The organism is Acinetobacter sp. TR3 (assembly GCF_027105055.1).
Taxonomy (GTDB): Bacteria; Pseudomonadota; Gammaproteobacteria; order Pseudomonadales; family Moraxellaceae; genus Acinetobacter.
On record NZ_CP114264.1, the window covers coordinates 2,249,189 to 3,171,934 of the forward strand.

Consider the following 922,746-nt stretch of genomic DNA (forward strand, 5'->3'; position numbering starts at 1 on the left):
TTCAGCATCTTGGCGTAAATGCTGATAAGCACCACAGAACATCCGATTCACATCATTTTCAAGATAACGTACACCTTTACGAATCGCTTCAGGATTACCTAAAACAAATAGTACACGCACCGCTAATTTTAAATGCTCAGCAAATAGGTCATTAATGATGTGAGACAATAATTCAATCGGTGCTGTTTCATTACCATGAATTCCAGCAGAAAGCACCATGGTTTTTCTATACACTGTTTTAGGTGTACATTGCAGTAACCCTTCACCTAGCCATTGCCATGTAAACTCAACTGTTTCACCCTGCATTTGCTCGGGTGTCTGTTGCGCTAAAGTCAACGCGAGTAGATCAACCATGTACTTTCATCCTTAAAAGCCTTTCTTTGCTGTTTTATCTTTGGAAGTGATAAACCGAGCCTAAATTTAAAATTTTGGTAAGTTCATCTAGCGCAGTACGGCTCTCAATCAATAGACTTGGATCAGCCAAATCATCCTGCGTTAACTCATCACGGTAATGCTGATCCACCCACTGATTCAATGTTTTGAACAAAGCATCATTCATAAACAAGTTCGGATTGACTGCATTCAGCTCAGCTTCATTTACAGCAACACGTAATCTTAAACATGCAGGCCCGCCGCCATTACGCATACTTTCACGCAGATCAAATACTTTAATGTCGTCAATTGGTGTTCCCATTTGAATCATGTCATTTAAGTAACTCCAAACGGCTGAGTTCTGACGAGATTCTTCTGGTACAACAATGCTCATGCCACCATCAGCACGGGTTAAAATTTGACTGTTGAATAAATAAGTTGAAACTGCATCTTCAACCTTCACTCGACTTTCAGGGACTTCAATCGAAATAAAATCTTGCTCAATTTCAGCCATCTTGTGACGAATTTCATCTAAGGCTGCAGATTGATTTAAAAATGCATGTTGGTGATGGAACAACACCTGTTGGTTACTCACGGCGATCACATCATTATGAAATACGCCTTGATCAATCACGTCAGGATTTTGCTGAATAAATACAGTACGCTTTGCATCTAACCGATGTAAACGTGCAATCGCTTCACTCGCCTCACGTGTTTGACGTGCAGGGAATTTTTGCGGTGCAACTGTACCACCAAGTTGTTGTTGACCGTAAACAAAAACTTGCACGCCAGCCTGATCATAAGCACCGCCTAGACGATTATGATTGGCTGCACCTTCATCGCCAAATAAAGCAGCTTCTGGCAATGCTTCGTGATGCGCGAAATAGACATCATTCTTGAACATCGCTTGAAGAATACGAGTCGTTGTATGATGCTCAATTGATCGATGGAACTTATTATTTAGGTTTGCAGCAGTAAAATGCATTCGCCCGTCAGCACTGTCAGCCGATGGCGATACCGTACACGAGTTCGCGGTCCACATCGATGAAGCTGAACTCAATGATGATAGCAAAGCAGGTGCAGTACGCATGGCTTGAGCAATTACATCAATATCACTACCTGTAAAGCCTAAACGACGCAATGTTGGCACATGCGGACGCTCTTGTGGTGCAAACACGCCTTGTTTAAGCCCTAAGTCTGCAAGGGCTTTCATTTTTTTCAAGCCTTGTTTTGCAGCAAGCTTAGGATTTGATGCGTTATTACGGTTTTTAGTTGAAGCCACATTACCAAATGATAAGCCCGCATAATGATGCGTAGGACCAACTAAACCATCAAAATTGATTTCATAACCAGACATTTTATTCTCCATGTGTCCCGATGCGATCCGTCTTAGAGCACAATGCCCGGTGATAATTTTGCAGGAAGCGTCACGTTATCACTTTCCAATGATGCCATTGGCCAAGCACTATAATCTGCTGCATAAAAGGCACTCGCTCGGTGATTACCAGAAGCGCCTACTCCACCAAATGGTGCTGCACTTGAAGCACCGGTCAATGGTTTATTCCAATTCACAATACCCGCACGTGCTTCAACCAACACACGATCAAATAAATCGCGATCAGGTGAAACCAAACCAACCGCTAAACCAAATCGAGTGTTATTAGCGATGCTTAATGCTTCATCAAAAGTGTTGTAGCGATAAATCGTCGTCAATGGACCGAAGTATTCATCATCAGGAATACCATCGACCTGTGTTAAATCTAAAATACCTGCGGTCAACAATGAACTGTCTGCTTGTGGACGTGTCATTTCTAATAATGGTTTTGCGCCTAAAGCAATCAGTTTAGTTTGTGCTACTAACATTTGTTCAGCAGCACGAGAAGAAATCACACCACCCATAAATGGTTGTGGTTCAGCATTCCACTCACCAACAACTAGATTCTTCGCGACTTCCACAAAACGTTGAATGAAGGCATCACCATTCGCACCCTGCTTGACAATGATTCGGCGTGCACAAGTACAACGTTGTCCTGCCGAAACAAAAGCGGATTGAATAGCTAAATTCACGACCGCATCAATATTGCTTGCTTCATCAATAATGAGGGCATTATTGCCACCCATTTCCAAAGCAAGGATTTTTTCAGGTGTGCCCGCCATTTGCTTATGCAAGTGATAACCTGTATTCGCACTACCTGTGAACAACAAACCATCAATTTGTTCAGCCGCAGCAAGTGCCTCACCTGTACTACGCCCACCTTGTACGATATTCAATACGCCATTCGGCAAACCTGCTTGCTGCCATAACTTTGCCGTTTCTTCCGCAGTCCAAGGGGTGAGTTCACTTGGTTTAAACACTACGGTATTACCTGCAATCAATGCAGGAACAATATGACCATTTGGCAAATGGCCTGGGAAGTTATATGGACCAAATACAGCCAAAACACCATGTGGACGATGACGTAGTGAAGCAATACCATCTGGCATTCTAGTTTCACTGAAACCCGTACGTTGATCATAAGCACGAATTGAAATCGCGACTTTGCCAACCATCGATTGCACTTCGGTCAATGTTTCCCAAAGTGGTTTACTGGTTTCTTGGCTAATCACTTGAGCCAATTCATTTTTATTCTGCTCAAGTAGACTCGCAAAACGTTCAATAATTGCGATACGATCTTCTAAAGGCATACGTGCCCAAGCAGGAAATGCCTGACGAGCAGCAAGACATGCCTGCTCAACATCAGCTTGGCTGGCTTCATGACCTGCCCAAATTTGCTGATTGTTAACCGGGTTGGTTTTACTGAATGCGGTTCCTTGTCCTTGGATCCAAGCACCATTAATTAATAATGCACCTTGTGACATTAGTTCTTCTCCATTTTTTCTAATGCTAAAACACGTACTTGATCGTGTTCAGCAATATTCAGTGCTTGTGCTTGTGCTGCTGTCATCTGCAAAGTGTCACTTTCAGTGATTTTGTTATTGATCAACAACACGCAATAATCTTGGTATTGGTCATTCGCAACCAAAAAATGAGTTTCTGTCGTTTCAACTTGCTCAGTGATTTTAACGTTGAGCAAACGACTCTCTTTGACTGCACGTAGTTCAGCGATATTGGCTTCCAGTGTTGGCCCTGCATCAAAAATATCCACATAACCTTGATATTTAAGCCCTTCTGACATCAACACTTTTGCCGCAGGCAATGTGTGTGGATGTACTTCAGCAATCACAGCACGCGCTTCTGAGGTCAACAAATCAACGTAGACTGGAAATCTCGGCATGAGTTCTGCAATAAACGCTTTTTGTCCTACACCACTTAAATAATCCGCAGCTGCAAAATCCATATTGAAAAATAGATAACCGAGCGAATCCCAAAATGGTGATTGTCCATTTTGATCCGAGAAACCACGCATTTCAGCAATCAATCTTTCTTCAAAAAAAGAACGGAAGGCAGCAATAAACAGAAAACGTACTTTTGATAAAAATTTACCATTTTGGTTTTTGCGGTATTCAGGATCAAGGAACAAAGTGCAGAGTTCACTGCAACCAGTATGATCATTACTTAAAAAAAGAGTATCTAAAGTCTTATACACATTTAAGGCTTTAGAGGCATGCACCTGTTTTGCTACACGGAAGTTGTAAAATGGTTCTTTTAAACCAACTGCAACTTCAATCGCACTCACACCCACAATTTTGTGAATACTGGTATCTTCTAAAACAAACAAATAACTTGCCTCACACTTTTCGGTTAAACCAGCTAAAGTGTGAGTCGTACGTGTAATACGTTCAGCTAAAATTTCTTTGTTTTCTGGTAGGGAGGTCAAGCCAATGCCCGACTCTCCTGCTCTTTGCGCTAAACGATAAATATCATCTAAGTCCCGATGCGCTGCATGTCTAACAATCATCATGGTTAGATGCTCACAACAAGATTTAGAGGCGTGCTAAGGCACGAGCAAAACGATTTAAACCTTCGTCAATATCTTCCATTGGAATAATGAGTGAAGGAGTAAAGCGTACGACATCAGTACCTGCAACCAACGCCAACAAGCCTTCTTCACCCGCTAAGGTCACGATATTTTTTGCTTTGCCTGCATATTCATCTTTCAGTACGCAACCAATTAATAGACCTTGACCGCGGATTTCTTTGAATAAACCATATTCAGCATTGATTTTATTCAAAGCATCGATGAAATATTGATGACGTTCTTTAACGCCGTCTAAAACTTCTGGTGTATTGATAAATTCAAACACCGCACCAGCCACTGCACAAGCCAATGGATTACCACCATAAGTCGTACCGTGATCACCCACCGCATACATGTTGGCATAATGATCTGTAGTAATCATTGCACCAATTGGGAAACCACCACCTAAGGCTTTTGCCGTCGTTAAAATATCTGGAGTTACGCCAGTATTCATATAGGCATAAAGTGAGCCTGTACGACCAACGCCTGTTTGTACTTCATCAAAAATCAGCACAGCGCCTTTCTCATCGCACAACGCACGTAAGCCTTTCAAAAATTCGATGTCGGCTGGTAACACACCACCTTCACCTTGGATCGGTTCTACGATCACCGCACAGGTATTTTCAGTAATAATAGCTTTAGCAGCATCTAAATCATTAAATGCCGTATGCTCGATTCCACCCGGTAAAGGTGCAAAATCTTGAGAATATTTAGGTTGTCCACCTGCTGTTACGGTAAACAAAGTTCGACCGTGGAATGCATTTTTAAATGCAACAATCTGATTCTTATTTGGATTACCACTGACTAAACCGACTTTACGTGCCAGTTTTAATGCTGCTTCGTTCGCTTCTGCACCAGAGTTACAGAAAAACACTTTGTCAGCGAATGTACTTTCAACCAATTGTTTTGCAAGGCGTAATACTGGCTCATTAGTATAACCATTACCAATATGCCAAAGTTTTTGAGCTTGTTCTGTTAAAGCATTCACCGCAACTGGATGTGCATGACCTAAAGCATTAACCGCAATACCACCTGCAAAATCAATATATTCTTTATCGTTTTGATCCCAAATACGAGAACCTTCGCCACGAACCAAAATGAAATTTGCTGGAGCAAAAACAGGCACCATCCAATCATTAAAATTGCTACGTGTAATTGCGACATCGCTCATTTTACTTACTCACTTCCTGTTTGGATATTCAGGCTTGTTGAACACTCAACAAGCCCTTTGCTTTAACTGTATGAATGGTTTTAACCTGGGAAAATACCGCGTTCTTTACGCGCTTTAAGGATACGTTCACAGGCTAAAATATAAGCTGCTGTACGCAAGCTACATTCCTTTTGCGCTGCGGTATTCCACACATCACTCATGGCTTGAATCATCAGCTTGTCGAGACGTTCATTAATTTCGTCTTCGCTCCAGAAATAACTCGCCATATCTTGAACCCACTCAAAATAACTGACCGTTACACCACCTGCGTTACAAATTACGTCAGGAACTACAGTAATGTTACGGCTAACGAATACATCATCTGCTTCTGGATAAGTTGGTCCGTTTGCACCTTCAAGCACAATTTTCGCTTTGAGTTTTTGTGCACGTTCAACCGTAATCTGACCTTCCAATGCGGCTGGAATCAGAATATCCATATCGACATCCCAGAATTCTTCATCCGAGATCACAGTAGCTTCAGCAAAACCTTTCACGCCACCCTGTTCAGCAACATGCTTTTGTAATGCTTTTACGTTAAAACCTTCAGCATTAAAAATTGTGCCTGTGTGATCTTGCACAGCAACAATTTTTGCACCTGCCTGATTAAACAAATAAGCAGCTTCATTACCTACGTTACCAAAACCTTGAACCGCAACTTTGCTACCTTCGATAGGTAATTTGATACGCTCTGCAACTTGCATACCTGTAACAAATACGCCACGACCTGTTGCACGAACACGGCCGAGTGAACCACCTAAATGCACAGGTTTTCCAGTTACAACACCAGTAACCGTATGACCTTTAATACTTGAATAAGTATCCATCATCCAACCCATGATATTGGCATTAGTACCAACATCAGGTGCAGGAATATCAATTTGTGGGCCGATAATTGGGCTAATTTCACTAGTAAAACGACGAGTTAAACGCTCTAATTCACGTGTTGAAAGTTCTTTAGGGTTAACACGAATACCACCTTTTGCGCCACCAAATGGGAGATTAAGCACCGCAGTTTTAATGGTCATCCATGCTGATAACGCCATGACCTCATTCAATTCAACATCTTGGTGATAACGAATACCACCCTTACCAGGACCACGAGAGAGATTGTGCTGTACGCGATAGCCTTCAAAATGACGAATTGTGCCATCATCCATCACGATTGGCACATCAACAATTAGCGTACGTTTTGGTCTTTTCAGTGTGTTGACAAAGTTGCTGAGGTCGGCATCCAAATAAGGTGCTACACGATCTACTTGAGTGAGAAAGGTTTGCCAAGCACTACCATTTTGAGCCGCATATGATAAAGACATCATCTTTTCCTTAATTAATCAATTGTCCCTGTTATCTACAGATTCCCTTACTGCAAAGGTTTCCGCTCACCCCATCGTTCCGTGTCAACATAGATCTCTTGATTCATTCGAAAAAAATGTTTGGGGCTTCGTATATTGATTATTATTAAGAATCAAATTGATTCACAAAATTCTTTATAATGATTAAAATGAATTAATTTTTATCAATTTGCTAATAGCAAGTATCAAAATGAACAATATTGATCATATTCTCTTAGGTTTACTCAAAGATAATGCCCGGATCTCAATTACAGATCTGGCTGCAAAAACACGTGTATCAAGAGCAACGGTACAAAAGCGAATTGAATATATGGAATCGACGGGCATCATCACGGGATATACTGTACGCTTCCGCCCAAATGTGGAAAAAAATATTATCCGTGCTTGGATGAATATCATGGTGGAAGGAACCAAAGCGCAAGCGGTTATTCGTGAATTACGCCTAGAATCAGCCGTTGAACGCCTACATACTACAAACGGGAAATGGGATATTTTGGTTGAATTACAGTCCGACAGTTTAGAAAATTTTGACAAGGCACTCGAACGAATTCGAAATATTTCAGGTATTTACAATAGTGAAACCAGCATTTTACTTTCTACATATAAAACATAATGATAGATGATGATTCACATTAAAATGAATTAACTAGGATGCTCACACAAATTAAATGAGCATCCTTAGATTGAAGAATAATTTAGTTTTTTTTCAAAGTTTTTTTGGTTAGAAAATCTAATGCTTGAGAATAATGCGTTGGTGTAATCCGCTGAATCAAATCTAAAATCTTGGCATCATTCCCAATTAATACTCGAGCTTTATCCTGTTTGACCGCCTCTAAAATGATTTTTGCAGCTTCTTCTGGTGGGGTTTTCAGGACTTTATTAAATGATCGACTAGCCTTTGCCGGATTCATACCCAAAGAACGGATACTGTCACTCATACGAGCACTATTAGCAATATTGGTTCGTATACCACCTGGATGCACACAAGTCGCACTGACACCATTATTTTGCATATTTAATTCTTGGCGTAATGATTCGGTAAAACCACGCACTGCAAACTTTGTTGCGTTATAAGCACTTTGAGAAGGTTGCGCAGTGAGTCCAAATAAACTAGAAATATTAATAATATGCCCTTCACCACTTTGCTTTAAATAAGGCAAAAACTCTTTTGTGCCGTAGACAACACCCCAAAAATTAATATTAAAAATCCATTCCATTTCTTCATAGCTCATCCCTTCTACGGTACTTGCTAATGCAACGCCAGCATTGTTAAAAATCAAATTGATTTTGCCATGATCTTTGAAACTATTCTCCGCCCATTCACGTACAGCTTGCTGATGAGAAACATCTAGTTTGGTTAAAGTGACTTTCACAGGATACTGTTTTACTAAAGATAATGTTTCAGCTAAACCTTGATCATTCACATCACTTAAAGCTAAATCAGCGCCTTGCTGTGCTAATAAAATTGCAAGTTGTTGACCGATTCCAGAACCTGCACCCGTAATTGCAGCAACCTTTTGATTAAAACTTTTCATATGATGACTCTAATTTAATTGATAAAAATTGGCAGCGTTTTGTCTAAAAATGGAATACATCGCTTGATCACCATAAGGTGTAATCATTTCAATATAAGCTTGGATCAAATCACTTAGCGTTGCATTTGCTTTATCCATAGGAAAATTTGAAGCAAAAATGATTCGATCTGGACCAAATACCTGTATTGCATGCTGAATCAATGGTGTTAATAAATTCACCATTTCATAGACGGTTGCAGTACGGTATTGTTGATAAAATCGGTGTCCCAACACGGGCATCATCAGTCCAGAAATCTTGGCATAAACATTTTTTTGCTCAGCCAAAACTGCCAAATCATGCTGCCATTGCTGGAAAATTGCGGCACGTTGTGAAGGTGTTTGACCAGTTTTTTTGCCAATAGCACCAAAAAGCCCTGCGGGTGTTGCCAAATGATCAACGACTATAGCTGTTTGAGGAAATTGTTTCGCTAATTTTGTAAGTTCTGAAATTTGTGTTGAATAAGTCCACGCATCAAAAGATAAATCCATTTTGGCAAGTTGTTCAAAGCCTTTAAGGAATTTTTTAGACTGATATAAATGTGCTTGATCACACCAACGATAAATACCAGAATCCTCATGCCAAGAAGCCATTTTACGAATACCTCTAAATAGAGGGCTGGCATCTTGATGCGCTTTTAAAATCTGTTTAAATTTTCGATCTCGTGGGTCGGCAGTGGCAATAATTGCGCCTAGCTTTAAATTTTGGTCTTTAAAATTTAATTGTTGAATCCATTTGGTTTCTTCGACAACACCAAAGCCTTTATGATGATGCCAATTTGCTTCGACATGTACTACGCTTTCAATCGCATGATGTCGCATATCTTCATGATAATTTTGAGGGAGATAAGGACTCAACGCATATTCAGTTAATCCTAGTGTGTCTAAAAGTGGTTTCGGTTTAACGAATCGCACAACTTTATCCATCACACGGGGATAATTCCCCAAAGCTTTAACCAACAAGGCAGCAGAATGTGGAGTATGGTATGGATCCCATTGATGGATATGCGGATCTATAATTGCAAAATCGAGTTTTTTCATTCCGATACTCTTTCTTATTTCAAAAGATGAACATGTGATGATCATCGTCCCAAATCATCATTTATTTAATTTTTAAAATACGGCTTATTTTTAGAGTACAGAACAAAAATCTATGAATAAAATGATTTATTCTAATGAGCAGCTATGAATATTATTCATTATTTTGAATGGCTGGATGAATATAACCCAAGCAGCATCCAGTAGATGTTGATCATTGTAGCGAAACAGACTCGCAAGCTTAAATTTGCTATATTAAATGAATAGCTAAACAGTCCTATAAATCAGGCTTGAAGCTGATTTTAAAGAAAATATTCCCAAATAATATAGCCTAAACCAAAACCGATAAAAGCATAGAGTGTGATAATAAAAAACACAAAACTCGCATTATTTTTCTTTTTTAAAAAACTCATATTTAGCCCATTCATATCAACCTCGTTATACTTTGAATGAATACAGATGATAAAGGTAGATACAGATTTTATAAAAAAAATATAACAGATAGTTTTATGAGAGTAATAATAAGCTAAAAACCTGAAAGATCATTCAAGATCAGTCAGGTTTTGTCCTAGATTACAAAAGTACATTTACGTTTCAGCAATCAGACTAAATCTGGTTCAATCAAAAAGTAACTCGGCGATAATTTCGATATTCAGGTGTCCAAAAATTATCTTCAATCACATTTTTCAGCACATCATTGCTCATGGGTACTGCTAATCCATCTGCCATAGCAGCTTTTGCAACTTTAAAAGCAATGAATTTGGAGACTTGATGAATGTCATTAATATTTGGCAATAGATCTGCAGCTGCATTTTTTAAACGCGGTGAGCAATCTGCCAATGCTGTGCTTGCAGCCATCAACATTGCATCACTAATATGATTTGCACCACATGCAATCACACCCAAGCCTATTCCTGGGAAAATATAAGAATTATTACACTGAGCAATCGTATAAGTTTTACCTTGGAAATATACTGGTGCAAAAGGACTACCTGTCGCAACGATTGCAGCACCTTGCGTCCATTCAATAATATCTTTTGGCTGAGCTTCTACTTGAGAAGTCGGGTTAGATAATGGCAAAACAATCGGATGTTTATAATATTTAGCTAAAGTTTTAATCACTTCTTCACTAAATAAACCTGCTTGCCCTGATACACCAATCAGAATACTTGGTTTAGCATTTTTTACGACATCAAGTAGCGCAATCTCTTGTCCTGAATATTCCCATTCTGAAATTGCATTCACAGGTGTTGCGAGTTTTTGTTGAAAGTCGAGTAAATTGGGCTGTTGATCAGTCATTAAACCGAAGCGATCAACCATGAAAATACGTGAACGGGCTTCATGATCGCTCAACCCTTCATCCATCATTTGTCTAACGATATGCTCAGCAATACCACATCCTGCTGAACCAGCACCAACAAAAGTAATGGTTTGATCTTTAAGTTGTTTACCAAGTGCTCTAGATGCAGCAATTAGACTGGCAACTGTAACTGCTGCAGTTCCTTGAATGTCATCATTAAAGCAGCAAATTTTATCTCGATATTGAGTCAATAATGGCATTGCATTAATTTGGGCAAAATCTTCAAATTGTATCAACACATTCGGCCAACGTTCACGCACAGCAGAAATAATCTGTTCGACAAATTGGTAATATTGCTCCCCTCTGATTCGAGGTTGCTTCAATCCCATGTAAATTGGATCGTTGAGTAATTCTTGATTATTTGTACCAACATCTATCGTAATCGGTAACGTATAAGCAGGACTAATACCTCCACATGCGGTATATAGAGATAATTTTCCAATTGGAATTCCCATACCACCAATACCCTGATCACCTAAACCAAGGATGCGCTCACCATCGGTAATGACAATCACTTTGACATTTTTCTTATTCACATTATGAATAATTTGATCGATGTATTGACGTTCAGCGTATGAGATGAAAATCCCACGATGACGACGATAAATATCAGAAAAACGCTGGCAAGCTTCGCCGACGGTTGGTGTATAAATGATGGGTAGCATTTCATCTAAATGCTGACTCAATAAATTATAAAAAAGTGTTTCATTTGTGTCTTGAATATTTCTTAAATAAATATGCTTATTCAAGTTATTGTCAAATGACAAGTACTGCTGATAAGAGCGTTGCGTTTGTTCTTCGATGTTTTCGATATTGTTAGGTATCAGTCCATGCAAGTTAAACTGCTCACGCTCTTCAGTCGAAAAAGCTGAACCTTTATTCAAGAGTGGAAGTTCTAAAAGAGCGTTCCCAGCATAGGGAATATATAAAGGTTTCTGGGTTTTACTAGGATTTGCGGGCATACCTTACTCTTTCGATGATCTATCAAATATCAAATTTTCTTTGCTCAAGATGGAATTAAAATCACCTTAAACGAAGTGCATAATTTACACCAATAGACACCTAAAGCTGCATATATCTCAGTATATAAAAGGTGATTGGTTATTTAGAAAATAAATACTCTGTTTAAATTATATCCATCCTGACCGAAACAATCGTAACAATTGGTATGTCACCTTAAGAGCGAAGGGCCAAAATGAAATCACTTAAGCAAACATCACCAGCATGCTGTGTAATGTTTGCTCAATCGTTTAATTAGTTATTTTCTTGTTCATATTCCTGAATCGCTTCTTTAGCAATTCGGAAACTATCTACGGCTGCCGGTACACCACAATAAATTGCGACTTGTAACAGCACTTCACGAATTTTTTCTTTAGGTACGCCATTTCGTAGAGCACCTTTGACATGAAGCTTTAATTCATGTGGACGATTAAGCGCAGAAATCATGGCAAGATTGATTAAGCTTCGCTCAGGCTTGCTCAATTCCTCTCGGCCCCAAACTGCACCCCAACAATACTCTGTGACTAACTCTTGTAACGGTAAACTAAAATCATCGGCATTGTTGATCGAGTTATTCACATAAGCTTCGCCTAATACTTGTTTACGAATGGCTAAGCCTTTTTCAAATTTTTCATTACTCATGCATTCAATCCCCCAAATAAGGTGTATTTGATTTCTAGATAATCTTCGATCCCGTATTTTGAACCTTCACGACCTAAGCCCGACTGTTTGATTCCACCAAATGGTGCGACTTCATTGGAAATTAAGCCCTTATTGATTCCAACCATACCGTATTCAAGCAGCTCACTCATACGCCAAGCGCGTCCTAAATCTTTGGTGTAGCAATACGCCGCCAAACCAAACTCAGTCGCATTTGCCATTTGAATAGCTTGCTGTTCAGTTTCAAACTTAAATACAGCAGCCAATGGACCAAATGTTTCTTGAGTCGCTACATCCATCTCGGCGGTGACATCAGCAATGATCGTAGGTTGATAAAATAATTCACCTGCACTATGACGTTTACCACCAGCAACCAAACGACCTGCTTTGGCTAAGGCATCCGCAACATGGGCTTCAACCTTTTTCACTGCATTAGCATTAATTAATGGACCAATTTCACTCCCAACATCCAAACCATTGCCGATTGCAAAAGCATTGATCTTTTCACTTAATGCAGCAATGAATTTTTCGTAAATTCCTTCTTGAACAAGAAAGCGATTCACACAAACACAGGTTTGTCCTGCATTGCGATATTTAGCAATTAATGCCCCTTCAATTGCAGCATCCAAATCTGCATCATCAAAGACAATAAATGGTGCATTACCACCCAATTCTAGTGAAACTTTTTTCAAAGTTTGCGCTGAACGTTGATACAGTAATTTTCCAACAGGTGTCGAGCCTGTAAAAGTAAATTTCCGCACATCATCACTTTGAAAGATTGCATCGCCAATCGTGACCGCATCACCTGTAATGACAGTAAAAATCTCAGCAGGCACACCCGCTTGAATCGCTAAATCGACCAAAGCCAATGCCGTAAATGGGGTTTCTGGCGCAGGTTTAACGATACAAGGACAACCTGCAGCCAAAGCAGGTGCAACTTTACGAGTAATCATTGCCGCAGGGAAATTCCACGGCGTGATTGCTGCAACAACACCAATCGGTTGCTTGCTCACGATAATCCGTGCATCTGGATAAGGGCTGGGAACAATATCACCATAAACACGTTTTGCTTCTTCAGCAAACCATTCAACAAAGCTAGCAGCATATAAAATTTCACCTCTCGCTTCTGCTAAAGGTTTTCCTTGTTCACTCGTCAAAATAAATGCAAGTTGATCTGCATTTTCAACCATCAAATCGAACCATTTTTTTAAAATCGTTGAACGATCTTTGGCTGTTTTATTTTTCCATGCAGCCCAACCTGCAACTGCTACGTGAATTGCGCGTTCGGCTTCTGCCTTGCCCATATTCGGTACAGTACCAATCACTTCTTGTGTTGCAGGGTTATAAATATCAGAAGTTTGTTGATTATCGGCATCACACCATTGTCCAGCAACAAAGGCTTGTTGATGAAATAATGGCAATTGATTAAGTTGCATACTGATTATCCTATTTAGACTTCGGCATTAATACACAGAACATTTTACAAAACAGTATCAATGTTCTGGTATTAACTAAACCTGTATTATGGCATACCAAATAAATCTTGAAAAAAATTTTCGGTTGCCCGAATGTTATAGCTGATTTTAGAAGTAATAGAATAGCGTTAAGTTGAGTAACTTATTCCATTTACCATCATCCCCAACCGCCAGTGATTTTTCAGTACCACCAATGAAGGGATCATTTTGACTCATAATGTATTCTGCGACCAAAGAAATCTGTTTATGGTCGATTGAAACACCAAGGATATTACGGATTGAATCTTGAGAACCAACCAAATCCTTATTGTATCGACTGTGCATAAAATACGGCGTGATATTGCCAATTTGCTTAACATCTTTAAAAGTGTAGCCAAGATCAGCTGTATAGTAAGTCGCTTTGTTTGCAACATAATATTCGCTGTCATATGAACCCATCAAAGATGAAGTTGCATCAACGACGTCTTTATTACTGACATCATTTTTACCGCCTGTTAAGGTCAGACCTAGATTGCCATAATTGATTTTGCTAAATAATGCCCACGCATTACGTCGACCCGTTTGAGATGTGGTTTTATTGTCAATCTCTGAAGTCCAATATGAAGCACCGACCTGTGTAGTTAAACCTTTTACACCCAGATTAATATCTTGGGTAATACGTCCAACCCACATGTTTTTCTCTTCGATATCGCTTTTCGTAATGTCATCAGAACTTACATAGTTCGCACTATAGCGACCAGACTCTTTGGTTGTCCCTTGATAGTGTCCACCATCAATCGCAAAATATCCGAGATCAAATTTAGTCGCAGTTGGCAATTCAAAGTGATAGCTCAAACCTAAGTTATGCACATCTTCTAGCCCTGTTGTGGTATTGATACTGCCATATAGACTATTGTTCCAAAAACGTCCTGGACCAAATGGAACAGCTTGCATCCCTGCTATGACCTGATCAGTCTCATTTAAATGATAACCTGCATACGCATCAATTAAAGTTGAAAAATCGCAAAGTGTATCGTACTGATAACAACGATATTCAGCATGCCCAAATAGTTTGCCACGCTCATAATCGAGTTTTAATTGTGCAGCACTAAAACGAAGCTGATGCTCTGAAACAGGTTCACCATAATCTTTGTCTTGATAATTGGCACGTACGTAACCAGAAATCGTTAACTTGCCTGAGTCCGCATTGCTGTCACCAAAACTAATTCCAGCATAACTCGGTGTAATGATCGTGGTTAACGCCGTTGCAAACGCGAATTGTAAATAACTTTTTTTCATGTCGAAGATTCCTTTCTGACCACGTTTAATGTTGTGCTTTTACATTGAGTTCTGGACTATTACATTTGATCTTTTCAAGATTGAAGACGTAGTACACAACGGAACTCACCACCAATCCAATTACCCAAGAGATATCTACATCCTGAATGACGTTTGCGAATGGGCCTGTAAAAAAGGCATTGGTGAGGAAAGGAATTTGTATCACGATTCCAATGAAATAGGCCGTTAAAGCTTTGGCGTTAAACTTGCCGTAGATACCACCGTCTTGTGCAAAGATCGACTGAATGTCATAAGATTTCTTATTAATCACATAGAAATCCAATAGGTTAATCGATACCCAAGGCACTAAGATAAACAGTAAGGCAAAAATGACGTTTAGGAAGAAGCTAATAAAGTTGCTTGATGCCCAAAGTGCTGTAAATGTTGCAATAATTAAAACAATAATTGATAGAACAATACGAATATTTTTACTCGGTATCCATTGACCTGCAAAGGTTTGAATTGAAGTAATACACGATAAAACCGCACCATATAAATTCATGGCATTGTGACCTATGATATTACAAAGGAATAAAACCATCAGGATCGAACCGAAAACACCTGTACCCGATTTCACCGCTTCCATCGCATCGGTACCAGAACCAATACTCACCGCCACTGTACCAAATGCCATCGCAAAGATCGTTCCAAGCGAAGCGCCCAAGTAAGTAAAGATAAATGGTTTAAAAATCCCAATCGACTTAGGTAAATAACGTGAATAGTCGGAGGTGTAAGGTGAAAAACTAATTTGCCAAACGGCACATAAACCAAACATGGCAAACCAACCTTTTAGGTTAAATGAGCCTTTGGCAAGTATTTCAGCATTAATTTGTGGCAACATAATCAACAAGCCGATCAGCAATGAGCCGCCCATTAACCATGTGCCAATTTTATTAAAATTATGGATTAGATGATAACCCACTACCCCAATGGTCGTTGCTGCAATTGCACCAATCACGGTTGCTGTTGGCACAGGAATCGCGGGGATAACCGTATGTAAGGTTTTACCTGACAAAATAATGTTGGAAATAAAGAAACCGAGATAAATCAATGTTGTAAATAACACGACCAGTAAGGCACCATAACGCCCAAACTGTGCGCGACTTTGAATCATCTGGGGAATGCCGACTTGAGGTCCTTGAGCAGAGGTCAACGCTAAAATTGCTGCACCAAAGAAATGACCACAACAAATCGCCACTAGCGCACTGATCAAACTCAGGTTAAACGTTAGCATCGACATTGCACCAGTAATAACAGCTAAGGGTGCAATATTGGTACAAAACCAGAGCGTGAATAGATCACGTACTTTTCCGTGACGTTGAGATGGATCAACATAATCAATTGAATTGCTTTCAATGGCGAAAGCACTATTTTCATTTTGGCTCATATCCTTAATCTCTCTTTGAGGACTTCATTTTCCTCAATATCAAATATTTGTGAGAGTAAACTTAGGTTTCACAACCTGCCTGATCAGCGCCATATCCAGATGACCTGACCTATATTTCTCTTGTTTTACAGCGCAATCACATCAATTTTGGGTGATGAAATGACAAAAAAGATCAAGCGAACCTTGTTGATGCTGTTTAAGCCCAACTAAAACGATCTTACTTATGCCGTGATCAGATTTATGTGATTTTGAAATTCAGCTTATTCATATTTTTTCATCCTTGAAATTTAAATCCTAATGACTGTTGTGATGCATTAACGCATCACAAAAGGATCATCAATCGGTTGATCAGATGTACGTAACCACACCGTTTTGGTGGTGGTATAGTCCAACACCGCATCTGAGCCAGCTTCACGACCATGTCCTGATAGACCATGACCACCAAAAGGTGCAAGTGGAGAAACAGCGCGATAGGTATTCAACCAAACAATCCCTGAACGAATTGCTTTGGTCATCCGATGCGCACGGCTTAAATTGTTGGTAAACACACCAGCTGCGAGTCCATAAGGCGTACTGTTGGCTTTTTGAATCGCGTCTGCTTCAGTGTTAAAACTCACTACAGACAAGACAGGACCAAATAACTCGGTCATGACGCAATCAGCTTGTGGTACATCACTACAGTCTAAAATTGTGGGTGGATAGTAATAACCTGCTCTTTCAAGCGTTTTCCCACCTGCCAATAATTTCGCACCTTGCTGAATCGAGCGAGCAACGACTTGCTCAATTTTTTCACGTTGGCGTAAGGTGCACAGAGGACCATATTCCGTTGCCATATCATCAGGCAAACCAATCTTGATACTTTGAACACGCTCAACCAAACGTTGAACAAATTCATCTTTGATACTGTCTTCTACCAGCAACCGTGAACCAGCAACACAGCTTTGACCTGTTGCTGCAAAAATCGCTGCGACTTGTGCATTTACTGCGCTCTGTAAATCAGCATCTGCAAATACAATAAAAGGAGATTTTCCACCTAACTCTAATGAGACTTTGGCAAGGTTCTCAGCAGAGTTGCGCACAATATGGCGTGCTGTTTCTGGACCACCAGTAAATGCCACATGAGCCACGTCTGGATGACTACTTAAAACTGCACCACATTCAGGGCCAAAACCTGTAATAACATTCACCACACCTGCTGGAAATCCTGCTTCGTGCACCAAACGCGCAAAAGCAAGTAAAGGGGCTGGTCCTTCTTCAGAGGCTTTCAGAACAATACTGCAACCTGCCGCCAATGCTGGACCAACTTTAACCGCAGACAAAAATAATTGGCTATTCCACGGAACAATCGCAGCAATGACACCCACAGGTTCACGGATCGTCCATGCTTGCATATCTGGTTTATCAATCGGTAGATAGCTCCCTTCGAGCTTGTCTGCAATCCCTGCATAGTAACGATAATATTCCGCCACATAAGCAATTTGGCTTGACGTCTCACGAATGATCTTGCCTGTATCACTGGTTTCATATTGAGCCAGTTGCGGTGCAGCTTTTTCGATTAAATCAGCAAGTTTATATAACAACTTTCCACGCTGTGAGGCAGTTAAACCTGCCCAAGCTGTATCTTGCAGAGCCTGAGATGCCGCAGCAACTGCACGATTGACTTCATCTGTACGTGCTTCAGGCATTTGCACCCAAACTTGCCCTGTCGCAGGATTGATACTGTCAAATTGTGCAGCACCATCCTCGAATTGACCATTGATATACAACTGGAATTGAGAAGTCATGTCTTCTCTCCTATGCAAATGCAGGCATCACTTCGTTGATCATACGTTGTAACGATGCTTTTTTACGCTCAAAGCTCATTCCTGTATCGATCCAGAATGAATATTCGTTATAACCCATTGCTTCATAAGCTTTTAAGCGATCAATCACTTCTTGCGCCTGACCAATCACATTATTTTTACGCATGGCTTCTGGCGTATAAAATGGATGAGCTGCAATTTCTTCATCACTCAATGGTGCGATTAGACCTTGCGTAATTTCACGCTCATTTTTAAACCATGCGCCAAAATAGTTATAGAATGTATTGATTTCATCTGCTGCTAATTGAGCATCTTCTTCACTATCAGCCACATAGGTATGACGCAATAACATAATTTCAGGACGAGGAATATCAGCAAACTTTTCACACGCGGTATTGAAATGTCCCATCAACTTTTCGACTTCTTCATCACCAAAATGTAATGGTGTGACTTGTACATTACAGCCGTTCTGCACCGCAAATTCATGGCTATTTGGATCGCGTGCTGCTACCCAAATCGGTGGATACGGTTGTTGTAATGGTTGAGGTGCAGAAGTGGTTTTTGGGAACTGCCAAAACTCACCATTATGCTCATAATCGCCTTTCCACAGGTTTTTAATCGCGGGGATCATTTCACGTAAACGCTGACCCGCACTCCATGCATCCATACCAGGCACCATACGCTCATATTCAAATGAGTAAGCACCACGTGCAATCCCAATATCTAAACGACCATTGGTGATAATATCCGTCATAGCAGCTTCACCTGCCAATTTAATTGGATGCCAGAATGGCGCAACGACAGTTCCTGTACCCAAACGTACATTTTTGGTTTTATTCGCAATATCAACCAAGTTAATGAATGGATTAGGTGCAATCGTGAAATTCATCGCATGATGTTCACCGGTCCAAATCGCATGCATACCGCCTTGATCGGCAATTTGGCAAAGTTCAATCATTTCATCATAGAGCTGCTTCTGCGTTTGTTGATCAGAAACACGTTCCATGTGTACAAATAATGAAAAACGCATAGTTAAACTTCCTCTTTAACAATTTGACGAACCGTACCGCTAATTTGATTACCGTAATAGACACCATAAGTTTTAAGATGATTTTCTTTACGATAACGCATCAACATACTTTCTAAAGCGCTATCCACAAAAGTCAGTTGTTCTAAATCATTTAAATTAACAAATTGACCTTTGGTTGCATGTGCGATCGGGGTATTACATAAAAATGCAATATATTGCTGCTGGGTGGTCACATCATCATAGACAGAATAGATAAAGCTTGGTGAGGCTTCTGGCTGATAAGCTGCAAAGATTTTTTCCAGTGCTTTTTCTGCACCGTCTTTTTCAACCATCAAATGTGGCAATGTCCACTTTTGATCCTGTGTCTGTTCAAGCAAGATCTGATTTTCATGTCCAATCAATGCCATCATCATCACTTTCATACTCGAAATCACATCCGTAGATGATTTGGCAGGTGTAAAATAAGCTCCACGGTAATACCCTAAACCAGCAAAGCCTGCTGAGCCAAAATCTTCAACTCTACCAATTAAAATCGCATGATCACCTGCATCTACAACTTGATACGTCGTGCAATCAAACCAAGCACTGACTTGATCTATGACAGGGTTATGAGATGCGCTCTTGGTCCATGCTAAATTTTCAAATCGATCATCACTTGGGCGAGCAAAAGTATTCGAAATATCCTTTTGTTCTTCTGCCAAAATATTAATTGCAAAATGTGAAGCATTGGCAAAGTTATTATAATTGCTTGATGTCTTGGCAATGCTGACCAGCAGCAAAGCTGGGTCCAAGGACACCGAAGCAAAAGAGTTCGCAGTAAAGCCCAATGGTGTTCCATCATCTTTACAGGTGGTTACGACGGTTACGCCAGTCATAAATGAGCCAAAGGCATCACGTAATTCGCGTATTTTATTAACACTATCCATTTCACTCATTATCATATTCCTTCATCAATGTGTGGCAATTTAGACTTGGGTTTCTAACCACGCCTGCATTGCAATATTTACTTGGTCTGGTGCAGTCAAATTCACCATATGACGCTCATTTTCAATCACAATAGCGGTGCCATTTCTCGCTTGGCTTGCCATTTGTACTGCCATTTCTGCTGTTGAATTCGGATCATCAGTTCCAGTTAAAACCAGTGCAGGACACTGAATTTTGCTCCAGTCATCTGCGTAAATTAGATCGCCATGTGCAAATGCCGCATACGCTGTGGTATATCCAGACAAGTCCACATTTTCCAACCAAGACTTGACTTTTCCAGCCGCAATTTGTTCTGCTTCACTGTTACCAAACCAGCGTTGTAGTGGTGTTTCAACGTCAATATGACCTGTTTTTAACTCTTCTGCACGATTCACAACAGCATCACGAGCTTGGCTTGTCCGCTTGTATACACCGTTCAACACCGCCATTCGTTTGACTACATCAGGACGAGTTGCACTTACGCCTGTCGTAATCAATGAACCCATCGAATGACCTGCCAAATTCACTGCACCTAAATTCAATGCTGTAATAAATTCGATCGCCCAATCAACAAATGCTTTTAAAGGTGCATCATCCGCAAGTTTTGTACTTTTTCCATGACCCGGCATATCCACCGAAATCACACGATAATGTTTCGAGAAATATTCGATTTGTGGATACCAAGCGGCTGCTTGCATACCTACACCATGGATGAGAACCAAAGGCTCTCCTTCTCCTTGCTCAAAATAATGAGCAATCCGATTATTTGACAGCTGCAGGGTTTTTGAGATCATGACCTAACTCTTCCAAATCTTGATAACGATCGCCAATACGATGATGTGGACGTCCACCTGTCGCTGCACCAATTACAATCACAATTTCATCGGCAGCAGGTGCATCTGGAATTGCAAATTGAAGAGTCAAATAATGAGAACGGCGGCCTTCATCATTTTTATCCATCATTGGAACAAGAATCGAAGCATTCGCTGGACCACGCGTATTATTAAAAGCGAGATAAGACTTAGCCCCGACCGCATGACGATATGTATTTCCAAAATGTAAGGTATGGATGAGGGCTGATGCATGCTCTAGCTCACCATTCAAACCTACAACCGCACTTTTACCAAATGCTTCTACCGCTTCACCTGAACCGACTTCATCAAGAATCAGTTGAGTTAAATGTTCACTTAGAATCGGAGCAATACGGCGAATCTCAGGTGTTAGGTTTTCGACATAACCCTGACCAGCCCATGGGTTTTTGATCACAGCAGCAGCAGCCACCATTTTTAGCGGTTTTGTTGCTTCTTTATCGCCATCGACATAAGTCGTTTCAACATGAAGAACTGTTTTACGGATTAGATTCATGGCATTTCCTTGCGTGTGAATTTATTTTTGCATTCGTATTATGGTATACCATAATACATAATGAAAAAAAAGCAAGAGTTTGGTATGCTAATTTTCGGCTAGAAACATGTAACAAAATTTTGACTTATTAAAATCAGGAAAGATTAATCATCTATGAATCTTAAAATTGAAAATCCACCTGTGACTTTACGTGAGCTTTGTTTGAATAAAGTACGTAACGCGATCATTACAGGCTATTTCCCTTCTGGAAAAAGATTAGTCGAAAGAAGCTTGTGCGAAGAATTAGGAGTAAGTCGCTCTGTTGTACGTGAAGTCATTCGTTATTTAGAAGCAGAAGGTTTAGTTGAAATTCTGCCAAATAAAGGCCCAATTGTTTCATTATTGGATTGGGAAATTGCATCGCAAATTTATGAAATTCGACTATTACTCGAACAAAGTGCCGTTGCAGATTGCACCCAAAACCTAACTGCTCAAACAACAGAAACGCTGAAAGTATTATTGATTGAACTTGAGCAAGCCTTTGCAGCAGATGACATTAATTTAATTATTTCTACCTCTTCAAAACTTTACGAAACTATTTTTACCACCGCAAAACATCATATTGCTTGGGAAGTAGTACAACGTTTGAATGGTCGGATTAGTCGTCTTCGTGCAATGACCATGAAATCGACGAAGCGAGAAATTTCTGGCTATCAACGTATTAAAAATATGTGTGAAGCAATTTATCTGCACCAAGATCCTGAAAAAGCAAAACAAGCCGTGGCTGAACATATTGCTGAAGCTGCTGCAGTTGCAAAAAATATTTTGAATGCTTAGTGCCTCAATCTGTAACTAAAATGGTTTTTTTAATTTAGAAATAAAAAGGATAAGGAAATGTCTGCTTACTGGATTGCACATGTCACCATTCACGATATGGAACAGTACAAAGAATATATGGCATTAGCTCCCTTAGCATTTGAAAAATATGGTGCTAAATTCCTTGCTAGAGGGGGAAAATCAATCTGTATGGAAGGTATACAGTTTCAACGCCATGTGATTATTGAATTCTCTGATTTGGCAACTGCACAAGCTTGTTATGATTCTGAAGAATATACTAAAGCAAGGCTTGCTCGTGAAAATTGTGCCGAAGTCATGATTAGTATTGTTGAAAGTCTAGATTGATCAAAGAAGAGGCAGCCGAGACCACTGCTGTCCCACAAATATCACAAGAAGAACCTCAATTGAGGTTCTTCTTGCTTATTCCACTTTTTGTCAACACACATCACTCGTATCATCGGCGACTGCTGTACCATGAATGATATGCATGATCATGGCATACGCGATGCTGCCTTTAAATGGGATTTCTGGAAGTTGATCAAATTTAAAAAATTGAGCATCACTAAGCTCATCTTGCTGTAATTCAATTTCGCCCGCTTGATAATCTGCTTTAAATGCAACCATCAAATTGCTTGGAAATGGCCAAGGCTGACTTGCCAAATATTTTATATTTTTAATATGTAGGCCTACTTCCTCAAGTGTCTCACGTCGAACGGCATCTTCTAATGTTTCCCCTACCTCAACAAAACCAGCGATCAAACTATACATTTGCGTTTTATTTCGTGCATTTTTTGCGAGTAGAATTTCATTATCCCCACGTGTAATAATCGTAATGACACATGGATTCACTTTTGGATATTGTGTATAGCCACAACTTGAACAAACCATCGCAAACTGCTCAATGCTCTGGGTGGTTTTAGTTCCACATCGACCACAAAACTGATGATTACGTCGCCATTCAAGTAATTGTATAGCTCGACTTGCTTGCTCAAATTGCATCTTATTCCAAAACTGTACTAATTGACGAATCGGTACAAAATCGAATCCTTCAGGAATAGTTTCATTTTCACATAAATCTCGAGCAATCACTTTATGATCACTTGATAACGCCAGATCGTTATGCAATCTTTCGACTTGAGGAAGTTGGAAATCTTGATCCACTAAAAGCTGCTGTTGTTGAAAAATATAAGCAATTGATAAATTAGACATTACTTTACCTTAGTGATATGCAATTGATCTATATAAATAAAATCTATACTGTAGAATTAGTTATGAACGAAAACTTCTAATTTGTCACTGATCTTATTCAATGATGCTTGTATTGGCGTGAGCAGTAACCACGAGACACTTCAGGCGAACGTAACTGCAAATGTTTTGTCTTACGTCCACTTACTCTCTTCCGCCAAAGCTTAAAGCTATTGGTTTGTAAATGAAGCCGCATAAGTCGGATTACAGCTGATTCATTCAAACCATATTCACGTGAGATCGCTTCAAATGGGGTTCTGTCTTCCCAAGCCATTTCAATAATTCTAGATATATCACCATCGAGATATTGAGCTGTCTGAATCACAAAATCATCCTTACTTTTTAGAATTAAACTCAAAAATTCATGCAATAGATGACTATCAATCATCTTTTATCAGAATTTAAATATTTGGATGATATTAAGATGTTATAGATGAAAAATTTGTGATTTTTTAAGATGAAGTATTATAAGAAAATGATCTAAACAAGGGAGAAATTTAATCTCCCTTAAAACATAAGTGATTGATCTACAATTTTATATAATTCATTTTATACGATAGCGGTCTTTCTAGGATGTAAACTTGCTTAGGCTACTCAGAGATCAAAATTTTTTGACTTAAACAAACCATCGTAAACGGAACAGAATATTTACAGTATTGGATAATTAAAGTTAAGCAGATTAAAAAAAAGCCACATCTGGAAATGTGGCGAAAGGTGTAACTATACTTGTACGGCTTTATCGTATTTTTAAGTTAACTGAATTAGCTTAAATCAAACTGAATTTATCAAACTAAAGAAAGTTCTCTGATCAGTAATGATCATATTAAGTAATAAGACATCTACGTTTTATATAGGATGCAATGGGGTTAAATTAGAGCAGAAAAAGAAGACACTGGTTACTAAGCCAAGAAAGCACTCGTCATCTTGGTCGGCTATTCAGACAGTACAATTCAGCACTAGTCTCACGAATTAGTTTTAAAATTTACTGTGAGATTAATGTCCTAGGCTGTGACATAAAACTACTACAGCAAGCAGCGAAACGATTACATCAAAAATTTGTCTACCACATTCATCACATTGGTTTAGATAAAATTTTATGTATTCAAAGAACAATGACAGACCAATGTTAGGTCAATATTCTTGTTTAAGCTAAACCAAATGCAGAAATTAACTTCAATATTGATTTAAGTCAATTTCGCGATAGATACGAAAAGGATTCAATTCAACTTATCACCATTGCCAATGACCTGCATGATAAACGCTTTGAACCATTCGCTAAAAGCAACAATCGTACTGATATCAATTTCAAGGAATGGAAAAGATTTTTTAAACATATGCTCTATCCTTTGAATCATTACTACTATGAATCAGAGCATATAAAACCATCGGTGGTGTTTCAAAAAGTATGCTGAAACAAAGCAGGTTGAATTTTGATAAAATAGAGAAATGCGAATAACTCTAGAAATCAAATGTCCAACCTGCCTCAGTGACAGTATAAAGAAAAATGGCATCAAAGTAGATGGGAAACAAAACTATCAGTGCAAAGACTGTAAACGTCAGTTTATTGGTGACCATGCTCTGAGCTATCTAGGATGTAATTCAGGCATTACTCGAAAAATATTACAGTTGATGGTCAGAGGTAGTGGTATACGAGATATCGCTGAAGTTGAGCGAATCAGTATCGGTAAAGTTTTACGTACTTTAACCGAATCGACCTACCAAATTCAGCCTAAACAAAGTCATTATGAGTCTCTTGAAGTTGATGAGTTTTGGACTTTTGTGGGAAATAAAAATAATAAACAATGGCTTATTTACGCCTACCATCGAGAAACAGGTGAGATTGTTGCTTATGTTTGGGGTAAAAGAGACTTAGCTACAGTTCAACGATTGAAGACAAAGCTTAAACAATTAGGTATTCACTACACCCGAATTGCAAGTGATCATTGGGACAGTTTCATAACTGCTTTTAAAAACTGCAAGCAAAGTATTGGTAAATTTTTTACTGTAGGTATTGAAGGTAATAATTGCAAAATAAGGCATCGAATTAGGCGCGGTTTTAGAAGGAGTTGTAATTTTTCAAAAAAGATTGAAAACCATTTTAAAGCTTTCGACTTAACCTTTTTTTACATCAATAATGGCTTCATTTAATGTCAGCATACTTTTTGAAACACCACCAAACCATCATTTACCACAACTTTGCTATAAGTTGAAAACAATTACTAAATCAAGTTTCTAGTCAACCAACGGAATTTCAAACTTGGGAATATCAAATGTAATTAAATCCAAAGTTTGATGAGGTATAGGTTGAGGGGTAAAACCACAGATAAAAAAATAAGCCCTTGTAATAACAAGGGCTTATTTCAATATTTGGCGGAAGCGGTGAGATTCGAACTCACGGAGGACTCACACCCTCGTCGGTTTTCAAGACCGGTGCATTAAACCGCTCTGCCACGCTTCCAATGGCGGCTATCATATAAATAAAAATTAGAATTGGCAAATCTTTTATTCAAAATAATCAATCAAATGCTCAAAATAAAATCAAAAAAGTAAAAATTTAAACATTTTTAGATTTTTCATAGCAAATTGAGTTGATATACCACACTTTTTTTCCTAATGGAGTAATGACTTCCACCTCATCATCCATCTCTTTGCTCAATAATGCACGTGCCATTGGAGACTCAATCGAAATATGCTGGGGATGATGATCATAAATTTCATCTATCCCAACAATCCGTAATTTTTTTTGTTCTCCGTCATCATTTTCAATCTCAACCCATGCCCCAAAATAAACTTTGCCCTCTTGCTCAGGCATATAATCGACAATTTTTAATTCTTCTAGACGTTTTCCTAAATAACGGACACGACGATCTATTTTTCTGAGTATTTGTTTATTGTATTGATAATCTGCATTTTCTGAACGATCCCCCAAACTTGCAGCCCAATTTACTTTTTTAGTAATTTCTGGTCGTTCGTCATGCCATAGTCTTTTCAACTCGGCAACCAATAAATCATGTCCAGTTCGCGTAATTAAGTTCGATTTCATGGGTTCAAATACGTTAAAACAACATTCTATTTACAAGTTTTTGCATTGTATTCCTTATTTTAGCATGACAACAGTGTATAAATTTTATTCTTTTTCAAATCATGCATTTGTGAGGTATTTCTCATTTTTTTATTGATCAAAATTTGACAATCCTTTTTTCGGCGCTTAATATGCGCCCCTAAGTTGATTTTGTTTGTTTTTTGTACACTTTGTGAATGATGTGTAACACGAACATCATTTCTCCCATTAATCCTATGTCATTTTGAATGGCGTCATGACTTGCCCACCCTTATTGAATTTATCAACTTTTAAAAGTTAAAGCTTTGTTTTGCTGAACTTTTTGGGCATAAATTACCTGTAGCGGAGACAACATGCACAGTAATTCAAGTTCTGGGTCGAGGCCTAGCCTTAACTCTTTATCTTCTAAACTTTCCTTTCAAACGATGGTATTAGGAATTACAATCCTTCCCTTTAATAGTTTGAACGCAGAAAAATCACATCAATATAATACAGTTGTAACAACCAATACATTAACGGTAGTTGCTGTTGAAAACCCAACAACTGTATTTAAAGACGGGCAATTTTTGCATGGTTTTGGCTACGATTTAGCACGAAATTATGCCCAGAGTTTAAATGTCAAACTCGATTTTAAAACGGTTCCTGATAATGCAACTGCATTAAAATGGATTGCTCAAGGTAAAGCTAATCTTGCTATGACAACTGCAAATTTAGCGGCCATTGAAAGTAAACAACTTGTGTCTTTTTCTGCAAGTTGTGGTGATCAAGCTACTTTAAGTAAAAATGGATTAAATCCTCAGCTCAATTGGGTACTTAAGCAAGCTGATGATCCGTTAACGCTCACTGCAAGTGGATTTGTTTGTCAAAGCAAGCAGCTTGGTACAACCCAACAACTTGCTTCCTTTTATAATCGCAATGTGGTTAAACCTGAAGCATGGTCTACGATTCAAAAAGACCTGAATCAGCGTTTGCCAATTTATAAAGCAAGCTTTAAACAAAGTGCGTCTAAGTATAATTTAGATTGGCATTTGCTCGCTGCAATTGGCTATCAAGAGTCTTATCTTAAACCCACATCGGTTTCTCCCACTGGTGTACGCGGTTTGATGATGTTGACCAATAGCACCGCTCAAGCAATGGGTGTGAGCAACCGATCTGATCCAATACAAAGTATTCAAGGTGGTGCGAAATATTTTGATCTGATGCTAGATCAGTTTTCGAATGTCCCTTATCCAGACCGTAATTGGTATGCTTTGGTCGCCTATAACATGGGACCAGGTGCAGTCAATCAGATTCAAAACCGAATCAAAACCCAAGGAAAGAACCCAAATCAATGGGTAAATTTATATGATTATTTACAGCGTAACCAAGCGCGAAATGGTCGATATAAACAAGCAGTTCAATATGTAACACGTATTCGAACTTACTTAGAACATTTAAAGACCAACAGTCGTATTGATGTCTAAGTTGAAAATAAAAAAGCTTACCTCTCGGTAAGCTTTTTTATGAGAAAATTACTTAAGCAGTTTGCTCAAGTACTTTCTTGAATAAATCTTTTTGTTCTTGGCTTGGCTTCGCTGTTTGTAAAGCCATAAGTTGAGACATATCGCCTTGTACTTTGATCTTACCAGTCATAAACGCTTGCATCGCAGCAGCCATATCAAACTCTAAGAATACTTTACGTAATGTTTCAGCATCCATGTTTAAAGTTGTTTTAGCATTTGCAGACAAACCTTTTTGGATTTTACCAGCATCTAAAGCCAATTCGGTATTACCATCTGCATCTGTTACAACTAAATTAATCGCTAAATTCGCAAGTGTTGGTGGTAAATTTAAATCACCCGCTTCAGCAGTAAGTTTTTCAACAGTTGCAAACCAATCATCAGTTAAAAATGCAGCCATGATTATTCCTCAAATATATTTGTTCAATTTCTTGTGTCATCTATCCAGATAACATTAAATGAAGCAATTTGCTTGTGCCCTGTTATAGCACGTAATTTTTATTTTAGGCTATGGCTTTTTGTACGAAGAATTCACTTTTTCGCTCTTTTTTATAAAAAAAAAGACACTTAAATAAGTGCCTTTTCAAAAAGTTTTACATTTTATTCAGCAGCAAAACTCAAGTTCACTACATCAAGACGATTTTTCATCTCTTCAGGGTCTTTCATATCAAATTCACGTTGCCCATCTAAGGCTTCGAAATCAAACAATTCACGGTCAGCCAATTGTGAAGGCGATACATTCTGTAAGGCGCCAAAGATGCTATGTAAACGTTTTGGATGTTGTTTATCCCATTCACGTAGCATGTCATTAATAATTGCACGTTGTAAATTTTCTTGTGAACCACATAAGTTACATGGAATGATTGGGAACTTTCGTAGATCAGCATATTTAATAATGTCTTTTTCTTCGACATAAGCCAAAGGACGAATCAAGATATTCTTTTTATCTGAAGAAAGAAGTTTTGGTGGCATTGCTTTTAAGCTACCGCCATGGAATAAATTTAAAAAGAAAGTTGCCATAATGTCATCGCGGTGATGACCTAATGCAACTTTGGTTGCACCGATTTCTTGTGCGAAGCCATATAACGAACCACGGCGTAGGCGTGAACATACCGCACAGTAGGTTTTACCTTCAGGCGTTAGGCGTTTAGTTATCGTATAAGTGTCTTTTTCAAGAATGTAATATGGAATGTTATTTTCTTCCATATAACGTGGTAAAACATCTTCTGGGAACCCTGGTTGTTTTTGATCAAGATTCACAGCCACAACATCAAAGTTAATCGGCGCGATACGTTTAAACTGCAATAAAATATCAAGCAACGTGTAACTGTCTTTACCACCAGACACACAGACCATGACTTTGTCGCCATCTTCGATCATGTTGTAATCACGAATTGCATGCCCTACTTGACGACGAAGCTTTTTCAACAGGCGATAATATGCCGAACTCGTCGGAAGCTCAGGCTTAAAATTAAATCCTTGGTTGGACTCCACTGGCGCGTACATAGACGTGATTTACTCATAAACAAAAATACCGCGAGATTTTATCCGATTCCGAAAAGATGCGCACCTAAAGAATTTTTCAATTTCGTGCAATCGTCATATTTAAGTTTCATACTGGTAAAATTCTGACCGAATTATGTCAAAACGGTCTGGATTGCTTACATTTCAAACTTTTCCACAGTTTTCCACAAAAGCTGTGGATAAAATTGTGGATTTCTTCGCTATTGACAAAGTATTTTTATGTGAGAACAAGGCTTACAATCAAATTGATCATTTTTTAACCAATGATTTTTATTCAATAAAAACAATGTTTTAAATATGTCAAGACTTAGATTTTAAAAAAAATAATTTAATTTTTTTTGCTGAACATTCGCACAAATCGACTTGCTTTTTGTAAGACAGTGGAAATAAAAAAATTGTAGCTAAAGTTTTTTTTATGCTTTTTTTTGTTACACTGCTGTGAAGAACTCATGCTCATCTTTTGTGAATATTATAATGATGGACACAACAAAATATATTTTCGTCCTTTTTTTGGGGACAATCGGTTTTTTAAATACGACAGTATCTAGTTATGCTGGTCAAACCATTTATCAATTTAAAGATGATAATGGTACAACTTTACTGACCAATAAAAAGAAAGCTGAATACAATCACCTAAAAGTGATTAAAGCGACCTATTATCCTGATAGCAATATTCATAGCTATAGTAACTGGGGGTCAAGTGAAGCCTCTGTTCTACCAAGTTATAGTCGTAATAAAAATGCTTTTGATCAGATGATCCGTCAAGCATCGCAACAGCATGGCGTTTCAGAAGGTCTGATTAAAGCCGTTATGCATACTGAGTCAGGTTTTAATATTAATGCGCGATCCCCTGTCGGTGCTCAAGGATTAATGCAACTGATGCCTGCAACTGCACGTCGTTTCAATGTGAGTAATGCTTACGACCCTCAACAAAATATTTTTGGTGGTGCGAGATATCTAAGTTGGTTGTTAAAACGTTTTAATGGGGATACACGCCTTGCTATTGCAGCGTATAACGCTGGTGAAGGCAATATTGATAAATACGGTGGAATACCGCCATTTCGTGAAACACAAGATTATGTCCGTCGTGTCACGAGTCGTTTTCAAAATCTCTATTCATCAGGTCTAAGTTCAACTTCGAGTTCTAATAATGCAAACACTCAAGTGATTGCTCAATCGGCAAATTATACATCTTCAAATTCAGAAGCTATGTCCGCACCTAAACAATATAGCCGTCAAATTATCACATTGGCCGATGGTACTTTTACAGATGCACCAGCCACATATACCACAGCCAATGCAACTGCCTCTGCACGAATCCGAGTAAGTGATTAAACAAAGAAATCACTTATTCTCACATCATGATTTTATTTGTTTTTTTCAAATAAATTAGTCGTTTCCCTCTTCTTAAAACACTTCTATTGTTTTATTAGCTTAATGTATCTACGCTCATTTTTTGCTTGAATTTTTAGGGTTCGCCCTGCATATTAGCGTTATGATTTATAATTTGTAAATCAGATCAGTTTTTATTTATAAGAGGATTTTCTCAATGATGCGGATTGGTTTGTTCTTGCTGACCAACCTCGCGGTACTGGTTGTAGCTGGCATTATCTTGTCACTCTTCGGTGTCGGTAGTTACCATGGCGCGGGTGGCTTGAATCTAGGCAACCTTTTAGTCGTCTGTTTTGTCTTTGGTATGGTGGGTTCTTTAATTTCCTTATTCATGTCGAAGTGGATGGCGAAAAAAACCACTGGAACTGAATTAATTGACCCAAATGCTCCTCGTAGTCAAGCAGAAGCTTGGTTACTACAAGAAGTGGCACAACTTTCTCAACGTGCAGGTATTAAAATGCCTGAAGTTGGTATTTTCCCTTCTTACCAATCCAATGCATTTGCGACAGGTTGGAATAAAAATGATGCTTTAGTCTCTGTTTCGACAGGCTTACTTGAGCGTATGAACAAAGATGAACTTCGTGCTGTACTTGCGCACGAAATCGGTCACGTTGCCAACGGCGACATGGTGACCCTTGCATTGATTCAAGGTGTAGTGAACGCCTTTGTGATGTTCTTTGCACGTATTGCAGGTGACTTTATTGACCGTAATGTGTTCGGTCGTGAAGATGGTGAAGCACCTGGTCTTGCTTATTTTGCCATTACGATTGTACTCGACATCGTATTTGGTATTTTGGCCTCTGCGATTGTAATGTGGTTCTCTCGTCAACGTGAATATCGCGCAGACGAAGCTGGTGCACGTTTAGCAGGCAAACAAGCAATGATTTCTGCTCTACTTCGTTTACAGGCAGAGTCAGAAATGCCAGATCAAATGCCAAAAGAAATGAAAGCATTTGCAATTGCGGAAGGTAAGGAACAAGGCTTTAGCTTAGCGGCTTTATTCCAAACTCACCCAACCATTGAACAACGTGTTGCCGCTTTACAGCAATTAAATGTTCAATAATCAGTATCAGATAAATGATAAAGCCTCCGTTATGGAGGCTTTATTTTTGCTTAAAATCTAGTGTGTTTGAAAAGATTGATAAAACTGCCACAGATAACTAAAACCTGCCCAAACTGCAACAAGCAATAAAATTAGTACGGCAATACCCAATAAATCTGGGATACGTAACCAAATCCAACTTACGATCGGATTACGCCAGAAAGCTGAAGTTTTCTGCTTTTGTTCTAGGGATTCATGCAAGAATGGATGCACCACATGAATATCACTGTGCACTTGATATTCTTCACGGATATGGTCATGTACGATTTCCAGTGTCTTGCGACTTGGACGAATAAATACGTCAAATAAGGTACCGACAATCGGTACAAAACCGACCAACATATCCATAATCGCCAGTTTGACCACACCCTTCAATTTATGCTGTGGTACACCGACCTCCCTCGCCTTTTTAAATGCATACAGGGTTAGAATAAAACCTGCGATATCACCTGCAAATGGAATGGTGCTCAGTGCAGCATCGGCTCCAACACCTTGTTTGGTGAACGGAATCCGAACCAAACTGTCCATGGTATTGGCAAATTTTGCTAAATCACGTTCAACAGCAATCGCTTGCTGCTGAGTTAATTTTTTTTGTTCTGTTGGAGCAGTCATTCACTCAACCTAAAAACCATGTTTATGCTTGAGAATAAAGTAGATTTTCCGTTTTGTCGGTACAATTATTATTACCAATCAGAATAAAATCATCGAAGCGATGAATAAATACACCAACACACCTGTCGCATCACAAATCGAGGTGACCAATGGCGCGGAAGCACTGGCGGGATCGAGTCCAGCTTTGTTTAAAATAAACGGTAAACTCATTCCTATTAGACAGCCCATCAATACAATGCCCATCATACTCAGCGCCAAAACTAAAGCTACCATCTCATCACCACGGAAATAACCCAGCAATGACACGGCAACCGCCATAGTTCCCCCTAAACATAAAGCGACCAAACTTTCCCGTCCGAGCAGATGGAACCAGTCTTTAAATTGCACATCACCTGTCGCTAAAGCACGCACCATAAGGGTCGATGATTGCGAACCAGCATTGCCTCCACTTCCCACCAATAATGGCAAAAAGAAAACCAATACCAGATTTTTCGCAATTACATCTTCATAGTGGGCAATACCAATCCCTGACAACAAGCTACCAAACACCAAGAAAACCAGCCAAAAAACACGCTTCTGATAAAGCTGCAAAATGGGTGCTGACTTAATACTAAGTTTAGATGATGCATTGACCGCACCAACTTTTAAGAAGTCTTCGGTGGCCTCTTCGCTGGCCACGTCCATCGCATCATCATAGGTCACAATTCCGACCATCATGTTTTGATGATCGATAATCGGCAGTGCTAATAAATCATAACGTGCAATGGTTTTTGCCACTTCATCTTGGTCTGTATCCACATAAGCGGTTAAGACATTGGTTTCCATGAGCTCATTAATATTTTGCTCTTCAGGCGCAAGTATCAGTTGCTTTAAAGATAAAACCCCGAGAATTTTGCGTGCTTCATCCAATACATAAGCGAAATAAATCATTTCGGTATCAGGAGCTTCGAGACGCAGCATTTTAATCGCATCATTGACCGTCATATTCGGTTTTAAAGTCGCATATTCCGAGCTCATGATTGAGCCTGCCGTTCCCTCTAAATAGGAAGATAGTTGACGTATATCTTCGCGTTCTGCTTGTGCCAAAGCAGGCAACAACGCATTTTGTTGTTCTTGATCCAAACATTTGAACACGTCCGCACGTTTATCCGAGGACATTTCGCCAATAATTTCAGCCAAAATATTTCTGGGCATGGCTTGGGCGAGTTTGACTTGTTCACTGGGAGGAAGATAGGAAAAGACATAGGCACGATCAGATAAATGTGTGAGCAGCAATTGACTTTGCTCAGCAGAAAGCTGTGTTAATACATCTGCAATATCGATGGCTTGAAAGGTTTTAACTGATGCAAGTGCAAGATCAATATGATTATTTTTGAGTGCGTCGCTTAATAAATATAAAAAGTTATTGTAGCTCATTTCTGCCTCTTCACTACAAATCATCTGCAATGAAAGGCTAAACGCAACAAATTATTTTACTGTCGAATAAGAAGCTTCATTCAGATTTTGATGAATATAAAAATGTGTAATTTGGATTAAACTACAACTCTGCGTGTCCATTTAGGGCATTAAACCTAGTTAAACCGTTTATACGGCAGAGCCATACTACAAATATTTTTTTATATTCTCAACTTACACAACAAAAATGAACAATTCATGTCTTAAATGAATCCATGAATAATTCATTTCTATTGCTTGGCTTTCATTATTTTTATTTAAAAATTTCAATTTCTTCTTTAGGTTTAAAGATATTAGCAACCAGTACAAACATAAATGGAATAAATATCAGTACCAACACTGTCCCGAATATCACACCACCTAAAACACTGATACCAATTTCCTGACGGCTTACAGCCCCTGCTCCAAATGCAAAAACCAGTGGAATGACTCCCGCGCCAAATGCAAAAGACGTCATTAGAATAGGACGCAAACGCAGCCCTGCACCTTGTAGTGCTGCTTGAATGGCATTTTTTCCTTGTGTTTGTGCCATCGCTGCAAATTCAACAATCAAAATTGCATTTTTACAGGATAAGCCAATTGTTGTAAGTAAAGCGATCTGAAAGTAAACATCATTTGGTAAACCAAAAATATGGGCAAAAATAATACTACCGCCAATCCCTAAAGGAATTGCGGTCATCACAGCCATAGGAATACGCAGACTTTCATACAACGCGGCTAAACATAGAAAAATAAATGCAATAGAAATTAAATATAGCCAAATTGCTTGATTAATCGATTGCTGCTCTTGATAAGAAAGCCCAGTCCATAGCAAACCTAAGCCTTCTTGTTGGCCCACCAACTGTTCAATATCTTTCATGGCTTGGCCTGAAGATTGACCACTGACAACGTTAGCTTGTAATTGCAAAGCACTATATCCCATATAGCGTTGCACAATGCTTGGTGTCCCACCCCATGATGTCGTTGAAAATGAACTAAAAGGTACCATTTGATTTTGATTATTGCGTACTGACCAGCTATATAGGTCTTCAGGCTTAGAACGAAATGGTGCATCACCTTGTAAAATAACTTGTTTAATTCGACCACGGTCAATAAAGTCATTCACATATGTCCCACCCCATGCGGTCGACAAAGTACTATTAATTTCATTTAGATTTAAACCATTTACCATCGCTTGCTTATGGTCAATCTTCACATTCAAAGTAGCTTTACTATCAGTGGATTGTTTATCTAAGTTTTCAAAACTTGAATATTTTTGTCCCAACTGTTGCAGCTGTTTAAAACTTTGATCGAGGAATTGTTCACCTTGCCCATTGATATCCTGAATCCATAAATCCATTCCATCTGTTGCGCCTAATCCATTTACAGAAGCAGGCAATGTCACATTAATCTGTGCATCGGGAAATTGGCTAAAATATTTAAGTGCTCTCTTGCGAATAGCTTCAGCAGAGTTTTTCTTCCCAGTACGGTTGTCCCAATGATTTAATGAAACAAAGCCTTGTCCAAGATTTTGCCCCGTTCCAGAATTATTTCGTCCGTAACGAATAAGCACTAAATTGACATTTGCTTTTTCATTCTGAAGAAAATACTGACGAATTGCCTCACCGACCTCCTGACTTTTTGAAAGTGGTGCACTATCCACTAATTTAAATTGAACACTTAATATTCCTTGGTCTTCTTTTGGTAAAAAACTACTTTGCAGACTGCTATAGAACAAAGCAAATACGGCAATTAATGCAATAAAAATCACAGATACAGAGATTTTATAACGAAGCATGCTTTGCACTAGAGATAAATACTTATTTTTAAGTGTGTCTATCCCGTTATTGAACCGAATCGCCCATGACTTAGGTTGATGGTTTGGCTTTAAAATCAAAGCACATAAAGCGGGTGTAAGCACCAAGGCGACTACTAAAGATAAGACCATCGCAGCAACCAAAGTGATTGAAAACTGACGATAGATAACCCCAATTGAACCAGCAAAGAAAGACATTGGAATAAAAACGGCTGTTAACACCATGGTAATTCCAATCAATGCACCGCTAATTTCTTGCATAGATTCAACGGCTGCTTGTTTGGGTGACAAATGCTGCTCATGCATAAGCCGTTCAACATTTTCTACTACAACAATTGCATCATCAACCAACAAACCAATCGCAAGCACCAATGCAAAAAGAGTTAAGGTATTAATACTAAATCCAAGTAATTCAAGTACCGCAAAAGTCCCTAAAATCACGATCGGTACAGTAATACTTGGAATAAGCGTCGCACGCCAACTTTGAAGAAAAAGAAACATGACTAAAATAACTAAACCAATTGCTTCGACAAGTGTTTTAATCACCTCTTTAATAGATTCTTGTACAAAGGGAGTATTATCTCTTGGATAAACGATCTTATACCCTGTTGGAAGCTTGCTAGAGAGTTCATCTAAAGTTTGATGAATAAGTTTAGATGTTTGAATTGCGTTGGCACCCGAAGATAAAGAAATGCCAAGACCTGCAGCTGGATAACCATTGATCGTATTAAAAGATTGATAATTTTCTGCCCCTAATTCAATTCGAGCAATATCTTTTAATTGAACAAAACTTCCAGATACATCTGATTTCACAATAATTTGTTCAAAGTCTTGAATCGTCTTTAAACGAGAACCTGCTGTTACTTTTGCATTCAAGTATTGACCTTGAACAACAGGCAAATCTCCGATCGCACCTGCTGCAACCTGTGTATTTTGTGTAGTAATCGCGGTAACGACATCATTTGGAATTAAATTATATTGAGTCAATTTATTTGGATCTAGCCAAATTCGCATTGCATACTGCGATCCAAAAACATCTGTTTCACCGACGCCATCAATCCGATTTAAATTATCAAGGACATGCGTAGATAGATAATCAGACAACGCAATATTATTTGCTTGCCCAGCACTGTCATACAGTCCAATCACCATAAAGGTATCACCCAAGGACTTAGTGACATTTACTCCCTGCCGTTGTACCGCATCTGGGAGACGGCGTATCACGCCACTAATTTTATTTTGTACTTGAACCTGTGCTGTATCGGGATTTGTGCCATTTTCAAAACTAATCGTAATACGGCTACGACCAGCTGCATCGCTGGTTGAACTAAAGTACAGTAAATGGTCGAGCCCTTGGATTTGTTGCTCTAAAACTTGAGTTACACTTTGTTCAACTGTTTTGGCATCAGCGCCACTATAGTTGGTCGATACTGTAATTTTCGGTGGAGCAATATCAGGATAACGTTCAACTGGCAAATTCAGAATTGCGAGTATTCCTAATGCCATAACAATAATGGCAAGCACACCTGCGAAAATTGGACGCTCAATAAAAAATTTAGATAGCATGGCTGCTCATTCCATCGTGGAAACAGTCAATCTTTTCAAAAAGATAGGAAAATAGAGGCTCTTTCAATCTACGATCATTACCGAGGTTTCAAGGAAACACCATCCTTATTAACATATCATTGCAAAAAGCGAAAATTACGGAGAAATAATGGATTTTTTTATTGATCATCAGCATATTTCATCGAAAAAAAATGGGATCAAAAATTTAATTTACTATTCAATCAAATACTTCTTAATTTTAGATTGACACTCCACTTACTTAAACCGATAGTAGCACGCTCCCTGTTGCTCCCTTATTTTTCTAGGCATATATGAAGGCCAGTTTTAAACATTTTAATATTCTGCTCCTAATTCTATTGCCCGCATTAATTACTGGGGGGATACTCAGTATTGCTGGTAATTTGTCTGATGGTCTAAGACTGGGATTTCTTTCTTTGCCAGGTGTAGGTTTAATTTGGCTTGCCATTAAAACACAAAAAAAATATTGGTATGGACTTACAGTTTTATGGTGGTTTGCGACTTGGCTTGATGTACTACTACGTTCGAGTACGTGGTTTTTATTTAATAGTGATAATGAAGCCTATTTTATTATTGAAGCAATTGCTAATACCAGTCAGCAGGAAACGCGGGAATTCATACAACTACACTTAAGCACAATCTTAAGTGTGATTTTTAGCCTACTTTGCTTGCTAATTATTTACAGTATTTCTACTTTCAAACTGATTAAAGCTCACCATCTTGATCAAATGTGGCAGAGTCGAATTTATCGTAGTTGTATCGTTTTACTTGTTTTATTAACAATAACAAGCTATTTAATGAAGCCATCACGTAAAGTTCATCCCATCATTTTTTGGTCAGACTATCAAACAAAACTTCAGGATTTTAAAAATAGAATTAAACAACATCAAAATGTACACCGACAATGGGACATCAGTGCAAAACAAAATTTAACTCTGACAAAAAAACAGGTTGAGAAACAAACACATGTATTAGTTCTTTCAGAGAGTTTAACAAGTCTAAATTTAGGTGTTTGTGGTTATCAACGTGAGACGACTCCAGAATTAGCAAAAAAACTGGATGAGTTAAAAATCTTTTGTAATGCATTTTCACCTTCTCCTTCAACGATTAATGCACTACGTGTTTTATTGACTGAAAGTCCTGCATCTGCACATGATCAATATTCTTCAGAAAGCGTTTTAGCTTACGCTCGAGCAGCGGGCTATAAAATTTATTGGTTAAGCAATCAAGACGATAGTTATTTATCTTCATTATTTGGTTCTTATGCAGATAAGGCTGTTTATAAAAATACACGATCAGGAAGAAGTAGTAATTCATTAGATGAAAAGCTTATTCCCGTTTATCAACAAGCTCTTGCAGATCCAGATCCTAAAAAACTGATTATTCTTCATTTGATTGGTGCACATCCAAATTACCAAGAACGTTACCCATTAGCGTTTAATAAATTTACTGGAGACAGTAATGATGCTGTCGAACTCGACCTCAAGAATCGCAATATTGATCCTTGGGTTCGTTCACTACGCAATGATTATGATAATGCAGTGTTATATGAAGACTCCTTGCTTGCCAGATTTTTAGATGATCTAAAGGCTGATAATAATTCTGACTTTAGATCTTTTATGGTCGTTTCAGATCACGGAAATGAAGTTGGTCATGAAATTGACTATGCTGGTCACAGCCCAAATACAAAAGCAGGATACCAAGTTCCTGTGATTATGTGGTATGACAATATGCAAGTCACGGGTGTCAATAAAGACAAAATGCTCAATACAGCAGAACTCGATAACAATTTAATGCACATCATGGGACTTAAAAATAAAACTGCTTCACCGCAATCTTATTGGTTAGATCGTGATTATCGTTTTACGCCTGAAGTAAATTGGCCTTATTGGAAACAGAAGTCATAATCTTCCTCCATACCCCGCTTTATCAAAGCCTGAAATGAGATATTGAATTTCAAACATTCAGTTGAAAAAATTCATTATTTTCATAAAACGATCACTTAACTGTCATCCACTTGACAAATTTCCACGACAAACTAACGACTTTAATAAAAACATTTGAGCGTCATAATGTTAAAAAAAGCAGTTGTTTGTCTTAGCCTCATCAGCCTTGTGGGTTGTAATGATGACAATAATGATCAAAACAGTAGCACTCAATCGAGTTATCAATTACCGAAAATTTTGGTCATCGGACATCGTGGCGCAAGCGCACTTCGACCAGAACATACACTTGCATCCTATCAAAAAGCCATTGATGATGGTGCTGATTTTATTGAACCAGATTTGGTATCAAGCAAAGATGGCATATTGATTGCTCGCCATGAAAATGAGATCAGCGGCACAACCAATGTTGCAACGCTTCCTCAGTTTGCAGACCGTAAAAAAACCAAGACCATTGATGGCGTGAGTTTAACAGGTTGGTTTACTGAAGATTTTACTTTGGCCGAGCTAAAACAGCTCAAAGCACGTGAGCGTATTCCCCAGTATCGTGCTGCCAATACGCAATATAATGATCAATTTGAAATCCCGACACTCGATGAAATCATTGATTTAGCTGCAAAGCATTATCAAAAAACGGGCAAAATTATTGGTCTTTATCCAGAAACCAAACACCCGACCTATTTCCAAAAACAGAATTTGGCAATGGAAGATACTTTGTTAAAAACCTTATCCAAATACCAATATAGCCGGGATATTGCCCCTATTTATTTACAGTCTTTTGAAGTTGGAAATTTAAAATATTTAAAAAACCAACTCGATTTACATAAGAGTGTTAAGCATGCACAATTGATTCAGCTCTATGATTCACCTGAAGCAAGACCAGCAGATTATGTTGCACAAAACAATCCTAAAACCTATGCAGATCTAGCAACGGCACAAGGCCTCAAAGATGTTTCGACCTACGCCAATGGTGTGGGTCCATGGAAAGTCTATGTCTTTAAAGATGCCGCAATGACACAGACCACCTCTTTTATCGCAGATGCCCATAAAGTCAATTTAAAAGTACATCCTTATACCTTCCGCCCTGAAAATAATTTCCTACCAGACAGCTTAAAATGTAGTAAGGATACGTCCAAAGCAGCCGAGCGTTGTGAGACAGGTTCAATCAAGGAAATGCAACTTTACTTCAAGGCTGGCGTAGATGGTGTATTCACAGATGACCCTGCGCTAGGTCGTCAAGCGGTACAAAGTTATCTCAGTACCTCTAAATAATCCAAGACTCCTAAATAAAGGCAGTTTGACTGCCTTTATTTATGTTTGAGACATCAACTGTTTCTGCTTAACTTGCTCCCATTGCCACCAACCATAAGCTGCTAACAAAACAAAAGCAGCATACAAACCTGCAGTTAAAAATAATTCTTTATAGATAAACATACCGACATAGACAATATCGACAAATACCCAAAGTACCCACGTTGCGATATGTTTACGACTCGTCCAATAGGTTGCCAATAAACTAAATGCAGCAAGTTGCGCATCTAGGATCGGTACAGCAGCATCGGTAAAATGTTTAAGTGTTAAACCAAATAATAATCCACCGATTGCTGCTAAACACATTTGCATCAATACCGTTTTGGCTGCAATTGGTTCGATCCGAATCTCATGGTCTTGGCGTTTACCTTTCAGCCAATAATAAAAACCATAGAAATTAATCAGCATAAATAAGAATTGTAAAATCGTTTCGCCGTATAATTTAAAGGTGAAAAAAAGGTAAGCATATAAAATAAATGCCAAAAAATTAAACCACCAACACCACATATTCCGTTTTATCGTGAGTGCAACACCGATCACACTAATAATAACGGCAATAATTTCTAAAGAAGACAAGAGCAAACTACTTTGAAAATCCGAATGACAACATTATGGAAATATTCTTTATTTAAGCAAGCCAAAAAATCTTGATCTGATGCGCTTCTATTCGCCATATTTTTAAAGCTTTAAAGCCAAAGGCTATTTTTCACTCAAGCCTTATGCTATAAAAATGTAAAGCTTATTTTAAAATTTCTCACATGTTGATTCGCAAGGTTTCACCCACTCGTCTTATTCACATTAAGGATTGCATTCCCGCCAATCCAATGTGGCGACGTGTCTGCATTTTTATGCACGGTGACTTTGCATATCTCTTTCATCCGATGACAATTTAACAAGCTCATCATTTGAAAAGTACAGGTCGCCTCAAGAGCGACCTTTTTTATTGCCTTCATTTTTAATTACTCAAATACAGCGTTGCAATCACAACGACAACAGGAGCATTTCCATGACACAGTTTCAGCAAAAGAATTTTATACAAACGACACAGATTCAACCGACTGTAGCCCCTACTTACCCTCGCCTAGCTACAGTCGGTCAATTTATTGCAGTTGTGCTGATCTGGTCATTTACACCATTAGCAGCCGTCTGGACTGTGCATGAAATTCATTGGGCTTGGGGTTTATTTCTTCGATTCAGCCTCGCCATTCCACTTGCGTTGCTTTGTCTGTTTTATTTCAGACTTAAACTTATCTTGAACTTTAAAGCCATGATGAGTTATGCGGCGGGTGCGCTTGGATTATTTGGTTCAATGGCTTTTTGCTATATGGGTGCAAGTAAAGTCTCATCAGGAATGATCTCGATTATTTATGGAACGGCACCTTTATGGTCTGGCTTGATTGCGGTTTTTATTTTAAAACGTGAGCATTTTCTAAAACGCCAATGGTATGGGCTAATAATTGCCATTTTAGGCTTATCTCTCACGCTGGGCATAGGTTCTGATCACATTCAAATGGATATCATTGGTGTTAGCTATGAAATTATTGCCGTCTTACTTTATGTGATCTCCATGTTTCTCGTTGCAAAAATTGGTGCGGAGATTCACCCAATTATTCAAACGACAGGATCAACGCTAATTTCATGGTTTGGCTATCTGTGTTTATTACCCTTCTTTATCGCTCAAGCACCAGTACAGTTTCCAAGTCTACAAGTCAGTCTTGCTTTGTTGTATAGCGCAGTATTTTCATCAGTTTTGGCGATGATTTTTTATTTCAATCTGATTCAAAAACTCAACCCAACCACAGTCATGTTAATTACAATTATCACCCCCGTATTGGCAAATGTATGGGGCATATTTTTCAATCATGAACCACTGAACTCACACCTAATCTTAGGTTTAATTTTCTTGTGTGCAGGGTTATTCTTATATGCTTATCGTTCCAACTCACGTCAGATAAAATAGAACAAAACTGGTAGGTCGGTAAAATGACCTATCCTTTTATAGTCTCGGCGAGTTTGACACAGTAAACTACACACCATCCAGTTAGAATTTCCCACAGATTTGCTCAAGGATGAAAGAATCTATGCGTTCAAATATTTTATGGCTTTGCTTTGGCATTTTTTTGCTATTACAAGGTTGTGTCAATGCGACAATTCAACCTCAAAAAATTCAATCGCAACCAACAGAATTAAAACAACGTTATTTTCAAGCAAAAACAATCACATCTGATGGAACAATCATTGCCTTTACAGTGTATCAACCTCATTTAAAAGCAGGACAAATAGCTCCTTTGCTGCTACATACCCATGGTTTTGGTTTATCTCGAATGAAAAGACCAGAATTAAGCTTATATGGTTTTTTACTTCCGACTGGTCAAGTAGCCAAAACAGCGTGGAAAAATGGCTATTGGGTAATCAGCTATGATCAACGTGGTCATGGAAATAGTCAGGGTAAAATCCGCTTAACCGATCCCGAAAAAGAAGCTCAAGATGTGATTAGCATTATGAACTGGGCTGAAAAAAACTTACCACAACTGGCACAAAATCAAAATGGTGTTCGTACAGGCATGATTGGCGAATCTTATGCAGGCGGTGTGCAATATATTGCTTCTGCTTTAGACCCTCGCTTACAAGCAATTGTACCAATCACAACTTGGTACGATATCGTCGATAGCCTTGTACCCAATGGCGTTCCAAAAGGAGATTGGCTAAGTTTCTTAAATTTGATTGGGGATTGGTGGAATTGGAACAAATTTGATCCAGAACTTAAACAAGCTTATCAAGATACCCAACAAGGTCAGTTGAAACAATCAACTTATGATTTTCTAAAGACACATCAAGCCAGTTGGTTTTGTGAAAATGCTCAAGCGCCAAAAGCAGATGCGCTCATTATCCAAGGCTTTAGAGATGTATTATTTCCTTTTAATGAAGGCGTTAAAGCGGCTCAATGTATTCAGAAAGCGCAGCATGAAGTCCATTTACTCGGCGTACAAGGCGGACATTTACAACCATTTGCACAGCATTCTCCATTGGGTGATACTCCTTTTTGGTATATTGGTAAATCTGTCACCTGTGGAAATAAAAAAAAATATAAATTACAAGACACGATCGTGGGATGGTTTGATCAAAAACTCAAAGACCAAGCCACAACAAATGATTTACCTGAGTTATGTGTTGATAAAAGCCCCGTTCAGCAGCTCAGAGATTTAGATGCAACGACACATTACACCTTAAATAAAACTTGGATTGAACCTCAGAATTCGCAAGCTGTGTTTGCTCCGATCCATACAATAACTGAATTGGCATATATCACGGGTACACCACAACTCACTTTAAAGATCGAAACGCCAAATAATAAAGTAGAACCAACACTGTTTATTTCTATGGCCATTAAATCTGGAAAAACGGGTAAATATGCTATTTTAAATGATCAAACAACAGCATTGAATCCAAGCAAAAAACATACTTTTGACCAAGTTATTTCTAATAAAGATTCAGCATCGAAAGAAAATCAAACTATTGAATTACCTAGTATTAATGGACGTTTAAATAAAGGCGATACTTTAGGCTTACTGATTCAGACCGAAAGTATTTATTATCAAAAAATTAAACAACCTAAAATTGAAGCATGGATTTCAGGTCAAATTACTTTACCTAAATTTTGGAGTGATATTTCAAATAAGGAATAATTATAATTTCTAAACATCGAGAGTGAATTTTACCACTCTCGATTTGCAATCAATTGTTCCATTTCAATCTCAAAATAACCTGCTTCTTGCACAATCATCATCATAGCTTCAGCAATGAAATCCGCAGCCGTATCATCTAAACTTGAATCTAAGTCTTCAAACTGGGGTTTCATCTCATTAATTGCGATCATTGTATGATGAGCAAAATGATATATTTCTGCTTCAGTTAAACCTGAACGACTCACCTTTTTGGAAAAGTATTTAATCTGTTGTTTAACTTCGGCAACGAGAATATCAGGATAATATTCATCATCAAACATGGGGAGAAGGAGATCTTCGAACATAAATAAAATAATATGCCAATAAAACGCCATGCTTATAACATAATCTCATACAAATCACGATATTTAGACATAAAAAAAGCGATCTTTCCGACCGCTTTTTAAAAAGATAATTTAGTCTTTTTTAGCGCTTAAACTTCTTGCGATCTTGGCAAGCTCTATAAATTCCTCACGCATTTGGTAAGGATCTGGTTTTGCAGATTGCTGAGCTAACTGAATAATTTGATCCCAGCCCATAGCAGCATTGTATTGCCCACCTTTTAGCTGCTGGGCATAGGAAGCCACTGCAATGGCAAAACGAGTATCGCTATTGGCCTGAGCAAGGGACTTACTTTGCGCTTTTACAGCTTGGTTTAAAAGAATGCTCTTCTCTTGATTTGGCAATTTATAGCGCAAATTTACAAACGCATATTCAGATTTTTTCGTTGCATCTGTTTTTGTCGATGCCTGATAACGTGAATCATTGAGCCAGCCTTGCTGCCCCACTGGAATAATTTCATAAATTGCCGTAACGTTATGCCCTGCCCCGATATCGCCCGCATCAACTTTATCATTATTGAAATCTTCCTGTTTCAACATCCGATTTTCATAGCCAACTAAACGATATTCTTTTACCGTAGCAGGATTAAACTCCACCTGAATTTTTACATCCTGAGCAACCGTTGCCAGTGTTGACGAAAGCTGACGTTGTACCACTTTTTTCGCTTCATTTTTATTATCAATATAGCTGTAATTACCATCTCCTGCATCCGCCAGTTGCTCCATCAACTGCTCATTATAATTTCCTGTCCCAAAGCCCAGTGTCGTTAAAGAAATACCACTTTTACGTTTCTCAGCCACCATCCCTTTTAAAGTACTAAAGTCAGTAATACCTACATTAAAGTCACCATCAGTTGCCAATAAAATGCGATTGATTCCATTCTTCACAAAGGCTTTTTCAGCTTGTTTATAAGCCAGTTGAATTGCCTGTTCGCCTGCGGTTGCCCCACTTGCCTGTAATTCATTAATGACGGTTAAAATTTTGTCTTTTTGATCACCAGAAGTGGGTGCTAAAATGAGTTTCTCACCACTAGCATAAGTAATAATCGTGACTTTATCTTGAGGTCGCAATTGCTCGGTCAATAATCTAAGAGTTTGCTTAACCAATGGTAATTTATCTGCTGCATCCATACTACCGGAAACATCAACCAAGAATACCAAATTGGCTGGTGGTAACTGTTTGGTTGCCAAGTCTTTGGCTTGAATCCCGATTTTGATCAGTTTGGCATTTTCTTTCCACGGTGAATCAACAATTTCAGTCGTGACCGAGAATGGGTGAATGCTGTTTGGCTGCGGATATTGATAATCAAAGTAGTTAATCATTTCCTCAGCACGAACCGCATCGACTGGTGGCAAACGCCCATCATTCAGGAAACGGCGGGTATTGCTATAACTGCCTGTATCGACATCAATGCTAAAAGTTGAAACTGCCTGATCTGCAACCCTATAAATAGGATTGACCTCATTCTTTTGATATTTTTCAGTATTCTGCTCTAGCCGCACGCTTTCTGGACTAGGCATTGCCGCCATGTACGCAGCAGGAGCAATCATCTTTCGGGTACTATCCGCTGCCATATTAGACATAACCAAAGATGCAGGAGCGACTACATGGCTACGTTCCTTTACGGGATTACCACAGGCGATCATCATGGAACTTAGCAAGGTTAAGGTCAGTATTTTTGTAGATTGATGCATCATAAAATCCCCCAATTTTTATGTCTTTTAAATGAATGACGAGATTGCAGTGATTGTATGCAAAAAGATAAAGATACATCGTATTGGAATGTATTTTTATCTTCATTATTTCTCTGTAATTATTGAGCTAAACGCATCGCATTCCAAACTTTTATCGCATCGCTTGTGGCTTTAACATCGTGCACTCGAACAATACTAGCGCCCTGCTGAATACTCAGTAGATGCCCCATGACACTTCCAAGCGCACGTTCCTGTGCAGGTACACCATTCAATGCCTCACCAATGAAACGTTTACGTGACAAGCCAGACAAGATTGGATACCCCATCCGATTCAGCTTCCAAAACTCATTGAGTAATCGAAAATTCTGTTGTGCGTTCTTGGCAAAACCGAAACCTGGGTCGATAATAATATTTTCTTTGCTTACTCCGACTGCAATTGCTTGATTAAGCCGCTGCTGTAATTCATGAATCACATCTTCAGTCACATCCTGATATTGATCCAACTGATTCATATTGGTCGGTTCACCACGCATATGCATCAACACCACAGGAATATTTAATTCAGCCGCCGTTTCTAAAGCTTGTGGACGAGTTAAAGCACGAACATCATTCCAGATATGCGCACCTGCTTTCACGGCAGCTCGAATCACCTCAGGCTGACTGGTATCAATCGATATGATCACATCATACTTGGATAATGCTTCCACCACAGGAATTACACGCTGAATTTCTTCTTCTAGCTCAACGGGTGATGCATTTGGGCGAGTTGACTCTCCACCAATATCAATAATGCTTGCACCCTCTTCCATCATCTGCAAAGCACGTTGAACCGCCTGTTCTTTATGATGATGCTGTCCACCATCACTGAAAGAATCAGGGGTGACATTGAGAATACCCATAATCTGTGGTTGGGATAAATCCAATGTAAAACGACCACATTGTAACTGCTGCTGTGGTAATGGCATCAACTGCATTATCAAAAAACTCTTAACACTTTACGAATCACTTTAGTTTAACAAGACTATTCTGTGAACATTGTTGATTTATTTTCAGGTTGGCTAAAATAAGAACAAAAAAAGAGCCGCTCTTTAGCGACTCTCTTTGATTTCAACCATTAACCCATTGCTGGTAATGGTGGTGGTGTAGATGGACCATCTTTTGGTGGTTCAAATGCAGCCACTGGATTTTCAGGAATATAGACCTTAGGTGGTTGTGGTTCACGACCTTCCATGATGTCACGGATTTGGTCACGATCGATGGTTTCCCATTCCATCAACGCTTTCACCATTGCATGTGCGATATCTTTGTTATTTTCCAAAATATCACGAGCAACTTTATATTGTTCATCCAAGATACGACGTACTTCTTCATCAACTTTTTGCTGAGTTGCTTCTGAAATTGTACGGCTACCCACATTACCAAAGAAACCACTTTGGTTTTCATCTTCATAAACCATTACACCAAGAGCATCAGACATACCATACTTGGTCACCATTGCACGCGCCATTTTAGTTGCACGTTCAAAGTCGTTTGATGCACCTGTCGACATTTGATTAATAAACACTTCTTCGGCAATACGACCACCAAATAAGATTGAAAGCTCATTCAACATCTTATCTTTGTAATGGCTGGTTTGGTCTTGCTCAGGCAACTGCCAAGTTACACCTAATGCCCAACCACGTGGCATGATTGTCACTTTATGCACAGGGTCTGTACCTGGCAAAATTTCAGCAACAATGGCATGTCCAGCTTCATGGTAAGCCGTCGCACGACGTTCTTCTTCACGAATCACCATCGATTTACGTTCTGGACCCATGTAAATCTTGTCTTTTGCATCTTCAAAGTCATGCATATCCACCGTGTTTTTATTACGGCGAGCAGCAAACAACGCAGCTTCGTTGACTAAGTTCGCAAGTTGCGCACCTGAGAATCCTGGAGTACCACGCGCAAGGACTTTAACATCTACACCTGTAACCGAAGGAAGTTTCTTCAAATGAACATTTAAAATCTGCTCACGACCACGGATGTCAGGTAAACCAACCATCACTTGGCGGTCAAAACGGCCTGGACGAAGTAATGCTTTATCAAGTACATCAACACGGTTAGTTGCTGCGATGACGATCACACCTTCATTACCTTCAAAACCATCCATCTCAACAAGCATTTGGTTCAAGGTTTGTTCACGCTCATCATGACCACCTCCTGTACCAGAACCACGATGGCGACCAACAGCATCAATCTCATCGATGAAAATGATACAAGGTGCATGACGTTTAGCCTGTTCAAACATGTCACGAACACGTGAAGCACCGACACCAACAAACATTTCAACGAAGTCAGAACCTGAGATACTAAAGAATGGAACTTTAGCTTCACCAGCGATTGCTTTAGCCAATAATGTTTTACCAGTACCTGGAGGACCAACCATCAATACACCACGAGGAATGGTTGCACCAAGACGTTTGAACTTAGAAGGATCTTTCAAGAAGTCAACGATTTCAACTACTTCTTGCTTGGCTTCATCACAACCTGCAACATCAGTAAACGTAATCTTAATCTGATCTTCAGATAACATTTTCGCTTTTGACTTACCAAAACTCATTGGGCTGTTTTTACCACCAGCGCCTCCACCCATATTACGCATAAAGAACATGAATAATAAGATGATCAGTAATACAGGGAAGCTTGCAATGAGAAGTTGCATCAAAATGCCTTGACGTTGCGGCGCAGTACCTTCAACGACTACATTCTGTTTATTCAAGCTTGGAAGCAATTCAGTGTCTTCTACTTGTGGACGAACCGTTTCAAAAGAAGAACCATTGGTTTTTTCACCACTAATGTTTAAACCGTCAATTGTGACTTGTTTAATTTGCCCAGCATTTACCGCTGCAACGAAATCAGAATATTTCATCGCTGCAGGCTTATTGCGGTCACTGACGTTGCTAAAAATCAAAATCAGAACACCGAGTATGATGAGCCACAATACGGCATTCTTGAAGTAATCGCTCAAGGCTTTATTCCCATATCAATCTAATTTGATCATACCTAATCTTGGCTGACCTTCACAAAAACAGCAATGAATTTGCGTTGCAAAAAACTTAAAAGGTACAAAATGCACAATTTTTAACAACTTGGCAAGTACACTTTTATTGCAATGCCTTTTTACGACCTTGACCAATCAAAAAAACTTCTTTTGATCGAGCACGAGATGCCGCAGGTTTGGCTGTTTTTAATACATCAAAACTATCGACCACCTGTTTTCTAAACTCATCAAATCCTGAGCCTTGGAACACCTTAACAATAAACTGTCCATTTGGGCCTAAAACTTTTTGAGCAAAATCTAATGCCAACTCACATAAGTAAATCTGGCGTGGTTGATCGACAGCCCTATTACCTGATGTATTGGGGGCCATATCTGAAATTACAACGTCTACTTGACGCCCATTTAAAATATTTAACAATTTTTCGAAAACTTCTTCTTCTCGGAAGTCGCCTTGCAAAAATGTCACATCTGGAAGAGCGTCCATTGCGAGAATATCTGAAGCAATTACTAAACCATTTGATCCAACCAGTTTACCTGCAATTTGCGACCAACTTCCGGGTGCTGCACCGAGATCAACAATTGTCATGCCCGGTTTGATCATTTTATATTTTTCTTGGATTTCAAGTAACTTGTACGCTGCCCGTGCGCGATAACCCTCTTTTTGTGCTTTCTTTACAAAAGGATCATCCAAGTGCTCTCTCATCCACACACGGCTGCTTTTCGACAATTTTTGATTGGTAATGCGCGTCGCCATAACTCACTAAATTTCAAAAAACTTCTGATTGATCATTGTACGTGAAAATTACTCCCATTACAGTACGGTTGTAGTTCATTCACACGAACTTTTACAGATTTTTTCCGATTGCCATGATTGGCTATTTGCCTAATTTTCACATATTTGTTTCAAGTGCCTGTCTGCTAAATCTATCTTAGAAACGGGATGCAAGTTATACTAGGTCGTTTTCCCAATTAGGTATTTTTAATGGCGGCTTTATCTATCCATGAACGTAAGCGTTTACGTCAAATTGGCCACGCACTTAATCCAGTTGTAATGATTGGTGGCCAAGGTCTTACAGAAAACGTCATTGAAGAAACTCATCGCGCACTAAATGATCATGAACTCATTAAAGTGAAAATTGCAGGTGAAGATCGTGATGCACGTGCCGCAGTAATTGATGCGCTTGTTGAAGCGACAGGTGCTGAATCTGTACAAAAAATTGGTAAAATTGTTTTGCTTTATAAAAAAGCAGCAAAACAAAACCAGCATCTTTCTAATTTAGTTCGTTTTGCTCACTTAAGTAACAAGTAATCAAAATGGCAAGTTATGAACTTTCCGCTTTCGATCGCTTTAATGCTATTACTGTCGTTGGAGCAATTGAGCAACAAACACCAGCGACATTAAATGTTGGTTTTTGGGTTCGTGATCCCAATCAGTTTCTGATTTACCCAGATCAAGTCAAGGCTCATCCTCGCCAAGACTTTTTATGGGAACAGACTTGTTTTGAGATTTTTATTGGTGTGAAAGATGAAGATTTTTATCGTGAAATCAATCTCTCTCCCTCTCAAGCTTGGCAAGCCTATCAATTTGAAGAATATCGCTTCCCAGAGGATATGCCGCCCGTTGCTGCATATGACATTGAGTTGAACCATTTGCAACGCACACATTATGGTTTAAATGTCAGTCTAGATTTATCTCAATTTATGCAACAGAATAAATTGAAATGGTCTGACTTATATTTAGGTTTAAGTGCGGTTTTTAATACCACGCAAGGTAATCACTATTTTGCAATGCAACATAGTAGCCCACAAGCTGACTTTCATAATAAACGCGATTGGTTACATCAATTTTAATCATAAAAAAGCGAGAAATAAATTTCTCGCTTTTTTAGCTCTTCTATCTGCAATTAACTTGCGCGCACTTTATTCCAAGCTTCAACCGCTTGTTCTTTGGTACGCTTAAAGCTACCAACCAAAGTATCTTTATGCTTCACTGAAATTTGACTAATGTCATCTTTCAACTCTTTGCTGACCTTCGTTAAATCTTCAATTAAAGCATTTAACTCAGTTTTTAATGCATTGGTTAATTCAACTAAATTACCTTGTGATGAATTCAGTTGAGTTTTAATAACATCAATACGCTGCAAAATGTCTTGCTTAATTTGTGCAAGCTGATTTTGGATATTTTGGTTAAGTTCTTTCGCTTCCGCCTCAATTTTTTCTTGGGTTTCAGCCAATACTTCTTTCACTTGCTCTTGAGTCTCAGCAATCACTTCTTTCGCTTGTTCCTGAGTCTCAGCAATCACTTCTTTCGCCTTCGCTGTTTTTTCAGCTACAACTTCTTTCGCTTTTGCAGTTTTCTCAGCAACCACCTCTTTCACTTCTGCCGTCTTTTCAGCAACAGCTTCTTTGACTTCAGCGGTTTTCTCTGCAACAACTTCTTTTGCTTTCGCTGTTTTTTCAACCACAACTTCTTCAGTTGCTGGTGTAGTTTGATTATCAGCCATTGTGTTTCCCCTCTATATTGTTTGTTGATTTTTTGGCTAAATATAAGATAAAACGCTTTACTTGTAGACTATGAAAAAATTGTTAGACAATTTGCATAATATCTCATGATATAGATAGAAGAATGATTGATTTGGCAATAGACATAACAACAGTCAAACTTATAAAAGAAAAACTACAATTACTCGCTTTAACCAATAAAACAGATAGACTTTTGAACTACTCATGCGTATAATGCGCTGTTAAGTTACAAGCGAGCAGACTGGAAGGAGGGGCATGTTTTTAAAGACAGCCTACCTTTTTTTATGTCTTCTCGCTTTTTTACAGCCCTATTTTTGTGGTTTTAGTTCAGGAGCTTTGGTTTGAGCACCCCCGCCATTTTAGCCCTCGCAGATGGAACGATCTTTAAAGGAACGTCTATCGGTGCATCGGGAAGTACGACTGGTGAAGTCGTTTTTAATACAGCCATGACTGGCTACCAAGAAATTTTGACTGACCCAAGTTATGCGCAACAAATTGTGACGCTGACTTATCCCCATATTGGAAATACAGGCTGTAATAGCGAAGACGTTGAATCTGGTCGCATCCATAAAGTATGGGCGAACGGTTTAATTATTCGTGATCTTCCTTTATTACATAGTAATTTCCGTGCAGAACAATCACTCAGTGAATACTTGGAACAACATAATGTTGTTGCAATCGCTGATATTGATACGCGTAAATTGACACGTATTTTACGTGACAAAGGCGCGCAAAATGGTTGCATCCTTGCTGGTGAAAATATCACTGAAGAAGAAGCAATTGCAAAAGCACGTGCATTCGGTGGTTTAAATGGTTTAGACCTTGCAAAAGAATGCTGTGATCCTGAAGGCTTTGAATGGACTGAAGGTTCTTGGACTTTAGGTCAAGGTTTTAGCCAACCAGAATTTAAATTTCATGTTGTTGCATACGATTATGGTGTCAAAACCAACATCTTACGTATGCTTGCAGACCGTGGTTGTAAACTCACTGTTGTGCCTGCACAGACCCCTGCTGAGAAAGTTCTCGCTTTAAACCCAGATGGCGTGTTCTTGTCAAATGGTCCTGGTGATCCAGCAGCATGTGGCTATGCGATTGAAGCAGTAAAAACGATTGTTGAAACTACGACTTTACCTGTATTTGGTATTTGTTTAGGTCACCAAATTTTAGCACTTGCTTCTGGCGCGAAGACCATGAAAATGAATCATGGTCATCACGGTGCAAACCATCCTGTACAAAATCTTGAGAATGGTACAGTGATGATTACTTCTCAAAACCACGGCTTTGCTGTCGATGAGAGTACTTTACCTTCAAACTTAAAAGTAACGCATCGTTCGTTGTTTGATGGTACAAACCAAGGTATTCATCGCACTGACAAACCAGCATTCAGCTTCCAAGGTCACCCTGAAGCAAGCCCTGGTCCACATGACTGTGCTCCATTGTTCGATCATTTCATCGAACTTATTGAAGCATCTAAGAAGTAATTAAGGAGCGAATAATGCCTAAACGTACGGATATTAAAAGCATCTTAATTATTGGTGCAGGTCCAATTGTGATCGGTCAAGCATGTGAGTTTGACTACTCAGGTGCACAAGCATGTAAAGCACTTCGCGAAGAAGGCTATCGTGTTATTTTGGTGAACTCTAACCCAGCAACCATTATGACTGACCCTTCAATGGCGGATGCAACGTATATCGAGCCAATCACTTGGCAGACTGTTGCTCAAATCATTGAAAAAGAACGCCCAGATGCAGTCCTCCCAACCATGGGCGGTCAAACTGCATTGAACTGTGCGCTTGCATTAGATGCCAACGGTGTTTTAGAGAAATACAATGTTGAGTTGATTGGTGCATCAAAAGAAGCGATTGAAAAAGCAGAAGATCGTAAACTGTTTGACATCGCCATGCGTAAAATCGGTTTGGAATGTCCTCGTGCCGATGTTGCTGAAACCATGGAACATGCACTGGAAATTCAGTCACGTTTCGGCTTCCCAGTGATCATTCGTCCATCATTTACGATGGGTGGTTCTGGTGGTGGTATCGCATATAATAAAGAAGAATTTATTGAAATCTGTGAACGTGGTTTCGATCTTTCTCCAACCAAACAATTATTGATCGATGAATCTTTAATTGGTTGGAAAGAATACGAAATGGAAGTTGTTCGTGATAAAAACGACAACTGCATTATCGTTTGTGCGATCGAAAACTTTGACCCAATGGGCGTACACACTGGTGACTCAATCACAGTTGCTCCTGCTCAAACATTGACAGATAAAGAATATCAAATCATGCGTAATGCATCGGTTGCTGTTCTTCGTGAAATCGGTGTTGAAACAGGCGGTTCGAACGTTCAATTCGGTATTAACCCGAAAGACGGTCGTATGGTTGTGATCGAGATGAACCCTCGTGTTTCTCGTTCATCTGCGCTTGCATCTAAAGCAACAGGTTTCCCGATTGCGAAAATCGCGGCAAAACTTGCGGTTGGTTATACCCTTGATGAATTGAAAAATGACATCACAGGCGGTATCACACCTGCAAGCTTCGAACCAGCTATTGACTATGTTGTAACCAAGATCCCTCGCTTCAACTTCGAAAAATTCCCACAAGCTGAGCCTGTATTGACGACTCAGATGAAATCTGTGGGCGAAGTGATGGCAATTGGTCGTAACTTCCAAGAATCAGTACAAAAAGCACTTCGTGGTCTTGAAGTGGGTGTCAGTGGCTTTGATGAAAAAGTTGAAGTTGGTGCTGCTAATGCCAAAGAGATCATCTTAAAAGAGCTTAAAGTTCCTGGTCCTGAGCGTATTTGGTATGTCGCTGATGCATTCCGTCATGGTTTCTCATTAGATGACGTATTTGAAGCAACTAAGATCGACCGTTGGTTCTTGATCCAAATCGAAGACATCGTCAAAACTGAAGCTCAAGTAAAAACTTTAGGTTTTGGTGATTTAAACGCTGATAATATTCGCTCATTCAAACGCAAAGGTTTATCTGACCTTCGTATCGCTGACTTGATGGGTATTTCACAAAAGCAATTCCGTAAACAACGTTGGAACTTGGGTGTCTACCCAGTTTACAAGCGTGTTGATACTTGTGCTGCCGAATTTGAATCTGGCACAGCGTACATGTACTCAACTTACGATGAAGAATGTGAAGCGAATCCATCGAACCGTGACAAAATCATGGTGATTGGTGGTGGTCCAAACCGTATTGGTCAAGGGATCGAGTTTGATTACTGCTGTGTACACGCTGCGCTTGCAATGCGTGATGACGGTTATGAAACTATCATGGTGAACTGTAACCCTGAAACGGTTTCAACTGACTATGACACTTCAGATCGCTTGTACTTCGAACCTGTAACACTTGAAGATGTACTTGAAATCGTACGTACAGAGAAGCCTAAAGGCGTAATCGTACAGTACGGGGGTCAAACACCATTGAAATTGGCACGTGCTTTAGAAGAAGCAGGTACACCAATTATCGGTACATCTCCTGATGCAATTGACCGTGCAGAAGACCGTGAACGTTTCCAACAAATGATTCAACGTTTGCAACTTCGTCAACCGAACAACAGCATTGTAAAATCTGCTGAAGAAGGTATTTCAGAAGCAGCGAAAGTCGGTTATCCATTGGTTGTTCGCCCATCTTATGTATTGGGTGGTCGTGCAATGGAAATCGTCTATAACGAAGATGAACTTAAACGTTACCTTCGTGAAGCAGTTCAAGCATCGAATGAAGCCCCTGTCCTACTTGACCGTTTCCTAGATGATGCAACTGAAGTTGACGTAGACTGCGTATCTGATGGTAAAGACGTTGTGATTGGCGGTATCATGCAGCACATCGAACAAGCAGGGATTCACTCAGGTGACTCAGCATGTTCAATTCCTCCTTACTCACTTTCACAAGAAGTTCAGGATGAAATGCGTCGCCAAACTGTTGCAATGGCAAAAGAACTTGGCGTAATCGGCTTGATGAACGTTCAGTTTGCAGTAAAAGGCAACGACATTTATGTACTCGAAGTGAACCCACGTGCATCACGTACTGTTCCTTTCGTATCTAAGTGTATCGGTGAGTCTTTAGCAAAAGTTGCGGCACGTTGTATGGCGGGTCAATCTTTAGAATCCCAAGGGTTCACCAAAGAGATCATCCCGACTCACTTTGCAGTAAAAGAAGCTGTATTCCCATTTGCTAAATTCCAAGGCGTTGATCCAATGCTTGGGCCTGAGATGAAGTCTACAGGTGAAGTCATGGGTGTAGGTCAAACATTCGGTGAAGCATTCTACAAAGCAGTACTTGGTTCAAACGAACGTTTACCTGGCTTACCAACTGAAGGTGAAGTGAAGCATGCTTTCTTATCTGTACGTGAATCAGACAAGAAATACATTGCCAACATTGCTAAACAGTTAATTGCTTATGGTTTCAAACTTGTTGCAACTAATGGCACACATCGTGTTCTGAAAGAAGCAGGCATTGAATGTGAAGCTGTCAACAAAGTCACTGAAGGTCGTCCACATATTGTAGACCGCTTGAAAAATGGTGAAATTCATCTTATTGTCAACACAACTGAAGGTAAACAGGCTCAATATGACTCTGCGATGATCCGTCGTGCTGCCCTTCAAGGCAAAGTGTATTACACTACGACGATTAATGGCGCAGAAGCTGTTTGCCAAGCATTTGCTGTGAAATTGCCAATGGATGTATACCGCTTGCAAGATTTACAAACTGTAGGTTAATTCTTTACCGATAAGTCCCGCCACCTTATCGGTGGCGGGCTTTTTCTTTTTTTTAATCCTGTATTTTCCCAACCAATTTAGAGGGACTGAAATGCAACGTTATCCTATGACTCCTGAAGGCAAGGTTGCCTTAGAGAAAGAATTACAACAGCTCAAAACAGTGGATCGCCCACGTATTATCCAAGCGATTGCGGAAGCTCGTGAGCACGGTGACTTGAAGGAAAATGCTGAATATCATGCTGCTCGTGAACAACAAGGTTTCTGCGAAGGTCGTATTCAGGATATCGAAGGTAAATTGGGCGCAGCTCAAGAGATTGATGTCAAAACCCTTGAACAAAATGGTCGTGTTGTGTTTGGTGTTACGGTAACGATTGAAAACCTAGACACTGAAGAGCGTAAGACCTATAAAATTGTAGGTGATGATGAGGCAGATTTTAAAATCAATAAAATCTCAGTGAACTCACCGATTGCCCGTGGTCTTTTAGGTAAAAGCGAAGGCGACGAAGCAAAAATTCAAACACCGCAAGGTGAAGTTGAATACGAAATCGTCAGCGTGGAATATCTTTAATATTCTAAACTGAATTAGCCCCTCTATTTGAGGGGTTTTTTTTCTCAGTTATTTTTCTTTTGTTAGCTTTTAAAAGCTTAGTATTCATTTTCACTCCTAAGAGTTTTAATCATAATCTATATTGCGAGATTTTAGAAATGAACGACTCTTTTCAATCTGTGGAATAAAAGAATCTTTCATTCCAACTCTTTCATCATCCATAAAGATGCAAAGGAAATATACCCAGTCGGTATCATCCATTCCTATTGCTTTATCAATGACTCGATCAAAAGAATCTTTTAGTTTATAAATATCTATCTCAGCTAAATATCCATACAAAATTCTAGAGCCAGGCCAATTTATATCCATAAAACCCTCTAATAACTGATCTAAGTTTTCTTCTATGATTTCTCGTGGAAGATATGGAATCATCATCGTTAAATTTTCCCATTCAGAACCACCATACGGTTGAATTAATGCAGAAAAATGTAACTCTTTACTTTTCAATTTTCCTTTAATTTCAAATACTAAATTAATTAAATCATGTATATATAAAGGTTTTTCACCAATAATTTTTAAAATTGAACTTTCATTTATTGGTTCAATCATTAACATTTATCCTTTTGTTATAAATCAGATATTATGTATTTATAAATGAATTCAGTTCAATATTTTTTATTCTTTTCCTTTAAACTCATAATTTTATTGCCAATAACATCGATTAAATTAAATATGCAAAATTTACTCAATTATATCTAAAATAAATTTTTAACCGATTGAATGGTTCTTTTTTTTCAAGAGCATCCTATTTCTAAATACAATAAAAATGAAATAAAGAAATGCAAGATCGACTGATCATTAGCATTATGTATGCGATCATTGGAATAATCCTATGGATTGCTGTTGTAATCGTATGAGCTTTCCATATCATTCTTATGACCAATCCAGTACGCTATATGCTATTCTAGACTTTGTATTTACAATCAAATTCAATGTTTTTGATTTTGTTTTAGAAATTTTTCTTTAACTAGCGTTCTCTCCTGATATAAAAGCTATAATAGCGCGGATTTCTTTTAGTATTTTGCATTAGTTATGGATTCATTGATCAACTCCCCTGTTCAACATTGGTGTGAATTCGAATTTATTTCCAAAACAGTAAAAAATCCAAATATCCATATCAAAGGTAATTATTCTTATTATTCTGCTTATTGGGATCAGGGCTTTGAACGTTGTGTGGTACGTTATCTACATGACAAACCTGCTACATCTAAAAAACCAATTGATCAACTGTATATTGGCAATTTTGTCTGCTTTGGTGCTGAATGCGTGATTATGATGGGTGGCAATCAATTACACCGTCCTGATTGGATTTCGACCTTCCCTTTTGATACCCGTAGTTTCTTGCCTGCTGGTGATACTGTAATTGCTGATGGTTGCTGGATTGGTAGCCGCGCCATGATTATGCAGGGAGTAAAATTGGGTGAAGGTGCTATCGTGGCAACAGGTGCTGTGGTTACCCAAGATGTACCGCCTTATGCAATTGTTGCTGGTGTTCCAGCCAAAGTTATTAAATACCGCTTTGCCTCAGCTGATATAGAAAAATTGCTTTCACTTAAACTCTACGACCTAGACGAAAAGCAGATTTTAAAAATGCGTGAACAGTTGCAGGCTGATGATATTAATCAACTTTCTCAGTTTCTAAAAATTGATAAGAAATAGCTACTTAGTATAATTCTAATACAGCAGATGATCCTAGACAGTATCGTGGACAACCGATCCCTCTAAATTCTTGAAATATTTCTGTTCAAAGGCTTCTGGACTTAACCAGCCATTTGCAGAATGCCTTCTGATTCGATTGTAGTAAACTTCAATATACTCAAACAAGATAGCATTTGCCTCTTTTCTCGTAGAAAATACACTGCCATGTACTACATGCCCCTTCAGGGTATGGAAGAAGCTTTCGGTCACTGCATTGTCCCAACAGTTTCCTCGTCTAGACATGCTTTGAATACAGTTATTCGTCAATAATAGCGCCCTAAAATCACGACTACAGTACTGACTACCTTGATCCGAATGCACCATGACACCCGTTGGATAACCCTGACGAGCCATTGCATAATTAAACGCATCACACACCAATTGGCGGTCTATTCGATGGCTGGTTTGCCAACCCACAATACGACGGCTGAATAGATCTAGCATCACACATAAATACAGCCAGCCTTCTTTAGTTCGGATATAGGTAATATCCGTTGTCCAAACTTTATTAGGCTGAGTAACTGTAAATTGGCGATCCAACAAATTTGATGCTGTAGACAAACGATGGTTTGAATCAGTCGTATGCTTGTATTTACGTGCAATCCTACTACGTAAACCAAGCTTTTTTAGCATCCTTCCAACGGTACGTTCGCTCATGCGATAACCTAAATCACGCATGTCATGTACCAATGACGGTGCACCCAAGCGCGCATGATGCTGCCAATATACAACTTTTAAATCATTGTATTTCTGCGCTGTATTGGTCTGGCGTTTTCGCCAGGCATAATAGCCTGAAGTGCTGACATCTAGGCATTTACAGACAGAAGACACAGTGACTTCATTTATATCCATATCTTGAATTACCGTGTACTTTTCTTGGCATGATCTGTCAGAAAGTACACATGCGCTTTTTTTAAGATGTCATTGGCTTCCTTGAGCTGTTTGACTTCTTTTTCTAATTCCAAGATCCGCTGTTGTTCAGGAGAAAGTTGACGTTTGCTTGAACCTACTGGATTGGCTTCACGAATCCATTTATCTAAGGTTGAATAACCCACACCTAATTTATGGGCGATTGCAGCTATAGGCTCGTGGGAGTTTGAAAGTGCATGATCAATTGCTTGCTGTTTAAATTCCGGACTAAAACGTTTAGCCATTTCTTGGATCTCCAAAGATTGAAGTTACGTTATCTTTAGAGGGACATGCTGTCCATTATTTTGGCTAGGATCACAATACAAATCCAATTCAGATTTTATATAGTAGCCATCCAAAGTAATTTCTTTGACTTTTTCAGACTCATGATTTTCTAACCTAGCAAGAAAGAGAGCAATATGTAGCCAACATGTTTTCTCAAATAAATTCAAACTGAACCAATACTTTTCGCCACATTCATGATTTAAATATTTATAAATCAATTCTTTTCTTTTAAAAAAAGAGTCTAAATCAGAATATTCTTTATCACTATAAATTTTTTCTAATTCTTCCTTATTATCATAAATGACAAGATCATTTTCTTTATAAGAAAAATCAAAAGTAAAATATAGGCCATCCTTAATACTCTGACTCTTCCCCTCTTGATTGCAAGTTATTAAAATTCCGAAGTAATCATGTTTTTTACTATGAATTAATAATTTTAAATCCATCATTTCTTGCAGAATAATTTCTGACAAACAATTTTTAAAAATAATCTTCTCACTATCATAATAAAAATCATCAACAATTAAAGTATAAATTACATGCTCTATTTCATTTTCAAAATCATGTTTAAAAAAATTACTTTCATTTCTTGTTTGATCATTTAGCATCCAGAATTTTGTAAAAATTAACTATTCTTATATCTATATCAGATATATAAAATAAATTAGCAACTACCTTATGTAGGTTACTATTTAAATGTTTTTTTGAAAAATATTCCTATAAATTTACTAGGTTTTATTTCATGAAAAATACAGGTAATATAAAAACATAGATCCTAATTTTCACAAAAAACATAAGTTTATTTAATTTAAAATTGTAATAATAAGGAGTAATAACCATGTCTTATCAAAAAATCTTGGTTGCAATTGATGACTCTGAAATCTCCGATAATGTCATTCAACAAGCAGCTCAACTTGCAAAAGCCCTAAATAGTGAAATCACTGTGGTTGAAGTGATGACTTTAGATCCATATTTGGCAGATGCATACCTTAGACTCGGTCAAAGTAATGAATTAATTGAACGTGTTCGTAGCTACGTTCAAGAAAATTTAACGAAAGCAGAAAAGAAATTTGAAGCTTTGGGACTGACAGTCGCAACTCAAGTGTTGGAAGGCTTCTCTGTAAATGGGGAAATTATCAGTGCTGCAAATAACTTAGGTGCTGATTTAATTATTATGGGATCACATGGTCGAACTGGTTTCAAAAAATTTATCTTAGGTAGCGTAGCTCAAAAAGTATTAGGTGAAAGCCATATCCCTGTTTTGGTTGTACGTTAAATCTTCTAATTTTTAGTTTAATACAACATCGTAACCCGCCTGAAACCTTAAGTTTCAAGCGGGTTATTTTGATTATTGAGTTTTTAATTCAATAGGTTTTGCTTTTTGTAAAACTTCTTTTGGTAACTCAGTCGTAGAAACGATTGTCAATGACTGTGTATTTGCTTGAATAGTTTCTTTCTTAAGATCATTCAGTACAACATTGGTATCTTTAGTACTTAAGCTATACATTGCACCTGTTGCAGGATCGATAATTAATAAACCTAATACCCCACCAAATAATAGATTCCCAACATACCAACCATTTACGTGCGCAGAAATATTAACAGTTTTGGTTTCATAACCTTCTTTTTCAAACACTACAGTGTATTTTTCAGGAACAAAGAAGCCTGAACTTCTTTTTAAACTTACAGTCGCAGGTGCTTGTCCTACATGAACTTTTTTACCAGCTTTATTTAAAATCGTAATATTACTTAATTCGGGTGTGCTCTCAAATGTCATTGTTTGAGTTCTTCCTGACATGATAGTTGCGCATCCAGATAAACTGAGAACAGCAATCCCACACATAACAGCTAATTTTTTCATTTAAGTACCAATTATACATATGTATTCTTTATGTACAATTATTGTAAAATAAAATAAAAACAACAGCAATGATATTTATACAAACCAGTCTGTTTATTTTTATATTAAGGCATCCAACCAAAGATTTTCAAATTAACCTTAGCATTGATTAAGTAAACTCCTTCTTGCTCCAACAAGCTTTGCTGTATGTTATTTCCATCTTCATCTATACGAATGACACTAATCTTTCCCTGTGAATTAATCACTCGATACCAAGGGATTTCACTGCTCTTATCTAAATGCTTCAAAACATAACCGACTAAACGTGCATGCTTAGGCAAACCTGCTAATTTTGCAATTTGACCATAGGTCGCTACTTTTCCATATGGAATCAAAGCGATAACCTCTAATATCTGTCGATGTAGTTCATTAGCATCTTGCATAAAATAACCTATAAAAATCTGATACTATGATTAAAGCGACACTAAAAAGCTTAAACAAGAAATAAAATAACTTATGTATTTAGAGAATAAAAATGCAGCTAAAAACAGTTTTCTTCATCATATTTTATCTAAGCATCAATCTCTCTTGCTCAACTAAACAATCATCTCATGTTCAAATTACGCCTTATCGATACCCAATAGACTCAAAAGATCATCTACCAATCGTATACGTTAGTTTTATTTTTACCATCAATCGACCACAAGCTAAATTATTAGATACTCAACTACAAATGTATAAAGAACTAGAGATTTTAAATCATTACTTTGTAGATGAAAAAAATCAAAAAATATTTAAATTTAAAATTAATCACTACCTCTCATACCAAGACTTTACAAAGAAGAAATGCGATCTCACAAATCAATTAAATCAAGCTTCACCGCTAATCACTGAGAATCTCCCGAATGCTATAGGCACTTGTTTTCCCCACAGAAAAAGTAAAGAGGTTCTATTTATTATTTATGATTCCTATACTGAGAAACTTAAATACAGTGACATCACCAGTTGGGGATTTAGAAATCAAGGTCGTCCATTCATGTTGATTGATTGGGAACGTTTAAATTATCAAACTCAAGCAGCATCTATACATGAGATGGGCCATGCTTTTGGTTTGGGGCATGTTTGCGCGCCAGATGCAACAAAAACAACACCTACCAATATTATGACCAGTTACGATTGTAAACTCGGAAGTGGAGGTTTACGTAATTTAGGTTTCACCGCAGAACAACTCAGCATCATTTTAGATAATTATTATAAATATCCTTAGAAGTTCATCTCGATATAGTGCCCTAGATGGTCTTTCCCTTCGAAAAAGTCCTTTTGAGTCAGCCGTGTGGTCAAATTTTCTTTTGCCTGTTTAAACTGAATATCAGTCACTGCACAAGGCTGCCAAAAAGTTTCTAGGTTATTTGTATATATAGGATAAAGCTTTATTAGATTTTCGATTAGATTAATCTTGACAATGAGGCCATAGGCTAAAGCCTGATATTTTTCAAATTCCCCGTTACTATTAAATACCCCGTTTCCAATCCCCAAAATAACAGGTTTATGATTAATTTTTTGAATTGGTTGAATCGTATGCGCACCATGTCCAATCACCAAATCAACGCCTATTTTAGTCAAAATATCTGCCAATTTTTCTTGATCAACTTCTGTTGTTTGGAAATCTTGCCCCCAATGACAAATGACAATAATTTTATGCGTTGGATGGAGCTGCCTATATTGGATGATCTGCTCAAATAAAATCGCATTTAAACAAGCCACACCTGCACGATTACCAAGTGCATAAAAATCATAATCTTGATAAGCACTCTCTCTATGCCAATACCCATTAAAAATAGCAACATTTTGCTGTTGAGTTTGTATTTGAAAATATTGATGAGCTTGCTGCTGATTATTCCCTGCCCCAATCCAATTTATCTCACTTTGATCTAACACCGCTAAGCTATGAGTTAAGCTTTCAGTGCCATAATCTTTTAAGTGATTGTTCCCAAGACACAGTGCATTGATATGAATACGCTTAAATTCAGTCAGTGTTTGCTGTGAGTCTGCACCCAAGATAAAATCTTTTTTTCCGTGTAAAGGCGAATATTCATCTAGGTTAAAGACAGCTTCAAAATTGGCAATATTAAGGTCATCTTCAGCAAAAAATTGTTTTATCCTTTCAAAAGAATGCTGATAACCATAACGTTGTAAAGCATCATCAATACCCTTTGCTTTTCTTCGTTTTGTATAGTATTCCCCAAAATAAGTATCGCCAATAATATTAATACAATGACTTTTCAAAGAGATTTTCTTTGCAGGCAATAGACCTGAATTAAAATAATGATAATAAGGTACTAAATGATCAATACGATGGATATCATCCAATAATTGAAAGATGCCAATATTCTGATTTTTATTACAATAAGTGAAATAATATTTTTTATATTTTCTAGTTATACATAAAACAGCATCTAACTGATGACAGGTAAATAAAGAGCTAATTGGTCTAATTTTTTGACTACCAATACTCAGTTTTTTAATGAATACTTGTCGAATCAAATCAATCGGCATACTAAAAATAGCTCGGGCTAAGACATATAAATTTTGAATCGTATTCGTAATATAAGTTTCAGAAGATATGTCTATTCCAAATGTCTTGGCTTTTGAAATAATTGTTTTCTGTGCTTGCCTACCATCACCAAAGATATATTTAGCAATGATCAAACTGAGTTCGTAGCTCTGGGTAAAAACTAAATATTGTAGTAAAAATCCTAATTCATATGAATCTTCAACTTGAGTCAAATCAAGCGGATATAATTGAAACTGTTGTGAGATTGGAATTTTATTAGTCAATTTGAGTTCATTTTTTTGGATTTTTTCAAATATCAAAAGTAATAATACCCAGTGTGTACAATTCCCTTCAATTTGAGTGTGCCAAATAGCATGCTTAAAATTTTCTTGTCTTATTTGAATGATTATTTTTATTTCTTGAGGTACATCCATAATTTAGCCTCAATTATTCAATCTTGATAATGCTGAACATAAGCAACATAGCCTGAAAGATTATGCTCTTGATCATCAATGCGAATCCGAAAACGATCATGCCGAACATAAAAGGCATTTAAGATTTTATCTGGGCATGCCATGTACATTGCCACTTCAGGATAGAAAAAACCAGTACGCTGAAACTCAGTGCGAAACTCGATTAATTTTTTTAAATCTTCAAATTGCGATTTTGCAAATAACTCATGTAATTCTAAATTTCGCACCCGACATACCATTTGATAAGCAGCCATCATCATTTCTAATAAAGTTGCATATGCTGTTTTACGATTACGAATAAAAATCATATGTCTTAAATAATTATTAATCCCAAATTGAAAATATTTTTCTTCTGGACAAATTTTAGTGAGTTCATTGGTACAGTAACTTAACCAATGATCGTGATAACGCTCATATTTCTTTTCAATAAATTGTTCAAACATCAATTGAACAGTTTCTAATAGTCGCGGATCACTATCAAGCTGATACAACCGTAAAAGTGCGAGCGCAGCTTCACCATCATAATAAATGATGCGAAATTTTTCTTTGATTTCATAACTTGGAAAACTCAGCACATGAGTTGTTTCCCCTTGTTTATCGATCATAGATAATATGCCATTCGCCAAAGCCTTTGCATATTTTAAATAAGACTGATCCCCAACCATACTTTGATATTTGGTCAGCATTAAAATTGCGGCTGCATTTGCACCTAATTTAATTTCATCAAGTTGATTCAAATCAGCGCCATCTAACATATAAGCGAGATCATCATCTTTTTCGACGTAAAAATTTGTCAATGCATAATCAATTGCAGACTGAATTTTACTCACCACGTTTGGTTGTAAATCTAATGCCAAGGTCTCAATCAAAGCATAAGTCGTCGTACAATGTCGGACTGTGTTGTAGCTACGAATTTCTCGGTCATACGCTGGAAAAAAACCGTAAATAAAGCGTCCATTCGTTTGGATTTGTTGAGACAAAAACTCAGCATTTGCTTTAATCATTTTAGTAAAATGTTGTTGCTTAGATTCGGTTGAATAACGAACCCCATTTTCAGTAAAACACGTTTGTAATGGTATCAATTGTCCATTTTCGTAAAACACAGCATGAGTATCAAATGTCCATATATCCTGAATTTCATTGATTTTTAGCGCAACATTGTTATCTTGATATTTTTTTATAATCGCAATATTGAGATTATTTTGATCAAAAAAATTGGGCGTGTCATAACTTAACCCTCGGATAATCGCTTTGCCATATAACTCTTGTTCTAAAAAACTAATCTTAAAATTCTCATCAAAACTGATGCCCTTACGATAATGATTATTATGAAATTGATTCTTTAATGTTTGCTCAATCCCATACCATGTTTCTTGTTGAATATTACATGCAATATCAAACTTTAATAATTCAGCTAATTTATTATTACTTGTGAACTGCCGATCGAGAAATTCAAAAAGTTCTTTTTCAAGAATCGGAAAGGTTGAAAACGATGAGTTCCAGACCTGACAGCGTTCTGTCTTTTCTCCATATGAATAGAAAAGTACCGTTTTATCTAAGTTTATATATTGTTGAACTTGTTTGATGTATCCAGTCAATTCGTATTTGAGCTTTTCAAGCTCTAAAGCTGTCACAATCGTCATAGTATGTATTGTTAGAATTTTTAATTATTTCAATCAAGATACCACATATTTTTATGCTTTTAACAAAATCAAAAAAGAGAACCCTAGGGTTCTCTTTTTTAGAAATTAGTGTTTAAAGAACATGAAGTTGATTATTCGCAATCAAATCATTCAATGTTGTATCGACATCAATGGTAAGCAATGTCACGCTACTGTGAGCAGCACCGCCTGCACCATCTCTATCAATGCTAATTGTTGTTGTAGTGCCATCTGAACTTACACTCACAAAACCTGCTAACGAAGCAGCACTTCCGTTTCCTGTATATCCAACTAGAAGGTTAGAAATATCGATAATATCTGCATTTGGATCTGTTGCAGTATTACCCTCATGAAAACCATTCCAAGTGTCATGACCATTACCACCTGCATTGTCAGCATTATTCAACACATTAAAGATTAATGTATCTGCACCACCCGTAGCACTTTCCAATACATCATTACCAGATGTACTCGTAACGATATCATTTGATGAGCTAAGATTGAAGTGTTGTCCTAAAGAGATGGTCAATGTTGATTGAACTTCAGTTCCATCAAAAGACACCAGTTTATAATCGATTACATCTGTTGCAGATGAAACCACAATGTCACGTTGATAATAATATGAACCATCACTGTACATGTACAATGTGCCTTCGCCCGTATCAATACTTTGACCAGCAGCTAACTCATATAACCCAGAAACAGGATTTAATACATATAACTGAGTACCGACTGTAACATCAGCAATACCGCCAAGTGTATCTCCTTCTAAGATGTTTCCATGTATCCAATCGGCTGTAGGACTTGTATTGGTAAATTGATCAACATAAGTAATATTCACATCAGCATTTGTACCAATCAACATCACAGCACCACCAATTAATGGGGTTTGGATTCTTGTTTGTACACGATAGTTACCTGCGATCAAATTCAAACTTGATAGGTCTATCGATGCAATTTCACCTAATGCTAGAACAACACCAGTATGAACATCGGTGGTTACATTTACCCATGTTGCTGGACCTGTTTGTCTTTGTAGTGCTAAGGTTACATTGGCATTACCTAGGCCTAAGGCATTGACACTTAAGATTCCAGATGGGTCCATGCTATTGGTTAAGGTAAAGGCCCCACTTGTATAAGTTTGCGTTGTTGCAATAACACCTAGTGTGTTACCACTCGCATTAAAGAAGTTATTGTTGACCACATTTTGTACATCCACTAATGAAGCTGCTGTATCAGGATTTGCTTGTGGAGCAGGAATAACCGCATCTAACGATGGATCAATTGGGTCCCATGTGAAGCTCACATCATTAGAACCGATTTGAATATGTAATGATGCAGTGCTATCAGCTAACCCATTGGTAGGATCAGACAAGGTATAAGTGAAACTATCAACCTTACCAATGTTTGCAGGATTCACAACTGGTTGATAACTATAGCTACCATCAGAATTAATGGTCAATGTACCATAGTTGCCGACAATCACCGTTGGAACACCCACAGTCACATTCAAGCTATTACTATTGCCAACCTCAGAAGAAGCGATATGAGTCACTGTTGTGGTTGATGTAATGAAATCATGATCATAGTTCATACCATATAGCGCAGAATTATCATCTGACATCACATTACCTGTTATCGCTGCACCAGTAATAACTGGAGCTTGGGTAATATCACCATGATTTAAAGTAATGTCTGCAGTCACGCTACCTAGAGCAGTCAGTAAAGTATTACTTTCCATAAACAAGGTGTATGTGCCAGCAGCTAAGTTTTTAGCTTCGAACTGAACTGTTGAGCCAAAGATACCTAATAAATCAAGCAAACCGTTGTTAGAACTATCTGCAACTACAGTGCTAGAACCATCTGGGTTAGTTCGAGTCAGAACTACGTGAAGACCATCAAGTAGTGTTCCAATAGAACCAAAGTTCACAGAAATTACAGCGTCGGTCAGATTACCTGGATCAACCGTAAAGTTTGCCGAACCACTTGAGCTACCAATCACTAATCCACCAACACCCAATAACCAACTATAACTAATTGCATTATTGAGATTTTCAACTGTTACTGGATACTGATAATCAATCGAAGCCACATCAACATTACTGAATGCATCTAAAGGTAATGGATCATTAATGACTGCAGGTTGAGATGGGTCTGCTGCATTCCAAGTCATATCAATCGTATTACTATCAAGATGTACATAGAATGTTGCATCCGAAGTATCACCAGTTATTGGATCAAATAGTGTGTAGGTAAATTGATCAACTTGACCAAGACCAGCCATATTTGCAGTTGGTGTATAAGTATAGTCACCATTTGGATAGATCACTAAACTACCGTAAGTTCCAGTAATCGTTGTTCCTGCTGGATCGATTGCGATGCTATTTACTTCACTGATGACCGTATTTGTAGTGGCAATATCAATATCACCATTCGTATTTGGATCTGAAATTAGATTGCCATGTACGGCTACAGCTTCATAACTATCAATAATATGTGGATTATAAACATCCATCGTACCAGTCAGAGTACCACCGAGGCCAACTCCGATAAGTCCGTCATAAGCCATAAATGCTCGATATGAACCTTCAGTTAAACCACCTATTTGTGCTGCTGGTGTTGAACCTAGTAATGTCAGATCAATGAACGAAGCATTTGTTCCACCAGTTATGGATTCCCACTGACCAGTAATATCATTGTATTTTTGAACAACGACTGTGTAATCACCTAATGCAGAAGCACCAAGTAAAGTACTGAAGGTGAAAGTTGCAACCCCTTCTAAATTATCTGCGACCGAGAATTCAATGGCATCTGTTCCAAGTAATTGGAAGTCAAGCCCAGCCAATGAAACGAGCGCGAGATAAGAAGAAGAACCTAAAGCAGCATCATTTTCCACTAACAATGGTTGAGGATCTAATTTAGCTTCTATTAAGTTATCAGCAGCTCTAATTGAACCAAGATCAATGTAAAGCGTCGCTTGAGCCAGATCTCCTGTTGCAGAATCAAGTAAGGTGTAATTGAACTGTTCTGTTTGTCCAATACCTGCACCATTAGGAAGTGGTGTATAGATATAACTACCATCTTGGTAGAAGGTAATTGAACCATAATCACCCGAGATAGTCGTTCCTGCCGCGCCAATTGAAACACCATCTACACTAGTTACATAAGTCGTTGGTGTTACGATATCGACATCACCACTAGAGTTTACGTCAGTAATTACATTACCTTGTGCATCACCAAGTTCATATCCACCCATTTGGGTCAAGTCATAAACATCCATTGTGCCAGATAAAGTACCGAGTACACTTGCACCGAGTAACCCATCAAAAGTCATAAAAGCACGATATTGTCCTTCATCTAAACCTTCTAGGATGGCACCAGGTGTTGCACCTATACCTAATAAACTTAAACTAATCAGAGAAGCATCACTGTCTCCATGCAATGACTCCCATTGACCAGTTGTCGTATTATATTTTTGAACAACTAGAAGGTAATCAGATAACAAGCTCGCATCAATTAAGGAACTATAGGTAAATGTTGCTGTTCCTTCTTGATTTGCACCGACCGTGAAACCTACTGAATTTGCTCCAAGTTGAAGATCTAACCCAACCAATGAAGTAAGGATGAAATAGCTTGCACTTCCTAATGCTTGATCATTAACCACCAATAAAGGTTGTGGGCTGATCACAGCATTATCAAAATTATCAAATGCTGCTAATGGATTTGCATCGACCGCTAAAGTACCTGTATCTAACCCAACATTTCCTGCTGGATCAGTTGCGGTTACAGTGACCGTATAACCTCCATCAGCTAAGGATGGCAATGTATTGTCAGCTAATGTCCAAGTTCCATCACCATTGTTAGTCGCTGTGTAATTTATACCATTCACAGTGACAACAATTGTTGCTGTTGGATCATCAGTCGTACCTGTTAATTGAGGCGTAGCATCATTAGTCGTTAAATCATCAAAGGTTACGGTTGGTGCTGTCACATCAATCGTTAATGTGCCCGTATCTGTTCCGATGTTACCTGCAGTATCAGTAGCAGTTACAGTCACTGGATAAGCTGCAATCGCCAACAACGGTAAGCTGTTGTCTGCTAAGGTCCAAGTCCCATCACCGTTATTGGTGGCGGTGTAGTCGGTACCGTTCACGTTCACCACCACGGTCGCGGTTGGGTCATCTATGGTACCGCTAAGCGCTGGGGTTTGGTCATTGCTGCTGAGATCGGTCAAGGTCACCACAGGCGCTGTAGTGTCCACAGTGTAGCTTTGGCTGTCGTTGACGCTGCTGCTGTTGCCCGCAACATCGGTGAAGCTGACATTGGCATCGACCGTCAAGTCGTTGTCATTGACCAAGTCACTGCCGCTGACATCCACACTCCAAGTCCCTGCAACGGTGTCTACGGTTGCAGTGTAGTCATTGCCATTCACCGTCACGGTAACTACCGTACTGCTTGCATCCGCTGGGATTCCAGTGAGCACCCCGGTGAGGGTCACGGTCGCAGCGCCTGCCTCTGTGCTGTTCAGTACGTTATCCGCAGTGATCGCATCAATGCTAAACACTGTCGTAGTGGTGCTTGGTGGCGTTAAGTCTATGCTTAAGCTGCCGGTATCTGTACCCACATTGCCAGCTGTGTCTGTTGCCGTCACGGTGATTGGGTAGTTCGCTTCTGGCAAGCTTGGTAAGCTGTTGTCTGCTAAGGTCCAAGTCCCATCACCGTTATTGGTGGCGGTGTAGTCGGTACCGTTCACGTTCACCACCACGGTCGCGGTTGGGTCATCTATGGTACCGCTAAGCGCTGGGGTTTGGTCATTGCTGCTGAGATCGGTCAAGGTCACCACAGGCGGAGTTAAATCAATTGTGATCGTACCTGTATCGGTACCGACATTGCCTGCTGCATCGGTAGCCGTGACGGTAATGGTGTGCGGTCCATCCGCAAGGTTTGCCAAGCTATTGTCTGCTAAAGTCCAAGTACCATCGCCATTATTGGTGGCTGGATAATTCACACCATCTACATTGACCACGATGGTTGCTGTTGGGTCATTCACTGTGCCCGTCAAAGCTGGGGTTGCATCATTGCTCAACACGTCATCGACATTCACCATGGGTGCAGTGACATCACTCGAGACGGTGCCGCTGGCTGGTACTGAGGTATTGCCTGCTGAGTCTGTCGCAGTTGCGGTAACTGTATCTCCGTTGGTTAATCCACCCGGATTGGCTACAGTCCATGCCCCAGTCACTGGATCAGTCGCTGCTTGGGCAGTACTGCCATCTGGGAAAGTTACCGTTACAGTTGAACCCGGTTCTGCTGTACCGATGATCGGATCTGTTGCATTGATTGGATCAAGGAGTGGTGCATTCGGTGCAGTGGTATCAATCGTTAATACCGCGGTATCCGTTCCAACATTGCCGGCTGCATCGGTAGCCGTGACGGTAATGGTGTGCGGTCCATCCGCAAGGTTTGCCAAGCTATTGTCTGCCAAGCTCCAAGTGCCATTGCCATTGTTGGTGGCTGGATAATTCACACCATCTACATTGACCACGATGGTTGCTGTTGGGTCATTCACTGTGCCCGTCAAAGCTGGGGTTGCATCATTGCTCAACACGTCATCGACATTCACCATGGGTGCAGTGACATCACTCGAGACGGTGCCGCTGGCTGGTACTGAGGTATTGCCTGCTGAGTCTGTCGCAGTTGCGGTAACTGTATCTCCGTTGGTTAATCCACCCGGATTGGCTACAGTCCATGCCCCAGTCACTGGATCAGTCGCTGCTTGGGCAGTACTGCCATCTGGGAAAGTTACCGTTACAGTTGAACCCGGTTCTGCTGTACCGATGATCGGATCTGTTGCATTGATTGGATCAAGGAGTGGTGCATTCGGTGCAGTGGTATAATCGTTAATACCGCGGTATCCGTTCCAACATTGCCTGCTGCATCGGTAGCCGTGACGGTAATGGTGTGCGGTCCATCCGCAACGTTTGCCAAGCTATTGTCTGCTAAAGTCCAAGTACCATCGCCATTATTGGTGGCTGGGTAGTTCACGCCATCTACATTGACCACAATGGTTGCTGTTGGATCATTCACTGTACCCGTCAAAGCTGGGGTTGCATCATTGCTCAACACGTCATCGACATTCACCATGGGTGCAGTGACATCACTCGAGACGGTGCCGCTGGCTGGTGCTGAGGTATTGCCTGCTGAGTCTGTCGCAGTTGCGGTAACTGTATCTCCGTTGGTTAATCCACCCGGATTGGCTACAGTCCATGCCCCAGTCACTGGATCAGTCGCTGCTTGGGCAGTACTGCCATCTGGGAAAGTTACCGTTACAGTTGAACCCGGTTCTGCTGTACCGATGATCGGATCTGTTGCATTGATTGGATCAAGGACTGGTGCATTCGGTGCAGTGGTATCAATCGTTAATACCGCGGTATCCGTTCCAACATTGCCTGCTGCATCGGTAGCCGTGACGGTAATGGTGTGCGGTCCATCCGCAAGGTTTGCCAAGCTATTGTCTGCCAAGCTCCAAGTGCCATTGCCATTGTTGGTGGCTGGATAATTCACACCATCTACATTGACCACGATGGTTGCTGTTGGGTCATTCACTGTGCCCGTCAAAGCTGGGGTTGCATCATTGCTCAACACGTCATCGACATTCACCATGGGTGCAGTGACATCACTCGAGACGGTGCCGCTGGCTGGTACTGAGGTATTGCCTGCTGAGTCTGTCGCAGTTGCGGTAACTGTATCTCCGTTGGTTAATCCACCCGGATTGGCTACAGTCCATGCCCCAGTCACTGGATCAGTCGCTGCTTGGGCAGTACTGCCATCTGGGAAAGTTACCGTTACAGTTGAACCGGTTCTGCTGTACCGATGATCGGATCTGTTGCATTGATTGGATCAAGGAGTGGTGCATTCGGTGCAGTGGTATCAATCGTTAATACCGCGGTATCCGTTCCAACATTGCCGGCTGCATCGGTAGCCGTGACGGTAATGGTGTGCGGTCCATCCGCAAGGTTTGCCAAGCTATTGTCTGCTAAAGTCCAAGTACCATCGCCATTATTGGTGGCTGGATAATTCACACCATCTACATTGACCACGATGGTTGCTGTTGGGTCATTCACTGTGCCCGTCAAGGCTGGGGTTGCATCATTGCTCAACACGTCATCGACATTCACCATGGGTGCAGTGACATCACTCGAGACGGTGCCGCTGGCTGGTACTGAGGTATTGCCTGCTGAGTCTGTCGCAGTTGCGGTAACTGTATCTCCGTTGGTTAATCCACCCGGATTGGCTACAGTCCATGCCCCAGTCACTGGATCAGTCGCTGCTTGGGCAGTACTGCCATCTGGGAAAGTTACCGTTACAGTTGAACCCGGTTCTGCTGTACCGATGATCGGATCTGTTGCATTGATTGGATCAAGGAGTGGTGCATTCGGTGCAGTGGTATCAATCGTTAATACCGCGGTATCCGTTCCAACATTGCCGGCTGCATCGGTAGCCGTGACGGTAATGGTGTGCGGTCCATCCGCAAGGTTTGCCAAGCTATTGTCTGCTAAAGTCCAAGTACCATCGCCATTATTGGTGGCTGGATAATTCACACCATCTACATTGACCACGATGGTTGCTGTTGGGTCATTCACTGTGCCCGTCAAGGCTGGGGTTGCATCATTGCTCAACACGTCATCGACATTCACCATGGGTGCAGTGACATCACTCGAGACGGTGCCGCTGGCTGGTACTGAGGTATTGCCTGCTGAGTCTGTCGCAGTTGCGGTAACTGTATCTCCGTTGGTTAATCCACCCGGATTGGCTACAGTCCATGCCCCAGTCACTGGATCAGTCGCTGCTTGGGCAGTACTGCCATCTGGGAAAGTTACCGTTACAGTTGAACCCGGTTCTGCTGTACCGATGATCGGATCTGTTGCATTGATTGGATCAAGTACTGGTGCATTCGGTGCAGTCACATCCACACCATAGCTTTGGCTATCGTTAACTGTGCTGCTATTCCCTGCCGCATCTGTGAATTTCACAGTGGCATCAATAACTTTATCTCCATCTGCCAATAAGCCACTGCCCGGTACATTCACACTCCATGTACCATTCGCAGTGTTTACAGTCGCGTTATAACTTACGCCATTCACAACCACCGTCACTACTGTAGTCGCTGCATCGGCGGGGATATTCGTTAACGTCCCTGTAATGGTGACATTAGCTGATGATTCAGCAATATTGATCACATTGTCCGCAGTGATTGGATTGATGTTGAATCCAACATTATCTGTTACTGGGCTAAGCGTATCGACTATTTCTGTCGCTGGTTGTGATGGGTTTCCTGCTGGATCAGTCGCAGTTGCGGTAACTGTATCTCCGTTATTTAAACCCGGATTTGGCACAGTCCAACTACCGTCTGGTCCCGCAACTACAACTGCTGTACCCCCACCCGGGAAAGTTACCGTTACGGTTGAACCCGGTTCTGCTGTACCGGTGATCGGATCTGTTGCATTGATTGGATTAATATCTGGTGCATTTGGTGCAGTCACATCCACACCATAGCTTTGGCTATCGTTAACTGTGCTGCTATTCCCTGCCGCATCTGTGAATTTCACAGTGGCATCAATAACTTTATCTCCATCTGCCAATAAGCCACTGCCCGGTACATTCACACTCCATGTACCATTCGCAGTGTTTACAGTCGCGTTATAACTGACACCATTCACAACCACCGTCACTACTGTAGTCGCTGCATCGGCGGGGATATTCGTTAACGTCCCTGTAATGGTGACATTAGCTGATGATTCAGCAATATTGATCACATTGTCCGCAGTGATTGGATTGATGTTGAATCCAACATTATCTGTTACTGGGCTAAGCGTATCGACTATTTCTGTCGCTGGTTGTGATGGGTTTCCTGCTGGATCAGTCGCAGTTGCTGTAACGGTATCTCCGTTATTTAAACCCGGATTTGGCACAGTCCAACTACCGTCTGGTCCCGCAACTACAACTGCTGTACCTCCACCCGGGAAGGTCACGGTCACGGTTGAACCCGGTTCTGCTGTACCGGTGATCGGATCTGTTGCATTGATTGGATTAATATCTGGTGCATTTGGTGCAGTCACATCCACACCATAGCTTTGGCTATCGTTAACTGTGCTGCTATTCCCTGCCGCATCTGTGAATTTCACAGTGGCATCAATAACTTTATCTCCATCTGCCAATAAGCCACTGCCCGGTACATTCACACTCCATGTACCATTCGCAGTGTTTACAGTCGCGTTATAACTGACACCATTCACAACCACCGTCACTACTGTAGTCGCTGCATCGGCGGGGATATTCGTTAACGTTCCCGTAATGGTGACATTACTTGATGATTCAGCAATATTGATCACATTGTCCACAGTGACTGGATTGATATTGAATCCAACATTACTTGTATTCGGTGGCATAGTATCTGTAGGATTATTATTATTTCCACCACCGCCTGCAGCCGCAGCAATACCACCGGCTGCAAGAGGGATAGCCCATAACCAAGGGCTCAATCCGGCTTCATGATAAAGTAAGGGTTCAACAGATTGAATTGATTGAAAAACAAAATCTGAAACTGGCGCTTGTGCAACTTCAGGAACTGCTGCTGGTGTTTCTTCTAAATAAACTGCACCTTCATGGTCAGAATCACTATCTGCATCTGCATCACTATCTGCATCTGCATCATTTTCCGCATCTTTAAATCTTGCCCAAATGAGCTGACCATTTTCCCCTTGAAATACAAGGCTATTATCTAAGCTAGCACTCTCGCTGAAGAAATTTTGAATTACGATCATTTCTCCATTTTTTAATAGAACAACAGCATTCGTTCCATCTCTTTTCACTGCCGAAATATCAGTTGTAGGAATCTTAACTAATACAACTGTCGGCTCAGAAGATGATAGTGAAGCTGTTTTTGCCGTCGTATTTACAAGGATTTTATGACTTTCCTTGGAAATAATTTGTATTTCAGCCATGATTAAACTCCTTATTATAAGTTATTAATTTCCAACTAGTTTTTAATTAAGTTGTTACTTTAGATTTAAGTTATTGTTTCTAGCAACATACTTCACAACATTACTTTAAATCAAATATAAAAAATGTTAAATAGCTCACAAAAACCATGTATTAAACAATTACATTGACACAATTAATTACAGCAAAATAAACAATTGATTTTTAAATAAAAAATATTTAAAAAACCTTTTTAATAGTTATTAAAATTACATTTCTTAATAAATATATAAAATAATATTAATTAGTTCCTAAAAAGAATTTTAAGATCGGTTAAAATAATTTTTAGAAATTTTAAAACCATAATATAAAAAAGCCTTTAATATTAACTAAAGGCTTTTTATCAAAAGAATAAAATATAATATTAAAAATTATTGGGATTTTCTAAACGTCTTACTTCATCTCTTTTATTTGGGTGGTGAACTGTTGCCACACCATCATCCGATTTTTGATCTAATAGAATTTCTGGATTGTAAATTGTTATTATTTCTTTACCTAAAGCATCTTCATCAACGATATATTTAAAACCACGTCGGTTCATTTTATTACACATCTGTTGATAAAAACCTTTTAGCCCCTCTGTTTGCTCATTTGGATTATAATAAAAAGTATTCATGACAGCGGGTAAGCCTAAGCCACACACAACACCAGATAAAAGTACACTAATAAAAGTATATCCAATTAAAATACTGCTATAAGGACTGAGCTGAGGAATGTTCGCAACAGCTAAAATTAAAGCCAATGAAATACCCCCACGGACGCCACCCCATGACAGAATAGTTAAGCTACCATTGTAACTTTTGTATCGAAATGAAGGAAATAAAGCAAAAGCTGAGAAATTCGCTGCGAATCGTGAAAAATGAAGAATTAAGAAAGAAACAATTCCACCAATAATTAAATTTACACTTAAATCTAAAATAAATAATTCTAAACCAATCAATGTAAATAGAAATGAATTAATAATGCCTTCAACTGTATGCCAGAAATGATTTACTTCACGAATTTCACGTTGTTCACGGATTTCTTGCCATTTATTCCCAACAATTAAACCGCCAATTACACAAGCAATTGGCGCAGATGCATGCGCAAATAACGCAACTAGATATGAACCACTCGCAAGTAATGCAGTCGTTAAAATTAGCGACTCCATCTCATGCTTACCACGCAATAACCGCAAAATTCCAAAGCCAAATGCGAAACCAATAATCACTGCGACAAAAATTTCATATAATAATGTTTCAACAGTCGCAAGCAATGAGAAGTGCTCACCTTGTAAAACTTTCAGTAAAGTCATGAACAAAGCGATACACATCGCATCGTTAAATAAAGATTCACCTTCTAGTTTTACAATCAAGTGATGAGGTGCACGAATGGAACTTAATACGCCTTTAATTCCAATGGGATCGGTTGCTCCCAAAGCCGCGCCGAGGAGCAATAAAACTGAAATCGGAACAGGATAGCCCACTGCCCATTGGAAAAAATATAAAATTCCCGCATAAAAACCGGCACATAATACTAAAGCAATCGTTGCTAATATACTGATTGGCTTCCAGTAATTACGTAGATCTGAAATTTTAAACTTTAAAGCAGAAGACGTTAGGATAAAGCAAATTACACCATTAATTAAAAAATCATAAAAATCAATTTCGCGTACTGCGGCTTCAATATTATGAATATTAATCGTAATAAACTCATTTCCATTTAATAAACTCGCTCCCCACTGTAAAATAAAGACAAAAATTGCTGACACAATTGGTACACCAATTGCCTGTGGGAATCCTAAAATTCTTTTATTAAAAATGGTCGTTGCAATGGATAATGCAAAAATTACGGTTAATGCCTGTAATAGAAAATAATTCCCCATACAACCTCTTACTTATTTTCAATAAGATACGTTACTTAAATTTTAAAATTTAATGCCGATAAAATTTATGAATGGATTATTCTAAAACTGAGTGGAAAATTAGTGTCTATACAGCAATTTTTTTATTTCAAAAGAGATAACTTAGATGCAGTAATAAACCCATCATCCTCAAATCAGTATAGACAATTTAATTTTACGTTAATTTTTTTTATAAATCGTATATCTTCCGTATAAAAATCAAGGACAAATATTCATCATTTTTACTTAAAAGTATCACATTGATTGATATCTCCAGATTTCAGACCTTGCTGAAACCAATGCGTTCGTTGTTCACTACTACCATGTGTAAAACTATCGGGAACAACCTGACCTGTAGCACTACGTTGTAAATAGTCATCGCCAATTTTCTCGGCAGCATCCATCGCTTCTTCAATATCACCCTGTTCTAAAAATTGAGTGCGCTGTTGATTCTGATGTGCCCAAATACCAGCAAAACAATCCGCCTGTAATTCTAAACGGACAGAAAGCTGATTTCCTTGTGTTTGGCTAGCTTGTGCACGTGCTTGCTGTACTTGACCAGAGATGCCCAATAGATTTTGAATATGATGCCCAACTTCATGCGCAATGACATAAGCCTGCGCAAAATCCCCTGCTTGATCTTGACGAGAAAGTTCTGTCTGATTCTGCTCACCAGAAATACCCATTTGCTGGCGCATATCTTTAAAGAAAGCAGTATCGATATAAACTTTTTGATCCGCAGGACAATAAAACGGCCCCATTGCTGCTTGTGCCCTACCACAAGCTGATTTATCGACACCGCTAAACAAAACTAAGCGTGGTGGCGTGTAAGTCATGCCAAGTTTTTGAAAAATCGGAGTCCAAGTATCTTCTGTATCCGCAAGAATAGTTCCAACAAAATCACTTGCCTCTTTCTGTTCAGCAGTTAAATTTTGTGGCGCAACACCCTCTTGCGAAGATTGGGCACTGGTAACCGCTTGAGTCGCTTGATAGGCTTGTTGTGGATCTACTCCAAAAAACTTCCACGCAACAAATGCAACGATCAAACCTATAATACTGATTCCACCTGCTTTTGCTCCGCCACCACCACGACGATCTTCAACATTGGTACTGACACGACGACCTTTCCAACGCATATTAACCTCACATATGATAATGATGGTGATTGAGCATTTTATTTATACAGATGCTTTTGACCAAAATTTTTGAATAAGCATGACAACCATTAATACAATAGCACCTGCAATAAAGCCGATTCCTAGATTAATCAAAGTTGGTGTTAAGGCACCAATAATTGAACCAAAACTTGGAATCAACTCTAAATGGTCAACAGTTTTTTCAGTAAAATGATGTAATAAAGGAACTGTATGCGAAATAATTCCACCACCTACCAAAAACATTGCAACCGTTCCAACAATAGATAATGTTTTCATTAGAATAGGAGCAAATGCGAGTAGACCACGACCTATTTTATTTTTAAACGCTGATGCTTGTTGTGTTAAATATAAGCCTAAATCATCAATTTTCACAATCATTGCAACAAAACCATAAACACCTACGGTCATTACGATTGCAATCACACTTAATACAGTCACTTTAGTCATAAATGCTGCTGTTGCAACTGTACCTAACGAAATCACCACAATTTCAGCAGATAAAATAAAATCGGTACGAATCGCACCTTTTACTTTTTCTTTTTCAAACTTGTCTAAATCTATTTCGATCTGTTCCAAGCTTTCATTGGCTTCCTCAGCTGTTTTTGCTTTTTTATGCTGGAGCATGTGTACAACTTTTTCTACTCCTTCATAACATAGAAATAAGCCGCCAATCATTAATAAAGGATTGATTAACCAAGGTGCAACTACGCTAATCAGTAATGCTAATGGAACCAAGATAAGTTTATTAACGAAAGAACCTTTAGCTACGCCCCATACCACAGGCAACTCTCGATCTGCGCGTACGCCACTGACTTGCTGCGCGTTTAGGGCTAAATCATCACCCAACACCCCTGCTGTTTTTTTTGCAGCCATCTTACTCATGACTGCAACATCGTCTAAAATCGTTGCAATATCATCGAGTAATAACAGTAAACCACTCGCCATTTTTATTTCCCAGTTTGTATTTATTTCGCTATTGTAGAATTCCTCAATAAATTCACAACATTATTTTAAGAAAAAGTTTAAGCAATCGCTGACGAAAAAATTTTATTTCCCGTACAATAATATCCATCTTTATATATATGAAACTACTGAATCTTGGAATATATCATGAGTAATGCTGATCAACGTCCAATCATCTTGACAGGCGACCGCCCTACTGGACAACTTCATCTTGGACACTTTGTTGGCTCATTACGCTCTCGTGTTGGTTTACAAGACAGTCATCATCAACACCTTTTATTAGCAGATGCTCAAGCACTCACTGATAATGCTGATAATCCAGATAAAGTTCGCAATAACATTCTTCAAGTTGCATTAGATTATTTAGCGGTTGGTATTGATCCAACGAAAACAACGATCTGTGTCCAATCATGCTTGCCTGCTCTCAATGAACTGACCATGCTCTATCTGAACTTTGTGACGGTTGCTCGTTTAGAACGCAATCCAACGATTAAGTCAGAAATTCAAATGCGTGGTTTTGAAAGAGATATTCCTGCTGGCTTTTTATGTTATCCAGTAGCTCAAGCAGCAGACATTACCGCATTTAAAGCGACTGTAGTACCTGTTGGCGAAGATCAAATCCCAATGATTGAACAAACCAATGAAGTTGTACGTCGTGTTAACCGCCAAATTGGTCATGACTTATTACCTGAATGTAAAGCATTATTATCAAATATGGGACGTTTACCTGGTTTTGATGGTAAAGCTAAAATGTCTAAATCACTCGGCAATACGATTGTCCTGAATGCTTCTGATAAAGATATTAAAAAAGCAGTCAATGCAATGTACACCGATCCAAATCATTTACGTATTGAAGATCCAGGTCAAGTCGAAGGCAATATTGTATTTACTTACCTTGATGCGTTTGATCCAAATAAAGAAGAAATCGAAGAACTAAAAGCTCATTATCGTCGTGGTGGTTTAGGTGATGGTACGGTGAAAAAACGCCTAGAAGGTGTACTCAAAGAATTGATTCTACCGATTCGTGAACGCAGAGCTGAACTCGAAAAAGATCCTGATTATATTATGGACATTTTAAAACATGGTACAGATAAATGCCGTGACATTACTCAGCAAACATTAGATGAAGTGAAAAGTGGATTAGGTTTGTTTAAATTCTAATTTACGTTACTTTTATTGCAAAAAAGCCTAGTATTTAGGCTTTTTTCATGTAAATATCTTATTTAAATTTAGTTTTAGACCTCGGTAACAACCCGATAACTAACAATTTCTGTCACTTATTAACATCCATTAACACTAGTTTACATGAATACTTATGAACTATGTCAGGTTTTTTTGTACTATAGCCAAGTAGATTAGTAAACACTAATCTCATGACATTTCTCCTTTCAACCGAAACTGTCTTTGCAGATTCGTTGTTCAACGCAATGACCACCCCAATCATTGCGTTTTTTTTGTCTTTAATAATATTAATGATTTGGGTTGAAATTAAATCAAGTTACATTTAATCTTATAAATGATTTATTTTTATAAAAATTTTATTAATTATCTCTAAAAGAAATAAGAGTAATACAAATGATATGGGATTTATTAACACATCCATCAAACATTGTTTTTAGTATTTCATTAATGCTTTGCCTATTTATAGGTACTCTAGAATTAATTTTATTATTATTTGGCGGTAGTAGTAGTTTCATTGATCAATTTTTACCAGACAGTCTAGTTGATGTTGATCATGGTGATATTTCTATTGAACATACTGACGGTATTTTTACTCAGCTTTTAGAATGGCTTTATCTAGGAAAAGTTCCTCTTCTCATTTGGTTAATTATCTTTTTAACGGTCTACTCACTCACAGGCCTCATTATTCAGGATATTTTTTTCCACTTAACCGAGCATTATTTATCTGCTTGGATCATTGCTCCTATGTGTTTATTTTTATGTATGCCACTAGTGAGAACAAGTGCAGCATTGATCAGTAAAATTATTCCAAAAGATGAAACCACAGCTATTCATAGTGATGAGCTGATTGGTCGTACAGCACAAATTATTTTAGGACAAGCCAAACAAAACTCCCCTGCTCAAGCTAAGGTAAAAGATCAATTTGGTCAAACCCATTATGTCTTGGTTGAACCTGAGTTAGATATTATTTTTTACCAAGGTCAAGATGTGATTTTGACCCAAAGAACAAAAATTGGATTCCAAGCAATTAACGCTTAATTTGTATATTAATTTAATGAGGGATTTTAAATGTTGAATTCAGCATTGACTGAAATTTTAATCATCACAGGTATTATTTTTGCAGCACTCATTTTTATTGGCGTTGTGATTGCTCGCCTATATACCCGTTCTAGCAAAGAAGTATCTTTTGTGCGAACAGGTTTTGGGGGTGAAAAAGTTATTCTGAACGGAGGAGCAATTGTCCTTCCTGTTTTACACGAGATTATTCCTGTGAACATGAATACGCTGCGCCTCGAAGTTAAACGGGCAGCAGATCAAGCCTTGATCACGCGTGATCGTATGCGTGTCGATGTCATGGCTGAGTTTTATGTTCGGGTAAAACCGACCGCTGAGTCAATTGCCACAGCAGCCCAAACACTGGGTCGAAAAACAATGTCTCCTCAAGAATTAAAAGACTTAGTTGAAGGTAAGTTTGTCGACTCTTTACGTGCCGTTGCTGCCGAAATGGCAATGGAAGAACTACATGAGAAACGTGTTGATTTTGTTCAAAAAGTTCAACAAGTCGTATCAGAAGATTTATCTAAAAATGGTTTAGAACTTGAAACTGTTTCTTTGACAGGTTTAGATCAGACCAGTTTTAAATTCTTTAATCCACAAAATGCCTTTGATGCAGAAGGTTTAACCAAACTAACTGAAACTATTGAAGATCGTCGTAAAAAGCGTAACGACATTGAACAAGATGCTGATTTAGCAATTCGTGCAAAAAACTTACAAGCAGAACGAGCACGTTTAGAAATCTCTCGTGAAGAAGAATACGCGAAATTACAACAAGAGCGTGAAATTTCAATTCGTAAAGCAGAACAAACTGCTGAAATCGCATCACAAGAAGCAGGTAAAAAACGTGAAGCTGAAGAAGCCCGTATCGCTGCGGAACGTGAAGTTGAGTTGAAACGTATCGCCTCTGCCCGTGATGTGGAAAATGAAAATATCCAAAAGGCACAATTGATTCAAAAGGCGCAGGTTGAACAAAAGAAAACCATTGAATTGGCTGAGCAAGATCGTGCCATTGCCATTGCTGAAAAATCTCGTGCTGAATCAGAAGCCAAAGCCCAAGCTGACAAAGCCCGTGCTGAAGCGGTTAAAGCAGAAGAAGAGGTTGTAACTGTACGCGAAACTCAACGTGCCGAACGTCAAAAAGCGGTTGAATTGGTTGCTGCTAAACAAACTGCTGAGAAAGAGGCAATTGCCATTACTGTTGCCGCCGATGCAGGTAAAAAAGCCGCTGCGGATGAAGCGGAAGCTGTTCGTATCGCTGCCGAAGCGGATGCTGAAAAAATTCGCTTAAAAGCGAAAGGTGAGGCAGATGCAAAAATTCTACTTGCTCAAGCGTTGGAAAAACAATACCAGGTTGATGCGGAAGGTGCGCGTGCGGTGAATGAAGCCGCCAATACCCTTTCTGCTGAGCAAGTGGAAATGCAAGTTCGTTTGGCATTGTTAAAGCATTTACCAGAGATTATTCGTGAAAGTGTTAAACCAATGGAAAATATTGATGACATCAAGATTTTACAAGTGAATGGTTTAAGTAACTTTACAGGTGGCGGTGCCGTCGGTAGTGATACAGTTGAAAATGGTCAAACTTCTTTGTCTGATCAAGTGGTGAATAGCGCCCTACGCTACCGTTCACAGGCACCACTGATCGATAGCTTAATGAATGAATTAGGCTTACAAGGTGGTGATATAAATGGTTTGACTCAAGGGTTAAAACCAAAAGCGGAATAAATGTATATACGCCATTTATAGCGCTCTTTTTTCAATGGAGACCGAAATGCCGAATGTTCGGTCTCCAATTATTATTTTAATTCCCCATTTAGTTATACCAATCTGCTTAATTTGTGCTGTAGGGTGCGACGGTAATCGCACCATGAATTTTTAAATATTTCAAGGGGCTAATTGACAGTCAAGACGATATCTACATAAACCTTAATTGAATTACGATAATTGGTATTAGATTGTAAATGCAACATCTTGATGGCTTACTTCTTTAACTTCCCAATTGTTGATTAATACTCCTAACCCATGTTCTGGCTCCCATGAACACTCAAAAAGCAAACCAATAGCCTTATCTTGTGGCTCAAACTCACCTATGTAAACACCAACAGAAGTTAGTAGCTCTTTAAGTTGGAATGTGTTTTCTACTGAGGGAACGAGATGGGCAAAATCTTCACCAAACTGATCTTTCAAATCCACCCAACAGTCGTGATAATAAGCCAATATGCTTTCAAAGACCTGTTTTTTCAGTTCTTTTTCTTTTTCAAAAAATTGATAAGCTAGATTTAATTGCCATTCTTCAATCACTCCACTTTCAGTAGGAATGGTTAAAGTGACTTCTTTTTCAAAAATTTCACTCACATAAGGAATGATATATCTACCATATTTATCTGGCTCAATTCCTTCCAGTGATATATCCATAATCGTTTCCATTTAACGTTCCAGAAATTAGATGTCTAATTTAAAATACTTCCTTACTAACATTTCAATTTTCTTAAAAATATAAAAACATCAAATATCAACTTAATATATTGTTATCATTAAATTTATCTAATTAATACTATCCCATAATTTGGGCAAATGTGTCAGTAAATGCAACTCCATCCATTGAACTCACCACTACGCTGTGCCCCCAAAACATGCTCTCATCATCATAAAAAAAGTCAAACGTATTACCAGTTACATTAACCGCCAAAAGCGTCAGTTTTTGTATGAATTCGCTAGGTGTTAGTTTAGGATTGAAAATCTCCTTGAGCGTTCCATCTTCTTGCACCTCATCATATTCATTCCAGCCATCATTATATGTATCTGTCAAATCTTGTGCTGCAACCAACTTAGCTTTAGTATCAAACTCTTCCAGACACTTGACTAATGATGCCGCAACATCAACAGCCTCTTCAAAAGAAATCTCATCGGAGCTAATATTAATTTTAACTGTACTCCCGTAATACGGGATATGCACCTCACCACCATCTTCACCTAATGCAATTTCACCAAGTATTTCATGCCTCATAACTAACTTTGCCCCATCCCATTGCTTGTAGCAATCTCTAAAAAGACTTATGCACAATAGATTAAACATTACCTCTGAATTCATAACAAGCATTACACAACACAGCAATAATCTCCCAACAAAAAACCCCAATGTTTCCATCGGGGTTTTTCAGATCAAAATCTAACGAATTACGCTAAACCTTTCTCTTTTAAAACTTGCAACATAGTAGAACCAAGCTCAGCTGGACTACGAGTATAAGCCATTCCCGCTCTTTCAAATGCAGCGAATTTCTCTTCAGCAGTCCCTTGACCACCAGAAATGATCGCACCTGCATGACCCATACGCTTACCTTTAGGCGCAGTTACACCAGCGATGTAACCTACGACAGGCTTAGTCACGTTAGATTTGATAAATTCAGCAGCTTCTTCTTCCGCTGTACCACCGATCTCACCGATCATGATGATTGCATCAGTATCTGGATCGTCTTGGAACAATTGTAGCGCTTCGATTTGGTTCATACCCGGAATTGGGTCACCACCAATACCGATACAAGTAGACTGACCTAAACCAAGCTTCGTTGTTTGAGCAACTGCTTCATAAGTCAATGTACCTGAACGTGAAATAATACCAATACGACCTGGTTGGTGGATGTGACCCGGCATAATACCAATCTTACATTCACCTGGCGTGATTACGCCTGGGCAGTTAGGGCCAACTAAACGCGTACCATTGCCGTTGCTTTCTAAGTAGCGTTTTGCTTTCAGCATGTCAATCGTTGGAACACCTTCAGTGATCACAACAATTAAGCTAACACCAGAATCAACCGCTTCAACAATTGAGTCTAAAACAAATGGAGCTGGTACGTAGATCACAGTTGCATCAGCATGTGTTTCACGAACAGCATCTTTCATCGTGTTGAATACAGGCAGTTCAAGATGAGTCGTGCCACCTTTACCTGGAGTCACACCACCAACAACTTTTGTACCGTAATCTAAAGCTTGTGCAGAGTGGAAAGTACCGTTTTTACCAGTAAAACCTTGTACCAATACTTTAGTGTCTTTATTAATTAATACGCTCATGATTGATACTCCTTAAGCTTTCACTGCAGCTACAACTTTTTCTGCGGCATCAGATAAACCATTCGCAGAAATTAATTTCAAACCAGATTCATCAAGTAACTTCGCACCTAACTCAGCATTGTTCCCTTCTAAGCGAACAACAACAGGCACAGTAACGTTTACTTCTTGAACCGCTGCAATAATTGCTTCAGCAATCATGTCACAACGTACAATACCACCAAAGATATTGATTAAAACACCTTGTACAGACGTATCCGCAAGGATGATTTTGAACGCTTCAATTACACGCTCTTTGGTTGCACCGCCACCAACGTCAAGGAAGTTTGCAGGCTGACCACCATAAAGTTTGATGATGTCCATCGTTGCCATTGCAAGGCCAGCACCATTCACCATACAACCAATGTTACCTTCTAGAGCAACATAGTTAAGATCAAATTCAGATGCTTTTAATTCACGCTCATTCTCTTGAGATTTATCACGTAAAGCAGCAACTTCTGGTAAACGGTATAGCGCATTCGAGTCGATCCCTACTTTGGCATCAACACATAAGATTTCGCCATTCTCACGAACAGAAAGTGGGTTAATTTCAAATAAAGCAAAATCATTTTCGACGAAAGCGTCATAAGCAGCCGTCATGATTTTCACAAACTGACCAACTTGTTTATCTTTTAATGCTAATGCAAATGCAACTTCACGTGCTTGGAAGGGTTGTAAACCAACTAACGGATCAACTTCAACTTTAATAATTTTTTCAGGTGTTTCTTCTGCAACCTTCTCGATTTCTACGCCACCTTCGGTAGAAGCCATGAACGTAATACGACGACTAGAACGATCTACCACTGCACCTAAATACAACTCACGTTCAACGGGATAAACATCTTCTGCAACAATAATACTATTTACTGGCTGACCATTTGCATCTGTTTGATATGTTACAAGACGCGTACCAATAATATTGTTTGCAAATTCGATAACATCTTCTTTTGATTTCGCAACTTTTACACCGCCAGCCTTACCACGACCACCAGCATGAACTTGTGCTTTCATTACAGCAAATTTACCACCAAGCTGTTCAAACGCAGCAACGGCTTCATCTGCATTTGTTGCCAAGATACCTTCCTGTACTGGCATACCATATTTTTTCAATAATGCTTTAGCTTGATATTCATGTAAGTTCATTCAGTTACCTACCATGTTGTTTATAGTGTCATTCATATAGTCTAGAAATATTATTAATTATAGACTGTTATAAGTTATATTAAATGATGGTTCTTATATCAACCATCATTAATTAAAAAGTGTGGCGAACCACACTTATTTTGTTATTTACGTTTACGTTGAATCGCGTGGATGGCACGACCATCAACAGCAAGCGCGGCTTCATGGACAACTTCTGAGAATGTTGGATGACCAAAAGTCATTAATTGTAGGTCTTCAATTGAAGATACAAATTCAAGTGCGATCATACCTTGATGTACGATATCAGATGCATTTGGACCTACAACGTGCATACCTAATAAACGGTCAGTTTTTGCATCAGCAACGAACTTCACAAAACCAGCAGTATCACCAGCAGCCAACGCACGACCATTCACCGCAAATGGGAATTGACCTGCTTTAACTTCGTGACCTTTTTCAGCAGCTTGTTCTTCAGTTAAACCAACCCAAGCTGCTTCTGGGTGTGTGTAAATAACGCTGATGATGGTGTCATAGTTCACTTGAGCAGCATGACCGTGTATACGTTCAACAGCCATTACGCCCTCTTCCATTGCTTTATGTGCAAGCATTGGACCGCGTACTAAGTCACCAATTGCGTAAACACCTTCTACAGATGTTTGGCATTGATCATTTACATCAACCAAACCACGTTCAGTCAATTTAATGCCAGAATCTTCTGCCAATAAACCTTCTGCATACGCTTTACGGCCTACACAAACGATTAACTTGTCAAAAACTTGTTCTTTGTCTTCACCAGCTTGGTTGTATTTAACAGTCACTTCACGACCATTAATTTCACTACCAGAAACTTTTGCACCGATACGGATCTCTAAACCTTGTTTCTTCAAGATTTTTTGATATTCCTTCGCCAATGCTTTGTCTGCCATTGGTAAGAATGCATCTAATGCTTCAAACACAACAACTTCTGATCCAAGACGACGCCATACCGAACCAAGTTCTAAACCGATAACACCTGCACCAATCACACCAAGACGTTTAGGAACTTCTGGGAATTTTAATGCACCAGTAGAATCAACAATTAAGTCTTCATCAACAGGTGCTACTGGAATATTTACAGGTACAGAACCAGTCGCAAGGATGACGTACTTTGGTTCTAAAACCTGTACATCACCTTCAAACGGTGTGAATTCTACTTTTTTACCTGCGAGTAATTTACCAGTACCTTGTAACCACTCGATACCATTACCTTTAAGTAATTGAGCAACACCACCCGTCAATTGATCTACAACTTTGTCTTTACGTGCCAACAAAGTGTCTAAATCAAATTTAACTTCACCTGTCGTGATCCCGTGTTCAGCAAGCTCATGAATTGTTGCTTCGTAACGGTGAGAAGAATCAAGCAATGCTTTAGAAGGGATACAACCCACATTTAAGCATGTACCACCCAAAGATGGCTTACCGTTGTGAATACGTTTTTCGATACAAGCGACTTTGAAACCAAGTTGAGCTGCACGAATCGCTGCTTCATAACCACCAGGTCCACCGCCAATGACAACAAGATCAAACTGTTGAGACATTTTTCTATTCCTTAAATCTCCCCCTAACCCTCTCTTTGCAAAGAGGAGAAATACCGTGACTGGTAGTCCCCCTTTATCAAAGGGGGATTTAGGGGGATTTAAATATGTTAAAGATCAAGAATGAGTTTAGCTGGTTCTTCTAACAATTCTTTAATTGTTACCAAGAAACCTACAGCTTCTTTACCATCGATTAAACGGTGGTCATAAGAAAGTGCTAAGTACATCATTGGCAAGATTTCAACTTGACCATTTACCGCCATAGGACGTTCTTGGATTTTGTGCATACCCAAAATTGCCGTTTGTGGTGTATTTAAAATCGGTGTAGATAACAATGAACCGAAAGTACCACCATTAGTAATCGTGAACGTACCGCCAGACATTTCTTCAATCGACAATTTACCTTCACGCGCTTTAGCAGCATAAGCCCCAATACCGTTTTCAACTTCAGCGTAGTTCATACGATCTGTATCACGAAGAATTGGTACAACTAAACCACGGTCAGAAGAAACTGCTACACCGATGTCATAGAAACCGTGATAAACAATATCATCACCATCAATAGATGCGTTTACAGCTGGATAGCGTTTTAATGCTTCAGTTGCCGCTTTAACGAAGAAAGACATAAAGCCTAAACGCGCACCATGACGTTTTTCGAAAGCATCTTTATATTGCTTACGCATTTCCATGATTGGCTTCATGTTAACTTCGTTGAACGTTGTTAACATTGCAGTTTGTTGTGTAGCTGCCAATAAACGCTCAGCAACACGCTTACGTAAACGTGTCATTGGAACACGTTTCTCGATACGCTCGCCGACAGCAACGCTTAATGGTTGAACTGATGCAGCAGGTTTAGCTTGATGGCTAGCAACATCTTCTTTAGTGATGCGACCACCACGGCCTGTACCTTGTACGTCAGCAGCATTGATACCAGTTTCAGATAATGCTTTACGAACTGCAGGCGCTTGGTTTTGATCAACTGCTTGAGTTGATGCAGCTGCTGGCGCAGATGCAACTGGAGCAGCTGCGGCTGGTGCAGCAGCTTCAGGAGCAGCGGCAGCAACAACACCAGCTTCGAATTGAGCAATCACTTCGTCAGAAAGAACTGTATCGCCTTCACCTTTGATGATTGCAACTAAGCTACCATCAGCTGGAGCAACCACTTCTAAAACAACTTTATCGGTTTCAATGTCACAGATCACTTCATCACGTGATACAGGTTCACCTACTTTCTTGTGCCAAGTTGCGATCGTACCGTCAGCAACTGACTCTGGAAATACCGGTGCTTTAATTTCGGTTGCCATTATTTAGAATCTCCTGATTGTTCAACTTCAATCGCAAGTGCGTCATTGATAAGCTGAGCTTGTTGTTTTGCATGCAAGTATGGCGAGCCACAAGCAGGTGCGGCAGATGCGTCACGACCAGCATAGCTAATACGAATTTGTTTACCTGATTTAAGAACGTCTTCATATAAACGAGGAACGATAAATAACCAAGCACCTTGGTTCTTCGGCTCTTCTTGTGCCCAAACAAGCTCTTGAATGTTTGGATACTGAGCCATAACCTCAGCTAAGCGTTGTTCTGGGTAAGGATACAATTGTTCAATACGAACGATCGCAATATGGTTTAAACCAAGCTCACGACGTTTTTCGAGTAAATCGTAGTAAACCTTACCACCACAAAGAACTAAACGAGTCACATCAGCTTTATTGATTTGATCAACTTCATCGATCACTGTTTGGAATGAACCGTTTGCTAATTCATCTAAAGTTGAAGTCGCAAGTTTATGACGAAGTAATGATTTTGGTGACATTACGATCATTGGCTTACGAATCGGACGAACCGCTTGACGACGCAATGCATGGAAAATCTGCGCTGGTGTTGTCGGTGTCATCACTTGCATATTGTCTTCAGCACAAAGCTGTAAGAAACGTTCTAATCGCGCAGATGAATGCTCTGGACCTTGGCCTTCATAACCGTGTGGTAACAACATTGTTAGGCCACACACACGCTCCCACTTGGTTTCACCCGAAGCGATAAATTGGTCAATAACAACTTGCGCACAGTTTGCGAAGTCACCAAATTGTGCTTCCCAAACGATTAAGCTTTTTGGCAATGTCGTTGAATAGCCATATTCAAATGCAAGCACTGCTTCTTCTGACAACAAAGAGTCATAGACCGCAGTACGTGGCTGATTTTCTTTTATATGACAAAGTGGAATATAAACCGAACCATCGACTTGGTTATGTAATTTGGCATGGCGGTGCGAGAATGTACCACGACCCACATCTTCACCCGTGATACGCACAAGGAAGCCATCGTCAAGCAAAGATGCATAAGCTAAAGTTTCAGCAGCACCCCAGTTCAGTGGCATTTCACCTGTTTGCATCTTCACGCGATCTTCGATCACTTTCTGAACTTGACGTTGTAATACAAAACCCTCTGGTAATGTATTCATTTTCAAACCTAGTTCTTTTAGACGATCGATGCTAAAAGTTGTATCCCAAATATCTGTGTATTCATGACCTAAATATGGCGACCAATCTACAAACATCTTTTTGTTTGGTTCAGTCACCAAAGCATTTGCAACGTGATTACCTGCTTCTAAATCAGAACGATAACCTTCCACCATTGCATCTGCACTAGCACGGTCAAGTACTTTTTCTTGAACCAATTGATCTGCATACAAGGTACGTGTTGTCGCTTTCTTGTTGATCACTTGATACATCAAAGGCTGAGTTGCAGATGGTTCATCTGCTTCGTTATGACCACGACGACGGTAGCAGAACAAGTCTAAGATCACGTCTTTACGGAAAGTATGACGGAAATCATGTGCAAGCTGAGTTACGAAAATCACAGCTTCAGGATCATCACCATTCACATGGAAAATCGGCGCCTGAATCATCTTCGCAACGTCAGTACAATACTCTGTAGAACGTGTATCACGCGGATCAGAAGTTGTGAAGCCCACTTGGTTATTGATCACGATGTGAACGGTACCGCCCACTGTGTAACCACGTGTTTGTGACATTTGGAAGGTTTCTTGGTTTACACCTTGACCCGCAAATGCAGCATCACCATGTACAATCACTGGAAGAACGTCATCGCCGCCAATATCTTTACGACGAACTTGACGTGCACGAACCGAACCTTCAACTACAGGGCCAACAATCTCTAAGTGTGATGGGTTAAACGCCAATGCTAAGTGAACTTCGCCACCCGGAGTCATTACGTTTGAAGAGAAACCTTGGTGATACTTAACGTCACCAGAACCTTTTTTATGTAGGCTCTTGCCTTCAAATTCACCAAAAAGATCCGCTGGGTTTTTACCCATGATGTTCACAAGAAGGTTGAGACGACCACGGTGTGGCATACCAATCACAACTTCTTTACAACCAACGCTGCCTGCACGTTGAATGATTTCATTCATCATTGGAATAAAAGACTCACCGCCTTCTACACCAAAACGTTTCGCACCAACGAATTTATTACCAAGATATTTCTCTAAGCCTTCCGCAGCGGTTAAACGCTCCAAGAAACCTTTTTTCTGATCATTGGTGTAATTGAATTTACCGCGAGCACCTTCCAAACGTTGTTGAATCCAACGCTTTTCTTTTGTATCAACGATATGCATGTATTCTGCACCGATTGAAGAGCAGTAAATTGCTTCCATGGATTCAACCATTTCAGACAATGTCGCTTCTGCTTTGCCAATCGCGAGGTTACCTGTATTAAATACAGTATCTAAATCAGATTTAGTTAAACCGTGTGCAGATAAATCAAGATCTGGAACTTCTTCGCGTTTCGCAAGACCTAATGGATCAAGTTTGGCTTTTTGATGACCACGGTTACGATAAGCAGCAATCAGTTGTAATACACCAATTTGACGACGCTCATGTTCTGTACTTACAGTGCTTTGTACAACAGGTTGAACTCGGTTTGAATTACGACCCAAAAGGAGGAATTGCTCGCGCACACTACCGTGTGGTTGATCACCTTTAGGGTATTTATCGAAATATTCACGCCAATCCTCTGACACTGAGGTTGGAGAAGTTAGGTACTGTTCGTAAAGCTCTTCAATATACGCTGCACTATCAGCGGAAAGTTCAGTGTCAAGACGCAGTGCGTCAGCAACTTCTTGCATTTTTGGACCCATTTCCTATTGCAAAAAATAATACAGGTTGCCTTTTAAGCACACCCATGATTCATAGTATCAAATTGGTAACATGACACTACTACTCAAGATCATCCAACCTTGAGACATTATCACTACACATCAGGAGTATTCCTTTTGATGTAATAAATGAGCTATGCACTTTCAATTCAAAGCACATAACTCATCCTTATACTCGATGAAATCGAGCAATTTTTTGCAAACCATTTTAGAAAAATTAACAAAAATATTAACTTTTCTAAATTGACTTTAACCCAAACTATATCCATACAATTGGTAAGCATTAGAGTGATATAACATCAGGAATATGCTTATTTTTTGCTTCAGGTCGTGGCGGAAATCGTACCATGTTCTCATGTACGAATTGATTTTTTTGACACATACCATCTATAAAGCAGCGAAATACACATTCTTAATTATATTCTAATATACCGCCCTTTTTATAATAGTTGCACCTTTATCGACCAAAGTTAAAGATTTTCTACAATTCTTGCACAAACATTATGCAGAGCGCCTAAAAATAGATCATTCATTTTTCTTATTAATCCAAGTCATTTTTCTTAAGCTCAAAATTTATAAATTTTCAAGACTCAATAATATTTTTAAGGACTCGATAATAAACCTTGCAAGCCCACCAACATAGAAAACTATTTAACCAAAATAAAAAAGGGAGCTTTTAAAAGCTCCCTTTTCACATGTCAGAAAACTGTATTAACCAGCTTGGTCTAACAACATATTACGAATGTGACCAATTGCCTTCGTCGGGTTTAAACCTTTAGGACATACAGACACACAGTTCATGATCCCTTTGCAACGGAACAAAGAGAATGGGTCGTCTAAACGAGCCAAACGCTCTTGTGTTGCCGTATCACGAGAGTCAATGATAAAGCGATATGCATTTAACAATGCAGATGGCCCGAGGAACTTATCAGGGTTCCACCAAAATGATGGGCATGATGTTGAACAACATGCACAAAGAATACATTCATACAGACCATCCAAGTGTTCACGTTCTGCTTGAGACTGTAAACGCTCTTTCGCTGGCGCTGGCTGATTGTTAATCAAGAACGGTTGGATTTTGTCATATTGATCGTAGAATTGATTCATATCTACAACCAAATCTTTTACCACTGGTAAACCTGGTAAAGGACGAATCACAATCTTCTCTGGTAAATCGTTCAAGTTCCACAAGCACGCTAAACCATTTTTACCATTGATGTTCACACCATCCGAACCACAAATACCTTCACGGCAAGAGCGACGGAATGTTAATGACTCATCTTGCACTTTCAACGCAAGTAACGCGTCAAGCAACATACGGTGCTTATCGGTTAACTCAAGTTTGAAAGTTTGCATGTACGGCGCTTTATCCTTATCAGGATCATAGCGGTAGATTTCGAATGTACGAGTGCCTCTACTCATCTTTGTTCTCCCGATTAGAATGTACGTGGTTTAGGTTCAATTGCTTCAACCGTTAACGGGCTGAAACGTACCGGCTTATATTCAAGACGGTTGTCTGATGAATACCATAAAGTATGCTTCATCCATTCATCATCACGACGACCGTAAGAATAAGTTGGATGATCAGGTGCTAACTCATAGTCAACAACTGTATGTGCACCACGACATTCTTTACGTGCAGCAGCAGAAATCAAAGTCGCTTTCGCAACTTCATATAAGTTTTCAACTTCTAATGCTTCAACACGTGCAGTGTTAAATACTTTAGATTTATCTTTCAAATGAATATTACGAACACGTGGTTCAATCGCAAGAATTTCTTTTACACCTTTATCAAGCAATGCTTGAGTACGGAATACACCCGCGTGATCCTGTACGATGTCACGGATTGCATCAGCAACTTCTTGTGCATTCTCACCCGTAGTTGAATCATCTAACTTACGAATACGCCCTAAAGTATTTGCTAATACATCAGTTGGAAGCGGTTGGTAATCATCACCGTGATGTTTAGTCACATAATCAATGATGTGTTCACCAGCAGCTTTACCAAATACTACAAGGTCAAGCAATGAGTTAGTACCTAAACGGTTTGCACCATGTACAGATACACAAGAACATTCGCCAATTGCATAGAAACCTTTCACAGGTTTTACGTAATCGCGCGTACCTTTATAGGTATATTCTTTCGTGTCTTTATCATAATGCGCAGAGAATTCACCCTCTTCCACACCATGAGGCACAACCACTTGACCATGAATATTCGTAGGAATACCACCCATTTGATAATGGATCGTAGGTACAACTGGAATTGGCTCTTTCGTACAGTCAACGTTTGCGAACTTCTTACCAATCTCAAATACAGATGGTAGACGTTTCATAATCGTTTCAGCACCCAAATGCGTCATATCTAACAAGATATAATCCGCCTTAGGACCACAACCACGACCTTCTTTAATTTCTTGGTCCATAGAACGTGATACGAAGTCACGTGGTGCCAAGTCTTTTAAAGTTGGTGCATAACGTTCCATGAATGGTTCGCCGTCTTTGTTACGAAGGATACCACCTTCACCACGACAACCTTCAGTTAACAATACGCCTGCGCCTGCAACACCCGTTGGGTGGAATTGCCAGAATTCCATATCTTGTAATGGAATACCTGCACGAGCAGCCATACCAAGACCATCACCCGTATTGATATACGCATTGGTAGATGCACGGTAAACACGACCAGCACCACCCGTAGCAAATAGAGTCGCTTTTGCTTGGAATACTGCAATATTACCTGTTTCTTGATCAATTGCGGTTACACCAAGAACATCACCCGCTTCGTTACGGATCAAGTCCAAAGCAATCCATTCAACGTAAAACTGAGTACCCATTTTTACGTTGCTTTGATACAAAGTATGAAGTAGCGCATGACCTGTACGGTCAGCAGCAGCACACGCACGTGGAACTGCTTTTTCACCATAGTTTGCTGAGTGACCACCAAATGGACGTTGATAAATCGTACCATCTTCGTTACGGTCAAACGGCATACCTAAGTGTTCAAGCTCGTAAACAACTTTTGGCGCTTCACGGGTCATAAACTCGATTGCGTCCTGATCGCCTAACCAGTCAGAACCTTTAACCGTGTCATAGAAGTGATAATGCCAGTTATCTTCTTGCATGTTACCTAACGACGCACCGATACCACCTTGGGCAGCAACTGTGTGCGAACGTGTTGGGAATACTTTGGTCAATACAGCAACTTTTAAACCAGCTTGAGCAAGTTGGTAAGAAGCACGCATACCTGAACCACCACCACCAACGATCACAGCGTCAAATGATAAGGTCTGAATATTCGAATAATTTTCTTTAGAGATAATCGCCATGTTCTATTCCTATCAATTTGCCCAGAAAATCTGGATACCCCAGATTGCGTACACAAACACTGAAATAATGACAGCAGAAGTCAATACAAGGCGTAAACCTGAAGCCGAAGGCCCCATTTGACGAGTCGTTACATAATCAGTAAAGACTTGCCACATACCAATCCAAGCATGAGCAACAAGTGACAATACGGCCAATAAAGAGAAAATCTTCATTGGTAGAGTCAACATAAAGCCAGCCCACTGTTCGTAACCAAATCCGCTATTACACAAGATCCAACCGAACATCACCACAGTATAGGCAGCTAAAACCACAGCACTAACACGCTGGATATACCAATCGCGAGAACCTGAACCTGTTAAACCTGTAGCACTTTTCATCAGAACATAATCCATACAAATGCCGCGAGAATACCGATCGCAGACAAGATCAATGAAATAGTAGCTGCAATACGACCGCTTTGAAGTTCCTCAGCAAAACCAAGGTCAGCAAGTAAATGCTTTACCCCAGCAATGAAGTGAAAAATTAAGCCAGCTACAAATACCCATACGATGAAACGTACACAGATATTTCCGAAAACGACATTTTTAACGTAGTCAAATCCTTCTGGTGAAGATAAAGATTTATCCAAAATCCATAAAAGAACAGCGACTAATAAGAAAACGATTACACCTGATAAACGGTGTAGAATTGATGCAATAGCCACGGGTGAGCGTAAATTTACCGCTAACACCTGACCCATGGACAAATTGACAGGTCTGTTGCTTTTCACAGCGGGCATCCTGTAGGTAGAAACTCCATCCGGAGTTTGTTTGAATTAATTCAAAGGAAAGCTGGCATAGTCAGGCAAGCATAATGCACGCCTAACCTATATAACGACAACGAATTATAAAACGTGAAATATCAAAATACAAACAATCAGTTTTCGCTTTAGTCGAAAATTCAATGAAATAAGAATCATTCACATTTAATGCGTATATAAGCTGCGCTGGAAACCGCAATAGAACCCAATATATTACTGTTATATAAAAATAAAACATGAGTTATTATTTTTTAGTTTACTAAATTTTTTGTCAAAATTATTTCTAATATATTTCAATAACACTCCGCTAAATGTCTAAAAATTAATCAAAAACTACAATCTTAAATATAGGCGAAAATAATACCCCTCATTTATATATTAAATATCAGGGATCAATAATCTGTTTCCTCATACTAGATACTCACAAAAAATAAGCTATTTTTTATACAATTAATCGCACCACAATGAATCAATTATGACTCGATATATAAAACTTTTAATCTATTTTTTAATGGATAGTTAATTCTAAACCCTGAGATATATAGGCTTTTGAATTATGGTAAGTATTTATTTTTTAAGCACCAAAATATAACTCGGATAAAAATTTACTTACAATTGTACTGGTGCTTCATTTTTTTTATGCACCTCAAACCTGATTTGACATATTATACTCGACCGATGCTGTGATTTTACTCAATTTTTTCTTTGATACTGAATGACTAATTGACTGCAATAACGTTATTTTTTATCCCTAAGTATAATTGACAAAATTTTAGTAGCCACTAATCTTATAGCAAATTTTGACACCGTCTGATTCGCATACGACAAGATTAGGATTTCGAGTCAGATAATCATTCACCAGGACAGGAGATCTTTGAATGTCTGCAGCAACTGGCAAAAAAGCCGTATTACAGCTTGATGGCAAAGAAATTGAATTACCAATTTACAGCGGTACATTGGGCCCAGATGTAATTGACGTTAAAGATGTATTGGCATCTGGTCATTTTACTTTCGATCCTGGTTTTATGGCGACAGCTGCTTGCGAATCTAAGATCACATTCATTGATGGTGACAAAGGTGTGTTATTACACCGTGGCTATCCGATTGATCAATTAGCGACTCAAGCAGACTATTTAGAAACTTGCTACTTATTATTAAATGGCGAGCTTCCAAATGCTGAACAGAAAGCAGAGTTTGATGCTAAAGTTCGCAACCACACTATGGTTCATGACCAAGTAAGCCGTTTCTTTAATGGTTTCCGTCGTGATGCTCACCCTATGGCAATTATGGTTGGTGTAGTAGGTGCATTATCTGCGTTTTATCACAACGGTTTAGACATCGAAGATGTTAACCATCGTGAAATTACTGCAATTCGCTTAATCGCGAAAATCCCTACGCTTGCAGCGTGGAGCTATAAGTACACTGTAGGTCAACCATTCATTTACCCACGTAATGACTTAGGTTATGCAGAAAACTTCTTGCACATGATGTTTGCAACTCCTGCTGATCGTGACTACAAAGTAAATCCTGTTCTTGCACGTGCAATGGATCGTATCTTTACGCTTCATGCTGACCACGAGCAAAATGCATCTACTTCTACAGTTCGTCTTGCTGGTTCTACTGGTGCGAACCCATATGCATGTATCTCTGCTGGTATCTCTGCACTTTGGGGACCTGCTCACGGTGGTGCAAACGAAGCTGTACTTAAAATGTTAGATGAAATTGGTAGCGTAGAAAACGTTGCTGAATTCATGGAAAAAGTGAAGAGCAAAGAAGTTAAACTCATGGGCTTCGGTCACCGTGTTTACAAAAACTTCGATCCACGTGCGAAAGTCATGAAACAAACTTGTGACGAAGTACTTGAAGCTTTAGGTATCCAAGATCCACAACTTGCTCTTGCAATGGAACTTGAAAGAATTGCGCTTTCTGATGAATACTTCATCAAGCGTAACTTATATCCAAACGTAGACTTCTATTCAGGTATCATCTTAAAAGCGATTGGTATCCCAACAGAAATGTTTACTGTAATCTTCGCGCTTGCACGTACAGTTGGTTGGATCAGCCACTGGTTAGAAATGCACAGCGGTCCTTACAAGATCGGTCGTCCACGTCAGCTTTACACAGGCTCGACTCAACGCGACATCCAACGTTAATTTTATTTTTAAAATTAATGTTAAAAAAGCTGCCAAATGGCAGCTTTTTTATTAGAAACAGTATTCATCAAAATGAATTAACGCCCCCAATCTACATCTTTTGCATACGGCTCAACCATTTTAATACGCTTTATATTTTCTTTCTCAATTTGAGTTAGACGTGTATCCACATTGGTATAGCAAGGCATATACCAATCATATTGCGAAAATGTAGTTGCCCAATTTTTGTTCTGAAAAGCATAACCATGACGTGCATAAATTTCATTACGCATATATTGCAACTGCCCTAGAGGCACTTGTAAATCAGCATCTTTCAACAAACGCACAGAAGCATCAGGAAACTCACCTTGCCCTTTTGCATATTTACATTGCTGCGCATTTAAACTAAAAAATTTCGGTTTCACCATTTTCGTTGTAGACAACCACTGAGCTTCAATCGGTGAAGTATTACCCTTATATTCTAAAATAAACTGACCAACACTTACCCCCTGTCCAATTTCATTTAAAGTCAAAGTGTGATTCAAGTCAGTTTGCTGAATTTTCCCTTTAAAATTTAGTTGCTTACCATTTAACAGACTATAACCTGTAATATCACTGCCTTTTTGCTGCATGAACAAAGAAATTTTTTGCTCATCGTTATATAACCCTGTCCATGAAGGTGCTATTTGAGGGGATTGTGCTAAAGTCAGCGTAGTGCTTGATAAAATAGCAATCGCAATTAATAATTGTTTAGGCTTATTCATTTTAATGCTCTCATCTAAAAAAACTATTTCAATTATTTTGCTTGCACAGCATATCAGTGATCAATATTTATGTGGAAAATACTCAACCGATTCTCTCAATTGATCATCATATTAGTTTTTGGCTATCTATCTTGGTTAATGCTTAAAATCTGCCTGAATTATTTCCCTTGGTCGGATAGCACCAATTTTTTAGTTCTTAAGCAAGATGTCGTACACACTCAGCCTTGGCGCTTTGCATTTCAAACTCATGTTATCACTAGCAGCTTGGTATTATTGGCAGGTTTTACCCAATTCTCACATTCAATTCGTAATAACACACCACGTTTACATCGCTGTGCAGGCTGGCTTTATATTGTTGCAACACTTGGAGCCGCCTTGCCTAGCGGCTTCATTCTTGCAATCTCAGCAAATGGCGGTTTTAGTACCCAAATTTGCTTTGTGATTCTAGGATTATTATGGGGAACAAGTACCCTATTTGCACTTTATTATGCTTTTGAAAAAAAATGGATTGCACATCGTAACTGGATGATTCGGAGCTTTGCTTTAGCCTTATCTGCATTAAGCTTAAGAACATGGAAACTTGCACTTTACCAAATTCAACCCTATTGGGATTGGCTTACACCAATCCACATTTATCAGCTTGAAGCATGGTTAGGCTGGACGATCAATCTATTAATCGCTGAAATAGTTATTTATTGGCTAACTTTTCGTAAAAAATCTTTTTAGATCTCATCTTCTTCTAGGGCACGTAACAAGGTTGCACTGATACCATCCGCACGTAACCATGCCAATTCATAACTCGCCTTAGCCAAAGCCAACACACGACGCTCAAACTCATCCCAAATGGGTTTAACCTGTGAATCTGTAATGCCTAGCCCACTATCATGTGCCAAATGCTTATTCTTCTCGCAAATTTTCAAAGCATGATACAACTTCCGCCCTGTAGTGGCTGTCTCTAAGACACGAATATGTTTACTGTGAATAAAACCTTCAATATGTTGAAGATTGGCGTGAGGTAGCAAAGGCACCAAAATTTGATTCAGCTGCGCATCTAAGCGCTTCCACACCATGAGCCTTTGCTCTGGCGTATAAGTATTCCATTGAATCACTTCATGATTGAAACGGCGACAACCACGACAAACCAGATCACCAAATACCGTTGAACAACGTCCTGCACAGGGGGTCAATGATGGAATTCGACGATCGTTACTCAAAACCAACTCCTTTAAAACCATATTTGTTTTATGGCTTTCTCGCTTATTTTCAGATTTCGCGCTAAAATGTGCGCCTTATTTTTCTATCTTAATACATTTGGAGTTATCCATGAACGCTACTGTAGAACAGCTTGCACCTGTAGAACAGCAAGCGACCAATAATTGGGTTGTTGCGGCACTATATCAATTTAAAGAAGTTTCAGATGCAGCTGACCTGCAACAACGTCTTTTGAACTTAGTGAAGAGCATCAATTTATGTGGAACTCTGATTGTAGCGTCTGAAGGAATTAATGGAACTGTTGCTGGCGACCGTACCGCGATTGATACCGTTCATCAATTCCTTTTAAACGAAGGGTTTAATGCAATGGAATATAAAGAGTCTGAAAGCTCTGAGAAACCATTTCGTAAAATGAAAATTAAACTTAAAAAAGAAATTGTCACTTTAGGTGTTGAAGTTAAACCACGTGATTTAGTGGGTCACTATCTAGACCCTAAAGAATGGAACGATTTAATTAGTCGTGATGATGTGATCCTGATCGACACTCGTAATGACTATGAATACAAAGCTGGTACATTTAAAGGCGCGATTGATCCGAAAACTGAAAGTTTCCGTGAATTTCCTGAATATGTAAAACAAAACCTTGAACAACATAAAGACAAAAAAATTGCGATGTTCTGTACAGGCGGTATTCGTTGCGAGAAATCAACGTCTCTACTTCTACAAGAAGGCTTTAATGAAGTTTATCACCTCAAAGGCGGTATTTTAAAATATCTAGAAGAAACCCCTGCCGAAGAAAGTATGTGGGAAGGTGAATGCTTCGTATTTGATGGTCGTACGGCGGTGACTCACGGCGTTGAAGAAGGTGAAAATATTAAGTGTCACGCTTGTGGATGGCCACTTACTAAAGTTGAAGCTGAATTACCAAGCTATGAACACGGCGTGTCTTGTGTTTACTGTATTGATAAAACTACGGATAAACAAAAAGCTGGCTTCCGTATGCGTCAGTCACAAATTGCAGCGGCAAAACGCAAACGCCTATAAATTAGTATAAACATTTAATAAAAAGCCTTAGCTCAAACTAAGGCTTTTTTATTTTAATCATCAAGATTATTAACCAATACATCATTGAGAGTTATTTAGACAACCATTATTCTAAACCCTAACTCACAAATCACATTTAGGCGCTATGGGACTGGAAGACTGGGTATTATCCATCATGGAGAAACTAGGATACTTGGGTATCGCATTCTTAATGTTTCTTGATAATATTTTCCCACCGATTCCATCCGAAATCATTATGCCATCCGCAGGTTATACTGCGGCAAAAGGTGAACTGACTTTAATCGGAGTGATTATTGCTGGTAGTATCGGCTCACTTCTAGCCGCGGCATTACTGTATTGGATGGGTAGAAAGATCCCGCAACACCACCTTTTTACTCTTGTAGAACGCTACGGAAAATACCTCCGTATTAGTGTTGCTGATCTTGAAAAATCATTGGTTTGGTTTGAAAAATATGGACATAGAATCGTTTTTTTTGGTCGTATGGTACCTGCGGTTCGCTCTTTAATTAGTATCCCAGCAGGTATGAGCAAAATGCCTTTTAGTAAGTTCATGGCTTACAGTGCTGCAGGTACAATTCTTTGGACCACTCTTCTTGCCTATGTTGGCTATCATTTTAGTGAAAATCCAGCATTGATGAGTGCTATTACACAACGTATTGGCACTATTATTTTAGCTATTGCAATAGCATACGTACTTTGGTTCTTAATCAAGAAATTCTATTTATCAAAAAATAGTAGATGACATTTTCAACTCTATTTAAATGAATACTGAGGTTCAAATAATGCAACATGATTTTTGGCATGACAAATGGCAAAACAATAATATTGGTTTTCATCAAGACCAACCTCACGCCCTACTCACCCAATATTTTAGATCATTAGATTTAAAGCCTCATGCTCGTATTTTTGTTCCACTTTGTGGTAAAAGTTTAGATATAAGCTGGCTAATAAATCAGGGTTATCAAATAGTTGGTATTGATCTTAGCCCTATTGCAATCCAAGATCTTATTTCAAATTTAGAGTTGAGTTTTAAAGAGACGGAATCAGGTGAATTGACTCACTATCAACATCCTCAAATTGAATTATTCGTTGGTGATTTTTTTCAATTAACAGCACAACAACTTGGGGATATAGATGCTGTTTATGATCGAGCTGCTCTAATCGCTCTTCCACCACAAATGCGAAGCCAATATACACAACATTTGTTAGACATTACAAAACAAGCACCTCAGCTATTAATTAGCCTTGAATATGATCAAAACCTACTTCAAGGACCGCCGTTTTCCGTTCCTGAACATGAATTAACTGAGCATTATGCAACGCATTACCAAATTAAATTATTGGAAACGATAACAGAGAATCTTAAGGGTAAAGTAATCGCCCATGAAAATGCTTGGTCTCTGAGTAAATCACCACAAATAAACTAAATAGTGCAGACGCATATCAAAGGATTGAAAGTGATCTCGACTTGATGCTTCCTCAATCACAAAAACCTTAACTCCCAAACGAGATATAAAAAACGTCCTCTAAAGGACGTTTAATATTTAATTTGGTGTCAAATTATGCATTACTTTTGTAACTACATAAGATGTAGCATCACGCAGGCGTATGGTACATGAGATAAATTTCGTTCAAATTATCAGGAATTTCTTCCGCTAATTCATCCATCAATTGACCATTACGACGGAAAGACTCCATTTGAGGATCTTCTTCATCAATGCCACTAAACACCATAATTGGTAAAGTTAAATCAACCAATTGTTCTTCAAACTCTGGAGCAAACCATGCCTCTTCATTCAAGAACATTGCATCAACAAAACCAACGCTCCAATCACCTAAACTTGAATCAACATCTGCTTCTTCAATTTCAAAAGGGAATTCAATTCCGTTTTCATTGGCTAAATCTTGACGAATAGACTCTAACCAAGCTTTGATTTGTTCAATGATTTCACTAGGAACTTTCTTTTGGTTACTCTCAAAAAGCTCATCCAACCAACGATCAAATTTTGGACCAACCGCGATAGCACACAAAAAGCCATGAGTCGCTGCAAAATCTAAACCGTGCTCATTTTGATCACCGTCAAGAAAATTACTCAATAAGTCTAAATCTAATGTGCTCATTTTATGATCCAAATTTTAAATACATCGGCAACAGCATAACATTTTCAAACATAAAGTCTTAGCAATTTCGCTTCACTTTAGTCATCCAAATCATCGTCGTCGAAATCATAATCGAAATCTTTTAATTCTCGTTCTAAACGGCGTTGAGCGAGTAGATCATCAATCAAACGGCGCTTTTCTAATGATTCTTTGGCACTGATTTTGCCTGATGACTCATCAAAACCAACATCATCCTCACCGTAGTTATCATCATCTAATTCGAAATCTGTAGAAGACACTAACAGTACCTCTAAATGAAAAAATATAAATGGGTCTAGCCGCTATTTATCGGTCTTATCCAACCTTGTCAAGTTTTATTTGATTTTTTCACTATAAAATGGTGTTTTGTACTTTTTTTAATCGTTTTTTTTGTGTATTTATATTCTAACAATTGTAAAAATGAAAAAATTCTTGAATAGGAATTCTCTGCTTGAAAAATTATGACACACCCCCATATTTAAGAAACTACAGTTCAATCCAACCTATTTTTTATTTAAAGCGAGCGGATCAAATCCAAAACATTCCTCGTGAATTGTGCTATCATGCACGGTTTTTCACCGCCACAGATTCAACAAAAGAGTAAGCAAAGATGAGCGATATGAATTCCCCTACTTCGCAAGTAGCGGCTCTGATTAGCCGAGGCAAAGAACAAGGTTACTTAACTTACGCTGAGGTTAACGATCATCTACCAGACTCAATTACGGAAAGTGAGCAGATTGAAGACATCATCCAGATGCTTCAAGACGTTGGTATTCCAGTGCATGAACGTGCACCAGAAACTGATGACACCATGTTTGGTGAATCTACTGAAGCTGCAGACGAAGTCGCTGAAGAAGAAGCTGCTGCCGTATTAGCATCGGTTGAAAGTGAGCCTGGTCGTACCACTGACCCTGTACGTATGTACATGCGTGAAATGGGGACAGTTGAACTTTTAACACGTGAAGGCGAAATTAGCATTGCAAAACGTATCGAAGAAGGTATTCGTGACGTTTTACATTCAATTGCTTATTGGCCAAATGCTGTTGAAGTCGTTTTACAAGAATATAATGACTTTTTAACAGGTGAGCGTCGTCTTGCCGATATTCTTTCTGGCTACTTAGACCCAGAAACTGATGATGACATTCCAGAAGTACTGGAAGAAGAAGCAGAACTTGAAGAAGCTGAAAGTGCTTCACCTGCGACAAAAGATGTAAAACTTGATGATGATGACGAAGACGAAGAATCTGAAGGTGATGATGATTCTGAAGGTGAATCTGGACCTGACCCTGAAATTGCTAAAGTTCGTTTTTCTGAACTAGAAGCTGCTTGGAATGATACAAAAGCAATTGTAGCAAAACATGGTCGTAATAGTGACGAAGCAAAAGCTGCACTAGAAGCTTTAGCTGCTGTCTTTATGATGTTTAAATTCACACCACGTTTATTTGACATCATTTCAGAAATGATTCGCGGCACACATGAACAAATTCGTACCAATGAACGTGAAATCATGCGTTATGCAGTGCGTCGTGGTCGTATGGATCGTAATCAATTCCGTACAACTTTCCCTGAACAAGAGTCAAATCCAGCTTGGTTAGATGAACAAATCGCGAAAGCCCCTGCTGAAACCAAAGCACATTTAGAAAAAGTGCGTCCTGACGTATTGGCATTCCAACAGAAGATTGCCGATATTGAGAAAGACCTTGGTTTGAACGTAAAAGATATCAAAGATATCTCTAAGCGTATGGCAGTTGGTGAAGCAAAAGCACGTCGTGCCAAGAAAGAAATGGTTGAAGCAAACTTACGTTTGGTTATTTCAATTGCGAAGAAATATACCAACCGTGGCTTACAATTCCTTGATTTAATTCAAGAAGGTAACATTGGTTTGATGAAGGCTGTAGACAAGTTTGAATATCGTCGTGGTTATAAATTCTCGACCTATGCAACTTGGTGGATTCGTCAGGCGATTACACGTTCGATTGCCGATCAAGCGCGTACTATTCGTATTCCAGTCCACATGATTGAAACGATTAACAAGATCAATCGTGTATCACGTCAACTTCTTCAAGAAATGGGGCGTGAACCGACACCTGAAGAATTAGGTGAACGTCTTGAAATGGACGAGGTTAAAGTTCGTAAAGTACTTAAAATCGCAAAAGAACCGATTTCGATGGAAACACCGATCGGTGATGATGAAGATTCACATCTTGGTGACTTCATTGAGGACTCAAACATCACATCTCCAGTCGACGCTGCGACCTCAGAAGGTTTAAAAGAAGCGACTCGTGAAGTGCTTGAAAATTTAACAGAACGTGAAGCTAAAGTGTTAAAAATGCGTTTTGGTATCGATATGCCAACCGACCATACTTTAGAAGAAGTGGGTAAACAGTTTGACGTAACACGTGAACGTATCCGTCAGATTGAAGCGAAAGCGTTACGTAAACTTCGCCACCCTTCTCGCTCTGAACACTTACGTTCATTCTTGGAAAATGACTAATTGATGGGAAGTTTTGAGTGATGGTGAGAGCCACCGTTCAAAACTTGAAATTAAACATTCCATCCCCATCTAGTTATTAGATCATAAGCGCCTGCACTGATGCAGGCGTTTCAAATTAAGAGGTTGCTCATGTTAGACCGCACTCCTTCTCGTGAATTACAAGAACATCTTTGGGTTTTCCCAATGGACTATCCAATCAAATTGATTGGTGATGCTGGGGATGAACTTCGAGTGGCTGTTGTTGATATTTTGCAGAAGCACTTCCCTGAATTCGATGGTGGTACAGTAAAGATACAACCTTCACGTACAGGTAAATACCATTCTTTGACCGCACAATTACGCTTCGAAGAATTGGAACAAGTTCATGCGCTATATGCTGATCTTGCAGCCTGCCCTTTAATTAAGACGGCGCTTTAAAAGATTAAGGGCGTACAATAGTACGCCCACTCATAAAATTTCATTTCAAATACTAAATCAATAATACATGAAGCTAATCCTAATTGTTTTCATCATTTTAATATGGAGTTTTGCTTGCTTCTATGCTGGTTCTTTCAGTATGCAATTTCATCAAAATTTATGTTATAGCGAAACGCTATCTATCTTAGGTGAAAATTCTATAAAAATATCAAATTCAGGCGACCCAATAATATTTATAAAATGGGCTAAGTTTATTCATAACCTTCCTATTGCTGGATACGAATCAAACTGTGCAGAAATACTTGAACATGTAAAGCAAGGCGTTAAAAATGAGTTCTAAACCCTCCTTAATCGTTCGTTGTTTCAATGATCTACAAGACTACACAGCTCGTTTTGAAGCAATGAAAGACTTCACAACCAATCGCGATGAAACCACACCCGATGAAGTTTGGTTATTACAACATCAAGATGTTTTGACTCAAGGGCAAGCAGGTAAAGTTGAACATATCCTTACGCACAGTAACCTTCCAGTTGTCCATACTGATCGCGGGGGACAGGTCACTTGGCATGGTAAGGGTCAACTGGTCGCATATTTTTTGATTGATCTAAACCGTCTAAAATGGCATGTCCGTACATTAGTCAGCTTTGCTGAGCAGGTCATGATCGATCTACTCAAACAATACAATATCGAGGCTTACGCTAAGCCTGATGCACCAGGTGTGTATGTTGATGGTCGTAAAATTGGATCTTTAGGTTTTAAAATTCGCCGTGGTCGTAGTTACCACGGTTTAGCCTTAAATATTGATTGTGACCTAAGTGGTTTTCAAACCATTAATCCTTGTGGATACGCAGGTTTAGAAATGGTACGCTTGCAAGACCTGCTTGAAGATTACCCAAGCTTTGAGCAACTTTGTCATGATTTTATTAGCTATTTACAAAATACGAATTTCTTTCATGACCTTGTAGTCAAATCTGAATAAACTACTTTTAAATTCCAAAGAAATAAATTAGAGTAATTACTCTAAATTTGCTTTTGCATAATTTTAACAAGGGATACGCGAGTGATTTCGACCAAAGCAGTGAAGCCCACTTTGCAATTTGCCTACGTAAAACTCATGATGGATGTCGTCGGTCGTGGTTTAGTAATGGCAAGCCAAGTGGATGAAGAAGTACAACAGGAAGTCTCTAAATTTCCAGTTGGCTTTGTACTTTCAATGAATGTTTTCCCAAATGGTCCTGCATTTATTGCACGAGTGACCGAAGAAAAACAATTAGAGCTTTTATCCAACTATAAAGGCAAACCTGATTTAACAATTACCTTCAAACATTTAACTCATGCTTTTCTGGTATTTTCTTTCCAAGAAAGTACCGCTCAAGCATTTGCCAATGACCGTATGATTGCGGATGGTGATGTTTCAAGCGCCATTCGCTTAGTGCGTTGTTTAAATAAAATGGAAGCGTTAATTCTACCTAAATTGATTGCCTCACTTGCTGTGAAACGCTATCCAGCTGAATTAACATTCAAAGAAAAATTCACTGGCGCAAAAAATATCTACCTCAAAGTCGCACAATCATACTTCAAACGGAGCGCATAACATGGCTAAGCCTTATTACGAATTTTTCTGTCCTGTAAAAGTAATTGCTGGTAACGCCGCGTTAGAGCACATCCCTTTTGAACTTGCGACTCTAGGCGCAAAACGCCCAATGATCATTACCGATAAAGGCGTACGTGCAAATGGTCTACTCAGCCCAATTGAAGCTGCTTTTAGCACCACAGATGCTGTAATTGGTGCAATTTTTGATGATGTTCCACCCGATTCAAGCTTGGAAGTGGTACGCGCAGCAGCACAACTATATCGCGAAAAAAAATGTGATGCGATTATTGCGATTGGTGGTGGTTCGGTTATTGATACATCGAAAGCAACTAATATTTTAGTTTCAGAAGGTGGCGATGATTTATTGCAATACTCAGGTGCGCATAACCTACCAAAACCATTAAAGCCATTCTTTGTCATTCCGACAACCTCTGGTACAGGTTCTGAAGCAACAATGGTTGCTGTCGTTTCTGATACGCAAAAAAATGTCAAACTTGCATTTGCTTCTTACTACCTCATGCCACATGCTGCAATTCTTGATCCGCGCATGACACAAACATTGCCACCACACCTAACCGCAATGACAGGTATGGATGCACTAACTCACTGTGTTGAAGCTTATACCTGCTTAGCAGCGAATCCTTTAAGCGATGCTTATGCAAGCGCGGGTATCAAGAAAATTAGTGAAAACTTATTTAAAGTTTTAGACAACCCAAGTGATGCCCAAGGTCGCTTAGAACTTGCTCAAGCATCAACAATGGCTGGGATTGCATTCTCGAACTCAATGGTGGGCTTGGTACACTCACTCGGTCATGCCTTAGGTGCTGTTGCTCACCTACCCCATGGTCTTTGCATGAACTTATTCTTGCCATATGTGCTTGAATACAACAAAGAAGTCAATGGCGCCAAGATTGGTGAATTATTATTGCCACTTGCTGGTGCAGATATTTATGCACAAACGCCTGCAAACTTACGTGCAGATAAAGCCATTGCAACGATCTTAACCATGCGTGATCGTTTATTCACGCTGACTAAACTTCCTCGTACTTTACGTGAAACAGGTAAAGTGACTGAAGCTCAGTTAGATGAAGTTGCTGAAAAAGCATTAAATGATGGCTCAATCATCTACAATCCAAAAGAAGCAAATTTAGAAGATCTTCGTGCAATTTTGCAAAAAGCATGGTAATTCATTAAGTTAAATAAATAATTTAATGTATCAAGCCCCGATATCAATCTGTTATCGGGGCTTTTATATTTTGAATGAATCTTTATTCATCTATTTGTCTACCTATTTGGCAAAAAAATTGCTAAAACAAGCATAAAAGTACTGACAATTTATAACAAACTACGATAAATTGGCGCACTTCTATTTTCTGTAGCAGGGATCATTTTCGTCTCAAATGATCCTTAAACCATAGCTGATCCTTGATCAACGATTATGAGGATAACGCCGTTGACAAATACTTCTGGGACTCCATCGGTAGCTAAACTACAAAAAACGCTTGGTCTCTGGCACATTATCATTATTGGCTTGGCCTATATTCAACCGATGACCTTGTTTGACACTTTCGGTCTGGTATCAGAAGAAAGCCATCATCATGTTCCAACCTCTTATATTGTGGCATTGATTGCGATTTTGTTTACATCGCTAAGCTATGGGCATATGATTCGCCGCTATCCATCTTCAGGATCGGCTTATACGTACGCACAAAAATCAATCCATCCCAATGTTGGCTTTATGGTGGGCTGGTCTTCTTGGCTTGATTATTTACTATCGCCAATGGTAAATATTATCTTGGCAGGAATTTATCTTGAAGCCTTATTTCCAAATGTAAATCATTGGATTTGGGTAATTGTATTAACAGCCTTTATGACTGGTATCAATTTACGTGGCGCTCGTTTTGTTGCAAACTTTAATAGTCTGATTGTTTTAGTGCAACTGATTGTCATTGGGGTGTTTACGTACTTAGTCTATAGCAAATTACAAATGGGCTATAATGCTGAAGGCCTAATTACTGCAGAAACACGCTATCAACTTTGGAGCTTACAACCGTTCTGGAATGAGCTAACCTCTATTGGTGCGTTAATTACAGGTGCGACTTTACTGTGCTTTTCATTTACAGGTTTTGATTCTCTAAGCTCTCTTGCAGAAGAAACCAAAGATACTGAAAAGACCTTACCAAAAGCGATTTTCTTGACAGCATTATTCGCAGGTGTAATTTTTATTATCAGCACCTACTTTATGCAAATCTATTTCCCTAATGATCCAAAGAGCTATTTCCAAGATGTCGCTGCAACACAGCCAGATATTTTATTATTGGTGGGTGGTTCGCTGTTCCAGTCTTACGTTTTAGCGTTTGCAATTGTGACTGTCATGGCATCTGGTATTTCGGCTCATGCCGGCGTATCTCGTTTAATGTATGTAATGGGACGAGATGGTGTCATTAATAAGAAAATCTTTGGTCATATTAGCCCAAAGAACTTCACCCCTTCTTATAACATTATCATTGTCGGTATTGTCGCCTTAGCTGCTGGACGCATGAGTTTGGATATTGTGATTTCAATGATCAGCTTTGGTGCTTTGATTGCATTTACTTTTGTAAATCTCTCAGTAATTTCTCGCTATGCACTGCGTGATGGTCGAACCAAAAATATCAAAGATATCTTCAACTTTGTTATTATTCCATTGCTAGGCTTTCTGAGCGTTTTTGCAATGTGGTTAGAAATTGAAGAGACCGCGCTGAAATATGGTTTATGGTGGGCAATGTTTGGTGTTTTATATTTAGGCTATAAAACCAAAGGCTTTAAATATAATGCCCCTCAACACAATGAACACGAATAAAATCATCTAAATCTAAAAAGGCGCTAAATGCGCCTTTTTATTAACTCAAAAACTTAGCTGTGCAGTTTTTCAACAATTGATTTAACACGTTCCGCATACAGCTTCGCTGTTTCTAAGTCCCCTGTTGGAATCTCATCTACACTCGCATCAGAAGGTGATTGAACCAGTAAACCAACAGAACCGCCTAAATTATTCACATCTTCGCGTTTTGCAGCTTTGGTATTGGCTGGAAGTAAACCTAAACTCACCCAAATACCACCATGCTGAGAAGCTAAGGTTTGTAATTGAATTAATGTCACTTGTTTATCACCATTTAAACTCGCACTGTTTGTAAAACCTGCAAAAACTTTATCTTGCCAACCACGCGTGAACCATACCTTTGAGGAAGCATCAGCAAATTTCTTAAATTGCCAAGGTGCTGTTCCCATATATGTAGGTGCACCAAATACAATCGCTTGGGCATCATTTAACGTTTGCCAGTCTTGCTCTGTAATTTCACCGTTCTGATCGATTTCAATTAATGTAGCATCAATCGGTTGTGCAAAAGTTTGTGCAATTACTTTGGTGTGACCATAACCAGAGAAATAAACCACTGCAATTTTTGTCATGAGATGATCCAAAATTTTTTAAAAAGTTCGATTTAATGATATATTTTAGAAACTAGGTGTCAATTAGTTACCAATAGGTAACTAGGTGTGCTAAATGAATAAATCGAGAGTTAAAAACATGAATCAGGCATTAAAATATAATATTTATCAACAACATTGCCCTGCTCGATTATTTTTTGAAAAAATTGCAGATAAATGGGTTTTGTTGATCATCAATATACTTGCAAAAGAAACTCAGCATTTTAATTTACTCAAAAAAAGTATTCAGGGTATTTCCCCAAAAGTGCTTTCACAAAAACTAAAAATGTTAGAACGAGATGGATTTATTACAAGACAAGTACAAGATACTGCACCCATTCGTGTTGATTACTCATTAACCCCACTCGGCTTAGAAGTCGCAAAAATGGCATATCAATTAAAAGACTGGGCAGAAAGTAATATTGAACAAGTCATTTATGCACAGCAACGTTTTGATGCAATACAAGAACAATAATTCTAATCATTCAGTGAGGTGTGTATGTATCCACAGCCTTTAATTGCAGTAGCTGATGTCGAAAAAACCAGTCAGTGGTATCAAACAATACTTGGTTTAGAAAGCGGACATGGTGGCAGAGAATATGAACAATTGTTGTTTGAGCAGCGTGTGGTGTTACAACTGCACCAATGGCAAGCTCATGACCAGTCATATATCGGTGACCCCAAACGGCTGATTGAAAATGGGGTTTTATTGCGATTTGAAAGCACTTAGATTGATGAGATTGTTCAAAAATTACAAACTCATCAAATCGAAATTTTAGAAGGACCAAAATACAACTCTAACGCACACCATCGAGAGATTTGGTTTAAAGATCTGAATGGTTATACCTTAGTTGTTGCAAGTCCGTATGGTGATCTCTAACCAAAGGAATTAAAGTTGTTTAAAACCCTGTTGTCTCCAAGCTTCATAGACGATTACCGCAGTCGCATTAGAAAGGTTTAAGCTTCTTGAGTTCTCAGCCATCGGCAAACGAATCCATTGTTCTTGCGGAAACATGAGACGGACTTGCTCAGGCAAACCCCTTGTTTCAGGTCCCATCAGCAAAGCGACAGGACGATTAAGATCAACGGTGTGCGGTGTCGCTGTACCTTTAGTAGTCAGTGGAAAAACATGCTCAACACCTTTGGTTTTTAAATCGGCAAGACAGAGTTCGATATTATCCCAAATTTGCATTCTTGCCCATTCGTGGTAATCCAAACCTGCTCGCTTCAATTTCTTATCGTCTAGTTCAAAACCTAAAGGTCTCACTAAATGCAATTGAGCACCTGTATTGGCACACAAACGAATAATATTACCTGTGTTTGCAGGTATTTCTGGTTCGTATAGGACAACATGAATCACAAATTTTCTCTACTATTTAAATTCTCCAAATCTATTTATTAAATAGATCTGGAATGATGACAACGCCATAATGGAATTTTATTGCCATTTTAACTGTTCACGCAGACTGACCACTTCACCAATAATGGTTAAAGTCGGTGCTACGATATGATGCTCAGATACTTTGGTCGCTATATCCGCTAAAGTTCCAACAACCACATTTTGATCTGGCGTGGTACCTTTGGAAATAAGCGCAACTGGCATATTTGGACGCTGACCATGAGCAATCAGTTGCTCACAAATGCGTTCTAAACCGACTAAGCCCATGTATAACACCAAAGTTTGGTTTTCATAGACTAGCTCTTTCCAAGGAAGTTCTGGTGATCCTTCTTTAAGGTGTCCTGTTAAAAAACGTACGCTTTGCGCGTAATCACGATGCGTGAGTGGAATACCTGCATAAGCAGAACACCCAGACGCAGCTGTAATACCTGGCACAACTTGAAATGTAACATCAGCTTCAACTAATTCTTGAATCTCTTCGCCACCACGCCCAAAAATAAATGGATCACCACCTTTTAAGCGGCAAACACGCTTACCCTTTTGCGCATATTCAACCAACAAAGCATTAATACCATCTTGTGGGACTGAATGATTAGAACGTGCTTTACCGACATAAATCTTTTCAGCATCACGACGACACAATTCTAAGATTGGTGCAGAGACCAAACGATCATAAATCACCACATCAGCTTGTTGCATCAAGCGTAATGCTTTTAAAGTCAGCAACTCTGGATCACCGGGACCCGCACCCACTAAATAGACTTCACCTTTCGGTGCAGTCCATTCTGTTAAGGCTTGTTCAATTAAATTATTTGCTACCTCAAGATTGTCATTAAAGACTTGTTCTTTTAGTGGGCTTGCGTATAAGTTTTCCCAAAAAATACGACGCTCATCTGGATTCGCAATTTTTTCTTTCACCTGTTTACGCCATTGACCAGAAAACTCAGCTAATTTACCCATACCATGTGGAATAGAACTTTCTAACTGTGTACGAATTTGACGTGATAAAACAGGTGAAGCTCCATTTGAAGCCACAGAAATAACGAGTGGTGACCGATCAATAATTGCAGGCACCATAAAACGACAATTTGGAATATCATCCACGCTATTGACGAGAAGATTACGTATCTCACATTGCTCAAAGACAGCTTTATTCACATCAGGCTGATCTGTCGCTGCAATCACTAAGCGATATGGCGTTGCTAAAATATTTACAGAAAAAGGCGCTTGGATATATTGCCCCAGTGACTTCTCAACTAATTGTTGCAAATCAGGCTCAATCTCTGGTGCAATCACATCAATAATCGCACCAGCTTTGACTAACAAGTTTGCTTTGCGGTAGGCAATATGCCCACCACCCACAATCAGACAACGTTGCTGCTGCAACTTTAAAGAGATTGGGAAAATTTCCACGATACGCCTCTATATTTTTTAGATCTGATTGAGTTAAAGCAAAAACTATGCACAAATTCGATGCATTTTAGTCGATGTAGCTAATACCGCCCATATATGGACGTAAAACTTCTGGAATTTCGATTGAACCATCAGCACGTTGATAGTTTTCCATCACTGCAAGCAAAGTACGACCTACAGCTAAACCTGAACCATTCAACGTATGCACTAATTCGATCTTCTTCTGATCTACGCGGTAGCGTGCTTTCATACGTCGTGCTTGGAAATCGCCCATGTTTGAGCAACTTGAGATTTCACGATAGGTATTTTGGCTTGGCACCCATACTTCTAAGTCATAAGTTTTGACTGCACCGAAGCCCATATCACCACCACAGAGCAAAATCTTACGATATGGCAAACCAAGTGCTTGCAAAATGCCCTCTGCATGTGCAGTTAGGTCTTCAAGTGCCTGCATTGAGTGCTCTGGTTTTGAAATTTGCACCATTTCGACCTTATCGAACTGATGTTGACGAATCAAACCACGCGTATCACGACCATAAGAGCCAGCTTCACTACGGAAACATGGAGTATGTGCTGCATATTTCAGTGGCAAACGATCTGCATCTAAAATTTCATCACGCACAAAGTTGGTGACTGGCACTTCAGCAGTTGGAATCAGGTAATATTCTTTTTCACCTTGGAGCTTGAATAAATCTTCTTCAAACTTTGGTAATTGACCTGTACCACGCAAGCTATCCGCATTGACCAAATAAGGTACATACGCTTCGGTATAACCATTTTTAAGCGTATGTGTATCTAACATAAACTGGGTCAACGCACGTTGTAGACGTGCCAAAGGACCTTTAAGTACGCTGAAACGTGAACCTGTTAATTTAGTTGCTGTTTCAAACTCAAGACCGCCCATCCACTCGCCAAGATCGGTATGATCTTTGATTTCAAAATCAAATTGACGTGGTGTGCCCCACTTTAAGATTTCTAAGTTATCACTTTCATCTTTACCTTCTGGAACAGATTCATCAGGTAAGTTTGGAATCGCCAGTGATTTTTGCTCTAGTTCAGTTTGCAACTCAGCAAGCGCAACTTCAGCAGCTTTGATTTCATCTCCAATGGCAGCCATACGTGCCATAATTTCAGATGCATCTCCGCCCGACTTTTTGATTTGACCAACTTGTTTTGCACCAGCGTTACGTTCAGCCTGTAAATTTTCAGCTTTGGATTGTAAATCTTTACGGCGAACTTCTAAATCAGCCCACTCTTGTGCATTAAGCTGAATACCACGTTTTGCTAAAGCAGCATTGACTGCTTCAATATTATTTCTGAGTAATTTTGGGTCGATCATAATCAATCATGAATAGAGAAAAAACTGGCTATAGTGTAAGGCTTTAACCTAAAAAAATACAGCGATTGGCAATAAACTATCAGCATCTATAAACAATGTTTAGATGCTGACTAACAACTAATTTGGCTCTTTAGGTAAGCTTGGTAAATATTCAGCCTTGATAAATTTTTTGGCTGAATAATATGGTAAAGTTAACTCACTCATCCCTTCTGCATATGAAGCTAACTCATATAGAGGATAAACAAATACAATACCATTTACTCCATAATAAAAATTATCACTGACTTGCAATTGATCTTTCTTAATTTGGTGACCATCTAACCAGTTTTGATTAGCTGCATATAACTCATCACGAAGTTTTTGATTCATTTCAGGTTTCAATAACTCTGCAACAGTAATATGTTTCTTATTCGACAAATTAAAATTTACAAATTCTTGATGTGACATACCATGCGCAGCACCAGCTGAATATGAATAAGTCTGAATTGCGAAAGTCGCTAAATTATAATTCTGCCCCACGAAACGCACATAGGTGCTGCTTTCACTAAGCGATGGTTGATCAGCAGGCACTTTTACTTTTTGATCAGCAAGATTAGAAAATGCATTTGGCTCTGCTTTTTTCATACGATTGAGAAAATAATCATCAATCCATTTTTGATTGGTTTCCACCGTTTGTAAGTCATATTGGGTACAACCATCCTCCAAACAGACTTTTTGTTTGGGTATTTTGACTGCAACGACTTTGGCTTGGATCAACGGAATGTATACTTTGTCCTTTTCATTAGTTGTATCTTTTTTAGGTTGGCAACCTGTTAATGCAATAACTGTCAGGATAGGAAGAAGCGGAATAATTTTTGATAATTGTGAAGAAGTCATCGTCATGCAAGTCTCTGATGTTTTTCTTCACTATACAAAGCCTTGTCCTGAGATGAAATTAAGAAATGTATCCAACTTTCACAGAAAAGCCGCAACATGTGCGGCTTTTTGAATAGGTAAAGAATTACTGATCAATAATATCCGTACCTTTCGGTGGCGTGAAATTAAATACTGATGCAGGAATAGTTGGATTAACTTTTACATTAGTAAAGCGAACATTCGTTGTTTGACCTAAAGAATCTTGCAAGACCATTAAGTTAGGTGCCTTATTTGCACCAAAACTAATCGTTAAACTTTGGAATGCTCCATCCTCTTGTTTTGGATACAAAGTATAATAAAGCTTACTACGATCAGGCTGCGTTACGCGATAAGATTGCATAATCTGATTGGTATTCCCAGACAGTAAAAGCGCTGGGGTATTCGCAATTTGATCATCCAAACTTTGACGTACTGCTTGTTGAAGATCAGGATCATAAATCCAGACTACTTTACCTGTAGTCACAATCGTTTGTTTAGCAGGACTTGTGGTTTCCCAATAAAACTTTCCAGGTCGTTCAACTTTCATTGAACCTTTAAAAGTCTGGTTCATATGTTGTGCAGTTAAACCTTTTTTCTGAACTGCTTTATTACTCGCAGCTACTTTGGTACTTTGTTCAAAATCTGCTGTGAATCTTTGTAAGCCAGAGAGTTGTTGAACCAAACTATTCGTCGCCTGCTGAGTCGATGCAGCCACGGGTGCAGCAAATACCTGACTACTCACAACAGGAGCAAGTGTAGCTACACTTAAAGTTGTTGCATAAGCGATTTTTTTTACGAAATTCATAAAATGAACCTTCTATCAGATTTTTACTGTTATGACGACATCTTACTGTTTTTGATCATTTAAAAAATGAAGAAAAGCATTGGTTTTGTTTAATTCGTGTCGCAAAGTTCTGCATTATGTATGAAGTTACAGCCTTTATGTAGAAATTGTAATAATAAAAGTGCTTAGCGATAAAGATTAAAGAAGCGTACATTTTTAATGATTGTGTCTAAAATAAGAAACTGTTTATCAACAGCATGCTAGACGAAAAATTAGATTTTGTTAGTCTACTATAAGCCCCATTTAGAAGTAAAACGAATGAAAAGCCTTGCCTTTATTCACCGTAATGATACCCGCTTTGCCATCGGTGACTTTTATCCTGCTCTTTCCGTATTTTCCTATCAAGAGTTAGGTAATACTACTTCACCTTTTTTACTCTTAGATCATCTTGGCCCTGGTATTTTAGAACCTAAAAGTAATAAAAAAGGTGTCCACGAACACCCTCATCGTGGTTTTGAAACCGTGACCTTCGTTTTTGCTGGGGAATTAGAGCATCAAGATTCAATTGGGCATAGGGGGATTATTAAACAAGGTGATGTGCAGTGGATGACAGCTGCCTCTGGAGTACAGCATATTGAACATTTCAGCCCAGAGTTCAGAGAGCAAGGCGGCTATTTTGAAATGGTGCAATTATGGGTCAATTTACCCGCTAAAGATAAAATGTCACGCCCTCGCTATCAAAGCTTATCGAATAATACGATTCCAAAAATATTATTAGAACACGATGCTGGTTATGTGCGTATTGTTGCAGGGCAATTTGAAAATATTCAAGGTATTGCTCAAACCTTTAGTCCAATGAATGTGTTTGATGTTCATTTAAATAAAGGACATCAAATTATTCTGCCAGCAGCTCATGGAGATACAACATTAGTTTATTTACGTCGCGGTAAGGCGCAATTTGCTGAAGATGAAGACCTTTTAGAGGAACAAGCCATCGCGATGATGTCTAGTTTTGAGACCGATGTTTCAATCACCGCTTTAGAAAATTGCGACATCTTATTTCTATCTGCTCCACCTTTACAGGAACCTGTTAATGGGCATGGTTTTTTCGTAATGAATAGTTATGAAGAAATTCTACAAGCCTATGAAGACTTAAAAATGGGTGTGTTTGGCAAGTACTGAACTAATGATCTATTTCAAAATGAAGAGCAATAAAAAACCCGCTAAAAGCGGGTTTTTTTTGAACCATTAAAGCTTAAGCTTCAACAGTTACATAGCGACGGCCAAATTGACCTTTCACTTCAAATTTTACTACGCCGTCAGCAGTAGCAAATAAAGTATGGTCACGACCCATACCAACATTTGCACCAGCGTGGAATTCTGTACCACGTTGACGAACGATGATGTTACCAGCAGTTACAGTTTGACCACCGTAAACTTTAACACCTAACATCTTAGGATTCGAATCACGACCGTTCTTCGTCGATCCACCGGCTTTTTTAGTTGCCATGTCTATTTACTCCTGAGTTAGCCTGCGATACCAGTAATTTTCAACTCGGTAAACCATTGACGGTGACCTTGTTGCTTACGGTAGTGTTTACGACGACGCATTTTGATGATGCGGATTTTGTCGTGACGACCATGGCCAACTACTTCTGCAGTTACTTTTGCGCCAGCTACTACTGGAGCACCGATTTGAATGCTGTCACCGTTAACAACCATCAATACGTCATCAAACGTAATAGTTGAACCAGTTTCTGCTTTCAACAATTCTACTTTAAGGGTTTCACCCTCAACAACACGGTGCTGTTTACCACCGCTTTGGATTACTGCGTACATAATGTACTCCAACATGCCCGTGTCGTCGTGTCGATAAAGGGATATACCGAGCTTAAAACGAACGCCACTGGGGTTATACAAGGGGACAAATTTTAAGTGAAAACTGATCAAACAACAAGTCATTTTGCACAAATGCAAAGATATTGATAAGTTGCTTGGATTTTTTAATGAAATCAATTAGATTGATGTCGGCTTGTTTTGATTGATTCTGATCAAAATTTGAAATACATTTTTTAAAACAAATTGCGACAATAACAAACTGTGTTTTTACAAAGTCATAAGTAGAGTGATAACGGTTGGTAGAGAATTTCTTTTTTTGCCTAAATTAAAACCAAAAAACTCACCGTCTTGTTGTAAATCACAGATTACATGACTTGTATAACTGTTTAGCAATAAATTAATTGATACACTTGGCAACATTATCCACCTATACGAGGTTTTCCTTCATATGGTTATCGATTTCAAGCAAGACATTCTCTCCCCTGTTGCGACAGATTTTGCTGCGATGGATCACCTTATCAATGAAGGTATAAGTTCTAAAGTTGGTCTTGTTATGTCTGTCAGTAAACATGTCGTTGAAGCTGGCGGTAAACGCATGCGCCCAATCATGTGCTTACTTGCCGCTCGTGCTTGTAATATCGCAAATATGGAACAAGCTCAACACTTAGCTGCCATTATCGAAATGCTGCATACAGCGACCTTGGTGCATGATGATGTCGTTGATGAATCCAACTTACGCCGTGGTCGCCCAACCGCAAATGCCACTTGGAATAACCAAACTGCGGTTTTAGTCGGTGACTTTTTAATTGCACGTGCTTTTGATTTATTGGTCGACCTCGGCAACATGACTTTATTGAAAGATTTCTCAGCTGGAACATGTGAAATTGCTGAAGGTGAAGTCCTTCAACTACAATCACAACATCAACCTGATACCACTGAAGAAACCTATCTCAGAATTATTCACGGTAAAACTTCGCGTTTATTTGAGCTTGCAACAGAAGGTGCAGCAATTTTAGCTGGCACTGAAGAATATCGAGAGCCTTTGCGTCGTTTTGCTGGTCATTTTGGTAATGCCTTCCAAATTATTGATGATATTTTGGACTACACCTCTGATGCCGACACATTAGGTAAAAATATTGGTGATGATTTAATGGAAGGTAAACCGACTTTACCGTTAATTTCAGCATTAGCTCATTCAACTGGAGATGATCATGCGATTATTCGTCGCAGTATCGCGACAGGTGGTATCGAGCATTTGGACAAAGTCATTGAAATTGTTCACAACTCAGGCGGCTTAGACTACTGTCAAAAACGTGCCCAACAAGAAACGGATGCAGCTTTAGAAGCGCTTAAAGCGCTACCAGATAATGAATATCGCCAAGCACTGATTAATTTGACCTTAATGGCCTTACATCGACTTCAATAATTTTATGAGTGCCTATGCATTTAACTTTATCTGATTTATTTTTAAAAATGCAGGAACAGCTTGATCAAAACCAAGCTGTTTTAGATGAAAATATTATCATCGAATTAATTAACTGCTTACGACCAAAGAATCCAAAGGATGCGGACGAAGTTAAACAACAGATTCAGGGCTTCATCAAAATATTATTATTGACGCCGACGTCTGCACTCCTATTACAAAATTTCTTACTCAAACTGATTAGCCAATACAAACAGATTAGCTTGTATGCTGATAGTGGTATTCTTTCATTAGATGGCTTTTGGAATCAGCTGAGTCAACGCCTTGGCGCGCACTTTCTTCCATTGGTTGAAGATGGTCAGCAGTTAAAGACTCTTATTAGGAAAGTATTTCACCAAGAAACAGATAGTCAATGGCTTGATCTGATTGAGAATCAAGACTGGATCACTTTATTTAATCTGTTAGCCGAAAACCAAAGTAATACGATTGAAAAACAAATTTCTAAAAATGAGTTAATCAAAGCGATTACCGTTTTGTCTTATCGAATCAGCGGTATAGGTTTATATCCTGAATTTATTAATGCTCAGCCAGATATTATTGAATATGAATCTCCATTCTTAGTTCAAAATCGAGAAATTGTTGAGTTCATCGAAAAATATAAAAAACAAATTGATGATCAAGATGCTGTTGTTGTAATGCCACCACCTGATGCATCTCAGGCATTCGTGATGCTAGATCAATGTCGTGAAGTCGTGCTCAAAATTCGCCGTGCAACTAAACGTATTGGTGTGAGTGTTAGCTTAACCTATTTATTGTCTCTACTTGAGCAAGCAATTGATCGTATTGAACTTTTATTGAGCTTATTGGCAAGTAAAAATGAGGTACGCTATCTTGCACTGGGTGAATTACTCACTGACTTAACCAAAGCACATTATGATGAAAAAAGTGTTCGTCATTTACTCAGTTCAACCAGTGAACTGATTGCATTACAGGTCACTGAAAATGCGAGTAAAACAGGTGAACATTATGTAAGCACTGATAAAGCTGGCTTTTTGGGTATGTATAAAGCAGCAGCTGGTGCTGGTGCAATTATCGCAACGATGGCCACTTTAAAGATTTTGACTGCTCGTTTAGTGCTCGCACCTTTTACACATGCATTTTTATATAGTATGAATTATGCATTAGGCTTCATGCTTATCCATGTCTTACACTTTACCGTTGCGACTAAGCAACCCGCGATGACAGCGGCAGCACTTGCTGCAACAGTACAACATCAGAAAGGCAGTAAAACAGCTCAAATTGCTGAATTGGCTGCTCTGATTATCAACATTATTCGAACTCAATTTATTGCTATCCTCGGTAACATTTCGATTGCTATACCAGTAGCAGCTTTAATTACTTTTTTATGGCAATACAATCTACATGAACCTTTGCTTTCATCAACAAAAGCAACCAAAACCTTACATGATCTAAATCCGTTTACTTCGTTAGCTGTACCCCATGCTGCAATTGCTGGAATATGCTTATTTTTCTCAGGACTACTTGCAGGCTACTTCGATAATTTGGCGATCTACCGAAAGGTTGGTCCTCGCTTAAAACAACACCAGCGTTTGAAACGCTGGATGGGACAACAGCGTTTAGATAAATTTGCCAATTATATTGAAACCAATCTTGGGGCTTTGGCTGGTAATTTTCTTTTTGGCATCATGCTTGGCAGTATGGGGACGATTGGTTTTATTCTTGGTTTACCTTTAGATATTCGACATATTGCCTTTGCCTCTGCCAATTTTATTCAAGGTCTTATGACCATCGGCAGCCCTGATATTGGTTTAATCATCGTGTCTTTTTTAGGGGTTATGCTAATCGGCCTAACTAACTTATTTGTCAGCTTTACCTTGACAATTATTGTTGCACTTCGTGCCCGCCGCGTCCGCTTCGCTCAATGGAAACCACTTGCAAAATTAGTGATGACTCATTTCTTAACTCGGCCAAGTGACTTTTTTTGGCCCCCTAGTCAACCTGTACACTTAGAAGAACAAAATAAAACTGAGCAAAAAATGAGACATTAATCGAATTTTGTTATGTTTTTTTAATGAAGCTTATAAAAATATGAAAATGAAATTATCATAAAATTTCAAGACTTGACCAAAAGTGTACTCACGAGTACACTTTAAAACATTCGATAACCCTGAACAATGGTTAAGCAAAAAATGAGGTTCGCATGCCGTACCTACTGCTTTGTATTGGTTGCTTTTTTTTAGGATTGGGTGTGATTGGGTTCATTTTTCCAAACACATCAAATCTAGACCTTTTTAGTGTTCAAGCTTTTTTTGAACACCGTTCATTGATGCTTAACAACGTGACAATTCTACTTTCTCTGTTAGGTGGGATGCCATTTTTATTATTTTTAACCACTTTTTTGTGTCTTTATCAAACTTGGATTAAAAACTATAAGAATGTGATTTTTATCACTTTGAGTGTGGGTGGAAGTATTGTGATTGGTTGGCTTCTGAAATGGAGTATTGATCGACCAAGACCCTTGGAGTTTTATCACTTAGTTCAAAGCTATGGCGCATCATTCCCAAGTGCCCATAGCCTTTATGCAGCAACCCTTGCGAGTTTAATGATGTTATTGCTTCAGCAACATAAATATCGCACGAGTGTCATTTTAGTATCTACGTTATGGTTTATTTTCATGGGGATATCTAGAGTTTACGCGGGGGTTCACTTTCCGACTGACGTACTTACGGGTTGGGGAATTGGATTGATTTGGACTTCATTGCTTTGGTTTTGGCTGTATCAAAGCAATTTCAGCAATAATTTGTTTTTAGATAAGAAATCTAAATTGAGGTGGAATAATGATGTCGGCTAAGCTTTGGGCACCTGCCCTGACTGCTTGCGCATTAGCAACAAGCATTGCGCTTGTTGGTTGTAGCAAAGATCCTAAAAATGCACAGCAAACTGCTGCTGCACAAAAAATGCCACCTCCAGAAGTCGGTGTCATCGTTGCACAACCACAAAGCGTTGAACAAAACGTTGAACTTTCGGGTCGAACATCTGCATATCAAATTTCAGAAGTTCGTCCACAAACAGGCGGTGTCATTTTAAAGCGTTTATTTGCTGAAGGCAGTTATGTACAAGCAGGTCAAGCACTCTATGAAATTGATGCGAATACAAATCGTGCAACTGCTGATAGTGCTCGAGCAACTTTATTGCGTCAGCAAGCAAATCTAAATGCGCTACGTGTGAAAGAAGGTCGTTATCGTCAATTGGTTGGAACTAATGCTGTTTCTAAACAAGAATATGATGATATCAATGCTCAAGTTCAACTCGCTGAAGCAGATGTCGCAGCATCACAAGCAGCGCTTAAAAATGCTGAAATTAATTTAGGTTACTCAACTGTTCGAGCACCTATTTCAGGACAATCGAGTCGTTCATCAGTTACCTCTGGTGCTTTAGTTACAGCAAATCAAGCAGATCCATTAGTGACAATTCAACAACTTGACCCAATCTATGTTGATATCAATCAATCAAGTGCTGAACTATTGCGTCTGCGCCAGCAACTTAGCAAAGGTAGTTTAGACAATAGCAACAATACTCGGGTCAAAATTACACTTGAAGATGGTTCAGATTATCCATTAGAAGGACAACTTGCATTCTCTGGCGCTAGTGTTAACCCAGAAACTGGTACAGTGACTTTACGTGCGGTATTCCCAAACCCAAATCATCTGTTATTACCAGGTATGTATGCAACTGCAAAAATTTCTCAAGCAGTTCTACCGAATGCTTACTTGATTCCTCAAGCGGCTGTAACACGTTTACCAACAGGTCAAGCAATCGCACTGATCGTAAATGCGAAAGGTGCAATTGAAACTCGCCCTATCACAACAGTCGGCGTAAAAGGTCAAGATTGGATTGTGACTGAAGGCCTAAAAGTTGGTGATAAAGTTGTAGTCGATGGCGTTGCTAAGGTCAAAGAAGGGCAGGAAGTTTCTGCTAAGCCTTATCAACCACAAGCAAAAGCACAACAAGATCAGAATGCTGCTCCTCAGGCAAGCGAACAAAAGCAAGTCAATTCACCAAAAGCTGAACAAAAAGCTACTTCACAAGCTTAAGGGGTAGATTGCATGGCTCAATTTTTTATCCATCGCCCGATTTTTGCATGGGTGATTGCGCTGGTCATTATGTTGGCGGGTATCCTTACGCTGACAAAAATGCCCGTTGCGCAATATCCAACAATTGCTCCCCCCACGGTAACGATTTCCGCAACTTATCCTGGGGCATCTGCTGAAACAGTTGAAAATACAGTTACCCAAATCATCGAACAACAAATGAATGGTTTGGATGGCTTACGTTATATTTCTTCAAACAGTGCAGGTAATGGTCAAGCATCTATCAATTTAAACTTTGAACAAGGTATTGATCCAGATATTGCTCAAGTTCAAGTTCAAAACAAACTTCAATCAGCTACAGCACTATTACCTGAAGATGTACAACGTCAAGGGGTACGAGTGACTAAGTCTGGTGCAAGTTTTATGCAAGTTGTTGCATTTTACTCGCCAGATGGCAGCTTAACTGGATCAGATATTAAAGACTATGTAAACTCAAACATCTCTGAACCACTTAGTCGTGTTGCAGGTGTCGGTGAAGTCACTGTATTTGGTGGTTCTTATGCAATGCGTATCTGGTTAGATCCAGCGAAACTGACTAGCTTTAATCTCACACCTTCAGATGTTGCTGCGGCTATACGTTCACAAAACGCTCAAGTTGCAGTAGGTCAATTAGGTGGTGCTCCAGCAGTTCAGGGTCAAATTTTAAATGCGACTGTCAATGCACAAAGTATGTTGCAAACACCTGAACAGTTTAAAAACATTTTCCTGAAAAATACGGCTGCTGGCGCACAAGTTCGCTTGAGTGATGTGGCACGTGTTGAATTAGGCTCGGATAATTATCAATTCGATTCTAAGTTTAATGGTAATCCTGCAGGTGGTGTTGCAATCAAACTTGCAACAGGAGCAAATGCACTTGATACAGCAAAAGCTGTTGAGAAACGTTTATCAGAGCTTCGTAATAACTATCCAACAGGTTTAAAAGACAAACTTGCGTATGACACAACACCCTTTGTTAAACTTTCGATTGAAAGTGTAGTTCATACGCTGATTGAAGCAGTTATTCTTGTATTTATTGTGATGTTCCTGTTCTTACAGAACTGGCGCGCAACCATTATTCCAACGCTTGCTGTACCCGTGGTGGTATTGGGAACATTTGCCGTAATTAATATCTTTGGCTTTTCGATCAATACGCTCACCATGTTCGCAATGGTACTTGCCATCGGTCTATTAGTTGATGATGCGATTGTCGTCGTCGAGAACGTCGAACGCGTCATGCAAGAAGAGCATTTAGAACCTGTACCTGCAACTGAAAAGTCAATGAGTCAGATTTCTGGTGCTTTGATTGGTATTACCAGTGTATTAACAGCGGTATTCGTACCAATGGCATTTTTTGGTGGTACAACTGGGGTTATTTATCGCCAGTTCTCAATCACTTTAGTCACTGCAATGATTTTATCTTTAATCGTTGCATTAACCTTTACCCCTGCCCTTTGTGCAACGTTGTTAAAACAACACGATCCAAACAAGCCAGAAAGCAACAATATTTTTGCACGCTTCTTCCGTTGGTTTAACCGTAGCTTCGATAAACTATCAGTGAAATATCAAGGTGGTGTCAATCGTATGACACACCATAAGATTTTCTCTGGGATCATTTATATCGTAGTGATTGCTGGTTTGGTTGGTCTATACAAAGTGTTGCCATCTTCTTTCTTACCAGAAGAAGACCAAGGCGTAGTTATGACTTTAGTTCAGTTGCCGCCAAGCGCTAGCTTAGAACGTACTGATAAAGTTATTACCACAATGACCGATTACTTCCTGCATAAGGAAAAAGATCATGTTGATTCGATCTTTACCGTTTCTGGTTTCTCGTTCACTGGGGTCGGTCAAAATGCGGGTCTCGCCTTCATTAAATTGAAGGACTGGAGCGAACGTACCACACCTAAATCACAAATTGGTGCGATTATTCAGCGTGGTATGGCACTCAATATGATTGTAAAAGATGCTTCTTACATCATGCCATTACAATTGCCTGCTATGCCAGAATTAGGCGTATCATCAGGATTTAATATCCAGTTGAAAGATGTCAGTGGTCAAGGCCATGAAAAACTGATTGCGGCAAGAAATGCAATTTTAGGTATGGCATCACAAGACAAACGTCTTGCAGGTGTTCGTCCGAACGGTCAAGAAGATACACCTCAATACAAAATCACTGTTGATCAAGCGCAAGCTGGCGCAATGGGTGTCAGTATTAGTGATATTAACAGCACCATGAGCATGGCTTGGGGTGGCTCTTATATCAATGATTTCGTTGACCGTGGTCGTGTCAAAAAAGTTTATGTCCAAGGTGAAGCAGATACTCGCATGATGCCCGAAGACCTAAACAAATGGTATGTACGCAATAACAAAGGTCAAATGGTTCCATTCTCAGCATTTGCTAAAGGCGAATGGACGTATGGTTCACCACGTTTAGAACGTTATAACGGCGTATCATCTGTCAACATTCAAGGTACACCTGCACAAGGTGTCAGCTCTGGTGATGCAATGTTGGCAATGGAAGAAATCATTGGAAAGTTACCATCAATGGGCTTACAAGGTTTCGACTATGAATGGACAGGTTTATCTTTAGAAGAACGTGATTCTGGTAATCAGACACTTCCTTTACTGATTCTTTCGTTATTGATCGTCTTCCTATGTCTTTCTGCATTATATGAAAGTTGGGCGATTCCAATTTCTGTATTGTTAGTTGTACCTTTAGGTATTATCGGTGCCTTTACATTGACATGGTTGGGTATGGTGATTAAGGGCGATCCAAACCTGTCCTTTAATATTTACTTCCAAGTCGCGATCGTAGCAGTCATAGGTCTTTCTGCCAAAAATGCAATTTTAATTGTAGAATTTGCTAAAGAATTGCAGGAGCAAGGTGAAGATCTATTTGATGCAACCTTACATGCTGCAAAAATGCGTTTACGTCCAATTATCATGACTACACTTGCTTTTGGTTTTGGTGTTTTACCATTAGCGTTAGCAAGCGGTGCTGGTGCTGGTAGTCAGCACTCAGTCGGTTATGGTGTACTTGGTGGTGTAATTTCTTCAACACTTTTAGGTATCTTCTTCATCCCTGTGTTCTTCGTGTGGATTCGTAGTATCTTTAAGTACAAACCTAAAACTTTAAATACTCAGGAGCATTGATCGTGATGCAAACTGTTTGGTCTATTTCCAGTCGTGGCATTGCAATCTCTGCACTCGCGCTCTCTTTGGCTGCCTGCCAAAGTATGCGCGGGCCAGAGCCTGTTGTGAACACAAATACTCCTGAAAGCTACGCGTCTTATGGTAATGCTTCTGGAAAATCAATTGCTGAACAAGGTTATAAAGACTTTTTTGCTGACCAACGTTTATTACAGGTCATTGATTTGGCTCTTGCTAATAACCGCGATTTACGTACTGCTGCATTGAATATCCAAAAAGCTCAACAGCAATATCAAATCTCAGAAAATAATCAATTGCCAACAATCGGAGCAAGCGGTAGTGCTGTGCGCCAAGTCAGCCCTTCTCGTGATCCGAATAATCCTTATTCAACTTATCAAGTTGGTTTAGGTCTCACCTCTTATGAGCTTGATTTCTGGGGACGCGTACGCAGCTTAAAAGATGCGGCTTTAGACAGTTATCTTGCAACTCAAAGTTCACGTGATGCAACGCAAATCAGTTTAATCAGCCAAGTCACTCAAGCTTGGTTGAATTATTCATTTGCCAGCGCACAACTCAAACTCGCAGATCAAACCCTCAAAGCGCAACAAGATTCATTTAATTTGAATAAAAAACGTTTTGATGTGGGCATCGATAGTGAAATTCCTGTGCGTCAGGCACAAATTTCAGTTGAAACTGCGCGTAATGACGTTGCTAACTACAAAACACAAATTGCTCAAGCGCAGAACTTGTTAAACTTGCTTGTTGGTCAGCCTGTTCCTCAGAACTTGCTGCCTCAACAACAAGTGACTCGTATCACTCAGCAAAATGCGTTAAGTGCAGGCTTACCAAGTGATTTGTTAAATAATCGTCCTGACGTGAAAGCTGCCGAATATCAACTCAGTGCTGCTGGTGCGAATATTGGTGCAGCAAAAGCACAATTATTCCCAACCATTAGTTTGACTGGTTCGGCAGGTTATGCATCAACTGACTTGAGTGATTTATTCAAATCAGGAAATGCGTTATGGTCTATTGGACCAAGTATTAACATGCCAATCTTTGATTGGGGTACACGCAAAGCGAATGTGAAGATTTCTGAAACGGATCAAAAAATTGCACTTGCTAACTATGAAAAGTCAGTACAGTCTGCTTTCCGTGAAGTGAATGATGCACTTGCAACGCGTGCCAATATTGGTGATCGTTTAACAGCTCAACGTCGTTTAGTTGAAGCAACAAATACGACTTATAAACTTTCTAATGCTCGCTTCCGTGCAGGTATTGATAGTTACCTAACCGTATTAGATGCGCAACGTTCAGCATATTCGGCTGAGCAAGGTTTATTGTTGTTACAACAAGCGAACTTAAATAGCCAAGTGGAACTCTATAAAACGCTTGGTGGTGGTTTAAAAGCCAATACAAGTGAAACTGTAAATCCACAACCTTCTAGCGCACAAATTCACGCCGCTCAATAATTTTGATTATTTTCGGTTTAAAAGCTCACTTCGGTGAGCTTTTTTTATTGCAACACATGCAAATTTTTCTTATCTTCAAAGATAGCATATCAATGATTTAGACAAATACTATGTTATTAAGCAGTTTAGAATCTATGCCTGGGCATACTATTTTACGTCAGTTAGATGTTGTTTATGGCAGCACCGTTCGTAGTAAACACGTTGGTCGTGACCTAATGGCTGGTTTGAAAAACATCGTGGGTGGTGAGCTGACAGGTTATACAGAATTACTTGAAGAATCTCGTCAAGAAGCAACTCAACGTATGATTGATAAAGCACGAGGTTTAGGTGCCAATGCTGTTGTCGGAATCCGTTTCTCGACCTCAAATATCGCTCAAGGTGCATCTGAACTCTTTGTCTATGGAACAGCGGTCGTCGTCCAGCCGATTACACCAAAACTTCCTGATCCATTTAACGCTTAGGCATGTCTATGAGTGGATTAATTTTTCAGGTTATTCTTTTCTTGATTCTATTTTCAGTCGGTTGGGGATTTGGTCGTCATATCGAACAAAAACATTTACGTGAATTAGATGAAAAAGAAAAACAATTTGCCCATATTCGGATTGATACCAATCGATTTGTTGAAATATCAGCAAAGGGGCAATTGGTGAGTAGCAATGTCGTCATCTCACATGATTACTTTAAATATGTACTTGCCAATATTCAGAATTTTTTCGGTGGTCGCCTGACCAGTTATGAAAGTGTAGTTGAACGCGCACGTCGTGAAGCCATGCTTCGCCTCAAGCAAGAAGCAGATCGAATAGGCGCAAACCATATTATGGGAGTTCGTCTCAGTACCACAGAATTAGGTATGCAGGGTGGTATGGTTGAAGTATTTGCTTATGGTACCGCGATTTTAAATAAATAAACTGGCTTCAGGATTCTGTGCTAATGCTTGCTTAATGATATCTGCTGTTTTGTATCGGACAAACTCTAGAGCCATACCATTTTGTTGCACTGCTTTTAAACAAATTTCTTGAGTTTGTTGTTTCACACAAGAGAGTAACAAACCATTTAGAGAAACTGCTTCCAAACAAATTAAGTCTGTTTGCTCACGAACATATTCAAAACCATTACCATAATGATTTTGTATACAAAACAAACAAATTTCTTCAGTTTGCTCATGGACATATTGCAAGTAAAATTCATCTTGAGCAACTGCTATTCGACATAGATCGGGCGTTTGCTGTTTAACAAAATATAAAGCTAGACCAAAACATTCAACAGCTGCATAACAAATTTCTTCAGTCTGTTCAGGCACAAACTCAAGTGCACTACCTGTTTTTTTTACGGCAATTAAACAAAGCTGCTCAGTACGATTAGGGATAAACTGTAATAAATGACCATCATATTTAACAGCTGTGAATGCCATTTCATCATCAATAAATTGGGCAAAACATATAGCTTCTGGATTTTGGAAAATCGCAGCTCGACAAATCTCCAAACTTTGTATTTTGACAAACTCTAATGCCAACCCATCATTAGCAACGGCTTCAAGTACAAGCGCTTTGGTCTGTTGATCTATATATTCTAAAACCAAACCATTTTGTTGGACTGCAAGCAATAACATTTCAGTGCTAATATTTTTTACATATTTAATCGCATAGCCTGTTTGTGCAAGTGCAACTTTACAAATATCACTTGTTTGATATGGAACAAATTGTAAAGCCATACCATTTTGCTGAACTGCAACTAAACTAAGTGCTTCTGTCCTTTGCTCTACTGGGATTAAACCCAAGGCATAACCATCTGCTTTTACAGCAGCATATAAAACGTCATTAGTTGGATCAGATAGAAATTGTAAAGCTAAGTAATTCTGTTGAACTGCTATAATTTGCATCTCTAAGTCTGGCTGCACCACAAATTGTATTGCTCTACCGTCGAATTGTAACTGGTTAATAATTTCATTACGTTTTTGAGACATTAATAAACCTTTTAAAATATTCACTCCGCAAAAATCGCTTGCCAATAGTAATAGGTTTTTTCTTCCCCATTCTCTAACTTAAACTCGTATGACATCTGACGCGTCTCAATAATTTCAAACTCAACAGGATGTTTGAATAAACCACCAGCATAAGCAAAAGTATGATATTCACCATTCTCACCACAAAGATCGACTTCACTTGGCATCCTCTCAAGCAAAGCAGCATCAATATCTTGACCAATAAACGACTCATCGAGCTTACTGGCATCAGTCACAATAATTTTAGTTTTAATACCTGAGTCTAAAAAATCTTGCATCACTTCGTTCGAATTAAGATTCCAGATCGGTTCAACGACTTCAATCCCTAAAGGATGCAAACGATCTTCTCGATATTTGCGTACATCGCTCAGGTAAATATCACCAAAGATAAAGTGTTCAACACCTTGCGCTTTAAAATGATTGGCAGCATCTAACATACGCTGCTCATACACAGGCAGATTTTTGGGTAAAAATACAGGATAAAGTGGAATCCCAATACTTTCAGCTTGCTTCATCAATAATAAAAATGGAATCGCATGCATGGAAGACAATTCAGTTTCTTCATTTACTGTAGTTAATAAGGCAACTACCTCAAATTCATCCTGCTGTAATACTTTATACAATGCCAAAGATGAATCTTTACCACCACTCCAATTGAAAACGGCTTTCTTGCGCTTATTCACACTCATTTCACTTTCATTTTGCGAATCATCTTATACAATAAGTTTGGTGATAATCGAGAGACCAAGACACCCAATTGTTCTTTTTTCCCACCAACAACAATATATTCATCTCCTGCCATCAAAGATTCAACGACACGTTCTGCAAATACATCTGCTTCTAAACCATTTTCAATCGCTTCATCTTGATGCCCTTGTGGTTTGCCCTCACCATTTAAAGCATTAAATGAAACATTAGTTTTAACAAAACCAGGAAAAACCACTGAAACCGCTATTCCCTCTTTAGCGACTTCCGCACGTAAACTATTGGCCCACATGTGAATTGCAGCCTTAGCCGCAGAATAAGTCGCGCGATACTGGGTTCCTAAAAGACCTGCCACACTCGAAATAAACACCACCCGACCTGATTTTTGTTTGAGCAAAGTTGGTAATACAGTTTTGGTAAAGAACACTTGTGAGAAATAATCCACTTCCATGATGGCACGTTCAGTGTGCATACTCGTTTCTTCAATCAACGCGCGCTGACTCAAGCCTGCATTATTAATCAGCCAATCAATACGTCCTTTGGTTGCGAGAACTTGTTCATGTGCATGGCGGACTTGCGCTTCATCGGTAATATCAGCAGCGATTGAAAGATGCTGTTCAGCCTTAAGTAAACCCACTCGAACCGATTCCAACTCATCATAACGGCGTGATGTCAGTACAACTTGAGCACCTTGTAAAGCGCACTCTCGTGCCAAAGCTTTACCTAAGCCCGAAGATGCACCTGTAATCCATACGACTTTATTTTCAAGACTTTTAAGTTTCGCCATGTCATATATCTCCTTTATTTATGCAGGGTGACGCATAAATTTAAGAAAGTAATCTACATAAGTTGCCGCAACCTGTTGATCAAGTTGAGTACCTAATTTCTCTAAACGCTTATACCCTAAATGGGTCGTCATATTAATTACGCCATTTAAAGTTTTATCGACTACGAAATTAAATTTTAAACTCTTTTTCGGCTCACGAATTAAATGAGTGACACCTACATCAATCACTTCTGTCAGTAACTTCAGTGAATTGGCAATTTCCCGACTTTCCCCTTCAGCCAATTTTTGACTCGAAGCTTTAACCTGTTGAGTCAACTGTTGCTCAATCGGATAAGTCATATATACCGACTCATCTTCAACTCGAATTGTTTTAGATAAATATTCAACCAATGGAACTAGACGATCATTACCAAAGAATGACACTGACCATGGCATATATTTTCGGATTGCTTCTAAAATCTGCTGAATCACTTTTTCAGATTCACCTGTGAGTGAGTGATGTTGATTGTCTTGTAATAGCACCATAAAAACTTGTTCTATCACTTCACATGCAATTTCAGATAAAACTGCCCCCAAAGCATTTGCTTGGCTTTCTTTACTACCTTGTAAGAGCTGCGTACGGATATGAGCAAATCGCGCGTATGTATCGGCATGAATATTTAAAAAAACGTCAGTTTTCATTCTAATAACCCTATTCTAGATTCCATAAAATAAGGGCTTATTAAATAAGCCCTTATTCACCCTTAGATTCTGTTTTTCTTTCATTTTTGGCTTTTCAAGTGCTGAATTTACCACATTCTATTCACGATCAACATGCATAAATGCCAAAAAGTGATTAACGCAATCTGATGCAGTATTTGGATCTACTTGGTTACTCATTTTCTCTAAACGCTTATAACTGAGTTGTGCCGTTATATGAATCACCCCATTTAAAGTTTTATCCACCACCTTATTGAAATTTAGGCATTTTTTTGGTTCACGGATTAGATTAGTTACACCTAAGTCTACAATCTGAATCAAAGTATGGAACACATCAGCCATATCATTGATTTCGTTGTTTTTGATCTGTGCAACTAACGCGTGGCCTGTTGCACTAGGTTTCGATCAATTGGATAAGATACATAAACTTGCTGATCATGATATTTAATCATATTATAAAAATAGTTCACAAAAGGACAAAGCCGTTCATTACCAAATAGTGCGATTGACCAAGGCATATATCGACGTACTGCACCAATAATTTGTTGAATTACTTTTTCAGATTCAGTCTTATATTTCTGCGATATCGCTGTAGGTTGAGTATTTTGAATCAATAATACTGAAAAAACTTGTTCTACGATGTCACAAGCAATTTCTGAAAGTACTTCACCTAGAACTCTAGATTGACTCGCACTCGTTCCATCATTGAGTTACTGATGAATCGTCTCAAACTTATCATAAGTTACTTCATTGATTTTTAATAGAATTGAATAACTCATCGTAACCGTCCTGTTTTAAGTTTTAATATTTTTATATCGTTGTTTTATGCTTAAACATTTTTAATTATGTGATGTAACACACATAAATCTAACTTTTTTCAAGAAAAAAACAACTGTTTTCATCGACTTTTTTTGATGAAAATATTCATCATTTTTTTGCTACAATAGGTCTAATTTTTTATTCAATTTTAATCTTCTGTACTATGACTGACGCTCAATCTGCTCAAAATATTGCAACTACTTACGATCCAACTGAGATCGAAAAGAAGTGGTACCAAATCTGGGAACAACAAGGTTATTTCAAACCCTCAGGTCAAGGTGAATCATTCTGTATCATGATTCCACCACCGAACGTCACAGGCAGCTTGCACATGGGTCATGGTTTTAACAATGCCATCATGGATGCTTTGACTCGCTATAACCGTATGTCTGGTAAAAATACCTTATGGCAACCAGGTACTGACCATGCAGGTATTGCAACACAAATGGTGGTAGAACGTCAGCTTGGCGCACAAAACATCAGCCGTCATGACTTAGGTCGTGAAAAGTTCATTGAAAAAATTTGGGAATGGAAAGAACAATCTGGTGGTACGATTACTCGTCAAATTCGCCGTTTAGGTTCTTCTGTTGACTGGTCACGTGAACGCTTCACCATGGATGAGGGTTTATCCAATGCGGTGAAAGAAGTCTTCGTTAAACTGCATGAAGATGGCTTAATTTACCGCGGTAAACGTTTGGTAAACTGGGATCCTAAATTACAAACTGCCCTTTCTGATCTTGAAGTAGAGTCTGATAAAGAAGAAGCAGGCTCATTGTGGCATTTCAAATACTTCTTTGAAGATAAATCACTCCGCACGCACGATGGTAAAGATCACATTGTTGTCGCAACTACACGTCCTGAAACTTTATTAGGCGATACTGCGGTTGCAGTTGCACTGGATGATGAACGCTATTCACACCTCGTTGGTCAGAACATCATCCTGCCAATTACAGGTCGTGCTGTTCCTATCGTTAAAGATGAATATGTTGATAAAGAATTCGGCACAGGCTGTGTAAAAATTACGCCTGCACATGACTTCAATGACTATGAAGTCGGTAAGCGTTGTGAATTGCCAATTATCAACATCTTCAACAAAAATGCGGAAGTATTGGCTGAGTTTGAATACATCGCTAAAGCAGGCGAGCAAATTTCTAAAACCATCGCTGCACCAGCAGACTACATTGGTTTAGAGCGTTTTGCTGCACGTAAACAATTGGTTGAACAAGCTGAAGCTGAAGGCTGGTTAGACCAAATCCAACCGTATACGCTTAAACCACCTCGCGGTGACCGTTCAGGTGTGATCGTTGAGCCATTATTGACTGACCAATGGTATGTCAAAATTGCACCACTTGCTGAGCCAGCGATTAAAGCGGTGAAAGATGGTGACATCAAATTTGTACCTGAGCAGTACAGCAACATGTACATGGCATGGATGAACAACATTCAAGACTGGTGTATTTCACGTCAGCTTTGGTGGGGTCATCGTATTCCAGCTTGGTACGATGCTGAAGGTAATGTATTCGTTGGTCGTGACGAAGCAGAAGTTCGTGCCAATAATAACATCCCTGCTGATGTTGCATTGAGTCAAGATGAAGATGTATTGGATACATGGTTCTCTTCTGCGCTTTGGACATTTTCAACTTTAGGTTGGACTGGCGACAAAGCAAAAGATGCGGAAAACTATTTCCTCAATACCTTCCACCCGACTGATGTGTTAGTGACTGGTTTTGATATTATCTTCTTCTGGGTTGCACGCATGATCATGATGACCATGCACTTCATGAAAAATGAAGATGGTACGTCTCAAGTTCCGTTCAAAACTGTCTATGTACATGGTTTAGTTCGTGATGGCGAAGGTCAGAAGATGTCTAAGTCGAAAGGTAACGTACTTGACCCACTCGACTTGATTGATGGTGTAGATCTTGAAACTTTAGTACAAAAACGTACGACAGGTTTGATGAACCCGAAACAAGCAGCGAAGATTGAAAAATCAACCCGTAAAGAATTCCCAGAAGGCATTCAGGCTTACGGTACAGACGCCGTTCGTTTCACCTTCTGTGCACTTGCGAACACGGGTCGTGACATCAAGTTCGATATGAAGCGTGTTGAAGGTTACCGTAACTTCTGTAACAAAATCTGGAACGCAACCCGTTTCGTATTGATGAATGTTGAAGGTCAAACCGTTGGCCAAACTGCTCGCCCTGATCTTTGGGAGTTACCAGAGCAATGGATTATCAGCCGTTTGCAAAAAGCGGAAGCTGCGGTTCAACAAGCCTTTGCAACCTATCGTTTAGATTTAGCTGCACAAGCGATCTACGACTTTATTTGGAATGAATACTGTGACTGGTATGTAGAACTGACTAAGCCAGTGCTGAATGATGAAAATGTATCGGTTGAACGTAAAGCTGAAGTGCGTCGTGTACTCCTTGCTGTGATGGAAGCATCTTTGCGTCTTGCACATCCGTTGATGCCGTATTTGACTGAAGAAATTTGGCAAACCCTTGCGCCTAAACTTGGTATCTCAGGCGAAAGTATTATGCTTGCGCAATACCCTGTTGCGAATCCTGAACGTGTAAACGAACAAGCCGAAGCGGACATGCAATGGTTACAAGGTTTGATTGGTGCGGTGCGTAACATCCGTGGTGAAATGGGCTTAGGTAATGCACGTCTATTACCAGTGCTGCTTCAAAATACCACTGATGCTGAAAAATCACAGATCACACGTATTGAAGCGTTGTTCAAAGCTTTAGCTAAAGTAGAAAGCATTACTTTCTTGGCTGATGCTGAGCAACCACCATTGTCTTCTTCTTCTGTTGTGGGTCATGTGTCTGTATTTGTTCCAATGAAAGGTTTAATTGACCCGAAAGCGGAACTTGGTCGCCTACAAAAAGACTTAGACAAAGTGCAAAAGCAACATGATCAAATTGCAACTAAATTGGGCAACGAAGGTTTTGTGGCGAAAGCACCAGCAGCAGTTGTTGAAGGTGAAAAAGCGAAATTGGCTGAGTTTGCTGACCAGCTAGCGAAGATTAAAGCGAATATGGATCAGATTGCAGCACTTTAAGCAGTAGTTTGATTCAAAAATCCCCTCTTAGTGAGGGGATTTTTTTGTAAGTATTGGTGTTGAAATTGTATAAGTTGTCACCATAAAACATGTAATAAAATAAATATGAGAATTACATGACTAAAGATCAGCTTTTAAATGAGATCGCAATAAGTGGTTATTCAACTAGTTATGGAAAAGATAAATGTTATTCAACTTTTGATCTAGCCAATAAAACAATCACACGTGTTGGTCTTGGTTTACTAGTTTTAAGTATTTTTATGCTCGGATACCAAAGTTTAAATGGATTTGTTGCATTAGCTATCGCAGGAGTTGTCGGCGGTGTATTAGTCATGTATATGGAAAAATACAATGATAGCAAATACTTAACACAGCATCGCAATTACAAGATATTGAGCGTGATCTAAAGCAACTATTTTACGATGTAAAAAATGCTTCTCCCACTCAAAACATTTCTACATATGAACAACAATGGATAACTTTGGACAATCATCAAAAAAATTTAGCTATTGAAAAGCAAATTTTTGGAAGTGATTGGTATGCCCATATCAAAATGTTTTGGACTAAAAAAGTTAACACTCAATGGTTTACCGACGAATTAAAACTAAAATTTTTCTTTGATAAATTACCTTTTTCATTTTTTGTTCTCTGTGTTGCGATTTGTATTCTGATTCTTTTGTTAATTATTGGTTTTTATATTGCTAATCATTTAGTAGCTAATGGTCATGCTCAAACATATTTACAAATTTTTAAAGGAATCTGCAAATGACAACGGCATCTTTATTTAAAAGATTTATTGAAAACATCCAAATTCAAAATATTAATGTCATTTCTGAAAACTATAACAAAGTAACTAAAGCGTTAAATGAGTACTACTATGAATCTGAGAGCACTTCTACTCATTGTCGCCAAATTGGGTCTTATGGACGAAAAACTGGGATCAATGGTATCAGCGATCTTGATATGGCATTTGAACTACCAAAATCAATTTACGATAAATTCAATGCATATTCATCAGGTGGACAAAGCTCATTATTACAAGATGTGAAGAAAGCCATTCAAAATGCATATGACCATGACCAAGTTAAAGCAGATGGTCAAATCGTGGGAATTGATCTAGATGGTTTCCGCATTGAAGTTCTACCAACATTTTATTTAAACACAAATGATGACGGTACTTTGGATTATGACATCTATACTTTCCCAGATTCCAATGATGGTGGACGTTGGAGAGAAACCAAACCAAAACTTGAAATAGAAGAGACTCGAAGACTAAATGATGAGTATGGTCATAATACTTATCGTCATTTATGTCGCATGGTTCGAGCATGGAAAAACCATGTAGGTGTTAAATGTTCAGGTCTTTGGATTGATACACTAAGTTATAATTTTCTAAAACAATCTGAGATTTATAAAAATATTAGCTATAAAACTTATGGTGATTTGGTAAAAGACTTTTTTAAATATTTATTTGACCAATACGAGCTTTCACCTGATCAAAAAATTTGGAAAGCGCCAGGTAGTAAGCAAAATGTGCATGGTTCATGGCAGAATCATAGAAAAATCAAAAAGGCTTATCAATTATGCCTTGAAGCTTTAGACGATGAATCTCTTGCTAATGAGAAATGGTCAAAAGTATTTGGGGTGAACTTCCCTGAAGAGGAATTAGAGCAACTTCACGAAAGTTTCATTGTGCGTAAGAAAGCTCCAAATGAACGGTTTATTGAACATGTTTATAATGGGAAAGTTGATATTAGAAACTATCTATCTATTGATTACTCTATTAGTCAGGAATCAAGAACTTGGAAAATGCTTAAGAAAACTTTGTCTAATTATAAAGTTCCTATAAGCAGAAATTTGGAGTTCCACATCAGGGATACAGATGTAGAACCACCATATCAAGTCAAGTGGAAAGTACGTAATATTGGTCCTGCTGCCGTATCAAAAAATCAAGAACGTGGCGCCTTACAAGATAGTACTTTCGGAAAACATAAAGATTCTCGTCTTCAAGAAAAATCTAGTTTCTGTGGTGAACATTGGGTTGAATGCTACATTATAAAAAATGGTGTATGTGTCGCTCGTGATCACGTAAGTGTTCATATCTAGTAACCCTCTCCCATAGGGAGAGGGTTGGGGTGAGGGTTACTTAAAGCACCCCATGCCCCAACAACATCTCCACCCCACTCACCTTCTTCATATGCTTTAAACGCTCTTTTTCCCACTTCAACTGATGCTTTAACTCAGCATAATCTGCATCTATGGCTTTATACACATCCCCAATATGCAGATGCTCAGCTTTTACTTTTTTCGCCAACTGAAAAGAATCTAAAATCTCATCAATTTGGCTTTCAAGCTGCTGACTCTGTGCATCCAAAGCTAGTTTATAGAACTTCACTTGCTCCGCTGATAACTCTTTAGCTCCAACATCTTTGTTCTGCTCAAACTGTAATTGAAGTTTTAATAAATAAAACAAATCCTGCTGTTCATAAGCCTGACTTGCCTGCTGAAATAACTCAGTTTTTTCTTCCTTCTTGGTCTCGTCTCGCTCACGGTCAGGATGAATCATCGCAGCAATTTTCAAATAGACTGTTTTCAACGATTGCGCTGCCATCTGCTCAGCTTGTTCACGTTTCTGCTGTTGTCTGAGCTGTTTGGCTTGTTCTCTTGCCTGTTGCTGCTCGACAGCATATTGCTCAAAATCATCTTCTTCTAATTCTATATTTTGATCAAATTTTTCATTAAGTTCGAACTTAACGGACTGTACTTTTTTATTCTTTTTAGCCAATTGCTGAGCATGTTGCTGATAAAAAGTATTAATCTGCTTCACTAGCTCTAATCGTTTTTCATTCAACATTTTAGAACGCTTTAACATTTGTGCAAGTTGAGCAATTTTTTCATCCAGTTGCTGCATATCCGCTTTGGAAAACTCATGGCTGTGTAACATATTCCAAATTTGTTCTAACTGCTGAAATAATATTTCATGGAGTTCGCTATACACGGGTAAAAGTTTTTGCCGTGTATGTTGCTGAATTTCAGCTTGGGCATTTTGCCATGCCGCAAGACTAACTTTTTGCTGTTCGATTTTATCAATCAAGCGATTCAGTTTTTTCTGCTGTGGTGACTGTTCAGCCCTTTGCTGTAAGCTAACTTTGAGATCAAAGGACATACTCATCTGCCTAAAAAATAAAAAGTGTAGCAATAATCAGATAAGGAAGGTAGTAAATCACCCTTTGAATATAATCACGTAGGGGCATCGTATTGTCGCTCAGATTTACACCAACATGGCTAGATCGTGCGATTTCGTTCTTAGCGACAATAAAAACGTCCTGTTTTCACACAAAATGCACCACTTATCACCAAAATTACAATTTAATTTCTAAATTGGTGCATTTTTTGCATTATATTTTCTATTAAATTGAGCTATTTCAGAATAGCTTGGGGTTTTAGATTTACTAAATCCATTTTGGTGCAAAAAACGAATCAATTATTTGCATAAAATATGGTTTAGCACTTTTTTTGAGCATTAATATGCAAAACGTAGATCTATTTTTCTTACTGCTCGGTGCAGTACTCGTATTAGCAATGCATGCAGGCTTTGCATTTTTAGAGCTTGGCACCGTACGCCACAAAAACCAAGTGAATGCGCTCAGTAAAATCCTTACTGATTTTGCAATTTCAGCAATCGCTTACTTTTTTGTGGGTTACTGGATTGCCTATGGACAAAACTTTTTCCATGCAGGCAGTGCTTTAACAGCAGATCATGGTTATAACTTGATGCGCTGTTTCTTCTTACTCACCTTCGCAGCAGCGATTCCAGCAATTATTTCTGGCGGCATCGCAGAACGTGCCAAAATGCGTTCACAAGCAATCGCTACTTTAATTTTGGTTGCTTTAATCTATCCTTTCTTCGAAGGCATGATTTGGAATGGCAACTACGGCTTTCAAAAATGGTTAGAGACCTCTTTTGGTGCAAGTTTCCATGACTTTGCAGGTTCAGTCGTTGTGCATGCAATGGGTGGCTGGATTGCATTAGCTGCAGTGATTTTACTTGGCGCGCGTCATGGTCGTTATAAGCATGATGGTCGTGTGAGTGCACATCCACCTTCATCGATTCCATTCCTTGCTTTAGGCTCATGGATTTTAATTGTCGGCTGGTTTGGCTTTAATGTCATGAGCGCACAGCGCGTTGATGCCATTTCAGGATTAGTTGCGATTAACTCACTCATGGCAATGGTCGGCGGTACATTGACTGCAAACTTTATGGGTAAAGATGACCCTGGTTTCTTACACAATGGCCCACTTGCAGGTTTAGTTGCAATCTGTGCAGGCTCGGATATTGTGCATCCAATTGGTGCATTACTAATTGGTAGTGCCGCAGGCGGTATGTTTGTTTATCTATTTACTTATACTCAGAACAAACTCAAAATCGACGATGTGCTTGGTGTATGGCCTTTGCATGGTGTGTGTGGTGCTTTCGGGGGTATCGCAGCAGGTATTTTTGGTCAACAAGCATTAGGTGGTTTAGGCGGTGTATCTATTATTTCGCAAATCATTGGAACTGGCTTAGGTATTATCATTGCACTTGTTGGTGGTTTTGTAATCTATGGTATTTTGAAAGCCACAATTGGTATTCGCCTCTCTCAAGAAGATGAATATCGTGGTGCAGACCTTTCGATTCACAAGATTTCAGCCAATTCAGAAGAATCAATGTTCTAAACTGTAATGTTTAAAGCGGCAATCAAGCCGCTTTTTTTATGGATATTTAAGAGACAATTAAGCTTTAAAATATTAAATAGCAGCATGATTTTTCCGCCCAAACTGCATGCGCTATGATCTTCAAAACCCGCTTTTTTTTACTCACAAGCTCTTTATTGTGCATCAGTTTTTTTATCCTGTTATTTCTGTTTCCCGTTGGCGGAGCAATAGATCTATATTTGATTCAACCATGGGTCGGAACTTTTGGTGAGTTTGCATTAAAAGGTGATTGGTATCTTGCAAAGCTAAATCATACTTATGTCAAAAAAGTTTTAACTATTGTCTATGTAAGCTTTTTCCTACTGTGGATCGCTTCTTTTAAAATAGAAAAATTCAAAGCGAAACGTTGGCAGTATGGCTATATGTTTTGGGTCAGTATGTTATGTACATGCATTATTGGTCTAATGAAAGCACAAGCTGCTCACGCTTGCCCATGGGATATGACCCATAAGACTGTCACAGGTTTTATTTGGGATTTTTCAGCAACTGCTGGACATTGTTTTCCAGGTGGTCATGCAAGTACAGGTTTTGCCTTAGTTACAGGCTATTTTCTTTATCGCCTCGATCAGCGTAAAAGAGCTTGGTTTTATTTATTTGCAGGTGTATTACTTGGCTTCGCAATGGGCTGGGCACAAATGATGCGTGGTGCACATTTCCTCAGTCATAATTTATGGACAGCTTGGTTTTGCTTTGCTATCAATGTTGTGGTCTATATGATCACGTATAAACGTCATTTAGCTCATGCAGCGGCTAATTCTGTAACGCAAATGAGTCCTGATATGATAAAGTGAAGCTCTACTCGCATGGGCTTCATGCATGATCACGATATTCACTTAGGTACTGTTTGCTGCTGATGGATGACTTTCAAAATTTCTTAGAAACCACTTTAACTAAGCAACAATCTTCCATTCAAGCCTATGATCTAGGTTCTCATAAAGTATGGTTAAAGAAAGCATCTGAACGTCACGGTTTATGGCTTTACACGCCATTGAAGTGGTTAGCAAAAATATTTAATTTAGGCGCAATTACTCCAGTTCCAAATCAAGGTGGTTCTGCTGCAATTGAATGTGAATACAATCGGATTCAAACACTCAAATCTTTAGGTGTTTCTACATCGAATGTTCTTGCAGTTTCAAAAAAAGGAATTTTGCTTGAAGACATCGGATCACAACATCAAAGTAGCGTCTCACAACTAGATCAAGCATTGGCTTGTCAAAAAGATATTCTTTCAAAATCATTATTATTTAGCCAAGCTATTCAAGCTATTCAAGCTATTCATACTAAACAAGGCTATTTAAGCGAAGCATTCGCTCGCAACATTCTTGTCGACCAAAATCATCAGTTTAGTTTTATTGATTTTGAAACTGACCCGCATGAAGTCCTGAGTTTACATGATTGTTTTGTTCGTGACTGGTTGCTATTTATTTTTTCTACAGCCTATCATTTTGAATTTGAACAATTAGCTGATGCTAGCCAAATCCTTTATCGTGCATTACTTGCCGAACCACAAGTATATAGTGACATTTGTAAAGTTGGGAAACGCTTAAAATGGGTTCTGAATTTTAATATTAGCAAAGTGGGCAATGATGGCAAACGTATCCAAAAATGCGTTTTATTCTTACGTTATTTAAAAGAGCAATCAGAAAAAAATACGTAATTTTCAAATAGTCCTTCAATACAAATGCAGTGCTTAATGTCACGATTAAAGTTTTTTAGGTAAGCGAACTAAAACTGAGAGTCCTCCTAGATCAAGACTTCGAGATAGGACTAGGCTTCCCCCAAGTCGCTGCGTGGCTTTATCGACAATTGAAAGTCCGAGACCACTGCCCACTTCTAAATGATGGTGCACTCGATAAAAACGTTTTAGAACTTTATCGTATTGTTCAGCATCAATACCGACACCGCTATCTTCAATTTGAATACAAGCAAAATCGTCACTGTCACTGTAAACCGAAATGTTAATAATGCCTTGATCTGGCGTGTACTTAATCGCGTTATCAATCAGATTAAAAATAATTGAATGTACAGTTGATTCAAGGCTTTGCATTTCTATCAAATCGTTACGTTCAAAACCCAAGTCAATTTCTTTTTGCATTGCAAGATTAACAAGCTGTTCAACGCAATTGAGTGCGACATCATTAAGACAAAATTGCGTATTCGGTTCTATCAGACTTAATGCAACATCTTGTTTTGCTAAAGCTAAAAGCTGCGTCACCAAATGCTGAATACGCGCTAAGCCTTTACTCAAATTTTGCAATGCTTCATGTTCAGGAAATTGGCTAATCAGGATCTTGGTCTGTAAATTGAGTGCAGTGACGGGTGTTCGTAATTCATGTGCCGCATCTGCTATAAACTGTTTTTGCTCGGTTTGAGCATGTTGAATTCGTTCAAATAAATGATTCATCTCTTCAATGGTTGGGATCAACTCTTGAGGATAATCATTGCCATCAATGGGCGCTAAACCATCTGAATCACGTCGCTTTAATTCTGTTTTGAAATCGTCGAGAGGTTTTAAACTCAAACGAATGATAAAGGCTAAAACTACAATCGCAAAAGGCAATAAAATGATATAGGGAACAAACATACTCCCTGCCAATTCCCAAGCAAATGATTGGCGAACATCTTCCTGCTGACTAACTTGTATTTGATAGTCTTTTAAAGGAATGACGTAGACACGCCATTTGCCTTGTGGCGTTTCTTGGCTATAAAAACCCGCTTGTTTTACAGGCGGAATGAGTAAGTGTGTTTGATGCCATAAATGACTTTGATCTTTATAAGCCCAAATATCAACCAGCAAATCTTCTTCGTGATATGTGCGATGCAGTTCAACTTTACTCGCAACACTCGTTAAAGGCTGAGCTGTCGAACGCTCAGCCATATATTGCATTTGTGTATCAAGAATCTCATCAACTTCATGTAAAGCTGTTTTATAAGCGGTAAAGATTAATAAACATCCAAGCAGTAAACTAAAGACCGAAGTTCCCCAAATCAGTCTTTTTTTCAGTGAGTATTGCTTAGATATTTTCATAAATATTTATGATTGTCCCAGTCGGTAACCCAAACCACGGATGGTTCGAATAAAATCTTTACCTAGTTTTGCACGTAAGTGATGTACATAAACCTCTATGGTATTACTGGTCACCTCACTATCAAAATCATAAAGCTTATCTTCAAGATTTGCTTTGGAGAAGATTTTATTTGGATGGCTCACAAGCGGAATTAAAATTGCCCATTCACGGTTTGATAACTCAATCTGTTGCCCTTTGAAAGTCGCCAAATGCTGCTCGACATCAAGAACCAAATCACCATTTTTCAATAACTGCGATTGATTTTTAAGTTGTGCTGTTTCTGCATGACCTCGACGTAATAGTGCATTAATTCGTGCCAATAACTCATCGAACTCATAAGGTTTAATCAAGTAATCATCTGCCCCCTGATTTAACCCATCTACACGATTTTGTAATTGATCCCTTGCTGAGATAATCAGTACAGGAAGTGAGCTACGCTGACGGATTTGTCTCAATACCTGCATACCATCCATCATGGGTAAACCTAAATCAAGCAAAACTAAATCAAAATTATGCTTTGCTAATAAGGACAGCCCATCTACGCCATTATTGACCCACTCTACCTCGAATTGATGGTAGCGCAACAGAGTCAATGTTGACTCTGCAATCATAAAATCATCTTCGATCATCAAGATTTTGGTCATGACTTTATCTCACCTTATGGGTTGGAACATGTCGCTAACATGTCATTTTTAGGGTCAATCACCTTGGTTTTGACATCAAGTAAACTCAACATCGTCGGAAACAAATTGTCTTGACTCAATTCACTCTTATTTTGCTTCGCTAAACATTTCATTTGTTCTGGAGCTTGTTTTTTCCAAAGATCGGAGAACCACATAAACATTGGAACATGGGTTTGTTGAGTCGGGGCAATTGCATAGGGTGCTCCATGTAAATACATGCCACTTTCACCTGTTGATTCACCGTGATCCGATAAATACCACAAGCCTGCTTCGTGCTGTGTTTGGCCTTTTAACGTTTCAATCAATGAGTCCAAAACATAATCCGTATAAAGCAAGGTATTATCATAACTATTCACAAGTGCATCACGCGAACAACCTTGAATCGCATTGGTATCACATGTTGGTTTAAAAACTTTAAATTCTGCAGGAATACGTTTGTAATAGGCTGGACCATGGCTACCCATTTGATGTAGTACCACTAAGCGTGGACGCGTATCATCTTTAGGAATTGTTGCAAGATATGCTTTCAAGCTATCAATTAAAATATCATCAAAACACTCTTCATCTTTACACCATTTCTTTTGAATTGGCTCTGGAATCTTAAATTGTTCAACTCGATCACAAGTTCCCTTACAACCAGAATTATTATCAATCCATGTCACTTGATAACCTGCACGTTTTGCAATATCGAGTAGACCTTCACGATGACTTGCAAGTCGTTCATCATATTCTTTACGTGGCATACCAGAGAACATGCATGGTACGGAGACAGCTGTCGCTGTGCCACAAGAACTCACTTGAGCAAAATTAATTAAATCCTGTTTCGCAAGCTTCGGATTGGTATTCTTAGCGTAACCATTCAAAGAAAAGTTTTCTGCACGTGCCGTCTCACCCACCACTAAAACCATCAATTTGGGTAAAGCAGCAACATCTGCTTTCTGCATTGAAGCATCTTCACCATAAGTCAATAATGGTAAGTTTTCTTTAGGTGCTTTCTTCTTATAATATGAAGCAAATGAAGCAATCATATTTTGCGGTGAGATCATTCCCTTCAAATCACGGTTTTCACGGAATATCGCTGCAAAATCAACGTAAAAAACAAACAATAATCCACCAACCAAAGCCAATGAAACAATTGAAGCAATCACTTTTTTTACAATTTGACGCAGGATTGGTTCAGGCTTTAACTTCACCATCAAAATTGCAATGATGGGAAGCACTGTCATTCCTAATGTCCATACAACCAAATGCCAAGACCATGTATCACGTGCTTCAGCAACATCTGTTTGCATTAAATTTTGCACTTGATCTGATGTAATTAAAACACCAAGTGTATTCACAGTATATGAAGCAAAGCCACCAATAAAAACTAAAGCGATGGCTATTGGTTTTGCTGTCCATTTCCAGTTAAAAAGCTGAAAAATAAAATGATAAGCTGCAACAACTACAATGACGGATGCTGCGACAAACATTCCCGCTTTTATGCCAGTATAAGGCGTAAGCGATTGGATTTTTTCATAAAAAGCAAAGTTAAGAAAAATACCTAGCCATATTGCAAGCAATAGATTAAATGCAAACAAGGATATCGATTTGGTCTTGAGTTTCTGTAGGAACATGATCTTCACAGTCTGAAAATAGATTTCTTAACTTGCTTAAGATAAGAATAAAAACTTAAAAATGACTTAAACTAAATAATTGAGAGTTAACAAAACAATGGATCTATATCTAGGCATCAAAGCATATGTCAAAATAATTCATTCCAAAACAATGAATTCCATTTACTTTTCATCTAACATTTGTCTTAATGTTATTGTCGAAAATCATTTTATTCAGTTAAATGATTATATTACAACATAATAAAATAGAAATAAAAAACACCCCCTAAGTCAAACTTAGGGGGTGTTTTTAGATACGAGATATTAGAATTTAAATTCTAAACCTAATCCTGCTACAGGTTGCTTATCTTTTTTGTCCGCTTGTTCAAGCGTTAGATAACCCGCATAACCGTATGTTTTAACTTGTTTGCTAAATGCATAGTCAGCACCAGCAATCACTTGTTTGGCTTTAAAATCTGCCGTGTTGTTTTTAAAACTGGTATCATTTTGGCTATATTGACCTTTTACCGTCCAATTTTTTGCTTGCGGAATATTATATTCAGCACCAATTAACCAACCTTGAGTATCATCAATATTTTCAGATCCGGCAGCATTGCCTGATGCTTTTTCTACTTCCGAAGTTTGATAAAGAGCTTTTAATGCAAGCCCTTCAATAGGGGTAACTTTACCAATAACTCGAAGAGTATTTGCTGCAGCCAATAATTGATCACCAGCAATCACTTTTTCAGCAGCATTTAAAAAGCCACGACCTAAGAAGTTACTTGGAATTGCTTTGTCATAACCAATACCCGCCACGAGTAATGGATTTTCATAAGTAACAGATGCAGACCATGCATCACCTAAGCCACGACCAGCAACTTTCGCACCACCACTTGTCGCTTTGATGCCAGATGATTCACCCGTAGCAAGTAATGCGTTAAATTTAAATGCACCATCTAGTAATTTAACGGCTGGAGATTCATAAATCACCGTATTATCGATACGGTTTTCGCCAGTGAAAATACCACCAATATCAGCTTTATTCCCTACATAGTTATTGAATGTATCAACGACACTTGATAATTGCTTTACAGGCGTATCATGCTTACCAATCTTAACTGTACCTAATTGGCTGTCTTTTAAACCAATAAAACGGTTACGTTGGCTCCAATCAGTGGTGTCACCATCAGCACTTAAACCCCATTCTGCAGCATATACAGCGCTTAAACGATCGGTTAGTTTTTCATCACCCTTAATTCCAATAAACGAACTATTTGAGCTAATCTCCCAGACATCTTTATTTCCAATCGTTGCATTTTTTTCTGGTAAATAATCAACACTGGCATCAATTTCACCATAGATTGTTGGTGCTGCAAATGTTGAAGTTGCGAGTAAACCAAGCACTGCTGCTGTTACAATTTTGATTTTCATTGTTTACGTCCTAGCTAAATTTGTAACAAATCCTACACATTAACTTTATATGACAAAACGATTAAAATCTTATTTATTTATTCTATTTTCGACTAAAGTTTAATTTTTACACACATCAATTACACTTTATGAATTCTATAAAAAATATTTTTTTATTAATAAATTTCAATGAATTAAACAATATTCTCAAAAACACTATTCTATAAAAAATACTTACACGCAATCACGAGACTTTGAGCTAAAACAATAAACTTTGCGGATGAACCAATATAAAAACCATCATTTATATTTCAAAATTAAGAAATATTAAAAGAAATTTGTAATAAAAATTTGTTTTCATCTTGTATTTTCTTTCCAATAGAAAATCGGGAATAGACTCAAAATAGCAATCATACAAATCAAACATAAGTAACGATAATATCCAATTGCATCAGCCAAAATTCCACTTCCTAAGTAGAGTAAACCACTCATCGTAGCCATAATTGATACCTGAAAAGTAAAATCTGTACCTGCAAATGCTTTGCGACTGTACTGCATAATCAAAGTTAAGATGACCACCAATAACATTGCTGAACATGCATCTTCAAATGCATTGACGATATATAACCAAAATGGCGTAATCTGCTGATTAGTTTCATACCCATAAGCAATACCAGTATAAGCAACTAAACTGATAATCTTCAGAATTGAAAAAGTAATTAAACATCGTATTCTGGAAAAATGTTTTAATAAAAGCCCAGCAACACCTGCTCCTAGTAGCGCTGCCATGGCACCAAAAATAGTAATAAAAACGCCTATTTGGGTGTAATTTAGACCCATATCGACCATCAAAGGTTTTAATAATGGTCCTGCCAAACCATCAGCAACTTTAAAGCTCAATAAGACTATCAACCACGTTTTTAACTCTTGAGAAGATGTAAAATAAGTAAGATATTTTTTAATTGATTGGCTAAATGAAATCGAAGAAGTTGTCTGCGCGCTATTTGTAAAATCATGCCTAGGCTCTCGATAAAACAAAATAGGTATGGTATTCAAAAAAACTAGCCCAGCTAAAACTAAAAAAGTTTTCTGCCAGTCCAACCAATCTAAACACCAAAGCACTACTCCACCACCCACAATAAATCCTAAACGTGAACCAATCACTTGAAATGTATTGCCCCAATGCTGTTGATCCTGTTTGAGTAAATTGACAGCTAAAGCATCAGTGGCAATATCTTGTGTCGCACCAGTGAAATTCATTAAAAAAAGTAGAGCAAAGAAAATAAATAAATAACTGGGTTGATCAAGTGCTTGAATAGGGAAAAATGACAAAATAACCAAAATAAAAACACTCGATAATTGCATCGGAATAATCCAACTACGGTAGTGCCCTAAACGAGAAAGCGCAAAACGGTCAACATAAGTTGCCCAAAAGATTTTGATCGACCAAGGCAGCATCAGTAAACCAAAACCACCGATATGTGCTAAAGAGACACCTTGTGCTCTTAAAATTACGGGTAAGGCATGGGTCATGAAACCTACTGGTAATCCCTGTGCCCAATATAGAGAAAACAATAAAATGTAAATCTGTCGAAGATTAAGCATTTAGAGTTTTCCAGAGCAATAAAAGAGAGAACTCAAGTATCCAATCCTTTCATTGATCTGGCAATAAAATCTTAGTTTTTGCCAATGCGAGACCTGTCATGAGCGTTTAACATAAATGGTAGTTGTCATCGTATTTACAGATTTATGCCACAATATTTTCCTGACTTACCTCCGTTAGTTCCGCAACGTGGAACGGTTTTCAGTCGTACTTTGTGTAGAAAACTGTTTTTAGGACAAGGTTGGACTGTGGTTGGAGAAATTCCAAACTTACCCAAAGCAGTTGCTATCATTTCTCCACACACTTCAAATATTGATGGTTGGTATGGTTTCTTAGCGATTGGCGGGCTCGGTTTAAAAATTACAGTTTTGGGAAAAGATACTTTATTTAAACCACCGTTTAAGCCGCTTCTAGATTGGGTAGGACTCATTCCTGTTCATCGTGATAGTACCAATGGTCTCACTGAACAAGTGGTCGCGACTATTCACAAATATGACAAAATTTGGGTTGGTATGGCGCCCGAGGGAACGCGAAAAAAAGCTGAAAAAATAAAAAGTGGTTTTTATCATATAGCTCATGCAGCAGGAATACCCATTGTGATGTTTGCTTTCGACTACGATCGCAAAACCATTTACAGCTTAGGAGCATTTACACCAACAGGTCACTATCAAAATGACCTTGAACAGATTATGCAGCGTTATGTTGGTCATTTTTCTCCAAAGAATCCTGCTTGGCTAGCAGAACCATTACAAAAACTTGTGAAAAAGGACTAGAAAATTGGGGGTAAATCTGCTCTGATGTGCCCATCTTTTTGTCTATTTTATCTCCACTTCATATGAAAATTGCTCGACTGTCTTGCTTGGCTTTATTCAGCTTAGCTTTATTTGGTTGTGATCAAACTGTAAAAAATGCTCCCCCTACAACTTCGATTAAAGCTCGTGAACCTGTTATCGCTTTGGCTTTAGGTGGAGGTGGTGCAAAAGGCTTTGCGCATATTGGTGTCATTAAAGTTTTAGAATCTCATGGCATTAAAGCTAAGATTGTCACTGGAACAAGTGCGGGTAGCTTTGTTGGAAGTATTTATGCAAGTGGGCAAACCCCTTATCAAATGCAAAATCTCGCATTAAAACTTCAAGAATCTGATTTGCGTGATCTTACCATCAATAGTCAAGGCATTATTTTGGGTCAAAAACTGCAAAACTATGTCAATACTCAAGTTGGTAACAAACCCATTGAAAAATTTCCAATTCGCTTTGCTGCGGTCGCCACTCGTTTAGACAATGGTAAAAAAGCTGAGTTTATTAAAGGAAATGCAGGTCAAGCCGTACGGGCCTCTTGTAGTATTCCCAATGTCTTTGTCCCTGCGGTGATTGGGAATACCAAATATGTAGATGGTGGTTTAGTCAGTCCAATTCCTGTCAAAACTGCCAAAGATATGGGTGCTGATATTGTGATTGCAGTCGATATATCTGCGCGTCCAACAGGTGATAAACCATTAAGCATGTGGGGTTTATTGGATCAGACCATTAATATTATGGGGCAACAAAGTATTAATGAAGAATTGAGCCAAGCAAGTGTTGTAATTCAACCGAAAGTCGGTCATTTGGGTGTACTTGATCTGAAATCGAGTAATCAAGCAATTTTAGAAGGTGAAAAATCGGCTCAAGCGAAAATCACATCAATCCAAAATGCAATTGCAACGTTTAAGAAATCTCCTGCTGCATTCAAACCTGCACCAAAAGCTAAATTCTAATCATTACCTTCAGGGGGTTGCTGCAATTTTATAATAATCATCAGCCCCAATATCTAAAAAAACAATCTTTGTATATTCATAAACATAATGATCTGCTAAAGTGCCAAAGTGAATGTTTTTTCACCTAACTCAGTTTAATGATGCGAGCAAATCTATGGAGTTTGTAGTTGAACCTTGGCACTGGTTTGTATTAGGAATTTTGCTGATCCTTTCAGAGTTGATTTTGACCGCTTTTGCTGCGTTATGGTTTGGCGTAGCCGCAATTATGGTCTGCATTTTACTATGGCTTTTCCCAATGATGGGCTTTACCACCCAAGTGGTCACATGGGGAATTTTATCCATTTTATGTACGATTCTTTGGTTCAAGTTTATCAAACCACTTTCAATTGATAAAACTAAAGCAGGTCTAGCGCGTGAATCAACAATAGGTCAAGTGGGTATGGTGATTAAAACTGGACTTGATCATGGACAAATCGTTGTACGTTTTCCCATGCCTATTTTAGGTTCTGATGAATGGAATTGCCGTTCTACAGCTCCAATACAAGTTGGTGATCGTGTCCGAGTAATTGATATTTTAGGTAATGATTTAGTCGTTCAACCACATAGCAACTCATAAACATAAAGAGGGTTTCCAATGCCTGTCGGTACTATTGTTGTCTTAGCACTTTTAGCTTTTATTGGCACAACTATTTTTAAAGGGGTACGTATTGTTCCTCAAGGGTATAAATGGATTGTGCAACGTCTAGGTAAATACCATACCACCCTAAACCCAGGTCTGAACTTTGTTATTCCTTATATCGATGAAGTGGCGTATAAAATTACAACGAAAGATATTGTGTTAGATATTCCATCACAAGAAGTGATTACTCGAGACAATGCTGTTTTAGTAATGAATGCAGTCGCTTATATCAATCTAACAACTCCAGAAAAAGCCGTGTATGGAATTGAAAATTATACGTGGGCGATTCAAAACCTAGTGCAAACTTCATTACGTTCGATTGTCGGTGAAATGGATTTAGATGATGCTTTATCATCTCGTGATCATATTAAGGCGAAATTAAAAGCTGCCATTTCTGATGATATTTCAGATTGGGGCATCACCCTTAAAACAGTTGAAATTCAAGATATTCAGCCATCTCACACCATGCAAGCTGCGATGGAAGCACAAGCAGCGGCTGAACGTCAACGCCGTGCAACAGTGACGAAAGCGGATGGTGAAAAACAAGCTGCAATTTTAGAAGCGGATGGTCGTTTAGAAGCTTCCCGTCGTGATGCAGAAGCTCAGGTAGTCCTTGCTGAATCTTCACAACGTGCGATTGAAATGATCACCACTGCTGTAGGTGATAAAGAAATTCCTGTTGCTTATTTATTAGGTGAGCAATATGTGAAAGCAATGCAGGATCTATCTAAATCAAGCAATGCAAAAACTGTGGTACTCCCATCGGATGTACTTAATGCTATCCGTGGAATTATGGGTAAACATTAATTTTAATAACTCTAATGTGTTACTGTTTGTAGTAGCACATTAGATCAAATAAAAATTTTAAGCTCATGATTTATATTATAGGTTTAATCCTAAGTTTCATTTATTGTGGACAAATTTTATCCTCAGAAATACAGTCTCGTAATATTTTTCATATGAAAAATGGTGACAAACAAATGCATTTGTTACTATTTTCCCAGCTATTCCCTTTTTCCAAATTATATTTTTAATAATCAGTTGGCTATTAAATTATTTTTTCGATCCAATTGCGATCAAAGTTTTATGTACCTTATTTATCTTCCAATTTATTTTTTGGGTTATCAATTTTAAAAAGAAATCAAAAGAGCGAATAAAGAGTTGAGTATAATTGTACTTAAACTCATGATTTAAAAAAATTATTGATTAATCAATTTTTGATCTTTGACTGGTCGCTGTTTTACGATCAAATCATAAGAATCTTGAATGAGATCCTGAACTAAATCAGCTGTGATATCTGAATTACTGGCAATCGAAATCCAATGCTTTTTATTCATATGATAACCCGCTGAAATTGAGGCATAGAGTTCTTGGTATTCTAGACTTTTTTCAGGCTTACATTTTACAGTGATGATCAATTTTCCTGAGTAAGAACCAATCAACATAAACATCTTGTCAAAAATTTTAAATACTTCACAATCTGGGCCAAAAGGTTGTGACTGGATCGAAAAAGCAAGTTTTTGTCCATACTCCAGTGCCAATTGTTCTAGTTGATCTTCATTCATAAACCGTATCCTATTTCATTTTTATGGGTATACAGTCCTAGCTTAGATTAACTTTGACGTGCTAACAAGAATTGTGAAATCTCAACTAATTCTTTGGCATCATCGCCAAAATATGCCAATGCTTCAAAGGCTTGATCATGTAAATTTTGGGCATAAGCTTGAGCCTGTTGCAAACCCATCAAGGCGGGATAAGTAGATTTTTGTACTTGCTCATCTTTACCCGCAGTTTTACCTAAAATTTCAGTGCTCGCGGTAACATCAAGAATGTCATCTTGTACTTGAAAAGCTAAACCAATGGTTTGCCCAAATTGACGCAATTTAGGAATTGCTTGATCTGTCCCATTAAAGATGGTCACAGCACCCATCATAATCGCGGCTTGAATCAACGCACCCGTTTTATTACGGTGAATATTTTCTAATTCAGTTTGATCAACTTGTTTGCCTTCAGCCTGCAAATCCAAGACCTGACCACTTACCATTCTCGAACTGGCTGTCGCTAAAATCTGCATTTGTTTCAAGACAACTGCTGCATCTGTGCCCTGTCCCTGTTCATCAAACAAACGGCTTCCCAAAATCTCAAATGCCATTGACTGCAAAATATCGCCTGCCAATAATGCTGTATTCTCACCAAATGCGACATGACATGTTGGCTGACCACGGCGAAGCAAATCATTGTCCATACATGGCAAATCATCATGCGCCAACGAATAACAGTGAATTAACTCAACCGCAACAGCAGCACGACGTGCCGCCGCAAAATTGTGGTTCGACTGTAACGAAGCTGCTGCGTAGCATAACGCTGGACGGACACGTTTCCCCCCCAACATCACCGCATGATGAACCGCTGACTTTAAAGGTTCTGGAATGGAAAATGCAGCCAATGCTGTCAATAAATCTTGTTGAATACGTTGTTGAGCTTGTTGTAGAACATCCGCATTAACTTGAGAAATAGATGACACGATTGCCTCGGGAAATTTTAATGAAAGGGTCAACTGGCAAAAACTTGTCAGAATGACAACATCATAACATTATTTATTTAGAGAAATTGTTTTTGTGTTTTGAATAACTTCAAAATAATAAAGCCTTCAAATGAAGGCTTTATTCACGGGATTAAATTAGCATTTAGAAAGTATCACCCGGTACACGAACCCAACCTTCCATCAAAACACGTGCACTACGGCTCATGATTGCTTTCTTCACAGCCCACTTCCCATCAATTAACTCGGCTTGAGCACCGACACGTAAAGTGCCTGATGGATGACCAAAACGAACTGCTTCACGTTCGCCACCCCCTGCTGCTAAATTCACTAAAGTACCCGGAATCGCTGCTGCCGTTCCAATCGCCACGGCTGCTGTACCCATCATGGCGTGATGTAACTTACCCATAGATAATGCACGTACCAATAAATCAACATCTGTTACTTCAACAGTTTTTCCACTTGAAGAAGTATAGCTTTTAGGTTCTGAAACAAAAGCGATTTTAGGCGTATGCTGACGTGCTGCTGCTTCTGAAATATCTTTGATCAAACCCATATGAACTGCACCATGTGCGCGAATTTTTTCAAAACGCGCTAAGGCTGCGGCATCCCCATTAATACGATCTTGTAATTCTGTTCCTTGATAGCCAATATCTTCAGCATTCAAGAAAATAGTTGGAATGCCTGCATTAATAAATGTCGCTTGGAATGTTCCAACATCAGGCACAACCAATTGATCAACAACATTTCCTGTAGGAAACATATCCCCACCCTCTTCGCCATCATCAGCGGGGTCTAAAAATTCAATTTGAACTTCTGCTGCAGGGAAAGTCACTCCATCTAATTCAAAATCACCTGTTTCTTGAACCTGACCATTGGTTACTGGGACGTGTGCAATAATGGTTTTTTGAATATTCTTTTGCCAGATGCGTACCGTACAAATCCCATTTTCAGGAATACGATCTGCATCGACCAAACCATTAGAAATAGCAAATGAACCGACTGCTGCAGTCAAGTTGCCACAGTTACCACTCCAATCTACGAAAGCTTGATCAATAGAAACTTGTCCAAATAAATAGTCAACATCGTGCTCTGGCTCTGCACTTTTTGCCAAGATCACTGTTTTACTGGTACTTGAAGTTGCACCGCCCATACCATCAATTTGTTTACCATAAGGATCTGGACTTCCTATGACACGTAGCAAGAGCAAGTCACGTGCTTTTCCAGCAACTTGTGCGGCTTCAGGTAAATCATTGAGATTGAAAAAGACACCTTTACTCGTGCCACCACGCATGTAGGTTGCAGGGACTTTAATTTGTGGTACTGAACTCATGTCAATTTCATCCTTTTATCATGTTCTTAGTGCAAGTGAATGTGAGCTTAAAGTATCGTAGAGTCATCTGAAATGCCATACGACTATACGATTAAAGCAAAACGGAATAGATAAAGCACATCGTGTATATTGAGTAAAGTTGAATAACTTAACAATGGCATGAGAATAAACAACTGCTGTTTAAAAAACAAAAGTCTGATTTAAATGTCTAAAATACCACCACCATATAGTTTACTATTCGTTCAAATATAGGATTTTAAATAACTTTTAAAAACTACTTTCCAGTCATAGCCAAGCTGTACTTTTACTAGGCTAAAACTTTGCAATCTATTAGAATATTCGAATTATTCCTCGTCGAGCTCAGTCCTTTGAACAACGATTCCTCTCAACTTCAGCGTGGACTTAAAAACCGCCATATTCAGCTCATCGCGATGGGTGGAGCTATTGGTACGGGCTTATTTTTAGGTTCTGCACAAGTCATCCAGTCTGCTGGACCATCCATTATTTTAGGTTATGCAATTGGCGGTCTAATTGCATTTCTCATCATGCGTCAACTCGGTGAAATGATTGTCGAAGAACCTGTCGCGGGTTCATTTAGTCATTTTGCTTATCAATATTGGGGGAAGTTTCCAGGATTCTTATCAGGTTGGAATTATTGGGTACTATATATCCTTGTTGCGATGAGTGAACTGACTGCGGTTGCAAAATACATTAACTACTGGTGGCCTCATATTGCGGCTTGGCAATCAGTGTTATTTTTCTTTGTCATTATTACGGCAATTAATTTAACTAACGTTAAATTATATGGTGAATCAGAGTTTTGGTTAGCTATCATTAAAGTCACAGCTGTTGTCGCTATGATTTTATTTGGTTTGTTTTTACTTTTCACAGCAGATGCGAATTCAACAGCCTCATTTAGTAACCTTTGGTCACATGGTGGATTCTTTCCAAACGGTTTTGATGGTTTGTTTTACATGCTTGCCTTTATTATGTTTGCTTTCGGTGGAATCGAACTGATTGGTATGGCTGCGGCAGAAGCGAATGATCCAAAGAAAACCATTCCAAAAGCAATTAATCAAGTTGTTGTGCGTATTTTGGTTTTCTATGTTGGCTCATTAGCGATTCTCCTTTCACTTGTGCCTTGGAACCAACTGGATTTAGGTGGTTTAGACAAAAGTCCATTTGTGATGATTTTTAGTCAAATGGGAATTGGTTGGGCGGCTCATTTACTTAACTTCATTATCTTAACAGCAGCTTTATCTGTATATAACAGCGGTATGTTTGCCAATAGCCGTATGCTTTTCGGTTTAGCACAACAAGGGAATGCGCCTAAAGTTTTCGCTAAAGTAAATAAACAAGGTGTACCGATTCCTGCTGTTTTATTATCTGCTTTATTGATTTTTGGTTGCGTACTGTTGAACTATTTTGTTCCAGAAGATGCCTTAGGTCATTTGATGTATGTAGTGGTTGGCGCTCTAGTGCTTAACTGGGCGATGATCAGCCTAACTCATTTAAAATTCAAAGCGATGGTCAAGGAAAAGAATTTAAAAACGAGTTTCCCTGCGTTATGGTCACCAATCAGTAACTACTTAGTCTTAGTTTTCATTGCAGTCGTGCTGTACATCATGTGGCAACAAGGTTTCAAAGAATCTGTGCTGATGATTCCGATCTGGATTGTATTAATGTTTGTGCTATATAAAGCTTTGAAGCTTAAAGCTAAAGACTAAATATCTGATCAAATTCATCAAAAAGTGATTGCTTAGGCAATCACTTTTTTGTTTATAATCACAAAATTATGCGCTTATAGCTTAACTGGATAGAGCAGTTGCCTCCTAAGCGACCGACGTGGGTTCGAGTCCCGCTGAGCGCACCATTTAGATAATTGAGATATAAACGATAGTATCCTTGAATAAGTTAATAATAATTTGATTTTAAAATGAATATTTAATTAGCTAACAACACTTTCGCTTTGGTGAGTAAATCTTGTTGGTTTATCTCAGACGGATGAAAACTAGCTTTATAGAATGCTAAATAATCAGGTAGTAAACGCCACGTCATTTGAGTCAGTCCTAAAAGCGTTTGAGCATTTTTCAAAAGTTGTGCTGGGGAATACAAGGTATTTTTGCGGTCTTGCCAGGCAAGATGACTGGTCATCACAATAGTGCTAGTTATAAATCCGACAGTAATGGTTCGCATACTTCTACGGCGCTGCGCTAGATTAGCAAAAACTTGCTGATATACATCAAAAGCTACATGCTTATGCTCAATTTCTTCAACAGCATGCCAAATCCATAGATTCTTCATGTTTTCTGATAAACCTTTAAACATGACATTTGGATACTGAAGCATATAACCAGCCATCATTGCCGTAAAATGCTCAAGTGCGACCGTTGCAGCCAATTGACGGCGTTGACTCAAAGTCCGTAAGCGAATCATCTCCTGCTCATAAGCCTTTTCAAATTTTTTTAAATGATATTCACTGCTTTGCACCAATTGATTGAACTCTTCATGCGCGCGGGCATGATGCGCCTCTTGACCAATAAAACCTGAAATATCTTTTTGTAATTGTTCATCATGAATTTGATCACGCACATTACGAACAGTTTCTACAAAAAAACGTTCTCCCTGTGGAAAGCTCATAGATAGTGCTGTGAGAAAATGTGACATAAGCGTAGATTCAGTATAGTGCGCTTTGATTTTCTCAGGTTTAAACTGCGTTTGGCGCACCGTAATTGTATTATGTGACATTATGGCTTTCCTTCCCCTAAAACTAAAGCGCAAACAGCTTTAACTACATTAATAAGACCATCAAGAAATCATATATTCAACAGCAAGCCGACAAGAGCTACATCATCTCTTGAACAAGCTTAGATATAAATTTCTACTTAGTTCTAAATTGGAACTGTGATTAAATTATAATCTACTATTCATGCTGTCAATTTGTTTTTCATGTATTTTCTCAATTTGTCCTATAAAGATATATTGTGACCTTAAAGCGGTTATTTGCTAAATCAAGGCTAGATAAAACAATAGATGTCTAAATATCCCAAGACTTTTCAATTGATGTGATTTGACTATGAACGCTTTGGTATTCTGCTTGTTTTACTGTGCACCATAATTCCATAAATTCTTTACCTAAATATTCTGCAAGTATCTTGTTATTTTTAAATAATTTTAAAGCTTCCATTTGCTCAATTGGCAATAAATAATGTTTAGATTTAAACGTAACTTGATGGATTTGTTTCGGTACTTCTAACTGGTGTGTTAAACCATAAAGTGTGCCAATCAAAATCATGGCAATGGTAAGATAAGGATTACAATCTGCTCCAGCCACACGGTATTCCAATCTTTGATTTTCTTGATCAGAGCAAGGTATTCGAATAGCCACATTACGGTTATTCAGCCCCCAACTCGCCTCTAAGGGAACATAATGACCTTTTTTAAAGCGTCTAAAAGAGTTTAAATTGGGTGCTAAAATTGCCATCGAACTTGGCATTAACCATAACAAACCACTGATGACTTTTAAAAGATCTTGAGATAACTCATCTTTCTGAGGACTAAAAATATTGTTTTGATCTTGATCAAGCAAACTCATATGAAAATGCATGCCACTGCCCGCTTTTAACAGATCTGGCTTGGCCAGAAAATTTGCGCGAAATCCGTGTTTATGTGCAATTTGTTTAATGGTTCGTTTTAATAACATAATCTGATCACATAACTTTAAAAGATCACATGTGTGTTGTAGATTAAGCTCATATTGCCCTGAAGATGCTTCAGAAATAATTCCTGTAATTATAATATTCTGTAGTTTAGCGATAGCTTCAATCTCATCTAAGATTTGTTGATGTGTATCAGAGAGATGAATATCGAAACATTGAGTTATTAATTCTTGAACTTCTTGTTCCCCACTCAACGGCTGCAAATAAAATTCTATTTCTGCTGCAATACATGGGTGATAATTTTTTTCATGTAATTGTTGGAGTATTCTTTTTAAAATATTACGAGGTTCAATTAAACACTCTTGATGGCGATCATCCTTCATGGTTAATAACAATTGAGCATTAGTTTCAGGCTCTATGGCACAAGGTTGCAATGAACCTAGGATAGGCTGACACAAATGATCTGGTTCACCAATAAATTTACCTAATCCTGTTTCTTCTATCACATTTCCATTTAGACTCATCGCATAAATAGAAATGGGTAAATAACATGCTTTCACCAATTGTGTTAAGCATTTGACATCAATTCTTTTACCTCGTAGATGTCCATTCAAATCATACAAATAAATATCAATATGTTGTGTATTTGGATACTTTTCTAAATAATGATCTACTTCCTCTAAAAATAATCCCTTATCAAGCAGAATATTTTCAGATTTTTGCTCATTTGATTGATTAATTGTATTATTAAAATTTAATAGCTGATTCAACTCTACAAAGACAGCATTCATAAATTAAACCAAGTTCATATTGTTATGAATAGGATAATTTATGCTTATAAATATGTAACGTTAAGATAATATAAACTTATCTAAGCTCAGTATAAATTTAACGTAAAATTCAAATAACCGTTTAGCATTTTGTTAAGCATCATAAGCACTGACCGATGTAATTTTACGAATTCTAACAGTCAAATCTTTCACGATATAATTGACAGATACAACCAACATCAAACCAATAATAAAAGATCCAATGATATCAAATGGAAAATGAACCCCAACATAAATCCTTGATAAACCAACGACCATACCGACAAAAATACCAAATACACCAATCTTCTTAAAGCCTGCTAACCAATATGAAAAAGCAATGATCGCAATGGTTAAGGTATGCTGACTGGGAAATGATGAACTTGGACCATGCCCAATAAGTTGATGACCTAATCCTATTTCAAACGGACGAGGATGATGGTACAGAATTTCAGCTAAGTCACTCAGGATCAAAGAAAGCAGTACAATTAAAAGTGTTTTAGCGAATAAATAGTTATAGATTTTCCATTGGTAAACCAATAAGAATAAAAGAAAACATATAAAAACTGTATTTAAGTCATGTGCTGTAAATATAGCAACTCTATCCACAATCGGATTCTGAGTCGCAAATGAGTTTATGCAATCAAACAAATAGATGTTTAAGCTTTCAAATATCATTGCATATTTATCTTTTTAGATTCGCTCACCGCAATATATAAGCGAATCATGAAAGAATGATTAAATCTCTATCAAAATTAATTTTAAATAATGCCTAGCTCTTGCATTTCACTAAGCAAACTTTTTACGATATTGATTAGGTGAAATTCCCGTCCAGTGACAATACGCTTTCCTAAAGTTTGAAGTATCTGAAAAACCAAGTCTTTCAGCAATTTCATCCATACTCAGTGTTGTCGCAGCTAGATATTCATCGGCAAGACGTGTTCTCGTGCTATCCAAAATCTCTTGGTAAGTCACGTTCAGATCGGCTAAACGGCGATATAAAGTTCTTTTAGATAAATGTAATTGATCTGCCATCTGTTGAGCAGTTGGAAAATTCCCAACGCTATCCAAGAAAATAAGACGAATCGTTTTGATCAGTTCAGATTCTTCATCATTTTCATTTCCCAACATCCGCTCACAAAAAGACTGGCACATATCCGCAGTAATCGGATTTGCATTTGGACAAGGCGCATCTAACCATGCTAAATCGAAATGCCATTGCATCACCTCTGCATCGAATTCCACAACACAACCAAACACTTTTTGGTATTCATCTGCATATTCAGGGGCAGGATAAGGCAGTAATAACCTTTTAGCTTGAAATGGCGCTTCAAGTACGCACTGAATTAAGGTCTGCATTGAACTAAACCAGAACTCGCAAATTAATGGCAATAAATGTCCTAAAGCAATAATTTCCTTAGCTTCAAAAATTGCAGCATCATTTTGTATATAAAATGATTTTTGTAATACTGGACTGGCTAATTTGATATGACGAATGCCAAGTTCGACGGCTTGTTGAAAGTTACGAGAGGAGTACAGTGCATAACCATACACCCCGAAATCTGATAATTTTTGTTTTTGCCCTGCCCTAAGCCCGATCAATGGATCTTTAGACAAAGATTGGATATTTTGAAATAGCTTCAACTTTTGATATTGAGATATTGTTGTGGTCGCACTTGTCAGCGCATCATGCGCAATACCCGTACCGTCCAACATCTGAGCGATGGAATATCCTTGTTTTTGCATTTCATCATACAAACTGCTTAAACCAAGTATAGGCGTGCCTTGACCGAATAGCGTATGATCATAACGAGCTTCAATATAAATATTTTGCTCAATATTCTGTTTAGGCATTTTTACGTTATCCATTGGGTCAGTAGATAATGGCACTAAATTACTTTTTGTTGTCTCAATTTAACATCGACTAAAAATTCAATCAATCATAAAGTCTATTTCTACCAATAAGCATGGAAGGAGCAACAATGACACTTTCTCATTCGCAGGAATTTAGCGACTCGTCAACTAAACATATGCACTTGGTATTCGCCCAACAACGTGCTGCTTTTGATGCGAATCCTTATCCTGATCTCGATGCTCGACGTACAAAATTATTCAAACTTAAAAAACAAATTATTCGTTATCAAGACGTCATTGCAACTGCTATCAATAGCGATTTTAGTTCTCGATCGCTAGATGAATCAAAGCTATTGGATTTATTAGGCTCTGTTTTGGAAGCAGAACATGCCATTCGACATTTACGTAAATGGATGCGACCGAGTAAACGAAGTACTGAATTACTGTTTTTATCAAACCGTCTGGCTGTCCAATATCAACCGAAAGGTGTGGTCGGTGTGATTGTGCCGTGGAACTTCCCCGTTTATTTGGCGCTTGGTCCATTGGTTGCGGCAATCGCTGCGGGCAATCGAGTCATGATTAAACTGCCGGAAATTACGCCTGCCACTAATGCAGTACTGAGACGTATGCTGGCTGAAGTTTTTACTGAAGATGAAGTTTGTATTTTCGGGGAAGAAATTCTTAATCCTGCACAATTCACATCACTCCCTTTTAACCATATTGTGTTTACAGGTTCACCTGCAATTGGTCGAGTGGTGATGCGTGCAGCAGCAGAAAACCTAACACCTGTCACATTAGAATTAGGCGGTAAATCCCCTGCGCTTGTCAGTCGAAATTATCCCTTAGCCGATGCAGCTAAACGTATATTGCATGGTAAGGCAACCAACTGTGGGCAAATCTGCGTTGCACCTGACTATGCGCTTGTGCCGAAAGAGCAAGTGAATCAGTTTGCAGAAGAATGCAAAAAGAATTTTACGGCGATGTATGGCAGTAACATCTGCAATAATTCTAACTATACATCTATCGTCAATGATCGCCATTTCAAACGTTTATTAGAAATCCTAGACGATGCCAAAGCCAAAGGCGCTCAAATTATTGCCTGTGCCGAATATGATCGTGACAAAGATGCGCGTCGTATGCCTGTACATATTGTACTGAATTGCACACCCGATATGCGCATTCTCAAAGAAGAGCTGTTTGGCCCAGTATTGCCTGTAGTTGCTTACGATAGCCTTGATGACGCGATCGCCTATATCAAAGCAGGTGAACGACCTTTAGCACTCTATTGTTTCACCCATGATTCAACTGAACGTGACTACATTTTAAAACAAACTCATTCAGGTGGTGTCACGATTAATGATTGGGGTTGGCATGTGGTCAACCATGATGCACCATTTGGTGGTATTGGTAACTCTGGTATGGGAACTTATCACGGTGAGGAAGGCTTCCGTGAGCTATCACATGCGAAAACAGTTTTTGCTCGTCATCGCTTCTTCCCAACGCAATTATTCTATCCACCTTATGGCACTTGGGTGCAAAAACTTGCTTTAAGTTTCTTCTTGAAAAAAGGCGACCCAAACTTAAAATAAACGGTTTATTCGTCAAAAAAGAGAGTTTTGCAAACTCTCTTTTTTATTTTCAATTTAGGATTGTCCTTGGAAACGTAACCCCACGCCTGCAATGGTAAAAATATATTTTGGAGTAACCGCAGAATCTCCAATTTTGCTGCGGAGTTTTTTCACCAAGATTCGAAGATAATGGGTATCTTCTTCATGGCTAATACCCCATAACTCGGCCATAATTTGTTTTTGCGTAATAATCTTACCTTCATGACGAATCAATAGTGCTAACAGTTGAAATTCTTTTTTTGTGAGAACAATTTCTTCATTCGCGAATCTCACCACATGTTTAGCAACGTCCACAGATAATTGACCATCATCAAATACAATGTTCTGTTCAGACTGTTGTGGTTTATTGCGAAACATTACCCGAATACGGGCACATAATTCCTGAATGCTAAACGGTTTAGTGACATAGTCGTTTGCACCTGCATCGAGCAATTTAATTTTTTGATTTTCATCAGGACGGGCAGATAACACGATCACAGGAATATCTGACCATTGCCTCATCTCGGTCAATACTTCCTGTCCTTCCATATCTGGCAAACCCAAATCTAAAATCAGCAAATCCGCACCTCGTGTTGCCAAAATTTCTAAGCCTTTCATGCCATTTTCAGCAACATGCACCTGATAACCTTGCGCACGTAAAGCAATGTCTAAAAATTTTCGAATTTGAGGTTCATCATCAATAATTAAAATTGAAGCATTCGGATGGGTTGTTTGCGGCATAAATAATAATTTTAATCCTGATGTAACGGTAATCGTATGCGAATTAAGGTGCCTTGACCATCTGTTCCAGCAAAAGCTTCAATACTGCCCATATGTGCGCCAATAATGGCTTTGACAATCGCCAACCCTAAACCTGTTCCTGTTTTACCGCGATCGCCACGCTGCATGGTATAGAACATATCAAAAATTTGTTCACGTTCATCTTCAGGAATGCCGATCCCCTGATCGATAATGTCAATTTGCAGAAATTGTTGCTCTTGCTGAATTTTTATTTCAATCGGAACATTCTCTGGTGAGAACTTGGCTGCATTTTCCAAGACATTAAAAATGGCTTGTTCAATTAAAGCAGGATGCACATACAATTGCGGAAGTTCTTCCGCCAAAGCAACCTCGATTTTTACATCAGGCTGATAGCGTTTAAGCCGTTGCGTTGCCGAGCCAATCAGTTCATCCACACCGATCCAAGCACGACTTAAAGTCAAACCCTGATGACCTAATCGAGTCATATCCAACAGGTTTTGAATATAACGATCCAGTCGTTCCCCTTCAATGTGAATAGTGTCTAATAATTCATACCGATCGCTTTCAGGCATCTGTTCACCATAATATTTGAGCGTATCTGCTGAACCAATCATGGCTGCTAAGGGTGAACGTAAATCATGCGAGACCGAAGAAAGCAAAGCTGAACGTAGCTTTTCCGTTTCAGCCACTACTCTAGAATTTTCTAACTGTAACGAGAGTTGCACCCGAGCAACAGTTTGCGCAATATCTTCAATCATCAACTCAGTTAAACGTTGCAATTCAAAACTGATGGTTTGAGCATTTTGATGAAAGCGAATTGCAATCACGCCATATTCTTTCACCAAATTTAACGGAATAAACCACCAATCAGAATTGGTCAACGTATTGGTAAAACGTCCACAGGGTTTCGCATTCTTCTGCGTCCAATCTGCGGCAATTTGATCTTTTTCATTTAAGACAGATGGATCACCTAAAGACTGATTTTCAACTTTTAACCAGACCGTGGCATTTAATGAGGTTTCTAAATGTTGTTTAGCTAGGCTTAACACCTGTTCAATATCTACACAGGTCGATAGCTTGCGCTCTAATTCCTGTAACTGTAACGACACTGAATTTGCAGCACGTAGGCTAAGCACCTGAGCGCGTAATTGGTTGGCTAAACGCCCGACCAATAAAGCTGAGACAATGAACGTGATAATGGTAATCACCCCACGTTCAGCACTAATCATAAAGGTAAAGCGAGGCTCGATAAAAAAGTAGTTATAGAGTAAAAAACAGACGAATACGCTGATAATTGTAATCAACATGCGGGCACGTATCGCAACCAATAATACAGTCACAATAAAAATCAAAGCTAAATCACTATACCCAATAAAATGATCACTGATTGCTGCCACAATCAATCCTAGCAATACAATGATAATACTTTCAAACACTTCACGTTGATTAAATGCTAAACCTTGTTCCAACCAAGATGAATGCGCCACATCTTTCTGCAAATGCTTTTCATTATTTTTGGCTTTTAAAGGCTGAACAAAGGTGATTTCAAAGGGATGCTGTTTCTCTAACAGTTGATCGGCAATATGATCTGAAAATAGGCGCTGCCATAACGATTTTTGAGGGCTTTTACCAAGTAAAATATTCGATGCACCATAATCATAAGCCGCTTGTAAAATAGTCGATGCAATATGATTACTATAGAGTAAATAAGTGTCTGCACCGAGCTTACGCGCTAGATTAAAGGCTTTAGTCACTGCAAAAGCTTGGGTCGTTTCAACCTTACTTTTTTGAATCGAAATGACGCTCCACGTTGCATTGCGCCTTTCCGCAATCCGATGGGCACGGCGTACCAAATCTTCAGAGAATTCAGAACCATCTATCGCCAACATCACATGATTTTGAATCGGAATAATCTGCCCTTGCGCAACAAATTTTTCTCGATAATCAATATCGACCTGCCCTGCAACAGTTTGAATTGCCAGATCACGTAAAGCTGTCAAATTCGCAGCTTTAAAAAAACCTTGTAATGCATGGGGTGCAACATCGGCGAAATAAATCTTGCCATGATTCATCCGTTCTAATAGTTCGGGAACAGGTAAATCAACCAGTCGAATATCTTTCAAACGTTTAAGTAGTGCATCGGGGACAGTTTCAGTGACCCGAATCCCCGTAATTTGAAAAACCACATCATTCAGACTTTCCAAATGCTGAATATTTAAGGTGCTATAGACATCAATACCTGCATCCAACAACTCATTGACATCTTGCCAACGATATTCATGCCGACTATTGGGTACATTACGATGGGCCAATTCATCAACAAGCACAATTTGAGGCTTTAATTTAAGAATTTGGTCGAGATCCATCTCATCCAACATTCGCCCCTGATATTCCACAGACTTTCTTGGAATAACATTCAGCCCTTGAATCAAAGCTTCGGTGTCAGATCGACCGTGGGTTTCTACGACCCCGACCACCACATGCTGCCCTTGCTGCATCAGTTCATGCGCTCGGGTCAGCATGGCATAGGTTTTCCCCACCCCAGGTGCTGCACCCAAGAAAATGGTCAAACGTCCAGATTGTTCACGTTGACTATGTGCCAACCATGCATCTGCTTTGTTATTACGGTCGATCTGCATAATTACGCTCTATCAACGTATGGTCGATGACAATTGATCTAAGGCTAAATTTAGCTGTAGCACATTGACCCGCGCTTGCCCATAGACGCCGAATTGTGCAGGCTGAATTTGTTGTTGTACCAAATCACGCACTCGCTGCTCAGATAAATGACGTTGCTGTGCCACGCGTTTCACCTGTAATAAAGCACTTTCAGGTGAAATATCTGGGTCGATTCCGCTTCCTGATGCCGTCACCATCTCATTCGGCACGTGTTGCTCAGTAATATGATTATTCTGGGCAAATTGCACTGTTCGCTCTTTAATTTGTTTTTGTAAATCAAGATTAGAGATTGCTAAATTACTGCCTGCCATGCCATCGACATTGTAACTTACCGCACTTGGTCGTCCATGAAAATATTGTTCACTAACAAAGTTTTGTCCTACCAAGCTTGAACCCACAATTCTGTCATCAAGTTTGATTAAACTGCCATTGGCCTGCTCAGGGAAAAGCAACTGAGCTACAGAGACACTAGCCGTAGCGTACAACATGCCTGCAATGAAAAAACCAACCAAGATCAAACCCAGACTCGGACGTAGGACTGAATGTCCTTGACTAGATAATGCCAAGTCCTGTTGATTCAATTGTTCATGACTCAATAAAGTATTCATTTCCAACTCCTAAATCCACAAGGACACAACAAGATCAATCAGCTTGATCACAATAAACGGAAAGATCACCCCACCTACACCGTAAATCAGCATATTACGGCGTAACAATTGCAGCGCACTGGCAGGTTTGAATTGAACGCCTTTGAGTGCCAATGGAATCAACATTGGAATAATCAAGGCATTAAAGATCAAAGCGGAAATCACCGCACTACTTGGACTACTAAGCTGTAAAACATTCAGTACCCCTAGTTGTGGAATCGCCACGGCAAACAAGGCTGGTAAGATCACAAAATATTTAGATACGTCATTTGCCAAAGAAAAAGTGGTTAATGCTCCACGAGTAATCAATTGCTGCTTGCCAATTTCGACCACATCCAGCAATTTGGTCGGATCGGAATCCAAGTCCACCATATTGCCTGCTTCTTTGGCAGCCTGAGTACCTGAATTCATGGCTAAACCAATATCTGCCTGCGCCAAGGCTGGTGCATCATTGGTACCATCACCCACCATTGCGACCAATTTCCCTGCTGCTTGCTCATTACGAATACACGCCAATTTGTCCTCAGGTCTCGCTTCTGCAATATAGTCATCCACCCCTGCTTCAGCCGCAATCGCAGCCGCGGTTAATGGATTGTCTCCTGTGACCATAATGGTTTTGATGCCCATCTCACGTAACAGTGCAAAGCGCTCTTTAATGCCTTGTTTAATCACATCTGAAAGTTCAATCACGCCTAAAATATTATGATTCGAAGCCACCACAAGCGGTGTCGCACCTTTAGAAGCCACTTGCTCTACACGAGTTTTCAGTTCAATATTGTCTTTGATTTCTTGATGGGTAAAGTTAAGAATCGCGTCCACAGCACCTTTACGAATCTTTTGCCCTGTCGCTAAGTCCACACCCGATAAACGAGTTGATGCACTAAACTGAATGAACTCGGCATCTTTTGGCTCTTGAACGCTTTCGCCTAGTTCCTTACCTAAAGCCACCACCGACTTCCCTTCAGGGGTTGGGTCAGCAAAAGAAGTGAGCATTGCCGCTTGGCGTAACTCACTTGGTGTCACACCAGCCAATGGATAGAAAGCAGTGGCTTGACGGTCGCCATAGGTGATCGTGCCAGTTTTATCCAACAACAACACATCAATATCACCCGCAACTTCAACCGCTTTCCCTGATTTTGCTAAGACATTGGCTTTTAAAGCACGGTTCATCCCTGCGATACCGATTGCAGGCAGCAAGCCTCCGATTGTAGTTGGAATCAAACAGACCAACAGTGCAATTAGCAAGACCATACTAATTTTGATCCCGACCATTGAGCCAATCACAGGTAAAGTCAACACAACCACAATAAAGGTGATGGTCATAATATTGAGCAAAATACTCAATGCGATCTCATTTGGTGTCTTTTGACGGTTGGCACCTTCCACCAAGGCAATCATACGGTCTAAAAAGCTATGCCCTGCCTCATTACTAACTCGAATAATAATTTCATCTGACAAGACTTTAGTTCCGCCAATCACGCCTGAACGATCGGTATTGGCTTCACGCAGTACGGGCGCAGATTCACCTGTAACGGCTGATTCATTGATGGTCGCAAAACCCTGAATAATTTCCCCATCCGCAGGAACAATTTCACCTGCTTTAACAATGACAAGATCATCCTTTTTCAGTAAATTTGCAGAAATCACTGTAGGTACGGCATTTAAATCGAGAATACGATTTGCAGTTAAATTTTCACGCGCCTGACGTAATGATGCTGCTTGTCCCCGACCTTTGGCTTCTGCAACCGCTTCGGCATAATTGGCGAATAAGACCGTGACCAATAGAATCAAGCTTAGGACTAAACCAAAACCTAAGCTGTTACTCCCCATCAAAGTGGCAACAAGGGTTAAAACTGTTCCTACCCACACACAGGCCATCACTGGATTTTTAAATGCGTGTTGAGGCAGCAATTTATGGAAAGTTTGCTGAATAATTTCTTTATTCAAGATATCCATCTGTTGTGTCGCATTTGAATGTTTCATTGTGCTTGCTCCACGCTTAAACTTTTATCGATAAATAGTCAGCAATTGGCCCAATCACCAACACTGGCATGAATTGCAATAAGGTGAGAATCAACACGATCCCGATTAAGGTCAGTGCAAATGTCGGTGACTCAATATGTAAAGAACCTTTGCTTTCGGCTGCTTGCGGTTTGGTTGCTAAACTGACTGCAATTAAGACTGGAATGATCAACACGCTATAACGCCCTGCCAATAAAGCGACACTGGCACTCAGATTCCACCATACAATGTTATCGCCTAAGCCTTCAAAACCCGAACCATTATTGGCGTAGGCAGAGACATACTCATAAAACACTTGGCTAATACCATGAAACGCTGGATTTGAAGTCCCTGTCATGGATGGAAAGGCAATGGCGATGGCCGTCAAACCCAGAATCACCACAGGTTGTAATAAAATCACCAGTGCCAATAACTTAATTTCAGTCACTTCAACTTTTCGGCCAAACAGTTCAGGGGTACGTCCTGTCATCAAACCTGCAATAAATACCGCCAGAAATAGATAAATAAAGAACTGTAATAGACCGCAACCAATCCCGCCCCAAATGGCATTGATCAGCATATTGCACAGTTCAACCAATCCCGTCAGTGGTGAAGCCGAATCATGCATCATATTCACAGAGCCGTTATTCACTTGTGTAGTCAAACTCCCCCATAGTGCGGATGCCTCAGCACCGAAACGCATTTCCTTCCCTTCCATCAAAGCAGTATTTGGAGTGAGCGAAGATTTTTCAGCCCACAGGGTCAATAGCGTTGAAGAAAGTGACATCAACAACATGCTGCCAAAAATCATCCACATCAGTTTTTTGCGTTGAATAAAACGCCCAACCATAAATACGGCTGACAATGGGATCAGTAAGATCGCGATCATCTCAATCACATTGGAGAATGGTGTTGGATTTTCTAAAGGCACAGTACTGTTTGGTCCATACCAGCCACCGCCATTACTGCCCAGCTGTTTAATCGCCACCATCGGTGCAACAGGACCGAGCGGAATATGCTGAGTTTTGACTTCTGTGCTTTGCTCTAAAATTTGCGCTGTTGGCCCAGCAGATAAGGTTGCTGGCACACCTTGAAAGGTCAGTAGCAAAGAAAAAATAAATCCTAGAGGAATGAAGAATCGAAATAAGGGACGGATGATATCCATCCAATAATTGCCCAGATTAATACGATTCCATTTGTTTTGTTCTGAGTCTTCTGCTTGAGCGGATTGTAAAAATAATGCTCTTAACATTGCGACTAATAAGGCAAGTCCCATAAGTGGCGACAAATATTGCAATCCAACAATCACGGTCATTTGCGATAGATAAGAGAGTTGAGACTGCCCCGAGTAATGCTGCTGGTTGGTATTGGTCAAAAATGAAATGGTGGTATGTAAAGCCAAATCCCAATTCATATTCGGGATATGATCAGGATTCAATGGTAGCCATGCCTGTGTCATTAAAATAGTGACACTTGCAGCAAGCAATAAAATATTGCTCAGAACAAAAGCACCCAAATATTGTCGCCAGTTCATCCCACTGCGCTTGACGCCCAGTAGCGCATAAATCGGTTGCTCAATCCTTTTAAACAAAGCGTCACTTTTCATTGGTTTGGCTTGCATTACATCCGCAAGATAGTGTCCGAGCGGATAAGCCAACAACAATGAAAAGACAAATACAGAAATAAATTCCCACATAGCAAATGCCATTTAAAATAGGTCATCATTAGTATGGAAATTGAGGGCGTAAATTCTCTATATTGAAAAAACCACTGGACGTAAATTTTGCGTAAAATTATTCTTAAATTCTGCTCAGTATTGTCAAAAAGTGCTTTAAAGAAAAATTATGGAGAAAAATTTCTCAATTTTTACAAAAAACCTTTGACCTTATAAAGTTTTTTTTTTGAAAAAATGCAAAAAAACAATACGCTAATTTTTAGTTAATAATCTATATTTTTCATTATATTACCAGTAAATATAGAAATATACACTAACATAAATAGCATTATTTTTATCCTGTTTCATGTCATCAATCGTACTGGGTAGTTCATTTAGAATATTTACTCTTATTTTAATTATGGTATTTTTGTTACATGAAGTTATATCAAATCTATTTCAATGCATGATTTGACAAGCCAATCATAGCTTCTCTACCTAAAAAATCTTGAAGTTCAAGGAAAGATTTAAAATGAAATTAAAACATCTTAGCACTGCCATGATTTTAGCGACGCTGCCTGCAACTGGAGTATTTGCAGCAGCATTAGATCGTTCAGGTCAGTCTGTGTCTGCTTTTTTACAACCAGGTAACTATTTTGAAGCTGGTCTTTCGGTTCTAGATCCAGATGTTTCAGGAAAAGATCTTGCTGGTAATAATACAGGCGATATGGCTGGTGATTATTATTTTCCTCATGCTGCACTAAAATTACAACCTACAGAGAATTTTTCGTTTGGTTTAATTTATGATCAACCTTTTGGTGCTGATGCAGAATACAAAAACAAAAGTAATTTTGTTGCATCAAACTCTGATGGTGTATTACCCGCTACAGCTTTGACAAACAATTTACCTGTCGTTACAGGCGCACCAAATGGTTCTTTTAATACAATACCAGTCATTAAAGATGCAAATGGTGTTCCTCGTGCAATTGCTTTAAATGCAGCACAATCTGGGAATACTTCAGTTGAAGTAGATACTCAAAACATTAACTTTATTTTTGGTTATCAACCAAATAAGAACCTTAATTTTTATGCTGGTGGCGTATATCAAACTGTAAAAGGTGATGTTAGTCTTCGTGGACAAACATATAGCTTATATAATGGTTATGACGCCAATATTCCAGAAGATTCTGCGTTTGGTTGGTTAGTAGGTGCAGCTTATCAAATTCCAGAAATTGCCTTAAAAGCATCTTTAACTTATCGTTCTGAAATTGAACACAAAGTTAATATCGAAGAGTCTTTACCTCTATTAAATCCATTAGGTACATTACTTGTCCAAGCTGGTAAATTAACTCCAGCTCAAGTTAATGGTATTCTGAATTCTAGCGGTCAAACTAAAATTACCACACCTCAATCTGTTAATTTAGATTTCCAAACAGGTATCATGGCAAATACTGTTGCATTTGCTAATGTACGTTGGGTAAATTGGAAAGATTTTGCTATTCAACCATATAAATTCGGACAATTATCTAAGCTTGCAGGTGCAATGCTTCCTGCTTTAGGTCAACCGAATGGCTTTAATTTAGTCGATTATAGTAAAGATCAATGGTCTGTAAATGCTGGTGTTGGTCGTAAATTAAATGAAAAATGGGCTGGAAATGTTTCTGTAGGTTGGGATTCTGGTGCAGGCAACCCTGTAACGACTTTAGGCCCTACAGAAGGTTATTGGAACGTTGGCTTAGGTGTTCAATACAGTCCCGCAACTAACTACTTCATCGCTGGTGGTGTTAAATACTTTTGGTTAGGTGATGCTGATGCTGTGACTGGTGCTCATTCTGCTGCTGGTACATTTGAAGATAATAATGCTATCGCTTATGGTTTGAAAATTGGTTATAAATTTTAATCAATCTTTTTCAAAAAAGACCATCATTTGATGGTCTTTTTTATTGCCATGCTCAAAATAAATGCTGTTAAAAATTTATTATGGATTATTCTTAAAATATAGAAAAACATGATTAATCAAATTGTTAATAAGAATTTACAAATAAACCGAATAGTATATAACACTACACTTCTCAAGAAATTTTCATGACTTTATCAGTTCATTTATGGACATTTGTAAAATATTTTGTGCCATAAAAATTATGTTACTTTTCGCAACATTCTTGTTACAGAGTGATATGAGAGAAAATACCAATGAAGATTAATGCGATTCAGCACGCTCTTTTACTTAGCTTACTCCCAACCACTTCAGCTTTTGCAGCAGCTTTAGACCGTTCAGGTCAATCTATTGCCCCTTTTTTACAAGCAGGCAACTATTTTGAAGCAGGTATTTCAGTTCTTGATCCAAATGTATCAGGAAAAGATACATCGAAAAATGAGACAGGTAATATGGCAGGTAACTATTACTCGCCAAATGCTGCTTTAAAACTTCAGGCAACCGAAAAATTCTCTATTGGTCTTATTTATGACCAACCTTATGGAGCTGATGCAGAATACAAAGGCAAAAGCAACTTTATCGAAAGCCGCCCTCTTCCATTTCAAGGTGGCACCTCAGTTACAGTTGATACTGAAGATTTAAATTTAATTCTAGGTTATCAACCAACCCTAAACTGGAATCTCTATGCGGGAGCTGTTTATCAAACACTAGATGCAACGGTATTATTACGTGGCGAAAGTTATAGTGCGTACAGTGGTTATGATTTCAAAACTGGACGTGATGAAGCTGTAGGTTGGTTAGTAGGTGTCGCTTATCAAATTCCAGAAATTGCACTCAAAACATCTTTAACTTACCGTGCAAAAATCAAGCATGAAATGAATGCATATGAGAATCATGGAATTGCAGGTTTTACAGGCAGTCCTGTTTTTGATGCGATGTTAAATCAAATTAACAATGCTCAAGGTACAACTGAAATTACGACGCCTCAGTCCATTAACCTCGATTTTCAAACAGGAATTATGGAAAATACTGTCGCGTTCGCAAACGTTCGTTGGGTAAACTGGAAAGACTTTGCGATTCGTCCATATAAATTTGGGGCCGCTTCAGTTCTACCTCCTATCGTTAATAAGACTGGTAAAAAAGATGGATTTGATCTAGTAGCTTATACTGACGACCAATATTCTATAACTGCCGGCGTAGGCCGTAAAGTCAATGATCATTGGGCTGGTAATGTATCTGTAGGTTGGGATTCGGGTGCAGGTAACCCAGTTACAACACTCGGACCAACAGAAGGTTATTGGAATGTAGGCCTAGGAGTTCAATATAGCCCTGCCCCGAATTACTTTATTGCTGGTGGCGTAAAGTATTTCTGGTTAGGAGATGCTAAAGCTCAATCAGGTTCTCAATTTAATACGCCTAACTACGTAGCTGAGTTTGAAAATAATGATGCGATCGCTTATGGTTTGAAAATTGGTTATAAATTCTAATAAATAGTAAAAATAAAAGGCGCTTCTAAGCGCCTTTTATTTTTAAATTTCCTTTACCTTTATTAAAAAGCTTAGAAATTTTGATTATTCTGGAATATTACGTTGTGATACAGAGCGTATCGCTTGTTTCAATGCTTCATAGCCATGCAAAGGTGGAAACTGTGGGAATTCAGCAATTACATTTGCTGGTGCATCAAATAAGAAACCATGATCTGCTTCACCTAACATAGTCGTATCATTATAAGAGTCACCTGCAGCAATCACACGGAAATTTAAACCATGTAATGCTTTCACTGCCTGACGCTTCTGATCAGGCTGGCGTAATTTATACGCGGTAATCATACCATTTTCATCAGTTTCAAGTTTATGACAGAAAATCGTTGGCCAACCTAGTTGTTTCATCAATGGATGTGCAAACTCATAAAAAGTATCAGATAAAATAATCAGTTGAAAATGTGTACGTACCCATTCAACAAATTCTTTTGCACCTTCAAATGGTCCCATATCAGCAATCACAGCTTGAATATCATTTAAACCCAAACCATGCTCTTTTAAAATGTTTAAACGTTGAGTCATTAAAACATCATAATCTGGAATATCGCGCGTCGTCGCTTCTAATTCTTTAATTCCTGTTTTCTTGGCAAAGTTAATCCAGATTTCTGGTACAAGTACCCCTTCAAGGTCTAGGCATACGATTTCCATGAATGCATCCAATGTTGATTAAAAATTGCTGTATCATACCATTAAGATTTTCATTTTTTGCGCTGTTGTTAAATAAAACGATTTTATTCTGCAAGATTAAAATCGAAGACAAGCAAATGGCTTTGCTTAGAATGATTTACAATTGTGCCCAAGCCTTTCGCCAGGAACACCTATGACTGTTATTCCGACTATTGACCTTGTAGATGCGCTCGCAGCTGAATATTCAGATAAATCACCACGAGAAATTTTAGAGCTTGCTTTAAGCCAAGAAGGCGAAATTGCAATTTCATTTTCTGGTGCCGAAGATGTTGTATTAATTGATATTGCTTCTCGTATTGGTAAACCATTTCGTGTATTTAGTTTAGATACAGGGCGTTTACATGCAGAAACCTATCAATTTATTGAAACTGTTCGTAAACATTACAATATTAAGATCGAAATTTGCTTCCCTGAATCCGCTGCTGTACAGCAGTTGGTAAATGAAAAGGGGTTGTTTAGTTTTTTTGAAGATGGTCATCAGGAATGCTGTGGCGTTCGTAAAGTACAACCTTTACGTAAAAAATTAGCGACTTTGGATGGTTGGATTACAGGTCAACGTAAAGATCAAAGTCCAGGCACACGTAATGAGATTCCCGTAGTTCAAGCGGATGTTGGCTTTTCAGGTGAAGGCAAGCAATTGATTAAATATAATCCGCTTGCAAATTGGAGCAGTGCAGATGTATGGAGTTATATTCGAATGATGGAAATTCCATATAACCCTCTACACGAACGTGGTTTTATTTCAATTGGTTGTGAACCCTGTACCCGTGCTGTGCTGCCAAATCAACATGAACGTGAAGGTCGTTGGTGGTGGGAAGAAGCAACCCATAAAGAATGTGGCTTACATTCTGGCAATCTAAAAAAATAATACATAGCAGATTTGGTATATAAAAACCACTGATTCATCAGTGGTTTTATTTTTTCTGACTCCCCTGTACAAAGTCATATTTTAACCAGACTAAACCGTATATACTTCGCACAACGGTTCAATAATTCTAATAAGAATTATAGGGTCTGCTGACATTTCACAGATGCTTGCGACAGAGGACTTTTTTTAGACGATACAAGGCATGACTTATGAGATTTAGCTATTCTAAATGAATAAGGCATAACACAGTAGCGGCAAAAAATGTCCCTGTCCTGAAGGGTTATGGCTAAAACTACCCCAAACTTCGTTATGAAACTTGACAAGGGTATCGCCATTGCCTGCATTTCATGCCTCGTTTGTGTGGTTTTAGCCTATAACGCAAGGCATGGTTGAAACGTCATCAGACCCTACAAGTATCTTATAAAAATTCAATGAGAGGCTATATCTGCTATGCGCCCATTACACCCTATTGATTTTATTTTTCTATCATTAGAGAAAAGACAGCAACCTATGCATGTAGGCGGCTTATTTTTATTCGAAATTCCAGAGAATGCATCGCCGACTTTCGTGCATGATCTTGTTCAGGATATTCGTCAGTCGAAAAGTATTCCTGTTGCACCATTTAACAATCAGCTCACAGGACTCTTCTGGGGAGAAGACCATGAGTTCGATATTGACCATCATTTCCGTCATATCGCATTACCAAACCCTGGCCGTATTCGTGAATTATTAGTTTATATTTCACAACAGCATAGCTCATTGATTGACCGTGCTAAACCATTATGGACTTGCGATATTATTGAAGGCATTGAAGGCAATCGTTTTGCAATGTATTTCAAAATTCACCATGCGATGGTGGATGGTGTTGCTGGAATGCGATTGATCGAAAAATCACTCTCCAAAGACCCAAATGAAAAGCATGTCGTACCATTATGGTGTGTCGAAGGAAAGCGTACTAAACGCTTAAAAGCACCTAAAGCCCCTACTGTAAGTAAAATCAGAGGAGTTTTGGATACGATTAAATCACAGTGTGAAGTCGCACCTAAAGTGATGCAGGAACTTTCACAAACCTTATTTAAGGAAATCGGGAAAAATCCTGATTATGTCTCAACATTTCAAGCACCACCATCGATCTTAAACCAACGTGTGAGTTCTTCTCGCCGTTTTGCTGCACAATCTTTTGAGTTGGAACGTTTCCGCCTTATCGCTAAAACACTTGGTGTAACACTCAATGACGTGGTACTAGCAGTTTGCTCTGGTGCATTACGTGAATATCTGATCAATCAAAATAGTTTGCCAAAAAAACCTTTGATTGCGATGGTTCCTGCTTCATTGCGTACTGATGATTCTGATTTCAGCAATCGTATTACCATGATTTTGGCAAACTTAGCCACTCATATTGCAGACCCAATTGAACGTTTAGAAATTATTCGCCGTAGCGTCCAGAATTCAAAGCAGCGTTTTAGCCGCATGACTGCAAATGAAATCCTAAACTATAGTGCATTGGTATATGGACCAGCAGGCTTAAACATCGCTTCAGGAATGTTACCGAAACGTCAGGCATTTAACTTGGTGATTTCAAATGTACCAGGTCCACGCGAGCCGTTATATTGGAATGGTGCAAAACTTGATGCGCTCTACCCTGCTTCAATCGTCATGGATGGTCAAGCACTGAATATCACCATGACCAGCTATTTAGATAAATTGGAAGTTGGTCTACTTGCTTGTCGTAATACAGTGCCAAAAATGCAAACTCTTCTCGCTCATCTAGAAGATGAAATTCAACGCTTTGAACAAGCAATTGAGAATTTACCACAACAGAAAGTTGTGAATTAAAAAATTCGCTAAAAAATTAAGGGGCTTTCAATAGCCCCTTATTTTTTAATTGTACGACAACGCTGTAATAGTTGATGGCAGGCTAAACGGATCATTGCCGTAGTAATTTGAACCTCTTTACCTTGGCTATCAACCATATAACATGTATTGACTGGATTACTGTCTAAAACATGCTTAAAACCGTGATTCACTAATCTTTCGCTCACATTCATAATTATATACCTCATATTATTTGCTAAGGTACTCAAGATACCTATGGCTCATTCTATGGTTCTAGTATTTAAAATTCATGATAGAAAGTAAAATTTCAGTTGTAACAAGGATTAAGCGAAATTTTGTTACAACTTTAACTCAAAATGATATCGTATTGCTCTTGCGTATATAAATTTTCAACTTGGAATTTAATCACTCGGCTAATGAAATGCTCTAAATCTGCAACTGCTGGGGCTTCTGCCGTTAATAAGCGATCAATCACTGCTGGATGTGCAACGACAGTAAAGCCACTCTTGGAATCAAATGCACGGGCATAACGCAAAATTTCTCGAAATATCTCGTAACATACTGTCTCTGCTGTCTTTACATATCCACGTCCCTGACAAGTTGGGCATGATTCACATAATAAATGCTCTAAAGACTCACGTGTACGTTTACGTGTCATTTCAACCAAGCCTAACTCTGAAACTTGGGTGATTTTTGTTTTGGCATGATCACGTTCAAGCATACGTTCAAACTGACGCATGACCTCTTGTCGATGCTCAAGCTCTTGCATGTCAATAAAATCAATAATGATAATGCCACCCAAATTACGTAGACGGAGTTGTCTCGCAATAACTTGTGTCGCCTCCATATTGGTTTTAAATACCGTATCTTCTAAACTACGACCGCCGACATAAGAGCCAGTATTCACATCAATCGTGGTCATTGCTTCAGTCTGATCTATCATCAGATAGCCACCTGACTTAAGTGCGACACGGGTCTGCAACGCTTTTTGAATATCTTCTTCAACATTATACAAATCAAAAAGTGGCTTTTCGCCCGGATAATGAATCAGACGATTTTCAATTGTAGGAACAAACTCCTGCACAAACTCACTTAACTTGGCATGAATCTCACGAGAATCGACATAAATTTTTGCCGTTTCATCACTGGCTAAATCACGGACAATTCGTTGTGGTAAAGGCAATTCTTCAAAAATAAGTTCAGGTGTAGAAACTTCTTTTTGCTTACGTTGAATATATTCCCAAAGCTTACTCAAATAACACATATCTTGTGCGATCGCCGATTCGTCCACACCTTCCGCTGCGGTACGAACAATCACACTACCCGGTAAGCTGTGTTCAGTCTGAATGCGTTCAATCATACTACGGAGACGATCACGCTCTTCTTCTGATTCAATGCGTTGTGATACACCGATATGATTGCCATAAGGCATTAACACAAGATAGCGCGATGGGATTGAAAGATCTGTGCTTAGACGCGCACCTTTGGTTCCCAACATGTCTTTCATCACTTGAACCGTCAACATCTGTCCCGGATGCAAAAGCTCAAAAACATTTGGAGTGGGTTGCGAACGTGACCACACCATATCATTGATATGTAAAAAAGCCGTTCGAGACAAACCAATATCAACAAAAGCAGCTTGCATACCCGGCAGTACACGTACCACTTTACCTTTATAAATATTACCCACTAAACCACGTTTTACAGTACGCTCAACAAATAATTCATTGACCGTACCATTTTCAATTAAAGCCACACGACACTCCATCGGTGTGACGTTAATTAGCAATTCTTCTGCCATAATCCACTCAAAATTTTATAAAAATTCTTATATCCGAAAGTGTCTACTTTAAATTTTAACGCTTTCTAATAACAGTGCTGTTTCGTACAACGGTAAACCAACCACATTACTATAACTTCCCCGAATTTGGGGAATATATTGAGCTGCGATCCCTTGGATCGCATACGCCCCTGCTTTTCCAACAGGTTCACCTGTTGCCCAATATTTTTCCATTTCGGTATGACTTAACTGTTGCAACTCGACTTGAGTTCTAACCACTTTACTTAAGCATTGGACAGAGCTTGCCACACAAATTCCAGAGTACACATCATGCCATTGCCCAGAAATTGTTGACCATATTTCAAACGCATGTTGTTTTGATTGTGGTTTTCCAATGATCTTACCTGCAAAACTTAAACTGGTATCCGCAGCAATCACAATTGCATCAGGAAATAAACCAAGAACAGCATGTGCTTTTGCTCTCGCCAATCGTTCAACATAGTGTTCAACAATTTCCCCTTCTCGGACACTTTCATCGATATCTGGACTATATATTTCAAAGTCCAGATCTAACTGTTGTAGCAGTTCTTTACGACGAGGTGAACTCGAAGCTAAAATTATACGCGCCATTTTTTTAAGCAGTAATAAACCATCGGCCATCCTATCACGCTAGTAACAAGCGGTTGCCAATGTCGCGCTATTGAAAAATGTGTACTCGATATTGTTTGACTCATCCACAACAAGGTTAAATGTGCAATAATTGCAAGTACAGCGATTACCCATGAGTTCGCAAAAGTTAAAATTCGACGTTCACGAATAAAATAACGCGTACCAAACGTAATCAAAACAAAACTTAGTGCATTTAAACCCAAAGGCGCATCTAACAATAAATCAGTGAAAATCCCCACTCCAAAGGCGAACCAAACCCCGCACCAACTAGGTTGATAAAGAATCCAGAACAGCATGGTCATCAGCATAATTGATGGTCGCCATCCTGAAGCTTCGTAAGCAATTGGATAAACTAAAAGAATAGACCCGATAATAATTGAGATGATAATCATCCAAAGTGGATCTTTGCGTTTTTCAAAACTTAATCTAGCGATCGGCATAAGGTTGCTCCTGCGCTAAAGATTCTGAAAATAACACTACCACATGATGACCACTGGCAAGTTGTGCCGCAGGAATAACATCAATTTCCGCAAACTCACCTGAAGTATGACGGCTAACCTTAGAAACAGTACCTACCAAATAGCCAGCAGGAAAATGCTCCCCCAAACCCGAACTAAATACTTTATCGCCCGCTTGGATGTTGGCGCTCGTCGGAACATATTCCATTTTTAGGCGGCCTAAATCACCTGTTCCAGATACAATGGCACGCATTCCTGTACGTTCTAAACGCACAGACAGCGAATGTTCTTTATCAGATAACAACATGATACGGGCACTATGCGGGTACACATTAATCAGTTGTCCCATAATCCCTTTATCATCGAGAACAGTTTGCCCAACTTTTAAGTGATCCACAGAGCCACGGTTAATGATAATAATATGGCGTAATGGGTCGGCATCTGTTCCAATCACTTCTGCAATTTGCATACGACCATCGATAATCAATGGCGTATCCAAAAGCCCCCTTAAACGGTTATTTTCCGCGGAGAGTTCTGAAAGTTTTTGGAGTCGAACTTGAGCTTGAAGGAGTTCAGCCTGCATTGCGGTATTTTCACGGCGCAATTGAGTTTCAGATTTGGTTTGTTGGTTCAGCCATTCTCGCGACAATACAGGATAACTTGCCAGCGCATAAATTGGATTATACGCTGCATACAAGACATCTCTTGCAGGTTGAATCACATAAGGCATGCGCCAATCAAAGAAAAGCACCACCAAACATGAAATAACCGCAATAATAAATGAGCGAAAAGATGGCGGTTGTCTTGAAAAAAGATTCGGTTGCACCGCCTAGTCCTTATGATTTAGCCAACAAAAAGCATGTCATGGTTCGGATTATCAAAGAACTCTAAGACTTTACCGCCACCACGCGTGACACAAGTTAGAGGGTCATCTGCAACAATCACAGGTAGACCTGTTTCTTGCGCAAGCAGTTTATCAAGGTTACGTAATAATGCGCCGCCACCAGTCAACACAATACCGCGCTCTGCAATATCCGAAGAAAGTTCAGGTGGAGTTTGTTCTAAAGCAGATTTTACTGCGCTCACGATGCTTTGTAATGGATCTGCAATCGCCTGTGAAATTTCATCAGAAGTGACTGTAATCGCACGTGGCACACCTTCTGCCAAATTACGACCGCGCACTTCAATCTGAAGCGTTTTGCCATCAGTCACAGCCATACCCACTTCTTTCTTAATGGTTTCTGCTGTAGTTTCCCCAATCACGCAACCGTGTGCTTTACGAACGTAATTGATAATTTGCTCATCAAATACATCACCACCGATACGTAATGAATCGGCATAGACACAACCTTGTAATGAAATGATTGCAATTTCAGTGGTACCACCACCTACATCCACGACCATTGAACCACATGCTTGCTCAACAGGCATACCTGCGCCAATTGCAGCAGCCATTGGTTCTTCAATCAAACGTACATCACGTGCGCCTGCATTGAATACCGCCTCACGAATCGCACGGCGTTCAACTAAAGTTGATTTACATGGGACACACACCACAACACGCGGTGCTGGTGGAAATAAACGCTTTTCATGTACTTTACCGATAAACTGATTCAACATGGTCTCAGTGACTTCAAAATCGGCAATCACACCGTCTTTCATCGGACGAATCGCTGAAATATTCGCTGGTGTACGACCTAACATTTGTTTAGCATCAAGACCAACAGCAGCAACAATTTTCTGCGAACCGCTATGACGAATCGCCACAACAGTCGGTTCATTTAATATAATGCCACGGCCTGGTGCATAAATAAGTGTATTTGCCGTACCTAAATCAATGGCTAAATCCGGCGAAAACAAGCCAATTAGTCGTTTTAGAATCACGGGGGCGTTCTCAATTAAACTTTGTATGGATGCAAGGTGGCAACTTTAACGAAATGTGATGCTTTGAACAAGTCAATCGCTTATTATAACGCACGATATTTTGCAATTTTTTGATACTGAATTAGGTAAAGTTATGTCTACATCATCAGATGCTCAGCAGACAACGGACTTAAATGCACAGACCGTTTCAGCGATTGCACATCTTGCTCGCTTGTCTCTAAACGACACGCAATCTACTGAATATGCTCAAAGTTTAAATAAAATTCTTGGCATGATGGAAAGCCTAAAAGGCATTAATACCGATAATGTTGAGCCTTTAAAAAGTCCTTTTGATAATCCGCAACCTTTACGTGCTGATATTGTAAGTGAAAGCAACCATCGTGATGAATATCAAGCGGTCGCTCCTGCAACAGAAGCAGGCTTGTACCTTGTACCTCGCGTAATTGAATAATTTCTATTCGATTAGTCAATATTTTATATTTAGAATGTAAAGAAATTTTTCATATGACAGATTTACATCGCTTATCAATCCGTGAACTCTCTGAAGGGCTAAAACAAGCTCAATTTTCATCACGTGAATTGACCGAACATTATTTAAAACGTATTGCTCAAATTGACCCGAAAGTAAAAAGTTATGTAACAGTGACAGCAGAACAAGCACTTGTTGAAGCTGACGCTGCTGATGCTGCACTCAAAGCAGGTCATGCACATGCACTTGCGGGTATTCCACTTGCGCATAAAGACATTTTTTGTACCCAAGGCATTAAAACCACTGCCGGTTCAAAAATGTTGGATAACTTCATTTCACCTTATGATGCGACTGTCGTTGCCAAAGCCAAAGCTGCGGGTCTCGTGACTTTAGGTAAGGTGAATATGGATGAATTCGCAATGGGTTCAACCTCTGAAAGTTCATATTTTGGCGCAACAGGTAACCCTTGGGCATTAGATCATGTCCCAGGTGGTTCATCGGGTGGCTCTGCTGCTGCTGTAGCAGCAGATTTGGCTCCAATTGCGACTGGTACTGATACAGGTGGTTCTATTCGCCAACCTGCTTCATTCTGTGGCTTAACTGGCTTAAAACCGACCTATGGTCGGGTCTCTCGATTCGGGATGATTGCCTACGCATCATCGCTTGATCAGGGTGGTCCAATGGCACGTTCTGCGGAAGACTGTGCTTACTTGATGAATGTGATTGCAGGTCATGATACCAAAGACTCGACTTCGGTGAATAAAGATGTTGACGATTACGTTGCTAACTTGAATGGCACAACAATCAAAGGCTTACGCATTGGTATTCCAAAGCAATACTTTAATGTGGCTGGTTTAGACGCAGATGTGAAAGCACGTGTTGAAGAATCTTTGAAAAAGCTTGAAGAGATGGGTGCAATCTTGGTTGAGATTGATCTCAACATGACCGAAGCATATGTGCCAACTTACTACTTGATCGCACCTGCGGAAGCGTCTTCAAATCTGTCACGTTTTGATGGTGTACGCTATGGCTACCGTTGTGAAAATCCAGTGGATTTAATGGACTTGTACAAACGCTCACGTTCAGAAGGTTTTGGTGCTGAAGTACAACGTCGTATCCTGATCGGTACTTATGCCCTTTCTGCGGGTTACTACGATGCCTACTATGTCAAAGCACAAAAAGTACGTCGTTTGATTCAGCAAGATTTCTTGCAAGCGTTTGAAAATGTCGATGTGATTGCAGCGCCATCTGCACCAACGACTGCGTACAAAATCGGTGCCAACCTCAGCCCGACTGAAATGTACTTAGGCGATATTTATACGCTTGCTGTGAACTTGGCAGGTCTACCAGCCATCAACGCACCTGTGGGCTTTGATAAAGACAGCTTACCTGTGGGCTTACAGTTGATTGGTAACTACTGGTCAGAATCACAATTACTTTCGATTGTGCATCAATATCAACAAAATACAGACTGGCATACCAAACGTGCGGCAATTGCTGAGGAGAATGCATAATGGCTGAAGCTCAAAAGTTAAAGTTAATTGACGGTTGGGAAGTCGTTATCGGGATTGAGATCCACACGCAATTGGCGACTAAGTCTAAAATCTTCTCTGGTTCATCGACTGAATTTGGTCAAGACCCAAATACTCAAGCCAGCCTTGTTGATTTGGCCATGCCGGGTGTTTTACCTGTACTCAATGCCGAAGTGGTTGATCTTGCGATTCGCTTTGGTTTAGGTATTGATGCCTATATCGATCAAGCATCAGTATTTGCACGTAAAAACTATTTCTATCCAGATTCTCCAAAAGGCTACCAAATCAGCCAGATGGACAATCCAATCGTCGGCTTGGGTCATATCGACATCCAACTTGATGATGGCACTGTGAAGCGTATTGGCGTGACTCGTGCCCATCTTGAAGAAGATGCTGGTAAATCAATCCATGACCAATTCGAAGGTATGTCGGGTATCGACTTAAACCGTGCGGGTACGCCATTGCTTGAAATCGTATCTGAGCCAGATATGCGTTCGGTTGAAGAAGCGGTTGCCTATATCAAGTCGATTCACACGCTTGTGCGCTGGTTAGGTATCTCTGACGGTAACATGGCAGAAGGCTCATTCCGTGCCGACTGTAACGTGTCATTGCGTCGTCCGGGTCAACCTTTTGGTACACGCTGCGAGTTAAAAAACCTCAATTCATTCCGTTTCATTGAGCAAGCGATCAATGTTGAAATTGAACGCCAAATGGAAATTTTGGAAGATGGCGGCACGATCGATCAGGAAACCCGTTTGTTCGATCCGAACAAGATGGAAACCCGTTCAATGCGTTCAAAAGAAGAAGCGAACGACTATCGCTACTTCCCAGATCCAGACTTATTGCCAGTGATCATTGCTGACGAGCAGATCGAAGCGGCACGTGCTGCCCTTCCAGAATTGCCTAAAGCACGTCGTGCACGCTTTATCGCTGACTTTGCTGTGACTGAGTACGATGCACATGTATTGACGCTGTCACGCGAAATGGCTGACTTCTACGAAGCGGTTGTGGCTGCTGCTGGCGGTGCTGCGCAAGGTAAAGTGTCTGCAAACTGGGTGATGGGTGAATTTTCAGGCGCTTTAAACAAAGCAGGCTTAGAATTGGCAGACTCTCCTGTTTGTGCTGAGCAGTTGGGTGGTATGATCGCACGTATCGTGGATAACACCATTAACGGTAAAATTGCGAAGCAAGTGTTTGGCTTTATGTGGGAAGCAGAAGGAAAATCTGCAGATGACATTATTGCTGAGAAAGGCTTAAAGCAAGAAACCGATACAGGTGCCATTGAAGCGATTATCAAAGACGTACTTGCAGCCAATGAAAAAATGGTTGAAGAGTACAAGTCTGGTAAAGAAAAAGCCTTTAACGGTCTGGTTGGTCAAGTCATGAAAGCTGCAAAAGGTAAAGCTAACCCTGCTCAAGTAAATGAATTGATGAAGAAATTGATTGGTTGATGATTGACTAATTAGTTGTTTTTATGAGATAAAAACCTCACTTAACGTGGGGTTTTTTATTAGAGAAAAATATGGATGCGGGCAAAAGAACTATTAACGATATTTTTAATGGAAACAGAATCTTAGAAATTCCTTTTTTTCAGCGCTCTTACGTTTGGGATAAAACTCAATAGGAAAGACTCTTGGAAGATATGGAAAACATCAGTCAATCAAACAAACCATATTTTTTAGGCTCTGTAATCCTTAAACAACAACCAACTACCACAGGAAATAAAGTTGGTGACCAACGAACTCTAATTGATGGACAACAAAGATTAACTACTCTTTCAATCTTTTTCAAAGTATTAGCACTCAAAACTAAAGATGATTATGAATTTAATCGAATGTTTAAGTTAAGAGATTTGATTGCTATTCAGCATAATCATAATGATATTGATACTTATGAAAAAATAATGAATTTAATTGAATTAGAAAATCTTAAAGGTTGCGACAACATCACAAATGCCTACCATTATTTCAAAGAAAATATAAAACCTGAAAAATTAAACATCAACAACATTCTTTCCAAAATTTTATTTGTAGGCATTGATCTTAGTGAAAATGAAGATGAGCAACAAATCTTTGATACCATTAATTCATTAGGCGTTACATTAACGACTGCCGAACTTCTGAAGAACTATTTTTTCAACCGTAATGAGATCTCAACTTATGAAGTTTATTGGAAAAACATTTTCGAAAAAAACGAAGAAACGAAGCAATATTGGGACAGAGAAATAACAACTGGACGCATTAAAAGAGCTTTCATTGACTTATTTTTCTTTTCTTATTTACAAATAAAAATTCAAGACAAAGCGCTAAATATAAAAACTGAGGATAAAATAGAATTTTCAAAAGTTGAAAATTTATTCGAATCTTACAAAAAGATTATCCAGACCTATCTAGGTAATGACAAAAATGGCATTCTTAACGAAATTAAAGAGTATGCCTTAATCTTTCAAGAGAATTTTGATTTCAGTACCATTGAAAATGAGCTTACAGCCCAATCAGGCATTGAAAGAATTAATGCTATAATTTTTGGTTTGGATACATCTACCCTAATCCCTTATACCCTCTACATTTTGAAAAATGTACCGAATGATACTGATCGAAATGAGCTGTTTGATTTTATTGAAACATACATTTTACGACGAATGGTTGTTCATGCTAATACAAAAAATTATAATCAATTTTTTACAGACAGATTAATAAATAACGAGATTTTATCTAAAAAGCAGTTTTTAGAGCATTTAGAAAAGCAAGCAGACAAAGTAAATTTTTTACCTTCAGATGAAGAACTAAAACAAGGTTTTAATAGTTCTTGTTTAGTTAACAAACAAGCTGCTGGAATTCTATATTTTATAGAATCTAAAATCCGCAATAGAAGTTTACAATCGACTCAACTGTTAGGGATTAGCAAATATAGCTTAGAACATTTAATGCCAAAAAAATGGGAAAACAACTGGGATAAACTTTCCACACACGAAGACAAAATCAATCGCAATCGAAAACTGCTCACTTTAGGAAATTTAGCTATTATTACACAAGCATTGAACTCAACAATCAGAGATGCGAATTGGAGAATTAAACGTGCAGGTAAAGCTGATAAAAAAGGCTTGAACACATATGCTGCAGGACTTGAAACAATAAACCAATATCTATCAGAAGATGAATGGAATGAGCAAACTATAGAATATCGAGCATCTTTCTTATATGAAAATGCAAAAGAAATTTGGAAAATTTAATTTACTTTTATAGACATAGTTATAAGATTCTCACTTTTTAAATGAGAGAGAATCTAAAGCCTTTTCAAATACTTCACACCAAAAACAATATGACCATCAAAAAAGTAAGCTCCATCGACAAACTTGAAGAACTCGGACGTGTCCGCCTATCCAAAACCTTGTTTATGCGTGATTTCCTCTATAGTGAAATCGCCAACTGGTATGGCATACAAAACTTTCCCGAACACCCTGATATTGCGATTCGTACAGGTACACAACTCTGCGAGCAGCTCCTTGAGCCTTTACAAACAAAATTTGGACGGCTTGAAATTCGTTCCGCCTATCGCTCTCCTACCGTCAATCAATTAGGCAATGACCATAAGCATAACTGTGGTAATAACCAAAGTAACTATGCAAGCCACATTTGGGATTATCCTAATGAACAGGGTTATGGCGCAACAGCGTGTATTGTCATTCCATCGCTTATTGAACTCATTGAAAAAGATACCGCCAATTGGAAACAAATCGCCTATTGGATTCATAACCATTTACCCTATAGCCATCTGCAATTTTTTAAACGTAAAGATACCTTATGTGCTTTTAATTTGTCTTGGCATGAACAACCGAGAAAAGAAATTCATAGTTTTATTAAAGGCTATCAAGGCAATTTAAAAGTGACACCAGAACACAATCCTGAATATGAAAATTTTTATCCCGATTTGATGTAATTGCTCTGCCTAAACGCTTTTTTCCAAAAGGAGCGTTTAAAACTACTCCCCTCTTAACACACCCAACTTATTCCAAATATCAGGTGTTAAAAAAGTCGTCACTAATTTATTTAAATCAATATAACGTAAAGTACCTTGCAACTGCTGTCTGACCGCTGGGTCTTTGACAATATCCTCACCCGCACTCTGACCTAACTGTTGAAAAGCCTGTCCAACTGCTTGAATTCCTTCAGCCTGAATCACTGCTTTGGTCTGCGTCGAACACTGCTCCACAATCACACGTTGTAAAACCTGTGCCAATTTCTGATCTAACTGGTTCTTTTGCTCAGGCGTAACATTACTAAAAGACTTTAAATCAGGATGTGCAGCCAAAGCACTAAAAGTCCATTGCAAAACTGTGGTCTTATCCGCAGCGGTCGTGGCTTTCACCAAGCAGTCACTCAATTGATCAACCGTTGGACCTGCTATAGCTATTTGCGTTGTCCCCAACACAGCCGCAGCCATGATCACAAAACGACTCAAATGAGAAAATTTACGGCGAGAAAAAATATAAACAGGAGACATGAGCACAGTTCCAAAACGCAATCTGTCTCTTTGTACCACGCACTATGCAAATCATCTGTTATGACGCTGTAAATTGCGTAAGCCCAACGCCTGAAAACTTAGGCAAAATGTAAAACTCGAACTTAACCCTGTCCTTGATAATCCCAATTTGCAGGAATATTTGGCTGCTTCGGTGCTTTGTTTAGATCAATATTCAGATTTCGACTACCCTTAAATGATTTCTCCCCTGAATCTGACGCAGGTGACACATCTAGACTATAGCGGTAACGGAATTGCCAAAGCATCGGCTTGATCGGACGAATATCTAGGCTCAAACGATCTTCATCATGGCACTTGCCTTTAGAACTTTCATAATCTTGTTCTGAAAAACACGCTCGAATCATACGATTAAAACTAAAAGGATAATTTTCAATAAAGCGATGTGTCTGCCCTGAATCCTTTAATTCATAAAAACTAGCACGTTCAATTCCTGCACCACCACCCGAATACATTTCTGAAAAGGTACCAATCACGGCAATCGCATAACGATTTTGATCCATAGGGAATAGCTTAGGAAAAACATATTGCCCCGATCTTGCCATTTCATCCACAGGAGATAATTGAATATGCCACTGTTGCAACAATTTAAATCCAGTGGTCGAGATGCCAAATTGAGCAACATTTCCATCTGACAATAACCATAAGCTTTGGTCAGTAGCTTTTAAACTACGCCATTGCGCACGCTGCTGACATAAGTCTTTCATCTGTTCACATAGCTGTGTCTGTTCCGTTTGGCCGAGTTGCCCTTTTTTAAACTCTAATATCTGCAATGGCGCAGCAAAAATTGAGGAACTAAAACAACTGAATGAAACTGTTAAAATCAGCCCACGTAAATGAATTTTATTATTCAGCATGATATTTCCTTAGGCTATTTTTATATATTCAAAATGCTATTTTACAACTGCTTCAATCCGATCCAGTTCCCAAACCCCGCCTGCGGCAAGCCCTTTACACATGCCTGTCCACATATCTTTGGTGTGTACAAATTTCTGACCATCCCACACCCATTCATCACTCGACCAACAATCTCCTATGCCACGACCTTTTTGTGCACTACTCATCATCCCTGAACCAAAGTCAGAGGCATGTTCCGTCACCAAAGTCGCTTTTCCTGTTAATGATTGATCGAGTACCCACGCACCATAGCCCTCGTTATAGGCTGCTCGCCAACATAATGTCATCGCCAATACTTTATTGTTACTTAGTTTATAAAGCTCGATTGGTTGCGATTCTGTTCCATCACCATTATAGATGCCCTCACAGAATCCCTCCTCTTTGGGGATAGGTTGTGCTGCCATCAAACGTTGATATACAGATTGATACTGTTTCGTTTTAGGCTGTAAGGTTAGATAAGGTTTATCGGCTGTTTTCACCTTTTTCACAACCAGTTTAGGTTGAGCAGCTAGAACCTTAGATTCATCAGCATTGCCTTTTTTAATCAATGCCCCAACCGTACCAACTCGCTTTTGAAAATCATCCATTTTCAATAAACTAGCTGTCATACCTGCATCAGAGATTTGCCATTCGACATTTGAATTTTTAAAGACAATATCTGTCTTTTGTTTGGCTTGTTGCAATAAGCCATTTACCTGATTTGTAGAAAGTTTCCCCATGATTGGGAACTCAGTGCCATCAAAAGAGACTTGCCCGAAATCTTTTCCATTCACATAAAAATGAATATTTTGGAGTTTAGCTGCTGGCAGTGATTCTTGCTCAAAATTTGCAAGCGCGAACTCGGCACTGACTGTTTGCTTTGCTCCAGCTTTGCGCGTTAATAACACCGATGCAGGTTCATTTTGCCCGTCTTCATTTTGATAACCAGCGGCACGACATGTCCCCGTATTGCTACAATAAATTTCCCAGTCTTGGTGTGAAAATGAAATGCCTTTGATCTCTTGTGCGAAGCTAGTAGAACTGAGTGCCATAAAGCAGCAAACTGAAACTATATTCTTTACTGGTATCATCCTGTATTACTCATATTTATTATCAAACTTGAAAACAGTTTAAAGGGCTGACCTACACTTGTCATATGTCATTTTATTGCAGAAGATACTAGCTTAAAGCAAACTGAGTTTGGTCAAATTTAAAAATGAAAAGAACAATTTTATTTCCCACGATTTTAATGAGTATGTTCTCCTCAGCCACTCATGCTGAAATTACGGTATTTAAAGCAAATTTCCCTCAGTTTTCAAATAGTGCAAAAGAACGAAAAGCAGAAAATCAAATTTACCCTCTCGGTGAAGTTTCTTTTGCAAATGATGTTCGAGTGCCTTTTTACGGGGTAACTGCACTCAACCCTGTGGAAAATGGTTTATTAAAAGATTTTAAACAATGTTCAGCGAAAAGCTGCCATTTCGACTTTAAACTGGATGCCATACAAGCGAAACATCTTAAATTATTGGCTATCCCTGAAATTGGTATCGTTTTAGTACCCAAAGACTGGAAAGATATTCAAGCAAGTGCAGGAGCGAATGGTACTGGATCTGCCTTAATTATGAGTCAAAATCAAAAACAAGCAATTCAGCTTTATGATTCATCATTTTGTGTAGGTTGCGGCATGCCAAACGCGACGCTTTATTTTCCGCATCTTTTAAAACAAAGTTTGGAATATGAATACGGCGGTTATCAAGATCCGCTTAAATTACTGAAGATCGTACACCCTTCAAAACAAGTCGCATTCTTTAGTTATCAAATTCTTAAGCTGAATAACAGAACACATGGCATTGCTAAATATCAGGATGAAGACACGTTTAACTTTAGAGAAATCAAAGTCACTTTAGACAAATCACAACAACACGTGGTTGGAACGATTCTAAATTTCTACAATACGACCCATTAATAAAAAGATGGGCATAAAAAAACCTGCTATGTGCAGGCTTTTTTATTAATGAATGACTTAATCTTTATCAAGAATAGATTCAAACGCTTTTAAACGTTTTCGAATCGATAACAGTTCAATAATCGTTTTCCATGAACTAACAAGATACTGGAAAGATGTCCCAACTTGTATAAAGACACCACGAATCTGATTAATTAAACCGAGTGTTAATAATCCCCCCGCAATTGCAGGAAATAAGACGACTAAACTATAGAGCACATCGAGTTGACCATACCATGAGGCTGTTAAATTAAAATACGTATAGTGAAAATATAATCGAAAATAGTTTTTGCGAACACGTCCAAAAAGCTCTTTTAACGTTGCAGGTTGTGCACGATCAGCATGATCTTCACCATAAACTAATTCTTTACGATATGCTGCTTCAACCTTTTGATTATTAAACTGTAGTCCTGGTAATTTAACACCTACCACCATGAGTAAAACTGTACCGAAGATTGCCCATGTAATGGCAGCCCAGACCAAAGAATATTGTAACTCTCCAACCAATGGAATCACAGGAACATGTTTTGAAAGCTGAAATAATAAGGGTAAAAAAGCAATCAGTGTCATCACAGACTTTACAAACTCAACCCCTAAATCTTCCACAATCGTAGCAAACCGCATGGTATCTTCCTGCACACGTTGCGCTGCCCCTTCTACATGACGTAACTGCTGCCAGTGTTCAGTATAATATTCATTCATTGCTGTCCGCCAACGGAATACATAATGACTGGTAAAAAAAGAATTTACGACGGCAAGAGTAATTGCAACCATTGCAATATATAGAAACACCATTGATTCTCTATATAAATCAGCAATATTCCCACCACCATTGGTCAACATTCTCTGAATCAAATCCCAGAATGGAACATACCAAGCATTGACAGCAACACTCACCTGTACTGCAAACCAGATATTAAACAATATGAATGCAGATCCCAATATTGACCAGTTTTGCCACTTGTTATCAGAAAAAAACCGCCAGAACCCTGCAAATAACCCTGTAGCAACTATAAACCACAAATAGAACCAGAGTGATGAAGATTCCCAAAAACGGCTAACCCCGACCGAAAGTTCAGCATCAGCATAACCTTTAGGAAAACCAAGATATTCACCCCAACTATGACCACCTGTATACCACAGCAGCATATTCAGAGCTAACCACACAACGACTGAAATAAAGAACAAGCGTGGGTTAGGAAAAAAAGATTTAAACATCGCGTTTAACAATCCTTGTATTGTTGCTATTGACGTTAGAACGTCATCCTATAATTTCAAACTTAAATTTGTCTGATAAAAAAGTTTAATGAATGGTAGTTATTTACCTGTTTTCTCAATTTTTTGATAGCTTTTTGTATCGTATTTACAATTTGTTTAATTAACATCGACTGGATAGACGAACTTAAATCTTATCGTTGTCTATCCTTAATTTAATATTTTGCGGAAACTATGACTCAAGGCTACTCATTTTCAAAGCTAAATCCTGTTGATTTAAATCAACTTGCTTTGTTTTGCTTTTAATTACCCATTGAATGTGAGCCAATTTTTCTTTTGCTGCATCAACACCCGCCTGCATGGTCATTTCACGACCTTTGATATCAAAGATATGCACTTTTTCACGTAGATCAGGCTGAATGACAATATCTGCATTTTTCAATTCTTCTTCAGCTAAACGTCCTTGCATAATGTTGATATTTTGGTTGAATAGCCCCCAAACATTACTGGTTTCGGTATGAATAGGTTGTGCCAAAATATCCACTGCAATCACCACATCTGCGCCTAAATCCCGTGCAACCTGTACAGGAACGGGACTGACTAGGCCACCATCAACATATTCCACATTACGGATCTTGGTTGGTACAAACATACTCGGAATCGAAGCAGATGCGCGTACTGCTTGGCCTGTATTACCATAATTGAATACAGTTTTGGTGCCGTCTTTTAGTTCCGTTGCAACCACATACATCGGGATTTTTAACTTCTGTAAAGGAATGTTTTGGACTTGCTCATTCACATAGTCCTCAACTTTTTTACCATCAAAGAAACCTTTTAAACTAACATTCACTTCTCTTACATCGGTAGCCTTAAGTTTAAGTGCAATATCTCTCAACTCTGCTGCGGATTTACCACTTGCATAAATTGAACCTACAATACTGCCTGCACTTGTACCTACAATAAAATCAGGGCGAATACCTTGCTGTTCCAACACTTCAAGTACGCCGATATGAGCATATCCACGTGCCCCACCACTGCCAAGTACTAACGCAACAACAGGTCTTTTTTCTTGTTGTTTAATATGTGCAAAAGGCTGAACAACTGCTTGTACTTGGGCATCTTCAATTAAAGGTTTTAAATGCGAAGTCGTTTGACAACCCGCCAAAATCACCATTGAAAGTCCAAGCGTCAATAATTTAAGCTGTTTCATATGCTGTCTTGCCATATCTACGTGGTTCTATCTTTTAATTTTAACGCCATTATTGGTGAAATGCTGTATCAATTTTTATGTATATATCCACAATATATTCATAAAAAAAGCCCCTCGAAAGGAGCTTTAATTTAGTGAAGTAAGCCTTCATCAATTCAATAGCTTACCAGATATCAGAATCTACTTTCTTCTTCAATTCTGGATAATTATCAATCTTAAATTCAGGCTCTTTAATCCCTTTTTTAAGCTGAGAGATATAATCCTTCAATAAAATCAATGCTATCGGAGTCAGCAATAGAATTGCAACCAAGTTAATGGTCGCCATCAATCCCATCGATAAATCTGCCATAGACCAAACCAATGGAACGCTAGTGATTGCACCGAAGTACACCATAACCAATACTAAAATACGGAAAACAAGCATAATTTTAGGATTGTTATTGATGAACTGCACGTTACTTTCCGCGTATGCATAGTTACCAATAATCGAGGTAAAGGCAAATAAGAACAGAATAATAGCGAGGAAACCACCACCCCAACTGCCAATCTGACTCTCAAGCGCTTTTTGCGTTAAGGTTACACCCTCAAAACCAGCTTCGTGATACATGCCTGACACCATAATGATAATCGCAGTACATGAACACACAACGAAGGTATCTACAAAGACACCTAGCATTTGCACTAAACCTTGGTTTACTGGATGTTTTACATCTGATGCAGCAGCAGCATTTGGTGCTGAACCCATACCTGCCTCATTTGAGAACAAACCACGTTTAATCCCCATCATCATTGCCATAGAAATCATAGCACCGAAGAAACCTCCAGCTGCTGCTTCAAACTCAAAAGCTTTTGTGAAAATAAGTTTAAAGATTCCTGGCAACATTGGTAGATTGATGATGGCGATGTACAAAGCCACGATAATGTAAAGTAATGCCATGAATGGCACGATACCTTCAGCAACTTTTGCGATACGTTTAATACCACCAAAAATAATCAACGCTGTCATTATCACTAATCCAATGCCAACCCATGAGATTTCTAGATCTAAACCACCCAAACCTAAAGTTAGATTGGCTTTATCCCATCCCCACGCATGAGAAGTTGCACCAATAATCGCATTCGCCTGAACAGCATTAAACACAAACCCATAAGCTAAAATGAGGGAAAGCGCGAAAACAATCCCTAACCATTTTTGTTTTAAACCTTGAGTAATGTAATACGCAGGTCCACCACGGAATAGTTTATTTTGATGATCTCGCACCTTAAATAACTGTGCAAGCGATGACTCCACAAATGCAGAACTCATACCTAAGAATGCAGTAAACCACATCCAAAACACCGCACCTGGACCGCCTATCGCAATCGCAATCGCAACACCAGCAACATTACCCACCCCTACACGACTTGCCAGTCCTGTAACAAATGCCTGAAACGGTGTGATCCCATGCTCGTCCACACATTCTTTACGGCTGCCTTTCATGACTTTGATACTATGAAAGAACAATCTAATCTGTACTGCTTTCGTTGCAACAGTATAGAAAATCCCTACTGCCAGTAGAAAAATGACCAGAAAGTCCCATAAAGGATCATTAAAAAAATTTACCCAAGCCATCAGGGTGTCATTTAATTTTTCATTCATCACTTATTCGCTTTTAAATATTTTATGTACGCCCGTACATATACGATAACAATGGATGAACCAAAAAAGCCCCACATGGGGCTTTTGATCCGACTTAGGCAAAGAATTTCAAAATTAATTGAATTACTGTTGCATTAATTAAATCAACAAAGAACGCACCACAAAGCGGAACAATTAAAAATGCTTTATGTGATGGTCCATACATGTTGGTAATTGCTTGCATGTTAGCAACAGCTGTTGGCGTTGCTCCCATACCGAAACCACAGTGACCAGCAGCAAGAACTGCTGCATCATAATTTTTGCCCATGACACGGAAAGTAATAAATGCTGCATACAACGCCATGGTAATGGTTTGCGCACCCAAAATTACAACCAGCGGGCCAGCCAAATCGGCTAATTGCCACAACTTTAATGACAACAATGCCATCGCTAAATAAAGTGACAAAGATGCATTACCAAACACATCGATTGCACGATCAAAAATATCAACTTTTAATACGCTTTCTAAAATATTACGCAGGATGACACCACCACCCAATGCCCATACAAAGGTTGGTAACTCAAACCATGTGCCTTTGCTATAACCTGTCATAAACTCAGCAAATGCTAGACACGCCGCAAACATACCCAATGTGGTAATCGCATTATCGGCCGTGATTAAACGCACTTGATGTGGATTTTCAAATGGTGCGAGTTCGTCAGGGTGTTGATCTAAATGGGTATCACGATTCTTAATCGCAGTGGATGATTGTTCTTGAGCGAGGCTATAACGATTGATTAATAATTTTGCAAGTGGCCCACCAATGATGCCGCCAATGATCAAACCAAAAGTTGCACTTGCCATACCTAGCGCTAATGCACCCTGAATTCCATGTTGGCTTTCAAGAATTTCACCCCATGCCCCTGCTGTACCGTGTCCACCTGTTAAAGTAATTGAACCTGCAATCAACCCGACCAAAGGATCAATACCTAAAAGAGTTGCGAGGCTCATACCGACAGCATTTTGAATCACGATAAACGAAGCAACACAGACTAGAAAAATAACCAGTCCTAGTCCACCTTCTTTTAACTTCATAAAATTGGCACTCAAACCAATTGAAGCAAAGAAAATCAGCATAAAACTCGTTTGTAATTGGCTACTAAAAACAATGCTATAACTCCACATTGAATGTACCAATAACGAAACAACAGCTGCAACCAAGCCACCAGCTACAGGTTCAGGAATATTGTAACGACGCAAGAAATCAATTTGATTGACAAGAAAACGCCCTAACAGCAGCACAATGACGGCTGAAATCAGGGTATAAAAACCATTAAAAGTAAATTCCATATCTTCTTCCGTTTATTTTATTAGTCTTTTAGACGGTTTTTCCATCGTGTAGCTAATAAAATAGTAACTCTCAAAATGAGTGAAAACTCAATCAACTTAATAAAAAGCATACAGTTCTTTGTAAGAACTCAACCAAATGAAGCGATTGGTTTGCACGGATGATTACGTTTATAGGATTAGGCTAGAAGTTGTAGCGAGCCATTGCGCCTACGCGGTTATCCTTACCTTTTAGACCATTAAAAGTTTTACGTTCACCATAGATATACTCCAAACCAAACGTAATCGGAGTAACTGGTGAATACATGATGTTCCACCAACCTTGTTGTAAGGTTTTGTTCTGCGTTGTATCCGCAAATGCTTGTTGTGCAAATTGATTATTATCTTTTGCAAACATTGCACCATACGCTAAAGTACTACGTAATTTAGGGCTAACTTGATAAGTTGTACCAACGGTGAGTGCATCAAACTCATTCAGATTCAACTCAAAACTATTGGGATTTACATTAAAAGCATTATTGGTATAGAGCAAAAACTTACTATCACCTTTCACATGCGAATAATCAATCATCGCCTGTAATGAATCCGTAAATTTATACTTGCTTCCTACCGCAATTCCCCAACCCAAATCAGCATCATCAGCACTCAATTGTTTATTATTTTGATCATAATTTGCCTTACTACGTGCCTCTGTCACTAACACACGAGCAGACATTGTTCCTTTGCCATCTTCAAAATCATATTTTAACTTAGAGGTTAAAGCTGGCACTCGGTTGTCGTCATTGCCTTTTTCTAAAGCAAGCATATAACTGATGTCTGGATTAAATTTTCCGCTATAGCGAACCATCGGAGTACGATAAGTACCGACCCCTAGAGGAGAATTGAAATCAATCATTTCTGGCTGTAAATCTGTCGCCAAGAACGTAGATGTGGTTTGACCAAATAACCAATTGTTTAAAGTTATATACGCATGACGAATACGAATCGTATCGTTACTACTACCACCACGAAAATCAACTTCTAATTTCCCACCAACATCCGCTTCTTGAATGGGTGCTTTAAAGTCGAGACCTAATCGTGTCACCGTCGCAGTGCTATAAAAACGATCACTATTTTTTTCATTTCCCTCAAGATCAACTTTATTGATTCGGTTGAAAATGCCATCGCCGCCTTTGGCTTGATACGATGCATCACCACGTAAAAAACCATATAACTGAACTTGTGCGCCTGAAGCAGAATTAAAACTTAAAGCTGATGGTTGAGAAGATGCTTCCGTATGCTTCGGCATGTTTTGGTTCTGCGCAGCCACAGATGTTTGTGTAGCTTGTTGAGGCATCTCATTTTTTTGTTTTGACTGTGGAACATATTGTTCCAATAAAGCTCTTAATTCTTTTACTTCATCTCGAAGTTGTTGAATTTGTTCTTGTTCGCTAGCAGCCTGCGCATTGTTCATCATGAAGACAGCAATGGTAAACGCCAATCCCTGAACTATGAACGGCTTACGGATGAGAGGTAAACTCATGAGAAGCTCCTGTATTCGTGTATATTTCAACATTTTCCATAAGCATAAAATTGGGTAAATAAATATGCTTATCATAGAAAACTTCCCTCACCTTCTTGGTCAGAAAAGCCTAATCAATTTTTAAAAAGGGCGTATTATGCATAAATTTAGATTATTGTGTGTATTTTTTTATTCCAATCATCATAACGATTTCAGCGTGTATCAATAAATACTATTTCTATTTCATTGTGTTACAAATATATTTCTTTTTCACATAAACATAACAAATTAAAAATTTTATGGATAATCTCATCTCGTTAATCTTTACTCGACTATTTTTTAATCAAATCTCAATCTACGACTAAAAATCCATCCTCAAATCTATCTTATTACTTTATAGTCTCACCACATGAGAAAGAGCAATAAGCTTAGGAACCTTAAGATGAACATGGAACAAATCCGCTATGTGGATGATGCGATTACAACCCGTCATTCTGTACGTGCATTTTTAGATACGCCAGTTGCAACAGAGACAATCAAAGATATTTTAAATGTTGCCGCTCGTGCGCCATCAGGTACGAATACTCAACCATGGAAAGTCTATGTGGTAACAGGCCAAAAACGCGCCGAGATGATTGAGCGAGTTTGTGCTGCTCAACAAGCACTTTTTCAACAACCAGAACTCGCTGAAGAATATCAAGAAACTTTCGCCTACTACCCTGAAACATGGATTTCACCATTTATTGATCGTCGTCGTGAAAATGGCTGGGGACTATATGGTTTGCTAGGTATTCAAAAAGGCGAAAAAGAAAAAATGGCTGCGCAACAATTGCGTAACTATCAATTGTTTGATGCGCCTGTCGCACTTTATTTTACAGTCAATAAAGCAATGGGAATTGGTTCAAAAATGGATATTTCCATGATGATCCAAAATGTAATGATTGCGGCAAAAGCACGTGGTTTAGATACTTGCCCACAAGCCGCATGGAATCATTTTCACCCCATCGTTTTAGATGTTTTGGGTGCTCCAGAAAATGAAGAGTTGGTTTGTACAATTGCCTTGGGATATGCTGATCCTGATCATATCGTCAATACCTTCATTACTCCCCGCGAACCCGTTGAAAACTTTACAGTATTTTTAGACCAGTAAATTGTTTAAATAACAGTATCTCTATGCAGAGGTACTGTTTTGTAGTTGTTTTCCAACTTTTAAAATTGCAAACAAACCTGCGCTAGTAAACATAAACATCATAATGCCCATATTGAGGCTCGCTTTCCATAACAAGAAATTTAAAATTACGCCACCCAACAAACCACATGCAAACTGCATACTCCCCATAATCGCACTCGCAGTTCCAGCACGCGCACCCTGCTTAGACATCGCCAAAGCCATTGCATTAGGACCAGTTAATCCAATACCAGACACAACTAAAAAAAGACCAGACATTAATAACCACAATGGTGCATTCGCCATCAGCCCTGCACTGATGACAACAACTGCTCCAAAGCATTGAATCGAACCACCTAATCGTAACCGCTGAAAAATACCCATTCGAGTATTTAAGTGCTTATTGATTGAAGACATCAACATAATCCCAGCTGCATTAAATGCAAATGCATAAGAAAACTGTTGCTGAGACAGTCCGTACTGCCCCATAAAAACGGCTGAAGCAGAGCTGATATAACAAAATAATGCTGCGCCAGTTAAACAACCTGCAAACATTGGCACTCTGAAGCTGTCATCTTTTAGAATTGCAGCATAAAGTGTGGTGACTTGATGAGTCGATAATTTTAAACGGCGTTCAATAGGTAATGATTCTTTAAAGAAGAAATGTATACATAACCAGCAGATCACACCAATCATTGCCAGCGTCAGAAAAATAGCCTGCCATGGGAAAAATGTCAGAATCCATGCACCAAACATCGGGGCTAGAATAGGCGCAAGCCCCATTACGATCATCATGCTTGAAAAGGCTTGAGCTGAACCTTGCATGTCTAAGCGATCACGTATAGCTGCTCTTGCAATCACCACCCCTACACAGCCACCTAAAGCCTGAAAAATTCGTGCAGCAATCAAAGCCCATTCATTTGTTGTAAACGCACAAGCCAAACTTGCAATCACATAAAGGCTAAGCCCAAAATATAAGGGGGGTTTACGTCCAATACGATCACTCACAGGTCCATAAATTAATTGACCTATGGCTAAACCAAAAAAGTAAGCAGGTAATGTATTTGCAATCATTTGGGTACTTACCCCAAACTCATTTGCCATTTGGGGCAATGCGGGTAAATACATATCAATTGACAATGGACCAAGTGCTGTCAACAAAGCAAGTAACAAAATCCATGCTGTTGAATACTGACGCTGATTCGATTGTTCTACCTGCATAATCCTCTACTTTTCAAGTTTATTTATTTTTCTAAGCTTAGCATCCTCACCATATTTGTGCATAATATTAGAGTCTACTGATACCTGAAAATGTTAACAGGCATGACCATAAATTGATTGCCGAATATAAAAGGACAACCATTGAATCCTTGGCTCGCACGTTTAAAACAAACTACTTATAACACCACGTTAATGTATAACGTGCGTATGCTGATTGCTTTCGCAGGAACAGCATTCGTTCCTTATCTTTTAAATTTTCAACTTGCGACGATTCCACTGACTTTAGGCGTTGTTGCCGCAGCAATTAGTGATATTGATGATCGCTTTTCTGTCCGTATTCAGAACCAGATTTATACCTATATTGGATTTTTTATCACAGCTGCATCGGTTCAATTGTTATTTCCTTATCCAATTGTCTTTGCAATTGGACTCATTGTTTCATGTATTGGTTGGATTTTATTAGGCTCTTTGGGGCGGCGTTATGCGACCATCGCTTACGGATGTTTAGTGATTTCTGTCTATACCATGCTCGGTGTACACTTATTTGAACAATGGTATTTACAACCAGCATTCTTAGTTTTAGGAGCCGCTTGGTATGGATTACTTTCAACAATCAGTTTCTTGCTTTTCCCTGTACGAAAAGTACAAGACCAACTTTATGCATCCTATAATGCTTTAGGTAGTTTTTTATTTGCTAAATCAAACTTATTTGATGTGGACATGACTCCATCCAGTTATCAACAAAGTATGATTGATATTGCATTAGAAAATGGCAAATTGGTGGCGATTTTTAATGATATGCGAATGTCACTGTTAACCCGTTTAAAAGGTGACCGCGGCCAGAAAGATACACGTCGCAGTCTACAATACTATTTCGTTGCACAAGATATTCATGAACGTGCAGACTCCGCGCATATTGATTATCAAAAGCTGGCAAAAGTATTTCAACACAGTGATATCTTATTCCGTTTTCAACGTATTCTCACGATTCAGGGTAAAGCCTGTCAGGATTTAGCTCAATCAATTTTAAGCCGTACCCCTTATGTGCATAACAAACGCTTTAAACACAGCTTTGAAAATTTAAGAGTTTCCTTAGAAAAATTAAGAGAAGATGGACTTTATGATCAAGTCCGCATCAATGCATTATTTGCACTCTATCAAAATCTTAAATCGATTGATGCACAATTACAGAATTTAGAAACGGAAAGAAATCTAAAATTAATCAATGCAAAACAAGCAGAAAATCAATTAAAAGATGATGACCTAAAAGGTTGGAATGATATTCTAGTCCGTGTTAAACAACATTTAACCCCTGAGTCTGTGCTATTTCGCCATGCAGTTAGACTTTCAATCGTCTTGTTTATTGGTTATGTCTTTATTCAAGTAACCCATATTGCTTACGGTTACTGGATTTTGCTCACAGCATTGTTTGTTTGCCAACCTAACTTTAATGCCACCAAACGCCGCTTATATTTGCGAATTGTCGGAACGTTGATAGGCATTATTGTGGGGCTAACCATCATCTATTTTATTCCATCGGTTGAAGGGCAACTGGTGATGTTAGTTCTCAGTGGCGTATTATTTTTAGAGCTTCGTAGTAAACAGTATGCTCAAGCAACAGCTTTTATTACGATTCTCGCTTTAATTAACTTTAATCTAGATGGTTCTGCATTTGCGGCAGGATTCCCACGCTTTATTGATACCTTGATCGGCTGTGCCTTGGCATGGTTTGGGGTCAGTTTCATATGGCCCGATTGGAAATTCCGTAGGCTACCTCGCTCGATCCAACGTTCTTTACAAGCCCAATGTACCTACTTAGCAGAAGTAATTGAGCAATATCATCAAGGTCGTAATAATGCATTAAATTATCGTGTAGTTCGGCGCGCTGCGCACAATACTGATGCAGAAGTTGCTTCTCTCATTTCCACACTTGCCACAGAACCAAATATTGAATCTACGCAGAAAACCCTAGCGTTTGAATTCCTCTGTTTAAGTCATACTTTTTTAAGTTATATCGCTGCACTAGGCGCTCATCGTGAACAAATTCAAGATCAAGAGATTTTAACACTGCTCGATCAAGCATTGGATGATATCCAAGGTGCGCTCCTCAGAGATGAAGTCCCTGATTTATCAGCACAAAATATGATGCAAACTATACGAGAGCATTTAAATCGCAATGATGAAAACAATCAAAAATCCTTGATCATTTTGCAACAACTTTCGCTCATGCTGAGTATTTTAACTCGTTTAAGTATGCTCAAACAGAGTTTAAGCCATGAACCAAATGAAGATGGCACTGAGTTTGCATCTCTCTAATGTATCAGCCATTGGCATAATATCTTTGAGTGCCAATTGGTGTTAAACTTAACCCAGTTCTAAACTTATTTTTTAAACTATGACCGCCAAAACGCTATACGCTTATACGCTACAACCTGTTCCTTACGAAGTTTCTGAAGTTGAACAACGTCAAGCTCAACTGATGATTTGGCGTAGTACCAATAAATTCAGTAAAAAAGCATGGATGATTATGATTGCACTTGTGGTGCTTTCATTGGTTTCAGCAGGACTCATTAAATATTATTCGACTTATTCAACCGTCCTATGTTGGATCGTGATGATCGGTGTGATCCTCTTTTATCTTGTAAAAAAATTTGGTCTTGAATGGTACGTAAAACGTAAAATGAATGAGTTCCCTGTTCAAGAAATTAAAGGAATTCGTTTAGGTGTGCAACCACATGGTATTGTGATGCGCCAAAAGATGGGACTTCAAGAAGGCACCGCAACGATTGGTTGGAAAGACATTTACGAATGGTACAGTTCTCCTGATTTTATTTTGGTGAATTTCAAGGTAAAAACACCAAAAGGTGAAGAACAACAAGGTGCATATATTTTACCAAAACGTATGGACTCAAAGAATTTCCCGTTCACAACCATACGCAAACATTTAAATGAAACGGTAGGCGCAGCTAAATCAATCTAACCCATTATTCATACAAAGACCTCTCTTGATGAGAGGTTTTTTTAACCGTATTAATTTAATGATAATAATAATCAATATTCCCCACAACATACATATTATCGCCCTATTGTTCAGTTATAATTTTTAAATGAATCTCCTTTTCTTCTTATTTTCTGACCATGTTTAAAAAAGTTTTCTTCCAAATCCATTGGTTTTTAGGGATTACTGTGGGGCTTATACTTTCTTTAATGGGAGTAACGGGTGCAATCTATTCTTATGATCAACAAATTTTAAAGTGGCTGAATCAAGACAGCTATGTTGTTAAAGTCGCTCAAACGCCTAAACTCACCCCTGCCCAACTGTATCAACATTTCAATCGACAACAGCCTGAGATTGCAATAAATAGCATTACGATTGCATCAGATCCGACAATATCTTCAACCGTCAATATTAAAAAAGAAGGTGCTCGCCGTGGTTATAACATGATGGTTAATCCATACACAGCAGAAGTATTACCTGACATTAAGGGGCGTGATACGCTGCAATTTATTCAGCGTTTACATCGTAATTTGACTGCAGGTGAATTTGGGGCACAAATTACTGGCGCATCAACGTTGATGCTGATTTTCTTTGTATTGAGTGGCATCTATCTGCGCTTTCCAAAGAAACACTCCTTTAAACAATGGTTTTTTATTAAACCTAAACTCAAAGGTCGCAATTTTATTTGGGACTTACATGCTGTCGTTGGAACATGGATGGTTATGTTCTACTTATTATTCGCATGTACGGGCTTATACTGGTCTTATGATTGGTGGCGTGCAGGCATGTTCAACGTCATGGGCGTAGAACAACCGCAACGGAATCAACAAAATAATGAACATGGCAAAAATAAACAACCCGAACTGCAAAAGCAGCAGCTCAACACCATCCTGACCCAAACATGGAACGGTGTAAATGCACAAATTGGGCGTGAATATTCAAGCCTCACCTTAAATATTCCAAAGCATGATGATGCCAAAGTTGAACTCTCTTTTGTCGATGCAACGCCACAACATGAACGTGCGCGTAACCAAGCGATCTATAACTATCAAGATAATAAATTCGAAAAATTTGAACTGTATGAACAGAAAAAACTCAATGAAAAAATCATGAGCAGTATGCTGCCTGTACATCGAGGTAGTTTTTTTGGTTCAACTTATCAATTTATTGCGATGTTGGCTTCATTGGCAATGCCTTTATTTTTTATAACAGGTTGGATGCTTTATCTTAAACGACGTAAGCAAAAAAAATTAACCCTTGCTGCACGTCAATCACTCAATCCACAGCAAATTGATCCAAATACCAAGCCTTGGTTGATTACTTATGCATCGCAAACAGGTGTAGCAGAACAACTCGCTTGGCTTACAGCAACGAGCTTACAAGAAGCACAACAACCAACGACCGTAAAACCAATTCAGCAACTGACTGAACAAGACCTACAACAAGCACAACAAGTTTTATTACTCATCAGTACCTATGGAACAGGCGAAGCACCCGACTTAGCAACAAGTTTCAGTAAAAAACTGATGCAGCAGCACCTTGACCTAAGTCAAATACAATATGCAGTCTTAGCACTCGGATCTAAAGAATATCCTGATAGTTATTGCAGCTTCGGCTATGCAGTAGATAAATGGTTAAAACAAAGCAATGCACAACCATTATTCGATTTAATCGAAGTAGATAATGCCAACACCAATGATATTCAGCGTTGGAATCAAGCATTATCTAATGTGACCAAGCATGAACTTAATGCCATGAATATCGACAAAGTGTTTGATCAATGGACATTAAGCCAACGCCATATTCTAAATCCAAATAGCTTAGGAGAAGCTGCTTATCATATTGAGTTAACAGCTCCTCATGATATCACTTGGCATGCAGGAGATATTGCCGAGATTCAATCAGGGAACAGTGTTAAAGAGATTCAAAACTTTTTGATTAAATACAAAATCTCATCCCAAACAATTGTTGAGTCATTGAATCAAAACATTGAACAGGCACTTTGGGATAAAAATTTAAGAGTTGATCTCAATGCTTTTAGCAACCTAGAAGAATTACTCAAGCAATTACCCGCACTACCAACACGTGAATATTCAATTGCAAGTATTCCAGCACAGCAATGCCTGCGACTGGTAGTACGTCAAAAGCGTGATGAGAATGCTCAATTAGGTTTAGGTTCAGGCTGGTTAACTGAATTTTCACAACTCAAAGACTCTATTTCCTTACGGATTCGCACTAACGAATCTTTCCATCTGATTGACGATAACCGTCCAATTATCTGTATCGGTAACGGCACAGGAATTGCAGGTTTGATGAGTTTATTACAGCAACGTAATCGACAAAACTATACGGCAAACTGGCTTATCTTTGGCGAACGCCAACGTGAACATGATTTCTTTTATCAAGAGACCATCCAAGCTTGGCTAAATATGGGCACACTACAACGTTTAGACCTCGCCTTTTCTCGTGATCAAGAACAACGCATCTATGTACAAGATATTTTGCGAAGCAATGCTGATGAATTGATCAAATGGATTGAGCAAGGTGCGGTGATTTATGTCTGTGGCAGCATCGAAGGCATGGCTTCAGGAGTCGATCAAGCTTTGACAGATATTCTCAGCGAAGAAAAAATGAATCAACTCAGGCAGGCTGGACGTTATCGTCGAGACGTTTATTAATCCAACTTAAGTGTTAGTATTAAAAAACGAGTGCATCGGCACTCGTTTTTTTCATCAAACCATAAGGAATTTGCCTTTCTTAGAATTTTGCATACACTGAGCACGATTCAAATTGACTACAATTAAGATTATGCAAATAAGTTCATGGGTTCGTCTTGTTTTAGCCCTTATCGGTTCAGTTCTACTCTTAGATGGCGCTATTCTGATCGCCTTTAAAAAGATTCATATTGGGACAGTACTACCGCTACTACTTGGGCTATTTTTTTGCCTCTATGCTTATTTCTATTATCATATCGAGCGTTTCTTCTTCTATCATTTCCGTCTGCATTCGATTTGGCGCTTCGGCTGGTTGTGTTTCTGGATTTGGGTCGTCAGCTTAGGCTATTTCTTTAATTACATTTCAGACAATAATACCAAAACTCAAAATATCCCTACGGTTAAAGCCATTATTGTATTAGGCAGTGGTGTTCAAAATGGACAACCTTCTGCAACATTGGCGAAACGCTTAGACCGTGCTGCCCCTGTAGCTTTAGCACAACCTTATGCCAAATTAGTCATGACAGGTGGTATTGATTTTGGTGAAACTGATAGTGAAGCGATTGTCATGTCACGTTATGTACAGCAGCACTATCATATTCCTGCCTCACAGATCATCTTGGAAGATAAAAGCACGAGTACTGAGCTAAATCTTAGAAATAGCCAACCCTTATTACAGGCACAGCAGATTAACATTCAGCAAGCGATTGCGATTGTAACCAGCGATTTCCACACATTACGCGCTGCCGCCATTGCAAAGAAACAAGGTTATCGTAATATCATTATGCTTGGCGCAACAACACCAGTGACGACACGCTATAATGCATGGTTGAGAGAATACTTTGCTTACGCCAGCGGTTGGCTTCTGAATGAATATTGATTGGGGTTGTCTCCCAATCAATTTATCTCATTTAATTGTGTAGACGAATATCTCTAGGCAAGGGTAACTTTAACTCAGCAAATACATCTGGTCGTTGTAAATAAATTTGGTAAAGAAAGTTTTTAATATCCAATAAAAAAGTATCAGGTGAAACCAATAGATTGTTACCCTCTGGGGTAAGGTCTAAAGATAGAATCGTATTATTTTCTTTTAAAAAAGGAATCATCTTTTCAATAAAAACCCAAAGTGACACTTCCTGAATCTCGTATTTAGCCCAATTATCTTTAATCAGTAATTTTGCCAAACCTTTATTTTGCCAAATCGATAATGCGTGTTGACCAGATGGGGTTGAACATAAGGCCCACCCATCATGATAAAGCGCAATAACTTGCCGTTGTATAATAATATTTTGAATAAATTGACGATAAATATCTTTTGGTGAGGAACTAGAATTTATTGTTTGTGATTTCGACGCAGCCTTGCGTTGATATGGATTTTTCATAAAATATTCAATATTAGAATCATTATTGACTCCAATAATAAGATAATTCTATATAAATTACAAGGATTTAAACTAGAAGAGAAATTATGGTGGGCGCTGACGGGATCGAACCGCCGACATTCTGCTTGTAAGGCAGACGCTCTACCAACTGAGCTAAGCGCCCTGAGGAATAAAAATTGATTGAATATCAATTTTTATGACGCAAGACAAACGGAGTGCGTAGTGTCTTACATTATCACCCTCTTGAACAGGGAATCAAGAGAATGGCGCAGCGGACGGGGCTCGAACCCGCGACCCTCGGCGTGACAGGCCGATATTCTAACCAACTGAACTACCGCTGCACTACTTACTTCTATTAAGAAGTATATGTCACTAACTATGGTGGGCGCTGACGGGATCGAACCGCCGACATTCTGCTTGTAAGGCAGACGCTCTACCAACTGAGCTAAGCGCCCTGAGCGAGGTAACAAATTTAAAGCAATGCTTTAAATATTGTTTAAGTATCAAAGAATCTAGACTCTAATTTACTTAACTCTATCTATTCTTGCAATCTTAAAGTGGCGCAGCGGACGGGGCTCGAACCCGCGACCCTCGGCGTGACAGGCCGATATTCTAACCAACTGAACTACCGCTGCACAATAATTTTGCAATTATAGGGTAAAACGATATTAAAACTTAAGTGGCGCAGCGGACGGGGCTCGAACCCGCGACCCTCGGCGTGACAGGCCGATATTCTAACCAACTGAACTACCGCTGCACTTGAGTTTTAACGTAAAGGCTTGGTGGGCGCTGACGGGATCGAACCGCCGACATTCTGCTTGTAAGGCAGACGCTCTACCAACTGAGCTAAGCGCCCTTAACGTCTTCATCGTTTGTGAGGTGCATTATAGAGAATCTTTACAGCCTGTCAAACGCTTTTGCCATTCTTTTCTGAAAAAAGCGTACGAATGATTAAAAAATAAGTAATTCATTGAAAAAATCAAGATTTTCGTATTTTATTTAAGCACTTATTCATATTTTCATCCTTCATTTTCTAAAGTATGTTCTGAAATATAAACCAATGCCTGCTCAGAAATCAGCTCAAATAACTCAATAATCTCATCATTCTTCATCCGAATACAGCCATGTGACATCGGAATGCCCATCGGTTCTGTATCAGGCGTGCCATGAATATAGATATATCGTTTAAATGTATCGCAACCATTTCCATGATTGAATCCATCTTCTAAACCATCCAACCATAAAATTCGTGACAAAATCCAATCACGTTGTGGAAATTGCTGTGCGAGTTGTTGGTTATACACTTCCCCTGTCGACTGACGTGCAATAAATACCGTATTTTTCTTTAGATCTGCCCCAATCTTTTGTGCGACTTGATGCCAACCTCTTGGCGTCTTACCGCTATTCTCTTGCTCGCCAATACCATTCTTGCCGGAAGAGATCACATAAAATTTATTGTGCTTTGGCAAACGTAGAATTTGTTGTGCTAAATCTATGACGATGTCTGCCTGATCAAGGGTATAAGTCATTTTTATCTCAACAGATGATAGAACACAGTTATTTCAACATAGACCAAAAGCTTTTTCTTGTATTTTTCGGTAGTTTTGATTGTTGATTGATTTTAAATATAAAAAACAAAACAGCATAATAAGGTCAAACATGCTGTTTTAGATCAGCAAAAAGTGGCACTTTAATCAATTCTCAGCCCCAAGGATTGCTTTTCTTAAGGTTATCATCTTGCGTATCAGGAATATATTCCGCAAGAGTGTTACTTTTCTTAATGCATTTACTCGAACATAGTTCTCGTCTTGCGCTCGGACAAAGCGTTGCTTTGTTTATCCTCGCTCAGGCTCGGGTCTTAACCACAACCACACAGCAACAATAAGCATAGTGAGATCTGTAAAAATTTTGACAAGGAATGGTGCCTTGGTAAACAGCATTAAAACACCGCTGATTAGCATCATAATACTGGCTATCCATTTTGCTTTACGCGGTACTGTCCCATTTTCACGCCAATTGCGTAAGGTTGGTCCGTATTTAGGATGATTCAAGAGCCAAGCATCCATTTCAGGCCATCCTTTCGATGCAGCCCATGCTGCAAGAATTAAAAATACAGTGGTTGGCATGCCTGGTAAAATTGCTCCAATGATTCCTAAAATGATAAAAATCACAACTAAACTACGCCAGAACAATGTTTTCATTGAGTAATTAACCAACACATGTTTACAACCATGCTAGTATAAATTGTTTTTATTGCTCTTTCTTAAACTTAACTTATTATTTCCATGATTGAGTAACAGCATGTCTAGCCTAATGAGTACGACCATTTTTTTTGAACCTTGGTTGCAGTTTAAGAATCCTATAGTACGTCATTTGGCTTTTTGCATCGCGAGTCCAAATATTCTAGCTCGAATCCCGCCAGATTTAGAGATAAAATATACTTTTGAGCTCCATTCTGATCAAATCTGGCAAAGTCATTATGAACGTTACGAAAAACGCTTAAAACAACTTGATCAACATCCGCAATCCCTCATTGATTTTCTTGCAAGACTCAAGAGTACTCGCCTTGGGCTACGATTCGAGAACTTACTTTGGTTTTGGTTATTAGATGATGAGTATCATCCCTATCAACTTTTAGGTCATAGCATTCAAAAAATTGCAGGATCGGTTACGCTAGGTGAACTAGATTTCGTCATTTTAAATCAAGACACGCAAGAAACTGAACACTGGGAAGTTGCGCTAAAGTATTACCTAGGCGAAAGTAACTTAGACTTAGCGCAATGGTATGGGTTAAATCGAGAAGACACATTACAAAGAAAATTGAAGCACTTCACTCAACGTCAATTTCAATTTACGGATGCAAATCATCATCAGATTCAACGAAAATTTGCAGTTATGAAAGGGCAATTATATTTACCAACTGATTTGAATCAGTTTGCACTCCCTAACTGGGTCAACTCGTCCCGACGTCTGGGATTATGGGGAACTAATATTCCCACAACAGATTACTATCGATTACAACGTCATGAATGGTTATGTCCTAATCAGCAAGCATCCTCAAAAAATGCAACATGGTGGACAAATGGTCTTTATTATCATGATACACCTAGTCCCTCTTTTTATATGTTTCGCCAACCCTCTTTATTATTCATTAGGTCTTCTTCATCAGATTATTTTTTATAAAGTAACATTTTATAACACTTCTACTATCAAACCATTATGTTTATTTTCTGCATTTTTTCTTAGCCTCTAAGAACATCATAATTACATTTAAACGGAGAAGATGATGAAAAAAATCTTAGTTGCTTCAATCATGGCTACTTTTGTTTTAACTGGTTGTAATACATTTAAGGGTTTTGGGCAGGATGTATCTAAAGCAGGTGACAAAGTTACTCAAACTGCTGAAAAAACTCAGGATAAAATGTAATTTTAGTGAATACCCTTCGCAAAACCTTATCTAAACATAGATAAGGTTTATTTTTGCATACCTTTCTCTATCATATTCCCCTATTATATCGGTTCAGATTTCACCAGATTTAACCACATCTCGCATGAACCATTCCGATACTCTTGAACTTAGTTTACAGCTCCTACGCCAACCTTCTGTTACCCCTGTTGACCATGATTGTCAAAATATTATGGCCGAGCGTTTAGCAAAAATTGGCTTTAATATCGAAAACATGCGTTTTGAAGATGTTGATAACTTATGGGCACGCAGAGGCACTACAGCACCTGTTTTTTGTTTTGCAGGTCATACAGATGTCGTTCCTACAGGCCATTTAGATGCTTGGAATTCAGATCCATTTTTACCAAGTATCCGTGATGGTAAATTATATGGTCGTGGTTCAGCAGATATGAAAACAGCACTGGCTGCAATGGTGGTTGCATCTGAACGTTTTGTTGCGAAGCATCCGAACCATAAAGGTTCTATTGCATTTTTGATTACATCTGATGAAGAAGGTCCTTCAATCAACGGAACAGTGAAGGTCATTGAAACTTTAGAAGCACGTAACGAAAAAATGAACTGGTGCTTGGTAGGCGAACCATCGAGCACACATCAATTAGGCGATATCGTCAAAAATGGTCGTCGTGGCTCTTTGAATGCTATTTTGACTGTTCATGGCAAACAAGGACATGTGGCCTACCCTCATTTAGCAGAAAATCCTATTCATTCAGCATCGAAGGCTTTAACTGAACTGTGCGATACTGTTTGGGATAATGGTAATGAATATTTCCCTGCGACCTCTTTCCAAATTTCAAATATACAAGCTGGAACAGGTGCAACCAACGTAATCCCAGGCACACTAAAAGTTACTTTTAACTTTCGCTACTCAACTGAAGTGACAGCTGAAATTCTCAAACAACGCGTACTTGAGACTTTGGATAAATATAATTTAACTTATGATATTCAGTGGACACTATCAGGTTTACCATTCCTCACCCCTGTTGGTGAATTAGTGAATGCTGCAAAAACAGCGATCAAAAATGTGACTGGTGTTGAAACTGTTCTATCAACAAGTGGTGGAACGTCAGATGGTCGCTTTATTGCACCTACGGGCGCTCAAGTTCTAGAATTAGGCGTATTAAATGCAACAATCCATCAAATCAATGAGCATGTAAATGTCGATGATTTAGAGCCACTTGCTGAGATTTATGAGCAAATTTTAGTTGAATTACTTGCTTAACATACAAGTTGAGGCAATAAAAAAGGAACTCTTTTGAGTTCCTTTTTTATTTATAACCCTAGTTGGGTTTGAATATTTTGTAGATGAGGGACATAAAACTGTTTTTCCCCAATCTTGACATATTTAAATACGTTATTGTCATCAATGTCTTTTTCTTCATCTACAATTTCAGAAATACGTAAACGAATAGATTCAGGCATTTCATTACAAACCAAAGCAAATCGTTCTGAAACGTCATCACCTTCAACTACCAACGCTACCCCATTTTTATTTGCTGGATCATTTACAGCATAAATAGGAAGCTTGAGATCATGCCATTCAACATGATCAATATTGGTTTGTGTATCCATAGCTGATAACACGATATTCTGTGGTAGCAGCATCGGAACTTTTTCATGACATTTAATAATATAAGCGTCAATAAACCCTGTTGATACCGTAATTAAATGTTGTAACTCTTGTTGGTCAATTTGCCCCAAACCTGAGCTTGCGCTTTTTTTTACCATTAATTTTTACCTCATGAGCGCACTGTTAGTAAACTTTCAATATTTTCCAAGAGTGTTTCTTCTTGGAATGGTTTACCCATATATTGACTTACACCAAGTGATAAAGCACGTTCACGATGCTTTTCACCCGTACGTGATGTAATCATGATAATTGGTAAATCGCGATGTAATTCATGATGTCGAACAAGGTTTGTTACTTCGAAACCATCCATGCGTGGCATTTCAATATCAAGTAACATCAAATCTGGCTTAATGGTTTCAAGCTGCTCAATCGCATCCACACCATCTTTCGCAGTCACAACATCATAACCTTGACGCTCTAATAGACGCGAAGTTACCTTACGTACAGTTACTGAGTCATCGACGATCATAATCAAGCGACGTTCATCATAACGCTGTTTGGTATAAGTTTCATCAGCCTGTTTACTACGTGCTGTAGACTGTGCTTGTCGAGCAATATTTTGACCATCTAAGATCAAACATACCTGACCATCACCCATAATCGTCGCACCAGCAATCACCCCGATGCTTGAGAACTGTTGTCCAATAGGTTTTACAACAATTTGTCCACGAGAACCAATTAACTGATCAACAAGTAATGCTGTCGTTTGTCCCTGTGCACCTTTAACCAACAATACAGGCAATGAGTGAACAACCCCATGCAAACGAGGAATCGGCTGCCCAGCAACAAACTCAGATAAATAACGTAAACGATAGCTTTCTTGATCGATCTTGAAATAATCGTCTTTACTTTCAAAGTATTGTTCTAATGCTGCAGGTGAAATACGAACAATACGGTCAATTTGTGCAAGTGGGAAGGCAAACTGTTGATCGCCCGCTTTTACCATCAAGGCATCACTTACAGCTACTGTAGTCGGTACTCGAATGGTAAATGTTGTTCCTTTACCTAAAACAGAGTTCACACTCACATGACCGCCAAGCGCTTTAATATCGCTCTGAACTACATCTAGACCAACACCACGCCCAGAAATTTGTGTAACTTGTGCAGCCGTACTAAAACCTGGATGGAAGATAAATTGCAGAATTTCTTCATGTTCAAGTTTCTGCTCTTTAGTCATTAAACCTGTTTGAATCGCTTTATCTTTAATGCGATTCACATCGATACCTTTACCATCGTCACTAAATGTCACAACAATATCAGTACCCTGACGACCAATGTCTAAAACGATATGTCCAGTTTCTGGTTTCTTCGCTTGTAAACGTTGCTCTCTGTCTTCAATACCGTGGTCAATCGCGTTACGCAACATATGTTCAAATGGCGCAACCAATTTTTCCAAAATACTACGGTCTAATTCACCCTCAGTATTGTTAACAATTAATTCTGTTGGTCGGTTTAAAGTCGATGCTGTTTGACGAACAATACGTTGTAAACGTGGCAATAATCGAGAGAATGGTACCAATCGGGTACGCATCAAACTTTCTTGAATTTCTGCTTGAATACGAGATTGTTGTAATAACAAGCCTTCAGTATCACGGATCTTCTCAGAAAGCGTGGTCTTAAAGTCAACCAAGTCCGAAGCGGATTCCGCAAGAGATTTTGACAACTGATTTAAAGATGAATATTGGTCCATCTCTAATGGGTCAAAATCTGCGTAGCGAGAGTTCTCACCACCATGACGTGCAATAATTTGACTTTCTAACTCACCTTCCATTCGGCGTAACTGATCTGCCAAACGTTTGATCGCGAGCTCCATCTCCGTTAACGTACCACCCAATTGACCAAGGTCCATTTCGATACGCGAACGGTTAATCGCATTCTCACCTGACAAGTCAATCATTTTCTCAATGACGTCAGCAGAGACACGAATCATCTCATTATTTTGTTCAATACGTTCGGTTGTTTCCCATTCACCTAACATTGATGGAGGTTCAGTACCATCACCTTGAACAAACTCCATTGTATATTCTGGAGTGAAAATATCTTTAGCTGAGAGCTTTTGTGGAAGTTGTGCTGAAACATCCACAAACTCCATATTCTCTAAACTTTGTTTTAATCCATCAAAGTTTGCATATTGACGTTTGAAAATCGCATCACTCAACCAAGCCAGTGCTGTATTGAGAAGATTATCGTAAACGTTTGAATTGAAATGATGTACACCAAACTGTTCAAATGCATTCTCGAGATGATAAGCAACAATCGCAATTGCATCTAACTCAGCCATACGTGCACCACCTTTTAAACTGTGGGCATTACGTTGTAACTGTAAGAGCAAACTACGATTACCACGTTGATCAAACCATTGTCTTAATAGACCTTTGGCTTGTTCAAGTAGTTCTTCCGCTTCTTCTAAGAATGTTTGCTCAACAAGAGAACGAACATCATCATCTAGCGCAACTTCACGAACAATCTCAGCATTTGAAGTATCTTCTAGAACTTCGACCAATGAGAATTCATCAATTGATAAGTCCGTGAGATCATCCATTTCGACCACAGCGTCAACATGATTTTCGGCTACAGGCTCAAAAATAGCAGGTGATGACGGAGTAAAATCAATAGATTGATCTGCTTGCTGAAGCAACTGAAGTACGTGTGTAGCAGGATAATCGAGTTGTTTATCACGAATGGTTTGAATTCGATCTGCAATATCATCTTGTACTGCACGAATGACTGCGATTAATTGTGGGTTCGGTTGTAACTGCTGATTGATTAATTTCTCATAAATTGTTTCCAATTCATGTGCAATTAAACCAATATGACGTGCTTGAATCATATTTGAACCACCTTTTAAGGTGTGCAAATATCGCATCAAGTTTTTCAATGCACCTACATTTTGTTGATCAGCTGTCCATGTATTTAAATCAGCATCAATACCAACCAATAACTCATCAGCTTCTTCAAGGAAGATATCTAGCAAGTCTGGATCAAAGTCACGATTTGAATCACTTGATTGTAAGCTTTGTTTATCTAAAGCAAATTGTGCAGCTAAATCACTCACATCAACAGCATTATGTGTTTCAGTTCTTAACGTATTTACAGAAACAATCGAATCAACCGTGGTTTCCACAGTGGCTGTATGCAAACTATCCAATTCTTCAACGTCGTCAACAGGAATAACCGCTGATGCAACACTTGCTGAATCTTGGTTTGCTAATACATTCAACGCGTGTGTAGCAGGATAATCGACTTGTTTATCACGAATGGTTTGAATTCGATCTGCAATATCATCTTGTACTGCACGAATGACTGCGATTAATTGTGGGTTCGGTTGTAACTGCTGATTGATTAGTTTTTCATAAATTGTTTCCAATTCATGTGCAATTAAACCAATATGACGTGCTTGAATCATATTTGAACCACCTTTTAAGGTGTGCAAATATCGCATCAAGTTTTTCAATGCACCTACATTTTGTTGATCAGTTGTCCATGTATTTAGATCAGCATCAATACCAACCAATAACTCATCAGCCTCTTCAAGGAAGATATCTAACAAGTCCGGATCAAAGTCACGATTTGAATCACTTGATTGTAAGCTTTGTTTATCTAAAGCAAATTGTGCAGCTAAATCACTCACATTAACTTTGTTATTAGAGGACTCAAATTCAGCAATCGGTGCTTCAACTAAACCTGCTTGTTGCTCAATTACAGGAACTTCCAAGAACTCAATATTTTGCTGTGTAAATGAACTCAATTCATTTAATACAAGTTCATGTGCCTTCGTTAAAGTCACGCGCTGCCCTGCAGCCAAGGTATCAAACAATTGAATAAACTGTTGATGTACTTGATAATACAGTTCAAAAGCATAATCAAGATTCAGTAAATTTGGCTTAAATAGCAGATCTTGATAACTAGAACGTAACAAACTTGTATATTGATACATACCAATCGTCGCATGATGATGGGTATGTTCTAATAAAGTTTCAGTTTGCTGACTTAACAGTTGAATATATTGAGGAAATTCAGTACGCGCACGTTTCTCAAAATCAAACTCAACGTCAAGAAGATCATTGATATTCAATTCTAGTAATTGTGAAACTAGACCCTGTGGACGTAAAGATTCACCTTGTTTTTCTTCTAATTGGAAATCGTAGCTATCCCATGCAACATTGAAAGTATTATAAATTTCTTCAAATTTCTGTTGTGAACTTTGGTGTTTCAAGGTGTGCAAATAGTCACGAACAAACTGTGCGTAATGGGTCAAAAGTGCCGTTTCATCAGAACTTGAATCAAGCTCTTCTTGCAATAATGTTTTGAATAAATTTTCAACTTTCGAACTTGCTTCAAACACATGCTCAACATGCGCCATAGCAGAACTGCCACGTAAAGTATGAAGCGCTCGAATTAGCGTATTATAATTATCATTTGTCGGGCGATCATTTAGTAAAAATTGATCAATCGTAGTCAAATGATCTTCTGCTTCTTCCAAGAAAATCGATAATGTTTCTTTGATTAACGCTTCATCATCTAACGAATGGCCTATAAATACAGATTCTGAATATGCTACATCAACAGTATTCTCTTCTACGATAGTATCCATATTTACAGATATCAGTTCGAGACCAGTTGCAGCGTTATCATTCAGCATATTCGATAATTGTAATAACTCGGCTAGCGCTGGTTCTATACTAAGTTGCTGCTGTAGTTGTTGACCTAATAAAACTAAAGGTTTTAAATCTATCTGATGTTTTTGAACCAATTTAAAATCATGTACAAGTTTAAAGCGATAGATATTAAAAATCGCTTTTACATAGTGTTGAATATCTGAATTCAACAACACTGTCCCTGCAAGTACTCGATTTAAAGTATCTTCAACCGTCCACGCCAATTCACCTGAAGATTTGGCACCAACCATCCTTCCAGAACCTTTTAAGGTATGGAAATGTCGGCGAATATCTGTGAGCACATCTTGTTGATTTGGCTGTTCAATCCACTGAACGATTAATGGCTCTAACTCAACAAAGATTTCATCTAATTCTTCAATAAAAATTTCAAGAATTTCTGCATCTTGCTCAAGATAACTATCTTCAGGAAGCGTCATCGTTTCAACTAACGTTTTTAATATTTCTTTCATAGCGGCTTCTTTCGTTTTTATCCACTAATTGTGGCTAAAAATTACGTGTATCTATCACACAAGATGTAGCTCCATGTTAGTCATCATCTTGTAGAGATATTCTACATCTCTTCAAAAAAGGGAAAGGACAGATATACTCTGCCTCCCCTTTGCTGCTTATTCAGGTAGCTTAAAGTCAGTTACAGATTCACGTAATGATTCAGCCATATTTGCCAATTCAGAAACCGAACGAGCTGTATCAAACGTTGCTGTAGTCGTTTGTGACGTAATTTCTTGTACAACATTCATCGTCGTTGCAATGTGACTTGCTGATGCAGACTGAAGTTTTGCTGCATCAGAAATGCTCGCAATTAATTTAGCCAAGTCACCAGATACGGTTTGAATCTCATCAAGTGCAATACCCGCATCTTTTGCCAAGTTCGCACCACGAACAACTTCTGACGTCGTTTGTTCCATTGAAATAACAGCTTCGTTCGTATCTGTTTGAATGGTTTTTACTAAGCTTTCAATCTGTTTCGTTGCTGATGCAGAACGTTCTGCAAGACGTTGTACTTCATCGGCTACGACTGCGAAACCACGACCTGCTTCACCCGCCATGGATGCTTGAATCGCTGCGTTTAATGCCAAGATGTTGGTTTGGTCGGCAATATCATTAATTAAGGATACGATGTTACCAATTTCTTGAGAAGACTCACCCAAACGCTTAATACGCTTTGAAGTTTCTTGAATTTGTTCACGAATGTTATCCATACCTTCGATCGAGCGGTTTACAACTTCTGCTCCATTCGATGCAATTTGTACAGAACGTTGTGCTACTTCAGCAGACTCGGATGCATTCGAAGATACTTGGTCAATCGACAATGCCATTTCGTTCATCGCTGCTGATGCACCTGCAATTTCTTGTGCCTGATGTTCAGAAGCTTCTGCTAATTGGTTGGTAATATCTTGAGTATCTTGAGTATAACGAGCAACTTCTTGAGATGTTTCAGTGATTCGAGATACAAGGTCACGTAATTGATCGATTGCGAAGTTAATCGAGTCGGCAATCGCACCAGTAAAATCTTCTGATACTGTTGCATATGAACGTAAATCACCATCTGCTAAGTCGGCAATTTCATCGAGTAAACGTAAAATTGCATTTTGGTTACGGTCATATTCATCTTGTAGACGAGTTACACGCTCTTTATCTGTATTACTACGTAGAGTAAGTAATTGTAGTGCAAAGAAAAACAATAGACCTAACGCACCAATTAATACAACACCTGCAATAACGTTACTCCAACCACCCTCTGCTTTGTTAGATAAATCGTTTAATGACGTTAATAACGCATCAGATTGAGAAAAGATTTGCGAAGATGCTTGGCGTACACGAACAATTTGGTTTGCGTTTTGTAATACTGTTGCTGCCGCTGATTTCAATACCGCATCATAATCAGATTTAATACTATCTACAGACTCACGTAAATCAGGAGAAGCAATACGATCTACACCAAGTTCTGTACTACCATTTAATTGTGCATTTAAATAAACACCAAAGGTATCAATATCTGCTCCAAAGTCGTTTGCCGAAACGTTTGAGTTATCGGTACCAACTAAAACAGAGTTAATCGAACGTAAAATACGTTCAGCAATAAACACTTGGTTTTTTGTGATAATTACCTGACTACTTGACATGTTCTCACGAACCATCTGATCAACCATCAAGTTATATTCAGCCTGAATTTCAGGAATCGTTTCACTGATCGAAATGTTTGTATCGTATAATTGATTAATGACTTTTTGTTGCGAAGCAATTAACTCAATGTTCTTAGAAACACTCGTCCAAAGTGCATTTGCTTTTTTGTACTCTTCTGAACCAGTACCATATACACTTTCAACCGTCTCTAAATTCTCAGCAAAACGCTTTTTAGATTCAACTAAACTTTTCATTGCTTCAGGTGTACCAGATGCCGTTGCCTCAGTTGCCTGACGAGAAATCATCTGAGATAACAAGCGTAACTCACCCAAACTACGAGTTAACTGGTTATGACGAGGCACACTCACGAATAAATAAATTAAGAGGATAACTGCAAGAGCTAAAGCACCAATCACACGGTATAGAATTGGTTTCGACTTTTCAGTTTCACCAAATAAGCGAGAAAACTGATCAATTTGCGTTCGAGCATTCTCTAAAAATGCACCACCACTCTTAAGACCAGTACTATCACCACTACTACCATTTTTCTTTTTAAGTTTAAAGCCCATGTCAGCTTCTCCCCTGAATACGCGTTTATTTTCCGTAGCGTATCAAATTAGTTTATAAATTTAATTGATGCATTCATATATTGAGGATTCTGCAACAACCGACTCAGTAAAAACACATGCCATTGCTGATTATGTTGATGGAAGTATCCCTGACAATAATCTTTCAATTTATTATCTAGATCAGCACTTTGTGAAAAGAAACTCTTTTTATTAAAGTGCTGAATCCCAAGAACTTGGTCGACAACCAAGCCAACATAATGGTCTTGATGGCTAATGCATATTACTTTTTGTGTTGGTGAAAACTGACTCCGTTGTCCTGAAATAAAATGTGTTAAATCAGAAACTGAAAGCAATCGACCACGAATATTTGCCAAACCACGTACCCATGCCTGAGTATTAGGAACAGGGGCATATTTTGGAGGATAAATCACCTCCGAAATTTCCCCTAATGGTGCAACAAAATATTGCCCTAACATCTCAAATGCGATACCAGACCAACGGCTGACTTCATTTTGAGTTGAAGCATATTGTTTGTTGCCTCGCTTGGATAAGCGAAGCAATTCGATAAATCCATTTGCTGCCATACCCTATCCCGTATTGAGTAATGAAAAGGCTCGTACGAATTAACTTAATAATTGTTTAATCACATCAATTAGCTGTTGCTCATCAATCGGCTTGGTCAAATAATCACAAGCACCTTGACGCTTACCCCAAACACGATCTGTTGCCTGATCTTTGGTACTTACGATCACAACAGGAATATGCTGCGTGTCTTTACCTTTGCTAATTTGGCGTGTCGCTTGGAAACCATTCATTCCTGGCATTACCACATCCATTAATACGAGATCTGGTAGTTCTGCTTGGGCCATTGTGACACCGTCAGCGCCATTGGTTGCTTCTAAAACTTCATAACCGTGCTTAGTCAAAATTTCTCTAAAGCGAAATGTTTCAGTAGGTGAATCATCTACAATAAGTATACGAGCCATTTTTTCCTCAATTTAAATTTTATGCGCTAACGTGATTACGAATCGCATTTAACAGCTCATCTTTACTAAATGGCTTAGTTAAATATTCATCAGAACCCACAACACGCCCTTTAGCCTGATCAAACAAACCGTCTTTGCTTGACAACATAATCACTGGGATATTTTGATAATTTAAAGAATTTTTAATCAGTGCACAGGTTTGATAACCATCTAAACGAGGCATCATGATATCGACGAACACGATATCAGGATTTGCTTCTGCAATTTTTGATAATGCTTCAAAACCATCAACAGCGGTGATCACCTCACAACCTTCTCGTTGTAAAAGCGTTTCAGCTGTACGACGAATCGTTTTTGAATCGTCAATCACCATTACCTTCAAATTTTGAAATTTATCTTCCATTTAATTGTCCTGCCCCATTCACTCAATACAAATTATGGTTGGTTTAATTTGTTTTATACAGATCAGTTGATATTTTTAACATATCTTTACTTGCATTATCAATGAGGTTTTTTGAACCAACCTGTCAGTTTTTGATAACAACAACAAATTGCTCACACTTTTCGTCAAATTCCTAAATTTTTTGTATACTAACTATTTTTAATTGTCTAAATAGCTACTAATATACAACTGATTATTATTTAAAAATAAGTGATTTAGTTAACTTTTTCCGGGGAATGTAATGACTGGTTCGTTAAAGTGCGGTTTCGGCATTAGCCACTTTACAACGATTGCTCGTAATTACATTTGCGCGTTTTTTTTATTGATTTTTTGCAGTTCAAGTTTTGCAGCTACAGAGCAGCCTAGAGCTGTATGGTATCGTTATTATGATAAAAATGGTGTGGCTAATGTGAGTACATCAGTTACGCCTGAACATATTCGTTATGGTTATGAAGCACTTGATCGTAATATGCAAGTGATCAAACGCAACCGTGCTTATAACGCAACAGTAGATGTACAACAATCTTCTCGTCGCGAATCTATGGCACGTCAACGCGAACAAGATATGAGATTAAAACGTGCTTATGGAAATACAAAAATAGCGGCAACAAAAAGAGATCAAATTTTGGCTAATTTGAAAAAGCAACTTAATTATCAACAAGAACAATTACAACAGCTACAACAAGACAAAATTGGATTTAAGCGACAAGAGATGGAATATCATCGTAAGGGAGAAACGCTCCCCGCTCAACTCAAAAACAATTTGGACAATAATGCCAAGAATATTGAAAATGTAAAAAGAACAGTAGAAAGTTTACGTAATGCATATCATAAAACTGAAACAGATTATGTTGATATTATTAACCGTTTAAAAAATATTGAACAAGAAACACAATAGACTTAAAATTTTTCTTGCATGGTCTCTCAAAAATATTAAATCTAACTTTTCATAGTTTTAATTCATTCAGCTTGCTTTAGATTACACGAAATTCAATGATTCATGTCATAATGCCAATTGCTTAAACCCGAGTAAATGATTTTGCTCGTTTGAGTATTTCTAAATAACACTTAACTTTAGGACAGTTTCCATGCGCGCAAGCCGCTTTTTATTTGCAACGTTAAGAGAAACCCCAAATGATGCTGAAGTCATTTCGCACCAGCTCATGTTACGTGCGGGGATGATTCGTAAATTAGCTTCTGGTTTATACTCTTGGTTGCCCATGGGAACACGTGTTTTAAAGAAAGTAGATGCGATTGTTCGCGAAGAAATGAACCGTTCAGGCGCATTAGAAGTATTTATGCCTGTCACTCAACCTGCTGCGCTTTGGGAAGAATCTGGTCGTTTTGAACAATACGGTCCAGAATTACTTCGTTTCAAAGATCGTCATGATAATCCATTCGTGCTTGGTCCTACTCATGAAGAAGTCATTACAGATTTGGCACGCAATGAGCTGAAAAGTTATAAGCAATTACCGGTAAATTTCTATCAAATCCAGACTAAATTCCGTGATGAAATTCGTCCACGTTTCGGTGTAATGCGATCTCGTGAATTTATTATGAAAGATGCTTATTCTTTCCATGCAACTCAAGCATCGCTACAAGAAACCTATGATGTCATGTATGACACCTATAGCCGTATTTTTACACGCCTTGGGCTAGATTTTCGTCCAGTACAGGCAGACACAGGTTCTATTGGTGGTTCTGCTTCACACGAGTTTCATGTACTTGCTGCAAGTGGCGAAGATGATATCGCATTTTCCACTGAATCTGATTATGCCGCTAACGTTGAAATGGCAGAAGCATTGTTAGTCGGTGAGCGTGCTGCGCCTGCTCAAACAATGACCTTAGTCGATACACCAAATCAGAAAACAATTGCCGATGTTTGCAAATTTTTAAACAGTGATGCAAAACTATCTGTAAAAGCTTTACTTGTACAAGGTCAAACAGATGAAATTGGCAATACACCAGTTGTTGCTCTATTCTTACGTGGTGATCACGAATTAAATGATATTAAAGCTGAAAAGCATCCTTTAATTGCTGCACCTTTAGCATTTGCAACTGAAGCACAATTAGAACAACACGGTTTAACAGCAGGTTTCTGCGGTCCACAAGGTTTAGTTGAAAAAGGCTTAACCGTGATTGTGGATCGTGCTGCATCCGTATTATCTGACTTTGTTGCTGGTGCAAATGAAGTCGATAAACATGCGACAGGTGTGAACTGGGAGCGTGATGCAAAATTCACCGAAGTTTATGATTTACGTAATGTTGTTGAAGGCGACCCTTCTCCAGATGGTAAAGGTACACTTCAAATCAAACGTGGTATTGAAGTCGGTCATATTTTCCAACTCGGTACAAAATACTCAGAAGCTTTAGGGTGTAAAGTACTCGGTGAAGATGGCAAACCATTCACTGTTACAATGGGATGTTATGGAATTGGTGTAACACGTGTAGTTGCAGCGGCAATTGAACAAAATTTTGATGACAAAGGAATTATTTGGCCTCAAGCGATTGCTCCATTCGACATTGCGATTGTGCCAATGAATGCGCATAAATCACCTCGCACCCTTGAAGCCGCTGAAGCGCTTTATGCTGAATTACAGGCTCAAGGCTATGATGTATTGCTTGATGATCGTAATGAACGCCCAGGAGTAAAATTCTCTGATCTTGAATTAATGGGTATTCCTCATCGTATTGTCATCGGTGAAAAAGGTCTTGATGCAGGCACTTTTGAGTACAAAGGTCGTCGCGATCTTGAAGCAAGCAATTTAGGTAAAGATGAACTCTTAGCTAAACTTGTAGGCTAATCTTTATCCTAGTAATAAAAAAGCCGTTTAATAATAAACGGCTTTTTTATTGAAAGCTTAAGCTGTTAGATCTTTGATTGTTTCTGAAGAGCCGTTATTTTTAACAGATTCTATCCCTTTATCACGAGATTGCTCAGTTGCATAAAGCTGACTTGTACCAATCACCTGATGATTAGCCGCCTTTAAATTAAAATAAGCTTTATCATTTTTTGAGGTTAGTTTTTCATAGCGCGCTTCATCTGAACTATTTTTTTGAACGGATGCAATCCCATTTAAAGCGGATGCTTTGGTTTTGTAAAGTTCACTATTCAAAATAGCTTCACCATTCCCAGCCTTAAGTACAAAACGATATTGACCATCACTTGCTTGATTTACCTCAAACCATCCTGCCATAAATACCTCTTTTATTTGAGTTGTTTTGATTGTTATAGCTTTATTTATAGATTATTTTTTATACCAATAGAAAATGATTTATTGTTCACTTTTGGTAAGTTTTTGAATAGCAAAGGGGCACTGACATACCCCCTTAAATGATTTGAACTAAATCTTTTTTACAAACTCAGATTTCAATTTCATTGCACCGATCCCATCGATTTTACAATCAATATTATGTCCATCATTCGCATCAACTAATAAACGAATGCTTTTCACTTTCGTTCCAACTTTAACTACAGATGATGAGCCTTTGATTTTTAAATCCTTTATGACAGTGACGCTATCACCATCAACTAAAATATTACCGTTAGCATCTTTAATAATCTCTTGTTGCTCTGAAGCAGATGTCTCCCCTTCTTTCCATTCATGTGAACATTCAGGGCAGATCAATAAGTCGCCATCTTGGTAAGTATATTCTGATTGGCATTTTGGGCAGTGTGGGAAAGACATAAAAACATCTCAAAACCACTATTATGATCGATAGATGCATTTTTTCAAAATTTAAGCTTGAATAGCTTATCCAATTAAGTAATTTTTAAGTACTAGGGCATAATTAAGCTTAGGATCTTTAGCTGCGTAAATGAGTGTTACTTGCTGTTGCTGTGCCATGTCTCTAAGCTGATTTACATAAGGGTTACTTTAAGCTCTCCATAATACCCTTCCTGAAAACTCAGCAAATGTCCAACCTTATGACAAAACGCTTTTCTCAATTCAGCTGAGGGGGCAATATCTTTAAGCCATAAATCTAAATGTGCCTGCTGTTTCGATATTCCCATTGGCCGTAATCGATCTACTAATATACGCTGTCCATCAGTCGCTTCTAAAACATCATAAATACGTTTAATCTCAATTTTCACATCAGCCTACCCCACATCTCACAATTTTTTCAGCTTTCCATTGAAATATCAACAACCTGCCCTTTTGAATCAAAACTAACGCAGATAACGTAATTTGTGATCTCATCTGGTAAGGTGAAATCTAAAATTTCATAACTTTCCAGATCACCATCATCCCATCGTGAATCTAATACCAGTAACTCTAAAATTTGCAATAAATTAGGTTTTGATGTGTCAAAATATTTTTCCCAATATTCAGGTTCAACTTCTTCAAGGTGATGTTGAATAAATAACTCCACACTATCTTCTGCTTGTTGATTTTCTAAAGCTTCGCGCATGGCAATACGAGCTAATTGTTCTCTATGTTCAAGAATTTCTTCAGACATAATATTCCCCAATATGATTAAATATTAAAAATTTAGCTAGTTTGAATTAAGCTAAAGAGTTGTTATTCATTTGGAATTTCAGCTTGAATCAGTAACCCCAATAAATAAAGAGATTCCTGCCAACCTAAATAACACGCTTCAATAGGAATAATATCAGGTATTCCCTCTTGAATAATATGCACTTCGGTTCCTACTGACACCGATTTTAATTTTATTGTGACCTGAATTTCACCTAGTAAATTAGGATCATCAAACTTATCGGTATAGCGTAATAATTCATTCGGAATAAGCTCAATGTAAGTCCCTCCAAATGAATGAATTTGTCCAGTTGAAAAGTTAGTAAATGACATTTTGTATGTTCCACCCTCTTGTGGGTCTAAGTGATGGATTTTGGCAGTAAAACCATGAGGTGGCATCCACTTTACCAAGGCATCTGGATCGAGAAAGGCTTTAAAAACACGAGCTGGCGGTGCATTAAATACACGATGTAGTTGTACTGTTCCACTCATTATTATTCTCCGACTAAGTTATTTTTAACTCGTGCATCTATCATAGCGATTTAGTGGTGAGATACTACTCCTTCAATCGCTCAATTGAACCCGAATATCTAGAATCTAAAGCTGCTTTTTTGTAAAAAATGGCGCAAAATAGCACTCCATATTTAGTGATAAGAACGCAGCTTTAGGATTAATCTATGAGTCAGCTTGCTTTTACTGCTTTTAGCTTAAATGGTGTAGATGCGCAAAAATTTCTACAGGGTCAAGTGACTGTTCATGTAGAACGTCTCCCTGAAAATGAAAATCGCTATACCGCTATTTGTGACTTAAAAGGACGTATTCATTTTGGGCTATGGATTAAAAGATTAAATCCAGAAAGTTTTGAACTTGTAACCACCCAAGATCAAGCCGAAGAGTTTTCCAAACATATTAAAAAGTTTGGTGCTTTTTCAAAAATGAAATTAGAAGAAATAGGATCTGTTTTTCCTTCATTAAATGGCATTCAGACTGAATTTTCTTCTGTAGAGACAGACATCGATGCTTGGCAAATTCAAGCGATTCAGTCAGGTCAAGCATGGATTAGTCAAAGTACAGAACACCTATTTCAACCACAAGAACTACGTTTGCATCAACGTGATGGTGTACATTTTGATAAAGGCTGTTATTTAGGTCAGGAAATTGTGGCACGTCTATGGTTTAAAGCAAAACCAAAACATTGGTTACATTTAATCCAAGCCAAAGATACTGTTCCTTCTCCTGCTAGCCAGCTAAGTAAAGATGTTGAGATTGTGAATAGTGCTGCATTTGAAGATGGCTATATCGCACTTGTAATTGCAAAACCAGCAGCTTTAGAAGAACTTGGTGTAAAGGTTTTGGATTTACCAGAAGTATTAAATGGTGATGTAGCACGACCACAATAATCGTTTTAAACAAAAGCCCTTTTACTAGGGCTTTTTAATTATAAATAAGATCCTTTAATTAAAATTAAGCATATACTCTTATTTAAAACAAATACTTTTTATTTTATTCAATTTATTGGAATTACCCGTGCTTAAATCTATATTAATTTTTATGATTACGATGTCTACCGCTTTATTTAATATGCAATCTAGTTTTGCTAACACAGAAAAAATTAATCAAAGAATCCAAAGTCTCCCTAATGAATTAAAACCAGAATTTATAGATAAAACACCTATCCCAGATCTTTATACTCTTTCAAACATCAGAGGCTCTATATGGATAGATGCTTCTGGTCGATATTTAATTTCTGGAGATATTATTGATCTTGAAAATATGCACAACATAGCGGACTTCAACTATCAAAAGCATTATGCAATTAACCCCAAACAACTACCCACTGCAAATGCATTAAAAGAGATCAAAGGAAATGGTGAAAGAGTTTTATATGTTTTTGCCGATCCAGATTGTCCTGCTTGTCAGGCCTTACAAGGTATTCTTGAAGAGGTGGATAACATAACGATCTATACATTCCCTATGGGTTTAACACATCTACACCCCTCAGCGATTGAAACATCTAAGAATATTTGGTGCTCAAAAGATCCGATTAAAGCATGGAAAACCTATTTATTAGATGGCGATAAACCTAATCAAAGAAATAATTCATGTGATCAGCCTATAGATCAAAATATGATAATGACTAAAAAATATCGGATTAATCTAACACCAACGATATTTAATTCTAAAGGTCATAGAATTGTGGGAGTACCTGAACTCGAAAGTTTAGAAGATTTTATTAATAACACTAATCATTAATTTGGTACTGAATTGAATACTCTCTTTATTTGCAGTCGCAATCAATGGCGCAGCCCAACAGCCGAACGTATTTTCGCAAACGGGTATGGTCTACATACCCGTTCAGCAGGAACCAGTCGCAATGCTAAACATACGATTTCAATCAAAGATATTCTATGGGCTGAACAAATTTTTGTGATGGAATCTCGACACAAACAACAGATTAAAGAACAATTTTTCAAACAGCTACCACATAAGAAAGTGTTCGTGCTCGATATACCAGATGAATATCACTATATGGATCCCGAGCTGATTGAATTACTGCAATTGGCAATACGACCATATTTAAAATAAATTCTGATTTCACTTCTTGTCGAAAATATAAATGAGCGCTATTGTTCGACTATTCTCAACAATATCTCTGTCAAATGAAAATAACCATCAAAACTTGGCTATCAGCCTTATCACTGAGTCTATTAAGCTTACAAATAGTACATGCTGATAGCAAAACCTTAGAACAAAACTTTAAACAAAATTATCCAGATATCCCCGTTACTTCAGTCACCTCATCTCCATTAAATGGAATTTATGAAATCTATGTGTCTGGCAAGATTATCTATACAGATGAAAATGCTAAATATCTTTTCTTTGGCAATTTACTCGATGTAAAAAATCAGAAAAACCTAACAGAAGATCGTATTTCTGAACTGAGTAAAATTGATGTAAAACAACTTCCTCTCAAGCAAGCGATTAAGCACATTAAAGGTAAAGGCGAACGTACTTTATATGTCTTTACTGATCCCGATTGCCCATATTGTCAAAAACTTGAACAATACATGATCTCTATCGATAATGTAACGGTCTACATTTTTTTATTCCCACTTAAGAAACTGCATCCACAAGCTGAAACTGCAGCAAATAAAATTTGGTGTGCAAAAAACCAATACGAGGCTTGGGAAGATTACATGCTACATCGTAAGCTAGCCCAAAATTCAGGTACATGTGAAACACCTGTACAGAAAAATATTGCTTTAGGACAAAATCTAGAAATTAGTGGGACACCTACAATCTTCCTTGAAAATGGCACTAGAGTCGCAGGCTTACCACAAAATGCTCAACAAATTGAACAACTTTTATTAGAAGCACAAACTAAAAAATAGTATCTGATTAAGTGGTGGCTTTTCAGTTGACTGGCAAGCCACCACTTACAACATAAGATTCTGATTTATATTAAATAATATAAAAATTAAAATAAATTAATTAAGCAAGATTTATACAAAATCTATATTTACATTTCACACCAAACTTTTATGATGAAGGCATTAAAAACTGCCATGTAATGGATTAAAGCAGATATCTGTGAAAGGAATAAATAAAATGAAAAAGTTGCTGATTGCCAGCTTAATTCTTGTTACAAGTCATTCAACATTTGCGGCTGATAGTAAAATAACTGCAAAACCAGATGCATTTGCTCAAGCAACTAAACTATACGAAGCAAAAAACTACCCTGCTGCATTTCAAGAAATGCAACGTCTCGCTGATACAGGTAATGCCCAAGCAATTTATAACCTAGGTTATATGACTCAAGTTGGTCAAGGCACAGTAAAGGATGAAAAGAAAGCCGTACAACATTATCAAGATGCATCAAATAAAGGCTTTGCTCAAGCCAGTTATACATTAGCACAGGCTTATCATAAAGGTGATTTGGGCATCACTAAAAATAATCAAAAATATAAAGAGTATTTAGATAAAGCGTCGAAACAAGGCTCTGATGAAGCCATTGTTGAAACTGCAAAAATTTTATTTGAGCAAGGCAAACCTGAATACGATCAGATCGCTGTTCAGAAACTATTACCATTGCTACGGAAAGATTATTATCCAGCAAAACATCTCAAGACAATCTACGATTTGAGTGTTGGCGTTAAAAATAAAAATCCTGTTATGCAATCACAGGCGATTGATAGCATCAAAGATTTAGCTAAAAAAGGTTATGCACCATCTTTAATGGTTCTCGGTAATATGTTAGCAAATGGAGGTATTGTTGACCAAGATTTAGAGCAGGCAAAAAATATTTTTGCTCGCTTAGCAGCAGCTAACTATCCAAATGCGAAGGAATCGTTGGCTAAAGTTGAAGAAGCAATTGCTGCAAAAAAAGCAGCTTCAGTAAAAACAAAGAACTAATAATCAATTCAGCAGCACTCCCACCCTAAAGAGTGCTGCTTTTTATTTAAAATTGTTTGCTTAACTTAATCCCAGCACTCCAATTTCGTCCATCCGCAGGTTCAAAGAAACGATTATTTCCTTCATTCACAATCACTGAACCGATATATTTTTTATTAAATAAATTATCTATACGGGTAAATCCATTTAAACTCCAATCCGTATAGCGAAATATATATCCTGTATAAGCCGATGTGATTGTATAACTCTCTGCTGCATCACCATTCATATCATTCACATAAACTTTATCCATGAATTGGGTATCGAATCCAGCATAAAAACCCTGTTCTGGTTTCCAAGAAAAACCAATGAAAGCTTGGTTCTTTGCAATGCCAGGAATGGCATTGCCTTCAGGGATTTGAGCAACTTTTCCAATCGTGGGTACTGTAGAGTCAAAAGTTGCATCTAAATAGGCATAACTTGCATTAAGAACTAAATCTTTCCAAAACTTTTTATTCCATGCAAATTCAACGCCCTTACGTAAAGTCTTTTCAGCATTACAAAAGGTTGCTCGCCCACCTATATTTTCTGCAGCGACAATATCGTCTTTGGTCTGAATATAGAATGTTGCCAAATTAAAATCACCAAATACATTTGATGATTTTAAGCCTAGCTCATAATTATCACTTTTAGAGGGTTTTAAATCTAAGCTACTTGCTCCACCTTGTGCAGGATAAGCGATCTCCGTAAACGTCGGTACGGTTCAGTATGAAAATTCCTTGTTTCACAGAATTTAAAGGCAAGCTTTTTAAAGTAAGTATTTCATTATTTTATAATTAGATTAGATCTTTAACCTTAGCTAAAAAAACCAAAAATCAATTTTAATGATGATTAGCTAATCAAATTAAATATCGTCATAATTGTAAGTTAAACATTTGCCCTCATTGTATTGTTGTTGAAACAACTTGAGCTCACTATGCCCGAACTTCCTGAAGTTGAAACCACAAAAACCAGTTTACTGCCGCTTTTAGAGCAACGTGTACAAGCTGTAAGAGTACACAATCCTAGTTTGCGCTGGCCTATCCCTAATGATCTTGAAAAATTAATTGGTCAACGTTTAATTCAACTCAAACGTCGTTCCAAATATATTTTGGCTGAATTTGAACAAGATCAAATGCTTTGGCACTTAGGTATGTCAGGAAGCTTTCGCTTATGTCAATCCAGTGATGAATTAAAAAAGCATGACCATCTTGTGATCGAATTTGAAGATCAGCAACTCCGCTACCATGACCCACGGCGCTTTGGGTGTATTCTATGGTTAGATGAAACCAATCAAAGTAAATTGATTGATACGCTAGGGCCAGAACCATTAACTGAAAATTTTAATCCAACATATTTGCATGAAAAATTAGCTAAAAAAAATGTCGGCATTAAAATTGCTTTAATGGATAACCATGTAGTGGTTGGTGTGGGCAATATTTATGCAACTGAAAGTTTATTCAACATCGGGGTTCATCCTGCGCAACCAGCTTCGACGCTGAGCAAAGTACAAGTGGAAAAGTTAGTCATCGAAGTAAAACGCATCTTAAAACAAGCAATTGATTTAGGTGGTTCAACTTTACGTGATTATAGTAATGCCATGGGTGAAAATGGCTATTTTCAGCAGACCCTTTTAGCTTATGGTCGCGCAGGTGAAATGTGTGTTAATTGTGAAACTACATTAGAAAACTTAAAGTTAGGTCAACGCGCTAGTGTATTTTGTCCACAATGCCAGCCTTTGAAACCAAGCAAAGTATAGATCATTTAAGATACAATCAAGGAGAACAACCTTATGCAAACTGCAATTGTTCGACATATTCTCGTCAAAGATAAAGACTTAGCCGAACAGCTAAAAAAACGAATTCAGTCTGGTGCTGATTTTAGCAAAATCGCCAAACAATACTCTACTTGCAACTCAGCTAAACGTGGAGGCGAACTCGGTGAAGTGAAAAAGGGGCAATTAGTCCCTGTTATTGATAAATTAGTTTTTACAGCAGCAGAACGAATCTTACACGGCCCGATCAAAAGCCAATTTGGTTTTCACTTAATTGAAGTGAAATTTCGCATGGATGGCTTAAGATAATAGTTTGAGCTTAATTATTTTAAGCTCTCTCCTCTTCTCAGTTATTTTAATTCTTGCGGTTTCATCACATAAGTCCATGCATCTATTTTTTCTCCAGATTCCAAGATAACCTCAGCAATAACTCGCTCATATTGGAATCCTTCAAACTCATCTAACATTTGCCAGTTTTGTTCTAATTTTTCCGTGCTGAATAAATATCCCATGATTAATGGATCTTGTTCAGCTAAAACTAAGGCTGGTAAACCTTTGTCTGGTCCCCAATCTAAAATATGAATTGTGCCGTGTACCGATGCTTTTTGCCAATCTCCACCGATTCCACCCAAAATATGCGCATTTTCTCGGTTTGGGCAAAGTGTGCCATAGACAAATAGTTGGTTCATGATTGCTGTTCCATTCAAATATGCGCAATATTTTAAAGTCAAATCTTGCAATTTTCCATGTAAAAGCTTGCGTTCCAAATATGGAATTATCTATTTCCAATAAAAAACGGCATTTTTAAATGCCGTTTTTTATGAAAATAATAAGTACTTATTTTTTCAAAGAGTCTCTAATTTCACGTAATAATTGAATATCTTCAGGTGTAGGCGCTGGTGCTGCTGGCGCTGCTTCTTCTTGTTTACGCATACGATTCATTACTTTCACCATAAGAAACACAACCCATGCCAAAATAATGAAATTAATAAAGATGGTTAAGAAATTACCATAGGTTAAAACATTGACACCTGCTTTCGTTAATTGATCTAAAGACTGTAAATTATTTGGATTGTCTCCTAGCACAATAAACTTCTGCGTAAAATCAACACCCCCGCCAGTAATAACTGAAATAAGTGGCATGATGATATCTTTCACCAATGAATCAATTATTTTACCAAATGCACCACCAATGATGACACCAATGGCAAGATCCATCATATTGCCTTTGATGGCAAATTCTTTAAATTCTTGAATAATACTCATTTATAACTCTCCAGAGTTGAACTTAATCGCAACCCATTTTGCATTGTTTATTACACAGGTGCGGCTATCCACATAATGTTCATAATTTAATATTTTTATCAAAAAAAGAAAGCTATTTCACACTTTAACAACACTTTTTTATTTTAATAAAAATATATGTTTAAGCATGTCCCTACCCTGAAATTTATGCAATAAAAAACCGCTAAATAAATTTAGCGGTTTTTTCATTTTTCAGTGAAGAAAAATTATTTATCACGGTTACGCTTACGTTCGTTTTCAGTTAAGTAACGTTTACGAATACGAATCGATTTTGGTGTTACTTCAACTAACTCATCATCTTCAATGAATTCAAGTGCTTGTTCAAGCGTGTATTCAATTGCAGGTGTTAAAGTTAAAGCTTCATCAGTACCTGATGCACGTACGTTAGTTAACTGTTTCGCTTTAGTTGGGTTAACAGTCATATCGTCTGAACGAGAGTTGATACCGATGATCATACCTTCGTAAACTTCTAACTGTGGTTTAGCAAATAAGCGACCACGGTCTTGCAGTGTGAACAGTGCATAGCCCAAGCAAACGCCTTGAACCATTGAAATCAACACACCATTTTGACGTTTCGCAACAGTACCTTGTTTAGCCGGACCGTAATGCGAGAAGCTTGATGTCATGATCCCTGTACCAGAAGTCATGGTTAAGAATTCTGAACGGAATCCAATTAAACCACGTGATGGAACAGTCGCTTCAATACGCATACGACCTTTACCATCAACTTCCATATTGGTCATTTCACCTTTACGGAAGCCCATTTGCTCCATTACAGCACCTTGATGTTGATCTTCAACATCAAACGTTACGTTTTCGTATGGTTCTTGCTTCTCACCATCAATTTCTTTCATGATTACTTGTGGACGAGAAACACCCATCTCAAAGCCTTCACGACGCATTGTTTCAATCAATACTGAAAGGTGAAGTTCACCACGACCAGAAACTTTGAAACGGTCAGGACTATCAGTATCTTCAACACGTAATGCTACGTTATGAATCAACTCACGCTCTAAACGTTCACGAATATTACGTGAAGTTACGAATTTACCTTCTTTACCAGCAAACGGTGAATTGTTTACTTGGAATGTCATCGAAACTGTAGGTTCATCTACAGACAATGGCGGTAAAGCTTCAACTGCTTTCGGATCACAAATTGTGTCAGAAATATTGAGTGCATCAATACCTGTGATACATACGATATCGCCTGCAGATGCTTCTTCAACATCAATACGTTCTAAACCGTGGTAACCCATGATTTTTAAGATACGACCATTACGTGTCTTACCTTCTTTATCAATTACAGTTACTTGCGTGTTTAATTTTACTGAACCACGTTGAATACGACCCACACCGATTACACCAACGAAACTGTTATAGTCAAGTGATGAAATCTGCATTTGGAATGGACCATCAACATCAACTGCTGGTGGTTCAACGATATCTACGATGGTTTGGAACAATGGTGTCATATCTTCCGCTAATTCTTCAGGAGAAGGACCAGCTACACCACGTAAACCAGAGGCGTAAACGATTGGGAAATCTAACTGTTCATCAGTTGCACCCAAGTTATCAAACAAGTCAAATACTTGATCGATTACCCAGTCACAACGTGCACTTGGCTTATCAACTTTGTTGATAATTACGATTGGCTTCAAACCACGCGCGAACGCTTTTTGCGTTACGAAGCGAGTTTGTGGCATTGGACCTTCTTGAGAGTCAACAAGAAGCAATACGCAGTCAACCATCGACATTACACGTTCAACTTCACCACCGAAGTCCGCATGTCCCGGGGTGTCTACAATATTGATGCGGTATTCAGTGTTTGTACGTGCATCTAACCATTTGATTGCAGTATTTTTTGCAAGAATGGTAATACCACGTTCACTTTCAAGCGCATTCGAGTCCATGACACGCTCAATCTCACCTGCACGGTCACCCAAAGCACCAGATTGTTGAAGTAATTTATCGACAAGCGTGGTTTTACCGTGGTCGACGTGCGCAATAATTGCGATATTGCGGAGATTCTTAATATCAGACATAGAATTCGATACGCTTAAAATTTGAGGGCAGATTATATAGAAAAATCCTAAACTTTAGTAGTGACAGTTTGTTGACATGAAACTTTTTTTCGGACGAACTGTTTCAGAATCGTTGGTAAAGTAGGCTAACTCTATTAGAATATTCCACTATTGCTTATCGCTTTTCTTATACTCCCATGTCAAATTCTCAGCCCCAACAGTCACTTGATCTCGTCTACGGACTCAATGATCGCCCAAAACCGTTCATCGCATTTTTAGCGGCTTTACAACATCTTTTAGCAATTTTAGTCCCAATTGTTACTCCAGGATTGTTAATTTGCTTAGCGCTTGGTGTATCTCGTGAAGACACCAATATGATCCTGTCGATGTCTCTGATCATCTCAGGAATTGCAACTTTTTTACAGTGTAAAAAAGTTGGTCCTTTTGGTGCAGGACTGCTCATTGTTCAAGGGACAAGTTTTAATTTTATTGGTCCAATTATTGGTATTGGTAGTGCCATGGTTGCTGCAGGTACGCCTGTTGAGCAAGTGATGGCTGCTATTTTCGGTGTCGTAATTGCAGGTTCATTTATTGAAATGGGCGTGTCTCGAATTTTACCTTGGGTAAAACAACTTATTACACCACTTGTTACAGGAATTGTTGTTCTCTTAATTGGTTTAACACTGATTAAAGAAGGTCTGATTAGCATGGGAGGCGGTTATATGGCCATGCAAGATCATACTTTTGCCAATACAGACAATCTGATCATGTCCTGTACAGTGTTGGCAGTCATTATTTTGTTGAATCGTGTTCAAATTATTTGGGTAAAAAGTTCAGCAATTTTAATCGCATTGGTGATTGGTTACATTCTTGCAGGCTTTATGGGTCATTTAAACTTTTCCGTATTGCAAGATGCACCATTAATTCAGATTCCTACGCCGATGCACTTTGGATTAAGCTTCTCTTGGAGCTTATTCATTCCAATGGCATTCATCTATCTCGTCACTTCACTCGAAGCGATTGGTGATGTCACAGCAACTAGTAAGATTTCAAATCAGCCTGTCGATGGCCCAATGTGGATGCAACGCATTAAAGGTGGTGTACTTGTGAATGGTGCTAACTCATTTTTAGCTGGTATCTTCAACACCTTCCCAAGTTCAGTGTTTGCACAAAATAATGGTGTGATTCAACTCACTGGTGTGGCAAGTCGTTATGTCGGGATCTGGATTGCAATCTTATTGATCATTTTAGGTCTCTTCCCTGCTGTTGCCGCAGACATTCAAGCTGTTCCCCAAGCAGTGCTAGGTGGTGCGGTAATGGTAATGTTTGGTGCGGTGGCTGCATCTGGTATCAATATTCTTTCAAGTATTCATCTTGACCGCCGCGCTTTGCTGATTATTGCGATTTCTCTTGCATTGGGTTTAGGTGTAGCACAAGTTCCACAAATCCTTGAACATCTTCCTGAATTATTCAAAAACATTTTCAGCTCAGGTGTTGCAACGGGTGGTATTGCAGCGTTGATTTTAAATATTGTTTTACCTGAAACTCAAAAATAGTCTTTTAACCATCGTAATTGTCCAGTTCCACCACTGGGCTTTATTTGTGATGAGAGATCAAAATGGATCCACGTAGTGAAGTCGTTATACGACAACAAGATTATTTAAATGGGCAAATCTTACTGATTAATGCGCCCAATGATCAACTCGCCAAAAATTTACCTCGCCAAGTACAAGCGTCTGTCTGGACTTGGAATTATGCTGATCATCAAGGTTTTCAAAGCACTGGTATAAATTCATATTTCTCAGTTGAGTTTCCACAAGCAAGTTTTGATCAGGTTGTTATTTTCGTTCCAAAATCTAAAGAGTTATTGAATTATATTCTTCATGTCGTGGTTAGCCAGTTAACACTCGGTCAAAGCGTATTTCTAGTGGGTGAAAAAAAAGGCGGTGTTGAACGTGCTGCAAAACAACTCCTGCAATATGGTAAAGCCTTTAAAATTGATAGTGCACGCCACTGTCAATTTTGGCACATGAAAATTGAAAAGAGAGAAATACACAAACCACTTGACCATTGGTTAAAAAACTATATTGTGCAAATCAATCAAGAACAGCTCAAAATCTGTGCTTTACCGGGTGTATTTAGTCAAGATCATTTAGATGTCGGAACAGCCGTATTACTCCCTTACCTGAGCCAAGTAAAATCAGGTAAGATTGTCGACTTTGGTTGCGGTGCTGGAATTATTAGTGCTTATTTAGCCAAAATAAATCCAAACCAGCACATTTTTGCACTTGATGTTGATGCATTTGCATTACGGTCTACTGAGTTCACTTTTCAAAAAAATGATCTGAACTTAGCACAGCTACATCTACAGCCTGTCACAAGTTTTGTTGATGCGCCTAAAGATCTAGATGCCATCGTAAGTAATCCACCTTTTCATCAAGGCATTCATACTAATTACGATGCAAGTGAAGAGCTCTGCCAATTGGCGAAAAAGCATCTGAAGAGCTCAGGTGAACTATGGATAGTGGCGAATCGTTTTCTAAATTATCCACCTCTGATAGAGCAGAGCTTTGGTCAATGTCTTGTGAAAGCAGATCAACAGGGATTCAAAGTATTATATGCCTGTGCAAACAGGGTCAGCTGATACTTTATCTATGGTTGCGGAAGAGAATATTTTTTAGGCGGTATAAGGCATGGGTGATGAAATTTAGTGATTCTAAATAAATCAGCCATAACGCTATAGCGGCAAAAAATATTCCTACCCCGAAGGGTTATGGTTGAAATTCCCTCACTCTTCGTTATGAAACTTAGTAATAGGGTCGCTATTACTTTCGTTTCATGCCTTGATTGATGAAATTTTAACCTATAACGCAACCCAGATATAAAGTGTCAACAGACCCTTATACAGTTTAAGGAATTTTTATGAGCGATACATCTGCTCCTCAACACCTTCAGCGTCAGCTCGGAGCACGTCACCTGAATATGATTGCCATTGGTGGATCTATTGGTACAGGCTTATTCCTTGCCTCGGGTTCGACCATTGCAACAGCAGGTCCTGGTGGTGCATTATTGGCCTATGCCCTCATTGGGATCATGATTTATTTCTTGATGACCAGTTTAGGCGAACTAGCCACACATAATCCAACCTCTGGCGCATTCTTTACCTATGGCAATCGCTATGTCGAAGAAGGTTTCGGCTTTGCCTTAGGTTGGAACTATTGGTATAACTGGGCAATCACAGTTGCTTTTGAACTGGTCGCAGTTCAATTCATCATGAAATTTTGGTTCCCCGATATTCCAGGGTTCTACTGGAGTGCAATCTTCCTTGCGATTATTTTTGCGATTAATGCATTGACGGTAAAAGGCTTTGGTGAAAGTGAATTCTTATTTTCTTTGATTAAAGTGATTGCAATCATTGTGTTTATTATCATCGGTATCTGGATGATTGCTAAAATTATGATGACACCGAATGTATCAACCTTTCAACACTGGCATTATAAAGATGCACCGTTTGTTGGCGGCTTACAAGCCCTGATTGGTGTTGCCATGATCGCTGGGTTTTCCTTCCAAGGAACTGAAATGGTTGGTGTTGCAGCAGGTGAATCTAAAGATCCAAAGAAAACGATTCCTTTAGCCATTAAACAAATCTTCTGGCGTATTTTACTGTTTTATATCTTATGTATTTTTATCATTGGTACATTGGTGAGCTATGATGATCCGCTTCTATTAAAAGCTGCACAAAGTGAAGATATTGCACTCTCACCATTTACCTTACTTTATGAAAAAGCAGGCTTTGCCTTTGCTGCAAGTTTGATGAATGCCGTTATTCTCAGTGCGATTTTATCTGCAGGTAACTCTGGGATGTACTCATCTACACGTATGCTGTTCGATATGGCAAAAGAAGGACGAGCGCCAAAATGGTTCTCAAAACTTGATGCTCGTGGTGTACCCATGAATGCACTTTATGCAACCACTGCCGTTGCTGCTCTGTGCTTCTTGACCACATTTATCGGCGAAAAACAAGTATTTAACTGCTTGTTAAATATGTCTGGGATGTGTGGTTTTATCGTTTGGTTAGGAATTGCAATTTCACATTATCGTTTCCGTAAAGGTTATATTGCTCAAGGTTATAAATTAGAAGATTTGGCTTACCGTGCCAAGTTTTTCCCATTTGCGCCATGGTTTGCCTTTATTCTGTGTTCAATCATTATTTTAGGACAAAACTATCAAGCTGTGCTAGGTGGTAAAGTTGATTGGTTAGGCTTAGTTTCAACCTATATCAGTATCCCATTATTTTTGGCGATCTGGTTGGGCTATAAATGGAAGCACAAAACTAAGTTGATTGCATATAAAGACATGAACGTGAAAGAAGGCGAATAAAAAACCAAAAATTCACTTGACCCTTAACTAAATATCAGTAAAATCGGCAGCTCATATTTTCAGCTGCACTATTATATAGGAGGACGACATCATGCCAGCACTACAAGGAACAACAACTTAAGATTTGGCACTGTCGACTCACGGACAAGTGTACAAATCAGAATCACTTGTCCGAATGCTCTATTTAACCTAGCATTCGCTAGGTTTTTTTATGCCTATTCGGACGCAATATTAAAATACCCGAGAAAAAAAATGGGCATACAAAAAATACTTAATGCTGATGCTGAATATGGCGTTCCAGTGAAAATTTTCACGACTGATATTGATAGCGACAGCATTGAACAGCTAAAAAAAATGGCACAACTGCAATTTGTTTATTCACATATTGCTGTTATGCCTGATGTACATGTTGGCAAAGGTGCAACTGTTGGCAGCGTCATCCCCACAAAAAATGCAATTATTCCAACTGCTGTCGGTGTTGATATTGGTTGCGGCATGAATGCAATTCGACTCAATCTCAAAGCATCACAGTTGCCAGATAATCTCGCACCTTTACGTCATGCAATTGAACGTAAAGTCCCTGTGGGTTTTGAGTTACATAAACAAATTAAGGCGAAAGCCTCAAGTATTATTCCACTGGAAAAACGCTTGCAACCCATCATCAAAAAGCATTCTGGACTGGTTCGGATGCTGCGAAAATTTGATGCGACATGGCAAAAACAACTCGGTACTTTAGGCGGTGGCAATCACTTTATCGAACTCTGCCTTGATGAAAACCAAGATGTTTGGGTCATGCTCCATTCAGGCAGCCGCGGCTTAGGCAATGTAATTGGGACTTATTTTATTGAACTGGCAAAGAAAGAAGCTCAACACCGTTTTGGACATGTGCCAGATAAAGATTTGAGCTATTTTGCTGAAGGTTCAAATAGCTTTGATGACTATGTTGAAGCAGTTGAATGGGCACAAGAATACGCTTTTGAAAATCGGCGTGAAATGATGCGCTTGATTTTAGAGGCTATTCGCCCTCTACTTCCCCCCTTTCAAATGACCAAAGAAGCAATTAATTGCCACCACAATTATGTCAGTCGAGAAAATCATTTTGGCGAAGACCTTCTGATCACCCGTAAAGGTGCAATTCGAGCAGGTTTGGATGAATTTGGAATTATTCCTGGCTCAATGGGGGCACGCTCTTATATTGTGAGAGGCAAAGCCAATCCCGAATCCTTCTGCTCATGTTCACATGGTGCAGGACGAAAAATGAGCCGTAGTAAAGCCAAATTACTCTTTGGTCAAGAGGATTTGATTCAGCAGACCCAAGGTATTGAATGTCGTAAAGACAGTGGTGTAATTGACGAAATACCAAGTGCATATAAAGATATTGATCAAGTCATGGCAAACCAATCAGATTTAATCGAAATCGTGCACACCCTTAAACAAGTTCTATGTATAAAAGGTTAAATAGATGAAACTTAAAGCAATGCCTAAAATCAAAGTTCGTAATCCTGTTGCACTCTCCCCTTTACTACAAAAAGGAGGAATCCATGAAACGGAAAAACCTAGAGCTCAACACCGTCGTGAAAGACAAAATACCAAACAACAGCTTAGAAAAGAAGTTTGGTAAATTCTAGAAAATATTAATCAAACACATCAGTCAAATCATTTTACAGGAGTAATCAAAATGTTTATATATTCAAATCACTTGTATACAAACCCATATAAAAAAGCGACTCATCAGAGTCGCTTTTTTATTCAGTTCAAAAACTCAAATTATTGAGCTTGTTGACCTGGTTGTACTAGAACAGTACGGCTACCAGTGATCGCAGCAAATACGCGACGGTTCATAGCACGACCTTCTTTAGTTTTGTTGTCAGCAATCGGTTGATCCCAAGCAAAACCTTGAGTCGTCAAACGAGATTCGTTAACGTTATATTCGTTAACAAGCGCTGATTTAACAGAGTTAGCACGAGCTAAAGATAAACGTTCGTTTAACTTACGTGGACCAGTGTTGTCAGTGTGACCTTCAATACGTGCAGTCGCATTCGGATATTCAGCTAATTTCTCAGCTACTTTCGCGATTTCAGACTTGTATTGTGGCTTGATGTCAGACTTGTTCGTATCAAAGAATACGCGAAGTTCCATGTTAAGATCTTCAGTCAACTCTTGTGGTTGTGGAGCAACTGGAGCAACTGGAGTTGGCTCAACTGGAGCAACTTCTACAACTGGAGCAGCTGGCTTCAAATGACCACCAAGAACTACGTTTAAACCAGCAAGTGCTGTATAGTTCCAGAAGTTTTCATCGATGTTATAAGTACCACGCGCTTCTGTACGAAGAGATAAAGCATCATTTAAACGCCAGAAAGCACCAAAACCTGCATTACCTAAAGTACCTTCTTCTTTGTCACCACGAACACCGCGGTTAACATCATCAAAAGTATATTTATAATGACCAGCACCTAACAATACATATGGCTTAATTTTGCTGTCATAGTTTTTAGTGATTAAATCAGAAGTAACATAGAAGTTACCATTGATTTGCTGTTGTTTATATTCAGCATTAGGACTAACTGCGTCCACATCACCTTTAACTTGATTATATTCAGCCTCAAAACCTAACCAAGGTGTTAATTCAACACCAAGTGCAGCACCAACAAATAAATCATCCTGAATTTCAGGACCATTCGTTAAATGTTTATCACCATTGTTGTGCTTAGAATCTTGAAATGTGTAACCAAGCATTAATGGAGTTACTGTAACACCGGCATTAGCAGCAGCTAAAGGAGCAGCAACAAGCATAGCAAGTGCAATACGACTCAATTTCATGGATATCCTCCAGAGATAACAATTGTTTGTTGTTCAAGCTTAGCCTATGATTTTTGGCCCTGCGAACATAAAAATGTTTACAGTATTATTTTTAAGCTATTCACTTCACTTTGAATCATACAAACACTTGATGAATTTTCCAAGTGCTTGATAACTTTAACCCCGCAAATTATTGACAAAATTTCTTACAATTTCCGTTGTAGTTCAGTAAATTTTCAATTCAACTTTAAAGTTCGAATAGCTTATTGTTCGCTCTCTTCAATTTTAGCAGTATTTGCTTGATGAAGTAATGGTTAGTTTTTCTAATACTAAACTTAATTTAATAAATACAGTAATTACTTAACACTTTGTTAATAACAAAATTACAAAATTATCAAAAGGTAAAAAAATGTTAAAAGTTAGAGGATTCACTCTGAGTGAATTAATGGTCACACTTGCTATTTGTGCGATTCTATCGTGCCTCAGTTTACCTTATTTGAATCAATTATTGATTTCAAATGAAGTAAATCATGTGAAAAGAACACTCACAATTTACATACAAAAATCTAAATCTGACGCACAGATTAATCATACAAATGTGACTTTGTGTGCAAGTAAAGACTTAACTAGCTGTGATTCTGATTGGAACAGTGGACTAATTGGGTTTCTTGATTTAAATGCTAATCGGCAACGTGATTCAAATGATCCTTTATTGTATTCCACAGCATTTAATTATAAGTATGGGAGATTAGATTGGAGAGGTACATTAAGAATAAATTCACTTACATTCCAAGGTGATACAGGGCTCCCGAGAGGCTCAAATGGAAGCTTCTTTTATTGTATGAATGATTCTAATCAGCACACTCAACTCATTCTCAGCAATATGGGACAAATACGTAGTAAGGAAATTACCACGTGTTAAAAACTCTTCAGTCTAGCTTAAACGACGTAAAATACTTTATTCGCATGCTTTTTTTAATATACTGCATAGGTTTTGAACATTCTCTGCAAATTATAAGTCTGGAGACACACAATGACTGACATCGTAATTGTCAATGGCGCTCGTACAGCAATGGGCGGCTTCCAAGGCGCATTATCAAGCGCAACTGCACCAGAATTAGGTGCAATCACAATCAAAGAAGCAATTGCTCGTTCTGGTCTACAGCCAACTGACGTAGAAGAAGTGATCATGGGTTGTGTTTTACCAGCAGGTTTAAAACAAGGTCCAGCTCGCCAAGCTATGCGTAAAGCAGGTTTGCCTGACTCTACTGGTGCAGTAACCATTAACAAACTTTGTGGTTCAGGCATGAAAGCTGTGATGCAAGCAGCAGATATGATCAAAGCAGGCAGTGCTGAAATTGTAGTTGCGGGTGGTATGGAATCAATGACCAATGCCCCATACGTTTTACCTAAAGCGCGTGCGGGTTATCGCATGGGTCATGGTGAAATCAAAGATCATATGTTCCTTGATGGTCTAGAAGATGCGGAAACTGGTCGTTTGATGGGATCATTTGCACAAGATATGGCAAATAAACGTAGCTATACACGTGAACAAATGGATGATTTCGCTATACGTTCTCTACAACGTGCACAGAAAGCAATTACTGAAGGTTATTTCAAAGATGAAATCGTTCCAGTAACTGTGTCTAGCCGTAAAGGTGATGTTGTTGTTGATCAAGATGAACAACCTTTAAGTGCAAAAATTGATAAAATTCCATCGCTAAAACCTGCTTTTGCAAAAGACGGTACAATTACTGCGGCAAATGCGAGTTCAATTTCTGATGGTGCATCTGCGCTTGTATTAACCTCAAGTGATGTTGCTGCTCAACGTGGTTTACAGCCTTTAGCGAAAATCGTTGCAACCGCATCAAATTCTCAACATCCTTCTGAATTTACGATTGCTCCTGTAGGGGCAATTGAAAAAGTTTTGAAAAAAGCTGGTTGGGATGCACAAGATGTTGATCTTTGGGAAATCAATGAAGCTTTTGCAATGGTTACAATGTGCCCAATTGATGACTTCAAATTAGATGCAGAAAAAGTGAACATCAATGGTGGTGCTTGTGCACTTGGTCATCCTGTTGGCTCTACGGGGTCACGTATCATTCTTACATTAATTCATGCACTTAAACGCACTGGTGGTAAAAAAGGTGTTGCGGCGCTTTGTATTGGTGGTGGTGAAGCAACAGCAGTTGCAATTGAATTGATCTAAACATTAATTCGATTAACTAAAAATCCTGCCAAGTGCAGGATTTTTTATTTTCATAATTACAAAAAATAATGCACCTGTTATTAAAATCCCGATAAGTTATGCACTGTATAAAAAAACAACAAGGAGTTCCCTCATGCAGCTCAACCATTATCTAAATTTTAAAGGACAAGCTGAACAAGCATTTATTTTTTATCAATCTGTTTTTGGCGGTGAATTCACAATAATCAGTCGCTATGGTGATATGCCACCTACAGAAGGGGTTATGTTATCAGAAGCAGATAAATGCTTAATTCTGCATGTTTCCTTACCTATTAATGAATATACCGTACTCATGGGTTCAGACGTTAATGATCAGTTCTGCTCTCCGAATAGTGTTTTCACCCAAGGCAACAATCATTATATTTCAATCAATATTGAACACGATGAAATGGAGGCACGACGTTTATTCAACCAGCTTTCTGTACGTGGTCATATTGAAATGCAATTAGAAAAAACCTTTTGGGGCGCACTCTATGGGGCTTTTACTGATCAGTTTGGAATCAAATGGATGGTGAATTGTCAACTTGATGCAACGATTTAAAACACACCAAAGTTTTGATGCAATATGTCTCATATTGCATCATCTTCATCAAATTAACTAAAATACTTTTCTAACACTCTCTTCACATCCATCACATTAAAAATTTCAGGATACTTTTGCTCAAAGTTAGGAAGATGTTGTTTCATCTCATCCTTTTGCACAACTGTCCATCGTGGCGGATAGATTTCATAACTTAGAAACTGTAGACGGCATCGTAAATGATAATAAAAATCCTGCTGATCTTTTTCTGTCTGTATATATTCTTGTTGAGTAACAAACCAATATAGCTGATCCCATAAACTATAGCCTTGTGTTAAATCGAGTCTCTGCTGTAATGACAGATTATCTTTAACTAAAGATAAGTACTGTTTGAGTTCATCCAAAGTTGGTTGAGTATCACTACATACCTTTGCTTTAATAAAGTTGTGCGGTAATAACTTCTGTTGGGTTAATGCAAAATAATCTAAATACTGGTGAAATTGAATAAACTTTTGCTTTAACGCAAACAAAACCAAAGCATTCGCAATCGGTTTAATTTCAATTTTTTCAATGATCTCAAAAAACTGTGCTTGCTCCCCTTTAAATAAAACCCATTGATATGCTCGAATTTTCACCTGCTGTGGACTGAGCAACTCGATCGGATACTGATTAAAATAATTTTCAAAATCAAAATTTTGTTGTCTTAATGCAAAATAAGCATAATCCATAACGGATAAAAAACGACTATGCCATAATTCAATAATATCATCAGTATTTAAAATTTTTCTTTGATATAAAACATCAAATAAATAATATTGAACATCTCTAAATTGACTATGTTTTAATTCAAATAATAATGTTTGGTCTGATTCATTTTGAGCAATATGATCTAACCAAAATTTACGCACGATTTGATCTTTCGCAATTTTAGATAATTCAAGTAATTGCTCCTGCTTAATCCATTGATTTTCTACAATATAATTCAATAGTACACGAGGTAATTGACCTTGTTCAGAAATAACGGTGCGCTGCAAATAATCTTTATTTTTCGCTACAGTATTCAGTAATAAATTTTCAATTTCAGGGACAGTACGTACACGTTGTTGTACTGCAGCAATCTGTAAAAAATGATCTATACACAATTGAGTAAATTCAGGACGCTGACTCCAACATTGAATATGTTGTGCTGCCAACTCTCGATTGATTTCCACATAATCACTTAAACGAAATAATAAGGCAGGAAACAGTTCTTGTTCGTAGCAATCCTTTAAATGTTCTAATGTCCGTTGTCGCGCATAACCATCATAATCTCTCAGTAACCATATCAACTCATCCAAACTCTTTCTAATAAATGGAATGTCTACGATTTCTGGTTCAGGCTGAGGAATATTCGATATACGTGTTTGTTCAAGCGCTTGGCGTTCTGCCAATATTTCGGCTGTATTTATATATGGCTCAGATGAACAAAATATCTTTTTTAAAAATTTAAACATGTTCTTTCTAAATAAATGTTTTAATTTTTTATAACAAATTTAAAAATAGCTGTCATTCTATATTCATTATTAAACATCAATATTTGAATACTGGGCAATAATCATTAATCCTATTGTAATAAATCCAATCCCAACCCACCCTGCTACATCAATATGCTGTCCTAAAAAAACTTTTGCTAAAGCAGCTGTCGCAATAACACCTAGTCCAGACCAAAGCACATATAAAATCCCAGCCTGCATATATTTCAATGCAATCGCAGCACAAGTAAAAGAAACAAGATATAAAACCAAGGCGATTCCTTGATCGAGCTTATTCACTAATCCATTTGCTTTGGCAGAATAAAAAGTTGAGAGTACATCCGTTGCGATGGCGAAAAGCAGCCAAATCACCCCAGGATTTATTTTTGTAATAAAGGTCAGCATTGTTATTCTTCAATCTATATTAATACGCAATAAAAAAGCTGAACCTGAGTTCAGCCTTTTTAATTAAATAAGCTTAAGCACCTGTTTGGTAACTTGCTTGTGGCACAGCCGTGGATGCTTGATAAGGATTGGTAAAATCTTGAAGTCCAGCAGCGGCTTCATGAATGTCTTTACCTTCTCTAACCACAAAACTATCAAAGCCAGAACGTTTTAAATAATTCAAAACATCCTTGAAGATATCACCAACAGCACGTAACTCGCCTTGATAACCTTGACGGCGTAATAATGCTGCAAATGAATAACCACGTCCATCATTGAAACCAGCAAACTCTATGAAGATTGTATCCAACTCATTCAATGGAAATTGATGAGTTTCAGGTGAATCATTGACAGTAATGTATAACGCTTTTTTAGCTTGTACATTTGCCAACTGATCAAGTTGAGCAGTTGTTACAACCACATCACCTTGTGGAATCACGCCATCTTCAGCAATCACTTGATAAGTATTATCAGCAATCGTGCCATCTTTGAACAGCACTTGTAGCGATGTATTAAGCATAAGCACGCTCCTTAAATGGTTGGATACCTACACGGCGATACGTATCAATGAAACGCTCACCTTCAGTGCGTAGATCAAGGTAAGTATTGAGGATTTCTTCAATGACATCAGGTACTGCATCAGCAGCAAAAGATGGTCCTAAGATATCACCGATAGATGCATCATGATTCGCGTTGCCACCTAGCGTGATTTGATAGAATTCTGCACCTTTTTTATCTACACCAAGGATACCAATGTTACCCACATGGTGATGACCACAAGCATTCATACAGCCTGAGATATTCAGATCAAGTTCACCAAGATTATAGATGGTATCTAAATCATCAAAACGACGGCTAATCGCTTCTGAAATTGGAATTGATTTGGCATTTGCCAATGAACAGAAATCACCGCCTGGACAGCAAATAATATCGGTAATAAAACCAATATGCGCACGTGCCATATTGTTCTGTTCTAAGGTTTGCCACAATTCAAATAAATCTTTTTGTGGGACATCCACTAGTGAAATATTTTGTTCATGTGTGGTACGGAACTCACCAAAAGTATACTTATCCGCTAAATCCGCAATTAAGTTCATTTCTTCAGTGGTGACATCGCCTGGAGCTACCCCTGCACGTTTCAAAGAAATCGTCACAATACGATAACCTTTGACTTTATGTGCATTGGTATTCACGTTGAACCATTGTTTGAATTTAGGATATTCAGCAAACAAGGCTGTGAAATCTTGATCTTCTAAATCTTGATAATCAAATGGTGTAAATTCCTCATCTAATTTTTTCAAGATTTCAGGCTGAATCTTCAAGGCTTCACGGGTGTATTCAAATTCCGCTTCAACTTTTTCAGCAAATACTTGTGGCGTTAATGCTTTTACCAAAATTTTGATACGTGCTTTGTATTTGTTGTCACGACGACCATGCAAGTTATACACACGTAAGGTCGCTTCTAAATAAGCAATCAAATCTTCACGTGGTAAGAACTCACGGATTATACTACCAATAATTGGAGTACGACCTAGACCACCACCCGCCATGATTTTATAACCGATTTCGCCTGCTTCATTGCGAACGATATAAACACCAATATCATGGAATGCAGTTGCAGCACGATCTGTTTCTTCTAAAGCAGAAACTGCAATCTTGAACTTACGTGGTAAGAATGCAAATTCAGGGTGGAACGTACTCCACTGACGAATTAATTCACACGTCGGACGTGGGTCTGCAATCTCACCAGCAACCACACCTGCAAACTGATCAGTCGTGGTATTACGAATACAGTTACCAGAGGTTTGTACGGCATGCATTTGTACTGTTGCTAGCTCAGCAAGAATATCAGGTACATTTTCTAAAGCAGGCCAGTTCAACTGAATATTTTGACGAGTTGAAACGTGGGCATAACCACGATCATATTCAGTCGCAATTTCAGCAATTTTTCTAAGTTGTTTAGTATTCATCAAGCCATACGGCACAGCGATACGGAGCATAGGTGCATAACGTTGCACGTACAGACCATTTTGCAAACGTAATGGACGATATTCGTCTTCGGTCAATTTTCCTGCTAAATAGCGTTCTGTTTGATCGCGAAACTGGGCAACACGTTGGTTAATCAGTTGTTGATCGAAATCCGTATATAAATACATGGCGTATGGCTAGTCATTCATTATAAAGGCGACTAGCATAGCGAGCTTTTATTCATCAACAAAATGCTTTTTTTGCATATTTAATAACGATTTTATTGATAAGCCTATCTAATTGCCACAAATAGAAAAAGCTCAGATAAATCTGAGCTTTTACAATCATCTTCTAAATGAAATTAGTTCTTATCTGGCAATGTGTAAGCGACTAAATAATCACTCATTTTAGTCCCAAATGAACCATGCCCACCCGCAGGTAAACGTGCTTCCCATAACTTATCGCTATTTGAAACATTGAATGCACGAAGATAATTATCTTGGGTTGCTGCAACGAACATCACTGCGCCTTAGTATCTTACCAACCTAGAATTTTATTGAGATCGAAGTGTGTGCCTAAAGCCAATTGCCCAGTAAATTCATTACCGTGACTAGAAGACTGTTTAGCATCTAAAACTCCTGCAAATTCACCTGTGTAATCCGCAGAAAAGCGATAACCCTATTCTTGTAACGCAGTGCGTTGACCGTTCCAATCACCAAACAACCACTGACCCTTTGGATCAAATGCTGAAGTTGCTTGAGCATGTTGTACAACTAAACTTAATGATAGAAAGGATAAACAAGAAACAATCTGAACGTGAGAGATTGTCATGTTTATGTAACCTTTTATATTCTTATTTATAAAAGGTTACTCTGATTTTTTTGATAACAATTTATTTAAAACGTTAACAAACTGTACGACATCTTAACAATCAGTGATAAATATCACATATTATCTACCACTTACCCTCACCTAGACCCTGACCAATAAAGGCATATTTAATTTGTGAACGTGAGAATTTAATTGGACATGCCAATTGCGCTTCGGTTTGTTCACTATTTTCAGATAATGGTACATCCACAACCCAACCACGTTGTTCAGCAATTGGAGAAACCAATGCTTCGTCAAGGCTCAAAACAGGTTCCACACAAATATCTAAGGTTTTAAAAAGTTGCTGCCATACTACAAAATCTTGGGTTTTAAACTTTTCTTGTAATGCTTGTTTCACCGCTTGGCGGTCTTCTGCATCAAATGATGTGCCTTTGGCAAGAAGTAATGGTAATTCTAAAGCCGCAGCCAAACCTGCCATAAATTGTGGTTCTAAACTACCGACTGAGAAATAACGCCCATCTTGAGTCTCATAATAATCATAGAAGCTTGCACCATTGAGCATACCCGCTTCAGGGGCCTGTGGTGTTTGCCCTGCCAAACTTGCAGAAGCAGCCATACTATTTAAACTTGCCACACAATCTGTCATGGAAATATCAATATATTGTCCAAGACCACTACGTTGACGCTCAACAACCGCAGCTAAGATACCAATCACCGCATGCAAAGAGCCACCTGCCACATCCGCAATTTGAATTCCAAGTGGTGGTGGGCCACTATCTTGACGACCACTATGACCAGAAACACCCGCAAGTGCCAAATAGTTAATGTCATGTCCTGCCCGATCTTTATAACTTCCCGTTTGACCATAACCTGTAATCGAGCAATAGATGAGACGCGGATTAATCTCTGCCAAAGTCTCATAGTCCAAACCTAAACGGCGCATGACATCAGGACGGAATTGTTCAAGCACAATATCAAACTCAGAAATTTTATTTTTGATCAGTTGAATATTGGCTGCATCTTTGAGATCGAGTGCGATAGATTGCTTATTGCGATTCAAATAACTATGTGCCGTGGCTTGCCCATTGGCATAGGGTGGCATAATTCTCACGAGATCTGGACGCGTTGGTGATTCAACATGGATCACTTCTGCACCCATGTCAGCAAGATACATACTTGCAAATGGCCCAGGTAATAAAGTAGAAAAATCGAGGACTTTCAATCCTTTTAAAGCAGATGGCATAATAATTTTTACTCAATTTGTTTAAATTTTCTTTTATACTAGGTACTGATAAACACAAAAACAATGTCATGTTCAGCCATTTACCTTGATAGTTTCGGCAATTTAACATGTACGTATTGAGCAGTTATTTTTCTTGTCAATTGCCCAATTTGATATTTTAGACGGTTATTTAGGTCAATTATCGTGAATAGTAAAGAAACTGAAGGATTCAATATGAGCCGTGATACGATCAGCATCCACTTCGTGAATGCGGCTTTAACAGGTGTGAAACGCCTAGGCATGGACGTTGAAACATTACTTTCACATGTCGGCATAGAAGCAGAACTGTTACGTCAGCCAAAAGCGCGTATCTCTCCCGAACAATATACCCGCTTTGTTAAAATGTTATGGATGGTCACTCAAGACGAACATGTGGGTTTTGATGTACAACCCCGCCGTTTAGGTACATTTGCCATCATGTGCCAATTGATCATCCACTCCAAGACGCTTGGGCAAGCACTCGAACTTTCCTCACAATTTTACAAATTATTCGGTGATGAATGGTCTGTAAGCTTAGAACGTGATAAGCACGAAGCCCGCTTAGTACCACACATTCCCAAAGCATTAGACCCTGATCATTTTATTACTGAAAGCATGCTGATGATTTGGCATGGACTTGCTTCATGGTTAATCGAACGTCGTTTACCCTTGGAACGTGTACATTTTGGCTATGAACGCCCTAACCACGCCGATGAATATGATGCGCTATTCTTTGCGCCTGTGATGCAATTCGATGCACCACGTACAGAAATCACTTTTGCTGCTGATTATCTCGATTTACCGATACGCCAAGATGACAAAACCTTAGAAGAATTCTTAAAAGCTGCGCCTGCACAATTATTGGTGAAATTTAAGAATACCAACTCCCTAACTTCACGTATTCGTGATGTGTTGAAAAGCCAAATTGGCGAGGAAATGCCAACACTGAATGATGTTGCATCAATGTTGTATTTATCACCACAAACGTTGCGCCGTCGTTTAGCTGCGGAAGGAAAAAGCTATCAAGGTGTCAAAGATGCCTTACGTCGTGATGCTGCAATCCATTTATTACTCACCCCTAATCTCACCCTTGAAGATGTCGCTCAACAAGTCGGCTTCAGCGAAACCAGTACCTTCCACCGTGCCTTCAAGAAATGGACAGGTGTTACTCCTGGTTTATATCGCCAACTACATGGACAGCATTTGTAAATCAAATGTTCTACTAGATAGTCTGAAAACTCAGGCTATCTATTCTGATGATTGAGCAAATAACCATTGCTCTATCCCTTTGGGATAAACAGGAAATCGGCTAAATTCGATCTGCTCTCGGCTCAGCCATTGCGCAATGTATGTGAAGCCATTGGTTTCGTGACCCTGTATTTCGGCTTCGTTATATAATGCGGAGTCCACAAATTCAGCATCATATACAAAAACAATTTCATGCCCTTGTTGACCATCAAAACTGAATAGATTTTCCAGTACGCAAATAAGTTTAGGCTGAGCAATCTGTTGCTGAATTTCTTCTAGAACTTCTCTTTCAATCGCTTGTACAGAAGTTTCGCCAAACTCTATTCCACCGCCAATTGGTCTGAAAAAATATTCATCCTTATTAGGATCATAGCCTTTGGCAAGTAGTACCTTATCCCCATAACGAAATAAGCAAAGGGCTTTTGCTCCTATACGTGTCATTGTACAACCTTAATCTGCTGTAAAAATTCTGCTGCTTGTTTCGGTGAAGTTAGATGAATAAATTGAATATGTTGATACTTTTGATCCTGCATCATCATTTGATATTTTGTCTTATTTCTAGGGTATTGCTGAATCAACCAAATAAAAATTGATTGTTTAGAAAACAATAGCTTTAAACTCTCCCGATTATTAGAGTTTTCCCATAATTTTCTTTGGCTTATAAGGTTGAATAAACTCCGTTTTATTAAATGAGAAAAATTTCTAGAAAACGAGTAATCCAACCAAACTATGGTATCTATTTTCACCAATTTTAACGACATAGTACGAGTATAATTACCATCCAATACCCAACCACCTGGAGTACGATCCATTTTGTTTTTTAATTTTTCAAAAAACACCTCATCCGTTGGTTCTTGCCAATCGTCTAGCCAAAACAAATCATCCATTTCGATGTATTGTAATTGTTGCTTTTGAGCCAACAGACGAGCAAATGTCGATTTACCTGAACCAGTCGTACCAATGACATTGATAAACTTCATTTTTTATGAGCACACTAAAAATGGCAGACAAGTTTAACGAACTTGCATCTGCCCGTGAAGCATCAGATGCAAGTTATTCAAATTATTATCTTTCTCGTGCAGCTTGAATAAGTTTCCCTGCATTTTCACCTGTCACTTGCCAAGTCAGACAACGTACACTACCTCCCATTGGACAAACACTTTCCGCATTGATCGGAATCACTTTCTTCGAAGTATTTTGCTTAATAATACTCAATGCTTTTTGGTCATGTGACATATTAAAAGTCGGTACATAAATATTGTTATGTGTGACCGTGGCATTCAGATTCACGCCACATGCTGACTCAAAACCTTCCCATTGACCTTTCGGATTGGTCTTATACTCAACAGGCACTTCCACAATTTTTGCACTTGGAAATGAAGTTTTCAACTCATCCATCACCGTTGTTCTAAATGATGGTGTTTTTGAATAATCATTCACAAGCAACGTGTTTTTATCAACCCAACTCACCATCCCATCTGAATGTGCAAGTACCTCTTCATCGGGTTCTAGGATGGCAACTTCTTTCGCACCTAAAACCATTTTTAATTCTTGTTTCGCCTCATCATAACTCAGCTCATTATCTTCCATAAAACGAGTGGTGGTGATCACTCGACCTGCATAATCATCAACCAGATTGCCGCCATCAATCATCAGATCTGTTTTCGCTCTTTGAATTTGATAACGATCTGCAAAACGACTAAAACTTTTCTGCACTGCTTTACTTTGCTTCTCACTCATCGAAGCCCATGTATAGATAAATTGTACAGGTTTAATTGGATTGACTGTGGTGAAGTCACGCATCCAAATATCTCGTACATCATCCACCAATAAAATGTCTTCAGGAACTTTACCCGTGAAATAAGGCTTAGTATCTTCATCGACCAAAATCACCACATTATCATTCCCGAGAATGGATTTAGCATAATTAATTTGAAAGTCCACAATCCGTTGAAAAGCGGGTTTATAGTAAGGATCATGGATAGAGGGTGCAGATAAAACTAAAAGCATTTTGTCATCAGCGGGCTGATTTGAGTAAGTTTGGCTCACTTTATTTTTATCCTCTACTACTTTGTTATTTTCAATATTCCGTCCAGATGAATCACATCCACAAAATGGCAGCATGAATGCTATCAGGGCATAGTAAGACTTTGGTTTTATCATGTGCTTTCGCCCATCTTTTCTATCAATCATTTCCAAACATTAGTCTAATCGAAGATGTCGCTAGACATGTAAAAGAGCACCAAAGTTAACAATTTGATGGATCACTTGCTTAACCCATCAAATTGGCTAAAAACATCAAACTTGCCAATGTTTATCATCATTGCACTGCCACTTAAATTGAGTACACTCGAAGCACAATGATTTTAATTTAAGGCAATACAAGGAACAGCTATGAGCGAGGCCTATATTATTGATGCCATTCGCACCCCACGCGGAAAAGGAAAAAAAGACGGCTCATTACATGAAGTAAAACCAATTACTTTACTCACAACATTATTGAATGAATTACAACAACGTCACCAACTTGATACCTCTAAAGTCGATGATATCGTTTTAGGTTGTGTTACACCAATTGGTGATCAAGGTGGCGATATTGCCAAAACTGCTGCGATTGCCGCAGGTTGGAATGATGATGTTGCGGGTGTACAAATCAACCGTTTCTGTGCTTCTGGTTTAGAAGCAGTAAACTTGGCGGCACAAAAAGTTCGCTCAGGCTGGGAAGATGTTGTGGTTGCTGGCGGTGTAGAGTCCATGTCACGTATCCCGATGGGTTCAGATGGCGGCCCGTGGGCGCTTGATCCTGAAACCAATTTAAAATCATCTTTTGTACCACAGGGTGTGGGTGCAGACTTGATTGCAACCTTGGATGGTTATAGTCGTGCAGATGTCGATGCTTTTGCAGTTGGCTCACAACAAAAGGCCGCTGCTGCTCAAGCAAATGGTTATTTCGATAAATCAGTTGTGCCTGTGAAAGATCATGCAGGTGTAACAATCCTAGAAAAAGACGAATTTATCAAAGGAACGACCACTGTTGAAGGTTTGGCAAAACTGAATGCTAGCTTTGAAATGATGGGTCAAATGGGCTTCGATGCCATTGCATTACAAAAATATCCTGAAGCGCAAAAAATTAACCATGTGCATCATGCAGGTAACTCATCAGGTATCGTCGATGGTGCTGCGGTGGTGTTATTGGCTTCTGAAAAAGCAGTCAAAGAACAAGGCTTGAAACCACGTGCAAAAGTACTTGCAACTGCATTGGTGGGTACTGACCCAACCATTATGTTGACTGGTCCTGCTCCTGCTGCACGTAAAGCATTAGAAAAAGCAGGCTTAAGCATCGACGATATTGATTTATTTGAAGTGAATGAAGCTTTTGCTGCTGTGGTGATGCGTTTTATCACTGAATTGAAAGTTCCTGCCGAGAAAGTCAATGTCAATGGTGGTGCAATTGCGATGGGACATCCTTTAGGCGCAACGGGCGCTATGATTCTAGGTACGTTATTGGATGAATTAGAACGTCAAGGCAAGAAGCGTGGTCTAGCAACATTATGTGTGGGTGGTGGTATGGGCATCGCTACCATTATCGAGTTGGTGTAAATCACTCAAAACCTCCCTGAAATATGAGACTCGGAAACGTCATTCGCAACCTGCATAGTATCTACAATATATTGTTTCTGCGATAAATTGTATAAATGAAAGAATTGAACAGGTTTTGCGAATGACAATGGTTTTGCCTACTTTTGACGAAACAAAAGTAGGTCGAACCGAAGGTTTATCCTAAAACTAGATGAGAGCTTAACAAGACGCTGCGATGCTTATATTTACTTATGCAGGTCACTTACGATTAAGCTCATAAAATATTGGACGATGATGTATGAGCGCTATTAAATACGAAAAAAACGCTGACAATATTGTAATTCTTACCCTTGATTCATCGGGTCAATCTGCAAATACCATGAATGCAGAATTTCGTGACTCACTCAATGAAATCAGCCAAAAGCTGAAAGCTGAAACTGATCTAAAAGGCATTATTTTCCGTTCTGCGAAGAAAACCTTCTTCGCTGGTGGTGACTTGGATGAACTGATTCAAGTGCAACCTGAACATGCCACTGAATTTTTCAAGATGATTGAAAAACTCAAAGGTGACTTACGTACAATCGAAACTTTAGGTGTACCTGTTGTTGCAGCTTTAAACGGTACTGCGCTTGGCGGTGGCTGGGAAATCGCTTTAGGTTGTCATTATCGTATTGCCATCAACGATCCAAAAACTAAATTTGGTTTACCTGAAGTGACTTTAGGACTACTTCCTGGTGGTGGTGGTATCGTCCGTATGGTGCGTCTGCTCGGCTTACAAAATGCATTTCCTTTTCTCATGGAAGGTAAGCAATTGGGTGTCGATAAAGCAAAATCTCTTGGCTTAGTTCATGACACGGCTGAGAATGAACAAGAGCTGTTAGAAAAAGCAATTGCTTGGGTGAAAGCTAATCCAAAATCACAGCAACCATTTGATGTGAAAGGCTACAAAATCCCGGGTGGCAGTCCAAGCACTCCTGCGGTGGCACAAGTGCTGGCGATTGCTCCTGCAATGCTACGTGACAAAACAAAAGGTTGCTACCCTGCCCCTGAAGCAATCATGGCGGCTGCGGTTGAAGGTGCTCAAGTTGATGTAGATACCGCGCTTCGTATTGAATCACGTTACTTTACACAACTGACTGTCGGTCAAGTGTCGAAGAACATGATCGGTACATTCTGGCATGGTCTCAATGCTATTAAATCAGGTGCCAGCCGCCCTGCTGATGTTGCAAAATGGCAAGCCACCAAAGTCGGAGTGCTGGGTGCAGGCATGATGGGTGCAGGGATTGCCTACTCAACCGCAATCAAAGGCATTCCTGTCGTACTCAAAGATGTGTCTGTAGAAAATGCAGAAAAAGGCAAAGCTTATTCACAAAAACTTCTTGATAAGCGTGTTTCACAAGGTCGTATGTCAGCGGAAAAACGCGATCAAGTGTTAGCAATGATTACTGCAACAGCGGATGCGGCAGATTTGCAAGGCTGTGACTTAATCATTGAAGCAGTATTTGAGAATCAAGAACTCAAAGCTAAAGTGACTCAAGAAGCTGAACAATATTTAGTTGAAGGTGGTATTTTTGCTTCAAATACCTCAACTTTACCAATCACAGGTTTGGCAACTGCAAGTAAAGATACCAAGAACTTTATTGGCCTACATTTCTTTAGCCCTGTAGACAAAATGCAATTGGTAGAAATCATCAAAGGTAAAGAGACTTCTGCTGAAACATTGGCTAAAGCCTATGACTTTGTTCAGCAAATTGCCAAGACTCCAATTGTTGTCAATGATAGCCGTGGCTTCTTTACCAGCCGTGTCTTTGGTACGTTCATTCAAGAAGGTATGCGTCTTCTTGCCGAAGGTGTTCATCCAGCGAAAATCGAAATGGCAGCGCTCAAAGCAGGTATGCCTGTGGGGCCTCTTGCGATTCAGGATGAGGTTTCTTTAACTCTCACTGAGCATGTTGCAAGCGAAACCCGCAAAGCGCTACAAGCTGAAGGGAACGACTTACCAAAAACCCCTGTAGATGAAGTGGTTCACACCATGATTCACGAGCTGAATCGTAAAGGTAAAGCAGCAGGTGCAGGCTTCTACGACTACCCAGAAAATGGCAAAAAACATTTATGGGATGGACTCAGCCGTTGGAGCAAAGACAATCAGATTCCTGAACAAGATATGATTGATCGTTTCTTGTTTGTTCAAGCACTCGATACCTTACGCTGCTATGAGGAAGGTGTTTTGGAGTCTGTCATTGATGCCAATGTCGGCTCGATTTTCGGAATCGGTTTTGCGCCGTGGACAGGTGGAGCGATTCAGTTCCTCAACCAAAACGGCGTTAAGCAATCTCTAAAGCGTTCAGAAGAATTAGCTGCTAAATACGGAGAACGCTTTATAGCACCCGCATTACTTAGAAAACATGCTGAATCAGGTGAAATATTTAAATAGTATGACGCTTTTACACTAAGCTGTTTGTATTTCCTCCCTCTTTGATCAAAGAGGGAGGAATATTTATTTTAGACTTTTAAAAATTAAGGTTTAACCTAAGAACCAAACTCTTTGAGGCTCAGGTCTTTCGACCACTTTTTTAGGTTGTTCCGCTGCGGCAACAGGCGCTTTCACGATATTAAAAGACCGTGTTAAATGATTTACATGACTTTGCAGTTCGGTATCATCAACTGTTTTTGCATAATCAATTAGGTGCTGAGCATACTCTTGATTTTCTACCATATAAAGAACATCAACCACACGCCCCGTTACTCGTCTTAAACGTACATAAAATTGTGTAACAGCTGCAAAAACATCCGTATCTGTTGAATCCAAAATCATTTTTTTCTCCATCATATTTTGTTTTTCATCAATCTTGTTATGACCTTCAAAGTAGACCATTATCCTGATACTGCTCAGCTTCTTATCTACCTTGAAAGAATCTGTCTTCATTAGATTGAATACTCTTCCTATTTTAACAATCTCATAATGCAATCCATATTCGACAAAAGTCGATTTTTAATTTGCTTATTAACATCTGCACACGGAGTGGATTATACTGTTATGTTATAAGGCTATTTATTTTCTCTCTTTAGGAAAAATCGTATGTCTGAAAAACTCTGTCCAGAAACCTCTCCTTGGGGGTGGAAAGCACTCATTATCACATGTATTTTAAGTTTTCTTTTTATGGTGATTTTTTACTTGGCAATGAATAACGAACCAGATTATATGCCAATGAATCAGAAGAAAGCAGCAGCTCAATCTGAAATGTCAGAGTCATCAATGACAACCGAAACAATGCATGCTGAGCATGAACATCATCACTAAAATATTATTGTCGATCATGATGAATCCGTGTTAAACAGGGATTTATCATGTTATTCGAGATTTTCAATGCTTCACCAAAATCGTCAGGCACTGGTTGTTGAAGGTGGTGGAATGCGTGGTGCATTTACCAGCGGTGTCTTAGATGCATTTTTACAGCAACAATTTAATCCTTTTGACCTTTGTGTTGGTGTTTCTTCTGGTTCAACCAATGTCGCAAATTACTTAGCTGCTCAGCAAGGTCGTACTTTGCAAATTTATTTAGACCACTCACTTCGTTCTGAATTTATTCAATATGGTCGTTTCTTTAAAGGTGGCGATTTACTGGATTTAAAATGGATGTGGGATGTAGTTGAAAAAGAATATCCTTTAAATCAGACACATCTATTTGAAAATCATCCTGAATTTTATATGGTGCTCACCCATGCGATTTCAGGCGAAGCTACTTATATCAAGGCATCTAAAGACAATATTCTAGATGGATTAAGAGCATCTAGTTCGATTCCAGTTTTGACACGTCAAGCAGTTGACGTATTTGGTGAACCCTATTTTGATGGTGGTGTTGCAGATGCCCTACCCGTACATTGGGCAGCTCAACAACATGATGTTTCAAAACTCATGGTACTGCGAACACGTCCTCAAAATTATTATAAAGCTAGCAGCAAAGGTGATCAGTTACTCGCTAAATATATGTTTCAACAAAAGCGTGGTTTTGCAAAAAGCTTACTTTCAAGAACTCAACGTTACAATGATTCTGTACAATTTGCACGTTCAGCATCAGGACAAAAAATCCTTGAAGTTTGCCCCCCTGATTTTAAAAACATGGCTGGTCGACTTTCTAAAAATAAAGCAAAAATCCGCTATAGCTATGATGTCGGGATCGAAACCGGCTTAAAAGCAATTGAAGATTGGAAAAATCTTTAAATAAAGTAACAACCAAGTCTTGAATGACCCAAATTTAAGACTTGGCTTTCCCACCCACTTGATCAAATCATTTACTTTCTGTGATTTTTTATCTTAGATGGAATTCAAAGCACTGACTTTTGTAAATCCATGCTTTTAATTCAGTCAAAATATAAATGGATAAACGCCACTCAAATGAATCAGAAAGCCATATAATATTTAAGGTTTTATTAATTTTATTGATTAATGCTACAACCTTAAAATTTTAATTTTTGGAATTTATTATGAGCAACCAACCATCACCACAAAAAAACTCAAATGAAGAAACGGTATTAGGATGGAAGTTTGTCATCATTGTCGGTGTACTAAGTACGATTTTTCTCAGCTTTTTCTATCTAGCGATGTCTCAAGAGCCTGATTATATGCCGGGTGCGCAACGTAAAGCCCAACAAGAGAAAGAGCTTGCTCAACATGAACATGCTTCTGCTGCATCAGAAGTTATTGAGGATAAGCAACAAAAGTAGCATCAGAATATGGGCTTACATCATCTTGATCACACTCCATAGATAAGCCCTCTCAACACGATTTTCATTTATAAAGTATTTAGATTCATCGTCATTTCAATATGCGGAATTCCGCACTCATCATATTCATCACCTTGCACGATAAAACCAAGCTGTTGATAAAATGAAACTGCATGGATTTGTGAGGAAAGTCGCAGATGAGGTCGAGCCTGTTGTTGTGCATAGGCAATAATCTCTAGCATGATCATTCGTCCAATGCCTTGCCCCCGATAGGCTTTAACAACAGCCACTCGCCCTACACTGTGATTCTGCAACAAACGTGCTGTGGCAATCGGCTGATCTTGATCATAAATCACAAAATGTTGTGAAATGGCATCGTGATCATCCCATTCCTCTGCTTCAGGAATCTGTTGTTCAACAATAAAAACCTGTGTTCGGATCAATTTGGCATCTTGCTGTCATTGATCCCAACGTCCCTGTTTAAAGTGATACATCTTATTCTCAGAGTCGATTAACACTTACAGCCCAAATTTTCGATCGGCATTTGATCTTGCAACAATAATTCTAGACTTTGTTTTTCAATGCCATACATCGCTTTTAAAGCTTGGATTTGCTGCATGATCTGAGGATCTGGTTGCTGAAGTTCTTTACGTTTGGTCGCCAAAATCATTTTATTTTTACTGGTATGCTCCAAAGCCACAAACTCAAAGACTTTGGTTTCATAGCCATACGCTTTCAGTAATAAAGCACGTAAGGTATCGGTCAACATTTCCGCTTGTTGCCCTGCATGGATACCAAATTGCAGCATCGGCTGTAATACTTCTGGGCTGTGCAATTGGGGACGCAGCTCTTTATGACAACATGGCGCACACATAATCATGGATGCATTGAGGCGAATACCCGTATGAATCGCAAAATCCGTGGCGATATCACATGCATGTAGTGCAATCATCACATCCAATTTCTCAGGCTGATAGCTACGTACATCACCTTCAAAGAAATCGAGATGATTAAAGCCTACCTGATCGGCAACATTTTGGCAGAACTCAACCAAGTTTGAACGTAATTCAACTCCCGTAATCAACGGTGTTTTCTGTTGTGCTTGTAAATAATCATACAACGCAAAGGTTAAATAGCCTTTACCTGAACCAAAATCGACAATATTCAATTCTTGTTGTGATGCATCAATCTGCTCATACGCATGCGAAAAAATTTCAATAAATTTATTAATCTGTTTCCATTTCCGCGCCATACTTGGGACAATCTGCCCTTTTTCATCAGCGATACCCAAATGTTTTAAAAATGGACTGTGCTGCTGTACATAACGTTGCTTTTCACGATCATGTTGTTGCTGTTCAACTTTAAGTGTTGTGGCTTGCTTTTTTTGGCGATTCAACATGGCTTTCTTTTTATTCTTCTTGAGCTGAATATCTTGATCTAAGCTAAATAAATTGGCTTGCTTAGACAATTGCAAAAGCTCGGCAATTTTTTCCAAGCCCTCCGCAATGGTATAATTTTTGGTAATATCTTGGGTCGTATAATGGTACAAACAAGAGAGTGTTGCCTGTCCTTGCAATTCAATCACCCGAAAAGTCATCTTTTCTAATTCTGTCAATTCACCTTTGTATTGACTGAGTATCAGCCGATCAAAGCTTTTATTTTTCAATAGATTGCTGGATATCCAAGAAAAACTGCTGTTCTTGTTCAAAAGAAAATTTCGGCGCAAACATAATGAAAACCTGACAAATAGAAACTAAATTTTAAAGCGTCTTACTTTAAAAGGGAAATTGCATTACGATACAGTTGTATTTTTATGCAAACAATAAATCTGATGACCGTAAATACCTTGTTGAGCTATGACCCGAAAGAAGAACTCATCAACGCCTATAGTCATGGTATTGGAGCTGTATTAGCACTGATTGCTTCTATCTTACTCATTATTAAAGGTCAACACCTGCCTTTAGGACAATGGTGCAGTTTATGGGTATATGGTTTTAGCTTAGTCTTATTACTGAGTAGCTCAATGATTTATCATTTTGCTCAAGATGAGCGTAAACGCTATTGGTATAAAAAACTGGACCATACTGCAATTTATTATCTGATTGCAGGGACATATACCCCCTTTCTCAGTATCGCAATTCCAACAACTAAGGCCCACTATTTACTGATTGCATTATGGATAATTGCACTGATTGGCACGCTATTTAAGCTCGTTTTTATTCATCGCTTTCAAAAAGTTTCATTGGCAGCTTATCTCTTGATGGGATGGCTAGCGGTTTTGGTCATGGATGATATGCAACGTTATCTCTCTAAAGATGCGGTACAACTCTTGATTGCAGGTGGACTCGCCTACACTGTCGGCACATTGTTTTATGCGTTAAAAAAGGTAAGATATACCCACGCAATTTGGCATGTTTTTGTGCTATTAGGGGCAGGTTTACACTTTTTAGCGATCTATTGTTATGTATTATAAGGTAATACATCACATCAGGTTTGTTAAGTAAACCCCGCATTTGAAAGGGCTTTTCAAGGTCGTGATCGCTCTGCATCTTGAATAAATAAAATTAAGGTTATGTATGTCGTCAAGTACTACGACAGTCACTACAACAGTGGCTAGCAACTCAAAAGTACGGGTATTATTTGCCAGCCTTGTGGGCACTACGATTGAGTTTTTCGACTTTTATATCTATGCCACTGCCGCTGTACTGATTTTTCCACATCTCTTTTTCCCTGAAAGTAGCGATAGCGCTGCGGTACTCAAATCACTGGCAACTTTTGCCATCGCCTTTATTGCTCGTCCAATTGGTGCAGCAATTTTTGGGCATTTAGGTGATCGAATTGGGCGTAAAGCAACATTGGTTGCAGCCCTACTCACCATGGGAATTTCAACCGTGTGTATTGGGCTATTGCCAACCTATGCACAAATTGGACTTGCAGCACCACTACTGCTCGCCTTATGTCGTTTAGGGCAAGGTTTAGGTCTGGGTGGTGAATGGAGTGGTGCTGTTTTACTTGCCACTGAGAATGCCCCTGAAGGCAAACGTGCTTGGTATGGCATGTTTCCACAATTAGGAGCCCCTATTGGCTTTATCCTTGCAACAGGCTCATTTCTATTACTGAATGCCTTTATGTCCGAGCAAGATTTTATGGCTTGGGGATGGCGTATTCCATTTATTTCCAGTGCTGTATTGGTTCTTGTTGGTCTCTACATTCGTTTGAAACTGCATGAAACACCAGCCTTTCAAAAGGTGCTAAATAAGCAAAAAGAAGTCAATGTGCCATTTAAAGAAGTCATGACCAAGCATCTACCGATGTTAATTCTCGGTACGATTGCGGCAATCTGTACTTTTGTGGTGTTTTATCTCACGACAGTATTCGCTCTAACATGGGGAACAACTCAATTAGGCTATACACGAGGTGAGTTTTTGCAACTACAACTGGTTGCAACCTTATGTTTTGCAGCCTTTATTCCTGTCTCAGCAATCTTAGCAGAGAAGTTTGGACGTAAAACTACATCAATCGCTGTCTGCGTATTATCAGCACTATTTGGCTTATGCTTCGCTCCATTGCTTGGTTCGGGTAGCCCGATATTGGTCTTCTTGTTCTTATGTATCGGACTCTCGATTATGGGGCTCACCTATGGGCCTATTGGAACCGTGCTTTCAGAGATTTTTCCAATCTCAGTCCGTTATACGGGTTCAGCATTAACTTTTAATTTAGCGGGTATTTTTGGCGCATCCTTTGCACCATATATCGCCACTAAACTTGCAGAAAGTTATGGTCTAGGCGCTGTAGGCTTATATCTTAGTTTAGCGTCAATTTTATCTTTGATTGCATTTTTACTGATTCGTGAAACCAAAAATGATGATGTAAATAACCAAATTTAATCACACCTCTTATTCTCGGATGATTTACTTAATTAATCATCCGAAAACCATTTATCGGGCAATCCCAAGCCTTTTACACTTGGTCTAACAACATTCTGCAAAATATTTTTTATGCTAAAATAGCTCCCTCCTATTTTTTAGACGACTGTATTTATGTACGCAGTGATTATCGTTGCCGTATTTTTGGTCAGCTTCCTATACACTTATTATCGTGGCAAGGAACGATTAAAAGCATCTCGACAATTATTCGACCATTCTACATTCCTAGCACCAGTTAACATGTTTATGACTGGTTTCTCTAAACTGCCAAACCAACCGTTCTTTGATGTGGCACAGTTCCCAGAACTGAAACCATTACAAGATAACTGGCAAGTGATTCGAGAAGAAGCGATCCAACTTCAAAATCAAATTAAAGCTTCAGAAAAAAATAATGATGCTGGTTTTAATACTTTTTTTAAACGTGGCTGGAAACGCTTTTATCTGAAATGGTATCAAGATAGCCACCCATCAGCACAACAACTCTGCCCTAAAACAGTCGCTCTGTTGGAAAGTATTCCTTCAGTAAAAGCAGCCATGTTTACTGAACTACCATCTGGGAGTTATCTTGGTAAACATCGTGACCCTTATGCGGGTTCTGTCCGCTACCACTTAGGTTTAGTCACCCCGAATAGCGATGATTGCTTTATTGAAGTCGATCAAGAGCGTTATTCTTGGAGAGATGGCGAAGCAACTGTTTTTGATGAAACTTATGTCCATTGGGCACATAATCAAACTGATGAAACTCGTATCATCCTGTTCTGTGATATTGAACGCCCGATGAAATGGGGTTGGGCGCAGAAAATAAATCATTGGTTTGGACGCAATGTCATGTCTGCTGCAAGCTCACCCAATGATGATCAAGATAAAACGGGGTTCATTAACCGTATCTTTAAATATGGTTATGCAGTTCACCATTATGGTCGTGGATTAAAAGAGCGTAATCGCCGCTTGTACTATGTTTCTAAATGGCTCTTATTCGGTATTATTATTGGCTTAATTCTACTTCCAAGTTTTTTATAATCAGATTTTTACATAAAAAAAGAGATGCTAAGCATCTCTTTTTTTTGATATTAAATATTTATTTAGGTGCTTGAACACTGGCTGTTTGTACCGCAGCTTCGCCAATCAGCGCAACTTTGGCTTTTTCTTGGCTTCTTGCCGACAATGCTGGATTTGATGCCACGATACGATTGATATTGGCAGAATTTGCAGGGGCAATTGCCGTTGTTTGCAACACAATTGGGCGATTACCTGTATCACCTAAAGTATAGCGAATACCTGTGCGTGGACTAATGACGGTAGTCACTTCACGTTTCACTTGAGCTTCAGCAGTAGTCGCTCCTTTTGCTGCAAGAACTTTATCGACCGTAGTCGTTTGAGGAACGTTGTCTGCAAGTGCAACGCCAGATAATGCAGCACTCGCTAAAATTAAAAGTTGTAATGGCTTTTTCATTGTCTTCCCGCTTTTAATGCGAATCCAATCAAGGAGGATAATTCTCATAATAAAACTACAAAGTTGCTCTAGACACAAGTTACTTCTCGTAAAAAAGCAGAGCGAATGCTCTGCCTTTCATTTGAATATAAACTAAGTCAAAATTTTAAATCTTACCGTGGCATTGTTTATATTTTAAACCTGAACCACATGGACATGGCGCATTACGGCTTTCTGGTACTGGAAATACTGCATTTCCAGATAAGCTACCACTCTCTTCAGAAATCGTCACTTCACCAGTTAAACCATCAACATCATCATGTTCAAAAGAAAGACGCATAGATTCAGCTTGACGTTGTTGCTGAGCTTCTAATTCAGCCAACTCTTCTGCTGTTGGTACGTGAACTCGGGATAGATCAGTTACAACATCTGATTTAATAATACCCAACATGTTCACGAACAAATTAAACGCTTCTTTCTTATACTCTTGCTCAGGATTTTTCTGAGCATAACCACGTAAATGGATGCCTTGACGTAGATAATCCATCGCAGCTAAATGATCTTTCCAATGACGATCAAGTGAGTTCAACATAAAGTGACGTTCAAGCATTGCAGCAGACTCATCACCCATTTGCTCACGGCGTTGACGATAACGTGCAATTACTTCATCAGAAATACGTGCGACCAAGCCTTCCTCGTCTAAACGACGATCTTGATCAAGCCATTGCTGAACAGGAAGCTCAATACCTAGATCTGTACGTAGTGCATTTTCTAGACCTTGAATATCCCATTGATCATGAATTGATTCAGGTGGGATAAAGTTAGCAATCACCCCTTTAATAACTTCATGATGCATTTCTTCGATATAGTCTTGTAAGGTACTTTCTGCCAAGACTTCATCACGTTGAGTATAAATAATCTTACGTTGTTCGTTATTGACATCATCGTACTTCAATAAGTTTTTACGAATATCAAAGTTACGTGCCTCAACTTTACGTTGTGCATTTTCAATCGAGCGGCTCACCATTTTATGTTCAATGGCTTCATTTTCTTGTAGGCCCATTGCACGCATCATGGCAACCACACGATCACCCGCAAAGATACGCATCAAATCATCTTCAAGTGATAAATAGAAGCGTGATACACCTGGGTCACCTTGACGACCTGCACGACCACGAAGCTGGTTATCAATACGGCGTGATTCATGACGTTCAGAACCGATGATATGTAAACCACCAGAACTTAAAACATCTTCGTGGTCTTTTTCCCACTGCGCCTGTAAACGAGTTTCATCTTCAGATGTTGGATTTTCAATTTTGGCAAGTTTCGCTTTCCAGTTACCACCGAGCAAAATATCCGTACCACGACCCGCCATATTGGTTGCAATCGTGACAGCATTTGGGCTACCAGCTTGTGCAATAATATCTGCTTCACGCTCATGTTGTTTTGCGTTTAAAACTTCATGATGGATGCCTGCTTGCAGCAATTTTGAAGATAAAATTTCACTGGCTTCAATCGTCGCAGTACCAATCAAAATAGGTGCAACACCTTTCTGACGAATATTGCTGATCTCTTCAATGATGGCATTGTATTTACCATTACGATTCAAATAAATTAAATCGTTATGATCTTGACGTACCATCGGACGATGGGTTGGAATTAACACCACATCTAAGCCATAAATTTCTTTCATTTCCGCAGCTTCAGTATCAGCAGTACCTGTCATCCCTGAAAGCTTTTTATACAGACGGAAATAGTTTTGGAATGTTGTGGTTGCCAATGTCTGGTTTTCTGGTTGAATTTCCATGTTTTCTTTGGCTTCAACCGCTTGGTGCAGACCTTCAGACCAACGACGACCTGGCATAGTACGACCAGTACTTTCATCCACAATAATGACTTCTTCTTTTTGAGTCTGTGGATTTACGCCAATAATATAATGTACGTTCTTTTGATATAAGTAATGCGCGCGAATTGCAGCAGTCACATGGTGAACCAAATTCAAGTTGGTTGCTGAATAAAGGCTTTCACCTTCAGCCAACAATCCCATACGAATTAATTCTTGTTCAACAGTCTCGTAACCGACTTCCGTCATTTCAACTGAACGTTGTTTCTCATCTACCCAGAAATGCCCACCATCAGCTACTTTTTCTTCTTTCTGTGGGCGTAATGTTGGAGGGATACTGTTAATCAGCTGATAAAGATGAGATGAATCTTCACTTTGTCCAGAAATGATGAGTGGTGTACGTGCTTCATCAATTAAAATTGAGTCAACTTCATCAATAATCGCGTAGCTTAAACCACGTTGTTTTTTCTCTTGTAGAGAAAATACCATATTGTCACGAAGATAATCGAAACCAAATTCGTTGTTAGTACCGTAAGTAATATCGGCGAAATAAGCTTCAGCTTTTTCGGCTGGCATTTGCATTGAATAAATCACACCAATGCTCAGACCTAAAAATTCAAATAACGGACGATTCAGCTCAGCATCACGTTGTGCCAAGTAATCATTCACCGTAATCACGTGAACGCCTTGACCACTCAATGCATTCAAATAACATGCTAAAGTACCCATGAGGGTTTTACCCTCACCTGTACGCATCTCAGCAATTTTACCTTCGTGTAAGGTAATACCACCGATCAACTGCACATCATAGTGACGCATACCCATGACACGTTTCGCTGCTTCACGGCAAACCGCAAAGGCTTCAGGCATCAATTTATCTAAACTTTCACCGTTATTAAAACGCTGTTTGAATTCTGGAGTTTTTGCAGAGAGGTCTGCATCGCTAAGAGCAGATATCGTCGGTTCAAGCGCATTAATTTGTTCAACAATTTTACGCATGCGTTTGAGCTCGCGCTCATTTTTTGTACCGAAGATACCTCCGATCAGACTTGCCAACATGAATAAACTCTCTAATCCTGTTTGTTTAAATAAGTAATTTTTTCTTAGGTGTTATTATGGAGTCAGAAATAAGAACTACAAGGGCTTTGCATCCAAACAGGTAAAAAAACTGCGAGGCGACTCTGACATCACACAACTAAGCAGCGTTAATGTAGCAAATTTGCATTTAACTTACACGGCTTTACATGTGAATTTATGATCAATTTTTTAGCTTCACTTCATTCTATTATCTTAAATCTTCATAACAAAATGAAAAAACAATAATTTTATTTATAACGTGATTCCTGCATATTGAATATACACAGAAAACATTAAGAATATATTGAGGATGAATCATGACACTTCGTTTAGGCGACATTGCCCCCAATTTCCAACAAGACTCAAGTGATGGCTCTATTGATTTTTATGAATTTTTAGACAGTGATTGGGGGATTTTATTTTCACATCCAGCAGATTTCACCCCAGTTTGTACCACTGAGCTTGGTTTTACCGCTAAACTGAAAGATGAATTTGCAAAGCGTGGCGTAAAGGCAATTGCACTTTCCGTTGATGATGCTGAATCTCATAAAAGCTGGATTCAAGATATTAATGAAACACAAAATACTACCGTTAATTTCCCAATTATTGCCGATAAAGACCGTAAAGTTTCTGAGTTGTACGGCTTCATTCATCCAAATGCCAGTGAAACCTTAACAGTACGTTCGTTGGTGATCATTGACCCCAATAAAAAAGTCCGCTTAATTATTACCTACCCTGCGTCAACAGGTCGTAACTTTAATGAAGTACTGCGTGTTGTTGATTCATTGCAGCTAACGGATAAACATAAAGTGGCAACACCTGCCAATTGGCAACATGGTGAAGATGTTGTAATTGTGCCTTCATTAAAAGATGAAGATGAAATCAAACAACGCTTTCCTCAAGGCTATACCGCAGTGAAACCTTATTTACGCCTAACACCACAACCTGAGTGAGGATCAAACGAGCAACGCTCGTTACGAACGCAAGTCGAAACAGCTATGCTGTGAGTTAAAAGATTGAAGCCGACTAAAGGCTTCAAGCGCAGCGCAAGACAAACGAAGTGCGCCGTACAAAAACAAGCAACGCTCGTTACGAACGCAAGTCGAACAGCAATGCTGTGCGTTAAAAGATTGAAGCCGACTAAAGGCTTCAAACGCAGCGCAAGACAAACGAAGTGCGCCGTACAAAAACAAGCAACGCTCGTTACGAACGCAAGTCGAACAGCGATGCTGTGAGTTAAAAGATTGAAGCCGACTAAAGACTTCAATCACAGCACAAGACAAACGAAGTACGTCGTATTGAAACGATCCCTTAGATTCAATCAAATTTAGGGGATTTTTAATCTTGGTATTTTCACATCAATACGTTATAAAAATAATTATCTTCAAAATAGAATAACAATCACGATGATCTATAACATCCATCATCTCCATTGCGGAAGCTTCTGCCCTGTTTGTGCGCCCCTATTTGGACAGAAAGGCTGGAAAGCACATCTAGTTTGTCATTGCCTACTTATTGAAACTGATCGAGGTCTGGTTTTAATTGATACAGGCTTAGGTACACAGGACTATTTGCACACTGAACAACGTCTAGGTTCATTACTGACTCAATTTGGTTCGATTGTGCCCAATCTCAAATTAAGTGCCATCGAACAAATTCAAAAATTAGGTTTACGCCCTGAAGATGTGCAACATATCTTTGTCACACATCTTGATTTTGATCATGCAGGTGGTATCTCAGATTTTCCTAATGCAACCGTGCATATTTTAGCTTCTGAGTTTAATGCAACGCAATCGCTCTCTGCTAAAGGAAAGCTCCGCTATAAAACAGAACAATTTAAACAACATCGCCATTGGAATTTTGCCGAACATACAGATGGTGAGGCGTGGTTTAATCTGCAAAAAGTCCAAGGTCTTCCTTTTTTCCAAGATGAAATATTGATGATTCCATTGATTGGTCATACTGCTGGACATTGTGGTATTGCAATTAAAAAAGCTGAAGGCTGGATTTTATTTTGTGGCGATGCGTATTACACCCATTTAGAACTCAATCCAAAAAACAAATTGAGAGCCTTAGATCTTACTGAACGTTTATTGGCAGAAGATAATCGACAAAGGTTACATAACCTTAAACAGTTACAATATCTTGCTCAACATGAACCGAGTATTGAGTTAATTTGTGCGCATGATCCTGTTGAATTTGATCGTTATCAATAATATGAAAAAAGTGCTTACCACCGTTGTTCTTTTATCAACGCTTAATGTTTCAGGGTGTATGCAGCATTCGAGTTTAGAAAAAGACCAACGTCCTCAAAATTGGGGAACTCTTATTTCTAACAGCCATAATTTTTATCAAATTAGTTCAGATGTTTTTCGTAGCGAACAGCCGAATATTGATTTGATCCCAAGCCTTGAAGCTCATCAAATTAATACGATTATAAATTTGAGAGCTAGAAATAAAGATGCCAAAGTTTTAAAAGATCAGCCTTTTAATCTGGTACACATTCCAATCAATACTTGGGCAATCAATCGTAAAGACTTGTTAGAAGCAATGCGTGTTATTCAAACTGCTAAACAACAAAACCAGAAAATCTTAGTGCATTGCTATCATGGCTCAGATCGAACTGGTGCCACAATTGCGATGTATCGAATTATTTTTGAGCATTGGTCAATTGAAGATGCGGTTAAAGAAATGAAACAAGGAGGATACGGCTATCATATCATTTGGAAAAATATTGACCATCTTTTCACCCCTGAAAATGTAAAATGGATTCAACAACAACTTTCGAATCCAGCACCTATTTAGTTTGCGAGATGAGCTTTAGATTAAATTCAATTTTTAGAGAGATAAATGTTGGACGTGTAAGATTTGTTTCTTTAATTTTTGGGTTTTATGCATTTTTTATTGGGCTTTAAAAAACCTAATTTTATAAGTTGAATGGTAAGTTAAGAAATACGAACTAACCTGAAGAATTGGTAAAAACAGAGTTGCTAAGTAATATTTTAAAAATTTCAGAATCACCACCATCGCTATCCGTGACCAATAAAAATACCTCACCATCAGATGTCGACTCTAACCATGTAATTCCTTCTACTTTAATAGCAAGAGTTTGTCCTTTCAAATCCTGAATCAGATGTGTATATAAAATTTTTCCCTCTGGCGATAACACCAAAATAAAACTGCCTAGCACCGCGCCATCATCATACGTATTTAATGTTTGCTCAACAGCAGCGGTGGCAATAATTAGATTTTTCTCCACAAAAAAATAAGCATCAGAAATACCACTTGCTGCCCCTTCAAGCTCTGGTAATGTCAGATTGAATGAATTTTTCAGCGCACTTTCTAATGATTTTCCATTTTGAAGTTTTATTAAATCAAAGACTAAAACACCATGAAAACGATTAATATTGCCACGTTGAAAAATGTATAAATTGTTTTGATCTGAACAAACTGCTTCTATATTGAGCTCAGCGCCACCAGTCAACGCCAAACAATGTTCTAAGAAATCATAATCCGAGGTATCAAGTAGAACATGAACCTGATGATCAGCTGGATTATACAGTAATGCTTTTTTTCGATTTTCTGTAGAACCTGAACCCATCACTAGTAACTGAGGCTGTCCATCAAAGCGAATACAGCTAAGCGCTTCAAAGTCTGGTTTAGTTTTTTTACTAAATACCGTTAGTGTCGTATGTTTAGGCTGTTCAAATAATGGAATTTTTTCAAAATTAGTCGCACGATTGATGTTATTTTTTCGATCGGTTTTGAGTAAGTAACCCACATCATCTCCAACCAAGTAGAGATCATCTCCCACACAAGCCGCGCCAGAAAGTGCACTAACACTCGAATCCTCTGACAATATAAAGTGTTCTAATATCTTAAAGCCGCTACTCATATTGTACTCACTGCCCGCAGAAATAGAACACTTGTAACAAGGTCAAAACCAGACGCTTTCCAGCTTTGATCTCGTCGCCTATCTTTTGTTATCGCTGATCAAGTGGAACCCAATCAATCACCCACGCTGATTTCATATTTAAACTTTCATCAGAGGTAATTTTTTTTCGTGCGGCATCTGCAACATCTCGATCCTTCGATGGCCCAACCATGATACGAATTCCTTTTGAAGTCGGGCTTGTTGTAACCTTATAGCCTTTAGCACGCAATTTAGATACAACTGCATCTGCATTGGCTTGGTTGGCAGCCAATGCCACTTGTACCATCCACTTTTTATCTCCATTTTCCATGAGATCACGAGCCTTTTCAGCTTCGGCTTTTTTCTCAGCGTCAGCTTTACGCTTTTTCTCGTCAGCCGCTTTTTTATCAGCTTCTACTTTATGCTTTTTCTCGTCAGCCGCTTTTTTATCAGCTTCTGCTTTACGTTTATCTTCGGCAACTTTCTTATCTGCCTCAGCTTTACGCTTTTCTTCTAACGCTTTTTTATCTGCTTCAGCTTTACGTTTATCTTCCTCAGCCTTTTTTTCACTTTCAGCCTTACGCTTCTCTTCGGCTAACTTTTTTTCAGCGTCTACCTTACGTTTATCCTCAACTAACTTTTTTTCGGTATCCATTTTCTGCTGATCTACTTTTTGTTGTTCAGCTTTTTTCTTTTCTTCAACAAGTCGTTGTGCTTTAGCTTTATCATCTTCGCCAAGCTCTGGAGGAATGTTATCAGAGCTTTCCTGTTCGGCTGTACGGCGTGCATTAATTGCAGCATATTCTTCCGCAGCCTTGCGTGCCGCAGCTGCTTCTGCTTCTTGCTGCATTTTTAGAAAATCAGCTGCACGTGCTTCTTGTTCAGCAACGGCTTTCTCACGAGAACGGCGTTGTTCTTCAAGCAATCTTTTTTCTGTCTCGACATCTACGGCTAATGGTTGTAATGAAACCATTTCACCTTCTTGGGTCGATTGAGCTGTTTGAGTTTTAGGTTCTGTTTTAGGAATTGGGTGTGTAATTGCCGTTTGCGCTTTGTCATGTCCTATTTCGTCATTACCTTTAAGGAGTAATGCTGCCAATAAAACACCTCCACCCAATAGAACAACGCCTCCCATCCAGCGCTGTTTGTTATTCATTGACATTGTTCTAAATACTCCCAGACCGCTTCTAAGGTATGAAACGATCCACAGACTAAAATCAGCTGATTGTTATTACTTTGCTTCAGCACATCTTCAAAGGCTTGCTGGATATTGCTGTACTCATGTACTTGTTGACCTTGTAATGCATCATGCAACTGCGACAACACTGCTGCTCTAGGTACATTTAAAGGAGCAATAAACCAATCTTTTACGGTTGTTTTAAGTAAATCAGTGACAGATGAAATATCCTTATCTGCCAGCATTGAAAATACTGCGACAACATCTGTGTACTGTTTATTGTATTTTAAGAATTTTCGCAACTGATTCAATAGAAATTCGACACCATGTGGATTATGTCCAGCATCAAAAATCACTGTTTTGTCTTGAATTTGCCGTATTTCAAAACGACCTTGCAAACGTGCTTGCTGAATACCTGTTGCAATCGCTGCCTGAGAGACCTCAATACCACTCACCAGTACCGCTGCAACAGCAGTCGAAATATTATCTAATGCAAGCTGACCGATTGGCAGTTTTAACGTTGTGCCAGAGGATGCAAATGACCATGTTTGACCATCGTCATTAAGTTGATAAAAATAATCTCGATTCAGCGCATATAGTTCTGCTTGAGTTTCAGTTACTTTAGCTTGAATCGCTTGGGGTAATTGTTGTTGACCCGCAAATACCACTGGAATATTCGGACGAATAATCCCTGCTTTTTCGAAAGCAATTTTTTCTACTGTATCACCTAACCAATCAATGTGATCTAAACCAATATTGGTAATTACAGCAATATCAGGATCAATCACATTCACCACATCAAGGCGACCACCAAGACCAACCTCAAGCACCCAAACATCACATTGTTCTAACTTAAAAATGACAAAAGCAGCCAAAGTGGTTGCTTCAAAGAAAGAGAGTGATAAACCACATTCTCGGCGAGCTTGATCCACCAACACAAAGGCATCAACTAAGCTTTGATCATCAACTTCCAATCCTGCAAGTTTTACCCGCTCATTAAAACGATAAATATGCGGTGATTGATACAAACCAACTTTATAACCTTGTGCATTTAAAATTGCAGCGAGTGTCGTTGTTGTTGAGCCTTTACCATTCGTTCCTGCCACAGTAAAAACTTTTGCTTGAGGTTGCATAACTCCCAACTTTTCAGCAACGGGAATTACGCGCTCTAAACCTAAATCAATGCCTGTAACATGAACATGGCCCCAATAATCGAGCCATGTTGTTAATGTATCTGTAGAATGTGGTGCGTCCAGTTTCAAGGTAAATTCATCAGTTTAGCTACGAGTCTATATACAGTATCACGTAATGCATGACGATGAACAATTTGATCGACCACACCATGATCAAGCAAATATTCTGCACGTTGGAATGGTTCTTCTAACTTCTCGCGAACTGTTTGTTCAATGACACGTTTACCTGCAAAACCAATCATCGCTTTCGGTTCAGCAATATGTACATCACCTAACATCGCTAATGAAGCTGTTACACCTCCATAGACGGGATGAGTCAATACAACGAGGTATGGAACACGAGCTTCTTTCATTTTTTGAATCGCAGCCGAAGTACGCGCCATTTGCATTAAAGACAACATGCCTTCTTGCATACGAGCACCGCCTGAAGCAGCAAAACAAATTAACGGTTGATGGAGTTGAATTGCTCGTTCTGCCGCTTGAATAAAACGATCACCAACAACGGTCCCCATTGAACCACCCATAAAGTCGAACTCAAATGCACAAGCCACCAAGTCCAAACCTTTTAATGAACCTTGCATTACAACTAACGCTTCTGTTTCACCAGTTTTATCTTGTGCTTCACGCATACGCTCTGGATAAGGTCTGCTATCCACAAACTTCAATGGATCTTTCGCACTAAATTCTTGACCTAACTCTGCATTGACTTGATCAAAGAACCAATTCAAACGATCACGTGCGCGCATACGCAAATGCTCATCGCATTGTGGGCATACGTAGGCATTAAATGACATTGCCGTACGTGTTACTAAGGCATGACATTCAGGACATTCAATGGTTGGTTCCGTAAATGTTGCTTTGAATGTTTGTTGTTCATTCGCAACTTGAATACCAGGCACTTGACGCTCTGTCCAAGGCGTTGATGGGCTCAGAACCTTCCCTGCTGTTAATTCTTGACTCATACTAACTCATCGAGCGCGGCTCGAAGCTCCTTCACTTTATTCACCGTCTGTTGCACAGCTTCGTCTGCTGGCAATGTCGCAAAAGATTTAACGAAAGCACTTCCTACGATTACGGCATCAGCAACTTGACCCATTGCTTTTGCAGAAGCTGCATCACTAATCCCAAAACCAACTCCAACAGGAACGTTAGTCATGCTCTTAATTTTCGCAATACGAGCTGCTGCTTCAGAGGTATCTAGTGTTGCTGCACCTGTCACACCTTTTAACGACACATAGTAAACAAAGCCACTGGCTTGATTTACAACATGCTGAATACGTTTATCAGTTGATGTTGGTGCGAGTAAGAAAATTTGATCCATCTCATTTTGTTTTAAGACATCGCCAAATTGCTTTGATTCTTCAGGCGGTAAGTCCACCAAAAGTACACCATCAACACCACACTCTTTCGCATAAGCCACAAACTTTTCATAACCAATCACTTCAACAGGATTTAAATACCCCATTAAAACAACGGGTGTCGTTTGATCTTTTTCGCGAAATTCTTTCACCATATTCAAAGCATCGAGTGTGCTCGATCCACCTGCTAAAGCACGTTCAGCAGCTAAGGCAATCACTGGACCATCCGCCATTGGGTCTGAGAATGGCAAACCCAACTCAACTACATCAACGCCTGCTTCAACCATTTGATGAAGCAATGGAACCGTGACTTGTGGATGCGGATCTCCTGCCATAACATAAGAAACAAGCGCTTTACGGTGCTGAGATTTAAGCTGTTCAAAACGAGTGGCAAGACGTGACATAGGATTATGCTTTCCTTGATTTATATAAATTGAGGAGTTGTTTGTAGTCATACAATAACACTGCATTGTAACGCTATTTTTTGTTCATTGAACAGAGTTTGACGTGATTGCAGCAGTGAATGTTGCTACTTACAACTGCCCTGCTACATTTATCTATATTTTCAGCTTTTTCTCAATGATCAAAGCTTCCTAATTTTAGCTTCATCGAGGCTGATTTTAGAAATGAGCTCAGCTCCTTTATACTACTCGCAATTTTTAAGTTTTCTTTTTATTTTTATGTCTTCCCACACTCAGGAAAAAGTACAAAGCAATGCCCTTGCTTTGCTACCACTATTGGTATTTTTGATCATCTTTCTCGGGAGTGGTCTCTATCATTCAATGATCGGGACAGAATTTGCATTCTATCAAGTCAAAGCACCTATCGCAGCAATTCCAGCCGTTATTCTGGCATTACTACTTTATAAACAGAAACTCAATACGGCAATTGAGGAATTCCTACAAGGCGCTAGCCATCCAAATTTGATTTTAATGTTTATGGTATTTATGTTGGCAGGTGCTTTTGCCAGTGTCTCCAGTGCCATAGGCAGTGTCGATGCGACAGTACAGTTGGGACTTTCGCTGATTTCGCCTGAATTTGTGTTACCCATGTTATTTATTATTGCTGCGTTTATTGCAACAGCCATGGGAACGTCTATGGGCACCATCGCAGCTTGTGCACCAATTGCATTCGGTTTTTCCCAAGCAACAGAGATAGCACCTCTCTATGCCATAGGTGCAGTGGTGGGAGGCGCTATGTTTGGTGATAATTTATCTATGATTTCGGATACAACGATCGCTGCCACACGTAGCCAAAATGTTGAACTTCGAGATAAATTTAGGGTGAATGTGTGGATTGCCTTTCCTGCCGCAATCATTACATTAATGCTTTATATAATGATGAGTCACCAAACAGATTCCATTCCATCAAAACCTTATGATTTATTGCTTATTTTGCCTTATTTAGCTGTTTTTTTTCTTGCCTTTACACGCTTGCATGTACTTGCTGTATTAATGATTGGTGTTATTTTGTCAGGTGTGATTGGTCTCATTGAAAAACCTGAATTTGATTTATTAAAACTCAATAACTCAATTTATGATGGCTTTGTTGGCATGTTTGAGGTGGCATTACTTTCCATGTTGCTAGGTGGTTTGTCTACCCTGATGCAAAAAGAAGGCGGTTTGCAATGGCTTATTCAACGTATTTATACGATTACACGTCTATTCAAATTTGGCAAACAGCGTGCAGGTGAATTAGGCATGAGTTTTCTGGTCATATTCTCAAATTTATTTGTCGCCAATAATACCGTTGCGATTATTTTATCAGGAGATATGGCACGTGAAGTAGCGAAAGAATATGGTGTTGACCCTAAGCGAAGTGCAGCTTTACTTGATATTTTTTCTTGCGTAATCCAAGGAATTATTCCCTACGGTGCTCAATTACTGCTTGCTTGTTCAATTGCCAAACTTTCGCCAGTTGAACTAATTGGCAATATCTACTATTGCTGGATTCTTGCAGTGTGCGCAATCCTTGCAATTGTTTTTAATTATCCACGTTTAAAAACACGCTAAAAACAATCCATAAATCTCTTTAGCTTGCTTTAAAGTTAAAGAGATTTCAAAAACTGCTTGGGTGTAATTCCTGTCCAACGCTTAAACGCCCGCCCAAACGCACTTTGATCAGCATAATTTAAACGTTCCGCAATTTCTGACAATGATTTGCCCTGTTGCAAATACAGTTTACTTTGTTCCAAACGGTACTGATCTAAAATATCTTGAAAATTAAGCTGATAGGTTTTGAGTTGGCGTTGTAATGTTCGTTCTGAACAATGCAAACGCTTAGCAACATAACTGAGCAGTAGTTCTTCTTGCTGTAAAAGTCCTTGTTCAATATGCGTTTGTATTTTTTGACGGAACTGTTGTTGCTGAATCTCAAAAGAAGCAATGCTATTCAGTGATTGCTGAGCTTGAGTCGAGAGTACATGGTTTAATTGTTGGTCTGCAGCGATGCTTTTTGCTTTTAAAATTTGATTTGAAAAGCGAATTGCATATTGTCCAGCTTGAATTTGGATCGGACAACCATAAAATTTTTCAAAATGATATAAAGCTGTATGTGGTGCGTAACCAAATTGAATCATCTGTGGTGGAATGAGGGCATCTTGTACAATAGACTGAGAAATTTTAAAGATCAGCGCCAGATTTAGCTCATACATTTCCCGATAATCACTATAGGATGCTCCCCAAACAATTTGAATATAATCAGAAAACTGCTGAACATTCAGTTGTTCTAAATTCGTTTGTTTAAAGACTAAAGAATAATAACGTTGTAAAAGCTGTAACGCCTGTTGCAGATCTAAACTGGTTGAAGCCAAATATCCCATTAAACCCAAATCTTGCAAATTGGCATGTTCAGCCAATACTAATGTAATCGGTCGAGGGAAATAAGCTTGTGCCGATTGCAAAAGCAACGCATAACGTTCGACATCAAAATCATGCTCATCTGGATTTTGCAAGCAAGTATGAAAAGCTTGCCAAAGCTCAGGCGCAACAACTTTAGACAAATCAATGTGTTCTTGTTGTAAAACACGATTAAACAATCGCAAATATCCAATGATAATTTTAACTGACATATGCCGATCTCATCCTGATCTGTCGTTATTTGTATAAAACTTGGCTGTAACTGTCAAAACATTTCATCGGACTTTTTCCATACTGAGTTCATGAAGAAAAGACAAGGAATAGCAAAAAATGAATGCACATGTTTCCTATCAAGTTGAGCCAGTTGTTAGAACAAAACTAGATTTTCATTTAGATCAAGCACCACGTTTTTGGTTTGGCGGTGATCCATTTCGTACTCGTATGTTTGATGCATTAAGCCTAACCTTCCCTGATGGCGAACGCTATTTTATTGAATGTGTACGTTTATTCCGCGACAAAATTAATGATCCTGATTTGCAAGAGCGTGTGGCTGATTTTATTCGTCAGGAAGCACAGCATGGTATTGCACATGACAAAATGAATCAGATCATGAAAGAACAAGGCATGCCTGTAGATCAATTCACTGCACGTTTGAAAAAGATTTTTAGATTTGAATTAAAAAACCGTTCAGCTCAATATAACATTGCCATGACCGCGGCTGCAGAGCATTTAACTGCGTTAATGGCAGATACTTTTTATAGTAAAAAAGAAACTTTAGCGGAGGCAGATCCATTTGTTCGTGCGCTATTCGCTTGGCATGCGATTGAAGAAATGGAACATCGTGATGTTGCTTTTGATGTGATGAAGCAAGTCGGTGATGTACCTGAAGCAACTCGACGTTTTGCACTGCTCTTCACCACCGTTATGATGTTTGGTTTTACTTTGTATCGTACGGATGTAATGCTAAAAACTGATGGTTTTAATTTAAGACAACGCTTTGATATGGCACGTAAAGGTTTACCGTGGTTCTTCGGTCGTAACGGTATTTTGACTGCAAAAAGATCTCAATATAGTGACTGGTTTAAAAAGGATTTCCATCCAAATCAACATCCTGTTATTCGTCAGTACGATGTTTGGGTTGATACTTTAGCGAAGACCAATGATCCAATTGCTGCGGGTGAAGCATTCTGGCAAGCAGGGCTTTAATTCACGTATCAAAAGAATCCCCTTTGAATTTAGGGGATTCTTTCTGTCATTATCACCACTTCGCATAATGCTGTTCTAATAACCCATATTCTTGATTTAACATCACCAGTTCAACATTTTCATGTTCAATCGTACCGCAGACTTTCGCTTGCCATTGATTAAACTGGCTGCCAATCAAGCGTAGGTTAATATTCTCAAAACGACACCAACCCGTTTCAACGAGCAAATTCAATCGCTCATCTAAAGAGCGAATTGACCAACAATTTTCATTTTGCTGCTCAAATAAAATATCAGTGAGTGGATATAAACGACCATCGACCCACAACGTATTTTCATTACCAAAACTTTCATTGACACCTGATGCTAGATTCAAGCCAATACGGCGATCATTTACATCACGGAACTGACAAGACAACCAAAACCAAGCGGTTTCAGGTCGTAAAAAACCACAAGTATCATCGAGTGCAGCAAGACTATACGCATTGAACTCGATCTGCTGTTGATCTGGGCTAATGAAAAAGCCTTCTACTGCCAAAGTGGTTTGTTTTTGCGTATATGTCCAACCATTAATCCCTGTTGGGCTACATAAACTGAGTGCATCCGTACCTGCACAAAAAATACGCGCTTTCAGTTGTACTTCGCCATGTTTGGTCACTTGGATATAACGCACACCATTGGCGTGTTGCATATCAAATTGATAAGCCGATTTTTTAAAATAGCTTTGACTAAATAAAGGTTGTTCATCGAGTTGGGTTTTCAAAGCTAATGGCTGAATCGCATTCCATTCGATTACTTTTTTAGAAAGATGATCATAAACATAGAAAAAGCCATGCCCTGCCCATGATAGATCGACAATCGCCACACCAATACTGTAGTGCCCATGCTGCAAACCACAAAATTTAAATTTTTTATATTTAAGCTGCTTACGCCAGCCTTTTAGTACTTGGCCATAAGGCGTTTTATAAATATAGTCATCCAAATTGATCTGTGAAGGTATCTGATCAAAACGCCCATAACGAGGCTGACCATTTTTCTGTATCAATTTCACAAGATTTCCCCAACTCAATTATAACGTAAATGCCGTTCTGACCTGATTTTTACCATTCCGTTTGGCTTGGTACATCGCCTTATCTGCTTGCTCAAACAAGCCTGTATAATCAAAACCACTAAAAGCTGTACTGCTCACCCCAAAACACGCCTTGATATAAAGCATTTCATTTTCTTTCACTTCAACTGCGGTCTGCTCTAATGCTTTACGACATATCTCTGCCACCGACACTGCATTTTCAATAGAAGTAAATGGTAATAAAATGACAAACTCCTCACCACCATAACGTCCAATTACATCACTGGCTCGTAAATTTTTTCGCAGTATATTTGCGACATGTTTTAAAACCAAATCTCCTTGATGATGTCCATATTGATCATTAATATTTTTAAAATTATCAATATCCACCATAATCAACGAGGTTTCACGCTGGGTAATATGTGCCTGCTGCATCTGTAAATCAATAATCTCATTGACCCCACGGCGATTCAACAGCCCTGTTAACTCATCAGTACAACTGAGTTTTTCTATTTTTGAATTATAGCGCCGCCAACGCTCCACACTAATATCAAACAAGGTGATGGTGAATGCAGCATACAAGGTGGTATAAAACATGGAGTAAATAATCTGGGTATTTTGAACATCCTTATGCAACAAGGTATAAGGTTTATAGGCCAGCGCATAATCCAGATACCCAGTCACCGTCAGCACAGATAAAAGGTAATATACGGCAACATAGACAATCAGGCCAAAATACACCACAAATCGGGGATATAATAATAATGCAGTCAGTATAATCCCCATGAAGATCACCCCATTAAGGAGATTTAACAGTCCAATACCTATAGGTAAACCCAACAATGAACATGGATAATAAACAGACAAAAACAACACATAATAAATATGTGCTTCTGGTTTATTTTTAATAAAAAAGCCAAATAAAATTAAGAAAGTATTTAGAACAAATATACCAGGATATAACCACTGAAATTTAAGTAACAACCCTGTATTTGCCAAAGGATGATACATATACTTTATTTGCATAAAATAGATGATCACGGCGGTAAAACTGGCATACCACAATATGGCCTGAGATTTTTTAACCAAATCCCAGTCCAGCATTGCAAGAAAAATTTTATTGATATATTTGAGTAGAGGGTATTTCATCCTCCGCAGTCCTGTATGATTATTATCGTGTTATACGTCCATGTACAACCAGTCACAACATAAATATCGATGTTGTCTAGGGACACTATTTGTACAATACTATCATACAAATATTCGATATTATAAGTCGACCATCGGAATACCATCAATTTTCGCAACGGTCATTAAGTCTTTATCGCCACGACCTGAAACTGTTGCAATAATGATTTGGTCTTTTGACATCGTTGGGGCAAGTTTAGTGACATAAGCCATCGCATGTGAACTTTCAAGCGCAGGAATGATGCCTTCAATCTGTGTTAAATCACGGAAGCCTTGTAAGGCTTCATCATCTTTAATTGGAACATATTCAACACGATGCATATCTTTTAAGAAACTATGCTCTGGACCAACACCTGGATAATCCAAACCTGCTGAAATACTATGTGTTTCAATAATCTGACCTTGCTCATCCGACATGAGGTAAGTACGGTTACCATGTAATACACCCACATGGCCTGCATTCAATGGCGCTGAGTGTTTGCCTGTTTCAATGCCGAAACCTGCCGCTTCAACACCGTACATTTTCACATCCTGATCATTAAGGAATGGATAGAACAAGCCCATTGCATTTGAACCTCCGCCCACACAAGCCACCAAGGCATCAGGTAAACGCCCTGCTTGTGCTTGGATCTGTTGACGTGCTTCACGACCAATGATTGATTGGAAATCACGTACAAGCTGTGGATATGGGTGTGGCCCAGCAACCGTACCAATAACATAATAAGTCGTATCAACATTGGTGACCCAATCACGCATCGCTTCATTCAATGCATCTTTTAAAGTTTTGGATCCGCTTTGCACTGGTACAACTTTTGCGCCAAGCAAACGCATGCGATAGACATTCATCGCCTGACGTTTTACATCTTCAGCTCCCATGTACACCACGCACTCCATACCCAAGCGAGCAGCGATGGTTGCGGTCGCAACACCATGTTGACCAGCACCTGTTTCAGCAATGATACGTTTTTTACCCGACAGTTTTGCCAATAAAGCCTGACCAATCGTATTATTTACTTTATGAGAGCCAGTATGGTTTAGGTCTTCACGTTTTAAGTAAATTTGCGCACCGCCGAGGTGCTGAGACCATCGTTCAGCATGATAAAGTGGACTTGGACGACCAACATAAAACGCAAGATCACGGTCAAACTCTGCTAAAAACTGAGCATCATTTTTCATACGACCATAAAGACTTTCTAAGTCTTCAAGTGCAGCCATAAGCGTTTCTGACACAAAACGCCCACCATGAATACCAAAATGTCCCTGAGCATCTGGAAACTGGGTGTAGTCAATCGCCTGATTTTGTTGACTAAGGTTTTGCTGATCCACGTTGGACTCCTTGCATAAATTTTTCAATGAGTTGTTGGTCTTTTATACCTTTAGCGGACTCTACGCCTCCGCTGACATCCACAGCAAAAGCTGCTGTAGTATCAATAGCGTCACTCACATTTTCAGGGGTTAAGCCCCCTGCCAAGATTAGTGGAATATCAAGTTTTGGAAATTTATTCCAATCGAAACAGTGACCTGTTCCACCTTTTAAATCAGGATGCCACGCATCAAGTAGAACCGCACTGGCTCCCAAAGCTTGATAGCGTTGAATTTCGGTCAAAATGTCTAAATCGGGTTTAACCTGAATGGCTTTGTACCAACGGCGTTTGCAATGCAACGCAATTTGTCGGCATTGTTCAGGTGTTTCATCACCATGTAGTTGTAATACATCCAACGGAACTGAATCAAGCACTGTTTGGATTTCTTCTGCGCTTGCATTTACAAATAAACCGACCAACTGAACATAAGCGGGTACTGAGCTTGCCAAAATTTGCGCTTGTTCAATACTGACATGACGTGGGCTTGGGGGAAAGAATACCAATCCAATCGCATCTGCTCCTGCTTGTACAACAGCCTCAACATCTTGAGTTCGAGTAATTCCACAAATTTTGGCACGAGTTCGCAATTGTGTTTGACGCATTTGATGTCCAATTTGAGAAGGCTATTTACTACTCTCACATTGTAAAGCAATTTGACAGAATTTGGGCAAAGTTCATTTCCAAATGCAATTGTTTAAAAAAGGTGAACACTTTATACTTTGCTCAATCTCGCAACAAGTCTAAAGCAAATTCTTTTGCTTATAGGGAAGTTGGTGCAAATCCAACACTGCCCTCGCAACGGTAACACCGAATTATTAATCTCAGCTAAACGCCAAATCACTGCATCTGAATGATGTGGGAAGATGATTAATAGCATCGTCATTGTGATGATATAGTGAAGTCCGGAGACCTGCTTGTTGTTTATTTCCACTTTAACATTCACGACGGGTGAATGTATGGAGCGACATCATGTCTACTATTTTTCAACCGACACGCTTAGTTGGTGCTATCGCTATTGCGATGGGGTTTTCTTCAACTACTTTTGCTCAAGATCAATCAACGAATAAAACAGCAACACTTGATACGATTGTTGTGACGGCATCTCGTACTGAACAAAAAGTCAGTGAAGTTCCTGCTCGAATCAATATTATTGAACCAAAGATTCTAGAACAATCTCCAATTGCCTCTTTACCACAATTACTCCAAACCGATGCTTCGATCAACATGGTACAAAGCGGCGGATATGGACAAATGGCATCTATCTTTTTACGTGGTGGTAATTCAAACCAAACGCTTGTTTTAAGAGATGGCGTCCGTCTAAATTCAAATACTTCTGGTACAGCATCATTACCATTTATTGATACAACTGATATTAAGCAGATCGAAGTATTAAAAGGTCCTGCATCAGTTTTATATGGTACTGATGCAATCTCAGGTGTAGTTCAATTGATTTCTAAAACACCAGAGAAAAGCGCTGCTTTTGTAACAGGTGAAATTGGTGAAAATAAAACTTATAAATCTGTAGTCGGTGCAGATCTGGCTGAAAATGGTTTCTATGCACAGATTCGCGGTCAACGCCTTGAAACTGATGGAACACCTGTCAAAGATATAAAAAATGCAGCCGATGCCTCATTTGATCAAAAAGGCTATAGCGCAAAAATTGGTGTAGAAAAAGAACAGTACGCAGCTTCTGTTGATTATAGTGAGAACCAAGGTTATAGCGATTACGATAGCTCTGGCAAACTCGTTTCTCAAGATTTTAAAAATGAAATCATTAACATTAAAGGACGTTTAAATATTCTTGAGAATTTAGCTCTACATGCCCGTTTTTCTCAATTCAAAGATGAAATAGATCAAAATAATTCAACAGATTTTGTCCATAGTAAAACGCAAGAATCTGAAATCTATGGTCAATGGGGCTTTACACCAAATCAAAAGCTTCTAGTTGGTGCAACACATCGAAATATTGATGGTGATGTGATCTCCTATGGAACACCATATCAAGAAGATATTGATTCAACAGGTTATTATATCCAACACAAATATGATCAAGCAGGATTAAACACTCAGGTTGGTATCCGTGTAGAAGACAATGAAAAATTCGGCACACATACTGTTGCTCAAGGATCTGCTCGTTATCAAGTGCTACCTTTAACCAGTGTTTATGCAAATATCGGTTCAGCATTTAAAGCACCAACTTTAAATGATATGTATGCTTTTGGTGGAAATCCTGACCTTAAACCAGAAGAAAGCTTGTCTTATGAAATCGGTCTAGACCAAAAACTGGCTTACAATATTTCAACAGGTTTATCTCTTTATACAACAGAAGTAGATAACCTGATTGCTTTTGATGGCGTTCTGAATCAAATGAGTAACGTTGAAAAAGCTAAAATGGAGGGTAGTGAGCTATATGTGAAATGGCAAGGTGAAAACCTATTTACAAATTTAAGTTATAACTATGTTCGCGCTAAAGACAAGAAAAATGATGAAGATTTAAGTCGTCGCCCTCGTCAGAAAATTTCCTTGACTGCTGGTTGGGCAGATGAACAATATACTTTCTCGACCACAATGTTAGCGAATGGTGATTATGACAACAGTGCCTTTGACAATGTTCAAATCCCTGGACACTTCCGTGTAGATATGCATGGACAATATAAAGTGAATAAAAATGTAGATGTTTTTGCGAACATTCAAAATGTCGGCGATTCAAAATATCGTACAGCCTATGGTAGCGGTAGTTACTACATCAACGGTGGTCGCCAAGCTTCAGCGGGTGTCACATTCCGTTACTAATCGCGTAATCGAGACAATAAAAATATTTTCTTAACTCCAATTTCGGGGTAATGTTCTGACCGACATTATCCCCTTTTTTATTTGTAGGACAGTTTCATGGGACATCGTTTAAGTAAAATCTATACACGTACAGGCGATTCAGGTACAACAGGTCTTGGGGATGGCTCACGTGTCGCTAAAGATGACTTACGAGTTAATGCGCTAGGTGATGTAGATGAACTCAATGCCACGATTGGCGTGCTTCGTGCACAAATCAGCGCATCTCAAATTGAAAATAAAGCTGATTGGGATAAAAGTTTAAGCTTGATCCAACACTGGTTATTTGATTTAGGCGGTGAAGTTTGTATTCCCAACTATCATTTACTCCAACCAATTTGTATCGAATTTCTCGAAAAAGAAATCGATCACATGAATGAATCTTTACCAATGCTCAAAGAGTTTATTTTACCATCAGGTAGCCTAGCATGTAGTTATGCACATCAAGCTCGTGCCGTATGCCGTCGTGCAGAACGCACTTTGATGTCAGTACACAATCGTGATCAAAATATTCAGGCAACCGCATTACAATTACTGAATCGCTTATCGGACTGGTTGTTCGTTGCTTCACGTGCTTTGCAGCGTGCAGAAGGCGGTAGTGAAGTGCTTTGGCAAAAAAACATTAATGATAGTATTGATAAAGCATAATTATTCTAAGGTAAATCAAAATGCGAATTATTGGTCATCGTGGTGCACGAGGCGAAGCACCTGAAAATACGTTAGGTGGTTTTCGCTATTTGCATGATTTAGGTATACGTGCAGTTGAATTTGATGTACGCCAACTTAAAGATGACCAATTGGTTGTAATTCATGATGATGATTTTGTTCGTACCACGGGTAAATCACATCATGTTGAAAGCTGTAATTTATCTGAAGCTCAGCAATTTGATCATCGCCACCAATGGCAGGCGTGGGCATTTGAAGAATACACACCTAGCCTGCCCCACGTGATGGCTAGTTTAACTGACTTTGAACATATTGAAGTTGAAATTAAAGCAGTTGCAGATGAAGCAGCGGCTGAGCGTTTAATTCTAAAATTACATCAAGATCTAGTCGACTTTGAACAGGCTGCTACGATTACCAGTTTTGATGTGAAAATTTTAGCTGCATTACAGCAATACCAAAGCCATTTTAAACGTGGTCTGTTGGTTGAAATCCCGATTGGGGAATACGCAATCGAGCTTGCTCAACAATATGAGTGCGACCAAATTGGTTGGAAAGATCAACTCGCAACCGATCAAATCATTCAGTTTACACAGCAAGCTGAACTTGCTGTGAGTGTTTGGACAGTTAATGAGGTTGAACGTGCCAAATATCTACAACATTTGGGCATTCAAGGCTTGATCACCGATGTTCCGAGCATCATGTTGCAACATCTAACTTTATAAAAATATGGTATTTATTCCGACAACTAATTTTATTTTTTAGATTGCGCCTGAATTAAACGCTGTCCTTTTGCATCTAATAAATACAAATTCGTCCCTTCAATTTGGAAATGTTCAATCCGCTGCATCGCATCCATCAGATCTGCTTCTTGTGCGAGTGCTTTATCACAACTTAAGTGCTGCGCTCTCACATCAAAACTCATTTTCCTTTGGCTAAGATCATATTGATAACTTCCATAAATATTATTGCAGCCCGTATGACCTGAAATGGTTTTAGTCACTGAATTCAGCATAAAACTTGGGTATTGATTGAAGAATAAAACACGTTTATTTTGAATCATGGTTATTTGCCAATTCACCTCTTGAATGCCATCGTTGCTTTTACGAACTTGCATAGGAGGCAATTCACTTACACGTTTGGGATGTAAGCTATTTTTAGTGATCTGTGTCGGTTGACTTTGGCATGCAGTAAGTAGCAAAGCACAAGATAATATTAAAGTTTTGTGAAAAAAATTATTCAAAGAATAAATTGTATTTTTCACGCTTATTTGTTCTGACATTGATTTATTTCGCCTTTTAATTTATTGATTAATTCAACAAACGAATTCTGTTACTGTTCTTTCAGTACAACTGTAGAATAATACTAGTGTTATCTAATCTGAGCATGCTAATATCGAGCATAAAATAGCAATATATCGTCATGATTGGTTTTGCTATCTCGTTTGGTTTTTATATCTTGTGTAAACAAGGTTTTTAGGAGCGCTGACGGATATGACTTCCGCCCCACTCAAGAAAGCACCCATTAATTGGATTGCAATTTTCGCATTGGTATTTTTACCAGTTGTTGCACTCATTTCGATTCCAATTTATACCTATTATCATGACTTTAGTATGGGCGCATGGATTAGCATGTTTGTCTTACTAGGTGTAAGCAGTTTAGGTATCACTGCTGGCTATCATCGCTTATGGGCACACCGTGCTTATGAAGCAACCCTACCTTTAAAAATCATTCTTATGATTATGGGTACTTTTGCAGTTCAAAATAGTATCTTATTTTGGGCTTCAGGCCACCGTACTCATCACCGTCATGTTGATGATATCGATCAAGATCCTTATTCGATTAATAATGGATTCTGGTATGCACATATGGGTTGGATGTTACGTAACTACCCTGCTGCCGAACCAAATTATAAAAACGCACCTGATTTGTTAAATGACAAATTAGTCATGTTCCAAGATAAATATTATGTTCCTTTAGTTATTGCTGTCCATGCAGGTATTTTGTTGCCTGTCGGTTGGTTGGTTGGTGATATCTGGGGTGTATTACTTTTAGGTGGTTTAGTTCGTTTGTTCCTTAGCCATCATGTCACCTTCTTCATTAACTCTTTATGTCATATGTGGGGTAAACGCCCTTATACTGACGAAAATACCGCACGTGATAATTTTATCTTAGCAATTCTCACTTGGGGTGAGGGCTATCATAACTATCACCATATTTTCCAATACGATTATCGTAACGGCGTAAAATGGTGGCAATATGACCCTACAAAATGGTTAATTTGGACAAGTTCTAAGTTAGGTTTAGCCAAAAATCTACGTCGTATTCCAAGCTTTAATATCCAAAAAGCAGAGCTTGCGATGAAGTTTAAATATGCTGAACAAGACCTCGCGATTTATGGTCACGATGTAAATACTGATATCGCTCAGATGAAACAACGTATTGCTCAAGAATATGAAGCATTTACCAATACATTAAATGATTGGGCTAAATTGAAAGAGCAAGAACTACAAGCGAAAAAAGCGGCAATGGCTGAAAAAATCCATCAAATGGATCATAAGCTTAAAGTTGATTTCCAACTGCTTGAACATCGCCTTGCACACCATCGTGAATGTCTAGAAACTTTAGTGCGTAATATCAAAAAGGCACCAGTTTCAGAATAAAAAACACTCAATAAAATGGTCTCTTTAGAGGCCATTTTTTATGCCTATTTACAGACTCAGTTCATAACCACAATTCACTATTTTAGACCTATCTTTGTTATAGTCATCATTCAGCTTCTTGTCATGATATTGACCTATGCATTTCAATCCTCGCTATTCATCTCTCAATTCAAAGCTTTATCATCAACAGCAACCAAGTCCTTTACGTGGTGCAAAAGCAGGTCATTTCAATAAGGCTTTGGCAGATGAGTTACAATGGAGTGAAGAAGACAAAGCCAATTGGGTCGAGATTTGTAGTGGGCAAAAAACTTTTGCTAAATTCACTCCCTTGGCAATGGTGTATGCAGGTCATCAATTTGGTCAATGGGCAGGTCAATTAGGTGATGGACGTGGTTTATTGATTGGACAAATTCTAAATCAACATGGACAAACCATTGATCTACACCTCAAGGGGGCTGGCTCTACCCCCTACTCTCGTATGGGTGATGGTCGTGCCGTACTTCGTTCAGTTATTCGAGAATACTTAGCTGGACATGCACTCAATGCGCTTGGCGTAGCATCTAGCCATGCCGTTGGTTTCACCACATCTACACAAGGTGTACAACGTGAAACCTTAGAACTCGGCGCAATGTTGTTACGCACGTCTGAATGTCACATTCGCCTCGGTCATTTTGAGTGGATCAATCAATATGCACCTGAACTTTTAACTGAATTTACGCAAAAGTGTATCGAATGGCATTATCCAGAATGTTTAGAAGCTGACAATCCAAACCTTGCGTTTGCTAAAGCTGTCATTGAGCGTACAGCAATCATGATCGCCAAATGGCAATTGGTCGGTTTTGCGCATGGTGTGATGAATACCGATAATTTGAATATTACAGGCTCAACCTTAGATTTTGGTCCTTATGGATTTATGGAACGCTTTCGACCAAACTGGATTAATAACCACTCCGATTACCAAGGTCGCTATACCTATCAAAACCAACCGAGCATTGGACATTGGAATTTGTGGACATGGTTGAACAATCTTATTCCTTTAGCTAAGCCTGAGCATAAAGAACAATTCAAACACGATTTAGCAACTTGTTTAGAACAGTTTGAGCCGACCTTCTTACACCACTATGGTCAAGGACTCTGCGAGAAGATTGGACTCCCCCATTTTCATAAAGACAGTTTAGATTGTAGTTTTGCATTCTTACGGATTTTACAAACGGAACAACTCGACTATACGCAAAGTTTTATTCGCCTACAAAACAAGGCATATAAAGCACTCCGTGATGATTGCTTAGATCTACGTCAGTTTGATGCTTTTCTCCATCAATATCAGGAGAATCGCAAAACTCAAGATACAGATGAATTAGATCGAGTTATGCAAAGCGCTAATCCACATTATATTTTACGCAACCACATGGCACAAAAAGCGATTGAACAAGCTGAACGTGGTGATTTCAGTGAAGTTGATCGTTTATTTAAGCTACTCAATCAGCCTTATCAAAAACAGCCAGAGTTGGAAACTGAACAAGATACTGCACCTTTACCAAGTGATGTGCCTGAAATTTCAGTAAGTTGTTCATCGTAGAAGATCAATGATGAAACTCAGGTTTGTGGTTGGATTTATGATACTAATTTTTTTCAGTGGGCTTGCTTTTTATCAGTATGGAAAGTTTCTGCCTACATTCACACCAACACACAAACCTCTTTCAGCACAAGTGATACAACAACTCAATCAAACCAAACCTGTGACTTCAATTGAAGTGTTTAAAAGCCAACGACTTCTACAATTGAAACATCAAGATGAAGTGATTCGAAGCTATCCGATTCGTTTAGGCTTTAACCCAATCGGGCATAAACAATTTGAAGGTGATGGCAAAACACCTGAAGGAACATACTCAATCGACTGGCGCAATCCTCAAAGTTCATATTATAAATCGCTACATATTTCCTACCCGAATCAAAATGATCTGGCTTTCGCCAAACAGCAGCATCAATCTACAGGTGGAGACGTAATGATTCATGGAACAGTGCCTATACGGGCAGCTTCATTACCTTCAAGTGCGAGATATATGCCTCGTAAAGATTGGACTTTGGGTTGTATTGCTGTCACTAATTCAGATATGGATGAAATATGGGCACTCGTCACCAATCATACAGAGATCAATATTCACCCATAATTTTTTAAAACTATCCACATTTTCTGTGGATAATATTGTGGCTATCCACAGGATAAAATGAGATTGATAAAAAATGTCCCAACAACAAAGCTATAGTGAATACTTTTACCTCACCATTACCCAAGACAGTGAACAAGATGTTCAACAGATTATTGAACAATATCATTTTGATCAAATGTGTGGCTATGAAGCTTGGAATAAAGGTCAAATCAGTGATGATGGTACACATCAATTTCAACAGATGTGTATTCGCTTTGATGTCGATGACTGTCAAGATGATGCACAGCAATTATTTCATTGGTTTACTCGTCTTAAACATAACACTTCTATCTTACAAATATCACCCGATTTCAACTGTACTCTGCATTTGGTCACGCATGATGTAAATACGCAAGGCGCTGGTTTTCATCTTAATATTGATCTATTACGGGAGCTGAGCGAATTAAATGCTAGATTTCATTTACATGGTCATTTGGATCAAGATGATGGACACGATTATCCATATGCAAAACCAATCGCAACAATAGAAGAATCAAGACCATGTAGTGAATATGCTTATTTCTGTATTTGGTCTAAATTACCAGCAAAGGAGTTACAACAATTATTTCCTGAATTAACTTTTGAAGTGGGTTTTGATCAAGGACTTAAATTAGAAACCAAACGACAATTAAAACATCGAAATTCATTACTTAAATTATGTTCTCGTTTAAATCGAGAAACAGTAAAACTGAATGAGCATATCAGTGATGTACTCGAACAGTTACAACCTTATCAAAGTACCTTACAGCAGCTATTTTTTAATCCCCAATATTCACTCGGTATCAGTGCAACTGGGCATGTTGAAAATCCACATCACCGACTCGTCAGTGCAGCCAATATTCAACAATTGTTTGCACTAGGTTTGAGCTTAGATGTGGATTATTATTTTGCTTAATCTCTACCATTGATATTGCGCAAATAATTGTGCACCCATTCTCTTAGCCTGATTACTATTTAGATTATCTGCAATATATTTCACACCAAAATAATCATGTTGAATTGATAACCCCAAGGCATGAGTCTGTGGTTCAAAATGGATTCCCCATTGCAACCCTGCATCCCAATAAGCATTCAGTTGCCAAAGACTATTATATTGATTACTGATTGAGCTTATACCTAACTGCCAAGCCTGATCCGACTGATAATTGAAATCAGTATAAATTTTAAATGGCAGTTTTTGGGTGTATTGATGGTGCTTACTAAATTGTCCGTGAATATCAAAGCGGGGGCGCTTATCTTGATCATAAGCAATCTGATACTGTGTATAAGGTGCATCTTGCCAATATAAATAAGCCATTGCATCCTGAATATTAATGTTTACTTTCCAGTGATTCGCAATTGTCCCTTGTAATGAAGTATCAAATGCAAAACCATAACCCTGATTTGCATGCTCATTCCACCCCATTTTATCTTCTTTTAGTGCTGGCTGGTCATAACTATAGTCAATTTGGCCATTCAGCCATTTAACGCGGTCCATGAGTTGCTTTTGATCAGTTGTTTGAGCCAAAGCATTGACTTGACCATCTACATAATGCCGCCCAATTAATGCAGTTGCACCCGTTGTTAAACTCCAGTTCGGACTCAACTGCCATGTATAGGCAAATCTAGAGCCGACAGTATCAACATGCTGCGCCTCAAGTTGTAAATTATATTGAGTACTGGCATCAATCAATTTTTCATTTTTGATCTGATAATATAATGTTGCAGTATCTGGACTAAAATGTAGGACATAATCATAACGCCAAATCCAGCTAAAATCCCATTGACCCTGTTTAATACCCAACTGCATTAAACCATGAGCAAAAGCATTTTTTCCTGTTTTAAAATGCGTATCATCCCAATCATCTGTAAATGCGTGAATCGACACAGGTTCACTATATACATTTGCCTGCACTTGATAATAGATTTTTTCCTGAGCATGAGAGTAGAAAGGAATAAGCATTCCCAATACAGCTAGACTTTTTTTGAGCATATAAAAAGGGGGATTTACTCCCCCTCTCCTTTTCATGATTATGGTGCAATCGCTTTAACGGTATTATCTGTGAATTTTGCAGAATATACATTATCTGACACTTTACTCACTGTGCCATATGCGGTATTACCCACTTTAATCTGGGCTGATGAAAAATTATCAAGATTAGCAATTTCCACATATGCCCCATTAGGATGAGACAATTTTGCCCAAACGACAGGTACATCTGTTGTAATCAAATTATCAGTTTTAAAGTCAGCCGTAAGCATATCTTTATCTACAGCAATCTTAATCGTTGCTGTACCTTTCCGATACTCATTACGTTTAGCAGTTAAATCAACACTAAATGGTTTAATGCTGGTACCACCACCTTTAACATTACCACTGAGTTTCACATTAAGATCAGCATTGATAAATGCAGCAGCAGATTCACCATTAGTCACATCAATCACTTTGGATAAATCATTATTTAATTTAACACTTGCCTCTAAATTCAGGTTCTCAGTTCCAGCAACAGCCTTACCTTTAAAATTGAGTTCAGTTGGAATAATTTCTGTAGATGTGCTTGAACCATCTTTAATTTGAACTTGTTTAGCCTTGCTTGAAAACTCAGTTAAACTCAATTCAGCACCTGTACCTACGGCAGTCAACACAATATTCATAAACTTAAATTGTGCAGTTATAGGAGTTTGATCACTAGAACGATCAACCAGTTTTGCTAGATTGTTATAAACGACTTGAGCTGTACTATCACTATTTACTGCTAAAATTGCTTCTTTTTTACTCATAACATTCTTAGTGGCAATTTTCCCACCAGCAACCAATTTAAAATCGTAAGTTGATTGAGATGCCGAGAATGGTGCTTCTAATTTCAAATTGGTTACAGTCACGTTGGCTTCATCACCAAAAACATCATGACGTTTCTGAGTTTTATAGTCCCAAACATAATCTGTCCAATATTTAGCTGTAACACCACCTGTTACAGTAACGGAATCAGGCTTCACACTCACTTTCAGCGTATTATTACTCAACTGATAATGAGGGTAATAATCCCCCCCATAAGTTGAGTCCTCTTTCAATAGGGCTTCCAACTGAGCTGCATTATATTCTTTTTCCGAACCTTGGGCATTTTGTTGTGCCAATGACGCCAAAGTCAAAATCAAGCTACTGGCATTACCAATATCGCTACCTACATCACTAACTGCATCAAATGTTGGTTTATACTGTGATTGCAATCCATCAAAACTATCAAAATAAGAAATGATATTATTGGTTGTATCAATCAACTGTTTTGCTTTATTTAAATCTGAAACAGGAGCAACTGGATTACCATTATTAGTATTATTTGAAGAAGTACTACCACCACCTCCACAAGCAACTAAAAATGTAGAACAAGCGAAAGCTAAAAATGTTTTTTTAAACATTTGACAACCCTTTTATAATAAAGTTATTATCTAAATATTTTAAATTTAGGATTTAATAAAAGTCATATATTGACTTTAAACAAATAATAGCTACTTATGATTATAATGACAATTTATTATTTAATAAAAAGCCCTTTATTTACAAAAGGGCTTTTATATTTTACTCATCAGGATATTCAAAACGATAACCTACACCATAAACCGCTTGAATCCATTCATGGCGATTACCTGTTTCGGCAGCTTCAGTAATTTTACGACGAAGATTTTTAATATGACTGTCAATTACACGATCTGCGACATCAAAACTATCTGGATTAATATGATCTAATAATTGCGCACGAGAATAGACTTGACCGAGATGTTCCAAGAATAATTCCAATAAACGGAATTCAGTCGGTGTTAAAGTTAATGCTTTTTGTTGATACCAAATCCGTTGCTGTGCTTTGTCGATACGAAATAAATCATTTTGATCAGGTTCTGCCTTACGCTCTAAACGACGTAAAACAGCTTGTACACGTGCAACCAACTCTTTCGGACTAAATGGTTTACAAATATAGTCATCTGCACCCATATTTAAGCCTAAAACACGATCAATTTCTTCAGTACGCGCAGTTACCATAATAATCGGTAGATCAGATTGCTCACGGACTTTACGGCAAATGGTTAAACCATCCATACGAGGAACCATCAAGTCTAAAATCATGAGACTGGGTTTACGTTGTTGAAATTGGGTATAAGCATCCTGACCATCATGAAACATACTGACTTCAAAACCAGCCGCCTCTAAATAATCACGAACCAACTGTGCTAGTTCAACTTCATCTTCAACCAACATAATATGCTTCATGGTTTTCATCCTATCCATCGTCCTCAAGCAAAGAGGATCAAAAAAGTTATTTAATTAATTTTGGGAAAGTCAGCACACAACGCAATCCACCTAAAGGTGAATGATTAAAAGTAAGTGAACCACCTAAAGCCTGTGCAAGTTTACAAGACAAAGCCAAACCTAAACCTGTTCCGCCAGTGCTACGTGTGCGTGAATCATCCACACGATAAAAGCGCTCGCCTAAACGCGCCAACTGCTCATCACTTACCCCAAATGGGCTATCATCTACATACAGTATCCATTCATACTCATTTTGTTGAGTATGAATCTGTATTTTTCCACCTTGTTCTGTGTAACGTACACAATTTCCAAGCAAGTTAACAATGATCTGTTTAAAACGATCTCGATCTAAAGATAGGCTTATTCCTTCGCCTGAGAGTGAAACATCAAACTGCTTTTGTTCAAATGTAGGTTTAAAATTTTCAACTTCTTGCAGTACTACATCCCATGGATTGACTTCAGCAAAATAGCATTTCAACTGCTGCGCATCTGCCTGTGCTAAATCAGCCAAATCTTGTGTTAGCTTCTTTAAACTACTCACTTGACGCATCATTGCATCAAGATGCTCGGGTGTCGCTTTACGAATTCCATCCTGCATCGCTTCAATCTGTGCTTGTAACACAGCCAAAGGCGTTTTTAATTCATGAGAAGTATCAGCGACCCATTGACGGCGCGATTCCTCATGTTGATGCAAAATATCAGCCAAATGATTCAGTTGATTAGATAAATCTCCCAATTCATCATTTCGCTTAATCACAACCTGATGTTGGTAATTTCCACGCGTTAATTCCAAAGTCGCATTAAGCAAACGTTGAATTGGCTTTTTGAAATAAGCTGCCATTAACAATGCTGCCACCAAACTAGAAAGCACGGTTAAGGCATAAACTAAAAGCAAATAACGCTTTTGATTACTAAAGAAATTAATACTTGATGCATCATCCTGATCCAATACGGGTTTTAAGCCGAGATAACCCACAACTTTTTGATTAACCAGAATTGGACGGTAGGCTATTTGATCAGTTGCAGGCTCACCCACAATAAATTGGTGTTTTTCATCATATAAAGACAGTCTTGAACTTAAACCTAAACGATCTGGAATTGATACAAAACGCTTTTTAACGTGTTCAGATGATGAACTAGATTTGGTATCTTGCTTATCATCTTTCGCATCTTTCTTTAATCGAAATTGGCTCGGACTCAAAGGAAAACGTAAGCCTTCAAAAGGTTGATATTCTGAGGGTAAATTTTGTTTAAGAATCTTTAATTCTTCATCATTAAAAATCTGACGATTTTTTATTTCGGTGTTGTTTTGAGCTAAAGTGGGTGAAAGCGTTAATAAGGTATGGTCATTAAAATAACGTTGTTGTAAGGCAATATCATACTGACGGCGCAACCACCACTGAGACAAGCGATCATAATCATCAGGTGCTGCGTTCCCTTCAATTTGTAAAATCTGTGCCTGAATGGCATTCCCCCAGTCATGATAAACCGTATAAACATTACCTAGATTCGCAATCAAACGATCTAATTTTTGCATTTCCACATCAGCAACATAACGTGCGAAGTTCTTTTGCATGGTCCAATGCAATACCCCTAAACTGATTGTTGCAATCACTAAGGTAGTCAGTAATACCGTTAAAAATAAACGTATGGCTAAAGGCATGCGACGAACATTCAAAAGCGAAATCTCAATAGTGTTCTATTTATGGATTGTAACCAACATGGTTCAAAAAAACTCTCCATTCTTTCTTCATCTTTATTATCTAATCTTTAACAATCGAATCTTAACTGACTACGCAGGATAAAATAATGAACAAGACAAAAATTGTATTAATGACAACTCTTCTCGGTTCTGTTTTAGGTTTGGCTGCCTGCCAAGTAACACCTTCAGAACAAGGAATGAATCATGACCGCCACCGCCACGAAATGCAACGTCAACCGCTAACCCCAGAACAACGTGCAGAATGGCAAGCTAAACGCGAACAACGTGAAGAACAACGAGAACAAATGCGTGAAGAACATCGACTACAGAGAGCACAGATCGAGAAAGCCTGTCAGGGTAAACGCATCGGTGAGCGTGTGAATGTTCAGTGGAATAATCGTGTAATTGAAGGTACTTGTGACGTTCGCTTTACGCCTGAGAAATCACAATTCAAACGTTAAACCTATGTAAGAACATAATATTATTTCGTTATCAAGGCGCCTCAAGCGCCTTTTATTTATTTGCAGAGTCAATTATTTTTAATTACACAGCTGCTTACGATTTTTTGCATATTATTACGAGCGAATTCAACGCAAACTGCCTACAATCAATACGCTTTAAAATAATTTAAGCATTATCTTTGACTTTACAGTCACTAAGAAATGCCCTGTTAAAGCTTGTACGGAACTATAACTTGTTGCACGATTAGCAACACAAAATGATACCCTTTGGGTATATTTACTATTGACTAAGATTATAACTCTGGTTTAACCAGTATTGAGGAAAATGCTATGCCACAATACAAAGCACCCTTACGTGATATGCAGTTCGTATTGCACGAATTATTAAATGCTGAAGCACATTACGCAAAACTTCCTGCATTTCAAGGCACCGTAAGCCGCGAATTGGTTGATCAATATTTAGAAGCAGCAGCTGATTTCTGTGAGAATGAACTTTCTCCTATCAACCAATCAGGCGATCGTGAAGGTTGTACTTGGAATGACGGTGTTGTTACTACGCCTACAGGCTTTAAAGAAGCGTATCAAAAATATATCGAACTTGGTTTCCCATCTCTTTCTGCTGATGAAGAATTTGGCGGTCAAGCATTACCAAACTCTCTAGGAATCACAATTTCTGAGATGGTTGGTACAGCCAACTGGTCTTGGGGTATGTACCCAGGTCTTTCTCATGGTGCTGTTCGTACAATTGAACACCATGGTTCTGATGAACAAAAAGCGACGTATATGCCAAACCTTGTATCAGGTGTTTGGACAGGTACAATGTGCTTAACTGAATCTCATGCAGGTTCAGACTTAGGTATTACCCGAACCAAAGCTGAACCAAATGATGATGGTAGCTATGCAATTTCTGGCGAGAAAATCTTTATCTCTGCTGGTGAACATGACATGGCTGAAAACATCATCCATATCGTACTTGCTCGTTTACCTGGCGCACCTAAAGGTACTAAAGGTATTTCGCTGTTCATCGTACCGAAATTCAATGTAAATGCAGATGGCTCTATCGGTGAGCGCAATACTGTTCGCTGCGGTTCAATTGAACATAAAATGGGTATCCATGGTAACGCAACTTGTGTGATCAACTTTGATAAAGCAAAAGGTTACTTGATTGGACCAGAAAACCGCGGCCTAAACTGCATGTTCACATTCATGAATACTGCACGTATTGGTACAGCCGTTCAAGGTCTTGCTGCATCTGAAGGTTCTTTCCAAGGTGCTTTAGCATATGCGAAAGATCGTTTGGCAATGCGTTCACTTTCAGGTCCTAAAGCACCTGAAAAAGAAGCAGATCCAATTATTGTTCACCCTGCTGTTCGTAATATGCTTTTAACTCAAAAAGCATTTGCTGAAGGTGGTCGTGCACTTGTTTACTTATTGGCTCAGTATGCAGATATCGTTGAAAAAGGCGAAACTGAAGAAGAGCGTAAGTTTGCTGACAACATCTTATCTTTGTTAACGCCAATTGCTAAAGCATTCTTAACTGAAACTGGTTATGAATCTGCAAACCACGGTGTGCAAGTATTTGGTGGTCACGGATTTATTTCTGAGCACGGTATGGAGCAAATCGTACGTGATACACGTATTGCTTGCTTATACGAAGGAACAACTGAAATTCAAGCACTTGATCTTTTAGGTCGTAAAGTATTGCAAACTCAAGGTGCAATGTTGAAAGACTTCACCAAGATCATCCATAAATTTGTTGAAGCAAACAAAGACAATGCTGCAATGCAAGAATTCCTTGCACCATTGGCTGCTGCAAACAAAGAATGGGGCGATATCACGATGCAAATCGGTATGCGTGCAATGCAAAACCCTGATGAAGTTGGCGCAGCTGCGGTTGACTACATGTACTTCTCTGGTTATGTAACACTTGCATTCCTATGGGCACGTATGGCACTTGTTGCTCAAGAGAAATTGGCTGAAGGTTCAACAGAAGTTGACTTCTACAATGCGAAAGTAGCAACTGCTCGCTTCTACTTCAAGAAGATCTTGCCACGTGTTCGCTCGCACGTAGATGTACTTTCAACTGGTGTTGCACCATTGTTTGAACTTGATGCGGAACACTTCGCGTTCTAATCATAGATTAGAATGAGATGCAACGTTCATCACAGAAAAAGGACTGGTCAGTTTTGACCGTCCTTTTTTTGTTTAATCAATGCTAAATTTACACTATTCAATTTATTTGTTCGTTTTATTTGATCACTTTGCACATGACCTGTGCGTAAAAAGGAACGATTATGCCAATTTACAATGCACCTTTAGCAGACATGAAATTCATCTTAAATGATGTATTTAAAGCTGAACAATTTTGGCAGTCTAATGAGAATCTTGCTCATGTAGATGCTGCAACAGCTGAAGCAATTTTAGAAGAAATGGCTAAATTTGCTCAAAACGTAACTCACCCACTTAACCGTACTGGTGATGAAGAAGGTGCGCGTTGGGTTAACGGTGAAGTTTTCACGCCAGCAGGTTTTAAAGAAGCATTCCGTCAATACGCCGAAGGTGGTTGGATTGGCTTAGGTGCTGATGAAGAATGGGGCGGTCAAGGCATGCCAAAAATGCTGACAGTATTGTCAGATGAAATGCTCTTTGCCACCAACCCATCATTCTTGTTGTATCCACTACTGTCTGTCGGTGCAGGCATGGCGTTAAGCAGTTATGCATCACAAGAACAGAAAGAAACGTATTTACCTAAAATCTACTCTGGCGAATGGTCAGGTACCATGTGCTTAACTGAACCGCATGCAGGTACAGATTTAGGGATTATTAAAACTAAAGCTGAACGTAACGAAGATGGTACTTATAACATTACAGGTACTAAGATCTTCATTACAGGTGGTGATCACGATCTCGCTGAAAACATCATTCACTTAGTTCTTGCAAAAACACCTGATGCACCTGCGGGTTCACGTGGTATTTCTTTATTCATCGTACCGAAATACATTGTAAATGCAGATGGTTCTTTAGGTGAGCGTAACCCTGTTGGCCCTGGTTCAATCGAACATAAAATGGGGATCAAGGCATCTGCAACTTGTGTCATGAATTTTGATGCTGCAAAAGGTTATCTCGTTGGTAAAGAAAACGAAGGTCTTGCAGCCATGTTCGTAATGATGAATTACGAACGTTTATCAATGGGTATCCAAGGTCTTGGCGCTTCTGAATTTGCTTACCAAAATGCAGCTCAATATGCGACTGATCGTTTACAAGGTCGTAGTGCTTCTGGTGTTAAATCTCCAAGCAAACCTGCGGATAGCATCTTAGTTCACGGTGATGTTCGTCGTATGTTATTGAATGTACGTGCAAATAATGAAGCATCTCGTGCATTTGCAGTATATGTAGGTCAACAGCTTGATATCACTAAATTCTCTACTGATGCAGAAGCAGTGAAAAAAGCCAATGACCGTGTTGCGCTGTTAACACCAATTGCAAAAGCTTACCTCACAGATACTGCATTCCAAGCAACTTTAGATGCGCAAATGGTATTTGGTGGCCACGGTTATATTCGTGAATGGGGTATGGAACAGTGCATCCGTGATCTTCGTATTTCTCAAATTTACGAAGGAACAAACGGCGTTCAATCTCAAGACTTAATTGGTCGTAAAACGATTAAGTGTGGTGGTGCTTTCATCGCTGAATATATCACTGAGATTCGTGATTTTGCCAATGCATTAGACACTGACTTAAACTTCATTAAAGATGCGACTTTAGATGCTGCAACTGAAATCGAAGCAATCACTCAGTTCATCATTGAACAAGCGGCTGAAAATGTAGAGTTCCCGAACTCTACTGCAGTAGATTACTTAAGTGCAGTTGGTCTACTTAGCTTTGCTTATATGTTTGCTAAGATTGCTGCTGCTGCAAAAGACAAGTCTGGTGACTTCTACCAAAACAAACTTGCTTTGGCACAGTACTTTGTTGACCGTATTTTGCCAGAACTTGATTCTCGCCTTGCGAAGATCAAAGCAGGTTCTGACTTAATCATGAACTTCAGCGAAGATTATTTCACAAACCAAGCTTAATTCTAGTTCGGTTTTAAAAACTGCCTAAATCAGTTGGTTTAGGCAGTTTTTTTATGGCTATAATAAAATCAGCATAAAACTTGCATAACATTTTAATGATCATGTTGAGAATATAAGTCGGTATGTCAAACTCCAAAGATAAACTCGAAAATTTACAACGTTTATTTGACCGTCTAGGTCATTATGCGGTTGAAGCCTTTCACTATTTAGCTCTGTTTATTATTGGCTGTATGATTGCTTGGTCAGCAGTACATACCGTCATTGAAATTTTGACGGTTAAACAATACGCTACCATTGATGACATCCTATTGTTGTTTATCTATTTAGAACTAGGGGCAATGGTTGGTATCTACTTTAAAACCAATCACATGCCTGTACGCTTCCTCATCTATGTGGCAATTACTGCACTAACTCGTTTACTGATTGCTGATATTCAACACAATCATAAAGCCTCTATGGATTTGGTCATCATTACGGGCTCTATTCTGATCTTAGCTTTGGCAATTTGGGTGGTACGTTTTGCTTCATGGAACTACCCATCTGTTATCCGAGGTAAAGACCATGAACAACAACTCCCTGCAAATAAAACACCAAGACCACAAGATGATGAACTAGCATAAATAAAAAAGCAGGCGAGATGCCTGTTTTTTATTCCTTAGTTTAAGCCACTCTCAACACGCGATATTTCGAGTCGACTAAAACATATTTACCTTGTACCTGCATCCAGTTATAGCCGCGTGGTGGTTCATACAAACGGTGAGTCCGATAGTTAGAAATCACATAGCGGTTACTACGGAATTCTGACGGTAAACGCTCGCCACGTTTAAGGCTGATACGTTGACCATAATGATGACCACGGTCGCCATTTGACCAGCGTGGTTGTTCACGATGATCGTAACGGTGCTCATAGCGGTGATCATAGCGATCTTTATGATCTTGATTCCAACGATTTGAATCTGCCATTGCTGAAGCAGATACACCAAGTATCATCGTTGATACCAATAACACGACTGTCTTCTTCATTGTTTGATCCTCTGTTTTTCGATCTAAAATTAGATTAAGAAAAACTCAAGGAGAAAGCATGAATAAAACCCATGACATTGCAAAGCTTTGTAATGAAAGCCAAGAAATTATGGAGATTTCTATTTTGAATAAAATTCAAAAAAACATTTAAAATCAGCGAATAATTTCAATCCTAAAATTATCATCTGTCACTAAAAGATAACGACCATCAACGATCACCCAGTGCCGACCTCTTGGTGGTTCACGTAATGAATATGAATCCCAATCTCGAATCACATAACGCTCACTTCGAAATTCACTAGGTAACTCATTTCCAACCACAAAAGGCTCACGGCGATAGCTATGCTCATATTGAGTTTCGGGATAGTATTCAATACGAACACTGGGTCGATGGCTCGGATAAGGATAATAATTATTTTGATTCGGTTGATAATAATAGCCTTTCGGCGGTGCAGTCGGCGTGTAGCGCTGATTTGAAAATGCAAAAGGATCTTGTGCGGGTGGCTGATAAGTAGGTGTTTGGGGATATGAACGTCGTTCGACACCACTATACCCTCCCCATGCATTATCGGCATAACTCATGATAGGGAGATAGCCCAAAAGACCTGCCAAGCCATAAATATACAATTTAGATTGCTTCATCCTTATCGCCCTAGAAATCAGAGTATTGTTATATTTTAGAATAAAAACCGAGCATGACTGTTGTAATAATATTTTTTCAGATCAATTGTTCTTTTCCCTCGACCGATTACATCGGCATATACATCCAAAGAGATATGTTAAGATAACTTTTTTGGTTTTGAGACAACATCTGTGGCTGAAATGAATTTTGATCGTCTTTATCAATTCTTCTGTAAAGTGCCAAGTGTGCAAGAGGCTCGTATCGTTGCACATGGTACAGATGGTCAACATGCATGGTGGTTTAAATTCAATATTGATGTTGCACATCCACTTGCATGGCAAACCGTTCAAGAACTTGGTCATGTGCTCAACTATTTGTCTACCAATGAGCGCTTACCCACTCAATTCTTCCCTGTCTCTCCTCCTCCTTATATGAATGGTGAAGCGAAAGACTTTTTAGCTTGGGTAATTCAATGTAATCATCCTGAATTTAATCCTGATACAGTGTGCGATTGGTTAGAAGCTCGTCTGCCTAACCCAGTCGAGGATAAAACTCAGTGGAAAATCAAAACAGATTTAAGTGAACTGGATCAGATGGCTGATAAAGATTTAGATCAGTTGATTCCACCAAATCCGCAATAAAAAAGAGGCTTAAAGCCTCTTTCTTTTAGAAAGTAGATAAACCCGACCATTCCATAAAGCGATAGAGCCAGTATTTCACGTTTGACTCATCCGCATATTTTGCATAATCAACCGTGATCTGACGACCATTCGCATTACTCCAAGCAGCATCAAAATACTGTCCTGCATCTTTAAAGACCTGTGCTTGTGCTGAACCTAAAACTCGCATGTCTGTCTCAAGATTATAGTTTTTAAGATTTCGTGCCGTGAAGTTAGCTGAACCTAAAATAATCTCAGCTTGCTGAGCGTTATATTTAAATAGCATCTTACTATGGCATTGTTCACCATGGGTATCACACCAACGAATTGGAATCCCTGCGGCATTGAGTTCTGAAGCTACTTGACGGTTTGGAATACCATTCTTTTGACGACCAAATGCATCTTTATTTGGATCAAGCATGATACGGATACTTACACCACGCTGTTTAGCCTGTTTTAATGCCTCAATAATATTTCGCTCAGACAGATAGAACATAGCTATGTCCAAATGCTCTTCACTTTTTGCAGATTGAATCATCTTCAACACAGCATCATAAATGGCTTTTTCAGTCAGTAGCTGTACCTGTGGCAAGCTTTTATCTTCAGCCAATCCCCCCATGATCACAAATGGGCTTGAACCTTGTGACATATTGGCAACGGTTTGCTCAGTTTGTAATACATCAATCGCGGTTGGGCCATCCACGACCAGTGCAACATTACTATGATGTGAACTTCCATCATGAGGATTCGCTGAGGTCACTAAACTCTTCCAACCTTGAGCCGTATCTACCACCAAGGTTTTACGATGATTGGCTTTAAAATTGAGTAACTCCAAATAACTCCGTATTGTTACTTTATCTTTTCCAAAAGGATTATTTAGCCAACCGCCTTCTGGATTATTGCCTAAATTTTGACAGCAGATATACCAAAAACCCGACCACAATGGATTTGAAGCACGCAAAGGTTTTAAATCTGTTTCAATAACATCTACACCTGCTTGGCGAAGCTGACGATAGTGCTGAGGCGTTATACCACCATAAACTGAATTAATTGGATCGGTAATCACCACAATTTGAACTGTCGGATAAAGCTTCCGTTTCAGAATCAGTGCATCTGTTAATTGCTGCGTCAATGGAAATTGCTTAACCTTAGACGCACCCACTTCCTGATTAAATAAGAACATATCCAACACAATCGTGGTCTGTGCTTGATCAATCAGTTGGAATACTTCTTTGAAAATGTGTTGATCAACTTGCTGTTGACCTTGTGCATCAAGATAGGTCTGATCGGCCAAAAATTTCACATTGGCATGGCGAAGTTGCCCCGTAAAATCCAGTCCTTTTGGGAGTGGTTTTACAGTGTGATAAATTGCAGAAGCAATATACCCAATCGCAAAAATACTCAATATGACTGCCATGTAACGTCGACCTGACCAGTTTAATTTTTGATGAATTCTTTGGAAGATACGCATATAAACAGAAAAAGCCCTAGCCTAATGGACCAAGGCTAGAGCTTATACTTTGATTTTTCAATAAGATTTGAGTGACAAATTAGAAACTAAAGTTCACACCAACACTAAAATTACGTCCAACTTGTGGAATCGTCGATAAGAACGATGCATGTTGATAAACCTGATCATCCAACACGTTATTAGCATTTAGGAATACACGATAATCACCGACATTGCCATAATTACCTGAATACGCCACACCCAAATTTAACATGTTATAACTTTGTGTATCTGTTTCATAAGCAGCGATCTTATCTTGTTGGAATACATGATAATACTCAGCTGAACCGCTAAAACCATCGCCAAAGTCTGCATTCACTTTTGTACCTAAACGGCCCGCTGGTACACGTGGTGCATTGTCATTGTCGATCTTGCCGCGTACATAATCACCAAATGCACTGAGTTTATAAATTGAAGAGACTTGATAACCTACTTCTGCTTCAGCACCGTAGAACTTGGCTTTATCTTGTGCATACTGAACCAAACGAAAATCTTTATAACGATCTAAGGTTTGGGCATAGATGTAGTCGTCAAACCAGTTGTGGTAGACATGTACATGGTAATCAAACTTGTTATCATCGTAATGAAAACCAAGTTCGACATTATTTGACTGCTCTTTTTTAAGCTGATCATTCCCTAGTTCATAGGTATTGGTGGCGAAATGGCCTCCATTGGCATATAACTCTTGTGCTAAAGGTAAACGCTCTTGGTGTGACGTAACCAAAGAAAGTTTGTAGTTCGGTGCAAACTCCCAATTGGCGGCACCAGAAACAGAAAAGGCTGAACCGTCGAAATCTTTTTTCGTTGCATCATCAATATTAATTTTTTGCTGTTCTGCACGAGCAGCTAATTCAACATGTACATCATTAAATTGCGCATGTTCTAATGCAAAAACACTCCATTTTTTAGTGGTATTTGGCGCTAAAAAGGCCTCTTCACCTGTAAGTTTTAATTTTTGTTGTCCATATTGTGTACCAATGACCCCTTCCCATGCACCCAGCGGGTTGTGTACTAACTCTAAGCGTCCATCATAACCTTTATTTTTAAAACGAGTCGCGATGCTCTCTTCTTCAATCTCATCATGTTGATAATCGGTATAACTGGCTTGCGCACGTAAAGTTTTAAAACCTGCAAATGGATTATCTAACTCAGTACGAACATCATAACGCTCCGATTTTAAATCAATCCAAGGACCTGCATCATGTGCATGCTCATGTTCCTCATGATCATGATCATGATCATGATCATGTCCATCATCTGGATCGTGATCACCACAATGTAAATGTGGTCTACCACTCAAATGTGCATCGCAGCTTTCATATTCATGGCTATGTCCAGGCAAGCCATACTGATCCTGACGATTGCTATATGAAATACCCGTAAAGCCACGATCATAAATCCAAGACAAACCAATATTCACCGTTTCACCTTTGGCAAAAGTATTATCGACTCGACGTTCTTTTTCGCCTTCATGGAAATAATCAGGTGCAATATAATCATTGGCTTCACGTTTGAGCCCTTCAACACGTAATGCCACTTGATCACCTAAACCAACAGTAACACCCGCGCTTGCTAATTTTTCATCACTACCCGTGTTATAGCGTAGCCCAACATTTCCCTCATAACCATTTTCTGGCATCTGTGTCGGAATTTTGCTGTCTGTGACATTAACTAAACCACCTACAGTACCAGCACCATACAATAAAGTAGATGGTCCTTGAATAACTTCTATTTTCTTTGCTAATAATGGATCAACCGTGACCGCATGGTCGGGCGATAATGTTGAGACATCAATATTTTCAGAGGCATTTTGCAACACTTTGACTCGAGCACCATCTTGTCCTCGAATCACTGGACGACTTGAACCAGCGCCAAACTGATTGGTATGTACACCAACCTCACCGCTCAAAGCATCTCCTAAAGTTGCACTTCTTTCAACTAAATCCTTTTGTTCAATTACATGATCTGCGACAGCAAAATCGGCCGCATTTCGCTCTAAAGGGTGCGCTTTAATTTCAATCGTAGCAAGTTGTTGAACCTTTGCTTGTTCTTCTGCAAAGGTAGCGCTGCTCGCTACTGCTAGAATAGATAAAGTCAAAATATTTTTAGGAAATGACATGCCACGTCTCAAATTAGCTTAAACATAATTTGTTATATTATAACGTTTCAATCATTTTGCAATAAAAAACATCTCAACAAAAAACATTTGCTACACTGCTGATCCATTATTCAATATTTATAACGCTCCAAGAATATGCCATTTACTCTTTCTCACGCTGTTCTTGCACCACCTCTATCAAAATTGAGTAAAGGTCATTTGCCTGTCGCAGCGCTTGCAATCGGCTGTATGACCCCAGACCTGCATCGTTTATTTACTCAAGAAACAATTGCATTAACACATCAGTGGTCTGGCATATTACTCCCCAATCTTCCGATTGGATTATTCTTTTGTGCATTGTGGTATTTGATCTATCGACCTGTTAGTTATCGCTTTTTGGGTATAAAAGACCCCATAAAGATCAGCAATTTTGATGATGCAGTGGGCTTTATTCTTATGAATTGCTTTGCGATTATTCTAGGCACAGCAACACATTTAATCTGGGATGGATTAACCCATCTGGACTTTCGGACCTTCGCTTTTAAAGATTTACTCGCACAAGATATTTCTCTCTTTGGTTTGCATTATCCATTACATTTCATTTTGCAGATTGCTTCATCCATTCTCGCCTTACCTTTTATCTTCTGGATGTGCAAAAGCTATTACATCAAATATAAACTAGCTCAACCTGTACCGATTAAAATCAAAGGATTTATCACGACAAGCTTAATCATTTCAACAGTTGCTGGATTGTTGTCGATTTGGGACTATAGTCGTCATATTTCATCAGAACTCTGGTACACCGAACGATATTTTTTTATTGGTAAATCAATTAACGAATTTACTCAAACAGCGCTTTGTGTTTTTACCGCAGCATGTCTGTTGCTACTATTATTTGATCGAAAAGGTCAAACAAGATCATTTTTTTAAAAAAGCGTCGCTTTAAAATTCTGTTGAAAACATTAAGACTTGAGACAATATGTTCAACAAGGCATAATCTCCCCTTCATTGGTGATGCGCTGTTTACGCATTCACCTTCTAGCCAATATAGTTTGGATAAATAATTCAATATGATGCGCACTCATTACTGTGGCTCTTTAACTGAAGCCCAAATCGATCAAACAGTTACTTTATGCGGATGGGTTCATCGTCGCCGTGACCATGGTGGTGTAATTTTCCTTGATATGCGTGACCGTGATGGTTTAGTTCAAGTCGTAATTGATCCTGATACACCAGAAGCTTTCTCAACTGCGGATAAAGCACGCTCTGAATTTGTGTTAAAAATTACAGGTCGTGTACGTCGTCGCTATGAAGGTACTGAAAATGCCAACATGGTGAGTGGTCAAATCGAAGTTTTAGCGAAAGAAATCGAAGTTCTCGCTGCTTCTGAAACACCTCCATTCCCATTAAATGACGAAAATACTAATATTTCAGAAGAAATTCGTTTGAAATACCGTTTCTTGGACATTCGTCGTCCAGAAATGTTAGATCGTTTACGCTTCCGCTCTAAAGTTACAAACTTAATTCGTAACTATTTCGAAGATCACGGTTTCCTTGACGTTGAAACACCGATCTTGACTCGTGCAACACCTGAAGGCGCACGTGATTATTTAGTTCCAAGTCGTGTTTCAAATGGCAGCTTCTACGCGCTTCCACAATCACCGCAATTGTTCAAACAGTTGTTGATGGTCGGTGGTATTGATCGTTATTACCAAATCGCGAAATGTTTCCGTGACGAAGATTTACGTGCGGATCGTCAGCCTGAATTTACCCAAATCGACGTTGAAACATCGTTCATGAGTGACGATGACATCATGGATTTAATGGAAGGCTTAACGGTTAAAATGTTCAACGAATTATTGAATGTAAAATTCGATAAATTTGAACGTATGACCTATAACGATGCAATGCGTGATTATGCATCTGACAAACCAGATATGCGTATTCCTTTGAAACTTGTTGACGTTGCAGACTTAATGCAAGACGTTGAGTTCAAAGTATTCGCTGGTCCTGCAAAAGATCCTAAAGGTCGTATTGTCGCTTTACGCGTTCCTGGCGCGGGTTCATTGCCACGTAGTGCGATCGATGAATATACTAAATTCGTAGGTATCTACGGTGCGAAAGGTTTGGCTTACATCAAAGTCAATGAACTTGAAAAAGGCATCGAAGGTTTACAATCACCTATCGTTAAATTCATCGAGCCAATCGTACTTGATCTACTCAAACGTGTTGGTGCTGAAAATGGCGACATCGTATTCTTCGGTGCGGATAAAGCTAAAGTTGTAAATGATGCGATGGGTGCACTTCGTGTAAAAATCGGTCATGACTTGAATCTTTCAACTTGTGAGTGGGCACCACTTTGGGTTGTTGATTTCCCAATGTTCGAAGAAACTGATGACGGCAAATGGACTTCTGTTCATCACCCATTCACACTACCAAAATCAAGTGTTGAAGATGTGAAGAATAATCCAGGCGCTGCTCTATCAGTTGCATATGACATGGTATTGAATGGTACAGAAGTTGGCGGTGGTTCACTGCGTATCTATACTTTAGAGATGCAAAAAGCAATCTTTGAAGCATTAGGTATTGGTGAAGAAGAAGCAGAGGAAAAATTCAGCTTCTTACTCAATGCATTACGCTACGGTGCTCCTCCTCATGGTGGTTTAGCATTTGGTCTTGACCGTTTGATCATGTTGATGACAGGCGCATCGTCGATTCGTGATGTGATTGCATTCCCGAAAACCAAGACGGCTGAATGTCCATTAACTCAAGCGCCAGCGCCTGTTGAAGCGAATCAATTACGTGACCTCGGTATTCGTTTACGTGAAAAAGCAAAAGCTGAAGAAAAGTAATTTTTTCAATTGATTGCTGAATAAAACCCTGCTTAATGCAGGGTTTTTTTATATTACATGGTTTTACTTTGCGATCATGCAGCGTAATGGCATAATAAGCTGCTTTTTTATTGAGAGGTCAGTCTTATGGCAATGCGTCCTGATGTACGTCGACACACAATTGTGATTATTGTGTTTTCACTTGCTCAATGGTTTTTTATGCGTTACATCTTGGCAAATGAACTTTTCAATATGACCACCAATCAACGTATTTTATATTTCTGCGTCAGTAGTCTTGTAGGTGCGTTATTGATTTTTGTAGCACTGATTTATATGGTGCTCAAAGGCAATACAGATAAGCAAGATTAATTGCGATGTCGTTTTACAGTACTTTACTCCGTATTCTCCCTCTAACATTTTTGCGTAGTATTGCAAAAGTGGCTGCCTACTTTATCAATCAAAATCCTGATAAAAGTATGCTTTGGAAAACCAGAATTAATATTGGTTTAGCCTACCCAACACTTTCTTCCGAGCAAAAAGAACAGCTTGCTCGAGAAAGTGTGACCAAGCAATGTTTGAGTTATATTGAATCAGGGAAATGCTGGGCAATGCCTCCTGAATGGAGCATTCAGCAAATTCGTACTGTACATAATTTAGAAGTATTAACAAATGCCTTAAGTGATCCGCGTGGTGCTTTGATTATTACTCCGCATTTAGGTACATGGGAAATGATGAATGCATGGGTCAATCAATATGGTAAACCTACCATTATGTACAAACCCATGAAAGATTCAGGATTTAATGCATTTGCTTTGCATGCTCGCCAACGGTTAAATGCCACCTTAGTTCCAACGGATGCAAATGGTGTAAAAGCCTTGTTTAAGAATCTAAAACAAGGTGGTTTTAGCGTAATTCTACCTGATCATGTCCCTCAACCTTCAGGCGGGGTTGTCGTTCCTTTTTTTGGAATTCCCTGTTTAACCAGTACACTTGCAAGCAAAATGGCGCAAAAAACGCAATGTCGTCTGGTGGGATTAAGCTGTTTCCGTCGTGAAGATGGTGAAGGATTTGAGGTGTATTGCGATGATTTGAATGATCCAGCACTCTATGATCGAGATATCGAAGTTGCGACCACTGCACTCAATCAAGCAGTTGAACAGATGATCAACCGCTTTCCTGCTGAATATATGTGGGGATATAAGCGGTTTAGAGGGGCTGATCATACAACGTTTTATGAGTGACTATTTTTTATTTTATCGATAAACAATATAAATTTTAGAAAGTAACTTTTTAAATAATTTATGAATTTAACCATTTAAATTATTGAAGGAAAATATTTTATGCGGATTATAGTTACAGGTGGGGCTGGATTTATTGGTTCAAGTGTCATACGTCACATTATTAAAAATACAAATGATGAAGTTCTTAATATAGACAAACTTACATATGCGGGTAATCTAGAGTCACTAAAAGAAATTGATCAGAATCCACGCTATCAATTTCAACAAGTTGATATTTGTGATGCTTCAAAACTAGAACAGATTTTTGAACAGTTTCAACCTGATGCAGTCATGCATTTAGCTGCCGAGTCACATGTTGACCGTTCTATAGATGGGCCAAGTACATTTATTCAAACCAATATTGTGGGCACATACACCTTATTAGAAGCAGCACGTAAATATTGGCAGCGATTAGACGAAATTAAAAAAGTAAATTTTCGCTTTCACCATATTTCAACAGATGAAGTTTATGGCGATTTGGATGGGACTACGGATTTATTTACTGAAGCAACTCCATACGCACCAAGCTCACCTTATTCAGCAAGTAAAGCCAGTTCAGATCACTTAGTTCGGGCTTGGCAGCGTACTTATGGCCTACCCACTATTGTAACAAATTGCTCTAATAATTATGGTCCATATCACTTTCCTGAGAAATTAATTCCTTTAGTGATTCTGAATGCCTTAGATAGTAAAGCACTCCCTATCTATGGAACTGGTAATCAAATCCGTGATTGGTTATTCGTTGAAGATCATGCAAGAGCCTTATATCAAGTTGTCACTCAAGGTTCGGTTGGAGAAACTTACAATATCGGTGGGCATAATGAAAAACAGAATATTGAAGTGGTGAAAACAATTTGCAGAATTCTGGATCAATTAAGACCACAAAATAATGCTCAACCTTATGAAAACTTAATTACTTTTGTAAAAGACCGTCCAGGACATGATTTACGTTATGCAATTGATGCCTCAAAAATAGAAAATGAACTTGGCTGGAAACCTCTAGAGACATTTGAAACAGGTATTCGTAAAACAATTGAGTGGTATTTAAATAATTTAGAATGGTGTCGCCACGTTCAAGATGGCAGCTATCAACGTGAAAGATTAGGGGTAAATGTATAATGTCGACGAAAGGTATTATTCTTGCTGGCGGTTCAGGTACTCGTCTCTACCCAATTACCAAAGGCGTTTCTAAACAGTTACTCCCAATTTACGATAAACCGATGGTGTACTATCCACTTTCAGTATTAATGTTGGCAGGTATTCGTGAAGTTCTCATTATTAGTACACCTGATGATATTGACGGATTCAAACGCTTACTTGGTGACGGTTCTCAATTAGGGATTGAACTGAGTTATGCAATTCAACCTAACCCAGATGGCCTCGCCCAAGCCTTCATTATTGGTGAACAATTTATTGGTAAAAGTAATGTATGCCTTGTTCTTGGCGACAATATTTTTTATGGTCAGGGCTTTACACCGATGTTACGTCAAGCAGTTGCTCGTCAAAAAGGTGCGACCGTCTTTGGATATCAAGTTAAAGACCCTGAACGTTTTGGTGTGGTTGAGTTTGATGAACAAAAACGTGCCGTTTCTCTGGAAGAAAAACCTAAACAGCCAAAATCACATTTTGCTGTAACTGGTCTATATTTCTATGACAATGATGTTGTGGAAATCGCAAAACAAGTTAAACCATCTGAACGTGGTGAATTAGAAATCACGACTGTGAATCAAATGTACTTAGAGCGCGGCGACTTAAATGTTGAGTTACTTGGCCGAGGTTTTGCTTGGCTCGACACAGGCACACATGAAAGCTTACTTGAAGCAGCACAATTTGTCGAAACCATTGAAAAACGTCAAGGCTATAAAGTGGCATGCCTTGAAGAGATTGCCTTTAATAATGGCTGGTTAAGCAAAGAACAAGTTCTACAAATCGGCCAAAGTATGAATAAAAATGATTATGGTCAATATTTGATTTCTTTGGTGAATGAAATATGAGCTTAAAGAAACTAATTGATTTACCAAACTTAGGTGATGAGCGTGGAGGGTTGGTTGCGATTGAAGCCAATCAGCACATCCCTTTTGATATTAAACGTATTTATTATATTTTTGCTGCATCTAAGGATAAGCCTAGAGGATTCCATGCACATAAAGATTTAAAACAGCTTGCAATTTGTCTGCATGGGCAATGCCGCTTCATTCTAGATGATGGGCACAATAAAGAAGAAGTTATACTCAACTCAGCAACGCAAGGCCTGATCATCGAAAGTATGACTTGGCGTGAAATGCATGACTTTTCAGAAGATTGTGTATTATTAGTATTAGCAAGTGAACATTATGACGAAAGCGATTATATCCGTAGTTATGATGAATTTCTCAGTGTTGTAAATCGTCCATTTATCCATCCTTTATCCGATGTACACAGCACCCACATCGGTCAGAATACACGAGTTTGGCAATATAGTGTGATTCTAAAAAATGCAGTGATTGGTGCTGGATGTAATATTTGTGCCCATACATTAATCGAGAATGATGTCCAAATCGGTGACAATGTCACCATAAAATCAGGTGTCTACATCTGGGATGGCATTACCCTAGAAGATAATGTGTTTATTGGTCCATGCGTCACTTTTACCAATGACAAAAAGCCACGATCTAAACAGTATCCTGAAAGTTTTGCCAAAACTATTGTGGAACAAGGTGCAAGTATTGGAGCAAATGCTACGATTCTACCTGGTGTTCGTATTGGAGCAAATGCATTAATTGGCGCTGGAGCTGTAGTGACTAAGGATGTTCCAGAAAATGCAATTATGGTCGGTAATCCAGCAAAACTTAAAGGTTATATTGAGCAATGATCCCTTTTCTTGATCTAAAAAATGTTAATCAACAATATCGTGAACAATTGATTGAGGCTTGTGCTCGGGTAATCGACTCAGGCTGGTATATTGGTGGCAAAGAACTCGAAAAATTTGAGCTGAATTTTGCCAAATTTTGTGGTACGAAATACGCTATTGGGGTCGCGAATGGTTTAGATGCTCTTATTTTGACATTAAGAGCTTGGAAAGAGTTAGGTAAATTAAAAGCTGGTGATGAAGTTATTGTTCCTTCAAACACTTATATTGCCAGTATTTTAGCCATTAGCGCTAATCAGCTTAAACCTGTCCTTATTGAGCCTGATCCAGATACTTTTAATCTTGATCCTACAAAAATTGAAGCAGCTATCACAAATAAGACAAAAGTTATTTTACCAGTTCATCTATATGGCCAGCTTGCAGCAATGCCTGAAATTATGCAAATTGCAGATCAATATGACTTGTTAGTTTTAGAGGATTCTGCTCAAAGCCATGGTGCAGAAGTTAAAGGTAGAAAAGCTGGGAATTGGGGACATGCATCCGGATTTAGTTTTTATCCTGGTAAAAACCTTGGTGCATTAGGTGATGCTGGCGCAATAACAACGAATGATCTAGAGCTTGCCAATATGCTTAGAGCATTACGCAATTATGGTTCACATGAAAAATATAAAAATCTTGTACAAGGTGTAAATAGTCGTTTAGATGAAATTCAAGCCGCTATCTTGGATATTAAACTTAAATTTCTAGATCAAGAGACTTTACACCGTCGTAAGATTGCAGCACTTTATTTAGAAAGTATTAATAATTCTTTAATTCAACTTCCTAAAACGCAAATTAATGCTTTAGATGATAAGCAACATGTTTGGCATTTATTTGTGATTCGAACCGAACATCGTGAAGCTTTACAAAAGCACTTAACTGAACATGGTATACAAACTTTGATTCACTACCCTATTCCCCCACATAAGCAACAAGCTTATGAGGAATTGAACAACTCAAGCTTTCCAATTTCAGAAAAAATTCATTCTGAGGTATTGAGTCTACCTATGGGCCCCACCCTTAGCTTAACGGATGCTCAATTCATCATAGATGTCTGTAATGGATTTAAATTATCATGACATCAATGAATACCACGCCTTTAGTAACAATTGCTATTCCTTGTTATAACCATGAGCAATATGTTCAAGATAGTATCCAAAGTATTATTGATCAATCTTATTCAAACATTGAACTAATTATTATAGATGATGGTTCTAAAGATAACTCTGTATTAAAAATACAAGAATTAATTTCAATTTGTACAAATAGATTTAGTCGATTTGAATTTAGATATAGAGAGAATAAGGGGTTATGTAATACTCTAAATGAAGCATTAAAATGGGCAAATGGAGAATATTTTTGCACATTAGCTTCTGATGATATGATTCAACCTGAAAAAATTGAATTACAAATTCAGGCTTTGCATGAATATCCTGAAGCTATTGCTTGCTTTGGAGGTGTAAATATTATAGATAAACATAACAAGATTATAGACCAACGTGTCAGAAGTTTTAAAAAAACTTGCTTTAGTGAGATCTTTTTAAATCAGCATGATCTACCTGCTTCGTCGCAAATGATAGATACTGCAACTCTTCAAAAGGTAGGTGGATTTAATCCTCAAACAAAAATTGAAGATTGGGATCTATTATTACGTCTATCGAACTTGAACAAAGAAATTATCTACATCCCTTATCCGCTTGTAAATTATCGATCGCACGACGAAAATATGAGTAAAAATCAAGATATGATGTATGAAGAAATGTTAAAAATCGCAATGCAATATCGAGATCATAGATTATATCCGTCCGCTGTTTATACCATACAAAAAATAATAAAAATTAGACCACTAAGAAAAGAAAGTCCTATCAAATCATTAATGCTTCGTTGTAAATATTATTTGATTTATCTCCAAAATAGATATTTTTCAAAACAAAGTTAATCTATAGCAATATTCTTGACAATTTTTGCAGGTATACCTGCAAAAATTGTCAATGGCGACACATCTTTCACAACAATTGCGCCATTTGCAATGAGTGCACCTTGACCAATCATTACACCTTTCAGTATTTTCACATCAGATCCAATAAAACATCATCTCCAATTTCTACTGGTAAGCATTCATAATTTCCATTGGTTCTATTATTAATAGCCAAGCCATGAAAATCTGAGTCAGTGACGAAAAAATTAGTACGGTAATCCCCCCTAAAAATAAAAGGATTTAAAAGTAGAATTTTCTCTTAAGATACAAGCAGTAGTATTTCAAGCTTCTATACACGCCTCTCCATTAAGACAATATGGAGATGGAAAACGCCTAACTCTAGATTCTAAGCAAAATATCTCCAGTTCCGATAAATTGTGTAGCTTGTAATATTTCCCCCGTAAATTTCAATTTACGAATATTAGAAAAAATTTTCTATAGAACTATACTCTTAATTTAGTATTGCAATACATAAATTTCATGAGATCACCTTAGTTCAAACTAAATATTATCTTTTAAATAATTATAAAAAGAGTTCTGGGGCGAATTAGCAATATATGTCATTTTATGAATATTAATTAGACTAAGAATTCTATTAAATTCAGTCTGATCATAAAAATTATTGGCTTTAGATTGTAATAAATGGGGCAAAGTATCATCTAAAACTATAGATTGTTGATCTGAAAAATACTTATTTATTAAAACATCAAATAAAATTTGGAAGAAAAAGTAATGAGGGATATTATTTTGCGTTTTCCAAAAATTTAACAATAGATCTAAACATGTGTGTATAACAATATTTCCTTTTTTTCCAACAATAAAACTATTTAGAACATTAATGCGGTGATTAATATCCCAACCAAAGTAATCAGAATTATACTCAGACCAATAACGTTGATTTTTAGCTTCTGATGACCTTTGAAACATAAAAAAATCAGAATTAGCAATATTTTCTTGAATTGGAGACGTTAACATAATAGTTGCATCCAACCAAATACCACCATAAACATCAAGTAATGCTAATCGAATTAAATCCGCAAAAAAAGCATGTTTAAATTCAGGGTTCTGTTTCTTTAAATATACAAAGTCAGGCAAATCCAAATAATCATTTATATTACTATCATCCAATCGGATAATTTTATAATCAGCACAGTATTTATCTACTGATTTAAAGCATAAATTAACAATTTCAGGTAGATGACCGTGATTAACGCCTTGGGCCCAATATTGCCAAATTATTTTTTGATCCAGAAAGGCCTTCTTTGGTTTTAGTTGAAAATGCTCAACTTTATTATCTTGATACAGATTAATTATTTTCTCCCAAGCATCAGCCACTGATGCTTGTTTAGATCGGTCTGCTATCAGATTATATTTCTTTCTTAATTTTTTTGGGATGAATCCAAAGTACAAAATTCGCCAAGGCTTTTTATGCAACTTATAGATTAAACGAACAAAATCAGTCTCATAAGAAAAGAGATTTGATAAATTGTTTGAATCTAACTTTGTAGAATTTTGATTGTTTTGTGTTTGCATTTTCCCATTCTACCTGACTAATTTTATACTCACTCTCACCACGTAAATATGCATGTCCGCCAAATCGATAATGTGATTTGTCTAGGAATACTACTTTTGATGTTTTTTTCCAGTATTCATACTCACCACGACTAAAAATAGGTGGTAAAATTTTTACATCATCACGGTTTAATGCATATTTATTTAAATGACTTTCATCATGCCATAACGCAATAACGTCTTTCTCTAAATCAGATTTTATATTCTGATTTAATTTTTCACACATTTCTAAGTATGCTGATGTCCTTCCCCCATTAATCCCACCCATAAAATAATATTGACCTTGACCGTTTGGAATATAGGCTGAAGATTCAGGATTTCTATCATATGTAAATTTACGTTTGGATAAATGAAACATATGTGGCTGATGAGCAAATACTAACTTTTGATCTTCTCTTAATGGTAGTAGATCATCCGAAGTGATTTCAGATACTATTTCAGAATTTCCATTAAAGAAAAACACATAATCAAATGCTTCTAGCTGATCCTTAATCGACAAAAAAATATCAAAGCGCATTAATGTATCATAAGGCCAGCCTAATTTATTTTGCTGTATACAAGTAACATTACCTTTACTTTTACCAGCAATATCCTCTGAATTATCTGTAAAAACAAAATAATGCTTTAAACAGTTATTTAATAAATTTTTCTCAGCAGATTCATAGAAATATTTCCAAAAAACAGTGTATCGTCCAGTTGCGATGTATAAGACAGCTACAGTTTTTTGATTAATATCATTCATAATCATATTTCTCATTATTTAAACTTAATAGTTTTATAAGCAATAATGCTAAATAATTGCATATATATTCGATAAATTTCTAATTTTATTTTAGACCACCCTTTCTTTTTATTATTTTTCATTCTTTGTTGACGCTCATTATATAAATCACTAACCAAAGAGGTTTTGCTCTTTTCAGGATATAAAATCATTTCCTGAATACATAGCGCTGGATTCATTTGATAAATATTATTTTTTTTATTTAAAATATACTGATTAAACATCAATTGATCCAAAGGTATTAATTCAATAGATTGAATGTATTCTAAATATTCTTTTGCACCTTTTATAGAAAGTATATAACCAGCCGTACCTAAATTACAGCTTTTTAATTTAGATATAGACCGACTCCCCTTTTTCAATTGGATATATGGTTTCCCGATCAAAACACGCTCATTAAATGCTTCAATCTTTATTATATTCCAATCTGGATCAATCCAGTCATGACTATTCAAATAAAAACTTGCATCATCACCTAAATAGATATCATCTTCAAAAATTGCCATATAACTAATATTTTCTTCGAGCATTTTTTGCCAAAGCGCAACGTGGCTCATAAAACATGCTAATTCAGTTTTCGCTAAAAATTTTTCATTTACATTTAATTTTAATTTATCAGCCATGGTTGCCGCTAAATCTGGCGTTAATGCGTTAAAAAATTGATATTCAACTTGATGATGACTAAATTGATTTTCAATATGCTGTCTTCGATCTGTGGCTGTTTTTAAACTTATGACATAATTTTTCATCGTAAAATAACCTAACAAATCTCCAGCATTATTGTAGATGCAGTGTATTCAATATCATTTGAGTATACAATGAATTCGTCCTACAATCACAAATATCTACAATCATATTGGCTATGAACTGTTCTGGAGAATGATCGTTGAAAGCACAAGATATTACACTTTGCCTTACTATTGGCCGACGCCCAGAACTATTACGTCAAACTCTCGAAAGCCTATTCAACCAGATTAGTTTTGAACATATTATTGCAATCAATGATTTTCGTGATGAGGAAACCAATCAAGTTTTTCGAGAACTATGTCCTACAGGGATACTGATTAATCTTGCAGAACAAGTTGGACATCACAAAGCCGTGGATGTAATGTATGCTCAAGTTAAGACGAACTACATTTTTCATTGTGAAGATGATTGGCTATTTGATCAACCTATTCAAATTGAAGAATATATAAATATTTTAAAAAATGACTCTTCAGCAACCTCTATTGTATTAAGAAAGTTATCTGACTTTTCTTTTACAGAGGAAGAATTTAATAAGATCCAATTTATTCAAAATAGTGATATAACTACTGCAAAACTTACTAAACTGCATGATCAATGGCACGGTTTCACTTTTAACCCCCATATTTCACCGATTACTATGTGGAAAGCAACACAAGGATTTAAAAACTTTAAAAAAGAACGACATATTTCACGTTGGTTCCGAAAAAGAAACCAATATAATCTTTTCTTAAAAAATGGTGTGTGTCACCATATTGGCTGGGAAAATAGCTTAGCGAATCCACCTAAAATAACATGGTGGCAAAAAACTAAAGCAAAAATTTTTGGTTAATCAAATCGCTTAGGTTCAACCTTAATTTCTCTTTTGACAGCACCTTTACACATAAATAAAAGATAATAATAGCCCAAAATAATTTGAGCTATTATTCTTCTGTATTTAAATTGAATTTTTTCTATTACAGACAATTCAAAAGAAACTGTATTTTTAACTTGCCCGATAATTGAATGCATATCGTCCATCGGCTTGACACCATAAATTTCACATTTATCGCTCTGAAGTAAAACTGCTGGCTCAATTTGATAAGCTTCTAATGATCTACAACTATAAATAAACTCATCAGCTAAACCAACTGCTCTCTTTTCCATGAAATCTAGAAGTTTTTTTGCACCACTTGGGTACAGAATATATCCCCCTGTACCACTTCTATCTTGATATAAACTAAATAATCGAAAATGATCATCAGTTAAATCAAATGTAGCAGATTTTGCAATTAACTTTTTACGTCCATGCACCTCTAAATTTATAAAATCGATATTTTCCAAATTAGTTACTACATTAATAATTTGTTTAAATTCTCGTACTAAAACAGCATCGTCCTCTAAAACAACACAAGGTTCATTTAATGTAACAACGTACTCCCATGCTTTTTTGTGACTCAAAAAACAAGCTAACTCAGATTGTTTCATTGGTCTTTGACCATTGAAAGCTAATTTTTGATAATCACCTTTGCTAAAATCAGCAATTGAAACTGCAGGTAAACGCTCAAATACAACTTTTAATTTATCAAATTGTTCATTTTGCTGCTGTAAACGATCTTTGGAACCATCTAAATTGATCATTAAAACTTTCATTTTTAATACCCTAATTCATTTCTCTAAAAGTTTTTTACATGCATTCCATTTATTCATCCACATCCGTTTCTGGCGAGGAAAAAAACGATCTGCACGTAAACTCTTTTGCTGATTTATTAAGGTTTCAGCATCAATATCACTCTCCGAACCATTTTGTAGTACTAATGCAGGATAAACTGATAAGCCTTTACCATTTTTACTTAGCCATGCTTGTAACTCTACATCAATGGGCATAAAAATAGGCTGATCATTAATCTTTTCTAAAAAATCCTGTGCACCTTTTCTTGACCAAATTAATCCTATAGCTAATATTGGAAAATAATAAGCATTTAATAGCTCATAGTTACCGAATTCAGCAATTTTAGATGTTAGTTTTTTCTTTTTTGCACCTAGGTTAATAACATTCCAATCTGTATATTTATTATTTTCCAGCCATTTTATAATTTCTATAACTTTTTGATTAAAATCCTCATTTAATCTTAAATCATCTTCTAAAATGACACCATAATCTGAACCAGACAATAAAAAATTTTCAATTGCTTTTTTATGACTTAAATAACAACCTATTTCAGCACCTATTAAATCTCTTCCAGTAAAAATATGAGATCTTTTACTATCATAATTTGAATATGAGGAAAGTTCGAGTTTACGTCCATCAACAGCTGAAATACGAGTATAATTAATTTTTTGTTTACTCAATTCTGTATCTGCTTTATCTAAACGTTCTACACTTGAATCCAAATTAATTAAATAAAAAGAAATTTTCACGATTTGACCTAATATATTAATAAATGTACAGATTATCTAATTACTGCCAAGCATCTTTAATCCAGTCAGAGGGCAATACATAACGATACCATTTACCACCACCACCATTTACGGCATCGGGCGGATTAATTTCGCCATGGAAAATAATAATTTTTGCACCTTTCGGTTTTACAGGCGGCTTCACATATGCTAATGGAATCTTTTGTAAACAGTGATATTTATAACTTTTACACCAATCTTCATTCCAATAACTCAATGTTCCATGTGCATCAACGAACCATGATAAATAAGCTTGCTCATTACGAAATTTTTGACGAATCTCATCAAAATGCTCACGGAAATACGGTAAAATTTCAGGAAAACTACCTAATTTAAACCGATAAACAGAACTATTGCCCGTGATACGCCAAGGTCGCTTCCAATCATGAATAATTAAAAACTCGCCTTTCTCTTGAAAAAAGCAGTCAATATTATCCACAATCACAACATCAAGGTCTAAGAATAAAGCATTACCTTTTAAACCATATAAATCTGGTTCAAAAGTGGAAAGTTTGTTCCAACCACGTTCTGGGCTACCCGCAGGCAAATCCAAAGGCGGTATCGGAAAGCACTGCACATTTGCATCAATACCCTCGCTACGATCTGTCAAACAAACCATTTTAAAGGGTAAAGTCAGATGACGTTTGACCATGTTATAGAGACGATTAACATATTCTGGACCGTACTTCGTTCCCCATTTCATGCACAAAATAATATTGTCTTCATGAGTTGCTGAATCTTGTTGAATGTCTGCCATCTGATAACCTTAATGCCTTAGATATTATTTTCGCGTTGCGATTTTCGTACCAAGCGTTTTAAAACAATATGCACTGAATATTGGGCTATCTTAGCATAGGCATTATCAAAAAAATTATTATTAATTCACCAAACTAGGAGGATTGTTTATAGTTTTGTTTAACAATTACAGCTCTAATTTATCCCAAATAAATCTCGTGTATATATTTTTTCCATGACATCACTAAACATCGGTACCATACGATTGACAATAATCAAATCAGAGATTGCTTTAAATTTTTGTAGACTCGATACCAAAGGATGACCGAGGTACGCTTTTGCACCCAATGTTGGTTCATAGATCACGATTTGGATTCCCGCATCCGCCAAACCGCTCAACACATCATGTACAGCAGATTCTCTAAAATTATCTGAATCGGCTTTCATGGTCAGTCGATAAATACCAACACAAGTGACATTCCGACTCAGAATATCTTCAATAATCGCTTGCTTACGAGTCTGGTTAGAACGAATAATTGCTGAAATCAACTCTTGTGGTGTGTCATGATAGTTAGCTAAAAGCTGCTTGGTATCTTTCGGCAAACAATAACCGCCATAACCAAAGGATGGATTGTTATAGTGATCACCAATACGCTGGTCTAAAGCAACGCCTGTAACGATGTCTAAAGCACTCAACTTATTTTTTAGACAATAGGTATCCAACTCATTAAAAAAAGCCACTCGCATCGCCAAATAAGTATTTGAAAACAGCTTAATTGCTTCTGCTTCCGTTGAGTCAACACATAACAGTACCGCATCTTTTTTTATGGTTGCTTTCAAGTAAAGCTTGGCAATTTTCTCAGCTCGCTTTGACTTTTCCCCCACAATAATCCGTGACGGATATAAATTATCTTGTAAAGCCTGCCCCTCTCTTAGAAATTCAGGAGAAAAAATCAGATTTTTTAACGCAAGTTTTTTAGAAAGTTCCTTGGTATAGCCGACTGGAACTGTAGATTTGATCAGCATCAACGCTTTAGGATTTATTTTTTGAATATCATGAATAACGGTTTCAATACTCGATGTATCGAAGTAATTTGTTTCAGGGTTGTAGTTGGTGGGTGTTGCGATAATGACCAATTTAGCATGTTGATACGCCTGTTCTTGATCACAAGTCGCTTCAAGATTAGATTCAGATAAATAGCTTTGAATACAGGTATCGCTAATCGGGGATACGCGCTGATTTATGTTCTTTACGCGTGTTTTATCAATATCGAAGACCATCACATCATGTTGTTTTGAAAATAATAAAGCATTGGATAAGCCGACATAACCTGCACCTACGACAGTAATTTTCATTGCTTCTCTATTGTTTTAATTGCACTTAAAGTTCACCGTAATCAAGTTCAATGAAAGATTGATGATGATTTAGTTGCAATCTATTGACAGCTCAGCAATAAAAAAGCGAAGCCTGAGCTTCGCTTAATTGATCTGGTTTGATCTTATTTTACGTAAGTCAACCAATGTGCATATTTATCGTTACGACCTTGTACTGCATCAAAGAAGGTTTTTTGAATAACTGTGGTAATCGGGCCACGTGAACCACAACCGATTTCACGATCATCATATTCACGGATTGGCGTCACTTCCGCAGCCGTACCGGTAAAGAATGCTTCATCTGCAATGTAGAATTCATCACGCGTGATACGACGCTCAACCACTTCATAACCAAGATCTTTGGCAATGGTAATTACGGTTTGACGGGTAATCCCTTCTAACGCACCACCTGCTAAATCAGGTGTATGTAAAACGCCATCTTTGATTAAGAATACGTTTTCGCCTGCACCTTGACAAACGAAACCTTGAGGGTCAAGTAACATTGCTTCGTCATAACCTGAACGCGCAACTTCTTGGTGTGCCAAAATCGATACAGTATAGTTGCCACATGCTTTTGCTTTACACATCGTCACGTTTGGATGGTGGTGCGTAAATGATGATGTTTTAACACGAATACCACGTGCCATCGCTTCTTCACCAAGGTATGCACCCCATGACCAAGCCGCTACAGCAGCATGGATGGTATTGTCTGTTGCAGCAATTCCTAGTTTCTCAGAGCCAATCCAAATGAGAGGACGCAAATAAGCTGATACCAATTTATTTTCACGCACGACATCAATTTGTGCCTGCTCTAAAGTCGCTTGATCAAATGGTACATTCATTTGATAAATTTTTGCTGAATTTAATAAGCGTTTAGTGTGGTCTTGCAAACGGAAGATTGCTGTACCATTTGGGGTTTCATAAGCACGGACGCCTTCAAAAACACCCATACTGTAATGTAATGTGTGTGTTAAGACGTGAATTTTTGCATCACGCCAATCAACTAATTTTCCATCTTGCCAAATAAAACCATCACGATCAGCCAAATTCATGGCACATACTCCAAATTTTTACACAATCATTCACTTTCCAATGCTATTGCAGTTGGATCAATTAACCTTTGCCATAACTTGCAAACGATCTCTCGGGTATCGTGCCAATCCGCAGCATTGACTTGCATAGATTGATTTGCAAGCGCTAAACGGTGGCTCTCAGCTCGTTCACGGAGATAAGCATGGATGAGTGCTGTGGCATCTTCACTGGATAAGCAGCCTGCTCGAGCAGCATCTTCAAGAATTCTTACGTTATCAGAATAATGGGCGAGATCTGGATTCGTCCCGCCCCATGCAAGCACTGCATACTGTGCCATAAATTCGATGTCAACGATACCACCTGCATCCTGTTTTAAATGAAAAATGCCATGTTTTTTTTGTTCAGAAGACGATCCCAAATGGTCTTTCATTTTTTGACGCATTTTCAGCACTTCATCACGTACAACATTTTCATCACGGGTTTGGGTCAAAATTTGGCAACGGATTTTTTCAAACTGCTGACATAATTCTGCCTCACCTGCGATTGAGCGCGCACGAACTAAGGCTTGATGTTCCCATAACCACGCACTTTTTTGTTGGTATTGTTCATAGGCTTTTAAGCTAGTGACTAACATGCCTGCTTCACCCGATGGACGTAATCGAGTGTCAATTTCATAAACTCGCCCATCTAAGGTTTGTGTCGTCATCAAAGACATAAACTTTTGTGCCACACGAATTGCAAACTCAGCTCCGCTAATGCCTTTACGACCATCAGTTTCACTATGCTCTTCAAAAGCATGGATAAAAACCAGATCTAGGTCTGAACCATAACCTAATTCGATTCCTCCAAGCTTGCCATATCCAATCACGGCGAAGCCTTTGTTATCTAAACTACAGCGCTGACCATTATTCCCCAAAGGATAGCCATGGCGCTCGGCAACCGCTTCATAAGCTAAATTAAGAGTCGCTTGGACGCTAACTTCAGCAATATCCGTCAGTGCATCGGACACTTTCATTAATGGGCTTTCTGCCAATACATCACTTGCAGCAACAGTTAAGACATTGCTCTTTTTAAATAGACGCAAAACCCGCATTTGATCTTCAACTTGATCAATTTCGATGCGCAATAATTGTTGACGTAATGAATCTTCTAAGTCTTTACGCTGCGGTAAACCAAAATCCATCGATAGAAATTCATCTAATAGCACTGGATATTGTGCTAATTCTTCACAAATCCATGGACTCACTGTCGCCATCTTGACCAAGCGCTGTAAAGCACCACGGCTTTCCATCAGCATCACGAGATACACTGTTCGGCGTAGTACCGACTCGATTAATGGCATCAATCTTAATAGCGCAACCTGTGGTTGATCCGACTGTAAAATCGCTTCGATCAAGTGTGGCCAGAATTTCTTTAAGCGCTCTAAAGCACTCGCGGGAATTTTTCTTAGTGCTTGTCCATGCCAAAAGTTTTGAATTAGATTCTTTGCACCATCATCCAATACAATATTCAGTTTTTGCTCAAGTTGAACAAAGTCATCTACAGGCTCAGCAAATTCCTTTTCCTGAATAAGTTGTTTAAACTGAACTTTAACTTTGTCGCGTTTTTGATTCAAAACCGCTAAGAAAGCAGACCAATCGTTAAATCCTAAAGTATCTAACATGCGTTGTCTTAATTCAGGTTCAGTCGGCAGAGATTGGGTTTGCTGGTCATTGAGTGCTTGAATCGCGTGCTCAATCCGTCTTAGAAATAAATAAGCATCTTCAAGATCAATTACAGCCTGTTGGTCAAGTAATTGAGCATTTCCCAAATGATGTAGACTTACCAAACATTGACGATCTTGTAATTCACGTTTCGAGCCTCCGTAAATTAACTGAAAAACTTGAACAATAAATTCAATTTCACGGATGCCACCCGCACCCAATTTAATATCATCTTCAATATTACGGCGCATGACTTCACGTTCAATCATCGCTTTCATTTCACGCATCGCAGCGAAAGCAGAATAATCGACATAACGGCGAAAAACGAATGGACGCGACATTTCCATGAGTTCTGCGCCAGCTTTCTCACCTGTAATCACACGTGCTTTAATCCAAGCATAGCGTTCCCATTCACGCCCATGCTGACTTAAATATTTTTCTAAGCCGCTGTGGCTAATCGCCAAAGCTGAACCATCGCCCCATGGACGTAAGCGCATATCGACACGGAATACAAAACCATCTGCAGTAATATGATCAAGCAGATAAATCAGCTTCTGCCCCCATAGAATGCAGAACTGCTGTACATCAATAGATTTACGACCATTGGTTTCACCTTGCTCATCAAAGGCAAAAATTAGATCAATATCACTGGAAAGATTGAGTTCCTGCGCCCCCAGCTTCCCCATACCAATCACGATCAAATCTTGAAGCTGACCTGAATAACCCATTGGTTCGCCATGTTTGGCTAAGAGAGGCGGTAATGCAAAAGCCTTTGCAGCGCAAATACTGGCATCAGCAAAATCTGAAAGTTCACGTGTTAGCGTCCCCACATTGGTCAGTTGATTAGCATCTTGCCAAATCCAACGAAACATCAACTTGGCACGCAAAGCACGTAATGCTTTCATCCAACCGTGCTCATCTGTTACATCGGCAACAGCTTGTTGAACTTTTTCATGAATACTTTCAGTAGAAAGTGATTGGAGAAATTGATCTTCGCAATAATCTTGTTCTAATTGTATTTGATATAAATTTAAAACTTGTTCAGCATATTGACTGGCGACTAAAGTTTTCTGTAGCTGTTCCGCATTCATAAAAAGGCTCGACTGATGTCATCTAGATTAGTTATATCAGTTACAAGCTTATCTTTAAAATCTCTTTAGGCTAATTTCGCTTTACTTTTATGCTGTTCTACACATAAATCTATTGGTTCATTTGCAGCAGGCAATACAACTTTAAAGATTGTGCCCTCACCCTCATTCGAGCTAACACTAATTTCACCATGATTTAGATCAACGAATCGTTTACATAAGCTCAACCCTAAACCAGCACCCTTTTCTCCAGCAGTGCCTTTAAAGCTCATTTTAACGCGAGGTTGGAACAAATCTTTGATTTGCTCTTGGGTCATGCCCAGACCCGTATCTTTAACATAAACCTCAATATAAGTCCCTTTGTTTTGTGCTTGGATATAGACTTTCCCAGAGCCATCAACATCAGTAAATTTCAGCGCATTCGAGACTAAATTTTGAATGACCGAAGTGATCATATTCATATCAGCATAAACTTTAAGATTTTCATCAACTTCATTGATCAACTGGATATTTTTCTTGATCGCTAGTGTTTTTAAAACATCTGTAACAATATTGGTAATCTGTCGTAGCTTAAAATTCATCGGGTGGTAAACAAAGCGCCCACCTTCAGCCATCGACCAATTTAATAAACTTTCCAACAAGTTATAGGTCGACTGAGAAGTATCGTAAAGATAGTCCGCTATATTCTGAATGCTAGATTCATCCAAAGTGTCACGCTCTTTTGCCAATATTTCAGAGAAACCTAATAGACCATGAAATGGTGCTCGTAGATCATGAGATATTATCGAAAAGAATTTAGTTTTACTAAAGTTTAATGCAGCTTCTTGCTCGTATAGTTCTTTCAATTCGTCATGATTGACCTTTAACTCCAGTTTCTGCATAAAACTCATACAGTGCTCTTGAAGTAATTGTTTTTGTAATTCGCTGAAATCTTGTGCAACATCATCAAATAACACCAGATACCCTAATGAAGTTTGGTCTGGATGCCTTAAGTGTATTGCAATTGCAGTTTGTATTTTACGTTTGAATGGCGCTAGAAAGGCCAATAAACTCTGATACTGATATTGAGGGTGTTGTTGATCGATCAAATCACAATTTACAAATAATGTATTTAGACTTTTACTAATTTTTGAAATATCAATTGCTTGCAAATTTTCTGCACAACAATGCCAAAGGTAGGGTTCCTGATGGAATGCGAGCAAAGCAGTATCTGCTTGCATCAATTTACGGTTAAACTGTAAAAATTGTTCAAGTAAATTTTGCTCAGAATTCAAGCCTAAAGAAAGCGAAATTTTACAAGCACTTAACTTATCGGCTTGCTCTAATTCTAATAATTGAATAGCCATGCTCGCCTCTCGTATATTATCGTTATACGGTTATTTACAAATCACTAAGAAAAATGTCAAAACCATCACTTACTCTTAACAAACTTTAACATAAAAGGCAATTCATTATGGAACCAATTCGCAACAAAACGTGAACTTTCATAAAATTTAAACTTAAATTAAATTTCAAGAGAAGGGTTAGTTTCTAGGGACATACTGTAGTTATAAGTCATCATAAATCTCAATCAATGCATCCACGCTCAAAAATAATATTCCTGAAATAAAAGTTACGAAAATTCCAATAATAAGTGCCGCCAATATTCCTTTTTAAAGAAGCCAAGAATCAACATTAAACGCTTTAGAAACAATTATGATTTAGAATATCTAAAGAATTCAAAATTATAAATGCTTCTAATATGAAATCTAAGATTTAACTCTTTGTTATCCTTTATTGTTAATAACATAATTTTTAATTAAAAAATTATAAGCATTAAAAAACCCCAAGCCTTTAGTACTAGCTTGGGGTTTTTGAATCTTGGTCCCGAGGGTCTGCACTTCAAAATTCTTATAAAACAACAAGCTATAGTTTTTTGTGTGGGTCTATGTGAGTGCCTATATAATTACAGTTAATTTAAGGATACTTGATGCGTTGGCAATACTATCAAAATAGGGGGAAAAATGACAGGCGTTTCAAAGTTGAAGTATCATTTAGAACTAGGTTACAAAGGTTATGAAATTTAATATATATACCTAACTATCTATAAATTAATAAGAAATATTGACTTTTAAAAGGTTACATAAAGGTTATTTATTGGTTACATGTAACCTAAAAAAAAGGTTACAAGGCATAACCTCATAAGCTAATGTTTTATAAAGAGATTATAGGGTTTTTATAACTTTCATAACCTCATGTAACCAATAAAAGGTTATAAATTAAATATATAAATATCAAAAACTTAATTAAAAAATATGAGTAAAATAAGGGTGTGTAACCTAAATCCATTTTTTGATTCTTTTCAATAAATCCATTCTTTTTGTGAGTATTTTTTATTCAATATTATGACTTTGATTCCCAAGTTTGGACTCGTAGTACTGATATGATGATTTCTCTGCATCAGTGCGCATCAAACTGCATCACTTCTGTTGAGTTATTTTCCGCATCTAAGCCACAGCACGTCTCCCTTTCAGGTAGTGATGCAATTGCATCTGTTTTGCTATATTTAGTGGGCAGGTGTGGCGTGGAGACAATTGCGCGCGCACAGTGACCAGACCAGTGCTTTATTTGAAAACTTCAACGCTTAAGACTTAGTGATCAGTGCTTCAGCCTAGTAGCTTGGGATTAGGGATTAGGGATTAGGGATTAGGGATTAGGGATTAGGGATTAGGGATTAGGGATTAGGGATTAGTTTCTTTTTGATATGCAATTAATACAATAAAATTAAATAGATAGGATAAATTAATGCTATAATTGGATGTCCAAACTCCATGTGTAATATAGGCAAAATACTTAAAAAAAATCCAGCTTAAGCTGGATTCTTCAGTGTATCAATCAAAGCATAATCATCAAACTTAACTACTTCAAAGCCAACTCGATCATTAATTGACTTCAGCATGTTTTGGTAATACAGGATCTCGTTGTAATAAAAAACCTTTGCTGCCTTTTCAATATCACCAAACCCACCAGCATTTTGAGGTACTACCCCAATTAATTGTGGTGGCGTTCGATGCCCTGCAAGTTGATCATCACGGCTTGCAATCTTGATATTATAAAATTCATCTTTAGCAGCAACTTCAGCAATCGGAATCACTTTTACACCATCTTTATTTCCACCAGGTGTATAGAGTAATAAATTCCTAAAATTCCCTGCTCCTTTTGAATTTTCCATTGCATATTCCAGATCGTCCACATCTTCTTGAGTCTGTAAAGCATCTGTCATATGTAGAATAAAACCAGCATGAGCACCATTTTTATAATAACGACGACGAAATAGAGTGGCAGCTTCATTCAGCAAAATTGCATTCACTGAACTTAAATAGTCTGGAACTCCATAAACTTCTTGTTGTGTGTCTGGCTCATAAATATGAATAATATCTTCGGGAGCAAATTCAAATTGCTTATTAATATACTGTGTAACTTGGAAGTAACGGTTGAGATCAAGACCTCGACGCATTGCTAAAGTAGGTCGTGCTGTAATCTTAATTATTCCGTTAAATCTATTTCGTTCTAGATGAGCATAAGTGTTTGCATAAAGTAATAAGTTCAACGCCAAAGCATTAAACTGCTGTCGACTCAATAATGGGTGTGGAATGAAAGTACTGCTTAAAATATTACGCTTAACAATCAAAGCACTGGTGTGATGACTTGTAGCTCTGAACAGTCTTGATGTTGCTTCAATATCATATGGAAGCTCATACCATTCTTGCCACTGGGGACAATGGCCGTACTGAAATAAAGTTTGACCATCTAATACAGGCTCAGGATCTCCAAAATTACCCATGATAATTTTTCTATTTGGAGGCTCTATATTGACTGGTGTTCGATCTTGAAAGAACCCAATTTTCTGGAGTGGCTGTTTAATTAAACTTGGTAGATTCATGATTGATATACCTTGATCCTTGTTTTCTTAGCTTTACTGATATTCACATCTGTGATGTCAATAATCGGTGCTTTTTCGAGTCCATTCATGATTGCCCAAGCAATGTCTCCATGACCTGTTTCGGCTGATCGAGTTGTCACAAGTGTTTTATGACCTTGCCCACTTGTAAGAGCTTTCTTAATTGATAAAAAAGATTTAGCAATTACTAATTTTCCAGCATCAAATTGCAATCGTCTTCTTTCTAGCAGTTCCTTAGCACGTAGTCCCATTCTGATTTTTAGTTCAGGGTTATAGTTAAGTCGTTTTAGACTAGGGAAGAAATTTGAGACATGTTCTGCAACAGAAATACCATTCCCTGTATTATCGATACCAATAAACACCACATTATAACGCTCGCAAATCTTCTTGATTTTTAATGCCTGTTCACTGGCTTTTAAACCTTTGAATTGATGTATTTCAAGAATACGATACGGACTTAAAGATGTTTTCGGTGGAGCAATAACTGCCAGTGCTGCATTGTCACCAGTGAACGAAGGGTCATAACCTAACCAGACTTCACCCTCATATGGCTTAGGTTGGAATGGATAAAAATCTTTCCAGACATTCCAAGAATCAACCATGTTTGTTTCAACGATTGACATCGGAAAGTATGATCCAGTGTCATCAATAAACTGGCATTCAAACAAATTCTGGAATTCATCATCAGGATATCTGCGTTTCAATGCTTCACGATTGAACCGGTCATATCCTGCATTTTCTGCATCAGTTAGCGTCACGATTTGGCGGATCTTGCCATCAGGACATACCTGAGGTCGTTTTAGTGCAGAATGACTAACATCAATTTCAACTCTATTTTTCCGATTACCATCTGTTCCAGCCCAGAATGCATAAGCATCATGCAGAATGCTCGAGGGCGTTGAAATGTATATTTCTTTATACATTTTCTGAGATGCCATCGCTCCAGCAACCTTTTGGAAAGTTGCAAACTTACGAATCCAGAAAAACTCATCAATGACAACATCACCATGACGGCCTTGTGCAGTTAGAGCATTTGTCCCCAAATAATAAATTGTCGCTTGACCTTGTGGGCCGTTAATTACAATCGGATCACCAGTTAATTCAAGCTCGATAGTTTCAAGAACAAAAGCACGGATATATTCGATAAACTGGAATGCTTGAGCTTTTGACGCTGATAAGAAAATCTTGTTTTTACCAGTTTTTAATAAGTCGATTAATGCCCATAAAGCAAAATAGAAAGTTGCACCAATCTGTCGTGACTTCAACATCATAAATATTTCAGCTTCCGATTTTTCAATCGTGTTGCCCCATTCATGCTGGAAGTCAAAGAAAATCTCTTTGAATGTATTTTCGAGGATCTCGAATTGTTCTTGTGTGATTTGGTTCTTCAGTTTCTTTTTACGTGATTTGGCATCTTTGTTACGATTTGCCAATTTCGGATTCAGATCAACTTCATTACCTTCACCCGACCGATAACGTTCAATCTTTGCAGATCGCTCAAGCATTCGCATAAGGAAGTCCATTTCCTTATAATTAGCATTGCTTTTGTTCTCTTTAAAAATTAACGTAAGAAAGCGAGCACGTAACCCAAGAGTTACATCATCGAAAATATCTGCTTTTTCCCAACCATCTCGTTGTTTCCAACTTTCAACAGTTGATCGCTTTTCGCTAATATAAGTAGAAATTTCGGAGACAGATAAGCCTTGAGCGAACAAAAGTCGCCCTTTCTGGCGTGATGTCATTGCATCAAAAAATGAGGGTGCCCCATCCGTGGGACTTAATAGTGTTTCCATAACGTTATTAAACGTTAATGCTAGTTTTCTAACTAAAGTATGAAGTCCGAATATGTTCTATTCGGACTTTTGACATTTGCAAAGCCTTTCACCAAAACATCAAACTTAAAGCCTATTCAAAGCACTCAGAATTTAATGGAGTAAAGATGACTGCTTTACCAGGCGAAGGCCGTGTTGAAAAACGTTTCAGAGTTGCAAGAGAAGGACAAACCGTTGATGGTCGCCCTTTAGAACGCCAAGAATTACTTGAAATGGCATCAACCTACAATATTGAATACTACGGTGGGCGCATCAATGTTGAGCATATTAAAGGTTGGTCTCCAGAACCTCCTTTTAATGCTTACGGTGACATCATCAGCGTGGAAGCAGTTGAAGAGAACGGATTGATGTGTTTATACAACACAATTTCAGCTCTCCCGAATCTTATTTCACTGAACAAAGCTGGTCAGAAAATTTACCCATCAATCGAGTTCTATCGAAACTTTGCTAATTCTGGCAAAGCGTATCAAGTTGGTTTAGGACTTACGGATGATCCTAACTGTCTCAATACTGAAGCAATCAAATTTTCAGCAAACAAAAATGTCGTAAAAACCTCACCAGATAAGGAAATCTTCATGAGTGAACAAAATACGCAAGATGAAAATAAAGGACTCTTGCAGCAAATTAAGGAACTGATGTCGCCTAAACCGAAACCAGTTGAAACACAAGATGATACAGTTGCTCAAGGTGTTCTTGTTGCATTAAAGGCAGTTACAGATCTTGCTAATGGGTTTGCAGAATTTAAAGTCGAAATTACGCAAAAACTAGATGGTCTTTCTACCCATACTGCGCAACCCCCAGCAACTGTTCCAAGTCCTGCTCCAGCTCCAGCTGTTCCGCCATCAACACCACCAGAACCTCAAAATTTTTCTAATCCAGCTGATGCATTTAATCAAGCATTACAACCATTACAACAACAGCTCAATACCCTGCAACAGTCGTTACAAACGCTTTCAACAACGCCAGTCAATACACCTCCTCCTGCACCAGGTAATGTTCAAGGTGGTGCTACACCTTACTAACTTTTCAGGATGAAAATTAGTAACAAACGCAATGAAATAAAAGGACTTAATTAACATGGCACGAGTTGTATTAAACGCATTAACGAAAGCAATATTCACTCAATATCAAAATGATATTGCTGGTTTAAATGGCGTTCCGAATGTTCGTGAAAATTTCACGGTTATCCCTGCTGTTGAACAACGCATCATTGCAGCTTATCAAGAAAGCGATGACTTCCTTCGTCAAATCAATATTTATCCAGTCGATAATCAAGCTGGTGAAAAAATTGGAATGGGCGTTGGTACAACCATTGCAAGCACAACCGATACTCGAACAGGACCTCGACGTCCAATTTCTGTTGGTGAAACAAAACATCTAGATTCTTATTTGTGTACGCAAACGAACTATGATGTTGCGTATAAATGGTCACTACTAAATGCATGGCGCCACCGTCCCGAATTTAAAAAGAATCTTGCTGTAATGGTCACAAATGCGATTGCTCTAGACAAGATTACTATCGGCTTTAATGGTATTTATCGAGCAGCCAATTCAGATCGTGAAGCTTTTCCACTCTTACAGGATGTAAAACGTGGTTGGTTGCAACGCATCCGTGAAGTTGCTCCTGAACAAGTTTATTCAGGTATCACGCCAGATGGGAATGGTGGTCATAAAATTACTGTCGGTCCAAATGGTGAATACAAGACATTAGATGGCTTAGTTGAAACTGCCATTCAAACGTTTATTGCACCTCAATATCGTCGACGCAAAGATTTAGTCGCGATTACTGGTAGTGGTGTTATTGCTGAGAAATACTTACCTCTTCTCGATCGCACACAAGATCCTACAGAACAAATTGCTGCACGTACAATTTACGCAAATCAAATTTTGGGTACCTTGCAACCAGTTTTACCACCGCAATTTCCTGAAAATACCATCTTTATCACAACATTAAAGAATTTATCTATTTACCTCCAATCAGGAACATTGGTGCGTAGCATTGTTGTAGAACCAGCTTGGGATCGTGATGTCGACTATCAATCGATTAATGAAGATTATGTCGTTGAAGATTACGACCTCTGCGTATTGTTAGAAAATATTGAGGTACAAGCCTAATGGGTCGTGATATTGGTTTGAATATGCGCCAACACCGTGAAAAACAATTGGTGTTGAAAGCTCAGCGAGAACGTGAAGCTCAACGTCCTTCACATCTTTTTAAAAAATCTCAACAGCAAATTGCCGTGGATCTCGCTTCAGGTTCTGATCAAACTGTTGAATCACTTGTTCAGCAGAATACGGATGGCTCTGTTTCAATTATTGAACAGAATATTGAACTTCGATTGCAAAGCTATTTAGATCAACTTAGCAATATTCGTGCTGTTGATAAAAAAGTGGAATTCAAGAAGCTGTGGCTTCCTGAATTTCAGGGTTTTATTGATGCTTCACTGGCTCAATCACCAGCCGAGCAAAATACTGCATTGATGTATTTAATGGCATGGGCTATTGATACTGACAATTTCAAACTAGCACTTCAAATTGGTCAGCATGGAATTTTGAATGGCATGGTTATGCCTGAAAAATTCAAACGCACCGTCGCTGAAGTACTTGCAGAAAATGTCGCTGAAGCTTGCATTAAAGATGTAGAGCTTGGCGTAGAAAATGCATCAGTTCTAGAATCCATTACTGAGCTGGTTCGTGGTGAAGATATTGTAAATGAAGCACATGCCAAAATTTACAAAGCATTTGGTCTAGCCATTTCAGAATCTCGACCAGCCGAAGCTTTAGAAGCATTTAAAAATGCATTACGTTTGCATGACAAATCAGGTGTTAAGAAAAATATCGAACAACTGGAGCGTCTACTTAAACGTAATACAACCGAGTCGTCCCACGACAAACCGAGCGACTCACAGGACGTAACAACAACTTCGGTTGATGCGACGACTCCTGTGTCCACCGCTCCCAATGTTATGGATACGCATTCAACAGATGGTTCATCATCTGATAGCTCACCAACTTCAAGCGAATAGGTGAACTATGCTGCTCAATAATTCATTGTCTGAAACCGTAGTTCAAAACCCACGTGAAGGCTATCCAAGCATTAGTGTGACTGAACTACTCAGCGAAGTACGTCTAGATGCATCAAAAGGCAATGAATTATTAGCTTCAAACATCGAAGCTGCAATGGACACGGTCAATAACCAATTAATCGGTAAACATTACCTCGTTGCACCTTTAACTGTAGACCAAACACGATTTTATAAACGTGCTGTTTGTAATGAAGCTGCTGCTGTGATCGCTGAAGATAATAAAGACTTTGATACAAGTTCTACAGGTCAAATACGTGGCGAAAATGGTCTGGATAAGGTAACGAGTCTTCGTCGCAATGTGAATTATGCGATTGCTGATTTGACAAATCGCAAACGTAACCGAGTGAGATTGCTATGACACGGATCGTCAAAGCAATGCAGAACGACACACTTGATACTGTTGCATATCGTGAATATGGCGATAAATCTGCACTCTATTTACCTGAAATCATGGAACTCAATCCACGTTTACACCATGTAATTTTAGCAACCCATCAACAAGTCTTATTGCCCGACTATATCAAGGCAGCAACGAACGAAACCCTAAAACTTTGGGACTAGATAAAGGAATATCTATGCCGTGGAAAAACCAAACATTTTTTGAGTGGTTGTATACCATTCTCATGAGTTACTGGTGGATCTTTGCCAGCTTTATTTTGACTGTACTTATCGCAGTTTTTCGTACAGCAAAAAAATATGGAAAGGTCGATTGGCTGGAAGCCATTATTTGTGGACTTCTGACGATTGCGATTTCAAGCAGTTTATCCTGGATAAATTTGCCCAATGAAGTTGGCATTTTTTTAGGCGGTGTCATCGGATTTAAAGGCACAAAATGGGTCGATCAGAAGTTTTCTGAAAAATATGATCAGACTTTTGGATCAAATTATCAAAATGACAAGGATGAGTCATGAATATAGATAAGCTTCTCGCAGATTTGATTGATCGTGAAGGTGGTTATGTCAATAATCCAGCAGATCGTGGTGGTGCTACAAAATACGGTATTACAGAATCAGTCGCTCGTTCATTCGGCTATAAAGGATCTATGCAAGATTTACCACGTACTCTTGCTGAACAGATCTATAAAAAAATTTATTGGCTCAATCCACGATTTGATCAAATCAATAATATTTCACCAGAAGTGGCTGAAGAATTGTTAGATACAGGTGTAAATTGTGGCGTTGGCTTTGCAAAGCCATTGTTACAACGTGCGCTCAATCTTTTAAATAATCAAGGTAAAGGCGGATGGGCTGATTTGACCATTGATGGAATTTATGGTGAAGCGACTCTGGCTGCATTACGCACCTACTTAAATAAACGTGGTACAGAAGGTACAGCTACGATCTGCAAAGTTCTGAATATTTTGCAAGGTAACCGCTACATTGAAATCTGTGAACGCAATCCATCCCAAGAACAATTCTTTTTCGGTTGGATTGCCAATCGTGTAGTCATTTAAGGATATGACGCATGAAAAAACTAGCCGAGCTAAAAAGTTATATTACAGACAAACAGCCTATTTTGACTGACGATAAAATACATATTTTTATTATCAACGGCAGCTATGTTGGTGGCTATTTAAACTATACAGCTCGGCTATTATTTCTTGATTGTCGTATAGATCCAATTCTCATACTTGCCTTAATTAAAAACTGGCTCAGAGAAAACAATCGACACCTTGATACAACCCAAATAAATGAAATTGAACTAAGTTTCAGCAGCGAAGTTATTGATACAAACACATTCGATCTTGAAATTGACTTTCCGCAAAGAGAGAAATTAAACGTAACACCAGAAACATATTCAATATGCCCAACACCTGTTTGGGATGATCAGCATGGATTTGTGGAAAAATGAATTTTTCAGCCTTAAACCATTGGTTAGATAGTCTTGCATTATCCCTCAGCTCAACAGAAATGCGAATGCTGATGCGAGTCATAGCACAAGGCTTACGAACACGTATGCGTGACCGTATAAAACAACAACAAAATCCAGATGGTACAAAATTCATTCCTCGTAAACGTGATCAGATCGGGAATATCCGCAGAACTGGAGCTATGTTCCAGCGAATCAATGCATATATAAAAACAGATTATTCAAAAGATCATGCAGCAGTTGGTTTTGCACACCGTACTGCCAAGATTGCACGAATCCACCAGTACGCACTCACTCGACGACCATCACCGATTGCAAAACCTGTAGCTTACGCAAAACGAGAACTTGTTGGTTTCAGTGATGATGACGTGAGCTGGATCAAAACCACTATCCTTGATTTTATGAGTAAAAAATAATGCGAGATTTTAGATGCACATGCGGAAGACTACTCGCACAAGTTGAAGATAAACCTATAACAATTATTATTAAATGCCCTCGATGTAAGGTGCTAAATCACTGGAACGCCTCGAGCGTCAGGTCAGACAGCCAAGAGCTGCAAACGGAGACAGTAAATGTCAGCAGCAAAGGTAAACAACCAGAACGAAAGCAATGTCACTTATAACCCATCTGGACGCTCATTCAGTGGCTGGCTTGGCGGTAAATCACAATTGGCTCGTACCATTATCGAACTTATGCCCGAACATCGATATTATTGCGAAGTTTTCGCTGGAGCAGCGTGGGTATTATTTAAGAAGACACCGAGTTACGGTGAAACTATTAATGATATTAATGGCGATCTAATCAACTTATACCGTGTTTTCAAATATCATCCCGATGCTTTGGTGAAAGAATTTGAAACGCAATTGATTTGTCGAGATGAGTTTTTACGTGCAAGATCTGAAGAATCGAAATCACTGACTGACATTCAACGAGCAGCTCGCTTTTATTATTTATTGCGAACCTGTTATGGTGCACGTATTCATAACCCAAGTTTTAGCTCCCATACGATCAGACCAGGTAATCTAAAACTTGGAGAAGATCTTCGAGAGTTTTTACAAACGATTCATCAGCGTTTGCAACGAGTTACGATCGAAAATCTATCATATGATCATTTGATCTTACAAAAAGATCATAAAGACATGCTGTTTTATTTAGATCCACCCTATTATCAGTGTGAAAAATATTATGGTAATGACATTTTCAGTCGTGATGATTTCATCAAACTTCGTGACATTTTAAAGAACATTGAAGGAAAATTTATTCTCAGCTTGAATGATGTACCTCAGGTCAGAGAAATTTTTGCAGACTTTTATTTCATTGAAAAGAAAATCCGCTGGTCTGTAAATGCGACTTCAACAAATGAGCAATTGGGTAATGAACTGATCATTACCAACTTTGCACCTAAGTAGTCCGAATACGTTCTATTCGGACTTTGGACATTAGAAATATTTTTTCAAAAAGCCCATGATCATTTTCATGGGTTTTTTTTTGATTTTTGAATATGTCAGATTCCGAAAATGCACGTTTGCTAAACAATGTAGCGAGTACAGGGACTGTTCTCGAAGTTGATGCTGCAAATAAAAAAATGCGTTTAGAGATAGGCGAAAATCAAACGGACTGGGTGAAAATTCCTGCGCTTGCTTGGGGTGCTCTGAAAATTTGGAGATGCCCATCTAAGGGCGAGCAGTTTGCCATTATTTCCGAGTCAGGAAATTTAGGAAATGCAGTTCCCATTATTGCAATTCCAACTGATTACGATGGCATATCTGGTACTGAAGATGAAATTATTGTGGACTTCCCTGCTGGTTCACTTTTGATTGATCAACAGACTGGGGAAGCAACATTCAAACTAAAAAAACTCACTTTCGATGTTGAAGAAGTTGAATTTACAGGCAAGGTACGTGCTCAGGATGAGATTAGCTCTGACAAGGATGTCAAAGCTGGCAGTATCAGTTTGAAAAATCACAAAACATCGGGAATTCGTAGTGGTAACGAAGTTAGTGGAGTACCACAATGATAGGGATGTCACGCACGACAGGGCGCAGCATCGATGATGCTACGCCCTACCTTTTACACATCAGACAATCAATTCAAGACATTTTGACCACACTCGTCGGCACAAGGATTTGCAGACGAAATTACGGCTCAATCGTTCCAGACTTAATTGATCAGCCCTGTAATGAAGCAACAAAGGTTCGTTTGTTTAGTGCAACGGCTACAGCTTTGATTCGATTTGAACCAAGAGTAAAAATTTCTAAAATTCAAATTATAAAGTTTGAAGATGTGGGTATTTGGGAACTCGAACTCGTCGGCACAACAACATTTAATCAGCGTGTCATTAACTATGTTGATCGCTTTGAATTGAGAGCAGCTGCATGAGCAATATTACTCGCGTCGATTTATCAAATTTGCCATACCCGAATGTATTGCAAGCTTTGGATTTTGAAGCCGAACTTGCGTTATGCAAAGCTGACTTTTTAGAACGTTATCCAGCAATGGCTGAAACGATCAATCTTGAAAGTGAACCAGTGGTGAAGCTGCTTGAAACGTTCGCATATCGTATTTTACTGAAAACACATGAAATTAATTCAAAAGCAAAAGCACTTACACTTGCTTATGCGGTTGGTTCTGATTTGGATCATTTGGCTGCTAATCGCGATGTCTATCGTCTACTTATACAGCCAGCAAATTCAAATGTTGTACCTCCCACCGAAGCTATTTATGAATCAGATGATGCGCTTCGTCGTCGTGTGCAATTAGCACCAGAACGAGCTGCTGCTGGATCAACAGGCGCATATCAATACTGGGCCCTTTCTGCGGATGGTGATGTAAGAGATATCAGCTTAATTACAAACAATGCTGGTCAAGTCGAAGTTTGGGTACAAAGTCATTCATCTGTAATTGCACCGCAAGCCTTGTTAAATCAAGTTGATGCTGCATTAGATCCAGAAACAAAACGACCAGCAACAGATGAAGTTTTAGTAAAAGCATCTGAGCCATTCGACTTCAGTATCAATGCGACACTCGTTTTATTTTCGGGTCCAGACTCTGCTGTTGTACTAGCTGAGTCAAATAAGCAGCTCAATAAATATCTAGAGCAAGTCAGCTATAACGGCTTCGATGTGACACGCAGCGGAATTTATGGGGCACTACATCAAGCTGGTGTTCAACGAGTAATTTTAGACTCCCCTCTTCAGGATATTGTCATTCCAAATAGCCGTTATGGGCGTTGTGTAAGTCGAAATATCCAAGCAGCGGAGTTTAGAGATGTCTAGCTTACTGCCACCGAATTCGACCAAGCTTGAAAAAAGCCTTGAATACAGTTCTGCTCGAGTTGAAACATTAGCTGTTCCATTTATTGAGCTAAATCGCTTCAGCGATTGCCCAGAATCACATTTGCCGTGGCTTGCATGGGAACACAGAGTCGAGTATTGGCAGCCAAACTGGACAGAACAACAAAAGCGAAAAGCCATTCAAGATGCAAAGATTTTTAATGCGCAGCGTGGCACAAGAGCATCGTTAAAAGCATTAATCAATACTGTCATTTCTGATTATGAAATTGTTGCTTGGCATCAACAAACACCAAAAGGACAGCCATATACATTCGTCATTAATGTTTCTGAAACCACGATCATAAGTATCGATCAACTTGCCCAGCTCCATACAGCAGTCGACTCAACTAAGTCGCAGCGCGATCTTTATGGTGTCAATGCAAATGTAAAAACAACAGGCAATTTCATCATCGCTGGTGCAGTTATAACTGGCGAACAAGTTTTATTAACAAGTCAATAATTAATAAGGAATATTAATATGACAGCAATGCAATCTCTAATTGATCAATTTGCAAATACTGAAGAAAAAATTGTTCAAATTGGATCATTTCAACCGCACACACTTGTGTGTGTACATCACAATCCAACGGATCTCGTTCTAAGCAATGAACATGATCATACGATCGCATCTGCAACAGTTGTATTACTCAATGATGGGCTTGAGCGAAGTGGTCTGAAGTTCAAACCAAATATTAGTAATATTTCACAAGAACATAATTCATTAAAATTGATTCTTGCTTCAACGATTAATCAAAGTATTTCTATTGAATACTCAAATTACCCAGCGAAGTTGGTGAATCTTGAAGCCAATAAACCAGTGATCATGAATATTGGTTCGATTTTTGGTATTCCAATGCTTGAGAGTACTACTAATTTTTTTGATTTAGCCGTTGATGGTAATCAACCAAGTAACGGCTGGACACTGACAAATGCAACGCTCAACGATGGCGTACTCACTTACACAGGCGGTTTGATTGAACAGCCAAACCAAACCCCTGTTGAATCCATTCCATCACTATTTGTATCTCGTACATTAAATATCGGTGAAACAGTTTCGATCGACATTAATCTGGCTTTAGTTGGTTTAACTCGACTTATGCTTTGTGCTGACTATGGTCAACGAGTCGGAAGTTGGAGTGACGATAGTGCAACTATTTTTCATTTTCAAAATAATGATAGCGTTATTTTATTTAGTGGTCGCTCATTAGGTGCTCAAACTAGTATCACAACTTTAGGTACAGGCTATACAGCTTCAATCACCAAAGTTTCTGCATCTGTCGTCAATTTAAGCATTATCAAAGAAGGTCAAATCGTATTAACACAAGATGCTGATTTTTCTAGTTATGGTTATGAAGGTCAATTTTCGCGGATTTGGCTTGAAATTGCCTTTGCTGATACAACGACCCAATTCAATGCTCAATTAGATGTTAAAGCACAAGGTATGCAATAAATGGCAGCCGTATATTATGTAACACCTACAGATTACGGCTTATCGCTCATCGCTGAAGCCCATGCGACTGAAAGCATTACGCTTTCAGGTTTCGTCATGGGCGATGCCAATGGCTCACCTTATGACCCTATTTCAAACAAAAGCCGAACAGCTCTAATTAACCAGCGAGCAGCAGTAGCTATTCAAAGTGTTCAAAGAGTCGGTACTAAAGTTGAAGTACGTGTGCTTGTTGGCAATAACGTTGGTGGTTTTAATGTTCATGAAATTGGTTTAACTGACTCAACAGGCAAGCTTGTCTATATTGGAAATTATCATGGTGGTTATAAACCACAATTAGCTGAAGGAGCAGCTGGTGAGATTCAGTACATTATTGTTATTCAACCAGACCAGGGCAGCCAAGTTTTAGTTCAAGCAATAAATCCAGTATCGGCTAGTCAGAGCTGGGTACTTGAGCAAATCACACTACATACCTCAGCAGCAGATCCACATCCGCAATATGCAACTGATATCGTGCTTGATGAATCTATAAATTATTTATTGGGTTTACTCTTACAGCATGCAACTGCTGCCAACCCACATCCTCAATACCTTTTAGCATCAACTTTTGGCGTAGACCTCCCCATGTCAGCCAGTGCAAACACGGCTATTGATGATAAAAATTGTGTTTTTGGTTGGAATGGTGAATCAGGCGCCAACTCGATGTTTAACAAAAGCATACGTTGGTGGAACGTGCATGACGAAACGGCAACCTTTAAACCCTTTAGAGCTTATGGATATTTCCTCCTAGCAATTTATTGTCAACCTGAGGGTGATGGTTATTTAGAGTTACGCATCTTCGATAAAAATGACGTAATGATCGCTGAGACTTTGATTTGGGAACGTCATGACACTAGTTTCGCTGAATATGTAAAACACATTTTTTATTTGCGTAAAGGAGACTATGCACAAGTCCGCATTCACGGTAAACCGTGGAATGATAGTTATGCCGAATATCGTGGTTCAGTTTATGTTGATGATCGTGTGAAAACCTTTAGCCCTGTCGGATATCAGTCTTCTGTTAATGCAGCCAATTCATCAGAGAATGGTTCTGTCTCAACAGAAACACCAATTGATTATTCTACTTTCCCAGCTTCTGAGTGGTCATACTTAAATGGTGACACCGCGCTTTATATCGCACTCAACTCGGATACAACCTTTGCTACACCTGAAAATCACGTCCCACATTACCATCGTGCTTTGTTTGCTGATCATCCTAACACTGAGCTTTGGATTGCGATTGAAGTCGGTAAACAGACGATTGAAACGCCAAGTGATTATGTGGTTTCAACGTCTTCAGTCGTGCGAGGTGATATTGATGCGACAGGCAATATCGTTACTCAAATTCCTTTCTCGATGCGAACCATCGAAGCAGCGAGTAACGAAACCATTATTTATCAAGTCGCTTACTATTTATCGGCAGTAACCAAAACGCATGGCTCTCCGTTTCCCGCTGGAAGCATCGATGGCATACACAAAATTTATGTTAAGCGATAATTTTTAACTGTTAGTTCAAAGGATTGAATATGACATTTCATCACGGTGTAACAGGAAATGAACCAAGTTCAGGACTTGTATATGTAAAAGAGACTGCGACTGCAGTCATCGGTTTAGTCGCATTTGCAGATGATGCAGATCCAGACTTTTTCCCAGCGAATACACCAGTTCGTCTCGGTAATATGAATGCTGGAATTGCAAAAGCTGGATATGAGGGGAATTTACGTCGAACTCTTGAGACTTTTCAAGCGATCGTCAATACAACTGTTGTCGTTGTTCGTATTCCAGATCCATTCACAATTGATGGCGATGAAATCTCATTAGATGATAGTAAAGTTATTGGCAGCACACTGCCTTCAGGTCAACGTACAGGCATTCAAGCACTTTTAACAGCGAAGTCTATTCTTGGCATTACGCCAAAAATTAACATTGCTCCAGATGTCGAAACGCCAGATGTAGTTCAAGCATTAATTTCAGTGAATAAAAAGTTGCGTGGCTTTAGCTATGTAACCCCACGTGATGCAAATGGAAACATTCTTGCAACGAAGGAAGCAGCTGTAGCTTATCGTGACTCTTTGGGTGAACGTGAATTAATGATTCTTTACCCTGAACTAATTAGTGGCAATGTATTGCTTGGAGTTGAAGACTCGGGGGAGTAATTCCCCCCATGGCTATAAGCTGTGAGGGGGCAACAAACGTAATGAATTTTAGTTACATCGCAGGTAACTGGAACATTTTTGTTGATGATATGGAGATACCTGTAGCGACTGGGAGTATTGGTCCTGCTTTAAGTCAAGTTTTGACCCAATACGGCAGCAAGCTAACTGGTGACTATGATGGGGTCATGACTATTCAGAATATTGATAATATTCCTCATCGAATAAAATTGGTTCCTGTTTCTGCTACAAGTTTTACTGCAAATACTGAAGAGAACCCAACATTCCTAGAACATAATGATGGAAGCTTAACATTCTGTTTAGCTTCAATTGATCAGGATCTATATACACCAGCAGTTCTTGCATTAAATCCTGTCGCTTATTACTTGATGGATGAAACTGAAGGTTCAGTTCTTAATGATTCTTCAGGTTCAGTTCTTAATGGAGAGATTCAAAAAACATCATTAATCAACTATCGAGGCGACATTTTAAGAAAAGGTTCAAAAGGTGGATTAGGTTTTAATCTAAGTTCAGCATCAGGAACAGCTCAATGCTATGTAAGTGATACAGTTGCAGGCGATACCTTTCGAAAATTAGCTGGTAATGGTAAGTCTTGTACAATCGCATTTTGGTGTAAACCAATAAGTGCAAAGCAATATAACTGGCTAGTTACATACGTATTAAACTCAACAATGGGTTACAACAACTTTAGATTGATCGCGTACGGAAATGACCCACTACTAGCGCACTCACCAGAAAGTGAGAATCAAACTTTTTCCGAAAATTTTGGACAAATGGTTGGAAAATCTAATTTTATTGTTTGGCGGAAAAATGCTGATGAAAACACATACTCGCTAACAGTTAATGGTGTGGTGAATACAGTTCATGGTGAATCATCGCCAGAACAAGTTGGTGAAGGTTTCTTTTTCCCAATGTCAAATGACTATAGCAGCTATGGATTGCGTGGTTATATGTCTGATATGTCAGTTTTCGACTATGCACTAACAGATGCACAAATCGCTAACTTGTACTCAAATGGAATGATCATTTAGATCTAATTAGTAACAAGGAGAAGGCTTATGCCTGAAGTTACACCAAAGCCAATTTATGGAGATGGCATCCTAAATGCTGCTGCTGTAGCAGCTGCAACCCGTGCCCATCTTGATAAAACAATCGGTTGGCATAAATCAATTTCAAACGTTGTTCTTATCGGCCCAACTGGTATTAGCCAAGTTGTCACATGGGATTTAGAAGATCCAGATACAGATGCTGGATATCTAAATAGTCATGAAATCACGACGATGATCCAACATAACGGTATCCGCTTCTGGGGCAACCGTACTCCTTCAGCAGACCCAAATTTTGCTTTTGAAGTTTTCGTTCGTACAGCTCAAGTGATTAAAGATAGCATCATCGAAGCATGCTTCCCTTTTATTGATCAAGTGCTTACACCATTTTTGGCAAAAGACATCATCGATTCAATCGATGCATTCTTACGTCGACTCTCAACAGGTAAAGAACGTCGTTTAATGGGCGGATCTGTTTGGTTCGATCCATCATTAAACCCTACTGAAAGTTTAATGAACGGAATGCTGTGCATTGACTATGACTACACGCCGATTCCACCTTTGGAGAACTTAAAATTGAATCAACGTATTACAGGCCGTTTTATGATTGATTTCAGTAAATTAATCACTGGTTCGGGCATTGAGGAGGCTGCATAAATGCTACCACGTACGCTTTATAACTTTAACGTCTTTACAAATTCAGTATCTTGGGCTGGTATTGCTTCAGAAGTAACACTGCCAAAAATTACAAAGAAAACTGAAGACCACCGTGCTGCTGGCATGATCGGTGATGTTGCCTTAACACTAGGCTATGAAAAAATGGAATGTGAAATCACATACGCTGGTTTCGATCCACTTCAGTATAGCCAACTGGGGATTTGTGGTGCTTCAGATCTGCCGATTCGATTTGTTGGTATCTACGAACGACAAGATACGTGCACAAAACAAAATGTAGAGATTTACATGCGAGGAAATGCGCATGAGTTTGATCCAGGCAATACCAAAAATGGCGAAAAAACTGAACATAAAATTAAATATGGAGTCAGCTATTATCGTCTCGAAGTCGATGGTCAAGTTACTTGTGAACTCGATTTCATCAATGGCATTGAACGATTTGGCGATAATGACTTAGGTCAACAACTCAAAAACTTACTTGGCTTGTAATCACAAGCCAACTTTTACTTTATTTTTTTTCTAAGGATAGAAAAATGGAAAAGACAAAAACTCAAATCGAAAACGCACGAGCGATCGAAAACCCAAATCATCGTTCAGTAACACTAGATCAACCGATTGACCGTGCTGGCACAATCATCACATCTGTTTCAATCATTAAACCGCTATCTGGAACGCTGCGAGGTCTAAGCCTTCAATCTGTATTGCAATGGGATGTGGACACTCTATTTAAACTTTTACCACGTATCACCCACCCATCACTAAATGAAACCGAGCTTAACAATCTCGAAGTGTCTGACTTAACAGCACTCACACTGGAAGTGACAAATTTTTTGCTGAGTGCAAAACAAAAATCCCAACTTCCGTCGACGATGTAATCGCCGATTTAGCAGTAACGTTTTATTGGATGCCTGTTCCTGTAGATCAACTTGACCTTCAGGAACTAATGCAATGGCATGAACGTGCAAGGATTCGCACACAAGCCGAGCAAGACTAAGGATAGTCATGAGCCAACTTAATTTAAGTGCTGTATTACAAATTGTGGATGAAGCTACACGTCCACTAAAGCAAATACAAAACCAATCAGAACTCAATAACGATAGTATTGAAAAGTTGACTCATACTATCAAGCAACTCAATCAAACGATGAGCTCTGGTCGGAACAATCAATACAACAATTCACTGCGACAACAACGCAGTGAATTTCAGCTTGTTAAAACAGCAGCCACACTTGTTAATAATGAATATCAGCGTATAACCAGAACGTTGGCTACACTCCACCAGAAAACACAACAGGTCAACAATAGTTTAAAAGAACATCGTGCAACTCTACGCCAAGATGCAAAAAGTATGGCAATTGGTGCAATTGGTGCTGGATATGCAGCTTCTATTCCATTAAAAGCCTTTGCAGATGCCGAAGATGCATCTATGAAGCTCAAAGTCTCTATGATGGATACCAGTGGGCAAGTTGCATCCGAGTTCAAACAAATTAATGAACTCGCAACTAAACTCGGATCACGATTACCAGGCACTAATGCCGATTTCCAATTGATGATGGCAACGCTAGTCCAACAAGGTATTAGCTTTAAATCAATTCTGGGAGGGACTGGAGAAGCAGCTGGTAATTTAGCAGTACTTCTCAAAATGCCATTCGATCAAGCAGCCGAATTTGCAGCAAAAATGCAAGATGCAACACAAACTGCCGAAAAAGACATGCTCAGTTTAATGGATACAATCCAGCGCACATCATACTTAGGTGTCGATCCAAGCAATATGTTAGGTGGTTTTGCTAAGTTAGGAGCTGGCATGAAAACCATCAAGCAACTTGGTTTAGAGGGTGCAAATGCAATGGCACCGCTTTTAGTCATGGCAGATCAAAGTGGTATGTCAGATTTAAGTAGTGCTGGAAATGCCCTTAGTAAAACATTCAAAGCCATGCTTGATCAGGGAAAAATCGACAAAGCACTCGCTGGCACAAAACTAAAAATGGATTTTAGTGATGGCAAAGGTGAATTTGGCGGTCTCGACAAAATGTTCAAAGAGTTGGAGAAATTAAAGAATTTCTCAACCCAAGACAGACTACCGATCATCTCTGATATTTTTGGTAATGATGCAGAAAATATCCAAATTCTGAACTTGTTGATTGACAAAGGACAGGCTGGTTATAACGACACTATTGCAAAGATGAAACGTCAGGCTAACTTGCAGACTCGTATCAATGCACAGTTAAGTACACTGACAAATCTATGGGATCAAGCCAAAGGTGCTGGCACAAATGCAATGGTATCTATTGTTGAAGCCATCGCTCCAGACATCAAAGAAGTGGTCAATCGTATTAGTGAAATTGCAGAAAAAGTTAGCACATGGGCTAAAGCAAATCCTGAATTAATCAGGCAGATTGCCAACATTATCAAAAAGCTAATTATTCTAAAATTAGCAACAATGGGAATAAGCTACACATTCAGTTTAATGTTTAGTGGAATATTTGCAATCATTCTAGGCATCACCAAACTGGGTGTTGCATTCTTTGTGTTGAATGCAATTGCAGATAAATTTGGTGTGAAATTACCAACAAAGTTCAGAGCTTACTGGACAGCAATCAAATACCTAACACGTCATATTTTTATTTTAATTCGCAGTGCATTTCCATTACTTGGTGTTGCAATTCGATTACTCGTCATGTCGCTTTTAACAAATCCATTCACACTTTGGATTGCTGGACTAGCGATTGTAATACGTCTGATCTATCAATTTAGACAGCCTATTGGTGCATTCATCACAGGTTTTGTACAAGGCTTTCAAGATGGTTTTGCAACAACGCAGCAAATCATTTCTGATTTTTGGGAGACTTTGAAAGCAAAATTTACTCCATTGCAAACACTTGTAAACTGGCTCAGTGAAGCATTTACAACATTCAAAGGTGTCATCAATGAAATTCTAACACCGATGCAAGCAACAAATGAGCAGCTTAATAACGCAAACAACTACGGTCATACAATGGGGATGTGGCTCAGCATCGTTGTTGCAGCATTAATTGCAATGAAAACAGCACTCACAGCCGTTGCAGCAGTACAAAGCATCTTGGTCTTTTTAAATGCTCTAAGAATCGTTTTTATTGGCAATGCTATCGCAGCATGGGCTTTTGTCGCACCATTTGCGCCGATTCTACTTGCGATTGGATTGCTTGCCGTTGCAGCATTCCTAATCATTAAAAATTGGCAACCAATCTCTGCTTTCTTTCAGAACTTGTGGGCAGGAATCAAAGAACGGTTTACTGGTGCAATTGATGCAATCAAATCAAAACTACAAGAATGGGGAACAGCTTTTAGTAATTTCTTCACATCAAAAATTCAAGCTGCGATTGAGAAGATCAATCTGTTGATCGGACTGGCAAACAAAATACCTGGTATCAATATTCCACAAATTTCGAATATTAATACCACAAATACAAGTAATGCTGGAACAACACAGACTAAGCCTTTAAAAGCACAAGTCATTCCACCGCTAAAAGCTGCTGGAGCTGCTGCTGCACCTGTAACTAACCATTTTGCAGCACCCAATATCACCATCACAGGCGTAACAGATCCGAAGCAAGTCGGACAAATCGTTGAGCAAAAACTGAAACTACAACAAAGTGCTCAAGCAGCTGCTCAACGACGAACATTCAGTGATAGAACGTAAGGACTAAAAAATGTTAATGGCATTAGGACAATTCCTGTTTACGACTGACGTTCTCAGCTTTGATGCACTACAACGTCAACGCCAATGGAAATATGCAAGCAATCAAGTCGCTAGAGGACGAGATGCTGTGCAATTTATGGGTGTGGGTGATGACGTTGTCACGCTGAAAGGAAAAATCTATGAAGAACACGGCTTTGGTAAACGACAAAGCATTGATGAATTGGCAGCGATGGCAGATCAAGGTCATGGTTATGTTTTGATAGATGGCAGCGGTTATATTTATGGTGTCTACAAAATTGATTCTATTGACGAAGACAAAGACACCTTTATCGATGTCGGTGTTTCCCGAAAAATTGACTTCAGTATCAAACTAACACATACGGATGATCAACCATGAGAACACCAATCTGCATACTAACAGCCAACGACAAGCCATTAAATGCACTTATTACAGCTCGAATCATATCTGTCAAAGTCACAGATAATCGTGCGGATGAAGCAGATCAGTTAGAAATATCACTCGATGACAGTGATGGCGCATTAGACTTTCCAAAACGAGGGGTAAAAATCAACTGTAAATTCGGGTGGCGTGGACATTCCATGCATGACAAAGGCGATTTTATTGTTGATGAATGTGGCTGGGGTGGGCCTGCTGATACACTGACTATTCGAGCTTCAGCAGCAAATTTTAAAAGCAACATCAAGACTGAAAAAAGCAAATCATTTCATCAAAAAAAATTAGGTGAAATTGCAAAAAGTATTGCTAGTGCAAATAATCTCAAACTCAATATAAATAATGAGCTTGCAAAAATTAACATTCAGCACATTGATCAAACCAATGAATCAGACTTGAACTTTCTCAGACGTTTGGCACAACAAAATGGTGCTGAAATGACAGTTAAGAAGGGACAACTACTTATATTCAAAGCAGGTTCAGGACTAACCGCTTCAGGAAAGAAACTTCCCAGCATCACAATCACTAAAAATGATGGTGATCAATATGATTACAGTGAGGAAGATAGAGATAGCGACTATACAGGCGTTTCAGCACGTTATACAGATCATGGAAAAGCAACAAAAAAACGAGTCACTTCAGGAAATCCAGAAGTGAAAGGCGGTGGTGATGATGCAAATACAAAGACAAAAGTATTAAAAGGAACATTTGCATCGAAAGATGAAGCACAGCGAGCAGCTGACGCAGAAATGTCAAAGAAACAACGCCAGAAAGCAAAATTTACTTTCAATACAGCATACGGTATTCCAGAAGTTTCAACTGAAACCCCTGTTACTTTACTTGGTTTCAAAAAACAGATAGATCAGCTTAAATGGATCGTTTCTAAAGCAACACATGATTACAGCTCAAGTGGATTCAAAACTGACCTTGAACTTGAAGCCAGCGTTTAAGTTTTAGCTTTGCTTTGCTCAAGCTTATCAGCATCAATAATTAGTTGGTTGATGGTCTCACTAGGTCGACCAGATTGCCCCATCAATCGTATGAGAGCTGCTCTAGATTCATCGCTAAGATAGACTTGAATACGTTTATTTAAAATCACTTTTTCATCTTTCATAAAACTCTCCAGTACGGAACGCAAAAAACCCACTTCCGTGGGTTATTTCTAAATTAATCTATTGGTCTAAAAACTGAATAATCTTGATTAGCTCATTATTAACATGTGTAAAACAAATTTCGTGAGCTTTACAGTGATGCTCGCATTCTTCAATTTCACTAACTAATTTTTTAATATCTTCTAGTTTATCATTAATACGTTTAACTTGATTTTTAACAATAATAGTTGATTCTGACATCTTAAATCTCCTACGCATCTAGGCGTTTTTGGTTGATTTACAAGGCTTTGCATTATTGCTTACCGTGAACACATATTCGCTCTGTACGTGAACAAAAGCAAGTTCTATTTAAAATAAATGATAATAAAAAACCCCTTTCGGGGTTTTATTTAATACTCTTTATTATTTCTAAAATACTCATCAGCCACTTTAACTAATTTTTTAATTTCACTATTCTGATAGCCTGAATTCATGTTTTGAACTTCTCTTAATATACTTTGCAAAGCACAAACTCCTTCTTTCGCTTCTCTACAATCAATATCTGTTGCAATTACGGCATCTTCAAACAAGTTATTTAACTCTGGAATAATATTTTTTGATTCATCGTTAAGTTTTTTAAACTTATCTCTGATCTCCATTAAATTATCTAACTGATCATAAATTTTTTCTAAGTTATTTAACATCTTAAATCTCCTACGCATCTAGGCGTTTTTGGTTGATTTTCAAAGGCTTGCACTATTGCTTACCGTGAACACATATTCGCTCCATTCAAGATTGAAAGCAAGCTCTATTTAAAATAAATGATAATAAAAAACCCCTTTCGGGGTTTTATTTTATATATCTATTATATCATTTAATGTTTCCTTATCTCGCTCAACTTGCTTAATAAGATCATTCCATTCTGAATAATATGTGTTATCTCCTAAATCTAATAATCTATCTAAGATACTTACAGCATTTTCTACTTCAACTCGTTTCTCTTTAATCATTCGTTTAAATGCGTGCTGAGCTTCATCTAAAAATGATATTGAGCCTACAAGCTCCTCAGTTATATCATCAGATATATCATTTAAATCACTTAAAGCTGAGTCAATTTCGTTTTTGATTTCGATTAATTCACGTAATACTGACATTCTAAAATTCCCTACGCATCTAGGCGTTTTTGGTTAATTTTCAAAGGTTTGCGTTATTGCTTACCGTGAACACATATTCGCTCTGTGTGCGAACGAAAGCAAGCGAATTATTATATTTTTCTATAAAAAAATTAATAAAAAAAGCCCATATAAATATGAGCTTTTTTCAAAATAAATCTTGCATTTTATTATAGGTGCACCTATAATATGATTATCAAGTGAGGTACTTGATAGACAACCTAGCAGTCTTAGATGCTAGTAACTCTTGGAGAGATGAGATGGGAACTTTAGTAAAAATCATCATCATCATCCTCTTAGTGTTGATCAGCAGATCAGCTAACTAAGAGAACGGGTTAGGTAGTTACAGCTACCTAGCCTCTCCAAGTTAAATCAATTTTAGAACATTATTTGGTACGAAGCAACAGAGGTATATATGGCTAAAACTCCTACGCAATTACAGAAAGAAAGTGATACAAAACGAGGTCTAAAACCCAAAGGCTACAAACTCAAGGAGACACTTATTGATGATATAAGTAAGTATTCAAAAGAGTTTGATATGTCACAAGGTGACTTAATTGAAGCAGCTATAAAGCTTTATGTAGAACATAGAAAAGGGAATCATAACTGATTCCCTTTTTTGTTAAGTAATTGTTTTATATCATTAGCTCATTATGAAACGATCAATGAGATCATAGTGAACTGATCAAATGAGTCAAAAAGAACTTTTCTTCTATAATAGAAATAATGAATAGAATAATAAATATATTAGTCTCGAAATATATAAATTTAAAAAATAAAAAAAGCACTTAAATAAGTGCTTTTAATACCATCTAATCAACGATCTATTTTCAATACACACATACCACCGATACAATTTGACACCGATGCTCTATAGCCTTTCAGCGTCACAGTTTCACCATCACCGCCAGCTGTGACCTTATCAACCAATTGAACAGCTTCATCACCAAGCAATGAATTAGCTAGACGCTGGGCAATTCTGACGCTCTCAGCACTTTTAACCTTTGCTGACTCGGTATCATTTGCAACAATCCAGCCAATGATAATCTCATCTTTGCTCAATTCTAATTGAGTACCGAAATCTGCAAATTTATAAATCTTTTTAGGCTTATTATTTGAATCTGTGCTGTCTATAGTTTTAAGCACTGGAACTCCAGCACTATTAATAATTTCCTTATCGCTATGTATATCAACCTGTTTAAATGACTCTTCTTTATTTTCAATTGGTGATACTTCAATAACGCCATCATGTTGAGTAACTTTTGTATTTTCATCAGAAAACTGCTCAGCATTGACTTGAGGATTGGACTGATCTGAACAACCAATAAACAAAAAAATGCAAAAAACTGGAAAAATTAATCTATTCATTTTCTTTAACCTATTAATAAAAATACTAAATTTTATTGTTTTTATATTCTCTCATCTTGTTATTGACTTAACAACTCAACAAAGTTACATTGTTAACAGCTTAACAAAAAAGGTTAAGTGCAGGCGTGGAAACCTGAAAATTACAAACAGGCGCATAAAAGTCCGCCATTGGGCTATTTTTTTGCGTAGAATTCGGCTTATGCCTTTTTTGGCAGGCTGAATAGGGTGCTCTTCGGAGCAGCCGTAACTGTTTGTACGGTAAATTTCCACCCCTATTCAGTCTGTCACCATCATTGTGGAAAGTGGTGGTGTCAGGTTTAAAAACTTGTCAAACAGGACAAAGCTATGAACATACGTTCTCTTGGTGCGAACACACGCACGTCTCAATCTCAAATTATCGAACACACACCAGTACACGATCCAGTCGCCTATCAGCTTCGCCAGAAGCAACTTCTCAATCGAAAAAAATTATTAGATACATTGGGTTTTCTAGCCTTCGTATTCACGGCACTTATCCTTTTAAAAGTATAAGGGTCTGCTCATGGCTAAAAATAACTTACTTCTAGAAATAGAAAATGAGTTCAATATGATTGCCTCGCCTACGCTTGCAAAAGCGTATGGCATGGCAGCAGCGACCTTTATTCAAAAGCTTCATTACATCTTGCTCAATCAAGCTAAAGTCGAACACAACAAGAAAAAATATTGGTATCACACCCTAGATGAATGGGTGAAATGCATCGGCTTTTATAGTGTTTCTACGATTAAAAGAGTCATTAAAAAGCTTGAAGTGGAAGGCATTCTGATTATTCAAAAACTAAATGACTGTAAGTGGACACGTACCAACTATTACAGCATCGACTATAAAAAGCTTCAGCAAATTTTTGCACCACAAGTAACTGAAGACATACCAAAGCAACCACCAGCCAAAGTTGCCAAAGAGCCACTTCCAGCACCAATAACACCTGAAAAAACCATCACTGGAGCTGCTCAACCACAACATGCTCCAGCTGCTGAAGCAGATCTATTGCACTACCCACTCGAATACCAACGTTTCTATAAATCACTACGACAAGCAAAGCTAGATATCGCTTTAGATGACCCACGGATTAAGCAATGGATAAAGCATTCTGCTAATGTAATTCGACAAATCTATTACGTGCGACAAGGCAGCATAACGCCAGCGTACTGGCATACGCCTGAACAATTAAAAATTATATTTATGGATGATAAACAATGAAAAATGATATTAATAAGATTCAATTCAATGTTTTTAAAGGAAAACTTACTAGATTTAGGTTTGCAAATGATTCAAAACGAAGAATTGGAATGACAGCTAGAAATCTTTACATAATGTTACAGTGCGATATAACATACAAACAATTCTGTATGAGCATAAAAGAATCACATTTACGCATTGATACTGACTACCAGTTCACGGATAAAAACGTACTTTTAAGCCTAAGTTCAGTGCAAGCGATCCTTGTTATGAGCAATTCAGAATTAAGCTGGCAGCTACATCATGCCCTTACCGACCTCATACATAACGGTTTTTCAGATTTGAATTAAGGGGTAACAATGGACATCGATTTACAACTAAGCCAACTTGTGGGTCAGTTAAATTTATTGGTGGATCTTACTGAAGATGCAAATGGTCAGCTAACGACTAGCTCCCGTGCATTGGCATCGACATTCCAAAACCTTTTACAGCAAGTTGAGAATATTAATCAGCAATATCAGAAGGAAATGAGGAAGCGAAACTCTGCGCCATCGTAAACAGCGCTTCGCGCTGGTTGACGTTAGTTTGCTTATATAACGCCAGCCAGTCTTTATCTCGTTGTGTTAAATGGTTAGCTGAATCACTGTTCTTCCCAGACAATATAAAAATCACATCAAAACCTAGTCCGAGCAATTTTTGTAAGTCATCAATTTTCATCATTCTTTTATCGTTTTCATAACGATAAACCGTTTGTTTGTCTAAATCGAGTTTTTCAGCCAATTCTAATTGTGTGAACCCGAACCTCAATCGCTCTTTTCCTAAACGAGAGCCGATACTATCGTTATTTTCTATATCCATTTAGTCTATTACCACTATGTTAAAATAGTCCAAATGGACTATTATTAAATCTAACAAGTTAACATCTCAACATATTAACAAAGTTAATTTTCCAAACACAGCTATAAAGCTGTAATTCTCATAGGAGTCGTCGACCATGACAACACTAGCACCTTCAGACGAAAAAAGAGTGCAGATTAGCTTCCGTGCACCTGAATCTCGTCGTAAACAAATCCGTATTGAAGCAGCACTTGTGGGACTAAACCCTAACGAATGGTTAGATCGTTTAGTCGTCAGAGAGCTAGAAGATTTGGATAAGAAAAAACCGAAAAATCAGGAAGCGCAATAATCGCATAAAAACCATAAATAAAAGCAAAGTCATCAAACAAATTTATAACTTCAAGCGGTACAAGAAATATGGGTAAGCGGTCTCAGGAAGTGCATGTCAAGGATGACAAATTAATTTGTAGTACATGCAATACACCTCTCCAGCTGCACGGAAGCGCAGCGATAAAGAATGAAGATCATCAATTCATTAGCGAATGTACCACTTGTAAGACTGTTATTCGCTTGAAGATTGAGGTCGTCAGAGTATTCAGCAAAAAGGCGGTGCTAGTGCTATGAGTAGATCTATTGGTATTTATTGCCCACATTGTGGCACACGTATGTACGTCAATGGACGTAAACAACCCTCTCCTGTTTTACATAAACTTGTTGTTTCATGCAAAAACCAACGCTGTTTAGCAAGTTACAACGCACACGTTGAAATTGTATCAGCGATACAAAAAAGCTTAACCCCTTCAGATGAAGTCAGTTCGATCCAAAACTTACACCCATGGTTCAAAGAGCTTGAGTTCCTTGTACAAAGTATTGAAGTCAATCCAAGTGCAGCAAAAGATTCAATTGGTCATATCAAAGGCTTTATTCAAGCACTACAGATTTGCAGCTTGATCGATCTATCAGAAGCACAGCGATATACACGACGAATTAACAATCTTTCACTATTTCCAACGGATATGACTCAATGAGCATTCAACAAAAAATTGATAGGCATCTAAATGACATCTTTCAGTTCAAGCTTGTAAAAGGTTGGTATCGTGAAGGTAGATGTCCACAATGCAACAAAAAATCTTGCTATACCCATGCTGAAAAACCACGCATCATTAAATGTAACCACCAAAATAATTGTGGTTACGAAGAGCACGTAAAAGAAATTTGTGCAGACTTATTTAAAGACTGGACAGCGGAATTCCCTAAAACGAAGGAAAATCCAACCGCCAGTGCCGATGCATACTTGGTTGAAGCACGAGGCTTGGACATTACAAAACTCAAAGGCATGTACACCCAAGAGATATTTAACAACGACAAAAAATATCCTGGTCAATACAGTGCCACAGTCCGTTTTAAACTCGCAGGGGCTGACAATGTTTATTGGGAACGCTTGATTGACCGTACCGAACGCTTTGGCAGTCAAAAAGCTAATATCATCAATAAATTCACAGGACTTTATTGGACCTATCACCAAAAATTTGATGACCTTTGTATCAGCAAGGAAGTATGGCTACCTGAAGGGATTTTTAACAGCATTGCACTCAGCTTTAATAATATTGTCAGTGCAGCAACCATCTCATCAAATAACTATCCAACTAAGCTCCTCGAGCAGATCAAACAACGTTGTGAAGTGCTTCAAGTTCCCCTCCCAACACTGGTATGGGCATTTGACAATGATGACGCAGGCAGAAAGGCAACTCGTAAATTTCACGACCGTGCAGTCGAAGATGGCTGGGACTCAACCGCAGCATTCCCAATACTTGCAAAAGATTCTGACCTTGACTGGAACGACTTACACGAACGTGGGCTTTTGACTGAAGCGGATGACCTTAAACGCTACCGCCATTTTGGACAGCTCCATATTGCAAAAAGTGAATATGAAGCGGCTCACCTCATTTACAACTACCACAACCAAAAGAAAAATACCTTCAGCTTTACACACCAATATCAAACCTATTGGTTCAGTTTAGACAATGATAAATATCAAAAAGAATATGACGTTCAACTACAGATAAAAGACTCAGCAAAAGAAGCAGAAGAAGAGGCACTGAAACAAGCAGGCAAAGTTGAACTGGTCTGTAAAGCCATCATCAAAGGGCTCTACTTTCAACGCAACACAATTACTGACGAATCATGGTACTACTTCAAGATCATTGATGGCATTAGTGATCCAGTCAATGCCACATTTACCACTGAACAATTCACATCAAAACAAAACTTTACCAACCGTCTACTCAATATTAGCAAAGGGGCTTGGTGGCTTGGTAATGACAAACAGCTTCAAACCATCATGCTCCGTGAAACGGATAAACGATATATCAAAGAAGTTAAAACCATTGATTTTATTGGCTATAGCAAAGAATACCGTGCCTATATTTTCAATAAACATGCTGTTTATAAAGGGAAAGTTATCCACATTAATGATCAGGATTTCTACAGAACAGGCAAAGTCGACGTAAAAACTTTATCAAACAGTCCAGTTGTACAATTGAATCCTGAACCATTCCAACCAACTTGGTGGCAAGACTTTTACCAAATTAACCGAGAAAAAGGACTGATTTTATTGGCATGGTGGACTGGATCATTTTTTGCAGAGCAGATCCGTGAAAAACACTATTCATACCCTTTTATGGAATATGTTGGTCAAGCTGGTGCTGGTAAATCATCTTTAATTGATTTTTTCTGGAAACTATCAGCACGAGTTGGCGCAAAAGAAGGTATCAATCCGAACAGCTCCTCTCCAGCAGCGATTCACCGTTCAATGGCACAGGTTTCTAATTTACCTGTGGTATTTATTGAGGGTGACCGCAAAACAGACCAAAAACAAGCAAAGCAGAAGTTTGATTGGGACGAACTTAAAGATGCATTCAATGGACAGAACATTCGCTCACGTGGTCTAAAAACATCAGGCAACGATACCTATGAGCCACCATTTCGTGGTGCGATCTTGATCAGCCAAAACGATCCAATTAATGCGACTGAAGCAATTCTCAGCCGTACATTACATATCTATGTTGATATGCAAGGGCATACATATGAAAAGAAACTGATTGCAAACCGTTTATATGGGATCGAATTTTCAGAAGCTGCAAAATACATGACGCATTGTCTAAAACAAGAAGACAATATTTTAAAAACGTTTTTTGAGAAGTTCGGAGAAATCGAAAAGGAATTTCACCAAAGTGGCATTTCACATACTCGTATTGCCCTATGTCATGCACAGATCTCAGCGATGATCGACGCACTCGCAGCGCATGTTTTAAAAGACACAATTGATCTAGAAGAAATATGCGATGCCAAACGCATGCTTGAAGAAATGGCACGTTCACGCATGAATGACTTATCAGATGATCATGTTCAAGTGAAGCAGTTCTGGGAAGTTTACGAATACTTAAATGGTATCAAACGCAACGCCAATTTCTCACTCAACCATCACAACCATAACGATCCGAACATTGCGATCAATTTAAACGAAATCTACAAAGCAGCATCAATGAATTATCAGGCATTACCTGACATTAACGACATGCGCACTCTGCTCAAATCAAGCAAAAAATACAAATTCATAGAGATGAATAAACAAGTTCGCTCAACCAGTTTCCCTGTTGATGAAGGCAAAAATGTAAGTGCCGACATCGCAACACCACGCAACGTCAAATGCTGGATTTTCAGCAATCCTAACCAGTTCAAACCACAGTAGAGGAATTTATGAATCAATCTTGTAATGATGGTCGCAACATAACTGAAGCTATTCTTCAGGTTCATGTATGTATTGCTACTTTAAAACAGCACAAAACAAAACAAGTCACAAAAGAGGCAAAAAAAGTTTTAACAGTAATTCGAAAAAACCTGAATTGGGAAAACTCCCCAGAACTGAGTCAGAAAGTCCATTTGTTACAAGGCATGCTTTATAAAGCAGTTTGATCACTAGCACACATACAGAAGCTGTCACTTCTGTATGTGTCACACAATCACAACGGAGCGCAATTATGCAAAACGATTCTACAGTAGAAACAGAACAAGCGGAAATCCCTGTCCATTTACAGTGCGAACCACGTACTTTTAAGGTCACTTATGACAAATTCAGCGATGTATGTGAACTGGAATTCACCATCATCATTAAATGTACTGACGAAATGCTCCATGAACACAATAATTTTTGGGCTGGTTATAACGATCGACTAAATGAAAATAATGGAGATATTGTCGCTGTCATGCTGAAAATGATAGCTAGAGATGTCTTTTATGCCTGTTATGAAGACAAAGCAAATGTAGGTATACCACCATATAAATGGGGAATAAATACTATTTTTCAGGAGGAAGGTTGGGATTGCAACAGTTTTGAAATAACCAAACTTCATTTTGAAAGTTATGTAAATGGCGATGATTTTGAAATCACACCTATTTCGGTTGAGGGATAAATCATGAATGTATCTACTAAAATTCGTGCAGACTATTCATCAGACATAGCTAAATTCGTAAAAAATGGCGGTGTAATTCATAAAGCAGTTAATACGAACAAATGTGAATTTAATCATTTTAATGCAGATAAGGCTGCAAAAAATGCAGAAAAGCCCAATAGTTTTCAAAATTCAATACTGCGTAAACGTGCAGAAAAGGAATCAAAAAAAAGTTATGTACCAATTGCAGCTTGCCGATCTTGCCTAACATCAGAGCGATCAGTTAAGTCAAATGCCTGTTTAGAATGTGATAGAAGAAGATTTAGAGCAAAAACACAGTTCAATGAAACCAAACTAAGTCAAATTATTGAATACCTTTATCAAACTAAACAATCAATCCTATTTAAAAAAGATGGGAAGACTTTTATTTTAAAAATTGAAGAACAAGGAGAGCCATCACAATGAATATGGCCGTATCAAATTTTAAAAAATCGGGTCGACCAATTAAGTTAAAAAGCACATATGGACCGTGGTGGGATTCTGAATTAATCGTTTTAGAAAGCATGCTAGAAGAGCATAAAACATTTACAGAAATTGCAGATGTGCTTGATTGCACACCTCATCGAGTACGACAAAAAGTTGAAATTCTAAAATCAAAAGGTCTACCACCAACAAAAGGTGGGCGACCTCGCCATCAATTCCGTCGTACTAGAGGCAGTTGGTGGGACTGTGAAGTAACAGTTTTAAAAGCGATGCTTCAGGATAAATTCAAAGTTCCATACATTTCTGAAGTACTGGATCGAGATACAAATTGTGTGCATACAAAAATTAAATACTTACAAATGAAGGGTGAACTATGAGAGGCGTAAATAAAGTTATTTTAGTCGGTTCTCTTGGTGCAGATCCGCAGAAAAAAGGTTTTCCAAATGGCGGATCATATGCCCAATTTTCAATAGCAACATCTGAAAGTTGGCAAGATAAGCAAACTGGGGAATGGAAAGAAAATACAGAATGGCATCGCATTGTTGCCAACGGGAGATTGGGCGATATCGCTGCACAATATCTAAAAAAAGGTTCAAAAGTTTATGTCGAGGGTTCTCTCCGAACACGATTGTGGAAAGACCAGAATAATGTTGAACGCTATATCACTGAAGTGAAGCTCAACAGCATGCAGATGCTCGACTCAGCCCCACAAGCAAACCCATATTAAGTGAGAATAATGAAAATGAACTTCGAACAAGTTGTGATTGCACGTGAAGCAATAACCGATAAACACGGTGCAGAAAAACCAGTTAAAAATGTCCAGGACTCTATGATTTGCCCAATTTGCAAAACTGGGGAGCTAAATTACAAAATTATGAGTTATAACGGGCACATACATGCCAGATGTACAACCGAAAATTGTGTCTGCTGGATGGAATAATTATGAGTTCAATCATTTTTGATACCGAAACAAATAAGCTACACGGTGACATCATCCAAGCTGCTTACATCAATATTCAAATTGATGATGGTGAGGTCAGCAATAGTGGTTCATTTATGCTGCAAAACTTCAAACCGAACGAAGCCATTGATTTCGAAGCAATGGCAGTTCACAACATCATCGCGGACGATCTTAAAGATTGCCCATCATTTACACAATGCTGCATCCCAAAAGTTGAGTATGTGATCGGACATTCTATCGATTACGACATGGAAGCTTTACAGCGAGCTGGTCAATTTGAACCGTTTATGAAACGTATATGTACACTTGCGATCATGCGTTACCTATATCCACAATTGAAGAGTCATAAGCTCGGAGTACTGTGCTATCAATTTTCTGAAAATTTGTCTGAAACAAGGGAGTTAAATAAATATAGTCACAATGCACTTACAGACTGCTATTTAACACAAGTTATTGTCGAGAATATCGTTAAAACTCAAGCTATTAAAACGATTGATGAGCTACACCAACTTTCAGAAAAGGCACGGTACCCTACTCATTTTTATTGGGGAAAATTTAAAGGTAGGAAAATTTCGGATATTGATTCAGTAGATTTAATCGAGATACTAAACAAAGAAAGCGATCGTTATGTATTAACGGCCATCGAAGAAGAGTTATATATTCGAGACCAATTGGAGCTTAAATTAGGATGACTGACTTAGCAATATTGGAAAAATTCTTCCTAAAAATGATGAAAAAAGTCGAGGAAAAACCAATTGTCCCGATGGAATATCAGCTTTGGGACGAACATGACATCGCTGCATATTTTAAATACTCATTGGAATATGCAAAACGTCACATCATTAGCAACGACAAATTTCCACCGAGTCGGGATTTACCTACTTCAGCTACGAACGATCGTACGGTACCACGCTGGAAAGCTATGGACGTGATCAAATTTGCAATGGCGTTTGATAAAAACACGCTGACATACCATTAAAAAAAGCCACCGAAAGGTGGCTTTTTTATTATTCCAATATTTTATTCTGAGTCTGATCCAGCTCGTCTACAATCTCATCATTGGTTGGGTTGTAATAAACAAGTGCAAACTTAGGGTCTTTCCAGCCGAACACTTTGCAAAGCGTTAATGCATTCTTTAAACGTCGAGCCATCAGAGATGCAGCTTCATGACGTGAATCATGGAAAGTGAGATCCACGCCATCCAGTCCAGCCTGTTTTCTTGCTTTTCTAAACAATGCATCTCTAGAGGAATCGCTGACTGTAAAAACTTTTGGAGATGCTTTTCGATCAATCTTCATAGCCAAAGTCCAAAGCTCAACAGCAAACGTATCTAATGGGACTTTACGTACGGTGCCATTCTTTGTATCGGGTAAAATGACCAGCCTCTTAGCCAGAAGTACTTCCCTCGGCAAACGATTTACAATTTCGCCAGATCTCATACCAGTTGCCAATGCTATCAGCCAAATTAATGCGACTTCCTGCATTTTTGTCTGTGGAATTGCACCAGGTATATATTTTAATGCAGCCAACATCTTTTCAATTTCAAGCTGCTCGATACGACGTTCACGATTTACAGGCTTCGGAGGCAATTTAACTTCAGAAACAAGATTATGTTGAATCCACTTTTTCTCTCTGCACCATGAAAAAAATGAAGACAACAAGGAAAAGTCTCGTCTAACAGTACTTGGCTTTAACGGTTTTATCGACCGCTTCATTACTTCGTCACGATAATCAGCTAAAAATTCGGACTTGTATTTCACTAACGGCCAATCAATATTTTTCAAAGTATTTTTGAAATACTCGATACGTTGTTTTTCTTTTTTTCCTGTTTTTTTATGTGCTGAGACTTCATTAGAATAACGAGTCAATGCTTCAGATAATGTAAGTACGACATCGGATCTCAATGCAGCTAAAGTCTGATTATTTAAAATAATGTCACGTTCAATTTGCTTCGCCCAATTCTTAGCAGCAAATTCACTTTGATGAACTTTGGTTTTACGAACATCGTCGACCTTTACTTCAGCTCGCCATTTCCCATTTTTAAGTTGATAAACAGACCTATACATACATACAAAACCAGTGTGGGGCGTGTGGGCATCGTGTGGGTGGGTATCCACAAAAATACCTAAAAATACTTAAAAAAAACGTAAACGTCAGAAACGACAAAGCCCCAAGTTCTTGTTTTATAAGAACTTGGGGCTTTGAGATAATCTGTTTAAGCTATCTAATGGTCCCGAGGGTCGGACTCGAACCGACACGTCATCTCTGACAGCGGATTTTGAGTCCGCCGCGTCTACCAATTTCACCACCTCGGGAAGAGTGCGATGCTTTGTGTTGCGTATCATAACCTGTTTGATTTTATTGTCAAACACTAACTATCGCTTATTGCTCACTTTTAAATCACTCAGATATTTTTCTGCTTATAAACACGTGAACTCAGCGATAAAATACAAAAAAGACTATACTACACCCAATTTTTTGCAATGTTTTAGATGTATGCAACTCTCCGACTTTTCATTTGATCTTCCTGATGAACTTATTGCTCGCTACCCACTAGATAGTCGTAGCGCATCTCGCCTACTCCATATTGATACTCAAGGTCAATATCACGATTATGTTTTCACTGATATTCTTGATTTACTAGAAGAAGGTGACTTGCTTGTACTAAATGATACTAAAGTCATGAAAGCACGATTAAAAGGCAAACGCGCTACAGGTGGCGCAATCGAAGTACTGGTTGAGCGCATGCTGGACACCCACACCGCACATTGCCATATCAAATCAAGCAATTCGCCTAAAGCAGGTGCAGAATTATATATCGGTGAAGATGCCGTTCCTGTCACCGTACAAGGTCGCCATGAAAATCTGTTTGTCGTAAAGTTTTCACAACCAATTTTGTCGGTACTGGATCAATACGGTCAACTCCCTATTCCACCATATTTCAATCGTGAAGCCGAAGAAATTGATACTGAGCGTTATCAAACTGTATTTCATGATCCTGAAAAAATTGCCAGTGTTGCTGCCCCGACTGCAAGCTTACATTTCGACCAAGACTTATTAGAAAAGTTAGCCGCTAAAGGCGTGCAAAAAACGTTTGTGACTTTGCATGTGGGCGCAGGAACTTTTATGCCTGTTCGTACCACGGACATTAGCAACCACATTATGCACAGTGAATGGTGTGACGTACCACAAGCCACGATTGATCTCATCTTAGAGACCAAGGCACGTGGTAATAAAGTGATTGCGGTGGGAACAACTGCGACCCGTGCCTTAGAGAGTGCTGCACAGGCCAATCAAGGACAAATTGCAGCTTGGACAGGTGATACGCAAATCTTTATTTATCCAGGTTATCAATTCTGTATCGTAGATCGTTTAATTACTAATTTCCATTTACCAGAATCAACTTTGCTGATGCTAGTTTCTGCATTATCAAATCGAGACCACATTTTAGCGGCTTATCAACATGCTGTTGAACAACGCTATCGTTTCTTTAGCTATGGTGATGCTATGCTAGTGGATAAATTAAACAACTGATTTAAATAGAACAATGCCGATCGATACTGTAGAACAAGCCTTACATATAAGACGAAAAAAAAATGCGCAGGTTTTCCGCAATATTGCTCGGCTTTGGGATATAGGGCAAAAATCACATAGTGATCAAGATTTGCTGGATGCTTTACATCCGTGGCGTGATGATCATAGCTTATGCTTTTTTAATGTATTGCCTTTTATTTTAGGCATTGTGAGCGTCTGCATATTAGTATTTGGCTATTTTTTTCACCCACATATTCAGTATATCTTTAGCCTTCTCGCTGCCTTTTTGACTGGCTTTTTAGCGTATTTACTGTATGAGCCGAAAGAGCCACTCACACAGGTCATTACATATCTCGAACAACGCATGACCGTCTTACGCTATGGTCTGCAATTTCAACAGCTACCCGCTTATTTACCCATTCAAGCACAACCATTATTGGTGATCAGTAAATTAAAGCAATTCTTTCCATTGTTTAATCGTGGCACTGAATCTAACGAAATCACCCAATTTGCTTCAACTACATGGCATGATGGTACGACAGAACATCAAGTTTTATTGTTTCAATATCACTATGTCAGTGAACTACCCATTTTTCAGGAAGAAAATAGCAATCAGAAAATTGCCAAAGAAATTCACAAAGATCTATGGGGCGCTTTTATTTTTCAAATACCTGCTTCAGGAATCGCAGTCAGCAATAAACGTTCACGTTTTTTTGAACCATATACCAGTTCATGGCAAAGCAGCGATATTTTAATTAATCAAGAATTGAATATTTTTGGGGTCGATCAACATCAGTTGGCAAAAGAAATTAGCCCGAGTTTGACCTTAAAGCTACATGATTTTTTTCAACATTTTACTGGTGATTTAATTTATCATCATGAAGAGCAAATTTTGTGTTACCTCGGCGAACAAAACCTTTTCCAAACCGCCAGTAAACGTAGTGAAATCCATGATATTTCAGCATTACGTGGACATTTACGTACCATGACCATGCCGCAATATCAAAAGTTTCAACAGCTCATGCTGAATTTAATTAGCTAATCATTTAGCGATAACAATAAGGGGAATAGCGATGACAGGTTTACTGATTTTTTTGGGAATTTTTGTGGTGCTGATCGTATGGGGCGTTTCTATTCGCAACAACATCGTACGGTATTTTAATGCCACCAAACGGGCATGGTCAGAAGTTGCTAACTTTGAGCGTCAAAAAGTAAAGACTTTAGAGGCATTGGAAGCAACATTAGATCAATATACTCAGTTTGAAAAATCAACTTTGGAAAAAGTAACTGAATTACGCCAACAAATTCTGAATCTGAATGTCAATGATACCGATATTTCTCAATTACAACAGATTGAGAAAATGAGTAAGGAACTGATTCGTAGCCTCAATGTAGTGGTGGAAAACTATCCTGAACTGAAAGCTGATGCACTGTATAGCAAAATGATGGATGATATTCAGGAGCAAAACGAAAATGTTGGTGCAGCAATCACGATCTTTAACCGCAATGTTGAGTTATTTAATAACCAAATCGAAGTATTCCCAAATAACTTGATTAACACCCTAACCTTATCTAAAAAAGCCATTCGCCCATTTAAGGATAATCTTGCAACTGAAAATTTTGACTATAAACCGAATTTTTAAATATCAAACAAAGCCCTCCTCTTATCGTCATAAGGTATTCGCTATCGTGAAGCGGCATGGATGCCGCTGGTAGGGCTGCGGTATATGGATATACCGTCAGCCCTACAAAGGATTTTTGTTACTTTTCATCCTTGAAAAGTAAGGTCTACCTATACAAAAGATATCTTTTCTTGGAAAAATATTGAGGTTATGCCTTTTTTTAATTATCGGAAAGAAAATTAAAATTTTATCAATTTCATCTCTCGCTACATTTAGTAGTAGAACTACACGCCATAATCAAGGAAAATAGCCGCTTTTGATCAGCGAACTGTTTTTTCGCCTTGATGGATAGTGTCATGAAATTTGAAAAATTAGGTCAGTCGGGACGTGCCCGTCGTGGTCGACTTACGTTAGAGCATGGTGTGGTTGAAACACCTGTGTTTATGCCAGTGGGTACTTACGGTACGGTTAAGGGTATGTTACCTCGTGACATTGAAGAAATTCAGGCACAAATTATCTTAGGTAACACCTTCCATTTATATTTACGTCCAGGCTTGGAAGTGATTAAAGAGCATGGCGGTTTACACGAGTTTATCCAATGGGATAAACCAATTTTAACCGATTCAGGCGGTTTCCAAGTATTTAGCTTGGGTGCAATGCGTAAAATCAAAGAAGAAGGTGTTACCTTCCGCTCTCCTATTGATGGCTCAAAAGTGTTTTTGTCTCCAGAAATTTCAATGGAGATTCAACATGTACTCAATTCAGATATCGTGATGATCTTTGATGAATGTACCCCTTACCCTGCAACACATGAAGAAGCGCAAAAATCTTTGCAACTGTCTTTACGTTGGGCAAAACGTTGTAAAACCCACCACCATGATGAGCTTAAGAATAAAAATGCCTTATTCGGTATTATTCAAGGCGGTATGTATGAAGATCTTCGTGATGAATCACTTAAAGGTTTATTAGAAGTTGGCTTTGATGGCTATGCAATTGGTGGCTTATCGGTGGGTGAACCCAAAGATGAAATGATCAAAGTACTTGATTATTTACCAAACAAAATGCCACAGGACAAACCACGTTATTTGATGGGTGTTGGTAAACCAGAAGACATCGTTGAGGCAGTTCGCCGTGGTGTCGATATGTTCGACTGCGTCATGCCAACCCGTAATGCACGTAATGGTCATTATTTTGTCACGGATGGTCTGGTAAGAATCCGTAATAGTAAATATCGCCATGATAAAGGACCTTTAGACCCTCATTGTGATTGCTACACTTGTAAAAACTTTACGCGTGCCTATTTATATCATTTAGAGAAGTGTGGTGAGATGTTGGCATCAATGCTCGGCACTATCCATAACTTGCGTTACTACCAACGCCTCACACAAGGGATGCGTGATGCATTGGATAATGGCACATTTGATGAATATGTTCAGGACTTTTATGCACGTCGTGGCTTAGACGTTCCAGCGTGCCCTGAAGACTAATGTGAATGAATTGCATCAAGATTTGCGCCTGATCGCAAGACAAGGTACATTGCAAAACGAATTGGGATTTATTATTAATTTTTGACTTTTTAATTTTAGGAAATCGAAATGAGCTTTTTAATTTCTACTGCTCACGCTGCTCCTGCGGCAGCTCAACCTGCTGGCGGTATGGCAATGCAATTTGTCATGATTGCAGTATTTATCGCAATTTTCTACTTTTTGATCTGGAGACCTCAAGCGAAACGTGCCAAAGAACACCGTTCTTTAATCGAAAGCTTAGGTGTGGGCAGTGAAATCGTATTTGCTGGCGGTTTGATGGGAAAAATCACCAAACTTGATGGTGACTTTGCAGTCGTTGAACTCAGCCGTGGTGTCGATGTAAAAATTCAACGTGCGAGTGTCATTTCAGTATTACCTGAAGGCACACTAAATAACCTTTAATCATAAGATAGTCGTGCCTCAGCACGACTTTTTCATTTAAGAAGAAAGCGAATGCGTTACCCTGCATGGAAATATTTACTGATCCTTGTGGTACTTGTGATCAGTACGTTATATGCACTTCCTAGTTTGTATCCAGATGAACCTGCTGTCCAAATTTCAGGCGCGAAAGCAGGCACAAAAATAGATCAAACCATTGTGCAAAAAGCGGAGCAGATTTTAAAAACTGCCAACATTAGCAGTCACGACAATAGCTTCACCAATAATGCGGCATTATTACGATTAAACTCTTCAGAAGCACAGTTAAAAGCCAAAGAAGTGTTGCGCCGTGACTTAGGTGATGACTATGTGGTTGCACTCAACCTTGCACCAACAACACCAGAATGGTTGCGAAAGATTGGGGCTAAACCGATGAAACTCGGTTTGGACTTACGTGGCGGTGTACATTTCTTGCTTGAAGTCGACATGGATAAAGCGATTGGTCAGCGTATGGAAACATCTGCGACTGATTTGCGTCGTCAATTTCGTGACAACAAAATTAAATTTAATAACCTTGCTTTAAGTAATAACACCATTACGATCCAATTTGCTGATAATGCAGATCGTGATGCCGCGGCAGATTTTTTACGTCGTAACGGTAATGAGTTTACTCAACAAGCCGTTGCAACGACATCTGGCGCGACTCTAAAACTGAATTATACAGATACTCGTCGTCAAGAAATTCAGTCTTATGCAGTCAACCAAAACTTAACTACATTACGTAATCGTATTAACGAACTTGGTGTAGCAGAAGCATTGGTACAAACGCAAGGTAGTAACCGTATCGTGGTTGAGCTACCGGGTGTCCAAGATACTGCTGAAGCAAAACGTGTATTAGGTCGTACCGCGAACTTAGAATTCCGTTTAGTTGCTGACAGTAATGATCAATATATTGATCAATACACTGGCAAATATAATGGTCAACCACTTCCACCGGGTACTGAGGTTTTTGCTTATCAATCTCTGGACAGCGGTCGTCAACTTCTTTTACAACGTAATCGTATCTTGACAGGTGAGCGTGTTCAAAATGCAAGCTCTGGTTTTAGTCAAGATTCTGGCGGCGCTGAAGTAAATATCACCCTAGATACCGCTGGTGGTAAGCTCATGGCAGATGCAACACGTAATGCCGTGGGTAAACGTATGGCGGTATTGTTTATTGAAAATAAACAAAAAATCTCTTACGTTGCTGATCCTATGACGGGTGCTCAAACTGAAGTACGCACACCATATACAGAATCTGTGGTCATCAATGCGGCAACCATTCAAGCTGTATTGGGCTCACAATTCCGTATCACGGGTCTTGACTCACCTCAAGAAGCTGCTGAACTTGCATTAATGCTACGTGCTGGTGCATTGGCTGCGCCAATGTACTTTGTTGAAGAGCGTGTCGTTGGTCCAAGTCTTGGTCAAGAGAATATTGATAAAGGGGTGTTATCTACCCAAATTGGTTTCTTGCTCGTTGCGATTTGGATGATCGTATTCTTCCGTCTCTTTGGCTTAATCGCAAACTTTGCCTTGGTGTTCAACCTTGCCATGATTTTGACTTTCATGTCATGGATTGGTGCTTCCCTCACCTTACCAGGTATTGCGGGGATCGTCATTGGTATTGGTATGGCAGTCGATGCCAACGTACTGATCTGCGAACGTATCCGAGAAGAAATGCTCTGGGGTGCATCACCGAAACAAGCCATTATCGCGGGTTATGATCGGGCCTATAACACCATTTTTGACTCGAACTTAACCACTTTCATCGTGGCATTTATCTTGTTTGCGATTGGTACTGGCCCAATCAAAGGCTTTGCGGTTACCTTGATGATCGGTATCGTATGTTCAATGTTTACTGCGATTACTGTGACACGTGCTGTCGTACAGCTCATTTATGGCAAACGCCGTAATTTGACTAAGTTGAGTATTTAAGGAGATTCACATGACTGATCTGACTCAACAAGACTCAAAACAATACGGTCGCCCAGATGATCTAAAAATCATTCCATTTATGAAGATTGCTAAGCCTGCTGCAATCTTCTCAATCTTGATTACCCTTGCGAGTGTTTTTTTTATTGTGACCAAAGGCTTAAACCTCGGTTTGGACTTTACAGGTGGTGTGTCTGCCGAGTTGAACTATAAACAAGCAGTTCAACCAGCTCAAGTTGCTCAAGCACTCGATAAAGCAGGCTTTAAAGATGCCGTTGTACAAACATTAGGAAGTAATAAAGACCTGATTGTACGTATGCCAGTGCAAGAAGATCTTAAAGTTGAAGATCTAAACGATACCATCACTAAAGCAGTCCAATTGCCAAATAACCAAGCAGAAGTTCATAAAGTTGACTCTGTTGGCGGTCAAGTCGGTAATGAGCTTTATATCCGCTCTGCAGGTGCGCTTGCACTTGCTTTGATCTTAATGCTGATCTACGTCACCATTCGTTTCGAGTTTAAACTTGCAATGGGTGCCGTAATTTCATTATTTCACGATATTGTAATTATCATCGGAACGTTTGCATTGTTCCAATGGCAATTTGATTTAACCGTGCTTGCAGCAATACTTGCGGTAATGGGTTTCTCACTCAACGATAATATCGTTGTATCGGATCGTATCCGTGAGAACTTCCGTAAAATTCGTGGAGCAACACCACGTGAAATTGTAGATATCGCATTAACAGAGACCTTGCGTCGTACAATCCATACCTCAATGACTCTATTACTTGTGGTTCTTGCCATGATGTTCTGGGGAGGTGATGGTTTACATTGGTTCTCAATTGCTATGTGTGTAGGTGTCTTTATCGGTACGTACTCATCTATTTATATTGGTACTGCATTTGCTTTATGGCGTGGTTTAAATCGTCAAGATTTTATTGTCCAAGTTAAACCTGAATTTGATGAAGAAGAAATTCCTTAAATCTAAATCATCGTAAAGTTCAAATCAAAAAAGCCAGCATAATGCTGGCTTTTTTGATTAAGATTAGAGCATGGGGTTGTACGTTCTTCATTTATCAATGTTGAATAATTTGAATCTGTGGAAACTGAAATCCGCGACAAGACTGCTCTGCACGCCATGCGATAGTCAGCACGATCTTCTGATTTAAAACAAAATTTTGATAAGCAAATGTTCCAATCAAAGGATGAGTACACATTCCACCATCATTTGATGGATGAACTTGTGTATTTAGACTATTTAAATCCAGTCTAATTCCAAAACCTGATGCCTTTAAAACCGCCTCTTTAGTGGTCCATACACGTAGCCAATATTCCGGATCTTGATCTTGTTGCTGCCAAGTTTGATATTCTTCAGGATGAAAGGCATGTTGAGCCAAGGCATCAAAACGGACTTTACGATCCAGCTCTTCCACATCAACACCAATCTCTTTCATACGTTCACTCATCGCCAAAGCATAGTATTGCTGACTATGTGAATGGTTAAATTCCAAGGTATGAGAGCTTAAAAATGGCTTGCCATATTCATGTTTTGAAAACTGTAAATCCTTAGTTAAACAATTTAATTGATCTGCCAAAAGTTGATTGCGATAGGCTTTGATCTGTTGTTTTTGATAATCATTAAACGATCTAAAATCTGAGAAATCTGCTTTATCTCGTTCAAGAAGTGAAGCCAATGCTTGAACATGGATCTGAATAATTCGTGCAGCCATCCCTATCATCTCTTATAAAAAAAGCCCAACGTAACGTTTGGGCTTTTGATATCAAAATCAGCTTAACGCTTGAATTTTTTCTCAGCCTTTTTAAACTTCTGTACATAACGACGTTTACGTGCTGCAACACGCTCATCAACTTGAGATTTACGACCTTCAAATGGGTTTTCTGAGGTTTTAAAATCAATACGCACAGGTGTACCTTCAAGCTTGTACACTTTACGGAACACATTTTCCAAATAGCGACGGTAATCAGCAGGGGTTTTATCCACTTTGTTACCGTGAACCACGATTGTTGGTGGATTTTGTCCGCCCATATGTGCATAACGCATTTTAATACGCTTACCACTAATCATAGGTGGTTGATGCGCGTCAGTCGCGTCATTCAAAATCTGCGTTAATTTTGCTGGTGAAACTTTTAAATGCGATGAATCATAAGCACGATGAATCGTTGGGTATAAATCACCCACACCAGTTCCATGTAATGCAGAGATTAAATGTACTTTCGCCCAAGGAATAAAGTCAAAACGACGATCAACATCAAGCTTACATTGCTTACGATCATATTCGGTCATGTTGTCCCATTTATTAATGGCAATCACCATGGCACGACCAGCTTCTAATGCATAACCAATTAAATGTAGATCTTGCTCAACGACCCCTTCACGCGCATCGAGCACAACAACAATCACGTGAGCATCTTTGATCGCTTGTAATGTTTTCACGATTGAGAACTTCTCAATCATTTCATCAACTTTACCTTTACGACGTACGCCAGCGGTATCAATCAACGTATATTGACGACCATCACGCTCATAAGGAATATAAATTGAGTCACGCGTAGTACCAGGCTGGTCAAATGCAACTACACGCTCTTCGCCAAGCAAGCGGTTGACTAAAGTCGACTTACCCACGTTTGGACGACCAATAATCGCCAAACGCAAACCTGTATTTTTGTTATGTTCTTCAGGATTTTCATCTTCTGGCACTTCAGCTAATACTTCCTCAAGCATTTGCTGTACACCACGACCATGGCTGGCCGCAACTTGAATAGGTTCTCCCATACCAAGTTTATAGAATTCAACTAGCGCGGCTTCTGCATGAACACCATCAACCTTATTGGCAACTAAATAGACTTTCTTACCTAAGGTACGTAATTCACGAGCAATCTGTTCATCTGATGCCAACAAACCTGCACGCGCATCCACAACAAAAACAATAATGTCTGCTTCATGGATGGCAGTTTTTGACTGCTCCGCCATGTATGAGTCAATACCGCCTTCATTCTCACCAATACCACCCGTATCAACGACGATGAATGATTTATTTTGATACACCGCATCGCCATATTTGCGGTCACGAGTTAAACCAGCGAAGTCAGCAACCAAAGCATCACGACTTTTAGTGATTTGGTTAAATAGCGTTGATTTTCCGACGTTTGGACGACCAATAAGCGCAATAACGGGTTTCATAAATTAACCTTAATTCAGACGAGCCATCATTGATGACATCGTATCAGAAACAGTATGGAAGATTTTGGTGATCAAATAATCACAATAAAAATTCGGGGTTTTATTCAAACAAATACCCCGATCATTCTTTTATTAGCAATTGCTAATTAAACATTTTACCACAAGCTAAGGCAAAATTAACGATTCTGCCAAATGCTTAATACACCTTTTCGAGTTGCAACGTAAAGCTGATTATCAATTACACGCAGTGAACGGACTTCACCACTGGTTTTCGCACGACCAATCAACTTCCCTGTATTTGGATCAATCAAATGAATAACTCCATCTAAATCGCCAACCACAAGGTTCTGTCCAAGCATCACAGGATTACTCAATTGACGGTTAAGTAATTCCTCATTCTGCCAAAGTAGTTCGCCTGTCGCTAAATTATAAGCTTTCAATTTTCCATCTGCAGTCGAGACAAAAACTTTATCACCTGAAACTTCAGCGCTATTGGTACTACTTGCTTCCTCACTCCACACCACACGCTGTGTTGCAAGATCAGTAGTTGTGACTTGTCCTTGGAAACTGGTTGTTACCAGATATTGGCCTGCAACAACTGGGTCACCGACAACATCAATCAGACGTTGAATATCCGAACGACCATCACTTACTGCAACTCGACGTTGGAAACGCGGCACGCCACTAATTACATCCAATGCATAAACATAAGCATTCGCGGATGCAACAACAACAGTGCGTTCATCTAAACGAACGGGTGCAGGTTGACCACGTAAACTAAACTGAACGTTTGGTAATTTATATGCCCACACCTGCTGTCCAGTAACAGCATCATGCGCAAATACAGTCCCGTCATTTGCAATCGTAATAACCCGTCCCGATTGAATGAGTGAAGGAGACAAAATCGCACCAGATAATTTGGCAGACCATTTTTGGCTACCAGTAGCCTGATCTAAAGCAAATAACTCACCTTTACGATTACCAATAATGACAATACCCTCACCCGCTTCTACACCGGCAGTGAGTTCTTGCTTAGTAACCTTACTTTTCCAAAGACGCTGCTTATCTTTATAAGCAGAAACCTGACCATCTGGATCAATCGCAAAAATTACACCGTTATCTGTATCTAACTGCAAGCGCAAAGCTTCTGCTGCATTTGTTGACGAAACACTTTGAGAAAAGACCAGATTTAAGCCTTGCTGTTGCGTAATTTTTGGCAACGGATTCGGTTTCACTTCTTTTACTTTATTGGTTGAACATCCAATTAATAAAGCTGAAGCAATTGCAATTGCCAAAGGTAATTTTAGTTTGTTCTGCATTAAGACTCATCCACTTTGGTATCTAAGATCGGGCGCTCAATTTCAGGATCATCTACTAAAATACCAACGCTTTCGAGTTTAATTTGTAAAAGCTGACGCTCTTGTTTACGTTCAATGAGGCTACCCCAAGCACTTTGATATGCTTTTCGCGCCGATGCAGTATCTTTCTTTGCAACAAAAATATCACCACGTAACTCTTCTGCAGTTGCTTTAAACGCTGGTTCAGTCACGTTTGATAAGGTTTTCAGCGCCTCATCATATTTCTTTTGTGCTAATTGTGAATCCGCTAAACGTATTTTTACAATTTGCAGCAAACCCGCATCTTTAACTTTTGAGTTTTCAACTTTCTTTAATGCTTTTTCAGCTGCAGCATAGTCTTGTTTATCATAAGCAAGCTTCGCCAAGATAAATTGGGTCTGAATCGCCTGAACCGAGTTAGCATCATCTTTCACAATTTTATCTGCTGCTTCAGATACTGTAGCGAAAGCATTTGGTTGACCTGATGCAGCCTTAGCTTCGTCCATCAATTTTTGTACTTTCGCCGTTTGGCTCTGTGCCTCAGCTAAATTTTTCTTTTGCCAATACTCCCATCCGAAAAAGGCAATCAAGGCAATCAGAATCCCGCTAATCATGGCAGAACCATATTTTTTGCCAAAAGACTTTAATTGGTCGAGCTGTTCTTCATCACTTAAACTCATGTGATTGTCCTTTCCCTAAATATTGTGCAATTTATTGTTTAAATTTTTCGATAAAAAAAGATGTCAGCTCAGTTAAAGCGACCTGCGCCTGCTCACCCGTTGCTAGCTTTTTGACCAAAAGCTGTTGTGATTCCCACTCGCGCTCACCCAAAATCACTGCATAGATTGCACCCGATTGATCAGCCTTTTTCATTTGGCTTTTCATACTGCCTTGTGAACCTGTTTTCAGACGAATTGAGCTGCTTGCTGCTTCTAACTGGTCACGGATTTGCTCTGCTAATACTAAAGCTTTAGCTTGAAATGCAGGCTCAGCCAATAAGAAAACTTCACAATCACGTACTTCTTGGGCTTGTTCAACCTGCTCAAGCAACAACAGTAAACGTTCCATACCCATTGCAAAACCAACTGCAGGTACAGATTGATCTGCTTTACCTTTCAGTTGTCCTACCAAGCCATCGTAACGACCGCCTGCACAAACCGTTCCTTGTGAACCCAACATCGTTGTAGTCCATTCAAATACAGTTTTGTTGTAGTAGTCCAAACCACGCACTAATTTCTGATTAATTACAAACTCAACGCCTGCATCAGTGAGGTACTGTTGTAACTGTTGGAAATGATTGATCGAATCTTCTTTTAAGAAATCATGCAACTTTGGTGCATTTTCTAAAATCTTTTGTGTTGATTCAATTTTAGAGTCTAAAATACGTAATGGATTAGTACTTAAACGGCGTTGTGAGTCTTCATCTAATGCATCTTTGTGCTGATTTAAAAACTCAACCAAAGCAGCACGATATTCCGCACGCTCATCCGTCTCACCTAAAGTATTGAGTTCTAGACGAACATTTGCTGCTACACCCATACGTTTCCATAGGCGAGCCGTCATTAAAATGATTTCTGCATCAATATCTGGCGTTGCCACACCAAAAGTTTCAACACCAAATTGATGGAACTGGCGATAGCGACCTTTTTGTGGCTTTTCATAGCGGAACATTGGACCCACATACCAAACACGCGGTGTTGCGCCACGCAATAAGTTATGTTCCAACATCGCACGCACACATCCAGCCGTACCTTCTGGACGCAAAGTTAGCGATTCAGGCGGAGTACCTTTATCAAAAAAGGTATACATTTCCTTTTCAACGATATCGGTTGCATCACCAATGGCACGCTTAAACAAACCCGTTTGTTCAACGATCGGTAAACGGATTTGTTGATAGCCATAAGCATCCATTAAAGATGCTAATTGTTGTTCCAGACTTCTCCAAGCAGCAGTTTGTGTTGGAAGGGTGTCATTAAAACCTTTGATCGCGACAATTGAACTCATGATGAACTACGAATAATTTCTTTAGATTTAGCTTCTTCAAGCTCTTGAACACGTTGACGAACCATTGTTTCAATTTCATCAACCAACTGATTTGTGTCAATTAAATGACTTTTTTCACCATTACGATAGACCAGTGAACGTGGTGATGCGCCAACGATACCGATATCCGCCTCTTTAGCTTCACCAGGACCATTCACTTTACATCCAATCACAGATAAATCCATCGGTGTACGGATATCTTCTAGGCGCTCTTCCAAAGCCTGCATCACTTGAATCACATTAAATTCTTGACGTGAGCAGCTTGGGCAAGCAATAAAGTTAATCCCATTTGAGCGTAAGCCCAACGATTTTAAAATATCAAAACCGATTTTAATTTCATCCTCAGGTTCAGCCGCGAGCGAAATACGCATGGTATCGCCAATGCCTTCCATCAACAGTCCGCCCAAGGCAATTGCTGATTTGACTGTACCCGTACGGTAAATACCTGCTTCAGTCACACCAAGATGCAGTGGATTATCTATCTGTTGAGACAGCAAACGATAAGCATCCATGGTTAAAAACACATTGGATGCTTTAACACTGACTTTAAACTCATGGAAATCTAAACGATCTAGAATATCAATATGACGCATTGCAGATTCAAGCAAAGCTTGTCCTGTTGGCTCACCATATTTCACTTGTAAATCTTTTTCCAATGATCCTGCATTCACACCGATACGAATGGAAATACCATGATGTTTTGCCGCAGCAACAACTTCACGTACTTTCTGATCCGAACCAATATTGCCTGGATTAATGCGCAAACAATCTGCGCCATAGTCCGCAACTGCTAAAGCAATACGATGATCAAAGTGAATATCGGCAACTAATGGTACAGAGACTCGTTTTCGAATTGCCCCAAAAGCTTCTGCTGCTTCCATTGACGGTACAGAAACACGCATGATATCCGCACCTGCATCTGCACAGCGCTGGATTTGCGCTACAGTTGCATCCACATCACAGGTTTCAGTATTGGTCATACTTTGAACACTGATCGGGGCATCACCACCGACATACACTGAACCAACACGAATTTTACGTGTCGGACGGCGTTTAATTGGATTCACAATCATCGTATAGCTCTACTCTTTGGCATTAACGAGACAAACGGAATTCTGCTTTTCCATTAACCGTATATGGAGACAAAGATATTTGCTCCTGATTCAAGGTCAAGGATACAGCTGTTGCATCATCTAAACGAATTTGGAATGGTGATTCACCACTCAAAGTTAATGTAGATGCTTGACGACCTGTTGCCAATACTTTACCTGTTGCATCAACAATATGCACAGATGTTGGTCGACTAAAGTTCAAAACTAACTGATCGCCAGAAGTTGGGTTCGTTGTGGTTCCCATCGGTATAATTTCGACATCAGAACTTTTTGCTTTAGGCGCTTCAACTTCATCATCTTTGTGGCTAGATGTCCAATTTTGTACAGCCATCACTGCCAACCAACCCAAAACTAAAACAGCAGCTAAAATAGCAATACGCTTCAACCATTTACGATTACGTACACTTTTCGAACCAGATAGTTTACCCATGATCTTGATAGGAGAATTATTCAAGGCATGGTTTGCTTTAAGGCCAGTATCATTAACATAAATTTCATCAAAACGCTGAATAATCACACTTGCGTCTGCATGTAAATATTTTGCATAAGCTCGATAGTAACCTTTGATAAAGGTCGCCTCAGGTAATGATTTATAATCATCTTGCTCTAATGCCGTTAATGTTTTAACGGGCATATTCAATACGCTTGCAATTTCTTCAAGTTCTTTCTTTTGTGCAATACGAATTTGACGCAAATACTCACCAGGTCGTTGAATATTTCCTAACGTTGACGATGGCGAGGTTGAGCCAGTTGGCTGATGTGAATTTGGATTTATTTCCATACGGCCTCAGTACTGTACTGTAATTGCAAATAACGTTGATATTCTGGACTATCAGGAAATAATGCTCGTAATTGATTCACTAACACTTGCATTCCTAATTGATCCGCACTCGATCGAGCAATGCGTATACCAATCCAAAGTGCACGCGCACCTTGGTTTTTTTGCCCCACATTACGAACATACTGTTCGTATAGTTGCGATGCATCTCTATTATTTTGTTGCAAATAGAAAATTTCTGCCAACTCTAACATTGAAATAGTTGCGTTACGATTTGCTTGTAGCGCTTGTTTGAATGCTTTTTCAGCATTCGCAACATCGCCTAACTTTAAATAGATTCGCCCTAAGTTTTCCAACGATTGAAATCGCTGTTCATAACCTAAGGTTGCACCTGCACGGGTAAATTGCTCAATCGCTTCATTATAACGTTGCATTTGATACAAATATGTACCGTAATTATTACGAGCTTGTGCATTATCTGGTTCTGAAGAAATCGCACGCTTAAAATAAGCATCTGCTTTTTCCATATTGGACTTACTGCCTTCTTGTTGCAGTAGAATCCCCATCATCATATTGGCGTTTGCATCACGCGAATCAATATTTAAAGCTTGATCAAGAGAACGTTTAGCGGAATCCAAATCACCTGTACGAATATATTCAGCAGCCAGTTGAGAACGAACTTGCACTGCCTTTTCTGGATCTTTTTTTAATCCTGTAGCAGATTGGCAAGCAGTTAACCCTAGTACTGTAAACACAACAGTTGGCACTATAATCGTTTTTAGTCGAGTTGTATTCAACGCTATATCCCCAAGTTTTATCCTTGTGTGCGCAAAATTTCTTGTCGTTGCGCCACTTTCTTCTTCCACTGTTCCGCACGACGCGTACGGTCAGCAACCTGTCCTACCAATTGACCACATGCAGCATCGATATCATCGCCACGTGTCTGACGAATCGTACACACAAATCCAGCGTCAGACAAAGTTTTTTGGAATGCAATAATTCGATTACGACTTGAACGCCCATAAGGTGCATGTGGAAATGGATTAAATGGAATCAGATTGATTTTACTTGGCAAGTTTTTCAATAATTTTAATAACTGTTGTGCATGCTCAGGGTGATCATTTACACCCTCCAACATCACATATTCAATCGTGACATGGCGACGTGAGCTTTCATTACCATCTTTAGCTAAATAACGTTGGCACGCAGCAATAAGTTGCTGTAATGGATATTTTTTATTAATAGGAACCAATTCATTACGTAGTTCATCATTTGGTGCATGCAGTGAAATTGCCAATGCAACATCAATATCTTGTGCCAATTGGTCAATTTTCGGAACAACACCAGATGTTGATAAGGTCACACGGCGTTTAGACATTCCGTAGGCAAAATCATCTAACATTAACTGCATTGAGCTGAGTACTGCATCGTAATTAAGTAAAGGTTCACCCATACCCATCATCACGACATTGGTCACTGTACGTTCTCGCTCAGCAACAGGCACATCTTCCATATAAGAATAATTTGCCATCCATAACTGACCGATGATTTCTGCTGGCGTCAGATCACGCTGAAAACCTTGCTTTCCAGTCGAACAAAATGAACAATCCAACGCACAGCCCACTTGCGAAGAAATACATAAGGTTTTACGCGCACCTGTTTTATCTTCTGCGGGAATCAGTACCGTCTCGACTAAAGAGCCTTCACCTTCACCAACACGGAACACCCACTTACGCGTACCGTCTTTAGAATAGTTACGGTGTACCACCTCTGGGGCTTTAATTTCACAAATCTTTTCTAATTTTTCACGTAACTTGCCTGAAATATTACTCATCTCAGCAAAATCAGTGACGAAAAACTGATGTATCCATTTCATGACTTGACTAGCACGAAACTTCTTTTCGCCTAAGTCTTCAAAGAACTTTTCTAATTCAGCTCTAGACATGCCAAGTAAATTTACTTTCTTATCGGCAGCTTGAACGACAGACGTAGTTAAAGACTGTTGTTTTTCATCGACATTCTCAGATGAAACGACCACTACAGAACTCATGTATATTTACCTAAACGATATCAGCGCTAGAAAATGCTGTGCAGTTTTCACACAACTCAATCTATAAAAAATAAAAAACCAGATAAGTAGTATACCACTTATCTGGCTTGAATACTTTGGATTAACGAGTGCGTGGGCAGATCTCGTTATCAGCAAAGAAGTAAGCGATTTCACGCTCAGCAGAAGCAACTGAGTCAGAACCGTGAGCAGCATTTTCGTCGATGCTTACAGCGAAATCAGCGCGGATTGTACCTGGAGCTGCTTCTTTAGGGTTTGTAGCACCTAAGATTTCACGGTGAGCAAGAACTGCGTTTTCGCCTTCAAGAACAGAAACAACAACTGGACCAGAAGTCATGAATGCAACTAAATCACCAAAGAAACCACGTTCTTTGTGCTCAGCATAAAAACCTTCAGCATCAGCTTGAGAAAGGTGTTTCATTTTAGTCGCAACAATTTTTAAACCCGCTTTTTCAAAACGAGCAAAAATGTCACCAATGTGGTTTTTAGAAACTGCATCTGGTTTTACGATAGATAAAGTACGTTCAATCGCCATGATTGACTCCTATTTATGGTGTAAACTAAAAAATTTGCCGCATTATACCGATGTCATCGCTAATAATCAGCTTGAATCTGTAAAAGTTCAGTGATTTCTGATGTTTTTTTAACGAACTTCATCCAACCAAGCCATTTGAATCGCTTCAAGCAAACCTTCCGTCGACTTATTTGGGTCATCATTAAAATCTGGCAAAGCACAAACCCAAGCATGTAAATCAGTAAAACGAATCCATTGAGGATCTACATCTGGGTGTGCTTCAGTAAGTTCGATTGCGATATCAATCGTATCTGTCCAACGTAAGCCCATACAACAACCTGAATAAATGAGTGTGATTGAACGTACTTTAACAAATCCCAAGATTTAAAAAATAGTCTTCTATCATTAAAACCCGTTAAATTATTTAAAGAACGATATTGAAGCTTGGTGCCAACAAAATAATACAGCTAGCAACGGATGCACCAATCACCGCCCCCACGATCACATCACTTGGATAATGTAATCCTAAAATCATGCGGGACAATGCAACCAGAATCGTAAATGGCAACATCAAAATTAATAACAACGGTTGGATATAGCCTAATGTAATGGTGACCATTACCGCATGTAAAGTATGCCCTGATGGAAAGCTAAAGTGGTCTAGTGGTCGCTCGCCCAGCACAATCACTTGGTGAACTTGATAAGGGCGTGGTCGAGTCGTTTTATGCTTTAAAAACTTATAAATCCCCGTACCAACAGAACCTGCAACGAGCAAATATAGAATTTGCAGACCGTATGCCAAACCTTGTGCGATCCATACTGATAACAACATAACATACCAAAATGGTCCATCGCCCAAACGACTAATCGTTTTAAAAAATAAGGCAATGCGTTGTGACTGGGAGAGATGATTAAGGTATACACACCCTTTTAGATCTAAATCGAGTATTTTTATTTTTGCATTTTGAAATTTCATACTTTTCTCCTTTCTGAGGATACTTTAGGTAGAGTTCATAAGAGGTTCCTTCACCACCTGATAAAGTGCTTGTTCTAATTGTTGTACAGGAAACTGCCAACTGGTTTCTTGTACAGTTTCACTTGCTAATAAACCCATTTGTCTCAGTTCTGGGAGAGCTGGCAAATGACAAATGGATTGGGTTAAATCTGCGGTCTGCCCTAGAGGACTCAACCAACCTGTAACACCGTGTTTGACATGCTGATGCGCACATACGTAATCATAAGCAATCACTGGTAATCCGCTAGCTATTGCTTCTAGCACTACATTTCCAAACGTATCAGCTTGACTAGCAAATGCGAAAACATCTGCACTTGCATAAGCGGCTGAAAGATTCTTACCACTTAAGCTACCAGTAAAAATAATATCTTCTGATGTCGCTAATTTACTCAAACGAATACGATCAGGCCCATCTCCAACAATTACAAATTTTGTATTTTCACCTTGCTGTCTCTGCCAAGCATGGAAAGCTTTAATTAAGACATCAATTTCTTTTTCTGGTGATAAGCGCCCGACATACAGCATTACACGGGTATCAGCATCCCCCCCCATTGTTGGCGTAATTGCTGTGAACGATGTTTTGGGGAAAACTTCGCAGTATCCACACCCCGTCCAACAACAACTAAAGGACAAGTCACACCAAATCCACGTAGTGCTTGTTCCGTGTATTGACTGGGTACACACGTTACATCTGTACTGTTATGGAACCATGTTAGGTAACGTTGAATCGGTTTGACTAAAAAAGCCAAGTCAAAGAAACGGCTAAAATCTTGGAAAGCTGAATGGAATCCACTCGATACGGCGATTTTTTTTGACTTTGCAGCTTGTAGCGCTGTTAAACCTAATGGACCTTCAGTCACAATATGCACCACGTCAGGTGCGAACTGTTCAAATGCTTTAGAGACTTTAAGATATTGTGGCCAACCAAATTGAACACTTGGGTATTTTGGAATAGGCTGAGACATCACCAAGCATTCTTGTTCAGGTAAAAATTCTGTACAAATCGTTTTTTGTATAGGTCTGACCAATAGAATTTTATGTCCAAGCCGTTGTAGCCCCTGACATAATTGCATCATAGATAATGCGACACCATTAATTTCTGGTGGCCATGTTTCAGTGACGATTGCAATTCTTAAACGTGGACGAACTAAATCACGAAGTTCAGCCAATTCATTTTGTTTATTTTTAAGTTGTTTCCTTTTAAAATGAAACTTAAAACTTTCTGGAAACGGTTCTTGCTTTAATAGAGATGTCGCGTATGTACTTTGCATATCGCCATCCATTTGTGTCGTTATTTTCATGCTTTTAGCTTATAAGTATTTTTTGACACTTTAATGATCAGCACATGACAGTTTTCTGACAGTCTTAAAATAAAAAATGCCCGATTTCAATATAAAAATGGGCATTTAAAAGAGATCACAGGTTGATCAAGCCAAAGGATTATCCACTGCGAAAAGTTGTTGATCTTCTAAACGATAGGCCACCAATTGTTGCCCCCAAACACAACCACCATCGACATTTTGAATTTTCTGGCTAATGGTTTTACCCTGCAACGCAGCCCAATGCCCAAAGATCAGTTGATGGGTTTGGGCTGCTTGGCTTTCAAACTCAAACCATGGCTTAAACCCTATTGGCATCGGCGCGTCTAACGCATCTTTAAACTCAAACTCTAGCCGTCCATCAACATCCGTTAAACGCATACGTGTTAAATAGTTTGTGATACAACGTAAACGAGCTGAGCCTGTTAAATCATCCGACCACAAATCAGGTTGAGCACCATACATTTCAACCAAAAATGCATCTAAAACAGATAAATCCTCATGCCCTACCGCATGTTGAACTTCCTGAGCAAGCGCAATGGTTTTTTCGGCATTCCAAATACACGGCACACCTGCATGAGTAATTAAGGTCTGTGCATTTGGAGTTAGGCTTAACGGCTGTTTACGCAACCAATCAATCAACTCATCGCCATCAATCGCATCGATCACGTCCTGAGTACGATCTTTGGCTTTGGCTTTCTTAAATCCACGGGCGCAAGCAATCAAGGTCAGGTCATGATTACCCAGTACAGTTGCAGCAGCGCCACGATCAGCCAGTTTTTTAATAAAGCGCAATGCACCGACCGAATTTTCGCCACGTGCAACCAAATCACCCGCAAACCATAAAAAGTCTTGGTCTGGGTCAAAACGTATTTCTTTCAATAATGCTTTCAATGCCTCGAAACAGCCTTGCACATCACCAATGACATAGTTATAGCGTTTAGACATTAAGACACCATCTGATCAGAAAGTGCGACAAAATCAGCCAAACTCAAGGTTTCTGGTCGTGCCATCGGATCAACACCAGCTTTTTCAAAACCATCTTCAGCCAACATACCTTTTAAGCTATTGCGTAAAGTTTTACGACGCTGGGTAAAAACATGTCCAACCAAGCGAGCTAATGCCTTTTCATCTTTTGCTACGATCGGTTTAACGTCATAAGGTTCCAAACGAAATACGGCTGATGTCACTTTTGGTGGCGGATTAAATGAACCTGGTGGCACTTCAAATAAGAAAGTTGGTTTACAGTAATACTGGATCATCACCGATAAACGACCATATTCTTTCGTATTGGGTACAGCCGTAATACGATCAACCACTTCCTTTTGCAACATGAAATGCATGTCTTTAACTTTGTCGCCAAACTCCAAGAGATGGAACAACAAAGGCGTAGAAATGTTATAAGGCAGATTACCAACGACACGAAGTGGATGACCGTCTTGAAATAATTGCGTGAAATCGTATTTTAATGCATCAGCTTCGATAATGGTTAGACGTTCAGGATGTGGCACACGACCTGGTAAACCTGCTGCTAAATCACGGTCAAGTTCAACCACAGTCAGAGCGTCACACTCGCCAATTAAAGGTGAAGTCAATGCGGCTAAACCCGGTCCGATTTCGACAATATTCTCGCCCGCACGCGGATTCACTGAACGTACAATTTTGGCAATCACACGTTGATCATGTAAAAAGTTTTGACCAAAACGTTTTCGAGCCTGATGCCCTTCATCTTTAGGGTTTAGGGCATTAATTTGATACATAATAATTCCAACGTGAATAATTTACCCGCCCATTACTGACGGGCTAAATCAAGTGCTAAATCCACTGCAACATGCAAACTTGATGCTTTTGCCTGTCCAGTGCCTGCAAGAGAAAGTGCTGTACCATGATCGACCGAAGTTCGAATAAATGGCAAGCCTAATGTAATGTTTACTGTTTCACCAAAGCCTTGTGATTTTAACACAGGTAAACCTTGATCGTGATACATTGCTAAAACAGCATCCGCATCTTTTAGATTTTCTGGGGTAAATAAGGTATCTGCAGGCAAACAGAGACTCATCCCTATACCTTGTGCACGATAGCTTTCTAGCACTGGATTAATCACGTCGATTTCTTCTCGACCTAAATAACCATCTTCACCTGCATGTGGATTTAAGCCACAGACTAGAATGCGTGGTTGTGCGATTTTAAATTTGCTTTTTAAGTCTTGAATCAGAATATCAATCACTTGATGCAAACGCTCTTTAGTAATCGCATCAGGTACATCCCGCAACGGTAAATGTGTGGTTGCCAACGCAACACGCAATGTTTTAGTCGCCAACATCATTACCACACGATCCACACTTGCAAACTCTTGGTAATACTCAGTATGTCCACTAAATAGAATGCCTGCATTATTAATAATCGACTTTTGCACTGGCGCTGTAGCAACCCCTACACTCCGCCCTGACAAGGCATAGTCAGCTGAACGGCGTAATTGCTCTAACACATAAGCTGCATTGGCTGAATCTAACTGACCTATAATAACAGGTTTTGCTAAAGGCACATGCTCAACGAAAAGCTGCCCTGCTAAATTCGACTTTTTCTCGCCTTGAAATGGAATGAGTTCAACATCAATATTTAACTGTTTGGCGCGCTGTTGCAACATCTGGATATCAGCCAGAATAACGATCGGTCGCTCATCAACACGGTTTGCTAGACTTAGACAAATATCTGGTCCAATTCCAGCTGGCTCGCCAGAAGTGACATACAAAGGCAACATGACTCACCAATTCTAATTTAAGTATTACATTATAGTTTACCGAAAGTTTTTTATTTAGAAAGTTTTGCAAATGTATACCCATAAGATTGGCTAAATATCCAATAGACAAACCAACACCAATAAAAAACAATCCACTAAACATATAAGCAAAAGTTTTTGAAAAAATATGAAGTAAAATTTACAAGCTGACAAACAATAAATTTATTTTTATCAATAAATACAACAACATAAACTATAAAAATAAAATTTAAATACGAATAAAGAAAATAAATAGGAATAACATTAGAGCGATTAGATGCCCAACATAACGCTGATGAAGCACTTGAAATAATTATTCATCAAATTCTACTCTCGCTCAGCACGCCCCTCCTACATAAGAAACAATAAACAAAGAGAATAAAATTAAAATACTGAACAATTTAAAATTTTTAAGGCTTTTTCGTTTTAGGCAAATTTTCAGGCACTAGATTAGAAGGCACAAATTCAACTTGACGAGTCCACGGGTTAATTTTTGGTTGTACCTTTTTCTCAGGTTGAACAACCGCTATCTCTTGTTTCTTTTCTACCGCAACAACCACAGCACTACTCGGCTTCTCTACAAATGGATTTGCAATCGGCTCTTTTTTGTCTATAGGTTGCGGCTGCTGTACGAGTTGTGGTTCTTTCTTCTCTGGTAATGGAGCTGTATTTACTGGATGAGAAGTATAAGGAGAAGCGATTGCACCTTGTTTTACCACAGTCTGCGATGATTGTTGATGTACTTGAGGATTTGGCTGAACCGACGAACTTGGTGATTGAGCTAAAGGATTCGTCTGATCATCAGGAATTTCAATCGCTTTCATTTCAGCAGTCACCATCATGGCGGGATCAACATGCTCGCCACGACTTTCCAAGACTTCAACTTTACGACTTTCCCCCTCTTTAGGTTGAAATTCTGAATAATTGGTCACACTCCCCTGATCGACCCATTTATATAAACGTCGTGCGTTCGCTTGTGTAGAACTAACACCTATTAATATGACAACTACAACAATTTTTGTAGAAAACGATAAATCCATCAAATTCCCCAAAAGAAGAGGTAAATACTTCTATTTATTTCAAATAATTGATTCAAAAATAATAGGTCAAATACCACCGCCTCTCAAGCCAAAAAATGTAGCTCAAAATTAACGGTTATATAGTTACAAAATCAGTCACATTGCAGCAAAATATGACATTAACAATGAATTGTTCTTGTATGGTTTTAGAAATTCATATAGAATTCGGTCTCCTTTTGTTTGGGCGATTCCTTGCTCAAACCAACTATAATAGGTAGTGGTTAATGAAAACTCTCAGCGCTAAGCCTGCTGAAGTTCAACACGACTGGTATGTTGTTGATGCTTCTGGCAAAACTTTAGGTCGCCTTGCGACTGAAATCGCTCGTCGTTTACGCGGTAAGCACAAAACTTCTTATACTCCTCACGTTGACACTGGTGACTACATCGTTGTGATCAATGCTGAACACGTTCAAGTGACTGGTAATAAATCACTTGATAAGAAATACTATCGCCATACTGGTTTCCCTGGTGGTATCCGTGAGACTAACTTTGAAAAGTTAATCGCTCACAAACCTGAAGCAGTTTTAGAAAAAGCTGTTAAAGGTATGTTACCAAAAGGTCCTCTTGGTTATGCAATGATCAAAAAAATGAAAGTGTACGCTGGTAGCGAGCATCCTCATACTGCTCAACAGCCACAAGTTTTGGACATCTAAGGGATACAGCACATGGCTACTAATTATGGTACAGGTCGCCGTAAGACCGCAACTGCACGTGTTTTCTTATCAGCTGGTACAGGCAAACTCGTAATCAACAATCGTACTTTAGAGCAATATTTCGGTCGTGAAACTGCTCGTATGGTTGTACGTCAGCCTTTAGAGCTTTTAGAAGTTACTGAAAAATTTGACCTTTACATCACTGTTAAAGGTGGTGGTATTGGTGGTCAAGCTGGCGCTATCCGTCACGGTATTACTCGTGCATTGATCGCTGCTGACGAAACTTTAAAACCTGCTCTTCGTCAAGCTGGTTTCGTTACTCGTGATGCTCGTGAAGTTGAACGTAAGAAACTTGGTTTACGTAAAGCTCGTAAACGTCCTCAATTCTCTAAACGTTAATCGTTTTACGAATTGGACAAAAAACCTCGGATTTATCCGAGGTTTTTTTATTGACCTAATCATCATATTAAATTTCTACATAAATCTCATAAACACACTTCAATTGATCATGTTGCCCAGTCTGCTCATCTATACTTTTCAATTCTTCAATATAGTATGAGATGTGAATTTCCTTTCCGACTCGATAATATTTTTTTTGCGACTTAACATTTAGATGCATCCATTCCATAAAAATCTCATTCGACCCATCGACTTTGATATCAATAACATTTGGTTTACGGCATCCATCCATATTATTGGTTGCATAAACTCTTACAATACGTCCCATAATTGTCTGTCGTGGAATCACACCCTTCTTGAGATTAGATATCCACACGTCGGAACCAAATAAACCAAAAGTGCCTTTTAAGCCCACGTCAGGAAATTCAGGATCCAATGTTAATTCTTGGGCACCTTTCACATATTCAGGATCCTGCTCAATACAGGGAATAGCTGAATACAGTTGTTTTATTGTTTTTGACATGTTTTTAATCGGCATAAAATTTATCTGAGTATAATTTTTTATCACTCAAAATTATAGATCAAAGAGATATCATTAAAGTCCCAGTGATTTTACTGCTCAGTTTTAGTATTCTATCCGATTGACTCAGCTCAATTTTGGAAAATGAACATCGAAAATACGCCTATTCAAGGCATTACGCTTTACAGTCATGCAGATGATTTCCGCTCACACTGGATTCGTTTTTTATTAGCAGAAAAACAAATTAAATATCAGCTTATTATCACTGATCATGAAGATGAAGATTTGGCTGATCTCAACCCTTACAATCAACTTCCTATGTTGATTGAACAAAATCTAAAACTTTTTTCAACAAATATCATTAGTGAATATCTGGATGATCGCTATCGTCAAAATAAGCTTTATGCGGATGCTCCAATGGCCAGAGCGGAGCAACGTCAATATATTTGGCGTTTTGAACAAGATTGGTTCAAGCTTGCAGATCAAATGCTTAGACATGCCGATACGCTGAACCCGCAAGAAAAACAAAAAGCCCAGAAAGAACTTAGAGATACGCTTATTTCACTTACCCCATTATTTCAACATTTTCCTTTTTTTATGTCTGAGACATTTTCAATCTTAGATTGTGTACTGGCACCAATTTTTCTCAGATTAAAAAGTATGGGAATTGAACTTCCACCGCAACATTGCCGACCTATTTTTTTATATTGTCATCGTGTTTTCAGTCGCCCATCTTTCATTAAATCAATGACAGCTCAAGAAAAAAACAGCTACAATGATTTAATTCCTATGATTAAATAAGCTTGTAAATTATGTCAGATCAATTAAATGTTACACCCACACGCCCTTATCTTGCACGTGCCATTTATGAATGGATTTGTGATAACCAATTGACGCCTTATTTACTCGTTGATGCAACACAACAACACACAGATGTTCCTCAACAATTTGTAAAAGATGGACAAATCGTTTTAAATCTAGCACCCCATGCAATCCATCAATTTCATATGGATAATGATGCTATTTCATTTTCAGCCCGTTTCGGCGGGGTCGCAAAAGATATTTATGTACCTATTCGCGCTGTTTTAGGGCTCTATGCTAGAGAAAATGGACAAGGTTTATTTTTTGATCCAAGCGAATATAGCGATATTCAAGAGACTATCGAAACTCCAATAGAAGATAAAAAGCAAGAAGCCGAACCGAATAAGAAAAAACCTTCTCTTAGGATTCTAGATTAAAAGCGAGGAAATGCACGATGGCATTTGACTTAGTTCAATACTTTTCTGAACAAATTAAACTTCAAAAACCACAGCTCTTTGATCAATACTCATCAAAAGAAAGACTTTATTTTATTGATGAAGTGAATATGCTTGCTCTTGGACAGCTGGTCAGTCTTTGGAAAAAAGATAATAAAAAACTTTATCAGGAAATAAAAACATCTGATCCCCTTTATATCCAAGGAATAGCTAGACATCTTACAACCTCTGCATATAATCAATCCGCTTTAAGCGCTTCTGAGTTAGAGTCAAGTATTTCAGAAATACTCACTTTACAATTCGCAGAATTAAATCAATTAGACCAAACAGGTAGCTTTGGTCAAACAGGTTTAAGTGAGCTTCTCTTAGGTCAAATAGAACATCTATCTGGAAAAGCAGAAGATTGGGTTTGGTCAACCAACCAGCTTACTGAACTTAAAGGTTCCAAGCCCGTTGAGCAGCAAGATATTTCACTGGAAGCCACCATGCAGGAGTTCAATCAAATGGTTCATCAAGCACAACCTAGCATCCATCACACTGAAGAAATTGAGGTTGAACAGCCAAATATTCCAGTCTGGTCATATCTGCTTTCCCCACTCATTGCATTGGTCATTTTACTATTCATGTATTGTTCTTACAGTCAATTACTTGCACACTAATTGCACAAAAATTGATAAAGAAAGTTTAAAAACTTTCTTTATCATACACTTATAGTAAATTTAAATTTCATAAAATATGTTTTAATACAGTTTAACAAGAAAAATGTTTACATTTATTTACATTTAGGAAGATAATTTAAAATACAATATTATCGTGAAAAAAATCACATTAAATTTAGATTATTATCTTTAATTGGTATTTTAAGTTGTTTATTTGACAAAAATTGTCAATTATTAGCACTCCTGTGATTTCAACACTTTTAAAGTATTATTGATTTAATAAAAGAGTTTCCTATAATAAGGTTATCTACTTTTGAAAACGAATCAAAAGCAAAAGTAGGGAATATAAATTCATAAACAAGATGTATTAAGTAGAGATAAAATCATGGCTAAAATTTCATTAGAAAGCTTAACAAATATTGATGGTTTCGTTGCAGCAGCGTTGGTAGATACAGAAAGCGGTTTGGCGCTGGCAACTCAAGGCGGGGGCGCACTTGATTTAGAATTGGCGGCTGCGGGTAACACTGAGGTTGTTCGAGCAAAACGTCGTGTTGCAAACTCACTCAAACTTAATGATGATATTGAAGATATTCTAATTACACTTGGTAAAGCATATCACCTAATTCGACCATTAGAGAGTAACGGAAATTTATTTCTTTACCTTGTATTAGATCGTAGCAAATCAAACTTAGCAATGGCACGCCACGAATTAAAAACGTTCGAAAAAGAATTAGACTTTGCTTAATTAAAATCTTAAGTTTTTTTAAAATTAGACTTCTTATATTTATTTTAATTATAAAAATTAGAATTATGTAAGAGGTCTTTTATCATTCTTAAGTAAAAGTATAATTTCGTTCAATGCAATATTTTATAAAACATTAAAGTGATACTATGAATGGACATTGCATTAATATCGCAATTTCAGGTATAAGTTTAAAAGTTTCAGATGAATTAAAAATAGAACTTAGAAAAACAATACCTCATGAATTTGGCATCAACTGGATCAATATTTCAGACCCAAATCTCGATTTATTATTAATAAATGAAAACTTTTTTGATACTGAAGGTATCCAACGTATTATTCAACAAAAACAATTACCATGTTTAAAAATTTCTAAGGGGCAAGGTTCTTGCCAAATCGACGAGGACAACACACTCTACCTTCCCTTTCAACAAACGGATGCCTTAAAGAATTGGATACAGCTTAGATTGCTAAGTTATATTTCTAATCAACAACCTAAAAATGATTTTCTATCTAATCATAACGCTGTAAGTGAAAAGTTTTTAAAGGATATGCTAAACCCTGAAAATGCTCGTCTTCATCTTTTTGATGATCATGGGACTTTAGCGATCATTGATACGCGTAGTCAGATTGCATGGTTAGAACCAACTCGCATACACACGCAAACCAATCATAGCTTTAAATATGAATTTGCCACCACTTTTGATTTCACAAAAGTTTCTCGTAAAGTTGAATATGACTTACAGGATTGGTTATGGAATTTATTTTGGCATTCTTTAGAGTTTCAAAAACTTGCGCCGAATGAAAATGAATATTTTAAAATTGAACATTGGCCTCAACCTAGTCAAAGTGCGGATCGAAAAATTACACTTTTGCTTTCAGCATGTTTTATACAAGGAGCCCAACTTTCACAAGTTGCAACGCAATTAAAAATCCCAATTCAAACGGTTCAACAATTTATTGCTGCCTGCATCATTTCAAATAATGGAGACATTATTCCAGCAACAGAAAGTCATTATTTGAAATCAGAAGCAACCGAACAGCCTGTTGAACAACACAACTTTTTTAATAAATTTTTCGGCAAAATTAGACGCCGATTTGGGCTTTAAGGAATTATATGATTTTACAACAATATAAGATTGTATTTGCTGGAAGTATGGGTGCTGGAAAAACTGAAGCGATAAGATCACTTTCTGAAGTTCCAGTACTCGCAACTGAAGCATTCAATACAGATAGTCAGGCTCATAATAAAATGCAAACTACGGTTGGCATTGATTATGGTGAAATTACCTTAGATGATGGTGTCAAAATCGGACTATATGGCACACCTGGTCAAGCCCGTTTTGATTTTATATGGCCAGTTATTTGCCAAGGTGCTCTTGGTGTTATTATTTTAGTAGATCATAATAGTAAACTCCCACTTGATGAACTTGAGGGATATTTAGATACATTTAAAGACTATACAAAAAATATATCAATTGGTATTACTCATATTGATGAGAACAAAGGTCAAACAACTTCAATTTATAGAGATTGGTTGATTCAAAATGAATATCAATACCCTTTGTTTTTTATCGATGCCCGAAAACAAGAACACATATTGCTGATGGTTGAATCCTTAATTGCAGCATTGGAAGTCAATCTCAAAGCAACGAACTAAATGACTTAATAACTTTAATAAAGAGAAAAATTATGTTCAGTATCCCAAGCCAACAACGCACTGCGCCAAAAGAACTCATTCAATTAGCAAAAACACAGGCGAATGACATTTTAACGAATATCCGTGGTATTGATTACATTATGCTTTGTTCTACGGATGGCTTTGAATTGGCATCAATCTATAAAAAGAATCCTTATAACAGCACCAAGTTAGCTGCTGTAAGTAGTTCAATTTTAGCAATGGTTAGTGCATTTTTAAATGAAATTCAATTGAATGGATGTCAGAGTATCACGCTTGATGCTGAAAATGGTAAAGCAATCCTGACTTCGATTCCTGCACCACACCATCCAATGGTGATGGTGACATTAAGTAATAAAGATGTTCTTTTAGGACAGTTACTTTATAGCTTAAAGCAGGCTAGTGCAGCAATTATGGATGCAGATCAAGCTTAATTTTTCTTCTAAAAAATCTGAAAGTGAGATGCACTTTCAGATTTTTATTTTCAAAATCGAAAATACTTGCCTCACTCGCCTACTCTATCCATATGATTAAAAAATACCATTGATAAATTTATGCATTCACTTGCTTAATTTTTAATTATATATTTTTATAAAAATTTTTTTCATAGAGATAAAAAATACTATTTTTTCAATAAATAAAAAAATAGCACCAAAATAAATCATTTTTTTAAGCGCTTATTTGATAAAAATCACATTTATATAATTTAAAATGAATCAATTATCAATAAGTTCAGATAAATGGTTGGTTTTTTACATGCGTTGGCAATATATTTTCATTATTATAAATTTCGAACAAATAACAATCATTAAATTTTCGAAAATGAATGTTTTATAATTATTGATTGTCCTTTGTTCATTTATCATTATGCACTATGGAGAGATGTATTATGGGGCTGAGAAGCTTAAAGTTTGGCGCAGGGTTTGCACTACTTTTAGGAGGTCTTGCTTCGCAAGATGCAGTTGCTGATTCTTATGTATTTGTAACCAATACCACACCACAAACTGTTTCTGTTCAAATTAATCAAACAGGGACACATATTTTACAACAAGGAAATGAATGGGCACAGGAAGCAACACAAATTGCCCCATACGAAACTAAACGCGTACTTCGTATCAATCGCTATACGGGTCTAAAATCAGGAAAAACCTATAATTTCGATACAGTTGTAAGTACAGGTAATTCACAAGTCACGTTGAAACAAACAATGACGGGAACTTGGTCAGGTAGTACGATTAAGCATGGTATTCAAACGGCGACCACCACATCTCCTTGGTATTCAGACCGTGATATTCATCGAATCAATACAACTTACGCTGGTTTATCTGCACAAGCCGCAGTAAAAGCTGAATATACTGGAGGCTATGATGATTTCCATTACACCATTCATCAAAATACAGTACAAGAACCTGTTTCAAGCAACGCCAATGAACTAAAAGTACTGACTTATAATGTATATGCTCTGCCAATGGTTGCAAGCAAGATCAGTGAACGTTTGGCTGAGTTACCAAATCATTTAAATGGCTATGATGTGATTATGATGCAAGAAGCTTTTGCTTCTTCTCGTACAGGTATGCTGAATCAATTAGCACAACAATATCCATATCAAACTCATATCCCTGTTGGTTCAGGTTATAACTTATTTGATAGTGGTCTCGTCATCGTCAGTCGTTATCCAATCGTCAAAACTGCACAATTGATCTATCCAGATTGTACAGGAACGGATTGTTTTGCTGATAAAGGCGTGTTGTATGCTGAAATCATTAAAAATGGTAAAGCCTATCATGTGACTTCAACACACACTGCATCATTTGATACCGATGAAGCACGTGCCCTTCGCCAAGTCCAATTCAAGCAAATTCGCCAGTTAGTCAATCAACAAAATATTCCAAGTTTTGATGCAGTGTTGATGGGCGGTGATTTCAATGTCAATAAACTGTTATGGCCTCAAGATTACCAAAATATGCTGACTAATCTCAACGCAACAGCAGCTCCAAGTACAGGTTATACCGCATCGACATTTGATCCACGTGTCAATAAATTAGCAGGTGCGGCTGGTTCAGGTGGCACTGCCGTTGAATATTTAGATTATGTGGTGGCTTCAAATACACATCGCCAACCTACACAATCTCGTAACGATGTGCGTATTTTACGTACCACAGCAGATCCTTTGTATATGACTTGGGATCTCTCAGACCATTTCCCTGTGATGGGACAATTTAATTACAGTCCATAACAACGGAACACTGTATGAACAAAAGACTATTGCTGACAATTATTATTGTTTTAGTGGTCTTGGTCGGAATTGTAGTTTGGAAGAGCACCGCCTCTTCCGCTGCAATTCAGCAAACCAAATCCACCTCATCATCTGAAAATTCATCTATACAGATGAACGATGCAAATATCTCAAATAAAAATAAGGATGAATTGCTGCAAGACGCTTTATTAAAGCAACTGAAAGTATTACAGCAGCAGCCTGGCAATATCACAGAATTCCTTAATAATTTTAAGGCGAATTGTACAGTGACTGATTGTAATGCAGCTTTAGCAAAAGCCTTAGCCAATTACCCTGATCAGAAATTTGCGCATTTGGTTGAAAATTTACTTAAGCGTATGCCGCAATATGAGCAACAAATGCAGAGTACGGTCTTATCGACTTCTTTATCGCCTAAACAACGTTTCGAAGCATTGTGGAAACTCAGAGAACAGACTTTAGGGCAAGCCGAAGCGATGCTTGGTTTTGGGCAAGAACGTAATTATGCAGACTATCGTTTTGCCTATAATGATTTAGCTCAGAATCAAAGATTAAGTGCGGAACAGCGTCTAAAAGCTTTTGAGGAATTACGGCGTCAATATCCTGATGCAACGAAACAGGAAAGCAAAATGGGGCTTTATGAACAAGCGATTCAATTACTGAATCAAAGTTCAAATAATCCTGCCGAGATTGTAAGTTTGAAACAAAAATTGCAGCAGCAGTATTTAACCGAACAAGAACGACAAGATATTCAACTTCGTGATCAACGTGAAGTTCAACAGCAGCAGCAGGTCAATCAATATCAGCAAGCCGTGCAACAGCTCCAACAAGAAATGCAGCCATTAAAATTGCAGCTTTCAGATGCAGAATGGCAAAAACAATATGAAACCCGTTTGCAAGATTTACGTCTCAAAATGTTTTCTTAATCATCATTTTTAAAACCATCTGTATCATGAACACGGATGGTTGAATATACGTTTTAATCAAATATTGTGGTATTTATAAAAATGAAAATGAAGATTATTGATGGAAATCAAAGGAATGAACTATCCAAAATTTCAACATGACTTAAATATTGCATTGGAATCAGAAATATTAGGAGAATTAATTTTTCTGAATGCTGCTCAACATGCTCGTTCCATGGAACAACAGCAAAAATGGAAAACATTGGCACAACTGGAAACTCAAACACTTCAACGGTTAGAAGATTTCTTAGCGCAACAGGGTCACACTGCCTTAATTCGACCACACATTAAGTTGCAAGCGAAAGCATCAGGTATTGTGATGGCAAAGCTTCCGTGGAAAGTTGCGATGCATTTACTCAAACAAGGTACAAAACCTTTTATGGAAACGTTTGAGCGAATGCATCAACATGCTGACGCAACGACTCAAGAATTTCTTCGATACTTATGGGTACATGAACAAGCATTAGCTGAATTTGCAACCCAAGAATTAAAGGGAAATTCCTCACACTCACTCGTCGCGGTTGAAAAGCTATTAAAAAGCTAGGCGTAGATCCTAGCTTTTTAATTTACACATTTTTATGCAATCGCGACATTTAACAGTAATTGTCGTTTTTTCACTTGTTGACCGACTTGACCAATCAGCTCATCAACGACACCATCTACATCAGATTTAATCTGTTGCTGGATTTTCATCGCCTCCAAGATCAATAAGGTTTGTCCCTTAACAACTGTGTCTCCAGCATTAACCAATAGATTCACAATCGCCCCATCCATCGGCGCACGGATTTTACCATCCCCTACCACTTCAGCAACTTCAGGTGCGGCATAGGTGATATTTTCAATCACTAAATTACCATTCGCTGTATCTAAATAGAGTTGATTTTTATCAAGTACATAACTCAACTTTCGACGCACACCATCAACGTTATAAATGATCTGAGTATCAGTTATTTCTACAACCTGAATCGTACAGTGTTGATCACATAATCGCACGGTGACTTGCTGTTGATCCATTTCGACTTGTAGTGACAGTTGTTGATCTGCACATTTCAATTTTAATGGTAGTGGCGTTGCAATACCTGTTTGCCATGCCGTTTTTGAAGCCTTGTATTGCGCAAATAGTGTTGCTGCAATCGCTAGACTTTCAAGAGTTGGAACTTGTTGATGTAGGCTGACGTCATCCTGAAAATGCTGCTGGATAAATGCAGTATTGGTATCACCCGCCACAATAATCGGATGACGCAATAAATTCACCAAAAATTGTTTATTGCTATTTACACCAAGCAATACACAATCATCAACAGCACGCGCCAATAGACGAATGGCATCTTCACGGGTTTTACCATAGGCAATCACCTTCGCCACCATTGGATCGTAGAATGGGCTAATTTCGCCCGCCTCTAACATACCATGATCAATACGGACATTCGGCAACGCCGCAGGCTGCCAACGTAATACTTTTCCCGTTTGTGGTAAGAAATCCTGACGTGGATCTTCTGCGTATAACCGTACTTCGATCGCATGTCCATTTAAACTAAGTTCATGCTGCTGCAAAGGTAAAGTTTCACCATTGGCGACACGGAGTTGCCACTCGACCAAATCTAGTCCAGTAATCATTTCTGTCACAGGATGCTCAACTTGTAAACGAGTATTCATTTCAAGGAAATAAAACTCACCAGACTGATCCAGTAAAAATTCAACTGTACCTGCGCCGATATAATCACAGGATTTTGCCGCTGCAACGGCTGCTTCTCCCATTTTTTGGCGTAATTCAGGTGTCATCACTGGACAAGGTGCTTCTTCCACCACTTTTTGATGACGGCGTTGAATTGAACAATCTCGTTCAAATAGATAAACATAGTTACCATGCGTATCACCAAAGACTTGGATTTCCACATGACGAGGAGCAATTACCGCTTTTTCAATGATCAGCTCACCTGAACCGAAGGCATTTTCAGCCTCTGAGCGTGCGGTTTTTAAAGCTTCCAACAAATCAACAGACTGGTCCACCAAACGCATACCACGCCCACCACCACCTGCTGAAGCTTTGACCATCAAAGGAAAACCAATTTTTTCTGCTTGCTCAGCCAAGTATTCAATATCTTGTTGATCACCCTCATAACCAGGTACACACGGTACACCTGCCTCAATCATGGCAATTTTGGATAAGCGCTTGCTGCCCATTAAATGAATTGCAGCGGCGTTTGGCCCAATGAAGGTGATACCGTTGTCGCTACAAGCTTGGGCAAAATCGGTATTTTCAGACAAGAAACCATAACCAGGATGGACCGCATCTGCGCCTGTCTTTTTGCAGGCTTCAATAATATTGGTGATCGACAAATAAGATTGTGAAACTTTAGATGCGCCAATGTAAACCGCCTCATCAGCAACTTGAACATGGCGTGCATTGGCATCTGCATCTGAATATACCGCTACCGTCTGATAACCCATCGCTTTGGCCGTTTGCATCACACGCACGGCGATTTCACCACGATTTGCGACTAAAACTTTTGAAAATTTCATTGAGTTTTTTCCTTGCTAATTTTGGTCTCTAATTCGATGATGGCACTAACTTTTTGGTTAATATTTAACGTCTGATATTCATCACTACCAACAGCTTCGGCAACCCAATCATTTTGTTCTGTACTAAATCGGCAAATCCATAATTTAGGTTCTACAAGTGCATTCATTACAACTGCAAGACGGTAATCTAAGTCTTGTTGTAAAAATGCTGAATATTCATTAGGTGTCAGCCCGATTGTAAAATGTGTACCTGAAAGTCCTTTAACTTCTATTCTTAATTTTAACTTCCCCGCAATAGCTTCAATATCCCAACCTGAGTTATCCTTCTCAACGCTTATAACTTCATATCCAAGACTCTCAAAATACTGACAACTTGTCTCAATCGCCGCTTTCTCAACTTGAACCTTTTTCTCTTGGTCATAACTACGATTAAATGTATTCTTAGCTTTAATAACACCATCTTTACTCTCTATAAATTGATAAACCCCTCTAATAAGTGCTGTATTTTTCTCCCCCTTACCATACCAAATAGGTTCTTGTCCCATACCAAAACCACTTTGTCCTGCTCTAGGAATAGGATAGATACGTTCATCAGTAGATAATAACCTTACATCTACTTGTAAGGCTTTAATTCGATAACAATCAATACCATTTTTTCGTTGTACTTTTGGAGTGATTTCAAATTTTTGATAATGTCTAAATACTGTTGCATTCTTATACCAACCAATAATATAAGTCCCTTTAGTTTTTGGATTTGTTGCAGTCCACACAACAGTTACACCATTTATAAATTCATCTGTTTTACTTGCACCAAGATTATCAATATTAATTTGACCTCTTGTTTGGACAAAACCATACAACATATCTTTATCAGGACTAAAATTACAGACTTCTCCGCCACTACCTTCTATCTCAACAAAAGAACCACCTCCCTGAATTTGGTCAGATGTACTATTACCTTGATATTTTTCCATCCATCCAATGTTACAAAATAAAATAGCCATTCTTAGTTCCTTTATTCCGTCCAAGTTGGTAAACGTTTTTGAATAAATGCCATCGTGCCTTCTTGACCTTCTACGCCGCCAACCGCTTGAGCAAACAGCTGTGCAGCATCGTCAAGTAAAGAATCTAGAGGCTCATTTAAAGTTCGATGTAGTAATGCTTTGGTATTTCGAGATGCCAACGGCGCAGCACGTTTGATCTGTTGAATAGTATCCGTAAGCAATTGCTCAAGCTCAGCGTCATCACGTACAACTTCGTGTATCACACCTAACTTCTGTGCAGCCTCACCATTAAAACGTGAACCTAACAGCGCCAAACGACGGGCTTGAGTCAGTCCAATCCGTTTCACCACGAACGGTGCAATTTGAGCAGGTAATACCCCAAGACCTGTTTCAGGTAAACCAAACTGAGCATTGTCACGACTAATCGCTATATCAGAGACACAAGCTAAGCCAAAACCACCGCCGAGCACTGCACCTTCTAAAATTGCAACAACCGTTTGCGGAGTTTGATCAACTTGTTCAATCATGGCACCAAAACGACGGTTAAAATCAACATAGGGCTGTAAACTTCCCACATTCGCCGCTTCAACACGCAAAGCAGCCATATCTTTGATATCACCACCAGCACAGAAATGACCACCTTTACCACGCAAAATTACCGCACGAATAGACACATCATCAGCAATATGAGCAAAGACTTGTTGAATGGCATTAACCATGTTCAGACTCATAGCATTACGGCTTTCAGGTCGATTCAGCCACAGGGTTAAGATACTGCCTTGTTGTTCAAGTTGGATACTTTCATCTATTTGTAAATCAATAAGAGAAGTTGAAAGTGTCATTTTTCTTCTCCTATCTTATTTCTGTTTCTTCGGCAGAATATCCATGAGCTTACAGATGATCCCAAGCATAATTTCATCTGCACCACCGCCAATCGAACCTAAACGTCCATCACGATACAACTGTGATGCAGGGTTCTCCCACATAAAGCCATTTCCACCCCAATATTGTAGGCAGCTATCTGCGACTTCTCGAGTTAAGCGCCCTGCTTTGAGCTTTGCCATCGAAGCCATCATCGTTACATTTTCACCAGCAATATGTTGTTCACAGGCTTGATAAGTGAGTGCTTTTAGCGCTTCAACTTCAGTCATCAATTCAGCAAAACGGAAATGCACATATTGATTATTGATGAGTGGCTGACCAAATGTCGTCCGTTCTTTCGTATAATCAATGGTTTGTTGAATCACATTTTCCAAACCACCAACAGCATTTGCACATGCCCACATACGTTCTTCCTGAAACTGCATCATCTGCATCATGAAGCCCATACCCTCAGCACCCACCAGATTGCGCTGTGGTACACGAACGTTATCGAAATAAACTTGAGCCGTTGTGGTTGAACGCATTCCTAGCTTATTCAGTGGTTCTGAGAAACTAATACCTGCAGTCTTCGCAGGAACAATAATCATTGATTTATTAACATGCGGTTTGTCGTCAGAAGTATTGGCAAGTAAGCAGAAGAAGTCCGCTTGCAGTGAATTAGTAATCCACATTTTGCTGCCATTAATCACATAATCATCACCATCTTTTTTTGCGGTGGTTTTAACCGCTGCAACATCTGAACCTGCATGCACTTCTGAAACTGCAATTGATGCCACATATTCACCACGAATCGCTGGATTCAAAAACTCTTCCCTCAGTTCTTTACTACCAAAACGAGCAAGTGCAGGTGTTGCCATATCGGTTTGCACACCAATCGCTAGAGGCACACCACCACATGCTGCACGTCCTAATTCTTCTGCTACCACAAGGTTATACGAATAATCTAAACCCAAGCCGCCATTTTCTTCGGGCTTACAAATACCTAGCAAACCTAAATCTGCCATTTTCTTAAACACTTCATGGATCGGAAAACGTCCCGCGGCTTCCCACTCAGGAATAAATGGATTGAGTTCGTTTTCTACAAACTGACGTGCGGTACGGCGTAAGGCTTCATGCTCTGCGGTAAATTTCATTATTTTTTTCCTTAAAAATTGTTTTCCCCCTCTCCCTAACCCTCTCCCCAAAGGGGTGAAGGAATCCCTTCTCCCTCAGGGAGAAGGCTAGGATGAGGGTGCTAAAAATTAAAATCTAGACACACCAAAACGAGTTGGATTTAACTCACGTTGCTGTGCTTCATAAATGGTCTGTAACAAGAAGATCAATACTTTACGCGTGTCTCGTGGGTCAATGATGCCATCGTCATGCAACATCGCTGTATTAAATAAAGCGGTCGATTGCTGTTCCAATTTCATCGAAGTACTTTGTTCTAGAAAATCCAACATCTGTGGATTCGGTTCCATACCTGAAGCTTTCTGTTTACCCTCAGCTACGATACGTAACACTTTTCCTGCCTGTGCTGAACCCATCACCGCCACATGTGAATTTGGCCATGCAAAAATAAAGTTAGGCGACAAACTACGGCCACACATGGCGTAGTTACCTGCTCCATAAGAACCAGCAACAATAATCGAGATTTTAGGTACAGTCGCGTTGGCAACTGCTTGGATCAGCTTAGAACCATGTTTAATAATGCCGTTTTGTTCAGCATCCGTTCCGACCATAAAACCCGTGGTGTTATGCAAGAATAAAAGTGGTCGTTGGGTTTGTTCACAAAGATGAATAAACTGTGCGGCTTTCACTGCACCTTGTGGTGTGATTGGTCCATTATTGGTGATAATTCCAATATGTACCCCACCCATTTTTGCCCAACCGCAAACAGTAAGCGCATCATATTCTTGTTTAAATTCTAAAAAATCTGAATCATCAATAATCCGCGCCACGATTTCTTTCATATCCAAAGGTTGCTTCGGATCTTGCGGAATAATACCTAACAATTCCTCGGCTGAGTAACGAGGTTCTTTATAATCCTGATCGAGACTTTTGGTTTGTTCTTTCCAGTTCAAATGCTCAAAAATTTCACGAGCAATACGAATGCCATCAGCATCATTTTCAGCTAAATATTCAGCTACACCAGAAACCTGAGTATGCATTTCTGCACCACCGAGTTCCTCAGCGGTTGCCACTTCACCTGTTGCTGCTAACAATAATGGTGGACCAGCCAATAACATTTCTGTTTGCTTACGGACGGCAATCACATAGTCAGATAAACCTGGTTGATATGCCCCACCTGCGGTGGCATTACCATGCACCACCGATATCTGCGGAATCCCTGCCGCAGACATTCGTGCCTGATTGGCAAAAGTCATACCGCCATAAGTAAACACTTCGGCTGCATAATTTAGATTTGCACCACCACTTTCGGTCAAGGTCACAATCGGTAACTTTTGCTCAAGCGCAATCTTTTGTAATCGTAAGGTTTTCTGTACCCCCATCGGTGACATGGTGCCGCCTTTGATTGCACTATTACTGGCAGTGACCAAAGCACGAACACCACTGACAAAACCAATTCCAGCGATAATACCTCCACCCGCTTCAGAACCATCTTTATCATCATGCATGTTGTAGCCAACGAGACCACATAACTCCACAAAAGGTGAATCAGCATCGAGTAGTAACCGCACACGTTCGTGTGGAAGAATTTTGCCTTTCTTATCAAACTTCGGTTTTGCTGCATAAGACTTATCAATGCCTTTTTGCTGTACGGCACGCACCTCTGCAATTTGGCTTAATAAAGCATCTCTATTTTGTTGATATTGTTCACTACCGACTGCAATTTCAGATTGAAGAATAGTCATGATTTAATCCTTATTTGCATCTTGCGCTTGGGCAGATTGTTGCTCTGCTTTTTCAATCTGATCTTTAAGTACATCAGGAATAAATGCACGATGGAAGCCATTAAAAGACTGGCTATTCGTTGCATCTGCTAGCGGATACATTCGTGTTCCTTGAGAAGCAGCGCCATCAACTCTTAATGTCACTCCAGAAACAAATGCAGCAGCATCAGAGAGTAAATAACAAATCGCTGAAGAAATTTCCGACTCTGTCCCCATCCGTTTTAAGGGCACATTACCTGCCAAACTTGGAATAATAAATTTGGCAAAGTCACCACTGTAGTTATCCATACCAGAAGAAATAATCCAACCCGGTGCGACACAATTGACCCGAACGCCTGAACGCCCCCACTCGACTGAAGCGGTTTTAGTCAGGTTATCCACACCTGAACGTGCTGCACCAGAATGCCCCATTCCTGGCATACCGCCCCACATATCGGCAGCCATATTGACAATACTACCGCCGTGTTTTGCCATCCATTGATTATAGGCTTCACGCATCAGGTAAAAAGTTGAATGCAGGTTATTACGTACTACGGCATCAAAGCCATTGGCAGAAATACTTTCAAGTGCAGATGGAAATTGCCCCCCTGCGTTATTCACTAAACCATCCAGTTTGCTGAACTTTTCAATCACTTCAGCAATCATGTTTTTGACTTGTTCTTCATCACGGTTATCACAGACGATGAAATGGACTTTGCCACCATCTTCTAAAATTTCTTGGCTAACTTTTTCTAACTTTTCAATTTTGCGGCCAGTGATCACCACCTGAGCGCCTAAAGAAGCCAATTCGTGTGCAGTACAACGGCCAATACCCGAACCTCCGCCTGTCACGATAATTACTTTGTCAGCAAATGCATCTGCCCTGAAAATTGATTGGTAAGCCATGCCTCATATTTCCTTAAATTAATTTTCTTTTATGAATCAAATTCCACAAATCTATTCAACGACGTTGCCATTTACATCGTAGAATTCACCCTCATCCCCTTGAACGTCAGCAGACAATCGTTGAGCGATGCGCCACATTTTCTTTAGTATTTCATGATCTGGATTCTTGACATGAATACAGCCATTACTCCAACTAAACCAAGCCATGTTCGTATTTAGGCCATGTTTGCTATATGCAATCCAAACTGCTAAGCCTTCACTTTCTAGATGCAATATCTGCCCATTATTCACTTGAACTTCGGCAAAATTATCTAGTCTCATTTCTGAGTCCTGATGAAGGAACTCTTTCCATTCATCTAAAGATATTTCCTCACCCGTTTCGTCAAAGTAAAATGGCTTGCGAGTAATATGAATGTCATACCCCATAAAAAATTCTCAAAAATTAAAGTAACTTCGCTGGCACTTTCACTGGCATATCCAATAATTGCTGTGCAAATGCCTTACCTTGTGGATCAATCCGTAGACTGGCAATCCCACCACCACCTAATGCATTTTCAAGCATAAAGTTCAGTGCATGCATGGCTGGCAGTTCATAACGAATCACTTTTGATTTCTCTGAATCAAGTACATGCTGCATATAATCAGCAACATTTTCCTCAGTTAATGCCGCTCGAATCCAAGGCAAATATTCTGCTTTACGGGCAATAACACCAATATTGCTGTGATTGCCCTTATCGCCACTGCGTGCATGTGCGACTTCAATCAAAGGCACTTCAATTTCATCACCTTGATAAATTGCGACTTCACCAATTAGGTGCGGAACAAAACTCTGTACGGTTAAGCCAGTTGGAATCTCAACAGCATGACGTTGCCCTGCAAAATCCACCTCAACCTTGATTTGATCTTTATCAATTAAGAAAGAGAAAAGCTTCACCACTGCCGAAGCTTTAGGACGACCACCAACAATCCCCGCTAATGCAGGTGCCATACCTGTAGATGCCTGTGCAATTTCCGAAGCAAAAAACATACAGGCTTCTTTAAACATGTGTTTCACAGCAATCTTGACCACCACTTCACGGCTATCTTTGACTCTGGCATGCGAACCATAGGTGCTTTCGATACCCAGAATCTCCACCGATTTTTCACTAAATGGCGGAACTGAACGTAAAGCCAATACACGTTCGCATTTATTTAGAATCGCATCGGCAATGGTTTGCGCTTTTTCAGGTGCTTCACGACCTGCAATTAAGAAGCTCACTAAAACACGATAACCATCCGCATAGGTAGCACTGACTTTATATTGCTGCGTTGGTGCACGACCAGTTGCACCTGTAACTTTTACTCGATCCTCACCGATTTGCTCTAAATGAACTTGGCTAAAATCAGCCGTCACATCAGGAAGTAAATAAGCTTGAGGATTACCAATCTCATAAACAATTTGTTCTGCGACTGTTGCTGTTGAAACCAAGCCACCTGTGCCTTGTGGTTTAGTCACAATAAAGGAAGCATCGGCACTGACTTCTACAATTGGAAAGCCCATATTGTCAAAGCCTTGTACTAAACGCCAATCGGTAAAATTACCACCTGTACATTGAGCACCACATTCAATCACATGCCCTGCCAATGAACCCTGTGCCAACTTGTCATAATCATCCAGTGACCATTGATATTCATGCAGTAATGGTGCAAGTACCACAGCCGAATCGACCACCCGACCTGTAATCACAATATCCGCACCTAAATCCAAGGCATCACGGATCGCAATCGCCCCTAAATAGGCATTACTGCTGGCTACATGATGTGGTAAAGCTTCGCCATTAAACATTTCCTGAACATTTTGTTTCAGTAACTCAGCATGTTTGGGTAATACATCATCCCCAAGTACCACAGCAACTTTTAAATCCAAGCCTTTTTCATCAATTATTTTTTGTAAGGCATCACGACACGCTAAAGGATTAACACCGCCAGCATTACTAATGACTTTGATTTTTTTCTCAGCAATTTTATTAATCAGTGGTGCCATCACTCGGCTAACAAAATCCAATGCATAACCATGATTTGGATCAGTCATCATTGCCTTTGCCATGATCGACATAGTAATTTCTGACAAATAATCAAAGACTAAATAATCAATATCACTTAAATGTACCAACTGAAAAGCGGCTGTGTTGGTATCCCCCCAAAAGCCTGATGCACACCCAATTTTGATTACCTTCTGATCATCCTGCTTGATGCTTGTCATGCGCTTTCTCATTGTTATTTCTAAATTGGCATAACATTACCAAGCAAGTGCTTGGTTTGTAAAGTACATAATGATATGCTGTATTGACAAAAACAGACAAATTCAAGCAAATGCTTGTTATAAAAAGATAAGACAATTCATGAAATGAATTTTGTTACAATGCTCACTAGATTTAATAGGATAGACGGACTGGCATGATCGCAACTTCAATTGAGCAAATACCTAAAATTGTTTGTTTTGACGATAGCCCACGTGGGCGTTTATTGCTTGGCGCTGCTTATCTATTTTATAAACAAGGTTATGACAAAACCACGGTTCGCCAATTGGGTGAATTTATTGGTATCCAGTCAGGTAGTCTTTTCCATCATTTCAAAAGTAAAGATGAAATTTTAGCGACTGTCATGGAACAAACCATTATTTATAACTTTGCACGGCTTAAAGAAGCGGCTGAACGTTCAAATGAGCCAGAACAACAATTACGTGATTTAATCAAAGCTGAACTGATTTCGATTACTGGGGATACAGGTGCAGCAATGGCCGTACTCGTTCATGAATGGTTTGCCCTCTCCAAAGAGAAACAAGACTATCTTCTAAAGATGCGTAATGAATATGAGCAAGTTTGGCTGAATGTGATTGAAAAATTACGTGATCAAGGCAAAGTTAAACATGATGCATTTATTTGGCGTCGATTGATTGGTGGTTCTATTTCTTGGTCGGTGACTTGGTACAGACCTGAAGGTAAAGTCAAAGTGGATGAGCTGACTGAAATGGTTTGGGAAATGGCTTTAAAATAAGTAAGATATGAGACGACATAACTTAACGTTCCACCCAATCATGGTATTTCTATTGTAAAAATTCTTTGTTAATCTGCAAGCAATATAACAGCAGAATAATAATGCCATGAATCCAGTCCAACATGCCAATATTTCAGTAAAACGTCGTGGGGGCGAGCTTGAAGATTATATTGATATTCATGCTTTGATTGACAGCACCAAAATGCTTTGTACCGATAACCGCCATCGTATCCTGCATACCTTTTGGGGGGTTCAGGAAGTGATTATTCCAATCTTTGGACATCACTTTGAAAATAGTGCTGGCAATAGCATTGAAGTTAAAGACCTTTGTGAAAAGGATCATCTGTTAGTGGATTTCCATCACCGCTTTATTCCAACGATAGGAGACTTCGTTGCTGCAATGCAGGATATTCCGACTGATGGACTGGCTAAACGCCTCGAAAAATTCCATTCAGATGTGATTGATGACCCAAAGCTATCAGCAACACTACTCTCTCCATTATCAGTGACAGGACAACTAAAATCTTTACTGATCACTCACAATAGTTGGTTTATCAATACCATTCTTCCCATGATGGGAAAAAGCGAAGCTAAATTTATTGATTTTGATATTAGTCCAGACTTCTTTTTCAATCCAATGCGTTTTGAACTCTGGATGGACAATGGGATAGTCGTCCCGCCAAGTGCAGCCAAACTGCAAGAATTAAAAACTAAAATTGCTTAATTAAAGGGGAAATAAATATGAGCAATATCCAATACGTGATTCGTCAAAACGACTTTGCTTACAATGATGAATGGCATCTGACCAATTGCGTTTCAACTGGGGCGATCAAACAGATTTATACAGATAAGGCTGACGCTGAAAAGGCATACAAATCATTAGTCGTTGAAGGCTTATACTATGATGAATTATGTAACTATGATATTGGCAACGGTGAAGCAGATGATGAAATCTACGAAAAACTTGAAGCTTTAATTTTAGAAAAAACAGGAAAAACTTTTAATATAGATGATGGTGAAATTCCTAAATTAAATGAAGATGATGCTTTTGAATTTGCTAAAATCTCAGGTATTGTCTGGTACCAATTATTGGAAGTTGATGCATCACAGCCCTGCTATGTACTCTGGATCAACTCTGAAGAAGACTATTTTAGTGGTTACGAAACTGGCAGCATTATTTCTAGCCAAGATGAAAATTTTAGTGATGTGTCGTGGGAAGCCAATATTTATGCGATGGACTATGAGTTTGAAGCTTTGATGGACAAACCACTTGCAGAGTTAAGCGATAGCCCGCTGTTATTCAAACAATTTATCGAACAAACTCCAGATATTCGTTACGATGCTGAAAAAGACAGCATCGAGGGTATTGCACTCGACAACATAAAATTTATCGATATAAAAACTTTGAACTCATTTTTGAAACAACCTATATTTGAAATCCGCCAAATCTCTTTAGAAGAATTAGCTGAACTCGAATAAATTTGAAAATAAAAAGTGCGGAAATTAACCGCACTTTTTATTCGCCATGAAGGTATTAATAGCCTAACTGCTTACTAATCAAATCCTTCATGATTTCTTCAGCACCACCGCCAATCATATTCACTTTCACTTCACGATAAATTCGTTCGGACTTGGTTCCACGCATAAAACCCATTCCACCCAAAGTTTGCACAGCAGCATCCGCACAAAATTGCATGGTACGTGTCGCTACATTTTTTGACATCGAAATTTGTGCAATGAGGTCTGCCCCTTGCAGCTCTTTTTGCCCCATTCGATAAGCTGTATCTTCTAATAATGCTCGTGTTGTGTTCAATTGTGTTGCCATATCTACAAATTTGTGGCGAACCACCTGATGATCTACCAAGCGCTTCCCAAAAGTCTGTCGCTGCTTTGCCCAATCCAAGGCTTCCTCATAACAGACCAAGGCATAACCATATGCCATCGCAGCTAGCCAAAAACGCTCCATATTAAAGTTATTCATAATGACTTTAAAACCAGCATTTTCCTCGCCCAACAAATGGCTAACTGGGACTTTGACATTGTCAAAATGCAAATGTGCAGTGTCTGATGCCCACCAACCCATTTTCTTTAATGGTGATTTGGTTATTCCCTTGCTATGCGCATCGACCAATAACATAGAAATCCCTTTGGCACCTTGGGCATTCTGATCCGTCTTTACAGCAACCGTATAATAATCAGCACGAATCCCTGAGGTAATAAAGGTCTTTTCACCATTCAAAATATAATGATCTCCTTCTCGAACTGCTTTGGTTTTAATTGCAGCTACATCAGAACCGCCACTAGGCTCTGTAATTGCCAAGGCTGAGATTTTTTCACCTGCAATAATCCGCGGCATAACTTCATCACGAATCTCAGGTCGAGCAAAATGATGAATGGGTGGTGTTCCAATACTATGAATCATAAGCGAAATATGTACGCCACCAGATCCAGCTTTTGCCATCTCAATTGCTGCCAACATGACATAAAATGCGTCTGCATCAGGAATACCACCATGTTCAGCATCATAACCTAAGCCCATTAAACCGATATTTGCAGCCTTTTGATAAAGTTCTCGTGGAAATGATCCTGCTTCATCCCATTCATTCACATAAGGTGAAATTTCTTTCTCTACAAAACGTTTGACACTGTCTGCAAAAGCCCGATGTTCAGATGTGTAATAAATCGGGTTAAGTGATAAACCATCCATGCTATTTTTCCTAAATTATTATTTAACTAATTGTTCTTTTATAAATACAGCTTTAGACCAATCTCATCATGATCTAAAGCCTTTAAAATTTGGATTAATAGCCCAGTTGGCGGCTGGCAAGGTCTTTCATAATTTCCTCTGCACCACCACCAATCATGTTCACTTTCACTTCACGATAGATACGTTCAGATTTTGTGCCACGCATAAAACCCATTCCCCCTAAAGTCTGAACAGCAGCATCAGCACAGAATTGCATGGTTTGTGTTGCTACATTTTTAAGCATGCAAATTTGTGCAATCAGTTCATTACCCTGCAATTCTGGTTTTCCTAAACGATAGGCTGTATCTTCCAATAACGCACGAGTTGAAGTTAAACGTGTCGCCATATCTACTAGCTTATGACGAACAACTTGATGATCAATCAAACGCTTACCAAATGTTTGTCTCTGCTTTGCCCAATCCAAAGCCTCCTCATAGCAAACCAACGCATAACCATAGCTACTGGCTGCAAGAAAAAATCGCTCCATGTTAAAGTTGTTCATAATGACAAAGAAGCCCATATTTTCGGCACCCAGTAAATTTTTGGCTGGCACTCGTACATCATCAAAGTGCAAATGCGCTGTATCCGATGCCCACCAACCCATTTTATCTAGCTTTGATTTTGTAATGCCTTCACTATGCGCATCAATCAACAGCATTGAAATACCATTAGCTCCCTTAGCATTAGGATCAGTTCTCACCGCAACAGAATAATAATCCGCACGAATACCCGATGTAATAAAGGTCTTTTCACCACTGACAATATAATCGTCACCATCTCGAACCGCTTTGGTTTTTAAAGCCGCAACATCAGAACCACCGCTAGGTTCAGTAATTGCCAATGCAGAGATTTTCTCTCCAGACAAAATTTGTGGTAAGACTTCAGCCTTAACCTCTTCTTGAGCAAAATGCTGAATTGGTGGCGTCCCAATCGTATGTGAAAGCAATGATGCCGCCAATCCACCTGACGCACACTTCGCTAATTCAACAGAGGCAAGTAAAGTATAAAATGCATCCGTGCCCGCAATACCACCATAATTTTCATCGAAGCCAACACCGAGTAAGCCAATATCAGCAGCCTTTTTATAAAGCTCACGCGGAAAGGTTTCCGCTTCATCCCATTCATTGATAAACGGACTAATTTCCTTTTCAGTAAAGCGCCTAACACTCTCAGCAAAGGCTAAATGTTGCTCAGTGTAATATAAAGGATTGAGTAGCATGCTTACTTCCTAGTAATTATTGATCATTGTTTTCGAGTATTTAGTGAGCACTAAGGTATCAAAACCATAAAAACCAAGCAAGCGCTTGGCATAATTTAAAATTAAAAAATTTTAAAAGCTTGATATAAAATACAAAATTATATTTTTAGTCGGCCACGAAAACCATGAGTCGTATAATAAGATTGTGCACCATTGCGGTAAGTAAAAACTTGTCCATAACAACAATCACAAAAAATAGCACCACCTTTTTCCCGAATATCATCTGGCGTTTTCACCCAACTCGAAGTCTTTAAATCAAAATATTCAACAGACTGTAATTGTTTATATTGTTCTTCTGTGAGCAATTCAATACCTATTGCCTCTGCAACTTCAAGCGCATTATTTTCGGGCTTATGTTCTTTACGTGCATCTAAAACAACGCGATCATAACAAAGACTTCTACGCCCTTTTGGCGTTTCTATAGCACAATCATAAAAGACAATTTCTGATAATTTTGAGTCAAATGAAACGATATCTAGCTCTCTGCCTGTCTCTTCCATTTGATTCAACCCCCATAGCTTTTGAGGTTTCTGTTTCAACTGATCTTCAATATCCACCCAATTTAAAGCTTGATGCCGATACATATTTTCTTCAAAACGTTTTTTAGGATCTCGAACAACACCATCATCTGTTCAGCATTTAATTGCTTTTTCTTGGTCATTTTTATTCTCTAAATTTAAGCGTTAAACCGAACGACCATCAAAATGATTAATTTTAATACTTTCTAAATCTTTGATACATCTGATATTAATGGCATACATCTAATTGGCTTTGGATCAATACCAGTTGCATAAGGATGGATACTGTAGATCTTACAAAAATGATGATTGATTACATGCTTATTAAATTTATATCATTAAAGTATTCTACTGAAGAAAGATTTCAAGCTAACTCATCCCAAGCCACAATAATTAAAGAAGTTAGCTTTTTCTAATTGAGTATTTACAAAATACTCCTCCGGTAAGTATCTAAAAAAGAGATTTCCACAATATTCCATTTTTGGGCTTTTATTCAATCACGCCTAAAACTTCAAATAATTTTCTTTTTATAAACTTTAATTTATATATCTTTAAAAAGAATCTTCAATATACTTTTTGAAAATAATAATTTTTAACTTAATTCTATGAACACTATTAATAATAGATGAGAGTATTCATAGGAAATTCAAATTTTAAGTAAAATTATCCTCTGAACTGCAATGTTAATTTTTCACCATAAATTATCGCAATTTCTTCAAGAACTTAATAAAAACGTAAATTTGAATTTTTTAATGTATCTAAAAATCCGGCCTCTTCTACAAAATAAGTTATGTTTCCATCACAAAGCAAGCCTATTCCACAAATTTCACCATGATCATCTTCCCCTTCAAATGAAATAAAACCCACCTGTAATTGACCAAAAATATCAGGAATTGGCTCAATCTCATGCTGATCACAGAATTGTATTAAATATTCCATCAGTTCATTGGTTATAGCATTTATAAGAGGCAACTTTTCCTGATATTAATGATAATCACTATCATAGCGACTAAAACCAAGATGAAAATTAATCTCATCTAATCGTAGATTGTCTAAATCATCATAAAATTCACCTAATGAATCGTAATGAAGCTCAATTTCATCATACTCTTGTTCATCCTCCATAAAGGGATAATTCCAAACCTCCACAGGTAAATCCAAAGAAATAAGATTTAATTCGACTAAACGTTCAATCAGTTTTTTGTTTTGCCTATATCCCTAAATGCTTGTTTGCTAATAGGCATTAGTAAATGATAAGAAAGTGACATTTTTTTCCCCTTTTAAATTTATAGCTATATTAGAGGATTCTTTTTCAATAAGGAATTCTTGAAATTCTTTAAGCGACTTATATTGTCGTGTATATTTGCCTTATCTAAATATACCAATAAAAAAACACCCCTAACCGTTAGGTTAGGGGTGTTTATAATTTAAAAGCTGGCGATGACTTACTCTCACATGGCAAACGCCACACTACCATCAGCGCTAAGAGGTTTCACTTCTGAGTTCGGGAAGGGATCAGGTGGTTCACTCTTGCTATTGTCGCCAGCAAACTGTTTATGGATACTTGCTTTGGTCTTATCTATGCCAAGGCTTTTTCCAAATGAGTTATTAACGGATTAGATATTGAGTCTAACTTTGTGTTCAGCATTTTAACTAGTTTTCACACTAAATCAAGTTATGTATTGAATTTATCTTGAATACAACAACTGTTTGGGTGTTGTATAGTCAAGCCTCACGAGCAATTAGTATTGGTCAGCTTCACACGTCACCGTGCTTCCACACCCAACCTATCAACGTCCTAGTCTCGAACGGCTCTTTAGAGGAATAAATTCCTAGGGAAATCTTATCTTGAGGTAGGCTTCCCGCTTAGATGCTTTCAGCGGTTATCCCTTCCGAACATAGCTACCCGGCGATGCGACTGGCGTCACAACCGGTACACCAGAGGTTCGTCCACTCTGGTCCTCTCGTACTAGGAGCAGATCCTCTCAAATTTCCAGCGCCCACGGTAGATAGGGACCGAACTGTCTCACGACGTTCTAAACCCAGCTCGCGTACCTCTTTAAATGGCGAACAGCCATACCCTTGGGACCTGCTTCAGCCCCAGGATGAGATGAGCCGACATCGAGGTGCCAAACACCGCCGTCGATATGAACTCTTGGGCGGTATCAGCCTGTTATCCCCAGAGTACCTTTTATCCGTTGAGCGATGGCCCTTCCATACAGAACCACCGGATCACTAAGACCTACTTTCGTACCTGCTCGACTTGTGGGTCTCGCAGTTAAGCGCGCTTTTGCCTTTATACTCTACGCGTGATTTCCGACCACGCTGAGCGCACCTTCGTACTCCTCCGTTACTCTTTAGGAGGAGACCGCCCCAGTCAAACTACCCACCAGACATGGTCCTCGCCCCGGATTACGGGGCAGAGTTAGAACCTCAACATTACCAGGGTGGTATTTCAAGGACGGCTCCATTGGAACTAGCGTTCCAACTTCAAAGCCTCCCACCTATCCTACACAAGTAAGGTCAAAGTTCAATGTCAAGCTGCAGTAAAGGTTCACGGGGTCTTTCCGTCTAGCCGCGGGTACACTGCATCTTCACAGCGATTTCGATTTCACTGAGCCTCTGCTGGAGACAGCGCCGCCATCATTATGCCATTCGTGCAGGTCGGAACTTACCCGACAAGGAATTTCGCTACCTTAGGACCGTTATAGTTACGGCCGCCGTTTACTGGGGCTTCGATCAAGAGCTTCGCTTACGCTAACCCCATCAATTAACCTTCCAGCACCGGGCAGGCATCACACCCTATACGTCCACTTTCGTGTTTGCAGAGTGCTATGTTTTTAATAAACAGTTGCAGCGGCCTGGTTTCTGTGGCTGCCAATAGCTCAGGGAGCAAGTCCCATCACCGTCAGCAGCGTACCTTCTCCCGAAGTTACGGTACCATTTTGCCTAGTTCCTTCAGCAGAGTTCTCTCAAGCGCTTTGGTCTACTCGACCTGACCACCTGTGTCGGTTTCGGGTACGATTCCTGTGTAACTGAAGCTTAGAGACTTTTCCTGGAAGCATGGTATCAGCCACTTCACTGTACAAGTACAGCTTGCTATCAGTTCTCAGCATAGAGTACCCCGGATTTGCCTAAGATACATGCCTACAACCTTCCACCTGGACAACCAACGCCAGGCTGACTTAACCTTCTCCGTCCTCTCATCGCATTACACAGAAGTATTGGAATATTAACCAATTTCCCATCGACTACGCCTCTCGGCCTCGCCTTAGGGGTCGACTCACCCAGCCCCGATTAACGTTGGACTGGAACCCTTGGTCTTTCAGCGAACGGGTTTTTCACCCGTTTTGTCGTTACTCACGTCAGCATTCGCACTTCTGATACCTCCAGCATACTTCTCAATACACCTTCATCGGCTTACAGAACGCTCCCCTACCACTTGACTATTGTCAAATCCGCAGCTTCGGCACATAGTTTTAGCCCCGTTACATCTTCCGCGCAGGCCGACTCGACTAGTGAGCTATTACGCTTTCTTTAAAGGGTGGCTGCTTCTAAGCCAACCTCCTAGCTGTCTATGCCTTCCCACATCGTTTCCCACTTAACTATGATTTTGGGGCCTTAGCTGGCGGTCTGGATTGTTTTCCTCTTGACTACGGACGTTAGCACCCGCAGTCTGTCTCCCGGATAGTACTCATTGGTATTCGGAGTTTGCATCGGTTTGGTAAGTCGGGATGACCCCCTAGCCGAAACAGTGCTCTACCCCCAATGGTATTCGTCCGAGGCGCTACCTAAATAGCTTTCGGGGAGAACCAGCTATCACCAGGCTTGATTAGCCTTTCACCCCTATCCACAAGTCATCCCCTGGCTTTTCAACGACAGTGGGTTCGGTCCTCCAGTTAGTGTTACCCAACCTTCAACCTGCTCATGGATAGATCGCCTGGTTTCGGGTCTATACCCAGCAACTAAACGCCCTATTAAGACTCGATTTCTCTACGGCTCCCCTATACGGTTAACCTCGCTACTGAATATAAGTCGCTGACCCATTATACAAAAGGTACGCAGTCACCGAACAAGTCGGCTCCCACTGCTTGTATGCATGCGGTTTCAGGATCTATTTCACTCCCCTCACAGGGGTTCTTTTCGCCTTTCCCTCACGGTACTGGTTCACTATCGGTCAGTCAGGAGTATTTAGCCTTGGAGGATGGTCCCCCCATATTCAGACAAGGTTTCACGTGCCTCGCCCTACTCGTCATCATTGTGTGTGCCCTTTCGTGTACGGGAATATCACCCTCTACGTTCGCACTTCCCAGAGCGTTCCACTAGAACACACACAACTTAATGGGCTGCTCCCCGTTCGCTCGCCGCTACTAAGGGAATCTCAATTGATTTCTTTTCCTAAGGGTACTGAGATGTTTCACTTCCCCTCGTTCGCTTCATAAGCCTATGTATTCAGCTTATGATACCCGCCTTATAGCGGGTGGGTTCCCCCATTCAGAAATCTCCGGATCAAAGGATATTTGCCGCCTCCCCGGAGCTTATCGCAGGCTATTACGTCTTTCATCGCCTCTGACTGCCAAGGCATCCACCACATGCACTTAATTACTTGACTATACAACCCCAAACAGTCGTTAACACATACAAGTCAGTGTTAGCGTTGCAAACTTAATTGCTACTATTCGTTGTCTGTGAACTTAATCACCATACAGCTTCAATCTAAATTCATATACCAAAACGCTTGATTCAGTGTTTTTGCTAGTTCTCAGATTAAATATTAATTTAACAATTACTTGTTATCTTCCTATTTAATCGAGTTTGAACAATTTATTTCAGACTCAAATTCTAATCTGTTAATGATTAACTACAGCCTCGTCAGCTTGCAGTAAACTGTGATAAATCACAGAGATTAATAAACCAGTCAAATTAGACTGTATTCACTAAACTCTATAATCTTCTTAGCTTGTACTCTGTAAAGTACATGGTGGAGACTAGGAGAGTCGAACTCCTGACCTCCTGCGTGCAAAGCAGGCGCTCTACCAACTAAGCTAAGTCCCCAGCTTATCACTTAATGAACGATATATCTTTCAGATTTGGTGGGTCTGACAAGACTTGAACTTGTGACCCCACGCTTATCAAGCGTGTGCTCTAACCAACTGAGCTACAGACCCTCAGATACATCTTCGAAGAACAACTTGTTGTGGATTCTTACCGATCGTCAATCTTTCGTTAAGGAGGTGATCCAGCCGCAGGTTCCCCTACGGCTACCTTGTTACGACTTCACCCCAGTCATCGGCCACACCGTGGTAAGCGTCCTCCTTGCGGTTAGACTACCTACTTCTGGTGCAACAAACTCCCATGGTGTGACGGGCGGTGTGTACAAGGCCCGGGAACGTATTCACCGCGGCATTCTGATCCGCGATTACTAGCGATTCCGACTTCATGGAGTCGAGTTGCAGACTCCAATCCGGACTACGATCGGCTTTTTGAGATTAGCATCCTATCGCTAGGTAGCAACCCTTTGTACCGACCATTGTAGCACGTGTGTAGCCCTGGCCGTAAGGGCCATGATGACTTGACGTCGTCCCCGCCTTCCTCCAGTTTGTCACTGGCAGTATCCTTAAAGTTCCCGACATTACTCGCTGGCAAATAAGGAAAAGGGTTGCGCTCGTTGCGGGACTTAACCCAACATCTCACGACACGAGCTGACGACAGCCATGCAGCACCTGTATCTAGATTCCCTAAGGCACCAATCCATCTCTGGAAAGTTTCTAGTATGTCAAGGCCAGGTAAGGTTCTTCGCGTTGCATCGAATTAAACCACATGCTCCACCGCTTGTGCGGGCCCCCGTCAATTCATTTGAGTTTTAGTCTTGCGACCGTACTCCCCAGGCGGTCTACTTATCGCGTTAGCTGCGCCACTAAAGCCTCAAAGGCCCCAACGGCTAGTAGACATCGTTTACGGCATGGACTACCAGGGTATCTAATCCTGTTTGCTCCCCATGCTTTCGTACCTCAGCGTCAGTATTAGGCCAGATGGCTGCCTTCGCCATCGGTATTCCTCCAGATCTCTACGCATTTCACCGCTACACCTGGAATTCTACCATCCTCTCCCATACTCTAGCTGACCAGTATCGAATGCAATTCCTAAGTTAAGCTCAGGGATTTCACATCCGACTTAATCAGCCGCCTACGCACGCTTTACGCCCAGTAAATCCGATTAACGCTCGCACCCTCTGTATTACCGCGGCTGCTGGCACAGAGTTAGCCGGTGCTTATTCTGCGAGTAACGTCCACTATCCAGTAGTATTAATACTAGTAGCCTCCTCCTCGCTTAAAGTGCTTTACAACCAAAAGGCCTTCTTCACACACGCGGCATGGCTGGATCAGGCTTCCGCCCATTGTCCAATATTCCCCACTGCTGCCTCCCGTAGGAGTCTGGGCCGTGTCTCAGTCCCAGTGTGGCGGATCATCCTCTCAGACCCGCTACAGATCGTCGCCTTGGTAGGCCTTTACCCCACCAACTAGCTAATCCGACTTAGGCTCATCATTTAGCGCAAGGTCCGAAGATCCCCTGCTTTCTCCCGTAGGACGTATGCGGTATTAGCATTCCTTTCGGAATGTTGTCCCCCACTAAATGGCAGATTCCTAAGCATTACTCACCCGTCCGCCGCTAAGATAAGGTGCAAGCACCTCATCTCCGCTCGACTTGCATGTGTTAAGCCTGCCGCCAGCGTTCAATCTGAGCCATGATCAAACTCTTCAGTTTAAAATCATTAGTAGCTTATGGCTACAAATCTTGGCTCATCAATTTTCTGACTAAAAATTCGCTCAAATAAACTTCGAGAAATTTCTACCATTCAATCAATGAAATATTTTCGATCGATCAACCAGTAAAAATCCACACAAGTTGTTCTTCTATTCTCTTAATGATCTTCTCGATGATTCGTCATCATCAAGCTAGGTCGGCTATGTTACTCTAATCTAAACTAAAGTCAACAGGTAATTTCGATATTTTTTAAACCTACCAATCAACCCAAGAATCTAACCTTTCTAGCCAAATCCTTGTTTCTCAACAAGTTTTTATCTGCATCACCGCCGATGGATGTGCATTCTACAGTATTCCCTACCCAATACAACCCCCTTTCCTAATCTTTTTATTTAAGTGAACGTTTTTAAACCAAAATCACAATTTTTCTTATATTTTTCGACCGAATTTGTTTTAATAATAAGAGAACAACTAAACTGTATACCTCATATCTATGTTTTGCGTCATGCAGCGCAATCATTCTAATGACTGTATTTCGCTCTAATGGCGATGAAGGACTTATATGCATTACTCAAATTATATCTTGCTTGGGCTGTTAACCGCTGGGGCATGCTCACCTGTATTAGCACAAGAAGTTCAAAACGAGCCATCTATTCAAAAAAGCTCAGTGGCAAATACCAACAATCAACAATCGACATCGACTATTCAAGCCATAAAAGATTTAAAACATATCACTAGAAATGATTTAAAGGTCAATGCAAACGCTGCTCAACCTGATGCTGTAAAAGATCCTTTACAACCATTAAATAGACAGATCTTTGCTTTAAATGATGCTTTGGATCGTAATTTATTAAAACCTATTGCAATACAATATGTAGCAAAAGTTCCAGAAGAAGTCCGTACCCCTTATCGCCAATTTAGAAAAAATCTAGGTGAACCTTGGAATGCAGTCAACCAATTAATCCAAGGACGACCAACTCGCGCTGCCAAGACATTAGGTCGCTTCACGATTAATACACTTACAACACTAGGTTTTTCTGATCCTGCTCGTCGTTTAGGCCTAACCACTGAAGAGGAAAGTTTTGGCGTCACTTTAGGTTACTACGGTGTACCATCAGGTCCTTATGTGATGCTGCCATTTTTTGGTCCAAGCACATTCCGTGACGGTTTTGGTTTAGCAACAGATCGTTTTGGTCGCCCACAAAAATATTTATTAGATGATCAAGAAGGTATTTATTGGTCTACTAATTTATTACAAGCAATTGATGCTCGCTCACAAATTTTGGATATTGAAGAAAGCTTAAAAGGTGATAAATATTCAATGATCCGTGATTTTTACTTACAACGTAAAGCCTTCCAAATTGCTGAAAAGCATGGAGATTCGGCAGATGTTTCATTTGTAAGTGACGAAAATGACAATAACGATCAATCAGGTGATGACAAATAATCTCTGAGGAACTTTAAATGATAGACTTATGTATTAATTTAAAGTTTTAGCAATACTATGTTTTTCATCATATTTCATCTATGATGAATTAAAAAATGATCATACAAATACAAAAGGTCGGCTACTTATCTATGTATTTTATTCAACCCACACGCTCAATATCTTATTTAGACCAAGCACTAAATGAGTTACCGAGTTTACAAATCATTCATATTGATGATTTAGATTTGTATGATCAAACGATAATTGCTATTGCCGATGTACAAGATTTTTTAAAATACCAATGGAAATTGCCTACAATTGTTCTTGCTTTTGAACATGAAGGAACTGCATTAGCTCAAGCATGGGAAATGGGTGCGTTGGCAGGATGGATTTGGAGTGAATTACCCAAAAATCCTGTTCATTCATTATTTAAGATTGATGCACAGTATAAGCGTAATCAAGATAGTAGAGATTTACCTTCTGCCGCAGAACTACAAAAAAGATTATTACCAAACCCGATCGAATTACCAAACTATCAATTTGAATCATTTTTTCAGCCTTCAGCTTATCTGTCAGGAGATTGGTATGATTACTGGAGATTAAATGATGATGAAGTCTTGTTTTATTTAGCAGATGTTTCAGGTCATGGGGTAACAAGTAGTTTACTGACATCTTGGATGGCGGCATTTCATGGCCGATCAAAAACACCTAGTCAATTGATTCAAAAACTAAATGCAATGTTAGTACAAGAAAATATTGAAAAGCATATTACTATGGTGGCGGGAATATTAAACTTAGCAACTCATGAAGTATGTTGGTCTAGCGCTGGTCACTACCCTCCTCCAATTATTTTTGAGCCCAACCAACCTCCACAAATCCTTACAACAAGTAGCTTTCCATTAGGTCTTACTGAAGAGCTAGAAGTTGAAGAACATTGTTGTACATTGAGTCGTAATGCTCGTTTTATATTATGTTCTGATGGTGCACTTGAACCATTTGATGGCGGTTTGAATGATCAATTTAATCAATTGGTCGAACATCTTCAGCATGACGCTTTCAAAGCACCAGATCATGTTGCTGATGACATTGCTATTTTAAGCATACGCCGAATGAATTAACCCTAAAATCAATATTTTAATTAGATCACAGCATCCAACCACTTGTGTCTAGAATATCACTATGGGATAATTTTATATCCTTTCTCTGAAAATGGCATTTATATGTCAACAGGTCATGTTGAATATGCAAGTTTGAACGGAACGCATATTTTCAAGCTTATTGGCGAAGTGCGCGCTCACTCTTGTATAAGTTTAGACAAGTTACTCAACAAAATTGAACAGCAACAGAATGTTGTCGGTGCAATTGTTGATTTAACTGAAACTACATTTATTGACAGCACGGTCTTGGGTGTACTTGCAAAACTAGGTCTTAAGCTTAAACAAGTTCATCATATTCAAGCTGTTATGCTTTCGACAAATCCAGATATCACCACCTTAGCCAATAGTATGGGGCTAGGTCAGGTATTTGTAATTTTAAATTACTGCGGTGATCCAAGTGTATGCACTTTAGAACTGACTGAAGAGCATGTAACACATAGTGCAATGCTCAATACTGTACTTGATGCACACAAAACATTGATGCGTTTAAATGAAAACAACCAAAATATGTTTGAGCCTCTTGTGAAGCAATTGCAAAAAGAACAAGAGTGCTTATCTCTTGATTCACAAAAACAAAATGCATAATTGTTGAAAACCCAATCTTGATGCCGATATGACCTTACTTTCTGTTGTACAAATGAATTCTCAAAATGACATTGAAGCAAATTTCCTTGTCATTGAATCATTGATTCAGCAAAGTAAGGCTCAAGCGGCGGAGTTAATTGTTTTCCCAGAAAATTTTGTTTGTTTTGCAGCAGGAAAACAGCGTGAAACTGCTGCGCAATTCGAGAGCATTCAACAGCGTTTAGAACAACTCGCTCATCGTTATCAAATTTGGATTATCGCGGGTACTCTCCCTTGCCCGTTTCGTCCTGATGGTTCAATCATTGATGATGGTCGAGTTCGAACCGTCAGTTTATGCATTAGCCCTGAAAGAACTGAAGCACGTTATGACAAAATCCATTTGTTTGATGTACAAGTCGGTGACGCTGTTGGCGGTTACCAAGAATCAAAGTTCTTTGAAGCAGGCGATCAAGTGGTGGTTGCCAAAACACCGTTTGGCAATATTGGTCTGATGGTGTGTTATGACTTGCGCTTCCCTGAACTTGCTCTAATGTTACGTCAGCAAGGGGCAAATATTTTAACTGCACCTGCTGCATTTACTTACACAACAGGGCAACTTCACTGGCAACTGCTCTTACAAGCACGTGCGCTGGATAGCCAATGTTATGTGCTTGGTGCAGCTCAGCAAGGCTGGCATGGTGAACAACGCCAAACTTGGGGGCATGCAGGAATTACAAATAGCCGAGGGCAACTATTAGAAATAATTACAGCCGAAGGACATGGTTTAATTACATCTTCATTTGACCTAGCAGAACAAAATAATATTCGACTAGCAATGCCATTGATGCAGCATCGTAAACTTATCAATTATTAAAAATAATCGTTTTATCTGAGCACACTTTTGTTCAATTTATCCTCATATGGCATCACTTTGACTGTTATAGTCAATTTTCATAAATGTATGTTTTGTAGGATCATGATTTAATAGGCTTTATTTATCATGGTAGAACAAGATCAAATGGTCATATTCTATACGTGATGTAATATCCTCAATTAATTCGTATTAAGTTTGATTTATGTTTAAAGTAATTTTCATTTTTTTATTTTTTATAGGGGCAATTGCACAACTTCATGCAGCCGTAGTTGAAACCAATACCAGTTCACAAAGTACCTTGTCCACGCCACAAAATTTATCGCTAAATTCTTTTGGGCAATGGGTGATTGGTTGGGGTACTGGGGCTGAAGGTGCGAGACAACGATTAGATAATATTCAGCGAGAGGATGTCATCATTATCAAACAAAAAGGTGCAACCTTAGACATGATTGTTGCATGGCAACAATATTATGAACAAGAAGCGCTCAATAATCCCAATAATCCAACGGCACGTTATAGAGCGCGTTTGATGAAAAAAATCGCTGAGCTTTGGTAATTATTGATGTAAAATCTGCGTAACTAATCATAAGCAGATCACGATATACTGATCAGATGAATATACTGTTTGAGAAGCGCATGGGTGATGAACATCAGCAATTACGATTAGATAATCAGCTTTGTTTTCTGATTTATTCAACCAACCTTGCCTTAAATCAAGTCTACCGTCAATTGCTCTCTCCTCTCGGATTAACTTACCCTCAATATCTGGTAATGTTAGTGCTTTGGGAAAGGGATCAACTCAGTGTTTCTAAGATCGGTGAAAGATTATTTTTAGAATCTTCCACACTCACTCCATTATTAAAAAAACTTGAAGCCTCACAACTAATTTCACGCAAACGCTCAGTCGAAGATGAAAGACAGGTTATTATTTCTCTTACACCACAAGGTCATACTTTAAAATTAGAAGCAGTCGATATTCCATCCAAAATTTCAGAAGCAGCGGCCTGTTCAACCACATCACTTAAAGAGCTTAAAGATCAGCTTGCGACATTACGTCACCATCTCACGCAATAGAACCTAAGTTTACAAATCGATAACTTGCATTCCCAAATATATCGTGTACGATTTAATTGTACACAATATTTATTCGGGAATAAAAATCATGTCTCTAGAACAAGTCGTTTATCGCGCAAAAGCAAAAGCTACAGGTGGTCGTGATGGTCGTGCAACTTCATCAGACGGTGTCTTAGATGTAAAATTAGGTGTGCCAAAAGAAATGGGCGGTGCTGGTGGTGAAGTTACCAATCCTGAACAGCTTTTTGCGGCGGGTTATTCAGCATGTTTCTTAGGTGCAATGAAATTTGTTGCAAATCGAGATAAATTCAAAATTACGAAAGATGCTTATGTTGAAGGTGAAGTGGGAATTGGTCCAATTCCAAATGGCTTTGGTATCGAAGTCACTTTAAATGTTTATCTAATTGGTATGGAACAAGCAGAAGCTGAACAACTGGTTGCCGCTGCACACATTGTTTGTCCATATTCAAACGCAACTCGTGGCAATATTGATGTGAATTTTAATATCGTAACCACTGAATAAATATTTCAGATTTTATAAAAAAAACAGCATGGTGATCCATGCTGTTTTTTACTTATATCATCTTTACACTTCCGCAGCTTCATTCGTCACACGCAATACTTCTTCTAATGTGGTTTTTCCAGCTAACACTTTCAATAAACCATCATCACGAATCGAAGCAGCATGACGACGCGCATGATTTTCTAATTCAAACTCAGCTGCATTACCATGAATCAAACGGCGCATCGACTCATCTACTGGCACAATTTCATAAATTGCAGTTCGTCCGCTAAAGCCAACATGTGAACATTTTTCACAACCATGCGGTTCAGGCAACTGCATATATTCATCAACTTTGAGATGCTGAAACACTTGTCGCTCAAAATCATCAGCTTTTCGCCAAGTCACGCAATGTGGACACAAGGTCCGAACAAGACGTTGCGCAATAACACCTATCAAAGAACTTGCCAACAAGAATGGTTCGATCCCCATGTCTTTTAAACGTGTTACCGCACCAATTGCCGTATTGGTATGCAGTGTTGATAGCACTAAGTGACCCGTTAAAGAGGCTTGTACCGCAATTTCAGCAGTTTCAAGATCACGAATCTCACCCACCATCACCACATCTGGATCTTGGCGTAGCATCGCTTTTAATGCACGTGCAAAGGTCATATCGACTTTAGTATTGACCTGCGTTTGACCAATCCCCTCCAATTGATATTCAATCGGATCTTCGGCAGTCAAAATATTACGTGTATTGTCATTAAGATCAGACAATGCAGCATACAAGGTTGTGGTTTTACCCGAACCTGTTGGGCCTGTCACCAAGATAATGCCATGTGGGCGATGTACCAATTGCGTTAAACGCTCATAGTCATTTTTCATTAAACCAAGATGAGTCATGTTTAAACGCCCAGCTTGCTTGTCTAGTAAACGCATGACCACTCGTTCACCATGCGAAGAAGGTAAAGTCGATACACGTACATCCACTTCACGTCCCGCTAAACGTAATGAAATACGTCCATCTTGTGGAACTCGCTTTTCAGCAATATCCAGTTTCGCCATGACTTTAATACGTGATACCAATAATGGCGCAAGTTCACGGCGTGGCTGTACAATTTCACGCAGTTGACCATCGACACGTAAACGTACCGAAAGTTTTTTCTCAAAGGCTTCAATATGAATATCAGATGCGCTGACACGAATCGCTTCAGACAATAAGGCATTAATTAGGCGAACAATTGGTGCATCATCTTCTTGATCCATCAAGTCTTCAGCTTCAGGCACTTGGTCTGCCAAACTTAATAAATCTGGATGATCTTCTAGACCCGCAGCCACTTGTTGTGACTCACCTGTATCCCCTGCATAACTCGAACTCAATAGAGCATGGAACTCTTGATCAGTACATAATTGATCGTGAGCCGATTTCCCCAAAATTCGACGTGCTTCCTGCAAAGCAATACGCGCGGTGTCCTTCCGTCGCACAATAAAAATTTGGTCACCTTCATAACGTAATAAAACGCCATGTCGTTTAGCAAAACTATAAGGAATTTGTATTTGTTTAAGTATTTGCATCACACAAATAATGATAAGAGAAAGTATTGAGTGTACTCTAAGCAGATTACAGCGTGAAGTCTGTTTAGCATACTCACACAGGAATTTTGCATCTTGTCTCAAAATAATCAATATCAAGCTCCCCATTCTGACACTTTGAAATGGTGGGGCGAACAACAATTCGAAATTCAACAGGCCAAAGCGTGGCAATTCGGTTCATTGCTCTTTCGTCTCACTCGCGGCATCAAAGAGTGGCGTTTGGAATATCATCGCCCTCAATTTCAGTATGACTACGAGCAGCAGTGGCGAATATTGAATGATATTGAATTTGCCATGCCACCTCCTGCAAAAATTGAACGTTATATGTTTCACAAAACCAATGGCATCTTTCATTTGATGCCTCGCTTGGCGGATCGCTCAGTGGTGATTCGACCTGTTGACCCGATTTATATTCCTGCCGGCCAGCGTGGAACCTTATATATCAGTACACCCTTGTGGATTGCGGGTTTGGTTGACGGTCTTTCTGAGCCCTTATTTGATATTCCCGTGATTCAACCGAAAGACACTTGGTTTGGTAAAGACCCACAAAATGGTGAGATCTGCTACGCAACTTCTGTAGATGGTCGTATTGATTTGAATCTACTCAAACCGCGTGCTTTTCGCGCAGTCACTCCAATTGAGTTCCACAATACCAGTCATCACCAATTGCGTTTTGACCGTATGAATGTCCCCGTCCCTGCGTTGCCTTTATTTTATAGTGAAAGTACAGGTCGTTTATGGACTTCACAAATCAAAGTCTATTATGAAGGTACGGATCATCCAGCACGTATTCGGATTGAGAATAAAACCCCAACTCAAGCAGGTGAAGTGATTTATGTACATCCTCCTCGTGCGCCTGGCAGTACCTTATTCAATATGTTTGATTCATTCTTTTAAGAGGTTGCTATGCCCGACTCAAATATTCCAAAGGATGTTGCTAGTAGCCTCACCAGTATTTTCACCAATATTAACTTCGAACGTTTAAGTGAAATCGTTGTTGCGATTATTTTAGCGTTTATTGGTTTTGTAATCGCAAGACTGGTATCGAATGCCTTCATTCGTACAATTGGAAATCGTTTTAATGCCCATCAACGCTTGCTATGGCGTAGAGGGATTTTTTATTTTATTTTCCTGTTATTTATTATGACCAGCTTAAGAGAGGCTGGATTTAAACTCAGCGTGTTCTTGGGTGCAGCAGGAATTCTGACCGTTGCTTTGGGTTTTGCATCACAAACATCGGCAACCAATTTGATCAGTGGTTTATTTTTGATCGGAGAAGGTTCATTTGAAGTTGGTGATACGATTCAAATTACCTTAATTCGCGGACAAACGATTGAAGGACAAGTCATTTCAATTGACCTCCTCTCAGTTAAATTGCTAACACTAGATAATGTGTATATTCGTCTACCAAACGAACAATTGATTCGAACACCCGTCATGAATTTATCAAAATACCCAATACGGCGTATTCCAATTACATTGGCGATCAATTTCCATGAAGACATTATCAAAGTACGACAAGTACTTTTAGATGTTGCTGCTAAATATCCTTTGGTCATGGATGATCCGAAAGCAACCGTTACCGTAACAGCATTTAGGGAGTCATCGATTGAACTCCTTTTTGCGGTATGGTGTAGACAGGAAAATGCATTGAAAGTTCGCGATGAAATGCAAGAACGTGTCCGTAATGGTTTCTTAGAAAATCAAATTGAAATTCCTGTACCTAAAATGGGCTTAATTGATCGCCCTTTACCATTAGAGGATGACGAAGTTGATCAATATGCAAATCAAAAAGAACTGAAAAAAGCGGAGAAAGAGAAATAATCAACTCTCTTTCTCAGATTCCTCAAGTGCTGGTGGTAACGGTGCAAGATAAGCAATCACAAGCATGATTGCACCTGAACCAATAAATGAAATGACACGAGTCAATGTACCACTTTGCGATAGATCAAGCAGCAATAATTTAGCGACGACAATTGCCAATAATGCAGCTCCAACAAACCAGATTTGTCGAATATGACGGCGACTTGAAAATGTCATCAGAACAAAAGCCAAAATCACCCACAACAAAGTCAAACTCAACTGCACATCGCCATCCGACCAAATCTCGATACCCCATAGTGGCGTCCCAAGATAATGATGCATCGCACGTACAACAATACTACTCAAAACCAATAAGCCAACTAAAATAGTGGTGACTTTAAAGCCCCATTCTATTGAATGCTCATCACTCAACTTATAATGGTAGATTGTCCAAATCAGTCCGATGAAGATCAATAAGGAGAAAATATCAGTAAGATTTAATAAAGGTAAGAAATAATATTGTTCAGCAGAATGTATATCTAAACTAATCAGAATTAACCAAACTAGACTTAAACTAAGCACGGGTATTTGTTGTAGAAGTTGGGTATTTTTAGTGGTTATTAAAAATATTCCATACAACACTGGAATGAGGGCTAATCCAATCAATGGCATAATTGGGAAAACCGCCAAACCAATACTCGCCAAACTTAACCACAATAAGCTTGACCATATAATAAGTTTTTCCTTTGAAATAGTACTCTTCAAAGTGATTAACATTAGAGCCAATACAACCGAAGCAACCGCAAAGCTGACTTGATTTAACTTACTCGACCAATGCAACACGGAATACACATTCTCTGCAAAACTTTCACCATAAAGCAGAAATAATAAACTCCCCAATAAGATCAGCTGTACATTGTCCCACTGTAATCTTGATGTGAAGTGAACGACTAGACTGAAAGAAGCCAATAATAAAACTGCTATTGCTAAATATGGGCTCAGTCCATATTGTTGCCACTGTATCAATTCAACGCCTGCAATCGCTCCTGCATACATCCCCAATGCTAAAAAAATTCCACTGAGCATTCGAGCACTAAAATATTTTTCAACTTGTTGATAATTTAATAAATAGTAAGCTGAAATAAACTGAGCGATTGCATAGATGACTGTACTGAGTATCGGAAAGTGGTCATTTGACCAAACTTGAAAAATGAGTGCCACTGAACTTAACAGCACCAATACAACACCCACATAACGACTTAAACGATAACGTTCAGTTACTCCCCAGACAATTAATGCTGTACCTTGAATCACCCAACCCGTTGAAGTCCAATGTGCCCCTTTAGCCAATGGGAAAATTAATGCCGTAAAAACCACTGCAAGAATAAAGAAACTTTTTGCCAAGATAGATAATTGCGGATGTTGACGTTTAATCCATAGATTTAATGCGATGTACACAATGGCTAATGCAACAGCTCCCCAAGTTAATGCTTGAGTCGAGTTATGCATTAAATATGCATGCAAGGAAAAACCAAGTACGGGAACACTAAAAATAAGCCCAACATCTAAGATAGGCTGTAAACGTTGATGACTTTGAGGAACTGTCTGATCAATGCTTGTATCTTGAGTTTGTGTCCGTAACATTAGTTGGCTATAGCGAATGCTTAACCAAATGAATAAAGCAATATGCAGCCATAAAATCATATCCAAGGTGTCAAACTGATATGTTTTTGCATAGATCCCAATCGTTGCGCCACCGATAAACATGGTGGCAAAAAATGCGATTTGATGCAAAATTTTCCACGGCTGAATAAAATTAACCGCAGCAACAGCTAAATTAATTAAAAAGTAATAGCCAAATAAGAAAATCACATCAGGATGATTTTGTGGAATCACCAGTGGTGCAAGATATGCCATGCTCAAAGCTAACATCGCTAAATACAAGGCTTGCTGTTTTAAACTGAGATAGACCGTCGCTAATAATAGAATTACAAATAAAATACTCGCTGTACTTAAGCTAGCAATCACGGCGAAGTGATGCGAGAAAATCAAGGTCAAAAAAACGACTGCCAAACCCACGCCTTGTAAAGCTACAGCAAATAATTGGTTTTTCTTTTGTAGTAAATAACCTGCAATGGTCGTAATAACACCAGCAACAGCAATAAAACTCAGTTTCACACCCAAGCTTAATTGCCAATGCTCGCTAGCAAAGCGTAACAGTAACACCACGCCAACCATTAATATTGCAACTGCAACGCGTAAAATTGGATTGCCATGCATCATCCAATCAAGTGCAGGTTGCCACCATGATACTGTTTGAGTTGTTGCTTGATGCTCAAAATCAACAGGTGACTGACTATTTTGATTTGGTATCGCCTGATAATCAGCTTTCATCCACGCAGGATGTTGTTCAAAAACTGGTGTCTGAGTTTCTGTCTTCTTGGCTTCATCAAGATACTGCTCAATATTTTGGGCGTTGATCCTTTGCTGAGCTAAAGCCTTTATGTCAGGCTCTACATTTGCATATTGTTCCAAATGAATCAGTCGAGTTTGAAATGCGCTGATCGTTTGGATTAAACATAGCATTAATACCAATAATGCACCGCCAGCTAACCACATCCACGTATTGGCGTAAGCAAAAAGTGCCACGAGTGCCGCAGCATAAATGATAATTTTTTGCCCATTTATATTCGCTGATTGTGCAAAAAAACTTGGCGCGACCTGCTCTAGCTGGCGTAAGCGCTGATGAATTTCTGAAATAACGTGCACAATAACAACAGTTAATCCAATTGTTGCAGCAACAATCGCTCCATGCCATTGAAATGCAATTGCGCAAGCAAGCAGCACCGTCAAAGCAACTAAAACGATAATAATTCCCTGTTTATTTTTTTTATACATAGACTTAGATCAATTATGACACCTTCATTTAAGTTATCTTACTTGATCACTTGATAAGCAGCCATTTTTACATACAAAATACTGCAATTATTTAACGCGACACAGTTTGCCACTGCTCTAGAAGACAACAAGGACAGCCACTACTTTTTCACGTAAAATGGCATTTAGTTCATAATAAGGATTTGCATAATGCCACCTTTTGTCTTGGTTGACGGGTCTTATTTTTTATTTCGTGCTTTTCACGCTTTACCGCCATTAACAACCTCTACAGGTTTACACACCAACGCAATCCGTGGCGCAATTTCAGCAATCCAAAAGTTAATGCGTCGTACTCAGCCTACTCATATGGCTGTGATTTTTGATACACCAGAACCAACTTTCCGCCACAAATTATCACCTATTTATAAAGGTGATCGCCCAAGCATGCCTGAGGAATTATCTCAACAAATTCCCTATTTACATGCATTGATCAAAGCTCAAGGAATTCCTCTGTATAGTCTTCCGGGTGCAGAAGCCGATGATATTATTGGCACACTCACTAAACGTGCATTGGCTGAAGGTCACCATGTCTTAATCTCAACAGGTGACAAAGACATGGCACAATTGGTTAATGAACACGTTAAACTTGAAGATAGTTTTAAAGAACGTGTGTTAGATGAGGCGGGGGTATTAGAAAAATTTGGCGTACATCCTCATCAAATTATTGATTATCTCACCCTAATGGGAGATGCTTCTGACGGTATTATGGGAGTGCCAGGTGTAGGCGCAAAAACTGCCGCAAAACTACTGACTGAATATGGTTCATTAAATAATATTATTGCCAATGTTGATCAACTAAAAGGCAAAATCAGCCAAAATATTAAAGACAATTTAGAGAATATTAAGATTGACCATCAACTGGCCAGTATTGTCTGTGATCTAGATTTAGCTTTAGATTGGCATGATTTAAAACTAAGCAATCCAAATGTAGATCAATTACGTGACCTCTATACAGAACTAGAATTCCGTAACCAATTACAATCTTTAGACCATCCCAACAATCCAAATAATTCAGCTTACCAACAAACCTCTCAAAGTATTGTCAAAGCCGAACAGAAAATTGAGCAAGTGATTGCCGAAGATCATGCCAGCCTTTCCAGTCAAGATGATCAACTCGGAACTGCAACCTATCACACTGTATTAACCCAAGATGCTTGGGATGCTTTATTTCAACGTATGCAGCATGCTGATCATTTTGCAATTGATACTGAAACGACTAATCTAGATTATCGTGTTGCTGAGTTAGTCGGCTTCTCAATCGCATTCGATGCTCATGATGCTTACTATATACCTGTTGCACATGACTATGAAGGTGCACCTGCTCAACTCAACCGTGAAACATTATTAGCTCAGATCAAACCAATTTTAGAAAATGAGCAAATCAAAAAAATTGGTCATCATTTAAAATATGATGCGCATATTTTTGCTAATCACGGTATCACGATTCAAGGCTGGTATTTCGATACCATGCTTGCCTCGTATGTACTCAATGCAGCGGCAACTCGTCATGGGATGGATGATGTAGCACGTGTTTATCTCAGCCATTTGACCACTACTTTTGAACAAATCGCAGGTAAAGGTGTAAAGCAAAAAACCTTTAATCAAATTGAATTAGAAATAGCGGCACATTATGCTGCTGAAGATGCATATGTCACTTATCGTCTTTATGAGGTCTTAAAAGCAAAACTGCAAAGCCATCCTGAACTGGTCAATATTTTGCATAACATCGAAATGCCTGTTGCTCGTGTCCTCACAGGTATGGAAGAAGATGGAATTAAACTGGATCATCAATTTTTGGATCAACTCAGTGTTGAGTTCTCTGAAACGATTCAAACTTTAGAAAACCAAGCAACGGAATTAGCAGGTGAAGCATTTAATATCGCATCACCTAAACAAGTGGGTGAAGTCCTATTTGATAAGCTTGGACTTAAAGGTGGTAAGAAAACTGCCACGGGTCAATACAGTACCAGTGAAAGTATTTTAGAGAAAATTGAACATCCCTTAGCTGAAGTTATTTTAGAACATCGCGGATTAGCAAAACTCAAAAATACTTATACTGATCGCTTGATCGAGCAATCACATGATGCAACGCATCGTGTACATACTAGTTATCACCAAGCACTCACGGCAACTGGGCGTTTATCTTCCACTGATCCAAATTTGCAAAATATTCCAATTCGTACACCAATTGGTCGTCAGATTCGTAAAGCATTTATTGCGCCTGAAGGTCGTGTATTACTCGCAGCCGATTATTCACAAATTGAGCTACGCTTAATGGCACATTTCTCTCAGGATGATGCCTTAGTCCACGCCTTCCAACAAGGTCAAGACGTACACCGTCGTACCGCATCAGAAGTATTGGGAATTGCAATTGAAGATGTCACCCATGATCAACGTCGACAAGCCAAAGCCGTTAACTTTGGTTTACTCTACGGAATGTCTGAGTTTGGTCTTACACGTCAACTGGGTTTTACACGCGAAGAATCTCGTAGCTATATTGCACGTTATTTCCAACGCTATCCGGGTGTACTTGACTATATGGAACGTACTCGCCAGATCGCACGTGAACAAGGCTTTGTTGAAACCATTTTAGGTCGTCGTTTATATACGCCCGACATTATGGCAACCAATAAAATGATCAAACAGGCAGCTGAACGTGCAGCAATCAATGCACCATTGCAAGGAAGTGCTGCTGATATCATTAAACTTGCCATGATTGCAGTTGATAAAGTCCTACCAAAAGATCAGGCTAAGCTGTTATTACAAGTTCACGATGAATTGGTGTTTGAAGCAGATGTCGCAATTGCAGATGAACTTTCAAAACAGATTACTAAAGTGATGCAGTCTGTATTGGAAATTTCAGTGCCATTTGTGGTTGAAGTTGGACAAGGTCTTAACTGGGATGCTGCTCACTAATACGTGAGCAATAAAAAAAGGATTGTGTTTTACACAATCCTTTTTTTTATTTTTGAAGCAGATTAAAGACCTGTTAAAAGAACTTTAGCTGCTTCATTCATTAAGATCTCAGCAATATATAAAGCTAAGAAAGCCAAAATTGGAGATAAATCAATCATCCCCATATTCGGTAACAGACGACGAAATGGCGCAAGTAAAGGTTCTGCAAGCTCTTGAATCACTTCAATATAAGGTGACCGTGACTGCGTAAACATCACCACCCAACTCAAAATGATGGTTGCAAAAATCAAATAACGACAGAAACGAATTAAATCTTGGATCATCGTCACAAATGTCGTGATTACAAGATACACTGCGCTATGTGGCATTTGTCCTGACAAATACATCAACCCAAAAATTTTCAGTAAGTACAATACCACCAACAAAGCAACTGCGGCTAAATTAACACGCCCCTTGCCTAGAGTGGGAAAAATACGGCTAAAAACATCCACAATCTTGGTCGCTTTCACGGTTGAAAGGACCACAGGATTGTATGGACTGACTGCCGCTAATTGCATTAAAAAACGGAAAAAGACCAATAAAATTGCAACATTGATCAAAACACCAAAAATTAGCGCAGAACTTGCACCCATAATTGTCTTATCCTACTTAAACCGATTTAGTCTTGTCACTCAACTCTTGTGCAAGCTCTTGGCTACGCTTCTGAGCTGCTGCAAGCGCTGCTTGAATATTTTGTGAAATCTGCGCACGATCAAACACTTCTAGAGCTGCTTGCGTTGTACCATTTGGAGAAGTCACATTTTTACGTAATTCTGTTGGAGAATTTGAGCTAGTAATCGCCATTTGTGCCGCACCCAACGCTGTTTGCAGGGTCAATGCTGTCGCAATTTTCTCATCTAAGCCCAAGTTTTTACCTGCACGAATCATACTTTCCATCAAGTAAAAGAAATAGGCTGGACCAGAACCAGAGACTGCTGTTACTGCATCAATTTGCGCTTCATTGTCTACCCAAATGGTTAAACCTGTCGCAGCCAAAATTTGACTGGTTAATTCACGATCTTGAGCATTTACTGCTTCAGATGCATAAATACCATGTGCACCCGTTTGTACCAATGCTGGCGTGTTGGGCATTACACGAACAATACGCTGACTACCACCAATTAAATCTGAAATCGTTTGAATTTCAGCACCTGCAATAATTGAAATCACGAGTTTATCTGACAATAAGTCTTTTAATGGTTGTAATACCGTTGCCAAAACTTGGGGTTTAACCGCCAATACCACAACGTCCGCATTTTTAATTGCGTCCACATTGTCTGTTGTGGTTTGAATATTTTTTTCTTCTAAGATGTGACGAATTTGCTCGACTGGATCAGAAACGGTAATGCGGGTCGTCGGTAAACCACGAGAAAGTAGCCCACCAATCAAGGCTTGCGCCATGTTACCACCACCAATAAAACAAATATTTTGATTCAATGTTGTCGCCATGTCCTACTCATCATATGAAAAAGACTGCTGAAAAAAGTCATTGCAGTCAGAAATTAAACTTGGTTGCCAACCGCCCTGTTCTAAATAATCAGATTGCGCCAACCAAAAACCCTTTGGGCTAAAAACCCCAAGCATAACATTATCTACGACTAATATTTGAATTGTATGACGTAACCAAGGCAAAATCTGTGCATCTTGAATGGCTTTTTTCAGTGGCCAATGTCCAACACGACCATAGAGATGAATTTTTTCCCCCCCTAGGCGTTTCAGCAGCTTTAACTCTCGCCCTAAAAGCTGGGATGAAAACCCAATCACTTGAGATTCGATTTTAAACGTTCCAGCCGCAACTTTGATCGTTTCACCCATTTCATATCGCTCTAATAATGCAGGGAGAATGGTAGATTGTTTTTCTGCATATAATTGGTTGTGAGTTAAACGATATAATTTTTTCTGATAGCGAACAAAATAGTGTTGATTGATATGTAAAATTGCCTGGGCATCTGGCTTTGCCAGAATAACCTCTTGTTGTAAGCGTTGTACCATATCGTAGCTTGGGCGATATTGATCCTTACCTTTTACCCAAGCGGACAGTAATTGACGTTGTCGTGCATCCGATAATTCCAACAGACAAGTTAAATCCAGCTCATTCTCAGTTGCACATAATTTCCAATCACTTTGCAGCACATCATCTAAAATTTCTGCGGCATCTTGCATCAGATAACTCGTTCGTGACATAGCTGATTGCATTTTAGGGAAGCGATTTTCTAATACAGGCCATAACTCTTCTCGACACCATGCCCGATCATAGTACGTATCGTAATTAGTGAGATCAGTCACATAATCAAAACCCAGTTGCTGTGACCATTGCTCAATTTTCTCACGACTGATATCTAAAAATGGTCGCCAAATGGTCATATCTTGCCGAACATCAATTTGCTGCATCGCGGCCAAACCATTGACACCTGCACCAGAAAATAATCGTAATAACAGCGTTTCCGCTTGATCTTGCTGATGATGCCCGAGTACTAAAATGTCATTCTCAGTTAAATGTCTACAATAAGCCTGATAGCGCGCATTTCGTGCTTGTTGCTCTAAATTACCTGACTCGACTGAGACTTTTTGCAAAATACAAGGAATCTTTAGCGCATCAGCGTGCTTTTGTACTAAATTGCCCCATTCTTCACTCATCGATTGAAGTTGATGATCAATATATATCGCGCGGGTTCGGGTGGGGAAAAGTTCAGACATCAGATACAGCAACAGCATGGAATCCATGCCGCCGCTGCACCCAATTAAGAATTGAGTTTGTTCAGAAAAATGCTGAGTTTGTGCTAAGACGCGATGCCTAAATTGCTGCTGCCAAACTTCATTAAACGTTGATAACGTGCATCGCATCGTTCTTGTGCATCCATCGGTTGCAATTCATTTAAGGCTAGTTTTAACACATCTTTCAAATCATGCATGACTTTTTCAGGCTGTAAGTGAGCACCCTCACCCTCATCCACCACATACTCAACAATACCTAAAGCTTTCAGCTTGTCGGCAGTTAATGCAAGCGCTTCACTGGCTTGTGCAGCTTTGTCCGCAGTTTTCCATAAAATCGAAGCACAGCCTTCAGGTGAAATGACTGAGTAAATACTATGCGATAGCATAATCACGCGGTCAGCGACACCAATACCAAGTGCCCCGCCAGAACCGCCTTCGCCAAGCACAGTCGCAATCACAGGTACTTTTAAACTAGAAAGCTGCGCTAAACTTGTTGCAATCGCTTCTGCTTGACCACGCTCTTCGGCACCTACACCAGGATAAGCACCCATGGTATCGACAAAAGTAAATACTGGGAGATTAAAACGTTCAGCCATATCAAGTAAACGCTGTGATTTACGATAACCTTCTGGATTACACATACCGAAGTTATGTTGTAATTTTTCACGCGTACTGCGACCACGATGTTGACCAACCACCATCACTGGCTGCCCATCGAAACGGGCTAAACCACCAATCATAGCACCATCGTCACCATATAAACGGTCGCCATGAAGAGCATCAAATTCAGTAAAGATTTCACTGACATAATCTAGAAATTGCGGACGTTCAGGATGTCGTGCAATTTGAACCGTAGCCCAAGCCTTGGACTGAGTCGCTTTATTTTTCATAAGTCGTAGATAATCCCTAACAAGGATATATTGTTAATCAACAAAATTGTCTGACTGAATATTTAACTCAATGTCCCAATGTTTAAATTGCACTTGCTCATCATGCAAGTCTGCAACCAATAAAGGCCATTGTTTAGCATCACCAGAAACGCTGAGTTGCCATTGTTGATCATTTCCAACGCTCAGTTCAATGGCAGGAAGCATCTGATCACTACGACTATGGTTCAGCAAAACAGCGAGACGAAGCAACAAGCACAGATACAATAAATGACTACCACCAACTTTTAGAACGTCATTTTTTGCATCAGCACGTAACTTACGACGATGATGTGAAACTAAATGAGACAGATGATTTTGATCAATTTGTGAAAAACCCGGAATATCGGAGTGCTGTAATAAATATGCGCCATGACGATGGTATCCACCATGACTAATTGCTAATCCGATCTCATGCAAATAGGCCGCACGACGCAGTAAGTCACTGTCTTCAGTCGTTAAATTTAAAGCATCCGCCACACCATCAAATAACTGTTGTGCTGTATTTACGACACGTTCCGCTTGCTTGGGGTCAGCATTATAACGTCCCATTAAAGCTTGCACACTTCGGTCACGAATATCTTCATGTTTAAAGCGACCAAGTAAGTCATACATTACGCCTTCACGTAAAGCACCATCAGAATATGCCAATTTATCCAGCTCTAAAACTTCAAAAATGGCATATAAAATCGCAAGACCTGCTGGCAAAACTGCTCGTCGATCTTCACGTAGACCTTCAAAATCAATTTCAGAAATATGTTTAAATTTGAGCAAACGATCTTTTAACTTATATAAACCTTCACGAGTTAAATTTTCTTGTTCATCGCTCAAACCAAGATTTACAGTAATTTGACGACAAGCTTTGATTGTTCCACTTGAGCCAACAACAGTATCCCAACCTTCTGCTTTATAGGTATTTGCAATCGCAGAGAGTTCTTTACGCGCTGCGACAACAGCTTTATCAAAAGCCTTGCTTGAAATCTCACCATCAGCAAAATAAGCTTTACTGTAAGCGACACAACCCATTTGCAAAGATTCAGTGTGTAGCGGTTCAAACTCTTCGCCGATAATGAACTCTGTTGAACCACCACCAATATCAATTACTAAACGTCGACCACCATTCGCCATCGTGTGTGAAACGCCTAAATAAATTAGACGCGCTTCTTCACGTCCAGCAATAATTTCAATTGGTTTTGGTAAAATTTCAGCTGCTTTTTGAATAAATTCATGACCATTTTTTGCTTGTCTTAAAGCATTCGTCGCCACAATTCTTAGACGATTTGCTTGAACAGAGCTTAAACGACCTACAAAACGAGCCAAACACGCAAGTCCACGCTGTTGCGCAGCTTCAGTTAAATTTTTATTTTCATCCAGTCCAGCCGCTAATTGTACTTTTTCTGACATTGAAGCAACTTTTTTCACTTCACCGTGATCAACACGAGCAATCGCCAAGTGGAAACTATTTGATCCCATATCAATTGCAGCAAGTAATTCTTCATCAATCAGAAAATCAGACATTATTCATATAAACCTATGCTCAATTCACGCATTAGAGTAATTCACACGCCAATAATTTTAAAGTCATTTTAAGCAATAATAGGTGCGTATTTTCGCTTTTAAGCTATAAATGATTGTAGAAGCCGATAATCAACATCGTGAGCATCCATTAGACTTTTCATTTTGAAACTTGAATAATCAGAACAAACCCTTACATTGAGTAAAGTAGCAATGTAATATTCATGCTGATGATGAACGAATTTGCACTTTATTTATTAAATTTGGAGTAACCTTATGTCTGCGACTATTGTTAATACAACTGATGAAAACTTCCAAGCAGATGTTTTAGATGCTGAAACTCCTGTACTTGTTGACTTCTGGGCTGGCTGGTGTGCACCATGTAAAGCCATTGCACCAGTGCTAGAAGACCTTTCAAATGAATATGCAGGAAAAGTCAAAATCGTTAAAGTTGACGTGACTGCATGTGAAGACACTGCTGTGAAGTACAACATTCGTAACATTCCAGCATTATTAATGTTTAAAAATGGCGAAGTTGTTGCTCAACAAGTCGGTGCAGCACCTCGTTCTAAACTTGCAGCATTTATTGATCAAAATATCTAATGAGATTTTGACCGTATAAATAAGAGAAATACGTCTAAATTAAGCGACGTATTTCTCAGTAAAAATTGACAAATTTCTTAGTTTCGCTTATATTCTTGGATCAAGAAGCTTTGAATGGAATCTACTTCATCGCGTTTCTTGCAAGACACAAACATAAGATCGCCGCTCGGCAATAATAATTGTTTTCACATTTCTCTCTGAAACAATGAACCAGACTACTGAATTGTGGTTGTGTAACTATGCAATTACATCAGCATGTATGTATGCGGTCGATTTTTTATTCTTTCCAAACACTCCTCCACTTATTCCATTCTGTCTGACCACTTATGAACTTAACTGAACTCAAGAAAAAACCCATTGGCGAACTCATTAAAATTGCGGAGTTTATGGGCCTTGAAGGCATGGCACGTAACCGTAAACAAGATATTATTTTTGCCATTTTAAAACGCCATGCCATGAATGGCGAAGAAATTTTTGGTGATGGTGTTCTCGAAATTCTTTCAGATGGTTTTGGCTTTTTACGCTCTGCTGCTGGTTCATATTTAGCAGGACCAGATGATATCTATGTCAGCCCATCTCAAATTCGCCGTTTTAACTTACGCACAGGCGATACTATTACAGGTACTATTCGTCCACCAAAAGAAGGCGAACGTTACTTTGCATTACTAAAAGTTAATCAAATTAACTATGACACACCTGAGAACTCGCGTAATAAAATTTTATTCGAGAACTTAACCCCTCTCTTCCCAACAGAACAACTGATTATGGAATTGGGCAACGGTACAACTGAAGATCTCACAGCTCGTGTGGTCGATTTGGTTGCTCCGATTGGTAAAGGTCAACGTTCTATTATTGTTGCACCGCCTAAAGCGGGTAAAACAATGCTATTACAAAACATTGCTCAATCCATTGTGCGTAATAATCCCGAAGTGTTCTTAATCGTACTTTTGATTGATGAACGCCCTGAAGAAGTTACAGAAATGGAACGTACTGTTCGCGGTGAAGTTGTGGCATCCACATTTGATGAAGCACCTGCTCGCCATGTTCAGGTTGCAGAAATGGTGATTGAGAAAGCAAAACGTTTAGTTGAGCATAAAAAAGACGTTGTGATTTTACTTGACTCAATTACTCGTCTTGCGCGTGCCTACAACACTGTGATCCCATCATCAGGTAAGGTATTAACCGGTGGTGTGGATGCTCATGCATTAGAACGCCCTAAACGTTTCTTCGGTGCTGCACGTAACATCGAAGAAGGTGGTTCTCTAACCATTATTTCAACTGCTTTGATCGAAACAGGCAGTAAAATGGATGACGTGATTTACGAAGAATTTAAAGGTACAGGTAACCAAGAAATTACACTTGATCGCCGTATTGCAGAGAAACGTGTATTCCCTGCAATGAATATCAAAAAATCTGGAACTCGTCGTGAAGAGCGCCTAATGGGTGAAGAAAATTTACGCAAAGTTTGGATTTTACGCAAATTGCTTCACCCTATGGATGAACTTGCTGCAATGGAATTCTTATTAGATCGTATGAAGGAAACCAAAACTAATGATGACTTCTTTGATCAAATGAAACGTAAAGCATCTACATAAGATTAGTGGATTAAAAAGGCTACTTTTATGGTAGCCTTTTTTATTTGGTTGACAAACTTACATAATATTTACAGATTATTTTAAAATTCCAATAAAACAATAAACCATTGTTTTTAATAAATTTAAAATTAATTCCAATGATAAAAACCATAAAATACCGATTTTAATCTTAATTTCCATAGTTTTTTTCTATCAAAAAATAGCCAAATTCTGCCCATTTTTGTTGTTTTGTTGGACAGAACAGTAGTAATTCATGATCTGCTTTGATAGGATAGCGACAGACCAGTTAGGCTGCTCCCTGCGTTGTTACCTAAAGCGTTTAGGAATAATAAAAGCACAAACAGACTAACTCTAGGTTTTTTTTAATCTCACAATTTTATGAGAGTGATGCCATGTTATTCAAAAAATTCGCTGTTGCTGCTGCTATTGCTACTACTTTAGCTTTCGTTGGTTGCTCTAAGAAAGAAGAAGCTCCTGCTGCTGATGCTAACGCTGCTGCTTCTGAAGCTGTAGCTGCTGCTTCTGAAGCTACTACTGCTGTTGAAGCTGCTGCTTCTGACGTTGCTGCTGCTGCTTCTGACGTTGCTGCTGCTGCTTCTGACGTTGCTGCTTCTGAAGCTGCTCCAGCTTCTGCTGCTCAATAATCTAATATTTTTAGATTATCAAAAAGAGAACCTTTATAGGTTCTCTTTTTTACGCCTAGATTTTTAATCAAATAAAAATATCACTATAAAAAAGCAGATCAATCGATCTGCTCATTTCCAACGCGCTGTCTAAATTTTTGACCTGCTCTAAACGTAACCACTCGGCGGGCAGAAATCGGAATTTCTTCACCCGTTTTTGGATTGCGTCCTGGACGCTCACGTTTATCACGTAATTCAAAATTACCGAAACCAGAAAGTTTGACTTGTTCACCCGCAATTAATGCTTGGCTAATTTCATCAAAAAATAGCTCGACCATCTGTTTTGCTTCACGGCGATTTAAGCTAGTAAGCTCACTTAAATGGTCCGCCATCTCTGCTTTTGTTAATGCTGTCATGAGGCCCTCAATGTCGCTTGGTAAGTGTCTTCCAACACTTGAATAATGTTATCCATACCAGATTTAATTTCAGCATCTTCAAGCGTACGAGTTGGGTGTTGCCACAACACTGCAAAAGCTAAAGAGCGTTTGCCTTGTTCAACCCCTTGCCCCGTATACACATCGAACAACCATGTAGAGTCGAGTAACTCTCCACCAGTTTGCTCAATTAACCGCTGAATATCTCTTACCTCAATATTATCAGAGATTAAAAGCGCAATATCACGTCTAACCGATGGAAAACGTGATAATTCTGTAAAATTAGATACATAAGATTGCAAAACCGCCTGTTGATCTAGCTCAGCAACCCAAGTTATGCCTAAATCAAGTTCATTTTCCAAAGATGGATGTAAGCGACCGAGATAACCAATCGATTGTCCATTGACTAGAATTTCAGCTGATTGACCTGGATGTAGCCACGCACGTTCAGTACGAACAAATTCAACATTCACACGACCCGCAGCTAAAACCTCCTCAATCTCACCTTTGAAATCAAAGAAATCCATTGCTTGAGGTTTCACATGCCAAGATTCTGGTGTACGAGAACCAACGGCAATCAGTGCCAAAGTTGGAATTTGCTGAAGATCATGAATACTTTGCGCATTCTGATAATCAAAACGCAAGCCCAACTCAAAGAAACGTACACGCTGCTGTTGACGATTGAGATTGTACTGTACACAAGGAATCAAACTCGATAACAAGGTACTACGCATTGCTGCCAAATCACTTGAAATTGGATTGGCAAGCATTAATGGTTGTACATTTGGATTCAACTGCTTTTCAAGTTTTGCATCAGCAAAGCTAAAGCTGATTGCTTCTTGATAACCCAATGTCGCAACAGTTTGACGTAATTGTGCAACTTCAAAACGGTCTTGATACTTTTCTAATTGCACATCAATTTTTGGCAAACTGATTTGAATATTGTCATAGCCGTGAATACGTGCAACTTCTTCAATCAGGTCTTGATAGATTGCCATATCATAACGATGTGATGGTGGGACAACACTCCACTCTCCTTCAGCTTTGGTTTCCACCACACAGCCCAACCGTGTTAACGCATCCGCAATAAAATCACCAGCAACTGGATAGCCCAACAATTGGTCTACTTGTGCTTGTTTTAATGCAATCGCTTCACGCTTCGGCAATAAAGCCTCTTGCTCAGCAACCGTAATTGGACCAAACTCACCACCAGCAAAGGCTTGAATCAGCTCAGAAGCACGGTGCATGGCGATCATTGGCAATTCAAAGTCTACACCACGTTCGTAGCGCTGTGATGAGTCAGTATGCAAACCAAAACGACGAGCACGTCCTGCAATAGCTAAAGGTGCAAAGAATGCGCTTTCAAGGAAGATATCTTGAGTTTCATCCGTTACCGATGAATCCAACCCACCCATAATCCCTGCAATCGCCAATAGTTTTTGATCATCGGCAATAACCATGATGTCATCTTGCAATTCAACTTCTTGATCGTTGAGCAAAGTCAGTTTTTCTTGTGGCTGCGCTTGACGGACTTGAATCGAACCTTCGATTTTTGCCAAATCAAAGGCATGCATCGGTTGACCAAGCTCGAGTAATACATAGTTGGTAATATCCACCAAAATACTATGCGTACGGATGCCTGAGCGTGCCAATGCCTGTTCCATCCATTCAGGTGTCGGCGCTTTCACATTGACATGTTTAACGATACGACCTAAATAACGTGGTGTACCTTCTGTGCTGATGTTGACCACTTTCTCATCAGAAATATTGGCTGCAATGGGCTGAATCTTCGGCTCATTCACTTCAAGCTGGTTAATCACTGCGATTTCACGCGCAATCCCGCGGATACTAAAGCAGTCACCACGGTTTGGCGTGATACTGATGTCAATCACATTGTCATCAAGTTTTAAATATTCACGAATATTCATTCCCACTGGTGCATCAGCAGGCAACTCTAACAAACCATCAATTTTGTCTTCTAAATCAATTTCAGAAGCACCGCAGAGCATACCTTGTGATTCAACACCACGGAGCTTGCCTTTTTTAATTTTGAAATCGCCTGGCAATACTGCACCGATCGTTGCAACAGGAGCTTTCATGCCCACACGAACATTTGGCGCACCACATACAATCTGTAAGGGTTCACCTGAACCAATATTAATCGTGGTCACACGTAAACGATCTGCATCTGGGTGTTGTTCAACTGTGAGCACTTCACCGACAACTACACCTGTAAATGGTTTTGCAACAGGTGCTAACTCATCAACTTCCAAACCCAACATGGTTAATTGATCAGACAATGTATCGCTATCAATGGCTGGGTTTACCCAGCTGCGCAACCAATTTTCACTAATTTTCATGTGTATAAACCTTCTTTAATCCTGAAAAACTGTTTAGGCAAACTGGCGTAAGAAACGCACATCATTTTGGTAGAACATACGTAAATCATTGATGCCATAACGCAACATTGCAAAACGCTCTACCCCTAAACCAAAGGCAAAGCCTTTGTATTTATCAGGATCAATTCCTGCAGCACGCAGTACATTTGGATGTACCATGCCACAGCCTAAAACTTCTAACCAACGACCACGTTCATCCATGATATCCACTTCAGCGCTTGGCTCAGTGAATGGGAAGTAAGATGGACGGAAACGTACTTTTAAATCTTTTTCAAAGAACTCATTGAGTAGGTTAATCAATAAACCTTTTAACTCAGCAAAGCTGGTATTTTCAGCAACGTACAAACCTTCGATCTGATGGAACATTGGCGAATGGGTTTGATCCGAGTCACAACGATAAACACGGCCAGGACACACGATACGAATTGGCGGCTGACTGGTTTCCATGGTTCGAATTTGCACACCCGAAGTATGGGTACGAAGCAAATGCGTTGCATCAAAGTAGAAAGTGTCATGCATCGCACGGGCTGGGTGATGTCCCGGAATATTTAAGGCTTCAAAGTTGTGATAATCATCTTCAACTTCTGGACCATGAGCAATTTGGAAACCCGCTTTAGTAAAGAATTGGCAAATACGCTCTTGTACTTGAGTAACAGGATGAATACTTCCCATGCGCTGACCGCGGCCCGGTAAAGTAATATCAATGGTTTCACTTGCTAATTTTTTTGCAAGTTCAGCTTGTTGTAATGTCTGTTGACGCTCAGTCAAAGCCGTATTGATTGCTTCACGCACAGCGTGAATCGCAGCACCTTGTACTTTTCGCTCTTCAGGATCCATTTTTCCAAGCGCTTTCGACTGCTCTGCAAGCTGGCTTTTTTTCCCTGTAAATTGCACACGGACTTGATCGAGTGCAGCAAGGTCTTGAGCCGCTGCAATGGCAGCAAGCGCTTCAGTGGTCAGGGCTTCCAGTGACATAGTAACTCTCAAAGCAACAAAATATAGAAATATAATAAAACGCTATAGTTTATCAGCTTTTTACCAGTTTGATGAAAATAAACAGCGGTTTAAATAGCGTACTTTTGAAAATATAGATGCAAAAATAAAACAACAAGATACCTAAGCAGATCAACTAAAATTTCTGAAAATTACTCAACAATTGAATAAAATGTATAAGATACCGATATCGTCAATGAGAAAGAATAACGATGGCGCTTGATCAAATCTGGAAACAACAGCTTACATTAGTGACTTATGGCAATGAGTTTCTTGCAGGTGAACTCAATTTTAGCCGCTGGATTGAACATCCAATTTTCAATCAAAATCGACTGATTTTTAGAGACTTACTGTCTCAACATCTATTGGCACAACATTTCCAGATTTGGCTTGAAGGCCTAAAAAAACAAGGCGTTAAAAAACTCAGCCTGCATTTATCTAGCGTACTTAATGATGAGCAAAATCCAAATGCTAACGTAGAGCTGCTTCCTTTTGCGCATTTTATTGTGAGCCATCAAGGCAATAAAAAAACCGCATGGATTTGTGGACTTGAACTTGCAGAGTGGTACAACAGTGATAATGAGTTTGAAGCTCCACTTTCTCAATGCACAACGCTCCGCGAAGAAAGCTTTTGGCGTTATGAGTTGAATGATAAATTCGCTAAAAAAATTGATGCTGACTTACAGAAGGTAAATTGGAATCAGGTTGCCATTTTCTTGGAGAAAGAACTGTTCGATAGTAAATATGCTGAACATTTTCCAGAGCCAGAACAACAAGATTTGCCTTTTTATGGTTATGAAGCTGATCTTACACATCTTTCTAGCCAACAATTAGCATTGATTCCAACAGATTATCCAGCAGATTGTGCACATCGATTATTACATCGCACACAAGCATTAACTGATTATTTAGAACAACAAAGAAAGCATCCTTATACGGCTACAGGTGAGTTAATTAGCCCTGAAGAACAGATCAATCTCCGTAATTTTTCACAAAAAACTGATGACTTATTTGCAAAGCTGATTGTAAAAACCGCAAATCACTACCAAACGGCTCAACTTACGGCAGAAGAACCTGAAATCATTGACCGAACCATGGAAATTCCACATCAGATTGATAAGTCCCCCCATCATATAGTAGGTGCGTCTGGCGTAATTAAATTGATTATATTAACCGTGATTATTTGTTTGGTTGCTTATTATTTTGGGCTATAACGCTTCATAAATTAAATACTCTATTCGTCATCCAAAACTTTTGTCTATATTATAAAGTTTATTTTACGCTATGATTTACTTGACTAAAAATAAAATGAGAGGAAAAATACGAATGGAGTTTTCGATTTTTAAGCGTAATAAAATAATTGGTGCACCTAGTTTAGCTATACTTATCTACATCGTATTTACACTTTTTATTTTCCCATTTTTCACTTGGTTTACAAAAAGCCATCTCCCCTTAAGCATTCATACAATATGGCAATATATCGCTTATACTTTACAGCACTTTCCGATAAATAAAAAACAGGAAAATGATATTCAATTTATTGCGATCTTATTGATGTTATACTTCATGTTTTTGCTCATTTTTCCTTATATCAAGTTAGTCGTTACGCCTGAAAAAATATTTTATCGTTTATTTAAGATACCCATCATAACCCTTATTAAGAGAGAACATGTAGAATATACTCAAATCGCGAAAATCACACTAGACTTGAGTAAAACTAGAAAGTTTTTATTTAAAAATCAAATACCCAAACAACCAGAACTGTATTTTTTTCCATTGAGAAATTTGCAAAATGTTCTTGACCTCAAGCTATTCAATCAAGAACAGCAACAAGATTTTTTGATGCTACTCAAGCAATTTTATAATTTCAAATCAGAACCAGTAGAAATTCAGCTTACACTGAAGGAATTACAAAAACTGACTTCACAACAATATCAAACCAATATTAGCCCTCGTATTGCTTATATACTTATTAGTTGCATTCCAATTGGAGCAATTGGAATGTATTTGACTGCAAATTCACCTTTTTTCTTTATTAACAATTACCCGAACGTATTACTTCTAACTACTATTTTTATTCCCCTTTTCATTTTTAGCTTTATTTGGATTTATCAAGATATTAAGACCCTTGCTTTCTTTGGTGCATTGTTATCAAGTTTTATTGTTACAATCGCAAGTTATTTTTTCTTACTTCCTGTTCTCCATGGCTATTACACTCAAAACTTTGGAAAATCTATTGAATTTAAAGCAAAGTTAATTGAAATCAATCCTAGAGAACAAGTTTGGCAGCCCTTAAATGGTAAAGATAAATTTTATATCAGCAAAAAACATCCCTATTATAATAATCAACTTGAATTAAATCAGGATTACAATTTTCCTGCTCATTATCATTGGCATACTTATACCATTAATGAAAAGGTCTTTTTAACACTCTTACCCATTCAAAATAAAAAAGACCGCTAAAAAGCGGCCTTCTTTGAATCTCTAAGCTTATGCAGCTAATGCGCCTTTAGCTTTTTCAGCTAAAGCAGCAAATGCAACTGCATCATGCATAGCGATATCAGCTAATACGCGACGGTCGATGATCACTTGAGCTTTTTTCAAGCCATCGATCATACGGCTGTAAGACAAACCGTTAAGACGAGCACCAGCATTGATACGCGCAATCCATAAAGCACGGAATTGACGTTTCTTTTGACGGCGGTCACGGTAAGCGTATTGACCAGCTTTGATTACCGCTTGGAACGCTACGCGGTAAACGCGTGAACGAGCACCATAGTAACCTTTAGCGCGAGCAAGAATTTTTTTGTGACGGCGATGAGCCACTACACCACGTTTTACACGAGCCATTTATAATCTCCTTAGATGTATGGGCACATAGCACGAACTGATGCAACGTCACTTACGTGAACCATTACACAACCGCGCAATTGACGGATACGCTTAGCAGATTTTTTGGTCAAAATGTGGCGCTTGAATGCTTGTTTGCGCTTGAAACCGTTTGCAGTCGCTTTAAAGCGTTTAGCTGCACCACGGCGAGTTTTTAACTTAGCCATAGTAACCTCTTTTGGGCACCTGTTCGGCTCGTTTGCACTATTGCAAATCGACCTGCAGGTAAGGAAGGCAGTATCATATAGCATCTGCCTTTAAAACGAAAGTAAAATGCTCATTTTTTAACAGCAACTACTTTATTTTTCTCAAACGTTATTTTCCATAACTAATTCTCAAATTATGAGAAAAATCCACAAAATCAGCGCCTACAATAGAATCAAATTATTAAATCTTTATTCTTATGAATATTCAGAATGATGCATTCGCCGCGTTACGGTATCGAGATTTCTCTATTGTGACCTTGAATCAATTTTGCTTAACACTGGCAATTTTAATTCAGGAAATTATTGTTGCTTATTCACTCTATCAAATCACTCGTGCCCCCTAACCTTAGGTTTTATTGGTCTGGCTGAAGCAATCCCATTTATCACGCTTTCTTTATGGGGTGGCTATTTTGCAGATAAACTGAATAAACAAAGCATTATGAAGGTCTGTTTATTCTTTTCCATTCCTTTACCTTTGGTTCTTTGGGCATTGTTCCATTTGCATGGCTTAGAAAAAATTGGTATTAGCACACTTTCTTGGGACATTTATGCTGTCATATTTGCCTTGGGTACTATTCGAGGTTTTTACAATCCATCAGCAACCTCACTCAAACCGTTTTTAATTCCACGCGAACTGTATGCCAATGGTGCCACTTGGACCACGATCGGCTGGCAAAGTGGTGTCATTATCGGGCCAATGTTGGGTGGCTTTATGTTGGCATTTTTGGGACGTGAAACGAGTCTTTTTGCAGTATCAGCATTATTGGCGATCTGCTTTATTTTGATTAATTGCTTACAGAAACGTACATTCCCAAAAATGGAAGCTGAGAATGTCTTACAAAGCCTGACCGATGGTTTTCGCTTTATTTGGAAAACCAAAATTGTTTTATGGGCAATCTCACTAGACTTGGTATCGGTACTCTTTGGTGGTGTAATTGCTCTGTTGCCCATTTTTGCCGAAGAAATCTTAAAGGTTGGCCCTGAAGGTTTAGGTTATCTACGCGCCGCCCCTTCGATCGGCGCACTCGTCACCATGATTGTCCTGACCAAGTTCCCGCCTATGCACCACGCTTGGCGAAATATGCTCTTGGCAGTGGCTGGTTTTGGTATTTTTACAATTTTATTCGCTTTTTCAAACAATATATGGCTGTCACTGTTTGCACTAATGATGACTGGTGCATGTGACAGTGTTTCAGTGGTAATTCGCCAAACTGTATTGCAAATTTTCCCGCCTGAAAATATTCGAGGTCGAGTTGCAGCAGTGAATGGTATGTTCGTTTCATCGAGTAATGAACTCGGCGCGTTTGAATCTGGTCTTGCAGCTAAATATCTTGGGACAATCACCGCAACTATATTTGGTGGTTGTATGACGCTTGCAGTTGTAAGTTACTGTTGGTTTAAAACCAGCAATTTATTTAAAGTCGATATTACTAAAGGTACTGATCATTAAGTATTTTGGGAAAGGCTAAATCTTTCCCTTATTTTTAAAAAATTCCTAGATATAAAGCATATAAAGTGAGATAACGACCACCTTTGGCGATGGTGACAACCAATAAGAATCGCCAAAAATTTTCCTTCATCAAACCTGCGATCAGAGTAATTGGATCACCAATCACAGGTGTCCAACTCAGTAGAAGTGAATAAAAACCATATTTATGATAAATCTGTTGAGCCTGCTCTAAACGCCGTCCAGAAACAGGAAACCATTTTTTATCTTTAAAATGTTCAATTTTCATTCCTAACCACCAGTTCACACATGAACCCAATACATTACCAATGGTTGCAACCAAGATCAGATAAAGAGGGTTGGAAAGCCCTTGTATCAATAAGGTTATTAATACTGCTTCCGACTGTAACGGTAATAACGTCGCAGCCCCAAAGGCAGAGAGAAATAATAGAAAATAAGACATTACTGAATCATGTTAGTTAACTTATTATGTTAAAACTTTGAAAAAGTATTGCACACATTCTCATTACAAAACCTTACACACATTTAGGATAACCATATGCATGATTTTGACTCTTATCAAGAAAAAATGAAATTAAGATACCCAAAAATCTTAGAAAATGCATCTAAAGTTAACAATTTATTTGGTGAAAGCGACAGAGGAGCTACATTGATCGCAGCGGCCATTTTGGAATATCAATTAGAGGAAATTCTATTTTCTTTTTTTAGAGATATAAAGTCAGCTACAGAGCTACTTAATGGCTTTAATGCACCGTTAGGAACGTTTTCATCTAAAATAAAAATTTCTCATGCATTGGGTCTTATTGAGGACGATGAGTACAACCAAATTGAAATTTTTAGAAAAATTAGAAATCAATTTGCACATGAATTTAATTCATTATCATTCGAATCTAAAGGCGTTAAAGAACGAATAATTAATTTATCAAAACCAATCGATAAGACATACAGCATGCGAGAATGTTTTGATAGCTGGTTTCTTACACTTAATTCATCCTTACTATTTAGGGCAGAAATAATAAGAAAAGAAAAACGTGAAACAAGGATCTTTCCCAATAAACCTATTCGATGCAATATTGTAGAACTCAAAGATAAGCCTATTAAAAAATAGGCTTATAATTACAGCTTGATCGACAAAGCTTTTTGTATCGCAGAGCGCGCCGTTAAGCGTTCAATATAGTCTTGCACATATGGATAATCTTCAAGTTGAATGCCTTGCCATTCATAACGCAATGCCCAAGGCAAGATTGCCATATCCGCAATTGAATACTCACCCGCCACAAACTTCTGACCAATCAATTGTTTATTTAAAACAGTGTAAAGGCGTTTAGTTTCATTGATATAACGTTCAATCGCATACGGAATTCGTTCAGGTGCAAATTTATTAAAATGGTGATTCTGACCAAGCATTGGACCAAACCCACCCATTTGCCACATTAACCATTGTTCAACTTCTACTCGCTCTTGTTCATCCGTAGGATAGAATAATCCAGTCTTCCGACCTAAATATTGTAGGATCGCACCTGATTCAAATACAGAAATCGGTTCACCTCGTGGTCCATTTTGATCAACAATCGCTGGAATTTTATTATTAGGAGAGATTCTTAAGAAGTCTGGTTGGAACTGATCATTTTCTAAAATATTAATAGGAAAAATCTGATATTCGAGTCCCATTTCCTCCAAGGCAATTGTTATTTTATGGCCGTTAGGTGTACCCCAATAATATAAGTCAATCATTTATTACCCTATTCATCTTTCTCATGATGGTTGCCTCGTTATAGCATATTTATTCCCTACTAATCAGCAACTCAACACAAAAACAAACAATAAAACTATGTTTTAAAATAAAATATTTTGAAAATCACACTTATTTTCCTAAAAAATTCTTTCCGTTTTTATCCAAATAACCTATGTCCTATATATTATGACTAAATAAAACATGCTAACTACAAGCACAACTTACAGTTATGAATTTACTTAATTAGTCATGGTTTAACATGTTTTATTTTAAGTAGCTGTCGTTGAGACTTATAAGCTTCTGAGTAGGTCAATCCATAATTTTTTGACATAAAAAAGCACCGCCTATTGCGGTGCTTTTTCTAAGAAAAAATTACTTTTTCTTTTTCGGGCCAATTAACATGCCCATTTGACGACCTTCCATCTTTGGCGCTTGTTCAATAACGCCAAATTCAGCAACGTCTGCTTCAATTTTTTGCAATTGAGCCAAACCAAGCTGTTGATGTGCCATCTCACGACCACGGAATCGTAAAGTGATTTTCACCTTATTTCCCTCTTCAAGGAAACGTAAAATTGCACGCAATTTAATTTGGTAATCGCCTACATCCGTTGCAGGACGTAACTTGATTTCTTTCACTTGCACTTGATGCTGTTTTTTCTTCGCATCTTTTTGCTTTTGCTTTAAGTCAAATAAGTGCTTGTTGTAGTCCATGATTTTACAAACAGGCGGTTCTGCATTAGCAACAATCTCAACAAGGTCAAGATTAACTTCTTCAGCAGCACGTAATGCTTCAGTTAATGAAACAACACCTTTTTGCTCACCATCTGCAGCGACGAGGCGTACTTCTTTCGCACGGATCTCTTCGTTAATTGCAGGACGGTTACTTTTAGCACCTTGTTGCTGGTTACGGTCAGGCTGTTTAATCTTTATTACTCCACAATGTACCGGCCGCGTTCGGCAACGGCAGATTTCACTAGGTCAATAAATGCATCTACTGACATAGTACCTAAATTTTTTCCTGAGCGAGTACGCACATTAACAGTACCTTCTTCAACTTCTCGATCACCAAGAACCAGAAGGTAAGGAATACGCTCTAGGGTACGCTCACGAATCTTAAATCCGATCTTTTCATTTCTCAAGTCAGAAATAGCACGAAGACCATTTTCTTTGAGTTTTGCAACCACTTGTTCACATGCTTCTGCTTGTGAATCAGTAATATTCATAACACACGCTTGAATTGGTGTTAACCAAGGCGGCATAAAGCCCGCATAGTGTTCAATTAGTATACCAATAAAACGCTCAAAACTACCAAGAATTGCACGATGCAGCATGACTGGTTGATCACGATCGTTGTCTTCAGTGACATAAGACGCATCTAAGCGAATTGGTAAGTTGAAATCACATTGAATCGTACCGCACTGCCATACACGGCCTAAGCAATCTTTCAATGAAAATTCAATTTTCGGACCATAGAATGCACCTTCACCAGGTTGCAAATCCCAAGCCAAGCCTGCATTATCTAAAGCATCTGCCAAAGATTTTTCAGCCAAATCCCAAAGTGCATCATCACCGACACGTTTTTCAGGACGTGTAGACAATTTCATTTGTACTTCTTCAAAGCCGAAGTCTTTATAAACATCTAAAGTCAGCTTAATAAAGTCAGCAACTTCTTTACCAATTTGTTCTTTGGTACAGAAAATATGTGCATCATCTTGCGTAAATCCACGAACACGCATAATCCCGTGTAAAGAACCTGATGGCTCATTACGGTGACAAGAACCAAATTCAGCCAAACGAATTGGTAAATCACGGTAAGATTTCAAGCCTTGATTAAACACTTGTACGTGACAAGGGCAGTTCATTGGCTTAACAGCATAGTTACGACTCTCTGAATGAGTTGTAAACATGTTGTCTGCGTAGTTGGCTGCATGACCAGATTTTTCCCAAAGCGTAAAATCGACGATTTGCGGCGTTTTAATCTCTAGGTAGCCATTGTCTTGCTGAACTTTACGCATGTATTGCTCAAGCACTTGGTAGATGGTCCAACCATTTGGATGCCAGAACACCATACCCGGTGCTTCTTCTTGCATATGGAATAAATCTAGAGCTTTACCAATTTTACGATGGTCACGCTTTTCTGCTTCTTCAATACGTTTGATATATGCCGCTAACTGTTTTTTATCAGCCCAAGCTGTACCATAAATACGTTGAAGCTGTTCATTCTTCGCATCACCACGCCAGTAAGCACCAGAGATTTTTGTGAGCTTGAATGATTTTAAGAATTTAGTGTTTGGTACGTGCGGACCACGGCACATATCCAAATAATCTTGATGGTAGTACAAGCCCATTTGTGTTTCATTCGGCATGTCTGCGATCAAGCGCAATTTGTATTCTTCGCCACGTGCTGTGAATTCTGCAATCACCTCATCACGTGGTGTCATTTTTTTGATGACATCATAATCCTGATCAATGAGCTTTTTCATACGCTCTTCAATCGCTGCCATATCATCTAAAGTAAAAGGACGTGGCATCCAGATGTCATAGTAGAAACCTTCTTCAATGACTGGACCAATCACCATTTTTGCTTCTGGAAACAGCTGCTTAACAGCGTGACCAACGAGATGTGCACAAGAGTGACGAATAATTTCTACGCCTTCTTCATCTTTAGGCGTGATAATTTGCACAGTTGCATCTTCGGTAATCAAGTCTGAAGCATCAACTAGACGATCATTGACACGACCTGCTACGGTATTTTTCGCAAGACCAGGACCAATGCTTAATGCAACGTCCATCACAGATACGGCTTGATCAAACTGTTTTTGATCGCCATTTGGCAAAGTGATAATTGGCATAATAAAATCCTTAAGGAGTGATGCCCTATACGAAGGAGCATATCACCGCGAGATTATGTATTGAGGCGAACCTCAAAAGATAAAAAACGGCGGATAAAAAAGTATTCAAGATTTTACACAGGTTTAGTTGAGTATGAAACCTTTGAATCATAAAAACCTAGATTGATTAGGTTTCATCTCCGACTAAAGCCTAAATGATTTAGACTGAATGACACACTATGTTGATATAGATATAAATGAAAAAAACACAAATGGAGCAAACACATGGTTAGTGCATATGATGAATTACCGAGAACCCCTGCAAATTTTGTTGCCTTATCGCCTTTACGTTATTTAGAACGTGCTGCTTATATTTATCCACACCAAGCCGCAATTATTCATGGGGAACGTCAAATCACATGGCAACAAAGCTATCAACGTTGCCGCCAGTTTGCACATCAGCTCACTCAGTTAGGAATTCAAAAGAATGATACCGTTTCGGTACTCTTGCCGAATGTACCTGCAATGATTGAAGCACATTTTGCTGTACCAATGGCAGGTGCAGTACTCAATACGCTGAATACTCGTCTCGATGCCAAAACCATTGCTTTTATGCTGGCTCATGCCGAGTCCAAAGTCCTTTTGGTCGATCCTGAATTTCGACAACTTGCAGCAGAAGCCTTAACGCTGATCTCTCAAGACATTATTGTAATTGATGTATTTGATCAGGAATACGAAGGTGAGCAAATTGCACTTGGGCAATATGAATATGAATCGTGGTTAGCTAAAGGTAATCCTGAATTTGAATGGCTACTTCCACAAGATGAATGGGATGCGATTAGTCTAAATTATACCTCAGGAACCACAGGCAATCCAAAAGGTGTGGTTTATCACCATCGCGGCGCTTATCTGAATGCAGCCAGTAACATCTTGGCATGCGGTATGAAACCTCGTGCAGTTTATCTATGGACGCTGCCACTATTTCACTGTAATGGTTGGTGTTTTGCATGGTCAATTGCAGCCAGTGGCGGCACCAATATTTGCTTACGTCGAGTTGATCCAGTTTTAATCTTTAAATATATCGCTGAACACAAAGTCGATTATTTCTGTGGCGCACCAATTGTCTTATCCATGTTAATTAACACGCCACCAGAACAAAAGACAGCTTTTGAGCACCATGTTGAAGTGATGGTTGCAGGTGCTGCCCCACCCGTTGCGATTATTGAAGGTATGCGCCATATTGGAATTAATGTTAATCATGTCTATGGTTTGACAGAAACGTATGGTCCATCGGCATTATGTGCTTCGCAAGCAGGATGGAGTGACTTATCTATTCAAGAACAGGCACAACTGCATTCACGTCAAGGTGTTCCTTATCCACTCCAAGACAGTATGCGAGTACTTGATCCTGAAACAATGCAACCCGTACCGAATGATGGGCAAACCATGGGCGAAATTATGTTCCGTGGCAATATTGTGATGAAAGGTTATCTCAAAAATCCACAAGCGACTGAAGAAGCTTTTAAAGGTGGTTGGTTTCATACAGGAGATCTAGCCGTTTGCCATCCTGATGGTTATGCCAAAATTACTGATCGCTCTAAAGATATTATCATTTCAGGTGGCGAAAATATTTCATCGCTCGAAGTCGAAGATGTACTTTACCGCCACCCTGCTGTACTCACCGCCGCAGTGGTCGCAAAACCTGATGAACGTTGGCAAGAAGTGCCTTGTGCTTTTATTGAACTCAAACAAGGTGCATCTGCATCGGCCGAAGACATCATTGCACATTGCCAAAAAGAACTGGCTCGCTTTAAAGTTCCCAAAGATGTCGTCATTACTGAGATTCCAAAAACATCAACAGGGAAATTACAGAAATTTATTTTAAGAGAATGGGCAAAACAACGAGCAGATGGCTCATTTGAAAGTTAATACCCCAAAATAAAAAGAAGTTTCCGAGGAAACTTCTTTTTGGCTTTAGCCTTGATCAGATAACAAGGCGACTTGCTGTACATAGTTCACAAATTTAAGCTTGGATGCTGCAAGATCTTCTTCACTCACCTGCTGTTTGATATCTCGATGAATGCGCAAAACATGCTGACGTAAAGTATGGCGTTCAGAAGCATTAAAAACTTTACTAAACTCATTAATGATTGGGTCACCTTGATCAATCATCCGATCTACCCAACGCATCAATTGCATTTGTTTTTTAGCACCTTGTTGCGGTGTCAAATAAGATAAAATCGTGGTTTCATTTTCATTACGCAATAACTTACCAACACGTTGAAACTGACGACGACGTGCTTCAAATGAACTGATTTTTTGCACTTCAAGTAATGCATCAATCAAACGCTCATCGACAGGAAGCTTTTGAATTTGTTTTGGATTGAGTTGAGCCAATTGCTCACCTAAAGCAGCCATACGTTGCACAGCTTTTTTTTGCTCGGTTCTACTCGCACGCCCTTCTAATGACTCAAAATCTTCATCTGTATAACGTTGTTGGGTACCACGTGCCACTATTACTCTGCCTCATAAAATTTTGCTGCGAACAGCGTTTGAATTTCTTCCAGTGCTTTTTCTTCATCAGCACCATCAATCACCAATCTTAATGTTGTGCCTTTACCAGCACCTAACATCAACAAAGACATAATATTTTTTGCATCAACCAATTTATCACCCTTGCCGATTTGTATCGAAGAGCTAAACTTGGTTGTCACTTCAATCAGTTTACCAGATGCGCGCGCATGTAAGCCGAGTTTATTAATTACATCAATTGTTGTGTCTATCATGACCAGTGCTTCATTTCTCTATGTAAGATTTGGACAGTCCATTTTGCCTTAAGAGCTCGTTTGAGTCTATCCACGATATAAACTGAACGATGTTGCCCACCTGTGCACCCGACTGAAATGGTCATGTAGTGGCGATGTCCTTCTGCAAAAGCAGGCAACCATTTTTCCAAGAAGTTATAAATATCGGTAAACATTTCATTGGTTTGTTGATTGCTTTCTAAAAACTGACATACAGGATCATCCAACCCTGAAAGACGACGCAACTCTAAATCCCAATGTGGATTCGGTAAATGACGCACATCAAACACATAATCAGCATCAAGCGGAATGCCATGTTTATAGCCAAATGATTGTAGAATCACAATCAACTTATCAGACTGCCCCAATCGAGACAGCAAGATATGTTTGAGATCATGGACGCTTTTACCTGTCGTATCAATATGCACCGTAGAGCGGAATTGTATCGGAATCAGCAGTTGCTTTTCTTCCTGTATACATTGCAACAGGCTATTAAAACGATTTGCCAACGGGTGTGGTCTACGCGAAGAGCTAAACCGTGCAACCAAATCTTGATCTTGCGTGGTTAAGTAAATGATATCCACAGTACCATGCTTTTTTAATTGCTCAAAAACATGGTCAAACTCCTGCATATCCGCACGAGTACTTCGAATATCCACACCTAATGCCAACTGCTCTAAGTTATTTTCATGATCCAGTTTAGCTACAATTTCAGGCAACAATGCCAAAGGTAAATTATCTATACAATAATAGCCCAAATCTTCAAGCACCTGTAATGCAGATGATTTTCCTGAACCTGATTGTCCTGTAACGATAAGAATACGCTTCATCGCATATCGCCCTTTAATTTATTTTATGTTTTAAAGTTAATTTGTAAATTATCAATCAAACGTGTCGAGCCCAATTTAGCCGCAACAAACAAAACTAAATCGCGATCAAACTCTTCAATTGGTTGCAAGTTAGGCTGACGTGCTTCTACATAATCCACAACAAATCCAGCTTGTGTCAATTCCGTTGAGATATTTGCTAACACTTGCGAAAGTGATTGCCCCTCTCCCAATGCAACTTCTGCTTGTTTTAACAACTGATAAATTGTTGGCGCAATACTTCGTTGCTCTTCTGACAAATAACCATTGCGTGAACTTAAAGCCAAACCATCTGCTGCTCGTACAATTGGTACGCCGATGACTTCTAATGGAATATTTAAATCCTGCACCAACTGACGAATTACAGCCAATTGTTGATAATCTTTTTGCCCAAAAAAAGCATAGTCTGGTTGTACAATATTGAATAATTTGGTTACAACAACTGCAACACCATCAAAATGACCAGGTCGTGATTGACCACATAAATCATTGGTAATTTGACTAACACGAATATTGGTTAAACGAGGCTGTTTACCATACATTTGATCGACAGAAGGGGCAAAAATAATATCGCAACCTACATCTGCTAACAAACGACTATCTTGTTCTAAAGTACGTGGATAACTATCAAAATCCTCGCCTGCACCAAACTGAATTGGGTTGACAAAAATACTCACCACAACAACATCACAGATTTTTTTTGCAGCGCGCACCAAAGTCAAATGACCTTCATGCAAATTCCCCATAGTTGGCACAAAACCAATTAATTTTTTTGTTGTTCTTGCTGGTGCTAATGATGCAGTTAAGCCTTGTATTGTTGTTTCTGTTTTCATGAGTTAGAGCTCAACTTGAAAAGTATGTTCTTTCGCTGGAAATGACTGATCTTGAACAGCAGCATGATACGATTTAAACGCATCGATAATTGCTGTTTCCCCCGCTTGTTCTTTCATAAAATTACGCACAAAACGTGCAACGCGACCAAAAGTCAAACCAAGCATGTCTTGTACAACCAAAACCTGTCCATCAGTTTCATTGCCCGCACCAATACCAATCACTGGAGTATTAGGAAATAGTTCAGCAATTTCTTTGCCTAACTGAGCTGGAACACACTCTAATAATAATACCGCAGCACCTGCATCAACCACAGCTTGGCAATCGGCAATCAACTGATCTGCTGCTTCACGTGTGCGCGCTTGAAGTTTATAACCACCAAATACATGTACCGATTGTGGGGTTAAACCTAAATGTACACACACAGGAATACCATTACGGGTCAAGACTTGGACTAATTCACTAAGCCACGCACCGCCTTCAATCTTGACCATTTGTGCGCCTACTTGCATCACGGCTTTGGCATTTTTTAGACCATCTTCAAGCGTCGCATAACTCATAAATGGCAAATCAGTCATAATTAAAGCATGTGAATTGCCACGGCGCACAGCTGCCGTATGGTAAGCCATATCTTCAACTGTCACAGGCAGCGTAGAATCTCGACCTTGAATTGCCATGCCTAGAGAATCACCGATTAAAATCGTATCAATTTCAGCCAATTCCATCGCTTTAGCCATACTTGCATCGTAACAAGTGAGACATGAGAACTTACGTCCTTCGGCTTTAAATTTTCTTAAGTCACTTAGACTAATCATGATGATGTCCTCTACGGCGTTTCTAGAACAAAGCAATCTTAAGCGGTTGCCCAAGACTGGTCTGCGATTACAGTTAAATTTGCCTGCTGTACCAGTTCTAAATCTTTTAATCGACACCCATTCAACTGTAAATGAGCATCTAAATCCAATAAGGGAACAATCACAAAATCACGCTCTAAAATACCCACATGTGGCACGGTTAAGCGTTCATTGCAGATCTGCTCCTGACCATAGATCAACAAATCCAGATCAAGCGTGCGCTCTCCCCAGCGCCGCACACGGATACGTCCTGCATCTTGCTCAAATTGTTGTAATTGATCTAATAGGGCAAGCGGTGCAAGTGTGGTATCGAGTTGAACAACCGCATTTAAATAATTCGGCTGATCTTGCGGCCCCATTGGCGGACTTTGATAAAGTCTTGAAACTTTTACCGAACCTAAACTAGCCAGCTTCACAACAGCCTCGCTAAGAATCTGTTGCGAATCACCTAAATTGCTACCAAGACCAATATAAGCACGAGTCGTCATTGTGTTGGTCCAAAAACAACTTGGGCTAAATCACGCTGTACCCGTTTACGCTTGAGAATCGGATGATCTGTATTGATTTGTCCAGAAACGGCAGTCGCTTTTTCAATAAAACGGCTAGTTGATTCATCGGCTCTCACACGTTCTTTTTTAGCACGACGACTTCTTGGCTCAGGGACATTGACCAAAGGCTCAATCTCAGTGGTCTTTGGCTCATCAACTTCAACTGTCTTACGACGTGTTTTACTACGTTGACGGTTGTATTGACGAATTGCGACTTCTTTCTGATCGATTGACATTTCTTGGTAAGCTTCCCACCAAATCCCCATGCCTTCGGTACTGCTATCACCTGATTTCTCACGTAACAACAAGAAGTCAAAGCCTGCACGGAAACGTGCATGTCCAGCCAAAGCTTCAATTTGCTGTGGCTTTGGATTGAGCAAACGGGTTTGCATTTCCCACACTTCACGAATAAAAGTTTCAGCAAAACGGGGAATAATGGTGCGGGTGGCTTGACGTTTCAATACATCTAAACCAGCTTGGGCACGTGCTTCAGCAGGAACAACACCTTTATTTAAATAAAAATCGCAACGTTCTAAGAAAGGCTTCCACAACAATACTGCATAAAAAAATGCGGGATTAATGGTCTTACCAATTTGAATTCGTTGATCAGTATTTTTAGCTGCACGTTCGATAAAAGCTGTTAGATTTGGAGGAATTTCAGCAAATAATTGCTTCCAAACCCCAAACTCAATCAGCATCGGCAAAACGCGTGCAAGATGTCCCATAGTAAATAATTTTTGAGACTCATCGTATAAACGATGCGGTGAGACATCACGTAACAGTTGCGTCAGCTCAACATTAAAAACATCAATAATCGATTGATCAATTTGAAAGTTAAGTTTCGCAGCAAAACGTAAGGCACGTAACATTCTCACAGGGTCTTCTTCAAACCGCTGTGCAGGCTCACCTAAAAAACGCAAAGTACGGGTTTTAATATCATCAACTGCATGACAAAAATCTAGCACGATCGCTTGGCGCGGTTGATAATACAAAGTATTAATTGAGAAATCTCGACGCGCAAAATCTTGCTCAATTGTTCCCCAATTATTATCTCGCAGGATCATACCGGAAGCACTGGTGACTGCTTTTTTGGGAGGAGCGCGGAAAGTTGCGACTTCAATCAGTTCGCGACCAGAATAAACATGTGCTAATTCGAAACGTCGACCAATAATTCGGCAACGTCGACCAAAAACTTCTTTCACTTGAGCTGGTGTTGCATTTGTAACAGCGTCAAAATCCTTAGGATTAAGACCTAACATCATATCGCGAACACCGCCGCCTACAATATATGCCTCATAGCCAGCTTTCGTCAGGCTATCAATCACATCTAATATTGAAGAAGGGAGTTGGGTTGTGGACAAACCACATTTTGACGCACGCAAAGTTTGCAAAAGACACTGTCTCCTACGTCAGGACGTAAATAACAATTTGTCGCTAATCATAGCTCTAACACACTCAAAGGGCAATTTATTCTGTTGAAGTTTCAACAGATCAGTATGTTTTAATTGCAATATCATCTTTATTTTTATCCTATAATCCTAAGCGTGCTTTATTTTTCTCAAGCAATTTGGGTCCAATTCCTTTTACATTGACCAACTCATCTATCGTTTTAAAACCACCATTCTTTTGGCGATATTCAACAATTGCCTGAGCTTTTTTCTCACCCACGCCATTCAACGTTTGTAGCTGCTGTAAATTTGCTTGGTTCAAACTAATTTTATCTCCTTGAATGTTTACAGAAGATGAAACTTGCTTTGAACCTTGTTGTGCCGTGGGTCTTGATAAATAATAATTATTGTTTGGTTGCTTCGCCAATTGCTGATCACGTGCCTGTTGTTGCGCTTTCCATTTTTCATAGGATTGATCGAATGGCTGCGCATCTACAGATGAAAAACACCCTAAATATATAAAAATGAATAAAAAAAGATTATGTTTGCTGCGTAGCTGCGGCAAATTCATTGGATTTCCCCCTGAAGTTTTAAGTGTCTTTTTGCTTGCTCCCAGAGTTCGTCCATTTCTGCCAAACTCATTTCTTGCAAGTCTTTGTCTTGTCTTTGTGCTTGTTGTTCAATATATGCAAATCGGCTTCTAAATTTATGAATCGTTGCCAGTAATGCAGTCTCACTCGACAGACCAAGTTTACGTCCTACATTGATTAAAGAAAATAGACAATCGCCAAACTCTTCTTGTATTTCATCACTTTTTTGATTTTTGATCGCTTGTTGTAATTCCTCTAATTCCTCATTTAACTTCCCATAAGCATCTTCAACTGTTTCAAAATCAAAACCCAACTGCGCTGCTTTTTTTTGAATTTCATGTGCCTGTACCAAAGCTGGCGCATGTTTCACTGCATCTAGTCGAGATTGAGCCTTACCTTGTTTTTCTTGCTGCTTAATTTTTTTCCATAATTCACTGACTTGTTCTGAATCTAAATTTTGATATTTTTCAGCTTGAAATACATGTGGATGACGACGAATTAATTTTTCACTAATCGCATCTACAACATCATGAAAGTTAAATGCGCCTTGCTCACTGTACATTTGGGATTGAAAAACCACTTGTAATAATAAATCACCTAACTCGTTGCGAATTTCATTGAGATCCCCCTTTCGAATCGCTTCTTCAACCTCATAAGCTTCTTCGATCGCATAACGAGTCAAGCTATTAGGCGTTTGTTGTTGATCCCATGGGCATTTTTGTCGCAACTCTTGCATAATTTCTAATAACTTTTCCATGATCCTCTCCAAATACAGCCAAATTGTTGCAGCTTGAACCTGCTTATGCGTAATATACGCCGATTAAAGAAATATGATAAAGCAAGGGAAAGCAATGCAACATAGCGTATTTATTAGTGGAGCGGCACAAGGAATTGGTGCTGAGATTGCGCGCATCTTTCATCGTCACGGTTATAAAGTCGGTATTTATGATATTAATGATGAGCAAGCGCTTCGTTTAGCCAACGAGCTTGGTGAAAATGCTAAAGCGGGTTATTTAGATGTCAGTAACTTTCGCCAGTGGAAAATAGCACTACAAGATTTTAAAAATTGGGCAGGCGAACTGAATATTTTAATTAACAACGCTGGAATCTTATACTCTGGCGCATTTGAAGAGACGTCAATTCAATCCCATCATCGCACTGTGGATATCAATATCAAAGGGGTTCTGAACGGTTGCCATGCTGGGTTACCCCATCTAGAAAAAGCCAGTTTTGCTCGTGTGATTAATTTATCCTCCGCCTCAGCAATTTATGGACAAGCTGATTTAGCATCGTACTCTGCGAGTAAATTTGCGGTTCGAGGCTTAACAGAAGCCTTAGATGTAGAATGGCAAAAATATAATATTCGCGTACTCGATGTAATGCCTCTATTTGTACAAACCAATATGGTAAAGAATATGAATGCAGGCAGTATTCAAAATATTGGTGTGGATTTAACCCCTGCGGATGTTGCGAAACAAGTCTTACAGTTAGCCCAACAAAAAGATCATGCCCTGATTCCAACTCATACTCCTGTAGGCATAAAAACCAAACTGATGTATCAATTGTCGAGCATCAGTCCACAGTTTTTAAATCGATTGACTAATATTTTCCTATCGAAGCGTTAAGCATAAAAAAGCTGCATCTCAATGCAGCTTTTTTATTTTCATGTTCTAACTTCCCTGAACCAAACGTCGTGCGCTGATAATCCCGGGTTGCTGCTCTAAACGAGCCAATAAACGAGACAGTTGTGCCAAACCTTTGACTTCAATCAATAATTTCATATTGGCAATACCATCTGCCTCAGAAATGGTATTGACCTGACGAATATTGATTTGGTCTGAGAAAATCACTTGGGTGAGGTCTTTAAGTAGACCACGGCGATCATAAGCTTCAACCACGATTTGCACGCTCTGGCCACGGGTCGGTTGCATTTCCCAATCCGCTTCAACAGCACGCTCAGGCTCTTGTGTCGTCATGCGTAAATAATCTGGACAAGCGATCTTATGGATACTGACACCACGGTTTAAAGTGATATAACCACCAATCGACTCACCATGCACAGGTTGACAACATTGCGCAATATGCAGCTCAACATTATCCAAACCATCAATCAAAATCCCGTGTGCTGAGAGCGTATGGCTCGCACGAGGATTTAACGCAGGTTTTAAAACCAGTTCAGGCTCATCTTGATCCAAGTGCATCTGACGATTGACTTGATTCATCAAGGCATGAAGGCTGATATCACCACTCACCAAAGCCACTAAAATATCATCACCCGCTTTCAGGTTGAAATGAGATGAATAATCTTTTAAATCAATACTCTTTGGATGAATAGCTAAACGAGATAATTCTTTATTCAGTAACTCACGTCCAACTTCAACGTTTTTACTGCGATCTTGTTGTCTAAACCAATGGCGTAACTTGTCACGCGCACGCGCCGTTTTGATATAGCCTAAAGAATTGACCAACCAATCACGGTTAGGTTCGCGGTCTTTCTTGGTTAAGATTTCAACCTGCTCACCTGTTTTCAAGGTATAGGTTAATGGCACATAGCGCTGATTGACACGTGCTGCATAGCACTTGTTTCCAACTTCAGTATGCACATGATAGGCGAAATCTAAAACGGTTGAACCTCGTGGTAATTCCTTAATATCACCATCACGACTAAATACATAAATCTTTTCAAAATTCTCAAAATCTTGAATTTGATCTATGCCATTTGACTCTTCATCTTCGCCATGTGGTGTCGTTTCAGTACGCTCTTGATAATGCTCAAGTACGGCACGTAAAGAATGCAAACGATGGTTAAATGAATGATCGGTATTTTTTGCGCCTTCTTTATAATTGAAGTGCGAACAAACACCTAACTCAGCCTCATTGTGCATTTCAAAGGTACGAATTTGCACTTCTAAAGATTTATTTTCTGCAATCACAGCAGTATGTAATGAGCGATAACCATTTGCCTTTGGATTGGTGACATAGTCATCAAACTGGTTGGGAATATGCCGCCATAATTGATGCACAATCCCTAAAGCGTGATAACAATCAGGTACACTTTTTACCAATACACGTACCGCACGAATATCGTAAAGCTGATCGAAACTCAGGTTTTTGCTTTTCATTTTTCGATAAATCGAATAAATGTGCTTCACTCGCCCAGTGATTTCAGCTTGGATATGATGCGTACCTAGTTCAGTCTTCAATTTATCAATGACAAATTGAATATACTGCTCACGCTCTAAACGTTTTTCATTCAGTAACGATGCGATTTCTTTATAGCGTTCTGGTGCTAAATAACGGAAAGCAAGATCTTCTAGCTCCCATTTAAGCTGTGCTATACCTAAGCGATGTGCAAGTGGTGAATAGATCGTTAAAATCTCACGTGCAACACGCTCTTGACGTTCTTTACTCGCCGTTGCCAATTCACGCAAGGCATAAGTACGTTCAGCAAGTTTGATTAAAACGACACGTACATCTTCTGTCACCGAAATCAGCATTTTATAAATGCCGTTTAAGTGCTCACGTTGATTATTATTGAAATGATCTTCTAAACGTTTATTTTTTTCAATCAATTCAGAGAGCTTACCCATCGCAAGCGTACCCTGTACAAGACCAAGTACTTGCCCACCAAACTGTTGTTGAATATCCTCTAAGGTAATTAAGCCTTCGCGCACACTGCGATATAACACTGCCGCTGACAATGTGTCTTCATCAACATGTAAATGCGCTAAAATATCAGCCATACCAATACCTGTACTAAAGGTATTGCTACGATGATGAACCGTGGTTTCTAATTCTTTTGCCAAGGTCAGCTCTGCAACTTTTTGAAGTTGCTTTAGCTCTGCCCCATCCAAAATATCACGCACTCGATCTAGCCAAGAGACCAGACCACTTTGCGCTTCAGCGGCATGTTCTACAGTCGTTTCCTCTGACAACTCATGGAGTCGTCCAGGTAACTGCTCACGTACTGTGACCATACCATTCTCCTCTGGATATGTAACTCATTCTCTAATCGTTTATCTCTTGGGTCTTTTCAAATTGCTCAATTTTTTCAAACAAGGCAATTGATTCAACATGCTCAGTATGGGTAAACATGTCCATTACTGCCGCCTTTTTAAGTTGATAACCATATTGTGCCAGTACACCCGCATCCCTTGCCAGTGTTGATGGATTACATGAAACATAAACGATTCTTTTTGCTCCAAAATTAGGTACATATTGCATAACTTCAAACGCACCTGATCGAGGAGGATCAATTAATAATGCATCAAATCCCTGTTTTGCCCAAGAATGATGCGAAAAGTCTTTTGTTAAATCTTGTGAAAAGAACAATGCCTGAGACAATTGATTTGCTTTTGCATTTTCAGTTGCCCGTTGTACCATCTCATCACTTGCTTCAACACCAACGACCTGACCTGTCTCACCAACACAACGTGCTAAAGGTAAGGAAAAATTACCCAGTCCACAAAATAGGTCGAGTACTCTCTCCCCTTTCTGTAAATCTAGCAATTCACATGCCAAGTGAATCATCTTTGCATTTACACCACTATTTACTTGAGTAAAGTCTAAAGGCGAAAATGCAAATTTAACCGCAAACTCATCCAGACTGTAGTGCAAACGCATCGGTGCTTGAGCATCATCAACACGATGTAAACTATCTGCGCCTTTAGGTTGCAAATACAACTGCCAATCCTTTAGTAACGCAAATTGACGTAATTGGTTGACATCCGACACATTTAATTCATCCAAGTGGCGAATCAATAACGCTGTCTCGGTATCACCCATTGCTAATTCTATATGACCAATGTGGGCTTTGCCTGTTAGACTTTCGAGTAGTTTTCTCAACTCTACCAAACTTTCGGACAAACGCTGATCAAGTACGTGACACTGCTGAATCGGTGTTAAATGATTACTGTGATGTTCACGAAAGCCCATCACCAAACGATTTTGTTTCGCAATATAGCGAACGCCCACTCGAGCACGACGACGATAATCTATTTTTTCAGATCGGATTGGATCTAACCATTGTTCTGGTTGTAAACCAGCAAAATGTTGTAAATGTGACTTCAATACATTCTGTTTTAATAAAATCTGTTCATCTGGATGAATATGTTGCAAGCTACAGCCACCACAGACCCCAAAATGCGGACAAATCGGATCGACTCGTCCCACAGCCGCATCACTTTCTAGCTTAACCATATCCGCTTCTTCTAAACGCGAAGTTTGATTAGTGATCTTGGCTTGTACCGTTTCACCCACGAGCGCATAACGAATAAAAACCTTCTTACCGTGCTTTTCTTTTGGATGATCAGGATGCGTTCCATAATGCGCAATCCCTCGCCCCTCATGAGAAAAAGCTTCGATTTGAAAGGTATATGTTGGATATTGAGCTGGGCGCTGTTTCGCTTTATGTTTCAAAAGATCAACCTAATTTTTTGGCGCAAACGTATTTGCGGTAAATACAGTATATTGCGATGTTTGTTGCCATACCTGTAAGAATTCTGTTTGTTGCGTTTGAGTTTGTAAATAATCGATCGTGGTTTGAAGCCAATACTGATGATCATGTTGATTAAGCTGCCCTTTGAGCAACAACCAACGTAAATAGATCAACCATGTATTTAAAACATCACCTTCACAATAACTGGTCAGTTTTAACCATTGTTCAGTACGCACATACTCTGGCACATGATAACCAGTCTCACCACGTTTCCCAGGGAATCCTAAAAGGCAAGCAACATCATCAAGTTTTTGAAAATTTCGACCATTAAACATTGCCATCACATCCATCAAATCGACATGACGATGGTGATAACGGTTTTGATAGTTATTGAAACGCTTTTGGTTATCAATTTCACCTTGATCAAATAAACTTGACGCAGACAAACCATGATACATGGCGCGAAATAAAATCACTGGCAGATCAAATTGCGAACCATTCCAACTGATTAATGTGGGTTGCTTCTTATCAAAAATAGATAAAAATTTGGTCAACATCTCAGCTTCTGTATTTTGCTCCTGACTAAATGAAAAAAGTCGAACACCTTTTTCATCAATCCACAAACCAGAAATACACACAATTTCATGCAAAGGTAGGCGTTGAAAATCACTACCTGATTCTTGACGGCGAATCTTCGTTAATGCTTGTTCAACATCGGCTTCAGGTAAATCAAGATGATGAAGATGGGCACCAGCCTTTAAATCGGTCAGTGTTTCAATATCAAAAACTAAAGTCGGAAAGCGTAAACTCATCTTGAAATCTCTTCAAATCCCTCCCAACCCACCTTTTATAAAGGGGAGTTCTCCCTCTTTTTAACAGAGAGATTAGGGGAGATTTTAATCTTGAACTGAAAACAGCCCTGTTGACAAATAACGATCACCTCGGTCACAGATAATGCAGACAATCACAGCATCTGGATGTTCTTCAGCAATTTTAATTGACGCCCAAACTGCACCACCAGAAGAAGTACCTGCACTAATACCTTCAGTACGTGCTAACTTACGCATGGTTTTTTCTGCTTCGATTTGTGGAATATCAATAATTCGATCCACACGACGACGATCAAAAATAGTTGGAAGATATTCTTCCGGCCAACGACGAATCCCTGCAATGCTCGAACCATCAGATGGTTGTAAGCCCACAATTTGAATATCAGGGTTCTGTTCTTTTAAATACTTAGAGACCCCCATAATCGTTCCTGTCGTCCCCATCGAACTCACAAAGTGAGTAATTTTTCCGCCCGTTTGCTTCCAGATCTCAGGTCCAGTTGTGAGGTAATGCGCCTCTACATTGTCTGGATTACCAAATTGATTGAGGACAAAACCTTTGCCCTCAGCCTGCATTTGTAAAGCTAAATCGCGTGCGCCTTCCATACCTTGCTGTTGAGTCACTTCGATTAACTCAGCACCATAAGCCAACATTGCATCTTTACGTTCCTGACTCATGTTATTTGGCATGATCAGCTTCATTTTATAACCACGCATGGCTGCAACCATGGCTAAAGCAATGCCAGTGTTACCACTAGTGGCTTCAATTAAAGTATCACCAGGTTGAATTTGTCCACGCTTCTCTGCTTGAACAATCATGTTATAAGCAGGGCGATCTTTGACTGAGCCAGCAGGATTATTACCTTCTAATTTCGCTAATACGGTAGCTTGAGTATGACTTGCTAAACGCTGCAAACGCACTAAAGGGCTTTTACCGACATAATAGTCTAGTAAAAATTCATCTGCTAAAAAATCAGTTTGCGTATTCGTCATGATCGACACCGATATTAAGGTGGCGACTATTGTATGAAAAAATAAGAAATACTGCACCTTTTCACTATGCTTTTTATTGGCTAGCCAATACCTCTGATTTCGGCAAAGCATGATAAGATGTTTCGCAGAATGATAAATCTGACCGCGCTATGTCAAATTTCAATAAAACCCTATCTAAACGCTTACGGCTCAATCATGCTTATGGACAATTGATTGCACTTATTTTAGTGCCGATCGCCGTACTGACAGGTGTTGGTATTTTATGGGTTTTATCTGAAACCACCAGTGCAGCAAAACAACAACAATATTCAGATGCTTCTGCGATTTTAGCTCGCTACCATCAAACCGCAGAAAAATTACTACAACTGGTACAACAACACCCCGATCAATATGATCGCGCTCAAAACATTATGCAAAAAATGTTTGATGAGAAAAACTTACAACGCGCTGTCATTATTGATAATCAAGGGCAAACCTATCTCAGTGTTGGTTATCAAAATAATCGTTTTTGGCCGACTTTTCCGAATAACAGTAATTTTTTTGGTCCAATCGCACATAACCACAATAGCATCTATGGTGCAAAATTGGCTGGTGGTCATAACGAATCGATTTGGCTCATGATTGAACTAGACAATCAGCCACTTGAGTTAGCTCGCTATAAAATTCTATTGGCACTGGTCGTGACTGGACTAATTACCTTATTACTTTTATTACTTTGTTTAAACGTATTTTCAAGAATTTGGCTTGCGCCACTCTATGAAATTCGCATGCAAATGCAACGCTTAAATGCAGATACACTTGATCAGCATATCGTGGTGAACAGTACAGGTGAGTTACGCTTACTCCAGCGTGATATTGCGAATGTAGTCAAACGTTTACATTTTAGCTTCTTGGAGTTGAAAGAGCATACTGAACAAACCGAAGAGGATTTACGTCGTACTTTAGATACACTCGAAGTCCAAAATATTACTTATCGTCAAGCACGTGACCAAGCGATTTCATCGAATCAATCTAAATCAGTCTTTTTAGCCAATATCAGCCATGAACTTAGAACACCTCTCAACAGTATTGACGGTTTTATTCACCTCTTACTGCGTCAGCAGAACTTAAGTAATGAACAGAACCTGTATCTTCAAACTATTCGTAAATCTTCAGCTCACCTTTTAGCACTGATTAATGATGTCCTCGATTTCTCTAAAATTGATGCGGGTAAATTAGAGCTCGAAACAGCGCCATTTGATTTGGAAGAAGCTATTTTTGATGTGATGGATATGCTTTCCCCTCTCGCGGCACAAAAGTATATCAATATGGCATTTTACTATGCCGAAAATATTCCCCAACATGTGATTGGTGATGCATTACGCTTTAAACAAATTCTGACCAACCTCATTTCCAATGCCATCAAATTTACCCCAGATGGTGAAATCATTGTTCGTGTACGTATGGAAGATGATGAAATTGGACAATGTCTCTTACATTTCAGCGTCCAAGATAGTGGTATTGGTCTCAGTGGTACCGACCGTAAAAAACTTTTTGAATCATTCTCTCAAGGCGATGCTTCCGTTACTCGTCAATTTGGTGGTACGGGATTAGGCTTAGCGATTTCCAAACAACTTGTTCATTTGATGCATGGTCAAATTGGCTTTGAAGACAACCAAGAACGTGCCCCGACAGAAAAAGGTTCAACCTTTTGGTTTACGGCTTCATTCAAAGTAGATGAACAAGATGAATTTGTTGAGCACCCACATTTCGATCATTTACAAGTGGTGTCTTACCTCGCTCACCCTGCCACAGCGAGCGTGCTTCGTTCATATTTAGAAAACTACCGTGTCTCACATATCGAAACACAATCAATTTTGGATTTATTTAGTCGTCTGAATCATTTAAATCAGCAAGAAAACACATGGCTCATTGTTGACCATAGTGGTGATACAGAAGCACTACTCAAAGAAATTCGTCAGCGTTACCAAGGAAACTTAGCCGTTTACGGTTATCAAATGAGCCTTGAGCCGAACATGCTGAATGAATATCGTGCGCGCCCACTCTATCAACCATTGAGTCGCCGAGAACTGGTGCAACTGTTAGGGAATCAACCGATTTTTGAGCCAGAACCAGAAAACTTTAATGGTCAAGGATTACATATACTTGCTGTAGACGATCATTTACCTAACTTGATTGTACTAGAAGCATTACTCGGTGAATTGAACGTCACCACTACAAAAGCGCTCAGTGGGCAGAAAGCGATTGATATCATTCAAGCACGCATACAACAAAAATTACCGCCATTTGACTTAGTCTTTATGGACATCCAAATGCCAGTGATGTCAGGAATCGATACCACACGAGCAATTCGTTCCTTAGAGTCAACATTAGATACAGGCATGCAACTTCCGATTATTGCGCTCACGGCACATGCTCTAGCAGACGAGAAGCAAAAATTACTCAAAGTTGGTATGAATGATTACGTAACCAAACCGATTCAAATGGAACAAATCATTCAAATCTTAACGCACTGGACGAACAACAATTTCTCTTCTCAAGCAGCAAATACAGAACAAAAACGTTCGACTGAAACGATTGATCCTCAAATTTTGAATTGGCAACAAAGCGTTCAACTAGCAGCGAATAAAGAAGATCTAGCACAAGACCTATTGAATATGTTGGTAGATAGTTTCGATACAGAACTTGCTGAAATGCAACAATTGATTGAAATGGAAGACTTCCCTCAACTGGAACATGTATTGCACCGTCTATATGGCGCTACTCGATACGTAGGAACACCGAATTTGCAACAGGTTTCTGGCGAATTTGAACAATTCGTTTCAACCCTGCGTAAAGAACGACGTAAAGCAGACGATGGCTTTATTCGGGAAACAAATTATCGCTTTAACGAATTAAATACAGCCATTGAACAGGTGCGACAAGCCGCAAATCTCATCTTACACACCCATGACATTTAATGTGACTGCGGTGTCATGTTTCAGGTTAAAGACTCATGTTATGCTGCCCCAATCAAACACAATAAGAGTATGGTAAATGGCACTTTTACGCGTTGAAAAGAACAATGGGATTGCAACAGTTTCCTTAAATCGACCAGATAAACGCAATGCAATGAGTTTTGCATTATTAAAAGAATTGGTTGCAACAGCTAAAAAAATTGAGAAAGATCGTTCAATTCGTTGTGTCATCCTCACAGGTGAAGCACAAGTGTTTAGTGCTGGTATCGACTTATCAGATCTAAATAATCCAAAAAATACAGCATTTGCGGCATGGGAACTGATCAAACCTGGACAAAGCTTATTTCAAAAAGCTTTTTTAATTTGGCAAAATTTGCCTATTCCAGTTATTGCAGCGATCGAAGGTTTTTGCTTTGGTGCAGGCATGCAACTTGCGCTAGCAGCAGACATTCGTATTGCAACACCAAACACTCAAATGTCAATTATGGAAAGCCGTTGGGGCTTAGTTCCAGATATGGGCTTAACACGTTCATTAAAAGGACTCATCGGTGTTGATTTAGCCAAAGAATTAACGCTGACTGCGCGTATCTTTGACGCAGAATACGCTAAAGAAATTGGTCTAGTGACACATTTAGATCAAGATCCATTAGCCAAAGCAAACGTGATCGCCCAAGAAATCTTACAGCGCTCACCTGATGCGATTATGGCAGCGAAACGAGTATTGGATGCAATGGAACATCAACCTGAAAAGGCTTTACGTTTAGAAAAACTGTGGCAGCTTAAATTACTTTTAGGTAAAAACAGTAGCCTTGCACGTAAAAAAGATAAGAATCCAGAAATTCAATTCTTGCCGCGCCAATATAAATAAGCACGAGGATAAATTCACATGCATGCGAATCAACAAACACCTATCGCGTTCTTAGGTATGGGGTTAATGGGTACACGTATGGCCTCTCGACTTCTTCAAGCTGGTTATACTGTAGCTGTATGGAATCGAAGCCAACATGCATGTGAAGCACTTATTCAACAAGGTGCAACTCAATTAGAATTAAACAAGATTGCGGAATACCCTGTTATTTTAATATGTTTAGCGGATGATCAAGCTGTTCAAAGCGTTTTCGATCAAATCCAGCCCTATTTAAAAGCAGAGCAAGTGATTGTTGATTTTTCTAGCTTGTCGGTAACCGTGACACAACAATTGGCGCAATCTGCCCAACAGCAACAAGTGACTTGGATTGACTCGCCTGTTTCAGGTGGGACTATCGGAGCAGAACAAGGTACATTGGTCATTTTTGCTGGTGGCGATGAACACACCATCCAAGCACTCGAGCCTATTTATAAAGTCTTATCCCAACGTGTCACCCGTATGGGTGAAACAGGGACTGGACAAGCCACCAAAATTTGTAATCAATTAATTGTTGCAGCAAATAGCACTTTGATCGCAGAAGCTGTTGCATTAGCAAGCCAAGCAGGCGTAGATACTCGCTTACTTGCCCCTGCACTCGCGGGCGGTTTTGCAGACTCTAAACCTTTCCAAATTCTTGCTCCCCGTATGGCAACACACACTTTTGAGCCAGTACAATGGAAAGTGCAAACCTTATCAAAAGACCTTAATAATGCATTAAAACTTGCGCAGAGTTTTAATTTAAAGATACCTGTCGCACAAAAAGCTCTATTACAGTTACAAGCTCACCAAGAAAATGGCTTTTCTGAGAATGATTTAGCAACTATCATTCAATATATAGAGCAATAATAATTGATTCGAGGAGTTTGAATATGAGCCATCTTGCAGTCAATTTATCGATGATTTTTACAGAAGTTCCTTTGATTGAGCGTTTTGCTTTAGCTCATGCACATGGCTTCCAACATATTGAAATTCAGTTTCCATATGAATTAGATGTTATCGATATTCAAACTCAACTTGAACAATATGATCTTTCCCTTTGCCTCATTAATGCGCCTGCTGGCGATTTAATGCAGGGCGGTAATGGCCTAGCAGGTATTCCTGGAAAAGAAATTGAATTTCATCATGCCCTTATGCTTGCAATTCGTTATGCAAAGGCACTGAATGTTCCTCGAGTCAATATTTTAGCGGGTAAACAGCCTCAAGATGCTGACCTCTTACCCTGTTTAAATACCTTAGCAAGCAATTTGAAACTTGCTTGCCACATGCTCACTGAACAAGGTATTGAACCCGTTTTTGAAATGATTAATGGCACAGATATGCCACGTTTTCTAGTTCAGAATATCGCTCAAGCCCAAGAAATGCTGGAAGTCGTCAACCATCCTGCTTTAAAAATGCAGTACGATTGTTACCATATGGCAATGATGGGCGAAGAGATTCTGGCTGGATTACAGGAAAATTTACATCAAATTGGACATATCCAATTCGCCGATTATCCAAATCGACATGAACCTGACACAGGAAATATTCCCTATAAGCAAATTTTTGACTGGTTACGTCAAAGTGACTATCAAGGTTATATTGGTGCAGAATACCGACCAAAAACTCAATCAGATCAATCTTTTGCATGGAAAAAAAAGTACTTTTCCAATGACGTGAATACATAAACTGTTACTGCTGAAATTTGAATTTTATAGAGAAAAACGGTATATTTGACGATGAGTAATTGTCAGGAAAATATACCCTCTATGAATTTAGAACCATCGCCCAGCGCTTCTAATTCTCACGACCTAAAAATCAAAACAGCAAACAAAGATGTACATGCTTGTTTAAAAGTTGTACATGAAGCCCTTACTGATGTAAAAGCCAAAGATATTCTAGAACTTGATGTAAGTTCTATTAGCAATGTTGCCGATGCAATTGTGATTGCAAGCGGAACATCTACTCGTCATGTCAAAGCACTTGCTGACAATGTTGCTGATGAAGCACGTAAAGCAGGTTTTCGCCCAATTGGTGTTGAGGGTGAACGAGATGCTGAATGGATCCTAATTGATCTAGGGTTCGTTGTTGTACACGTTATGCTACCTACCGCCCGTAAGTTCTATGACTTAGAAAGTTTATGGCGTGCACCAGAATCAGTAGCGTAATGCTCAAAAAAGCGACCCAAATTGGTCGCTTTTTTTATATTCATAATAACTGTTTTAAATCAATTTCAGGATGTTGTTGCTTCACTGTATTCTTAATCTGCGCATAAAGCTGATCAGCTTTATTTGGCCCATAAAAATCACAATAAATAGCATAAAAAATTGTAATCAATTCCGCATAGAGTGCTTGAGGTATTTGCTTAAGACAATTTTTTTCTGAACCATCAATAAATCGATAAGCAGCCAATAAGCGATGCTTTTTCATTTTTACCCCCAGTTCATCTACGAACTCTAAATAATCATTCCGATGAACTGATTTTAAAATTGTGATAATAAAATCATAAAAAGCTTGAAATAAATCTACAGGCTGCTCTTCTTCCGCAATCACCACCTCTAGATCTTCTTTAACCTCAAGATGTTGCTGCTTTTCAACAATCGATATTTCATGCAAGACCTGACGCAACATGTCTTTGCGGAGCAACCGCAACTCATGTGTTGTACAAATTTCACTTAAAAAACGGTTTAATACAAAAGAAGGCTGATGTCCATATTCACTTTCCCAATACTGTAAAACACGTTGCAAAACGGTATCTGGCAAAAATTGGGATAATCCTTTTGTGACTGCCTGCTTCTTTTGTTCAATTGTTAGCTCAACCATAGCGATCACCCCTTAATGCCGATGAGTGATATTTTCAGTCTCAAAAGTTACATCTCTTTGAAACTCAGGATAAGATAATTCCGCATGTTCTGTGTAGTCTAAACCACGTTGTTCATGTTGTTGTGAAACTCGCAAACCACCTAAGAGCTTATCAAGTAATTTAAACATAATAAAAGATGCACCAAATCCCCAAATTAATGCAGCCCCCACACCTAAGGCTTGAACAAGAATAATATCTAAATTAAATAGTGATTTTTCAAAGAAAATACCTGCAGCTAATGTCCCCCATGCACCACAAACACCATGAACAGTCACTGCATCCACAACATCATCTAATTGCATCTTTTCTATAAATTGTGGAACAAAGGTAATTAATAATCCCGCGATTGCTCCTGTGATAATCGCAAACGGCGGTGACATTGTGGCACATCCTGCCGTAATTGCGACTAGGCCCGCTAATGATGCATTAATCGTATGACGCATCAAGACTGCTTTTGATTGAAGCAGTGCAAGAATCATGTAAGTTGAAGCCGCAGCACACGCAGCAAGATGTGTATTCAGTACAATACGCCCAATACTAACACTGGCTGCAACGGTTGAAGCGGCATTAAAACCGAACCAAGCAAACCACAAAATAAAGCCGCCTAATGCAACGAGAGGTAAGTTATGTCCTGCTAAAAAATGACTTTGCCCTTTGCGACCAAAACGACCTAAACGTGGTCCTAACACGATAATGCCTGCCAGTGCCACCCAACCACCAATTGAATGCACGACGGTTGAACCTGCAAAATCAATAAAACCCAGAGCTTTTAACCAACCATCTCCACCAAACAATCCCCCCCAAGCCCAACTTCCAAATATCGGATAAATCACACCACTGACAAAGATGGCACTCACCACATAAGCCACAAAATGTATTCGCTCCGCCATCGCACCACTTGCAATCGTGGTTGCTGTTGCTGCAAACATCATTTGGAAAAACAATAAATTCCAATGCCAGTCATCTAATTGACTCGGCATAAAATATCCCCACCCTATCCAGCCTGTTTGATTTAAACCGAACATCAAACCAAAACCAAATAGCCAGAAAATGATACCGCCTATACAGGTGTCCATATAATTTTTCATAAGAACATTAACGGTATTCTTACTACGAACAGATCCACTTTCAATTAAAGCAAATCCTGCTTGCATAAAGAAAACTAAAATTCCACCAACAACCACCCACACGCTATCCAAGGAAAGGCGAATTTCTTGAATATTAGGTGCAGTTTCAGCAAAAGAAGCGGAAGAGAGAAACAATAAAAATGGCAAAATCAATACGATATTTTTCATATAATTCCCCTAAAAAGAACAAGAAATTAAATGCAAAGAGAATGCCAAAACAAACTTTATTTATTCAAAAAATTTATTGGTTTATATTTATCTATCATAAAAAAGCGATTTAACATTCATATTGATGATTAAAGTTTTTTACTCAAAGTACAAAGATGAGCTATTGGTAATTTTAAAAAATTGACATGACAAATTGTCAAATTTAACGCACTATAACACCACCTTAGAACTCGGTTAATAAAAAGTATCACAGGAGTAACACATGAAGGTCTTGATTACAGGTGCAAATACAGGAATTGGCTTTGCTACAGCGGAGCAATTGGTCAAACAAGGACAGCATGTCATTCTTGCCTGCCGCAATCCTCAAAAAGCACAAGCTGCACAAGAAAAATTACGTAAACTTGATCAAGCACAAGTAGACTTAGTTTCACTTGATTTAAATAGTCTTGAACAAACCCGAAAAGCGGCAGATCAAATCGCTGATCAATATGGCAATCTAGATGTTTTAATTAACAATGCTGGTCTTTTTGCCAAAACCAAGCAACTCACCGCTGATGGATTTGAACAACAATTTGGAGTGAATTATTTAGGACATTTTCTTTTAACTCAAAAATTACTCCCAGTTCTAGAAAAAGCACCTAAAGCCCGAATCGTACACCTTGCTTCAATTGCGCATTGGGCGGGTTCAATCAAACCAAATAAATTTCGTGCTGAGGGTTTTTATAATCCACTGTTTTATTATGGTCAATCTAAATTAGCGAATCTATTATTCAGCAATGCTTTAGCTGGACGTATGGCGAATAGCACCATTACCAACAATGCTTTGCATCCAGGGGGTGTTGCATCAGACATTTATCGCGAACTGCCAAAGCCGGTTTATGAAGTGATGAAAATTGGTTTAGTACCCACCTCGGTTCCTGCAAAGTTAATTACAGATATGGCTATTGCAGATCATTGGGCAAACCGCAATGGCGAATATGTCAGTGCTCATATGCCAGATTGGAAATCACCACATGCTAAAAATCAACAACTTGCACGCGATCTTTATGCTCAATCTATGGATTTGGTAGAAAAATATCTTTAATTAAATCGCAAATAAAAAAGCCACCCGAGGGTGGCTTTTACAATCTTGAGCGAGGTCAGCTTAGTGACCACCACCATTGATGGCTTTCGTCATATCTTCCACAACTTTCTTGGCATCACCGAAGATCATCATGGTTTTTTCATTGTAGAACAAGTCATTGTCTAAGCCAGCATAACCTGTCGCCATAGAACGCTTGATCACCATGATGGTACGTGCTTTATGTGCTTCAAGAATCGGCATACCATAAATTGGTGATGTCGGATCATCTTTCGCCGCAGGGTTCACTACGTCATTCGCACCAATCACAAGTACTACGTCTGTTGCAGGGAAGTCTGAGTTAATCTCATCCATTTCCAAGATGTCTTCATACGCAACATCAGCTTCAGCAAGTAATACGTTCATGTGACCAGGCATACGACCAGCAACTGGGTGAATCGCAAAGCGAACTTTTACGCCCTGCTCTTTCAAGATTTCACACAACTCTTTAACCGCATTCTGTGCACGACCTTGTGCCATACCATAACCTGGTACAATCACAACGCTGTCTGCATTTGACATCAGGAAGCCTGCGTCATCTGCTGAACCAGAACGGTGGTTACGTTGAACTTGCTCACCTTTATCTGCTGATGCAACTGCTGCACCACCCATCGCACCACCAAACAAGACGTTGATGATCGAACGGTTCATCGCCTTACACATGATGTAAGAGAGAATCGCACCAGAAGAACCTACAAGTGAACCTGCAACGATCAACATATTGTTTTCAAGGGTGAAACCAATACCTGCTGCAGCCCAACCAGAGAATGAGTTCAAGAGTGATACCACAACTGGCATATCACCACCACCGACTGGCGCAATCCACACCCAGCCAAATGCAAGTGCAAGTGCTGTCATTGCCCAGAATGCAGTCATGTTACCCGTAGTGAAGAAGTAGAAACCACATGCAAGCATCGCAATAAAGATTGCTGCTTGAACTGGTTTAACCCATGCACCAGAAATTGTTTTTGCCCATTTCTTCGCAGCTAATTTACCGTAAGCAAACACAGACGCAGTAAATGTAATCGCACCAACGAAACAGCCAACAAACAATTCAAATAAATGAACTGGACTCATATGTGCGTGTTGAACACCAGCAGCAGTTAAAGCAGCTTCATTTTGTTCAAACAATACATTGAGTTGGTTGTTGTGTAGAATCGCAGCAATCGCAATCAATACCGCAGCCAAACCAACCAATGAGTGCATCAATGCAACTGTTTCAGGCATTTGCGTCATTGGAACTGTTTTCGCACGTGCGATACCAACAACAGCACCCAATACCATTGCACCGCCAATCATCCAAACTACTGGATGCTCAGCAACAAAGAAGGTTGTTACTACAGCAATCGCCATTGCGATCATACCGTAGCGGTTACCTGCAATTGCAGTCTTAGGGCCAGACAAGCCACGTAAAGTTAAGATAAAGAGGACAGCACCAATCAGGTAGAACCAATCCGCATAGTCTCGAATAAATTCCATTGCTTAGCCCTCTTTTTTCTTTTGCTTCGGCTTGAACATTTCAAGCATACGAGCAGTTACAGCAAAGCCACCAAAAATGTTGATACTTGCCAAGAACACAGCAACAGCACCTAAGATGCTTACAACATTTACACTTTGGAATGCTACATTGGCATCAACACCAATTGCAGGCATACCTACAGTCTGGATCATCGCTCCAACCACAATAATTGAAGACAACGCATTCGTTACTGCCATTAATGGTGTATGTAACGCTGGCGTTACACCCCACACCACATAATAACCTACAAAGATGGCAAGGACGAAAATTGTAATCGTTTCAACCATGAGAACTCTCCTTAACCGCGCTTGAGCAGTACTTGACCGCCATGAGTCACGAGTAACGCTTTTTGGATTTCTTCTTCTGGATTAATCGCAAAGTTTTTGTCTTTGTCGAATAATGTTTCAAGGAAGTTAAAAACGTTACGTGCATACAATGCAGATGCTTCAGTTGCAACTGTGCCTGGAATGTTTGGAATACCCAAAATTTTCACACCATTTTCAGTAACAACTGTTTCGCCTTCTTTAGAACCTTCAACGTTACCACCCGTTTCAACTGCCATATCTAAAATGACAGAGCCCGGCTTCATTTTGGCAACAGTTTCAGCTTTGATCAGACGCGGAGCATTACGACCCGGAATCAATGCAGTCGTGATTACGATGTCAGCATTTGATACCGCTTTATCTACAATCGCAGCTTGATCTTTGATGTATTGCTCACCCGGCTGCCAACCATAACCGCTTTTCGCAGCTTCAGCAGCACGTTGTTTTTCTTCGTCTGACATTGGTACGTCTAACCATTTACCACCTAAAGACTCAACTTGTTCTTTAGCAGTTGGACGTAAGTCAGTTGCTTCTACAACTGCACCTAAACGTTTTGCAGTCGCAATCGCTTGAAGACCAGCAACACCAACACCCATGATCACGACACGCGCAGGTTTTACGGTACCCGCAGCAGTCATTAACATTGGGAACATACGTTGATATTCAGCCGCAGCTAACAATACAGATTTATAACCCGCTAAGTTTGCTTGAGAAGAAAGTACGTCCATGTTTTGTGCGCGTGAAAGCGTACGAGGAAGTAACTCTAAAGCAAAAGCAGACACTTGCTGAGTAGCAAACTGGTCTAATTCTGGATTGCGGTAAGGGTCAAACATAGCTATTACAGTTGTATTCGCCGCAAGTTTTTGAATTTCGTCACCGCTAGGAGCACGTACCTTCAAAATAATTTGGCTGCCTGTATAAGCATCGTCCGTAATAGTTGCGCCAACTTGTTCATAAGCACTGTCAATATAGGCTGCTTTAACACCAGCGCCACGTTGAATGACAATGCTATGACCTGCGTTAATCAACTTCTTAACTGTTTCTGGTGTTGCCGCTACACGACTTTCACCTGCAACAGTTTCGGTTGGGATTCCGATCTGCATGAGCGTTCCTCAAGCTAGTTTTTCTTAAGTAAACATCGCGAGTCGCAATGTTTCCCCCAGGAGTATTCTTTGTTGAATTTTGGATTCTAATGGAACTTTTTTAAAATTCCACCCAATATTTATTTAATAAATACCTATATTTTGAACTGATGATTCAGATTAATGTTTACAACTTGTATAATCAGCATGTTTGCCTGCTTATAAGTAAAAACACTTTATCTTTATATACTATATGAGTAAGTCTGATTATTTAGACAAACTCACCAGCTCACTGTCTTTTTCAGTCATCAACAACAGATAAAAAAGTAAGGTATAAATAACAAATCAGGGCTTTGTTGGATCAATGACTCATAATCAATACAAATTACTTATCTGGTTTAGATATTGAACGTATTGTGATTTATAAATCATCCGAATCTGCATCATAATCATGCAATTAATCGGTGGGATTGGCTTCTTAGAACATTTATAGCGTTTTTAGAGCGACTTCGATCAAATTTTTACAGATAAAATCATCGATTAGTAAAGACTAAGCAAATCATTCAAAATGATCCAAAGATGCGAATAGCGATCAATGAAGATAATTATCAAAAATAAATGTAAAAATTTTAAATGGCATTTTTTCAAGTGATATTTGTATGATTTTGTCTAATCAAACCCCAAAAATTGCACAAAATTAGTGCAATAAAATCATCTTTTAAATTTCTGCCTCATTTTTTTGATTCAACAAAAATAAAATTTCTTGAAAATGTGCACCCATAGCATCCTCAGCAAGACAATCTTCAGGATTTCGCAAAGGACATTGCTCCAAAGACAAACAACCACAACCGATACATTGATCCAATTGTTGGCGTAACTGCAACAACATCATGATTTGCTGATCTAATTGCCCCTGCCACTCTTGTGACATGATTTGCCAATCTTTTTTCGTAGCCACTTGTTGCTTTGGTAAGATACTCAGCGTTTGTTTTATTTGTTTTAAACTGATCCCAACCTGTTGAGCTGCTTTTATAATTGCAATTCGCCTAAGCATCGCACGCTGATACCTACGCTGATTCCCCTCCGTTCTAGTACTCCAAATCAGATCTTTTTCCTCATAAAAACGAATCGTTGGAACACTTACGCCGCTACGTTTTGCAAGTTCTCCGATGCTAAGCCATGTTTCTGGGGAATATTGTTTCAAAATTTCCTTGACCTCTAGTTAACTTGAGCTTTGATACTAGCACATATCAGATTTTATGAAGATGTACCGTAATGAATAAAATAAATACTCAAGCCTTTCAAATAATTAATCCTGAAGCGCTCTATCATCCTAAAAGGAATGGATATAGTCATATTGCTGTTGTAAAACCGAATATGCGAGCTATTCATCTCGCGGGGCAAGGTGGAGAAAATAAAAATGGTGATCTTTCACCTTTTTTTGACCAACAGGTACAACAAGTCTTCTATAATATTCAACAGGCTTTAGCCTCAGTTCAAGCAACGCTTTCAGATATTGCTGTGTTACGTGTTCTGATTGTTGATCATGACGCTCAGAAACATCAGCTGGTGATTAAAACAATAGTGGATCTTTGGAAAACTCATGAATTCCCTGTTTGTACACTTATTCCAGTCACAGGCTTAGCATTACCAGAAATGCAAATTGAAATCGAAGCGACTGCGTATACTGCCTAAGAACCAGAGAAGAGAATATTATGTCAAACACCCAAAATATTAGTCAAAATAAAGCCTTACTCTGGTTTATGGCAGCAGCATGTGGTTTATGTGCAGGTGCAAACTATTATAGTCAACCCTTAATTCACTCCATTCAGCAATTTTTTGCGGTTACAGAGGGGCAAGCAGCTCTGACTGTAACTTTTGCTCAGGTTTCTTACGCGCTCGGCTTGCTCTTTATTGTTCCAATGGGCGATGTCGTTAATAAGACAAAATTTATTCCGCTCTTAATGGCATTATGTGCGGTAGGCCTATTTATTTGTGCTTTCTCTGTGAATCTATCAATGCTTTGGATTGGTACAATTCTAGTTGGACTATTTTCTGTCGCTGCTCAAGTTTTAATTCCACTCGCAACCATGACTGTTGAACCAGAAAAAACAGGTGAAGTTGTTGGCTTTCTCATGAGTGGTTTATTGGTTGGTATTTTACTTTCCACAAGTCTTGCAGGGCTCTTTTCAAATTTGTTTCATTGGAAAGTCATTTATGTCGTGAGTGGTATTTTAATGTTGATTTTGGCTTATGCACTCAAAAGTCGACTCCCATATGTTATGCGAATCAAAATGGATTACAGACAAATTTTTGTCTCTATGGCTGAATTATTAAAACAAGAAAAACGTTTGCTATTACGTGCATTGACAGGTGCTTTTGCATTTGCAGCAGTCAGTATTTTGTATTCAACGATTGCGTTATTGCTCACAGCAGCACATCACCTTCCTGACCTTGTGATTGGAATGGTTAGCCTTGTCGGTATTTTCGGCGCATTATCAACTCAATATATAGGTCGCTACGCTGACCAAGGTTATACAAAACAATTAACTTGGATCGGCTGTGGCTTGTTCATCCTCAGTTGGATTTGTTTCTATTTTGGACAAACTTTTCTATTCAGCTACATTCTTGGATTTGCCGTTATCCAATTGGCTTTAGCACTTGTCCATACCAGTAATCAAAGTATTATTTTCCGTTTACGACCTGATGCAAAATCTCGAATTAATGCCATATATATGACGGCGTATTTTACAGGCGGTGCTTGTGGCTCTGCACTTGGGATTTTTTCATGGAATCATGGTGGTTGGACAATGACGTGCATCGCTGGAATGAGTCTTGTTTTTGCCTGTATGCTTTTTAGTTTATTGGATAATTACTTAATTTATAAAAATGAAAATACTGCAAATAATTGCTAGGCTTCCAACTAAAATCACTTATCAATCAATGCATACTAACAATATCTTTGAGCATCAAAAACTCACCCCAAAACAATCAGTTTAATGCTCATTATTTTGGGGTTACCATTTTATTAGCCAATATCACAGCTAACTACTTTTGAGAATCAATGACTTTTAATGATTCATAATAAAAAAGTATTCACGGTAATATTTTAATTCGGCAATCGAGTCACGAATGTCATCCATTGCCAGATGTGAAGCATTTTTCTTTAAACCACTCATAATTTCAGGTCTCCAGCGTTTCGCTAACTCTTTCACAGAAGACACGTCTAAATTACGGTAATGGAAAAATTGTTCCAACTCAGGCATCAAGCGATGTAAGAACCGGCGGTCTTGGCAAATTGAGTTACCACACATTGGTGATGATTTTGGATTGACCCACTTTTTTAAGAACTCAAGTGTTTGCTGCTCTACATCCTGTGCATTGAGTTTACTACGGCGTACACGCTCAATCAGACCAGATTGACCATGTTGCTTGGTATTCCACTCATCCATTGCATTCAAAATGATATCTGATTGATGGACAGCTAAAACAGGTCCTTCAGCTAAAATATTAAGGTTGTCGTCTGTAATAATTGTTGCAATTTCAATAATCTTGTCGTTATCAGTATCAAGACCCGTCATTTCAAGGTCAATCCAAATTAATCGTGTATCTGGGGTGCTGCTCATAAATAGCGATTCTAAAGGGCTTAAAAACATCAATAGTAGCAAATTAATTACATCTTGGCTGTAATTCTATAGTGGCTTCATGCTATTTTTGCGGTCTTCAAAGTGTGGATTTTTTGGGACATGAATGGCTTTAATTCGTAAGCGTCGTTTAACTGAACAACAACAGCGTCGTATTGAGAAACAACACAAATCACGTCAAGACGACATTGATACATCGCAAGATTTAGATGGACTGGTTGTTCAGCATTATGGTCGCCAACTCGAAGTACAAGCTTTATCTGTGCCTGAACAGCATCCTGAAAAACCACAGGTCGCTGAAGGTGAGCCAGAACCGTTCTGGAAACCAATCGAATTAGACAGCATTTGGCGCTGTCATACTCGTACTAATTTAGAACTCTTGGTGACAGGTGATCGAGTCAAGTGGCAAGCAGATCCGAATACGGGCTTGGGTATTATTACTGCGATTTATCCAAGACAATCATTGCTCACTCGACCAGATCGTTATCATAAAGTTAAACCGGTTGCGGCAAATATTAGTCTGATTGTGATTGTTTTTGCGCCGTTACCAGAACCCGCTCCAACATTGATTGACCGTTATCTAGTGGCCTGTGCCGATGCCAACATTCCCGCGTTATTGGTACTCAACAAATCAGATTTACTGACTGACAATGATCCTATTCTGACGATGCTCAGTGAGTATGAAACTTTGGGTTATGAAACCCTGATTTGTCATTCTCGTGGTGATCTATCTGAGTTATCTACACGTTTGGATAATGAGACTGTGGCTTTCGTTGGACAGTCTGGTGTCGGTAAAAGCTCGCTCATCAACACCATCGTTCCAGATGCTGCACAGAAAACCAATGTGATTTCCGAAAATTCAGCACTTGGTCAGCACACCACCACGTCAACGCGTTTGATTAAATTTGGAACAAACGGTGCGTTAATTGATTCTCCTGGAATTCGAGAATTTGGGCTATGGCATCTCAGTTTAGAAAAGGTACGTACAGGTTTTCCAGACATCGAAGCCCATTTAGGGCTGTGTCAGTTCCGTAACTGCACCCATACTCATGAGAAAAATTGTGCCCTAAAACAAGCGGTTGATACTGGCGAAATTTTGCCGCGTCGTTTAGACAGTTACCTACGCCTCATTGATGAGATTCAAGAAGCGCAGCAAAAAAGTTAGTTTTCTTCAAGTTTTACCCTTGAACTAACATTTTTGATCACCATAGAGATAAGTTATACTCAGGGTCAATTTTGATTTTAACTTTAGGTGACTTGTGGAACGCTGGTTAGAGTTTATGGGGAATCACCCCTTCTTGTTTGGTGCGCTCGGCGTGTTAATTGTGTTGTTCTTTATTTTAGAAGGACAACGTAATGGTCGTAAAATTTCACCACAATCACTTGGTATTTTGGTCAAGGCAAAAAATGCCATGTTGATCGACTTACGTGATGCGAAAGATTTCCGTGATGGCCATATCAGTGGTAGTCAAAATATTCCATATAGCCAAATCACTAGTCACATTGATGAGTTAAAAGCAAGTGATCGTCCATTGGTATTTATTTGTAACTTAGGGCAAGTTGCAGGCTCTGCATTGCAAAAAGTTGCTCATACGGATAGCTATCGTTTAGATGGTGGTATTAGCAACTGGAAAGCTCAAGGCTTACCTTTAGTAAAAAGTAAAACCAAAGCTTAAGGAGAGATGAAATGACAACCTCAAACGTCACAATTTATTCAACGCTTTCTTGTCCATATTGCGTACGCGCAAAACAATTATTGGAGCGTAAAGGCGTTGCTTATAAAGAAATTAATCTTTCCAACGAAGCCCCTGAAGTTCGTATTGAGTTAATGCAACGTACCAATCATCGTACTGTGCCTCAAATTTTTATTAAAGATCAATTTATCGGTGGTTTTGATCAACTTTATGCCTTAGAGCGTGAAGGTAAACTTGACCAATTATTAGCTTAACAACACTCCAAGATTTAAGGAAAAACAATGAGCGAAGAACAAGTTCAACCACAACTCGCGTTAGAACGTATTTATACAAAAGACATTTCTTTTGAGGTTCCTGGTGCGCAAGTATTTACCAAACAATGGCAACCAGAACTCAATATCAATTTATCTTCTTCAGCAGAAAAAATTGATCCAACACACTACGAAGTGTCTTTAAAAGTTGTGGTTCAAGCAAATAATGAAAATGAAACTGCGTTCATCGTTGATGTAACTCAATCAGGTATTTTCCTTATTGATGGTGTAGAAGAAGATCGCCTTCCTTACATCTTAGGTGCATACTGCCCAAATATTCTATTCCCATTCTTACGTGAGTCTGTAAATGACTTAGTCACTAAGGGTAGCTTCCCACAATTGTTACTTACACCAATTAACTTTGATGCTGAGTTCGAAGCAAACATGCAACGTTTACAAGCGGATGCTGATGCACAGGGTCAAGCATAATCAAGCTGATCATTGTATTAAAAAAGGACTGATTTTCAGTCCTTTTTTATTGTCAAATAATCAATCGATAATTGTTCTGAAAGTCAAATTAACTCTAGGTGTGGTCACTTTCTTAGTTGGTGGTAAACGATGTAGCCAGTAGCTTTGTGTTGTATCTTTCATGACCAATAAACTGCCATGCTCTAAGTACAACTCGATTTTTTCTTTGCTATGTTTATGTTTAAATGCAAATTTTCTTTCTGCACCAAAACTGAGTGAAGCGATGGCACCATCTCTTTTAAGATCTGTTTCATCATCACTATGCCAAGCCATGCCTTCTTCACCTGTGTGATAAAGATTGAGCAGGCATGAGTTGAATAATTCACCTGTTAAACTTTCGACAAGTACCTTTAATTCGAGTAATTCTTTTGTCCAAGGCAACGCGTATTTATTGATATTTGAATAGGTATATTCAAATGCCTGATCACCATACCAAGCCACTTTTCTTTTGGTGATGATTTTTCGCCCAAAAATGATTGCTTGATCATTTTCCCATTCAATATTTTGCATGAGCTTGTCAAAATAATCATCTGCTCTCAAATTTGGAATTACTTTTCCATAATATTGAACAGTGCCTTGATAGGGTAAATAGTTATGACTTGGATCCGCATCAATATCAAATAGCTGCATGACTATGAACACCCTCCCATGCAATCATTGCCGTTTTCCTCACTTGTCCCCACTCATATCCACCCAATGCACCTGTAGCTTGAATCACACGATGGCATGGGATCAAGAAAGCAATCGGATTACTACCAATTGCGGTACCCACCGCACGTGAAGCTTTAGGATGATCAATCGATTTTGCAAGCTCTCCATAAGTCGTGAGTTGACCCATTGGAATTTTGAGTAAAGATTGCCAAACCTTCAACTGGAATACAGTTCCTTTTAAATGTAATTTAATTTTGGCCAATTGGTTTTGATCTATTTGGAACAGTGCCAAAGCACTTTGCTGAAGTGAATCTGATTGAGCGACAAACTTTGCTTTAGGAAATTGCGCTTTTAAATGCTGCAAAGCTTCTGTTGGATTTTCCACAAATGTTAAAGCACAAATTCCCTTGGATGTTGAAGCGACCAAGACTTCACCAAACAAAGTTTCTGCAAATTGATAAGAAATTGTTAAAGCTGCACCACCATTTTTATATTCAGCAGGCGTCATTCCTTCAATCTGAAGGAAAAGATCGTGTAATCGACTGGTACTCGATAAACCTGTGGCAAAAGTCGCATCAAAGATACTGCCCTGTTGCTGCTTCAGAATCTGTTTTGCATATTCAATACTGGTATATTGTAAAAATTTCTTAGGGCTCGTCCCCACCCATTCCGTAAATAGACGCTGGAAATGAGCTGGACTCAAATGAATATGAGCTGCCACCTCTTCAAGTTGTGGCTGCTGCTGAAAATTTTGTTGAATATAAGCAATTGCTTGAGCAACTTTTTGATAATGTTGTTGTGAGGACATAGACCACCTCTCATCATTCACATTTTCACTGTATCAATTTTAAAATGCAGTGAAAATCTGAATCATGCTAAGTTTAAGTTTTTGTTTATCCTTCTCTCTGTACAAATAAAAAACTGCGCTCATTCAAGCACAGCTTTTAAAAGATAGAACATAAAATACTTTAGCTCATTACAAGGGATGACTCATCAATCATCTCGATGAGATTAGTGTGTATAGTATTTATGTCCCTGATCACGTAACTCGGCAATTTTTTTGCCTTGTTTTTTTGCTTCAGCTAATTTACCTGCTTGCACAAGTACTTTAGCCTTATCAATCTCAACAATAATTTGATCAAATAAAACGCCTGAAGTTGCGACTTTATCCGTCGTATTCGCTGCCAATTTATATTGTTTTGAATGCACTGCGGCAGTACGCATATTATTTAAAGCCGTTGTCGCTGCTTGTGGATTTTTAGCTTGGTTAAACGCTTTATAGTTTTTACCTAAAGCTTTCATATCATCATGTAAACCCGCAGCCATAACGGTGCTGCTAAAGGCAAGAGAAGAAAACATAATCACGGTGGCTAAAGTTTTTTTAATCATCAAGATATCCTATCGAAAACTGTGGCTGTAGATGGCTGATCAGAAGCAAAACTTATTGAACTCTGATTTGGCTGCATATATTGCTGCGCTGTTTTAGCATACATAAAAAATGCAACGATTTCGTTGTATTTTAATAAAAGGATATGTGTGCATTTATAGAATGTAGACATTTTAATCACACACGCCATGATCTGTTCTATAGAAGATGTTATCCATAACGTTACTGTCCTACTTTATGATGGCAGATCCAGATAAAGAACCATAATAAGAGCGAATGAAATGCCGATCACACCTTTACACTTAGGAATTGGCTGTTGTTGTAAAGCAATTGGTCAACAACGATTTAGCATGATGATTTTTGCAGGTACACAGGTTTTAATGGATATTGAACCTTTATTGGGTTTGATTTACGGTTGGCAATATTTACACCTATATACACATAATTTAATGGGTGCGACTCTCATAGGTAGTATTGCTCTCCTGATCGGTAAACCCATCAGTGAATGGGGGTTATCAATTATAAGTCATAGAAAATGGTGTATCTCATGGAAAACTGCTGCGATCAGTGCGTATATCGGTAGTTTTAGTCATATTCTCTTAGATGCCTTCATGCATCATGATGTTTATTTGTTTTATCCGTGGATATTACAAAAACCATTATTAGGCTTAATTCCTTATTCAATTATTTTTTATGGCTGCCTATTCAGTGCCATTTTAGGCAGTTTATGCTGGTTGATTATTTTGAAACTTAAAAAGAAGGGAGTGTAAAACACTCCCTTGATCCATTCTATAAACGGCGCCGTAATGCATCCGCAATTGACTCCACCAATTGTTGTGAAATCTCTTGTTTTGAAGCTTTCTCTAATTCGCGTTTTTGCATATGGTAAGACTGCGCAAAGAAAACCGTCATCGCATTTTCATCTGAAGCAAAACCAATATCTGGACGTGATACATCATTACACGCAATCATATCGAGTTTTTTAGCAACCAATTTTCCTGCTGCATATTGCTCAACATTTTGGGTTTCTGCCGCAAAACCAACCATAAATGGACGTTGTTGTTGCTCTGCAATGGTCGCCACGATATCTGGGTTCTTCACTAAAGCGACTGCAAGTTCATCACCTGCTTTTTTAATCTTATGTTCTGCGACTTGAGCAACGCGATAATCGGCGACCGCCGCAGTTGCAATAAAGATGTCACAGCCCTCTTTGAGCTGATTCATACTGACATCGAGCATTTGCATAGCAGAGCTGACATTAATTCGTTGCACACCATTCGGTGTATCCAAACTGACTGGACCTGCAACCAAGGTCACTTTGGCACCTGCTGCATAACAAGCGGCTGCCAGTGAAAAGCCCATTTTACCTGTACTATGATTTGAAATATAACGAACAGGATCGATTGCTTCTCGGGTTGGCCCCGCAGTGATCGTGACTCGTTTACCTGCCAACAAACCAAACTTTTCAGCAATCGCACGTTGTGCTTTATGAAAATATGCAGCAACTTGACGCGCCAAATCTTCAGGTTCAGGCATACGTCCTAAGCCGACATCACCACATGCTTGCTCGCCCGCATCAGGCATAATCACATGCACACCATCTTCAACTAAGGTTTGCAGATTACGCTGAGTGGCTTTGGCTGCCCACATTTGCTGATTCATGGCTGGTGCAACCCAAACAGGTGCTTTGGTTGCTAAATATAAAGTGCTTAATAGATCATCAGCCAAACCATTGGCAAATTTTGCAATGCTGTCACAACTTGCAGGTGCAACCAAGACGAGATCAGCCCAACGTGCCAATTCGATATGTCCCATGCCTGCTTCTGCTTCAGGATTAAGCAATTCGGTATGTACAGGATTTCCTGAAAGTGCTTGAAAAGTCAGCGGGGTAATAAATGCTTGTGCGCCATGCGTCATCACGACACGAACATCAAAACCAAAGTCTTTTAAACGACGGACTAAAATCGCACTTTTATAGGCAGCAATACCGCCTGTAACCGCTAATATAATGTTTTTATGTGGAATAACACTTAGATCAAAGCTCACAAACAGGATACCTTACTGTTGCAGTGGCGCTCACAATAGCATTAAATACGATCATACCCAAGTGATGTACTTGGAAAAATCATCATCATAAAAAAATTACGTGAATAAAAATGAATCAATCAATAAGACAATCTATCAAAGCATGGCCTGAACAAGAACGCCCACGCGAACGTTTATTATTACAAGGCGCACAAAGCCTATCTGATGCAGAACTATTGGCTATTTTTCTACGCTCAGGCTCAAAGCAACACTCCGCGGTGGAACTTTCTCGGATTTTGATTCAACATTTTGGTGGATTGAATCCAATTTTTGATGCATCACTTGAAGACTTATCCCAATTTAATGGAATTGCGTCTACCAAATATGCCCAACTCATGGCGGTTAAAGAACTTGGACGGCGTTATCTACATAACTATTTTCATCAACAACGTTTATGCCTAGATACTTCAACACTGGTATTGGATTATTTGCGCTACGAACTGCAAGGTGAAAAGCAGGAAGTTTTTGCTGTACTGTGTTTAGATGCTGAACTCAGAAAGCTCCATTTCAAAAAACTATTCTATGGTTCACACCATTCATGTAGTGTTTCACTGAATCAAACCTTACGTTATGCCTTACAACAACAAGCCTGCCAAATTGTGGTTGCACATAACCATCCTTATGGCATTGCTCAACCCTCAGCAGAAGATATTTATCTGACGCAGCAACTCAAACAAGCTTGTAAACTATTGGAAATTAATCTGATTGATCATTTTATTATTTCAGCAGAGGATCATTTTTCATTTTCTGAACAACAACTCCTCAACCCCACTAAAATCAAGTAATCTCATCTTGACAAAGCCCAAATCTAACCCGAACATCAACATATAAAATTAATGATTCAAATAACATGATTGTCCGTGATCAACCGAATATCTTTAAAGTTTTATTCTCATGGCGTGGAACGATTTTACCTAAAATTTTACCCTCTCTCGGTTTCGTCATGCTCATCTCCGCCATTATTGGGGGTATTGAATATGTAGAATTATACCGTTTTCCAGAAATTCCTTTGGTTGGCTTTACACTGATCGGGGTAGTGCTTTCGATCTTCTTAGGTTTTAAGAATACCGCTTGTTATGATCGTTGGTGGGAAGCACGTAAGCTTTGGGGGGTTTTGATCGCAACGTCACGTCATTTTGATCGCGACTGTCGTGTATTAACTCAGGCTCGCCGTGAACGTATTATTCAAAATGTGATTGTATTTGCGAATGTGTTGCGTGATCGTTTGCGTCATCAAACAGCCAATCCAACTGAACTCACAGAAACCAGTGGCTTGAGCCAACAAGCACTCACTCAACTTTATCAGCAACATAATGCACCGCAATACACTTTAAGCCTGATTCAATGGGAACTATTACAAGCCATGAAAGAAGGTGAAATATCAGATATTATCTATACTCAAATGAACCGCCATGTCGCGGCCTTAAGTGAAATGCAAACAGGCTGTGATCGTATTGCCAATACCCCGATTCCATTTGCATACTCTGTTTTACTGAATCGCACCGTATATTTTTTCTGTTTTATGCTGCCATTTAGTTTAGGATCTTTATTAGGTCTAGTAACCCCACTTTTAGTTGGAATTTTGGCTTATACATTTTTGGGATTAGATGCTTTAAGTACAGAAATTGAAGAGCCTTTTGGAACACAAAGCAATGACTTGCCTTTAGATGCGATGGTGCGTTCAATTGAAATTGAGTTACTCGGAACTTTAGGTCGCCCAACCCCTCCACCGATTCAAGCACATGATCATAATTTATTGTAGATAATAATTTTGAACTTAGAGAACAGAGCATACTCTAATACATAAAGATCATATGCTCTGATCTAAAACTTATGATCAGATAGCCTAAAATAAACCAAACACCCCTTAAAATATTTCTCGATTAAAAGTTCCTCCCACTCTTTAATGTTTATACATGAACTATCAATATGAATATCGACATACGCTTTTTGAGCTTGAAGATGCTTCATAAAAACTACAGGAAATTTTTCTTTTTCATATATATGAGTTGCTATTGTTCTTCCTAAGCCATCATCATCGAACTCATGCAATGTCAGCTTATTTATCTCAGCAAAATCAATCAAATTAAAGTCTACACTTAAGATGATTTTGTCATCTCCACTCGGCCAAATACATGCCATACAAACCTCTATATTAAAAAACCTTCAAATATTTTTGAAATTTTACCTAAAACTTTCCCAAATACCTATCTGCCCTTCTTTAACTCTAGGTGTATTACCCAGTTTAATCCACGGCATATTTTCACCATGAAAATCACTACCGATTGAAACAGCCAAATCAAACTGCTCAATCATTCGATCGACCATTTGACGTGTTGAAGCGGGTTCTACACTCGGAGGAAGCTCAACAGCATCTCCACCCGATTCAGCAAATAACTCAATCAAATAACGAATATTAGTGGCAGATAAATCATAACGTGTTGGATGTGCTAAAACAGCGAAGCCTTGACTCGCATGAATCACATCAATGGTTTCTTTGAGTCCAATGCCATCAAATTTCACAAAAGCCTTTTTACCCTCTTTAAGAAAACGGTCAAATGCTTGTTGCGGACGACTGACAATATTTTTCTCTACCAATACTTTGGCGATATGCGTTCGTGTTACACGGTCTGCTTGCCCATCGACTTTGGCAACCACATCAGGATAAATATCAAAATCAATACATTTCTGTAATAAGCTACAGATGACTTTGGCACGCTCAGCACGGACTTTTTTCTGATTTTCAAGCATCTCTCGTATTGGTGCTTCATCTTGCATATTCAGTGCCACAATATGTACACCATAACTCTTTTTGGTATTCGGTCGTGACCATTGGCTAGATATTTCTGTACCAGAAATTATTTGAATATCATAATCTTGAGCATAGTTTTTGGCACGACTTAAACCGTCCATCGTGTCATGATCAGTGACCGCAAGTGTATGTATTTTTAAGTCAACAGCCGCCTCTACCAATTGTTCTGGAGAGTATGTACCATCTGAAATGTGGGTATGTGTATGTAAATCGACACCGAACATGGTTTGTATTATGCTATCTGACCTATTTCATCATCGTACTGTAACATGAAAGCGTTGCTCGACTATCTGCCGATTATTATCTTCTTTTATTTTTATAAAACCACTGATCCCAAAGATAGTCACCATCCTTTATTAGAGCTTGTTGGTAGTGCTGGAAATACCGATCAAAATCATATTCTTGTTGCAACCTGTGCGCTTTTAATTTCAACGCTTGTTGTTTACGGTTGTTTGTTCTTTTTCCAGAAATTTAAACTGGAAAAAATGCAATGGTTTATTGTTGTAATGTCGGTGATTTTTGGTGGAATCACACTCGTATTCAGTGATGTGACCTACATTAAAATGAAAGCGATCATCATCAATGTCGGTATCGGAATAGGTTTTTTAGTTACCCCATTATTCAATAAAGAACGTACCCCGATTATTAAAAAGCTTCTTGGTTCATTACTCGAGTTAAGTCATCAAGGCTGGATGAAGTTGAACTTAGCGTGGTGTGGACAATTCTTTTTGCTTGCCGCTTTACATTTTTTCTTTGGATTCGTCTATATGCAAGGCAAATATTGGGGCGAATTCACGGCTTTCGGCGATATTATCGTTTCTATCAGTTACCTTGCTGCTATACTATTTTTCTTAAGAAAGCATTTTAAAACCACCGACTGAATTTTGAATCATTGAGCGACTGCCATGCCTTATTTTGTCCTAACTTGTACTGATCATGAAGGTACCTTAGAAAAACGTTTAGCAACTCGTCCACAACATATTGAACGATTGCAAAAGCTAGATGATGAAGGACGTTTAATTGCTGCTGGCGCTCATCCTAAAGATCCAAATGACCCACAAGCAGGTTTTTTAGGTAGTACGATTATTGTTGAATTTGACACGCGTGAAGCACTAGATAGCTGGATTCAGGAAGAGCCTTTTTTAAAAGAAGGAATTTACTCAAATATTGACGTAAAACCTTTCAACAAAGCTTTTCCAAAAGGGTAAATCATGCACTTTGCAGCCAAAAGCTTTTTCGCCTTATGCTTAATAAGTTCATCAGTCTGGGCTGTTGAACCAACACCAGCTGTCGCACCGACAACAACTGTTCAAGCTAAACCAAACTCAACAACAGCTCCCAGCACTGTTGCTACGGCAACTGCTAAGCCCTTAACTGCTGAACAAATTGCAAAGGCTAAACAGCAACAAGAAGCCAAAGTCAAAGCATTGGTTCAAGATCAAGCCAATCGCTTAAAACAACTTGAAAATGCCAATCTTGAAGCGCTCTCGCAAAATCAAGAATTACAACTCAAAAATGACAATCTTACTGTTCAGATTCAAGTTTTACAAAGTGAGCGCAGTGCTCAAATGTTCTTGTATGGTGCTATGACGATTGCAGTTGGTGTCATTCTAGGTTTCTTTATTGCGAGCTATGTCTACACCAAACGTCGTCGCCAGTGGTAAAAATATAATTTTTATTTATGTCTCACTCATCAAAATTACAAACTGCTGAATTAGATTGGGAAATAGTCGATGGCATCGAAATTCCTATTTCTAAACAATTCGGTGATGTTTACTTTTCTAAAGACAATGGTTTGCTTGAAACTCGACATGTATTTTTAAATGGCAATGATTTAACCGAACGCCTCTCTCAACTGCACGATTATCAATATTTCTGTGTAGGTGAAACTGGTTTTGGTACAGGACTCAATATTTTGACCTTGTGGCAACTCTGGCAACAAGTTCGCTTAGATAATCACAGCCATTTACATGTTGTCAGCGTTGAAAAATTTCCATTAAATAAAGCTGATTTGATCCGTGCACTCAATGTTTGGACAGAACTCAAACCTTTAGCAGAAAAATTGATTCAGCAATATCCCTTGCCAATCGCAGGTTGTCATCGCTTAAGTTTTCCTGAAGAACGTTTTAGTATTGATTTATGGCTAGGTGATGCTCAGGATATTTTTCCAACGATTCCCAAAACCCAAGCAGTTAACGCATGGTTCTTGGACGGTTTTGCCCCGTCTTGTAACCCAGATATGTGGCAAGCAAATGTCTTAGATCATATGGTGCGTTTATCTGATTTTGGAACAACTTTCGCATCCTTTAGTGTCGCAGGCATATTAAAACGTGGGCTTAAACAACACGGCATCCAAATCAGCCGTCCACGAGGTTTTGGTCATAAACGAGAAATGCTCAAAGCTATTTGGCTAAATGCTTCACAAGAAGAAACAGACACCGCCGATTCGAAACAAGACATAACGATTCAAAATGAATCTGAAATAACAAGCTCAGCATCTGTACAGCGACATATTGCGATTATTGGTGCAGGAATCGCAGGTTTAAGCTCAGCATGGGCATTTGCTCAACGAGGACATCAAGTTGCGATCTACGAGCAAAATGAGCCGCTTTCAGGAGCATCTGGCAATCCCTTGGCGTTGCTCAATCCAAAACTATGCCCAATTGAACAGGCGCATGAACACTTGATGACCTTGAGTTGGCAACATGCGTTGAATTTTTATCCTCGTTTTAAGGCATTTAGACCGATTCAAGTAGAGCAGATTGCATTAAAAAATGCAGATGAACTGCTAGGGCTGGTTGAGCAATATCCTGAAAATGTTTTAACTGCAAATACAACGCTTGAATGCCTTCCCCAAACAGAGCTTCCAAGTCTGACCTTACATGAAGCTGGCGCAGTTTCACCTCATCAATTACGTGATGAGATTTTACAACATCCTAATATTCGAATAGAAAAAGTAAAAATTTCTCGATTAGAGTCGAATGGTAGTCAAGTTACACTCTGGCATGACCAACAAAAAATTGCCATAACGGATCATGCGATTGTCTGTTGTGCTAAACAAAGTGCTGAACTCATCGAAAACTATCCAGTCTTAAAGCCAATTCGAGGACAAGTCAGCTGGGTTGAGAATAGCCAGCGGCCTTTAGCACTGGATCAAGCTTATAGTTATGGCGGCTATTGCATACAACTGGATGCTTCAAAGTTAATTCTCGGTGCATCTTTTTATCCCAATCGGGATGATGCAGAAGTGCTAACTGAAGATCATGTGCATAACTACGAACTTATCCACAGTGTCTTCCCTCAATATGCCGAACAACTTCCAAAGCTGGAGACTTGGCAAGGAAGAGCATCCGTTCGCGCACAAAGTTTAGATTATTTCCCCTTAGTTGGGAAAATACAAAATCTTGATCAAATCTATACTTTTGCTGGTTTAGGATCGAAAGGTTTTTTATTTGCGCCATTATGTAGTGAAATCTTAGCGGCACTAATTTTAGGTGAACTCTGCCCAGTTCCTCAAAGTTTATTGGATAAATTAAATCCTCAAAGATTTCAAAAGAAATTAAAAGCTAAAAAACCTTATTATTCTGGGTAAATTATTATTTTAGTTGTTCATTCTTTAAATTTGCCAAAATACCCAAGTATTTTGGCAAATTTAACTGATCTATGCGCCTTGTTCTAAAGCTAAGCCAGCATCACGTGCTGCACGTGTGCCGCCCATCAATACAACATATTCACGAGAATCATCTAAACCGTCTAAAAGCTCTGCTGCGCGTGGTGCTTTACTACCACCACCACATAAAATATAAATCGGCTGATCCGCTGCAACCTGAGTCAAACTATCCGCATTAATTTCAGCAATTGGACGATTTAACGCCCCTTTGACGTGTGCCTCTGCATAAGCTTTGGCATCTCGGACATCCCAAATGACAGCGCCTTCTGGGAACTCAAATGTTGTAATTTCTTGTTTACGGATCATTGTGCACTCCTTTGATGTAAACAACACTTGGCAAATGAAGAAAACACCCTTAGCATCTCAAATATTCTTTCCCTTTGTAAAGGTCTAACCATGCCTTCTTTTGATATTGTTTCTGAATTAGAGTTATTTGAAGTCAATCATGCTGTACAAAATACAGAAAAAGAGATTGCAACACGTTTTGACTTCCGTGGACAAGACGTTTCAATTGAGTTAAATGAAAAAAATAAAGAAATCAAAATCTCAACTGAAAGTGACTTCCAATGCGAACAAGTCTATACCATGCTTGAAAATCACTTCTATAAACGTAAGATTGATGTACAAGCTTTAGATCCACAAAAAGCCACTGCTTCTGGTAAAAATGTGGTCCAAGTGATCAAGCTGAAAGATGGACTTGACTCAGATACCGCAAAAAAAATTAATAAAGCCATTAAAGAAAGTGGTATCAAAGCGCAATCTTCTATCCAAGGAGACAAAATCCGTGTCACAGATAAAAAGCGCGATACATTGCAACAGGTCATGAACTTTTTACGTGAACAACAATTTGGTCTACCACTTCAATTTAATAATTTCAAAGACTAAGCATTAGGTTCACTATGGCAAAAGATAACCGTCTTTATACGCTGGTTAAAACCACTTCTAAATTTCCAAAAAGTATCCGTAGTACGCTATGGAGTAAAGCTTTTGGTCGTGTTGTTCCTATGGTGGGAACAGCAAATATTCGTTATTTAGAAGTTGATAAAGACCATGTCACTGTGCGCATTGAAAACCAACGTAATATGCAAAATCATATTAAAGGGGTTCACGCAGCAGCAATGGCTTTATTAGCAGAAACTGCAACGGGCTTTTTAACGGGCTTACATATTCCTGATGATCGGATCTTGTTGATTAAATCATTGCATGTCGATTATTTAAAAGTTGCGCAAGGTGGTTTAACTGCTACAGCAAGCTTGTCAGCAGACCAAAAAAAGTTTATTGCTGAACATGACAAAGGCGAGTTATTGATTCCTGTGACCGTAATTGACGATTCTGGTAACGAACCAATTCAATGTCAAATGCTTTGGGCTTGGCTGCCAAAACGTAAAAAATAGTCTTAGATTTAAAATAAAGCCCAATTAAATTTGGGCTTTATTGTTTTATCAGCTTGCTAAAAAATCTTGCTTAATTTGTTCTGAGATTTGTCTTTTATTACCATTCACATCAACAGCAACAAATGTAAAAACACCTTGAGTAATTCGAATCGGATCACGCGAATTGTCGTGACTATTCCATACCTCGATTTGCACCTGTACGGAAGTATTACCGACTTTCAAAATTTTAGTATAGCAACTAATCACATTTCCAACCTTAACAGGCACAAGGAACGTCATTTCATTAATCGCAATTGTTGCACATCGCCCCTTACTCAAACGCTCAACATGAATCGCTCCTGCAAGATCCATCTGTGAAACAATCCACCCTCCAAATACATCACCACTCCAGTTTGTATCTGCTGGCATCGCAATATTCTGCAAGGATAAAACTCCTTCTGGATGATTTGAACGTTCAGTCATGTTAATGTCCTTGATGTTGCTGTAATTGCTGATTTAACCATTGCTGTAGCTCTGGTGTACGTAATGCACCACTTATTCTGGCCAATTCAGTCGTCTTATCCATTAAGACCAAAGTCGGAATACTGCGGACATTAAATGCAGCACTTAAACGGGGATTTGCTTCAGTATCAATTTTAGCAAACACGACGTGAGGATTATGTTTGGCAACCTCAGCAAAATGAGGTGCCATCATTTTACAAGGATTACACCATTCTGCCCAAAGATCGATGAGTACAGGTAGATCTGAATGACTAATGAAATGGCTAAAATTTTGTTCATTTAATTCAATTGGCGCTAACGTTAATAATGGTTGATGGCATTGCCCACAGTTTGGATGAACTGCTAATTTTTCTTCAGGTACACGATTTTTTGCACCACAGGATGCACAGACAATGATCATTTACATCACTCCGATATGTTGATGTAAAAATTCTAATTGGGTTGTGACTGCTTTTTCAAACCAAGAACCGTGATAAATATCGAAATGTTTCATTTCCCACTCATGATAGCTTACAAATGGTGCAATATTTGTAGCGGCTTCACGACTAGATTCAATTGGAATCAAAGAATCATGTTTCGCAGCAATAAACAAAACAGGGATATTAATTTTGCGTACAAATTGAATCGGACGATAACGCATTAAATTAAAAAATACACGTGCAGGAACTTCACCACTCCAATAATAGTCAGGATTTACAATCGAATGATAACCATAATAACTATCAGAGGTCGGTAAAAAGCATAGTTTATGCTGATCTACAACTGGCAAAGTTTTAGGTACTAAACCCATCTTAGACCCCATGTAATCCTGACTAGAACGCTTCAAAGCCTCTGGATAACGCTGTAATGGGTATAATTTTGCTGTTTCAGCACCATCAACATAAGGCACTTGTACCATCACGGCCTGAATATTTTTAAGGTCAGTGGCTAAACTAAGCGCATATCCACCGCTTAGAGAAGTTCCCCATAAAATAATACGTCGACTATCAATTAATTTACAATTCGAAGCATATTGAACAATGGTTTTCCAATCATCTAGTTGAGCACCGAGTGAAACCAATTCACGTGGTTTTCCTGTGCTGCCCCCCCAATAGCGATAATCAAATAAAATGACAGCATAGCCAGCTTTAGCGAAACGTTGTGCATACTGAACTAATTTAAATTGGCGTAATCCAGCAAATCCATGTGCCATAAGAATTACAGCAGGTTTAATATTGGTCTTTGGTAGGTAGAAATCTGCTGCTATGGTTTCTTCGCCACTAGGAACATACAACGGCTCAACTGTATAGGTGTGCATGCGCGCTCCAATGCTTTATCTTATTACTTATCATCATTTATTTGCTACAGACATTTAAACTCAAGATCAAGCTTAATGCTATGATAGAGCATAAAATGTTTTGTTTATTTTTGGAGTGACAAGATGTCAGAAAATTTTGGTTTTGCAGGTCAAATCGGCCCTGAGCATGTAGATCAAGTTGTCGAAAAAGGCTTCAAATCTATTATTAATAATCGTCCCGATATGGAAGGTGGTTCTGAACAACCAACAAGTGCTCAAATTGAAGAATCAGCACGTAATGCTGGTCTAGATTATGTTTACCAACCAGTTGTTGCAGGTCAGATCACAGAGTTAGATGTTCGTACATTTGCAAATCATTATAACGAATTGCCAAAACCTATTTTAATGTTTTGTCGCACAGGTAATCGCTCTAATAACCTATACCAATTAGCAAAGCAGATGGATTTATTGGATGATTGAACTCATTATATTTCCTCACCTGATCAAAATAGTGAAATCCGTCTGTCTATAAGATATATGGTTCTTTTACACTAAATAAAGAACCATAACAAAACTCTCTATTTTTTATGTCTCATATCTTCTTTCAGCCTGTAACTCTTTTCAAATTAGTCCAACTGTATCTGCCAGTGAATAACTACACTATAAAAAAACAGCACTGGAGTGCTGTTTTTTTAAATATAAAAACTATTTTTATTGATAAGCAACAAAGATCGTTGAAACGTGACCATCAGGAGCTGCTACTGATACTTTGAAAGTATCACCTACTGCACATTCTTTCAAACGGTAACCATAAAAAACTTGCGTACTATTTTTGAAAGTTGTTGGCGTTGTAAGGTCGAATACACTAGCAACAGGTGAGCTCCCTTGTACTAACTCAGCAGAGCAAGATAAATCATTAGTTTTAGTATTATCTTCAGCGGTAACACTTATCGTAGAACCTGTTGGCATTGGAACACTTTGCATTGTATTTCCATACAAACGGAAAGATAACAAACCATTACTTGCATTAACATTCGTAAATGTTGCCCTATTTTCTGCAAAAGCAAATAATAATTGCTGGCGAAGAATAGCATCTAGATTAGTATCACAGGTTTTTGCAATATTAGGTTGGAGTACCGTAGATGGTACACAAGACTCTGTTCCTGCACTGCGTCTATATAAATATTCACCTAAGTTATTATTATAAATATTGTCTTCATTATCATCTCTGAAAAAGTCACCAATATTTGTATTATTACCCAATATATCTGTCAGTGCATCTACACCTGCCGTATACAAATTATCACCATCTTTATCTATGTATGATTTATCACCTTCAACATAAGCTAGAACGGTTATACGATTATCTAAAGGACGTGGGTTTTGAGTACTTATAGTTACCGAGCATATCCCATTCACAGATGAACAATTTGGGTCAACTTTACCACCTTCAGAGACAAAGCTAATGACTGTACCATTTGGGACTGGATTTCCAGTACGATCCACCATTCGTGCAGTAATCGTAGCAGTATCCCCATCAATAGTATTTTGTAATGAGTTTTTTGATACAGATAAACTTAAACCATTTTGAGTTACACGGCCAGTGGATACAGATACATCTTTAGATACAGCTGAAACATTTGTGTCTGAAACTAAAGTCGCTCTTATTTCAACAGGTCCAGGTTTATCTCCTGGATAGAGGTTTACAATCACTTTACCACTCGAATCACTTTTTATAGTTTTGTTACTACGATTGCCAAATGATACAAACGATAAATCTTCTGGTGTCTGCACTTTCTCAATTAAAATATCTTGATCTGCTACAGGTACACCATTTGCGTACAAACTAAATTCAATTTGACCCGATGATGCTGAGCCACTTTTTTTAATGCCTAAATTAACTTTATTAGATGTATAAACCAATGAATTGGCTTGCAGTGCTTTGATACTAACATTAAGTGTAACTTCTGGGATATTTAAACCTTTTGCTGAAATTTTCTGTGTGCCTGTACAGAGCTTCCCATCAGAACCTATCGCTTTATAAGACGTTGTAACACTTCCTTGATTTGATGAAACAACTGTTGCTGGTTCAAATTTACCACATGTTGCAGTGAACTCTACATTGACATTATTTTGATTAATTTTCGTATTTGCATCTTGAGTTTTTAACGTGATATTTGTTGAGCCACCTGATTCCAGTTGAGTACTAGCTGCTATCAAATCTACTAAAATAATATTGGTTGCTTGTAGAGAAAAATTAAGCGCTTTTGTTGATGCGATAGTACCACCAAAATCTGCAATTGCAGAAATTTGATAAGCACCATTTGTATTAATATTTTCAGGTTTAACAGAAATACTCGCTTCACCATCCGTGTTAGTTAATACCGCACCATTAGAACTGCCTAAAACAACACCGCCAGTCACTGTAAATGTAACTAATGCTCCACTAATACCTTTACCTGTTTGATCAGTTACTTTTACTTTAGCAATCACTCCTTCTGCTGCAATCGCTTGAGTTGAGTTACCATTCCGATCAATCAATTGAACCGCACTAATATTTACAGCTTTTACAGCCTCTCCAGTACTCGGGTTTGTTGTCCCAGTCCCTGAGCCACTACTACTTGAAGACGAACCATAATATCCATCACCGCCGCCCCCACAACTTGCCAATAAAATTGACACAGTAATAGCTGACAGCTTCAAAGTCAGTTGTTTTTTATTCATCATCATTGCTTTTTATCCCCAATCAAGCTCACAAAATGGAGCTAGATTATTCATTATAAAAATATAACCAATGTAATCACAATATAGTTTTCATGTAAATATACATTAACTCGAAGTAAAAAATATTAAAGTGAATTCAATCAAATTATTCAAATAAAACGAGACTACTATTTAAAAAATTTTAATAAATTCAAATTATGAATAGTAATGCAAATTAAAATTTAATAACTTAGTTTTGACAAGATAATTACCTCTTTCCCCCGAATAAAAAACACCCCCAACTGTTAGGTTGGGGGTGTTTATAATTTAAAAGCTGGCGATGACTTACTCTCACATGGCAAACGCCACACTACCATCAGCGCTAAGAGGTTTCACTTCTGAGTTCGGGAAGGGATCAGGTGGTTCACTCTTGCTATTGTCGCCAGCAAACTGTTTATGGATACTTGCTTTGGTCTTATCTATGCCAAGGCTTTTTCCAAATGAGTTATTAACGGATTAGATATTGAGTCTAACTTTGTGTTCAGCATTTTAACTAGTTTTCACACTAAATCAAGTTATGTATTGAATTTATCTTGAATACAACAACTGTTTGGGTGTTGTATAGTCAAGCCTCACGAGCAATTAGTATTGGTCAGCTTCACACGTCACCGTGCTTCCACACCCAACCTATCAACGTCCTAGTCTCGAACGGCTCTTTAGAGGAATAAATTCCTAGGGAAATCTTATCTTGAGGTAGGCTTCCCGCTTAGATGCTTTCAGCGGTTATCCCTTCCGAACATAGCTACCCGGCGATGCGACTGGCGTCACAACCGGTACACCAGAGGTTCGTCCACTCTGGTCCTCTCGTACTAGGAGCAGATCCTCTCAAATTTCCAGCGCCCACGGTAGATAGGGACCGAACTGTCTCACGACGTTCTAAACCCAGCTCGCGTACCTCTTTAAATGGCGAACAGCCATACCCTTGGGACCTGCTTCAGCCCCAGGATGAGATGAGCCGACATCGAGGTGCCAAACACCGCCGTCGATATGAACTCTTGGGCGGTATCAGCCTGTTATCCCCAGAGTACCTTTTATCCGTTGAGCGATGGCCCTTCCATACAGAACCACCGGATCACTAAGACCTACTTTCGTACCTGCTCGACTTGTGGGTCTCGCAGTTAAGCGCGCTTTTGCCTTTATACTCTACGCGTGATTTCCGACCACGCTGAGCGCACCTTCGTACTCCTCCGTTACTCTTTAGGAGGAGACCGCCCCAGTCAAACTACCCACCAGACATGGTCCTCGCCCCGGATTACGGGGCAGAGTTAGAACCTCAACATTACCAGGGTGGTATTTCAAGGACGGCTCCATTGGAACTAGCGTTCCAACTTCAAAGCCTCCCACCTATCCTACACAAGTAAGGTCAAAGTTCAATGTCAAGCTGCAGTAAAGGTTCACGGGGTCTTTCCGTCTAGCCGCGGGTACACTGCATCTTCACAGCGATTTCGATTTCACTGAGCCTCTGCTGGAGACAGCGCCGCCATCATTATGCCATTCGTGCAGGTCGGAACTTACCCGACAAGGAATTTCGCTACCTTAGGACCGTTATAGTTACGGCCGCCGTTTACTGGGGCTTCGATCAAGAGCTTCGCTTACGCTAACCCCATCAATTAACCTTCCAGCACCGGGCAGGCATCACACCCTATACGTCCACTTTCGTGTTTGCAGAGTGCTATGTTTTTAATAAACAGTTGCAGCGGCCTGGTTTCTGTGGCTGCCAATAGCTCAGGGAGCAAGTCCCATCACCGTCAGCAGCGTACCTTCTCCCGAAGTTACGGTACCATTTTGCCTAGTTCCTTCAGCAGAGTTCTCTCAAGCGCTTTGGTCTACTCGACCTGACCACCTGTGTCGGTTTCGGGTACGATTCCTGTGTAACTGAAGCTTAGAGACTTTTCCTGGAAGCATGGTATCAGCCACTTCACTGTACAAGTACAGCTTGCTATCAGTTCTCAGCATAGAGTACCCCGGATTTGCCTAAGATACATGCCTACAACCTTCCACCTGGACAACCAACGCCAGGCTGACTTAACCTTCTCCGTCCTCTCATCGCATTACACAGAAGTATTGGAATATTAACCAATTTCCCATCGACTACGCCTCTCGGCCTCGCCTTAGGGGTCGACTCACCCAGCCCCGATTAACGTTGGACTGGAACCCTTGGTCTTTCAGCGAACGGGTTTTTCACCCGTTTTGTCGTTACTCACGTCAGCATTCGCACTTCTGATACCTCCAGCATACTTCTCAATACACCTTCATCGGCTTACAGAACGCTCCCCTACCACTTGACTATTGTCAAATCCGCAGCTTCGGCACATAGTTTTAGCCCCGTTACATCTTCCGCGCAGGCCGACTCGACTAGTGAGCTATTACGCTTTCTTTAAAGGGTGGCTGCTTCTAAGCCAACCTCCTAGCTGTCTATGCCTTCCCACATCGTTTCCCACTTAACTATGATTTTGGGGCCTTAGCTGGCGGTCTGGATTGTTTTCCTCTTGACTACGGACGTTAGCACCCGCAGTCTGTCTCCCGGATAGTACTCATTGGTATTCGGAGTTTGCATCGGTTTGGTAAGTCGGGATGACCCCCTAGCCGAAACAGTGCTCTACCCCCAATGGTATTCGTCCGAGGCGCTACCTAAATAGCTTTCGGGGAGAACCAGCTATCACCAGGCTTGATTAGCCTTTCACCCCTATCCACAAGTCATCCCCTGGCTTTTCAACGACAGTGGGTTCGGTCCTCCAGTTAGTGTTACCCAACCTTCAACCTGCTCATGGATAGATCGCCTGGTTTCGGGTCTATACCCAGCAACTAAACGCCCTATTAAGACTCGATTTCTCTACGGCTCCCCTATACGGTTAACCTCGCTACTGAATATAAGTCGCTGACCCATTATACAAAAGGTACGCAGTCACCGAACAAGTCGGCTCCCACTGCTTGTATGCATGCGGTTTCAGGATCTATTTCACTCCCCTCACAGGGGTTCTTTTCGCCTTTCCCTCACGGTACTGGTTCACTATCGGTCAGTCAGGAGTATTTAGCCTTGGAGGATGGTCCCCCCATATTCAGACAAGGTTTCACGTGCCTCGCCCTACTCGTCATCATTGTGTGTGCCCTTTCGTGTACGGGAATATCACCCTCTACGTTCGCACTTCCCAGAGCGTTCCACTAGAACACACACAACTTAATGGGCTGCTCCCCGTTCGCTCGCCGCTACTAAGGGAATCTCAATTGATTTCTTTTCCTAAGGGTACTGAGATGTTTCACTTCCCCTCGTTCGCTTCATAAGCCTATGTATTCAGCTTATGATACCCGCCTTATAGCGGGTGGGTTCCCCCATTCAGAAATCTCCGGATCAAAGGATATTTGCCGCCTCCCCGGAGCTTATCGCAGGCTATTACGTCTTTCATCGCCTCTGACTGCCAAGGCATCCACCACATGCACTTAATTACTTGACTATACAACCCCAAACAGTCGTTAACACATACAAGTCAGTGTTAGCGTTGCAAACTTAATTGCTACTATTCGTTGTCTGTGAACTTAATCACCATACAGCTTCAATCTAAATTCATATACCAAAACGCTTGATTCAGTGTTTTTGCTAGTTCTCAGATTAAATATTAATTTAACAATTACTTGTTATCTTCCTATTTAATCGAGTTTGAACAATTTATTTCAGACTCAAATTCTAATCTGTTAATGATTAACTACAGCCTCGTCAGCTTGCAGTAAACTGTGATAAATCACAGAGATTAATAAACCAGTCAAATTAGACTGTATTCACTAAACTCTATAATCTTCTTAGCTTGTACTCTGTAAAGTACATGGTGGAGACTAGGAGAGTCGAACTCCTGACCTCCTGCGTGCAAAGCAGGCGCTCTACCAACTAAGCTAAGTCCCCAGCTTATCACTTAATGAACGATATATCTTTCAGATTTGGTGGGTCTGACAAGACTTGAACTTGTGACCCCACGCTTATCAAGCGTGTGCTCTAACCAACTGAGCTACAGACCCTCAGATACATCTTCGAAGAACAACTTGTTGTGGATTCTTACCGATCGTCAATCTTTCGTTAAGGAGGTGATCCAGCCGCAGGTTCCCCTACGGCTACCTTGTTACGACTTCACCCCAGTCATCGGCCACACCGTGGTAAGCGTCCTCCTTGCGGTTAGACTACCTACTTCTGGTGCAACAAACTCCCATGGTGTGACGGGCGGTGTGTACAAGGCCCGGGAACGTATTCACCGCGGCATTCTGATCCGCGATTACTAGCGATTCCGACTTCATGGAGTCGAGTTGCAGACTCCAATCCGGACTACGATCGGCTTTTTGAGATTAGCATCCTATCGCTAGGTAGCAACCCTTTGTACCGACCATTGTAGCACGTGTGTAGCCCTGGCCGTAAGGGCCATGATGACTTGACGTCGTCCCCGCCTTCCTCCAGTTTGTCACTGGCAGTATCCTTAAAGTTCCCGACATTACTCGCTGGCAAATAAGGAAAAGGGTTGCGCTCGTTGCGGGACTTAACCCAACATCTCACGACACGAGCTGACGACAGCCATGCAGCACCTGTATCTAGATTCCCTAAGGCACCAATCCATCTCTGGAAAGTTTCTAGTATGTCAAGGCCAGGTAAGGTTCTTCGCGTTGCATCGAATTAAACCACATGCTCCACCGCTTGTGCGGGCCCCCGTCAATTCATTTGAGTTTTAGTCTTGCGACCGTACTCCCCAGGCGGTCTACTTATCGCGTTAGCTGCGCCACTAAAGCCTCAAAGGCCCCAACGGCTAGTAGACATCGTTTACGGCATGGACTACCAGGGTATCTAATCCTGTTTGCTCCCCATGCTTTCGTACCTCAGCGTCAGTATTAGGCCAGATGGCTGCCTTCGCCATCGGTATTCCTCCAGATCTCTACGCATTTCACCGCTACACCTGGAATTCTACCATCCTCTCCCATACTCTAGCTGACCAGTATCGAATGCAATTCCTAAGTTAAGCTCAGGGATTTCACATCCGACTTAATCAGCCGCCTACGCACGCTTTACGCCCAGTAAATCCGATTAACGCTCGCACCCTCTGTATTACCGCGGCTGCTGGCACAGAGTTAGCCGGTGCTTATTCTGCGAGTAACGTCCACTATCCAGTAGTATTAATACTAGTAGCCTCCTCCTCGCTTAAAGTGCTTTACAACCAAAAGGCCTTCTTCACACACGCGGCATGGCTGGATCAGGCTTCCGCCCATTGTCCAATATTCCCCACTGCTGCCTCCCGTAGGAGTCTGGGCCGTGTCTCAGTCCCAGTGTGGCGGATCATCCTCTCAGACCCGCTACAGATCGTCGCCTTGGTAGGCCTTTACCCCACCAACTAGCTAATCCGACTTAGGCTCATCATTTAGCGCAAGGTCCGAAGATCCCCTGCTTTCTCCCGTAGGACGTATGCGGTATTAGCATTCCTTTCGGAATGTTGTCCCCCACTAAATGGCAGATTCCTAAGCATTACTCACCCGTCCGCCGCTAAGATAAGGTGCAAGCACCTCATCTCCGCTCGACTTGCATGTGTTAAGCCTGCCGCCAGCGTTCAATCTGAGCCATGATCAAACTCTTCAGTTTAAAATCATTAGTAGCTTATGGCTACAAATCTTGGCTCATCAATTTTCTGACTAAAAATTCGCTCAAATAAACTTCGAGAAATTTCTACCATTCAATCAATGAAATATTTTCGATCGATCAACCAGTAAAAATCCACACAAGTTGTTCTTCTATTCTCTTAATGATCTTCTCGATGATTCGTCATCATCAAGCTAGGTCGGCTATGTTACTCTAATCTAAACTAAAGTCAACAGGTAATTTCGATATTTTTTAAACCTACCAATCAACCCAAGAATCTAACCTTTCTAGCCAAATCCTTGTTTCTCAACAAGTTTTTATCTGCATCACCGCCGATGGATGTGCATTCTACAGTATTCCCTACCCAATACAACCCCCTTTCCTAATCTTTTTATTTAAGTGAACGTTTTTTAGGCTAATCAGTTACTTTTTGTCTACTTTCTTTGTCGATAAGAACTTTTTTTAAACAATTAAGTTAAGTAGAATGTATCTCTTGCTTCAAATTTTTTGGCATTTTTGATTGGAAATACGGTTTATTAATAAAAAAGTACAATTACTGTTGCTTTTAGCGTCGATCGCTACGAGTCAGATTTGTTACGCCATTTCAAATCATAATTTTTATGAATTAGCATTAACCATATTGAGTTATAGCAAGTGGTCGAATACATCTCGCCCAATTATTTGTGTAATAGATAATGCTGAGGCTTCGAATCAATTTCAATCCAATATTAAACAACTTGGGTATGATTATCAGGTACAAGCTGTTAATTCAAAAGATTTTCAAAAAACAGAATGTCATGTTGTGTATTTCTCAACAACAACACCGCAACAACAACAAAACTTGATTCAAGCTTATCCATCGCGTTCATTACTGTCATTAAGTATTAATAATCCAGCATGTGAAATCGGCAGTATTTTCTGCTTATACAACAAAAAGACCTCTTCTACATTTAAAGTAAATCTAGATGCTTTGAGTTACTCCAAAGTTCATATCGACCCCCGAGTCTTAATCTTGGCGAAGAATACGGAGTAATTAAAGTGATTTCGAATTTATATCAGTCCACTTCATTACGGGCGTTATTTCGTAAGTCTCAGTTCTCGATTTTTGCGCTTACCGTTGTCATTTGTTCCTTTACCTTTGCAACTATTTCCATATTCACAATGGAAACGTACGCCAAACAAAATTTGCAACTATTAAGTCAAACGCTACTTGAACGAATCCAGCCCGCTGTTGTCTTCAAGGACAAAGGAGCAATTGATCAAATTTTAGCGGACTACACAACAGAACATGCGATTCGTAGTATTCATGTTTATGATCCAGAGCATCAATTATTAGCAGAAAGTACCAAGCAAATCGACCACACATCATTTTTACAAAGCGTTTTGGATAAATGGTTTCTACATGATCCAATCAAACTAACGGTTATTCATCATAAGAAACAAGTCGGCGAATTAGTTTTATATGGCAGCTCAGAAAATATTTTACATTTTTTAAAAACCATCATTATTGGCTTAGCCATATCAATGTTTTTTATTGTGATTGCACTGTTATGGTCCGTTAATCTTACCTATCGCCAAATCATGCAAGCGATCAAACCATTAACCCATATTGCTCAATTAGTGAGTGACCAAAAAGCTTACAACTTACGTTTTCCAAATAACCATATTAAAGAGTTTCAAAATCTTAATACGGTATTTAATGAGCTCTTAGAAGAAATACAAGTTTGGCATACTCATTTACAGAAAGAGAATCTCCAACTTTCATTTCAAGCTCACCATGACCAGCTCACAGGTTTACCTAATCGACACTATTTTTATGAAGAATTGCTCAATATTTTTAAAAATAATAAATTTCGTCACAATTCAGCGCTGATTTTCATAGATAATAATAAGTTTAAAGCAATTAATGATCATTATGGTCATCTTGCTGGCGATGCGGTATTAAGAGAAATGGCAAATCGATTAATGCAGTCTGTCAGACAAGAAGACTTTATTGCTCGTTTGGGTGGTGATGAATTCGCAATCATTTTGCATACCATCCATCATTCTGATCATTTACAAACAATCGCTGAAGGTTTACTAGCAAGTTGTGATGAGCCTTTGGATTTTAACGGTCAACTTATCCATTTTAGCTTTAGTTTAGGGATTGCATTTTCACAGTTTGCAGACAATCCAGATAATTTAGTCATGCAAGCAGATCAAGCAATGTATAAAGCTAAAAATTTAAATCCACATTGGTTTCTTTATAAACCAGAAATTTAGGACATGTTATGCGCGCTCACACTTTTAAGATATCCTTTGTAGCATTACTCTGCCTAACATTGACTGGCTGTTTAAGTTTTGGTCCTTTGAAATATCGTCAAGTCAAAATGCTAAAAAAAGAAGGTTTCGTTTTAACAGAAGAAGGTTGGAGTCTTGGTCTGCCTGAACGTTTACTTTTTGACTTTAATAAAGCAGATATTAAACTTGAAAATCAAAGAGAAATCGTTCGTCTTGCCAATCAATTGAACAAGTATGATCTGCAAAAATTAAAAGTTGTGGGTCACACTGATGATATTGGTAATCCTGAATATAACCAGAAATTGTCTGAAGAACGCGCTCAAAGCGTTTCTTCGATTTTTATTCATCAGGGTTTCAAACCCAATAATGTCACTGTGATTGGTCGTGGTGCAAGCCAACCTTTCGTGCCCAATACTTCTGATGAGAACCGCGCGAATAATCGCAGAGTTACGATTATTATTATTTCTTAACTTGCAATTTTTGTTAAAAGCCAACTATTTAAAGTTGGCTTTTTTAATTTATATGAGTTGAATAATATCAATCGTCGGTGGAACCCTAAATCGAAATGGAACGCCAACCATACCTGTTCCAACCGTTACAAATACATCAGCGTGTTCATGTGTATAAAAACCTTTTTTGTGCCCCAAGATAGACACTTTTTTCATAATATACGTTGTAATCCAAGGAAGTTCTATTTGTCCACCATGGGTATGACCAGCAAGCATTAATGGCCGTGTAGGTAATGCCGGCACCATATCTACTGTATCAGGGTTATGAGATAAAATGAGCCATGGTTTATCTTGTGGTAAGTCTGGCATAAATCGCATATTTGCCTTCCCTGCCCACAGATCACCAATGCCAATTAAGCGAAACTCATCAAAATCGATAATCTGCCCTTCTATATCAATCACATTATTTTGTTCTAATGCCGCTTTGAGCAATGATTGTATTGGAGGACCTGGATATTGCTCATCATGATTCCCTGGCACAGAATAAACGGGTGCTTGGATTTCCTTTAAAACAGAGAGCTCCTGAATCAAACGATTTTCAGGTTCATAAGTCCAATCACCTGCAACCACCACAATATCTGGTTTAGCTTCATTTAACTTTTTAACAATGCTTTTTAATTGACGTTCATGACCAGAAAACAATCCCACATGCATATCTGCAATTAAGGCCACTTTAACGGGTTGAATAAAATCACGATCCGAATTTAAACGGTATTGATGATGTTTAATATGAACCATATGTGGCTCAATAAATCGTGCATAAATCAATATGCTCGTTAAAAGGAAAACAAAAATACTTTCATGTAAACTGTAAAACTCAGACCAACCTGCATACAAGGTAAAAAACCAGAGAGGAACTAACAAATAAGAAAGATAAAATGCAGCTAGATGTACAAAAGCTTTGAAAGGATGAATCGTTTCAGTTCTTGCTTGATGAATCCATGCCTGAGCGAATGCCCATAAGGCTAAAACAATAAAAATAGTATAGAAAATTAATATAACTGTGTCTGAATTCGACATTACCACTCTCATTAATCTGACATTAGGGCATACATCGCATCTCATATTTATAATTTTTGATGAAATGCTATACTCAAGTCCAACTTTTAATCAGTAAAGATTATGACGCAATTTTCTCATCTAAATCGTAAACATACAAAAATAAGTACAACTACTTACAATAAAAGTATGCTTGCGATTTATTGCAGTATTGCGATCACAATCACAGGATGCAGCACACTACCTAAACATAAAATAGAGCCAATACAACAATCTAACATTCAACAATTAGAAATAAACCAGACAACTTTGGCTCAGATCATTCAACCTTTAGAACAACAAAATCCTGGATTGACGGGTTATCACGTTTTATTTGAACCCCTAGAAGCGTTAGCAGCACGACTACGTTTAATTGATAAGGCAGAGAAAACCTTAGATTTGCAATATTATATTTGGGACAATGACAAAGTAGGTGCTCTTGCTTTGCATGCGCTGATTCGCGCAGCAGATCGTGGTGTCAAAGTGCGATTACTTATTGATGATAATAACGCAAAAAAAACTGAAGGAATCTTCTTAGCTCTGGCACAGCATCCAAATATTGACGTTAAATTATTCAATCCCTATCGTTTTCGCAAATACCGTGCGCTTGATATGGTTTTAGACTTAAAACGTATCAACCGCAGAATGCACAATAAGAGCTTTATTGCAGACCATCAAGTTGCTCTAATTGGTGGCAGAAACATGACTAATCAATATTATAATGTCAGTGATAACTACCAGTTTTCTGATGTTGATGTGATGCTCGTGGGTACAGCAGTCACTGATATTTCACAGTCTTTTGATGAATACTGGAATCATAGTTACGCTTACGATGTAAGGGAAATTGTCAATCAAAATGCTCATCGCTTAAGCTATGAGAGCCTAAAACAGCAACTTGATGAACATTCTAAGCGAGCAACGGTACAGAATTATCTTGATTTGACTGGTAACTCACAGGCAATTGATTCAATTATCAGTCGGGATATTCCTTTAAACTGGGTAAAAGCTGAAGTTGTAAAAGACTCTCCTGACAAAATTAAATCAAAAGCCAAAAAACAAGAACACCTTAATTTCCAATTGATTAACCATTTAGAACAACCTGAAAAAAATATTGACCTCATCTCAGCTTACTTTGTCCCTGAAAAAAAGGGGGCTAAAATTCTCAATGATCTTGCAAAAGATGGAATCGAGGTTCGAGTGCTCACAAACTCATTTCAGGCAAACGATGTCGCTGTTGTTCATGCATTTTATGGAAAATATCGTCAGGATTTACTGGAACATGGTGTACAGCTATATGAGTTTCTCCCCGCATTAAATAAAAATGATCTCGATAAACATACCGAAGAACTCGCGAAGAAAGCAAAAGTAAATATCAAAGGACTAAGCCGTTCCAGTTTACATGCCAAACTGATGGCGCTAGATGAAAAGCAAGTTTTTATTGGTTCATTTAATTTTGATCCACGCTCTGCATACCTGAACACTGAAATTGGCGTGCTTTTAGATAGCCCACCTTTAGCGCAGGCTGTTCATGCGACTATGGATCAAAATCTACGTAAATATGCCTATAAATTAGTGTTAGATGCCAATAAAAAAATTACATGGCGACGTGAAACACCACAAGGCCCTGTCATCTACACCAAAGAACCTCGAATGAAATGGTGGCAAAAGGCAGGAATGAAAATTATTTCATGGCTGCCAATTGAAGGCTTTATGTAATTTAAAGCGAGTATTGTTATGGCAGCGTATTTAAAACTTTGCTTTGTAACTCAAGCAGCCCTGCTCGCATTTGACGATCAACTTCTTTAGTTAAGCTATCTACCGTATGGTCTGTTACAGGAATTGCAGGTAGGGTCAATAAATGTGCGGTAACTTTTGGCATTTCTAAAACACGTTGTACATGTTCTGCAAAAGACATTTCACCAATAAATGGTGCGACCAAATCTAATTCACCTTGCTGATTGACATAGCAAATCACACAAATTTGAACTGGACGTTGCGCATCAATGGCAGCACCCAATAAGCGCCCATGTACTTTTTTGACCTGACGACCATCTGTGGTTGTGGCTTCTGGAAAGAACAAAACGGGAATATCTTGTTTTAAAAACGCTGTAATTTGTTCTTTTATTCGGATTGAGTCACCAGAACCTCGCTTAATAAATAAGGTTCCACCGCCTTTTGCTAGATTACCCAAAATAGGCCATTTTTCGACCTCTGCTTTTGCTAAGAAGAAGATACGTGCTCCAGAGCCAAGTACAGCAACATCTAACCAAGAAATATGATTACTCACCCAAAGCGCTGGTTCTCGTGGAATAGTGCCATGAATCTGCACTTCGATATTAAAAACTTCGCATAAACGGCGGCAAAAATACTGAACATAACGCGTATTCGTTGGATTATTCGGATCCTTGTATAAACCGTGTCGATAAATGAGATAAAAACCTTCACCAATTGTTTCTAGACCTGAGGCTAATTTTTTACTATACAAGCTCAATTTAGAGATTAAATTTAATGGTGTGTTATTTGCTGCTGTTGCTTCTTGAGTCATAAATCATTAAAACCGTACGCATGTATGCACATTGCATTGAACTAGCTCACTTATATCATGCCCGTATCTATTTATAAAAGTTACCACCATGAGAAAAAACGAATGTGAATATAATTATTTTCAATTTTAAAAGGTTTTTTAAATTAAATATCATAAATAAATCGAATTAACAAATTAAGAGGTCATGTGATGAATCCTCAACACACAACATCTCATAATCAAGTGAATATTCCTTATGGCTATGCTTTAAGAATATTTTTTGGCTGGTCAATTTTATATATCGGCACACTCGTTGGTTTTATCAAACTTCTTCATCATCATGTCATATAAATCCATGAAGCCTTTGCCCTTTGCTTGAAGTTTATTCTAGAATAAGGCTTCTATACTCAGGATATGATAACAGCGTGGAATTTTTTGAGCGGCAACAAGGTGGTGAACGAGCAATTTTAGTCAGTGTTTCTGTGCAGTTACTCGATGACCTTGATGCTGAAGAGTTTCGATTGCTCGCTCAATCCGCTGGTGCTGAAATTCTTGAACATATTTCTGTACAAAGAAATAAGCCAGACCCTAAATTTTTTATTGGCTCAGGCAAAGTGGATGAAATCGCAGAATTAGTTCAGCAGCTAGAAGCTGAATTAGTCATCTTTGATCACTCTCTTTCACCAGCCCAAGAACGTAATTTAGAAAGAATCTTAAAATGCCGTGTGATTGATCGCACAGGGCTTATTTTAGATATCTTCGCATTACGAGCGCGTACACACGAAGGAAAATTACAAGTTGAACTTGCCCAACTTAAGCATTTATCAACGCGCTTAATTCGAGGCTTCACAGGTAATTTAGAACAACAAAAAGGTGGGATTGGTCTACGTGGTCCTGGTGAATCACAACTTGAAACTGACCGCCGACTCATTAAAGTACGTATTACCCAACTGAAAGACAAATTGGTTAAAGTTCAACAGACCCGGTTACAAGGTCGTGCCGCACGCCAAAAAGCAGCAATTCCAACGATTTCTTTGGTTGGTTATACCAATGCAGGTAAATCGACACTGTTTAATATTTTAGCCCAAAGTGATGTCTATGCAGCAGACCAACTTTTTGCAACGCTCGATCCAACCTTACGTCGTCTAGAATGGGATGGTATCGGTACTGTCGTACTCGCAGATACAGTTGGATTTGTGAGAAATTTACAGCATGATTTGGTTGAATCTTTCAAAGCGACTTTGGAAGAAACGCTAGAAGCGACCTTACTTTTGCATGTAATTGACAGCAGTAGCCCTAACATGCCTGAACAAATCGAAGCAGTGGAATCTGTGCTGAAAGAAATTGGAGCCGATGCACCGATTCTTCATGTTTACAATAAAATTGATCTCAGCGGTGATACGGCAAAAATCATTTATAAAGCAGCAGATTTACCTGATCGCGTTTATGTTTCTGCGCATTCTGGGCAGGGATTAGATTTATTAAGCCAAGCTGTTCAACAATGCCTGATGGGACAGTTACAACATTTCGACTTAGTTCTCAAACCTGCTTACGGTAAACTACGCACACAACTTTATACACTCAATGTCATTCAAACTGAACAATATGATGAGCAAGGTGATTTGCATTTATCAGTTTGTATTGCTCCACAAAAATTGCATCAACTGATCAAACAAGCACATCTACCATTAGATGAAATTCTTGGAAACCAAGCAGCCTTATTTCACAGGCCTTTGGAAGAATTTGAAAAGTAAGCATCAATGTAATAATCGTTCATAAGTGAGAGTTAGAAAAAAGATGAAAGAAATTGATTGGACAGCTTGGTTTTGCACGATTATATTAATTATTGTATTTCGCGAAGGCGCTGTTGCTATTACCACGGTCTTTCATCATCCAGAATTAGGTAATCTCGTCGGGCTGATCAGCTTACTTGCAACTTTATTAATTTGGAGAAGATTTAGAAAAATATCCAATCGTCTTATAGATACCAACAACAAAATCATGAAAGAAAGTGCTTTTGCATTTTTGCCAATCTGTGCTGGCTCTTTGATCATGTTGGTACATTTAGGCAAAGAAATTCCAATCTTTTTATTTGTCTTAACCCTGAGTACTTTATTGCCATTGTGGATTTACGCCAAAATGGCAAAACGCTGGTTATAGGAGTTCATGAATATGTTGATGGTTATATATGGATTCGTGATTACCTTAATCAGTTATCTCATCGCAAAACCTTTAAATAAAAAAATTCCACAGATTCCATTAATTGTTTTTGCGATGTTTATCGTGATCGGGCTACTCGCAATTTTGGGTATTCCTTATGAACATTACATGAATAATGTGAATAGTATATTTAATCATTTACTTGGCTACGTTACTGTAGCTTTAGCCATCCCTCTAGCTGCGATGCGTTATGATGATTTGCCAATTAAATCGATGATTGGCATTTTGTGTTTTGCAAGTATCAGTGCAGTTGCATTGCCGATGGGACTTGCATATTTATTACATATGTCAGAACCAACAATTATGGCTTTTGCGACCCGAGCTGTAACGACGCCAATTGCTCTGAATATTGCCACACTATTACACGCTCCTCTGATGATGGTGTCACTGATTGTGATTTTATCTGGAGTCATTGGTGCCGCATTTTCTCCGTGGATTTTAAAACATATCCATGATGAACGGGCTTCAGGCTTAGCTCTAGGTTTGGCTGCTCATGCAATTGGTACAGCACAAGCATGGCAGCGAGGCCCTGTTACAGGTCGTTACGCTGCTTTTGGGATGGCTGTGAATGGTGTATTTACTGCTATATGGCTACCCACTTTTATTTTGTCTCTTACTTAATTTGTCACACAGATGTCAATTAATATTGAACTAGTTGTCAAAAATCCTACATAATGAAAGTTCAAACGTTAAAAGGATTTTTAATGATGGGCAAACAATTATTAGGCGCGTTGATTCTCTCTGCGATAAGCAGTTTTAGCTTTGCAGAAGATATTACAGGTATGTGGCAAAGTATCGATGACAAAACTGGCGCACCAAAAGCTTTGGTTGAAATTCGTCAAGAAGCGAACGGTACTTATGCGGGTAAGGTTGTAAAGATTACTCCACGAGCAGGCTACACACCTAAAGAAATATGTGTGGGCTGTCCGGCGCCATATACCAACAAACCAATTTTAGGTTTAGACGTTATGACAGGCTTAAAACATGGTGAAGGAATTAACTACGTTAATGGACGTATCCTAGATCCGAATACAGGTAAAGTTTATAGTATGAAAGCGAAATTAAGTTCAAATGGTAAACGTTTACACTTACGTGGCTATCTTGGAGTATCTGCGTTAGGTCGTAATCAGATCTGGATTCGCGATGAATAATTTTTAAAACGATATCATCGCGCCAACCATTTCCGTATTTGATCAAATTGATCACGGTTTAGCACTATAAAACACCTTTTTTTCGTTCTGAATGAAAGGTGTTTTTTCTTAAACATTAAAAAAATTCATTGAAATTTCAATTATTAAAAAAAATACACAAATGTAAAATAATGATTGAATGTGTTGTTAGAAATCCGAAATAATAGAGAGACAATAATAGTGGCTGAGTAGCTTAACATGTACACAAAACTAATTACGTTTTTCTTCTTATTTAGTCTTAGCCATTTGACTTTTGCACAGGATATTATAGGTACTTGGCAAAGTGTTGATGATCTAACTGGAGCACCCAAAGGGCAAGTTGAAATCACCCAAGAAGCCGATGGAACATATATTGGTAAAATCACTAAAATCACGCCACGCACAGGTTATATACCAAAAGAATTTTGTACGGGCTGCCCAACTCCTTACACCAACAAACCTATCCTCGGTTTGACTGTTATCACCAAGTTAAAGCATAAAAAAGACTTATCTTATTCTGGTGGCAAAATCTTAGATCCAAACAGTGGTCGTATTTATAGTCTTGCAGCAAAAGTAAGTAATAATGGACAGCGTTTACACTTACGAGGATATGTAGGCGTATCAGTATTAGGTCGTAGTCAAATTTGGATTCGTGTGAATAACTAAAAATCTAATCAATAAAAAAGCCCTCAATTTGAGGGCTTTTTTATATTTCTATAACTGTAGTTTAATGGCTTTGCAACTTTGCGTAGTCAATCAAGACATTTGCAGCTTCTGTAATAAAAGTTTCTTCTTCAGGCAATGCTGGTCGTGCATAAGCTTTCATTTTGGCACGTGACTCAATTAATGCATCAATCGAAGCCTGATAGCTTTCCCAGTTGGCATAAGGTGCCTGACCTGTCGCTATACGACGCTGATTTTCAGCATTGAGTGTTTGCTTTTCTAAATCAATTAGCTCAGCCCGACGTTGAGCAATATCTAACTCAACTTTCTTCTGATCAGAACTTTTTTGTGCGATCAGTTTTCGAGCTTCTAAATAATTAAATTGTGAATCAGCTTTCACCCGCTGTTCAGAAGATTGGGTAAGCTTAGCAATATACGGTTGCACAGAACCTTCGCGCTTGAAAGGAGCTGTTGGAATGGTATCCCATTTCAATGCATTTTTAGCTTTACGCTCACCAAACTCCTCATTGTAAATATCAACAAGTTTGATATCAGGAATTACGCCTTTGTTCTGCGTACTTCCACCCGTGACACGATAGAATTTGCGTTGCGTTAATGTTGCTTGTCCATGTGCTAAGGAATCTAATTGAACCTGAGCGGTGCCTTTTCCTGTCGTAGTACTACCAATAATAATACCGCGTTCATAATCTTGGATTGCAGCAGAATATATCTCACTCGCAGACGCAGATGCTAAATTAACGAGCACAGCCATTGGTCCAGCATAAATTTGCTCTCCGCCATCAGTGTCTTCAAAAACATTCACATTGCCATTGCCATCCCGAATTTGTACGACTGGACCAGACTTAATCACCTGACCCAGCATACGAGCAACCTCTTCTAATGAACCACCTGGGTCATTACGTAAATCAACCAGAACACCTTCTACTTTCTGTGCTTTGAGCGATTCAAATGCTTTTGCTGTATCTTCAGAAACTGAACGATATTCTGTACCAGCTCGACGTGAACGATAATCGAAATAGAATGATGGAATTTCAATTACACCGAAAAGATGTTTTTTTCCATCACGTGTAATCTCAACCGTACGAGAGCGAACCCCAGCATCTTCTTCCTGAATCACATCTCGGACCAAGCTGACATTACGTGCTTGGCTCATGGAAGCGCCCGCACCGAGTAAGCGAACAGTTACTTTAGTTCCACGCTTACCACGAATCAATCCAACAATTTCTGAACTCGACCAACCAATGACATCAATCATTTTTTCGCCGTCTTGGGCAACGCCAATGATTCGATCTCCTGATTTGATTTGACCAGATTTACTCGCTGGCCCACCTTCAACAATGGTTTCAATCTTGGTGTAATCCTCATTGCCTCGCTCTGGACGAATGGATACCCCAATACCTTCAAGTTGTAGGGTGGTTTGACGGTTTAGTTCCATTGCATCGATAGGAGGATAATAATTACTGTGTGGATCATACGTTGCAAGCATGGCATTGAGTGTTTTATCTAACACATCATCACTCTTGACACGTCCCATACGTTCTAACTGGCGTGTATAACGTTTCGTGAGCGTCTGAACTGGTGTTAAGTCTTCAGGTCCAGTTAAGTCCTGACCATTGGCAAGCGATGGATCTGCTTTCAAAGCTTTTTGTTTCGCCTGCTCTTCTTCTTTGCTAATCGTTAAATTAATTAATTGAGACACCAACATTCTCTGCCAATGTGCTTGTTGCTCGGCAGAAGTCTGAAAATAAGGCGCTTTTTCGCGATCTATATCAAGGTAAACACCCTTTTGCTGTAAATTTTGCGGCTTCTTCAATTCAGCCAACATAAATTCGTAGAACTGTTTCAAGCGTTCACGATATTGGGCATGAATCGCAAAAGGTCCAGTTAGGTTTCCTGCTTTTAATGAGCTACCAAAATTTGAACCATATTTATTTTTATATTCTGAAACTTCACTGCTCAGAAATAATGAATGATCTGGATCTAAGCTATCCAAATACATATCTAGAATACGATTTGATGTCGCAGCATCTAAACGCATATTTAGATAATGCTGACGATCAACTAATGTTGCCAACTGACGTGCGACCAATGCTTGTTCTTGTGATGGCTTGATCACGGTTGAAACAACAGGAGCTTCCGTTGCCGCAAATGCCTCATTCATTGTATGAGAAAAAAATAAACCACCAGTCGCGATTGCAACTGCACACGCTATCATTTGAAGTTTCATAAAATTTTGGTACTTCCTTGGATATGGCAATTATTACATGCTAGTACAATCAATATGAACATATTTCATTCAATATTTTTACCAAACTGTAGTACGCGTTAATCATTGTAAATAAATGACCAACAAGCACTTATCATCAATATCATGTAGTTTTATCATATTCTGTACTGACAAAATGTAGCAAATCATTGCACAATTTAGCTATCGCTTTTTTACATCAAAATTCAAATGGAATCTATATGATCGGCGCATTGATGCTAGACGTTGCTGGCACAGAACTTACTCAAGAAGATATTGAACTATTACAAGCTCCGCAAGTCGGTGGCATGATTTTATTTGCACGAAATATTGAGTCTCCTCAACAAGTTCGCGCTTTAACTGATCATATGCGCCAAGTCCGTCCAGATATTCTGATTGCTGTCGATCAAGAAGGTGGGCGTGTTCAACGTTTAAGACAAGGCTTCACCTTGTTACCTGCAATGGGGCGACTTGGTGAACATTATGCACATCATCCCGAACAAGCAATTGAGTTAGCCCAACAGTGTGGTTGGTTAATGGCAACTGAGGTTCTCGCTGTAGGTATCGATTTTAGTTTTGCTCCAGTCTTAGACCTGAATGACATTAGTGATGTGATTGGTGATCGAGGCTTTGCTAAAAATATGCAAGACATCGTGCCGCTCGCTGATGCCTTTATGCGTGGAATGAAACAAGCAGGTATGGCAACGACTGGAAAACACTTTCCTGGACACGGTTCTGTGAAAGCCGATTCGCACGTTGCAGCGGCGATTGACAGCCGTTCATATCAAGAAATTTATGACAAAGACATGCAAAGTTTTATCAAGTTGATGCCTCAGCTCGATGCACTGATGCCAGCGCATGTGATTTATGATCAAGTCGATCCAAACCCTGCTGGCTTTTCTTCATTCTGGCTGCAGAATATCTTACGCCAGCAGTTAAAATTTGACGGCGTTTTGTTCTCTGATGATCTCAGTATGCAAGCCGCATGTGTTGCTGGTGGTGCTGATGCACGTATTCAAGCGGCATTAAATGCGGGTTGTGATATGGGATTAGTGTGTAATGATCGAACAGCAGCATGTACAGCCTTAGATGGTATCGGGAAGCTTGCTTTACCAAATCAACAACGTCTAGAGCGTATGCGCGGTAAAATCCCAAACATCCAAGTAGGCTCAACACTAAATTTAGATGAAAGTTGGCAGAACGTAAAAAAAGTCATTGAAGACTTTAAGAATTCGTTTTAACTTGCCAATAAGCAAAAGATGATTTAACACGCCATCTCCAATTGATCTATTTAAAAATGAATAGGTCAATTTCCTCGCGCAAATGGGTTGTGCATGGGAACAGAATAAAATGAAAAAATTGAGTCTAGGACAGATGACACAACAACTTTCGAAACACCGCCATATTTCATTTACTGCACACTATACCGGCTATATTTGGTATCAAATGGGCATTTCCCATCCTGCATTAGCGACAACTAAAGGAAAAACACTAGCAGCCTTAGTCCATCCGATTGAAAGTTGGGCAGAAAAGTATGTTGGTGGAAGTATGCGAACAACCTTGAAACAACGTCATACCATGCTTGATACGCATTTAGAGCAATTGATTCAGCGACATCCAAACCTACAAGTACTTGAAATTGCATGTGGCTTATCGCCACGAGGTTGGTGGTTTAGACAGCATCACTCAGACATTTGCTATCGTGAACTTGACTTACCTGATATGGCCGCAACAAAACAAGCAGCATTACAACAAATTGAACCACATGTTGATGATGTCCTATCCGTTGATTTATTTACAGAAGCATTTGCAAACGTATTTAAAGTCTTTGACCCTAAACGACCTTTGGTGATTATTAGTGAAGGCTTAATTAACTACTTTGAAAAGCCGTTACTTAAGCAACTTATTCAAGCAATTGCGATCTATGGCCGTGACTTCAAAGAACTTCATTATTTAACCGATCTTTATCCAGAACCCACTCAAAATAAATTAGCAACCATTATCTGGAATAGTAGTCGTTTATTGAAATTAATGTCACGCAGCGCTTTTAGCTTCCACTTTAAGACACCAGCAGAGGTAGAGAATTTTTTTCATGAAGCCGGTTTTAAGCAAGTTGAAGTGCTTCAACCTAAAGAATTTTTTGAACAAACACGTTTAGAAAACAAGGAACAGCATCTCGGTGATCTTGTTTGGATGATTCAAGCCACCAATAAATAAAAGTCAAAAAAAAGAGAAGTGAATTCAAAACACTTCTCTTTTAAACTTTATTAAAAAATAATTAAATTTGTTTCTGACGCTCAATAAAACGAGATAAACGATCCGCAACGTCGAAACTACCGTGTTTAAACAAGATACGTAAACCTTGTTCAGTTGCCTCAAATGTTAAACATTCTATTTTAAACTCACCTTCTTCATCAGCTAAATGTAAGGCTAAATCTCGTGGATGCTGGCTAACAAAACCAAGCTGATCCAAATGATCAAGTTTTAGGTACACACCAAAGAACGTAATATCTACAATCTTTACTGCTACTTCGGTATCTGAATGTCGATGTGATAATTTAGTGTCTGGTTTTAAAACAGGGATACGTTCTTCACCACGACGCTCAATATTTTTCATCTGTTCACGGTTCATTGGAATAATACCATCAAGATTGTCGATGGATTCTCCCTTTAAAAACGTAGTAAAAAGCGTCATCGTTTCTTTGCGGCGTTGTAATTGTGGAACATGGTCTGCATTGGCAATCAACGCAAATTCCATATTATTACATTGCAAAGCAAAGTCAGCATTTTCATGTGGCAAAGTAAAGCTATCATATTGCCCTGCTGCAACAAGAGTTTTACATTGCGCGACAGGTACATTGCGTAAACGGAGTAGTCGATTGCAATTAATCTCGTAACGCTCACGTTCAGTTGCAGTAAACTCTGCCATCTGTCTAAAGAATAAACGTTTTGCCGTTGGAGACATCCGCGTTTTATCAAGCTTGGCATGATTCACAAGATACAAAATAACTGCTTGCCCAAACTCCTCCATACGATCTTCACGCATCAAGTGTAAAGATTCCTCGAGCAGCATACGCCAGCTTTTACGGGTCTTTTGCATCACACCCATCAAGACCATGCGATCAATCAGTTCGGGACGTTGGTGTGCAAATGAAGATGCAACGACTGAACCCAACGACATGCCCATAACAGATACTTTATCAATCCCAACAATATCAAGCCATTGACCCAACATTTTTGATAAATCTGGTAATTCAAGAATTCCAGCTGACTCGCCTGTGTCCACATTTCGAATCTGCTGATTTGCGCCCATTGATGGTAAATCAATCAATATGACAGGCCCACTCTCAAACAGTTGCTCGACACAATACTTATAAGAGTTAAAATTTTGAAATGCGCCCCCGACAATTACAATTGGCGTGTTATAGATCGTCTTAGGATCTGCAATTGCCATATATTCAATTTTCCAACCATCTATCCATGTAGTACGCGCTGGTTGTTTAAAACTGTTTTTATTGTATATGTCGAAAAAACCAAACCCTGTGTAGGTATGGTTTAAATCCGAGTCCATTTGGATTATGGAATTCATATCCTTCCTCCATCCTTGTTTATTTTTTTGCTGTAATTAGTCTCATTTTTAGTGAGTTCTAGTTACAAGTTAACAAATTTATAAAATTTGTATTACATTTATCCTATACATTTTTCATTCTATACAAATGCATGATTTATACGCAATCATTTCCTTAACCACTTATCTTGTTTAGATCAATAATATTTTTCAAAATATGTAATCAGCTTGTAAATTCAATTTTAAATCAAAAGAACTGCTCAAAATTTACAATCTATAATTTTTTGAATTATCAGTTCAGCCTATTCATTGTTCAGCATTTGACTGTTACTATCATTATAAATATATGCAATCGTCAAAATGCTATGCAAGATTCTATTCAAAACTATATGCAACAGGTTGGTACTCAGGCACGTCAAGCGTCTCGTATCTTAATGAGCGCATCAACGCATCTAAAGAACCATGCTCTGTCTGCAATTTATACTGCTTTAGAAAATAATCAAGCACAAATTTTGGCAGCCAATCAAATTGATATGCAAAATGGTCACCAACGTCAATTAGATTCTGCCCTCCTTGATCGTCTTGAACTCACTCCTGCTCGCTTTAAAGGCATGCTACAAGGGTTAAAAGATGTTATTGCACTTGTTGACCCAATTGGGGAAATTACGGATTTAGCTTACCGTCCATCGGGTATTCAACTGGGTAAAATGCGGGTTCCTTTAGGTGTAATCGGCATGATTTACGAATCGAGGCCGAATGTTACCCTTGAAGCCGCATCATTAGCACTAAAGTCAGGAAATGCCATTATTCTACGCGGCGGTTCAGAAGCGATTGAATCGAATAAAGCAATTGCAATCGCAATTCAACACGGTTTACAAATTGCAGGCTTACCTGAACATGCTGTTCAAGTGATTGACACACCTGACCGCGCAGCAGTAGGTCATTTAATCACTATGACTGAATTTGTAGACGTGATTGTCCCTCGTGGCGGTAAAAGCTTGATTGAACGTGTAACGAATGAAGCACGTATTCCTGTGATTAAGCATTTAGATGGCAATTGCCATGTTTTTGTTGAAGCACAAGCAGATTTACAAAAAGCATTACCAATTGCGCTCAACTCAAAAACACATCGTTATGGCGTATGCAATGCGATGGAAACATTACTTGTTGATGAAGAAATTGCAGAAGATTTCCTACCAAGTATTGCTGAACTATATGCAGATAAACAAGTTGAACTAAGAGGTTGTGCGGAAACACGACGTATCTTAGGTGAGTCTGTTAAAACAGCCACCGAAGAAGATTGGTACACTGAATATTTAGGTCCTATCCTTGCAATCAAAGTCGTTACAGGTATGGATGAAGCAATCGAACATATTAATAAATATGGTTCTCATCATACCGATGCAATTATTACTGAAAACTTTAGTCTAGCACGTGAGTTTCTCGCACGAGTTGATTCAAGCTCAGTCATGATCAATGCTTCAACCCGCTTTGCTGATGGCTTTGAGTATGGTCTAGGTGCTGAAATAGGGATTTCAACAGACAAAATCCATGCACGTGGTCCAGTTGGTCTCGAAGGTCTAACTTCTCAGAAATGGATCGTATTTGGTGATGGTCAAATACGCCAATAAGGCATTTAGATCCAAGTAAAACGCTGCACGATAAAGCTCATTTATTTGATCTTTATCGTGTTTTTACATATTTTCATACAAAAACCCTGATCAAAATAAACAGATTCATCCTAAGAAGTTGCTATTTACACTCTATAATCATTAGATTCAATTATAAATCAGTTGTATAGGCTAAAGTCTATCTTCGCCAATATGACAACCCATGTTAAAACATTGTGCTTGATTACCCTGCTTATGCGTTGCAGCAAGATCAAAGTGTTCGTCATAAAATTTAAAATTTGTTAGGTGTTCAAACGTGGCTAAATCTGTACTTGTAATTAACTGTGGTTCATCTTCAATCAAATACGCGCTTATCTCAGAACGCCGTGAAGATCGTATTTATGGATTAGCAGAAAACTTAGGTTCTGCTGAAGCGCGTATCAAAGGCGTTACGATTGGTGGTGAACCACTTGAACTTTCGATTCCACATGCAGATCACGCCAAAGCACTTGAGACTCTTCTTGCACGTTTAGCGAACTACAATCCACAAGCGATTGGTCATCGTGTTGTTCATGGTGGCAATTTAACCAAAGCAGAACTATTAACACCTGAAATTGTAAGCCGCATCGAAGCTGCAACACCACTTGCACCCTTACACAATCCTGCACATTTGATTGGGATTGAAGCAACCATGCGTTTGTTCCCTGAATTGCCTCAAGTTGCTGTATTTGACACTGCATTCCATCAAACCATGCCTGAACACGCGTATCGTTATGCTCTACCACAAAATTTATATACTGAACACCATGTCCGTCGCTATGGTTTTCATGGAACAAGCCACGCTTATGTGACTGAACGTGCAAGTGAACTCGCAGGTGCAAAAAATCAAGGGGGCTGGCTCAGTGCTCACTTAGGCAATGGTAGTTCAACTTGTGCGGTTTGGAATGGTCAAAGTCTTGATACTTCTATGGGCATGACTCCATTAGAAGGTGTCGTGATGGGTACACGTAGTGGTGATGTTGACCCAAGCCTACATTTATTCCTTGCAAGTAATTTAGGCTGGAGTATCCAGAAAATTGACAGTATGTTGAATAAAGAAAGTGGCTTGCTTGGCTTATCTGGCCTGTCAAACGACATGCGTACTTTAGTTGAAGCTTCGGGTAATGGCCATGAAGGGGCAACACTGGCGATTGAAGTATTCTGTTATCGTTTGGCTAAATCTTTATCGGCTTTAAGCTGTGGTTTGCCGCGTTTAGATGGTTTAGTTTTCACGGGTGGAATCGGTGAAAACTCAGCTTATGTTCGTGAAAAAACCTTGGCTTATCTACCACACTTTGGTTTGCAGTTTAGTGCAGAAAAAAATAATGCGTTAGCACGCGGCACTGAAGGCCAAATCGACAATGGCACAGGTCCACAGATTTGGGTTGTACCTACAGACGAAGAAGGACGCATTGCGAAAGAAACGCGTCAAGTCGTTGAACAGCTCGCTTAATTCACAAAAATTTAGACAAATTTTAAGGTTCTTATGAATACGATTTTACTGATTCCAACAGGTGAAGGGGTTGGTCTTACATCTGCCTGTTTAGGAATGATCTACGCTTTAGACTGTAAAGGGATTAATGCTGGTTTTCTTAAACCATTTTCTCAATTAGCAGATTCAACCGTTGATCGCACTGCAACACTTTATCGTCATTTATTTCAACATCAATCTGTTGAACCGATTGCTTATGAAAAACTGACGCAACTCCTTGGATCAGGCGAAACAGATGAGCTTCTCGAAGAAGCCGTTGCGCTACATCGTAAAATTTCAGCTCATCATGATGTGATTATTGTTGAAGGTCTTGTACCCAATGGGCAAGATCATTTTGCTGGCGAAATTAATGCGGCACTGGCACAGGCACTTGATGCTCAAGTCGTTTTGGTCAGTACAGCAGATTTAGCTGACCCACGTAAAACAGCCGAAAAAGTCGATGCACATTTGCGTCAATTCGGAGGTGCTGCATCAGCGCGCACCACAGGCGTTTTATTTATGCGAACCAAAGGTCTTCCCGATGGTACAGCAGCAATTCCTGTCACACTTGATCCAAGTTTGCGTTTAGATAAGCAAATAGCTGAATTTTCAATACAATTACAACGTTACAATCGTTTTATTGGAACAAGTGAATTACCTATCATTGGTTTAGTGCCATTCAGTAATATTCTCAGCGTACCGCGTAGCTTAGATATTGCTACTGTTGTTAATGGAATTTGGTTAAATGAAGGTGAAGCAAAACAACGCCGTATTTTACATACCAGTTTAATCGCATCTGATATTGAAGCCGAATTACATAAATTTGTTGCTGGCGAACTTATCATTAGCGCATCTCAACGTACAGATGCTCTACTTGCAGCAAGTCTTGCAAGTAGTAATGGAATTCCTTTGGCGGGTTTAGTTTTAACTGAACAGGCTGCTCCAGCCGCGAATATTTTAGAATTCTGCCAAGGTGCTATTAAACAAGGCCTACCGATTTTACACACTTCGCTAGACACATTAGAAACAGCACAACGCCTATATCATTTTGGCAATGAAATTCCTGTAGATGATATTGAACGTGCTGAACAAGTGACGCGTTTTGTTTCAAGCCATCTTGATAATAGTTGGCTCGATCAACATACCCAGAACAACCTGAATCCACGATTATCTCCATCTGCATTCCGCTACGAGCTGGTACAAAAATCGATTGCTGCGAAAAAACGCATTGTACTACCTGAAGGTGATGAACCTCGTACTGTACAAGCCGCAGCGATTTGCCAATCACGCGGTATTGCTGAATGCATTTTATTAGCGAAACCTGAAGCTGTTGCTGAAGTTGCTAAAGCGCGTGGTATTCAGCTTCCAGCTGATCTGCAAATTATTGATCCCGATAGTATTCGTGACCAATATATTGAACCTATGGTTGAATTACGCAAAGGTAAGTTAGATGCATTACAAGCAAAAGCACAGCTACAAGATACTGTAGTCCTTGGTACGATGATGTTGGCACTTGATCAAGTCGATGGCTTAGTATCTGGCGCAATTCATACCACTGCCAATACCGTTCGGCCTGCATTTCAATTGATTAAAACTTCCCCGAACTATTCACTAGTTTCATCAATCTTCTTTATGTTGTTACCTGATGAAGTTTATGTCTACGGCGATTGTGCAATTAATCCAGATCCAAATGCTGAACAACTTGCTGAAATTGCGATTCAATCTGCAGACTCTGCTAAAGCCTTTGGTCTTGATCCACGTATTGCCATGATCAGTTATTCCACAGGTACGTCAGGCGCAGGGGCCGATGTTGAAAAAGTGGCTGAAGCAACCAAGATCGCCCAACAACGTCGTCCTGATTTACTGATTGATGGGCCTCTACAATACGATGCAGCTTCAGTTGAAAGCGTTGGACGTCAAAAAGCACCTGAATCTAAAGTTGCAGGTCGTGCCAATGTATTTATTTTCCCTGATCTCAATACTGGTAACACCACCTATAAAGCAGTACAACGTGCAGCGAATGTGGTGAGTGTTGGCCCAATGCTGCAAGGTCTAAACAAACCTGTGAATGACTTATCTCGCGGTGCTTTGGTTGATGATATTGTATTTACCATTGCCTTAACGGCGATTCAGGCAAAACAACAAGACTAAACTCATATCATTATATTAAAGCCATTAACTCGTTCAAAAGTTAATGGCTTTTTTATTTATCCAACAATCAAGCATTTTTTGAAGAATCTATACGCTTTAACTGCGGAATTTTCACAAAGAAAATTGCATTACCACATAAGATTAAGATCACTCCGATCACTGCATTCATTTGCCAATGATAATCTTCCCAAACTGTCGAGATCATCAAGGCCACTAAAGGAAATAACTTCGCTTTAAGAAACAGTTTGGCTATAGTCCATCTCAACTGAGAAAAAACTAAAATCCAAAGCGCACCTTTGGTTGATGCAATTTAGATCAAAGGCTTACTTTAGACCTTTAGCCAAATCTAAGCTAAAACTCCCACATTCATTGCTTTTTGTCATATAATTTAGCCCGCCAGCTAATCGCCCGCTCAAGAGAAATTTGATATGACAACGATCATCAAACAAGATGACTTGATTACATCAATCAAGGATGCCCTGCAGTTTATTTCTTACTATCACCCACAAGACTTCATCCAAGCGATGAGCCGTGCTTACGATCGTGAAGAAAACAAAGCTGCAAAAGATGCTATTGCCCAAATCCTGATCAACTCACGTATGTGTGCTGAAGGTCACCGACCAATCTGTCAGGATACAGGGATCGTTAACGTTTTCCTTGAAGTCGGCTTAGATGTTAAATTTGATTTAACCATGAGCTTGGATGATGCTGTAAACGAAGGTGTACGCCAAGGTTACCTAGAGAACTCAAACGTACTCCGTGCTTCTGTTTTAGCAGATCCAGCTTTTGGTCGTAAAAATACCAAAGACAATACCCCTGCCGTGATTCACTACAAACTCGTTCCTGGTAATAAAGTTGATATTACCGTTGCAGCGAAGGGTGGCGGTTCAGAAAATAAATCTAAACTTGCGATGCTCAACCCATCTGATTCAATCGTGGATTGGGTGCTTAAAACTGTTCCAACGATGGGTGCAGGTTGGTGTCCACCAGGTATGCTCGGTATTGGTATCGGTGGTACTGCTGAAAAAGCCATGATGCTTGCAAAAGAAGCACTTATGGAAGAAATCAACATGGACGAATTACTTCGTCGTGGCCCACAAAGCAAAATGGAAGAACTCCGTATCGAGATCTTCGAGAAAGTGAATGCACTCGGTATTGGCGCACAAGGTCTTGGTGGTTTAACCACAGTACTTGATATTAAAATCAAGGATTACCCATGTCATGCGGCAGGTAAGCCAGTCGGTATGATTCCAAACTGTGCTGCAACTCGTCACGCACACTTCCAGTTAGATGGTACAGGTGTTGCACATATCCAAGCACCAAAACTTGAAGACTATCCTGCTGTAACATGGGATTCATCTCAATCGAAGCGTGTCAACCTTGATACCATTACTCAAGAAGAAATGAATGCTTGGAAGCCTGGTGATACATTACTCCTCAACGGTACTATTTATACAGGTCGTGATGCTGCACACAAGCGTATGGTCGACATGTTAAATAATGGTGAAGAGCTTCCAGTCGACTTAAAAGGTAAATTCATTTACTACGTGGGTCCAGTCGATCCAGTTGGCGATGAAGTCGTTGGTCCTGCAGGCCCAACAACCGCAACACGTATGGACAAATTTACCCGTCAAGTCCTAGAGGCAACTGGCTTATTTGGCATGATTGGTAAAGCAGATCGTGGTCCTGCTGCAATTGAAGCAATCAAAGACAATCAAGCAACATACTTGATGGCTGTTGGCGGTGCTGCGTACCTCGTGTCTAAAGCAGTTCGTGAAGCTGAAGTCGTTGCTTTTGCAGACTTAGGTATGGAAGCAATCTACAAATTCGTGGTTGAAGATATGCCTGTTTCTGTTGCAGTTGATGTCAATGGTACTTCAATCCATGCCACTGCACCAAAAATCTGGCAAGCTAAGATTGGTAAAATCCCAGTTGTTGATGCTGCTGGTTAAAATTTTGCTTTAGTGCGAAAAAGCACTTAAAAAGTGGAGGTTAAATACTTCCACTTTTTTATTAAATAATATATTAAGCACCCAATAATCAATAAAAAATGAGTCCATAGTTAATGTCAGGTATATTTTTTAATTACAAAAATGGTTCCATCCAAGTTGAATTTAGTCATGGCGATTGGGATTATATTAGTATTAATATCCACTTATATGGCGATACAGTGGTTACCACGTCATGTGATGAACATTGGAACAAAGGGGAATCCATACAACACACCACTGATAATCTTGATATTCATATGTGGACATCCTCTACACTTAGTCATTTCTTTCTTTCAATGGTGCATTGGCTAGAAGCTATCATCTGTAAAGTTGATGAATGCGCATTTAATTGGGAAGCTGAAGGTCCTGATGGTGAATTACGATGGTTTAATCAAGGTAAAAATGAAGGGCTATTGCATTTATATTGGACAGGAACACACCATAATCCCGAAATTAACCACAAAATTCGACTCAATACCACACAGATGATTAGTGTATTTTACGAGGCTTTACGAAATTTTGTAGCATCTGACGACTATAACCCATTTGCTTATGAGAATATGAACAATAATGATGTATTCTCTTTAATTTTAAATGATATTACGCTTGATACACTGACGGATCTACTTATTCAACAAGATGCTCGTTCTGCTGATGCCATATTAGAAGTGCTATGCGAGCTTTCTCATCAATATAGCGAGATTAAAGATAAATCACAGCGTGTTACAACATTAGAATATTTGCAATCACAGGCAGCTAAATACCTAACTAAACAAATATTTGAACCAAAAGATGAAGATGATTTCTGGCTTGAACTCAATTGGGATCAGCAGTCAGAGGCTGAACGACGTAGTATTCTAACTAAAATATATCAGCGCTCTTGTGCAAGTTGCTGGAATGGTGAGAACCTACGTGAGCTATGCTCTCCAATGATTGAACAATATTTGAAAGACTACCCGTTATTTTCGTGATCTATGAACAGCCCCCTATACAATTTAAATCGCCGAATCATCGTATTCGGCTATTTTTTTGCCTTAAGCTTCTGCTAAATTATTCACAGAACGATAAGGATAAAAACATGCATAAAACAATATCGAAACTACTCATAAGCTTTTGCATCGTCATAGCTGTACAAAATACTGAGGCAAGCCCTGCTCAAGTCAAATCAGTAAAGGAGCTGATTAAACTCAGTGAATTAGAAAATGTTTTACATACGTCTTTAGATGAGATGCAGCCAACATTAGATGCTGAGGCAGAAAATATTCTATTACGCATTTTAGGCAAACAGCGACTAACAACAACAGAAGAATATTTAGCCGTTATAGAACTGGGACAGCTTTTAAAACAGACAAGTTCAAAAATGTTTGCTCGCCCTGAGACATTACAAGCCATTGAACAAATTTATACAGAAACACTCAGTGAAGAAGAAGTACAAGCCTATTTAAAGTTTTTAAGAACACCAGAAGGAAAATCAATTAATCAAAAAAACTTAAAGATTAATACCAATGTTTTTCAATACATGAATAATTTAAGTCAAAAAACGTTGGCTGACCCTGAGCAGAGTTTACAGCTTAAAGAGCAGCTTTTAAGCATCATCAAACCTTTAATTCAAGATGAGTAAGCCCTGCTCTTTATCCATTACCAAGTCAAAGGATTCCAAAGCTTAAATGGTTTAACCAATAGTACTTCAGATTTTTCATCATATTTCAGAGGTTTCAATTCTTGTGGTTTTGAACGAACTTTACCTGAGGCATCTTGTGCTACAAAGTTATAGCTCGATGATTTTAACCGTGTAAATGCGATTTCCTGATGTGCAACTTTATCAGGCATAATCATAAATGGTCCCGTATGTTCACTACGAGAAATCTTATTTTCTTCATCGTATTTAATAAAATACGTTTGTGACGCATCAACCGTAAAATCTACATATTTTGGTTTTTGAAAATGTAGCCCTGCCAATGGACGGCTGACACTCAAACGATATGTCCCAGCTGGTAATTCTAACCAATAATAATGATTATGTAACAGGCTTGGAATTCGATGACCATTGATAAATAAATTTGCAGCAGCAATTTCTTGGCGATTCCAGCGCGTATCTGGGCGATATAAATAGACCACTGCCGCTTGCTCATTCTGTGGTTTGATCGGTGTGTAATATTGACCTAATTTTTGATTGACCCATCCACCTATGGTAAAACCACCAACATGATACTGATCAGATAGCCCCGGTTCTTTTGCTGTATCAACTGGAGGTAAAGTCGCTGTGAGTACTGTCGAATTTTCTTCAACCGCCTTATGACTTTGACAGCCAGCTAACACCCCTGCACAACATAATGACAATATTAAATAACGCATGATATCCCTCAAGGCGTTTTCTTGGATTTATTTTTAACAGCGCAAAACTATGCGGATTTTCCGATTTTTAAGATTAACACCTCATTAATTAATTGCAAATAAAAAAAGCATGAAAAGCCGAGGCTTTCATGCTTTTTTAGATGAATGTGAATCAAGCTGACTTTGAGTCAATCACTTTCAGATCTTTCTTTTCCACCAACTCTGGTGTTGCAACTTGAGGTAAACGTTCAGCTTTAAATGTCGGCTTAGCTGTACCATTAATCACAGCTTCATCCACAATAACCGTCCCCACATCACTACGACTTGGTAAGTCATACATGGTTTCAAGCAATACATTTTCCAAAATAGAACGTAAACCACGTGCGCCCGTATTACGTTCAAGTGCTTTTTTCGCTACAGCACGCAATGCAGATTCATCAAAGACAAGATCAACATTTTCCATCGTGAAAAGATACTGATACTGGCGAGTTAATGCATTTTTAGGCTCTGTCAGAATTTGCATTAATGCTTCTTCATCCAGTTCTTCTAAAGTTGCAATCACAGGCAAACGACCAATAAACTCAGGAATCAAACCAAATTTGACTAAATCAGTTGCTTCAACTTGACGGAACAACTCAGAGACTTTTTTACTGTCATCCTTATTCTTCACATCAGCCGTGAATCCAATACCGCCTTTCTCTTGACGTTGCTGTACAATTTTCTCTAAACCAGAGAATGCACCACCGCAAATAAATAAAATATTTGAGGTATCAATTTGAATGAATTCTTGTTGCGGATGCTTACGACCACCTTGTGGCGGAATAGAAGCAACGGTGCCTTCAATCATTTTTAATAATGCTTGTTGTACACCTTCACCCGAGACATCACGCGTAATCGAAGGATTTTCAGATTTACGGGTAATCTTATCAATCTCATCAATATAGATAATACCTTTCTGCGCTTTTTCTACATCGTAGTCCGCTTTCTGCAATAACTTTTGTACGATATTTTCAACATCTTCACCCACATAACCCGCTTCTGTGAGTGTCGTTGCATCTGCCATGGCAAAAGGAACATCCAATAAGCGTGCAAGAGTTTGCGCAAGTAAGGTCTTACCTGAACCAGTTGGTCCAATCAACAAGATATTACTTTTCGCAATCTCGATATCCTGATGTGCATGATGCGACTGACCAACTTTCAAGCGCTTATAATGGTTATAGACCGCAACAGATAATGTTTTCTTTGCAACATCTTGTCCAATGACATATTGATCCAACGCAGCACGTATCTCATGTGGTTTAGGCAAAGCTTTAGTCGCCCAGTCACCTGCTTCAACTTGTTGACTGGTTTGCACTAAATCTAAGCAGACATCCACACACTCATTACAAATATATGCGTCCTCACCTGCAATCAATTTTCCAACTTCAGATTGTGTCTTACCACAAAATGAACAATGCTTTTGTCCTTGAGGATGTTCGGACATATTTACTCCACAACTTAAATCTTAAAAACTAGGGACGTTTGCTTAATACTTGGTCAACTAAACCATATTCTTTGGCTGCTTGTGCAGTCATAAAATTGTCACGATCTGTGTCACGTGCAATTCTTTCATAATCTTGACCACTATGCTCAGCCATCAGACGGTTTAGACGCTCTTTGATATAAAGAATTTCACGTGCATGAATTTCGATATCAGACGCTTGACCACGGAAACCACCGAGTGGTTGGTGAATCATCACGCGTGCATTTTCAAGACAGTAACGTTTTCCTTTAGCACCTGCATTCAATAAGAATGCACCCATTGAAGCCGCTTGTCCCATGCAATATGTAACAACATCTGGCTTAATAAACTGCATAGTGTCATAAATTGCCATACCAGCAGTTACTGAGCCTCCCGGTGAGTTGATATAAAGATGGATATCTTTCTCTGGATTCTCAGCTTCTAAAAATAACATCTGCGCAACGATAAGATTTGCCATGTTATCTTCAACTTCACCTGTCAAGAAGATGACACGCTCACGTAACAAACGTGAGAAAATATCAAATGAACGCTCACCACGTGATGACTGTTCAACGACTACAGGAACTAAAGCATTTTCAATTGTTGGAACATACATATGTTTATTTATTCCTAAATTATTCTGACTCGATCATGCCAACAATATGAGGGATAATCGCTGAAATTGCAAAAGGTTCAACCCTAAATATTCGACTATTTAGACTAAAAGCTGGCAATTTTTCGATAAATTAACACTTTCATAACACGGATAAAAAAAGGCGCATTAAGCGCCTTTCTTCTGAACTTTTAAAAGATTAGCCACGACGAGCTTGTTGTTCTTTCAATAAGTCTTCGTAACTTACTGGAACATCATTTACTTTAGCAGCAGCTAAAATGTGGTCAACAACTTGGTCTTCTAACACAACTGCTTCAATTTGAGCACGTTGTTGTTTATCATTTTTGAAGTATTCAACCACCTCTGTTGGATCTTCATAAGAAGAAGCCATGTCATCAATGTAAGCTTCAACACGTGCTTGATCAACTTCAAGTTTAGCATCAGCCAATACTTTGCTGACCAATACACCAAGCTTCACTGATTTTTCAGCTTGCTCTTTGAACAATTCATCTGGAAGCATGCTGCTATCAAATGCACCTGCACCTTGAGCACCAAACTGTTGAGTGAACTGTTGAATCATTTGTTGACGTTGACGGTCAATTTCTTGAGCAACCATAGAAGCTGGAACTTCAATTTCGTTTGCAGCGACAAGTGCGTCAAATGCAGCTTGTTTAACTTGGTTACGAAGACCGTTGCGAACTTCACGTTCCATATTTTTACGAACGTCAGCTTTTAACTTGTCTACGCCTTCTTCTTCAGTTAAACCAAAGATTTTTAAAAATTCAGCATCAATCTCTGGAAGTTTTTGTTTTTCAACAAGTTTCACAGTGATTTTGAATTGAGCTGCTTTACCCGCTAAGTTTTCAGCTTGGTAATCTTCAGGGAAAGTAACATCAATCACTTTCTCTTCGCCTTTCTTCATCCCGATGATGCCATCTTCAAAGCCTGGAATCATACGACCAGAACCAAGAACAAGTTTAAAGTCTTCAGCAGCGCCGCCTTCAAACTTCTCACCATCAACTGTACCTTCAAAATCGAAAGTCACTTGCATGTCTTTTTTCGCCATGCCTTTAGTTTCAGTCCAAGAAGCACGTTGTTTTTGCAAGTTTTCAATCATGACATCAACATCGGCATCGTTGATTTCTGATGATTTACGTTCAACTTCTAAGTCAGCAAAAGCTTTCACTTCTACTTCTGGATAAACTTCTACAGTCGCTTCAAAAACTAAAGCATCATCTTTGTTTTCAACTTTTTCAATGTTCGGCATGCCGACCGCATTGATTTTTTCTTGTTGAATTGCTTCGAATACTGTGTCACGAATGATGTCATTCACAACTTCTTGATAAATGCTCGCACCATATTCACGGCGAACAACATTTAAAGGCACTTTACCTGGACGGAAGCCGTTGATCTTCACAGTTTTGGCAGTGCGTTTTAAGCGAGCTTCAAATTGCTCGTTAACACGGCTCGTCGGTACAGAAACATTTAAACGACGGGCAACGCCCGAAACCGCTTCAGTCGTTACTTGCATGGCTTCCTCGATATATAGTTAGTAGTAACATTTTTAAAAGTGCCACATTATATGACAACTTTCAGGATATACAAAATTAGATGATCAAAATTCCCTATTTTTCGTATAAATCAAAAAAATTATATTTAAGCTCTCATCACTTATGGATAAAAATACAATTTAACAAATCCAACATTTACAATTTATTCATTTAAAAAACAAAGATTTATTTAAATCAATCATTATTATTAATTTACATCTAAATAAAAATCGTTAATACCAATTACATTTTTAGATATTATATATCAACAACTTAGATGTATACAATTCATTCTACAATAAATAAAGCCATTGATAACGATAATAATTATCATTAGACTTCGCACAAATTGTTACATAGCTTAACAATCTATCCACTTTTACTGCTTTTTTGTAAAAATATTTACAAAATCGAAAGTTCAGTCATTCATCACTTCAATTCAGGGGTTCTCTCAATGGCAAAGATTAAAAGTCGTAAACATATTGGTACGACACAGTTAGTTGCACTTGCTGCAAGTTTACCTTTTGCTGGTCATGCTGCGACTAAAGAAGAAAATATTGCTAAACTTCCAACGATTGAAGTGAATGCAGAAAATACTTATAAAGCGGATAAAGTAAGTTCACCAAAGTACACACAACCTTTGGTTGATACACCTCAAACGATTAGTGTCATCAAAAAAGAAATTTTAAAAGAACAAGGTGCAACTTCACTGACAGATGCCTTGCGTAACACACCAGGCATTACCCTACAGTTAGGTGAAAATGGTAATACCAGCGCGGGAGATTCTTTCCAAATGCGTGGTTTTGATACCAAAAACTCGATTTATGTCGATGGTATCCGTGACATTGGTGCAATTAGCCGTGATGTTTATAACCTTGAACAAATTGAAGTGGTCAAAGGCCCGTCTGGTGCAGAAGCAGGTCGTGGCGGTGCTGGTGGTTATATCAATTTATCAACCAAGTTACCACATGCGGACAATAGCAGCGAAGTTTCAGCAACATACAACACAGCAGAACATAGTCGTTTGGCTGCCGATATTAACCAAGCAATCAATGAAAGTACGGCTGTACGTTTGAATGTTATGGGGCAACAAGGTGGTGTTGAAGGTCGTGACTATATTGAACAAAATGGTTGGGCAATCGCACCTTCTATTGCTTTCGGTTTAGATTCTGACACACGTTTCTATCTATATTCACAACATATCAAACAAAATAATATCCCTGATGGTGGTATTCCAACCATTGGTATGGATGGTTTCTATTATGGCTATTCATCTAATTATGAATATGATAGCAAGTATCCTTTTGACTCTAATGACAAAACATTAAGAGATACAATTCGAGCAGATATTAACAACTCAGCGGATGCAAAGAAAATTAATGCGGCTTTAGCAAAAGCATCTGCAGTTGACCGTACCAATTTTTACGGCAATGTTAATGATCATGAAGATATTACAGCCAATATGGTCTCTGCAAAAATTGAAAGTGATCTCTCTGAAAATATCAAATTCACCAATATTTCACGTTTTGGTAAAACTGAAATGGAGCGTGTATTGACTGGAGTCAATGCGATTACCGTTCCATCTGTAGATGTCACAGTGAATGCGGATAAAACTTATAGCTATAAATTTAATTATAAGACCCTTGATTTATCTAACCCAGATACTTTTACAGTTGCTCGCACCCGCCAAGGCTTAGATCAAACCAATAAAATACTTGCGAACCAAAGCACATTGAATATCAATGTAAAAACAGGTGACATTGAGCATAATATTGTTGCTGGTTTAGAGCTATTACAAGAACAGCAGTACAACAAGACCCGTAATGTACAAATACCAGGTCAGGTAGCCCCAACCATTCCAGCTGCCAATATATACAACCCAAACCGAGATACAGTATTACCTGATTTGGTTTACACAGGCGGATATACAGACGCACAAACGGATACAGCGGCACTTTATTTGTTTGACACACTCAAATTTGGTGAACGTTTTCAGTTAAATGGTGGTGTCCGCGTCGATTATTTTGATACTCAATATGATGCACTCGAAGTAAATACGGATTCAAAGATATCTAAAATTACAGAAGTAAAAACAAATTTAAAAGTACATGATACCTTGGTTAGCTGGAAACTCGGTGGTGTATTTAAACCAACAACCGAAAGTAGTGTTTATGCATCTTATGCTAAATCATTAACCCCTCCAGGAACGGGCTTTGTATTAAGTAGTGCTTCAAATTCAGTCAATGCTGTAACCAACAACCCATCAACCAAACCTCAAGAAACACATCATTATGAGATTGGAACCAAATGGGTTTTAAATGACGATAAAATCATTTTAACTGCTGCGGCTTACCACACAGAGAATGAAAACCAAATCACTCAAGATCCAATCACTTTGGCGTACATTCCTGAAGGAAAAATAACAGTTAAAGGCTTAGAGCTTGGTGCTGTTGGGCAAATTACACGTGCATGGAACGTCTCTGCAGGTGTTGCTTATATGAACACTGAACAGGAAAATCAACAAGCGTATAATGCAACAACCAAAACATGGACATATACCGATGGCGTTCGTTGGTCGCCAGATTGGACTGCTTCGTTATGGACAACATATAGCGTTTCTGGTTTTAAAGCTGGTATTGGCGCACGTTATGTAGACGAACAAAAACGTTTAATTACCAATAGTGCAACACCTGTAGCGATGCCAATTATTCCATCTTATGTGGTATTTGATGCAATGGCTGCCTATACCTTTAACAAAAATGCATCCATGACTTTAAACGTCTATAACCTTGCAGATAAAGACTATATCAGTACATTAAATGGTGGCGGTAGCCGTCTCGTTCTTGGTCAACCACGTTCAGCGTCTCTCAGCTTCAACTATAAGTTCTAAATCATTCTGTTAAATCATTAATGATTTAACACATGAACACAGCCTGTCAGAAAAGTTATACTTTCGACAGGCTGTATTTTTTTGGAAGATTTTAAATATGATGTTGCATATCCCCGAAGTCCTAAATAAACAAAAAGTTGCTGAACTACGCCAACAAATACAACAAGCATCAGTCTGGGTTAATGGTATCCAAAGTGCGGGACAACAAGCTCAACAAATTAAAAACAACTTACAAATTGATGTGCATAGTGATGTATATCCTTCAATCAGCCATCATGTTTTAAATGCCTTACAACAAAACTTACTGCTTCGCTCAGCGGCTCTCCCACAGCATATTTTATCGCCCATGTTTAACTGTTACCAAAGTCAAGGTAACTATGGCAATCATGTTGATAATGCAATTCAATATTCAACCAAAACTGGGCAAATGATTCGTACAGATGTCTCTATTACCGTTTTCTTATCTGAACCTGATGAATATGAAGGTGGTGAATTAGTCATCGAAGATACCTATGGCAGCCATGAAGTTAAGCTTGATGCGGGAGATGCAATTGTCTATCCAGCAACCAGTTTACATCGCGTTGAGCCAGTGACTCAAGGCAGCCGAATTGCGGCTTTTACTTGGATTCAAAGTATGGTGAAAGATGACTGGCAACGAACCATGCTCTTTAATCTCGATATGACCATTATCAAACTTAGACAACAATTGGGAGACACCGAAGAAGTTGTGAGCTTGACCAGTCATTATCATAATTTATTAAGACAATGGGGCAATTTATAATGTCTCAGCACAGACCATTAGCGCCATTAGATGCGATTCCTGCATATATTCAAACCATTCACGACTATCAACAACAAGCTCAGCGACATGTTCCTGAAGATGTTTGGGGATATTTAAATGGTGGTGCAATGCATGAACTTAGTGTGCAAAATAATTGCCAGCAATTTCAAAATATTCAACTAATTCCGAGACATTTAAATGATTTAACACAGGGAAATACCCGTTTTCAGTTATTTGGGATGGAATATCCACATCCTATTTTTTTAGCACCGATTGGTCATCAAGCACTTTTTCACCCACAAGCAGAGGCGGCTTCTGCCCTTGCTGCCGAAGTGATGCAGAGTAATATCATTCTCAGTACTTTTAGTAATACCGCAATGGATGAACTCACGCACCATAATCCATATAAATGGTTTCAGCTTTATTGGCAGGGTTCTCGAGAAAAATCTTTAACCTTAATCAAACAAGCTGAACAATCAGGTTATCGCGCACTGGTTATCACCGTCGATGCTCCGCATGTTGGTATTCGAGATCGAGAACGCAAATTATTCTTCCAATTACCTAAAGATATGCAGCACCCACATACGCCTACACACCTGAGTTTTCCTGATGTATCTCCATCCGAAAGTCAGTTGTTTCAAGGTTTAATGCAAATCGCGCCAAAGTGGTCTGATATTGCTTGGGTGATTGCAAATACACATCTGCCTGTAATCTTAAAAGGAATATTACATCCTGCCGATGCTCAGAAAGCCCTCGATCATGGGGTGTCTGGGATTATTGTTTCTAATCATGGTGGGCGCATTATAGATACGACTATTCCACCTTTAGTTGCGTTACAAAAAATTCGTGCAATTGTTCCTGCTGATTACCCTGTATTATTCGATGGTGGTATTCGACGTGGAACGGATGTGTTCAAAGCAATTGCATTAGGTGCAAACGCCGTATTGATTGGACGCCCTTATATTTATGGTTTAGCAACAGCAGGCGCTTTAGGTGTTGCTCATGTCATCCGCATGTTAAAAGAAGAATTTGAAATTACGATGGCACTTATGGGAACTGCTACCATAAAGGACATTAATCAAGACTATATTTATCAGTCTTAAGCATATTAATGGGAAATATTTTCTTTAAATTTTATTTTTATGCAAAAAATAGGAAAATATTTCCCATCCATTCGAATTAAAATAAATTATAGACCACTGCAGTCGCTTGTATTTTCACCTAGACTGATTCAAATTAGGTGATTAAGATAACTGCAAAACCCAATACTTTTGCTTTGAACGGTAGATGATGAAAACGAGTGATGATTTTAGCCATCCGTCTGATATAAAACTACTCACTGCTCTCCTGATGCTGCGCCTCGCGCGCGTATAAATTTTTACCTAGATTTTAGGTACTCAATACATATTCTCTTTAAATTGATTCTTATAGACACCATATATATTCGTAGCACGTTGCATTTATTTTGAAGCAGCAACCATGCTACAACAAGGAGTTATCTCATGATGTTGGCTGACCCAAGCAAAAAATACCGCCGTATGTATCAACGAGTGGATTTACCAGATCGTCAATGGCCAAATAACGAAATTAACCAAGCACCGATTTGGATGAGCACCGATCTTCGTGATGGTAACCAAGCGATTTTTGAGCCAATGGATATGGATCAAAAATTAAAAATGTTCCACATGTTGGTTAAAATCGGCTTCAAACATATTGAAATTGGTTTCCCTTCAGCATCTCAAATTGACTTTGACTTTACTCGTAAGTTAATTGAAGAAGATTTGATTCCAGAAGATGTGTACATCGAAGTTTTGGTTCAAGCTCGAGATCATTTAATTGCGCGTACTTTTGAAGCTTTAGTTGATGCTAAACGTGCGATCGTGCATATCTACAATTCAAACTCACCAACATTCCGTCAAAAAGTGTTGAATGTAGATGCAAACGGCGCAAAGCAACTTGCCATTAATGCAGCAAATAAAGTTAAAGAATACGCAGCGCAATACCCTGCAACCGACTGGATTTTCCAGTACAGTCCAGAGTGTTTTTCTGCAACAGAATTAGAAGTTGCCAAAGATGTCTGTGATGCGGTCACGGAAATTTGGGAAGCATCTCCAACCAATAAGGTGATCTTAAACTTGCCTGCAACGGTTGAGGTTTCAACGCCAAATGTCTATGCCGATCAAATCGAATGGATGCACCGTAACTTGGCACGTCGTGATGGCGTGATTATCTCAGTTCACTGTCACAATGACCGTGGTTGTGGTATCGCAGCCTCTGAATTAGCAATCATGGCAGGTGCAGACCGTGTTGAGGGTTGTGTGTTTGGTAATGGTGAACGTACAGGTAACGTCGACGTTGCGGCAATTGCCTTGAATATGTATACCCAAGGTGTCGCGCCAAACTTAGACTTCTCCAATATCAATGAAATCATTGCAACTGTTGAAGAATGTACAGGTTTACCAGTTCACCCTCGTCATCCATACGCAGGTGATTTAGTCTTTACCGCATTCTCTGGTTCACACCAAGATGCGATTAAAAAAGGCTTCGAATTCCAGAAAAATGAAGAGATCTGGGATATGCCGTACTTACCAATCGACCCTAAAGATTTAGGTCGTGACTATGATGCAGTGATTCGGGTCAACAGCCAATCTGGTAAAGGTGGTATTGCATACTTATTAGAATCGAATTACAACGTTGCTTTACCACGCCGAGTACAAATCGAGTTCAGCCAAATCGTACAGCAACATACTGATGAAAACGGTACAGAAATCAGTGCACATGAAATCTGGACCTTATTCCAAAATACCTATGTGGATGTGAAAAATAGCCATTATCAAACCAAGCATTATCAATTATCCGATATTAATGGCACACAAATCATTGAATTAGACATTGAAATTGATGGTGAAGTACAACGTTTACGCGGTGAAGGTAACGGTCCAATTTCGGCGATGCTCGATGCGTTACAATTGCCAATTGATGTTGTAAATTATGAAGAACGTAGTATCAGTTCTGGTGCAAATGCTAAAGCACTTGCGTTGATTGAGCTTCAAGTTAAAGGCACAGGTAAGAGCGCATTTGGTGCAGGGATTCATGACAACATTGTCACCTCATCCATTGAAGCGATTATTGCATGTACCAATCGTTTAATAGAGCAAGGTGTACTGACAACTGAGCAAGTTGCTGCTGCGGCAGTTTAAGCAAAGCTGAGTTGTAATATCAGAAAAAATGACTTTTGAAAGGATACCTGAATTGGTATCCTTTTATTATTGATCAAAGATTTATACAAGGCGAATCATTCCAGTGTCTTTTCCATCGGATTCAGTGGGTTTAGTCACACCACAAAAATTTCAATTTGAGCAACCATTAGAGCTTGAATGTGGGCGTATCCTGCCACGTTTTGATTTGATGGTTGAAACCTATGGAACACTTAATGCAGATAAATCCAATGCAATCTTAATTTGCCATGCATTATCTGGGCATCATCATGCTGCGGGTTATCATCATGCAGATGATAAAAAAGCAGGTTGGTGGGATAGCTGTATTGGTCCAGGAAAAGCCATTGACACCAATCACTTCTTTATTGTTTCTTTAAATAATATTGGTGGCTGTAATGGTTCAACAGGCCCAACATCGCCAAACCCTGAAAATGAAAACCGACCGTATGGCCCAGATTTTCCATTAGTCACAGTTCGTGACTGGGTCAAAACCCAAGCCATGTTATCTGATCGTCTTGGAATTGATGCTTGGTTTGCCGTGATTGGTGGTTCTTTAGGTGGCATGCAAGCACTACAATGGTCATTGGACTATGCTGATCGTTTAAAAAAATGTGTCATTATCGCCAGTGCACCAAAATTATCAGCTCAAAATATTGCCTTTAATGAAGTTGCTCGCCAATCCATTTTGTCTGACCCTGATTTTCATCATGGGCGTTATTTAGAAAATGACAGTTATCCAAAACGTGGGTTAATTTTGGCACGTATGGTCGGTCATATTACGTATTTGTCTGAAGAAGCTATGAAACAGAAATTTGGTCGCGATTTAAAATCGGGCAAATTTATGTATGGTTTTGATGTCGAATTCCAAGTGGAAAGCTATTTGCGTTACCAAGGCGAACAATTTAGCCGCAATTTCGATGCGAATACCTACTTGATTATGACCAAGGCATTGGATTACTTTGATCCCTCTCGTGAATATGAACATTCTCTGACGAAGGCAATGAGTCAACCGAAGTGCCAATTTTTGGTGGTTTCATTTACCACTGACTGGCGTTTTAGCCCAAGTCGTTCACAAGAATTAGTTGATGCTTTAATTGATAATCATAAGCCCGTCAGTTACTTAGATATTGATGCGGAACAAGGTCATGATTCGTTCTTATTCCCTATCCCACTCTATGTGAAAACATTAAGAGCATTTTTAGGTGGAGAACAACAGTTGCAAGCTACACCGCAGGAGCAGCACTAATGCGAATAGATCAACGACTCGCTGAAAAATGGATCAGCCCGAACTCTAGCGTATTGGACTTAGGCTGTGGTGATGGCGAATTGCTTGCTCATATGAGCAAACAGCACAATATTCGTGCTTATGGCTTAGAAATCGATCAAGAAAAGATTGCAATTGCCATCAGTCGGGGGTTAAATATTATTCAACAAGACTTAAACCTTGGTTTAAGCCGTTTTGCCGACCAATCTTTTGATTCTGTGGTCATGGCACAAGCTTTGCAAGCAGTAGATGCACCCGATGTATTATTACGGGATATGGTGCGTGTTGGTAAACAGGCAATTATTACCTTTCCAAACTTTGCGTATTGGAAGACTCGTTCTTTTCTTGCATTAAAAGGTAAAATGCCTGTTTCGGAAGCTTTACCCTATATGTGGTATAACACCCCGAATATTCATTTATGTACTTTCCGTGACTTTGAAGCCTTATGTGCTGAGAACGGAATTAAAATTATTAATCGACTTGCCGTTAATGGTGACCAACAAGGTAGTGTGCTCAGTAAGCATATGCCGAACCTATTTGGTGAAGTCGCAATTTATCGAGTGAGCGCTCTATGAAAAAGACATTAATCAGCACATTTTTATTTGGTCTGATCAGTATACAAGTGCACGCTGACTATGTTGCTCAACCACAATCTGTGGCAACACAGGCAGCGCGATATTCAATCATGAGTATCAGTGAATTACAAAGCGCAGCGAAGTCTGGTCAAGCTGGGGCACAATTTTATTTAGCAACGCGTTACCAATTTGGTAAAGACGTTGCGAAAGATGAAAAACAAGCTTTTTCTTTATTTAAAGCGGCAGCAGATCAAGGTTTATCTGCTGCACAGTTAAATGTCGGTCGTATGTATGCAGATGGCATCGGTACGAAGAAAGATGAAGTTTTAGCACGCAAATATTTCGAGAAAGCAGCAAGCAATGGTGATAACCGTGCGAGTTTCAATCTTGCGATGATGGAAGAACAGAAGAAAAACTTTGTTGGTGCTTATCAGTGGTATGAGCTTTCAACTCGTGATGGCATGCTTGATACGAAAGTCATTAGTCTTTCTGAAGGTAAGAAAACTGCTTTGGCTGCTAACCTGACTCAAGATCAAATCCGTACCGCACGTGACCGTGCTGATAAATGGATTCAAGCGCAATAATCTTGCTTAGATCTATTGAGTGATTTTAAAAACCGACTTGTAAGAGTCGGTTTTTTATTTAAGGAAATGAGAGTTTGAAAATATTAACATGGAATTGCAACGGGGCGTTTAGAAAGAAAATCGAGTTTCTTCAACAAATTGAAGCAGACATCTACATCATTCAAGAATGTGAAAATCAACAACAGTCCAAAGGTGCTTATGAAGCATGGTTACCAAATTTAATTTGGAAAGGTAATAATAAAAATAAAGGATTAGGAGTCTTTGCTAGAGAAGACTATAAATTAGAGCAATTGTATTGGGAAGATTTCGAGTTAGAATTATTTTTACCAATAAGAGTTAATGATAATTTCCAGCTCTTAGCTGCTTGGACTAAATATGCCAATTCCCCTACATTTCAATATATTGGGCAACTTTGGAAATATTTACAATTACATGAAGAGCTAATAAAAGTACAACCTACCCTTATTTGTGGCGATTTAAATAGTAACGCTCAATGGGATGTATGGGATCGCTGGTGGAATCACAGTGATGTAGTAAATCAATTACGAGCAATGAATATTCATAGCCTTTACCATGAGTTATCAAATGAAGAGCAGGGAAAAGAGACACTTCCTACATTTTACATGAATAGAAATCATGAAAAAAACTATCATATTGACTACTTATTTTGTCATCGTAATTTATTCTCTAAGAACAACTCATCTTTTAAAAGTTTCGATAAATATGAATGGCTTAACTACAGCGATCATATTCCTCTACTTTTTGAAATTAATATCTAGACTTGTTGAACATTTACCGAAAATAAATAGTGACTCTCTACCCTATTCTATAAAAACACCCTAAAATTCTACTCAATCTAAGTTAGTCTAAAATTAATATGTCTACTCCCCTCTGGCTCACCCAAGGCAGCCTTGTGCTTGCAAGTAACAATAAAGGCAAAGTTGTCGAATTTGAACATTTATTTCAGCAACTCAATCTTCCCGTTGAAATCATTCCACAAGGTAAACTTGATATTGAAGATGCGATTGAAGACGGCCTCAGCTTTGTTGAAAATGCCATTATCAAAGCACGCCATGCATCTAAACTTTCTGGTAAACCTGCACTTGCAGATGACTCTGGTTTATGTGTTCCAATCTTAGGTGGTGCGCCAGGGATTTATTCTGCACGCTATGCTGGCGAACATGGCAATGATGCAGCCAACAATCAAAAATTATTGGCGGATCTTGCACCTTTACGTAAAGATGGCGAAACCATTGAAGGTATGTTTGTTTGCGTATTAGCACTTGTCACACATGCAGAAGACCCTCTTCCACAAATCTTTCAAGGTATTTGGAAAGGTGAAATATTAGAATCGGCTCGTGGCGAAAATGGTTTTGGCTATGATCCTTTGTTTTGGCTACCAGAATTGAATGTTTCGAGTGCCGAACTAAGCAAAGCTGACAAAAATAAAATCAGTCATCGTGGTCAAGCAATGCAGCTGTTTAAAGCAAGTTTGATTTAAAGATCATTTGCCCTAGCTAAAACCTAGGGCAAATTATTTAAATCTAGATTGAATAAAAATACTGAATAATGAGTAAAAACCCACCTTAACGAGGCACTGATTACAAACCAAAAAGTAAAAAATTATCTATCAACCTACTTAATCTCATAATTTTTTGTCGCAAAATTGCAATATAAGTGTCACATCTTTGTCATGCCAAACTGTTGAGATATAACCAAAGTTATATAGGAATAGAATTATGGCTGGTTTATCAATTTGGCACGTCGTTATTTTTGCAATTGTGGTGATTTTACTATTCGGTACATCAAAGCTTAAAAATTTAGGCAAAGATGTTGGCGGTGCTGTTAAAGATTTCAAAAAGTCTATTAAAGAAGATGAAGTTGCTGCGCCACTCAATGAGCCTCGTACCATTGATGCTCAAGTTAAAAATGCTGAAAGCTCAGTAAAAAGCTAAGCGAGCGGAATTATGCTGAACTTGGGAATGACTGAGATTTTTTGCTTTGCAGTAATTGCATTATTGGTTCTCGGTCCTGATAAATTACCTGAAGCTGCTCGATTTGTAGCAAAATGGTATGGGAAAATTAAAAAATTTATCAACAATATTCAAAACGAAATTGATCGAGAGCTCCGTCTTTCTGAGTTCCGCGAAGAAATGCAAAAAGAAATTGAAAAAATCACTGAGCTTGAACGTCGACTACAAAAACAATTAGATGAATTGAAAACTCAAAATCATGAGGTAGAGACTGAGCAAGCAGTAACTAAATCTCAAAATTCGATTCGCTATGTGCCATATCACTCAAGTTCTATTATTCCTTTTTGTATTCAATACCAAAAATCGCCTGTGATTGGTATGGAAGCATACCCATCGTTGAATCAGTTTGATAACGAATTAAAGATTGCCGTATGAGCCAATTACCATCAACTTCAGTCAGTACTGAAGAAACCCTACAACAAATGCCGGTCATGCAGCATTTAATCGTACTTCGCCAATATCTTTTTAAGATTGTTGGCGTAACAATTTTTCTGTTTTTTTGTTTATTACCGTTTAGAAATCAAACCTATCAATGGCTGTCTGAACCATTGAGACAACAATTACCCGCAACATCAACCATGATTGCGACGGATGTCACAGCTACCTTTATGGCACCGTTTAAACTCAATTTATTCGTCGCATTTATGCTGGCAATGCCTTATATCATTTATCAAATTTGGTCATTTATAAAACCTGCACTCTATGAAAAAGAGCGCCATTTAGCGATTCCTCTACTTCTCGGTAGTATCATGTTGTTCTATTTAGGTGTGGCCTTTGCCTATTTTATTACCCTACCCGCTATCTTGCATTTCTTTATTAGTGTTTCACCTGAAACTGTTGCTCCAATGACAGATATCAACAGTTATTTAGGCTTTTGTTTAAAGCTATTTTTAGTATTCGGTTTTACCTTTGAGATTCCAATTATCACTTTGGTTTTAATTTTGATTGGTGTTGTGAATACCGAAACTTTAATCGCCAAGCGCCGTTTTATTGTTGTTGGATGCTTTTTCGTGGCTATGTTTGTAACACCACCTGATGCATTATCCATGATTATGTTGGCTGTTCCGATGTGGATGTTATTTGAAATCGGTTTACTTTTTGGAAAAATATTAGAAAAGCGTAAAGCAGTTTCAGAATAATAATATCCCTATTCAATCCCTGAATAAGCTCAGGGATTTTTGTATTTTAAATTTATATTTTTTATATATTTATAAAAATTAAATTGTCTTCAAACTGCCTTAAAAGTGTCAAAAAATTGTCATCTATCAAACATAAAATCAATCTAGATTTATTTACCATTTATTAAAGATACGGATTTATTATGACAGCCAATACAAATCAGCCAAGTCGTCGTGATATTTTAAAGTGGTTCGCGGGTGTTCCGTTTTTACCACTCGGGGCAATGAGCACAGCAGCAGTTTTAGCAGGTTGCAATGATAATAACGATACTAACGTTACGCCAACCGTACCTGCTGCAAAATTTAAAAATGCAAAATTTACACCGATGGCGGCACCTTCAACTGTACCAGAGATGGCTACAACTTCAGTTAAATCTGCTTTGACGATTACGTGGGATGATAATACAACCACAGAGTACAAATTGGGTTATCAGGAGTTTTTCCGTACTGGCATGCAAGTTGATAATATCGATGGTGGAAAAATCATTGCAGGTAGTTATTATGATATTAATAATCAACCCATTAAAGATACTTCTGTAATCGGTCAAGAACGCCAATTCTTCTCTGACTCTCCAGATGGTTCATCACTGATTCATATTAAAGGCGCAAATGTAGCGGGTGTATCAAACCCAGTTTTCCATGTGGTGCAGTTTGAATACACCACCAAAAACTTAGCTAAGCAAAACATGTATGGTAAATTACCGTCACCAATTGCAGTATTAACATTAGATCAAGATCAAAAAACTGGACACTTGGCATTGAAAAAATACTTCAATGTCGATATGTCGAAAGTTCATGGTCTATGGATCACCTGTGGTGCTAGCCTTTCTCCTTGGAATACTCACCTTTCAAGTGAAGAATATGAGCCTGATGCATTTGACCAAATCGGTTCAGATCTCGCAATGCTCAAAGCATATAGTAAAAATCTATATGGCAATGAAAATACTGCAAATGCCTATAACTATGGTCATTTGCCAGAAATTATTCTTGATGGTAAAGGTCGTGCTCAGGCTGTGAAGCATTATTGTCTAGGTCGTATCTCACATGAACTGATTCAAGTCATGCCTGACAACCGCACTGTAATCATGGGTGACGATTACACTAACGGTGGTTTCTTCATGTTTATTGCAGACAAAGAAAAAGACTTATCTGCTGGAACATTATATGTTGCGAAATACACATCAGAATTGAATGAGACCTCAACAGCAGCAATCAAATGGATCAAATTAGGTCATACTGATAGTAAGACCATCGAAGACCTCGTGAATGTTCGAGGAATCAAATCTGAAAACATTATGGAAAGTTTAACGGTAGCTCCTGCTGATTTAACAGGTTATACCAAGATTGTGTTAGATGGAAAGTCGCTTTGGGTTAAACTCAAAGAAGCCAACAATGGCTTTAGCAAAGCTGAGATTGAGCTTGCTGCTGCATTCCTAGAAACACATCGATATGCTGCCCTAAAAGGCGGTAGTATGGCTTTCACAAAGATGGAAGGCACTACCGTAAATATTAAAGATAAAGTTGCTTACTCTGCACTTGCCAATATTCAAGAATCAATGATTGGTGGCAATGCAGCTTGGGTTGAATCACATAATGTTAAGTTTAAGAGCACGCTCAAAGCAGGTGGTGTCCTTGGACATGACCTCAAAGGTAGCCAAGTTGATAATCTTAACAATGTGATCAATAGTGAATGGACACCTTACCAAAGCCATATGGTTCTTATGGGTAAAGATATTACCGTGGATAGCTTAGGTAACACGGCAGATCCAAATAATATTGCAAGCCCAGACAATTTAAAATTCTCTGAAACTTTACGCACATTATTCATCGGTGAAGACAGTGGTAACCATACCAATAACTTCCTCTGGGCATATAATGTTGATACTAAGTCTTTAGATCGTATCCTCTCTACTCCAGCAGGTGCAGAATCAACAGGCTTACATGCAGTTGACTCTGTAAATGGTTGGACATACATCATGAGTAATTTCCAACATCCTGGAGATAGCTCAAAACTTTCCGCTGAATTAAAAGCAAAAGTTTTAGAAAACTATAATGGCGGTTATAGTGCATGTGTTGGTTATATCACAGCTGATGTTTTACCATCGGTTGAGAAAAAAACTGAAACTAAAAAATAAGCAAAATACTCCAATAAAAATACCGACAGCCTTGTCGGTATTTTTATTTCAACAGATCAACTTGCATTTCGATAATACGCCCCTGCTGCTCACCTTGTTGAGACTTCTCTAACCATTGCCAGTGCTCAGATGTCATTCTCAGAAAATTAGAACATCGTGTTCCATAAATTGGGCTTTGAATAAAAGTTGAAGATAATAATTCTTCCATTTCCACACTAATCCCTGTATCTGGCAACAAATCTAGAATAATTTTTCGTTCATCTTCCAAAATATCCCAGACTGAATATTGCAAATCAGATTCTGTAATCGTTGATTGTTGCAACATTGGTAAAAATTCTTGTGTAAAGCGTTTACGTAAATGTTTGGTTTTCTCCCAATCTTCTGACATTAAACCGTTGGAAACAACATAAACACCATTGGCTAAGACTTGTGGTGCTCCCCCCCGATTACTCATATAAACCGCTTGCTCTCGATCACCGACAAACAAATTAAAACCAGCATAGTCTTGTTGTTGCTGTTCTAATTGTTGTGCAAAACGAATGGGGGCTAAATCACTTTCTAAAAAAGACTGGATTAAATGCCCACGTGAAGTTGAGTATTGGTTTTTATCTCTTCCATTTCGAAAATTAGTCACGATTGCCCAACGCCCAGACTCAGTGACTCCCATCCATGCCCCACCTGACTGTAAATCTTGCCCAGCAATTATCGAACTGTCATCCCATCGATGTAAAACAGCACTTGGTCGATGATAAAATTCATCACGATTTGAAATTAAACACAACGGCATATCATCAAGAACATGCCATGCAAAAGCGACAATACACATTAATTCTGTTCTCACATCTTTACACATTGAATGTACAACATTTTTCACATCATTCCGCTACAATCTGCTCAAAACTTAATTTCAAATTCTAAATTGAGGAACAGCAATGCTGACCTATCCAAATATTGATCCAGTTGCGCTGAGCTTGGGACCAGTTAAAGTGCATTGGTACGGACTCATGTATCTCTTGGCATTTTTATGCGCTTGGGGCTTAGCCTCTTATCGTGCTAAACAACGTGATGGTTGGACTGCCGATATGGTCTCCGATCTGGTGTTTTATGGCGCTCTAGGCGTAGTACTTGGTGGTCGTATTGGCTATGTTTTATTTTATGAGTTTGGCAAATTCTTAGAAAACCCACTTTGGTTATTCCAAGTATGGACAGGTGGGATGAGCTTCCACGGCGGTTTCTTGGGTGTCATGATCGCAATGTTATTCTGGTGTAAGAAATATCAGAAAACATGGTTTCAAACCTTGGACTTTATTGCGCCATGTGTACCGACAGGTTTAATGTTTGGTCGTATCGGTAACTTTATTGGTGGTGAATTGTATGGTCGTCAAGTTCAAGACCCTAGCTATCCATTTGGGATGGTTTTTCCAACCGATCCATTGGGCTTAGTTCGCCATCCATCGCAAATTTACCAAGCACTTTGTGAAGGTCTGATTCTATTTATCATACTTTGGTGGTTTAGCGCTAAACCACGTCCTCGTATGGCGGTTTCAGCATTATTCTTGATGGGCTACGGAGTTGCACGTTTCTTCATGGAGTTCTTCCGTCAGCCCGATGCAGATCAAGGTTTTATTCTATTCGGTTGGATGACTAAAGGTCAGATTCTCACTGTACCAATGTTACTGATTGGACTGTGGATGATGTGGTATGCCTATCAGAAAAAAATCTACGATTGGCAAATTAAAAAATAAAACAATGGGAGCAAATGCTCCCATTTTTAGATCTAAACTTTTCCTAACAACGCTTTTACGACATCACCTAAACGTTTACCTTGCGCTTCGCATAATACTTTTTCATCTACACTCAAATTTTGATCATGACGAGGGCCACTGACATGGCTTGTCCCATACGGCGTACCGCCTGTTTTAGTATTCGACAAAGCTGGAATTGAGTTGGGCAATCCCATGATGAACATACCATGATGGAACAATGGCGGTAACATGCTAAGCAAGGTACTTTCCTGCCCGCCATGCATCGAGCCAGAAGAAGTAAAAACACATGCTGGTTTATTATGCAAAGCACCATTCAACCATAAACTCGTCGTTTGATCCCAAAAATATTTCATCTCGCTCGCCATATTACCAAAGCGAGTAGGTGAACCAAGTGCTAAACCTGAGCAATACGTCAAATCATCTAAAGTACAATAAATATCCCCATCTGATGGAATACTTGGCTCTGCTTGCGTCACGACAGTTGAGAGATTAGGAACAGTTCGAATACGAGCTGTCATGCCAGAAGATTCAATTCCATCGGCAATTAAATGTGCCATTTCTCGAGTTGAACCATATTTACTGTAATAAAGAACAAGAACGTAAGGTTGCATCACTTTAATGAATTTTGTTAAAAAGAACACTATACGACATTTTTCATCTTTTGAGCTGTAGTCAATCCTGTGCTTACACAGGATTTTATTAAAAATAACTAGGATAGAACCCATGATCTTAAATCGTTATCTAAGAAAACTGCCTTTTTTAGAAAAAACATGGTTTCAATTTATTGTATTTGTGTTACGACGGTTCGAAGCCGATCGCTGTAGAGAACAAGCAGGTGGTTTGACCTACACTACGCTCTTTGCCGTTGTTCCGATGCTGACTGTTTTCTTAGTCATTATCTCTTCAATTAAAGCTTTAGAGCCTGCTCGACAACAACTACAGCAATTGATTTACAGTAATTTTTTACCAAAAAGTACCATTGCCTTTGACAAAGCATTGAACGCATTTACAGATAAATCCAGTAATCTCACCATTATTGGTGTGCTATTTCTGTTTGTGACCACCGTGCTTATGCTTACTTCAATCGAAAATGTCTTTAATCGTATTTGGCGTGTCAAAGAAACGCGGGCAGGTCTTGTTGGCTTTATGCGTTATTGGACGATTATTTCTCTAGGTCCAATTATTCTAGGCAGTGCTTTTGTCCTCTCGTCCACTGTCGCTTCAATGAATATTCTCAGTAATAACTTTGCGGGTTATCAATTAGATGGCTCTTTCCTTTTATGGCTTATTTCATTTCTACTTACAATTGTTGGCTTTTTCATTCTTTACTGGACCATCCCTAATCGTAGCATCCCTATTCTTTCCGCTGTTATTGCTGCATGTTTTAGCGCAACAGTATTTGAAATACTAAAACGCTTCTTTGGTTGGGTGATGAGTAATTTCACCAGTTATGAAATTGTGTATGGTGCTTTTGCTGCTGTTCCAATTTTCCTCCTTTGGATTTATTTGTCTTGGAACATTATATTATTGGGCGTGGAAGTGAGTTATGCATTGACTGCTTTTCATTCAGATAAGGAGCAAAAGCGTCATCCTATCTTGATGCTATTGGACATATTAGAGTTGTTTTATAAAAAGCAACAAATTGGAGAAAGTGTCAGTGAACAAGAACTACTTGGGATTATTGGACGCGGTGAATTAGGACGCTTACCTGCATATATCCTACATTTAGAAAAACAGAACTTAGTCAAACGTACAGACAATGATGAGTATGTATTGGCTAGAAATCTTGCGCAAGTCGATTTCTGGAGCTTTTTTACAGCTCTTCCTTACCCCTTACCATTACGTCATGATGTGGCCAATATCCATCAAGATGATGAATGGATAGAGCGTTTAGGGCCATCCCTCATCGAGAGTAATGATTATTTAGCTGCAAAACTTTCGATTCCCCTTTCAACGATCTTTGAACAGAAGTAAAAAGAAAGACCTCAACTGAGGTCTTTTCTTTATTTACTATCTCGCTCATACGAAATTAGGTAGAAGCTATTTATTAACAGCACTTGTTCTTAATCATTATGCTTGAACAAACGTATCCCAATCATATTCTCCTGATTGGGTTATTAGTTTCATGGTTAATTGATCATCTGAGTGTAATGCACCGACGCCAGCAGGCGTACCCGTCATAATGACATCACCCGCTTCCAAACTAAATGACTGATTAATTTCAACCAATAATACACCAATATCAAAAATCATGTCTTGGCTAAAACCATGTTGGCGTTCAACGCCATTAATCATTAAAACAAGCTCTAACTCTTGTAAATCGCCAATTTCATCTGCTTCAACCCAGTCTGCCAAGATACATGCACCGTCAAAAGCTTTTGCTCGCTCCCAAGGCTGTCCTTTCGCTTTTAAGTCATTCTGCAAATCACGTAAAGTTAAATCCAACCCTAAAGTCACAGCGCCAATCGCTTCTAAAGCTTTGCTTGGGTCGGTTTCCTGCGATAATGGATGTGCGATTTGCAAACAAATTTCACATTCAAAATGACATTCACCTAAAGCCTGATTCCAATAGATACCTTGAGCTAAGCTACTCAAACTACTCGGTGGCTTGATAAATAAAATTGGGCGATCAGGAATTGCATTACCTAGTTCTTTCGCATGTTCAGCATAATTTCTGCCTACACAAACAATTTTTGACGGACGTGTGCTCATAAAAGCTCCTTGTTCCTTAAATCGCGAATGAAGTTATTTTTTAAAACTGTTTTCAAATTTGGTTTGATCTGCTGGATCAGTGAATGCACGCTTCGGAACAATAATGACGGTATGGTTTTTCAACTCCAACATGTAAGTCAGTTTACCTATTGCAAAAGATTGTACCTCTGCATACTGCGCTGTTTGCTTTTTACCTGTGGCATAAAGTTCAAAATGATCTTGATAAAGGTCAATTCCCTGCTCACTTTTTCCAAATTGGTAGCGGACAAACTGACGTTTAAACAACATCGGTAACAACCAATAGCGCATCAATCCTTGCATAATCAGAAAAAAAGCACCCAATGCAACGTAATAACGCCCTACATCTGAGAAACCTAAATAGATTCCCCAACCAATAATTGCAATACTAATAACAGGTGTTAGAAAACGACTAAAGGTCTTTTTACCAAAAGTGACAAGAGCAAAACCATCTTGTGATTCTTCTAAATTAAGATAATAGCGCACAGATACAGTTGGACGTTGTTCAGACATTTTTGATTTCTAAGATTTGAAAAAACTGATCTATTAGAACATAAATGACTTGAGCGTAAATCAGATTTATAGCGATTTTATACAAAATTCAAATACGGCGTAGCACTACTCTAAGTTGCTTTTTAACAAAGAGATGTAATTTCTAATTCAGTAATAATGAAATTACGCTTAACTGACCAACATTAACCGCTATAAGTATTTACTTGCAGAGATAATCCTTTGTCTAAGATTTCGATGCTCAAGAAAGTTTTACACAATACGACTGTTTTTTAAACAAAAAAACTTTTATTAATAGCAAGGCTCTATCATTTATGCATAGATGCCACTGACTATATCACTAAGAAAAATCAAAGGAATGTGATGTTTTATTTGAATGGATTTATATGTACAGCCGTTTTTTTCAGCATAATGCAAAGCTGTTTTGCACAAATCATCACATGGAATGACAATATACCAAGTGCTTTACAACCTTTTCAAAATAATCCACAACTATTGGCAAGTTATACGCAGAATAATATTTTTATTTACCCACATCCCAATACCAAGACCAATGTGCCTACCCTCAAAAGCAACTCACAACCGAGTGTAAGCTTTACATCTGCTGCACTCATCGTACCTGCCAATGTACAACAAGTTGCCAAGACATTAACCGACTTTAATCAATATGTCGGCTTGTTTCCAACACTCAAATCTGCAAAGACACTGGAACAATCAGGCAATATTATAAAAATGAAATATCAGGTCTCCATTCCAACGCCTATTCCAGTTCTCAACTTTAATGAAGATGTCACTCTACAACATCAGATTAAATCGAATAGTATTGCCAGTTTAGTGATTGATTCTCCTATTCCATACGGTGTAGGAAAATTTGAATGGTTCGCCTTAGATGATCATCGAACCTTAATTACGCTCACCCAATGGGGTGATTTAAACCAACCTAAAGGATTTATTTTTAAGAAGATTCTAAATGCAATTCCTGAAGCCAAATTAGGTATCCCAAGTTCAACCAATGCCTTTATCCTAGAATCACTTCGAACACGCTTTATTAAACCGAATATTGTTGCACTAAATTCAGGACAAATTCCAAGTCCACAATTAAATGAAACTCAACTCGCTAAAATTGCACAACTGAGTCAAAACACTCAACAACCCATCAGCTATCTACATGTCCCGACCAGCATTTTGTATACACATGGGCGGGAAACCATGCGCTTCACCACAACCTATCAATTTTATCAACAGCCACCGCAGCTATTACATAAATGGTTGAGTCCTTTAGCCTATAAAGAATTATTTCCAAGACAAGTCAAGAAAATCATCACCTCTCCAATCCAAAATCAAGGTCAAGATGCAGATATTCAAGTGAATGTGGGTTTAGGTGTGATTAATATTCCTTTTGCATTTAAGCTGCATTTCAACTATCCAAATACTGTTGAAAATAACTTTTATGCCAATGGTGGTGATTTGCGATTTATTAAAGGAAAAATGATTGCCACAGAGCTTAATCAAGGTACTTTATTTAAAATCACTAGTTCAATGAAAATTGATGAAAAAGCACCTTTTTTATTAAGAGCGATGCGAAGCCTGCCCTATCATGATGTACTGCCTGCTGTTGGTGGCAATACTGTATTTGTACAAAAAATTAAAACCAAAATATAAGGCACAAAAAAACCGCATTTAAGCGGTTTCTTTCATTTTATCTTTCGATAAATTCAAATTGGTGCGCTCAGAGAGATTCGAACTCCCGACCCCTTAGTTCGTAGCCAAGTGCTCTATCCAGCTGAGCTATGAGCGCATATTTGATGGAGCGCATTATACGCATTTTTTCCCCATTGATAAGTGTTTTTTAATAAAATAGAAATCAAATGGTGATTGATTGATCGTTATGAATTTAAAGTACAATAGTTATTATCTTTCAAAACAACATAAACAACTGATTTTATTATTAATAAAATGAATGAAGAGCCTTAATTTAAACATCAAACAGATATTTCACAGTTGAACTACTCCAAACTACAGACACAAAAAAACCGCAATTAAGCGGTTTCTTCTATTAAGTTGGTGCGCTCAGAGAGATTCGAACTCCCGACCCCTTAGTTCGTAGCCAAGTGCTCTATCCAGCTGAGCTATGAGCGCATTACTTATGTGCCTATTTAGGCATGTGTTACTTTAAATCTTTACTTGGTGCGCTCAGAGAGATTCGAACTCCCGACCCCTTAGTTCGTAGCCAAGTGCTCTATCCAGCTGAGCTATGAGCGCTTTAAGTAAAGTGGCGGTGAGAGAGGGATTCGAACCCTCGGTACAGTTACCCGTACACTTCCTTAGCAGGGAAGCGGTTTCAGCCACTCACCCATCTCACCGTAACACGAGCGCAATAATACAAACTAAAACCACATTACACAAGAGATGATCCTGTTTTTTTCTCTTTTTTTAAATCAATCAAATGTTTTTTAACCAATTCTTATGTTTTTTCGGCATTTTTTAGCTCAACGCTTGTTAATATAGTGTTCTCTCCTTTATTCAGATTGGACAATAAACAGAATCTTGCAATCTTTGACGTGCAGTTAAAGTTTGAATGACTTATGCTAAACCGATCTGCCAGATGTGAAATGAAACGATATGACTACAAATTGGGTTGATCCCGAAGCAAAAGCAGAAGCGCAACGTTATGATAATCCTATTCCTAGCCGAACTCTTATTCTAACTACATTAGAACAATTAAAAACTGCACAGTCTCATGCAGAACTGGTTGACCACTTTAATATCCCAGATCAAAAAAGTATTGATGCATTGAATCATCGTTTAAGTGCAATGGTTCGCGATGGTCAGTTAATGAAAGATGGTTTTAAATACCAACCTGCAACCGATTTACCAAGCCATGAAGCAACGGTTTATATCAACAGTAAAGGTTTAGGTACGGCCAATATCGCAGGTCAGGATGATGTCCTGTTACCTGAACGTGAATTACGTCTAGTCTTTAATGGTGATCGCGTTAAAGTACGCCAAACTTCTGTGGACCGTAAAGGTAAAGCTTGGGGCTTTATTACCGAAGTCGTACAACGTCGTGTCAAACAAATTATTGGTAAAGTCGCTGAACATGAAGGCGAATACTTTATTCAGCCAAGCAATCCAAATCAGCACCAACCAATTACTTTAGAAAAAGAATTGATTGAACATGCCAATGCCAAAGTTGGCGATATGCTCCGTGTTGCGATTGATGATTACCCGACTCGTGAAGAATTAGCGACAGGTCATATTGTTCAGTCTATGGCAGACAAAGCAGATACTGAAATCATTATTCCGCAAACCATTTTAGAATTTGGTTTGCCTTATGAATTTCCAGAAGCCGTCATTAAAGAAGCTGAAAGTTTTAAAGAACCTTCTGAACAAGATCGCAAAGGTCGTGTTGATTTACGCGATTTACCATTAGTCACTATTGATGGTGAAGATGCACGTGACTTTGACGATGCAGTATTCGCAGAGAAACGCTCAGGTGGTGGTTACCGTGTTGTAGTGGCAATTGCAGACGTGAGCCATTATGTCCGTTTAGATTCGCCTTTAAATGAAGAAGCTGAAGAACGTGGTACATCGGTTTATTTCCCACACTTTGTTTTACCGATGCTACCTGAAGCATTATCAAATGGTTTGTGTTCTTTAAATCCGCATGTTGACCGTCTATGTATGGTCTGCGATTTAAAACTGTCTCGTGCAGGTAAAGTCACAGGTTATGAGTTCTACCCTGCGGTGATGCATTCCAAAGCACGTTTGACCTATAATCAGGTGGCTGCTTATTTTGACGGCGCAACCGATGCCATTCCACAAGATAAAAGCGTTCATAAATCGTTAAATACCCTATTCCAGCTTTATCAGACACTAAAAGAACTACGTGCCAAACGTCATGCGATGGAATTTGAAACCATTGAAACCTATATGACCTTTGATGAGTTAGGCGGTATTAAAGAAATTTTGCCACGTACTCGTAATGACGCGCATAAACTCATTGAAGAGTGTATGTTGCTCGCCAATGTTGCAGCAGCAGAATACGCTTTAGAACATGATATTCCGATGCTTTATCGTGTACATGAAGCGCCAGAATTCTCACGTATTCAAAAAGTCCGTGATTTCGTCAAATTACTCGGTTTGCCATTCCCAGAGCAACCAACCCAAGCTGATTACCAAGCCGTGATTGAAGCGACCAAAGACCGTTTGGATGCACCGAGTATTCATGCAGTGTTATTACGTTCGATGATGCAAGCCTATTATGGCGCAAAAAATTCAGGACACTACGGCTTAGCGTATGAGGCTTATACGCATTTCACTTCGCCAATTCGTCGTTACCCAGATTTATTGTTACATCGTGCGATTAAAGCCTATCTCGATAAGAAAGTTTATCCATTGTCTGGTGCAGCTTTAGATGATGCAGGCGAGCATTTTTCACAAACTGAACGTCGAGCAGATGAAGCTTCACGCAGCGTCACCACATGGTTGAAATGCCATTATATGCAACAGCATTTAGGTGATGAGTTTGTTGGTATCATTAGTGCGGTGACTGAGTTTGGTCTATTCGTGACGCTGAAAGACCTCTATGTCGATGGCATGATTCATGTCAGTCAGCTCGGTGAAGACTTCTTCCTGTATGATCAAGCCAGCCAAAGTTTGATTGGTCAGAATCGTGGACAGTCATTTAGCCTCGGTGATGAAGTTAAAATTCAAGTGGCGGGCGTAAATCTGGAAGAACGTAAGATTGACTTCCAATTGGTTCAACAACTGACGCATTTGGGACGTACAATTCGTCAAAAAGCGCCAAGAACCAATACTTCAAATCGTGCTTCAACCACTGAAGAGGTATTTGGCAAACCACAATCGACAACAGCTAAAGTTAGTGAAGATGGTGAAAAGCCTGTGCGTAAGAAAAAGGATAAGAGCAAATCGAGTTCTAATTCTTATACCAAAAAAACAGGTAAAAAATCTTCTACGAAGCCTGAAAGCAAAGAAAAGCCAAAGAAGAAAGTGAAAAAGAAAAAGTCAAATGCCAAGACCAAGAGTGAATAACATTTAATTAGAGAGCTTCGGCTCTCTTATTTTTTGTTATATAATGAATAGATAAACTATTTCTAAATATAAATAAAATCCGAATGACTCACTATCGTATCACAAAATATTATTATCACCATTACTTTTCTATTCTCTTTTTCTTTCTCACAATCGGTGCTGCTATTTCTGTATTTTGGAGTGATTTTTCACCTAGCTTTACGGTAGAAATTGTCGCCTTGATCATTGCCTGTTTCCTCTATGCCTTACTCCTTGTTTATTTTCTCTATTTGAAAAAAAGACAGGAATGGGTGATTCCCAGACAATGGGAAAAAGCACAAAAACAACCTAAACGTTATGCTTTATTTATTTTCCCTTTATTCATTATTCCCGTACTCTGGCTCAACTTAGCCGGTACGCTTCCAATGATCTGGACGTATATCACTGGAGATTCGGAAATGATAGAGGTATCTGCAATTGCCGAAAAAAAGCACACGAGACATGGGAGTATCTATTTTTTTAAAACAGCTTATTCCGACATACCGATCTTTAGAATGACATTGACTGAATATCAAGTGTATAACAATCATCAACTCAAATTAAAGCTGTCTACCCGTCATAGCACATTCGGTACATATGTAATGTCAATTGATGAAATCCAGGTTGCAATGATCCTAGCCAAAATAATGGACAGCATGTCCCTCTAAAGATAACGTAACTTCAATCTTTGGAGATCCAAGAAATGGCTAAACGTTTTAGTCCGGAATTTAAACAGCAAGCAATTGATCATGCACTTTCAAACTCCCACGAGCCTATAGCTGCAATCGCCCATAAATTAGGTGTGGGTTATTCAACCTTAGATAAATGGATTCGTGAAGCCAATCCAGTAGGTTCAAGCAAACGTCAACTTTCTCCTGAACAACAGCGGATCTTGGAATTAGAAAAAGAAGTCAAACAGCTCAAGGAAGCCAATGACATCTTAAAAAAAGCGCATGTGTACTTTCTGACAGATCATGCCAAGAAAAGTACACGGTAATTCAAGATATGGATATAAATGAAGTCACTGTGTCTTCTGTCTGTAAATGCCTAGATGTCAGCACTTCAGGCTATTATGCCTGGCGAAAACGCCAGACCAATACAGCGCAGAAATACAATGATTTAAAAGTTGTATATTGGCAGCATCATGCGCGCTTGGGTGCACCGTCATTGGTACATGACATGCGTGATTTAGGTTATCGCATGAGCGAACGTACCGTTGGAAGGATGCTAAAAAAGCTTGGTTTACGTAGTAGGATTGCACGTAAATACAAGCATACGACTGATTCAAACCATCGTTTGTCTACAGCATCAAATTTGTTGGATCGCCAATTTACAGTTACTCAGCCTAATAAAGTTTGGACAACGGATATTACCTATATCCGAACTAAAGAAGGCTGGCTGTATTTATGTGTGATGCTAGATCTATTCAGCCGTCGTATTGTGGGTTGGCAAACCAGCCATCGAATAGACCGCCAATTGGTGTGTGATGCGTTTAATTATGCAATGGCTCGTCAGGGTTATCCAACGGGTGTCATGGTGCATTCGGATCAAGGTAGTCAGTACTGTAGTCGTGATTTTAGGGCGCTATTATTGACGAATAACTGTATTCAAAGCATGTCTAGACGAGGAAACTGTTGGGACAATGCAGTGACCGAAAGCTTCTTCCATACCCTGAAGGGGCATGTAGTACATGGCAGTGTATTTTCTACGAGAAAAGAGGCAAATGCTATCTTGTTTGAGTATATTGAAGTTTACTACAATCGAATCAGAAGGCATTCTGCAAATGGCTGGTTAAGTCCAGAAGCCTTTGAACAGAAATATTTCAAGAATTTAGAGGGATCGGTTGTCCACGATACTGTCTAGGATCATGCAACGCAAAACCCAACGAATAAATAATCAATCAACCTTGATTTCTCCCTCGCTAAGCCCTACATCTATAACTATGTTTAAAGATGAATATGGCAAAAATACAATGACACTCCAACAAGCGACACTTCCCCTTCCTCAATTTGATCAAATTCAACTTGCCGATTTAAAACAACAGATTGAACAAACGATTCAAAACGGTCAAAACTTCTTAAATCAACTCAATGAAGTTCCGCAAGGCTCTGAAGTCCAACTGGCAACCTTGGCAGAAGTTGATCAACTTGAAAATAACATGAGTGAATCGTGGGGTATTTTGTCACATCTCAATGCAGTCATGAACAATGCCGAAACTCGTGAGGTTTACCAAGCCCTGTTACCAAGTTTAAGTGAATACTATACGCAGCTTGGACAACACACGGCACTGTATCAAACCTATCAACAGATTCATGACAGTGCAGTCTTACAAACGCTGAGCGAAGCACAACAAAGTGCCATTAAACTCGCGCTACGTGATTTCAAGCTTTCAGGTGTTGCACTTGTAGGTGAAGCGAAACAACGTTATGCGGAAATTTCAGCACGTTTATCACAGCTGTCTTCGGACTTCTCAAACCATGTACTCGATGCAACCCAAGCTTATTTCAAGCCTTTAGCTGAAGTGCAACTCAAGGGCCTTCCACAAAGCAGTGTTGAACTGTTAAAACAATACGGACAACAACATGAGCTTGAGCAAGCCGTTGCCACACTCGACTTCCCTGCTTATTTTGCAATTATGACCTATGCCGATGAGCGTGAATTAAGAGAAGAACTCTACAAAGCTTATGTCACCCGTGCCTCAGAACAATCCCACCACACTGAATTTGACAATACCCCTGTGATGGAAGAAATCCTGAGCTTACGTCAAGAAATGGCGCAACTGCTTGGTTTCAACAACTTCGCTGAATATTCCCTTGCTAGCAAAATGGCACCTGATGTTGAAACTGTTCATCAATTCTTAGTGGATTTGGCAGAGCATGCGCGTACGCCTGCACTTGCTGAAATTGCAGAACTGAAAGCAATTGCACACCAAGATGGTATTGATGAACTCAAACCTTGGGATGCAACTTACTATTCTGAAAAATTGAAACAACAACAGTTCAACCTTTCTCAAGAAGCGCTTAAACCGTATTTCCCTGCGCCAAAAGTAGTGGATGGTTTATTCCAGATCGTACAACGTCTTTACGGTATTCAAATCATCGAACGCCAAGCCCCTGTTTGGCAAAATGATGTACGTTATTTTGAAATTGAAGATCAAGGTCAAGTGGTTGGTGGTTTCTACTTTGATTTATATGCCCGTAACGGCAAACGCGGTGGCGCATGGATGAGTGGTTTCCGTTCTCGTGTGCAAACAGCCAATGGTCTACAAAAACCAATTTGCTATATGGTGTGTAACTTTACCCCACCGATTGGCGATCACCCTGCACTATTAACTCACGATGAAGTCATTACCTTGTTCCATGAATTTGGACATGGCTTACATCATATGCTCACTGAAGTGGATAACATCTCAGTTGCAGGCACACACGGCGTGGCATGGGATGCGGTGGAGTTACCAAGCCAGTTTATGGAATTCTGGGCATGGGACAATGAAAGTTTAGATGCACTCAGTGAACACATCGAAACTAAGCAAACTTTGCCACAAGAATTGCTATCTGCGTTACTCAATGCGCGTTTCTTCCAATCAGGCATGCAAACCTTACGTCAGATAGAATTTGCATTGTTTGACCTAAGCATTCACCGTCAGACACCTGCCTTAAACAGTCAACAAATCCAAGCCACACTGGACGATATTCGCGATAAATTTGCTGTGGTTCCTGCGGTACCTTATAATCGTTTTCAACATAGTTTCAGCCATATTTTTGCAGGCGGTTATGCAGCAGGTTATTACTCTTATAAATGGGCAGAAGTTTTAGCCAGTGATGCCTTCGATCGCTTCGAAAGTGAAGGTATTTTTAACACTGAGACAGGAAAAGAGTTTAGAAAGTTTATTCTAGCAGTTGGCGGAAAAGATACAGCACTTGATGCGTTTCGCAATTTCCGAAAAAGAGAACCAAAAATAGATGCATTATTACGCCATCAAGGTTGGACGAACACCAATAAAACCGCTTAAACTACGTCATTATTGTTCACAGGGTGTAATTAACTGACATGAAAAGACAGTTCATCGCGGGTGCAAAATGCCCTAAATGTGGCGCCTTAGATCGTGTGGTTAAGATCATCACTGTGGATGACGAGTGGATTGAATGTATCGAATGTGCTTATAGCGAAAAACGCCCGACCCACGTGGAAGAGCAACAACCCGCTGAGCCAGATGAGATTGGGGTGATACAATTCAAACCTCGTCATTTTGACTAGAAGGTTAAAAATGATGTCCACATACCAAACTCAAAATTCCAAATTATTATGGATGATAATTGGTGGAATTAGCGTTGTTGTGGTTTTGTTTCTTGCAATTCAATGGTTTTTATCACAAAAAGATCAGCAATCGACAACCACAGCTACACAACCAATTGCCGAAAAAACAATTATATCCAAGGCAGAAACAACTGTTAGTCCAGATATAAATACGGCGAGCAGTGAAGTTGCTGCACCAATACAATTAGTTGAAGAGTCAATTGTCAAATCACCACTTCCGAGCAATGATAGTTTAGCCAAAGAAGAGATTGCAAAGCTAGATGATATTCATCAGCAACTGCAAGAGCAACAGCGTGACTTGAAACAACAAAATAACGATGTTGATACTTTACTTAAGCTCAAAGAAGATCAAATTAAACTTTTGGAGGCTCAAATCTCCGCACAACATAAATCTTAAAACAAAAAAAAGCTTTAATCCGATTTAAAGCTTTTTACTCATTTAAATATCAATCTCATATTTCTAATCGCAATTTTTCATACAGATCCTGATAAGTTTGTATTTACACTGATTGCGGTATGATGGATATAAGTTACTCAACAAATCTAAAATCCAGTTTAAAAGCACATTTCTTTCATCGTTTGACAAGCATACAATAACTTTAGTCTCAAAGTTTCGTGTCTAATATGAATTCACTTCAAACTAATCGCAACCTTTTACTTGCGATTGGTTGCCTGACAACCTCGGCCCTTCTCTTTTCGATCATGGGTATCTGTATTCGTTATGCATCACATACGGTTGATAACTATACAATTGTATTTTTCCGCAACATAGTTGGACTCATCCTATTTCTGCCTTTTATTTTTAAACAAGGTATTGGCTTTGTAAAAACAGAAAAACTATGGATGCATACTTGGCGTAGTATTGTTGGACTTGCAGCCATGTATGGTTTCTTTTACGCAATTGCGCATTTAAAGTTATCAAATGCAATGGTATTTACCTACTCTTCCCCAATTTTTATTCCAGTTATTGCATGGCTATTTCTAAAAGAAAAAATCACCATTGCTATGCTTTGTGCAGCTTTTTTAGGATTTATTGGTGTATTTTGTGTTGCTAAACCCGATCAAGGTCTACTGAACTGGATTTCGGTGATTGGTATTGTCTCAAGCTTACTTGCATCAATGGCTTTTGTAACCGTTCGGGCATTAACTCAAACCGAACCACCTGAACGCATCGTATTTTATTTCTGCTTGATAGGATCAGCACTTTCTGTGATTCCAATGTTTTGGATGTGGCGAACATATCATCTAAAAGAATTATTCTTTTTGATTGGCGCAGGGATACTTGCTAATGTCAGCCAAATTTTTATGTCTCATGCTTATCGACTTGCGCCAGCAGGACAAATTGCACCTGTGAATTATATGGCAATTATTTTTGCAGGTGTATGGGGCTTCTTACTTTGGGATGAAGTACCTGATTTATACAGCGTGATTGGATTTTGTATTATTTTGCTGGCAATTTTATTATGTAGTCCATTGACGCGAAGAGAAAAGAAATGGCGTTTCAAACGTTGATAATATTTCATTATTTTAGATAGACTAGCGACACTACAGAGACAGAAAATTCAAGTTGATGACAATAAAAAATCCTATTTTTGCAAATGAATCCCATGAAATGATCTTAGCCTTCGATAAGGCTCAAGAAACCTTTAAATACTTTTGGCGAGAGCTCTATTGGGAATATCGAAGAATAGTTCCTGCTTTTGATCTTGCTTATGTTAAATGTGCATTTACACAAGAGCATATCGATTCACCAAACTCACCTCTAGTTGAATATATGTGGGTAGAGCAAATTGATTTTGATGGAACAACTATTTATGGTCAGTTAATGAATCAACCAAACTACATCAACAATGTACAAGTAGGTGAAAATATAAAACAACCATTTGAAGCTATCGTTGATTGGATGTTTTTAACTCAAGATCAAATCTATGGAGGCTTCACAATTCAAGAATATCGTAAGCAACTAAATGATTCTGAGCAAAAAGAATATGATGAAGCATGGGGAATAGATTTTGGCGATCCCAATAAGACTTTATTTGTCTATGATCAAGAGGCACATCCAGAGAATCTAATTGAGCATCCTATGTGTGGGAAAATGTTAGATAATTTTTTAAACTTTATCCGAACCAACCCAACTGCACTTCATGAAAGAGATGAACATGGTAATCAACTATTACACCGTGAAGCCATTGCAGGTAATTTTTTATTCGTTCAAGCCTTATTGGAATATAAACTAGATAAATCAATTCTAAATAACCAATCAATGACCGCCTTAGACCTTGCTAGAAAAATGGGATGGGAAAATATTACAACCTTATTATATTAATTTTCAACCACTTATAAAAATTCCCGTTTTATAGACAGCAATAAAAAAGCAGCCGAAGCTGCTTTTTTAAATTTCAACTTTTAGTGTTTATACCAACCAAACATTTGGAAGACATAGGGTGCATAGGTCACCAATACTAAAGATGAGAACAATACGATAATCGGTAATAACCAACGTTCATAACGATAATAGAAACTTGTATATTTCTCTTTCGCTTCCTTATCAGCAGCCGATACTTCTTCATCCCCGACAGAGAGTCGCGTCAGCAAGTGGTTCAATGCAACAGGTGGTGTTACATAACCAAATTCGAATGCAACCAATACGATCATCCAGAAGTGAATCGGATGAATACCATTCTCATAGGCGACTGGCGCTACTGTCGCAGCAACTAAGATTACCGCACCGAATGGATCAGTCGTCATACCAATAATTGCAAGTAACATTGCAATAAAGGCAAGAGAAATGTAGATATTACCCAAGTGTGTTGGTAATAACTCAACCACTTCAGCACGCTCGATTAAACCACCAACGCTCGCAGATAATGCCATCAGTAGAATCAACGCACCGATATGACCAACTGTTTCTGAGGTTGCAAAACGTATAGCCCCACCAAAACCAAAACTCTTAGCACCATGAGGATCATGGCTTTTTAAGAAGTCTGATTTCTGTTCATGTTCACGAACTAATGCCTCATGCTTTGCATCAACAACTGGAGCTGGTGCAAGTTTTGCTGCAAACAATTTGTCAAACAAAATCATTGCAATCAACACCAATGGTAAAATCATTGGCGCGGTAAACTCATTGATCGATGTATCTAAAGCAAATTTATAGAACAACACAACAGCGAAACCAATGATTACATATGGAATCACAGGCACACATGCGCGTAACATTCCAGGTACAGCAACTTTTGGTGAATTTACACGGAATTTTTCTTCAGCAAGAATCAATGAAACGCCAAGGAAAATAAATGCAGTTAACCAGAAAACATAGATACCATGATCAAATAATTCTGTAGACGTTACATGGCGGCTATCTAACATTGAAATCAAAATTACAAGTAAGCATGGACGAATCACCACACCTAAAGAACCCGACATTGCCGATACAGCTAATGCATATTGACGGCGTGCACCAGAGTTCCAAACCTCTTTATAAATGATTGCACCTGCGGCAATAACGAAAATACCAGAAGCGCCTGTATATGCTGTTGGAATTGCCGCTGCAATTAAGATTAACCAAGTTAAAGTTTCAGGTGCTAGATTCCACGGACGCAGGATATTTAAGAATAAATCCATCACACGCGTTTGGGTCAGTAACATACCTGCCCAAATAAACAATGCAAGGTTTAAGAAAATACCAGAGAACTCAACAATAATTCCCAAGTAGATCCCTTGCCCCATTGGATAATCCATGAAGAAAGTAAAGATTATTCCCGTGATCAGTGACATCTGTGCATACAATGGTACGCTCAGCACCGCCAAACCAAAATTACCTTTAGGTTGCGCTGTTTTAGGAATTAAAAATAATTGCACTAAGCTGATTACGGTTAAAGAGACAAAGAGTGCTATCCATAACCATGAAATCGTCAATGTCTTCGCAGTCAATTCTACGCCAGAATTCAGCAACGAGTTATATTGACTAATTGTCGATAAACTCAGTAAGGCATTACCTGCAACCATAAATGCTGAATAGACACGATAGTCCATCTTCGTCTTAGGTGCACGTAAACCAATGTGGTGATAACGTAAAGAAGCTGTGATAGAGGTGAACAACACCATGATCAGTAAAAGTACAGTCTGATTTTCAGAACCTAACTTAAAAATACCAAAGAAAGTGGTTTCAACTTGACGATAAGTACGAATACTTGGATGAGCATCCAAATGTTTCATGGCTTTATCGTAGAATTGATATTTTTCTTCACACTGTTGTTGTGCAGCTAATAAAGAAGCGCGTACATCTGATTCAGATGCTGTACCAAACATACTTGCAAACTCATCAGCAGCATTTGCTTTCATCTGCTCTTGAACTTGTGCTTCAATATTAGGATGTCGATCACAAGATGGTTTTTCAGGTTCAGCTCGTAAAAACGAATACTGCATTCCTATTTTTTCATCACCGTACAAACGCTCCCCCATACGGAGCATTTGACCGTGAATCATCTCGCCAGTACCAATAAGCAAAGTCATTAGCAACAAAGCAAGAATGATGAATGTTGATATCCAATCATTCCAGATATAACCCAGTCGGGCTAATCCAGACTTTTTCTCTTGATCATTTTGCATGTCTATTCCAGTTTATTGTTATCAACACCCATCCAAAGATGTTGAATCATGCGATGTCCATGGTTGATAGATAAGTGAATTTACCCTCTTCGTAACCAATCCCTTTTAACCGCCTAAATTTGCAGCAATCTTTTCCAAAAAAGAATGACTACAATCACTTTTTTGTTGGTTTTTTTTATCAACTTATATGTTCTCTCTCTATCCTTCTTAACAATGAATAACCTAACCCACAGAACAAACCACCAATCGCACCAATCAAATGAGCTTCTGTCAAAACAGGACTACCAATTAACTGTGCAGTACCTGTCTGACCAAAAGTATTTTCCCATATTAATTTTGCTGAGATCAGCAACAAGACCAATAAGGCAAATTTTCTTTCTTTAGGATATTTCAGATACACGAGGCCAACAGCAACATATAATCCATGCAACACCCCAGAAAGACCAGCATATGCATCGATATAAGGTAAGTAGAAATAAAAGATAAGACTAATAAACGGAGGAAGGATTAAAAGCAGAACACATAAGTGCCAATTACGAGCATGAGGAAAAATAAAAGGTAAACATGCGAATGCCAACAGATTTAAGAAAAAATGCATCCATCCAACATGAACCCAATGTGCAGTCCATAAACGCCAAAATTCAGCGAGTAAACTAGGTTTCCAATAAATGAAGTGATCTGCAAATACTTGCAAGCACGCTGATATAGAAACACATACAGCGATTAAAATAACTTTCGGTATCCATACGTGATCTTTCATCCATTACCACCCCATGAAAAAACTGACCTTTTACCAGTTTAAATGTTTCACTTGTAAAAGGTCATTTAATTCAAGTTTACTCTGCTGGTGCTGATGCGCCATCTCCACCATCAAATAACGCATCCAATTCAGATGAACTTTCTTTCTTATCGTCCCAGAAAGAAGTCAAACCTTCATCACCAGAGCGTACACCTGTATTTTCAGTCCAATAACGATCAGCTATACCACGGACCATCAAACCAGCCATCTTATCGATCAATCTAAATTGAGGATTGGCTGGTTTGTCTTCACCTGTTGCAGCAGCATAAGAACGGAAAGCGTCACGCAGTTTGGCATCATCACCACTTGCTTGTGCAGCAACTGCATACAATGCATGTGATAAACGAACACCTTTTTTCTCACCAATTTGCATTGATTCTTTCATGGTTGCATAAGGTTCAGGTTTACCGTCACCCGCACCTGGTAATAAAGTCCAAATCACTGCTCGCGTCGCCATCGGCGCGCCCCAGAATTTTTCATTATCCAAACAGGTCATGCCACGCTCAACAATACCCGCAATATCTTTCGGGACATTAATCGCGCCACCAGAGTTAATATCATTGGTCATCGCTTGCAGACCACTTACCATCCCTAAAAGGTAAACTGTCTGATCTAAATCATTGCGCATTGTTGGGCATGAATCACCCAATTTATATTTATATTTTGATTCCCAACGATTTGCAAAAAGTTGATAACCTGCATATTGACGTTCAGCAGCAATCCCCGCCCAACGTTTTTGTTCAATACGAGCATCTTGAGCTTCAGAAACTTGACCTGCTTTTGAAGCACGCAAATAGCGGAGTTCCGCTTCTAAAGCTTTATTTTCAGCACAAATACCTGCTGAGGTATACAATAACACCGCCATACGTGTTGGATCAGCACCCATATCCTTGGTTGACATCACCGCTGGAGTTAAGGCATTACCTGAATTACACACCATTTCGGCGTCATCCATCGCCAAAATTGGTGGAACAATATGATTTTCACTAAAACTTAATGCGACATTAGCCCCTGTTTTAATGACTTGTGAACACCCTGATAATATTGATGTTGTGAGTAACGCAACCGCCACACCCTGTCCCATTTTTTGGAATTTAGACATTCTTCCTGTCCTCTAATTAATTTGTTTTTCCTTTTAGATGTACCTTATCAGATGCAATACTTGAATTAAAGAGTAATTGCTCTAATTTAACATGTGCATTTTGACACAATTCACAGATAGGTGAATTGACAGAGAGTTGAAAATACAAAAATTTTAGGCAAAAAAAAGTAGCATTGCGACGGTTCAGCACATGCTACTTATTAACTGGTAAAAACGTGAAACTCTTTATCTTTTAGTTTTGTTGAAAGTAATCCTTGAGTAATGTTCCAGCTCTTCCTACAACAATCGCCATAACGATTGCAATTACTAGAAACATCCACATTGAAATCTCCATAGAGACCTCCTACAACATTGCGTATCTACTTTTGATAGATACTAGATTGGCGTTCGTCATCAATATTCACGGGAGTATGATATATTGATGACACTTTCAATCTCTTTCTCTTGGTCACAACAACTTTAGATTGATGCGATTCAAGAAGTTCCCTGAGTAAAGTTCCTGCTCTTCCTATAACAATTGCAAAAAAAATTGCAATCACCAGAAACGACCATGTTGGAATTTCCATCACTTTGGAGCTCCACCACACTTTACGTTGGTGTTTGTACTTTAACGAAAATGAATACGAGTTGACGGTCATATTGTCTGACAATTCAGATTTTCACGAAATTTTAGAGTATTTAATCTAACAATTTAAATAAACGTAAAGTAAAAACAATATAAATAATTGAAAAAAAACATATAATTAATTATATACAGTTGTAAAATTGTCTAACAATTAAAGCATTTTTATTAATAATTTTAAGTTTTGCCACTGCGAAATTGACAATTGATCCCACCAAATCGTTAAAGGTTGGTACTGAGTATCAGAAAAATAGATCGTAATATAAGCTTGGTGATCAATAATTTTAGTGATTGTTCGACCTTGGATTGGGATAGAAGTATCCACAAACTCAAATGACCAATGCTGATGATCCAAATACTCAAAACGCTTTATTAAAGGATGCCGTAACAATAGAAACCAAAATAAAACCATCACAACAAGGCTAAGCAACCAAAATGAAAGAGCTAGCAATTGGTAGGCTAAAATGAGAACAGTGACAAAAACTAAAAGTTGCAATACAAAGGAAAACCGACTGTATTGCAACTCAAAAACACGATTAGCCGTGTACATAATGTTTTAATTTTAAAATAAAATCTTTTAACTCAGCGCGAGGCGGCTCACCCACTTCCATAAACCAATCCAACAAGTCTGGATCTTCTTGATCAACCAACTCTGCAAATAGCGCCTTTTCATCAGCATCGGCGGTTAAATAATAGTTTTTAACATAAGGATCGAAATACACATCAATTTCTTTTAAACCACGACGTGCGCGATAAACGACCTTACGTTCTTCCAAACTTATTTCATCAGACATTATTTGTTCCACTATGCAACAATTTTATAATCATAGTGTACTCGATCCCCCATTAACTTCGCAGCGTTTTTTCTCAAGTGACCAAATACATCAATCAAATTGAGCATTGATCACATTGTTCACTATTTTCAATTTCTTGTATCGTGATGATCATCGTTTAAATCCAATGACTAGGGAAAAAATAACAAATGCAATCAGGTGCAATTCGTCCAATTCCAAATATGTTGCCACGTAAACTATTTACTTCTGATCATGAAGCATTTCGTGAAACTGTACGTAAATTTTATGAAAAAGAAGTTGTGCCAAATATTGAAAAATATGAGAAACAACAACATGTTGATCGTGACTTATGGAACAAAGCAGGTGAACTAGGCTTACTCTGTACCACAATGCCAGAACAATATGGTGGTTCTGGGGTTGATCGTTTGTACAGTATGATTCTGATTGAAGAACAAGCTTATGCAATGGACTCAAGTACAGGTTTCTCATTACACTCAGACATCGTTGCCAATTATGTCAATAACTTTGGTAATGAGGAACAGAAACAACATTGGTTGCCAAAAATGGCAACAGGTGAAACAGTTACAGCGATTGCCATGACTGAACCGGGTACAGGTTCGGATCTTCAAGCAGTTCGTACTACAGCTGTACTTGATGGCGATGAGTATGTCATTAATGGTTCAAAAATCTTTATTACCAATGGTTATTTATGTGACATGGCAATTGTCGTCTGTAAAACAGGCAACAATGAAAAAGGTTCAGCCAATTTATCATTGATCATCGTTGAAGCGGATCGTGTTGGTTTTAGTAAAGGTAAACCTTTGAATAAAATCGGCATGAAAGGACAAGATACTTGTGAATTGTTCTTTGACAATGTGCGCGTACCTAAGGAAAACCTACTTGGTATGGAAGGTATGGGCTTCATCATGTTGATGAAAGAATTGGCATGGGAACGTATGTTGGTTGCGATTATTTGCCAAGCAGGTGCAGAAGCAGCATTTGCACATACTGTTCAATACACCAAAGATCGTAAAGCATTTGGCAAAGCGATTAGTACTTTCCAAAATACACGGTTTAAATTAGCTGAATTACGTACTGAAATTGATTTCTGCCGTACTTATTTAGATCGTTGTATGGAATTACAACTTGAAGAAAGCTTAGGTGTGGATGCCGCAGCGGCAGCTAAATACAGAATTTCAGATATGTTCTCAAAAGTTGTGGATGATTGCTTACAGTTACATGGTGGCTATGGCTATATGTTGGAATATCCAATTGCGCGTGCCTACATCGATAACCGTGCTAACCGTATTTATGCGGGAACAAATGAAATTATGAAAGAATTAATTTCTCGTACACTTTAAACATAAATTGGAAAGTTAAAGGGATCGTGTTTAATTACACGATCCCTTTTTTATTTATTTAGTTCCAGGTTTTTCAGTTGTTTGAGCTGGCGTAGGCGTTGGATTCATTCGTGCCATTAGTTGCTTTACCGTTGGATTATCAATATGTTGCTGCATAGTGACATTTAAAGCAGTGCGTGCATTTTGCGTAGTGAAATGTGCAACTTCACTTCCTATCTCACTGGCTTTTTTAGCCCATGCTTTCCCTTCTGTAGATTGATAAAAGGTTAATGCAGCTTGTAGTTCCTTTTGACTGAATGTTTCAACATAGCGTTGAATAATGAATTGCTTACGCTGTTCACTGTTTAAATTTTTAATCAAATCTACGTAAAAATTTTCAGGTATATCTTTAGGCAAACGCATGCGGATTTGCTCTAAAATCATTTTATCGGTGTTTTGTAAACCTTGTTCGGTTCCATCTACAGATACCAATTTTTGAGCAATCACTTCTTTCTGTTTTACATCATCAGCAAAAACAAATGTACTGAATAATAATGTCCCCAAGATTAATAGCTTTTTCACTCAGTCATCCCTGTTTTAAATGTTATTGCGCTCAATATACGCGATATTTTTTATATTTAAATAGCCACTCAAATAAAAAACCCTATGCAACTGCATAGGGTTCCAAAACATTCAAGCAAAAACTTATGATACTAATTTTGGCTTACGATTTGTTTGATCACCACGCTTATGGAATTCTAAAACCCCATCATTAAACTTAGCATCTTTCAGTTCTTTACGATCAGCTAGGTAATTATTAGTAATCTTCCACGGTGCTTGTTTACCTTGCTTAGGCATTACATCAGCTGCACGTGCGATATAACCAGAAGACATTTTACCCATGATCGTATCATTTTCACGCTGTAAAGGATCAGCGTGCGCAATCACTTCATCAAAACCATTTTTATCCATATGATTGATTAAGCGACAGATATAATCAGCCGCAATATCAACTTTTAATGTCCATGAAGCATTGATATAACCAATGATCATCGCCATGTTAGGGACATCACTCACCATCACGCCTTGATACAGCATATGTTGAGATGTGTTCATTGGCTTACCATCAATTGAACCTTGAACTCCACCTAAGATCTGGATCTCCAAACCAGTTGCTGAGATCACAATATCCGCTTCTAAATGTTTTCCAGATTTTAATTGGATACCATTTGCAGTGAATTTTTCAATTTGATCTGTCTCAACACTTGCTTTGCCTTCACGTAAAGATTTGAATAAATCACCATCTGGCACAACACATAAACGTTGATCCCATGGATTATAGCTTGGTGTAAAGTGTTTCATATCCACTTTACCTTTAAGCTGCAATTCAATACCTTTCAACAATAAACGACGTACAGTTTTCGGGTATTTTTGCGCTAATGCATAAATACCACGTTGCATACCAATATTACGTGCGCGAGTAAATTTATACGCCGTTTCCTCAGACATAAATTTACGTGTTTTCTCATAAATAAAGTCAATTGAAGGAATCGTTGCAATATAAGTTGGTGAACGCTGTAACATTGTGACATGCCCTGCTCCACCTTTCACCATTGAAGGTACAAGTGTAATTGCAGTTGCACCACTACCAATGATGACCACTTTCTTACCAGTGTAATCTAAATTTTCTGGCCAATGTTGTGGATGAATAAACTGACCTTTGAAATCTTCTTGTTTCGGAAATTTTGGCGCATAACCCTGATCATAGTTATAGTAACCAGTACAACCCATGACAAAGTTTGCAGACCAAGTTTGTTTTTTCTTATTGTTATCTTCGATCTCAACTAACCATTTTTTCTTTGTAGAATCATAGTTTGCAGAAAGGACACGATGACCAAAGTGAATTTTATCTTTTAACTGATTTTCACTGATCACATCGCTTAAATAACCTTTAATTTCAGCACCGCTTGCAAGAACTTTATCTTTTGCCCATGGCTTGAAGTTAAAACCAAAAGTTGACATGTCCGAATCAGAACGAATACCAGGGTAACGGAATAAATCCCAAGTTCCACCGAAACTTTCACGACGTTCTAAAATTTCGAATTTACGTTGTGGACAGTTCTTAGAGAGATGCACAGCTAACCCAATTCCAGAGATACCTGCACCAATAATTAATACATCAACTTGCTTTTCCATTTTTTTTATACCCTGTGTAAATCATGTCTTTATTAAAGCACAAATTTGACAATACACAATGTCAAGTTTAGTCATTCATCGGTTTTTTTATATCAGTTCGGGACATTTTGAGAAAAAACGAAGCTAAAAAATCTTGATATTTTTACTTGGGTTTACGTTTAAACTATGTTGTATTGAATACAAAAAATTAGGAATAAATCTTTATATAATTTTTAAGAAAAATAAACTTTATAAAACACATTAAAAAAAGTTCCTCAATTCCGTAGAAAAGCCATTAATTTGTTTATTCGCTTGAAGTATCAATACTTTTAAAAAAGACAACTCTACTTTTTAGTTGTTCAACTTCATTTTTGATTTCACTTAGATCATTGTCACTGAGATTATATGAAGTTGTTATTTCTCCGTTTAATGCTAGCCCCACACCATTAGAAAATGCAGACAGAATAGCACCAGATAAATGATAGAAATTATCAGCATCTGGTAAATAATTCGGCTTAAAAAGATAGCTTTCATCATCAGATAAATTATTTATCCAATCATATTCTGATACAACATACCAAATATTGGATAATTTTTTTACACTTATTGAATTTGGACTTAGAGCTGCTGCTTCGGCTGTAATGAATCCTAATAGCTGTCTATCATACAAATTTCCATTGTATCCAAATATTAAATTAGCATGCCGCCTTTTCAATCCATTAATAAAACAATATTTTTCAGAATCCATGATCGTCTCATTTATAGTAGTAATAATCTTATTGACTCATCTAATTGTATCTTAATGATTTTATTATAAGCGTTATTAAACAATAAAAAAGGTCGGTTATTACACCGACCTTTTTTGGAACAACTGACTGTTCTACACGTAGAAGTATTATTTTACTTCACGGTCAACGAGTTCAACGTAAGCCATCGGTGCAGCATCACCTGCACGGAAGCCCGCTTTAAGAACACGAAGATAACCGCCGTTACGTTCTTTGTAACGAGGGCCAAGAACGGTAAATAATTTACCAACAGTTGCTGCTGAACGAGTACGAGCAAACGCTAAACGACGGTTTGCAACAGTATCGTTTTTAGCCAAAGTGATTAAAGGCTCAGCAACACGACGAAGTTCTTTCGCCTTAGGCAAAGTTGTCTTAATTAACTCATGCTCTACTAAAGCATTTGTTAAGTTTTGAAACAACGCCTTACGGTGGCTGCTTGTACGGCCTAATTTCACACCACTATTACGATGACGCATGGTGATAGTCCTACTTAATTAACGGCTACGATAGGCAAATCGGTCATCCATACGGAGACTAGCTGGTGGCCAGTTCTCTAAACGCATGCCGAGTTGTAAACCTTTCGATGCCAAAACATCTTTGATCTCTGTTAACGATTTTTTACCCAAGTTAGGAGTTTTTAACAACTCAACTTCAGTACGTTGAACAAGATCACCAATGTAGTAAATATTTTCTGCCTTCAAACAGTTAGCAGAACGAACAGTAAGCTCGAGATCATCTACTGGACGAAGCAAAATTGGGTCAACTTCTTCGCGAGGTTCTTGAGCGACTGGAGTTTGATCTTTCTGAAGATCAACAAAAATTGCAATTTGTTGTTGCAAGATTGTTGCCGCTTTGCGGATAGCTTCTTCTGGATCAACAGTTCCGTTAGTCTCAAGATCGATCACTAACTTATCAAGATCGGTACGCTGTTCTACACGAGCATTTTCTACTGTGTAAGAAACGCGCTTGATTGGGCTATAAGAAGCATCTAACTGTAAACGACCTACTGGGCGTGTTTCACCTTCTGGGAAACGAGAGTCAGATGTCTCATAACCACGACCTTGAGCTACTTTAAGGCGCATTTTCAATGAACCAGAAGAACTCAAAGTACCGATTAAATGATCAGGGTTAACCACTTCAACATTATGAGGTAAACGAAGATCAGCTGCTGTTACGTCACCTGCACCTTGCTTCTCTAATGTTAAATATGCTTCATTTTGATCGAACAGCTTAATAGACAATCCTTTTAGGTTCAGCAAGAGCTCGACGATGTCCTGCTGCAAGCCTTCTAAAGTACTGTACTCGTGCTCGACGCCTTCTATCTCAACTTCAACCACAGCAGCGCCAGGTAAAGAAGACAATAGAATGCGACGTAAAGCATTACCTAGAGTATGGCCAAAACCACGCTCTAAAGGCTCAAGAATCACTTTTGCCGAGGTCCCGCTCACCGCTTCGACCTTGATCGCTTGCGGAGTTAGAAACTCGTTTGCAGTACGCGTCATTTATTGCTACCTCAAGGATTATTTAGAATACAATTCTACAATCAAGCTTTCGTTGATTTCAGCAGGTAAATCAGAGCGATCTGGTGCAGCTTTAAACGTACCTTCCAACTTAGAATGATCAACTTCCATCCAAGCAGGGATACCACGTTGAGCAGCTAATTCAATAGCGTTTTTGATACGCAATTGTTGTTTAGCACCTTCATGCACTGCAATTACATCACCCGCTTTTACTTGAATAGACGCAATGTTTACACGACGACCATTTAAAGTAATAGAACGGTGAGATACTAACTGACGAGCTTCTGAACGTGTAGAACCAAAACCCATGCGATAAACTACGTTATCAAGACGGCTTTCAAGCAATTTCAACAAGTTTTCACCAGTTGCGCCTTTAACACGAGCTGCTTCTTTATAGTAGTTACTAAATTGACGCTCTAACACACCGTACATACGACGTACTTTTTGTTTTTCACGTAATTGTAGTGAATACTCAGATTGCTTACCACCACGAGCCTGACCATGTTGACCAGGTGCTTTATTGTGTTTTTTGGTTTTTACATCAAACGGTTTAACGCCTGATTTAAGTTGCAGGTCTGTCCCTTCGCGGCGAGAGAGTTTGCATTTTGGACCAATATAACGAGCCATGAATGTTTCTCCTTACACGCGACGTTTTTTAGGTGGACGGCAACCGTTGTGAGGAATTGGTGTCACATCGGTAATGCTGTTAATCTTATAACCCACTGCGCCTAATGCACGAACCGCAGACTCACGACCTGGACCAGGACCTTTTACAAGGACGTCTAGGTTTTTCAAACCGTAATCCAAAGCTGCTTTACCAGCAACTTCAGCAGCTACCTGAGCAGCGAACGGAGTTGATTTACGTGAACCACGGAAGCCTTGTCCACCTGAGGTAGCCCAAGCCAATGCATTACCTTGACGATCGGTAATCGTTACAATGGTGTTATTAAAAGACGCGTGAATGTGTGCAACACCTTCAGAGACGGTACGAGTGACCTTCTTGCGTGTGCGAGTATCTTTAGCCATCTTTTAGCTTCCAGAAATCTTACTTTTTAATCGGTTTGCGCGGACCTTTACGGGTACGTGCGTTAGTTTTGGTGCGTTGTCCGCGAACAGGCAAGCTGCGACGATGACGAAGACCGCGGTAGCAGCCTAAATCCATTAAACGTTTGATGTTCATGGAAATTTCGCGACGTAAATCACCTTCGGTCGGAACCTTAGCAACTTCTGCACGAATCGCATCAAGCTGAGCATCATCTAATTCACGAATTTTTGTAGTTTCAGTAATACCTACAGTCGCTAAGATGTTCTTAGCAGTGTGGCGACCGATACCAAAAATATACGTGAGAGAGATAACAGCATGCTTGTTATCCGGAATGTTTACACCGGCAATACGAGCCATTCAATTTTCTCCAAAAAGGCAGTCAAGATAATCAACCGCCCCACAAAAATCTTGAGGGGCGGATAATAACCTAATTAGCCTACTGAAATCAACAGGTCTTAATTAAATTAACCTTGACGCTGCTTATGACGAGGTTCTGCGCTACAAATCACGCGAATAACCCCATTACGACGGATAACTTTGCAGCTACCACAAATTTTCTTTACAGAAGCTTGTACTTTCATGATGAAACCTCTAAGTGCGCTTATCCCTTAGGATGAGCAGTCGTTTTTCTCATTAACGTTTGATTATCATATTGATGCGAAGTAAGGTGCGCTTGAAGTTGCGCCATAAAGTCCATTACTACTACAACTACAATCAGTAAAGATGTTCCACCCAAATGGAATGGAATACTAAACGAACTTTGTAGAACCATAGGCATTAAACACACTACAGTAATGTAAATTGCACCAATAAAAGTCAAACGGTTAAGAATATGATCTAAATAACGAGCCGTTTGCTCACCTGGGCGGATACCAGGCACATATGCTCCGCTGCGTTTTAAGTTCTCTGCAACTTCTTTTGGGCTAAATACTAGCGCTGTATAGAAATAACAGAAGAAAATAATTAACGCACCAAACAGCATTAAATACAACGGCTGTCCAGGCGATAACACCAATGCCAGATCTTGTAGGCTACGCTTCACAATCCCTGCATTTGGATCAGCACTCCCCAACCATTGTCCCAAACTCGCTGGAAATAATAACAGTGAGCTTGCAAAAATCGCTGGAATCACACCTGCCATATTAATTTTTAATGGCAAATGCGTTTGCTGTGCAGTAAAAACACGACGACCTTGTTGCTTTTGTGCATAGTTCACCGGAATACGACGTTGTGCTTTTTCAATAAACACAATCGCAGCTAAAACGGCTAATGAGAGTAAGCCAAATACAGCTAAACCAATTAAACTACCTTGACCATTATCTACAGAAGTAAACGACTGTATTACAAGATTTGGCAAACCTGCCACAATACCTGCAAAAATGATCATCGAGATACCATTACCAACACCACGTTCGGTAATTTGCTCTCCTAACCACATCAGAAACATTGTTCCCGCAACTAACGAAGTAACTGCAGGAACATAGAATGCTAAGCCTGATGTCAAAGTAATACCTTGACTAATCAAACCAGCACACATCCCTACACCTTGCACGAGTGCAAGGAATAAGGTGCCATAACGTGTATATTGATTGATCTTTCGTTTGCCTTGCTCGCCTTCTTTTTTCAAAGCTTCTAACGAAGGAACAACCGTAGACATTAACTGCACGATAATCGATGCAGAAATGTACGGCATAATTCCCAACGCTAGAATCGACATGCGTTCTAATGCACCGCCAGAGAACATGTTAAATAAGCCTAAGAAGGTACCTTCATTCGCCTTAAAAAACTGTGCTAGCGCTATATTATCAATACCTGGCAACGGAATATGCGCTCCTAGTCGAAAGACCAATAACGCGCCAATCAAAAACATTAATCGACGAATAATTTCACGATATTTCACATGAAATGGTTGGCCTTTCATCATGTTTACATGACCTGAAGAACTAGGAGTCATAGACACTCGAGATTACTCCTCGACTTTACCGCCAGCAGCTTCAACAGCAGCTTTAGCGCCTTTAGTCAACACAACACCTTGAACAGTGAATGCGCGAGTGATTTCACCAGAAAGAACGATGCGAGCACGAATTTGATCACGACGAACAACGTTCGCAGCTTTTAAAGTTTCAAGGCTAATTACATCACCTTCAACTTTATTCAATTCAGACAAACGTACTTCAGCAGTTTTCAAAGCGATTTGGCTAGTGAAACCGAATTTTGGTAAACGACGATATAACGCTGTTTGACCGCCTTCAAAGCCTGGACGAGTACCACCACTTTTACGTGAGTTTTGACCCTTGATACCACGACCACCAGTCTTACCAACGCCAGAGCCGATACCACGACCTAGACGACGATTTTCACGCTTAGCACCTTCAGCAGGTGCAAGTTCATTTAAACGCAGAGTCATGGCTTATTCCTCTACACTAACCATATAGTAAACTTTGTTGACCATACCACGGTTAGAAGGCGTATCTTGCACTTCTACAGTATGACCAATACGACGCAGACCTAGACCTTGTAAGCAAAGTTTATGATTTTTTAAACGATGCGAAGAAGATTTAGTCTGGGTAACTTTAATCGTTTTCATGATTGATTACCCTTGAATTTGTTCTACTGAAAGACCACGTTTCGCAGCGACTTTCTCAGGAGAAGTCATATCACGCAAACCTTTGAAAGTTGCGTTTACTACGTTAGCAGCATTTGTAGAACCATAACATTTAGCAAGTACGTTATGTACACCTGCAGCTTCGAGAACAGCACGCATCGCGCCACCAGCAATTACGCCAGTACCTTCTGAAGCAGGTTGCATGTATACACGGCTTGCACCATGACGAGCATTCACAGGGTGTTGTAAAGTAGTCCCCGCAAGGTCTACAGTAATCATGTTACGACGTGCAGCTTCAAGTGCTTTAGAAATAGCAGCTGGAACTTCACGCGCTTTACCACGACCAAAACCTACACGACCATTACCATCACCCACAACAGTTAATGCTGTGAAAGAGAAGATACGACCACCCTTAACAACTTTGGCTACACGATCAACGGCAACCAGCTTTTCAACGAGACCTTCGTTTTGTTCAACTTTCGCCATGATTAGAACTCCAAGCCGCCTTCACGAGCAGCATCAGCCAAGGCTTTGATACGACCATGATATTTAAAACCAGAACGGTCAAATGCAACTTTAGTAACGCCAGCTGCTTTAGCACGTTCTGCGATTAAAGCACCAACCTTAGTTGCTGCATCGATATTACCAGTCGCACCACTACGCAAAGATGCATCTAAAGTTGAAGCTTGCGCTAAAACTTTGCCACCATCTGCTGAAATAACTTGAGCATAGATGTGACGCGGAGTGCGGTTTACACACAAACGAGTCGCACCCAATGCACGAATGTGCAAGCGTGTGCTTTTTGCACGACGCAAACGGGTTTGTTTCTTTTCGTTCATAAGAACCTCGCGCCTTATTTCTTCTTAGCTTCTTTACGAAGAATAACTTCATCCGAATAACGAACACCTTTACCTTTATATGGTTCAGGAGAACGGTATGCACGGATTTCCGCTGCTACTTGACCTAACAACTGCTTGTTTGCTGATTTCAAAATGATTTCAGTTGCAGTTGGAGTTTCCGCTGTTACACCTTCTGGTAAAGCGTAGTCAATTGGGTGTGAATAACCTAAAGCAAGGTTAACGACAGTGCCTTTAACTGCTGCTTTGTAACCAACACCAACTAGCTGTAACTTACGTTCGAAGCCTTCGCTAACACCTTTTACAAGGTTGTTCAATACAGCGCGAGCAGTACCAGCTTGCATCCAAGCATCTTTCGACTCTTTAACTGGAGCAAGTTGAAGTTTACCTTCTTCCTGTTTTAGCTCGACCAGCGCATGCAGGTTGAAAGACAATGTACCTTTAGTGCCTTTCACTTCGACCTGCCGGCCGTTCTGAGTAACTGTTACACCATTAGGTACAGTTACTGGGGCTTTAGCCACACGAGACATGAGGAATCACCTATTAAGAAACAAAAGCAATAACTTCACCACCAACGCCCGCAGCACGTGCAGCGCGATCAGTCATGATGCCTTTGCTTGTAGAAACAATTGCAATACCTAAACCTTGCTTAACGCTTGGAAGTGCATCTTTACCGCGATACTGACGTAGACCTGGACGGCTTACGCGTTTCACAGTTTCAATAACTGGTTTGCCTTCGAAATATTTTAACGTAATAGTCAAAGTAGCTTTTGCATCTTCTTGAGCAACTTCTACATTTGAAATATAACCTTCTTGTTGAAGAACGTTTGCAATAGCAACCTTCAACTTAGAAGAAGGCATAGAAACAACTTGTTTCTTTGCCATTTGAGCGTTACGAACACGCGTTAACATGTCGGCAACGGTATCTTGCATACTCATTATAGTCGCTCCTTACCAGCTTGCTTTAACAACGCCTGGTACATCACCCTGCATTACTGTATCGCGTAATTTGTTACGGCTTAAACCGAACTTACGGAAGTAACCATGAGGACGACCAGTTAAACCACAGCGGTTACGAAGACGTACTGGAGATGCATTACGTGGTAATGCTTGTAACTTCATCATCGCTTCGAAACGTTCTTCATCAGATGCATTTACGTTTGCAATCGTTGCTTTTAATTCAGCACGTTTTGCAGCGTATTTAGCAACTGTCTTTTCGCGTTTCAATTCGCGATTAATCATACCTTTCTTAGCCATATCGACCTCTTATTTGAACGGGAAGCCGAATGCACGCATAAGCGCACGGCCTTCGTCATCGCTACGAGCAGTGGTCGTAATAGTGATATCTAGACCACGGATACGATCAATTTTGTCAAAATCGATTTCAGGGAAAACGATCTGCTCTTTTAAACCCATAGAGTAGTTACCACGACCATCAAATGATTTCGAAGAGAAACCACGGAAGTCACGGATACGAGGGATAGCGATCGAGATCAAACGATCCAAGAATTCGTACATTTGGTCGCCACGTAAAGTAACTTTACAACCAATTGGCCAACCATCACGGATTTTAAAACCAGCGATTGATTTACGTGCAAGTGTCACAACTGGTTTTTGACCAGCAATGAGTTGCATATCAGCAACAGCGCCATCTAATAATTTCTTATCAGTTGCAGCTGCGCCTACACCCATGTTAAGAGTGATTTTCGTGATGCGAGGAATATCCATCACATTCTTAACGCCAAGTTCTTCTTGTAACTTCGCTTTAAGTTCGTCGTTATAACGTGCTTTAAGTCTGGCCATCGCCTATTCAACCTATTACTTCGCTACCGCCACTGATTCACCATTTGATTTATAAACACGAGTTTTCGCGCCATCAATCACTTGGTAACCAATACGGTCAGCCTTTTGGGTTGTAGCATTAAAAATTGCCACGTTTGAAATATGAAGCGTTGCCTCTTGAGTAACGATACCGCCTTCAGCGCCAGTTACACGGTTTGGCTTTTGATGCTTCTTCACTAAGTTAAGACCTTCGACCTTAACTCGATCTTCAGAAACAGACAAAACAACACCTTGTTTGCCTTTTTCTTTACCTGCGATCACAATTACTTGATCGCCTTTTTTAATCTTAGCCATGATTGCCTCTTATAAAACTTCAGGAGCCAATGAAATGATTTTCATGAACTGTTCAGTACGAAGTTCACGAGTCACTGGTCCGAAGATACGAGTAGCAATCGGAGCTTTGTTGTTGTTCAAAATAACAGCTGCGTTATCGTCGAAACGAATAACTGAACCATCTGGACGACGGATGCCGAATTTTGTACGTACAACTACAGCATTCATCACGTCACCTTTTTTAACACGTGCGCGCGGAATTGCTTCTTTTACAGTAACTTTAATAATATCGCCAACTGAAGCATAACGACGGTGTGAACCACCAAGTACTTTAATACATTGTACGCGGCGTGCACCACTGTTGTCTGCTACGTCGAGCATACTTTCGGTTTGAATCATTGCCCTACTCCAAAACCGAGCATCACCGGTCGCAATTTCGAAAGGCTCAAAGAGTACTCGAAATTGTCCGATGATGCAACAAGAACGTCTAATTACTCAGCAGCTGCTTCAACGACTTCCACTAAAGTCCAAGCTTTAGTTTTAGAAATTGGGCGGCTTTCTTTGATGGTCACTAAGTCGCCAGTTTTAGCAACATTGTTCTCATCATGAGCGTGTAATTTAGTTGAACGGCGGATTGATTTGCCGTACAACGGGTGTTGAACGCGGCGTTCAATAAGCACAACAATAGACTTGTCCATTTTGTCACTTACAACTTTGCCGGTTAACGTGCGGACTGTTTTTTCACTCATTGTCCGTTCCCCTGTTTTTCGGTAAGGAGTGTCTTGATACGAGCAATTGTCTTACGAGCAATTTGCACTTCATGCGATTTGCCTAATTGACCAGTTGCTTTCGCCATACGAAGACGGAATTGGTTAAGCTGTTGCTCATCAAGCAAAGCTTTCAACTCTTCTACCGACTTTTCACGTAGATCTTTAATTTTCATTACATCACCGTCCGAGTCACGATAGTGGTTTTAAACGGGAGTTTAGCTGCAGCTAAAGCAAAAGCTTCACGCGCTAACTCATCGCTAACACCTTCAATTTCGTACAGGATCTTACCTGGCTGAATCTGACAAACCCAGTATTCCACGCTACCTTTACCTTTACCCATACGAACTTCTAATGGTTTTTCGGTAATTGGTTTGTCTGGGAATACGCGGATGAAGATTTTACCACCACGTTTAATACGACGGCTAATGGTACGACGTGCAGCTTCAATCTGACGCGCAGTCATACGACCACGTTCAGTTGCTTTAATTGCAATCGAACCAAATGATACTGTACTACCACGATGCGCTAGACCAGTGTTACGGCCTTTGTGCACTTTACGGAATTTGGTACGTTTAGGTTGCAACATGGATTATTCTCCCTTGTCAGCAGCACGGTCACCGCGACGACCACGACGCTCTTGACCTTCACCACGACCACGACCGCGTTTAGCTGGACGTTCTTCAGCAGGAGCAGGGTTCATGACTTGTTTCATGCCACCTAAAATCTCGCCACGGAAAATCCAAACTTTAACACCGATCGTACCGTATGTTGTTTCTGCACGCATAGTAGCATAGTCGATGTCAGCACGAAGTGTATGCAAAGGTACACGACCTTCACGATACCACTCAGTACGAGCGATCTCTGCACCACCTAAACGGCCAGAAACTTCAACTTTGATACCTTTAGCGCCAGCACGCATTGTGTTTTGAACCGCACGCTTCATAGCACGACGGAACATAACACGCTTTTCTAATTGAGAAGCAATTGCTTCAGCAACTAAACGTGCGTCCAAGTCAGGGCGATCAATTTCATTGATGCTAACTTGAGCTGGAACACCCATAATGTTGGTGAGTTCGCGCTGTAATTTCTCAATATCTTCGCCTTTCTTACCGATAACGATACCAGGACGAGCAGTGCTAATTGTTACTTTAGCAGCGCCTGTAGGACGTTCGATAAGAATATTGCTTACCATCGCATTCTTAAGTTTTTTAAGCAAAAACTCACGAACTTGAAGATCTTTAAGCAAGTATTCAGCGTATTGTTTCGGACTCGCATACCAGTTAGCGTTATGACGTTTCACAACACCTAGGCGGATACCGATTGGATGAACCTTCTGACCCATATCAAACCCCTACCTTAACGGTGATGTGACAAGTACGCTTAGTAATACGATCTGCACGGCCTTTAGCACGCGGCATGATACGTTTAAGGCTCATGCCTTCATCAACGTAAATCGTAGTTACTTTAAGGTCATCAACATCTAAGCTGTTGTTGTGTTCAGCATTCGCGATTGCAGATTCAAGTGCTTTTTTAACGAGCACAGCTGCTTTCTTGTTGCTGAAGTTCAAAATGTCTATCGCACGTGCAACCGACTTACCACGGATCAAATCAGCAACTAAACGTGCTTTTTGTGCCGAGATAGCGGCACCGCGTAATTTAGCAGTTACTTCCATCATAGCACCTATTAACGTTTAGACTTCTTATCAACACCGTGACCACGATAGGTACGAGTTGGCGCGAATTCACCCAATTTATGACCAACCATGTGTTCAGTAACAATTACTGGAACGTGGTTACGGCCATTGTGAACAGAAATTGTTAAACCAACAAAGTCTGGAAGGATCATTGAACGACGTGACCATGTTTTGATCGGCTTACGGTTGTTAGCAGCAATCGCAGCTTCAACCTTAGCGAACAAATGCGCGTCGACGAATGGACCTTTTTTTAATGAACGAGGCATTATTCAGATTCCCTTACTTGACGCGACGGTCGCGAATAATCATCTTAGTCGTACGCTTATTGGTACGTGTCTTGTACCCTTTAGCTTTTTGACCCCATGGACTTACAGGTTGAATACCTTTACTACGCCCTTCACCACCACCGTGTGGATGGTCTACTGGGTTCATCGCCATACCACGAACGGTAGGACGAATACCACGCCAGCGCGCAGCACCAGCTTTACCCAATGAACGAAGGTTGCTTTCTTGGTTAGAAACTTCACCAATTACAGCACGACATTCAACGTGGACTTTACGCATTTCACCAGAACGTAAACGAACGATAGCGTAAGAACCATCACGACCCAACAACTGAACTGAAGTACCAGCAGAACGTGCTAATTGAGCACCTTTACCGATTTTAAGTTCAAGGTTGTGAAGTGTAGAACCGATTGGCATATTGCGAAGTGGTAAGCAGTTACCTGGACGAATTGGAGCATCGTTACCAGATTGAACTTTATCACCAGCACGTAAGCCTTTAGGTGCAATGATGTAACGACGTTCACCATCAGCATATTTCAATAAAGCAATATGAGCTGTACGGTTAGGATCGTATTCGATGCGCTCTACAGTCGCTGGAATACCATCTTTGTTACGTTTAAAGTCAACAATACGGTAGTTTTGCTTATGACCACCACCCACGTGACGTGTAGTGATGTGACCATTATTATTACGACCACCAGTACGTTTTTTAGCTTCTACCAACGGTGCATAAGGAGCGCCTTTGTGAAGATGGTCATGAACCACTTTCTCTACAAAGCGACGTCCTGGAGACGTTGGCTTACATTTTTGAATTGGCATAATTCTCGTCCTTATTCCGCTGCGTTTTCAGCGGTATCGCCCAAGTCAGCCATTTCTACATCTTGGCCAGCTTTCAGGGTGACGTATGCTTTTTTCACATCAGAACGACGTCCTAATGTTTTACCAAAGCGTTTTGTTTTACCTTTAGTGATCGTTGTATTGATTTTTACAACTTCAACACCAAAGAGCTGCTCAACTGCTTTTTTGATTTCAAGTTTGTTTGCATTTAATGCAACTTTGAACACTTGAACACCAGCAGTATCACCTAAAACTTGTGCTTTTTCTGAGAATACTGGTCCTAATAGGACTTGATAGATACGTTCGTTGTTCATCCGAGTTCTACCTCAATTTTCTTAGCAGCAGCTACAGACATTACAACTTTATCAAATGCGATCAAGCTAACAGGATCAATAGCAGTAGCATCAACCACATCAACGTGTGGAAGGTTGCGAGCTGCAAGATACAAGTTCTCATCTACAGCATCTGTAATGATCAATGCGCGAGTTGCATTCAAGTCTGTAAGTTTTGCAAGCAAGTCTTTAGTTTTTGGAGCTGCAACAGCAAACTCTTCAACCAATACAAGACGATCTTGGCGAACAAGTTCAGCTAAGATACATTGCATTGCACCGCGATACATCTTACGGTTTACTTTTTGAGACCAATCTTGTGGGCGAGCAGCAAAAGTTTTACCACCACCAACCCAGATAGGGCTACGAATAGAACCCGCACGAGCGCGACCAGTACCTTTTTGACGGAATGGTTTTTTACCACCGCCAGAAACGTCTGCACGTGATTTCTGAGCTTTCGAACCTTGACGACCACCAGCTAAGTAAGCTGTAACAACTTGGTGTACAAGCGCTTCGTTAAACTCACGTCCGAAAGCAACTTCAGACAATTCAACAGCAGAGCCGGAAACAGTTTTTAAATTCACAGTATTTCCCCTCAGGCCTTGATGGTAGGACGTACAATAACGTCACCATTCGTTGCACCAGGAACAGCACCTTTAACAACTAAAACAGAACGTTCAGCGTCAATAGATACAATTTCAAGACCTTGAACTGTTACGCGTTCATCACCTAAGTGACCAGCCATTTTCTTGCCTTTGAACACGCGACCAGGAGTCTGGTTTTGACCTGTAGAACCTAATACACGGTGAGATACAGAGTTACCATGAGTAGCATCTTGCGTACGGAAATTCCAACGCTTAACACCACCTTGGAAGCCTTTACCTTTTGATTGACCAGTTACGTCAACAATTTGACCAACTGTGAACAAATCAACACCGATAGAAGCACCAACTTCACGGCCTTCAAGCTCAGCTTCAGTAACACGGAACTCTTTAACTAAACGACCAGCAGCAACACCCGCTTTCGCAAAGTGACCTTTCTGAGCGTTAGTTACGCGCGATTCGCGACGTTCACCAGTAGTTACTTGGATTGCTTGATAACCATCAGTTTCAAGTGTTTTGATTTGCGTAATGCGGTTTGGATCGACTTCGATAACTGTAACAGGTACAGATACACCAGCATCTGTAAAGACGCGAGTCATACCACATTTGCGACCGACTAAACCAATAGCCATGTGCATAAACCTCTAAAAAAGCGGCCTAATTAACTTAACGTTAATTAACCGAAAGCCTTAACCCAAAGCGATCTGAACATCAACACCAGCAGCAAGATCCAACTTCATCAATGCATCAACAGTTTTATCTGTAGGTTGAACGATGTCGATCAAACGTTTATAAGTGCGGATTTCGTACTGATCACGAGCGTCTTTGTTGACGTGCGGTGAAGTAAGAACGTTGAAGCGTTCGATGCGAGTAGGCATCGGGATTGGACCACACACTTGTGCGCCAGTACGCTTAGCGGTTTCTACGATCTCTTGAGCAGATTGATCAATCAGGCGATGATCAAAAGACTTCAAACGGATACGAATTCTCTGGTTAGACATACCAGTAAACTCCAAGCCAAAAATATAAAGAATCACCCATGACGCACCTCACCTTATTGGTAAGTGTCAAGGGCAGTGAAAATCACTAAGGTCATGATCGATGCCACGACTGTAATGCGTTGACTACTTTCTTCGTAGTGAACGCCCTCCATTTGAGGGTCGCCCATTATAACGATTGTTTAAGTCTTATGCAATTCTTCTTTTATTTTTTTAGTTTTATACTTGATTAAGCATTCACCACATACTCTATTGCTCGATTTAGTAATTGATTGCCTTGCTCAAACTTACTTTTAATCGTTTTTTTTAATTCTGCGATTGGCTGAACATATTGACCATTAAACACCGCACTATCTTCTTCATTTTCAATCAACAATTGCAAAGCATGTGGTGTCATTTCAGGATGAAATTGAAACCCCAGTACATTGCGCCCAATTTGATACATTTGATTTTGACAAACATTATTCTGCGCTAAACGGACTCCTCCACGGGGTATTTCGAAGGTTTCACTATGCCACTGCATAATGTTAATTTTTTCTGGTATTTGAAAGTAATTTTCGGGTACGTGTGAAACACGACCTACATCCATCCAACCTAATTCTTGATGTTGATTTCGACTCACAGATGCACCGAGTGCATTGGCAATCAGTTGCCCCCCTAAACATAAACCAATCGCAGGTTTTCCCGCAGAGAGATAACGTCTTAACCATCTTTTTTCCAATTTTAACCAAGGATAATTTGCTTCATCATTTACACTCATGGTTCCACCCATAATGATCAGTAAATCAACCTCATCAATATGTGGTAGAGCCTCCAATTCAAGAGGTAAATCAACGGGTAAAGCAAAGAACTCTGTGGCGGTAATTTTTGCTTGATGTGCCTTTAAATAGTCATAGCAACTGCCAAAACCTTCACCAGCAATGTGCTGAAAATAATGCACTCTTAAATGCGACTTCATGCGCGTAAACCTATTGTAGTTAGAATGATAATTAGTCTTAGCAAAAATAAAGCCAGTTTTGACTAAAAGCTTTGATTCGTAACGATTCTGAACAAAATATGCAAATCACTAGCAGGATTCGATATTTTCTCTTAACCTAAATCATTCTATTAATTTAATTTTGCCCCATGACTAAACAAAATAGCTTACAAACCACACTCATTCATGCACCACGCCAAGCTCCCCAATACATAGAAACGATTCAACCTCCCCTATTTCGCGCATCAACGATTATTTTTAAAACAACAGCGCACCTTTTTGATCGCCATTGGACTAACCCTTATGATTATAGTTATGGCACACACGGTACACCGACGACGTTTACATTAGGGGATAATATTGCTCGAATTGAAGGTGGAAATTATTGTTTACTTGCACCCAGTGGCTTATCTGCAATCAATTTAGTGAATAGTACTTTTTTAAGTTCAGGGGATGAAGTTTGGGTTGCAGACAATATTTATGGCCCGAATCTGGAACACTTAAAGAATCTGCAAGACCGCTACGGCATCCACGTCAAAATTTACAACCCAATTGATGTGAATAGCTTTCAACCGACTGAAAAAGCTAAATTGATTTGGCTAGAGGCGGCAGGTTCTGTCACTTTAGAGTTTCCCGACCTCAAAAATCTGGTTAAAAAAGCACAGCAAGCGAAGGTTCTGACTGCACTGGATAATACATGGGGCGCTGGCCTGGCTTTTAATGCATTTGATTTTTCTGATGAGCATCTGTCTGTCGACATCACTATACATGCGCTAACTAAATATCCAAGTGGCGGTGGCGATATTTTAATGGGTTCAGTAGTTACACGAGATCCGCAATTACATCATAAACTCTACCGTATGCATGCAACCCAAGGGATCTGTGTTTCAGGCGATGATACCGCACAAATTCAACGCAGCTTGGCTCATATGCCACTTCGTTATGAACAACAATCTAACAGTGCAATCACCATACTCGATTGGTTAAAGCAACAATCTCAATTTTGCCAAGTTTTACATCCAAGTGATGCCAATTCAACAGGTCATTTATTTTGGCAACAAGTCTGTGAAACAGGAAAAAGTGCAGGTTTAGTCAGCGTCATTTTCAAACCTGAATATGATCTCGCAGCAATTCGTAAATTCTGTGACAGCCTAACTTTATTTAAGCTTGGGTTTAGTTGGGGCGGCCCTATCAGTCTTGTTATGCTTTATGATTTAAAACAGATGCGAGAACTAGAAAATACACATTTACAACAAGGTTTATTAGTTCGCTTCTGCATAGGACTAGAAGATCCAAACGATTTAATCCAAGATATTCAAAACGCACTAAAACAACTCGAATGAAATAAAGCATAGGTGAAGAATGAATACACCCATTATTATTGCAAAAAAAACCACAGATACAACGCAAGATATTGTTTTACATTCTCAATTTGCAAACCGCCACGGTTTAATTGCAGGTGCGACAGGCACAGGTAAAACAGTGACTCTGAAGGTACTAGCCGAAAGTTTCTCACGGCTGGGCGTACCTGTCTTTTTGGCAGATGCTAAAGGTGATGTCTCTAGTTTGGCTAAAGCAGGAAGTAGCAACCTCAAATTTGATGAGCGTTTAAAAAACTTACAACTTGAACCCATTCCATTTGCTGCTTCCCCTGTTATTTTTTGGGATTTATTTGGGCAACAAGGTCATCCTATTCGTACCACAATTTCAGAAATTGGTCCGTTACTTTTGGCACAAATGCTAAATCTGAATGACACACAAGAAGGTGTTCTTTCGGCCGTTTTCCGTGTTGCAGATGATCAAGGGCTTTTATTAATTGATTTCAAAGACCTTAAAGCAATGCTGACCTATGTCAGCGAAAATGCAGCCGAATTAAAAGCCGAATATGGCAACCTTTCTCCAGCTAGTCTAGGTGCAATTCAACGTAATTTATTGGCTTTAGGTGATCAAGGTGGAGAGCAATTTTTTGGTGAGCCTAGCCTGAATATCCTCGATTTTATTCAGACCGATACCAATGGTCATGGCTATATCAATATCTTAGCCGCTGACAAGCTCATGAATACTCCAAAGCTTTATGCCACATTCTTACTATGGATGATGTCAGAACTGTTTGAACAGTTGCCTGAAGTGGGTGATATGGACAAACCAAAGTTGGTATTCTTTTTCGATGAAGCGCATCTATTGTTTGATAATGCTAGTCCAACCTTACAACAAAAGATTGAGCAAGTCGTACGTCTCATTCGCTCGAAAGGCGTGGGAATTTATTTTATTACTCAAAATCCTCTGGATTTACCAGAAAGTGTCTTAGGGCAATTGGGCAACCGAGTACAACATGCCTTACGTGCATTTACTCCAAAAGATCAAAAGGCAGTCAAAACCGCAGCGGATACCTTTCGAGCCAATCCAGCATTCAAAGTTGATCAAGCGATTACAGAACTTGCTGTAGGTGAAGCATTAATTAGTTGTCTAGATGAACAAGGGACACCGCAAATTGTAGAGCGCGGTTGGGTCATGCCACCTTACTCTTCATTTACACCAATCACGCCAGAAGAACGCCAAGTGATTATTGGGCAAAGTATTGTCGCAGGTGTCTATGACCAAGCCGTGGATCGCGACAGCGCCTATGAAATGTTGCAAAAGAAAGTGCTACAACAGTCTCAACAAAAACAGGCAGATGAGTTAGAAAAGCAGCAAAGCAAAGAACAAGATGCTTTAGCCAAACAACAGGCGAAAGAACAAGAACGCTTTGCGAAAGAGCAACAAAAAGCCGCAGAGAAAGCACAACGAGATCGCGAAAAACTCACCCAAGATATTGTGGGAACTTTTGCAAAAAGTGCGGCTCGTAGCTTAGGTGGCTCTACAGGTCAAAAGATCGTTCGCGGTTTACTTGGTTCATTATTTGGCAAATAAAAATCTTTATTATTTTAAAAATCAGGGGATAATCATTTATCCCCTATTTTTTTTATGGTTTTAGTCAAAGCAGATCTTGCAAATAAATTTTATAAGGTATATTTTAAATATATCTTATAAATGATAGCCAAGAGAGATCACTCATGACTCCGCAGCAAATTGACCTTGTAAAAGCAACTGTACCTGTACTCCGTGAAAATGGTGTGGCACTCACTGGTTACTTTTACAACCGTATGTTAGGCAACAACCCAGAATTAAAAGAAACCTTTAACATGGGGCATCAACGTAGCGGCGCGCAAGCACAAGCACTTGCTGGCGCAGTTTTGGCGTATGCAGAAAACATCGAAGACCCTTCTGTACTTTTACCTGTGGTCGAATTGATTGCGCACAAACATGTGAGCTTGAATATTCAATCACCTGATTACAGTATTGTGGGTGAGAACCTACTGCACTCTATTAGTGAAGTACTCAATATCTCAATGGAAGATCCATTGATTGGTGCATGGGCTGCCGCTTATGGTCAATTAGCTGACTTATTTATTAGCACTGAAAAAGCCATTTATGATCAACATCAACAAACCAAAGGCAGTTGGTTAGGTTGGCGTAATTTCAAAATTGCCAAGAAAGTAGTTGAGAGTGATGAGATCACTTCATTCTATTTAGCTCCTGTGGATGGTGGTGAATTACCTAAATATGAAGCGGGTCAATATATTTCAGTTCGCGTGTTTGTACCTGAACTCAATTTAAGACAACCACGTCAATATACGCTTTCAACGAGCCCTCAAGCAGATTACTTACGTATTTCAGTCAAACGTGAGGATGAAAAAGGTGAGTTAGCAGGTGGTTGGGTATCTAGTACATTGCATAGCTTAGCTGAGGGTTCAGAAATTGAAGTTTCTGCACCAACAGGTAACTTCTATTTAATTGATAGCAGCAAACGTAATGTATTTATTAGTGGTGGTGTAGGTTTCACCCCAATGATTGCAATGCTCAATCAATTGGTGACTTTAGATATGCCGCAACCTGTGAGCTTTATTCATGCTTGCCGCAGCAGCCAAGTGCATGCCATGAAAAAGCATATCCATGAACTAAAAGCAAAATATCCACGTTTGAGCACATTCACTGCTTATGAGTTTCCTCATCAAGGTGACGTGTTAGGCGAAGATTTTGATGCAGCGGGTCGCTTAGATTTAGTGTCAATGGATGCTGGATTATTACCAGCCAATGCAGACTATTATCTATGTGGTCCAATGCCATTTATGGCAGAGCAACATAAAGCTTTAGTTGCTCGTGGCATCCCTGCTGAAAATATCCATAGCGAAGCATTCGGTACGGGTGGCGTAAAACTCAGCTAATCGGTGCTGCGTTTTGCATAGGGCTAGTCTATGTTAGACTAGCCCTTTCTGTTTAAAGCAATAGATTGAGTGAAAACCCATGCAACTCAATAAGTTTACTGATTATGCACTCAGAATCTTAATGTATGTCGCTCGTCCGAGTGATGTACCGTATACGATTGCAGATATTGCACGGGACTTGCATGTATCCCAAAACCATTTAGTGAAAATCGTTCACTTCATGGGAAAACAGCATTGGATCGTAACGATTCGCGGCAAAGGCGGTGGACTTCGTTTAAATCCAGAGGCTAAAAGTCTAAAATTAGGTGAGATTGTTCGTATCTTACAAGGCAATCATCAAATCGTAGAATGTAATACGCCACCTTGTGTTTTACGCTCTCATTGCGGACTTAAAAGTATTTTGGATCAAGCTTTAGAATGTTTTTATCAAAACCTAGATCAATATACACTTGGAGAAGTGGTGCAATATGGCATTCTTCCCTCTTCTACAAATTCAAATATTGACTTTTTACAACTCGTTCAAAAAGCCTAAACATCAAGATTCGCACGAATCTCTCACATCCTTTATAATAGTCGTTGCTATTTCAATTCAAAAAGTAAGCTTCTATGCGTCGTAGTGAAAAATCGAAAGACACCAAAGCCAAACTCGCACCTAAACAAAAAATCAGTTATGAAAAAAAGACTGATCCTGCTGTAACCGCGTATGCAGTGCAGTCTTTGACTTGGTTACGCCAAGCTGAATTTTTGATGAGTGCGCCTAAACTGGATTTGTGCGTAGAAGATACAGGTTATGAAATCGCATTTGCAGGTCGTTCCAATGCAGGAAAATCGAGTGCAATTAATGCTTTAACCAATCAAAAGCAACTCGCACGCGCTTCAAAAAGACCTGGGCGCACGCAAATGATTAACTTTTTTAGCTTAGGTAATCCAGATCAACGTTTAGTTGATTTACCAGGTTATGGTTATGCGGCTGTACCTGAAGCGATGAAAATCGTATGGCAGAAAGAACTTGAGAACTATCTGATCCATCGTAAAAGCTTACAAGGCTTGGTACTGTTAATGGACATCCGTCATCCATTACAACACTTTGACTTAATGATGCTGGAATGGGCACATTCACGTCATTTATTTGTACACATCCTGCTCACCAAAGCAGATAAATTAAACCGTGGCCCTGCCAATAAAGTACTATTAGAAATTAAGCAGCAGTTGAAGAAAATGAAACTTGATTTCTCGATTCAATTATTCTCTTCACTCAATCGAATTGGTTTAGAAGAATTGGCAAGCGTCATGGGTGGCCGTTTAAATTTCACACTTGATCAACCAGCAGAATTTGACCTTGATCAGATCCCAGAAGCTTCAGAAATAGACGTCGAAGAATAAATAATGCATTTTATGCAACTTGATGCATTAAATAATTTCTAATTGTCCTGAATTGCTAAACACAAACACTAGGTAGTTTTCATATACTGCTTAGTGTTGGTTCATTGCACTATCGATTAGGACTAAACGATGAAATTACTATCATTTATGAAGAACAAAGTTCTTGGTTCTTCGATTGACTATAAAATTCTCCCACGCAAAGTGAAGTTTGACTGGGAAAAAACACCAGTGGATTGGATTCCAAACCAGCCTTATGCCAGTTATTTTATTAATGAAATTAACAATATTTTGCCTGCTGGTGAGTTTTGGTTCTGCCGCTTATACAACAAAGTTCTTCCAGAAATTACTGATGAAAAATTAAAACAAGACGTTCAAGCATTTATTCGCCAAGAAGCGATGCATGCGGTTGCACATACGTCTGCGAACAAAGAATATCTTAGCCAACGTAATATTGATATTCAGCGTAATCTCGATATTATGGATTTCGTATTTAACAAAGCTTTAGCTGATAAGCCTTTTGGTAAAGAAGTTCCTAAAATACTTGACCATCAATGGGATTTGTTCCGTCTAGGCGTCATTGCAACAGTTGAACACATGACGTGTGTATTGGGTAAATACGCACTGTACAACAAACGTTGGGAAGAACTCGGTGCTGATCCAGAAATGATTGATCTGATTAAATGGCATGGTTCTGAAGAAATCGAACATCGTACCGTTGCTTTTGATCTATATCGTCATTTAGGTGGTGGTTATATTGCACGTTATTACATGAGTGTCGCTGTAATCGTGGGTGTACTTGGTTTATGGGTTGATGGCGCGGCACATATCATGGGTCAAGATCCTCGTTTTGCCGACAAAAAACCGAGCTTATTTAGACCATGGGTTTGGATGGAATGGTACAAAATTGGTCGTCAAGATAATCAGGTTTTACCAAATCCAATTTGGTTAGTCGCTCAACAAATCGACTATCTCATGCCTTGGTATGATCCTGTGAAAGAAGGTAATACTCAAGATGCGGTGAATTATTTAAATAATTCACCGGCAGCAAAACGCGCTTTACAACAAGCCGCATAAGCATTTCAATAAAAAAGCAGAAGTCTTCTCCTGCTTTTTTATTTCTTAAATCGCATCAAATTGATTCAACTTCTGCCTGCTTAGCATAACGATCAACAACAACACTGATCATCATATCACCCTGTACATTCACTACTGTTCGTACAGTATCTAATACGCGATCAATCGGTAATAAAATCGCAATCGCTTCCGCAGGCAAACCAACTGATTGTAAAACCATAATCATGGTCACCATACCTGCGCTGGGAATACCTGGTGCTCCCAATGAAGCAATCATAGCAGTTAAACATACAATAATTTGCTGGGTTAAACTCAAGTCCAAGCCCATCAAATTTGCAATAAATAAAGCGGCGGCTGCCTCATAAAGTGCAGTACCATCCATATTTAATTGTGTTCCTAAAGGAATCACAAATCCTGCTGTCTGGGGTCGCACACCTAAATTTTCTTGTGCACATTTCATACTGAGTGGCATTGTCGCGGAACTTGAACTGGTCGCAAATGCAGTAACTAAAGCTGTGCGTGCGCCTTTAAAGAAAGTGATTGGATTCATTTTTCCAAAAATCCAAAGTAATGCAGGCAAAACAACAGCACCGTGAAAAATCGTTGTTCCCGTGACAACCACTGCGAATTCAACTAAACGACTTAACACAGAAAGATCTTCAGTCGCGATCAATTTAGCAAGCAGTGCAAAAATACCGATTGGAGCTAGCTTCATCACCCAACCCACAAGCATCATCATCATGACAAAGAATTGTTGGCAAGTATTGCGAACCAAGCTAAAGCTTTCACCACCTTTGACTAATGCGACTCCAAGGAATAACGCAAAGACCACAACTGCAAGTACATTACCTTCACTAAATGCTTTAAAAGGATTGATCAAGGTATTTTGGATAAAATTGGTCAGAAAACTTGAAGGCGTCAACGTATCTGGCGTTTGGTGGTTTTGCATGGCTTCTTGGAAGATTTGAATATCTACCCCTTTGCCTACTTCAAATAGATGTGCACAACTAATCCCTAAAATCAAAGCTAAGGTTGTCGTCGTGAGACAGCTTAATGCTGTAATTTTCCAAACTCGTCCAAATTGTCCACCAGCCTGTAAATTTGAAACACCCACAACGATCGAACTAAAAATAAGTGGGATGAGCAACATTTTGAGTAAACCAATAAAAATACTGCTTAAAATCCCCAGCCCATACAAACTATGTTCAGCAAAACTAGTCTGCGGATACAAAGTTAAGAAGAACCCATATATAACACCCAGTACGGCTGCGATTAGAATTTGTGTATTTAAATTCATTCTGATTAATAAAATATTTTAGCTTGTGGGTACTATGGCACGCTCATATTGAAGAATCGAGCAATTTTTTGTCACAACCTTATGACAAAAAAAGCCATCTAAATGATAGCTTTAATTTTAGTTTTTCAAATCTAATTTTACTGGGTTTCAATTTCTCTCAATCGAATTAGACCCTCTTGTACAGTGCTACATACCAGCTGACCATTCTGCCACATGCGTCCAAAATTCAGACCACGTGAACTAGCACTAATTGTTGCCTCCATATCGTAAAGCATCCAATCATCAGCACGTAACGGGCGATGGAAGTAAATGGTGTGATCAATGCTTGCACATTGTAAATTTGGCGAAATCCAAGATAACCCGTGTGGACGCAGTGCTGTAGTCATCAAAGTAAAGTCTGAATAAAACGCAACGATGGCTTGATGTAATGAAACGTCATCAACATTTTCTGCAATACGATCATGGGTACGAATGTAGTGCGCATAATATGGCGCTTCAGGCTGTGGCTGAAAAGGATTAACTGGTCGAGTTGGTCTGATTTCAACATGACGTTCGCGCATAAAACTCGTACGTGCATTTTCTGGGACGAAATTGAGCATACTTTCTTTTAATTCTTTCTCAGACTTCAGCTCTTCAGGACTCGCATACTCTGGTTCTTTATGTTGATAATTTAAGCCTTCTTCTGGATTGGCAAAAGATACCATCGCCGAGAAAATTGTACGTCCATGTTGGATCGCACGCACTTGTCGACTTGCAAAACTTTTACCATCTCGCAATGGATCAACTTCATAAATGATCGGTGCATCGACATCACCACCATATAAAAAATAAGCATGCAACGAATGTGCTGGACGGTTTGTGGTATATGACGCTGCTCTTAATGCTTGTCCAAGAACTTGTCCACCGAATACTCGTTTCCCAACCAAATTGCGACTGTTGCCTCGGAAAATATGTTCTTCCAACTTTTCCAAAGTCAAAAGTTCAACCAGTTCTTGAGTTAACGCATTCATGTAATAGCCTTCCAACATCAATGAGGAGAGATCAACTAATCCATTCAGGATTGATCATTTCGATTGTGCCACAAATTCCAATAAATATGCTCAGGATAAAATGATTCATCCGTCACATTAATCTTTATTTATAACTGCTAAAAATACGATTTTTAACGATAAAATCTACCAAATACGCTATATTTTGTCAGAAAATAACATATCGTTTCATGGCAGAATATCGCAAAATGTCATGTTGACGTTTGTGTTCATCGAGCTTCGCCTTGCGCTGCACTTTAAGCTGCGCTTTCTTATAGCACTATAACAACACCTCATGCTCAGGGTTATCATTTAGGAGTTTGTAATGTCCAAGACTGGATTTGGTCAAATGTATCGCCAACTTTCGAGTAAGTTACTTGACCTCGTGGTCACCCCACATGTTCTTGGTGAAGTTCCTACAGAGTCCACCGTAACTGAGCAAAACACAACAGATTCAAATACCGTAATTTGCTATGTTTTACAAAATTATTCACGTAGTAATGCTTTGGTAGTTGATGGTGAAACGCGTCGCCTTCATTTAAAGCCAGCTTTGGATGCCATGAGTTTTGGAACTTATCATGAAAAAAACTCGGTTCTATTTTTACATCAAAATGAAAATAACTTTTTTAATACTCAAACATATCCCCCACGCCTTCTACAATTGATCGAAGCATTAGAACAAAATCAAGAAGTAGATGTTCAATTAGTTCCCGTTACAGTGCTCTGGGGACGCTCACCAGATAAAGAAGATTCATGGTTTAAATTATTATTTTCTGATACTTGGGCAACACCAGGTACTGTTAAACAACTCATGAATATTGGCTTACATGGGCGTGATTCATATTTAGAATTCCATGAGCCTCAATCTCTACGTGAATTGGTAGATTATGCCAAGAAACATCATCCAAATATTTCCCCTGCAACTTATATTTCAAGTTCTTTAGATACTTATCTAGATCAGCAACGTGAAGTCGTACTAGGTCCTGACTTATCTGATCGCCGTAATGTGATGCAGTCAGTGGTAAAAGCACGTGATGTACAAGATGCCATCCGTCGTGAAAGCATTCAGCATAAAATCAGCATGCTCGAAGCAGAACGTCGTGCAATTGGCTATGTCAATGAAATCGTTTCTGATTATTCAGCTTCTGCCGTTCGTTTTGCCGATATGGCTTTAACCCGTTTATGGACACAACTGTATGACGGCGTTGAAGTTCATAATTTCAGTACAGTTCGCGAACTTGCGAAAGACTATGAAATTATTTACACACCATGCCACCGTAGCCATATTGACTATTTATTATTGTCCTATGTGATTTACAAACGTGGCTTAATGATTCCATATATCGCTGCGGGTGATAACTTAAACTTACCGTTTGTTGGTCAGTTATTACGTGGTGGTGGTGCGTTCTTTATTCGCCGTTCATTCCGTGGAAATGCACTATATACATCTGTATTCAAAGAATATTTATACAGTATTCTATCGCGTAATACGCCTATCGAGTACTTCATTGAAGGGGGGCGTTCACGTACTGGTCGCTTACTTCCACCGAAAACAGGTATGCTCGCCATGACCGTACATGGTCATTTACGTGGACGTGCCAAACCGATCGTCTTCTTACCGACGTATATTGGGTATGAGCGCTTGATGGAAGGCTCAACTTATGTAGGTGAAATGCAAGGTAAGCCAAAAGAAGCAGAATCAATTTTCGGTATCGTCAAAACCTTACGAAAAATTGAAAGAATTTTTGGCAAGGTACACGTTAACTTTGGTGAACCTGTTTTCCTCGATGATATTTTAAAGCAGCATAATGCAGATAAAATTCAGATCGAAAAAAATGATGCGCCAATTCCAGCCGAAGTATCGAATGTTGTTTCAAGCTCAGCTAATGTTATTTTAGAAAATATTAACCGTGCAGTGGTCATCAACCCTGTTTCATTATTGTCTTTGATCTTATTAGCAACACCAAAGCATACATTAGATGAAGAGATCTGTGCAAAACAGCTTGATATTTATCGTGATTTAGCGACTCAACAACCGTATGATGAACGCACTCAAGTAACATCATTATCAGGTAAAGAAATCATTGCCTACGGTTTAAAACTCAAGCTGATTAAACGCGTGCAGCATGTTCTAGGTGATATTATTGCCATAGAAGACAACCAAGCCGTTTTATTAACCTATTTCCGTAACAACATCTTACATGCCTTTGTCTTACCATCATTGGTTGCATCATTGGTTGAACATAACGGTAAGATTAATAAAACAGATTTAAGTAATGTGATTCGTACATTGTATCCATTCTTAAAAGCTGAATTATTCATGAAGTGGAAAGCTTCTGAATTGCAACAGCACATTGATAACTATATCAACGCACTCGTTCAAATTGGTCTAATTTTCCAAGATCATGATGGCAACTTATTTAGCCCAACACCAAACAGCGAAGAGCATCAGAAACTTTTGACTTTAGGCATGCCAGTTAAACAAAGCTTAGAGCGTTACTACATGACGCTTGCACTGATCACCCAACGTGGTTCTGGCAATATTTCAACCAAACAAGTCGAAGAGTTAAGTCACTTATTAGGTCAGCGCTTATCTGTTCTATATGAATTCAACTCACCTGAATTCTTTGATAAGTCTTTATTCCAAAGCTTTATTAAGGTTCTGACACAACAAAATTATATTCGTAATAATGAACATGGTTTCATTGAATATGATGATAATTTCAGCGAAATGGCAGCGGGTGCGCAGTTAGTACTTGATGAAACGACCTTGCAAATGTTGCAACACATCACAACATTTACAGATGAAGAACTTGCAACCGCTTTAGAAGCAATGGCATCACAGCAAGCAAAACGCCGTTTAAAACGCAAGAAAGCTTAATTGTTCAGTATTCACTTTTGATGGGTTAGTCAAAAATTTGGCTAACCCAATTTATTTGCGGCATTCTAAATATTTCGGATCATCTAGACATCTTAGTCGTTTGATTAATTCCACGAAATACGCATCATAATAACCTGAATCCACATAACGATTACGAATCTTGGCAACCAGAGCCTCATAGCCCTGCTTTTCATAACCCGAAATATCAGCCCAATAATACGCTGGTAAATGATTTTCCCATTGCATTGCCTGAGCAGCCAAAACATTACTATTTTTTACAAACCAACTTCGGATTTGGTGACCAAAACCAATGGGATAAGCTTGAGGTCGAATCACAATATTAATTGCGAAATACGCGACTGGAAAATTGACAACTTGGGTCGATTCACCAAATTCCTTTTTCAAATTATAAGGTAATACGCCATACGCTGGCGCAGCCAAGATATCGATCTTCTTTTGTTTAAACGAATCAACTGCTGTCGCAAAATCCACATAAATAGGTTTTGCCGATACACTTTGTACCAATGCCAATTGAGGCGGATTATTTTCCAGAATACCAATGGTCTTATTCTTTAATTGTGAAACTTTCCTGATCTGCTGAGTATTCATGATCATATATGCCGTGCCAATTGGAATCATGCCTAGCACTTCATAATTTTGATCTAGTATACGTTTTTCGACATTTGGATTGGTCAATAACTGCAACAACATACGTGCAACACGATTGTTTGAAATCAAACCAATTCCACTGGTACTTCCCATAAAATGGTTGTAACCATAGGTATGAAAATTAGATGCCACTAAACCTGAACATTTATTTTGATCAAATGCCTGAATCGCATCTTTTTCATCCTTAAAAGTATCAAACTTTAACTGAGTTTTATATTGAAGTGCATAGAGACGAATATCTTGTAAACGACGACTGATATCGCCCTGAGTACCAAGTGGGTCAAATACACACCATGTTTGCGTACCTGCCCAACTGGTTGTAGTCACGAATCCCAGCATGAGCATACAAATTATTTTTTTCATATTCCCCCTTAATGCCTCACCACAAACCATGTGTACAACTCAGGCAGTTCCATTACGGAATCTGTTGGTATTTTAACATCAAAATTCATACCAAACTTTCAAACTGTCTTGCAGTTTAATCTAATTATTTTCAATTACTATGTGCCGTTAACAGTTCGGCATAGTCATTAAAGCAAATCAAATGGTCAAATTTAAACCCTGTTTCCACCAACCGAGTTGCATAAATTTGCTTACCTGTCACTTGCTCAGATGCAAGCTCCACTTCAGGTAAACTCAAGCATTGCTGAAACCAACGTAAAATTTCATGCATAGCTAAAGGGGTGTTGTTGGTCACGATATAGCTCGATTGCACTTGGTCTAAGGTCGCCAACAATGCTAAAAACTTTGCCAAATCATCGATATGGATTCGATTACTAAAATGTACGGTTGGATAGCTAATGGTCTGCTCAGCAAGTTTTTTTAATCGGGCAATTGATATCCCATAAATGCCTGTTGGACGCACAATAATGCTCTGTTGCGGATAGTAAGCCTGCCACAACAACTCCATCTTCCGAAGTAAATGCCCTTGCTCATCGATTGGCTGAATCATTGACTCATCATCAATTCGCTCCCCTGCATTTTCACCATACACACGGGTGGAGGAAACAATAATAATACGTTGAACAGGATGATTTTTGAGAGCATTAGCAATCGGTTCAACGCTATCAACATAGGTTTGCTGATATGCAGCTATGCCACTTTGTGAAGGTGCAAGAATCACATAGACCACATCAACTGGGCGAAGTTGTGCTAAATCGAGCTGCTGAATATCTTGAAGATAATGTGTTGCGTAACAATCTGTTTTTTGACTACGGCTAATTGTGCTAATGTGGTGAGCTTGCTCAAATAAGTGTTTAGCAACGCGCTGAGATGTTTTACCATAACCAATAAATAAAATATGCATATACACCCTTGAATAGAGATGACTTCAGTCCAGCAATTACAAGGTGTTGGTGCCGCCGCAGCAACCCTATTAGAAAAGCTTCATATTTTTAGCACGGATGATTTGCTGTTTCATCTTCCGCGTGACTATGAAGATCGTAGCACTATTATTCCAATGAATCAGCTGGTTGTTGGACGAAGTTATCTGCTCGAAGGTGAAGTCCGATCAGTGGATTTCCCCCCTGGTAAAAAGAAATCTCTTGCCGCTTTATTACAAGATGATTTTGGCAAGGTCACTCTACGTTTTTATCATATTTATAAGGGATTAACCGATCGCATCAAAATGGGGCAACAGCTCCGAATTTTTGGTGAGGTTCGTGTCGGTGCACGTGGCTTAGAAATGTATCATCCAGAGATACAAGTCATCCAACAGCATACACCATTACCTAAAACCCAACTCACGGCAATTTATCCAAGCACTGAAGGACTGACTCAACCCAAGCTACGTGAATATGTACGCCAAGCTTTACAGCACCATAGTGACGACTTGGCTGAGTTATTACCGAGTAAATACAGCAATGGCTATGAACTTAAACAAGCATTAGAATATATTCATGAGCCTCCTGTTGATGCCAACATGCAACAACTCAATCAAGGTTCACATCCTGCCCAACAGCGTTTAATTTTTGAAGAACTGGTTGCCCATCAAATTAGTCTGTTAACACGCCGTGCCTATATTCGCCAAATTGCTGCACCTCGTTTTGATAGCAGTAAAGTCTTGGCTAAGGCATTATTAGACGGGCTTCCTTTTCAAATGACCAATGCACAAAAACGAGTTTCTAAGGAAATCTTGCAAGATCTCAAGCAAAATCAACCGATGCTCCGTTTGGTCCAAGGTGATGTAGGAGCAGGTAAAACACTCGTCGCAGCAGTTGCAGCCTGCCATGCACTAGAAGCGGATTGGCAAGTTGCACTGATGGCACCGACTGAGATCTTAGCAGAACAACATTATTTAAATTTTAAACGTTGGTTTGAGCCACTAGGCATCCAAGTGGCATGGCTTTCAGGCAAACAAAAAGGCAAAGCGCGCACTCTAGCCGAACAACAAATTAAAGAAGGACATGCACAGCTCATTGTAGGAACACATGCCTTATTCCAAGATACTGTCGGGTTCTCCAAACTTGGTTTAGTCATTATTGATGAACAACATCGCTTTGGGGTTGATCAACGTCTTGCCTTAAGAAATAAAGGGGCTGACCAATTCACCCCACATCAATTGGTGATGACAGCAACCCCGATTCCCCGCACCCTCGCGATGAGTGCTTATGGTGATTTAGATACTTCAATTATTGATGAACTCCCCCCGGGACGTACCCCGATTCAAACAGTCACCATTCCTTTGGATCGTCGTGAACAAGTCCTGCAACGGATTGCCAGCAATTGTCGTGAAGGTAAACAAGCGTATTGGGTCTGTACCTTAGTGGAACAATCTGAGACCCTAGATGCTCAAGCGGCTGAAGCGACCTACCAAGAAATTAAAGAACGCTTTCCAGACATCAATATTGGTCTAGTCCACGGCAAAATGAAAGCAGATGAAAAACAAGCGGTCATGCAAGCATTTAAAGACAATCAATTACAACTGTTAATTGCCACTACCGTGATTGAGGTTGGAGTCGATGTGCCCAATGCCTCAATCATGGTCATTGAAAATGCTGAACGTTTGGGGCTTTCCCAATTACACCAATTACGTGGTCGGGTTGGGCGTGGAGCTACCGCTAGTTTTTGCGCCCTACTCTACAAAGTACCTTTGTCTCAAAATGGTCAGGAACGCCTTTCAATCTTACGTGAAAGTAATGATGGGTTTGTGATTGCTGAAAAAGATTTGGAAATACGCGGTCCGGGTGAACTCTTAGGAACCAAACAAACTGGAGATATGGGCTTTCGTGTGGCACGTTTAGAACGTGATGATCATTTACTCACACAAGCACATTATGTCGCTGAACAAATTTTAAGAGATTACCCACAACATGCTGATGGACTATTAAAACGTTGGCTGCCCAAAGCTCCAAGATATGCTTATGTTTAAATTCATTAGCAGATCAACACGACAGCTTTTTGATTATCTAACCCCATGCAGCCTGTGTGATATTGGTATAAAAAGGCACTTTGGCGTGTGTCAAAGTTGTTGGGAACAATTACCGTGGTTAAAACAATCCATCGAGCGTAACCAACAACAGATTTTTGTTGCCTGCCATTATCAATATCCGATTGATCGCATCATTCAGCAATTTAAATATGAACAAAAACTGCATCATCAACGACTATTGGAAGGACTGCTACAACAACTAAAGCTTCCTAAAGTTCATGCCATCGTTCCAATGCCGATTTCAACAGATCGCTTGGTAGAACGAGGTTTCAATCAAACATTGCTACTCGCTCAAGCACTGAGTAAAAGCTTAAATGTACCCATCTGGCAACCCGTGCAACGCTTGGCGCAACATTCGCAAAAAGGTTTGTCACGCATAGAAAGACTAGAAAATATTGAACAGCAATTCGTGGCTGCACCACCCAATCATCTTCGTTATCGAAAAGTCTTAATCATCGATGATGTTGTGACTACAGGGAGTTCGATCACTGCTTTATCACACGTCTTACAACAACTTGGCTGCCAACAAATTTATAGTATCTGTTTAGCAGCTGCAGTAAATCATCAAGCTAGTACACTAGATTTTGCTGACACCATGGAATCACCACATGTTGAGTAAGAGGTGCAAGTAAAGTCGATTGATCATGCAAATCAATCCATTTCATCTCCGCAATTTCCGCAGCGATACGTGGTGTTTGTTTCAGTTTCACCTCATAGACATAACTCACTAACAGATGATCAGGCTCATTTGCAGCAGCCGTTTCAAAGCGCCCGACAAACTGTTTGATCTCAGATTCACACGCGATTTCCTCTAAAATTTCACGCTGTATTGCAATTTCAGGCGCTTCATTACTTTCTAGCTTGCCGCCTACTTGCATAAAAGCTTGGGTATTTTGCTTACGAACCAAAAGCAATTGATTTTGTTCATTCAATATAATCGCCGCAGCAACGGTTATGATTTTCACATTATCCCCTTAAACTTGAATATCTGCAGCTGACATCCATTTTGGTGTTGCAGGCTGATACACTGAAAATGCAGTTAAAATTTCGCCAATATTATCGGCGACAATTAAATTTTCTACAAACCTTGCCTGACTAAATCCGCGATCTACAGAATCTTGAATCGTTTGAATTAAGCCATCATAGAAGCCCTCAACATTTAGAAATGCACAAGGCTTTTGATGAATCCCTAATTGATTCCACGTCCATTGTTCAAAGATCTCTTCCATGGTGCCTGCTCCTCCAGGCAATGCGACAAACGCATCTGCTAATTCTGCCATTTTCGTTTTTCGCTCATGCATATCATTGACCACATACAATTCAGTCAAACCCGTATGCGCTAATTCTCGATCAACTAAAGCTTGTGGAATGATGCCAATGACCTGCCCACCTGCGGCTATTGCACTGTCTGCAACTACACCCATCAAACCAGAGCGACCGCCACCATACACAAGCGTTTGACCTTGCTGTGCAATTGCCAGTCCTGTCGCCTGTGCAATTTGTTGATAAATGGGATCATTACCGAGAGAAGAACCGCAAAAAACACATATAGAATTCATACAATTAAAACCGTTTTATATAACTGTCATGCTGATAAAGTAGGCTGTGTAACAAGATTTTTTAGAAATTAACGTTTAGGCAAGTGTTTTTCGTTTCATCCTTGTCTAAAATACACGCTGGTTTTCGGTACAATGCTGAAAATCTCACATTGGCTGCGCGAGGAAAAAAGACATGCTTGAAGCCTTTTATGCCACAGAGCGCGGTAGTCTAGAAGATGCAACAATCAATGGAAGTTTTGATCTCCATCCTGAATTGGTTTGGATTGATCTAATTGCTCCATCTCAAGAAGAACAACAGTGGGTATTTGATGCTTACGAGCGAAACTTACCAACATTAAAATCACTTGAAGACATTTCCTCATCTGCACGATTTTACCGTGATGATGATGGCATTTTGCATATCAGTACATATTTTTTAACAAAGAATAAAAATTATCAGGTCGATGGCGATACAGATGAGTCATCTCATATGCTTGCAACAGTACAAACTGTTGCCTTCATTCTGCATAAAGATCGTTTGTTTACCATGCGTGGCGAAAAATTAGTTGCATTTCGTGCCTTCCGTGCGCGTGCACGCCGTAATGATTACGATATGGACTATAAAGATCCCACTTGGATCTTGCTTGGTTTACTTGAAGCAAAACTAGATGAACTTGCGGATATCTTGGAAGATATCCACAAAGACTTGGAAAGATACTCCACAGAGGTACTCAATAATCATCATCGTGAAACCCTGCTCGATCTTGATGACATGATTACACGACTCGCACAACAAGAAGATATGCTTGGAAAGGCGCAACTGTGTTTGATCGATTTACGTCGTGTACTTACATTTCTCTCTCGTCCTCGAGCTTTAGGCAGTCATATTTATGATGCTGATATTCGAGAATTAAGTGAGGATGTCCGTTCACTGGTCGAACATGATGCATTCTTATTCCAGAAAGTCCGCTTCTTACTGGATACCACATCAGGCTTCATTAACACCGAACAGAATGACACGATTCGTCGATTCTCGATTTTACCCAGTATGCTTGCACCACCAATGTTGATTGCTAGTATTTACGGGATGAATACCGATGTATTGCCGTTTGCTCATGGCAGTCTGAGTTTTTGGATTGTCACCGCTATTTTGATGGCGTTTTTGGTCCTCCCAATGGTGTACTTCCGTTGGAAGAAATGGATTTAATAAAAAAGCACCTTACGGTGCTTTTTTATTACAAGACTTTTTTCATATCAATTTCAAATCATCTTGTAAATGGCAAGCTTGGATGACTTTCAGCATTTTCTCAGACACATTTTTAAAATGTAGACCTTTGTTATTTGGCGTTTGACGCAACCACTGCACCAACACTGCCAAAGAAAGGGTGTTTCCTTGTTCAAGCTGACCCAAATCAACAATAAGAGGAAAACTCTTATGTTGCTGGATATGCTTTAAACCTGCGCGATAAACTTGTTCTGCATTCGAGAAATCAATTGTTTTTGAAACAATTAACTGCTGATCAATATACTGAATCACCCGTCACCTACTTATTTCTTGTTAACAGCAGCATCTGCATCTGGCTTAAAGGTTGCAATCGCTTTATTCATATCACCACCATTACGCTGAACAGTTGCAGCAAACTGGTTACGGAATTGCAAGCCTAAATCAATACCAGACACATTGATATTACGGACTTTCCATTGGTCGCCTTTATCTGTCAACTGGAACGATACAGGGATTTTCTCACCATTATGTAAGAAGTCTAATGTAACAACTGGATTCTTACTATTGGTCGACTTGAATGGACGCATCGTGTAACTTTCATTGGTATATTTCGCGAAAGCACCGCCATAGTTTTCAATAATCACAGCACGGAAATTTTGCTCAAACTGAGCACGTTGCGCAGCAGTTGTATATTGATTGTTTGCATACGTACCTAATACGATACGTGTAAATGCTTGTGAATCAACATACGGATCAAGATTTTGACGAATAATTGTTTTTACTAAAGCAGGGTTATTCTGTAATTTAGCATGGTCCGCTTTTAAACGTGTAATTAGACCATCAGCAACACGTTTAACAAAATCAGGTGGGGTTTCTGTTGGTGCTGCAAATGCAGCACTCGCAAGCATGGTTGATAATACACTTGCTGTTAACGTTTGTTTCAATAATGTATTCACTTCAATCTCCTAACCTGAATTACTCAGCAAATGATGGCTCTGCATCAGCTGCTGCTGGCTGTGATGCTGAACCTTCTGTTGTTGCCGAGCCTGTTGTGGCTTTACTCGAACCACCAGTAATAAATTTACTGATCAAATCTTCTAAATCCATTGTGCCTTGGGTATTTGAAACCACATCACCACGTTTTAAGTAGTTCACACCACCACCTGGCACAACTTTCAAATATTTCTCGCCTAACAGGCCATTGGTTGCAACCATAATATAAGCATCCTCATCCAAACTGGTGATGGAGGTCATGTTGCTGATCAGTTGCTGTTCCATTGCTTTTTGTTTCGCCGCATCAGTTTGTTGATAATCTGAGCTATAACGCAATTCTTCTAAGGCATTTTTCTGCACTTGTTTTAATTGCTCAGTATTAAAGCTGGTTAATTTACCATCCAAATCAAACTTAACTGTTGCTAAACGTGTTACTGGATCAAGCGTAATAGATTCTACACGACCAATGGTCACACCACTCATGGTCACCTTTGCTCGTAGTTTTAAACCATTTACGTTATCAAACTGCGCTGTCATGCTATAGCTATCACGTAGATTTGTACCCACTAAACCACTTACTTTCATCGCAAGAAAAAATAGAGCGATACCGAAGATAATCACAAAAATACCTACGGCCAGCTCACTAGTACGTGATTTCATTAAATCCCTCCGAACATGACCGCAGTCAACACGAAATCAAAACCTAATACACAAAGTGAAGAATATACGACTGTTCTGGTCATCGATGTCGCGATACCCTCTGGTGTTGGATCACAAGCATAACCTTGATAGACCGCAACCCATGTACAAATCAGCGCAAAAACAATACTTTTAATAATAGTGCCATTAAAAATATCATGCCCAAACTGAACTGTGCTTTGCATACCACCCCAGAAAGAACCTTCATCAGCACCTAAAAAATCTACGCCAACCAATTTGCCACCAATGATACCGATCGTTGCAAAAATCACAGTCAACATCGGCAAACTAACAATACCTGCCCACAAACGCGGAGCCACAATTTGACGAAGTGGATCAACACCAATCATTTCCATACTGGCCAGTTGCTCACTCTGTTTCATTGAACCAATTTCGGCAGTGAGAGCTGAGCCTGCACGCCCTGCAAATAGTAATGCAGCAACAACCGCAGCGAGTTCACGCAACAAAGTTAACGAAATCGCAGTCCCCAACATGGCTTCACTACCAAAAGTGACCAAAATGCTATACATCTGCAAGCCAAGGACAGCACCAATAAATAAACCTGAAACAGCAATAATCAGTAGGGACATGACCCCAACACGATGCATTTGATATATGAAGCGTTGAAAACCACCTTTTGAAGGCGCTGAAAATAAAATTTGAATGAGCATAAGTGACGCAGCACCTATCCCCTTTATTCGCTCAATAACGAGTCTACCTAACCAGGCAATCGTATTCATGCACGAACCTCGTTATCTAAATATGCTTGGTGAGTAAATTGATATTCGACAGGCCCCTCAGCCGAGCCTGTTAAAAATTGATGCACAAATGGCGAAGCATGTGCCTGTAGCTGCTCAGGTGAACCTTCACCCTGAATTTTGCCTTCAGCAACCACATAAATATAATCAGCAATCGATAATGTCTCTGCGACATCATGCGAGACAATAATTGTTGTTAAGTCCAAAGCTTCACGCAAAGAACGAATCAATCGTGTTAGAACACCTTTAACAATTGGATCTTGGCCAGCGAATGGCTCATCATACATAATCAATTCAGGATCGAGTGCAATCGCACGCGCTAAAGCAACACGACGATTCATACCGCCTGAGAGTTCAGATGGCATTAATGGTTCAGCACCACGCAACCCGACAGATTCTAGCTTTAAAGCCACTAATTCGGCGATCAAATGTTCTGGTAATTGAGTATGTGCGCGAATCGGAAATGCGACATTTTCATAAACAGACATATCTGTAAAGAGCGCACCACTTTGGAATAACATCCCCATGCGTGCGCGGGCAGCAAACAAGTCTGGACGAGACATGGCTGCAATATTCTTACCATCGAGCAACACTTCACCACAATCAGGGATTAACTGCCCACCAATCAAGCGGAGCAAAGTGGTCTTACCTGTTCCTGAAGGCCCCATAATTGCAGTAATTTGACCACGTCGAATTTTAAGACTGATATCATCATAAATGACACGTTCCCCTCGATTAAAGCTCAAGTTTTTAACTTCAATTAGGGCTTCAGCATCGAGAGGAGATTTGTTATTCATACTGGCATTCATTCCTGCACTTTTTATGCACGCATACTATACACTGAAAGATTAAGCGCTTGTTTTTATTTTGATATGCTACGTATGAAGATTATTAATTTATGTAATTGTTCTTTTTATCAACTTCTGTGCTCAACTTATGTTGTGAGCTTGCATTCAAAGAATCGATATGATTGCGTGTAATAAGTGCATATGCAAAAAACAACCCATTACAAAGCATTAAAATAACAAATAAACATGGCAACCCTTCACCACAAATGAATGACCATATTTGACTTAAAAGACTTTTATTTTGTTTAACTTTATTCATTTCTTCTGTAAAATTTGAATTAGTAGACATTTTTCGAATTTTACATGACTAATCCTAAATAAAAAAGCCAGTTTTACAACTGGCTTCTTCTTTTCATCAGTTTTTAACGATTAAAATTCGTTTTTCCGACGATAATCATTCGCTACCAAACTTACGTTTTGGACGGTCATCACCGAAGCTACGCTTTGGACGATCTTCACCACCGAAACTACGCTTTGGACGATCTTCCCCGCCGAAGCTACGCTTTGGACGATCTTCACCGCCGAAACTACGCTTTGGACGATCGCCGAAGCCACCTTCACGTTGCGCTGGACGATCACCAAAATCACGTTTTGGACGGTCGCCGAAGCCACCTTCACGACGCGGTTTATAATCTACACGATTACCACGGTTGTCATCATTCGAATCAAAACGCGGTTTATCATTGAAACCACCTTCACGGCGCGGGCGATCTGAGTTGAACTCACGACGTGGACGGTCTTCGAAACCACCTTCACGACGTGGGCGATCTGAGTTGAACTCACGACGTGGACGGTCTTCGAAACCACCTTCACGACGTGGGCGATCTGAATTGAACTCGCGACGTGGACGATCTTCACCGCCAAATGATGGACGTTCACCACGTGGTTTATCATCAAAATTACGACGTGGACGGTCTTCAAAACCACCTTCACGACGTGGGCGGTCAGAGTTAAACTCGCGACGTGGACGATCTTCACCACCGAATGATGGACGCTCACCACGTGGTTTATCATCGAAGCTACGACGTGGACGATCATCACCGCCTTCACGACGTTTGAAATTGCTCTCGCCTTCAAAACGACGACCACCACCAAAACCACCACGACCGCCATCACGACCGCCACGACCACGACCACCGCCATCACGACCACGACCATCACGACCTGAACGAGCAGGAGGTGGAGATGGCTCTAAACCTTCGATTTCAGATACATTTAAACGTGCATCTAAGTAATCTTCTAAAGCACGGATTTTGCCACGCTCACGGTAAGTCGCTAAAGTAACGGCTTGACCTGTACGGCCCGCACGACCTGTACGACCAATACGGTGTACATAGTCTTCATTTTTCATTGGTAAACCGAAGTTGATTACGTGTGAGATTGTTGGTACGTCTAAACCACGCGCTGCAACATCAGTTGCAACCAAGATTTTTGCACGACCTTCACGAATACTACGTAAACGACGGTTACGAACGGTTTGTGGCATTGCACCATGCAATGCAACAACTGAGTGACCCGCTTCAGCTAATTCTTCAGCAAGCATATCTGTATCTTCTTGCGTGCTTGCAAAGACAACAGCTTGATCTACTGATTCATCAGATAACCAATGCGTAAGTAATTTTTTCTTGTGTTCGAAACCATCAGTCCAATGTAATGTTTGAGTTACATCAGTATTGGTGCTGTGACCAGTTTCAATTGCAATACGTTGTGGATCATTCATCATGCGTTCAGCAAGACGGATAATACGATCAGCAAATGTTGCAGAAAACATTAATGTTTGTTTACGATTTGCAGCTAATTCACCAATCGCCTCTAAGTCTTCAGAGAAGCCTAGATCAAGCATACGGTCAGCTTCATCAACAATTAATGATTCAACTTTATCAAGTTTAATTTGACGACGGTTTACAAGGTCAAGTAAACGACCTGGAGTCGCAACAACAACCTGAGCACCTTTAAGCTGTTGAATTTGCTTACCAAAAGGCATACCACCCATAATTGCAGCAATACGAACACCTTTCATGTGACGTACAAATGCAATCGCATCTTGGCTAACTTGTTGAGCCAATTCACGTGTAGGAGAAATAACTAAGATTGTAGGCTGAGTTACTGCCTTCATACGATCTTTGAAAGAAACGAATGCTTCTTCACCAGCCAAAGAGTTTAAAGTAGGCAATAAGAATGCAGCAGTTTTACCTGAACCAGTTTGGCTCGATACTAATAAATCTTTCCCTTCTAACGCAGCGGGAATCGCTTGTTCTTGCACAGGAGTTGGTGTGGTAAAACCTAAACCTTCAAGCGCTTGTTGTAAGGTTTCGTGTAAAGAAAATTCGGCAAAAGTTTTGCTCATAGAGAGTTTCACCCTAATGGGTGCTCCATTTTAATAAATTCAAAAAAAATAGACATCGGCAACAAGCGGCAAAGCGACTCAAGCTGAAAATAGATGAAGTTCAGCGGCGATCCGAATAACGACGATGTGGACTAAACGCACGCTTGATTACTGCTTCAACCTGAAGAATCGCTAAGCGATTTGGGCGCAAGATGTGGTCCTCTCGATGGACAGCGTGCGCTTTATGATGAATAGAACTGAATGTTCAGGTAATGAACTGGAATTTAAGTGCGTGGGCGGATTATAGCAGAATAATTTTAAAAGTCACCCTTTTTAATAGGTTTTTTCTATCCATTTCGATTATTCATTGATTTTATAAGAATTTAGCTTAAATATATTTATACACAAACAAAAATTTTAAAACCTCTATGCTACTAAAATTATTATTCATCTTATGGCTATTAGGATGCCTCAATATTGTCTATTTTGGTTTTCAACTTAATCCATTCCTTATAAAGAGTGAACCAGAGTATATTTATCAATACCCCATAGGTGGTGTAATCCTAATTTCTTTATTTTTTTCTAGTTATTTTATCGTTACATATTTTCTAGAATCGACTTCATCTATTCAAAAACATCCTTTTAGAAGTTGCACGATTTTAAGCACTATTACTTTCATACAACTTTTAATTGCATATAGCAGTGCTATGCATGCACCACCTTTTATGTGGGCATATATGATAAATATATTTATTTTATTCTTTTTTCATCTTGTTCTATGTGTTTCTATTATTAGGCATAAAAAAGAGTAGCAATCGCTACCCTTTTTCTAAAAATCCACAAATTATTTTGCAGCATCGCCCCAAGCTGGAACAACTGTTTGCATCAATGGTTTTAACATTTTCAATGAGCAAGCAAGTACTTGACCATTATCAAATGATTCATTACCACCACGAGCATCAACAACTACACCGCCCGCTTCTTTCACAATTAACTCACCCGCAGCAATATCCCACGGTTTTAAACCAAGCTCAAAGAAACCATCAAAACGACCTGCAGCGATATAAGCTAAATCCAAAGCAGCAGAGCCACCACGACGGATTTGCGCGCCTGATTTAGTTACAGCCAACAAAGAAGCGAAATGTTGTTCTGCATAAGAAACGATTTCACCATTACGTTTCGCACGATAAGGATGACCTACCGCAAGGAATGTGTTTTCTAAAGAGTCTTTAACATTGACACGGATACGGCGTTGGTTCATGACTGCACCACGACCACGACTTGCAGAGAATAATTCATCACGCACTGGATCATAGATCACACCGTGTTGAGTTACACCTTTATGTTGTACAGCAATAGAAATACAGAAATGAGGAACAGCGTGAATAAAGTTTTGTGTACCATCTAAAGGGTCAATCACCCAGCACCAATCTGCATCGTGACCTTTACCTTCTTGCATGCCAAACTCTTCACCAAGGAAGCTGTGGTTTTTATAGCTTTTACGAAGCGTATCTATTGTTAGCTGCTCAATATAACGGTCAACACGCGTTACTGGACCATCGATGCCTTTTTCTTCAACTTGTAAATCGAGTTTATGACGATTTTGATGCGCCTTTAAAAGCTCTTGACCAACTGTTTGAGCCGCACGCGCAGCCATAACCACCATAGGTTCCATTGAACACCCACTACAAATTTGAAGATTTTGACAAAGAATAATGCATAAAAGCGCCTACATTCTATCAAATATAAGCGCTTTTAGGGGAAAAATGTTGCGAAAAATTATTTCCGCTTTCACATTCTTCTATTTATGAGAACCAAGCTTGTTCAATTGAAGCTAAAATACCGTTGCTATCTAAACCACAGTCTTGCAGCATTTGCTGATGGGTTGCTTGATGTAAGAATTCATCGGGCAAACCTAAATTCAACATTGGTTTTAAAATTCGCGCATGTGCCAAAAATTCATTGACCGCACTGCCTGCTCCTGCCATCACTGCATGTTCTTCCACAGTGACAAAAAGCTGGGTACTCTCTGCAAGCTCACGGATCATTTGCTCATCTAATGGTTTTACAAACCGCATATTGACCACACGTACAGCAACAGAATGTTTACTTGCAAATAATTCTGCTGCTTCAACTGATGCCGCAACTCGACTACCAAAAGCAAGAATACTGATCTGCTGTTCAGCATCTACATTAAATTCTGCAACAATTTCAGCTTTACCAATTTCTAAAGCAGTCATCTGTTGTTGAATTTCAACACCTGTGCCAACCCCACGTGGATAACGTACGGCAGTTGGTCCATTATAGTGATATGCCGTATGCAACATCTGGCGACATTCATTTTCGTCTTTTGGTGCCATGATCACCATATTCGGCACTGTACGCATATAAGCATAGTCATATGCGCCTGCATGGGTCGGACCATCTTCACCGACCAAACCAGCACGATCAATACCAAAAGTCACATCTAAATTCTGGAGTGCGACATCATGGATTAACTGATCATAACCACGTTGTAAAAAGGTCGAATAGATTGCTACGATAGGTTTTAAACCTTCACACGCCATACCCGCTGCTAAAGTCACTGCATGTTGCTCGGCAATAGCCACATCGAAGAAACGTTCAGGATATTGTTTTGCAAACTGAACCATCCCTGAACCTTCACACATCGCTGGGGTGATTGCGAGTAAACGATCATCTTGCGCTGCTTCATCACATAACCATTGTCCAAACACGTCTGAGTATTTAGGCGGTGATTTTTTTGCAGATGCAGATGCTGTAGCTGCAATTTTAGTAATCGCATGATAGGTAATCGGGTCTGCTTCAGCAGGCGCAAATCCTTTACCCTTTTTGGTATAAATATGAACTAAACGAGGGCCTTTACGTTTTTTAAGCGCATGAAAAACTTGCGCTAACTGTTCCACATCATGTCCATCAAATGGACCAAAGTAATCAAAACCAATCGCTTTAAATAAATTATCAGCAGCATTTGTTGCAGATTGGTGTAAGCGCGAATTGTAAGTCCATTTTGGATGTGGTTGAACATAAGCTTCGCCATGTTCATTGACATTGATAAACTGACCTGTTTCCCAAATCGCTGCTAAGTGTTTTGCAAAACCACCTGTGCTACATGAAATCGACATATCGTTATCATTTAAAACGACAATCAGATCAGCATCATGTGCAACTGCATCATTCATGGCTTCAAATGCCATACCTGCTGTCATTGCACCATCACCAACGATTGCAACGACATCGCATGGATCTTTTTGATAGCGACGTGCCAAAGCCATCCCCAAACCTGCTGAAATTGCAGTTGATGAATGCCCTACCCCAAAGGTATCAAACTCTGATTCATCACGCGCAGGGAAAGCCGCTAAACCATTTTTTGTACGAATTGTGGTAATTGTTTCACGGCGACCTGTTAATACTTTATGCGGATAGGCTTGATGACCGACATCCCAAACCAAGCGGTCTTCAGGAGTATTAAAACAATAGTGCAGCGCAACAGTCAGTTCGATGACTCCAAGATTTGCGCCAAAGTGGCCACCGCTTTGCCCTGCCGCATACAAAATATATTGACGCAACTCATCCGCCACTTGTGCGAGTTGGCTTTGCTCGAACTGACGTAATTGTTGTGGATGATCAATTCCATCTAACAATGGCGTAACAGGACGTTGAGTTGGAATTTCGGTATACAACATAATGTGGCAAAGCCTTTTTAAGCCTGGCAAATCCGAAGCTGGGTTAAATGGGGGCAATCATACAATTAAATACGATCTACCTTCAATCAGCCACATGTGCGAATGATGTAGTGCTGAACATTCTCAAGCCAATCTTAAACAACTGACTTACAGATTATCCTGAATTATGTCACTGTTTATCAACCATTATTGTGTGCTTTCTATGAAAAAGAAAAACTTATGTGAAAAATCAGAAATTCCAATTCACTCAATCTTCACACATTAAGCTATACTTTGATAGTTTTTACTAACATAGCGAGCTCTCTGTGCCGATTGAATTTATTGCAACATCAAAGCTACCAACTGCTTTTGGTGACTTCAATATTTCTGTGTTTCAAGACCCTCAAACGGGCGAAGAACATGTGGCGCTTTCTAAAGGTTTAGAAACTCCCCCAACAGGACCTGTTTTAGTTCGTATTCATTCAGAATGCTTAACAGGTGATGCTTTCGCTTCATTAAAGTGTGACTGTGGTCCTCAATTACAAGCGACTCAACGCCTAATTAATGAGGCAGGACAAGGCGTGATTTTGTACTTACGCCAAGAAGGTCGTGGGATTGGTTTAACGAATAAAATCCGCGCCTATGCTTTACAAGATCAAGGGCATGACACTGTTGATGCAAACCTGTTATTAAATCTTCCTGCGGATGCACGTCGTTATGATATGTGTAGCATTATGCTGGATCATCTACAAATTAAAGAAGTTAAGTTAATTACGAATAACCCGTTAAAACTTAAAGCCTTAACTGATTTAGACATCAATGTGGTTGAGCGTGTACCGTTAACAGTAGGTCGTAACCCATTTAATGAACAATATTTAAAGACCAAACGTGAGCGTATGGATCATCTTTATCAAAAAGATGACTTTTAATTCATTTTTAATGATGTTTAAAAATAAAGCATTTAAGGGATTTTTGATTAGAAAAATTAAAAATCCCTTATTTTTTTTATGGATTTATGTTTTGATATAAGCAATCTCTAGATCACTTTCAGAGGATCATCATGCAACATCCAACTTCAGTTGATATTCAACGTGTTCGTGAGTTTTTACTCGATCTACAAGCACGGATTTGTGCAGGACTAGAGCAACAGGAACGTGCAGGCGGTGGTACCGCTGAATTTATCATTGATGATTGGCAACGAACCGAAGGTGGCGGTGGTCGCTCTCGTGTTCTGCAAAATGGTGAAGTGATTGAAAAAGGTGGGGTAATGTTTTCCCACATTAACATCAGTAAACTCCCAGCCTCTGCAACGGAACGCCACCCTCAGATTGCAGGTGCTAAAGCACAAGCCTTGGGTGTATCACTGGTGATTCACCCAAAAAATCCCAATATCCCAACTTCACATGCCAATGTACGTTTATTTGTTGCCGAACCTGAGGGGCAAGACCCTGTTTGGTGGTTTGGCGGTGGATTTGATCTCACACCTTTTTATCCAGATGATCAAGATATTCAAAACTGGCATCAAACCGCTTATGATTTATGCCAACCATTCGGCGAACATGTTTATGCTGAACATAAACAATGGTGTGATGATTATTTCTACTTAAAACATCGTGATGAACAACGTGGTGTAGGTGGTTTATTCTTTGATGATTTGAACCAATGGGACTTCGAAACTTGCTTTAAATATATTCAAGCCGTTGGTAATGGTTATTTAGAAGCAATCTTGCCTATTTTTGAAAAGCATCGTGAACAGCCTTATACCGAAGCTCAGCGTGAATTCCAATTGTATCGTCGTGGTCGCTATGTTGAATATAATTTAGTCTACGACCGTGGTACGTTGTTTGGCCTACAAACGGGTGGTCGTATTGAGTCGATTTTAGTTAGCTTGCCTAATCTCGCGGGTTGGTCTTATCGCCCTGAATGGGATGCCGACTCAATAGAAAAACGCTTAACAGATTATTATCTAAAACCAAGAGATTGGTTGAGTTTAAATAAATAATTGACCGTAATTATTCAAAGCACCTGAATTTAGGTGCTTTTTTTGTACCTAAAGATTATCGTATATTGTGTCCTCATAAGCATTCAAATATGTTTAATAGCCTATGTCCTCTCTTTCAACTTTGGATAAAAGTATGACCAAACAATTTGCTGTCATTGGGAATCCGATTGAACAATCTCGATCACCAGAACTCCATCATGCATTTGCAGCAAAAACGGGGGTCAATTTAGACTATAAAAAAATTCTTGCGCCCTTAGATGGTTTTGAAAGCACAGCAAAAGATTTTTTTGCTCATGATGGCGTTGGAATGAATGTAACTGTGCCGTTTAAAGAGCAGGCATTTGCTTTATGTGATCAACTTACTGAACGTGCCAAAATTGCTAAAGCTGTGAATACCTTGTGGATGCAAGATGGCAAACTGTTTGGAGATAATACCGATGGTCAGGGTTTAGTTGCCGCCATTCAAGCCCTAAATTGGAATTTAGAAAATAGTCGTATTTTAATTTTAGGTGCAGGTGGCGCAACTCGCGGTGTGATTTATCCTTTAGTACAAGCAGGCGCAAAACAGATTATCATTGCCAATCGTACACTTGCTCGAGCTGAACAATTGGTCTCCGATTTAAAAGATGCCGTGCCGCAAGCGCAACTCTCAGCGCTCAGCTTGGAACAACTTGCTGGTGAATTTGATTTTGTCATCAATGCCACTTCTGCCAGCTTAACTGGTGATACTTTACAGCTTCCTGAATGCTTGGTTTTTCACCATGCTTATGAAATGGCTTATGGAAAACCTTCGAGCTTTTTGGATCAAGCCCAAGAGCGTCAAGTTCCATCAACAGATGGTTTTGGTATGTTGGTGGGCCAAGCGATTGAAGCCTTCTCTATTTGGAATGGGGTCAAACCTGAATTAAAAGATTTCTTATAACCCATCTATAAATATTAATAAGCAAAAAAGAACCTGGATTGCGCAGGTTCTTTTTGAATTAATTAACCATTATTTAGTGCTTAACATTTTCAAATAAACGTCTTTAAAGATTTCATAATCAATAAACTCATTATGCTCAATCTTTAATGATTTAATGCTCTTTTCAGACAACTGATTTTTACGAGCATCGACATATACTTGCCCTAAAATCGCTGCGGTTTGTGCCAATAGTGGTTTTTCCTCACTTGAACCTCCATTATCACGCTCAAATTGAAGTTGATACTGTTGAGCAAATAGCTGCTGTGGTTGTTTATATTGAGCTTGTAGCTTTTTCCAAGCTTGACGATCTTTATCACCATGCATCGCATCATTTACAATACGATTAACAGCTTGTCCTAGCTTGTCATCAAACTGATCATCTTGCTCAAGATGATGTTTCTTCTGTAATGCTTCAATGCTCTTCAACGCCTTACCTTGTGGGTTATAGATGTCATCTGTGGCATACCAATAGGCATAAACAGCTGCAATTTCCTGCAATTCCTGACTTGTATAACGTTGTGCAATTTCTGCTTTATTTTCTATCAGCTTGGCAATAAATACAGCTTTAAATGTTTGCTCATAACTCTGTGTTGCATCAAATCGTTGTTCAGCAATCACTTTCAATTGGTCATCTAATGATAGTGTATATGCTTCTGCTGAACGTTCTTGAACATTGGTTTGCCCTAACTTTTCAGAGAAACTACCAATCGCCTGCTCTAACATAGAGCCTTTACTTGCTTCAGCCCATGTTTTCGCTCGTTTCAATTGAGCCTGATCAATTGGCGTTGCTTGGCCATAATTGGAAATCAACATATCTGCTTTAAGATTAAAACGAGACTTCAGTTCAGGTAGTGCATAATTCAAATCATAATCAATTTTAACTGCTCGCCCTTGCGCATCTAAACCAATATCCATAGTAAATGGATTACGTTTGTCTTGAGGAGGCAATGCTTTTTCAATCTCAGCCTGATGCTTGATCCATAGCGCTTTAAATGCCTGATCATCAATAAATTGATTTTGATCATACACAGCAAATTCTTTTTCTAGGCTTTGTAATTTTTCAACATAAGATAGAAAACCTGATTCGGCTTTTTTCGCATTAAAAACATCAATATCATAAATACTTTCACAATACTGTGCATCGCCATAAGCAGCCTGTTGAGCATTCAGAAGCGCTGTACATTGGGTCTCTGTCAAACCTTGTTCATCTTTTGAGGAAGAAGCTGCATCTGCGGCAGCATCAGCTGATTCTGAATCGTCAGTGACTATCCCAGCTTCTTTGGCAGCATCCATCGCTTGCTGCGCTGCATCGGATACCTTTGGATCAGCTTCATCTTCAACACCAAAGTGCTGATTCACTAAATGATATAATTGCTGACTGACGACACTGGCATCATCTGCGGAATCTTTATTCGCTAATATGGATGCCGCTGCATCAGGTTTGGTTTTGCTTGCAGCATTGGTTTCATCAGCAATCAGCTTTTCTAAATTTTGTTCTTTAATATTTAAAATGCTTTGCATTAAATATTTTTCATTCACTTTGCTGTACAAATTCGCTTGTAAAATTAATTCTTCAATCGATGTTTTTAAGCGAATTTTTTCGACTACTCCTAAATTTCGATCAGCAGCGGAGACAGACAATGCTTGAATGTTATTTTGATCAGCTAAACGGTAATAAACAGCACTTGAAGCTTTCACATACTCTGCAAATTTTTTGTAATCCACTTGCTTAAACATTGCCTGATATTTTGAAAAATCCAAATAAGCTAAATTATTTTGATTTTCTTTGTTCACCAAATACGGCATCAAAGCAAAATAATTGATATAAAACTTATAATTATTTAAATCTAGGACCATCGGCACTTTTGCTTGAACTAACAAGGTTGGTTTTTCATAACGTGCTGTCAGATTAAACGAACCCATTTTCTGACGATAATGCACAGAACCATCATATTCAAATTGCATATCATTCAATATATTGGTCATGATCTGAGCAAATTTATCAGCTTTAGAACCACCAGAACTTTTGGGCTGTTGTGCCAAGGCATTATAGAGTGCCTGCTTTTGTTTGCTGTTTAAATTAACCTTTTGTTCTTGTAAATATTGATCCACTTTTTGTTTGAGTGCTGCATCTAAAGTCGCCTTTTCTGACGAGGTGTTTGATTTATTTTGATCTAGGTCGACATGAACTTTGAATTTTCCACGATAATCGTAACTCGGATATTCATACATTGCATTGAGACTGTTAATTGCCTTTTGCTCTAAATTCTGAGAACCTGAATTGGTTTTAATGACATGCTGCGAACAAGCAGAAAGACCAAGACCCAACAAACATAATGTTAAATATTTTAAACGCATAGCTTTACCAAACACCCTTATATCGTTATATTTTCAACTATAAAACAGATCATTTTTCACATATAATATCTGCAAAGACTCTAACAGAAAAATGATTTTCTGACACATTACTATTTTCTAAAATTAGCTTTTCTGACATTTTTTTCCCTAGAGTTTATCAATGTATTTTTATCACTATTATGAATAATCAAAGTATCGAAACAGATAATCCAAAATGATTCAAATACAGGATTAAGATTATGCCAGCATATAAAGCCCCTCTCCGTGATATTCGTTTCTTAATGAACGAAATGTTAGATTATCCAGCACATTACCAAACTTTGACAAGTGGTCAAAATGCGGATGCTGAAACCGTTGATATGATTCTTGAAGGTGCGGCAGATTACTGTGAAAACGTACTTTCTCCACTGAACCAATCTGGTGATGAAGAAGGTTGTACTTTCAATAATGGCGAAGTAACAACGCCTAAAGGTTTTAAAGATGCTTACGACCAATTCGTAATGGGTGGTTGGCAAGGTCTTTCTTACCCAGAAGAGTTTGGTGGTCAAGGCTTACCAATGTCTTTGAACCTCATCAAATCTGAAATGATGGGTACGGCGAACTGGTCATTTACCATGTATCCAGGTTTAAGTACAGGTTGTATGAACACCATCATGCAGTTCGGTACTGATGAGCAAAAAAATACTTATATGCCTAAATTGGTTGAAGGGACTTGGTCAGGCACAATGTGCTTAACTGAACCTCAATGTGGTACAGACTTAGGTCAAGTTAAAACTAAAGCTGAACCTGCTGCTGACGGTACTTATAAAATCTCTGGTACTAAAATCTTCATCTCTGCGGGTGAGCATGATTTAACAGACAATATCATTCATATCGTACTTGCGCGTCTTCCAGATGCACCTGCTGGTACTCGTGGTATTTCTTTATTTATCGTACCGAAATTCATCCCGACTGCTGACGGCGGTGTAGGTGAGCGTAACACGGTTTCTTGTGGTTCGATCGAACACAAAATGGGTATCCGTGCTTCAGCAACTGCTGTATTGAACTTTGACAATGCAACAGGTTACCTCATCGGTGAAGTAAACAAAGGTTTACATGCCATGTTTACGTTCATGAACACTGCTCGTATTGGTACAGCGGTTCAAGGTATTGCACATGCTGAACTTTCTTTCCAAGGTGCGTTACCTTATGCGAAAGATCGTATGTCGATGCGTGCCCTTTCTGGTAAGAAAGAGCCTGAGCGTGTAGCTGATGCAATTATTCACCATGCTGACGTTCGTCGTATGTTGTTAACTCAAAAAGCGGTTGCAGAAGGCGGTCGCGCAATGATCTATCATGCTGCAAAACTTGCAGACAAAATGACAGATGCATTAGTCAATGGTGATCAAGCTGCTTATGAAGCTGCTGATGACAAACTAGGTTTCTATACCCCGATTTTAAAAGGTTTCTTGACTGAATTAGGTTTGGAAGCTGCGAACCATGGTATGCAAGTATACGGTGGTCATGGTTTCATCAAAGAATGGGGCATGGAACAAATCGCACGTGATGCACGTATCTCAACATTGTATGAAGGTACAACGGGTATCCAAGCACTTGATTTATTAGGTCGTAAAGTTCTTTTAAGTTCAAAAGGTAAAATCGTTCGTGACTATACTGCTGAAATCTTAAAATTCTGTGCTACGCATGCGCGTAACAAGTATTTACGCCGTTTTGCTTGGGACTTAACTAAGCTTTGCGCTCAATGGAACACATTAACTGTTCGCATCATGCTTGCAGCTCGTAAAGACCGTGACATCGTATCTTCTGCTTCTAATGATTTCTTGATGTTCTCTGGTTATGTGATGATGGCTTATTTCTGGGCTCAACAAGCAGTGGTTGCTTCTGAGAAGCTAGAAGCTGGTAACGGCATTGAAACTCCAGAATTCTATAAAGCAAAAATCAAAGTTGCAGATTTCTACTTTGACCGTTTATTGCCACGTGCACAAGGTCATGCAGAATCAATGGTAACGACTTCACGTACTTTGACTTCACTTACTCCAGAACACTTCAGCTTCGATTACTAATTCAATCGGAACTGATCAATAAAAAGAGCGCTTAAAGCGCTCTTTTTTTTATTTTCAAACAGCAACGTCAAATGATGTCGCTGATTTATTGTGATTTTCCTATCCTCTCGATTATTCTAAAAAAATAAAACAGCTACACATCATATAGGCAAATAAAAATGACATTTAGGAAAGGCAATCTAAATTATGGCATCTATAAAAAGGCAGAAGATGGAACTTTTATCATTGGCACAACACTTCCAGTATTTGTCTTACTTGAAATATATGATCCTGACGAAGCAGGGTGTTCATATTCTTTAGAAGCACTGTCTATTTATCAGGATGGTACAATCAGATGTGGTTATCAGCACTTTAACCTGCAACAACTTAGGCAAGAGATTCAAGAGGGAAAAATTACTGTTCAAATCGCTGAAAGTTCTAAACTTGAGATAGAAAGCCTCGGTGAATTTGGAATTTATCCCTCTCTTTCATACTATAAAAACAATGATGATTTAATAAAGGAAGTTATAGATATTATTGATGAACTCAATGATCGTCCAGATTCAAGCGCACGTTGTCAAATTGCTTGGGAAAACTATTTAACCCACCCTTGTGCAGAAAATATTGAATGTTTAAGAATCGCTTATGAAGCCATACCCACACACCATCGTAAATATGTTTTAGGGGATATGGATCAACATGACATACCCATCCGCAAAGTAATTTATCAAGAACCCTTGCCCTTAAGATATTCAATCGTTCAACCTAAATTCCAGCCAGCAATTCAACAGTTCAGTAAAGAGATTTTTGATACATCCACACCGTTGGAAAAATTTTATAAAGAATTAAAAAATTTGGCGGGCAATCACAACATCAGACCTTTTGTTTGTAATGGCAATCCACTAGAAACTGACATTTTAATTATTGGTTTTAATCCAGCGACTCAAGCAGATGACTTTTGGAAATATTTTGCTCCAGCTACAGGCTTCAATAAAAATGACTGGTTACAAGCCTATCAACAAGACCGTATAGATGCTGGCAAACCTGCACTCAGCAATACTCGCCGAGTCATCGAATGGATCAATGATGCATTATTCAGTATTCATCCAAATCTAGTTGTCATGGAAACAAATATTTATGCCCTGCCCACGCGCAAAAAAACCGATCTGACACAATCTGATCAAGACACCTTTATTTTTGATTTCCTGATTCAACATCTTCAACCCAAAGTAATGATTACACATGGTGTAGATGCTGAACGACATATAAAATCCATTAATTTGAACACACCCGTTTTAGCACAGAAACATTTTGCTATTGGTTGGTCCAGGAACAAGGCTCAACAATTGGCTCAAGAAATCCTAACCTTTTTATAATCTTGGAATTCTATTAGATACTTTAATCTTGGGTTTTATAAAAATAAAGTACCTAATGAAACTCATGAGGTACTTTTTTATTGTTCGTTTATTTAAAGATAAATTAAAAAATCATTCCGACTTTTCAAAAACATAGGCTTTCTTGGGAAATGGATATTCCTTAAAGAACTTGCGGTTGCGGCCCTGATCCCCATTCCAAGTTTTATCCAGATCCATCACAAGATTATGGTCCTGATTGATCTGGTAATATAAATTCACGTCAGCGGCAGCACAGCGCACCACAATCTCTTTTTCCACTGGCTCAACATGCCATTGCACCTGCTTACAGGTTTGCTCTATTTTGGTCATATTGCGCGATGGATCTGAACCCAAACGCCCGAAACTGGTATTGGTCCAATAGACTGAACCATCTTCTAACAAAGTTAAGATATATTCCGCTTCTTTTTCATCTTTGACACAACCAGCAAATGCATCAGTACAAGGAATACGCGCATGATAGCGCCCAACATATTGCATATCTTGTTGAGTCGGTTGCGTCATATGTTTAGAAGCAACATGAGGAACTGTTGCTTGTCCAGCAACCTCAGTCAGTGACATTCCTTCACTTGCATTTGTTCGTGTTTGCTCAGCATCTAACATGACAGGAATAGAACTTTCATCAGTAGTTGGCTGCGCTTGGTTTGAGGTTTTCATTGAATCCGGATGATAGCTATCACAAGCACTCAACCCTAAACTCAATAAAAATCCTACACTAACATGCTGTAAGAAGAACCTGAACTGCATATCCACAAATCTCTAATATCAACATCATTGTCACACTTTTTTCAAAAACATACGATGGTTCTGCAAAATATAGGAAGCATTTGAATATTCGTCTATTCCTCAAAATGGGTAATTATGGCGGACGTAACTTGATGAAATAGCAAATTAACAAAGCAGTATGCTTTAAGTCGGTGCATTTTAGGCGATACTGTCGTTTTTTCCATCAGCCTTTTACACACCGTAACGATTCTTCCATCTGTTTAAACTTTAAAAAAAACAGTTCATCCCTATCTCATTATTAACAGCGATTTATCATGAATGAAGCCTCATTCTGTTGCTGTATCAAATATTTTAGGAGAAAAATTAAATGGCCAATTCTGGTTTATATCGCTCAAACCGACAAAGCATGATCGCTGGTGTAATGGGCGGTATTGCGGAACGTTTTGGTTGGAATGCAAATTTATTACGCTTGATCTTTGTCGTGATTTCACTCATGAGCGCAGCTTTCCCTGGTATTTTGGTTTACCTGATTTTGTGGTTAGTGATTCCAAAACAACAGCAAAGTCGCGTTGATTATGTACAAGGCTATAATCAGCCCGTAAAAACCGTTTATGAAGACCAAAGCATAAAACGTTAATTTATTTACCTCTTTTGGTCGCTACGGTTGAATTTCCCCCTAATACAACCGTAGCTTTTTTTTATTCTGATTGAAGCTTTTGACGACTGAGTTGTTGTTGAAGCGCAGCGATCATATCCGCACGACTAATAATGCCAATCAAACGTTGATTTTCCACGACAGGAATATAATTAAAAGACTTCTCCACAAAATAAGGGATTAAATCCTGAATGGGTTGGGAGGGATCAACGATGACAACACGGTGACTCATAATTTGTCGGACATAGTGTTGCCAAGAATTTCTTGGATCAGTTGCACTTTTAAACCATTCCACCACTTCATACAAAGCCAATGTCCCCACCAAATGATTCTCGTTATTCACCACAGGCAAACTCATCAGATTCACTGCTTTAAATTTATCCAAAGCCTGATGAATATCATCATCTTCATGCAGTTTCATCACATCTCGGCTCATAATGTCTTGGCAAACAAATAAGTTCGTCAAACGTTCATTGGCTCGTTCTTGTGCTTCTAAAATAATTTTTTCCAAATCATATTGGCTAATGTCTAATAGCTCAGTGTGATGCGCCAAAGCATATCTAATATCTTTCGGTTGAATCGACACTTTTTGGGTTGGTGTAGGGTCTTTAGAGCGTTCATTAATATGCGCTGTTATTGGATAATGACGCCCAATCAACCGATTAAAAAAGACAGCAATCAATAATAATAAAATCGAATTGAGTAACACAGGATATAAAATAAAGTGAAAACCTAAACGGTGTACAGCATCCCCACCTAATACCGCTGTAATCGCCACTGCGCCGCTTGGAGGATGCAATGAATCAGTGGTCATCATCATAAAAATGGCTAACCCAACTGCGACACTAAAAGCAGAGGTTAAATCAGGCAATAACTGTGTACATGTCACACCAATTAAACCTGCCAATATGTTGCCAACCACAACATTCCACGGTTGCGCTAAAGGACTATTCGGAACTGCAAAAAGCAGTACAGAAGAGGCACCCATAGGAGCAATATACCAAGCATTCATACCACCCAATACATACCAACTAATTAAAGAGGATATTGCTAAACCACAAAGCGCACCAAATCCTGAAAGTAAACGTTCTTTCAAAGGTAATACTTTATAATTGGGTTTTAAGAAATTTAGCCAGTCTGATTGGGTTAAGCTCACAATGCACCTTGCTGGAATCGTCTTGTTCTCATTGGGTGCAGTAGTATACTGTCATCTTAAAGTAAAGATGTATTTAAATTATAGTTTTAATGTATGCTCAAATCTGCTGAACACAAATCATATCAATTGAGATATTCTCGTAGTTGCTCCAAGCGCTCTGCGTATCTTTGCATAGGGCAAAATTGATACATCGGCGAACCGATATAAGCACCAGCATTACGGCACTCTTGATCGACAAAATTTTTCCAGAGCTGTTGTGATTTCATAATGTCCTGATAGCGTTCAAGCTGCTTGTATTCCTGACTCTGTTTTTTTATTTGATCCAATAACTGCACAATCTGCTTTGCATATAAAGTTTTGGTTCTGGTGCTACAGATCTCCACCACAGCATTATTAATATTCCCCAGTTTTAGCTGTTGAATGGTGTCATCGATACATTGGCTATAAGGATCTATCGCTTTATTTTGCGTTTTGGCAAATACCGAAGTACTCAAACAAGCCATGATCAGTACTGCTGTTTTTAAAACTAATTTAGTCATGAACGTGCTCTTCTGTTATGTTGGTATTTTTAAAATAATAATCAAAAAATGCCTTAAACATATTTTTCATTAAGATACCGCCAATAGCGTTTAGGTAAATATTGCACATGCAATTTCACATTCTGACGTTCTTTAATGTTGATACTATTGAAATAATCTTTCCAAAGTTGATCGTATAATTCTTCTTGTTCATCTAATTCTAATTGGAAGTTTTGACTCGCACCATTTTCGATATTACGGTCAATCTGATTGACCTCTAAAGACACCTCGTGAATTTCGCGTAAATCATAATACAATCCATATTTACGTTGTTCGTCATAAATCAACCAACGTTGATCTTGATAACGACGCTTAAAATGCGGCTGTATCAAAGGCAAGACATTAAAATCAGGCCGAACCAAACTTAAAAATAATCCATCTGTGGTTTTCTTAAACCGCACAAAAGCTTCCATACGATGCTTTTCACGCCCGACCTTTTTCGTCCATTGCGAAATCGCTAAAACACTGGGATGAGAGTAATTTTTTTCGACTGAATGTTGATGCCGAAAAACATAGATACAGTAATTAAATAAATGCTGATAGGCATCCAAGGATTCCGACAAATAAGCAAAATAAAATTGTCTCAAAGATGAATGCGAAAGTTTTTGCTGTAAAGCTGACCAAACACGACTTGCATGTTGCTCATGATTTGGAATCTCAACCACCGTAGCAAATAAGCCATGCTGCGCGCCTTGGTTTAAACAGAGTTGAACGTGAAACTCTTTAAATTGAAAAGCACGAAATACACAGTTGAGCAAACCCACCATTGAACCATCAAAGTAATAATAAACCACAGCATCACTGAACATGTTTAGAATCCTAAACTCAATTGTGGTGACAGTTGTTTTACATACTTGGATGAACCCTGCGTTAATATCTGCTGCCGAATATCAAGCGTGGAAAGCTCTTTTTGAAACCGTGGACTGTCTTCACAACGAATAAAGAACTTAGCACGTGAATACGCCACGCCTAATCGTTTCAGCAAATCAATATGCACTTTACCAAAACGTCGTGCTTGCACGATTTTCTTGGCTGACTTCACTCCGATGCCGGGTACACGTAAAATCATTTGATAATCCGCACGATTTAAATCCACTGGAAACTGTTCAGGATGACGTAATGCCCAACTCAGTTTTGGGTCTACATCTAAATCAAGATGTGGGTGTTTTTCATTGACGATTTCATTGACTTCAAAACCATAAAAACGCATCAACCAATCGCTCTGATAAAGTCGATTTTCGCGTAGCAAAGGCGGTGCAGAACCGACAGCAGGTAAATAGTTATTTTCCGTGTTGATTGGAATATAACCTGAGAAATAGACACGCTTTAACTTGAATTCTTTGTAATGTCGATCTGCCATTACCAAAACATCTTGATCGGTTTCCTGATGTGCACCAACAACCATTTGAGTGGTCTGCCCTGCGGGGACATATTTCGGCACATGCTTGATAATCTGGCGTTCATCTTTGAGTTGAATGAGTCGATCTCGCACTAGCCCTAAGTCTTTTTGTACTTCTTGATGTGATTTTTCAGGCGCAAATGCTTTTAACCCAACCTCGGTTGGCATTTCTAAATTGATGCTCATGCGGTCAGCATAAAGTCCCGCTTCATGAATCAGCTCAGGTGAAGCTCCCGGAATGGTTTTGAGATGAATATAGCCATTAAAATTTTCTTCAAGTCGTAATTTTTTCACCACTTGAAGCATCCTCTCCATCGTATAGTCTGCGGATTTAAAAATGCCTGAGCTAAGGAATAATCCTTCAATATAATTACGTCGATAGAAATTAATGGTGAGATCAACCACTTCTTGTACCGTAAATGCAGCCCGTTTCACATCATTAGAACGGCGAGACACGCAATAAGCACAATCAAAAATACAAACATTGCTGAACAAGATTTTCAGCAATGAAACACAACGTCCATCTTCGGTATAGCTATGACAAATCCCTGCCCGACTGGCATCACCTAGCCCCTTATCTTTATTTTTACGGTCACTACCACTAGATGAACAGGACACATCATATTTGGCAGCGTCTGCAAGGATTTGTAGTTTTTCTCGAATGCGATCTGACACTTCAAACGACCTGAAGGAAACATAGAATATTGTTTTAAAATTAGCATTTCAAAGTTGTGAAATTAAGAGCATGTGAGATGCAATACGTCATGAGGTGACGTATAATTATAGATCGAGGATTTTTTATGAAAAAAATTAATACAATACAATAGCTTGATTAACTCAACACCCCAAATATAAGTAATTGAAATAAATAAAGATTTAAATTACCATGAAACCTATACTTCAAAGACTTGCTCAACCATTAACTCAAAAACTTATTGTCAGCAAAGCACAAATTTGGCGCTGTTTGATCCAAACACCACTTTATGCATGTACTGTGATCTATCTTTTAGAGATTGTTTCATTTACGTTTTATAGCAATTTTTCAAAAGAGATTTTCGAAGTATTGAGTGAAATGTTCTTTGTCGCACTAATCATTGCAGTGATCTATTTCATTCTCGTTTTTCTTCCAACCTATTTCTTTCAAGTATTACTGCTAAGATACCAAGCCCTGCATTTCTTTTCGATTATTGCATATACCTTTTTGTTTACTATGATTGTCCCTAGCTTGATCATCATTTTGAATACAGCCCAAATTAATATTATCCCACTCAGATTTTTTGTTATTCTCTGTTTTTTCTCTCTTACATTTGCTGTGACTAATTGGATTTTATTACTCAGAACAGCAAACAAATCTAAAACCTGTTCAAAGCTGAAATTCCCTAACTAGCCTTTGCCACTCACCACCAAAATCCTTATACTTGAGGGCAATTTTTCTCAAGAATAATGGATGCACCATGAGTCGTGCGATTTCGCATATTGATACCTTTCAGGGCTTGATTCTTGCCCTACAAAACTATTGGGCGGAGCAAGGCTGCGTCATATTACAACCATATGATATGGAAATGGGTGCAGGGACATTCCACACTGCAACTTTCTTACGCGCATTAGGTCCAGAAACTTGGAATGCGGCTTATGTTCAACCTTCACGCCGTCCGAAAGATGGTCGTTATGGTGAGAACCCGAACCGCTTACAACATTACTATCAGTTCCAAGTGGTACTTAAGCCAAACCCAGATAATATCCAACAGCTGTATCTTGATTCATTAAAAGCAATCGGCATCGACACACTGACGCACGATATTCGTTTTGTAGAAGACAACTGGGAATCTCCAACACTGGGCGCATGGGGCTTAGGTTGGGAAGTTTGGCTCAATGGTATGGAAGTGACTCAGTTCACTTACTTCCAACAAGTCGGTGGTGTTGAATGCTACCCTGTGACTGGCGAAATTACTTACGGTTTAGAACGTCTTGCGATGTACCTTCAAGGTGTAGACTCAGTTTACGATCTGGTTTGGACTAAAGGTCAGTTCGGTACAGTGACTTACGGCGATGTATTCCATCAAAATGAAGTGGAACAATCAACCTATAACTTTGAATATGCCAACGTTGAAAAAATGTTTGAATTATTCGATTTCTATGAAGCGGAAGCAACTCGCTTAATGGAAGCTGAACTGCCACTCCCTGCTTATGAGCAAGTTATTAAAGCATCGCATAGCTTTAACTTGTTGGATGCACGTGGTGCAATTTCGGTAACTGAACGTCAACGTTATATTTTACGTGTTCGTACTTTGGCGCGTTCAATTGCACAAAGTTATGTCGCTGCCCGCGCGAAGCTCGGTTTCCCAATGGCAGAACCACATTTACGTGATGAAGTATTGGCTCAGTTAAAAGCACAAGTTGAAGCAGAAGCAGCCCAAGCTGAAAAAGCGAAGGAGAATAAATAATGACTCAACATACAGTTTTATTTGAACTTGGCTGTGAAGAACTTCCTCCTAAAAGCTTAAAAACTTTGCGTGATGCTTTAAAAGCTGAAACTGAAAAAGGCTTAAAAGATGCAGGCTTAAATTTTGCTGCAATCGAAGCTTATGCCGCACCACGTCGTTTGGCATTAAAAATTGTGGATATTGATGCAGCTCAAGCAGACACACAAAAACGTTTTGATGGCCCTGCTGTACAAGCGGCTTATGATGCTGAAGGTAATGCAACTAAGGCACTTGAAGGCTTTATGCGCGGTCAAGGCGTTACGGTTGATCAACTTTCAACCTTCCAAGCAGGTAAAGTTGAAAAAGTGTGCTTCTTGAAAGATGTGAAAGGTCAAAGCCTTGATGCTTTACTGCCACAAATTTTACAAACTGCATTGGATAACTTACCAATCGCCAAACGTATGCGTTCAGCGGCAAGCCGTACTGAATTCGTGCGTCCAGTAAAGTGGGTGGTATTACTGAAAGATGATCAAGTGGTTGCAGCAACCATTCAAGATCACAAAGCAGGTAATGTGACCTATGGTCATCGTTTCCATGCACCTGAAGCAGTGACTTTAGCGCATGCAAATGACTACCTCGCTGCTTTAGAAAAAGCTTATGTCGTTGCGAATTTTGAAAAGCGTCAAGCAACCATTCAAGATCAAGTGAAAAAGTTAGCTGATGAAGTTAATGCCACTGCGATTGTCCCAGCAGACTTACTTGATGAAGTCACCAGCTTGGTTGAATGGCCAGTTGCATTACGTGCGACCTTTGAAGCGCGTTATTTAGCTGTTCCTCAAGAAGCATTGATTACCACCATGCAGGACAATCAAAAGTATTTCTGCTTAATCAATGCCGAAGGTAAATTACAGCCTTACTTCATTACTATTTCAAATATTGAGTCAAAAGATCCGATTCAAATTATTGAAGGCAATGAAAAAGTTGTACGCCCTCGTTTGTCGGATGCAGAATTTTTCTTCTTACAAGATCAAAAGCAACCGCTTGCAAGCCGTAAAGAAAAACTCGCGAATATGGTGTTCCAAGCGCAATTGGGTACGCTTTGGAATAAATCAGAACGTATTGCTAAATTAGCCGTTGCGTTGTCACCAATTACAGGTGCTAATGCAGCCGATGCTGAAAAAGCAGCTTTACTGGCTAAATGTGATTTGACCTCTGAACTGGTGGGTGAATTCCCTGAACTTCAAGGGATTGCAGGCACGTATTATGCTCGCCTTGAAGGTGAGAATAGCGAAGTTGCCGAAGCTTTAGGTGAGCAATACTTACCGAAATTTGCAGGCGATGTATTACCGCAAACCAAGACAGGTACAACGATTGCACTTGCAGATCGTTTAGATACGCTTGTTGGTATTTTTGGTATTGGTCAAGCGCCTACAGGTTCTAAAGACCCGTTTGCCTTACGTCGTTCTGCAATCGGTATCTTACGTTTGATCATCGAAAATGAACTTGATGTGACGATTGAAGAACTGGTTAACTTTGCACTTCAAGGTTATGGCGACGTGGTTAAAGATCACGATAAAACCTGTAGCGATGCCGTTGCGTTCCTTGAAGGTCGTTACCGTGCCAAGTATGAAGACCAAGGCGTTGCGGTTGATGTGATTCAAGCTGTTCAAGCACTTGCTCCAAAATCTCCTCTTGATTTTGATAAGCGTGTGACTGCGGTGAATCATTTCCGTACTTTGCCAGAAGCGGCTGCATTGGCTGCGGCGAATAAACGTGTTGCCAATATTCTTGCTAAAGAAGCAACACCAGTAGGTGCTGTGGTTGAAGCGAATCTAGTCGAAGCTGCTGAAAAAGCGCTTTATGCAGAACTTCAAGCAATCACACCAGTAGTTCAGCCTTTACTTGCTACACGTAACTACACAGAAGCTCTTTCTAAGCTTGCTGCTCTTCGCGCGCCAATTGATGCTTTCTTTGAAGGCGTGATGGTGATGGCAGATGATGCTGAATTGAAAGCCAACCGTTTACGTTTATTGGCTCAGTTACGTGATTTGTTCACGGCAATTGCAGATGTGAGTGTATTGCAGGGTTAAGTATCTATAATCCTTGGTCTTTCAAATAAACCCCGCTATATATTTAGTGGGGTTTATTGTAAATTGGAGTACCAAATTGGTCGACAATTGTTGTCTTCTGCGACCGTCTTCCTTTATTTCTCCGAAAGCAAATTGAACAGCTAAAGCCCAAGTTAAGTGGCTGTGCGGTGCGGACATGCGAGTAGCTTACATCCTCACGGTCCGCTGAAACGCCTAGTTAGGCAGCGTAGCCGCCAGTGCTCAGACCTTTGATGTGAAGATGTCCTTGTGATTGTCGTCATAGACGACTGCGCCGGGCAGTGTTTCAAGGAACTGGTACATGCAGATGGCAAAGTCATCGAAGTCGGAGTTGGGATCATCCGCAAAGGTAGTTCGCACTTCCCCAGCCAGTAAGTCAATTGGAAACGTTCGGCCAACAACCTTTTGAACATACTCGACGCTTTCCACGACGCTTGGGTCGTCGATGTAGCCCACAAGAATGAAGTAATCATCTATTGCAATCCGTAGATCGGCTGGGACGCCGAATGGCTTCCAGTCCTCAGAGAATCGGACATTCGGCCACTTGCCGCAGTACTCCCTGACCTTGTCAAAGATCTCTTCCCGACTATACGGTCGGCTTGGGAACAGAAATGTGTTGATGGTGTGCATCGCCATAGACTCTCAAACTGATTAACTATTAAACTAACCGGCAACAACCCACAACAAAATTAACATGTGCGAGGTTGCCAAAATTATCAAAAATTACGCCGTAAGAGGCTGGGTTGTTGTCCGGTTGAGTGACAAGTTAGCTGTACCTTACTCAACCCGCCAAGACAATTCAATCGGCCAATAATTTGACTGCTGAATTTTCTCAAGCGGAGGACTTAGCATAGGTACGTTAAACAGTACAGACCAATAAACATTGGAATCGTTCTCAAAGACATACTCTAAGTAAACTCTATAGACAGTTGCTGCGACACCAGTAATCTCGATACTAAAGAGTTGTGGGCCTCCATCAAAGCAAGGCTTATTTAGATCAAGGTATTGTGCCATTAGATTCTTGGATTTATCTTTCAGAGTTTCTATGTCATCAACAACTTTTTGGAAAAAGACCGAGTCCAGTTCAGTAAGCTCTGGATGCTGTGATCGGATTGAAACATCAAGCTCTCCATCATAGTTCTTTTCGTAATACGCTGTTGTCATGAAAGCATCCCTGTTGTGTAGCTAACGTAGAGGTCACCGGTGCTGCGCGGCTTTATCGCGCAGCGTCCGGTGGACCGCCGGGTTATGCGCGGCGGAATGTTGTTGAATGGCGTGGATGAATTTCTTGCGCCATTGTTGCCAACCACGATGAACGTAAGTGGCGAAGAATGCGTAGGGATGCCCCCTGACGTTCTGTCCCTCAAGTACTTGCCTAAGCATGTCGAGGTGCTCTGCATTCCAAGCCCACAGCGTTCTTCCACCGACGGAGACTTGGTGGTACGGAGCAGGCAGTTGAGCGTAATGTTGATTGACCAGGCGCAGGAAACAATTTGTGCAGCGGATTGAAAATATGGGTTCATCCCAAGATGGAGACGTGTCTCCAACGATTAGAGTGCCCTGATCGTAGAGCGGCTCGGTGGCGACAGCGCATCCGCCACAACTGGGGCAGACAACTTCAATTTTCGTTGGGCGTTGCTCATGGTCGTAACGCACGTGACTACTCCCACCGCCAGTGCGGGATGACTTCCTTGGTTTCCGTTCAGTGGGTAGACGCATAACTACTCTTATGCGGCAGAAGTGACATATAAGATTCCAAAATCTGCCTCATAAGATACCTATTTTGATTAAAAATAAAACGTGAAAATATTGATTCGTGTTGAATTGAAACTATCATGAGGCAAACAAGGCGTCAACGATCATAATTTCTTAATTTGGTGAGGTAGCGAATACAAACATATGTGTTATCGAACTGAACAGACATAATGTTTACGCACTGTATCAATTTCACATCACCTACATTCTTTTCTTGAACTTGACGATAAGCTATAAAACTTGAATTGCAACATTATTGCCAAAAGGATAAAAGATGATGAAAAAAGTACCTGCACTATATTTAGCGACTGCACTGATCGCATCGTCTTCTCTCTGGGCAGCCGAAACAAATACAAATACAGCGAATACAAATGCTGCAACGGCTGAAAAAACACTTCCTTATGGTGATAACCCTAGTCTCGGTCGAGTATTGCTATATAAAACAGGTAAAGGGCTACAAAACTTAGGTGATTCAATTCAAGGTGCATCTGAAAACACCTCACAAAAAATGAGTGAGAGATGGAAAAACACCAAAGAATATACAGCTGAACAATCTGGAATCGTTCAGGAACAAACACAAAAAGCCAAACAATACACTGCTAAAAAATGGCAAGACACCAAAGATGCTGTAGTGGGTACAAATGATGGACATGTTCCCATTGAACGAGCTGAACTTAGTCAGCCATCATCGAATTAAATAAAAAAACCTCTAATTTAACGTTAGAGGTTTTTTATTGATGAGAGGTATTTAAGCTGTTTCAGTTTCGAGCTTAACCTGACGATCAATCACATATTCATTTAAATTAAAATGACTGAGTTGCTGACGCATCTTAAACGTCGTCCACGGCCATACCGTACTGTTACGCCCATTTCGATCAATGAAATAACTCTGACAGCCCCCTTTGTTCCAAACCGTCGTTTGTAAAGCCTCTTGCACGCGTTGATTAAAATCAGCCATACGCACAGGATCGGGTTCTATGGTTTTGATATTTTTTTGAATCGCTTGTTTTAATGCGTCCATAATATAAGTGAGCTGCGCTTCAATAATGATAAAAGCAGAAGAACTCACCGCAATATTCGGTCCAAACATCAAAAAGCCATTCGGGCAATCTGCCACCATCGTTCCCATATAACCTTCTGGACTGCCCTGCCACACATCAGACATACTCTGCCCATAACGGTTATAGACACGCTGCGCAATTGGCGGTTCAGCCACTTCAAAACCTGTCCCAAGAATAATGACATCGGCTTCAAAGGTTGAGCCATCACTGGCAATCAACTGCTTGCCTTTCACTTCACTCAATGCCCCTGCGACAACATTGACGTTGTTTTGAGCTAGGGCTGGATACCATTCATTAGATTGCAAAATGCGTTTACAGCCGATCACATAATTTGGCGTCACTTTAGCGCGTAACTCAGGGGCTTTGATGCCCTGTTTAATATGAAATTCAGCAATACGCTGTACTTGCCGCATCGCAGCATTACTTTGTAAACCACCATTTAAGGTTTCAAAGATGCCATAGACTGATCCACGCATCACCGACTGAGTGACAGGAATATATTTAAATAAGGTTTGAACAGCACTTGGGAGTGGCATATCCGATTTAGGTAAAATCCAATGCGGTGTGCGTTGAAACACAGTGAGTTCTTTGACCAACGGCTGAATTTGTGGCACAAACTGAATTGCGGAAGCACCTGTGCCAATGACTGCAACACGTTTGCCTGTTAAGTCCACATCATGTCGCCAACGCGATGAATGGAAAATCTCACCCTTAAAATCTTTTAAGAACCTATCCAATATTAATTTCAGGTGGTGTTTCAAAATGTATGCTGATCATTTTAACATCACTATACAAAACTGTGGTTAATGTAAAAGAATCCAAGATTAAAAGCTTTTACATGATTCAATACCTTCTTCGAAAAACAGCATGTTCTTCTTACTGCTCGCCTTATGCGGTGTCTTAATTGGCAGTTGTTTCCTTCTATCCCGACTGTATAATATTTCCCTTCTTGGTCCGGCTTAAAAATTTTGATGAAACTTTCCCAATGATCACTCGATATACAATCATAAGTAATACCCAGTTCTTCTAAACGGTTTTTTAGCCTTTGTGCTGTATGAGCATCTCTTCCTCCCCATACAAAAGCCACTATTTCTCCGCTACTTCTATCATAGACGTACTGTAGCCAATGCTTATCTTTCTTGTTGCCTACAAATGTCCAAAATTCATCAACTTCCAAGCATTTATAATGAGTTCTTTGAGGAATTACTTCATGATTTGATTGTGTAAGCGTTTTAAGTATCTTGCCAATACTAAACCTCGTAATCTTTGCAATATCCCGAATGCCACAACATCGCACAAGCATAAGCAAAATCAATTTGACCGCTTTTGAATGACAGCCTAAATACGTCAAATTATGGTCACCCACAAACTGCCTATTACATTCTTTACAACGATAGTTTTGCTTACCATCGTGTTTAATGCCATTCTTCTTTATACTTGTACTCTGGCATCGAGGACAATGAAGTTCTATTTCGATTTTCACACATTTAAATATAGCTGAATTGTTCCTCGTTGCCTCCTTTTCTTATGAGCATACTTTTTAGAACACCACCTAATTTCATTCTTTTTTGGCAATTGGAAAAATAATTTGTTAAATTCTCCCCCATGAGAAAACCATATCCCAGCGACATTAGTCGAGAAGCCTTTAAAGAAATTAAACCGTTACTATTGAGCGGAAGAAAACAAACACGTCCAAGAGTCGTTGATGTCTATGAAGTGTTTTGCGCCTTGCTCTATATTCTAAAAAGTGGATGTCAATGGAGTATGCTTCCTCGAGACTTTCCACCTAAAAGCACTGTGCATTATTACTTCTCAATTTGGAATAGAAAACCATCAGAAACTGAACCTAGCATACTTGAGCAAGCTTTAAAAAAATGTGGTTGGCGAGGCCCGTATCAACAATGGACGGAAAGAACAAACGAGCTTTATCATCATTGATTCACAAAGTGTAAAAAACACAGATACCGCACGTAATAAAGGCTATGACGCTGGTAAAAGAGTTTCAGGGATTAAAAGACATATCATTGTTGATACTCAAGGTCTGCCTCATGGAATATTTATTACGACAGCAGATAAAACAGATCGTCAAGGTGCATTAGATGCCATAACTTTACATAGAGACACCTTACAAAATGTAGAGGTTGTACTTGTTGATGGTGGTTATACAGGCGAACCCTTTTCTTTGGCTGTTAATGATTTAATCAGAGCGCGAGTTGAAGTTGCTAAACGAAGTGAATTACATAAATTTGCAGTCATACCACAACGCTGGGTTGTGGAAAGATCATTTGCTTGGTTAGAAAAATGTAGAAGGCTTTGGAAAAACTGTGAAAAGCACCTAAATACGAGCCTTCAGTTCATTAATTTAGCCTTTTTAAGGCTACTTTTGCATAGAAAATATTCTGGATAGGTTCTAAGCCTTGAATGTTTGGAATGATAGGCTCATGCATTGGGCCACATGCCATAATCGCAAATTGTGAATGTAATTCGCCTTGATTGGTTTTAATAATCCAGCACTGTTTTGCATCTGACCAAGTTGCTGCAAGGGCTTCATGTTGAAAACGGACATGCGGTAATACTTGGTATTTTTGTGCCGTATTTTGCAGATATTGTTTGATTTCAGCTTGCCCTGCAAAGACACGACTCCATGTAGGATTGGGTTCGAAAGAATACGAATATAGTGCAGATGGAACATCACAAGCACAGCCCGGATAGGTATTTTCACGCCATACCCCGCCTAATTCATCGGCTTTTTCCAACAAAATAAAATCTTGGATACCTGCTTGTTTTAATTTAATGGCTGCGCCTAAACCCGCAAAACCACCACCAATCACAATCACTCGATAAAATGGCACAGTCTTCGATTTCATACCCATAACCACGTATTTCCTTATTTTAATTCCGTGAACAACATCGCATAAACAACTGAGAGGGTCATTATCAAGATAGGCCTTTTCTTAGGTCATTTTTGACACAAATTGTTAAAGTAGTCTGCTGAAGATTTTAGGCGAAAGATTTAGCTAAAATTTACAGTGTTGTCTCAAAACACAGATTGAACTTCTTCATATTTCTCTACACACTTAATCACATAAATTCATAGAATTGGAATTTTGCAAATGATGCATCACCCATTCAAAATGATGGTACTACCATTACTCAGCTTAATCAGTTTCACTGCATGTTCTTATTTACCGACAGCATCACCTTCGCCCATAAAACAGTTAGAACAAGTACAAAATATTGAAGCTCTTCCCAATACCAAAACCAATTTGGCAACATTGAGTCGCTCTAACAATGGTTGTCTGATCCAATTTACAGGCTATTTTAATGGTGGTGAAAGTACAGAAACATGGTATTTCAAAAAGAATCAATTAAAGAAGGCATCTTCTGAAACATACCAATACGTTGTAAATCAAAATCATCTTGCGGCTACATCAAAACCTCTGGTTGATTCTAAAACACGTCGTGCCACTACTTTTGATATTCAAAATCCAGATGTAACGAACAACTTCAATAAATTGAAAAGTCATTTTAGTCAAAATGCACTCGCGCAATGCGCCTAATGCGTCATAGCTGAATACCGATGATGCAGGGTCTTAGAATATTTGTGATCCTGCGATCAAAACAAACCAAGGGAAATATGCTTTTCACCTATTTCTTTCAGTTATATTGAGATGAATTATTTAAATAACATAACTTTTTTATTTTATTTTTCATTTAATTATAGAAAATATCATCTCCACAATTTCTAGCTACAGTGTTTTTAAGCTGTAATTTGCTTGTAAAGTTTTGCTGAAATCCATCGCTTTCTCTGTTTTGCTCGCTATGATGCATTTGCGTTGATGAAGTACCCCAATACGGTACATCGCTAAGGAAATTGCAATGAAAAAAATGATCAAAACAGCTATCGTGACAACAACTCTCCTTGCTTCTGCATCTATTTTTGCACAAAACGTTGGTGTAAATGCCAATGGCTCGGCGCAAGTGAATGTAGAATCAGGTGGCTTGATCAAAGGCGTTACTGGTGCAGTTAAAAATACAGCACAAGGCGTTGGTCATGTAGCTCAACATGTCGGTCATGCTGCTGTAGATACAGGTGTAAATGCCACTCAAAAAACGGTTGGTGTCGCAACCCATGTGAGTTCACAAGTCATCAATAAAACAGGTGAGGCTGTCAAAAATACGCGTGATTACACCGTAGACAAAGCAAATGATGGCAAGAAATTTACTGCTGACCAAAAGGCCAACATCAAAAAACGAATTGAAGAAAAGCAAACTAAATCTAAAGCATTAAATTTAAATGCGGAAACGAATTTAAATACACAAGTGAATGGTAAGACTTCATCTCTAAATGCAAAAACAGGCTTAAATGCAGATCGAAAAAATCTGCAAACAGGTGCCAATGTTGGTGTGAAAGTATTAGGTGTAAATGCGAACGTAAATACCAATGCAAAGGTGGGTACAAACTAATTTTCTAACCCATCATCAAAAGCCCTTTGCTTAAGCAAAGGGCTTTGGATTATGTGATTTAATCTATCAATCGTAGTTTGGTCTGCTCATCCGCATGATCTTCAATAAAATGTCCCTGCCCATGATCATCACAACTCAAGGTTAAGTTTTTATAACTGAGTTGATAAAATTCAGGATAGCGTTTAAAAATCAATAAAGACTGATCCAAAGCCAAAGCTTCACCGACTTTAACTAATTTATGAATCCCACGATCATTCATCGTCAAAACATAAGATTCTGCATTTAACTCAAGTTCAACAACGGCATTCACACTGCCTTTCAATGGCAGCAAATATTGTTGATTCGCCTTAATTGCTTCAGCGTTATAAGCCTCTAGCTTTAAGCTGACTAAATTAAAAACTAACCATGTATTTTGAATCGTGCGAATGGTTGGCACTGAGCTGTCCATCTGTTGGATAAAATGCGGATGAATACCTAACTTACGTAGATTTTGCTCAGTACCCTGTTGTAGATTAAATAACTGTTGAACCAATTTTTGCTTAAGAACAGCATCAAAATAACGTTCATCTAATTCAAAATCGTTATTTTGCAAGATTCGCAATAAAGCCTGATGATGTCTGCTCAATAATGCATCTAGTACATGGCGATAGTAGAACTTACTTTGCTTTTTAACCTCTCGAACGCGCTGATAAAAATAAGTAATCTCAAAAGGTTGCTCAACAAAATCATTGAGTAATTGCGAACTTGCCAAAACCGAGAGTGCTTCATGTCCTGTAAAAGGTAAATGAATCACATGCATCTTTGGTAATAAGGGCTGTATTTTTAAGAAATGTTCTTTATCTTCTGCATAGTATGGATCATAGACAATGATGTATTCACGAGATGAATCCACTTCATCCGCCTGAATCTGCATATTTTGATGAATAGATGCGTCAAAAAATTCCGCATAACGGCGGTCTTGCACCACATCAGGGTCTATCGAATATTGTGGTACAAAAGCAACGATTTTATGCATATTCAATAAATTAGAATATTTAATCGCAGCATAGCCTCCCATTGATCCACCGTAACCCACAATCTGCTCAAACTGTTGTAAGATCGGCTGAATCTGTCGCTGCATTTCAAACATGCTGCTTTTAGGAAACCAAGTTTTTTGCTTCGGCATAATACCGATGACATTGTATTGATATTTTATGAGTGATTTTTCAGCATTAATCGACATTCCTTTGGCACGACTAATCAAATCGCCAAATGAAACCACCAAAGTGTCACTTGAACCTTTTAAAAAAATAACGCGAATATGTTCATCTTCAAATATTATTTGCTTATCCATGCTCACACTGAAAAATCAACCCTAGGCTTGTCGCAAAAAGTCATCAAATGATGGCTTTGCCAAACCCTATTTGCGGAGTATCTTATTTTATAGAGATAAGACAGATTAAAAAGCGCAAAAAATGACACAATCCTTGCATCCTGCTGCACAAAAAGGCTTTAGTTTAGGGGCAGAACTCTATCAGCATGTTCGCCCCAGTTATCCACCAGAAGTCATCGTTTGGCTGCAAGATCAGCTCAAAGTCGGTGAAAATTCCACTGTTATTGACCTCGGTTCAGGGACTGGCAAATTCTTACCTTTCCTGCTTCAGACACAGGCAAAAGTGATTGCCGTTGAACCTGTGACAGCCATGCGAGAACAACTGGAGCAACGCTACAGCACAGTCGAATGTCTACAGACTTCAAGCGATCAACTTCTGGTGAAGGATGAATCCATTAACGCCATTATTTGTGCCCAATCTTTCCACTGGTTCTCAAATATCGAAACGCTCAAAGAAATGTATCGGGTATTAATTCCTGCGGGGCATCTTGGACTGGTTTGGAATCAACGAGACATTACTGTGGATTGGGTAAAAGCGTTGGCCGATGAAATCGCCCCATTTGAAGCAGATACACCACGTTATCATAGTGAGAAATGGAAACAGGTTTTTGAGCAACAACAGCTCTTTCAATTCAACGGTCTTCATACCTTTCAACTCCAACATACAGGCACGGTAGAACAAGTGGTCAGCAAACGGTTACTTTCCACGAGTTTTATTGCAGCAATGCCAGAACATCAACAACAGCAACTGAAAGCAAGATTTGAACAAATTGTATTTGATTTTACAGGGCGAACTGCTCAAGATCAGATTGATTTTCCTTATACAACCTTTGCCTACCATTTCCAAAAAATAGCAAAGTAACAATAAATCAGGTGTTTCTATGACCTTTAAGTTTAAAACCACGATTGCACTCAGTTGCTTGATCAGCTCTACACTATTACTGAGTGCTTGTAACAAAGACCCCAAAGCACCCTCTCAGCAAGAACAGCAAACTCAAAATTCTAATGATGCCATTGGTCAGCTTAAACAAATCCCTATTAAACAGTTCCCTACAACGGCTGACGATGCGCATGATATTGCAATTTTAGATGACTATGACCGTCGTTTTACCGAAATGAGCGACAGCATGGAAATAGAGCTGGCGAAGATGAAAGAAGCCAATACGCTCACTCCAGCATTTGAACAGCAACGCCAAAAAGATAATGTTCAATCGGCACTGAATATGCTGAAAGCGTTAGAACTTAAAACAGCACAAGGTCGATATATTCAAGGACTTTTATATGAATACTGGGATAATCAAGCCAAAGTACTCGAACAAAGCACCTTAGCGAGTACCACAGAAAATACTGATACGGCTAAACAAGTTGATCATTTAAATGAATATCTACATGCGCAAAGCCAACTACACCATTGGAAAAGTTCTCAACCAACAGACACTAAAAAGGCTGGTGAGTGATATAAAAAATTGAGGGTCATACGACCCTCTCTTGTTCAACAAGATTAGATTTTTTGTTTTTCTATCCACTGAATTGAATTAACACGGAATAACTCACAAGCTCCATCACCTGTATCCGTAGGTGTTAAAGAAGATCGCCAAACCAAATCTTTATCCCGAATCTCAACCAACTCACCTTTCAACTGCACCAAATCTCCACGCTTCACTTGTTTGATTTGCTGGGCAATTTCAGGATTTGCGGGAATAATATGCATATTGGAAACCATTTGCATGGCTTGATTTGCAGGAACAGGTAGCTTATCTATTTTCCAATTCAAATAGCGGTCATATTGATTTACTGAAATTTTACGTGCGATCTCGGGCTTGGCAAACAAACCCCAACTCACGGCATAATCAATCGGAGAAAATTTTGCTTGTTCGTCATCTTGGTACATTTTAGAACCAAGAATACGAAAGTTGCCATAAAAAGGCTGTAACACCGAAATAGACTGATCCTTTGCGATCGGCGATAAACCATTGGCAATGTTATATTCTATTCCGCTAGTCGATGCATGTGCCTGCCCAAGCATAACCACCATGCCCAAACTCATCCATAGACGTTTTTTCATGGCTCATCACCCTCAAAATCTAACTAAATTCTTAGAAAAGCGTATCTCTTCATAGTATGCTTAAACGATGAAAAAAATTACTTTTTTTAGTAACAATCAAACTTACTTTAGTCATATTTTTGTGGCTTTGTTACTGATTTCTCTAATCTGAATCAACGAATGGATCTCTATGATTTATCAATTCTATCAACGTCGAGTTTTCCCACATTTACTCAACCAAGTCATGCAGACTGCAAGTCTAATGGATAAGCGTCGTGAATTATTGGTTCCTATCGAAGGTGAAGTCCTCGAAATAGGTTTTGGTACAGGTTTAAATATTCCTTTCTATGGCAATGTTGACTCACTTTATGCTTTAGAACCCAACCCAGATATTTATCATCTTGCCGTTGAACGAGTTCAGCATGCACCTTTTTATATTAAGCATGTACAATCTAGCGCAGAAAAACTTCCATTTGCCGATGCAAGTTTAGATCATATTGTTTCCACATGGACACTCTGTAGTATTCCAAAACTTGATGTTGCCTTAGCAGAAATTTATCGAGTGTTGAAACCTACAGGCACCTTTCATTTAATTGAACATGTGAAACATCCTGACTCGATCAAATTACAATCCTTACAGACCCTACTCACTCCGATACAAAAAAGGATTGGAGATGGATGCCATCTCAATCGTGATATTGAACGACACCTTGCACAAGCTAAATTTAAATTTCTTGAAAAAGAATATTTTGATGCAGATGGTATTCCTGCGATTGCACAAAAAATGCTGTTGGCTCGCGTGCAAAAGTTATAAATTCTAAGCAGTCATTAATTTTCAAAATCAATTCTTAGCGTTTCAAAACGAATACGTCCTTCACGTACCGCTTGCGCAATTGCCTGTTGCCCTTTGCTCAAGCGTGCACCACCACTTTTAATATCAAGTAGAATCACTTCAATATCGTCCGCAGTCCCATCACCATCACGAAAATCGGTATAGCCATCAAAAACCACGTAATCGACAGGATCACCGAGAAATTTTGCATCACTAGGTAAATACTGAAATTCAGGTAAAATCGGCGCAAACTGTTCTGCCATTTTTCCTTTTAACACCGCACGACTGGTATTTACACTACGTTTCTGTGCATCTAGCAAAGCTTGCTTATGTTCTAATTCTAATTCAGCAATATATTTTTCATATTCCGCCTGAATACGACCATTCCGCGTATTGGATAAAATCAGCGTGGTAATCACAACACCAATACAACCACCAATTAACATTGCAAGCCAAACTGACATAAAACTTTCCTTTTTCTGAATCTGCTATTTAACTGCAACATTAAACTTTTGTCATGTGTCACACACTCTACTGAAAAAGATGCTAAGGTATAGTTGAATACAAAACGCTTGTTAAAAAATCTAATTTCATGAAGACAATATTAATTGCAAATCAAAAAGGTGGCTGTGGTAAAACCATGACAGCCATTACGCTTGCCGCAGCACTCTCACAAAAGGGCTATAAAGTCGCGTTAGCTGATGCTGATAACCAAAAATCATCATTACAATGGTTAAAACAACGCCCTGAAACTGTTGCTGCCATTCAAAGCCTCGACTGGAGGCATGAAAAATCAATTGGTGATGCACCTAAACATCTCGATTATTTAATCATTGATGCCCCAGGCGCACTGTCAGGTGAGCATGCAGAACAATTGGTCAGCGAAGCCCATGCCATTGTGACCCCTTTACAGCCCTCATTCTTTGATATTGATAGTACGCGTCGTTTCCTAAAACATTTACAAGACATCAAACGTATACGTAAAGGAAAAGTACAAATTCTGTTGATTGCCAATCGCGTGAAAGCGAATAGCTCTAGTTCAAAAGACATTCAAGACTTCTTTAATAAGATTGAACAAGAGCCTGTCGCATGGATCTCAGAACGTAGCGCTTACGGCACATTGGCAATGCAAGGCTTGAGTATTTTTGATAAAACACAGAAAAACTTTGTCAGTATTCAAAGCCAATGGCAGCCTGTTCTAAATCAATTGGTTGATGATCCAACTGAATGGTTCTAAGCGTTGCAAAGCAAGCTAATCTTTTGATATTGAATCTTAAAATAAGGCAATGAAAATTTCCCTAGGCTGGTTTTTCAGTTAATATGGTTTTATTCATCTACCAGCACTAGAGAAATATTATCGTGCAACAATACGCCCCAACATTACAACGCGTTTTGCTGTTTGGACTATTTTTTGTCTTAATGTTCCTCGGATTTAGTATCCTCAAATACTTTATCGTTCCTGTTCTTTGGGCAGCGATTATTGCTTATATGACATGGCCTGTTTATTTATGGGTACAACGTCGTTTTTTTGGTGAAAATCGACCAACGCTAAATGCAACGATCATGATTACGTTGGTCATTTTAGTGATTGGGGTTCCCTTTATTTGTGCCATTTTCATGCTGCAACTCGAAGGCCGAAGTTTATATTTTAATTTACAAAAACAATTATTCTCAGGTCATATTCAAGTCCCCGAATTTATTAAAACACTACCAATTGTCGGTAAAGATATCAGTCGTACAGTCAATGAATTAAGTGCCGATCCGAATAGTATTGCGAAAAATGTTGCCGAATGGATACAAGGTCATTTGAGCTATGGTCGTTTTGTACTGAGCGAGATTAGTCGAAATTTAATTAAACTGACCTTTGCAATCATGACACTGTTCTTTTTTTATCGTGATGGGCAAATGATTTTGTTTCAGGTGAGTCGTGCATTAGAAAAGATCATTGGTCCTCGCGTACATCATTATCTAGAAACCATTTCAGAAACAACACGCGCTGTAGTATATGGTGTGGGATTAACTGCTGTGGCACAAGCCATTTTAGCGGGTCTCAGTTACTTTGTAGCAGGTGTGCCTAACCCAATGCTACTCACCATGGTGACGTTTATCTTGGCCTTAATTCCATTTGGAACTCCCATCTCCTATTTAGGAGTTAGTTTATGGTTATTTGCTCAAGGCCAGACTGTCGAAGCAATTGGTGTTATTACATGGGGTGTCTTGATTGTAAGTAGCTCAGATAATGTGATTCGACCTTTAGTTATCTCAGGCGCAACCCAAATTCCATTCATTTTAATTATGTTTGGTGTGCTAGGAGGAATCGCAAGTTTTGGCTTAGTGGGCTTATTTATTGGTCCAGTCATTTTGGCGATTTTATTGGCTATCTGGCGTGAATGGTTACATGAAAATGTTCAGGAGCCAATCGCTGCTATTGAAGCACCACCTGAAACAAAGTCGTAATCTATTTACACGACTTACCATTTAATCTTACTGACAACTTGCGAGTTATCCCATAGTTTGTTTGAGTCAAACAAATAAAGATGATAGATAAGGATAATTTGCAATGATTGCAACGGTACAAAAGTCTTGTCTTCTAGCAAGTTTAGTTTTAATGATGAGTGCGTGTTCGTCTATTAACTTAGACGACAATGCATCTAAAATTCAAACACAGCCAACGACAACAGATCAGAAACAACTCATACAAGTTTATCAAGTCGACGCCAAAGGTATAGGTGCATCGATTGGAACAGTAACATTTAAGCAAACAGCAAAAGGTTTACTCATCACCCCTGCGCTTTTGAAACTTTCCCCAGGTGAACATGGTTTTCATATCCATGAAAACGGCTCATGTGAAGCAGCATTAAAGGATGGCAAAATGGGAGCTGCCCTTGCTGCCGGTAGTCACTTCAACCCAGATCATATTGCCAATCATGGTACACCTGAGAATGGACATTTAGGTGACTTACCTGTGTTGGTGGTCAATAATAAAGGTTTTGCGGTTACACCCGTCATTGCTCCTCGCCTAAAACTTTCAGATATTCAAGGTCGTGCGATCATGATTCATGCAGGTGGAGATAATTATTCAGATACACCTAAGCCTTTAGGTGGTGGTGGCGAGCGAATTGCCTGTGGTGTTATTCAATCATAAAAGCACTGTGGGTATCTAAAAAGATATCCACAGTTTTGTAGATATTTTATCCAGCTACAAATGACTACGCTATTGGTTCAGCATATTATTCACTAATTGATTCCCTTGGCTTTACGTTCTTGCATCACTTGTTTGAGTACAGCTCTTGGTTGCATAAACCAAAAACCGATCAAACTGACACTCGCTAAAGCAAAAGCCCAAATATGGAAATGCGTATAAAGTAGACGCACCAATTCTATAATCACAAAGAAACTCATCATCAATAGCATTGAAACAGCCGCAGCGACTGTCCCTTTGGATACTTCTGAAGACATTAATGCAAAACGATATAAAACTGAAAAACTAATCCCCTCTCCTAAGCTTATTAAGGTCATACCCATCAATAAACACGGCACTAGATAAGTTTGCCAAATCACGCCTAGCACCAAAAACAAGGTTCCGAGCAACATAATGGGTAAGCCCATCAAAATCGTTTTACCTAATGGAAAGCGATCAATAATCTTAATCAGAATAATATTTCCCGCAATAAGCCCGAAAAATACAGGAAATTGCGCTAAACCATATTGCACACTACTAAGCTTCAACTCATCGACTAAGATAATGGGTGACAGCGCAATCCATAGCATTAATGGCATCCCAACCAAAGGTAAAGCAATGCTTAACCCTAAGAAACGGCGATTGGTGAATACTTTTTTGAAATCATCAAAAATATAACTAAAAGGTTGTCTCGCTCGACGCTCTTGGGTTGCTGGCATAAATTTATTTAGACCAAACCAACTCAGGAATGAAACGATTGCAATCGCAACAAAACCCCAATGCCAAGAGACATAATCAATCAGAAATGCACCAAGAACAGGCCCAAGTAATGGCGCAAGCAATGAGATATTGGCCATTAAGGCCATCACTTTAATGGCATCACGCTCCTCAAATGTTTCCTGAATTGCAGCATAACCCACTGCCGAAATGACCGTAAGGCCAATTCCCTGTAAAAAACGTAAAGTCAGGAATTGTTGAATATTGTGCGTGAGTAAAATCAGCAAACAACAGATGGTAAAGAAAGCTACGCCTGCCAATAATACTTTCTTACGTCCAAGACGGTCTGAAAGAGGTCCAAGCAACCAAGCAACGCTTGCTCCACCCAATAAATAAAAAGACATGGAAGATGGTGCCCATGTTGCACTAACACCGAATTGTTCCGTAATCGCCAACATCGCTGGTTGAATTAAATCATTACCGATATAAACTGAAAATTCGAATAGCACTAAAGCTAATGGAAACATGAGCGTTATACGGTTTAACGTCATGCTCTGATTATTCGTCATCATGTTCTATTCACAAAAATAACCAATTCGTATACAGCCCATTTCCACAAATAAAAGGGAAATAGGATCATCAGCACACGATTTTATGGCTTTGATTTAAATTAAATTTTGATTTTCATGCAGTGAGAGCGCATGTAAAAATGTGAAAACACCGTATTCACAAGGTGTATTAAGAAAACAATTTATTTACGTGAGATTGGTAAAAAGTTTTACCTATTGGAAAAATTTCCAAGCGCAACTTTAGCACTTTTTAAAAATGCCTGCAATTTAAGCAATAAAAGGAATTGTGTGGATATGTGAATAACCCAAAAGTTATCCACATTTTTGTTTGGTTTTTATTCATCGTCAATTTATCAATGCGATTCAGGAACACAATTCAAACTGGAATTTATTGGTATTGTCCCCTCTCGCACACCGATAGCTTTGTTTTTTATTTACAATCTTCCAGACTTCTTGATCACGCTTTAACTCATATTCGGTACGAATAGCTGCAACAGAATCATCTAATTGGTCTTGCTCAACAGTGATTTCCGCATCTGTTGGGTTTTCAGCACGATTAAACTGCTGATCAATTTTGAGATTAGTTTCATCATGAAATAAATTTGGTTGATCGAGTAAAACTGCATGTATTGCCGTACTTTTTTGTACCGCTGCTTGTTGCTGTGACTGTGCAATCGGCTGATTACATGCCGTTAAAACAAGTCCGCATCCTAAAATCATCCAAATTTTATACATTTTGTACCTTTCCTATTTACCACATGCATTTATGCTACTATGCAAAACTGAATTTCAAAGCAACAAAATGTATGTGACTTATGAGAGATTTGTTGTATTTATCAATCATTTGAACATCATCACAAATCACTAAAAAACAAATTTTATAACATGAACATCACCACGGATTAGGCATAACCAATGTCAGATTTAGCAAAACAATTAGCAATTATTTTAGTCGTCAGTAGTACGATTGTCGGCTGCTCGAAAAAAGAAGAAGGTGCTGCAAGTGATGCATCTGTAGCGACAGAAAGTGCGGCGCCTAATAGTGAAACAATTCGAGCAAATGCAGCAAAAAATCCTGAACAGCTGGTCAGCACACAACAAAGTGCTCTCGAACAAAGCCGACAATTAGTAAAAACAGCTCAACTGCAATTTGAAGTCAAAGATGTTCAAAAAACGACGGCTATACTTGAACAGCAACTCCTCAAACAAAATGGCTATATCGAAGAAAAACAAGTGAATTATCAGGTTAGTGATAGTTCGCAGCGCGAACGTCTCGATGGTCATATAGATGTTTATGAAAAAATCATCCCTACCGTACAACTTACGATTCGTGTTCCAAATGAACAAGTTACTGCCTTTTTGAATAGCCTGTTGCCTTTGATGTTGAACTTTAATAATCAAAGCTATGAAGCTAAGCGATATGAACTGAAACTGTTAGAAGAAAAACTTAATACTGCAAATCAAAGCCCTAGCACATCGAATACTGTCAATAATCAACTTCAACAATTGACTCAACTTGAAGTCAAAGATCGATTGGCTTACAGCACAATACGCATCGAATATTTTCAACAAGCACAGGTTCGCAAAACTCAAGATTTAAACATTCATCGTATTGCACATCTCGATAGCGAACCTTTAATGACTCGGATAGCCGATGCATTCAAAATTGGGCTTTCTTATTTTAAAGAAACTATTTTGTGGCTGATCCAATTCTGGGCGTTTTTCCTTGTAATTGTTGCCGTTTGGTTTATTCGTAAAGCCTATAAATCTAGAAAACAAAACAGCTAATTATTGATTTTTGATCAATAGTATTTTGCTTATTTACGCATTTTTACTCATGAATAGATTCTCTAAAATGCACTCAAGTTTTAGAAATCTATTTTTGAGTTTCATTTTATGAGCAATATTTTAATTATTAATGGCGCTAAACAATTCGCTCACTCAAATGGTGAATTGAATGACACTCTGACTGACTTTTCAGAATCACATTTAAAAGCTTTAGGTCATACTGTACAAGTGACACGTACCGACAGTGACTATGACATCCAAGCAGAAATTGAAAAATATTTATGGGCAGATGTGGTGATCTATCAAATGCCAGGTTGGTGGATGGGTGCACCATGGACAATGAAAAAATATATTGATGATGTTTTTACGATTGGTCATGGTTCCCTCTATGCAAGCGATGGACGTAGCCGTTCTGATGCTTCTAAAAAGTATGGTTCAGGTGGCTTGATTCAAGGTAAAAAATACATGTTGTCGTTGACATGGAACGCACCAATGGAAGCGTTCACTGATCCTGACCAATTCTTTCACGGTGTGGGTGTAGATGGCGTGTATTTACCTTTTCATAAAGCCAATCAATTCTTGGGTATGGAATCATTACCTACATTTATCGTGAATGATGTAATCAAAATGCCTGATGTCCCAAGCTACATCGAAGCTTATAAAGCACATTTAGATCAGTTTTTTGCGACTGCACATTAAGAGAGGAATCCTATGTTGACAATTATTGCAGAAATTCAGACACATGCAGGTGCAGAACACCGCCAAGCAGTGCTAGATGCTTTCCAAAAAATCATTCCAACTGTACTGGCAGAGGATGGTTGTCATGGCTATGCCCCATTGATTGATCACATGCCAGCGATTGCTATGCAGACGCAAGATGAAAATAGCATTGTGATGTTAGAACAATGGGAAAGTACCGCTCACCTTGAAGCACATATGCAAACGGCACATATGCTGAAGCATTTTGAAGCGACCAAAGCGCATGTGGCTAATGTCAAAGTGCGTATTTTGGAAAATGGGATTTAGAACAAAGATTGGTTATTTATCAAATCCTCATAAAATATATGATACTCGGTAATGTCATCTGCAACCTGCGTGATTTCAAGAAGATACTTTTTCTGCGATAAATTTTAATTAATACAAGAAGTGAACAGGTTTTGTAGTGAGCTGCGATAGCAGCGCAAGGTGGTTTGCCCTTGCGAAGCGTTGCTTCTCATTTGGGCAAAACCAAAGTAACTCCAGCCGAAGGCTAATCTTGAATATGAATGAGAATACAATACGACTCCGTCAAGACAAAGAAAAATATAAGCAAATGATTTTACTGATAATAATACTGCTTCAAATGTCGGCTATACTCCGTTAAATAACGCTCTAAGCCCTCTCGACGATCAGCTTTTTGCATCTCTTTAGCAGCCAACTGCTCAATCTTAGTTTCAAGTAAATTCAGAATAGCGGCTTGTTCCGCTTCAGGAAGTTGGGCTTTTTCTTTCTGCTGTTTTTTAATTTCTAAATAATCCTCTGCCCAATGACGTAATGGATCATGCTCAGAGACTTGCGCAAATAAATCGGTAATCAATAATTCAGGCATGACTTTTTGGGTAGCTAACTCTGCCGACATCAAACCACGAATTGAATAAAATACTTTCTTATAAGTAAAATTATCCGCCGTTTGCATCACTTTCATACCACCTTTCGCCAGCGATAGGTAGTGGTGATATAGCGCACTATAGTCGATTCGCTCAATCAGTCCATCGCGAAAGGTTTGCCATTCTGGAAAAGCATTAAAATAAACAATATGTGCTCTGACCCATTCCAATACCGTTGGGTTACTTTTTGCCAGTAATCCAAACATTTTATCAAGATCATAAGAAACGAAATCAAAATCACCGTCCATGATTTCAATTAGATCACGATACTTTTTATAGTCAAAATACTGGTCTTTACTCGGCAAATGAAAACCGCGCACATCATAGTCACTGTCAGGGCTAGCCATCCCCCATAAACGACTACCACTTTCAATATAAAACAATGGAAGGTCTTGGCGTTGTTCGAATAGTTTTTCGATTTCGTGATGGATGTTCATATTTCTCTCTAAGATTCGATTAAACGAGAATTTTATTATTTGTAACCTATCAATTTGATTCTTTACTCTTAATTTGTCCAATAAAGAATAGTATTTTTAATTTAATAGCTAAGTTAACCTATAACACATCAGTAAAATAGATAAGTCCTATCCGTTCATTTTTTAAGTTATGGAGTTCGTAATTCTTGAAGAAATTTAATTCTCCGTCATAACAAAGAAAATTTATTTCACAATGAATAAGCTCTTCTAATATCCATGAAGAGAAGTCTTTGAATATAAATGAACAAGAGTAAAATAGATTTCCAATTTTTACTCTCAACATAATACGCATACACTTTACATTATGTTCATTATAAAAATGATCAATATAGTCTCCATATACTTGATCGCTCTCTAGATAAATATAAGCTTGAGTTTTCATATTGGTTTTATAAAAAAGCGCATCTTACGATACGCTTTTAGCAGAACTTCTTTTATCTAATCAAGCATTAAAGATCAAATAATTTACCTGGGTTCATAATCCCATTCGGGTCAAATGCCAATTTTAATGCTTTCATATATTCAATTTCTTCAGGCGAACGTGAATATTCTAAATATGGTTTCTTGGTCATCCCCACACCATGCTCGGCAGAGATCGAACCATCATATTTTTTCACAGTCTCAAACACATATTTATTCACAACCTGACACTTCGCAAAGAATTCGTCTTTAGTTAAGTTTTCAGGTTTTAAAATATTTAAGTGCAAGTTACCGTCACCAATATGACCAAACCAGCAGATTTCAAAATCTGGATAGTTGTCTGCAACGATCGCATCAATTTCTGAGATAAACGCTGGCACATGCGTAATCAACACTGAAATATCATTCTTATAAGGAATATACGGCGCAATCGATTCCGAAATATCTTCACGTAAACGCCATAGGCTCTGTGCTTGTTCTAAGCTTTGGCTCATTACGCCATCAATCACCCAACCTTGTTCCATACAATGCTCAAAAATCTGCATCGCTTTGTCCATGATTGGTTCATACGGCGCTTCAAATTCGAGTAATACATAGAATGGGCAAGTTGTTTCAAATGGACGCTGTACATGACCACGATCCAAGACTTTTTGCATTGCCACTTCACCAAAGAACTCGAATGCAGTTAAGTCGATTTCTTTTTGGAAAGCATGTAATACAGGCATTACCGCTTCAAAGTCAGGCGTACCCAATACCATCACTTGTAAGTTTTGTGGCTTACGCTCAAGTTTAATCTCAGCCTCAGTCACTAAACCTAATGTGCCTTCACCACCGATAAACAAATGCTGCAAGGCATAACCCGTCGCATTTTTAATCATGCCTTTGTTTAAACGTAAAATATCGCCTTTACCCGTCACAACTGTTAAGCCAAGTACCCAGTTACGTGTCATGCCGTATTTGATGACTTTAATACCGCCTGCATTGGTTCCGATATTTCCACCAATTTGACTAGAACCTGTCGATGCAAAATCAACTGGGTAATACATGCCTTGTTGTTCGGCATAATTTTGTAATTGTTCAGTCACAACACCCGCTTGAACGCGAACCATACGATCCGCTGGCAAAAATTCTAAGATTTGATTCATCTTGTCGAAACTAATTACGATTTCGCCATTATTCGCCACAGCACCAGCCGATAAACCTGTACGACCACCCGATGGCGTAATCGCAACATTGAATTGATTGGCAAGTTTTACAATCGACTGAACTTGTTCAGTACTTGATGGAAAAACGATGACTGATGGGTTCGGATCAAAATGTTTAGTATGATCTCGCCCCCAATTTTCTAAACTGTCAGCATCGGTTTTAATACGGTTTTCACCTACAATTGCCGTCAATTGGGTCAATAATTCAGGTGTCAAAGCGACTGAAGCATTCATCGTTTACAGGCCTAGCAAGAAGTAAATATAGGGCTTTTGGATGACAACATAATATTTTTCAAAACCTTATAAACAAAGGTGTCGAAACATCCAAAATATAGAAACGCTAGCGAAAGCATCAAACTTTCAATTGATTAGTTTGATTATCGTATTTCTTTATTTTACATGTAAGCAAGCGAGGGATAAAGCACAGGATGGCAATAGTGTCATAACAAAATGTGTATAAAAACTAAAATTCATTCGGAACTGAAAAATTCTCAACATTTATGCTGAGCTAATTTTAAACGAAATATCTATATCTCAAAGCTCTATGCTATGATACTGCAACTAAATTTTGGCCTTTGTAGCGGAGCCGTAATGAGCCAACATCTATCACTACCGAAAGACAAAATCCGTTTCCTTTTGTTAGAAGGTGTGCACCAAAATGCCATCGATACATTAAACGCTGCGGGTTATACCAACATCGACTACCACAAAACTGCACTTGAAGGTGAAGCTTTAAAAGAAGCGATCAAAGATGCTCATTTTGTTGGTATTCGTTCGCGTACTCAATTGACTGAAGAAATCTTTGAAGCAGCGAATAAATTGATTGCGGTAGGTTGTTTCTGTATCGGTACCAACCAAGTCGATTTAAAAGCAGCGATGTCTCGTGGTATCCCTGTTTTCAACGCACCATATTCAAATACACGTTCGGTTGCAGAATTGGTTCTTGCTGAAGCAATTTTATTACTTCGTCGTGTACCTGAGAAATCAAAAGATACACATGCAGGCGGTTGGAACAAATCTGCGGTTGGTTCTTTTGAAACGCGTGGTAAGACTCTAGGTATTATTGGCTACGGTTCAATTGGTTCACAACTTTCAGTTTTAGCTGAAAGCTTAGGTATGAAAGTTTGCTATTATGATGCGGTAACTAAATTACCGTTAGGTAATGCACGCCAAGTGGGTTCATTGGATGAGCTTTTAGAAACTGCTGATGTAGTTTCTTTACACGTTCCAGATGTTCCTTCTACACGTAACTTCTTCAAAAAAGAACAGTTCGCGAAAATGAAAGAAGGTTCGATCTTCATTAATGCTGCACGTGGTACATGTGTAATTATTGAAGATTTGGCAGATGCGATTAAATCTGGTCACATTGCTGGCGCAGCGGTTGACGTATTCCCGAAAGAGCCAAAAGCCAATGGTGAAGAATTCGTTTCTCCACTTCGTGGCTTAGACAACGTGATTTTAACACCGCACGTAGGTGGTTCTACGATGGAAGCGCAAGCAAACATCGGTTTAGAAGTTGCTGAAAAATTCGTTGCATATTCAGATAAAGGTATGACGCTTTCTGCGGTGAATTTCCCAGAAATCGCATTACCACTTTCTGATGGCCAACACCGTTTACTGCACATCCACAAAAACGTTCCGGGTGTGTTGTCTAAAATCAATACATTATTTGCGGAACAAGGCATCAATATCTCTGGTCAATCTTTAATGACCAAAGGTGATATTGGTTATCTAGTTATGGATGTTGACGCATCTGCTTCTCAAGAAGCACTTGATACCTTAAGCCAAGTTGAAGGCACAATTCGTGTACGTGTATTGTTCTAAGCTAAATTTAGAATAATCTATAAAAAGCCACAGCAATAGCTGTGGCTTTTTTATTCACATTTGAATTATTATGTGAATAATATACCAATTGTTCAAATAATAAGTTGCTTCTCTAATGTTAAAAACCCCACTTCATGCCTTATTGTTGTTAATGATTGCCATGCTGTGTGTACAAGGAAGCGGTTCTTTAGCCAAAATTCTATTCCAAAGTTTCCCAGTCCTTACTGTATCAGCCATGCGTCTGTTTTTTGGTGCGATCATCTTGGCATTGATTTTTAAAATTTGGACGATCAATTTCAAAGTGGTTCGTTGGAAAGCGATTCTCAGCTATGGTTTTGCACTTGCTGGCATGAATGCCCTGTTCTATTTATCACTGGAGCGTTTACCTTTGGGCTTAGCAGTTGCCTTTGAATTTATTGGGCCACTCAGTGTGGCGCTGTTTCATGCACGACAAAAATATGATTTCATCTGGGTCGGTTGTGCCATTCTTGGCTTGGTTCTATTATTTCCTCTACAACAAGCACAACAAGGTCTTGATTTAATCGGTGTTTGCTTTGCCATCGGTGCAGGTGCATGTTGGGCGCTGTACATTATTGCAGGACAGAAGCCATCAGGTATTTCTGGTAATCATACGGTTTGTTTAGGCATGAGTATTGGTATGCTGTGCCTACTTCCTTTCGCAGCCTTTTCAGGCGCAATAGATCGAGTGTTTGAACTACCCAATTTATACTATTTTATTGGGCTTGCGATTTTAGCCAGTGCCTTACCTTTTACGCTAGAAATGATTGCTTTGCGCAGTTTAACCCCACTGAGCTTTGGTACATTAATGAGCTTAGAACCTGCCGTAGCAGCACTCTCAGGCTTCATCTTTTTGGGTGAAACTTTGCTTTGGAATCAATGGCTCGCTTTAGCAACGATTATAGCTGCATCGATCGGTTGTACTTTTACCACTCAACATGCTCGACAACAGAAACAGGCTCAATAAAATGTCACCGTATGACCATAATGTCGTTTTCACAGCATATAATCATCGCGCCTACTCTTAGGTCTGTTTACTTTGACTTTGTAGATCTCCCATGAAAAATATTCAGTTGGTCGCTGTGCTATACATGGTTCTTTCCATGGTGGCTTATCAAATCAGTGCTTCATTTGCTAAACAACTGATTGCGACACTTGATCCGCTTACAGTCACAATATTACGCCTGTGTTTTGCGACTATTCTAGTTGCCATCATGTTCCGTTCATGGAAAGTGATCGCTAAACTGAAATATCTAAAATGGCGAGATTTACTGCTATATAGCGCTTCTTTGGGCTGTATGAATATCTTGTTTTATAGCTCTTTAGGGAAGCTGCCTCAAGGCATTGCGGTCGGTTTAGAATTTATCGGCCCTCTTGGTTTAGCTTTACTTTCAATTAAGCAACGTAGTGATTACATCTGGGTAGCTTTTGCCGTCTTAGGAATTGCACTGATGGTGCCTTGGCATGATACAAATACTCAGCATTTTTCTTATCTTGGCGCAGCCTGTGCTTTAGGTGCTGGATTATTTTGGGCATTTTATATTTATTTCGGACATCGAGTTGTGCAACAGAATATTGGGATGCATGCCTTAACCATCGCAATTGGTTTATCTGCCCTGACCTTACTTCCATTTGGTCTGTGGAGTAATGCACCTGCTCTACTCGACACTCAATATTGGGGTAAAGCGTTAATCATTGCGATCCTAGCGACTGCGATTCCATATGCACTTGATCTCATGGCGCTAAAACGTTTAAGTAAACTCAGCTATGGTACGCTTTCAAGCCTTGCACCTGCACTTGCGGCTTTAGCTGGACTGGTATTACTGCATGAACAAATTAGCATGATTCAGTGGTTCGCACTTCTCTGTATCATGATCGCATCTATTGGAGTGACCTTACGTGGTGAAAAATCTCAAACTCAGTAAGAGCACTCCTTTCTGCTCATTCTCGTTATAACGAAAATTAGCTATCTGCATTTTTATATTTCTGATATTCAGTAAGATATTTTTTACCTAGTTTTTCCTTTTCATCATCCCCTAAAATTTTTCCAGCTTGTTGGAAAAATTTATGTTCCTCTTCCTTTAAATGATGATGGACTTTTTCACTTAATTGTTTTGCTGTCGCTAACCAACTTGGATTACTCATATCAGTTTCTTCTAATTTTTCAATCAGTTCATCCATTTCATGATGCTCAGATAAAGCATGGCGGGTAATATCTAAACCCACATCATCAAACATTAAAGGAATATATAAATAGCGGTCTTCGGCAACTGAATGCGCATAGAGTTCATTCTTAAGCTGTTTAAATATATGTTCCCTTTCTTGAGTATGTCCGCTGGTCTGAATTAATCGTTCAGCTAAGTTACGTTGTTGTTCGTGGCTTTCTCTGAGTGCCTCAAATATATTCATTATTTACCTCTACGATGGCTAGCATAATCAACACTTACTTCAATTCTTCTCTAGTTGATCTGTTTGGCTGAGCCTTCATATTAAAAAATGACACTTTTTTAAACAGCGATGTTTGCGTAGATTTTTGTATGTAAAGTTTATTTTTATAGATTAAACTGCAACAAAGATTTGATAAGCCAACCGACAAATTAAAATACTGACCAAAATCAAAAATAAAATACGAATAAAACCACTACCGTATTTCAAAGCCAAACGTACACCCAATAATGAACCTGCAATATTGGCTGCTGCCATCATAAAACCAAGCTGAAAGAAGATATGCCCTGCGGGAATAAAAAAACTCAGTGCCGCTAGATTAGTCATAAAATTACCAATCTTGGATAATGCAGAAGCATGTAAAAAATCGACTTGAAGAAAGCGAATAAAAAAGAAGATAAAGAAGCTGCCTGTACCTGGACCAAAGATTCCATCATAGAAACCAATCGCTAAACTACCCAATGCGGCAAAAAATAATAATTTTGGTGTGATGTGCTGATCAACATGTACTTGCCCAAATTGCTTTTTCATAAAGGTATAAATTGCAATTACAATCAGCATAACTAAGACAATTGGTCTTAATATATGAGTAGGCACCAGTGAAACGCAGGCTGCACCTACATACGCACTGATAAAAGCAAAAATTGCGATCACCCATAATAATGACCACTGCAACTTTACTCGACGTACAAATGAAAGAGCTGCAGAACCCGTTCCAAAAATAGAAGCCAGTTTATTTGTTCCAAATAATGTTGCAGGAGCCGTTTGTGGTAATGCACCCATTAATGCTGGAATCTGAATTAACCCACCACCACCAACTGCCGCATCAATTGTTCCCGCACAGAATGCAAAGAACACAAGACTCAGAATCAGCTCCCATTCCATCAATATAACCTTATAAATTCAACAAACGTTTTGGCACAAGACGCTTTTTATCTGTAATTTCAGCTAAGCCTAAACAACGCTCACCATCGAATACCAATACTTCAGCAGCAGCTTCGTGCTCAATATTACTTTCTTGACCATTACCAAAATATTTTTCACGCCCTTCGGGTAATTGAACCCGTGGAAAATGTTCAACAGGTGCATAAACAGGTAACAATAATGCATCCCGCTGTTCCTGAGTAAGCCCTTCTAAATATTCGATGGTATAACTTGGATTAATCTCAAAATGACCTGTTTGAGTACGATGTAATTTTGTTAAATGTCCACCACAGCCCAAAGCTTCACCAATATCTTCACCTAACACTCGGATGTAAGTTCCTTTAGAACACGTCACATCTAAGGTCAAACTGTCTTCTGTAAAATCAATGAGTTTTAACTCATAAATCGTCACTGGACGCGCTTCACGCTCAATTTCAATTCCTTGGCGCGCTAACTCATACAAAGGGCGACCTTCTCGTTTCAGTGCCGAATACATCGGTGGCACTTGCTTGATATCACCACGGAACTGTTCTAGAACCTGTTCAATATTAGCTTCAGTTAATGCTGGCACATCTCTTTGTTGAAGAATTTCCCCTTCAACATCACCCGTAGCAGTTGTTTGTCCAAGTTTTACTGTTGTTTGATAACGCTTGGTCGAATCCAATAAATAATGCGAAAACTTGGTTGCCTCCCCTAAGCAAATCGGTAATAAACCTGTTGCAAGCGGATCTAAAGCACCTGTATGTCCTGCTTTCTGTGCATTAAAAAGTCGACGTACTTTTTGCAATGCCGAATTAGAACTTAAACCTAACGGCTTATTTAATAAGAAAACACCACTCAGATGGCGATAAGAGCTTTTTTTCATAAATGAAAAGTCAAACAAGAAAGGTGTATTTTATCAAAACTATTCATCGGATTTTTAAAAATTAAACGCTCAAAAAAACAACATCTATGCTAAATTTATTTTCGTTTCCGAAATTAAAAGCAAATGGATTATGCTTAATGAATAAAAATGGAAAAAAAATAGCATTATTATGTAGCTTATTAATCATTTCAGCAGTCACGCTGAGCGTATTGTATTGGTTATATCCAAATCAGTCTCAGCAATCACTTAACTCAACTGATCAATATAGCAACAACAGCAATCCATCACAGTTGCATAAGAGTCCAAAGAATATCAATCAACTCGATACTTCTTTTAATAGCACCAGCCAAATGGATACTGAGATTGACTGCAAATTACAATTCAATAGCGCTCAGCATTTAATTGTGAATGAACACGTGCGGAATTGTTTTGAGTATTTTATTTCTCAATACGGCGAGCGAAATATTAATGAAATTCGTCATAACTTTCAGCTTTATCTCGCCAAAGCTTTCCAAACATCGCAACAACAGCAAATTTTAGCCTTATGGTCACGTTATTTAGATTATCGCCAAGAGCTCAGTAAGTTACAGACTCAACAACCCACACAGGAAAGCTATCAATATTTCCAAGCTATTTTTGACTCTATGCATGATTTAAAACAACGTTTCTTTTCAAATCCTGAAATTGAAGGCTTATTTGGAACGGAAGATGTTTATCAGCAATATACGCTTGATCGTATGCGAATTTTAGAAAACAACGCACTAGATGCCGCAGCGAAAGCCAAACAATTACAACAACGCTTTGAACAATTGCCTCAAGATTGGCAAGACAATCTCAAAGATTTATCCAAACTCGACGATTTGCATGCATTAACGGCACAAATCAAAGCAAGACATGGTTCAGCTCAAGAACTACGTGATATGCGTGTTAGTTTGGTTGGAGAGGCTGCTACTCAGCGTTTAGAGCAACTCGATCAACAACGATCTGATTGGAAACAGCGAGTTCAATCCTATCTTGATGAACGTAAAACAATTGTAGATAGCAATATGAGCACTTCAGCCAAAGATCAAGCCGTTCAACAACTCAAGCAAAAACAATTCCAATCAGCACAAGAACAACAGCGTTTGCAAACTTTTGAAACTGTCTATGACCAAGGAGGAACCTTACCTTTTAGTAATTAAGAAACATCTTAAGGCATTGAAATAACGCTATTTAGCAAGGATGCAATGTCTCGTTCGAAAGAACATCAAGACCCATATGAAAACAAAAATCGAGAGAAATATCATGCAAAAACTAATCCGCTGTCTTGCACTATCTATGATAGCAATGAGCGTATCAACAAGTTACGCATCAAATACAACGCAAGTTAAAGACAATAATGTCACGTCAACATATGCAAAAACCAAATATCCGATGGTCTTTGTACATGGTGTCGCAGGTTTTTCACGCGTTGGAAGTGATCCATTAGGCGTTGATTATTGGCATCAAATCCTACCCGACCTTGCACGTAATGGCGCAAATGTCTGGGCGACACGACTTTCACCTTTTAACTCAAATGAGGTTCGTGGTGAACAACTGGCGCAACAAGTTGAAGAAATTATTGCGATTACTGGACAACCTAAAGTTAATTTAATTGGTCATAGCCAAGGTGGTCCAACGATCCGTTACGTGGCTGGCATTATGCCAAGTAAAGTTGCATCATTAACCAGTGTAAGTGGCACTCATAAGGGTTCACCTGTCGCTAGTTTAATTATGAATGTAGATGGTACTGTCTTAGGTACAGCTGGCTCTGCCGTCGTGAACTTTTTCTCAGGAGCGATTACATGGTCACAAGGACTCAACCCCAAAAGCTACCCACATGATGCTTTAGCCGCTGGTCGTAGTATTTCAGTTGAAGGTTCAAAACAATTTAATACACGATTCCCTATGGGTGTACCAACCACAAGTTGTGGTGAAGGTAATTATCAAGAGAAAGGAATATATATGTATTCATTCTCAGGGACTCAAGCAGTCACAAACATTCTTGACCCACTAGATCCCCTATTTGCGGGTACGAGCCTAATTGTCGATATTAAAGGAGATAATGATGGTATGGTAAGCCGTTGTAGCGCTAAGTTTGGACGTACAATTAGAGATAATCTCCCTTGGAATCATGCAGATGAAGTGAATCAAGTTTTAGGTTTGAAATCACTGTTTGCACCTGATCCAATTGATATTTATCGTCAACATGCCAATCGACTAAAATTACAAGGATTATAAAACAGCCATAAAAAAATGCGCCAAAGGCGCATTTTTTTGCTTTACAACAAAGTTAAAATTAACCTTGTTTACGAGCTGGTAACTTTTCACGAATACGTGCAGCTTTACCAGACAACTCGCGTAGGTAGTAAAGTTTAGCACGACGAACGTCACCACGACGTTTCACTTCGATTTTAGCAACGATTGGAGAGTGAGTTTGGAAAACACGCTCAACACCAACACCGCTAGAGATTTTACGAACTGTGAAAGCAGAGTTTAAACCACGGTTTTTCTTCGCGATTACAACACCTTCAAATGCCTGAAGACGCTCACGGTCACCCTCTTTTACTTTAACTTGAACGATAACAGTGTCACCAGGAGCAAAAGCAGGGATATCAGTTTTTAACTGTGCATTTTCAACAGCTTGAACTAAAGGATGTTTACCACTCATTGTGGAATCTCCAATATGTGCGGGAGAGAAGAGGTCTCTTATACCGCTGAGGATAGAGGCTAAAACGCATATCGCTCGTTTAACTTTCCCTTTAAAGCAAAATTACTCTAAAGAGCCTATTTTCAACTTAAACTCAGTTTAAGTAGTAACTCGAAGCAAAGCTTCTCGTCTGTTGCAAACACAAACTTCTAACAGTTTAGTCTTGCGAATTTTTAAGCCATTTTTTTTGCTGTTTAGTCAACTCAACTTTATCAACCAACTCTGGTCGACGATCTAAAGTTCGTTGATAACGCTGTAAAAAACGCCATTTCTCAATATTGGCATGATGTCCTGATTTAAGTACCTCAGGCACATCTAACCCTTCGAAATGGTCTGGCTTGGTATATTGTGGACAATCCAGTAAACCATCCACAAAAGAATCTTGGATCGCAGATTGCTCATCAGACATGACATTTGGCAATCGACGAATAATACTATCAAGCAACACCATCGCTGGCAGTTCTCCCCCCGATAAAACGTAATCCCCAATTGACCATTCTTGATCAACATAATTTTGGATTAAACGCTCATCGACACCCTCATAACGCCCACACAATACAATCAAACCATCATAACCAACGAATTGTTGTACTGCCTGTTCATTTAAGGTTTTCCCTTGCGGTGACATATACACTACTGGGGCATGAACACAGCCTGCTTGTGTTGCAAGTTGTTTAGCATGGTTAATTGCTTTTGCCAAAGGCTCAGCCATCATCACCATACCAGGACCACCACCGAAAGGACGTTCATCCACTCTTTTGTAGTTGCCCTCAGCAAAATCTCGTGGGTTAATGCAATTGACTTGCACGATGTCACGCTTTGCTGCACGTCCGCTAATCCCGTGCGCTGTAATCGCTTCAAACATTTCAGGAAACAGTGTAATGACTGCAAAAAACACCGCAGACTCCTCTATTTTCCTGCTGCGCTACTATTCCCAAAAGGATTAGTAGTCTACGCCCCAATTGACGTAAATACGACCAGCTTCAAGATCAACGCGTTGTACCACATCTTTATGCCAAGGAATCATTCGCTCTTCAGCATCAATACTATCAGGTGTCGCTTTCACGACCATGACATCATTAGCACCGGTTTCAAACAGTTCGTAGATTTGACCGAGATTCACTTCTTGTTCTTCATCATCAAGACCTAACACGGTTAAGCCTTTAAGATCAGACCAGTAGTACTCGTCTACATCTGCTTTAGGAAGCTGTGATTTGGCAATCCAGATATTTGCACCAACTAAGTTTTCTGCACCCGTGCGATCATTCACGCCTTTTAATGCAACAACCAAGCCTTTGCCATGTGGTTTCCAACGTTTTACATCTATGGTTTGCCAACCTGCCTTGGTCTCAATGTACCAAGGAAGGTAGTCAAACATATTGCTCATAGGTTCTGTGTTAGAGTAAACCCAGAGCCACCCATTCAATCCATAAGCTGAACGTAACTGTCCAATCTGAATACGATCTTCTGGCACATTCTGTGTTGATGTCATGGGCTACCTACTACAATTATGCAGTAGTTGCAGCTTTTTTAGCTTGAGCAGCTAAAGAAGCAACGCGATCTGAAGGTTGAGCACCTTGAGCAACCCAGTGAGCAAAACGGTCAGCATCTAAACGAACTTTTTCAGCTTTACCTTGTGCAGTTGGGTTAAAGAAACCAATACGCTCGATGAAACGACCATCACGTGCATTGCGGCTATCAGTTACAATGATTTGATAGAATGGACGTTTTTTTGCACCACCGCGCGCTAAACGAATAACAACCATGAGAACAACCTTATAATTTTTACGGATTATCCCTGCGCCGACCATCGGCAGCACTTCAAACCCCTTTCATAGAGGGCAATATTCTACGTTATATTTGCTTTGAAAGAAAGACTAAATTCAGAGTTATCCACAGTTTTGAGCTTGTAAGAAGAGTTGCTAGTATCTGAAGTGGCACGCTACTTTAACTAAATCAGGAAAACTATTAAATAAAAAAGCAAGCTAATTAAGCTTGCTTTTGGAGACTGGAAAGGAACTGATTAACGTCCATCCCAGTTTGAAGTTTGGGAAAGGACACATGTAGATGCCCCTTTGGCCCAAAACCTCTGCCCTTGATCATTCAAACAGAGGACACCATTACCAAATTGATTTGTCCCACTTTTAGGTGTTGCAACTAATACCCAAGATGTCGCTAAAGTTGGTGAAGGGTTGAAACTCAGGTCATATAAAGCACCACCTTGTTTAGGTGTAGTAGTACCACCATAAAGCAAATTAACTGTTGCATTTGCAAATGTTCCATTGGTAGCTTTATATGCTTGCATACGTTGAGCAATAAATAGCATCTCACTTTGAGCATCTACACGCTGACTGCGAATCTTATACTGTATATACGAAGGGTAAGCAAATGCAGCTAAAACCCCTATAATTGTGACAGCAATCATCAATTCAATCAGTGTAAAACCTTTCTCTTCAATTACCATTTATTTTCCCCACCCACACCACAGCTAGTAAAAGTGACATTAGCAGCTGTTTTATTTCTACATTGTGTCCCAGTATTAGTCATTAAATAACTAAAGTTCTGCGGATCTGTGCTTTCAGCCCGAATCACCCATCGTTGCCCTAACGCCGTTACATCAGTCAATAATTTTGTAGTATCAGTACCATCCCTAATAGATAACTTATAACGAATATCAGTTCCAGTGGCACCAACAGGCAAAACTAGTTGAGATGTTACTGGGTCATACCCCACTAGATTACCAGTTGTGTTCTTATACATATAACTTGCATCAAAGCCTAAGTAACTAAAGTTTTTACCTTTATGGCGTTCCAATTGATCAGCTAAACGTTGTATTTCTTGTTGTGCCGTACTTGCAACAGCTCGACGTGAATACACTTGATAGCTTGGAATAGCAATGACGGCAAAAATAGTAATAATTACCAAAACTACCATTAACTCAATCAATGTAAAACCTTGCTGGGATGTTTGCATAGTCATTGATCCTTATTGCGCATACCGCTCATACCATCTGTTTGGAATGAATTTTAATGCACCTCCAGTCGCTATAAATTTTGGCTTATTCGCTGGTGTGCAAGTTTGCCCAGCAGGACACGTATCGTTCGGATCTGGTACAACAATAACTCGCTTGTTCGGATCCTCATCGGCACTACCAACATTCAAAGTTACAATCCCAGAACCAAGGTTATAGACGTACTTTTCACCATCTTTACAAACGCCACCAGGTAAACATATACGTTGAGTAAAAGTATGACCTTTCACGCCAGCACCACAACTAGACGTAGTACCATTGTTTGATGCATCAAATTGAGTGACATATAAACTACCTTGTAAAGCAATCGGTGTAGTCAAACCTTTAATAACGCTAGCACCTGCTGCCGTTGTACCATCAATTTTCTTATTAAAGAGATAATACCATCCACCCCAACCAGCTGTCTTATCAATAGCGGTCGCTGTTGTAGCACCATTAATAAATCTAAGTTTGGTATTTACTGGAGTTGTAGCATTTTCATCTGCTTTGGTACGAGCATCTAAATTAGTACTTGGAAAACGGCCAGCATCCGTACTAGGATAACTATCATAGTCAAAAATTCCATATGCACCATCAAACTGCAAGTTAGTTGGATCTTTCTTTTGAGGTGAGTCACTTGTTGCTAATATAGGTGAACTTTGATTACCAGAAACAAAAGTTACTACAACCGTATTTCCACCAAAGATACTTGTACTGGCTGCACTATTATGTGCCGTAAAGGCTGGTAATGTATAAAAACGCGGACTTGTACCATTATTATCATGCAAGTCTAAGATTTTAATAGTTTGCGTTTTGAATGTATCTTTACCATCATTTTTAAAGTCGATTCTAAAAGCCTGTCCAGCTAAATCTCCAAAATATATATGATCAATAATACCGTCATTATTCCGATCAACACTTCGAATTTGACTAGCTACACTATACTTTAAACTTGGATTATTAGTAGAATCTGCATTCCATAGCAAATCACCCGTATCCGCATCAAACATATATATACCCGCACCAATTCTCTTTTCTGTTCCATCAGCGTTCAGGTTCGTTTCTTGCTTATAGTTATATATCTCATAACCAGCATAACCAGTACGAATACCATTCGATTTTAAACCATCTCCATCATCACCACCAGCATCATACCCCCCTCCCACGATCATAACTAACTTACGTTTACCATTCCAATTTACATAACCAAGTGTAGGTTTCGACCAACTTTGCCCCATTTTGGCTAAAGCATTGTAAGTTACTCCTTCAGGATGATTTTGTGAGTAAACCTTACTTGTTGATGGGTCAATTTGAAATTTAATTTTTGGACTATCAATATTTGTAAGATCAAGAGCATAATAACTACGCCCCCCCATACGCATACCACCATAAACCCATTGTTTACCAATTAAGTCTTCTGTTTTACTTCCTCCAGATACGGTACGAGATGCACCTGCGACAGTTAGAGTTCCATCACTTTTACTAACGTAAACTGTATGCGAAACCCATTCACCATCCATACCATAATATAAGGCATTTTTCCCTGCGGCTAGATTACCACCACCTTGTTTGAAGGTCTCTGATTGCTTTTCAATGATTTCTTTAGGGACAAAAGCAAATTTTTCTATCCCAGTACTAGCATCAACAATCTCTACTAGACCTTGTGTAGTACCAAATAAAACATAATCTTCACGATTAGTCGTATCAATACTAACTTTTCCTGTCGTTGCATCTTTAGAAGCAATTGCTTTGCCTGATTGTGTAATTAAGAGAGGTTTTGAATGATAAACACTACCCATTTGACGCAAACTTGCCGATTGGGTAGATAAATCTAAACCATTCGTATTCGTACCATCCGATATAATATAACCTAGTAGTCCCATTAGGGCTGGCGCATACTTCGTATCTGTTTTCGTTTTATCATCACTAGTATATTTATATGTAATCTGTGATAAATTAAGATTTTGTGAGATTTGACCATTATTAGCGGCCTTAGTCCCATCATAGTTATAATCTGTCAGTAGTTTTCGCCCTGTTTCACCTTGTGCATTTCGACCTAATGTTAAACGATTTAAAACTCCGCCCTTTTTAAACAAAGCTGTGCCATCTGGATAACTAGATTTACTTTCCCAAATATCTGCTAGATCTTGTAGGACACTTTTCTTAACAACAACCGTATTATCATCAGCAACAGACTTACTTGAATAAACCCCATTATTTAATACATAATATTTTTTAAGATTACCAAACCAAATTTGCTGTACATCTTCAGGTTTAACCTTTGGTTCAAACTGTGGAAAATATGCATATGGCTGCACTATAGAGGGGTTCAATTCATCTAATGGTATTGTAGACGAACCTGTACTCATTGATGGAATATCTTTGTTAAGCTGTTTAATAAAAGCATTAATACTATTCACAACATCTTGTGAATTTGATCCAGCAACCCAACCCCCATCACCTAACGTACCCCAAACTTTAGCATCTTCTACATCGTTATTACCTGTACTAGTAAAATCACTACCAAATCCAACCACGACTGTTTTAATCTGTAACCCTACAGGATTCTTAGCAGGATCCAACAATGATTGGGCATATTTACCAATACATGACCATCCATTATTTGATGAGTTAAAATATCCAGTCCTACCAAGTAAACTACTATAAATATTAGTGCGATTACCAAGTGAACTGTTGTTACAATTAAATAAACCCCCTTTCGTTGACAAAGACTGTTTCATCAACTTGTATGCTGTTCCGCTTACACCATCTCTCCCTGTGCCTATACCACCACTCGGATTAGGCTCGCCATCAGTCAGGAAATAAATTCCCTGCCCACTACACTCTTTTTTAGCAGAGTTATCTATCTGACTTTTAATAGAACTTGGCATATCATATATTGCACCATCTTTTGAGGTGCTTATAGAACTACTAAAACCACTATTATTATTATCCGTATCATCTAATGTCATATTATAATTGAAACATGTGGCGGAGTTATTACCTACATTACAAGCTCTACTACTAGTAAAACCTGCAGGTACCGAATAACCCGAGGAAATATAGTTCCCCCAATTCGAACAAGCTTTTGTATTCGTATTCCAACTTTGGCAAGCCCAACCTGTACTAGGATTACCATTAAAACGCGCATAAACAGGAACATTCACTGTGACTTGCGGTAAGGCAGTCGTAGTCCCAAGCAAATATGCAGCTGCATCAGCATAAGCATAAGCAGTTGGAGTGCTACCACTAGCAGATAAACTATTAATCACACTTACTAAATCATCGCGATGAGTCACATTTTTATATTTTGGAATATTCTCCCAAACATAAGTACAATCACTTCGATTACCATACGTACAACTAATATTTTTGTCCGTTATATATGGTGAAGCTGTACTAAATCCTGTCGGCAATTTAGTACTATCCCCTCCCCATGACAAACAATTATAATTATCCGGATTCCATGTTTTACATTCATTATAGTATATTGTGTCTACATTCTTACCACTTACGACAGTACGTACAGTATATCTCGTCCACCGTGGTTTAATATAATTTCCATCTTGAACAGAACCTGTAACTGTCCCTAATGCTTTAGCAGGAATTCTAATATATCCCTTAGTCGCACTAAATGTCGCCAACCCTATAATTACTTTATCTTCAATTCTTGGGGTCGTAGACGTACCATTTAATGCATCATTTAAACCTTTTTTGAGGGCACCTATACGATCTTCCTTATAAGAATTAGATCCTGCCCCCATACTTCCAGAGGTGTCTAACATCATCATTAAGGTCGTGGTCCCTACACTATCTTCAGGAACTTTGTAAATTTCAATATCACTAGCATAAGTTGATGGTAAGCTTACACACAATAAACTAGTAATCGCAGCTGAAAGTGCAGCAACTTTAAACTTAGACACCACAGAGGTCTGCTGACGTGGTGTCATGTCGCTTCGATTTTGTACATTTTTCATGTTTGACACTCCTCTATGATGCACCTGTTACAGGCTTTAAGGTATATTCCATCTCTTGATTACTGTAAGGCACGTTATTTGTTTTCAAGCAGTCGGATACTGTTTCATTATTTGTTACAGTACTATCAACAAAACTGGTGTAGTTTGATAAACAGGCTTGTATATCACTTGAACTATTACTACTTAAATTAGGGATAATAGATGTAACGTTAACTACTACTTTTTGAATTTTTTGGGTTTTAGACATTTCTGAATCATCCCCTTCAAGCAAATGTTCCCAGTCTTGACTATTGCTAGCAGCCCGGATGCCGACACGAGTCATTACAGCGGAACGTCCACTGATAAAATCAGCTTTTTGATCTACATTACAAAATCCAACTGTTCCAAGTTGAGTATTTTTAATTTGTGATCCTTCCCAATAAACCACACTAGCATTGCGGCTACCAGACAAACTATTCGCATCGCCACCTCGGATACAGAAAACAAGTTCTTTACCCTTATTCTCTGGACGTAAGACATAAGCCAACATTCCATCACCTATTTGCATTTTTGCTAATGTTAATTCATCAGAAGTTTGATTCTCTAAGTTAAAAAACACCGCATCAGATGCTTGCTGTAATAATGCTTGCGCTTGCGTATTCATCGCAATATTTAATGATGTCAAGCTACCACGAATTGCCCATGTCCCTACTAAAGTTAACAGTACAAGCATGATCAAAACGACAATCAAAGTTGCACCGCGCTGCATTGCTAATCTTCTCATTTTGGATTCTCCTGCAAGCCAAAACCATTACGCAATGCTACTGTTTGAGTAACTACCTGACGATTATAAAGATTGTTTTTACTATCCGTTTTGAGTGGTTTATTCACATCAAAAATTTGATATGTTTTATTCGGATCAGCTAAATCATTTTTACCAACACTGTCAGGAGAGCGTACCAATACACCAATTTGAATTGAAACTATTTGTGGTTTTGTAGTAAGTGCCAAATAATTAGGAATACTAATATATCCAAAACGGTCTAACAGGCCGTCCTTACCAGCTTTTGCTGGATTAGTGGTGGCATCTAGTGTATCGGAAGCCACTCCTAGTAAAATGTGCATATGATCAACGCGAGGAATAATAATCTCCCCATCACCATTAAGCCCATCCAATTTAAGTTCATCATCCTTTGTATAGGTAGTGGCTTTACAAGCTAAAACTAGGGGTGTATTTGGATCATTATTATTTTGACTATCAGCACGTAAAAAATAACGCTCAACAACATAAGCATTTACATTTATTTGGTTTCCTTCGCAATCAAATGAGTTACCAATAGTATTCCGATATTGAATTACCAATTGATCACTTTTTTCGTCTTGTAAATTAGATAAACCTATATTCCCTTGCGTCATTAAATTATTAGCAGCAGTCCCACCTGTAATTGTAAAAGTATTCACGCTACTTAAATTTGCCTTACTTAATACAATCCCCCCATGCAAAATAGTCGGATCTATCACTGGTTTTACTGCATTTAGATTGGCTAGCCGAATATCCCTCAACATGTACTCAAAACCGAAACTAGCGCTATTTTGCAAATTAGCAGCACTTTGCTGAATAGCCATACCTCTCTGCCCTGTTATATAAAGTTGAATTGCTGCTGCTGTAATTAATAAGCCTAAAATAATAGCGATCATTAATTCAATCAGGGTAAAGCCTGACTGATTCCTATAATAGTCATTTCTAGTTTGAATAAATAAATAATCATTGGCTGCTTTCACTAGAATGTCTCCATGACCAAACATTGAGCATCTGGCTTATAAATACCATTAAGCATACAAGTAGAAAGATCATCTTTAGTAATGACCGTTTTCCCCCATGCAATATAGATACAGGTGCGACTACTGCCATCACATTGCTTCATTATTATGGTTTGTCCAGCATTATTAGCTTTTGTTAAAATCTGAGTCGCATCATATTTAGCCATCTTTGCAACATCGCATGCAGGTTGATAAGCTGTTGATGTACCAAAACAATCTGTTTCTGTCTGTTTATTATTGATTGAAGAAATATAATCATTAATACCTAATCGATTTATTCGCATACGATCAGTTAAATCTCTTGCTGTGGTCATTGCTGTTGTACGATCCATTGCTTCTGCTGTTGCTTGCAAAGCACGAAGTTGTAAAGCAGAAAATCCAAGTACACCTATTGCCAAAATAAATAAGGCAACCAAAATCTCTACCATTCCTATACCATGCTGTTGCTTAATCATGAGCAGCCCCCTGATTTATCCTCAATTTTTTGAATTACTCCCGTTTTAGAGATACTGATTTGTTTGGATGAGCTCAATTTTTGGCTACATACAGTAAAAACTAAAGGAACAGGCTGTTTTATTTTTTTAGGATTAGTGATAGGGTCTTCTGGTTGGCTAGGATTAAAAGAAGGATTATTAATTTCTTTTTGTCTTATAGTAACTAACCCTATAGGTTGAAAAACAACGTCTGTTGTATCACTTGTTAATTTAATATCATCATATTTTGATATCCAAAAAAAGTTAGTGGCATCACTTGTGCCATCGCTAAACTTTACGGTTACCTCTTTTCGTAACACCGCAGATTGAGCCCTTGCCTGCCCAAAAATATAGGCTAAATCTTTCGCTGTAGTATTTAAACGCTGCTTAGCGATTAAATCACTTAGGGGCGGTATCGTCATTACTGCTACAACTGCCAATATGGCAATCGTTACCGCCATCTCTATTAAGGTGAATCCTCGATTGTTCCCCATCGCTTTACACCTAATCATCCAAATTCCCTTACTCTATATTAAATCTTATTTTTACAGAACCAATACAAAGCAGATAAACTCCATAAAAAAACGGATAGGCTGCACCCTATCCGTTTCAAGTTCACATTTTTCTATAAAAATTAGGCTTGTATCACCTGAATACGTAGCTCTTTAGGTAAGCTAAATGTAATGTTCTCTTCTCGTCCATCCAACTCTTTAGGAGGGGTTGCCCCCCAATCTTGTAACCGTTGAATCACTTGTTTAATCAGTATCTCTGGGGCTGATGCACCTGCAGTCACACCAATTTTACTTTCCTGCTTAAACCATTCTTTTTCAAGCTGATCAGCATTATCCACGAGATAAGCAGATTTACCCATCCGCTCTGCCAATTCACGTAAGCGATTTGAATTCGATGAATTCGGAGAACCTACTACCAACACTACATCACATTGTTCCGCCAAATCACGTACTGCATCTTGACGATTTTGAGTGGCATAACAGATATCATCTTTCCTCGGACCTTGGATCTTAGGAAATTTTGTTCTTAAGGCATCGATGACCTTAGCCGTATCATCAATCGAAAGCGTCGTTTGAGTGACAAATGCAACTTTATGAGGATGTTCAACCACCAAAGCTGCAACATCTTCTTCATCTTCAACCAAATAAATCTTTCCACCACCAGATTTATCATATTGCCCCATTGTACCTTCGACCTCAGGATGCCCCTCATGCCCAATTAAGATTGCTTCAGTTCCTTCTCTGGCATATTTCGTGACCTCAATATGCACCTTAGTTACTAGAGGGCAAGTCGCGTCAAAGACTTTTAGACCACGGCGATCTGCTTCTTGTTGTACTGCTTTAGACACGCCATGCGCACTAAAGATTACAATCGAATCATCAGGCACTTGGTCAAGCTCATCTACAAAAACCGCACCACGCTGACGCAGATCATCAACAACAAACTTGTTATGTACCACTTCATGACGTACATAAATTGGCGGATTAAAACATTCTAGTGCCCGATTAACGATTGCTATAGCACGGTCAACACCAGCACAAAAGCCTCGTGGATTGGCCAACACAATTTCCATAACATCCTCTCTTATCACCTGAATATTTATGCCAAACTATTTCGTTTAATGGCACGCTACACTACAATAGCCAAGATATTTTATCATATCAGGAAAAATATCATGTCGGGTCTATTGTTTGTCGTTTCTGCGGCATCAGGAACAGGCAAAACATCTCTCGTTAAAGCCCTACTCGATCGAGTCAGCAATCTACATGTTTCTGTCTCACATACGACACGCGGTCAACGCCCTGGTGAACTAGATGGTGTTCACTATCATTTTACTGATACTGAAACTTTTTTAGCTCAAGTAGAACAAGGTGGTTTTATTGAGTATGCAGAAGTATTTGGTAATTACTACGGCACATCTCAAGCCAAAGTCAAAGAACAATTACAACAAGGTCATGATGTGTTACTCGAAATTGACTGGCAGGGTGCTGATCAAGTTCGTCGACTTTTTCCTGAATCAAAACAAATTTTTATCTTACCGCCAACTCAATATGATTTAAGACAACGATTATCTAATCGCGGAACAGATTCAGTTGAAGTAATTGAACATCGTTTAAGTTGTGCTGTAGAAGATATGCGTCATTTCGCAAATTTCGATTACATCATCATCAATGATGATTTCAATAAAGCTGTTCATGATTTAGAAGCAATTATTACAGCAAATCGTTTAGTTACCTTACAGCAAAGTGCTCGTCACCAGCAATTAATTGAAAAGTTAATCACCCTTAATCGCGAATAACTTGAGTCTTATTTAAAAGCCTTTTATACTACTTAGTCTTTTCAAATGTAATGTTCAAACGAGACAACTTATGGCACGTGTAACCGTTGAAGATTGTTTAGACCACGTAGATAACCGTTTTGAGTTAGTACTGGTAGCGAGTAAACGTGCACGCCAATTAGCACGTCAAGGTATGGAACCAACTGTAGAATGGGATAATGATAAACCAACAGTCGTTTCATTACGCGAAATTGCGGCAGGTCATGTCACTAAAGAAATTTTAAAACAACGCGATCAAGATTATCAGACTTCAAATCTTGACATGGTGTTGTCTACAAACTCATTAAATTTAGAAGGCTTCTCTTTCTAAATTGGATTTGCTTTGTCTAAAAGCCCATTGTGAATACACTGGGCTTTTTTGTTTGTTGAAAAATCAGCGCTATATTGGTAAAAACAATATGTTTCATTGAAAAAATTTACGAGTTTTTCTAATGAACAAATTGACAAGTTCCACAATATGCTTTTCATTAGAAGCTAATCTTATCTATTCCTGAATTCATGTTATAAAAGGTGTTTTATGCCAGGCGAAGAGGTCAGCCAAGCCAAGCAACAACTCAAGGTCATTATTGAAGCCTATCTCAAAGATAGTGATATTCAGAGTGTACTTGCTGCCTGTGATTTTGCTGATTTAGCACATAGTGGTATTACACGAAAAAGTGGTGAGCCCTACGTTCTTCATCCTATTGCTGTGAGTTGCATTCTGGCGCATATGCGTTTAGATGCCGACACGCTTATGGCAGCTTTATTACACGATGTCATTGAAGATACTGAATTTACTAAAGATGAGATTGGTGAAAAATTTGGATCTGTCGTTGCCGAACTTGTTGATGGTGTCACCAAACTCAGCCATTCAAGTGATAAAGAATATAATAAGGCAGCATCATTCCGCAAAATTCTACAAGCCACCTTACAAGATCCGCGTGTCATTATTATTAAACTCGCTGATCGCTATCATAATATGACGACTTTAGGCGCATTACGTCCAGATAAACGAGCACGTATCGCGCAAGAAACCTTTGATATTTTCGTACCCATGGCACGTCTTGTCGGTATGAATGAAATGGCCGATAACCTAGAACACTTATGTTATCAAAATCTTGACTTAGATATGTTTAATGATGTGCAAACCGCACTCTTAGAAACCAAACCCAAACGTTGTGAATACCAAGCGGTATGGGAACAAAAATTATCAGATTTGCTTAAAAAATATAATCTACAAGGGCGTATTAAGAAGAAAAATAATAACATCGAATTACTACGTCATTTTGTAAAAAATGAAATTGATTTAAATGAATTAAGCCATAGCCATGCTTTTGAAATTATTCTGCAAAGTATTGCTGATTGCGACCGTCTAGTTGAAGCACTCAAAGATAATTTTCAAGTCTTACAATATCACGATCATATTCGCCGCCCTTTACCAGGTGGCAATCAATCATTAATGATTAAGCTAAAAGGTGAAAAAACCACATTATCTTTGACGATCCAAACCGAATTAATGCGTAAAGCTGCTCGTTTTGGTGTAGTACTCGGAGAAAATGCACCTCAAGCATGCCGTTCGGCAATTCAAGCTTCGATGCAGAACCTAAATACGCTCATAGATAGTGATTGTGCAAAAACCACTTTTAGCGATTTACTTGATTATTTACATCAGGAAAAAATTTGGGTCTATACGCCGCATGGTCAATTACACGAGCTTCCTCAAGGCGCCACTGTCGTTGATTTCGCCTACTCAGCTAGCCTATTTTTAGGCAATCATGCTGTTGGCGCAAAAGTGGATAGTGAAATCCGCCCTCTTTCAACTCCATTACATAGCGGACAAGTAGTTGAAATTATCACAGACGTATTAGCAACACCGAATCCAGATTGGCTCAGTTTTATTAATACTCAAAAAGCACGTCGTGCATTACAGAATCTACTAAGAGAACAAGATATTGATGAGCAACGTCTTGTAGGTCAACAAGCACTTAACCGCGCTTTAAAACTATTTCATCGCTCTATAGATGACCTTTCAGCAGAAGACTGGATTAGTGTACTTGAGTGGCGACATTTAGCTAATAAAGATACGCTATTTGAACAAATCGCAGTTGGGGATTTATTACCTCAATTGGTTGCCAATCATTTATTTGCTCAAGATTACCACTCTCAGCATCATGAAACTTCCGATCGCTTGATTTTAGGGACTGAGGGTGTTGATGTAAAATATGCACACTGTTGTAATCCTGTGCTTGGAGATCCAATTCAAGGACATTTATCTCGACGTGGTTTAATCGTACATCGTTCACGCTGCCGTAATTTACTGCATGAACAACACCTCCATCCTGAAAACATTATGCCTTTACACTGGCAATCAGAAGAAATTGATGATGTTCGCTTTAGTGCATTCTTATGTATTCATATGACGATGAGTGACGAACAAATTTCTGACCTGATTTATCAATGCCGAAAGGCCAAAACAGGCGTAGAAATGGTCTATTCACAAGAACAGAAAACCTATGTGAATATAGTCGTGAGTAATCGAAATCAAATTGCCCAAATTATTCGTGATTTACGCATGCATTTTGGCTTCCCAAGAATTGAGCGCTTAAATATGCCAACCGCTCAACCAGAGGTTGAAAAAGTCAGTTAATCGTTTAATACACGATGTTCGCCCAGAATTAAAATTGAAAGATTCCTTATTATTAAAGCTAATGAATCATTTGCAAACAATTGCGACTAAACAGTATTCGACCGTTTCCGAGCCAAACTTTTGTGTTAAAGTCACATTGTTTAAGATAGAAACAATGACATAGGAGAGCTTAATGTCACGTCAAGTTATTCATACTGAACACGCCCCTGCTGCTATCGGAACATATTCTCAAGCAATTCTTGTTGGCAATACGCTCTATCTTTCAGGTCAAATTGGCTTAGACCCATACAGTATGGAACTTGTAGAAGGTATTGAGGCTCAGATTCGTCGTGTATTCGATAATCTAAAAGCAGTATGTGCAGCCGCAGGTGGCAGCTTAGCAGATATCGCTAAATTGAATATCTTCCTTACAGATCTTTCTCACTTCCAATTGGTGAATCAAATTATGGGCGAATATTTTGCTCAGCCATATCCAGCTCGTGCAGCATTAGGTGTAGCAAGCCTACCTAAAAGCGCATTAGTCGAAATGGATGGTATTGTTATTATTCCAACACAGAATTAAATACAATATTTATCAAATAGATAAAATAAAGAAAAAATACTACCGATCAGGTGGTATTTTTTTATTCAAATTCTCAATAAGAATATATTCACTCTAAGAATGAAATTCATTGACAAACGATAATAATTATCAATAATATCAATTATCGCATTAATATTTGTGGATCACTCCCATGTATGTCTGTTTATGCCGTGGAATCACAGATCAAGATATCAAAGACGCTGTTGCAAACGGTGCTGAAAGTTATCGTGAAATTCGTGATTTACTCGACTTAGGCACTTGCTGTGGTCGTTGTGCACCTGAAGCACGTTCAATTATTAGCGATGAATTAGCAGAAATTGCCGCCCGTATTTCTGTTGCTGCCTGATTCCGCCAAATTTATAATATCTACATCTTTAACTTTCGGTTTACGACTCCGCCGCTTCTTGTAGAACTTTAACCATTCCTCCGATAAGCGGTTTTTTTAATAAATCATAGCTACCGATTTAACTTCAAACCCTCTTCGTATTTTGATTGTGATTTTCATTTGCCGTTCTATAATTTACTCGCCATATCACGATTTGTTGATTAAAATCATATAAATTGCCTTAGCAACTAGGGCATCACGTGGTGTTTATGGAGTAAGTGCAATGAAAGGCAATCGAGACGTGATTAATCAACTGAATCAGGTGCTTTATCACCATTTAACTGCAATTAACCAATATTTTTTACACTCTCGTATGTTTAATGACTGGGGAATTGAAAAACTTGGTTCTGCTGAATATAAAGAATCAATTCGTCAAATGAAACACGCTGATAAGGTCATTGAACGGATCTTATTCTTAGAAGGCCTACCTAATTTACAGCATCTAGGTAAGTTATATATTGGGCAACATACCATCGAAGTCCTCAATTGCGACATTCGTAAAGTAAAAGAAAACATTGAAGCGATTAAACAAGCTGTTGAACTTGCTGAAGCACAACAAGACTACGTTACACGTGATTTAGTTCAGGAAATTTTAGAGAAAGAAGAAGAGTATTGGGATTGGCTCGACACGCAACTTGATTTAGTTGAAAATGTTGGCATCGAAAACTATATCCAAAGCCAAATTTAAAGCATGCCATCTACTTTATCCCTTAAAAGATAAAGTAGATGAATTTTACAAGTTTATTTATTATTTAATTCCATAATTTCTGCCAAGCTTATTTTTTGCTTATACAATTGTTGCAAAACAAATAATTGTTGCTCCGCTTCATCAAGCTTATGATTATAAACAAGTAATTGTGCATATTTTTTTAAATTATAAGGTGTAGCCTTATTTTCAACCATTTCGCCAATTACGCTAAGATCTGAATCGGACATCAATGTCTGAGGCTTTAAAGCAATCCAATCTAATCGTTGTTGAAATTGAGTGAGTATCAATATTTTAGAACTACCCAATATCTCTTCTGAAGCTGTTTTTTGCTTAAAAACCAATTGACTATTATCTTGGAACAGTTTGTAATCTCGCCAAATCAACAGTAAGACAATCAGAGAAATGAGCCATACACAACGAATAATATTCCGATGTAAGCTAACACCGTTTAAATTTGGCGTTTGGGCTTGAATCAACCCCAACAAAAAGCCGATTGGCAATAAAAAGTAAGCATAACGCTGCGGAAACTCCAACATTGCATGAATCAAAATTGCACTGACCATTAATATTGCTACAATCGAAATAGTATCTTTTGCATTTTTACTTAACCAAAACAACCAAATCGCAAAGTAAGCAATAATTAAAAAGCCTAATGGCAAACCATTCCAAACCAACAGATCTAACAGGATATTATGTGCGCTATTAAACCAAACTTGTACGGTATTAAAATGGATACTTTCCACAACCGCGACACTTGTTTGATTCCAGCCATAACCAAACCACGGACGCTCACCTATGGCATGTATAATTTGCATCCACATCCCAAGACGCTCATGCCCTGAACCTGCACGTTCTGCTAGTGATGCTGTATGGGTTACCGCCTCTCCAACACTTATCGTCATGAATTGTGCGATAATAGGCAATAAATAGCCCGCAATTAAAAAATACGTAGCAGCCCAACCAAATAACTTAATAAAATTAAGCCTTGGTTTATTCTTATATTGCTTAATCACCCAATAGATACAAATAAAAATACAGACTAGCCAAGAAGTCCGTGATTGCGTTAAGCAAATCGCAAATAAGATAGATAAGCTTGATGGAATAAGTAGCCACAAAGATGCTTTATGCTTTTCATATAAGAACAACGCACCCATTAAACCTACAATCAAAAATGTAGCTAAATTATTAGGTTGACCAAAATTCGCATATGGTCGGCTTCCTTTGAGCTGAATAATCCAACTAAAATTTGACTCTAGATTCAACCATTGAACAATCGCAATCAAACTACTTATAAAAGCAACGCTTAGTACTACATAACTCGCCCCTTGCATAGAGCGTTGACGATTTTCAGATGTAGAGGACAGGTTATATCCACCTATCATCATCAACCAGAACATAAAAACATATGAAAAACTTAGCAATGCCACACTAAAATCTGGAACGAGTCCAAATAGCCATTGAAATATAGGAATCAAAAGCAAAGGCAACATCAAAAGTTGTGGTTTAGGAATTTTAATATTTTGTTTGAGCAGAACACCTAGTAACGCCAACGCAGCTCCGAAGCTTGCCAACTCACTAGAAAATGTCACCCAGGGATAGGTATGAAATGGTGACAGCCAAGCAAAACTAAATAAGGCAGCTGACAAAATTAGGCTCAGGAAAAACATATTTTGCTCAAAGGAAAAGCTATCTAGAGATTATATGATGAGTCTAACATTCATGCTAATTTCACATGTATTCAATTTGAATTTTAATTTAAAATGACACAACAAAAAAAATAGGATATATTTATCAGTATCTTATGTAAAATGAAGATAAATATAGCATTTTTATGAATAAAAGCTACCTGAGTCACATTGATATATTAAGGGCAATAGCCGTTTTACTGGTGATTTTACACCATCTTAAAGTTCCTTACTTTAATGGAGGATTTATTGGTGTAGATATATTTCTAGTCATATCAGGATATCTCATAACAAAAAATATAAAATATGAAAAATTAACAACCCAGCACTTTTCACTTAAATCATTTTACAGCAGACGCATTTCTCGCTTAGCACCATCATTTTTCTTGGTTGTTTTCACCGTAATAATTGTTTTCTCTCTCATTCTAACACCTACGGAATTGAATGAGTTGTTTAAAACTGCACTTTCAGCAATTACACTAAATTCAAATATTTATTACTCGATTTTATTAGGAAATTATTTCAAAATTAATGCTGAAACCACTCCATTACTTCACTTATGGTCTTTAAGTCTAGAAGAACAGTTCTATTTAATCTGGCCACTCACATTAATAGCATTGCTTAAATTTAAAAATAAAACTATATTAATATTATTAACAATTACAATTTTAGTATCAATTTTAATTTCACATATTTACGCAGTTAAAGACCCCATTAAAGCATACTATCTATTAACTTCTCGCCTTTTTGAATTTCTACTTGGTGCTTGCATTAATTTCCACAAACCACATATAGTATTAAAAAAATATTCAACTCCAATAGCATCTATTGCAATCATATTACTTTTTATTACAAATGTCTTTATTAATAATGAATCCATATTCCCATCATACAATGCAGCAGTTATATGTATACTTTCTGCCATATATATTACTTATGGTACAGAAGTAAAATACAAAATCCTACAACCACTTGAATATATAGGAAAAATATCCTACCCGATGTATTTGTGGCATTGGCCAATTATTTCATATTTTACAATTTTATCCTTAAATTTAGATACAAACCAAAAAATTATAATTTTCCTACTAACAATAATGCTTTCCATACTTAGCTATGAATTAATTGAAAAGAAAATTAAAAATATTTTTAAAAATAACAATATAATAATTGTTTTTTTATTCATTTTTCCAGCTATAATAATTATTAGCATATACCAATACAGAAATTACCAATTAAAGGATAGTAAAAGCACTACCACTTCTGAAACATCAATTAAATGCATAGATAATAATAATCACCCAATTGAAAGTTGTTATTTTGGAGAAATAAAAAAACAAATATAGATATCCTCTTAGTTGGTGATAGTCATTCAAATTCTCAGTCAGGAATGATTGATATATTTGCCAAAGATGCAAATATGAAAGGTTATGAAATAACATATTCTTCCACAGCATATCTAATAAATTTAGATAGATATACAATAAACAATAAAACAAAAGAAATCAAAAAAGAGGATAATTTTTATAATATAAACAAATTTATAGAAAAACATATTTATAACAATAATTTTAAATATGTGGTTATGGGCGGATATTTTCCACATAATTGGGAAAGAAGTATTTATTCAAGAAAAAATAATAATTTTATCGACAAATCAAAGTCAAAAGAATTTTTTTATTGGGGGCTAAAAAAAACCATTTTATCTATTATACAATCTGGAGCCAAACCAATTATCATTAATGACAATCCAATTTTGATGGATGTTGACGTAAATTGCCATCTTCGATCATTCAAAAAAAGCTGTAATTTCCCTCGGATCAAGCATGACAGTGATTTTACTGAATGGCAAAGAATGCTAATCGAACTGCAAAAGTCATTCCCATCACTTATTGTAATTGATTTTACAGATATCATTTGCAATAAAGAGGAATGCTTTTCATCACTGCAAAATACTTCTTTATATCGAGATCAACAGCATCTAACCTATGAAGGTTCAAGTATTTTAGGTAAAATTTACCTTCAAAAGCATACCAATCCTTTTTTGCAAGGTCATAACAATTGAAAAAAAAAATTTTATTTATTACACGCAATTTACCTCCTCTTATTGGAGGTATGGAACGCTTAAATTGGCATATAATAGATGAGTTATCTACGGATCATGATGTTCTGCTGATTAGCCATCTTGATGCAAGAAAAATTGTACCAGCAAAAGTCTCATTTTACGGAGTAAAATTAAATCCATTATTTTTTTTCCTTATATTAGCTTTTATCAAAACTTTTTGGATCTGCTTAACACAACGTCCAGACATTTTATTTGCTGGTAGTGGCTTAACAGCCCCAATTACTGTTTTTTGGGCTAAGATTTTCCGTAAGAAAAGTTTAGTCTACATCCATGGATTAGATATAGGGACGGACAACCCAATCTATAATTTAATTTGGGTTCCTTCAATTAGAATGGCTGATAAAATAATTGCGAATAGCACTCCAACATCTAATATTTGTGTGCAAAAAGGAGTCCATCAAGATAAACTAGAAATTATTTTTCCAGGAGTAAGTTTCCCTGCCCCTAACAAAAATCAAAATCTTATAAATATTTTAAAAGCACAGTTTCAACTGGAAGATAAAAAAATTCTAATCTCTGTTGGTCGCCTAACAACACGTAAGGGTATTCTTGAATTTATAGAAAATAGCCTTTCAACAATTATTCAATCTTGTCCAAATACAATATTAGTGATTATTGGTGATACTCCATCTCAATCATTAAATAAAAACCTACAAAGCAAAGAGTCGATCCTTATTGCAGCAAAAAAATATAATATTCAGAATAATATACTTTTCACTGGCAATATCTCTGATGATGAGCTACTTTCTTCTTGGTATTATCTAGCAGATATTCATATTTTTCCTGTTAAAAATATTCCCAATGATCCTGAAGGTTTTGGGATGGTTGCTATTGAAGCAGCAGCACACGGTATACCAACAATCGCTTTTGCTACAGGAGGAATTGTGGATGCTGTTAAACATGCAGAGACAGGATATTTAATTAAAAATCAGAGTTATTCTATGTTTAATAAATTTACAATACAGCTTTTGCAAAATGAACTTGTATTAAACGAAAGGCTATGCAAGAACTATGCTGAACAATTTTCTTGGTATAATTTAAAAAGTAAATTACAGTCTTTAATGGATAATTTATGACAACTAGCAAACCAGCTATATGGTTCCCTGCAATAAGAACACATACTGGTACAGATGTTTTTACAGAACGATTAGTAGAAGGATTAAATAAACAAGGAATAAAAGCAGAAATAACTTGGTTACCATTACGAGCTGAATATCTACCTTGGACTGTACCCATTCCATCTCCCCCAAAATGGGCAACCATAGTACATGTAAATACTTGGTTACATACTCGATTTTTACCTAAACAATTACCTGTAATTGCGACCTTACACCATGCTATTCACGATCCTGAATTACATCCACGCAAGGGCATGTTAAGAGCAGCTTATCACAGGTATTGGATAGCACCGAATGAACGACGCGTAATGCAACTAGCAAATCATGTTACTGCTGTAAGCCAATTTGTGGCAAAAATGGCACAACAGACCTTGTGTAATGTTCCAATACAAGTAATTTATAACAGCATTGATACAGATAAATATAAACCTAGTCACTACCATAAAAAATCTAATGAACAATTTCAATTACTTTATGTCGGAGCATGGCGTAATTTAAAAGGTGTAGACTTATTATTCCCCATAATAAGCAAATTAGGTGATAATTTTAAGCTCCAATATACAGGTGGTGAAGCAGCAAAAAAAGATAGCATATATATGCCACCGAATACACATGATTTAGGAAAGTTGACTCATGAACAAGTAATTAAAGCAATGCAAAATGCTGATGCTCTTTTATTTCCATCAAGAAGTGAAGGATTCGGATTAGTTGTTATTGAAGCAATGGCCTGTGGTTTACCTGTTGTTATTACCAATGGTTCAGCATTAACTGAACTAATAAATCATGGTGTGACAGGTCTTTTATGTGAAAAAGATAATATTCAGGATTTCGTCGAAACGATTCAATATTTAAAACGAAACCCCAAAAAATGTATAGAGATAGGAAAAATGGCGAGAGAAATGGCTATTCAAAGATTTAATACCGATAATATGTTGAAAGAATATATCAATATATATAATCTAATCGTTAGAACCTAATAAACATTCTTTTAGTTAACTTTAGTATAAACAATATATATTGAACCCATTTATTTTTTTCAGTAAGGAGCTGAACACGAAATGCCTCTGTACATGTTCCAATAGCATCATATGAGCTTACGCCCTCAACTCCAAACTCTCCAACCAAACAATCTATATATTTTACGTTCACTCCACTTTGACAACATTTTTTGATAAATAATTGATCTGCAGCGATTGGAAACTTTCTTGAATAATAACCATATTGATGATGTAATTCTTTCCGAATCAATAACCCTAAAGCATGTGCAGAAACCCAATGAAATTGTCCCACCCACCAAGACGGTTTATTACTTGGCTTTGATATATATTGCCCTATCTTGATTTGTGCAGTTACCATATCTACTCTTCCTTCAAGTGCATTCTTATAATCCTTCACAGCATTTGAATAAAATATATCATCTGCACCAGCAACTAGATAATACTCTCCCTCACAAGCCTTAATCCCTTTATTCAGTGCATCGTAGATTCCAAAATCAGCTTCTGAGATTATTTTTATATTTAAGTCAACAATCTTTTTTAAAGTTTCTAAAGTACTATCTGTAGATAATCCATCCACTACAACCCATTCAAAATTTTGATCCGTTTGCATCCTTAGACTTTCAATTAAATGATGAATACAATCTTCTGCATTATAAATGGCTGTAATAATACTAATTTTCCCATCAAAATCTTCTGCTTTGATCATTCACTAAGCACGCCCATATTGATCTTTGAAGCGTATAATATCATCTTCACTAAGATAACTACCTGACTGAATTTCTATTAATTCTAAGGGAATACAACCTGGGTTCTCCAAACTATGCATTGTACCTAAAGGAATAAATGTTGATTCATTTTCAGTCACATAATACTGTTTCTCACCATTTATTACTTTTGCTGTACCTTTAACCACAACCCAATGCTCTGCTCGATGATGATGTAATTGTAACGATAACTTTGCTTTAGGATTCACTGTAATCCGTTTAACTTGATAGCGTTCTCCAACATCAATACAATCATATTTTCCCCAAGGTCTAACTACTTCTTTATGTTGTAATAATTCTATTCTTTGTTGCTGTTTTAATTGTGCAACAATACTTTTTATTTCTTGTGATTTATCCTGATGTGCAATAAGAACAGCATCTTTGGTTTCAACCACAATGAGATTTTCCACCCCTAAGACTGTCACTAAACGAGAAGATGCATAAATATAATTACTTTGACTTTGTTCAGTAAGAACATCTCCAAATATTACATTTTGTTGTTCATCTTTTTGATTAGACTGCCATAATGATGACCATGAACCTAAATCATTCCACCCTACATCAAGCCCAACTACAACACCTTGTGTAGTATGCTCCATAATCGCATAGTCAATTGAGTCTTCTGGGCATTGTTGAAACTCATTTAAACCGATCCGAATAAAGTCTAAATCTTTAGTTTTATATTGCCATGCATTTAAACAATTTTGATAAATATTAATTTGATATTTTTTTAATTCTTGCAGAAAAATTTGTGTTTGAAACATAAACATTCCACTATTCCACAAATAATTTTGACTTGATACATAATGTTCTGCGGTATGAATATCTGGTTTTTCTACAAATTTATCTAGTTTATATATTTTTTTATTTATTATTTGTTCACCTAGTTGAATATAACCATAACCTATATTGGGTTCAGTCGGTTTTACACCAAAGATTACTAATTTCTCTAATTGTGCTTGCGATTCAGCAAGCAGAATACTGTTCTGAAAACTAGTGATATCGGCAATATAATGATCTGCGGATAATATTAGTAATGTAATATTTTGCTCGGGATATAATTCTTGTGCTCTTAAAGCCGCTAGAGTAATTGCTGGTGCAGTATTCTTTGCACAAGGCTCTAAAATAATAGAAGCTTGCTCAATATTAATTTGGCGTAATTGTTCCGCAACAACAAAACGATGATCTTCATTACATACCACAATCGGTGCTAACGTTTTTTGTGACAAATTTTCCAAACGTTTTAATGTTAATTGCAACATGGTGTACTTTTCATCAACCAAATGCAAAAATTGTTTAGGATAAGATTGTCGAGACAGTGGCCACAATCTTGTACCAGAACCACCCGCTAAAATCACAGGTACAATCATAATCCTATCCTTGAACTATATACTTCTTAGCTGTCCTTGATGATTAAGATACCATAAATAGGTTTGTTTTAATCCCTGTTTTAAGGAAATTCGATGTTTCCAACCTAGTTGATGCAAACGTGAAACATCTAATACTTTTCGGGGGGTACCATCTGGTTTTTGGTGATTAAAGATTAATTCCCCATAATATCCAATAACTTCGCAAATCAGCTGTGCAAGTGTCTGTATTGTCACTTCTTCACCTGTACCAATATTTAAATGTGATTGCATTGTTTCGGTCACATTTTGATATTGCGTTAAAGATGTATTCATCACATGTACACAGGCGGCTGCCATATCATCAACATAAAGAAATTCCCTCTTTGCTTGCCCAGTTCCCCAAATTTCAACCTGTTTTTGCTTGGTAATTTTAGCAATGTGAATACGTTGTATTAAGGCTGGAATCACATGACTATTTTGATCGTGAAAGTTATCATTTACACCATATAAATTGGTTGGCATAACACTACGATAGTCACGTTCGTACTGACGATTATAACTTTCACACAATTTAATCCCTGCAATCTTGGCAATGGCATAAGGTTCATTGCTCGCTTCCAAGTATCCTGTTAATAATGCTTCTTCTTTAATGGGTTGTTCTGCAAATTTTGGATAAATACAGGATGAGCCTAAAAATAATAGTTTTTGTACATTTGTCTGATGTGCTGCCTGAATAATATTATTTTGTATCATTAAATTCTGATAAATAAATTCGGCTGGATAATGCTGATTAGCATAAATTCCACCGACTTTGGCAGCAGCTAAATAAATCTGATCAAATTGTTGCTGTTTAAAAAAATCTAATACTGCATTTTGCTGACTTAAATCTAAAGTTTCCCGACATGCTGTAACAAGTTCATTATTTGTATCTTGCTGTAATACACGCACAAGTGCAGAGCCAACCATCCCCTGATGCCCTGCAATAAATATTTTCTGTGCTTTGGCTTGACTCATCTATCCGCTTCCCACGGTAAAAAGACTTCATGTCCAGATTGTTTTAATAAAGCATTACGTTGGGCTAGCTTTAAATCTTCCTGTACCATTTCCTTACACATCTCTTGCACAGTAATTTCAGGAATCCAGCCTAATTTTTCTTTAGCTTTTTGTGGTTCACCTAATAATGTTTCTACTTCAGTAGGTCTAAAATAACGAGCATCCACTCGTACAATAATATCCCCAACTTTTAACCCTGTGGCAATATTACCTATTATTTGTTCAACCACTGCTATTTCATCTACCCCTTCACCTTCAAATCGTAAATAAATACCTAATTCTTGTGCAGACCATTGAATGAATTGGCGAACTGAAAACTGTTGTCCAGTGGCAATCACAAAATCTTCCGGCTGTTCTTGTTGCAACATTAACCATTGCATACGAACATAATCTTTAGCATGCCCCCAATCTCGCAAAGCATTTAAATTACCAAGATATAAGCATTTTTCTAAACCTAAAGCGATATATGCTAACCCTCGAGTAATTTTGCGAGTCACAAAAGTTTCACCACGACGAGGAGATTCATGGTTAAACAGAATGCCATTACAAGCATATATTCCATAGGCTTCACGATAATTAATTGTAATCCAATAGGCATATAATTTTGCAACTGCATAAGGTGACCGAGGATAAAATGGTGTTGTTTCTGTTTGTGGTGTTTCTTGTACTAGACCATATAATTCAGAAGTAGATGCTTGATAAAATTTAGTTTTTTTCTCTAGGCCTAAAAACCGAATCGCCTCAAGTAAACGTAATGTTCCTAAGGCATCCACATCTGCGGTGTATTCAGGAGATTCAAAACTTACTGCTACATGCGATTGTGCAGCTAAGTTATAGACTTCATCAGGTTGTACTTGCTGCAAAATACGGGTTAGATTTGATGAATCAGTTAAATCACCATAATGTAGAATTAGACGTTTTCCATCTATATGTGGGTCTTGGTACAAATGGTCAATCCGCTGTGTATTAAACAATGATGAACGACGTTTAATCCCATGAACTTCATAACCTTTTTCTAACAGAAATTCGGCTAGATATGAACCATCTTGTCCTGTAATACCTGTAATCAGTGCTTTTTTCATTTCATTTCCTTACTTATCCAGTTCATAAAGCATACATTTAACTGTCTCTGGCATTGTTTTTTGAGCTTTCCATTTTAATTTCTGCTCTGCTTTAGATGGATCTGCCCGGCTAACAAGTAACTCGTTAGGTCTAAAAAACTCTTCTGATTGTCGGGTATATTTTTCCCAATCTAAATTTAGATTTTCAAAGACATTAACCACAAAATCTTTCAAAGAATAACTAACGCCAGTCGCAATAATGAAGTCATCTGGTTCTTGAGCCTGCAAAATTTCCCACATAGCTTCCACATATTCTGGAGCAAAGCCCCAATCCCTATAAATATCAAGCCTGCCTAAGATAAGAGTTTCTTTTGAACCAGCAGCAATACGCTGAGCTGTTGATATGATTTTTTTAGTAACAAACGTATCAGGTCTCAATCTTGACTCATGATTAAATAAAAAACCTGTACATACAAAAATTGAATATGCATCTCGATATGTCTGTACTAGCCAATGGCTAGATGATTTTCCAATAGCGTATGGGCTTTTAGGTGCAAAAATAGTTTTTTCGCAAATTGGTATTCCTAAACTATCACCAAAACATTCACTTGAACCCGCATTATAAATCTTTGTATTCAGTTGATGATTTCGACAAGTTTCAAGAATATTGAGTAAGCCCAAAGTACAACTTTTAATTGTTTCTGCTGGTAATGTGAATGAAATAGCAACAGAGGATTGGCTTGCTAAATAATAAATCTCATTAGGATTAATGGAGATAATAAGCTGTTCAATTTCAAAATATGATTCTAGGTTAACATTAAATATATGAGCTAGATGATTAATATTAAGTTTATGAAAATTATCAAGATAGTCTTTCCTAGAAGTACCATAAACGGAATATCCCTGATTGAGTAAAAATTTTGCAAGATAAGCACCATCTTGACCTGATATTCCAAAAATTAATGCCGTCTTATTCAAAGTAAACTCTCATAAACTTCTCTAGTTTGTATAGCACAATTCTTCCAAGTAAATTTTTTTACATGCTCAATACCATCAGCTACAAGTGACTCCCTCAAACTTGTGTCAAAAATAATTTTAGATAAAGCCTCACTCATATCTTCTACTGAATTAGGATTAAAATATAAACCAGCATCCCCAACGACTTCTGGAATAGAACTAGTATTACTAACCACTACGGGACATCCTCTAATCATTGCCTCTAATGGAGGTAAACCGAACCCCTCGTATAAAGATGGGTATACAAAAGCTAAAGCATTCTTATATAGACTATCTAATATAAGGTCATCATTTCCTATATGAATAATATATGACTCACTAATACCTAAGCTGTTAAATAGACTTAATTCCTCTTTTGAAAATGCCCCACCACCAAAAACATATAATTTTATTCTATTTTTTAAGTAATTATTAATTGAATATGCTTTAATAAAATTTTTAAAATTCTTATATCCATTACGCGAACCCACATACAAAATATAATCATCTTTTTTTTCAATTGGAATACCAACATCTAAACTCACCCCCAAATATATAACAGAAATTTTTTCCTCAGGGATATTTAATATATTAATTAAATCAGATTTAGTTTTTTCAGAGATACAAATTACATGATCACAACGATTAATAGAAATTTCTTTATTCTTTCTAGTTTCATCATTAGTATTAAAATTATCTGGAAATATTTCATGAATCATATCATATACTGTAATAATTTTTTTAGACTTTGAATTATTAACATATGGCTTATAATAAGTCATATGACAAATATCATATGAAAATATCTTATCATCCAAATTATCTATAAAATAATTAAAATATCTATATAACTGATTTGTGTATTTTGGATATTCACCCCAATAATATCCTTTTGTAAATTTTGACTCCCTAATATATTCATTTTTATATAATGGAGCGACTATTTTAAGATCATCATTTCTATTTAAAGAATTAATTTCATTTGATAGTTCAAAAAAATATCTTGAGATACCTCCAAACCTTTGATTGCAAAAAATTGCAGAATCAAATTTTATTTTCATTTCTTTTCTCCAATCTCAAGATAATCATTCCATATTTTAGAAGAAACTCTTTTTTGAGTGAAAATAAAAAATAAATTATAAAATCTCATTAATATTTTGAATAATATAGGAGAAATTCTATTTTCTGAAAGTAAATGTATCTCAGCGTTGTATGAGTATAAGTTTTTATTATATTTTTTTGCTAAATATTTTAAGGTTTTTTTTCTATAAAAACCAATATGTTGCCCATGATTTTGACCATAATACCACCAATCTTCAATTTTTGGAGTTGGTTCTGGAATTAATAAAGTGGAAAAGAAAATATTTGAGGAAATACTAAACATTTCATCCAGCGTATTTATCGGTCTTTCCAAATGTTCAAACACTTCAAAAGCCGTCAATAACTTTACACTCTTCCCATCATAACCAAAACCTTTAGCTAATAGATTAGCACAATATTTATCTTGCCAAAGTACATTAAATCCTACATCTCTCATTAAACGAGTAAAAATACCATAACCACCAGCAAAGTCTAAAATAATTTCATTTTTTATCTTTAGAAGAGCACATAAATTTGTTGCTCTTTTTGAGCACAAATGATTTCTTTGCATAATACCAGTATCAACATCATTAATGGCTGAATCATATGCTTCTTCTAGCCAATATGGATTTTCTGTTTGCACAAACCCGCAAATAGCACATTCATAGTATTTGACTACGTGATGAAGTAGCTTTCCTTGAAAGATATATTTACTTTCTGTATTATAGCAAATTCTGCAAACTTCATACATTAAAGTACCCACCATCAATTAAACTTAGTTAAACTTCAAATACTTATATATTAGTATTTATAATAGCATTAAATCCTTAATTATAATTTCTCACCTCACCCCAATCTTACAATCCTGTCACACTTCGCCACTGCACTTTCCCGATGAGCAATTATAATCATAGTTTTTTGCCCACTCAATTTTTGGATAGCTTCATTTACCGCTTGCTCTGTTTCTGTATCTAAAGCACTAGTTGCTTCATCCATAAATAAAATCTGTGGATTTTTATACAATGCGCGAGCAATTCCAACACGTTGTTTTTGCCCACCAGACAACATCACTCCACATTCGCCAACTATTGTACCGTAACCTTGCGGTAATTGTTCCATTATGAAATTATGGATTTGCGCCTGTTTAGCCACAAATTCAACTTGAGCTAAATCAATCTGCTCGATTGGCACACCAAAGGCAATATTTTCTGCAATGGACTTATCTGCCAGATAAATACTTTGTGGAACATAGCCAACAATATTATACCATGCTGCCATGTTTTGCTGCACTAACTCAGTATCATCAATAAAAATCTGACCACTTTGAGGTTTAAGCAAACCCAACATCAAATCCATTAGCGTACTTTTTCCACTACCACTTTTGCCAACAATGCCCACACTCGTATTTTTAACAATCGTAAAACTAAAGTCTCTAATCACGGACTTATCCTGCCTGCTTGGATAAGCAAACTCAAGATGCTCTAACCGGATTTCCTGATGAAAATCTAAAGTCTCGCCATTTTGTGCTAATTTTTTCTGACCCTGCTCTAGGGCAAATTCTCTTTGCACATTATCAAAAACATGTTCTGAAAATTTAATCTGGGTCACTGAGCGATAGATATTTTGCGCTGCTGGTAACATACGATAAGCAGCAAAACCATACAAGCCTAATACTGGCAGAATATGCGATACATCCTTACCAGAATACGCTAGAATAATTGCCAAAATAATCAAACAACTATAACCTACTGTTTCAATAATATGTAACGGAATCTGTCCTAATGTATCTTTCGTTGCATAATGTCTTGCATAAGTTCTAGAATATTTTTCAAAATTATCAAGATAGCCTTGCTGAGCATGATTGATAATGACATCCTTAATCCCACCCAATGCTTCCTGACAGGATTGATAACGTTCAGTATTCGCCTCTGCAAAACCCAATCCAATACGATTAAGCCGTCTTTTCACTATCCAGTAAATACCAAAATAAAATCCAATTAAAACCAATGCCGTTGAAATTGCCATAATAGGATCATAAATCAACAAAATCCCCACCATTGCACAAAGTACAACACCATAGGATAAGATGAGCAAAGCTGGTTGAATCATATTCCAGACCAACTGATCTGTTTCTGCTAATACATTTTTGATAAGCGCTGAACTATTACGCTGTATAAAAAATTCATAATCCTGTTTTAAATAGATACTTAGTAATCGAGTTGAAAAATAATGACGCTGCAAATTACCAAAACGATATAGAGCATACTGCGTAACAATTTTAAACCCTGCTGAAAATATCACAACAAATAGAGATAATACTCCCATATACATAATAAATTGCTGGGTACTTTGGCTATTTGATAATACATATACTTTATGAAAAATAGGATTTGTTTCAATAATTAAAGGGTTTGATAAAACTGCTAAAAAAGGCATAATCGATACTACCCCAGCAGCTTCAATACACGCCATCACTAAAACCAAAACTAGAACTAAAACTAATTTACGTTTATCTAGTGGTGTAAGAATCCGCCAAAGCTGTACTAAAGTATTTAACACATCAATGCCTATTGATTTTCATTGTATAAATTAAAGTTGGAATAACACCTAGAAATACTCTTAACACAAAATCAGGGATAAACAAGAACATATAATACAAAAATTTATGATTTTCTCTTTCATCTTGCAATAAAATCTTAAGTGCCTGAATCGTTTGATTTTGGTAAGAAAAATCAACAATATCAAATAAATTTTCCAGCTGTTTCTTCTCAAATGGTTCACAATCATAAAAATCAATATTTCTCATCTTTTTAAGATATTTTGAACGATATTTTTTCGGTAACCAGCTTAAAAAAATTAACTGATAATGAGGTTCAACTAGCATCCATCTATTTGGGACTGCCAAATAAGCAACACCATCTTTCTTTAATACACGCTTTATCTCACAAAGATGATGAAGCTGCGCATCCGATTCCCCTACATGCTCTATTACATGATTGGTAATCACGACATCAAAACTTTCATCCTCAAATGGCAAGGTTGTACCATTAACCAACTGAAACTGATAACCTTCTTTAGATACCCGACTATCAACTACATCAACAGTCTGAACATTAAATTGTATGTTCTGTGCAGCGAAATATGCTGCTATTCCACCACTACCTGTACCAATTTCAAGAATAAAATCCTGTTGCCGAAACCCTCTTTCGGATGCAATAATTTTTTGAATTTTAATGGCTTTACTATTTCGATTATCCAGAACAACATGGGGCTTTCTTAAGTGTTCCATGTCTTAATTTCCATCTTTATACATCAAATTGGTAATCTGCTCCGAAATTAGCCCCATTAAAAAAATCATTACACTACCTGTATAAAGTAACGCACTCATATTAGTAAACCGCCCGAATTCATACAAGGTATAGCCATACCATCCTGTTGCCATCACAAATAAAATCATGGCAATTGGCAGAAACATTTTTAATGGCGAGAAAAGTGTTGCTATTTTAAAGATAATCAAGAAAAACCTTACACCATCTTTAATGGGCTTAATATGACTTTTTCCAATTCGTTTAGCCGCATGAATAGGGACATAACCAACAGAATATCCTGCACGAAAAAAAGCCATCGTACTGGTGGTGGGATAAGAAAAACCATTTGGTAATAAATATAAGAACTCTCTAAATTTATCTGCTCGCACAATTCTAAAACCAGAAGTAAGATCTTCTACTGGATGCTCTGTCATATAAGTTGCTAAATTATTATAGAGCTTATTTGCAATACCACGACCAATACTTGCTTGTGAACCTTTTTGTCTTGCCCCAACAACCAAATCATAACCTTGCCCAATTTTCTCTATCAAACGCGGGATATCTTGTGGATCATGTTGCCCATCGGCATCCATAAATATAATAATGTCCCCAATAGCCTCCCTAGCTCCTGTCTTAATTGCGGCACCATTTCCTTTAGAGTATGGATGCGATACAACTCTTGCTCCAGCCTGCTCAGCAACAACTTTGGTTGAATCAGTCGAACCATCATTTACTACAATAATTTCAATTTCATCAATAGCCTGCAGCTGCTTAATCTTCTCAATTGTTTGTCCAATTGCAGCTGCTTCATTTTTAGCAGGCAGCACCACACTAATTGCCATCAATTACTATCCTCAGAATTTTTTAAGTCTATTTGTATTGCTTGCCTTAACTGCACAATTTGTTCGTTAGAATATGCTCTTGGTTTTGCTAGCATTAGATCTGGCTGTTTAACATACTCAGCCTCTGCAACACCTAACAACTGCAAAGCCTGCTGACGATATCCATGGTTACCTAGATCTGACACCATAGCAAGAGCTTTATCAATATCTGGATTTAGTAAAATAGCTTTATGGTAAGAATCATAACCATTTGAAACATCTCCCATATCAACAAATAACAAACCTTTTAACACAAGAATCATAGCATCTAAGTTCGGTATATCTCGATATGCTGAATTTGGTAACATGAAAGCATCTAACACTTTCAGCATCACTCTAGCATCGACCACTTTCTGTTGATCACTAACAATACTCACAACAATATCTCGTACACGTATCATCACTTGAGGATCAGAACGCTGTTGAGGTATTTTTTTCTGTAAACTAACAAAGTCCTGTTCTGTTACGGTTTTATCATTCACCTGTTGTAATAATAGTTGAAATGCGATTAAGCCACTTTCAGGATGTTTTTGCGATGCTTCAACTAATAGCTGATTTGCTCTTTCATTTTCTCCATGGCTAGCCCAATAATTTGCCATAAAGACCAATCCACGTTCTGAATTAGGATTATTCTGTGCCCAGTACATTTGTAATTTATCAGTATCTGCCCACAACATAGTACGCTGCCATGTCATAAATGACAAAACACTTAGTATCAAGACACTAATCAGAATAACAATACTCGGTTTTACTTTCTCAGATAAACTACTCAAACCAGCAGCTAGGGGTAAAAACATAAATATAGCAGCTACATAATTTCTATGCTCAAAATATAACTCTAAACCTATTACCGTAGATTCTATTAAATGAGCTGCAAAAAAGAACAAAATTGCCAGTGCAATTAGAGGATATCTATTACGAACAGCAAAACCAACAATCAATAAACATAATAAGAAAAAAGCGGAATATAATGTAGAAGCAGGACTTAACCAACCTTTAGAAACAAGAAAACCATCTTGCAACAGTCCCGTACCCTCAATACGAGGAATCCACAACCACCTTAAATAATCGGTTAAAATTCGCCCCTCACTCCACAAACGTTCAATCTGATTAAATGTACGATTTGACCAAGGGTTTCCTGAAAAATCAATATAATGAATAAGTAAGGCAGCAATTAGTAAAGATGGCAGCCAAAGGCAAATAACCCTCCATAGCAAAATTGGTTTTCCATCTCGCTTGGGGTTACAAAATTCAATAACCAAAATTAATAAAGGTAATAATGCACCATTTTCTTTACTGAAGGTTGCCAATATTGTACCTAAACCAATCGATATGGTCATAATGAAATAAGCTTTCAAAGGTTTATGCACAATTAGTGCACGACCTTTTAAATAGCCAATCATTGCAATCAAACTAAATAATAGTGGTAATTGTGCCATTCGTTGAATGACATAAAGAGTAGTTGAAACAAATAGGGGATGTAATAGCCAAAAACTTGTTGCTAATAAAGCAATCCATGTGATTTTTTGTTCTGCATAACCATAACTACGTAACAACAAGCGTGTTACAAAAAACAATAGTAGACCACAGAGTAAATGAATAAATAAATTGACTTGCTTAAAGGGTTGAGCATTTCCCAACCACCCCATTTCTTCTGTCCAACTATTTATATGTAATAAGAAACTAGCTAAAGCAATAGGTCGACCCGTTGGTCCAGAACCACCTTCTGTAACAAATTTTTCAGCTGCACTCCAATCATGAGGATCGCCATAGCGGCTTATTTCAGCTAAATTATAATAATCATCAAAAAGAAAACCGCCTTTTAAGCCTGGATAATATATAAGAAAAGTAAATAACAAACTAAATATTAAAGCCCCTATTGGTAATATTTTTTTTGATTCAAACATCTTAACCATACATCCAATATATTTAAATTTTTTGTTAAATTATAATAAAAATAGCCCTTTGTAGGGCTATTTTTATATTTGATACAAATAAATATTAAGGTAAGTTTGCTTTAGGTACATATTTATTATCAATATTACCAGCAGATTTAACTAAAGAACCATTTGCGCCCATACTTAAAGTTAATGTTTTACCACTAATTAAATTAGAAGTACCAGTAGTTCTATAAGTAATCGCAAACGTACATGGCGCATTACCAGTACTAATTACCATAGACTGTACATACTTACCACTAAATGTACCACCGCCACAGTTACCGTTCTGCAAGTTGTCTGTTACATCAGTCTTCTTACCACTCGCCATAGCAACACCTTCAGTTGCTTGTGAACGCGCGATATAGTCTTGATAAGCAGGAATTGCGAATGCAGCCAAAATACCAATGATCGCTACAACGATCATTAATTCGATAAGAGTAAAACCTTTTTGCATTGATTTCATAACATTTCTCCAATGATATAAATTTTTATGAGCCTTTATTCAGCTACTTTGTATTTAGCATGTTCTATGCCAATCCTTAGCTTAGCCAATTTTAACTCAAAAAAACAGAGACTTAAAAGAATATTATTATTGGTGATAAACAACCCAGTTATTCCAATATATGACAATATGTGACAATATTCGTCACCTTTCACAACTTATTTTCAAACTACGTACCAATTAAGCATGATTTTTATCGAAGAGGCGTAAAATTGAGCGAAACAAATCACATAAAAATTATGAATATTTACATAACCGTTTATCGGAAGATAAAAAGATTTATTTTCAGAAATGATTCTTTACAGAGCTATTTACTACATAGGCCTACTATCAATGTGTCAAAAAGATCATAAAACTATTAAATCGTTCAATTTAAAATAATAGGCTCATTTGGCAATTCATTTTTGTTATCTATCTTAGAATTAACATAATAATGATCCAATACTTGACCAATCTCAGCAATTCCATTTTTTATAGCTTCTAGATGTTGTTTTTGAGCAAGTTGAAAGACAATATTTTGACAAATCTGATTCCAAATCTCAGTTTGAGTCGCATTTTTAAGACCACGATCAATCACAATCTCAACTTTGCGCTCACAAAGGTTCAAATAAAGCAAAACCCCACTATTCAATTCAGTATCCCATACACCTAATTCAGCAAATAGCTGCTGAGCACGTAGCCGTGTGTTTTGATGATAAGCCTGTGAACATGGTATATGCCCTTCTATTACCACTTGAATTTCCCCAACATGCCCTTTTTCGGCTTGCTGCACAGCTTGTGCAATATCTAAGCGATCTTTTTTATTGAAAAAACGATGTGCCGAAGAAATATAGAAAAAATGTTTGAACCAGCGTTTTAAACTAGGTTGCGCGTATTCTTCTAGTTTCGATTGCGTAATGATTTCCGTTGTATCCGTCTTTGTCACCATGAACCTGATGCTCCTCCTCCACCAAAACTACCCCCACCGCCACTATATCCACCACCGCTTCCTCCACCAAAACCACCGCCACCTCGCCCCCCTCCAGATAGAAAAGCTTGAAAAATAAGCTGAGCTAATGAGGTAATCAGTAAAAAGAAAATACCAAAACCAAGCAATAAGCTCATCAAAATACCAGCGCCATTTAAAAGCCCAGCCGCGGCAGCAGTAACGCCAGCTGTAGCAGCGCTTAAACGATTGCCAACAATGAATGAACCTACAACACCAGCTATAAGGATAAATAGCGCCATAGTTAGCGTATTATCTTTCGCTTGTTGCTCACGTAAAGCTTGCTCATGACGATCTTTTAATTCTTGGGCAGCCTGTTGTGCAATTTCTGGATCTTGATTCACAATCTTGCTTATCTCATCCAAGCCTGATGAAATGCCTTGTGCATACTGACCTTGTTTAAAAGAGGGTGTGATCTGATTACGAATAATGCGGCTCAGAACCACATCAGGTAAAACACCTTCGAAACCATAGCCTGTTAGAATCTGAATTTTGCGATCATTGACTGCAATTGCCATCAACAAACCATTATCACGTTTAGCAGAACCTAATTGCCATTTTTCACCTGTACGTAAAGCAAAATCAAAAATAGCCTCCTGTCCAGTAGTTGGTACAATAATCACCCCAATCTGGGCTTTACCCTGCTGATACAACGTCAGTATTTTTTGATTGAGTTGCTGTATTTCCGCCGCACTTAATATTTTGGCTTGATCTATGATGGGCTGATTTAAAGTTGGTAAACCACGTATGGATTCACCCTCAGCCATATCATTCGCAACTTGTGGTAAAATAGGTGCTTGTTGTGCTGTAGTGCTTGGTTGTAATTGATTTTGTTGTGGCTGCTGAATCATTTTACCTGCAACAACTAAATCAGTTTCATCTGTTGCAGTCGCAACCTCAGCCCAAACCGTATGCTGAAGAAATAGCGTTGCCAAAACAATCATTAAAACAGGTAAAACTTGCTGTTTCAGATATTGCCTATACACCCTTAGCATACGACCACTCCTAACAGTCCAATCTTAATTAAATGATACTGTTGGTGCTTGTTGCGCAGATTGCTCTGCTTTAAAGTTCTCTTTGGTTTTCATACCAATGACTTTTGCCGTCATTGCTTGTGGGAACTGACGCACATATGAGTTGTAATCTTGCACGGTCGTAATATAGCGATTACGAGCAACCGCGATTCGATTTTCTGTACCTTCCAATTGTGCTTGTAAATCACGGAATTGTTCATTGGCTTTTAAATCTGGATAATTTTCAGAAACAGCAATCAAACGAGATAATGCCCCTGTTAATTGGCTTTGTGCTTGTTGATATTTTGCAAAAAGTGCTGGGTCTTCTAAAACTTCTTTATCTACTTTTAAACCCGCAACATTAGAACGAGCTTGCGTAACCTCTGTGAGGACTTGTTCTTCATGTTTAGCATAGCCCTTAACCACATTGACAAGATTTGGAACAAGGTCAGCACGTCGTTGATATTGGTTTTGCACCTCAGACCATGAAGCACTTACGGCTTCATCTTTCACTTGTAAAGTATTATATCCACAACCTGTGAACAACAAGGTGCTTGTTAATACTGTTGCTAATGCGGTTTTCTTAATAACTTTCATAAAAATTTATCCTCAAGTTTTTCTTTATATTTTTTGCAATAATTCATTGTAATGTGATTTTTTGTTCGCTGTGTAACATTTATTAAAGTTACTTTATACGTATTTAAATAAAAAAGACATTACTCAATGGCCTTGAGTAATGTCTTGTTAAGCACAACATTTATGTTTATAAAAATAGATTAACTGTATAATTTTAAAACTTTTTCTTCTTGAAAACTGACCATACCATACTCATCTGCCATACGTGCTTTCCAATAATTCACTAATTTTGTATAGTCGTGCTTTGCAGGATGAAAATCCGCTTGATAATAAGACAAGTATTCTGGAATCAGTTGAATAAACATTTTCCCAAGCAAATATATCCCAAATACATTGCCACCAACTTTCGGCAAGCTTTTCCACTTATCTTGCCAAATTAAACGTGATGTTGCATAAAAAGTGAGACTTGCAAATCCAGTGGTCACGCTACGCATCAACAGGCGACGAATTCGGTCATCACCATAGACCTCTTGATAGACATCAAAAGCAACCGAGCGATGCTCGATTTCTTCAATCGCGTGCCACACCCAAAGTTTCATCGCATCATCATCTAAAGTACTTAGAATCTCTGGATGCTTCAGAATATAACCACCTAACATCGCTGTAAAATGTTCAAATGCACAGGTCAACGCAAGCTGTAATTTAGGGTGAATATTTCTCAGTGTGTCATCACGTTTTGCAAGCCACGCTTGAAAACGGTCTAGATTGTAATCATCTCTTCGCCATGCATCATTAAATTCAGTATGTGCTTTAGAATGCATCGCTTCTTGCCCGATAAATGCTGCAATTTGTGCTTGTAACTGTGGCTCTTGGACTTTATCCCTAACATTCCTCACGCTATTTACAAAATATTGTTCACCGATTGGAAATGTTGAAGACAAAGCGGTTAAGAGATGTGACATTAGTGGAGAATTAGCGAAATAATGTCGTTTAATTTTTTTTGGATTAAACTGCAAACGACGTACCGTAATACCCAAAGCTTTTGGTCTATTTAAATAGGTTTTTTCAGCATTCACATTTGCAAGAGCCATCTTTATTGCCTGCACAATTTCCTGATTGGTCTTCGAGTATCATGCTGAAAAATGATCAGCGACAGGGCAAAAAAGCTTACAAGATTTGCTAAAACTACCAAAAAGATAAGATGAAAAAAATAAAGCCTGCTTGAGCAGGCTTTATCGCAATCAAACTAAAAAGATTGATTAGACACCTAAATAATCTAAAATACCTTCTGCTGCTTGGCGACCTTCCCAAATTGCAGTAACAACAAGGTCAGAACCACGCACCATGTCTCCGCCAGCGAAGATTTTTGGATTAGACGTTTGGAATTTAAATTCTTGTTGTTCAGCCGCAACGACACGACCTGAACCATCTAAACTTACATTTGCAGAGCCAAACCAATCAGCAGGACTTGGACGGAAACCAAATGCAAGTAATACTGCATCTGCCGGCAAAATTTCTTCAGAACCCGGAACAGGTTCAGGGCTACGACGACCACGGCTGTCAGGCTCACCCATTTGTGTAGTGACAACCTTAACGCCAGTTACCTTACCATTTTCACCAACAACCTCAATTGGCTGACGGTTGAACAGGAATTTCACACCCTCTTCATAGGCATTCTTCACTTCACGAGCAGAACCTGGCATGTTGCTTTCATCACGACGGTAAGCACATGTGACATCATGCGCACCTTGGCGTAATGAAGTACGGTTACAGTCCATTGCAGTGTCACCACCACCAAGAACAATCACTTTCTTACCATCAACACTGATGTATTCGCTTGGATCTTTTTCCCAACCTTGGCAACGATTGACATTAGCAATTAAGAAATCTAAGGCATCGTAAACACCATCAAGATCTTCACCAGGGAAACCACCTTTCATGTAGGTATAAGTTCCCATCCCCATAAATACGGCATCGTATTCAGCAAGGAGTTGTTCAATCGTTACATCGACACCGATTTCAGTATTTAAGCGGAATTCGATACCCATCCCCGTGAAGATTTCACGACGACGTTTCATTACATCTTTTTCCATTTTAAATTCTGGAATACCAAATGTAAGTAAACCACCAATTTCAGGGCGTTTATCAAATACAACTGGTTTCACACCGCCACGAGCAAGAATATCAGCACAGCCTAAACCTGCTGGACCCGCACCAATAATGGCAACTTTTTTATTGGTCCATTTCACGCCAGACATATCTGGACGCCAGCCCAAAGCGAAGGCTGTATCATTGATATATTTTTCTGCATTACCAATCGTGACAGCACCAAAACCATCATTTAAGGTACATGCACCTTCACACAAACGGTCTTGCGGACAAACACGACCACATACTTCTGGCAAGGTATTGGTTTGATGGCAAAGCTCGGCCGCTTGGAAAATTTGACCTTCTGCAATCAACTTTAACCAGTTTGGAATGTAGTTATGTACTGGACATTTCCATTCACAATACGGGTTACCACACCCTAAACAGCGGTGCGTTTGATTCGCAGCAACTTCCGCAGTAAAGGGTTTATAAATTTCCACAAACTCTGCTTTGCGGACAGTAATATCTTTTTTCTCTGGATCTTGGCGTGCTACATCCAGAAATTGAAAGTCATTATTGAGGCGTTCTGCCATGTCTCTCTCCGTGGGTAGGCGCAGCGATGTCCTTCACCTCTGCACCTGCCTATGTCTTTGCAGTCGTGGAATTATTGTGGGTCAGCTTGGGTTGTTTTCAAAAGCGATTGCAAATTAGCAGCTTTTGGTTTTACAAGCCAGAACTTACGACTATAGAAGTCGAACTCATTACGGATTTTATATGCCCAAGCACTTCCTGTCTCTTGAATATGTTCATCAAGAATACGAAGGAGGTTTTCTTTATGATCTTCCATCGCCTCTGTAGAGATACGATTTAGGTCAATCAGCTCGTGGTTATAGTAATCGACAAAGTCGTTATCAAGGTCAAGGACATAAGCAAAACCACCCGTCATACCTGCACCGAAGTTATGACCGACTTTACCCAGTACTGTCACGACACCACCTGTCATATATTCACAACAGTGGTCGCCTGCACCTTCAATCACAGCAAATGCGCCAGAGTTACGAACCGCAAAACGCTCGCCCGCAGTTCCCGCAGCAAAGACCTTACCGCCAGTCGCACCATATAAACAGGTGTTACCAATAATTGCAGTATTTTGCGTTTGGAATGGTGAACCTTTTGGTGGGAAGATCGACACACGACCACCCGCCATACCTTTACCCACGTAGTCGTTGGCATCACCTTCCAGTTTGATATGCAAACCACCCGCATTCCAAACACCTAGTGACTGACCAGCAGTACCGACAAGGTTCATCACCACTGGGCTATTTTCCATACCCAAGTTGCCATAACGACGTGCGATTTCACCTGAAATACGCGCACCAATCGAACGGTCACAGTTACCTACAGTGAAGTTAAACGAACCACCTGTACCTGCTTCAATTGCTGGTAACATCTCAGCAACCATTTTCTCAGCCAATACACCTTTATCAAATGGTGCATTACCTTGAACTTGGCAATACTGTGCTTTACCTTCAGCAGATGGATGTGAAGTTAATAGAGCATTGAGATCAAGGTGAGCGTGTTTCTCTGTTTCACCTGGTAATACTTCAAGTAAGTCAGTACGCCCAATCAAATCTTTAAGACTTACAACACCTAGAGCAGCCAACCATTCACGCGTTTCTTCAGCAATAAATTTGAAGAAGTTGATGAGCATTTCTGGCTCGCCAATATAGTGCTCTTGACGTAAATGATCTTGCTGTGTTGCAACACCAGTTGCACAGTTGTTTAAGTGACAGATACGAAGATATTTACAACCTAATGCGATCATTGGTGTAGAACCAAAACCAAAGCTTTCCGCACCTAAAATTGCAGCTTTAATGACATCTAGACCTGTTTTTAAGCCACCGTCGGTTTGAACACGAACTTTACCACGTAAATCATTTACACGAAGGGCTTGATGCGCTTCACTCAAACCTAATTCCCATGGTGAACCCGCATGGTGAATTGATGAAAGTGGAGATGCCGCTGTACCACCGTCATAACCTGAAATGGTAATGAAATCTGCATACGCTTTTGCCACACCAGCAGCAATTGTTCCTACACCTGGTTCAGATACTAATTTTACTGAAACCATTGCTTGAGGATTGACTTGCTTCAAGTCAAAAATCAATTGTGACAAATCTTCAATTGAGTAAATGTCATGATGTGGAGGCGGAGAAATCAAAGTCACACCTGGTACTGAGTAACGTAAACGTGCAATTAAGCCATTCACTTTACCACCTGGTAACTGACCACCTTCACCTGGTTTTGCACCCTGCGCTACTTTAATTTGTAGAACTTCAGCAGACGTTAAATATGCTGGAGTTACACCAAAGCGACCTGATGCAATTTGCTTGATTTTTGAGTTACGAATCGTACCGTAACGTGAAGGATCTTCGCCACCCTCACCAGAGTTCGAACGACCACCAATGGTGTTCATGGCAATTGCAATTGCTTCATGTGCTTCTGGAGACAATGCACCTAAAGACATTCCCGCAGAGTCAAAACGCGGTAGAATTTCTTCAATCGTTTCAACTTGATCCAATGCAATTGAATCAGTTGTTTTTAACTTGAATAAGTCACGAATCGTAGCAACTGGACGGTTGTTTACTAGCTCAGCATATTCTTTAAAGTCTTGATATTGACCTGAACGAACAGCTTTGTGCAATGAGTTAATCACATCAGGATTGAACGCATGATACTCTTTACCGAATACGAATTTCAGTAAACCACCCTGATCAATTGGCTTGCGATTTGACCAAGCTGTGCTTGCCAATTTTTTCTGGTCATTTTCTAAATCAGCGAAAGTCGCACCTTGGATACGGCTTGGTACACCAAGGAAACATTTATCCACGACTTCAGATGACAAACCTACCGCTTCAAACAATTGACCGCCACGATAAGAAGCAACTGTCGAGATCCCCATTTTAGAAAGAACTTTTAATAGGCCTTTCTCAATCCCTTTACGGAAGTTTGCTTGCGCATAAATTGGGTCACCCAATAATTCGCCTTTCGCAACCAAATCATTGATCACGTCATAAGCTAAATACGGGTAAATTGCTGTCGCACCAAAACCTAGTAGTACTGCAAATTGATGTGGGTCACGTGCGAAACCAGTCTCAACCAAAATATTTGCATCAGTACGTAAACCAACTTGAATCAAGTAGTGATGTACTGCACCTGTTACCAATGCCGAGTTTGCTGGCAAGAAACCTTCACGAATATTTTTATCGGTCAAAACGATTAAAGTTTTGCCATCACGAACAGCTTGCGCAGCTTCTTCACAAATACGAGCAACTGCGGCTTGTAAACCTTCGGTTTCTGCATAATTCAGATTGATATCAGCAACAGCATAACCCGCACGTTCTTTTTCAACATCACGAAGCTGCTGCATTTTTGAATGTGACAATACAGGGCTTGAAATAATAATGCGGTCAGCGTGTTCAGGACCCTGCTCAAATACGTTTTGCTCACGACCCAAACATGTTTCTAATGACATTACGATCGATTCACGTAATGGATCGATTGGAGGGTTCGTTACTTGCGCAAACTGTTGACGGAAATAGTCTGATACATGGCGAACTTGACGAGACAAGACTGCCATTGGCGTATCATCACCCATTGAACCAACAGCTTCCTGACCACTTTCTGCGATTGGACGCAAAATTTGATCACGCTCTTCAAATGTCACCATAAACATTTTTTGAGCCGCTTTTAATGCATCACCAGTTAAACCCTGATCACTCAATTTTTCTTCAAGCTGAGGATCTGCTTTCAAACGAATCGCATGGTCACGCAACCATTCACGATACGGACGCATGTTTTTAAGATGATTGCTGACGTCTTTTGTATCAAGCACTTTACCAGTCAAAGTATCAACAACTAAGATCTGACCTGGACCAACACGACCTTTCGATACAACATCTTCTGGTTCATAACCCCATACACCAATCTCTGATGCAAGCGTGATGTAATCATTTTTGGTGATCACCCAACGTGCAGGGCGTAAACCATTACGATCCAACATACAAATCGCGTGACGACCATCTTGAATCACAAGACCTGCTGGACCATCCCAAGCTTCCATATGCTTAGAGTTGAATTCATAGAATGCACGCAAATCAGCATCTAAAGTTTCAACATTTTGCCATGCTGGTGGAACTAACATACGCAGTGCACGGAATAAGTCCATTCCGCCACCAACAAGAATTTCAAGCATATTGTCTAGGCTTGATGAATCCGAACCAGTACGGTTTACAATCGGATTTAACTCAGTTAAACCTGGCAGTAATGGATTTTCAAACTTTGGCGTACGAGCCAGTGCCCAGTTACGGTTTGCCGTAATGGTATTAATTTCACCATTATGCGCAAGATAACGGAATGGCTGAGCCAATGGCCAACGTGGTAATGTATTGGTTGAGAAACGCTGATGGAATACCACAATGTGCGATTTTAGACGTTCATCAGCTAAGTCTGTATAGAAGTCAGCAATCGCTGCTGGCATCATTAAGCCTTTATATGTGATGACAGTTGTTGCAAGTGTTGTCACATAGAATAATGGGTCGTTTTGTAATTGTTGTTCTGCACGGCGACGAGCTAAAAATAACTTACGGTTAAATTCAACTTCAGTTAAACCCATTGGGCAGTTAACTAAAATTTGTTCAAATGCTGGGAGTGATTGTAATGCAATTTCACCTAAAGCATCATTATTTGTTGGTACAACACGCCATGCCGCAACCGTTAAACCTTCTGCTGCAATTTCTTTATTTAAAATATTCTTTGCATTTTGAGCTAAAGCAGGGTCAATATTCAGAAATACTGTACCCGCAGCAAAAATCTCAGTTAGATTACTGCCTAGCTTCTGAGCTTCTTCACGGAAAAATTGTTTTGGCATTGCCAATAACAATCCGCAACCATCTCCTGTTTTACCATCCGCGGCAATACCACCACGGTGCGTCATGCAACTTAAACTGTGAATCGCAGTTTCGACCAGATGATGGCTTGATTCACCCTTCATATGGGCAATCAGACCAAAACCACAGTTATCCTTAAACTCATCAGGCTGATATAAGCCTTGAGCGGGAGCTACAGTATTAGGCGATGGCATGTGCATAGCGTACCCTTCTTTCAACATGGCTCTTTCGAGCAACAAACAATCAATTCATTTTCTGCGATATTGCCGATCAACTCATATAAAGTTCAATGCTTCGCAAAAACATTTTTCCTGGCGGATTTGCAATATACGCCTTTCTTTAACAAGAAACAGCGTACCCAAGCATATAAAGTGTTTTCAGTTATTACACCTTCACCAATATTTGTAAAGCACAAAAACTTTCCATTTCACTAAATTAATTGGGTATTTAGTGTGAAAAAGCGCAATGAGCAGATAAATTAGCACCACAAGGAAGCAAAAAACATACCAATTAACTATAAATTTACTAAATCATTAAAAAAATTAAAATAACCTTAATTTATAATAGACTAAAGCTATATCTTATGAAGTTTTATTGCACCAAAATAAATCATTTTGCCTTTAAAAGGCGCTAATAATGCTCAAAATTAGTGCAACACTAATTAAATGGATCTACCACATCTCGTTTAGAAGAATCTGAATTTTCTTTTAATTTTTCAGGGTTTTGTGTTGAAGATTGGCTTTGTTTGACGTTTACCACGTTACCTTGAGCATCACGCTGGGTGACTGTAGTCTGTGTTGCTATTGCAGGATCAACTGCTGGTTTTCCCGCACCAACACCCAAAGTACCTTGTGAAGCCACAGCCCCTCCAACCAACAAACTTTCATCCACTTTAGGTAGCGCTGCTGGTTTTAACTGAATTTCATAAAGCTGATTTGTCGCTGTTTTTAATTCATCCGACCCTAAGTCATTCACAAAATCAGCATATTTTGATAATTGCTGCGCTTTAGGTTGCACGGATTGAGGAAGTACCAAATTTAGTTGAGCAAACTGACGATTTGCTTCCTCCATATTGGGTGACATACCATAAGCAAGAATATATTGTTCTGCGCGATCCTCTCCAGTTAAGCGGAAATAAATAAACTTTTTCCGATCTGATCGACTTAATAAGAAATTTTTAACAATTGCTTCATCTGAACTACGAAAAATTTCCATCGTCCATTGTTGCTGATTTTCTTTAATAAATTTAGTGCCACGAAATTCTGGTGCATGCTCATTAGAAACAACAACTCTGGTTGTTAAATCTAGCGGTTTCACCTCATTAGAAAAGGCACCTAAATGAACAGTCGCAGTCACTTTTTCAGGTTGAATTTGAACTTCAGTTTTAGCTGGTTGATCTACTTCAACCAAAGCATCTCCATCAGTAACGCCCCAAAAGACCAATGCAGCAATCAAGCATACAATTGCAAGTGTGAGCCAGCTGTATTGTTGAATATTTTGCCAAATTGATCTAGAAATAAGCATATTTTTCTCAATATATTGATTATGAAGATTGGTTCACAAGAATCGTTTGCTTCATTAAATCTACATCAAAATCTTTGGTAATGATGGCTTGACCTAACTTTTTAAGTAAAACCAAGCGCAATTTGCCATTGAGCACTTTTTTATCATGTGACATATAAGCCAAAAATTCGTCGAGTGGAATTTGTGGACATGATATCGGTAAATGGGCACGTAGAATAATTCTTTTTGTACGCTCAACATCTTCAGCAGATATCCAACCTAGACGATGTGACAAATCTGCCGCCATGACCATACCTGTTGCAACCGCTTCACCATGTAACCACACCCCATAACCTAGATAGGATTCGATTGCATGCCCAAAAGTATGCCCTAAATTTAGAAGTGCACGCTCACCCTGCTCTTTTTCATCATTAGCCACAATTCTAGCTTTATGTGCGCATGAGCGATAGACTGCTTCTGCGAGTAAATTCGCATCACGTGCAACAAGCGCATCCATGTTCTGCTCTAACCATACTAGAAAATCCACATCGCCTAGTAATGCATATTTAACCACTTCAGCCAAACCAGCAGAAAGTTCACGATCTGGTAAAGTATCAAGCTGCGCCATATCCGCTAATACAATTTGAGGTTGCTGAAACGCACCCAACATGTTTTTACCTAAAGGATGATTGATTCCTGTCTTCCCACCCACACTTGAATCAACTTGAGATAATAATGTAGTTGGTACTTGAATAAAATTCACTCCGCGCTGGAAACAAGCTGATGCAAAACCAGCCATATCACCAATGACACCACCACCTAATGCAAGCACTGTGCAATCACGATTAAAACCTGATTCCAAAAGCGCATCAAAAATTAAATTCAAATGCTGAATGTCTTTAAATTGCTCACCGTCGGGTAAAATACATTGTGCAATCTGTTTATCTAACTGGCGTAATCCTTCAATATAATGTTGCAAATATAATGGTGCGACTGTTGTATTGGAAACCAACATCACTTGTCGACCATGAATATATGGCGCTAGCAAATCTCTGGGATTTAAATTACTTCCAATAAAAATAGGATAGCGACGATCACCTAATTCAACATGTAGTGTTTGCATAAAATTAGACCAACAAGAAAATGACTAAATTTGTTTAGATAAAATAAGCTGTAGAATTTTTTGCGCTAAATCTCGCGCTGCACCCTGATTTGTTTCAACAATAAAATGTGCAACCTCACGATAAAGTGGATCTCGCACAGTTAACAAATCTCTTAATTTCTTTTCTGGGTTTTCTACTTGCAACAATGGACGATTCTTATCGCGATGAGTTCGCTGTAGCTGAAGCTCTACAGGAGTATATAGATAAACAACGATGCCTCGCTGTTTTAAAAATTTTCGATTTTCCGATTGTGTTACCGCACCACCACCAGTCGCCAAAACAAGAGCAGAACGTGCAGTTAGGTCATTTAACACATTAGTTTCACGTGCTCGAAAACCAGATTCACCCTCTTTTTCAAAAATCCAAGGGATTGTAGCACCTGTTTTACGCTCAATTTCATGATCACTATCAATGAATTCACGCCCCAACAACTCTGCTAAATGTCGACCAACTGTTGTTTTCCCTGCCCCCATTGGCCCTACCAAATAAATATTTGGTAGGGTTTCAAACGCTTTGCCTTGCAACGCGCCACCTATATTAATTGCAATTATTCAAAATATATTAATGATTTCTCGTCAAAGTGTCATTAACAATTCTTGGTGTCACAAAAATAAGTAATTCGCGTTTCGTATCAGTCTTTCTATCATTTCGGAAAAACTTACCCAAATAAGGTAAATCGCCTAAAAAAGGGACTTTAGTTTGCGAGTTAATATTTTCTTGTTCAAAAATACCACCTAACACAACCGTTTCACCATTATCGACCAATACATTAGTATTTATTTCATTTTTATTAATGGTCAATTGACCTGTTGGAGTAGGGTTACTCTGCGAGTCTTTAGTAATATTCAGCTTCAACATAACTTTACCTTCTGGGGTAATACTAGGTGTTACATCTAAACTCAATACCGCATCAACAAATTCAGTTTTTGGTCCATCATTCCCACTAGATGTTGCATAAGGGATACGTTTACCAGATGAAATTTTAGCTGACTGCTTATCAGCTGTCATAACTTTTGGCGTAGATATCACTTCACCATAGCCATCAGCTTGAACTGCTGACAACTCCAAATCCAACATAAAATCAGATAAACTAATCAAACCGAATGCAATCCGGCTTGCACCAGGTGTTACAGCCCCCAAATCTACATTCAAGTTATCCGGGCGTTCGATCTCATATTTCCAACCACCAGTGTCACTATCTTTAGTAGGCTTTCTTAAGTTCCATAAAGTAGTATCACTACCACCAACTAATAAATCGTTATTGCTAGTAATGCCCTGAGATAAAATACCCCACTTAACACCCATTTCTTTTGTAAAATCAGTACTCGCACTCACAATTCGTGCTTCAATCATAACCTGTTTTACTGAAACATCTAATAAATCAATTAATTTACGAATTTTATCTATATTTACGGCAGCATCATTAACAATTAAAGTATTTGTACGTGTATCTGCGACAGCACTCCCGCGTGAGCTCAATAAGCTTTCTAAAGCTAAAGAATCTGAATTAGTTGTTCGGTTTGAACTCGCCGCTTTATTATCGCGAGAGTCCTCTATAAGTTTTAAAATATCCGCAGCTTTTGCATAACTTAGTTTAATATATTCTGTTTGAATTGGAGCCAGTTTAATGCTTTGTGCGATTGCTTTAGCTTCCTCTTCTTCTGACTTAATTAGTTCAGAAACTGGTGCAATCCAGATTACGTTTCCATTTCGGCGTTTATCTAAATTCTTTGTTTTAAGCACAATATCTAAAGCTTGATCCCATGGTACATCCTTAAGGCGTAAAGTAATGTTCCCTTGTACAGTATCAGCTGCAACCATATTTATACTGGTAAAATCAGCCAACAGCTGCAGAACTCGACGCACCTCAATATCTTGAAAATCTAATGAAATTTTATTCCCAGTATAGACCTGGGCTTTAGCTTTCGGAGAAGACTTATCTTCTGGACGCTTCAGACTAATCGTTAATTTATTTTCCGCTTGGTAAGCCATATACTCATAACTACCAGCAGACTGAATGGTGATAACACCATTCCCTTTATCATTATAAGCATCTACACTTGCGACAGGTGTAGCAAAATCGTTGGTATTTAAACGACGAGCTAAATGCGTTGGAATTTTATTTCCCATCGTTCTAATAACAATTTTACTTCCCTGTTGCTGCACATCTACGGGAGTGTTACTACCCAATAGATCAACAACAACTAATCCTTCACCTTGAGCACCGCGCTGGAAACCAATATTTGATACACCTTGCTGTGGTTTTCTGACAACCGTAGCATTACGAGCAGCATTTACTGGTTGAACTGCATTTATTTTAAGAATAAACGTATTCCCTTCAACGCGTGTCGTAAAAGCTCCTGCTTCCTTTAAATTAACAACCAGACGTGAACGCTGATCATCAGCTGCAACATCAATTGTTGATGCTTCATTAGTTGAAACTGGTATTGATGCCTGTTTCAAATTTTGTTGCGTTTTATCAAAATCTAAAATCAATCGAGAAGGTTGTTCTAGTTGATACGCCTGTGGCTGTGGAGGCAAACCGTTAAACATGATACGAATTTCTGTACCTTGATCAGCCAAACTCATTGGAACAATATTCGTCATACTCACTTGTGCAGATGCAGCTTGCATAATTGCAATAGCCACTACACCCATTGAAAATTGACGGAATGCATGATTCATGGTCTTGACTTCCCCAAATAAAGAACTTTTTAACTGCTTTTTCATTGTTATTCCCTTAATCTCACGATACCGGACCAATTAAAACGAGCGTACGCGGTCTCTCAACATAACCTTCTCGCCCATCTGGCACAATTTCAACTAAATCAATTTGTGTTGGGCTAATTTTTACAATACGCCCTTGGTTCATACCCAAATAACTACCAACCTGTACACGCTCAATCTGACCATCTGGTGTTTGAATCAAGGCGATCGTGTCATTTTGCTTACCACGCATACTACCTTTCATATTCAAGGCCTCAAGAGCATAACTCTCTAAAGGTTGTGACTGCCGGTTAAGGTTAGGATAAACACGCTTACCAGCCATAATTTTTAATTCAGCAGCTAATGAACTTGGCATAAACGGACTTTTCAACTGGTGCGATGCGTAATTAAATAATGGTACTGGAGCAAATACAGGAGCAGGTTCGATAGGTAACGGTTGTTGATTACGAATATCAGCCATCTGTTGATTTACAGCATCTATACGAGAATCACATCCAACTAAAACGAGACTAATCAATAGACCGCACAATAATTTATAACTAGTCATTAGTGCTGACCTCCTTGAACTGATGGAGTTGTCGTTGTAGCTGGTTGAGTCATAGATTCTTTCTCAACTTGCTCTTCAGGACTAATATAACGATATGTTTTTGCTTTAATTGAGTAATTAATCACAGGGATATCTGATTTTTTCTGAGAATCTTGCTGCGCCTCAACGATAAAATCATGCAATGTCACAATCCTAGGTAACGCAGCAATCCCTGTTACAAAAGCACCAAACGCATGATAATCACCAGTTGCTTCAATACTAATTGGCTGTTCAATAAAAAACTCTTGCTTTACTTCATTTTCTAAGCGGATATTTTTAAACTTTAATCCAGAGTTCACACCAGTTAAATTAATATCCTCAACTAAACTTGGAATTTCAGTTTCTTTCGGCAATTGTTCAAGTTGCTGATTAAAATTCGCCTCCATTTCTTGTAATTGGGCTTGATATTGTTGCAAATTACGTAATTTAGAGTCTTTTTCCCTAAACTCATTTAACAAACTTTGCTCTTGTGCTTGAGCATTTGCAATACCATCAAGTTGACCTCTAATTACGACAAAATACCCTAGAGCGAGCACTGCCAAAAAAACAAAAATCCAACAGGTAATTTTTACAGAAAGTGGCCACCCTCCATAATTATTCATATCCAATGTATTGAATTGTTGAAAAAATTGCTCTAATGTCATTTTTTTCTTTTTCGAAGCAACAATCTCTTGATCAAATTCGTTTAAATCTTCTTGGCTCATTTCACTACCCCTGATCCTGATGCAACTGCTTCTAAAGTTGGGTCAGCCTCAGCTGTTGTGCCTATTTCTCCCAAATCAACAGTTACCACAAAACTTCCATAGTTTTCTTCAACTCGAGGAACTAAAGAGCTTGCTGTTTTATCTTTTTTATCATCTGCCGCTAAAAAAGAATTCATAAACGCGTTACGATACCAAGGTGAAGCTTCTAGATTTCTTAAAAGCTCAGCAACGGTATTTGGGCTTTCTGCCTTACCCTCAATGGTAAATTTATCACCTGTACGGGTAAATTTTGTCAAATACATTGTAGGTGGTGTTACTCGTACTAGCTCATCAACTAAACGTACTGTAATTGGACGCTGCCCCTGCAATCCTTGAATTAGTTTCATACGCTCAATGATTGCATTACGTCGTTCTTGCAAACCATCTAATGACTTAAGTTGAGTATCTAAATTCTGGTTAGTACTTACAATTAGCTGATTTGCCTGCTCTTGATCATTCAACTTATGATCAAAGTACATCCACCCAGAGAAAACTGATACTACGCCTAATGCTGCTACCCCAGCACAAAATGCAACGAACTGTTTCTTTTTTTGTTCTCTTAGCTCATCACGCCAAGGGAGTAAGTTAATCTTTGCCATTAATCAAAACTCCTCAATGCTAAACCACATGCAACCATCAATGAGGAAGCATCATTTTCAATTTTTTTAATATCAATCTGCGGAGAAAAGCCCATTTGTAAGAATGGATTGGCAATGGTGACGCGATAACCTAGTTTTTGTTGTAACAACTTGGCTAAACCAGGAATATTGGCATTACCACCTGCCAATAAAATATGATCAATCTCATTGAATTGTGATGATGAAAAGAAAAACTGAAGGGAACGAGCCGCTTGTTGAACTACAGCATCTAAAAAGGGTTCGAGCACTTCAGTATCATAGTCGTCAGGCAGTGTTCTTTCTTTTTTCGCACGCCCAGCCTCTTCAAAAGACAAACCGTAACGGCTCTGAACATCTTGGGTTAGCTGTCGACCACCAAACACCTGTTCACGTGTATAGATAATTTTACCTTTCTGCATGACAGATAAGGTGGTCATAGTATGACCAATATCTAAAATACCAACTGTGTTTGCACCCATTGGCAAAGTATCTGCGAATACACTGAAAGCACGTTCCATGGCATAACTTTCAACATCAGCAATTTTTGCAGATAAATTAGCCAGCTCAAGAACTTCTACACGTGTGTCAACATTTTCTGTACGCGTTGCCACTAATAATACATTTACACGATTTGGGTTTGCTAATTTGTCAGATAAGACTTCAAAATCTAGACTTACTTCATCTAATGGGAACGGAATATATTGCTCAGCATCCATACGAATTTGAACTTCTCGTTCATCGGCTGTCATATCTGCATCCATTTCAATGATTTTATTAATCACCATTGAAGTTGGTACAGCTATAGCCACATTCGTCGTACGCGGATTCGCAAGGTTAACGACTCTTTCAAGCGCGTCACCAACGGCTTCTGGATTGAGAATGCTTTTTTCTACGACACTGTTTTCAGGCAGTGGCATCACAGCATAGCTTTCAACCCAATATCTACCGTTCTTTACAGAGAGCTCCAATAACTTAACAGTTGTCGAACTAATGTCGACCCCTACTAACCCCTTATTTGGTTTACGATATAACCTGAGCACAGTACATTCCTATTTATTTTTTTATCCCCAAAAATACAACTCACTAATTCGTTTTGGTCTTTAATTGATACGGATACAATATCTCATCTAACAATCCGTAAGGCTAAAGGATATACTGACCATAATTAGTTTGCCATTCGCTCTTATTAAAACTTACTTATTATGAAAAAGCTATCCAGTTCTGGTATTGTTCGTCCATTTTTTTTGATGCTTATTATTATATTAGTCTCACTTCCAATGGGATTTTATGGCATGTATCTCTATCTAGCACCCTCTTTGCCTGATATGAGTTCATTAAAAAAGGCACCTTTACTAAAACCATTGCAAGTTTATACGGCAGATAATAAGTTAATTGCAGAGTATGGCGGCAAACTTTCAATTCCGGTGAAATATGAGCAGATTCCACCAGCATTTATTCATGCATTTCTAGCAGCGGAAGATTCGTCCTTTTTTGAGCATAATGGGATTAGTTTTAAGGGCTTGGGGCGAGCACTAACAGAATCTATTACAGGGTCAGATGTACAAACTGGTGGTTCAACCATTACCATGCAGGTGGCAAAAAATTATTATTTGAGTCCAGAACGAACGCTAAAACGCAAACTAACTGAAGTTTTTCTTGCTCGCAAAATTGAGCAAAATCTCACCAAACAAGAAATTCTAAGCTCATACGTCAATAAGATCTTCTTAGGCAAAAATGCTTACGGAATTGCTGCAGCTGCACAAATCTATTACAACAAAAATATTAATCAGCTCACCATTGCACAAATGGCAATGATTGCAGGATTACCGAAAGCACCATCAAAATACAATCCCGTCGTAAATCCAGAACGCGCGCTTGAACGCAGGAATTGGATTTTAGGGCGTATGCTACAACTTGGCTATATTAATCAGAGTCAATATCAAAAAGCTGTTGCTGAGCCAATCAACCTCAATATGATTGATCGCTCTGTCAGTAATGTTTTCCCTTATGTTGGCGAAATGGTTCGTTCAGAATTGGTTGAGAACTTTGGCGAGCAGGCGATTGATTCAGGATATAAGGTATATACGACGATTGATAGTAATCGCCAACGTTACGCTGAACAATCAATTCAAGACGGTTTAGAAGCATACGATCGCCGCCATGGTTGGCGTGGACCAGAAGCACATGACAAACCTCTTAACCAGTTTGTCCCATATGCAAATACCTATCCAGCACAAGTCATAAAAGTGAATAACAATTCTTTTGATGCTTTGATGCAAGATGGCTCAACAGTTACCGTAAATTGGGCAGGAATGTCATGGGTTCGCCCTTATCGGAATGCGAACAGTGTAGGCGGCGCGATGTCCAATGCTTCACAAATCGTTAAAGTGAAAGATATTATTCGATTACGTCCAAATGAAAACAAAACCGTTTGGTCTTTAGTACAAGTTCCTAAAGTTCAGGGTCAATTGATTGCCTTGAATCCAAATGATGGCTCCATAGAAGCTGTTGTTGGTGGCTATAGTTTTTATCAATCTAAGTTTAACCGTGCGTTACAAGGGTGGAGACAACCAGGTTCAACTATTAAACCATTTGTTTATGCATTGGCACTTGAACGTGGTATGACACCTTATAGCATGGTGAACGATAGCCCCATCAGTATTGGTAAATGGTCTCCAAAAAACTCCGATGGACGTTACTTAGGCATGATTCCTCTACGTCGTGCATTATATTTGTCAAGGAATACGGTTTCTGTCCGTTTATTACAAACTGTGGGAATTGAACGCACACGCCAACTATTTATGGATTTTGGGTTACAAGAAGATCAAATTCCTCGTAACTACACAATCGCATTAGGAACACCTCAAGTACTCCCTGTGCAAATGGCTACAGGCTATGCCACTTTTGCAAATGGCGGTTATCGCATTCAGCCCCATTTTATTAAACGAATAGAAGATGCATCAGGCAAAGTAATTTATGAAGCAAATCCAGAATATGCTTGTATCCCTTGTATTAGTGATCCAAATGCCTATACAACAGCCGATGCTATTCAAGAGCAAGATGCTGTAAATGAAATCACCAATCAAACTTTAGATGATGTATCTGCCACATCTGAAACTGTTGCGTCTAACTCTCAAACAGCCGCATCGACGAATAGTAATTATCGCCAAGCTCAACGCATTTTAAAATCTAGCTCAGCTTATGATATGGCTAACATTTTACGTGATGTGATTCAGCATGGTACGGGACGAGCAGCACTGAAAATCGGTCGTGACGATTTAGGTGGGAAAACTGGAACAACCAATGATGCAAAAGATGCATGGTTTGCAGGTTTTAATGGCAAGTTAGTTGCAATCGCTTGGGTTGGTTTCGATCAACCACGCACACTCGGTCGACGTGAATACGGCGGAGTTGCTGCTTTACCAATTTGGACAAATTTCATGGCGAACTCACTTAAAGATACGCCATCGGCTTGGGTACATTTCGATAAAGACGCGAAAGATCCAATTTCATTCGACAAATTACAACTGGAGAAAAATGAAGGGCAAAAAGAATATCGTGCTTCCCCACCGTTGGCACGCCCACTTTATCGCCCTGCTCCTGTTGCACCAACTCGCTCCGCGCAAACTGACTTTTCAGATTTACCAGATACAGCGCTATCTGATGAAGAGCAAATTATTGTTCCAGCGAAAAAACAGCCACCAGCGATGGGAACAGCATCACCTCAAAAAGAACATGATGGTATTGAAAATTTAATTAATAATATTCAATAAATAAATTCAAAAGAAGCCATCAATTTGATGGCTTCTTTCTTTTCTGGAATACATAAATTTGAAAAGCGGCTGTCACTAAGAAATGCTGTTCTTGTTCTAAAATCATTCTTCGTTCAGGATTCGCTTTATAAGCATAAGGTGTCATAGCAATCAAATTTTTTAGCGCTTGTTGATCCAACTCGATTGCACTCTCTACAAGCTGTTGTTGCTGCAACTCAAATTGATCATCTAGCTGTTCTACAAATTTTTCTGGTTCGTGTAAATTTACTTGCTCAAATAAAGCTTCACGCAACCTATAGAGATGTCGAGGTGCAGGTGTCACCACAATCAAATGACCATTCTCTTGAAGAACACGTCTGATCTCTTCTTGTGGAATTGGGCTAAATAAACTAGTACATACATCGATTGAATGATCCTGTACAGGCAATGTTGCACCCGTCCCAACAATCCAAGTGACTTTGGAGTTGAGTTTTGCGGCTCGTTGTACAGCAGTTTTAGCAATATCCACACCTATACAGTGTTGAGTATGCGCTTGCATCGCACTGGTGTAATAACCTTCACCACAACCAATATCTAAAATAGTTTTCGGCTTGAGCCGCTGCAACAGTTCAACAATCGCCTGCTGTAACGGCTGATAAGCACCTGTTTGCAAAAATTCACGACGGGCCAATACCGACTCTGCAGTATCCCCTGGTGTCTTACTATGCTTATGCTGTACCACATGCAGATTGACATAACCTTGTTTGGCGACATCATAATGATGACCTTTTTCACAACGCCAAGAACGCTCAACCAAACTCAATGATTGGCGACAAACAGGACACATCAATAAATTCATCTATTTTCTCCAAACATAAAAAAAGCTGGTGATCACCAGCTTCTTTTTGAATCATGGTTTAACGCAACTTTAAGGTCATTAAGCCTAACACAACAAGGAAAATGGTAATAATCCAAAAACGAATAACAACCTGTGTTTCCTTCCAACCTTGTTTTTCATAATGATGGTGTAAAGGTGCCATCAAGAACACACGTTTATTCCGCATGCGCAATGAACCAATTTGTAAAAATACAGAAACGGCTTCCATCACAAAGACACCACCCATAATCGCAAATACGATTTCTTGGCGTACCATCACAGCAATTGTACCTAGCATCGCACCAAGTGCCAAAGCACCAACATCGCCCATGAATACTTGGGCAGGATGGGCATTATACCAAAGGAATGCTAGACCCGCGCCAACCATGGCGGAACACACCACAACCAATTCAGAGGTATATTTCACATAGGAAATATGCAAATAATTGGCAAACCGAATATCACCTGATAAATAAGCAAATACGCCCAAACCTGCTGCAACCATGACAATTGGCATAATTGCCAATCCATCCAATCCATCCGTCAGATTGACTGCATTTGATGCCCCATTAATCACCAAATAAGTAAAAACAATAAATGCTAGACCAAATGGCACCGCTGAAAGTGGAATAGAGAGATTCTTAAAGAAGGGAATCAGCAAATCTAGCATATTTGCAGTATTTATTGGATTATCTTGTTGTTTTGCAATTAGATATAAAGCAATACCAGCACCTAATGATGCCACAGAAGTCCAAAAGAATTTTTTACGTGCAAGCAAACCAGCATTATCTTTATAACGAACTTTAATCCAGTCATCAGCCCAACCAACAGCACCAAAGACCACCATAACACCCAATACAATCCAAACATAAGGGTTTGATAAATCAGCCCACAATAAAGTACTAATACCGATTGAGAGCAGAATTAAGATCCCGCCCATCGTTGGTGTTCCCATCTTCTTCGCATGATTTTCAGGAGCAAATGAGCTTACTGCCTGACCATATTTTAAGGCTTGTAATTTACGGATCATCACAGGCCCTAAAGCCAAGCCAATGGTCAAAGCAGTCAATACGCTCAATAAAGAGCGTAATGTTAAATAACGAACCACTTGGAAAGAGCTGTTATAGCCTGCCAATTGTTCAAATAACCATAACAACATTTAAATCTTCTCCATCAAGTCAGCCATCAACGTTTCCATGTGGGTATAGCGAGAACCTTTAAATAGGAAACTCATGTGCTGGGGTTGATGTGTCTCTACTAAACTCATTAAAAATGACAAAGCTTGCCCCTGATTCAGAAAAGCTTGTAATTTTTTACCGTATTGTGTGCTTCTTGCACCTTCTTGAGTGGCAGGTGAGAATTCACCCACTGCAACTACAAAATGAATACCTTGCATCGAAACCAAATCTCGACCCAACAAATAATGTTGTTGCGCTGCTGTACTTCCAAGCTCACCAATATCCCCGATTACCATCACTTTAATGCCCGTTTGTTGAGCAAGAACTTCTGCTGCTGCACGCATTGAAGTTGGATTGGCATTATAAGTATCATCAATGAATAAGTGATTTTGGTGTTGAATAAAATTCAGACGCCCTTTGGCACCCTGTGCTTGTTCTAAGCCTTGTACAATATCATCAAGCGCAATCCCAATTGCCAAGGCAAATGCTGTTGCAGCAGTTGCATTTTGTACGTTATGTGCACCTGCAAATGGAATATCTACTGACCGGATGCCCTGTGGAGTATGTAAATTGAATTTTGCTGATTGAGGATGTAATTCAACCTCTGTCGCAAATACATCGCCACCATCACCAAAACTCAACATTGAATGAGCTTGAGCATTTTCACGAATAGTCGCTGTAAAGTCATCATCAGCGGGAACAATCGATATTCCGTCAGGCAAAATATGTGCATAAATCTCTGACTTGGCACGACAAATTCCTTCACGTCCACCAAATTCACCTAAATGTGCCGTACCAATATTCAAAATTCCAGCCACATGCGGTTGAACCAGATGAGAAGTATAGTCAATTTCACCTTGATGACTCGCACCCAACTCCATCACAGCATATTGATGCTCTGAACGTAACTCAAGTAACATCATCGGGGCACCCAAATCATTATTCAGGTTACCACGCGTAATCAGCGTTGGTGCTAAACGGGATAAAATACTACCCAACATTTCTTTCGTGGTGGTTTTACCACTACTGCCTGTTAAAGCAATCACTTTCAACTGTAGATTTTGTCGGCGACGATAAGTACCTAAATGACCTAAAGCCAAACGCGTATCTTTGACGACGAGTTGTGCAATATCTGCATCAATTGGGCGCTCTACAATTGCAATCTCACACCCTTGCGTCGCCACTTGAGCGATAAAGTTATGAGCATCAAAGCGCTCACCTTTTAAAGCAAGAAAAACATCTCCAGCTTCAGCATGACGAGAGTCAGTCAAAATACGTTTAATTTCGCTTTGTGGAATCTTATGATTATGCCATTCACCTTGAGTCGCTTGTTGTAATTGCTCTGCTGTCCAAGGTTCTAGTGGAACGGTGCTGGTTGTTGAAGTATGCATACGCTTTATTTACCTTTTAACCTTAGTGTGCAGGATAAGCTGAATCTACAGGATGCGGCTGAGCATTAATTGCAGACTGCACCTCGACCACATCATCAAACCAGTGACGAACTCCATCTACTTCCTGATAGTTTTCATGACCTTTGCCAGCAATCACGACAATATCTCCAGCTTGAGCTTGAGCGACCACAAATTTAATCGCTTCGCGGCGATCATGAATTTCATGTACGCTGTGTTCTGTAAAATCAATTCCCTGCTTCATATCAGCAAAAATCTGTTCAGGGTTTTCAGTTCGTGGATTATCCGAGGTGAGAACTACAGGATTAGCATGATCAAGCGCAGCCTGAGTCATTAAAGGACGCTTACCGCGATCGCGATCACCACCGCAGCCAAATACCGCCCATAATTGTCCAGTGACATGACGTTTCAACGTGGTTAACACCTGAATCAATGCATCAGGTGTATGTGCATAATCAACGACAAATAGACGATCCGTATCTTGAATCACTTGCATGCGCCCTGGGGCACCCTTAAGTTGCGGAACGAACTGCACTAAATCAGCAAGCGAAAAACCAGCATATTCTGCTGCAATCAAGCTTGCTAATAAATTTTCTACATTAAAATGCCCAAGCAATGGGCTTTGCACAGCAAAAGTACCTATTGGACTAATCAATGTAAAACTTGCACCACTCAAGCGATATTGCAAATGATCAATATGATAATCCGCAGAAGTTTGAGTCAAAGAATAAGTCAAAACTTTCGGTTTTGATGGATTCTGTTTTGCAGCAGCTAGCATCACGTTTGCATGTGCATCGTCGATGTTAATTACAACGACTTTTAAAGTGGTAAATTTAAATAATAGCGCCTTAGCTTCTGCATAAGCCTCTAAAGTACCGTGATAATCTAAATGATCACGACTTAAATTACTATAAACTGCAATTTCAAGATCGCAACCATTCAGACGACCTTGTTCCAGACCATGGGAACTCGCCTCAAGTGCAACAAAATTAGCCCCTTGTTTAGCGTAATCATGCAATGCCTGCTGTAATTGCAGCGCATCTAAAGTGGTGTGGGTTGAGGGGGTCAAGTTTGGCAAGATACCATTGCCTGTTGTCCCCATCACTGCACAGCCTTTCGCTTGTGAACTTATCAGTTCTGCAATCAGACGTGAAATGGTGGTTTTACCATTGGTGCCAGTGACTGCAATTCCTCGTAATGGCTGTACAGGATCGACCGCTTGTAAATATTGCTGCTGCCATTCACCCATAAGAAAACGCACTTCAGGGCAAACCCACTCGTTCGCAAGCCCTAAACTTGTTTCACTAATAACCGCCAATGCCCCTGCATTCAGCGCATTTTGTGCAAATTGACGGGTTTTTTCAGGTTGGCTATAACTACTTAAAGCAATAAAAATTTGTCCAACTTCAATCTTACGGCTGTCTAGACAAAAGCCTTGAAAAGGCTGAGTGAACCAAGCCGCATCGATACGAATCGGATATATCTGCTGAAAACTAATCGACATAATCTACCTACGGATTGGATTTTATAGAGGTATCAAGTGGTTTATCTAAAGGTACATTCAGTAATCGTAGCGATTCTTGCATAATTCTCGCAAAAACGGGCGCTGCAACGAGACCACCATAATAACGGCCTTGAGGATTTTCAACGACGATAATCATCGCCAGACGAGGATCACTCACTGGAGCAACCCCAGCAAATAAAGCACGATATTCATTACTCGAATAACCTTTACGGTCAGCTCGTAATTTATGTGCTGTACCTGTTTTACCACCAACACGATAACCAGGAATATTGGCCTGCGTAGCTGTACCACCAGGCATAGTAACCTGCTCAAGCATCAATAACACTTGATCTGCAATCTTAGGATCAAGTACTTGCTTACCTTGAGGTGCTTGATCTAATTTTCTTAGACTTAATGGCATCTCCACACCATGGTTTGCGAGCATCGCATAACCTTGTGCAACTTGGAGAATGGTTGCGTTTAAACCATAACCATATGCCATCGTACCCAACTGAGATGGGTTTAACTTATCACCCGAATACAACAGACCAGCGCTCTCACCCGGGAATTTCACATCAGAACGATGCCCAAAACCAACACGACGGAAGAATGAAGGTACTGCATCCTTTGGTAGTGACAATGCGAGTTTTGCTGAACCCACGTTAGATGATTTAACAATAATACCTGTCAGAGTTAATGCACCATAGTTGTGTGTATCACGAATGGTATGCCATCCCAACTTCATTGAACCTGGTGACGTATTAACAATTGTGTTTGGTGTGTATTTGCCACTTTCTAAGGCAGCCGCAACGGTAAATGGCTTCATGGTCGAACCAGGCTCAAACATATCAATTGCGCCACGGTTACGCATTGCATCTTTGTTGGCTAAACCATTTTTATCATTCGGGTTATACGATGGCCAACTGGTCATTGCCAAAATTTCGCCCGTTTTTACATCTACAGCAATAGCGGTTGCCGAACGAGCATTATTTGCGACACCAGCAGCCGTCAATTCACGATACATAATATATTGCAAACGTGAGTCGATACTGAGTGTGACATTTTCACCTGACTCGACTTCTTTAATCACTTCTGAGACTTTAAGACGGTTACCTTTTTTATCCCGAATAATTTTTTGTTCACCATCTACCCCTGACAACTGTTTATTCAGTTGCATTTCTAAACCTTCAACCCCAACCCCTTCACTATTGGTTAATCCAATAATTTGTGCATTCGGCTGCGGTTGCGGATAGTAACGCTTATACGTCTTTTCGGCGTAAACCCCTTGAAAGTTTCGCTTGGTAATGAGGTCAGCTTGCTGAGGTGGAATTTCCTTTTGCAATACCAAATAACGTGAACGTGGTCGATCACTCATTTGCTTCTTCAAATCATTACGATCAACACCCACTGCATCTGCCAATTCATCTAAATTTAGATTCTTATCTGGCAACTGACGTTTGAGTTTACGGTTGGTTGGGTCTTTTTGTAGTTCTGCCGTAATGTCATCATACTGTTTTTTAGTCTCCCAATAATCTCTTGGGTCAATCACGATTTTCATAATCGGTGTACTAATCGCCAAAGGCACACCATGGCGATCACTAATCACGCCACGCATCGCTTCTAAGCGTTCGGTACGTAAAATATTGGCATTGGCTTTGTTCTGCAAAAAATCTTTATTGACCACTTGCACATAAAAGGCGCGCGCGACCAAGACAATAAAGCAAAGGAGCACTGTTCCCCAAAGCAAATAAAATCGCCACATATCCAAAGCAAGTGTTGGTCTTTCAGAAATGGACTGCTGTTTTTTTCGTATTGGTTTGCTTCGCTTATCTGCCATACAGCATGCCTTATTTGTCTTGCTTTGAAGTCATAGGTAAAGAAATCACGACGGTTTGTGCAGCAGGCGGTGAAAACATGCGTAACTGTGTCACAGCACGAGAACCAATCTGTGCAGTCGCACCAAAGGTTTGTTGCTCGATCAATAAACGCCCCCATTCGGCATTTAAATCATCTTTTTCACGCATATACCCACTCAAATCACGATAATCATGACGATATTCAAATACTTGAAACACCACCATCATCGCACTAATGAAGACCAATGCAAGAAGCACAGCATACACCACAACTTTTTTCAGTCCCTTTTTACTACTGGATAAAACCTCATCATCATTTTTTTTATTCATTATCTACCTTTTTGCTCTAAACGCTCTGCCACACGCAACCATGCACTACGTGAACGAGGATTTGCTTTTACTTCTGCTTCACTCGCACGAATACGAGACACTTTCTTTAAACGTCGCGTATCAACCTGTGCTTGAGGCATCCCCCAACCATGATCTTCCGCTAAAGTTGATTCTTTTTGGATAAACTGTTTAATCAAACGATCTTCCAAAGAGTGGAAGCTAATCACAGCCAACTGTCCTTGTACTTTCAACAATTCTACAGCTTGCGGTAAAAATGTTTCAATATCATCAAGCTCTTTATTAATTGCAATACGAATCGCTTGGAAAGTACGTGTTGCTGGGTGTTTGTGCTTTTCCCATTTCGGATGAGCAACTTTGACAATTTCTGCAAGTTGAGCAGTTGTCGTAATTTCACCTGCCAATTTAATCGCTTTGGCAATACGACGGCTATAACGCTCTTCGCCATATTGGAAAATAATATTGGCTAATTTTTCTTCTTCGATTTTTAATAACCACTCAGCCGCAGTCAAACCTTGAGAATTATCCATACGCATGTCTAGCGGGCCATCTTGCATAAAGCTAAACCCACGTTCAGCTTGGTCAAGTTGCGGTGAGGACACGCCTAAGTCCGCCATAATGCCATCGACTTCGGTAAGACCAATATTTGTTAATTCCGCCTGAATATCGGCAAAACTGGCATGAATAATTTTAAACCGCGGATCTTCTTGTTCTAATTGCGCGGCAACTTCAAGTGCCTGAGGATCTTTGTCAAAGGCGTAAACACGTGCATTTTGATCCAATTTGGAAAGTAAGAGCTTAGTATGCCCTCCTCGACCAAACGTTGCATCGACAAAAACACCAGTATCGCGACCTGCCAATACGCCATCAACGGTTTCATGAAGTAAGACAGAAATATGCGACATAACAATAGGATCAATAGCTAAAAATGTAACTGCACATTATCACCTTGTTTTATCCCAGTACCAAACGACTTTTTGTAGAGAATTCTTAACTTTTCATAGATAAAACCGTTTTCTTATCATTTTTTATGCAACAAAAAAGCAAATACTCCGTGTATTTGCTTTCTCATATTCAATCACAAATTTTATATGTAATTTATTTACTGTTTATCTGCATAAATTTGATCAAAAATCGCACCATTCACAAAGTGGGTTTTCTGCGCTTTTGTCCATCCACCAAATACATCATTAATACTGAATAGTTTGATCTTTGGAAATTGTTTTGCATATTTTGCTGCAACTTGCGGATTGCGTGGACGGAAATAATGTTTTGCCGCAAGTTCCTGTCCTAATGGTGAATAAAGAAAATTTAAATAACCGCGCGCTAAATTGCGATTACCATCTTTATCCACGGTTTTATCTACAATCGCAACTGAAGGCTCAGCCAAAATTGAAATTGATGGATAAACAATATCGTATTTATCTTTACCTAAACCTTGGGTCGCCAATAAAGCTTCATTTTCCCATGACAGTAACACATCGCCTATACCTCGCTCAGCGAATGTAGTTAAAGAACCTCGCGCTCCCGAATCAAGCACTTTGACATTTTGGTATAATTTTTTCACTAAATCACGGGCTTTAGTCTCATTACCACCGGGTTGTTTCAAGGCATAGCCCCATGCCGATAAATAAATCCAACGCGGTGCCCCCCCTGTTTTCGGATTTGGGGTAATAATTTCGACACCCTCTTTGGTGAGATCATTCCAATCACGGATATTTTTCGGATTTCCTTTGCGGACAAGGAATACTACCGTTGATGTATAAGGTGCAGAATTATTTTTAAATTGTTTTTGCCAATCTTTACGAATGAGACCTGCATTGGCAATTTCATCAATATCATTCGCCAAAGCCAATGTCACAACATCAGCCTGTAAGCCATCAATCACCGATCGTGCCTGTTTGCCTGAACCACCATGCGATTGTTTAAAATCGACTTCTTGACCTGTTCTTTGTTTCCAATATTGACCAAATGCTTGGTTATATTCTTGATAAAACTCTCGTGTTGGATCATAAGATACATTTAAAAACGTTGTAGCTGCCTGCGCTATGCTATTTAAACCCAAAGCAAGCAATGCTGCGGCGATCACTGTTTTCATTTATTATTCACTCATTTTCTGTATATTTGTGACCACTATATTTATTTAAAAATAATTTACAATCATATAGTTATATCAATAATTTAGAAATTATTCTTTTTTTTATATATCGTAATATTAAGGATATATTGCAGTTAAAATACTAAATGTTTATTCATGTTATTTTTATTTTGAGAAAAATTATCATTCTCCACTTTTTCTACACATTTGCTTGTTAAATTTGATTTGCACATATTCTAGCCATCAGGCTTACAATACCCAAAAAAGTGTGTTTATTTATTATTTTTTGTAAAAAGTGTGACTTAGTTATGCTTTTTTATTAAAATTTATGTTTGAATCGTATGCTTAAAGCAATACTATAGTCATTTAGTTAGTCTTGTAGACTCGAAGTCATGAAGGGGATGTTACCGTGCAAGCATCAAAACTTAAAAAAACACTATGCTTAAGCTTATTTTTGGTGTGTTCTATTCAAGTTGGACATGCAGCTGCAATTAAAGAAAACAATAATATTAAAACGATAGACAAATCGTCTTCATTAATTGTGAAAGCACTTGATCAACAAAAACGTAATACGGCCATGTTGCCTTCAACAGATGACGAATTAAAAATGTTGAATACCATCCGTACAACGCCAACACAAACGTTCTTTGCAAGCCAACACGAACGTTTTTCGCGCTTTGTTCAGACTATTTTTCAACCGCACACATCTTAATCTTTTAAATATGTAAAGCTCTACATGTTTAAATAAGCCTAGTCATGCCGTGACTAGGCTTTTTCGTTATAATAGTTTCAATTTTAATTTAAGCTTCGATAATTTATGAAAGTTCGTACCCGTATTGCGCCTTCTCCTACAGGTTTCCCTCATGTAGGTACTGCTTATATTGCATTATTTAATTTATGTTTTGCTAAACAGCACGGCGGTGAATTTATTTTACGCATTGAGGACACAGATCAACTCCGTTCAACTCCTGAATCTGAAAAAATGATTTTAGATTCATTACGTTGGTTAGGGTTGAACTGGTCAGAAGGCCCAGATGTCGGTGGCCCACATGCACCTTATCGTCAGTCAGAACGTATGGGAATTTACAAGCAATATGCCTTAGATTTGGTTGAAAAAGGACATGCTTTCTATTGTTTCGCAACAGCTGAAGAGCTAGACCAAATGCGTGCAGAGCAGCAAGCACGTGGTGAAACGCCAAAATATGATGGTCGTGGCTTAAAACTTTCACAAGAAGAAGTACAACAACGCCTTGCTGCGGGTGAACCACATGTCATTCGAATGAAAGTACCTGAAGATGGTATTTGTAAGATTAATGATTTACTTCGTGGTGAAGTGGAGATTCCTTGGGCACAAGTTGACATGCAAGTGTTGCTAAAAACGGATGGTTTACCAACTTATCATCTTGCTAATGTCGTGGATGACCACTTAATGGAAATCACTCACGTGTTACGTGGGGAAGAATGGCTGCCTTCAGCGCCTAAACATCAGTTACTTTACCAATATTTTGGTTGGGAAATGCCAACTTTATGTCATATGCCATTGTTACGTAACCCAGATAAATCAAAACTTTCTAAACGTAAGAACCCAACTTCTATTAACTACTATCGCGACATCGGTGTATTACCAGAAGCATTATTGAATTATTTAGGTCGCATGGGTTGGTCAATGCCTGATGAGCGTGAAGTATTCACATTACAGGACATGGTTGAAAATTTTGATGTACAGCGTGTTTCATTGGGCGGCCCAATCTTTGATGTTGAAAAACTTAATTGGCTGAACGGTCAATGGATCAAAGGCTTAACATCAGGACAACTTCTAGATCGCCTATTAGCATGGAAAAGCGACCGTCAAACACTTGAAGACATTGCAGCTGCGATTCAACCTCGTATCAATCTACTTTCAGAAGCTGTGAATTGGGCTGGTTTCTATTTCAATCACATGCCACAAATCAGTAAAGAACAGTTTGAAAGCAAAAAATTGACCGAAGAACAAGTTCGTCAAAGCTTACAATTTGCAATTTGGCGCTTAGAAAGTCAGTTTACGTGGAATAATGATACTGTCAGCCAAACGCTGATGGATTTAGCCACTCAAATGGAAATTAAACTTCGTGACTTTATGCCAGCATTTTTTATTGCGATTGCGGGTTCAACGAGTTCAACGCCTGTGATGCAATCTATGGTGACACTAGGTCCTGATTTGACTTTTGCACGTTTACGTCATGCCTTAGAAATCGTAGGTGCACCAAGCAAGAAAGAACTCAAAGTTTGGGAAAAATTAAACGAATCACTCAAACTGCCGAAAAATGATGCAAATAGTGAGAATTAATTCAGTTTAATCATTGACGTGTGAGCGCATTCGCCCTAATATTGCGCTCACACAGACTGGGGTCATAGCTCAGTTGGTAGAGCGCTACAATGGCATTGTAGAGGTCAGCAGTTCGATCCTGCTTGGCTCCACCAAACTTCAATTTGTGTTGCCTCAATAAGTCCCTATCGTCTAGAGGCCTAGGACATCGCCCTTTCACGGCGGTAACCGGGGTTCGAATCCCCGTAGGGACGCCATATTTATGCAAAATAATTAAAATTATAATTTTCAACTAAACATTCATTTATTCAGATTGCACATTTCAAAATTTTACATAAAATACTTGCTTCTCCACGCTTGGACAAATTGTGGTATGCAATCTTCCAACTCAAATGCTACCTCTGAATCAAAAACATTAAAACGTGCAATGAGCACCCGTCACCTAGTTATGCTTTCATTAGGCGGTGCAATTGGTACAGGTTTATTTTTAGGTTCTGGAGAGGTCATCGCTCAAACGGGTCCTATCGGCGCAATTATTGCCTACTTTTTAGGTGGTTTAATTGCCTATATGGTTATGCTCTGTTTAGGTGAGCTCGCAGTACATATGCCTGTGGCTGGATCTTTTGGCGCATACGCTCAAAAATATATTGGCCCAGGAACGGGTTATATGATTTCTTGGCTGTATTGGCTGACATGGACCGCAACGCTTGGTACAGAATTTACTGCCGCAGCCTTACTCATGCAAGAATGGTTCCCTCATATTTCGATGTGGATTTGGACCATTATTTTTGCGATTACAATTTTAGGATTAAATTTAAGTTCAACCCGCATTTTTGCTGAATCAGAGTTTTGGCTTGCATTAGTCAAAGTCATTACCGTTATTGCCTTTATCCTTTTAGGTTTATGCGCAATTTTTGGTTTCATTCCATTCCAAGGCACTGAATCTGCACCGTTATTTCATAACTTAACGGCACATGGTTGGTTTCCACAAGGTCTTTTTCCAATTTTCACCACGATGTTAATTGTTAACTTTGCCTTTTCTGGAACTGAACTCATTGGTGTTGCCGCAGGTGAAACCCAAAATCCAGCTGAAAATGTTCCTAAAGCAATTAATGCAGCAATTTGGCGACTATTAATTTTCTTTGTGGGTACGATTGTTGTTATTAGTGCATTACTTCCATTCCATGTAGCTGGCTTAGGTGGTGATGGGGTAAGCAGCAGTCCTTTCGTAACTGTATTTAAATACATCGGCATTCCATATGCTGACGATATTATTCGCTTCGTGATTATTACTGCCTTATTGTCCGCTGCAAACTCAGGTCTCTATGCGGCTTCCCGCATGATGTGGTCTTTATCTGATCAACGCCAACTGCCAAGCATATTCTCAAAATTGTCTAAGAGTGGTACGCCTATCATTGCGCTAGTGGTAACCATGTTTGGCGCAATTCCCGGATTACTATCTGAGCATTTTGCCCCAGAGACAATTTTCAAAAATTTACTAGGTGTTGCTGCATTTACCATGGTCATCGTGTGGATGAGTATTTGTTGGAGTCAGTTTAACTTTAGACGCCAATGGTACAAGGCTGGACATTCAGCAAAAGATTTAAAATTTGCTGCACCACTTTATCCAATCGTTCCCATCTTAGGTTTTGTTTTCTGTTTAATTACAGGTCTCAGCATGGCATACGATCCTGAAATGCAGGCTGGTTTTATTGGATGTTTACTGTTTATTGCCGCTTGTTATTTAAGTTACTACGTTTTTTACCGTGATCGTAAATAAAATGGCAATAAATAAAAAATGCAGCTTAGGCTGCATTTTTTATTTAACTTAAATTAACTTACTTGACAATTTTACTTTAACTTCCTTATTTTGATTATTTATTCTACGATATGTTTTATTTTTAGACACTCACAAGATTTTTTTGGATTTTCTTTGGAAAAGTGTTTGACACCCTACCCAATTCACCCTAATATACGCCCACCTCTGAAACGTCCCTATCGTCTAGAGGCCTAGGACATCGCCCTTTCACGGCGGTAACCGGGGTTCGAATCCCCGTAGGGACGCCAATATTTATTATTGTTTTCAGATGTATGCCTCATATAAGTCCCTATCGTCTAGAGGCCTAGGACATCGCCCTTTCACGGCGGTAACCGGGGTTCGAATCCCCGTAGGGACGCCAAATTCTAAAAAGCCACTGCATTGACAGTGGCTTTTTTATTACTTATTCACTTCCAATTCCAACTTGAACTTCTAAACGTCCAGACTGAACACGTAAGCCTCGGATCTCAAATTGATCAACTAATTGTTGTACCAATTCGCGACTCTCTTGCAAAATATTAAGTCCTGGCAAAATACTAAAATCAGTCAAGCTTAATAGCTTATCGACCATCCATGAGCGGTTATTAATGAAATCAATAAAACCCGCTTCTTCAAGGTCGATATACCATAAACGATGCCCTTCTTTTTGAATCCCCGGCACATCACGAATGAGATGATTGATCAAAAATGGGATCGGTAAGGAATTAATCACTTCAAAGCTGATATTACCAACACGTCTTGCTGCCCAATTTGTTAAAGTACCACCATGACGAATTTGCAAATCCAGATGCTCATCGACCTGACAAAGACGTAAATATTTTTCCTGCCCAATACGACATTCTAAAACATTGAATTCTAAAGACAGACGATATAGGAAGCGGCGATAGTGGCCATCTAATTCGATATGAAAGCGATCATTGCCACATTCAATTTTAATATCATCAATTTCAGAACGATCCATACGTTTCCGAATTTGATTATTGAGCAGCATTTCAGGCAAATATAAGGTGAGGCTACTTTTTCCTAACGATGCACGTGCCATTGCTAACGCAACTTGACGCGCTGCTTCGCTAGTTTCTGATACCATATCACGAACAGTATTTCGCATCCCTTCAACACCACGTTTGGTGTGATGGGTAACTTGATCTAAGGCATCTAAGGCGGCATCTGCGACACCAGCGATATTACGAGAGGTATCACTCGCAAACTCAACAGCATCTTGTGCGTGCTGTAATGTCTTATTGATTAACCGACGTGATAAAGACGGTTTTTCATCTGATGATTCTATATCTGCAGGCATAATATCGAACATTGCCTTTTTATCATCTTGTCGATTCAAGATGTTCTCCCTCTTCCCTTTCTCAGCAACTCAATTTTGATATGAGCAACAATCTGTTTTATAAACTTATTGGCTGTTTTTATGTAGATTAGCATGCTATTTAGCGCAATTTGCGTCTTTTTGTTGCACACTTTTAAATTAATTTAATCGTCCATTTTCTAAATATGTTTCAGAAAACGTTACATTTCACCTTCTTCGAGCTGCACTTTTTCATCCGTATCTACTTTTAATAACATTTGATTCAGACGAAGTTGTTTATACTTTTCTAGCACAATTTCAATAGAAACAAGTTTTTCTTGTATATCGCCTCGCTCTAAATGACCAACTTCTCGCAATGCCACCCAAGCGGCTTGCATTTTATCAAAGTCGTTCCCTTTCTCTAGTTTTTGTTGCATCCAATCAAATAAAGCTTGCGCACGTTGTTCAGCTTTAAATTGATAAGCAAATAAACCACTTGAAAGTGCAATTTCATTCAACTTACCCATCCAATTCAATTGTAACTGTTGCGAGCAATAACGCTGCTTTACCAAATAAGGTTCTAAAATATTCTTTTGGAACATGTGAGCAAAGCTCACCATTTCATTGACAACAATATCTCGCTGCTCATATAAAGCAGGTCTTTCAACGTGTTGTTTATCAAGACGAAAGTCACCCAAAAATTGCATCAGCCCTTGCTCTAGAACTAGTTGTATTGGTCCTGAAATAATGGTCGGCTGTTGTTCATATTCAACTTTAGATAAAGCCTGTATAAATTCTTCACTTTGAATCGGCTCGACCAGCCATCTCCAAATATCCAGATCTTTTTGAATCGCCAACCATAACTTTAACAATAGGGTATCAGCCGACTGTTGATCATTTTTCAAAAGACGTAATAAGGCATTTTGTATCGCACTAGATTCTGCAAGACCTGCGAATACGAGCGGATGAGTTAAAAGTTGTGGCGCATTTGCAATCACTTCTTTATTGTAAGGAAGCTGAAAATCCCGTCCGCCTAGCATTCCGCCGATTGACTTGCCCAGTGAATTTAAGCTACGCCCAACATCTGCCAAAATATTCGTTTCTATCGCTTGCGTTTGCAATATCACTGCTGGCAACAAAGCATTTACCGCAGATTTCAACGTTTTTAGATAGGTTTTTTGATCAACTGGTTTTTCAAATTTAGAGAGTAAATCAATTGCATATTCAACATCGCTTACATTAGGCATGTACTCAGACTGGTTGCGATTTACCAAACACGCTATATATGCATAAAAAGCAATTTCACTCCGCTGTATAGACTGCTGTGAAGCCCATTCATACTGTTTGATCGCTTCAGTATATTGTTCTGCGCCTGCATAGGCTTTTGCTAAAGCCACCGCATGTTTTGCACTTGGATATTGCTGTTGAAAATAGAGCAATAAATCAATCTTAGGTTGTTGATCTAAACATTTATCTAGCTGACGTAAATAAAGATTGATTTGTGGCTGTGTCGGTTGAGGCACAACAAAATTGAGCTGATAAACCAAACATTGTTCATACCATGCATGTTTTCTGGCATGAGATTCATAACTTGGAATAAATTCGTTTTCAATTAATTTGATGAGTTGTGATGTATATAGAATATCTTCATCTGTCTCATGCTGGAATTTCCATTGCTTTGGTAACGAGACTTTAAACAATTTTAAAAAGAAATTTGCACTTAAATCAGGACTCTCCATGCTAACCAACATTAGCTTGTCTTGGGTCGAAAGATGACCTTCTCCCTTTTCGATGCGAGCTAATCGTAATTTTAGAAGTTTGGTAGGCAGCATGCGAGTCCTTGCGCATTATTCAACACATTCAGTTCACAAATTAGCATGACTGATATTATTTTAGCGAACAGGTTTAGACGAGCTGCGACCGATATGGATTGCTCGAATCAACTTAATATTAGACCTCTTGCAAAAGTCAAAAAATAATCAGATGTAAGTATTGATTTTATTAAGTTTGATCAATTCTAAAATCATTGAAAATAGCACTTACGCAAGAGGTCTATTTTAAAGATAGTATAAAATAAGTAAGTTTATGTATTTGAACAACGTAGGATTTTAGCTTTTGCATAATTTTCGCTAAAATAAGCAAAATACTATAGGAAATCTTTATGCAATATCGTTGCCCTAAATGCCAAAGCGTGAAAATTATGCCTGTAAGTCAAGGTGCCAACAGCCCTCGCCCTAATGTGCCTAAAAGCTTGGTGCTTTTAGTTCCTGCTATTTTTATTTTACTGGTGTTGGTGTTAATTAGTGTTGGAATGTGGATTTTTGGGCATGGCGCTGGTCAAGGCCTGCAAATTGCGACCGTTGCAGTATTTATTGTCTGTGTCATCGCGGGCATCTTATTTTGGCGAGATTTACCTGATTTCAAAATTTCAATGCAGGCTTTTATGCAAGCGCAAAAGCATTGGAAATGTCGTGACTGTAATCACGAATGGCAAAACTAACACGTTGCTCTAAATTCCAATTCACATCAGCTCAGTGCTGATGTGAATGAGTGTGTTGTTCATCTTCAACATGTTGATGAGTATGTTGACAATTCATTTCAGCATCATCTTCGATCTGTAAAGTCACTTCGGCAATACCATGTTCATGCGATAACATTTCAATTGCAGCACGATGCAACTGATTACGGTCAACCTTAGGTGCAAACAAATGTACGGTAAGATGAATATTCTTCGATGTAATTGCCCAGACCTTTAATTGGTGGATACTCTCAACACCATCTAATGTCAGTAAATCATTACGCAGTTTCTCAATATCAACTTCTTCTGGCACACCTTCTAATAAAATATTGATACTTTGTCTGAGCAAAATCCATGTTCTTGGTAAGACCCAGAAACCGATCGCAACTGCAATAATGGTATCAACCCAATACCAGTTGGTGTAATAGATAATCACAGCACCAATAATGACGCCCACAGAACCTAATGCATCACTCAGCACTTCTAAATAAGCACCTTTCATGTTCAAACTTTCAGTCGCACTCGACATTAGTATTTTCATGGAAATTAAATTAATAATTAAACCAATTGATGCGACCACCAACATGCCTATACTTTGAATTTCGGGCGGTTGGGTAAAACGTTGATAGGCTTCGTAAAGAATATACATCGCCACAAAAAATAGCATAGATGCATTAAATAATGCCGCCAAAATCTCAAAACGCTGATAACCGAAGGTACGCTTATCATCAGCAGGGCGTTTGGCAATTTTAATCGCTGCTAAAGCAATCGCTAATGCAGCGGCATCAGTAAACATATGTGCAGCATCGGAAAGTAATGCCAAACTCTGTGTGATGATACCTGCGATAAATTCGATGACTAAAAAAGTCGTGGTCAGTATTAGCGCAATCGTTAGTTTTTTTGCATTGCCTTCTGTAACGGCGGCATGACTATGATCATGCCCTTGATGTCCACTCATGTTGGACTCCTTATCATTTTATAAGTAAGAAGCTTCTTTTATCTTGCTTACACTGCCTCGAATTAAAGCCTAAATCAAATGGTATGTGTATAGGTATCTTCCTACTTTGAAGGATCACAGTAGGCAAAATCCTTTGTAGGTCTGACGGTACATCCATGCTACCGCAGCCCTACAGGCGGCATCCATGCCGCCTATCACAATAGCGAATACTGATTTAGATTCCGCTAAATGACACTAATCAGAAACTTTCTCATTCATCCAACGATAAACTACAGGCAAAATCAGCAATGTTAGTAAAGTAGAAGAAATAATCCCACCTATCACAACTGTCGCTAATGGACGTTGTACTTCTGCACCTGTACCAGTCGCAATTGCCATAGGAATAAAACCCAACGATGCCACGAAGGCAGTCATCAGAACGGGGCGTAATCGGAGAATCGCTCCCTGCCATGTCGCTTTATGTACATTAAACTGCTCACGAAGCTCTTTGATGAAACTCAGCATCACTAAACCGTTGAGTACTGCGACACCAGAGAGCGCAATGAACCCAACACCTGCTGACATCGACAATGGAATATCACGCAGCCAAAGCGCAACCAAACCACCTGACAACGCAAATGGCACACCACTGAAGACCAACAGGCTTTCCTTAAAGTTATGAAACACTGCCATCAATAAAATAAAGATGGTAATCAATGCCAGTGGAATCACAATTTGCATACGAGCCGCCGCAGAAGCCAGATTTTCAAATTGTCCACCAAACTCTAGCCAATAACCTGCTGGCAGAGGTTGTTGTTTTAATGTCGCTTGTAACTCCTGCACAAATGAACCCAAGTCACGCCCTTCAACATTTGCGGTGACAATGACACGGCGTTTACCATTTTCACGACCAACTTGGCTCATCCCTGAAATCGTTTCCACTTTGGCAACATCTTGCAACTGAATCAAACCACCATTCGGCAATTGAATAGGTAACTGCGCTAAATTCTGTGCTGTACGTTGTGCATCAGGCAAACGAATTTCAAAATCAAAACGACGATCACCTTGCAAAATCTGTCCAACATTTTGACCACCCACGCTCGCTGCAACCACATCCTGAATGGTTTTTACTGACAGGCCATATTGCGCAGCTAATGCATGATTGATATCCACATTAAGTACTGGTAAACCTGTGGTTTGTTCTACTTTGACCGCAGTGGCACCCGAAATTTTCTGTACTTTTTGTGCAATCGCCTGTGCTTGAGTGTTCAGCACATTCATATCATCACCAAAGACTTTGATCCCGACATCACTACGTACACCTGAGATCAATTCATTAAAACGGAGTTCAATTGGTTGTGAAAATTCACTGTTATTACCTGGGATGGTTTCCAAAAATACCTGCATACGGCTACGCAATTCATCAATGGTTTCTTTTGGATTTTCCCATTGATCACGCGGTTTTAACAAAATCACGGCATCTGAGATATTCGGCGGCATCACATCGGTCGCAACCTCAGCAGTCCCCGTTCTAGCAAATACCGCTTTGACTTCTGAAAAATTCTTCATAATTAACTTTTCAGTATTTTCCTGCATACGTAAAGACTGCTCCAAGCCTGTGCTTGGCGAACGCATTTGTTGTAAGGCAAAATCTCCTTCACTCAGTTGTGGCGCAAATTCACTGCCAATTTGGGTCGTCAGTACGCCACTCAGTACCAAAATACTTAGGGCTAAAGCCACTACCACCATTTTGAATTGATATGCACAATCGAGAATCTGTTGGTATTTACGTTTTAAGCCTTGCATCCAACGAGATTCTTTTTCTTTGACTTCACCTGTAATAAACAATGCAACCGCAGCGGGTACAAATGTTACCGACAAAATCATCGCACCCAACAATGCCATTACCACTGTCATTGCCATTGGATGGAACATTTTCGCTTCTACACCTGTCAAAGCAAAGATGGGTAAATACACCACCATAATAATGGCCTGACCAAATAGGAGTGGTTTCCGTGCTTGCTTGGCTGCCAAAAAGACTTCTTTAAAGCGTTCCTGTCGTGTGAGTAAGCGTCCAGCATGATGCTGTGCCTCCGCCAGCCGTCGAATACAGTTTTCGACAATAACCACTGCACCATCCACAATGATCCCAAAATCTAATGCACCTAAACTCATTAAATTGGCACTGATATTTTGTTCAGCCATACCCGTTAAGGTGAACAACATTGACAACGGAATCACACAGGCAGTAATCAAAGCAGCACGGAAGTTGCCCAAGAAAATAAACAGAATCACGATGACTAAAATCGCGCCTTCTACTAAGTTTTTCTGAACCGTTTTGATGGCTTTATTTACTAAGCTCGTACGGTCATACACCGTTTCAATTTCAACGCCTTTAGGTAAAGTCAGCTGAATTTTCTTGATCTTGCTATCAACCGCTTGGGCAACTGTACGGCTATTTTCACCCATCATCATCATAGCGATACCAAGCACGGTTTCCTCGCCATTATATGTGGCAGCACCTGTACGCAAATCATGTCCGATCGCCACTGAAGCCACATCTGCAACACGAATGGGTAGACCATTTTTAACCGAGACAGTAATGTTTTGAATATCCTCAACTGTACTGAGCATACCCGGCACACGCATCGTTAGTTGTTGTCCATTTTCCTCAATAAAACCTGCGCCTCGGTTTTCATTGTTCTCTTGTAATGCAGTTTGGAACGCTGTTAAAGAAATTTGAAGTTGCTGTAAACGCTTTAAATCAGGTGAAACAATATAGGTTTTGTTGTAACCGCCAATACTATTAATTTCAGCCACACCTTTAACACGCTGTAATTGTGGACGCACAATCCAATCTTGGATTTCTCGTAGGTCCATCGCACTATAGGGCGTTCCATCTTCTTTTTTTGCATCGGGTTTAGCTTTAACCACCCATTGGTAAATCTCTCCAAGCCCCGTAGAAATAGGTGACATCACAGGATCAACCGCATCTGGCAATTGTCCGTCTGCCTCTTGCAAACGTTGATTAATTAACTGTCTTGCCCAGTAAATGTCCGTATCATCTTTAAAAATAATGGTGACTTGCGATAAGCCATAACGAGAAATCGAACGGGTTTGTTCTAGATCTGGAATACCTGCCATCGCTGTTTCGATCGGATAGGTAATCCGCTGCTCTACCTCTAAAGCGGTATAACCATTCGCTTGGGTATTAATTTGTACTTGAGTATTGGTAATATCAGGAACTGCATCTATCGGAAGCTTTTGATAGCTCCAAATACCAACTGCAATCCACGTCATCACAAATAGCATCACCCAAATGGCATTACGAATCGAAAATTGAATCAATCGATCAAATAAACCTTCAGGCTTGGGGAATTGAGGAGAGTTAATGCCCATGTTCAGCCTCCCCTTTTTCCAGTTCTGATTTCAACAAGAAACTACCTGCTGCTACATAAGACTGGCCCGCACTCAAACCTTGAGTAATTTCGACCCATTGTCCATCTTGGGTACGTTGACCGATCTGAATAGGAATCGCTTTGAAATCAAAACCCTTTTTCTGATTCGCTTGAGCAACGAAAACGACATCTTTACCGTCCACCTGCTGAATCGCTTCAGAACTTACGCGAATTGCAGACGTTTTTGAACCTGCTTGTAATTCAACATTCACCATCAAGTTTGGACGTAATTCAGTTGCATTTGACAGCACTTTGGCACGAATCTGTAAACGACCTGTTTGTGCATCAGCTTCAGTCGTTAAACTTTGAACTTGGGCATTAAAGAGATTGCCTGTTTGCAGTGATTTAAATCGAATCTGCTGATTGGGCTGTACATTGATACTCGCTAAGGTTGGTAATACAAATTCCAACCAAAGTTGATCTAACTGATCAATGGTAAATAGTTGATCTGCAAGTTGAACATTTTCACCAATAACAATGTCTTTATTACTAATCACACCATTGATCGGTGCAGTTAGCGTATAGCGGCCACTTGAGCCAGAAGCTGCACCAAAGGCGCTAAGACGTGAACGTGCTGCTTGGACCTGAATCTGTGCTTGACGATAAGCATTATAAGCACGCTGATAGTCTTGTTTGGCAGAAATCCCTTGCGACCATAAACTACGTTCACGCTCATAATCCTGCTGGGCTAAATCCAAATTTGTTTGAGCAATTTGTAGATTCGCTTGCTGATCCACTAAGTCTGGTACTAATAAGTTTGCCAAAGCCTGACCACGTTTCACTTGCTGACCTAATTCAACATAAACGGATTCAACACGACCAGCAAAACTTGGTGAAACATGCGCTTGGCGATCTGTATTCACCACCAATTTTGCAGGAAAAGTTTGAACCTGATTCACTTCACCCAAAGCCACTTGTGCCAATTTGACACTATGCTGTTGCATCTGCTCTGCTGTTAGGCTGAGGCTTTCTTCAGCCTCATGTTCCTCATCCTTTTCATCATGTTTAGGTTCATCTTTTTCATTTTCTTGATGGGCATGTTCCTGCTCACCTTGTGCGGCAGTTTCAGAAGTCTTGGTTTTTTTATTCCATAATAGTCCTACTGCCAAAACGATTGTGAGTACCGCAATCACAGCGATCCAAAGCCATTGAGAACGTGTTTTTTGTTTCATATCCATCTCTTATTCTCCTACTTGGCTTGGAAAAGCGTTAATTTGTTGCCAAACGCGTTGATTTAATTGCATTAAGGCATCTTTCGCTGTGATCTGCTCTACTGGAAGCCCCATACGTGCACTTTGTACTTCCACATTCAATTGCCAAGCTTGTTTAAGGAGTTGAACTTTACGTAAACGGACATCCTGTAACTGAGTTGTGGCTTGTTGTACATCCGTAACAGCAAATTTACCTAAACGAAAACCTTGCAAAGTCTTTTGCTGAACCTGTATCGCTAAAGGTACTTGTTGGTCATTTAACTGTTTAAATTGCGTTTGTAATCCACGTAGTTCAACAAGACGAACATCAATATCCAACTGATTTTGCTGACGATAAAAACGTTGTTGTTGCTGAATCAGTGTTTGCTTCACTTCCGCAATCTGGATACCGTATTTTTGTGAGTTAAAAATATTAAGCGGAATCTCCACCCCTAAACGAATTTGATTTTCAGTATTTTGATCTGCCGAACGAGTTCGATTCACACCAAAAGTCATAATCGGTTGTGGGCGCGATTTTGCTTTGAGCTGATCAATATTGGCTTGTTGACGCTGAGTTTCTAATTGCAAACCTCGCTCAAATAAATTCTCTATATCTTGTCTGTCTGTTTTTACGACTGTGGCACGAGACCAAAGCTCATTGACACTTGGAGCAATCACAAATTGATTCAGGTCACTGCCCCAAAAACTTGCTAATTGCTGCTGTGCAACTCGAAGTTGTAGATCTGCTTGTTGATAAATACGCTGATTTTCTAAATGTGCAATACGAACTCGCTCAACATCAACTTGAGCTATATTGCCAGCTTGATAACGCTTCATCGTTGCGTCTAAATTTTCTTGGCTGACTTGTAATTGCTCTGCAATCAAAGACTTTTCCAATTGGAATAATGCCACTTGTGACCATGCATATTGCACAATCAATTCAAGTTCAGCATTGTAGCGTTGCTGTTCTAAATCAACTTGAGTTGCTGAAAGCTGAGCAACTTTTTGTGCTGCACGACGTTGACCAAATAAGTCTAATGACTGGGAGATTCCAATCGCTAACTCTCGATCTTGATCATTTTGCAGACCCGTTTGCTCAATCGAGAGACTTGGATTTGCCCATAGACCACTTTGTTGTAGCCTTGCATTTGCCATCTGCTGTTGGGTTTGCCAATTGGATTGGTTGGCTTGATAAGCACGAATTTGCTCAAGAATTTGTTCAAAGTTACTATTTCGCTGCGCAACAGTTGTTGGCGATTGATTCACATTGAGTAAGGACTCAGCTGAAACTGCTTGAGCTAAAACTCCCACTGATAAGCCAATACTCAAAATTGACCATTTTAATGCTGATAAAAGCAGATGATTTCTAAGCGTACGCTTTTTAAATGCACAGATACGCTGATTTAAACTTAAAGACATAGAGAGCCCCGCAAATTAATAAGGTTGCGGTGGGCTATTTTTCGGCTACCCCACCTATAGCGGGGTGAATACAGGTGGCGGGGTGAGTTGTGATAAATGTGGCGACTGGTATAAATTAGACCAGTAATATTTTTGTTCTATTTCATGCGTCTGTAAAATTGGTTCATTCAACTGCTGTTGCGCTTCGGTCACAACGACATGAAAACAAGATGGCAAATGATCATGATGATCTTGCAAACTTAACGGCATGGGTAAATCAGAAGCATCTTGATCTGCAACTACTGCATGTTTTCCAGAAGCATCTAAATTTTCAGGGATATGATGCCCAAAATGATTCAACGTAGGATATTCAGTCGGCTGTTCATGCGCGCAAAAAGCTGCCGCCACATTCCAAAAACTTTGGAACATGAACAAACTCAGCAAGAGTGTCATAAATACAGCAGAACGTTGCACGTTACACCAACTGTTCAAAATTTGGGTCACTATAGCAAGTAAAGTACATGTAATAAAATTACATTATTAAAAGATTATTCCGATAAGGCTATTCTTCAAATTAAATTGAAAAACCAATTACTCTTTTAAACTCATAGAACAACAATCTTTATCATAAGGTTCCATTTCCCTAAAAAGGCTTCCGGAAAAGCCTTTTTATTTAAAAAATATCTACTGTTGTTTTTGTAGATCATAAGTAAAGCGAATTACAACATCATCAATAACCTTGTTAAATGCCTCATTAATGGTCATTGGTGCTACATTTTCAACTGGTGCTTTTTTGTTCCCAACAGTCGATAAAATCATATGCGCATAACGCTGAGAAATTTCTTTGCCTTGAGCATCGATATATTTAAATTTAAATTCATATTTATCAGTAACTGCATTACCTACAGCACCAAAAGTCAAACCCGTTAATGCACCTTTCCCAGCAGCTTCGCCTAAATCAGCTACATTGTTTGCTGTTAAATAGATTTTTGCTTGGTTATCATTATTAGATTGAACTATAGGTGAGAATACACCTGTAGCTCTTAAACTACGATCTACACTAGACTGTAATTCTTTTGCCGCTCTTGGAATAACCACACCATTTCTTTGAAATTCTGTAGTTAATACCACCGGAATGGGTTGATTTGGCTTTTTGATATCAGAATAACTAAGTCCTTTATATGCTGGATCAACATAAGACTTAACAGAAAGACACCCTGTAAGTTGTGTAGCAGCAGCCACCCCTAAAACAATAGAATAAAGTTTAATTTTTTTCATAATTTTCCAAAAAGTATATTTACCATTTAATAAATTGAAAATTAATATTAATATTAATAAATTAAAAAAATAAGACTAATTGCGATTATTTTAATAAGTTTGAATCGCTTAACTTCTATAGAGTAAACCGCCTATAAGTTAAATGAGAATAAATCCATTTTTTAATATTTATTAGTTCTCTATAAAATAAAAAAAACCAGCTCGAAAGCTGGTTTTTTAGACAGGAAATTAACCTGTAATCTTTTTATACTTTGTACGTTTAGTTGCTGCTGTATCCCCTAAACGAGACTGACGGTATGCTTCGTATTCTGCATAGTTACCTGTGTAGAATTCTGGCTGTTCATTCTCAAATGACAAGATGTGCGTTGCAATACGGTCAAGGAACCAACGGTCATGCGATACCACCATCACAGTACCTGGGAATACAAGAATTGCATCCTCAAGCGCACGTAAAGTTTCGATATCCAAGTCGTTCGATGGCTCATCCAGTAAGATAACGTTTGCACCTAACTGTAAGATCTTGGCAAGTTGTAAGCGGTTACGCTCACCACCAGACAATTCACCTACACGTTTTTGCTGATCTTGACCTTTAAAGTTAAAGCGACCGATATAAGCACGTGATGCAATTTCGTAATCACCAATTTTTAAGATATCTAAACCACCAGAAACTTCTTCCCAAACGGTTTTGTTGTTATCTAAGGTGTCACGGATCTGGCCCACATACGCAACTTTAACTGACTCACCTAAAGTCACTGTACCTGTATCAGGTTGCTGTTCGCCAGTCATCATACGGAATAGCGTGGTTTTACCCGCACCGTTTGGACCCACGATACCCACAATCGCTGTAGGCGGTACAGTAAATGTTAAGTTTTCGTAAAGTAAACGGCCATCAAATGATTTACTGATGCCTTCAACTTCTACAACTTTATTGCCTAGACGTGGGCCAGGTGGAATATAAATTTCAGAAGTTTCGTTACGCTGTTGGAATTCACGTGAGTTAAGTTCTTCAAAACGCTCCATACGCGCTTTGTTTTTCTTCTGCTGACCTTTGGCATTTGAACGAACCCATTCAAGTTCTTTTTTCAATGCTTTCGCAAAAGATTCTTCTTGTTTGTTCTCTTGCTCTAGGCGAGCATTCTTTTGTTCTAACCAAGAAGAGTAGTTACCTTGATAAGGAATCCCCATGCCACGGTCAAGTTCAAGAATCCACTCAGCCACGTTATCCAAGAAATAACGGTCATGCGTAATCGCAACGATCGTACCAGGGAAATCTTTCAAGAAACGCTCTAACCAAGACACTGATTCAGCATCTAAATGGTTCGTTGGTTCGTCAAGAAGTAACATGTCTGGCTTAGACAGCAACAAACGACATAATGCAACACGACGGCGCTCACCACCTGAAAGCAATGATACATCTGCATCCCAAGCTGGAAGATTCAATGCATCCGCAGCAATTTCAAGCTGATTATTCAGATTATGTGCATCCCAAGCATGGATGATTGATTCTAATTTTTCCTGCTCTTTTGCAAGCGCATCAAAATCTGCATCAGGCTCAGCATATTCAGCAAAAACTTGATCAAGACGTGCTAAAGCATCAAGTGCTTCACGTACACCATCTTCAACGTTACCACGAACGTCTTTGGTTGGATCTAATGGCGGCTCTTGTTCTAAGTAACCGATTTTGATTCCTGGTTGTGCGCGTGCTTCACCTGAGAAATCTTTATCTACGCCAGCCATAATACGGAGTAAGGTAGATTTACCTGCACCGTTCAAACCAAGCACACCAATTTTTGCGCCTGGGAAAAATGATAAAGAGATGTCTTTTAAGATTTCGCGCTTTGGCGGAACCATTTTCGACACTCGATTCATCGTATAAATATATTGGGCCACGCAGGACTCCTCAATTGAAAAACCAATAAATCGCAAAAAGCGAAAAATAATCGCACGTATTATACGCTGAAAACGGGATTAACATGAAGTTAAGATCATCTTTGTTTCATCCAATCAAAGGATTTTCTTTTTCAAGAGATTACACCATCAGGCATATGGTCATAATGACACATAAAAATAGACCGACATTCTATTCATATGAATAAAAACGCAATAAATCGCATAAATTATGCACCATTTTGAATAGCTTTTCGGCTACACTCGATCAGTATTTAACTCACGTAGATGATGTAATCATGACCTATAAAGATGAAACTTTAGCCATTCATGCGGGATATTCACCAGAAGCCACTACAAAGGCTGTTGCTGTACCTATTTATCAAACCACGTCTTATGCATTTGATAATACACAACATGGTGCTGACTTATTCGATTTAAAAGTTCAGGGCAATATTTACACCCGTATTATGAATCCAACCACTGCCGTACTCGAACAACGCCTCGCAGCGCTTGAAGGTGGTATTGGTGCATTGGCTCTAGCCTCAGGTATGGCAGCGATCACCTATTCGATTCAAACAATTGCTGAAGCAGGTGACAATATTGCATCTGTATCCACTTTATACGGTGGTACTTATAACCTATTTGCGCATACATTGCCGAAACAAGGGATTGAAGTTCGTTTCTTTGATTATCAGAATCCCGAAGCGTTACGCTCTATTATTGATGATAAGACCAAGTTAGTCTTTGTTGAATCAATTGGTAATCCGCTTGGTAATATTATCGACCTAGAAGCGATTGCAAAAATTGCACATGAATATGGTGTGCCTGTGATTGTCGATAACACTGTTGCGACTCCTGCTCTATTAAAACCATTTGAATTTGGTGCAGATATTGTCGTGCACTCCCTCACGAAATACATTGGCGGACATGGCAATAGCATTGGTGGTGTCATTATTGATAGTGGCAAATTCCCTTGGGGCAAATATCCTGAACGTTTTAAAGCGTTGAACACACCAGATCCAAGCTACCACGGCGTGAATTATGTTGAAGTTCTAGGTGAAGCTGCTTATATCGCACGTGCACGCGTTGTTCCGTTACGCAATACAGGGGCTGCGATTAGTCCACTAAGTGTATTTTTGATCTTACAAGGTTTAGAAACTTTAAGCCTTCGTATGGAACGCCATACGGAGAATGCACTAAAAGTTGCAAATTATTTGAAACAACATCCAAAAGTAAAGTGGGTCAATTATGCAGGTTTAAGTGACCATCCACAGCATAATTTGGCACAAAAGTATGTGAAAGGTAAACCTTCAGCGATTCTTTCTTTTGGCGTACAAGATGGCTTAGAAGGCGGTACTCGTTTTATCGATGCATTACAACTGTTTACACGTTTGGTCAATATTGGTGATGCCAAAAGCTTGGCATGTCACCCTGCTACCACAACCCATCGCCAACTCAATGCTGAAGAACTTAAATCTGCTGGTGTCAGCGAAGATCTAGTTCGCCTTTCGATCGGTATCGAACATATTGATGATTTGCTTGCAGATCTAGATCAAGCACTCGCTCACGTTTAAACGCCATTAAATCAAACAGCCTCTCTTGTAAAGGCTGTTTGATTTAATAAACTAAAACTTATTTCCCTTTCAACTATCCCTATATTTAGTTTTAGAGTTTTTACTCTAAAAAATTTATTATATTTCAAATATTTACACTAGACAAACAAAAAAAATCGGTTAATATTAATACAAAATAAAGTGCAATGTTTAATCGCAATAAAAAAGCATTGCAAACAACAGCTTGATTAATGTAGGTAACTTACATGAACGCAAAACTCAAAAAACTTTTTCAACAAAAAGTCGACGGGAAAACTATTGTTGTCACTGGTGCATCAAGTGGCATTGGTTTAACGGTATCAAAATACCTCGCTCAGGCAGGTGCTCATGTCTTGTTGCTTGCTCGTACTAAAGAAAAATTAGACGAAGTCAAAGCTGAGATTGAAGCTGAGGGTGGAAAAGCTTCGGTTTTTCCATGTGACCTTAACGACATGGAATCAATTGATGCAGTTTCAAAAGAAATTTTAGCTGCTGTTGATCACATTGATATTTTGGTTAATAACGCAGGTCGTTCAATTCGTCGTGCTGTACATGAGTCTGTTGATCGTTTCCATGACTTTGAACGTACTATGCAATTGAATTACTTCGGTGCAGTTCGTTTGGTATTGAATATCTTGCCACACATGATGCAACGTAAAGACGGTCAAATCATTAACATCAGCTCAATTGGCGTACTTGCAAATGCAACTCGCTTCTCAGCTTATGTAGCGTCTAAAGCGGCATTGGATGCATTTAGCCGTTGTTTATCTGCTGAAGTTCACTCGCACAAAATTGCAATCACTTCGATTTACATGCCGTTAGTGCGTACGCCAATGATTGCACCAACTAAAATCTATAAATATGTACCGACGCTTTCTCCTGAACAAGCAGCAGACTTGATTGCTTATGCGATTGTGAAACGTCCGAAAAAGATTGCAACCAACTTAGGTCGTCTCGCATCAATTACTTATGCGATTGCACCAGATGTAAATAATATTTTGATGTCAATCGGCTTCAACTTATTCCCAAGCTCTACAGCATCTATCGGTGAGCAAGAGAAATTAAATCTTGTACAACGTGCCTATGCGCGTTTGTTCCCAGGTGAACACTGGTAATCTTGTGATTCCGATTTTAAAAACAGCGTATCTCTAGATACGCTGTTTTTTTATGATTTAAACAATTTGTGTGGATGTTGTTTGTTTCATCCAATCTGTTGTTTTTGTAATGGCATCCGCTAAATTCCCTGTCTGTATATCCCAACGTTGTCTAAATTGTTTAAGCGGTTCTAAATCTAGTTGTTCAGTCCTCAAAAAACTTAACATCTCAGCCGACATCTCTAATTGCTTTGCCAACCATGTCCATTTCAAAATTAATCGTAAAATAACCAGCGGCACATGTTGTTTCGGTGCTGAGACATTTAATTGTTGAGCAATCATTTGCGTCAATTGAGAAAGTGGAATCTTTTGTTCTGAGGCAACCAACAATGCCTGATTCGATAAGTTTATATCAGTTGCAGCTTGTGCCATGACTTGGCATAAATCATCCACTCTCACCAAAGGTAAATAATGCTGTGGTGTTGCAGGAATTGCGCTCATTTTCCGACGTTTTAATAGATCAATCATTTGTGCAATCGGCTGATTGTTTGGTATCTCACCTGAAACCGCATCTCCACAGACCGTCGCAGGGTGAATAATCGTCCAATCAATCGAAAGCTTTTCAGCACATTCTATCCAAGCGTAATGAGCCTCAATTTTGGAAGCTTCATACGCTCCCAACTGTTGATACACAGATGACCAATTGGTTCGATCAGGTTGTTCTAAACACACACCCGCCTGTTGCAAATGCGAGAGAATCGTCAGCATATAACCTGAAACATGTACTGCACGCTGTAGATCACAATGTTGTGCTACACAACGAAGTAAGTTTAATGCACCATCGACATTCACAGCACGAGCTTGTTGCATACTGAGATTCCACGCAAAAAGCGCGCTACTGTTATACAGCGTATTCACTGAACTTAATTTTTCCCAATCTTGCTCACTGATTCCAAGCTTTGGTTGAGTCACATCACCTTGAATAAAGCTCAACCTTTGAATCGAGACCTGCTTGAGACTCAACCACTGTTCTAAAATAGCTTGCTGCTGTATCGGATTACGCAATAAGGCAAAAACGTGATGCCCTCTTTTTAATAATTCGGCAATTAAAAATCGACCGACAAATCCTGTTGCGCCTGCAACCAAAGCAATCTGTTGTTGATGAGATTTTGTTTGCTTATTTTCCATTGTACATGCCTTATTTTTCAAGATAGGAATAGGCTAAAGGATGGAGTACACTCAATGGTCAAGGCATTTCTAATCAAATTTTATATAACAATAAAGGTACTATGATGTTAATTGGACAACTCGCAAAACAAACCGAACTCAGTCGGGATACCATCCGTTTCTATGAAAAAATGCAGCTGATTCAGTCCATCACTCGTAATAACGGATATAAAGATTATCCTGAACAAACCTTACAACAATTACACTTAATACGAACTGCAAAAAATCTAGGGTTTTCACTCAATGAAATTAAACAAATTTTAGCACTGACTACACAAGGGGAAATTCCAGCCATTCAAGTACAAGACATTTTCCAAGACAAACTGAATATGATTGATGAAAAAATTGAACAGTTAATGAATATCAAAACCATGTTAAGCCGATTTACACAAGGGGCTGCGTGCCCACTTAGAGCAGATTGCCCTATTCCTGATATAAATTAATTATTTTTCAAAATATTAGAGTCCAAGTTTAATTTTAGTTTCATTTCTGCCTCCTTAAAATTTCTTTTTATTTAAAATATCGCTATAAAAAGCATATAAAATAGTGTCATTTTCATTTTTTTCAGCGGTATATAACATTGATTAAAAGCTAAATAAAAAAGACCTGATTGGATAAAAAAAGGAATAGGAATGAACCAAACATATAGTAAGGAAGAAAGACCCAGCCGTATTAAAGGCATTGTCGGTGCAGCATCAGGGAATCTCGTTGAATGGTTCTATTTTTATATTTATGCCGTTTTTGCTGCTTATTTTACTCATGCATTGACTGCTCCAGACATGGATTCAACCACCAAAGCCATTTATGTCTAGGGAGTATTTGCGGCGAGTTTCTTTATGCGACCAATAGGCAGTTGGTTGGTTGGTCTTATTGCGGATCGACATGGTCGAAAGCAATTTATGGTGATTTCAATTTGCCTTATAGCGCTCAGTTCTTTTCTTTTTGCTGCATTACCGACTTATGAACAAGTTGGAATGTTTGCCCCATTTTTACTCCTTATGGTTCGTTTATTACAAGGTCTATCTGTTGGTGGTGAATATGGTGCTGTTGCCACCTATATGAGTGAGCTAGGCTTAAAAGGGCAGCGTGGATTCTTCGCATCATTTCAATATGTCACGCTATCTGGTGGACAACTTCTTGCCAGTTTACTTGGGGTGATTTTGCTCGGGTTTATGACGGAGCAACAATTAAATGACGGCGGTTGGCGTATTCCATTTGGGATTGGCGGTGTTGCTGCCTTGCTTTCTCTTGCTGCACGAAGTCGCTTAGAAGAAATCTTTCCCATGAAGATGCTCAACGCGAAGAATCAGGAAGCTTAATTGCTCTATTAAAGCAGCATTGGAAAACCTTTCTCTTAGTGGTCGGTTATACCTCGGCGGGTTCACTCACTTTTTATGTTGTGACAGTTTATTCAAAGACCTATCTCACTAATATTGGTGCCCTCATATTTAAAGATGCAGGCATTGAAAATATCTTCTTTATCTATGTCATTTTTATGCTGATGATCTGTTTCTTCTGTAGTTTGGCATTACCGAAAAAACCTGAATATTTGGAACATGATCACTAAATAAATCGAGTATCAACAAAACTACATTGTCTTTCTCAACTGTAGTTTTGTTGATATAGGATTTCACAATAACTTCAACACGCACGTCATTTCATCTATTCATTTCAATACAAACACCAATCCATAAAAACAAGACAAACTCAAAATAATCGTCAACAAGGTGTGGCGGACTTTATATGCAATCAAAATCGTTAAAATCGTGGCAAGAAAATATGGATTCAGTAAAGTCGAACGAAATGCCCCCTGCTCATCCATAAACACAATCGGAGTCGCAATTGCCGTCAGTAAACACGGCGCAGAATATTGCAAAGACTGCTGAAACCATTTGGGTAAGCGCAAAGGAAGATTAGGTTCAAGCAAGATATAGCGATTCATAAACACCACAATTGCGAGAATAATCAGGAGAAACCAAGTCATGCTGTACGCTCCCTAAAATTCTGCAAGCAAGTTGCCGCAAACATTCCAATCACACCTGCCATAATCGCGGCACTTTTAAAACCTAAGCTTAGAAAAACAACAGTGAGAATCACTGAAACCAATACCCCAACCAAAGTATTTAAGTTTTTAATAAATGGAACCACAATTGCGATAAATGTCGCAACAATTGAAAAATCGAGATGATATTGATCTAAATTAGGAATGGCTGAGGCAAGAAAGACTCCACAAGCACTAAACAGAACCCAACATAAATAAAAGCAAAGTCCTGCGCCTAACAGATAGTGAATATAATGCTGTTGCTTTTTAATACTCACAGCAAACAATTCATCAGTTAATAAAAAGCCCAATATCAAACGATCTTTTAAAGGTTGCTTAGAAATATCTTCACGTAAATACAGTGCATATAAATAATGCTGTGTGGTGATCAGAAAAACAGAAATAATAATTGTGAGCGCAGGCGTTCCTGCCATGACTAAACCTAAGGTCATTAATTGTGCTGCACCAGCAAAGACCAGTGCTGACATCCCAATCGCTTGTAAAGTCGTTAGCCCTGCTTGAATCGCCATTGAGCCTGCGAGTAAACCCCACGGCAACACCGCAAAACACAATGGCAGTATTTTGATCACTCCATTTAAAAATGCCCGTGATTCGGTCATCGGAGTGTCATCTGTGCTTTCACCTAACATCAACATCACAATTATTCATTAAAGAAAATAGACTATGCCAAAAATTGCTAAATGAAGATTGTATAAAATTGCTATTTTATTTGAGATAAGCGATATAACCGCCTGGGGTAATGCCAAAAGCTTGACGAAAATGCCGACTAAAATGACTTTGATCCGAGAAACCACACTGTTGTGAAACCTCAGATAAGTTCAATCCTTGTCTTAATAATCTTTGTGACTTCTGTAAACGTGCTTGAATGAGCCATGCATGCGGTGAGAGTCCAACATGCTTTTTAAATTGACGTAAAAAATGCCACTGGCTGAGATTTGCCATTTCAGCCAATTCGATAAGTGAAAACTCTTGCTCAGGCATACTCGCCATTAATTCTTTAATATTTAAGATACGTTGTTTGGCATTACTTAGATCAGTGACTTGAGGCTTGGTTTGGCTATATTTTGAGATTAGCCAAGCAATTGTCGATAAAAATAAGGTTTGTTTAAGCAGCTTATTATTCGGTTGTTCAAGTAAATCAAAGAGTAATCTGAGTTGCTGTGCCAAACCTTCATCATGCAATACTGCTTCTCTAAACCACGGTGCTGTGCCGTGTACAGTGGTGAGATCACGGGTTAATTCATGGAAAATTTCGGGAGTCGGATAAATCGCGCGGTAACGCCAACCAGTATCAACCGCAGAAGAACCTGTATGAACTTCATCAGCATTGACTAAAATAATATCGCCTTGTGGCGCAACATGATTTCCGCCTGTGCGATAAAACCGCTGTGCCCCTTCTTCGATGACACCGATACAAAATCCTTCATGAACGTGTCGTGAAAACTCCTGCTGAAAGTAACTGGCTTTCAACATTTCTAAACCACCCAATTCTTCAAGGTGTAAGTAATCGACTTGTTCTCGAGGTCTGCGTGACATCACGACCTCCTAAGGCATGTATGCATCATTTCAGGTTAACGCGATTTAGATAGATTTATAGAACAAAATTGCTTTTTTATAACTCAATCACTTTATTAAATCATCTTTAAGCAAAAAGAAAAAACCTCCCAGAAGGGAGGTTTTTTTAAACGAATTTGAAATTATTTAGAACCCTTAAGCCCTGCTTGTAATAACAAAGCACCTAAACCACCAATTTTTTGCTCTTGTGGTTTTTCAGTTTTTGACTTGTTATTTTGCGGGCGCTTAAAGTCACCTTCTTTGCGTGGTGGACGTTGACCTTGAGGCTTACGCTCTGAACGTTCAGTTCGCTCTTGCTGTGGACGCTGTTGCTGACGTGGCGCTTTAGCAGGTGCAGAACCTTCTGCACGCATACTTAAATTCACACGATTACGCTCCACATCCACTTGCATCACACGCACTTGCACAATTTGACCTGGTTTCACCACTTTATGCGGATCAGAAACAAATTCATTCGCAAGTTCAGAAATATGCACTAAACCATCTTGATGCACACCCACATCCACGAACGCGCCGAAGTTGGTCACATTGGTCACTACACCTTCAAGCTGCATGCCTTCAGTGAGTTGCGCAACTTCCGTAATATCTTCACGGAACTTGGCAGTACGGAACTCTGGACGTGGATCACGCGCGGGCTTTTCAAGTTCAGCTAAAATATCTTGAATCGTCGGCAAACCAAATTTGTCATCCACAAACTCATCTGCTTTGACTTGGCGAATGATTTCAGTATTACCAATAATATCTTTTACCGTTGTCGCTTTTGCTGCAACAATCTTTTCAACAACGCCATAACTTTCTGGGTGAACTGCTGATGCGTCCAATGGTTCAGAACCATTTTGAACACGTAAGAAGCCTGCTGATTGCTCAAAAGTACGCTCACCTAATCGTGGCACTTTTTTCAAGGCTTGACGGTTGTCGAAACGACCATGTTCTTTACGATATTCAACGATTTGCTGTGCAATCGATTTATTTAAACCTGCAATATATGCCAAGATCGCTGGAGATGCGGTATTCACATCCACACCCACCGCATTCACACAGTCTTCAACCACTGCATCCAGTGTTTTTGCCAAACCAGTTTGATTCACATCATGTTGATATTGACCCACACCAATTGATTTAGGATCAATTTTAACGAGTTCAGCTAATGGATCTTGTAAACGACGCGCAATTGAAACCGCGCCACGAATTGAAACATCTAACTCTGGCAACTCTTGTGAAGCCAATTCACTTGCTGAATAAACCGACGCCCCTGCTTCACTGACAGTAATACGTGTCAGATTTAAATCCGTATTGGCAGCCATCATTTCAGCTACAACTGCTTCGGTTTCACGGCTTGCTGTCCCGTTACCAATCGCAATAAGTTCCACGTGGAACTCTCTGCATAAACGAGCTAACTCTGTAATTGAGCCTTGTTTATCTTCTTTCGGTGCAAATGGGTAAATTGTGCTATGTGCTAGAACATCGCCTGCATCACTCACAACCGCAAGCTTCACGCCTGTACGGATACCAGGATCAACACCTAAAGTGGTACGACCACCTGCTGGTGCAGAAAGGAGTAAATGACGTAAATTTTCAGCAAACACATCCATTGCTTCAGCTTCAGCAGCTAAGCGCTTATCAGTCAATAATGAATGTTCGATTTGCGGACGAATCTTACCAAGCCAAAATAATTTTGCAGTTTGTTTTAAATAATCTTGACGGCTTTGTGGTTGAATTTGATCAAGATTATATTCAGTTTCAATACGAGCTAACGGCGTATCATCTTCGCCGTCCACTTTTAAACCCAATACATTTTCTTGACGACCACGTAACATCGCCAATAAACGATGAGAAGGTAATTTATTTAGGTTTTCAGAAAACTCAAAATAATCACGGAATTTTTTACCGACTTCTTTTTTCTCTTCAGAAGCAACCGCGCTCTTAAGAACTGCTGTTTTAGAAAAAATTTGTTTTAATTCAGTGGTTAATCCAATATTTTGTGCCCAATCATCAATCAAGATATGCTGAATTGCATCAAGTTGGCTTTCGATATCTGGGTAATCTTCATGACTAAAACCTGCCAATGCATCAGTCGGATCAACTTGATCGGCAATAATTTTTTCAGCTATTGGACCTAAACCAGCTTCTTTTGCTTTAAATGATTTGCTGGTGCGTTTTGGACGGTACGGTGCATAAATTTCTTCTAATGCATTTTTCGTTTCAGCCGCATTTACACGTGCTAATAAATCATCGCTTAATTTATCTTGTTCTTGTAAAGATTGAATCACCTTTTCACGACGCTCATATAAATCACGTAGATAAGTTAAACGTGTGTCGAGTTGGCGTAATTGCGTATCGTCTAAGCCCTGCGTGACTTCTTTACGGTAACGTGCAATAAAAGGAACGCTAGCGCCTTCATCAATTAAACGAATAGCAGCTTCTACTTGGTTTGGACGTACGGCAAGTTCATTTGCCAACTGCTGAACTAAGTCAGTCATCGTGATTGATTCCACAAGGGTTAATTCTAAAAGCACTGATTATAAAGTCCGTGACTATAAAATCCACTATTGTTTTTTTGAATATTTTTAGAGTAGATTATGCTAATTGATAAATACTTATAAAATACTAAGAATTTTTCGCCTAAATATTGAAAAATAGATCGATTGTCATAATTTTACCTGTATACATTTGGTATCTATCTCTTGATTTTATTGGCAATATTTGTTGCTTTATAACATAGCCAAAACTGTGCAATGAATCGTATACTCCCTAGCATTGCATAAAGACGATGACAATAAACGATAAAGGAGCACATCATGAGTTTAGTTGTACCTGCCGAATCGACGGAAACCGTACATCATGAGACAGATCGCGTCGAACGCATTTTAGTGGTCGATGATGATGTGCGTCTGCGTACTCTATTACAACGCTTTTTAGAAGATAAAGGCTTTGTGGTAAAAACAGCCCATGATGCAACACAAATGGATCGTTTACTACAACGTGAATTATTTTCGCTTATCGTTTTAGATTTTATGTTGCCTGTTGAAGATGGTTTAAGTATTTGCCGTCGTTTACGTCAGTCTAATATCGACACGCCTATTATTATGCTGACGGCACGTGGTAGTGATTCTGACCGTATTGCGGGTCTTGAAGCGGGTGCAGATGATTATTTACCAAAACCATTCAACCCAAATGAACTATTAGCACGAATTCGTGCCGTTTTACGTCGCCAAGTCCGTGAAGTACCAGGTGCACCAAGTCAACAAGTTGAAGTCGTAAGTTTTGGTCCATGGTCGCTCGACCTTTCTACACGTACTTTAACGCGTGAAGGTCAGGTGGTCACGTTAACGACAGGTGAATTTGCAGTATTAAAAGCTTTGGTTCAACATCCTCGCGAACCTTTAACTCGTGATAAATTGATGAATTTGGCACGTGGTCGTGAATGGGGTGCGATGGAGCGCTCGATTGATGTCCAAGTCTCTCGTCTACGTCGTTTAATCGAAGATAATCCTGCGCGTGCCCGTTATATTCAAACAGTTTGGGGTGTAGGTTACGTATTTGTTCCAGATGGTGCAGAGTAAGCTTAGGAAATTCTTCATTGAAACTTGAACCAATTGATCCACAAGCATTTACAGATTTCGCGACTTATTCAGAAAGACCGCGAACAAAATGGGAACGTTTTTTAGATAAAATTAAACCACGTTCTGCGGCTATGCGTACCACGATCTTGGTATTGTTCACGGTCGTTTTTAGCTTGTTTATGTCCTTGTGGTTCTTTTGGCGAACGTTATATTTACCAGAATTACAACAACATGCGCGTTATCTCGCCATCGAATTAGAGTTAGTCAATAATCCTGATATTCGGATTCTACATCGTGATACAGAAGTTGATGTCGATACATGGCTCAAAAATCGAATTGGGATTGAATACATTACCGATCCCAAAGAATTTCCTGTAATCGAAAATAAATTCCTTGCTGAACTATTTACTGATCAAATTGAAACCAAACTCGCCAAAGAGTTAGGTGTTCAGCAAGTTACCGTTTACTTCAAATTCAAACCGATACCACGTATTTGGATTCAAACGCCTGAAATGCAAGGTAACTGGGTGCGTGAACCACTAAAAACATATACCAACTACAGTGTGGAACTGATTGCAGCATGGCTATTTGGCGTTCCAATTATTTCTTCAATTATTATTTTAACGCTTGTCCGACAAATGAATCGACCATTACGTCGATTACAGAATGCTGCCAACAATTATAGTAAAACTGGTAAAGCACCTTATCTTGACACCAATCATGGCCCACTCGAAATACGTCAAGTAAACCAAGCATTCAACCATATGGTATATACGCTTGAGCAAACTGAACGCGATCGACAAATCATGCTAGCAGGGATTTCACATGATTTACGTACGCCACTGACGCGTATTCGCCTTACTGCAGAAATGCTCCCAGATGAGTTTTTCCGCGAAGGTCTAATTTACGATGTAGATGATATGGATGCGATTCTGAATCAATTTATTTCGTATATGCGAGATGGATCTGATGAAGAACTATCACAAACCAATATCAATACATTGCTTCAAGAAGTCGCTGTACAATTTAAGCCTTTAGATATTCGTTTTGAAGCACAAGAGCTCCCCATCATCCCTGCGCGAAGCCTATCCTTAAAACGTTTGATTGCGAATTTAGTCAACAACGCCAAACGTTATGGCGCAGAACCAATTGAATTATCGGCAAGTCATGTTGATGATCATATTCTGATTACCGTCGCTGATCATGGTGAAGGTATTCCACCCGATCAAGTTGAAGAACTCATGCAACCCTTTGTTCGTGGTAATTCAGCACGTACGATTCAAGGAAGTGGCCTCGGCTTAGCCATTGTAAAACGTATTGTTGACATTCATCAGGGACAAATTAGCATTCGCAACCGCGAGCAAGGTGGTTTAGAAGTGGTGATTTCACTTCCACTCAACCATGAAAATCTTGAAGAATCTCAAACGAATGCGATTGATAAAATTAAACAGACCATAACTGGACATTTTTAGAACAATTGGTGATGGAAAAATAACTCGTTTTATCTCTAAAAAAATATCACGAATTTCACATATTAGACCTTAGCCGTAGTCCAATTCCCTTTTCAAGTTTTGACGCTAAAATCCATATCTAACTAAAAAGTATATTGAGAATGGATGATGTCTTTAAGTCGTATTCGCCTTGCTACCCTACATGACAAAGTGATGAGTGCAGAGCAAGCTGCTCGCTTTATTGAAAATGATATGACGGTTGGTATGAGTGGTTTTACTCGTGCTGGAGAAGCAAAAGCTGTTCCGCAAGCACTGGTTGAACAAGCCAAAAAAAATCCATTAAAAATCACGTTAATTACAGGTGCAAGCCTCGGTAACGACTTAGACAAACAATTGACCGAAGCAGGTGTACTTGCTCGTCGTATGCCATTCCAAGTTGATAACACATTACGTCGTGCAATCAACAACGGCGAAGTGATGTTCATTGACCAGCATTTATCTGAGACTGTAGAGCAAATGCGTAATCAGCAGCTCAAACGTCCTGACATTGCTGTGATTGAAGCCGTTGCAATTACAGAAGATGGTCATATCGTACCAACAACCTCTGTAGGCAACTCAGCAAGTTTTGCAATTTTTGCTGAAAAAGTGATTGTAGAAATCAACACCTCTCTCAGCGAAAACTTTGAGGGCTTACACGATATTTACATCCCGACTTATCGCCCAACACGTACCCCACTTCCATTAACCCAAGTGGATGACCGTATCGGTTCAACTGCAATCCAAATTGACCCAGCAAAAATCGTAGGCATCGTTTTTAATAATACGGCCGACTCACCTTCAACTGTGACTGCGCCTGACGATGAAACTCAAGGGATTGCAAATCACCTCATCGCTTTCTTTGAAAAAGAAGTTGCAGCAGGTCGTTTAGCGAAAAACCTAGGTCCTTTACAGGCAGGTATTGGTTCAATTGCAAATGCAGTTTTGACTGGTCTTAAAGATTCCAACTTTGAAGATTTGGTCATGTATTCTGAAGTATTACAAGACTGTACTTTTGAATTGATTGATGCTGGCAAAATGAAATTCGCGTCTGGTAGCTCAATTACGCTCTCTGCACAATGTGGCGAGCGCGTATTTGGCAATCTTGAACACTACAAAGATAAATTAGTATTACGCCCACAAGAAATTTCTAACCATCCTGAAATCGTACGTCGTTTAGGTATTATTGGAATTAATACCGCACTCGAATTCGATATTTACGGCAACGTGAATTCTACGCATGTTTGCGGTACAAAAATGATGAATGGTATCGGCGGTTCAGGTGATTTTGCGCGTAATGCTCACCTTGCAATCTTTGTTACCAAGTCAATCGCAAAAGGTGGTGATATTTCATCAATCGTACCAATGGTAAGCCACGTTGATCACAATGAGCATGATGTTGACATTCTGGTAACTGAAGTTGGTTTAGCAGATTTACGTGGCTTAGCACCTCGTGAGCGTGCACGTGTGATTATTGACAACTGCGTACACCCACTCTATCAAGCTGCACTCAATGACTACTTTGATCGTGCATGTGAACGTGGTGGACATACGCCGCATATTCTTCGTGAAGCGTTGTCATGGCATTCTAACTTTGAAGAAACTGGTCATATGTTAGAAAATAAGACGATTGCTAAATCTGCTTAATTCCACCTGACCAAATAAAAAAGCATGTTTCGACATGCTTTTTTATTTGTTTATTTCGATGCTGGCAACCGCCCCACTCTCAACAAAATAGGAAATGAAACATTAATCGTGTGCTGACTCAAAATAATCTGCTTTAAACTGTCCAATGGATTCAGATTGAGCTGTTTCTGATAATGTTTGATCGCAGACCATGTATTTAGATAATCCCACAATTGCTGCCCTGTCCATGCCAGGTCGATCTGAAAACTAGGCATAATGATTTCATCAAACGGAAATGGAATACTTTGATAGTGCTCATCAATATAGCTTCGCTCAGCATCCCAAAAACCATTTAAAGTCTCGGTATAGAGCTGAATGATTTTCTGATTTAGCTCGATATCTTCAAGTTGCAACAAGCCATAACCAATCACCGCAAAAATACCATCTGGTTTTAATGTTCGTTTGACTTCAGCATAAAACTTTTCAAAATCGAACCAATGAATGGCTTGAGCCACTGTAATAAAGTCAAAATATTGATTAGGGAAAATCGTATCCTCTGCGGCTTGCTGTAAATACTGCACATTAGCAAATCTAGGAGCTTGATCGAGCTGATTTTGACTGAGATCTGTGGCAATCACATCTTGAAAATATGGTGCAAGCAACTGCGTCAGTTGTCCTGAGCCTGCGCCACAATCCCATGCATGTACAGGTGTTTTGATCTGTGCCAATAGCGCTTCAATCATCAGTTTGGGATAACTTGGACGTGCTTGTTGATAAAGTTCACTCTGCTCAGAAAATAAGTCTTTCATAATGCTTTTTCTTAAAGTTTTCGACTAAGCATAAATATAGCAAAATATTTTAGATATAAAAAAAACCCTAAACTAAAGTTTAGGGTTTTTCAAATATGGTGGCGGGACCCAGGATCGAACTGGGGACACACGGATTTTCAATCCGTTGCTCTACCGACTGAGCTATCGCGCCAATGGAGTGTATTAAGCCGTATCTCAGCCCAATAGTCAATAATTATCATGAACTTTCGATTTGATTGCCCATTTTTCACGCAATCAATTTTGGGTAAAAAAAATCCCCGATGGGATCGGGGATTGAAAATACAAATTATGGTGGCGGGACCCAGGATCGAACTGGGGACACACGGATTTTCAATCCGTTGCTCTACCGACTGAGCTATCGCGCCAAAGTGGGCGTATTAAACAATGTTTACCCACGTGCGTCAAGCAAATTTGTGGATTTTTCTATCAAACGTCTAATTTTACTGCAAATCGCAAACCCATAAGACTTTAATTCTAGATTTTGCCCAAATGCGATAAACAACGATGAATTGCACCACAGCCTGGCTCAAATTGCTTTACACCTTGTTCCTCTTCCATACGGCAAACTTCTTCAACTAGGCGTTCTGCAACTCCACGTCCACGGTTAGACGGATGTACCACAATATATTCCAAAACTCGGCTTTCACCTTGTCCTGTTGCCCAAATTGCACCTATAATTTTGGTGTTAAATTCAGCAGTATAAACTGTGGTATATTGTTGTAGATTTTGTGCAAGTTGCTCCATTGCATCTTGCCCATCACCAAACTCTGGGCTGGTATCGTAGAGTCGCTCGAGCTGAGTACGAATTCCTAGATTATCTAGAGAACTGTAAGCATGTACGGTAATAGGCATTGATTAACCCTCCTGAGCAAACTATGATGCTGTCACTTTTTCGTCACAGCGAAATATTGGTTTTTAATTCAATCATTTTTGACGTTTTTTGAGGAACGTGTCCATGACGCAACGTATCAGTGAAGTGGTAAGAAATACCAACGAAACCAAAATTCGAGTTCGTCTCAATCTCGATGGTACAGGTCAAGGCACACTGAACACTGGAGTTCCATTTTTAGACCATATGATTGATCAAATCAAGCGCCATGGTCTATTTGATATCGATATTCATTGCGATGGCGATCTAGAAATTGATGATCACCACACAGTTGAAGATTGTGGAATCACCTTGGGGCAAGCCTTTGCACAAGCTTTAGGTGATAAAAAAGGCTTACGTCGTTATGGGCATTTTTATGCACCATTAGATGAAGCACTTTCTCGTGTTGTTGTTGATCTATCAGGTCGCCCAGGCTTGTTTATGGACATTCCATTTACTCGCGCTCGCATTGGAACATTCGATGTCGACTTATTTTCAGAGTTTTTCCAAGGTTTTGTCAATCATGCATTAATGACATTGCATATTGATAACTTGAAAGGCAAAAATAGTCATCACCAGATTGAAAGTGTCTTTAAAGCATTAGCTCGTGCATTACGTATGGCATGTGAGATTGATCCACGCGCAGAAAATACCATTGCTTCAACAAAAGGTAGCCTGTAATGACGCGTATTGCTTTACTTGATTATGGTATGGGTAATTTGCACTCTGCAGCAAAAGCTTTAGAACATGTCGGTGCAACAGTTGATGTGACCAATGACCCAAAGCTGATCGCCAAAGCAGATAAAATTGTATTTCCTGGTGTGGGTGCAATGCGTGATTGTATGCAAGGCATGCATGAAGCAGGCATTGATGAAGTAGTACGTCAAGCAGCATTTAACAAGCCTGTTTTAGCAATTTGCGTAGGGATGCAAGCACTACTACAAAGCTCTGAAGAAAATGGTGGCGTAGATGCTTTGGGTATTTTTGAGGGTGTTGTTAAACACTTTCCTGAAATTCCAAACTTAAAAGTACCTCACATGGGCTGGAATCAAGTCCATCAATTAGATCCAAGCCATCCAATGTGGAACAACATTGAACAAGATGCGCGTTTCTATTTTGTGCATAGTTATTATGTTGAACCAAAAGATTCTGCCATCACTGCGGCAACCTGTGATTATGGCGTGAATTTCTGTACCGCGATTCACAAAGACAATTTGTTCGCGACCCAATTCCATCCTGAGAAAAGTCATACGGCTGGTTTACAGTTGTTAAAAAACTTTGTTGAGTGGAAGATCTAACCCATTCCGATCACAGATCAAACGTCGTGTACCGTTTGATCTGTTTCAAATAAGAACAACTATCATTTTCTAATTTCTTCTTTATAATTCTTGTATATACATTTTTTAAATTTAAACAACCATATAAAAACACTTCATTTAGGTTATATACAATGAATTCATCTATTCAACAAACAATCGCTGATAACCCTTTGCGCCCACTAGGTCGTTTTAGTCGACTGTCCTATTTGGGATGGTCATTTATGATGACGCTTATCTTTTTAATTATTGCGATCATTCCTCTTATTTTTTCAGCAAGCTTGTTGGATAAAAATACATCCGAAGGAGCTAACACTGTAAGCATAATCTTTATACTAACACTCAGTCTAATTACTCTTACTTTTTACTATCTTTCAATTGTTTTCATGATTCGTCGCCTGCATGACTGCAATCGAAGTGCGTGGTTGGCATTATTGATCATCGTCCCTGTCATCAATTTATTTTTTATTCTCTATTTATTATGTGCCAAAGGTACAGAAGGTCCTAATAATTTTGGACCAGTTCGAGAAACCAAGGGTTGGGAAAAAGTTTTAGGTTTAATTAGTGCCGTTTTATTCCCCCTAAGTATGGTTGCCAACATTTTAATGTGGATGGCATCAATGTCTGCTCCTCATTAGTTTTCAAAAAATGAACCAACCTAGATCAGATAAAGTCTAATCAAACTGAATCTATAAGATTTAAAAGCCAAGTTTTCTCACTTGGCTTTTTCATTGCCACAAAACCGTATAAGCTCAAGCAAAAGTTTTGAGTTTCAGAAAATGGAAATGCAGCAAGCAACAGCGCTTTTAAGCAAAGAACAAATCCGTACATTACCTGCATTTCAAAACCTAAGTGCTGAAAATATTTTAGTGATTCAAACACTCGAACAATGCATGGCAATTCAAACTGAACTTCACGCCCTTGCTGTGTTCGGATTTGATACCGAATCTAAACCGACCTTCAAAGTCGGTGAGAAATCTACAGGCCCCCATTTAATTCAACTTTCAACACATGAAAAAGCCTATCTGTTCCAAGTAAAGCCTGACATTCTTAATTTCTTAAAGCCTATTTTAGAAAATGAACATCAACTCAAAGTTGGTTTTGGTTTAAAAAATGATGTGAGTAGTTTTCGCCGTAAAGGGATTGAACCCAAATCACTGATTGAACTTTCCAAGAGTTTTTCGAGTTTTGGTTATAACACTCAAGTCGGTGTACAAACTGCGATTGCTCTACTTTTCCAACGCTATTTTGTCAAAAACAAAAAAATCAGCACTTCAAACTGGTCTGTCAAACAGCTAAGTCCTCAACAAATCAATTATGCTGCCGCTGATGCTTATGCTGCATTGTTGATATACCAATACCTATATCATCAGCAGTTACTACCTCCTCAAATTCAACAACAAATAGTAAGAATACTTCAAGGTTCAGCAGACAAGGCTTAGCGATTGATCAATACTTTGTTAATATATCGCCAATTTAAACTTTATGATGACGCTAGGAGCGAAAGCATGCTAATCATCCCTGCAATTGACCTGAAAGATGGTAAATGTGTTCGTTTAAAACAAGGTCGCATGGAAGACGATACCGTTTTCTCTGATGATCCTGTCGCAACTGCACAACACTGGGTTGATGAAGGCGCACGTCGTTTACATTTAGTTGATTTAAATGGTGCTTTTGCAGGTACGCCAATTCATAAACCTGTGGTGGAAGCGATTGCACGCGCACAGCCAGAACTTCCAATTCAAATTGGTGGTGGTATTCGTTCACTAGAAACGATTGAGCACTATTTGGAAGCGGGTGTATCTTTTGTGATTATTGGCACAAAGGCAGTAAAAGAGCCTGAGTTTGTTGAAGAGGCGTGCAAACGCTTTGCAGGTCATATCATTGTCGGTATTGATGCCATCAATGGTATGGTTGCGACGGATGGCTGGGCAAATGTCACTGACGTGAAAGCAACTGATTTGGCAAAACGTTTTGCTGATGCTGGTGTTTCAAGCATTGTCTATACCGATATTGCACGTGATGGCATGATGCAAGGCGTCAACGTTGAGCAAACTGTTCATTTAGCACAATACTCTGGCTTACCTGTGATCGCTTCAGGTGGTGTAACCAATCTAGATGATGTTCGCAACTTAAAAGGTCAGCAAGGCATTTTAGGTGCAATTACAGGTCGCGCAATTTATGAAGGCACATTAAACCTTCGTGAAGCACAGCTCTTGTTGGATGACAATCGCCTGTAATCTAATGCAAAAGAAGCTATCTTTTAGGTGGCTTCTTTCGCTTTAATACAGAACATTACGAATAAATTTTAATACGCATGTGCCACGATTAACATAACGATAAAGCACATCACTTTTAAAAAGAATCGACTGACCTGCACAAATCACACGAGTTTCATTTTCAAATTCAAGGCTTAATTCACCCTCTAAAACATAAATAAGTTCTTGCCAATCCTTTGAATCAGCTTCAGCACAATACACCTCTCCCACTGCAAGTGACCACCGCCATAACTCAGTTTGGGTATGTGTTGGTACAGCAGCCAAAAGCCTAGCATGACTATCTTGATCTTTTCCGTGCCAAGCAAGCGTATCCACAATAGCCGATTCACTTAGCTCAGGGGCGCTCACAATACGTTTAAAATCGACAGCCAGAACAGCAGCAATCGCATCTAATTTAGCTAAACTAATATTCACTTGGCCTGTTTCCAAGGCAGCAATAGTACGCCGACTCACACCAGCACGATCCGCTAACTCTTGTTGGCTGAGTTGTGATTGATCTCGGAAATAACGAATATTTTTTCCTACATATTGCAGAACAGTTTCAGCTTGGCTCATTTACATCAGCAATTAAATTAACTATAGTGCAATATATTGCACAAAACGCTCAAATAATACAATATGTGCAATATATTGCACTACCATATTAGGTTTGTTGTTGTGACAACTTTATCTCAATCTCCCAAAGCAGCTCAATTTGCACTTATTTTCATTACCATGATTTGGGGTGGAACTTTTCTAGCGGTGCAATACGTCTTGAATTTTAGTAGTCCCATGTTTTTTGTGGGCTGTCGTTTTGCTGTTGCAGCTTTAGCCATCTTGCTCATTTCAATCAAATCAATGCGTGGATTAACTTTAAAAGAAATACTTGCAGGAACGGCAATTGGTATCGTGATTGCGATTGGTTATGGCACCCAAACCATTGCATTACAAACGATTTTAAGTAGTGAATCTGCTTTTTTAACCGCACTGTATGTGCCTCTTGTCCCAATTTTAATGTGGGTTATTTTCCAAAAAAGACCTTCTCTGATGACATGGTTAGGAACTGCACTCGCTTTTACTGGATTAGTGCTTTTAACTGGAAATGGCATCTCCAATATCAGTTTAAGCTATGGACAAACACTGACCTTAATTTGTGCCTTTGTGATTGCGCTAGAAATTATTTTGATTGGTTATTTCGCAGGAAAAGTTAATTTAAGACGAGTCACAGTTATTCAATTGGCTGTTGCATCATTCTTATCATTTGCCAGTATGCCATTGGTTGGCGAACATAATATTCCTAGTTTTTCATGGCAATTAAGCATTCTAGTGATTAGTTTGGGTTTAGCCAGTGCACTGATTCAATTTGTAATGAATTGGGCGCAACGAATGGTCGATCCAACCCGTGCTGCAATTATTTATGCAGGTGAGCCTGTTTGGGCAGGTGTGTTTGGAAGAATCGCAGGCGAGCGATTGCCATTATTGGCTTTATTCGGTGGGTGTTTAGTGGTGCTTGGTGTTTTAGTCAGTGAATTAAAATTCAAAATATTAGAAAAGAAAAAAGAGAGCTGAATAGCTCTCTTTTTATCACCTAGGGTGCTTTCTTTTTAATAATATATGCGGTTGATAATATTCTACTACAGGCATTGGATCATAAAATGGATGTAATAATGCTTTCCACTGCTGATATTCAGGAGATTTCCTAAAACCTTCAGTATGATTTTCAATATGATCCCAAAAGACCATCAAAATATAGCGATGCTGGTCTTCGACATGTTTAATGAGCTGTACAGCATTCAAACCTTCCATTGGATAAATAATCTCTTTCGCAGTTTGAAAGGCTAATTCGAAATCTTCACTTTGATTTGGTTTAATATTCAAATGTACATGTTCAATAATCATGGTTGATCCAATTTATTGATACATTGGCTTATTATCATTTAATGCAATTAAACCTCGAATTGCTCGATATACAATCCACACCCATGCAGCAAAAATCACTAACCCACAAAATATAGTACTTGAGAGTGCGACACCTGCAAAAGCATTGGCATTATCGCCTGTAAAAAACAGAAAGAAAAATGGGATAAATGCAATGATATTCCAAGCCAAATACCACCAAAAAGTCCGAATCTGCCAAGTAAAATGGCTTTCAAAAATCGAACCTTGTACATCACTACGTTTTACATAGTTAATAATCAAAGCAATAATCGCCAATAAACCACCACTAAAAATCGCAATGATATAAAGTACATACAGTACCAAAGTCAAAGTACGATTTGGATCTTGATCAACGGAATAATTCATTTTTATTTATCTCCAAAAACTCCCCTCCCAATCAATAGAACACATTGAGTGGAGAAATTAACCAACATATCAACAATATATGAAAGACTATGGTACAGAAATAAATCTTACGAAACGGTTGTTTGTGTGTTTTATGTCTCAGTTTTTGTTGAGCAAGCCATCCTCCACACCAACCACCCAAAGAATCCACGATATGCAAAGTCTGCTCTGGAATACGTCGATTCCCCAATTGTGCTGCTTCTTTGTCTTGCGCATACAACCAATAACTAACGACATTCATCAAGCTAACAAACAGCAAAGTATACGGCGGCAATAACTTGCTAAAGCTCGCAATCAGCATAAATACAATATAAATCACAATACCAATCTGCATCACTGACCAACGCTTGGCAGATGTCGGCTGAGCAGGTTTACTGTGATGTTCAATTACTTGTGATGCTTTTAAATAAGTTGCTTGCTGAGCGCGATAACGACCGCGCTCATCCAAAATGACCACATATTCCAAGGCACACCCCACAATTGGGCGCGGCCCTGTGCGAGCAAAGTCTTTGATATGGATAAAGACACGATCTTTATGTGCATCATTCGGTTGAATAAAGCCATAGCCTTTATCATCGAACCATTCAACTAAACGCCCTTGATCTCGCATATTCCTACCCTAAACCTAAAACTTGTTGTAAACGGTTTTGTAACATCATGCGCATTTCCATAGGGTCTTTTTGTGAAATATCTTCACCTGTGCGCCCTTCTGCTGCATTTTTCTGTGCGACCTGTAAACGCATACTCCAAAAACGACAAGCAGCCATCGCTAGGAAAATATCCAGACAAGCCAATTCATCTTGTGTCAGTGGACGAATGCTTTGATAAGCACCTAAGAATGCCTCAGCTTTTTCTATATCCAAATGGGCTTGCGGATAAGCTGTACAGAAGTCATTGATACTAATCGCAATATCAAACAGCCACTCATCTTGATTGAGTTCATAAAAATCAAGAATGCCTTGTAATTGTTCACCCTCAAATAAGGTATTATCCCGAAATAAATCAGAATGAATAAAGCCTGTTGGTCGGTTTGGATATGCTTGCGTAATCACTGTAAATAAGTGAAAGACCTGATTTAAAAGTTCTTGATCTGCTTGAATCAATTGAGGACGTAATTGGTTTGCTACTTCAGACCAATATTGATGATTGCGATTAAAATCACGTTCCAAAGGAAAGTCCTGCAAAGCCAAATGCAATTTTGCCTGCGCTTGAGCAATCGCCTGTATTTGTTTAATACTGGCTTCTTCAGGATGTTCCCCCATCAAACGAGGTGCAATCTGGGCAGGTTTATCTGCAATGCTATGAATTGCCTGCCCATTGTATTTTAAGGGCACCGCCACAGGTACGCCTGCCTTACCCAAACAATCCAGTACAGGTACCAGTTCACCTGCCCCCTCAGCATCTAATTCTTCAAAAACCGTTAAAACATAGTGTTTCTGTGATTGATCCACCAAAAAATAATTGGTGTTTTGAATACCGCCTTGGATTGGAATCAGGCCAATTACCGCTAAACCATAAGGCTCAGCGAATGCTTGAACTTCTTCTAAACTCAACGGGGTATAAACCGACATGGAAAACCTGCAAAAAATAGCTGTGAAGTTTGATAGAATACCTGTTCCCTCCATGAAGGTGTAGCACCCCTTTCTTTATTGGCGATTTTTTGGAAAATTTTATGCTCGCAAAACGTATTATCCCTTGCTTAGATGTTGATAATGGTCGAGTCGTCAAAGGCGTTCAATTCCTTGATATTCGTGACGCAGGTGACCCTGTCGAAGTCGCACGTCGCTATAACGAACAAGGCGCCGATGAAATTACCTTTTTAGATATTACTGCTACCCATCATGGACGTGATACGACTTACCGCACGGTAGAACGTATGGCAGAAAGCGTATTTGTACCGTTAACTGTAGGTGGTGGTGTCCGTAAAGTTGAAGATATTCGTTTATTACTAAATGCAGGTGCAGACAAAGTCAGTATCAACTCAGCAGCAGTATTTACGCCTGAGTTTGTTCAAGAAGCTTCGCAACGTTTTGGCGCACAATGTATTGTGGTCGCAATTGATGCAAAAAAAACTGGCGAAAACAAGTGGGAAATTTTCACTCACGGTGGTCGTAAGCCGACAGGAATTGATGCGATTGAATGGGCTGTGAAAATGGCTGACTTCGGTGCAGGTGAGTTGCTGATTACCAGTATGGATGCCGATGGAACTAAAGCAGGTTATGACATTGCCTTGATGCGTCAGATCAATGATCGTGTCAATATTCCGACCATTGCATCAGGTGGCGTGGGCAATTTACAACATTTGGCTGACGGGATTTTGAAAGGTGGCGCAGATGCGGTACTGGCTGCCTCTATTTTCCATTTTGGTCAACATACCATTCCCGAGGCTAAACAATATTTGGCTGAGCAAGGGATTGAAATGCGTCTTTAAACGCGAGTATTACTCAAAAAACCAACCTCTCAAAATCATCGTTTGAGAGGTTTTTTTATTCACTCAACATTTCATCAGACAAAAAAATACCTTGCGGAGCAAGGCATGGAAACTGCGTTTATACAACGCTAGAGGGTAACTGTGAATTTTGTCATTTTGGCAAATTCTATGCATTTCAAATGCTTGAATTAAAATAGCCATAAACTGGACAAAAATATTGACATTAAAAACAGATTTTATTGACAATTCACGACATGAACAACTGAAATATTGTCGTGATTCGTCAAAATCTTGGTGCTTTATTGTCACACTTCGCATTTTCCACTAAGCAACTGATTCTTGTTGCTCCACATCGGCTACAGGTGACGTCACTAACTTTGGTTTTTGCTCGACCCATTTCGCGGGAAAAAACGACTCGATCGCTTGGGTCAATGCTTTTGAAAGTGGCGCAGGTAACGGTAGACCGAGTGGATTGGCTTCTTTTAAATCAGCAGATGAAACCACGCGTGTGCCCATGACATAATCAAACCATGGTCGCGTTACACACCAGTTCGCATCTTGATTCGAATTCATATGATGATCGTAATGCCAAGGAATAGTACGCTTTGCCCAATCAGGTTCAAGATGCGCACGGCGATGTACATAATAATAATTGCCTGCACTATAAACTGCTGCCAACGACATCCCTTTTGAAAAAGGATAAAACGCCACACTGGCAACACCTGCCACAACAGCAAGTGACATTAATTCATTACGTGTACGCCAGCTGTCCAAACCTTCAACATAACAATCATCAGAAAACTCTTGCTTACGAACTTCACGATGATGTGCCCAATGCGATTCCATACTTTTTGGTACAGGACTGTAACGTGGCTGACCCGGACGATGTACACCGTGCAAAATATACTTATGAGCAAACCATTCAAATGCATTTGCAACGGCCAAACCTGCAATAAAACCCTTAATCATAGTTTTCTCCAAATGTTTCCTTATTTTTATTAAAGATATAAATTTTTGTAGGCGAAGTATTGACGATACGATATATTTATATTGACAAAACACGACAGAATAAGGAGTAGACAGGATGTCCCAACTCAAGAACTATACAGGCTCTGTTTATGGCGGATTAGGGCATTTATTAAAAGCCTATTGTGAAGCACAACATATTGCTGTTCCTGAACAATTACAACAAGTTCAAAATCTGGAACGCTTTGATTATGTGATTTGGCGAGACCTACTTGAAGACCTTAATCGTTTAAATCCCAAGACAGGTTTAGGCTTAGAAATTGCAGAGCATGTACAACCTAAACATTTAGGAATTATTGCTTACCTCGCACTATCATGTGAAAACTTGGGCGAAGCATTGGCGCGTTATCATGATTTTCATCGCTTAATTTATGATGGCAGCCCTCTCGTCGTTGAATTTAACCCACCCTACGCATCAATCCGCTGGGAAGCTCCAGAACCCTATCCAACCCAATTAACAGATGAAATTGCAATTGCGCTGATGGTGCAATTCCTTAAGTTATTTATGTCAGGTGAAGATATCAATCTACACGAAGTGCATTTTGTGAATACCGCACCGAAAAACATTACGGTTTATGAGCAATATTTCCGTTGTAAAGTCCGTTTTGATCAGCCTAAAACTCAGCTACTTCTACCTGTTACCGAAGCCTTTAAGCCACTTCGAACAGGCGATCACACTTTACAGCAATTGTTGCTACAACAAGCTCAAGCTTTATTAGATAAGCTTCCCAATTCCACTCAACTCGATCAACGTCTGCAACATGCCATTTTGACAGGATTACAGAAAAACCAATATCAAATCGATTTTATTGCCGAAAAATTAGGATTATCGGTAAGACAATTACAACGCCACTTACAACAGCAAAACACCACCTTTCAGGAACGGGTACAACAAATTCGCTTTATGTTGGCAACTGAATACTTAAAAGATCCGCATCTGAGCCTACAAGAAATTGCCTTGCTACTTTGCTATTCGGAACAAAGTGCTTTTCAACGTGCATTTAAAATTTGGACCAACCAAACACCACAACAATGGCGAAACAACAACATTACTTACAATTCTTAATAAAACTAAAGACACACTAAAGGTTTCAAAACAGATCATTTTTTCCACAACATTTATATAAGAGCTTATGTATCTGTTTGAGTTAATTCACAATTTTTCAAAAGACTTACACATATCCATAATAAATTCTTGGATGCATACTTTTTTATTCTTATAATGAATCGGGTAGTAACAATAAACAAATATTTAGCAGAATTTCTCGGGACTTTTTAGCTGGTTTTTGGTGGTAGTGCTGTGCTTGCCGCTGCATTTCCAGAACTTGGGATCGGCTTCTTAGCTGTGGCACTTGCTTTTGGTCTAACTGTTTTAACGGGTGCTTATGCATTTGGTCATATTTCAGGGGGTCACTTTAACCCTGCTGTCAGTGTAGGCTTATGGGTAGGTGGACGTTTAGAAGCAAAAGATTTAGCGCCTTATATTATTTCTCAATTGATTGATGGAACAATCGCAGCCTTGGTACTTTACATTATTGTGCAAGGTCAAACAGGCTTTGCAAGTAATGGCTATGGGGATTTATCACCTAACCATTTTTCTTTAATCTCCGCTTTTTTAATTGCAGCGGTACTGACTGCATTTTTCCTGATTGTGATTTTAGGATCAACAGATCGTTGTGCGCCTGCTGGTTTCGCACCGATTGCTATCGGTTTAGCATTAACATTGATTCACTTAATTAGTATCCCTGTAACCAATACCTCAGTAAACCCAGCACGTAGTACAGGTGTTGCCTTTTTGCTGAAACTGCGGCACTGAGCCAATTATGGTTATTCTGGGTTGCACCTATTATTGGGGCAATCATTGGGGCGCTTATTTATAAAGTGGTCGGCAACGAGAAAAGCTAAGCTCACATTCCCATAAAAAACAGCCTTTTCAAGAGGCTGTTTTTTATAAAAATGGATTTTCAATTTCTTGTTCTGGCTTACGCTCAATCTGTTCAGGCAAGCTCTCTGCTTCTAACACAATGACCACTTCGTTGATAAAACTTTGTAAAGCTTTCGCTGCCTTTAAACCTGCTTGATCTTTGGTAATTTGTAAGTTGCCATATAAACTGACACAGTCCACTTGATTTTCCAAAGTCAGATCATAAATTGCCGAAGACTGATCGCCTTGTTCAAAAGGTTTAAACATCTTTTCCTCTCATTGTTCTTTTCTGTTTTAGCCTATTTGAGTTAAGCATAATCACTTTAGGATAGCTGCGATATTATCGCAATAATTGTAAAAAAAACTGAACCAATGCTTCAATTAATTGCTTGATTAAAGCATGTTTGGCTTCTTCATCTACTTGCGGTAACTTACTTTCAATCGGTTGTGATTGCCCTGAAGAAAATTGCTGCTGTTGCGCTTGAATACTTGCCGTGGTTGCTTCTTCAGCACATTGACTTTGTCTATCCCAACTCACATAGCTAATTTCTTTATTGGCTTTAACTTGTTGTGCCGATGTAGGCAATTGATAAACATTACGCTTTTGTTGTTCTGTGAGTTGTGGAAATAAATTAATTCCTAACTTTTCTTCTAAATAACAGATGCTCACCACTTTAACCTGTAATGAATCATTATTTGGTGCATAGTACGCACCAATAATCCCCTGTTTAGGTAAATACACTGCCTTATATACAGCAGTCGGTACAATCACACCACTACCAATGGTTTTTAAGCGCTTCGCTTCAAAAATTGGTCCAGTCACGACATAGGCATCTTTATGCTGTTTAGTCACAATAGAGCGTACTGCTTCTTCGAGTTTACGCCAAACTTCCTGATTATTCTTCGGTGATTGCGGCACCATATTGGCTAAAGAAAAGCTATCATGTTGTGCCGCAGTGTTATTCATATCGCCATTCGGCGCCATATGCCCACGATCGTACCCAGAACCACGATAGTCCGCTAACAATGCACGATGCGCAAGCTGTACCCGTGTTTCCTCATGGAAACTGTCTTCACGTTTAATTTTGACACTTAAACGCTCAGGCGTCAGATATTCCGCTGACCACAATGGTGTTTTTGAAATACCTGAATACATCACATTAAAATCATTGAAGCACAAAGCATAACTATCTTTTTTTAGACTTTCTTTTGTAAGTAAAGGAGGAACATCTCGATAAAACTGTTGTAAACAAGCATCATGACTAGATGCTGTAGGCATTAATTTACTAATTTTTTCATTGCCAAAAGCAATCGCAAAACTTCCCGTCGCGATCAAAGCGAGCACAATCTTTCCAACATTTTGGCTCAAAAAAGCAAATGGTGCTTCACTCTTTCTAGTTGTTTTCTTCGCCATAGCTATATCAAAATCAATATGAGCGCGAAGCTTAGCAATTCTAGACTCACGTGTATATTCAGATAAAGCGAAGAACGACACTTTATGTCGCAAAACTGTTCACTTGATCACCAGATAATAAAAATGGCACTCTAAAGTGCCATTTTGAATCGCTGTCTGTTATTTAAATTTCAATCTGACTCCCCAACTCCACAACACGGTTGGTTGGGATTTGGTAGAAATCGCTGACAGGGCTGGTATTCCGCTGCATCGAAATAAATAGTTTTTCACGCCACGGCGACATCCCATCACCCACTGTATGCACAATACGGTCACGTGAGATAAAGAAGCTTATCTGCATAAGATCGTATTCAAACTCTAATTCTTCATAGGCTTGAGTCAATGCTTTTGGCACATTTGGCTCATCTTTAAAACCATAGAAGATTTTAATGCGATAAAAATGCGCATTTAAAGTTTCGACACTGATTCGTTCTTCTTGAGGAACAAATGGAACATCCTCAATCACGACCGTTACTAAAATATTGCGCTCATGTAGTACTTTATTGTGCTTGATATTATGTAGCATCGCATGTGGAACAACATTCGGTGTACCCGTTAAGAATACAGCATCACCCGGTACTCGATGAACATTATCTCCAATACTTTTAACAAATAAATCGAGTGATAAGGTGTCATGCTCAAGCTTGGCAAACGTCAGTTCGCGCCCACGCTTCCACGTCATCAAGATCATAACCGCGACTGCACCGATCAATAACGGTACCCAACCACCTGAGAACATTTTTAATGATGCTGCTGCTACTAAAACCGACTCTAAAATAAAAAATGGAATAATCAAAAACATAACTTTTGGTAAACTCCATTTCCATGCATAGTATACAAAAACAGCAACCAAAATCGTGTCACATAACATGGTTAAAGTCACAGCCAAACCATAAGCACTCGCAAGATTTGAGCTGGTTTTAAAAATTAAAATTAAGATGACAATCGCGATCAGCAATAACCAATTCAGAAATGGTACATAAATTTGTCCTTCTTCAGAATCAGAAGTATGTTTAATGCCTAAACGTGGTAAATAACCCAATTGGATTGCTTGACGTGCTAATGAAAAAACCCCAGAAATAACAGCCTGTGATGCAATCACAGCTGCCATCGTTGCCAAGATAATCATTGGGTACAAAGCCCAACCTGGGACTAGTAAATAGAATGGATTTTCAATAGCCGAAGGGTTACGAAGTAACAGCGCACCTTGTCCAGCATAATTTAATACAAGGCAAGGCAAAACGACACTAAACCAACCGAAACGAATTGGACGCGGTCCAAAATGCCCCATATCTGCATATAAAGCTTCACCACCTGTGACCGTTAAAACAACAGCACCCATAATAAAAAATGCTTGTACAGGATGAGTGAAAATAAACTGAATTGCCCAATGAGGACTAACCATACCGAGTACGATTGGTGTTTGTACGACGCTAATGACACCCAAGATCCCCAATGACAAGAACCAGAGTAGCGTAATTGGTCCAAAGAATTTACCAACAAACGCTGTTCCGTGTTTTTGCATTAAAAATAATGTCGTTACAATCACAATTGCAATTGGCACAATAAACGGATCAAGTACATTGGTGGCAATTGATAGGCCTTCAACAGCGGAAAGTACTGAGATTGCAGGCGTAATAATACCGTCACCAAAAAATAGCGATGCCCCAACAAAACCAATCGCAATTAAATAAATCTTTTTACTGTCGGATATTTTTGCTTTGCGTAGATTCAAAGCAAGTAGAGCCATGATTCCACCTTCACCATTGTTATCCGCACGCATAACAATCGCGATGTATTTAATACTAATAATCAGCATTAAACACCAAAAAATAATCGACAAGATTCCTAATACATTTTCAGGTTGAATTCCTAAACCATGTGCAGCATGGAAAGATTCTTTCAAAGCGTACAGAGGACTGGTTCCAATGTCTCCAAACACCACCCCTAATGCTGCCAATGCAGTGGCAGGTAAGGCTGCTTTTTTTGCAGTACTTTGCATATATTGTCTTCAATATAGAACGTTATATTCTTTAATATTATCATTAGCCAAGAAGTTTTTCTGCAAATCTGTTCGACTACAACTTGGCAGTCTGCTTTTTTTTAGTTACTATCGCACACCTTGGTGAGGTGTCCGAGTGGCTTAAGGAGCACGCCTGGAAAGTGTGTATACGTTTGCGCGTATCGAGGGTTCGAATCCCTCTCTCACCGCCAAGATTATTTCAGACGACATCCGAAGATGTATGAAAAGCTTAAATCCAAAGGGTTTAAGCTTTTTTTATTGCCTTATGCTTTCCAAGAAATACTATTGAATCCTGAGATAGTTGGGGGTATAACTAGGAGTAAAATAATTTACCCCTATTTTTTTTACCCCCAAATTTCTACGGAAACTGCTGAAATGGTACAGATGGCGACATCAAAAGACATATATTTAAAAATCCAATTCAAATTTTTAAATGATTTTTGATCAAAAAATCATGAAATAAAAAGTCCCCATTCTTGATTTATCCTATTTGCTAAACCACCCTTTTTAATTTATACATTTCTTTATGCTTAGTTTATTTGTTTACGGTACGTTAGGACCAAATCGTCCCAACGCTCATATTATGGAAAAAATTGGTGGTACTTGGGCAGAAGCACATGTATTTGGCAAACTAAAAGAACAAGGTTGGGGTGCAGAACTCGGGTTTCCGGGGATTGTGTTGGATCAAAGCGAACATCAAGTCTCTGGCTTTGTCTTTTTCTCAGACAATTTAGAACAAAATTGGCAAGAACTCGATGAATTTGAAGGTGCAGGCTATCAACGCGTCCCTGTTAAAGCGTATTTAAGTACAGGTGAAGTGATTGATTCTTATGTATATGCACTAAATACTTAAATAAAAATGGATAAAAATCCCACAATCGAATTAAATCCACCTAATTGCTCATTTTTTCGCTTGTTTTTTTAAATAGATTCTGTAAAATTCTCGCCACGTTGCCGGCATAGCTCAGTTGGTAGAGCAACTGACTTGTAATCAGTAGGTCCACAGTTCGAATCCGTGTGCCGGCACCATCAAATTCAAAAAAGGCTTAATTTTAAAGATTAAGTCTTTTTTATTGTCTAATTTTTAACTGCGTTGACCTGAATATAACGTACTAAACCATCTTGATAGAGTTTTCTACATAACTTTGCTGTCACATCAATTTTTAATTGTGCTAAGTCAAAATCTTTCCTTTCTTTTCTCTTATTTTCAATATAGACAGCAAAACCATTTAAAACAGGTTTGGAAAAATCCTGAATTTCAATCTCGGTAAATCCTTTTTGTATAAGCTTTTGTGTCAGTTGTTGTTCATCCATTAAATTTTGCCAATTCACATCAGCACTTTTGAGCAAATAACGATATTGTTGCTTTTTTAAATTCGAACACTCTTGCCAAGCATCTGACCACATCAAATAATGAAATGCGATTCGACCTTTTGAATTCAAAACCAAAGATGTCGAATTGAGAAATGAATTCAAATCACTGTGATAAGCCGCATCAATACAGACAATCACATCAAATGAATTTAAAAAATGCTGTTGGTTTAAATTCAAAAAATTTTCACAGTAAATTTGAACTTGCGGGAGTTGTTTTTGAATTCGTTTGACGCAATCCGCTTGTAATTCAACTGCACTTAACTGTTCAATTTGATACTGTTTAAGCCAGTGCAATAGACTCGCACCTTGCCCACAACCAATATCTAAAACTTTATCGTCTTTTTTGAGTTGAACAGAAACAGCGATTTGATCAGCTAGACTTTGGCAAGCCTGTGGATAATCATGATGCTGGTCTTGCCAATAGCCTAAATTACTCCAAGCAAGTAGAGAATCATCTCCAAGACGTTTTGCATCTATTGCATATTTATGTCCGAAAACTTTCTCAATCAATCTTTGCTTGAAGTAAGCCATATTTAATAACCGAGTTCAGGTGCAACTGTAACTTTTGGTTTAAGCCCAACGAAAGGTAGTGGTGCGCCTAAGATTTCAGAAATATGCATTGCAGAAGTGACTGCTGACTCTAAAATTGGCAAACCATCACATGACCATGAACCGCAATAGAACACTTTACGATTTAAGTCTAAATGGCGTTGCTGGATTTGTTTATTCAACGCAACCGTTTCTGAATCAACAACCGCCCGCGTGAGATGTACTTTAGAAATAATTTTCTTAGGGTCAATATCAATTACAGGACACCATGTTTGGAATACGGCATTTTTTCCAACCAAGCTTGGTTCGATCGAATTAATCCACACGGTAAATTGCTGGCGACTAAAATTCCGATCCATCATATAACTTAATACAGCCCAATCTTTGCGGCGTTGTGGCATTACGATTGAATCGGTGTGAATAACCAAATCACCTTGTTCAAAACGGAACTTTTTCAATAGTGCGAGATCATCTGCAAATTGTGGTTGCTTCAAGAAATTTTCAATCACAGGCGTTGGTGTTGCGATCACGACTCGATCGAATAATTGGCTCTCACCTTGTCCATTTTCTACCAAAATTTTATCGCCTTGTTCCTCAACTTTATGAACAGGTGAACCACTATGGATTGTAATACCCTCAATTAAACGATTTACTAAAGCAGGTGTTCCACCTTTCATTCTTAATAAGGCTTCACCTTCTGTGAGTTGGCGAATAAATTCTAATAGGGGCTTGGCTGGCCACTCACCAATCGTTTTTGGATGACATGTACAAATCGTATAAAGAACGGGCATCACCGTCCCATGCCAAAACACTTCTTCAATATGATATTGATTCATGAATTCGGCTAAGGTGATGTCTTGATTCTCTGATTTGAAAAATTGATGTACGGCGGTTTTTAATTGCAACATGCCTTTGACTAAACGCCAACCATATTGCTGTATGCCTTTACGGTTATTAATAATTGGGAAATTACCAATACGGCTACGAGAAGTAGTCAACCAAGTATCTGTTTTATCTTCAAATAGCCAACTACAGGCCATAAATGTGCGTACTGGAAAAGTTTCTATGCCTAAGTAACTTGCTAGGCTTAGCGTATTTTTCCAAAGCTTGGGATTCATCACACGTAATGGCGCATCAATTATGCCACCATCAAAGTCAATACTGTGACTATCCATGCCTCGCCCTGCGAGTGCTTCGAATATTGTCACTTTATGCCCTGCATCATGTAGGATTCTGGCTGAGGCAAGTCCCGCCATTCCACTGCCGATTATTGCAATATCCAAAATTATGTCCCATCAGTTGATGATTTTTCTTGATTATGACTGATAGTTAACTTAAACACGGTATTAAAAAATACCAGATTCTGCATTTAAGCTAGACTTTTGTCTTAGCAACATCGGTCATTTCTTGTTACATTTTAGCATGATTTCTATTTTTCTCTTAACTTAATGATAATGTTCACTTATTCAAGGGTGGTAGACAGAACATTCTTTATTTCATCATTTTTACGATCTCAGGGGCTTTGCAAAGCTGAAATTTAGCGCTATTGTGATTAAACAATAATCAGAATCGAGTCACGTAACAAACTGTACAATAATAAGTGACCTAATATTAAAATAATCAATAGAGAGCCTTATAGCGAAAGCCCATAACTTTAAAGGAGTTATGGGCTTTCTTATATGTCTGTATATAAGGAAAATTGAGCTTTACATGCTGCCAAATTTGCCATGATTAAAATCATTGATCGCATCCATGATTTCAGCCTTATTGTTCATCACAAATGGCCCATAACCTTCAATCGGTTCATTCAAAGGTTGACCCGTTAAAATCAAGAATTTACTGTCTTGCTCAGCCTTGATCGTAAAATCAATTTCTTCACGGCTCAGTACAACCAAGCTTGGTGCTTCAATGTGTTGAGCATCATTTAAAATCACCTCACCAGAAAGTACCACCAACAATGTGGTATGTCCTTCGGTCACATAAAACGTGTGCGCTTGACCTACCACAATTTTACCATCCCAAACATTGACAGGGCTAAACGTGGTTGCTGCGCCCACTCTCTCTTGGTATTGCCCTGCGATGATACGTAACTCACTACCAACATCATCTAAGCTGATGCTTTGAATTTGAGCGGCTTCAATGGCTTGGTATTTTGCAGGCGTCATTTTCGAATGAGCTGGCAAATTCACCCATAATTGCACCATTTCAAATAAACCACCTTGATGCGCAAATTCAGGGGAATGAAATTCTTGGTGTAGGACTCCACCTCCAGCCGTCATCCATTGCACATCACCTGCTTTAATTGTGCCACCACCGCCACTTGAATCTTGATGTGTCACTTCGCCCTGATAAGCAATCGTCACTGTCTCAAAACCGCGATGCGGATGTGTACCCACCCCTTGTTGAGCAGTAGTCGGCTCAAAGCAGTAAGGTGCAGCATAATCTAGCAGTAGAAATGGGCTAATCATTTGTCCCAAACGATCATAGGAAAACAAGTTGTACACTGGGAAACCATCACCCACCCAATGCATATGTTTATTTTGATAGATCCCAAGAATTTTCTTCATTTTAGTTTCTCCTATTCAGGAAATTCTTTTCTTGGGATTCATTTTACGCTTCAGTGATTAGAGCTTATAGAAATGGATTGGCAACACATTATTCTATAAATAGGACAATTTATCGTTTATCGGTATTTGAAATTCATATTTTCATTCATCATCCTATTTTAAATATTGTTCATCTCATTTTTTGTACTGCTGATATCTGAATATTTTGATTAGCATCATTTAAAACAACACTTCAAACGACGTCATGATCAAGAACACTCCTGCTTATCGCAACTTGATGAACAGTGCGGCAAAATACCTCGAAAAGATAAACCACATCTACAGATTAGGAACGTTAATGCTATTCTAATTTTGCATAGTGATAGGACTCGCCCCACCTTGATTAATTCATTTGATGATTTTCATTATTTCTATCTCGTGGTTAAACACGGCGGTTTTAGTGCTGCCAGTGAAGCTGAAAATATCAGTAAATCTAAATTGAGCCGTCGTATTATTGAGCTTGAAACAAAGTTTAATCTCAGTCTCATTCAACGAACAACACGTCATTTTAAAGTGACCGCATTAGGGCAAGAGTTTTATGAAGAATGTTGTAAAGTGATTGCTCAAGTTGAATGTGCTGAAAATGTTTTATTAAAACAAAAAAGTGAACCACAAGGTCTGGTTAAAATCAGTTGTCCTCCCCTCATGATGCATTTTCAAATCAGAAAATTACTGAATCAATTTTTAAAAGATTATCCAAAAGTTGAAATTTCTTTAGAGCTGACTAGCCGTCGTGTTGACGTTTTACATGATGATATTGATATTGCAATACGTACCAGTTTTGAACCCAACGAAGATTCTAGTTTAATCATACGAGATGTGATTCAAACTGAACATTGTTTGGTCGCTGCACCTGAACTTTTACAGGGTAAACAAATCACACACTACTCTGAATTATCAGGTTATCCAAGTGTAGCTTTAGGAACTCAAAAAAACCAATATCATTGGCATTTATGCAATATAAATCATGATGAAACTGTTGATGTTGCCTATTCACCGAGGATTCGAAGCAATGATTTGGCAGGCGTTTATTATGCGGTTCGTGATGGTTTAGGTATCGCAGACCTGCCTTATTTAACCGTTCAGGCTGATATTCAAAAAGGGCACCTTATCCATATCCTGCCCGAATGAAAATCAAATCGGGGCACCGTCCAATTGGTATACGCATCCCGTAAAGGACAACGTCTTGTGGTTGAAAAATTGCTTGAAATGCTGATTGAAAATTTAAGACGTTTGCCTGAAAGTCATCACGGCTATAGCCCGACCTAACAAATAAAAAACGATCATGAATGGGCATGATCGTTTTTTATTAAACAGATTTGGGTGTTCAATTACCCAAGATTTACTCAGATAAATCCATACACAAGTACTTCATTTCGAGATATTCATCGATACCAAACTTAGAACCTTCACGACCTAGACCAGATTGTTTAACGCCGCCGAACGGCGCAACTTCATTTGAGATTGCTCCCGTGTTAATTCCAACCATGCCGTATTCAAGCGCTTCACCCACTCGCCATTGACGAGCTGCGCTTTGAGTAAACACATAAGCCGCCAAACCAAATTCAGTGTCATTTGCCATTGCCACTGCGTCATCTTCAGTTTTGAAACGGAATAACGGCGCAAGTGGGCCAAAGGTTTCCTCTTTCGACACTTTCATGTCTTGAGTAACATTGGTGAGTACTGTTGGTTCAAAGAAAGTACCACCTAATGCTGAACGCTGACCACCAATACGTACTGTCGCGCCTTTTGCAGTCGCATCAGCAATATGTGACTGAACTTTGGCAATTGCATCTTCATCAATCAATGGACCTTGGGTTGATGCTTCCTGACGACCATCACCGACTTGTAGCTTAGACACAGCTTCGACTAAACGATCTGCCAAAGCATCATAAATACCATCTTGTACATAAATTCGATTCGCACAGACACAAGTCTGACCACTATTGCGATATTTGCTCGCCATAATGCCCTGAACGGCTTGATCGAGATTGGCATCATCAAACACCAACACAGGTGCATTACCACCCAATTCGAGCGATAGTTTCTTAATGGTTGGCGCACATTGCTGCATTAAAATGCGCCCCACTTGGGTTGAACCTGTAAAGCTTAACTTACGTACAATATCGCTCTCGCACAGTGTTTTGCCAACTTCAATCGCATCACCACTGATATTTAACAAGATATCAGCAGGCAAACCTGCTTTTAGAGCCAACACTTCCAGTGCGTATGCAGTTAAAGGTGTTTGTTCAGCTGGTTTGACCAACATCGAACAACCCGCAGCAATTGCTGGTGCAGCTTTGCGTGTGATCATCGCCGCAGGGAAATTCCACGGCGTTATTGCAGCAGTTACCCCAATTGCTTGTTTAATCACAAGCAAACGTTGATTTGGCAATGTTGGTGTTAATACCTCACCATCAATACGACGAGCTTGTTCTGCAAACCAACGAATGAATGAAGCGGCATAACCAATCTCACCACGGGCTTCAGCCAACGGTTTACCTTGCTCGGCAGTTAAAATCTGAGCGAGATTTTCTTTATGCTCAAGCATCAATTGATACCATGCCAACAGCACATCAGCACGAACTAAAGCGGTTTGCTTTTTCCATGCAGCTTGCGCTTGGGCTGAACGATGAATAGCGGCTTCAACACCAGCACGATCATAACTTTTCACCCATGCCAGTGTTTCACCTGTCGCAGCATCTTTCACTTCGATATCGTTATGCGCAGCTGGTGCAGCTAGTGAAATATCGGGGTGCTGTAATAAATACTGCAAATTGTTTTGAATCATGCAGATTGCTCCACTGCTTGTGCACTGTCTGCTGTTAATGCTGCAAAACCTTGTTTTAAAATATCAAGACCTTGACGGAATTGCTCAGCAGGAATGGTTAACGGATATAGGAAACGAATGACATTACCGTATTTACCACAAGTGAGAATCAATAAACCATGTTCCATAGCAAAACTTTGTACAGCTTTTGCTTGTTCAGCTGTTTCTAGCTCGGCAGCGACCATCGAACCCAAAGCACGAATTTGAGTAACAACTTCACTGGAAGTATCTTGGATTTCTTTTAAAACAGTAACCAACTCTGCACCCAGCTCGTTGGCACGCTCACACAAGTTTTCTTCTTCAATTGCATCAATTACCGCATGCGCAGCAGCAACCGCGATTGGGCTACCTGCATAGGTACCTCCTAAACCGCCTGGATTTGGCGCATCCATCACTTCCGCACGCCCCACTACACCAGAGATCGGGAAGCCACCACCCAAGCTTTTCGCCATCGTGATCAGATCAACCTTGGTTTCATAATGATCCATGGCGAATAATTGACCTGTACGGGCAAAACCAGACTGCACTTCATCTGCGATCAATAAAATACCATGCTTATCACACAGCGCACGTAAGCGTTTTAAAAACTCAACAGGTACAATGTTGAAACCACCTTCACCTTGTACAGGTTCAAGTACAATTGCCGCAACATCATGTGGCGCAATATCTTCGCTAAAAATATCTTCAACGCTATCAATCGCTGCTGCAACCGAGATGCCTTTTTCTGGCACTGGATAACGTGCATGGAATACGCCTGCTGGCATTACACCAAAATCACGTTTGTAGGGTGCCGTTTTACCTGTCATTGCCATCGTCATAAATGAGCGACCATGGAAACCGTTACCAAAAGTAATGATGCCGTGACGACCTGTATATGAACGTGCAATCTTCACTGCATTTTCAACTGCTTCTGCACCTGTGGTGAAAAATGCTGTTTTGGCTGCACCTTCAATTGGTGCACGCTGATTGATACGTTCAGCCAAAGCCACATAACTTTCATAAGGTGTCACTTGATAAGCCGTATGGGTAAATTTCGTCAGTTGCTCTGTTACCGCAGCGATCACTTTCGGATGACGATGCCCTGTATTGAGTACTGCAATACCACCTGCAAAATCGATATATTGCTTGCCTTCCTTGTCCCAAATGGTTGCATTTTCGGCTTTTTCTGCATACCACTGACACATCACACCTACGCCACGTGGGGTTGCTTGCTGTTTACGAACATTAAGTGCAGAATGTTGAGTGTCCATTTTATTCCCTCATATTTCATCATCAGTTACAGCTTTAGTCTTACATCCTAAGGGTCGATTTTTAGGATGCGATACAATGACTGCCTATAGCTGTAATTTCGCTCGTCTGAAGGCAAGTGACGAGAGCCATTTTTAAAGTCTAGGAGAGAGCCAATTGCGTAGTTTACTTGGAGATCATTTGCTACAAAGACTCCAACAAGACACTGAGGGAAAACTACATCAGCGCCTTTTTCGCTGTTTACGCGCTGCCATTATTGATGGCGTGGTTCAACCGATGACACGGTTGCCTGCTTCGCGGGATTTGGCCAGCGAAATTCACGTCTCACGAAATACCGTTTTAACGGCGTATGAACAATTACAAGCTGAAGGTTATTTAGAAGCGCGGACAGGGCATGGCACATGGGTGGCAGAAAAACTGCCTGAGAGTTTCTTAAATACCAAGAATAAAAAGAAAGCTCCTGAGCTGACAAAAGTTCAAAGCTCATACGTGCTATCACAACGCGGCTCAAACTTATTGGGTTATGCTGCTGCATCACCGCATCAATGGGGAGCCTTTGTACCTGGTGCACCTGATGTAACCGAATTCCCTCATCATATTTTTAGTCGTATACAAGCGCGTTTAAGTCGCGAACCTGATGTCAATCGACTTATTTATAGTAATGCAGGTGGCTGCATTGAACTACGTAGTGCCTTGGCTGATTATTTACGTGTTGCTCGTTCAGTGCAATGTGATGCAGACCAAATCATTATTACTGAGGGCATTCATCAAGCGATTGATTTAGTATCTCGCGCACTCAGCGATATTGGTGATCACGTTTGGATTGAAGATCCGGCTTATTGGGGAATGCGGAACACGTTGCGAATTAATGGCGTACACATTCAACCCATGCCCGTAGATGCGGAAGGTATTATTCCTGAACAACAGCCCAAACAGCCCCCTAAATTAATTTTTGTGACCCCATCTCACCAATATCCATTGGGTTCACATTTAAGTTTAGATCGACGTAGACAACTCATCCAGATTGCACGTCAGCACAATAGCTGGATTGTGGAAGATGATTATGACAGTGAATTTCGTTTTTCAGGTCAGCCTTATCCTTCACTACAAGGCTTAGAGAGCAATGCACCTGTGCTCTACATGGGTACTTTTAGCAAAACGATTTATCCATCCTTACGCATTGGTTATTTAGTTGTACCTAAACCTCTGTTCTCCCCTTTACGTATCGTTGCCGCTGAACTTTATCGTGGTGGACATTTGCTCGAGCAAAAAGCGCTCGCTGAATTTATTCGTGAAGGTCATTACGAAGCACATATTCGACGTATGCGCTTACTGTATGGCAAACGTCGGGATTATTTGGTCAGCTTAATTCAACGTTATCTTGGATCTGAGTTTATTCATGAATACGATGAGGCGGCCGGTTTACATTTAGTTTTAAAATTACCAGATCATTGTGATGATGTTGCTATCGCGGCAACTGCACTGGAACGTGGCGTCAAAGTACGTCCACTTTCTCAATACTTTATGCAATCGCATGCACATGCCCAACGCGGTTTGCTCATGGGCTTTGCTTGTGTCAATGAAAAAGATATGGTGATGGCATTTGGTGTGTTATTACAATGCTTACGAGAAGCGAAAGTTCCCACACTCAATTAATCATCAATCAACTCTAAATCTTAAATAAAAAAGAGCCTCTATAATAAAGAGGCTCTTTTATTTTCAAAAATTAAACTAATTTTTCTTCATGTATTTGGCTTAAGTGAGAGGCTCGACGCTCTTCTCCCCAACGCAATTTTTGCGAGACAAAACCAAAGAATACGATAATCCCAAACAGTGCTGTAGTGTAGATGACTTCTTTGAAATAAGTGCCTTCAATCAACATGGTGAGAATTGCACCGATGATCGCAAAGATCACCAAATAAGTTATATAAGGGAACAACCACATTTTAAACTCAATAGGCGTGCCTTCTGCTTCAAGCTTTTTACGCATACGCAGCTGAGAATATGCAATGGTCAAATACACATACAGTGTTGCTGCACCTGTAGTTAACATGAAAAAGTCGTAGACATTCATACTTTCCGTAGCCGTTAAAATCACAGCAACCACTGAGAAAAAGCACGACACAATCACCCCAACCCAAGGGCTGCTCTTACTATTTACCGAACCAAAACTTTTCGGTGCATCACCGCGTTTTGACAATGAAAATAACATACGAGAACAAGTATACAATGCTGAGTTAAAACAGCTACATACTGAAGTTAAAACCACGAAGTTAACGATATGACGCGCTTCTGGAATACCCAGTGCATTTAAGGTCACACTATAGGTTCCCCAAGTTGAGTCTTTTAATAATTCGTTATTATGTGGAATCAAACAAACAGCAACAAACATTGAACCGACGTAAAACAGTACAATCCGCCACACCACTGAGTTAGAGGCTTTACGAATTTCTTTAGAAGGATTTTCAGACTCTGCCGCCGCGACCGTGACAATCTCCGCCCCGATATAAGCAAACATGACTCCAAGTAACGCCGTAATCACGGATGATGCACCATTGGGCATAAAGCCTTGCGCAGTTAAATTACTGACACCAGAAGCAGATACATCTCCCCATGGCCATAAGTGCATGATGGCTAAACTACCGATCACAAGGAATATCACAATCGCAATCACTTTAATGAGTGCAAACCAAAATTCAAACTCACCATAATTTTTTACGTTTTGTAAATTTACAGCGACTAATCCAACAATCACCAGCACCATGTAGGCCCAAATGGGAATAAACGGAAACCAGCTATTTAAAATTTTTCCAGCCACATAGGCTTCCCATCCCATCAGCATTGCTAAGGTACACCAATATAACCAACCGATGGAAAAACCTGCCCAACGACCAATCGCACGATCGGCATAAGTTGAAAATGAACCACTGTCAGGATTTAAAACCGCCATTTCACCTAACATGCGCATAATGAACCAAACCAGTAAACCACCTAAAGCATAAGTGAGAAACACCACTGGTCCTGTGTTGTAAATAATGCTGCCTGAACCGACGAATAAAGAACCACCGATCACACCTGCAATTGAAATCATGGTGAGATGGCGTGATTGAAGTCCATGTTTTAAATTTTGGGAGAGATTGGCTTCAGAACCATGTTGATGTGCTGCCATATCATTTTCCTTAACCTATGAAGATATAAACAACTCAAGACTTCAAATGCTCGATATTGTTTGAATATCTCCTAAAAATTTTGTCACTCAATCCATCTCTCATCATGAAAGAAATATAGCTCAAGCGACGCTTCCGTATGCATACTTCCTATAGCTTTAATTTGTCGTTTTGGCTCTGAAGAAACGAGAGCCATTTTTATAATAAAAGAGAGAGCCAATTGAAAAAAATATGCACAAAAATGGAGAACTTTACTTTTAAAAGAAAACTCCATATTTAAAAATTCTGTATTTATTATTTGTTGAATAAAATACAAATCAAACACTTAAATAAAAACTATGATTTATTTTTTACTCATTCATTGAAAGGTTCTTGCAGACTGCGACCCAATTTTTTTTCTAGAAACCATTAAAAAAGCCCCATCTTAATTTTAAGACAGGGCTTTTTTATAGCCTAAACCAACCAACTAAATATTGTACAAGTTAGAACGGTAAATCATCATCTAAATCAGCAGGAGCAGTCACAGGCTGAGGTGCTGATTTTGGTGTATTAAAACCATTTCCTGCTTGTGGACTACCAGCATAATTACCTTGATTACCGCCAGCAAAACCTCCGCCCTGACCATAACCATTTTGGTTGTTGTTATAACCCGTATTTTGGTAACCACCACCTTGGTTATTGTTGTTATTAAAACGTGGTTGATTAAAGTCACCGCCGCCTTGTTCGCTTTGTTGACGCGTATCTAACATTTGCATTTGATCGCCACGAATTTCAGTACTGTAACGCTCTTGACCGTTTTGATCTGTCCATTGACGAGTACGTAATGAACCTTCGATATAAACTTTTGAACCTTTACGCAAATATTGCTGTGCAATTTCGCCTAAACGGTTGTGTAACACAATACGATGCCATTCTGTTTGTTCTTTACGCTCGCCTGTATTCTTATCTGTCCAAGACTCACTTGTTGCAATCGAAAATTGAGTCAGGGATCCACCATTTGGAAAAGTTTTGGTTTCAGGATCTTTACCCAAAGTACCTACTAAAATAACTTTATTCACACCACGCATTAGCTGTCTTCATCCTATATATTTCTATGTTTTACTTTATAAGAGTTATGTTTAAATGGCTACCTCTTTGCCAATCAAGTGCGTTAAATCTTGTCGTCCAGCATCATCTATACACTGTTTATCGACTTTAATATAAGCAACTTGTTGTTCAGGCATCACCACGACTTCTTCAATACCACGAATTGCCAACAATTTTGAAGTCCATTCATCCGTTTGTGTCATTTGAGGTAGAGGCAACACAATTGAAGACAAATATCGAGGTTGAGCCAGCCCAAAACTGACCAACAACCAAAGTATAGCAATCCCAGAGAGGACACTCCAGCCAAGTGCAGTATTCTGTAACATCAGAAGCTGTCCACCCAAAGTACCACCAAAAAAAGCACCTAAGAATTGGCTACTGGCATTTATTCCCATCGCAGTTGCTTTAGATTGAATAGGTGCAACTTTCGATAACCAAGATGGCAATAACGCTTCCATGACATTGAAGGCGATAAAGAAAATACCAAGCCCTGCGAGCAATACATATTTCGATTCATAACCAAAAATAAGAATCAGTAAACCCACAATAATTCCAGCAATTGCTGACAAGAAAATACCACGCATTTTGCGATATTTTTCAGCAATAATAATACTTGGGAAAGCAAAGAACAGACTCAGCACCAATAATGGCAAATAAATCAAACCATGTTTTGCCAGTGGAATTTGTGCATATTCAATCAACTGAGAAGGAATATAAATAAACATTGCCGTGAGCAATAAGTGCAGAGAAAAAACAGAGACATGTAAGCGATTCAAATCGCCCATTTGAATGACTTGTTTCAACTGTGATAAATAACCTTGTTGGAAATTGCGATGATGTCGTGTGACTTTAGGCACGAGCAATAACATCAAGATCGCAGCCAATCCCATAATCGTTGTCACGAAAAATAGTCCAGAAATACCGACCAAGCTAGTGAGCCAAGGCCCTAAACTAAATGCCACTACGAAAGACAAGCCAATACTCATCCCCATCGCTGCCATGGCTTTGGTCCGCTGTTCTTCACGAGTCACATCAGCCAGTAAAGCCATGACTACGGCTGAAACTGCACCTGCACCTGCAATCGCACGACCAATAATCACACCATAAATTGTGTCAGATAAACCTGCTATCGCACCACCAATCGCAAATAAGAGTAAACCCAGTACAACCAATGGTTTACGACTAAAACGATCAGCCAACAAGCTAAACGGAATCTGCAAAATTGCTTGTGTTAAACCATAGACCCCTACAGCTAAACCAATGAGGGCAGGCGTGGCATATTGATAAGATTGTCCTGCCACTGAAAAGACAGGAATAATCATGAACAAACCCAACATGCGTAAGGCAAAAATGCTGCTTAAGGCAAAAGTTGAACGGCGTTCTAAAGCATTCATTATTGATAAGACACTATAACTGGCTTAGCGAATTATAAGCGATTCGCTTAACAAGGTTGTAAGTAGATTATGAAAAACACAATCTTTAGGAGAAAAAATAAAGGAGCAAATCGTGCTCCTTTATTTAAAATATACCACTTAGCTGAAAATAAGCTTAAGAAGCTTGCTGTTCTCGCTTGCTATATTGAATAGATGCGATCACAGCCCAAACGATAAAGGCAACCCCGATCAGGCCTGTTACAACTTCAGGTACATGTAAACCTGTACCACTTGCGATCATAATGAATGCCAAAGCACCAATTGCATAGTGCGCGCCATGCTCAAGGAAAATATAAGCATCCAACGTGCCTTTTTCCACCAAATAAATTGTCATTGAACGGACAAACATTGCGCCAATCGCAAGGCCTAACATGATAATGACAACATCACTGGTAATCGCGAATGCACCGATCACACCATCAAAACTGAACGATGCATCTAAGACTTCAAGATATAAAAAACCACCAAATCCAGCTTTCACGACACCTGAAGCAGCCCCATTTGCATCATGCGTAACCGCATTACCATTTTCATCAATCTCTGGCTCACCACCCAATAAGTGACTGAGAACTTGCACGCCAATATAGACCACAATGCCCCAAATACCTGCCATTGTCACCGCTAAGCGAATAGATTCGTCAACATTGGCTGCCATAATAATCATGGCAATCAAGGCAAGGAAAACTGACATCGCCGGTACACTGGCTAAATTTGCCAATTTTGCTTCTAACCACTTAAACCAATGTGTTTCTTTACCATCATCGAAGAAGAAATTTAAGAATACGAGCAATAAGAATGTGCCACCAAACGCTGAAATTTCAGCATGATGTGCCATTAAGCGTTCTGAATAGCTCTTTGGATCGTTCAATGCCATTTTAGCGACTTCGACCATCCCCATATCTGCTGTAACTGCAACGATGACTACAGGGAAAATCAAACGCATACCAAATACAGCGATCAAGATACCCACCGTTAAGAAAATCATTTTCCAGAAATGATCCCAATTACGTAATACTGAAGCATTTACCACAGCATTATCAAAAGATAGCGAAACTTCCATTACTGCCAAGATCGCAGTAATCGTCAATGCTTTAAGCATCGTAGCTACGCCTGCTTCAGGACCATGCGTGTAGCCCCAATAGGCAGATAGTGCTAAGCACACTACCGTAAAGAATATAGAAAAACGAAAATGCTTCATGAACAGCCTTTTATGTGAAATCGTTGGGTGATAAAAATGCGCCTATTGTAGGTGAGTTTGCACTAGAAAATAAAAAAGATTGTTAGACTTATTTTGAGAAAAAGCGATCGAGATAAAGACTCTGCTATAGTTTTATCATTCTTCAATTTATAAGCTGTTCATAGGTTCAAATACATGACTTTTTCCCAAGATGTTTGGCAACGTAATCAAGATTTATATCAAAAAATATTAGCACTGCCATTTAATCAAGAACTGGCTAACGGGACTTTAGATCGTAAAGCTTTTTGTCATTATGTGATTCAAGATGCACACTATTTACTGGCTTATGGTCGTGCACTTGCTGTAGCTGCGGCAAAAGCCTATGAAGCAGATGATGTAATTCAATTTTCCGAAGCAGCAAAAATTGCGATTATTGTAGAACGTAGCCTGCATAGTGATTTTATGCAGGAGTTTGACGTCAGCAAGGAGGAGTTTGAAAATACACCTTTGACGCTAGCTTGCCATCATTACACCTCTTTCCTAACCGCAACGGCTTGGTCAGAAAGTTATCCTGTGATTTTGGCAGCATTGCTGCCTTGTTTTTGGATTTATGCTGAGGTTGGTAAAGACATCGTGAACCAATCTGTCCCGAATAATCCATACCAAGCATGGATTGATACCTATGCAGGTGAAGAATTTAATACGGCAGTGCGCAATGTGATTGCAACTGTAGATAAAGTGGCAGCACGTTGTGATCAAGACACTTTGGCTAAAATGCATGCTGCATACACTATGGGTGCAAAACTGGAATGGTTATTTTGGGATAGCGCTTATCAGCAACGTCAATGGTTAGGTTTAGACCAAGCTTAATCGCTTATCTAATCTTTATTTACATTTTTCATAGACATAAAAAAGCCCCTCATGGGGGCTTAGTCGTATATCGTATTGTCCGATATACTGTATGAGGCTCATCTCAAACTGGTTGCATTAAAACATAAACTAGCTGAAGTGAATACCTTTATTGCTTAAAAAAAGTGAACCGCGATTAAAGCAAGCAATGCAGGTACAGATTGGATATAAATAATTTTTTTGCTCGCCGTCAAACCACCATAAATACCAGCCACTAACACACAACCTAAAAAGAAATTCGCCAATGCGATTGCATAGGTTTCAGGGGCAATTAACGACCAAAATAAGCCTGCTGCAAGAAAACCATTATAAAGACCTTGGTTCTGCGCCAAAACTTTGGTGAGCTGAGCTTTTTCAGGGGTATTCGCAAATGCTTTTAATCCTGCTGGTTTATCCCATAAAAACATTTCCAGTACTAAAATATAAACATGTAAGACAGCAATCAAGCCGATGAGCAGTTGTCCAATCATATAATTTTCCTTTTTATTTTATGACTCAATTTAAGTAGACCAGCCTCACGACTGGTCATCTGTTTTCCAAATTAAGGCTTTAACAACACTTTTCCCTGCCGTGCACCCTGAGTTGCTTTGAGTGCAGCCGTTTTAATCTCATCAAAACTAAAAACACCTTCCACAGGTAAAACTAGTTTCTTTTGTGTCGCAAGCGTTAATAACTCAACAAATAATGCCTTTTTACGCTCTGCTGGCATTTCTTTATTCACGACACTTGCCCAAAACCCTTTCACCGTGGCCTGTTTGAAAATCAAATCACCCGATGAAATCTGCATGGTTTCGCCCGTCATACTGCCAAATGAAACCAATACACTATTTTCACTCAGTAGATTCAGCATTTCACCACTGGCCGTTCCACCAATTGAGTCCACGCCTGCAATCAATGGTTGATCAGCATGAATCGCTTTGACTTGTTGCTTCCAATCCGCTTGATCCGTGGCAACTATATGTTGAATGCCTAAAGCCTGCATTTCGGCAATTGCATCGGTCCGACGCACGAGATTAATCACTTGCAAACCACGCGCCTGAGCAATCATCGCTACAGTTTTACCCACCGCACCATTGGCTGTGTTTTGAATTAGCCATTGACCTGTTTGAACATTCACAAAGTCGAGTAACATCAAGGCACTAATCGGCATCCCGATCAATTGCGCTGCTGTTGCATCGTCAATCGCATCATTTAAAGGAATAATACTTTGTGCAGGCGCAATAAAATATTCTGCCCAACTGCCATGTACACCAGCAACAGCAATACGTTGTCCTAATTTGCTTTGATCAACACCTTCACCTATAGCATCGACGATACCTACCGCTTCACTACCACCAATTGCAGGTAAAGTTGGCTTATAGCCATAACTACCACGCACCGTCCACACATCGTGATTATGCATAGGAGACATAATCGTTTTAATGCGGACTTCACCCGCTTTAGGCTCAGGTTTCGGCATATCACCGAATTCTAAAACATCTACAGGTTCGCCAAATTGTTGATGGATAATACTTTGCATGATTTATTCCTGTATTGGTTGTAACAGCTGTTTGGTGGTTTCTAAAGCGAGATGCAATGGTGCTTTGTCTTGTGCCAATTTGGTCATCAAAGCTGCACCTAACCAAAGCTGATACATCACTTGAGCTGTTTTTAAAGGGTCTAAATGGGTTGGAATCGAACCTTGCTGTTGCCCTTCTTTGAGCAATAAAGCCACGCTTTGCGTCAGTCGATGCACACCTAAGTTGAGAATCTGACGCATGTCTTCTGATAAATCAGAAACCTCTGCCGCGAGTTTCACAATTAAGCAATTCTCTGCCCAACTGCCATAAATCGGGTCATCAATCCATGCCTGCCACAAAGCCATTAAACGTGCATAGGCACTTTGTTCAGTGTGCTGCCAAAGCTGCTCAACTCGTACTTTATAGTCAGCCATATACTGTTCTAATAAGGCACAACCGAATGCCTCTTTAGACGCAAAATAGTGGTAGAACGAACCTTTTGGCACGTCACAAGCTTTTAAAATTTCCTGTAAGCCAACGCCCACAAAACCTTTACGCAATACCAATTCAAAACTGGTATCCAAAATGTGTTGTCGAGTTGCTTCACTCTTGATTGATCGTTTCATAAGCACACTATAAATCAATAATAGACCAGTCGTCTAGTTAAGTTATGTATTTTTATTTACCTACAGCTTTACAGTAGTAAAATGAGAAAAGGAATGATAAAAATACAACTCGGTTTGAGACTGATCATGTTTGAAAAAGTGGTCTGACCGTCACAATTTGTCGTTTTAAATATTTTTATACCACTTGAACAATTTTAAGGCGCTATCATATAACACCCATTCAACAGCAAAATGCTGCTCAGAAATTATTTTAAATTGATTAGTACTGAGCTTTCTTTCAATACATTCAACTTAAATAATGAATGATCTATGAGATTGCTGTTCAATGTATTTTGATCTTCTATTTGCATATTACTGAGATGTTTTCATGAGCCAAAGTCATATCCGTATTCGAGGCGCACGTACCCATAATTTAAAGAATGTGTCACTCGATATTCCACGTGACAAATTTGTGGTGATCACAGGGCTTTCAGGTTCAGGAAAATCATCACTTGCATTTGACACTTTATATGCTGAAGGTCAGCGTCGCTATGTCGAATCACTTTCAGCTTATGCACGCCAATTCCTTTCGCAAATGGAAAAACCTGAAGTTGATTCGATTGAAGGTTTATCGCCTGCGATTGCGATTGAGCAAAAATCAACCAGCCATAATCCGCGCTCAACTGTCGGTACTATTACTGAAATCTATGACTATTTGCGTTTACTTTACGCACGTGTAGGAACACCCTACTGTCCTGAACATGATCTACCGATGGTGGCACAAACCATTTCAGAAATGGTTGATGCGGTAAAAGGACTGGAAGAAGGTACTGCCCTGATGCTACTTGCACCTGTGGTGCGCGAGCGTAAGGGTGAATACACACAACTATTTGAACAACTCCAAGGACAAGGTTTTGTCCGTGCTCGTGTCGATGGTGAAATCATTGATATTGATACGCCACCTGAATTAGACAAAAAGAAAAAACACACCATTGAAGTGGTGGTCGATCGCTTTAAAGTCCGTGATGACCTCGGCAATCGTATAGCAGAATCTTTTGAAACTGCCTTACGCCTAGGTAGTGATATTGCTGTGTTATCATGGATGAATGGCGAACATCCTGAACGTGTGTTCTCGGCAAAGCATTCATGTCCTGAATGTGACCGTGCCGTAGCTGAACTTGAACCACGTCTGTTCTCATTTAATAATCCATTTGGTGCTTGCCCTGTCTGTGATGGTTTGGGAACTCGTAGTCATTTCAGCGCAGAAAAACTGATTCCAAATCCAGAAGTTTCGATCAGCCAAGGGGCGATTCGTGGTTGGGACAGACAACGCCCGTATTACTACACCATGCTGCAAAAAGTAGCAGATCATTTCAATATTGATCTCGATCAGCCTTGGAATACACTCGATAAAGACACCCAAAAGAAATTTTTACAAGGCACGGGCAAAGAGAAAATCGACCTCAGTTATATTGATGAACGTGGTCGTAAACACAGTCGTGTACAAGCCTTTGAAGGAATCTTGCCGCATTTAGAACGTCGCTACCGCGAAACAGAATCGAATTATGTGCGTGATGATCTCGCACAATATTTGTCTAATGCAGCCTGTGATGCCTGTGACGGTTCACGTCTGAATGAAATTTCACGCCATGTTCGGGTGAAAGACAAGACCATCGCACAAATTACCAAGATGTCGATTGGTGATGCTGAAAACTACTATCAGGACCTCAATCTTGAAGGTGCCAAAGGTGAAATTGCCGATAAAATCTTTAAAGAGATTCGTGAGCGTTTACATTTCTTGGTCAGTGTCGGTTTAAATTATCTCAGTCTCGCTCGTTCGGCAGAAACTTTGTCAGGCGGTGAAGCTCAGCGTATTCGTCTCGCTTCGCAAATCGGTGCAGGTTTGATGGGCGTGATGTATGTACTGGATGAACCCTCGATTGGTTTGCATCAACGTGATAATGATCGCTTATTACAAACATTGATTCGCTTACGCGATCTCGGAAATACCGTACTTGTGGTTGAGCATGATGAAGATGCGATTCGTGCTGCGGATCATATTATTGATATTGGTCCTGGTGCAGGTATTCACGGTGGTGCAATTATTGCTGAAGGCACTTATGATGAGCTGGCAAGCCATGCTGATTCCCTTACAGGTCAATACCTCTCAGGCAAATTGAAGATTGAAGTACCGAAACAACGTACTCAATCACCTCGTCCAGATGAAGTCATTAAATTGTCTGGCGCAAGCGGACACAACTTACAAAATGTCGATCTCACCATTCCTCTCGGCATTATGACCTGTGTGACTGGGGTTTCAGGTTCAGGAAAATCAACGCTGATTAACCGTACCTTATTGCCTTTGGCTGCGACTCAACTCAATGGTGCAACAACGCTGACCGCAGAAAAGTTTGATTCGATTGATGGTTTACAGCACCTCGATAAAGTGGTTGATATTGACCAAAGTCCGATTGGTCGTACCCCACGTTCAAATCCTGCTACGTATACAGGCTTATTTACCCCAATTCGGGAATTGTTTGCGCAAACGCCTGAAGCCAAAGCACGTGGTTATAGTGCAGGTCGTTTCTCGTTTAACGTGAAGGGCGGACGCTGTGAAGCTTGTGAAGGCGACGGTATGATCAAGGTGGCAATGCACTTCCTGCCTGATATGTATGTGCCTTGTGATGCTTGTCATGGCAAACGTTATAACCGTGAAACTTTAGAAGTAGGTTATAAAGGCAAGAACATTTCAGACGTGTTAGAAATGACTGTTGAAGATGCGGCTGAATTCTTTAGTGCCATTCCTGTGATTCACCGCCGTTTAGATACCTTAATGCAAGTGGGTCTGGGTTATATTCGTTTAGGTCAAGCCGCAACGACTCTATCAGGTGGTGAGGCACAACGGGTGAAATTAGCGCGTGAGTTAGCAAAACGAGATACAGGTAAAACCTTGTATATCTTGGATGAGCCAACCACAGGTTTACATTTCCATGATATCGCCAAATTACTCGATATTTTGTATGAGCTACGCAATAAAGGGAATACCATTGTGGTGATTGAGCATAATTTGGATGTGATCAAAACTGCCGATTGGGTAATTGACCTTGGTCCTGAAGGTGGTTCTGGTGGTGGTCAAATCATTGCCGAAGGTACACCTGAACAAGTCGCTGAAGTTGAGATTTCACATACAGGGCTTTTCTTAAAGCCGATGTTGAAATAAATCAAGCTGATTTTCTAATACTGGCGTGAATTTAAGCGGTTTTATTTTATCCAACTTAAATTTACGCCAGCTTCCTAAATCTTCAACTCTTGGTAACTCAAGCCTATCAAATAAAGAAGGTTGAATTTTTTGAAGCTTTTCTGCACGTTTTAAACACCTCCTCAGCCACGAGTAAGACATTTTTAAATATGCGGCAATATTCAAATAAGTATACTTCAACAATATGGGTTTTAAGCTTTCAAATAATTGGACATAAGCTAGAATCATGGAAAAACTATTTTCTTTAATTTGCTGTGCTTGTTTCCTTTGTTGTAATTGTCGATCGACTTGATCAAGCATCCGTTGCAATGGCTCAGTGGATACTGGCGATGTGATCCTAGCCAAAATAATGGACAGCATGTCCCTCTAAAGATAACGTAACTTCAATCTTTGGAGATCCAAGAAATGGCTAAACGTTTTAGTCCGGAATTTAAACAGCAAGCAATTGATCATGCACTTTCAAACTCCCACGAGCCTATAGCTGCAATCGCCCATAAATTAGGTGTGGGTTATTCAACCTTAGATAAATGGATTCGTGAAGCCAATCCAGTAGGTTCAAGCAAACGTCAACTTTCTCCTGAACAACAGCGGATCTTGGAATTAGAAAAAGAAGTCAAACAGCTCAAGGAAGCCAATGACATCTTAAAAAAAGCGCATGTGTACTTTCTGACAGATCATGCCAGAAAAGTACACGGTAATTCAAGATATGGATATAAATGAAGTCACTGTGTCTTCTGTCTGTAAATGCCTAGATGTCAGCACTTCAGGCTATTATGCCTGGCGAAAACGCCAGACCAATACAGCGCAGAAATACAATGATTTAAAAGTTGTATATTGGCAGCATCATGCGCGCTTGGGTGCACCGTCATTGGTACATGACATGCGTGATTTAGGTTATCGCATGAGCGAACGTACCGTTGGAAGGATGCTAAAAAAGCTTGGTTTACGTAGTAGGATTGCACGTAAATACAAGCATACGACTGATTCAAACCATCGTTTGTCTACAGCATCAAATTTGTTGGATCGCCAATTTACAGTTACTCAGCCTAATAAAGTTTGGACAACGGATATTACCTATATCCGAACTAAAGAAGGCTGGCTGTATTTATGTGTGATGCTAGATCTATTCAGCCGTCGTATTGTGGGTTGGCAAACCAGCCATCGAATAGACCGCCAATTGGTGTGTGATGCATTTAATTATGCAATGGCGCGTCAGGGTTATCCAACGGGTGTCATGGTGCATTCGGATCAAGGTAGTCAGTACTGTAGTCGTGATTTTAGGGCGCTATTATTGACGAATAACTGTATTCAAAGCATGTCTAGACGAGGAAACTGTTGGGACAATGCAGTGACCGAAAGCTTCTTCCATACCCTGAAGGGGCATGTAGTACATGGCAGTGTATTTTCTACGAGAAAAGAGGCAAATGCTATCTTGTTTGAGTATATTGAAGTTTACTACAATCGAATCAGAAGGCATTCTGCAAATGGCTGGTTAAGTCCAGAAGCCTTTGAACAGAAATATTTCAAGAATTTAGAGGGATCGGTTGTCCACGATACTGTCTAGGATCAATGATATTCCTAGAAGGATTGGATTAATTGCTTCATCTGGATCATTTCTAGAACTTTGATCAAAACTTGAAGCATATTTAAATATCCGATCAGCCCCATGAACAAAGTGATTCCACATTTTATGTTCTAGTTCATTCCAATGCTCTAGACTTGATAAATCAAATTCCCCTACCCATTTCTCTATCACAAATAGAAAAGCTTCTTGAGCAACATCGCTTGCTTCACATTGTTTAGATGCCCTAGCGATCTTTTGCCATTCTTTATAATGATCTAGTGAATAGATAAGCTCAAATAACTTATTTTGGTCTTTTGGCAACACAGACAAGACTCTATTTTAATATGTTTCGTAGGCTAACAATCGCAAATTTAAATTTGATGACTAGATTCTCATCTTAATGAGCAAAATACTTACCAATCTAGCCCTCCAGAGGGTAACAAGTGAACAGAAAGTATTTTGGCTCTTATCGCAAGGAGTATGAATTATTTAATAAAACAGCATCTAAAGAAAAACCTACTCATCGTCAAAGGCACAAATCACTACGATTTATATAATTAAAGAAGAATATGTGAATCAGGCTTTAAGGGAACTTATTTCTTTCCTAAAAAATATATCTAAACATAGACAAAATAGGGGCTTGTCGATTAAACATCCTATTTCTAACTCTCTACAATATTCTTCCCTTTAGCTTTAGCCCTTAACATTGACTGATCTGCTTTTTCTAGCAGCTCTAACCAGCTCTCCGCCCCAATCGCCACACCAATACTGACCGAAACCTGAATCAACTCACCGACACTAGAAATAATAATATTCTGTTTTAATATGCCTGAACGAATACTTTCAGCAATCGCTTTTGCTGCTTTCATTTCAATACTTTCGATCACGACTAAAAACTCATCACCACCATAACGAACGATTAAATCGGAAGCTCGCACATTATGCTTGAGTTGGTCTGCAATCATGGTAATCACCTGATCACCCGCAATATGCCCATATTGATCATTCACAAATTTAAAATTATCAATATCAATCACAATGACACAGGTTTCTGATAGACCCTCAGGCTTTGACTCTAAAACATTGATATATTCTTCCAAAGCCAAACGATTTGCGACACCCGTTAATATATCTGAGTTCGCAACTTTCTTAAGCTGTGACTCCATCATGTCACGTTGTTTCAAAATACTTTTTAATCTTTCTATCGCTTCAAATAAAGAAAAGAATTCCTGCCGAGACTGCTTACCAGTAAAAGGTTCAGTTGGACTATTTGATAAGCTCAGAATCATATTTCTTGCTCTAATTAAAGGCTGAAATACACGTCTCTTGGCATAGCTCATAGTGAAAATTGCTGTAAGCAATGAAACAATCGAAATACCAAAGTTAAAAATAAACTGTTGCTGAGCTTCTTGATTCTGCTGCTTAACGATTTCATAGCTATAATCTAAAATATAGTTCTGTAAATCCATCACCGTGGTAAATTTATCAACCATCAGCTCGGTCAGTTGCGTCCCTGTTAAAAAATACGGTTCAGCATTTTCACTTTGATCAAGTAATTTAGAAATTAAAGGTAACCCTTGCTCTAAGAACTCCGTTTTTACGCGTTCATGCAAAAGTTTATATTTTAGTGTTTTGGTCTGTTCAGGTTGAATCGTATCAACCAACGACCAAAGATATTCTGCCTGATGCTGAGTCTGTAAAGAACGTGCTCTATTTGCACCAGAAATCGGTTCAGCAAAAGTGATTGGAGCCATAATGTTAGATGCAATACGCCCAGCCTGATCTCGCATATCTGTTAGGATGAGAATAGAAGTAAAATAATTCGACATGTCGCTATCTTTACTTTCTAATTGCGTCATTAATAACTTTAAACAAAGCCTATTCTCATCCCACACAGAGAAAAGCGCTAAAATTGCATGATCCAGTTGTTGAGAACTTCTTTGTGAATACGGTGTTTCAATATAAACATCAACAACACGACGTGCCTGCGCTAATTTCACTTTGAGATCAGTCTGCAAATGTCCTGCAATAGATTGAAAACCATTCTGCTTTAATACTGAAATGGTTTGATTAATCTGAGTATCTACAGCCTGTCGATGACGTTGCAACTTTTCTTTATTTATAAATAACTCATTCGGTTGACTCGACATTGCCTGATTAGATGGTGCTCTTTCTTTAGAAATTTGATTTGCCGTTTGCACCAAAGCCCGTAGACTCGTAATTTCGATGAGAACTTGTTTTGTTTTGACGTATTCTTGATAACTATGAACAATGAGAGGAATGGAAATATATAAAAAAGAGAAAATAATGATGACCATACAGAAAAATAGACGAAGGCTTGTATGTCCTGAACGTAATTGCGTATGTTTTTGACTACGCTCCATGAACATATCCTGCTATTCTCAAAAAGCCATCCTGATTGATTTTTAAATAACGCTAATTTTACCTGAATTTTAAATCTAACTGTCATAATTCAAGGTACTTTTTCATTTAAATAAAGTATAAATTTAAAATACTTTTCAATTAAGCTGTGATTTTTAATCTAATCTATTGTTTTAATAAAGTTAATATTAAAATCCATTTAATTCAATTATTACTTATTTGATAAAAATATAAGAGAAAAATTTGTTTCATAATTTTAAAAATAATTAAGATCTTCTTTTTAAGCTAAATAGATTTGAATTTTAATCAAAAAATAAAATAATAAATTTTAATGATTGATTAAAAAAATATTTTTAAATGTTTAGAATTTAAATCACCTTATGGTTGTAAATAGAATAAATCTTTGTCACAAATTTCTATGTTATTGAAAGGTCATATTTAAAAAAAATGGATAAAGAAAGGGGCAAAAAAAAGCTCAACCTTGGGGAAAGTCGAGCTAGTAAAACACAATATATTGAGAAAATGTTACGAGATACTTAAATGCAAATTAAATAGCTCTTGTTTGATATTATGTGAATTGCATCTCAAAATGTAAAGTAAATTAAATAGATTGTTTTTAATATTTTAATCGTTTTTTCAAATCAAATAATAATCCCTGAGTACATATTAATCTCGTTATTTATTCTCAGAGAATATTACTACAATAATATCTCATACCACAACACAAAAGAGACTTTAATCACATTTTTGTAGGTGAATTATTACAGTTTTGCGACACCATTGACAGTAAAAAACGATTAAATTGATTGGATTAAACAATCAAAAACCAGTGATTCGAACACCCTAAATTGTGGCTGTTGAATCAGAAAAACAGATTTATCTATTTGTTTGATATTCATTTTATGAAAGTTTGACATTTTAAAAAACATTTGTGCATTTTTTAACCAAAACTTATTTGTTGACTGATCACCTGTCGGAACGGCTAATTTATTACATTGACTTCATATTTTGTTACAATAGAATGAAATCCAACTTTACTCCTTACTGTAAAAGCTGGAAATTATTATGAAAAAACTCGGTTTAGCCACTGCTTTATTATTAGCCATGACCGGTGCTCAAGCTTACCAATTCGAAATCCAAGGTCAGTCTGAAGCTATAGACTCTAATAATGAAGGCAGAGATTTTAATCATTACACTGTTGGTGGACAAGCAACTTACTACTTCAAAAATGTAGATGCATCTAAAGGTCCTTTAGCAGAAGCAGCTTTTGTTAACCAAGCATCAAATATAGCTCTTGGATATAACTTTGCTAATCTTGATGATACTAAATCTCAAAATGTAGGTGTTAAAGCTGAAGCCTATGTACCTACACCTTACGCTCCTGCGTATACAAGCTTAAGCTATAGCGCTACTGATAATGACGGCAAATATGGCAAAAATGATGATCGTGGTCAACGTTGGGCTGTTGAATTTGGTTCTGTAATCGCTCCAAACTTCCTCGTAGCGGTAGGTTATACAAATGTTGTAGAACAAACCTCTTATGATACTTTCAAAATCTTAAACAGCGGTTTTGCTAAAGCATTTAATGAAACAGCAACTATCGCTGACAAGCAAGATGCAATTACTGCACGTACTAAATACGTTGGTGCAATCGATGGCACGCCTATGTCGATTGGTTTCGAAACAGGTATCGTTTACGGTGAAGACACTGCATACGAGTTAAAAACTGATTTGTACCTAAACTCTAAACTTAGCACAGGTGTTTCATACGCTAAATCAAGTTTTGCAGATACACCTGATTCAGCTTGGGGCGTTAATGTAAACTACTTCATTACCCCAGCTGTTGCTGTAGGTGCAAGCTATTTAAATGCTAATGCTGTAGGTACTGATGCAGATATGCAAACTGTTGGCTTAAACGCTAAAGTACGCTTCTAATACAGGCATAGATGTTCTAATTGAGCATCTATGCATAAAAAAACCAGTTCATATGAACTGGTTTTTTTATTGTCTTTAAACATTTGAATAAACAAATGGCTTATTCAACTTGCTAATTACATCTTTTTATCTTCAATATTTAATGCACTAATTGCTAAAACTGCCTGCGTACGATTTTGTACACCTAGCTTACGGAAAATAGCAGTGACATGCGCTTTGATCGTGGCTTCTGATACATCTAACTCATAAGCAATTTGTTTATTGAGCAGACCTTCTGCCACCATCATCAATACACGGAACTGTTGAGGTGTAAGCGATTGCAGGCGTTCTGCCAACGCCGTTTCATCCGCAGCTCTTGGATCGAAACCATGATGCATGGGTAAATTCGGTGGTAGCCAAATTTCACCCTCTAAGACATGTTTAATTGCCTCGCCGATATGACTTGGATGTGATGATTTCGGGATATAACCCATTGCACCATGTGCAATTGCACGTTGAATAATCGACACTTCTTCATGTGCTGATACAACAATGATTGGAATCGCTGGGTATTGTGCTCGTACGTATACCAAGGCAGAAAAACCAGATGCGCCGGGTAAATTCAGATCAAGTAATACGAGATCAGGTTCTGCACCATGCTCTAAGCGCTCATAGAATTCATCGACATCCGCAGTTTCCTGAATCTGTGCTTGAGGAAGACTATATCGAACCGCTTGAATTAAAGCATGTCTAAATAAAGGGTGGTCGTCTACAATTAAAATATTCATAAGCGCTGAGCTGTCTGCGAGTACGTCACTGTACGGTGTTTATTCAAATTTAATCTATCTTAGCCTATTTTTTAAATGAACTGTTGGTTAGACATCAAAACTTGTTTATTTCATCATAAATGCAAAACAATACAAATATTGATATAACTCACAAAACATAGACTAATCAATAACTACTATACAGAAATAACCAATAGAAACAGAGTATTAAATTCATTTAATTTTTTCTACTGAGTCCTTTATAGGTATATATACAAAACAGATAAGCTTGCAGCATTTCCTTATTTTACAACTTGGCATGCGGTGTAGATAAATAAATAGCAATTCGAAATGATCTTTTAGGCCGCTATTATGTCCAATCACAATACTCTCTCTACTCCTCTTAATATTGTTGCAGTATCTGGTGGTTTAAACAGCCCATCAAAAACAGAAAGCTTAGTTCAGGCGATTCTTGATGAACTTTCAGAAGCAATTAATATTAAAGTACATTTCGTCAAGCTGAGTGAAATTGGGCCTTTACTGGGTGGTGCGATTTATCGTAATCAGCTGCCACAACGGGTACAAGATGATTTGGCTGCGGTTGAAGCGGCAGATGCATTAATTGTTGGAACACCTGTTTATCGTGCTTCATTTACAGGCTTATTTAAGCATTTCTTCGACTTTGTTGAGCAAACAGCTCTGGTTGATGTACCCGTTTTACTGGCAGCCTCAGGTGGCAGTGATCGTCATGCTTTGGTTCTAGAACATCAATTACGCCCACTATTTAGCTTCTTCCAAGCACAAACCTTGCCTATTGGCGTCTATGCCACCGATCGTGATTTTACGCCTGAGTATACGGTTAAAAGTGAGCAATTGTCTGATCGCGTGACCTTAGCTGTGGCACGTGCTTTACCGATTTTGGAATGGGCACCTGCCAAAGGCCAGCGTGCTGCGGCAATTAAAACAAAAACTGAACAAGCGAATCAGAATCTCGGCATTAACAAACAGATTGAACAGGCAGAAGTGCTCCCATCGGCGGCTGTGCCCGATTTAGATGCAGCTGAATCTCGCTTACACCCGAAGTCAGCCAAGAATTTAACCCACGTCGCATAAACCATATCTGTTATGGAGGATACAACGATGACAATAACAACATCTGCAATTAAATTTGCCTACTGGGTTCCCAATGTAAGTGGTGGTCTCGTTGTCAGCGATATCGAACAACGTACCGACTGGAGCTATGACTATAACGTACGACTGGCACAAACCGCAGAACGCAACGGCTTCGAATATGCACTCACCCAAATCCGTTTTACCGCAGGCTATGGTGCAGAAAACCAACATGAATCAGTCAGTTTTAGCCATGCCCTCTTGGCTAAAACTGAAAAACTAAAGGTGATTGCAGCCATTCTACCTGGTCCTTGGAAACCTGTGCTTGCGGCCAAACAGCTGGCAACCATTGACTACCTCACCCAAGGGCGTATTGCGATTAATGTGGTCAGTGGCTGGTTCCGTGGCGAATTTGATGCGATTGGCGAACCTTGGCTTGAACACGATGAACGTTATGTTCGTTCAGAAGAATTTATTCGTACTCTCAAAGGCATCTGGACCACTGACAATTACAGCTTTGGCGGCAAATATTATCAATTCCAGAATTACACGCTTAAACCAAAACCTTTGCAAAAACCTTACATCGAAGTGTTTCAAGGCGGCAGTTCTCGTGCCGCACGTGATATGGCTGCACGTGTATCAGATTGGTATTTTACCAATGGTAATAGTGTCGAAGAAATTAAAAAACAAGTCGATGATGTTCGCAGTAAAGCCAGACTGGTCAATCGACAGGTCAAAATTGGCGTGAATGCCTTTATTATCGCCCGTGATACTGAGGAAGAAGCCAAAACCGTATTGAATGACATCATTGCACAAGCCAATGTCGAAGCCGTGAATGCCTTCGGTGATGCGACCCGTGAAGCAGGTGCAGCCGCCCCTGAGCGTGCGGGTAATTGGGCAACATCCACCTTTGATGATCTGGTTCAATATAACGATGGTTTTAAAACCAATCTGATCGGTACACCACAGCAAATTGCAGAACGGATTGTGGACTTAAAAAATGTAGGCGTTGATCTTGTTTTATCAGGCTTTCTTCACTTTATTGAGGAAGTTGAATATTTTGGAGAAAAAGTTCTACCGCTGGTTCGTCAGCTTGAACAACAACAGGAAATTCAATTGGAGGCAAAATCAGCATAAGCTTGGGATTAGATAAGAAGAAAAATAAAAGCGATTGAATATTTCTCCCCAAGACTCGGCTTGGGGATTTTTAATTTAAGCAGTCTCAATTTCCCGCATGACCGTTTCAACCGAATATCGGCACCACTGCGACAGTTGCTCAATAAACTCATTTAATTGTGATGGATTAAAATGGCTAACGATCATATAGCAGGCATTGCCGAGAATTTTAAAACACTCATCCACCTGCTCGTATTGTTTAACCAGTAATTCAACTTCGACAAACGCTTGCTGATCATTCATAAACAATTGAATAAACTGCTTATGTTCGTAGTTGATCGCAACGGTGTAATTTTTGATGATTCCTGCATCCATTAACTGTGCAATACGAGCGCCAACAGCTTGCCCAGTACGATGCACTCGCTGTCCTATTTCTTTATGGCTTAAACGCGAATCTTGTTTCAGCAATTCAATAATTTTTAGATCAATCGGATCAAGTTCAATATTCATTTTTCATTACGAAAGAAAACCAGCAACAATGCTTTCATCTGAATATAGCTGATTTCTCAATTTCACCCTACTCTTGTTTTATCTTAACGCTGGAAGAAAAAATGATGAAACAAGCCTTACTGATTATTGATGTCCAAAACGATTATTTTAAAAATGGCAAAATGGAATTGGTTAATCCAGACCTTGCTCTGGCGAAAACCAATCTATTAGAAGATCATTTTATTCAAAACAATTTACCCATTATTTACATTCAACACATAAACCCTGCCTCTGCCAGTTTCTTTCAAGAAAATACTGTGGGTGTTGCATTACATCCACAACTTAAAGTCACAGATCGCTCACTGATTGTTGAAAAACATTTTCCCAATAGCTTTCTGGAAACCAATCTTCAGGCGTTGTTACAGCAGCATCAAGTTGAGCAGTTAGTGATAACTGGCATGATGACCCATGTCTGTATTGATTCAGGTACACGTGCAGCGAAAGAACTTGGCTACCAACCGATTGTGATCGCCGACGCGACTGCAACCCGTGATCTTGAACATGATGCTAAGATCGCCAAAGCAGCCGATGTACAAACAGCATTTTTATCTGCACTCAGTTTCTTTGCCACGGTACAAAACACTGCTGATTTTTTAGCACAGAATTAAATCATGCAGAAAAAAGAGCGTTGAATCGAACGCTCTTTTTAAATTTGAATTAGATTTATCGGTTTGGATAAACTGTGGCAATCAGATGTTCAACCACAGCCGGCTCAGCCAGTGTTGAAGTATCGCCTAAGCTATCCAATTCATTAGCCGCAATCTTTCTCAAGATACGACGCATGATTTTACCTGAACGAGTTTTCGGCAAAGCGGGTGCCCAATGCAGTGCATCAGGAGTAGCCACTGGCCCAAGCACTTTACGCACCCAACTCACTAACTCCTTGCGTAGCTCCTCAGATTCCGCGACATCAGCTTGCAAGGTGACAAAAGTACAAATCCCTTGACCTTTAATGTCATGTGGCATGCCAACAACTGCCGCCTCAGCCACAGCTTCATGTGCAACCAATGCACTTTCAATCTCGGCTGTCCCCAAACGATGACCTGAAACGTTCAGTACATCATCAACACGCCCAGTGATCCAGTAATAGCCATCAGCATCACGGCGCGCACCATCACCAGTAAAATAATAGCCTTTAAAAGTTGAGAAATAAGCTTCAATAAAGCGCTCTGGATCGCCCCAAATCGTTCTCATTTGACCGGGCCATGAGTCTTTAATGACCAAATTACCTTCGGTTGCTCCGTCCAATTCATTTCCTTCGCCATCGACTAACGCAGGTTGTACTCCAAAGAATGGACGTGTTGCAGAACCCGGTTTGAGTGCAGTTGCACCTGGTAATGGTGAAATTAGAATTCCACCTGTCTCTGTTTGCCACCATGTATCGACAATTGGGCAACGGCCTTCACCCACCACTTCATGGTACCAGTTCCATGCTTCTGGATTGATCGGCTCACCTACTGAACCAAGTAGGCGTAAACTACTCCGATCACTTTCACGTACATAAGCATCGCCTTCACGCATCATGGCGCGAATCGCAGTCGGCGCAGTATACAGAATGGTGATGTTGTGCTTATCAATCACATGACCAATACGTGCCCAAGTTGGATATTGTGGAATTCCCTCAAACATGACCGTAGTAGTGGCATTACTCAACGGACCATAAAGTAAATAACTATGTCCCGTAATCCAGCCCACATCGGCGGTACACCAATATACATCATCTTCTTTGAGATCAAAGACTTCTCTAAAGGTGGTGTTGACATAAACCAGATAACCACCTGTAGTATGTAACACGCCTTTCGGTTTACCTGTTGAACCCGAGGTGTACAAAATGAATAGCGGATCTTCTGCTTTCATCGGTTCTGGTGGACAGTGTTCGTCTACTTCCATAATCGCAAGGTGATACCAAACATCACGCTCAGCATTGAACTGAATCGGATTCCCTGTACGATGCACCACAATCACATTTTCGACACTACTGGTTCCATCAATTTCTAATGCGGCATCTACATTTTCTTTCAGTGGAATGAGCTTGCCGCCGCGCATGCCTGCGTCAGCGCTAATCACTAATTTTGCTTGGCTATCTTCAATACGACTGGCCAATGAGTCTGGTGAAAACCCACCAAATACCACACAATGCACAGCACCAATTCGTGCGCAGGCCAACATAGCAATTGCTGCTTCAGGCACCATTGGCATATATAGCACCACACGATCACCCTTGCGAATACCTTGCTTCTTTAGCACATTGGCAAAACGACAGACTTCATCGTGTAGTTCAGAAAATGAAATGATTTTATGACGTGAAGGATGATCACCTTCCCAGATAATCGCGGGCTTTAAAGGATTATCTTTGAGATGACGATCTAAACAGTTGGCTGAAACATTCAGTTCACCATCGGTGAACCACTCAATTTTGAAATTATCTGCGTTAAAACTTGTATTTTTAACCTGTGTAAATGGCTTAATCCAGTCAATGTTTTGTGCTTCTGCTGCCCAAAATGCTTCAGGCTGCTCGATTGAATCCTGATAACGTTTGAAATAGTCTGCTTCCGAGGTTCTTGCCATTTCTTTGAATTTATCAGGCACTGGGTAGATTTCTTTCATAGCTCACTTCCTTTGTTTTTTATTTCATACCTTAGATATACACATCTATTTTTCGGGTATGTTTTGTTTTCTCTTGCAGTATGGTCACCATTTACAAGAGCAAACAATGCGGCTTTGGTCGTAAGAATGTTATGTTTTGACGACCAAATTGTTTTCAAAAATTTACTCAAAATAATTTAAATTTGAACTGCTTGTCTATGCTTTTTACTTTTAAAATAAGTGATTATTTTGATCATTGCTAAGACCTTAAAAGATTTAATAATCAAAAAATAGGAATTCATCATGTTCGATCAAACGTTATCTGCCTCAATTCAGCCTCAATACGATCACCCTTTATCTGCTAAAGGACGTTTTAATCGCTTAAGCTATCTAGGTTGGTATGGTTTACTGAGTATCAGTTGGACGGTTCTTTTCATTCTTATTGCCACAATTTCGGCGAGTCTAAGTGTAAATAATGTACAGATTCATGAACCAATCTTATCTGCATTTTCAGGAATCGGAGGAATTGCACTGATTGCACTATGGTTTGCTGGCTTTTATTTTCAGATCGTTTTTTTAATCCGACGTTTACACGATCTAAATAAAACAGGATGGCTATGTCTATTATTACTCGTGCCAATCATTCAATTCTTTTTTACACTTTATGTCTTATTTGCAGCAGGCACACCTCATCGCAATGATTATGGCGATGTCCGCCCATCCACCACATGGGAAAAACTATTTGCATGGATCATGATTATATTGAGTTTAATGATGATATTTGGCATGTTTATCTTTAGCTATTATTTTGCTAGCCCTGACTTCTGGGGTACACCAACCCAGATCTTACAAAATACAACTGAGTATTTTTAATACTTTATCGAACAGCCAAATTTGAACTACTCAATAAATAAAACCGTTACGGAATTTATCATGCATGATCAGCATAAATTCATTATGATAGCTCCCCTAATAAATTCCTTACGTTGCGAAATAGAGATTTTCCCGTGGCAAATGAGCAAACGACATTAACTGAGGTCGCTAAAGATACTGGTGAATTGATTCATCAAGCAGGTGCAAAAACCACGCAAACGGTATTGGCACATACTGAAAAATATCATGATGCCTATACCACCATCGATAAAATCATGGACAGCTTTTGGGAGCGTGTACCGTATATCTGTATTGCGATCACAGTATTTGTCATTTTTTGGCTACTGACTAAGTTATTTAAATTCTTTATTCACAAAACTTTGGAAAACCGTAGTTACACCCGACAAAACTTGGTATTGGTGCTCAACCGTGTCGGAAGCACTTTTATTCTATTCTTTGGTTTTTTAATTGCATTGGTCATCGCTATTCCAGGTTTCACCCCAAGCCAGTTAATCGGAGCATTGGGAATCGGTTCTGTTGCAATCGGTTTCGCTTTCAAAGATATTTTCCAAAACTTGCTATCAGGTATCTTAATTTTACTCAGTGAACCTTTCCGCATCGGCGATGATATTGTTGTGAATGGTTTTGAAGGCAATGTTGAAGATATCCAGATTCGTGCAACCTTTTTACGCTCACCTGATGGTCGCCGTATCGTGATTCCCAATGCAACGGTGTATACCAGTGCCGTTACAGTGAACAATGCCTATCAGCGTCGTCGTTGTGAGTTTGTCGTTGGTATTGGTTATGAAGATGATATGCAGAAAGCAAAAAAAATCATTATGGATATTTTAGACCGTAATCTTAATGTACTGAGTCAACCCAGCTTCTCGGTCAATGTCACCGCACTTGCAGATTTCTCAATTAATTTAACCGTGCGTTGGTGGGTAAATACCACAGAAACCACCACATCTGCATCAATTAGTGAAATTCAAGAACTTGTCGTGACCGCCTTCGATGAGAAAGGAATTTCGATTCCTTATCCAGTACAGGAAGTTAAAGTCTATCGTGGTGATCAATCAGAGCCGATCAACCTAGATAAATAATCGCCCTAAAATATGTGATACTGCCGTTTCAGTTCGTAAAATTCGGTTGCCTAAGCTCATTGCTTGGCAGCCATTTTTTTTGAGCAAATCCACCTCATACGGAATAAATCCACCTTCTGGACCAACGATCAGACTACATGAATGCTGAATCGCAGATGGCATCTGCTGTTCTGCATAAGGGTGTGCGACATAAGCAGGTTTTTCATCTGAAATAAATGTAGGCAAAACATCTTCAACAAAAGGTTTAAAGCGTTTATACAATTGAATTTCAGGTGCAATCGTATCACCTGCCTGCTCTAAACCTAAAGTCACATAATCATCAAGCTGCTGTAAAAATGGGCTTTGCCAATAGCTTTTATCCACTCGATAACTATGAATCAAACTGATCCGTTCCACGCCTAAAGTCACCGCATCCATGATGATACGGCGCAATACTTTAGGACGTGGTAAAGCTAGAATTAAATGCACAGGCAGCTTTTCAGGAATGGCTTCCAGTTGAATCGGTCTTATGCAAATCTGTTGTTCAGAAACAGATATTACTTCCGTAAGATAGCGCTGACCGTTACGCACGCCGACTTTTAAAGTATCTCCACAATTCAACTGAATATGCTGTCGTAAATGTTGTAATTGACGCGGATTTTCAATCTGCCAGACATCATCCGCTGTCGTGATGTGATTAGCTTCAAGTAAAACAATATTCATGACAAAGCTTTGAATTCTAAATAATGATTAATCAATTGAATATGCTTTTGGAGAGAGCCTTTATTTCGTTGCAGAACCAATTCGGCCTGTTCAATCAATTGCTGAGCCTGTATTCGGTCATCTAAACAACTCAAAAGTTGCTGTACCACTTGTGCCGCATCTGTTCCAATCAAAATTCCGTGTTCAGCCACAAACTCATCCACGATACTTTGGAAATTAAAATAGCGTGGACCAATCACAGTCGGTACATCTAAAACCATCGGTTCTAAAATATTGTGTCCGCCACCCGGCTCATTCAATGAACCACCAACAAAACAAGCTTGGCTCAGCGCATACCACAGCCACATTTCGCCCATACTATCCGCTAGAAAAACCTGTGTATCAATTTGAATTGGCTGTTTAAGACTACGGCGTTGCGTATTTAAGTTTAAACTTTGGCAAACTTTATACACCTCATCAAAACGCTCAGGATGACGCGGCACGATGATACAGAGTAAATTGGGATTTGAATTTAAATGTGGCTGTAATTGTTTCAGCAGACTTTCTTCTTCAGGTGCATGTGTACTTGCAAGTACGATAATCTGCCGATCTGCCAATTGCCAATCTTGTTTTAACTGTTCAGCTTGCTGCACGTACTGCTCTGGCGCAGCGATATCAAATTTAATATTACCAACAACCTGACTCTTGGCTTGATCTAAACCTAAATCCACATAACGCTGTTGTGTCGCAATGTCTTGAGCCAATAACCATGTGAGTTGCTGCAACATTGGCTGTGTCAAACGGCGAACTTTGCCATAACCTTTCGCTGATTTTGCTGAAAGACGAGCATTCAATAAGATACATGGGATTTGCTTCTGTTTGGCTTGCGCAATCAAATTTGGCCAAATTTCAGTTTCAACTAGAGCAAGAAGTTTCGGTTGATACAGCTCAAAAAATTGTTTCAGTAATGGCTTTTGATCAACAGGCAAATAGACCGCCTGAAAAAGTGCAGGATATTTTTCGGAAAATAAGCTCTTGGCTCTGGCTTGTCCTGTCTTGGTGGTGTTAGTCACTAAAACTGTGTGTCCAAGTTTTAGATAGTGCTCAATCAAAGGTTGAGCAGCATTGGTTTCTCCAACCGATACCACATGAAACCAAATCGTATTTAAATTTTTAGGCGCTTGAAACGGTCCAAAACGCTCTAGACATTCTTGTTGAAATAGCGCATCGCTTTCAGCCCGTTGTTTGATTTTCCAGCGATATAAAGGCTTGAGACATATCAGTAAAAAGTTATACCAAAATGGTGTTTGCTGTACCGCGTTTTGCTGCGCCATCCTAGACCATAATTTAGAATTTGATTTCAGCTCATTATGCGGAAGTTTCCTATGCATTGACAATTGATTATTGTATGTTGCACTTTGATTAAATATTTCTTTATAAAGAAAAATGATATCTTAGAACAAAGAATAATCCATTTTGAGAAAAACGATGCAACCTGATTGGTTCAAACAAATAAAGCAACCTCCTGAAGAAACGACACCAGCATATCTACCCCGTCATCCATTTCAAATTATTCTTCCTTTTTTAATTCTAGCGTTACTGTGCTGCTTATGGGCGCTTCTAGCCAGTCACTTAGGCGCATTAATGAAAGCCAGTTTTTTACTTGCGGTTCCCTTTATTATTGGTGCGCTCATTGTATATATCCAGAATTACCGAAAAGCTGTTTCATTTATACATAGTTTTAAAGTGATTATTATTTTTCTCATTTTTCTCTTATTGTTTTCCATTGTTGTGCTACGTGAAGGTGCCATTTGCGTTGTAATTATGACCCCGATTTTATTGATCGGTATGCTGACGGGCGCGTTATTCATGAAAGGGCTGTGTTACAAAATATGGAAACCCAATAAGGGCATTTACAGCCTCGTATTATTACCATTTATTCTACTGCCTCTCCCTGAGAAAACCCAACTACATTATGATCATGTTGATCAAAGTATTCTCATCAATGCCCCTGCCAAGGTCATTTGGCAACAACTCAATCATGCCGACAATATTCAACCACATGAATTTAAACCGAGCGTGTTATACAGCATTGGTGTGCCTTATCCTGTTTCTGGGCTGACTCAACCGACGAGTGAAGGATTGATCCGTTATTCAACATGGCAAAAAAATATTCATTTTGAAGAAATCATTCAACAATCCAAACCTAATCAATATCTCAGTTGGACCTATCGTTTCTCTCCAACGTCTATTCCTCAAGGTGCGCTAGATGATCATGTCAGCATTGGAGGAAAATATTTTGATCTTCGATATACCTCATTTGAACTGACACCCATCAATGATCAGCAAACTAAGCTCACGCTAAAAATTGATTATCGAATTAGCACCGAAGTCAATTTTTATGCCAATCAGATTGCACAATTGATGGTGCATGATTTTTCCAATGTGATTCTGGATTTCTACAAAAATAGAAGTGAACAGGCCATCCAGACACCCCAAACTTAAATTGTCAAAAACCTCCTAGCAGATTCAACCTGCTAGGAGGTTTTTTGCTTTACTTAAGCTTCTAACTTTTCCAATACAGGATAATCGGTATAACCCGCTGCGCCTACGCCATATAAAGTATCGAATTGAACCTGATTTAAAGGCAAATTATGTTCCAAACGTTCTAATAGATCTGGATTGGCAATATAAGCTAATCCAAAAGCCACAGCATCTGCTTGCTCAGTTTCTAAAATTTGTTTTGCTGAAGCTGGTGTTAATTTCTCGTTAGCAATCCACACCCCTTTGAATTTAGGGCGGAGTTGCGGCTGTAAACTATCTTCCGCTGCATATTCACGCGTGAAAATAAAACCAATATTGCGTTGATCTAATTGTTCAACCACATAACCAAAAGTCGCTAATGGATCTGCATCGCCCATATCGTGCGAATCTGCACGTGGTGCAAGGTGGACACCCACACGCCCAGCACCCCAAACTTCTATAAATGCATCGACCACTTGTAATAATAAACGTGCGCGATTTTCAATCGAACCACCATATTCATCATCACGATGGTTCGTGGTACTTTGTAGAAATTGATCGATCAAATAACCATTGGCTGCATGCAATTCAACACCATCAAAACCTGCTGCTTTCGCTAACTCAGCCGCATGTTTATATTGTGCGACGATTTCTTGGATTTCTTCATGCGATAAAGCACGAGGGGTAACGAAAGGACGTTTTGGACGCAGTAAACTCACTTCACCTGCGGGTTGAATCGCACTTGGTGCAACTGGAATATCACCATCCAATAAGTCAGGATGTGAAATACGACCCACGTGCCAGAGCTGAACAACAATCTTTGAACCCTGAGAATGTACAGCTTCAACAATTTTGTTCCATGCTTGAGCTTGCTCTTGCGACCATAAGCCTGGCGTATTGGCATAACCAACCGCTTTCGGGCTAATCACCGTCGCTTCGGTAATAATTAAGCCTGCATTGGCACGTTGTTGATAATATTCCACCATTAAATCGTTCGGAATACGCTCAGCACCACTACGAGATCTCGTCAAAGGTGCTAAAACCAAACGGTTTTTAATCGTAAAATCACCTACTTGTAATGCAGAATTTAGTTCAGCCATGATCGCCTCAACTTACACTTATCAATTTAAAGTGTTTGTTTTAAATGTTCGATGTATTGCTGAATCAAAGCTTCGTTTCTGGTGAAATAGGACCACTGCCCGTATTTCTCAACTTGAATCAAACCTGCCTGCTGTAACACAGACAAATGGTTTGACATGGTTGATTGTGCAACTTTGCCTAGACGTTCAATATGACCTGCACATACGCCTCGTTCAAAACTGCCACCACATTCCTGCACCGGTAAAAATTGCTCAGGCTCTTTCAGCCATTGCAAAATCTGTCGACGTAATGGATTGGCTAAGGCCTTGCTTATAACATCAATATCCATAGACTCACCACGTTTCTCAACAGGCAAAGCTTTGTTCAGCATCTGAAACTAGTATATCGATTTTTATAAATATTAATATCTATATTTTACGATATTAATATCATATTTTTTCGATTAACTATCAAATGCTGAACGAGATTGCCGTTTTAAGTTAATTGAAACTTATAGACCTTGTTTCAAACTTGCTTCAATAAACCGATCTAAATCACCATCTAAGACTGCTTTAGTATTTGAGTTTTCAATACCAGTACGCAAATCTTTAATACGCGAATCATCTAAGACATAAGAACGAATCTGACTTCCCCAACCAATATCTGACTTCGAGTCTTCCAATGCTTGAGCTGCTTCATTACGTTTGCTCATCTCTAACTCATAGAGTTTGGCACGTAATTGCTTCCACGCATGATCACGGTTCGCATGCTGTGAACGTTGGTTCTGACATGCCACCACGATACCCGTTGGTGCGTGAGTGAGACGAACTGCAGAATCAGTTTTGTTAATGTGCTGACCACCCGCACCCGAAGCACGATAAGTATCGGTACGGACATCCGACGGATTAATATCAATTTCGATATTGTCATCAATCTCAGGTGAGATAAATACCGCTGAGAATGAGGTATGACGGTTGTTATTACTGTCAAATGGTGACTTACGTACTAAACGATGTACGCCACTTTCGGTACGTAACCAGCCATAAGCAAACTCGCCATCGACACGGATGGTTGCTGATTTAATGCCTGCCACATCACCATCAGACACTTCCATCAATTCAGCTTTAAAGCCATGACGTTCGATCCAACGCAGATACATCCGTAGTAACATCGATGCCCAGTCTTGTGCTTCCGTACCACCAGAACCTGATTGGATTTCAAGGAAACATGGATTTGGGTCCATTGGATTACTAAACATACGGCGGAATTCTAAATTACCTAGAGCCTGTTCAGCACTATCAAGTTCAGCCTGAACATCTTCCAGTAAAGTTTCATCATCGGCTTCTACAGCCAAATCAAGCATCGCTTTAGCATCATCGAGCTGTTCTGCAAGACGATCAAATACACCTAAAGTATTTTCTAAACTGCCCTTTTCTTTCGCAATCGCTTGCGCACGACTCTGATCATTCCAAATTGCAGGATCTTCGAGTTCTCTTAAAACTTCTTCTAAACGCTCTGCCTTTAGATCGTAGTCAAAGATACCCCCGTAGTGTTTGACTACGATCAGATAAATCTTTTAATTGGACTAAATACGGATTAATTTCCACGCCTAATTTCTCTCAATTTTTTCACTCAATTTGTTATTTTAACATAAGTGTTTTAAGTGACACAGCCTTCCGTTTTTCAATAGTTTTACCAATATAAAAACTCTAAAACAATCAATATTTCTTATTAAAATTTAATTTTGTAATGACACATTTAGCGATAAAAGTGTCCATAAATTACATAAAGATACCAGAACACACAATCTATCCTATGTTTTAATAAATCAAAACATTTATAAATAAATTTTATTTATCAAATAGATATAATTTATATTTTACAAGTTGATTACATTCGTACAGTCCGATTACTTTCCTGTGATTGACGACCACAATATTTTAACTAGACTGAGAGTTGTAACAAAACATGTAATCAACATTCATTTGGTTCATTATCTCAAAAGGGGCATAACCATGAAAAAATTAGCAATTGCATCAGCACTTTTATCTGCACTTGCAGTAACCGGAACTGCTCATGCTTATCAAGCTGAAGTTGGTGGTTCTTATAATTATCTTGATCCAGATCACGGCAACAGCGTAAACAAATTTGGTGTCGATGGAACTTATTATTTCAATCCAGTTCAGACCCGTAATGCGCCACTTGCAGAAGCAGCTTTCTTAAATCGTGCAAGTAATGTTGACGCACATGTGAACTATGGTGATAACAGTGGTACTAAAGATACACAATATGGTGTAGGCATCGAATACTACGTTCCAAACTCTGATTTCTACCTCAGCGGTGATGTAGGAAAACAGGAACGTGAAATTGACAAAATCAATTATGACCAAAAATTAACTACATATGCTGCTGAAGTTGGTTATTTGCCAGCTCCAGGTTTATTACTTGCTTTAGGTGTGAAAGGTTACGACGAGAAAAATGGTAAAGACGGTGCTGATCCAACTGTCCGTGCTAAATATGTCACTCAAGTTGGTGGGAAAGATGTCAACTTAGAAGCGTATGGCGCATTTGGTGATTTAGATGAATACCGTGTGAAAGGTGACTACTACCTTGATAAAACTTTAAGCGTAGGTGCTGATTACTACAACAACGACCTGACTGATAAAGATGAATGGGGTATTAATGCCAAGAAATTCTTAAATCAGCAAGTGAGTGTTGAAGGCCGTATTGGTTTCGGCGATAACGATAAAAACTACGGTGTTCGCGCCGCTTATCGTTTCTAATTTCCACCAGAAATAAAAAAGATCCGCTCTTCTGAGCGGATTTTTTATTGCTTTAAATGCACAATATGCAGTTGCAAACTGGTGTTTCCATTAAAAACATTACGCTCTAAGGTATAAACTAAATCAACATAGTCAAGTGCAGGGTCAAACTTAAAACGATCAATTGCATTAAAAGCAATTGCATCAATCGACTGTGTACCAAGTGAAAGTTTTAACTTGAGATGCTGATCTTTAAGCCAGCGATAATCCATCACTTTAAATCTCCCCTCAAATTGAGGAATTGGAAATTTTTGTCCCCAAGGACCTAGCCGATCAATCCAGTCTAGCGTTTCAAGATGTAAAGTAGCATCAGTTAACTCACCATCTGTCCATAGAGTCGCTTGGAATAAATTTTCATCCATTTCAGCAATTGATTGAATAAAAACTGTTTTAAATTCATCAAAATTGTCTTTTTTTAAGGTCAAACCTGCTGCTGCGGCATGACCACCAAAATGGCTGACTAAATGTGGGTATTGTTCTGCGACTTGCTCAATAGTATCGCGAATATGAATACCTTCAATCGAACGTGCAGAGCCTTTAATATGTATCCCATCTTCATCAGGAGCAAATACTAAACTTGGTCGGTGAAACTGTTCCTTTAGACGCCCAGCTACAATCCCAATTACCCCTTGATGCCACTGTTCATCAAACATCACCAATGCGGCAGGTAAAGAATCTGCTTGTAGCTGTACATGCTGTAATGCACTGATCGCTTGCTGTTTCATCTCAGCTTCAACTTGACGACGTTCTAGATTCAGTTGATTGAGCTGCTGTGCAATTGGATAGGCTGTTGCTAAATCTGGAGCCAATAAACACTCAATGCCAATTCGCATGCTCTCCATACGACCAGCCGCATTAATTCGAGGGCCGATCACGAAACCTAAATCTTGAGCGCGTAAACTTGCGGCGTCTCGTTTTGCAATATCTAATAATGCTAAAATTCCTGCACGACATTGATATTGCTGAATTCGTTTTAAGCCAGCATCCACTAAAATACGGTTATTATAATCAAGCGATGCAACATCAGCATAAGTTCCCAACGCAACCAAATCTAAATACTGAGTGACTTTACTGGTACTTTTTCCCTGCTGAGAGCGGTAACTGGCTAATTTTGCTAGTACATAAAAGGCAACGCCAACACCTGCCAGTGCTTTACTTGGAAAAATGCAACCCAGTTGATTCGGATTAACCACTGCTTCAGCATTTGGCGTAGGTTTCGTCGTCAAATGATGATCGGTAATGATGACCTGCATACCCAAAGCTTGAGCAGTCTCCACCCCTGCATGACTCGATATACCATTGTCCACGGTAATCAAAAGATCAGGTTGATAGCTTTGCTTTGCGAGCTCAGCAATTTTAGGGGTTAAGCCATAACCATACTTAAAGCGATCAGGCACTAAATATTCAACGTTCGCCCCCATTTCTTTAAGAACTAAGATCATGAGTGCAGTACTGGTCGCACCATCCGCATCATAGTCACCAACAATCACGATCTGTTTTTTTTGATCAATCGCTTGATCAATTAATTCAACGGCTTGATCTAATCCTTTGAGATCAGGTGGCAATAAATGCTTGAGTTTTAGCTCAAGCTCTTGTTCCGATTGTACTCCACGTCTCGCCAATATCTCAGCAATAAACGTAGGCACGCCCTGAAATTGTTCAGGGCGTGTAATTAATGGTCTTTGTTGAATTTGAATCATGGTCATTTATGGCATCAAGCGTTGAATAATCCAAAGTCCATTTTGTTTTTCATAACTTAAACGATCATGTAAACGATTTGGTCGTCCTTGCCAGAATTCATAATAATCAGCATCTAAGCGATACCCCCCCCAAAATTCGGGTTTATCCAACTCAGCTTCATGTACTTGGTTTTGTAAGTTTTGAAAACGTTGTTGTAATAACTCACGGCTTTCAATGACACCACTTTGTGGCGTACTAATATGTGCTGCAATCTGACTATCACGTGGACGTTTATGGTAATAATCCGTCGATTCCTGTTCTGGAATCTTGGAAACCTGACCACCAATACGTACCTGACGCTCTAAACTCGGCCAGTAAAATAAAAGTTCAGCATAAGGATTTTCCGCAAGGTCTAATCCTTTTTGACTATCATAATTGGTGTAAAAATCATAACCAGCTTCTGTCGCACCACGTAACAAAACGGTTCGGACGTGTGGGCGACCTTGAGTATTTGCTGTCGCCAAAGACATCGCATACGGTTCATGTAATTGAGCAGTGAGTGCATGATTGAACCAATTCAAGAATTGCTCATGGGGATTTACACTCATCTGGGATTCGTGTAACTCACCTTGTTCATAACTTAAACGAAGTTCACTCAGGTCTTTAATGACATCATTCATTATTACTCTCCTTTAAGCAGCTTGAGCGTGAGCTCTGACTGCATCGGCTAAATGATTTGCGATGGCATCCACTTCCTGCTGTTGATCTCCTTCTACCATAACTCGAATCACAGGTTCAGTACCTGATTTACGAATCAAAATACGTCCACGCCCAGTCAATTCTTGTTCAGCTTTTTCAAATTCAGCAACAAGAGCAGGAACAGCATATGGATCAATCATATGCTGTAAACGAACATTGATTAACACCTGTGGAAATAATTCAAAGTCTGCAACTAATTCATGTAATGCTTTGGCTTGCTCAACCATCACCGTTAACACTTGTAATGCCGCAATAATCGCATCACCTGTTGTACTCTTATCCAAAGTCAAAATATGACCTGAAGGCTCACCACCAATTGACCAATTATTTTCTTCAAGTGATTGTAATACATAGCGATCGCCAACTTTAGCACGAACAAAACCAACGTTCGCTTTTGCTAATGCCAACTCAAGCGCCATATTACTCATGACTGTTCCAACAATACCCGCTGGTTTATTTTTAACCTGAGTAGCAAGGATATACAGGATATGGTCACCATCAACCAATTGACCATTTTTATCCACCATAACGACACGATCTGCATCACCATCAAACGCAATACCTAAATCGGCTTGGTGATCAACCACAGCCTTTTGTAGAAATTCAGGATGGGTTGATCCACAATTTTCATTGATATTTAAACCATCTGGTTCATTAAAAAGCGGGATTACTTTTGCACCTAGCTCTCTAAAAACTGAAGGACCAACGCTATATGCTGCGCCGTTAGCACAATCCACTACAATTTTGAGATTACTAAGATCGAAGTGGTATGGAAATGTTGATTTACAGAATTCGATGTATCGGCCATTGGCATCTTTGACACGAACACTTTTACCTAGGTTAGCCGTATCATCAATCACTAAATCTTTTTCTAATTCTTGATTGATCTCATTTTGTAAGGCATCTGGGAGTTTTTTACCTTCACCTGAGAAAAATTTAATCCCATTATCAAAGTAAGGGTTATGTGATGCTGAAATCACAATACCTGCATGTGCATGTAAAGCACGTGTTAAATGCGCTATAGCAGGCGTTGGTAATGGTCCCAACAAATGTACATACACACCTGCTGCATTTAAACCTGCTTGAAGAGCTGCTTCTAGAATATAACCTGATAAACGCGTATCTTTACCCATAACCACAATTGGTTTGTTTTTGGGACTATTTCTTTTTAATACTTTTCCTGCTGCAAACCCTAATTTTAATGCAAATTCAGGGGTAATCGGCATTTGTCCAAATTTGCCACGAATTCCATCAGTTCCAAAATAGCTCATTCTTTACTCGCTTTCTTATCTTTATATGACGTATCGTCATACCATTTTTCATCTGTTTTACTTTACACCAAAACAAAAAAACCGTCAGTGGACTGACGGTTTTTTTATTGCCAAAATTACTAAAGATCAACCTACACGATAGTTTGGTGCTTCTTTAGTGATCGTGACATCATGAACATGTGATTCAGACATGCCTGCTGAAGTAATTTTCACAAATTTCGCATTTTGACGAAGATCTTCAATCACAGATGAACCTGTATAGCCCATAGAAGAACGCAAACCACCCATCATTTGATGGATGATATTGCCCATTGGACCTTTGTATGGAACACGACCTTCGATACCTTCTGGAACCAACTTTTCAGCACCTGCTTTAGAGTCTTGGAAATAACGGTCAGCAGAACCTGTTGCCCCTGCCATCGCGCCCAATGAACCCATACCACGATACGCTTTATAGTAACGACCTTGGAAAAATTCAACTTCACCTGGCGCTTCTTCAGTACCAGCAAGGAGTGAACCGACCATGATCGTGCTCGCACCTGCGCCAATCGCTTTCGCCATATCGCCAGAGAAACGAATACCACCATCTGCGATCAATGGAATTTGATCTTTTAGTGCATTGGCAACGCTATCAATTGCCGAAATTTGTGGCATACCGATACCTGCCACAATACGTGTCGTACAGATCGAACCAGGACCAATACCCACTTTAACTGCATCTGCACCTGCATCTAATAATGCTAAAGCTGCATCACCTGTTGCAATGTTTCCACCAATCACTTGAACTTGAGGATAATTTGTTTTTACCCAACGTACACGTTCAATCACACCCGCTGAGTGACCGTGTGCCGTATCTACGACAATCACATCTACACCCGCATCGACCAATGCTTCCACGCGGCTTGGTGTTTCTACACCTGTACCAACTGCGGCACCAACACGTAAACGACCAAGGTCATCTTTACAGCTGCTTGGATAACTTTCCGCTTTACGGAAGTCAGTGACTGTAATTAAACCTTTGAGTTCATTGTGTTCACCAACAACTAGAACTTTTTCAATACGATGCTTTTGTAGCAATGCTTGAATATTTTCTTTCGACTCACCTTCACGAACAGTCACTAAACGGTCTTGACCCGTCATAATGTTGCTTACTGGTTGTTCAAGATTGGTTTCAAAACGAGTATCACGACCTGTGACAATACCCACAACTTTGCCATCTTTTACAACAGGTACACCGCTAATATTATTAGCTTGGGTAATTGCAATAAGTTCACGTACTGTCGTTTCAGGCGTTACTGTGATTGGGTCTTTCACCATCCCAGCTTCGAATTTTTTTACACGGCGTACTTCCGCGGCTTGTGCAGCGATATCCATGTTTTTATGCAAAATACCAATACCACCATTTTGCGCCATTGCAATCGCCATACGAGACTCAGTCACGGTATCCATTGCAGCAGAAACGAGAGGGATATTAAGTTGAATTCCGCGAGTTAAACGTGTCTTTAAGGAGACATCTTTTGGGAGAACAGTTGAGTAGGCAGGAAGTAATAAGACATCATCGAAGGTTAACGCTTCTTGAACGATGGTCAGCATAACAATCTCACTGGTAATTTCCGTGAGCTATTATAAACAAATTTCGATGTGATTTTCATTTTCTATGATGAAAATAATTTTATAAGTCGCTAGAGTATGTTTTACACAACATAGGTTCTATGTACGTCGGTAAAATTACTCTAACGAACTCGACCAAAATAATGACTGCTTTTGATTAGATCCCATGACAAGCTATCAGATGATTTATATACTCGGTTTGCTGTGCTGATATCGCTCAATATCATCACTTTTCCAAAGTGAAGTCCCTTCACTGATTCACTCATCAGGGTTTACCCAAGTTGATTGCCTATAATTTCAATTTAAGCAGGGCAACTAAAAACATATTCATTCATTAAATCTACGCCGCACTCTAGTTGCTCAATCCAATCCAAAAATTGCTTGATCATCTCTTTACCGATAAATGCAGTCCCGTGTTGCGGCACGATCATATCAATATCCATTTGACGAACCATATTGACCCACAAACGAATGACTTTATTGGAACACATATAACGTTGATGAAAGCCTTTCATCTTTTTAATATGCGCATCAAAATCGGTAATAGGCTGACTTGCATCATCCACTATAGATGCGCCCATATCGCCTGAAAATAGAATCTTGGCCGTTGGATCGTAGAACTGGAAATTACCCACCGAATGCAAAAAGTGAGCAGGAATCGCTACGATTGCTGATTCACCTAAAGGAATCACTTGTCCCGTATCGGCAAGCTCAATTAAGCGGTCTTCCCAATTCCCTTTCATTCGATCACTCATAAATGCTGAGTTTAAATGCGGTAAAAAGCGTGCCCATAATTTAGACGCCACTACTTTCGCATCGGTATAAACTAACCAACGCGGCATCGAAGTAATAATATCGGGATCTTGATGGGATGCCATCACATAATCCAAATTTTTCAATTTGGTATATCGATTCAGCTCCATTGTTAAAGGAACATACGTCAGATCACCACCTGGATCTAGAACCGCTGCACGATCGTGATCAATAATTAAAAATTGATTGGCTTGAATGCCTTCACCTTTGACTAAACTGGTAAAACTAATGCATTTATGCGTACCATTATCAAATAGTATTTGCGATGTAGTCCGCTCAAAACTCATATCAACCCCATAAAAATTCTTTAAATATGAAATATTTTAATTCCTTAATAAAATAATGGGATTTTATTATTGTTTCAATCAAATATTGTACTTTTATCATAATTTATAAAAAAAGATCCATGCATAAATGATGGATCTTTTTTGCGATTTAAATTTAATTAGAAGAAATAATGCTGTACCAAGGTTGAAATACCAACGACTAAGAAAATGGCAGCACCAATTTTATGAATAAGTGAAATTGGTAACTTATCAGCTAACTTATCGCCGATAAATACTGCTGGTGCATTCGCTAACATCATGCCAAGCGTTGTACCACACATGACCCAAAAAATACTGTCAAAACGTGCAGCTAAAGCAACTGTAGCAATTTGGGTTTTATCACCAATTTCAGCCAAGAAAAATAGAATAAAAGTTGCACCAAATACGCCGAATTTTTGCCATTTATTAATGCTTTCAGTTTCATCCCCTAATTCATCAGGAATGAGCATCCAAACAGCCATACCGATAAAACCAAGTGCCAAAATCCATAATAGAATTTCAGGACTCAGGACGGTTGTAATCCATTGACCTAATACTGCAGAGATACCATGATTAATCGTAGTAGCCAGTAAAATTGCAATTAAAATCGGAACAGGTTTACGGAAACGTGCGGCGAGTAATAATGCCAACAATTGCGTTTTATCGCCCATTTCAGCAAGGGCAACAATTGATGTGGAGATGAGGAATTCATACATATTTGAATGCTCTGGCTAGCAAAATATACCGATGATCTACCCCTCCTGCTAGCCAAAATCAAATAGATTGATGCAGAGTGGTAAATCAAAGGTCTTGCCAACAAAAGCGCAGCTAAACAGCTGTTTTTGGTTCTTTGCTATGATGACCATGTTCTGTTGAACAATTATGTTGACCATCACCTCTTTACTTTGCGTAAAGAGCGGCTACTCCCCAATGAAGTGTTATTAGTTTATCAAACTCTTTAATTTTTTTAAATCACTATGCCCAAAATTTTTGGTAACCCCAAATCAGTAAACGAGCAACCCCCAATAACAAAGCTAAATTCACACTCAAACCAAAAAAACCAAAAATCCCCCAACCACTTGCACCACCAACATTTTGGGCTTGATATTCCATGCTAACCACAATTGTTGCAGCTAACACTTCCAAACCCATGACGATGTACATCACCCAATCTGATGCAAAATGTAGAAAATTGACCCACAAGCCCATTAATACAAAAATAATAAGTAATATCGGTAATACAACTCGATAAATGATTAACATCCTTGCTCCTTATTCCAAATAAATACTTCTTTCAACTATATTAATTTTAGACAAAAGCTTGCGTAAATAAAGTCGATTTTTTAATGCTATAAATAGAAAACCTCGCATATGCGAGGTTTCCATCGTTTAAAAGCACTAAAGCAATAAGCTACGAATATCTTTTAAAAGCTTGGTCAACTTATTGGTAAAACGTGCAGCATCAGCACCATTAATCACACGGTGATCATAAGACAATGACAATGGCAACATTAAGCGCGGATCAAAGTCTTTACCATTCCATACAGGTTGCATGGTTGCTGGTGAAATACCCAAAATCGCGACTTGCGGCCAATTCACCAATGGTGTAAAGGCTGTTCCACCAATACTACCTAAGCTGGTAATGGTAAAATTGGCACCTTGTAGATCTTTCGGTGACAATTTACGATCACGGGCTTTTTGGCTGAGCTCAGCCAATTCAGCTGCAATTTGCTTAATCGACTTTTGATCAGGATTACGCAATACAGGAACGGTTAAACCATCTGGTGTTGCCACCGCGATTCCCATATGGATTTCGTTACGTAACAATACCGATTTTTGATCATCCGCCAAATGCCCAGCAAAATACGGCTCTTCTTTTAACAAGTGCGCAACCGCCTTAGCAATAAAGGCCAAGATGGTTAAGCTCAAACCTTGCTTTTTAAAGCCATCTTTCAGTTCACCGCGCCATGCTTCAAGCTCGGTAATATCCGCCAAGTCAAACTGCGTCACTTGCGGAATGAAATTGTTCAATGACAATTGCGGTACAGACACTTGCTGTAAACGCGTCATTGTTTTCACTTCACCGCCACCAAATGCACTAAAGTCTGGTAACTTCGGTAAGCCTGAAGCCACTGCTGCCGCTTGTGGTACAGCGGTGGGTTGTGGTGCGGTCAGACGTGTTTTCACATAGGCAAAGACATCGTCTTTCATCACACGACCATGTTCACCTGATGCTTTCACCTGTCCAAGAACCACACCTAACTCACGTGCCAGTTTACGCACGGCTGGACCCGCATAGACTTTCGCATTGTCAGCTTCTTGCTGTTTAGTCAACTTCTCAGCTTGTGCAGGTTCACTTGGTGCTACTGCCTGTGGTTTTGCTGGTGCAGGTTGAGTAGCAGCTGGTTGAGCTTTTGGTGCAGATGCTGGTGCACCGGCCTGACCACTGACCTCAATCGTAGCCAAAGCCACGCCTTGACGCACTTCTTGATTGGCAGAGACATGGATCGCTTTCACAATCCCTGCTACTGAACTTGGCACTTCAACCGAAGCCTTATCTGACTCAACCACGCATAAGCTTTGTTGAGCTTCAACGCGATCACCAACATTGACCAGAATTTCTGAAACCAATGCTTTTTCTACACCTAGATCAGGTACTTCAATTTCAACATTACCTGTTGATATATTGCTTGCGACTGATACTTCTGTAGTTGCGACTGGCGCTTCTGGTTGAGCTGGAGCTGCTTGTGGTTCTGGTGCAGCAGCCGAACTTGCAGTCTTGACCTGAATCAATACCACCCCTTCTTTAACACTATCACCTTCTTTGATTTGAATGGCTTCAACCACACCCGCAACCGAGCTTGGTACTTCTACAGTCGCTTTGTCCGATTCAACCACAACAATACTTTGTTCTGCATCAATTTCATCCCCAACTTTCACAAGGACTTCAGCAACCAATGCTTTTTCAACACCAATATCTGGAACTTTTACATCCACAGTCTGGCTTGCTGTCGCTGTTGGAGCAGCAGCGGGCTGTTCTTTTGTTTCAGCTTCGACAGGTTTTGCTTCTGCTTTTGGCGTCTCAAGCGTTGGCGCTTCAGCAACATTGCTTTCAGTTGCTTTAGATTCTTGCTCAAGTTCAACCAAAGCAACCCCTTCGGACACTTCATCACCTTGTTGAACTAAAATACTTTTCACAATACCTGCTGCAGTACTTGGAACTTCAACGGTTGCTTTATCGGACTCTAAAACCAAAATGCTATCGTCAACAGCAACATGGTCGCCGACTTTCACCAAAATTTCTGCAACCAGTGCTTTATCTACGCCAATATCAGGTGCTTGGATTTGCATAATTATTTCCCCTCACCTGTTTGTGTTTCATTGTATTCAGCAACTGCCTGAACTTCCGGATGCGCTTGTGGAGCCCATGCCACTGGACGATCCGTATCTAACTCAAAATTAGAAATTGCATCTTTGACTAAACGATTTTCAACTTCACCTTCATCCGCTAATTTTTTCAATGTCGCAACCACGATATGCGCAGCATCAACACCAAAGAAACTACGTAAGTTCGCGCGTGTATCTGAACGGCCGTAACCATCTGTACCTAATGCAACAAATGGACGACCATCCGGAAGATATGCACGAATTTGCTCGCTATACGCACGCATATGATCTGTGGCAGAAACGACAATACCTTCAGTACCACGTAACTGTTTAGATACCCAAGATTCTTTCACTTCTTCAGCAAGCGCAAGCGGGTGTAGGCGGTTATATTCTTCACATGCCATCCCATCACGTGACAACTCATTGAAGCTCGTTACACTCCAAACATTTGAGTGGATTTGATATTCATCACGTAAGATTTTCGCAGCTTTGATCACCTCACGAAGAATGACACCTGAACCCATTAATTGAACAGTTGCTTTTTCATCTTTTTCGAACAAGTACATACCACGTTTAATGCCTTCCTCAGCGCCTTCTGGCATTGCAGGATGCTCGTAGTTTTCGTTCATTACGGTTAAATAATAGAACACTCGCTCTTGGTTCACATACATGCGTTGTAAACCGTCGTGTACGATCACAGCCAATTCATAACCAAAACATGGATCATAAGATACACAGTTTGGAATGGTATTCGCCAAGATATGTGAATGACCATCTTGATGCTGTAAACCTTCACCATTCAATGTAGTACGGCCAGCAGTCGCACCAAGTAAGAAACCTTGTGCCTGCGCATCACCCGCAGCCCATGCAATATCACCAATACGTTGGAAACCAAACATTGAGTAGTACATGTACATTGGAATCATCGGCAAGTTATTGGTTGAATAACTGGTTGCCAACGCAGCCCACGCACTCATCGCACCCGCTTCGTTAATTCCTTCTTGCAGCATGTGACCATCACTTGCTTCACGATAATGCATTAACTGTTCTTGGTCTTCTGGAGTATATTTTTGACCGTGAGCTGCATAAATACCCAGCTGACGGAACATCCCTTCTAAACCGAAAGTACGTGCTTCGTCTGGAACGATTGGCACGACGCGGTCTTTAATTGCTTTTTCTTTCAGTAATGCAGCAATTAAACGAACCATCAGCATCGTGGTCGATTGCTCTTTACCGCCAGAGCCATTTAATACAGCATCAAATACTGATAATTCAGGAATCGCTAAAGTTTCACTCTCACGACGACGTGCAGGTAGGTAACCACCTAATGCTTCACGACGCGCCTTCATATACTTCATTTCTGGAGAGTTTTCACTTGGGCGATAGAATGGAAGCTCTTCTAACTTGTCATCGGTAAATGGCAAATTAAAACGGTCACGTACATATTTCAAAGAGTCGATCTGCATTTTCTTGATTTGGTGGGTTTTGTTCACCGCTTCAATTTCTTCAGACAAACCGTAACCTTTAACCGTTTTCGCAAGAATAACGGTGGGTTGACCTTTGGCTTTCATTGCTTCTGCATAAGCAGCAAAAACTTTGTACGGGTCATGACCACCACGGTTAAGATTATCGATGTCTTCATCGCTCAAATCTTTGACCAGTTCCGCAGCTTCAGGGTACTTGCCAAAGAATTTCTCACGGGTATATGCACCACCTTTCACTTGATAGCGTTGGTACTCACCATCAACTGTTTCTTCCATGACCGCTTTTAAAGCGCCAGAAGCGTCTTGTGCAAGCAATGGGTCCCAATGACGACCCCAAACCACCTTAATCACACGCCAACCTGCACCACGGAACAATGATTCAAGCTCTTGGATGATCTTACCATTACCACGTACTGGGCCATCCAGACGCTGTAAGTTACAGTTCACCACCCAAATCAGGTTATCTAGCTTTTCACGACCAGCAAGTGAAATTGCACCCGTACTTTCTGGCTCATCCATCTCACCATCGCCCAGATATGCCCAGACTTTACGATTTTCTTCTTTAATCAAACCACGATTCATCAAGTACTTTTGAATGTGTGCTTGGTAAATCGACATAATTGGACCCAAACCCATGGACACGGTTGGGAACTGCCAATAGTCCGGCATTAAATAGGGATGTGGATAACTCGGAAGACCATTACCACCGACTTCACGGCGGAAATTATTCAATTGATCTTCAGTTAAACGTCCTTCCAAGAATGAACGTGCATAGATACCAGGGGCACAGTGACCTTGGTAATAAATCATGTCGCCGCCAAAGTTATTGCTGTTTGCGCGGAAGAAATGGTTAAAACCAACATCATATAAGGTTGCAGACGATGCGAAACTTGCAAGGTGACCACCGAGGTCATCGCCCGTTTTATTCGCACGTAATACCATTGCCAAAGCATTCCAGCGGATCAATGCGCGGATACGGCGTTCCATATCTTGGTCGCCTGGCATCGCGGGTTGTTCTTCAACAGAAATCGTATTGAGATAAGGTGTATTTAAGCGTTGGATCGGAACATGTTTTGCAATAGCCTGTTGATAAAGTTTTTCTAATAAGAATGCGGCGCGTTCCGTGCCCATATGTTGTAATACTGAATCAAATGCTTCTTGCCATTCTTGGGTTTCCTGCGCGTCTGAGTCGCCATAAAACGCCATACAATTCACCTTTTCCCTTAAGTTATTTTGACCTTATATATTTATCATGTTTTGGCGCTATGGAGGTATCGCCCCAAATGAATACAAAATCCCTTAATATTTTCTTGCTAAATAGTCATTGACTTAAATGAAACAAAAAATATAAAAAAACGCCAATTAAGGCGCTTTCTTTTAAAAATTAATATACAACTGTTAACAAATTAGCTTAAGGCAACATGGCAAGATAAGTTGTTGGATTTTTACGTTGACCATCTTTGACAACTTCAAAATGCAAATGTGGTCCTGTACAACGTCCAGTACAGCCTACATTGGCAATATGTTCGCCTGCACTAACGCGATCACCCGCATTCACCATTAAGCGTGAAGCATGTGCATAACGAGTGATATAACCGTTGCCATGATCGATTTCAACATATTGACCATAACCTGACCCCCAACCTGATTTGGTTACAACACCAGAACCCGTTGAATAAATAGGTGTACCTGATGGTGCTGCTAAATCAACACCCGAATGATGACGTGTCGTTCCTAATAAGGTGCGATTGCCCCATGTTGAACTTACCCGTCCTTCTTGAAGTGGATGATTAACTAACCACGAATAACCTGTATTTGCTGAAAAAGATGGTGCATTATCTTCGGCAGTCGATGAAATCGCTGAACGACCATATTTTCTTTCGATCGTAGCATTATTCAATTCAATGGTTTTTTCGCGCAATTTAACTGATACATTCGATACGGCAGGCAAATCAATATCATCAGGATGGCTATAAGAACCTTGTGCTAAGGTTTTAGATAATTGCTCTAGGCGGTCACCATCTGTTGCTTGACCAATATTTTGATAATCTGCAAAAGCAACCGAAGCGGCTGAAGCAGCGAGTGAGAATGCAAGTAAAATACGACGCGTATGCATAAAAAACCTCTTGAAACCGTCCTTAAATAGTTCCTTTATCATCTCTTCCTTGATAACAGTTAAAATGAACGCTTAAGATGAGCAGATAACCTCGAAGGAAGTTAACATGTCTGAACCTAGCAACGTTTTTCAACAGAAAGGACAACACATAAAAACTGGAAACTTAACGTTTCTGACTACGCAAGTGACTCAATGGAAACAACTTACGAAAATTATTCAACCTATACTGCCCCAACCAGAGCAATGGCAGGTTGTTTGTTATCAACATGGAGTTCTGATCATAACTGGTGAAAATCAAGCGATGATTAGTCAACTCAGCTATTTACAAAGCAACTATGTTGCGCAGTTAGCTCAATTAGAAGGACTCAAAGACTTACGAAAAATCCAAGTTCGTCTAAGAAACAAAATGAATGTTCCTCGTGAACCTTCTCCCCCATCTAAAACACTTTCTTCAGAAACCCAAGAGCAGTTACGCAGCGCCGCTGAATATGTGAGCGACCCTAAGCTTAGCCAAGCTTTACTACGTTTGGCAAGCAATAAAAAGTAAACCACTTATCTTAGGTATTGAAATATACACTTATTTTATGTGAACTAAATCTCAACTTTTATTGTTATAATATAACATAGTCAATAAAAGACAATGACTTATGTCACACTCACATAAGAAATCGGACAATCATTATCGTTATTAAATGTTACAATTTCATAACTACTCGGATCATTTTGAACATTGCGTAACAGCTGATTATTGAGTGCATGCCCTGATTTATAGCCATCAAACTTAGCAATTACCTGATGACCTAATAAATATAAATCACCAACAGCATCTAAAATCTTATGACGCACGAACTCATCAGCAAAGCGTAATCCCTCTTCATTAACCACACCTGTATCATCAACACCAATCGCGTTCTCTAAGCTCGCCCCTAAAGCCAGATTATTCGCCTTTAAATAATCAAGATCTTTCATAAAGCCGAAAGTTCGCGCTTCACTGACTTCGTATACAAAAGTTTCCGTTGAAAAATCAATCGACACGGATTGGTATTCTTTAGCAAATGCGGGATGATCAAAATCAATCGTAAAGTTGAGTTGAAAACCTGAATGCGGGGTGAAAATAGCACGCTTATCTTCAATGAGTGCTTCAACAGGTTTTAGAATTCTAATAAATTTCTTTGGTGCATCTTGCTCTGCTAACTCACCTTGCATGAGTAAATAAATAAATGGACCTGCACTGCCATCCATAATAGGTACTTCGGAAGCGGAGACCTCGATGATTAAATTATCAATGCCTAATCCCGCTATAGCACTCATCACATGCTCAATCGTACCGACTTTTATATCTTCTCGGACAAGATTGGAACACATAAATGCTTCTTGAATGAGTAAAGCATTCGCAGGAATTTCTACAGGAGGATTGAGGTCAATACGGCGAAAGATAATACCTCCATCAATATGGTGAGGAACAAAATTAATCAGCACCTTTTGACCACTATGCAGACCAATACCGCTCGCTTTCACCACACGCTTGAGAGTACGTTGTTTCACCATACCATGACAACTTCATTTGCAAAAACCGATATAAGTTAGCATATTTTGCCATTTTAAAAAAATAAAAAAGGGAGCAATTACTTGCCCCCTCTCTCTAAACATATGATTTTATTATTTACGCTGCTGATTTTTCAGATAGTCTTGAATACTCATTGGCGATGAACGTGGTGTAGAACTTGGCGCTGCTGTAGCAGGTACGTCTACATTTGCACGTTTACTGATCGCTGGAACATCATCTTCATCAACTGGCTGCTGAGCAACTGCTTGAACAGGTGCATGATGTGCAGTCACTGTACGTTTCTTATGTTCAACTTCAGATGCATTACGGGTCAAACCAGTCGCAATCACAGTGACACGAAGTTCATCACGTGCATCAGGATCAAATACCGTACCGTAGAAGATTTCACCTTCATCCAAATCAACAATTTGATTCACGACATCCGTAATGATTTCAGTTTCACGCAAGGTAATATCATCACCACCCGTGATATTGATCAATACACCTTTCGCATTGATAATATTCACATTATCCAATAACGGGCTACGAATCGCTTGTTCAGCAGCTTGGCGCGCACGGTCTTCACCACGACCCAAACCCGCACCCATCATAGCATAACCACGAGTACTCATGGCTGTTTTCAAGTCTGCAAAGTCTAGGTTAATATGACCACGATTTACAACCAAGTCAAAGATACTACGAACGGCATTTAATAATACGTCATCTGCCTTTTTATAGGCATCTTTCATTGAAATATCGCCATAAACGCTGAGTAAGCGTTGGTTTGGAATGATAATCAGTGAGTCAACATGAGCCTCTAATGCATCTATCCCTTTTTCAGCTGATTTTTGACGGCGACGACCTTCGAAATTAAACGGGGTCGTTACTACACCTACGGTCAAGATGCCCATTTCTTTAGCAACTTCAGCCACAACTGGCGCAGCACCTGTTCCAGTACCACCACCCATCCCCGCGGTTACGAATACCATATCCGTACCTTCAAGGTGTTGGCGAATCACTTCGCGGCTTTCTTCAGCTGCGATTTGTCCAACTTCAGGGTTTGCACCTGCACCTAATCCACGCGTACTTTGCTCACCTAATTGGATTTTAAAAGGGGCATTCATGCTATCAAGTGCCTGTTTGTCAGTATTGGCACAAACAAACTTTACACCTTGAATATCGGATTGCACCATATGTTGGACAGCATTACCACCACCACCACCAACACCAAATACTGTGAAACGGGCTTGACCGTTGCCATCGTCTAGTTCATCTTCTATAAATTCAAATGAGGCCATGACCTTTAAATTTCCTAATATATTAAGTGGCAGTCACTTCAGCCCGTTACTGCCCTGATTTTTAAAACAACCGATGTTTAGGATGCTGTTCAATAATACATAGCTTGTCAAGTACAACGACTCACTATTACAACTTCCTAACAATTTTCCCCAAAATAAGTACAACTTAAAATATGGCTTTTAATTTGCTATTTAATGCATTCCAACCATTCGTAACACGATCCATGAAACTACGATCATTGGCTTCTTCCGGCTCTTCTACTGCATCCTGCAAATCACTTTGGCTAAACATCAATAATCCTGAAGCTGTCGCATACATTGAACGACGTAAGGCCGCAAGATGCTGGTCTTCAGCATAAACCTGTAAAGGTGGATTACCCAAATGTGCAGATACACCAAGCATACGACGTGCCAAATTCACCATACCTTCAATTTGACAAGCATCACCTGTGAGTACAACCCCATGATATAAACCATGTATTGCCCCACTATGCTCCAATTCTTCACGAATTAATGTAAAGATTTCTTCATAGCGCGCAATAATAATTTCTGCAAGCTCAATACGACTAATGGTCTGTTGTCCATCAATCGCTTGCACTTGGATCATATGGTCAGGTTTCACTACACTGAGATCAACACAACCATGTAAAATTTTAATACGTTCAGCTTCTTCAGTGGTCGTTTGTAAAACCGCTGCAATATCGCGGGTCACATTTTCACCACCACGTTGCAAGGTACGTACTAAAGCTAAACGACCATCTAAATATACTGCGATATTAGTAATCCCTGCACCAATATCAACTAAGCATACGCCATATTCTTTTTCATCTTTGAGCAAACTAGCTTCAGCCGTAGCTAAACTAGATACCACCATTTTCTCTACCCCGATATTCGCACCTTTCATGGCACGATCAAGGTTTTGCATGGTACTAATCGGCATCATCATCAATTGATAATGCCCGGTCATGCTATGAGCCGACATATTGACTGGGTTCTGCACCCATTCAGCCGAATCACCCAACTCGAAGCCTAATGGAACAGCACTCGCAAGATAATAATCTGGCGATACATGGCTCGCCTTGGCTAACTCTAATGCTCTAACCACTTCATTTGTCGTAATAATATGATCATGATTAGCTACTGGTGTACGGCCTGATGCATAAAAACTTTGCAATTCAGTACTTGGAATTGACACCCATGCGCTATGGATACGACACTCAGCCATATCTTCGGCTTCAGAGACTGCATTTTTAATCGCAGCAATCACCTTATCCAAGCTCACAATTTTGCCTTTAACCATGCCTCGGTTGCGAGCAGTTGCCATGCCAATCACTTGGATCTTATCCGGTGCATGGACCTTACCAATCAAAACTGAGACTTTATGCGTCCCAATATCAATCGCAACAACTGAGGAAACAGCTTCACTCATTACTTCATTACCATATCTTTTGTTGTTTAGTACGGGCAAACTGCCTGTTATTTTCAAGCCACGTATTATGGCTTTGCCTGAATTGCCCCTGCAAGGCTTGTGTCATCAATCGTTACAACTAACTGACCGTTGACAATCTTTGGCGGGATTGCGTTTTTCCATTGAATGGCCAAGCCATTCCGATAACGCAAATCAATTGCTGAGATTTTCGACCATACAGGTTTGAGATCCGTTTGTGCCAAATGGCTTAAGCGTTGAAGCTTGTTCATGGTTTGATCTTGATCCACAATAATCCGTAGACCCGAATCAAACTGCATAAACCACGTCATTCGCTCTGTTAAATACAATTCTTTTAATCTTAAATTCGCTGGATGAAACAGTTGATTAATTTCATTATAGCGACGCATCATCATTTTGGATTGGCTGACTGGCCCATGTAAAAGTGGCAAGTTTGGATGTACTTTTAATATAGCTTCACTAAAGACATCACCATTATCACTGAGCAAACGCCCTGTTCCCCAACGCGCAATTGCGTGACGCGGCATAACTCTTACACGAATCCCATTCGGCCAAGCTCGTGATACCACGACACGGTCAACCCAAGACACTTTTAGCGCCTGATCTCGAATTTGCTCTAAATCGGAAGTGAAATAGTTATCTTTGATAATTGGACTTAGATATTGCACTAACTGCTGATTTTCAATATCCGAGTTAGTCCCAACCACCTGTAATTGTGCGACTTTTGCATCAGTCATCACTTTATATAAGCCATAGAGACCAATTGCCAATACAATAAAAGCAATGATCAACAACGCCCAGCCACCTGCATTCATCATTTTTTGTTTCTGTGAAGGCGGTTTCTCATGAATCGAGCTAATGGCTGGCCGTATTTTACGGCGCATAGAAGCAGGGAGTTGAGCCATATATCATTAAGCCGATTGGGTTAAAGTTTGCTCTAAAATTGCAACACAGAGCTGATCGAAACTATAACCTACGGCTTGAGCTGCTTTAGGCACTAAAGAATGACTGGTCATTCCCGGTACGGTATTGACTTCTAACAACCAGAAATTGCCTTGCTCATCCTGCATTGCATCAATACGCCCCCAACCTTCCGCACCAACTGCTTGAAAAGCACGTAGACACAATGCTTGTAAGCTTTTCTCTTCATCTTCGCTTAAACCACAAGGAATGCCATATTCCACGTCATTGCGTTGATACTTTGCCTCATAGTCATAGAAAGCAACGTCTGCTGGCGGTTGTAAACGAATCACAGGCAGCGGTTGTCCATTCAAGAATGAAATGGTGAATTCACGACCCGTAATCCACTTTTCAGCCATCACGATAGCGTCATGCTGTGTCGCTTTCTCAATCGCAGCCGCAAAATCTTCTGCTTTTTCAACCTTACTCATGCCAACACTTGAGCCCTCATGTACTGGCTTGATAATGACAGGTAATCCTAAGTCTGCCACGACAGCATCTAGGTCAGAATCTTTGGTAATAATGCGATATGGTGCGGTCGGTAAATCGCTCCCTTGCCAAATTTGTTTGGTTTTGACTTTGTCCATCCCAATCGCAGAACCCTGCACACCCGTGCCTGTGTATGGAAGGTTTAACCACTCCAACACACCTTGGATCTGACCATCTTCACCACCACGACCATGCAATACGATAAAAGCACGATCATAACCGACTAACTCAGTCACGCTTCGCTCTTGTGGATCAAATGCTTCTGCTTGCACACCTGAGCGCAACAAAGCCTCTAAAACGGCTTGACCACTATCCAATGACACAGCACGTTCAGCCGACTTCCCACCAAACAACACAGCAACTTTGCCGAATTTTGCAGCATTTGACACGTTTATATCCTTAAAAAAACTTCATATATTCTATTAAATTCCTCTCCATCTCCCTTTTCAAAGGGAGGAGTTCCCCCTTTAACAAAGGGGGTTAGGGGGATTTGGCATACAAACGATGCTGAGCCAATTCTACCGAAATTGCGCCCACGTTACCCGCGCCTTGTGTTAATAGCAAGTCATTCGCTTGTAACACTTTTTGTAAAACATTCGGCAAATTGCCATCAACTGGATCAACTAGAATCGGTTCAACTTCACCACGTAAACGAATACTGCGTGCCAAAGCACGGCTATCCGCACCCACAATCGGTTTTTCACCTGCTGGATAGACTTCCAGTAATAACAGTTGATCCACTTGCGATAACACATCGACGAAATCATCAAAACAATCACGGGTACGACTATAACGGTGTGGTTGGAACAACATTACCAAACGACGGTCGGGATGGCTGGCACGCGCTGCTTTAATGGTGGCTTCTACCTCTTTCGGATGGTGACCATAGTCATCGACCAATTTCACCAAGCCTTCGCCCACTTCAAATTCACCTTGAACTTGGAAGCGACGACCCACTCCACTGAAGCCTTCTAAAGCACGGCAAATCGCACCATCAGAAACACCTTCATCAGTTGCCACACCAATCGCAGCCAATGCATTCAAGACATTATGCAGACCTGGTTGATTGATAGTGACGCGTAATGGCTCACGATCTTTACGCAGTACAGTAAAGTGCGATTGCATACCTTCTTGTACCACATCGACTGCACGAATATCGTTATCTTCACCAAAACCGTAAGTCAAAGTTGGACGACCAATACGAGGAAGAATTTCACGAATATTAGCATCATCACCACAGACGACTGCCAAACCATAGAATGGTAAATTATGTAAGAACTGAATAAAGGTATCTTTTAACTTATCAAAGCTACCTTCATAAGTGTCCATATGATCTGCATCAATATTGGTCACGATCGCAGCCATCGGTTGCAAATACAAGAAAGATGCATCTGACTCATCGGCTTCTGCAACGATAAAACGGCTTTCACCCAGTGCAGCATTGACACCTGTGCTATTCAGCAAACCACCAATCACGTAAGTTGGATCTAGATTTTCTTCTGCCAACATCGTCGTTAATAAACTGGTTGTTGTGGTTTTACCATGTGTCCCTGCAACTGCAATACCGTGACGATAACGCATCAACTCACCTAGCATTTCTGCACGGCGCACAATCGGTGTGCGTTGTTCAATCGCGGCTTTAATTTCTGGATTTTCAGGATCAATCGCAGTTGATACTACTAGCACATTGGCATTTTTAATATTTTCAGCCGAATGCCCAATATAAACTTTAATACCATTGCTTTCGAGTTGCGCTGTGGTCTTTGAGGCTTTAATGTCTGAACCAGAAATTTTATAACCTTGATTGGCCAATACCTCGGCGATACCACACATCCCCGCACCACCAATCCCAACAAAGTGGATATGTTTAATACGGCGCATTTCCGGCACTTTGATGAGCTTTTTGGCTTGGTTTGGATTTTTTGGAGACATAAATAAACTCGAATTACAATTTTTTAATCAGATCAACCACATGCTGAGTTGCATTCGGTTGTGCTTGTTGACGTGCTTTAATTGCCATTTCAGACAGTAGTTGGCGATTTAATAATGTGGCTAACAACTCATCTAAAACAGCGGGTGTCATGTCTGCTTGTTGACAAATCTTCGCAGCGCCGACATTTGCTAAAAATTTCGCATTTGCGGTCTGGTGATCATCCACTGCGATAGGCAGCGGAACAAACACTGCAGCAAGACCTGCAGTTGCGACTTCTGTAACCGTTAATGCGCCAGCACGGCAAATAATTAAATCAGCGTCACTGTAGGCTTTTGCCATATCATGAATAAATGGCTCAACTTGAATATTCAAACTTGCAGGCGCACCCTGATAACGCTCACGCGTTGTATCTTGCTGATTTTGGCCACATTGATGAAACACATTCAATGGAACATTGACCTTTTTCAGAGCTTCAGGCAAACGTTCATTTAGTGCTTGTGCACCCAGTGAACCACCAACAATCAAAATATTCAGTGGTAATCGTTCTTGCTCACGGGTTTGATAACGCCATGATGGGTTCAAAATCGCAGTAATTTCAGCACGCACAGGATTGCCTGTGGTCACGACTTTATCACTGTTTGCAAATGTATTTGGAAAAGCCTGACACACGGTCTTGGCAATACGCGCCAATTGGGTGTTGGTAAATCCTGCAATGGCATTCTGTTCATGGATTAACACAGGAATACCGAGTAAACGTGCAGCCAAGCCACCGGGTCCAGCGACATAACCACCGAAACCCGCCACAGCATCAATGTTTAATTGCTTCATATAGCGCATCGCGCTTAATGTTGCTTTTAGAATTTTAAATGGCGCACTCAGCTTACGTAAAATACCATTACCACGCACACCCTGAATATCAATTTGATAAATCGGAATATTTTGATCTTTAAGTAACCGATTTTCCATTCCTGTAGGCGTCGCTAACCAAGAGACTTGGCAGCCTTCTTGTTGCAGTTGTTTGGCAACAGCAAGCGCAGGGAAAACATGCCCACCTGTACCAGCGGCCATCATCATGACATGTTTAGCTTTGTTCTGTGGTGAATTGGTCACGGTCTAATTCTTCAACTCAAAAGAAGGTTATCGTCTATTGTTTTCGGGAGTTATTCTAATCCTAAAGCTTCATTCACGAAAAGCGAATTTCACCTGTTTACAACAGAAAGCTAAGCTTTTTTTAATTCTTTGTTGAAAACAAGGTTCTGCCAATATCCAAACGCCCATTTGCACATAAATTTAATCGAAATACAAACGGGCAGTTTGGTCAAAAAATGGCGTAATCTTAGCTGTTTCGCCCCACTTCTAGCACATCAAATAAATCGTCTGCAATCGAGGTTCCAAATTGGGCATCAATCTCACGGATACAGGTCGGACTGGTGACATTAATTTCAGTCACATAGTTACCAATCACATCGAGACCGACAAAAACCAAACCTTTTTCACGCAGGAAAGGCCCAACTTTCGCCGCAATCATTTTGTCATTTTCAGTGAGTGGACGTGCCTGACCTAGACCACCTGCCGCCAAATTACCTCGTACTTCACCATTTTGCGGAATACGCGCTAAACAATATGGAATCGGTTCACCATTGACCATCAAGATACGCTTATCACCTTCAACAATTTCAGGAATATAGCGTTGTGCCATGATTGGACATGTACCCATTTCGGTGAGCATTTCCAAAGTTGAACCAATATTTACCCCATCTTGGTATAAACGGAAAATACCCATCCCACCCATACCATCCAAAGGTTTCACAATCACATCACCATGTTCTTTGATGAATTCACGAATCAAGCTTTGTTGTGAAGTCACTAAAGTTGGTACTTGAAGTTCTGGAAATTGAGTCGCGAACAACTTTTCATTACAGTCGCGTAGCGATTGTGGTTTGTTAATAATCCATGCCCCTTCACGTTCAGCTTGTTCCAGAATATAAGTGGTATAGACAAAATTCATATCAAACGGTGGGTCTTTGCGCATCAGCACCACATCGTAATCCGCCAATGACTCTTTGCGCTTCTCGCCCAACTCATAATAATGATCGTAATCTTCAAAAACTTGGAGTGGTGAAATCAAACCAAAAGCTTTGCCTTGATCAATATATAAATCGTGTTGTAATGCATAACCCAATTCATGACCGCGACGGCTTGCCGCCCATAACATTGCCATCGTGGAATCTTTCTTGAGATTCACCGTTTCGATTGGGTCCATCACCACAAGTACACGCATAGTTTGACGCTCATATTTTTAATCTTGGCAAAAAGTATAGCGAAGTTTGTTGATGTTGTTTAAACAAGTTATGTAATTATTAAATCTAAAAAATTCTAATTTATTCAAATCACTAGATTCGATTTATTTAAATAGACGATTTTCTGAGTGATAAAAATAAAAAATTACTGGTAGATGATTTCGATACCAGTAATTTTTAAAGCATTGCATTTTAAAATCAAATTAAGCCAATAGTTTTTGAATATCTTTGCTAATTTTTTCAGGTTTGGTGGTTGGTGAATAGCGTTTGATGACTTCACCATTTTGGTTAATCAAAAACTTGGTGAAATTCCATTTGATGCTTTCACTACCTAAAATGCCTTTGGCTTCTGAAGTGAGATATTTATAAATCGGATGTGCATTTGAACCATTCACATCGACTTTGGCAAACATAGGGAATGACACACCATAGTTGCGTTGACAGAAGCTGCCTATTTCCTCATTACTTGATGGGTCTTGGTTGGCAAACTGGTTACATGGAAAGCCTAAAATCACCAAACCTTGTTGTTGATAGTCCTGATATAGCTTCTCAAGTCCTTCGAATTGTGGGGTTAAGCCACATTGACTTGCCGTGTTCACCACCAATAAAACTTTGCCTTGATAATCTGCTAAGTTCTTTTGCTCGCCTTCTAAAAGTTCAGCCTGAAAATCATAAATTGTCGTCATACAACATCTCGCTCTGATTCAATCAATCTTATTTGCTTAATAGCTTTGTCTATTTGTTCAGCTATGCGAATTAATATTGCACACAATTATATTGTGCGCAAGTTAATTATGCACAATATACTTTTTGCATTAAGCAAACTATACTGTGATTTCGCAAAGATGACGTTGAGGAGCAAAGCATGACTGAATTTTCTTACTTGGATAATCAAGTGTGTTTTGCAATGTATTCCGCGACCAATGCAATGATTCGCCAATATCGTCCTTTGCTTCAGGAATATGATCTGACCTATCCGCAGTTTATTGTGTTACTGGCTTTGTATGAAAAGGACAATGTAACGTTGTCTGAAATTGGTCAAAAGACCTTTTTTGATTCGGGCACGCTGACGCCAATTATTAAAAAACTTGAAGAAAAACAGTTTTTAAAGCGCATTGCAGTGAAAGAAGATGAACGTATGAAAAAGGTGATTTTGCTTGAAAAAGCACTTGCTGCAAAAGATGAAATTACCTTAATTCCGTTTAAACTCGCCTGCTCTTTAGGTGTTGATCCAAATGATTTGGTGGCAATTCATAATCTATGCCATCGTTTTTTAAAGGGTTTAGAGGATTCTAAACTCGAAAGTTTGAGTGAATAAATGCAGCAAGCCATTGTTGGATTTCATCTCGATGACGAAGGACATTTCGTTGCTGATCTCGCATGTGGTCATACGCAACATGTACGCCATGACCCACCGTGGCAAAATCGCCCTTGGGTTTTGACGGAGCAAGGGCGTAAAGAAAAGTTAGGGGTGATGTTGGAATGTAAAAAGTGTGAGGAAGAGTGATTCACATAAGAGATTTTATGTTAAATGTGTGTTTCAATGAAGCATTGATATTGCTCATCAAATGAGTAATTTTGAGTACGATCTGAGATATTTTTTAGTAATAGCACAAGGCTATGTATATTTGTAATAGGGTTATTTGAGTTTACCTGTACTTGTTGCTCATATAGTCGAATAGAATTATGAATAGCGTGATTATATTGAGAGGCTAACGCTTCAATAATATCTGTATTAGTTTCAGAATACTCAGGTGCATATGTCTTTTTAAAATGCTCTTTAACAGTATCACCAATAGATTTCTTTCCTTTCGATTGGAATGGCCGGGGATTACATTCATAATGGAGAAGAAACCAAATCTCTATACAAGGAAATGAATAAATAGGGATAATTTGTTTGAAATCAGAATTTATTTTTGACAAAATTTCTAAATGTCTTTTATTTCTTACAGTGTCTAAGTCAAAAATACAGAAAATATAATTTAACTCCATTTCTGTATCTTTTAGTTTGATAGCCTCTTCTTCAGCCTCTCTCAATATACCTGTACAAGCTGTACTAACACTTTTCCTTGATTTAACAGTACCTAAACTTAATATTTGGATTAATTTATTAAAGTATATATTTTCTGAATGCCCCTCAGTCAATATTAAAATATTAGGAATGATAGAACGATTGCCAACATTACGTGCTTTTCGAGTTTCCTTTTGAGAGTTCCGTCTTTCTTTGTTTGCAGAAATACGTTTTTTAGCTATATCGTCACTACCCATATCTGATTCTCAAATTATCCAAAAAATGGAGTAGCGCCATATCTTCCTGTCAGATAGCGCAACTCCCAATTTTCTCTATCGTTTCTTGGATTGAATTCTAGCAAAGAATAGATAGAGGAAACTTGAGATTTATCTTTTTCCACGAAATAAATTTGATCTTTTCTCAAACATTCTTGGTTAATTAAGTGAGTATCATGTGTGACGCAAATTAATTGATTATTAGTAGTCCTATTGAATTCTTTCAGAAAATTTTTAACTAATAGTGGGTGCAATGCTGAACTTAATTCATCGACATAAAAAGTCTTTTCAAATTTTTTATAATTATTCAACAATAATGAAGATAGAGCAAAAAGCTTACGTGTCCCTTGAGACTCTAATTCTAAATCAAATGGTTCAAGTTCATTATCTGAGTTTTTGTGGAAAGTTTTAATGTCGTAGTAATATCGGTTTTTAAGATCTTCGATAATTCTTTCTTGAACCTCTGGAGTAAAATCATTATTTTTAATAATTTGTTCAGCAAGTGATCCTTTATCTACACTAATATCTAAAATATCAATATCTTGATCTTTTAAAAATTTTAAAAAATTTTCCTTAAATTGATTGTCAGAGTGAATACTTTTAGCGGTATCCTCTAATGAAAATTGTTCAGATAAAGTGTTAGCAAACCAATCATAGATAGTTTTTAAAAATTGACTATTTTCTTTTACCATCTTTGATAAGTATAAAACGTTGGGTAACGTTTTTAGGGCTGTATCTTCATAGATTCTTTTCGGTTTTAAATCAGTACCAATATTATATTCATATTCTCCAGATTCATTTAAATCTCTAGTAAAAATGTTCTTTTTATACTTTTTAGGGTAATAAGAAAGGTGTTCATGAAATACTTTTTTTTTGTCTAATACCAAATAATAGTTATATCTAATATCTGCACAAAAGAAATTAACTTCAAAAGAGGTTGGAGCATTCTTTTGTTCTTTATCTAGAAGAAATGGAATTAACTCAAAAGGTTCATCTAGCTTTTTTTCTGTCGAATTAATGATTAACTGTTTAAGAAAATGGATTGCTGATAAAAAATTAGATTTCCCTGAAGCATTCGCACCATAAATCACAATAGTTTTTAGGAGCTTTAAGCCTTTTTCTGGAGTGTCTAACAAGTGATCTGGATGAATATCATAAGGAGGCTCAGCGACAAAACTTAAAGTTTGTTGCTCTTTAAAAGATAAGAAATTTTCGATTGTAAAATCAATAATCATGCTGAAACCTTGTTATCTTGGATGTTTTATCCATGAAATTATTATTGTGTATATTTAAATATATATCAAACTTTATTTAATACAAGTATCATTTATTTAGATTTTTTAAAATTAACATAATACAGCTTATGCGTAATCACCCAAATTAGTCATTTTATTTCAATATCTTATAATGTTAAGTACAACCTGATTCTTAGCAATCAGGCTTTTTATGGATTTTTCACATTTCACACCTATTTTTAATCATGATTTGCAATCAAAATAAAAGGAAGCTTAGGCTTCCTTCCCTACTATCTAAAATTTAGATGCCATATTTTTCACGATAAGCCTGCATATTTGCCAATGCTTCTTTCTCACCTTTTGCATCCAAATAATCCATCAAATCTTTCATCGTGATTAAAGCATGTACAGGGATTTCAAGTTCTTTTTGTACTTCCTGAATCGCAGAAAGCTCACCCTGACCACGTTCTTGACGATCTAACGCAACCAACACCCCTGCAATCGTCGCACCTGCATTTTTTAAAATAGTCACAACTTCACGAATCGCAGTCCCCGCAGTGATCACATCATCAATGATCCAAACTTTTTGCCCTGCAACCGATGCGCCAACCAACACACCACCTTCACCATGATCTTTGGCTTCTTTACGATTAAAACCCCAAGGAACACTCTTACCATGTACTTGAGACAATGCCACTGCAGTCGCGGCAACAAAAGGAATACCTTTATAAGCAGGGCCAAAAATCACACCAACGTTTTCACACTGAACCAATTTATCGGCATAACCTTGTGCTAACAAAGACAACGCTTCGCCATCATTGAGCAAACCTGCGTTAAAGAAATAAGGACTGACACGACCTGATTTTAAGGTAAACTCACCAAATTTAAGCACACCACGTGATAATGCGAGTTCGATAAAAGCTTGCGGATGAAATGACACAGGCGTTGTCATATAAGGTGCTCCAAATTCTTTAATTGAGGTTAAACAGACGTATGATACCAAAGGATCGCTATCCAAGTGATGTAAAAATTCTTCGAGTGGTTTCAATTAACGTAAATGGTCTACGTTCATCTGTGACCAAAGGTCTGCTTGAGTGGTTAGAACAGTCCGATGCCGATGTGGTGTGCATGCAAGAAAGCCGCATCACCCATGAACAATGGACACATAAATTTAAACCTGAAGGTTGGTACACACATCTATTCCCTGCTGAACGTGCAGGTTATGCAGGCACAGCCATTTATAGTCGCTTACCTTTTGTCTCTGTGCAAAATGGCTTAGGCTTTGAATTGGCAGATTCGCAAGGACGTTTTATCACGGCGGAATTCGATTTAGGTCTGTCACACCCTGTTCATATTGCTTCGTTATACTTGCCGTCAGGTTCAAGCGGTGATGAAGCACAAGCACGTAAAGATTTGTTTCTTCAAGAATATGCCCAAATACTCAAACAATGGCGAGATGAAAATAAATCCATCATCGTGTGTGGTGACTACAATATCGTGCATAAACGTATTGATATTAAAAACTGGTCAGGCAATCAGAAATCATCTGGCTGTTTACCGCATGAACGCGCATGGCTCGACCATATTTATGATGAACTTGGCTATGTAGATACCTTCCGTGAGGTACGAAAAGAAGCCGAATTGTATTCATGGTGGTCAAATCGTGGGCAAGCACGTGCGAAAAATGTCGGTTGGCGTATCGACTATCAAGCATGTTCTCCTGATTGGAAAGCACGCACTGCAAATGCTTGGGTGTATAAAGAACAATGGTTTAGTGACCATGCACCTGTGATTATTGATTATAAAATACACGAATAAGTGAACACTTGTTCACTTTACCCGTCTCTTTAGCTTACATATCATGTCGTTTTTTGTGTATTTTTATTTACCAGCTGTAACGGCATTATAGCACCACGGCACAGGGAAGCGGTCAGGATGACCAAAAAGGAATAGGACGCCGTAGGAAGACAAAATAAACTTAGATTAAGTTTATTTGCAAGGATGAGACATTGGACGTTGAAATGAGACCCGCATGATCAGGATGATTAGATGCGGGTTTTCTCTTTTTCAGATATTAAATATTTTTCCCCTGCTTTGTATTTAGCAATTTTGTTCAAAAAATAAGAAAGATTTGGTCATTTAATCTACGCTTAATACATAACATCAATTAACTTGATAAAAATTTTCAACTGGTACATTCCCTGTCTTTTACGTTAGGCTTTAAGGCATATCTTTCATTGTGTTGTTATGGTTTTCAGTATGTTTAAAATTTATGGTATTAAAAATTGTAGTTCAATGAAAAAGGCTTTCGATGCCTTACAAGTACAAGGTATTGCTTACGAATTTCATGATTATAAAAAACAAGGGATTGATGCTGACACTTTAGCAATTTGGCTAAAAGAGATTGGCGCAGATAAGGTCCTAAATAAAAAAGGTACGACTTGGCGTAAATTAACCGAAGCAGAACAGACACATGCAACCAGTAATCAGGAAAATTTGATTGAAACTTTAATTGCTCAGCCGAGTTTGATTAAACGTCCCGTTTTACAAACGCCTGAAGGCTTTGTCATTGGCTTTGATGAAGCGACTTATCAAGCTTTATCAGCATAAATGACTTATTCCCATTAATAGAAATAAAAAACCGAGTCATGAGACTCGGTTTTTTTACGCTTAAAGTGTGATTAGTTTGCACGAATCCAAGTTTGGTTACGACCAAGCGCCGCTACACCGATATAACCGCGTAATTTAAGCTTTTTACCACCTTCGATGATTTCAGCTTTCAATTTATAAGTTTTGCCATTCTTAGGATCGATAATCGAACCACCATCATAATTTACGCCACCCACATTTTTAAGGCTATGAACAATCGTTACGCCCTTTAATGTCTTGTTATGAAATGTTCCTTCGCATTTTGAACATGCATTCTCTTGACCTGGAACTAAATATTTTTGAATAGATGCTGTAAGCGTGCCATCCTTCAGCTCCGTAAATTTCACGATCGCTTTTGGCTGTTTTGTTTCATCATCAATGGTTTGCCAAACTGAGCCATTTAATATATCTGCTGCATTGGCAAAAGTTGTTAAACCGAGCAATCCAAATGCTAAAGCAATTTTCTTCATTTTTGTAATATCCTTAAGGGGTCTTTTCAAGACTAAGAGTATTGAGAATTTTTATCAATATTGCAATTCTTGATTATGACTATTGGGTATACTTTGAGCAAAAACAAAGCACTGCTTTTATTGCAGCGCAAGTCAAAACTCTTATTTATATATTGACCTAACAATATGGAAAAATTATGAAACTTGGTACTGTTTGGAAATATTATTTTACTGAATCATTACTAAAAGCGACCATTCGTACGCCGAGTCAGTTTAATTTAGCCCCGAATGCTTTGCGACCTTTATTAGACCAACTTTGTCGTCTATTCCCTCAAAATCCAACAGTACAAATTCGACCATTGCGCTTAGCGGGTGTTCGTGGCGAAGAGATCAAAGCACAAGCATCGGCCACTCAACTAATTTTCCATATTCATGGCGGCGCTTTTTTCTTAGGTAGTTTAAATACCCATCGTGCTCTCATGACCGATATTGCCGCACGAACCCAAATGCAAGTGGTTCATGTCGATTATCCTTTAGCACCTGAGCATGCTTTTCCCGAAGCCATTGATGCAATTTTTGATGTTTATCAAGCATTGTTAGTGCAAGGTATTAAGCCCAAAGATATTATTATTTCAGGTGACTCTTGTGGGGCAAACCTTGCATTGGCATTGTGCCTAAGACTAAAAGCACAACCTGAGTTAATGCCAAGTGGTTTAATTCTCATGTCACCCTATTTAGATCTCACCTTAACCAGTGAATCATTACGCTTTAATCAAAAACATGATGCCCTGCTCTCTATTGAAGCCTTACAAGCAGGAATTAATCATTACTTAAAAGATGGTGTACAAGCGGATGATCCCCGTGTTTCTCCTCTATTTGATGATCTTAAAGGCTTACCGCCAACACTGGTGCAAGTCGGCTCAAAAGAAATTTTACTGGATGATTCAAAACGCTTTAGAGAAAAAGCAGAAAAAGCGGGCGTCAAAGTACACTTTAAACTGTATACAGGCATGTGGCATAACTTCCAAATGTTTAATGCATGGTTCCCTGAAGCCAAACAAGCTTTAGCAGACATTGCGGATTTTGCTCATGCAATTGATCGTGATTAAAACATAATTTGATGATTTTGCAGAAAATGGTCAGCTATGTCTGACCATTGTCATTCTTAATTCATTTTTGTCATTATAAGAACAAACTGATCGAATATTTAGATTAAGCTTCCTTTTTCAAAGAATTTTTCCTCTCCTAATTTACATTAAAAAGCACATAGCTAGACTTACTTCTCATTCTAAAGGTGCTATTGTTATTTTAATAATCGTTTAATAATATTTTTGACAACGAATTTACACTAATAACGTTTCTTAGGAATCTCATTGCATATAAGGAAACATGCCAATGATGAGGATTCATTGTAAGAGATTAGTTGACAGAGAAAAATGGAATTTCTCGCAGTTCTGGGAACATGAACCATTAATTAATTGGAACATGTTAAAGAAATGTATTTTGTTGCTAATCTTAGCCTCACTTATGAGTCTATTTGGAATTATTTGGGACAGTTTTGTCTTGCTCAATCCATTTACATGGCAATGGGTAAATTTACCGTTGGTTCGATCTAAACTTTGGACCAATGTAATCATGCTTTTTGTCTTTTTAAGTTTGATTGTGCCCTGCTTTATTTATAAAGATAAATCTTGGGTAAAAGAAATCATTCCGATTTTAAGCGTACAGATCTTTACTGTTTTACTCTGTCATACAGGCTATCTGATTGGCAGTTTTAGTCCTGCAACCATGGTTGCCTATGTCAGTGTCGTGGGAGTAGGTCTGGTTCTGTTTGATCGTAAAATGATTTATTGTGCGCTGGTGCCAGCAACAATCGCACTGCTGTTTTGCAACTTTTTAAGTATGTATGGTGTCCTACAATATGCACCGATATTTAAGCTAGAAGTCCTGAATCAAGCTCAAATGCATCCTTTTTGGGTTGGCAGCATGTTTTTCTTCTTATTGCCAATTTTAATTGCTTGTTTACTGCTATTTGAAAGTCTACTCAAACAATGGCGAATTCGAGAAACAGCTATTCAAGTACTTAGTCGTTTAGATCCGCTCACGAATGTGATGAATCGTCGTAGTATTAGCAATCACTTAGAGCGCTTACATCAGCAACCCAATCAACTGTACTCGATTGTATTACTTGATTTAGATCATTTTAAAAATATTAACGATCATTTTGGGCATAGCGTGGGGGATCAAGTGTTGGTCAATGTTGCAAAATGTTTGGCGAATAATTTACGTGACCGAGATATGATTGGGCGCTTTGGGGGCGAGGAATTTATTTTATTATTGCCCAATACTACGCCTGCACAAGCACAAAATGTGGCTGAGCGCTGTCGCTTAGCGATTAGTGAGTTACAATTTACCTCAGAAGATCATCAAGAGTTTTCTATCAGTGCCAGTTTTGGAATCAGTAGCACACTCAGTGCCGATGAACCTCATTTAATTATTAGTCAGGCAGATCAAGCATTGTATGCGGTAAAAGCATCTGGTCGAAATCAAGTTAAAATTTTTACTGAACTTTTCTTAAATTAATCCAATAAAGGCATCCAAAGATGCCTTTATTTTTGATCTGTTGTTTAGTCTTTTAAATATTCTTCACGATGATTACGATAAGGCTCATCAAAGGGTACAAACATCTGTTCTTGTTTGGCTCCTGCGATCCACTCTTGAACTGATGCCAAAGATAATATGTTGTGCATATAACTTTGGCTAGCAGCAGAAATGGGTAATTTATAACATTCAAAACGCATCGCCACAGGCGCATAAAATGCATCGGCTAGACTAAACTCACCACATAAAAACTGCTCTTCACTTGGTCGCTCTGACCAAATTTGATCAATTCGAGCGACGTCATTCCGTAATTGCTCATGGTCAGCCCAAAGTTCTTTTCCAATCTGGGACAAATCAGCCTCAACATTCATTGGACACAAATTACGTAAGCTTTGAAAACTACTATGCATTTCTGCACTAATGCATCGTGCTCTCGCTCGTTGCTTTCTATCTTGGGGTAGCGCATTCTTCTCTGGATTTTGTTCAGCAATATATTCACAAATCGCCAGACTATCCCAAATAATCAAATCATCATGCATGAGTGTTGGGACTTTGCCCGTTGAATTCAATTTTAAAATCTCAGTTTTAAATTGGCTATCAGCTTCAAAACTATCAAATTGAATTAAATGCTCCTGAAATGGAATGCCAAGTTGTTTTAATAAAATCCACGGTCGCATCGACCAAGTTGAATAATTTTTATTGCCAATAAACAATTGATACATGATTATAATTTCCCTTTCAGCAAGGTGAGTTGTTGTAATAATTCTGATTTTTGAAAAGCACCAGTTAAACGCAGTGAACGTACTTCTTGTTGTTTTTGATCTAAAAATAAATAGGTTGGCGGTCCTAAAATATCCCATTGATTTAATAAGGCCTGATGCGACGCATCATAATGACTTAAATCAAGTTTAATCAAATAATAACGAGATAATGCCTGTTGAACTTCCGCATCTTTTAATACACGATGTTCAATCGGCTGACAAGCCACACACCAGTCTGCATACACATCAATCACAACGGCCCGATCTTTTGGTGCGTTGGCTAGAATCCGCTGAAAATCAGCAGCGGTTGTTGCGACATGCCACTCGGCTAATTTATCTGCCTGAACTGTGCTTAAATTTTGAATATGTTGATATTGGTTAAAAGCTAAAAACGGAACTGAGATCATCAGCAACAATGCATATAACCACTGTAATTGCCCTTTCTTCACAAACAGACGATATATCGCGAAACCAATAAATGCCATGCCCAATACAAGACTAAGTATTTGAATCGCTAATTCAGGCAACAACGGACGGATAAAATAAATACTTAAAGCCAACATCAAAAAGGCAAAAATAACCTTAATTTGATGCATCCATTCTCCTGCTTTCGGTAGTGCCTTTGCACCTAGAACACTGGCAAGCAGTAATGGAATACCCATACCAAATCCCAAGGTGAATAATAGTAAAGCACCTTGCCACTGATTTTGCGTTTGTGAAATAAAGAGTAATGTACCCGCTAGAGGTGCTGTCATACACGGACCGACTAACAATGCGGAGATCATGCCCATGATACTTGCACCAAGCAAAGTCCCACCTTGTTGTACTGACTGCATTTGGTCGAGGCGATTCACCCATTTCTGTGGCAGTTTCAATTCAAATAAACCAAACAGATTTAAAGCGAATACAACGAACAATAGACTAAATGCAACTAATGTCGCAGGTTGCTGTAACCATCGTTGGAAATTTAGCCCTGCCACAGAGGCAATTAAACCCAATACGGCATAGACCATTGCCATACTAAATACAAAAGTAAGCGCAATCGTCCATGCTTTAACGCCTTTATGTTCACGAACAATCAATGAGGTCAAAATCGGCAACATTGGTAAAGAACACGGCGTAAATGCCAATAAAATTCCTAAACCTAGAAATAATAACAAGCTATAAGCAAGAGAGTGCTGTGCCAATGTGCTTGACCACTGTTGGTCTTGCGCCATATTGGTTGAATCATTCAGCTTTACATCATTAGATTTTTCAGTTGTAAGTTCATCCGTCTCTGCGGTCTGAGCATTTAAGCTATTCGCAGAACGAGCAACATCTAAAAAACGTTTTTGAGAATTAGAACTGACATTTTCGACACTGACCAACCCATCAGCATCGGTTTGAAATTCAATATTTTGAGGTGGATAGCAAATACGGTCTTTGGCACAACCCTGCCATGTAACACGATAATGTTGAGATGCTTGAGTGCTAATCTCAAACTCTGCTTGCTGATAATAAACTTGGCTATGACCATAGTTTTCATCGTACTGTTCAACTGCTTTGGGTAATTTCAACGTAACAGGTTGATTGCCTTGTTGAACCTCAAATTTGTGTTGATAGAGATAATAATTGGGCTGAATAGTCCAGTGTAACCGCGCTTGATTGGTTTTGGTCGATTCAACTGAAAATGCAAATGCCTGTTCAGGAGTCAGTAACGGTGCTGATAGATTGTCTTGAGCGTAAACCAAAGACGTACATAACAACAATAAAGTAGCCAAAAAGTAGCGCATTAATTGGCTAAGGTACCCACCCTGAACAGACATTCTCATGTTCATCTCACTGTAACTCTCCCGATAACTTAAGACTCATTTTGTAGAATGATTTCAAAAGTTAGCGGAGATTTTGACTAGAATAAAACAGATAAACCTAAACCACCGTTATAGCTTTTTTGATCGCCATTCAAATCGACACCTATACTGGCATCAAGTTGAGCTCGATCATTTAAGCTATAGACTAAGCCTGTTCCTAAACCATATTCATAGTCTTGGCTTTCTGCTTTACGATAAACAAACTCTGAAAAACCAGATAATTTACCCGCAATTTTATAATCAATGGTTGGAATTGCTGTCACGGCCCAATCACTGTTTTGTGCTTCATAACGCATAGTAATTGATGTACCCACCAAATCGCTGAACTTATACGCAACTGCTGAAGTGAGGCTATAAATATCATCGTGATTCGTGAATTCATCATTGCCAGTCGCAATAATCGCTTCTGCTAACAATGCCATTGTTAAACGATCATCTTTTAAATTAATCGCCTTTTTCAAACCAATACTGACATCACCTAAACCATGGGTTTCTTTCTTAGTGCCAGCATGTTTATATTGCTGCCAAACAGGACCTTGCCAACCCAATTGTAATTCTAGACCATCAGCTAAACCTGTGCGTAACAACATGTCACCGTTCAATGTAAGCGTTTTATCTTTTACGCCATCGACTGTCCCTTCTTGATAGCTTACGCTCGGTAGTCCTTGCTCCCACGCCAAGTGACCTACAGGTGTAATACCCGTACCTATACCTGAGCCTGGGCGGTCAAAAGAGAAATCTGCTGCAAAAGCAGTGCTTGCCATCATTGATGCAGCAATCAAGCTCAATGTTCCAATTTTTTTCATGATTATCCCCTTTCTATTCTATTGGCTGAACTTATACCGTTAGCTCTTTTGACATTTTCGCACCATGGCTGCGTAATAACTCGAGAGTTTCACGTTCTTCTGGTAAAGATTCTGACCAGTCAATTTCATCGAAATCACAATCAAAAAACAGTTGGCTGATTGAAGATAAAATCGTTAAACCTTCTTCGTCACGTGTGTTCGGATCTACTTTTTCATCGAGTAAACGCTGTACAACAGGTACACATGCTGCACTAGCGGCATCCCAAAGTGGGCCGTAGAATTCTTCTGCATCCCATAAATGTAAATTGGCTTTTGCTTGAATCAATGCATCTAAAATGTGTAGGTAAACTTGCAGTTGTTGTTGTTTTTCAACGTCGGTCAATGGCTTGCCTGCTTCATAGGCTTCACACACATTTTCCCACCACACAAATAAACCATCACATACAATAGATACAGGAAAACCATGTTCAGGATCAATAAAGTTCGGGTCGAGTCCTGCAGCAAGTAAAGATTGCACTTGGTCTAAATCGAGTTGTTGTATGGCTTGCACCAAGGCTTGCTGCTGATTGCTTAACATGACCAATTCTCACATTGTATTGAATGTTTCTATTATGCCGAATATCCCGACAGGTTTTTATAAAACGATCTAAAAATCATGTATAAATTTGATACACGCATAAAAAAAGCCCACAATTGGGCTTTCTTTATGCGCTAATTTTACGCTTCATCATCAATTTTTACATCGTCATCGACGTCAACATACTCTGGTAAACCACCACGATGATGTTCTTTTTTCTCATATAAATGTTCCAGACTACGTTTTAGTTTATCAATCGCACCATGAATAGATGCATCGATATTCGCAGCTTTATGAGTCACGGCAAGTGGCTTCAAACCTGCTGGACGAGCTTCGATCATACAACGTTTATCATGATCGCCCGTTTTCTCCCCATTTTCATCACTAATATGAACCGAAAAATGTGTAATACGCTCGCTATAGCGTTGAAATTCTTGCGTAAGTTCTGCACGGATATAACTGATTAAGCGTTCGCTACCTTGAATGTTTTTATCTGTACGGATTTCAATATTCATAAATATCTTCCTCTCTTTTCTGTGAGACGGTTCTACGAAACTTTTTTATTTAGCACGCTTTGAGCATGCATTCATTCAGTGCAGTTGTATATTTTGATTATGTAAATACGTGTAGTCTCCTTGCCTTACATCTGTTGCTTTTCAGTCATTAAGAAGATCTTCTATAACTCCAATATCTGACTTTCATAACAAATATGCAAGCTGATTTTTGACATTTTTATTAAAACTTGATCAAAAAGATTTTTAAATTCATGAACTTTTTTCTTTTGATCGGCTCAGTCCAATTCTTTTGAGCATTTGGTCAAATTTGGCTTTATTTTTGCTTAATTCCTTGTATGATTTACACGCCATTTTTGGGGGATTTTTTTAAATGCAATTGAAGCAACTTGCAGCGACTTGTTTATTGGTATCTACAGCAGCTTTCGTTCAGGCAAAGCCTATTTGGCAAGATTTTAGCCTCACAGGTTTATACGGTGAAAACTACGAAGTTGTCGACGAAAAACAAACGACTTTAACGGTTGAATATGCTGCTAAAGTACAATATGCCGACGTATTCTTCTTTATGGATCGTATGCGTGGTGGTGACGATCATAAAAGTACCTATTTCGAACTTTCTCCTCGTTTGAGCTTAGGCGAAATTTCTGGTCAAAAACTTGCTTTTGGTCCAGTCAAAGATGTGTTGATCTCAACGACATGGGAAGGCAATAATGATGACTTCTCTAGTTTCGACAATTTCTTATATGGCGTAGGCTTTGATTTAGCAATTCCATATTTCCAATATGCAAACGTGAATTTCTACCGTGCCAATAATGAAAAAACCACTGATGACTATCAAATGACTATCGCTTATGCGTTGCCATTTAAAGTCTCTACAGAAGATTTTGTGGTTGATGGTTTCCTTGACTGGTCTACAGCAGAAAAAGATCATGCAAGCGAACTCAACTGGACAACACAATATAAGTGGAATGTCGGTAAACATATTTCACCTGAAACACGTTTATACCTCGGTATTGAACATTCTGTTTGGAATAACAAGTTTGGTATTAAAGGCAGCGACGAAAACAATGTCAGCGCTTTAGTGAAATACCATTTCTAAGCAGTCAATCTGTTTAAAAACAGCAAGCTCCGTCTTGCTGTTTTTTTTGCAATCACGCATATTCAGGATATGTGAACTTTCTTTTATTTTCTCATGTCATTTGATCTTAAGCTTGCAGCACATTCTCTGAATTCCCCTTATCAAATTCGTTTTGCGATGATGGATGATTTGGAACAGATTCTCGCCATTTATAATTATGAAATCCTGACAGGTACAGCCAACTGGAATGATCAGGCCATTACTTTAGCGCAATATCAACAACGTTTTCAGGACATGCAACAACAGCACTTCCCCATGATCGTGGTCGAAGATCAGCAAAATAATAAAATTGCAGGTTATGCGTATTATTCAACATTCCGCAATATTAGCGGCTATCGTCAGAGTATCGAACATTCTGTCTTTGTTGATCCAAGCTACGCACGTCAAGGTCTTGGCAAAGCCTTGATGCAACAACTGATCCATCTCGCGATACAACAAAACATGCATATCATGGTGGCTGCAATTGATAGTGAAAATACGGGTTCAATTGTGCTACATGAACAGCTTGGTTTTGTACAAACAGGTTATATGCCACAAGTCGGACAAAAATTTGGACAATGGCGTGACTTGGTTTGGATGCAACTACAACTCTCAAGCTAACAATTTGCTCACAGCATATATTTTCACTTCTTGTTTAAAATGAGTATCAAGCAGCTTTAGAAATATTGAAAATGATGAGAACAACGCAACTTTGCCTAATGGTTATAACAGCAATTGGCTCAGCTTCAAGTTTTGCTGAAGATTCATTTGAACAAGAGTTACAACAAGGCTGTAGCAAAGTAAAACAATATGCCCAAGCAGGTAAAAAGTTTTATGATCAAAAGCAATATACCAAAGCAGTAAAACAATTTGAAGATCAAGCTGCATGGGCTCAGTTCTGCCAAATGAATGCTGAGGAAAGTGGTATTCAGGTGACTGACCGAGACATTGAAATTGCCAATAATAATGTGGGATTGAGTTATACAAAATTAGGCAAGCCGCAATGGGCAAGAGTGTGGTTTCTAAAAGATAAAGACTCTAAAACTAGCCAATACAACCTGAAACAGCTAGCAAAGCCCCAAATATCTAAAGACCTACAAGGCACTTATGTTCGAGCCAATGGTTTTGGACAATGGGATTACATCAAGGTCAGCAAAAAGCAAAATAAGTATCAGATCGCTTTTGATGGTTATTACTTTGGGATTCGAGGTCTGATTTATGGTCCAAATATGGGGCAGTTTGAAACGACCATGCCGATCACGGCAAAACAGGCAAACTATCGCTATGAAGACTGCCAGATCAAGCTTCAATTTACGAATGATACAAATAATGGTCAAAAAATTGAGGTTAAACAAAATAGTGACGAGTCTGGATGTGGTTTTGGGCATAACGTCTATGCTAGCGGCACGTTCTATAAGGTTGAAGGTAAATAAATGATCTTTACCCTCAAACTCAACAAAAAATTTAAGAAAACTTATGAGTCTCAGAAACGTTATTCACAACCTGAGCAAGCTAAAGCGACTAAAGCTTTAGCGAAGCGCAAGAAAAGTGCAATCAAAATAAAAATTGAGAAGTTTTAATCATTCATCGTATAGGTGAAAATGCCTTTGCCCTTACGAAGCTTCAAACGCTTCTACGGGCAAAACCAAAGTAACTCCAGCGGAAGGCGTATTTAAAAATTAGAAGACTACTAGGTATGACTCCGAAAGATAATCATTTTTTTAATATCTAGTTTCTAAATAGTAAAATGAGATATATAGGGTTGATACTAAATCGCCACCAACTCCCTTATTCCCTTTTCAGGCATTTCCGCACCTTGCCCCTGTGCGATCACCTGTCCACGAGCCATCACGGTATAGTTATCCGCCAATTCTTCAGCAAAATCATAAAACTGCTCAACTAAAACGATCGCCATTTCACCCTGATCTGCTAATTTACGAATGACCCGACCAATATCTTTAATAATCGAGGGCTGAATACCCTCAGTTGGCTCATCCAAAATCAAGACACTAGGCTCAGAAGCCAACGCTCGAGCAATCGCAAGCTGCTGCTGCTGACCACCCGATAAATCTCCACCACGGCGATGTTTCATTTCATCAAGTATAGGAAAAATTTCGTAGAGATAACTCGGTACTTTCCGCGTTTTTGCACCTGAAAATTTCGCCATACCAATTAAGATATTTTCCTCTACCGTCAAGGTTGAAAAAATATCTCGTCCTTGCGGTACATATGCCAAGCCAGCACGCACACGTTGCTCAGGCGACATCTTGGCAATATCTTTGCCATCTAGCAAAATCTGTCCTGATTTAATCGGTAAAATCCCCATCAAGCATTTCAGCAAGGTGGTTTTACCTACGCCATTACGCCCTAAAATGACGCTGCATTCACCTATAGGCGCTTGAAAAGACACGTCACGCAGAATATGACTACCACCATAAAACTGGTTAATTTCTTTCACTTCTAACATAGCAGTCTCCTAGCGTCCTAAATACTTTTCAATCACATCTTCATTGGCTTGTACCTCTGCCAATGTGCCTTCTGCCAAGATTGCGCCCTGTGCTAATACCGTAACTTTTTCGCTGATGGTGTCAATAAAGCTCATGTCATGCTCTACGACCACAAGCGTATGATTTTTTTTCAATTCCAAACACAGTTCAGCCGTCCGTTCTGTTTCCGCATCGGTCATTCCTGCCACAGGCTCATCCAATAAAATCAGCTTCGGACGTTGCATCAATAGCATGCCGATTTCTAACCACTGCTTTTGACCATGCGATAATAATCCTGCGGGTTTTTTCACAAATTCCTTTAAGCGAATTTGTTCTAAACTTTCCTCCAATGCCAATTGTGCTTCTGGATCAAGTCGGCTAAACAAGCTCTTTTTCACTCGCTTATCTCGTGGTGCAGCGAGCAGTAAATTTTCCATGACTGTGAAATTTTCAAATACCGTTGGTTTTTGGAATTTGCGCCCAATTCCTGCTTCCGCAATTTCCTCTGTGCCCATTTTGGCAAGATCATAGTTTTGTCCAAAAAATGCTGTGCCAGTAGTCGGACGAGTTTTACCTGTGATCACGTCCATTAAGGTAGTTTTACCCGCACCATTTGGTCCAATGATGCAGCGTAACTCACCTTCGGCGATGTACAGCGATAAATCATTGAGGGCACGAAACGAATCAAACCACACACTGACTTTTTCTAAATACAAGGCAATCCCGTGACTAAAATCTGCACCTTGGGTTTTGGCACGACCATAACCCTCACCGAGTTGACCGCCATGTTGAGCTGAGTCTATGAATAAATCACTCATTTAATTGCTCTCCTTTTTAAAACGATCAAATAAACCAATCACGCCTTTAGGTAAGAAAATCGTCACCACGATAAATAAGGCACCTAAGATCAGTAACCACGCTTCGGGCGCAGCCACAGTGAAATAAGTTTTCAGTGCATTAATCAAACCTGCGCCTAAAATCGCCCCAATCAAAGTGCCACGACCCCCTGCGGCAACCCACACTGCCATTTCAATTGAGTTGACAGGATTCATTTCACTTGGGTTGATAATACCAACCTGTGGCACATACAACGCACCTGCGATACCTGCAATCACTGCCGATAGTACCCATGCTGACAGCTTGTACCACAGTGTGCGATAGCCCAAATATTGCAAGCGGTTTTCACTGTCACGAATCGCCCCCAACACTCGACCATAAGGACGATTCATCAGTTGACGTAAGCCGATAAAGCACAGCATCAAAACCAGAGCGGTGACAAAACATAAAGTGGCACGCATCGGTGCAGAAGTGATATCAAAACCCAATAAGGTTTTAAAACCCGTGAAGCCATTGTTACCACCAAAACCCGTCTCATTGCGGAAGAACAAGAGTGCCGCTGCAAAGGTCATGGCTTGAGTAATAATTGAGAAATACACGCCCTTGATTTTGGAACGAAAAGCAAAGAAGCCAAAAATAAAGGCAACCAATGCAGGGATGAGTAATACCAAACAGATTGCCCATGCAAAATGTTCAGTCCCGACCCAATACCACGGTAATTCTGTCCAACTGAGAAAGCGCATGAAATCAGGTAAGCCATCGCCTGCGGATTCACGCATCAAATACATACCAAAAGCATAACCACCGAGAGCGAAATACAAACCGTGCCCCAAGCTTAAAATTCCTGCATAGCCCCAGACCAAATCCAATGCCAAAGCGACCAAAGCCAAGCACATGATTTTGCCAATCAACGTAATCCAATACGCTGACAGATAAAATGCGGAATCAGGTGATAACAAATGCAACCACGGTAAGCTCAATAACACTGCAAAACAAATGGCAATCGCGATTGCGCTATACGGTTTATCTGCAAATAAAGAAGTGATTTTCATTGGCTTACTCCACGAAACGACCTTTGATGGCAAACAAACCTTGTGGACGCTTTTGGATAAACAAAATCACAAGAACCAAGAGAATAATTTTTGCTAAAACCGCACCTAAACCAATCTCCAAAACTGTACCGCTAATCCCTAAGCCTAAGGCTGCAAGTACCGCACCCCATACTTGACCGACACCACCGACGACAACGACAAGGAAAGCATCGATAATGTAGTTTTGTCCGAGGTCAGGACCCACGTTACCCACCTGTGCTAACGCACAACCTGCAAGACCAGCTAAGCCTGAACCCAAACCAAATGCCAGCATGTCGATACGTGCAGAACGAATGCCCACGGCACGCGCCATTTGACGGTTTTGTGTAACAGCACGGACAAATAATCCGAAACGGGTTTTGTTTAATAAGAAAACTAAAAGTAGTAATACCGCCACGGTAAAACCAATAATCGCAATACGGTTATACGGCAACATCAGGCTTGGTGTTAGGGCAATACCACCACTGAGCCATGCGACATTCGACACTTCAACGTTCTGTGCGCCAAAGATCATGCGAACCGATTGCATCAAGATTAAGCTGACACCAAAGGTGGCCAATAATGTTTCCAATTGGCGACCATAAAGCGGGCGAATCACAGTACGTTCAATCAGCATGCCAATCAGCGCACTCACCAGAAATGCAGCAGGAATCGCAGCCAATAAATACCAATCGACTAAGCCTGCAAAGTGTGTTTTAAAAAAACTTTGAATGACGTAAGTGGTATAAGCACCGATCATGATGAGTTCACCATGTGCCATATTGATGACACCAAGCAAACCATATGTGATCGCAAGACCAAGCGCCGCTAAAAGTAAAATACTAGCGGTACTAAGACCTGAAAATACATGCCCTGACCATTCACTGATTTGCAAACGCGTTTTAATTTTATTTTGTGCTTCAACCAAAGCTGCTTTTAATGCAGGATTACTTTGTGGCTGTTCTAAGCTTTGGTTGATCAATGCGAATACATCGGGACGGTTCGAATCTGCCAAAACTTTTACCGCTTCAATCTTAGTAAACTCATCTGAGCTATTAAAATCTAAACGGGCTTTCAGTTGTGCCAAACGTGCTTTAACCGCTTCACTTTTTTCATTGAGATAGAGTTGCTTAACTGTGGCAACATCGAGCTCATCTAAATTATTTTCTAAAATGTCCACCGCAGCTAAACGTTGTGATGCATCGTCTGAATTGAGTTTAACTTTGGCTTGTCCAAAGTTCAGTGCCTTACGCAGCGTATTAACCAGTGTCACTTGAGACAAGTCAGATGGCCAAGTTTCGATCACTTGTTGTTGCGGATAACTTAATAATTTTTCATCATTTTCTAAAATATATGTGTTGCCAGAACTATCGGTATATAATTCATTTTGATCAATATACGCGACCAATTGATCCAATTGCTCAATACTGGCTGGCCATTGATTCAACATTGCACGACGAGCGGTAAAGTCGGATTTAACAAAAGTCTGGATGGCATCCTGAGAAGTTGTAGACGTCACTGTTGTTGGTGAGGTAACTTCTGCCCATGCAGGATTAAAAATGATCTGTGCCATGATGCAGAGCAGTGCCAAAACATAGTGTTTCGCCATAAGACTCCCCTTATATTTTCTATTTAAATCAATCAATCAGAAATAAAACTAAGAAAAACCTGCTGCCAAAACAGCAGGTTGCATGGAACAATTATTTAGGAATATATGGGCTCCAAGGCTCAGCTTTGATGGTCTGCGGTGTTTTATAAACCACATCAAATTGACCATCAGCACGGATTTGCCCGATCATCACAGGTTTATGTAAATGGTGATTGGTTTCATCCATTTTGAGGGTATAGCCCGATGGTGCTGCAAAAGTTTGACCTGCCATTGCATCACGAACTTTATCAACCTCCGTTGTACCTGCTTTTTCAACCGCTTGTTTCCACATATTGATACCAACATAGGTCGCTTCCATCGGATCGTTGGTCACAACTTTGTCAGCATTTGGAAGCTTGTACTCCACTGCATACTGTTTGAATTTATTGACAAATTCGGTATTTTTCGGATTTTTAACTGACATGAAATAGTTCCATGAAGCTAAATGACCCACTAATGGTTTGGTATCAATACCACGTAACTCTTCTTCACCAACTGAGAAAGCCATCACTGGAATATCAGAGGCTTTAATACCTTGGTTACCTAACTCACGATAGAAAGGAACGTTGGAATCACCATTGATGGTGGAAATCACCGCAGTCTTTTTACCCGCAGAGAATTTCTTGATATTGGCAACAATGGTTTGATAGTTGCTATGACCAAATGGCGTGTACTCTTCCATGATGTCTGCATCGGCAATGCCTTTAGACTTCAAGAATGCACGTAAGATTTTATTGGTTGTTCGCGGGTAGACATAATCTGTGCCGAGTAAAACAAAACGTTGTGCTTTACCACCCTCATCTCCCATTAAATATTCAACGGCAGGAATGGCTTGTTGATTCGGCGCTGCACCTGTATAGAAAATATTCTTAGACTGTTCCTGACCTTCATATTGCACTGGATAGAACAATAAACCATTCAACTCTTCAACCACAGGAAGAACAGACTTCCGTGATACTGATGTCCAACAACCAAAAATAACGGCAACTTTGTCCTGAGTGATTAACTGACGTGCTTTTTCAGCAAATAACGGCCAATCCGATGCTGGGTCAACGATGACGGGTTCGAGTTTTTTACCCATCACCCCGCCATTGGCATTGATTTCATTGATGGTCATCAATGCAGTATCTTTCAGAGATGTCTCAGAAATTGCCATCGTGCCTGAGAGTGAATGTAAAATCCCTACCTTAATCGTATCGCCACTTGCTGCAGGTGCCGCTTTCGTTTCAGTTTTTGTTTGTTCTGTTTTTTCTGCTGGTTTTGAACAACCGACCAGTCCTACCCCCATCATCGCTGCCATAAGTACAGACATCGACATCAATTTATTTTGCATCTTTGTTCTCCACAGGTTGATATTGTGATTTTTACTGAGTGGAGTTATTCAATTTCTGTGCCAATAATTTAAGCAATTGTTTTATATTAATTTTATCTAAACTTTCTCGTTAGAAATCCAATCTTGTATACAACATTGCATACAAAAAATACGTAATGAACCAAAATGATGCAGAATCACTTATTCAAGACGTGAAATTGATAGTTAACCCTGATAGCGAAAACTTAAATTTCTGCTTTGGAAAAGATTGATAAATTCAAAGTCCTTTTATTTAACGAATCCATGTGATATTTCGATATTTAAAACATAAAGCACACATGATTACAGCTAGGCTATAAGACACAATTAAAGCAAACCAAAATCCATAAATTCCCAATGGAGCGATCTTGAATATCCACCAATCCATTCCCCAATATGCCAATACCTGACCAAAGCCTAGACCAAAGATCAATAACGAGCTGCTATAAATCATACTCGGTACAATCGTTATGTCCCAGCAACGTAATACCGTTGCAAAAATACATAACATTGCATCGGCTAAATGAAACAGTATTCCGAGTATAAAGAGGTAGATCGTGATCTGAATAACCGCTGAATCTTGAGTAAATAGGGAAATGAATTCCTCACGAAGAAGTAGTAAAATACTGCATAAAGTCACAGCTAAAACAAATATAAGCAGAAAGGCTTTTTTTGACCAAAGTAAAGCAACTTGCTTCTGTTGAGCACCAATTTTTTCAGATAACATCAAACTGAATGCAACAGAAAATGCGGCAGGTAAAATGTATAGCATGGAACATATGCTTGCGATCACTTGATGCGAGGCAATCACGATACTGCCAAGTGGTAATGCTAAAATCGAAATCGCCATGAAAGCAATCACATCAATCACGATCATGAGAGCGGTGGGTATTCCAATTCGAAGAAAACGAATCAACAATTCATAATTGAAAGAAAAGCGACTCAGATCAAGTTTAAAAACAGCTTTGCCACGTATATAACCGCACAGCAATATCAACATCACACTGTCCCCAAGCAATGTCGAAAATACGGCACCATAGACACCCCAAGGTGCAATATCAAAGTACGCCACTCCATTGATCAAAGCATAGGACAGTGGCAGTTTGATCAACAAAAAAACCACACCAATATATGTCGCGATGATAGGACGATCTAAAACCTGTATTTGTATGGTTAAGATACGACAACATAGACGAATCACCAGATCGACTGAAAAAATCATCAAGCAATTTTTAACCAGTATCAGAACCGTGTCAGGTGCTTGAAAAAAGGTTAATAGATGCTCAGTATTGTTGATCAAAATGATCGCGAAAATACTAAACACAGCTGCGATTAATACAGCCAAACTCACGAGGTTAGTTAATTTTTGTTGATTTATTTCCCGCCCTTTTTCTTCAGCGAGGATTTGAAACATTCCTTGTAGTAATCCGTAGCCCACCACAAAAACAATCATATAAACTGAAAGAGAAACGGATAAAGCCGTTAAATGCACATGGCTATAGTGGGATAAGAAAGCAGTATCAATAACACCACTCAGAATAAAAATCGTATTACTAAACAAAATTGGAAAAAAAATACTTAAAAAACGCTTCATTATATTTCCACTATTATCAATTGAAAATTTGATATATTTGAATTTTAAAATCTTAGAAACAAACAAGACATTTTGATCAATGTGCTTCAAATGTTAGATAGAATTTTACCGATAGATAAAAAGCAAATAGCGTTCCATATTTATTCTTATGCTTATGAATTCATATTTTTAACAAGACATAAAAAAGCCCAGATGGACTGGGCTATGCAAAAAATCGATTCAAATCAAACCACAATATCCGCCAAATTACCTTTCTGTTCTAACCAATGCTTACGATCACTCGAACGTTTTTTTGCAAGCAATTTATCTAATAATCCTGCGGTAAAATGCGCATCATCCAAATTCAAAGGTGCGGCTTCTTTAAATGTTTTCCAACACGTTAATATTAGATTGTATTAGACCAATAACCAGTAATTAATGCGTTCATAATTTCCTGATGATGGTAACTACAATCAGGCTCATCCAACAAAAATTGTAAATAATCTGCAACAACTGCGCGCTGTTCAGCACTAAATAAGCAAAATTTTCTTTCTCTGTCATCACCTAGATGTATCAATGTAAAAGTGAGATCATGTAAATAATCACCATTTAAACTTGCCAATAAAAATGCAGGTAAATGAAACAGCATACCCTGAGCATCAAAGAAAGTTGGACTGCTGTTACAGCGATTCAAGTCATTGATTGAGATATTATGCCAGTCTAATTTTTCATCTTTGGCACGATAAGCCAGACATTGTGCCTGACTTGCATAATCATCTATTCCTTGCGCTTCATATAAACCAATACCCTCTTGCAAAGTGACCCCAGCAAAAGCACTCTCAATCTTTTGTCTGAGCTGATTCAACTGATGCCAACGTGGTAATAATTCCTCAGCTTCTGCGATTGTAATGGAATCGTAACCTCTGCGACGCATTTCCTGAATATCATCAGGTGAAGGATATTGTTTCATCAGACGATAATATCCGCCAAATTACCTTTCTGTTCTAACCAATGCTTACGATCACTCGAACGTTTTTTGGCAAGCAATTTATCTAATAATCCTGCGGTAAAATGTGCATCATCCAAATCGAGTTGGACTAAACGGCGGGTATTGGGATCCATCGTGGTTTCACGCAATTGACTGGCATTCATCTCACCCAATCCTTTAAATCGAGTGATTTGCGGATTTTTATTACCTTTCACTTTTTTCAAAATGCTTTCGAGTTCACTATCATCTAACGCATAATAAACATCTTTACCAATATCAATACGATACAGTGGTGGCATTGCGACAAACAAATGACCGTCTTCAACTAAAGTCGGGAAATGCTTCACAAACAACGCACAGAGTAATGTCGCGATATGTAGACCATCCGAGTCTGCGTCGGCAAGAATACAGATTTTGCCATAACGTAATTCAGATAGATCATCGCTACCCGGATCAACCCCTATGGCAATCGCAATATCATGAACCTCTTGAGAAGCGAGCACCTCATCCGAAGATACTTCCCACGTATTTAGAATTTTTCCACGAATCGGCATAATCGCTTGGAAATTCTTGTCACGAGCTTGTTTAGCACTTCCACCCGCAGAGTCTCCTTCGACAATAAATAATTCACTGTCTTCACGCGTTAAACCCACACAATCAGCCAGTTTTCCGGGTAACGCAGGACCAGAGACGATCTTTTTACGCTCCACTTTTTTCGCTGCTTTTAAGCGACGCCCAGCTTTAGCAATTGCCATTTCAGCTAACTGCGTTGCAATCTCAGCATGTTGGTTTAACCATAAAGCAAAGGCATCTTTGGCAATATTCAACACAATATTGGAGGCTTCACGACTCGATAAACGCTCTTTGGTTTGACCAGAAAATTGAGGTTCTTGGAATTTCAGCGATAGAATGAAATTGACCCCATCCCAAACATCTTCCGCAGAGAGTTTCATATTACGTGGTAATAAATTACGTAACTCACAGAACTCTCGTAACGCCTCCGTGACCCCTGAACGCAATCCATTGACATGGGTTCCCCCTTGTGCGGTTGGAATCAAATTGACGTAACTTTCTTGTATTTGTTCACCACCCTCAACATTCCAACAGATCGCAAATTCACAAGCTGCTCGCTCTGCTTGTCCACTACTGACAAAAGCAGGATCAGGTAGAATCTCTCGACCCTCAAGTTCATCCATTAAATAGTCGACTAAACCATTTTCAAACTGCCATTCAATTTTTTCATTATTAATTTTATCGTCATAAATAATTTTTAAGCCCGCCGCTAAAACGGCTTTAGCTTTTAAATTATGCTTCAATGCTTTTAGGGCAAATTTTGGACTATCAAAATATTTTGCTTCTGGCCAGAACCGAACGGTTGTTCCTGTCGCACGTTTCGCAACTTTACCTTCTAACACCGATAATGGTGCAACAGGTTCGCCTTGTTCAAATGCCATTTGATACAAGTTACCTTGGCGTTGTACCGCAACCTCAACACGTGTTGATAAGGCATTCACGACAGAAATACCAACACCATGTAAACCACCAGAAAATTGATAATTATCGGTACTAAATTTTCCGCCTGCATGTAATTTGGTCAAAATAATTTCAATACCACTTTGTCCATATTCAGGATGAATATCGACTGGCATACCTCGTCCATTATCTTCGACTGACAATGAACCATCTTCATATACGGTGACACAAATTTGATTGGCATGTCCTGCAAGTGCTTCATCCACCGCATTGTCAATCACCTCTTGCGCCAAATGGTTTGGACGTGAGGTATCGGTATACATACCGGGACGACGACGAACAGGATCTAAACCTGAAAGAACTTCAAGGGATTGTGCCGTGTATTGTGTCACTGGGTCTGACTTCCTTATTAGAGGGCTGTCGATAAAAATCGGAGTACGAAAGGTAATTTTTCTTCAAAATCATCCATTGCATGATCACCATCAGCGTCGGTTAAAATCAATGCCGATGGCTGTGCTGCATTATAATAACGTTGTGCTTGACGATAATCCAAGACTTCGTCACCTCGTTGCAACAGTACAAGAATTTTATCAGCATGCTTTAACTTCGTGTCAGCAATTGATTGTAATTGCTGCAATTGGTCGGCATCGAGTGTCCATGAATCAGTGACTTTGAGCGGGATTTGTTCAATCCCGAATAAATCTTCGAATAACTGCCATGGTTGCATAGCAGGATTAATCAGTACAGCAGGGCATCCATATTTTGCGACAAAATATGTCGCATAGAATCCCCCTAAGCTACTTCCAACCAATGCAACTTGATCGAGTGGTAAACTTTCAATCAGCTTAGAAACATCTCTTAAAACGTGTTCAGGCGGCTTATTCAAATCAGGTAAATGCACATCAGTATGCTCAACATTCGTGCAATATTGTTCTAATTGTTGCCCCTTTTTTGACATGGGGCTGCTTTGAAAGCCATGTAAATAAATAATTTGCATACGCACCATAATAGACAACAGCTTGACTTATTGCCAAATAAATCACATTATTCAGATTAATAGACAAACAAACAACAATATAAATTACATTTAAGCTTGATATTGTCTGACACAAAAAACGATAGTGCACTCCGTTCATCAGTATTCTAAAAAAATTACTTATGAAACACATAAGATGTAAGCGTTTGTTGTAGTTTATCTAAAGAATATTAAGTCAATTACTTCAAACCTTCGGTATATATCAAGGATGGGGAAATCAATATGCCAAGTTTAACGCCTCTGCATGAAACCTACTGCAAATGGGACAGTACACCCCCTAGTCAGGCAGATGTCTTGGAAGGTTTTGCACAAGTTGTGAGCACAAGCTTAAGTGGTGTTCACGAATTGGTGCAATTAGTGCAAACAGAAGTGTTACGGACAACACTTGGTTTAAGCGCACAAAAAGCTAAAAAATTACAGAAACTTCCACAGTTGCAAAAATTTTATCAATTTTCTTATGACACATTACAGAAGTACGGTAGCAGTTTTCTTGCACCAAGTTTACGTCATATTATTGAAAAATTCCCGGTGCTGCATGATAAGCCCCTGACACCAACACTTCATTTTGTGGTGGGTGCATTAAATGGCATTTTTGGAGACTTTTTCTTAAAACAACACAACCCAATGGCTTTACCTATGGTGCTTTATGATCATTATGGATCATTACAACAAGGTGAATTAACTGGTCGTATTGTCATTCTTACACATGGTCTGTGTATGAATCATCTCAGCTGGTCAAATAGTCGTTATGGTGGAATTGGTGAACGTTTGCTTGCGCAACGGGACAACAACACCATGTTATATCTGAACTACAATACAGGGCGTCGTATTTCTGCAAATGGTCGAAGCTTTGCAAATGTACTTGAAGATTTAGTGCAACGAAATCCAAGAATCACCAGCATTGATTTAATCGGACATAGTATGGGTGGCTTGGTTTCTCGTAGCGCCCTATTTTATGGCAAACAAAATCTCTACCAATGGGTGCACATGGTTGAGAATTTAGTTTGTATTGGTTCGCCACATCATGGTGCAGTGCTAGAACGCTTTGGTTTTATTTTGCAAGATAAATTGGGCGCATTCCCTTTTATTAGCTTAATTGGTCAACTGGTCAACATTCGTAGTAATGGTATTTTAGATTTGCGTCATGGCAGTGTTCGAGATGATGATTGGGAACATAATGATGCACGTATTGGCTTTGCGGATGACAATCGTAAACCTGCACCATTGCCCTCACATATCAATACCTTCTTAATTGCAGGTACTTTAGAATTTGAGAAATTGCGTAATAAAGCACTCTCTGTCATTGGCGATTATTTGGTCAGTGTAAAAAGTGCGCTAGGTGAACATCAAAATCCACGCTTCCAACTTAAATTACCAGAAACTCATAAAGCCGTATTCTATGGTTTAAACCATTTTGAAATTCAATACCATTCGAGTGTTGCTGAACAGATTACGCGTTGGTTATATCCCGATGTTGACGAAGTCGTTGAGGAAGGTATCCAAACACATTTAATCAACGTTCCGAATAATTATACTTTTGACGATTTAGATGGCATCGTAGAAACCTGATCTCAGTCTTCTTGATCCAATAAAAAAGCCAACGCATCGTTGGCTTTTTTATTATTTAGCGGCACTATAATGTCTAAACAACTGCCATAAACATACCAATAAGATCAAACTGAAATACAGCAAGGACCATACTGGTAGAGATTGTCCTAAGAAAGTCCAATCAATTGCTGCACATTCGCCTGAACCTGAAAGCACTTCTTGAAATACCGCTTTCATTGGCAATGCATCAACTAAATAGTCTAAGCCTGGACCACAACTTGGCACCTTATCAGGTGGTAAATGTTGTAGCCAAACATGACGAGATGCCACGCCAACTGACCAACCAATGGATAAGGTTGCTAATAGTGCATAAAAACGTTTAAAACCATTTGAAATCGGATTATGAATAAATGCGACTAAGGCAATCAATCCCATTCCAATTAAGCCAATACGTTGGAAAATACACAGTGGGCAAGGCTCTAAACCTTGCACATGTTCTAAATACAACGCAAACGAGATACCAATAATACTCGTTAGTACCAGTAATGCACTAACTAAGCGGTAAGTCCATCGCATGGGAAGTCCTCTAAAATTTTAACGGTATTGTGCAAGATATTGTTCGAAGCTGATGTCGTTATCTTGTTCAAGTTGCGCCTGTTTTTGCAACGATGTTTGCGCTAATTCTGCAAAATATTGTTCTCTTTCTGCACCCAACTGATGTTGCTCATAACGATTGACATGTTGTTGAGCCATGACACTCCCAAAGTTCCATGTCCCACCATGATCCAAAGTATCTTTAATCACATGCGCGGAAAGTGTATTTTCAACATGATCTAAACGCTGCTGCATCACTTGGATTGCCTCACAATATAATTGTGAACCATCCATTTGATCTAACAAAATAGCGCAGTCTTGAATCGCATTTAAATGACGCTGTGCCCAATCATGAAGTGAAACTATTGTTTCACCTTCTATAATTTTAGCATCTACTGCACGTCCACGATTAACCACTTCAGTTTGATTATGATCAATTTGCTCTTGTTCTTCTGCAAACAAATCAGGACTGTCATTTAATAAACAATACAACGCTAAACTTTCAAGAAAACCCGCTGAAATTTCATCAATTCCAATCGCACTATAGGGATTGACATCGACTGCACGTAATTCCACATAGCCCACACCACGATTTTTCAATGCTTGTGATGGGGTTTCACCCGCTTGTGGCACTTGCTTCGGACGAACGAGACTGTAGTATTCATTTTCGATTTGGAGCACGTGATCATTGATTTGAATCGGCTCACCCTGTTCATCATTTAAACCTAAATCGGTAAATTCAGGATAAGGGGTATGTACCGCTTTTTGTAATCCATCGAGATAATCGTGTAGATCGTTGTAATGAATGCCCAATTCTTTTTGTGCTGAGTTTTGATAGCCCAAACGCCCCATCCGCAACGCAGTCGCTTCTGGTAAATATAATGTTCCTTTAACCAACGGCTGCAAGTGATGCTCGCGCCCTGTTAAAAAGCAACGACAAACCGATGGGCTAGCACCCAACATATACATCACTAAAGGGATCAAACGAATAAAGTTTCGAATCAAACCGAAATAACGATGGCTACGATAATCCTGCAAACTGAGTTGTTTTAATTCTGGCTTGGTTTCATGTTGTTGCAATACTGCAAACAATTGATCAGGAAAAGATAAATTGTAATGCACACCCGAAATGGTTTGCATACGGCGACCATAACGTACACCTAAACCATGACGATATAAGGTTTTAAAGCGGCCAATATTAGAAGTGCCGTACTGTGCTAATCGGATATTCTCTTCGTTGTCGTCCAACATACACGGCATAGAAAGTGGCCAAAGTCTTTCGCCTTGTTCTAGCTGCTGATGCACTACGCTATGGATATCTCTTAATTCATCTAATGCAGCTGCGATGGTTGTTTTCGGTGTGGTAATAAACTCCATCAATGCTTCTGAATAATCTGTCGTGATATGCGGATGTGTCAGTGCAGAACCCAAAGCATCTGGATGATTTTTTTGTGATAAAAATCCATTGCTTTGCATACGTAAACTTTCGCGTTCAATACCGCGTAACATTCCTTTTAATAGCGAAGCATCTACCCAAGTCGGTATCACAAAGGAAGAAAGTATGCTGGGTTGATTCATAATTTATATGCTCGCTTATTTAAGATCAGCAAACCACATCAATGGTCGCGACTCGGTTATTCCGCCAATTATAACGACAATTGTGATCTAGTCATCTGATTTAGTTTGGCAATTTTTATCACAATCTTATTACATAAGACATGCTGAAATTGTGATTTTATTAAAAAATAAATCTTCCGATGGATACTGAACTATGCAAGCGCAGGACATTATTAATTTCTGGTTTGACCCTGAGCATCGCTCGCTTTGGTTTGCCAAAAGTGATGAATTTGATGCAAAAATTCGCGACCAATTTCAAATAATTCACCATCAAGCGATCCAAGCTGAACTTTGGTCTTGGCGACACACACCAGAAGGTCGTTTAGCTGAGATCATTGTGCTAGATCAATTTTCTCGCAATCTATATCGAGACCAAGCGCAAGCCTTTGCCTATGACAATATGGCGTTGATACTGGCTCAAGAAGCGATTAGCTTACAACTCGATGCTCAACTTAGCCCTGAACAACGTGCATTTTTGTATATGCCATTTATGCATAGTGAATCTAAGCTGATACATGAGTTTGCTTTAAAACTGTTCCAACGCTTGGGCAACGAAATTAACTTAAATTTCGAGAAAAAACATAAAGTCATTATCGACCGTTTTGGACGCTACCCACATCGCAATGCGCTATTAGGGCGCGTCTCAACCCCCGAAGAACTAGCATTTTTAACAGAACCGAATAGCAGCTTTTAAGTCACTCATCTCCCACGACTTTGACCATAGGAATTGCAGATGAAAGCTTTATTGATCTACACGCCCCTCCTTGTTGCATTGACATTCACAGGCTGTGCAACCGTTCCATCTAAACCCAAAACCTTCGATCAACTGGGTCAATTCACCGCTTATCCATTAAATAACAAAACTTACCGCATTGGTTTCCAAGCAGATAATAATTTGAGTTATGGTACAGCAGAGGAAATTACTTTACTCAAAGCTGCACAAACCACGATAAAAAATGGTTTCCGTTATTTTACCGTGGTCGATGACCCAAGTAACGCACGACATAAAACGCAACGCCAAGCCGTGATTTACTCCACCCCATCGTATTACCCATATGGCTACTATCGTCGTCACCCTGCCTTTTGGCCCGATCCATTCTATGATATGCCACAAGTGGTCAATCTTGATCCAATCCAAGTGTCGTATACTATCGAGTGTTTTCAGACTCAGCAGCAATCACCTGATGCTTTTGATGCGCAACTCATTTTGCAATCATTAGGGCAAAAATACGGATTGAGTCCAACAGGAGACGTGTTGCAGCCCCCTGCGCCACCTCAAAACAAAAAGTAAATTGATAAGGATGACTCAATGAATTCAGTCGAAGAAATTCACGTACCGAGCCTGCAAAGAAGTAAGTACTTCGCCACAATGGCATTGATTATTGCTGTGGTGGCATGGATTGCATTAATGGTCGTGGCACATTTTCTACCTGAATATAAATGGATCATCCACATCTTGATGCTCGGTGCAGAAGCAGGTGTAGTTGGTGGGCTGGCTGATTGGTACGCTGTCACTGTACTCTTTCGCAACCCTTTTGGGAAAATGCCTTTACCAAAACTATTGCGTGACCACACCGAAATTATTCCACGGAATAAAGCTCGTATTGCAGAATCAATGGGGCGTTTTGTACAAGAAAACTTTTTATCTCCTCAAATTGTTGAACGCAGTTTAAAAAATGCCGACCTCAGTTTGGCCGTCGGTCAATGGCTAGCCAAGCCTCAAAATAACCAACAAGTCGTACAGATGATTCAACATACTGTACCGAAAATTTTTGAATTTGTGAGCCAAGATCAAATTGCCCACTTTGTGCAAAACAATAGTGTGCAATGGGTGCGCAGTACCAAAATCAATAAACTCGCCAGTGAAATGTTACGTGCTGTTTTAGAAAATGATTTCCATCAAGACGTATTACAACGTGGTCTTGATCTGGCGCATGAGTGGATGGTCTCTCATCCTGAAGAGGCACGAGATCTATCACGTAAACTGTTCCAAGAATTAGGTGTTTGGAAGCTTGCTAAAGGTGCAAGTTGGATTGGGATTGATGTGCAACAACGGACGATTGACTCACTGATTGAAAAAGTTGAATCAATGTTAGCCAATCCTGAACATCCATGGCGACAAGACATTGAAGCAACCACGCATGCACTGATGTTACAACTGGCAGATACAGACAGTGATGCCAGTCAACGTTTAAATAGTGGAAAAGATGCGCTGCTCGATAGCCCACAAGTGCTGAACTTTATCAGTGGTGCAGTGGCGATTTTATGCGATGCGATTAAAACTGATTTAATGCAAGAAGATTCAGGCATTGCCACCAACTTACAAGTCGCGATTCAACAATTGGGTGAAAGCTTGATTCAAAATGAAAAAGTGCGCCAAGTCTTGAATGAGAAAATGGTCGGCTTAGCAACCAATTTCAGTGAGCAATACAGTGATAAGATTATTCGCTATATCAGTGAACGCATTCATGAATGGGATTCGCGTGAAATGATTGCCAAAATCGAAAGTGAGGTGGGTGGTGATTTGCATATGATCCGTGTCAATGGCGTCATCGTGGGTGCGTTTATTGGTTTAGCCCTCGGTGTGATTCGTGCGGTTGTTGAAAATGTTTTGTAAATGATATGATTAAGGACGGTAAAACCGTGATGTTTTATCGTCTTTTTTATCACTGAATTGAAATAAAATAAGCCCCAATACGAATATCATCCGATTTAGAAATCTATCATTTCACGCCCTTTTCGTAGATCAAACCATGTATTTACTTTCTTGATAATAACGAGTCAAAGCATCTGTATCTTGCTTTAAAAATGCGGTCAGATAAGTTTTCACTTGTACCAATGAAAGTTGATCAAAATGAATCTTTTCTTTTGCCTGAAGCGTAATTAATCCAAAGATTTGCTTTTTAGCAATAACCACTGGAATATTAGTCTTCACGATAAATTTAAGTTCTTGAGCAGACCCATAAGGATTCAAGACAATTTCTATCGTTCGTTCCTTGTTTTCATCGGTAATGGTAAACGTTGGGCTAGCACCATTAAGCTGTAGCCAACGGCTTAATTGTTTTTTCCAACCCATTTTATCAAAGCGAGTTAATACCCCAATAGTATTCAGTGCCTCAAGCTGCTCTACATCTTTTAAATCAATATGATGTGGGTAGCGTATTTTTAGATCGAAACTGTCCATTACTGAATGCCCTATTTGACAAAAAATAGTATTTATTTTAATCAACACCTGTAAATTATATCGCTTAAAAAATAAAATATAAACACCCTATATATTTGAAAATTAACAATTAAATTTACAATTTTAAATCAAAATTGACCAATTCTGTCAGAATTGTTTTTATTAAGACACAATTCCAGTATTTCTCTTGATGGGAAACACACTCTTTAAACGAACAAGAGAGACTTATCTCTTGTTATTTAGAAAGCGAGAATTTGGAAAAATCCCCTCTTTATCGCTACAATCACCTCAAAATAAAATGGAATTAGGTTAACCACAATGTTGCAGCTTCAGTCAAAACTCCCAAGCCAAGGTGTTACTATTTTTAGCGTGATGACTGAACTCGCACAACGACTGAATGCACTGAATCTATCACAAGGCTTTCCCGATTTTCCTGCTCCGCCTGCACTACTCGAAGCCCTTAGCCAAGCCACGCTTTCAGGTTATAACCAGTACCCTGCGGGTGATGGTGTGTTGGCATTAAGAGAGCAATTGGCAAAGCAGTTTTTGCAGCGAGATCTACTGCAACTCGATCCTGTCACTGAAATTACCATTACCCCTGGCGCAACCATTGCGATTTTTTGTGCCATTCAAGCCTGTATTCATGCAGATGATGAAGTCATTATTTTTGACCCGAGCTATGACAGCTATGCCCCTGCGGTACAACTGGCAGGGGGAAAATCAGTTCATATTCATTTAGAAGCGCCAACATTTCAGGTGAATTGGCAAAAGGTCAAAGATTGTATCAATGCAAAAACTCGCATGATTATCGTCAATACACCACATAACCCAACAGGGGCAATTTGGTCAGAACAAGACTGGCACCAACTGATTGAACTCATTCAAGATAAAAATATTGTGGTGCTGTCAGATGAAGTATACGAACATTTGGTTTTTGACGGGCAAAAGCACTATAGCGCACTACAATTTCCAGAATTACGTGAACGTAGTTATGTGATTGGTTCTTTTGGCAAAAGTTATCATGTTACAGGTTGGAAAACAGGCTATTGTGTTGCTGCTCCGCATTTGATGCATCTGTTCCGTCAGATTTATCAATTTGCCAATTTCTGCGGCACCACACCTTGCCAAGTTGCCTTAGCGCACTATATGCAGCAGCATCCTGAGCACGTTCAGGAACTCCCACATTTTTATCAGGCAAAACGGGATCTTTTTAATACCCAAATCCAAAATTCACGTTTCCAATTTATTCCATCACAAGGCACTTATTTCCAAAATCTCGATTACAGTGCGATTCGCCCTGACTTGAATGATGTGGAAATGTGCCAATTCCTCGCAGAGCAACACAAAATTGTCGCGATTCCTATTTCCGTTTTTTATCAACAAGCCCCCGAGTCACTACGCCTGATTCGATTCTGCTTTGCCAAAACTGATCAGACTTTACAACGTGCAGGAGCAATCCTTGCAGAGTGTTGATCAACAAAAATAAACCGAACAATCATGACGTCAATATGACCGATGATGGTATGGTGGAAAAAATAGAAACGTTTCTGGGCGAAGCGTGAAGGAAATAGAATGACACCACGCCAACCTTTGGTCATGCAACCCAATCTATGGAAAACTTTTTTTGTTTTTCTTGTTCCGTTGATTGCTACCAACATTTTACAGAACTTGTCGGGAACGATTAATACCATCTTTGTAGGTCAAATGATGGGAGTTGATGCGATTGCTGCGGTTTCTGTATTCTTCCCAATTCTTTTCTTTTTATTGGCATTTGTCATCGGGATCTCCGCAGGAACGACTGTACTGATTGGACAGGCATGGGGTGCACAAAATCTTGAAAAAGTCAGAAGTGTGATTGGTTCGACTCTATTTATGACTTTAATTGGGGGCAGCATTATTGCTGTTTTAGGTTGGAGCTTTGCCGAGCATATTTTGCAATTATTAGGTACAGATCCTAAAGTCATGCATCTTTCTTTACCTTATGTTCGTTGGATGCTGGTGGGTAGTCCATTACTGTTTGTCTATATTATTTATACTTCGATTTTACGCGGTGTCGGTGATAGTGTTACCCCTTTGATTGCATTGAGCCTAACCAGCCTGATTGGTTTGGCGGTAACACCTGTTTTGCTCAAAGGCTATTTTGGATTCCCTGCTCTGGGCATTGTCGCGCCTGCGGTGGCAACTATTATGGGATATGCCGCAGTCCTTATTTTTCTGAGCTTCTACCTTAATTACAAGAACCATCCACTGAAAATAGATGCCCGTCTATTGAAAAGTATTCGTCACGATAGCAATCTAAGCAAACTAATCTTAAAGCTTGGTATCCCAACAGGCATCCAAATGGTGACGACCTCATTGGCAGGCTTAGTCATCATTGGTTTGGTTAATCATTATGGTGCGCATGCGACCGCAGCGTATGGTGCAGTGAACCAAGTACTCAACTATATTCAGTTTCCTGCCCTCTCTATCTCAATTGCGGCTTCTATTTTTGCCGCTCAAGCAATTGGTGCAGGAAAACCCGAATTATTAGCCAAAGTTACACGAACCGCTTTGGGAATGAATGTCATATTCACAGGCAGTTTGATCACTTTAGCCTACTTATTTTCCAAATATTTAATGGCATTATTTATTACCGATCACAGCGTCATTGAACTTGGGCAGCAGCTCTTATTCATCGTATTGTGGTCGCTTTTATTCTTTGGTGCGAGTGCTATTTTTGCTTCAATCATGCGGGCTAGTGGAACCGTCAATGTTCCGATGATGATTAATATTCTGACCATTATTGTAATTGAAGTTCCTTGTGCCTATTGGTTTAGTTCGTTATGGGGCTTAACGGGCATTTGGACTGCTTATGCACTTTCTTTTGTGTGCTTATGCGTATTACAAGCCTCTTATTATCAGTTCTTTTGGAAGAAAACCAAGATCAAAGTCCTTATTTAAAAACTTCTTTGATCCTCAAATAAAAAAGCCATTCTCTAAGAATGGCTTTTTTTATGCTTGAAACTTACATCATTTTCGTTGCAAGTGCAGCAATACGTTGATAACCCGTCGGGAATAGACGTTGGAAAGAATCCACAATACGAGCATCTGTTCCAATTAGCAGACGGCGTTTATCTTTCAATACTGCATTTAAAATCTGACGAGCAGCTTCTTCTGGCGGTGTACGTAAAAATTTATCAAACTGCTTGATCGATTTATTTGGATCCATGCCCAAGCTCTTTAAGCTGTCATTCATTTTAGCAGCTTTTGCGATATTGGTACGGATACCACCTGGGTGTACGCAAAGAGAACTTACGCCACTCTTTTCAATATCAAGTTCTTGACGTAATGATTCAGTAAAACCACGTACCGCAAATTTTGTTGCATTGTATGCAGATTGTGTTGGTTGCGAAGTTAAACCAAAAATACTTGAGATATTAATGATATGACCATCTTTGGTTTGCTTAATGAATGGTAAGAATTCTTTGGTGCCGTAAACCACGCCCCAGAAGTTAATTCCCACGATCCACTCTAAATCTTCATAGCTTGCGCCTTCAACAGTTGAGCCAAGTGCCACACCTGCGTTATTGAAAATCATATTCACTGAGCCATGATCTTGAACAGTTTCTTGCGCCCATTGCTTCACCGCTTCACGGTTAGACACATCAAGCACTTTGGTCGTTACTGTGATTGGGTTCTGTTTTACCAACTCAACAGTTTGCGCTAATCCTTTCTCATTGATATCGCTCAATGACAAATGGCAACCTTGTTTAGCCAATAAAATTGCCAATTGTTGTCCAATCCCAGAACCTGCACCTGTGATCGCTGCGACTTTATTTTTAAAATTTTTCATTGCCTATCCTTTGTATTGCGAATGATATGCACACATTTGTCTTGATCATGTGCAGTTTAAGCTATAACCAATATAATTTTGACAATATGGGTTGTCAATATAGTACACTACAGCTTTAAGACAAATGGCAATAACCAACATATTACTTGTCATATTAGGTCTATTTACATTTCATGACGTAAGATGTTTAGACACGATGAAATAAGTTTTACGAAATTTAGTTATTCTAAATTCGCAAGACCTGTTTAAAATGCAAATAAATCTTAGATATACGATTTAAAGACTTTTTAGGGAACGGTTTTTCCATGGCAACTGAAGATCTAGCGACACGCAAGAAAAATAATACCGAAGCGAAAGAGCGTCAGTTTAAAGGTCTCTCTTTAACTGAACGCAAAGAAGTTCGCCGCGAAAAGTTGATTGAAGCAGGCATTGCAACCTATGGTACACAGGGTTTTTTTTCGGTCACTGTCAAAGATGTCTGTAATGAGGCGAAGCTGACTGAGCGTTATTTTTATGAATCATTTAAGAAAAGTGAGGAACTTTTCCAAACGGTATTCTTAAGAATGATTGGCAAAATGCAAAATTGTTTAACCCAAGCCGTGCTGATGGCTGCGCCTGAACCTAAGAATATGGTCACGGCAGGTTTATCCGCATTATTAAGCGCAATTAAAGATGACCCTCGTATGGCACGAATTATTTATATCGATGCCATGTTGGTACAAGATTTACATAATCAGGCGACGATTCAAGAAACCTTGACTCAATTTGACCGAATTATCCAAGCTTTCGTGATGATTACCATGCCGAATGCACCTCAAAGTGGTGAAGAAGTTTCATTAATGGCAACAGGTTTAAATGGTTATGTGACGCATATTATTATTCGTTGGGTTTCCGAAGGTTTTAAACAGCCCTTAGAAGATGTGTTATCTGCTTGTTGTGCTGTTTTTTTATCATTTATTGAAACCACCTCACAAAAAAATTAAAATCCTTTTACAGTTTTGTGACGAACACAATAAAAAGGTTTCAATGGTATTAACCAAATGAATTGATTTGTTTTATTTACAAACAACTTGTCATCATTTGGTCACTACTCTGCCCTAGAATTGTCACAATTTATTGCTAAATTCGACTTTATTAACTCTTTTGCAATGATATTGTCATAATTAATCTTTGTAATAAGCCTGTCATAACAACAAAACGGTTCACCGTTACAGATTTTAAGGGTATTGCGCAGTGAAAGATGACTATATTTTAATTGTCGATGATGAGCTACCGATCCGCGAAATGATCCATACCTCTTTGGATATGGCAGGCTTCCAATGTTTACAAGCTGAGGATGCCAAACAAGCGCATCAGATTATCGTCGATCAGCGTCCTGCTCTTATTTTGCTGGATTGGATGCTACCGGGTGGTGTCAGTGGTGTAGATCTATGCCGTCGCCTCAAACGTGATGAAAACTTGGCAGAGATTCCTGTGATCATGCTCACTGCACGTGGTGAAGAAGACCATAAAGTGCAAGGACTTGATGCAGGTGCAGATGATTATATGACCAAACCATTCTCTACACGTGAATTGGTTTCTCGTATCAAAGCTGTGTTGCGTCGTGCAAATGCACTCAGTGGCGAGAAAGTCATTGATGCTAATGGCTTAATGCTCGACCCAGTCAGCCAGCGTGTGAGCTTTGGTAACAGTATTCTCGATATGGGTCCAACCGAATATCGTTTATTGGCTTTCTTTATGACACACCCTGAACGTGCGTATACACGTGCACAATTACTGGATCAAGTGTGGGGCGGTAATGTCTATATCGAAGACCGAACCATTGACGTGCATATCCGACGTTTACGCAAAGTCTTAGAACCTTTTGGCGTAGATCGTTTTGTACAAACAGTACGTGGCACAGGCTATCGTTTTTCTACACGAGCTGATTTAGCAGCAGGTTAAAATCCTTTATGTATGAACCTTATCCCGTCCCTGAACTGGCACGTGAACATCAACGTTTCCGTGACAGCAATTTATGGACGTTTGCAAAACAAGATCTAAGACTGCTACTTTTTTTCTTATTGATTGCGAGCTTAATTGGATTCGGGGTTGGATACTTTTGGAGCTGTATTTTTGTCGCGTTCGTCGTTTTTTTTATACTCCAACTCCGCTCACTGTATTTAGTCAATGAGTGGATTTCAAATCGTCCCTATGATGTTCCCCCAAATCTAAGCGGTATTTGGGGTGCATTATTATTTAATGTCTATCGAGCGCAGCGACAAGAACGTATCGTTCAAGCCGAAATGGTAGGTTTGATTGATCGTGCTCAATCATCTCTGGTTGCATTGGCGGAAGCTGTTGTTTTGATTGATGACCAACATCAGATTGAATGGTGGAATCCTGCTGCCGAGAAGTTATTGGGCATCAATCCTTTGGATCGTGGACGTAATTTACTGGCTATTTTGCGTCAACCCAGTTTTATTGAATATTTTAATCATATCGATCAAGCACCTGATGGTATCCGTCTACAGGCTCAAATGGACGAAGACCGATATGTGCAAGTCAAATTAACTCGCTTTGGTGGCGAAAGTCGCTTATTGGTGGCGTATGACACCACTCGCGTACATAATCTTGAACAAATGCGTAAAGACTTCGTGGACAACATTTCTCATGAATTACGTACACCTCTCACCGTACTGAGTGGTTATATCGAAACATTTATCGATCAAGATGACATTACTCCTCGCTGGAAACGTGCTTTCACTCAAATGCAATCACAAACCAAACGTATGAATGCATTGGTGAATGATTTATTGCTTTTATCCAATTTAGAAAACAATAAAAAAGTCGCAAAAAATCAAATTATTGACATGGCAAATTTGATGAATCAATTATTTGATGATGCGCGTGCTTATAATCTCGATTATGGTCATACTTTAAATTTAGATATCGACAGTCATTGTGATTTAATCGGCTCTGATATGGAAATTGCTAGTGCGTTTAGTAATTTAATCACCAATGCAATTAAATACACGCCGAAAGGCGGCATTATTACGATTGGCTGGCATGAAGATGGCGATCACGCTTACTTTACCGTACAAGACAATGGAATTGGCATTAATCCAAAACATCTACCCCGTTTAACTGAGCGTTTTTATCGTGTTGACAGCGCACGTAGCCGTCAGACAGGGGGAACAGGTTTAGGCTTAGCAATTGTCAAACATGTTTTAATGCAACATGGTGCCCATTTAGAAATTAGCTCCAAAGAAAACGAAGGCTCAACCTTTACCGCTGTCTTTCCCAAAGAACGTTTGTATCGTATAGGTTAAAATAGAGGGAGCTAAAATTGCTCCCTAAATATTTAATATTACAATTTAATTACAATAATAATATAATAATATTCTGATTAATTTCACCGCTTACACATTCTTCTTTAGACGTAATATATTTTATGAATTCTCATTTCTTTCGTAGTTTCGCCTTTCTCCTAGGCTTAAGTAGTTCATTTTCAGCGATCGCAATGCCTACTGATCCATTGATCGGTACTTGGAAAGTGGTAGATGAACGGAGTGGTTCTTATCTATCGGATATTGTGATCAGACGTAATTCTAAAACTGAACAATACAGTGCTGTCATTGTGAAAATGTATCCTCAAGGCAAAGAGGCGATTCCTACACTATGCACCCCTTGTACTGGTGCTTTAAAAAATCAGCCGATTATTGGTATGGAAGTACTGAGTAATCTTAAAATGCTGAATCTAAATGAAGAATTTGGACAAGGTGTATGGATCAATCCTTATGATGGATATAAATATAGTTTGAATGCGCGTTTAAGCAAAACAGGTAAAATGCTCACAATAAATGCAAAAAACCCGAATAATAATACGTTTAGAAATATGACGTGGATTCGTCTCTAAATTTGAAATCTCTCTTTCAAGTTTAGATTAAAAATCCATAAAAAAGAGCGTATATAAATACGCTCTTTTTTCAAATAATTCTGTGATTTTGAGATCAATAACACATAGATAAAAATACATTTCAAATGAAGGAATGACTTAAACAGATACAATTTTCGACTCCACCAAATGGCTGGGTAAACCAAAGATATGGTCGAAAAGATAATTATAAACAAAGGTATAACAAGGTATCAGAACCATCAGACTTAAATCTAACAAAAATGCTTTTATTAAACTGATCTGCATGATCCTAGACAAATTATTGTCGCGAGTAAACATTATGCTTTACCCGATCCACGCATTCTAGTTTCTGAAACCTATTGGACGACTGATAATTTGTCGATGGCAATTCAGATGGTCGAGCAAGGATTAGGTTGGGGAAATTTTCCCCTTTCTGTTGTGAAAGAGCATTTTTATCAGCAAAGTTTAGCTCGTTTAGCATTTAGTGATACGACCAATGGGTTAGATATGCCGATTCAGGCGATTTGGCCAAGCTACAAACCGCTCAGCCAATCTTTGCAATTTCTTATTGAGTTTTGGGCAAAACAAATTCAAATCGAATAAAAAAAGCCCGACATCCTGTCGAGCTTTTTTCATATTCCTTTCACTAGGTACAACTCCTGTCATACCTCACATCCTGATGCACAAACTTATCATTCTTGTTTTATGTTTTGGAACTTCCTGTTCCTGATGTGTTCATATTAGACAATTCAATTAAAGCTGCAAATGGGATATTCACCTTAATCACTGTAAGAAAAAGCGTACATGATTAAATTTTAGATCCATTTATCAAATAGATTAAATCTAATCTTTAACTTAAATGAATGCGGTTAATCACCTAATAAATTCATATGATCTATTGAATTCGTCATTCCCATATAAGCATCATAGCTTTGAGCGAGCAGACAAATGATAACAAAAGCGATCAATATTAATATTTTCTTTGTCATGGTCATCTTCAGTTACTCAAATAAAGAATCTATGAAAAAGGTATAAGATTTTTACCATCTAATCTAATATAGAAAAAACAAGCAATGATCTAATTTTGAGATATGTGGACATTAAAACAATTCAATTATCTAATCACGATTGTTGAAACTGGTAGCTTTATTGCAGCGTCAGAAAAGCTTTTTATTGCCCAATCAGCACTCAGCAGGCAAATTAAAAACTTAGAAGAAGAACTAGGCTTTGAAATTTTTGATCGCTCAGAGAAAAAAATAAGGCTCACCCCTGCAGGTGAAGCACTATATAAAAGTTTAAAGACCAATCTTGATCATTTAAAAAGCTCGATTGTGAGTGCTCAAAGTATTAGTCGCGGTGAAGGGAGAATTATTAAAATCGCACATTCTAGTAGTATTGTGCTTGATCAAAATAAGCTCGAAATCTTTGAGCAGTTGTGTGATACACATTTGATTGATATTGAAATGAATACTTTATCATCTGAACTACAGCTCGAATATTTATTAAATGGCAGCATTGACTTGGGCTTTATTCGCCCACCGATTTATCACAATCTAAATGATGTAAATTCGATCAGTTTATACACTGCACCCCTATATGTGGCTGCTCATAGTTCAGACTCCTTTTTCTACGAAAAAGAAAGTGTGACGATTCGTGAGTTAGCACAACTTAATTTTGTTTCTGTGCCTCATAAAGGGCGTGGTGGGCTAAGCTATCTGGCTGCTAATTTATGTTTGGTTAATGGTTTTACTCCCCAAAGAACCAAAATCTATTCGAGAAAAAGGTCTCAACTGGAATTAGTTGCGAATGGTTTTGGCATTTGTATCGTACCTGAGGAATTTAAAGTGATTCTTCCAAATAATGTCAGACTCATTCCCATTCATGATGACAATACTTTGAGTGAAGTCAGATTAATCTGGAAAAAGGATGAAGACCCAATCATTAACAGTTGTGCAGATGCTATTCATACTTATTACAATGCTAAGCAGATGAACTTTTAGGAACTTACTGAGTTCAGATCAAATGAAAAAGCCCGACATCCTGTCGGGCTTTTTCGTATTTCGCACTTTAGGTATAACTCCTGTCCTACCTCACGTCCTGATGCTCAAACTTATCATTCTTGTTTTATGTTTTGGAACTTCCTGTTCCTGATGAGTTGATATTAGGTGATTTGGATCGGTACGAATATGGGTCATTGACTGGAATTGGTGTAAGAAAAAGCGTACAGCTAAGGTTAGAGCTTGGCAAAACATACTAAATTTGCTTAAAAACAAGCCGACATCTTTCCAAGTCGGCTTTTTGGTGTTTTCAGGGTAGTTAAATTTATTTAAAATAATTTTTATAGATAGTTTCGCACAAGCGCCATTATGTTAATTTTAGGAAAATTCCACATTACTTACTTGGTAAAAATCAAATTCTAAAACCAATCATTCCAAGAATTATGGCAGATGCAACAATCAAACTTCCGATGAGACCAACTCCCCAAAAGTAATTGATTACAGGTTGCCTAACACCATGAGCTTTAAATAAAAACATTAGTCCTGTTGCAAGATGAGCTAAAACAAAAAATACACCTAGAAAATAATGCGGTACTAAACGTATATTCCATGGATCATAGATTAGTCCTGAAGGATACCCAGTGGCAAAATTCCAGTCTGTTTCAATTCCGAGATAAGTTCTAGCGTAAATAAAAACGGAATTCATGTGTCCTAGAATGAAAATAGATAAATACAACCCTGATGCAATTTGAAAAGTCCGAAAAAAATCGTGTTTTTTTCCGCTCCATTTCCATGCTAGATAAAGTCCGCTTCCTACCTGAAACAAGAATGCAGCAACCAATAATGGTTCGATAAAAGCGGCACGATAAATAACCCGCCCAATATTCATAACGATTTCATATTGAGTAGGTCCAATCAGCCCTACCAGATGATTTCCCAAGTGGAAAATAACGTAAACACAAACAATTAATGCACATATTCCATGGGCAACTCGCCACCGTGCCATATTAATAGGCATTTCTAAAGAAGAGTTATAGTCAGTTGAGCGAAATGCCCATATTGCTACAAGCAGCCATATGATGCACCAAATCCATGGATCAGGAATAGAACTTCCAACAAGAGCTTGTACTACCCCTAGTAAAACATATAGCGTGGGAGATACCACGCAGGCATAAGCTAAACGTCTAACGTTCTTCGGGATGTTCGCATAACATGACACAACAATCCCTGTAACTGGAACTAACAGAGTACAGATAAGAATAAAAGATGCTATTAAAATCTGAAGTAAGTTCATTTTTTCTGCCGATGTGCTAGCAACTTCATGAAAGAGCATCAGCAAGAATGGATAACAAATAGCTCCTAATAATGGAATAAATGAAACGGGATTGAATCGACTTATTCGACTATTTTTTTCAGAAGAGGCAGAAGTAGAAAGCCTACTTATGTTTTTTTGACTTGGCATTAAAAAAAGCTCTAAATAAAAGTTTACAAAGTTGTTTGGCTTGAATGAAGAAAATTTTTAGCAGTTCATGAGCTAAAACGGCTATTTTTACATATGCTTAGAATTCCTTATGTTTGATATTTATTAATATATTTAAATCATTAATTTAGATAAAATAAATTTTTATGAGTTCAAGGCAAATAAACAAATTATTTACATTTTTTATCAAATTATCTGATTGAAAAATAAATAATAAATTTAAATTGTTACTTGATCATAATTGAATTAGAAAAATAAATTTGTTATTTCATCTTTACAAAATTAGCTACGATTAAGAGTAAGAGAATGAACAAACCACATTGGTCACAAGTTGAATATTTACATCAAACAGTTAAGAATCCAAATATTCATATTAAAGGTACAACCAGTTACTACAGCCATGCATGGAGTGATTCATTTGAACAAAGTGTAGTGAGATATCTGTATGGTGATGAATACAGTTTAAAAGCTTGGGAACCTCTTTGGGAAATAGATCAGTTGCATATTGGTAGTTATGTTTGTATTGCTGCAGAAGCCGTAATTCTCATGGGAGGTAATCATACCCATCGTACAGATTGGTTTAGTTTGTATCCATTTATGGAGCATATTGTTGATGCTTATCAAATGAAGGGAGATACAATCATTGGAGATGGTGCATGGATTGGTATGAGAGCTATGATTATGCCAGGAATTAATATTGGGGAAGGCGCTATTGTAGCCTCTGGTAGTATCGTAACGAAAGATGTTGAGCCGTATAGTATCGTAGCAGGAAACCCTGCTCAAAAAGTGAAAATGAGGTTTAGTAATGAGGTAATACAAGAACTTTTAAATTTAAAATTATATGATTTAGAACCAGAAAAGTTTAATCAATTAATTCCTTATTTAGTGCAGTCCGATATCAATCTGTTAAAAGAAAGGTATTACCACTTAGTTAATGATTAATATTAAAATCCCTCAATCAAACCTATATTTTTAATTAATATAAATCATAACCTCACCATAAAAATTTAAAAATGCACGCTAATAAGAGGTGTGTATTTTTAAATTTCATCACAGAAGCGTTCAATTAATAGTCATTTTATAAAACATTTAAGAGACTCTTTTTCAAATCAATTTTTGTTTATGTTTTAATTAGCTAATCAACCAAATCCTATGCAGCTAAAAATACAAATAGCAGGAAAATTAATACAAAAATTAAAAAAACTGATAATAAATAACATTATAGTGCTTAATACATCAACCAGGTAATTGAAAATGTTAAAAAAATATAGACTAAGTCACTACTTCTTTCCATTAATACTATCTTGTTTTTCTATAGACGCCATAGCCGCTATTAATGTATACGGCCCCGGTGGTCCTGCACCAGCTATCCATGAGGCTGCGAAGCAATTTAAAAATAAAACTGGAATTGAAGTAAATGTCGTCGCAGGACCAACAGCACAATGGGCAGAAAAAGCTAAATTAGATGCCGATATATTTTATAGTGGCTCTGAGGCCATGATGTCTGATCTAGAGTTAAAATTCTCTAATCAAATTATAAAAGATTCTATAGAACCGATATATATACGTCCTGCTGCTATTTTAGTCAGAAAAGGGAACCCAAAAAATATTCAGGGGTTTCATGATCTTGCTAAGCCTAATACAAAAGTTTTAGTTACACATGGTGCAGGACAAGTCGGTATGTGGGAGGATATTGCGGGTCGAACTGGAAATATTCAATTAACCAAGTCATTTAGAAAAAACATTGTCATGTTTGCTCCTAATACAGGAGTTGCCAAAAAAAATTGGGAAGAAAACAGTAGCTATGATGCTTGGTTAGTATTTAATATTTGGGGTATTAGCAATCCTGATATAGGTCAAATCATTCCTATAGAGCCAAATTTGGTTATTTATCGCGATACAGGTATTGCTTTAACTCAACATAGTTTGAAAAATTCTGAAGCTAAGAGTTTTATAGAATTTTTAAAATCCCAACAAGGTAATACTATTTTCAAAAAATTTGGTTGGACAAAGTAATTTATTTTTATGAATTAAGCCCAAATAGTCACATTTCTTTAAACAAGTATTAAAGAATCTTGCAGACAACAATTTTTTTAGAGATAGAAATGAAAATTGAATTAACAGATAAAGAACGACTATTTCTAGCTAATCAGTATGAAATTTTAAGCCATCTAGATGCTGATAATTCAGACTATCACTTAAAGTTAGCTGAACAACTACGTGATGGTCATAAGTGGCTATATTCACAAAGTTTCGATAACTTCTCTGAAAATTTATCTGATGATGATGCTGAACTTGTTTTAAATATCTTACAAATCTATCAAATGATTGAAGATGCTTATGATGGACTATCAGATAAGAGCCTAATTTCAGAACATCAAATTAAGTTCCCTGGTTTTGATGGTAATAATGAAACTGAATTTATGGGCTTTGTTGATGCTTTAGAAAAATCCCATTGTTTTACTGATGTAATTCAAAATGGATACAGAAACTCTCATGTAGCTAAAGTTCATGTGTATAAACGAATGATTGCTAAGTGGCAAGAGTTTGGTGAGCCTTATAGTTTAACCAAAGAACAGCTAATCGAGATTTTAGGAAGATAATGAAGTTTTCCTACAATTAACATAATACGCCTTATGCGAAGCTATGATGTTAGAACCTATCTAGAATATTTTCCATGCAAAAGTAGCCTTAAAAAGGCTAAATTAATGAACTGAAGGCTCGTATTTAGGTGCTTTTCACAGTTTTTCCAAAGCCTTCTACATTTTTCTAACCAAGCAAATGATCTTTCCACAACCCAGCGTTGTGGTATGACTGCAAATTTATGTAATTCACTTCGTTTAGCAACTTCAACTCGCGCTCTGATTAAATCATTAACAGCCAAAGAAAAGGGTTCGCCTGTATAACCACCATCAACAAGTACAACCTCTACATTTTGTAAGGTGTCTCTATGTAAAGTTATGGCATCTAATGCACCTTGACGATCTGTTTATCTGCTGTCGTAATAAATATTCCATGAGGCAGACCTTGAGTATCAACAATAATATGTCTTTTAATCCCTGAAACTCTTTTACCAGCGTCATAGCCTTTATTACGTGCGGTATCTGTGTTTTTTACACTTTGTGAATCAATGATGATAAAGCTCGTTTGTTCTTTCCGTCCATTGTTGATACGGGCCTAGCCAACCACATTTTTTTAAAGCTTGCTCAAGTATGCTAGGTTCAGTTTCTGATGGTTTTCTATTCCAAATCGAGAAGTAATAATGCACAGTGCTTTTAGGGGGAAAGTCTCGAGGAAGCATACTCCATTGACATCCACTTTTTAGAATATAGAGCAAGGCGCAAAACACTTCATAGACATCAACGACTCTTGGACGTGTTTGTTTTCTTCCGCTCAATAGTAACGGTTCAATTTCTTTAAAGGCTTCTCGACTAATGTCGCTGGGATATGGTTTTCTCATGGGGGAGAATTTAACAAATTATTTTTCCAATTGCCAAAAAAGAATGAAATTAATATTGGATAGGTTCTAATGAACTTACTACACGATTCACAGTGATAAAAAAAGCTCCTACTTGGAGCTTTTTAAAAATCACATCTAAATTAAATCGAATGACCTAAACGCTCACCCATTACTACAGTTGAATTGGCTTTAAACTGCGCTTCCCACACCATTTTATCTTTTTCAAATAAAACCACAGCAGTAGAACCTAAATAGAAACGACCTAACTCAGCCCCTTTATCTAACTGCATTTGGTGATGTTGTAATTCAACTTTGCCAGATGGTTTTACTTTACCTGTTGCAACAGTTTCAATGCCTGCAACAATCATTGCACCGACTAAGACCACCGCCATACGACCAAGTTCAGTATCAAACAAACACACCATACGTTCATTACGTGCAAACAAACCCGGGACATTTTCAGCCGTGGTTTGGTTGACTGAGAACAACTCACCTGGAATATATAAAGTTTCGGTCAACGTGCCAGCCAATGGCATATGTACACGATGATAATCTTTCGGTGACAAGTAAACCGTTGCAAACTGACCATCAATAAATGGTTTTGCCAATTGCGGATCGCCAATCAATTTATCAACAGAAAAGCTTTGACCTTTGGCTTGAAAAATATCACCTGCTTCAATTTTACCCAACTGTGAAATCGCACCATCCGCAGGGCAAACAATACTATCTGCTTGTTCATCTACACCACGTACACCTTGTTTTAATGCACGAGTGAAAAATTCATTAAATGATTTATATTGATTTGGATTCGTTTGTTCGGCAATACTCATATCAATGCCGTATTTTGCTTTGAATGCTTGAATCACAGCAGTTTTCACCAAAACGTTTTCACTTGCTGCAACTTTGCCAATAACACGACTCAGTTGATGTTGCGGTACTAAATTTTGTGCTTTGATAAAAAGTTGTTTTTTTAAATCTGCTGAAAAACTCAAGACGGTGACTCCCCTGAAATAATAGGACTATCGAGGCGATTGCCCCATTCACTCCACGCACCATCGTAGGCTCTGACTTGCCAATTGAGCAATCTTGCCAATATATACGCCAAACCAGAACGATGATGTGACTGACAATACACCACGACAGGTTGTTGTAAATTAAAGCCTAATTGTTCTAAACGTTGTTGTGTGCGTTCAAGCGAGTGTAATTTTAGATGATTTTCACGGTTTAGGGCAGTACTCCATTCAAAATGCAATGCATTTGGGATGTGACCACCGCGTCGTGCAGCTAAACGTAGTCCAGTATATTCTTCATTGGTACGACAATCCCAGAGCTGAATATTCTGTTCTTGCACTTGCTGAAGTAATTCGTTGTACTCAATACGATGTTGTTGCACCGTCTCTAAATCAACGTTTAGAAGATCAGCGACTGGTATGACTTTTTCAACATCTGCGGTTGTTGGCAAAGCTGCACCTAACCAAGCATGAATCCCACCATTAATCAAACTGGTGCGGTTAAAACCAAGACAATGCAAATTCCAGATTAAACGCCCTGCCCATGCGCCACCCTCATCGTCATAGACCACGACATGGTGCTGAGGGGTAATATTCAATTTCTCAATTAAAGCCTGCAAACCTGCTAGATCAGGTAATACCCCATTGGCCTGTTCATGCTGTGCAACCAAGAATTTAGGCTGTAAATGAATGGCATGAGGAATATGCAATTGTTCATAAACCGATGCTCGGCTTAAATCAACGACACGAATCAGCTCATGTCCTATATAAGGTACAACTTCTTCAGGCTCAATCAGTAAACCCAGTTTAAAATCTACATCAGTCATTTTTATGCTGTTTTGTCATCCGCATTGGGGATGATTTTAGCATAGCCGACTTTTTATCTTTGTCTGATTTTTTGCATTCAATTAGCAGAAAAGTAGATATACTGTCTGACGAATATCCATAATGCTTTTGAGATTTAATATAACCTATCCCATTAAATTGGATACTCGAAAACGTCATCCACAACCTGCGAAATATCTACAAGATATTGTTTCTGCGAAATATAAAAATAGAAGAAGGAAGTGAACAGGTTTTGTGGATGACAATGGTTTTGCCTACTTTTCCCGAAAGAAAAGTAGGTCGAACCGAAGGTTGAACCTAATATTTAAAAAATGCCCAGTAAGACACCGCCATCACCACCATCCTATCAACTTGTTTGCTTAGACACTAACTTCGTTCTGTTCAATATCAAACACCTGTCTTAAATATGCAAGGAAAGTTTCATTGTCAGTCATGGTTTTGCCCGAACTATCGGAAATTTTGGCCACCGACTGACCATTACACTCCACCAATTTCAACACAATATTCAATGGCGTCTGTCCCATATCATTGGTCAAATTCGTCCCAATCCCAAAACTCACTTGGAAACGATCCTTAAAATATTGATGTAATAACCATGCTTTTTCTAAATTCAAACCATCACTAAAAGTCAGCATCTTGGTTTTGGTATCAATCTTTAATTTACGGTAGTGCGCATAGGCTTTATCGCCCCATTCGTACGGATCACCACTGTCATGGCGTAAGCCATCAAACAGTTTGGCAAAATACAAATCAAAATCACGTAAGAAGGCATCTATTCCCACCACATCAGTCAAGGCAATGCCTAAATCCCCCCGATATTCTTGTACCCAAGCTTCTAGCGCTGCCTTTTGAAAATTACGCAATCGCACATCCAAAGCCTGAAAGGCTTGTAAAAACTCATGTGCCATCGTCCCGATTGGGCTAATACCCAGCTCTTTAGCAAGTAGAACATTACTGGTTCCACGAAACACTTTTGGTGCAACCGCATGAAAGGCTTGTACCACATGTTTTTGCCATTCAAAACTATAACGACGGCGTGTACCAAAATCCGAAACTAAAAATGGTGGATCACTCTCTTTTTGTTCTTTAGCATATTGTTCTAACTGAAGTAATTTCTGTTGTAAGCGACGTTCACCTTCCGCCAATACTTCATCGCTACGGATACGGCGGAAATACAATTCATTGACGATCGCCAATACAAAAATCTCAAACATCATCGCTTGAACCATCGGCCCTTCGATACGGATATCTAATCGACCGGCATCATCAATCGTTGCTTGGATAAAACGACGTTTAAGCTGAAATAATTCTAAATAATCAACAAAATCACTTTTAATGAAACGTAAAGAACGAAGATACTGCAATTCATCTTCAGCAAAACGCAATTCACAGAGTAAATCAAGCTGATGATTTAGATCTTCTAGAATCTCAACCAAAGGATAAACCGTATCTTCTAAGTTTCGACAGCGAAATAAATACACGCTATGCGTCTGTGGAAATTGATGCAGCACCACTTGTAGCATGGTGAATTTATATAAGTCAGTGTCGAGTAAAGATCGAATAATGGCAGACATAGCGGATGGTTATAACCGATTCTTTTGCATAATGGCTATTGTTATACAATCAATTGACTCATATTGAATAGTAGACTTTTGCTGCACAACTCATTTTTATAGCGTGTCTCTGCTAAACTTACCCACTTCATTTTTCTGTTTTTTTCAATCTTATGCGTGCATTAATTCAACGAGTTCTCGAAGCAAAAGTGGTGGTTGAGGGTCAAACCACGGGGGAGATTCAACACGGCTTACTGGTCTTTTTAGGTCTAGGCAAAGAAGATACACTAGAGAAAGGGCAAAAACTGATTGATAAAATTTTAAAATATCGAATTTTTGATGATGAACAAGGCAAAATGGGGTGGAATGTCAGTCAAGCCAAAGGTGGACTTTTATTGGTTTCGCAGTTTACCTTGATGGCACAAACACAAAAAGGCTTACGTCCTGATTTTGGACCTGCAATGCCCCCTTCGGAAGCCAAAGTACTCTATGAACAATTGGTTGAATACGTACAACTGCAATTTGAAAATGTACAAACAGGTGTTTTTGCAGCCGATATGAAAGTTCATTTAATCAATGACGGACCAGTGACTTTTAATTTAGAAATTGAATAAATGAGACATAAAAAAACTCCCTTTTAGGGAGTTTTCTTTCAGGTTGGTTTATTTACCTGTTTTTTCTTTAATAAATGCACGTGCTTGACGGATTTTTTCTTTTACTGGCTTTGGCACTTTTGGTGGAATCAATTTAGCTGCTTGGTTAAACCAAACTAACAAGCTGAAGTCACCTTCCATTTTAATGCTGCCATCTTGCATACCTGTCATGAATGCAGTTGGATCACCCTTTACCAAAGTTTTTACACCTTGCTCACTTGAAGCAAATTGCAAAATAAAATCAGCTTTTTCAGGACCACCCGCAACCGTATCAATTTTGCCACGATTAACAATAATCTGACGTGCCAAACCTAAATCAGTACCGATTTGGATACGGAATTCACGGTCATGAACCAACTCAATAAACTTCGGGCTAGTACGTGCCAATTGCTTCATACGTAACGCCAAACCTGCCACCAATAAATCTAATGGATCAGTGCTTACATCAACGATCGGTAACTGAATCACAGGTAAAGAAGAAAGCTTCATGACATTTATGCCTACAGTATTATGATGAAATTTAAGACAACCGTATCCTAGCACAATTGTAGAAAACTCTGTAAAAGCTTTGTTTCAGAAAATTAATACAAAAAAGGCATCCTGAGCATGCCTTTGATGTAGTTCAAATTATTATAAATTATCGGCTAGAACATTGTTGTTGATCATCCTTGTAGACAGGTGTGTGTTCAATATATTGACGCTTCTCCAATTGTTTCCTAGTTTGTTGATCTTCGCGTAAAAGAATGAATGTAACCGTGACCATCGCAAGGCTTAGAGCTGTCAAATAGCTATAGGCAACTGACATTTCGAACATGGTTTGCATAGCAAAGCGCACCACTTCTAACAGCCCCCAACTCATCATACCTGCCAGCATAAAACCTAACCAACGACGATACGGAGAAAAGAAAACAGCAATAACTGCGACAGCGATTAAGCCAAATCCAACCCACATGGTGAAATTCGCTGCTTCCATAGAAACCTCCGTCTTTAAAAGGTGGTTTGGATCATGCCCAAACCTCATATTTGTTCTGTAATCTCTAAACAGTATTTGGTGTTGCATTAACGTCTTTAAGCATTATGGAGGGTTTTTTATAGAAAAAAAGTGTCTGAAATTAACCATACGACACAAGATGTCGCAATATGCTTTTGTCATTACATTTTCTTAAATTACAAAAGTCTCAAAGTGCTATATAGCATCAATTGCGGCGTGTCATTACAAAAAAATATAGCTCTTTTTAATCATTCAGAAACTTTTTTCAGAATTTTTTTATCGTTGTTTTTCTATACATTTAGACATAAATATGACGAATTAATGACGCTTGTAGAATAAATAAAACCGCTTTGAAAGCGGCTTTATTTACATCTAAGAACTCGCGTGTTAAGCACGATTTAAATCTTTATCATGCATACCCAATAAGTACAAAACACCATCTAAACCTACACTCGAAATCGCTTGATTCGCATTTTGACGAACAAGTGGTTTTGCGCGGAACGCTACGCCTAAACCTGCGATTGATAGCATTGGTAGATCATTGGCACCATCACCAACAGCCATCGCCTGCTCTAATGAGATTCCCATTTTATCTGCCAATTGACGCAATAATTCAGCCTTACGTGCGCCATCCACGATTGCGCCTTTGACTTCACCTGTCACCAACCCGTCTTGTACATCTAAAATATTGGCATGTACCTCATCAATACCGAGCTTTGCTTGTAAATATTCAGCAAAATACTGGAAACCACCCGATAAGATTGCCGTTTTATATCCCAATGCTTTCAGAGTCGAGATTAAACGTTCCGCCCCTTCCGTCACGGTTAAACGTTCTGCAATTTTAGGTAATACAGAAGCATCCAAGCCTTTTAACAATGCAACACGTGCACGAAAACTTTGTTGGAAATCGAGTTCACCTTGCATGGCACGTTCAGTAATTTCAGCGACCTGTTCACCGACGCCTGCTTCTAGCGCCAATTCATCAATCACTTCTTGTTCAATCAAGGTTGAGTCCATATCAAAACAGACTAAACGACGATTACGACGGTAAGCATTATCTTCTTGTACCGCTACATCAATATTCAGCTCACCTGACAAACTCAAACATGCAGCTCGCATCGCTTGTGCATCCAACATTTGTCCACTTAAACCAAACTGAACACAGGCACGACGTGGAAATTGGCTTTCTGCATCGAGATCTAAACGACCAGATAAGCGTGTTACTGTTTCAATATTGAAGCCCTGACTCGATACAATTTTAGTGACTGCCTGCAAATGCGCAGCGGTAAGCTCTGGTGCAAGTGCCGTCACGATATAACGGGTACGCCCACCTTCACTCACCCATTGATCATATTCTGCGTTGGAGATTGGTTTAAATCGCACAGTTAAGCCAATATCATGTGCTAAAATCAAAATCTCTTTCATTGCTAATGCTGTTGCAGTCTCATTATCCGAAGCAACAACAATTCCTAAAGTGAGTTGATTATGGATAACAGCCTGACCCACATCGAGTATTTGCAAAGAATGCACGGAAAGTACCTGCATTAATCGAGTAAACTGATTCGGTTGATCTGGTCCTAAAAAGGATATAAGAATGATTTCACGCATGAATTGACTCGTGTTTGAGCGACAACTATTGTATGTAAGAATCATAACATAACCTGACCTGAATCTATTTGACTCTTATTTATCTTGGAAGTTTAACTTGAATGCGCCACGCCAAGGGCTATTTGCTAGCCTGCTGATCGTAAGTTTTGCACTGCATACCTTTTTACTGGTGATTGCAACGACACATCAACTCAATGAAAACCGCACCAGTCAGGGACAACTGATGACCAGTCAGCTTGTGGCAGATAGCCTTTCAGAACTGGAACCTGCCAACACGGTCTCATTGGCACTGGTGGCCAACCGTTATGCAACCAACCCAAGTGTCGCATCCATTCGTATCCTCGATGCCAATAAACAAGTCCTTGCAACCAGTGGTATGGCAAAGACGCGTCAAGGTGAGGTCTTTGTTCGAGATGCACTACAAAATGAAAAGAAAGTTGGAACGGTTGAAATTACGCTTATCCAACCAAGTATTGGTGAAATCTTACGCACGCAGTGGCTGGCGATTTTGGCATCTTTATTTATTCATGGGTTGATCTGGTTGGCGTATCGTGCCATTGCACGTCCAACACGTAGTGAATATTTAGCCCGTATCAATCAGGAAAATCATCTTAAACATGAAATTCAACGTTTAACTCAGGCTCTCGCACTTGAGAAGCAAAATACAGTCACGTTAGTTGCACAAGCACAGCAACAGGCAAAAGCTCAACCAAAATCACGTATTGAAAAAGCTCCAACAACAGATCAACAAGTCAATTTAGATCATCAAACCGTCGCACTGAATATCCAGTTTTATGATCCAAAACAACTGTTGAGCAGTGTCAACCAATCCGTTTCTGTACCTTATTTTAAACTCTGTCAATTATTCTTGGATAAAAGCATTGATCTCTGTGCGAAGCATTACCAACTCGACGCTGCACAAATGAACGTCGTTCAAGAATTTAATGCTGAAGGCGCAACCTTGTCGACGACATCAGAACATCCCCATGCATTAGAATGTCTGATGATGATTGGTGCTGTTTTCCAGTTATTGGCAGATGTTTTATATAAGCGTTATCGTGAAGATAAACGTTTTGCACTACAAACGCGCGGTGCTGTTGCTAGTGCTGTAGAAGCGATGCAATTAGATGCGATTGAGGCAGCCAAGCGCTTAACTCAACACTTACATGCCAAGGAAGCAGCTTTACACCTCAATCATGAGCAACTCAAAACGGTTCAAAATAGTTATGAATTAGTTGTGATGCCAAATCCGAGTAGTATCATGACTCGTCATGCCTTTATGATTAATGGGATGAATGAGCAATGTGCCACCGTAGCACAAAACCTGCGCACTGAAATTTTGATGGGTAAAAAAGTAAAAGCTTCGACTGAATCTTAGCTCGATCGAATGTATCGGTTCAAATTCAAAATGCAACGCTCCCTTACAGGGCTATAAATGCCCATTAGGATAAAGCGTTGCTTTATTATTTGCTTGATTCACTTTTTTAATTGATAAAGAAGCACAGGCGAAATTTATTAAAATACGGTAAACTACACCAGATTTATCGAATACTAGTGCCCTATAAGGCAGCATAAAAGGTGAAAGCGAATGCCGCTGAGTCGTGTTGAAGAGCTTGTCGCAGATATTCGTGCAGGCAAAATGGTCATCCTAATGGATGATGAAGATCGTGAAAATGAAGGTGACTTAGTCATCGCTGCAACGCATGTTCGCCCTGAAGATATTAACTTCATGATTACGCATGCACGCGGCCTAGTTTGCCTAACTTTGAGCCGTGATCGCTGTAAACAGCTTAATTTACCGTTAATGGTAGATCAAAACGGTGCACAACATGCCACTAACTTCACGCTGTCAATTGAAGCAGCAGAAGGGATCAGTACTGGTATCTCCGCTGCTGAACGCGCGCATACGATTCGCACCGCAGTTGCAGCACATGCTAAACCAAGTGATATCGTTCAACCTGGTCATATTTTCCCATTGATGGCTCAACCGGGCGGCGTACTGCATCGTGCAGGTCATACGGAAGCAGGGTGCGACCTCACCCGTTTAGCGGGTCTAGAGCCTGCCTCTGTTATCTGTGAAATTATTAATGATGACGGCACTATGGCTCGTCGCCCTGATTTAGAAGTGTTCGCAGAGAAACATGGTTTAAAAATCGGTACAATTGCGGATCTGATCCATTACCGCATGACCAATGAACAAACTGTTGAGCGTTTGTCTCAAGAGACGATTCAAACCGAATATGGTGAATTTGATTTATACAAATACCGTGAAATCGGTAATCCAGATATTCATTTAGCTTTAGTAAAAGGCGAACCGAAACAAGGCATCACCACTGTTCGTGTGCATGGTTTTAATCCTGTTCGCGACTTATTAAAATTAAATAAGGCCGATGGTTCGGCAGCGTGGAATTTAGATCTAGCAATGAAAACAATTGCTGCAAGCGAGCGCGGTGTATTGGTATGGATTGGTCAAGATCATTTAGAAGATCTAGGACATGCCTTAGAGCAGTTAAATCAACCAAAACCGCTTAAGTCTAATGCAGCACTTTCGCATCAGTACCAGACGATTGGTGTTGGCGCGCAGATTTTACGAGATTTAGGTGTTGAAAAAATGAAGCTTCTGAGTTCTCCGCTTCGTTTCAATGCTTTATCTGGTTTCCATTTAGAGGTAGTGGAATATATCACTGCCGATCAAATCACAGCAAAATAATCGAGGTTGCTATGGCAATTCGCCGAATTGAAGGTTTATTACATCTCGCAAGCGAAGGTCGTTATGCGATCTTAGTAGGACGTTTCAACAGCTTCGTGGTTGAACATTTACTTGAAGGCGCGATCGACACTCTAAAACGTCATGGTGTTTCAGAAGATGCGATTACTGTTATTCACGCACCAGGTGCGTGGGAACTTCCTATCGTTGCAAAAAAATTAGCGGCTTCAAACAAATTTGATGCCATCATTGCACTCGGTGCAGTGATCCGTGGTAGTACACCACATTTTGATTTTGTTGCAGGTGAATGTGCGAAAGGTTTAGGTGTAGTTGCACTTGAAAGCACAATGCCTGTGATCAATGGTGTCTTAACGACAGACAGCATTGAACAAGCAATCGAACGTTCAGGTACGAAAGCAGGAAACAAAGGTAGCGAAGCTGCATTGACTGCAATCGAAATGGTTAACTTATTAAAGGCAATTTAAAGCATGTCGCAAACACTTCAGGCCGCTTATGCAGCGAAACGCAAAGCACGTCGTTTTGCTGTACAAGGGATTTATGAATGGCAAATGAGTCATAACCCTGTCCATGAAATTGAAGCACGTACACGTGTAGAAAATGCTATGCACAAAGTTGACCTTAACTATTACCATGAATTGCTCACTCAAGTGGTTGCTCAACATGAAGCTTTAGATGAGTTACTCATCCCTGTACTTGATCGTGAGTTAACTGCACTAGATGGTGTAGAACTTGCAACCTTACGACTTGGTGCTTATGAATTACGAGATCATCTCGAAGTTCCATACCGCGTTGTACTTGATGAAGCAATTGAGCTAGCAAAACACTTTGGTGGTGCAGACAGCCATAAATACATCAATGGTGTATTAGACCGTCTTTCATCAAAGCTTCGTGAAGCTGAAAAACAGCAAGCAAAATAATAGGCTTGATGTTGCATGGCTGAGTTTTCAATTATTGAGCGGTACTTTAAACGTGCATCAAAATCTGATGTCAGTTTAGGTATCGGTGATGACTCAGCCATCGTCACCCCTCCTTCTTCACAACAACTCGTGATCTGTGCAGATACATTGGTTGCTGGTCGACATTTTCCCTTAGATACCTCTGCCCATGCCATTGGCTGGAAAAGTGTCGCGGTCAATTTATCTGATCTCGCCGCAATGGGTGCAAAACCACATAGTATTTTACTCGCACTCAGCCTCCCTACCGTTGATCATGACTGGTTGGCTGGATTTAGTCAGGGTCTTTTTGATTGTTGCGATCAATTTGGTGTGAGTCTGATTGGTGGCGATACCACTCAAAGCACCCAACTCACTATAAGTGTCACCGCTTTAGGCTGGATTGAACAAGGTCAAGCCATCACGCGTGCAGGTGCACAAGTGGGTGACTATGTCTGTATTAGTGGGCAGATTGGTGATGCCGCGTTTGGATTACAACACTTAGGACATCCTCTACAACAACGCTTAGATTATCCAACACCTCGTTGTAATTTGGGGCAACAGCTAAAAGGTTTAGCCTCAAGTATGATTGATGTTTCAGATGGACTCGCACAAGATTTAGGACATATTCTGAATGCCTCAAAAGTAGGTGCAACATTACAGCTTGAGCAGCTTCCGATAGATCAGTCACTAAAAAATATAGATTTGCGACAAGCTTGGCATTATGCGCTTGCAGGTGGTGATGATTACGAATTATGTTTTACAATATCACCGCAAAATTTTGAAAAACTGTCACGACAACAATTAGATGTTCCGCTTACAATAATCGGCAAAATTACCCAACAAACTGGATTGTTATTTGAGTATATGGGTGAGAATTACCCACTACAAATTCATGGATACCAACATTTTGCATAAGCCTCCCATTCACTTCAAACAGATGACTTGGTTCGATCGCTGCATCGTTTTCTGCGGGGTTGGATTTGGTTCTGGTCTCAGTCCTAAAGCACCGGGAACATTTGGTTCTGCATTTGCATTGTTATTTACACCATTATGGTTATATCTCGGTTTTAATTTGAGTGTTTTAGCAATCACGATTATGTCCCTCATCGGTATATACATTTGTGGACATACCGCCAAAGTCATTCATGTACACGATGATGGTCGAATTGTATGGGATGAATTTGCAGGGCAATCTATTACACTCCTACCCTTGCTCTATCTACAGCAATTAAATTGGTTATGGGTCATTGTCGGTTTTATTTTTTTCCGTATATTTGACATCTGGAAACCATTTCCGATTAGTTGGGCAGACCAAAAAGTTACTGGTGGTCTAGGGATTATGCTTGATGACATCATTGCAGGTCTTTGGGCTGCGCTTTGTATTTTTATGATTCATTTTTATTTTTTGACTTAAACCATTGATATTAGGGTTAGTTATGTCAACAACTGTTATTATTCTTGCAGCTGGGAAAGGAACGCGGATGCGTTCGAAACTACCCAAAGTTCTCCAACCATTGGCAGGTCGTCCACTTTTAGGACATGTGATTCAAACTGCAAAAAAATTACATGCTCAAAATATTATTACGATCTATGGGCATGGTGGTGATCTTGTTAAACAAAGTTTTGCTGCTGAACAAATAGAATGGGTTGAACAAGCAGAACAGTTAGGAACAGGTCATGCTGTTCAAATGACTCTCCCTGTATTACCTCAAGATGGTATTTCTTTGATTTTATATGGGGATGTTCCACTCGTTCGTCAAAGTACCCTTGAACAGCTACTTGAAGCCTCTAACCAATCTGGTATTGGTATGATTACGCTTAATGTTGAGAATCCAACAGGCTATGGTCGTATCGTTCGTCAAGCAGATAAGATTCAAGCGATTGTTGAGCATAAAGATGCCTCTGACGAACAGCGTCTAATACAAGAAATTAATACTGGTATTTATTGTGTAAGTAATGCCAAATTACATCAATGGTTGCCAAAACTGTCTAATAACAATGTTCAAGGTGAATATTACCTTACGGATATCGTGGCAATGGCCGTTGCGGATGGCTTAGAAATTGCTTCAATTCAACCTGAGCTTGAATTTGAAGTTGAAGGTGTGAATGACCGCCTACAACTTGCAACTTTGGAACGTCAATTTCAGCAACAACAAGCAAAAGAATTGATGCAACAAGGCGTACATTTAATTGATCCAAATCGTTTTGACCTACGTGGAACTGTGAAATGTGGTCAAGATGTACAAATTGATGTCAATGTCATTATTGAAGGTGATTGCGAATTAGGTGACAACGTTCAACTTGGCGCAGGCTGTATTTTAAAAAATACTCGTATTGCGGCAGGCACTAAAGTTCAAGCTTATAGCGTATTTGAAAATGCAATTGTGGGTGAAAATACCCAAATCGGTCCTTTTGCACGCTTACGTCCAGGTGCGAACTTGGCGGATGACGTGCATATTGGCAACTTCGTTGAAGTTAAAAATTCAAATATTGGACTCGGTTCAAAAGCCAATCACTTCACTTATCTAGGTGATGCAGATATTGGTGCGAATTGTAATATTGGTGCAGGGACAATCACTTGTAATTATGATGGCGCAAATAAACATCGTACTGTGATTGAAGACAATGTATTTATTGGTACCAATAACTCATTGGTTGCACCGATCAAAATTGGTCAAGGTGCAACAACAGGCGCAGGCTCAACCTTAACTCGAAATGTGGCTGAGCATAGTTTAGCTGTCGAACGATCTAAACAGTTTGAAAAAGCAAATTATCAACGTCCCCAAAAGCTGAAAAAATAAGAGGATACAATTATGTGTGGTATTGTTGGTGGTGTTGCTGAACGTTCTGTAACCGACATCCTCATTGAAGGATTAAAACGTCTCGAATATCGTGGTTACGATTCTGCGGGTTTGGTATTACTGAATGATCAAAAAATCTTGCGTGAGCGTCGCGTAGGTAAAGTTGCAAATCTAGCTGAAGCTGTATCAGAACAAAACTTGATGGGCCATGTGGGTATTGCACATACCCGTTGGGCAACCCATGGTAAACCAACTGAAA

General features: G+C 39.0%; 862 protein-coding genes, 25 tRNA genes, 6 rRNA genes, 28 pseudogenes and 2 riboswitches (2 of these 923 only partly in view). Of the genes and pseudogenes, 399 read left to right on the forward strand and 522 right to left on the reverse strand.

Annotation, left to right across the window (positions count from 1 at the left end):
- The 6 genes from astE to O1449_RS10690 all read right to left on the reverse strand — a co-directional run.
- A protein-coding gene (gene astE / locus O1449_RS10665; RefSeq protein WP_269238296.1) for a succinylglutamate desuccinylase crosses the window boundary here: on the reverse strand, positions 1–354 show its start. The gene continues 621 nt to the left of window position 1, outside the view; the window shows 354 of its 975 coding nt (coding positions 1–354); the start codon lies at positions 352–354; its stop codon lies beyond the left edge, outside the window.
- 34 nt (positions 355–388) lie between these two features.
- Positions 389–1,729 (reverse strand): N-succinylarginine dihydrolase, encoded by a 1,341-nt coding sequence (gene astB / locus O1449_RS10670; protein WP_004660985.1) that lies wholly within the window; start codon positions 1,727–1,729, stop codon positions 389–391.
- 32 nt (positions 1,730–1,761) lie between these two features.
- Complete coding sequence (gene astD, locus O1449_RS10675; RefSeq protein WP_269229879.1) at positions 1,762–3,231, reverse strand: succinylglutamate-semialdehyde dehydrogenase; 1,470 nt, start codon at positions 3,229–3,231, stop codon at positions 1,762–1,764.
- Positions 3,231–4,274 (reverse strand): arginine N-succinyltransferase, encoded by a 1,044-nt coding sequence (gene astA, locus O1449_RS10680; protein WP_269229878.1) that lies wholly within the window; start codon positions 4,272–4,274, stop codon positions 3,231–3,233. Before astA ends, astD begins: the two co-directional genes overlap by 1 nt.
- Before the next feature lie 22 nt (positions 4,275–4,296).
- Positions 4,297–5,502 carry an aspartate aminotransferase family protein gene (locus O1449_RS10685; RefSeq protein ID WP_269238297.1) on the reverse strand — a complete coding sequence of 402 codons (1,206 nt, stop codon included), beginning with the start codon at positions 5,500–5,502 and terminating at the stop codon, positions 4,297–4,299.
- Positions 5,503–5,582: 80 nt separating this feature from the next.
- The gene (locus O1449_RS10690; protein WP_269238298.1) at positions 5,583–6,857 is read right to left on the reverse strand and encodes a Glu/Leu/Phe/Val family dehydrogenase; all 1,275 of its coding nucleotides are present in this window, start codon (positions 6,855–6,857) and stop codon (positions 5,583–5,585) included.
- A 226-nt stretch (positions 6,858–7,083) separates the two neighbouring features.
- Between O1449_RS10690 and O1449_RS10695 the strand changes: the two genes are divergently transcribed.
- Entirely contained in the window at positions 7,084–7,506 is a 423-nt protein-coding gene (locus O1449_RS10695) for an Lrp/AsnC family transcriptional regulator (RefSeq protein ID WP_269229875.1), read from the forward strand.
- A gap of 82 nt (positions 7,507–7,588) precedes the next feature.
- On the opposite strand, the gene O1449_RS10700 is transcribed toward O1449_RS10695, so the two are convergent.
- The 13 genes from O1449_RS10700 to O1449_RS10760 all read right to left on the reverse strand — a co-directional run bounded on the left by O1449_RS10700 (position 7,589) and on the right by O1449_RS10760 (position 21,860).
- The gene (locus O1449_RS10700; protein WP_269238299.1) at positions 7,589–8,428 is read right to left on the reverse strand and encodes an SDR family NAD(P)-dependent oxidoreductase; all 840 of its coding nucleotides are present in this window, start codon (positions 8,426–8,428) and stop codon (positions 7,589–7,591) included.
- 9 nt (positions 8,429–8,437) lie between these two features.
- Entirely contained in the window at positions 8,438–9,505 is a 1,068-nt protein-coding gene (locus O1449_RS10705) for an amidohydrolase family protein (protein WP_269238300.1), read from the reverse strand.
- A gap of 299 nt (positions 9,506–9,804) precedes the next feature.
- Positions 9,805–9,915, reverse strand: coding sequence for a hypothetical protein (locus tag O1449_RS10710; RefSeq protein ID WP_087543379.1), 111 nt, complete (start codon positions 9,913–9,915; stop codon positions 9,805–9,807).
- A gap of 208 nt (positions 9,916–10,123) precedes the next feature.
- Positions 10,124–11,824, reverse strand: coding sequence for an NAD-dependent malic enzyme (locus O1449_RS10715; RefSeq protein ID WP_269238301.1), 1,701 nt, complete (start codon positions 11,822–11,824; stop codon positions 10,124–10,126).
- A 292-nt stretch (positions 11,825–12,116) separates the two neighbouring features.
- On the reverse strand, positions 12,117–12,503 hold the full coding sequence (locus O1449_RS10720; RefSeq protein WP_269238302.1) for a carboxymuconolactone decarboxylase family protein: 387 nt from the start codon (positions 12,501–12,503) through the stop codon (positions 12,117–12,119).
- Positions 12,500–13,957 carry an NAD-dependent succinate-semialdehyde dehydrogenase gene (locus tag O1449_RS10725; RefSeq protein WP_269238303.1) on the reverse strand — a complete coding sequence of 486 codons (1,458 nt, stop codon included), beginning with the start codon at positions 13,955–13,957 and terminating at the stop codon, positions 12,500–12,502. Before O1449_RS10725 ends, O1449_RS10720 begins: the two co-directional genes overlap by 4 nt.
- 147 nt (positions 13,958–14,104) lie before the next feature.
- A complete protein-coding gene (locus tag O1449_RS10730; RefSeq protein WP_269238304.1) occupies positions 14,105–15,274 on the reverse strand; it encodes a hypothetical protein in 1,170 nt (389 codons plus the stop codon).
- 25 nt (positions 15,275–15,299) lie between these two features.
- On the reverse strand, positions 15,300–16,700 hold the full coding sequence (locus O1449_RS10735) for a purine-cytosine permease family protein (RefSeq protein ID WP_269238305.1): 1,401 nt from the start codon (positions 16,698–16,700) through the stop codon (positions 15,300–15,302).
- A 314-nt stretch (positions 16,701–17,014) separates the two neighbouring features.
- Positions 17,015–18,484 (reverse strand): (Z)-2-((N-methylformamido)methylene)-5-hydroxybutyrolactone dehydrogenase, encoded by a 1,470-nt coding sequence (tgnC, locus tag O1449_RS10740; protein ID WP_269238306.1) that lies wholly within the window; start codon positions 18,482–18,484, stop codon positions 17,015–17,017.
- A 10-nt stretch (positions 18,485–18,494) separates the two neighbouring features.
- The gene (gene tgnB / locus O1449_RS10745; protein WP_269238307.1) at positions 18,495–19,532 is read right to left on the reverse strand and encodes a flavin-dependent trigonelline monooxygenase oxygenase component; all 1,038 of its coding nucleotides are present in this window, start codon (positions 19,530–19,532) and stop codon (positions 18,495–18,497) included.
- A gap of 2 nt (positions 19,533–19,534) precedes the next feature.
- Positions 19,535–20,467, reverse strand: a complete 933-nt coding sequence (gene tgnA, locus O1449_RS10750) for a flavin-dependent trigonelline monooxygenase reductase component (RefSeq protein WP_269238308.1) — start codon at positions 20,465–20,467, stop codon at positions 19,535–19,537.
- A gap of 30 nt (positions 20,468–20,497) precedes the next feature.
- Positions 20,498–21,289, reverse strand: coding sequence for an alpha/beta fold hydrolase (locus O1449_RS10755; protein WP_269238309.1), 792 nt, complete (start codon positions 21,287–21,289; stop codon positions 20,498–20,500).
- A complete protein-coding gene (locus O1449_RS10760) occupies positions 21,258–21,860 on the reverse strand; it encodes an amino acid synthesis family protein (RefSeq protein WP_018676877.1) in 603 nt (200 codons plus the stop codon). The genes O1449_RS10755 and O1449_RS10760 overlap by 32 nt, the downstream gene beginning before the upstream one ends.
- A 153-nt stretch (positions 21,861–22,013) precedes the next feature.
- On the opposite strand from O1449_RS10760, the gene O1449_RS10765 reads away from it, so the two are divergent.
- Positions 22,014–22,676 (forward strand): GntR family transcriptional regulator, encoded by a 663-nt coding sequence (locus O1449_RS10765; protein WP_004660958.1) that lies wholly within the window; start codon positions 22,014–22,016, stop codon positions 22,674–22,676.
- Positions 22,677–22,733: 57 nt separating this feature from the next.
- Complete coding sequence (locus tag O1449_RS10770) at positions 22,734–23,021, forward strand: DUF1330 domain-containing protein (protein WP_050041607.1); 288 nt, start codon at positions 22,734–22,736, stop codon at positions 23,019–23,021.
- A gap of 90 nt (positions 23,022–23,111) precedes the next feature.
- Here O1449_RS10770 and nudC read toward each other — a convergent pair whose 3' ends face one another.
- Positions 23,112–23,885, reverse strand: a complete 774-nt coding sequence (gene nudC / locus O1449_RS10775; RefSeq protein WP_269238310.1) for an NAD(+) diphosphatase — start codon at positions 23,883–23,885, stop codon at positions 23,112–23,114.
- A gap of 97 nt (positions 23,886–23,982) precedes the next feature.
- Positions 23,983–24,195 (reverse strand): TIGR03643 family protein, encoded by a 213-nt coding sequence (locus O1449_RS10780; RefSeq protein WP_046738190.1) that lies wholly within the window; start codon positions 24,193–24,195, stop codon positions 23,983–23,985.
- A gap of 1,172 nt (positions 24,196–25,367) precedes the next feature.
- Here O1449_RS10780 and O1449_RS10785 point away from each other — a divergent pair.
- Positions 25,368–26,069 carry an IS1-like element ISPa14 family transposase gene (locus O1449_RS10785; RefSeq protein WP_001223318.1) on the forward strand — a complete coding sequence of 234 codons (702 nt, stop codon included), beginning with the start codon at positions 25,368–25,370 and terminating at the stop codon, positions 26,067–26,069.
- Between the two features lie 220 nt (positions 26,070–26,289).
- On the opposite strand, the gene O1449_RS10790 is transcribed toward O1449_RS10785, so the two are convergent.
- Both O1449_RS10790 and greB read right to left on the reverse strand, forming a co-directional pair.
- Positions 26,290–26,379 (reverse strand) — tRNA-Ser (locus O1449_RS10790).
- A 96-nt stretch (positions 26,380–26,475) separates the two neighbouring features.
- Entirely contained in the window at positions 26,476–26,964 is a 489-nt protein-coding gene (gene greB, locus O1449_RS10795) for a transcription elongation factor GreB (protein WP_269238311.1), read from the reverse strand.
- A 371-nt stretch (positions 26,965–27,335) separates the two neighbouring features.
- On the opposite strand from greB, the gene O1449_RS10800 reads away from it, so the two are divergent.
- Complete coding sequence (locus O1449_RS10800; RefSeq protein WP_269238312.1) at positions 27,336–28,445, forward strand: transglycosylase SLT domain-containing protein; 1,110 nt, start codon at positions 27,336–27,338, stop codon at positions 28,443–28,445.
- 52 nt (positions 28,446–28,497) lie between these two features.
- Here the strand turns inward: O1449_RS10800 and O1449_RS10805 are convergent, their stop codons facing one another.
- Both O1449_RS10805 and ttcA read right to left on the reverse strand, forming a co-directional pair.
- Positions 28,498–28,881 carry an SCP2 sterol-binding domain-containing protein gene (locus tag O1449_RS10805; protein WP_269229868.1) on the reverse strand — a complete coding sequence of 128 codons (384 nt, stop codon included), beginning with the start codon at positions 28,879–28,881 and terminating at the stop codon, positions 28,498–28,500.
- 200 nt (positions 28,882–29,081) lie between these two features.
- On the reverse strand, positions 29,082–29,987 hold the full coding sequence (gene ttcA, locus O1449_RS10810; protein ID WP_004660841.1) for a tRNA 2-thiocytidine(32) synthetase TtcA: 906 nt from the start codon (positions 29,985–29,987) through the stop codon (positions 29,082–29,084).
- Positions 29,988–30,479: 492 nt separating this feature from the next.
- Between ttcA and O1449_RS10815 the strand changes: the two genes are divergently transcribed.
- Together O1449_RS10815 and htpX are read left to right on the forward strand one after the other, a co-directional pair.
- Positions 30,480–31,340: a lytic transglycosylase domain-containing protein gene (locus tag O1449_RS10815; RefSeq protein WP_269238313.1), complete on the forward strand. Its 861-nt coding sequence runs from the start codon at positions 30,480–30,482 to the stop codon at positions 31,338–31,340.
- Positions 31,341–31,554: 214 nt separating this feature from the next.
- The gene (gene htpX / locus O1449_RS10820) at positions 31,555–32,460 is read left to right on the forward strand and encodes a protease HtpX (protein WP_004660837.1); all 906 of its coding nucleotides are present in this window, start codon (positions 31,555–31,557) and stop codon (positions 32,458–32,460) included.
- 57 nt (positions 32,461–32,517) lie between these two features.
- Here the strand turns inward: htpX and O1449_RS10825 are convergent, their stop codons facing one another.
- From O1449_RS10825 to O1449_RS10835, 3 genes are all read right to left on the reverse strand, one after another.
- Positions 32,518–33,111: a DUF4112 domain-containing protein gene (locus O1449_RS10825; protein ID WP_269238314.1), complete on the reverse strand. Its 594-nt coding sequence runs from the start codon at positions 33,109–33,111 to the stop codon at positions 32,518–32,520.
- Between the two features lie 78 nt (positions 33,112–33,189).
- Entirely contained in the window at positions 33,190–34,527 is a 1,338-nt protein-coding gene (gene mgtE, locus O1449_RS10830; RefSeq protein ID WP_269238315.1) for a magnesium transporter, read from the reverse strand.
- A gap of 292 nt (positions 34,528–34,819) precedes the next feature.
- Complete coding sequence (locus O1449_RS10835) at positions 34,820–37,927, reverse strand: multidrug efflux RND transporter permease subunit (RefSeq protein ID WP_269238316.1); 3,108 nt, start codon at positions 37,925–37,927, stop codon at positions 34,820–34,822.
- 311 nt (positions 37,928–38,238) lie between these two features.
- Between O1449_RS10835 and O1449_RS10840 the strand changes: the two genes are divergently transcribed.
- The gene (locus O1449_RS10840; RefSeq protein WP_269238317.1) at positions 38,239–39,852 is read left to right on the forward strand and encodes a phosphoethanolamine transferase; all 1,614 of its coding nucleotides are present in this window, start codon (positions 38,239–38,241) and stop codon (positions 39,850–39,852) included.
- Between the two features lie 165 nt (positions 39,853–40,017).
- Positions 40,018–41,160 carry a glycerophosphodiester phosphodiesterase gene (locus O1449_RS10845; protein WP_269229861.1) on the forward strand — a complete coding sequence of 381 codons (1,143 nt, stop codon included), beginning with the start codon at positions 40,018–40,020 and terminating at the stop codon, positions 41,158–41,160.
- A 39-nt stretch (positions 41,161–41,199) separates the two neighbouring features.
- Here the strand turns inward: O1449_RS10845 and pnuC are convergent, their stop codons facing one another.
- Positions 41,200–41,775 (reverse strand): nicotinamide riboside transporter PnuC, encoded by a 576-nt coding sequence (pnuC, locus tag O1449_RS10850; protein ID WP_269238318.1) that lies wholly within the window; start codon positions 41,773–41,775, stop codon positions 41,200–41,202.
- A gap of 430 nt (positions 41,776–42,205) precedes the next feature.
- Here pnuC and O1449_RS10855 point away from each other — a divergent pair, with 430 nt between their 5' ends.
- Both O1449_RS10855 and O1449_RS10860 read left to right on the forward strand, forming a co-directional pair.
- Positions 42,206–43,159: a DMT family transporter gene (locus O1449_RS10855; RefSeq protein WP_269238319.1), complete on the forward strand. Its 954-nt coding sequence runs from the start codon at positions 42,206–42,208 to the stop codon at positions 43,157–43,159.
- Positions 43,160–43,280: 121 nt separating this feature from the next.
- Complete coding sequence (locus O1449_RS10860) at positions 43,281–44,885, forward strand: CocE/NonD family hydrolase (RefSeq protein ID WP_269238320.1); 1,605 nt, start codon at positions 43,281–43,283, stop codon at positions 44,883–44,885.
- 29 nt (positions 44,886–44,914) lie between these two features.
- Here O1449_RS10860 and O1449_RS10865 read toward each other — a convergent pair whose 3' ends face one another.
- From O1449_RS10865 to rlmE, 5 genes are all read right to left on the reverse strand, one after another.
- Entirely contained in the window at positions 44,915–45,229 is a 315-nt protein-coding gene (locus tag O1449_RS10865; RefSeq protein ID WP_269239705.1) for a DUF5713 family protein, read from the reverse strand.
- Positions 45,230–45,340: 111 nt separating this feature from the next.
- Positions 45,341–46,960 carry a vWA domain-containing protein gene (locus O1449_RS10870; protein ID WP_269239706.1) on the reverse strand — a complete coding sequence of 540 codons (1,620 nt, stop codon included), beginning with the start codon at positions 46,958–46,960 and terminating at the stop codon, positions 45,341–45,343.
- 119 nt (positions 46,961–47,079) lie between these two features.
- Positions 47,080–47,934, reverse strand: coding sequence for a dihydropteroate synthase (folP, locus tag O1449_RS10875; RefSeq protein WP_087546589.1), 855 nt, complete (start codon positions 47,932–47,934; stop codon positions 47,080–47,082).
- A gap of 140 nt (positions 47,935–48,074) precedes the next feature.
- Positions 48,075–49,970 (reverse strand): ATP-dependent zinc metalloprotease FtsH, encoded by a 1,896-nt coding sequence (ftsH, locus tag O1449_RS10880; RefSeq protein ID WP_087536934.1) that lies wholly within the window; start codon positions 49,968–49,970, stop codon positions 48,075–48,077.
- Between the two features lie 136 nt (positions 49,971–50,106).
- Positions 50,107–50,757, reverse strand: a complete 651-nt coding sequence (rlmE, locus tag O1449_RS10885; RefSeq protein ID WP_269228463.1) for a 23S rRNA (uridine(2552)-2'-O)-methyltransferase RlmE — start codon at positions 50,755–50,757, stop codon at positions 50,107–50,109.
- 228 nt (positions 50,758–50,985) lie between these two features.
- Between rlmE and yhbY the strand changes: the two genes are divergently transcribed.
- Together yhbY and O1449_RS10895 are read left to right on the forward strand one after the other, a co-directional pair.
- The gene (yhbY, locus tag O1449_RS10890; protein WP_004660805.1) at positions 50,986–51,312 is read left to right on the forward strand and encodes a ribosome assembly RNA-binding protein YhbY; all 327 of its coding nucleotides are present in this window, start codon (positions 50,986–50,988) and stop codon (positions 51,310–51,312) included.
- A 5-nt stretch (positions 51,313–51,317) separates the two neighbouring features.
- Positions 51,318–51,854: a DOMON-like domain-containing protein gene (locus O1449_RS10895; RefSeq protein ID WP_269238321.1), complete on the forward strand. Its 537-nt coding sequence runs from the start codon at positions 51,318–51,320 to the stop codon at positions 51,852–51,854.
- Between the two features lie 53 nt (positions 51,855–51,907).
- On the opposite strand, the gene O1449_RS10900 is transcribed toward O1449_RS10895, so the two are convergent.
- Positions 51,908–52,507, reverse strand: a complete 600-nt coding sequence (locus O1449_RS10900; RefSeq protein ID WP_269238322.1) for a hypothetical protein — start codon at positions 52,505–52,507, stop codon at positions 51,908–51,910.
- Between the two features lie 360 nt (positions 52,508–52,867).
- On the opposite strand from O1449_RS10900, the gene carA reads away from it, so the two are divergent.
- From carA to greA, 3 genes are all read left to right on the forward strand, one after another.
- Positions 52,868–54,007 carry a glutamine-hydrolyzing carbamoyl-phosphate synthase small subunit gene (gene carA, locus O1449_RS10905; protein WP_269238323.1) on the forward strand — a complete coding sequence of 380 codons (1,140 nt, stop codon included), beginning with the start codon at positions 52,868–52,870 and terminating at the stop codon, positions 54,005–54,007.
- Between the two features lie 14 nt (positions 54,008–54,021).
- Positions 54,022–57,255: a carbamoyl-phosphate synthase large subunit gene (gene carB / locus O1449_RS10910; protein WP_269228466.1), complete on the forward strand. Its 3,234-nt coding sequence runs from the start codon at positions 54,022–54,024 to the stop codon at positions 57,253–57,255.
- A gap of 91 nt (positions 57,256–57,346) precedes the next feature.
- The gene (gene greA, locus O1449_RS10915; protein ID WP_018676937.1) at positions 57,347–57,823 is read left to right on the forward strand and encodes a transcription elongation factor GreA; all 477 of its coding nucleotides are present in this window, start codon (positions 57,347–57,349) and stop codon (positions 57,821–57,823) included.
- Positions 57,824–57,928: 105 nt separating this feature from the next.
- On the opposite strand, the gene O1449_RS10920 is transcribed toward greA, so the two are convergent.
- On the reverse strand, positions 57,929–58,411 hold the full coding sequence (locus O1449_RS10920; RefSeq protein ID WP_269228467.1) for a hypothetical protein: 483 nt from the start codon (positions 58,409–58,411) through the stop codon (positions 57,929–57,931).
- Between the two features lie 483 nt (positions 58,412–58,894).
- Here O1449_RS10920 and O1449_RS10925 point away from each other — a divergent pair, with 483 nt between their 5' ends.
- The gene (locus tag O1449_RS10925; protein ID WP_269228468.1) at positions 58,895–59,521 is read left to right on the forward strand and encodes a CatB-related O-acetyltransferase; all 627 of its coding nucleotides are present in this window, start codon (positions 58,895–58,897) and stop codon (positions 59,519–59,521) included.
- Positions 59,522–59,554: 33 nt separating this feature from the next.
- Here O1449_RS10925 and O1449_RS10930 read toward each other — a convergent pair.
- Both O1449_RS10930 and O1449_RS10935 read right to left on the reverse strand, forming a co-directional pair.
- A protein-coding gene (locus O1449_RS10930; RefSeq protein WP_269238047.1) for an IS3 family transposase occupies positions 59,555–60,714 on the reverse strand; the annotation gives its coding sequence in 2 pieces (ribosomal slippage) (positions 59,555–60,480 and positions 60,480–60,714; 1,161 coding nt in all).
- 24 nt (positions 60,715–60,738) lie between these two features.
- Positions 60,739–61,362: a barstar gene (locus tag O1449_RS10935; protein ID WP_269238324.1), complete on the reverse strand. Its 624-nt coding sequence runs from the start codon at positions 61,360–61,362 to the stop codon at positions 60,739–60,741.
- A 230-nt stretch (positions 61,363–61,592) separates the two neighbouring features.
- Here O1449_RS10935 and O1449_RS10940 point away from each other — a divergent pair, with 230 nt between their 5' ends.
- Positions 61,593–62,030, forward strand: a complete 438-nt coding sequence (locus tag O1449_RS10940) for a universal stress protein (RefSeq protein ID WP_269228470.1) — start codon at positions 61,593–61,595, stop codon at positions 62,028–62,030.
- 72 nt (positions 62,031–62,102) lie between these two features.
- Here O1449_RS10940 and O1449_RS10945 read toward each other — a convergent pair whose 3' ends face one another.
- Both O1449_RS10945 and O1449_RS10950 read right to left on the reverse strand, forming a co-directional pair.
- Positions 62,103–62,615 carry a hypothetical protein gene (locus tag O1449_RS10945; protein ID WP_269228471.1) on the reverse strand — a complete coding sequence of 171 codons (513 nt, stop codon included), beginning with the start codon at positions 62,613–62,615 and terminating at the stop codon, positions 62,103–62,105.
- A 104-nt stretch (positions 62,616–62,719) separates the two neighbouring features.
- Positions 62,720–63,037, reverse strand: coding sequence for an MGMT family protein (locus O1449_RS10950; RefSeq protein ID WP_269228472.1), 318 nt, complete (start codon positions 63,035–63,037; stop codon positions 62,720–62,722).
- A 92-nt stretch (positions 63,038–63,129) separates the two neighbouring features.
- Here O1449_RS10950 and O1449_RS10955 point away from each other — a divergent pair, with 92 nt between their 5' ends.
- Positions 63,130–63,861, forward strand: coding sequence for a metalloprotease (locus O1449_RS10955; RefSeq protein ID WP_269238325.1), 732 nt, complete (start codon positions 63,130–63,132; stop codon positions 63,859–63,861).
- On the opposite strand, the gene O1449_RS10960 is transcribed toward O1449_RS10955, so the two are convergent.
- The 11 genes and pseudogenes from O1449_RS10960 to O1449_RS10985 form a co-directional block, all read right to left on the reverse strand.
- On the reverse strand, positions 63,858–65,582 hold the full coding sequence (locus tag O1449_RS10960; RefSeq protein ID WP_269238326.1) for a CapA family protein: 1,725 nt from the start codon (positions 65,580–65,582) through the stop codon (positions 63,858–63,860). The genes O1449_RS10955 and O1449_RS10960 overlap by 4 nt on opposite strands.
- 17 nt (positions 65,583–65,599) lie before the next feature.
- Positions 65,600–67,264 carry a poly alpha-glucosyltransferase gene (locus O1449_RS10965; RefSeq protein ID WP_269238327.1) on the reverse strand — a complete coding sequence of 555 codons (1,665 nt, stop codon included), beginning with the start codon at positions 67,262–67,264 and terminating at the stop codon, positions 65,600–65,602.
- A gap of 112 nt (positions 67,265–67,376) precedes the next feature.
- Positions 67,377–68,789 carry a BapA/Bap/LapF family large adhesin gene (locus O1449_RS16360; protein ID WP_442865338.1) on the reverse strand — a complete coding sequence of 471 codons (1,413 nt, stop codon included), beginning with the start codon at positions 68,787–68,789 and terminating at the stop codon, positions 67,377–67,379.
- A gap of 15 nt (positions 68,790–68,804) precedes the next feature.
- Positions 68,805–73,187 (reverse strand): annotated as a pseudogene (locus tag O1449_RS16365) (beta strand repeat-containing protein); the annotation flags it as partial.
- The gene (locus O1449_RS16370; protein WP_442865339.1) at positions 73,091–73,426 is read right to left on the reverse strand and encodes an Ig-like domain-containing protein; all 336 of its coding nucleotides are present in this window, start codon (positions 73,424–73,426) and stop codon (positions 73,091–73,093) included. The pseudogene O1449_RS16365 and the gene O1449_RS16370, both read right to left, overlap by 97 nt.
- 81 nt (positions 73,427–73,507) lie before the next feature.
- Positions 73,508–73,945: pseudogene (locus tag O1449_RS16375) on the reverse strand (Ig-like domain-containing protein); the annotation flags it as partial.
- An 81-nt stretch (positions 73,946–74,026) separates the two neighbouring features.
- Positions 74,027–74,083 (reverse strand): annotated as a pseudogene (locus O1449_RS16380) (hypothetical protein); the annotation flags it as partial.
- A gap of 44 nt (positions 74,084–74,127) precedes the next feature.
- Positions 74,128–77,286, reverse strand: a complete 3,159-nt coding sequence (locus O1449_RS16385) for an Ig-like domain-containing protein (protein ID WP_442865253.1) — start codon at positions 77,284–77,286, stop codon at positions 74,128–74,130.
- A gap of 401 nt (positions 77,287–77,687) precedes the next feature.
- The gene (locus O1449_RS10975; protein ID WP_269238328.1) at positions 77,688–79,187 is read right to left on the reverse strand and encodes a cation:proton antiporter; all 1,500 of its coding nucleotides are present in this window, start codon (positions 79,185–79,187) and stop codon (positions 77,688–77,690) included.
- Between the two features lie 260 nt (positions 79,188–79,447).
- Positions 79,448–80,341, reverse strand: coding sequence for a KPN_02809 family neutral zinc metallopeptidase (gene ypfJ, locus O1449_RS10980; RefSeq protein WP_269238329.1), 894 nt, complete (start codon positions 80,339–80,341; stop codon positions 79,448–79,450).
- A 42-nt stretch (positions 80,342–80,383) separates the two neighbouring features.
- On the reverse strand, positions 80,384–81,307 hold the full coding sequence (locus O1449_RS10985) for a DUF808 domain-containing protein (protein ID WP_269238330.1): 924 nt from the start codon (positions 81,305–81,307) through the stop codon (positions 80,384–80,386).
- A gap of 165 nt (positions 81,308–81,472) precedes the next feature.
- Between O1449_RS10985 and trpS the strand changes: the two genes are divergently transcribed.
- The 3 genes from trpS (at position 81,473) to O1449_RS11000 (ending at position 85,285) form a co-directional block, all read left to right on the forward strand.
- On the forward strand, positions 81,473–82,486 hold the full coding sequence (gene trpS / locus O1449_RS10990; RefSeq protein WP_004664430.1) for a tryptophan--tRNA ligase: 1,014 nt from the start codon (positions 81,473–81,475) through the stop codon (positions 82,484–82,486).
- Between the two features lie 414 nt (positions 82,487–82,900).
- Positions 82,901–83,545 (forward strand): YqiJ family protein, encoded by a 645-nt coding sequence (locus tag O1449_RS10995; protein WP_269238331.1) that lies wholly within the window; start codon positions 82,901–82,903, stop codon positions 83,543–83,545.
- A 30-nt stretch (positions 83,546–83,575) separates the two neighbouring features.
- Positions 83,576–85,285, forward strand: coding sequence for a flotillin family protein (locus tag O1449_RS11000; protein ID WP_269238332.1), 1,710 nt, complete (start codon positions 83,576–83,578; stop codon positions 85,283–85,285).
- Positions 85,286–85,510: 225 nt separating this feature from the next.
- On the opposite strand, the gene O1449_RS11005 is transcribed toward O1449_RS11000, so the two are convergent.
- The 11 genes from O1449_RS11005 to sdhC form a co-directional block, all read right to left on the reverse strand.
- A complete protein-coding gene (locus tag O1449_RS11005) occupies positions 85,511–85,987 on the reverse strand; it encodes a DUF6985 domain-containing protein (protein WP_269238333.1) in 477 nt (158 codons plus the stop codon).
- A 127-nt stretch (positions 85,988–86,114) separates the two neighbouring features.
- A complete protein-coding gene (locus O1449_RS11010) occupies positions 86,115–86,651 on the reverse strand; it encodes a DUF2262 domain-containing protein (protein ID WP_269238334.1) in 537 nt (178 codons plus the stop codon).
- Between the two features lie 86 nt (positions 86,652–86,737).
- On the reverse strand, positions 86,738–87,628 hold the full coding sequence (sucD, locus tag O1449_RS11015) for a succinate--CoA ligase subunit alpha (RefSeq protein ID WP_269238335.1): 891 nt from the start codon (positions 87,626–87,628) through the stop codon (positions 86,738–86,740).
- Between the two features lie 12 nt (positions 87,629–87,640).
- Positions 87,641–88,807, reverse strand: a complete 1,167-nt coding sequence (sucC, locus tag O1449_RS11020; RefSeq protein WP_269228479.1) for an ADP-forming succinate--CoA ligase subunit beta — start codon at positions 88,805–88,807, stop codon at positions 87,641–87,643.
- A 143-nt stretch (positions 88,808–88,950) separates the two neighbouring features.
- Positions 88,951–90,384 (reverse strand): dihydrolipoyl dehydrogenase, encoded by a 1,434-nt coding sequence (lpdA, locus tag O1449_RS11025; RefSeq protein WP_269228480.1) that lies wholly within the window; start codon positions 90,382–90,384, stop codon positions 88,951–88,953.
- A gap of 107 nt (positions 90,385–90,491) precedes the next feature.
- The gene (gene odhB, locus O1449_RS11030) at positions 90,492–91,685 is read right to left on the reverse strand and encodes a 2-oxoglutarate dehydrogenase complex dihydrolipoyllysine-residue succinyltransferase (RefSeq protein WP_269228481.1); all 1,194 of its coding nucleotides are present in this window, start codon (positions 91,683–91,685) and stop codon (positions 90,492–90,494) included.
- Positions 91,685–94,525 carry a 2-oxoglutarate dehydrogenase E1 component gene (locus O1449_RS11035; protein ID WP_269228482.1) on the reverse strand — a complete coding sequence of 947 codons (2,841 nt, stop codon included), beginning with the start codon at positions 94,523–94,525 and terminating at the stop codon, positions 91,685–91,687. The genes odhB and O1449_RS11035 overlap by 1 nt, the downstream gene beginning before the upstream one ends.
- A 741-nt stretch (positions 94,526–95,266) precedes the next feature.
- A complete protein-coding gene (locus O1449_RS11050; RefSeq protein WP_004664446.1) occupies positions 95,267–95,977 on the reverse strand; it encodes a succinate dehydrogenase iron-sulfur subunit in 711 nt (236 codons plus the stop codon).
- A 14-nt stretch (positions 95,978–95,991) separates the two neighbouring features.
- Complete coding sequence (gene sdhA, locus O1449_RS11055; RefSeq protein WP_269228483.1) at positions 95,992–97,884, reverse strand: succinate dehydrogenase flavoprotein subunit; 1,893 nt, start codon at positions 97,882–97,884, stop codon at positions 95,992–95,994.
- A gap of 12 nt (positions 97,885–97,896) precedes the next feature.
- Positions 97,897–98,262, reverse strand: a complete 366-nt coding sequence (gene sdhD / locus O1449_RS11060) for a succinate dehydrogenase, hydrophobic membrane anchor protein (RefSeq protein ID WP_004908359.1) — start codon at positions 98,260–98,262, stop codon at positions 97,897–97,899.
- Positions 98,262–98,663 (reverse strand): succinate dehydrogenase, cytochrome b556 subunit, encoded by a 402-nt coding sequence (gene sdhC, locus O1449_RS11065; protein ID WP_018676974.1) that lies wholly within the window; start codon positions 98,661–98,663, stop codon positions 98,262–98,264. Before sdhC ends, sdhD begins: the two co-directional genes overlap by 1 nt.
- 899 nt (positions 98,664–99,562) lie before the next feature.
- On the opposite strand from sdhC, the gene gltA reads away from it, so the two are divergent.
- The gene (gene gltA, locus O1449_RS11070; RefSeq protein ID WP_269228484.1) at positions 99,563–100,837 is read left to right on the forward strand and encodes a citrate synthase; all 1,275 of its coding nucleotides are present in this window, start codon (positions 99,563–99,565) and stop codon (positions 100,835–100,837) included.
- A gap of 77 nt (positions 100,838–100,914) precedes the next feature.
- Here the strand turns inward: gltA and O1449_RS11075 are convergent, their stop codons facing one another.
- Complete coding sequence (locus tag O1449_RS11075) at positions 100,915–101,580, reverse strand: YARHG domain-containing protein (protein ID WP_269238336.1); 666 nt, start codon at positions 101,578–101,580, stop codon at positions 100,915–100,917.
- Between the two features lie 69 nt (positions 101,581–101,649).
- Here O1449_RS11075 and O1449_RS11080 point away from each other — a divergent pair, with 69 nt between their 5' ends.
- On the forward strand, positions 101,650–102,306 hold the full coding sequence (locus O1449_RS11080) for a DUF2306 domain-containing protein (RefSeq protein WP_269238337.1): 657 nt from the start codon (positions 101,650–101,652) through the stop codon (positions 102,304–102,306).
- Here the strand turns inward: O1449_RS11080 and O1449_RS11085 are convergent.
- On the reverse strand, positions 102,303–102,794 hold the full coding sequence (locus tag O1449_RS11085) for a DUF1289 domain-containing protein (protein WP_269238338.1): 492 nt from the start codon (positions 102,792–102,794) through the stop codon (positions 102,303–102,305). The two genes, O1449_RS11080 and O1449_RS11085, sit on opposite strands and share 4 nt — an antisense overlap.
- 109 nt (positions 102,795–102,903) lie before the next feature.
- On the opposite strand from O1449_RS11085, the gene trhO reads away from it, so the two are divergent.
- The 3 genes from trhO (at position 102,904) to tmpT (ending at position 105,284) form a co-directional block, all read left to right on the forward strand.
- Positions 102,904–103,836 (forward strand): oxygen-dependent tRNA uridine(34) hydroxylase TrhO, encoded by a 933-nt coding sequence (trhO, locus tag O1449_RS11090; RefSeq protein WP_269238339.1) that lies wholly within the window; start codon positions 102,904–102,906, stop codon positions 103,834–103,836.
- A gap of 145 nt (positions 103,837–103,981) precedes the next feature.
- Positions 103,982–104,599 carry a DedA family protein gene (locus O1449_RS11095; protein ID WP_269238340.1) on the forward strand — a complete coding sequence of 206 codons (618 nt, stop codon included), beginning with the start codon at positions 103,982–103,984 and terminating at the stop codon, positions 104,597–104,599.
- A 40-nt stretch (positions 104,600–104,639) separates the two neighbouring features.
- The gene (gene tmpT / locus O1449_RS11100; RefSeq protein ID WP_269238341.1) at positions 104,640–105,284 is read left to right on the forward strand and encodes a thiopurine S-methyltransferase; all 645 of its coding nucleotides are present in this window, start codon (positions 104,640–104,642) and stop codon (positions 105,282–105,284) included.
- A 169-nt stretch (positions 105,285–105,453) separates the two neighbouring features.
- Here tmpT and O1449_RS11105 read toward each other — a convergent pair whose 3' ends face one another.
- Positions 105,454–105,978, reverse strand: coding sequence for a YecA/YgfB family protein (locus O1449_RS11105; RefSeq protein ID WP_005161776.1), 525 nt, complete (start codon positions 105,976–105,978; stop codon positions 105,454–105,456).
- 77 nt (positions 105,979–106,055) lie between these two features.
- The gene (locus O1449_RS11110; RefSeq protein WP_004664469.1) at positions 106,056–106,256 is read right to left on the reverse strand and encodes a PA3496 family putative envelope integrity protein; all 201 of its coding nucleotides are present in this window, start codon (positions 106,254–106,256) and stop codon (positions 106,056–106,058) included.
- A 350-nt stretch (positions 106,257–106,606) separates the two neighbouring features.
- Here O1449_RS11110 and rpoD point away from each other — a divergent pair, with 350 nt between their 5' ends.
- From rpoD to O1449_RS11145, 7 genes are all read left to right on the forward strand, one after another.
- The gene (gene rpoD, locus O1449_RS11115) at positions 106,607–108,490 is read left to right on the forward strand and encodes an RNA polymerase sigma factor RpoD (protein ID WP_004664471.1); all 1,884 of its coding nucleotides are present in this window, start codon (positions 106,607–106,609) and stop codon (positions 108,488–108,490) included.
- Positions 108,491–108,619: 129 nt separating this feature from the next.
- Positions 108,620–108,907: a YbeD family protein gene (locus tag O1449_RS11120; RefSeq protein WP_269238342.1), complete on the forward strand. Its 288-nt coding sequence runs from the start codon at positions 108,620–108,622 to the stop codon at positions 108,905–108,907.
- A gap of 139 nt (positions 108,908–109,046) precedes the next feature.
- Positions 109,047–109,247 (forward strand): hypothetical protein, encoded by a 201-nt coding sequence (locus O1449_RS11125; protein ID WP_241337145.1) that lies wholly within the window; start codon positions 109,047–109,049, stop codon positions 109,245–109,247.
- Entirely contained in the window at positions 109,237–109,887 is a 651-nt protein-coding gene (gene lipB, locus O1449_RS11130) for a lipoyl(octanoyl) transferase LipB (RefSeq protein WP_269238343.1), read from the forward strand. Before O1449_RS11125 ends, lipB begins: the two co-directional genes overlap by 11 nt.
- An 81-nt stretch (positions 109,888–109,968) precedes the next feature.
- Positions 109,969–110,502, forward strand: coding sequence for a hypothetical protein (locus O1449_RS11135; RefSeq protein WP_269228493.1), 534 nt, complete (start codon positions 109,969–109,971; stop codon positions 110,500–110,502).
- A gap of 1 nt (position 110,503) precedes the next feature.
- The gene (locus O1449_RS11140) at positions 110,504–111,688 is read left to right on the forward strand and encodes an iron-containing alcohol dehydrogenase (RefSeq protein ID WP_269238344.1); all 1,185 of its coding nucleotides are present in this window, start codon (positions 110,504–110,506) and stop codon (positions 111,686–111,688) included.
- A gap of 252 nt (positions 111,689–111,940) precedes the next feature.
- Positions 111,941–113,344, forward strand: coding sequence for an APC family permease (locus tag O1449_RS11145; RefSeq protein ID WP_269238345.1), 1,404 nt, complete (start codon positions 111,941–111,943; stop codon positions 113,342–113,344).
- 53 nt (positions 113,345–113,397) lie between these two features.
- Here the strand turns inward: O1449_RS11145 and O1449_RS11150 are convergent, their stop codons facing one another.
- Positions 113,398–113,952 carry a flavodoxin family protein gene (locus tag O1449_RS11150; protein ID WP_004664484.1) on the reverse strand — a complete coding sequence of 185 codons (555 nt, stop codon included), beginning with the start codon at positions 113,950–113,952 and terminating at the stop codon, positions 113,398–113,400.
- Between the two features lie 118 nt (positions 113,953–114,070).
- Here O1449_RS11150 and O1449_RS11155 point away from each other — a divergent pair, with 118 nt between their 5' ends.
- Positions 114,071–114,445 (forward strand): winged helix-turn-helix transcriptional regulator, encoded by a 375-nt coding sequence (locus tag O1449_RS11155; protein WP_269230465.1) that lies wholly within the window; start codon positions 114,071–114,073, stop codon positions 114,443–114,445.
- 24 nt (positions 114,446–114,469) lie between these two features.
- A pseudogene (locus O1449_RS11160) lies at positions 114,470–114,850 on the forward strand (VOC family protein).
- Positions 114,851–114,859: 9 nt separating this feature from the next.
- Here O1449_RS11160 and O1449_RS11165 read toward each other — a convergent pair.
- The 5 genes from O1449_RS11165 to lolA all read right to left on the reverse strand — a co-directional run bounded on the left by O1449_RS11165 (position 114,860) and on the right by lolA (position 119,820).
- Positions 114,860–115,330: a tRNA (cytidine(34)-2'-O)-methyltransferase gene (locus tag O1449_RS11165; RefSeq protein WP_004664488.1), complete on the reverse strand. Its 471-nt coding sequence runs from the start codon at positions 115,328–115,330 to the stop codon at positions 114,860–114,862.
- A 78-nt stretch (positions 115,331–115,408) separates the two neighbouring features.
- Entirely contained in the window at positions 115,409–116,782 is a 1,374-nt protein-coding gene (gene cysG / locus O1449_RS11170; RefSeq protein WP_241307165.1) for a siroheme synthase CysG, read from the reverse strand.
- Positions 116,783–116,849: 67 nt separating this feature from the next.
- Positions 116,850–118,121, reverse strand: coding sequence for a serine--tRNA ligase (gene serS, locus O1449_RS11175; protein ID WP_269228496.1), 1,272 nt, complete (start codon positions 118,119–118,121; stop codon positions 116,850–116,852).
- 117 nt (positions 118,122–118,238) lie between these two features.
- Positions 118,239–119,003 carry an RsiV family protein gene (locus O1449_RS11180; protein WP_269238346.1) on the reverse strand — a complete coding sequence of 255 codons (765 nt, stop codon included), beginning with the start codon at positions 119,001–119,003 and terminating at the stop codon, positions 118,239–118,241.
- A gap of 118 nt (positions 119,004–119,121) precedes the next feature.
- Complete coding sequence (gene lolA, locus O1449_RS11185; RefSeq protein WP_004664497.1) at positions 119,122–119,820, reverse strand: outer membrane lipoprotein chaperone LolA; 699 nt, start codon at positions 119,818–119,820, stop codon at positions 119,122–119,124.
- A 297-nt stretch (positions 119,821–120,117) separates the two neighbouring features.
- On the opposite strand from lolA, the gene O1449_RS11190 reads away from it, so the two are divergent.
- A complete protein-coding gene (locus O1449_RS11190) occupies positions 120,118–120,981 on the forward strand; it encodes a pirin family protein (protein ID WP_269238347.1) in 864 nt (287 codons plus the stop codon).
- Between the two features lie 73 nt (positions 120,982–121,054).
- On the opposite strand, the gene rpmA is transcribed toward O1449_RS11190, so the two are convergent.
- Both rpmA and rplU read right to left on the reverse strand, forming a co-directional pair.
- Complete coding sequence (rpmA, locus tag O1449_RS11195) at positions 121,055–121,309, reverse strand: 50S ribosomal protein L27 (protein ID WP_004640422.1); 255 nt, start codon at positions 121,307–121,309, stop codon at positions 121,055–121,057.
- Positions 121,310–121,326: 17 nt separating this feature from the next.
- Entirely contained in the window at positions 121,327–121,638 is a 312-nt protein-coding gene (rplU, locus tag O1449_RS11200) for a 50S ribosomal protein L21 (protein ID WP_004664501.1), read from the reverse strand.
- Between the two features lie 448 nt (positions 121,639–122,086).
- Between rplU and sdsA the strand changes: the two genes are divergently transcribed.
- The 8 genes from sdsA to O1449_RS11240 all read left to right on the forward strand — a co-directional run bounded on the left by sdsA (position 122,087) and on the right by O1449_RS11240 (position 132,735).
- On the forward strand, positions 122,087–123,064 hold the full coding sequence (gene sdsA, locus O1449_RS11205) for an All-trans-nonaprenyl-diphosphate synthase (protein ID WP_269228499.1): 978 nt from the start codon (positions 122,087–122,089) through the stop codon (positions 123,062–123,064).
- A gap of 14 nt (positions 123,065–123,078) precedes the next feature.
- Complete coding sequence (locus tag O1449_RS11210) at positions 123,079–125,130, forward strand: site-specific recombinase (RefSeq protein ID WP_269238348.1); 2,052 nt, start codon at positions 123,079–123,081, stop codon at positions 125,128–125,130.
- Between the two features lie 152 nt (positions 125,131–125,282).
- Entirely contained in the window at positions 125,283–125,933 is a 651-nt protein-coding gene (locus O1449_RS11215) for a phosphatase PAP2 family protein (RefSeq protein WP_269238349.1), read from the forward strand.
- Entirely contained in the window at positions 125,920–127,176 is a 1,257-nt protein-coding gene (locus O1449_RS11220; RefSeq protein WP_269228502.1) for an efflux RND transporter periplasmic adaptor subunit, read from the forward strand. Before O1449_RS11215 ends, O1449_RS11220 begins: the two co-directional genes overlap by 14 nt.
- 12 nt (positions 127,177–127,188) lie before the next feature.
- Positions 127,189–130,362: a multidrug efflux RND transporter permease subunit AdeJ gene (adeJ, locus tag O1449_RS11225; protein ID WP_269238350.1), complete on the forward strand. Its 3,174-nt coding sequence runs from the start codon at positions 127,189–127,191 to the stop codon at positions 130,360–130,362.
- A gap of 5 nt (positions 130,363–130,367) precedes the next feature.
- Complete coding sequence (adeK, locus tag O1449_RS11230) at positions 130,368–131,828, forward strand: multidrug efflux RND transporter AdeIJK outer membrane channel subunit AdeK (protein WP_269239707.1); 1,461 nt, start codon at positions 130,368–130,370, stop codon at positions 131,826–131,828.
- A 110-nt stretch (positions 131,829–131,938) separates the two neighbouring features.
- The gene (locus tag O1449_RS11235) at positions 131,939–132,289 is read left to right on the forward strand and encodes a YbjQ family protein (RefSeq protein ID WP_269228504.1); all 351 of its coding nucleotides are present in this window, start codon (positions 131,939–131,941) and stop codon (positions 132,287–132,289) included.
- Positions 132,290–132,297: 8 nt separating this feature from the next.
- On the forward strand, positions 132,298–132,735 hold the full coding sequence (locus O1449_RS11240) for a YbjQ family protein (protein WP_269238351.1): 438 nt from the start codon (positions 132,298–132,300) through the stop codon (positions 132,733–132,735).
- On the opposite strand, the gene O1449_RS11245 is transcribed toward O1449_RS11240, so the two are convergent.
- From O1449_RS11245 to O1449_RS11265, 5 genes and pseudogenes are all read right to left on the reverse strand, one after another.
- On the reverse strand, positions 132,724–133,791 hold the full coding sequence (locus O1449_RS11245; RefSeq protein ID WP_269228506.1) for a DUF4116 domain-containing protein: 1,068 nt from the start codon (positions 133,789–133,791) through the stop codon (positions 132,724–132,726). The genes O1449_RS11240 and O1449_RS11245 overlap by 12 nt on opposite strands.
- 20 nt (positions 133,792–133,811) lie before the next feature.
- Positions 133,812–134,519, reverse strand: a complete 708-nt coding sequence (locus O1449_RS11250) for an adenine nucleotide alpha hydrolase (protein ID WP_269238352.1) — start codon at positions 134,517–134,519, stop codon at positions 133,812–133,814.
- A complete protein-coding gene (locus O1449_RS11255) occupies positions 134,516–135,322 on the reverse strand; it encodes an SDR family NAD(P)-dependent oxidoreductase (protein ID WP_269238353.1) in 807 nt (268 codons plus the stop codon). Before O1449_RS11255 ends, O1449_RS11250 begins: the two co-directional genes overlap by 4 nt.
- Before the next feature lie 18 nt (positions 135,323–135,340).
- Positions 135,341–136,003 carry a hypothetical protein gene (locus O1449_RS11260; protein WP_005214182.1) on the reverse strand — a complete coding sequence of 221 codons (663 nt, stop codon included), beginning with the start codon at positions 136,001–136,003 and terminating at the stop codon, positions 135,341–135,343.
- 117 nt (positions 136,004–136,120) lie between these two features.
- Positions 136,121–136,800: pseudogene (locus O1449_RS11265) on the reverse strand (hypothetical protein).
- 203 nt (positions 136,801–137,003) lie between these two features.
- Here O1449_RS11265 and O1449_RS11270 point away from each other — a divergent pair.
- The 4 genes from O1449_RS11270 to O1449_RS11285 all read left to right on the forward strand — a co-directional run bounded on the left by O1449_RS11270 (position 137,004) and on the right by O1449_RS11285 (position 142,010).
- Positions 137,004–139,904 (forward strand): valine--tRNA ligase, encoded by a 2,901-nt coding sequence (locus O1449_RS11270; RefSeq protein WP_269238354.1) that lies wholly within the window; start codon positions 137,004–137,006, stop codon positions 139,902–139,904.
- Between the two features lie 116 nt (positions 139,905–140,020).
- The gene (locus O1449_RS11275) at positions 140,021–140,311 is read left to right on the forward strand and encodes a hypothetical protein (protein WP_269238355.1); all 291 of its coding nucleotides are present in this window, start codon (positions 140,021–140,023) and stop codon (positions 140,309–140,311) included.
- A complete protein-coding gene (locus tag O1449_RS11280) occupies positions 140,296–140,673 on the forward strand; it encodes a hypothetical protein (protein ID WP_331276188.1) in 378 nt (125 codons plus the stop codon). Before O1449_RS11275 ends, O1449_RS11280 begins: the two co-directional genes overlap by 16 nt.
- On the forward strand, positions 140,670–142,010 hold the full coding sequence (locus O1449_RS11285) for an SMODS domain-containing nucleotidyltransferase (RefSeq protein WP_269238357.1): 1,341 nt from the start codon (positions 140,670–140,672) through the stop codon (positions 142,008–142,010). Before O1449_RS11280 ends, O1449_RS11285 begins: the two co-directional genes overlap by 4 nt.
- Before the next feature lie 40 nt (positions 142,011–142,050).
- Here the strand turns inward: O1449_RS11285 and O1449_RS11290 are convergent, their stop codons facing one another.
- Positions 142,051–143,070, reverse strand: a complete 1,020-nt coding sequence (locus O1449_RS11290; RefSeq protein ID WP_269238358.1) for a molecular chaperone DnaJ — start codon at positions 143,068–143,070, stop codon at positions 142,051–142,053.
- Between the two features lie 362 nt (positions 143,071–143,432).
- Between O1449_RS11290 and O1449_RS11295 the strand changes: the two genes are divergently transcribed.
- The 3 genes from O1449_RS11295 to O1449_RS11305 all read left to right on the forward strand — a co-directional run bounded on the left by O1449_RS11295 (position 143,433) and on the right by O1449_RS11305 (position 146,316).
- Entirely contained in the window at positions 143,433–144,620 is a 1,188-nt protein-coding gene (locus O1449_RS11295) for an ammonium transporter (RefSeq protein ID WP_269228514.1), read from the forward strand.
- 113 nt (positions 144,621–144,733) lie between these two features.
- The gene (locus O1449_RS11300; RefSeq protein WP_269238359.1) at positions 144,734–145,450 is read left to right on the forward strand and encodes a phosphatase PAP2 family protein; all 717 of its coding nucleotides are present in this window, start codon (positions 144,734–144,736) and stop codon (positions 145,448–145,450) included.
- 62 nt (positions 145,451–145,512) lie between these two features.
- The gene (locus O1449_RS11305) at positions 145,513–146,316 is read left to right on the forward strand and encodes a serine/threonine protein kinase (RefSeq protein ID WP_269238360.1); all 804 of its coding nucleotides are present in this window, start codon (positions 145,513–145,515) and stop codon (positions 146,314–146,316) included.
- 45 nt (positions 146,317–146,361) lie between these two features.
- Here O1449_RS11305 and O1449_RS11310 read toward each other — a convergent pair whose 3' ends face one another.
- From O1449_RS11310 to O1449_RS11330, 5 genes are all read right to left on the reverse strand, one after another.
- Positions 146,362–147,687, reverse strand: a complete 1,326-nt coding sequence (locus O1449_RS11310) for an ATP-binding protein (RefSeq protein ID WP_269238361.1) — start codon at positions 147,685–147,687, stop codon at positions 146,362–146,364.
- A gap of 6 nt (positions 147,688–147,693) precedes the next feature.
- A complete protein-coding gene (locus tag O1449_RS11315) occupies positions 147,694–148,371 on the reverse strand; it encodes a response regulator transcription factor (RefSeq protein WP_269238362.1) in 678 nt (225 codons plus the stop codon).
- 14 nt (positions 148,372–148,385) lie between these two features.
- Positions 148,386–150,026 carry a phosphoethanolamine transferase gene (locus O1449_RS11320; RefSeq protein WP_269238363.1) on the reverse strand — a complete coding sequence of 547 codons (1,641 nt, stop codon included), beginning with the start codon at positions 150,024–150,026 and terminating at the stop codon, positions 148,386–148,388.
- Between the two features lie 303 nt (positions 150,027–150,329).
- Positions 150,330–151,436 carry a porin gene (locus O1449_RS11325; RefSeq protein ID WP_269238364.1) on the reverse strand — a complete coding sequence of 369 codons (1,107 nt, stop codon included), beginning with the start codon at positions 151,434–151,436 and terminating at the stop codon, positions 150,330–150,332.
- Between the two features lie 336 nt (positions 151,437–151,772).
- Positions 151,773–153,020, reverse strand: a complete 1,248-nt coding sequence (locus O1449_RS11330) for an MFS transporter (protein ID WP_269238365.1) — start codon at positions 153,018–153,020, stop codon at positions 151,773–151,775.
- Positions 153,021–153,164: 144 nt separating this feature from the next.
- Between O1449_RS11330 and O1449_RS11335 the strand changes: the two genes are divergently transcribed.
- From O1449_RS11335 to O1449_RS11350, 4 genes are all read left to right on the forward strand, one after another.
- Positions 153,165–153,791 carry a lysophospholipid acyltransferase family protein gene (locus tag O1449_RS11335; RefSeq protein WP_269228521.1) on the forward strand — a complete coding sequence of 209 codons (627 nt, stop codon included), beginning with the start codon at positions 153,165–153,167 and terminating at the stop codon, positions 153,789–153,791.
- Positions 153,792–153,853: 62 nt separating this feature from the next.
- A complete protein-coding gene (locus tag O1449_RS11340) occupies positions 153,854–154,771 on the forward strand; it encodes a patatin-like phospholipase family protein (RefSeq protein ID WP_269239708.1) in 918 nt (305 codons plus the stop codon).
- 154 nt (positions 154,772–154,925) lie between these two features.
- On the forward strand, positions 154,926–155,387 hold the full coding sequence (locus O1449_RS11345; protein ID WP_269228522.1) for an NfeD family protein: 462 nt from the start codon (positions 154,926–154,928) through the stop codon (positions 155,385–155,387).
- An 18-nt stretch (positions 155,388–155,405) separates the two neighbouring features.
- Positions 155,406–156,257: an SPFH domain-containing protein gene (locus O1449_RS11350; RefSeq protein WP_269228523.1), complete on the forward strand. Its 852-nt coding sequence runs from the start codon at positions 155,406–155,408 to the stop codon at positions 156,255–156,257.
- Positions 156,258–156,649: 392 nt separating this feature from the next.
- Here O1449_RS11350 and O1449_RS11355 read toward each other — a convergent pair whose 3' ends face one another.
- The 3 genes from O1449_RS11355 to prpF form a co-directional block, all read right to left on the reverse strand.
- Positions 156,650–157,015, reverse strand: a complete 366-nt coding sequence (locus O1449_RS11355; RefSeq protein ID WP_269238366.1) for an MmcQ/YjbR family DNA-binding protein — start codon at positions 157,013–157,015, stop codon at positions 156,650–156,652.
- Positions 157,016–157,062: 47 nt separating this feature from the next.
- Entirely contained in the window at positions 157,063–157,974 is a 912-nt protein-coding gene (locus tag O1449_RS11360) for a polyprenyl synthetase family protein (protein ID WP_269228525.1), read from the reverse strand.
- Between the two features lie 163 nt (positions 157,975–158,137).
- Positions 158,138–159,325, reverse strand: coding sequence for a 2-methylaconitate cis-trans isomerase PrpF (gene prpF / locus O1449_RS11365; protein WP_269238367.1), 1,188 nt, complete (start codon positions 159,323–159,325; stop codon positions 158,138–158,140).
- Between the two features lie 368 nt (positions 159,326–159,693).
- Between prpF and O1449_RS11370 the strand changes: the two genes are divergently transcribed.
- The gene (locus O1449_RS11370; RefSeq protein WP_269238368.1) at positions 159,694–161,052 is read left to right on the forward strand and encodes an amino acid permease; all 1,359 of its coding nucleotides are present in this window, start codon (positions 159,694–159,696) and stop codon (positions 161,050–161,052) included.
- 70 nt (positions 161,053–161,122) lie between these two features.
- Positions 161,123–161,198, forward strand: a tRNA-Arg gene (locus O1449_RS11375).
- Positions 161,199–161,269: 71 nt separating this feature from the next.
- Here O1449_RS11375 and O1449_RS11380 read toward each other — a convergent pair.
- The 4 genes from O1449_RS11380 to O1449_RS11395 all read right to left on the reverse strand — a co-directional run bounded on the left by O1449_RS11380 (position 161,270) and on the right by O1449_RS11395 (position 165,647).
- Positions 161,270–162,073, reverse strand: a complete 804-nt coding sequence (locus O1449_RS11380; protein WP_269228539.1) for a metal-dependent hydrolase — start codon at positions 162,071–162,073, stop codon at positions 161,270–161,272.
- Between the two features lie 289 nt (positions 162,074–162,362).
- Positions 162,363–163,775 (reverse strand): glutamine synthetase family protein, encoded by a 1,413-nt coding sequence (locus tag O1449_RS11385; RefSeq protein WP_269238369.1) that lies wholly within the window; start codon positions 163,773–163,775, stop codon positions 162,363–162,365.
- Between the two features lie 132 nt (positions 163,776–163,907).
- The gene (locus O1449_RS11390) at positions 163,908–164,471 is read right to left on the reverse strand and encodes a phosphatase PAP2 family protein (RefSeq protein ID WP_269238370.1); all 564 of its coding nucleotides are present in this window, start codon (positions 164,469–164,471) and stop codon (positions 163,908–163,910) included.
- 111 nt (positions 164,472–164,582) lie between these two features.
- Positions 164,583–165,647 carry an AraC family transcriptional regulator gene (locus O1449_RS11395; RefSeq protein WP_269238371.1) on the reverse strand — a complete coding sequence of 355 codons (1,065 nt, stop codon included), beginning with the start codon at positions 165,645–165,647 and terminating at the stop codon, positions 164,583–164,585.
- Positions 165,648–165,775: 128 nt separating this feature from the next.
- Here O1449_RS11395 and O1449_RS11400 point away from each other — a divergent pair, with 128 nt between their 5' ends.
- Positions 165,776–167,236 (forward strand): coniferyl aldehyde dehydrogenase, encoded by a 1,461-nt coding sequence (locus O1449_RS11400; protein ID WP_269238372.1) that lies wholly within the window; start codon positions 165,776–165,778, stop codon positions 167,234–167,236.
- 54 nt (positions 167,237–167,290) lie between these two features.
- On the opposite strand, the gene O1449_RS11405 is transcribed toward O1449_RS11400, so the two are convergent.
- Genes O1449_RS11405 through kdpA form a run of 5 tightly spaced genes read right to left on the reverse strand, consistent with a single transcriptional unit; the run spans position 167,291 to position 175,039 of the window.
- Positions 167,291–167,995: a response regulator gene (locus O1449_RS11405; protein WP_269238373.1), complete on the reverse strand. Its 705-nt coding sequence runs from the start codon at positions 167,993–167,995 to the stop codon at positions 167,291–167,293.
- Positions 167,996–168,006: 11 nt separating this feature from the next.
- A complete protein-coding gene (locus O1449_RS11410) occupies positions 168,007–170,655 on the reverse strand; it encodes a sensor histidine kinase (protein WP_269238374.1) in 2,649 nt (882 codons plus the stop codon).
- Between the two features lie 12 nt (positions 170,656–170,667).
- On the reverse strand, positions 170,668–171,303 hold the full coding sequence (gene kdpC / locus O1449_RS11415) for a potassium-transporting ATPase subunit KdpC (protein WP_269238375.1): 636 nt from the start codon (positions 171,301–171,303) through the stop codon (positions 170,668–170,670).
- A gap of 9 nt (positions 171,304–171,312) precedes the next feature.
- A complete protein-coding gene (gene kdpB, locus O1449_RS11420; RefSeq protein ID WP_269238376.1) occupies positions 171,313–173,325 on the reverse strand; it encodes a potassium-transporting ATPase subunit KdpB in 2,013 nt (670 codons plus the stop codon).
- A 16-nt stretch (positions 173,326–173,341) separates the two neighbouring features.
- Positions 173,342–175,039, reverse strand: coding sequence for a potassium-transporting ATPase subunit KdpA (kdpA, locus tag O1449_RS11425; protein ID WP_269238377.1), 1,698 nt, complete (start codon positions 175,037–175,039; stop codon positions 173,342–173,344).
- A 490-nt stretch (positions 175,040–175,529) separates the two neighbouring features.
- Here kdpA and O1449_RS11430 point away from each other — a divergent pair, with 490 nt between their 5' ends.
- Together O1449_RS11430 and O1449_RS11435 are read left to right on the forward strand one after the other, a co-directional pair.
- The gene (locus O1449_RS11430) at positions 175,530–176,897 is read left to right on the forward strand and encodes an OmpP1/FadL family transporter (RefSeq protein WP_269238378.1); all 1,368 of its coding nucleotides are present in this window, start codon (positions 175,530–175,532) and stop codon (positions 176,895–176,897) included.
- 293 nt (positions 176,898–177,190) lie between these two features.
- The gene (locus tag O1449_RS11435; RefSeq protein ID WP_269238379.1) at positions 177,191–178,420 is read left to right on the forward strand and encodes an OmpP1/FadL family transporter; all 1,230 of its coding nucleotides are present in this window, start codon (positions 177,191–177,193) and stop codon (positions 178,418–178,420) included.
- A gap of 84 nt (positions 178,421–178,504) precedes the next feature.
- Here O1449_RS11435 and thrH read toward each other — a convergent pair whose 3' ends face one another.
- Positions 178,505–179,122: a bifunctional phosphoserine phosphatase/homoserine phosphotransferase ThrH gene (gene thrH, locus O1449_RS11440; RefSeq protein ID WP_046738126.1), complete on the reverse strand. Its 618-nt coding sequence runs from the start codon at positions 179,120–179,122 to the stop codon at positions 178,505–178,507.
- A 172-nt stretch (positions 179,123–179,294) separates the two neighbouring features.
- On the opposite strand from thrH, the gene O1449_RS11445 reads away from it, so the two are divergent.
- Together O1449_RS11445 and O1449_RS11450 are read left to right on the forward strand one after the other, a co-directional pair.
- Entirely contained in the window at positions 179,295–180,029 is a 735-nt protein-coding gene (locus tag O1449_RS11445) for a phosphoadenylyl-sulfate reductase (protein ID WP_004664580.1), read from the forward strand.
- A gap of 450 nt (positions 180,030–180,479) precedes the next feature.
- Positions 180,480–181,865 carry a WS/DGAT/MGAT family O-acyltransferase gene (locus O1449_RS11450; protein ID WP_269238380.1) on the forward strand — a complete coding sequence of 462 codons (1,386 nt, stop codon included), beginning with the start codon at positions 180,480–180,482 and terminating at the stop codon, positions 181,863–181,865.
- Between the two features lie 38 nt (positions 181,866–181,903).
- On the opposite strand, the gene O1449_RS11455 is transcribed toward O1449_RS11450, so the two are convergent.
- The 6 genes from O1449_RS11455 to O1449_RS11480 form a co-directional block, all read right to left on the reverse strand.
- Complete coding sequence (locus O1449_RS11455; protein WP_004664584.1) at positions 181,904–182,077, reverse strand: PA1571 family protein; 174 nt, start codon at positions 182,075–182,077, stop codon at positions 181,904–181,906.
- Between the two features lie 134 nt (positions 182,078–182,211).
- On the reverse strand, positions 182,212–183,666 hold the full coding sequence (gene rng / locus O1449_RS11460) for a ribonuclease G (RefSeq protein ID WP_269228554.1): 1,455 nt from the start codon (positions 183,664–183,666) through the stop codon (positions 182,212–182,214).
- Positions 183,667–183,714: 48 nt separating this feature from the next.
- Positions 183,715–184,275, reverse strand: a complete 561-nt coding sequence (locus tag O1449_RS11465) for a Maf-like protein (RefSeq protein WP_269238381.1) — start codon at positions 184,273–184,275, stop codon at positions 183,715–183,717.
- Positions 184,263–184,754 carry a rod shape-determining protein MreD gene (gene mreD, locus O1449_RS11470; protein ID WP_269238382.1) on the reverse strand — a complete coding sequence of 164 codons (492 nt, stop codon included), beginning with the start codon at positions 184,752–184,754 and terminating at the stop codon, positions 184,263–184,265. The genes O1449_RS11465 and mreD overlap by 13 nt, the downstream gene beginning before the upstream one ends.
- On the reverse strand, positions 184,741–185,598 hold the full coding sequence (gene mreC / locus O1449_RS11475) for a rod shape-determining protein MreC (RefSeq protein ID WP_269228557.1): 858 nt from the start codon (positions 185,596–185,598) through the stop codon (positions 184,741–184,743). The genes mreD and mreC overlap by 14 nt, the downstream gene beginning before the upstream one ends.
- A 17-nt stretch (positions 185,599–185,615) precedes the next feature.
- The gene (locus O1449_RS11480; RefSeq protein ID WP_004664594.1) at positions 185,616–186,656 is read right to left on the reverse strand and encodes a rod shape-determining protein; all 1,041 of its coding nucleotides are present in this window, start codon (positions 186,654–186,656) and stop codon (positions 185,616–185,618) included.
- A 133-nt stretch (positions 186,657–186,789) separates the two neighbouring features.
- Between O1449_RS11480 and gatC the strand changes: the two genes are divergently transcribed.
- The 5 genes from gatC to O1449_RS11505 all read left to right on the forward strand — a co-directional run bounded on the left by gatC (position 186,790) and on the right by O1449_RS11505 (position 192,596).
- Positions 186,790–187,107, forward strand: coding sequence for an Asp-tRNA(Asn)/Glu-tRNA(Gln) amidotransferase subunit GatC (gatC, locus tag O1449_RS11485; protein ID WP_004664595.1), 318 nt, complete (start codon positions 186,790–186,792; stop codon positions 187,105–187,107).
- A 53-nt stretch (positions 187,108–187,160) separates the two neighbouring features.
- Positions 187,161–188,639, forward strand: a complete 1,479-nt coding sequence (gatA, locus tag O1449_RS11490; protein ID WP_269228558.1) for an Asp-tRNA(Asn)/Glu-tRNA(Gln) amidotransferase subunit GatA — start codon at positions 187,161–187,163, stop codon at positions 188,637–188,639.
- Positions 188,639–190,108, forward strand: coding sequence for an Asp-tRNA(Asn)/Glu-tRNA(Gln) amidotransferase subunit GatB (gene gatB, locus O1449_RS11495; protein ID WP_269238383.1), 1,470 nt, complete (start codon positions 188,639–188,641; stop codon positions 190,106–190,108). The genes gatA and gatB overlap by 1 nt, the downstream gene beginning before the upstream one ends.
- Positions 190,109–190,299: 191 nt before the next feature.
- Entirely contained in the window at positions 190,300–191,889 is a 1,590-nt protein-coding gene (locus O1449_RS11500; RefSeq protein ID WP_269239709.1) for a DUF262 domain-containing protein, read from the forward strand.
- Between the two features lie 89 nt (positions 191,890–191,978).
- Complete coding sequence (locus tag O1449_RS11505) at positions 191,979–192,596, forward strand: hypothetical protein (protein WP_269238384.1); 618 nt, start codon at positions 191,979–191,981, stop codon at positions 192,594–192,596.
- A gap of 42 nt (positions 192,597–192,638) precedes the next feature.
- Here O1449_RS11505 and O1449_RS11510 read toward each other — a convergent pair whose 3' ends face one another.
- The 3 genes from O1449_RS11510 to O1449_RS11520 all read right to left on the reverse strand — a co-directional run bounded on the left by O1449_RS11510 (position 192,639) and on the right by O1449_RS11520 (position 195,163).
- On the reverse strand, positions 192,639–193,160 hold the full coding sequence (locus O1449_RS11510; protein ID WP_269238385.1) for a hypothetical protein: 522 nt from the start codon (positions 193,158–193,160) through the stop codon (positions 192,639–192,641).
- Positions 193,161–193,282: 122 nt separating this feature from the next.
- Complete coding sequence (locus O1449_RS11515) at positions 193,283–194,053, reverse strand: hypothetical protein (RefSeq protein ID WP_269238386.1); 771 nt, start codon at positions 194,051–194,053, stop codon at positions 193,283–193,285.
- Between the two features lie 36 nt (positions 194,054–194,089).
- Positions 194,090–195,163 (reverse strand): DUF1176 domain-containing protein, encoded by a 1,074-nt coding sequence (locus tag O1449_RS11520; protein WP_269238387.1) that lies wholly within the window; start codon positions 195,161–195,163, stop codon positions 194,090–194,092.
- A gap of 125 nt (positions 195,164–195,288) precedes the next feature.
- Between O1449_RS11520 and O1449_RS11525 the strand changes: the two genes are divergently transcribed.
- Positions 195,289–196,038: a DUF4850 domain-containing protein gene (locus tag O1449_RS11525; protein WP_269238388.1), complete on the forward strand. Its 750-nt coding sequence runs from the start codon at positions 195,289–195,291 to the stop codon at positions 196,036–196,038.
- 57 nt (positions 196,039–196,095) lie between these two features.
- Here the strand turns inward: O1449_RS11525 and sbmA are convergent, their stop codons facing one another.
- From sbmA to O1449_RS11550, 5 genes are all read right to left on the reverse strand, one after another.
- Entirely contained in the window at positions 196,096–197,295 is a 1,200-nt protein-coding gene (sbmA, locus tag O1449_RS11530; RefSeq protein ID WP_269228564.1) for a peptide antibiotic transporter SbmA, read from the reverse strand.
- 229 nt (positions 197,296–197,524) lie between these two features.
- Positions 197,525–198,502, reverse strand: coding sequence for a patatin-like phospholipase family protein (locus O1449_RS11535; RefSeq protein WP_269239710.1), 978 nt, complete (start codon positions 198,500–198,502; stop codon positions 197,525–197,527).
- A 163-nt stretch (positions 198,503–198,665) separates the two neighbouring features.
- On the reverse strand, positions 198,666–200,141 hold the full coding sequence (locus O1449_RS11540) for an alanine/glycine:cation symporter family protein (RefSeq protein ID WP_269228566.1): 1,476 nt from the start codon (positions 200,139–200,141) through the stop codon (positions 198,666–198,668).
- Between the two features lie 94 nt (positions 200,142–200,235).
- Entirely contained in the window at positions 200,236–201,471 is a 1,236-nt protein-coding gene (gene gltS / locus O1449_RS11545; RefSeq protein WP_269238389.1) for a sodium/glutamate symporter, read from the reverse strand.
- A gap of 181 nt (positions 201,472–201,652) precedes the next feature.
- Positions 201,653–202,990: a DcaP family trimeric outer membrane transporter gene (locus tag O1449_RS11550; protein ID WP_269238390.1), complete on the reverse strand. Its 1,338-nt coding sequence runs from the start codon at positions 202,988–202,990 to the stop codon at positions 201,653–201,655.
- A 421-nt stretch (positions 202,991–203,411) separates the two neighbouring features.
- Here O1449_RS11550 and O1449_RS11555 point away from each other — a divergent pair, with 421 nt between their 5' ends.
- Positions 203,412–204,119, forward strand: coding sequence for a nitroreductase (locus O1449_RS11555; protein ID WP_269238391.1), 708 nt, complete (start codon positions 203,412–203,414; stop codon positions 204,117–204,119).
- Between the two features lie 21 nt (positions 204,120–204,140).
- Here O1449_RS11555 and O1449_RS11560 read toward each other — a convergent pair whose 3' ends face one another.
- The gene (locus O1449_RS11560) at positions 204,141–205,358 is read right to left on the reverse strand and encodes a multidrug effflux MFS transporter (RefSeq protein WP_269238392.1); all 1,218 of its coding nucleotides are present in this window, start codon (positions 205,356–205,358) and stop codon (positions 204,141–204,143) included.
- A 141-nt stretch (positions 205,359–205,499) separates the two neighbouring features.
- Between O1449_RS11560 and yccS the strand changes: the two genes are divergently transcribed.
- The 4 genes from yccS to O1449_RS11580 all read left to right on the forward strand — a co-directional run bounded on the left by yccS (position 205,500) and on the right by O1449_RS11580 (position 211,950).
- Positions 205,500–207,674, forward strand: coding sequence for a YccS family putative transporter (gene yccS, locus O1449_RS11565; RefSeq protein WP_269238393.1), 2,175 nt, complete (start codon positions 205,500–205,502; stop codon positions 207,672–207,674).
- Between the two features lie 79 nt (positions 207,675–207,753).
- Positions 207,754–208,338, forward strand: coding sequence for a YcxB family protein (locus O1449_RS11570; RefSeq protein ID WP_269238394.1), 585 nt, complete (start codon positions 207,754–207,756; stop codon positions 208,336–208,338).
- Between the two features lie 158 nt (positions 208,339–208,496).
- The gene (locus O1449_RS11575; protein WP_269238395.1) at positions 208,497–211,034 is read left to right on the forward strand and encodes a sulfite reductase flavoprotein subunit alpha; all 2,538 of its coding nucleotides are present in this window, start codon (positions 208,497–208,499) and stop codon (positions 211,032–211,034) included.
- A 130-nt stretch (positions 211,035–211,164) separates the two neighbouring features.
- On the forward strand, positions 211,165–211,950 hold the full coding sequence (locus tag O1449_RS11580; protein ID WP_269238396.1) for a YdcF family protein: 786 nt from the start codon (positions 211,165–211,167) through the stop codon (positions 211,948–211,950).
- Between the two features lie 31 nt (positions 211,951–211,981).
- On the opposite strand, the gene O1449_RS11585 is transcribed toward O1449_RS11580, so the two are convergent.
- The 9 genes from O1449_RS11585 to O1449_RS11625 form a co-directional block, all read right to left on the reverse strand.
- Positions 211,982–212,452, reverse strand: coding sequence for a DUF2750 domain-containing protein (locus tag O1449_RS11585; RefSeq protein ID WP_269238397.1), 471 nt, complete (start codon positions 212,450–212,452; stop codon positions 211,982–211,984).
- Between the two features lie 87 nt (positions 212,453–212,539).
- Positions 212,540–212,615, reverse strand: a tRNA-Val gene (locus O1449_RS11590).
- Between the two features lie 101 nt (positions 212,616–212,716).
- A tRNA-Asp gene (locus O1449_RS11595) sits at positions 212,717–212,793 on the reverse strand.
- A 38-nt stretch (positions 212,794–212,831) separates the two neighbouring features.
- Positions 212,832–212,907 (reverse strand) — tRNA-Val (locus O1449_RS11600).
- A 103-nt stretch (positions 212,908–213,010) separates the two neighbouring features.
- Positions 213,011–213,087: transfer RNA gene (locus tag O1449_RS11605), tRNA-Asp, on the reverse strand.
- Positions 213,088–213,132: 45 nt separating this feature from the next.
- Positions 213,133–213,209, reverse strand: a tRNA-Asp gene (locus O1449_RS11610).
- Positions 213,210–213,232: 23 nt separating this feature from the next.
- Positions 213,233–213,308, reverse strand: a tRNA-Val gene (locus O1449_RS11615).
- Positions 213,309–213,471: 163 nt separating this feature from the next.
- Positions 213,472–213,981, reverse strand: coding sequence for a cell wall-recycling L,D-carboxypeptidase ElsL (gene elsL / locus O1449_RS11620; protein ID WP_269238398.1), 510 nt, complete (start codon positions 213,979–213,981; stop codon positions 213,472–213,474).
- A 306-nt stretch (positions 213,982–214,287) separates the two neighbouring features.
- Positions 214,288–214,653: a YbaN family protein gene (locus O1449_RS11625; protein ID WP_269238399.1), complete on the reverse strand. Its 366-nt coding sequence runs from the start codon at positions 214,651–214,653 to the stop codon at positions 214,288–214,290.
- Between the two features lie 100 nt (positions 214,654–214,753).
- On the opposite strand from O1449_RS11625, the gene O1449_RS11630 reads away from it, so the two are divergent.
- From O1449_RS11630 to dapE, 3 genes are all read left to right on the forward strand, one after another.
- Positions 214,754–215,635 carry a DUF1853 family protein gene (locus O1449_RS11630; RefSeq protein ID WP_269238400.1) on the forward strand — a complete coding sequence of 294 codons (882 nt, stop codon included), beginning with the start codon at positions 214,754–214,756 and terminating at the stop codon, positions 215,633–215,635.
- Positions 215,636–215,735: 100 nt separating this feature from the next.
- Positions 215,736–215,879 (forward strand): entericidin A/B family lipoprotein, encoded by a 144-nt coding sequence (locus O1449_RS11635; protein WP_269228578.1) that lies wholly within the window; start codon positions 215,736–215,738, stop codon positions 215,877–215,879.
- 124 nt (positions 215,880–216,003) lie between these two features.
- Entirely contained in the window at positions 216,004–217,137 is a 1,134-nt protein-coding gene (gene dapE, locus O1449_RS11640) for a succinyl-diaminopimelate desuccinylase (protein WP_087548326.1), read from the forward strand.
- A gap of 50 nt (positions 217,138–217,187) precedes the next feature.
- On the opposite strand, the gene O1449_RS11645 is transcribed toward dapE, so the two are convergent.
- The 6 genes from O1449_RS11645 to pilG all read right to left on the reverse strand — a co-directional run bounded on the left by O1449_RS11645 (position 217,188) and on the right by pilG (position 226,306).
- Positions 217,188–217,643, reverse strand: coding sequence for a hypothetical protein (locus O1449_RS11645; RefSeq protein WP_269228579.1), 456 nt, complete (start codon positions 217,641–217,643; stop codon positions 217,188–217,190).
- Positions 217,644–217,654: 11 nt separating this feature from the next.
- Positions 217,655–222,673, reverse strand: a complete 5,019-nt coding sequence (locus O1449_RS11650; RefSeq protein ID WP_269238401.1) for an Hpt domain-containing protein — start codon at positions 222,671–222,673, stop codon at positions 217,655–217,657.
- Between the two features lie 156 nt (positions 222,674–222,829).
- On the reverse strand, positions 222,830–224,917 hold the full coding sequence (locus tag O1449_RS11655; protein WP_269238402.1) for a methyl-accepting chemotaxis protein: 2,088 nt from the start codon (positions 224,915–224,917) through the stop codon (positions 222,830–222,832).
- Positions 224,918–224,964: 47 nt separating this feature from the next.
- Positions 224,965–225,501, reverse strand: coding sequence for a chemotaxis protein CheW (locus O1449_RS11660; RefSeq protein ID WP_269228582.1), 537 nt, complete (start codon positions 225,499–225,501; stop codon positions 224,965–224,967).
- Between the two features lie 39 nt (positions 225,502–225,540).
- Positions 225,541–225,903, reverse strand: coding sequence for a response regulator (locus O1449_RS11665; RefSeq protein ID WP_004664659.1), 363 nt, complete (start codon positions 225,901–225,903; stop codon positions 225,541–225,543).
- Positions 225,904–225,922: 19 nt separating this feature from the next.
- Positions 225,923–226,306 (reverse strand): twitching motility response regulator PilG, encoded by a 384-nt coding sequence (gene pilG, locus O1449_RS11670; protein WP_004652356.1) that lies wholly within the window; start codon positions 226,304–226,306, stop codon positions 225,923–225,925.
- 280 nt (positions 226,307–226,586) lie between these two features.
- Here pilG and O1449_RS11675 point away from each other — a divergent pair, with 280 nt between their 5' ends.
- Positions 226,587–227,243, forward strand: coding sequence for a hypothetical protein (locus tag O1449_RS11675; protein ID WP_269228583.1), 657 nt, complete (start codon positions 226,587–226,589; stop codon positions 227,241–227,243).
- Between the two features lie 190 nt (positions 227,244–227,433).
- Complete coding sequence (locus tag O1449_RS11680; protein WP_269238403.1) at positions 227,434–229,149, forward strand: proline--tRNA ligase; 1,716 nt, start codon at positions 227,434–227,436, stop codon at positions 229,147–229,149.
- 57 nt (positions 229,150–229,206) lie between these two features.
- Here the strand turns inward: O1449_RS11680 and O1449_RS11685 are convergent, their stop codons facing one another.
- From O1449_RS11685 to O1449_RS11705, 5 genes and pseudogenes are all read right to left on the reverse strand, one after another.
- Positions 229,207–229,542, reverse strand: coding sequence for a YegP family protein (locus O1449_RS11685; RefSeq protein WP_269228585.1), 336 nt, complete (start codon positions 229,540–229,542; stop codon positions 229,207–229,209).
- Positions 229,543–229,689: 147 nt separating this feature from the next.
- Positions 229,690–230,034, reverse strand: a complete 345-nt coding sequence (locus O1449_RS11690; RefSeq protein ID WP_241283108.1) for a zinc ribbon domain-containing protein YjdM — start codon at positions 230,032–230,034, stop codon at positions 229,690–229,692.
- Between the two features lie 66 nt (positions 230,035–230,100).
- Positions 230,101–230,441, reverse strand: a pseudogene (locus O1449_RS11695) (DUF488 domain-containing protein).
- Positions 230,442–230,470: 29 nt separating this feature from the next.
- Entirely contained in the window at positions 230,471–230,806 is a 336-nt protein-coding gene (locus tag O1449_RS11700; RefSeq protein WP_269238404.1) for a DUF2004 domain-containing protein, read from the reverse strand.
- Positions 230,807–230,868: 62 nt separating this feature from the next.
- Entirely contained in the window at positions 230,869–231,315 is a 447-nt protein-coding gene (locus O1449_RS11705) for an SRPBCC family protein (protein WP_269228589.1), read from the reverse strand.
- A 185-nt stretch (positions 231,316–231,500) separates the two neighbouring features.
- Here O1449_RS11705 and ygfZ point away from each other — a divergent pair, with 185 nt between their 5' ends.
- From ygfZ to O1449_RS11730, 5 genes are all read left to right on the forward strand, one after another.
- Positions 231,501–232,223 carry a CAF17-like 4Fe-4S cluster assembly/insertion protein YgfZ gene (gene ygfZ, locus O1449_RS11710; RefSeq protein WP_269238405.1) on the forward strand — a complete coding sequence of 241 codons (723 nt, stop codon included), beginning with the start codon at positions 231,501–231,503 and terminating at the stop codon, positions 232,221–232,223.
- 160 nt (positions 232,224–232,383) lie between these two features.
- Positions 232,384–233,076: a DsbC family protein gene (locus tag O1449_RS11715; protein WP_442865257.1), complete on the forward strand. Its 693-nt coding sequence runs from the start codon at positions 232,384–232,386 to the stop codon at positions 233,074–233,076.
- A gap of 12 nt (positions 233,077–233,088) precedes the next feature.
- Complete coding sequence (locus O1449_RS11720) at positions 233,089–233,409, forward strand: low molecular weight protein tyrosine phosphatase family protein (protein WP_269238406.1); 321 nt, start codon at positions 233,089–233,091, stop codon at positions 233,407–233,409.
- 74 nt (positions 233,410–233,483) lie between these two features.
- Positions 233,484–234,215: a DsbC family protein gene (locus O1449_RS11725; protein WP_269238407.1), complete on the forward strand. Its 732-nt coding sequence runs from the start codon at positions 233,484–233,486 to the stop codon at positions 234,213–234,215.
- A 217-nt stretch (positions 234,216–234,432) separates the two neighbouring features.
- Positions 234,433–235,236, forward strand: coding sequence for a tetratricopeptide repeat protein (locus tag O1449_RS11730; protein WP_269238408.1), 804 nt, complete (start codon positions 234,433–234,435; stop codon positions 235,234–235,236).
- Between the two features lie 46 nt (positions 235,237–235,282).
- Here the strand turns inward: O1449_RS11730 and O1449_RS11735 are convergent.
- Positions 235,283–235,972: pseudogene (locus O1449_RS11735) on the reverse strand (TonB-dependent receptor domain-containing protein); the annotation flags it as partial.
- Between the two features lie 219 nt (positions 235,973–236,191).
- Between O1449_RS11735 and mutM the strand changes: the two are divergent.
- On the forward strand, positions 236,192–237,013 hold the full coding sequence (gene mutM / locus O1449_RS11740) for a bifunctional DNA-formamidopyrimidine glycosylase/DNA-(apurinic or apyrimidinic site) lyase (RefSeq protein ID WP_269238409.1): 822 nt from the start codon (positions 236,192–236,194) through the stop codon (positions 237,011–237,013).
- 33 nt (positions 237,014–237,046) lie between these two features.
- Positions 237,047–237,337: a peptidylprolyl isomerase gene (locus O1449_RS11745; RefSeq protein ID WP_004664683.1), complete on the forward strand. Its 291-nt coding sequence runs from the start codon at positions 237,047–237,049 to the stop codon at positions 237,335–237,337.
- Between the two features lie 41 nt (positions 237,338–237,378).
- On the opposite strand, the gene O1449_RS11750 is transcribed toward O1449_RS11745, so the two are convergent.
- From O1449_RS11750 to typA, 3 genes are all read right to left on the reverse strand, one after another.
- Positions 237,379–237,717 carry a gamma-glutamylcyclotransferase family protein gene (locus O1449_RS11750; RefSeq protein WP_269238410.1) on the reverse strand — a complete coding sequence of 113 codons (339 nt, stop codon included), beginning with the start codon at positions 237,715–237,717 and terminating at the stop codon, positions 237,379–237,381.
- A gap of 148 nt (positions 237,718–237,865) precedes the next feature.
- Positions 237,866–238,294 (reverse strand): large conductance mechanosensitive channel protein MscL, encoded by a 429-nt coding sequence (gene mscL / locus O1449_RS11755; protein WP_269228596.1) that lies wholly within the window; start codon positions 238,292–238,294, stop codon positions 237,866–237,868.
- A gap of 245 nt (positions 238,295–238,539) precedes the next feature.
- A complete protein-coding gene (gene typA / locus O1449_RS11760) occupies positions 238,540–240,375 on the reverse strand; it encodes a translational GTPase TypA (RefSeq protein ID WP_241334970.1) in 1,836 nt (611 codons plus the stop codon).
- 176 nt (positions 240,376–240,551) lie between these two features.
- Here typA and O1449_RS11765 point away from each other — a divergent pair, with 176 nt between their 5' ends.
- From O1449_RS11765 to O1449_RS11785, 5 genes are all read left to right on the forward strand, one after another.
- The gene (locus tag O1449_RS11765; RefSeq protein WP_269238411.1) at positions 240,552–241,910 is read left to right on the forward strand and encodes a uracil-xanthine permease family protein; all 1,359 of its coding nucleotides are present in this window, start codon (positions 240,552–240,554) and stop codon (positions 241,908–241,910) included.
- A 62-nt stretch (positions 241,911–241,972) separates the two neighbouring features.
- Entirely contained in the window at positions 241,973–242,998 is a 1,026-nt protein-coding gene (locus O1449_RS11770; protein ID WP_269238412.1) for a methyltransferase, read from the forward strand.
- Between the two features lie 278 nt (positions 242,999–243,276).
- The gene (locus O1449_RS11775) at positions 243,277–244,734 is read left to right on the forward strand and encodes an amino acid permease (protein ID WP_269238413.1); all 1,458 of its coding nucleotides are present in this window, start codon (positions 243,277–243,279) and stop codon (positions 244,732–244,734) included.
- A gap of 252 nt (positions 244,735–244,986) precedes the next feature.
- A complete protein-coding gene (locus tag O1449_RS11780) occupies positions 244,987–246,192 on the forward strand; it encodes an RtcB family protein (protein WP_269238414.1) in 1,206 nt (401 codons plus the stop codon).
- 4 nt (positions 246,193–246,196) lie between these two features.
- Positions 246,197–246,355 carry a hypothetical protein gene (locus tag O1449_RS11785; RefSeq protein ID WP_005162067.1) on the forward strand — a complete coding sequence of 53 codons (159 nt, stop codon included), beginning with the start codon at positions 246,197–246,199 and terminating at the stop codon, positions 246,353–246,355.
- A gap of 146 nt (positions 246,356–246,501) precedes the next feature.
- On the opposite strand, the gene omp38 is transcribed toward O1449_RS11785, so the two are convergent.
- On the reverse strand, positions 246,502–247,554 hold the full coding sequence (gene omp38, locus O1449_RS11790; RefSeq protein WP_269238415.1) for an outer membrane protein Omp38: 1,053 nt from the start codon (positions 247,552–247,554) through the stop codon (positions 246,502–246,504).
- 388 nt (positions 247,555–247,942) lie between these two features.
- Between omp38 and O1449_RS11795 the strand changes: the two genes are divergently transcribed.
- From O1449_RS11795 to O1449_RS11805, 3 genes are all read left to right on the forward strand, one after another.
- Positions 247,943–248,455: a GspH/FimT family pseudopilin gene (locus tag O1449_RS11795; protein WP_269238416.1), complete on the forward strand. Its 513-nt coding sequence runs from the start codon at positions 247,943–247,945 to the stop codon at positions 248,453–248,455.
- Between the two features lie 111 nt (positions 248,456–248,566).
- Positions 248,567–249,742, forward strand: a complete 1,176-nt coding sequence (locus O1449_RS11800) for a thiolase family protein (RefSeq protein ID WP_269238417.1) — start codon at positions 248,567–248,569, stop codon at positions 249,740–249,742.
- A 133-nt stretch (positions 249,743–249,875) separates the two neighbouring features.
- Positions 249,876–250,322 (forward strand): VOC family protein, encoded by a 447-nt coding sequence (locus O1449_RS11805; RefSeq protein ID WP_269228604.1) that lies wholly within the window; start codon positions 249,876–249,878, stop codon positions 250,320–250,322.
- 53 nt (positions 250,323–250,375) lie between these two features.
- On the opposite strand, the gene O1449_RS11810 is transcribed toward O1449_RS11805, so the two are convergent.
- From O1449_RS11810 to O1449_RS11840, 7 genes and pseudogenes are all read right to left on the reverse strand, one after another.
- Entirely contained in the window at positions 250,376–251,794 is a 1,419-nt protein-coding gene (locus O1449_RS11810; protein ID WP_269238418.1) for a hypothetical protein, read from the reverse strand.
- Positions 251,795–251,863: 69 nt separating this feature from the next.
- Positions 251,864–252,217, reverse strand: coding sequence for a DMT family transporter (locus O1449_RS11815; protein WP_269238419.1), 354 nt, complete (start codon positions 252,215–252,217; stop codon positions 251,864–251,866).
- Between the two features lie 73 nt (positions 252,218–252,290).
- Entirely contained in the window at positions 252,291–252,776 is a 486-nt protein-coding gene (locus O1449_RS11820; RefSeq protein ID WP_269238420.1) for a DUF934 domain-containing protein, read from the reverse strand.
- A complete protein-coding gene (locus O1449_RS11825) occupies positions 252,769–254,412 on the reverse strand; it encodes a nitrite/sulfite reductase (RefSeq protein WP_269238421.1) in 1,644 nt (547 codons plus the stop codon). The genes O1449_RS11820 and O1449_RS11825 overlap by 8 nt, the downstream gene beginning before the upstream one ends.
- A gap of 173 nt (positions 254,413–254,585) precedes the next feature.
- Positions 254,586–254,753, reverse strand: a pseudogene (locus tag O1449_RS11830) (hypothetical protein); the annotation flags it as partial.
- An 11-nt stretch (positions 254,754–254,764) separates the two neighbouring features.
- Positions 254,765–255,055: pseudogene (locus tag O1449_RS11835) on the reverse strand (carbohydrate porin); the annotation flags it as partial.
- A 124-nt stretch (positions 255,056–255,179) separates the two neighbouring features.
- Positions 255,180–256,298, reverse strand: coding sequence for a CaiB/BaiF CoA transferase family protein (locus O1449_RS11840; RefSeq protein WP_269238422.1), 1,119 nt, complete (start codon positions 256,296–256,298; stop codon positions 255,180–255,182).
- A 213-nt stretch (positions 256,299–256,511) separates the two neighbouring features.
- On the opposite strand from O1449_RS11840, the gene O1449_RS11845 reads away from it, so the two are divergent.
- Positions 256,512–257,525 (forward strand): AraC family transcriptional regulator, encoded by a 1,014-nt coding sequence (locus O1449_RS11845; protein ID WP_269230468.1) that lies wholly within the window; start codon positions 256,512–256,514, stop codon positions 257,523–257,525.
- Positions 257,526–257,564: 39 nt separating this feature from the next.
- On the opposite strand, the gene O1449_RS11850 is transcribed toward O1449_RS11845, so the two are convergent.
- The 3 genes from O1449_RS11850 to O1449_RS11860 form a co-directional block, all read right to left on the reverse strand.
- Positions 257,565–258,005, reverse strand: coding sequence for an NUDIX hydrolase (locus tag O1449_RS11850; RefSeq protein WP_269228609.1), 441 nt, complete (start codon positions 258,003–258,005; stop codon positions 257,565–257,567).
- On the reverse strand, positions 258,002–258,544 hold the full coding sequence (locus O1449_RS11855) for a shikimate kinase (protein ID WP_269238423.1): 543 nt from the start codon (positions 258,542–258,544) through the stop codon (positions 258,002–258,004). Before O1449_RS11855 ends, O1449_RS11850 begins: the two co-directional genes overlap by 4 nt.
- A gap of 85 nt (positions 258,545–258,629) precedes the next feature.
- Complete coding sequence (locus O1449_RS11860) at positions 258,630–259,727, reverse strand: agmatine deiminase family protein (RefSeq protein ID WP_269238424.1); 1,098 nt, start codon at positions 259,725–259,727, stop codon at positions 258,630–258,632.
- 231 nt (positions 259,728–259,958) lie between these two features.
- On the opposite strand from O1449_RS11860, the gene O1449_RS11865 reads away from it, so the two are divergent.
- Both O1449_RS11865 and O1449_RS11870 read left to right on the forward strand, forming a co-directional pair.
- Positions 259,959–261,164 carry an acetyl-CoA C-acetyltransferase gene (locus O1449_RS11865; RefSeq protein WP_269228612.1) on the forward strand — a complete coding sequence of 402 codons (1,206 nt, stop codon included), beginning with the start codon at positions 259,959–259,961 and terminating at the stop codon, positions 261,162–261,164.
- 277 nt (positions 261,165–261,441) lie between these two features.
- Positions 261,442–263,577, forward strand: coding sequence for a 3-hydroxyacyl-CoA dehydrogenase NAD-binding domain-containing protein (locus O1449_RS11870; protein WP_269238425.1), 2,136 nt, complete (start codon positions 261,442–261,444; stop codon positions 263,575–263,577).
- A gap of 90 nt (positions 263,578–263,667) precedes the next feature.
- On the opposite strand, the gene O1449_RS11875 is transcribed toward O1449_RS11870, so the two are convergent.
- Positions 263,668–264,018 carry a hypothetical protein gene (locus O1449_RS11875; protein ID WP_269228614.1) on the reverse strand — a complete coding sequence of 117 codons (351 nt, stop codon included), beginning with the start codon at positions 264,016–264,018 and terminating at the stop codon, positions 263,668–263,670.
- Between the two features lie 204 nt (positions 264,019–264,222).
- Here O1449_RS11875 and O1449_RS11880 point away from each other — a divergent pair, with 204 nt between their 5' ends.
- From O1449_RS11880 to O1449_RS11890, 3 genes are all read left to right on the forward strand, one after another.
- Entirely contained in the window at positions 264,223–264,444 is a 222-nt protein-coding gene (locus O1449_RS11880) for a hypothetical protein (RefSeq protein WP_004664735.1), read from the forward strand.
- A gap of 66 nt (positions 264,445–264,510) precedes the next feature.
- Positions 264,511–265,365 carry a patatin-like phospholipase family protein gene (locus tag O1449_RS11885; protein WP_269238426.1) on the forward strand — a complete coding sequence of 285 codons (855 nt, stop codon included), beginning with the start codon at positions 264,511–264,513 and terminating at the stop codon, positions 265,363–265,365.
- Between the two features lie 263 nt (positions 265,366–265,628).
- Positions 265,629–265,868 (forward strand): hypothetical protein, encoded by a 240-nt coding sequence (locus O1449_RS11890; RefSeq protein ID WP_269228616.1) that lies wholly within the window; start codon positions 265,629–265,631, stop codon positions 265,866–265,868.
- Between the two features lie 68 nt (positions 265,869–265,936).
- Here O1449_RS11890 and O1449_RS11895 read toward each other — a convergent pair whose 3' ends face one another.
- A complete protein-coding gene (locus O1449_RS11895; protein ID WP_269238427.1) occupies positions 265,937–266,311 on the reverse strand; it encodes a GNAT family N-acetyltransferase in 375 nt (124 codons plus the stop codon).
- A 68-nt stretch (positions 266,312–266,379) separates the two neighbouring features.
- A pseudogene (locus O1449_RS11900) lies at positions 266,380–267,598 on the reverse strand (class I SAM-dependent methyltransferase).
- A gap of 101 nt (positions 267,599–267,699) precedes the next feature.
- Here O1449_RS11900 and trhA point away from each other — a divergent pair.
- From trhA to lpxO, 3 genes are all read left to right on the forward strand, one after another.
- Positions 267,700–268,341: a PAQR family membrane homeostasis protein TrhA gene (gene trhA / locus O1449_RS11905; RefSeq protein WP_269239712.1), complete on the forward strand. Its 642-nt coding sequence runs from the start codon at positions 267,700–267,702 to the stop codon at positions 268,339–268,341.
- A 103-nt stretch (positions 268,342–268,444) separates the two neighbouring features.
- A complete protein-coding gene (locus tag O1449_RS11910; protein ID WP_269238428.1) occupies positions 268,445–269,755 on the forward strand; it encodes an MFS transporter in 1,311 nt (436 codons plus the stop codon).
- A gap of 153 nt (positions 269,756–269,908) precedes the next feature.
- Positions 269,909–270,814: a lipid A hydroxylase LpxO gene (gene lpxO, locus O1449_RS11915; protein ID WP_269228619.1), complete on the forward strand. Its 906-nt coding sequence runs from the start codon at positions 269,909–269,911 to the stop codon at positions 270,812–270,814.
- A 58-nt stretch (positions 270,815–270,872) separates the two neighbouring features.
- Here lpxO and O1449_RS11920 read toward each other — a convergent pair whose 3' ends face one another.
- Entirely contained in the window at positions 270,873–271,247 is a 375-nt protein-coding gene (locus O1449_RS11920) for a hypothetical protein (RefSeq protein WP_269238429.1), read from the reverse strand.
- A 145-nt stretch (positions 271,248–271,392) separates the two neighbouring features.
- A complete protein-coding gene (gene secA, locus O1449_RS11925) occupies positions 271,393–274,128 on the reverse strand; it encodes a preprotein translocase subunit SecA (protein ID WP_269238430.1) in 2,736 nt (911 codons plus the stop codon).
- A gap of 335 nt (positions 274,129–274,463) precedes the next feature.
- Between secA and O1449_RS11930 the strand changes: the two genes are divergently transcribed.
- From O1449_RS11930 to O1449_RS11940, 3 genes are all read left to right on the forward strand, one after another.
- Positions 274,464–275,099 (forward strand): peroxiredoxin, encoded by a 636-nt coding sequence (locus tag O1449_RS11930; protein WP_269238431.1) that lies wholly within the window; start codon positions 274,464–274,466, stop codon positions 275,097–275,099.
- A 453-nt stretch (positions 275,100–275,552) separates the two neighbouring features.
- Positions 275,553–276,362 carry an MBL fold metallo-hydrolase gene (locus O1449_RS11935; RefSeq protein WP_269228623.1) on the forward strand — a complete coding sequence of 270 codons (810 nt, stop codon included), beginning with the start codon at positions 275,553–275,555 and terminating at the stop codon, positions 276,360–276,362.
- A gap of 1 nt (position 276,363) precedes the next feature.
- Positions 276,364–276,951, forward strand: coding sequence for a dual specificity protein phosphatase family protein (locus O1449_RS11940; RefSeq protein ID WP_269238432.1), 588 nt, complete (start codon positions 276,364–276,366; stop codon positions 276,949–276,951).
- Between the two features lie 154 nt (positions 276,952–277,105).
- On the opposite strand, the gene O1449_RS11945 is transcribed toward O1449_RS11940, so the two are convergent.
- The 5 genes from O1449_RS11945 to trpA form a co-directional block, all read right to left on the reverse strand.
- Complete coding sequence (locus O1449_RS11945; RefSeq protein WP_269238433.1) at positions 277,106–278,041, reverse strand: DUF6929 family protein; 936 nt, start codon at positions 278,039–278,041, stop codon at positions 277,106–277,108.
- A gap of 88 nt (positions 278,042–278,129) precedes the next feature.
- Positions 278,130–279,221 carry an SPOR domain-containing protein gene (locus tag O1449_RS11950; protein WP_269238434.1) on the reverse strand — a complete coding sequence of 364 codons (1,092 nt, stop codon included), beginning with the start codon at positions 279,219–279,221 and terminating at the stop codon, positions 278,130–278,132.
- Entirely contained in the window at positions 279,212–280,498 is a 1,287-nt protein-coding gene (folC, locus tag O1449_RS11955; RefSeq protein WP_269238435.1) for a bifunctional tetrahydrofolate synthase/dihydrofolate synthase, read from the reverse strand. The genes O1449_RS11950 and folC overlap by 10 nt, the downstream gene beginning before the upstream one ends.
- Entirely contained in the window at positions 280,495–281,391 is an 897-nt protein-coding gene (gene accD / locus O1449_RS11960) for an acetyl-CoA carboxylase, carboxyltransferase subunit beta (RefSeq protein ID WP_087535690.1), read from the reverse strand. Before accD ends, folC begins: the two co-directional genes overlap by 4 nt.
- Positions 281,388–282,191 (reverse strand): tryptophan synthase subunit alpha, encoded by an 804-nt coding sequence (gene trpA, locus O1449_RS11965; RefSeq protein WP_087547066.1) that lies wholly within the window; start codon positions 282,189–282,191, stop codon positions 281,388–281,390. Before trpA ends, accD begins: the two co-directional genes overlap by 4 nt.
- 276 nt (positions 282,192–282,467) lie before the next feature.
- Between trpA and O1449_RS11970 the strand changes: the two genes are divergently transcribed.
- Positions 282,468–283,799, forward strand: coding sequence for a Na+/H+ antiporter NhaC family protein (locus tag O1449_RS11970; protein ID WP_087547116.1), 1,332 nt, complete (start codon positions 282,468–282,470; stop codon positions 283,797–283,799).
- Between the two features lie 35 nt (positions 283,800–283,834).
- Here the strand turns inward: O1449_RS11970 and O1449_RS11975 are convergent, their stop codons facing one another.
- The gene (locus O1449_RS11975; RefSeq protein ID WP_269238436.1) at positions 283,835–284,857 is read right to left on the reverse strand and encodes an AraC family transcriptional regulator; all 1,023 of its coding nucleotides are present in this window, start codon (positions 284,855–284,857) and stop codon (positions 283,835–283,837) included.
- 118 nt (positions 284,858–284,975) lie between these two features.
- Between O1449_RS11975 and O1449_RS11980 the strand changes: the two genes are divergently transcribed.
- Complete coding sequence (locus O1449_RS11980; RefSeq protein ID WP_005162153.1) at positions 284,976–285,851, forward strand: metal-dependent hydrolase; 876 nt, start codon at positions 284,976–284,978, stop codon at positions 285,849–285,851.
- A gap of 52 nt (positions 285,852–285,903) precedes the next feature.
- Here O1449_RS11980 and O1449_RS11985 read toward each other — a convergent pair whose 3' ends face one another.
- The 4 genes from O1449_RS11985 to O1449_RS12000 all read right to left on the reverse strand — a co-directional run bounded on the left by O1449_RS11985 (position 285,904) and on the right by O1449_RS12000 (position 290,071).
- Positions 285,904–286,899: a DUF2804 domain-containing protein gene (locus O1449_RS11985; RefSeq protein WP_269238437.1), complete on the reverse strand. Its 996-nt coding sequence runs from the start codon at positions 286,897–286,899 to the stop codon at positions 285,904–285,906.
- Positions 286,900–286,917: 18 nt separating this feature from the next.
- Entirely contained in the window at positions 286,918–288,066 is a 1,149-nt protein-coding gene (locus tag O1449_RS11990; RefSeq protein WP_269238438.1) for a GGDEF domain-containing protein, read from the reverse strand.
- Between the two features lie 120 nt (positions 288,067–288,186).
- Positions 288,187–289,431 (reverse strand): tryptophan synthase subunit beta, encoded by a 1,245-nt coding sequence (gene trpB, locus O1449_RS11995; RefSeq protein ID WP_005162160.1) that lies wholly within the window; start codon positions 289,429–289,431, stop codon positions 288,187–288,189.
- Positions 289,412–290,071 (reverse strand): phosphoribosylanthranilate isomerase, encoded by a 660-nt coding sequence (locus tag O1449_RS12000; RefSeq protein WP_087547070.1) that lies wholly within the window; start codon positions 290,069–290,071, stop codon positions 289,412–289,414. Before O1449_RS12000 ends, trpB begins: the two co-directional genes overlap by 20 nt.
- A gap of 117 nt (positions 290,072–290,188) precedes the next feature.
- Positions 290,189–290,401, forward strand: a riboswitch (cobalamin riboswitch).
- A 37-nt stretch (positions 290,402–290,438) separates the two neighbouring features.
- Here O1449_RS12000 and O1449_RS12005 point away from each other — a divergent pair.
- The 3 genes from O1449_RS12005 (at position 290,439) to O1449_RS12015 (ending at position 293,686) form a co-directional block, all read left to right on the forward strand.
- Complete coding sequence (locus O1449_RS12005) at positions 290,439–292,262, forward strand: TonB-dependent receptor plug domain-containing protein (protein ID WP_269238439.1); 1,824 nt, start codon at positions 290,439–290,441, stop codon at positions 292,260–292,262.
- Between the two features lie 96 nt (positions 292,263–292,358).
- Positions 292,359–292,946: a cob(I)yrinic acid a,c-diamide adenosyltransferase gene (locus O1449_RS12010; protein ID WP_269238440.1), complete on the forward strand. Its 588-nt coding sequence runs from the start codon at positions 292,359–292,361 to the stop codon at positions 292,944–292,946.
- 20 nt (positions 292,947–292,966) lie between these two features.
- A complete protein-coding gene (locus O1449_RS12015; RefSeq protein ID WP_269238441.1) occupies positions 292,967–293,686 on the forward strand; it encodes a glycerophosphodiester phosphodiesterase in 720 nt (239 codons plus the stop codon).
- A gap of 29 nt (positions 293,687–293,715) precedes the next feature.
- Here O1449_RS12015 and O1449_RS12020 read toward each other — a convergent pair whose 3' ends face one another.
- Positions 293,716–294,243 carry an META domain-containing protein gene (locus tag O1449_RS12020; RefSeq protein ID WP_269238442.1) on the reverse strand — a complete coding sequence of 176 codons (528 nt, stop codon included), beginning with the start codon at positions 294,241–294,243 and terminating at the stop codon, positions 293,716–293,718.
- A 211-nt stretch (positions 294,244–294,454) separates the two neighbouring features.
- On the opposite strand from O1449_RS12020, the gene O1449_RS12025 reads away from it, so the two are divergent.
- The 4 genes from O1449_RS12025 (at position 294,455) to O1449_RS12040 (ending at position 298,729) form a co-directional block, all read left to right on the forward strand.
- Positions 294,455–295,624 carry an acyl-CoA desaturase gene (locus O1449_RS12025; RefSeq protein WP_269228641.1) on the forward strand — a complete coding sequence of 390 codons (1,170 nt, stop codon included), beginning with the start codon at positions 294,455–294,457 and terminating at the stop codon, positions 295,622–295,624.
- A 136-nt stretch (positions 295,625–295,760) separates the two neighbouring features.
- A complete protein-coding gene (locus O1449_RS12030) occupies positions 295,761–297,203 on the forward strand; it encodes a protein adenylyltransferase SelO (RefSeq protein WP_269238443.1) in 1,443 nt (480 codons plus the stop codon).
- A gap of 10 nt (positions 297,204–297,213) precedes the next feature.
- Positions 297,214–297,795: a L,D-transpeptidase family protein gene (locus O1449_RS12035; protein WP_269239713.1), complete on the forward strand. Its 582-nt coding sequence runs from the start codon at positions 297,214–297,216 to the stop codon at positions 297,793–297,795.
- A gap of 73 nt (positions 297,796–297,868) precedes the next feature.
- Positions 297,869–298,729, forward strand: a complete 861-nt coding sequence (locus O1449_RS12040) for a hypothetical protein (protein WP_269238444.1) — start codon at positions 297,869–297,871, stop codon at positions 298,727–298,729.
- A gap of 3 nt (positions 298,730–298,732) precedes the next feature.
- On the opposite strand, the gene O1449_RS12045 is transcribed toward O1449_RS12040, so the two are convergent.
- The 4 genes from O1449_RS12045 to baeS form a co-directional block, all read right to left on the reverse strand.
- Positions 298,733–299,806 (reverse strand): hypothetical protein, encoded by a 1,074-nt coding sequence (locus tag O1449_RS12045; protein ID WP_269238445.1) that lies wholly within the window; start codon positions 299,804–299,806, stop codon positions 298,733–298,735.
- Between the two features lie 38 nt (positions 299,807–299,844).
- Complete coding sequence (locus O1449_RS12050) at positions 299,845–301,230, reverse strand: hypothetical protein (RefSeq protein ID WP_269238446.1); 1,386 nt, start codon at positions 301,228–301,230, stop codon at positions 299,845–299,847.
- A 160-nt stretch (positions 301,231–301,390) separates the two neighbouring features.
- Positions 301,391–302,077 (reverse strand): response regulator, encoded by a 687-nt coding sequence (locus tag O1449_RS12055; RefSeq protein WP_004664800.1) that lies wholly within the window; start codon positions 302,075–302,077, stop codon positions 301,391–301,393.
- Between the two features lie 46 nt (positions 302,078–302,123).
- Positions 302,124–303,794 (reverse strand): sensor histidine kinase efflux regulator BaeS, encoded by a 1,671-nt coding sequence (baeS, locus tag O1449_RS12060; RefSeq protein WP_269238447.1) that lies wholly within the window; start codon positions 303,792–303,794, stop codon positions 302,124–302,126.
- A gap of 131 nt (positions 303,795–303,925) precedes the next feature.
- Between baeS and O1449_RS12065 the strand changes: the two genes are divergently transcribed.
- From O1449_RS12065 to O1449_RS12080, 4 genes are all read left to right on the forward strand, one after another.
- A complete protein-coding gene (locus O1449_RS12065; RefSeq protein WP_050041422.1) occupies positions 303,926–304,279 on the forward strand; it encodes a heavy-metal resistance in 354 nt (117 codons plus the stop codon).
- A gap of 330 nt (positions 304,280–304,609) precedes the next feature.
- On the forward strand, positions 304,610–306,412 hold the full coding sequence (locus O1449_RS12070; RefSeq protein WP_269228648.1) for an acyl-CoA dehydrogenase C-terminal domain-containing protein: 1,803 nt from the start codon (positions 304,610–304,612) through the stop codon (positions 306,410–306,412).
- A gap of 161 nt (positions 306,413–306,573) precedes the next feature.
- The gene (locus O1449_RS12075) at positions 306,574–308,355 is read left to right on the forward strand and encodes an acyl-CoA dehydrogenase C-terminal domain-containing protein (RefSeq protein ID WP_269228649.1); all 1,782 of its coding nucleotides are present in this window, start codon (positions 306,574–306,576) and stop codon (positions 308,353–308,355) included.
- 122 nt (positions 308,356–308,477) lie between these two features.
- Positions 308,478–308,975, forward strand: a complete 498-nt coding sequence (locus tag O1449_RS12080) for a phosphate-starvation-inducible protein PsiE (protein WP_269228650.1) — start codon at positions 308,478–308,480, stop codon at positions 308,973–308,975.
- Positions 308,976–309,015: 40 nt separating this feature from the next.
- Here O1449_RS12080 and O1449_RS12085 read toward each other — a convergent pair whose 3' ends face one another.
- The gene (locus tag O1449_RS12085; protein ID WP_269238448.1) at positions 309,016–309,378 is read right to left on the reverse strand and encodes an RcnB family protein; all 363 of its coding nucleotides are present in this window, start codon (positions 309,376–309,378) and stop codon (positions 309,016–309,018) included.
- 153 nt (positions 309,379–309,531) lie between these two features.
- Positions 309,532–310,020 carry an RcnB family protein gene (locus O1449_RS12090; RefSeq protein ID WP_269238449.1) on the reverse strand — a complete coding sequence of 163 codons (489 nt, stop codon included), beginning with the start codon at positions 310,018–310,020 and terminating at the stop codon, positions 309,532–309,534.
- 180 nt (positions 310,021–310,200) lie between these two features.
- Between O1449_RS12090 and O1449_RS12095 the strand changes: the two genes are divergently transcribed.
- A complete protein-coding gene (locus tag O1449_RS12095) occupies positions 310,201–310,641 on the forward strand; it encodes a hypothetical protein (RefSeq protein ID WP_420002391.1) in 441 nt (146 codons plus the stop codon).
- Positions 310,642–310,666: 25 nt separating this feature from the next.
- Here the strand turns inward: O1449_RS12095 and O1449_RS12100 are convergent, their stop codons facing one another.
- Both O1449_RS12100 and znuD read right to left on the reverse strand, forming a co-directional pair.
- Entirely contained in the window at positions 310,667–312,130 is a 1,464-nt protein-coding gene (locus tag O1449_RS12100; RefSeq protein ID WP_269238451.1) for a phospholipase D family protein, read from the reverse strand.
- A 79-nt stretch (positions 312,131–312,209) separates the two neighbouring features.
- On the reverse strand, positions 312,210–314,288 hold the full coding sequence (gene znuD / locus O1449_RS12105; RefSeq protein ID WP_269238452.1) for a zinc piracy TonB-dependent receptor ZnuD: 2,079 nt from the start codon (positions 314,286–314,288) through the stop codon (positions 312,210–312,212).
- 135 nt (positions 314,289–314,423) lie between these two features.
- On the opposite strand from znuD, the gene O1449_RS12110 reads away from it, so the two are divergent.
- The 9 genes from O1449_RS12110 (at position 314,424) to O1449_RS12150 (ending at position 323,204) form a co-directional block, all read left to right on the forward strand.
- Positions 314,424–315,197, forward strand: coding sequence for a DUF4184 family protein (locus tag O1449_RS12110; RefSeq protein WP_269228702.1), 774 nt, complete (start codon positions 314,424–314,426; stop codon positions 315,195–315,197).
- A 140-nt stretch (positions 315,198–315,337) separates the two neighbouring features.
- Complete coding sequence (gene aspS / locus O1449_RS12115; RefSeq protein WP_269228703.1) at positions 315,338–317,119, forward strand: aspartate--tRNA ligase; 1,782 nt, start codon at positions 315,338–315,340, stop codon at positions 317,117–317,119.
- Between the two features lie 126 nt (positions 317,120–317,245).
- A complete protein-coding gene (locus O1449_RS12120; protein ID WP_004664817.1) occupies positions 317,246–317,467 on the forward strand; it encodes a hypothetical protein in 222 nt (73 codons plus the stop codon).
- A gap of 5 nt (positions 317,468–317,472) precedes the next feature.
- Entirely contained in the window at positions 317,473–318,339 is an 867-nt protein-coding gene (locus tag O1449_RS12125) for a lysophospholipid acyltransferase family protein (protein ID WP_269238453.1), read from the forward strand.
- Between the two features lie 99 nt (positions 318,340–318,438).
- On the forward strand, positions 318,439–319,497 hold the full coding sequence (gene rfbB, locus O1449_RS12130) for a dTDP-glucose 4,6-dehydratase (protein WP_269238454.1): 1,059 nt from the start codon (positions 318,439–318,441) through the stop codon (positions 319,495–319,497).
- Positions 319,497–320,372, forward strand: coding sequence for a glucose-1-phosphate thymidylyltransferase RfbA (gene rfbA, locus O1449_RS12135; protein ID WP_269238455.1), 876 nt, complete (start codon positions 319,497–319,499; stop codon positions 320,370–320,372). Before rfbB ends, rfbA begins: the two co-directional genes overlap by 1 nt.
- A complete protein-coding gene (locus O1449_RS12140; RefSeq protein ID WP_269238456.1) occupies positions 320,369–321,229 on the forward strand; it encodes a WxcM-like domain-containing protein in 861 nt (286 codons plus the stop codon). The genes rfbA and O1449_RS12140 overlap by 4 nt, the downstream gene beginning before the upstream one ends.
- On the forward strand, positions 321,226–322,344 hold the full coding sequence (locus tag O1449_RS12145; protein WP_269238457.1) for a DegT/DnrJ/EryC1/StrS family aminotransferase: 1,119 nt from the start codon (positions 321,226–321,228) through the stop codon (positions 322,342–322,344). The genes O1449_RS12140 and O1449_RS12145 overlap by 4 nt, the downstream gene beginning before the upstream one ends.
- Positions 322,341–323,204, forward strand: coding sequence for a glycosyltransferase family 2 protein (locus O1449_RS12150; protein ID WP_269238458.1), 864 nt, complete (start codon positions 322,341–322,343; stop codon positions 323,202–323,204). Before O1449_RS12145 ends, O1449_RS12150 begins: the two co-directional genes overlap by 4 nt.
- On the opposite strand, the gene O1449_RS12155 is transcribed toward O1449_RS12150, so the two are convergent.
- The 4 genes from O1449_RS12155 to O1449_RS12170 all read right to left on the reverse strand — a co-directional run bounded on the left by O1449_RS12155 (position 323,201) and on the right by O1449_RS12170 (position 326,345).
- Positions 323,201–323,338: a hypothetical protein gene (locus tag O1449_RS12155; protein ID WP_269238459.1), complete on the reverse strand. Its 138-nt coding sequence runs from the start codon at positions 323,336–323,338 to the stop codon at positions 323,201–323,203. The two genes, O1449_RS12150 and O1449_RS12155, sit on opposite strands and share 4 nt — an antisense overlap.
- A 406-nt stretch (positions 323,339–323,744) precedes the next feature.
- The gene (locus tag O1449_RS12160; protein ID WP_269238460.1) at positions 323,745–324,776 is read right to left on the reverse strand and encodes a capsular polysaccharide synthesis protein; all 1,032 of its coding nucleotides are present in this window, start codon (positions 324,774–324,776) and stop codon (positions 323,745–323,747) included.
- The gene (locus tag O1449_RS12165; RefSeq protein ID WP_269238461.1) at positions 324,706–325,557 is read right to left on the reverse strand and encodes a family 6 glucosyltransferase; all 852 of its coding nucleotides are present in this window, start codon (positions 325,555–325,557) and stop codon (positions 324,706–324,708) included. The genes O1449_RS12160 and O1449_RS12165 overlap by 71 nt, the downstream gene beginning before the upstream one ends.
- Positions 325,558–325,571: 14 nt before the next feature.
- Positions 325,572–326,345 (reverse strand): glycosyltransferase family 25 protein, encoded by a 774-nt coding sequence (locus O1449_RS12170; RefSeq protein WP_269238462.1) that lies wholly within the window; start codon positions 326,343–326,345, stop codon positions 325,572–325,574.
- 137 nt (positions 326,346–326,482) lie between these two features.
- Here O1449_RS12170 and O1449_RS12175 point away from each other — a divergent pair, with 137 nt between their 5' ends.
- Positions 326,483–327,172 carry a glycosyltransferase gene (locus tag O1449_RS12175; protein WP_269238463.1) on the forward strand — a complete coding sequence of 230 codons (690 nt, stop codon included), beginning with the start codon at positions 326,483–326,485 and terminating at the stop codon, positions 327,170–327,172.
- On the opposite strand, the gene O1449_RS12180 is transcribed toward O1449_RS12175, so the two are convergent.
- The 9 genes from O1449_RS12180 to O1449_RS12220 form a co-directional block, all read right to left on the reverse strand.
- Positions 327,169–327,972 (reverse strand): glycosyltransferase family 25 protein, encoded by an 804-nt coding sequence (locus tag O1449_RS12180; protein ID WP_269238464.1) that lies wholly within the window; start codon positions 327,970–327,972, stop codon positions 327,169–327,171. The two genes, O1449_RS12175 and O1449_RS12180, sit on opposite strands and share 4 nt — an antisense overlap.
- A 15-nt stretch (positions 327,973–327,987) precedes the next feature.
- On the reverse strand, positions 327,988–328,740 hold the full coding sequence (locus tag O1449_RS12185; protein WP_269238465.1) for a glycosyltransferase family 25 protein: 753 nt from the start codon (positions 328,738–328,740) through the stop codon (positions 327,988–327,990).
- A 40-nt stretch (positions 328,741–328,780) separates the two neighbouring features.
- Complete coding sequence (locus O1449_RS12190; RefSeq protein ID WP_269238466.1) at positions 328,781–329,536, reverse strand: glycosyltransferase; 756 nt, start codon at positions 329,534–329,536, stop codon at positions 328,781–328,783.
- Positions 329,537–329,709: 173 nt separating this feature from the next.
- On the reverse strand, positions 329,710–330,870 hold the full coding sequence (locus O1449_RS12195) for a nucleotide sugar dehydrogenase (protein ID WP_269238467.1): 1,161 nt from the start codon (positions 330,868–330,870) through the stop codon (positions 329,710–329,712).
- Between the two features lie 143 nt (positions 330,871–331,013).
- On the reverse strand, positions 331,014–331,940 hold the full coding sequence (locus O1449_RS12200; RefSeq protein WP_004664837.1) for a branched-chain amino acid transaminase: 927 nt from the start codon (positions 331,938–331,940) through the stop codon (positions 331,014–331,016).
- A gap of 26 nt (positions 331,941–331,966) precedes the next feature.
- The gene (glnE, locus tag O1449_RS12205) at positions 331,967–334,714 is read right to left on the reverse strand and encodes a bifunctional [glutamate--ammonia ligase]-adenylyl-L-tyrosine phosphorylase/[glutamate--ammonia-ligase] adenylyltransferase (RefSeq protein WP_269238468.1); all 2,748 of its coding nucleotides are present in this window, start codon (positions 334,712–334,714) and stop codon (positions 331,967–331,969) included.
- Between the two features lie 65 nt (positions 334,715–334,779).
- Positions 334,780–336,057, reverse strand: a complete 1,278-nt coding sequence (locus O1449_RS12210; RefSeq protein ID WP_269238469.1) for a sensor histidine kinase — start codon at positions 336,055–336,057, stop codon at positions 334,780–334,782.
- Between the two features lie 1,502 nt (positions 336,058–337,559).
- Positions 337,560–338,633 carry a phage portal protein gene (locus O1449_RS12215; RefSeq protein WP_269228721.1) on the reverse strand — a complete coding sequence of 358 codons (1,074 nt, stop codon included), beginning with the start codon at positions 338,631–338,633 and terminating at the stop codon, positions 337,560–337,562.
- Positions 338,630–340,393 carry a terminase large subunit domain-containing protein gene (locus O1449_RS12220; RefSeq protein ID WP_269238470.1) on the reverse strand — a complete coding sequence of 588 codons (1,764 nt, stop codon included), beginning with the start codon at positions 340,391–340,393 and terminating at the stop codon, positions 338,630–338,632. The genes O1449_RS12215 and O1449_RS12220 overlap by 4 nt, the downstream gene beginning before the upstream one ends.
- 197 nt (positions 340,394–340,590) lie before the next feature.
- On the opposite strand from O1449_RS12220, the gene O1449_RS12225 reads away from it, so the two are divergent.
- The 26 genes from O1449_RS12225 (at position 340,591) to O1449_RS12345 (ending at position 359,233) form a co-directional block, all read left to right on the forward strand.
- Positions 340,591–341,505: a GPO family capsid scaffolding protein gene (locus O1449_RS12225; protein ID WP_269228723.1), complete on the forward strand. Its 915-nt coding sequence runs from the start codon at positions 340,591–340,593 to the stop codon at positions 341,503–341,505.
- Between the two features lie 55 nt (positions 341,506–341,560).
- Positions 341,561–342,598, forward strand: coding sequence for a phage major capsid protein, P2 family (locus O1449_RS12230; RefSeq protein ID WP_269228724.1), 1,038 nt, complete (start codon positions 341,561–341,563; stop codon positions 342,596–342,598).
- Positions 342,598–343,509 (forward strand): phage terminase small subunit, encoded by a 912-nt coding sequence (gene gpM, locus O1449_RS12235; protein WP_269228725.1) that lies wholly within the window; start codon positions 342,598–342,600, stop codon positions 343,507–343,509. The genes O1449_RS12230 and gpM overlap by 1 nt, the downstream gene beginning before the upstream one ends.
- Before the next feature lie 7 nt (positions 343,510–343,516).
- Positions 343,517–343,927, forward strand: a complete 411-nt coding sequence (locus O1449_RS12240) for a head completion/stabilization protein (RefSeq protein ID WP_269228726.1) — start codon at positions 343,517–343,519, stop codon at positions 343,925–343,927.
- On the forward strand, positions 343,924–344,130 hold the full coding sequence (locus tag O1449_RS12245; RefSeq protein WP_269228727.1) for a tail protein X: 207 nt from the start codon (positions 343,924–343,926) through the stop codon (positions 344,128–344,130). Before O1449_RS12240 ends, O1449_RS12245 begins: the two co-directional genes overlap by 4 nt.
- Positions 344,131–344,144: 14 nt before the next feature.
- Positions 344,145–344,480, forward strand: coding sequence for a phage holin family protein (locus O1449_RS12250; protein ID WP_269228728.1), 336 nt, complete (start codon positions 344,145–344,147; stop codon positions 344,478–344,480).
- Entirely contained in the window at positions 344,477–345,022 is a 546-nt protein-coding gene (locus O1449_RS12255; RefSeq protein WP_269228729.1) for a glycoside hydrolase family 108 protein, read from the forward strand. The genes O1449_RS12250 and O1449_RS12255 overlap by 4 nt, the downstream gene beginning before the upstream one ends.
- Before the next feature lie 11 nt (positions 345,023–345,033).
- Entirely contained in the window at positions 345,034–345,420 is a 387-nt protein-coding gene (locus O1449_RS12260) for a phage tail protein (protein ID WP_269228730.1), read from the forward strand.
- Positions 345,417–345,854, forward strand: coding sequence for a phage virion morphogenesis protein (locus O1449_RS12265; RefSeq protein ID WP_269228731.1), 438 nt, complete (start codon positions 345,417–345,419; stop codon positions 345,852–345,854). Before O1449_RS12260 ends, O1449_RS12265 begins: the two co-directional genes overlap by 4 nt.
- Positions 345,854–346,060 carry a Com family DNA-binding transcriptional regulator gene (locus O1449_RS16390; RefSeq protein WP_442865259.1) on the forward strand — a complete coding sequence of 69 codons (207 nt, stop codon included), beginning with the start codon at positions 345,854–345,856 and terminating at the stop codon, positions 346,058–346,060. The genes O1449_RS12265 and O1449_RS16390 overlap by 1 nt, the downstream gene beginning before the upstream one ends.
- Positions 346,011–346,847, forward strand: a complete 837-nt coding sequence (locus tag O1449_RS12270) for a DNA adenine methylase (RefSeq protein ID WP_269228732.1) — start codon at positions 346,011–346,013, stop codon at positions 346,845–346,847. The genes O1449_RS16390 and O1449_RS12270 overlap by 50 nt, the downstream gene beginning before the upstream one ends.
- Positions 346,848–346,939: 92 nt before the next feature.
- Entirely contained in the window at positions 346,940–347,455 is a 516-nt protein-coding gene (locus tag O1449_RS12275; protein WP_269228733.1) for a phage baseplate assembly protein V, read from the forward strand.
- Entirely contained in the window at positions 347,452–347,817 is a 366-nt protein-coding gene (locus tag O1449_RS12280) for a GPW/gp25 family protein (RefSeq protein WP_269228734.1), read from the forward strand. The genes O1449_RS12275 and O1449_RS12280 overlap by 4 nt, the downstream gene beginning before the upstream one ends.
- Positions 347,814–348,713, forward strand: coding sequence for a baseplate assembly protein (locus O1449_RS12285; protein WP_269228735.1), 900 nt, complete (start codon positions 347,814–347,816; stop codon positions 348,711–348,713). The genes O1449_RS12280 and O1449_RS12285 overlap by 4 nt, the downstream gene beginning before the upstream one ends.
- Positions 348,706–349,230, forward strand: coding sequence for a phage tail protein I (locus O1449_RS12290; protein WP_269228736.1), 525 nt, complete (start codon positions 348,706–348,708; stop codon positions 349,228–349,230). The genes O1449_RS12285 and O1449_RS12290 overlap by 8 nt, the downstream gene beginning before the upstream one ends.
- Positions 349,231–349,248: 18 nt before the next feature.
- On the forward strand, positions 349,249–350,220 hold the full coding sequence (locus O1449_RS12295) for a hypothetical protein (protein WP_269228737.1): 972 nt from the start codon (positions 349,249–349,251) through the stop codon (positions 350,218–350,220).
- Positions 350,221–351,753 carry a phage tail-collar fiber domain-containing protein gene (locus tag O1449_RS12300; RefSeq protein ID WP_269228738.1) on the forward strand — a complete coding sequence of 511 codons (1,533 nt, stop codon included), beginning with the start codon at positions 350,221–350,223 and terminating at the stop codon, positions 351,751–351,753. It abuts the gene before it with no gap.
- Between the two features lie 29 nt (positions 351,754–351,782).
- A complete protein-coding gene (locus O1449_RS12305; protein WP_269228739.1) occupies positions 351,783–352,412 on the forward strand; it encodes a hypothetical protein in 630 nt (209 codons plus the stop codon).
- 8 nt (positions 352,413–352,420) lie between these two features.
- Positions 352,421–353,461, forward strand: a complete 1,041-nt coding sequence (locus tag O1449_RS12310; protein WP_269228740.1) for a LamG-like jellyroll fold domain-containing protein — start codon at positions 352,421–352,423, stop codon at positions 353,459–353,461.
- Positions 353,462–353,488: 27 nt separating this feature from the next.
- Entirely contained in the window at positions 353,489–354,133 is a 645-nt protein-coding gene (locus tag O1449_RS12315; RefSeq protein WP_269228741.1) for a phage tail sheath C-terminal domain-containing protein, read from the forward strand.
- A complete protein-coding gene (locus tag O1449_RS12320; RefSeq protein WP_269228742.1) occupies positions 354,134–354,640 on the forward strand; it encodes a phage major tail tube protein in 507 nt (168 codons plus the stop codon).
- Between the two features lie 44 nt (positions 354,641–354,684).
- The gene (locus tag O1449_RS12325; RefSeq protein WP_269228743.1) at positions 354,685–355,026 is read left to right on the forward strand and encodes a phage tail assembly protein; all 342 of its coding nucleotides are present in this window, start codon (positions 354,685–354,687) and stop codon (positions 355,024–355,026) included.
- On the forward strand, positions 355,026–355,145 hold the full coding sequence (locus tag O1449_RS12330) for a GpE family phage tail protein (RefSeq protein ID WP_269239714.1): 120 nt from the start codon (positions 355,026–355,028) through the stop codon (positions 355,143–355,145). The genes O1449_RS12325 and O1449_RS12330 overlap by 1 nt, the downstream gene beginning before the upstream one ends.
- A gap of 8 nt (positions 355,146–355,153) precedes the next feature.
- Positions 355,154–357,829, forward strand: a complete 2,676-nt coding sequence (locus O1449_RS12335; protein WP_269228745.1) for a phage tail tape measure protein — start codon at positions 355,154–355,156, stop codon at positions 357,827–357,829.
- Between the two features lie 10 nt (positions 357,830–357,839).
- Complete coding sequence (locus tag O1449_RS12340; RefSeq protein ID WP_269228746.1) at positions 357,840–358,226, forward strand: phage tail protein; 387 nt, start codon at positions 357,840–357,842, stop codon at positions 358,224–358,226.
- Positions 358,223–359,233 (forward strand): contractile injection system protein, VgrG/Pvc8 family, encoded by a 1,011-nt coding sequence (locus O1449_RS12345; protein ID WP_269228747.1) that lies wholly within the window; start codon positions 358,223–358,225, stop codon positions 359,231–359,233. The genes O1449_RS12340 and O1449_RS12345 overlap by 4 nt, the downstream gene beginning before the upstream one ends.
- Here O1449_RS12345 and O1449_RS12350 read toward each other — a convergent pair.
- From O1449_RS12350 to O1449_RS12365, 4 genes are all read right to left on the reverse strand, one after another.
- Complete coding sequence (locus tag O1449_RS12350) at positions 359,230–359,397, reverse strand: hypothetical protein (protein WP_269228748.1); 168 nt, start codon at positions 359,395–359,397, stop codon at positions 359,230–359,232. The genes O1449_RS12345 and O1449_RS12350 overlap by 4 nt on opposite strands.
- A gap of 58 nt (positions 359,398–359,455) precedes the next feature.
- Positions 359,456–359,635: a hypothetical protein gene (locus O1449_RS12355; protein WP_269228749.1), complete on the reverse strand. Its 180-nt coding sequence runs from the start codon at positions 359,633–359,635 to the stop codon at positions 359,456–359,458.
- A 149-nt stretch (positions 359,636–359,784) separates the two neighbouring features.
- Positions 359,785–360,078, reverse strand: coding sequence for a hypothetical protein (locus O1449_RS12360; protein ID WP_269228750.1), 294 nt, complete (start codon positions 360,076–360,078; stop codon positions 359,785–359,787).
- A gap of 150 nt (positions 360,079–360,228) precedes the next feature.
- Positions 360,229–360,528 (reverse strand): hypothetical protein, encoded by a 300-nt coding sequence (locus O1449_RS12365; RefSeq protein WP_269228751.1) that lies wholly within the window; start codon positions 360,526–360,528, stop codon positions 360,229–360,231.
- A 433-nt stretch (positions 360,529–360,961) separates the two neighbouring features.
- Between O1449_RS12365 and O1449_RS12370 the strand changes: the two genes are divergently transcribed.
- A complete protein-coding gene (locus O1449_RS12370) occupies positions 360,962–361,156 on the forward strand; it encodes a hypothetical protein (protein ID WP_269228752.1) in 195 nt (64 codons plus the stop codon).
- Between the two features lie 206 nt (positions 361,157–361,362).
- Here the strand turns inward: O1449_RS12370 and O1449_RS12375 are convergent, their stop codons facing one another.
- The gene (locus O1449_RS12375) at positions 361,363–361,914 is read right to left on the reverse strand and encodes a hypothetical protein (RefSeq protein WP_269228753.1); all 552 of its coding nucleotides are present in this window, start codon (positions 361,912–361,914) and stop codon (positions 361,363–361,365) included.
- Between the two features lie 345 nt (positions 361,915–362,259).
- On the opposite strand from O1449_RS12375, the gene O1449_RS12380 reads away from it, so the two are divergent.
- The 3 genes from O1449_RS12380 to O1449_RS12390 are packed head-to-tail and all read left to right on the forward strand — an operon-like array spanning position 362,260 to position 363,480.
- Positions 362,260–362,445, forward strand: a complete 186-nt coding sequence (locus O1449_RS12380) for a hypothetical protein (protein ID WP_269228754.1) — start codon at positions 362,260–362,262, stop codon at positions 362,443–362,445.
- A 10-nt stretch (positions 362,446–362,455) separates the two neighbouring features.
- Positions 362,456–363,151, forward strand: a complete 696-nt coding sequence (locus tag O1449_RS12385) for a hypothetical protein (protein WP_269228755.1) — start codon at positions 362,456–362,458, stop codon at positions 363,149–363,151.
- Complete coding sequence (locus O1449_RS12390; RefSeq protein WP_269228756.1) at positions 363,148–363,480, forward strand: hypothetical protein; 333 nt, start codon at positions 363,148–363,150, stop codon at positions 363,478–363,480. The genes O1449_RS12385 and O1449_RS12390 overlap by 4 nt, the downstream gene beginning before the upstream one ends.
- 154 nt (positions 363,481–363,634) lie before the next feature.
- On the opposite strand, the gene O1449_RS12395 is transcribed toward O1449_RS12390, so the two are convergent.
- The gene (locus O1449_RS12395; RefSeq protein WP_269228758.1) at positions 363,635–363,988 is read right to left on the reverse strand and encodes a helix-turn-helix domain-containing protein; all 354 of its coding nucleotides are present in this window, start codon (positions 363,986–363,988) and stop codon (positions 363,635–363,637) included.
- Positions 363,989–364,124: 136 nt separating this feature from the next.
- Between O1449_RS12395 and O1449_RS12400 the strand changes: the two genes are divergently transcribed.
- From O1449_RS12400 to O1449_RS12445, 10 genes are all read left to right on the forward strand, one after another.
- On the forward strand, positions 364,125–364,316 hold the full coding sequence (locus O1449_RS12400) for a hypothetical protein (protein ID WP_269228759.1): 192 nt from the start codon (positions 364,125–364,127) through the stop codon (positions 364,314–364,316).
- A 271-nt stretch (positions 364,317–364,587) separates the two neighbouring features.
- A complete protein-coding gene (locus tag O1449_RS12405; RefSeq protein WP_269228760.1) occupies positions 364,588–364,995 on the forward strand; it encodes an ogr/Delta-like zinc finger family protein in 408 nt (135 codons plus the stop codon).
- On the forward strand, positions 364,992–367,718 hold the full coding sequence (locus O1449_RS12410; protein ID WP_269228761.1) for a toprim domain-containing protein: 2,727 nt from the start codon (positions 364,992–364,994) through the stop codon (positions 367,716–367,718). Before O1449_RS12405 ends, O1449_RS12410 begins: the two co-directional genes overlap by 4 nt.
- Positions 367,719–367,726: 8 nt before the next feature.
- Positions 367,727–367,942, forward strand: a complete 216-nt coding sequence (locus O1449_RS12415; protein WP_269228762.1) for a hypothetical protein — start codon at positions 367,727–367,729, stop codon at positions 367,940–367,942.
- A 65-nt stretch (positions 367,943–368,007) separates the two neighbouring features.
- A complete protein-coding gene (locus tag O1449_RS12420; protein WP_269228763.1) occupies positions 368,008–368,439 on the forward strand; it encodes a DUF2528 family protein in 432 nt (143 codons plus the stop codon).
- Positions 368,440–368,442: 3 nt separating this feature from the next.
- Positions 368,443–368,883: a hypothetical protein gene (locus O1449_RS12425; protein WP_269228764.1), complete on the forward strand. Its 441-nt coding sequence runs from the start codon at positions 368,443–368,445 to the stop codon at positions 368,881–368,883.
- Positions 368,880–369,278, forward strand: coding sequence for a hypothetical protein (locus O1449_RS12430; RefSeq protein ID WP_269228765.1), 399 nt, complete (start codon positions 368,880–368,882; stop codon positions 369,276–369,278). The genes O1449_RS12425 and O1449_RS12430 overlap by 4 nt, the downstream gene beginning before the upstream one ends.
- Entirely contained in the window at positions 369,275–369,628 is a 354-nt protein-coding gene (gene ssb, locus O1449_RS12435; protein ID WP_269228766.1) for a single-stranded DNA-binding protein, read from the forward strand. Before O1449_RS12430 ends, ssb (O1449_RS12435) begins: the two co-directional genes overlap by 4 nt.
- Before the next feature lie 215 nt (positions 369,629–369,843).
- Complete coding sequence (locus tag O1449_RS12440) at positions 369,844–370,554, forward strand: 3'-5' exonuclease (protein ID WP_269228767.1); 711 nt, start codon at positions 369,844–369,846, stop codon at positions 370,552–370,554.
- A complete protein-coding gene (locus tag O1449_RS12445) occupies positions 370,551–370,841 on the forward strand; it encodes a hypothetical protein (RefSeq protein ID WP_269228768.1) in 291 nt (96 codons plus the stop codon). Before O1449_RS12440 ends, O1449_RS12445 begins: the two co-directional genes overlap by 4 nt.
- 28 nt (positions 370,842–370,869) lie before the next feature.
- On the opposite strand, the gene O1449_RS12450 is transcribed toward O1449_RS12445, so the two are convergent.
- Together O1449_RS12450 and O1449_RS12455 are read right to left on the reverse strand one after the other, a co-directional pair.
- A complete protein-coding gene (locus tag O1449_RS12450; RefSeq protein ID WP_269228769.1) occupies positions 370,870–371,928 on the reverse strand; it encodes a tyrosine-type recombinase/integrase in 1,059 nt (352 codons plus the stop codon).
- A gap of 162 nt (positions 371,929–372,090) precedes the next feature.
- Positions 372,091–372,177: transfer RNA gene (locus O1449_RS12455), tRNA-Leu, on the reverse strand.
- Positions 372,178–372,358: 181 nt separating this feature from the next.
- Here O1449_RS12455 and queA point away from each other — a divergent pair.
- From queA to secF, 7 genes are all read left to right on the forward strand, one after another.
- On the forward strand, positions 372,359–373,396 hold the full coding sequence (gene queA / locus O1449_RS12460; protein ID WP_269238471.1) for a tRNA preQ1(34) S-adenosylmethionine ribosyltransferase-isomerase QueA: 1,038 nt from the start codon (positions 372,359–372,361) through the stop codon (positions 373,394–373,396).
- 13 nt (positions 373,397–373,409) lie between these two features.
- Positions 373,410–374,438, forward strand: coding sequence for a hypothetical protein (locus O1449_RS12465; RefSeq protein ID WP_269238472.1), 1,029 nt, complete (start codon positions 373,410–373,412; stop codon positions 374,436–374,438).
- Between the two features lie 31 nt (positions 374,439–374,469).
- On the forward strand, positions 374,470–375,039 hold the full coding sequence (locus O1449_RS12470) for a LemA family protein (RefSeq protein ID WP_005193124.1): 570 nt from the start codon (positions 374,470–374,472) through the stop codon (positions 375,037–375,039).
- A gap of 335 nt (positions 375,040–375,374) precedes the next feature.
- On the forward strand, positions 375,375–376,505 hold the full coding sequence (gene tgt / locus O1449_RS12475) for a tRNA guanosine(34) transglycosylase Tgt (protein ID WP_269228772.1): 1,131 nt from the start codon (positions 375,375–375,377) through the stop codon (positions 376,503–376,505).
- Between the two features lie 108 nt (positions 376,506–376,613).
- Entirely contained in the window at positions 376,614–376,946 is a 333-nt protein-coding gene (gene yajC, locus O1449_RS12480) for a preprotein translocase subunit YajC (RefSeq protein ID WP_269228773.1), read from the forward strand.
- 51 nt (positions 376,947–376,997) lie between these two features.
- The gene (gene secD / locus O1449_RS12485; RefSeq protein WP_269238473.1) at positions 376,998–378,899 is read left to right on the forward strand and encodes a protein translocase subunit SecD; all 1,902 of its coding nucleotides are present in this window, start codon (positions 376,998–377,000) and stop codon (positions 378,897–378,899) included.
- A 10-nt stretch (positions 378,900–378,909) separates the two neighbouring features.
- Positions 378,910–379,878 (forward strand): protein translocase subunit SecF, encoded by a 969-nt coding sequence (gene secF, locus O1449_RS12490; protein ID WP_269228775.1) that lies wholly within the window; start codon positions 378,910–378,912, stop codon positions 379,876–379,878.
- Positions 379,879–379,972: 94 nt separating this feature from the next.
- Here the strand turns inward: secF and O1449_RS12495 are convergent, their stop codons facing one another.
- The 17 genes and pseudogenes from O1449_RS12495 to O1449_RS12575 form a co-directional block, all read right to left on the reverse strand.
- Positions 379,973–380,626 (reverse strand): 4'-phosphopantetheinyl transferase family protein, encoded by a 654-nt coding sequence (locus O1449_RS12495; RefSeq protein WP_269238474.1) that lies wholly within the window; start codon positions 380,624–380,626, stop codon positions 379,973–379,975.
- 62 nt (positions 380,627–380,688) lie between these two features.
- The gene (gene der, locus O1449_RS12500) at positions 380,689–382,098 is read right to left on the reverse strand and encodes a ribosome biogenesis GTPase Der (protein WP_269228777.1); all 1,410 of its coding nucleotides are present in this window, start codon (positions 382,096–382,098) and stop codon (positions 380,689–380,691) included.
- A gap of 176 nt (positions 382,099–382,274) precedes the next feature.
- The gene (bamB, locus tag O1449_RS12505) at positions 382,275–383,417 is read right to left on the reverse strand and encodes an outer membrane protein assembly factor BamB (RefSeq protein WP_269238475.1); all 1,143 of its coding nucleotides are present in this window, start codon (positions 383,415–383,417) and stop codon (positions 382,275–382,277) included.
- Complete coding sequence (locus tag O1449_RS12510; RefSeq protein ID WP_269238476.1) at positions 383,417–384,115, reverse strand: YfgM family protein; 699 nt, start codon at positions 384,113–384,115, stop codon at positions 383,417–383,419. Before O1449_RS12510 ends, bamB begins: the two co-directional genes overlap by 1 nt.
- A gap of 31 nt (positions 384,116–384,146) precedes the next feature.
- On the reverse strand, positions 384,147–385,439 hold the full coding sequence (hisS, locus tag O1449_RS12515) for a histidine--tRNA ligase (protein WP_269228780.1): 1,293 nt from the start codon (positions 385,437–385,439) through the stop codon (positions 384,147–384,149).
- Positions 385,436–386,551, reverse strand: a complete 1,116-nt coding sequence (gene ispG / locus O1449_RS12520) for a flavodoxin-dependent (E)-4-hydroxy-3-methylbut-2-enyl-diphosphate synthase (RefSeq protein WP_004664888.1) — start codon at positions 386,549–386,551, stop codon at positions 385,436–385,438. The genes hisS and ispG overlap by 4 nt, the downstream gene beginning before the upstream one ends.
- Before the next feature lie 22 nt (positions 386,552–386,573).
- A complete protein-coding gene (locus O1449_RS12525; RefSeq protein ID WP_269238477.1) occupies positions 386,574–387,371 on the reverse strand; it encodes a helix-turn-helix domain-containing protein in 798 nt (265 codons plus the stop codon).
- Positions 387,362–388,165, reverse strand: coding sequence for a type IV pilus biogenesis/stability protein PilW (gene pilW / locus O1449_RS12530; protein ID WP_269228782.1), 804 nt, complete (start codon positions 388,163–388,165; stop codon positions 387,362–387,364). The genes O1449_RS12525 and pilW overlap by 10 nt, the downstream gene beginning before the upstream one ends.
- 17 nt (positions 388,166–388,182) lie before the next feature.
- Positions 388,183–389,418, reverse strand: a complete 1,236-nt coding sequence (gene rlmN / locus O1449_RS12535; protein WP_269238478.1) for a 23S rRNA (adenine(2503)-C(2))-methyltransferase RlmN — start codon at positions 389,416–389,418, stop codon at positions 388,183–388,185.
- A gap of 121 nt (positions 389,419–389,539) precedes the next feature.
- Positions 389,540–389,971, reverse strand: a complete 432-nt coding sequence (gene ndk, locus O1449_RS12540; RefSeq protein WP_003654870.1) for a nucleoside-diphosphate kinase — start codon at positions 389,969–389,971, stop codon at positions 389,540–389,542.
- A gap of 108 nt (positions 389,972–390,079) precedes the next feature.
- Entirely contained in the window at positions 390,080–390,280 is a 201-nt protein-coding gene (gene iscX, locus O1449_RS12545) for a Fe-S cluster assembly protein IscX (RefSeq protein ID WP_004664895.1), read from the reverse strand.
- 94 nt (positions 390,281–390,374) lie between these two features.
- A complete protein-coding gene (locus O1449_RS12550) occupies positions 390,375–390,926 on the reverse strand; it encodes a phosphatase PAP2 family protein (RefSeq protein WP_269238479.1) in 552 nt (183 codons plus the stop codon).
- A 24-nt stretch (positions 390,927–390,950) separates the two neighbouring features.
- Positions 390,951–392,236 (reverse strand): annotated as a pseudogene (locus O1449_RS12555) (glycosyltransferase family 4 protein).
- A 156-nt stretch (positions 392,237–392,392) separates the two neighbouring features.
- Positions 392,393–393,232: a symmetrical bis(5'-nucleosyl)-tetraphosphatase gene (locus O1449_RS12560; RefSeq protein WP_269238480.1), complete on the reverse strand. Its 840-nt coding sequence runs from the start codon at positions 393,230–393,232 to the stop codon at positions 392,393–392,395.
- A complete protein-coding gene (gene rsmA / locus O1449_RS12565) occupies positions 393,232–394,044 on the reverse strand; it encodes a 16S rRNA (adenine(1518)-N(6)/adenine(1519)-N(6))-dimethyltransferase RsmA (RefSeq protein WP_269228787.1) in 813 nt (270 codons plus the stop codon). Before rsmA ends, O1449_RS12560 begins: the two co-directional genes overlap by 1 nt.
- A gap of 32 nt (positions 394,045–394,076) precedes the next feature.
- The gene (gene pdxA, locus O1449_RS12570) at positions 394,077–395,045 is read right to left on the reverse strand and encodes a 4-hydroxythreonine-4-phosphate dehydrogenase PdxA (RefSeq protein ID WP_269238481.1); all 969 of its coding nucleotides are present in this window, start codon (positions 395,043–395,045) and stop codon (positions 394,077–394,079) included.
- A 428-nt stretch (positions 395,046–395,473) separates the two neighbouring features.
- Positions 395,474–396,103 (reverse strand): hypothetical protein, encoded by a 630-nt coding sequence (locus O1449_RS12575; protein WP_269238482.1) that lies wholly within the window; start codon positions 396,101–396,103, stop codon positions 395,474–395,476.
- A 263-nt stretch (positions 396,104–396,366) separates the two neighbouring features.
- On the opposite strand from O1449_RS12575, the gene rplM reads away from it, so the two are divergent.
- Together rplM and rpsI are read left to right on the forward strand one after the other, a co-directional pair.
- On the forward strand, positions 396,367–396,795 hold the full coding sequence (rplM, locus tag O1449_RS12580) for a 50S ribosomal protein L13 (RefSeq protein ID WP_004664909.1): 429 nt from the start codon (positions 396,367–396,369) through the stop codon (positions 396,793–396,795).
- Between the two features lie 12 nt (positions 396,796–396,807).
- A complete protein-coding gene (gene rpsI / locus O1449_RS12585) occupies positions 396,808–397,194 on the forward strand; it encodes a 30S ribosomal protein S9 (RefSeq protein WP_004640839.1) in 387 nt (128 codons plus the stop codon).
- A gap of 67 nt (positions 397,195–397,261) precedes the next feature.
- Here rpsI and O1449_RS12590 read toward each other — a convergent pair whose 3' ends face one another.
- The gene (locus tag O1449_RS12590; RefSeq protein ID WP_269228790.1) at positions 397,262–397,732 is read right to left on the reverse strand and encodes a hypothetical protein; all 471 of its coding nucleotides are present in this window, start codon (positions 397,730–397,732) and stop codon (positions 397,262–397,264) included.
- A 126-nt stretch (positions 397,733–397,858) separates the two neighbouring features.
- On the opposite strand from O1449_RS12590, the gene O1449_RS12595 reads away from it, so the two are divergent.
- The 10 genes from O1449_RS12595 to O1449_RS12640 all read left to right on the forward strand — a co-directional run bounded on the left by O1449_RS12595 (position 397,859) and on the right by O1449_RS12640 (position 405,812).
- A complete protein-coding gene (locus O1449_RS12595) occupies positions 397,859–398,515 on the forward strand; it encodes a glutathione S-transferase N-terminal domain-containing protein (protein ID WP_269228791.1) in 657 nt (218 codons plus the stop codon).
- Positions 398,516–398,526: 11 nt separating this feature from the next.
- Positions 398,527–398,952 carry a ClpXP protease specificity-enhancing factor gene (locus O1449_RS12600; RefSeq protein WP_269238483.1) on the forward strand — a complete coding sequence of 142 codons (426 nt, stop codon included), beginning with the start codon at positions 398,527–398,529 and terminating at the stop codon, positions 398,950–398,952.
- Between the two features lie 17 nt (positions 398,953–398,969).
- On the forward strand, positions 398,970–399,629 hold the full coding sequence (locus O1449_RS12605) for a hypothetical protein (RefSeq protein ID WP_256415300.1): 660 nt from the start codon (positions 398,970–398,972) through the stop codon (positions 399,627–399,629).
- Between the two features lie 385 nt (positions 399,630–400,014).
- Positions 400,015–400,374, forward strand: a complete 360-nt coding sequence (locus O1449_RS12610; protein ID WP_256415301.1) for a roadblock/LC7 domain-containing protein — start codon at positions 400,015–400,017, stop codon at positions 400,372–400,374.
- A 146-nt stretch (positions 400,375–400,520) separates the two neighbouring features.
- The gene (locus tag O1449_RS12615) at positions 400,521–401,480 is read left to right on the forward strand and encodes a hypothetical protein (RefSeq protein ID WP_269238484.1); all 960 of its coding nucleotides are present in this window, start codon (positions 400,521–400,523) and stop codon (positions 401,478–401,480) included.
- Between the two features lie 8 nt (positions 401,481–401,488).
- Positions 401,489–402,031 (forward strand): GTP-binding protein, encoded by a 543-nt coding sequence (locus tag O1449_RS12620; protein ID WP_269228794.1) that lies wholly within the window; start codon positions 401,489–401,491, stop codon positions 402,029–402,031.
- A 32-nt stretch (positions 402,032–402,063) separates the two neighbouring features.
- Entirely contained in the window at positions 402,064–402,483 is a 420-nt protein-coding gene (locus O1449_RS12625) for a roadblock/LC7 domain-containing protein (protein ID WP_004664921.1), read from the forward strand.
- A 455-nt stretch (positions 402,484–402,938) separates the two neighbouring features.
- The gene (locus tag O1449_RS12630; protein WP_269228796.1) at positions 402,939–404,285 is read left to right on the forward strand and encodes a sphingomyelin phosphodiesterase; all 1,347 of its coding nucleotides are present in this window, start codon (positions 402,939–402,941) and stop codon (positions 404,283–404,285) included.
- A gap of 14 nt (positions 404,286–404,299) precedes the next feature.
- Complete coding sequence (locus O1449_RS12635) at positions 404,300–405,229, forward strand: lipase secretion chaperone (RefSeq protein WP_269238485.1); 930 nt, start codon at positions 404,300–404,302, stop codon at positions 405,227–405,229.
- A gap of 115 nt (positions 405,230–405,344) precedes the next feature.
- Positions 405,345–405,812 carry a hypothetical protein gene (locus O1449_RS12640; RefSeq protein WP_269238486.1) on the forward strand — a complete coding sequence of 156 codons (468 nt, stop codon included), beginning with the start codon at positions 405,345–405,347 and terminating at the stop codon, positions 405,810–405,812.
- A 32-nt stretch (positions 405,813–405,844) separates the two neighbouring features.
- On the opposite strand, the gene O1449_RS12645 is transcribed toward O1449_RS12640, so the two are convergent.
- The 8 genes from O1449_RS12645 to O1449_RS12680 form a co-directional block, all read right to left on the reverse strand.
- The gene (locus tag O1449_RS12645) at positions 405,845–407,791 is read right to left on the reverse strand and encodes an acetyl/propionyl/methylcrotonyl-CoA carboxylase subunit alpha (RefSeq protein ID WP_269238487.1); all 1,947 of its coding nucleotides are present in this window, start codon (positions 407,789–407,791) and stop codon (positions 405,845–405,847) included.
- Positions 407,788–408,795, reverse strand: a complete 1,008-nt coding sequence (locus O1449_RS12650) for a DUF3883 domain-containing protein (RefSeq protein ID WP_269238488.1) — start codon at positions 408,793–408,795, stop codon at positions 407,788–407,790. Before O1449_RS12650 ends, O1449_RS12645 begins: the two co-directional genes overlap by 4 nt.
- A gap of 11 nt (positions 408,796–408,806) precedes the next feature.
- Positions 408,807–409,637 (reverse strand): enoyl-CoA hydratase/isomerase family protein, encoded by an 831-nt coding sequence (locus O1449_RS12655; RefSeq protein ID WP_269238489.1) that lies wholly within the window; start codon positions 409,635–409,637, stop codon positions 408,807–408,809.
- 15 nt (positions 409,638–409,652) lie between these two features.
- A complete protein-coding gene (locus tag O1449_RS12660; RefSeq protein WP_241282861.1) occupies positions 409,653–410,810 on the reverse strand; it encodes an acyl-CoA dehydrogenase family protein in 1,158 nt (385 codons plus the stop codon).
- A gap of 108 nt (positions 410,811–410,918) precedes the next feature.
- A complete protein-coding gene (locus O1449_RS12665; RefSeq protein WP_087544660.1) occupies positions 410,919–412,532 on the reverse strand; it encodes an acyl-CoA carboxylase subunit beta in 1,614 nt (537 codons plus the stop codon).
- Positions 412,533–412,535: 3 nt separating this feature from the next.
- Positions 412,536–413,456: an SDR family oxidoreductase gene (locus O1449_RS12670; protein ID WP_269238490.1), complete on the reverse strand. Its 921-nt coding sequence runs from the start codon at positions 413,454–413,456 to the stop codon at positions 412,536–412,538.
- A 51-nt stretch (positions 413,457–413,507) separates the two neighbouring features.
- On the reverse strand, positions 413,508–413,882 hold the full coding sequence (locus O1449_RS12675) for a hypothetical protein (protein WP_269238491.1): 375 nt from the start codon (positions 413,880–413,882) through the stop codon (positions 413,508–413,510).
- A gap of 16 nt (positions 413,883–413,898) precedes the next feature.
- Entirely contained in the window at positions 413,899–415,698 is a 1,800-nt protein-coding gene (locus O1449_RS12680) for an acyclic terpene utilization AtuA family protein (RefSeq protein WP_269238492.1), read from the reverse strand.
- Positions 415,699–415,892: 194 nt separating this feature from the next.
- On the opposite strand from O1449_RS12680, the gene O1449_RS12685 reads away from it, so the two are divergent.
- From O1449_RS12685 to O1449_RS12695, 3 genes are all read left to right on the forward strand, one after another.
- A complete protein-coding gene (locus tag O1449_RS12685; protein ID WP_269238493.1) occupies positions 415,893–416,492 on the forward strand; it encodes a TetR/AcrR family transcriptional regulator in 600 nt (199 codons plus the stop codon).
- 106 nt (positions 416,493–416,598) lie between these two features.
- Entirely contained in the window at positions 416,599–417,216 is a 618-nt protein-coding gene (locus O1449_RS12690) for a DUF6915 family protein (protein WP_269238494.1), read from the forward strand.
- Positions 417,217–417,233: 17 nt separating this feature from the next.
- On the forward strand, positions 417,234–417,971 hold the full coding sequence (locus O1449_RS12695; protein WP_269238495.1) for a hypothetical protein: 738 nt from the start codon (positions 417,234–417,236) through the stop codon (positions 417,969–417,971).
- Between the two features lie 55 nt (positions 417,972–418,026).
- Here the strand turns inward: O1449_RS12695 and O1449_RS12700 are convergent, their stop codons facing one another.
- From O1449_RS12700 to O1449_RS12750, 11 genes and pseudogenes are all read right to left on the reverse strand, one after another.
- Entirely contained in the window at positions 418,027–419,199 is a 1,173-nt protein-coding gene (locus O1449_RS12700; RefSeq protein WP_269238496.1) for an acyl-CoA dehydrogenase family protein, read from the reverse strand.
- A 94-nt stretch (positions 419,200–419,293) separates the two neighbouring features.
- The gene (locus O1449_RS12705; protein WP_004664110.1) at positions 419,294–420,457 is read right to left on the reverse strand and encodes an acyl-CoA dehydrogenase family protein; all 1,164 of its coding nucleotides are present in this window, start codon (positions 420,455–420,457) and stop codon (positions 419,294–419,296) included.
- 137 nt (positions 420,458–420,594) lie between these two features.
- Positions 420,595–421,157 (reverse strand): annotated as a pseudogene (locus tag O1449_RS12710) (DUF4256 domain-containing protein).
- 22 nt (positions 421,158–421,179) lie between these two features.
- A pseudogene (locus O1449_RS12715) lies at positions 421,180–421,349 on the reverse strand (GFA family protein); the annotation flags it as partial.
- Between the two features lie 388 nt (positions 421,350–421,737).
- The gene (locus tag O1449_RS12720) at positions 421,738–421,986 is read right to left on the reverse strand and encodes a hypothetical protein (protein ID WP_269238497.1); all 249 of its coding nucleotides are present in this window, start codon (positions 421,984–421,986) and stop codon (positions 421,738–421,740) included.
- A 12-nt stretch (positions 421,987–421,998) separates the two neighbouring features.
- Entirely contained in the window at positions 421,999–422,163 is a 165-nt protein-coding gene (locus tag O1449_RS12725) for a hypothetical protein (RefSeq protein WP_269238498.1), read from the reverse strand.
- Positions 422,164–422,446: 283 nt separating this feature from the next.
- Positions 422,447–422,561: ribosomal RNA gene (gene rrf / locus O1449_RS12730) — 5S ribosomal RNA — on the reverse strand.
- Between the two features lie 174 nt (positions 422,562–422,735).
- Positions 422,736–425,626 (reverse strand): 23S ribosomal RNA (locus tag O1449_RS12735).
- A gap of 367 nt (positions 425,627–425,993) precedes the next feature.
- Positions 425,994–426,069 (reverse strand) — tRNA-Ala (locus O1449_RS12740).
- A gap of 36 nt (positions 426,070–426,105) precedes the next feature.
- A tRNA-Ile gene (locus O1449_RS12745) sits at positions 426,106–426,182 on the reverse strand.
- A 59-nt stretch (positions 426,183–426,241) separates the two neighbouring features.
- Positions 426,242–427,779, reverse strand: a 16S ribosomal RNA gene (locus O1449_RS12750).
- Together the 16S, 23S and 5S rRNA genes with 2 tRNA genes alongside form the textbook arrangement of a ribosomal RNA operon.
- 562 nt (positions 427,780–428,341) lie before the next feature.
- On the opposite strand from O1449_RS12750, the gene O1449_RS12755 reads away from it, so the two are divergent.
- The 7 genes from O1449_RS12755 to O1449_RS12785 all read left to right on the forward strand — a co-directional run bounded on the left by O1449_RS12755 (position 428,342) and on the right by O1449_RS12785 (position 433,400).
- Positions 428,342–429,226 carry an MlaA family lipoprotein gene (locus O1449_RS12755; RefSeq protein WP_269238499.1) on the forward strand — a complete coding sequence of 295 codons (885 nt, stop codon included), beginning with the start codon at positions 428,342–428,344 and terminating at the stop codon, positions 429,224–429,226.
- Positions 429,227–429,357: 131 nt separating this feature from the next.
- Positions 429,358–430,326, forward strand: coding sequence for an RsbU family protein phosphatase GigA (gene gigA / locus O1449_RS12760; protein WP_269239715.1), 969 nt, complete (start codon positions 429,358–429,360; stop codon positions 430,324–430,326).
- A 102-nt stretch (positions 430,327–430,428) separates the two neighbouring features.
- On the forward strand, positions 430,429–430,950 hold the full coding sequence (gigB, locus tag O1449_RS12765) for an STAS domain-containing protein (protein WP_241336410.1): 522 nt from the start codon (positions 430,429–430,431) through the stop codon (positions 430,948–430,950).
- A 28-nt stretch (positions 430,951–430,978) separates the two neighbouring features.
- On the forward strand, positions 430,979–431,803 hold the full coding sequence (locus tag O1449_RS12770) for a carbon-nitrogen hydrolase family protein (protein WP_269238500.1): 825 nt from the start codon (positions 430,979–430,981) through the stop codon (positions 431,801–431,803).
- A gap of 202 nt (positions 431,804–432,005) precedes the next feature.
- Positions 432,006–432,359, forward strand: a complete 354-nt coding sequence (locus O1449_RS12775; RefSeq protein WP_269238501.1) for a DUF4951 domain-containing protein — start codon at positions 432,006–432,008, stop codon at positions 432,357–432,359.
- Positions 432,360–432,439: 80 nt separating this feature from the next.
- Entirely contained in the window at positions 432,440–432,877 is a 438-nt protein-coding gene (locus O1449_RS12780; protein ID WP_269238502.1) for a MarR family winged helix-turn-helix transcriptional regulator, read from the forward strand.
- An 88-nt stretch (positions 432,878–432,965) separates the two neighbouring features.
- Entirely contained in the window at positions 432,966–433,400 is a 435-nt protein-coding gene (locus tag O1449_RS12785) for an organic hydroperoxide resistance protein (protein ID WP_046738486.1), read from the forward strand.
- Between the two features lie 63 nt (positions 433,401–433,463).
- On the opposite strand, the gene gspE is transcribed toward O1449_RS12785, so the two are convergent.
- Positions 433,464–434,954, reverse strand: a complete 1,491-nt coding sequence (gspE, locus tag O1449_RS12790) for a type II secretion system ATPase GspE (RefSeq protein ID WP_046738491.1) — start codon at positions 434,952–434,954, stop codon at positions 433,464–433,466.
- A 93-nt stretch (positions 434,955–435,047) separates the two neighbouring features.
- On the opposite strand from gspE, the gene O1449_RS12795 reads away from it, so the two are divergent.
- Positions 435,048–435,869 carry a hypothetical protein gene (locus O1449_RS12795; protein WP_269238503.1) on the forward strand — a complete coding sequence of 274 codons (822 nt, stop codon included), beginning with the start codon at positions 435,048–435,050 and terminating at the stop codon, positions 435,867–435,869.
- A gap of 9 nt (positions 435,870–435,878) precedes the next feature.
- On the forward strand, positions 435,879–436,796 hold the full coding sequence (locus O1449_RS12800) for a mechanosensitive ion channel family protein (RefSeq protein WP_269229629.1): 918 nt from the start codon (positions 435,879–435,881) through the stop codon (positions 436,794–436,796).
- Here O1449_RS12800 and O1449_RS12805 read toward each other — a convergent pair whose 3' ends face one another.
- Positions 436,797–439,673 (reverse strand): DUF2339 domain-containing protein, encoded by a 2,877-nt coding sequence (locus O1449_RS12805; protein WP_269238504.1) that lies wholly within the window; start codon positions 439,671–439,673, stop codon positions 436,797–436,799.
- A gap of 189 nt (positions 439,674–439,862) precedes the next feature.
- Between O1449_RS12805 and polA the strand changes: the two genes are divergently transcribed.
- The gene (gene polA, locus O1449_RS12810; RefSeq protein ID WP_269238505.1) at positions 439,863–442,628 is read left to right on the forward strand and encodes a DNA polymerase I; all 2,766 of its coding nucleotides are present in this window, start codon (positions 439,863–439,865) and stop codon (positions 442,626–442,628) included.
- Between the two features lie 62 nt (positions 442,629–442,690).
- On the opposite strand, the gene O1449_RS12815 is transcribed toward polA, so the two are convergent.
- The 5 genes from O1449_RS12815 to ppx are packed head-to-tail and all read right to left on the reverse strand — an operon-like array spanning position 442,691 to position 447,826.
- Positions 442,691–443,260 carry a YggT family protein gene (locus tag O1449_RS12815; RefSeq protein WP_004664238.1) on the reverse strand — a complete coding sequence of 190 codons (570 nt, stop codon included), beginning with the start codon at positions 443,258–443,260 and terminating at the stop codon, positions 442,691–442,693.
- Positions 443,261–443,276: 16 nt separating this feature from the next.
- A complete protein-coding gene (gene proC / locus O1449_RS12820; RefSeq protein WP_269238506.1) occupies positions 443,277–444,116 on the reverse strand; it encodes a pyrroline-5-carboxylate reductase in 840 nt (279 codons plus the stop codon).
- Positions 444,117–444,119: 3 nt separating this feature from the next.
- Entirely contained in the window at positions 444,120–445,391 is a 1,272-nt protein-coding gene (gene tilS / locus O1449_RS12825) for a tRNA lysidine(34) synthetase TilS (protein ID WP_269230398.1), read from the reverse strand.
- A gap of 56 nt (positions 445,392–445,447) precedes the next feature.
- Entirely contained in the window at positions 445,448–446,272 is an 825-nt protein-coding gene (locus O1449_RS12830) for an acetyl-CoA carboxylase carboxyltransferase subunit alpha (protein WP_269229625.1), read from the reverse strand.
- Between the two features lie 33 nt (positions 446,273–446,305).
- Positions 446,306–447,826, reverse strand: a complete 1,521-nt coding sequence (gene ppx, locus O1449_RS12835; RefSeq protein ID WP_005214561.1) for an exopolyphosphatase — start codon at positions 447,824–447,826, stop codon at positions 446,306–446,308.
- Between the two features lie 273 nt (positions 447,827–448,099).
- Here ppx and trxA point away from each other — a divergent pair, with 273 nt between their 5' ends.
- From trxA to O1449_RS12850, 3 genes are all read left to right on the forward strand, one after another.
- Positions 448,100–448,426, forward strand: coding sequence for a thioredoxin (gene trxA / locus O1449_RS12840; RefSeq protein ID WP_004675702.1), 327 nt, complete (start codon positions 448,100–448,102; stop codon positions 448,424–448,426).
- Between the two features lie 326 nt (positions 448,427–448,752).
- Complete coding sequence (gene rho / locus O1449_RS12845) at positions 448,753–450,021, forward strand: transcription termination factor Rho (RefSeq protein WP_269229623.1); 1,269 nt, start codon at positions 448,753–448,755, stop codon at positions 450,019–450,021.
- A gap of 392 nt (positions 450,022–450,413) precedes the next feature.
- The gene (locus tag O1449_RS12850) at positions 450,414–450,665 is read left to right on the forward strand and encodes a hypothetical protein (protein WP_004664225.1); all 252 of its coding nucleotides are present in this window, start codon (positions 450,414–450,416) and stop codon (positions 450,663–450,665) included.
- A 98-nt stretch (positions 450,666–450,763) separates the two neighbouring features.
- Here O1449_RS12850 and O1449_RS12855 read toward each other — a convergent pair whose 3' ends face one another.
- From O1449_RS12855 to pheS, 3 genes are read right to left on the reverse strand one after another with little or no spacing between them, the layout of a single operon-like run.
- Positions 450,764–451,060: an integration host factor subunit alpha gene (locus tag O1449_RS12855; protein ID WP_004664224.1), complete on the reverse strand. Its 297-nt coding sequence runs from the start codon at positions 451,058–451,060 to the stop codon at positions 450,764–450,766.
- Positions 451,057–453,438 carry a phenylalanine--tRNA ligase subunit beta gene (pheT, locus tag O1449_RS12860; protein WP_269238507.1) on the reverse strand — a complete coding sequence of 794 codons (2,382 nt, stop codon included), beginning with the start codon at positions 453,436–453,438 and terminating at the stop codon, positions 451,057–451,059. Before pheT ends, O1449_RS12855 begins: the two co-directional genes overlap by 4 nt.
- Before the next feature lie 33 nt (positions 453,439–453,471).
- Positions 453,472–454,452, reverse strand: coding sequence for a phenylalanine--tRNA ligase subunit alpha (pheS, locus tag O1449_RS12865; RefSeq protein WP_005164386.1), 981 nt, complete (start codon positions 454,450–454,452; stop codon positions 453,472–453,474).
- Positions 454,453–454,682: 230 nt separating this feature from the next.
- Here pheS and O1449_RS12870 point away from each other — a divergent pair, with 230 nt between their 5' ends.
- Entirely contained in the window at positions 454,683–455,684 is a 1,002-nt protein-coding gene (locus O1449_RS12870; protein ID WP_269238508.1) for a hypothetical protein, read from the forward strand.
- Between the two features lie 112 nt (positions 455,685–455,796).
- A complete protein-coding gene (locus O1449_RS12875) occupies positions 455,797–456,933 on the forward strand; it encodes a hypothetical protein (RefSeq protein ID WP_269238509.1) in 1,137 nt (378 codons plus the stop codon).
- Positions 456,934–456,960: 27 nt separating this feature from the next.
- Here the strand turns inward: O1449_RS12875 and rplT are convergent, their stop codons facing one another.
- Complete coding sequence (gene rplT, locus O1449_RS12880) at positions 456,961–457,320, reverse strand: 50S ribosomal protein L20 (protein ID WP_004664213.1); 360 nt, start codon at positions 457,318–457,320, stop codon at positions 456,961–456,963.
- 11 nt (positions 457,321–457,331) lie between these two features.
- A complete protein-coding gene (gene rpmI, locus O1449_RS12885) occupies positions 457,332–457,526 on the reverse strand; it encodes a 50S ribosomal protein L35 (RefSeq protein ID WP_004637967.1) in 195 nt (64 codons plus the stop codon).
- A 307-nt stretch (positions 457,527–457,833) separates the two neighbouring features.
- Here rpmI and O1449_RS12890 point away from each other — a divergent pair, with 307 nt between their 5' ends.
- A complete protein-coding gene (locus tag O1449_RS12890; RefSeq protein WP_269238510.1) occupies positions 457,834–459,015 on the forward strand; it encodes an MFS transporter in 1,182 nt (393 codons plus the stop codon).
- Positions 459,016–459,049: 34 nt separating this feature from the next.
- On the opposite strand, the gene O1449_RS12895 is transcribed toward O1449_RS12890, so the two are convergent.
- Complete coding sequence (locus O1449_RS12895) at positions 459,050–459,475, reverse strand: YqaA family protein (RefSeq protein ID WP_269238511.1); 426 nt, start codon at positions 459,473–459,475, stop codon at positions 459,050–459,052.
- Between the two features lie 96 nt (positions 459,476–459,571).
- Here O1449_RS12895 and O1449_RS12900 point away from each other — a divergent pair, with 96 nt between their 5' ends.
- Positions 459,572–460,141 carry an MltR family transcriptional regulator gene (locus O1449_RS12900; RefSeq protein WP_269238512.1) on the forward strand — a complete coding sequence of 190 codons (570 nt, stop codon included), beginning with the start codon at positions 459,572–459,574 and terminating at the stop codon, positions 460,139–460,141.
- Positions 460,142–460,149: 8 nt separating this feature from the next.
- On the opposite strand, the gene O1449_RS12905 is transcribed toward O1449_RS12900, so the two are convergent.
- From O1449_RS12905 to thrS, 3 genes are all read right to left on the reverse strand, one after another.
- On the reverse strand, positions 460,150–460,767 hold the full coding sequence (locus tag O1449_RS12905; RefSeq protein WP_269238513.1) for a glutathione S-transferase N-terminal domain-containing protein: 618 nt from the start codon (positions 460,765–460,767) through the stop codon (positions 460,150–460,152).
- A gap of 373 nt (positions 460,768–461,140) precedes the next feature.
- Positions 461,141–461,692, reverse strand: coding sequence for a translation initiation factor IF-3 (gene infC / locus O1449_RS12910; protein ID WP_269230396.1), 552 nt, complete (start codon positions 461,690–461,692; stop codon positions 461,141–461,143).
- A 5-nt stretch (positions 461,693–461,697) separates the two neighbouring features.
- Positions 461,698–463,620 carry a threonine--tRNA ligase gene (gene thrS, locus O1449_RS12915; RefSeq protein WP_004664201.1) on the reverse strand — a complete coding sequence of 641 codons (1,923 nt, stop codon included), beginning with the start codon at positions 463,618–463,620 and terminating at the stop codon, positions 461,698–461,700.
- Positions 463,621–463,884: 264 nt separating this feature from the next.
- Here thrS and O1449_RS12920 point away from each other — a divergent pair, with 264 nt between their 5' ends.
- Positions 463,885–465,528, forward strand: a complete 1,644-nt coding sequence (locus O1449_RS12920; RefSeq protein ID WP_269238514.1) for an acyl-CoA synthetase — start codon at positions 463,885–463,887, stop codon at positions 465,526–465,528.
- 45 nt (positions 465,529–465,573) lie between these two features.
- Here the strand turns inward: O1449_RS12920 and yjgA are convergent, their stop codons facing one another.
- The 9 genes from yjgA to mazG all read right to left on the reverse strand — a co-directional run bounded on the left by yjgA (position 465,574) and on the right by mazG (position 472,237).
- A complete protein-coding gene (gene yjgA, locus O1449_RS12925) occupies positions 465,574–466,113 on the reverse strand; it encodes a ribosome biogenesis factor YjgA (RefSeq protein WP_269229615.1) in 540 nt (179 codons plus the stop codon).
- 2 nt (positions 466,114–466,115) lie between these two features.
- The gene (locus O1449_RS12930; RefSeq protein ID WP_087545614.1) at positions 466,116–466,385 is read right to left on the reverse strand and encodes an HPr family phosphocarrier protein; all 270 of its coding nucleotides are present in this window, start codon (positions 466,383–466,385) and stop codon (positions 466,116–466,118) included.
- Entirely contained in the window at positions 466,382–467,233 is an 852-nt protein-coding gene (gene rapZ / locus O1449_RS12935; RefSeq protein ID WP_269229614.1) for an RNase adapter RapZ, read from the reverse strand. The genes O1449_RS12930 and rapZ overlap by 4 nt, the downstream gene beginning before the upstream one ends.
- 23 nt (positions 467,234–467,256) lie before the next feature.
- Complete coding sequence (gene panC / locus O1449_RS12940; protein ID WP_269229613.1) at positions 467,257–468,102, reverse strand: pantoate--beta-alanine ligase; 846 nt, start codon at positions 468,100–468,102, stop codon at positions 467,257–467,259.
- Positions 468,103–468,105: 3 nt separating this feature from the next.
- A complete protein-coding gene (gene panB / locus O1449_RS12945; protein WP_269229612.1) occupies positions 468,106–468,915 on the reverse strand; it encodes a 3-methyl-2-oxobutanoate hydroxymethyltransferase in 810 nt (269 codons plus the stop codon).
- A gap of 38 nt (positions 468,916–468,953) precedes the next feature.
- Complete coding sequence (folK, locus tag O1449_RS12950) at positions 468,954–469,442, reverse strand: 2-amino-4-hydroxy-6-hydroxymethyldihydropteridine diphosphokinase (protein WP_269238515.1); 489 nt, start codon at positions 469,440–469,442, stop codon at positions 468,954–468,956.
- Positions 469,439–470,893 (reverse strand): polynucleotide adenylyltransferase PcnB, encoded by a 1,455-nt coding sequence (gene pcnB, locus O1449_RS12955; RefSeq protein WP_269238516.1) that lies wholly within the window; start codon positions 470,891–470,893, stop codon positions 469,439–469,441. The genes folK and pcnB overlap by 4 nt, the downstream gene beginning before the upstream one ends.
- A gap of 139 nt (positions 470,894–471,032) precedes the next feature.
- Positions 471,033–471,461: a ComEA family DNA-binding protein gene (locus O1449_RS12960; RefSeq protein WP_269229609.1), complete on the reverse strand. Its 429-nt coding sequence runs from the start codon at positions 471,459–471,461 to the stop codon at positions 471,033–471,035.
- Positions 471,458–472,237: a nucleoside triphosphate pyrophosphohydrolase gene (gene mazG / locus O1449_RS12965; RefSeq protein WP_269238517.1), complete on the reverse strand. Its 780-nt coding sequence runs from the start codon at positions 472,235–472,237 to the stop codon at positions 471,458–471,460. The genes O1449_RS12960 and mazG overlap by 4 nt, the downstream gene beginning before the upstream one ends.
- A 94-nt stretch (positions 472,238–472,331) precedes the next feature.
- Here mazG and O1449_RS12970 point away from each other — a divergent pair, with 94 nt between their 5' ends.
- Positions 472,332–473,105: an SDR family oxidoreductase gene (locus tag O1449_RS12970; protein ID WP_269238518.1), complete on the forward strand. Its 774-nt coding sequence runs from the start codon at positions 472,332–472,334 to the stop codon at positions 473,103–473,105.
- 45 nt (positions 473,106–473,150) lie between these two features.
- On the opposite strand, the gene O1449_RS12975 is transcribed toward O1449_RS12970, so the two are convergent.
- The 4 genes from O1449_RS12975 to cysM form a co-directional block, all read right to left on the reverse strand.
- Complete coding sequence (locus O1449_RS12975; RefSeq protein WP_269229606.1) at positions 473,151–475,457, reverse strand: RelA/SpoT family protein; 2,307 nt, start codon at positions 475,455–475,457, stop codon at positions 473,151–473,153.
- Between the two features lie 31 nt (positions 475,458–475,488).
- Positions 475,489–476,898: a 23S rRNA (uracil(1939)-C(5))-methyltransferase RlmD gene (rlmD, locus tag O1449_RS12980; RefSeq protein ID WP_269229605.1), complete on the reverse strand. Its 1,410-nt coding sequence runs from the start codon at positions 476,896–476,898 to the stop codon at positions 475,489–475,491.
- 9 nt (positions 476,899–476,907) lie between these two features.
- Positions 476,908–477,729, reverse strand: a complete 822-nt coding sequence (locus O1449_RS12985) for a 3'-5' exonuclease (RefSeq protein ID WP_269238519.1) — start codon at positions 477,727–477,729, stop codon at positions 476,908–476,910.
- 84 nt (positions 477,730–477,813) lie between these two features.
- Complete coding sequence (gene cysM / locus O1449_RS12990) at positions 477,814–478,737, reverse strand: cysteine synthase CysM (protein WP_004664170.1); 924 nt, start codon at positions 478,735–478,737, stop codon at positions 477,814–477,816.
- Positions 478,738–478,886: 149 nt separating this feature from the next.
- Here cysM and O1449_RS12995 point away from each other — a divergent pair, with 149 nt between their 5' ends.
- The 5 genes from O1449_RS12995 (at position 478,887) to rsfS (ending at position 484,745) form a co-directional block, all read left to right on the forward strand.
- Positions 478,887–481,697, forward strand: coding sequence for a GacS-like sensor histidine kinase (locus tag O1449_RS12995; RefSeq protein WP_269238520.1), 2,811 nt, complete (start codon positions 478,887–478,889; stop codon positions 481,695–481,697).
- Between the two features lie 76 nt (positions 481,698–481,773).
- Entirely contained in the window at positions 481,774–482,562 is a 789-nt protein-coding gene (locus O1449_RS13000) for a crotonase/enoyl-CoA hydratase family protein (RefSeq protein ID WP_269238521.1), read from the forward strand.
- An 18-nt stretch (positions 482,563–482,580) separates the two neighbouring features.
- Complete coding sequence (locus O1449_RS13005) at positions 482,581–483,447, forward strand: NAD(P)-dependent oxidoreductase (protein ID WP_269238522.1); 867 nt, start codon at positions 482,581–482,583, stop codon at positions 483,445–483,447.
- 23 nt (positions 483,448–483,470) lie between these two features.
- Complete coding sequence (locus O1449_RS13010) at positions 483,471–484,265, forward strand: hydroxypyruvate isomerase family protein (protein WP_269238523.1); 795 nt, start codon at positions 483,471–483,473, stop codon at positions 484,263–484,265.
- Between the two features lie 81 nt (positions 484,266–484,346).
- Positions 484,347–484,745 carry a ribosome silencing factor gene (gene rsfS / locus O1449_RS13015; protein ID WP_004664160.1) on the forward strand — a complete coding sequence of 133 codons (399 nt, stop codon included), beginning with the start codon at positions 484,347–484,349 and terminating at the stop codon, positions 484,743–484,745.
- A 40-nt stretch (positions 484,746–484,785) separates the two neighbouring features.
- On the opposite strand, the gene O1449_RS13020 is transcribed toward rsfS, so the two are convergent.
- Positions 484,786–485,400 carry a hypothetical protein gene (locus O1449_RS13020; protein WP_269229598.1) on the reverse strand — a complete coding sequence of 205 codons (615 nt, stop codon included), beginning with the start codon at positions 485,398–485,400 and terminating at the stop codon, positions 484,786–484,788.
- A 12-nt stretch (positions 485,401–485,412) separates the two neighbouring features.
- Positions 485,413–486,735, reverse strand: coding sequence for an ammonium transporter (locus tag O1449_RS13025; protein WP_269229597.1), 1,323 nt, complete (start codon positions 486,733–486,735; stop codon positions 485,413–485,415).
- Between the two features lie 262 nt (positions 486,736–486,997).
- Here O1449_RS13025 and O1449_RS13030 point away from each other — a divergent pair, with 262 nt between their 5' ends.
- Positions 486,998–487,819: an SDR family NAD(P)-dependent oxidoreductase gene (locus O1449_RS13030; RefSeq protein ID WP_269238524.1), complete on the forward strand. Its 822-nt coding sequence runs from the start codon at positions 486,998–487,000 to the stop codon at positions 487,817–487,819.
- Positions 487,820–487,879: 60 nt separating this feature from the next.
- On the opposite strand, the gene O1449_RS13035 is transcribed toward O1449_RS13030, so the two are convergent.
- The 4 genes from O1449_RS13035 to soxR all read right to left on the reverse strand — a co-directional run bounded on the left by O1449_RS13035 (position 487,880) and on the right by soxR (position 491,983).
- The gene (locus O1449_RS13035; RefSeq protein WP_269238525.1) at positions 487,880–489,334 is read right to left on the reverse strand and encodes an NAD(P)(+) transhydrogenase (Re/Si-specific) subunit beta; all 1,455 of its coding nucleotides are present in this window, start codon (positions 489,332–489,334) and stop codon (positions 487,880–487,882) included.
- A 3-nt stretch (positions 489,335–489,337) separates the two neighbouring features.
- Positions 489,338–489,661 carry a proton-translocating transhydrogenase family protein gene (locus tag O1449_RS13040; RefSeq protein ID WP_004664154.1) on the reverse strand — a complete coding sequence of 108 codons (324 nt, stop codon included), beginning with the start codon at positions 489,659–489,661 and terminating at the stop codon, positions 489,338–489,340.
- A gap of 11 nt (positions 489,662–489,672) precedes the next feature.
- Complete coding sequence (locus O1449_RS13045) at positions 489,673–490,800, reverse strand: Re/Si-specific NAD(P)(+) transhydrogenase subunit alpha (RefSeq protein WP_005214623.1); 1,128 nt, start codon at positions 490,798–490,800, stop codon at positions 489,673–489,675.
- 697 nt (positions 490,801–491,497) lie between these two features.
- A complete protein-coding gene (gene soxR / locus O1449_RS13050; protein ID WP_269238526.1) occupies positions 491,498–491,983 on the reverse strand; it encodes a redox-sensitive transcriptional activator SoxR in 486 nt (161 codons plus the stop codon).
- 71 nt (positions 491,984–492,054) lie between these two features.
- Here soxR and O1449_RS13055 point away from each other — a divergent pair, with 71 nt between their 5' ends.
- Both O1449_RS13055 and O1449_RS13060 read left to right on the forward strand, forming a co-directional pair.
- Positions 492,055–492,474, forward strand: a complete 420-nt coding sequence (locus tag O1449_RS13055; RefSeq protein WP_269238527.1) for a RidA family protein — start codon at positions 492,055–492,057, stop codon at positions 492,472–492,474.
- Positions 492,475–492,494: 20 nt separating this feature from the next.
- Positions 492,495–493,694, forward strand: a complete 1,200-nt coding sequence (locus O1449_RS13060) for an MFS transporter (protein WP_269238528.1) — start codon at positions 492,495–492,497, stop codon at positions 493,692–493,694.
- A gap of 156 nt (positions 493,695–493,850) precedes the next feature.
- Here the strand turns inward: O1449_RS13060 and orn are convergent, their stop codons facing one another.
- The gene (gene orn, locus O1449_RS13065) at positions 493,851–494,405 is read right to left on the reverse strand and encodes an oligoribonuclease (RefSeq protein WP_269229590.1); all 555 of its coding nucleotides are present in this window, start codon (positions 494,403–494,405) and stop codon (positions 493,851–493,853) included.
- Between the two features lie 124 nt (positions 494,406–494,529).
- Here orn and rsgA point away from each other — a divergent pair, with 124 nt between their 5' ends.
- From rsgA to secB, 4 genes are all read left to right on the forward strand, one after another.
- Positions 494,530–495,588: a ribosome small subunit-dependent GTPase A gene (gene rsgA, locus O1449_RS13070; RefSeq protein WP_269238529.1), complete on the forward strand. Its 1,059-nt coding sequence runs from the start codon at positions 494,530–494,532 to the stop codon at positions 495,586–495,588.
- 94 nt (positions 495,589–495,682) lie between these two features.
- Positions 495,683–496,099, forward strand: a complete 417-nt coding sequence (locus tag O1449_RS13075; protein ID WP_004664144.1) for a rhodanese-like domain-containing protein — start codon at positions 495,683–495,685, stop codon at positions 496,097–496,099.
- Between the two features lie 11 nt (positions 496,100–496,110).
- Complete coding sequence (grxC, locus tag O1449_RS13080) at positions 496,111–496,371, forward strand: glutaredoxin 3 (RefSeq protein ID WP_004664142.1); 261 nt, start codon at positions 496,111–496,113, stop codon at positions 496,369–496,371.
- 27 nt (positions 496,372–496,398) lie between these two features.
- A complete protein-coding gene (gene secB, locus O1449_RS13085) occupies positions 496,399–496,857 on the forward strand; it encodes a protein-export chaperone SecB (protein ID WP_004664141.1) in 459 nt (152 codons plus the stop codon).
- Positions 496,858–496,917: 60 nt separating this feature from the next.
- Here secB and O1449_RS13090 read toward each other — a convergent pair whose 3' ends face one another.
- From O1449_RS13090 to O1449_RS13100, 3 genes are all read right to left on the reverse strand, one after another.
- Positions 496,918–497,526: an alpha-ketoglutarate-dependent dioxygenase AlkB family protein gene (locus O1449_RS13090; protein ID WP_269238530.1), complete on the reverse strand. Its 609-nt coding sequence runs from the start codon at positions 497,524–497,526 to the stop codon at positions 496,918–496,920.
- Complete coding sequence (locus O1449_RS13095) at positions 497,513–498,355, reverse strand: bifunctional transcriptional activator/DNA repair enzyme AdaA (protein WP_269238531.1); 843 nt, start codon at positions 498,353–498,355, stop codon at positions 497,513–497,515. The genes O1449_RS13090 and O1449_RS13095 overlap by 14 nt, the downstream gene beginning before the upstream one ends.
- Before the next feature lie 203 nt (positions 498,356–498,558).
- The gene (locus tag O1449_RS13100; RefSeq protein ID WP_269238532.1) at positions 498,559–498,936 is read right to left on the reverse strand and encodes a cytochrome b562; all 378 of its coding nucleotides are present in this window, start codon (positions 498,934–498,936) and stop codon (positions 498,559–498,561) included.
- 279 nt (positions 498,937–499,215) lie between these two features.
- Between O1449_RS13100 and O1449_RS13105 the strand changes: the two genes are divergently transcribed.
- On the forward strand, positions 499,216–499,704 hold the full coding sequence (locus O1449_RS13105) for a hydrolase (protein WP_269229585.1): 489 nt from the start codon (positions 499,216–499,218) through the stop codon (positions 499,702–499,704).
- Positions 499,705–499,723: 19 nt separating this feature from the next.
- Here O1449_RS13105 and coaBC read toward each other — a convergent pair whose 3' ends face one another.
- The gene (gene coaBC, locus O1449_RS13110; protein WP_269238533.1) at positions 499,724–500,980 is read right to left on the reverse strand and encodes a bifunctional phosphopantothenoylcysteine decarboxylase/phosphopantothenate--cysteine ligase CoaBC; all 1,257 of its coding nucleotides are present in this window, start codon (positions 500,978–500,980) and stop codon (positions 499,724–499,726) included.
- A 110-nt stretch (positions 500,981–501,090) separates the two neighbouring features.
- On the opposite strand from coaBC, the gene radC reads away from it, so the two are divergent.
- Positions 501,091–501,804, forward strand: a complete 714-nt coding sequence (radC, locus tag O1449_RS13115) for a RadC family protein (RefSeq protein WP_269238534.1) — start codon at positions 501,091–501,093, stop codon at positions 501,802–501,804.
- Positions 501,805–501,869: 65 nt separating this feature from the next.
- Positions 501,870–502,781 carry a bestrophin family protein gene (locus O1449_RS13120; RefSeq protein WP_269238535.1) on the forward strand — a complete coding sequence of 304 codons (912 nt, stop codon included), beginning with the start codon at positions 501,870–501,872 and terminating at the stop codon, positions 502,779–502,781.
- A 62-nt stretch (positions 502,782–502,843) separates the two neighbouring features.
- Here the strand turns inward: O1449_RS13120 and O1449_RS13125 are convergent, their stop codons facing one another.
- Complete coding sequence (locus tag O1449_RS13125) at positions 502,844–503,161, reverse strand: hypothetical protein (protein ID WP_269238536.1); 318 nt, start codon at positions 503,159–503,161, stop codon at positions 502,844–502,846.
- Positions 503,162–503,203: 42 nt separating this feature from the next.
- Positions 503,204–504,055, reverse strand: coding sequence for a PHP domain-containing protein (locus O1449_RS13130; protein WP_269238537.1), 852 nt, complete (start codon positions 504,053–504,055; stop codon positions 503,204–503,206).
- Between the two features lie 45 nt (positions 504,056–504,100).
- On the opposite strand from O1449_RS13130, the gene O1449_RS13135 reads away from it, so the two are divergent.
- Genes O1449_RS13135 through mnmC form a run of 4 tightly spaced genes read left to right on the forward strand, consistent with a single transcriptional unit; the run spans position 504,101 to position 507,423 of the window.
- Positions 504,101–504,712, forward strand: a complete 612-nt coding sequence (locus O1449_RS13135) for a septation protein IspZ (protein WP_269229579.1) — start codon at positions 504,101–504,103, stop codon at positions 504,710–504,712.
- Positions 504,713–504,736: 24 nt separating this feature from the next.
- Positions 504,737–505,039, forward strand: a complete 303-nt coding sequence (locus O1449_RS13140) for a YciI family protein (RefSeq protein WP_269229578.1) — start codon at positions 504,737–504,739, stop codon at positions 505,037–505,039.
- A 3-nt stretch (positions 505,040–505,042) separates the two neighbouring features.
- The gene (locus O1449_RS13145) at positions 505,043–505,495 is read left to right on the forward strand and encodes a hypothetical protein (protein ID WP_269238538.1); all 453 of its coding nucleotides are present in this window, start codon (positions 505,043–505,045) and stop codon (positions 505,493–505,495) included.
- Between the two features lie 17 nt (positions 505,496–505,512).
- Entirely contained in the window at positions 505,513–507,423 is a 1,911-nt protein-coding gene (gene mnmC, locus O1449_RS13150) for an FAD-dependent 5-carboxymethylaminomethyl-2-thiouridine(34) oxidoreductase MnmC (RefSeq protein ID WP_269238539.1), read from the forward strand.
- Between the two features lie 69 nt (positions 507,424–507,492).
- On the opposite strand, the gene O1449_RS13155 is transcribed toward mnmC, so the two are convergent.
- A complete protein-coding gene (locus O1449_RS13155; RefSeq protein ID WP_004664933.1) occupies positions 507,493–507,807 on the reverse strand; it encodes a rhodanese-like domain-containing protein in 315 nt (104 codons plus the stop codon).
- 90 nt (positions 507,808–507,897) lie between these two features.
- On the opposite strand from O1449_RS13155, the gene O1449_RS13160 reads away from it, so the two are divergent.
- Positions 507,898–508,386: a YajQ family cyclic di-GMP-binding protein gene (locus O1449_RS13160; protein WP_004655922.1), complete on the forward strand. Its 489-nt coding sequence runs from the start codon at positions 507,898–507,900 to the stop codon at positions 508,384–508,386.
- A gap of 14 nt (positions 508,387–508,400) precedes the next feature.
- Positions 508,401–508,895 (forward strand): DUF4442 domain-containing protein, encoded by a 495-nt coding sequence (locus O1449_RS13165; RefSeq protein ID WP_004664935.1) that lies wholly within the window; start codon positions 508,401–508,403, stop codon positions 508,893–508,895.
- Positions 508,896–508,943: 48 nt separating this feature from the next.
- Here O1449_RS13165 and O1449_RS13170 read toward each other — a convergent pair whose 3' ends face one another.
- The 3 genes from O1449_RS13170 to O1449_RS13180 are packed head-to-tail and all read right to left on the reverse strand — an operon-like array spanning position 508,944 to position 510,693.
- Positions 508,944–509,357 (reverse strand): acyl-CoA thioesterase, encoded by a 414-nt coding sequence (locus tag O1449_RS13170; protein WP_005214645.1) that lies wholly within the window; start codon positions 509,355–509,357, stop codon positions 508,944–508,946.
- 1 nt (position 509,358) lies between these two features.
- The gene (trxC, locus tag O1449_RS13175) at positions 509,359–509,796 is read right to left on the reverse strand and encodes a thioredoxin TrxC (protein WP_269229575.1); all 438 of its coding nucleotides are present in this window, start codon (positions 509,794–509,796) and stop codon (positions 509,359–509,361) included.
- Positions 509,797–510,693, reverse strand: a complete 897-nt coding sequence (locus O1449_RS13180; protein WP_004664939.1) for an alpha/beta hydrolase — start codon at positions 510,691–510,693, stop codon at positions 509,797–509,799.
- A 123-nt stretch (positions 510,694–510,816) separates the two neighbouring features.
- On the opposite strand from O1449_RS13180, the gene O1449_RS13185 reads away from it, so the two are divergent.
- Positions 510,817–511,152, forward strand: a complete 336-nt coding sequence (locus O1449_RS13185; protein ID WP_269238540.1) for a TIGR01244 family sulfur transferase — start codon at positions 510,817–510,819, stop codon at positions 511,150–511,152.
- A gap of 231 nt (positions 511,153–511,383) precedes the next feature.
- Here the strand turns inward: O1449_RS13185 and O1449_RS13190 are convergent, their stop codons facing one another.
- The 6 genes from O1449_RS13190 to O1449_RS13215 all read right to left on the reverse strand — a co-directional run bounded on the left by O1449_RS13190 (position 511,384) and on the right by O1449_RS13215 (position 519,040).
- Positions 511,384–513,396, reverse strand: a complete 2,013-nt coding sequence (locus O1449_RS13190; protein WP_269230395.1) for a CARDB domain-containing protein — start codon at positions 513,394–513,396, stop codon at positions 511,384–511,386.
- A gap of 311 nt (positions 513,397–513,707) precedes the next feature.
- A 5S ribosomal RNA gene (rrf, locus tag O1449_RS13195) occupies positions 513,708–513,822 on the reverse strand.
- Between the two features lie 174 nt (positions 513,823–513,996).
- Positions 513,997–516,887, reverse strand: a 23S ribosomal RNA gene (locus tag O1449_RS13200).
- 367 nt (positions 516,888–517,254) lie between these two features.
- Positions 517,255–517,330: transfer RNA gene (locus tag O1449_RS13205), tRNA-Ala, on the reverse strand.
- 36 nt (positions 517,331–517,366) lie between these two features.
- Positions 517,367–517,443: transfer RNA gene (locus tag O1449_RS13210), tRNA-Ile, on the reverse strand.
- A 59-nt stretch (positions 517,444–517,502) separates the two neighbouring features.
- A 16S ribosomal RNA gene (locus tag O1449_RS13215) occupies positions 517,503–519,040 on the reverse strand.
- A 556-nt stretch (positions 519,041–519,596) separates the two neighbouring features.
- Here O1449_RS13215 and O1449_RS13220 point away from each other — a divergent pair.
- The 3 genes from O1449_RS13220 to O1449_RS13230 are packed head-to-tail and all read left to right on the forward strand — an operon-like array spanning position 519,597 to position 521,787.
- A complete protein-coding gene (locus O1449_RS13220; protein ID WP_034601049.1) occupies positions 519,597–520,070 on the forward strand; it encodes a YfiR family protein in 474 nt (157 codons plus the stop codon).
- Positions 520,071–520,075: 5 nt separating this feature from the next.
- Positions 520,076–521,299 carry a diguanylate cyclase domain-containing protein gene (locus O1449_RS13225; protein ID WP_269238541.1) on the forward strand — a complete coding sequence of 408 codons (1,224 nt, stop codon included), beginning with the start codon at positions 520,076–520,078 and terminating at the stop codon, positions 521,297–521,299.
- An 8-nt stretch (positions 521,300–521,307) separates the two neighbouring features.
- Positions 521,308–521,787: an OmpA family protein gene (locus tag O1449_RS13230; protein ID WP_269238542.1), complete on the forward strand. Its 480-nt coding sequence runs from the start codon at positions 521,308–521,310 to the stop codon at positions 521,785–521,787.
- A gap of 48 nt (positions 521,788–521,835) precedes the next feature.
- On the opposite strand, the gene O1449_RS13235 is transcribed toward O1449_RS13230, so the two are convergent.
- Positions 521,836–522,846, reverse strand: coding sequence for a metallophosphoesterase (locus O1449_RS13235; RefSeq protein WP_269238543.1), 1,011 nt, complete (start codon positions 522,844–522,846; stop codon positions 521,836–521,838).
- Positions 522,847–523,014: 168 nt separating this feature from the next.
- On the opposite strand from O1449_RS13235, the gene O1449_RS13240 reads away from it, so the two are divergent.
- Positions 523,015–524,580 carry a phospholipase D family protein gene (locus O1449_RS13240; protein ID WP_442865341.1) on the forward strand — a complete coding sequence of 522 codons (1,566 nt, stop codon included), beginning with the start codon at positions 523,015–523,017 and terminating at the stop codon, positions 524,578–524,580.
- Positions 524,581–524,596: 16 nt separating this feature from the next.
- On the opposite strand, the gene O1449_RS13245 is transcribed toward O1449_RS13240, so the two are convergent.
- Positions 524,597–525,409: a lysophospholipid acyltransferase family protein gene (locus O1449_RS13245; RefSeq protein WP_269229568.1), complete on the reverse strand. Its 813-nt coding sequence runs from the start codon at positions 525,407–525,409 to the stop codon at positions 524,597–524,599.
- A 189-nt stretch (positions 525,410–525,598) separates the two neighbouring features.
- Between O1449_RS13245 and O1449_RS13250 the strand changes: the two genes are divergently transcribed.
- The 6 genes from O1449_RS13250 (at position 525,599) to O1449_RS13275 (ending at position 529,443) form a co-directional block, all read left to right on the forward strand.
- Positions 525,599–525,739, forward strand: coding sequence for a hypothetical protein (locus O1449_RS13250; protein ID WP_171249115.1), 141 nt, complete (start codon positions 525,599–525,601; stop codon positions 525,737–525,739).
- A 74-nt stretch (positions 525,740–525,813) separates the two neighbouring features.
- On the forward strand, positions 525,814–527,142 hold the full coding sequence (hflX, locus tag O1449_RS13255; protein ID WP_046738402.1) for a ribosome rescue GTPase HflX: 1,329 nt from the start codon (positions 525,814–525,816) through the stop codon (positions 527,140–527,142).
- A gap of 43 nt (positions 527,143–527,185) precedes the next feature.
- A complete protein-coding gene (locus tag O1449_RS13260) occupies positions 527,186–527,548 on the forward strand; it encodes a hypothetical protein (protein ID WP_269238545.1) in 363 nt (120 codons plus the stop codon).
- A gap of 12 nt (positions 527,549–527,560) precedes the next feature.
- Positions 527,561–528,229, forward strand: a complete 669-nt coding sequence (locus tag O1449_RS13265; protein WP_269229567.1) for an LrgB family protein — start codon at positions 527,561–527,563, stop codon at positions 528,227–528,229.
- 86 nt (positions 528,230–528,315) lie between these two features.
- Entirely contained in the window at positions 528,316–528,759 is a 444-nt protein-coding gene (locus O1449_RS13270; protein ID WP_269230394.1) for a DUF2147 domain-containing protein, read from the forward strand.
- 237 nt (positions 528,760–528,996) lie between these two features.
- Complete coding sequence (locus tag O1449_RS13275; protein WP_269238546.1) at positions 528,997–529,443, forward strand: DUF2147 domain-containing protein; 447 nt, start codon at positions 528,997–528,999, stop codon at positions 529,441–529,443.
- Positions 529,444–529,504: 61 nt separating this feature from the next.
- Here the strand turns inward: O1449_RS13275 and O1449_RS13280 are convergent, their stop codons facing one another.
- A complete protein-coding gene (locus O1449_RS13280) occupies positions 529,505–531,688 on the reverse strand; it encodes a carboxy terminal-processing peptidase (RefSeq protein ID WP_269238547.1) in 2,184 nt (727 codons plus the stop codon).
- Positions 531,689–531,927: 239 nt separating this feature from the next.
- On the opposite strand from O1449_RS13280, the gene nagZ reads away from it, so the two are divergent.
- Positions 531,928–532,947: a beta-N-acetylhexosaminidase gene (gene nagZ / locus O1449_RS13285; protein WP_269238548.1), complete on the forward strand. Its 1,020-nt coding sequence runs from the start codon at positions 531,928–531,930 to the stop codon at positions 532,945–532,947.
- Between the two features lie 133 nt (positions 532,948–533,080).
- Positions 533,081–533,923 carry a class I SAM-dependent methyltransferase gene (locus O1449_RS13290; RefSeq protein WP_269239716.1) on the forward strand — a complete coding sequence of 281 codons (843 nt, stop codon included), beginning with the start codon at positions 533,081–533,083 and terminating at the stop codon, positions 533,921–533,923.
- A 61-nt stretch (positions 533,924–533,984) separates the two neighbouring features.
- On the opposite strand, the gene O1449_RS13295 is transcribed toward O1449_RS13290, so the two are convergent.
- Positions 533,985–535,295 (reverse strand): alpha/beta fold hydrolase, encoded by a 1,311-nt coding sequence (locus tag O1449_RS13295; RefSeq protein WP_269238549.1) that lies wholly within the window; start codon positions 535,293–535,295, stop codon positions 533,985–533,987.
- A 344-nt stretch (positions 535,296–535,639) separates the two neighbouring features.
- Between O1449_RS13295 and O1449_RS13300 the strand changes: the two genes are divergently transcribed.
- The 3 genes from O1449_RS13300 to pta all read left to right on the forward strand — a co-directional run bounded on the left by O1449_RS13300 (position 535,640) and on the right by pta (position 540,545).
- Positions 535,640–536,905, forward strand: a complete 1,266-nt coding sequence (locus tag O1449_RS13300; RefSeq protein ID WP_269238550.1) for a glutamate-5-semialdehyde dehydrogenase — start codon at positions 535,640–535,642, stop codon at positions 536,903–536,905.
- 295 nt (positions 536,906–537,200) lie between these two features.
- Positions 537,201–538,376: an acetate/propionate family kinase gene (locus O1449_RS13305; protein WP_269238551.1), complete on the forward strand. Its 1,176-nt coding sequence runs from the start codon at positions 537,201–537,203 to the stop codon at positions 538,374–538,376.
- 33 nt (positions 538,377–538,409) lie between these two features.
- A complete protein-coding gene (gene pta / locus O1449_RS13310; RefSeq protein WP_269238552.1) occupies positions 538,410–540,545 on the forward strand; it encodes a phosphate acetyltransferase in 2,136 nt (711 codons plus the stop codon).
- 67 nt (positions 540,546–540,612) lie between these two features.
- Here pta and O1449_RS13315 read toward each other — a convergent pair.
- A pseudogene (locus tag O1449_RS13315) lies at positions 540,613–540,771 on the reverse strand (DMT family transporter); the annotation flags it as partial.
- 202 nt (positions 540,772–540,973) lie between these two features.
- Between O1449_RS13315 and O1449_RS13320 the strand changes: the two are divergent.
- The 3 genes from O1449_RS13320 (at position 540,974) to O1449_RS13330 (ending at position 544,157) form a co-directional block, all read left to right on the forward strand.
- On the forward strand, positions 540,974–542,497 hold the full coding sequence (locus O1449_RS13320; RefSeq protein WP_269238553.1) for a fumarate hydratase: 1,524 nt from the start codon (positions 540,974–540,976) through the stop codon (positions 542,495–542,497).
- 113 nt (positions 542,498–542,610) lie between these two features.
- Positions 542,611–543,507: a hypothetical protein gene (locus O1449_RS13325; RefSeq protein WP_269238554.1), complete on the forward strand. Its 897-nt coding sequence runs from the start codon at positions 542,611–542,613 to the stop codon at positions 543,505–543,507.
- 107 nt (positions 543,508–543,614) lie between these two features.
- On the forward strand, positions 543,615–544,157 hold the full coding sequence (locus O1449_RS13330) for a DUF2059 domain-containing protein (RefSeq protein WP_269229558.1): 543 nt from the start codon (positions 543,615–543,617) through the stop codon (positions 544,155–544,157).
- A gap of 17 nt (positions 544,158–544,174) precedes the next feature.
- On the opposite strand, the gene O1449_RS13335 is transcribed toward O1449_RS13330, so the two are convergent.
- The 4 genes from O1449_RS13335 to tig all read right to left on the reverse strand — a co-directional run bounded on the left by O1449_RS13335 (position 544,175) and on the right by tig (position 548,515).
- Positions 544,175–544,891 carry a DUF2846 domain-containing protein gene (locus O1449_RS13335; protein ID WP_269238555.1) on the reverse strand — a complete coding sequence of 239 codons (717 nt, stop codon included), beginning with the start codon at positions 544,889–544,891 and terminating at the stop codon, positions 544,175–544,177.
- Between the two features lie 151 nt (positions 544,892–545,042).
- Positions 545,043–546,353: an ATP-dependent Clp protease ATP-binding subunit ClpX gene (gene clpX, locus O1449_RS13340; protein ID WP_269229556.1), complete on the reverse strand. Its 1,311-nt coding sequence runs from the start codon at positions 546,351–546,353 to the stop codon at positions 545,043–545,045.
- Between the two features lie 28 nt (positions 546,354–546,381).
- Positions 546,382–546,987, reverse strand: a complete 606-nt coding sequence (clpP, locus tag O1449_RS13345) for an ATP-dependent Clp endopeptidase proteolytic subunit ClpP (RefSeq protein WP_004660445.1) — start codon at positions 546,985–546,987, stop codon at positions 546,382–546,384.
- Between the two features lie 196 nt (positions 546,988–547,183).
- Positions 547,184–548,515 carry a trigger factor gene (gene tig, locus O1449_RS13350; RefSeq protein ID WP_046738411.1) on the reverse strand — a complete coding sequence of 444 codons (1,332 nt, stop codon included), beginning with the start codon at positions 548,513–548,515 and terminating at the stop codon, positions 547,184–547,186.
- Positions 548,516–548,988: 473 nt separating this feature from the next.
- Here tig and O1449_RS13355 point away from each other — a divergent pair, with 473 nt between their 5' ends.
- From O1449_RS13355 to O1449_RS13415, 13 genes are all read left to right on the forward strand, one after another.
- Positions 548,989–551,424: a catecholate siderophore receptor Fiu gene (locus O1449_RS13355; RefSeq protein WP_269238556.1), complete on the forward strand. Its 2,436-nt coding sequence runs from the start codon at positions 548,989–548,991 to the stop codon at positions 551,422–551,424.
- A 97-nt stretch (positions 551,425–551,521) separates the two neighbouring features.
- Positions 551,522–552,205 carry a Fe2+-dependent dioxygenase gene (locus tag O1449_RS13360; RefSeq protein ID WP_269238557.1) on the forward strand — a complete coding sequence of 228 codons (684 nt, stop codon included), beginning with the start codon at positions 551,522–551,524 and terminating at the stop codon, positions 552,203–552,205.
- A complete protein-coding gene (locus O1449_RS13365) occupies positions 552,205–553,308 on the forward strand; it encodes an alpha-hydroxy acid oxidase (RefSeq protein WP_269229553.1) in 1,104 nt (367 codons plus the stop codon). Before O1449_RS13360 ends, O1449_RS13365 begins: the two co-directional genes overlap by 1 nt.
- A 399-nt stretch (positions 553,309–553,707) precedes the next feature.
- Positions 553,708–555,405, forward strand: coding sequence for a 2-isopropylmalate synthase (leuA, locus tag O1449_RS13370; protein WP_269238558.1), 1,698 nt, complete (start codon positions 553,708–553,710; stop codon positions 555,403–555,405).
- Positions 555,406–555,508: 103 nt separating this feature from the next.
- Entirely contained in the window at positions 555,509–556,669 is a 1,161-nt protein-coding gene (gene metX, locus O1449_RS13375; protein WP_269229551.1) for a homoserine O-succinyltransferase MetX, read from the forward strand.
- Positions 556,669–557,262 (forward strand): methionine biosynthesis protein MetW, encoded by a 594-nt coding sequence (gene metW, locus O1449_RS13380; RefSeq protein WP_004909236.1) that lies wholly within the window; start codon positions 556,669–556,671, stop codon positions 557,260–557,262. Before metX ends, metW begins: the two co-directional genes overlap by 1 nt.
- Positions 557,259–557,846, forward strand: coding sequence for a tetratricopeptide repeat protein (locus O1449_RS13385; protein ID WP_269238559.1), 588 nt, complete (start codon positions 557,259–557,261; stop codon positions 557,844–557,846). Before metW ends, O1449_RS13385 begins: the two co-directional genes overlap by 4 nt.
- A gap of 74 nt (positions 557,847–557,920) precedes the next feature.
- Positions 557,921–558,625 carry an endonuclease/exonuclease/phosphatase family protein gene (locus O1449_RS13390; protein ID WP_269229548.1) on the forward strand — a complete coding sequence of 235 codons (705 nt, stop codon included), beginning with the start codon at positions 557,921–557,923 and terminating at the stop codon, positions 558,623–558,625.
- A gap of 98 nt (positions 558,626–558,723) precedes the next feature.
- The gene (rdgB, locus tag O1449_RS13395; protein WP_269238560.1) at positions 558,724–559,347 is read left to right on the forward strand and encodes an RdgB/HAM1 family non-canonical purine NTP pyrophosphatase; all 624 of its coding nucleotides are present in this window, start codon (positions 558,724–558,726) and stop codon (positions 559,345–559,347) included.
- 238 nt (positions 559,348–559,585) lie between these two features.
- Positions 559,586–559,801, forward strand: a complete 216-nt coding sequence (locus O1449_RS13400) for a Sec-independent protein translocase subunit TatA (RefSeq protein WP_004660425.1) — start codon at positions 559,586–559,588, stop codon at positions 559,799–559,801.
- Between the two features lie 12 nt (positions 559,802–559,813).
- Positions 559,814–560,254, forward strand: a complete 441-nt coding sequence (gene tatB / locus O1449_RS13405) for a Sec-independent protein translocase protein TatB (protein ID WP_269238561.1) — start codon at positions 559,814–559,816, stop codon at positions 560,252–560,254.
- Entirely contained in the window at positions 560,251–561,018 is a 768-nt protein-coding gene (gene tatC, locus O1449_RS13410; RefSeq protein ID WP_269238562.1) for a twin-arginine translocase subunit TatC, read from the forward strand. Before tatB ends, tatC begins: the two co-directional genes overlap by 4 nt.
- A 182-nt stretch (positions 561,019–561,200) precedes the next feature.
- The gene (locus tag O1449_RS13415) at positions 561,201–563,192 is read left to right on the forward strand and encodes a PhoX family protein (protein WP_269238563.1); all 1,992 of its coding nucleotides are present in this window, start codon (positions 561,201–561,203) and stop codon (positions 563,190–563,192) included.
- Positions 563,193–563,235: 43 nt separating this feature from the next.
- On the opposite strand, the gene O1449_RS13420 is transcribed toward O1449_RS13415, so the two are convergent.
- Entirely contained in the window at positions 563,236–564,018 is a 783-nt protein-coding gene (locus tag O1449_RS13420; protein WP_269239717.1) for an NRDE family protein, read from the reverse strand.
- Between the two features lie 106 nt (positions 564,019–564,124).
- On the opposite strand from O1449_RS13420, the gene lgt reads away from it, so the two are divergent.
- A complete protein-coding gene (gene lgt / locus O1449_RS13425) occupies positions 564,125–564,937 on the forward strand; it encodes a prolipoprotein diacylglyceryl transferase (RefSeq protein WP_269229543.1) in 813 nt (270 codons plus the stop codon).
- A 32-nt stretch (positions 564,938–564,969) separates the two neighbouring features.
- On the opposite strand, the gene wrbA is transcribed toward lgt, so the two are convergent.
- A complete protein-coding gene (gene wrbA, locus O1449_RS13430) occupies positions 564,970–565,569 on the reverse strand; it encodes an NAD(P)H:quinone oxidoreductase (protein ID WP_269238564.1) in 600 nt (199 codons plus the stop codon).
- A 112-nt stretch (positions 565,570–565,681) separates the two neighbouring features.
- On the opposite strand from wrbA, the gene O1449_RS13435 reads away from it, so the two are divergent.
- Positions 565,682–566,932: a YihY family inner membrane protein gene (locus O1449_RS13435; protein ID WP_269238565.1), complete on the forward strand. Its 1,251-nt coding sequence runs from the start codon at positions 565,682–565,684 to the stop codon at positions 566,930–566,932.
- Positions 566,933–567,028: 96 nt separating this feature from the next.
- Here the strand turns inward: O1449_RS13435 and O1449_RS13440 are convergent, their stop codons facing one another.
- The gene (locus O1449_RS13440) at positions 567,029–567,670 is read right to left on the reverse strand and encodes a fumarylacetoacetate hydrolase family protein (protein WP_269238566.1); all 642 of its coding nucleotides are present in this window, start codon (positions 567,668–567,670) and stop codon (positions 567,029–567,031) included.
- Between the two features lie 33 nt (positions 567,671–567,703).
- Entirely contained in the window at positions 567,704–568,201 is a 498-nt protein-coding gene (locus O1449_RS13445) for a YcxB family protein (protein ID WP_269238567.1), read from the reverse strand.
- A gap of 360 nt (positions 568,202–568,561) precedes the next feature.
- On the opposite strand from O1449_RS13445, the gene O1449_RS13450 reads away from it, so the two are divergent.
- Positions 568,562–569,860: an SRPBCC family protein gene (locus O1449_RS13450; protein WP_269229538.1), complete on the forward strand. Its 1,299-nt coding sequence runs from the start codon at positions 568,562–568,564 to the stop codon at positions 569,858–569,860.
- Between the two features lie 59 nt (positions 569,861–569,919).
- Here the strand turns inward: O1449_RS13450 and O1449_RS13455 are convergent.
- From O1449_RS13455 to O1449_RS13470, 4 genes are all read right to left on the reverse strand, one after another.
- Positions 569,920–569,996 (reverse strand) — tRNA-Arg (locus O1449_RS13455).
- Between the two features lie 264 nt (positions 569,997–570,260).
- Positions 570,261–570,337 (reverse strand) — tRNA-Arg (locus O1449_RS13460).
- 46 nt (positions 570,338–570,383) lie between these two features.
- Positions 570,384–570,460: transfer RNA gene (locus O1449_RS13465), tRNA-Arg, on the reverse strand.
- Positions 570,461–570,471: 11 nt separating this feature from the next.
- Positions 570,472–570,561: transfer RNA gene (locus O1449_RS13470), tRNA-Ser, on the reverse strand.
- 259 nt (positions 570,562–570,820) lie between these two features.
- Here O1449_RS13470 and rnr point away from each other — a divergent pair.
- From rnr to O1449_RS13510, 8 genes are all read left to right on the forward strand, one after another.
- Positions 570,821–573,253: a ribonuclease R gene (rnr, locus tag O1449_RS13475; RefSeq protein WP_269238568.1), complete on the forward strand. Its 2,433-nt coding sequence runs from the start codon at positions 570,821–570,823 to the stop codon at positions 573,251–573,253.
- An 83-nt stretch (positions 573,254–573,336) separates the two neighbouring features.
- Entirely contained in the window at positions 573,337–573,939 is a 603-nt protein-coding gene (locus tag O1449_RS13480; protein ID WP_269238569.1) for a hypothetical protein, read from the forward strand.
- 35 nt (positions 573,940–573,974) lie between these two features.
- A protein-coding gene (locus tag O1449_RS13485) for an IS3 family transposase (protein WP_269238047.1) occupies positions 573,975–575,134 on the forward strand; the annotation gives its coding sequence in 2 pieces (ribosomal slippage) (positions 573,975–574,209 and positions 574,209–575,134; 1,161 coding nt in all).
- Between the two features lie 109 nt (positions 575,135–575,243).
- Positions 575,244–577,283 carry a M3 family metallopeptidase gene (locus tag O1449_RS13490; protein ID WP_269238570.1) on the forward strand — a complete coding sequence of 680 codons (2,040 nt, stop codon included), beginning with the start codon at positions 575,244–575,246 and terminating at the stop codon, positions 577,281–577,283.
- 38 nt (positions 577,284–577,321) lie between these two features.
- Entirely contained in the window at positions 577,322–577,528 is a 207-nt protein-coding gene (locus O1449_RS13495; protein ID WP_004660391.1) for a YheV family putative metal-binding protein, read from the forward strand.
- 10 nt (positions 577,529–577,538) lie between these two features.
- Positions 577,539–577,985, forward strand: a complete 447-nt coding sequence (locus O1449_RS13500) for a hypothetical protein (protein ID WP_269229534.1) — start codon at positions 577,539–577,541, stop codon at positions 577,983–577,985.
- A 227-nt stretch (positions 577,986–578,212) separates the two neighbouring features.
- Positions 578,213–579,100, forward strand: coding sequence for a DMT family transporter (locus tag O1449_RS13505; RefSeq protein ID WP_269238571.1), 888 nt, complete (start codon positions 578,213–578,215; stop codon positions 579,098–579,100).
- 58 nt (positions 579,101–579,158) lie between these two features.
- Positions 579,159–579,914, forward strand: coding sequence for a YegJ family protein (locus O1449_RS13510; protein WP_269229532.1), 756 nt, complete (start codon positions 579,159–579,161; stop codon positions 579,912–579,914).
- An 80-nt stretch (positions 579,915–579,994) separates the two neighbouring features.
- Here O1449_RS13510 and O1449_RS13515 read toward each other — a convergent pair whose 3' ends face one another.
- The 6 genes from O1449_RS13515 to O1449_RS13540 form a co-directional block, all read right to left on the reverse strand.
- Positions 579,995–582,199, reverse strand: a complete 2,205-nt coding sequence (locus tag O1449_RS13515) for a TRAP transporter large permease subunit (RefSeq protein WP_269229531.1) — start codon at positions 582,197–582,199, stop codon at positions 579,995–579,997.
- Positions 582,200–582,377: 178 nt separating this feature from the next.
- Positions 582,378–582,959, reverse strand: a complete 582-nt coding sequence (gene rrtA / locus O1449_RS13520) for a rhombosortase (RefSeq protein ID WP_269238572.1) — start codon at positions 582,957–582,959, stop codon at positions 582,378–582,380.
- Positions 582,960–583,035: 76 nt separating this feature from the next.
- On the reverse strand, positions 583,036–584,100 hold the full coding sequence (locus O1449_RS13525; RefSeq protein ID WP_269238573.1) for a hypothetical protein: 1,065 nt from the start codon (positions 584,098–584,100) through the stop codon (positions 583,036–583,038).
- 359 nt (positions 584,101–584,459) lie between these two features.
- Positions 584,460–584,666: a hypothetical protein gene (locus O1449_RS13530; protein ID WP_269238574.1), complete on the reverse strand. Its 207-nt coding sequence runs from the start codon at positions 584,664–584,666 to the stop codon at positions 584,460–584,462.
- A 210-nt stretch (positions 584,667–584,876) separates the two neighbouring features.
- On the reverse strand, positions 584,877–585,272 hold the full coding sequence (locus tag O1449_RS13535; RefSeq protein WP_269238575.1) for a hypothetical protein: 396 nt from the start codon (positions 585,270–585,272) through the stop codon (positions 584,877–584,879).
- Positions 585,259–585,516, reverse strand: coding sequence for an FAD assembly factor SdhE (locus O1449_RS13540; protein ID WP_005156268.1), 258 nt, complete (start codon positions 585,514–585,516; stop codon positions 585,259–585,261). The genes O1449_RS13535 and O1449_RS13540 overlap by 14 nt, the downstream gene beginning before the upstream one ends.
- Positions 585,517–585,704: 188 nt before the next feature.
- Between O1449_RS13540 and O1449_RS13545 the strand changes: the two genes are divergently transcribed.
- The gene (locus tag O1449_RS13545; RefSeq protein ID WP_269229525.1) at positions 585,705–586,877 is read left to right on the forward strand and encodes an acyl-CoA dehydrogenase family protein; all 1,173 of its coding nucleotides are present in this window, start codon (positions 585,705–585,707) and stop codon (positions 586,875–586,877) included.
- Positions 586,878–586,931: 54 nt separating this feature from the next.
- On the opposite strand, the gene O1449_RS13550 is transcribed toward O1449_RS13545, so the two are convergent.
- The 32 genes and pseudogenes from O1449_RS13550 to O1449_RS13705 form a co-directional block, all read right to left on the reverse strand.
- Positions 586,932–587,438, reverse strand: a complete 507-nt coding sequence (locus tag O1449_RS13550; RefSeq protein ID WP_269229524.1) for a DUF2059 domain-containing protein — start codon at positions 587,436–587,438, stop codon at positions 586,932–586,934.
- Between the two features lie 123 nt (positions 587,439–587,561).
- On the reverse strand, positions 587,562–589,052 hold the full coding sequence (locus tag O1449_RS13555) for a flavin-containing monooxygenase (RefSeq protein ID WP_241306627.1): 1,491 nt from the start codon (positions 589,050–589,052) through the stop codon (positions 587,562–587,564).
- 283 nt (positions 589,053–589,335) lie between these two features.
- Positions 589,336–589,779 (reverse strand): hypothetical protein, encoded by a 444-nt coding sequence (locus O1449_RS13560; RefSeq protein ID WP_269229523.1) that lies wholly within the window; start codon positions 589,777–589,779, stop codon positions 589,336–589,338.
- 147 nt (positions 589,780–589,926) lie between these two features.
- The gene (gene rplQ / locus O1449_RS13565) at positions 589,927–590,292 is read right to left on the reverse strand and encodes a 50S ribosomal protein L17 (RefSeq protein ID WP_004641032.1); all 366 of its coding nucleotides are present in this window, start codon (positions 590,290–590,292) and stop codon (positions 589,927–589,929) included.
- An 18-nt stretch (positions 590,293–590,310) separates the two neighbouring features.
- Positions 590,311–591,318, reverse strand: a complete 1,008-nt coding sequence (locus O1449_RS13570) for a DNA-directed RNA polymerase subunit alpha (protein ID WP_004660372.1) — start codon at positions 591,316–591,318, stop codon at positions 590,311–590,313.
- Between the two features lie 18 nt (positions 591,319–591,336).
- A complete protein-coding gene (gene rpsD / locus O1449_RS13575; RefSeq protein WP_004641035.1) occupies positions 591,337–591,963 on the reverse strand; it encodes a 30S ribosomal protein S4 in 627 nt (208 codons plus the stop codon).
- 12 nt (positions 591,964–591,975) lie between these two features.
- Positions 591,976–592,362 (reverse strand): 30S ribosomal protein S11, encoded by a 387-nt coding sequence (gene rpsK, locus O1449_RS13580; RefSeq protein ID WP_001040166.1) that lies wholly within the window; start codon positions 592,360–592,362, stop codon positions 591,976–591,978.
- Positions 592,363–592,381: 19 nt separating this feature from the next.
- Positions 592,382–592,738, reverse strand: coding sequence for a 30S ribosomal protein S13 (rpsM, locus tag O1449_RS13585; protein ID WP_000090816.1), 357 nt, complete (start codon positions 592,736–592,738; stop codon positions 592,382–592,384).
- Between the two features lie 107 nt (positions 592,739–592,845).
- Entirely contained in the window at positions 592,846–592,962 is a 117-nt protein-coding gene (gene rpmJ, locus O1449_RS13590; RefSeq protein ID WP_000867907.1) for a 50S ribosomal protein L36, read from the reverse strand.
- A 20-nt stretch (positions 592,963–592,982) separates the two neighbouring features.
- Positions 592,983–594,302: a preprotein translocase subunit SecY gene (gene secY, locus O1449_RS13595; protein ID WP_171287530.1), complete on the reverse strand. Its 1,320-nt coding sequence runs from the start codon at positions 594,300–594,302 to the stop codon at positions 592,983–592,985.
- A 45-nt stretch (positions 594,303–594,347) separates the two neighbouring features.
- Complete coding sequence (gene rplO, locus O1449_RS13600; protein WP_004660366.1) at positions 594,348–594,788, reverse strand: 50S ribosomal protein L15; 441 nt, start codon at positions 594,786–594,788, stop codon at positions 594,348–594,350.
- 3 nt (positions 594,789–594,791) lie between these two features.
- Positions 594,792–594,968 carry a 50S ribosomal protein L30 gene (gene rpmD / locus O1449_RS13605; RefSeq protein WP_003653652.1) on the reverse strand — a complete coding sequence of 59 codons (177 nt, stop codon included), beginning with the start codon at positions 594,966–594,968 and terminating at the stop codon, positions 594,792–594,794.
- A gap of 6 nt (positions 594,969–594,974) precedes the next feature.
- Positions 594,975–595,472 carry a 30S ribosomal protein S5 gene (gene rpsE / locus O1449_RS13610; protein ID WP_004657688.1) on the reverse strand — a complete coding sequence of 166 codons (498 nt, stop codon included), beginning with the start codon at positions 595,470–595,472 and terminating at the stop codon, positions 594,975–594,977.
- 2 nt (positions 595,473–595,474) lie between these two features.
- Positions 595,475–595,825 (reverse strand): 50S ribosomal protein L18, encoded by a 351-nt coding sequence (gene rplR / locus O1449_RS13615; protein WP_004660364.1) that lies wholly within the window; start codon positions 595,823–595,825, stop codon positions 595,475–595,477.
- 14 nt (positions 595,826–595,839) lie between these two features.
- Entirely contained in the window at positions 595,840–596,373 is a 534-nt protein-coding gene (rplF, locus tag O1449_RS13620; RefSeq protein WP_004660363.1) for a 50S ribosomal protein L6, read from the reverse strand.
- Between the two features lie 13 nt (positions 596,374–596,386).
- Positions 596,387–596,782 carry a 30S ribosomal protein S8 gene (gene rpsH, locus O1449_RS13625; protein ID WP_004660361.1) on the reverse strand — a complete coding sequence of 132 codons (396 nt, stop codon included), beginning with the start codon at positions 596,780–596,782 and terminating at the stop codon, positions 596,387–596,389.
- Positions 596,783–596,794: 12 nt separating this feature from the next.
- Positions 596,795–597,100 carry a 30S ribosomal protein S14 gene (gene rpsN, locus O1449_RS13630; RefSeq protein ID WP_004660360.1) on the reverse strand — a complete coding sequence of 102 codons (306 nt, stop codon included), beginning with the start codon at positions 597,098–597,100 and terminating at the stop codon, positions 596,795–596,797.
- 9 nt (positions 597,101–597,109) lie between these two features.
- On the reverse strand, positions 597,110–597,646 hold the full coding sequence (gene rplE, locus O1449_RS13635) for a 50S ribosomal protein L5 (protein ID WP_004660357.1): 537 nt from the start codon (positions 597,644–597,646) through the stop codon (positions 597,110–597,112).
- A gap of 15 nt (positions 597,647–597,661) precedes the next feature.
- Positions 597,662–597,979 carry a 50S ribosomal protein L24 gene (gene rplX, locus O1449_RS13640; protein WP_004641054.1) on the reverse strand — a complete coding sequence of 106 codons (318 nt, stop codon included), beginning with the start codon at positions 597,977–597,979 and terminating at the stop codon, positions 597,662–597,664.
- Between the two features lie 9 nt (positions 597,980–597,988).
- Positions 597,989–598,357: a 50S ribosomal protein L14 gene (gene rplN / locus O1449_RS13645; protein WP_004657680.1), complete on the reverse strand. Its 369-nt coding sequence runs from the start codon at positions 598,355–598,357 to the stop codon at positions 597,989–597,991.
- A 92-nt stretch (positions 598,358–598,449) separates the two neighbouring features.
- Complete coding sequence (gene rpsQ, locus O1449_RS13650) at positions 598,450–598,707, reverse strand: 30S ribosomal protein S17 (RefSeq protein ID WP_004641057.1); 258 nt, start codon at positions 598,705–598,707, stop codon at positions 598,450–598,452.
- A complete protein-coding gene (rpmC, locus tag O1449_RS13655; RefSeq protein WP_004660354.1) occupies positions 598,704–598,901 on the reverse strand; it encodes a 50S ribosomal protein L29 in 198 nt (65 codons plus the stop codon). The genes rpsQ and rpmC overlap by 4 nt, the downstream gene beginning before the upstream one ends.
- Entirely contained in the window at positions 598,901–599,314 is a 414-nt protein-coding gene (rplP, locus tag O1449_RS13660) for a 50S ribosomal protein L16 (RefSeq protein WP_004657678.1), read from the reverse strand. The genes rpmC and rplP overlap by 1 nt, the downstream gene beginning before the upstream one ends.
- Positions 599,254–600,070 (reverse strand): annotated as a pseudogene (gene rpsC / locus O1449_RS13665) (30S ribosomal protein S3). The gene rplP and the pseudogene rpsC overlap by 61 nt, the downstream one beginning before the upstream one ends.
- Before the next feature lies 1 nt (position 600,071).
- Entirely contained in the window at positions 600,072–600,401 is a 330-nt protein-coding gene (gene rplV / locus O1449_RS13670; protein ID WP_004657676.1) for a 50S ribosomal protein L22, read from the reverse strand.
- 11 nt (positions 600,402–600,412) lie between these two features.
- Positions 600,413–600,688 carry a 30S ribosomal protein S19 gene (gene rpsS, locus O1449_RS13675; protein ID WP_004641066.1) on the reverse strand — a complete coding sequence of 92 codons (276 nt, stop codon included), beginning with the start codon at positions 600,686–600,688 and terminating at the stop codon, positions 600,413–600,415.
- A 13-nt stretch (positions 600,689–600,701) separates the two neighbouring features.
- Positions 600,702–601,526: a 50S ribosomal protein L2 gene (gene rplB / locus O1449_RS13680; protein ID WP_004660349.1), complete on the reverse strand. Its 825-nt coding sequence runs from the start codon at positions 601,524–601,526 to the stop codon at positions 600,702–600,704.
- Between the two features lie 11 nt (positions 601,527–601,537).
- Positions 601,538–601,858, reverse strand: a complete 321-nt coding sequence (rplW, locus tag O1449_RS13685) for a 50S ribosomal protein L23 (RefSeq protein ID WP_004641070.1) — start codon at positions 601,856–601,858, stop codon at positions 601,538–601,540.
- A complete protein-coding gene (gene rplD / locus O1449_RS13690; RefSeq protein WP_004660347.1) occupies positions 601,855–602,457 on the reverse strand; it encodes a 50S ribosomal protein L4 in 603 nt (200 codons plus the stop codon). The genes rplW and rplD overlap by 4 nt, the downstream gene beginning before the upstream one ends.
- A gap of 11 nt (positions 602,458–602,468) precedes the next feature.
- On the reverse strand, positions 602,469–603,107 hold the full coding sequence (gene rplC, locus O1449_RS13695) for a 50S ribosomal protein L3 (protein ID WP_004660344.1): 639 nt from the start codon (positions 603,105–603,107) through the stop codon (positions 602,469–602,471).
- Positions 603,108–603,164: 57 nt separating this feature from the next.
- The gene (gene rpsJ / locus O1449_RS13700; RefSeq protein ID WP_000070912.1) at positions 603,165–603,476 is read right to left on the reverse strand and encodes a 30S ribosomal protein S10; all 312 of its coding nucleotides are present in this window, start codon (positions 603,474–603,476) and stop codon (positions 603,165–603,167) included.
- A 226-nt stretch (positions 603,477–603,702) separates the two neighbouring features.
- Positions 603,703–604,431 carry a type 1 glutamine amidotransferase gene (locus O1449_RS13705; RefSeq protein WP_241339524.1) on the reverse strand — a complete coding sequence of 243 codons (729 nt, stop codon included), beginning with the start codon at positions 604,429–604,431 and terminating at the stop codon, positions 603,703–603,705.
- Positions 604,432–604,598: 167 nt separating this feature from the next.
- Between O1449_RS13705 and O1449_RS13710 the strand changes: the two genes are divergently transcribed.
- The 6 genes from O1449_RS13710 (at position 604,599) to O1449_RS13735 (ending at position 611,171) form a co-directional block, all read left to right on the forward strand.
- Positions 604,599–605,792 carry a PLP-dependent transferase gene (locus O1449_RS13710; RefSeq protein ID WP_269238576.1) on the forward strand — a complete coding sequence of 398 codons (1,194 nt, stop codon included), beginning with the start codon at positions 604,599–604,601 and terminating at the stop codon, positions 605,790–605,792.
- Between the two features lie 19 nt (positions 605,793–605,811).
- On the forward strand, positions 605,812–607,359 hold the full coding sequence (locus O1449_RS13715) for a helicase HerA-like domain-containing protein (RefSeq protein WP_269238577.1): 1,548 nt from the start codon (positions 605,812–605,814) through the stop codon (positions 607,357–607,359).
- Positions 607,360–607,502: 143 nt separating this feature from the next.
- Positions 607,503–608,714, forward strand: a complete 1,212-nt coding sequence (gene hmpA / locus O1449_RS13720) for an NO-inducible flavohemoprotein (RefSeq protein ID WP_269238578.1) — start codon at positions 607,503–607,505, stop codon at positions 608,712–608,714.
- A gap of 79 nt (positions 608,715–608,793) precedes the next feature.
- Complete coding sequence (locus tag O1449_RS13725) at positions 608,794–609,246, forward strand: RrF2 family transcriptional regulator (RefSeq protein ID WP_269238579.1); 453 nt, start codon at positions 608,794–608,796, stop codon at positions 609,244–609,246.
- 74 nt (positions 609,247–609,320) lie between these two features.
- The gene (gene yihA / locus O1449_RS13730) at positions 609,321–610,097 is read left to right on the forward strand and encodes a ribosome biogenesis GTP-binding protein YihA/YsxC (RefSeq protein WP_004660333.1); all 777 of its coding nucleotides are present in this window, start codon (positions 609,321–609,323) and stop codon (positions 610,095–610,097) included.
- A 129-nt stretch (positions 610,098–610,226) separates the two neighbouring features.
- The gene (locus tag O1449_RS13735; RefSeq protein WP_269238580.1) at positions 610,227–611,171 is read left to right on the forward strand and encodes a metal-dependent hydrolase; all 945 of its coding nucleotides are present in this window, start codon (positions 610,227–610,229) and stop codon (positions 611,169–611,171) included.
- 55 nt (positions 611,172–611,226) lie between these two features.
- Here O1449_RS13735 and O1449_RS13740 read toward each other — a convergent pair whose 3' ends face one another.
- Both O1449_RS13740 and O1449_RS13745 read right to left on the reverse strand, forming a co-directional pair.
- A complete protein-coding gene (locus O1449_RS13740; RefSeq protein WP_269238581.1) occupies positions 611,227–612,468 on the reverse strand; it encodes a dicarboxylate/amino acid:cation symporter in 1,242 nt (413 codons plus the stop codon).
- 137 nt (positions 612,469–612,605) lie between these two features.
- Positions 612,606–613,478, reverse strand: coding sequence for an acyl-CoA thioesterase (locus tag O1449_RS13745; protein WP_269229516.1), 873 nt, complete (start codon positions 613,476–613,478; stop codon positions 612,606–612,608).
- 343 nt (positions 613,479–613,821) lie between these two features.
- On the opposite strand from O1449_RS13745, the gene plsB reads away from it, so the two are divergent.
- A complete protein-coding gene (plsB, locus tag O1449_RS13750; protein WP_269238582.1) occupies positions 613,822–616,377 on the forward strand; it encodes a glycerol-3-phosphate 1-O-acyltransferase PlsB in 2,556 nt (851 codons plus the stop codon).
- 51 nt (positions 616,378–616,428) lie between these two features.
- On the opposite strand, the gene O1449_RS13755 is transcribed toward plsB, so the two are convergent.
- Both O1449_RS13755 and O1449_RS13760 read right to left on the reverse strand, forming a co-directional pair.
- Positions 616,429–617,409 (reverse strand): putative solute-binding protein, encoded by a 981-nt coding sequence (locus tag O1449_RS13755; RefSeq protein WP_269238583.1) that lies wholly within the window; start codon positions 617,407–617,409, stop codon positions 616,429–616,431.
- Positions 617,410–617,539: 130 nt separating this feature from the next.
- The gene (locus O1449_RS13760; RefSeq protein ID WP_269238584.1) at positions 617,540–618,352 is read right to left on the reverse strand and encodes an NAD-dependent epimerase/dehydratase family protein; all 813 of its coding nucleotides are present in this window, start codon (positions 618,350–618,352) and stop codon (positions 617,540–617,542) included.
- Positions 618,353–618,370: 18 nt separating this feature from the next.
- Between O1449_RS13760 and recG the strand changes: the two genes are divergently transcribed.
- Together recG and O1449_RS13770 are read left to right on the forward strand one after the other, a co-directional pair.
- Positions 618,371–620,416, forward strand: coding sequence for an ATP-dependent DNA helicase RecG (gene recG / locus O1449_RS13765; RefSeq protein ID WP_269238585.1), 2,046 nt, complete (start codon positions 618,371–618,373; stop codon positions 620,414–620,416).
- Entirely contained in the window at positions 620,409–621,095 is a 687-nt protein-coding gene (locus O1449_RS13770) for a ComF family protein (protein ID WP_269238586.1), read from the forward strand. The genes recG and O1449_RS13770 overlap by 8 nt, the downstream gene beginning before the upstream one ends.
- Here the strand turns inward: O1449_RS13770 and O1449_RS13775 are convergent.
- Together O1449_RS13775 and O1449_RS13780 are read right to left on the reverse strand one after the other, a co-directional pair.
- Positions 621,046–621,441 (reverse strand): NUDIX hydrolase, encoded by a 396-nt coding sequence (locus O1449_RS13775; protein ID WP_269238587.1) that lies wholly within the window; start codon positions 621,439–621,441, stop codon positions 621,046–621,048. The genes O1449_RS13770 and O1449_RS13775 overlap by 50 nt on opposite strands.
- Before the next feature lie 9 nt (positions 621,442–621,450).
- Positions 621,451–622,035 carry a TIGR00730 family Rossman fold protein gene (locus O1449_RS13780; RefSeq protein WP_050040921.1) on the reverse strand — a complete coding sequence of 195 codons (585 nt, stop codon included), beginning with the start codon at positions 622,033–622,035 and terminating at the stop codon, positions 621,451–621,453.
- A gap of 172 nt (positions 622,036–622,207) precedes the next feature.
- Here O1449_RS13780 and O1449_RS13785 point away from each other — a divergent pair, with 172 nt between their 5' ends.
- A complete protein-coding gene (locus O1449_RS13785) occupies positions 622,208–623,221 on the forward strand; it encodes a CorA family divalent cation transporter (protein WP_046738987.1) in 1,014 nt (337 codons plus the stop codon).
- Between the two features lie 42 nt (positions 623,222–623,263).
- On the opposite strand, the gene O1449_RS13790 is transcribed toward O1449_RS13785, so the two are convergent.
- From O1449_RS13790 to dxs, 8 genes are all read right to left on the reverse strand, one after another.
- Positions 623,264–623,551 (reverse strand): STAS domain-containing protein, encoded by a 288-nt coding sequence (locus O1449_RS13790; protein WP_004660311.1) that lies wholly within the window; start codon positions 623,549–623,551, stop codon positions 623,264–623,266.
- A gap of 11 nt (positions 623,552–623,562) precedes the next feature.
- Positions 623,563–624,195 (reverse strand): MlaC/ttg2D family ABC transporter substrate-binding protein, encoded by a 633-nt coding sequence (locus O1449_RS13795; protein ID WP_269238588.1) that lies wholly within the window; start codon positions 624,193–624,195, stop codon positions 623,563–623,565.
- A gap of 19 nt (positions 624,196–624,214) precedes the next feature.
- Positions 624,215–624,892, reverse strand: coding sequence for an outer membrane lipid asymmetry maintenance protein MlaD (mlaD, locus tag O1449_RS13800; protein WP_269238589.1), 678 nt, complete (start codon positions 624,890–624,892; stop codon positions 624,215–624,217).
- Complete coding sequence (mlaE, locus tag O1449_RS13805; protein ID WP_269229506.1) at positions 624,892–625,671, reverse strand: lipid asymmetry maintenance ABC transporter permease subunit MlaE; 780 nt, start codon at positions 625,669–625,671, stop codon at positions 624,892–624,894. Before mlaE ends, mlaD begins: the two co-directional genes overlap by 1 nt.
- Positions 625,668–626,486: an ABC transporter ATP-binding protein gene (locus tag O1449_RS13810; protein WP_269229505.1), complete on the reverse strand. Its 819-nt coding sequence runs from the start codon at positions 626,484–626,486 to the stop codon at positions 625,668–625,670. Before O1449_RS13810 ends, mlaE begins: the two co-directional genes overlap by 4 nt.
- A 445-nt stretch (positions 626,487–626,931) precedes the next feature.
- Positions 626,932–628,884 (reverse strand): DEAD/DEAH box helicase, encoded by a 1,953-nt coding sequence (locus O1449_RS13815; protein ID WP_269238590.1) that lies wholly within the window; start codon positions 628,882–628,884, stop codon positions 626,932–626,934.
- 823 nt (positions 628,885–629,707) lie between these two features.
- Positions 629,708–630,538, reverse strand: a complete 831-nt coding sequence (locus O1449_RS13820; protein ID WP_269238591.1) for an inositol monophosphatase family protein — start codon at positions 630,536–630,538, stop codon at positions 629,708–629,710.
- 130 nt (positions 630,539–630,668) lie between these two features.
- Positions 630,669–632,567 carry a 1-deoxy-D-xylulose-5-phosphate synthase gene (gene dxs, locus O1449_RS13825; RefSeq protein WP_269238592.1) on the reverse strand — a complete coding sequence of 633 codons (1,899 nt, stop codon included), beginning with the start codon at positions 632,565–632,567 and terminating at the stop codon, positions 630,669–630,671.
- 305 nt (positions 632,568–632,872) lie between these two features.
- Here dxs and ribA point away from each other — a divergent pair, with 305 nt between their 5' ends.
- The 3 genes from ribA (at position 632,873) to aroE (ending at position 635,470) form a co-directional block, all read left to right on the forward strand.
- The gene (ribA, locus tag O1449_RS13830) at positions 632,873–633,475 is read left to right on the forward strand and encodes a GTP cyclohydrolase II (RefSeq protein ID WP_004660293.1); all 603 of its coding nucleotides are present in this window, start codon (positions 632,873–632,875) and stop codon (positions 633,473–633,475) included.
- A 131-nt stretch (positions 633,476–633,606) separates the two neighbouring features.
- On the forward strand, positions 633,607–634,548 hold the full coding sequence (gene hemF, locus O1449_RS13835) for an oxygen-dependent coproporphyrinogen oxidase (RefSeq protein WP_269238593.1): 942 nt from the start codon (positions 633,607–633,609) through the stop codon (positions 634,546–634,548).
- Between the two features lie 133 nt (positions 634,549–634,681).
- Positions 634,682–635,470 carry a shikimate dehydrogenase gene (gene aroE / locus O1449_RS13840; RefSeq protein WP_269238594.1) on the forward strand — a complete coding sequence of 263 codons (789 nt, stop codon included), beginning with the start codon at positions 634,682–634,684 and terminating at the stop codon, positions 635,468–635,470.
- Positions 635,471–635,539: 69 nt separating this feature from the next.
- Here the strand turns inward: aroE and O1449_RS13845 are convergent, their stop codons facing one another.
- Positions 635,540–637,867, reverse strand: a complete 2,328-nt coding sequence (locus O1449_RS13845) for a hypothetical protein (protein ID WP_269238595.1) — start codon at positions 637,865–637,867, stop codon at positions 635,540–635,542.
- Positions 637,868–638,106: 239 nt separating this feature from the next.
- Here O1449_RS13845 and O1449_RS13850 point away from each other — a divergent pair, with 239 nt between their 5' ends.
- Together O1449_RS13850 and O1449_RS13855 are read left to right on the forward strand one after the other, a co-directional pair.
- A complete protein-coding gene (locus tag O1449_RS13850) occupies positions 638,107–639,930 on the forward strand; it encodes an acyl-CoA dehydrogenase C-terminal domain-containing protein (RefSeq protein WP_269238596.1) in 1,824 nt (607 codons plus the stop codon).
- 158 nt (positions 639,931–640,088) lie between these two features.
- Positions 640,089–641,285: a DUF7639 domain-containing protein gene (locus O1449_RS13855; RefSeq protein ID WP_269229497.1), complete on the forward strand. Its 1,197-nt coding sequence runs from the start codon at positions 640,089–640,091 to the stop codon at positions 641,283–641,285.
- Positions 641,286–641,396: 111 nt separating this feature from the next.
- Here O1449_RS13855 and O1449_RS13860 read toward each other — a convergent pair whose 3' ends face one another.
- Positions 641,397–642,068 carry a hypothetical protein gene (locus O1449_RS13860; protein ID WP_269238597.1) on the reverse strand — a complete coding sequence of 224 codons (672 nt, stop codon included), beginning with the start codon at positions 642,066–642,068 and terminating at the stop codon, positions 641,397–641,399.
- Between the two features lie 346 nt (positions 642,069–642,414).
- Here O1449_RS13860 and O1449_RS13865 point away from each other — a divergent pair, with 346 nt between their 5' ends.
- Positions 642,415–642,684: a PspC domain-containing protein gene (locus O1449_RS13865; RefSeq protein ID WP_004660281.1), complete on the forward strand. Its 270-nt coding sequence runs from the start codon at positions 642,415–642,417 to the stop codon at positions 642,682–642,684.
- A gap of 61 nt (positions 642,685–642,745) precedes the next feature.
- On the opposite strand, the gene O1449_RS13870 is transcribed toward O1449_RS13865, so the two are convergent.
- The 4 genes from O1449_RS13870 to O1449_RS13885 form a co-directional block, all read right to left on the reverse strand.
- A complete protein-coding gene (locus O1449_RS13870) occupies positions 642,746–643,858 on the reverse strand; it encodes an HPP family protein (RefSeq protein WP_269238598.1) in 1,113 nt (370 codons plus the stop codon).
- A 122-nt stretch (positions 643,859–643,980) separates the two neighbouring features.
- Positions 643,981–644,397: a lysozyme inhibitor LprI family protein gene (locus O1449_RS13875; protein ID WP_269238599.1), complete on the reverse strand. Its 417-nt coding sequence runs from the start codon at positions 644,395–644,397 to the stop codon at positions 643,981–643,983.
- Positions 644,398–644,450: 53 nt separating this feature from the next.
- Entirely contained in the window at positions 644,451–645,245 is a 795-nt protein-coding gene (locus tag O1449_RS13880) for a TIGR03915 family putative DNA repair protein (protein WP_269238600.1), read from the reverse strand.
- 2 nt (positions 645,246–645,247) lie between these two features.
- Positions 645,248–646,510: a putative DNA modification/repair radical SAM protein gene (locus tag O1449_RS13885; RefSeq protein ID WP_269238601.1), complete on the reverse strand. Its 1,263-nt coding sequence runs from the start codon at positions 646,508–646,510 to the stop codon at positions 645,248–645,250.
- A gap of 211 nt (positions 646,511–646,721) precedes the next feature.
- Here O1449_RS13885 and O1449_RS13890 point away from each other — a divergent pair, with 211 nt between their 5' ends.
- The 3 genes from O1449_RS13890 (at position 646,722) to glyS (ending at position 650,348) form a co-directional block, all read left to right on the forward strand.
- A complete protein-coding gene (locus tag O1449_RS13890) occupies positions 646,722–647,222 on the forward strand; it encodes a hypothetical protein (RefSeq protein WP_269229491.1) in 501 nt (166 codons plus the stop codon).
- A gap of 67 nt (positions 647,223–647,289) precedes the next feature.
- A complete protein-coding gene (gene glyQ / locus O1449_RS13895) occupies positions 647,290–648,279 on the forward strand; it encodes a glycine--tRNA ligase subunit alpha (protein WP_018679456.1) in 990 nt (329 codons plus the stop codon).
- A complete protein-coding gene (glyS, locus tag O1449_RS13900) occupies positions 648,279–650,348 on the forward strand; it encodes a glycine--tRNA ligase subunit beta (protein ID WP_269238602.1) in 2,070 nt (689 codons plus the stop codon). Before glyQ ends, glyS begins: the two co-directional genes overlap by 1 nt.
- Positions 650,349–650,588: 240 nt before the next feature.
- Here the strand turns inward: glyS and O1449_RS13905 are convergent, their stop codons facing one another.
- The 3 genes from O1449_RS13905 to O1449_RS13915 all read right to left on the reverse strand — a co-directional run bounded on the left by O1449_RS13905 (position 650,589) and on the right by O1449_RS13915 (position 652,022).
- Positions 650,589–651,002 (reverse strand): hypothetical protein, encoded by a 414-nt coding sequence (locus O1449_RS13905; protein WP_269238603.1) that lies wholly within the window; start codon positions 651,000–651,002, stop codon positions 650,589–650,591.
- Positions 651,003–651,143: 141 nt separating this feature from the next.
- Positions 651,144–651,530, reverse strand: a complete 387-nt coding sequence (locus O1449_RS13910) for a hypothetical protein (RefSeq protein ID WP_269238604.1) — start codon at positions 651,528–651,530, stop codon at positions 651,144–651,146.
- A 33-nt stretch (positions 651,531–651,563) separates the two neighbouring features.
- A complete protein-coding gene (locus O1449_RS13915) occupies positions 651,564–652,022 on the reverse strand; it encodes a hypothetical protein (RefSeq protein ID WP_269238605.1) in 459 nt (152 codons plus the stop codon).
- A gap of 376 nt (positions 652,023–652,398) precedes the next feature.
- Between O1449_RS13915 and O1449_RS13920 the strand changes: the two genes are divergently transcribed.
- On the forward strand, positions 652,399–652,818 hold the full coding sequence (locus O1449_RS13920) for a hypothetical protein (RefSeq protein WP_269239718.1): 420 nt from the start codon (positions 652,399–652,401) through the stop codon (positions 652,816–652,818).
- Between the two features lie 51 nt (positions 652,819–652,869).
- Here the strand turns inward: O1449_RS13920 and O1449_RS13925 are convergent.
- Both O1449_RS13925 and O1449_RS13930 read right to left on the reverse strand, forming a co-directional pair.
- Positions 652,870–653,907: pseudogene (locus O1449_RS13925) on the reverse strand (flavin-containing monooxygenase); the annotation flags it as partial.
- Positions 653,908–653,969: 62 nt separating this feature from the next.
- Positions 653,970–654,665: an IS1 family transposase gene (locus tag O1449_RS13930; RefSeq protein ID WP_269238066.1), complete on the reverse strand. Its 696-nt coding sequence runs from the start codon at positions 654,663–654,665 to the stop codon at positions 653,970–653,972.
- A 122-nt stretch (positions 654,666–654,787) separates the two neighbouring features.
- On the opposite strand from O1449_RS13930, the gene O1449_RS13935 reads away from it, so the two are divergent.
- Positions 654,788–655,589 (forward strand): IS5 family transposase gene (locus tag O1449_RS13935; protein WP_269238065.1). Its coding sequence is split into 2 segments (ribosomal slippage): positions 654,788–655,051 and positions 655,053–655,589, totalling 801 coding nucleotides; the frame shifts between segments, so codons are not numbered across the junction.
- Between the two features lies 1 nt (position 655,590).
- Here O1449_RS13935 and O1449_RS13940 read toward each other — a convergent pair.
- Positions 655,591–656,055, reverse strand: a pseudogene (locus O1449_RS13940) (flavin-containing monooxygenase); the annotation flags it as partial.
- Between the two features lie 240 nt (positions 656,056–656,295).
- On the opposite strand from O1449_RS13940, the gene O1449_RS13945 reads away from it, so the two are divergent.
- Both O1449_RS13945 and O1449_RS13950 read left to right on the forward strand, forming a co-directional pair.
- Positions 656,296–656,742 (forward strand): hypothetical protein, encoded by a 447-nt coding sequence (locus O1449_RS13945; RefSeq protein ID WP_269238606.1) that lies wholly within the window; start codon positions 656,296–656,298, stop codon positions 656,740–656,742.
- Between the two features lie 319 nt (positions 656,743–657,061).
- The gene (locus tag O1449_RS13950) at positions 657,062–657,649 is read left to right on the forward strand and encodes a hypothetical protein (protein ID WP_269238607.1); all 588 of its coding nucleotides are present in this window, start codon (positions 657,062–657,064) and stop codon (positions 657,647–657,649) included.
- A 58-nt stretch (positions 657,650–657,707) separates the two neighbouring features.
- Here O1449_RS13950 and O1449_RS13955 read toward each other — a convergent pair whose 3' ends face one another.
- Positions 657,708–658,982, reverse strand: a complete 1,275-nt coding sequence (locus O1449_RS13955) for a hypothetical protein (protein WP_269238608.1) — start codon at positions 658,980–658,982, stop codon at positions 657,708–657,710.
- Positions 658,983–659,103: 121 nt separating this feature from the next.
- Between O1449_RS13955 and O1449_RS13960 the strand changes: the two genes are divergently transcribed.
- Positions 659,104–659,883: a class I SAM-dependent methyltransferase gene (locus tag O1449_RS13960; RefSeq protein ID WP_269238609.1), complete on the forward strand. Its 780-nt coding sequence runs from the start codon at positions 659,104–659,106 to the stop codon at positions 659,881–659,883.
- Positions 659,884–659,902: 19 nt separating this feature from the next.
- Complete coding sequence (locus tag O1449_RS13965) at positions 659,903–660,478, forward strand: hypothetical protein (RefSeq protein ID WP_269238610.1); 576 nt, start codon at positions 659,903–659,905, stop codon at positions 660,476–660,478.
- A 44-nt stretch (positions 660,479–660,522) separates the two neighbouring features.
- Here the strand turns inward: O1449_RS13965 and O1449_RS13970 are convergent, their stop codons facing one another.
- On the reverse strand, positions 660,523–661,086 hold the full coding sequence (locus O1449_RS13970) for a hypothetical protein (protein WP_004660247.1): 564 nt from the start codon (positions 661,084–661,086) through the stop codon (positions 660,523–660,525).
- A gap of 169 nt (positions 661,087–661,255) precedes the next feature.
- On the opposite strand from O1449_RS13970, the gene O1449_RS13975 reads away from it, so the two are divergent.
- Positions 661,256–661,879: a class I SAM-dependent methyltransferase gene (locus O1449_RS13975; RefSeq protein ID WP_046739994.1), complete on the forward strand. Its 624-nt coding sequence runs from the start codon at positions 661,256–661,258 to the stop codon at positions 661,877–661,879.
- Positions 661,880–661,893: 14 nt separating this feature from the next.
- Here the strand turns inward: O1449_RS13975 and O1449_RS13980 are convergent, their stop codons facing one another.
- A complete protein-coding gene (locus tag O1449_RS13980) occupies positions 661,894–662,361 on the reverse strand; it encodes a Holliday junction resolvase-like protein (protein ID WP_005156416.1) in 468 nt (155 codons plus the stop codon).
- Positions 662,362–662,489: 128 nt separating this feature from the next.
- Between O1449_RS13980 and O1449_RS13985 the strand changes: the two genes are divergently transcribed.
- The 3 genes from O1449_RS13985 to sodC all read left to right on the forward strand — a co-directional run bounded on the left by O1449_RS13985 (position 662,490) and on the right by sodC (position 665,042).
- On the forward strand, positions 662,490–663,134 hold the full coding sequence (locus O1449_RS13985; protein ID WP_269238611.1) for a ParA family protein: 645 nt from the start codon (positions 662,490–662,492) through the stop codon (positions 663,132–663,134).
- A 122-nt stretch (positions 663,135–663,256) separates the two neighbouring features.
- Positions 663,257–664,354, forward strand: coding sequence for an AI-2E family transporter (locus O1449_RS13990; RefSeq protein WP_269238612.1), 1,098 nt, complete (start codon positions 663,257–663,259; stop codon positions 664,352–664,354).
- A 103-nt stretch (positions 664,355–664,457) separates the two neighbouring features.
- Positions 664,458–665,042 carry a superoxide dismutase [Cu-Zn] SodC gene (gene sodC / locus O1449_RS13995; protein ID WP_269238613.1) on the forward strand — a complete coding sequence of 195 codons (585 nt, stop codon included), beginning with the start codon at positions 664,458–664,460 and terminating at the stop codon, positions 665,040–665,042.
- A 92-nt stretch (positions 665,043–665,134) separates the two neighbouring features.
- Here the strand turns inward: sodC and craA are convergent, their stop codons facing one another.
- A complete protein-coding gene (gene craA, locus O1449_RS14000) occupies positions 665,135–666,364 on the reverse strand; it encodes a chloramphenicol efflux MFS transporter CraA (RefSeq protein WP_269239719.1) in 1,230 nt (409 codons plus the stop codon).
- Between the two features lie 363 nt (positions 666,365–666,727).
- Entirely contained in the window at positions 666,728–667,099 is a 372-nt protein-coding gene (locus tag O1449_RS14005; protein WP_269238614.1) for a hypothetical protein, read from the reverse strand.
- Positions 667,100–667,279: 180 nt separating this feature from the next.
- Between O1449_RS14005 and O1449_RS14010 the strand changes: the two genes are divergently transcribed.
- The 3 genes from O1449_RS14010 to O1449_RS14020 all read left to right on the forward strand — a co-directional run bounded on the left by O1449_RS14010 (position 667,280) and on the right by O1449_RS14020 (position 669,178).
- A complete protein-coding gene (locus O1449_RS14010; protein WP_269238615.1) occupies positions 667,280–668,152 on the forward strand; it encodes a DUF4349 domain-containing protein in 873 nt (290 codons plus the stop codon).
- 108 nt (positions 668,153–668,260) lie between these two features.
- The gene (locus O1449_RS14015; protein ID WP_130575278.1) at positions 668,261–668,851 is read left to right on the forward strand and encodes an NAD(P)H-dependent oxidoreductase; all 591 of its coding nucleotides are present in this window, start codon (positions 668,261–668,263) and stop codon (positions 668,849–668,851) included.
- Positions 668,852–668,863: 12 nt separating this feature from the next.
- The gene (locus O1449_RS14020) at positions 668,864–669,178 is read left to right on the forward strand and encodes a putative quinol monooxygenase (protein ID WP_269238616.1); all 315 of its coding nucleotides are present in this window, start codon (positions 668,864–668,866) and stop codon (positions 669,176–669,178) included.
- Between the two features lie 292 nt (positions 669,179–669,470).
- On the opposite strand, the gene O1449_RS14025 is transcribed toward O1449_RS14020, so the two are convergent.
- Entirely contained in the window at positions 669,471–670,235 is a 765-nt protein-coding gene (locus O1449_RS14025) for a nucleotidyltransferase domain-containing protein (RefSeq protein ID WP_269238617.1), read from the reverse strand.
- 488 nt (positions 670,236–670,723) lie between these two features.
- Positions 670,724–672,133 carry an FAD-binding oxidoreductase gene (locus O1449_RS14030; RefSeq protein WP_250750094.1) on the reverse strand — a complete coding sequence of 470 codons (1,410 nt, stop codon included), beginning with the start codon at positions 672,131–672,133 and terminating at the stop codon, positions 670,724–670,726.
- A 357-nt stretch (positions 672,134–672,490) separates the two neighbouring features.
- Here O1449_RS14030 and serA point away from each other — a divergent pair, with 357 nt between their 5' ends.
- The 3 genes from serA to O1449_RS14045 all read left to right on the forward strand — a co-directional run bounded on the left by serA (position 672,491) and on the right by O1449_RS14045 (position 675,666).
- A complete protein-coding gene (gene serA, locus O1449_RS14035) occupies positions 672,491–673,723 on the forward strand; it encodes a phosphoglycerate dehydrogenase (RefSeq protein ID WP_269229473.1) in 1,233 nt (410 codons plus the stop codon).
- Positions 673,724–673,838: 115 nt separating this feature from the next.
- Complete coding sequence (locus O1449_RS14040) at positions 673,839–674,708, forward strand: EamA family transporter (protein WP_269238618.1); 870 nt, start codon at positions 673,839–673,841, stop codon at positions 674,706–674,708.
- A 91-nt stretch (positions 674,709–674,799) separates the two neighbouring features.
- Positions 674,800–675,666: an EamA family transporter gene (locus O1449_RS14045; RefSeq protein ID WP_269238619.1), complete on the forward strand. Its 867-nt coding sequence runs from the start codon at positions 674,800–674,802 to the stop codon at positions 675,664–675,666.
- Between the two features lie 37 nt (positions 675,667–675,703).
- Here O1449_RS14045 and O1449_RS14050 read toward each other — a convergent pair whose 3' ends face one another.
- From O1449_RS14050 to truB, 3 genes are all read right to left on the reverse strand, one after another.
- Positions 675,704–676,150, reverse strand: coding sequence for a hemerythrin domain-containing protein (locus tag O1449_RS14050; RefSeq protein WP_269238620.1), 447 nt, complete (start codon positions 676,148–676,150; stop codon positions 675,704–675,706).
- Positions 676,151–676,300: 150 nt separating this feature from the next.
- Positions 676,301–677,071 carry a sulfite exporter TauE/SafE family protein gene (locus O1449_RS14055; protein WP_269229469.1) on the reverse strand — a complete coding sequence of 257 codons (771 nt, stop codon included), beginning with the start codon at positions 677,069–677,071 and terminating at the stop codon, positions 676,301–676,303.
- A 10-nt stretch (positions 677,072–677,081) separates the two neighbouring features.
- On the reverse strand, positions 677,082–677,975 hold the full coding sequence (gene truB / locus O1449_RS14060; protein ID WP_269229468.1) for a tRNA pseudouridine(55) synthase TruB: 894 nt from the start codon (positions 677,973–677,975) through the stop codon (positions 677,082–677,084).
- Positions 677,976–678,112: 137 nt separating this feature from the next.
- Here truB and O1449_RS14065 point away from each other — a divergent pair, with 137 nt between their 5' ends.
- Both O1449_RS14065 and O1449_RS14070 read left to right on the forward strand, forming a co-directional pair.
- On the forward strand, positions 678,113–679,156 hold the full coding sequence (locus tag O1449_RS14065; protein ID WP_269238621.1) for a lipase secretion chaperone: 1,044 nt from the start codon (positions 678,113–678,115) through the stop codon (positions 679,154–679,156).
- Between the two features lie 103 nt (positions 679,157–679,259).
- Complete coding sequence (locus tag O1449_RS14070; protein ID WP_269238622.1) at positions 679,260–680,234, forward strand: esterase/lipase family protein; 975 nt, start codon at positions 679,260–679,262, stop codon at positions 680,232–680,234.
- A 58-nt stretch (positions 680,235–680,292) separates the two neighbouring features.
- On the opposite strand, the gene rplS is transcribed toward O1449_RS14070, so the two are convergent.
- The 12 genes from rplS to ispH all read right to left on the reverse strand — a co-directional run bounded on the left by rplS (position 680,293) and on the right by ispH (position 691,548).
- Positions 680,293–680,664: a 50S ribosomal protein L19 gene (rplS, locus tag O1449_RS14075; RefSeq protein WP_004660214.1), complete on the reverse strand. Its 372-nt coding sequence runs from the start codon at positions 680,662–680,664 to the stop codon at positions 680,293–680,295.
- A 196-nt stretch (positions 680,665–680,860) separates the two neighbouring features.
- Positions 680,861–681,601 carry a tRNA (guanosine(37)-N1)-methyltransferase TrmD gene (trmD, locus tag O1449_RS14080; RefSeq protein ID WP_269229465.1) on the reverse strand — a complete coding sequence of 247 codons (741 nt, stop codon included), beginning with the start codon at positions 681,599–681,601 and terminating at the stop codon, positions 680,861–680,863.
- Between the two features lie 45 nt (positions 681,602–681,646).
- On the reverse strand, positions 681,647–682,195 hold the full coding sequence (gene rimM / locus O1449_RS14085; RefSeq protein WP_005156501.1) for a ribosome maturation factor RimM: 549 nt from the start codon (positions 682,193–682,195) through the stop codon (positions 681,647–681,649).
- A gap of 16 nt (positions 682,196–682,211) precedes the next feature.
- Positions 682,212–682,469 carry a 30S ribosomal protein S16 gene (gene rpsP / locus O1449_RS14090; protein WP_004660208.1) on the reverse strand — a complete coding sequence of 86 codons (258 nt, stop codon included), beginning with the start codon at positions 682,467–682,469 and terminating at the stop codon, positions 682,212–682,214.
- Between the two features lie 257 nt (positions 682,470–682,726).
- Complete coding sequence (locus tag O1449_RS14095) at positions 682,727–683,167, reverse strand: type IV pilin protein (protein ID WP_269229464.1); 441 nt, start codon at positions 683,165–683,167, stop codon at positions 682,727–682,729.
- Positions 683,161–683,676 carry a type IV pilin protein gene (locus O1449_RS14100; RefSeq protein ID WP_269229463.1) on the reverse strand — a complete coding sequence of 172 codons (516 nt, stop codon included), beginning with the start codon at positions 683,674–683,676 and terminating at the stop codon, positions 683,161–683,163. The genes O1449_RS14095 and O1449_RS14100 overlap by 7 nt, the downstream gene beginning before the upstream one ends.
- A gap of 12 nt (positions 683,677–683,688) precedes the next feature.
- Positions 683,689–687,690, reverse strand: a complete 4,002-nt coding sequence (locus tag O1449_RS14105) for a hypothetical protein (protein WP_269238623.1) — start codon at positions 687,688–687,690, stop codon at positions 683,689–683,691.
- Positions 687,691–687,703: 13 nt separating this feature from the next.
- The gene (locus O1449_RS14110; RefSeq protein WP_269229461.1) at positions 687,704–688,453 is read right to left on the reverse strand and encodes a pilus assembly PilX family protein; all 750 of its coding nucleotides are present in this window, start codon (positions 688,451–688,453) and stop codon (positions 687,704–687,706) included.
- The gene (locus O1449_RS14115) at positions 688,450–689,451 is read right to left on the reverse strand and encodes a PilW family protein (protein WP_269229460.1); all 1,002 of its coding nucleotides are present in this window, start codon (positions 689,449–689,451) and stop codon (positions 688,450–688,452) included. The genes O1449_RS14110 and O1449_RS14115 overlap by 4 nt, the downstream gene beginning before the upstream one ends.
- Positions 689,451–689,945 (reverse strand): type IV pilus modification protein PilV, encoded by a 495-nt coding sequence (pilV, locus tag O1449_RS14120; protein ID WP_269229459.1) that lies wholly within the window; start codon positions 689,943–689,945, stop codon positions 689,451–689,453. Before pilV ends, O1449_RS14115 begins: the two co-directional genes overlap by 1 nt.
- Positions 689,942–690,457: a pilus assembly FimT family protein gene (locus O1449_RS14125; protein WP_241306567.1), complete on the reverse strand. Its 516-nt coding sequence runs from the start codon at positions 690,455–690,457 to the stop codon at positions 689,942–689,944. Before O1449_RS14125 ends, pilV begins: the two co-directional genes overlap by 4 nt.
- Before the next feature lie 140 nt (positions 690,458–690,597).
- Positions 690,598–691,548: a 4-hydroxy-3-methylbut-2-enyl diphosphate reductase gene (gene ispH, locus O1449_RS14130; RefSeq protein ID WP_269229458.1), complete on the reverse strand. Its 951-nt coding sequence runs from the start codon at positions 691,546–691,548 to the stop codon at positions 690,598–690,600.
- 102 nt (positions 691,549–691,650) lie between these two features.
- Between ispH and gmk the strand changes: the two genes are divergently transcribed.
- The 6 genes from gmk (at position 691,651) to bfr (ending at position 696,595) form a co-directional block, all read left to right on the forward strand.
- Complete coding sequence (gene gmk, locus O1449_RS14135) at positions 691,651–692,274, forward strand: guanylate kinase (RefSeq protein WP_004660188.1); 624 nt, start codon at positions 691,651–691,653, stop codon at positions 692,272–692,274.
- A 70-nt stretch (positions 692,275–692,344) separates the two neighbouring features.
- Entirely contained in the window at positions 692,345–692,623 is a 279-nt protein-coding gene (gene rpoZ, locus O1449_RS14140) for a DNA-directed RNA polymerase subunit omega (protein ID WP_004660187.1), read from the forward strand.
- Positions 692,624–692,830: 207 nt separating this feature from the next.
- Positions 692,831–694,939, forward strand: a complete 2,109-nt coding sequence (locus O1449_RS14145) for a RelA/SpoT family protein (RefSeq protein ID WP_269229457.1) — start codon at positions 692,831–692,833, stop codon at positions 694,937–694,939.
- A gap of 172 nt (positions 694,940–695,111) precedes the next feature.
- Positions 695,112–695,501: a RidA family protein gene (locus tag O1449_RS14150; RefSeq protein ID WP_269238624.1), complete on the forward strand. Its 390-nt coding sequence runs from the start codon at positions 695,112–695,114 to the stop codon at positions 695,499–695,501.
- 172 nt (positions 695,502–695,673) lie between these two features.
- Positions 695,674–695,868, forward strand: a complete 195-nt coding sequence (locus tag O1449_RS14155; protein WP_004660183.1) for a bacterioferritin-associated ferredoxin — start codon at positions 695,674–695,676, stop codon at positions 695,866–695,868.
- A gap of 262 nt (positions 695,869–696,130) precedes the next feature.
- Positions 696,131–696,595, forward strand: coding sequence for a heteropolymeric bacterioferritin subunit Bfr (gene bfr, locus O1449_RS14160; protein ID WP_005156520.1), 465 nt, complete (start codon positions 696,131–696,133; stop codon positions 696,593–696,595).
- 53 nt (positions 696,596–696,648) lie between these two features.
- Here the strand turns inward: bfr and O1449_RS14165 are convergent, their stop codons facing one another.
- Entirely contained in the window at positions 696,649–698,283 is a 1,635-nt protein-coding gene (locus tag O1449_RS14165; protein WP_269238625.1) for a PglL family O-oligosaccharyltransferase, read from the reverse strand.
- 164 nt (positions 698,284–698,447) lie between these two features.
- Here O1449_RS14165 and O1449_RS14170 point away from each other — a divergent pair, with 164 nt between their 5' ends.
- The 4 genes from O1449_RS14170 to O1449_RS14185 are packed head-to-tail and all read left to right on the forward strand — an operon-like array spanning position 698,448 to position 702,521.
- The gene (locus O1449_RS14170) at positions 698,448–699,647 is read left to right on the forward strand and encodes an acyltransferase family protein (protein ID WP_269238626.1); all 1,200 of its coding nucleotides are present in this window, start codon (positions 698,448–698,450) and stop codon (positions 699,645–699,647) included.
- A gap of 44 nt (positions 699,648–699,691) precedes the next feature.
- The gene (locus O1449_RS14175; RefSeq protein ID WP_269238627.1) at positions 699,692–700,366 is read left to right on the forward strand and encodes an SGNH hydrolase domain-containing protein; all 675 of its coding nucleotides are present in this window, start codon (positions 699,692–699,694) and stop codon (positions 700,364–700,366) included.
- A complete protein-coding gene (locus O1449_RS14180; protein WP_269229452.1) occupies positions 700,363–701,502 on the forward strand; it encodes a glycosyltransferase family 4 protein in 1,140 nt (379 codons plus the stop codon). The genes O1449_RS14175 and O1449_RS14180 overlap by 4 nt, the downstream gene beginning before the upstream one ends.
- Positions 701,499–702,521 (forward strand): glycosyltransferase family 4 protein, encoded by a 1,023-nt coding sequence (locus O1449_RS14185; protein WP_269238628.1) that lies wholly within the window; start codon positions 701,499–701,501, stop codon positions 702,519–702,521. Before O1449_RS14180 ends, O1449_RS14185 begins: the two co-directional genes overlap by 4 nt.
- On the opposite strand, the gene O1449_RS14190 is transcribed toward O1449_RS14185, so the two are convergent.
- From O1449_RS14190 to O1449_RS14315, 27 genes and pseudogenes are all read right to left on the reverse strand, one after another.
- The gene (locus tag O1449_RS14190) at positions 702,511–703,248 is read right to left on the reverse strand and encodes a glycosyltransferase (protein ID WP_269238629.1); all 738 of its coding nucleotides are present in this window, start codon (positions 703,246–703,248) and stop codon (positions 702,511–702,513) included. The genes O1449_RS14185 and O1449_RS14190 overlap by 11 nt on opposite strands.
- A gap of 3 nt (positions 703,249–703,251) precedes the next feature.
- Positions 703,252–704,676, reverse strand: a complete 1,425-nt coding sequence (locus O1449_RS14195; protein WP_269238630.1) for a mannose-1-phosphate guanylyltransferase/mannose-6-phosphate isomerase — start codon at positions 704,674–704,676, stop codon at positions 703,252–703,254.
- Positions 704,677–704,691: 15 nt separating this feature from the next.
- Positions 704,692–705,669: a GDP-L-fucose synthase gene (fcl, locus tag O1449_RS14200; protein ID WP_269238631.1), complete on the reverse strand. Its 978-nt coding sequence runs from the start codon at positions 705,667–705,669 to the stop codon at positions 704,692–704,694.
- Positions 705,666–706,790 (reverse strand): GDP-mannose 4,6-dehydratase, encoded by a 1,125-nt coding sequence (gene gmd / locus O1449_RS14205; RefSeq protein ID WP_269238632.1) that lies wholly within the window; start codon positions 706,788–706,790, stop codon positions 705,666–705,668. The genes fcl and gmd overlap by 4 nt, the downstream gene beginning before the upstream one ends.
- A 9-nt stretch (positions 706,791–706,799) precedes the next feature.
- Complete coding sequence (locus O1449_RS14210) at positions 706,800–707,747, reverse strand: GDP-mannose 4,6-dehydratase (protein WP_269238633.1); 948 nt, start codon at positions 707,745–707,747, stop codon at positions 706,800–706,802.
- Positions 707,744–708,826, reverse strand: coding sequence for a glycosyltransferase family 4 protein (locus O1449_RS14215; RefSeq protein WP_269238634.1), 1,083 nt, complete (start codon positions 708,824–708,826; stop codon positions 707,744–707,746). Before O1449_RS14215 ends, O1449_RS14210 begins: the two co-directional genes overlap by 4 nt.
- Positions 708,823–709,488 carry a class I SAM-dependent methyltransferase gene (locus O1449_RS14220; RefSeq protein ID WP_269238635.1) on the reverse strand — a complete coding sequence of 222 codons (666 nt, stop codon included), beginning with the start codon at positions 709,486–709,488 and terminating at the stop codon, positions 708,823–708,825. The genes O1449_RS14215 and O1449_RS14220 overlap by 4 nt, the downstream gene beginning before the upstream one ends.
- A gap of 319 nt (positions 709,489–709,807) precedes the next feature.
- A pseudogene (locus tag O1449_RS16395) lies at positions 709,808–710,486 on the reverse strand (ATP-binding cassette domain-containing protein); the annotation flags it as partial.
- Between the two features lie 132 nt (positions 710,487–710,618).
- Positions 710,619–711,317: pseudogene (locus O1449_RS16400) on the reverse strand (ABC transporter transmembrane domain-containing protein); the annotation flags it as partial.
- Between the two features lie 88 nt (positions 711,318–711,405).
- Entirely contained in the window at positions 711,406–712,134 is a 729-nt protein-coding gene (locus O1449_RS14230) for a class I SAM-dependent methyltransferase (protein WP_269238637.1), read from the reverse strand.
- Between the two features lie 3 nt (positions 712,135–712,137).
- Complete coding sequence (locus O1449_RS14235; protein WP_269238638.1) at positions 712,138–712,995, reverse strand: glycosyltransferase family 2 protein; 858 nt, start codon at positions 712,993–712,995, stop codon at positions 712,138–712,140.
- The gene (locus O1449_RS14240) at positions 712,995–714,941 is read right to left on the reverse strand and encodes a hypothetical protein (RefSeq protein WP_269238639.1); all 1,947 of its coding nucleotides are present in this window, start codon (positions 714,939–714,941) and stop codon (positions 712,995–712,997) included. The genes O1449_RS14235 and O1449_RS14240 overlap by 1 nt, the downstream gene beginning before the upstream one ends.
- 94 nt (positions 714,942–715,035) lie before the next feature.
- A complete protein-coding gene (locus O1449_RS14245; RefSeq protein WP_442865342.1) occupies positions 715,036–715,428 on the reverse strand; it encodes a pilin in 393 nt (130 codons plus the stop codon).
- A 415-nt stretch (positions 715,429–715,843) separates the two neighbouring features.
- A complete protein-coding gene (locus O1449_RS14250; RefSeq protein WP_269229443.1) occupies positions 715,844–716,404 on the reverse strand; it encodes a TPM domain-containing protein in 561 nt (186 codons plus the stop codon).
- Positions 716,398–717,405: a TPM domain-containing protein gene (locus O1449_RS14255; protein WP_442865343.1), complete on the reverse strand. Its 1,008-nt coding sequence runs from the start codon at positions 717,403–717,405 to the stop codon at positions 716,398–716,400. Before O1449_RS14255 ends, O1449_RS14250 begins: the two co-directional genes overlap by 7 nt.
- Before the next feature lie 75 nt (positions 717,406–717,480).
- Positions 717,481–718,071: a LemA family protein gene (locus O1449_RS14260; RefSeq protein ID WP_269238642.1), complete on the reverse strand. Its 591-nt coding sequence runs from the start codon at positions 718,069–718,071 to the stop codon at positions 717,481–717,483.
- A gap of 179 nt (positions 718,072–718,250) precedes the next feature.
- On the reverse strand, positions 718,251–719,141 hold the full coding sequence (locus O1449_RS14265) for a metal-dependent hydrolase (RefSeq protein WP_269238643.1): 891 nt from the start codon (positions 719,139–719,141) through the stop codon (positions 718,251–718,253).
- 168 nt (positions 719,142–719,309) lie between these two features.
- On the reverse strand, positions 719,310–720,731 hold the full coding sequence (locus tag O1449_RS14270) for an FAD-dependent oxidoreductase (RefSeq protein ID WP_004660164.1): 1,422 nt from the start codon (positions 720,729–720,731) through the stop codon (positions 719,310–719,312).
- A gap of 71 nt (positions 720,732–720,802) precedes the next feature.
- Positions 720,803–725,281, reverse strand: coding sequence for a glutamate synthase large subunit (gene gltB / locus O1449_RS14275; protein ID WP_269229440.1), 4,479 nt, complete (start codon positions 725,279–725,281; stop codon positions 720,803–720,805).
- Positions 725,282–725,744: 463 nt separating this feature from the next.
- Entirely contained in the window at positions 725,745–726,611 is an 867-nt protein-coding gene (locus O1449_RS14280) for a hypothetical protein (RefSeq protein WP_269238644.1), read from the reverse strand.
- 19 nt (positions 726,612–726,630) lie between these two features.
- Positions 726,631–727,713: a 3-dehydroquinate synthase gene (gene aroB, locus O1449_RS14285; protein ID WP_269238645.1), complete on the reverse strand. Its 1,083-nt coding sequence runs from the start codon at positions 727,711–727,713 to the stop codon at positions 726,631–726,633.
- A gap of 24 nt (positions 727,714–727,737) precedes the next feature.
- A complete protein-coding gene (aroK, locus tag O1449_RS14290; protein WP_087535970.1) occupies positions 727,738–728,304 on the reverse strand; it encodes a shikimate kinase AroK in 567 nt (188 codons plus the stop codon).
- A 10-nt stretch (positions 728,305–728,314) separates the two neighbouring features.
- Positions 728,315–730,438: a type IV pilus secretin PilQ gene (gene pilQ / locus O1449_RS14295; protein ID WP_420002342.1), complete on the reverse strand. Its 2,124-nt coding sequence runs from the start codon at positions 730,436–730,438 to the stop codon at positions 728,315–728,317.
- Between the two features lie 61 nt (positions 730,439–730,499).
- The gene (locus O1449_RS14300; protein ID WP_241306541.1) at positions 730,500–731,027 is read right to left on the reverse strand and encodes a pilus assembly protein PilP; all 528 of its coding nucleotides are present in this window, start codon (positions 731,025–731,027) and stop codon (positions 730,500–730,502) included.
- A complete protein-coding gene (locus O1449_RS14305) occupies positions 731,027–731,770 on the reverse strand; it encodes a type 4a pilus biogenesis protein PilO (RefSeq protein ID WP_269238646.1) in 744 nt (247 codons plus the stop codon). Before O1449_RS14305 ends, O1449_RS14300 begins: the two co-directional genes overlap by 1 nt.
- Complete coding sequence (locus tag O1449_RS14310; RefSeq protein ID WP_269229435.1) at positions 731,767–732,408, reverse strand: PilN domain-containing protein; 642 nt, start codon at positions 732,406–732,408, stop codon at positions 731,767–731,769. The genes O1449_RS14305 and O1449_RS14310 overlap by 4 nt, the downstream gene beginning before the upstream one ends.
- On the reverse strand, positions 732,408–733,466 hold the full coding sequence (locus tag O1449_RS14315) for a pilus assembly protein PilM (protein ID WP_004660139.1): 1,059 nt from the start codon (positions 733,464–733,466) through the stop codon (positions 732,408–732,410). Before O1449_RS14315 ends, O1449_RS14310 begins: the two co-directional genes overlap by 1 nt.
- A 162-nt stretch (positions 733,467–733,628) precedes the next feature.
- Here O1449_RS14315 and ponA point away from each other — a divergent pair, with 162 nt between their 5' ends.
- On the forward strand, positions 733,629–736,199 hold the full coding sequence (gene ponA / locus O1449_RS14320; protein ID WP_269238647.1) for a penicillin-binding protein PBP1a: 2,571 nt from the start codon (positions 733,629–733,631) through the stop codon (positions 736,197–736,199).
- A gap of 19 nt (positions 736,200–736,218) precedes the next feature.
- On the opposite strand, the gene O1449_RS14325 is transcribed toward ponA, so the two are convergent.
- The 8 genes and pseudogenes from O1449_RS14325 to O1449_RS14360 form a co-directional block, all read right to left on the reverse strand.
- Positions 736,219–737,037 (reverse strand): putative RNA methyltransferase, encoded by an 819-nt coding sequence (locus O1449_RS14325; protein ID WP_269238648.1) that lies wholly within the window; start codon positions 737,035–737,037, stop codon positions 736,219–736,221.
- A 58-nt stretch (positions 737,038–737,095) separates the two neighbouring features.
- A complete protein-coding gene (gene mraY / locus O1449_RS14330) occupies positions 737,096–738,214 on the reverse strand; it encodes a phospho-N-acetylmuramoyl-pentapeptide-transferase (RefSeq protein ID WP_269238649.1) in 1,119 nt (372 codons plus the stop codon).
- Positions 738,215–739,624 carry a UDP-N-acetylmuramoyl-tripeptide--D-alanyl-D-alanine ligase gene (locus O1449_RS14335; RefSeq protein WP_269238650.1) on the reverse strand — a complete coding sequence of 470 codons (1,410 nt, stop codon included), beginning with the start codon at positions 739,622–739,624 and terminating at the stop codon, positions 738,215–738,217.
- 22 nt (positions 739,625–739,646) lie between these two features.
- Positions 739,647–741,146, reverse strand: a complete 1,500-nt coding sequence (locus tag O1449_RS14340) for a UDP-N-acetylmuramoyl-L-alanyl-D-glutamate--2,6-diaminopimelate ligase (RefSeq protein ID WP_269238651.1) — start codon at positions 741,144–741,146, stop codon at positions 739,647–739,649.
- A 3-nt stretch (positions 741,147–741,149) separates the two neighbouring features.
- Positions 741,150–742,983: pseudogene (gene ftsI / locus O1449_RS14345) on the reverse strand (penicillin-binding protein PBP3).
- Positions 742,984–742,993: 10 nt separating this feature from the next.
- The gene (gene ftsL / locus O1449_RS14350) at positions 742,994–743,332 is read right to left on the reverse strand and encodes a cell division protein FtsL (protein ID WP_241334606.1); all 339 of its coding nucleotides are present in this window, start codon (positions 743,330–743,332) and stop codon (positions 742,994–742,996) included.
- On the reverse strand, positions 743,332–744,255 hold the full coding sequence (gene rsmH, locus O1449_RS14355) for a 16S rRNA (cytosine(1402)-N(4))-methyltransferase RsmH (RefSeq protein ID WP_269238652.1): 924 nt from the start codon (positions 744,253–744,255) through the stop codon (positions 743,332–743,334). Before rsmH ends, ftsL begins: the two co-directional genes overlap by 1 nt.
- Positions 744,256–744,452: 197 nt before the next feature.
- Positions 744,453–745,448 (reverse strand): sulfate ABC transporter substrate-binding protein, encoded by a 996-nt coding sequence (locus tag O1449_RS14360; RefSeq protein WP_269238653.1) that lies wholly within the window; start codon positions 745,446–745,448, stop codon positions 744,453–744,455.
- 466 nt (positions 745,449–745,914) lie between these two features.
- Here O1449_RS14360 and O1449_RS14365 point away from each other — a divergent pair, with 466 nt between their 5' ends.
- From O1449_RS14365 to O1449_RS14395, 7 genes are all read left to right on the forward strand, one after another.
- On the forward strand, positions 745,915–746,160 hold the full coding sequence (locus O1449_RS14365; RefSeq protein WP_413772447.1) for a DUF4179 domain-containing protein: 246 nt from the start codon (positions 745,915–745,917) through the stop codon (positions 746,158–746,160).
- 105 nt (positions 746,161–746,265) lie between these two features.
- Entirely contained in the window at positions 746,266–747,774 is a 1,509-nt protein-coding gene (gltX, locus tag O1449_RS14370; RefSeq protein ID WP_269238654.1) for a glutamate--tRNA ligase, read from the forward strand.
- 58 nt (positions 747,775–747,832) lie between these two features.
- A tRNA-Ala gene (locus tag O1449_RS14375) sits at positions 747,833–747,908 on the forward strand.
- Between the two features lie 26 nt (positions 747,909–747,934).
- Positions 747,935–748,010: transfer RNA gene (locus O1449_RS14380), tRNA-Glu, on the forward strand.
- A 116-nt stretch (positions 748,011–748,126) separates the two neighbouring features.
- Entirely contained in the window at positions 748,127–749,533 is a 1,407-nt protein-coding gene (locus O1449_RS14385) for an amino acid permease (protein ID WP_269229427.1), read from the forward strand.
- Between the two features lie 211 nt (positions 749,534–749,744).
- Positions 749,745–749,820: transfer RNA gene (locus O1449_RS14390), tRNA-Glu, on the forward strand.
- Between the two features lie 37 nt (positions 749,821–749,857).
- Positions 749,858–749,933, forward strand: a tRNA-Glu gene (locus tag O1449_RS14395).
- 42 nt (positions 749,934–749,975) lie between these two features.
- Here the strand turns inward: O1449_RS14395 and O1449_RS14400 are convergent.
- Together O1449_RS14400 and O1449_RS14405 are read right to left on the reverse strand one after the other, a co-directional pair.
- Positions 749,976–750,911, reverse strand: coding sequence for a hypothetical protein (locus O1449_RS14400; protein WP_004660107.1), 936 nt, complete (start codon positions 750,909–750,911; stop codon positions 749,976–749,978).
- 179 nt (positions 750,912–751,090) lie between these two features.
- Entirely contained in the window at positions 751,091–752,701 is a 1,611-nt protein-coding gene (locus O1449_RS14405) for a hypothetical protein (protein WP_269238655.1), read from the reverse strand.
- Between the two features lie 329 nt (positions 752,702–753,030).
- Here O1449_RS14405 and O1449_RS14410 point away from each other — a divergent pair, with 329 nt between their 5' ends.
- A complete protein-coding gene (locus O1449_RS14410; RefSeq protein ID WP_269238656.1) occupies positions 753,031–753,369 on the forward strand; it encodes a hypothetical protein in 339 nt (112 codons plus the stop codon).
- Between the two features lie 31 nt (positions 753,370–753,400).
- On the opposite strand, the gene O1449_RS14415 is transcribed toward O1449_RS14410, so the two are convergent.
- From O1449_RS14415 to ettA, 7 genes are all read right to left on the reverse strand, one after another.
- Positions 753,401–754,345 carry a cation diffusion facilitator family transporter gene (locus O1449_RS14415; RefSeq protein WP_269238657.1) on the reverse strand — a complete coding sequence of 315 codons (945 nt, stop codon included), beginning with the start codon at positions 754,343–754,345 and terminating at the stop codon, positions 753,401–753,403.
- Positions 754,346–754,579: 234 nt separating this feature from the next.
- Positions 754,580–757,723: an efflux RND transporter permease subunit gene (locus tag O1449_RS14420; protein ID WP_269238658.1), complete on the reverse strand. Its 3,144-nt coding sequence runs from the start codon at positions 757,721–757,723 to the stop codon at positions 754,580–754,582.
- Positions 757,713–758,960, reverse strand: a complete 1,248-nt coding sequence (locus O1449_RS14425) for an efflux RND transporter periplasmic adaptor subunit (protein ID WP_269238659.1) — start codon at positions 758,958–758,960, stop codon at positions 757,713–757,715. The genes O1449_RS14420 and O1449_RS14425 overlap by 11 nt, the downstream gene beginning before the upstream one ends.
- Before the next feature lie 3 nt (positions 758,961–758,963).
- Positions 758,964–760,391, reverse strand: coding sequence for a TolC family protein (locus O1449_RS14430; protein WP_269238660.1), 1,428 nt, complete (start codon positions 760,389–760,391; stop codon positions 758,964–758,966).
- A gap of 54 nt (positions 760,392–760,445) precedes the next feature.
- Complete coding sequence (locus tag O1449_RS14435; RefSeq protein WP_269238661.1) at positions 760,446–760,844, reverse strand: cation efflux protein, CzcI-like; 399 nt, start codon at positions 760,842–760,844, stop codon at positions 760,446–760,448.
- 210 nt (positions 760,845–761,054) lie between these two features.
- Entirely contained in the window at positions 761,055–761,648 is a 594-nt protein-coding gene (locus tag O1449_RS14440) for a hypothetical protein (protein WP_269238662.1), read from the reverse strand.
- Between the two features lie 228 nt (positions 761,649–761,876).
- Positions 761,877–763,538: an energy-dependent translational throttle protein EttA gene (ettA, locus tag O1449_RS14445; RefSeq protein WP_269229421.1), complete on the reverse strand. Its 1,662-nt coding sequence runs from the start codon at positions 763,536–763,538 to the stop codon at positions 761,877–761,879.
- 296 nt (positions 763,539–763,834) lie between these two features.
- Here ettA and O1449_RS14450 point away from each other — a divergent pair, with 296 nt between their 5' ends.
- Both O1449_RS14450 and O1449_RS14455 read left to right on the forward strand, forming a co-directional pair.
- Positions 763,835–765,112: an O-acetylhomoserine aminocarboxypropyltransferase/cysteine synthase family protein gene (locus tag O1449_RS14450; RefSeq protein WP_269238663.1), complete on the forward strand. Its 1,278-nt coding sequence runs from the start codon at positions 763,835–763,837 to the stop codon at positions 765,110–765,112.
- A 245-nt stretch (positions 765,113–765,357) separates the two neighbouring features.
- Positions 765,358–766,245: an SDR family NAD(P)-dependent oxidoreductase gene (locus O1449_RS14455; RefSeq protein WP_249570953.1), complete on the forward strand. Its 888-nt coding sequence runs from the start codon at positions 765,358–765,360 to the stop codon at positions 766,243–766,245.
- Between the two features lie 57 nt (positions 766,246–766,302).
- Here O1449_RS14455 and O1449_RS14460 read toward each other — a convergent pair whose 3' ends face one another.
- Positions 766,303–767,412, reverse strand: coding sequence for an SDR family oxidoreductase (locus tag O1449_RS14460; RefSeq protein ID WP_269238664.1), 1,110 nt, complete (start codon positions 767,410–767,412; stop codon positions 766,303–766,305).
- A 104-nt stretch (positions 767,413–767,516) separates the two neighbouring features.
- Between O1449_RS14460 and O1449_RS14465 the strand changes: the two genes are divergently transcribed.
- Entirely contained in the window at positions 767,517–767,894 is a 378-nt protein-coding gene (locus O1449_RS14465; protein WP_269239720.1) for a heavy metal-responsive transcriptional regulator, read from the forward strand.
- 189 nt (positions 767,895–768,083) lie between these two features.
- Positions 768,084–769,018 (forward strand): annotated as a pseudogene (locus tag O1449_RS14470) (MFS transporter).
- Positions 769,019–769,117: 99 nt separating this feature from the next.
- On the opposite strand, the gene O1449_RS14475 reads toward O1449_RS14470, so the two are convergent.
- From O1449_RS14475 to O1449_RS14490, 4 genes are all read right to left on the reverse strand, one after another.
- The gene (locus tag O1449_RS14475; RefSeq protein WP_269238665.1) at positions 769,118–769,435 is read right to left on the reverse strand and encodes an AzlD domain-containing protein; all 318 of its coding nucleotides are present in this window, start codon (positions 769,433–769,435) and stop codon (positions 769,118–769,120) included.
- Positions 769,432–770,142, reverse strand: coding sequence for an AzlC family ABC transporter permease (locus O1449_RS14480; RefSeq protein WP_269239721.1), 711 nt, complete (start codon positions 770,140–770,142; stop codon positions 769,432–769,434). Before O1449_RS14480 ends, O1449_RS14475 begins: the two co-directional genes overlap by 4 nt.
- Positions 770,143–770,218: 76 nt before the next feature.
- Complete coding sequence (locus O1449_RS14485; RefSeq protein ID WP_269238666.1) at positions 770,219–771,049, reverse strand: AraC family transcriptional regulator; 831 nt, start codon at positions 771,047–771,049, stop codon at positions 770,219–770,221.
- A gap of 161 nt (positions 771,050–771,210) precedes the next feature.
- Positions 771,211–773,568, reverse strand: coding sequence for a Tex family protein (locus O1449_RS14490; RefSeq protein WP_269238667.1), 2,358 nt, complete (start codon positions 773,566–773,568; stop codon positions 771,211–771,213).
- Between the two features lie 318 nt (positions 773,569–773,886).
- Here O1449_RS14490 and ompR point away from each other — a divergent pair, with 318 nt between their 5' ends.
- From ompR to O1449_RS14505, 3 genes are all read left to right on the forward strand, one after another.
- The gene (ompR, locus tag O1449_RS14495; RefSeq protein WP_004657337.1) at positions 773,887–774,651 is read left to right on the forward strand and encodes an osmolarity response regulator transcription factor OmpR; all 765 of its coding nucleotides are present in this window, start codon (positions 773,887–773,889) and stop codon (positions 774,649–774,651) included.
- Between the two features lie 17 nt (positions 774,652–774,668).
- Positions 774,669–776,123, forward strand: coding sequence for an ATP-binding protein (locus O1449_RS14500; protein WP_269229415.1), 1,455 nt, complete (start codon positions 774,669–774,671; stop codon positions 776,121–776,123).
- Positions 776,124–776,270: 147 nt separating this feature from the next.
- Entirely contained in the window at positions 776,271–777,785 is a 1,515-nt protein-coding gene (locus O1449_RS14505) for an acetyl-CoA hydrolase/transferase family protein (RefSeq protein WP_269230387.1), read from the forward strand.
- A 50-nt stretch (positions 777,786–777,835) separates the two neighbouring features.
- Here O1449_RS14505 and O1449_RS14510 read toward each other — a convergent pair whose 3' ends face one another.
- The 4 genes from O1449_RS14510 to O1449_RS14525 form a co-directional block, all read right to left on the reverse strand.
- Positions 777,836–778,573: a class I SAM-dependent methyltransferase gene (locus tag O1449_RS14510; RefSeq protein WP_269229414.1), complete on the reverse strand. Its 738-nt coding sequence runs from the start codon at positions 778,571–778,573 to the stop codon at positions 777,836–777,838.
- A 96-nt stretch (positions 778,574–778,669) separates the two neighbouring features.
- Positions 778,670–778,745: transfer RNA gene (locus O1449_RS14515), tRNA-Phe, on the reverse strand.
- Positions 778,746–778,883: 138 nt separating this feature from the next.
- A tRNA-Phe gene (locus tag O1449_RS14520) sits at positions 778,884–778,959 on the reverse strand.
- A gap of 109 nt (positions 778,960–779,068) precedes the next feature.
- On the reverse strand, positions 779,069–779,446 hold the full coding sequence (locus tag O1449_RS14525; protein WP_018678860.1) for a GNAT family N-acetyltransferase: 378 nt from the start codon (positions 779,444–779,446) through the stop codon (positions 779,069–779,071).
- A gap of 103 nt (positions 779,447–779,549) precedes the next feature.
- On the opposite strand from O1449_RS14525, the gene hisB reads away from it, so the two are divergent.
- The 5 genes from hisB to hisA all read left to right on the forward strand — a co-directional run bounded on the left by hisB (position 779,550) and on the right by hisA (position 783,018).
- Positions 779,550–780,143, forward strand: a complete 594-nt coding sequence (gene hisB / locus O1449_RS14530) for an imidazoleglycerol-phosphate dehydratase HisB (protein WP_000194096.1) — start codon at positions 779,550–779,552, stop codon at positions 780,141–780,143.
- Positions 780,143–780,760, forward strand: coding sequence for an imidazole glycerol phosphate synthase subunit HisH (gene hisH, locus O1449_RS14535; protein WP_269229412.1), 618 nt, complete (start codon positions 780,143–780,145; stop codon positions 780,758–780,760). The genes hisB and hisH overlap by 1 nt, the downstream gene beginning before the upstream one ends.
- A 152-nt stretch (positions 780,761–780,912) precedes the next feature.
- A complete protein-coding gene (locus tag O1449_RS14540; RefSeq protein ID WP_269238668.1) occupies positions 780,913–781,416 on the forward strand; it encodes a DUF805 domain-containing protein in 504 nt (167 codons plus the stop codon).
- A 141-nt stretch (positions 781,417–781,557) separates the two neighbouring features.
- Entirely contained in the window at positions 781,558–782,220 is a 663-nt protein-coding gene (locus tag O1449_RS14545; protein WP_269238669.1) for a 3'-5' exonuclease, read from the forward strand.
- Between the two features lie 66 nt (positions 782,221–782,286).
- Positions 782,287–783,018: a 1-(5-phosphoribosyl)-5-[(5-phosphoribosylamino)methylideneamino]imidazole-4-carboxamide isomerase gene (gene hisA, locus O1449_RS14550; RefSeq protein WP_004659990.1), complete on the forward strand. Its 732-nt coding sequence runs from the start codon at positions 782,287–782,289 to the stop codon at positions 783,016–783,018.
- 42 nt (positions 783,019–783,060) lie between these two features.
- On the opposite strand, the gene O1449_RS14555 is transcribed toward hisA, so the two are convergent.
- The gene (locus O1449_RS14555; protein ID WP_269238670.1) at positions 783,061–783,612 is read right to left on the reverse strand and encodes a helix-turn-helix domain-containing protein; all 552 of its coding nucleotides are present in this window, start codon (positions 783,610–783,612) and stop codon (positions 783,061–783,063) included.
- 63 nt (positions 783,613–783,675) lie between these two features.
- On the opposite strand from O1449_RS14555, the gene O1449_RS14560 reads away from it, so the two are divergent.
- A complete protein-coding gene (locus O1449_RS14560; RefSeq protein WP_442865272.1) occupies positions 783,676–784,605 on the forward strand; it encodes a DMT family transporter in 930 nt (309 codons plus the stop codon).
- Between the two features lie 15 nt (positions 784,606–784,620).
- On the opposite strand, the gene O1449_RS14565 is transcribed toward O1449_RS14560, so the two are convergent.
- The 4 genes from O1449_RS14565 to O1449_RS14580 are packed head-to-tail and all read right to left on the reverse strand — an operon-like array spanning position 784,621 to position 786,950.
- Entirely contained in the window at positions 784,621–784,935 is a 315-nt protein-coding gene (locus O1449_RS14565; RefSeq protein ID WP_046739925.1) for an antibiotic biosynthesis monooxygenase family protein, read from the reverse strand.
- Positions 784,936–784,947: 12 nt separating this feature from the next.
- Entirely contained in the window at positions 784,948–785,340 is a 393-nt protein-coding gene (locus O1449_RS14570) for a DUF4870 family protein (RefSeq protein ID WP_046739924.1), read from the reverse strand.
- Positions 785,341–785,371: 31 nt separating this feature from the next.
- The gene (locus O1449_RS14575; protein ID WP_269238671.1) at positions 785,372–785,989 is read right to left on the reverse strand and encodes a DUF1294 domain-containing protein; all 618 of its coding nucleotides are present in this window, start codon (positions 785,987–785,989) and stop codon (positions 785,372–785,374) included.
- 4 nt (positions 785,990–785,993) lie between these two features.
- Positions 785,994–786,950: a homoserine kinase gene (locus tag O1449_RS14580; protein ID WP_269238672.1), complete on the reverse strand. Its 957-nt coding sequence runs from the start codon at positions 786,948–786,950 to the stop codon at positions 785,994–785,996.
- A 101-nt stretch (positions 786,951–787,051) separates the two neighbouring features.
- Here O1449_RS14580 and hisF point away from each other — a divergent pair, with 101 nt between their 5' ends.
- Positions 787,052–787,810 (forward strand): imidazole glycerol phosphate synthase subunit HisF, encoded by a 759-nt coding sequence (hisF, locus tag O1449_RS14585; protein WP_004659983.1) that lies wholly within the window; start codon positions 787,052–787,054, stop codon positions 787,808–787,810.
- 324 nt (positions 787,811–788,134) lie between these two features.
- Here hisF and O1449_RS14590 read toward each other — a convergent pair whose 3' ends face one another.
- The gene (locus O1449_RS14590) at positions 788,135–788,779 is read right to left on the reverse strand and encodes a sterol desaturase family protein (protein WP_269229405.1); all 645 of its coding nucleotides are present in this window, start codon (positions 788,777–788,779) and stop codon (positions 788,135–788,137) included.
- Between the two features lie 115 nt (positions 788,780–788,894).
- Between O1449_RS14590 and O1449_RS14595 the strand changes: the two genes are divergently transcribed.
- Both O1449_RS14595 and aqpZ read left to right on the forward strand, forming a co-directional pair.
- Positions 788,895–789,902, forward strand: a complete 1,008-nt coding sequence (locus O1449_RS14595; RefSeq protein WP_269229404.1) for an AraC family transcriptional regulator — start codon at positions 788,895–788,897, stop codon at positions 789,900–789,902.
- Between the two features lie 213 nt (positions 789,903–790,115).
- Positions 790,116–790,741 (forward strand): annotated as a pseudogene (gene aqpZ, locus O1449_RS14600) (aquaporin Z).
- 43 nt (positions 790,742–790,784) lie between these two features.
- Here the strand turns inward: aqpZ and O1449_RS14605 are convergent.
- From O1449_RS14605 to O1449_RS14615, 3 genes are all read right to left on the reverse strand, one after another.
- Positions 790,785–791,027, reverse strand: coding sequence for a hypothetical protein (locus tag O1449_RS14605; RefSeq protein WP_269229403.1), 243 nt, complete (start codon positions 791,025–791,027; stop codon positions 790,785–790,787).
- A gap of 73 nt (positions 791,028–791,100) precedes the next feature.
- Entirely contained in the window at positions 791,101–792,174 is a 1,074-nt protein-coding gene (locus O1449_RS14610) for a DNA/RNA non-specific endonuclease (RefSeq protein ID WP_269238673.1), read from the reverse strand.
- Positions 792,175–792,337: 163 nt separating this feature from the next.
- The gene (locus tag O1449_RS14615; protein ID WP_269238674.1) at positions 792,338–794,215 is read right to left on the reverse strand and encodes a potassium transporter Kup; all 1,878 of its coding nucleotides are present in this window, start codon (positions 794,213–794,215) and stop codon (positions 792,338–792,340) included.
- A 122-nt stretch (positions 794,216–794,337) separates the two neighbouring features.
- Between O1449_RS14615 and O1449_RS14620 the strand changes: the two genes are divergently transcribed.
- From O1449_RS14620 to O1449_RS14630, 3 genes are all read left to right on the forward strand, one after another.
- Positions 794,338–794,427, forward strand: a tRNA-Ser gene (locus O1449_RS14620).
- Positions 794,428–794,762: 335 nt separating this feature from the next.
- A complete protein-coding gene (locus O1449_RS14625; protein ID WP_269238675.1) occupies positions 794,763–795,089 on the forward strand; it encodes a gamma-glutamylcyclotransferase family protein in 327 nt (108 codons plus the stop codon).
- Between the two features lie 100 nt (positions 795,090–795,189).
- Positions 795,190–795,265, forward strand: a tRNA-Thr gene (locus O1449_RS14630).
- 48 nt (positions 795,266–795,313) lie between these two features.
- Here the strand turns inward: O1449_RS14630 and O1449_RS14635 are convergent.
- The 3 genes from O1449_RS14635 to O1449_RS14645 form a co-directional block, all read right to left on the reverse strand.
- On the reverse strand, positions 795,314–796,141 hold the full coding sequence (locus O1449_RS14635; protein WP_269238676.1) for an SAM-dependent methyltransferase: 828 nt from the start codon (positions 796,139–796,141) through the stop codon (positions 795,314–795,316).
- A 2-nt stretch (positions 796,142–796,143) separates the two neighbouring features.
- Positions 796,144–797,442 carry an FAD-dependent oxidoreductase gene (locus O1449_RS14640; protein WP_269238677.1) on the reverse strand — a complete coding sequence of 433 codons (1,299 nt, stop codon included), beginning with the start codon at positions 797,440–797,442 and terminating at the stop codon, positions 796,144–796,146.
- A 423-nt stretch (positions 797,443–797,865) separates the two neighbouring features.
- The gene (locus tag O1449_RS14645; protein ID WP_269238678.1) at positions 797,866–798,726 is read right to left on the reverse strand and encodes a pirin family protein; all 861 of its coding nucleotides are present in this window, start codon (positions 798,724–798,726) and stop codon (positions 797,866–797,868) included.
- A gap of 342 nt (positions 798,727–799,068) precedes the next feature.
- Here O1449_RS14645 and O1449_RS14650 point away from each other — a divergent pair.
- Positions 799,069–800,034: pseudogene (locus O1449_RS14650) on the forward strand (LysR substrate-binding domain-containing protein).
- A gap of 73 nt (positions 800,035–800,107) precedes the next feature.
- On the opposite strand, the gene O1449_RS14655 reads toward O1449_RS14650, so the two are convergent.
- Positions 800,108–801,556 (reverse strand): NAD-dependent succinate-semialdehyde dehydrogenase, encoded by a 1,449-nt coding sequence (locus O1449_RS14655; protein ID WP_269229381.1) that lies wholly within the window; start codon positions 801,554–801,556, stop codon positions 800,108–800,110.
- Positions 801,553–802,845, reverse strand: coding sequence for a 4-aminobutyrate--2-oxoglutarate transaminase (gabT, locus tag O1449_RS14660; RefSeq protein WP_269238679.1), 1,293 nt, complete (start codon positions 802,843–802,845; stop codon positions 801,553–801,555). The genes O1449_RS14655 and gabT overlap by 4 nt, the downstream gene beginning before the upstream one ends.
- Before the next feature lie 154 nt (positions 802,846–802,999).
- Here gabT and pdxR point away from each other — a divergent pair, with 154 nt between their 5' ends.
- On the forward strand, positions 803,000–804,499 hold the full coding sequence (pdxR, locus tag O1449_RS14665; protein ID WP_269229379.1) for a MocR-like pyridoxine biosynthesis transcription factor PdxR: 1,500 nt from the start codon (positions 803,000–803,002) through the stop codon (positions 804,497–804,499).
- 70 nt (positions 804,500–804,569) lie between these two features.
- On the opposite strand, the gene O1449_RS14670 is transcribed toward pdxR, so the two are convergent.
- From O1449_RS14670 to O1449_RS14685, 4 genes are all read right to left on the reverse strand, one after another.
- Positions 804,570–806,012 carry an amino acid permease gene (locus O1449_RS14670; RefSeq protein WP_269229378.1) on the reverse strand — a complete coding sequence of 481 codons (1,443 nt, stop codon included), beginning with the start codon at positions 806,010–806,012 and terminating at the stop codon, positions 804,570–804,572.
- Positions 806,013–806,492: 480 nt separating this feature from the next.
- Positions 806,493–807,077 carry a single-stranded DNA-binding protein gene (ssb, locus tag O1449_RS14675; RefSeq protein ID WP_269238680.1) on the reverse strand — a complete coding sequence of 195 codons (585 nt, stop codon included), beginning with the start codon at positions 807,075–807,077 and terminating at the stop codon, positions 806,493–806,495.
- 51 nt (positions 807,078–807,128) lie between these two features.
- Positions 807,129–808,493 (reverse strand): MFS transporter, encoded by a 1,365-nt coding sequence (locus tag O1449_RS14680; RefSeq protein ID WP_034602552.1) that lies wholly within the window; start codon positions 808,491–808,493, stop codon positions 807,129–807,131.
- Positions 808,494–808,644: 151 nt separating this feature from the next.
- Positions 808,645–809,727, reverse strand: coding sequence for a DUF475 domain-containing protein (locus O1449_RS14685; protein ID WP_269229377.1), 1,083 nt, complete (start codon positions 809,725–809,727; stop codon positions 808,645–808,647).
- Between the two features lie 174 nt (positions 809,728–809,901).
- Between O1449_RS14685 and tenA the strand changes: the two genes are divergently transcribed.
- Positions 809,902–810,576, forward strand: a complete 675-nt coding sequence (gene tenA, locus O1449_RS14690; protein ID WP_269238681.1) for a thiaminase II — start codon at positions 809,902–809,904, stop codon at positions 810,574–810,576.
- Positions 810,577–810,731: 155 nt separating this feature from the next.
- Here the strand turns inward: tenA and O1449_RS14695 are convergent, their stop codons facing one another.
- The 3 genes from O1449_RS14695 to O1449_RS14705 form a co-directional block, all read right to left on the reverse strand.
- Entirely contained in the window at positions 810,732–811,085 is a 354-nt protein-coding gene (locus tag O1449_RS14695; protein WP_269229375.1) for a DUF1304 domain-containing protein, read from the reverse strand.
- Between the two features lie 71 nt (positions 811,086–811,156).
- The gene (locus tag O1449_RS14700; RefSeq protein ID WP_269238682.1) at positions 811,157–812,134 is read right to left on the reverse strand and encodes a zinc-binding dehydrogenase; all 978 of its coding nucleotides are present in this window, start codon (positions 812,132–812,134) and stop codon (positions 811,157–811,159) included.
- 3 nt (positions 812,135–812,137) lie between these two features.
- Positions 812,138–812,740, reverse strand: a complete 603-nt coding sequence (locus O1449_RS14705; RefSeq protein WP_269229373.1) for a TetR/AcrR family transcriptional regulator — start codon at positions 812,738–812,740, stop codon at positions 812,138–812,140.
- Between the two features lie 367 nt (positions 812,741–813,107).
- On the opposite strand from O1449_RS14705, the gene uvrA reads away from it, so the two are divergent.
- A complete protein-coding gene (uvrA, locus tag O1449_RS14710) occupies positions 813,108–815,939 on the forward strand; it encodes an excinuclease ABC subunit UvrA (RefSeq protein ID WP_269238683.1) in 2,832 nt (943 codons plus the stop codon).
- Here the strand turns inward: uvrA and O1449_RS14715 are convergent.
- Complete coding sequence (locus O1449_RS14715) at positions 815,919–816,278, reverse strand: hypothetical protein (protein WP_331276176.1); 360 nt, start codon at positions 816,276–816,278, stop codon at positions 815,919–815,921. The two genes, uvrA and O1449_RS14715, sit on opposite strands and share 21 nt — an antisense overlap.
- A 105-nt stretch (positions 816,279–816,383) precedes the next feature.
- Here O1449_RS14715 and O1449_RS14720 point away from each other — a divergent pair.
- A pseudogene (locus O1449_RS14720) lies at positions 816,384–817,542 on the forward strand (IS3 family transposase).
- Here O1449_RS14720 and O1449_RS14725 read toward each other — a convergent pair.
- Positions 817,510–817,866 carry a hypothetical protein gene (locus tag O1449_RS14725; protein ID WP_269238684.1) on the reverse strand — a complete coding sequence of 119 codons (357 nt, stop codon included), beginning with the start codon at positions 817,864–817,866 and terminating at the stop codon, positions 817,510–817,512. The pseudogene O1449_RS14720 and the gene O1449_RS14725 overlap by 33 nt on opposite strands.
- A gap of 338 nt (positions 817,867–818,204) precedes the next feature.
- Positions 818,205–819,926, reverse strand: coding sequence for a GGDEF domain-containing protein (locus O1449_RS14730; protein ID WP_269238685.1), 1,722 nt, complete (start codon positions 819,924–819,926; stop codon positions 818,205–818,207).
- A gap of 1,063 nt (positions 819,927–820,989) precedes the next feature.
- Here O1449_RS14730 and omp33-36 point away from each other — a divergent pair.
- Positions 820,990–821,859, forward strand: coding sequence for a porin Omp33-36 (omp33-36, locus tag O1449_RS14735; RefSeq protein ID WP_269238686.1), 870 nt, complete (start codon positions 820,990–820,992; stop codon positions 821,857–821,859).
- 116 nt (positions 821,860–821,975) lie between these two features.
- On the opposite strand, the gene O1449_RS14740 is transcribed toward omp33-36, so the two are convergent.
- Complete coding sequence (locus O1449_RS14740; protein ID WP_004659931.1) at positions 821,976–822,626, reverse strand: response regulator transcription factor; 651 nt, start codon at positions 822,624–822,626, stop codon at positions 821,976–821,978.
- Between the two features lie 351 nt (positions 822,627–822,977).
- Between O1449_RS14740 and msuE the strand changes: the two genes are divergently transcribed.
- The gene (gene msuE, locus O1449_RS14745) at positions 822,978–823,718 is read left to right on the forward strand and encodes an FMN reductase (RefSeq protein ID WP_269229368.1); all 741 of its coding nucleotides are present in this window, start codon (positions 822,978–822,980) and stop codon (positions 823,716–823,718) included.
- 27 nt (positions 823,719–823,745) lie between these two features.
- A complete protein-coding gene (sfnG, locus tag O1449_RS14750; RefSeq protein ID WP_269229367.1) occupies positions 823,746–824,852 on the forward strand; it encodes a dimethylsulfone monooxygenase SfnG in 1,107 nt (368 codons plus the stop codon).
- A gap of 75 nt (positions 824,853–824,927) precedes the next feature.
- On the opposite strand, the gene O1449_RS14755 is transcribed toward sfnG, so the two are convergent.
- On the reverse strand, positions 824,928–825,341 hold the full coding sequence (locus tag O1449_RS14755; RefSeq protein ID WP_269238687.1) for a winged helix-turn-helix transcriptional regulator: 414 nt from the start codon (positions 825,339–825,341) through the stop codon (positions 824,928–824,930).
- Positions 825,342–825,445: 104 nt separating this feature from the next.
- On the opposite strand from O1449_RS14755, the gene O1449_RS14760 reads away from it, so the two are divergent.
- Positions 825,446–825,988, forward strand: coding sequence for a cysteine hydrolase family protein (locus O1449_RS14760; protein WP_269239722.1), 543 nt, complete (start codon positions 825,446–825,448; stop codon positions 825,986–825,988).
- Positions 825,989–826,043: 55 nt separating this feature from the next.
- Here O1449_RS14760 and acs read toward each other — a convergent pair whose 3' ends face one another.
- Positions 826,044–827,987 (reverse strand): acetate--CoA ligase, encoded by a 1,944-nt coding sequence (acs, locus tag O1449_RS14765; RefSeq protein WP_269238688.1) that lies wholly within the window; start codon positions 827,985–827,987, stop codon positions 826,044–826,046.
- 282 nt (positions 827,988–828,269) lie between these two features.
- Between acs and O1449_RS14770 the strand changes: the two genes are divergently transcribed.
- On the forward strand, positions 828,270–828,839 hold the full coding sequence (locus tag O1449_RS14770; RefSeq protein ID WP_269229364.1) for a DUF805 domain-containing protein: 570 nt from the start codon (positions 828,270–828,272) through the stop codon (positions 828,837–828,839).
- Between the two features lie 134 nt (positions 828,840–828,973).
- Positions 828,974–829,942: a mechanosensitive ion channel family protein gene (locus O1449_RS14775; protein WP_269238689.1), complete on the forward strand. Its 969-nt coding sequence runs from the start codon at positions 828,974–828,976 to the stop codon at positions 829,940–829,942.
- On the opposite strand, the gene O1449_RS14780 is transcribed toward O1449_RS14775, so the two are convergent.
- Together O1449_RS14780 and O1449_RS14785 are read right to left on the reverse strand one after the other, a co-directional pair.
- Positions 829,931–830,644, reverse strand: coding sequence for a 16S rRNA (uracil(1498)-N(3))-methyltransferase (locus O1449_RS14780; RefSeq protein ID WP_269238690.1), 714 nt, complete (start codon positions 830,642–830,644; stop codon positions 829,931–829,933). The two genes, O1449_RS14775 and O1449_RS14780, sit on opposite strands and share 12 nt — an antisense overlap.
- Positions 830,641–831,957 (reverse strand): 3-deoxy-D-manno-octulosonic acid transferase, encoded by a 1,317-nt coding sequence (locus O1449_RS14785; RefSeq protein WP_269238691.1) that lies wholly within the window; start codon positions 831,955–831,957, stop codon positions 830,641–830,643. Before O1449_RS14785 ends, O1449_RS14780 begins: the two co-directional genes overlap by 4 nt.
- Positions 831,958–832,111: 154 nt before the next feature.
- On the opposite strand from O1449_RS14785, the gene O1449_RS14790 reads away from it, so the two are divergent.
- Entirely contained in the window at positions 832,112–833,128 is a 1,017-nt protein-coding gene (locus tag O1449_RS14790) for a hypothetical protein (RefSeq protein ID WP_269238692.1), read from the forward strand.
- A gap of 53 nt (positions 833,129–833,181) precedes the next feature.
- On the opposite strand, the gene O1449_RS14795 is transcribed toward O1449_RS14790, so the two are convergent.
- From O1449_RS14795 to prfB, 3 genes are all read right to left on the reverse strand, one after another.
- Positions 833,182–834,246: an alkene reductase gene (locus O1449_RS14795; protein ID WP_269238693.1), complete on the reverse strand. Its 1,065-nt coding sequence runs from the start codon at positions 834,244–834,246 to the stop codon at positions 833,182–833,184.
- A 26-nt stretch (positions 834,247–834,272) separates the two neighbouring features.
- Positions 834,273–834,575: an ArsR/SmtB family transcription factor gene (locus O1449_RS14800; RefSeq protein WP_034601002.1), complete on the reverse strand. Its 303-nt coding sequence runs from the start codon at positions 834,573–834,575 to the stop codon at positions 834,273–834,275.
- 162 nt (positions 834,576–834,737) lie between these two features.
- Positions 834,738–835,833 (reverse strand): peptide chain release factor 2 gene (prfB, locus tag O1449_RS14805; RefSeq protein WP_269238694.1). Its coding sequence is split into 2 segments (ribosomal slippage): positions 834,738–835,760 and positions 835,762–835,833, totalling 1,095 coding nucleotides; the frame shifts between segments, so codons are not numbered across the junction.
- A gap of 408 nt (positions 835,834–836,241) precedes the next feature.
- On the opposite strand from prfB, the gene O1449_RS14810 reads away from it, so the two are divergent.
- Positions 836,242–837,009 (forward strand): putative porin, encoded by a 768-nt coding sequence (locus O1449_RS14810; protein WP_269238695.1) that lies wholly within the window; start codon positions 836,242–836,244, stop codon positions 837,007–837,009.
- 44 nt (positions 837,010–837,053) lie between these two features.
- On the opposite strand, the gene recJ is transcribed toward O1449_RS14810, so the two are convergent.
- The 10 genes from recJ to O1449_RS14860 all read right to left on the reverse strand — a co-directional run bounded on the left by recJ (position 837,054) and on the right by O1449_RS14860 (position 850,474).
- The gene (recJ, locus tag O1449_RS14815; RefSeq protein WP_269238696.1) at positions 837,054–838,754 is read right to left on the reverse strand and encodes a single-stranded-DNA-specific exonuclease RecJ; all 1,701 of its coding nucleotides are present in this window, start codon (positions 838,752–838,754) and stop codon (positions 837,054–837,056) included.
- Positions 838,755–839,408: a pyridoxamine 5'-phosphate oxidase gene (gene pdxH / locus O1449_RS14820; protein ID WP_269238697.1), complete on the reverse strand. Its 654-nt coding sequence runs from the start codon at positions 839,406–839,408 to the stop codon at positions 838,755–838,757.
- Positions 839,409–839,420: 12 nt separating this feature from the next.
- The gene (glmM, locus tag O1449_RS14825) at positions 839,421–840,758 is read right to left on the reverse strand and encodes a phosphoglucosamine mutase (protein WP_269229355.1); all 1,338 of its coding nucleotides are present in this window, start codon (positions 840,756–840,758) and stop codon (positions 839,421–839,423) included.
- Positions 840,759–840,884: 126 nt separating this feature from the next.
- A complete protein-coding gene (gene guaB / locus O1449_RS14830) occupies positions 840,885–842,351 on the reverse strand; it encodes an IMP dehydrogenase (RefSeq protein WP_004659900.1) in 1,467 nt (488 codons plus the stop codon).
- 320 nt (positions 842,352–842,671) lie between these two features.
- The gene (locus O1449_RS14835) at positions 842,672–843,469 is read right to left on the reverse strand and encodes an MBL fold metallo-hydrolase (RefSeq protein WP_269238698.1); all 798 of its coding nucleotides are present in this window, start codon (positions 843,467–843,469) and stop codon (positions 842,672–842,674) included.
- A gap of 158 nt (positions 843,470–843,627) precedes the next feature.
- Entirely contained in the window at positions 843,628–844,203 is a 576-nt protein-coding gene (locus O1449_RS14840; protein WP_269238699.1) for a TMEM165/GDT1 family protein, read from the reverse strand.
- An 83-nt stretch (positions 844,204–844,286) separates the two neighbouring features.
- Positions 844,287–844,428: riboswitch (yybP-ykoY riboswitch) on the reverse strand.
- 34 nt (positions 844,429–844,462) lie between these two features.
- On the reverse strand, positions 844,463–844,750 hold the full coding sequence (locus tag O1449_RS14845; RefSeq protein ID WP_269229352.1) for a hypothetical protein: 288 nt from the start codon (positions 844,748–844,750) through the stop codon (positions 844,463–844,465).
- A 135-nt stretch (positions 844,751–844,885) separates the two neighbouring features.
- Positions 844,886–846,838, reverse strand: a complete 1,953-nt coding sequence (locus tag O1449_RS14850) for a 2-oxo acid dehydrogenase subunit E2 (protein ID WP_269238700.1) — start codon at positions 846,836–846,838, stop codon at positions 844,886–844,888.
- Between the two features lie 2 nt (positions 846,839–846,840).
- A complete protein-coding gene (aceE, locus tag O1449_RS14855) occupies positions 846,841–849,564 on the reverse strand; it encodes a pyruvate dehydrogenase (acetyl-transferring), homodimeric type (protein ID WP_269238701.1) in 2,724 nt (907 codons plus the stop codon).
- Positions 849,565–849,769: 205 nt separating this feature from the next.
- Entirely contained in the window at positions 849,770–850,474 is a 705-nt protein-coding gene (locus O1449_RS14860; protein ID WP_005219268.1) for a M23 family metallopeptidase, read from the reverse strand.
- A 106-nt stretch (positions 850,475–850,580) separates the two neighbouring features.
- Between O1449_RS14860 and O1449_RS14865 the strand changes: the two genes are divergently transcribed.
- Positions 850,581–851,021, forward strand: coding sequence for a hypothetical protein (locus O1449_RS14865; RefSeq protein WP_004659883.1), 441 nt, complete (start codon positions 850,581–850,583; stop codon positions 851,019–851,021).
- Between the two features lie 98 nt (positions 851,022–851,119).
- On the opposite strand, the gene lpxC is transcribed toward O1449_RS14865, so the two are convergent.
- From lpxC to O1449_RS14910, 9 genes are all read right to left on the reverse strand, one after another.
- Positions 851,120–852,022, reverse strand: a complete 903-nt coding sequence (gene lpxC / locus O1449_RS14870; RefSeq protein ID WP_046739818.1) for a UDP-3-O-acyl-N-acetylglucosamine deacetylase — start codon at positions 852,020–852,022, stop codon at positions 851,120–851,122.
- Between the two features lie 111 nt (positions 852,023–852,133).
- On the reverse strand, positions 852,134–853,318 hold the full coding sequence (gene ftsZ / locus O1449_RS14875) for a cell division protein FtsZ (protein WP_269229349.1): 1,185 nt from the start codon (positions 853,316–853,318) through the stop codon (positions 852,134–852,136).
- 166 nt (positions 853,319–853,484) lie between these two features.
- The gene (gene ftsA, locus O1449_RS14880; RefSeq protein WP_269229348.1) at positions 853,485–854,747 is read right to left on the reverse strand and encodes a cell division protein FtsA; all 1,263 of its coding nucleotides are present in this window, start codon (positions 854,745–854,747) and stop codon (positions 853,485–853,487) included.
- 65 nt (positions 854,748–854,812) lie between these two features.
- Positions 854,813–855,670, reverse strand: a complete 858-nt coding sequence (locus tag O1449_RS14885) for a cell division protein FtsQ/DivIB (RefSeq protein WP_269229347.1) — start codon at positions 855,668–855,670, stop codon at positions 854,813–854,815.
- Between the two features lie 6 nt (positions 855,671–855,676).
- Complete coding sequence (locus tag O1449_RS14890) at positions 855,677–856,603, reverse strand: D-alanine--D-alanine ligase (protein ID WP_269229346.1); 927 nt, start codon at positions 856,601–856,603, stop codon at positions 855,677–855,679.
- Between the two features lie 91 nt (positions 856,604–856,694).
- A complete protein-coding gene (gene murC, locus O1449_RS14895; protein ID WP_269229345.1) occupies positions 856,695–858,146 on the reverse strand; it encodes a UDP-N-acetylmuramate--L-alanine ligase in 1,452 nt (483 codons plus the stop codon).
- Between the two features lie 13 nt (positions 858,147–858,159).
- On the reverse strand, positions 858,160–859,257 hold the full coding sequence (gene murG, locus O1449_RS14900) for an undecaprenyldiphospho-muramoylpentapeptide beta-N-acetylglucosaminyltransferase (protein WP_269238702.1): 1,098 nt from the start codon (positions 859,255–859,257) through the stop codon (positions 858,160–858,162).
- A gap of 226 nt (positions 859,258–859,483) precedes the next feature.
- Positions 859,484–860,428 (reverse strand): glutathione synthase, encoded by a 945-nt coding sequence (gshB, locus tag O1449_RS14905; protein ID WP_269238703.1) that lies wholly within the window; start codon positions 860,426–860,428, stop codon positions 859,484–859,486.
- A gap of 222 nt (positions 860,429–860,650) precedes the next feature.
- A complete protein-coding gene (locus O1449_RS14910; RefSeq protein WP_046739821.1) occupies positions 860,651–861,133 on the reverse strand; it encodes a glutathione peroxidase in 483 nt (160 codons plus the stop codon).
- 179 nt (positions 861,134–861,312) lie between these two features.
- Here O1449_RS14910 and O1449_RS14915 point away from each other — a divergent pair, with 179 nt between their 5' ends.
- Both O1449_RS14915 and O1449_RS14920 read left to right on the forward strand, forming a co-directional pair.
- The gene (locus O1449_RS14915; RefSeq protein WP_050041168.1) at positions 861,313–861,765 is read left to right on the forward strand and encodes a MarR family winged helix-turn-helix transcriptional regulator; all 453 of its coding nucleotides are present in this window, start codon (positions 861,313–861,315) and stop codon (positions 861,763–861,765) included.
- Positions 861,766–861,954: a DUF3565 domain-containing protein gene (locus tag O1449_RS14920; protein WP_269238704.1), complete on the forward strand. Its 189-nt coding sequence runs from the start codon at positions 861,766–861,768 to the stop codon at positions 861,952–861,954.
- Between the two features lie 20 nt (positions 861,955–861,974).
- Here O1449_RS14920 and O1449_RS14925 read toward each other — a convergent pair whose 3' ends face one another.
- The 3 genes from O1449_RS14925 to pyrE form a co-directional block, all read right to left on the reverse strand.
- Positions 861,975–862,715: an RloB family protein gene (locus tag O1449_RS14925; protein ID WP_269238705.1), complete on the reverse strand. Its 741-nt coding sequence runs from the start codon at positions 862,713–862,715 to the stop codon at positions 861,975–861,977.
- A gap of 14 nt (positions 862,716–862,729) precedes the next feature.
- Positions 862,730–863,968: an AAA family ATPase gene (locus O1449_RS14930; RefSeq protein ID WP_269238706.1), complete on the reverse strand. Its 1,239-nt coding sequence runs from the start codon at positions 863,966–863,968 to the stop codon at positions 862,730–862,732.
- Between the two features lie 301 nt (positions 863,969–864,269).
- The gene (gene pyrE / locus O1449_RS14935; RefSeq protein ID WP_061393106.1) at positions 864,270–864,920 is read right to left on the reverse strand and encodes an orotate phosphoribosyltransferase; all 651 of its coding nucleotides are present in this window, start codon (positions 864,918–864,920) and stop codon (positions 864,270–864,272) included.
- 41 nt (positions 864,921–864,961) lie between these two features.
- On the opposite strand from pyrE, the gene O1449_RS14940 reads away from it, so the two are divergent.
- The gene (locus tag O1449_RS14940) at positions 864,962–865,786 is read left to right on the forward strand and encodes an exodeoxyribonuclease III (protein WP_269238707.1); all 825 of its coding nucleotides are present in this window, start codon (positions 864,962–864,964) and stop codon (positions 865,784–865,786) included.
- Between the two features lie 441 nt (positions 865,787–866,227).
- The gene (locus O1449_RS14945; protein ID WP_269238708.1) at positions 866,228–866,578 is read left to right on the forward strand and encodes an arsenate reductase; all 351 of its coding nucleotides are present in this window, start codon (positions 866,228–866,230) and stop codon (positions 866,576–866,578) included.
- Between the two features lie 71 nt (positions 866,579–866,649).
- On the opposite strand, the gene O1449_RS14950 is transcribed toward O1449_RS14945, so the two are convergent.
- On the reverse strand, positions 866,650–867,087 hold the full coding sequence (locus tag O1449_RS14950; protein ID WP_269229337.1) for a DUF2147 domain-containing protein: 438 nt from the start codon (positions 867,085–867,087) through the stop codon (positions 866,650–866,652).
- A 176-nt stretch (positions 867,088–867,263) separates the two neighbouring features.
- Here O1449_RS14950 and O1449_RS14955 point away from each other — a divergent pair, with 176 nt between their 5' ends.
- Together O1449_RS14955 and O1449_RS14960 are read left to right on the forward strand one after the other, a co-directional pair.
- Positions 867,264–868,175 carry an alpha/beta hydrolase gene (locus O1449_RS14955; RefSeq protein ID WP_269229336.1) on the forward strand — a complete coding sequence of 304 codons (912 nt, stop codon included), beginning with the start codon at positions 867,264–867,266 and terminating at the stop codon, positions 868,173–868,175.
- Positions 868,176–868,461: 286 nt separating this feature from the next.
- A complete protein-coding gene (locus tag O1449_RS14960; RefSeq protein WP_269238709.1) occupies positions 868,462–869,649 on the forward strand; it encodes a GGDEF domain-containing protein in 1,188 nt (395 codons plus the stop codon).
- Positions 869,650–869,693: 44 nt separating this feature from the next.
- Here O1449_RS14960 and O1449_RS14965 read toward each other — a convergent pair whose 3' ends face one another.
- The 5 genes from O1449_RS14965 to O1449_RS14985 form a co-directional block, all read right to left on the reverse strand.
- Positions 869,694–870,389, reverse strand: a complete 696-nt coding sequence (locus tag O1449_RS14965) for a glutathione S-transferase family protein (RefSeq protein WP_269238710.1) — start codon at positions 870,387–870,389, stop codon at positions 869,694–869,696.
- A 2-nt stretch (positions 870,390–870,391) separates the two neighbouring features.
- Positions 870,392–872,239, reverse strand: a complete 1,848-nt coding sequence (gene dsbD, locus O1449_RS14970) for a protein-disulfide reductase DsbD (RefSeq protein WP_269229333.1) — start codon at positions 872,237–872,239, stop codon at positions 870,392–870,394.
- 77 nt (positions 872,240–872,316) lie between these two features.
- Positions 872,317–873,084, reverse strand: a complete 768-nt coding sequence (locus tag O1449_RS14975; RefSeq protein ID WP_269238711.1) for a transporter — start codon at positions 873,082–873,084, stop codon at positions 872,317–872,319.
- A gap of 31 nt (positions 873,085–873,115) precedes the next feature.
- A complete protein-coding gene (locus O1449_RS14980; RefSeq protein ID WP_269229331.1) occupies positions 873,116–873,661 on the reverse strand; it encodes an ankyrin repeat domain-containing protein in 546 nt (181 codons plus the stop codon).
- Between the two features lie 140 nt (positions 873,662–873,801).
- Entirely contained in the window at positions 873,802–874,176 is a 375-nt protein-coding gene (locus O1449_RS14985; RefSeq protein WP_241334492.1) for an HPF/RaiA family ribosome-associated protein, read from the reverse strand.
- A 370-nt stretch (positions 874,177–874,546) separates the two neighbouring features.
- Between O1449_RS14985 and O1449_RS14990 the strand changes: the two genes are divergently transcribed.
- From O1449_RS14990 to O1449_RS15005, 4 genes are all read left to right on the forward strand, one after another.
- Positions 874,547–875,272 (forward strand): outer membrane protein OmpK, encoded by a 726-nt coding sequence (locus O1449_RS14990; RefSeq protein ID WP_269238712.1) that lies wholly within the window; start codon positions 874,547–874,549, stop codon positions 875,270–875,272.
- 93 nt (positions 875,273–875,365) lie between these two features.
- Complete coding sequence (locus O1449_RS14995; RefSeq protein ID WP_269238713.1) at positions 875,366–875,911, forward strand: GNAT family N-acetyltransferase; 546 nt, start codon at positions 875,366–875,368, stop codon at positions 875,909–875,911.
- 71 nt (positions 875,912–875,982) lie between these two features.
- A complete protein-coding gene (locus O1449_RS15000; protein WP_269238714.1) occupies positions 875,983–876,723 on the forward strand; it encodes a hypothetical protein in 741 nt (246 codons plus the stop codon).
- A complete protein-coding gene (locus O1449_RS15005; protein ID WP_269238715.1) occupies positions 876,724–876,870 on the forward strand; it encodes a hypothetical protein in 147 nt (48 codons plus the stop codon). It begins immediately after the preceding gene.
- A 188-nt stretch (positions 876,871–877,058) separates the two neighbouring features.
- On the opposite strand, the gene urtE is transcribed toward O1449_RS15005, so the two are convergent.
- The 10 genes and pseudogenes from urtE to O1449_RS15055 all read right to left on the reverse strand — a co-directional run bounded on the left by urtE (position 877,059) and on the right by O1449_RS15055 (position 887,713).
- Entirely contained in the window at positions 877,059–877,757 is a 699-nt protein-coding gene (urtE, locus tag O1449_RS15010) for an urea ABC transporter ATP-binding subunit UrtE (protein ID WP_269238716.1), read from the reverse strand.
- A 9-nt stretch (positions 877,758–877,766) separates the two neighbouring features.
- A complete protein-coding gene (gene urtD, locus O1449_RS15015) occupies positions 877,767–878,594 on the reverse strand; it encodes an urea ABC transporter ATP-binding protein UrtD (protein ID WP_269238717.1) in 828 nt (275 codons plus the stop codon).
- Positions 878,595–879,665, reverse strand: coding sequence for an urea ABC transporter permease subunit UrtC (gene urtC / locus O1449_RS15020; protein ID WP_269238718.1), 1,071 nt, complete (start codon positions 879,663–879,665; stop codon positions 878,595–878,597).
- Between the two features lie 4 nt (positions 879,666–879,669).
- A complete protein-coding gene (gene urtB / locus O1449_RS15025; protein WP_269238719.1) occupies positions 879,670–881,292 on the reverse strand; it encodes an urea ABC transporter permease subunit UrtB in 1,623 nt (540 codons plus the stop codon).
- A gap of 91 nt (positions 881,293–881,383) precedes the next feature.
- Positions 881,384–882,664, reverse strand: coding sequence for an urea ABC transporter substrate-binding protein (gene urtA, locus O1449_RS15030; protein ID WP_269238720.1), 1,281 nt, complete (start codon positions 882,662–882,664; stop codon positions 881,384–881,386).
- A gap of 271 nt (positions 882,665–882,935) precedes the next feature.
- Positions 882,936–884,276 (reverse strand): MATE family efflux transporter, encoded by a 1,341-nt coding sequence (locus tag O1449_RS15035; RefSeq protein WP_269229321.1) that lies wholly within the window; start codon positions 884,274–884,276, stop codon positions 882,936–882,938.
- A 224-nt stretch (positions 884,277–884,500) separates the two neighbouring features.
- Positions 884,501–884,623 (reverse strand): annotated as a pseudogene (locus tag O1449_RS15040) (hypothetical protein); the annotation flags it as partial.
- A 38-nt stretch (positions 884,624–884,661) separates the two neighbouring features.
- A complete protein-coding gene (locus O1449_RS15045; RefSeq protein ID WP_269238722.1) occupies positions 884,662–885,225 on the reverse strand; it encodes a DUF6714 family protein in 564 nt (187 codons plus the stop codon).
- Entirely contained in the window at positions 885,225–887,108 is a 1,884-nt protein-coding gene (gene parE / locus O1449_RS15050) for a DNA topoisomerase IV subunit B (protein ID WP_269238723.1), read from the reverse strand. The genes O1449_RS15045 and parE overlap by 1 nt, the downstream gene beginning before the upstream one ends.
- Positions 887,109–887,125: 17 nt before the next feature.
- A complete protein-coding gene (locus tag O1449_RS15055) occupies positions 887,126–887,713 on the reverse strand; it encodes a YqiA/YcfP family alpha/beta fold hydrolase (RefSeq protein ID WP_269230384.1) in 588 nt (195 codons plus the stop codon).
- A 261-nt stretch (positions 887,714–887,974) separates the two neighbouring features.
- On the opposite strand from O1449_RS15055, the gene O1449_RS15060 reads away from it, so the two are divergent.
- Entirely contained in the window at positions 887,975–889,321 is a 1,347-nt protein-coding gene (locus O1449_RS15060) for a PGAP1-like alpha/beta domain-containing protein (RefSeq protein ID WP_269238724.1), read from the forward strand.
- 51 nt (positions 889,322–889,372) lie between these two features.
- Here O1449_RS15060 and O1449_RS15065 read toward each other — a convergent pair whose 3' ends face one another.
- Both O1449_RS15065 and gshA read right to left on the reverse strand, forming a co-directional pair.
- The gene (locus O1449_RS15065; protein WP_004659814.1) at positions 889,373–889,876 is read right to left on the reverse strand and encodes a disulfide bond formation protein B; all 504 of its coding nucleotides are present in this window, start codon (positions 889,874–889,876) and stop codon (positions 889,373–889,375) included.
- An 18-nt stretch (positions 889,877–889,894) separates the two neighbouring features.
- A complete protein-coding gene (gene gshA, locus O1449_RS15070) occupies positions 889,895–891,472 on the reverse strand; it encodes a glutamate--cysteine ligase (protein ID WP_269238725.1) in 1,578 nt (525 codons plus the stop codon).
- 193 nt (positions 891,473–891,665) lie between these two features.
- On the opposite strand from gshA, the gene O1449_RS15075 reads away from it, so the two are divergent.
- Genes O1449_RS15075 through O1449_RS15085 form a run of 3 tightly spaced genes read left to right on the forward strand, consistent with a single transcriptional unit; the run spans position 891,666 to position 894,128 of the window.
- A complete protein-coding gene (locus O1449_RS15075; protein WP_269238726.1) occupies positions 891,666–892,205 on the forward strand; it encodes a DUF924 family protein in 540 nt (179 codons plus the stop codon).
- Between the two features lie 39 nt (positions 892,206–892,244).
- A complete protein-coding gene (locus O1449_RS15080) occupies positions 892,245–892,802 on the forward strand; it encodes a CC0125/CC1285 family lipoprotein (protein ID WP_241334482.1) in 558 nt (185 codons plus the stop codon).
- 18 nt (positions 892,803–892,820) lie between these two features.
- Complete coding sequence (locus O1449_RS15085) at positions 892,821–894,128, forward strand: DUF445 domain-containing protein (RefSeq protein ID WP_269238727.1); 1,308 nt, start codon at positions 892,821–892,823, stop codon at positions 894,126–894,128.
- Between the two features lie 129 nt (positions 894,129–894,257).
- Here O1449_RS15085 and O1449_RS15090 read toward each other — a convergent pair whose 3' ends face one another.
- Positions 894,258–894,695, reverse strand: a complete 438-nt coding sequence (locus O1449_RS15090) for a hypothetical protein (RefSeq protein ID WP_269229316.1) — start codon at positions 894,693–894,695, stop codon at positions 894,258–894,260.
- Positions 894,696–895,013: 318 nt separating this feature from the next.
- Between O1449_RS15090 and O1449_RS15095 the strand changes: the two genes are divergently transcribed.
- Both O1449_RS15095 and O1449_RS15100 read left to right on the forward strand, forming a co-directional pair.
- The gene (locus O1449_RS15095) at positions 895,014–896,168 is read left to right on the forward strand and encodes a methionine aminotransferase (protein ID WP_269238728.1); all 1,155 of its coding nucleotides are present in this window, start codon (positions 895,014–895,016) and stop codon (positions 896,166–896,168) included.
- Positions 896,169–896,267: 99 nt separating this feature from the next.
- The gene (locus O1449_RS15100) at positions 896,268–897,635 is read left to right on the forward strand and encodes an MATE family efflux transporter (RefSeq protein ID WP_269229314.1); all 1,368 of its coding nucleotides are present in this window, start codon (positions 896,268–896,270) and stop codon (positions 897,633–897,635) included.
- Positions 897,636–897,699: 64 nt separating this feature from the next.
- Here O1449_RS15100 and O1449_RS15105 read toward each other — a convergent pair whose 3' ends face one another.
- Positions 897,700–898,527: an SDR family NAD(P)-dependent oxidoreductase gene (locus O1449_RS15105; RefSeq protein WP_004659799.1), complete on the reverse strand. Its 828-nt coding sequence runs from the start codon at positions 898,525–898,527 to the stop codon at positions 897,700–897,702.
- A 305-nt stretch (positions 898,528–898,832) separates the two neighbouring features.
- Between O1449_RS15105 and O1449_RS15110 the strand changes: the two genes are divergently transcribed.
- The 4 genes from O1449_RS15110 (at position 898,833) to O1449_RS15125 (ending at position 902,425) form a co-directional block, all read left to right on the forward strand.
- Positions 898,833–899,510, forward strand: a complete 678-nt coding sequence (locus O1449_RS15110) for a TetR/AcrR family transcriptional regulator (protein ID WP_269229313.1) — start codon at positions 898,833–898,835, stop codon at positions 899,508–899,510.
- Between the two features lie 250 nt (positions 899,511–899,760).
- Complete coding sequence (gene phoB / locus O1449_RS15115) at positions 899,761–900,471, forward strand: phosphate regulon transcriptional regulator PhoB (protein WP_004659793.1); 711 nt, start codon at positions 899,761–899,763, stop codon at positions 900,469–900,471.
- 8 nt (positions 900,472–900,479) lie between these two features.
- Positions 900,480–901,838: a phosphate regulon sensor histidine kinase PhoR gene (phoR, locus tag O1449_RS15120; protein ID WP_269238729.1), complete on the forward strand. Its 1,359-nt coding sequence runs from the start codon at positions 900,480–900,482 to the stop codon at positions 901,836–901,838.
- Positions 901,839–901,960: 122 nt separating this feature from the next.
- Entirely contained in the window at positions 901,961–902,425 is a 465-nt protein-coding gene (locus tag O1449_RS15125) for a DUF2147 domain-containing protein (RefSeq protein WP_241282303.1), read from the forward strand.
- Between the two features lie 138 nt (positions 902,426–902,563).
- Here O1449_RS15125 and O1449_RS15130 read toward each other — a convergent pair.
- Positions 902,564–902,710, reverse strand: a pseudogene (locus O1449_RS15130) (chlorhexidine efflux transporter); the annotation flags it as partial.
- Here O1449_RS15130 and O1449_RS15135 point away from each other — a divergent pair.
- Positions 902,699–903,028: pseudogene (locus O1449_RS15135) on the forward strand (LysR substrate-binding domain-containing protein); the annotation flags it as partial. The pseudogenes O1449_RS15130 and O1449_RS15135 overlap by 12 nt on opposite strands.
- Before the next feature lie 488 nt (positions 903,029–903,516).
- Positions 903,517–904,425, forward strand: coding sequence for a LysR family transcriptional regulator (locus O1449_RS15140; protein WP_269238730.1), 909 nt, complete (start codon positions 903,517–903,519; stop codon positions 904,423–904,425).
- Between the two features lie 409 nt (positions 904,426–904,834).
- Here O1449_RS15140 and O1449_RS15145 read toward each other — a convergent pair whose 3' ends face one another.
- A complete protein-coding gene (locus O1449_RS15145) occupies positions 904,835–905,884 on the reverse strand; it encodes a hypothetical protein (protein ID WP_269238731.1) in 1,050 nt (349 codons plus the stop codon).
- A gap of 324 nt (positions 905,885–906,208) precedes the next feature.
- Between O1449_RS15145 and O1449_RS15150 the strand changes: the two genes are divergently transcribed.
- From O1449_RS15150 to O1449_RS15160, 3 genes are all read left to right on the forward strand, one after another.
- Positions 906,209–906,844: a CatB-related O-acetyltransferase gene (locus O1449_RS15150; RefSeq protein WP_269229309.1), complete on the forward strand. Its 636-nt coding sequence runs from the start codon at positions 906,209–906,211 to the stop codon at positions 906,842–906,844.
- A gap of 312 nt (positions 906,845–907,156) precedes the next feature.
- Positions 907,157–907,918 (forward strand): substrate-binding domain-containing protein, encoded by a 762-nt coding sequence (locus O1449_RS15155; RefSeq protein WP_269238732.1) that lies wholly within the window; start codon positions 907,157–907,159, stop codon positions 907,916–907,918.
- 89 nt (positions 907,919–908,007) lie between these two features.
- Positions 908,008–908,505 carry a YfbU family protein gene (locus O1449_RS15160; protein WP_269238733.1) on the forward strand — a complete coding sequence of 166 codons (498 nt, stop codon included), beginning with the start codon at positions 908,008–908,010 and terminating at the stop codon, positions 908,503–908,505.
- Positions 908,506–908,561: 56 nt separating this feature from the next.
- Here O1449_RS15160 and O1449_RS15165 read toward each other — a convergent pair.
- The 4 genes and pseudogenes from O1449_RS15165 to pncB all read right to left on the reverse strand — a co-directional run bounded on the left by O1449_RS15165 (position 908,562) and on the right by pncB (position 912,792).
- Positions 908,562–909,362: pseudogene (locus tag O1449_RS15165) on the reverse strand (IS5 family transposase).
- Positions 909,363–909,502: 140 nt separating this feature from the next.
- Positions 909,503–910,354 carry an archaetidylserine decarboxylase gene (gene asd, locus O1449_RS15170; protein WP_269238734.1) on the reverse strand — a complete coding sequence of 284 codons (852 nt, stop codon included), beginning with the start codon at positions 910,352–910,354 and terminating at the stop codon, positions 909,503–909,505.
- A complete protein-coding gene (locus O1449_RS15175; protein WP_269229306.1) occupies positions 910,351–911,199 on the reverse strand; it encodes a sulfurtransferase in 849 nt (282 codons plus the stop codon). The genes asd and O1449_RS15175 overlap by 4 nt, the downstream gene beginning before the upstream one ends.
- Before the next feature lie 378 nt (positions 911,200–911,577).
- Positions 911,578–912,792: a nicotinate phosphoribosyltransferase gene (pncB, locus tag O1449_RS15180; protein WP_269238735.1), complete on the reverse strand. Its 1,215-nt coding sequence runs from the start codon at positions 912,790–912,792 to the stop codon at positions 911,578–911,580.
- Positions 912,793–912,944: 152 nt separating this feature from the next.
- Between pncB and dtd the strand changes: the two genes are divergently transcribed.
- Complete coding sequence (dtd, locus tag O1449_RS15185; RefSeq protein WP_269238736.1) at positions 912,945–913,385, forward strand: D-aminoacyl-tRNA deacylase; 441 nt, start codon at positions 912,945–912,947, stop codon at positions 913,383–913,385.
- A gap of 48 nt (positions 913,386–913,433) precedes the next feature.
- On the opposite strand, the gene O1449_RS15190 is transcribed toward dtd, so the two are convergent.
- From O1449_RS15190 to serB, 3 genes are all read right to left on the reverse strand, one after another.
- Positions 913,434–913,913: an SCP-2 sterol transfer family protein gene (locus O1449_RS15190; RefSeq protein WP_269238737.1), complete on the reverse strand. Its 480-nt coding sequence runs from the start codon at positions 913,911–913,913 to the stop codon at positions 913,434–913,436.
- A 148-nt stretch (positions 913,914–914,061) separates the two neighbouring features.
- A complete protein-coding gene (aciT, locus tag O1449_RS15195) occupies positions 914,062–914,397 on the reverse strand; it encodes a ciprofloxacin tolerance protein AciT (protein WP_269238738.1) in 336 nt (111 codons plus the stop codon).
- Positions 914,398–914,802: 405 nt separating this feature from the next.
- Positions 914,803–916,023 (reverse strand): phosphoserine phosphatase SerB, encoded by a 1,221-nt coding sequence (serB, locus tag O1449_RS15200; protein WP_004659767.1) that lies wholly within the window; start codon positions 916,021–916,023, stop codon positions 914,803–914,805.
- A gap of 97 nt (positions 916,024–916,120) precedes the next feature.
- Between serB and O1449_RS15205 the strand changes: the two genes are divergently transcribed.
- From O1449_RS15205 to glmS, 8 genes are all read left to right on the forward strand, one after another.
- On the forward strand, positions 916,121–917,401 hold the full coding sequence (locus O1449_RS15205) for a hypothetical protein (protein WP_087547577.1): 1,281 nt from the start codon (positions 916,121–916,123) through the stop codon (positions 917,399–917,401).
- A gap of 210 nt (positions 917,402–917,611) precedes the next feature.
- Positions 917,612–918,733 carry a bifunctional 3,4-dihydroxy-2-butanone-4-phosphate synthase/GTP cyclohydrolase II gene (gene ribBA, locus O1449_RS15210; protein WP_269229300.1) on the forward strand — a complete coding sequence of 374 codons (1,122 nt, stop codon included), beginning with the start codon at positions 917,612–917,614 and terminating at the stop codon, positions 918,731–918,733.
- An 11-nt stretch (positions 918,734–918,744) separates the two neighbouring features.
- The gene (gene ribH, locus O1449_RS15215; RefSeq protein ID WP_004659764.1) at positions 918,745–919,215 is read left to right on the forward strand and encodes a 6,7-dimethyl-8-ribityllumazine synthase; all 471 of its coding nucleotides are present in this window, start codon (positions 918,745–918,747) and stop codon (positions 919,213–919,215) included.
- A 3-nt stretch (positions 919,216–919,218) separates the two neighbouring features.
- On the forward strand, positions 919,219–919,668 hold the full coding sequence (nusB, locus tag O1449_RS15220; protein WP_004659763.1) for a transcription antitermination factor NusB: 450 nt from the start codon (positions 919,219–919,221) through the stop codon (positions 919,666–919,668).
- Between the two features lie 15 nt (positions 919,669–919,683).
- A complete protein-coding gene (thiL, locus tag O1449_RS15225) occupies positions 919,684–920,601 on the forward strand; it encodes a thiamine-phosphate kinase (protein WP_269238739.1) in 918 nt (305 codons plus the stop codon).
- Positions 920,579–921,100: a phosphatidylglycerophosphatase A family protein gene (locus O1449_RS15230; RefSeq protein ID WP_269238740.1), complete on the forward strand. Its 522-nt coding sequence runs from the start codon at positions 920,579–920,581 to the stop codon at positions 921,098–921,100. The genes thiL and O1449_RS15230 overlap by 23 nt, the downstream gene beginning before the upstream one ends.
- 22 nt (positions 921,101–921,122) lie before the next feature.
- Positions 921,123–922,487 carry a bifunctional UDP-N-acetylglucosamine diphosphorylase/glucosamine-1-phosphate N-acetyltransferase GlmU gene (gene glmU, locus O1449_RS15235; RefSeq protein ID WP_269238741.1) on the forward strand — a complete coding sequence of 455 codons (1,365 nt, stop codon included), beginning with the start codon at positions 921,123–921,125 and terminating at the stop codon, positions 922,485–922,487.
- A gap of 12 nt (positions 922,488–922,499) precedes the next feature.
- On the forward strand, positions 922,500–922,746 hold the beginning of the coding sequence (gene glmS, locus O1449_RS15240) for a glutamine--fructose-6-phosphate transaminase (isomerizing) (protein WP_269238742.1). Its footprint extends 1,592 nt past the window's final position; 247 of the gene's 1,839 nt are visible here — the first part of the coding sequence; its start codon is at positions 922,500–922,502; the stop codon falls past the right edge of the window.

Bases quoted from the DNA above. Each gene is read 5' to 3' on its own strand.
- pilV (WP_269229459.1), bottom strand. From the start codon at position 689,945: ATGATTAAGCAACAGCATGGTATAGGAATGGTAGAGATTTTGGTTGCC.
- rpsK (WP_001040166.1), bottom strand. From the start codon at position 592,362: ATGGCTAAAGATACTCGCACACGCAAGAAGGTCACTCGTACCGTCTCT.
- rimM (WP_005156501.1), bottom strand. From the start codon at position 682,195: ATGACATCAACACAGAATGTGCCAGAAGATCGTATTCAGATTGGACAG.
- O1449_RS12410 (WP_269228761.1), top strand. From the start codon at position 364,992: ATGAGCATTCAACAAAAAATTGATAGGCATCTAAATGACATCTTTCAG.
- O1449_RS13970 (WP_004660247.1), bottom strand. From the start codon at position 661,086: ATGAAAAAACGTCTATGGATGAGTTTGGGCATGGTGGTTATGCTTGGG.
- O1449_RS14425 (WP_269238659.1), bottom strand. From the start codon at position 758,960: ATGGATATGAAACAAAAAACACGTTCTCAATGGCTTTGGATCGCTGTG.
- O1449_RS11380 (WP_269228539.1), bottom strand. From the start codon at position 162,073: ATGTCACATAATACAATTACGGTGCGCCAAACGCAGTTTAAACCTGAG.
- mutM (WP_269238409.1), top strand. From the start codon at position 236,192: ATGCCCGAACTTCCTGAAGTTGAAACCACAAAAACCAGTTTACTGCCG.
- O1449_RS12095 (WP_420002391.1), top strand. From the start codon at position 310,201: ATGAATTTTGATCGTCTTTATCAATTCTTCTGTAAAGTGCCAAGTGTG.
- astD (WP_269229879.1), bottom strand. From the start codon at position 3,231: ATGTCACAAGGTGCATTATTAATTAATGGTGCTTGGATCCAAGGACAA.
- O1449_RS12755 (WP_269238499.1), top strand. From the start codon at position 428,342: ATGCATTACTCAAATTATATCTTGCTTGGGCTGTTAACCGCTGGGGCA.
- O1449_RS11675 (WP_269228583.1), top strand. From the start codon at position 226,587: ATGACTGGTTCGTTAAAGTGCGGTTTCGGCATTAGCCACTTTACAACG.
- O1449_RS10870 (WP_269239706.1), bottom strand. From the start codon at position 46,960: ATGCATCAATCTACAAAAATACTGACCTTAACCTTGCTAAGTTCCATG.
- O1449_RS12325 (WP_269228743.1), top strand. From the start codon at position 354,685: ATGGAAAAGACAAAAACTCAAATCGAAAACGCACGAGCGATCGAAAAC.
- O1449_RS13705 (WP_241339524.1), bottom strand. From the start codon at position 604,431: ATGAAGTCGCATTTAAGAGTGCATTATTTTCAGCACATTGCTGGTGAA.
- O1449_RS10950 (WP_269228472.1), bottom strand. From the start codon at position 63,037: ATGCAAGATGCTAATGAACTACATCGACAGATATTAGAGGTTATCGCT.
- O1449_RS12785 (WP_046738486.1), top strand. From the start codon at position 432,966: ATGTCTCTAGAACAAGTCGTTTATCGCGCAAAAGCAAAAGCTACAGGT.
- O1449_RS11430 (WP_269238378.1), top strand. From the start codon at position 175,530: ATGAAATTAAAACATCTTAGCACTGCCATGATTTTAGCGACGCTGCCT.
- O1449_RS12335 (WP_269228745.1), top strand. From the start codon at position 355,154: ATGAGCCAACTTAATTTAAGTGCTGTATTACAAATTGTGGATGAAGCT.
- O1449_RS13950 (WP_269238607.1), top strand. From the start codon at position 657,062: ATGAAAAAAATGATCAAAACAGCTATCGTGACAACAACTCTCCTTGCT.
- rpsP (WP_004660208.1), bottom strand. From the start codon at position 682,469: ATGGTTGTTATTCGTTTAGCGCGCGGTGGTGCAAAAAAACGTCCATTC.
- aspS (WP_269228703.1), top strand. From the start codon at position 315,338: ATGATGCGCACTCATTACTGTGGCTCTTTAACTGAAGCCCAAATCGAT.
- O1449_RS12275 (WP_269228733.1), top strand. From the start codon at position 346,940: ATGTCAGATTCCGAAAATGCACGTTTGCTAAACAATGTAGCGAGTACA.
- O1449_RS14580 (WP_269238672.1), bottom strand. From the start codon at position 786,950: ATGTCGGTTTATACCCCGTTGAGTTTAGAAGAAGTTCAAGCATTCGCT.
- truB (WP_269229468.1), bottom strand. From the start codon at position 677,975: ATGAAAAAAAGCTCTTATCGCCATCTGAGTGGTGTTTTCTTATTAAAT.
- O1449_RS11920 (WP_269238429.1), bottom strand. From the start codon at position 271,247: ATGAAAAAGCCATTACAACTTTTAATTTTAGCGAGTGCTGCATTATCT.
- O1449_RS14705 (WP_269229373.1), bottom strand. From the start codon at position 812,740: ATGAAACGATCAATCAAGAGTGAAGCAACTCGACAACACATTTTGGAT.
- O1449_RS12550 (WP_269238479.1), bottom strand. From the start codon at position 390,926: ATGAAATTTCAAAATGCAAAAATAAAAATACTCGATTTAGATCTAAAA.
- msuE (WP_269229368.1), top strand. From the start codon at position 822,978: ATGTCCAATCACAATACTCTCTCTACTCCTCTTAATATTGTTGCAGTA.
- O1449_RS12255 (WP_269228729.1), top strand. From the start codon at position 344,477: ATGAATATAGATAAGCTTCTCGCAGATTTGATTGATCGTGAAGGTGGT.
- O1449_RS13165 (WP_004664935.1), top strand. From the start codon at position 508,401: ATGGCAAAAGATAACCGTCTTTATACGCTGGTTAAAACCACTTCTAAA.
- O1449_RS11625 (WP_269238399.1), bottom strand. From the start codon at position 214,653: ATGAAAACATTGTTCTGGCGTAGTTTAGTTGTGATTTTTATCATTTTA.
- O1449_RS11255 (WP_269238353.1), bottom strand. From the start codon at position 135,322: ATGGCGAAACTTAAAAGTCTTGAAAATAAAGTCGTATGGATTACAGGT.
- O1449_RS12170 (WP_269238462.1), bottom strand. From the start codon at position 326,345: ATGAAAAATTATGTCATAAGTTTAAAAACAGCCACAGATCGAAGACAG.
- radC (WP_269238534.1), top strand. From the start codon at position 501,091: ATGAATCAATCAATAAGACAATCTATCAAAGCATGGCCTGAACAAGAA.
- O1449_RS12035 (WP_269239713.1), top strand. From the start codon at position 297,214: ATGAAACTCAGGTTTGTGGTTGGATTTATGATACTAATTTTTTTCAGT.
- sodC (WP_269238613.1), top strand. From the start codon at position 664,458: ATGATTGCAACGGTACAAAAGTCTTGTCTTCTAGCAAGTTTAGTTTTA.
- O1449_RS10860 (WP_269238320.1), top strand. From the start codon at position 43,281: ATGCGTTCAAATATTTTATGGCTTTGCTTTGGCATTTTTTTGCTATTA.
- O1449_RS10985 (WP_269238330.1), bottom strand. From the start codon at position 81,307: ATGGCGAGTGGTTTACTGTTATTACTCGATGATATTGCAACGATTTTA.
- secY (WP_171287530.1), bottom strand. From the start codon at position 594,302: ATGAAAGGCCAACCATTTCATGTGAAATATCGTGAAATTATTCGTCGA.
- O1449_RS14615 (WP_269238674.1), bottom strand. From the start codon at position 794,215: ATGCAAAGTACTGCAAAAAAAGCAGCCTTACCTGCCACTGCATTGGCA.
- O1449_RS14960 (WP_269238709.1), top strand. From the start codon at position 868,462: ATGATGAGGATTCATTGTAAGAGATTAGTTGACAGAGAAAAATGGAAT.
- O1449_RS12470 (WP_005193124.1), top strand. From the start codon at position 374,470: ATGACAGGTTTACTGATTTTTTTGGGAATTTTTGTGGTGCTGATCGTA.
- O1449_RS11390 (WP_269238370.1), bottom strand. From the start codon at position 164,471: ATGATATTTGAAAGCTTAAACATCTATTTGTTTGATTGCATAAACTCA.
- O1449_RS14450 (WP_269238663.1), top strand. From the start codon at position 763,835: ATGACCTATAAAGATGAAACTTTAGCCATTCATGCGGGATATTCACCA.
- O1449_RS11050 (WP_004664446.1), bottom strand. From the start codon at position 95,977: ATGAGTAGAGGCACTCGTACATTCGAAATCTACCGCTATGATCCTGAT.
- O1449_RS12210 (WP_269238469.1), bottom strand. From the start codon at position 336,057: ATGGCTATTCAATTATTAGAATTAGAGCAAGCCGATAAGTTAAGTGCT.
- O1449_RS13510 (WP_269229532.1), top strand. From the start codon at position 579,159: ATGACAATAAAAAATCCTATTTTTGCAAATGAATCCCATGAAATGATC.
- O1449_RS12670 (WP_269238490.1), bottom strand. From the start codon at position 413,456: ATGGCTTACCAATCAATTTTCAGGGCAGATGCATTTGCTGACAAAGTA.
- O1449_RS15075 (WP_269238726.1), top strand. From the start codon at position 891,666: ATGCAAGCGCAGGACATTATTAATTTCTGGTTTGACCCTGAGCATCGC.
- O1449_RS14025 (WP_269238617.1), bottom strand. From the start codon at position 670,235: ATGAACATCCATCACGAAATCGAAAAACTATTCGAACAACGCCAAGAC.
- O1449_RS14165 (WP_269238625.1), bottom strand. From the start codon at position 698,283: ATGTTTTTCCTGAGCCTAATTTTGTCAGCTGCCTTATTTAGTTTTGCT.
- O1449_RS14410 (WP_269238656.1), top strand. From the start codon at position 753,031: ATGCAATATCGTTGCCCTAAATGCCAAAGCGTGAAAATTATGCCTGTA.
- ispH (WP_269229458.1), bottom strand. From the start codon at position 691,548: ATGGAAATTGTGTTGGCCAATCCACGAGGCTTTTGTGCTGGTGTTGAC.
- O1449_RS14185 (WP_269238628.1), top strand. From the start codon at position 701,499: ATGACAACTAGCAAACCAGCTATATGGTTCCCTGCAATAAGAACACAT.
- O1449_RS12025 (WP_269228641.1), top strand. From the start codon at position 294,455: ATGACTTCCGCCCCACTCAAGAAAGCACCCATTAATTGGATTGCAATT.
- sdhC (WP_018676974.1), bottom strand. From the start codon at position 98,663: ATGCCCGCTGTGAAAAGCAACAGACCTGTCAATTTGTCCATGGGTCAG.
- hmpA (WP_269238578.1), top strand. From the start codon at position 607,503: ATGACTCCGCAGCAAATTGACCTTGTAAAAGCAACTGTACCTGTACTC.
- gatC (WP_004664595.1), top strand. From the start codon at position 186,790: ATGTCTACATCATCAGATGCTCAGCAGACAACGGACTTAAATGCACAG.
- O1449_RS13060 (WP_269238528.1), top strand. From the start codon at position 492,495: ATGTCAAACACCCAAAATATTAGTCAAAATAAAGCCTTACTCTGGTTT.
- O1449_RS11435 (WP_269238379.1), top strand. From the start codon at position 177,191: ATGAAGATTAATGCGATTCAGCACGCTCTTTTACTTAGCTTACTCCCA.
- O1449_RS12610 (WP_256415301.1), top strand. From the start codon at position 400,015: ATGGCTAAAATTTCATTAGAAAGCTTAACAAATATTGATGGTTTCGTT.
- O1449_RS10945 (WP_269228471.1), bottom strand. From the start codon at position 62,615: ATGAAAAAATTAGCTGTTATGTGTGGGATTGCTGTTCTCAGTTTATCT.
- O1449_RS12160 (WP_269238460.1), bottom strand. From the start codon at position 324,776: ATGCAAACACAAAACAATCAAAATTCTACAAAGTTAGATTCAAACAAT.
- O1449_RS12855 (WP_004664224.1), bottom strand. From the start codon at position 451,060: ATGACAGCATTAACAAAAGCAGAGATGGCGGACCATTTAAGTGAGCTT.
- hemF (WP_269238593.1), top strand. From the start codon at position 633,607: ATGCAACATCCAACTTCAGTTGATATTCAACGTGTTCGTGAGTTTTTA.
- rpmI (WP_004637967.1), bottom strand. From the start codon at position 457,526: ATGGCTAAGTTAAAAACTCGCCGTGGTGCAGCTAAACGCTTTAAAGCG.
- O1449_RS14575 (WP_269238671.1), bottom strand. From the start codon at position 785,989: ATGCGAGATCAAGGGCGTTTAGTTGAATGGTTCGATGATAAAGGCTAT.
- phoR (WP_269238729.1), top strand. From the start codon at position 900,480: ATGTATGAACCTTATCCCGTCCCTGAACTGGCACGTGAACATCAACGT.
- O1449_RS11275 (WP_269238355.1), top strand. From the start codon at position 140,021: ATGACTAAAGATCAGCTTTTAAATGAGATCGCAATAAGTGGTTATTCA.
- O1449_RS11345 (WP_269228522.1), top strand. From the start codon at position 154,926: ATGGAGTTTGTAGTTGAACCTTGGCACTGGTTTGTATTAGGAATTTTG.
- O1449_RS11980 (WP_005162153.1), top strand. From the start codon at position 284,976: ATGAATGCACATGTTTCCTATCAAGTTGAGCCAGTTGTTAGAACAAAA.
- O1449_RS14860 (WP_005219268.1), bottom strand. From the start codon at position 850,474: ATGCATACGCGTCGTATTTTACTTGCATTCTCACTCGCTGCTTCAGCC.
- O1449_RS14255 (WP_442865343.1), bottom strand. From the start codon at position 717,405: ATGATTGTTTTGGCAACGCTATTTCTTCAGCATACGGTTTGGGCTGAG.
- O1449_RS14700 (WP_269238682.1), bottom strand. From the start codon at position 812,134: ATGCAAAGTATTATCCATCAACAATTTGGCGAACCTGTAGATGTTTTA.
- rpmJ (WP_000867907.1), bottom strand. From the start codon at position 592,962: ATGAAAGTACAAGCTTCTGTAAAGAAAATTTGTGGTAGCTGCAAAGTT.
- O1449_RS11190 (WP_269238347.1), top strand. From the start codon at position 120,118: ATGAAAAGCCTTGCCTTTATTCACCGTAATGATACCCGCTTTGCCATC.
- O1449_RS12090 (WP_269238449.1), bottom strand. From the start codon at position 310,020: ATGAAGCAATCTAAATTGTATATTTATGGCTTGGCAGGTCTTTTGGGC.
- rpsN (WP_004660360.1), bottom strand. From the start codon at position 597,100: ATGGCTAAGAAAGGTATGATTAATCGCGAATTGAAACGCGAAAAGACA.
- O1449_RS15060 (WP_269238724.1), top strand. From the start codon at position 887,975: ATGCCAAGTTTAACGCCTCTGCATGAAACCTACTGCAAATGGGACAGT.
- O1449_RS14475 (WP_269238665.1), bottom strand. From the start codon at position 769,435: ATGACTTGGTTTCTCCTGATTATTCTCGCAATTGTGGTGTTTATGAAT.
- O1449_RS11515 (WP_269238386.1), bottom strand. From the start codon at position 194,053: ATGCTGAATAATAAAATTCATTTACGTGGGCTGATTTTAACAGTTTCA.
- O1449_RS11850 (WP_269228609.1), bottom strand. From the start codon at position 258,005: ATGACACGTATAGGAGCAAAAGCCCTTTGCTTATTTCGTTATGGGGAT.
- rrtA (WP_269238572.1), bottom strand. From the start codon at position 582,959: ATGAAAGATCACGTATGGATACCGAAAGTTATTTTAATCGCTGTATGT.
- mlaD (WP_269238589.1), bottom strand. From the start codon at position 624,892: ATGAAATCACGTACTAGTGAGCTGGCCGTAGGTATTTTTGTGATTATC.
- O1449_RS12905 (WP_269238513.1), bottom strand. From the start codon at position 460,767: ATGATTGACTTATATTATTGGGGTACACCTAACGGCCATAAAATAACA.
- O1449_RS12195 (WP_269238467.1), bottom strand. From the start codon at position 330,870: ATGAAAATTACTGTCGTAGGTGCAGGTTATGTCGGCTTATCCAATGCT.
- O1449_RS14050 (WP_269238620.1), bottom strand. From the start codon at position 676,150: ATGAATATATTTGAGGCACTCAGAGAAAGCCACGAACAACAACGTAAC.
- O1449_RS11510 (WP_269238385.1), bottom strand. From the start codon at position 193,160: ATGTCTCCTGTTTATATTTTTTCTCGCCGTAAATTTTCTCATTTGAGT.
- O1449_RS14915 (WP_050041168.1), top strand. From the start codon at position 861,313: ATGACTGAATTTTCTTACTTGGATAATCAAGTGTGTTTTGCAATGTAT.
- O1449_RS10730 (WP_269238304.1), bottom strand. From the start codon at position 15,274: ATGAAAAAAAGTTATTTACAATTCGCGTTTGCAACGGCGTTAACCACG.
- O1449_RS12815 (WP_004664238.1), bottom strand. From the start codon at position 443,260: ATGGGTGCAAGTTCTGCGCTAATTTTTGGTGTTTTGATCAATGTTGCA.
- O1449_RS13725 (WP_269238579.1), top strand. From the start codon at position 608,794: ATGCAACTCAATAAGTTTACTGATTATGCACTCAGAATCTTAATGTAT.
- urtA (WP_269238720.1), bottom strand. From the start codon at position 882,664: ATGCAAAATAAATTGATGTCGATGTCTGTACTTATGGCAGCGATGATG.
- O1449_RS11570 (WP_269238394.1), top strand. From the start codon at position 207,754: ATGACCGCCAAAACGCTATACGCTTATACGCTACAACCTGTTCCTTAC.
- O1449_RS11300 (WP_269238359.1), top strand. From the start codon at position 144,734: ATGATCTTCAAAACCCGCTTTTTTTTACTCACAAGCTCTTTATTGTGC.
- aroE (WP_269238594.1), top strand. From the start codon at position 634,682: ATGACCAAACAATTTGCTGTCATTGGGAATCCGATTGAACAATCTCGA.
- O1449_RS11680 (WP_269238403.1), top strand. From the start codon at position 227,434: ATGCGCGCAAGCCGCTTTTTATTTGCAACGTTAAGAGAAACCCCAAAT.
- O1449_RS12450 (WP_269228769.1), bottom strand. From the start codon at position 371,928: ATGTATAGGTCTGTTTATCAACTTAAAAATGGGAAATGGCGAGCTGAA.
- O1449_RS12140 (WP_269238456.1), top strand. From the start codon at position 320,369: ATGAGCTTAAAGAAACTAATTGATTTACCAAACTTAGGTGATGAGCGT.
- rlmN (WP_269238478.1), bottom strand. From the start codon at position 389,418: ATGAGTTCTGTAGTGGTCGTTTCATCTGAGAATGTCGATGAAAAACAA.
- lipB (WP_269238343.1), top strand. From the start codon at position 109,237: ATGAGTTCTAAACCCTCCTTAATCGTTCGTTGTTTCAATGATCTACAA.
- wrbA (WP_269238564.1), bottom strand. From the start codon at position 565,569: ATGCAACCTTACGTTCTTGTTCTTTATTACAGTAAATATGGTTCAACT.
- O1449_RS12000 (WP_087547070.1), bottom strand. From the start codon at position 290,071: ATGCGTCAAACACAATTGCGAACTCGTGCCAAAATTTGTGGAATTACT.
- O1449_RS13100 (WP_269238532.1), bottom strand. From the start codon at position 498,936: ATGATTAAAAAAACTTTAGCCACCGTGATTATGTTTTCTTCTCTTGCC.
- O1449_RS12110 (WP_269228702.1), top strand. From the start codon at position 314,424: ATGCCATTTACTCTTTCTCACGCTGTTCTTGCACCACCTCTATCAAAA.
- ssb (WP_269228766.1), top strand. From the start codon at position 369,275: ATGAGAGGCGTAAATAAAGTTATTTTAGTCGGTTCTCTTGGTGCAGAT.
- O1449_RS10845 (WP_269229861.1), top strand. From the start codon at position 40,018: ATGTTAAAAAAAGCAGTTGTTTGTCTTAGCCTCATCAGCCTTGTGGGT.
- O1449_RS12630 (WP_269228796.1), top strand. From the start codon at position 402,939: ATGGGGCTGAGAAGCTTAAAGTTTGGCGCAGGGTTTGCACTACTTTTA.
- O1449_RS10975 (WP_269238328.1), bottom strand. From the start codon at position 79,187: ATGGGGAATTATTTTCTATTACAGGCATTAACCGTAATTTTTGCATTA.
- O1449_RS13155 (WP_004664933.1), bottom strand. From the start codon at position 507,807: ATGATCCGTAAACAAGAAATTACAACATTTGAGTTCCCAGAAGGCGCT.
- O1449_RS13960 (WP_269238609.1), top strand. From the start codon at position 659,104: ATGACACAATCCTTGCATCCTGCTGCACAAAAAGGCTTTAGTTTAGGG.
- O1449_RS13105 (WP_269229585.1), top strand. From the start codon at position 499,216: ATGCCGATCACACCTTTACACTTAGGAATTGGCTGTTGTTGTAAAGCA.
- mraY (WP_269238649.1), bottom strand. From the start codon at position 738,214: ATGTTGTTATGGTTATTTGAACAATTGGCAGGCTATAACAGCTCTTTC.
- O1449_RS14335 (WP_269238650.1), bottom strand. From the start codon at position 739,624: ATGCATACTTCAACAACCAGCACCGTTCCACTAGAACCTTGGACAGCA.
- recG (WP_269238585.1), top strand. From the start codon at position 618,371: ATGACTTCAGTCCAGCAATTACAAGGTGTTGGTGCCGCCGCAGCAACC.
- O1449_RS13270 (WP_269230394.1), top strand. From the start codon at position 528,316: ATGGGCAAACAATTATTAGGCGCGTTGATTCTCTCTGCGATAAGCAGT.
- O1449_RS11650 (WP_269238401.1), bottom strand. From the start codon at position 222,673: ATGAAAGAAATATTAAAAACGTTAGTTGAAACGATGACGCTTCCTGAA.
- panC (WP_269229613.1), bottom strand. From the start codon at position 468,102: ATGAAAACAGAAACAACAATACAAGGCTTAACTGCATCATTAGCACCA.
- rplV (WP_004657676.1), bottom strand. From the start codon at position 600,401: ATGGAAGTAACTGCTAAATTACGCGGTGCCGCTATCTCGGCACAAAAA.
- O1449_RS15085 (WP_269238727.1), top strand. From the start codon at position 892,821: ATGAATTCAGTCGAAGAAATTCACGTACCGAGCCTGCAAAGAAGTAAG.
- O1449_RS15095 (WP_269238728.1), top strand. From the start codon at position 895,014: ATGTTGCAGCTTCAGTCAAAACTCCCAAGCCAAGGTGTTACTATTTTT.
- bfr (WP_005156520.1), top strand. From the start codon at position 696,131: ATGAAAGGCAATCGAGACGTGATTAATCAACTGAATCAGGTGCTTTAT.
- O1449_RS11660 (WP_269228582.1), bottom strand. From the start codon at position 225,501: ATGGCAGCAAATGGATTTATCGAATTGCTTCGCTTATCCAAGCGAGGC.
- O1449_RS14065 (WP_269238621.1), top strand. From the start codon at position 678,113: ATGAATAAAAATGGAAAAAAAATAGCATTATTATGTAGCTTATTAATC.
- O1449_RS13000 (WP_269238521.1), top strand. From the start codon at position 481,774: ATGGCACTTTTACGCGTTGAAAAGAACAATGGGATTGCAACAGTTTCC.
- dapE (WP_087548326.1), top strand. From the start codon at position 216,004: ATGAACCATTCCGATACTCTTGAACTTAGTTTACAGCTCCTACGCCAA.
- O1449_RS13090 (WP_269238530.1), bottom strand. From the start codon at position 497,526: ATGCAGCTATTTGATATTGATGCGGATCCAAGTCATAACTATTTACCC.
- O1449_RS11395 (WP_269238371.1), bottom strand. From the start codon at position 165,647: ATGCCTAAACAGAATATTGAGCAAAATATTTATATTGAAGCTCGTTAT.
- O1449_RS12165 (WP_269238461.1), bottom strand. From the start codon at position 325,557: ATGAATGATATTAATCAAAAAACTGTAGCTGTCTTATACATCGCAACT.
- ribH (WP_004659764.1), top strand. From the start codon at position 918,745: ATGGCAATTCGCCGAATTGAAGGTTTATTACATCTCGCAAGCGAAGGT.
- O1449_RS14590 (WP_269229405.1), bottom strand. From the start codon at position 788,779: ATGATTAAGGGTTTTATTGCAGGTTTGGCCGTTGCAAATGCATTTGAA.
- O1449_RS12100 (WP_269238451.1), bottom strand. From the start codon at position 312,130: ATGCGTATCTTCCAAAGAATTCATCAAAAATTAAACTGGTCAGGTCGA.
- O1449_RS14695 (WP_269229375.1), bottom strand. From the start codon at position 811,085: ATGATTGGACAACTGCTCATCGGCTTGATTGCTGTCTTACATGTTTAT.
- O1449_RS12285 (WP_269228735.1), top strand. From the start codon at position 347,814: ATGAGCAATATTACTCGCGTCGATTTATCAAATTTGCCATACCCGAAT.
- O1449_RS14110 (WP_269229461.1), bottom strand. From the start codon at position 688,453: ATGAGAAGATTAGCAATGCAGCGCGGTGCAACTTTGATTGTCGTTTTG.
- rplU (WP_004664501.1), bottom strand. From the start codon at position 121,638: ATGTACGCAGTAATCCAAAGCGGTGGTAAACAGCACCGTGTTGTTGAG.
- O1449_RS13120 (WP_269238535.1), top strand. From the start codon at position 501,870: ATGATTGTCCGTGATCAACCGAATATCTTTAAAGTTTTATTCTCATGG.
- O1449_RS12900 (WP_269238512.1), top strand. From the start codon at position 459,572: ATGCATGATTTTGACTCTTATCAAGAAAAAATGAAATTAAGATACCCA.
- rpsD (WP_004641035.1), bottom strand. From the start codon at position 591,963: ATGGCTCGTTATATTGGTCCAAAATGCAAACTCTCTCGCCGCGAAGGG.
- lolA (WP_004664497.1), bottom strand. From the start codon at position 119,820: ATGAATTTCGTAAAAAAAATCGCTTATGCAACAACTTTAAGTGTAGCT.
- O1449_RS14310 (WP_269229435.1), bottom strand. From the start codon at position 732,408: ATGGCAAAGATTAACTTACTCCCTTGGCGTGATGAGCTAAGAGAACAA.
- O1449_RS12320 (WP_269228742.1), top strand. From the start codon at position 354,134: ATGCTACCACGTACGCTTTATAACTTTAACGTCTTTACAAATTCAGTA.
- O1449_RS14995 (WP_269238713.1), top strand. From the start codon at position 875,366: ATGTCATTTGATCTTAAGCTTGCAGCACATTCTCTGAATTCCCCTTAT.
- O1449_RS13545 (WP_269229525.1), top strand. From the start codon at position 585,705: ATGCAATCAGGTGCAATTCGTCCAATTCCAAATATGTTGCCACGTAAA.
- rplS (WP_004660214.1), bottom strand. From the start codon at position 680,664: ATGAGTGGTAAACATCCTTTAGTTCAAGCTGTTGAAAATGCACAGTTA.
- secB (WP_004664141.1), top strand. From the start codon at position 496,399: ATGAGCGAAGAACAAGTTCAACCACAACTCGCGTTAGAACGTATTTAT.
- O1449_RS10840 (WP_269238317.1), top strand. From the start codon at position 38,239: ATGAAGGCCAGTTTTAAACATTTTAATATTCTGCTCCTAATTCTATTG.
- O1449_RS11520 (WP_269238387.1), bottom strand. From the start codon at position 195,163: ATGATACCAGTAAAGAATATAGTTTCAGTTTGCTGCTTTATGGCACTC.
- O1449_RS13420 (WP_269239717.1), bottom strand. From the start codon at position 564,018: ATGTGTATTGTCGCTTTTGCATGGCATGTTCTTGATGATATGCCGTTG.
- O1449_RS13445 (WP_269238567.1), bottom strand. From the start codon at position 568,201: ATGTCTGAACAACGTCCAACTGTATCTGTGCGCTATTATCTTAATTTA.
- O1449_RS13185 (WP_269238540.1), top strand. From the start codon at position 510,817: ATGTCAGAAAATTTTGGTTTTGCAGGTCAAATCGGCCCTGAGCATGTA.
- O1449_RS12340 (WP_269228746.1), top strand. From the start codon at position 357,840: ATGTTAATGGCATTAGGACAATTCCTGTTTACGACTGACGTTCTCAGC.
- trpA (WP_087547066.1), bottom strand. From the start codon at position 282,191: ATGTCACGTCTTGCCACTCGTTTTGAACAGCTTAAATCTCAGCACCGT.
- grxC (WP_004664142.1), top strand. From the start codon at position 496,111: ATGACAACCTCAAACGTCACAATTTATTCAACGCTTTCTTGTCCATAT.
- O1449_RS11410 (WP_269238374.1), bottom strand. From the start codon at position 170,655: ATGCAGATCGACCGTAATAACAAAGCAGATGCATGGTTGGCACATAGT.
- astA (WP_269229878.1), bottom strand. From the start codon at position 4,274: ATGATGATTGTTAGACATGCAGCGCATCGGGACTTAGATGATATTTAT.
- O1449_RS10995 (WP_269238331.1), top strand. From the start codon at position 82,901: ATGATATGGGATTTATTAACACATCCATCAAACATTGTTTTTAGTATT.
- rplB (WP_004660349.1), bottom strand. From the start codon at position 601,526: ATGCCAATTCAAAAATGTAAGCCAACGTCTCCAGGACGTCGCTTTGTA.
- O1449_RS14770 (WP_269229364.1), top strand. From the start codon at position 828,270: ATGTTCGATCAAACGTTATCTGCCTCAATTCAGCCTCAATACGATCAC.
- trhO (WP_269238339.1), top strand. From the start codon at position 102,904: ATGAACGCTACTGTAGAACAGCTTGCACCTGTAGAACAGCAAGCGACC.
- O1449_RS14175 (WP_269238627.1), top strand. From the start codon at position 699,692: ATGATTGATATATTTGCCAAAGATGCAAATATGAAAGGTTATGAAATA.
- O1449_RS11655 (WP_269238402.1), bottom strand. From the start codon at position 224,917: ATGGGCTTTAAACTTAAAAAGAAAAATGGTAGTAGTGGTGATAGTACT.
- trhA (WP_269239712.1), top strand. From the start codon at position 267,700: ATGACCGTAAATACCTTGTTGAGCTATGACCCGAAAGAAGAACTCATC.
- O1449_RS10755 (WP_269238309.1), bottom strand. From the start codon at position 21,289: ATGATCTCAAAAACCCTGCAGCTGTCAAATAATCGGATTGCTCATTAT.
- O1449_RS12070 (WP_269228648.1), top strand. From the start codon at position 304,610: ATGCCACAATACAAAGCACCCTTACGTGATATGCAGTTCGTATTGCAC.
- O1449_RS10800 (WP_269238312.1), top strand. From the start codon at position 27,336: ATGCACAGTAATTCAAGTTCTGGGTCGAGGCCTAGCCTTAACTCTTTA.
- ypfJ (WP_269238329.1), bottom strand. From the start codon at position 80,341: ATGCGTTGGAAAGGTCGTCGTGTCAGTACCAATGTTGAAGATCGTCGT.
- znuD (WP_269238452.1), bottom strand. From the start codon at position 314,288: ATGTCATTTCCTAAAAATATTTTGACTTTATCTATTCTAGCAGTAGCG.
- O1449_RS11890 (WP_269228616.1), top strand. From the start codon at position 265,629: ATGAGCAACCAACCATCACCACAAAAAAACTCAAATGAAGAAACGGTA.
- O1449_RS16390 (WP_442865259.1), top strand. From the start codon at position 345,854: ATGCGAGATTTTAGATGCACATGCGGAAGACTACTCGCACAAGTTGAA.
- O1449_RS13335 (WP_269238555.1), bottom strand. From the start codon at position 544,891: ATGCGTTATTTAATATTGTCATTATGTTGTGCAGGGGTGTTAGCTGGC.
- O1449_RS14415 (WP_269238657.1), bottom strand. From the start codon at position 754,345: ATGAGTGGACATCAAGGGCATGATCATAGTCATGCCGCCGTTACAGAA.
- O1449_RS13985 (WP_269238611.1), top strand. From the start codon at position 662,490: ATGAAGACAATATTAATTGCAAATCAAAAAGGTGGCTGTGGTAAAACC.
- O1449_RS13275 (WP_269238546.1), top strand. From the start codon at position 528,997: ATGTACACAAAACTAATTACGTTTTTCTTCTTATTTAGTCTTAGCCAT.
- O1449_RS12920 (WP_269238514.1), top strand. From the start codon at position 463,885: ATGGTTAGTGCATATGATGAATTACCGAGAACCCCTGCAAATTTTGTT.
- O1449_RS15140 (WP_269238730.1), top strand. From the start codon at position 903,517: ATGTGGACATTAAAACAATTCAATTATCTAATCACGATTGTTGAAACT.
- O1449_RS13245 (WP_269229568.1), bottom strand. From the start codon at position 525,409: ATGACTCAAGAAGCAACAGCAGCAAATAACACACCATTAAATTTAATC.
- O1449_RS13010 (WP_269238523.1), top strand. From the start codon at position 483,471: ATGAGCCATCTTGCAGTCAATTTATCGATGATTTTTACAGAAGTTCCT.
- O1449_RS13875 (WP_269238599.1), bottom strand. From the start codon at position 644,397: ATGACTAAATTAGTTTTAAAAACAGCAGTACTGATCATGGCTTGTTTG.
- O1449_RS15110 (WP_269229313.1), top strand. From the start codon at position 898,833: ATGGCAACTGAAGATCTAGCGACACGCAAGAAAAATAATACCGAAGCG.
- O1449_RS12380 (WP_269228754.1), top strand. From the start codon at position 362,260: ATGAACATACGTTCTCTTGGTGCGAACACACGCACGTCTCAATCTCAA.
- O1449_RS14605 (WP_269229403.1), bottom strand. From the start codon at position 791,027: ATGTTTAAACCTTTTGAACAAGGCGATCAGTCTTCGGCAATTTATGAT.
- O1449_RS10685 (WP_269238297.1), bottom strand. From the start codon at position 5,502: ATGAGCGATGTCGCAATTACACGTAGCAATTTTAATGATTGGATGGTG.
- O1449_RS11325 (WP_269238364.1), bottom strand. From the start codon at position 151,436: ATGAAAATCAAAATTGTAACAGCAGCAGTGCTTGGTTTACTCGCAACT.
- O1449_RS13400 (WP_004660425.1), top strand. From the start codon at position 559,586: ATGGCTGGTTTATCAATTTGGCACGTCGTTATTTTTGCAATTGTGGTG.
- thrH (WP_046738126.1), bottom strand. From the start codon at position 179,122: ATGGAAATCGTATGCCTAGACCTTGAAGGGGTACTTGTACCAGAAATC.
- O1449_RS10940 (WP_269228470.1), top strand. From the start codon at position 61,593: ATGTCTTATCAAAAAATCTTGGTTGCAATTGATGACTCTGAAATCTCC.
- trpS (WP_004664430.1), top strand. From the start codon at position 81,473: ATGAGTAATGCTGATCAACGTCCAATCATCTTGACAGGCGACCGCCCT.
- O1449_RS11795 (WP_269238416.1), top strand. From the start codon at position 247,943: ATGTTAAAAGTTAGAGGATTCACTCTGAGTGAATTAATGGTCACACTT.
- rsmA (WP_269228787.1), bottom strand. From the start codon at position 394,044: ATGTATCAAATTAATGCCCTAAACCCTAAAGATGAAGGGCATCAGGCT.
- rpmD (WP_003653652.1), bottom strand. From the start codon at position 594,968: ATGAAAACGATTAAAGTTACCCAGACTAAATCTTCTTCGCATCGTTTA.
- O1449_RS14280 (WP_269238644.1), bottom strand. From the start codon at position 726,611: ATGCTTATTTCTAGATCAATTTGGCAAAATATTCAACAATACAGCTGG.
- O1449_RS10955 (WP_269238325.1), top strand. From the start codon at position 63,130: ATGCAGCTAAAAACAGTTTTCTTCATCATATTTTATCTAAGCATCAAT.
- O1449_RS14560 (WP_442865272.1), top strand. From the start codon at position 783,676: ATGTGCAATATATTGCACTACCATATTAGGTTTGTTGTTGTGACAACT.
- O1449_RS10825 (WP_269238314.1), bottom strand. From the start codon at position 33,111: ATGACTGCTCCAACAGAACAAAAAAAATTAACTCAGCAGCAAGCGATT.
- sdsA (WP_269228499.1), top strand. From the start codon at position 122,087: ATGGTTATCGATTTCAAGCAAGACATTCTCTCCCCTGTTGCGACAGAT.
- O1449_RS11315 (WP_269238362.1), bottom strand. From the start codon at position 148,371: ATGACCAAAATCTTGATGATCGAAGATGATTTTATGATTGCAGAGTCA.
- sdhA (WP_269228483.1), bottom strand. From the start codon at position 97,884: ATGGCGATTATCTCTAAAGAAAATTATTCGAATATTCAGACCTTATCA.
- O1449_RS14540 (WP_269238668.1), top strand. From the start codon at position 780,913: ATGAATTCATCTATTCAACAAACAATCGCTGATAACCCTTTGCGCCCA.
- O1449_RS11685 (WP_269228585.1), bottom strand. From the start codon at position 229,542: ATGGCAGGATGGTTTGAGGTAAATCAAGCAAGTGATGGTCAATATCGT.
- O1449_RS12190 (WP_269238466.1), bottom strand. From the start codon at position 329,536: ATGGCAGACATTCAACAAGATTCAGCAACTCATGAAGACAATATTATT.
- O1449_RS15055 (WP_269230384.1), bottom strand. From the start codon at position 887,713: ATGCAAATTATTTATTTACATGGCTTTCAAAGCAGCCCCATGTCAAAA.
- O1449_RS13260 (WP_269238545.1), top strand. From the start codon at position 527,186: ATGAAAGAAATTGATTGGACAGCTTGGTTTTGCACGATTATATTAATT.
- rnr (WP_269238568.1), top strand. From the start codon at position 570,821: ATGACTACAAATTGGGTTGATCCCGAAGCAAAAGCAGAAGCGCAACGT.
- O1449_RS12370 (WP_269228752.1), top strand. From the start codon at position 360,962: ATGGCTAAAACTCCTACGCAATTACAGAAAGAAAGTGATACAAAACGA.
- O1449_RS14920 (WP_269238704.1), top strand. From the start codon at position 861,766: ATGCAGCAAGCCATTGTTGGATTTCATCTCGATGACGAAGGACATTTC.
- O1449_RS14440 (WP_269238662.1), bottom strand. From the start codon at position 761,648: ATGAAAAAAATTAAACTTTATTCTATTGTTTTAGGGGTGGCTGCTGCT.
- rplW (WP_004641070.1), bottom strand. From the start codon at position 601,858: ATGAACAACGAACGTATCTATCAAGTCCTATTAGGACCAGTATTCTCA.
- O1449_RS13325 (WP_269238554.1), top strand. From the start codon at position 542,611: ATGTCAGGTATATTTTTTAATTACAAAAATGGTTCCATCCAAGTTGAA.
- ompR (WP_004657337.1), top strand. From the start codon at position 773,887: ATGAGTTTAGTTGTACCTGCCGAATCGACGGAAACCGTACATCATGAG.
- O1449_RS14965 (WP_269238710.1), bottom strand. From the start codon at position 870,389: ATGTATCAATTGTTTATTGGCAATAAAAATTATTCAACTTGGTCGATG.
- O1449_RS14930 (WP_269238706.1), bottom strand. From the start codon at position 863,968: ATGATTATTGATTTTACAATCGAAAATTTCTTATCTTTTAAAGAGCAA.
- O1449_RS12525 (WP_269238477.1), bottom strand. From the start codon at position 387,371: ATGGAAATAAATCCAAATTCACATCAGCCAACTGGCTCAACCTCGCCA.
- O1449_RS12510 (WP_269238476.1), bottom strand. From the start codon at position 384,115: ATGAGTTTAAGTGATGAAGAACAGCTCGACCAATTAAAGTCTTTTGGC.
- O1449_RS13280 (WP_269238547.1), bottom strand. From the start codon at position 531,688: ATGAAACTTCAAATGATAGCGTGTGCAGTTGCAATCGCGACTGGTGGT.
- O1449_RS11000 (WP_269238332.1), top strand. From the start codon at position 83,576: ATGTTGAATTCAGCATTGACTGAAATTTTAATCATCACAGGTATTATT.
- O1449_RS13135 (WP_269229579.1), top strand. From the start codon at position 504,101: ATGAAAGCGTTGCTCGACTATCTGCCGATTATTATCTTCTTTTATTTT.
- aciT (WP_269238738.1), bottom strand. From the start codon at position 914,397: ATGGAAGCAGCGAATTTCACCATGTGGGTTGGATTTGGCTTAATCGCT.
- O1449_RS11645 (WP_269228579.1), bottom strand. From the start codon at position 217,643: ATGGTAAAAAAAAGCGCAAGCTCAGGTTTGGGGCAAATTGACCAACAA.
- O1449_RS12040 (WP_269238444.1), top strand. From the start codon at position 297,869: ATGTCCCAACAACAAAGCTATAGTGAATACTTTTACCTCACCATTACC.
- ttcA (WP_004660841.1), bottom strand. From the start codon at position 29,987: ATGTACGCGCCAGTGGAGTCCAACCAAGGATTTAATTTTAAGCCTGAG.
- O1449_RS11725 (WP_269238407.1), top strand. From the start codon at position 233,484: ATGAAAATAACCATCAAAACTTGGCTATCAGCCTTATCACTGAGTCTA.
- accD (WP_087535690.1), bottom strand. From the start codon at position 281,391: ATGAGTCAAGAATTAACAGCAGGGAAGGTTCTGAGCCCATCAACGCCT.
- urtB (WP_269238719.1), bottom strand. From the start codon at position 881,292: ATGGCGAAACACTATGTTTTGGCACTGCTCTGCATCATGGCACAGATC.
- nagZ (WP_269238548.1), top strand. From the start codon at position 531,928: ATGATCGGCGCATTGATGCTAGACGTTGCTGGCACAGAACTTACTCAA.
- O1449_RS12375 (WP_269228753.1), bottom strand. From the start codon at position 361,914: ATGAATAGATTAATTTTTCCAGTTTTTTGCATTTTTTTGTTTATTGGT.
- O1449_RS13910 (WP_269238604.1), bottom strand. From the start codon at position 651,530: ATGACAACAGCGTATTACGAAAAGAACTATGATGGAGAGCTTGATGTT.
- O1449_RS12295 (WP_269228737.1), top strand. From the start codon at position 349,249: ATGACAGCAATGCAATCTCTAATTGATCAATTTGCAAATACTGAAGAA.
- rpoZ (WP_004660187.1), top strand. From the start codon at position 692,345: ATGGCACGTGTAACCGTTGAAGATTGTTTAGACCACGTAGATAACCGT.
- gigA (WP_269239715.1), top strand. From the start codon at position 429,358: ATGTATTTTATTCAACCCACACGCTCAATATCTTATTTAGACCAAGCA.
- O1449_RS12005 (WP_269238439.1), top strand. From the start codon at position 290,439: ATGTCTACTATTTTTCAACCGACACGCTTAGTTGGTGCTATCGCTATT.
- ponA (WP_269238647.1), top strand. From the start codon at position 733,629: ATGAAAAAGCTATCCAGTTCTGGTATTGTTCGTCCATTTTTTTTGATG.
- O1449_RS14230 (WP_269238637.1), bottom strand. From the start codon at position 712,134: ATGGAACACTTAAGAAAGCCCCATGTTGTTCTGGATAATCGAAATAGT.
- bamB (WP_269238475.1), bottom strand. From the start codon at position 383,417: ATGCAGAACAAACTAAAATTACCTTTGGCAATTGCAATTGCTTCAGCT.
- O1449_RS13820 (WP_269238591.1), bottom strand. From the start codon at position 630,538: ATGGAACCTATGGTGGTTATGGCTGCGCGTGCGGCTCAAACAGTTGGT.
- O1449_RS11445 (WP_004664580.1), top strand. From the start codon at position 179,295: ATGACTGTTATTCCGACTATTGACCTTGTAGATGCGCTCGCAGCTGAA.
- gltS (WP_269238389.1), bottom strand. From the start codon at position 201,471: ATGGAATTTACTTTTAATGGTTTTTATACCCTGATTTCAGCCGTCATT.
- O1449_RS15105 (WP_004659799.1), bottom strand. From the start codon at position 898,527: ATGAAAAATTTTAAAAATAAAGTCGCAGCGATCACAGGTGCAGGTTCT.
- O1449_RS14950 (WP_269229337.1), bottom strand. From the start codon at position 867,087: ATGAAGAAAATTGCTTTAGCATTTGGATTGCTCGGTTTAACAACTTTT.
- O1449_RS13735 (WP_269238580.1), top strand. From the start codon at position 610,227: ATGAAATTACTATCATTTATGAAGAACAAAGTTCTTGGTTCTTCGATT.
- O1449_RS13945 (WP_269238606.1), top strand. From the start codon at position 656,296: ATGATGCATCACCCATTCAAAATGATGGTACTACCATTACTCAGCTTA.
- O1449_RS12085 (WP_269238448.1), bottom strand. From the start codon at position 309,378: ATGAAGAAGACAGTCGTGTTATTGGTATCAACGATGATACTTGGTGTA.
- O1449_RS12805 (WP_269238504.1), bottom strand. From the start codon at position 439,673: ATGTATAAAAAAAATAAACAGGGAATTATTATCGTTTTAGTTGCTTTG.
- gshB (WP_269238703.1), bottom strand. From the start codon at position 860,428: ATGCGTGTACTTGTGGTGATGGACCCAATCGAAACGGTGAATCTCAAG.
- rsfS (WP_004664160.1), top strand. From the start codon at position 484,347: ATGAATTTAGAACCATCGCCCAGCGCTTCTAATTCTCACGACCTAAAA.
- O1449_RS13850 (WP_269238596.1), top strand. From the start codon at position 638,107: ATGCCAGCATATAAAGCCCCTCTCCGTGATATTCGTTTCTTAATGAAC.
- der (WP_269228777.1), bottom strand. From the start codon at position 382,098: ATGAAACCCGTTATTGCGCTTATTGGTCGTCCAAACGTCGGAAAATCA.
- O1449_RS12030 (WP_269238443.1), top strand. From the start codon at position 295,761: ATGCATTTCAATCCTCGCTATTCATCTCTCAATTCAAAGCTTTATCAT.
- glmM (WP_269229355.1), bottom strand. From the start codon at position 840,758: ATGAGCTATTTTGGAACTGATGGAATTCGTGGCAAATTTGGACAAATG.
- O1449_RS10710 (WP_087543379.1), bottom strand. From the start codon at position 9,915: ATGAGTTTTTTAAAAAAGAAAAATAATGCGAGTTTTGTGTTTTTTATT.
- O1449_RS14095 (WP_269229464.1), bottom strand. From the start codon at position 683,167: ATGGTAATTGAAGAGAAAGGTTTTACACTGATTGAATTGATGATTGCT.
- O1449_RS12145 (WP_269238457.1), top strand. From the start codon at position 321,226: ATGATCCCTTTTCTTGATCTAAAAAATGTTAATCAACAATATCGTGAA.
- gltX (WP_269238654.1), top strand. From the start codon at position 746,266: ATGAAAGTTCGTACCCGTATTGCGCCTTCTCCTACAGGTTTCCCTCAT.
- O1449_RS14635 (WP_269238676.1), bottom strand. From the start codon at position 796,141: ATGGCTTACTTCAAGCAAAGATTGATTGAGAAAGTTTTCGGACATAAA.
- glyQ (WP_018679456.1), top strand. From the start codon at position 647,290: ATGAGTCGTGCGATTTCGCATATTGATACCTTTCAGGGCTTGATTCTT.
- rplO (WP_004660366.1), bottom strand. From the start codon at position 594,788: ATGACTCTGCGTTTAAATGAACTTGCACCTGCTGAAGGTGCTAAGCGT.
- gatA (WP_269228558.1), top strand. From the start codon at position 187,161: ATGACAGATTTACATCGCTTATCAATCCGTGAACTCTCTGAAGGGCTA.
- O1449_RS14325 (WP_269238648.1), bottom strand. From the start codon at position 737,037: ATGAATTTATTGATGTGTCCTGTTTGTCGCCAATCATTGAGTTTGGTT.
- O1449_RS12625 (WP_004664921.1), top strand. From the start codon at position 402,064: ATGTTCAGTATCCCAAGCCAACAACGCACTGCGCCAAAAGAACTCATT.
- O1449_RS13770 (WP_269238586.1), top strand. From the start codon at position 620,409: ATGTTTAAATTCATTAGCAGATCAACACGACAGCTTTTTGATTATCTA.
- htpX (WP_004660837.1), top strand. From the start codon at position 31,555: ATGATGCGGATTGGTTTGTTCTTGCTGACCAACCTCGCGGTACTGGTT.
- dtd (WP_269238736.1), top strand. From the start codon at position 912,945: ATGCGTGCATTAATTCAACGAGTTCTCGAAGCAAAAGTGGTGGTTGAG.
- O1449_RS13450 (WP_269229538.1), top strand. From the start codon at position 568,562: ATGTTTTATTTGAATGGATTTATATGTACAGCCGTTTTTTTCAGCATA.
- O1449_RS12390 (WP_269228756.1), top strand. From the start codon at position 363,148: ATGAAAAATGATATTAATAAGATTCAATTCAATGTTTTTAAAGGAAAA.
- O1449_RS10960 (WP_269238326.1), bottom strand. From the start codon at position 65,582: ATGGATGTACCTCAAGAAATAAAAATAATCATTCAAATAAGACAAGAA.
- rpmC (WP_004660354.1), bottom strand. From the start codon at position 598,901: ATGAAAATTAAAGATCTACGTGAAAAGTCGGTAGAAGAGTTGAAAGCT.
- O1449_RS10920 (WP_269228467.1), bottom strand. From the start codon at position 58,411: ATGATTGAACCAATAAATGAAAGTTCAATTTTAAAAATTATTGGTGAA.
- glmU (WP_269238741.1), top strand. From the start codon at position 921,123: ATGTCAACAACTGTTATTATTCTTGCAGCTGGGAAAGGAACGCGGATG.
- O1449_RS14925 (WP_269238705.1), bottom strand. From the start codon at position 862,715: ATGGGTAGTGACGATATAGCTAAAAAACGTATTTCTGCAAACAAAGAA.
- O1449_RS14730 (WP_269238685.1), bottom strand. From the start codon at position 819,926: ATGGAGCGTAGTCAAAAACATACGCAATTACGTTCAGGACATACAAGC.
- O1449_RS14545 (WP_269238669.1), top strand. From the start codon at position 781,558: ATGGAAATGCAGCAAGCAACAGCGCTTTTAAGCAAAGAACAAATCCGT.
- O1449_RS14145 (WP_269229457.1), top strand. From the start codon at position 692,831: ATGCCAGGCGAAGAGGTCAGCCAAGCCAAGCAACAACTCAAGGTCATT.
- O1449_RS11210 (WP_269238348.1), top strand. From the start codon at position 123,079: ATGCATTTAACTTTATCTGATTTATTTTTAAAAATGCAGGAACAGCTT.
- O1449_RS12270 (WP_269228732.1), top strand. From the start codon at position 346,011: ATGTCAGCAGCAAAGGTAAACAACCAGAACGAAAGCAATGTCACTTAT.
- O1449_RS14305 (WP_269238646.1), bottom strand. From the start codon at position 731,770: ATGAGCCAAGAAGATTTAAACGAATTTGATCAAGAGATTGTTGCTTCG.
- serS (WP_269228496.1), bottom strand. From the start codon at position 118,121: ATGATCGACCCAAAATTACTCAGAAATAATATTGAAGCAGTCAATGCT.
- O1449_RS14240 (WP_269238639.1), bottom strand. From the start codon at position 714,941: ATGTTTGAATCAAAAAAAATATTACCAATAGGGGCTTTAATATTTAGT.
- gltB (WP_269229440.1), bottom strand. From the start codon at position 725,281: ATGCCATCGCCTAATACTGTAGCTCCCGCTCAAGGCTTATATCAGCCT.
- mscL (WP_269228596.1), bottom strand. From the start codon at position 238,294: ATGAGTATTATTCAAGAATTTAAAGAATTTGCCATCAAAGGCAATATG.
- tgnA (WP_269238308.1), bottom strand. From the start codon at position 20,467: ATGAGTGAAATGGATAGTGTTAATAAAATACGCGAATTACGTGATGCC.
- rplX (WP_004641054.1), bottom strand. From the start codon at position 597,979: ATGGCTAAGATTAAAAAAGGCGATCAAGTAATTGTGATCGCAGGTAAA.
- O1449_RS14945 (WP_269238708.1), top strand. From the start codon at position 866,228: ATGTTTAAAATTTATGGTATTAAAAATTGTAGTTCAATGAAAAAGGCT.
- O1449_RS11730 (WP_269238408.1), top strand. From the start codon at position 234,433: ATGAAAAAGTTGCTGATTGCCAGCTTAATTCTTGTTACAAGTCATTCA.
- kdpB (WP_269238376.1), bottom strand. From the start codon at position 173,325: ATGAAACATTCAAATGCGACACAACAGATGGATATCTTGAATAAAGAA.
- O1449_RS14455 (WP_249570953.1), top strand. From the start codon at position 765,358: ATGAACGCAAAACTCAAAAAACTTTTTCAACAAAAAGTCGACGGGAAA.
- O1449_RS14385 (WP_269229427.1), top strand. From the start codon at position 748,127: ATGCAATCTTCCAACTCAAATGCTACCTCTGAATCAAAAACATTAAAA.
- O1449_RS11855 (WP_269238423.1), bottom strand. From the start codon at position 258,544: ATGAAGTTTATCAATGTCATTGGTACGACTGGTTCAGGTAAATCGACA.
- O1449_RS12045 (WP_269238445.1), bottom strand. From the start codon at position 299,806: ATGCTCAAAAAAAGTCTAGCTGTATTGGGAATGCTTATTCCTTTCTAC.
- astB (WP_004660985.1), bottom strand. From the start codon at position 1,729: ATGTCTGGTTATGAAATCAATTTTGATGGTTTAGTTGGTCCTACGCAT.
- O1449_RS11250 (WP_269238352.1), bottom strand. From the start codon at position 134,519: ATGAGTGTGAATAAGCGCAAGAAAGCCGTTTTCAATTGGAGTGGTGGT.
- O1449_RS12650 (WP_269238488.1), bottom strand. From the start codon at position 408,795: ATGGCTATTTTATTTTGTAACATTGGATGGATGGAAAAATATCAAGGT.
- O1449_RS14740 (WP_004659931.1), bottom strand. From the start codon at position 822,626: ATGAATATTTTAATTGTAGACGACCACCCTTTATTTAGACATGCTTTA.
- O1449_RS14245 (WP_442865342.1), bottom strand. From the start codon at position 715,428: ATGCAAAAAGGTTTTACTCTTATCGAATTAATGATCGTTGTAGCGATC.
- O1449_RS11535 (WP_269239710.1), bottom strand. From the start codon at position 198,502: ATGAAACAGCTTAAATTATTGACGCTTGGACTTTCAATGGTGATTTTG.
- O1449_RS12020 (WP_269238442.1), bottom strand. From the start codon at position 294,243: ATGTCAGAACAAATAAGCGTGAAAAATACAATTTATTCTTTGAATAAT.
- O1449_RS11940 (WP_269238432.1), top strand. From the start codon at position 276,364: ATGAAAAAAGTGCTTACCACCGTTGTTCTTTTATCAACGCTTAATGTT.
- O1449_RS11885 (WP_269238426.1), top strand. From the start codon at position 264,511: ATGCTTCACCAAAATCGTCAGGCACTGGTTGTTGAAGGTGGTGGAATG.
- O1449_RS14510 (WP_269229414.1), bottom strand. From the start codon at position 778,573: ATGAAAGACTTATTTTCTGAGCAGAGTGAACTTTATCAACAAGCACGT.
- O1449_RS11845 (WP_269230468.1), top strand. From the start codon at position 256,512: ATGAGCCGTGATACGATCAGCATCCACTTCGTGAATGCGGCTTTAACA.
- O1449_RS10765 (WP_004660958.1), top strand. From the start codon at position 22,014: ATGAATCTTAAAATTGAAAATCCACCTGTGACTTTACGTGAGCTTTGT.
- O1449_RS10865 (WP_269239705.1), bottom strand. From the start codon at position 45,229: ATGTTCGAAGATCTCCTTCTCCCCATGTTTGATGATGAATATTATCCT.
- O1449_RS11560 (WP_269238392.1), bottom strand. From the start codon at position 205,358: ATGCAGGTAGAACAATCGAATCAGCGTCAGTATTCAACAGCATGGATT.
- O1449_RS13035 (WP_269238525.1), bottom strand. From the start codon at position 489,334: ATGGAATTTATTCGAGACTATGCGGATTGGTTCTACCTGATTGGTGCT.
- O1449_RS13715 (WP_269238577.1), top strand. From the start codon at position 605,812: ATGAATACACCCATTATTATTGCAAAAAAAACCACAGATACAACGCAA.
- O1449_RS10695 (WP_269229875.1), top strand. From the start codon at position 7,084: ATGAACAATATTGATCATATTCTCTTAGGTTTACTCAAAGATAATGCC.
- O1449_RS13855 (WP_269229497.1), top strand. From the start codon at position 640,089: ATGACATTTAGGAAAGGCAATCTAAATTATGGCATCTATAAAAAGGCA.
- O1449_RS13095 (WP_269238531.1), bottom strand. From the start codon at position 498,355: ATGTCCTCACAACAACATTATCAAAAAGTTGCTCAAGCAATTGCTTAT.
- gshA (WP_269238725.1), bottom strand. From the start codon at position 891,472: ATGAATCAACCCAGCATACTTTCTTCCTTTGTGATACCGACTTGGGTA.
- O1449_RS14195 (WP_269238630.1), bottom strand. From the start codon at position 704,676: ATGATTGTACCTGTGATTTTAGCGGGTGGTTCTGGTACAAGATTGTGG.
- O1449_RS12635 (WP_269238485.1), top strand. From the start codon at position 404,300: ATGAACAAAAGACTATTGCTGACAATTATTATTGTTTTAGTGGTCTTG.
- proC (WP_269238506.1), bottom strand. From the start codon at position 444,116: ATGGCGACAACATTGAATCAAAATATTTGTTTTATTGGTGGTGGTAAC.
- rpsE (WP_004657688.1), bottom strand. From the start codon at position 595,472: ATGGCGAAAGTTGAACAAAACGAAGGTCTCGTTGAAAAGCTGGTTGCC.
- O1449_RS11950 (WP_269238434.1), bottom strand. From the start codon at position 279,221: ATGTCAATGAATAACAAACAGCGCTGGATGGGAGGCGTTGTTCTATTG.
- rplM (WP_004664909.1), top strand. From the start codon at position 396,367: ATGAAAACTCTCAGCGCTAAGCCTGCTGAAGTTCAACACGACTGGTAT.
- rplQ (WP_004641032.1), bottom strand. From the start codon at position 590,292: ATGCGTCATCGTAATAGTGGTGTGAAATTAGGCCGTACAAGCAGCCAC.
- O1449_RS12220 (WP_269238470.1), bottom strand. From the start codon at position 340,393: ATGACATCACGCCAGAAAGGGCGACTTTTGTTCGCTCAAGGCTTATCT.
- O1449_RS14485 (WP_269238666.1), bottom strand. From the start codon at position 771,049: ATGTCACGCAGACCTCGAGAACAAGTCGATTACTTACACCTTGAAGAA.
- secA (WP_269238430.1), bottom strand. From the start codon at position 274,128: ATGTTGGCAAGTCTGATCGGAGGTATCTTCGGTACAAAAAATGAGCGC.
- O1449_RS13045 (WP_005214623.1), bottom strand. From the start codon at position 490,800: ATGCAGATCGGAATCCCAACCGAAACTGTTGCAGGTGAAAGTCGTGTA.
- O1449_RS11785 (WP_005162067.1), top strand. From the start codon at position 246,197: ATGAAACTTAAAGCAATGCCTAAAATCAAAGTTCGTAATCCTGTTGCA.
- O1449_RS13890 (WP_269229491.1), top strand. From the start codon at position 646,722: ATGAAACCTATACTTCAAAGACTTGCTCAACCATTAACTCAAAAACTT.
- O1449_RS10900 (WP_269238322.1), bottom strand. From the start codon at position 52,507: ATGGCTGATAATCAAACTACACCAGCAACTGAAGAAGTTGTGGTTGAA.
- O1449_RS14800 (WP_034601002.1), bottom strand. From the start codon at position 834,575: ATGGATATTGATGTTATAAGCAAGGCCTTAGCCAATCCATTACGTCGA.
- O1449_RS14055 (WP_269229469.1), bottom strand. From the start codon at position 677,071: ATGGAATGGGAGCTGATTCTGAGTCTTGTGTTCTTTGCATTCTGTGCG.
- O1449_RS13570 (WP_004660372.1), bottom strand. From the start codon at position 591,318: ATGACGCGTACTGCAAACGAGTTTCTAACTCCGCAAGCGATCAAGGTC.
- O1449_RS12640 (WP_269238486.1), top strand. From the start codon at position 405,345: ATGAACTATCCAAAATTTCAACATGACTTAAATATTGCATTGGAATCA.
- O1449_RS14780 (WP_269238690.1), bottom strand. From the start codon at position 830,644: ATGAATATTGTTTTACTTGAAGCTAATCACATCACGACAGCGGATGAT.
- O1449_RS11155 (WP_269230465.1), top strand. From the start codon at position 114,071: ATGAATCAGGCATTAAAATATAATATTTATCAACAACATTGCCCTGCT.
- pdxA (WP_269238481.1), bottom strand. From the start codon at position 395,045: ATGTTGCCTTTGTATGTCACTTCTGGCGAGCCAGCTGGAATTGGACCA.
- thrS (WP_004664201.1), bottom strand. From the start codon at position 463,620: ATGCCAATTATCACTTTGCCAAATGGCGATCAAAAACAGTTTGATCAA.
- sfnG (WP_269229367.1), top strand. From the start codon at position 823,746: ATGACAATAACAACATCTGCAATTAAATTTGCCTACTGGGTTCCCAAT.
- sucD (WP_269238335.1), bottom strand. From the start codon at position 87,628: ATGAGCGTATTAATTAATAAAGACACTAAAGTATTGGTACAAGGTTTT.
- O1449_RS12595 (WP_269228791.1), top strand. From the start codon at position 397,859: ATGAACATCGAAAATACGCCTATTCAAGGCATTACGCTTTACAGTCAT.
- O1449_RS13415 (WP_269238563.1), top strand. From the start codon at position 561,201: ATGACAGCCAATACAAATCAGCCAAGTCGTCGTGATATTTTAAAGTGG.
- O1449_RS13480 (WP_269238569.1), top strand. From the start codon at position 573,337: ATGACTCACTATCGTATCACAAAATATTATTATCACCATTACTTTTCT.
- O1449_RS11125 (WP_241337145.1), top strand. From the start codon at position 109,047: ATGCAATTTCATCAAAATTTATGTTATAGCGAAACGCTATCTATCTTA.
- O1449_RS11765 (WP_269238411.1), top strand. From the start codon at position 240,552: ATGTCAAATTCTCAGCCCCAACAGTCACTTGATCTCGTCTACGGACTC.
- sdhD (WP_004908359.1), bottom strand. From the start codon at position 98,262: ATGAAAAGTGCTACAGGTTTAACAGGTTCAGGTTCTCGCGATTGGTAT.
- O1449_RS14170 (WP_269238626.1), top strand. From the start codon at position 698,448: ATGAATAAAAGCTACCTGAGTCACATTGATATATTAAGGGCAATAGCC.
- rpsH (WP_004660361.1), bottom strand. From the start codon at position 596,782: ATGAGTATGCAAGATACCGTTGCCGACATGTTAACGCGTGTTCGTAAC.
- glyS (WP_269238602.1), top strand. From the start codon at position 648,279: ATGACTCAACATACAGTTTTATTTGAACTTGGCTGTGAAGAACTTCCT.
- O1449_RS14570 (WP_046739924.1), bottom strand. From the start codon at position 785,340: ATGAATTATTCCGTTGATCAAGATCCAAATCGTACTTTGACTTTGGTA.
- O1449_RS13240 (WP_442865341.1), top strand. From the start codon at position 523,015: ATGCTTGCGATTTATTGCAGTATTGCGATCACAATCACAGGATGCAGC.
- O1449_RS13815 (WP_269238590.1), bottom strand. From the start codon at position 628,884: ATGAGCAAAACTTTTGCCGAATTTTCTTTACACGAAACCTTACAACAA.
- O1449_RS16385 (WP_442865253.1), bottom strand. From the start codon at position 77,286: ATGGCTGAAATACAAATTATTTCCAAGGAAAGTCATAAAATCCTTGTA.
- O1449_RS13040 (WP_004664154.1), bottom strand. From the start codon at position 489,661: ATGGTTGAAACGATTACAATTTTCGTCCTTGCCATCTTTGTAGGTTAT.
- O1449_RS12120 (WP_004664817.1), top strand. From the start codon at position 317,246: ATGGCAATGCGTCCTGATGTACGTCGACACACAATTGTGATTATTGTG.
- O1449_RS11575 (WP_269238395.1), top strand. From the start codon at position 208,497: ATGTTTAAAAAAGTTTTCTTCCAAATCCATTGGTTTTTAGGGATTACT.
- O1449_RS10735 (WP_269238305.1), bottom strand. From the start codon at position 16,700: ATGAGCCAAAATGAAAATAGTGCTTTCGCCATTGAAAGCAATTCAATT.
- O1449_RS11320 (WP_269238363.1), bottom strand. From the start codon at position 150,026: ATGTTCCTACAGAAACTCAAGACCAAATCGATATCCTTGTTTGCATTT.
- trxA (WP_004675702.1), top strand. From the start codon at position 448,100: ATGTCTGCGACTATTGTTAATACAACTGATGAAAACTTCCAAGCAGAT.
- gspE (WP_046738491.1), bottom strand. From the start codon at position 434,954: ATGCAAATACTTAAACAAATACAAATTCCTTATAGTTTTGCTAAACGA.
- tatC (WP_269238562.1), top strand. From the start codon at position 560,251: ATGAGCCAATTACCATCAACTTCAGTCAGTACTGAAGAAACCCTACAA.
- O1449_RS12930 (WP_087545614.1), bottom strand. From the start codon at position 466,385: ATGATAGACACAACAATTGATGTAATTAATAAACTCGGCTTACATGCG.
- ssb (WP_269238680.1), bottom strand. From the start codon at position 807,077: ATGCGTGGTGTGAATAAAGTTATTTTAGTAGGTACTTTGGGTAAAGAT.
- O1449_RS11330 (WP_269238365.1), bottom strand. From the start codon at position 153,020: ATGCTTAATCTTCGACAGATTTACATTTTATTGTTTTCTCTATATTGG.
- O1449_RS14010 (WP_269238615.1), top strand. From the start codon at position 667,280: ATGTCAGATTTAGCAAAACAATTAGCAATTATTTTAGTCGTCAGTAGT.
- O1449_RS13505 (WP_269238571.1), top strand. From the start codon at position 578,213: ATGAATTCACTTCAAACTAATCGCAACCTTTTACTTGCGATTGGTTGC.
- tenA (WP_269238681.1), top strand. From the start codon at position 809,902: ATGACTTTTTCCCAAGATGTTTGGCAACGTAATCAAGATTTATATCAA.
- O1449_RS13980 (WP_005156416.1), bottom strand. From the start codon at position 662,361: ATGTCAGTTTGGCTTGCAATGTTAATTGGTGGTTGTATTGGTGTTGTG.
- O1449_RS14565 (WP_046739925.1), bottom strand. From the start codon at position 784,935: ATGATTATTGAACATGTACATTTGAATATTAAACCAAATCAAAGTGAA.
- gmk (WP_004660188.1), top strand. From the start codon at position 691,651: ATGTCGGGTCTATTGTTTGTCGTTTCTGCGGCATCAGGAACAGGCAAA.
- queA (WP_269238471.1), top strand. From the start codon at position 372,359: ATGCAACTCTCCGACTTTTCATTTGATCTTCCTGATGAACTTATTGCT.
- rpoD (WP_004664471.1), top strand. From the start codon at position 106,607: ATGAGCGATATGAATTCCCCTACTTCGCAAGTAGCGGCTCTGATTAGC.
- O1449_RS11215 (WP_269238349.1), top strand. From the start codon at position 125,283: ATGCCGTACCTACTGCTTTGTATTGGTTGCTTTTTTTTAGGATTGGGT.
- rsgA (WP_269238529.1), top strand. From the start codon at position 494,530: ATGGCTTTAATTCGTAAGCGTCGTTTAACTGAACAACAACAGCGTCGT.
- O1449_RS13020 (WP_269229598.1), bottom strand. From the start codon at position 485,400: ATGGTTGAGCTAACAATTGAACAAAAGAAGCAGGCAGTCACAAAAGGA.
- gatB (WP_269238383.1), top strand. From the start codon at position 188,639: ATGGCTGAAGCTCAAAAGTTAAAGTTAATTGACGGTTGGGAAGTCGTT.
- O1449_RS14045 (WP_269238619.1), top strand. From the start codon at position 674,800: ATGAAAAATATTCAGTTGGTCGCTGTGCTATACATGGTTCTTTCCATG.
- O1449_RS14340 (WP_269238651.1), bottom strand. From the start codon at position 741,146: ATGTCGATTAGTTTTCAGCAGATATATCCGATTCGTATCGATGCGGCT.
- tatB (WP_269238561.1), top strand. From the start codon at position 559,814: ATGCTGAACTTGGGAATGACTGAGATTTTTTGCTTTGCAGTAATTGCA.
- tgt (WP_269228772.1), top strand. From the start codon at position 375,375: ATGAAATTTGAAAAATTAGGTCAGTCGGGACGTGCCCGTCGTGGTCGA.
- O1449_RS12290 (WP_269228736.1), top strand. From the start codon at position 348,706: ATGTCTAGCTTACTGCCACCGAATTCGACCAAGCTTGAAAAAAGCCTT.
- O1449_RS11580 (WP_269238396.1), top strand. From the start codon at position 211,165: ATGCAAATAAGTTCATGGGTTCGTCTTGTTTTAGCCCTTATCGGTTCA.
- aceE (WP_269238701.1), bottom strand. From the start codon at position 849,564: ATGGCGTTTTATGGCGACTCAGACGCGCAGGAAACCCAAGAATGGCAA.
- O1449_RS10895 (WP_269238321.1), top strand. From the start codon at position 51,318: ATGGCAAGTTATGAACTTTCCGCTTTCGATCGCTTTAATGCTATTACT.
- O1449_RS14405 (WP_269238655.1), bottom strand. From the start codon at position 752,701: ATGCTGCCTACCAAACTTCTAAAATTACGATTAGCTCGCATCGAAAAG.
- O1449_RS13145 (WP_269238538.1), top strand. From the start codon at position 505,043: ATGCACTTTGCAGCCAAAAGCTTTTTCGCCTTATGCTTAATAAGTTCA.
- O1449_RS10925 (WP_269228468.1), top strand. From the start codon at position 58,895: ATGGATTCATTGATCAACTCCCCTGTTCAACATTGGTGTGAATTCGAA.
- O1449_RS14595 (WP_269229404.1), top strand. From the start codon at position 788,895: ATGTCCCAACTCAAGAACTATACAGGCTCTGTTTATGGCGGATTAGGG.
- folK (WP_269238515.1), bottom strand. From the start codon at position 469,442: ATGACGACTCGTGCTTATATTGGTCTTGGTAGCAATTTAGGTGATTCG.
- O1449_RS11975 (WP_269238436.1), bottom strand. From the start codon at position 284,857: ATGTCAGTTAAAATTATCATTGGATATTTGCGATTGTTTAATCGTGTT.
- odhB (WP_269228481.1), bottom strand. From the start codon at position 91,685: ATGGCAACCGAAATTAAAGCACCGGTATTTCCAGAGTCAGTTGCTGAC.
- O1449_RS14610 (WP_269238673.1), bottom strand. From the start codon at position 792,174: ATGGCGAAGAAAACAACTAGAAAGAGTGAAGCACCATTTGCTTTTTTG.
- rpmA (WP_004640422.1), bottom strand. From the start codon at position 121,309: ATGGCAACTAAAAAAGCCGGTGGATCGACGAAGAACGGTCGTGATTCG.
- murC (WP_269229345.1), bottom strand. From the start codon at position 858,146: ATGTCTCCAAAAAATCCAAACCAAGCCAAAAAGCTCATCAAAGTGCCG.
- O1449_RS11465 (WP_269238381.1), bottom strand. From the start codon at position 184,275: ATGGCGCGTATAATTTTAGCTTCGAGTTCACCTCGTCGTAAAGAACTG.
- O1449_RS14850 (WP_269238700.1), bottom strand. From the start codon at position 846,838: ATGCAAATCCAAGCACCTGATATTGGCGTAGATAAAGCACTGGTTGCA.
- hisB (WP_000194096.1), top strand. From the start codon at position 779,550: ATGACGCAACGTATCAGTGAAGTGGTAAGAAATACCAACGAAACCAAA.
- O1449_RS14420 (WP_269238658.1), bottom strand. From the start codon at position 757,723: ATGGGCATTAACTCTCCTCAATTCCCCAAGCCTGAAGGTTTATTTGAT.
- O1449_RS11910 (WP_269238428.1), top strand. From the start codon at position 268,445: ATGTCGTCAAGTACTACGACAGTCACTACAACAGTGGCTAGCAACTCA.
- folP (WP_087546589.1), bottom strand. From the start codon at position 47,934: ATGCAGTTGATGCCATTACCACAGCAGCAGTTACAATGTGGTCGTTTT.
- hisS (WP_269228780.1), bottom strand. From the start codon at position 385,439: ATGAGTTCAATTGTCGCGATCAAAGGTTTTAATGACACCCTTCCAACA.
- sucC (WP_269228479.1), bottom strand. From the start codon at position 88,807: ATGAACTTACATGAATATCAAGCTAAAGCATTATTGAAAAAATATGGT.
- O1449_RS12240 (WP_269228726.1), top strand. From the start codon at position 343,517: ATGCTGCTCAATAATTCATTGTCTGAAACCGTAGTTCAAAACCCACGT.
- O1449_RS12315 (WP_269228741.1), top strand. From the start codon at position 353,489: ATGCCTGAAGTTACACCAAAGCCAATTTATGGAGATGGCATCCTAAAT.
- O1449_RS10700 (WP_269238299.1), bottom strand. From the start codon at position 8,428: ATGAAAAGTTTTAATCAAAAGGTTGCTGCAATTACGGGTGCAGGTTCT.
- O1449_RS14625 (WP_269238675.1), top strand. From the start codon at position 794,763: ATGCTTAGTTTATTTGTTTACGGTACGTTAGGACCAAATCGTCCCAAC.
- O1449_RS13170 (WP_005214645.1), bottom strand. From the start codon at position 509,357: ATGACTGAACGTTCAAATCATCCAGAAGGAGTTTTATCCTTGCAGAAT.
- O1449_RS10770 (WP_050041607.1), top strand. From the start codon at position 22,734: ATGTCTGCTTACTGGATTGCACATGTCACCATTCACGATATGGAACAG.
- O1449_RS13880 (WP_269238600.1), bottom strand. From the start codon at position 645,245: ATGTTCAGTGATGCTGTGGTTTATTATTACTTTGATGGTTCAATGGTG.
- O1449_RS13745 (WP_269229516.1), bottom strand. From the start codon at position 613,478: ATGAATGCGTTAACTCAAGAACTGGTTGAACTTTTGACTTTGGAAAAG.
- O1449_RS11840 (WP_269238422.1), bottom strand. From the start codon at position 256,298: ATGCCATCTGCTTTAAAAGGATTGAAAGTCCTCGATTTTTCTACTTTA.
- O1449_RS13320 (WP_269238553.1), top strand. From the start codon at position 540,974: ATGACAACGATCATCAAACAAGATGACTTGATTACATCAATCAAGGAT.
- O1449_RS14885 (WP_269229347.1), bottom strand. From the start codon at position 855,670: ATGGCTCAACTCCCTGCTTCTATGCGCCGTAAAATACGGCCAGCCATT.
- aroB (WP_269238645.1), bottom strand. From the start codon at position 727,713: ATGCAAACACTACATGTTGAATTAGGTGATCGTCGCTATCCTATTTTT.
- mnmC (WP_269238539.1), top strand. From the start codon at position 505,513: ATGTCTCACTCATCAAAATTACAAACTGCTGAATTAGATTGGGAAATA.
- O1449_RS13125 (WP_269238536.1), bottom strand. From the start codon at position 503,161: ATGGCATGTATTTGGCCGAGTGGAGATGACAAAATCATCTTAAGTGTA.
- O1449_RS14755 (WP_269238687.1), bottom strand. From the start codon at position 825,341: ATGAATATTGAACTTGATCCGATTGATCTAAAAATTATTGAATTGCTG.
- O1449_RS14685 (WP_269229377.1), bottom strand. From the start codon at position 809,727: ATGAAGCATTTTCGTTTTTCTATATTCTTTACGGTAGTGTGCTTAGCA.
- O1449_RS14505 (WP_269230387.1), top strand. From the start codon at position 776,271: ATGTCTTTAAGTCGTATTCGCCTTGCTACCCTACATGACAAAGTGATG.
- O1449_RS12970 (WP_269238518.1), top strand. From the start codon at position 472,332: ATGCAACATAGCGTATTTATTAGTGGAGCGGCACAAGGAATTGGTGCT.
- O1449_RS15080 (WP_241334482.1), top strand. From the start codon at position 892,245: ATGAAAGCTTTATTGATCTACACGCCCCTCCTTGTTGCATTGACATTC.
- pdxH (WP_269238697.1), bottom strand. From the start codon at position 839,408: ATGAATGATGTCATTAAAGACCTGAGTGAACTTCGTTTAAGTTATGAA.
- typA (WP_241334970.1), bottom strand. From the start codon at position 240,375: ATGTCTGATATTAAGAATCTCCGCAATATCGCAATTATTGCGCACGTC.
- elsL (WP_269238398.1), bottom strand. From the start codon at position 213,981: ATGACTTATACCCTTGATCAGGCAGACATCGTCATAGATTTAGCACAA.
- O1449_RS11035 (WP_269228482.1), bottom strand. From the start codon at position 94,525: ATGCAAGAAGTTGCTGACGCACTGCGTCTTGACACTGAACTTTCCGCT.
- urtC (WP_269238718.1), bottom strand. From the start codon at position 879,665: ATGAAAATCACTTCTTTATTTGCAGATAAACCGTATAGCGCAATCGCG.
- O1449_RS12125 (WP_269238453.1), top strand. From the start codon at position 317,473: ATGTCGTTTTACAGTACTTTACTCCGTATTCTCCCTCTAACATTTTTG.
- O1449_RS13230 (WP_269238542.1), top strand. From the start codon at position 521,308: ATGCGCGCTCACACTTTTAAGATATCCTTTGTAGCATTACTCTGCCTA.
- lpxO (WP_269228619.1), top strand. From the start codon at position 269,909: ATGTACGCAGTGATTATCGTTGCCGTATTTTTGGTCAGCTTCCTATAC.
- O1449_RS11335 (WP_269228521.1), top strand. From the start codon at position 153,165: ATGCCACAATATTTTCCTGACTTACCTCCGTTAGTTCCGCAACGTGGA.
- O1449_RS11295 (WP_269228514.1), top strand. From the start codon at position 143,433: ATGCAAAACGTAGATCTATTTTTCTTACTGCTCGGTGCAGTACTCGTA.
- O1449_RS13435 (WP_269238565.1), top strand. From the start codon at position 565,682: ATGATCTTAAATCGTTATCTAAGAAAACTGCCTTTTTTAGAAAAAACA.
- O1449_RS11970 (WP_087547116.1), top strand. From the start codon at position 282,468: ATGTCTTCCCACACTCAGGAAAAAGTACAAAGCAATGCCCTTGCTTTG.
- O1449_RS11180 (WP_269238346.1), bottom strand. From the start codon at position 119,003: ATGACGATGACTTCTTCACAATTATCAAAAATTATTCCGCTTCTTCCT.
- O1449_RS12685 (WP_269238493.1), top strand. From the start codon at position 415,893: ATGATCGCAACTTCAATTGAGCAAATACCTAAAATTGTTTGTTTTGAC.
- O1449_RS13355 (WP_269238556.1), top strand. From the start codon at position 548,989: ATGGCAAAGATTAAAAGTCGTAAACATATTGGTACGACACAGTTAGTT.
- plsB (WP_269238582.1), top strand. From the start codon at position 613,822: ATGTCCAAGACTGGATTTGGTCAAATGTATCGCCAACTTTCGAGTAAG.
- gltA (WP_269228484.1), top strand. From the start codon at position 99,563: ATGTCTGCAGCAACTGGCAAAAAAGCCGTATTACAGCTTGATGGCAAA.
- O1449_RS13530 (WP_269238574.1), bottom strand. From the start codon at position 584,666: ATGGAAATTCCAACATGGTCGTTTCTGGTGATTGCAATTTTTTTTGCA.
- O1449_RS12780 (WP_269238502.1), top strand. From the start codon at position 432,440: ATGGGTGATGAACATCAGCAATTACGATTAGATAATCAGCTTTGTTTT.
- O1449_RS12875 (WP_269238509.1), top strand. From the start codon at position 455,797: ATGGAGTTTTCGATTTTTAAGCGTAATAAAATAATTGGTGCACCTAGT.
- O1449_RS15175 (WP_269229306.1), bottom strand. From the start codon at position 911,199: ATGACTGATGTAGATTTTAAACTGGGTTTACTGATTGAGCCTGAAGAA.
- O1449_RS14490 (WP_269238667.1), bottom strand. From the start codon at position 773,568: ATGACTGACTTAGTTCAGCAGTTGGCAAATGAACTTGCCGTACGTCCA.
- rpsS (WP_004641066.1), bottom strand. From the start codon at position 600,688: ATGCCTCGTTCATTAAAAAAAGGTCCATTCGTCGACGCGCATTTGTTC.
- O1449_RS15045 (WP_269238722.1), bottom strand. From the start codon at position 885,225: ATGAAACAATATCCTTCACCTGATGATATTCAGGAAATGCGTCGCAGA.
- O1449_RS14835 (WP_269238698.1), bottom strand. From the start codon at position 843,469: ATGAGTTTTGAGCGGACTACATCGCAAATACTATTTGATAATGGTACG.
- nusB (WP_004659763.1), top strand. From the start codon at position 919,219: ATGTCGCAAACACTTCAGGCCGCTTATGCAGCGAAACGCAAAGCACGT.
- O1449_RS11245 (WP_269228506.1), bottom strand. From the start codon at position 133,791: ATGTCTCAAAAACGTAATGAAATTATTAACCAGTTACAATTCGACGGT.
- O1449_RS11005 (WP_269238333.1), bottom strand. From the start codon at position 85,987: ATGGAAACGATTATGGATATATCACTGGAAGGAATTGAGCCAGATAAA.
- guaB (WP_004659900.1), bottom strand. From the start codon at position 842,351: ATGCTGACCATCGTTCAAGAAGCGTTAACCTTCGATGATGTCTTATTA.
- omp33-36 (WP_269238686.1), top strand. From the start codon at position 820,990: ATGAAAAAACTCGGTTTAGCCACTGCTTTATTATTAGCCATGACCGGT.
- yihA (WP_004660333.1), top strand. From the start codon at position 609,321: ATGCGTCGTAGTGAAAAATCGAAAGACACCAAAGCCAAACTCGCACCT.
- O1449_RS12265 (WP_269228731.1), top strand. From the start codon at position 345,417: ATGAATTTTTCAGCCTTAAACCATTGGTTAGATAGTCTTGCATTATCC.
- dxs (WP_269238592.1), bottom strand. From the start codon at position 632,567: ATGTTGTATACCGAAATTCCAACTCAACGTCCTGTTACGCCATTGTTA.
- O1449_RS12055 (WP_004664800.1), bottom strand. From the start codon at position 302,077: ATGAAGCATATTATGTTGGTTGAAGATGAAGTTGAACTAGCACAGTTG.
- O1449_RS13920 (WP_269239718.1), top strand. From the start codon at position 652,399: ATGAAAAAAGTACCTGCACTATATTTAGCGACTGCACTGATCGCATCG.
- rplN (WP_004657680.1), bottom strand. From the start codon at position 598,357: ATGATTCAAACCGAAAGTATGCTCGACGTAGCAGACAACAGTGGTGCA.
- ftsZ (WP_269229349.1), bottom strand. From the start codon at position 853,318: ATGGCCTCATTTGAATTTATAGAAGATGAACTAGACGATGGCAACGGT.
- O1449_RS14940 (WP_269238707.1), top strand. From the start codon at position 864,962: ATGATACCAAAGGATCGCTATCCAAGTGATGTAAAAATTCTTCGAGTG.
- O1449_RS12250 (WP_269228728.1), top strand. From the start codon at position 344,145: ATGCCGTGGAAAAACCAAACATTTTTTGAGTGGTTGTATACCATTCTC.
- O1449_RS12665 (WP_087544660.1), bottom strand. From the start codon at position 412,532: ATGACTATTCTTCAATCTGAAATTGCAGTCGGTAGTGAACAATATCAA.
- O1449_RS11400 (WP_269238372.1), top strand. From the start codon at position 165,776: ATGACACTTTCTCATTCGCAGGAATTTAGCGACTCGTCAACTAAACAT.
- O1449_RS13495 (WP_004660391.1), top strand. From the start codon at position 577,322: ATGAAAAGACAGTTCATCGCGGGTGCAAAATGCCCTAAATGTGGCGCC.
- O1449_RS12395 (WP_269228758.1), bottom strand. From the start codon at position 363,988: ATGGATATAGAAAATAACGATAGTATCGGCTCTCGTTTAGGAAAAGAG.
- O1449_RS14845 (WP_269229352.1), bottom strand. From the start codon at position 844,750: ATGTTAATCATTTATCGAGTTGTATTACCGATATTACTTATTATTTTT.
- O1449_RS11700 (WP_269238404.1), bottom strand. From the start codon at position 230,806: ATGTCTGAAGAAATTCTTGAACATAGAGAACAATTAGCTCGTATTGCC.
- O1449_RS12850 (WP_004664225.1), top strand. From the start codon at position 450,414: ATGTTATTCAAAAAATTCGCTGTTGCTGCTGCTATTGCTACTACTTTA.
- O1449_RS13740 (WP_269238581.1), bottom strand. From the start codon at position 612,468: ATGAATTTAAATACACAAATTCTAATCGCAGCCGTACTGGGTGTTATA.
- O1449_RS10705 (WP_269238300.1), bottom strand. From the start codon at position 9,505: ATGAAAAAACTCGATTTTGCAATTATAGATCCGCATATCCATCAATGG.
- O1449_RS11825 (WP_269238421.1), bottom strand. From the start codon at position 254,412: ATGTATTTATATACGGATTTCGATCAACAACTGATTAACCAACGTGTT.
- O1449_RS12355 (WP_269228749.1), bottom strand. From the start codon at position 359,635: ATGTCAGAATCAACTATTATTGTTAAAAATCAAGTTAAACGTATTAAT.
- gigB (WP_241336410.1), top strand. From the start codon at position 430,429: ATGTCAACAGGTCATGTTGAATATGCAAGTTTGAACGGAACGCATATT.
- O1449_RS14655 (WP_269229381.1), bottom strand. From the start codon at position 801,556: ATGATTCAAAACAATTTGCAGTATTTATTACAGCACCCCGATATTTCA.
- O1449_RS12305 (WP_269228739.1), top strand. From the start codon at position 351,783: ATGACATTTCATCACGGTGTAACAGGAAATGAACCAAGTTCAGGACTT.
- O1449_RS12660 (WP_241282861.1), bottom strand. From the start codon at position 410,810: ATGAAATTTACCGCAGAGCATGAAGCCTTACGCCGTACCGCACGTCAG.
- O1449_RS10725 (WP_269238303.1), bottom strand. From the start codon at position 13,957: ATGCAACTTAATCAATTGCCATTATTTCATCAACAAGCCTTTGTTGCT.
- hisH (WP_269229412.1), top strand. From the start codon at position 780,143: ATGACGCGTATTGCTTTACTTGATTATGGTATGGGTAATTTGCACTCT.
- O1449_RS11105 (WP_005161776.1), bottom strand. From the start codon at position 105,978: ATGAGCACATTAGATTTAGACTTATTGAGTAATTTTCTTGACGGTGAT.
- O1449_RS14270 (WP_004660164.1), bottom strand. From the start codon at position 720,731: ATGGCAGAACGCCTCAATAATGACTTTCAATTTCTGGATGTAGCACGC.
- O1449_RS11715 (WP_442865257.1), top strand. From the start codon at position 232,384: ATGTCTACCGCTTTATTTAATATGCAATCTAGTTTTGCTAACACAGAA.
- O1449_RS11665 (WP_004664659.1), bottom strand. From the start codon at position 225,903: ATGGCTCGTATACTTATTGTAGATGATTCACCTACTGAAACATTTCGC.
- O1449_RS13025 (WP_269229597.1), bottom strand. From the start codon at position 486,735: ATGAAAAATATCGTATTGATTTTGCCATTTTTATTGTTTCTCTCTTCC.
- O1449_RS13760 (WP_269238584.1), bottom strand. From the start codon at position 618,352: ATGCATATTTTATTTATTGGTTATGGTAAAACATCTCAGCGCGTTGCT.
- O1449_RS13810 (WP_269229505.1), bottom strand. From the start codon at position 626,486: ATGAATAACAAATCTCCTCTCGATGCTGAAGCCCTAATTGAAGTTAAA.
- O1449_RS12495 (WP_269238474.1), bottom strand. From the start codon at position 380,626: ATGGCTGCACGAATTATTCAGATCCATGTTCAAGCATTGGCTTCACTT.
- O1449_RS14030 (WP_250750094.1), bottom strand. From the start codon at position 672,133: ATGAATGCTTCAGTCGCTTTGACACCTGAATTATTGACCCAATTGACG.
- O1449_RS12770 (WP_269238500.1), top strand. From the start codon at position 430,979: ATGACCTTACTTTCTGTTGTACAAATGAATTCTCAAAATGACATTGAA.
- trxC (WP_269229575.1), bottom strand. From the start codon at position 509,796: ATGATCATTGTCTGTGCATCCTGTGGTGCAAAAAATCGTGTACCTGAA.
- thiL (WP_269238739.1), top strand. From the start codon at position 919,684: ATGGCTGAGTTTTCAATTATTGAGCGGTACTTTAAACGTGCATCAAAA.
- O1449_RS14715 (WP_331276176.1), bottom strand. From the start codon at position 816,278: ATGCTTGATCAAGTCGATCGACAATTACAACAAAGGAAACAAGCACAG.
- O1449_RS11990 (WP_269238438.1), bottom strand. From the start codon at position 288,066: ATGAAATACCCTCTACTCAAATATATCAATAAAATTTTTCTTGCAATG.
- carB (WP_269228466.1), top strand. From the start codon at position 54,022: ATGCCTAAACGTACGGATATTAAAAGCATCTTAATTATTGGTGCAGGT.
- O1449_RS13560 (WP_269229523.1), bottom strand. From the start codon at position 589,779: ATGGATTCTGAAAAATATTGTTTTATTAATGGATTGAAAAGGCGGCAT.
- O1449_RS12200 (WP_004664837.1), bottom strand. From the start codon at position 331,940: ATGAATTTGGCTGATCGTGATGGTTTTATTTGGCAAGATGGAAAATTA.
- metW (WP_004909236.1), top strand. From the start codon at position 556,669: ATGCGAATAGATCAACGACTCGCTGAAAAATGGATCAGCCCGAACTCT.
- O1449_RS13385 (WP_269238559.1), top strand. From the start codon at position 557,259: ATGAAAAAGACATTAATCAGCACATTTTTATTTGGTCTGATCAGTATA.
- O1449_RS12870 (WP_269238508.1), top strand. From the start codon at position 454,683: ATGGCGCTTGATCAAATCTGGAAACAACAGCTTACATTAGTGACTTAT.
- O1449_RS13860 (WP_269238597.1), bottom strand. From the start codon at position 642,068: ATGCAGTTCAGGTTCTTCTTACAGCATGTTAGTGTAGGATTTTTATTG.
- O1449_RS13180 (WP_004664939.1), bottom strand. From the start codon at position 510,693: ATGCACACCTATACAGTTGAGCCGTTGTATGTTCCTAGTGGCGAAGAA.
- O1449_RS12465 (WP_269238472.1), top strand. From the start codon at position 373,410: ATGCCGATCGATACTGTAGAACAAGCCTTACATATAAGACGAAAAAAA.
- O1449_RS11690 (WP_241283108.1), bottom strand. From the start codon at position 230,034: ATGTCTTTCCCACACTGCCCAAAATGCCAATCAGAATATACTTACCAA.
- O1449_RS12445 (WP_269228768.1), top strand. From the start codon at position 370,551: ATGACTGACTTAGCAATATTGGAAAAATTCTTCCTAAAAATGATGAAA.
- O1449_RS14360 (WP_269238653.1), bottom strand. From the start codon at position 745,448: ATGAAAACAGTGATCGCCGCAGCATTGCTTGCTTTGGGTTTAAATAGC.
- pilQ (WP_420002342.1), bottom strand. From the start codon at position 730,438: ATGAATCATGCATTCCGTCAATTTTCAATGGGTGTAGTGGCTATTGCA.
- kdpA (WP_269238377.1), bottom strand. From the start codon at position 175,039: ATGTGGGAATTTATTTCTGTATTTGTCTTTTCATTGTTGTTGGCTTAT.
- O1449_RS14990 (WP_269238712.1), top strand. From the start codon at position 874,547: ATGCAATTGAAGCAACTTGCAGCGACTTGTTTATTGGTATCTACAGCA.
- leuA (WP_269238558.1), top strand. From the start codon at position 553,708: ATGATGTTGGCTGACCCAAGCAAAAAATACCGCCGTATGTATCAACGA.
- kdpC (WP_269238375.1), bottom strand. From the start codon at position 171,303: ATGAATACTTTATTGAGTCATGAACAATTGAATCAACAGGACTTGGCA.
- O1449_RS12960 (WP_269229609.1), bottom strand. From the start codon at position 471,461: ATGAATTTGCCGCAGCTACGCAGCAAACATAATCTTTTTTTATTCATT.
- O1449_RS11745 (WP_004664683.1), top strand. From the start codon at position 237,047: ATGCAAACTGCAATTGTTCGACATATTCTCGTCAAAGATAAAGACTTA.
- O1449_RS12260 (WP_269228730.1), top strand. From the start codon at position 345,034: ATGAAAAAACTAGCCGAGCTAAAAAGTTATATTACAGACAAACAGCCT.
- rplP (WP_004657678.1), bottom strand. From the start codon at position 599,314: ATGTTGCAACCTAAACGTACCAAATTCCGTAAAGTGCACAAAGGCCGT.
- O1449_RS10835 (WP_269238316.1), bottom strand. From the start codon at position 37,927: ATGCTATCTAAATTTTTTATTGAGCGTCCAATTTTCGCAGGTGTGCTT.
- O1449_RS14260 (WP_269238642.1), bottom strand. From the start codon at position 718,071: ATGAAAGTTATTAAGAAAACCGCATTAGCAACAGTATTAACAAGCACC.
- O1449_RS13330 (WP_269229558.1), top strand. From the start codon at position 543,615: ATGCATAAAACAATATCGAAACTACTCATAAGCTTTTGCATCGTCATA.
- tgnB (WP_269238307.1), bottom strand. From the start codon at position 19,532: ATGCGTTTTTCATTATTTGTACACATGGAACGTGTTTCTGATCAACAA.
- O1449_RS13905 (WP_269238603.1), bottom strand. From the start codon at position 651,002: ATGGCGATGCACACCATCAACACATTTCTGTTCCCAAGCCGACCGTAT.
- O1449_RS14465 (WP_269239720.1), top strand. From the start codon at position 767,517: ATGTTAATTGGACAACTCGCAAAACAAACCGAACTCAGTCGGGATACC.
- O1449_RS13250 (WP_171249115.1), top strand. From the start codon at position 525,599: ATGAATCCTCAACACACAACATCTCATAATCAAGTGAATATTCCTTAT.
- O1449_RS12400 (WP_269228759.1), top strand. From the start codon at position 364,125: ATGACAACACTAGCACCTTCAGACGAAAAAAGAGTGCAGATTAGCTTC.
- O1449_RS12620 (WP_269228794.1), top strand. From the start codon at position 401,489: ATGATTTTACAACAATATAAGATTGTATTTGCTGGAAGTATGGGTGCT.
- O1449_RS11305 (WP_269238360.1), top strand. From the start codon at position 145,513: ATGGATGACTTTCAAAATTTCTTAGAAACCACTTTAACTAAGCAACAA.
- gmd (WP_269238632.1), bottom strand. From the start codon at position 706,790: ATGAAAAAAGCACTGATTACAGGTATTACAGGACAAGATGGTTCATAT.
- O1449_RS11340 (WP_269239708.1), top strand. From the start codon at position 153,854: ATGAAAATTGCTCGACTGTCTTGCTTGGCTTTATTCAGCTTAGCTTTA.
- hisF (WP_004659983.1), top strand. From the start codon at position 787,052: ATGCTCGCAAAACGTATTATCCCTTGCTTAGATGTTGATAATGGTCGA.
- O1449_RS13490 (WP_269238570.1), top strand. From the start codon at position 575,244: ATGACACTCCAACAAGCGACACTTCCCCTTCCTCAATTTGATCAAATT.
- pheS (WP_005164386.1), bottom strand. From the start codon at position 454,452: ATGTCACTGGAAGCCCTGACCACTGAAGCGCTTGCTGCCATTGCAGCG.
- O1449_RS12615 (WP_269238484.1), top strand. From the start codon at position 400,521: ATGAATGGACATTGCATTAATATCGCAATTTCAGGTATAAGTTTAAAA.
- pncB (WP_269238735.1), bottom strand. From the start codon at position 912,792: ATGTCTGCCATTATTCGATCTTTACTCGACACTGACTTATATAAATTC.
- rfbB (WP_269238454.1), top strand. From the start codon at position 318,439: ATGCGGATTATAGTTACAGGTGGGGCTGGATTTATTGGTTCAAGTGTC.
- lpxC (WP_046739818.1), bottom strand. From the start codon at position 852,022: ATGGTGAAACAACGTACTCTCAAGCGTGTGGTGAAAGCGAGCGGTATT.
- O1449_RS11450 (WP_269238380.1), top strand. From the start codon at position 180,480: ATGCGCCCATTACACCCTATTGATTTTATTTTTCTATCATTAGAGAAA.
- O1449_RS15090 (WP_269229316.1), bottom strand. From the start codon at position 894,695: ATGGACAGTTTCGATCTAAAAATACGCTACCCACATCATATTGATTTA.
- O1449_RS12225 (WP_269228723.1), top strand. From the start codon at position 340,591: ATGACTGCTTTACCAGGCGAAGGCCGTGTTGAAAAACGTTTCAGAGTT.
- O1449_RS12350 (WP_269228748.1), bottom strand. From the start codon at position 359,397: ATGAAAGATGAAAAAGTGATTTTAAATAAACGTATTCAAGTCTATCTT.
- O1449_RS12050 (WP_269238446.1), bottom strand. From the start codon at position 301,230: ATGTTTAAAAAAACATTTTTAGCTTTCGCTTGTTCTACATTTTTAGTT.
- rpsI (WP_004640839.1), top strand. From the start codon at position 396,808: ATGGCTACTAATTATGGTACAGGTCGCCGTAAGACCGCAACTGCACGT.
- O1449_RS11455 (WP_004664584.1), bottom strand. From the start codon at position 182,077: ATGAATGTGAGCGAAAGATTAGTGAATCACGGTTTTAAGCATGTTTTA.
- O1449_RS13955 (WP_269238608.1), bottom strand. From the start codon at position 658,982: ATGGATAAGCAAATAATATTTGAAGATGAACATATTCGCGTTATTTTT.
- O1449_RS12280 (WP_269228734.1), top strand. From the start codon at position 347,452: ATGATAGGGATGTCACGCACGACAGGGCGCAGCATCGATGATGCTACG.
- O1449_RS12775 (WP_269238501.1), top strand. From the start codon at position 432,006: ATGTTTAAAGTAATTTTCATTTTTTTATTTTTTATAGGGGCAATTGCA.
- rplF (WP_004660363.1), bottom strand. From the start codon at position 596,373: ATGTCTCGTGTGGCTAAAGCCCCAGTAACTGTACCTAATGGTGTAACA.
- O1449_RS12705 (WP_004664110.1), bottom strand. From the start codon at position 420,457: ATGCTACTCAATCCTTTATATTACACTGAGCAACATTTAGCCTTTGCT.
- O1449_RS11630 (WP_269238400.1), top strand. From the start codon at position 214,754: ATGTCTAGCCTAATGAGTACGACCATTTTTTTTGAACCTTGGTTGCAG.
- O1449_RS15035 (WP_269229321.1), bottom strand. From the start codon at position 884,276: ATGAAGCGTTTTTTAAGTATTTTTTTTCCAATTTTGTTTAGTAATACG.
- pyrE (WP_061393106.1), bottom strand. From the start codon at position 864,920: ATGACAACGCCTGTGTCATTTCATCCGCAAGCTTTTATCGAACTCGCA.
- O1449_RS11540 (WP_269228566.1), bottom strand. From the start codon at position 200,141: ATGAATGAAAAATTAAATGACACCCTGATGGCTTGGGTAAATTTTTTT.
- O1449_RS11355 (WP_269238366.1), bottom strand. From the start codon at position 157,015: ATGAATGAAGATCAACTAGAACAATTGGCACTGGAGTATGGACAAAAA.
- O1449_RS11820 (WP_269238420.1), bottom strand. From the start codon at position 252,776: ATGCTTAATACATCGCTACAAGTGCTGTTCAAAGATGGCACGATTGCT.
- O1449_RS14785 (WP_269238691.1), bottom strand. From the start codon at position 831,957: ATGGCGCAGCAAAACGCGGTACAGCAAACACCATTTTGGTATAACTTT.
- clpX (WP_269229556.1), bottom strand. From the start codon at position 546,353: ATGTCCGAACATCCTCAAGGACAAAAGCATTGTTCATTTTGTGGTAAG.
- O1449_RS12075 (WP_269228649.1), top strand. From the start codon at position 306,574: ATGCCAATTTACAATGCACCTTTAGCAGACATGAAATTCATCTTAAAT.
- lgt (WP_269229543.1), top strand. From the start codon at position 564,125: ATGCTGACCTATCCAAATATTGATCCAGTTGCGCTGAGCTTGGGACCA.
- O1449_RS11220 (WP_269228502.1), top strand. From the start codon at position 125,920: ATGATGTCGGCTAAGCTTTGGGCACCTGCCCTGACTGCTTGCGCATTA.
- O1449_RS12560 (WP_269238480.1), bottom strand. From the start codon at position 393,232: ATGTCTAAACGCTATAACTATGTCATTGGTGATGTGCAAGGCTGTTTC.
- O1449_RS14155 (WP_004660183.1), top strand. From the start codon at position 695,674: ATGTATGTCTGTTTATGCCGTGGAATCACAGATCAAGATATCAAAGAC.
- rpsQ (WP_004641057.1), bottom strand. From the start codon at position 598,707: ATGAGTGAAAAAACAGTCCGCACGTTAACCGGCAAAGTTGTAAGTGAC.
- O1449_RS11350 (WP_269228523.1), top strand. From the start codon at position 155,406: ATGCCTGTCGGTACTATTGTTGTCTTAGCACTTTTAGCTTTTATTGGC.
- yhbY (WP_004660805.1), top strand. From the start codon at position 50,986: ATGGCGGCTTTATCTATCCATGAACGTAAGCGTTTACGTCAAATTGGC.
- O1449_RS12605 (WP_256415300.1), top strand. From the start codon at position 398,970: ATGGCATTTGACTTAGTTCAATACTTTTCTGAACAAATTAAACTTCAA.
- gpM (WP_269228725.1), top strand. From the start codon at position 342,598: ATGGGTCGTGATATTGGTTTGAATATGCGCCAACACCGTGAAAAACAA.
- mazG (WP_269238517.1), bottom strand. From the start codon at position 472,237: ATGGAAAAGTTATTAGAAATTATGCAAGAGTTGCGACAAAAATGCCCA.
- adeK (WP_269239707.1), top strand. From the start codon at position 130,368: ATGCAAACTGTTTGGTCTATTTCCAGTCGTGGCATTGCAATCTCTGCA.
- O1449_RS13130 (WP_269238537.1), bottom strand. From the start codon at position 504,055: ATGTTCGGTGTCGATTTACATACACATACCCACATTTCAGATGGTACA.
- O1449_RS11385 (WP_269238369.1), bottom strand. From the start codon at position 163,775: ATGAATGCTGTCTTTGTAGAGTTGAATCAGCTATTAAATTTTAATAAT.
- O1449_RS13300 (WP_269238550.1), top strand. From the start codon at position 535,640: ATGCAAGATTCTATTCAAAACTATATGCAACAGGTTGGTACTCAGGCA.
- omp38 (WP_269238415.1), bottom strand. From the start codon at position 247,554: ATGAAATTGAGTCGTATTGCACTTGCTATGCTTGTTGCTGCTCCTTTA.
- tilS (WP_269230398.1), bottom strand. From the start codon at position 445,391: ATGGATTCCATGCTGTTGCTGTATCTGATGTCTGAACTTTTCCCCACC.
- O1449_RS14125 (WP_241306567.1), bottom strand. From the start codon at position 690,457: ATGGGGAACAATCGAGGATTCACCTTAATAGAGATGGCGGTAACGATT.
- O1449_RS11140 (WP_269238344.1), top strand. From the start codon at position 110,504: ATGGCTAAGCCTTATTACGAATTTTTCTGTCCTGTAAAAGTAATTGCT.
- O1449_RS11550 (WP_269238390.1), bottom strand. From the start codon at position 202,990: ATGAGTTTACCTCTCATCCGTAAGCCGTTCATAGTTCAGGGATTGGCG.
- rng (WP_269228554.1), bottom strand. From the start codon at position 183,666: ATGGCAGAAGAATTGCTAATTAACGTCACACCGATGGAGTGTCGTGTG.
- O1449_RS11635 (WP_269228578.1), top strand. From the start codon at position 215,736: ATGATGAAAAAAATCTTAGTTGCTTCAATCATGGCTACTTTTGTTTTA.
- rlmE (WP_269228463.1), bottom strand. From the start codon at position 50,757: ATGGCGACGCGCATTACCAATCAAAAATTGTCGAAAAGCAGCCGTGTG.
- O1449_RS12310 (WP_269228740.1), top strand. From the start codon at position 352,421: ATGGCTATAAGCTGTGAGGGGGCAACAAACGTAATGAATTTTAGTTAC.
- urtD (WP_269238717.1), bottom strand. From the start codon at position 878,594: ATGAGTGATTTATTCATAGACTCAGCTCAACATGGCGGTCAACTCGGT.
- O1449_RS14810 (WP_269238695.1), top strand. From the start codon at position 836,242: ATGAAAAAATTAGCAATTGCATCAGCACTTTTATCTGCACTTGCAGTA.
- O1449_RS11805 (WP_269228604.1), top strand. From the start codon at position 249,876: ATGCAGCTCAACCATTATCTAAATTTTAAAGGACAAGCTGAACAAGCA.
- O1449_RS13440 (WP_269238566.1), bottom strand. From the start codon at position 567,670: ATGAGCACACGTCCGTCAAAAATTGTTTGTGTAGGCAGAAATTATGCT.
- greA (WP_018676937.1), top strand. From the start codon at position 57,347: ATGCAACGTTATCCTATGACTCCTGAAGGCAAGGTTGCCTTAGAGAAA.
- O1449_RS14250 (WP_269229443.1), bottom strand. From the start codon at position 716,404: ATGGTGACAAAGACGGATACAACGGAAATCATTACGCAATCGAAACTA.
- ispG (WP_004664888.1), bottom strand. From the start codon at position 386,551: ATGATTGTGAATCCAATTAAACGCCGTCCGACACGTAAAATTCGTGTT.
- O1449_RS14645 (WP_269238678.1), bottom strand. From the start codon at position 798,726: ATGAAGAAAATTCTTGGGATCTATCAAAATAAACATATGCATTGGGTG.
- O1449_RS11235 (WP_269228504.1), top strand. From the start codon at position 131,939: ATGTTATTAAGCAGTTTAGAATCTATGCCTGGGCATACTATTTTACGT.
- O1449_RS11505 (WP_269238384.1), top strand. From the start codon at position 191,979: ATGACCATCAAAAAAGTAAGCTCCATCGACAAACTTGAAGAACTCGGA.
- secF (WP_269228775.1), top strand. From the start codon at position 378,910: ATGACTGATCTGACTCAACAAGACTCAAAACAATACGGTCGCCCAGAT.
- O1449_RS11875 (WP_269228614.1), bottom strand. From the start codon at position 264,018: ATGGTCTACTTTGAAGGTCATAACAAGATTGATGAAAAACAAAATATG.
- O1449_RS11285 (WP_269238357.1), top strand. From the start codon at position 140,670: ATGACAACGGCATCTTTATTTAAAAGATTTATTGAAAACATCCAAATT.
- tig (WP_046738411.1), bottom strand. From the start codon at position 548,515: ATGCAAGTAACGACTGAAGCGGTTTCGGGCGTTGCCCGTCGTTTAAAT.
- adeJ (WP_269238350.1), top strand. From the start codon at position 127,189: ATGGCTCAATTTTTTATCCATCGCCCGATTTTTGCATGGGTGATTGCG.
- O1449_RS11240 (WP_269238351.1), top strand. From the start codon at position 132,298: ATGAGTGGATTAATTTTTCAGGTTATTCTTTTCTTGATTCTATTTTCA.
- hisA (WP_004659990.1), top strand. From the start codon at position 782,287: ATGCTAATCATCCCTGCAATTGACCTGAAAGATGGTAAATGTGTTCGT.
- O1449_RS12680 (WP_269238492.1), bottom strand. From the start codon at position 415,698: ATGACAAGCATCAAGCAGGATGATCAGAAGGTAATCAAAATTGGGTGT.
- O1449_RS13845 (WP_269238595.1), bottom strand. From the start codon at position 637,867: ATGCGTTTAAAATATTTAACATTATGTTTGTTGGGTCTTGGTCTTTCT.
- polA (WP_269238505.1), top strand. From the start codon at position 439,863: ATGCCACCTTTTGTCTTGGTTGACGGGTCTTATTTTTTATTTCGTGCT.
- rplR (WP_004660364.1), bottom strand. From the start codon at position 595,825: ATGAACGAAAAGAAACAAACCCGTTTGCGTCGTGCAAAAAGCACACGC.
- O1449_RS13030 (WP_269238524.1), top strand. From the start codon at position 486,998: ATGAAGGTCTTGATTACAGGTGCAAATACAGGAATTGGCTTTGCTACA.
- O1449_RS10805 (WP_269229868.1), bottom strand. From the start codon at position 28,881: ATGGCTGCATTTTTAACTGATGATTGGTTTGCAACTGTTGAAAAACTT.
- O1449_RS11800 (WP_269238417.1), top strand. From the start codon at position 248,567: ATGACTGACATCGTAATTGTCAATGGCGCTCGTACAGCAATGGGCGGC.
- O1449_RS11775 (WP_269238413.1), top strand. From the start codon at position 243,277: ATGAGCGATACATCTGCTCCTCAACACCTTCAGCGTCAGCTCGGAGCA.
- O1449_RS12365 (WP_269228751.1), bottom strand. From the start codon at position 360,528: ATGTCAGTATTACGTGAATTAATCGAAATCAAAAACGAAATTGACTCA.
- pilG (WP_004652356.1), bottom strand. From the start codon at position 226,306: ATGGAAGATAAATTTCAAAATTTGAAGGTAATGGTGATTGACGATTCA.
- O1449_RS11080 (WP_269238337.1), top strand. From the start codon at position 101,650: ATGTGGAAAATACTCAACCGATTCTCTCAATTGATCATCATATTAGTT.
- O1449_RS13515 (WP_269229531.1), bottom strand. From the start codon at position 582,199: ATGCAAAATGATCAAGAGAAAAAGTCTGGATTAGCCCGACTGGGTTAT.
- O1449_RS12675 (WP_269238491.1), bottom strand. From the start codon at position 413,882: ATGGGGTATGACATTCATATTACTCGCAAGCCATTTTACTTTGACGAA.
- O1449_RS11290 (WP_269238358.1), bottom strand. From the start codon at position 143,070: ATGTCCTTTGATCTCAAAGTTAGCTTACAGCAAAGGGCTGAACAGTCA.
- O1449_RS14015 (WP_130575278.1), top strand. From the start codon at position 668,261: ATGAGCAATATTTTAATTATTAATGGCGCTAAACAATTCGCTCACTCA.
- O1449_RS11150 (WP_004664484.1), bottom strand. From the start codon at position 113,952: ATGACAAAAATTGCAGTGGTTTATTTCTCTGGTTATGGTCACACCAAA.
- rfbA (WP_269238455.1), top strand. From the start codon at position 319,497: ATGTCGACGAAAGGTATTATTCTTGCTGGCGGTTCAGGTACTCGTCTC.
- prpF (WP_269238367.1), bottom strand. From the start codon at position 159,325: ATGAGTTCAGTACCACAAATTAAAGTCCCTGCAACCTACATGCGTGGT.
- O1449_RS14105 (WP_269238623.1), bottom strand. From the start codon at position 687,690: ATGAAAAATGTACAAAATCGAAGCGACATGACACCACGTCAGCAGACC.
- O1449_RS14150 (WP_269238624.1), top strand. From the start codon at position 695,112: ATGTCACGTCAAGTTATTCATACTGAACACGCCCCTGCTGCTATCGGA.
- O1449_RS10780 (WP_046738190.1), bottom strand. From the start codon at position 24,195: ATGGCTTGGGAAGACAGAACCCCATTTGAAGCGATCTCACGTGAATAT.
- O1449_RS11095 (WP_269238340.1), top strand. From the start codon at position 103,982: ATGGGACTGGAAGACTGGGTATTATCCATCATGGAGAAACTAGGATAC.
- O1449_RS15190 (WP_269238737.1), bottom strand. From the start codon at position 913,913: ATGAAGCTTTCTTCTTTACCTGTGATTCAGTTACCGATCGTTGATGTA.
- O1449_RS11010 (WP_269238334.1), bottom strand. From the start codon at position 86,651: ATGAATTCAGAGGTAATGTTTAATCTATTGTGCATAAGTCTTTTTAGA.
- O1449_RS14020 (WP_269238616.1), top strand. From the start codon at position 668,864: ATGTTGACAATTATTGCAGAAATTCAGACACATGCAGGTGCAGAACAC.
- O1449_RS12300 (WP_269228738.1), top strand. From the start codon at position 350,221: ATGGCAGCCGTATATTATGTAACACCTACAGATTACGGCTTATCGCTC.
- sbmA (WP_269228564.1), bottom strand. From the start codon at position 197,295: ATGTTTAAATCTTTTTTTCCTAACCCACGCTTGTTCTTTATTTCAGTC.
- tmpT (WP_269238341.1), top strand. From the start codon at position 104,640: ATGCAACATGATTTTTGGCATGACAAATGGCAAAACAATAATATTGGT.
- O1449_RS14005 (WP_269238614.1), bottom strand. From the start codon at position 667,099: ATGTATAAAATTTGGATGATTTTAGGATGCGGACTTGTTTTAACGGCA.
- O1449_RS14555 (WP_269238670.1), bottom strand. From the start codon at position 783,612: ATGAGCCAAGCTGAAACTGTTCTGCAATATGTAGGAAAAAATATTCGT.
- O1449_RS12415 (WP_269228762.1), top strand. From the start codon at position 367,727: ATGAATCAATCTTGTAATGATGGTCGCAACATAACTGAAGCTATTCTT.
- O1449_RS13190 (WP_269230395.1), bottom strand. From the start codon at position 513,396: ATGAATAAAAAACAACTGACTTTGAAGCTGTCAGCTATTACTGTGTCA.
- O1449_RS10965 (WP_269238327.1), bottom strand. From the start codon at position 67,264: ATGACGATTGTGACAGCTTTAGAGCTTGAAAAGCTCAAATACGAATTG.
- secD (WP_269238473.1), top strand. From the start codon at position 376,998: ATGCGTTACCCTGCATGGAAATATTTACTGATCCTTGTGGTACTTGTG.
- O1449_RS13295 (WP_269238549.1), bottom strand. From the start codon at position 535,295: ATGAATTCCATAATCCAAATGGACTCGGATTTAAACCATACCTACACA.
- O1449_RS14975 (WP_269238711.1), bottom strand. From the start codon at position 873,084: ATGAAAAAAATTGGAACATTGAGCTTGATTGCTGCATCAATGATGGCA.
- mreD (WP_269238382.1), bottom strand. From the start codon at position 184,754: ATGCCGATCGCTAGATTAAGTTTTGAAAAACGCAAAGATCCACTTTGG.
- O1449_RS11935 (WP_269228623.1), top strand. From the start codon at position 275,553: ATGATCTATAACATCCATCATCTCCATTGCGGAAGCTTCTGCCCTGTT.
- O1449_RS11145 (WP_269238345.1), top strand. From the start codon at position 111,941: ATGAGGATAACGCCGTTGACAAATACTTCTGGGACTCCATCGGTAGCT.
- cysM (WP_004664170.1), bottom strand. From the start codon at position 478,737: ATGACGAATACGCAAACTGATTTTTTAGCAGATGAATTTTTACTAGAC.
- O1449_RS10760 (WP_018676877.1), bottom strand. From the start codon at position 21,860: ATGAATCTAATCCGTAAAACAGTTCTTCATGTTGAAACGACTTATGTC.
- O1449_RS12975 (WP_269229606.1), bottom strand. From the start codon at position 475,457: ATGGTCACAGTACGTGAGCAGTTACCTGGACGACTCCATGAGTTGTCA.
- O1449_RS13005 (WP_269238522.1), top strand. From the start codon at position 482,581: ATGCATGCGAATCAACAAACACCTATCGCGTTCTTAGGTATGGGGTTA.
- O1449_RS11120 (WP_269238342.1), top strand. From the start codon at position 108,620: ATGTTAGACCGCACTCCTTCTCGTGAATTACAAGAACATCTTTGGGTT.
- O1449_RS11500 (WP_269239709.1), top strand. From the start codon at position 190,300: ATGGAAAACATCAGTCAATCAAACAAACCATATTTTTTAGGCTCTGTA.
- O1449_RS13500 (WP_269229534.1), top strand. From the start codon at position 577,539: ATGATGTCCACATACCAAACTCAAAATTCCAAATTATTATGGATGATA.
- O1449_RS13140 (WP_269229578.1), top strand. From the start codon at position 504,737: ATGCCTTATTTTGTCCTAACTTGTACTGATCATGAAGGTACCTTAGAA.
- O1449_RS12600 (WP_269238483.1), top strand. From the start codon at position 398,527: ATGTCAGATCAATTAAATGTTACACCCACACGCCCTTATCTTGCACGT.
- O1449_RS12830 (WP_269229625.1), bottom strand. From the start codon at position 446,272: ATGAAAAATAAAGCGACTCAGTCCAAGGCTTGGGCTACGGTTCAAATT.
- O1449_RS14795 (WP_269238693.1), bottom strand. From the start codon at position 834,246: ATGGCTGAACTAAATTCTGCATTACAAGTAGGTGATTTTACGATTAAA.
- O1449_RS10935 (WP_269238324.1), bottom strand. From the start codon at position 61,362: ATGCTAAATGATCAAACAAGAAATGAAAGTAATTTTTTTAAACATGAT.
- O1449_RS15230 (WP_269238740.1), top strand. From the start codon at position 920,579: ATGGATACCAACATTTTGCATAAGCCTCCCATTCACTTCAAACAGATG.
- O1449_RS14865 (WP_004659883.1), top strand. From the start codon at position 850,581: ATGTCTGAACCTAGCAACGTTTTTCAACAGAAAGGACAACACATAAAA.
- O1449_RS15000 (WP_269238714.1), top strand. From the start codon at position 875,983: ATGATGAGAACAACGCAACTTTGCCTAATGGTTATAACAGCAATTGGC.
- O1449_RS13975 (WP_046739994.1), top strand. From the start codon at position 661,256: ATGATTTATCAATTCTATCAACGTCGAGTTTTCCCACATTTACTCAAC.
- orn (WP_269229590.1), bottom strand. From the start codon at position 494,405: ATGAGCAGCACCCCAGATACACGATTAATTTGGATTGACCTTGAAATG.
- O1449_RS11585 (WP_269238397.1), bottom strand. From the start codon at position 212,452: ATGAAAAATCCATATCAACGCAAGGCTGCGTCGAAATCACAAACAATA.
- O1449_RS11810 (WP_269238418.1), bottom strand. From the start codon at position 251,794: ATGTTTAAATTTTTAAAAAAGATATTTTGTTCATCTGAGCCATATATA.
- O1449_RS15155 (WP_269238732.1), top strand. From the start codon at position 907,157: ATGTTAAAAAAATATAGACTAAGTCACTACTTCTTTCCATTAATACTA.
- O1449_RS14985 (WP_241334492.1), bottom strand. From the start codon at position 874,176: ATGAATATTGAAATCCGTACAGATAAAAACATTCAAGGTAGCGAACGC.
- ftsA (WP_269229348.1), bottom strand. From the start codon at position 854,747: ATGAGTGAAGCTGTTTCCTCAGTTGTTGCGATTGATATTGGGACGCAT.
- O1449_RS14525 (WP_018678860.1), bottom strand. From the start codon at position 779,446: ATGCCTATTACCGTACATGCTTACAGTTCTCTAGATAATCTAGGAATT.
- O1449_RS12425 (WP_269228764.1), top strand. From the start codon at position 368,443: ATGAATGTATCTACTAAAATTCGTGCAGACTATTCATCAGACATAGCT.
- rho (WP_269229623.1), top strand. From the start codon at position 448,753: ATGAACTTAACTGAACTCAAGAAAAAACCCATTGGCGAACTCATTAAA.
- O1449_RS14300 (WP_241306541.1), bottom strand. From the start codon at position 731,027: ATGACTAGTTATAAATTATTGTGCGGTCTATTGATTAGTCTCGTTTTA.
- pta (WP_269238552.1), top strand. From the start codon at position 538,410: ATGAATACGATTTTACTGATTCCAACAGGTGAAGGGGTTGGTCTTACA.
- O1449_RS11865 (WP_269228612.1), top strand. From the start codon at position 259,959: ATGAGCGAGGCCTATATTATTGATGCCATTCGCACCCCACGCGGAAAA.
- O1449_RS15160 (WP_269238733.1), top strand. From the start codon at position 908,008: ATGAAAATTGAATTAACAGATAAAGAACGACTATTTCTAGCTAATCAG.
- O1449_RS14840 (WP_269238699.1), bottom strand. From the start codon at position 844,203: ATGTATGAATTCCTCATCTCCACATCAATTGTTGCCCTTGCTGAAATG.
- O1449_RS12150 (WP_269238458.1), top strand. From the start codon at position 322,341: ATGACATCAATGAATACCACGCCTTTAGTAACAATTGCTATTCCTTGT.
- O1449_RS13235 (WP_269238543.1), bottom strand. From the start codon at position 522,846: ATGTCGAATTCAGACACAGTTATATTAATTTTCTATACTATTTTTATT.
- O1449_RS15005 (WP_269238715.1), top strand. From the start codon at position 876,724: ATGATCTTTACCCTCAAACTCAACAAAAAATTTAAGAAAACTTATGAG.
- fcl (WP_269238631.1), bottom strand. From the start codon at position 705,669: ATGAGTCAAGCCAAAGCACAGAAAATATTTATTGCAGGGCATCAGGGG.
- O1449_RS15150 (WP_269229309.1), top strand. From the start codon at position 906,209: ATGAACAAACCACATTGGTCACAAGTTGAATATTTACATCAAACAGTT.
- O1449_RS12245 (WP_269228727.1), top strand. From the start codon at position 343,924: ATGACACGGATCGTCAAAGCAATGCAGAACGACACACTTGATACTGTT.
- O1449_RS13290 (WP_269239716.1), top strand. From the start codon at position 533,081: ATGACACAACAACTTTCGAAACACCGCCATATTTCATTTACTGCACAC.
- serB (WP_004659767.1), bottom strand. From the start codon at position 916,023: ATGCGTGAAATCATTCTTATATCCTTTTTAGGACCAGATCAACCGAAT.
- ribBA (WP_269229300.1), top strand. From the start codon at position 917,612: ATGCCGCTGAGTCGTGTTGAAGAGCTTGTCGCAGATATTCGTGCAGGC.
- rplE (WP_004660357.1), bottom strand. From the start codon at position 597,646: ATGGCCAGACTTAAAGCACGTTATAACGACGAACTTAAAGCGAAGTTA.
- tgnC (WP_269238306.1), bottom strand. From the start codon at position 18,484: ATGACTTCTCAATTCCAGTTGTATATCAATGGTCAATTCGAGGATGGT.
- dsbD (WP_269229333.1), bottom strand. From the start codon at position 872,239: ATGAGAATGTCTGTTCAGGGTGGGTACCTTAGCCAATTAATGCGCTAC.
- yajC (WP_269228773.1), top strand. From the start codon at position 376,614: ATGAGCTTTTTAATTTCTACTGCTCACGCTGCTCCTGCGGCAGCTCAA.
- ftsL (WP_241334606.1), bottom strand. From the start codon at position 743,332: ATGAATAAAAAAAATGATGATGAGGTTTTATCCAGTAGTAAAAAGGGA.
- O1449_RS11815 (WP_269238419.1), bottom strand. From the start codon at position 252,217: ATGCTGACCTTTATTACAAAAATAAATCCTGGGGTGATTTGGCTGCTT.
- O1449_RS12800 (WP_269229629.1), top strand. From the start codon at position 435,879: ATGCCCGACTCAAATATTCCAAAGGATGTTGCTAGTAGCCTCACCAGT.
- O1449_RS12215 (WP_269228721.1), bottom strand. From the start codon at position 338,633: ATGAATCTACCAAGTTTAATTAAACAGCCACTCCAGAAAATTGGGTTC.
- O1449_RS11310 (WP_269238361.1), bottom strand. From the start codon at position 147,687: ATGAAAATATCTAAGCAATACTCACTGAAAAAAAGACTGATTTGGGGA.
- O1449_RS15100 (WP_269229314.1), top strand. From the start codon at position 896,268: ATGACACCACGCCAACCTTTGGTCATGCAACCCAATCTATGGAAAACT.
- rdgB (WP_269238560.1), top strand. From the start codon at position 558,724: ATGTCTACTCCCCTCTGGCTCACCCAAGGCAGCCTTGTGCTTGCAAGT.
- O1449_RS14760 (WP_269239722.1), top strand. From the start codon at position 825,446: ATGAAACAAGCCTTACTGATTATTGATGTCCAAAACGATTATTTTAAA.
- O1449_RS10855 (WP_269238319.1), top strand. From the start codon at position 42,206: ATGACACAGTTTCAGCAAAAGAATTTTATACAAACGACACAGATTCAA.
- O1449_RS15145 (WP_269238731.1), bottom strand. From the start codon at position 905,884: ATGCCAAGTCAAAAAAACATAAGTAGGCTTTCTACTTCTGCCTCTTCT.
- O1449_RS12230 (WP_269228724.1), top strand. From the start codon at position 341,561: ATGGCACGAGTTGTATTAAACGCATTAACGAAAGCAATATTCACTCAA.
- craA (WP_269239719.1), bottom strand. From the start codon at position 666,364: ATGACGAATAATCAGAGCATGACGTTAAACCGTATAACGCTCATGTTT.
- O1449_RS14265 (WP_269238643.1), bottom strand. From the start codon at position 719,141: ATGGCTCTTGCAAATGTGAATGCTGAAAAAACCTATTTAAATAGACCA.
- O1449_RS12895 (WP_269238511.1), bottom strand. From the start codon at position 459,475: ATGTCTTATTTTCTATTATTTCTCTCTGCCTTTGGGGCTGCGACGTTA.
- O1449_RS13265 (WP_269229567.1), top strand. From the start codon at position 527,561: ATGTTGATGGTTATATATGGATTCGTGATTACCTTAATCAGTTATCTC.
- O1449_RS11075 (WP_269238336.1), bottom strand. From the start codon at position 101,580: ATGAATAAGCCTAAACAATTATTAATTGCGATTGCTATTTTATCAAGC.
- O1449_RS13780 (WP_050040921.1), bottom strand. From the start codon at position 622,035: ATGAATTCTATATGTGTTTTTTGCGGTTCTTCTCTCGGTAATGATCCC.
- O1449_RS14980 (WP_269229331.1), bottom strand. From the start codon at position 873,661: ATGTTAAGCAATCAGCAGCAAGCCTTGGTGCAAGCCATACAACAACTC.
- acs (WP_269238688.1), bottom strand. From the start codon at position 827,987: ATGAAAGAAATCTACCCAGTGCCTGATAAATTCAAAGAAATGGCAAGA.
- ndk (WP_003654870.1), bottom strand. From the start codon at position 389,971: ATGGCGATTGAACGTACTTTATCTATCGTAAAACCAGATGCAGTTTCT.
- O1449_RS13055 (WP_269238527.1), top strand. From the start codon at position 492,055: ATGAATAAAATAAATACTCAAGCCTTTCAAATAATTAATCCTGAAGCG.
- clpP (WP_004660445.1), bottom strand. From the start codon at position 546,987: ATGTATGTTCCAACAATTGAAAATGCTTTAGTTCCTGTAGTCGTTGAA.
- iscX (WP_004664895.1), bottom strand. From the start codon at position 390,280: ATGGGCTTACGTTGGACAGATACGATTGATATCGCAATCGAACTTACT.
- nudC (WP_269238310.1), bottom strand. From the start codon at position 23,885: ATGTCTAATTTATCAATTGCTTATATTTTTCAACAACAGCAGCTTTTA.
- gabT (WP_269238679.1), bottom strand. From the start codon at position 802,845: ATGGACACTCAACATTCTGCACTTAATGTTCGTAAACAGCAAGCAACC.
- O1449_RS11880 (WP_004664735.1), top strand. From the start codon at position 264,223: ATGTCTGAAAAACTCTGTCCAGAAACCTCTCCTTGGGGGTGGAAAGCA.
- O1449_RS15065 (WP_004659814.1), bottom strand. From the start codon at position 889,876: ATGCGATGGACTTACCGCTTAGTTAGTGCATTACTGGTACTAACGAGT.
- O1449_RS11860 (WP_269238424.1), bottom strand. From the start codon at position 259,727: ATGATAAAACCAAAGTCTTACTATGCCCTGATAGCATTCATGCTGCCA.
- O1449_RS12690 (WP_269238494.1), top strand. From the start codon at position 416,599: ATGAATCCAGTCCAACATGCCAATATTTCAGTAAAACGTCGTGGGGGC.
- O1449_RS13535 (WP_269238575.1), bottom strand. From the start codon at position 585,272: ATGTACACGGCTAATCGTGTTTTTGAGTTGCAATACAGTCGGTTTTCC.
- serA (WP_269229473.1), top strand. From the start codon at position 672,491: ATGAGCCAACATCTATCACTACCGAAAGACAAAATCCGTTTCCTTTTG.
- O1449_RS11750 (WP_269238410.1), bottom strand. From the start codon at position 237,717: ATGAACCAACTATTTGTCTATGGCACACTTTGCCCAAACCGAGAAAAT.
- O1449_RS12655 (WP_269238489.1), bottom strand. From the start codon at position 409,637: ATGACACTTTCAACTTCTCTTATTGATTTACAAATAGATGAAAGTATC.
- O1449_RS12180 (WP_269238464.1), bottom strand. From the start codon at position 327,972: ATGAAAGTTTTAATGATCAATTTAGATGGTTCCAAAGATCGTTTACAG.
- rsmH (WP_269238652.1), bottom strand. From the start codon at position 744,255: ATGTCGCATATTTCTGTCTTACTTCATGAAACCGTTGATGGCGTATTG.
- O1449_RS10785 (WP_001223318.1), top strand. From the start codon at position 25,368: ATGCGAATAACTCTAGAAATCAAATGTCCAACCTGCCTCAGTGACAGT.
- O1449_RS14040 (WP_269238618.1), top strand. From the start codon at position 673,839: ATGTTAAAAACCCCACTTCATGCCTTATTGTTGTTAATGATTGCCATG.
- ppx (WP_005214561.1), bottom strand. From the start codon at position 447,826: ATGTCTGATTTTCTGATTGATGAAGAATTACTTGCTGCAATTGATATG.
- O1449_RS14910 (WP_046739821.1), bottom strand. From the start codon at position 861,133: ATGACGACAATTTATGATTTTCAGGCTGAACTTTTAGAAGGCGAGCAA.
- O1449_RS12405 (WP_269228760.1), top strand. From the start codon at position 364,588: ATGAGTAGATCTATTGGTATTTATTGCCCACATTGTGGCACACGTATG.
- O1449_RS12010 (WP_269238440.1), top strand. From the start codon at position 292,359: ATGGGACATCGTTTAAGTAAAATCTATACACGTACAGGCGATTCAGGT.
- O1449_RS13785 (WP_046738987.1), top strand. From the start codon at position 622,208: ATGCTTGAAGCCTTTTATGCCACAGAGCGCGGTAGTCTAGAAGATGCA.
- mgtE (WP_269238315.1), bottom strand. From the start codon at position 34,527: ATGAGCTACAATAACTTTTTATATTTATTAAGCGACGCACTCAAAAAT.
- O1449_RS12590 (WP_269228790.1), bottom strand. From the start codon at position 397,732: ATGCCGATTAAAAACATGTCAAAAACAATAAAACAACTGTATTCAGCT.
- O1449_RS11770 (WP_269238412.1), top strand. From the start codon at position 241,973: ATGGATCCACGTAGTGAAGTCGTTATACGACAACAAGATTATTTAAAT.
- O1449_RS12420 (WP_269228763.1), top strand. From the start codon at position 368,008: ATGCAAAACGATTCTACAGTAGAAACAGAACAAGCGGAAATCCCTGTC.
- recJ (WP_269238696.1), bottom strand. From the start codon at position 838,754: ATGACCATGATTCAAATTCAACAAAGACCATTAATTACACGCCCTGAA.
- O1449_RS11705 (WP_269228589.1), bottom strand. From the start codon at position 231,315: ATGAGTGGAACAGTACAACTACATCGTGTATTTAATGCACCGCCAGCT.
- O1449_RS12440 (WP_269228767.1), top strand. From the start codon at position 369,844: ATGAGTTCAATCATTTTTGATACCGAAACAAATAAGCTACACGGTGAC.
- O1449_RS14235 (WP_269238638.1), bottom strand. From the start codon at position 712,995: ATGGCAATTAGTGTGGTGCTGCCTGCTAAAAATGAAGCAGCTGCAATT.
- uvrA (WP_269238683.1), top strand. From the start codon at position 813,108: ATGAGCCAAAGTCATATCCGTATTCGAGGCGCACGTACCCATAATTTA.
- O1449_RS12065 (WP_050041422.1), top strand. From the start codon at position 303,926: ATGAACAAGACAAAAATTGTATTAATGACAACTCTTCTCGGTTCTGTT.
- O1449_RS13360 (WP_269238557.1), top strand. From the start codon at position 551,522: ATGATGTTGCATATCCCCGAAGTCCTAAATAAACAAAAAGTTGCTGAA.
- O1449_RS13865 (WP_004660281.1), top strand. From the start codon at position 642,415: ATGGCCAATTCTGGTTTATATCGCTCAAACCGACAAAGCATGATCGCT.
- lpdA (WP_269228480.1), bottom strand. From the start codon at position 90,384: ATGTCTCAACAGTTTGATCTTGTTGTCATTGGCGGTGGACCTGGTGGT.
- glnE (WP_269238468.1), bottom strand. From the start codon at position 334,714: ATGAATGCGGAACAGCTACAGAAAACTTTAGTCGCCAGTCAATATGCT.
- urtE (WP_269238716.1), bottom strand. From the start codon at position 877,757: ATGTTAGAAGTGAAAGAAATTAACCAGTTTTATGGTGGTAGTCATATT.
- mlaE (WP_269229506.1), bottom strand. From the start codon at position 625,671: ATGAATACGATTGCCTGGTTAGGTAGACTCGTTATTGAGCGAATAAAG.
- O1449_RS10720 (WP_269238302.1), bottom strand. From the start codon at position 12,503: ATGAGTAATGAAAAATTTGAAAAAGGCTTAGCCATTCGTAAACAAGTA.
- O1449_RS12430 (WP_269228765.1), top strand. From the start codon at position 368,880: ATGAATATGGCCGTATCAAATTTTAAAAAATCGGGTCGACCAATTAAG.
- O1449_RS12575 (WP_269238482.1), bottom strand. From the start codon at position 396,103: ATGGATTTATCGTTTTCTACAAAAATTGTTGTAGTTGTCATATTAATA.
- O1449_RS11405 (WP_269238373.1), bottom strand. From the start codon at position 167,995: ATGCCGCAAACAACCCATCCGAATGCTTCAATTTTAATTATTGATGAT.
- greB (WP_269238311.1), bottom strand. From the start codon at position 26,964: ATGAAATCGAACTTAATTACGCGAACTGGACATGATTTATTGGTTGCC.
- O1449_RS14460 (WP_269238664.1), bottom strand. From the start codon at position 767,412: ATGGAAAATAAGCAAACAAAATCTCATCAACAACAGATTGCTTTGGTT.
- O1449_RS12645 (WP_269238487.1), bottom strand. From the start codon at position 407,791: ATGAAATTTTCAAAAGTTTTAGTCGCAAATCGTGGTGAAATCGCCGTG.
- rpsJ (WP_000070912.1), bottom strand. From the start codon at position 603,476: ATGTCTAACCAGAGAATTCGTATCCGTTTGAAGTCTTTTGATCATCGC.
- O1449_RS12385 (WP_269228755.1), top strand. From the start codon at position 362,456: ATGGCTAAAAATAACTTACTTCTAGAAATAGAAAATGAGTTCAATATG.
- O1449_RS12360 (WP_269228750.1), bottom strand. From the start codon at position 360,078: ATGTTAAATAACTTAGAAAAAATTTATGATCAGTTAGATAATTTAATG.
- O1449_RS13965 (WP_269238610.1), top strand. From the start codon at position 659,903: ATGACCTTTAAGTTTAAAACCACGATTGCACTCAGTTGCTTGATCAGC.
- O1449_RS10715 (WP_269238301.1), bottom strand. From the start codon at position 11,824: ATGCCCGCAAATCCTAGTAAAACCCAGAAACCTTTATATATTCCCTAT.
- panB (WP_269229612.1), bottom strand. From the start codon at position 468,915: ATGATTAGTCTAAGTGACTTAAGAAAATTTAAAGCCGAAGGACGTAAG.
- O1449_RS13365 (WP_269229553.1), top strand. From the start codon at position 552,205: ATGTCTCAGCACAGACCATTAGCGCCATTAGATGCGATTCCTGCATAT.
- O1449_RS13755 (WP_269238583.1), bottom strand. From the start codon at position 617,409: ATGAAAAAAATAATTTGTATGCTCATGCTGGGATTCGTGACTACAACC.
- rplC (WP_004660344.1), bottom strand. From the start codon at position 603,107: ATGGCTATTGGTTTAGTCGGTCGCAAATGTGGTATGACTCGCGTCTTT.
- O1449_RS12695 (WP_269238495.1), top strand. From the start codon at position 417,234: ATGAGCAATATCCAATACGTGATTCGTCAAAACGACTTTGCTTACAAT.
- rpsM (WP_000090816.1), bottom strand. From the start codon at position 592,738: ATGGCTCGTATTGCCGGTGTAAACATTCCGGATAACAAGCATGCTGTT.
- O1449_RS14215 (WP_269238634.1), bottom strand. From the start codon at position 708,826: ATGAAAATAAAATTTGATTCTGCAATTTTTTGCAATCAAAGGTTTGGA.
- O1449_RS14670 (WP_269229378.1), bottom strand. From the start codon at position 806,012: ATGGCAGCACATCAACATGGTTCTGAAGCCAATCTCTCCCAAAATTTA.
- O1449_RS13555 (WP_241306627.1), bottom strand. From the start codon at position 589,052: ATGGAAAAGCAAGTTGATGTATTAATTATTGGTGCAGGTATCTCTGGA.
- O1449_RS14070 (WP_269238622.1), top strand. From the start codon at position 679,260: ATGCAAAAACTAATCCGCTGTCTTGCACTATCTATGATAGCAATGAGC.
- O1449_RS11260 (WP_005214182.1), bottom strand. From the start codon at position 136,003: ATGAAAACTGACGTTTTTTTAAATATTCATGCCGATACATACGCGCGA.
- O1449_RS11525 (WP_269238388.1), top strand. From the start codon at position 195,289: ATGAAAAGAACAATTTTATTTCCCACGATTTTAATGAGTATGTTCTCC.
- O1449_RS11870 (WP_269238425.1), top strand. From the start codon at position 261,442: ATGAGCGCTATTAAATACGAAAAAAACGCTGACAATATTGTAATTCTT.
- O1449_RS13540 (WP_005156268.1), bottom strand. From the start codon at position 585,516: ATGTCTGATGAAATAAGTTTGGAAGAACGTAAGGTCGTTTATCGCGCA.
- O1449_RS14790 (WP_269238692.1), top strand. From the start codon at position 832,112: ATGCAACCTGATTGGTTCAAACAAATAAAGCAACCTCCTGAAGAAACG.
- O1449_RS12985 (WP_269238519.1), bottom strand. From the start codon at position 477,729: ATGAGTTTACGCTTTCCGACTTTAGTTTTTGATATTGAAACACTGACC.
- O1449_RS14955 (WP_269229336.1), top strand. From the start codon at position 867,264: ATGAAACTTGGTACTGTTTGGAAATATTATTTTACTGAATCATTACTA.
- O1449_RS10690 (WP_269238298.1), bottom strand. From the start codon at position 6,857: ATGATGTCTTTATCATATGCGGCTCAAAATGGTAGTGCTTGGCAAACC.
- pheT (WP_269238507.1), bottom strand. From the start codon at position 453,438: ATGAAAATTAGTGAAAATTGGTTGCGCAGCTGGGTAAACCCAGCCATT.
- O1449_RS12015 (WP_269238441.1), top strand. From the start codon at position 292,967: ATGCGAATTATTGGTCATCGTGGTGCACGAGGCGAAGCACCTGAAAAT.
- O1449_RS16370 (WP_442865339.1), bottom strand. From the start codon at position 73,426: ATGGTGAATGTCGATGACGTGTTGAGCAATGATGCAACCCCAGCTTTG.
- O1449_RS11270 (WP_269238354.1), top strand. From the start codon at position 137,004: ATGACTGACGCTCAATCTGCTCAAAATATTGCAACTACTTACGATCCA.
- O1449_RS13525 (WP_269238573.1), bottom strand. From the start codon at position 584,100: ATGTCTAAATTCCAAAAAATGGGACAGGGTGTGGCGGTTGCGTTACTC.
- O1449_RS14100 (WP_269229463.1), bottom strand. From the start codon at position 683,676: ATGCAAACATCCCAGCAAGGTTTTACATTGATTGAGTTAATGGTAGTT.
- rapZ (WP_269229614.1), bottom strand. From the start codon at position 467,233: ATGAAGCGTATTCTTATCGTTACAGGACAATCAGGTTCAGGAAAATCA.
- O1449_RS12700 (WP_269238496.1), bottom strand. From the start codon at position 419,199: ATGGATGGTTTATCACTTAACCCGATTTATTACACATCTGAACATCGG.
- O1449_RS14430 (WP_269238660.1), bottom strand. From the start codon at position 760,391: ATGTCTTTAAGTTTAAATCAGCGTATCTGTGCATTTAAAAAGCGTACG.
- O1449_RS11555 (WP_269238391.1), top strand. From the start codon at position 203,412: ATGAACATGGAACAAATCCGCTATGTGGATGATGCGATTACAACCCGT.
- O1449_RS10815 (WP_269238313.1), top strand. From the start codon at position 30,480: ATGATGGACACAACAAAATATATTTTCGTCCTTTTTTTGGGGACAATC.
- O1449_RS12345 (WP_269228747.1), top strand. From the start codon at position 358,223: ATGAGAACACCAATCTGCATACTAACAGCCAACGACAAGCCATTAAAT.
- O1449_RS13710 (WP_269238576.1), top strand. From the start codon at position 604,599: ATGACTAAACAAAATAGCTTACAAACCACACTCATTCATGCACCACGC.
- O1449_RS11930 (WP_269238431.1), top strand. From the start codon at position 274,464: ATGACACTTCGTTTAGGCGACATTGCCCCCAATTTCCAACAAGACTCA.
- O1449_RS14190 (WP_269238629.1), bottom strand. From the start codon at position 703,248: ATGATCAAAGCAGAAGATTTTGATGGGAAAATTAGTATTATTACAGCC.
- ygfZ (WP_269238405.1), top strand. From the start codon at position 231,501: ATGAGTCAGCTTGCTTTTACTGCTTTTAGCTTAAATGGTGTAGATGCG.
- O1449_RS12080 (WP_269228650.1), top strand. From the start codon at position 308,478: ATGTCAAACTCCAAAGATAAACTCGAAAATTTACAACGTTTATTTGAC.
- O1449_RS14480 (WP_269239721.1), bottom strand. From the start codon at position 770,142: ATGTTAGGTGAAAGCACAGATGACACTCCGATGACCGAATCACGGGCA.
- O1449_RS11945 (WP_269238433.1), bottom strand. From the start codon at position 278,041: ATGAGTAGCGGCTTTAAGATATTAGAACACTTTATATTGTCAGAGGAT.
- O1449_RS15125 (WP_241282303.1), top strand. From the start codon at position 901,961: ATGAATTCTCATTTCTTTCGTAGTTTCGCCTTTCTCCTAGGCTTAAGT.
- O1449_RS13160 (WP_004655922.1), top strand. From the start codon at position 507,898: ATGCCTTCTTTTGATATTGTTTCTGAATTAGAGTTATTTGAAGTCAAT.
- O1449_RS11780 (WP_269238414.1), top strand. From the start codon at position 244,987: ATGGGCATACAAAAAATACTTAATGCTGATGCTGAATATGGCGTTCCA.
- O1449_RS12995 (WP_269238520.1), top strand. From the start codon at position 478,887: ATGTCAAATTTCAATAAAACCCTATCTAAACGCTTACGGCTCAATCAT.
- rplT (WP_004664213.1), bottom strand. From the start codon at position 457,320: ATGGCTCGTGTAAAACGTGGTGTAGTGGCTCATCGCCGTCACAAAAAA.